The sequence below is a fragment of the Aeromonas sp. sif0611 genome, assembly GCF_019218845.1.
Lineage (GTDB): Bacteria > Pseudomonadota > Gammaproteobacteria > Enterobacterales > Aeromonadaceae > Aeromonas > Aeromonas media.
Map to the genome: position 1 here is coordinate 112,520 of NZ_JAHUWU010000002.1, position 824,013 is coordinate 936,532.

Below are 824,013 nucleotides of genomic sequence, written 5' to 3' on the forward strand. Positions count from 1 at the left end.
CGAAGCAGGAACGGCCATTGCCGCCTGGGGTCATGGTCAACAAGCAAGAGAACGAGCTGCTGGTCGGTAGCAGCGAGAACGTCAAAGAGTTGCGGCATGTCTATGCCAGCCAGGCAAATGCCATGCGGGCCGCCCGGGCTGAATGGGAGAAGCTGCAACGCGGCGTGGCCGACTTCCAGATAACCCTGGCGATGGGGCGCCCCGAACTCTATCCAGAGCAACCCACCTTGGTCAGAGGGTTCAAGCCCCAGATTGACGAAGCCGAATGGCTTCTCACCCAGGTGGTGCACGACCTTACCAACCAGGGATTCACCAACCGCCTGCAGCTCGAGGTGAAGTTGGAGGAGCTGCCAGACTAATTTCGGAAAGCGAAAAGGGCTCCACAATGTGGAGCCCTTTTCAATCCGCCTGATTACGCACCGAAACATGGCAAGGGAAAAGTGCCGCATGAAGCACGCCATCAAGCAGAAGCGGCATCATACAAGAAGGCCGAGTGACTACCCAGCCTGTGCTTGTGTAAGCCCATCAATAAAACTCTGTCGCCACTCTGTCGCCATTTAGTCAAAACAATAAAGGCCACTATCACTAGTGGCCTTCGTAACTCTTTGATTTTAATGGTGCCCGAGGCCGGAATCGAACCGGCACGACGCGAACGTCGAGGGATTTTAAATCCCTTGTGTCTACCGATTTCACCACTCGGGCACCGCAATCGGTATCAAGTCCGCGTACGGGCTTGTCAATATGGAGGCACGTTCCGGAGTCGAACCGGACTAAACGGATTTGCAATCCGCTGCATAACCGCTTTGCTAACGCGCCATGCAAAAGAGAGTTGGCTCTCGATTGTCTGAATTTGGAGCGGGAAACGAGACTCGAACTCGCGACCCCGACCTTGGCAAGGTCGTGCTCTACCAACTGAGCTATTCCCGCATTGGTCTGGCTGACTGCCTGACTACGAGAACGCATTCTAGCGATGTTCCTCGTCCAGTCAACCAAAAACATTTAATACGCTGATCGTTCGGGCATTTTTTGCCCTTCTCCCACACTTTTGCCACTCATGACCGTTTCCCGGCCCCAACGGCAAGGAAACAGCCATTTGCCCATAGGTGGACTAGAAGCGGGAGTGATAGGTCAGATCGCCCCAGGCGGCCTTCATGTACTGGAACATGGACCAGAAGGTCAGCACGGTGGCGACATAGAGCAGCACGTAGGAGAGCCACACCATCCAGATGTCGTACTGCCAGATGAGCCCGGTCAGCGACACCATCTGGATCATGGTCTTCCACTTGCCAATCCAGCTGACCGCCACCGAGGAGCGCTTGCCGAGCTCCGCCATCCATTCGCGCAGGGCGGAGATGATGATCTCGCGGCCAATCATGGTCATGGCCGGGATGGTAACCCAGATGGTGTTGTAGTGTTCGACGATGACCACCAGGGCGGCGGCCACCATGATCTTGTCGGCAACAGGATCGAGGAAGGCGCCGAAGGCGGTGGACTGGTTCAGCTTGCGGGCGAGATAACCATCAAACCAGTCGGTCGCGGCCGCCAGGATGAAGACAAGCGCGGCCGCCAGGTAGGACCACTGATAGGGAAGGTAGAACAGGATGACGAAGACGGGGATGAGCAAAATCCGAAAAAACGTCAGCAGGTTAGGAATATTTGTCATTATTTTCAGCCACTTCTTGTATGCCGCTACATGGTAGCCCCAAGCCGATCACCGTTGCAACCGGACAGGCGCCCGCCTTGGTCTATTAATCCGTCAATAACCTCAGGATGCATGCCATTATGGCATTTGCGGGCCCCCTGCGTCACGGCTCTTGTGCGGCCGGAGCCGGTTTGCGGGATCCACATCAACTGCAAGCCACTCTGGGTAGCCCTGGTCAGACCCGCTCCTGACTGATGCCGGATATCCGATTGCTCCGAACGCCGCCAGCCCGGAATAAGCCTGTTTATTCAGGGTTAGAGCGAGTGCAGGGCGTCATGGATGGACTGGGCAAGCTCCTGGCTGATACCGGGCACCTTGGCGAGCTCGTCCACCCCCGCCTTCTTTACTTCCTGCAAGCCGCCCAGATATTTGAGCAGCGCCTGCCGCCGCTTGGGCCCCACCCCCGGGATGTCCTCCAGGGTACTGGTGGTGCGGGCTTTCGCCCGTCTCGCGCGGTGGCCTGTGATGGCAAAACGGTGGGATTCATCGCGAATGTGCTGAATGAGGTGCAAAGCGGGCATATCTGCCGGCAGGTGCAGCTCTTCATGGCTCTCCCCCAGGATCAGGGTCTCCAGCCCCGCCTTGCGGGTCACCCCCTTGGCGATGCCCACCAGCAGCGGGTATTTGCCACCCAGAAACTCCAGCTGGCGCGCCAAGATCTCCTCGGCGCGGCGCAACTGGCCGAGGCCACCATCGATAAACAGCACGTCAGGCACCTTGTCCGGCTCCTGTTGCTTGCCAAAGCGCCGATCCAGCGCCTGCTCCATGGCGGCGTAGTCATCCCCGCCGGTGATGCCGTCGATATTGAAGCGCCGATACTCGGAGCTGAGCGGACCCTCCCGGTTGAACACCACACAGGAGGCCACGGTGCGCTCCCCCATGGTGTGGGAGATATCGAAGCACTCCATGCGGGCGATGGGACGCTCCAGCTCCAGCAGCTCCTCCAGCTGGTCGTAGCGGGCGGTGATGGTGCTCTTGTGGGCGAGGCGCGAGCGCAGCGCGGTCTGCGCATTGATGGAGGCGAGCTTGATAAAGCGCGCCCGCTCGGCGCGGGTACGGCTCTGCACCCGCACCTTGTAGCCGGCGGTCTGGCTCAGGGTCTGCGCGATCACGCTCTCATCCTCAAGCGCCACGTCCAGCAGCACCTCACTCGGGATCTGCCGCCCCCCCTGCCCCGACAGATAGAACTGCAGCAGGAAGGATTGCACCACCTCGTCGAGGGGGGTATCGGCCGGCACTTTCGGGAAGTAGCTGCGCGAGCCCAGCACCTTGCCCTGGCGGATGAAGAGCACGTGGATGCAGGCGGTTCCCTGTTCGAAGGCCACCCCCACCACGTCGAGCTCGTCCAGCACGTTGCCGCTCACCGACTGCTGCTCGGTGACCCGGCGCAGGGCCTGGATCTGATCCCGGTAGCGGGCCGCCTCCTCGAAGCGCAGATCGCCGCTGGCGGACTCCATCTTGCCGACCAGCTCTCCTATCACCTGCTGGTTCTTGCCCGCGAGGAACAGCTTGGCCAGCTCCACCTGCTGGGCATACTCGGCCTCGCTCACCAGCCCCGCCACGCAGGGGCCGGCGCAGCGCTTGAGCTGGTAGAGCAGACAGGGGCGGCTGCGGTTGGCATAGACTGCGTCTTCGCACTGGCGTACCGGGAAAATCTTCTGCATCAGGTGCAGGCTCTCGCGCACCGCACCGCCGGAGGGGTAAGGGCCGAAGTACTCCCCCTTGATCTTGCGGGCACCGCGATGCACACCGATGCGCGGGTGCTGGTGCGCGGTGATGATGATCCAGGGGTAGGACTTGTCATCCCGCAGCAGCACGTTGTAGCGCGGCTGGTACTGCTTGATGAGGTTGTGCTCGAGGATCAGCGCCTCTGTCTCTGTGTGGGTGACCGTGACCTGGATGTCGGCTATCTGGCGCACCAGGGTGCGGGTCTTGATGCTGTCGACATTGGTGCGAAAGTAGGAGGCGAGCCGCTTTTTCAGATCCTTGGCCTTGCCCACGTAGATGACGGTACCGCCGCCGTCGTACATGCGGTAGACGCCGCTCTGGTGAGTCACGGCGCTCAAGAATGCCTTGCTGTCAAAATGGGGCTCGGAAGAAAAGGTCATCGGCAACTCGACTCAACGGATGAATGCAAAAAGACGGGGAGAGCATACTGCGCCGGGGCGGCAAAAAGCAAAAAGGCGGCACAGGCCGCCTTTGATGGCTACACGCCGCCCGTTACAGGGTGTCGGCATCCAGCATGCCATAGCGAATGGCCAGATGGGTCAGCTCCACGTCGCCATTGATGTTGAGCTTGCTGAACAGGCGATAGCGGTAGCTGTTGACCGTCTTTGGGCTCAGGTTCAGTTGCTCGGAGATGTCGGTCACCTTCTGTCCCTTGGTGATCATCATCATGATCTGCAGCTCACGCTCGGAGAGGGACTTGAAGGGATTCTCGTCCGCCGAGGCAAACTGGCTGAGGGCCATCTGCTGGGCGATTTCGGGGGAAATGTAACGCTGGCCGGAGTGCACCAGGCGAATGGCGTGGATCATCTCGTCCGGCGCGGCCCCCTTGGTGAGATAACCGGCGGCCCCCGCCTGCATCACCTTGGTGGGGAACGGATTCTCGGAATGAATGGTCAGCACAATGATGCGCACATCGGGCCGGATCCGCAGGATCTTGCGGGTCGCCTCCAGGCCGCCGATGCCCGGCATGTTCATGTCCATCAGGATCACGTCAGGGTGATGCTGCCGACAGAAGGCCACGGCGGTTTCCCCGCTCTGTGCCTCGCCCACCACCTTGATCCCGCGGACATCTTCCAAAATGCGTCTTATCCCTGTACGCACCAACTCATGATCATCGACCAGGAATACATTAATCACCCAAACACCCCGTTTTTTATCTCGTTATATGCCAGTTAGGGTTAACACGGCGTCTTGCATCATAACCAAACTCGTTGATTTGGCAAACCATGGCCGGGAAAAGTTTGAAAGCGCTCGTAAATACTGTTTCTAATCAAATAATTATATAAAAATTCAACCAAGAAATGGCCGTTAGGACCACCCTGATGAAAAAAAGCCCAGGATTTTCATCCCGGGCTTTTTCAGACGGCATCGGCTCTCCTTACTTGGCTCTGGCCGCCTCCTGCATCAGCCGATCATGCTGGAATTTGTACTCCGGTTGGGTCTCATTGAGCCTGCTGCGCAGTTCGCCGTTGTGCCCTATGGTCAGGTGGCAGGAGACGCACTGCAGCGCCTCCCCATTTTGCTGCATCTTCTGGTAGTGCCCATGCATCTCCAGCGACTTGGGATTGCTGGCCACGGTCTTTTCCAGCAGCCCCTGATGGCAGGAGAGGCAACCCGAGTCGTACACAAACTCCTCGCGCCGCTCCCGCTTGCCGAGCCAGTCGATTTGGCTGGTGTCCGTCAGCGTTACCTTGTAGACATCGTTGAGACCGCTGGTTGCCTTCTTCAGCAGGTAGTTGAAGGTATTGTCATGGGGCAGGTGACAGTCGGCACACTCCGCCTTGAAGCCCACCCTGTTGTTGCCTCCGTGTATATCATGCCGATAGGCCTCCACCATGGGCTGCATCTCGTGGCAGGCACCACAGAACTGCTCACCCCCCGTCGCCTTGACCACCTCGGCCCCGATCAGGCTGATCCCCATGGAGACCAGACCCACCACACAGGCCAGGAGCAGGCCGAATTTCATTCGATTCATTGCGAGGGCTCCTAGGGAGTGGGACCGAACCAGTCACGGGTGTTGTCGTGGCAGGTCTGGCAGAGGTTGTGGGACGGCTTGTGCTCGGCGTGGCACTCGTAGCAATCGAGATCCAGCTTGTCGTGCAGCGAGTTGTGCGGGTTGGTATGGTTCGCATCCATGAACCGGGTGCGATTCGCCACTTTCTGCGCACTGCCGTGGCAGGCCAGGCAATCCTCGGTCTTGAGCCGCTGGTACTGCTTGGGATCCCCACCCTGATGACAATTCTCACAGGTGAAGCCGAGCTTGCCGTGATGGGGCTTGAGCCCATGGGTCACCGGGGCTGGCGTCATCGCACCGACCGGGGCCTCGGCCAGGGCGACGGTGCCAACGCAGAGGCTGGCCAGCGCTATCAGGACCAGGAGTAATGATTTCATCCCTCGCTCCTTAGGCCCAAGGCTCTGTTTTAGCCGCGTTTTCACCGGCGATCATGCCATAGACACCGCTGTCCAGACTGCTGCAGGCGGTCAGCCGGATGTAGCCGAAGGTCCCGGCGGCCGCTTCACCGCACACGAAGGCGCCGGGAATGGGCTGCTGGCTGATCACATCCAGCGCTTCAGCCCTGGGGCTGATGAGAGCACCGCCCTGGCTGTAGTTGTAACGGGGGTTGAGGTACATGGCGTAATAGGGTGCCTTGCCGATGGCGGTGGCCTTGCCCACCACGGATTTCGGCTTGCCGAAGGCATCCTGATCCCTGGCCATGTTCCCGTTGTATTCGGCGATGGTCGCCTCCAGCCTGGTCAGATCCATCTCGAAACGGGCCGCCAGCGCCGCCAGGGTATCGAACTTCCAGATGGTGCCCTCGGTGCCGTTCTTCGCCTCCAGCGAGAGATGCAGCCGCTGCTTGTCGTGGTAGCTGTCTACCCCGGTCTGGTCATAGATGAGGATCGCCTGCTGACCGGGCTTGAGCTTGCGCCGCTCGGCCAGGATAGCGAGCCCCAGCCCCTGGCGGTCATTGTTGTTGTGCTCGTTGATGAAGCGCCGACAGGTCTGCGGGTTTACCAGAATGCCCCAGTTGATGTCTTCGGTAGGGATGGCGAAGGCGAAGCGGAACAGCGTCATGTGCACCGGCTTGAAGCCCGCCTGCATCATGCACTTGAGGGCACCGCCTGTGGCGCCGGGGCTGGCGGTAGAGACGCAGTCGTGCAACACCCCTATCTCATCGCCGCGGAACTTGCGATCCTGGTTGAAACCGCCGGAGGCCATCACCAAGGCCCGCTTCACCTTGTAGAACCTGGTGACGCCGGTGCCGTTGAAGGCGGGATCGTCATTGCGGCCAAAGTCCGGGGTATCGAGATCGAAGAAATACTCCTCCCTGACCCGCACCCCCACCACGCGCCCGCCGCCATCCCGATAGATCTCTTCCAGCTTGACCCGCTTGCGGATCTCGATGTTGGGCAGGTGCCTGGCCATGTAGGCGTGCAGGTTCTTGATGACACCGGTGCCACCCTCCTTCGGCCACACGACCCGGGCGCGGGAGTGGCCGCCGAGATCCTTCACGCCGGTGCCGTTGCCCATGCTCTTGTCGTATTCGACCCCGTGATCGGCCATGAAGTTGAACAGCGTCAGGCTGTTTTGCGCCACCACCTTGCTGATGTCCGGGTGATTGAAGCCCCTGGACTCTCTTTCCATGTCTGCATAGAGCAGTTCCCAGCTGTCATCCGTTACCCCCATCGCCTTCTGCCACTCGGAGCCGACCACCGCCATGTTGAGGCCGGAGATCAGCGAGGAGCCACCGAGGCGAGACATCTTGTCGGCGATGACGATCTTCATACCGGCACGGGTCTCCGCCGCCTTGATGGCCGCGACCGAGCCCGCGATACCGCTGCCAATGACCAGGATGTCCATCTCCTCGTCCCAGGGCAGTTGGGTCGGATCGATGCAGCCTGGACTCTGGCCGGCGCTGGCAACACTGGGGATGGCGGTAGCGATGGACGCAAAGGCTGCCGTTTGCAGGCCCTTGGTCAAAAAATCGCGCCGGGAACGGTTGGACTGCTCTGGCATGATGAACTCTCTGCTATTGAAGAAGAGCCTCATGCTCCATAATGCGCGTCCACCGCTCTATAGTGGCTGACCGCAGATCGGTGCCGACCTTGATCTGGATCAAGGACCAGACAGTACCGGATAGTGCCCTAATCGCCCTTTCCCTCTATCAGGAGCAACGAATCTCATGGGCCGCGTCCTCCTCTGCATTTCCCTGCTCTGGCTCGGCTGGCTCGGGCCGCTCGTCGCCAAGGAGTGGCAGACCAGCCTCAGGCCGGTGATCCGCATCGGTGTCATCACCTTCGATCAGCCCGACGCCGAGAAGGCTCGCTGGCAACCGACGGTGGATTATCTCAACCGGCGCTTGCCGCAATACCAGTTCCGGCTCGTGAGCGGGGACGTGAGCAGCCTCAATCAGCTCGTGGCCTCCGGCACCCTGGACTTCGTCATCAGCAATGGCCTGAAGTTTCTCGATTACCAGCGCCAGCATGATGCGGTGCGCCTGCTGAGCCTCAGCCCCCTGCAGGGCTCCGCCGAGCAGGCGGTCGGCTCGACCCTCATCTCCCGTGCCGATGGCCCCCCTATCACCGACTGGCAAATGCTGGGGCACCAGCGCATCGTTGCCACCAGTCCGGAAGCCTTCGGTGGTTTTCAGATCATCCAGGGGCTCTGGCTCAAGGCCGGACTCGATCCCAGAGAGGCATTCCCCGGATTGCTGTTTGCCGGTTTGCCGCAAGAGGATCTGCTGCACCTGCTGCAAGACGGCAGCGCCGAGGTGGCGATCCTGCCGACCTGCATCCTGGAGCAGGCCATCGCTCAGGGACGCTACAAGGCCGATCAATTCAGGGTCATACTGCCGCAGCCCCAATCCGCGCTCCCCTGCCAGAGTTCGACCCCGCTCTACCCCTCCCTCAGCCTGGCCAGGCTGGCGCATGTCAACGAGGCCTTCGCCCGGGATCTCGCCAGAGTGTTGCTGGAAATACCTGCCGACTCGGATGCCGCCAGGGCGGGTCACTATCTGCACTGGACGGCGCCGGTCAAGGACGCCGCCGTCATCGCCCTGCAACAGCAGCTCGACGCCGCCAACGCGCAGCCGCTGGCGTTGCAGATCTGGCATCACTATCGCGGCTGGTTGCTGATCGCCCTGGGGCTGTTGCTGCTGCTGGGGGGCTATCACCTGAGGGTGAAACACCTGGTGCAGTTGCGCACCCGCCAGCTCAAGGAGAGCAACCTGCAGCTCACCCAGGCGCTGACCGACAATCGGCTCGCGGCCGAGCGCCTGAGCCAGCAACAGCAGCAGCTCTTCTCGGCGCAGCGGGTGCTGCTGTCCGGCGAGCTGGCGGCCGGGATAGCGCACGAGCTGAACCAGCCGTTGATGGCGCTCAACAACTACCTGGCGGGTTGCCGGCTGCGCCTGGCGGCCCAGCCACCGGCGCTGGCCGATGTCGAGCAGGGGCTCACGCTGGCCCTCGCCCAGGTGACCCAGGCCAAGGGGATCATCGCCCGGCTGCGCAACTTCATGCGCAAGGGCGAGGCGCAGGATAGCGCCGTCTCCTTTGATGAGCTGCTGCAGTGCACCCTGCCGCTCTTTCGGGATCAGTTCAGGCGCCAGCGCATCGCCCTGAGCCTACCCGAAGGAGACCCGGTCCCACTGCGGGTCGATCCCACCCTGATGCAGCAGGTGCTGGTCAACCTGCTGTGCAACGCCGGTGAGGCGGTGGCACTCAACCCCGACACGCGGCCGCCATGCATCGCCATCCGCCAGCGGATCGAGGCCGATCGGGTGGTCATCAGCATTCATGACAATGGCACCGGCATGACCGAGGCACAGCGGGCCCATCTCTTCGTGCCGTTTCATACCAGCAAGAAGGAGGGGCTGGGGCTTGGCCTCATCATCTGCAAGCGGATCATCGAGTCTTATCAGGGAACTATCTGGGCGGAGCAGGTGGCACAGGGAGCGGTGCTCGCCTTCTCTTTGCCACTTCACCCGCAGGCCGATCAGGGAGCGCAACCATGAGAGAAAACGTCTATCTGGTGGACGACGATCCCACAGTACGGGCGTCGTTGAGCTGGCTGCTGGAAGCGATACAGATCACGCTGCAGAGCTACGACGGGGCTCGCCGCTTCTTGGCCGAGGCGGATCTCGACCAGCCGGGTTGCCTGATCCTCGATCTCTGCATGCCGGGGATGAGCGGTGGCGAGCTGCAAGAGGCGCTCAACCGGATACCCAATACCCTTGCCATCGTCTTCCTCACCGGCGAGGCGGATGTCGCCACCACGGTGAGTCTCTTCAAGCAGGGCGCCTTCGACCTGCTGGAGAAACCGGTGGACTCCGACGTACTGCTGGAGGCGATAGGCCGCGCCTGCGCCCACAGCCGCCAGTTGCATGAACGGCTGCATGCCCGCCGTGCACTGCAGACGCGGCTCGAACGGTTGTCGGCACGGGAGCGGGAGATCATGGCGCTGGTGCAGGAGGGGATGCAGAACAAGCAGATAGCAGATCGGCTCTGCATCGCCCTGCGTACCGTCGAAATTCACCGCCACAACATGATGAAGAAGATGGGCTGTACGACCCCGCTCCAGCTGGTGCAGCAGTTGGCCGAGGCTCAGATCCGCTAGCCGGCTCGAACGGCCATGGTGCGGACGACCCCGGCGACAATCAAAAAAAACGGCGCCTATTGGCGCCGTTTTTTGATGAGCAAACTGATCTCAGGGGGCCAGCAGGGCACGCACCTTGTCGAGATCGGTCTGGGTATCCACCCCGACCGGCGGCGCTTCAAGCGCCTGGGCCACGTGGATCTTCTCCCCGTACCAGAGCACCCGCAGCTGCTCCAGCGCCTCGACCTGCTCGAGCGCGCTCGGCGCCCAGTCCACGTAACGCTGGATGAAACCGGCGCGATAGGCATAAATGCCGATGTGGCGCTGATAGTGATTGCCAATCTGCTCATGGCTCTTGGCAAAGCGATCCCTGTCCCAGGGAATGCTGGCGCGGCTGAAGTAGAGGGCGTAACCATCCTTGTCCGTCACCACCTTGACCGCATTAGGATTGAACGCCTCTTCGGCATCCTTGATCGGCACAGATAGGGTCGCCATGGGGGCAGTGGCAGCGGCCAGATTGTCCGCCACCTGACGGATGATGACGGGCGGAATGAGCGGCTCATCCCCCTGCACGTTGACGATGATGGTATCGGCAGCGAAGCCGTAGTGACGGCACACCTCGGCCAGGCGCTCGGTGCCGGACTGGTGATCCGGTGAGGTCATGCACACCTCGACGCCGGTTGCCTGCAGCGCCTGCCGCACCCGCTCATCGTCGGTGGCGACGATCACCCGATCGGCGCCCGATTGCAGGGCCTTCTCCACCACGTGCTGCACCATGGGCTTGCCATGGATGTCCGCCAGCGGCTTGCCCGGCAAGCGGGTCGAGGCGTAACGGGCCGGAATGACGACGACGAAACTCATGGCTTCAGCTCTTCCAGGGGCAGATGACGCGCCCGGTTCTCCAGGAGGACCGGAATCCCCTCCTCCAGCGGATAGGCCAGTCTGTCGAAACGGCAGATGAGCTCATGGGCAGCCTTGTCCGATTGCGGTTGATAGTGCAGCTTCCCCTTGCAAACCGGGCAGGCGATGATGTCGAGCAATTTGATATCCAGTGCCAAAACGAAACTCCTTCAACGATGTCGAGCAAGCGACGATCTCGGACGGGCTAGGCTGCCGAGCAGTTTAATGTTCCATCGCCGGAGCCGAAACCCGGCTCCTTGCAATTGTGCCGCACGAGCGATGACGTCGTGCAGGCGATGATCTTGCGCCATTCAATGTGCATGGTCAGGGCCGGGTGCCTGCAGCGGGGCCAACCGTTGCAGCAGGGTATCGAGCAGGGCGGCGGGCAACTCGGCGCTGACCGGTAGATACCACCAGTGCGGCGGCGCGAAGGCCCGGCACTTGACCGCATCCTTCTCCGTCATCAGCAGGGGGCGCTGGCCGAAGCGGGCGAGCAGCTCATCCCGATCAAAGGCCTGATGATCCGCATAACCGACACGCTCTGCCAGCTCATAACCGAGTCCGGTCAGGGTGGCAAAGAAGCGGGGAGGATGGCCTATGCCCGCCAGTGCATCCACAGGGCCAGCAAGGGGGGCCTCAAGGGGCGCATCGTCGCACACGCGGCGCGGCGCGGCCGCCACCAGCGCCATGGGGTATTCCCCCTGAGCCGGGGTGCCGCCGTTGCAGATGATGGCATCGACCCGCTTGAGGCGGGTCATGGGTTCGCGCAGCGGCCCCATGGGCAGCAGGCAGCCATTGCCGAAGCGCCGGGCCCCATCCACCACCACCAGTTCGATGTCCCGGGCCAGGGCATAGTGCTGCAGACCGTCGTCGGTGATGATGATGTCCACCTCGCCGCTTTGCTCCAGCAGACGCACCGCATCGGCGCGCTTGGGCGCCACCACCACGGGGCAGCCGCAGCGCCTTGCGATGAGCACCGGCTCATCCCCCGCCTGGGCGGTGGTGCTGGTGGTACCCAGCCGGTAAGGGTAATGGGGCGCCTTGCCACCGTAACCCCGGCTGACCACGCCGGGGCGCCAGCCACGGGCTTGCAGCTGTTCCACCAGCCAGACCACCACAGGGGTCTTGCCGTTGCCACCGACCGAGATATTGCCCACCACGATCACCGGCAGGCTGGCGCGATAGGTGCTGAACCAGCCACGCCGGTAGGCGAAGCGGCGCCCGCCGCTGACGAGGGCAAACAGCAGGGCCAAGGGGGCCAGCGCCCAGCGCCAGCCACTCTTGCCGTACCAGAGACGCTCCAGCATCAGCCCTTGTTGCTCACAGCGACGTTGCCAAACTGAATGGCCCGCAACTGGGCATACGTGCCCTGTTGGGCCATCAGGGCGTCATGGTTGCCGCGCTCGACGATATGACCCTCGTCGATCACCAGGATCTCGTCCGCCTTCTCGATGGTGGAGAGACGATGGGCGATCACCAGGGAGGTGCGCGCCTTGCACAGCTCGTCGATGGCCGCCTGGATGTGGCGCTCGGACTCGGTATCCAGTGCCGAGGTGGCCTCGTCCAGCAGCAGTACCGGGGAGTCACGCAGCAGGGCACGGGCGATGGCGATGCGCTGGCGCTGACCACCGGACAACGAAGCGCCATTCTCGCCGATGACGGTGTCATAGCCTTCCGGCATCTTGCGCACGAACTCGTCGGCATGGGCGATGCGGGCGGCATGCTGGATCTCTTCCCGGCTGTACTTGTCTTCTGCCGCGTAGGCAATGTTGTTGGCCACGGAGTCGTTGAACAGGTGCACATGCTGGGAGACCAGGGCGTACTGCTTGCGCAGCTCGCTCAACTTGTATTCGCGGATGTTGACGCCGTCCAGCAGGATCTCCCCCTGCTCTATGTCATAGAAGCGGGTCAAGAGGCTCGCGATGGTGCTCTTGCCGGAGCCGGAGCGACCCACCAGAGCCACGGACTTGCCCGCCTCCACCTTGAAGCTGATGTTGTGCAGCGCCGGGGTATCCTTGGTCGGGTAGGTGAAGGTGACGTTGCGAAACTCGATCTCCCCACGGGCACGCTCCAGGGTGCGGGTGCCGGTGTCCTGCTCCGGGGTGGAGTCCAGCAGACCGAACAGGCTCTGGCAGGCGGTGATGCCGCGCTGGAACTGGTTGTTCACGTCGGTCAGACTTTTCAGCGGCTTGAGCAGCATCATCATGGAGGTGACCATGACGGTGAAGGTGCCCGCGGTCAGGGTCGCCTTGACCGAGTCGATGGTCGCCACATAGAGGAAGACCGCCAGGGCGACCGAGGCCACCATCTGGACGATGGGGCTGCCGATGGCGTCGGCCGCCACCATCTTCATGGTCTGCTGGCGCATCCGGTTGCTGACCTGATAGAAGCGCTTGTCCTCTACCTGCTGGCCGCCGAACATCAGCACCTCTTTATGGCCCTTGAGCATCTGCTCGGTGGAGGTGGTGATGTCACCCACCGCCTGCTGGATGTGGCGGCTGATCTTGCGGAAACGACGGCTGATGAGACCAATCAGCACCCCCACCACGGGGCCGACCACCAGGAAGATCACCGACAGCTGCCAGGAGTGCCAGAACATCAGGCCGAGCAGGCCGATGACGGTGGCCCCTTCGCGCACCAGAGACACCAGGGTGGAGCTCGCGGCTGACGACACCTGACCGGCGTCATAGGTCACCTTGGAGAGCAGGTTGCCGGTGTTCTGGCGGTCGAAGAAGCTCATGGGCATGGCCATCAGGTGGCTGAACACCTGCTGCTGCAGCCGCATCACCACATGGTTGCCGACCCAGGCCATGCAGTAATTGGAGAGGAAGGCGGCGCAACCGCGCAGGGCCACGATGCCGAGCACAAAGAAGGGCATCCACTTGAGCACGCTGCTGTCATTGCCGTTGAGGCCCTGATCGATGAGCGGCTTGATGGAATAGACGAAGGTGGTATCCACGGCCGCATAACCCAGCATGCCGATGATGCCGCCCACCAGCCCCAGTTTGCGATCCCGGACATAACCGAGCAGGCGTTTGAAGACGGGCCAGCTCTCTTGTGAGGTTTCTTGTTGCATGAATAGCCGTTAATGAGGGAAATGACGGGGTATTCTAGCCAAAGCGCAGGATTACACCAAGCGTTGCCATCGCCTGGCCATCTCCCTCCCCCTCCCTCAAAGGGAAATGACGGATTATTGCCCTAGCCAAAGCGCAGGATTACACCAAGCGTTGCCATAACCCAGGCCCATCCCAAAGGGAAATAACGGCTACTCCACAGGCCAGAGCCCGGATTGCCACCAGTGGCCATTGCGCCTGTACCAGGGACCCTGCTCGCGCTCGGGCCGGATCTCGAGCCCGGCCTCCCCCGCCTCGATCAGGATGGCGCCATCCTGCCCCGTCACCCACTGGTGGGCGCCCTGGTATCTCGCCACCACCTCGGGGCGGGGAAACTGCCACTGGTTCCTGTTACCGGCGCTGTGGATGACGACATCCGGGTTCACCGCCGCCACGAAGCCCGGGGTCGAGGAGGTGCGGCTGCCATGGTGAGGACTCACCAGCACGGCGCTGGCGAGGGTGCTGAAGCGAGTACTGGCAGATGTGCTGGCGAACACGTCTCCCTCTCCCTTGCTCTCCAGGGCCAGCAGGCGACGCTCCGCCTCCTGCTCTATGTCGCCACTGAGCAGGAGACGATGCCGGCCATCGCTTATCTGCACCACGCAACTGTCGTTGTTGCGACCCGCCCCCGGCCGCTCGGGCCAGAGCACGCGAAAATCCAGCCCCTGCCAGTGCCAGCGCTGACCACGGCGACACAGGGTCGTGCTGCGGGCGAAGCCGAACGAAGAGAGCTCGCGGCGCACCGGCATCGCCTGCAGCATTGCTTGCCGGTTGCCCGCATGGTCCCTGTCCTTGTGACTGATGATGAGGGCATCGAGTACCCGCACATCGAGCCGGTTCAACACGGGCAGGATGGCGGCCTCCGCCATGTTGTAACCGCCGGGGTAGCGATCCCCGGTGTCATAGAGGATGCCGCGCTCGCCGCGGGTGACGAGTACCGACAAGCCCTGCCCCACGTCCAGCACCCGCACCTGCCAGGGCGTGGGAGCAGGCCAGGCCCCCAGCAACAGGGCTGCCCCCACCGGGAGCAGCAAGCCGCGCCCTCCCGGCAGGTGCCAGGCCCCCCACAGCAGCACCAGCAAGGTGCTGACGGGCATCAGCCAGCCGGGAACCGACCACCAGAGCTGCAGATGGTCCGCCAGCAGGCCGAGTCCCCACAACACCCACGTCAGCCCCAGATCGGACAGCCAGAACAGGGCATGAGCCAGGGCAGTGGAGAGCGGCGCCAGCAGCACGCCGATCAGCGCCAGCGGAATGATCCCGAGACAGAACAGCGGCAACGCCAGCAGATTGATCAGGAGCGCCAGCGGGGCCATGCCTTCGAACAGCAGCAGTTGCAGGGGCAGCAACCCGAGCAGCAGCAGGCACTGCAGACGCACCAGCCCGGGGCGCGCGTGCAGCAGGCTCGCCAGCAACAACAGGGCCACCGCCAGGAAGGAGAGCCAGAAACCGGCCGAGTAGAGGGCGAAGGGATCCCAGAGCACGAGCACCACGAAGGCCCACAGCCAGATGCGGTGGCTGGGCCAGTCCCGCTTCAGCCAGCGCAGCAGGCTCCACACCAGCACCATGATGAGGGCCCGCTCGGTCGCCACCGCAAAACCCGCCAGCCAGCTGTAGACGGCGGCAAACAGCAGGGAGATCAGAATGGCCCCCCGCAATCCCAGCAGCCGCCCCAGCCACCAGCCGAGTACCGCCACCAGGGCGATATGCTGGCCGGAGATGGCGATGATGTGGGTCAGGCCGCTGCCGCGAAACAGATCCCACTGGGCATCCGTGATGCCCCCCTGCTCCCCGAAGGTGAGCGCCGCCAGCAAGGGGGCCTGGCCCAGCCCCTGCCAGGCGGTGCTGGCTGCAGCCAGCCAGCGCTCCCGCATCCCCGGGGTCGACGCCTGGACCTCGATGAGACGGCGCAGGTTGCCGGTCGCCGTGATCCCCTTGCCAAGCAACAGGCGCCGCCCATCCATGCCTGCCTCGTTGGCCAACCCGTGGGCGGGCTTGAGAGAACTCACCAGGGTAATGCGGCTGCCTGCGGGCAGGGGCGGCAGTGCCTGGTAGGCATTGATCCTGACGAGGGGGGCCACCCCGAGGGGCTGCTCGTCCAGCGTCTCGACCCGCAGCAGCAGGCGGGCAAATTTATCTCGTGGTTTATCGCCTGAGGGCTCCGTACTTTGCACCCGTGCGGTTATGATGTGGCTGGTCTGTGTCTCCAGCTTGTCCAGCCAGGTCAGCCGATACTGCAGGTTCAACTGCATCCAGAGCACCCCGAGCACCAGAAACAAGAGCCGCCAATGGCGGCCATGGGCGAGCAGGATCGCAAAAGCCAGCAGTGCGCCGCCCCATGCAGTAGAGGGTAACCAGGGCCAGAGCAGTGAGGAGCTTGCCCCCAGGGCAAACGACAACAGACGCAGATCCATGGAGCAAGTATTTAGCAAGGTTTCAAACATGCCCAAACGACTCATCAAACGCTGGCTGCCCGATCAGGACAAGCTCAAGGAGCACAAGCACTTGCGGCTGTTCGGCAAGCTGCTGCTCGATGCCAACCTCTGGCACCTCAACCGCCGCTCCGCCGCCGGTGCCTTCGCGGTCGGCCTCTTCATGGCCTGGATCCCCCTCCCCTGCCAGATGCTGCTGGCGGCTGGTGGCGCCATCCTCTTTAGGGTCAATCTGCCCCTCTCGGTCGCCCTGGTCTGGCTCTCCAACCCAGTCACCATGCCGCCGCTGTTCTATGGCGCCTATCTGGTGGGCTGCCAGTTGCTCGGCCACCCCGCCCAGCACATCGATATCCAGTTCACCTGGGCATGGCTGGTCTCGGTATTTGAAACCCTGGCCCCGCCGCTGCTGCTGGGATCTCTGGTGCTCGCGCTCTTGAGTTCGCTGCTGGGTTACACCCTCATCCGCACCTTCTGGCGCATCAATACGGTGCGCCAGTGGCAGAAGCGCAAGGGGGCGCGGGCATGCTGAGCCGCTGGCTGGTCCGTATCAAGATAAACCCCGACACCCTGCGCCAGCAGAAGTGGTTCGCCCTGTTTGGTGAGCGCCTGCTGACCCCCGCCCTCTGGCAGGGTGGCACCCGGGCGCTCAGCGGCGCCGTGGCGGCCGGCCTCTTCGCCAGCTGGATCCCCGTTCCCATGCACTCCCTGGTGGCGGTCGGACTGGCGCTGGCGTTCAGCCTCAACCTGCCGCTGGCACTGCTGACGGTCTGGTTCAACAACCCGCTGACGCTGCCCTTCATGTACCTCTATGCCTATCGCACCGGCTGCCTGGTGCTGCACCAGACGCCTGAGCCGTTTCACCTCACCTGGTCATTGCACTGGCTGGAACATGAGGCGGCGACCCTGGTGCCCCCCTTCCTGCTCGGCAGCCTGTTGCTGGCGGTGCTGACCGCCACCACCGGGGCCCTGCTCACTCTCTTGATGCTGCAACTGGGCAGGCTGAGCCACTCCCGCTGAGCCCCCTCCCCGACCTTCGGGTTCCCTGTAGGCCTCAACTCGCCCCGCCTTGCCATCGTTTGGCTCTGCCACCACACTCCTTGTAGCCCTCAGCTTGCCGCTACCTGCCAAGACAAGGAGTTCACCATGGCCCAACCGCTGACGCTGGCCTATGCCAATGGCCAACCCATCTCCCTGCTGCCCGCCATGGCCAACCGCCACGGCCTCATCACCGGCGCCACCGGTACCGGCAAGACCGTCACCCTGCAGGTGCTGGCAGAGGGGTTCTCCCGCCTCGGGGTGCCGGTCTTTCTGGCGGATGTGAAGGGGGATCTCAGCGGCCTCGGCGCCGGTGGCACTCCATCGGCCAAGCTGGATGCCCGTCTGGCCCAGCTCGGCATCCCGGCCCCCGCTTTTGCCGCCTGCCCCACCCTGTTCTGGGATCTCTTCGCCGAGCAGGGGCACCCGGTGCGCGCCACCATCTCCGACATGGGCCCCCTGCTGCTGGCCCGTCTGCTCGGCCTCAACGACACCCAGAGCGGGGTGCTGGAGCTGGTGTTCAAGGTGGCGGACGACGAGGGGCTGTTGCTGCTCGATCTGAAAGATTTGCGCGCCATGGTGCAGTTTGCCGGAGACAACGCCAAATCCCTCACCACCCGCTATGGCAATGTGTCGACCGCCTCCATCGGCGCCATCCTGCGCAACCTGCTCACTCTGGAGAGCGCGGGAGGGGACCACTTCTTCGGCGAGCCCATGCTGGACATCCAGGATCTGCTGCAGACCGACGGGGCCGGTCATGGCCACATCAATGTGCTGGCGGCCGGCAAGCTCACCCAGTCCAGCCGGCTCTATGCCTGCTTCCTGCTCTGGCTGCTCTCCGAGCTGTTCGAGCAGTTGCCCGAGGTGGGGGATCCCGATAAACCCGTGTTGGTGTTCTTCTTCGATGAGGCACATCTCTTGTTCAACGACGCCCCCAAGGCGCTGCTGGAAAAAATTGAACTGGTGGTGCGCCTCATCCGCTCGAAAGGGGTCGGCGTCTACTTCGTGACCCAGAGCCCGGCCGACATTCCCGACAGCGTGCTGGGGCAGCTCGGTAACCGGGTGCAGCATGCCCTGCGCGCCTTTACCCCAAGCGATCAGAAGGCGGTGCGCATCGCCGCCAACACCCTGCGTGCCAACCCGGCCTTCGACGCGGCCGGCGTCATCACCGAGCTCGGGGTGGGCGAGGCCCTGGTTTCCCTGCTCGATGAGAAGGGGCGCCCCTGCGTGGTGGAGCGCGCCTTCATCGCCCCGCCCGCCAGTCGCATAGGTCCCCTGAACGACGCCGAGCGGCAGATCCTGATCCAGGGGTCAGTGCTCCACGGCAGATATGAGACCCGCGAGGATCGCGAATCCGCCTTCGAGCGGCTCAATGGCGGGGCACCAGCCGCCTCAGATGATGCCCCCCCATCCCCGTCGGAGCAGGGTGGTGGGTTGCTCGATGCCCTCAACGGCATCCTGTTCGGGCGCACAGGCCCGCGCGGTGGCCAGCATGACGGCGTGGTGCAGACCGCCGCCAAGAGCGTGGCCCGCACCCTGGGCAACGAGGTGGGTCGTCAGTTGGTACGGGGGGTGCTCGGCTCTCTGCTCGGGGGCAGCAAACGGCGCCGCTGATGCCGGAAAACAGGCATGAAAAAGCCCGCCGACATGGCGGGCTTTTTACTGAGCGGATGCCGATGGTTGTGCTTACAGCACCTTGGCGATGGCATCGCACAGGGGATCTATTGATATTGACGCGGGTGATTCCCGCATAGAACCTCTTCGCCTCAGTTACAGCACCTTGGCGATGGCGTCGCACAGGGGATCTATGTTGGCGCGGGTGATCCCGGCCACGCTGATCCGGCCGGAGCCGACGATGTAGATGGCAAACTCGCTCTTGAGGCGCTCCACCTGATCCTTGGAGAGACCGGAGAAGGAGAACATGCCGTTCTGCTCGCGGATGAAGCTGAAGTCCTGGCTCACGCCGAGGGCGCTGAGCTTCTCCACCAGCAGCTCGCGCATCTCGCGAATGCGCACCCGCATCGCTGCCACCTCTTCCACCCACTCGGCATAGAGGGCCGGATCGCTGACGATGGTGGTCACCACGGCGGCGCCGTGTGACGGCGGGTTGGAGTAGTTGGCACGAATGACGGTCTTGACCTGGGTGAAGGCCACGTCGGCAATCGCCTTGGTCGCGCTGACCAGGGTGAAGGCGCCGACCCGCTCGTTGTAGAGGCCGAAGTTCTTGGAGAAGGAGCTCGCGACCAGCAGCTCGTCATGGCACTCGGCGAAGATACGCAGCCCCTCGGCATCCTCTTCGATACCACGGGCAAAACCCTGATAGGCAAAGTCAAACAGCGGCAGCCAGCCGGCGGCGGCACTCTGTTTGGCCAGGGCGCGCCACTGATCCGCGGTGGGGTCAATGCCGGTCGGGTTGTGGCAGCAGCCGTGCAGCAGCACCAGATCGCCAGCCTGGGCTTCGCAGAGCGAGGCCTGCATGGCGGCAAAGTCGAGACCCTTGGTCGCCGCATCGTAGTACTTGTACCACTTGACGGTGAGGCCGGCGGCCTGGAACACGCTGACGTGGTTGGCCCAGGTGGGATCGGAGATCCAGATGGTCTTGGCCAGGCCGTTGCGCACCACGAACTCGGCGGCGATGCGCAGGGCCCCTGTACCACCCGGCGCCTGGGCTGTCTTGGCGCGGCCGCTGGCGACCAGGGCGGAGTCCTGCCCGAACAGCAGTTGCTGCACTATGCGGCCATATTCGATATTGCCTTCAATACCGAGGTAGTTCTTGGTCTTCTCGTCGGTGAGCAGCTTCTGTTCGGCTTTCTTGACGCAATTAAGGATAGGAGTGGCACCGGTCTCATCCTTGTAGATCCCGACCCCCAGATTGATCTTGTGGCTGCGAGAGTCGGCACGGAAGGCTTCGGTCAGGCCCAGGATCGGATCCGCTGGGGCGGCAACAACCTTTTCAAACATGGTATTCCCTGTATTCCGTTGAGTTCGTTGGCTGGCAAAGCAGGTTGGCAAACAAAAGCGCCCCTTTGGCGAGCGCTCCGTCAACTCTTTATACCACTGCCTTCCATAGGGGAAAACCGCTTTCTCAAGGGGGATGACGGCCCCGTCAGCCGATGGCATGCCAGCCCGATGCCAGGGCACATACTTCGGCCGACAAGCCGCGGTTGGACTCCACCAGATCGCTGCACAAAGCTCGCAATGGACGGGGGATCCTGCTCGGCTCCCAGGGACGAGCGTCCTGCAGAGGGGCGGCATAGGCCTCCTTGATGGGGGCCAGCTCCCGGGGCAGCCACCAGCTGGCCGGACGCCCCAGTCGCTGGGCCAGCGCCTGCACCCGATCCACCCCGGCAGGGTCGAGAGCGGTGAGATGGCTCCACAGCACATTGGGCGGCAAAGCGGCCACCACCTGCTGCAGGGCCAGGGAGGCAGATGGGGGTGCCCACACCAGCAAGCAGCCTGACTCAAGAAGAAGCTCGGCAAAGGCGCCGACGCTGTCGGTGGTGATCACCCGCTCGATATTCCCCTCCCCCCACAGGATTTTGCCAAGATCCGCAAGGGTGCGCTCAGGCAGGGCCACTTCGCCGAGGGCCTGCAGCCAGGGCGCCGCGTCGATCAGGGTACCGCTGCTAAAAAAGAGGCTGAACGGCTGGGCGGAGCGCAAGCGCAACAGCTGATCGGCACAGAGCCGAATGCCCTTGTCCTCAAAGTCGATCTGCTCGTTGGGGGTGAAGTTCACATCTGACTTGCGATAGAGCGCCGCCAGCACCCGCTCGTTGACCTGCTCCCCCAACTGCCAACCCTGAGCATGAAGCCACTCCTCGGGCTCGGGGGGAGCGGTGGCGATCTCGGCCAGCATCAACTCACGGGTGAGATAGCGCCGTCCGGCCGGTGTGAGCTCATAGCTGTTGCTGCCATGGGCGAGCAGCAGCTGGTTATCCTTGAGCAGACCCACCAGCGGTTGCCACTGGCGGCCACGGATCACCACAGGCGAGTGGCCCAGCAACTGCTGCGCCAACGCCCGCCACTCGGGGTGACTGAAATCGATCACACGCATCCTTCCCTGTCGGCAGACCATCTTTCAACGAATTGAATAATCTAGCGATTTACGAGGGGGGAGCCAAGGACGGAAAAGAGACAACGTGACCTGGCGCAGGGCCAAACAGCGGGGTATGAGGAAGGTGAAAGGCAGATAAAACAAAACGGCCAAGCAAGCTTGGCCGTTTATCAACTAAATCCGTACTAAGACTGGATTAGAAGTTGTATTGCAGGGCAACAGTGAACTCGTCGTCCTTGTCATTGATACCCTGAATCTTGTACTCAGTGTATGCCTTGAACTTGGAAGTGAAGTTGTACTGAACACCCAGCAGGGTTTCATCAACGATGTCTTCGTAGGAAGAACCGGAAGAGTTGGACAGAACCTTGCCTTCGGCAAAGTTGTAGCCAGCCAGGAAGGTCCAGGCGTCTACGTTGTAGGAGGCAGCCAGCTCGTAGCCACGGCCCTTGTCCTTGTTGCTACCTTGGGTGGTGTTGTCGTAGCTCAGGTCACCCTGGGTGTACATACCAGCGAAGTAGAAACCGTTGATGGCGTAGTGTGCGCCCAGGGCCCACTCTTTCTTGTCGCCAGAAGCGCTGGAAGCGGTGCTTTCCAGGTCGGAGTAGGCGTAACCGGCGTTCAGGCCCAGACCGAAGTCGAAGTCATAACCGGCAGCAGCGGCGTAGCCGTAGTTGCGCTTGGCGTTCGGACCATAGATGGCGTCTTCTTTGATGCCTTGACCGATATCAGTAACCTTGACGGCCTTGTCATCGTTGGTCTGATAGGACAGTTTGCCCTTGAAGCCACCGAAGGTGTTGGAATAGATGATCTGACCTTCTTGACGACCGTCATAGAAGTTACCTACGTCACCCCATTCGTTGAAGATATCGGTCGGCTCCAGCACGTCGTAGAACGCGGTGTCGGTCTGGCCGAAGATGATCTTGCCGTACTGGGTACCGTCGAAACCGACGTAGATGTGACGGGAGTCAAACTTGTTGGCGGAGTTCTCAGCAGAAACTTGCCATTCGGTCTTGGCGATACCGGACCAGGTGTTGTTCAGTGCAACTTTACCGGACCAGCCCAGACGGGAGGAACCAACCAGTTCTGCGTCGGTGTCGTCGTGCTCGCCGTACATGTTGGCTTGTACACGGCCGTAGATATCAAAGGAAGTACCGTCTTTGTCATAAACGACTGCGGCGTTAGCGGCAGATGCAAACAGAGCCGGGATAGCGATAGCCAGAATTGTCTTTTTCATAGTTGTTTCCAATGCCTACTGTAATTAAACACTAAGTCCTTGTTATTCCCTGTGTTAGCGATGTTCTTTGCATCACTATGCCGCCGAGACTATCACCGGGTTTTAGGATCCGCAACGAAAAAACTTGGAACTTTTTGAGAAAACCATAGTCATAGGGAAAAATTTGTGAGCTGAATCCCATATTGTTTGCCCTCTCAGGGAAAACGTTTACAGCGATACTTGCTACCTGAATCGCCCTTTTTTGGTGGTTTATTGCACGTGCCGCTCACCCCATAACATAAGTGCGGATCCCGGCCCCTAACCCCTGCCTCGCCTTGCCTCGACCCCGGCCGCCTGTTGCGGGTATCCTGTGGCCATTCATCCCAGACACGGTCACGCCTCATTCATGCTATCGACTCGCCTCAAAGCCACCATTCGCAATACCTATCGACAGATTGCCGATGGTTTACCCGGTTTTGTGCCGCGCAAGGAGCAGAATTTTCTGGTGGCCGAAATCGCCAAGACGCTCACCGGTGAGTATGAGAAGAGTCGCCGCATCCTGGTGGCCGAGGCGGGCACCGGTATCGGCAAATCCCTCTCCTACGCCCAGGGCGCCATCCCTGTGGCACGGCTCACCCAGAAGAAACTGGTGATCTCCACCGCCACCGTCGCCCTGCAGGAACAGCTGATCCACAAGGATCTGCCGTTCTATCATCGCCACAGCGAGCTGCCGTTTCGCTTCATGCTGGTCAAGGGGCGTCAGCGTTACTGCTGCGAACACCTGCTTGAACAAGCGGCAAGCGGCGCCGAGATGGCCAATTTCGAACTCGACTTCGGTAGTTTGAGCAAGCACAAGCCGTCAGATTCTGACAAGGAACGCTATCAGGCGCTGTGGCAGGCCTACACCGAGGGGAAGTGGGACGGGGACAGGGACAACTGGCCCAAGCCCATTCCGGATCTGTGCTGGGATCGCATCGCCGCCGATCGCCACAGCTGCAACAAGGCGCTCAGCCACCATCAGCACTGCCCCTTCCACCGTGCCCGCAACGACATGGACACTGCCGACGTGCTGGTGGTCAACCATGCCCTGCTGCTCTCCGACCTCACCATGGGCGGCGGTATCATATTGCCGCCGCCGGATGAGTGTATCTATGTGCTGGATGAGGCTCATCACCTGCCGACCATAGCCCGGGATCACGGTGCCGCCTCGGCCAGCATCAAGGGGTCCCGCCGCTGGCTGGAAAAACTGGTGCAGAGCGCCGGCAAGCTGGCCAGGGCGCTGAACAAGGAGAGCTTGATCGACCCCCAGCTGAAACTGCAGGATGCCCTGGCCTCCCTGCAACCGGATCTCAAGGCGCTGGAGCAGTGGCTCGCCGGCAACGATCACCTGTTTGGCAGCGAGCAGCACCACAGATTTGCCGAGGGGGTCCTGCCCGATCCCCTGCCCATGCTGGCCGAAAACCTGAAGGAGGCGAGCAAGAAGGCGCTGCGGGCGCTGGACAGGATGCAGGGCGCCATCGGCGAGGCACTCAAAGACGGCGAAATCCGTCGCAAGGAGGCCGAACCCCTGCTGGCGGAGAGCGGTTTTCACCTGCAGCGGCTGGAGAGTTTCTGCGCCCTGTGGGAGATGCTGAGTCGCCACGTGCCGTCGGGCAAGACACCGCTGGCCCGCTGGATGGCCAGGAGCGAGGATGGGGACATCTGGCTGCACGCCTCCCCCATCGAGGTGGGTTATCTGCTGGAAGAGTGGCTCTGGTCCCGCTGTCTGGGCGCCGTGCTGGTCTCGGCCACCCTCACCGCCCTCTCCTCCTTCAGCTATTTCCGCCACCAGGTGGGGCTCAAAGAGCATGACGGCACCCGTTATCTGCGCCTGCGCTCTCCTTTCGAGTACCACAAGGCCGAGCTTTATCTGCCAAAAATGACCCATGAACCGAGCGCTCCCGGCTTTACCCAGGAGCTGGTCGATACCCTGCCCCGTCTGCTGGCGGGCAAGGAGGCGAGCCTGGTGCTTTTCTCCTCCTACCGCCAGATGAACGAGGTGGCAGTGGGGCTGCGGGCCAAGGGGCTCTCCCTGCTGGTGCAGGGGGAAGCGTCGCGCAACGCCCTGCTCACCCTGCACAAACAGAAGTGCGACGGCGGCCAGGCCAGCATATTGTTCGGCACCGGCAGCTTCTCGGAAGGGCTGGATCTCCCCGGTCACTACCTCACCAACCTGGTGATCACCAAGCTGCCCTTCGCGGTGCCGAACTCCCCGGTGGAGGAGGCGACCGCCGAGTGGGTCGAAAAACGCGGCGGCAACCCCTTCCTGCAGCTGACGGTACCGGAGGCGTCCCGCAAACTGATCCAGGCCTGTGGTCGTCTGATCCGCAAGGAAGCCGATCGGGGCCGGGTAACCATTCTCGATCGGCGCCTACTCACCAAGCGCTACGGCAAGGGCTTGCTCGATGCGCTGCCCCCTTTCACCCGGCGTATCGAATGAGGCATGTCGGGTTTATTTGACAGATGAGTCAGCAAGCTGACTGCCGGGCGGCGCCATAAACGGCTATTGCTGCTGTGGGGCAAACCTGTAAAAATGAGCCCCTATTTTTCAGTGGGCAATCGCCTGACTGTTCAAGGAGATGAAATGAAACTGACTGTTCTGGTGCCGGCCCTGGCTGGTCTGTTGTGGGCAGGTAGCGCCCTGGCTGATAGCCAACTGGAAATAAGCAATCCCTACGTGGTCCAGCTGATCGATGGCGAGTCCATCAATCCCAAGCTGCTGGACAAGAGCAGCACCTTCCCCATCAGTGCTGGCAAGCACCAGGTGGTGGTAGCCTTCGAAGGCAACTACTCCAGCCGCAGCGAGATCAAGCTGGTGACCGCCGAGCCCCTGGTGATCAACTTCACCGCCGGTGACAACCAGAAGCTGGTGCTGGATTTCAAGAAGCCCCGTAACGAATCTGAAGCCCAGCAATTCGTGAAACAGCAGAAAGTCGTTCTCAAGGACAAGGTCAGCGGTCAGGCCCTGGCCAGCGAACAGTTCATCATGCCGAAAGTGGGTGGCTTCCAGCTGACCCGTGACTATCAGCAGGAGCTGCTGAAGATGGGCAAGGCCTTCAACCAGCCAGCCACCGTTGCCGTCTCCAGTGCTGCCGTGATGGCCGCCGCCAGCGCGCCGGTCGAAGTAGCGCCGAGCAAGGCTCAGAGCAATCCGGAAGCCCTGACCCAGCTGCAGAGCTGGTACAACAAGGCCGATGCGGAGACCCGCAAAGCCTTCCAGATCTGGGTGATCCAGCAGCAATAAGGGCGCAGCGCGTCGCTTTATGCATAGAGGGGAGCCTGGCTCCCCTTTTTCATATCAGTTCGGGCCTATTGCCATGTCCCTGCGCATCTTCTACCACCCCTATTACTCCTCCCTGACGCTGCCCGAGCGCCACCGCTTTCCCCTGGCCAAGTACCAGGCGCTGTTTGAGCACCTGGGCAGTCTAGGTTATCCGCTGGCAGAGGCCGCGCCCGCCACGCCTGAGCAGATAAAAAGAGTGCACGACGCCGACTATGTTGAGGCAGCCCTCACCGGGCAGCTTGAAAGAGAGGCCATCCGCAGACTCGGTTTTCCCTGGTCACCCATGCTGATTGAACGCACCCTGCGCTCGGTCGGGGCCACCGTCGCCGCCAGCCGTCACGCCCTCGAGCAGGGCTGCGGCCTGCAGATCTCCGGCGGCTATCATCACGCTCACAGGGACTTTGGCAGCGGCTTCTGCCTGTTCAACGATTTGGTGATAGCGGCCCGGGCCTGCCTCGACGAGGGGCGCTGCGAGCAGGTGCTCATCGTGGATCTCGATGTCCACCAAGGAGATGGCAGCGCCGCCCTGTGCACGGGGAGCCGGGACATCATCACCCTCTCCCTGCATGGCGAGCACAACTTCCCCCACCACAAACCCGCCTCCCATCTGGACTTCGCCCTGCCAAGCGGCATGGAGGATGACACCTACCTCGAGACCCTGAGCCAGGCGCTGAATCTGGCGCTGCGCCTCTACCGCCCCGATCTCATCCTCTACCAGGCCGGGGTCGACGTGCACCAGGCCGACGAGCTCGGCTACCTCTCCCTGAGCGACGCCGGGGTGCGTCAGCGGGACGCCATGGTGTTTGACTGTGCGATAAGCAACGGTCTGCCCATCGCCGCCGTACCGGGAGGCGGTTATCGGCGCGACTGGCGGCAGTTGATCCCGCTGCACCTCTCCCTGTTCGAAGAGGCGAAAAAGCGCTATGGCTAGCGCCCCCTTTTCCCCTCGCCAGCCCCTGATAACAACAAGGCGGCCCCGGGGCCGCCTCTTCTTATATAGGGCACAGCTGCGTTTTGCAGTGCCTGTCATCAGAGACAGCACAGGGCATCATGCCTGGCGCTCGGCGCCCCTTCCCATCAGACACAGCCATCAGGCATGGGCCACCGGCGTCGGATGCTCACTCATGGGGCGCAGCAACATCAGCAGATAGATGAAGGACACGCTGGCGATCATGATAAACAGCAGGTTATCCGAGTAGTGCTGCATCAAGAGCGCGGTATAGGCAGGGCCCAGCAGGCTGCCTATGGTGTAGCTCAGCAGCAGCGCCTGATTCATCGCCACCAGCTGATGCTGCTCAACCCTCTCGCAGGCCCAGGCCATGGCCACCGGATAGAGGGTAAAACCGGCGGCGCCCAGGATGAAGAGCGCCGGCCCCATCGCCAGGTTACCGAGCATCGCCAAGGCACCCAGGATGACCACCAGCACCTGCATCCGCAGTACCAGCAAACGACCGAACCTGTCTGCCAGACGGCCGGCGGGCCACTGCCCCAGGATGCCGGCGCTCACCATCACCGCCATCCAGTAACCGATACCGGCATCACTCACCCCCTGATGGTTCAGGTAGAGCGGCATCAGGCCATAGAGCGACCCCAACACGATGCCGGAGATGATGCAGCCATTGACCCCAAGGCGCGCCTGACGCAGGCGCAGCATGGGCCACACCCGGGTTGCCCCCTGCGGCTCCCCCTGCTCGCTGACAATGCGGGTGAACAAGAGCGGCAGGATAGCGGCCAGTACCAGGCCAGTCACCCAGGGCAGCACATCCATCAGCGCGGTCGGCAGCGTGCTGACCAGCAGTTGCCCGAGCACAGTCCCCAGGTAATAGACCATCATGTAGGCGGCGAGCAGACGCCCCCGGTTGCGCGCGTTGCCGCTGCACATCAGCGCACTCTCCACCACCACCCAGATCATGGCGCAGCCGATGCCGGCGATGAAGCGCCAGCTGAGCCAGCTCCAGAACCCCAGGGTGACTCCTAAGCCCACACAGCCTGCGGCAAAGATCAGGGATGCCAGGTAGTAGCTGCGGTTGAACCCGGCGCGTTTGATCAGCGCCCCCGCCAGCAGGGTCCCCAGCAGGTTGCCGCAAAAATAGGCGGAGCCGACCATGCCCACCTGCCAGGTCGGAAGCTGGTCATGGGCGAGCCAGAGCGGCACCAGGGTATTCAACACCGCGATGGCCAGGGTCAACAGCAGCAGGCCACAGAGCAATAACAGCACTGGCCGGGAGTATGTGGTCATGGATAAAACCGTGGGGAGAGTCAAAATGCGAGCGCATCATGCCACTGCCAAAGCCATTGTCAATCGGCGCTGAGCCGTGGCGGTGGTGTTTTTCTGCGCGCAGACTCTACAGCCTGGATCTGAGCCGCGAGGTGCCCGCTGGCGGCCAAGGCGCTCCGCCATTTAGGGCGATACCCTGTCCATTGAAAAACGAAGAGGCGGCCCCGGGGTCGCCTCCTCTTTCTACCAGCACAATAGACGCTATTTCTGACGCTTTCTGGCGTACTTGCGACGGGCCCGCGCCTGGCGCTCCTCTTCCCGCTCCGCCTTCTCCTTGGCCTTCTGCTCCGCCTCCTCGGCCGCCAGCACGATCTCGGCGCTCACCATCTCCGGGGTCTCCAGGGAGATGCGCCCCAGCATGCCGGAGCGGAACTCGTTGACCAGGATCTCGGAGGCCTTGTGCAGATCCGCCAGGCCGCCCTTGCGCATGAAGGCGCGCTGGCGGGCGATGAGCTCCAGCAGCTCGCTCTCGGTCTCGGGCAACTCAGCTATCTGGTAGCGCGCCTTGATCCGCTCCGGGTAGGCCTTGAGGAAGTAATCGGCGGCGAACATGGCGATGTCGGCGTAGTCGAAGACGGTGTCCTTGATGGCCGCGGTGATGGCCAGCCGGTAGCCACAGGAGGGCGGGTTGAGCTTGGGCCAGAGGAAACCCGGGGTATCGGTCAGGATGACGTTGTTGTCCAGCTTGATCCGCTGTTGGGACTTGGTCACCCCCGCCTCGTTGCCGGTCCGGGCGATGATGCGCCCCGCCAGGGTGTTGATCAGGGTGGACTTGCCCACGTTGGGGATGCCCATGATCATGGCCCGCACCCCGCGCAGGTCGAAGTTGCGCTCCGGCAGCATCTCGTGGCACAGGGTCAGCAGCGCCTTGATCTTCTCCGGCTCCTGCTGGGTCAGGGGCAACGCCTTGATCCCCTTCTCTTGTTCCATGTGTGCCACCCACAGCTCGGTGATCGCCGGATCGGCGAGATCCGCCTTGTTCAGCACCTTGATGACGGGAGTATCCCCACGCAGCTCGGGCACCAGGGGGTTCTCGCTGGAGAAGGGGATGCGGGCATCGAGCATCTCGATGATGACATCGACCTGGGGCATGACCTCGGCAATTTCTTTGCGGGCCTTGTGCATGTGGCCGGGGAACCAGTTGATGGACATATCCGTTACTCTCTCATTGGGGATGCGGGCTCCCGCTGGGGGCTGCGGGCGCCTGGTGATGCGCCAAACCGCTGGCACTCATCGCAAGGGGGCGCATTTTACCTGCTGCGGCCCCGATTTGACAGGCCATTGTGGCCACGAGCGTGCATGGCAGCAACACTGGTGCCACCACGGCCGGCGACGGCAGAGGCCCGAACAGCAATCAATAACTCATTGATACAACATAACATTTATCTGTCACCTTCACCGTATTGTCATCCAGACTCACTAAAAGTGTCATCTGCCCCCTCTAGGCTGCGCTCAGGTTTTACAAGGAGCGAACCCCAATGAGAAACATGGCAGGACTTGCAGTGATGATAGGCGCCACCCTGGTCGCCGGCTGCAACTCCAACAATGACAGCAGCACCCCGGAGCCCAGCGCCAAAAACGTCATCTTCTTCCTCGGCGACGGCATGGGCCTCAACACCCTGACCGCGGCCCGCATCTACGGCGTCGGGGAAGAGGGCAGACTCACCATCGACACCCTGCCGGAGACGGCCTTCATCAAGACCTTCTCCCACGACGCCCAGGTCACCGACTCGGCCCCCTCCATGGCGGCCTACATGACGGGGGTCAAGAGCAACAACGGCGTCATCAGCATGGACAGCGACGCCACCTATGAGAGCGACTGCAGCCAGAGCGCCGGCAAGCCGGTCACCACCCTGCTGGAGCTGGCCAAGGCCGACGGCCGCGGCACCGGCGTGGTCACCAGTACCCGGGTGACCCACGCCACCCCGGCCGCCACCTATGCCCACATCTGCAACCGGGATCTGGAGGCGGACATCGCCGCCCAGCTGGTACCGGGCGGTGCTGGTTACAACGGCGCCCTGAAAGAGGGGCTGGACGTGGTGCTCGGCGGCGGCAGCAGCTTCTTCTTGCCCAAGGCCGACAAGGGCAAGCGGGAGGACGGCCGCAACCTCATCGACGAGATGCAGGCCAAGGGCTACCAGTTTGCCAGCACCCTGGACGAGCTGAACCAGGCCGAGGCGGGCAAGCCGCTGCTGGGGCTGTTTGGTTCGAGCCACATGAAATATGACCTCGACAGGCCCGCCAGCGAGCCGTCGCTCGCCCAGATGACCCTGGCCGCGATCAAGCAGCTCAAGGACAAGGAGAAGGGCTACTTCCTGATGGTGGAGGGGGGTCGCATCGATCACGCCCTGCACGACACCAACGCCAAGCGCGCCCTGCAGGATACCCTGGCCTTCGACGACGCCATCAAGGCCACCCTGGACGAGGTGAAGAAAACCGACCCCGAGCTGAAAAACACCCTGATCGTGGTCACCGCCGACCATGACCATACGCTGGTACTCAACGGCTACGCCAAGCGCACCGGCAAGACCACGGCCGGCAACCCCGGTGTGCTCGGGCTGGTGAAGAACTACGAGACCGGCGAGCCGAGCAAGGACAGCGACGGCATGCCCTACACCATCATCGGCTTTGGCAACGGCTACAACCGGGTGGATGGCCCGCGCAGCAGCGTGGCACCGCTCGACGATGCTACCGTCTCGGCCGACGACTATCACCAGGAGGTGGTGGTCAAGGTGGGCGAGATCGGCAACGAGACCCACGGCGGCACCGACGTCTTCCTCGGCGCCATAGGCCAGGGAGCTGACAGCTTCCACGGTTCACTCGATAACACCGCCGTGTTCGGCAAAGTCAAGGCTGCGGCCAAGCTGTGAGGATCATTCCCGTGAGAAAAATCATGAACAAGACCCTGGTGTGCACCGCCCTGTTCGCCGCCCTCGGCGGCCTGTCCCAGGCCCAGGCCAGCGACGCCAAGAACGTCATCCTCTTTATCGGCGACGGCATGGGCCCCAGCGTGCTCACCGCCACCCGCCTGTTCAAGGTGGGAGAAGAAGGCAACCTCGAGATCATGTCGCTGCCACGCAGCGCCCGCATCAAGACCTTCTCCCACGACGCCCAGACCACGGACTCGGCCCCCTCCATGGCGGCCTACACCACCGGCGTCAAGATGAACAACGAGGTGATCGCCATGAGCAGCGACACCAAGGCCGTGGCGCCGTCCAAGGATGCCAACGGCAACAAGGGCATCAACAACTGCACCGGCGACAACGGCACCCCGGTGCCGACCATACTCGAGCTGGCCAAGGCGGCGGGCAAATCGGTGGGGGCCGTCACCACCACCGAGCTGACCCATGCCACCCCGGCGGCTACTTACGCACACATCTGTCACCGGGATGCCGCCTACGCCATCGCCGAGCAGGCGGTGCCGGGCGGCGCCGGCTTCAACCAGGCGCTCGGGGACGGGGTGGACGTGCTGATGGGGGGTGGTGCCAATCACTGGACCCCCTACAGCGCCAGCAACAAGGGGGGCAGGGCCGATGGCCGGGATCTCACCGCCGAGCTCGGTGCCCAGGGCTATCAGTACGTCACCACCCAGAGCGATCTCGCCAAGGTAGAGAGCGGCAAGGTGCTGGGTCTGTTCAGCGCCAAGTCCCACCTCGACTACGAACTGGACCGCGTCGCCAAGGGGGCGGCCAATACCCAGCCGTCCCTCTCCGAGATGACCGCCAAGGCGATCGATCTGCTCAGCCAGAACAGCCAGGGCTACTTCCTGATGGTGGAGGGAGGCCGCATCGACCACGCCCTGCACGCCACCAACGCCAAGCGTTCCCTCACCGATGCGGTGGCACTGGACGAGGCGGTCAAGACGGCGCTCGGCAAGGTGGATCTGGCAGATACCCTGATCGTGGTCACCGCCGACCACGATCACACCATGACCATCAACGGTTACGCCGCCAAGGGCAACCCTGTGCTGGATCTGGTGAAGAATGGTGATGGCTCCACCCAGCACGACGTGGATGGCAAACCCTTCACCACGCTGGTGTTCGGCAACGGTCCGAACCGCGCGGACGTGCGCCCCACCCTCACCAGCGACCAGGTGATGGCGGACGACTACCTGCAGGAGACCGGGGTCAAGCTCGGCTCCGAGACCCACGGCGGCGGCGATGTGATGCTGTTCGCGGATGGCGCTGGCAGCGGCCGCTTCAAGGGCACCCTCGACAACACCCTGGTGTTCGGCAAGCTCAAGGAGGTGCTCGGTCTGTAAGGCACAGGGCCCGGTGTCACGCCGGGCCCTCTCCTGACGAGCGATCAAGCATGATGCGATTGTTACTTTCGATATGGCTCCTTGGCTGTACCCTCTCTTTTCCCCTGCTGGCCGATGAGGCACCCGATCTGGCCGCCCGCATCCGCTATCAGGACAGGATCACCGGCAGCGATGGCATAGCCCGGGAGAGCGTCTGGCAGGAGAAGTGGCTGCGAGTGGGCAACCAGGTGTGGAGCCAGCGGCTCATCCCTCTGCCCCTTGCCCGAGCCTACCACGCCACTCACGACGCCACGCCCGGCCACAAGCACTTTACCCACCAGATGGCGGCGCGCTGGGTCACCCTGGATGACGGGGGCGACCTGCAACTGCGCTACGCCGACGCCTGGCACAACCAACTGGTGGAGGTGCCGCCGGAGGAGTATGGCCAGGTGGCCTTCAAACCGGATTGGGAGCGGATCCGCTACCTCGTCAACCCGGCCCTGCTGCAAGAGATGACCCCCCTAGACGAGGCGGCCCCCGAGCAGGCCCGCTGGTACGAAAAGCGCGAGGGCAAGCAGCGCACCCGCATCCTCTGGTCGAGCCGCTGGCAGTTGCCGCTGGTGGTGGAGTCGGCGAGCCTCGACGGCTACCGCAGCTACCGGATGGAGGTGACCCTCAAACCCCTGCCAAGGCAGTTGCCCTGGCAACAGCTCGACGGCTACCAGACCCTGGATCTGCGCGACTTCTTCGACTGACCCACCCTCTTCCCCCAATGGGTTGGCTGACTTGGGGTAACGGGATGTTACACTCTGTGTACTCATCCCTGACCCGGTCTCCTATGCGCCTTCCCGTACTGTTTCTGCTGTTCTGTGCCACCCTCTTCCCGGGCCCCCGTGCCCACGCCGCGGTGGTCATCGCAGCCGAGATCCCCCCTTATGTCATCCGCTCCCAGCAGGGGGCCCCGAGCGGCATGGCCATCGAAGTGCTGGAAGAGGCGGCCCGCCGCCTTCAGGAGCCACTGGAGATCGAGCTGATGCCGCTGGCCCGCGCCCTCAGTCAGACCCGCCACCGACCGGATGTGCTACTGCTGCCGCCGGCCAGAAATGCCCAGCGCGAGCCCCTGTTCCTCTGGATTGCCCCCCTGCTGGAGGAGGCCTTCGTACTGGTCAGCCACCGCCAGCACCACCCGGCCCCCCTCTCCGTCAAGGAGGTGGCCGGCCTGACCCTGGGGGCCTTGCGCGGCTCTCATGGTCAGAGCCTGATCCAGCCTCTGGAGGGAGTGACCCGGGAGCTGGTCACCGAGGAGGTCAGCAACGCCAGCAAGCTGGCGAGGGGTCGCATCCAGGGCTGGGCGGTGGCCTGGAATACCGCCCGCTACAACCAGCAGCGGGCTGGCTTGCCCCTGGCGGATCTGGTGCGCGGTGACACCCTGCAACAGAGCGCCCTCTATCTGGCCGCCAGCCCGCGGTTTCCTGCGGCAGAGGCGCTGCGCTGGCGCAAGGCGATTGAGGGAATGCGCGAGGATGGCAGCCTGGCACGCATCCTCAAGCAGTACGATTATCAGGCGCCCTGACACCGGCCGGGCATTTGCCAAAGCCATTCAGAATGGTTATGGTATCCCCATGAAAGCGCTCATGATTTTTTCCAGCCTGCTCACACCCCGTTGAGCCCCCGCCCTCGCCCCTGACCGCGAGTCGCTCGGGGGCATCGCGTTTGCGATCTATTCTCACAATCCGAACCCTTTTTCGACCAGCTTGCCCGTCATCCTGGTCCTGTCAGCCATTGATAAGGAATACCCAATGCAACAGCCTCATCTCGTCATCTCCAGCCTGGATCTGGATCGCATCGAGCAACTGCTCGGTAACCACCCGCAACACCTGGCCCTGCAGGAGGAGCTGGACCGCGCCGAGATCCGCGACCCGGCCGACATGCCGCCGGACGTGGTGACCATGAACAGCACGGTGCGCTTCAAGATGCAGAACAGCGGCAACGACTTCTGCCTGACCCTGGTCTACCCGAAGGACGTGCAGGGGGACGAGTCGAAGATCTCCGTGCTGGCACCGGTCGGCAGCGCCCTGCTGGGATTGAAGGTGGGTGACAGCATCGCCTGGCCGGGCCCGGCCGGGCGCACCATCCAGGTGGAGATCCTGGAAGTGGTCTATCAGCCGGAGCGCGCGGGCGAGCTGCACCGCTGACCGGGCCGAGGACGCTCTGCCCGCCACCGAGACGAGCAGAGCGTACCCTTCCTTTTATTGCCGCCCGTGTATTACCACCCGCGCCCCATGCCCAGACGGGGCGTGCATCGCCGCCTCATCCTGTTCAGACGTTCTCCTCCCCCTTGAGCCAAGTGGCGAGCGGGAGTATCTTGTTGGCCGCGCCAGCGCCCTGGCCGCAGATTTCAGGCTGACATCATGATAAAGATTGCCCTCATCGACGATCACCAGATCGTCCGCTCCGGCTTTGCCCAGTTGCTCAATCTCGAACCCGATCTGCGGGTGGTCGCCGAATTTGGCTCCGCCGCCGAGGCCCTCGCCGGGTTGCCCGGCAGCGGGGCCCGGGTCTGCGTCTGTGATATCTCGATGCCCGACCAATCGGGGCTAGAGCTCCTCAAACAGCTCCCCTCCGGCCTCGCGGTAGTGATGCTCTCGGTCCACGACAGCCCGGCCCTCATCGAGCAGGCGCTGCAGACCGGTGCCAAGGGATTTCTCTCCAAGCGCTGCAGTCCGGATGAGCTGATCACCGCCGTGCGTACCGCCGCCCAGGGGGGCTGCTACCTGACCCCGGATATCGCCCAGAAGCTGGCCAACAGCAGCCGGGATCCCCTCACCAATCGGGAGCGGGAGATTGCCCAGTTGCTGGCCCAGGGGCTGGAGGTGAAGAGCATCGCCGAGCAGCTCGGTCTCTCCCCCAAGACGGTGCATGTGCACCGCGCCAACCTGATGGACAAGCTCAAGGTCAGCAACAACGTCGAGCTGGCCCACCGCATGCTGGATAGCTGGTGATCTCCCGTCTGGCCAGCTATGTCGCCATCGCGCTGGCGGCCAGCTTCATCTTTGCCGCCGGCTGGTTTTGCCTCTGGAGCATCAGCCTGCATCTGGCGGGTGGCCCGGCGCTGGCGGTGCTGCTGTTCCCCTTCGGCCTGCGCCTCGGGCTGCTGCTGCAAAGTCCCGGCCACTACTGGCCGCCGCTGTTGCTGTGCGAAGGGCTGTTGCTCTACTGGCTCAATCAGGAGGTGGGGCTGCCCCACTGGCCATGGCTGGTCGCCGGCAGCCTGCTCACCCTGTTGCCGCTGTTCATTGCCCGTCGCCAGCAGGTACGCAACGACTGGCAACAACTGTTGCTGCTGCTCGCCACCGTCACGGCGGCGGCGCTGTTGCAAGCCCTGCTCTGGCATCTGGCGGGAGAGGATGGCCTCTCGGCCCTGCTGCTCAGCCTGACCGGCGGTCTCACCCTCACCTCCACCTGCATGCTGATCTGGCACTACCTGACCCGCGCCACCTGGGTGCCGCTGGGGCCTGCGCTGGTGGATCAACCGGTGGACTGGCGTTTTCGCCATCTGGTCTGGTACCTGCTGCTGTTCGTATTGAGCCTCTGGCTGCAACTGGGGTTGCCCAACTCGCTGGTGCGCTTCACGCCGTTTTGTCTCGCCATCCCCATCATCGCCATGGCGTGGCGCTACGGCTGGCAGGGGGCGCTGCTCGCCACCCTGATGAACACCATAGCCCTGTTGGCGAGCCAGGCCTGGCATGATCACCCCCTCGACCTGCTGCTCTCCCTGCTGGCACAGAGCCTCACCGGCCTGCTGCTCGGCGCAGGCATCCAGCGCCAGCGCGAGCTCAATCAGGCGCTGACCCGCCAGCTCGCCCACAATCGCCAACTCACCGAGCGGCTGCTGGAGACCGAGGAGAGCATCCGGAAGGAGGTGGCGCGCGAGCTGCACGACGATATCGGCCAGACCATCACCGCCATTCGCACCCAGGCAGGGATCGTGCGCCGGCTCGCCCCCGATAATGCCGGGGTGGGCCAGAGCAGCGCCCTGATCGACACCCTGTCGCTCGGGATCTACGACGCGGTGCGCGGCCTGCTCGGTCGCCTGCGCCCGCGCCAGCTCGACGACATGAGTCTGGAACAGGCAGTGCGGGCGCTGCTCAGAGAGCTGGAGCTGGAGCGCCGCGGCATCGTCACCCGACTGGAGTGGCAGCTGGCGGATGGGGATCTCTCCGATGCCCAGCGGGTCACCCTGTTTCGGGTCTGTCAGGAGGGGCTCAACAACGTGGTCAAACATGCCAACGCCCACTCGGTGACCATTCGCACCCGGGCCAGCGGCGAGCAGCTGCAACTGGTGCTGGAAGATGATGGCCGCGGCCTGCCACAGAGTCGCCCGCAACAGGGCTATGGCCTGCTCGGTATTCGCGAGCGGGTGCAGGCGCTCGGGGGCAGTCTGCAACTCTCCTGCATCCACGGCACCCACGGCACCCAGCTGACGGTCAACCTGCCCAGTCGCAGACGGGAGGAGAGTCATGACTGATCACCACCAGAGGGCCAGCCTGTGCTGAGTTTTATGAGAAGCGCGCCACCTCAGCCACTCATTCGTGATCAGGCCGAGATCGACGCCACCTATCGCCACTGGCGGCTGCACCTGCTGCTGACCATGTATCTGGGCTACGCAGTCTTCTACTTCACCCGCAAGAGCTTCAACTTCGCCATGCCGGACATGCTGGCGAGCGGCATGCTGGACAAGTCCGACATCGGCATGCTCTGGACCCTGTTCTACATCACCTATGGCTGCTCCAAATTTTTCTCCGGCATCATCAGTGATCGCGCCAACCCGCGCTACTTCATGGGGATTGGCCTGATGGCGACCGGCGTCATCAATATCCTGTTCGGCCTCTCGTCGGCACTCTGGATGTTTGCCGCCCTCTGGGTAGCCAACGCCTTCTTTCAGGGCTGGGGTTGGCCCCCCTGCTCCAAGCTGCTCACCAGCTGGTATTCGCGCACCGAGCGCGGGGTCTGGTGGTCGGCCTGGAACACCGCTCACAACGTGGGCGGGGCGCTCATCCCCCTCATCGTCAGCACCATCGCCCTGCAGCATGGCTGGCGCTACGGCATGATAGTGCCCGGCCTTATCGCCATCGTTGCAGGGTTGTTCCTCTGCTGGCGGCTGCGGGATACCCCGAGCGCCATGGGGCTGCCGACAGTAGGCGAGTGGCGCAAGGATGCCATGGAGCTGGCCCAGCAGACCCAGGATGCGGGGCTTTCCCACCGCCAGATCCTGCGCAAATATGTGCTGGGCAACCCCTATATCTGGCTGCTCGCCTGCTGCTACGTGCTGGTCTATGTGGTGCGCACAGCCATCAACGACTGGGGCAATCTCTACATGACCGAGCAGCGCGGCTTCAATCTGATGAGCGCCAACTCGGCCATCTCCATGTTCGAGGTAGGGGGGTTTATCGGCGCGCTGGTGGCGGGCTGGGGATCGGACAAGCTGTTCAACGGCAACCGTGGCCCGATGAACCTGATCTTTGCGGTGGGGATCCTGCTGGCGGTGGGGTCGCTCTGGCTGATGCCCTTCTTCAGCTACGTGATGCAGGCGGCCTGCTTCTTTACCATCGGTTTCTTCGTGTTCGGCCCGCAGATGCTGATCGGCATGGCGGCGGCGGAGTGCTCCCACAAAAACGCGGCGGGGGCCGCCACCGGCTTTGTCGGCCTGTTTGCCTACATGGGGGCGGCGCTGTCGGGTTATCCGCTGGCCAAGGTGATGGAGATCTGGCACTGGAACGGCTTCTTCGTGGTGATCTCGGTGGCGGCGGGCGTCTCGGCCCTGCTGCTGCTCCCCTTCCTCAAGGCCCAGGCGCCACGTACCCTCACAGCCGAGCCGGGCTGACCGCGCCGGATCAGGCCGGCAGGCAGACCCGGTTCTTGCCGCTGCGCTTGGCCTGATAGAGGGCGCGATCCGCCTGACCGAACAGGGTATCGAGATGCCAGCCCCGGGCATAGGGCACCAGCCCCAGGCTGGCGGTGACCTGGATGCCGTCCAGGGGCAGCGTCGCTATCCCCTGGCGGATCTGCTCGCAGCGGGCCTGCTGGGCCAGGGCATCCCCCTCGGGCAGCAGCAGCACGAACTCCTCGCCGCCGAAGCGACTGGCCACCAGATCCCCCTGACCGGCCAGATAGGCACCCACTGCCGCCAGTACCCTGTCCCCCACCTCGTGACCGTGACGATCGTTGATCTGCTTGAAGTCATCGAGATCCAGCACCACCATCGCCCCCTGTTTGGGTGCAGTCACACAGCGCTCCATAAAGCCACGCCGGTTGAGCAGGCCCGTCAGGGGATCCTGGCTGGCCTGCCGACGCAGGGCCAGTGCCCGGTACTGGGTACAGAGCAGCAACACCCCGAAGGTGGAGAGGTAGTTGCCCATCAGCATGGAGAGAAAGGGCAGTACATTGACCACGTGCTTGTCCATCAGCACCCGCGCCTCGCCGCTGAGCAGGGAGCCCATGCGCACCAGGTTGAAGCCATAGAGCAGAATGTTGACCATGGTAAACACCAGTACCGCCGGCAGGTAGGCCGGATAGCCATGACGCCAGATGAGCACCACCACCACGGCCCCCAGCACCATGTAGCTCAGGCAGGCCAGCAATACCCTGGGGGCCATATGGTCGTTGAACAGCACGCTCCAGCAGAGGAACAGCAGGTAGATCAGCATGAAGAGTGCGAAGGCCCGCCAGTTCGGCGACTCGCCGAAGAAGCGTTGCAGCGCCAGTGGCATCAGGGCGATGCAGAGGGTGATGAGCAGGTTGGCCAGCCAGATCCCCGCCATGTGCGGCGCGAACGCCTGCAGGAAGAACAGCGACTGGGCCGCCAGGGCACAGAGGCTGGACCACCACCAGAGTCCGAGGCCCGGGATCTCCCTGTGGGTCGACCAGATGATGGAGAGGGTGATGAATCCCAGACCGTAGCCCCCGAGGGCCATGAACATCAGTGTAAATATGTCCAGATTGAGCAGAATTGAGGCGTCCATTCCCGAACCTTCCAATGGGGATGGCTGAGTATATGGGAAGCCCATGACAAGACACAGAGGGAGCCTTCTGGCGCAATAAAATATTTTCCGGGTCTCCGCTTGGCCGCCCCGTCACCCAGCCTGATGTCATGCACTTAAGGTTCGTTCGGCCCCAGATTTCCCGCTTGTCATACAGCAAAATGCCTGCCAACTATTTTTGCACTTGAACCCGCGCCATTAGATAGATATGTTGTTTTCATGTGGTTTTATGAGCCGTGCCACGAGGAAAAAACGTCACTAACCTATTGAGTCGTCTGACACAATCGGATTTTGGTACATTTTTCACTCAACCCACGAAGAATAGAATCCCATATGGGGCTTTTGCCTCAATCAAGACAATAATCCTGTCTTGCCTGTTGCCGGATGCAGCAGTCTCTTGTGCCACGGAGTCGCACGGGAGCAGGTTCAAGGCCGAACACACTTACGACAGAGACGTCACTTATGATCAAAAAACTCATTCTCTCTACCCTGCTGCTGTGCGGGCTCGCCAATGCCGCCCCCAGCTCTGCCCCTAGTTCCACTCTGGATGCCGTGCTGGAGCGCGGTGTGCTGCGGGTCGGCTTCGACGCCGGCTATCAACCCTTCGAGATGACCAACAAGCAGGGCCAGTACATCGGCTTCGACGTGGATCTCGCCAAGATGGTCGCCAAAGAGATGGGCGTGAAGGTGGAGTTCGTCAACACCGCCTGGGACGGCATCATCCCGGCCCTGCTGACCGACAAGTTCGATGTCATCATGGGCGGCATGACGGTCACCCCCCAGCGCAACCTGCGCGTCAACTTCGCCGATCCCTACATCGTCGTGGGCCAGACCATAGTGCTGCGCAAGGACAAGGCGGGCGAGATCAAATCCTTCCAGGATCTCAACGATCCCAAGTACAAGATCGCGGTCAAGCTCGGCACCACCGGCGAGCAGGCGGTCAAGCGCATGATCCCCAAGGCCACCCTGCTGCAGTTTGAAACCCAGGACGACGCCAAGCTGGAAGTGATCAATGGCAAGGTCGACGCCTTCGTCTACGACCTGCCCTACAACGCCATCTTTGCCTCCCAGAATACCGGCGCCGTGGTGCACCTGGACAAGCCGTTCACCTTCGAGCCGCTGGCCTGGGCGATCCGCAAGGGGGATCAGGACACCCTCAACTGGTTCAACAACTACCTGCGCCAGATCAAGGGCGACGGCAGCTACGACCGTCTCTACAAGAAGTGGTTCGAATCCAACGCCTGGCTGAACCAGCTCAAATAACCTCTCAAGGGGCGGCTCGCCGCCCCTTCACGCAGACTCCCACACAATAACGACAAGAGAGGTTGTGACAGTGATCAACCCCAAAATCACAAGACAGATGGAAAAACAGCCCAACCTGCTGCTCTGGCACGGGGTCTTCCTGCTGATGGTGCTGGCCGCCATCTTTGGCATCTACAAGGCCGTGCAGGCAGTGGATTATACCTGGCGCTGGGAACGCATTCCCCAGTACATCGCCTACCAGGCCGAGCAGAAACAGTACGCAGAATTTGACGGCACAGTGGTGACCGGCACCACAGCCGCAGAGAAGGGGCAACTCTTCCTGCAAGACGATCTCGACCCCAACCGTCGCCAGGCCATCGCCAGCACGGGCGCCCAGGTTGCCGAAGGGGATACCGTCTTCCTCGGTGACACCCTGGATGTGCAACTGAGCTGGACCGCCGGTCCCATCGCCTGGGGTGTCTGGGTCACGGTCAAGCTCTCCCTGGTGGCGGGCGTCTTCGCCATCCTGCTGGGCACCCTGGCGGGCCTCGCAAGACTCTCCCCCAATCCCGCCCTGCGCAACCTGGCGGTCACCTATGTGGAGCTCATTCGCGGCACCCCGCTGCTGGTGCAGATCTTCATCGTCTATTTCTTTATCGGCACTGTACTCAATCTGGATCGTTTCACCGCCGGGGTGGCGGCGCTCGCTGTCTTCACCGGCGCTTATGTGGCCGAAATCGTGCGGGCTGGCATCAGCTCCATCCACAAGGGGCAGATGGAGGCGGGCAGAAGCCTCGGCATGACCGCAGCCCAGACCATGCGCTACGTGATCCTGCCCCAGGCATTCAAGCGGGTGCTGCCGCCGCTCGCGGGCCAGTTCATCAACCTCATCAAGGACTCCTCCCTGGTCTCGGTCATCTCCATCACGGATCTCACCAAGGCGGGACGGGAGGTGGTCAGCTCCACCTTCAGCCCGTTCGAGGTGTGGTTCACCGTGGCCCTGCTCTACCTGGTGCTGACTGGCACTCTCTCCTTCCTGGTACGCCGTCTGGAGGTGAAATATGCGCGCAGCAACTGATCCCATTATCAAGGCTCAACCTGTGTCGAGAAGTGCGGCCATCACCGGTACGCCCCGCGCCTTCCTGGTACGCCGTCTCGAGGTGAAATATGCGAAAAGCAACTGATCCGATTATCAAAGCGAGCGGTGTAGAGAAGTTCTACGGCACCGAGGTGCACGCCCTCAAGAACGTCAGCACCCAGGTGGCGGAAGGAGAAGTGGTGGTGATAGTGGGCCCGAGCGGATCTGGAAAATCCACCTTCCTGCGCACCCTCAACCAGCTCGAGACCATCAACGACGGCCATATCGAGGTCGATGGCATCAGCCTGACCGAGCCCGGGGATGTCAACAAGCTGCGGGAAGAGGTGGGCATGGTGTTCCAGTCCTTCAACCTCTTCCCCCACTTGAACGTGCTGGACAACATCAGCCTCGCCCCCCAGAAGGTGCGGGGGCTGTCGCGCAAGGAGGCCGAGGACAGAGCCAAGGCCCTGCTGCTGAAAGTGGGGCTGTCCAACAAGGCCCAGAGCTACCCGTCCCAGCTCTCCGGCGGCCAGCAGCAGCGGGTGGCCATCGCCCGGGCGCTCGCCATGCAGCCGCGCATCATGCTGTTTGACGAGCCCACCAGCGCCCTAGATCCCGAGATGGTGGGCGAGGTACTGGACGTCATGAAGGGCCTGGCCAAAGAGGGCATGACCATGGTGGTGGTGACCCACGAGATGGGCTTCGCCCGGGAAGTGGCGGACAGGGTGCTGTTCATGGAGAGCGGCGAGCTGCTGGTGGACGAGAAGCCCACCGACTTCTTCGACAATCCCCCCTCGCCGCGTCTGCGCCAGTTCCTGAGCCAGGTGCTCTGACGCTGACAGCCGTAGAAAGCAGAAGAGGGAGCCCATGGCTCCCTCTTCTGCTTACATTCCCGGCATGATCACCCGGGTCAGCGCCCCTGACGTTTCCCCTGCGACAGGCTCTCGCCATCTGACGGTCCGCCGCACGGACGGAGCAAGGATGTTAATGAAATTTTAAATTCATTCGGTATGCTGGAACCCAACTGGTCCAACCGGATGCCTCACATGGATGTGCAACTGCTGCTGCTCTACCTCTCCCCCATCTTTCTGGCCTTCGTCGGCTGGGAGATGCTCTATCTGCGCAAGCACGGCGCGGCCTTTCCCACCGCCACCTACCATTGGCGGGACCTGTTCGCCAACGCCGCCCTAGCGCTGATGCATCAGGGGGGAGATGCCCTGACAGCCATCGCCATCGCCTACCTCTATGACGCGCTGTGGGGCTGGCGGCTGCTGGATATCGAGCTGAACCTCTGGAGCGTGCTGCTGCTCTTCCTGTTGCAGGATCTCTGCTACTGGCTGTTCCACTTTGCGAGCCACCACGTGCGCTGGCTCTGGGCCTCCCACGTGGTGCACCACAGCTCGGAGCGGCTCAACCTCTCCACCGCATTTCGCCAGAGCCTGATGTACCCCGTCTCCGGCATGTGGCTGTTCTGGATCCCCATGATCCTCATCGGCTTCCCCCCCGAGGCCGTGGTCGCCACAGTGCTCTTGAGCCTGGGCTTTCAGTTCTTCGTCCACACCCAGGTGGTGGGCAAGCTCGGCAAGCTGGAGTGGATCCTCAATACCCCTTCCCACCACAGGGTGCACCACGCCAGCAACGCCAAGTACATAGACCGCAACTTCGCCGGGGTGCTGATCATCTGGGATCGGCTGTTTGGTACCTTCGTGGAAGAGGACCCTACCGAGCCCTGTCGCTTCGGTATCACCAAGCCCGTCCACAGCTTCAACCCCCTCACCCTCACCTTCCACGAGTGGCGCGACATGCTGCGCGACGCCCGCGGCCTGCCCTGGTCGGAGAAGCTCAAGGTGCTGTTTGGCAAACCGGCGGGCCCGGGGAGCACCTGAGCCACACGCCACAAAAAAGAGAGCGCCCTTGGGCGCTCTCTTGCATTTGAGCGTCAGGTCGCTCAGACGTGGGCAAAGGACCAGATGGCGGGCACCAGGCTCACCAGGGTTATCCCGGCCAGCAGGCGCTCGCGCAGGCTGAGCCGCTGCTCCGCCCCGAGCTGACGGCGACTGTAGAGAAACAGCAGCAGACCCGGCCCGTAGAGCAGCAAGGAGAGCAGCAGATACTCCACCCCGGCGGCATAGAGCAGCCAGAGACCGTAACCGCTCGACACCAGCGCCACCGCCCGCACCAGGCCATTGCCCTCCCTACGCAAGGAAAGCTTGAGCAGGAAGAGGCCGATCAACAGGTAGGGCACCAGTATCATGGAGGTGGAGATGAGCAGCAGGTTGGTGTACCCCTTGCCGAGCAGCCACACCAGCAACAGGCAGCCCTGCACCGTCAGGCTGGTGAGCCAGAGCGACGCTATGGGGGTGCCGTTGCGGTTCTGGCGCCGGAAGATGGCGGGAAACGCGCCGTGTCGAGCCGCACTGAACGGCACCTCGGCCGAGAACAGGGTCCAGCTCACGTAGGAGGCGAGCACCGAGACGATGAGACCGATGCTGATCAGCACCTTGCCCCAGGAGCCCGTCATCTGGGCCATCAGCCCCGCCATGGAGGGGTTGGGCAGGGCCGCGAGCTCGGGGCGACTCAATATCCCCAGCGCCAGCACCGAGATGAGCACATAGAGCAGCAGCGCCAGCACCACCCCCAGCACGGTGGCCGTGCCCACGTCCCGCTTGTTTCTCGCCCGGGCCGAGAGCACCGCCGCCCCCTCGATGCCGGTGAAGACCCAGAGGGTGATCAGCATGGTGTTGCGCACCTGCTCGGAGACCGGCACCGCCAGGGTGCTGCCCTGCTGATCCGCCGCGAAGGTGACCGGATCGAACCAGTAGCAGGCGAACAGGATGAACAGCAGCAGTGGCAGGCTCTTGGCCAGGGTCGCCACCAGGTTGAACAGGGCCGCCTGCTGCACGCCGCGGGCCACCAGCAGGTGCACCGCCCAGAGGATGCAGGACTCGCCGATGAAGGCGGCCAGGGTGTTGCCCTCACCAAACCAGACATTGTCAGGGGTATCGACGAAACTGCCCAGCGCCGCGAAGGCGATCACCAGATAGCCCACCACGCCGATGGTGGCGCAGAGCCAATAGCCCCAGGCGGAGAAAAAGCCCACCAGATCGCCAAAGCCGGCGCGGGCATAGCTGTAGATGCCGCCATCGAGATCCGGTCTTAGCCGCGACAGATAGAGGAAGCTCGCGGCCAGGGCCAGAATACCCACCCCGGTCACGCCCCAGCCGATGAGCACGGCGCGGGCACCGGCCACCTCGGCCATGTTCTGGGGCAGGCTGAAGATCCCCGCCCCCACCATGGAGCTGAACACCAGGGCGGTGAGAGACCAGAGGCCTATCTTGCTCTCTTTCATGGGCTCTCCTTAACGCAGCCGGCTGGCCAGCGCCTCAATGTGTTCCGGGCCTATGCCGCAGCAGCCACCGATGAGGGAAGCACCGGCACCGCGCCAGCGCTCGGCCCAGCCAAGGTAATCCAACGGCCCCAGATCGCCGCGGATCTCGTCCAGGCCGTCGTTGGCGGTGGCCTCCTTGGGCTGGGGCGGGAAGGCGTTGGCATAGGCGCCGAGGCGAACGTCGGTATGCCCATGGGCCTGCAACACGGCGCTAGCCACCTTGAGCGCCCCTTCGATCACCTCGGGCTGGCAGCAGTTGAACAGAATGGCGTCCACCCCGGCCGACGCCAACGCGGTCACGGCATCCGCCACTCGCTCCCCGGAGCGCAGGGTGGGTTCGCTGCCCGGCGCCTCGTCCTCCAGGGTGAAAGAGACCCAGAACGGCTTGCCATCGCCTGGCAGCAGAGCCTTGAGGGCCAGCGGCTCGGCGATGAGGCTCATGGTCTCCGCTAGCCAGAGATCCACATGGGGTGAGAGCGCCCGAATAAGCGGGGTCGCCAGCTCGCTCACCCGTTCTGCCTGATACAGATCGGCGCGGTAGGAGCCAAACAGCGGTGGCAGTGAACCGGCCACCTGCACCGCGCCCCCCTGGTCGTCGGCTACCTCCCGCGCCAGCTGGCCGGCCAGCGCCGCCAGTCTCTCCCCCTCGGCGGCGAAACGCTCAGCACCGATATGAAACGGCACCAGGGCATAGCTGTTGGTGGTGATGACCCGGGCACCGCTCGCCGCATAGGCCTGATGCACCTCACGCACCGTCTCTGGCGCCTCCATCAGGGCCAGGGCCGACCACTCTGGCTGGCGAAACGGTGCGCCCCGCCGTGCCAGCTCACGCCCCATGCCGCCATCCAGTACCCACAAATCCTTTGTATCCATCTCTGTCTCTCTGCGTGTCCCCGTCATGACGGGTGTTTATTGTGTGAAAAGACATTAAGCCATCAAAACATCTAGACGGCTATATGTCCTATACATCATGGCGCAAAGCAGAGGGAGAGGCAATCGGGAACTAGGAACAAATCCGGGCAAGCTCAGGATGACAGTGGCAAAAGGAAGCCCCTCGTCCTCGCCACCCTGGGCCCCGGTCCATGGGCCTGAATGACAAGAGGCCACCCCGGGGATGGCCTCTTGTGAAGCATGATGGGCTGGCGACTCAGCGCCCTGCCAGTACCCGCTTGGTCTGCTTGACCCAGTCGGAGACGCGCCCCTGCTGGGGATACCCTTGCCAGATCTGCTCCCACTGGGCCGGACTCAGGGGGCGGCCTAGGCGGCGCTGCACTCCGGCATAGAGGTAGTCGTGGGCCGTGGTACGGGCCTGGGCCGAGGTGAGGAACTTGGCCACAGGATCGGTCAGGCGCACGTCCCGCATGCCGAGCAGCGGATAATCGCTGTGCACCGCCGCCAGCATGGTTTCACGCATGGCAGATTCTATGTAGCCACGGGCGAACAGGGCGGTCACCGATTCCAGCGATCCTTGATCCGGGCCATGGTACTCCTCATCGAACACCGGGCTCGGCTCTGCCACGGCACTCTGCACCACGGCATCGGGATCCGGCTGCGGCGCCACCACGGCGGCCTTGGGGGCGACGGGCTTGGGGGCGGCGGGTTTGCGGGGCGCGCTCTGGCTGCAGGCCCCCAGCGCAAGGGCAAGCGCCACGCAGGCGAGCGCACGGGAATAAGACGGCATCTTCATGACTCCTTGATAACTCCTTTCATGATTCCAGGGCGGGTTTCTCGGCCAGCACAGGCTCCACCCGGGTGACCAGCAGCTGGTCGATCTTGTAGCTGTCGATGTCCACCACTTCGAACTTGTAGCCCGCGTATTTCACCGACACCAGGCGCGCTTGGGGAGCCTGGTGTCCGATCACACAGCTGCGTCCGCAGGCTTCTCGGTCACCACAGGCTCGACCCGAGTGACCAGCAGCTGATCGATCTTGTAGCTGTCGATGTCGACGACTTCGAACTTGTAGCCCGCGTATTTCACCGAATCGGTACGCTTGGGGATCTTGCGCAGCATGAACATGATGAAACCGGCGATGGTCTCGTAGTTCTGACTCTCCGGGAACTCCTCGATGTCGAAGGCCCGCATGACATCGGAGATGGGGGTCACCCCGTCCACCAGCCAGGAGTTCTCATCCCGCTGGACGATCTGCTCTTCCACCACGTGAGTGGCCCACTCCCCCATGACGGTGCTCATCAGGTCATTCATGGTGACGATGCCCACCACCAGGGCGTACTCGTTCATCACCACGGCGAAGTCGCCCCTGTGGTTCTTGAAGTACTCCATCGCCTCGTAGAGGTTCAGGGTGTCGGGGATGATGATGACGCTCTGCACCAGGGATCCGCTGTTGAGATCGATGCTCTGGCCGCTGATGACGCGGATCAGCAGCTCCTTGGCGTCCACGAACCCCTTGATGCTGTCGAGGTTGTGGTCGCACACCAGGAACTTGTTGTGGGGATGCTCGGCAATCTTGGCCTTGATGCTCTCCTCCCCCTCTTGCAGGGTGAAGTAGATGAGGCTCTCGCGGGCCGTCATGGCGGAGGTGACGCCAAGGGACTGCAGCTCGAACACGTTCTCGATGAGCTGGTGCTCCTCGCGCTGGATGACGCCGGCCTCGGCGCCCGCATCCATCACCGCATAGATGTCGTCCGAGGTGATCTCGTCGTTGCGCACCATGGAGACCCGCAGCAGGCGGAACAGGGCGTTGGCCAGACCGTTGAAGAACCACACCAGCGGCATCAGCAGGGTCACGCACAGCAGCATGGGGCGCACCACCACCACGGCGATCCGCTCCGGCATGGTCATGGCCAGACGCTTGGGCATCAAGTCCGCTATCAGGATAAACATGCCGGTGACGAACACGAAGGAGGCCGCAGAGCTTATCTGGCCGAGCCAGGGGCCCTGATAGAAGCCGGCGACGAACTGCTTGATGGCGGGGTTCAGGGCGGATTCGCCCAGGATGCCGCCCAGGATGGCGACGGTATTGAGGCCAATCTGCACCACGGTAAAGAAGTTACCCGGCTGGGCCTGCAGGGCCAGCACTTTTTCGGCATGGCGATTGCCCTCGTCGGCCATCACCTGCAACTTGATCTTGCGGGAGGCGGCGAGAGAGATCTCGGAAAGCGAGAAGAACACACTGCCGGCGACCAGCAGCATCAGAAAGAACAAACTATCGGCAAAACTCATGATTAACCTATTGCGACAGCCGCCTTAGCACAAGACGGCAAACTGGGCCCGGGAAACCGGACCGTGACTCCATCCGGGACTCACACAGGGGCAATATTCTAGCAGAAAAGCGCCCCGTGGGGCGCGTTATCTTAAGCCGCCCCCCAATGCAATAAAAAAGGCGCTCAACGCGCCTTTTTATTCATCGTGGATTCAATGCTTGCCGAGCAGGTCGCTCAGTTCATCCGCCTTGGTGTGGCGTACGTCCTTGCCCTTGACGTAATAGACGATGTATTCGCAGATGTGCTGGCAGCGATCGCCGACCCGCTCGATGGCGCGCGCCGCCCACAGGACGTTGAGTACCTGGGGGATGGTGCGGGGATCTTCCATCATGTAGGTCATCAGCTCGCGGATGATGGACTCGTACTCCCGGTCCACCTTGTCATCTTCCTTGTAGACGGTGATGGCCGCCTCCAGATCCATGCGGGCGAAGGCGTCGAGCACGTCGTGCAGCATCTTGATGGTGCGACGGCCCATGTTCTCGAGCGACACCAACGGCGGCTGCGGCTTGTTGGCGTTGTCGGTCAGCATGCGGGCTATCTTGTCCGCCACATCGCCGATGCGCTCCAGATCCGTGATGGTCTTGATGATGGCCATCACCAGCCGCAGGTCGGACGCGGTAGGCTGGCGCTTGGCGATGATGCGGGTGCACTCCTCGTCTATGGCCACTTCCATGGCGTTGACCTTGTGGTCGTTGGCCACGATCTTGCGCGCCGCATCCAGATCCTGGATGTGAATGGCGGAGATGGCGTCGGTCAGCTGCTGCTCCACCAGACCGCCCATCACCAGCACCTGGTTGCGCACGTTCTCGAGCTCGGCATTGAACTGACCGGAGATGTGTTTATTGAGGTTCATATTGTCCATACAAATAATCCTTGTTGCTCCGATTATGCCTTAGCCGTTGAACCGACCGCCAATCTGTTTCTTGTGGTTCATGTCAGTCATCCTCATCTCTTAGCCGTAACGACCGGTGATGTAGTCCTCGGTCTTCTTCTTGGCCGGGGTGGTGAAGATGGTGTTGGTGTTCGAGTACTCGATGAGCTCGCCCATGTACATGAAGGCGGTCTGATCCGACACCCGCGCCGCCTGCTGCATGTTGTGGGTCACTATCACCACGGTGAACTGGCTCTTGAGCTCGTTGATCAGCTCCTCGATGGTGAGAGTAGAGATGGGGTCGAGCGCCGAAGTCGGTTCATCGAGCAACAGCACTTCCGGCTCGATGGCGATGGCACGGGCGATCACCAGACGCTGCTGCTGACCACCGGAGAGGCCGAACGCGTTGTCGTGCAGGCGATCCTTCACCTCTTCCCACAGCGCCGCGCCGCGCAGTGAACGCTCGGCCGCCTCGTCCAGAGTGCGTCTGTCGTTGATGCCCTGCAGGCGCAGGCCATAGACCACGTTCTCGTAGATGGATTTCGGGAAGGGGTTGGGGCGCTGGAACACCATGCCCACCTGACGGCGCAGGGCGGAGACATCCACGCTCTTGTCGTAGATGTTGTGACCGTGCAGCTGGATCTCCCCCTCGATGCGGCAGATCTCCACCAGATCGTTCATCCGGTTGATGCAGCGCAGCAGGGTGGACTTGCCGCAGCCGGACGGGCCGATAAAGGCGGTCACCTGGCCTTTGGGGATCTTCATGTTGACGTTGAACAGCGCCTGCTTGTTGCCGTAGTACAGGTTGAGATCCTTGACCTCAAGGGCGGTTTGCTCCGGGCTCAGGTTGAGCAGGTCAGTCGCAGTGTGCTGGCTGGATGCGGTCGTTACGTTGATCATCTGTTACCTCAAAATCTGTCGGTGGCGGCGGGCACTCTCATTGCCCGCGGCCGGAACGCTTGGCTGGCAGGGAACCCCGTTCCCTACCCGTCTCTGTGGTGCTGGTCTATCAATGTTCCAGCGACCGGAATTTCTCGCGCAAGTGGTTACGAATGCCGATAGCCGTCAGGTTGAGTCCCACGATCACCGTCACCAGCAGGAAGGAGGTGGCGTAGACCAGGGGCCGCGCCGCCTCGACGTTCGGGCTCTGGAAGCCGACGTCATAGATGTGGAAGCCCAGGTGCATGAACTTGCGCTCCACGTGCAGGTACGGGAAGTTGCCATCCATCGGCAACGTGGGGGCAAGCTTCACCACCCCCACCAGCATCAGCGGCGCCACTTCACCGGCCGCACGGGCGATGGCCAGGATGAGGCCGGTCATGATGGCCGGGCTCGCCATGGGCAGCACGATGCGCCACAGGGTCTCGGCCTGGGTGGCACCCAGTGCCAGGGAGCCCTGACGAATGGTGCTCGGGATCCGGGCCAGCCCCTCTTCGGTGGAGACGATCACCACCGGCAGGGTCAGGATGGCCAAAGTCAGCGCCGACCAGATGACGCCGGGGGAGCCAAAGGTCGGGCTCGGCAGCGCTTCCGGGTAGAACAGCTGGTCCAAGGAACCACCGAGCGTGTAGACGAAGAAGCCCAGACCGAAGACGCCGTAGACGATGGAGGGCACACCCGCCAGGTTGATCACCGCGATGCGGATGATCTTGGTCAGGCTGTTCTTGCCCGCGTACTCGTGCAGGTAGACAGCGGCCACCACCCCAAGGGGGGTCACTATGATGGCCATCAGCAACACCATGAAGACGGTGCCGAAGATGGCCGGGAAGACGCCGCCCTCGGTGTTGGCCTCACGGGGATCGTCGGAGACGAACTTGCCAATCTGGTGGAACCAGTGACCGACCTTGGCGGGCAGGCTCATGTCGTTGGGCCAGACCACGTCCAGCACCTTGGACATGGGCATGGTCACCTGCTCGCCACGCATGTCCTTGACCGTGATGGCGTCTCTGTCCGCCTGGGCACGCAGGGAGAAGAGTTCCTTCTCCAGCACCTGATAGCGATCGTTCAGGGCCTGGCGCTGCGCGGCGAGATCCGCCTTGAGCGCGTCGGTCAGCTCCCCTTCCAGCTCCGCCTTGCGCTCCTTGAGGCGCAGCTTCTCGAGCTGATAGTTGATGCTGCCGATGTCACCCTTTTGCAGATCGTTGGCCTGCTCCGACAGGGCGTTGGCTCGGGCCAGCACCCGCTGCAACGCGGGATGCATATCCTGGGTCAGCTCGCGGCCATCCTCTTTCACCGAGGTGATGTAACCGTAGAAATTGCCGTTGGTGGTGCGCTCGACCATGGCGAGCTCGGCGGGCTGGGTACGGGACTTGATGTCGGTCTCCAGCACCCAGCGAAAATCGAGGTCGACGAACTCACGGTTGCCGGTCTTGACCAGATAGCGGGTCAGCAGCTCGCGCTCCTCCCCCTCCAGTGCCTGACCCGCCGCGCGCAGCCGCTCCACCGGCACCATCTCGCGGTCATTGATCTCGCCGATCAGCACGCTCTTGTTGCCGCTGGCGTCCTCAAGCTGCCACTCATAGATGGGGTGCGGCCAGAAGTAGACCAGACCACGCCAGCCGATCAGCAACAACAGACCCAGTACGGCCACCAGACTCAGGCTGACGGCGCCCCCCGTCATCCAGATCCAGGGGGCCCCCGATTTAAACCACTTACCCATTGTCGATTCCTTAGTCCTTACAGAGAGCTGTACTTTTCACGCAACCGCTGACGGATGAACTCGGCCAGGGTGTTGAACATAAAGGTGAATACGAAGAGGACGAAGGCCGCGAGGAAGAGCACCCGGTAGTGGGAGCTGCCCACTTCCGACTCCGGCATTTCCACCGCTATGTTCGCCGCCAGGGTACGCAGCCCCTGGAACATGGAGAAGTCCATGATGGGGGTGTTGCCGGTCGCCATCAGCACGATCATGGTCTCGCCCACGGCGCGGCCCAGGCCCATCATCACCGCCGAGAAGATGCCCGGACTCGCGGTCAGGATCACCACCCGGCTCAGGGTTTGCCAGGGGGTTGCTCCGAGCGCCAGCGAGCCCTGGGTCAGGTGCTTGGGCACCGAGAAGACCGCATCTTCGGCGATGGAGAAGATGGTGGGTATGACGGCGAAGCCCATGGCGATACCGACCACCAGGGAGTTGCGCTGGTCAAACTTGATGCCCATCTCGTGGGTCAGCCAGATACGCGAATCCCCGTGCATGAAGGCATTCTCGATGAGCGGGCTCAAGGCGAAGGCGCCCCAGCCAATCAGCAGCAGCACAGGAATGAGCAGGATGGCGTGCCAGCCCTCCGGCAACCAGGCGCGACTGCGCTCCGGCAGGTAGTTCCACACCAGGGCGGTGAGCAACATGCCCATCGGCAGCAACAGCAGCAGCAGGATCACCCCTGGCAGCGCCCCCTCGATGATGGGTGCCAGCCACAGACCCGCCAGGAAGCCGAGGATGACGGTCGGCAGCGCCGCCATGATCTCAACCGTCGGCTTGACGTATTTGCGCAGGCCCGCCGACATGAAGTAGGCGGTGTAGATGGCACCGGCGACACCGAGCGGCACCGCAAACAGCATGGCGTAGAAGGAGGCCTTGAGGGTCCCGAACACCAGGGGTACCAGGCTCAGCTTGGCTTCGAAGTCATTGCTGGCGGAGGTGGACTGCCACACATACATGGGCTCGGGATAGCCTTCGTACCACACCTGTTGCCACAGGGCCGACCAGGTCACCTCAGGGTGATCGTTTTCCACGTCAAATATCTTCAAGGTGTCGCCCTGCTGGGTCAGCAACAAGTTGTGACGGGGAGAAATGGCCAGGGCCGCCAGGGCGCCGCCTTCTATGGTCTCACCGAGCAGCTTGGCCTCGCCGGTGGCGTGGAAGAAGTTGATGGTGCCGTCTTTGGCGGCGCTGATGAAGCCCTTTCGGAAATGCTCCGGGGTCAGCAGTGCGACCGGGCCGTCGCCCTTGAAGTCACGGATCTGGGTAAACTCACGCTTGCCATCCTTAGCCACCTCGAACCACTGGGAGATGACGCCATTGTCATTACCCACCAGCAGGGAGGAGGCGCCGGAGAGCAGGGCCACCTGGGTCACGTCGGCGTTGGGAGCATTGATCTCCATGACGTCGCGCAGGGAGATGTCGCTCAGGTTGTGGATGTCATAGACAGACAGGCGATTGCCTTCGCGCACGAACAAGATGCGCAGGTTGGGAGTCAGCAGCATCTGATCCACGTGACGCGGCAGGGAAGGAATGGCGTAGTTTTGGCTGCTCCACTCGACTTCCCCGGAGAGGAAGTTCTCCTCACCGCTCATTACCGTCATCACGCCACGGCCATCTTCGGTCACCGCGGCGGTGGCCATCTTGTCCTTGGTCGCCTCGAACACCATGCGGGTCAGCGCCTTGCCCTGGGGATCTATCACCACAGGCTCTTCGCCGAAGGGATATTGCAGGCTGGGCTCGATGACACGCACGTCATTCGGATAGGAGACCTTGAAAGAGGGCTGCACCACAATGGCCTTGCCATCGGCAAAGCCATAGGCGATGAGCTTCTGGCCCGGTGCCGGCACGGCGACGGCGGTGACGTCACCGGTGACACCGGTCTGACCCAGCACCTGGCCCACCTTGACGTTATCATCCGCCTTGATGGCGAAGAAGCTGACCTGACCCTGGTCGTTGAAGCGATACCCTATCTCGTTCTGTTCCTCGACACCGAGCCATGCCGTCTTGCCCTGCGTCGGCAGGGTAAAGGAGGAGGTTGCCTCTACGCTGGCGCCATTGAAGATGGGTTTCACCACATAGAGCAGGTAGAAGAAGATAAGCAGCAGCGCCACCAGTACCAGGGCTCCCCCTGTGGTGACGCCGTATTTGGCCAATTTATCCTTGATCCGGCGTTTTCTACTGCCCGCCATGACCAGGTTTAACGATTCCGATGACATGCAAGACCTCAATGTGAGCTAGGCTTGGCGGCATTATATGGCGGTTGCATGACAGTTTTGTTACATCAAGAGCCTCTGTGAAGAGGTTATTTCGAGGGGGATTCAGGTGGGATAACAAAGGCGAGCAGCAGTGCCAACTTTCTGTTTTATATATGAATATGTGAATAATTTCGGGACGGGGCAAGACGATGCCCCTTGCCCACCTCAGAAAGCATGGCCACCACTTTGTTTCAGCGCCTCTCTGGCCGCCTTCTTCTCGGCGCGGCGCCGCCTGAAGAAGTCCGATAACTGGGCCGAACACGCCTCTGCCAGCACACCGCCCGTCAGCTCGACGCTGTGGTTGTGGCGCGGGTCCTGCAAAATCTCGAACACCGAGCCCGCAGCCCCGGTCTTGAGATCGCGGGCCCCGTAAACCACCCGCTTGACCCGGCTGTGGATGAGCGCACCGGCACACATGCAGCAGGGCTCCAGAGTCACATAGAGGGTGGTATCGAGCAGCCGGTAGTTCTCCAACCTTATGCCTGCGGCGCGGATCGCCATGATCTCCGCATGGGCGCAGGCGTCATGGGCGCTGATGGAGCGGTTCCAACCCTCACCGACCACCTCGTCCCCCAGCACCAACACGGCACCGACCGGGATCTCGCCTATCCCCTCCGCCCTGGCCGCCAGGGCCATGGCATGACGCATCCAGCGCTCGTCCTGCCGTGCCTGATCGAAGAGATCATTGCTTTCTGATGGCGTCACGCCCTTACCTCTCTGTCGCTATGCAGCCTGCGCACCACGGACAACAGCACAGTGCCGACCAGGATCTCACCCGTTTCCCCTTCCGCCCTGGCCGCCAGGGCCATGGCATGACGCATCCAGTGCTCGTCCTGCTCACTCTGGCTTACCGGTTCTGTGACGTCTGATGATTTCACACCCTGTTCCTCTCTCTGACGGGTTGCTGGCGTTTACTTGCGGCTTATTGTCTGCCGGTCATTGGCAACAATCGGATAGACCAGCAAAGAAGCTTGATGCCGGAATCTCCTGGCAATACGGGGCGGCGATTATGCCAAAACTCCCGCCAGGGCCCAAGTCGCATCTTGGTTGAACAATAAAGAAGCAATCGGCATCTCCCTGATAAAAAAGGAGTTGCACCCTACTGTTCATCCTATTAGACTCCTTTCCCGTCAGCCAAGCTGACTCCGTCGGTGTGTAGCGCAGCCAGGTAGCGCATCTGCATGGGGTGTAGAGGGTCGGAGGTTCGAATCCTCTCACACCGACCATTTTCCCCGAAAATAGCCCAGTCAAACGACTGGGCTATTTTTTTGTCTGTTGCCTCCCTTCCCTCTGGCATGCCTCCTTCTTGTCCCATCTCACCACCTTGCATCGGGGCGGTGACGGAATAAATTTTATACAGAACCACTTGAAGCTTTCACAAAGTCCCGCTAGGATACGCAACTTTTCCGCCGGCCATCAGACAGGGAGGTGGCATCAGGGTGAGGGAATCACCAACCGGCTTGCAATCCATTGAGGCAAGCACCCATGACCCAGACTGTTGACACTCAGCCCGATCAGCCCCTTATCTCCTCACCTCATTCCGAACTCGAATCCACCGACGCCAGCCTCGGCGGTACAGTGCATCTCGACGTGATCGATCTCGCCGCGCCTGATGATGACTACTGAGGCGGATCTGGCCCTGCCCCTCTCCAACACCACGGTTGAAAGGCCGGTTTTGCTATCCGGCACCCCATCTCGTCCCGGCTAAAAAGCCGCCAACAAAAATAACCATAAAATGCTGATAACCATCTATTAATTGGTGTTATTCACTACTGAGATCCCTTTCATCCTCCTCTCCCCTGCTCCCGCCCCTTGATACAAACCTACGTTATTGCTCGTCATTTCCATCACTCGCCTCCTAACGCCTCCGTTTCGCAAGATTCACTCTTTCAGTTTTAAACGGTAGTTCACCTATCAATGGCCTCGCACACCAGATGCCGACTGTGTTGGCTGTAGGTATTTCATACAGCTGTTTTCACAAAGCCTGGAGTAAGGTCGGGATTTGTTTTTGCATTGGTAATTTTATTACGTAATTAATTACATTTTCGATGTGCCATACCCGGTTCATTCATCCCCCCTGACGGCTCCGTCAACCGAGAGCATAACCATCTGCGTAGAGCTTTTATGCTAATCTTATAAATACTTTAAAAACATAAACTTAAATACCAACCAAAAACACCCGTTTTAAAAATCAAGTTGACGAACCAAGCATTATTTTGCACCTTATGAGTCGTGTTACCCCGCTGTTACGGGGAGTTTGAGAGAAAGGAATATAGACGTTAGTCGTAGTTAGTAAGTTCAAAATGTAACTTTCAAAGGAGTGAAACCTATGTCGGCACCGGCCCAGACCATCAGCAGCACCCGTCTGCACATCCAAGGCGAGATGCTTCCCGATTACGCGCAGATCCTGACGCCGGATGCGGTGGCCCTGGTATCCGAACTGGTGGAACGCTTCGCTCCTCAGCGCAATGAGCTGCTGAAACAACGGGTGGCTCGCCAGGCCCGCATCGATGGCGGCGAGTTGCCGGACTTCCTGCCCGAAACCGCCCACATCCGTGCCGGTGACTGGACCATTCGCGGCATCCCCGCCGACCTGCAAGACAGGCGTGTGGAGATCACCGGCCCGGTCGAGCGCAAGATGGTCATCAATGCCCTCAACGCCAATGTCAAAGTGTTCATGGCGGACTTCGAGGACTCACTGGCACCGGCCTGGAACAAGGTGATCGAGGGTCAAATCAACCTGCGCGATGCGGTCAATGGCACCGTCTCCTACACCAGTCCGGAAGGCAAGGCTTACACCCTCAATCCCGATCCCGCCGTCCTCATCTGCCGGGTCCGTGGTCTGCACCTGCCGGAAAAACACGTTACCTTCGATGGTGCGCCCATCCCGGGCGGCCTGTTCGACTTTGCACTCTACTTCCTGCACAACCATCAGGCGCTGCTGGCCAAGGGGTCAGGTCCCTACTTCTACCTGCCCAAGTTGCAGAGCCATCTGGAAGGGCGTTGGTGGAGCGAGGTGTTCGCCTGGACCGAGGACAGGTTCGGTCTGCCCCGCGGCACCATCAAGGCCACCGTGCTGATCGAAACCCTGCCGGCGGTGTTCGAAATGGACGAGCTGCTCTATCAGATGAAGGATCACATAGTTGCGCTGAACTGCGGCCGCTGGGACTACATCTTCAGCTACATCAAGACTTTGAAGAACCATCCTGACCGTGTCCTGCCGGACCGCCAGGTGGTGACCATGGACAAGCCCTTCCTCTCTGCCTACTCGCGCCTGCTGATCAAGACCTGTCACAAGCGCGGCGCCCTGGCCATGGGTGGCATGGCGGCCTTCATTCCGGCCAAAGATCCGGCAGTGAACGCCGAGGTCTTCGCCAAGGTGAAAGCGGACAAGGAGCGTGAAGCCAACAACGGCCACGACGGCACCTGGGTCGCACACCCCGGCCTCGCCGATACCGCCATGGCGGTGTTCAACGCCGCCATCCCGGCTGGCGCCAAGAACCAGATAAGCGAACTGCGCGAGCAGGATGCTCCCATCACGGCAGCGGATCTGCTGGCCCCCTGTGAGGGCGAGCGCACCGAGGCTGGCATGCGCACCAATATCCGGGTCGCCCTGCAGTACCTGGAAGCCTGGATCAACGGCAACGGCTGCGTACCCATCTACGGTCTGATGGAAGATGCCGCCACCGCCGAGATCTCCCGCACCTCCATCTGGCAGTGGATACGACACGGCAAGAGCCTGTCGAACGGCAAGGTGGTGACCAAGGCGCTGTTCCGCCAGATGCTGGCCGAGGAGCAGGAGGTGGTCAAAGCCGAGGTGGGCGATGCCCGCTGGCAGGCGGGGCGCTTTGCCGAGGCGAGCGAGCTGATGGAGCAGATCACCTGCGCCGATACTCTGATCGATTTTCTGACGCTGCCCGGTTACGAGCGGCTCTGAATCACGGGCCCCGGGCGGGGCTCGCCAATAACAAGTCAATGGAAACGTGAAATCAATGAAAGAGGGAACTGATATGGCACTGACCCGTGAGCAACAGATCCAGGCTATCGAGAAAGACTGGGCGGAAAACCCCCGCTGGAAAGGGATCAAACGCGGCTACAGCGCCGAAGACGTGGTGAACCTGCGTGGCAGCCTGCAGCCGGTGCATACCCTTGCCCAGCGCGGCGCCGACAAGCTGTGGGAGCTGATCCACGGCGGCGCCAAGAAAGGTTATGTAAACTGCCTCGGCGCCCTGACCGGCGGTCAGGCGGTGCAGCAGGCCAAGGCGGGCATCGAGGCGATCTACCTCTCCGGCTGGCAGGTGGCGGCGGACAACAACCTCTCCTCCACCATGTACCCGGATCAGTCCCTCTACCCGGCAAATTCGGTACCGTCCGTGGTGGAGCGCATCAACAACTCCTTCGCCCGCGCCGACCAGATCCAGTGGGCCAACAAGGTGGGCCCGCAGGATGCCGGCTTCATCGACTACTTCCTGCCGATCGTCGCGGATGCGGAAGCCGGTTTCGGCGGCGTGCTGAACGCTTTCGAGCTGATGAAGGGGATGATTGAAGCGGGCGCCGCCGGCGTGCACTTCGAAGATCAGCTCGCTTCCGTCAAGAAGTGCGGCCACATGGGCGGCAAGGTGCTGGTACCGAGCCAGGAAGCGGTGCAAAAGCTGATCGCAGCCCGTCTGGCGGCCGACGTCTGCGGCACCACCACCCTGGTGATCGCCCGTACCGATGCCAACGCCGCCGACCTGCTGACCACGGACGCCGATCCCTACGATGCCGGTTTCCTGACCGGTGAGCGCACCGCCGAGGGCTTCTACAAGGTGCAGGCCGGTATCGAGCAGGCCATCTCCCGTGGTCTGGCTTACGCCCCTTATGCCGACATGGTGTGGTGCGAGACCGCCAAGCCGGATCTGGACGAGGCGCGTCAATTTGCCGAGGCCATCAAGGCCCAGTACCCGGACAAGATCCTGGCCTACAACTGCTCCCCGAGCTTCAACTGGAAGAAGAACCTGGACGATGCCACCATCGCCCGCTTCCAGCAGGAGCTCTCCGACATGGGCTACAAGTACCAGTTCATCACCCTCGCGGGCATCCACAACATGTGGTTCCACATGTACGAGCTGGCCTACCAGTACGCCCGCGGCGAAGGGATGAAGCACTATGTCGAAATGGTGCAGCAGCCGGAGTTCGCCGCTGCCGAGCGTGGCTACACCTTCGTGGCGCACCAGCAGGAAGTGGGCACCGGCTACTTCGACAAGGTGACCACCGTCATTCAGGGTGGCCAATCCTCGGTGACCGCCCTGACCGGTTCCACCGAAGAAGATCAGTTCCACTGATAGGCAGTGCCCCTTGAAATGACAAAACCCCGGCCATCAGCCGGGGTTTCTTTTTGTCTGTTTTTCACGGCAAGCGAACAAACTCCACAGGACTACAACTCGAGGATCTCTTTGACAAAGGGGATGGTGAGCTTGCGTTTGGCGCGAAAGGAGGCGTTGTCAAGCTGATTGAGAGTGGCGAGCAAGGTGCGCATGTCGCGGGACAAGCGGTTGAGCAGGAAGCGACCCACGTCGATGGGCAGTTTGAAGCCCCGCAGCTCGGCACGCAGCTGCAGGGCACTGAGCTTGCCTTCGTCATCGAGCTCGTCGAGATGGAAACTCACACCCCAATCCAGGCGGGAGGCGAGATCCGGCAGTTGCAGACCCAGCTTGCGTGGGGCGCTGCACCCCGTCACCACCAGGGTGCCCTCGCCTTTCTCTTTCCAGCGATTGTAAAAATCGAACAGGGCCCGCTCCCACACGGTATTGCCGGCAATGGCTTCGAGACTGTCGAGACAGACCAGCGGCAGGCTTTCAAGGGCGTCGAGCATGCTGGGATCCAGTTGCTCGAACTGATCGAGGGAGAGATAGGCGGCAGCGGCGTCGCGGGCATTGACCTCGGCGCAGGTAGCGTGCAGCAGGTGGGAGCGTCCGGAGCCCTTGGCTCCCCAGAAATAGAGGAAAGGAGCGCCCTGACCGATGGCCGCATTCTTGAGGGCGGTGATCAGATGGGCGTTGTTGCCGGGATAGAAACTGACGAAGGTTTCATCATCCGGTAATTGTACGGCTAAAGACAGTTGGGCCGGTTGCTTCACTCGTTGGGCTTTGACTGTGATATTTGCGCCCAAGTGTATCATTGCAATGGCAGATAGAGAACCGCCCGGGTCATGCCGGGCGGTTGGGATAAGCAGAAAGCGTCAGGGCTGCGACCATTGATAACGCAGACCGCTCTCGTTGTCTTCGATCTAGCACTGCTGGCTCTCGAGCTGGAGAACCGCACAGACTCTTCATGCCGGGCGGTTGGGATAAGCAGAAAGCGTCAGGGCTGCGACCACTGGTAACGCAGACCGCTCTCGTTGTCTTCGATCTGGTGCAGGCGACTCTCCAGTTGCAGGCCCCTTACCAGCTCAGCCTTGTCTCCCTGAAGCGACAGGTTGAAGGTGACCTTGTCCCCCTCCAGCTTGCCGATCGCCACCTTGGTGACGCTGGCCATGCCCTGCAGCATCTTCTGTATCTGGATCATGCCATCGATGCCGGCAAGCCCCTCCACCACCAGAGTCTGGCTGGAGGCGACCCCGGACAGGCGAGTGCCGTACTGTTGTACCAGCCAGCCCGCCAGGGTATCGGCCATGCCCTGCGCCACCTCGGCCTGGGTGCCTGAGCCGGCCCCCTTGGTCAGCTCGGTCAATTCTGCGCCGCCCTGGGCTCCCGGCTTGGTGCCATAGAGCCCCCAGTCGATGCTCCACTTCTCCCCTTCCGGCGTCAGCTTGCCCAGCACCACCATCTCGGCGCCATAGCGCTCGCTCGCCTTGAGGATGGGGTCGGCGAAACGGCCCCAGACATCGGTGGCGCTGACCGCCATGTTGTCATCGAGATCCATCAGCGGGATGCTGACCGGCAATCCCATGGCCTGGGCCTGGCCGCGCAGGGCGGCGGACCAGCCGTCGCTGGACTGATCCGGCAATATGCGGCGCTCCCCTTCATCTATTACCAGCCAGAGTGCCATTTGCGGGCGGACGGGCCCGAGCAGGGGGAACTTGCTCTGGCCTACCAGGGCATTGACCTTGGCCACATTGAAATCGGCCTTGAGAAACTTGACCGGTCCCACATCCTGATAGCCGTAGTGCTGCACATAGTCACCGGGCGCCGCCAGCGCCTTGGCCACCTCGGGCTGGGTGAGGATGTCGCGCCTGCCGGTCACCTTGACGAGTACCTCCCCCAGTGCCTGGGACTGGGCGGCCGTCATGTCGCCGCTGGTCGGCGCCTTGCCCTGATAGAGGTCGGTCACCTGGGCAGCCGACACCACGAGTGGCAGACAGCAGAGGAGAGTCGCTAAGCGTTTCAGCATAAAGAAGATTCTCGAAATGGGGGATGCTGCTTATGGTAGCGGCAAGGCACGCATGGCAGCAAGCCGGAGGGCGGGATAAACGACGGAGCCGGCAAGGTGCCGGCTCCGTTTGCGCTCTTTCAGAGAGAGCAGCTATGGCGTCAGGGGTTACTTGGTGCCGAAGATCTTGTCGCCGGCATCGCCCAGACCCGGGACTATGTAGCCCTTCTCGTTCAGCCCCTGATCGATGGAGGCGCAGAACAGCTCCACGTCGGGGTGAGCGGCTTCCAGCGCCTTGATCCCTTCTGGAGCGGCAACCAGCACCAGCACCTTGATGGACTGGCAGCCTTTCTTCTTCAGCAGATCGATGGTGGCAATCATGGAGCCACCGGTGGCCAGCATGGGGTCGATGACCAGGGCCAGACGCTCTTCGATGTTGCTGACGATCTTCTCAAAATAGGGAACCGGCTGCAGGGTCTCTTCATCACGGTAGATGCCGACCACGCTGACGCGGGCACTCGGCATGTGCTCGAGCACACCATCCATCATGCCAAGACCGGCGCGCAGGATAGGCACGACGGTGACCTTCTTGCCCTTGATCTGGTCAACTTCCACTGGCCCGTTCCAGCCATCGATGGTAACTTTCTCGGTTTCGAAGTCAGAGGTCGCTTCGTAGGTCAACAAACTGCCCACTTCCTTGGCCAGTTCACGGAAACGCTTGGTGCTGATGTCGCCTTCGCGCATCAGACCGATCTTGTGCTTGACCAGGGGGTGTTTGACTTCAACGACTTTCATTATTATCTCCTCGAACCGGCGCCAAAAAATCGCGGAATCATACAACAAAAGCCGCGGCTTGTAGAGCTTTTCCACGCAAAAACGCGCAAACGATTTTCTTTCTGCTTTTACCCGCCCACTGGTAGAATACGCCCCGAATTTTACCCTCCACTTCTCTATATGACGGGGAATACGCGTGACTGACAAAACCTCACTGAGCTACAAGGATGCTGGCGTAGATATCGATGCCGGCAATGCACTGGTTGAACGTATCAAGGGCGTGTCAAAGCGCACTCGTCGTCCTGAAGTCCTTGGTGGTCTTGGCGGCTTTGGGGCCCTGTGTCAAATCCCTGCTGGCTACAAGGAGCCGGTACTGGTCTCCGGTACCGACGGTGTGGGCACCAAGCTGCGTCTGGCCATCGATCTGAAGAAGCACGATACCGTGGGCATCGATCTGGTGGCCATGTGCGTCAATGACCTCATCGTGCAAGGCGCCGAGCCCCTGTTCTTCCTCGACTACTATGCCACCGGCAAGCTGGATGTGGACACCGCCGCCGCCGTGGTCACCGGCATAGGTGCAGGCTGCGAGCAGTCCGGCTGCGCCCTGGTGGGCGGCGAGACCGCCGAAATGCCTGGCATGTATGAAGGGGAAGACTACGACATCGCCGGTTTCTGCGTCGGTGTGGTGGAGAAGAGCGAGATCATCGACGGCAGCAAGGTCGGCGAAGGGGATGCCCTGATCGCCCTGGCCGCAAGCGGTCCCCACTCCAACGGCTTCTCCCTGGTGCGCAAGATCCTGGAAGTCTCCAAGGCCGATGTGCATCAGCCGCTGGGTGAGACCACCCTGGCCAACGCCCTGCTGGAGCCGACCCGCATCTATGTGAAGCCGGTGCTCAAGCTCATCAAGGAGTGCGAGATCCACGCCCTGTCCCACATCACGGGTGGCGGCTTCTGGGAGAACATCCCCCGCGTGCTGCCCGCCAATACCCAGGCGGTGATCGACGAGCAGAGCTGGCAGTGGCCGGCGGTGTTCAGCTGGCTGCAGCAGGCTGGCAACGTCACCCGTCACGAGATGTACCGCACCTTCAACTGCGGTGTCGGCATGATCATTGCCCTGCCGGCGGATCAGCTGGACAAGGCGCTGGCCCTGCTCAAGGCCGAAGGCGAGAACGCCTGGCACATAGGCCACATCGCCAAGGCGGCCGATGGCGAAGAACAAGTCATCATAAAATGACCTCCCCCATGAAACGGATCCTGGTGCTGATCTCCGGCAACGGCAGCAACCTGCAGACCATTCTCGACCACTGCGCCAGCGGCAAGGTTGCCGGTGAGGTGGTCGGCGTCATCAGCAACAGGGCCGATGCCTATGGTCTGGTTCGCGCCAAAGAAGCCGGAGTAGCGACAGCCATCCTGGCCCAGCAGCAGTTTGCCAGCCGGGCGGAGTATGACGTCGCCCTGCTGGCGCTGATGGCGGACTATCAGCCGGATCTGGTGGTGCTGGCCGGCTTTATGCGGATCCTGAGCGCCGATCTGGTGCGTCACTTCGCCGGGCGGATGATCAACATCCACCCCTCGTTGCTGCCGAAATACCAGGGGCTGCACACCCACCAGCGCGCCATCGACGATGGGGAGCGCGAGCACGGCGCCAGCGTCCACTTCGTCACCGAGGAGCTGGATGGCGGCCCTGTGATCCTGCAGGCTCGCGTCCCCATCTTCGAAGGGGACAGTGCCGACGAGGTGGCTGCCCGGGTGCAGGTCCAGGAACACAGCATCTACCCCCTGGTGGTGCAGTGGTTCTGCGAGGGACGGCTCAAGATGCAGGAGGGTGCCGCCCTCTTGGATGGCGCCGAACTCGGCCCGGCGGGTTATGCCAGCGAGTAACCGCTGCTCGCTGCATGCAAAATGTAACAAGGGAGGCTTTGGCCTCCCTTGTCATTTCTATCTACCAGCGCAACTGCTGCTGTCACGTCCGATTACCCCGCTATGCGGCTAATCAAACCTAGACCGGGTTGTCGATATCGATAAAGGTTACTTCCAGCCCGTGCACGGTGGCGAGCCACTCCCCCAGCGCCTTGACGCCGTAACGCTCGGTGGCGTGATGACCGGCTGCGTAGAAGTGCATGCCCATCTCGCGAGCGGTGTGAATGGTCTGCTCGGAAGCCTCACCCGAAATGAAGGCATCGATCCCCTGCTCGGCAGCCTGGCTGATGTAGCTCTGGCCGCCGCCGGTGCACCAGGCCACGGAGCGAATAAGCTCGGGGCCGCTGTCGCCGCAATGGAGCGGCTCACGGCCGAGTCGCTCGGCAATCAGCTTGGCAAAGTCGGCTCCGCTCATGGGCTCTTCCAGCTTGCCCACCATGGCGACGCTCTTGCTGTTCCAGGGCTCCAGGCCGCGGCGCACCTTGATGCCGAGCAGCTTGGCGAGCTGGGCGTTGTTGCCCACCTCGGGGTGCACGTCCAGCGGCAGGTGGTAGGAGAAGAGGTTGATGTCGTGGGTCAGCAGGGTCTTGAGACGGCGCTGCTTCATGCCGGTGATCTGGGGCGGTTCCCCGCTCCAGAAGTAGCCGTGATGGACCAGGATGGCATCGGCATCCAGGGCCACGGCCGCATCGATCAGGGCCTGGCTGGCGGTGACGCCGGTGACCACCCGGCGAATGCGCTCGCGCCCCTCCACCTGCAACCCGTTGGGACAGTAGTCCTTGATGGCATGAGGCTCGAGCAGGTGATTGAGCACGGTTTCCAGTTTGCGATGAGAGATCATAGGAGTCCCTTGTAAAGGCGCTGCTCCCCCTTGTCTGCGATCAGGCTCTTGTCTGCAGTCACAACGGGGCCCAGGCTCATGATGCCGAGGGCCCCATGATAATCGAGCCGGGCCGGCAAGGCCATGACACCGGCAACAGGTGCTAGGCGGGCAGCTCTATGCCGGCGTCACGCATCTGGGCCAGCTTGTAGCGCAGGGTGCGCGGGCTGATGCCGAGCTTGTCGGCCACCTCCTTGCGGCTGCCGTTGCACTCCTGCAGGGTGTCCAGGATGATCTGGTGCTCCTGCTGCTTGAGCTCGCCGCCGAGCCCCTCCCCCGACAGACGCTCGAGGGGGCGCACCAGCTCCTCGTCCGTCTCCTCCAGGATCAGATGCTCGCAATCGATGAGACCTTCGGGGCAGAGGATCAGGGCCCGTTGTACCACGTTGTCCAGCTCGCGCACGTTGCCGGGCCAGGGGTGGGTCAGCAGGCGCTCGCGCGCCGCATCGGCCAGCTGCGGTGTCGGCAGCCCCTGCTGACTGGCATGGAGCGCCAGCAGGTGCTCCGCCAGGGGCAGTATGTCGCCGGGCCGCTCCCAGAGGGAGGTCCAGCGCAGGGGGAAGACGTTGAGACGGTAGTAGAGATCTTCGCGAAACAGGCCGTCCTGCACCGCTTTCTTCAGATCCCGGTTGCTGGTGGCGATGACCCTCACGTCCAGCGGGATCATCTTGCGGCTGCCGAGCCGCTCCACCTCTTTTTCCTGCAGCACCCGCAGCAGCTTGGCCTGCAGACCGAGATCCATCTCGGTGATCTCGTCGAGCAGCAGGGTGCCGCCCTGGGCCTGCTCGAACTTGCCTGGGCACCCCTGCACGGCGCCGGTGAAGGCCCCCTTCTCGTAACCGAACAGGGTCGCCTCCAGCATGTTCTCCGGAATGGCGGCGCAGTTGATGGCGACGAAGGCCTGCTCGGCGCGGCTGGAGTTGTCGTGGATGTAGCGGGCCAGCACCTCTTTGCCCGTCCCGCTCGGGCCCGTCACCATCACGGTGGCCTCGCTTCTGGCGACCCGGGTCGCTAGCTGGAACAGCTCGGCGGTCTTGGGATCGCCATAGACCACGGCGCGTTTCTCTACCTTCTGGGCCGGCACGTAACGGCTGACCTGGTTGAGCAGCACCTCGGGGGAAAACGGCTTGGCCAGATAGTCGATGGCCCCTTCCCGCATGGCGCGCACGGCCCCGTCGATGTTGGCGTAGGCGGTCATCAGGAGCACAGGCACCTGGGGATATTGCTGGCGGATGTTGGCCAGCAGGGTGAGGCCGTCCATGCCTCCCATCTGGATGTCAGAGATCACCATGTCGAAGCGTTGGCGAGAGAGCGCCAGCAGGGCCCGCTCGCCGCTGTCCACCTCGCGGCACTCGTAACCGCCGAGCAGCAGGGTATCCACCAGCGCCTCGCGCAGACCGTTGTCGTCTTCCACCACCAGAATACGGGCCTGGGTCATGCCACACCTCCAACCACGGGCCCGCAGGCCTTGCACCACAGGGACAAGATGGGATTCATGCTACACCTCCAAGCTGCACCGCTTGCTGATGCAGGGGGAACGACAGGGTAAAACAGGTTCCTTCTCCGGGCACCGAGGCCACGCTGACCTCCCCCTGATGGGCACGCACCACGGATTGCACCACGGCAAGCCCGAGGCCTGTGCCCTGGGAGCGGGTGGTGAAGAAGGGTTCGAAGATCTGGTTGAGCAACTGGGCAGGCATCCCCTTGCCATTGTCGAGGACGCGCATCTCCACCCGGTTGCCGCTGCGCACCGCGCTCACCAAGAGCGAATCGGCCCCGGCCTGTCTGGCGTTGGCGATCAGGTTGTTGATGGCACCGGCCAGCGCACTGCTGTTGGCGAGCAGACAGAGATCCGGCTCAGGCGCCTCCATGTGCAGCGCGCAGCCCTGCTGCTGGCAGAAGGCCTCGGCACCGGCCTGCACTTCCGCCAGCAGCCCCTGTACCGAGACAGGGGCCACCACCTGGTTGTCGCCGTTGCGGGCAAACAGCAGGATGTCGTTTATCTGCTTCTCGAGATCCTGCAAGCGAGCCATCAACTTTTGCTGGAACTGGGTGCGGGATTCCGGTTTCAGGGTGCGGTTGGCGAGGTTGGCCGCATAGAGCATGGCGGCGGAGAGAGGGGTGCGGATCTGGTGCGCCAGAGAGGCCGCCATGTTGCCCAGGGCCGACAACCGTTTCATATGGTTGACCCTGTCCTGCAACTGGCGCGTCTCGGTGAGATCCGTGATGAACACCAGCTGGCCGGGCTGATCCGGCAGCGGCTGGGTGGAGAGTTGCACCCGGCGACCGTCCCGCAGGGAGATCTCATGTCCATCGTCTTCCCTGGGCTGGAAACAGCGGGCGATGATCTGGCGCCAGGCCTGCCCCTCCAGCGGCTCCCCCAGCAGGGTCAGGGCAGCCGGGTTGGCGCGAGTGATCCGCCCCTCCCCGTCGAGCAGCAGCACGCCGGTCGGCAGTGCCGTGAAGATGGCATAAAGCTGACTCACTTCGTGTGACTGGAGCGGATTGTCCTGCTGCGAGATTGTCATAATGCTGACCTCAAACTGGCGATTGGGTCAGCTTATTCAATTTCCATGCCAGTAAATTATTTGTTATATATCAATGCATTGACTGTGGCCGTCAAAGCATTGACCTCAGTTGTCCTTGCTCATGCCGTATTTTTTCATCTTCTCCACCAGGGTGGTGCGGCGCATGCTCAGCAGGTCGGCGGCGCGGGCCACCACTCCATCCTGGGACTCCAGGGCCTGGCGGATCAACTCCACCTCGAGATCCGCCAGCATCTCCTTGAGATTGAGCCCCTCCTGGGGCAGTTGCATGGGCAGCGGCGCGGCAAGGCCGGGATCCAGCACTGGGGGCGTCTGGAACACGGCGGCCAAGGCATCCCGCTCGTCCATCTCGGTGAGCCGCTCGTCCCTGGGCTCGCTTGGCAGCAGACGGTAGCGGCCCGGCAAGTCGGCCACGTCGATGATCTGGTTCGGGTAGAGGATCAGCAGCCGCTCGATGAGGTTCGACAATTCGCGGACGTTGCCAGGCCAGGGGTACTGCATCAGGGACTCCATGGCACGCTGGGTAAGGCGGATGATCCCCCTGTGCTGCTCCCCGTGGCGGTTGAGCAGCTCCTGCAAAAGCAGGGGAATATCGTCGCAGCGCTCGCGCAGGGGCGGCGTCTCGATGGGGAATACGTTGAGGCGATAGTAGAGATCTTCGCGAAAACCCTGGGTGCGGATCATCGCCTCCAGATCCCGGTGGGTCGCCGCTATGATACGCACATCGGCCTGGATGGGCTTGCCGCCACCGACCCTGTCGAACAGTCGCTCCTGCAGCACCCGCAGCAGCTTGACCTGCATCGGCAGCGGCATGTCACCGATCTCGTCGAGGAACAGGGTACCCCCCTGGGCCAGCTCGAAGCGGCCGCGACGGGCGGCGATGGCGCCGGTGAAGGCCCCTTTCTCGTGGCCGAACAACTCGCTCTCCAGGAGCTCCGCCGGAATGGCGCCGCAGTTGATGGGCACGAAGGGGCCGGCGCTGCGGGCAGAGAGCTCGTGGATGGCGCGGGCCACCACCTCCTTGCCGGTCCCGGATTCCCCCAGGATCAGCACGTTGGCGTCTGTCTGTGCCACCTGGCCGATGAGGCGGCGCACCTCCTGGATCCCCCGCCCCTTGCCCACCAGCAGTCGCAACAGGGTCTGGCCCTTGTCGTGCACTTGCTGGCGGGGATGGAGGGAGATGAAGGCCTGACAGAAGTGCAGGTGGCGCGTCAGGGACTCATAGGTATAGGGCTCGTCGCTGCCACCGATGAAGTTGCTGTTGGGGTGATCCGCCTGCATCAGGGAGAGGAACGGGATGCGGGGGAAGGCGGCCAGCAGCTCGCCGAGGGAGCGCTCAAGCAGCTTGCCCGTCAGGACCCCTTGCAGCGGGCCGGAAGTCTCGATGGCCACATCCAGATCGGCTTCCACCACCTCCTGCCAGGGGATCCCCATGAAGGAGAGCACAGTTCCCAGTTGCTGACGCCGCTGTTCATCGGCATCAACGATCAACACCCCCATAGCCATCATATTTATCTTCCTTACACACCTGACGCCAAGTTATTGTTTTTTAAGTGCTTATGATAATGAGCTATGCACTGTGTTATAGGGTGCACAAAGTGCCAAAATTCTGGCGGTTTGTCAAAACTTGTCGTGCTTGGCGCGGCCCGGGCGGGATGGGGATCACACTCGGACAGCCGCTGTCGGCCAGGCGCCCGGGGTGGAACGCGGTGCAGGAGAGGCAAGACGCCGACCGCAGCCGGCGCCAGAGCGGGGATCAGTGCCTGGCCTGCTCCTGGGGGGCGGCGTAACGGCACTCGGGGAAACGGCTGCAGGCCAGAAACAGACGGCCGGCATGGGGACCCTTCTTCGCTTCCCGGGCCACCAGAGGCGCCGCGCAGCGGGGGCAATGGGGCACAGAGGCGGAGGCCTCCTCCTCTTCATCCGGACCGATGAAGGGATTGTCCATCGGTACCGGTTCCTGCTCGTCAGGCTGGGGCGGCTCGGCCTGTGGCGACCTGGACATGCGCCCCCCGTGGTGGGATGCACTCAAGTCCACCCCGTCGAGCAGCAAGGGATTGAAGGTCGGCTCGCGACGCTCCCCCGGCAACAGATCCTCCACCGGGAGACTCGTCTTGACCAGCAGGGGCAATAACTGCTCGCGCAGCTCGTCGACCTGGTAATGGCTGCTGGCCGGGATCTGCAGCAGAGGCAAGCCCGCACTGTCACAGGCGGACTTCAGGAAGAGATCCCGCACCTTGCGCTTTTGGTGGCGATGGGCGCTGTCATCGAGTTCGACGGCGCACAGGAAGGAGAGATCCGTCGGGTGGCAGAGCAGATAGTCAAAGCGCTTGGCGCTGATCATGTCGAACGCCTGCTGCCATTTGCCTTTGCCCAGCCGCGCCTGCGGGGTCAGTACATCCGCCACCCTGACCTTGGCAAAGACCCGGGCCTGGTCGCCGACCGCCAGATCCAGCACCCCGAGGAAGGCGCGCTCCGCCGGGCTGAACAGGGTCTCCTGCAGCTCATAGGGCTCGGCCTTGCCCCTCTTGCTCCTGCGCCAGAGGATCACCAGCAGGAGCAGCACCAACAACACGGATCCCGATACGACAAGGCTATTCATAAACACATACCCCGTTCACAAGACATATCCAGTTCATCAAACACGAAGGGGCAACACTCTACCACGGGGGAACCCAGGCAGGCAGAGCTGAAATCAACGCCGTTCCGGCATTCGCGTTTTTTCACTAAATTTGCGTGAGGCGGGCTTCATATGGCCTGTCGCAGCAGGCACAATGCTAGAGCCTATGGACGTTTCGGCGCACAGAAGATACCGCAACGGTCGCGGCGAAACGTCAACTGACCCCAAGCAGTCCCATTCAAGGAGAGCAGGATGCAAAAGCAATTGGTCGTCACCGTGATCGGCGCAGACAAGCCCGGCATCGTCGAGAGCCTGGCCGACACCATCACCCGTCAGCAGGGCAACTGGCTGGCCAGCTCCATGAGCGAACTGGCGGGGCAATTTGCCGGCATTTTGCACGTCGCCGTGCCGGATGAACACTATCGCAGCCTGTGCGAGGCGCTGGTGATGCTGCCGGGTCTCACCGTGAGCTTCGCCGAAGGCCAGCTCAGCCCCGAGCCCGCCCACCAGCTGATGCTGAGCGTCACCGGCAACGACAGACCGGGCATAGTGCACGAGGTAGCCAGCATTCTGCGCCAGCTCAACATCAACGTCGCCGACCTCACCACGGGATGCGAGCCCGCCCCCCACTCTGGCGCCCCCCTGTTCTATGCCCATGCTTTGGTGGCCCTGCCGCCCCAGCTCGAACTCGACGATCTGATCACCGCGCTGGAGTCCCTCTCCGACGATCTGGTGGTCGACATCGATCACGATCTGACCGAATAGCGCGGGTTGTCATAAATTTGTCATGGTTTGACGCCATAACTTCCGCGCAGACGCAACCTGAGCACAGAGGCACCAGATGAGCACCGACAGGCAGTATGAAGAGAAAGAGCTTAGCTGGCTCTCATTCAATGAACGGGTGTTGCAAGAGGCAATGGACAAGACGGTCCCCCTCATCGAGCGGGTCCGTTTTCTGGGGATCTTCTCCTCCAACCAGGACGAGTTCTTCAAGGTTCGGGTCTCGGACGTCAAGCGCCGCATCCTCATCAACGAGGTGCACGGCGGCGACGACGAGGCCAAGGTGTTGCTGCGCGCCATCCAGCAGAAGGTAATGGCGCTCGGCGAGGCGTTTGACAACACCTACAAGGAGTTGCTGATCGCCCTAGCCCGCCACAACATCTTCCTGGTGAATGAAAACCAGCTCTCCGAGGCGATCCAGCAGTGGCTGCGGGTCTTCTTCAAGGAGAAGGTGCTGCGTCATATCATCCCCATCCTCCTCAACAAGGAGGTCAACCCGGTCAAGTTCCTCAAAGACGAGCACACCTATCTCGCCGTCGAGATGAAGAAGAACGGCCAGGTGATCCAGTACGCCCTGGTGGAGGTACCGACCGACGACCTGCCCCGCTTCTTCCAGCTACCGCCGGAGGGAACCCGCCGCAAGAAGCAGATCATCATCCTGGACAACGTCATCCGCTTCTGCTTGGACGAGATCTTCAAGGGCTTCTTCGACTACGACGAGATAGCGGCCTATGCGGTCAAGCTGACCCGGGATGCCGAGTACGATCTCTCCGACCAGCTGGATCTGAGCCTGGTGGACAAGATGAGTGATGGCCTGAAGCAGCGCCTCACCGCCATGCCGGTGCGCTTCGTCTACGAGCGGGAGATGCCCGCCGCCATGATAAGTTTCTTGAAGCTCAAGCTGCAGATCAGCTCCTACGACGCCATCATGCCGGGCGGGCGCTATCACAACTTCAAGGATTTCATCGGTTTCCCCAACGTGGGCCGGGACTATCTGGAAAACCCCAAGCTGCCGGCCCTGGATTGCCGTGATTTCGATGGCTTCGTCAACGCCTTCGACGCCATCACCAAGCAGGACATACTGCTCTACTACCCCTATCACAAGTTCCACCACTTCACCGAGCTGGTGCGCCAGGCGGCGTTCGATCCGGCGGTCAGCGCCATTCGCATCAATATCTACCGGGTTGCCAAGAAGTCACGGATCATCCACTCCCTCATCGACGCCGCCAACAACGGCAAGAAGGTGACAGTGGTGGTGGAGCTGCGCGCCCGCTTCGACGAGGCAGCCAACATCGACTGGGCCAATATCCTGACCGATGCGGGGGTCAAGGTGGTGTTCGGGGTGCCGAGCCTCAAGATCCACTCCAAGCTCTGCCTCATCACCCGCCATGAAAATGGCGAGGCGGTGCGCTACGCCCATATCGGCACCGGCAACTTCAACGAGAAGACCGCCAAGATCTACACCGACTTCTCCCTGCTGACCCGCCACCCGGACATCACCGCCGAGGTGGAGGGGGTGTTCGAATACATCGAGTACCCCTATAAACGTTACAAATTCAACCACCTGCTGGTCTCCCCCATCAACTGCCGTCGCCAGCTCTATCGTCTCATCGACAACGAGCTGGCCAACGCCAAGGCGGGCCAGCCCTGCGGTATCACCCTCAAGATCAACAACCTGGTGGACAGAGACCTCATCAACCGACTCTATGCCGCCGGTCAGGCCGGGGTGCCGATCCAGATGATCATCCGTGGCATGTGCGCGCTGCGTCCCGGGGTGCCTAGCCTCAGTGACAACATCCAGGTCATCAGCATCATAGACCGCTTCCTGGAGCATCCGCGGGTCATGGTGTTCCACAACAAGGGCAATCCCCAGCTGTTTATCTCCAGTGCCGACTGGATGAGCCGCAACATCGACGGCCGGATCGAGGTGGGTACCCCCATCTACGACGAGCGGCTGAAACAGCGCATCCTGGACATCCTCGATCTGCAGCTGAGCGACACCTGCAAGGCGCGGGTCATCGATGCCGACCAGAAGAACGAGTACGTGAAGCGGGGCAACCGCCGCAAGGTTCGCTCCCAGGTTGCGATTTACGACTATCTCAAACGTATCGAGTCAAACAATGGACAATAGTCTGTACGCTGCTGTCGATCTGGGGTCGAACAGCTTCCACATGGTCATCGCCCGCCTCAACGAGGGGCGGATGCAGATCGTCGATCGCATCAAGGAGCGGGTTCGCCTCGCCGAGGGGATGGATGAGCAGCGCCGCATGTCCCCGGAGGCCATGGCACGGGGGCTCGACTGCCTCGCCCTGTTCGCCGAGCGCCTCACCAACATCAAGCCGGATCAGATCCGCATCGCCGGCACCTACACATTGCGCCGTGCCAGCAATGCCCGCGACTTCGTGCGCGAGGCGGCCGAGGTGCTGAACCACCCCATCGAAATCATCAGCGGCCAGGAAGAGGCCCGCCTCATCTATCAGGGGGTCGCCCATACCCAGCACATCGAGGGCCAGGTGCTGGTGGTGGACATAGGTGGCGGCAGCACCGAACTCATCATCGGCGAGGGATTCGAACACAAGGCCCTCACCAGCCGCAAGATGGGCTGCGTCAGCTTTACCCAGAGCTTCTTTGGAAACGGCAAGCTGAGCGAGAAGGCCTTCAACAACGCAGTGCTGGAAGCGCAGCACCAGCTCGCTCCCATCATCAACCAGTACCGCAAGCTGGGCTGGCAGAGCTGTCTCGGCAGCTCGGGATCCATTCGCACAGTGCGCGACGTCCTGCAGGGGGAAGAGTGGACCGATGGCGCCATCACGCTAGCGGGACTGGAGCGGCTGAAAGAAGAGATGCTCAAGCACAAGAAGGTCGACCAGCTCAAACTCGCCGGCCTCACCGAGGAGCGCCAGGGAGTCTTTGCCGCCGCCGTGGCCATACTGCTCGGGCTCTTCACCTCATTGCCCATCGATCGGATGGAGTACTCTGACGGCGCCCTGCGCGAGGGGCTGCTCTATGAGTTCGAGGAGCGACTGCAGCACCACGACATTCGCGAGCGCACCGCGCTGGCCCTCAGCTCCCACTACCACATCGACAAGCGCCAGGCCACTCGGGTGGAGCGGAGCGTCCTCGATCTGTTCGATGCCCTGAGCGATCCCTGGGAAATGCCCATCGAGCCCTATCGCGCCATCCTCGGCTGGGCGGCGCGGCTGCACGAGATTGGCCTTGCCATCAACTACAGCGGCATCCATCGTCACTCCGCCTACATTCTGCAAAACACGGATCTGCCCGGTTTCAATCAGGACGATCAGGCCCTGCTGGCGGCCCTGGTGCGCTTCCAGCGCAAGGGGCTCAAGCTCTCCGAGCTGCCCGCCCTGCCCAACCACGACGAGCAGACGGTGCTGCGCTGCATCCGCATCCTGCGCCTCGCGGTGGCGGCCCACCACAGACGCCAGGACAACCTGCTGCCGGAGTGGCGGGTACAGGCCGCCGGGGATCAGCTGGTGGTCACCCTGCCCACCGACTGGTGCGAGGAGAACCGCCTGCTGATCCAGAACCTGGAGAAGGAGCACCGCTATTGCCAGGAGCAGGGCTGGCCCCTGCTGTTCCAGCTCGGGTGATCGTTCACCTCAAACGAAAGAAGGCAGCCGATGGCTGCCTTTCTGCTTTCTGTCGTAGTCACTGCAGCTCGGGCAGCAGCCACTTGGCGATTTCGAAATAGATGATGAGGCCGGTGCCATCCACCAGGGTGGAGATGAAGGGGGCAGAGACCACCGCCGGATCGATGCGCAGGCGACGCAGCACCATGGGGATCACCGAGGCGACCGTGGCGCTCCAGAGCACGATGGCGATGATGGTGAGGGTGACCACCATGCCGATCTCGGGGCCGACTCCCAGGCTCCAGGCCCGTACCCAGGCGGCCATCGCAATGGCGACCGAGATGAGCAGGCCGGTGGAGAGCTCCTTCTTCAACACGGTGCCGAGGTTCTTCAGGCTCACCTCCCCCACCGCCATGGCCCGCACTATGGTGGTGGTGATCTGGGTGCCGCTGTTGCCGCCGGTGCCGATGAGCAGCGGGATGAAGAAGGCCAGGGCGATGGCCGCCTCCAGCTGCTCCTCGAAGGCCCGCAGCACTGTGCCTGTGTAAGCTTCCGCCACGAACAGGATGAGCAGCCAGCCCACCCGCTTGCGCCACAGCTGCCAGGGAGTTGCCTGCAGATAGGGGGTGTCCAGGGGGGATGAGCCCCCCTGCAACTCCGCATCCTCGGTGGATTCGAGCTCCAGGATGTCGGCGGCGTCATCCACGTGGAAGACCCCCACCAGGCGCCCCTGATCCTCCACCGGCAGGGTCGAGATGTCACGATCGATCAGCAGGCGGGCGGCCAGCTCCTGATCCGCCCGGGCGTTGATCCGCACCGCCTCCCGCTCCATCAGCTCGCTCACCGGCCGCAGGGGATCGGCGATCAGCAGGGACTTGAGGGAGACGCTGCCAAGCAGGCGCTGCTCGCCGTCGACCACATAGAGCTGCTGAAATAGCTGGGCCTTGTCCCAGGCGTCGTGGATCCGCCGCTTGGCGCTCTCCACCGTGGTGCCCTGATCGACGGCCAGGTATTCGTGGCGCATGTTGGCACCGACCGACTCGCTAGGCCAATCGAGCAGGGAGGCATAGATGGCCTGCGCCTGGGTCGGGAAGCGGCTCAGCAGCCTGGTGCGATCCTGAGGGCCCAGCCTGCGCAGGATGGCCACCATCTCGCGCCGGGGAATGGCCTCCTGCAGCACGCCCACTATGCTGCCATGCAGGCGCAGCAGCAGCTGGCCTGCGCTCTCCGCCGACAGGGCGCCGAGCAGGGCGGCCCCTCGCGGCACAGGCAGGGTATCGAAGACGCAGTTGAGCTCTTCCGGGCGCAGGGTCAGCAGTTGATCGGCCCGCTGCATCGGGTCCAGGTTGTGGTCGAGCCAGCCCTGCAGGGCGGCGAGATCGAGCAGTTGATGACGGTTGAGCAGGGTGTGTGTTTTCTTCATCACAGATATCCTCATGTGATTTCAGGCAGGGCCTGAAGGCAACCGGCTCACACCGGTCGCTGTCGACAAGAAAACAGCAATTTGATTGACGAGTAACAGGCAGGAAATGACGCCGTCCGGCGTGTTTTCATCCCCACGTACCAGCTTTAGCACTGCATAACGTATCCGGCATGCCGGAAGCCACTTGGGTTGACACCTTAATCCGATGAAAACTGTCCTGATCTTGGGCGTCTCTGGACGTCGTGAGATCAGTGGCCTGTGTTTATGCAGGAGCCTCGCCTAACGAGATGCTGCGAAAAATGCGCGCCACCTGGGTGGTGCGGGCGGCATCATCGGCGCCGGGGCGGGTCGAGTCAAGGCTCGTGGGGCCCCTGGCAACGGGTTGTTACAAATTGGAGGGGAAAAGGGCCGCCCATGAAAAGAGCGCTCCCCCGGGCCTGGGCCATGGGGGAGCGTGCGATCAACGGGTAGATATCAGCGGATATAGTCGAACAGGGTCAGCTTGCTTATCTTGCTGAAGGCGAGCTGGGAGGCGCTCATGGCCGCGTCCTCCTTGGAGAGCGCCGCAATCACCTCGTACATGTCCGCCTCGGAGACCTTGGCCCGCGCCTGCTGGTTCAGGGTGCTGAGGCCATCGTTCGAGCCCATCACCTGCTCCAGGCTGTTCATCCGGCCACCCAACTCACCGAGCCCCCTGTCTATCTTGGTCCTGGCGTTGTTCATATGGGTGGTGGCATCCGCCACCGCCAGCTGGAAACCGTCCGCCGAGAGGCTGGGGTCGCGCAGGGCAGTGAGGAAGTCGGACATGCCGTTGAGCACGCTGTCGTTCTTCGGCTTGTCCAGCACGAAGGTCTGATCCGCCCCCCCTGCCGGCAGATCCAGGCTCAGCTCCAGCCCGTTGAAGGCGATCTTGTTGCCCGCGCTGTAGCCCCCGTTTTGCACGACTGTGCCGCCGCTGTCCGTGATCTCGTAAGTATCCGGCGGGCCCGCGACCGTGCTCACGGTGAACGAATTGCTGGCAAGAGAGGAGTCATAATTGTTGCGATAGAAGCTCTCGAAATTGCCCTGGTCCCCCACCCCTACCTGGATGTTGGCGCTGGTGCCACTGGCGGTGCGCCGGGTCGCCACCATCTCGAACAGATCGAAGCCGGAGTCATTGGCCGGGATCTGCACCGTGGGGGAGACCTGGATGCTGCGCTGCCCCGTGTCCCCCTGGAACACATAGTTGCCGCTCCCATCTTTCACGAAGGGCTGGGTCTTGCTCTGGTTGCCGCCGAAGATGAACTCCCCCTGAGAGTTCTTGCTGTTCATCAGATCGAACATCTGCTTTTGCAGCCCCTCCAGTTCGCTTGCGATGGCGTTGCGCTCCTCCGAGCCCATGGCCGAGCTGTTCGCCTTCTGGATCAGGGTCTGGGCGCTCAGCATGGCGTTGTTGAGGGAGGTGAGCACTGTCTCCTCGTGGCCCAGGCTGTTCTCCAGCAGGCTGCCGTTGACGCCGTACTGCTTGAAGAGATCGATCTCCTTGGTCAGCGCCATCTTCTGGCCCATGCCAGAGGGGTCTTCACCCGCCCGGGAGAACTTCTCCCCCGTCATCAGCTGTTCATAGGCGGTATTCTGACGCTCGCTCACCTTGCTCATGGAGGCAAGGTTGCGGTCGTAGATCATGTTGGTGGTGATGCGCATGGGTTACCTCACGGACGACAGCAGGGTATCGAAGATGGTCTTGGCGGTATTGACTATCTGGGCCGAGGCGGCGTAGGACTGCTGGAAGCGGATGAGATTGGCCGCCTCCTCCTCCAGGTTGACACCGGAGACGCTCTCGAAGATGGCGGTGCTCTGGGTCAGCTTGGCCTCGTTGGCCTGCAGCAACGTCTTGGCCTGGCTGGCCTTGTTGCCCACCCCGGTCACCAGGCCACTGTAGGCGTCGTTGAAGGTCATCTTGTCGTTGCTGGTGGCGGCGTTGTTGTTCTTTCGCACCAGCTCCTTGTTCTGCAGCTCCGCCAGTGCCAGCCCGTTGGCGTTGTCGGCAAACCCGTCCTTGTTGTAACTCAGGGTGAAGCTGTCGTTGGCCTCCACCTTGCCGGTGATGCTGAAGTCGTAGCCCGGGGTCGGGGGCGGCACTATGGGGGTCCCCAACGGCATCTCGAGGGCGGCCATCAGGTTCTGCCCCTTGCTGGAGGCGGGTGCGACGCCGAGCAGGTTGTTGTTCTTGTCATAGACCTCGTAGTTGCCGCTGTCGTCGATCTTGATAACCTGGGGGGCGCTCGGGTCAAGGGTGTTGGTGCCAAAACCCGACCCGGCCCCTGTGTTGTAGACGCTGTTGACCTTGATCTCGCCCGAGCCCAGGTTCTGGGAATTCTTGTCCGCCTTGATGGGGGATGCCAACGCAATGTCTTCCGGCCGGGTGATCGCGGCCTCGAGGTTGGCTGCGGCATGCCTGGTGGGTTGCAGCACTATCTTGTCGCCCCCGACCGGGGTGCCGGACAGGTCGATCTCGATGCCGTGCCCCGCCACCTCGAAGGTGGCGGGGGGCGTGGTGCCGGTCGCCACCGAGGTGCGCTGGCCTGAGCCGTCGATGGAGAAGACCTCGTAACCGGTGGCACTGTTGAACTGCACTTCGTAGTCGAAGGTGGTCACTTCCGAGCCCTTGCCAGGCACGAAGTTGACGCTGGCGGCGCCGTTGCCCTGGTTGCCGGCATAGGGGAGCCCCTGGCTCCCCTTGAGGGAGAAGAGATCCCCCCCCAGCTCGTTGTCCAGATCCATGCCGAGACGATTCTGCTGGTTCATGGCATCGGCCATGGCGATCGCCAGCTGGCCCAGCTCCCGCTTGGCGGGCTCCAGATCGTTGCGCGCCGTGAAGAGGCCGCCGATGGCGCCTCCCAGATCCTTGTCATTGATGTTGGCCTGGTTGGCCCCCAGGGTCAGCTGAAGCCTCGCATCCCGGGAGTCCGGGCTGCCCGGCACCACCTTGAACTGGGCCACGCCGCCGTCCAGCACCAGGGAGTGCCCCGTGCTCATGTTGACCAGCATGCTGCCGTTGGGTTGGGTCACGGTGCGGACTTCCATCTTCTCGGAGAGCTGGCGGATCGCCTCATCACGCTGATCGAACAGCATCAGGTTCTCTTCCGGCGAACCCTGGGTGCGGATGATGGCCTGGTTCAGATCGTTGATGCTGCTCAGCAGGCTGTTCACCCTGTCCGTCTCGTCCCCTATGGTGGCGTTGATGGTGTCGCTCTGCTTGTCGAGCTGGGCGGAGAGGGTGTGGAAGCGGTCCACCATGCCGTTGAGCTCGCTCAGGGTGGTCTTGCGCCCACCCACTTCCGCCGGCGATTCGTTGGCGGTGTGGAAGGCCTTGAAGTAGGAGGTGATGGTGGTGCCCACGCTGTTGCTGGCATCCCCCAGCAGGCTGTCGATCTGGAACAGCTGATCGTAGCGAGAGCCTGCGGCATGGTAGGCGGAGGTATCCCGGCGCACCTCAGCCTGGGCGTAGGCGTTGATGACCCGCTCGCTCACCATGTCGCCCGTGCCCAATCCGACGGAATTGGTGTAGATCAGGGTGCGTTCACGTACATAGCCCTGGCTGTTGACGTTCACTATGTTGTTGCTGGTGGTCTGCAGCAGTCGCTGCTGGGCCAACACACCCGAAGTCCCGATTCCAAGCAGATCGCTTGCCATAGCTTACAGCTCCATCTCTGTGTTCCTGGTCGCAGTGTTGCCGGGTGACGAGTAGCCGGCGATGGCATCACTGCGCAATACCTGTTTCAGTTTGCTGGCGTACTGGGGATCGGTGGCATAACCGGCCTGCTGCAGCGCCTCGAAGTAGCGATCCGGACTGTCCACTTTGGCCAGCGCGCCCTTGTAGCGGGTCCCCGAGGTCAGGAAGTCCACATAGTCGTTGAAGCTCTCTTCAAACGATTCGTAGGAGCGAAACGCCGCCTTCTGCCGCGACGCCACTCCTTGCTCGTACTCCAGGGTGCTCACCACGGCCCTGGGTCCTTCCCAGCGCGGATCCGCCTTGATGCCGAACAAGTTGTGGCTCATCTGCCCCTCCCCGTCCTTGATCACCCGCTTGCCCCAGCCACTCTCAAGGGCGGCCTGGGCCACCAGTACCGCCGGGCTCAGCCCCAGCTTGTCCGCCGCCTTCTTGGCCAGCGGCATCAGGCGCTCGACGAACTCTTCCGGACTGTCAAACACCTTGGCGCTCCCGTCCAGGGCCGAGGCACGCGGGCTGCTGCCCATGGGTGGCACGGTGCGATGGGGTCGTCTGGGCAGGGTCAACGGAGGCTCGGCCCCATTTACCCCTCCCTTCATCTCGTTCTTCATTTCGTTATCAGCAAAATCTTTGCCAACTTTGGAGGCTGCGATCAGATCGTTGGAGGCGCTGGGGGGTTGATAGGGTTTGTAGACCCGCTCGGTGCGCTGGGGCAACTTGAGCACCCGGCCGTCATTGTGGGTAAAGGTCTTCTCGGGGGAGAACTGCTTGGCCACCATCTCGGCGATGCCAAGGCCCCCCTTGCTCGACATATCCGCGACCCGCTGCTCGTCCAGCATCCCCTCGTAGAACTGGGTGTAGCTGCTGTTCATCGGGTTGTCTTCGGTCAGCACCGAGTTGGCCTGGCGCATCCCCTTGAACAGGGTCTGGGTGAAGATGGACTCGAACTGACGGGCAGCCGCCATCAGTGCCTCTTGCTTCCCTTCCTTGCTCAGGCTCATCTGGCGCAGCTTGTCCAGGTTCTGAACGTCCTGCACCATGCCAAGATTGATACCGCTCTGGGTGTCGAACTCTGCCATAACCTACCTCTTTGCCGCCCGTGGCAACCGCTTGCCGCTCAAGAAATTACAAAATGACCAGTTGACCCTGGATCGCACCCGCCTGCTGCAGGGCCTCCAGGATCGCCATCAGATCGCCGGGGGCGACCCCCACCTGATTCACCGCCCGCACCAGATCGTCCAAGGTCGCGCCGGTGTCGAGCTTGAACATACGTCCCGGCTCCTGCTGCACGTTGATGGTGGAGTTGTTGGTGACGGCCGTCTGCCCGCCGGCCAGCGGATTGGGCTGGGAGACCTGCTGGTTCTCGGCGATGGTGACCGTCAGTCCCCCATGGCTGATGGCGGCTGGCCGCAACTTGACCTCGCTGCCAATGACGATGGTGCCGGTGCGCGAGTTGACGATGATCTTGGCGGACTCGGTGGCCGGATCCACTTCCAGATTTTCGATGGTGGCGAGGTAAGAGACTCGCTGGCTTGGATCCCGCGGCGCGAACACCTTGATCGAGGTCGCGTCCAGCGCCTGGGCCGTGTTCGGGCCCACCAGATCGTTGACCACGTCGGCTACCCGCCGGGCAGTGGTAAAATCTGGCCGGTTCAGGTTGAAGGTGATGGTGTCCCCCTGGGCGAAGGAGTTCGGCACCTCACGCTCCACGGTCGCCCCGTTGGCGATGCGCCCCACGGTCGGGGTATTGACCACCACCTTGGAGCCATCCGCCCCCTCGGCCCCGAGACCACCGACCACCAGGCTGCCCTGGGCCACCGCATAGACGCGGCCATCCAGCCCCTTGAGAAAGGTCTGGAGCAGGGTGCCGCCGCGCAGGCTCTTCGCCTCGCCGATGGCGGAGACGGTGACGTCTATGGTCTGACCCGGCTTGGAGAAGGGGGGCAGATCGGCGTGGATGGCGACCGGCGCCACGTCCTTGATCTTGGGCTTGATGTTGTCCGGCACCTTGATGCCGAAGTTGTTGAGCATGGTCCTGAAGGTCTGCTCGGTGAAGGCGTTGTTCTTCTCGCCCGTGCCGGGCAGGCCCACCACCAGACCGTAGCCGATCAACTGGTTGCTGCGCACCCCTTCCACCGAGCTGAGATCCTTGATGCGGGAGGCGTGCGCCAGCCCGAACGGCAAGATACAGCACAGCAGGCCGAGCAAACGGAGTCGGTTCATGACATCTCCTGACTAAACCATCCTGGCCCCGGGTCTTCGTTGGCGACCCGGGGTCCGAGTATTAAATGGGCCACCAGGGGCCGTTGAAGAAGCTGGTCAGCCACCCCTGTTCCTGGGTGTTGGCCAGATCGCCGGTGCCACCGTAATGGATGCGCGCGTTGGCGACCCGCTGGGACGAGACGCTGTTCTCCGAGCTCACGTCCTCCGGGCGCACCAGTCCGGTGATGCGGATATATTCGTTGCCGTTGTTGAGCATGATCCACTTCTCGCCACGGACCAACAGGTTGCCGTTCGGCAATACCTTGACCACGCTGACCGAGATGTTGCCCTGCAGACTGTTGCTCTGGTCCGCCTTGGCCTGACCCTTGAACGCACTGCTCTGGCCGATGGAGGCGGACAGGTCATAGGGGCTCGCCGTCACCGGCACCCCGCCCAGGGTGACGGGCTCCAGCTCCATCTTGTTGTCCTTGCCGCTCTGGGTGTTGGCCTTCTTCGACGCCGAGGTCGACTCCGCCAGCTCGATGGTGATGATGTCGCCCACCCGATGGGCCTTGATGTCCGAGTAGATGCCGTTGACCTGCTCGGGCTGGAAGATGGCCCCGGTCGGGCGCACCGACACCGGCTCCGACTCGCCATACACGGGGGCGAATTCGGGGTCGTCGGGCCTGGCGGTATTGGGGGTGCTGCTGCAGCCTGCCAACATCAGCAGGCCCAGCATCCAGATGGCTTTCATCATGCGTCTCCGCTTAGGTGGCTGGATTAGGTGCGCTGGGTCAGGAAGGACATCATCGAGTCAACTGCCGAGATGACCTTGGAGTTCATCTCATAGACCCGCTGGGCCTGGATCAGGTTTACCAGCTCCTCGGTCACGTTGACGTTGGAGGTCTCCAGCATCCCCTGTTTGATGACTCCGAGCCCGTCCGCACCGGCCGTCCCCTGGATGGGGGCGCCGCTGGACTGGGTCTCGACGAAGAGGTTCTCCCCCATGGGTTGCAGGCCGGTGGGGTTGACGAAGTCGGTGGTGTTGATCTGGCCCACCACCTGGGATTGACCATCCCCCTTGAGCTGTACCGACACCTGACCATCCTCCCCCACCGTCACGCTCTGGGCATTCTCGGGGATCTGGATCTCCGGCTGCAGCGGGTAGCCGTTGCCCGGGGTGACGATGGTGCCCTCATCATTGAGGGTGAACTGGCCGTTGCGGGTGTAGGCCGCGCTGCCGTCCGGCAGCTGGATTTCGAAGTAACCACGGCCGCTTATCATCAGATCCAGGGAGTTGTCCGTGGTCTGGACGTTGCCCTGACTGTGGTTTTTCTGGGTGGCGACCACCTTGGCCCCCGCCCCCAGCATCAGGCCGGAGGGCAGTTCGGTGTCTGCCGAGGAGCGGCCACCGGGCTGGTTGACGTTTTGATAGAGCAGATCCTCGAAGATGGCGCGAGCCTTCTTGTAGCCCACGGTGCTGGCGTTCGCCAGGTTGTTCGAGGTGACCGAGATGTTGGTCTGCTGGGCATCGAGGCCGGTCTTGCTGATCCAGAGTGCAGGATTCATGGGGTACTCCTTGATTAGCTGATACGCAGCAGCTGGGTTTGTGCCTCGTCGTTCTCCTCGGCGGTCTTCATGATCTTGACCTGAGTTTCAAACTGACGTTGCAAGCGAATAAGGTTGGTCATCTCGTCGACCACGTTGACGTTGCTCCCCTCGAGGGAACCGGCGATCAGGCCCACGTCGGCAGACGCGGCCTCCGCCTGGCCATCCTTGCGACGAAACAGGCCATCCTGGCCCTTCTCCACCGCATCGCTCGGCGGATTGACCAGCTTGATGCGCTGGAAATCCTCCGGCAGGTTGGCGGCGGCGCCCTCGGGACGGCCGCTGATGGTGCCATCCCGGTTGATCTCGATCTTCTCCATGGGCAATGGCAGCACGATGGGCTGACCGGCGTCATCCACCACATTGAGCCCGGTCGAGGTCTGCAGATTGCCGGTGGCATTGAGCTGCAGGTTGCCCATGCGGGTATAGGCCTCGGCACCGTTGGGATCCTGCACCGCAATCCAGCCCGAACCGTCAACGGCGACGTCAAGATCCCGGCCCGTGGTCTGCAGCAGGCCGTGCTGCAGGTTCTGACCCGGTCGCTCCGTCATGGCAAACACCCGCGTGGGCAGTCCTTCGCCAAACGCCTGCATGCTGCGCGCCTGCTCGAAATCAGACTTGAAGCCGATGGTGTTGGCATTGGCCAGGTTGTTGCCACGCACAGCCAGGCTGTTCATGTTCTCCTTGGCCCCGGACATGGCGATATAAAGCAGGTGATCCATGGGATCCTCCGTCAAACAGATGACTCTCGCAGGACAACTGCAAATTGAGTGCCAAGAGATATGGGAAGGGCGAAGCAGAGGGGAAAAAAACGCCGCATCAGAAACGACAAGGGGCGCATGAGCGCCCCTTGTCACCGCGAAAAACCTTAGCGGATCTGCAGTATGTTCTGCTGCAGGGAGCTGTTCACTTCCAGCGAACGGGAGTTGGCCTGGAAGTTGCGCTGGGCGGTGATGAGGTCCACCAGCTCGGTGGTCAAGTCCACGTTGGACTGCTCCAGCGCCGACGACTTGATGGAACCGAAGGTGCCGGAGTTCGGGGTGCCTGGCAGGGCATCACCGGAGAGCAGGGACTGGCGCCAGGAGGTGTCCCCCACCTGGGTCAGCCCCTGGGAGTTGGCGAACTTGGCCATGGCCACCATGGCCACCTTGACGGTGGTGGCGTTGCTGTAAGTGGCGGAGACTATGCCGTCCGCCCCGATCTCCACCTTGGTCAGCCGACCGACGGTGGAGCCATCCTGGGTCAGTTTGCTCACTTCAAATGGGGAGGCGTACTGGGTCACGGTGCCGAGCTTGAACTCGATCTCCTGGGTGCCGTCGGCACCGTTGGTGATGATGCCGGCCCCCGTCGCCCCCAGTTGTTCGGTCTTGATGACGGCCGGCGTGGTCGGCGTCACCATCTTGCCGGAGGCATCGAAGGTCACCCGGGCGCTCAGGGGCGCCTGACTCAAGCCGGTGGCCATGGTGGTGGCCGTACCGCCCACGACGTCGATGGGCTTGTCCCCTTCATAGAGGTACATGCGCCAGGCGGTCGGCACCGCCGCCTTGGTCGGGTCTGCCGGATCCGCTTCCTTGGTGAAGTACTGGGTGATGGTGTGCGGCTCCCCCAGGGAGTCGTAAGCCACCACCGAGGTGGAGGAGGCGTAGGTACTCGAATCCTTGGGATCGAATTGGGAGGCATTGACATCCATCAGCGTTTTCGTGCTGGAAGGCAGGTTGAAGCCAGCCTCGACCGTCGTTGTCTGCACCGGCTCGCCGGCCTTGTCCGGGATCTGGATGGGCTTGGTGGCGTTGATGCTCACCGCCTTGGGGGTGCCATCGGTATTGATCTCGTACCCCTGCAGGTAGCCGCCGGAGTTGCTGACCATGTAGCTGCTTTCGTTGAGTTTGAAGGCGCCGGAGCGGGTGTAGCTGCGATCCAGGTTGGTCAGGCCATCGGAGGTCACGAAGAAGCCGTTGCCCTGAATGGCGAGATCCAGCGCATTGTTGGTGAATTGCAGCGCCCCCTGGTGGAACTGCTGCGCTACCGCCCCCGTCGCCACCCCGTTGCCGACCTGGGTCTTGGCATTGACGAAGATGGAGTTGGCGTAGACGTCGGCGAACTCGGCGCGGGACTCCTTGAAGCCGGTGGTATTGACGTTGGCAATGTTGTTCGCGGTGACGTTCAGGTCTTTCTGAGCCGCATTGATGCCGCTGAGGGCATTGTTGAATGACATGTCTTTCTCCTTAGATCACTGCGTTAGAGGTCGGGGTCGGCGTCGGGGTCGGGGTCGTGGCCGACTTGCCGGACGTCCCGCCAATTTCCAATACATCGGTCAGATAGATGCCACCCAGTCCCTTGAGCTTGAGGGTGCTGGGGTTGGTGCTGGTGCCCAGGGTGACACTCTCCACCTTGGCATAGGTCAGCGCCGGCACGCTCTCGGACTTGCCATCCACGGTGGCGTGCGCTTCTATCGAATACTTGCCGCTCTTGGCGGCATTGCCCGATTTGTCCAGGCCATCCCACTCGAAGGCCACGTTTCCCTTATGGTCCCCTTCGAGGGAGAACTCCTTGATCACCTGGCCGCTCTCGTCCTTCACCGTCACCTTGACGTTGCTGCCACCGTCCCCGGTGGCGATGACGCCGGAGAGGGTGCCGCCCTTCTCCACATACCCCGTGTTGGAGGGGATGAGCACGTTCTGGCCCACCAGGGCAGAGGCCTGCAACGCCTGGCTGGAGGTCATCAGGCTGTTGAGGCTCTCCATCTGGGTGGAAAGGCTGCTGATCCCCTGGGAGGTCGACATCGAGGTCATCTGGGACAACATCTGGGCGTTGTCCACCGGCTTGAACGGATCCTGATAGGAGAGCTGCATGGTCAGCAGCTTCAGGAAGGACTCCTGATCCAGCTCCTTCTTCTGGGTCGTGGTGTTGGTCGTATTGGTCTGGGCGGCCGTCGTCCGGTTGACGCCAAGCAGGCTGTCATAGGTATCTGCCACTTATGATTCCCCCTCTGTCCGGGTTTGCCGCACGCCGTACGGGTCGACCTCATGGCCGCAGTCATGCAGGCCGTCACAAGTCTCAGTCATCTGGGTTCACCTCTATCAGGACTTGCCGAGGCCAAGGGTCTGCTGCAGCATTTTCTTTGCCGCATCAGCAACCTGGACGTTGGTCTGGTAACTGCGGGAAGCGGCGATCATGTCCGCCATCTCCTCCACCATGTTGACGTTGGGCTTGAAGATGAAGCCATCCTTGTCCGCCATGGGGTGGTTCGGGTTGTACTCCTTGAGCAGCGGCGCATCGCTCTCGACGATGCCCTTCACATCCACCCCCACCGAGGCCTGCTTGTCGGACATGGCCTGATCCAGCTGGGCGGCAAAGACTGGCCGCCTGGCATGGTAAGTTTTTTCCACGCTGGAGCTGACGCTGTCGGCGTTGGCCATGTTGCTGGCCACCGTATTGAGGCGGACGGACTGCGCGCTCATGGCAGAGCCTGCAATGTCAAAGACCTTGAACAAACTCATTACTGATCTCCTTTCAACGCCTTGAGCAGGCCGCTTATCTTGCCATTCATGAATTCGAGGGAGGCCTGGTACTCGAGGCTGTTGCGCAGGAACTCGCTGCGCTCCTGCTGCACATCCACGGTATTGCCGTCGCCGGTATCCGGTTGCAGGGGGTTGCGATACTGGGTCGACCCGGGGGCATCCATCTGCAAGGCGAAATGCTTCTCGCTGGTGGTGGACAGCCCGAACCCTTGCTGGCTCTGGGCATCCTGCAACGCTTGGGAGAAGTTGATGTCACGGGCCTTGAAGCCCGGCGTGTCCGCGTTGGCGATGTTGCTCGATAACACCTCCGCACGCTTGGCGCGAACGCTCAGCGTGTACTGGTGAACACCGAATGCCTTGTCGAATGAAATTGCCATAGCGCACCTCCTGCTTCACGAATGTTTAGCAAGAGGTGTGCCAAAGAGGGACGAGGGGAGTTATTTGACCTTGTAGACGATGCCGGGGTTGCAGCGGATCATCTCGAACTTGTCGGTGAGGCCCGCCAGGGACTCCGAGGCCCCCAGCATCAGATAGCCGCCAGGATTGAGGCTGCTGGCAAACTGGTTGAGGATCTTGGACTTCACCTCGGGCGCAAAGTAGATAAGCACGTTGCGGCAGAAGATGATGTCAAACTTGCCGAGCAGGCTGTAGCTCTCCAGCAGGTTCAGGGGCCGGAAGCTGGTCAATTTTCTGACACGCTCCGATACCCGCATCTTGTTGTCGCCGCAGGGCTCAAAAAACAGCCGCTTGCGTTCGGGGGAGAGGCCACGGGCCAGTGCCAGGCTGTCATACACCCCTTCCTTGCACTGGTTGAGCATGGTGCTGGAGATGTCGGTCCCCACTATCTGTACCCCACCCGGCAAGGTGCCAGGGCGTTTGACCTGCTGCTCCAGCGCCGTCATGGCGATGGAGTAAGGCTCCTGCCCGGAGGAGGAAGCCGCAGACCAGATCTTGATGGGACGACCACTCTTGCCGAGCTCGGGGAAAATCTTGTCGCTCAGCAGCTGGAACGGGTAGGTATCGCGAAACCACAGGGTTTCATTGGTGGTCATGGCATCGACCACAGCCATCTTGAGCTCCCGTTCACGCACGTTCATCGCCCGGGTCACCAGTTCAGACAGACTCTCGATACCAAACTGAGTCATCAAGGGCGACAGACGGCTCTTGACCAGATACTGTTTGTTGTCACCCAGCACTATGCCGCTCTGCTGCGCCAGAAAATTGCTGAATTGCCTGTATAAGTCGTCCGAAAGTGTCTTCATGCAGTTGTTCTTCTTTATTAGAGAGCGCCTTGTACGGCCTTGGCCAATTCATCAGGCTGGAATTTGGCAATGAAGTTGTTCGCACCAACTTTCTGCACCATGGCCTGATTGAACACCCCACTGAGGGATGTGTGCAGGATAACATGCAAATCCTTGAGGTTGGGATTGTTGCGGATCTCGGCGGTGAAGGTGTAGCCATCCATCTCCGGCATCTCGATGTCGGAGATGACCAGGGCAATCTGATCGAGGATGGGGCCCTGCTTGGCCATCTCCAGCAGCATGTTGAGGGCCTCCCGTCCATCCTTGGCCAGCACGCATTGCACCCCGATGGCTTCCAGCGCTCGCTGTACCTGCTTGCGTGCCACCGAGGAGTCGTCGGCTACCAGCACAGGACGGCCGTGGGGATTGCGCTCCACGCTGGCTTCCACCAGCTCGGCACTCACCTCGGTGGAGACCGGCGAGATCTCGTTGAGAATACGCTCCACATCCAGGATCTCCACCAGCTCGCCATCCACCTCGGTCACTGCCGTCATGTAGTTGATGCGACCAGCACCCTTGGGAGGGGGCAGGATGGACTCCCAGTTCATGTTGATGATGCGCTCGACCGAATGGACCAGAAATCCCTGAACGGATCTGTTGTACTCGGAGATGATGATGAAGCATTTGGAGATGTCCTGGATGGGGCGCTTGCCCATCGCCATGCTGAGATCGATCACCGAGATGGTCTGGCCGCGAATGTGCGCCACGCCGCGAATGCAGGAGTTGAGCTTGGGCATGACGGTCAAGGGAGGGCACTGCAGCACCTCACGTACCTTGAATACGTTGATGCCAAATCTTTGACGTCCGTTGAGACGAAACAGCAGCAGCTCCAACCGGTTTTGTCCCACCAGCTGGGTCCGTTGGTTGACCGAGTCCAGAATACTCGCCATAAACACTCCCTAAAAAACGCTTGGCACTGATCGTGCATGTTGTGTGTGCATGCACATTGGCTTGCATCAGACTATCGATGTCTCGACAACCGAAATCTGCAGCAAGCATAGTTAACTGCGATGGTGTACGTGAACAACTTATCGACCGGTAAGCAAAAATGATTAATAGACTTTTCCTCATCTTACTGCCGTTTTGCAGCCTCTCTCACGCCATGGCATCCGAGGTCACCGACTATCTGCAGGAGCAGGCACAGGCGTTCGTTCTCGACCAGCTGGATGTCCCTCTCGATGCCCAGGCCGAGGTGAAAGCCGGCACCATAGATGAACGCCTCCCCCTGCACCACTGCGAAGAGGGGCTGACTATCTCCCTCCCGGCCAAGATGGAGATCCGCCGCAACACCACCGTCTACCTCAAGTGCGAGGGAAACAAACCTTGGGATCTCTATCTTCCGGTGCGGGTCAGCATTCAGAAGCCCTATGTCACCGTCGCGGCTCCCGTGGCCAAGGGGGACATACTGAGCGAGTCCATGCTGACCCTGGCCTATCAGGATCAGACCCTGATCCGCGGTGACTATCTCACCGACCCGAGCGCCCTCATCGGGGTGCGCAGCAAGCGTGAACTCAAGCCGGGCCAGCCAATTCGGCTCACCCAGGTTTGCGTGGTCTGCAAGGGGGACCAGGTCACCCTGAGTGCGGAAAACAGCAGCATGCAGATCAAAACCATGGCCCGCGCCTTGCAAGATGGCAGCTTCGGAGACATGATCAGGCTCGTCAACATTCGTTCGGGCAGAGCGGTGCAAGGCCAGGTCAGTGCCGTTGGCTCCGTGGTAGTCACATTCTGACTGCTTTATTAATGCAGCAATTTTTTTCTAAAGTTCTGACCGCCGTCACCGATAACCGGGTAAGCGAACAGCAAAGTAGACGAAGGTAAACCGTATGGCTATCAACAATATCAACAACTTGGCAAACAGCCGGTTGCAAAACAACGGGACCAGTCAAGGTGTAGCCGCCAAGTCCGCGACCTCTGCCGAGAGCAATCGCGCGGCGACCGTCAAGACCGACTCTGTCTCCTTGACCAGTGAGGCGCAGCAATTGCAACAGATGCAGAAGACCCTCAACACCGCCTCCACCGGTAATGAGAGCCGCGTCGAAAGCCTGAAGAAGGCCGTGGCCAGTGGGGAATACAAGGTCAACAGCGAAGCCGTGGCCAGGAAGATGTTCAGCTTCGAAGCAGACCTGGACAAACGGCTGGGATGATGGAACTGCCTTCGCTGCTGCACGCCCAAGACGACAACCTCTCCCAGATGCAAGGTTTGCTGGCAGAGGAGTTTGACCTGCTCAAGGCACACCGGGCTCTGGCCTTGCCGGCGCTGGCCGAGCGCAAGCAGCAACTGCTTGAGGCCATCGAGACCCTGGACAAGACATTGGCCGAGCTGCCCGATCTGCAGCAACAACTCGGTGCCTTCCCGACCCAGTTGCAGGCCCTGCAAGCCAAGCTGGAAGCTTGTCAGGAGCAGAACAACCTCAACGGTCGGCTGCTCGAACTCAGCATCATCTCCAATCGCCGGCTGGCGAGCTTCCTCAGCAAGCTGCGTGACAGCAACTCCCTGACCTATGACGCCAAGGGCAATACCCGCTCGGGCACCCGCTCCCTGGGGATCAAGGCCTAATTCTCTCTCCTTCCTTCTCTTGATGCCCTGCCGTCAGAGCACCAGTTCCATCAGTGTCGTCCCGTCGCGGCAGGCGTGAATACTCATGACGCCATCCTCATACCGGCCATAGCTGGCTGCCCATTCTCCCCTCGGAAAACAGATGGATCCCGGGTTCACCAGCACCAGTTCCCCTTCTTGCCGCGCTTCTCGTCGCAATATGGGCAGGTGGGTATGGCCGCTGATGAAGAGGCTGCCCGCCGGCAAGGGCACCGCCTCGGGATCATAGAGATGACCGTGGCTGACGAACCAGCGCCGCCCGTCCACCAGCAACTGGTTATAGGGGGCCGTGATGGGGAAGTGCAGCAGCATCTGATCCACCTCCGAATCGCAGTTGCCCCGCACCGCCATGATCCGGGGGGCCAGCTGGTTGAGCCGCGCCGCCACGGCGGCAGGCTCATACCCCGCCGGCACCGGATTGCGCGGGCCGTGGTTGAGCAGATCCCCCAGCAACAGATAGTGATCCGGCTGCCAGGGAGCGAGCTGCGCCAGCACCTGCTCCAGGGCAGGCAGGCTGCCGTGCAGATCGGAAATGATGGCTATCTTCATCGCGCACTCCTCATGGCTGGCTGAAGTAGAGATCCTTGGTGGCGATGGCTCCCTTCAGGTTGCTGCTCGGCAGGCCGCGCAGGGCGGGATCCACCAACCTCATCTGGTTGTAGTGATAGACGGGGATGACGGGCATCTCTTCCATCAGCAGTTGCTCGGCCTTGCGGTAGAGTCCGGTTCGTGCGCTGCCATCCAGCGTGTCCGCGGCCTGTTGCAACAGGCCGTCGAAGGCCGGATTGCAATAGCCACTCTCGTTCTGGGGATCCTGACAGCGGAAACTGCCCAGCATGGACGAGGGCTCCACGTAATCACCAAACAAGAATGAGCGGGCCAGCATGAAATCACCGCTGTCCTTGGCCACCTGATAGGCATTCCACTCCATGTTGTTGAGGGTGATCTCCACTCCCAGCGGCTTCCACATGGCCGCGACCGCCAGGGCCAGCTTCTTGTGGTTCTCCGAGGTGTTGTAGGTCAGCGTTAACTTGAGCGGGTGGGCACTGTTGTAGCCCGCCTCCGTCAGCAAGGTGGCGGCCCTGGCCAGACGGGTCGGCATATCCTCCAGGGCCAGCGCCGACCCCAGTTCTTGATAGTCCGGCATGCCGGGCAGCAGCGACCAGGCTGGCCGCTCCCCCTGACCACTCACCTTCTCGGTCAACAGGCGGCGATCGACGGCCATGGAGAGCGCCTGTCGCACCCGCACATCCTGCAATTCGGGGCGGCGCAGGTTGAAGGTATAGAGGTAGGTGCCCAGCAGCGGCAGGCCCCAGATCCGCTCCGGGGTCTCCGCCATGGTCTTCTGGTAGTATTCCAGCGCCACCCTGTTGGTGAGCTGGATCTCCCCCGCCTCGTAGCGCAGCCGCTCCGCATGCTGGGAAGCGAGGGGCAGATAGGTCACCCGCTGGATCCGGGTATGGGCATCATCCCAGTACTGGACGTTGCGCTCGGCTTCGATCCGCTCGTTCGGCACCCAGTTCACCAACCTGTAGGGACCGTTGCTCACCATCTTGCCAGGCTGGGTCCACTGCTTGCCAAACTGGGCGATGGCCCGCTCGTTGACCGGCACGAAGGGGCGCTGGCTGATGAGTTGCAGGAAGTAGGGCACGGGCCGCTCCAGGATCACCTTGAGGATCTGGTCGCTCTCGGCCTCCACCCCCAGGGCATCGAGATCGAGTGCTCCGGCATAGATGGACTGGGCGTTGTTGATGCCGGTCGCGAGTAGGAGGCCGGCGGAGGGCGAGGCTTGCTCCGGGCTCAGCAGACGCCGCCAGGCGTAGACAAAATCCCGGGCGGTGAGCGGCTCGCCATTGGACCACTTGAGCTGCGGGCGCAGGAAGAAGCGCCACACCAGACCATCCTCGCTGGTCTCCCAGCGCAGAGCCTGAGCCGGCACTATCCTGCCCTGCCCATCTTCGCTCACCAACCCCTCGAACAAGTCCACCAGCACCACCTCCCCCGGGAAACCGGAGCGGATCTGGGCAGGGTCGAGGGACTCGGGTTCGGCGCCGTTACCCTTGACCAGGGTCTGCCTGTCTGACAGTGCAGGCTGCTGCACCACTGTGGTCGCCTGCAACGGCGGCGCCAGCATCAGTCCGAGCAACAAGGGAGAGAGCCAGCGACGGGCTGGCCGGGCGGCGAAACGGTAAAGCATGACATCAACCTCATTCAATTCACTTTATTTCAAGAAGGGGGAAGGCCGGCGGCGCGCCTGGAAACGAATGCATGATGCCGCGCTTGTTATCCCCGAAGACGCCCCGTATTGTATCGGGCCTGCCCGGCAGATGGAGTCTTTCGGGCTATTTTTTCAGGTTTTTTTTCCCAACTATCAGCCACGGGTGCGCAAGACAGCCTGAGGGCTCCTCGACTCGCCTCGCATGAAGGCCTGTCAGGCCGCCATGGCGCTCGATTCAGGCATCCGCCCGGCTGATTTCTACCGTTTCAGGGGTCTTTATGGGGTATGAGTGGCTGGCGCTGGCTGCCGCCAGTTTATGGGCCGTCGCCGCCCTGATTTCCGTCAAACCGGCGCGCCATCTGGGGGCCTTTGCCTACAGCCGCTGGCGGATGTTTCTGGTCAGTCTGATGCTGGCCAACGCCAGCCTTATCACGGGGGGCTGGCAGACTCTCACCGAGAGCGCCCTGCCACTGCTGGCGTTGTCGGGGCTCATCGGCATCTTCGTCGGTGACACCGCCCTGTTCGCCTGCATGAACCGACTGGGGCCCAGGCGCAGCGGCTTGCTGTTCTCCTGCCATGCACTCTTCTCCGCCCTGCTCGGGCTCTGGTTGTTCGGCGAACAACTCGGTGGCTGGCGTCTGGTGGGGGCCTTGCTGGTGCTGGCCGGGGTCATGCTTGCCATCCTGTTCGGCCGCCGTGGCAACGCGCAGCAGCACAACGAGTGGGAGCAGGTGCGCGGCCACCTCGCCGTCGGCATCGCGCTCGGCCTGACCGCAGCCCTGTGTCAGAGCCTGGGGGCCATCATCGCCAAGCCGGTGATGATGGCTGGCGACGTGGACGCGGTGAGCGCCTCCGGTATCCGCATGGGGAGCGCCCTGCTGGCACACTGTGCCTTGCGGGTGCTGAGGGTGCCGCTAGCCATGCCCCACAACCCCATCAACCGTCAGGTGCTTGGCATGATAGGCATCAACGGCTTCCTGGCGATGGCGCTGGGGATGACGCTCATCCTGGTGGCCCTGCGTCAGGGAGACGTGGGCATGGTGGCGATCCTCTCCTCCACCACGCCGGTCATCCTGCTGCCCCTGTTGTGGTGGCACTCAGGGATGCGCCCTGCCCTGCCCGCCTGGGCCGGCGCCCTGCTGGCCACCCTGGGCACGGCACTGGTACTGGGAGCGGGGTAAGTCGGAGGTTGCTGTTGTGCTTCGCTCAGCGCCAACCTACGCCCAATTCTCAGGATCGTCCGAATAGGCTTCGCTATTCGAACCTACAAAATTCAATTGGTTATGTAGGTTCGATTAGTCGCGGCGTAATCGGACGCGGTAACATCATTGCGAACGTTCGCCATCGGATGGCGTGATTAAAACTGGGCAACTTCCTCGGCAGTCAGCTCCCGGTATTCCCCCGGTGCCAGCTCTTCGTCCAGGCCGAGCGCCCCGATCCGCTCCCGATGTAGCCCTATCACCTTGTTGCCGATAGCGGCAAACATCCGCTTCACCTGGTGGTACTTGCCCTCGTGAATGGTCAGCCTGGCCTCGCACTCCCCCAGGATCTCCAGCTGGGCAGGGCGAGTCTTGTCGGTCTCGTTACGCAGGTAGACGCCATCTTCAAACAGCGAGATGGCCTCTTCGCTCACGGGGTCGGCCAGCCAGACATGATAGGTCTTGGCACACTCGTGGCGCGGCGAGGTGATGCGGTGGGACCACTTGCCGTCGTCGGTGATCAGCACCAGGCCTGTGGTGTCGAGATCGAGCCGGCCCACCACGTGCAACTTGCCCATGGCGGGCTCATCAAGCAGATGGAAGACGGTGGCATGATCGGGGTCTTCGTTGGAGCAAACGTAGCCTTCCGGCTTGTGCAGCATGAAGTAGCGATTCTGCTGATTCAGGGTCAAGGTCACGCCATCAAACTCGATCAGGCTCTGCTCATTGATGTGGAACGCGGGCTGCTTGACCAGGATCCCGTCCACCATCACCTCCCCCTGACGGATCAGCTTGCCCGCCTGGGAACGGGTCAAATCGGAGCAATCGCAAAGAAATTTATCGAGCCGCATGCACAAAACCTCGGAATCCAACGTTATCAAGGGGCGTCATTATATAGGCCGGTCCCCACAACGCCAGCACTAAGGGAGAAGTTAGGCAGATGGCGCCTGACGCCATGATGTGCCGGTGATAGACTGCCGGCAGCGCGCCGACACCACGCATAATAATAATCCCAGGAAGCCCCATGAAGCCGACTCAGCCTCATCCCGTCATCCCCGTCAACCAGCTGCGACCTGGCATGTACGTCATTGCCATCGCCAGCCAGACCGGCGCCATGGAAATCGCCCAGACGGGGCTGGTGACCACCCGTCAGCAGGTGGATGTGCTGATCCGGCGCGGCGTGCTGACGGTGAAGGTGGATCTCGCCCGCAGCAAGCTGCCCGGGATAGCGCAGGTCATCTCCCCGAGCCCGGCCCACAGCGCCGGCTCGGTGCGTCCCGCAGGCAGTGGCGAAGGGCGCGAGCTCAAGATCCGCCGTCTCTATCAGGAGGCCCGCGAGCTGCAGGGCAAGTTCATTCGCCATCTCAAGGCCGGGGAGCCCATCGACATCACGCCGCTGGCGGCGGTCGCCGAGGAGATGGTGGACACCATGTTCACCCATGGCGACGCCATGCTCTGTCTGGCACGGATCCGGGCCAAGGATGCCTACCTGATGGAGCACTCCATGAACGTGGCCATACTGCTCGCCAACTTCGGTCGTTACCTCGGGCTTGAGCGCAGCGTGCTCAAGGAGCTGACCCTGGGCGGCCTGCTCCACGACGTGGGCAAGATCATGACCCCGGACGAGGTGCTCAACAAACCGGGCAAGCTGACCGACGAGGAGTTTGGCGTGATGCGCCAGCACGTGGTGCACAGTTACGACATCCTCAGCAATACCGCCGGCATTACCCCCACCATGCTGGAGGTGGCCGCCAACCACCACGAGCGCCTCGATGGTACCGGCTATCCGCAGCGACTCAAGGGGGATCAGCTCTCCCTCTACACCCGCATGAGCGGCATCGTCGATGTCTACGATGCGGTAACGGCCGACAGGGTCTACAAGCAGGGGATGCAGCCGACCCAGGCGTTTCGCATTCTGCTCAAAGGCATCAATCAGCACTTTGATGCCGAGCTGGTCACCAAGTTCATCAAGTGCATGGGGGTCTATCCGGTGGGCACCCTGGTGCAGCTCTCCAACCAGCGGCTGGCGGTCGTGATGCAGCGCAACGAACAGCAGCCACTCAAGCCGGTGGTCAAGGTGATCTATCACACCACCCAGCGCCACTACCTCGAGGTGCAGTGGCTGGATCTTGCCAGAAACGGGGGGCAGGAGAACATAGAGAGCACGGTCGATCCCAAGGAGTTTGGCATCAACCTGGCCAACTTCGTCTAGCGAGCCTGGGTCTCCGGTGCCTGCTCGCGGCAATAGCGGAGGAGGAACTCCTCATCCAGCGGGGAGAGATCGAAGCGGACGCAGGCCTCTTCGATGGCCCGGATGTCGTGTTCATGGTGTTCGCTGAGCCAGCGTACGGCGCGGCGCAGATCCTCACCATGGGGCAGCAGGGTATGGTCGCTCATGGGACACCTCCAGTCAGCCATAGGTAGCCGCCCATCGTATCGGGCGCTCTCCTACTAGCTTAGTCTTCCCCCGGCGTGCCGCCCTCTTTGCTCGAACTACCCGGAGCGATCGCACGCCACCTCGCTTGCGGCTTGACGCCGACCACCCTGTCGAGGGTATGCTCGTTCCCTTCCGACGCCATCTCATGGCCCTGCTTCTCACACAAGGACGCTGTATGCAAGCCAAGGACAAGTGTCTGGCCGCCCTGGTCATTCTCTGCTGGGGACTCAACTTCGTGGCGATCAAATGGGGGCTGGAGGGCATACCGCCGCTGCTGCTGGGGGCGCTGCGCTTCGTCGGGGTGGTCTTCCCCGCCATCTTGCTGGTGCCCAGACCCGCCATGCCCTGGCGCTGGCTGCTGGCCTATGGCGGCGCCATCAGCCTGGGGCAGTTTGCCTTCCTGTTTTGCGCCATGAAGTTCGGCATGCCGGCGGGCATGGCCTCGCTGGTGCTGCAATCCCAGGTGGTGTTCACCCTGCTGTTCGCCATGATCTGGCTGGGGGAGCGCTGGCAGCCCCACCACTGGGTGGCGCTGCCGCTGGCGGGGGCCGGTCTCTATCTCATCGCCACCCATGGCGAAGGCAACCTGACCCTGCTCGGCTTCGTGCTGACCCTGTGCGCCGCCGCCTGCTGGGGTCTGGGCAACGTCATCAATCGCCAGATTGGGCTGCGTTACCAGACCGCTCTGCCGAGCCTTATCGCCTGGGGCGGCCTGGTGCCCATACTGCCCTTCTTCGCGCTCTCCTGGCTGTTCGAGGGGCCCGATGTCATTGCCACCAGTCTGCTCAACTTCAGCTGGCAGGGGTTCTTGTGCGTGCTCTATCTGTCGCTGGTCGCCACCTGGCTTGGCTACGGTCTCTGGGGGCGGCTGCTGATGCGCTATCCGGTGGCCCAGGTGGCGCCACTCTCCCTGCTGGTGCCCTGTGTTGGCATGGTGGCGGCCGCTCTGCTGCTCGATGAGCACCCCACGGCCCTGCAGTGGCTGGGATCCGGCCTGGTGCTGCTCGGCTTCGTGGTCCATCTGCTGGGTGGAAAAATGAGGCTGTTCAAGGCACAAGCCGAGCATTGACCTCGATGGGGAAACTTCCCATGATGAAGCAGGCCCTCCCGGGCCTCACGGCTTGACCCCGGCAGGACGCCAACCATCAGGAGAGCAAGGACATGCTGCACAGTTCACCCTCGGTCATCCCCCCTTTGCCCCGTGTCATACGGGTCGCGGCCATGATGCTCCCCCTCTGCTGGAGCGCCTTCGGCTGGAGCGCCACCCTGCCGGCAGATCTCAAGTGGGAGAGCAATGACACCGACCCCGTCTATGCCGACCCGCAAGCCAAACGGGGCGGCACCTTCCGTGACTTCATGTCGAGCTTCCCGCTCACCTTGCGCAAGTACGGGCCCGACTCCAACGGCGGCTTCGCCGGTTACGTCCGCGAAACCAACCTGCCCCTGCTCGCCACCCATCCGGTAACCGGCAATCCCATTCCCATGCTGGCCAGCGCATGGGCCTTCGGCGCCGATCACAAGACCCTCTATTTTCGCCTCAACCCCAAGGCGCGCTGGTCGGATGGCCAGCCAGTCACCGCCGATGACTGGCTCTTTACCCTCAAGATGATGCGCAGCAAGGAGATAAACGACCCCTGGTACAACAACTACTACAGCACCCAGATAAGCGAGGTGACCAAGTTCGACGATCACACCCTCGCCATCACCAGCGGCACCGAGAAGAGCCGGGAGGATTTGCTGGAATCCCTGCCGTTCAGCCCGGAGCCGAGCCATGCCATCAGGCTCACGGCCAACTGGGTCAAGGAGTACAACTGGAAGGTGCTGCCGGTCACCGGCGCCTACCAGATTGGCGAGCTGAAGAAGGGCAAGTCGGTCACCTTCAACCGGGTCAAGGATTGGTGGGGTGACGGGGAGCGCTACTTCCAACACCGCTTCAACCCGGACCGGATAGAGATCAAGGTGCTCAGGGATCAGAACATCGCCTGGCAACACTTCCTGCGCGGCGATCTCGACACCTTCCCACTGGTCATGCCCAACTGGTGGCACGACAAGAGCAAGACAGCGGAATTCGAGAAGGGCTATATCGAACGACTCTGGTTCTACAACCAGACGCCGCAGTCTCCCATGGGGCTTTACCTCAACACCGCCGACCCGCTGCTCAAGGATATCAATGTGCGGCTCGGCATCCAGTATGCCCTCGCCCTCGACAAGATGATCGCCACCCTGCTGCGGGGTGACTACCAACGCCTCAACAGCTACGGCTCGGGCCAGGGAGCCTTCACCAACACCGACATTAAGGCACGCCCCTTCGATCCCAAGCTCGCGCGGGACTACTTCGCCAAGGCGGGCTTCACCAAGACGGGACCGGATGGCGTCTTGCAAAACGACAAGGGCCAGCCCCTCTCCCTCAGCATCACCTACACCACGGCGGAGCATGCCCAGCGCCTGACCCTGCTGCGGGAAGAGGCGAAGAAGGCGGGTCTCAATCTGGAGCTGAACCTGATGGATGCCTCCGCCGGCTTCAAATCCATGCTGGAGAAGAAGCACCAGAGCGCCTGGATGGCCTGGAGCAGTGGCCGCTATCCCGCCTACTGGGAGCACTTCCACAAGGTCAACGCCAACAAGCCCCAGACCAACAACATCATGAACCTCGATGACGACGCCATCTCGGCCCTGGTGGAGCAATACGACAAGGCCTTCGACTTCGGCAAGAAGGCCGAGCTCTCACGGCAGATCCAGCAGCGGCTCTATGAGCTGGCCAGCTTCGTCCCCGCCTATCAGGTCCCCTATACCCGGGCAGGTGCCTGGCGCTGGATAAAACTGCCCAAGACGCCGGCAACGCCCCAGAGCGATCTGCTCTACTGGCCCCTGGATGGCGCCAACTCGGGCTACAGCTTCGGCGGCCTGCTCTGGATTGACGAGCAGCTGAAAGCGGAGACGAAAGCCGCCATCAAGCAGGGCAAGACCTTCCCTCCCGTCACTGTGATCGACACCCGCTACCAACAACCCTGAGCCGGCTCCGCGCTCTGGTTCGGCGCAAACAAAAGACCCCGCACTGTGGCGGGGTCTTTTTTGTGGCGGCAGCGCCGGGACGGGACTTAGCCGCGCTTGGCCTGCTTTTGCGCGATGGCGTCGGCCACGTCGGCCGGATCCAGCACTATGCCTTCCTGCTCCGGAGTCGGGAACACGGCCACGCAGAGTTCGTCCTGCTCCATGCCATCGACCCAGCGATCCAGCCACACCTTGAGGGTGATGGACTGCGGCTTGCAATCTGCCCACTCGCCTTCGGCCCAGGCCTTGGCGTATTCCGGATGCGGCCAGACCGGGATACAGTCTTCGTCTTCGGTGGTCAGCATCATGACGCCGTGCTCGTCGGTCAGAACAAACAGCTCTTCGTGCTCGACCAGCTTGCTGATGAAGTGATCAAAGCGGTAGTCGGCGTTCAGTTGCAGCGCAGCATTGCGCTCGGTGTCGCTAAGTTCATAGCTCATTGGTCAAGTCTCTCATTCAATAAAGGGCGACATGTTCACATCTTGCTGGCGCCTTGTCCAGCAAGAGTGCTCAGTTGCTCTTGTTTCGGCTATCTCAGCCCAGCGCCGGGGTCACCAGGGTGATCTCCGCCGTCTCGCAGAAACGCTGGCGCAACCAGTAGGCGGACTCCACCTCGACGAAACAGAGCTGATCCCGCCCGGCCTGCACGCCTTGCATGATCTGCTCGAAGCGTGCCTGTTGCTGCTGCTCCCAGGCGGCCGCCAGCCTGGTGCCATGGGCTTCATCCACCACCTCGCGGCGCAGCTCGAACAGGTTATCGGTGATCGGGCTGTTGATCTTGCCGGGGCTGTGCCAGTACATCAGCAGGTTGTCCAGCATCTCTTCGTCGTAACTGGCCAGTGCATCCAGCTCGGGAGTCTCACCCTCGCCGCCGGTCCCGAAATCGCACCACCCCGCTGCCAGAGGCGCCAGAGTCTGTGCCCCGCCCACCTTGGCATGCTGGCGCAGGGCGGCGACATCCGCCCCCTTGATGGAAGGCAGCCAGAGATCCCCTTGATGCTCATCGAGCAAGGGAAGCAACAAGGAGGGAGCATAAACAGGAAAGCGGGGACCTAGGGTGTGCAGCAGAGATACCAGAGTGACAGTGATCATGAGACGCGCCTTGAGCTGGAAGACCTGGGTTCATACCTGGCCAGGGGGACAAAAGAGGGACCATTCTACCATGTTTAACGGCACGCGGACTCTGCTCGTCCAGCCAGCCGGGGCATGACGCTTCCGGCCAAAAAAGCAGCGTTCGGGCACAGCCGGCCCAGACAAAGCCCAATACTTTGAGCCAGCGCCCACTAAAGTCAAACCGGGAATGCTAGTTTGCATACATCTTTAGCGTAAGGAGTGCATCCATGAGTGGGATCGACCAGGTTTCTGACGATTTTGTGAATGAGCTGAAAATACTGGCATGCTTTGATCCGGCGAACATGAGTCTGGGGATCAAGTTACGCAGCGACATGTCTGAAGAGCTGTGCCTGGCGGCGCAGCGCCTGCACAGCCAAGGCATGATCAGTGCCGTCGATGGCGGCTATCTGACTCCCTTCGGCATGACCATGCTGGAGCATCTTCAACACCTGCTGGTGGCACTCAAGCCGAATTGAGTTCCTGCGGCGCCCAGAGCGAGAAGTTGAGCAATTCCCAGCGCTTTCCCTGCCGCAGCAGACAAGCAAACAACAAAGGACCTTCGGGTCCTTTTACCTTGCCATCGATCAGCCACTCCCCCGCCCGCTTTGGGACAGGCTGTGCCTTGATCTCCTCGGGCTGCTCTGCCTTGCCCAAACGGACCTGCACGAATTGCTGGCACACGGTTACAGCCTCGCTTGCCACGGGATCCGGCACGGGAGTATTGGCAAGCACCACGGTCAACAAAAGTGATGGGAGCATGATGATGGTCATTGGCAAAGGTGGTTTATGAATATGCCATAAAACAAAAAGCCGTGGCACCAGAGGTACCACGGCTTTCTTAAATTCTGTAAGAATTACAGAGCAGTTACGTTCTCAGCCTGCGGGCCTTTCTGACCTTGGGTCACAGAGAACTGTACGCGCTGACCTTCAGCCAGGGTACGGAAGCCGTTACCGCTGATAGCGCTGAAGTGAACGAAAACGTCCGGGCCGTTTTCTTGCTGGATGAAGCCAAAACCTTTGGTTTCGTTGAAAAACTTAACGGTACCGGTGATCATGTTAGACATATCTTTAACCTGTATTCAAAATAATTACTTATGCTTTTCAGCGGGTAAAGCTCAAAAACGGGATTAACTTATGAACAACAGGAAAAGATGCAAAACATCATATTCATTGACATAACTAACGCCCTTTCAAGCTGGTTTAGATTATACGTGCCTTTGTCGATTACGCAACCAAATTTGCACCCCGCCAGGGGCAGGGTGCAATCACTTACGCATCCGCCGCTTCCAGTGCCTGAACCAGGGCTTTGAGGAAGCGCGCAGCCTCCCCGCCGGTACAGGCTCTGTGGTCAAAAGTCATCGACAAGGGCAGTGCCCGGACCGGCCGTGCCTCCCCATGGATGAAGACCACTTTTTCGAACAATTTGCCCGCCCCTATGATGGCCACCTGGGGTGGCGTGACGATAGGGCTGGCATAACGCCCTGCGATGGCACCGAAGTTGGTGAGGGTGATGGTCGCCCCCTGCAGCATCTCCCGCGGCACGGCGCGCGCCTTCACATCGGCGATCATCCTATCCAGTCCGTGCCGAATGTCCGCCCTCTCCCGCTCGGCCACGTTCTCCATGACCGGCACATAGAGCCCGTGTTTGGAGTCGACGGCGATGGCCACATTGACTTCCCTGAACAATCGCCTCGACAGAGTATCCCCGTCAAACCAGGCATTCATGGAGGGTTCGGCACGGCAGGCAACCCCGATGGCCTTGATGAGGCGCACAGTTACGTCCTCGTCTACCCGCCAGTGGCGCAAGTCCACCTCGTCGGTAATGCTGACTGGCACCACCGTCTGATGAGAGTGCTCCATCGCCTTTGCCATGGCTCGGCGCGACCCCTTGAGAAATTCGTTGCCGCTGCTTTGCAGCGCTTCGAAGGCGCTCTGCACGTCTTGCTCGGTCACCATGCCAGCACTGCCGGTACCCTTGAGCCTGTCGATGTCCAGCCCCAGCTTTTGCGCCAGCAGACGCACCGCTGGCATGGCCTGCACCAGGGTGCCACCGGGCGCCATGGCCCCCACCACGAAGTGATCCTCGATGTGGTGCTGATGGGCGCTGACCTTGCCCACCACGGTGCCGTCATCCTCGCCGCCTTCGAACTCAACCAGGGGGGCACCGATGTGAAGAATATCCCCCTCGGCACCACACAACCTGGCGATCACCCCCGCCACCGGCGAGGGCACATCCACCAGCGCCTTGGCAGTTTCCACCGACAGCAGCACCTGATCGACACTCACGGTGTCGCCGGCGCTGACCTTCCATTCGACGATCTCGGCCTCGGCCAATCCTTCACCCAGATCCGGTAATTTGAAAAATTTCATGACCAGTTCTCCATCCGCGGGAACATCACCAAAGATTGACCGACTTCATGGCTCTTCCTTGCTCGGGCGCCTTGGCGCCAACAGTTGAGAGACGTCATAGCCACTTGTTCTCCATCAGTTGGTGAGCCGCATCCGCGATATCCTGCTCGGTGATGAGGTAATACTCCTCGTTGCGGTAGTAGGGGACGGCGGCATCCACCCCGGTGAGGCGCTTTGGCGGCGCCTTGAGGGAGGTCAACGCCTCCTCGGTGACCCGTGCCACAATTTCGGCACCGACCCCGAAGCTACCGCACGCCTCGTGCACCACCAGCAGACGCCCAGTCTTGCGCACCGAGGCCAGGATGCTCTCCATGTCCAGCGGCTTGATGGTGGCAAGATCCAGCACCTCGCATTGGATATCCTGTTCCGCCAGCAGGGCGGCGGCTCGCATCACCTCCTGGATGCAGGCCCCCCACGCGACCACGGTGAGATCCCGTCCGGGTCGCAGGGTGAAACACACATCCAGCGGCAGGCCAACGCCGTCATCCACCACATCCGACTTCATGGAGCGATAGATGCGATCCGGTTCGAAGAACATCACGGGATCCGGATCGCGGATGGCCGAGAGCAGCAGGCCATATGCCCGCCTCGGGCTGGAGGGGATGACCACCCGCAGGCCCGGAATATGGGCAAACAGCGCCTCCACACTCTCGCTGTGGTGCTCGGGCGAATGAATACCGGCACCGTAGGGGGAGCGGTAGACGATGGGGCAGGAGAGCCGGCCGCGGGTGCGGTTTCGCATTCGTGCCGCCTGGCAGATGATCTGCTCCATGCCGGGGAAGATGAAGCCCTGGAACTGGAATTCGGCAACGGGTTTGAGCCCCTGGGTCGCCATGCCGACCGCCACCCCGGCTATCAGTCCCTCCGCCAGCGGCGTGTCGATCACCCGCTTGAAGCCGAACTTGTCCCGCAGGCCCACGGTGGCGCGAAACACCCCACCGTTGACTCCCACATCTTCACCCAACACCACCACATCGGGGTCGTGCTCCATCTCATGGTGCAATGCCAGATTGACCGCTTCGAGCAGTGTCATGTCACTCATGGTGTGTCTCCCCGCCGCGCTGCTGCATGCCCTTGGCGATGATGCGCTGACGCTGGGCACGATACTCCCTCGGCAGCTCGGCAAACTGATAATCGAGCAGAGTTTCCGGCGCCTGCGCCGTTGTGCCTTCATAAACGGCCACTGCACGTTCGACCTCGCGGGCCGCCTCGGCCAGCAATGCCTGCTCCTGCTGCTCGTCCCACCAGCCCTGCTCAAACATGAACTGGCGCAGCCGCTTGACCGGTTCCTTGGCCCAGGCAGCTTCCACTTCGGCCGCATCCCGATAGCGGGTCGCATCATCGGCCGTGGTGTGATCCCCCAGCCGATAGCTCACCGCCTCGATCAAGGTAGGCCCCTTGCCGCTGCGGGCCCGCTCGATGGCGGCGCGGGTCGCCTCATAGACGGCCACCACGTCGTTGCCATCGACCTGCAGGCTGCGCACTCCGGCCCCTAAGCCCTTCTGGGCCAGGGTAGGCGCGCTCGACTGCAGCTTGCGTGGCACCGAGATGGCCCACTGGTTGTTGTTGATGATCATCACCATGGGCAGGTGCCAGACACCGGCGCAGTTGAGCCCTTCGAGAAAATCCCCCTTGGAGGTGCCGCCATCGCCTATGGTCACCACGGCGACCCTGGGCTGGTTGCGCAGCTTGAAGGCGGCCGCTATGCCAGCGGCATGAGTGATCTGGGTGGCGATGGGAACGCAGATGGGCAAGTCTTCCGACAACTCGCCATCGGCCTTGTAGAAGACACTGCCCCTTTCATCTCCGCCCCAATATTGCAGGTTCTGCTCCATGGGCACGCCCCGCACATAGAGGGTGGGCATGTCCCTGTAATAGGGCACATAGACATCCTCCGGTCGCATGGCGAGACCGACTCCAATCCCCACCGCCTCTGCCCCCAGATGGGAGGGAAAGGTGCCGAGTTTGCCGGTTCGCTGCAGTGCTATCGCTTTCTTGTCGTAACTGCGCACCATCACCATGTTGCGGTAGAAGGTGTGCAGCATCGCCTTGTCCAGCCAGGTCGGTAGTGTCGCGACCGGGCGCCCCTCCTCATCGAGGTAACGAAGGAAGGGGATGTCGACATGGGTCATAACTGGCTCCTTGCCGTTGTCAGCGTCACCACCATGAGGTGACCCTTAGAATGTAAATAATATGTTAAGCAAAGGGCAACGGGATTCAGTCAGGTAAGACCAGTAGAAACTTCTTTAATTTCAGAAAGAAGATGAGATTTTCGGCGAGCAGAAACGAAGAAGGGAGCCCTTCCGGGCTCCCTGTCGGAGCGGGTTCGGGATCACGCCCGTATTTGGCACGCCGCCAAGGGCGCTGGATTGGCGTGAAAAAATGGGCTCAGATCACTCCCACAAACGGGTCGGCACCACCAGCAGCATGGTACGTTGGCCGATGGCCACGTTGGCGTTGGGGAAGACCACCGCTTCCCGCGGTTTCTCTACCCTGTATTGCCGATCTCCGTCTTCCGCCAGCACAAACCCCTGGGGAAATTCGGTGAAATTGTCCACGTCGCTGGCAAACAGGAAACGAAACTCGGCCGTTTGCTTGTTGATCACCCTATCGATGGCAAAAATCGTGAAGTCATCCGCCCGCCAGGGCTCTAGCATCACCTCATCCCGGGTCACCAGCTCCTGCAACGCCTGACGCACTTCGATGAAGCGGGTCATGTCGTTCTCGCCAAAGGGGCGCACCTTGCCGAGCTCCACCGTGAAGGCATGGGCGCCATGCTGGTGCGAGCTGTAATAGCTGAAGGTGGTGGTCGGGCCGCTCGAGAGCAGTATGGTGCGCACCCCGCAAGCCCCGAGGAACTGCACCTGCTCCTTGCAGTGCGGCCGCTCGTGGGGGAAGGGGTAGACCGCAAACTTCTCGTGGCGGGAGCCGCGAATGGCGGTGTGCAGATCGTAGTGATAACGGGGCCTGGCGGGGTCGGCAAAGAAGCGGCTCACATACTGCTCCAGACGCATGGCGCGAATGCGCTCCCTGTTGCACAGCCCCTCCCCCTTGCTGTGAGCGCCCGAGAAGAGCCGGTTCATGTTCTCTTCCACCTCTCGCACCCCCTGGTTCATGGCGGCGGGGTTGCCAAAGAGGAACAGCACCCGGTGGCAGGCCTGGATCTCCCCGCTGAGCAGCCGGGTCAGCAACTGGTTGCAGATCTCGATGGGGGCGGTTTCGTTACCATGAATGCCGCAGGAGAGCACTATGTCCTTGCGCCCGCCAGGCGACGTCCCTGTGGGCTCCAGGCAGAGTACGCCGGTGTCCCACACACTCACCCGGGTGCCATTGGCCAGGTCGAAGGCAAAAGGATCGAGTTGCCACTCGTGGCGGCGGGTCAGAGCCAAAAAGTCATGCTGGGGAATCATCCATCTCACCCTCTTGTCTGGAATGCTATGGCCGGATTATACGTAAGGCAGCCGAGCTTAAAATCAGTTTTTAAACAAATTCAAACAGTAAGGATACAAAGTTGGCGATGGATGATGACAAATCATGCCGCAGGGGGCAAACAGAAGGAAAAACAGACAAGGGGGAAAACAGGAAGCGGCAACAGGGGAAAAATCAGGCCCGTCCGGGGGCGAAGAGCATCAGGCAGAGTAGTTCAGATCAGCAAGAAAACGAGGCATCCATGCCCGGCTGATCAACCACGCCAGAACGGCTTGGTGGTCTCTTGATAGCGGTCGGCTTCGTTCAGACCGATGTCCTTGAGCAGGTAGGCGGGCAGCTCGGAGAGCTGGCGACGACTGCGGCTGCGTTCCAGCCAGGTCAGGACGGTCATCTTGACGCGAGCAACCAGATTCGATTCGCTGGAATCCTGGTAACCGGCTTCGGTATAAGTCATGTTGGCCATGATATGGCTCCTCTCTCTAGTTCTGCGCAAGGCTCGGATTTGATGCGCAAAGCTTAGTCAGGGCGAGGAGGTGCCTCAATTGACGAATTTTGATACATGGGATTAGTAAAAGTAATGGCTGATCTCGCCATGAGGAAAAACACAACAGATTGATTTATATATGAAATATTAACCAGACATTCCCTCCCTCTGCCCAACAGCATTTTCTCCTGCATCATCTGCTTCTAAGTATGCAGTTTCCCACGTTAGCTATGCAGAGCCCGAGTGCCAGGCAGGGCGTGGCTACCTCGGCCCAGGCGCCAATTGTTAATCATTGGATCACTTAAAGATCGTTATTTAACAGGATGATACAGACAGGCAACCCTCGGAAGGCGACCAGGGCTGCCGCCTCCGGACGGCGCTTGAAAGGCGGCACTTGGCGCCTTCCCGTCATACTGGTATGGTTATTTATACAGTAGTTCAATCATGCTCCCAGCTTTCCACCTTTCGGGTGACGGATTGGGGGAACAGACAGGATATGCCGATGGACACCTTTACCCCCACCGCCGCCCTGCGTCAACAGATGGACGCGCTGGAAGAGTCCCTTGCCCGTCTCGCCAGACAGCTCGGCCAGCTCCCATTGCTGGAGGCCCATGTCTACCCCCTGCCCGCCGTGCCACAAGGGGAAGAGCACGATCCCATCGAGGCCATCGAAGTGGGCTATCTCTCGGGGGAGGAGGCGCTGGCCGCCACCCTGACCGCCTATCAGGATCACAGCGCACGCCCCGGCTGCTCCACCAAGGCGACTCACCGGCTGCCTGGCTGGTTGCGCTTGCCCGCCGCCAGCGCCCCTCTGTTACAGCCGCTGCTCGACGAGATCAACGGCCACAAGCTCGCCTTCAAAGCCCTGGTGCAGGACGCCGGCGGGCGGGACGAGAAGTTCGAACTGGTGCACGGCGCTCTACCCGGGGTCATCACCCTGCAGGTCTATCGCAAGCTCACTCTGCTCACCGGAGAGCTGCATTCGCTCGGCTTCACCTGGGCCGACAAGCAGAGCATCAGTCGCCTCAGCCGCGAGCAGGTGCTGGAAATGCTGGAGCGCAGCCGCCGCTATGTGCCGGCACTCTCCAGCAACGAGGAGTGGAGCAAGATGGTGGATCAGGAGGTGTATGACATTCGTCGCCTACCTGCGGATGTGCAGCTGCGGATCCGCCGGCCGGTCAAGACCCATCCCATGATCAACCTGCTCTGGCAGGACAGGGCGCCGCGCAAGCAACAGCTCAAGGCGAGCCTGCCCCTGCTGCTCTGCTCGGATACCCAACCCGCCGTCACCCATCTGGGCCACTATCCGCCCAAGCTGCGCCAGGCGCGGCGGGATCGCAAGATTGGCGGCGAAGCCATCATAGAGCGGCTGCACCTCTATCGTTATCAGGGCTAGCGACTCCTGACCAGATCCGGGCCATGAGTCCCTGAAACAAAGAAGGGGGATGGCCACCAGGACCATCCCCCTCTCGCACACAGGCAGTGCCGCACCTAGCTCATCAGCAGGGCGCGCAGGCTCTCCACATCCAGACCGCGCACCTCGGACTGGCCGCTCAGCAGGCCATCGGCCAGGGCCCGCTTCTCGTCGTGCAGCGCCACTATCTTCTCTTCCACCGTCTGCTCGCACACCAGTCGATAGACGGTCACCGGTTGGGTCTGCCCCATGCGATGGGCCCGATCGCTCGCCTGATCCTCCACCGCCGGATTCCACCAGGGATCCAGGTGCAACACGGTATCGGCCTGGGTCAGGTTGAGACCCGTGCCCCCCGCCTTGAGGCTGATGAGGAACAGGGGAACAGGGTCGTGACGGAACCGCAGGATGGACTCCTGACGGGACTTGGCGGAGCAACCTCCATCCAGGTAGCAGTAGTCCCATTGCCGCTGCTCGATGCGGGCCCGCAGCAGGCTCAGCAGATCGACGAACTGGCTGAACACCAGCACCCGGTGCCCGCCATCGATGGCTTCGTCCAGCAACGCCATGGCCTCGTCAAGCTTGCTGCTGGTCTGGGACCACTCCGGCATCACCAGCTTGGGGGAGCAGCAGAGCCGCCGCAGGCGGGTCAGGCCGCTCAGCACATGCATCAGGGCACGACCATCGGCGCTCTGCACCTGCTGCACCACCTCGCGCCGGGTCGCCTCATAGAGCTGACGCTCCTCGGGGGAGAGGCTGATGTGGTGGATGATCTCGGTCTTGTCCGGCAGCTCTGTCAATACCTGCTGCTTGAGGCGCCGCAGGATGAAGGGGCTGATCACCGCCCGCAACAGCGCCATGTGCTGGGGATCCTTCACCGCCTTGCCGAAGCGGCGCTTGAACTCGCCGAGGCTGCCGAGCAGGCCCGGATTGATGAAGGTGAACAGGCTCCACAGCTCACCCAGATGGTTCTCGATGGGGGTGCCGGAGAGGGCCAGGCGAAAATCCCCTTCGAGCTGGAACAGCAGCTTGGCACGCTGGGTGCCGGCATTCTTGATCTGCTGCGCCTCGTCCAGCACCATGCTCGCCCAGCGGCGGGACTTGAGGGACTGGGCCAGGCTGCCGAGCATGCCGTAATTGACCAGGATGATCTGGCCCGCCCTGGCCTCCTGGATCAGGGTCTCCCGCTCGGCGGGGTTCTCGAACACCACCACCTCCAGCTCGGGGGCGAACCGCATCACCTCCTCCTGCCAGTTGGTGACCACGGACTTGGGCACCACCACCAGGGCGGGGCCGAGATGCTGGCGCATGCGCAGCACCATGAGCGCCTGCAGCGTCTTGCCAAGGCCCATGTCATCGGCGAGACAGGCACCGAAGCCATGGTGGGCCAGGGTCGCCATCCAGCGTACCCCCTCCTTCTGATAGTCCCGCAGCGCCGTCAAGAGCTCGGGGGCACACTCCACCTCCTGCTGCCACTCCTGCTGCAGTGAGTGCCAGGCATCATCCCCAGCCGTGGTCACCGCCGACAGCAGGCGGGCCAGAGGGTAGGCCAGCTTGTTGTTGATGCGCTGCTCGGTGTCCAGCATGGCCCCCAGCATGGTGAGGCGCTCCACCAGCTTGTCGCTCAGCATCAGACTGGTCTTCTCGTCGAGCTGAACGGTGCGCTGACCCGGGGTCAGCTGGCGCAGGATGAGGCGTAAATCGAGGATCTGGTGCTCGTCCAGCGCCAGCGCACCCTCCACCTGGAACCAGTCCTGACGACGCTCGATGCGCAGGCTCAGGGCCGCCTCGTCGAGGCTCTTGAGACGGGCGCTGTCCTGATGCCAGTGAACGACCACGCCGGCGTCCACCAGCTCGGGCAACGCATTGACCAGGGTCAGTGCCTGCTCACCATCCAGCTTCCATTCGTTGCCCGGCAGGCCGATGGGCAACTGGTTGCGCAGCAACTGGGCCTCGGCCTTCTCGGCGGCCAGATCCCGTTGCCAGTAGTGATAGTCTCTGACCCCCTGGCGCACTATGGCCTCCCCCTTGCCAAGGGGCAACGGCGGCAGCTCCCCCTCCCGGGTCACCAGCTGGACCACCAGCTGACCATCCTGCCAGTCCAGCTGGACCGAAGGCACTCCGGGCCAGGGGGTCAGCTCGGCATTGCCACTGAGCCCCTCGACCTGGCTGTGCCAGGGCTGCTCGGGAATGGCGTCAAGGGTACGTTGCAGCTCGGCGAGCCCGTCCGCTGGCAGCAGCGGTATGGATTCCAGCGCTGGCAGTCTGTCCAGCAGCGCCTGAGGGGTCAGGATGAGCTGCCACAGATCCTGGGCCAGGGGTACGATGTGCGCCCCGCGCACCGCGGCGGCCGGGCTCAAGACGGCGCTCATGCCCTGCTCGGTGGCGACGATTTGCAACAAGGGGGCACTGATGGCCAGTTGCAGTTTCTGTCCCTTGGCGTTGAACAGGCGCGGATGGCTGGCCAGGGGGGCCCAGGCCTCCCGCGGCAGCTTGCTCATGCCCCGTGGCAGGGTGCGCACCAGCGCCCAGTCCGCCTCGTCGAGCAGGGCAGCATACTGGGTGGAGAGCAGGGCAGGATCGACCCGGCGCCCGGCGGTCCACTCCCCCTTGGTGCTCTGCTTCTGGATCTTGCACTCGAGCTCGGGCCCTTCGGCATGGAGCAGCCATACCAGCCGCTCCTGCGCCTTGCGCACGCCGCTGGAGCGCCCCAGCCCCTGCAACCAGTTGAGCCAGCTGGCCGAGGCGGGGGTCTTGTCCTCATCCTCGGCGTCGCTGGTCGCATCGAGAGCCGGAGCGGCACGCAGTTGCTGCAACGGGGGACGCTCGGCCCCCTCTCCCAGCAAGAGGCGCAACAGATCCTGGCAGAAGACCATCAGGCGATGACGGGGCTCGGCCTCCAGCACATGGGAGAGATCCCACTTGTGCAGTATGGCCACCTGGGGGCTCTGCTCGCCGTGGCGCGCGAGGGCGCAGAGATCCAGCCAGAGGTAGCCCCAGTGGAGCTCCTCCAGCGGCAGTTGCAGGGTATCGAACAGGCCTATCGCCTGACCGTGGCGATCACCGGCCCACTGTCCCAGCAGATCCGAAAGCAGGGGGAAATGGTTGCCAAGGCTGCGCTGCCACTTCTTGCGTTGCTCGCTGGCGAGCACGGGATCGGCCTGCTGCAGCCAGCCAAGCCAGAGCAGGGCGCTGAACATCCTGGGCCAGGGCTCGTGCGCCGCCGGCGCCTGCCCCAACGCGCCGAGCAACCGCTCCGCCAGAGGTTGTTCATCACTCTGCTCGGCCAACTGTTGCAGGGCCGGCCAGTGAGTGGTCACCTCGCCGGCCAGCGGGCCGCAGAGCCAGTCCCACTCGCTGGCCAGCGCTTCGAGGCGGCTTGCCAGTGAGGGGGAGCGGGCCGCAGTCACGGACGCCAGCGGCCAGCGCGCCTCAGGCTCGGCATCGAGCAGGGTCTGCAGGGCGAAATGTTCCAGCAGCAGCTGTTGCCAGGCAGGGCTTGAGCCAGGCAGCAGGCTGTGGGCATCGGGCTGGTCGAGCAGGCTCAAGAGATCCGCGCTCTGGTAGTAGGCGGGGATCTGCCCCGCCTCCCCCAGGCAGAGTTCGCGCACCACCCCTTGTGCCATCTCCTGACCGGTGACCGTGGGAACCCGCGTCCAGTCCGGCATGGGGCATGCCCCTGATCGCACCGCCAGGATCAGGGTCAGGGTGCCCTCCGCCGTCAGGCTCCACTGCTGCTCGGTGCGCAGCCGTATCAGCCCTTGCTGCTGCAACTGGTTAAGCCGGTCCGTCAACGCCTGCCCGGGCGAGCGCTGTGCGTACAGCGTGTCTTGCAAATAACGGGTACTGGCGGCGCGCTGCAGTTGCAGCTCGCTGAGCAGGGCATAGCAATCCGAAGAGAGGGTGAAGGCTGACATCAGAACTCGCGGGCAGGTGCAAAGGCGGAATTTTAACGGGAAAGCGGCGGCGGCTCGACCCTTAACCGCGAATTAGTACAAAAAAAGCGGTCAGGCTCATAAAAGCGGGGACAGGGGCCGGGCAGACCCTCTTCTGCGGGCGGCCAGCAGGGCATGAAAAAAGGCGCCGCAGCGCCTCTTGATGAGGTAAGCAAACTCACCGGATTCAGCCTTCCAGGTGCGCCAGACGGGCTTCCAGGATCTGCAACTGCGACTTGAGGCGCTCAACTTCCTCTTCCAGCTGGCTCAGGCGATCGGCGGCGGGAGAGGCGTAATTGCTTGCCGGCGCCGCCTCGGCCAGAGCCTCCAGATCGATTTCACCGCCAAACAGGTGGGCATAGCGGGATTCCCGTTTGCCCGGCTCCCGGGGCAACTTGACCACATAGGGCCCCCGTTCGACCAGCCCGGCCAGCACCGCATCCACCTCAGTCACATCGTCGAAGCTGCACAGCCGGTTGGTGCGCGAGCGCAGCTCACCCGGAGTCTGGGGGCCACGCAGCAAGAGCTCGCAGATGATGCCAAGTTCCTGGGCACTGAACTTCAGTTCACCGAACTCGGTGTTGCAGAAACGGTGCTGATAGCGAGGCACCCGGGCATTGAAACCGGCGGTGTTGACCACCAGGCGGCGGCGGATCAACTCGTCGATGACGGCGCGAATGTCCAGCTCGGCGAGCTCGAGCACGGGTTCGCGATTGCTCTTCTGATTGCAAGCGTTGACCAGCGCATTGAGAGAGAGAGGGTACTGATCCGGCGTGCAGATCTCTTTCTCTATCAGACAGCCGATCACGCGAGCCTCTAATGGGCCTAGTACTATCTCCATTTCATACTCCCTTGCCAAACAAGACGTTAAGACGGTTATCTTAGCCAAGGCGATCTCGCCGTCCAGTACTGAACCGCATTTTTGCGAGCCGATGGAACCCTTGATGAAACATCGTACAATCCGGCCGCAGCAAGGGGGCTCGCCCTGGCATCATACCGCCACCAGGCTGAGCCCCTAGACGGACTTGTCGACCCGGGTATCCGTTCCCGTCGTCAGGATGCGAACCTTGTCCCCCTTGTTGAACGTGAGCGCGGGATCCTGATCCTGCTTCACGTTGAGCAGTGTTCCCGCCTCGGTCTTGATCAACAGCTCGACCGTCTGCTTGCCCTGCACACTCTGCTGGTTGCCCTGGCGGCGACGGGAGGCCTCGGCCCCCGCCACGGCCCCCACAGTAGTCGCGACTGTCTGGCCCGAGCCACCGCCAAACTGGCTGCCGACGGCAGCCCCCAGAGCGGCGGCTCCTATGGTGCGCAGTGGCCGTGCTCCACCCTGCTGAGGCGCCGCCTCCTGGGTCAGGATGCGACTCTCTTGCACTGTGCCATATTCCACCTGGGCGCTGGTGCCCGCGAGGGCCGGTGTGCCCATCAGGATGAGCAGGCTGGTAACCATGGATGCAATCTTCTTCACGATGTCGACTCCGATGACGACTGAGACCCGATGGCGTCGGCACCGCGCTTGCGCGGCCTGCCATCTCCATTCGGGAGACTACACCGCCAATCCTGACTGTGAGCTTGCCTGGGATGGAAATGATCACGGCCGCGAGGCGGCCGTGATGGAGTCAGGAACAGTGGTGCCCGGCCCGCTCATGAGGAGGGTTTGGGCTCCAGGGTCGCGGCGACCGACTTGGCCGCCGAGCCGGTGAGCAAGGGCTCACCAGGATAGAGCACCAACGCATCTGCCCGCAGACGGTCGGCCTCTTCGGCCCGCCCCAGCGCATTGAGGGCGATCACCATGTTGGCGTAGATGTTGGCCCTGGGGGTATGGCGCACGAACGCCTGCCCCCAGTCGAGATAGGCTTCCAGCTCCGCCTTGTTGTTGGCCTGCAAACCCACCATCAGGCGCACCGCGTTGACGTCAAACTCCACCCGGGTCAACCAGGCCAGGGGATTGACGATGTCGAGCAGCAGCGCCGGCTGCTTGTACCCTCCCCGTTCATACTTGGTCACCACCCAGGCGGTATGCAGGGCCGTCAGCATAAAGGGCACGACGATGAGGGGGATGGCTATGGCCGCGAAGCGCAGCAGCAGCCAGGGACGACAGACATACTCCCGCCAGTTGGCATGGGCCTGCTCCTCCACCTCCGCATCCAGCACATGAATGAGCAGCAGCAGCGCCCACCACAGGGCAATGGCGTGGTAGAAGGGATATTCGGTCTGGGTGTGCAGCAGTATGGGGATCACCAACGCCAATAGCGCCGACCCCTTGACCCAACCGGCCCGACCCAGTCGCCACAGCAAGCCCCCCCCCATCAGCGCCATGCCGAGCATGGGGGCCAGGCCTCCCTCCACCGCCCAGTAGAGGAATTCGTTGTGAGGGTGATCCAGGTTGTATTCGATCTGCACCATGGCAGGATTGAGAGCCTTGTCGGCCATGTAGTGCTGGAGGAATACCGACTCGAAACTGCCATAGCCCCAGCCGGTCCAGGGCGCTTCGGCGATCAGCTTGGCGGCATAGGGCCAGTAGATGGATCTCATACCGCCGGACTGATACATCTCCAGCCCCCGCCTGGCCCCCGCCATCCAGAACTGGGATGCCAGCCCGAGCGTTATGCCCAGCGCAACCAGCCCCAGCACCCGGCCCAGCTGCCGCTCGCGATGCAACTGCGGCAGCAACAGGATCAGGGCCAAGGCGCCGCCCAGCTGACCCACCCGGGACTGCAGTACCACCAGCAACAAGGATGTTGCCAGGATCACGCCATGACGCAGTCCCTTGAGCCAGGGATTGGCGTGCCCTCGCATCTGAAGCCATATCGCCAATGAAAAACCGGTCGCCATAAAGCTCGCCATCACGTTGGCTTGCTGAAAAATGCCATAGGGACGATTGGCCCGGGTGTCATAGCCTATCCAGTTGCCCGGCACCAACAGGTAGTACTGCACCAGGCCGAGCAGCGCCTCGATGGCCACCGCCCCCAGCAGCAGATAAAGCAACCGATCCCGTATCTGACGCTCCAGTTGCCACTGGTAAAGACAGGCAAGAAACAGCAGACCGGCAAACAGCCCCAACAGGCGGGGGATGGCATAGTCCCTGAGCTCGAAGCCCGGATAGGCCATGGGCAGTAACATCAGCAAGCCGCCTAGCCACAGGACCGTCAGCAGTGGCGAGACCCTCAGCCGCTGGCTGAGAGTGACCTGCCACAGCCCCAGGGCCATGACCAGACTGGCGAAGATCCAGCCCCAGGCGTTGAAGGGCAGATAGAGACCGGCCCCGCCCGGGTTGTGCATGAAAAAGTGCATGCCCAGCAGCCAATAAAGAATGCTGAGCAAGCCAAAGATCCCTGTTGTTGTCCTCATCGTCCCTGATCCCTGCAGCGTCATTTCCATGGTGTCGTCACCAAGTATCCCATACGTAAAAGGGGGCAACCGCCCCCTTATTCACTTCATTGCCATCATACAGGTTCTGGCCTGCGAAACGCATGACGGACCAGCACTATGCCCACGCCCAGCATGCCGCCAAGCAGGGTAGCCAATACCACTATCAAGGGGCGCTTGGGCTTGTCGCGGCTCAAGGGTTCACTCGGCGAGGCCAGGTAGGCGAAAGACTGGAATGGCAGTGCCTCGATCTTGATGGCCTGGAGGCTGTTCAGTTGCAGACGCAGCGCTCCAATCCCCGGATTCATGAACTCGGGGTTCTTGATCTCCTTGAGGATCTTGAGCTTTTCGGCCAAGGCGCGGGCTCCCAGGTCAATGGCCAAGCTGCCCTGATCTTGCAGGTTCTGCACCGGCGCCTCGATCCCGGCCGCCTTAGTGATACGCAGGCTGTATTCGGTACGCAATATGTCGTCTTGCAACTGCTTGAGGGTATCGATTTTGGCACTTTCGAACTGGGTCTGCAGCGTCTTGATCCGGTTCTGCCAGATGGTGTTGAGCTCCTTGCCCTTGGCCATCGACTCCTGCTGCTGGATGAAATCGATATATTGCTCCAGACGCTGCTTCGCCTCGGTCGCCGTGTCTGCGGCAAAGGAGAGGATGACATCTTCACGCAATTTGTCCGGGGCCTTGGCGCTGATTCCCTCGGCCATCTTTTTGAGCAGCAGCAGCTTGCCTTTCGGGTCAGTGATCCCAGACTGCGCGGCCTCGGCATCCAGATAGCCATGCTCCATCAGGAACTGACGCTTGTTATTGAAGCTATTGAAGTTGTTTATAAAATCACCGTAAAGCGCCTTCTTGCTGAAGGAGACAAAGGCTGAGGCCGGAATCTTAGCGTTGATCAGTTGGTTGATATTTAGCTCGAGTGATTCCACCTCCTTGAGGGTGGGCTGCTTGATCTCGGCCTGGCTGATCCAGACCTGGGGTGCCAACAGGGCGTAGGCAATACCTGCTGCGGCAAACACGCCTGTGACCAGCAGGATCAGGATCTTCTGGCGCCATAACACCAGGATCAGCTCACGCAGATCGATCTCATCAACAGCGGAGGCTTGCCAACCTTGAGGCAACTGAGTGCCTGAATTATCGAATACCTGTTTGTTCATACTGAGCTCTAAAGATGAGGTTACTTCCAGAAAGGGGCGTGACGGTCTTTGTCTGACAGGACTAATGGCACATTGTCCATGAGGGGCCATGCAATAGCCAGCGTCGGATCAGACCAGTTAAGAGACGCTTCCAGCTCGGGTACATAATAGTCGGTACACTTGTACAACACATGAGCCCACTCGCTCTGCACATAGAAACCATGGGCAAATCCTGGGGGGATCCACAGTCCCTCACCCTCCTCCGCCGAGAGTGTCACACCAACCCATTGACCATAGGTCGGACTCCCCTCTCGCACATCGACCGCAACATCGAAGATGGTACCCGCCATCACCTGTATCAACTTGCCCTGCGGCCTCTCTCGCTGATAATGCAGACCACGCAATGTCCCCTGCCGAGAGCGACTCAAATTGTCTTGAACGAAGCGAAAATCACCGCATCTGCGGGTAAAGAGATCGTGGCGAAACAGCTCCATAAAATCGCCCCGCTCATCTTGATGACGCTGGTGGCGGATCTGGATAACATCCGGAATCTTCAATGAAATAAAGTGCATAGGTGTTTTCTTTGAGATAATGGGCAAGGATATATCACCCAATGGAATACCTTATCAATCCCAATCGGGATGCATTTTACCAAACGGCTCTTGCAACAGACGCAGCAGATAGGTGCCATACCCACTCTTTGCAAGAGGGCGAGCCAAGGCCTGAAGCTGCGCATCTGATATCCAGCCACGACGCCAGGCGATCTCCTCGGGAGCTGCCACCTTGAGCCCCTGCCGCTTTTCAAGGGTCTGGATGAAACTGCTGGCCTCCTGCAGGCTGTCGTGGGTACCGGTATCTAGCCAGGCAGAGCCACGCCCCATGAAACAGACATCCAGACTGGCTTGCGCCAGATAACGTAGATTGACGTCGGTGATTTCGAGCTCTCCCCGCCCCGAGGGGAGCAGGGTGCGGGCTATCTTGCTCGCTTGGTCATCATAAAAATAGATGCCCGTCACCGCATACTGGCTCTCCGGGGAGACTGGCTTCTCGACGATCGTCTGTACCTTTCCCTCTTCATCGAACCCCAGGACACCGTACCGTTCGGGATCCTGCACATGGTAGGCAAACAGGGTAGCCCCCTGCGTCCTGGCGCAGGCTTGCTGAAGCTGACCAGGCAGCTCGGTGCCATAAAAGATATTGTCGCCCAGGATGAGGCAACAGGGGCTGCCCGCCAGAAAAGACTCGGCGATCAGCAGGGCCTGTGCCAAACCATTTGGTTCATCCTGTACTGCATAGCGAAAGCGCATGCCCCACTGGCTGCCATCCCCTAGCAGCGACTCGAAACGGGGCAGATCCAGCGGCGTGCTGATGATCAGAATGTCGCGGATACTCGCCTGCATCAGGGTCGAGAGGGGGTAATAGATCATAGGCTTGTCATAGACCGGCAGCAGTTGCTTGCTGATGGCCAGGGTTGCCGGGTAGAGCCGGGTGGCAGAACCACCAGCCAGGATGATGCCTTTACGCTGGGTCATGGGACTCCATGGGATTAAGGGAAGTTACTCATTAGAAGGGGCACACATTCTCCGCCCCAAGATCTGCACCTTGGCTGGCCAACCAGATCGCCATCTGTTCCTGCCAGGAAGGCAGCCTGATGTCAAAGACGGTGGAGAACAATCGGCAATCGAGTCTGGAGTTCAGGGGGCGGGGCGCAGACTGCGGCCACTGCGTCGAACAGATGGGACTCACCGTGACGGGCTGCGTCAGTAGCTCTAACCGACAGGCTTCCTGCACCAGTGCAGAGGCAAAGCCATGCCAGCTTGTCTCCCCCTGACAGCTCAGATGATAGAGTCCTCGCTTGTCTGGATCCGTCAGTACTTGTCCCAATGCAAGCAGCACGGTATGCGCCAGCCAGTGAACCTGGGTCGGAGCTCCCCATTGATCGTCTACGACCTGCAGGGGGTGGCCCTCTCTGGCACAGCGAAGCATGGTACGAGCGAAATGCGGGCCTTCACCACCATAGAGCCAGCTTGTACGAAAGATCAGATGATCAGGGCATAGCCTCTGTATTGCCTGCTCACCGGCATACTTACTGGCGCCATAGACATTGAGGGGATTGGGCTTGTCCGCCTCAGTCCAGGGTCTTATTCCTGCACCATCGAACACATAGTCGGTGGAAAAATGCACCAGCAGCGCCCCCCTGGCACTGGCTTCCCGGGCAAGGAGTGCCACCGCATGATGATTGATGCGTTCTGCCAGCTTAGGCTGCGCCTCTGCAAGATCGACTGCCGTATAGGCGGCCCCGTTGAGGATCACATCCGGCTGATGGCGATTCAGGGCCTCGGTCAACGAACGGGGTTCAGTGATGTCGCACTCCGTCGTGCCAAGGGCCTCCACCTGCCAATGGGGATAACCTTGGCAAAGGGCAGAAAAAAGGGCTCGTCCCAACTGGCCACGAGCCCCCAGCAACAAGATCCGCATCGGGATTACCGCGCGCCAAAACCGGTCAAGATGGTGCGGATGGTCTTGAACACGATGAGCACATCCAGCCAGAGGGAGAAGTGCTTGATGTAGTAAAAATCGTGCTCGATCTTGATGCGGGTATCATCGGCATCGGCGGCATAGCCGTGCACCACCTGAGCCCAGCCGCTGATCCCCGGTCGTACTATGTGGCGATACATGTAGAAAGGAATCTCTCGCTCGAACTGATCGACGAAGGTACGCTGCTCCGGTCTCGGACCGATCAAGCTCATGTCCCCTTTAAGGACGTTGAAGAACTGCGGCAGCTCGTCGATGCGCAGCTTGCGGATCACCTTGCCCACTCGGGTGACACGCATGTCACCGTCCTGGGCAAACTGGGCGCCAGCTTTTTCCGAATCCTTGCACATGCTGCGGAACTTGTAGATACGAAAATCCTTGTTCCCCTTCCCTACCCGGTTTTGCAGGAACATCACGGGGCCCGGGCTCTCCAGCTTGATGAGGATAGCCGTCACCAGCATCAAGGGGGAGAACAGCGGGATCGCGATCAACGCGGCCAGAATGTCCATGCCACGCTTGATGAAGGCATAGACAGGGGACGGCAAGAGGGAGCCGAGCTGGTTTTCGTGGAGATGATCAATTTTCACCCGACCGGTCAGGGTCTCGCTGATCTGCTTGATGTGATAGACGGGGATATGGGCCAGCGCGCAGCGCGCCAAGAAACGCTCCCACTCTCCCGCCAGCTTCTCATCTCGAAGGTCTGCTACCACAGCGTCATAGCGCACGGCACCAAGATCGGGTTTGTCCAGCAGACGCCACTGCACACATTCGTGCCGAGTCAGGGCCTGATAATCGCCAAAGGGCAGCAAGGCGTATTTGGGAGTCCGATAACGGCGGCCGATGAAGTAGGCCAGCCAGCAGCAAAGCAGCGCCACCAGATACGACTCGAACAACACCTGGCGGCTGTAAGGCAGTCGCAGGAAGAAGAGAATGCCGACCAGGGCACCATAGAGGGTGGTCACCGTGGGGATCATATAAGCCACGGGACTCGCGCCCGGATAGCGCAGGAAGCGATGCAGCACAATCCCGGTCAGCAGAAATGCCACAAAGGCACCGCTCAGGGTATTGATCCGGACGGCATCCAAGTGATGCCAAAACTCTAGGCCCCATCGCTCAATGGCAGGCAGGCAAACCGCAAGCAAGGCCCCGAAAATGAACAAGGCAGGAGGGCTGAATAACACACGTTCATACCAGCGTGAGTGACGGCGTTGAAAGGACAAAGTTACCCCCAGAGATCGAAATAAAGGTCAAATAAATACATAACGTTCTAATTCTACTCGCGAATTCGTTTTTTCAACGCGATGACGACATAGCTGAGCCAATGATACAAACTATCTGGCAAACTTAACAACAACTTGTGTCGATAGATATGCCACTGCCATTTTGCTGCGGTCAATTTATTTGCAGATAATGAGTTTGAACCCAATCTATAACGAGCAACGATGTCTTGTACGCAGGCAGCCTTTTTTGCAACCTTCATTATTGCAAGCCACATCAAGTAATCTTCATGCCCACAGCGCTCCTGGTAAAATGTGCCAAGCAGCTCGCGGTTATATATTCCTGTCAGATTTCCTATCCGGTTGCTGTTCAGCATATCTTCGTAGCTGAATTCCATCGGGCTGGTCCGCACTGACACGGGGCGATCAATGTCATCAGACAGAAAAGTAGAGTAGTTGCCACACACCACAGCATACCCTTGCTCCAGAAAAGATATCTGTCTTTCCAGTTTGTTTGCTTCCCAGAGATCATCACTATCCAGAAAAGCAATATACTTGCCCTTGGCAGATTGAATGCCGACATTGCGGGCATTGGCTACACCACCATTATCCTTGAGCAGGATATATTCGATTCTATCATCATGGATATCTGCCACAACATTCGCGGTGTCATCTGTTGATGCATCATCAACAATATAAAGGCGCCAATCGCCAAATGATTGGGACAATACAGATTCAACACTATGCCGTATATATCTTGCCGCATTATACGCGGGCATGATAATAGACACTGTTTCAAATGGCATTTATATCAACCTCATCCACTGTTTGACAATGATCTCGGGTGAATAGCGTTCTGCTGCTGACAAGGCTGCGAACTGCATGTTTCTTCGTGCATCATCCGAGTTCATTAAATAGACCAACTTGTCCTTGTATGCCTCCATGTCACCATCCAATACTAGGAATCCATCAACACCTTCGCTGATAATTTCTCTTGGCCCGGTCTTGCAATCAAATGCTACAGCCGGTAGCCCAAAAGATTTTGCTTCTATAAGAACCAAAGGTAACCCTTCATAACGAGAGGTCATAGCTAATATGCTTGCTGCCTTATATTCAGCATCAATTTGTGGAGAGGCTGGTTCAAAAGAGATAGAATCAGAAACAGAAAGTTGACATGCTAATTGAGTCAACATCTCCTTTTCTTCACCATCACCAACTATTTTCAAAATCCAATGTTGACGCAATACTTCAGGTAAATAAGACCAAATATATATCAATCTAGAGAAATTCTTCTGCTGATTTAAACGTCCTACGGCTAAGACGACTTTTTTCTTTTTAGATAAAGCCGATATGGACATGGTCGGATAAAGAGTGGGATTCGGGATTACAGTTACTGGAGTGGTAGTACGAGATTCCAGAATATCATAATCATGCTTGGTTAATAGCACCAACTGATCGGCAAGATCATAACTAAATAGCTTCATGAGCCTTACAGGATTAGATGATGTTTCAAAACCTACATGTTCACTAAGTATTAACTTACTCTTTATAAAAAAGAGTCTTTTTAGCAGAGCTAGTTTAAAAGAAAGCCTCCCCATTGATATTGATATTATGCTATCACATTTCAGCTTTTTTAAGTGAGCACCCAGTTTCAATATAGATGGAGAGTTAACATAGGAGATTGTTATTCCATGGTCCAAGTTATAGAAGGGCTCTCCATTCTTCACAATTGACACAAGAACAACTTGATTGCCCAGCAAGGAAAGTTGGTTTGATAAAAAAGTAGCAATTCGCTCAGTCCCACCAGAGGCTGAAATATCGTTTATCACTATTGCGATGTTCTGGCTCACACTGTCTTCCTTATACACTCACATGAAAGTCCGTTTAAACATCATACGTGATATCAAATATTCAAAGTTATAGTATGATAATAAACAACAGAGTATGACTTTAAAGACTTTCCTAAATACATTCTTATCACTATATGCCGATGACAGCATTTTAGTTGAATATGTGTGTAAGATTTCGGTCAAAGGCCATGATTTTATCTTTTTCGCCAGTTCGTCTTCACTGAATCCATCGTCATTACTTTTATTTACCAAGCGTCGTTTGTGTAATTCAAGTACATACCGGTGTGTCTTGCGCTGCTTTAAACTGGCAGTACTCGCTGTATTACCTTCTCTTTGCCTAATCAGCATTAAATACTCGGGAAGATTATCACAGCAATACCCCATATCCATCGCTCTCAAAATGAAATCATAATCCTCTGCATATGGAATATTACGATACCCATTAAGCTTCTCATATATTTCTCTTTTAGCAAGCCATATATGTGCAATAGGTGATGCATATTTACTCGCATCAATTACGAATTTTTTCCCAACCGGCATTTTGCCTTTCGATAGAATATCGCCATCAGCGTTAACTGCTATCATCTGACAACCGACTAAATCCACGTTATTATTTTTAATAAAATCTAGCTGGTTTCTTAATCTTGTTTTAAGAGATATATCATCACCATCAAACCTGGCTATATAATCTCCTTTAGACATCAAATAAGCAAAATTTAGAGTCCTACATATTTTAATATTAGATTTGTTTTTGTATGCTTTAATGTTATCAAATCTATTTGCCCAACGTTGAACTTTATCAAAGGTATCATCTGATGAGCAATCATCGACAACGATGATCTCAAGCTTTACATCATCCTGATTAATAATGCTCTCTAAAGCTTCGTCAACATATTCAGATACATTATAGACAGGAATAATGACTGAAATCAGCTCATCCATAATTACTCTCTCTCACTTCCCAAATTATCTAAAGGTACATTAAGTCTATAACTAGCTATTTTGTCGATACTGCCAAATAAAACCAATGGTTCTACATGTTCAGAAACCAACCTATAAACAGATAAATTCATATACTGAAAACCACTAACCAGAATAAATAACATGAAAAAATATTTCACATTTTGACTGATTTTTAGTTTTAGAATGATATATGCATAGGCCGGGATTAAAAATAAGGCACCAAAATAAACATATCTGAAAAACAATGTTCTTGATGGAGGAAAAAAAATAGAGGAGACAGAAATAACTAAAACTAAAATTGTATATCCTTTATGAGGAACCTTATATCTTATAAAAATAAATAGAACCAAAAAAAATGAAAGGAGCCTTAAAAAAGTATATGTAAAGTAATCATAATCTGCCAATGTTTCATATCTTGACCATGGCCCATTTATGTAAAAATATAGCTTTTTAAATAAAAAATCAAGATAATCAAATCCAGTAACGTGAGCTTGGCTAGTCAAAAAAAATAGAGCCAATGGCATAACACTAGAAAGTAACAATGCAAAAGTATAATTACGCCTTCTAATTATATGAGCGAGAATGATAATTCCAATAAAGTAGAACGTTCCATTATGGATAAGTATTCCACAAATACTCCAAAATAAAAAAGGAAAATATCTTTTTAGTAAAATTGAAGACAAGCCGCGTATAATAAAAGATAATGCGAGGAGATACTCGAAGGAAAAATATATTGATGACGGTATAAATGAGAACAACAATACAATAAACAGAACATTCTTCTTAACACCATTAATTTCAACATTAAGACCAGTTGTTATATTAAGTATAGATGATATTATATTGAAGCTGAATAATAATATAGAAATAAACGTATACGTTCTATTAGGTAATCCGAAATACTCCATTATATTAAACAGAGCATATTGATACGCTTTCATTTCTAACAATGACATATAGTAGTCGCTATTATAGTCATAACGATTATAATATCTGACTACGTCACCTATAACTTCCCCATTGGGATTAACCAGAGAGGCCACAGTTGCAATAAATAAAGCCGAGAGGAATGCAAACCAATTATCTAATCGCTTACCTCTTACAACATAGACATAGATGAGAACTAATAACAACACCATCATCGGTGATGCATATAACATCATCAGTAATATTAATGACAACCCTACACTGGAAATATAACCAACAGTAGTGCTTCGACTTAGAATATTCATTCAAAACGTCTCTGCTTTATATATCCCAAATTTATCTTTCAATGTTTTATTCCATTCTGTACCAATGAATTTTACGATAGTATTTGGACAAATTCTTTTTATTGTATATGCGGATGTAGAAAACAATGTTGTAACAGATTCAATCTCTTCAGATATTAAGACATATACTTCAACAGGAATTTTTCCATCTAATACATAGATATTATCATAAGAAGAAAAAACATCCTCATAGTCTGTTGTTTCTCTAGGATGTGGCTTTATATATATAGGTCTACATTCATTCGTTTTTTTTGTTATCAACTCCTTATATATAGATATTTTATCATGTTCAGAAATCCCCATATCTTCAAGAGGCTGTGTGATGAAAATGTCAGCCCCCTTAATTATTTCCCAAGATGGTGGAAATAATTTTTTTATATATTCCATGTTATCCTTTACACCTTTTCTTATGTCAAGCACTTCTATTTTTTCTTTCAATGGGAAAGGTAAATCCATAATTTCTGTTAAATAAATTTTTTTGACTTTTTTTCTGTACCCATACGGAAGTATATTGAGGTGAGCCTTAATTTTATTATAGATTCCCGGCCGCACTACATAATTAGAAAGTCCATCTTCAATTAAAAACATATCTCTTTTTCTAAAAATCAACGATAAAGGAAGATGATCATGACCATACAAGGTGCATTGTGAAAAAAGATTCAAGTTTACACTTATCTCTTTAAAACATTTTGGTTTTAACCCGAAGAGTGATGATAAAAATATATCGAATCTATTAGGACGCGCTATTTTATTATAGGTGATAATATTTGGAATTCGATCTGATAGTTCATGCGGGAAGTTATCACTAGTCAAAATCAACGTATCATCCAATCTTTTATTTACAATTAAATACAATAGGATCGCATATACAGATTCAACATGTAGTATTTTTTTTATCTCGCAGTTCTCATTAATTTTTACCAGAGAAATAACACTCATGTCACTCATAACATAATTCGCCAAGAAATAGAAGAATATATCGACACCAAAAACCATGTTCCTAAAAATCGAACAAGCATTGAAATTGAATATGCTATCGCAGCCCCTTCAATTCCTTTGATTGGGATAAGATAGAGCAATGCTACTATATTAACTAATCCAGAAAATATGGTAAGGATAGATAAAAATCCTGTTCTTTTTTCATAAAACAGATAGTTAGTCACCATTAAATACATGCCACCGAATGCCTGTCCTAGGCACAACCAACCGATTACAGTTCCAGCTTTCTGATAAGCCTCACCTGCAATCCATGTTACCACCCAAGGGCCAACAAGAAATGATAAACAACCTAAAATGAAAACTGTGATAAAGAATATATAAGTAAACTTAACTATTTTCTGGAGTTGCAGAGGATTATTATCCTTCAAAGCTCTGAATAGCCATGGCACCATTGCTTTATTGATAGCATCAAAAACAACTGCCATGCCCAAGCTCAATTGGACCGCTAACATATAAATACCTGTCTCAGCGATCCCCAACTCCCGATTAATAAGAAATCGGTCCACCGAACTCAGAACAAAAACACCTACTACATGTGGTATTAGTGGAATACCAAAATATAAAGCTTCTTTAAAAAAACTTTTCCGAAGAGGAAATAATAGGATCAATCGTTCACGGTAAAGTAGAAGTAGACCGAGAAGCCCATAGACCACTGTAGTTAACAATAGTGCGTAAACCCGCCCAGATGCTCCTTGTTGCAACCAGATGATCAGGAATAACGACAATATCATGATGATGATACTCTGACTGACTTGCATGACTCCAAATGCAATAGCCTTTTCTCGTATTTGCCATTGACCTAATCTTAATTGAATAAGAAAATTTGCAGCTGAAATCATCACTGCAAAATAAATCCATGATTCAGGGATATTCAACCATTGACTCAACTGCTCTGAAAGCAGAAAACTGACGACAGCCAAGAAAAATGTACTAAGTAATAGTATATGAACACAAGTACCATTGAATAATTCTAGTGATGATGCCTCATTATTATCATAATATTTACGGTTTGCAGCGCCAATAGAATTCAATCCGGTCAATGCAGCCAACCCTGTCACCAAAATTTGAAACATGGAAATCTGTCCATATTCATCTGGTGTTAGATAACGCGTTAATACTGGCAATAAGAAAAATGGAATTAGTGCATTCAGTATATTTGACAATAAATAAATGCTGGAGCGTTTTAATAATCCCATATTAAACTCGATATAGAAAAACGTATCTTCACTTTAAGAAAGAATAATAATACATTCAAAATGTAGTATCCAATTAACATTAAAAATGAGACTTAATAAACTCAGCCATCTTGAAATCGAACTTATCATCTATGTCAACAGAACTATATTTATCCATTACGTATGCAAAGGCACCGTCTGAATATATATTGGACAGAGACCCTACGAAGCGGCGTTCAATTATATACATAGCGCCATTTAGCCGATAGAAAGGCTCAAGATCCTGGCTTCTTTTATTAACCGAAGGGGTGATAAAACCGTTCAAACTATTATCTTTCGGTAATCTATTGCAATACTGAATCGGATGTTCCAGTTCACAAACTGATACCACAGCAGTCGCTTTTTTGTTCTTATACAACGCCACAGCCTCTTTTATGTGCTGTGCCGTACGCAATGGTGATGTCGGCTGCAATATTGCGACCATGCCCACCATCGCATAATGTTCTTCTACCCATTGCACAACATGAGAGATCACATCGTTGGTCGTGGCCGTATCACTGGCAAGCTCAACAGGGCGCAACCCAGGAAATACGACATCAGAATCTTGCATGGCAACATCGGCTATCGCTTGGCTATCTGTGCTGACGATCACCATGTCAAACTCACCGCTGGCGAGTGCGGCCTGCGTTGTCCAGCGGATGAGTGGTTTGCCCGCCAGTGGTTTAATATTCTTTCCTGGCAGGCGTTTACTGCCTCCTCGGGCAGGAATAATTGCAATTTTGAGGGACATTAAACCAACCCCTTGATATCGAGCTGCGCTTTGTGGAAGTCATCCATACGGCCAATGTCGAGCCAGTATTCGTGAATGGGGAACATCAATACCTCTTCCTGCTTGGCGATTTGCTGCTCAAGCAGGGTTGGCATATCGATTCGCTCTTGCCTTGGGACATTCATGAATAATTCCGGACTGACCACATAAATTCCCGCATTGACAAAATAGCGTTGAATGGGTTTTTCCTGCATCTCGAGGATGCGGTGTCCGTCTCCGCTGATCACCCCATAGGGGATCTGATAGTCATATTCGCGAACGCACATGGTGGCCACAGGCTGGTATTTGTTATGGAAATCGAGCAGACGATTGAAATCCACCGTGGTCAGCACGTCACCATTGATCATGATAAGTGGCAGGGTGGGGATGTCGGCAGGCAGCAAACCCAGCGCACCACCTGTACCAAGCGGCCTCTCTTCATGCACGTAGCGAATATTGGCACCCCAGGCAGAACCATCACCAAAATAGCCGGTGATCTGCTCGGGCATGTAGTGGGTGGAGATGTAGATGTTCTTGAAACCCGCCTTGAGAAACTGACTGAGCAGAGTTTCCAGAATAGGTTTGTCCCCCACCTTGAGCATGGGCTTGGGGCAGCTGTCGGTGAGCGGGCGCAGCCGGGTACCAAACCCCCCCGCCATGATGAAGACGGGGTTGTCATAACTCGGGACCTGAGCGGCTTGCTCCCAGGTTTCCAATCCGATCAACTTGCCTGCTTCATTGACCACCGGCAGGGAAAGAATGCTGCGCTCGCGCATGGTTTCCAGCAACTGCGCACGGGTCAGTTTGGCCGAGACAGTGATGGGGGTGGGGTTCATCACGGCCGTGACGCTTTGCGTCAGTGAGACATTGTTCAGGATGGCGCGGCGAACATCACCATCGGTCACGACGCCGAGCAAGTGCCGCGCGTCATCCACGACCAGACAAACCCGCAGTGCCTCTTCATTGATCACGGCCAGGGCATCACGCACCGAGTGTTCCGGCGACAACACCACTTTTTCCCAATTTTTGCTCATCCAATCCATCCTTTACTGCTTGATAAGCATCACGCTGCCACGGGCAACGTATGCAATCTGCTTTTCTCCAAGAGGGCGCGTCAGCGTGGCGCCGGCCCCGACCACGGCATCAGAGCCAATTGATATGCCCTGGATCACGGCAGCTCCCGTACCGATATGGACTCTCTCACCCGTTACCACACCGCCGGATAACACGGCGCCCGGTGCGACGTGATTGTCGCCTCCCAGATGGCAGTCGTGATCCACGATGGCGCCACTATTGATGATGCTGTTGGCACCTATCCGGGTACCAGCCTGAATGATGGCCCCCGCCATGACCTGGGCCCCCTCTTCCAGCACGGCGTAGTCAGAGACCATGGCCTGTGCGCTGACGACGCTTACAAAGCGGTAACCAAGGGCACGATAACGGGCAAACAGCGTGGCGCGCAGCGGGTTGCCCGGCAGGGAGCCGATGCCATTGACCAACACCACCTCATCCGGATGGTGGGTCAGTATTTCCTCATCATGCCAGAGGGGAATATCGGCCAGCGCGGCGCGCGGTGTACCTGCGGCGGGCGCAACCAGGGCGATGGGAACCACTCCCTGGCTGCGCAACATGTCGACCAGTACGGCAGCATGCCCGCCAGCCCCCAAAACGATGATCGGCTTATTCACGGATAGGTTCACCCGCCTGATAGGCACGTCTGGCTACTTGCCCCAGTAGCTGCCAGTAGGCATAGGGACTCATGCCATCGCCGGGTCGCTTGATAGCGAGGTTGTCGGCACAGAGGATGGTCCCCGCCTCAATGTCACAGGCAGCAACCAGGCTCTTGCGTGCGATCTCCTTGTTCTTGATCTCGCTCGGGCGTGGCCCCTTGATGCCATCTCCAAGTGCCAGCTCCACATCGCGGATCCCTTTCACCATGGCGGCCAGTTCATCGGGTTCAAGAGAAGCCTTGTGATCAGGCCCTTCCATGTTGCGATCCAGCGTGAAGTGCTTCTCGATGAGGCAGGCTCCCCTGGCGACTGCCGCCACCGGGATGGTGATGCCCTGGCTGTGATCCGAATAACCGACCGGCAACCGGAAGGCGTGCGACAGGGTATCCATGGCTTTGAGGTTGATATCCACCATGGGCGCCGGATACTCGGTCGTGCAATGCAGCAGGGTCACCTTGTTGGCAAGAGCGGCCTGACCAGCCTCGCTGGCATAGGCAGCCATGAAGGCGGCCTCCCCCGGTTGCGCATCCTGCGGTGCGGTCAATCCGAAGGCGATCACCCCAAGGGCCGCTTCCACTTCGGCCAGGGTGGCCATGCCGGTAGAGACGATCAAATCGCAACCGGTACGGGCATGGGCCAGTACGAAGGGGGCATTGGTCAGCTCCCCGGAAGGGACCTTCAATGTCTGCAACTTCAACCGGTTCACCAGGAAGTCCAGGCTCTCGGTATCGAAGGCAGTAGACAGAAACTCGATGCCGAGCGACTCGCAATGGGCGATCAGGCGAAGATGGGCATCAAACGAGAGTTCGAGGCGGGAGAGCATGGCAAACTGGCTCTCTTCCTTGCCGGTATTGGCGGTCTGATAAGCAGCCTGTTTGGCTTGGCGAGTCACCAGATTGGCCGCCTTGAAGGTCTGAAACTTGACGACATCGACACCTGCCTGGTGGGCGGCATCGATCAGCGCCACGGCGAGTGCTTCGTCGCCATTATGGTTGACGCCGGCTTCGGCGATGATGCGGATCATGGCGACGGACTCCTGTCGAGATCATGGAACTGTTTGATGGTGGGGATGGCAAAATGCTTCAGGCGTGCCACGATTTGGCCGCTGGCGTCCCCTGCACCATAAGGATTGACATAAGCATCCGGGCCCATAGGCTGCAAGGCCTTGGCAATGCATTGCGTAATGGCCTCAGCCTTCGCGTCACAATGAAGCACACTCTTCGCTGCCAGGCGCCCTTGTTGGCGTTGGCCGATATTGATGGTCGGGACACCCAGAGAAGGCACTTCAATGATGCCGCTCGACGAGTTGCCGATCACGGCGGCACAGTGTTTCACCGCGCTCAGGTAACGCCTGTAACCCAAAGACGGGATGGCCAGCACGCGTGCAGGATTTGCTGTCGCATACTGCTCAAGCAGTGGAATGATGGCGCGACCACCGTCATCTGCATTCGGATAAGTCAGGATGACCTGATGGTCGGGATAGTTATCCAGCGCCGTCAGCAAGGCGTTGAAACTCTGCTTGGCCGGTTCATCAGCCAGGGTCACAGGATGATAGGTCACCACGAAGAACGGTGACTCCAGCGTAAACCCAAGGGAGGATTGCAGCTCGTCCATGGACAGCAGCGGTGTCTTGATGATGTGATCCAGACCGACAGCGCCTACGTTAAACACCCGCTCCGGCGCCTCACCCAGCTGGATGACGCGCTGCCGATAGGGCTCGGCGGCAGTGAAGTGCAGGTAGCTCAACTTGGTAATGGCATGGCGAATGGCGTCGTCATAAGCCCCCTCGGTGATCTCGCCACCATGGAGGTGTGCTACCGGTATGCGCTGCAACATGGCCGCCTGGGCTGCCGCCAGCGCTTCAAAGCGATCCCCCAGGATCACCAGCACATCCGGTTGCAGCCGGGCCAACGCATCTGCCAGCCCGAGCAAGGCTACCCCCATGCTTTTGACAACACCGACAGAGGTATCGGAGGAGAGCAGCATCTCGATACGTTCATCGATCTTGAAGCCATCTTGCTCTATCTGCTGATAAGTCAGACCGAACTCGGGGGACAAGTGCGTGCCCGAGACGATCAGCTTGAGTTCCAGATCAGGAGCGGCGGCAATGTCTTTCATCAACCAATAGAGCAGCCCGTATTCGGCGCGAGTACCGGTAAAGACGGCGATGGTATTGGCCATGTTCAGACCTCGACAGGCGAGCTGGGCAAGTTGATTAGATGGGATTCCAACCACTCGGCATTGTTAAGCTCTCCACGCAAGGCATGAGAGAACATGGGCAGACGATGCATCAGCTTCCATACAGGCCGGGTCATGACGCCGGCCTTGTTCAGCTCGGTCAGCAACGTATCCCGCTGGGTTTGATCTTCACAAACAATTGCATTGAGCCAGTAGTTGGAACGCCCGTAAGAAGGTTCGGTCACAAACTGGCACGCCTGTCCCTTGAAGAACTCGGCATAGTGCATTGCCAGCGCCCGCTTTTGCGCCAGGAATTGCGGCAGGGCTTCCATCTGGGCACATCCGAGGGCCGCATTCAGATTGGGCATCCGGTAGTTAAAGCCGGGTTCATCATGATAGAACTCGAATGGATGGGGCACCTTGGCGGTGGTGGTGATGTGCTTGGTGCGCGCCCCCTGTTCGGCATTCTGGCAGAGCACCATGCCGCCGCCACCCGTGGTGATGATCTTGTTGCCATTGAAGCTCAGGGCCGAAAACGCACTCAGCGTCCCCGTGTGCTTGCCCTTGTAATAGGAGCCAAGGCTTTCGGCTGCATCTTCCACCAGCGCTATACCCCAGGCCTGGCACACGGCCTCAAGCTCATCGAGTTCAACCGGATGACCAAAGGTGTGCATGGGCACGACAGCTTTGAGTCGACGCCCGCTTGTCTTGTGGATGGCACCTGTCTCGGTGCGCGAGGCATGCTCTTCCAGCCAGTTGGCTAGGGCAATGGGGCACAGGCCCAGGCTCTGGCGTGATACATCGACGAACACGGGCTCTGCGCCCATGTGATACAAGGCGTTGCAGGTCGCCACAAAGGTCAGGGGCTGGGTGATCACCAGATCGCCTGCCTGCACACCTGCCATGTAGAGCGCGATATGCAGCGCCGCCGTGCCATTCATGGTGGCAACGGCACGGGCAGAACCAGTAAAGGTGGCTATTTGCTGTTCGAACTGCTCAACATAGGCACCGACACTGGAAACGAAGGTACTTTCCAGTGTATCGAGCACATATTGACGTTCATTGCCGGCAAAGGTCGGGGCGTGAAGAGGGATGAAGTCATCGGTTTTGTAGATATCACGAATAAAACGTATCAATTGAGTATGCATACCGATTCCTTACATCTTGCCGTCGAGATATTTGCCCGTTTCTTTGTGACCAAAATCCGGGATCATGGCAAAGAACAGCTCGACGAGCTCTTTCTTGTCCCAGGCTCGTTTGGTTTTCATGGCTGCAATGGTCTGCTCGAAATGGTTGAGCAGATCATTCTGATATGAGGGTTCATTCTTGATGATGCCCAGGTTCTCGAACCGGGCCATATCCAGCACTTCCTTGTCGGTGAAGAACTCTTCGAAGTCTTTTTCACCCGTGGTATCGCTCTCGGTAAAGAGGCAAGGCCACATCCCCTGCTCAGGCAGGCTCGCCATCATGGTTCTGGCTTCAGCCTCGTCCTTGCACAGATAAGGCTTGTAACCATGCTGCTCCAGATATTTCACGGCGATTTCGGCGAAAGTAATGAGGTGCAGGGACTCGCTGAGCTTGGGGAAGAAGATATCCCGGTTTTCACCAAAGATGCAGGACATCAGACACAGTTCCCCGGATTCCTGGGGGGTCACGAAGTAACGCTTGATGTCACTGGGGGCGACGATAGGCTGACGCTTTTGCAACCGCTGGTTGAAGCCGTGCAACAAGGAACCGTCGGAAAAGGCCACGTTGGCAAAACGCGCGGTTGAAATGGCAATCTGCTCGCTGCGGCGCATCAGGAACATCTCCATGATGCGTTTGGAGGCTCCCATCATGTTGACCGGGTTCGCCGCCTTGTCTGTCGAGACACAGAAGTACTTCTTCACCCCCATGTCGATGGATTGCTGGATGGTTTTGTCCGTGTTGAACACGTTGACATCGATCATGCGCATCAAGGTGAAGGGGTCTTTCTCGCTGCGTACATGCTTGAGGGCAGAAAGATTGAGCACGTAATCATAGGCGCCGTCGGCTTTGATAAAGGCATCATACTCAATGGAACCAATATCCAGCGCGAACGTCTGGAAATCACCATCGATATACCCGAATGAGCTACGGATATCCCGTACCAGCTCGACCATATTGTTCTCGCTGATATCGACAACATGCAATTTACGTGGATTTCTCTTGAAGATCTCTTTGGTTACCGCCTGGCCAATAGAACCAGCCCCACCAAGAACCAGAAAACGGGACTGACTCACAATCTCAGATAGTTTTTGCTCATTTTTGCCAATGTCATCAACGAACAGGTCTTTATTTCGACCAATGAGACTCAAAATATTATTCTTCATATTAAAGATACCAATTTGAAGTTCAGCCCGGGAAGGACATGAAAATACGTCAACAATGAGTTCAATTAATTTCTCAAATTTGGGAAAGACACCAGATGACAGTCTTGAGTATTCCTGACTCAAAGCTGTGCTGCGGTAGCCATTTCAGTTCCGAGGAGATCTTGCTGGCATCGATGGCATAGCGACGATCATGGCCGGGGCGGTCCGCGACATGAATGATCTGATCCCGATAGGAACCGGCCTTGGGTACCCGCTCATCAAGCAAATCGCAGATGGTCAGCACCACCTCCAGATTCCGCTTCTCGTTGTGACCACCGATATTGTAGGTCTCACCGACCTTCCCTTCCGACAACACCAGGCAAAGGGCACAGGCGTGGTCTTCCACATAGAGCCAGTCACGGATCTGGTCGCCCTTGCCATATAGGGGGATCGGCTTGCCAGTCAGAGCATGATTGATGGTTTGCGGGATCAGTTTCTCCGCATGTTGCCAAGGCCCGTAATTGTTTGAGCAGTTGGTCACCAGAATGGGCAACCCGTAGGTTCGGTGCCAAGCCCTAACCAGATGGTCGCTTGATGCCTTGGCGGCAGAATAGGGGCTGCTGGGCGCGTAAGGTGTTCGCTCGGTAAAAAGTGGCAGCGGCTCGCTCCACAGAGTGTGGTCAGCATTTACCTCATCCGGATGGGGCAGATCCCCATATACCTCGTCAGTGGAGACATGATGGAAACGGAAAGTGCTCTTGCGTACCTCGTCCAAGTCACTCCAATAGGCACGAGCGGCTTCCAGCAACACATAGGTGCCGACGATATTGGTTTCGATGAAATTGGCAGGCCCGGTGATGGAACGATCAACATGGCTTTCAGCGGCCAGATGCATCACGGCATCCGGCTGGTGCAGGGCAAACACACGATCCAGCTCTGCACGGTTGCAGATGTCGACCAGCTCGAATGCATAGCGTTCACTATCAGCCACACTCAGCAAGGATGTCAGATTGCCGGCATAGGTCAGTTTATCGAGGTTGACAACGAAATTTCGGGTATGGCCAATGATATGGCGCACCACAGCCGAGCCGATAAAACCGGCTCCGCCAGTAACAAGAATCTTCATATCAAATAGATATTCATGCAAGGCCAGTGATTGGCGGGAAGAAACAACATGCAGGATAGAAAACGCATACCCCAGAGCCGACAGAACAAAGAGTAAATACCAAACTGGCACAGCATGCTTTTCGGCCGTTTCGTTAGCTACCGCCCTTGAGTTACAGCTCCCAATACGCTGCTTTTAACCTGATTGTGCGCGCTGTTGGTCATTACACCCTCCAGCTTCTTGTTTTGGTTGATGTTTGACAATGACGTCACATCATACTGCTCACTAGGTATTCTTGGCGCCTGCACTGCTCACATCTTGGGCAATAAAGAGCACAAAAACCGATTTTGGGTCAGATTCTATCTCTTTTAACCAGGGAATGAACAGTCAAAACATCGCAGGTCACTTGCCGCAAAAGGGCCTTATTGAATCCAAATTAGTGTTGTTAGTTCTCACCTATTTGAGCTTAATCCCAACGAGGAAAGGCATAATGTTGCCTGACGCTGGTTTTTTTAGAGGGAAAAAGTCACTTTTTTTCAAATCCTTACAAACGATATGAGTGAACGCAGCATAAGAACCAAGACGGTGTTGCCAGGCATGCTTGCGACAATGTAAACCACCTAAAAATGAGGGTTTCTCGATCTCACCCTGTGCGATAGGAACGGTCGTAATTCATGGTACTAAGGCGCAGTGTGAGACCCTCGTGCCGATAGCCTGAATGGATCGGCCTGGTCACAGCGGAGATGAGGTGGCGATAGCATAGCAAAGACAGGCACGATTCAGTCCCGATACAGGGGGGTTATGTAGGATCCTCGTTGACTCTCCCCTTTAGACACCCTCTAATTGACAGCCTGGACCCTTATCATCATGCATCTTATGAAAATCCTACTGGTCGAAGACGACAAGCTGCTCAATCATCACCTCACCACGCTGTTGACCGAGGCCCAGAATCAAGTCCACAGCACGGACAGTGCCCAGGTGGCGCTGCACTATGCGGCCGACTATCCCATCGACGTGGCCATCATCGACCTCGGCCTGCCGGACATGGACGGCCTGCAGCTCATCAGCCGGCTGCGCGAGCAGCAGATCCCCTTCCCCATCATAGTGCTGACGGCCAGAGGCAACTGGCAAGACAAGGTAGAAGGTCTGGAGGCCGGCGCCGACGACTATCTGGTCAAACCCTTCCAGAAAGACGAGCTGCTTGCCCGACTCAATGCCCTGGTGCGCCGCAGCGCCGGTTTCATCTCCCCCAGAGTGAAGGCGGGCGACTACGAGCTGGACCTCTCCCGCAAGGAGCTGACCGTCGCCGGTGAGGTCACCGTGCTCACCAGCTTCGAGTATCTGATCCTGGAATACCTGATGCGCAACGCCCGCCAGGTGGTTTCCAAGCAGCAACTGCTGGATCAACTCTATGGCGATGGCGAAGGGGATCCGAACACCATAGAGGTCATGGTGAGCCGACTGCGCAAGAAACTGGATCCGGAAGGGGTCATCGCCCCCATCTCCACCATCCGCCGACAGGGTTACATCTTCAACCTCTCCTGCAGCTGATGCCTCTTTTCATGCTGCGCCCCATGCAACTGATCCGCCGCTCGCTTCATCTCAAGCTGATGATGAGCGCCATGCTGGTCATCGCACTCATCATGACCTTCTCCGTCTATATCCTCTATCTTGGTCACGCCGAGGAGCAGGCTCAGAAGGCCAGCGCACGCATGCAGGAAAATCTCTCCAAACTCTTCTCCTCCAAGCAACCCGATCCCCACGCCATCACAGATCTCGGCAACATCACCCCGGATGCCATCGATCCCAATCTCGATACCCTGATCTGCCGCTCCGACGGGGAGCTGAGCTGGTCCAGCCTGCACATGCCGGAGGTGATCACCATCAAGGGGACCATCTGCCGGGATCTGATGAAATACCTGGGTGGCCTGGATCAGGACTACTTCTTCAAGCTCCACACCATCAAGAATGGCGAGAGCTACTTCATCTACAGCCTGCGCTTCTTGCGCAACCATGGCAGCGGCCCCACCACCTACTACGTGGTGATGGTCGATTCCGCCAAGCGTTACCAGGCCCAGACCAGAGAGTATCTCTACCGCTGCATTCGTCAGGCGCTGCTCTCCTACTGCCTGCTGGGTGCCCTGTTGCTGCTCACCAGCTTCTGGAGTCTCTCCTCCCTGCGCACCATGGCGCGGCAGATTGACGAGATCCGCGCCGGCTCCCGGGAGTCGCTCTCCAACGACTACGAGCGGGAACTGACGCCGCTGACCGAATCGGTCAACCAGCTGCTGGAAAACGAGCGCCAGCAGACCCAGCGTTACCAGCACGCCCTCAATGATCTGGCCCACAGCCTGAAAACCCGGCTGGCGCTCATCCAGATCACCGCCCAGGAGCTCAAGCTCGGCCACGATATCCATGACAACATCAATGAACAGATCACCACCATGGATCAGATCATCCAGTACCAGCTGCGCCGTGCCGTCACGGGGCGAAAGCGCCTTGCCAGCAAGGGCACCGAGCCGGTGCCTCTCATCGAGAAGCTGCTGGCCAGCCTCACCAAGGTCTACCGTCACAAGAAGCTGCAAACCGGCTTCCAGTTTGATGACGACGTCTTCTTCCACGGTGAACAGGGCGATCTGATGGAGCTGATGGGCAACCTGCTCGACAACGCCTGCAAGTTCGCCATCAGCGAGATCCAGGTGCGGGTCAACCGCCAGGGTGGCGGCCTGCTCATCGTGGTGGAAGACGACGGCCCCGGCATCGACCCCGGCAAATCGCAGCAGATCTTCCAGCGCGGTGTGCGGGCGGACAGCTCCCCCGGCCAGGGGATAGGGCTCGCGGTGGTGACCGAAATCGTGCACAGCTACGGCGGCAAGATCCGGGTGGATGAATCCCCGCTCGGCGGCGCCAGGTTCCATATCACCCTCCCCTGAGACCGTGATGCGGGCCCACGCCATGGGCCCCTTCATCCGCCACTATTCCCTTATCGGCTTGTCGTGCCAGACTCGACACCTTCCAGGTTCCGCCATCACGGTCAGACCACGTTATGGGGTTTACACCGCCTGTATACAACTGGGACGCATGGATCCCCGTCCGGGGGGCAGCCATAAAAAAACCGGCCGCAAGGGCCGGTGAAACAGTTCAGGCTTGTCAGGTGACAATCGCACCCAGCGGATGAAGACCGGTTCCAATTCCTTATGAAGCCCTGCCCTCTTGAGTACGTGAGTTCACTCTACGCCATGGTCACTGAATTGGGACTGAACCACGAGAAAATCGTTTCCTTGCCCGTTTTTTAGAGCCGGATCCCGAGGGATTGGCGCAGGTAGGCACCGGCCCCCAGCAGACCCGGCCCCTCATGAGTGATGAGGAACACGGGAATATCTTTCAGGTAAGGCTTGAAGCGCCCCTTGTCTTCGAAGGCGACTCGAAAACCGGAGCCGAGGAAGAACTCCTGGAAGCGCGGTACTATGCCGCCAGCGATATAAACGCCACCGAAAGTACCCAGGTTGAGCGCCAGATTGCCGGCGAAGCGACCCATCAGCACACAGAACAGGCTCAGGGTACGGCGACAATCCAGGCAGTCCCCTGCCAGCGCCCGCTCGGTGATGTCTTTCGGGGCAAATGCCTCGGGCTCACGGCCGTCGGACTTCACCAGGCCGCGATAGAGATTGACCAGCCCAGGGCCCGAGAGAAAACGCTCGGCCGACACATGACCCAGCTCGCCACGCATCACCTGCAACACCGCATCTTCCTCTTCGGTGTTGGCGGCAAAGTCCACGTGGCCGCCCTCGCCAGGCAGACTGAGCCACTGCTCACCGGCCTGCACCAGATGGGCTACCCCCAGGCCGGTGCCTGCGCCATAAATGGCGATGGGCTTGCCGGCCACGGGCGCCGCGCCCCCCAGCTGGATGCGGTCAGCCTCCTTCAGCACGGGGACGGCCATGGAGACGGCGGTAAAGTCGTTGATCACCTGCAAGCGATCCAGCCCTAGATTGCTCTGCATCTCGCGGATGGAGAACTCCCAGCTGTGGTTGGTCATGGCGACCCAGTCGCCGTTGATAGGGCAGGCGATGGCGATGCAGGCCTCGCCCACCTTGACGCCATGCTCCTCCAGATAGAGACGCACCACGGCTTCCAGGCTGGGGTAAGCCAGCCCTGAATAAGTTTTTGCCTGGGAAATGGCGCCGGTCGCCAGCTCACAGAGGGCCAGCCGGGCATTGGTACCGCCTACGTCGCCCACCAGCGCATGGGTATGCTGCATAACAAACTCCTTCGTTACCGACTCGGGGCGGCCCTTACCGTCCCGACCTTGTTATTTGGCTGCAATACTACCCGAGCCCCTCCCCTTGCGGCGCGTTGGATGAATGCAACTGTGCGCCCGCTCACAGTGTTGTTGCTTTGCAACATTTGTAAGCGTTTTCAAGGGGTGGATGGAAGTTTGTAACCAAAAACACGAAATAATTAGACATGAGTCATACTTTATGGGGACGAGATTAGTTCCGATAAGCGCTTGTCTTGTATAGTCATCAAGTAGATTGGAAACCTGCTTGAGCTGTGAATTTAGTGCACAGACACTGAAGTTAAATTACAAAAATGCCTGGTGGTAATGATGAATACCCTCGATAAAATTACGAACAATTTGGAAAGTTTCAGTAAATCAGAGCGTAAGGTGGCTGAAGTGATCCTGGCGTCGCCCCAGACCGCCATTCACTCCAGCATTGCCACCCTCGCCAAGCTGGCCGATGTCAGCGAACCGACCGTCAATCGCTTCTGCCGCCGTCTCGATACCAAGGGCTTTCCCGATTTCAAGCTGCACCTGGCCCAGAGCCTGGCCAACGGTACCCCTTATGTGAACCGCCACGTAGAGGCGGAAGACGGGCCAGACACCTATACCGCCAAGATCTTCGAATCCACCATGGCCTGCCTCGATGCGGCCAAGAACAGCCTGGACATTTCCGCCATCAACCGCTGCGTCGACATCCTGACCCAGTCCAAGAAGATCAGCTTCTTCGGCCTGGGCGCCTCTTCCGCCGTGGCCCGCGATGCCCAGAACAAATTCTTCCGCTTCAACATCCCCGTGGTGAGCTTCGAGGACATCGTCATGATGCGCATGAGCTGCATCAACAGCAGTGAAGGGGATGTGGTGGTGCTGATCTCCCACACCGGCCGCACCAAGGCACTGGTAGAGATCGCAGCCCTGGCCCGTGAAAACGATGCCACCGTCATCGGCATGACAGCCAAGGACTCCCCCCTGGCCCGCGAGTGCAACCTGGTGCTCTCCATGGACGTGCCGGAAGACACCGACGTCTACATGCCCATGGCGTCCCGCATCGCCCAGCTCGCCCTGGTGGACGTGCTGGCCACCGGCTTCACCCTGCGCCGTGGCATGAAATTTCGCGAAAACCTGAAGAAAGTCAAAGAAGGTTTGCGCGAATCCCGCTTTGATACCCCGCATAATTCCTGAATCATTCGGGGGTCCGCCCCCGACTGTCTAAGCCACCGGGCTTGGTGTAGTATCGTAATTCAATGACACAAGGCCACCCAGATGGCCTGCAAGCAGGCGCCATGCCACACGCTTGACGGGGCAGTATTTCAAGTCATATCAACTTCACATCGGAGTCTTTCATGCCAAGACGAACAAAGATTGTAACCACACTCGGTCCGGCGACCGATCGCGACGGCATCCTCGAGGGGATCATCCGCGCCGGTGCCGACATGGTGCGGATGAACTTCTCTCACGGCACTCCTGAAGATCATATCCAGCGCGCCAACCAGGTGCGTGAAATCGCCGCCAAGCTAGGCCGTCATGTGGCCATCATGGGTGACCTGCAAGGCCCCAAGATCCGCGTTTCCACCTTCAAGGATGGCAAGGTCTACCTCGCCATCGGTGACAAGTTCATTCTCGATGCCGCCCTCGGCAAGGGTGAAGGCTGCCAGGAGCAGGTCGGCATCGACTACAAGAGTCTGCCAAACGACGTGGTGGCTGGTGACATCCTGTTGCTGGACGACGGCCGCGTGCAGCTGAAGGTCGAACAGGTTGAAGGCACCCGCATCCACACCACGGTCACCGTGGCCGGGCCGCTCTCCAACAACAAGGGCATCAACAAGAAAGGGGGCGGTCTCTCCGCGCCGGCCCTGACCGAGAAGGACAAGGAAGACATCAAGACCGCCGCCCGCATGAACGTGGACTACCTGGCTGTCTCCTTCCCCCGCAGCGGCGATGATCTGCGCTACGCCCGTGAACTGGCCCGTGAAGCCGGCTCAAACGCCAAGATAGTGGCCAAGGTCGAGCGTGCCGAGACCGTCGCCAGCGACGAGGCGATGGAAGACATCATTCTTGGCTCCGACGCCGTCATGGTGGCCCGTGGCGATCTCGGCGTCGAGATCGGCGATCCCGAGCTGGTGGGCGTGCAGAAGAAGCTGATCCGCCACTCCCGTCGCCTGAACCGGGTGGTGATCACCGCGACCCAGATGATGGAGTCCATGATCAACGCCCCGCTGCCGACCCGTGCCGAAGTGATGGACGTGGCCAACGCCGTGCTGGACGGCACCGATGCGGTGATGCTCTCCGCCGAGACCGCCGCCGGCCAGTTCCCCATCGAGACCGTGACCTCCATGGCCAGCGTCTGCGTGGGCGCCGAGAAGCACCCTAGCCTGAATGTCTCCAACCATCGCATGAGCTATACCTTCACCTCGGTGGAAGAGGCGGTCGCCATGTCCACCATGTACGCGGCCAACCACCTGGAAGGGGTCAAGGCGATCGTGGCGCTGACCGAATCCGGCACTACCCCGCTGCTGATGTCCCGCATCAGCTCCGGCCTGCCAATCTTCGCCATGTCTCCCCACAACAAGACCCTGGCCTGGACCAACCTCTACCGTGGCGTGACCCCGGTACTGTTCGACGGGGACGAGAGCAAACCTGTCTACGAGGTGTGCCGCGAGGCGCTCGACGTGCTCAAGGCCAAGGGCCTGGTCCAGAGCGGCGACATGGTGCTGCTGACCCATGGCGACAAGATGGAAACCGTAGGCAGTACCAACACCTGCAAGGTGATGATGGTCGAGTAATCGCTCGCCTGGACATCGACAAAAACGGCTCCTGCGGGAGCCGTTTTTTATGGCGTCATACCCGGTTCAACCACGAAACAGCTCCACCTTGTCCCCATCCTGCAGGCTGCCTGCCCCGCGCACCACCACCCTGTCCCCCAGCTTGAGCGCCCCGCTCACCGCCACCTGCCGGTTGTCGCCAAACAGCACGGTCACCGGCACCCGGTTCACGGTCAGCGCTTCGCCGCGCTGCTCCACCTGATAGACCACGCTCCCCTCGGTGCCGAGCACCAGGGCATCCCGTGGCAACAGCATGGTCTGCTGCTCCCCCAGCGGCAGCGCCACCCGCACCGGCGAGCCGATGATGAAACTGCCCGGCTCGGGCCTGAGGCGCAGCTCGATGAGCCGAGACTTGGGATCGGCGCTGGCCGCCCGCTGGTAATAGGTGGCGTGGCTGCTGATCTGCTCCCCCTCGACCCGCAACCTGGCCTGATCTTCCAACTGACTGGCCCAGACAATGGGGGCCCGCAGCCGGATATCCGGCTGATCCGGATTGACCAGCTCCAGCGCCTGCTCCCCCGCATCCACGTGCTCTCCTGGCTGGATGAAGTGCTCGTTCACCACACCATCGAAGGGGGCGAAGATGTGGGTCCTCTGCAGTTGCGCCTCGATCTGGCGCACCTGTACCCGTGCCAGTTGCTCGGCCAGTTCGGCCTGCTCCACGTCGTAACGCGCCTTGTCGTACTGACTCCGGGAGGCGCTCTTCTGCTGGTGCAGTCGCTCGAGCCGCTGGAACTCGGCGCGGGCGTAGCGCAGGTTGCTTGCTTCTCTCGCCTGTTCTGCCCGTGACTGTTCAAGGGAGAGGCGCAGGGTGGCCGCGTCCAGGCGCAGCAGCTCATCCCCCTTGCTGACCCGGCTGCCAAACTCGGCTATCCACTCCACCCGGCCGCTCACCTCGGTGCTGAGCGCCGCCTGCTGGCGGCTAGCGACCGTGCCGCTGACCCAGATGCTGGCTCCCGCCTCCCCCTGGGTCACGTCCGCCAGAGTCACCATCTTTGCTTCAACCGGCGCTATGGCCAGCAGGGCCACCGCCACCATCATCCTTGTGAATACAGGTTTCATTGATGAGCTCCTTGCTCAGGCCCGCTGCCGGATGGCATGCGGCGCGTCGACCCGCTCACCCAGCCTCAGGAAGGCAGGCAACAGGATCAGAGTAAACAGGGTGCTGCAACTCATGCCGCCGACGATGACGGTAGCCAGCCCCCGGTAGATTTCACTCCCCTCGCTCGGGCTCAGCATCAGCGGCAACATGCCGAAGATGCTGGTGAGGCTGGTCATGGCGATGGGGCGCATCCGGCTTTGCAGGGCATCGGCCACCGCCAGCTGGCGACTCATCCCCTCTCGCTCCGCCGTGCGAGTCTGGTGTACCAGCAGGATGGCGTTGTTGACCACCAACCCCAACAGGATGACGAAGCCGATGATGGTGAGCAGATCCATCGGCAGCGGCACCAGCAATCCGCTCAGACGCAGCGCCAGCACACCGCCGACGGCGGCAAGGGGCAAGGTCAGCAGCACCAGCACGGCATCCTTGAGGGAGGCAAACACTCCCCACAGCAGGATGAGCAGGATCAGCACCGCAAACTGGAAGATGCTGCCCAGGTTGTCCAGCGCCTGCTGCAGGCTGTCGGCATTGCCGGCGATCTGCAGCTCCCCGCCAGCCGGCAGTATGGGTCTGATGGTGGCAAAACTCTTGCTCTGCAGGATCTCCAGCACCTGCTCCATGCTCATGCCTTCCGGTGGGGTGATCATGAGCTGGATGCTGCGCCGGCCATCGGCCCGGAAGATGCTTTCCGGCCCGAGAGCAGGCTCCACCCGCAGCAGTTCCCCGAGGGGGACGATGCGCCCGGATGGGGTCGCAAGCGGCACCGCCTTGAGTTCATCCGGATTGGCCGAGCTCTGCCCTATCAGCAGGATGTCCAGCCTGTCTTCCCCATCGAAATACTCGCCGACCCGCAGGCCGTCGCCGAAGGTCTGGATGATGGTGGGCATGGGGGTGCGATCCCAGCCTACCTCGGCCAGACGCCTGTCTTGCGGCACCAGCCTCAGCTCGGGAGCGGTGAAGTCGAGACCTGGCTCTGGCCTGACCTGGGCCCCCGGCAGGTCCTTTTGTACTATGACCATGCTCTCGCGGGCCGCCTGATAGAGCTCGGGCAGGGTGCCCCCCTGAATAAGCAATGAGATGCTGTTCTCGCTGTCAAAGCCGCCAAACAGGGAGCCCTGGCCGCCGAAGACCCGGGTGTCCGGGATATTGGTGAGCAGCTTGTCCATCAGCAGGCGCTCGAGCACCTTGATCCGGGTCTCGTCTCTGGGGCGCACCCCGATCTGGGCGCCACCCGGGTAGCGCAAGATGTAGTAGTTCTTGAGGGCCGGCTCCTTCTCTCCTTTCATGTAAGGGTCGAGGCGGGCGATCAGGGTATCGATCACCTCCTCCCTCTGGGCTTTGGGGTTGACCCCCGGGGTGAAGCTCATCCAGACGTCGATGGCGTCACGTTTCACGTCCGGCAGGTAGTTCATCTTGGGCAGCAACAGCCAGCTGGCCAGCACGGGCAGGCTCATCATCAGGATGATGATGGTCCAGCGCCGATGGGGAGTCGCTGTCCAGCGGATCACGTGGCGGGTGGTGCGCCGCCAGAGCCCGTCATAGGGGTCGACCAGTCGCTCGCGCCCCATCCAGCGCGCCGCCACGGCGGGCAGTACGGTCACCGCCACCACCATGGAGACGGTCACGGCGCAGGCGATGGTCAGCGCAAGGTCGGCAAACAACTGCCCTTCCACATCGTTGAGCAAGAGCACCGGCAAGAAGATGGCCACCGTGGTCAGGGTGGAGGCCACCAGCGCCGTCCACACCCGGCTGGTGCCGTCCAGCGCCGCCTCCGCCTTGCTGACATCCCCCGGCTCGGTGCGGCGATAGATGCTCTCCAGCACCACGATGGCGGCATCCAGCACCATGCCGACCGCGAAGGCGATGCCGGCGAGGGAGATGACGTTGAGGGTGCGCCCCATCACCTTGAGCAGACAGAAGGTGAGCATGATGCTGATGGGGATGGCAATCGCTATCATCAGGGTCGCCTTGAGCTGGCGCAGGAAGACCCAGAGGATGGCGCAGGAGAGCAGCACCCCCAGCCCCAGGTTGGCGGTGACCATGCCCACCGCCCGGTTAATGTAGAGGGAGGCGTCAAACGACTGCTCCATGTGCAGGCCGACCGGCTCCAACACCTCACGGTTGAGCTCCCCGACCTTGGCCTTGATCCCCTCCAGTGCCGCCAGGGCGTTGGCGCCACTCTCCTTGAAGATCTGGGCCGCGATGGCGGTGTTGCCGTTCTGGATGCGCAGTACCGGGTTATCCTCCCGGGCCAATCGCACCTCGGCCACGTCCCGCAGGTAGATGGGCAGGCCGTCGCGCCAGTCCACCACCTTGTCCCCCAGCGTCTCCACATCGTAGCGCCCGGCGAAGCGCAGCTTGTACTCCCAGCGGCCGATGTCGAGGGTGCCGGCGGAGACGTCCCAGTCGGTGCTGGCCCGACTGGCGAGCACCGGGATCTCCACCCCCAGCTCGGCGGCGCGGTAGGGGTCGAAACGCACCTGGATCTGGCGCTCGTTGATCCCCTCTACCTCCACGGTGGAAACCCCGGGGATCCGCTCCAGCTCCGGCTTGACCCGCGCCTCGATCAGCGCCTGATGATCGTCGATCACCCCCTTGGCGCCGGGCAGTTGCTGGATGAAGAAGAAGGTAAGGGTGTCGTTGCTGCTGTAGTTGTTGACGTAGGGGCCGTCGATCCTGTCCGGCAGGCCGGAGACCCGGTTAAGCCGCGAGATGACGTCGAGCTGGGCCCGCTGCATGTCAGTGCCGAGAGCAAACGCCATGTTGATCTCGGTGAAGCCGGGGTAGCTGTTGCTGCCGATGCTTTTCAGCCCCTGCACCCCCTGCATCTCCTGCTCGATGGGGTCGGTTACCTCCGACTCCATCTCCTGGGGCGAGGCGGAGCGCCAGCTCACCGAGATGTTGAGGTGGGGACGGTCTATGTCGGGGAACAGCTGGATCGGCAGCCCCCGGATGCTGAGCAGGCCCAGCACGAAAATAAGCACGACCGAGACCGCCACCCAGATGGGGCGTTCGATCGCCGTTTTGGCGAGGTTCATTCACTCTTCCTGAGTTGTTGTTATCGGCCATTCCGCTGGCCTTGCTTCCTGCCCCAAGGGTGGGGGCCATTGCATTAAACTGGAATTAATCGGCCTTGTAAATGCCTGGTTAAACAACAAAAAAACCGGCCACATGGGCCGGTTCTGCAATCGAGCATCAGACTCAGGCGGCGTGCACCGCCGGAGCCGGTTGAGACAGCCCTTCCAGCTCGCCCGGGGCGAAGTTGTCCACCTGGATCGCCTCGTAGCGCAGGGCATCGGCGGCCAGCAGCTTGTCCGCCTCCTCCTTGCCGAGGATGGACTGGGACAGGGCCGCAGCCACCAGCTCCGGCAGCGCCATCTTGCGGGGCAGCTTGCCCTCTTTCTGGGCCTGCACCAGCTTCTTCTCGATGGGCTGCACCGCCACCATGGCCTGGAAGGCACGATCCATCAGACCAACAGGGTCAGCGTCATCCTTGCCCACGTAGCAGAGCGCGGTCAGACGATCGCGGAACTCGCCCGGGGTCATCATGGCCAGACAGATGGCGTGGCAGCGATCGTCCGCCGGCATCTTGTAGCCCACACCAAACGGGAACACCACACGCTTGAGCACGGCACCGACCACCTTGTTCGGGAAGTTCTGGAAGAAGCCCTCGAACGCCTTGCCGATGAGGTGAAGATTGCGCTCCACCGCGTACTGCACGAACGGCAGATCCGAGACCATGCGACCCTGATCCTCGTAGTGCTTGAGGGTCGCGGAGGCCAGATAGAGGTGGCTCAGCACGTCCCCCAGACGGGCGGAGATCATCTCCTTGCGCTTGAGATCGCCACCCAGCATCAACATGGAGACGTCGGCACACAGCGCCAGCCCCTTGCTCATGCGCGACAGCTGTTTGTAGTAGCGGGCGGTTTCGCCAGCCACCGGTGCGCTGTTGAACTGGCCCAGGGTCAGCCCCTGGAACAGGGCACCGAAGAAGTTGCCGGTGCCAAACGCGATGTGCTTCATCAGCAGGGCGTCAAACTTCTCGAGGCCACGTTCCACGTCGGTGTCGGCGGCAGCTTCCAGCTCGGCAAACACGTAGGGGTGGCAGCGAGTGGCACCCTGCCCGAAGATCATCAGGTTGCGGGTCAGTATGTTGGCCCCCTCCACCGTGATGGCGACCGGAATGCCCATGTAGGCGTAGCCGGTGTAGTTTTTCGGGCCGAGCTGGATGGCACGACCGGCGTGGATGTCCATGGAGTCGTCCATCACCTGGCGCGCCATTTCGGTCATGTGGTACTTGGAAATCGCGGTGACGATGGCGGGCGCCTGACCGAGATCCAGGGAACCTGCCGTCATGCGACGTGCCCCTTCCAGTTGGTAGGTGAGACCACCGATGCGGGCCAGCGCTTCCTGCACTCCTTCAAACTTGCCGATGGACATGCCAAATTGCTTGCGCACATAGGAGTAGGCGCCCACGGTGCGGCTCGCCATGTGGCCACAGGCGGTACCCAGGGCAGGCAGCGAGATGCCGCGACCGGCGGAGAGGCATTCGACCAGCATGCGCCAGCCGCGACCCGCATATTCAGGGCCACCGATGATCCAGTCGAGCGGGATGAACACATCCTTGCCGAAGGTCGGACCATTCAGGAACGCCAGTCCCATGGGGTAGTGGCGATCGCCGACTCGCACACCCGGGTGGTTGGTCGGGATCAGGGCACAGGTGATGCCGATCTCTTCCTTGTCACCCAGTAACTTGTCCGGATCGTACATCTTGAACGCCAGACCCAGCACGGTGGCGCGAGGCGCCAGGGTGATGTAACGCTTGTTCCAGTTCAGGCGAAGCCCGATGACCTCCTCCCCCTTGTACATGCCCTTGCAGACGATCCCCTTGTCCGGAATGGCGCCCGCATCCGAGCCCGCTTCCGGCCCGGTCAGGGCAAAGCAGGGAACTTCCTTGCCGTTGGCCAGCCCCGGCAACCAGAAGTCCTTCTGGGCCTGGGTGCCGTAGTGCATCAGCAGTTCACCCGGACCCAGGGAATTGGGCACCATGACGGTGACCGCCACGCTCAGGCTCTTGGTGGCGATGCGGGTGACGATAGTGGAGTTGGCAATGGCCGAGAACTCGCGACCGCCATAGGATTTCGGGATGATCAGGGAGAAGAAGCCCTCCTTCTTCAGATAGTCCCACACCGGCTCCGGCAGGTCTTTGGTCTCGTTGACGATCTTGAAGTCGTCCACCATGGCGAGCAGGGTCTCGACCTGATTGTCGATGAAGGCCTGCTCCTCGGCGCTCAGTTCGGCCTTGCCGTAACCATGCAGTTTCTTCCAGTCCGGGTTGCCGCGAAACAGCTCGCCATCCCACCAGACGGAGCCGGCTTCCATGGCCTCCCGCTCGGTGGCCGACAAGGGCGGCAGTATCTTCTTGAAGATGCCGAACACGGGACGGGTTACCACCTTTTTACGGATGGCGGGCACGCCGAGCACTACGGCTATCGCCAGCACCAGCAGGACAAGCAGGACAAGCAGGACAAGCAATGTGATCATACCGAAGTTCCTTCTATTTCACTGTTTCCGTTGATTATTGTTAGGTGTTACACGGCCAGGGAGAGCCTGGTCGACTCCACGGGCGCCCCGACACCGGACGCCAGATAAGGAATAACGTTGCGCACCAGCCCTTCCACATCGAGCTGCTGGCCAAAATCGGCCTGGGCGATGTCACGCAGGGCATCGGCGGAAGCCATGGTGAACACGACGGTGCCCAGGGTGAAGTGCAGGCGCCAGAACAGATCCGCCGGCGACAGGGCCGGGTTGGCCTTGGAGATCGCCTGGGTGATCCCGTGCAGGGTCGCCCCGTAGTGGGTGGTGATGAAACGGCGCAGGTGGCCCTGACTGTCGATGTAACCGCGCCCCAGCAACTGCATGAAGAGCGCCGGGCCGTTGGCCCGCACCGCCACCAGCTTCATCAGGGGATCGACAAAGCTCTCGAACACCTGCAGCAGGGTCAGCTGCTCCTGCACCATCAGGGTCTGCAGGCGCGCATCCAGCGCCGGCATGAAGATACTCAGGTAGCGATCGAGCACCGCCTGGATCAGCTCCTTCTTGGAGCCGAAGTGGTAGTTGACCGAGGCCAGGTTCACATCGGCCTCGCTGGTGATCAGACGCAACGAGGTATCGGCGAATCCCCGCTCGGCAAACAGCACCTCGGCGGCATCGAGAATACGGTTTTTGGTATCGATTTTACTCACTGGACACCTCACTTAAACGAATGTTTAAAAAGTACGTTTCACGCCCAGTCATGTCAAGAGAATGTGAACAGGTGTTGGCGAAATGTTTTCAACCAAAAAAGCGGGAACAAGATGGGAACTTAGCGGCCAGGTCGGACTCTATATCTATGCCACTGCAATTAAACATTAAGTCTCGCCCAACTTGCGCCATGCTAGTTGGGCATTTTTTTATCCGGGTGGCGGCGAAGATTGCGGGCAAAAAAAACCGTCGCAGGGGCGACGGTGGGGAAAAGTGAGTCGAATCATCCAGTTTCGACTCATCGATGAGAGTTCAGGCTTGCATCGATGGGGCTATGCTCGCAGACAAAGGTGGTCAGACTTTGTCAGTCCTGGCGTAATTTGTGACAAAGTATGGCAGGCCGCCACATGGCCCGAGTCCGCCAATTTTGCTATGCTGGCGCCTCATGCCAGAGGGGAGAGAAGATGAAGTATACGGTCGATACCCACACGCACACCGTCGCCAGCACCCACGCCTACAGCACCATTCACGATTACCTGCCCATTGCCAGGGCCAAGGGGATCAAGCTGTTCGCCACCACGGATCACGGCCCCGACATGGCCGATGCCCCTCACTTCTGGCACTTCGTCAACCTGCACGTGCTGCCGCGGGTGGTGGACGGGGTCGGCATACTGCGCGGCATCGAGGCCAACATCAAGAATATAGACGGCGACATCGACTTCCCCGAGCGCTACGAGTCGCGCCTCGACATGATCATGGCCGGCTTCCATGAGCCCGTGTTTCCTCCCTGCGATCAGGCCACCCATACCCAGGCCATGATCAACGCCATCAAGAGTGGCCGCGTCGACATGATAAGCCACCCGGGCAACCCGGCTTTTCCCATCGACATCCAGGCCGTGGTCAGGGCTGCCGCCGAATACAGGGTGGCGCTGGAGATCAACAACTCCTCCTTTAGTCACTCCCGTCCTGGCAGTGAGGGCAACTGCCGCGCCATCGTCGAGGCGGCGCGCGACCTCGGTGCCTATCTCACCTTCGGTTCAGACTCCCACGTGGCCTTCAGCCTGGGAGATTTTGACCACTGCCATCGGCTGGTGACCGAGGCCGGCTTCCCCGAGGAGCGGATCCTGGCACGCTCCCCCCGCGCCCTGCTCGCGTTTCTCGAGAGCCGTGGCCGCGCCCACATTCCGGAATTCGTCGATCTCTGAGGTGTACCCGTAACTCCATGAGCAGGCTCATAAAAACAGCCCAGTCTCATTGACTTGCCAACACATTTTCGGGAATCTAACGACAAGCCGGTATAGCTCAGTTGGTAGAGCAGCGCATTCGTAATGCGAAGGTCGCAGGTTCAACTCCTGTTTCCGGCACCAGACATAGCAAGGCTCGCAGCGATGCGAGCCTTATTTGCTTTTAAGGCGGGCTAACACCGGGCTAACATCAGCCCCGACGCACAAGTGGCATCGGCTCTCCCATCAATCCCTCCGCATGCTGCTGAACCAGATAGGTTCGCCCCAGTTCAGGGTCCTGGCACCCCAACCAGGCGTCGTAGTCATCCGGCGACACAATGACCAAACTCCGCTTCTCGTCACCTGGCTTGTGCATTCGCCGCAGCAGTGGGTGGGTGTCGGCATTGATGGTGAGCTGGGAGAAGCTGAAGGTGTAGCCCTGCTCCTCCTGCCATGCCCGCCAGATGCCGGCCACCGCGAATGGCGTGCCATCGGCCATGCTGATCCGCCAGCGCTCGGCCTTGCCGCTCTCGTAGCAGGGCTCGAAGAAACCGGTCATGGGCACCAGGCAGAACTGGCCCTGCTGCCAGGCGCGGCGGTAAGTCGGCTTTTCACCCACCGTCTCGGCCCTGGCGTTCATCGTGGTGTAATGCTTGCTGCCGGGCTGCACCTTCCTCTTCGGCACCATCCCATAGCTGGCGATCAGCGCCAGCCGCCGGCCATCTCGCTGGATCAGGATCGGGGCCTGGTAGTCCTGCCACACCTCCTCCTTCCAGTCGTATCCAGGGTCATCAACCCCGAAGTATTCCACCAGCACCGCCTTGGTGGTCGGGATGTAGTTGATGCACATGCGCAGCCCCTCCGTCGTATGAGAGCTCAAACACACCAGGTTGGTCTCTGCCAAGCATAATTGGCCGCGGCACAGCCGCCCTGCTAAGACCCGATCGCCAACCGATGATCTTTCCGGATCCCTAGGATAAAATAACTGTATATTCATACAGTGATAATTGCCATGATCCCCCACGCTACCGATGTACCTATCATAGAGCTCCCTCTGTTCCTCACCCCTGCCGCCTGCGGGTTCCCCTCGCCAGCTCAGGACTATGTGGAACAGACTATCGACCTCAACCAGCACTGCGTCTCCCACCCGGCGGCCACCTTCTATGTGCGGGCCAGCGGCCACAGCATGATCGGAGAAGGCATCAATGACGGCGACATGTTGATCATCGACCGCGCCATCACGGCTCGCCACGGCGACATCGTGCTCGCCTGCCTGGATGGCGAGTTCACCGTCAAAATCTTGCAGTCCGACCCACCGGCGCTACTACCGGCCAACCCGAACTTCTCCCCCATCATTCTGCAAGAAGGGCAGGAACTGGATATCTTCGGCGTCGTCACCTTCGTCCTGCACAAAACCCGGCGAGGGTAGCCATGCCAACCGCCATTGCCCTGGTCGACGTGAACAACTTCTATGCCTCCTGTGAGCGCCTGTTCCGCCCCGACCTCAAGGGGGTGCCTATCGTGGTGCTCTCCAACAACGATGGCTGCGTGGTGGCCCGATCGGCAGAGGCCAAACGGTTGGGGGTCAAAATGGGGGTGCCCTACTTCCAGATCCGCGAGGTATATGAAGAGCAGGGCGGCATCTGGTTCAGCTCCAACTACGCCCTCTACGGCGACATGAGCCAGCGGGTGATGACCACACTGGAGAGCATGGCGCCGACGGTGGAGGTCTACAGCATCGATGAAGCCTTCGTCGAGCTCGGGGAGTCTTGGGCTGGCGACCTGCTGGCCTATGGCCGCCAGATCCGCGAACGGGTGCAGCAATGGACTGGACTGGTCGTTGGGGTCGGCATCGGCCCCACCAAAACGCTCGCGAAATTGGCGAACTACGCCGCCAAGAAGTGGCCCGCCACCGGCGGCGTGGTGGATCTGCGTGATGAGGGGCGCCGCGCCAAGCTGATGGCCATCACCCCGGTTGAAGAAGTCTGGGGGATCGGGCGCAAACTGACTGCCAAGCTCAACAAACAAGGGATCAACACGGTAGCTGATCTGGTGACAGCCGACCCCAAGAGCCTACGCCGCCGGTATGGAGTCGTCATCGAGCGCACAGTGCAGGAGCTGCGGGGGATCCCCTGTTCCGAGCTGGAGCAATTGGCCCAGGCCAAACAACAGGTCATCTGCAGCCGGAGCTTTGGTGAACGCATCACCGCGTTTGGTCCCATGCGGGAGGCGCTGGCCGGCTACATGGAGCGGGCCACCGAGAAGCTGCGTGCCGAGGGGCAGCGGTGCCGCCACGTCACCCTGTTTATCCGGAGCAGCCCCTTCTCGGAGCGGGAGACCTACTACAGCAACCAGATATCGACCAGGTTGCAGACACCCACCTCAGATACCCGGGACCTGCTGGCTCTGGTTGAGCCGCTGCTGCGCCGGATCTGGCGGGATGATGTCCGCTATATGAAGGGGGGCGTCATGCTGGCTGATTTCACCCCGGCCAGCATGCACCAGGGAGACCTGTTCGCTGACCGGCAGCAGGATCCCCGTAGTCAGGCGCTGATGCAGGTGATTGACCAGATCAATCAGGGAAGATTAGGAAAGGTCTACTTTGCCGCCAGGGGCCGGGACACCAGGGAGTGGATGATGAAACGGGAGCAGCTCAGCCCCCGCTATACCACCGCTTTGGCAGAATTACCTGTAGCAAAGTGATCTTTTGCTTGAGCGCTCGCGCTCCTTGCGCCGAAAATTCTTGATATAATCAGCGGTTACCAGAGAGTTTGCAACAACCTTGCCTTCGTTAAGCAAGCGCCTAACGGATGGAAAGGCCTCGGCGTTGCTTAGGGTAAGGATGATTTCCTTCGCAGCAGCCATGGTGTTATGCCTAACGTCTGAATTCACCGGCCTGCACGGCTTTTCGTGCAGGTCCGGTGGAATGATGGGTTGGGCCTCGACATGGTTTGACGCTCAGAGTGTAGCCTTCTTAGTGAAAGCCTTCCGCAGTTCGTCAAGCTTAGCTTCTACGAGCGGCAGCAACTTTCGTTGAACTGCTGGTCCATTTGAAAAACCAGCCCAATGCTTGTTGAAAGCTTCGATGTCTTTTTCGATGCGACGAATACAGGCTTTAAGGTGATCCAAGCCCATGTCCGGGATGAATACCAATTCACCGTCACCATCTTTCCAGAACCTTTCTGGTGTGCCACGGGGATACTCGATGTAATAGAACCGAGTTCCGATTTCGTGATCAATGTTTTCCTTCAGCGACATCTATACCTCCCAAACACAATTTTGCAGCTCTCCGGAATAGATGACGGAGAGCGCTCCGATGACGAGGCCCAACGTGGAAGGTCAGCGGACGGCAAAAAGCGCAGCTTTTTGATGGTCCGCTGGACCGGATTGTTGGGCGTCGGTTGCACTACCGCCGCTCCACACAGACTTGCTGGAACCATGAAGAGAAGGTTGGCCACTTTTCATTTGTGGTGCCGTTGTGTGACCAGTACCGTACTTCGCCAGCTTGTGAAATAAGGAAATAGTCGCTGTTGTCTTCAATGAATGGCAGCCAATCTTTAGGCACACCATCGTGATTCCAAGCTGTTTCTGCGATTTCGAATAGGTTCAAGTAGTCGCAACCCGGCAAAATTACAGCGGGTTCAAAGACCGCATTTGTGACATTGATACCGCCCTTGAGAAATTCAATGTACGACGTAGGGAAGCTGAAGTTCAGTTTGCGCTCTGCTTCGGCGATCTCGGTGTCTGTGGGAATGCGAAAAGGGTCGATAGTCATGATTGATACGCCCAACGCTGGAGTTAAGCGGTGCGCGATACGCGCGTCCGCCTTGAACGAGTTGTTAGGCCTAGGCCACGAAGTCTCTGACCTAGGCCGCGAGGATCTCTCTTGCCTTATTGATGAAGTAAGCACGAAGCTCATCATCTGGGATGAATTGGTTAGCGCGATGTTCGACTTCGAGCATGGAGCGATATTCCTCTTTCGCCAAGAGGTCGCTCAGATATGCATCTGCCTCGGACTCGCTTTCAATTCTGTACGACGCAATCATTTTTGACCCCTCTGCCTAACGCTTTGGGTAAGCCGCCGGAGCGAAGCGCAGCGTAGTACGTTCGGCTTCACCCACTTGTTCTGTGTCATGGCATGACCTGAGTGATAGATCCATGAACTTTACATCCGAATTCATCGCGCAATACACAAAGCGATATTCCTACCTTTTTTCTAAGGACATCCATATGAGATTCGGAGTAACTAGGATATTTCGACGTCTCATTCATGTATTCCTTTAGCGCTTTTTTTAACTCTTCATTTATTTCGCGCAACTTTTGTTCAAAATCTATATTCTTACCAATTCTTAGCAGGTCTGCTCGAACTTCTTTTACAGACAAGATGACGTGGTCAGCGTTTTCGAGATGGTGCGCTTGGTGAAAAGCACCTTTATTAGAAATAACATCTACGATTTCTTGAGCTAGCTTTTGGTCGTTCGTAAATCTTCGTATCAACGGCAAAGGGCTTTTGTGCTTCCGCAATAGTCCTGAGATCATATCCTCATGATCTCTCTTCCACCGTTTTAGATCTTCTGCCGGGTAATCTTTGCCTTGGTTCTTATCGATTTCTGTATGGCAACTAGCACAAAGCCAAACTCCATTTTCTGGTTTGGCCCGATCCTCCAGTGGCATATCCTTTTTGAAGCGAATAGTCCTTTCTCGCGCATCGTGTATGTGAGCAGCTTCGCCAATTTTCACTTTAGACGCAGCATCAGTGAGGGAAGGCGCAACAGTCAACCTGTTGCAGTCTGGATTTGCGCAGATGTACGCAGAGCGGTATGCGATCAAATCAACCGTCTTTTGGTTAAAATCAGGTGCCGACATCAAAATTCCTCAACACAGAACGTGGAGGTCACCGGCGCTGCGCGGCTTTATCGCGCAGCGTCCGGTGGACCGCAGGGTTAGGCCATCTTTGACAAGAGAATATCTGCCAGGGGCGAAACCACATCGGTGTCTGACCAATACCCTCCATGACTAGCGATATTCCAAGATGAAAGTACACCACCAGAATTCACTGCGTGGTCACGGACTATGCCGTAACTCGGGCCGAGCTGTTTCAATGGCCAACCCAGGACATCGTCTGGGTCGTAGAAGTTATCCCATACAAAAGAGTCATTTGGCTTCTCGAAACACTTTCGATCGGAGAGTCCGGCGATAAATAATGGGATATTGCAGCCGGTCGTTACCAAGTTCGTTAAGGACTTCAGAGCAAGAAAGCTGGTGCGCTCGGATTGGTCGGCTGGTGTCCCAGAAAAAATATGGTTCCCATGTTGTGCATCCCAAAGATAGTTAGATATGACTTGGCATCCAAGGGACTGCGCAATGATGACGACCGGTCGCTTAGCATCTCCACCAAAGTCTAATAGAGCGTGTTCAAGTGCTTTTTGGATTTCTTGTTGAACGGCTATGTATTGTTTTTTGTCGGTATGAGCGCTGTGTTCGAGAGAATCGGCATCACCGAACCCAAACAAAAAAAACTGCCTTAACTTCGTTCCATCAAGCTCGTTCTCGGGGGTTTCGACCATCGAAGCCCAAAGCTTCTCTTCTGGTTCCTGAAGTATTGGAGCGTACTGCACATTTTGAAATGAGACCCTGGTCCATTTCTCCTTTAGGCGACCTTTCAGCATTTCCTCCAGCTCGGAGTAATAAGACGGCTTCACCTTCCCCATTCCATGCAGCGTGATTAATGCAATTTCTTTCATACTGTCCTCCTGTGGTGAGTAGATGGCCTAACGTTTGGTTAAGGGGCCTGCTTCAGCCGGTCCCGAGTGAGCGAAGCGAACGACTTGAACCAATTGTTATGACGTTACGTAGAGGGTAAGGGAGTAATTTCCGTTATCGCTTTTGTAAGATTGCCCGAGCCTTGAGAACCCAAAATGACTGAATAAGTGATGCATAGGCTCATTATTTTCACGTGTAGTCGCAAAGCACGCTGTACCAGCTAGTAATTCTTTGATCTCTTCCATTAAGGCTCGACCGTAACCTTTGCCTCTAGCAGCGCTGGATACATACAACCAGCCTAGCTCATGTTGGTATTTGCTTTGTTCTGTGGCGTTAGACTTTTTAAAGACGCGAGCTTTATATGCGGCGTTAGGGTTTTTTATTGCTCCAATAGCAACGCACTCGCCATCATTGATGAAGATAAGTTTTTCTGCGCGCTGGATTCGCTGGCGCAAGCCAGCTAGCGTAACCTCACCACCAGCAGCAACTAATCTCTCAAATGTCTCAAGCTCTGCGTTGCTGCAGTCTCTGGGGGCTTTGGATATTCTTTCCATGCTCATATGTCATAACGTCTGAATTCACCGGCCATGCGCGGCTTTATGCGCAAGGTCCGGTGGAATGATGGGTTAGCGCGCATAGGGCCGTTAGCTGCGCGAACGACAGACTTCAAACTTGGCAACAGAGGAATTCTCTCTGCATACTTGGCTGATTGCATCTTTCAAGATTCCAGATTTCACTGGTGTCCAATAGTTGTGAAGTACGAGAAAGTCAGCGGTGGTACTTGGCTGTTTCAGAGACACCGTGCCAAGGATTTCCTCGATTACGCTCAGCGTTCCATTTTTTGGAACGCTCGAATACTCGATCTGGACCAATGCTGCTTCCGGCTCTAGCCAAGACCTGTCAGACAGCGGAGGAAGGCGAAACTTAACTTGTGATTTGGCAGGAATAGTTTGCCCATCAAGTTCTTTGAACTCGGCAGCAGGAACATATGTGTCTTGGCCGCCCGGAAGAATAACTTTGCCATTTTCGACATTGGCGTAAATGTCTTGTGTGATCTTGTACATGACCTGTTGCCCAAGCGGGGGTTTAACTCGGAATTTTTCAATCACACGATCAGATGGGCCGGTGTTTGTCATCACTAGCTCATAGGCGGAGCCCAATGCTTGAGAGTAGGAAAGCTGCAACTCTCCATTGATGTAGTCAAATGATGCACCGGCAGCAGCAAGCAAAAACCCGGATGCCCCAAGCCACAGCCAAAACTTCTTTGCCGCACCGAATGACGCAGGCTTTGCAACGATTGGCTGCGGCCGAGGGGCGGAAATTGGGTTGCCATTTCGACGTTTCGATTTCTTTGCCATGGTGCGAGTTCGAATATGCGCTCTAACGCCCGCAGCACGCGCGGCTTTGTAGTGAAGGCGAAGCCGCAACGGAAAAGCCGTCGCTGTGCCTGCGTTTGTTAGGCCTTGGGTATTTGCTAAAAGAGACTATTGACTGCATAGCCACATGCCTTTAATTCCTTTGCCACTTCGGTTTTCCATGCGCCGAATGGGTCCAAGCTAACGTATACGACACCACTTATATCATTCGGTGTCTCAATATCACCCTTCACAAGTGAGCATACGTTTTCTCTGCCTAGCTTTGCCATAAGGTAGCCATGCTCAAATACCACGTTTTGTCGCGCTCTATTTTTAGGGCTAACATTCGATTCGTGGACGCCGCGCCCGTGATCACAAGCAGTGTAAAGCACGAGAGCAAAATCCGCGTCATTGGAATAGTGTTCAATTTTTTCAATAATCGTCATGCCGGCGCTTGCTTGTTCATGCAAGATAATTGCTTCGAGACCCAGCTTTTCAATAAACCGGCTGACCTCTTGTTTCGCTTCATTATCGCGCCCATGAACAATAAAAACTTTTCGCTTGTTTCTAGCCACGGCTTTTGTCTGGTTCGGTAACACATTCTGGAAAGAGCCAACTTTTGAGGTCGGCTGTGCTGGTTGGCCAAACTCAAGCATATCAAGAACCGGGGTAAACTCCTCCGATAGATATGTTCTTCGCTCGGCATATGTTCCGAACTTCTGTTTGATGAATCCCCAGAAAGTGTCTAGGTTTCTGTGTTGCTTTAACCATTGAGGAAGATAAGGAGAAACAGCGGGATTGCTTAACAATTGATGGCGCAAGATTTCAAACTCTCGTGAGTCAGCCGCCAACCCAGTAGCCCTCGACGTTAAAAGGTTTACAAGGTAGCTGACCTTATCGAAATCACTCTCTAAAAATTCGATACTCAAATTTAATTCCTTTGCTCAGTACTTGTCTTGCCTAACGCCTTGCTCACAGGAAAATTGCGAGCGCAGCAATTTGTTATGCCCTCGACATTATAAGCTCAGCAATTTCAGCTGCAATTTCATTGATCGTATGAGTTGCAGTGCTCCTAGCAACTTTGTCGGCCAGAGAAGGGCTATAGTCAACAACTTGTTGTTTCGTGATGTTGTGCCAAATTGGTAGTAAAACCTGTTCGCCAGAAACTGTCCTAGTGACAATGCCGTCAAGCTCATAATTGGTCCAGCCTTTGGCGATAAATGACGGAGAAAGAACTACTAACCCAACGCGACTATTGGCCAGACCTTTATCTATTTTTTGCCTCAGGCTATCGCCAATCCTAAGCGTCATTTCGTCGTACCAAACATTAAGGCCTTCTTTTATCAAAGCATTGGCTAGTGGCCTGACGAAATCATCTTTGTCTTCTGATGCATGAGAGATAAATACATCATGTGTTTCTCCGCCAGTTTCTGTAGGCGGCGGAACGTTGTCGCGTACCAAGCTTGGCACTTCTGAAAGTGCTCGCTCCTGGATCTCAGGTAAGGCTCCCGGTAAAACACGTACGGAGGCATTTGTACTGCCACGCAACCCTTGCATGTCTACAGCAACATACCAGTGCCCTGAATTTGGAACTGCTATTCGTATTGGCGATTTCTTCGCTAATCCACCGTAGAATCTATGTTTCCGACCGTTTTTATAGCTACTGAAGTTCGAACTATCCATGAGCCGAACATTGGCACCACTAGTCAAAGTAACCTCAACCACTTCGCCTCGTTTGAGGTTGCCCAGATCATATTTTAGAAAATTCAATGTCGACTCCATTCAGGCATAACGCCTGAATTAAGCCGAGCCGCGAAGCGGCTTCGGCTTGAATGAATTGTTAGGCACCGGCCCGAGCATGTATCAGCTCGTGGCACTCACGACACACGGCCATGAGGTCGTCTGCCTGCTCGTTGCCTATGTTGCGATAGTGTAGGTGATGAACTTGGGTTGCTGGCTGAGCGCAAATCTCGCATAAGCCGTTGGCACGGCCCAATATCTCGGCTCGCCTCTGTGCCCATTGTGGAGATGCCAAGTACGCCCGGTACTCAGCCTTTAGGTCTGGCTTGAGATCAAGGTATGCCTGCACATACTCCGCGCTTTTCGCGGCGCGCCACCGTGACTCCATGTAATTGTCGTAAGGCGGCGGAGATGGCGATTGTGCTAGAGCCTTTTTTGCCGATATAGGAAGGCTGGTGTGACCGCACGCGACGCATTGGGAAACGTAGGAAATCCGGCCATCCGCAATGATCCGACGCCGCACCTCGCGACGCTGATGCGCACATGCATAGCGGGCCTCTATGGCCGCGTAGGTGGCGCTCTTTAGCTGGATAAAACCGCCCAATCTTCCTCCGGTGCCTAACGTTTGGTTAAGGGGCCGGCTTCGCCGGTCCCAGCGAGCGTAGCGAGTGATTTGAACCAGTTGTTAGGCATGCGGTGATTGGCCCTCTGTTTCAGAAGTTACAACTTCAGGATCTGTGCATCGTTTAATAGATAAATGGAGTACCAAAAATGTTGAAGGTGGATTTATGCCGCCTTCCATTCTTTGTTTTTCTGTTGCGGCAAATACAAAGAACCCCTTAGACGATAGCTCCTGAATTTCTTCGTCAAGCTGTTTTGCCGCACGTATTCGCTCAATTGGTTCTAATTCGCTAGCTATATCGCCCCAATCAGATATGTTCTGAATGAAACCGCCAACTAGGTCGACTTCTTCGTCGTTTAAATTGTCACTGTAATCGGAGTATGTGCCATGACATGCCATGGCGAGATTTAGTATTTCTTTGCCCGAGCGAATAACCGGAAGCTGAGTTGGTATTTCGCTTTTGATTCGCCGAATCTTGACGGGGGAGTATTGGGGCTTATCACTTAATTTCTCTGCGACCCACTTTTCATGATTTGACTTTATGTTATTAAGCACACTTGCTGTATATGTTTCTTCTTGGTCGTCAATCATTTTGTGGTGAACTCTGCATAGCAGCATCAAGTTCGATAAGCTATCTATCTCATCTGTTGGGAATTCGGGGTTGTGCCTTGGGCCTCCTTTGGCGCCAGATATAATATGGCACTCATCTCCCACAACCGATTCGGGATCAGCCGTTGTAGGGTCTATCACAAGTGCTTGTCTGCATATTGCACATAGGTTGCCGGATTTGCCCCAGAGTATTTTTCGATTCTTATCTGAGATGGACACGTGGGCTTCCTTGAGTATGCCTAACGATTAAGCTAACGGGCGTCCAAAAGCGCAGCTTTTGGACGCCCAGCGAACGGAGTGAGCGACAGTTGAGCGCATTGTTAGATCTTTATTGCGGCGCCCAATATTTTATAGTTGTTCTTCCAGGCGCTTTCTGTCTGCAGTGTGTCAAATTCGCCTATGAAGCTAGGTGTGCCACTCTCGCAAATGCTCTGCGGCCAGTTATTGTATATTTCTATTTTGGTTTTGCTCTCTAGCCATATGTCGGCAAGAACAATGGCGTACCTGTTTTCGATTTTTATTCCTTGAAGGCCAAGCTCTAGCGTTGCGTGGTGATCGGCAGACCTCATTCGCTCGATGTCATTTTTTATACTGTTAATCTTCTGTGATGGATTGGAAATTCTTTTGGCTTCGATCAGGAAGCTTGTTTTGGACTCAGGGTGAAAGACCACTGCATCTAAATGCTTCTTTACTGTCGTGCTTAAGGGGGCTTCAAACCAAGAAATGGTAGACCCCTCTAGTGTACGATCTAATGAGCTTACAAAATTGTTAGTCAGATTTCTTTCTGTAAAGCCGGTACCATTATGTGCTGGGTAATATGAGTTAAGTATGTTGCTGTATCTTTCGATGGTTTTCTCAAAAGCTAATTCGATGTGTTTTAGCATGCTAATGGCCGTATCTAACGCCAGCCGTAACCGGCGCATTTGTAGTAAGCGAAGCGAACGAAAAATGCGTCCGAGTTCACGGCTTTGTTAGTGATCGAGTCCATTGCTATTTTCATCTAATGACAGCAGCAAGTTAGCAATGGCCTCATAGTCATGCCCTTTAGCTTCTGTTAGTAATTTTTCTAACTCTACAGTCATTGTAAGCTGAGACTCTCGACCATCTATTTTCTCTTGATGTTTAACAGCTCTAGGCTTAAAAAATTTCACTAGCTCGCTAAGACCATTGTCATCGGTAATAAAGCTTACTCTCGGATAGCCAGATCCATTGCGCCCATGATGCTCTATTTCTAGTTTAATTTTTGCAAATCGAGATATAAGCAAAATATCAGCCAAGGCATTTTCAGCATCAAACTCATTCTGGCTTGCTTTGAATTTCATTAGTTTTTTTGCGGATTGGTTCCCATAAAGGCAAGCTAGCGCAATAGTTACTATAGGATGCTGAGTGCTGATAGTTAAGGATTTCGCCTCTAGAATTATTTCCTTGGCCTTGCCGAGCCTTTGCTTGGGAGATACTGAATTTTGCAGCTTGAAGTGATTATTTAGCTTTTCAAGAAAACTCAAATAATCCGATCGCTTGTTTTCAATAGGCTCCCCCATCAGTTCTTCAAGGAAAGCTATTAAGAAATCATCCGATTCAGCGACACGAGCTGTTTTAAAGAATCCTCTTAAAGAAGAGATATCTGCTAATATTTGATCTTTTAGTTCGTCAGCGGTCAATATTCCTCGGGAGTCGCTAACTTTTTCCATTAGCGCGCAAAGATATGAGAAACAATTATTCGGCCTATCTAAGTTGCGAAGCTCGGTGACAAGATTAGCCTTTCGAGGCTGACTTTTCAGCGATTCTTCCGTAAGTTTCGTTGCTCCGACTACGCAAATATCTAACATATACAAAGTCGGAACAATTGCTGACCACTCATTGAACATTGAGTATTGCTCTGGCGTGAGCGTCATTTTCACCGTTATTTCTTGGCCAGCAACGAATTCCTGAGAGTTATCATCATTCATATAATACCTATGGCTGCTTATAATCTTGCGCTTGCATGTCTGAAAATCACTAACAGTGATTAGATGGAAGGCGGTACTAATCCGTTAACAGAGCCTTCCGTATAACTCCGCTCTGCTCTGATAGTCACCACGAAAAAATCAAATTAAATCAAAACATTACCAGTCTGCCTCTGATACTTGAACGTATTCGCTTGACCTCCTCTTTTTGCACTACCATTACTACTGTATATAAAAACAGCATAGGAGTCAGCCATGGAAGGCGCCAGCAAGCCCCGCCTGCGTGAACAGGTCAGGACAGTGATGCGTTTACATCACTACAGCATCCGTACTGAAAAGTCCTACTGGTACTGGATCCGCAATTTCATACGTTTTCATCAACTGCGACACCCGCAGGAACTCGGTTCTGTTGAGGTCAATGCCTTTCTCACCTGGCTTGCCGCCGAACGAAAGGTCGCCGCCGCAACTCAGAATCTGGCACTCAATGCACTGGTTTTCCTGTATGCCAAGGTGTTGCGACAACCCCTTGGTCAGATCGGCGAGATTGTGCGCGCGAAACGCTCGGCTCGGATCCCATGTGTGCTGACTCACGAAGAGGCCACTGCGCTGATCGCTCGGCTTGGCCAGCCGCACCAATTACTGGCGTCGCTGATGTACGGCGCAGGCTTACGTGTCGTGGAGACCGCGCGCTTGCGCATCAAGGATGTGGATTTCGACAAGCAAATCATCACCATCCATGACGGTAAAGGAGCCAAAGATCGTACAACGCTCTTGCCCGCCCCCTTGATCGCACCACTACTGGAGCGCAGAGAGCGCATGTTTGACGCCTAGAAACAGCAGGACTGCTTTTATCAAGCCCCCGTCAGCCTGCCGTTTGCGTTACGACGCAAGTACCCCAATGCCGGGCGTTCCTTCGAGTGGCAGTGGCTGTTCCCATCGGCAGCGCTTTGTATGGATGAGGGCGGACAGATCGTCCGCCATCACATTCACATCAGTACCATACAGAAAGCGGTCAGACATGCCGTCAGGCAATCCAACCTGCACAAACCAGCCAGTTGCCATACTTTTCGCCACAGTTTTGCCACCGAGCTGCTGCGCCGTGGCAGTGATATCCGGACAGTGCAGACGCTGCTGGGGCACGCCGATGTACGCACGACGCAGATCTATACGCATGTGCTGGGCAAGGGTTTTGCCGGTGTGATCAGCCCGCTGGAGTGAGCGCTCTCTGGCGCCCTGGCCGTGCCATTCCCGTATTGCCCTGGACTACCAGTGCCCGGCACCACGCAGATATGTGTTGCCGATTGGAAACCAAAAAATTAGCACAACCACCATGTTGAGTAACGGGTAGCTACTCGCTTGCCTATCTCATCAGACAAGGCTACCGCCCCTGGGTTTCAGCCCCCGGCCCGCTGCTGTTAACCTTTGCTGTGTCAGCAATCGCTCCCATGACGTTCCCCGAGAGATAGATTGTCGTTTGGCTATCATAAGGGAGCAGATCGAAACATGGGAAGAGGAAGTTGATAATAATCTGAGCAGGCTCAATCAATTTGTGAGCGACTGCTGTGTTAAGCCGGCGGTTTGGTTAGCAGAGGATGCAGACATTCCCCTCACCCTCTGCCACAGGGAGAGGGAAATAGAGAAGGGAGCCTGTTCGGGCTCCCTTCTGGCGGCCAAGTTTCCACAGCCACACTCATTCTGGCGATAAGGCTTTGTGACGAACCTACGCGTCCAGCTTCGGCCGATGACGCTTCCTTCCTGCGTGATGGGGCGCCAACCTCGTGCCTCACTTTAATCCCCATCAAATTCAACATTCGTCGTATCTTCCCTTACGCGATCCTGCAAGCGCGTTTCACGCTGGCGGGCGAGATCCCGAAGTGTTCAGCCGTCAGCTTGATGCTCGCTGAATTCTCTTTGCGCCAAATGGCAACGGCAGCATCGTCAATTGTCTTCTCTCGCCCCAGCGCCTTACCTTCTGCCTTCGCCTTGGCAATCCCAGCCATCTGCCGGAGCTTGATGTTTGAACGTTCCAATTCTGCAACAGCGGCCAACATGGTCAGCATGGCTTTGCCAATCGGCGTTGACAGATCAAACCCTTCCCGCAAACTGATGATTGAAACGCCCTTGCTTTGAAGTGCCTCAACCGTATTTAACACGTCGATGGTATTGCGCCCAAGACGGTCTACCGCAGGAACGATCAGCGTGTCTCCCTTGCGTATGAACTTGAACAACTCGGCAAAGCCAGGGCGCTGTAGTGCCTTCACTCCTCCCGATACCCCCTCGTCCGTAAACCAGGTTTCAACATTGTGCGTTTGTTCAATGCTGTGCCGTTGAGCACCAACGCTCTGCTCGCCCGTGCTAACCCTGAGATACCCGATGACTGCCACGATATGCCCCTATGCCTGGCTCATTATCTATAGCTCTAAATGTAGTAATGGCTCACAATAAAAACAACAGCTTTGAGCCATATTTTTGAAGGGCTGATTATATGGCTCAAAAAGTACACATTATGAGCTGCACATAACCTCACTGTCTTCACATCACCTCGGCAGCTTAGGGTGTGCTTATTTGGACATCTAGTAGTACTACCTTGCCAAAATGAGGGGATCTATCATGGCCTCATATTAGATGTGTCATTCGGCATCTTTTGCGCCACGTTTCTTTTTGTAGGCAAGCCAGCCAACTGCAATAGCTGCACCTATCGCGGTACCTATACCAGGTAGGAGGCCGGAACCGATCGCGGCGGCAGCTATCGCGCCAGAGGACATTCCCGCCGCAGTGGCTGCAGTTGCCCCTATTTCAATTGCCTTTGCCCGATTTTTTGCCATGCCAGAACCAAGAAGGCGTCTCATTGTTTCCAACTCGTCGGTTGAGAGATAGGACCGCACATCCTTCATTTCTGTTCGCTTAGAGGCCTGCGCGATGGCATCGAGCTCGTCCCTGCCGAGCAGCAGGAACACAGGGGATAGCCCTAGCGCGGAGGAAAGGTTAATGACTGTGGAGAGTTTGGGGTCGCCCTTAGCGGTGGAGCCACCTTCCAGTTGATTGACAGTAGCGCGAGACACCCCTGCAGCAACGGCAAGCTGGTCTTGCGACATCCCAAGGGCGATGCGCGCAGCAGAAAGATTGCGTGCTAGGGTGTCCTGTACGTCGTCAACTGACAACGACAGCACCTCGCTACTGGTAACCTGGTTGGTCATAACATGCGCCTTAGCTTATCTGCCTCATTACGCAGCCGAACAATCTCAGCTGTGAGAATATGCACTTGTTGGTTTTTCTCACCAAGTGAGGATTGGAGAGACGCAAGTAGCTGCTCTTTCGAAGCTAGTTCGACTTCGATTTGTCGAAGATAGCTACTGTTCGCAGCTTGCTCCCTCTTGCGCTTCTGATGTTGGTCGATTCCGTAAGTGGTGCCACCGATCCCGAGCAGGGTTCCGACCCCTGCCACAATACGCCAAATAACAAGGGGGTTCATATCGTGTTCTCCTGGGTTAGATTCAGGCCTGCACAAAATTGGGTAGTCGAGTGCAAAGCATGCCCCATGACTTCGTTAAAGAACTGGTCGGTCTCTGCACAATCTGCTTGCAAGCCTTCTACTGCCTCGGTAAACACGGCCATACGCTGCGCGATGTTTTGCGCCAGTGCAACGTCGGCCGAGATCGCCTGCTCCAACACACTGTCAGCCTCTCGAGCCTTATTTATGAGCCATCGCCCCCCGACTTGGGTGCCAACAAGAACCGGGAGGCCTACGAGGCCGAGCGAAGCTATTACCAGCGGGAGGAGGTCTAGCGCCGTCTTTACAGCCGTGCCAGCAATAGCTCCTGATGTGGTCACCTCACCACTATGCGCAGAACTGACCTCGGAGACTAAATCGGTAACGATTGCCAGCATGCAAAAGCCTATAGATACTCCTTGCTTGGCGAACTCCTTGGCTACTTCCGGAGCCATGTCTAGGGAATTGGTCCCGAGGTGATATAGCGTTGCATCGGCCGCAGCCCCGCCCGCCCCGAACAGCGCGCCGGTAACGGCAGACTTGCCGACGAGCTTGGCGTCCACTTTGCCCTCTGTGGCGAACTGCACAATTAGGGACACAATTGCGGCGGTGGCGGCTGCTATTGCTGCGCCCCCCGCGATGCGACCGACGACATTGCGTGCGCGGTAAGCGGCGGCGATGTCATCGCGTAATTGTTTTAACTCCTCACGCGTGATGGGGTCGAGACCATCGAGCTTTCCAGCCTTGATGTCAGCCATCAACTGTTCAGCGCGCTGCTCGAGATCTGGAATCCCACGTAGGCGGACTTTGGCTTCTTGAAGCCGCCTTGCCTGAGCCTCGGTGAAAGCATCCGTTGCCACGCGAGGAGTCCCATCCCCATTGACGTAACGAGCGTCTACGTAACCAACCTTTCCGTAACCGGGCGTATTTGCCATCTCCACAAGCGTATCGGCAACGTACTGAGCACCTCCGGTCTTGACCTGACCGTTGTACTTCCAGATTGCTTGACCGTTCTTGGTTTCGAACGCAATGATCAGATCTTTTCTACTCGCGGCATCCGGCGCGAGGCGGATATCTAGGACATTTTGAGCCACATTTGGTGGCCCGTTGATGATCCCAGGATTTTGGCCTGCGTGAAGTGCACTGTAGTCGGAGGCCACGACCACTTCGGCAGCCTTACCTCTTGGATTAGCGCCATTGATAAATGAGTCGAGTGGCCTCCCCGAAGTGGCCATCCGCTCTGCAGTAACCTGAGTCAGCCCGTTTGGGCGCGCTGTGCCGTCACGAATTATCTTAGTGATCGGCTCTGTGGCGGTACCGGGCTCTACGATAGGACGGGTTTGCTTTAGTGCTTCAGCGTAGAGACGAGCTTGGTCAAGAATCGCAGGGTCGGTGATGACTGGCCCGACGATACTCGGGTGAAGCACGTTCGCGCCAACCACCGCGCAGTTTGATGACAACCCATCTTCTTGGCGATATTGCTGGCGATGCTTTCCGTTCATCTGCGCTCCTAGTAGCAATTAAGTAAGAACCCACCTTCCTCATGCTGTTAAAAAATATCTACCACACCACTCAATGTCAACTGCAGTCTACATTGACCAATGGGGTGAATGTGCTCATTCGTATCTTAAGTAGGTTGCCAATTCGCACCTCATGGGGGTGTTGCGTGGAGATGTGCCTGAACGGTTGATGACCTGCCATCGGCGGGGTGACAGGTTTGCGTCTGTGCGATGAAGTGCACCGCGTCCGACTAATAGTCTCAACGCCAACTTATGAGGTATGGAATCGGGGGGAAAGCTAAGCACTAAGTCGGAGGCTTAGGCTATCAGCACTGTGACCTATGACAGGAAGGGATGATCTTGCTCACTAGCGTTTGAGTCCCCTTGCGTGCGCTATCTCGTCACCGAGCTGGATGTGGGTGTGGGTGACCCTGTGTGCAATCGGATTCGGCCGTAAGGAGCCTGTGAAATAGTTGCTGGGTACCGGGTTGAAAGTAGTGCTGGTGAAGGTCGCTACCACGGGATAAGAGAGACCACTCGGACAAAATGCCCCACAAATGCCCCACAGAACAGGGGGCCCTGAAATGCACAAGGGCCTAGCCGAAGCTAAGCCCTTGTTAAATTTGGTCGGTGTGAGAGGATTCGAACCTCCGACCCCTTCGTCCCGAACGAGATTGCCACGATGGCTTTGGGGCTTTCATTCAATCTTACAAAATCAGTCATCCTTATAAACCTCGCTATCTTCGCCCCAGTTGGGTGGATTCACAAACGTGACTGTCGATTTCACCTGCATGCTCCCGTGGCGAACGCCCGAATTTTCTCGCTGCCCCCCATCGCCGTACTTCTTGGGAGCCAGCTTTGAGGCCAGCCATTTACGAGCATCGATCTGCAGGCGAGCACGGGCAATCACATCATGGTTAACTTTTACGTTTCCGTTGGCGTCGAGGAAGGAGTCCTTACTGCCGTCATCGGCAATCTGGAGGATCTCGTCGGCCAGTTTGTCGGCCAGATCCTCGCGCGCGCACGCGTAATGGTCCCTAAATTCTATGTAGCGTTCATCAGCCAACCAGCGCATCACCATGGATTTGGACGGCATACCCGGACGAGCCAACACTGCTCGTAGACTGACCCCACCAGCGATGGCGCTGCATATGGCCTCCCCCAACTCGTTCGTGTATGCGCTCCGACGGCCTCTAGTTACCGATTTGGTATTCGACGTATTGGTTTCCACAGTGGAAACCTGAGGAGTGCAAACTGGGCTCATAACCTGAGTTGTGGCGTTCACATGATCAGCGCCACTGATAGGAGCCGTAGGCATACCTGAAGATGAGGTAGCGTTAACTGGTGTTGTGACTCTTGACCATTTGTGCGTCTTGGCCCGCTTGTTAATGGCGGTATGTGAAATACCGTGCTCTATCGCTATCTGGCGCACACTCTGGCGGCCAGCACAGTACGCGAGTTCGATACTGTGCCAGTCTGGGGAATCTGTTGTATGCATAGGGGAATAGGTCATAGGCGACCAGTATTTACGATGGGGGTAGACCGGTTCCAGCCCTACAGGGGGAGGACGATAATCATTGCACAGATGTGCGGCAATCAATCCATCTTCCCCCAGTCAGCTTCTCGCACGGCTCAATCTCTTGAGGTTGTGCTCTGTCTCCATAGTACTGTAGTGGAAGAACACCCTACCGATTTTGGTCAGTCAGACGCGGCCTTCCATCCAGATGCTCTGTGGCCCGTGTTACACCTTTCCTAGCTGAGATAGCTACGGCCTGCAGGGCCTGCTTAAGGATCCGGCCACGGCGGGGGGACCTTTGGTTGTTAGGGTCTTCACCCTCCTTGAGGGGGCGCATCGAGCCATCTTGATAGTTGGCCTCCAGGGCGCAATATGCTTTCAAGAAGCGAGACTCTGCTGCATCACCGTCACCCTTGAGAATACCCGCCAGCCCACCACAATTCCTTACCGCCTGCGCCGCCTGAGTGTCATATTGCGAATTGAGTTGGGTGTGCCCCCTCTCCTTCATGTGATGCAGGTTCACCCTGATGAACGCGAACCATTCGCGGCCCCACTCTTCAGGCGACTTCATACCAGACAAGGCGGAGATCTCTTGGGCCAGGCCCGCCAGTTCGCCAGGCTTGGGAAAGAAGGAGCCAAAGCGCGGACTAGTCACCGCCTCCCGGTAGGTGGCCTCCACTACTGCCAGCGGGAACGGCGCCAGAGCGACAAAGCAGGCCTCCAGATAGCCCTCATCACCCCGGAGGTGCTGATAGGCATCGGTCAGGCGCTTGTGCAGAGCGGTAAAACGCGGCTTATCATTCATGTTCATAGGTAAATCCCTGCTGTTGCTGGTTATTGCCTAGGAAGCGATCAAAAATTGCATCCTGATCGGCCATCTGTTGTTGATATTTCGTTGGGCGGCTGCTGGTGGAGTGACCTGGGCTTTTGAAGTCGCGCAGGAACCAATCCGCCTTGAAGCCTTGCCAGCCCCTCACATTCCACTCATTCAAGATCTGGTCATCAGTAGCACCGGCCGCGCGGCAAGTGGCAAACTCCGTGCCCAAGGTATTGATGATTCGTTGGGTCAGCGGCTTGCCCTTCGTGTGGGCCTTTCGGATTGTCTTCACCTCGTCTATCAGCTCGGGCGTCATGTTGAGCGGGGAGAAATCCAGACCCTTGAAATCCTTTTTCAGAGCGCCAGCGACATAATTTTTATCGTTACCTTCCTTCATCCCTTTCCATTGTTCTTTATTCTTACTGTGGTCGTCTCCTGGTTGAGTGGTGGTTTTTTCCTGGCTGTCAGTCGGCGAGGACATGAGAGAAAGCATTGAAATTACTGTGATTTTTCCAAATTTTATCTGGCTGATTTCTCGCTCATCCTTCAGTTGCTTCAAAACGCGACGAATGACACCCTGGGTGAGTCCTGTTTTGCTTGCCCACTGGCTCCGGCCAAACACCAGTTGCCCCCTCTTGAGGTGAACTGTCTGGCCGCAGGCGGTGATCAGGCGATCCTTAATGGCAGCCTCGATCAGGAGACGGTTGTATAAGTGCGATCCTGCTGGGTCGTGCTCAAACAGCTCTATGATGCGGCGCTGAGCCATTACAAAACCCTCCATCCCACTCCCCTCGCAGCTTCCTCCAGACTAAATTTGGGTAAGGTTTCCCCCCGAGGCTGATTGCCCCAACTTGTTAATGTCATCGTGTAGACCTTACTGATTGATACTAGGTATGCATGCGGCATTGGCTTAATGCCCATCACTGGATCTCCGAACTATCCGATTACAAACGCTCCTCGTGTCCAGCTGACTGACCTCTGGCAGGTGCTAGGGCTCCGTCTCGCCACAGTAGTTGGGGAAACAGGTCTGCAAGTGATGAGCACCTGTGATGTTGATCAGGGCGAACTGCTCTTCGGGATGCCTGTCATCCCCGCAGAACCGGCCGGTAAAGGGGATAACGCAAGTGCTTATGCGGTTCACCATGGTAAGCACAACCAGATGGTGGTAGATACCGAACAGCAGCAATGCGAGCTGGAGAACGGGGTGAAAATTGGGGAGGAAACTGTCAATACAGTACGAGTCGTGGTTCACTGATGTGGCATGGGTAACGCGCATGTTAGAACCTCTCGCCGGTGTGATGAGCAGTGCGACTGGCCAGGAACTCGGCCAGATCGCTGATGCGGTATTTCACCAAGCGTCCGACCTTGAGATAGGGCAGGTTGTAGCGGCCGGTAGAGCGCCAGACGGCCAACGTCGTCGCCTTCACGGCAAGGACCTCAGCGGCCTGCTTGTCACCTACGTTAACGGGAGGATTTTTGGGGTCAAAGCCGAGTTGCGCGACAATCTGTGCTGCAATCTCAGCCTTGAGATTGGCAATATCGGTGGCGGGGGGAGTGCGCATGAAACTAACCTCGTTCAGTTTGATATGACGGGGTTAGATTAGGTATTGGAAGATCTCGATTACAGACCACTCTCCGCGGAAACTGTACATCCTCCGCGGAGAGTGTAAACCTATCTAGAGATCACCTTTCGACCAAATGTGTCTCCAACAAGGCTATTCAAATCTGAACTTCTAAATTTCGACTGATTAAAGTGGCTTCGCCGCATTTTTGCGCTTAGCCTTCTCATGTTCGGAAAGCCATTTGCACAGGACTCTCTCTGTTACCCCATATGTTATGTGGTTACGACGGGCAAACTCACTCATGTTGGTGAGACCACTTTCATCCCATGCCTGCAGAGCCCCAGCCATCCGCTCTCGGTTGATTTTATGGTTAATATCGTTAGCCTTTTTCGACGCGCGCTGTAGGGCTCCATCAACACCCATTTTTATAATGCCTGACGCATTCCTCACCAGAGTCTGAAACATCAATGTAAGCCGATGATTCTGCTCCGCCAGAGAGCGGTAATGCTCACTAATGCTATGAAACCCTTTATCCATAGGAGGCTTACTGTTCAGGACGTCTACATAGATCATATGCTGCGCGGCAATCTCAGCCACTTGGGCCGGGGTGTAGAGCCTCTGAAGCTCCTCGGCCAATGCGCTTGTTTGTTCGTTGTATTCCTCCTCGGAAGTAATCTCCTTACCATGCTTCCAGCTTTGTTTATCCATTTATCGCTCTCTGATACCCCCACTGGATAGATCGGTCCGCCAGACAGGTGGGAACTCTGCTATTCGCCCGTCGGGCTAGGCTGCCCGCTATTCGTTTGGTTTCTTGTTCCCCTAGTTCACCCGCAAATTACTGTCAGCGTTTGCTCGTCCTTCCTTCGACGGGCGACTTGATACCAGCCGCGTCCATCATGGCGCTTGTTGCCGTCTCAACGGACTGGCGCACGGGGTCAAGATCCAGGCGGGCATAGATGGCCGTAGCCTGATGTGTTTTGTGGTTTAGCGACTTGCCGATGATCGCAAGCGAAGCGCCGCTCTTGGCCTGCCAGCTCCCCAGGGTACGGCGTAGATCATGTATACGCAGGTCAGTCATGTCATAGGTTGCAGGGTCTATTCCCACCTCATCGGCCAACGCGCGATAACGCTTCTCCGTAACAACTGGCGCTTGGGCAATTTGCATTTCGGCCTGTTGGCGCTCCTCACTGGTGAGCTTGCCCAACTCCTCCAAATGGTCAAGTAGACGACTTAGGCTGGCGCGAATCAAAATTGTCTTCCATGCCTTTTTCGGTTCGACCAAATGCCCTGTTTTGCCCTCGCCGGGAAACACGAAAGAGGCATGACCAGTTGTATGCTTGCGGTTAGCGAGAACAGTCACTGCCTCTGGTGATAGAGTGACGTTTTGTGGGGTGCCGTTCTTGGTCATACCGATCCGCCAGATGCGGGCATCAAGGTCGATATCGCGCCAAGCCATCTCTTGTACGTTGGAGCGTCTGGCGCCTGTCAGTAGCGACAACCAAAAGAAGTCGGCAAGACTCGACTTGTCGATGGCTGCAAACAGATATGGTAGTTCTGACGCTTGAACAAAACGATCGCGTGAAGGTGCCGGATTTTTTTGAATGCGGCTCGCTGGATTGGTACCGCTGAATATCTCCAGGTCGGCGGCGAAGTTGAACACCGATGAAACGATGGCGAGCGCCCGGTCGGCTTGGGCTGCACTTTTCTTCGTGGTTTTGGTGTGGATAGATTTGATATCTGCGCGAGTAATGTGCGACAACTTCTTAGACTTAATCGGCTCCAGATACATGCGCAAGTTGTCGCGATAGTCACGCTTAGTACGCTCCCCGATGGGAGTACCATCGCGCTTGAGCTTCTCGACCAAGAACTGCTCGAACAATTCAGTAAAACTGGGCTCTTCTCTGATTGCCCGACGAGCAGCGGCGGGGTTAGCGCCGGCGGCAAACTCGCCAAGAATCTTCTGCGCCTCGTTACGGGCTTGCTCGATAGTCATTTCAGGGAAAGAACCGAGCTTGATCCAAGCAATCGATGCACCGGAACGCTTTACAACGTAGAAGGAGCGAGCGCCTGCTGCGGTGATCCGCATAGCCAGCTTTGGTACTTCGGTATCGTATACCGCTAAGCGCTTTCCCTGCTCAGGTGGCGTGATTGACGATAATTCCGTTTTGGTGAATCTGAACCTTTCCATGATCCTGCCAATCTCCATCAGGCTAACGCTGGGCTAACATGAGATAACAAATTTTGTCGATTTTTGTGTTAGCCCGCAAAGGCAAGATTAGACTTAAAGTATTGTTTTGTATAGTGTTGAATGGGTTGATAAATGTGGAGGTATTCACACGCCCTCTCATTCGTAATGCGAAGGTCGCAGGTTCGACTCCTGTTTCCGGCACCAGATAGATGAGAAGGCTCGCAGCGATGCGGGCCTTTTTCTATTTCAGCCTGGGCAAGCCTGGCGTTCGCGAACCGGGCCTGCGCTCGGCAGCGAAGTGTCCAGAAGAGGCGGCCATTCACATATAAAAATGGGGCGAACCCTGCGGTTCACCCCGTTTTTGTCACATTGTCAGCAATCGGATGAGAGACTAGCCCTGCCCTTCGGGGGCCTCCTTGGGTGCCTGCCAGCCACCGCCGACCGCCTTGTAGAGTGCGACCTGGTTGCTGAGCTGGGCCAGGCGGGTGCTGATGAGCCCCTGCCGTGCGCTGAACAGGGTGCGCTGGGCATCGAGCCGGGTGAGATAACTGTCCACCCCCTGCTCGTAGCGGAACTCCGCCAGCTTGAAGTAGGTCTGGTTGGCATCCACCAGATCCTGCTGGGCCTGCAGCTGCTGCTGGTAGTCCGCCTGGGCACCGAGCGTATCCGCGACCTCCTTGAAGGCGGTCTGGATGCTCTTCTCGTAGCTCGCCACCGCCTGTTTGGTGCCGACCTCGGCCACATCCAGATCCGCAATGCGCTTGCCACCGTCGAAGATGGGCAGGTTTATCTGGGGCATGAAGGTCCAGGTGCCGGTGCCGCCGTCAAACAGCCCGCTCAGCTGATTGCTGGCGGTGCCCGCCGTCGCGGTGAGCGAGATGGTCGGGAAGAAGGCGGCACGGGCCGCGCCTATATTGGCGTTGGCCGCCTTCAGGCTGTGCTCCGCCGCCAGTATGTCGGGCCGCTGTTGCAGCAGGCTGGAGGGGGCCCCCACCGGGATCGGCGCCAGTTGCACCTCGGCCAGGGTCGCCGGTTGACCTTCCAGCACCGGCACTTCTGTGCCGAGCAGCAGGGCCAGGCCATTTCTGTCCTGTTTCACCTGGCGCTGGTATTGCGCCTGGCTGACCCGGGCGTTCTCGAGCGCCGTGCGCCCCTGCGCCAGCTCCATCTCGGAGGCCGCCCCCAGCCGGTACTTGTGCTGGGTCAGGGCATAGCTCTCCTGCTCGGTCGCCAGCGTCGCCTGGCTCAGGGCCAGCAGCTCCTGATCCGCCAGCAGGGTGAGGTAGGCATTCGCCACCGAGGCGATCAGCGCTATCTGGGTGCTGCGCTGGGTCTCGATCTGCGCCAGGTAGTTCTCCAGCGCCTGATCTTTCAGGCTCTGGATCCGGCCAAACAGATCCAGCTCATAGGCGGTGATGCCGATGTCGGCGCCGTACTGGCTGCTGATGCTCCCCTGCCCCGTGCTGCTGAGATCGTCGGATCCCTGCTGACGGGTGCCGGAGCCGCTGGCGGCCAGGGTCGGCAACTGGGCCGCCCGCTGGATCCGGTATCTCGCCTCATAGGCCTCGACGTTGAGGGCCGCGAGCCGCAGATCCCGGTTGTTCTCGAGCGCGGTGTCGATCAGCTTTTGCAGTGCCGGATCCAGAAACTGTTGCTGCCAGGGCGCCAGCGCCCCCTGAGTGGCGAGGTTCTCTTGCCAGGAGGCGCCTTGCGGCACCTCGGGGCGTTGGTAATCGGGGGCCATGGAACAGGCCCCCAGCAGCAGCGTCACACTCAGGGCGACCAGGGTCTTAGTCATGTTGGGTCTCCTTGGTCAGCGCGACGCGCTCCTCGGCTGAACTGTGTTTGGTGAAGTAGCGCATCACCAGCACGAAGAACAACGGTACGAAGAAGATGGCGAGCACGGTTGCCGTGATCATCCCCCCCATCACGCCGGTGCCGATGGCGTTGCGGCTGCTGGCGCCGGCACCTGTGCTGATCACCAGCGGCAAGACGCCGAGGATGAAGGCAAGGGACGTCATCAGGATCGGACGCAGACGCTGACGGGAGGCTTCCACCACCGCATCGCCGAGTTTCATCCCCTTGTCATGGAGCTCCTTGGCGAACTCGACGATCAGGATGGCGTTCTTGGCCGAGAGCCCTATGGTGGTGAGCAGACCCACCTGGAAGTAGACGTCGTTCTCAAGCCCACGCAGGGTTGCGGCCAAAATGGCCCCCAGCACCCCGAGCGGCACCACCAGCATGACAGAGAACGGAATACTCCAGCTCTCGTACAGGGCCGCCAGACAGAGGAAGACCACCAAGAGCGAGATGGCGTAGAGCGCCGGCGCCTGGGAGCCAGCCTGACGCTCCTGGAAGGAGAGCCCGGTCCACTCGATGCCTATGCCTTCCGGCAGTTGTTTCACCATTTGCTCGATGGCCGCCATGGCGTCACCGGTACTCTTGCCCGGCGCCGCTTCACCGACGATCTCCATGGCGGAGACACCGTTGTAGCGCTCCAGGCGGGGCGAGCCGAAGCTCCACTCGGTACTGGCAAAGGCGGAGAAAGGCACCATCTGGCCCGTGCTGTTGCGCACGTACCACAGCTTGAGATCCTCCGGGTTCATCCGGAAGGGGGCATCCGCCTGCAGGTAGACCTTCTTGACCCGGCCTCTGTCGACGAAGTCGTTCACGTAGGAGGAGCCCCAGGCCGCCGACAGGGTGTTGTTGATGTCGCTGATGGAAAGCCCCTGGGCCAGCGCCTTCTCGTAGTCGATCTTGATGTCGAGCTGGGGGGTGTCTTCCATCCCGTTCGGGCGTACCCGCACCAGGTTGGGATCCTGCGCCGCCATGCCGAGCAACTGGTTGCGCGCCTGCATCAGCTTCTCGTGACCCAGACCACCGCGGTCCTGCAGGAAGAAGTCGAAGCCGGTGGCCGTGCCGAGTTCAGGGATGGGAGGCAGGTTGAAGGCAAAGACCTGAGCTTCCTTGATGCTGAACAGATAGCCCATGGCGCGGCCTATGATGGCATTGGCGCTGCGCTCTTCCCCTTTACGCTCGCTCCAGTCCTTCAACTTGATGAAGGCCATGCCGCTGTTCTGGCCGCTACCGGCGAAGCTGAAGCCCGCCACCGTCAGCACGGAGTCGACGTTGTCCTTCTCGTTTTCGAGGAAGTAGTCGCGCATGTCGGCCAGCACCACCTCGGTACGCTCCTTGGTGGCCCCGACCGGCAGCTGCACCATGGACATGATGACCCCCTGATCCTCTTCCGGCAGGAAGGAGGTGGGCAGACGCATGAAGAGCACCGCCAGCACCGCCAGCATGGCCAGGTAGATGATGCCGTAGCGGGTCCCCTGCTTGATCACCTTGCGCACGCCGTTCTGGTAGCGGTTGGCATTGGTGTCGAAGAAGCGGTTGAACCAGCCGAAGAAGCCGCGCTGGGCACCGAACTCCCCGTGTTTCATGGGCTTGAGCAGGGTGGCACAGAGCGCCGGCGTCAGGATCAGCGCCACCAGCACCGACAGCACCATGGCCGAGACTATGGTGAGGGAGAACTGGCGATAGATGGCGCCGGTCGAACCGCCGAAGAAGGCCATGGGCACGAACACCGCCGACAGCACCAGGGCGATGCCCACCAGGGCGCCGGTGATCTGGGTCATGGACTTGCGGGTCGCTTCAAGAGGGGAGAGCCCCTCCTCGCTCATCAGCCGCTCCACGTTCTCCACCACCACGATGGCGTCATCCACCAGCAGGCCGATGGCGAGTACCAGACCGAACATGGTCAGGGTGTTGATGGAGAAGCCGAAGGCCGCCATGACGCCGAAGGTACCGAGCAGCACCACGGGCACGGCGATGGTCGGGATCAGGGTCGCCCGGAAGTTCTGCAGGAACAGATACATAACGCAGAACACCAGGAAGATGGCCTCGATCAGCGTCTGCACCACCTCCTCGATGGAGATCTTCACGAACGGCGTGGTGTCGTAGGGGTAGACGATCTTCATGTTGGCCGGGAAGTAGGCTGAAAGTTCACCCAGCTTGGCACGTACCATCTCGGCGGTATCCAGCGCATTGGCTCCGGTGGCCAGCTTGATGGCGACCGCCGCCGTGGCCTGACCGTTGTAGAGCGCGGAGGCATCGTAACTTTCGCCGGCGAGCTCGACCCGGGCCACGTCTTTGAGCAGCACCTTGGAGCCATCCTGATTCACCCGCAACAGGATGTTGTTGAACTCCTCCGGGGTGGAGAGACGGGTCTGCCCCATGATGGTGGCGGTAAATTGCTGATCGCTCACCGCCGGGGTGCCCCCCAGCTTGCCGAACGCAACCTGGGCGTTCTGGGCCTGGATGGCGGCCTGCACGTCTCCCGGGGTCATCTGTACCCGGTTGAGCTTGTGAGGATCGAGCCAGACCCGCATGGAGTACTGGCTGCCGAACAAGGTGATGTCACCCACCCCATCCAGCCGGCTCAGGGGCTCCTTGATGTTGGAGACCACGTAATCGGCGAGATCGTCGTTGGTCATGTTGCCATCGGTGGAGATGAAGGCGGCCACCATCAGGAAGCTGCTGGAAGTCTTCTGGACCCGGACACCCTGCTGCTGCACCTCTTGGGGCAGGAGCGACATGGCCTGCTGCAACTTGTTCTGCACCTGCACCTGGGCGATGTCGGGATCGGTGCCCGGTTTGAAGGTGAGGGTCACGCTGACGTTGCCGGACGAATCGGACTGGGCAGACATGTAGAGCAGGTGATCCAGCCCCGTCATGTTCTGCTCGATGATCTGGGTCACCGAGTCTTCCACCGTCTTGGCGGACGCCCCCGGGTAGCTGGCGGAAATGCCGACGGCCGGCGGGGCTATGGTCGGGTACTGGGCGACCGGCAGGCCTATGATGGCCATGGCCCCGGCCAGCATGATCACCAGGGCGATCACCCAGGCGAAAATGGGTCTGTCTATGAAAAATCGTGCCATGAGGCGACTACTCCATCCTACTGCTTGGTGACCGGGGTCTGATTGGCCTGTGTGGTCGTGGTGTTGCCGGTACGCTCAGCGGGCGCCACCACGGCACCGGGTTTGACCTTCTGCAAACCGGCCACTATCACCTTCTCGCCGGCATCGAGGCCGGACTCCACCACCCAGCTGTCGCCAACCACGCGGCTGAGCTGCACTTCCCGCAGCTCGACCTTGTTGTCCGCGGTCACCACCATGACGGTGGCCCCGCCTTTCGGCGTGCGGGTCACGGCGGTCTGGGGCACCAGCAGGCCTTCTGGGCGCTCGCCCTCCTGCAGGGTGGCGCGCATGAACATGCCTGGCAGCAGCAGATCATGGGGATTCGGGACCAGGACCCGCAGCGTCACCATGCCGGTGGTCTCGTCCACGGTCACGTCGGAGAACTGCAAGGTCCCCTGCTCGCCGTACTGGCTGCCATCTTCCAGCTGGAAGCTGACCTTGGCGCCATCCTGTTTGCCTTGGGTCAGCTTGCCGGCGGCGACCTGACGCTTGAGGCGCAACAGATCGGCGGTGGACTGACGCACATCCACGTACATGGGATCGAGCTGCGAGATGGAGGTGAGGCTGTCCGCCTGCTGGGCGGTGACCAGGGCACCCTCGGTCACCGCAGACTTGCCGATGCGGCCGCTGATGGGGGCCGTGATCCGGGTATAGGCCAGGTTGATGTTGGCGCTCTGCAGGGCGGCCTTGGCGGCCCCGATCTCAGCAACCTGCTGCTTCCAGGCCGCGTCGGCGTCGTCATACTCCTGACGGCTGATGGCTTTCACCTTCACCAGCTCGGCATAACGCTGGGCCTTGAGGCGGGCGCTCTGCTCGTTGGCCTGCGCCTTGGCCAGATTGGCCTTGGCACTGGCAACGGCGGCCTGATAGACGGCGGGATCGATCTGGTACAGCAACTGGCCAGCCTTGACGTCGCTGCCCTCGGTGAACAGGCGCTTGAGGATGATGCCATTCACCTGGGGGCGCACCTCGGCCACCCGCAGGGGGGCGGTGCGGCCGGTGAGCTCGGACATGAGTTGCAGCGGTGCGGCATGGAGCGTGACCACGTCCACGGCAGCGGGCGGCATCTCGCCCGCCCCTTGCCCGGCCTCGCCCTTGTCGCCACAACCAGCCAGCAGGCCGCTTGCCAACAAGGCAAGGCCCACCGAACGTGCGAGAATGTGTTTATGCATGGAGTTTCTGAGCCTCTGTTTCAAACAAAAAAAATCACAAAACCACAGGGTTTATGGGGTCCCTGTTGGTAAAACTGCGAAGATGAGGCAATATACATACATTCATAAATGTATGTAAGTAACTTTTTCCCCTTTTAACAGGTACGGATCCGATGGCCAGAAGAACCAAAGAAGAGGCGCAGCAGACCCGCTGCCACATCATGGGCACGGCCCTGAATCTGTTCTGCCAACAGGGATTGGCGAAGACCAACCTGACCGACATCGCCAAGGCGGCAGACCTGACCCGGGGTGCCATCTACTGGCACTTCAAGAACAAGGAGGAGCTGTTCGTCACCCTGTGGGAGGAGCTGTGCGCCCCCCTCTCCCACCAGATAGACGCCTGTGTGGATGAGCAGGAGCAGGATCCCCTCGGCAAGCTGCGCGGCTTCCTCAAGGAGGTGATGTACAAGATCAGCACCGAACCCGCTCACCAGCAGATGTTCACCATCATCTTCAACCTGGAGCCTCTGGAGGGGGAGGCCGAGGCCCTGAGGGATCACATGCGCCTGCAATCCATCAACTTCTTCCGGGATCTGGAGATCACCCTGGCCAATGCCGTGCGCCTCGGCCATCTGCCCAAAGAGCTGGATCTGCGGCGCGCCGCCACCCTGCTGCACTGCACCCTGGATGGTTACATCGTCAACTGGCTGCATTTCCCGGAGCGCATCGACCTGATTAAGGAGGCCGACTTCCTGCTCGACACCCTGTTCGGCCTGCTCGCCAACCCCTCTCCCTCACTCTTGCGCCGCCCCTGATGGCGCTGATGCCACTCAGGGCCATAGAGGGTCATCAGCAGATCTGAACAGCAGGGGGCAAATTTGCTAGAGTAGCCGCCCACCTTAGAGACGAGCCCTATGCCACTGCCACAGTCACCCGCCCAAAGCGCTGCCCCGCTGGCGCCCCGCCCCGCCCTCATCGGCCAGGCCCACTCCCCCTTCCTGGCCCGCCTGCAACCCGGTGCCCACCTGCTGGAAGCCGGCTGCGGTGCGGGGGAGGATCTGCACCATTTTCGGGAACTGGGGTTCATGGTCACCGCCTTCGATGCCAGCCTGAACCAGGCCAGCGCCGCCTCGCGCCTGTGCGGCCAGCCGGTGCGGGTCTGTCGCTTCGAGCAGATGCACAACGTGCTGCCCTATGACGGCGTCTGGGCCAGCGGCTCGCTGCCCTGCCTCACCGAGGATGAGCTAGCCCCCGCCCTGATGCACCTCGCCGGCCTGCTCAAACCCCAGGGGCCCCTCTACTGCTCCTTCCCCTATGGCGAGAATGAACCCGGCAGCCCCTTGCCCCTCTCACAGGACGAATACCCGCTGCTGACCCGGCTCGATGAGGCACGGTTGCAGCAGCTGATCGCCCTCCTGCCGTTTGAGCTGCATCAGAGCTGGTGCAGTGACGATGCAGTGCACGGCCGCTGGCTCCATGCCCTGCTGATCCGCGACCCCAATCCCGCCACAATCAATCAATATCGCGGCCGTCGATCCAGACAGGGTGCCCGACGCGATTCAGCATCCAGATAACAATATTTAACTCTGAGTTAACCAGGTGATGGCAGACAAGATGCGGCATTTGTGTTAAAAAGCGGCATTAAAATCAAGATTAAATAACAAAACAGACACCAACACCTGGATTCCCCCATGAAACTCGTCCTCAATCTGATTGCCGGCATCCTCGCCGGTCTCCTGCTCGGCCTCTATGCCCCGGAATGGGTCGCACGGGTGCTGTTCACGGCCAAGACAGTGATAGGTCAGCTGATCACCTTCACCATTCCGCTCATCATCCTGTTCTTCATCATGAGCGGCATCGCCAGCCTGCCGAAGAACTCCGGCAAGCTGCTCGGCAAGACGGTCGCCCTCTCCTACTGCTCCACCATACTGGCGGGCCTGTTCGCCTTCACGGTGGCGAGCCAGCTGATCCCGCAGCTGACCACCGCCGCCGAGCCCACGGCGCAAGCCGCCATCAAGCTCAGCTCCTACATCAGCCTCGAGATCCCGCCGCTGTTCGGGGTGATGTCGGCGCTGGCCGCCGCCTTCGTGTTCGGTATCGGCATCAGCGCCACCCAGGCCACCGACCTGCGCCGGGTCGCCGATCAGGGCCGTGACATTATTGACCGCCTGCTGGCCCGCGTGATCATCCCGCTGCTGCCCTTCTACATCGCGGGCGTCTTCGTCGAGATGACGGTGGAAGGCACCGTGTTCGCCACTCTCAAGACCTTTGGCGTGGTGCTGGTGATGGCCATCGTCATGCACTGGCTCTGGCTCAGCCTGCTCTTCATCGGCACCGGGCTGGCGCTGGGTCGCTCCCCCGCCATGCTCATCAAGAACATGCTGCCCGCCTACTTCACCGCGCTTGGCACCATGTCCAGCGCCGCCACCATCCCGGTGGCCCTGCAGGCCAGCAAGAACAACGGCGTGAGCGACGGCATCGCCAACTTCACCGTGCCCCTGTGCGCCACCATTCACCTCTGTGGCTCCACAATCACCCTGGTGACCTGCGCCACCGCGGTGATGTTCCTCTCCGAGCACCTGGCCATACCGGGCTATGGCACCATGCTGCCCTTCATCATGATGCTCGGCGTCATCATGATTGCGGCGCCGGGCGCCCCCGGCGGCGGCGTCATGTCGGCGCTCGGCCTGCTCACCTCCATGCTCGGCTTCGGTGAGGCCTCCATCGCCCTGATGATCGCCCTCTACCTGGCCCAGGACAGCTTCGGCACTGCCTGCAACGTCACCGGGGATGGCGTCATCGCCCTGTGGGCCGACCGCTTCGCCCAGAGCGAAGCGCCCCTGGCCGCACCGGAGCGTGACGCCGCCTGAGGGCCTGCACCACAATAAAAAAACGGGAGCCACTGGCTCCCGTTTTTGTTGATGCACCGTCGATGAAGGCAGGTTCAGCCCCGGCGCCGAATCACCCCTTCCTGCATGGTGCTCGCCACCAGCACGCCGTCGCGGGTGAAGAACTGGCCGCGTACCAGACCGCGCCCACCGCTGGCACTCGGGCTGTCTACCACGTAGAGCAGCCAGTCATCGAGCCGGAACTCCCGGTGGAACCACATGGAGTGATCTATGGTGGCCACCTGCATGTCCGGCTCCCAGTACGACACCCCGTGGGGCTGCAGGGCGGCAAACAGGAAGTGGAAGTCGGAGGCATAGGCGAGCAGGTAGTTGTGGACCCGCTGATCGTCCGGCACCGGGCCGTTGGCCTTGAACCAGGTGTAGCGCAGTGGCTCGTGCACATCCGGGCGAATGGGATCGACCAGGGTCACGGGGCGGATTTCGATGGGCTTCTCGCACAGGATCTTGTCCCGCAGGGCCGCCGGGATCATCTGCTCGTAGGGGCGCACCAGCTCCAGCTCGCTCTTGAGCTGCTCGGGGGGCGTGATGCCTTCGGGCATCTGAGCCTGATGCTCGAAGCCTTCGGCCTCCACCTGGAAGGAGGCGTTGAGGTAGAAGATGGGTTTGCCATTCTGAATGGCCTTGACCCGACGGGTGGAGACGGTCTGGCCGTCGCGGATGTTCTCCACGTCGTAGACGATGGGCTTGTTGGCATCCCCCGGGCGCAGGAAGTAGGAGTGACAGCTGTGGACCTGGCGATCGAGGGCGACCGTCTGCTTGGCGGCTGACAAGGCCTGCCCCATTACCTGTCCGCCAAACACGGATCGCAACCCGAGATCCTGGCTCTGGCCCCGAAACAGGCCCTCCTCGATCTTCTCAAGCGCCAGCAGTGCCAGCAGCTCATCCAGTACCTTGCTCATTATTATCTCCTTTATCAGTGCCGCAAAGGCTAACAAGGAGACCGTGCCGAGGCAACCTCCCTCTCTCAGTGGGTCGTGCCGCCACCGATCGCCAGGTCCTGCTCGTGATTCAGTGCCGCGTCTAGGCCGACCGTCAGTCCCTGCACTATCTGGGTCAGGCTCATCGAGGGGGCCCCCGCCGGCTGGCGCGCCGCCTGCTCTGGCAGATAGGGGATGTGCAGGAAGCCGCCCCGGCAGCACAATCCGTCCCGGTCAATCCTATGCATCAGGCCGTAGAACAGATGGTTGCAGACATAGGTCCCGGCGCTGTAGGAGACGGCGGCGGGCAACCCCGCCTCACGCAGTGCCAGCACCATAGCCTTGATGGGCAGGGTAGTGAAATAGGCCGCGGGGCCATCCGCCACTATGGGCCTGTCAATGGGCTGAGCCCCGGCGTTATCCGGGATGCGGGCGTCATCCAGATTGATGGCGACCCGCTCCAGACTGAGTTCGCTGCGCCCCCCCGCCTGACCCACCGCCAGCACCAGCACGGGCTGGTGCTGTGTCAGTTCGGCCTCCAGCTCCGCCAGGGCCAGGTCGAAGACGCAGCTCAGTCGCACCGCCCGGATCAGATGCTGTTCACCGAGGTGCTGGCCATCGAGTCCCCTGACCGCCTCCCAGGACGGGTTGAGCGGCTCGCCACCGAAGGGCTCGAAACCGGTCAGTAAAATGGTCTTCATTATCATATCCTTCTGTGTTGTTTCGGCATGCGGCCGTTCACGCCCCCCCCCCCCCACAACAATACTCATGAGCCTGAGGAGACGAGGCCTCCCGAGTGGGTGGCCCTCGTCATGACGCATTAACGAAACGCCAGGAAGTACATCAGCAATATGTTGCAGCCAAGCATCAGGATGGCGGTGGGGATCTGTACCAGGATGACCTGATACTTATTGTCCAGCTCGAGCAGGGCGGCGGGCACTATGTTGTAGTTCGCCCCCATGGGGGTCATCAGGGTACCGCAATAACCGGAGAGCATGCCAATGGCGACGACGGCGGCGGGGTTGCCGTGGGCCCCCATGATGAGGAAGGGGATGGCGATACCTGCCGTCATCACGGGGAAGGCCGCGAAGGCATTGCCCATGATCATGGTGAACAGCGCCATGCCGACACAGTAGATGGTCACCATCAAGAACAGATTGTCGGGGGTGACAAACAGATTCACCACCTCCTTCACCGACTCCCCCGTCTGGGCGACCACGAAGACCCCGCCCAACATGGCGAGCATCTGCGGCAGGATCGCGGCCCAACCGATGGAGTCCACCAACCGTCTCGATTCACGCACCGCCTGCAGAGGGGTGCCACCGGTCAGCCTCCAGCCCAGCAGCAGAGCCGCCAGCGTCCCTATGGCCAGGGAGGTCAGGGTGATGTTCTTCTGATCCAGCACGAAGTAATCCCCCAGGGTGGCATGCCCCAGCAGTACTGTGCTGAGCACGGTCGCCACCGGGATCATGACGGCGGGCAGGAACAGACGGTTGCCCAGTTTGCTCGCCGAGCCTTGCCGCTCGGCATCGCTGCGCTGGGAGTAACGCCCCATCGCCAGCTGACCCGTCCCGGCCAGCAGGGCGATCAGGATCACCAGTACCCCTACTATCCGGTAGGCGATCTGGTTGCCGAGCTGGCTGACCAGCAGGTCGCCGAACAGGAAGATGGCGCCGAAGCAGAACCAGAACAGGGCCGTCGTATACCGCTTGCGATTATGCCTGTCCGAGAGGGTCATGCCGACCTGCAGCATGACGATGAGACCGATGAGGTAGTAGATATCGTTGATGGTGATCAGACTGTTCATCATGCACGCTCCAGCACGGCTTGTTCATTGGCCCTGGTCTGTTCACCCGACTGCCAGACGGCCACGTCGCGGGCGATGCTGGCATCGAGCCTGAGCAGGCGTCCCATGTGGATCAGCAACGCACACAGGGCGGTCGGTATGCCCCACAAGCCGATGTAGAGGGGCTCGACCTGGGTGATGCCGTTCTCCTGGAGGAAGGCACTCATCAGCAGGACGGCGCCGAAGGCGAGGAAGATGTCTTCACCGAAGAAGACCGCCACGTTGTCACAGGCAGCAGCATGGGCCCGGATCTTGTCACGAATGTGTTTGGGCAAGTCACCATGACTATGCACCGCGGCTCCCTCCGTCATGGGGGCGATCAGCGGACGCACCGTCTGGGCATGGCCCCCCAGACTCAGCAAGCCCAACATGGCCGTGCCCTGGCGCAACACGAAATAGAGCATCAGGATGCGGGCCGAGGTGGCCTTGCGGATGCCGGCGATCCAGCTCTGTGCCCGCTCCTTGAGGCCGTAACGCTCCAGCAGGCCGATCACTGGCAGGATCAGAATGAGGGTGGCCAATTGCCGACTGTTGAGGAACTTCTCACCGAAGGTCTCCAGCAGCCCGGTCAGGGACATGCCGGTCGCCAGACCGGTCGCCAACCCCGCCGCCGTCACCACCAGCAGCGGGTTGAACCTGAGCGCAAACCCCAGCACCACCACGGGGATCCCGATCAGTGGCAATAACAGACTTCCATCCATGCAATCCTCTCCATTCCATGTGAATGCCACCGCGGTGGCGTGAAATTGACCTCTTCAATGAGGCCTTATCGATATGCCATTCGAAACCAAGGCCTCGTGCAGGCGCCTCGCAAAGGCGACGGCATGGACGCCATCTCCGTGCAGGCAGATGCTCTGGGGAGCCAGCGTCAGCCGCTGTCCGTCCAGGGTCTCCACCTCTCCCCGCGTCACCAGGCGCAGGGTCTGGCTCAGCGCCCTGGCCTCATCCTCGATGACGGCGCCAGGCTGGCCCCGCGGCGCCAGGGAGCCATCGGCCAGATAGGCGCGATCGGCAAAGACTTCCTCGATGGAGGTCAGACCATGGCGCCGGGCGGCGGCGATCAGCTCGCTGCCCGCCAGCCCCATCAGCTTGAGGGAGGGATCCAGGCTGGCGACGGCGCTGGCGATGGCATCGGCCAGGGCCCCGTCCCGGGCGGCCTGGTTGTAAAGCGCGCCATGGGGTTTGACATGGGCCAGCCGGCCCCCGGCCGCCTTGGCCAGCGCGGCCAGGGCCCCCACCTGATAGAGCACGTCGGCATAGACCTTCGCCGGCTCTCGTACCATGGGCGCCCGTCCGAAGTGCTCCCGATCCGGGAAGCTGGGATGAGCGCCGATGGCCACCCCTCTGTCCAGGGCCAGCCGGACCGTCTCGCCCATCAGGGACGCATCCCCGGCGTGCCAGCCACAGGCGATGTTGGCCGAGCTGACAAACGCCAGCAGCGCGGCATCCGAATCACAGCCCTCGCCCACGTCGGCGTTGAGGTCAATCTGTCTGTCCATAAGCCATCCATTCAAAACGATTGAGGTGCCGTTGCCATTCGTGCCGCGCCGCCAGGGCTTGCTCCCGCGTCACGGGGGAGAAGCGCAGCCGCGCTCCCGGCCGCAACTGGGCCAGCTTCCAGAGATCGGCCTCGATGACGCAGCCGATGCGCGGATAACCTCCCGTGGTCTGGGCATCGGCCAGCAGCACTATGGGCTGGCCACCGGGAGGCACCTGAATGACGCCGGGCAGGACCCCGTGAGAGGCCAGCTCCCGTCCACGGCTGCGAACCAGCGTTGGCCCGTCGAGGCGCACGCCCATGCGGTTGCTCGCGGGATTGAGTCGCCACTCCCCCTGCCAGAGCGCCGCCACGGCGGCCGGTTCGAACTCGTCAAATTCGGGGCCGGGCAAGACGCGCAGGCAGGCGTCCGACTCACGTAGCCAGGCGCCGAGGGGACCGTCATGGCTCAGCGGCGCCCCCAGGGGCAGGCGATCACCGGTTTGCAAGGCCCGGCCCTGATGACCACCGAAAGCGGCCTGCAACTCGGTGGCACGCGACCCCATCACAGGGGGCACGGCCACGCCGCCATCCAGGGCGAGGTAGGTGCGCATGCCATGGCGGGGGGCCGACAACCGCAGGCGCTGGCCGCGGCGCACCCGCCAGCGCCAGCCGTGCCAGACAGCCTCACCGTCCAGGGTGGCGGCGCAGTCGGCACCGGTCAGCGCCAGCCAACCATCGCGCAGGAAACCGAACTCGGCAGCCCCCAGCACCAGCTCTATCCCCGCCGCCCCGGCGGGATTGCCCACCAGGCGGTTCGCCAGGATCAACGCCTCCCTGTCAAGGGCGCCTCCCAGGGCGATGCCGAGATGGCGCACACCGGGGCGACCGAGGTCCAGGACAGTGCTCTGGAGCCCGGGACGAATGACCTCTAGCATGGGGAGCCTCCCAGGGGGACGAAGCGCACCCTGTCGCCGGGCAGCAGATAGGAGGGCTCGTCACGAGCCGGATCGAACAGCGCCAGATCCGTGCGGCCGATGAGCTGCCAGCCGCCGGGGCTGGCCGCCGGATAGATGCCGGTCTGAGCCCCACCTATGCCGACGCTGCCGGCGGGGACCTTCAGCCTTGGCTCCTTGCGCCGTGGGACCGCCAGCCCCGCTGCCAATCCCCCCAGATAGGCGAAACCGGGCTGGAAACCGAGGAAGTAGACCCGGTAATCGCCGCCGCTGTGGCGCGCCACCAGCTCGGCCGGCGTCAGGCCACAATGCCGGGCGGCCTCCTCCAGATCGGGCCCCCATTCGCCGCCGTAGTGTACCGGGATCTCCCGCTCCCGCGGGTGGTAGTCAAGCTCCTCGCCCTGATGCCACAGCTCGGTCAGTCGCCGCTGCAGACGGGCAAGACTCGTCACCTCGGGATCAAACACCAGGGTAAGGTTGTTCATCCCCGGCACTATCTCCTCCAAGGGATCGCCCCCTTCCCCCTCGCGCAGTCGATCCGCCAGCCACCAGACTCGCCGCTGGCCGATCAGATCGCCCCCGAGGTCCGTCTCCAACACCAGGGCCCGCTCTCCCAGCGGGTAGAAGCGACACTCACTCGATCCCATACAGCCTCCGACAACGAAACATAGCATTAACATACAACAAACATATCAACAAAACATCGATAATTTATCTACAATAAGCCATCGTAGGGAACACAAGCCGTGTCTCCGGCATCTCATCAAGAAAGGAGTCTCCATGACCAAGCCCCCCTCCATCGTTTCATCGGCCCACCTCGTCTCGGCCCAGGCCCCCGCGCTCTCGGAGTTGGAGTTCGGCCTGACCGTGCTCAACAACTCGTTCCACCGCTGGGTCGTGCGCTGCATGGGGGCCGCCGGGGAGAAGGGGCTGACCGCGCTGGAGGTGCTGCTCATCCACCACATCAACCACCGGGATCGCCCCAAGCGGCTGGCGGACATCTGCTTCGTGCTCAATATCGAGGACACCCATGTCGCCACCTATGCCCTGAAGAAGCTGGTGACCCTGGGCTATGCGGAGCGCACCAAGGTGGGCAAGGAGGTGCATTTCAGCACCACGCCGGCCGGGGCCACCCTGTGCCGCCAATACAGCGAGATCCGCGAGCAGTGCCTGATCCAGGTGATAGTGGAGAGCGGGCTGGCCGGGGCGAACACCTCGGCGGCGGAGATAGCGCAGCAGTTGCGCCTGTTTGCCAGTCTTTATGATCAGGCGTCACGCGCCGCCGCCTCCCTGTAGCTGCTGAGACCCAAACAAAAAGAGCCTGCCCCTTGCGGGGCAGGCTCTTTCAAGGCAATGGCAGGAATTACTTGCTGCCGGTGCCGGAGTTGCGGGTCGAGGCTTGCGGCTTGCGGCGGGCCGTGGTGCTGCGAGCGCGCGGCTCCATGCCCTGCATGTCCTTGTGACGCTTGACGGCGCGGCGGATCTGGGCGGCCTGCTTGTGGCGGGTACTCTTGCCATCCTGCTGCAGGTCGACCTTGGACTCGGTCTCGTTGGGCAGGTTGACCAGGCCGCGCAGGTAGTTCACCTCGGGGAGCTTGAGCTCCTGCCAGCCACCGCGGGGGATGCCGCGATCCAGAGTGACGTCACCGTAGCGAATACGCATCAGGCGGCTCACCTGCACTTCTTGGGATTCCCACAGGCGGCGCACTTCACGGTTGCGACCCTCGGTCAGGGTGACGTTGAACCACTGGTTCAGCCCTTCACCGCCGGCCGGCTTGATCTTGTTGAACTTGGCCATGCCGTCTTCCAGCTGCACACCCTTGCGCAGGCGCTGCAGCATGGCTTCGGTGATCTCGCCAAAGACGCGCACCGCGTATTCCCGCTCCACTTCGTGGCTCGGGTGCATCAGCCGGTTGGCCAGCTCACCGTCGGTGGTGAACAGCAAGAGGCCGGAGGTGTTGACGTCGAGGCGACCCACCGCAATCCAGCGGGCCCCGTCCATCTTGGGCAGACGATCAAACACGGTGGGGCGACCTTCCGGATCGTGACGGGTACACATCTCCCCTTCGGGTTTGTGGTACGCCAGCACGCGGCAGATCTGCTCTTCCGCCGCACGGGTCTTGACCTGGTGACCATCCACCCGGATCACGGCGTTCACTTCGACGCGATCCCCCAGCATGGCGACCTTGCCATCCACGCTGACCCGACCTGCGGTGATCAGGGCCTCCATCTCACGACGGGAGCCTTGACCCGCGCGGGCCAATACTTTTTGCAGTTTTTCACTCATCGGGTTTACCTGATTGTTGATCGCTGCCCGCTGACATAGCGGACAACATTGACTCCTGTGACGCGCCCTCGGGCATCGTCACCACGTTCATTCTCAAGACGGCCTGCCGCTTATTGACCGTCGCTCCCCTCGCCCAGCATGACCGGCAAGGGGGAGTGCAGTTCGGGATCCAGCTCGGGGAGCTGCTCCAGACTCTGCAGATTGAAATAGTCCAGAAACTCTCGGGTGGTGGCGAGCAGCTCGGGGCGACCCACCACCTCCTTGTGACCTATGCTGCGCACCCAACCGCGCTCTTTCAGGGTATTGATGATCTGGCTCGATACCGCCACCCCGCGGATGGCTTCTATCTCGGCCCGGGTGATGGGCTGACGATAGGCAATCAGAGTCAGGGTTTCCAACACGGCGCGGGAATAGCGGGGCGCCCGTTCGCTCCACAGGCGCGACAGCTCCTCGGCATACTCCTGGCGGGCCTGGAAGCGCCAGCCGGAGGCGACCTCCTTGAGCTCCACCCCCCGCTCGCTGTAGTCCTGCCTGAGCTCCGCCAGCAGCAGCTGCACATAGCGGCTGGTGACAGGGTAATCCGCCAGCACGCCGCTTTTCAGCTCGCTGACATTGAGCGGACGACCGGCCACGAACAGCGCCGCCTCGATCAGGGTCTTCAGCCGTTCAGCTGGCAGCGCCATGACGCATCCCTCCCTGAGTCAGGGTCTTGAGTCGTTCAGTGGGCAGCGCCACGGTTACCCTCCTCGCCCTGCTCGGCCAATGCAAAATGGATGGGCCCCAGCGGCTCGGCCTGCAGGATCCAGATAAGCTGCTCCTTGCACAGCTCCAGCAGGGCCAGGAAGGTCACCAGCACCCCCATGCGCCCCTCTTCGGCCCGCAGCACCTGCTCCAGCCGCAGGGTCTGGCCCAGAGACAACATGGCGAGGATCTCCGCCATGCGCACCCGGGTCGGGATCTGCTCGCGGCGGATCTGGTGATGTTCAAAATGAGTCGCGCGTTTTACCACACTTTGCATGTAAAGGGCGAGCTCAACCAGCGAAACATCGGGAGCCAGCGGCTTCAAAGCGCCAAAATCCGGTGGCAGGGCGGTGGCGATGAAGATCTCCCGCTCCAGCCTCGGCAAGGCGTTGACGCGCTCTGCGCCCAGCTTGAAGCGCTCGTACTCCTGCAGCCGGCGGATCAGGGTGACGCGGGGGTCTTCCCCCTCCTCTTCGTCTTCCAGCTCCGGGGCCTTGGGCAGCAGCAGGCGGGATTTTATCTCCGCGAGCCAGGCCGCCATCAGCAGGTATTCCGCCGCCAGCTCCAGATTGAGCCCCTGCATCAGCTCCACGTACTCCATGTACTGGGCGGTGATCTGCAGGATAGGCAGGTTCAGGATGTCGAGCTGCTGACGCCGGATGAGGTAGAGCAGCAGATCCAGCGGCCCCTCGAAGGTGTCGAGAAACACCTCGAGCGCATCGGGCGGAATAAACAAATCCTGGGGCAGCTCATGGTAGGGCTGCCCCAGCACTTTCGCGATGGGCGGGGGAAGCAGTACCTCCCCCATCGCACCCGGTGCGATCATCGTCTCGGGTACGGGCTCGGCAGTATCACTCAAACGGCGTCGGATCCCCGGCACCGCGACGGCGCAGCACGGGCTCGTCGTCGGAGAAGTCCACCACAGTAGTGGGTTGCTCACCCAGATAGCCGCCGTTGACCACCAGATCCAGTTGCTTGCCGAGCTTGTCGAAGATCTCTTCCGGGTCGAACTCCGCCATCTCGGAGCCCGGCAGGATCAGGGTGGTGGAGAGCAGCGGCTCACCGAGCGCCTCGAGCAATGCGAGCGCTATATTGTTGGCGGGCACCCGGATGCCGATGGTCTTCTTCTTCTCGTTCATGAGGCGGCGCGGCACCTCCTTGGTGGCCTTGAAGATGAAGGTGTAGGGCCCTGGGGTGTTGTTCTTGACCAGCCGGAATGCGGTGTTGTCCACCTTGGCGTAGGTGGAGATCTCCGAGAGATCCCGGCACACCAGGGTGAAGTCGTGGTTCGGCTCGATGCGGCGGATGCGGCAGATGCGCTCAAGCGCATCCTTGTTGCCCATCTGGCAGCCCAGGGCGTAACCGGAGTCGGTAGGATAGACGATGACGCCGCCGTTTTGCAGGATCTGCACCGCCTGACCGATGAGGCGAACCTGGGGATTGTCCGGGTGTACGTAAAAATGCTGACTCATATGCTCTTCTCGCGATAGGGGCACACCGGGTGCCCGCTTCATGGTCACGGGCCCCTTGGCCCATGACACTACCTTACCCTGTTTGGCACAGACTCGCCCGCACCAAAGATGCTGGCCCGCCCATTGTGCTCAGCGGCTGGCCAACAGGCTGGCATGCTGCTCCTGGCTGAGCCCAAAGTGATCGGGGTGTCCGAGCCAGAGCGGCATGCCCTCCTTGGGCAGCCACAGATGGCGGCCCAGCTCGGTCCAGTTGGAGGGGAAGTGAAAATCGGACCCCACCGAGATGTAGAGGTCGTGATCCTTGGCCCACTGACCGAGGTTGGCCCGCTCCTGGGGGCTCTGCTGGGGCAGGGAGACCTCCATGGCATCGCCACCGGCCGCCTTGAAGGCCACCAGCAGCCGCTTGATCCACTTGGTGGTGAGATCGTAACGGCTGGGGTGGGCCAGCACCGCCAGCCCGCCCGCGGCATGAATGGCGGCGATGGCCTCCCCCATCTCGGGCCACTCGGCGGGCACATAGCCCTTGTTGCCCCGGCTCAGGTACTTCTTGAATACCTTTTGCATGTTGTCGGCCACCCCGCGCGCCACCAGCACCCGGGCAAAATGGGCACGGGTCACGGCGGCGTCACCGGCGAGCTGCTTGGCCTCTTCATAGGTGCCAGGGATGAGGCACTTCTCCAGACGGCGCCCTATTTCCTGGGCGCGCGCCTCGCGGCGGGCCCGCTGACCGGCCAGGAAGGTGACCAGCTGCGGATTTTTTTCATCTACTCCGAGCGCCACTATGTGGATCTCGTGGTGCTCCCACCCGGTGGAGATCTCGACCCCGCTCACCAGTCGCAGCGGCAACTGTTCGTTCTGGATCGTCTGACGGACTTCATCAAGCCCGTCAAGGGTATCGTGGTCAGTGACCGCTAACACCTCCACCCCTTTCTCGGCGGCGCGGCGCACCAGCTCGGCAGGGCTCAGCACGCCATCCGAGGCCGTGGTATGACAGTGAAGATCGAATCTCATCGGCGTGTTTCGCTCTTGTTTGGGACCTGCCTGGAAAAGGCCGGCAAAAAAGCGACTTGACTTGGCCGCGGCTTTATCGTTTTCTGTAGGCACTTCATTGCAAACATCTTTTTACAGGACTTTATCATGCAAACGACTTCCATCCTGACCATCTGGTGGTGGCACACTCCCTGACATGCGGGCGTGTGGTCGTTGCTGTACCTGTAATCTGACAGCAAATTAAGAACCCAAAGAAAAAGCCCGCTGACCCCAGCGGGCTTTTTTATTATCCGGCAAATGGACCTGTGATGAAACCGACAATTCAGACAAGTGCACTGACATGGCGATGGCGAACTCGCTGACGTGACGAAACCCCCATCCCAATTCGAGAGAAACGCCATGACCATCGGTTACACACAACACATGCAAGGGAAGGCATTATGACAGGCAACAAGACCCGGTTACCCCTGGGCGAATTCGATACCATCAGGCTCAATGCCCCTTATGTGACAGATCCCCTGGCGCTCTACACCCGACTCTGCCAGGACAGCCCCAACAACCTGCTGCTGGAATCGGTGGAGATCGACTCCAAGGCCGGTACCCAGAGCCTGCTGCTGGTGGATGCCTGCCTGCGCATCGAATGCCGTGGCCGCACAGTGCGGGTCCGTGCCCTCACCAGCAACGGCGTCCAGTTGCAGCGCCTGCTCGAGCAGCGCCTGAGCGCCGTCATCACCCAGACCCGAGTGGCGGACGAGCTGCAACTCGACTTCCCGGCCTCCGACCGCACCCTTGACGAAGACAGCCGCCTCAAGGGCAGCAGCGTGCTGGACGTGCTGCGCACCCTGCAGCGGGAGCTGCAATGCCAGCAGGGCAAAGAGGCGCTCTTCATGGGAGGCAGCTTCGCCTACGACCTGATCGCCTCCTTTGAAGAGTTGCCAGAAGTGCCTGAAGGGAGCAACGACTGCCCCGACTACTGCTTCTATGTGGCCGAGACCCTGATCACCATCGATCACATCAAGCAGAGCACGGCCCTGCTGGCCTGCCTCTTTGGCGGCGAGCAGGACGAGAGCCAGCTCGATGAGCGTTACGCCCAGTTGACCGCACGCCTCGAGGCCTTCAAGCAGGCCTGCCAACAGCCGCAACCGGGGGCTCAGGGCGCCAAGCCGCTCACCGGCAACCTCCATATCGACAAGAGCGACAAGCAGTTCTGCGCCGAAGTGGAAAAACTCAAAGGCTTTATCCGCCGTGGCGACATCTTCCAGGTGGTGCCGTCCCGCAGCTTCTCCCTCCCCTGCCCCGACCCGCTGGCTGCCTATCGCCGCCTCAAGCAGACCAACCCCAGCCCCTACATGTTCTATGTGCAGGATGAGGGCTTCACCCTGTTTGGCGCCTCCCCGGAGAGCGCGGTCAAATTCTGCGCCGCCAGCCGCCAGGTAGAGATGTACCCCATCGCCGGCACCCGCCGCCGTGGCCTCAACCCCGATGGCAGCATCAATCTGGATCTCGACGGTCGCATCGAGCTCGAGCTGCGCCAGGACGAGAAAGAGGTGGCCGAACACCTGATGCTGGTGGATCTCGGTCGCAATGACATCGCCCGCATCTCCGAGCCCGGCACCCGCTACGTGAAGGATCTGCTCAAAGTGGATCGCTACAGCCACGTGATGCACCTGGTCTCCCGGGTGGTGGGCACCCTTCGCTCAGACCTTGATGCCCTGCACGCCTATCAGGCCTGCATGAACATGGGCACCCTGACCGGCGCCCCCAAGCTGCGGGCCAGCGAGCTTATCCGCATGGTGGAAGGCAAGCGCCGTGGCAGCTACGGCGGCGCCGTCGGCTACCTCAACGGCGCGGGGGAGATGGACACCTGCATCGTCATCCGCTCCGCCTTCGTGAAAGCGGGTCTGGCCCATGTCCAGGCCGGTGCCGGCGTGGTCTATGACTCCAAGCCCCAGGCCGAAGCGGATGAGACCCGCGCCAAGGCGGCCGCCGTGCTGGCCGCCATCGCCGCCAGCCATGGCACCTCCCTGCAAGCCCTGAGCGCCCAGCAGGAGCAACATAAGGACGTGAGCCATGACTAACATCTTCCTGCTCGACAACTTCGACTCGTTTACCTACAACCTCGTCGACCAGTTCCGCACCCTGGGCTATCCGGTGCGCATCTACCGCAACAGCCTGCCGGCGAGCCGCATCATGCAGGAGATAGAAGCCTGCGACGGTGACGCCGTGCTGGTGCTCTCCCCGGGGCCGGGCGCTCCCCACGAGGCGGGTTGCCTGATTGACCTCATCAAGCTGGCCCGCGGCCAGGTGCCCATCCTTGGCATCTGCCTCGGTCATCAGGCCCTGTGCGAAGCCTACGGCGGCACCGTCGGGGCGGCCGGGGAAATCGTCCACGGCAAGCGCTCGCTGATTGAGCACAACGGCCACGGCGCCTTCGCGGGGCTCCCGAGCCCGCTGCCGGTGGCCCGCTACCACTCCCTGGTGGCGACCTATGTACCGGAGGAGCTGCAGGTGATTGCCCACTATCAGGGCATGCCCATGGCCATAGAGCAACGGGACGAGCGGGTGCTGGGCTTCCAGTTCCACCCGGAATCCATCATGACCTCGGAAGGGGCCCGCCTGCTGACCCAGGCCCTCGCCCACATCACCCGTCCAGAAAGCCACGTGCGGTAAGGAGACCCCATGCATCATCATCTCAACACCCTCTATCAGGGGCAGTCTCTCACCCGCGACGCCGCCCGCGACGCCTTCGGCCAGGTAGTCCGTGGCGAAGTGGATCCCATCGTCCTCGCCAGTCTCCTGACTGCCCTCAAGATCAAGGGGGAGACCCCGGAGGAGATCGCCGGCGCCGCCGAGGCCCTCTTGGCTGAAGCGCGCGACTTCCCGCGCCCGGACTATGCGTTCTGTGACATCGTCGGCACAGGTGGCGATGGCCTCAATACCATCAACGTCTCCACCACCTCGGCACTGGTGGCCGCCGCCTGCGGCCTGAAAGTGGCCAAGCACGGCAACCGCTCCGTCTCGAGCAAGTCGGGTTCCAGCGATCTGCTGGACAAGATGGGCATCAAGCTCGACATGAGCCCGGCCCAGGCTCGCCGCTGTCTGGACGAGCTCGGCATCTGCTTCCTGTTCGCCCCCCAGTACCACGCCGGGGTGCGCCACGCCATGCCGGTGCGCCAGGCCTTGAAAACCAGGACGCTATTTAACGTCCTGGGGCCGCTTATCAACCCGGCCCGCCCCAGCTACCAGCTGATGGGAGTCTATGCCCCCGAGCTGGTGCGTCCCATCGCCGAAACCCTGCTGGCACTGGGGCTGAAAACCGGTATGGTGGTACACGGCGCCGGGCTGGACGAAGTGGCCATTCACGGTCCGACCCAGGTGGCCGAGATCCGTGACGGCGAAATTCGCGAATACCTGCTCACCCCGGCCGACTTTGGCCTCGAGACCTACCCGGTCAGCGCCATTCAAGGGGGGGAGCCGGAAGAGAACCGTGCCATCACGGACGCCATCCTGGCAGGGGAAGGCACAGCGGCCCACAACGCCGCCATCGCCGCCAACGTGGCGCCGCTCCTGGTGATGGCGGGCAAGGCCCCGGACTTCAAGCAGGCGGCCGCACAGGTGCTGGCCAAGCTTTCAAGCGGTGAAACCCGCATGCTTGCCCAGGCCCTAGCCACCCTGAGCCATCAGGAGGCATGATGTCAGTCAGTACTCACGGCAGCCAACAAGGCAGTACCACTCTTAGCAAGGATATCGAGATGCTCGACCCCCTCTCTTCCCCCGATGCCTTCCTGAATCGGGCTTCCATCAACCAGACCATTCTCGGCAAAATCGTGGCCGCCAAGCAGGAGTGGGTCGCGGCCCGCAAGCTGGCCCAGCCCCTGGAGAGCTTCCAGAACGCCCTGGTGCCAAGCGATCGGGACTTCGAGGGCGACCTGCGGGCAGGCTCCACCCGCTTCATTCTCGAATGCAAGAAGGCCTCCCCCTCCAAGGGCTTGATCCGCGACGACTTCAGCCCTGAGGCCATCGCCGACATCTATGGCAACTACGCCACCGCCATCTCTGTGCTGACGGACGAGCAGTTCTTCCAGGGGGATTTTGCCTTCCTGCCCAGGGTGCGTGGCCGGGTCAAGCAGCCGGTGCTGTGCAAGGACTTCATGATTGACCCCTACCAGGTCTATCTGGCCCGCCACTATCAGGCAGACGCCATCCTGCTGATGCTCTCCGTGCTCACCGACGAGGGTTATCGCGCCCTGTTCAAGGTGGCGAAAGAGTTGGGCCTCGGGGTGCTCACCGAGGTGAGCAACGCGGAGGAGCGGGATCGCGCCATCGCCCTGGGGGCGCCGGTTATCGGCATCAATAACCGGGATCTGCGGGATTTGAGCGTCGATCTCGCACGCACCAAACAGCTGGCGGCCGAGATCCCCGCCGATCGGGTGGTCATCAGCGAGTCCGGCATCAACCACCGCGCCCAGGTGGCGGATCTTCGCGCCCATGCCAAGGGCTTCCTGGTGGGCTCCTCCCTGATGAGCGAGCCGGATCTGGAGGCCGCGGTGCGCAAGCTTGTCCTGGGTCAGAACAAGGTGTGCGGCCTCACTCGCCCCGAAGATGCCGCCGCAGCCCATCAGGCGGGTGCCGTGTTCGGTGGCCTGATTTTTGTGGCCAAGAGCCCGCGCTACGTGGACATTCCCGCCGCCCGCGCCGTGATGGCGGGCGCGCCGCTTAGCTTTGTCGGGGTATTTCGCAATGCCCAGCCCCAGACCATCGCCAAGACGGTGGAGGCCCTGAACCTCGCGGCCGTGCAACTGCATGGGGACGAAGACGCCGCCTATATTGAGACCCTGCGCCCCCTGCTGCCGGCGGGCTGCCAGCTCTGGAAGGCGGTCGGCATCACAAGCGGCGAGCCGCTGCCTGCCCTCGACTACCAGGTGGATCGCCTGCTGCTCGATACGAAAGTGGGCAGCCAGAGCGGTGGCACCGGTCAGGCGTTCGACTGGGCTCTGCTGGCCAATCTCGATAAAGCCAGGCTGATGCTGGCGGGGGGGCTCAACCCCGACAACGCCCTCGAGGCCGCCCAGGTGGGCTGTGTGGGCCTCGATTTCAACTCCGGGGTGGAGAGTGCCCCGGGCCAGAAGGATGCGCACAAGCTGGCGGCGGCCTTTGCCGCTCTGCGAACCCTCTAGTGACATGTACCAAATTAATGAACTGCGTTTGCCTATAAGCACAAGGAATAATGTATGACCCTGCTCAATCCGTTTTTCGGTGAATTTGGTGGTATGTATGTGCCCCAGATCCTCATCCCCGCCCTGCTCCAGCTGGAGAAGGCCTTCGTCGATGCCAAGGATGACCCGGCCTTCGTTGCCGAGTTTCAGGAACTCTTGACCGAGTATGCCGGGCGCCCGACGCCGCTCACCCTCACCCGCAATCTGACCAAGGGAACCAAGACCCGGCTTTACCTCAAGCGTGAAGATCTGCTGCACGGCGGCGCCCACAAGACCAACCAGGTGCTGGGCCAGGCCCTGCTCGCCAAGCGCATGGGCAAGAGCGAGATCATCGCCGAGACCGGCGCCGGCCAGCACGGCGTCGCCACTGCCCTGGCCTGCGCCCTGCTCGGCCTCAAGTGCCGGGTCTATATGGGGGCCAAGGATTGCGAGCGCCAGAAGCCGAACGTGTTTCGTATGAAACTGATGGGCGCCACCGTCATTCCGGTGCACTCGGGCTCATCCACCCTCAAAGATGCCTGCAACGAGGCGCTGCGTGACTGGGCTGCCAACTACGACAGCGCCCACTACCTGCTCGGCACCGCCGCCGGCCCCCACCCCTTCCCCACAATCGTGCGGGAGTTCCAGAAGATGATCGGGGAAGAGGCCAAGGCCCAGTGCTTCGAGAAGGAAGAGCGCTTGCCCGACGCCGTGATCGCCTGCGTCGGCGGCGGCTCCAATGCCATCGGCATGTTTGCCGACTTCATCGATGAGCCTTCGGTGCGCCTTATCGGGGTCGAGCCCGGTGGTCACGGCATCGAGAGCGGCGAGCACGGTGCACCGCTCGGTCACGGCAGCAAGGGGGTCTTCTTTGGCATGCACTCCTACCTGATGCAGGACAAGCAGGGACAGATTCAGGAGTCCTACTCCGTCTCGGCGGGGCTGGACTTCCCCTCCGTCGGCCCCCAGCACGCCCACCTGGCCTCCATCGGCCGCGCCGAGTATGTCTCCGTCACCGACAAGGAGGCGCTGGACGCCTTCCAGGAGCTGGCCAAATCAGAAGGGATCATACCGGCGCTGGAGTCCTCCCACGCCCTGGCCCATGCCCTCAAGATGGCCCGCAGTGAACCCGAGAAAGAGCAGGTGCTCATCGTCAACCTCTCCGGCCGTGGCGACAAAGACATCTTCACCGTTGCCGACATTTTCGAGAAAGAAGGAACCCTGTCATGAATCGCTACGCACAACTCTTCTCCCGTCTGGATGCCGCCAATCAGGGCGCCTTCGTGCCGTTCGTGATGCTGGGTGACCCCACCCCCGAATTGTCTCTGGCCATCGTCGATGCCCTGGTCGAAGGGGGCGCCGATGCCCTCGAGCTCGGCATTCCCTTCTCCGATCCGGTGGCGGACGGCCCCACCATTCAGGGTGCCGCCCTGCGGGCCTTTGCCAGTCACACCACTCCGGATGACTGCTTCGGCCTGCTCGCCCGCATCCGCGCCAAGTACCCGGAACTCCCCATTGGCCTGCTGGTCTACGCGAACCTGGTCTATGTGCGCCACATCGACGGCTTCTACGAGAAGTGCCAGCAGGCTGGCGTGGACTCCGTGCTGGTGGCGGACGTGCCGGTGCAGATGTGCGCCCCCTACAAGGCGGCGGCCGACAAGTTCGGTATCGACAGCATCTTTATCGCCCCGCCCAACGGCGACGCCGAGACCCTGAAACAGGTGGCGGAACTTGGCAGCGGTTACACCTATCTGGTGAGCCGCGCCGGTGTGACCGGTGCCGAGACCAAGGCCGGCATGCCGGTGGATGGCCTCATCAACACACTGCGCGAGTTCAAGGCCCCCCCCGCCCTGCTCGGCTTTGGCATCAGTGAACCGGCTCAGGTGCGTGAGGCCATCAAGGCTGGCGCCGCCGGCGCCATCTCGGGTTCCGCCGTGGTGAAGATCATCGAGACCCACCACAAGAACCCGGAGCATATGCTCACTCGCCTGAAAGAGTTTGTGGAAGGGATGAAGGCTGCGACCAATAAGTAGGGGCAGGCATAGGGTCACATGCCGTTGACCCTGACCAGCCAGCCAGCCAGCCAGCCAGCCAGCCAGCCAGCCAGCCAGCCAGCCAGCCAGCCAGCCAGCCAGCCAGCCAGCATAATGGGAGCCCACTTGGGCTCCCTTTTCTATTTATCTCTCTTGCTTCCTACATCTTTGTCCTCTCCCTCCGGGAGAGGGCCAGGGTGAGGGAACACATAATTCCCCAGCGTTATCGAATCGTAGGTTCGAATAGGGTCGCGTATTCGGACGTTCGCGGAGTTGATGTGGTGGCGTGGCTTCGCCACGCAGTGGCACTCCGTAGGAGTGCAATAAGCGCAGCGCATTGCACCGCAGGAAATCGTCCGTTCCACGACGGCAGACTCTAGCCGGATGCCCGAGCCAGCGGCTGGCCCCTTGATGCGGCTTCGCCGCATGGGACGCGAGGGTCCTGCCCTCGATGGGGTTTCGCCCGCCCTTCGGGCTGAGGCGAGTGACTTTGGAAAGACCCAAAGTCACCAAAGGTCTTCTCCCCCGCTTATTCGCCCGACTGACGTCGGGTATCTTCGGCTCACCCTCTTGTCCAACGGCACGCGCCGATGGGCCTTTGGCCTCCGCCATCCATGGCTTAGCCCAAAGCCCGCTTCGAACATCCATGTTCTCGCGCAAAATCGGGTCGAGCTGTGCTCGCCCTTTCCGATTTTGCCCATGGTCCAGCGCCGCTCGCTCGGCGTCCTGCCTCGCGGCCTGGACAAGAGGACTCGCCTCAGCGAACAAGAGGGGGATCAACACTGTGCCAGCCCTCAGCTTCCGCCTAAACCGCTGATATGCCCCCTCTCCCCTTGGGAGAGGGTTGGGGTGAGGGAAATCTACTGCAACCCAACTTGCTCGCATTGAACACTACTGATGACTAATTTATTGATCCAACACAGATTCCCACCAAAACACGCTTCTCAACGCACCACCCGCCCCTTTAAGATACCCGAATGACAATCAACCTCTCGGAAGAACGCCATGACAGCGATTGTTGCAATCTCGCAGGTTAACAGCAGCGGACTGGGAGCTGTCACTCAGGGGCGGTAGCATTGTCTATGACAAATAGCATCGGCCAACACTTTTGGTCATGGCAACCACCTTGATAGCGAGTTTGTAAAATAGCAATAACAGAGCAAAAATAAAAATCTGACAGTATAACATTTGAATACTAGCAACACGCCACTAACATTACCCTAAACAAACCTTACATTTTTTATTAACATAATATAGAGTTAGGCGGCCTCACTATATAATTACGATCATCTTCCACCACAACCACATTAAAAGGAATTGAATTTGTTTAAAGTAGAATATTTAGTATTATTTGATGCCAATAAAACGCAATGTAAAACTGTCGCAGCTCTAAAAAATTTGCTACAAGCAGACTCAGACCTGTCTATTGAAAGGAATAAGGCCACTTTTAATAAGAAAAGCGCAGATCTAGTTGTTAAGCTAGGAAAGAACGATGACAAAGCTCACATTTATTTTAATGTAATCTTGAAATGTCACGAGGAAAGTGAGCTTGAATGGTTTTCCTCTCTTCTAAGATCTATAAGAGGCTCGCTATCGTTAATTACAAAATCCACTTATGTGGTCTGGGATGACCTAAGTCTTTTTTATAGTTCTCAAGCATATCCGCTGATATTTAACATTGAAAATCTGATGCGACAGGTGATCACAAAATTTATGCTCACAAATATAGGGCTAGGATGGACAAAAGAGAGGTTGCCTACAGATGTTCAGCAATCCGTAAATATCAATAATAAAGATACAAACTACTTATATAACGTTGACTTCATTCAACTCAAGAACTTTCTTTTTAGTGAAAACTACCCAAACCACAAAGACAGCTTAATCAATAAGTTTAAAACTGCAAAAGACTTATCTGAACTAAATATTGATGAGATAAGAGCACTAATACCAGAATCAAATTGGGATAGATATTTTAAACCCATAGTAGAATGCGATGCAGAATACCTAAAAAAGCGCTGGGATTTACTATATGAGCTCAGATGTCAAGTTGCACACAACAAAGACTTCACTAAGACATCCTTAGAAAATGTTAAAAAGCTAGTATCGGAATTAAGTCCAATTCTAGAGAGGGCTATATCTTCTCTAGATAGCATTGCCATCTCAGAAGATGAGAAAGATGCCGTATTTGAGAAGTTTTTAAGTAATTACAACGTTGAATTCTCAAAGTTTATGACTAGATTCCATAGGCTAGACAACGTACTCAATCTGATGTTAGAAGCATATGTTACAGGAGTTGATTCCTCACACAACATGCCAACAGTACAAAAAATTAGAATCCTGCATAATAATGGCGCCATCAATGATATTCAAGCTCGCACCATGAATATGGCCAGAGTGGTTAGGAATAAGCTAGTGCATCATGATTTCGATATAAACCATAATGATTTCATAGGCACACAAATGATGCTTGAAGAGCTTATCATTGAATTGGAATCGCACGTTAGCAAACGCATGAATTAAATGTTAATATAAATATAAACTGCAGTAAAACCACATTTCCGCCATGTATTGGTTTTGGTGATTAAGCTGGTATGCGACAGTTTCGGTATAAACAAAACATCAGGACACCCATCTTTCTGAACAAGACGTCATATAGCCAGAACACAAGGATTGGGTGTCCAAGTTTTTATTTTTGGCTCAACCACGATATATCCAACAACTCTTTCCAATCCCACCACTACCTCCCCCATACCCGCCATCCCATCAACGCCAGCGTCAATACAACCCCCGGCAGCCAGACCCAGTAGAGTTCGGAGAGGATCACCGCCTCACCTCGGGCGGTGAGATAGGCCTCCGGCTTGAAGGGGGCGACCCGGATCAGCTGCCAGGGGGCGAAGAAGCGCTCGTCACACCACGGCCAGAGCCAGCCAACCCCCTTGCCGCCGGTGGTGAGGGAATCGAGCAGGCTATGGGAGAGCAGAGAGACAAGCAGAAACGACCAGACGGTGGTGGCGCTGGCCTTCAACTGGCGGTGAAACAGCATGGCCAGCGTGGGCAGGACAAAGGCGAACAGCAGGGAGTGGGTAAAGCCGCGGTGGCCAAAGACATGGCCGTAGGCGACCCCCAGTTTGAAGGCGAGCACATCGGTATCGGGCAGCATGGCGATGGCAACCCCCGCCAGCAGCAGGCGCGGCGGAATCATCCGGCTGCCAAGCCCGAGCCCAAGGCAGAGAGGGACGGCGGCGTGGGTGACTATGGTGGGCATAGGGTGAAGCTCCAACTGAAAACGTTGGCCTACCTTATTCCCGCTCGGTGAAGTGAAGGTGAAGTTGCGGGTCGCCAGCCTTGAGCCCATGGCGGGCATTGCCTACAATGACCCACTTTTTATCAAACTCAGGTCTATAAAATGAGCGACAACAAACCTGCACTGCCCGACCGCCTGGCGGCCAACCCGCGCAGCCCGCACCATGTGGCGGAGTGCTTCCAGCACGAGATCGGCATTCGCGTGAACGGCAAGGAGCGCACCAATGTCGAGGAGTACTGCATCAGCGAAGGTTGGGTGAAGATCCCCTCCCCCAAGGCCAAGGATCGCTACGGCAATGCCATGCTGATCACCGTCAAGGGCACCGTCGAGGCCTTCTACGCCTAAGCTGCGTATGGCAGCGAAGCCCCGACGACCTTGTTATTTCAAAGCACCGGCCAAGCGCCGGTGTTCTGCTTTTGGGCTGGCCCTGGCCCACAGGCGCCTCTCTTTCTTTGCTCTCTTTTGCCTTCCTGTTTCTTCCTTTCTCTCCCTTTCTTTTACATTTTCCCCTTCCGCCAGGGCCCTGATCTGGCTGGTGTGCGGCCTTTTCCGTCCAGGCAAGGGCGGCGATCTGGTCATCCCGGCCCGCTAGTTTATCCACGCCATCACAGCACCGACCATCCTCAGGAGCGTGGCTTGCCGACCTGCCAGCGTTGCAGCGCGGCCCCTGCCAGCACCAGCACAATGCCGAACAGATCGTTCGCTGCCAGCCGTCCGGCCAGGGCATCGAGCAGTGCGCCCCCCGCCAGCTGGCCCGTGACGATGAGCAGGGCGCAGGCCAGGGCGCCGACCCGGCCTATGGCCCAGCTGCTGATGGCGACGAAGAGCGCCCCCAGCACGCCGCCGAGCAGCAGCCAGGGATCGAGCCCGGCGAGCCGCTCCCAGGGCGCCCCCTTGAGAATGAGCAGGGCGCCGAGCAGCCCAAAGCCGAGCAGGTGGTTGGCGAGGGACGCCGTCATGGCGCCCCGGGCGCTGGCGAGGCGGCCATTGAGGGTGCGCGACAGGCTCACCGCCACGCCGTTCAGCAGTCCCAGCAGGATCAATAAGGTCATGGTGTCTCTCCTAATGCAGCACGATAAGCAGGGCGCCGGCCAGCACCAGCAAGGCGGCGAGCGCGTCCTTTCCCGAGGGGCGGCGGCGGGCCAGTCCGAGCCAGCCGAGGCCATCGCACAGGGCACCAAACAGCAGCTGGCCGAGCAGCAGCAGGGCCAGGGTGCCCGCCATGCCGAGGGGGGAGTTGAGGCACAGGGCCGCCAGCACCACGGTGAGCGCCCCCGGCAGGCCGCCGAGCCAGGCCCAGGGCGGGGCCGCCTCCGGCGTCGGGGGCCTTGGGGAGAGCCACCACAGGAGCCCGGCCACCAGGCTGCCGACCCCGTGGGCCAGCCAGCTCCCGAGCCAGGGGTCGGTGGCGCGGGCCAGGGCGCCGTTCTGGGCGATCATCAGCGCCAGCAACAGGCCGGCAACGAAGGCGGCCAGGGCGCCTATGGTCTGGCCGAGTGCCTGGCCGAGGGCGGGGCGACCGGGGCCGCGGTCAACAAAAGGGGGGATCATGGGTTGCTCCTTGGTGTCATTGGTGAGCAGGGTAAATTGTTTTTGATTTAGGGATAATCTACCCTTATGGAACAACATTGTTTCCATATTGAGAACAGCATGAACCAGGATGCCTTCGCCCTGCTCCCGGCCTTCGTCGCCGTGGTGGAGTCGGGCAGTTTCTCGGGCGCCGCCCGCCAGCTCGGCCTCAGCAAGTCGGTGCTGAGCAAGAAGGTGAGCCAGCTCGAGCAAGCACTCGGCTGCCAGCTCATCTATCGCACCACCCGCTCCCTCACCCTCACCGAGGCGGGGGAGCGCTACTTCGAGACGGTGCGCCATGCGGTGCGTCTGGCCAGCGACGGGGAAGATGCCATCGGCGCCCTGCAATCGGCCCCCCGCGGCCTGCTGCGGGTGACTGTGCCCATGGTCTATGGCCGACGCCACATCGCCCCCCTTGTCCCCGAGTTTCTCGCCCTCCATCCCGAGGTGCAGTTGCAGCTCGAGATGAGCGACGCCCAGCAGGATCTGGTGGCCGAGGGGTTCGACGTGGCGGTGCGCATCGGCGAGCTGGAGGATTCGAGCCTGGTCGCCCGCCGCCTCGCCCCCTGTCTCAGCACCCTGTGCGCCGCCCCTGCCTACCTGGCGCAGGCCGGCACGCCCCGCACCCCGGCCGATCTCGAGCGCCACAACTGCCTCTTCTACTCCCTGTTTCGCGGCGGCACCCAGTGGCGCCTGCACGGGCCAGAGGGAGAGGTGGCCATCACCCCCAGGGGCAATTTCGAGGTCAACAACAGCGATGCCATCCACACCGCGCTGCTGGCGGGGCTCGGCATCGGCAACATGCCGGACTTCATCGTGGCGCGGGATCTCGCCATCGGCCGACTGGTGCCCGTGCTGCCTGACCATGCCCTGCCCGAGCACGGCATCTGGTGCGTCTATCCCAAGCGCCGCCACCTGCCCGCCAAGGTAGAGGCCTGGCTCGCCTTCCTGCAGGAGCGGCTGGGGCTGCGTTGAGGGGTGCCATCGGGATAACCGGAAGGGTTCACGTTTTTTTCATCGGGAAAGGAGTAGAGTAGGCAGTAAACCAAGCATCTGTTTTTATTGGAAAAGCATTCAGGGGACGAGCCACGGCATCGCGCCCCTCACACCAGGTGGAGCCCCATGATGAAGAAAACCGCGATTGCCCTGACCCTCACCAGCCTGCTGGCGCTGCCACTCTTTGTCTCATCCGATGCCTGGGCCGCCCCGGTGCGCTCCCTGCAAAAGGAGCAAAACTACGACCAGTACATCAGCAAGCGCCAGGTGGTGGATCAACTGCTGGCGGACGCCGCCCGCATCTTCCACTCCCCCGCCCGGGTCTCAGATGCGGGCTTCACCGCCAAGATGCCGAGCAACATGGAGCAGGTGACCACCCTGCTGCTGGAAGCCCACCAGCTCGAGCCCTATCGCACCGATCTGCTCATCTCGGCGGCCAACGCCCAGATCTACAACGGCAACGTGGAGAGGGCCATCGCCCTGTTCGAGCAGGCCCTCACCGCCGCGCCGGACGATCTGGACATCAACACCTATCTGGCAACCTGGCTGCGCTTCAAGGGCGATCAGGCCAAGTCCGATGGCTACGTCAAGCGGGTCGGCGAGCTCAACGCCGGTCGCGCCGCCGATCTGCAGCGGCTGTTCGCCACCGTGGACCGGGTGGTCGCCACCCCGCTCAAGGAGCGTCAGGGACGGGGCGAGAAGAAGGGGCGCCGCGCCATCGTCACCCTGGGCTATGCCCTCAATCCCGATGGCTCCATGAACGACATCCTGCTAGGGCGCCTCGAGACTACCCGCGCCCTGGCCCAGGCCGATCCGGCGGCCCTCGTCATCCTCACCGGCGGCGTGCCCCAGAACCGCCAGACCGAGGGCAAGCTGATGGCGGACTGGCTGGCGAAAAAGGGCATCGACCGCTCCCGCATCATCGAGGAGAACTATGCCACCAGCACGGTGGAGAACGCCCTCTACAGCGGCTATGCCCTCGCCCGCCACGAAATTGAGTTCGCCACCCTGGTGAGCTCGGCGAGCCACGTGCGCCGGGGCCAGACCCTGCTGGAAATCGCCTGCTGGCAGAGCGGCCCGGCCACTATCCGCATCGACAGCGTCGCCTACCCGGACAAGCCCCTCTCGGCCCTAGCCAAGGCAAGCCCGGAGGAGCTGCTCGGCATCTACCGCGACGCCCTGCGCACCTATGGCCTCTGGAGCTACCGCTCGGCCCCGCTGATCGAGCGCTGATCCCATGGCATGACGCCCAGCAAAAAGCCCGCCGAATGGCGGGCTTTTTCATCATCTGACGGGCCTGGGTGTCGCTGGCTGGTATCAGCCCTTGAGCGCCAGCCACAATGGTGAAGCCCTCCAAGGCCAGGCAGGCTTTTGGCGCTGGCGGGCCTCAGCCCTTGAGCTCCAGCACTGTGGTGAAGCCCCCGAAGATCATGCGGGCGCCATCGAAGGGCATGGTCTGGTGCATGGGGCTGGCCGGATCCATCCTGGGGTCCTTCATCATTTTGGTCATGGCCTCGTCCCGCACCGCCTTGCTCGGCCACTCCACCCAGGAGAAGACCACGGCTTCGTCCTCCTTGGCCGCCACCGCGCGGTAAAAGTCGGTCTGCTTGCCGTGGGGCACGTCATCCCCCCAGCACTCCAGCACCCGAGTGGCGCCATATTCGAGAAAGATGGGGTCAAACAACCCCGCATGATCGATCAGGGCCTGCTTGTTGACCGTGGGCACGGCGATCACGAATCCGTCTACATATGACATGAGAGGTTCCTCCTGTGGTTGAGGATCTCAGCATAGCAGCCGCGCCCCTGGCCGCCCTCAGAGGGACACCAGCCGTTCCAGATCGCTGCGGGTCAGGCGCTTGCTGTCCACCTTCACGTAGAGGGAGTGCTCCTCGCGCACCAGCAGCACGTCGCTCACCCCGTCGCAGGCGCGGATCCGCTGCTCCAGCGCCGGGGTGGCCTCGACCCCCTCCGGCAATACGATGCGCAGGCTGCTGACATAGGGGGGCTCGGCCATGGTGAGGCTGACCCCGAACCAGAGCAGGGCCAGCACGGCGCAGCCGCCAAACACCAGAGGGCCGCCCCCCAGGCTGTAGAGCAGACCCCCGAGGCTGCCGCCGATGGCGACCCCGAGGAACTGACTGGTGGAGTAGACCCCCATGGCGGTGCCCTTGTAACCCGGGGGGGACTCCTTGCTGATCAGCGACGGCAGCAGCGCCTCCATCACGTTGAAGCCGACGAAGAAGAGCTGCAGCCCGGCGAGCAGACCCCACAACTGCTGGCCGCTCTGCCAGAGCACCAGCTCGGCAACCAGCATCACCAGCACGCATCCGATGAAGACCCGCTTCATCTGGCGGTGCTTCTCGGCATAGATGATGAAGGGCACCACACTCACGAAGGCGACCAGCATGGTGACCAGATAGGCTTGCCACTGGTGCTCCCGAGCCAGGCCCGCTTGTTCGAGCAGGGGTGGCAGCGCCACGAAGCTCGACATCAGCAGGGTGTGAACGCAGAGGATGCCGAGGTTGAGCTTGAGCAGGCGAGGGTTGGTGAGCACGGTGCGAAAACCGCCGCGCACCATGGCGGACTCGCGATTTTGCAGGTGAGCCGCCGGGGTCGGCACCACCCAGATCACCATGGCGATGGCCGCCAGCGCCAGCAGGGCGATGAGCCAGAACAGACCGGAGAGTCCCACCGCCTGGGTGATCAGGGGGCCGGTCACCATGGCGATGGCGAAGGTGATGCCAAAGCTCACCCCGATGAAGGCCATGGCCTTGGTGCGATTCTGCTCCCGGGTGAGATCCGACAGGAGCGCCATGACGGCGGCGGAGATGGCGCCGCTCCCCTGCAGGGCGCGCCCGACGATAACCCCCCAGATGGAGTCGCTCAGGGCGGCGATGACACTGCCCAGCGCAAACATCAGCAGGCCGCCGACGATGAGGGGTTTGCGGCCGATGCGATCGGAGAGCAGGCCGAAGGGGATCTGGAACAGCGCCTGGGTCATGCCGTAAATGCCGATGGCAAGGCCGATCAGCGCCTCGGAAGCACCCGCCAGGGACATGCCGTAGGTGGTCAGCACCGGCAGGACCATAAACATGCCGAGCATGCGCAGCGAGAAGACGGAGCCGAGCGCCCAGGTCGCGCGGCGCTCGCCCCTCGTCATGGTGAAATCATTCATGATGGCCTCGATAGGTCAGGGAGAAGAGACAGAAAGGGGCGGATGACAAGGCACGCCACACCCGAAAAAGCCGACAAGGTGCCCCGTGGGGCGGGCCTCATAATAACAGAGCCGGGAAGGTTCCCGGCTCTGGATTTCATGTATTTAGGGGTGCAGTTCACACTATCAGGGCAGCATGCTCACCAGCACGGGCGCTGCGTCCGGCTGGAAGTCCACCGACATCATCACGCTCAGACAGGTGAAGATGATGACGATGATGGAGAACATGTCAGCTCCAGCCTCAGGGCAGCATGCTCACCAATACAGGCGCGGCATCCGGCTGGAAGTCCACCGACATCATCACGCTGAGGCAGGTGATGGTGACGATGGAGAACATGAACAGCTTGCGCGCCCAGAGGGAGTCATCCACCGCCGCCTTGTAGCCAGACAGCGCCATCCCCAGCCACCAGACGCTCACCGCGGTGGCGACGATCAGGTACTTGTAACCGGCGTAACCGCCGAGGAACAGCATCAGGGTCGGCACCATGAACGCCAGTATGTAGAGGGTGATGTGGTGCTTGGCCACAGAAATGCCCTTCACCACCGGCAACACGGGGATGTTGGCGGCCTGGTAATCCTTGAAGCGGAAGATGGCAATCGCATAGGAGTGCGGCATCTGCCACAGGCTGAAGATCGCCAGCAGGATAAGCGCCCCCGAGTCGAACTGGCCGCTCACCGCGCAGTAGCCGATGACGGGTGGCGCGGCGCCAGAGAGGCTGCCGACCAGGGTGCCATAGACAGAGTGACGCTTCATGTAGAGGCTGTAGACCCCCACATAGACCAGGAAGCCCAGCACCGCCAGCAAGGCGGCCAACGGGTTGGCCGCGAAGTAGAGCAGTGCAATGCCCGCAACGCCCAGCGCCGTCGCATACCAGAGCGAGACGCCTGGCGCGATCAACCCCTTCACCAGGGCGCGGTTCTTGGTGCGCTCCATGATGCAGTCGATGTCCCGGTCGATGTAGTTGTTGAACACGCAACCGGAGGCCACCACCAGTGACACCCCCACCATGGTCAGGATGAACAGGGGCACATCCAGGCTCCCCTTCGAGGCCAGCAGGAAGCCGCCGATAACCGAGATGAGGTTACCGAAGATGATGCCCGGCTTGGTCACTTGCAGGTATTGCTTCATCATCACATCAACCCGCTCAGTGAACCATCATGTTGATGTTGAGGTTGTACATGATCCACAGGGAACCCACGACCACGATGGCGATGATGAGCACGGTAAAGACCAGTGCCACCAGGTTCCAGCGCTCCTCGGAGGAGGTGTTCATGTGCAGGAAGTAGATCAGGTGCACGAAGATCTGCACCACCGCCATGCCGACCACGGTGCCGAGCACCATGGCATGGGAAGCGGAGCCGTCCATCACCATCCAGAACGGGATTGCGGTCAGGATGAGTGACAGCACGAAGCCTGTCATGTAGGACTTGATGCTGCCGTGGCTGGCGCCGTGATTGTCAACGGAATGACTCATTACATGACCCCCATCAGATAAACCACGGTGAAGACGCAGATCCACACCACGTCCAGGAAGTGCCAGAACAGGCTCAGGCACATCAGGCGCGTGCGGTTGCGCTCGGTCAACCCCTTCTTGCTGATCAGTACCATCATCACGATGATCCAGATAAGGCCGCTGGTCACGTGGATACCGTGGGTACCGACCAGGGTGAAGAAGGCGGACAGGAAGCCGCTGCGATCCGGGCCCGCATCATTGACGATCAGATGATGGAACTCGTAGATCTCCATGGCGATGAAGCCGGCGCCAAGCAGGAAGGTGACCAGCAGCCAGGTGTTGACCGCGGAGACCTTGTTCTTGTTCATGGCCAGCATGCCGAACCCGAAGGTGATGGAGCTCAGCAGCAGCAGCATGGTTTCGGCGAACACGAACGGCAGTTCGAAGATGTCCTTGCCGGTGGGACCGCCGGCGGTGCCGTTGACCAGGACCGCATAGGTCGCGAACAGGGTCGCGAACAGGATGCAGTCACTCATCAGGTAGATCCAGAAGCCGAATACCTTGGTGGCACCGGCATCATGGTGCCCATCCTCATGGGCACCGTGAGAGTGATGTAGAACGTCAGTCGCCATGGAGTTAAGCCACCTTGTTGATATTGTCGAAATGCTGACCTTCGATGCGCTCGATCTCGTCAACCTGTACGTAGTAGTCCACATCGTCGTTGAAGCTGTGGATGATCCAGGTGGCGATCATGCCGACGAAGCCGGCGATGGCCATCCACCAGATGTGCCAGATCATGGCAAAGCCAAACACCACGCTGAAGGCGGCGATGATGACACCGGCACCTGAGTTCTTCGGCATGTGGATGGGAGCGTACTTGGCCGGCTGGCGATAGGCGCTGCCGTCCTCTTTAGCTTCCCAGAAGGCGTCCAGACCGGTCACCTTGGGCTCGATGGCGAAGTTGTAGAACGGCGGCGGAGAGGACGTAGCCCACTCCAGGGTACGGCCACCCCAGGGATCGCCGGTCCAGTCACGGTTCTTCTCGCGGTCACGGATACTGACCACGACCTGGATCAGCTGGCACAAGACACCGATAGCGATGAGGCCGGCGCCGCAGGCGGCAACCACCAGCCAGCCATGGAACTCGGGATCGATGTTCTGACTGACACGACGGGTCATGCCCATGAAGCCCAGCACGTAGAGCGGCATGAAGGCCACGAAGAAACCGGTGATCCAGAACCAGAACGCACGCTTGCCCCAGACGTCATCGAGCTTGAAGCCGAACGCTTTCGGGAACCAGTAGGTGATACCGGCGAAGCAACCGAACACCACGCCTCCGATGATGACGTTGTGGAAGTGGGCGATCAGGAACAGGCTGTTGTGCAGCACGAAGTTGGCAGCCGGCACGGAGAGCAGTACCCCTGTCATCCCACCCACGGTGAAGGTGATGATGAAGCCGACGGTCCACAGCATGGGGGAGCTGAACTCGATGCGACCACGGTACATGGTGAACAGCCAGTTGAAGATCTTCACCCCGGTCGGGATGGAGATGATCATGGTGGTGATGCCGAAGAAGGCATTCACGTTGGCGCCAGACCCCATGGTGAAGAAGTGGTGCAGCCAGACCACGAAGGAGAGCACGGTAATGGCCACCGTCGCCCACACCAGGGAGGTGTAGCCGAACAGCTTCTTCTTGCAGAAGGTCGCCACCACTTCGGAGAAGATCCCGAATACCGGCAGCACCAGGATATACACCTCGGGGTGACCCCAGGCCCAGATCAGGTTGATGTACATCATCATGTTGCCACCCATGTCATTGGTAAAGAAATGGGTACCCAGGTAACGGTCTGCGGTGAGCAGGGCGATGGTGACGGTCAGGATCGGGAAGGAGGCGATGATCAGGATGTTGGCGCACAGGGCTGTCCAGGTGAACACCGGCAGACGCATCATGGTCATGCCGGGGGCACGCATCCGGATGATGGTGGCAAAGAAGTTCACGCCGGTCAGCAGGGTCCCCAGACCCGAAATCTGCAGACTCCAGATCCAGTAATCGACCCCGACCCCGGGACTGAACTCCAGCCCCGACAAGGGCGGATAGGCCAGCCAGCCGGTCTGGGCGAATTCACCGACCCCGAGGGAGACGTTGATCAGCACCACGGCCGCGGCGGTAAACCAGAAGCTCAGGTTGTTCAGGAAGGGGAAGGCGACGTCACGGGCACCGATCTGCAGCGGCACCACGATGTTCATCAGGCCGATCACCAGCGGCATGGCCACGAAGAAGATCATGATGACGCCGTGGGCGGTGAAGATCTGATCGTAGTGGTGCGCGTTCAGGTAGCCTTCGCTACCGGCGGAGGCCATGACCTGCTGACCACGCATCATGACCGCATCGGCGAAGCCGCGCAGCAGCATGACCATGCCCAGGATGAGATACATGATACCGAGGCGCTTGTGGTCCACAGAGGTGAACCACTCTTTCCACAAATATTGCCACTTGCCGTAATAAGTGATGAGACCGGCAATCGCCAGCCCACCCAAGATGATACCGGCTATCGTAACCATGATGATGGGTTCATGGTACGGAACAGCCTCGAGTGTCAATTTTCCAAACATCGATTATTCCTCGGATCCTGCTTTCACACTCTTGTCAGCCATGGACGTGGCCATGTGTCCGGCATGCTCGTCGTGACTCATGGCCGCGTGGTCCATGGGCTCTGCTTTTGCAGCGTCATGGTTCATGGCCTTGTGGTCCATGGGTTCTGCTTTCGCGGCGTCATGCTTCATGGCCTCGTGGTCCATGGCGCCATCTTTTGCAGCGTCATGGCCGCCATGGGACATGCCGCCCATGAACTTGTTGATCACATTGACGAACAGCTTGGGATCGGCGCTGGCGAAGTACTCAACCGGGTGGTTTTCGCTCTTCTTGGCCAGGGCATCGAACTCACCCATGGTGCTCAGCATCTTGGGAGACTGTTTCACCTTGGCGACCCAGGCATCGAAACCGGCCTGGTCCTGGGTGGCAATCGCCTTGAACTTCATGCCAGAGAAACCGGCACCGCTGTAACTGCCGGAGATCCCCTTGTACTGACCCGCCTCGTTGGCAATCAGGTGCAGCTTGGTTTGCATCCCGGCCATGGCGTAGATCTGACCGCCCAGCTGGGGGATGAAGAAGGAGTTCATCACTGTGTCTGAGGTCACCCGGAAGTTGATCGGGGTGTTGACCGGGAAGGCCAGCTCGTTGACCGAGGCGATACCCAGCTCCGGATAGACAAACAGCCATTTCCAGTCCAGCGATATCACATCGACCTGGATCGGCTTGACGTCAGATTCCAACGGCTTGTAGGGGTCGAGGGAGTGGGAGGTTTTCCAGGTAATCACCGCCAGGATGGCGACAATAATGACGGGCACGGTCCAGACGACCGCTTCAATCTTGTTGGAGTGAGACCAATCCGGGGTGTATTTGGCAGTGGTATTGGATGCTCTGTATTTACGAGCAAATGCCACCGTCATAATAATCACAGGAATCACCACGATTAACATCAACCCGAGTGCGGTCAATATCAGTGACTTCTGCTCCAGACCAACCTGCCCCTTGGGGCTCATCAGTGCCATGTCGCAGCCACTCAGCAAGCCAGCGGTTGCCATCAACAGCAAAGCGCCCAAGCCCCTCTTTACTTCAAAAGGTCTCATGCAATGTCCTCATCGTTTCAAGGCTTATTGGTATAATAAAAATGCCGCATTTTATTGCATCAGACCGCCATGTGAACAACATGAAAAATTAATCCCGAAATTGTTTTAAGAGTGGTGACAACAGGTATCAGATGTTAATCACTTGACAGCGACCAATTTATTAAATTCACAGTTCATCAATTCATCTTCCATTAATTTATTCCCTCGCCAAAATCGCTCACCAATTAATCAAAACGGCCCATTACCCTTATTTTCAGAGGGATAAACAGGGCAAAAAAGAGCCATTCAACCCCCTCTTGATGCACAAGCGCCCTCACCATTCCTTGATCTGGATGCGCATATTCCGAGGTGGAATAAAAAAATAATTAATCAAACGAATGTATGATTAACTTCCCAGGACCGATGGAGGTGCAGAAGGGGCTGCCCTGTCTGAGGCCCACCATAAAAAACGGGCCTCATACAAGGCCCGTTGACGACAACACCCCACCACTGCGTCTCCCTCAGGGGTGTTTATGCTCCATTCGGGTCGCCACGGCGATCCGGTTCCAGGCATTGATGGTAACCACCTGCATCAAGCACTGGGCCAGCAGGGTTTCCCCAAGCAGGGCCAGGGCCTGTTGGTAGGTCTCATCGGTGAGCCCGCGCTCGCCGATCAGGGTCACCTCGTCGGTCAGGGCCAGCACGGCCCGCTCCCGCTCGTCGAACAGCGGGGATTCGCGCCAGGCGGCTAGCGCCAACAGGCGCTGCGGGCTGTCACCGTGTTTCATGGCCACCTCGGCGTGCATCTCGATGCAGTAGGCGCAGCCGTTGAGCATGGAGGCCCGCAGTTTGATGAGCTCCTTGAGCGACAGGGGAATATCGGTCCCGCCGAGATAGGCCTCGAGCCCCATCATGGCCGAGACGGCGGCGGGTACCTGGCTGGCAAGCTGGATACGATCTGACATGGCAATACTCCTGAGGTGAGCGCCCCCCTTGGGCGATGAGCACATTGTTCACACTTTCATCCATGGATAGAATACCGCCATAACCTGCAACAGTTTTGCGCTTATCGCAAAGGTATACCCATGCTGGATCGCGTCCGCATCCTGGCTCAGGTGGTGGAATCGGGAAGTTTCTCCCGGGCCGCCCGGGCCCTCAACCTGGCCCCCTCCTCGGTGACCCGCACCATAGATGCGCTGGAGCAACAGCTGGGGATCCCGCTATTCAAGCGCAGCACCCGTCAACTGGTGTTGACCGAGCAGGGTGAGTACTTCCTTGCACGCTCGGTGCGCCTGCTGGAGGAGGCGGATCAGCTGGTGCAATCCCTGCAGCCCCTGCCGGTGGCGCCAGAGGGCCCGCTTCGGGTCTCGGTGTTCGAGAGCTTCGGCGCCGCCTGGCTGGCACCGCGCCTGCCGGCCTTCCTGGCCCGCTACCCCGGGGTGCGGCTCGAGATCGAGCTCGACAACCGGCTGGTGGATCTCGACGCCGAAAACGTGGACGTTGCGGTGCGCATAGGGCGCCCCGTGGACAGCGGCCTCCATAGCCGCCATCTGCTCACCAACCGGACCCTGCTGGTCGCCTCCCCCGCTTATCTGGCGCGCCATGGCGAGCCCGCCCACCCCGATGAGCTGGCACACCACAACTGCCTGATCCGCGGCCATGGCCGTCAGCGCCAGCATTGGTATTTCCGGCAAGGGGCGCTGCGGCACAGGGTCGCGGTGCGGGGCAACCTTGCCTCGGTCGGCGGCACGCCGCTGCTGTGCGCGGCCCAGGCGGGCACCGGCATCCTGCTGCTGTCGAGCTGGATGGTGCAACAGGGGATCGACGATGGCACTCTGCAGCCGCTGTTGCCGGACTGGCAGGCCTCCCCGTACGAGGATCGCCATGACGAGATCCATGCGGTCTTTCGCGGCGGCCGCTTCTTGAAGCCCCAGACCCGCGCCTTCATCGACTTTCTGATCGAGGTGATGAAGCCCCTGCAAGTGCCGCGCTGATGACTGCGTCCTGGCCATGACTTATGGGAAAAGCAAACGCCGGGCAGAGTGCCCGGCGTCCGGTGTGAACAGCACGTTCAGCGGAAGAGTTCAGCCCGCGGGTTCAGCGGGCATTGCGCCCATCCGGGGGTGAGGTGACGCCGCGATAATCCCCATAGGGGAAGACGCTGCGCAGGCGCTGGGCCACGGGCTCAGGGATGGAGCGGGAGAAGACCAGCCTGACACCGTTGCCATCGCGCTGACCCAGGATGCGCCCCCGTACCGGCTCCTGCTGCAGGATCTGCTTGGCCTGGGCCAGGAAGCGCGGCGGCACAGAGCCTCGCTTCAGCAGTACCTTGCCAGGCTGCAACCGGATCTCGAACAGGGCGCCCCGCCCCAGCTTCATAAGCCACCAGATGAGGGCTATCGCCACCAACAAAGACAACCAGGCCATCCGCTTGCTCCTTGAATACCTCAGTTTTCGTCAGTATAGGCCAGCGTCGACTGGCAATTATTTGGCGAGCCTCACGCTTTGTCCATCACGCTGGCGAGCGTCTCAGCAATCCTTCCCCCAGGCCACCAGCGTCTCACGATAGAGCGCCAGCAGTGCCTGATCCCGCACCGCCACCCCGACCCGCTGAGCGGGGAAGCCCGCCCACTCATCGTGGGGATGGGACTTGCCGTCGAACTTCTGCAGGGTATGGCCGATGGCGGGGCCATGGTCGATGACTCGCACCGGGCCCTCCCGCAGGGTGAACAGCTCGGGATCGATTACATAGGCGATGGCGGACGGATCGTGCACGTGGCAACCATTGAGGCCGATGCGCTCGGAATAGAAGCGCAGGTAGAAGCGGCTCACCGCCCACAGGAAGCGGCCGGGCTCACCGGCGTCGTCCCGCAGGGCATCCAGATAGGCACTGCTGAAGAAGCTCTGCTGGGTCACGTCCAGCCCGATGATCACCACGGGCCAGGGGGCGGTGAACACCCGGTCGGCCGCCTCGGGATCGTCGTGAATGTTGGCCTCGGCATAGGGGGTCACGTTGCCGCGATGGCCGTTGACGCCAAAGGCGCCCCCCATCACCACCACCTGCTTCACCAGCGCGGTGATCTCGGGGGCGGCCTCGAGCGCCAGCGCCAGGTTGGTGAGGGGCCCGATTGTCACCAAGGTGATCTCGCCGGGGTTGGCCTTCACCGTCTCGACGATGTATTGCCAGGCCGGGCGAGGATCCGGCGCCAGAGTCACCTCCCCCGCCTCCACGTCCCCCAGCCCGCTCGGGCCGTGCACCACAGTGGTCGGCCCCACGGGTTCGCGCAGCAGTGGCGCGGCGGCGCCCTGGGCCACCTCCGCCCTCATACCGTATTTCTGCTTGAGCCAAAGGGCGTTGCGGGTCCCGTTCTCTATGGTGGCGTTGCCAAACACCGTGGTGATGGCGAGCAAGTCGATGGCGGGGTGGGCCTCGGCAAAGAGTATTGCCATGGCGTCGTCAATACCGGGATCGGTATCCAGAATGATCTTGTGGGTCATGGGGCCTCCATACGGCAGAAGTGCCAGTGTAGCGACCTCGAGCCCGTTTAACAGCGTCAGGATCACAGCCTCGACCTTTGACTCCCTCCCACTCCGCCGATCGGCGACATCTTGAGCACCTCATCCAGGAGCCTGTGATGGTCAGGGGCCGGAGTGACGACATTCTGGACAGTCGGACCGTCCCCAGCCCCCCGCGCCTTGTGAGCAGGCCTGCGAGATGGTATCACTTGGCCTCACTCTCCCACTCCTCGTCGAGGCGCCAACGTGATCACCCTGATTAAAGAGTCTGACCAGCTGAAGATGCCCTGGAAAAACAAGCAGGGCACCACGGCCCAGATCCTTGTCTCTCCCCCGGGCTCGAGCCTGGACAAGCTCGATTTTGACTACCGACTGAGCTCGGCCCCCATCAAGGCGGCGGGCCCCTTCTCCAAGTTTCCCGGCTATCAGCGCATCCTGCTGCCCGTCAGCGGCGCCGGTTTCGTGCTCAACGGCCACCCCTATGCCACCTTCGAGGCGGCCCATTTCAGCGGGGATGATGAGACCCACTGCGAGCTGCTGAAAAAGGAGGTGACGGATTTGGGGCTCATCTACGACCCGAAACGCCTCAGCGCCAACGTGCGGGTGCTCAATGTGCCCTTCCCCCTGACCCTCACCCTGGAGACGGACAAGACCTACCTCTGCCATCTGCTGAGCGGTCAGCTCGAGGTGGATGGCCGAGCCGTCGCGGTCAACGAGACCCTGGTGGTCACGGGGGAAGAGAGCATACGACTGGAGTGTCAGAAGAAGACGGCCATCGCCTTCTTTACCCTGCAGCCGATCGGCTAAACAACAGGCAGGATCAGCGTTTGGGGGCCCGGCCTCCACTATCGAGGCAAGCCTGCATGCTGTCGTAGGGTTCGTAGTACTTGGTGCGGCTGTAGTAGGTGCCGCCCTTGGGATGGCAGATGCCGTTGCGGCTCTTCTTGACCGGGGGCTCCGCCGCCAGCGCGATGGCACACATCAGCAGCAGACAGCAGCCGAGCACCCATTTGATTGCTCTCATTCTCTCTATCCGTTCGGTTCATCAGCGGGACGCTGGCCCGTTTGCGGCCCAGTCTATCTCATTGATTCTCCGGCTACCGCCGGTCAGATCATGAAAAGAGACGCTTATTCACCGCCCTTCTCCCCCGATGTAAACCCAAATAAAAAAGCCGGGAGATCCCGGCTTTTTAATGTCATGACAGGCAAAGCGGCTTAGCCGACCTTGAAAGCGCCCTTCATCATGGCGAAGTGGCCGGGGAAGGAGCAGAAGAAGGTGAGATCCTTGCCTGCCAGCCCTTCGGTCTTGAAGGTGACGCTGGTGCTCTCGCCGCCGCCCACCAGCTTGGTGTGCGCCAGTATCCTGGCATCGTCCTTGGGCAGGTAGTCGTGATCGACACCGGCGCTCATGCCCGCGGTGGCGACGGCCTGATAGTCGGCGGTGTTGGCCAGCACCCAGTTGTGACCCATGTTGGCCACCGGCAACTTGCCTGTGTGATTGAGAGTCACCGTCACCTCCTTGCAAGTGGCCGGCACGCTCATCTCTTTGAGGTTGTACTGCATGGCGTCATTGCCTTCGATGACCAATGCGCACTCATCGGCCAGCACCGGGGCTGCCAGTGAACTCAGAAGCAGCAGGGTTAACACCTTTTTCATCATCTTCTCCTTTGATTGACGAGGAATGGCAACACCCTTGTCTGGCGAATCGCTCGGCGACACGCTAAAGATGCTGTCATGATCGATCTTTATTGTACCCAAATGTCGCCGGAGGAAGACGGCTTTTGCTCAAAGCTGCGGACCAGGTCACTCCCCGATGGCATTGACGGTGAAACAGATCCGCAGGCTCACCGCCAGCGTCGCTTAATTATTTCCAGTCAAGTCCGGCGTCAGGGGCTCGTCAACCCAGGCCCCCTTGGCTAAGCTGCTCCCCGTCGACGACTTTCACGAGAATGCAAGATGAAGACCCTCTCCCTGGCCCCCCTCAGCCTGCTGCTCTGTCTGATGCTGCTGACCGCCTGTCAGCCGGCCCCGATCCAGACCCGCATTCAGGGTAGCACCATGGGCACCTACTACGCGGTGACCCTGAGCGATCCCTTCCCCGGCGGCCAGGTTGCGCTGCAGGGGGAGGTCGATGCCCTGCTGGCGCGACTCAACCAGGAGATCTCCACCTATGATCCGGACTCCCTCATCTCCCGCTTCAACCGGAACGCAGGCAAGGCCCCCATGCCCATACCGGCCAGCATGGCCAGGATAGTGCGGCAGGGCATGGATGCGGGACGCCTCACCCGGGGCAAACTGGACGTCACCGTGGGTCCCCTGGTCAACCTGTGGGGCTTCGGGCCGGACAAGCGTCCGGTCAAGCGGCCCACCGCGGAGCAGATCACCCAGGCACGGGAGCGGGTCGGCATCGACAAGCTGAGCCTGACGCCGCAAGGGGACCACTTCCTGCTCGGCAAGAGCATCCCCAACCTTTATCTGGATCTCTCCACCCTGGGGGAAGGGGCTGCCTCGGACGAGATAGCCACGCTGCTGGAGCGCAAGGGGGTGCACAACTACCTCGTCGAGGTGGCAGGCGCCGTGCGCAGCAAGGGGCATAACGACAAGGGCAACCCCTGGCGAGTGGCCATCGTCGAGCCCTCAGACAGGCCGGGCGCCATCGAGGACGTGGTCACCCCGCACGGCATGGCCCTCAGCACCGCAGGCAGCTATCGCAACTATTACGAACTCGATGGCCGACGCTACTCCCACATCATCGATCCCGCCACTGGCGAGCCCGTCACCCACAAGCTGGTCTCCGCCAGCGTCATCACCCCGACCGCGCTCGAGGCCGACGCCCTCGATACCGCCCTCATGGTGATGGGGCCGGAGCAGGCGATGGCCTTTGCCACCGAGCACAAGCTGGCGGTCTATCTCATCGAGAAGACGGATCAGGGGTTTGCGGCGCGCCACACCCCGGAGTTCGCCCCCTATCTGGTGCGCAGGCAGCCATGAGCAACGAGGCCCCGCAATGCGGGGCCTCTTCATGATGGCGCGTTATTCAATGGGGACCCGATGGGGCGCCGGGGTGACCGCCTGCTTGGGCAGTTGCAACGTGAGGATGCCGTTGTCGAAGCGGGCGCTGACCTTGTCCGGCGCCACCTCCACCGGCAGTTCGACGGTGCGTGACACGCTGCCATAGTAGCGCTCGCTGCGCAGAGCCCTGTCCTCCTTGTTCTGACTGTCGTGCTGGCGGATCTCCGCCTTCAGGGTCACCAGCTTGCCGTGCACGTCCACGTGGATGTCCTCTTTAGCCACCCCGGGCAGCTCGGCCTGCAGCAGGTAACCACCGTCGCTCTCCCTCAGATCCAGCTTGATCTGGCTGGGCAGGGGATCCCCGTGCAGGGGCCGGATGTAGAAACCGGAGGCCATGTCGTGGAACAGGTCATCAAACAGGCTGGTTCGGCTCGGTAGCAAACTCATTTGATTCCTCCTTATGGTGCGGGTAAAACATCGGCGGGCCCGCTGCCCGTCTGCAGATCGCCGGGATCTGCCTCCCTTCAAGTCTAAAAAACGGATGGAACCGCGCCACTGTCATCTCGTGCCCGGTTGACGGAGATCAAGTACGCGCCATGATTTTTTGCGGCCCGGCTCTGCGCTCGGCGGGAAAAACGGGGACCCTTCCCATGTTCAATTGCCTGCCTGCGGACTTTGGTGGCACACTTCTCCCACCAGCCCGCAGCGCCTCGATGCAAGACAGATGCAGACACCGGATCCCGCACCAGAGAAGAAAGCACAGCCCAAACCCAGGCGCATCCTGCTGGTCAACGAGCAGCGATCCTTCCAGATGATGATGAAGGCGATGCTGATCAACATCGGCATCAGCCGCATCACCTACATCAATTCCGCCGACGAGGCGCGCCGTCGCTGCCAGAAAGAGAGCTTCGACATCTATCTGCTCGACTACGAGCTGGGGGCGGGTGAGAACGGCCGCCAGTTGCTGGAGAGCCTGCGGGATCAGCAGCTGATCCCGCCCCAGAGCGTGGTGATCATGGTCAGCAGCGACAGCTCCCGCGCCATGGTGCTGAGCGCCCTTGAAGCCGAGCCCGACGAATACCTGATGAAACCCTTCTCCCAGGAGCAGTTCTCGTTTCGCTTGAAGCGCGCCCTCGCCCGCCGCCAGGCCCTGGAGAGCGTCTTCACCGCCCTCACCCGGGATGACCTGCCGGCGCTGGTCGAAGCCTGCGCCAGGCAGGCCGATGCGGCGCCGCGCTTCGCCAACTTCTGCCGCTGCCTGCAGGCCGACACCCAGCTCAAGCTCGGCCAGGCCAAGGAGGCGCGCAGCCTGATGCGCCAGCTGCTGGCCGGCCAGGAGAACAGCTGGGCCAGACTGACTCTGGGCAAGGCCTGCTACCGTCTGGCACTCTATGACGAGGCGGTGAGCCACCTGCAGGCGACGCTGAAGAACACCCCCCTGATGGTGGAGGCCCATCTCTGGCTGGCGGAGTCCCTGCTCTCCCTGGGCAAGGAGGAGCTGGCCCAGCAGGAGCTGCGCCGGGCGGTGGACATCTCCCCCCAGTCGGTGCAGCTCTCCCGCCGCCTGGCAGAGGTGTGCCTGCTGCGCCACGACTACGGCCAGGCCAAGGATGTGTTGCTCTCCCTCATCGACCTGTCGCGCAACTCCATCCATCGCACGCCCCACTACCTGGGGGCCTACATCCAGACCCTGACGCTCTATGCCCTCAACAGCAACGACGGTTATCACATCGCCAATCTGCAAAAGCAGGTGAACTCCGCCCTGTCGCGCATTCGCGATTCCCTGATGATGTCGGAGTTCAACTACCCGGTGTTCGAGCAGATCTGTCAGGCCAGGGTCCGGATTGCCCTGGGAGAACTGCTCAAGGGCAAGAAGATGCTCTATCGCGCCAACCAGAACTGGCTGGACAAGCCCGAGACCATGCCCCCCGCCCTGCTCGGCGAGACCATACTCGCCCTCTACCAGCTCGGGGAGTTCGAGTACGCCGAGAGCCTGCAATCCCTGCTGGCACAGGACGAAGACCGGCTGCTCACCACCTGCATCCAGGTGACTCGCGACGACAAGACGGTGCAGGAGCGCCGTCAGCGCTACCAGCAACTCAACGATCTCGGCATCAAGGCCTACCAGAGCGGGGAGCTGGAGCAGGCCCTCGGCCATTTCCGCGAAGCCCTGCGCCGGGCGCCCGCCAATACCGGCGCAGCCCTCAACAAGATCCAGGTGCTGCTGCAACTGATGCAGAAGCACCGCAAGAGCCCGGAATTCGGCGCCGAGTGCAAGGAGACCCTGGAGGTGCTGGAGGGCATCCCCCTCAATCCCGCCCAGCAGGATCGCTTCCGCAAGCTGCGCCAGGAATTTAACCAGATAGCCTAACCAGCGGCGCGCCTCCCTCACCTATGCTGATACAGACTCAAGCAAGGAGGGGCGACAGCATGGGGATGTGCCGATACCTGGTGGCAGATGGCCGCCACTGCAGCGAAGAGGCGGGGGATCACGACCTGTGCCACTGGCACGACCCTCATGCCTCTCACTCATCCCCGGACACCGCCGCGGCGCTGGAGCGCTATGTGCGCCAAGGGGGCCTGTGCCACGGATTGCAACTGGCCCGCGCCGATCTCGCCGGTCTCAACCTGGTGAACAGAGAGGGGCCACAGGGGTTCCTGCTGGAGCAGTGCAACCTCTATCGCGCCAACCTGCGCGGCGCGCACCTCTACGGTATTCGCATCAAGGGCGGCAGCCTGATGAAGGCCGATGTCAGTGACGCCAACCTGCACTGCGCCGAGTTGCACGACGTCAACCTGCTCGGCATCCGCTGGAAGAACACCCGGCTCGACAACCTGGATACCGGCAGGCGCCTGATGCAGGACAGGAAGGGGCGAAGCGAGCGGGATCCGGTGCAGGCCCGCGTCTGGTTCAAGGAAGCGGAAGAGACCTACCGGGATCTGCGCAAGGCCTCGGAGGCCCAGGGGATCTTCACCATGTCCGGCCGTTACATCCAGCAGGAGCTCACCATGCGCCGCCTGCAGATGCCGTTCTGGTCCTATCACCGATTCGCCTCCTGGATAGTGGATCTCTTCTGCGGCTACGGAGAGGCTCCCATGCGGGTGGTGCTCTTCTCCCTGCTGCTCATCTTCATCTGCAGCATCTTCTACTTCTTCTGCGGCCTCAACTTCGCGGGCAACCACCTCATCTACCGCCCGGAGGCGACCCTCGAAGAGAACGCCACCTTCCTGCTGGAATGCCTCTACTACAGCGTGGTGACCTTCACCACCCTGGGTTATGGCGACTTCACCCCGGTCGGCCTCTCGCGGATCTTCGCCGCCTTCGAGGCCTTCACCGGCAGCTTCACGCTGGCGCTGTTCGTGGTGGTATTTGTCAAAAAGATGACCCGCTGACAACCTGCCCACGATCTTGCTGTGAGGCCGTGATCAAGGCTCATGTGCTGCTCGGAATCCTCACGTATATCTATACGCTCCGGTTCCTGCGCTGCGCTTCACCTTGCTGACAGCCTCTCGCGACAGCTCGTGAACAGGTTACCGATAGCCCGGCACCTGAACTTGCATCCAGACCGGATTCCTAGTCCAATAGCGACTAATAAAAACGACATGAGCATCCCTGACATGAAGATCATCTCTTTCAATATCAATGGCCTGCGCGCCCGTCTTCATCAGTTGCAAGCCATCATCGACAAGCACCAGCCCGATGTGATCGGCCTGCAGGAGATCAAGGTCCACGACGAAGCCTTCCCGGTCGCGGACGTGGAGGCCATGGGCTATCACGTGGTGTTCCACGGCCAGAAGGGTCACTACGGGGTCGCCATCATGAGCAAGCAGGCGCCCATCGACGTGCAGAAGGGGTTCCCCACCGATCCCGAGGATGCCCAGCGCCGCATGATCATGGCCAGTTTCAAGCGGGAAGATGGCTCCCTCATCAAGGTGATGAACGGCTACTTCCCCCAAGGGGAGAGCCAGGATCACGAGACCAAGTTCCCGGCCAAGCAGAAGTTCTACGAGGACCTGCAGCACTACCTCGAGACCCACCACAGCCCGGACGACCAGATAGCGCTGATCGGGGATATGAACATCTCCCCCACGGATCTCGACATCGGCATCGGCGAGGCGAACCGCAAGCGCTGGCTGCGGGATGGCAAGTGCTCCTTCCTGCCCATCGAGCGTGAGTGGATGGAGCGGCTCAAAGGCTTCGGCCTCACCGACACCTTCCGCGCCGCCAACCCCACCGAGTGCGAGCGTTTTTCCTGGTTTGACTACCGCTCCAGGGGCTTTGACGAGAACCGTGGCCTGCGCATCGACCTCATCATGGCGTCCAATGCCCTCAAGGACAAAGTGACCGAGACCGGCATCGACTACGAGCTGCGCGGCATCGAGAAACCCTCCGATCACGCCCCCATCTGGACCTGCTTCGCCTGATCCCGGTGCCGTGCCTCCTGGCCCGGAACTCTGCCATCTCCCGACCCCAGCCCCTGCCGATGCGGGGGCTTTTTTGTTTATAGCCCCGCCATTTCTTAATCCATATCAACTCTTTGGCAGAGCGGGTCTGCCATACCTTGACCTTCTCCTGTTGGTAAGGTTTACATTTCTCATATTCGTCACAGGAAAGATGCACCATGTTGTCATCGAGATTGCCCACAGAACTCATCGCCCGGCTATTGCTGGCGTTGTTGCTCGTCTGCAATCTCACCCTCTGCATCGGCTGGCATGGTGCGGCCACCGCCCTTACAAGCCACTCACCCGACACCACCCTGACCCCGATGGCACAGCCCCATCCCCTGTCTCATGGGTTGCACGGGAGCGAGTCGGTACAGCACGCCGCCATGAACCATGACCAGGCCGGCACAGCTCCCCTCTCCTGCCATTCGGGCACAGTGAATGCGGAGTCCCTGTCGGGGGATGAGTGCCAGATGCAGAGCGGCTTCTCCGGTGCCGCCAATGCGCCTCCCCTGTTCGGCCTGCTGCTGTCATTGCTGCTGCTTCCGCTGTTGTTGCTGCCCCCTTCGTGGCATGTCGGTCCCCTGCTGGACAACTGGCTGCGGGATCCCTTCCTGCGTCTGCGTGGTACCCATCCGCCCTCCTGGCCCAGACGGCATCTGATGCTGTCTGTGCTGCGCCATTAGAAACCACTTCTCCCGTTAGCCCGTGCGATGGTACTGCCATCGCCATGCCGTGCACCGGCCGCTCCGTCGGCGGTGCCCCGATTGTCGGCCAATCCTGTCCACCGCGAGCCGAGCGTCACGTGCCTGTTGCACCGCATCCGCTCACGGCCGGACGGCCCGATACGAGAGAAGAAGTACCATGTCATCACCCAAGACGTTCGCACCCTCGTGCGCCCGGCCCTCCCGCCCGCTGTGTGCCGGAGGCCTGTCATGAACAAGACCCTGTTAATGGCCGCGTTGCTGCTCGCCCTCGGCGCCGGTGGCGGCTACTGGGCCGCCAGCCACCTGCCTGGCGATGGCGCCAGCGCCGAGAAGACGCCCCTCTACTGGGTCAACCCCATGGATCCCCGCGACAAGCGCGACGGCCCCGCCAAGGACAACATGGGGATGGACTTCATTCCCGTCTACGAGGAGCAGAAGAGCGGCTCACCGGGCACCGTCACCATCAGCCCCGAGATCCAGCAGAACCTGGGGGTGCGCCTCGCCAAGGTGGAACGATTGCCCATCCACCAGCAGATCGAGACGGTGGGCTACGTCGGCTATGACGAGGACAGACTGGAGGCGGTCAACGCCCGCATGGCAGGCTGGATCCGCACCCTCGCCATCAAGAGCGAGGGGCAGCAGGTCAGCAAGGGAAGCCTGATTTACGAGCTCTACGCCCCGGATCTGGTCAACGCCCAGCACGAGTACCTGCTCGCCCTCAACACCGCCAACCCGCTGCTGCTGCGCGCCGCCGAGGGCAAGCTCAAGTCCCTGCAGGTGCCGGCAGATCAGATAGCGGCCCTCAAGCGCAGCCGCCATGTGCAGGAGACGGTGCGCATCTATGCCCCGAGCAGCGGTTATGTTTCCGAGCTGAAGGTGCGCGAGGGCCAATACGTGGAGCCCGCCGCGGCGCTCTTTAACATCAGCACCCTCAAGCAGGTGTGGGTCAGTGCCGAGGTGTTCGAGCGCCAGGCGGCGCAGCTGAAGGTGGGCGATCCGGTCACCATGACCCTGGACTACGCCCCCGGTCGCAGTTGGCAAGGTAAGGTGGATTACCTCTATCCCACCCTGGATGCCGCCACCCGCACCCTCAAGGTACGGCTGCGCTTTGCCAACCCGGACGAATTTCTGAAACCCAATATGTTCGCCAAAGTAAACATTCGTACTGGTCAGGGAGAGCCCCGGCTGGTGGTGCCAAGCGAGGCGGTGATCCGCACCGGCAGCCAGGACAGGCTGGTGCTGGCGCTGGGAGATGGCAGCTTCAAGTCGGTCGCCGTCACCCTGGGCCCCCAGTTTGGTGACAAGGTGGCCATCAAGGCGGGGGTGGAGGCTGGGGACAGCATCGTCAGCTCGGCCCAATTCCTGCTCGACTCCGAATCGGCCATCGATTCAGACTTCCAGCGCATGACGGCGGTGCGCCCGGCTCAGGTGTGGACCCAGGGCGAGGTTGAAAGCATCGATCTGGCCAACCGCACCCTGATGGTCTCCCACCAGCCCATCCCCGAGTGGCAGTGGCCTGCCATGGAGATGGAGTTCACCGTGGCGGACGGGGTCGACATGAGCAAGCTGACCGAGGGTCAGACCCTGCATCTGCAAGTGATGCAGGAGGGAGATGAGTACCGCATCACCACCATCCATCAGGAGAGTGCTCCGGCCAGCGCTGATGCGCCGGCAAAGGATGAGATGGAAGGGATGGATCATAGCCAGATGGAGAAGAAATCATGACCCCCTCCATCATTCGCGGCTTTGCCAACAACCGCTCTTCACTTTCTGCGCCCCATGAGAAAGGAGTCCAATCATGATTCCTGCCATCATTCGCTGGTCCGTGGGCAACCGCTTTCTGGTGCTGCTGCTGACCGTCATGCTTACCGCCTGGGGGCTCTGGTCGGTCAAGCAGACCCCGGTAGACGCCCTGCCGGATCTCTCCGACGTGCAGGTGATCATCAAGACGGCCTACCCGGGCCAGGCGCCCCAGGTGGTGGAGGATCAGGTGACCTACCCGCTCACCACCGCCATGCTGGCGGTGCCGGGGGCCACCACGGTACGCGGCTACTCCTTCTTCGGCGACTCCTTCGTCTATGTGCTGTTTGACGACAACACCGACCTCTACTGGGCCCGCGCCCGGGTGCTGGAGTATTTGAGCCAGGTTGCGCCCAACCTGCCCGCCTCCGCCCGCCCCCAGCTCGGCCCCGATGCTACCGGGGTGGGCTGGGTCTACCAGTACGCGCTGGTGGACAGAACCGGCAAACATGACCTCAGCGAGCTCACCTCGCTGCAGAACTGGTTGCTCAAGTTCGAGCTGCAGACGGTGGACGGCGTCTCCGAGGTCGCCACCGTGGGCGGCATGGTGCGCCAGTATCAGGTGCGGGTCGACCCGGACAAGCTGCGCGCCTACGGCATCCCGCTCTCCCTTATCGAGACCGCCATCCAGCAGGGCAACCAGGAGACCGGCGCCTCCGTCATCGAGATGGCGGAAGCGGAGTACATGGTGCGCTCGAACGGGTACCTCAAGAGCGTGGAGGATCTGAAGCAGATCCCGCTTGGTACCAATGTACGCGGCGCCCCGCTGCTGCTGGGTGACGTGGCGGATGTGGTCACCGGCCCCCAGAGCCGACGCGGCGTCGCCGAGCTCAACGGCGAGGGGGAAGTGGTGGGTGGCATCATCGTCATGCGTTTCGGCGAGAACGCCCAGCACACCATAGACGGGGTCAAGAAACGGCTCGCAGAGCTCAAAAGCAGCCTGCCGGAAGGGGTGGAGATCGTCACCGTCTACGATCGATCCGATCTTATCCAACGCGCCATCGACAACCTCTCCGGCAAGCTGCTGGAGGAGTTCGCGGTGGTGGTGCTGGTCTGCCTCGCCTTCCTGTTCCACCTGCGCTCATCCCTGGTGGTGGTCATCTCCTTGCCCATCGCCATCCTGACCGCCTTCATCGTCATGCACCTGCAGGGGATCAACGCCAACATCATGTCGCTGGGGGGCATCGCCATCGCCATCGGCGCCATGGTGGATGGCGCCATCGTGATGATCGAGAACGTCCACAAGCATATAGAGCGCACCGAGCTGACGGAGAAGAACCGCTGGCAAGTGATCGTCGAGGCGAGCATCGAGGTGGGCCCCGCCATCTTCTTCTCCCTGCTGATCATCACCATCAGCTTCCTGCCGGTGTTCGCGCTGGAGGCGCAGGAGGGGCGGATGTTCCACCCGCTCGCCTACACCAAGACCTATGCCATGGCGGCGGCGGCCGGGCTCGCCATCACGCTGGTGCCGGTGATCATGGGCTACTTCATCCGTGGCAAGGTGCTGGCGGAGCAGGCCAACCCGCTGAACCGTGGCTTAAGCCAGGCATATGTGCCGCTGCTCAAGGCCGTGCTGGCCCGTCCGAGAACCACGCTGGCCATCGCCGCTGTGGTGACGGTGGCAGGCTTCTGGCCCCTCAAGTACCTGGGCTCGGAGTTCATTCCGCCGCTCGATGAGGGGGACATCATGTATATGCCCACCACTGCGGCCAACATCTCGGTGGGCAAGGCGCGGGAGATTTTGCAGCAGACCGACAAGCTCATTCGCACCGTGCCCGAGGTGCAGAACGTGTTCGGCAAGGCAGGCCGCGCCGACTCGGCCACAGACCCTGCAGACCTCGTGATGATGGAGACCAGCATCCAGCTCAAGCCCCGCGACCAGTGGCGCCCCGGCATGACCCCTGAGAAGCTGAAAGAAGAGCTAGACTCCCTCATCCGCTTCCCCGGTCTCACCAACGCCTGGGTGCCCCCCATCAAGACCCGTATCGACATGCTGGCCACCGGCATCAAGACCCCGGTCGGCATCAAGATTGCGGGGCCCGACCTCAAGGTCATTCAGGGGCTCGGCCAGCAGCTTGAGCAAGTAGTCGGCAAGGTGGAGGGCGCCTCATCGGTCTACGCAGAGCGGGTGGCCGGTGGTCGCTACGTCAAGGTGGACATCGACCGGCTGAAAGCGGCCCGTTACGGCCTCAACATTGCCGACGTGCAGGCGGTGCTCGCCACCGCGGTGGGCGGCATGGAGGTGGGACAGACCATCGAGGGGCGCGAGCGCTACCCCATCAACTTGCGCTACCCCCAGAGCTACCGCGATTCTGTGGCCAGCCTGGAGCTGCTGCCGCTGGTGACCCCGAGCGGCGTGCGCATCGCGCTGGCGGACGTGGCCCGGGTCTACATCAGCGACGAGGCGCCCATGCTGCGCAGCGAGAATGCGCGCCTCAACGGCTGGGTCTACGTGGATATTCGCGGCCGCGATATCGGCTCCTTTGTAGCCGAGGCCAAGGCCGAGGTGGACAAGCAGCTGGTGCTGCCGGCGGGCTACGCCCTCACCTGGTCCGGCCAATACGAATACATGGAGCGGGCCAAGGCGCGCCTCGCCTACGTGGTGCCATTAACCGTCGCCATTATCGTGCTGCTGCTCTATCTGGCGTTTCGCCGCTTCCAGGAGGTGCTGCTCATCCTCACTACCCTGCCGCTGGCGGTGGTGGGCGGGATCTGGACCCTCTGGCTGCTCGACTTCAACCTCTCGGTGGCGGTCGGGGTCGGCTTTATCGCCCTGGCCGGGGTGGCGGTGGAGACAGGCGTCTTGATGCTGGTCTACCTCAACCACGCCTGGGATGACCTGGTGGCGAGCGGCAAGCCGGACAAGGCGGGCCTGCACCGGGCAGTGATCCACGGCGCCGCCCTGCGCCTGCGCCCCAAGATGATGACGGTGGTGACCATCATCGCCGGCCTCTTGCCCATCATGTGGAGCCAGGGCACCGGCTCCGAGGTAATGCAGCGCATCGCTGCCCCCATGATCGGCGGCATGGTGAGCGCGCTGGTGCTGACCCTCCTGGTGCTGCCCGCCGCCTACTACCTGTGGCGCAGTCGGCACCTGGGCGCGACCGAGCACCAACCCGCCGAATAACCCGGTGGATGCGCCCTTTTTAACAACCAAGAATGTGAATAAACGACGAGGAAACACCATGAACTACAAGACACTGACCCTGACCCTGCTGCTTGGTCTCGCCGCCCACACCGGCCTGCAGGCCGAGGAGATGATGAACCATGCCGGCCACGACATGGGCCAGATGAGCCAGATGGAAGGCATGAACGAGATGGCGATGACCCAGGGGGTCATCAGCCGCATCGACGCGGCCAACGGCAAGGTAGGCATCAAGCACGAGGCCATCGACAACCTCAAGATGCCCCCTATGACCATGGTGTTTCGGGTGGCCGATCCGGCCCTGCTGGAGGGGCTCAAGGTGGGGGATGCGGTGCGCTTCCACGCCGAGAACCCTGCGGGCAAGCTGACGGTGACCCAACTGCAGAAGCAGTGAGCGCTGGCCACGGTAATAAAAAACGGCGGGATAATCCCGCCGTTTTGCTGTCCGGGCCCTGGCAATCGAGGCCGCTCAGCCGCGAATATGCTCGATAAAGGCGTCGATCTGTTCGCGGGTACAGGCCGGGTTCATGAAGACCGCCTTCTCGCCGGCGATGTAGGAGTACTTGCCGCGCTCGTCGTATTCCGAGTGCGCCACCGCCTCCACCCAGTTGGTGTAGAGCCCCACCTTGCCGCGCTGCTTGAACAGGTTGCGGTGGTATTCGGTGTTGCGTGCCAGCCGCGCCTTGTAGGCCGCATCCGGGCTGCGGGCCAGCTCGAAGGCGAACTCGGCTTCCGGGTCGCTCACCCACTCGGGGTTGTAGATCTTGAAGCCCACGCTCGGGCCCTGATTCTCCTGGGCCACCAGCTTGACGTTGCCAAGCTGGCTTAACCGGAAGCGGAAGTAGTTGGCGTTTTGCAGGCAGTGGGCCAGCACGGTGCGATAACCCTCCACCCCCAGGTAGTTGAGCGCCGCATAGGCGCCGAACAGGCCGCTCGCCCCGCGGGAGCACTCGATCGTGGACTGCAGGTGGGTCTGACCCTGAATGTCACGCTCGAAGTAGGAGAAGTTTTCCGGGTCATTCTCCATCGCCTTGAGGTCCTCCCGCTCCTTGATCATCACCAGGCTGGAGGTGTAAGGCACATAGCCCCACTTCTGGAAGTCGACGGTGAAGGAGTCGGCGAATTTCAGCTCCGCAAAGCGCGCCACGTTGCGCTCGATCCCGGCCAGGGTCGCGGCGTTGATGGCGAGCGGGTTGGCGGCAAAGTCGTAATCCAGGAAGAAGATCATCGACCAGCCGATGGCGGCATCCACGTGGATATGGGGCTTGACCGCCACCTCGAACCGCTCGCACAGCCGATCCCGCAGGTCCACCACGGGTTTCACCCTATCCACCCCGAAGGTGTCGGTGGTGCCCATGGTGAGCATGATGGTGGGCACCACGTGTTTGAGGGCAAAGCAGGCGGTCAGGGTACGCTCGAGATCCACCAGATCGATGTCGTTGTTCTCGCCGACCTGGATGCGGATGGTCTTGTTCTCGATGTCGACCCCGAGCAGGGAGAGGTTGGTGATGTTGGAGTAGTGACCGCCCTGGGAGTTGATGATGCGGTAATCCTGATAGTGGCCGAGCCCCTTGTGCTTGGCCTCTGGCAAGCTCTTGCGAATACCGAGCAGATAGCCATAGAGGTTACAGAAGGTCCCCCCCTGGGTGAAGATGCCGGTGGCGCGGGCCGGGTCGTAACCCGCCAGCAGGGCAATCTGGCGTACCACCTTTTTTTCGAGCTCCTCGGCCACCCCGGCATATTCGGAGTAGACCAGGTTGGGGTTGGCGAGGATCCCCATCTGGGCGCCATAGATGGCGGGATCCGCCGACATGGTGATGACGTTCTCGACGCTGGAGGGGTTCTCCCAGTCTTTGGAGAGGGCGCCGGCAAACAGCAGCTCGGTCATGGGTTCACCCGGGGTGCGCATCTGTGCGGGCACCGGCATGGTCTCGCACAAGTCGGCGAGGCGGGCACGGCCATCGGGCCAGGCATTGAGGCGCGCATCCGGGGCCAGGCCCCGGGCGCGAAACTCGTTGAGGGTGGCGAAGCCGGGTTCGCGGAACACCGGCCAGAGATCGGGGTTGCGCGAGAAGAAATTGGCTTTGACGGTGGCAAAACGGGCGGAGAAGTCGGGGTGGACGGCGTTGACGCCTTCCTCTTTCAGATAGACAAGATCGTTCATGACAAGACCATTAGTACTGCAAATGTGTCCCGGTTATACCCCCGGGGCGGCACAGGAAACAGCGACAATAACTAATGGTCTGCCCTACTTTTTATCATGACCGTGACAGTCGCGGGCTGACGACAAACCGGCGACGGATGGCTTGCTCCGTTTCGTGATCCGGGTCAAGCGTCTCAGCGTAGCGCCGTCACCAGCCAGGCCTCCAGTTCCGCCAGCTCGTGGGCCCTGGCCGGGAACTCGCTCATCAGCTGGCGCAACAGCACCGCCATCGCCTCGGGTCTGTAGGACGCGCCCACCAGCCGCTCGGCCAGCACATCCAGGGGGGCCGGATCCAGGCTGTCGCTGAAGATCTGCGCCCGCCCTATCACCCCCTTCTCCACGTCGAAGTGCAGCTCCACCCCGCCCCAACCGAAGCGCTCGTCCAGCTGATGGCTGAACGCCGGGGCGTGGCCGAAGTTCCACTCCCAGCTGCGCTGACGGGCGAAGGTCTCGGCAAAGCCAGGCAGGTCGGGCATCTGTTCGGGGGAGATATGCTCGGGTAGCACCCGCTCACCGTAGTAACCGAAGAAGGCCTCCAGCAGCGCCTCGCTCACCCCTTGATGGTCGATCCCAGGCCGCAGATCGCAGAGGTTGGCGACCCGGCTGCGCACCGAGCTGATCCCCTTGGCCGCCAGCTTCTTGGGGTCGGGATTGAGGTAGTTGGCCAGACGGCCGAGGTCTGCGTCCAACAGCAGGGTGCCGTGGTGAAAGCCGCGATCCTGGGTCTCCCGGTAGGCGGAGCCCGACACCTTGCGATCCCCGTCCGGGGTCGCCACCAGCAAATCGTTGCGACCGGAGGCAAAGGCCTCGACCCCGAGCCGCCTCAGCGCATCCAGCACGATGGCGGTGGAGACGCTCTTGTCATAACCGGGCTTGCCCGCCATGAAGGTGAAGCAGCTGTTGCCAAGGTCGTGAAACACGGCCCCGCCCCCGCTGCTGCGCCGGGCCAGGGTCACCCCGTCCTCTTCCATCCGGCGAGTATTGCACTCCTTCCAGGGATTCTGGGCCCGGCCGATCACCACGGTATTGGCGTTGCGCCACAGGAACAGCACCCGCTGGGCGGGATCCATCTGGCGGAAGATGCACTCTTCCACCGCCAGGTTGAACAGGGGATCGTGGGAGTCGGAGACCAGCAGGCGCAGGGAAGACATTGGGGGACCTCATTGGAAAAAGGGGAGACTACCATACCACCGTCCCCATGGGGCGTCCTCTCCTGGCCACAGTGGCAATACGAGGTGGCACAGAAGGCCTGAAGATGTAGCCCAGCAGCAACCGGCGCGATAACAGCCGCAAGGAGGGAGGATGACGGTTTGCCCCCATGACAGGGACCGTGACAAGGTCGGATAAGGCTCAAAAATGTACCATTTCCTCATTGCGCGTGATGAATGACACAAAAATGACTTTTAATGCCACGCATCGCCCCTCTTTATGGGCTTCTCTCCCCTTGCGGATAACCAGAAATTGTTTGACTCTAGCCAGCAGAGCACCTCCCGAGAGAATCGCGGTATGACGGAGTCCGATGCCCCCTGCCAGCGTAGATGCTGGCTCCTGTCCATCTGGGTGGTGATATCCACCCTGATCACGCTTCCCCTCCGAGCAGACGAGCACGTCATAGTGCAACTGCCATGGCAGCATCAGTTCCAGTTTGCCGGCTACTATGCCGCCATCGCCAAGGGCTTTTATCGGGACGCCGGTTTGCGGGTCACCCTGCGCGAGGCAGGCCCCCACACCGATGTGATCAACGAGGTGACCACGGGCAGGGCCCAGTTCGGCATCCGGGGCAGCGATCTGCTGCTGGCCCGGGCCGCAGGGCGACCCGTGGTGGTGCTCGCCGCCATGTTGCAGCACTCTCCCCTGGTGCTGCTCACCCTGGACAGACCCGATATCCGCACCCCGGCGGACCTGGCCAACAAACGCCTGATGCTGGAGCCGGGCTCCAACGAGCTGCTGACCTATCTTCACCACTATACGCAGACCAGACAGTGGAACACCCTCCCCTACGAACAGGGCGTGCAGGCGCTGTTGACAGGCAAGGTGGATGCCATCAGTGCCTACAGCTCCACCGAGCCCTTCTATCTGCAACAGAGAGGGATCCCCTATCGGGTCTTCAGCCCGCGCGCCATGGGCTTTGACTTCTACGGGGACAACCTGTTCACCTCCGAACACGAGCTCGTCACTCGTCAGGAGCGGGTCCATGCCTTCCTGCAGGCGAGCCTCAAGGGGTGGCGCTATGCCATGGACCATCCCGAAGAGATGATCGACCTGATCATGGCGCAGTACCCGAGTGGTGCTGGCCGTGAGCGCTTGGCGTTCGAGGCCCGCGAAACCCGGGCGCTGATGCAGCCGGATCTCATCGAGCCTGGCTACATGCAGCAGGAACGCTGGCAACAGATCGCCAGAACCTATCTGGACGCGGGCATGCTCAAGGCCATGCCCAGCCTGGCCTCCTTCATCTACGACCCGGCCCAGGCCCGCCTGCACCAGCAGCGGCAACTGCTCGACAGGAGCGTGGCGGTGGCCATCCTGATCACCTTCAGCCTGCTGGTGCTGCTCGGCATCTTCCTGTACCTCCATCTGCGGCTGCGCCAGGAGGCGCGGGATCGCCAGCGGCTCACCCGGGAACTGGCCCAGCGCGAGCAGCACTACCGCTTCGTGGCGGAGAACAGCGCCGACGTGATCTGGACCATGGATACCGCCTCCTTGCGCTTTCGTTACGTCAGCCCGGCCATCGGCCCCCTCAGCGGTTATGAGCCCGCCGAGCTCTTCACCATGTCCCTCAAGCAACTGTTGCCCGACGAATCCAGAAGGCAGCTGCGCGACGAGATCACCGCCGCCCTGGCCGCCTGGCAACGGGGTGAACAGGCCCAGACCCGCTGCGTCATCCACTCCCAGTTGCGCCACAAGGATGGCCATCTGGTGGCCATCGAGACGATCACCACCTTGCACGGCAACGCCCGGGAGCGGCCGGATGCCATTCTGGGGGTGACCCGGGATGTCACCGAGCGGGCGGCCCGGGAGGAGATGATGCGCCGCCTCGCCTTCCATGATCCCCTCACCGGCCTGCCCAATCGCCGCCTGCTGCAACAGCGGCTGAAAGAGAGGCTGCAGCAGGAGCCAGACCGCCCCCTGGCCCTCATCTTCATCGATCTCGATCACTTCAAGCCGATCAACGACACCTTTGGCCACGAGACCGGAGACCGGCTGCTCAAGCTGGTGGCCGAGCGCATGGGTCATTGCGTGCGAGAGGACGACCTGGTGGTGCGGCTCGGCGGCGACGAATTCGTGGTTCTGCTGCCCGATACCGGCGATGGCGCGCTGGCGGTGGCCGACAAGCTGCACCAGAGCCTGCACCATGCATTCCAGATTGAACAGCAGGCGCTGCGCATCTCCAGCAGCATTGGGGTCGCCCTCTATCCGGAACACGGTGCCGACCCGAAGACCCTGATGCACCACGCCGATCAAGCCATGTATCAGGCGAAGAACCAAGGGCGTGGCCGGGTTTGCCTGTTTACGGCCACCTGGGATCCGGCGCAGGGAACCCTGCTGTGGCATCCCGGCCATGCATGCGGCCATCCCCGTATCGATGCAGAGCATCACCGGCTCTTCATGCTGGCCAATCGCCTGCTGGAGCACATGAAGGATCAGGGCGAACAATCCGGGCAATTTCTGGAGAGTCTGGAGAGCCTGTTCGTGATGACCCGCCAGCACTTTGCCTTCGAAGAGCAGATGCTGGCAGCGTGCGACTACGGGGAGCTCGCCAGCCATCGACTGGATCACCAGAGGCTGCTCGACAAGGCCTCCCAGCTGATGACCGCCGCCAGGGCGGGGACGCTCGGCAACGACGAGCTGCTCAACTTCATCATTCAGGAGCTGGTGGTCGGCCACATGAGCCAGGCGGACAGGCGTTATTTCCCGCTGTTCAAGGCTGGCGACCCCCAACAGATTGCAGAGGCCATCCCCTAGTCCCCCCGCAGGGCGACCACCGGGTCGAGGCGCACCGCCCGCAAAGCGGGGGCGACCCCGGCCAGCAGGCCGACCAGCGCGCTGCAACCGAGCGCCAGCAGCAGATAGAGAGGATGGAGGGTGAGCGGCAACCCGGCCGCCAGCAAGGCAAGCAGCAGCTTGAGCCCGCCAAGCAGGGCCAGCCCCATGGCCCCGCCCAGCAGCGCCAGCACCACGGCTTCGAGCAAAAACAGCAGCAGGATGCGCCGCCGCGGGCAACCCAGCGCCATCAGCAAGCCCACCTCGGGGATCCGCTCCTGCTGGGCGATGCTCATGATGCTGAAGATGCCAACCGCCCCGATAAGCAGCGAAATGATGCCGAGCCCACCGACCGCCAGCTTGATGATGGAGAGGATCTTGTCGAGGCTGGTCAGCATGTCCTGCTGGGAGGTGAGGGTGAAATCCTCGGCGCCGTGGCGAGCGATCAGCTCCCGCCGGATCTGGGCGGATATGTCGGCCTCTGTCTGCCCGGCGCGATAAATGACGTCGATCTCCTGCAACCCCTCCTTGTTGAACAGCGCCTGGGCGTGGGCGGCGGGCAGATAGATCATGTCGTCCAGATCGAAGCCGAGAAACTGCCCCTTGGGGGCCAGCACCCCGGCCACCCGAAAGCGGCGATCACCGGCGCGCAACAGGCTCCCTGGCCCATCGCCGCCAGGAAACAGCTCCGCCGCCACCTTGGCGCCCAGCACCGCATAGGCGCGGGGCATGGCGCTGTCATCCGCGGGCAGAAAACGCCCCTGCACCAGGGTGAGCCGCCAGCCGGAGAGCGCCGCCGGGCCGGTACCCAGAATGGCGGTGCTGCGGGTCAACCCGCGGCTGCGCACCTCCCCCTGCCCCTGCACCACCGGCAACGCCGCTTCTACCCCCGGCAATCTGGCGAGGGCATCGGCATCCTCCAGCAGCAGGGGACGGCTGCTGGAGAGGATGCCGGGCGGCCCGCCGGCGGTTTCGGTCTTGCCCGGGGTCACCGCGATCAGCCGGGTACCGAATTGGGAGAAACTGTCGAGCAGATAGAGCCTGAGCCCCTCGCCGATACCGGTGAGCAGGGTCACCGAGGCGATCCCGATGGCGATGCCGAGCGCCGACAGCAGGCTGCGACTGCGCCCGGCCAGCAGGGCGCGCCACAACCAGAACAGCAGATCAGCGAGGCGCATCAGCCACCACTCCATTGCCCGCTGCGCAGGCTGCTGACCGGATCCTGCCGTGCCGCCCGGGAGGCGGGCAGCCAGCTGAAGAAGAGCCCGGTCAGCAGGGCCGCCGGCAGGGTACAGAGGGTCGCGAGCAGAGGGACTGCCGCCGGGAAGCTGGGCCAGATCAACCCGGCGATAGCGACCAGGGCATAGCCCAAAGCCGTGCCAAACAGCGCACCACTGCCGCTCAGCAGCAGCGCCTCCCACAAGAACAGCTGGCGGATCTGGCGACTGTCTGCCCCCAGCGCCTTGAGCAGGCCGATCTCGCCGGTGCGCTGGCGGGTGCTGATCAGCGCCAGATTCATCATCATGATGCCGGACACCAGCAGGCTGATGGCACCGATACCGGCGACCGCCAGGGTGAGGGTCGAGAGAATTGTGGAGAAGGTGGCCAGCATGGCGTCACGGCGCACCACGGTCACATCGAGCACCCCGTGGCGCGCCTGCATCAGTTGCTCCAGTCGCTTGACCAGCGGGGGCACTGCTTGCCCCGCCAGCGGCTGGATCAGTAAACGAAACAGCCCCTCGGTATTGAACAGCCACATGGCGCTGCCCACCGGGATCAGCGCCGCCTCGCCCATGTCCATCCCCAGATTGCTGCTCTGGCTGGTGAAGACCCCCACCACCCGAAAGCGGCGATTGTCAAAACGCAGCCACTGGCCGACCGGCTCGGCCTGACCGAACAGCTCCCGGGCCGCCACGGCCCCGAGCAGGGCGACCGGTCGATCCTCTGCGGCCTCTCCCGGCAGCCAGCGGCCGGAGAGCAGTTCCAGCCCGTGGGTATCACGCAGCCCGTTGCTGCTGCCAAGCAGCATGGTCTGGCGCAACCGCGCCCCCTGCTTGGCCTCGGCAAAGCCCATCACCAGCGGCACCAGCCTGAGCAGGGGTTGATGCTGGCCAAGGTAGTGCATGTCGTCGAGGGTGATCTGCCGCAGGCTGTTGCCGGTGACCGGCGGCAGCCCGCCGGTGGTCTCCTTGCGGCCCGGGAACATCACCAGCAGATCCTTGCCAAGGGAGCTGAACTGGTCGGCGACGTAGCGTCTCGCTCCCTCCCCCAGCGCGGTGAGCAGCAGCACCGAGGTGACGCTCAGGCTGACCGCCAGTATCAGCACCAGTGCCCGTGAACGCTGACGCAATAACGCCACGGCGGCGAAGCGGATGGCATCGGGGCGCCGCATTCAGTCCCCACCGCTGTCGCTGCTGATACGGCCATCGTTCATCAGGATCCGCCTGCCCGCCCGTTCACCGAGGCGCGGATCGTGGGTTACCACCACCAGGGTGATCCCCTGCTCCCGGTTGAGCCCCTCGAGCAGGGTGATCACCTCCTCCCCGGAGCGGGAGTCGAGATTGCCGGTGGGCTCGTCCGCCAGGATCAGCCGCGGCGCCATGGCCATGGCCCGGGCGATGGCCACCCGCTGGCGCTGACCACCGGAGAGCTCTGCGGGCCTGTGGTCGGCCCGGTTGTCCAGCCCCAGCTCCTCCAGCAGGCGCTGGCTGCGGCGATGACGCTCGGCGGGGGCAATCCCGCACAGCATCAGCGGCAACTCGACGTTTTCACGGGCGGTGAGGCGGGAGACAAGGTGAAACGACTGGAACACGAAGCCGATGCGATGGCCGCGCAGCCGGGCCAGCGCCGGCTCTGGCAGGGTGGCGGTGTCCTCGCCCCCCAGCCAGTAACGCCCCTCGTCGGGCCGATCCAGCAGCCCCAGCACGTTGAGCAGGGTCGATTTGCCCGAACCCGAGGGGCCCATCACCGCCAGATATTCCCCCTCGGCAACCCGCAGAGAAACGCGATCGAGGGCGGCCACTTCGCTCCCCCCCAGAGTGAAACGACGGCTGACGGCTTCGAAGCGAATGAGCTCACTCATCCGCCGGCTCCGTGGCGGCGCTGAAGGGCCCCTCCCCGACAATCTGACCGGGCTGGGCCGCCAGCCGATCACCGGCGGCGAGCCCCTCTGCCACCTCAATCCAGTTCCAGTTCTCCACGCCCCAGCGGGGCAGCACCCGCACCAGCTTATCTCCCTCCAGCCGCAGCACGCTGCCATCGTCGGCCCGGCTGCTGGCCGCTACCCGCAACACCTCGGTGGCGCGGGTCACCTCGACCTCAAGGTCGGCGCTGTAGCCAATGAGCAAAGGCACGTCGCCGGGCGGAGCCGTGAGCACCGCCTCCACCTCCACGGTACGGGCCTGCTTCTCCAGCTCCTTCACATAGGGGGCGATACGGGTGACGGCGGCGACAAAATCGCGTCCGGGCATGGCATCGAGCAGTACCCGGGCGCTCTGGCCCACCTTGAGACGGGCAGCATCCACCTCATCGATGGGGGCAGAGACATAGAGGCAGTTATCGTCGATGAGATCGATGACGGGGGGCATGGCCACCCCGGGGGGCGAGGGAGTCATGTATTCGCCCAGCTTGCTGTTGACCTCCGCCACCACCCCGGTAAACGGCGCCAGCAGGCGGCGCTCGCTCAAGCGGGCTTCCACTTGGGCGACCAGCGCCTCGTCGACCCGCTCCTGCTGACGGGATGCCCGGCAGATATAGCGGCGGGTATCGGCCAGGTTCTGGGCCTGCTCGGCCAGGGTGCGGGAGGTGAGGTTCTTGGCCAGCAAGGTGGCCAGCCGGTTGGCCTCCCGCTCGTAGTAGGCCGCCTCGCTGCAACGCTCCTCCCGCTGGGTCTTGCCAAGGGCCTGCTGGGCGAGGGCGCGGCTGAGATCGGCGCGGATATCGTCGCTCCAGAGCGTCAGCAGCAGATCCCCCTTCGCCACCCTGTCCCCGGCCTTGACGGCGATCTGCTCCACGACGCCGCCACCGGGCAGACTGAGCCCCGCCCGCTGGCACGACTTGATGGTGCCGGCCCGGGTGTTGACCACAGTGACCAGCACATCCCCCCGCCCGACCTCAGTCAGCCTGATCGGCGTCGGCTGCGGTCGCCACCACCATGCCACGGCAGCCACCGCTACCACAGCGCCACTTCCCCACCACAGCCAACTTCTCTTCATCGCGCATCCTTTCGCTGTTCACTCCCGTCATAAGCGTCGGGAGAGCAGGGCATAATAGAGCAAGGGTATCACCACCAGGGTGAGCAGAGTGGAGACCAGGATCCCGAAAATCAGGCTGATGGCCAGTCCGTTGAAGATGGGATCATCGAGGATGAACAGGGCCCCGATCATCGCCGCCAGCGCCGTCAGCATGATGGGTTTGGCCCGCACCTGCGCCGCCGCAATCACCGCCTGTTCGAACACCACGCCACTCGCCCGCTGCTGCTCGATAAAGTCCACCAGCAGGATGCTGTTGCGTACGATGATCCCGGCCAGGGCGATCATCCCGATCATCGAGGTGGCGGTGAACTGGGCCCCCAGCAGGGCGTGGCCCGGCATCACTCCGATGAGGGTGAGTGGAATGGGGGCCATGATGATGAGCGGCACCAGATAGGAGCGGAACTGGGCAACCACCAGCAGGTAGATGAGGATCATCCCCACCCCGTAGGCTAGCCCCATGTCGCGGAAGGTCTCGTAGGTGATTTTCCACTCCCCGTCCCACAACAGCGCCACCTCTCCCAGTTTGTCGGGCTGCTGCACGTAATACTGGGGCAGGTCTATGTCGGCACCGGCGGCAAACATGCCGTAGAGCGGGCTGTCGGCATGGCCGCCCATGTCGGCCACCACCATCACCATGGGCTGCATGTTCTTGTGCATGATATAGCTGGGAGCCACCTCATCGCGGCGACTCACCAGCTCGGATACCCGGATGAGCTGGCCGCTCTGGCTGCGCACCTTGAGGGCTAGTACGCCCGCCAGATCCCGCTTGTCGCCGGGAGCGAGCTCGATGCGCACTGGCACCGGATACTTGGCGCCATGACCCTGCAGCCAGCTGGCATCCTGATAGCCCACGCCGCCATTGAGGGTGGTCACCAGGTCGCCGAGATCGACTCCGAGCAGGGCCGCCTTGCTGCGATCCACCACCAGCCGCCACTTGGGCTGCGGGTCGGTCAGATAGATGTCGACATCCACCAGATCCGCGGTGGCCACAAAACGGGCCTCTACGGCGCGCGCCGCCGCTTCACGGGCTGCAGGCGTCGGGCCATACACTTCCGCGACGATGGGTGACCAGACCGGCGGGCCGGGGGGCACCTCCACGACTTTCAGGTTGCCCCCTGCCGCGCTGGCGATGGCCTGCAGCGGCGCCCGAACCGACTGGGCAATCTGGTGACTGCTGCGATCCCGCTCATGCTTGTCCATCAGATTGACCTGAATATCCCCCACGTTGGCGCCGCTGCGGATAAAGTAGTGGCGCACCAGCCCGTTGAAGTTGATGGGGGCCGCACTGCCGGCGTAGATCTGGTAATCCGTCACCTCCTCCACCTTGGCAAGCTCCCGCCCGACCGCCAGCAGGGTGCGCTCGGTCTGCTCCAGGGTCGCCCCCTCCGGCATGTCGAGCACCAGCTGGAATTCCGACTTGTTGTCGAAGGGGAGCATCTTGAGCACCACCCACTGCACCACTGGCATGGCGGTAGCCGCCCCGACCAGCAGCAACACCACCAGCCAGAGCTTGCGTCTGGCACGCTTGGCGCCGTCACCGATCAGGAAAGGGGTCATCAGCCGGTGAAAGAGGCCAGCCTTGGCCTCGCCGTGGGCACCGTGTACCTCCCCCTTGAGCAAATGGCTCGCCAGCCAGGGTGAGAAGATAAAGGCCACCAGCAGGGAGATGAGCATCCCCATGCTGGCATTGATGGGGATGGGGCTCATGTAGGGGCCCATCAGGCCGCTGACAAAGGCCATCGGCAGCAGTGCCGCGATGACGGTCAGGGTCGCCAGTATGGTCGGCCCCCCCACCTCGTCCACCGCCCCCGGAATAAGATCCTTGAGCGCCCCCTTGCCCAGACCGCGATGGCGGTGGATGTTCTCCACCACGACTATGGCGTCATCCACCAGAATGCCGATGGAGAAGATCAGCGCAAACAGCGACACCCGGTTGAGAGTAAAGCCCCAGGCCCAGCTGGCAAATAGGGTCAGCGCCAGGGTGATGACGATGGCAACGCCCACCACCAGCGCCTCGCGCCAGCCCATGCTCACCAGCACCAGCAGCACCACCGCCGTGGTGGCAAAAATCAGCTTGCCGATGAGGGTGTTGGATTTGGTCTCGGCGGTGACGCCGTAGTCACGGGTCACCGTCACCTCGACCCCGGCAGGGATCAGCCGGTTCTGCAAACTCTCGACCCGCGCCTCCACTCGCTTGGCCACCTCGACCGCGTTCTGGCCGGGCTGCTTGCCGATGGCCAGTGTCACCGCCGGATAACTGGCCTGTCCTATCCCCATCCAGCTGCGTTTGGTCGGAGTCTCCTGACCCAGAGAGACCCTGGCCACCTCCCCCAGATAGACCGGCTTGCCGTCGTGCAGCCCCACCACCAGCTCGCGGGCCTCCTGCTCGCTTTGCAGGAACTGCCCCACCTGCACCTTGATCTCACTGTTGTTTTGCTCGATGGCCTGTGTTGTGCCCACCTGATTGGCGGCCGCCAGTCGCTGACTCAGCTCGCCCCAGCTGATGCCGTGGGCGCTGAGGGCCGCCGGATCCGGCATCACCCGCAGCACGGCGCTCTGGCTGCCCAGCGTGTAGATATCTCGGGTGCCGGGAATCCGCTTGAGTTCGGTCTCCAGCTCATGGGCGACCCGGGTCAGTTCGGGAGCGCCCAGTTGCTTGCTCCCCTCTTTGTTCCACTCTTTGCTCCATAAGGTCAGACTGACGATGGGGACATCATCGATCCCCCTCGGTTTCACCAGCGGCTGACCGACCCCGATCCCCTGTGGCAACCAGTCGCGGTGGGAATCGAGCTGGTTGTTGAGATCGACAATGGCCTGCTCGCGGCTCACCCCCACCTTGAACACCACCACCAGCAGGGCGCCATCGGGTTGGGAAAAAGAGTAGAGGGTATCGATTCCCTTTATCTGGGAGACCACCTGCTCGGCAGGGGTGGTGACGAGAGACTCCACTTCAGCCGGGCTGGCTCCCGGAAAGGGGATATAGACATCGGCGAAGGTAACATCGATCTGCGGCTCCTCCTCCTTGGGGGTCACCAGCACCGCAAACAGACCGAGCAGTAGCCCCACCAGCGCCAGCAGCGGGGTGATGGCCGAGCCCTGAAACAGCGCCGCCAGCCGACCGGCGGGCCCCAGCCTCTCCCTGTTGCCGTCCAGCTCGCTACTCATGGGCCGCCTCCTGCTGCTGTGCCCAGGCATCGGGGGCCAGCGTGTCACCGGCTTGCAGCCCGGCCAGGATCTCGCACTGCTCCGCCAGGCAGTGACCGACCCGCACCGGCGTCAGGGCCCAGCCAGCGGGCTGCTGCAGATAGACGCCGTTGAACTCCCCTTGCCGCAGCAGGGCACGTACCGGCACCTGCAACACCAGACGCTCACCCTGCTTGAGCTGCACCTTGAGCCACATGCCGGGCAATACCCCGGCGGTGTGCGGCGGCAAGTCGAGGCGCAACCTGAAGGCGTGGCTCTGGCTGTCGGCATAGTTGAAGCGGGTCAGTTTGGCGGGGGTAACGGTCTTGCCATCCGGCAGCAGCACCTGCACATCCGCAGGTTGACCGGCGAGGGTGAGCGCGGATTGGGGCAATTCCACCTCCACTCGCAATTCGTCAAGGGAGAAGCCCGACAGCAGCGGCGTACCCGGGGCCACCGTCTCCCCCAACTCCACCAGCCGTTTGGTCACCACACCGGCGTAGGGGGCCAGAATGCGGGTATAACCGTAAGCCTCGCGGGCCTGAGTGAGGGCCGCATCGGCCGCATTGACCTCGGCGCGGGCGGCGCGATCGGAGGCCTCGGCATTGTCGAGCTGGGCGCGGGTGATCACCCCCTTGGCGATCAACGCCTGAAAGCGGGCGAGCTGGCGCTCTGCCTCCACCTGCTGGGCCTGCGCCCGGGCCAGCCGCGCCTCGGCCCCCGTGACGGCGGCAAACTGCTCCTTGCCGCTGATCTCCAGCAACGGTTGCCCCGCCACCACCTCGTCGTTCACATCCACCAGCATGCGGGAGACCCGGCCGCTGGTCTGGGCCGCCACCGTCCCCTGATGGATGGCGCTGACGGTGCCATCCAGCGTGAACCAGTCGGTCACCGGCTGTGGCGCCACTGTCAGCAAGGGCTCTGTCTGCGGGGGCTCTGTCAGTGGAGCAATAGGCTCCCCGTCTGCGGCCAGGGCCTGGGTGGATGTCATGGCCTGCGATGTCATCACCAACAAGGTGATCCCCAGCAACCGGATCTTTTCCATCATCACTCTCCTTCCCTGGCGTCATCAGTCACTTCACGGGATCAGGCGGTATGGGGCTGGCGAGCCTTGTTCCATGCGTAAACCAGCACCCGGTCGACCAGCAAGATCCCGGCCACCATGGCCGCTATAAACAACATTATCATGGGCTGCCCGCTGGAAATGAGACTCAAGGCTGGCCCCGGGCAAATGCCCACCAGACCCCAGCCGATGCCAAACAGCGCGGCCCCGCCGATCAGGCGGCGATCCAGCCTGGGGGTGGGGACGGCGACGATGGGATCTCCCAGCAGACTCTGGCGGCGGGGTTTCACCAGCAGAAAATAACCCGGCATAAAGACCAGCAGGGCGCCTCCCATCACGAAGGCGAGGCTGGGATCCCAGGCCCCGGCCAGATCGAGAAAACCGGTGACCCGGGCGGGATCCACCATGCCGGAGATGGCCATCCCCAGCCCGAACAGCAGGCCCGCAAACAAACTTGTCAGCAACTTCATGGCGATCAGCTCCTTACAGCAGATGATGAGTGACGAAGACGGTGATGAAGCCTGCCGCCATAAAGATCAGGGTGGCGACGATGGAACGCAGGGAGAGCCGCCCAATGCCGCAAATACCGTGACCGCTGGTACAGCCATTGCCAAGACGGGTACCGATACCGACCAGCAGACCGGCCAGCAGCACAACGGGCCAGCCGGGCAGCGTGGTGAATGCAGGCATGCTGGCCCAGCCCAGGGTCAACGCCAGCCAGGCGCCCGCCCCGAGCCCCAGCAAAAACAGCACCCGCCAGGGCGCCCGGTGTTGCAGCGCACCGGCCAGAATGCCGCTGATCCCGGCAACCCTGCCGTTGAACAACATCAGGATCAGGGCCGACAGCCCCGCCAGCATGCCGCCGCCCAAAGAGAGCAGCCATTGGCTTTCCATCATCAAGATTCCTTATTTTCTGAGTGACAAAAATGGGTTTGCAGCGCCGCCAGCACATCGGCGACCGCCTCGCTCACCAGGGAGTAGTAGATCTGCTGGGAGACTTTGCGCGAACGGATAAGGCCCTGGCGCTTCAATACCGACAGTTGCTGGGAGAAGGCCGACTGCCCGAGCTGGCTGTGGGCCAACAGCTCCCCGACCCCCTTCTCCCCCTCCACCAGCTGGCAGAGCACCATCAGGCGCTCAGGGTGGGCCAACGCCTTGAGCAGGGAGGCGGCTGCTGTCGCATGTCTGTGCATCTCGTCGAATGGGCTCATAAGCATAAATTAGCAATTGCTGATATTTAGTCTATTGTATAAATCAACACTAAATTAGCAACCACTAAATAACCAGAAAAGAGGAGAGACACATGACAGTCGATAACGGAGTCAGAGTGGTCGCAGGCTGCATCTTGCTGCTGTCGCTGCTGCTCACTGCCTGGGTCCACCCGGGCTTCGTCTGGCTGAGCGTCTTTGTCGGGGTCAACCTGATACAGAGTGCGTTCACCGGCTTCTGCCCCGCCGCCATGATCCTGAAGCGCATGGGCATGAAATAGCCCAGACCGGACGATGAAAACGAGGGAGCTGTGGCTCCCTCGTGGTAAAACCCCATTTTGTTTCAATATGTTGCTGTCAGAGCCCCAGGGTTTACCCCAGTTGCCACATCGGCTACCATGTCGCCTCTTTATCACTAGCGGAGACCATCGGTGGGCAACTCATCAAGTGACAGATGCACGCCGACCCTCATCGTCGGCACCTCGGTCGCGAGCTAGCCGCAGAGTCCCTCTGCCGCAACTCGCAGCCCTGCGAGAAGCGGAAATCTACTCCCCTCTTCTCTTTTTACACTTGACGTCGGGTGACCCTGGCCAACCGCCACGGGCGCCTTGCCTGCATAGTTTCTGCTTCCCACAAGGAGGCTGCTATGCGTTTTATCTCAATCAAACCGGCTGCGGATCGCGCGGTCGCAACAGGTTCCGTTGCTACCCGGGCTCATCCCCTGCTGAGCAAGCTCGGCCTTGGCATGCTGCCACGCTGGCTGGGCGGCAAACCGCGCCAGCACCACTACCGGCTGCAGATCCGCTGCGAGGATCGCGCCGATCTGGAGCAGGTATTGGAGATGGTGAGCCACACCCTGCAACCGGCCGGGCTGCACCCCATGCAGTCCATGACACCGGGTCGCAGTGGCGGGCGTGAGCTGGTGCTCAACCTGCAGTGCACCCCGCCCCAGCGCCGCTATCTGGTGCAATTTGTCCATCAGGTCGGGGCAGACCATCCGGTACGCTGGGAACTGCGTCCGCGCCGCGGCGGCGATCCCGAGCGCACCTGACGGCGCTCACCTTGCCCACGCGGTAATCCGGGTCATCGGCACTATCGGGGGCCGGCCAGGCAGGCTCCCTTCCCCCTTGGCGTACCCGGAGCCAGAGCCAAGGGGCATTCGAACCGCGTCCCAGCGTGCATTTTTCATGCAGGCCTGTCGCACGCACATCCTTGCGATTCATCCGCCATCTCACCTGGCGTGCCATCATGGATTGCGCGAGGCCATCACTGATCAGAAGGAGTACCCCATGAGAATGTGGCAACAACTCGATTTTCTCGCCCTGCTCGACACCCTCGCCAGTCTGTTGCTCGCCTTCGTGCTGGGCAGCCTGGTCGGACTGGAGCGTCAGTACCGACAGCGTACCGCCGGCCTTCGCACCAACGTGCTGGTCGCCGTGGGAGCTGCCCTGTTCGTCAACCTGGCCCAACGAATCTATGACCTGTACGGCGGCAGCTACGGAGTGGTGCACGTGGTGGCCTACATCGTCTCCGGCATCGGCTTTCTCGGTGCCGGCGTCATCATGCGCGAATCGGGCAACATCCGCGGCATCAACACCGCCGCCACCCTGTGGGGCGTGGCGGCGGTCGGGGCGGCCAGCGGCGCCGGATTCGCCATGGAGGCGGTGCTCGGTGCCCTGTTCGTGCTGGCCGCCAACACCCTGCTTCGCCCTCTGGTCAATCAGATCAACCGTCATCCGGTGGACAATACCGACACCGAGGTGACTTACCGCGTCACGGCGCTCATCCGCCGCACTCATCAGAAGGAGGTGCTGCCCTGGCTTGAGCAGAAGCTGGAGCAGGCCAACTACCCCCTGAGCGAGCTGGATATCGAGCCGTTCGGGGACCAGGACATCGAGATCTCGGCGGTGCTGCTCGCCACCTCCATCGACGGCGACGAGCTGGACGCCTTGATGAAGACGCTGGGAGAGCATCCCCGCATCAAGCAGATCTTCTGGCGTGCCAGCACCACGGATTGAAGGGTGCAGCCCCGCCATGTCGGCCAACAAAAAGCCCCGCCAGGATTGGCGGGGCTTTTTCATATGGGATGGGCGAAGCGGCGTGACTAGTGGCGACTGCGCCAGCGCACCCGGGGGGTGATCACCTGGGCGGTCTGTGCAGGAGGGTTACCCGCAATCAGCTGCTGCATCAGTTCGAAGGCAGCGCGGGCCAGCGCCGGACAATCCTGCGCCACCGAGTCGATGCGCATGGGAATGCAGTCAAGCAGGTCGTGATCGTCGAAGGTACAGAGCCGCATCCCCGTCTCCATCAACCCCGCCTCATTGAGGTAGCGCAGCACCCCTTCCAGCAGGGTGAAGGAGGCGGTGAAGAGCCCGCGGGGCGGTGCGCCGAGCTCGGCTACCAGCTCGGCCATCAGCTGATAACCTGAGCTCGGCTGATAGTCTCTATGGCGCACCCGGGCCGGGTCTGCCTCCAGTCCGGCACGGTGCAGCCCCAGCTCATACCCCGCCAGCCGGTGACGGCTGGGGGAGAGATCCAGCAAGCCGCCGAAGTAGTAGATCTCGGCGCCGCACTCGCTCGCCATGTCCCGCACCAGTTCGGCGGTGGCCTTGCAGGCATCCGAGATCACCATGGGCAGGCGCGACTCGCCGATGTGACGGTCGAGCTGTACCACCGGCAGGCGGTCGTGAATGCGGGCATAGATGTCATCGCTGTGGCCGCTGGAGGCAACAATCAGCCCATCCACCTGACGGCTGATCAGGTTGTCCACCACCCGCTGCTCGAGGGCGGGATCATCCTCGGAGCAGGCGATCAGCAACTGGATGCCCGCCTCCCGGCAGTGGGCCTCGAGGGCGCGCGCTATGCTGGCAAACCCGAAGTTGGTGAGATCGGGGATCACCAGGCCCCAGGTGTAACTGCGGGTCTCGCGCAGGGAGCGGGCGTGAAAGCTCGGCAGGTAGTGACACTCGTCCGCCACCGCCTGAATGCGCTTGCGGGTATCGTCGGCGATCCGGTACTCCGCACTCTTGCCGTTGAGCACCAGACTGGCGGTCGCCTTGGACACCCCCGCCAGTTCGGCTATCTGGGCAATCGTGATCCGTTTCTTCTTCTCCACCTGGCCTCCCGGCTGACTAGAACCGGGCTATTGTACTAGGCAGGCCGCCAGCGGCCAGTGATCAAGGCAAATTTTGCAGCCATCATCGCCGTTACCCGATGAAAGTTGCGGCTTTTCTCCGGGGAAGTAGCGCGCAGACAGGCTCTGGCGACCGTCATCGATGAAACACTCCAGACTGGAGCGATCGCACAGCACGGTGATCCGCCCGCCAGCCCATGGGCTGCTGCGGGTCTCCCACTCCCCGCTCTGCCAGTTCTGGCGCCGCAAATTGATACGCCCCGGCTGCCACACCAGTTCGGCCACGGCGCCGAACCAGAGGCTCCCCTCGCCGCACAGATCCAGATCGAGCCAGGCCGAGTCGATGGCCAGCCCCGGAAACTCGCCGAGCGTCCCCTCGAAACGGGTCCGCTCTCCCTTGAGCGCCTCAAGCTCCGCCACCGGCCGCTGGCAGAGCCACTCATCTTGCCAGAACAGCTCCCGCGGGCAGCTCATCTGGTGCAGCCAGCCATAGGGGATGGTGGGCTGGCTCATCTCGTTCTCCTCCGGCAGCCCCAGCCAGCCGAACAAGAGGCGACGCCCCTGACTGTCTTGGGTGGTTTGCGGCGCATAGAACTCGAAGCCCCTGTCCAGCTCGTGGAAATCCCCGTGGGCGAAGTGCGTGCCATCGAAGCTGCCCGCCAGCCAGCCGCACTGATAGAGGTTGCGATAATCCTCTCCCACCGGGGCAATCCCCTGCGGGCAGCTGATCAGCACATGGCGCTCACCAAGCGCAAACAGATCCGGGCACTCCCACATATAACCAAACTCACCGAGACCGCCGCGCCCGCTGCCGGCGATGGGGCCCACTAGTTGCCACTCCTCCAGGGTGTCACCGCGATAGAGCAGCACCTCGCCCTTGTCGTCCAGGGTGCGCGCTCCCAGCACCATCAGCCACTGCTGGCCGTCGTGCCACACCTTGGGGTCTCGCACATGGCCGCTGTAGCCTTGCGGCAAATCGAGCACAGGCCCCAGCTTGGCAAAGCCGCCCTCACCGTCGGCGCGGGCCAGACACTGATAGGCGGTGCGGCTACCATCCGGGTATTTGACGTTGCCGGTGTAGACGAGGGTCAGGCACCCCTGCTCGTCGCTCACCGCCGAGCCGGAATAGCAGCCGTGGCTCTCATAGGCTTCGGTGGGCAGGAGCGCCATCGGCTCGTGCTGCCAGTGCAGCAGATCGGTGGAGCTGACGTGGCCCCAGCCCTTGTTGCGATGCTCGCAGCCAAGCGGATTCCACTGGTAGAAGAGGTGATAGCGCCCGTCGTGCTCGATAAAGCCGTTGGGATCGTTGAGCAGCCCCACTGGAGCTGCCAGGTGCCAGCGGGGCCGATGGGGATCGGCCGCCGCCTTGAGCTGTCCGGCCAGCAGTGACCGGACAACCTGGTTGAGAAAATGGCTTTCCTTCATCACTCCACCTTGTACTTGAGCAGGTAGGAGGCGACGAAGGCGGCACCGAAGGCGATCACCAGCCCGATGACGTAGTGGATGAGGCTCATGGGCTGGACGATGGCCATGCCGGGGATGCCAGTCAGACCCACCGCCGTCATGCCCACCTTGGCGGCCACCACGTAGGCACCGCCGCAGGCCCCGCCGAACAGACCGGCCAGGAAGGGTTTGATGTAGCGCAGGTTGACGCCAAAGATCGCCGCTTCCGTGATGCCGAGCAGGCAGGACATGGCCGCCGGCACGGTAATGGCCTTGATCTTCACATCGCGGGTCTTGAAGTAGACTGCCAGGCAGGCCCCGCCCTGGGCCACGTTGGCCATGGCCCAGATGGGCAGCAGGAAGTTGACGCCTATGGCCGGATTGGTGAGCAGCCCCGCCTCGATAGCGTGGAAGCTGTGATGGATGCCGGTGATGACAATCAGCGAATAAGTGCCGCCAAACACCAGCCCCGCCAGCCAGCCCGCCTGCTCATAGAGGGCGCTCAGACCGAAGGAGATGCCATCCCCCAACACGCGCCCGGCGGGGCCGATGAAGAGCAGCGCCACGAAGCCGGTGATGATGACGGTCAAGAACGGGGTGAGGATCAGATCCAGGGCGTCCGGAATGCGCTTGCGCAGCTGTTTCTCTAGGTGCGACATGAACCAGACCGCCAGCAGCACCGGGAAGACGGTGCCCTGATAGCCGATCATGGCCACATCCAGCCCGAAGAAGTCCATGGTCTTGAAGCCGCCCGCCACGCCCCAGGCGTTGGTCAGGGCCGGGTGGGTCAGAATGCCCCCCAGCGTTGCCCCGAGGTAGGGGTTGCCGCCAAACTCCCGCGCCGCGGTAAAGCCGATCAGGATCGGCAGTATGATAAAGGCCGCCGAGCTGAACATGTCGAGCATGACGAACAGCGCGCTGTCGGCATTGACCCAGCCGTAGGTGCGCACCATGCCGAGCAGCCCCATCAGCAGACCCGAGGCGACGATGGCTGGAATGATGGGGACGAAGATGTTGGAGAGGGTCCGCGCCAGGCGCTGGGCCACGTTGAGCTTGGCCGTCGCCATGTCGGTCAACTCCGCCTTGCTGGCGGTGCCTGTACCGGTCAACGCCACAAACTCCGCATAGACCTTGTTGACCAGACCGGTGCCGAAGATCACCTGAATTTGACCCGCGTTGCTGAAGCACCCCTTGACCCCGTCCAGCTTGTCGATGGCGGCCTTGTTCACCTTGCTGTCGTCCGCCAGCACCAGCCGCAGCCGGGTGGCGCAGTGGGCGGCACTGACGATGTTCTCACTGCCCCCGAGCAGGGGCACCAGATCCTTGGCTATCGCACTGATATTCATATTATTCCTCTTATGACCCGCCAGTTGGCGGGCCCTTGTCATATGAGATTAAGGGCTGTCGAGCTGCGGTTCTAGCCGCAGATCAACGGCCGCTTGCGCTCGATCGCGCCCAATAGCAAAAATTCATCCAGCTGGGTGCGGGTGGGCAGCGCCGTCATGGCCCCCTTGGCGGTGGTGGCGAGCGCCCCGCAGCCGTGGGCCTGAGCCAGGATGGCGGGCAGCTCGACCAGCGTCGGCAGCGACGAACGCCCGGCCAGCGCCGCCAGGAGACCGGCGACAAAGGCATCCCCCGCCCCCGTGGTGTCGAGCGGGGTCACCTTGGGCCCCATCCACTCCAGCAACTCGCCATCCAAACGGGCCACCACACCGGCCGCCCCCCGGGTCACCAGCACCAGGGCGGGCCCTTGTATGGTGGCCAAGCCCGCGGCCAGATCGTCCAGACCGCTCAGCAGTTGCAGCTCCTCCACCGAGAGCTTGACCACGTCCGCCAGGGCGATGGCTTCGCGCACCACGGGCAGCATCTCGGCCGGGTTGCCCCACACTTCGGGCCTCAGGTTGGGGTCGAAGCAGACCCGCCCGCCAGCCGCCTTGATGGCCGCCATGGCCTGCCGGCAGCTGCCGCGCACCGGCTCGTTGGCCAGGGCGATGGAGCAGGTCAGCAGCCACTGCCCGGCCTGGAAGACCGGCAGATCGGCGGGGCTCAGGAACTGATCGGCACTGGGGCGCACCATGAAGGTGAAGCTGCGCTCACCCTCGTCATCGAGCGCAACCAGCACTGTGCTGGTGCGATGGGCCGGATCCTGGGTCAGATGACGGATATCGACGCCCTCCGCCACCAGGGTCTCGGCCATAAAGCGGCCAAACGGATCGGCGCCGACCCGGCCGATAAAGGCCGCATCGCCACCAAGCCGTGCCACCCCGACCGCCACATTGGCGGGCGCACCGCCCGGACACTTGAGGTAGTGCACCTCCCCTTCCGGGATAAGATCCACCACCGCATCCCCCATTACCCACACACGATTCGTCACCTTGCTACTCCACTGCTGCACAGGATTTGCCAGAGCCGGGCTCTGTTCTCTTGGTCGGCATTATCAGCTAAACCGTTTTAGCTAACCAACAGATCCCGGCACCTGCTGCCATTTTTGTGATCGGGATAACGAACTAGAACCAGGTTTCCATCTGCACGCCAAAGTTCCACTCACCACCGGCGGTGAAATCGCTCTGGCCCATGGCGTCGTCGCTGGCGTAGCTGTCGAGCTCGGAGGACCAGTCCATCCAGGTGGCGAATACCCGCAACTCGGGCCGCTCGAAGAAGCCGGCGGTCTGCGCCTTGAAGGTGGGCGCGAAGGTGAGCTTGGTGAAGTTGCCGCTCACCGCCTGACGTCCCTTGTAGCCCTTGGGATCCAGGTCCATATACTGCCAGGCGGCCTCGTAGACCAGCTCCACGTTCTGGCTCAGCACCTGGGCCAGGCGGCCATTGAGGGTCACCCAGCGGTACTCGTCCCCCTTCACGTAACGATCCTGGCTCTGCTCCGCCAGCAGGGCCGGGGCGACACGCCAGCGCGGAGCAAGATCGGTTGCACCGAACACTGCCAGGCGCACCGCATCGGCGTCCGCCAGCAACTCGCTGTCGGAGCCCAGCCCCTTGAGCTCGGCCCCCAGGCCATGACCGTAGAGCACCGCCGCCTTGGAGAAGCCGGGGTTGATGCCAAAGAAGCTGTCGGCGTGGTAGGCCACCAGGGTGTGCGCCCCCTTGTTCGCCGCCTCGCTGCCAACGCCGCCGTCGTTGATGCGCGCCTCGTTGTCCTTGGCGGAGAGGCCGTTCAGCATCCACTGCCAGTTGCCGAAGCGGCTGTTCATGGTGAGGATGTAGCTCTCTATGTCCGAGAGGCCGCTCTCGCTGATGTCGCCGTAGTCGCGCCCGTAGAGGGAGAAGTTCGCCTTCCAGCTGTCGGCCAGCTGCACGTCGTAGACACCGCCACCGGTCCCGGCCAGGAAGACCACGTCCGAGTCGAGCCAGTGGATGTCGAAGTTGTCCCGATCGAAGCGCTTGCCCGCCCAGAGCACCGAGTGCTGGAAGGGGCCGCTGAAGCTCGCCAGGTCGCCGATCTCGGCAAACACCTGGCGGGTGTTGAGGCTGGAATCGCTGGCGGTCCAGTCGTTGCTGGTCTCCACCCCGTCCGCCAGCATCAGCTTGTAGCGGGCCCAGCTGCCATCGTCGAAGGTCTGGGTCTTCAGCAGGTTGGCCTCCATGTAGGTGTCATCCTCGTTGCCAAGGCGACCCACGGCCCCGCCCACAGAGCCGGCTGGCGTCACGTAGGGACCGCCGCGCCCGCCGTTGCCGTTGCTGTTGACCAGCAGGCCGGAGCGGGCGTAGCCGTGAAACTCGAAGCCCTGGGCACCGGCGGTCTGCTTGTCCACCTTCTCGCTCTGGGCCTTGGCCACCACGGCTGTCTCCCGGGCCTCGCTCGCCTTGCTCTGGGCCTCATCTGCCCGCGCTTCGGCGGCGGCGGCGCGGGACTCTGCCGCCTGCACTCGCGCCTCCAGCGCAGCCATACGCGCCTCTATACCGCCCTCGGCCGCCCACAGCGGGCTGCTCATCCCCAATCCCAGCGCTACCGCCAGCGCCAACTTGCTCTTGAACATCGTCATCTTCCTCACCTGTCATCTGCCGCCCGTCCGGGCGCTGTTGTTATGAACGAACAGAGAATAGCTAAACCGCTTTAGCCAACTCAATATGCCAGCTAAACCGTTTCAGCCACTTGTGATCAGCGTAACGTTTGCACAGGGAAAACCGACGGGAGTTGTGAGGAGGATCCCTCATCGGGATCCACTCAATAGGGCGGATCCGGGGCAAATTGCAGGCAAAAAGAAAGCCGGCACTGAAGGCCGGCTTGGGTCACGCGGGTCGCGGTTACTTGGTCAGGTCGTCGAAGAAGCGTTTCACCCCTTCGAAGAAGCCTTCGGATTTCGGCTTGTGAGTCTTGGCGGCGGCACCGCTGAAGGACTCGTCCAGCTGGCGCAGCAGATCTTTCTGGGTCTCGGTCAGCTTGACCGGAGTCTCGATCACCACCTTGCACATCAGATCCCCGACCTGGCCGGAGCGTACGGACTTGACGCCCTTGCCCCGCAGGCGGAACAGCTTGCCGGTCTGGGTTTCCGCCGTGACCTTGAGCTTGACCCGGCCATCCAGGGTCGGCACTTCGATCTCGCCGCCCAGCGCCGCAGTGGTGAAGCTGATGGGCACCTCGCAGTAGAGATCGTTGCCGTCACGCACGAAGATCTCGTGCTCCTTCACGTGGACCTGTACGTAGAGATCCCCGGCCGGTGCACCGGCCTCCCCCGCTTCCCCTTCGCCGGAGAGACGGATGCGATCCCCGGTGTCGACGCCCGCCGGGATCTTCACCGACAGTGTCTTGGTCTTCTGGTAGCGCCCTTCCCCATGGCACTTGCGGCACGGATCCTTGATGATCTTGCCGCGACCGTGACAGTGGGGGCAGGCCTGCTGCACCGCGAAGAAGCCCTGGCGCATCTGTACCTGACCTGAGCCGTGGCAGGTCGGGCAGGTATGGGCCTGGCTGCCGGTGTGTGCACCGGACCCGTTGCACACCTCGCAGTGGACCTGGCTCGGGATCTTGATCTCCTTGGAGACCCCGCGCACCGCCTCTTCCAGCGTCAACTCCATGTTGTAGCGCAGGTCGGAGCCACGGGCCGGGCCGCGACGACCACCGCCACGACCGCCGAAGATGTCACCAAACACATCGCCGAAGATGTCACCGAAATCGGCACCACCGCCGAAGCCGCCATGGCCGCCGCCCTGGCTCTGATCCACGCCGGCATGACCGTACTGGTCATAGCGGGCACGCAGGTTCTCGTCGGTCAGGACCTCGTAGGCTTCCTTGACCTCTTTGAACTTCTCTTCCGATGCGGCATCACCCTGATTGCGATCCGGGTGATACTTCATCGCCAGACGCTTGTACGCCTTCTTGATCTCGCGCTCGTCGGCACCTTTCGATACCCCGAGCACTTCGTAGAAATCGCGCTTCGACATACTCATCCTGTTCTACTTGAGCCGTTATGCAGACGGGCGTTGGTTACCCAACGCCCGTGAAATCATTGACTGAGCCGATGGGCAGAGTCTGCTCTGCCCATCTGGGTTGGGCTTATTTCTTGTCGTCTTTCACTTCTTCGAACTCGGCGTCAACCACGTCGTCGTCAGCCTTGGCGGAAGAAGAGGACTGACCGGCCTCGGCACCGGCGCCTTGCGCCTGAGCCTGCTGCTGGGCAATCTCCATCAGCTTCTGGGACGCTTCCATCAGGGCCTGTTGCTTGGCTTCGATGGCAGCCTTGTCGTCACCCTTGATGGCGGCTTCCAGCTCGGACAATGCAGTCTCGATCTTGGTCTTGTCATCGCTTGGCAGGGCGTCACCGGCTTCAGTCACCTGCTTGCGTACCGAGTGGACCAGACCGTCAGCCTGGTTGCGGGTCTGCACCAGCTCTTCGAACTTCTTGTCTTCCGCCGCGTTGGCTTCCGCCTCGCGTACCATGCGTTCGATCTCGTCATCAGACAGACCAGAGGAGGCCTGGATGGTGATCTTCTGCTCCTTGTTGGTCTCCTTGTCTTTCGCAGAGACGTGCAGGATGCCGTTGGCGTCGATGTCGAAGGTCACTTCGATCTGCGGCAGACCGCGCGGTGCCGGACGGATGCCTTCCAGGTTGAACTGGCCCAGGGACTTGTTGTCGCTGGCGCGCTTGCGCTCACCCTGCAGCACGTGAATGGTCACGGCAGACTGGTTATCTTCGGCAGTGGAGAACACCTGGGACTTCTTGGTCGGAATGGTGGTGTTCTTCTCGATCAGCGCAGTCATCACGCTGCCCATGGTCTCGATACCCAGCGACAGCGGGGTCACGTCCAGCAGCAGTACGTCGGTCTTGTCACCGGACAGTACGGCACCCTGGATGGCGGCACCCATGGCCACGGCTTCGTCCGGGTTGACGTCTTTGCGCGGCTCTTTGCCAAAGAAGTCGGCAACGGTCTTCTGAACCAGCGGCATACGGGTCTGACCGCCCACCAGGATGACGTCGTCGATTTCGCCAACCGCCAGACCGGAGTCTTTCAGGGCGACACGGACCGGCTCCAGGGAGTCTTTCACCATGTCTTCCACCAGGGATTCCAGCTTGGCGCGGGTCACCTTGATGTTCATGTGCTTCGGACCTGTGGCATCTGCAGTGATGTACGGCAGGTTCACGTCGGTCTGCTGGGCGGAAGAGAGCTCGATCTTGGCTTTCTCGGCGGCATCTTTCAGACGCTGCAGAGCCAGCTGGTCGTTGCGCAGGTCGATGCCCTGCTCGCGCTTGAACTCGTCTACCAGATAGTTGATGACGCGGTTGTCGAAGTCTTCACCACCCAGGTGGGTGTTACCGTTGGTCGCCAGCACTTCGAAGGTGGTCTCACCTTCAACTTCATCGATCTCGATGATGGAGATATCGAAGGTACCACCGCCCAGGTCATACACGGCAACCTTGCGCTCGCCCTTGACCTTGTTCACGCCATAGGCGAAGGCCGCAGCAGTCGGTTCGTTGATGATGCGTTTTACATCCAGACCGGCGATGCGACCGGCATCCTTGGTGGCCTGACGCTGGGCGTCGTTGAAGTAGGCCGGTACTGTGATGACGGCTTCGGTCACCGGCTCGCCCAGGTAATCCTCGGCGGTCTTCTTCATCTTCTTCAGCACTTCGGCAGAGATCTGCGGCGGTGCCATCTTCTTGCCTTTGACTTCTACCCAGGCGTCACCGTTGTCAGCCTTGGCGATGGCGTACGGCATGATCTTCAGATCGCGCTGTACTTCTTCATCTTCGAAACGACGGCCAATCAGACGCTTGATGGCGAACAGCGTGTTTTTCGGGTTGGTGATGGCTTGGCGCTTGGCCGGCTGACCAACCAGGATTTCGCCGTCATCGGCATAGGCAATGATGGACGGAGTAGTACGGTCGCCTTCCGCGTTCTCGATCACGCGAGCATGGTCGCCATCCAGAATAGCAACGCAGGAGTTGGTAGTACCCAGGTCAATACCGATGATTTTACCCATTTGACGAATCTCCAAATACTTTGAATAAACTGGCGAGGGGCTCGCCTTAAATACGTTAACGGCTAGGTGGGGCCTGACACTGTGGCTTTCAAGCACCCGACATCAAATTCTTTCCGTGTCACTCAAGTTTCCATGCCACTGAAATCAGATGCCGCCGTGGCCTTGCCACCTATATGGGGTCTCAAGCCGACGCTTCAAGCCCTGACCTTAAAAAACCGCGCATTCTTGCCCCTTGGGCGCAAGAGTGCTTGCCAAATGACGCCAAAAAAACACCTTGATGGCGCCGCTACCAATAAAAAGCCCGCCGAGCGGCGGGCTCAGCACAGGGACGGAGCTCAGGCCGGGGCCTTGGAGACCATCACCATGGCCGGACGGATCACCCGACCGTTGAGTTCATAGCCCTTCTGCATCACGGCGATGACGGTGTTGGGCGCCAGTTCGGCGTTCTCTATCATGCTCATGGCCTGATGGGCGTTGGGGTCGAACGGCTGGTTCTGCGGATCCAGGGCGACCAGGCCAAACTTGGCCACCGAGCTCTGCATGGATTTGAGGGTCAGCTCGACCCCTTCGATCATCGGCTTGAGCGCCTCGCTCTCCTTGTCGGCGAGCTCGATGGCGCGCTCCAGGTTGTCCAGCACCGGCAGCAGCTCGGCGGCGAACTTCTCCAGCGCAAACTTGTGGGCCTTCTCCACGTCCTGGGCGGCACGACGACGCAGGTTTTCCATCTCGGCGACGGCACGCACGGCGCGCTCGCGCTCTTCCAGGGAGGCCTGCTGGGCCGCTTCCAGTTGGGCCTCCAGCTCGGCAATGCGGGCCTGCTCGGCTGTCACTTCACTGTCTACATCGGTCGGCTCGACTGGCTGGACTTCCACTTGCTCCATCGCTTCAACCTTTTGTTCTTCGTGGCTCATGACATCTCCAATATTCAGGGTTGCTTATGAGGGGCTGCTGACGTTCAGACAAGCGACACGCGTCAGCGGACCCTGTGTTGGCGCTATTATGGGGACGCAGCCTCGGCTTTCAAGGGGAAAAGGGCATATCTGGCACAATGCCTGCCGCCAGCCGGCCAGCTTGCCGCTTTTCGGGGCCGATTGTGCCAAGAGGCATGGAGACAGACAAATCCCCGGCAAAGCGCGGTATACTCCCCGCAAGACTTCCCCAGACCCGATAACCTATGGATTCTCCGTTCAAAACCGTTGCCCTCATCGGCAAGCCCCACCATGAAGGGGCCAACCAGACCCTCAGCGGCCTGTATCAATACCTGAGTACCCGCGGTTTTCGGGTGCTGCTGGAGAGCCGGGTCGCCCAGACCTTGGGGATCCTGGGTGACAACGTGATGGATCTGGTGCAGCTCGGCGAGCAGGCGGATCTCGCCATCGTCGTCGGCGGTGACGGCAACATGCTGGGGGCCGCCCGGGTGCTGTCCCGGTTCGATGTGGCGGTGATAGGGGTCAACCGGGGCAACCTCGGCTTTCTGACCGATCTCTCGCCCCAGGACTACCTGCTGCCCCTGGAGCAGGTGCTCTCAGGCCACTTCAAGAGCGAGCACCGCTTCCTGCTGGAGGCCGCCGTCTATCGCCACGGCGAGCGCAAGTCGAGCAACCTGGCGGTGAACGAGGCGGTGCTGCACCCGGGCAAGATAGCCCACATGATTGAGTTCGAGGTCTATATCGATGGCAGCTTCATGTACAGCCAGCGCTCGGACGGCATCATAGTGGCCACCCCCACCGGCTCCACCGCCTACTCGCTGTCGGCGGGGGGCGCCATCCTCACCCCCAAGCTCAACGCCATCACGCTGGTGCCCATGTTCCCGCACACCCTGAGCAGCCGTCCCATCGTGCTGGACGCGGACAGCGAGGTGCGGCTGCTGGTCTCGCCAGACAATCAGGATGACGCCATGCAGGTGAGCTGCGACGGTCAGGTGACCCTGGCAGTCCATCCGGGGGACGAGATCCTCATCAAGAAGAGCCAGCACAAGCTGCACCTGGTGCATCCGCTGGATTACAGCTACTTCCACGTGCTGCGCAACAAGCTCGGCTGGGGCAGCAAGCTGTTCTAGAAAGCGGGCCCGGGCGACGCTAGCCTGAAGGTGAGGGCCTAGCCCTCGCCGCCCTCAACCAGCCGAAGCGGTCCGGGTTCGAGCTGCAGATGCACGCCATTTCTCCCCGCTGCCTTGACCCTGTACATGGCCTCGTCGGCCTTCGTCAGCAAGTGCGCCAACCCTGTCTCTGCACAGGCGCAGACGCACCCTACACTGACCGTCACCCCCTCGCACGGCGGGCAGGCCCCCTGACGGGAGCCCGTCTCTATCTGGCGGCGGATCCGGTCGCAGATGTCATGGGCCATCTGGCCGTTCACCCCTCCCATGATAATGGCGAACTCCTCGCCACCTATGCGCCCCACCAGATCATCCTTGCGAGCCTCGGCCAGCAGCACCCTGGCCACGTAGCGGATCACCTCGTCACCGCAGCCGTGGCCAAATCGGTCATTGACGCTCTTGAAATGGTCTATGTCGAGCACCACCACGCAGCGCATCTGCCCCGGCTGCGCCCACTCCCCCAGCCTGAACAGGCCGCGCCGGTTGAGCACCCCGGTGAGGGGATCCCGCTCCGAGAGGGCCAGCAGTGCCTGCTCCGCCTCCACATAGGCCACCAGGGGCAACAGCAGTACCGAGCCTATGGTCAGCACCATGTGCATGAAGAAGATGCCATCGAGCAGCCCGTCTCCGTTGCCCATGCGGCTATCAGGCCCCAGCAAGAGCAGCAGCCCCTGGCTCAGCAGTATGGTGAAATGCAGCAGATAAATGGCAGCGACGGCATGGAGCACCCGCTTCTGGTGCCGGCTGAGGGAGACAATCAGGCAGGCGCACCAGAGGTAGACCACCGACTCCATCAGGGCCAGCACAATGCGCACCTCGAAGCGGCTAGACAGCCCCAGATAGGCAAGCAACAACAGGGCAACCCCTCCCCACAGAGTGCGGGGGCGCCAGGACAGACCATAGAGGGCATAAAAGCCGGCCAGCAACAGCAATATGCTCATGAGGGAGACCAGGCCACCGACCCTGATCCCCAGGGCCGGATGACCACTCCCTATTCCCAGACTGAGCAGCAGGATGGAGAGGGAGAAGAGGAAGGCCGACAGGGACCAGAACAGGAAGTTGCGCCGACCAGGCTTCAAAAAGTGGATGAACAACATGAGCAATGCCGACATCAGATTGATTGCCAGGGAGATCAACAGCAGGGTCGGGGTGTGGATCATCTAGACGCATCCTTGGTGTGAGGCACGGTGGCCTGCCCATTGAACCTGAGCCATGCCTGTCTCGAGTGTGTCTCAGCTACCCCGACGCCACAAGTTCACCGCCGCGACAAGACCCCATAAAGGTGAACGAATACAGGCTCATCGCGCGACTGCCCCCAGGCTCACATCCCCCATCGGATGCCATGGCGGCTCAGCGCCTCTCTCAGTGCCGCCCCCCCTCGCACAGCCCCTCATCCCCTTGCCCGGCAAAAAATCCCGTCACGCACACTTTACTGTATATAAGACCAGTATATACTGGATGCATACACAGTAATGTTGACCCATACAGGATGAGACCATGCTGACCCAGCTGACCGTCAACAACTTCGCCATCGTCAAGTTTCTCGAACTCGATCTGCAATCCGGCATGACCTGCATCACAGGGGAGACGGGGGCAGGCAAATCCATTGCCATCGACGCCCTCGGCCTCTGCCTCGGCGAGCGGGCCGAAGCCAGCATGGTGCGACCGGGCAGCGACAAGACGGAAGTCAGTGCCCGTTTCTTGCTGGACGGCAATCCCGCCGCCCGCGCCTGGCTTGCCACCAACGAGCTGGAGAACGACGGGGAGTGCATCGTTCGGCGGGTGCTCTCCGCCGAGGGCCGCTCGCGCAGCTACATCAACGGCGTCCCCGTCCCCCTGGTGCAGCTCAGGAGCCTGGGCCAGTTGCTGGTCAACGTTCACGGCCAGCACGCGCATCAGCTGTTGCTCAAACCCGACTATCAGCTCGCCCTGCTGGACGGCTATGCCGGTCATCACCTGCTGCTCGATGAAGTGCGCCAGCACTATCAGCAGTGGCGCCAGCTGCAGAACGAGCTCAACCGCCTCAAGGCCGAGCAGCAGCAGCGGGAGGCCCGTCGCCAGCTCATCGAGTATCAGGTGCAGGAGCTGGATGAGTTCGCCCTGCAACCCGGGGAGTTTGAAGCCATCGAAGAGGAGCACCAGCGTCTCGCCAACGGCACCGAACTGATGCAGGAGTGCGGCTATTGCCTCGACCTGCTCTATGACAACGAAGAGACCACCATCGCTGGCCTGCTGCAGGTGGCGGTGGACAGAGCCGAGACCCTGGTCGGCATGGACAGCCGCCTTGGCAATGTGCTCGGCATGCTGAATGAAGCCCTGATCGGTGTGCAGGAGAGCCACAGCGAGCTGCGCAGCTATCTGGATCTGCTGGAACTGGATCCCGAGCGTTTCAACGAGCTGGAGGCCCGCCTCTCCAAGGCGATCAACCTGGCCCGCAAGCACCACGTCAAACCCGCCGAGCTGGCCCAGTTCCACCAGGATCTGGCCAGCGATCTCGCCCGCCTCCACTCCGATGAGGAGCGGTTGGAGGGGATGGAGGATGAACTGGCCGAGGCCCGTCAGGCCTTTGTCCAGGCGGCAGAGGTGCTCAGCCAGAGCCGTCAGCGCTATGCCCTGGAGCTGGCCACCCAGGTGACCGCCAGCATGCACGAACTGGCGATGCCCGATGGCCGCTTCGCCATCGAGGTGCGCCCCGACGCCCAGAGCAGCCTCTCCCCCCTCGGCATAGACAGAGTGGAGTTCATGGTCACCACCAACCCCGGGCAGCCCATACAGCCGCTGGGCAAGGTGGCCTCCGGCGGCGAGCTGTCGCGCATCAGCCTCGCCCTGGTGGTGATCAGTGCCCGCAAGATCTCCACCCCCACCCTGATTTTCGACGAGGTGGACGTGGGGATCAGCGGCCCGACGGCAGCCGTGGTGGGCCGCCTGCTGCGTCAGCTCGGCGAATCCACCCAGGTGATGGTGGTCACTCACCTGCCCCAGGTGGCCGGCAAGGGTCACCAGCACATGGTGGTCAGCAAGCACACGGACGGCAAGACCACGGAGACCCAGATGCAGGCGCTCAACCAGGGGGCCCGCCTCAACGAGCTGGCCCGTCTGCTGGGGGGGGATCAGATCACCGACAACACCCTGGCCAATGCCCGCGAGCTGCTTGCCTCCTGAGGGTGGTGCGACAAGCCATCGACGCCGCTCGCCGCCTCTGGGGCGGCGAGCCATTCAGCCTTCGTCGACATGAGCGGGAGTGAGTCATCAACCTTCCGACGCCAGCCCTAAGCGCCATGTCATCCACCTTCATGGTGACCTGACCGGAAGGAGAGCCACCAAGCCACCGGTACGGGGGGTAGTGATCAACCTCCCCGGTTGCCCGCCCAACGCGGCACTGGCCCCCCTTGTACGATCTGCCCGAGGCGCCGAGTCATCGCCCCCGGCAATCTGCCAGGGGGGGCGGGCACCGGCACTCGCACAGGGCCACCCTATGCCTCTGCTGCCAGGCGCCAAGTGTCACCAAGGGCTTGGGTCGATGGCGTGCTCCCGGCACCTCCCCGAGCCCTCGGCGCCCCAAGCGAAGAGCGGCCGAATTTGCCCCCCTGGCCGCCAGACAGTAGAGTGGAACCGACTCGGGCCCCATGGCCCCCTCTGGCCCGGCGCCGCGACATGCGGCCGAGACCATCACCCGACATCAGGAACCACCTCATGCTTCATGTCTTTGGCCACAAGAATCCCGACAGCGACAGCATCTGCACCGCGCTGGTCACCGCCGACTGGCTCAACCGTCAGGGACGTCCCGCCCAGGCCTATGCGTTGGGTGAACCCATTGCCGAGACCCGCTTCATCCTGGAGACGGCGGGCGTGGCGGCCCCCCCCGGTTCTGACGGGCAGCGTCGCCAACAAGCCGGTCTTTCTGGTGGATTTCAGCGAACTGGAGCAGGGGCCGGAGGGACTGGCCGAGGCCGATGTGCAGGGCCTCATCGATCACCACCGCATCGGCACCCTCATCACCCGTGGCCCCCTCGATGCCTGGGTGAGGGCGGTCGGGTGCAGTGCCACTGTGCTGCTGGAGCTGATGGGCCATGACAATCTGTCCCGCGCCCAGGCCAGGTTGTTGCTGGGGGCCATCATCAGCGACACCTTCAACTTCACCTCCCCCACCACCACGGTAGAGGACAGGCTCGCGGTCGACCGGCTGCTGCCCATCGCCGATCTGGCCCTGGCCCCCTTTGCCCAGACCCTGCTGGAGCGGCGCACCCAGTTGGGCGATACCCCCCTGTGCGAGCTGCTCGTTGCCGACGAGAAGGCCTATCAGATAGCGGGCCATTCCCTCATGGTCAGCCAGATCTGCGTGATGGACCCGAGCCAGATCCACAGCCGGATGGAGGAGCTGCATCACGCCATGGCGCAGAGGCTGACCCTGGACTCGCTGGATGGCTATGTCTTGATGCTGACCGATCTGGCCAGGGGGAGCAGTGAACTCCACTTTGCCAGCAGGGGCATACTGCCAGCCGAGCCGGTTCACCTGGCGGGGGCCCTCAGCCGCAAGAAAGAGGGGCTTCCCTGGTTGACCCGACAGCTGTCATAAGCCCCCAGCCAGCCCCTGTCCCAGTGGCGGCCCGCCAACCGCCACCGGGATTCCCCCCTTCTACATAGGCTCCCTGCACCTTGGCTCGAAGCCGGGCGAGCAGCACGATCACCAGGCACAGCCAAGACAAACCCCACGGCTGTGCTACCCACGGACCATTTACCCATCTCATTCCTCCATCAAGGGGGCCATGGGCGGCATGTCTTCATTCTCCGTTCAACTACGTCTGTTATGCTGATGTAAACAAAGGTGATCTTGCGCGCCCTCACCGACAAAGGATGACGTCTGGCGCCCACAGACAGACAAGTGAGAACCATGCAATACAGGGCGGGATCACTGTGGTAGGGGACAGCTCCTTTGTCCCCGGTGACCCGCGCCATGCCAAGGAGAACTGCTGATGACCCACACCAACATAGTGCTGTTGCTGGAAGGCAAGGATTACGAGCAGGAGACGCTGGCCAAGGCGAGCCGCCTGGCACAGGGGCTGGGGTGCAATCTGACCCTGCTGCACCTGACGCACAGCAGCAAGGTGCGCCGCAATAGCCTGTCGCTGTCCGAGGAAGAGCGCAGTGTCCAGGGCACATTGGATGCCAAGGCCATCATCAGCGAACTCATCACCCTGCTGCCTCATCCGGTGGATTACCACTGCCTGGTGGTCGATGACGTGGTCAGGGATCTGGGCCAGTGGCTGAGCACCCACCCGGCTTCGCTCCTGCTGGTCGGCAGCCGCCACCACTGGATGGAGGGATCCTTGGCCCGCCTGCTCATCTACAAGCTGCCCGTCGATATCCAGATCTGCCACGAGCCCTATGCCGAGCAGCTCAAGGCGGTCGGCTGAGTACCCGGGAGCCCGCTCAACGAGCGGGCTCCCTGCATTTATCCCCTAGGTAGACCCCCCGGACCCTTGCACTGCCCCCAGCGGGTATCATGCCGGTCTCGCCTCCCCTTCTCCGGCGGTCACCCTGCCCCTTAATTGACAACTTCATCTACATGATTTCTTACACATTGCTCGCTTCTTTTTAAGTGCCATTTGCTGCAGGATATCGCCCTTGCACGCCTTCGCTCGTTTCGTTCAGGTGATAAATGAAGACTCTTCCAAAACCGGGCAAATATGCCCTGCTTGCCCTGGCACTGCTGGCCCTCGTGGTCTGGCTGGCCTGGCCCGGCAAGACCCCGGACCCCGTGCTGACCGCGACGGTGACCCGTCAGGATGTGGAGCAGACGGTGCTGGCCAGCGGTGTACTACAGGCCATAGAGCAGGTGGATGTGGGGGCCCAGGTCTCGGGTCAGGTCACCTATCTGGCGGTGGAAGCCGGGCAACAGGTCAAGCAGGGAGATCTGCTGGCAGAGATAGATCCCCTTATCGCCCAGAACAACCTCAAGACCGCGGAGGCCGAACTGGCCAGCCGCCGTGCCCAGCTCAAGATCAAGCAGGCCCAGCTCAAGCAGAACGAGTTGACCTGGCGCCGCCAGCAGCAGATGTTCCGGCAGGAGGCGAGCTCCCGAGCGGATCTTGAGAGCGCCGAAGCGCAGCTCGCCGTCACCCGGGCCGAACTGCAAAGCACCCAGGCCGATATAGACAACGCCCTGATCAAGGTGGAGCGTGCCAAGACGGAGCTCGGCTATAACCGCATCCAGGCCCCCATGGATGGCACCGTCGTCAGCATAGTGACCCGCCAGGGACAGACCCTGGCCGCCAGCCAGACAGTTCCGACCCTGCTCAAGCTCGCCAACCTCGATACCATGACGGTCAAGGCCCAGATCTCGGAGGCCGATGTCACCAAGGTCAGAGCCGGCATGCCGGTCTACTTCACCCTGATCGGAGACCCGGACCGCCGCTATCACGGCACCCTGCGCACGGTCGAGCTGGCCCCCACCAACATCAACGAGCAGAGCACCAACACCACGACCACCAGCAATGCCGCCATCTACTATTACGCCCTGTTCGATGTGCCCAACCCCGACCATCAGCTGAGGGTCGCCATGACGACCCAGGTCACCATAGTGCTGGGTGAACGCAAACAGGTATTGGCCATCCCCCAGACCGCCCTCGGCAAGAAGCTGGGGGAACACGAATATGAGGTTACCCTGCTCAAGGAGGACGGGCAGAAAGAGACCCGCCGCATCAAGACCGGCATGAAGGATGACATCAAGATAGAGGTGGTGAGCGGCCTGAACGAGCAGGACAAGGTCATCCTGGATCAGGGCAAGCCCGTCCAGCACGATGAGAGTGAGATGGCACCGTGAGCGAGCCCCTGATCCAGCTCAAGGGCATAGAGCGCCGCTATCAGAGCGGGGAGCACGAGGTGACCGTGCTGCACCCGCTGGATCTGGCCATAGCGGCGGGGGAGATGGTGGCCATCGTCGGTGCCTCCGGCTCTGGCAAGTCCACCCTGATGAACCTGCTGGGCTGCCTCGATCGTCCGAGCGGCGGCCAATACCTGTTTCGTGGTCAGGACACAGCCGGTCTGGATGCCCTGGCCCTGGCACGGCTGCGCTGCCACCACTTCGGCTTCATCTTCCAGCGCTACCACCTGCTGCCCCATCTGGATGCGGCCGCCAACGTGGAGATCCCCGCCATCTATGCCGGCACCTCCCGCCCCGAGCGCCAGATACGTGCCCGCACCCTGCTGACCCGCCTGGGTTTGAGCGATCGCAGCCACCACAGGCCGGGTCAGCTCTCCGGCGGCCAGCAGCAGCGGGTCAGCATAGCCCGGGCGCTGGCCAATGGCGGCGAGGTGATCCTGGCCGACGAGCCCACCGGCGCCCTCGACAGCCACAGCGGCAAGGAGGTGATGGCCATCCTGAAGGAGCTGCACGCCCAGGGTCACACCATCATTCTGGTGACCCACGACATGGCGGTGGCCAACCACGCCAATCGCATCATCACCCTGCGGGACGGGCGCGTGGTAGAGGATAGCGGTCAGCCGGCTGCCACCCCCCCCATCTCCCCGGATAAGGCCCACGGGGTGGAAGAGCGTCGGCAGATCCCCCAGGCCACCGTCGAACAGCTATCTTGCGCCCTCCCCCGGCCAGCCGCCGGGCAGAAAGCCCGCGAGCCGGCGCCGGACCTGCTCCCCACCGCCTCCGTCGACAGGCGCGGCAGCCAGGGCTGGGATCGCTACCGGGAGGCGGGTCGCATGGCCCTGCACGCCATGCTGGCCCACCGCATGCGCACCTTCCTCACCATGCTCGGCATCATCATCGGCATCGCCGCCGTGGTCAGCGTGGTGGCGCTGGGCCAGGGGGCCCGCGCCAAGGTGATCGACGACATTAACGCCATGGGCACCAATACCATCGACATCTTCCCCGGCAAGGACTGGGGCGACGAGAAGGCCGCCAGCATCCAGACCCTGAACGAGCGGGATCTCGACGCCCTGCTCGGCCAGCCCTATCTGGAGGGGGCCAGCCCCCAGATCGCCACCTCGGGCCAGTTGCGCTATCGCAACAAGACCAGCAGCGGCAGCGTGGTGGGGGTCGGCAGCGACTTTTTCCGGGTCAAGGGGATGACCCTCACCCAGGGCCGCCTGCTCGATGAGCGGGACATCCGCAGCCGGACCGCGGTGGCCGTGGTGGATGGCAAGACCATCACCAGCCTGCTCGGCAAGACGGACCCCGTCGGCCAGGTGGTACTGGTCGGCACCCTGCCGGTGCGCATCGTCGGCGTGGTGGCCCAGGAGACCGGCTTTGGTCCCAGCAGCCAGTCGGTCAATGTCTGGCTGCCTTACAGCGCCGTGATGAGCCGCCTCATCTCCCAGAACCACTTCAGCCAGATCACCATCAGGGTCAAGGACGGGGTCCAGCCCGCGCTGGCCGAGCAGGCCGCCGTGGCGCTCTTGACCCAGCGCCACGGGGTGAAGGATTTCTTCACCTTCAGCAGCGACAGCATCGTCAAGTCGGTGGAGAAGACCACGGCGACACTGACGCTGCTGGTCTCCGCCATCGCGGTGATCTCCCTCATCGTCGGCGGGGTCGGGGTGATGAACATCATGCTGGTGTCTGTGGTGGAGCGCACCCGGGAGATAGGGATCCGCATCGCAGTCGGCGCCCGTCAGTCCGACATCCTGCAGCAGTTTCTGATCGAGGCTGTGATGGTCAGCCTGCTGGGGGGCCTGCTCGGCATCGGCCTGGCCATCTTCATCGGTTTTATCTTCTCCCTGCTCGTGGAGAGCTTCCAGATGCGCTTCTCGCTCTTCTCCATCCTGATGGCCTTCGGTTGCTCCTCGCTCATCGGGATCCTGTTTGGTTACCTGCCCGCCCGCAATGCGGCCCGGCTCGATCCGGTCGAGGCACTGGCGAGGGAATGATGATGCACAACTTATCCGGCCAGAGGCTGCGCCTCTGGTCAAAAACGGCGCTCAGCCTGGTGTTCACCGCCGTCCTCGGTGCCTGCAGCCAGCAGAGCACCTACCACAGGCCCGAACTGGACGTGGCGCCAGCGTGGCAGCAGGACGCCCGGGATCTTGGCGGCCAGCAGGCCGGGCTCTGGTGGCAGGGGTTCCGGGATCCCGCCCTCGACCAGCTGGTCGATGAGGTGCTCGCGGCCAACCCGGACATGCAGGTCGCGGGGCTCAGGCTCAAGAGCGCCCTGCTCGGCGCCGATCTCGCCGACACCAACCTCACCCCTTCGGTCAACGCCAGCCTGGGGGCGAGCGGCAACAAGAACATGAAGGATGGCAGCGCCAGCAGCAACCTGGGCCCCTCCTTCAACCTGAGCTATGAGGTGGATCTCTGGGGCCGGCTCGCCTCGGTGCGGGATCAGGCGCAGTGGGAGGCAGAGGCTAGTGAGCAGGATCGCGCCGCCACCCGCCTGATGCTGGTAGGCAAGACCCTGGAACAATACTGGCAGCTGGCGTATCTCGGCTCGGCTATCGCCCTGGGCGAGCGCCAGCTGGCCAACTACGAGCGGATAGAGCGGCTGACCCGGGCAAAATATGACGCCGGGGCCGTCACCCGCCTCGATCTGGTACAGGCCAGCCAGCAGAAAGCCGGCAAGCAGGCGGAGCTCGCCTCTCTCACCCTGCAACGGGAACAGGCCGGCAACGCCCTGCGCCTGCTGCTCGGCCGCAGCAGCGGCCCGCTGGAATTTGCCCCGACTTCCCTCGCCATGGGCTCCATTCCTACGCTGGCGGTCGGCATCCCCGCCGATGTGCTGAGCAGGCGCCCAGACGTGCGGGCAGCCGAGCTGCGCCTTCGCAAGACGCTGGCCAGAGGGGACGAGATCCGCACCGGCTTCTACCCCACCCTCAGCCTCACCGGCGGCGCCAGCACCACCTCGGACACCCTGACCCAGGTGCTGCAGAACCCGGTGGGAACCCTGGGTGCGACCCTGGCGCTCCCCTTCCTCGAGTACAACAAGACCCGGCTCTCCATCGCGAGCTCCGAGATTGACTATCAGATAGCCGAGACCGAGTTTCGCAAGCAGCTCTATACGGCCCTGCTGGAGGTGGAAGATGGCCTGGCCGCTCGCCAGCAGGGGGAGCAGCGGCTGCGTTATCTCGAGCAGCAGCTGGCCTATACCAAAGAGGCCGAGCGGCTGGCGGGTGCCCGCTTCCTGGCGGGCGCCACCGGGGTTCAGCCCTGGCTGGACGAGCAGAATCGACTGTGGGATGCCGAGCTCGGCGTGCTGGCCCAGCAACAGAGCCAGCTCAAGACCATGGCCGGGATCTACCGGGCGCTGGGAGGGAGCGATCGGAGCTAGAGCCCGGTCAGCCCCCAGGGCGGCCGGCATGACCTCCCTGCTGGCCGCCCTTGTATCCTCTCCATAACAAAGCAATTGATAATAGTTTTCATTTAATGAAAAATGAGCGCTCTCGTCTGTCAGGAGTACTCAAATGTCACAGCCCGCCCCGGTCAATCGCCCTCGCCTGCTCACCGTCAAGCATGTTCACGATGTGAGTCCACATCTGCGCCGAGTCTGCCTGACCAGCCCTGAACTGGCGGATTACCCCTTCAGCTGTGGCGGTGCCCATATCAAGATCATGCTGCCCCGGCCGGGCCAGAGCGAGATAGTGTTGCCAACCCCGACCCCCAAGGGTCCCCGTTGGGAGGATCCGAGCCAGAAGCCCATACTGCGCACCTTCACCATCCGTGCCTTCCGCCGCGAGGCCCTGGAGATCGACATCGACTTCGCCCTGCACGGCGACATCGGCCCCGCCAGCCGCTTCGCCCTCCATGCCAAGCCGGGGGACAGGCTCGCCATCTCGGGCCCGGGCGGTCCGGACCCCATGTTGCAGCTGGCCGCTCACTACTACATGGCCGGCGATCTCACCTCCCTGCCCGCCATCAGCGCCATGGCCGAGGTGATGCCGGCAGAGGCCAGGGGCCATATCGCCCTGCTGGTGCCCCATCAGGAAGATGTGCAGGATCTGTCGCTGCCCGAAGGGGTCAGCCTGCGCTGGTTTGTCGGCACGCCGGACCAGACCGGCCCCCTGGTGGAGTACTTCACCGCCCTGCCCATGGCCGCCGAGGAGAGCTATTTCTGGTTCGGGGGGGAAGAGGGTCTGGTGGTGCCCCTGCGTCGTCATGTCAGGCGAACTCTGGACACCGATCGCCAGCGGGTCTACGCAGTGCCTTACTGGCGCAGCGGCAAGGATGAAGACGCCTACCATCAGGATCGCCATGTCGTGATGGATAGCTGATAACACCCTGTATTCCTTACTCTTATCAGGCCTTCTCCCGCTCGGGAGCGGGCCTGGTTGCCATGCTTCCCTCCCTTTTTTACGGCCCGCCCCCCATCTTTGGTGATCCTCTCGGTAGTGCTTGCATTTGAGACGAACAGCAAGATAATGATAATCACTCTCAACAAAGATGCTGTGTGCCGGGCGCAGATCCCAGATCCAGACACCCGAACGCTCCGGACACCTCGTCGACCCCATTTGCACTGCAAGGTAACCCCAGATGGCTGTTTTGAATTCGGTAATGCGCGCCTTCGCGGTGGAGGCGCTCCCCACCCCTGCCGACCTGTTGGCACAGCATCCCTGCCCGGTCGATATGGCGCAGCACATTGACCACCACCGCCACCAGGTGCGCCAGATCCTGAGCGGGTCAGACGATCGTCTGTTGGTGGTGATAGGCCCCTGCTCCATCCATGATCCCGTCGCCGCCCTCGACTATGCCAAGAGGCTGGCACGGCTCGCCATCGAGTATCAGGAGAGCCTGCAGATAGTGATGCGCACCTATTTCGAGAAACCGCGCACCACAGTCGGCTGGAAGGGGCTGGTCTTCGACCCTCATCTCGATGGCAGCAACGACATCGTTCACGGGCTCCACCTGGCCCGTCAGCTGCTGCTCGACATCAACCGGCTGGGGCTGGCCACCGCCACCGAGTTTCTCGATACCACCAGCTTCCTCTATCTGGCGGATCTCGTCAGTTGGGGGGCCATCGGTGCCCGCACCACCGAATCCCAGGTACACAGGCAACTGGCCTCGGCCCTGCCCTGCCCGGTCGGCTTCAAGAACGGCACCGACGGCAACATCCGGGTGGCCATCGACGCCATCCTGGCCAGCGAGGCCTCCCATCTGTTCACCGCCCCTGGCAGCCAGGGGGGCATGGTGGTGATCAGGAGCGAAGGCAATCCGGGCGGCCACATCATACTGCGCGGCGGCACCCTGCCGAACTATCACCAGAGCGACGTGATGGACGCGGCCGAACGCCTGGCGCGCCAGGGGCTCAACCCTCGGCTGATGGTGGATTGCAGCCACGGCAACAGCCAGAAGCTGCACCAGAACCAGCTCCTGGTCGCCGGGGAGCTCTGCCGCCAGTTGCGGGGCGGGAGCACGGCCGTTGCCGCCGTCATGGTCGAGAGCTTCTTGCAAGGGGGCAGCCAGAAGCCGGCGCCACTGAGTGAGCTGCAATATGGCTTGTCGGTCACCGATGCCTGCCTTTGCTGGGAAGAGAGTGAGAGCCTGCTGGCCATGCTGGCCGATGGGGTCATGGCGCGCCGTCAATTTGCAAACGGTCGCGCCATTCCCTTTCACCGCGATCTCGGCCAACCGGTCAGCTGACCTATTTCCTATTTAATCGCAGCGGGGTCGCCAGACCCCTATTCAATCCCTATACCGATAAATGACTTTCACATATTGTCTGGACAGGGGTGTCAAATAGGGCAGTGATGGCGAAAGAGAAATAGTGCGAGAGGGACAAGCACTTCCCCATTGATAGGAAGATGGGCGGCTAGGCAAAGCGGGAGGCATGCCCGCAAATCCACCTATTTCATCCCACTGCTTTCATCCCACTGCGACGGGCCATTATTTGTCATCTTGTGTCATCAGAGATAACAAACGGGCTGTATGAGTCCTCATTGTGTCGCAGGCGAGACACGACAGCGATTGGCTTACCGCCAATGGATACTTTTTATTGGCCCATGATGGTCATGGCTATTGTGGACAGGCGACCCTATTTAGGTGGCTTCTTCGATGGGCAATAGATAGACAGGATCCTGAAAATAATAATGCCGCCTCTTGGGCGGCATTATTGACGACGCTATCCTGGCAATCAGATCAGGAAGTCGTTCAGATCCTTGCCCAGCGCAACTTGCTCGGCAATGGCTTTGGGCATGCGGCCCTGGCCGGTCCAGGTCTTCTCCTGGCCATCTTCCTGATACTTGTATTTGGCAGGACGCGGAGCACGCTTGCTCTTGGTCGCGCCAGCAGCGGCCGGAGCGGCCACGCTGCCGATCAGCTCGCGCGGATCGATGCCGGCCTGTTGCAGCATCTCGGTAAACTCGCTCAGCTTGCGCTGACGCTCTTCCTGCTCGGCCCGCTCTTGCTCTACGGACTCGGCACGCTCGTTATATACCAGATCAAACTTTTCTTTCGCTTCTTGCAGTTGCTCAAACGGCAGTTCACGAATGGCAGCACGCAAGCTGCGAATGTTCAGCAGAACCTTCAGAAACTCGTTCATTACTTCCTCACAGAATTATTTTTGTATGTCACAGGGATTACACATTCTGAGAATAGCATGTCTGCTCGATAACAACATAATGATTTTATAGTGCCGGAGCAATTCCTGGCACCTGGATGTCATTATTCCCTGTGGTTAATTCACGCCGTCACTCTTATCAGATAGTCCACTCAACAGACATTATTTCTTCAACACAGCTTAATCGGTGCCAGTTTCCCAAAGTATTCATCAGCCAGATAAAAGAGGTGCCATCCAAGCACCGCCATGTATATATCCCACCCCATTTCGCCATCAACACAGCTCGGTGTTCCATGTACAAATATTGGCCGCACCATCCGGGCGTCGGATGAAAAAGCACCATAGCCAAACCGTGCAGCGCCATGCATCAAGGGCCCTCTTCTCCCTGGCTCAGCCAATTTCCTTTGCCTGGGCGCTTATCCATTCGATGAATGCCTGGATCTTGGGGCATTGGCGATGGGGGAGCGTGACCATGTAGTAACGTTGATTGCAGCGAACCGCCTTGCCCGGGAAAGGCTCCACCAGTTCGTTGCGCTCCAGCCGCTGGCGCACCAGGTTCTTGCGGCCCATGGCCACGCCGGCGTGATTCATGGCGGCGATGATGGCGAGATCGGAACGATCGAAGCCCATGCTCGACTGGCAGCCATCAAGGGAGACATCCGCCTGGCGAGCCCAGCTGCACCACTCGTCGGTGTCGGAGTCATATCCCCAGGCCTGTCTGTCGTGCAACAGGCGACAGTGGCTCAAATTATCCGGGTTATTCAGCAACTGGTGCCGCTCGGCATATTCGGGGCTGCACACTGGCACCATGTATTCATCCATCAGCGGGTGGATGGCGAGCCGCTCCGGCACCTTGTCATCGAAATAGATCGTCAGATCGATGCCATAGCCGTGCAGATTGACGTTCTCGTTGCCTGTCATGATGTTGAGATCGATCTGGGGATGCAGGCGAGAAAAATCCGCGAGCCGCGGCACCAGCCAGCACTGGGCGATGGAGGGACGGGAGTAGACGGTCAGGGAACCGGACAGCTCCTGATTCTTGATCTCCAGGATCTCCTGGTTGATGAACTCAAGCGATGACTTGAGCGCCCAGAACACCCGCTGCCCCTCCGTCGTCAGCACCACCTTGCGATGAAAGCGCTGGAACAGCTTGAAGCCGAGCTCCTCTTCCAGGACGCTGATCCTGTGGCTAACCGCACTCGGGCTGAGTGCCAGCTCATCCGCCGCCAGGGCAAACGAGCAATGGCGGGCCGCCGCCTCGAAGGTGTGCAGCTTGGCGAGCTGATAGCCGCTGAGCAGCTTGTTTCTCGATACATAGTTGTCTTCGGTATACATCCGCCTTCCCCGTCACAGGCTCAACATCGTCGCCATGATATCCCGGACGACTCGATTTAAGATGACGTAACCGAACCCAAGTCACATAAATACGGCTAAATGTGATGAATGTGGCACCTTTGCATCAACTCAGCTCATCCAAGAGGCCATTTTCATCATTTGTCAGCTCGTCGCCCTTCCCGTTCAATAGGCCCATCATTTATCTCTAATCATCCTTGTCGAGGCGCAGTATGAATTCTGAAGTGTGGGTCGTCGGTACCTTGCTGACTAGCATCATTCTGATTGTCGTCACCATAGTGAAGGGCAAGGTACATCCTTTCCTCGCCTTGCTGCTGGCGAGCTTCTATGTGGGCACCATGATGGGAATGAACCCCGTCAAGATGGTCAATGCCATGGAAGAGGGCATAGGCGGCACCCTGGGCTTTCTCGCCGCCGTCATCGGCCTTGGTACCATACTCGGCAAGATGATGGAGGTGTCGGGGGCAGCGGAGCGCATCGGCCTCGCCCTGCAGAAGTGCCGCTGGCTTTCGCCCCAGGTGATCATGGTGCTGGTCGGTCTGGTGTGCGGCATCACGCTGTTTGTCGAGGTCGGAGTGGTGCTGCTCATTCCGCTGGCCTTCTCCATCGCCCGCAAGACCAGAACCTCGCTGCTGACCCTGGCCATTCCGCTCTGTACCGCCCTGATGGCCGTGCACTGCATAGTGCCGCCCCACCCGGCCGCCCTCTATGTCACCAACCAGCTGGGTGCCGATGTGGGATCCGTCATCGTCTATGGCCTCGCGGTCGGACTCTTTGCCTCCCTGGTAGGCGGCCCGCTGTTCCTCAAAATGCTGGGCAAACGGGTGCCATTCAAGGAGGTACCCGCCGCCTTTGCCGACATCCAGGCCCGCGATGAGGCAAGCCTCCCTACCTTGAGTGCCTCCCTCTTCACCGTGCTGCTGCCCATCTTGTTGATGCTGGCCAAGACGGTGGCCGAGCTCAACATGGATCACGCAAGCCACCTCTATACCGTGCTGGAGTTTATCGGCAACCCCATCACCGCCATGTTCATCGCCGCCTTCACCGCCTATTACGTGCTGGGGATCCGTCAGCGTATGAAGATGGAAGGGCTGCTGGACCAGACAGAGCAGTGCTTCTCCTCCATTGCCAACATCTTGCTGATCATCGGCGCGGGTGGCGCCTTCAACGGCGTACTCAAGGCCAGCGGCCTGGGGGACAGCCTGGCGACCATCCTCTCCCAGCTGGACATGCACCCCATACTGCTGGCCTGGCTGGTCGCCATCATATTGCACGCCGCCGTGGGCTCGGCCACCGTCGCCATGATGGGGGCCACCGCCATCGTCTCCCCCATCATGGTGCACTACCCCGAGATAAGCCCCGAGATCATGACGCTCGCCATCGGCTCAGGCGCCATCGGCTGCACCATGGTGACAGACTCCCTGTTCTGGCTGGTCAAACAGTATTGCGGTGCCACCCTGAACGAAACGCTCAAGTACTACACCAGTGCCACCTTTGTCGCCTCCCTGATAGCGCTGGCCGGTACCTTCCTGCTCTCCTATATCGTGTAACAAGACCGAGACATCCCATGAAAAACATCGACGTCCAACAACTCATTACCCAATTCCCGCTGGTTCGCTCCCTGATCGCACTCGAACCCGTGACCTGGTTCAACCCCAAGGCCACCACGCTGGCGGTCGGTCTGCCCTATGTGGGCCTGGATGGCAACGATGTGGCGGATGCCTCCGCCCGCCTCGCCCGCTTCGCCCCCTACATGTGCGACGCCTTCCCCGAGACCCGCGTCAGCAAGGGCATTCTGGAGTCCGAGATAGCGGCCATCCCGGCCATGCAGGCAACGCTCAATGCGCGTTACGGCATCGAGGTAACCGGCAAGTTGCTGCTGAAAAAAGACAGCCACCTGCCCATCTCCGGCTCCATCAAGGCCCGTGGCGGCATCTACGAGGTGCTGACCCACGCCGAACGGCTGGCCATCAAGGCCGGGTTGCTCTGCGAAGAGGACGACTATCGCAAGCTGTTCACGGACGAGTTCCGCCAGTTCTTCGGCCAGTACAGCATTGCGGTGGGCTCGACCGGCAACCTCGGCATGTCTATCGGCATCATGAGCGCCAAGCTCGGCTTCACCGTCACCGTCCACATGTCTGCCGATGCGCGGGAGTGGAAGAAGCGCAAGTTGCGCGAACATGGCGTCATCGTGGTGGAATATGCCGAAGATTACGGGGTAGCGGTGGAGCAGGGTCGCAAGGAGGCCGAACGCGATCCCAACTGCTTCTTTATCGACGACGAGAACTCCCGCACCCTGTTCCTCGGCTACTCGGTGGCGGGCGAGCGGGTGAAGAAGCAGTTCGACGAGATGGGCATCAAGGTGGATGCCGAGCACCCGCTGTTCGTCTACCTGCCCTGCGGCGTCGGTGGCGGCCCGGGCGGCGTGGCCTTTGGCCTCAAACTCGCGTTCGGGGACAACGTCCACTGCTTCTTCGCAGAACCGACCCACTCCCCCTGCATGCTGCTCGGGGTCCATACCGGCTTGCACGATGCCATTGCGGTGCAGGATCTGGGGATCGACAACCTCACCGCCGCCGACGGTCTCGCGGTGGGGCGCGCCTCCGGTTTCGTCGGCCGCGCCATGGAGCGGCTGCTGTCGGGCTTCTACACCTTGAGCGATCAGGAGATGTATGACCTGCTGGGGCTGCTGGCGCGGGATGAGCAGATCAAGCTCGAGCCCTCCGCCCTGGCAGGCATGCCGGGCCCCTGGCGGGTCAGTGCCGATGGCGAGTGGCAGACATCGCACGGTCTGGATGCCCGACGCATGATGCAGGCCACCCACCTGGTCTGGGCCACCGGCGGTGGCATGGTGCCCGCCGAGGAGATGGAAAAATACCTCGCCACTGCCCACCTCTGATCTTTTTTTCAACTGAAAAACCCGCCACCCTGGCGGGTTTTTCTCTTCTGGGATCAGCAAGATGGCATGCTCTTTGCCCAAGCTTTGCCGTCCCCCTCACTCCTCCTCCTGCCGTCAATCCCCCCAAGTTGGTTATTTTGTGATACGATAGGGGCCGTTTTTTGACATCTGCGCCCCGTTGTCGCCTTGATCCTGCAAGATCACCACCTAGTCCGGTGGGTACAACGAGCGGCGGCGCAGCACCACAAGTGACCCGGTTGAGTCAATGCTGGCGGCCTGTGCCAGCGAGCGACACGACACCAGGGGCACCTTAGATAAGGAGATCGGGCTATGAAACAGTATCAAAGCTGGCTTGGACAATATCTGATGAGCCGTCGCGATGGCGATCACGCCATGGCGTCCGAGCTCGCCAACTCCATCTGCGAGTTCTGGCAGACGCAGGGCGATGAAGCCGAAAGCAGCAAGTGGCAGCAGCTCTATCAACAGCACGTGGAAAAGACCACCTGAACACAGGTGCACCCTCAGGCCAGCGGCCTGTCACCCATAAAAAAACCGGCGCTCAGGGCGCCGGTTTTGCATCTTTTTCATTAAGAGAACCGGATTACATCTGGTCGACCATGTCCTGGGCGAACTGGGAGCAGGAGCGCAGGGTGGCACCTTCCATCAGACGCTCGAAGTCATAAGTCACGGTCTTGTTGGCGATGGCTGCCTCCATGCCCTTGACGATGAGATCGGCCGCTTCGACCCAGCCCATATGGCGCAGCATCATCTCGGCGGAGAGGATCAGCGAACCCGGGTTGACCTTGTCCTGACCGGCGTACTTGGGCGCGGTGCCGTGGGTCGCCTCGAACAGGGCCACGCCGTCGCCGATGTTGGCGCCCGGGGCGATGCCGATACCACCGACCTGAGCGGCCAGGGCGTCGGAGATGTAGTCACCGTTCAAGTTCATGCAGGCGATGACGTCATACTCGGCCGGACGCAGCAGGATCTGCTGCAGGAAGGCATCGGCGATGACGTCCTTGACGACGATGGTCTTGCCGGTCTTCGGGTTCTTGAAGGAGCACCAGGGGCCGCCGTCAATGAGCTGGGCATCGTACTCTTTCTGGGCCAGGGCATAGCCCCAATCCTTGAAGGCACCTTCGGTGAACTTCATGATGTTGCCCTTGTGCACCAGGGTCACGGAGTCGCGATCGTTGTCGATGGCGTACTCGATGGCGGCACGGACCAGACGCTCGGTACCGGCCTTGGACATGGGCTTGATGCCGATGCCGCAGGACTCGGGGAAGCGGATCTTCTTCACGCCCATCTCGTTTTGCAGGAAGGCGATCACCTTCTTGGCTTCATCGCTGTCCGCCTTCCACTCGATGCCGGCGTAGATGTCTTCGGCGTTCTCGCGGAAGATCACCATGTCGGTCAGCTCGGGGTGCTTGACCGGGCTCGGGGTCCCTTCGTAGTAACGAACCGGACGCAGGCAGATGTAGAGATCCAGCTCCTGACGCAGGGCCACGTTGAGGGAGCGAATACCGCCACCGACCGGGGTGGTCAGCGGGCCCTTGATGGCCACGCAGTATTCACGAATGAAATCCAGGGTTTCGGCCGGCAGCCAGGCACCTTCGCCATAGACATGAGTCGATTTCTCGCCGGTATAAATCTCCATCCAGGCGATCTTGCGCTCGCCCTTGTAGGCTTTCTCGACCGCAGCGTTCACCACGTTCAGCATGGCCGGGGTCACGTCCACACCGATACCATCCCCTTCGATAAACGGAATGATGGGATTGTGGGGAACCTGCAGCTTGCCGCTGGCATCGACGGTGATTTTCTGACCCTGGGTCGGGATAACTACTTTGCTTTCCATCGGCATCTCCTAACTTCCGTTTGTTATCAATCTGATCGTTGATCGTTGCGCGCGGCCATCTTAGCCCATCCATTTGCATAATCAAATGGCGGGCGTGCATGTCCGACCATAGTCGAGTACTGGATCACAATGCCCACCCTCTCCCCGCCTGGGATGAGGATCCTGCCATTGCCATCGAGGCATGGCGCCCGCCTTTGTCATGGCGTCAGGCTCTCGCTCTGCCCCTGGGGCTGGCTCAGGGCGCGGTACTGGGAGGGGGTGAGCCCGGTCTTCTGCTTGAACACCCGGCAGAAATAGTTCACATCCATATAACCACAGCGGCTCGCCACCTCTTCGAGGCGGAAGCGGTATTTTTTCAGCATGAACTTGGCCCGATCGATGCGTACCCAGCTGATGTAGTCCGCCAGACGCATGTGCCCCTGCTCGCGAAACAGGTGGGAGAGGTGGCTCGCCGAGACGTTGAAGCGGTGGGCAATGGAATCACGGCTGATGGGGCGGTGAAAATTCTCCTGGATATAGATGCAGATGCCGTGAAACAGCTCAGCCCCTCGCGGCCGCTCGAAGGCGGACTCCGCCAGCAGTTGACGGGCGCTGGTGAGCAGCGCCTGCAACAGGTGGTTGTCGGTGGGGGAGCGGCCCGGGTCTTCCACCAGCACGTTGAGCGCCGCCAGTATGTGTTCGTTCACATGACCGGCCCGGGCCATGATGCTGTGCTTTTGCACGTCGAAGAAATCCGGGTCTTCCCGCCGTTTGCTCACCAGGCTGAAACCGAGCTGACGCTTGCCAAACAGCAGGCTCAGCACCGAGCAGTCGGTGGTCCAGAGCGGCTTGTTCCAGCCGTTGGGGGGGATGTAGAGCGCCTGCCCCGGCAGCACGCTGACCTCCTGGCAACCCGACTCCCTGTCCCAGATCTGGTTGAGGTATTCGCCGCTGAACACCAGCTCGAGGCGCGGGAAGTTGACCTGGTAGCTGAAGCCGGGCGGCACCCCCTGATCCTGGGCGAACCAGATCTGCTCGAAGGGAACCTGGTCGTGGAGAGCGCCGTCGAGCAGCTGGCTGAAGATGAGTGACATGATGATCCCGATCAAGAGAGAGGCAAGCGATTGCGGCGGCAAAGGCCGCCCATGTTATAGTCCGGGCCGGACCGTCAATTCCACCCTTTTCTTCAAACCACTTTCTTCACACCAAATGAGGCGTCCCTTATGAGCAGTCGAGATCTGCCCTCCTTTTTGTTGATGCAAAATCCGATTCAAGGTTACGACTGGGGCAGCCATGACGCCCTGACCACCCTGTTTGGCATCCCCAATCCAGCTGGCAAACCCCAGGCGGAACTCTGGATGGGGGCCCACCCCAACGGCTGCTCCGAGGTGGTGCTGGCGGGGGATGTGCAGAAACTCTCGACCCTGATAAACAGCGCCCCCGCCGCCGTGTTGGGGGACGCCACCCAGGCCCGCTTCGGCAGCCTGCCCTTCCTGTTCAAGGTGCTGTGCGCCGAAAAGGCCCTCTCCATCCAGGTGCACCCAAGCAAGGCGCAGGCTGAAGCCGGTTTTGCCAGGGAAGAGGCCGCCGGCATCGATATCAAGGCGAGCAATCGCAACTACAAGGACCCCAACCACAAGCCGGAGCTGGTGTTTGCCCTCACCCCCTATCAGGCGATGAACGGCTTTCGCGCCATTCCCGCCATCCTGGCGCTGTTCGAGCGGGTCAAGCTGGCGACCATCGCCGATCTGGTCGCGGCCCTTGCCGCCAATCAGAACGAAGCGGGCTTGCAGCACTTCTTCCACCAGTTGCTGATCCTGACCGGGCCACGCAAGGAAGAGGCCCTGGCGGGTCTGCTGGCCTATGCCGCCGCCCATCAGGACGAGGAGACCTTTGCCCTCGTCACCAGTCTGGCCGCCCAGTATCCGGGGGATGTGGGCCTCTTCTCGCCACTGCTGCTCAACGTGGTGACCCTGCAGCCCGGTCAGGCCATGTATCTGGATGCCTGCACCCCGCACGCCTATGTGCGCGGCACCGGGCTTGAGATCATGGCCAACTCCGACAACGTGCTGCGCGCCGGGCTGACCCCCAAGTACATAGACGTGGCCGAGCTGCTGGACTGCACCCGCTGCCTGCCCAAGCCGGACGACCAGATCCTGCTCAGCCCCCGCATGGAAGGCGCCGTGCAGCACTACGACGTCCCCGTACCGGACTTCACCTTCAGCGTCTACCCGGTCGGTGAGCATGCACTCACCACCGCCAGCGCCGAGATCCTGTTTGCCATCGATGGCACTGTCATCCTTCAGCAAGGTAAGCAGTCACTGCGCCTGGAGAAAGGGCAATCCGCCTTCATCCCCGCCGCCACCGGCAGCTACCAGCTGCTGGCCGAGGGCCGGGTCGCCCGTGCTGGCAACCGCTGCTAAGACATCATCAGCAACATCGTGAATAGACGAGGGCCATCTTCTGATGGCCCTCGCTTCGAAGGCTTCCCCATGCATGATCCCTTGACCCCATCAGTCCCGCTCACCGCCCAGCTTCCCAAGGTGCAGCCAATTCTTAGCCCGCGCAATGAACGCTGGGTGCGAACACGGTTCCTGCGCGGGGGTGGCCTGTGAGCCTGGATCTCGGCGGACTGATGCCGCTCTGGACGCTGTTCCAGCAACAACCCCTGGCACAGGGCATCGGCCTCGCCGCCATGCTGGTCGGGATCAGCGCCTTCCGGCAACGGGATGACGGGCGCTTTCGGTTGCGGCTCTGCCTCTATCAGGCGGCCATCGCCCTCCACTTCTTCCTGATGGGGGCCGGCACCGCGGCCCTCAGTGCAGGCCTCAGTTGCATTCGCACCACCGCCTCTGGGTACACCCGCAGCCCCTGGGTGATGCTGTTGTTCCTGCTTCTGGTCTGGGGGCTCGGCATTCCCGGGATCACCAGCGCGGTACAGTGGCTGCCCATCATAGGTACCACCATCGGCACCTGGGGACTGTTTCGGGCCCAGGGCATCACGCTGCGACTCAGCATGCTGGCGGGTGGCCTTTGCTGGACCAGCCACAACATCTTGATCGGCTCCATCGGCGGCAGCCTGATTGAGCTGAGCTTCCTGTTCGTCAACTGCCACACCATGTACCGCATGTGGCGACAACCGCAGTCGAGCCCTGCCTGATCCCTTGCCATCAGGTGTCGTTGGCCGCAGTCAAGGAATGAGGAAGGCCGATAGCGGCCTTGAAAAAAACCACCGCCCTGAGTCAGGGCGGTGGTTTTTCATTATCTGCTCAACCGATGGCCATCACGGCCGTCGGGGGCTAGTGTTCTGCCGCTTCCGGCTGGGGAGCTTCCGAGCGTTCCCGCTGCAGTTCATCGACCCTGGCTTGCCATTTGTCATGGGCCTGTTTTTGCCCTTGTGACTCGAATTCCTGGCGCATGGTGTCGATTTCTTGGTCAAGTTTTTCCATCAGGATGTCTCCTTGTATCTCGGGTTACACACTGGCTGACGGCGCTGTTGGCCAACCTGCTCTATTCGATTGGACACCAATTATTCCCCGATTGTCCAACTAAATAAACGATTTATTATGCAAAAGCCAATCTATAAAACAGCAAAAAGCCTCTTGTGAGACCATGTTCAACTCTCCAGAAAAGGCGCAACAAAACATGTATTTTACTTAATTATCAATCACTTGAATTGAAATCACTCGACCTTTCCGCCGCCCTTTTCGAGGACATCTGGTTATGCACATATTTTTTCACGCGCTCCGCCCAACCCCGCCTTGCCGATGCACAACCGCTCCCGGGCCTCACTTTTGCAGGATGGCTCACATTTCAGGACGCAGCCATGGCGCACAAATCTCCAATCCTCTCGCCTGACTTGGGGTCGGCATGTCGCTGCCACCTTCTGACAATATAGTCAAAAAAGAAATCAACCATTTGTTTTAAAACGAAATAAAAAATAATCCTCCATTCTGAAAAGACGACATCAAAATGCGAACGGGGTCACAGGATGAGGTGGGTGACACAAAAATCCAGTAAAGGGCACATATGTCCGATTTCGACCCGGGGGCAAGGGCGAAACAATAGGCGGGTCACTTGTTACTCATCACAACGGCTCCGAGAAGGAGCCAGGAGACACCTATGCTCACCTCCTTGATAGACGAAGGACTGATCTGCCTCGACATAGCGGCCAATGACAAACAGGGGCTCTTTGTGGAGCTGGCTGCCCGGCTCAAGGCCAGCGGCAAGATAGCCAATCAGGATCAATTCGTGCGCGACCTCTGGGCGCGAGAAAACCTCGACAACACAGGGTTTGAACAGGGGGTTGCCCTGCCCCACGCCAAGAGCGAGGCGGTGCTGCAGCCCGCCATCGTCATCGGCATCAGCCGCCAGGGCATCGACTACGGCGCCGAAGATGGCTTGCCCTCCAGGCTGTTCTTCATGATTGCCTCCCCGGCAGGGGGCGCCAACCACCATATCGAGGTGCTGGCCGAGCTCTCCACCAAGCTGCTGGAGCCCGGCTTCATTGCCGGAATGCAGGCGGCCACCAGCAAGGCAGAGGTGCTCAAGCTGCTGGCGGCGGCGCCTCCGGCCAGCCTCCGACCACAGACAAAAGTTCAACCCCAGCCGTCAGAGCCGGTCGATCGCAGCCTCAAGGGCCAGCTCAATACCCTCAAGCAGCACCTGCTGTTCGGCACCTCCCACATGATCCCCTTCATCGTCGCGGGGGGCGTCTTGCTGTCGCTCTCGGTGATGATGAGCGGCAAGGGTGCCGTACCCGAGGCCGGGGTACTCAAGGACATGGCCGACATGGGGATCGCGGGGCTGACCCTGTTTACCGCCGTGCTCGGTGGCTATATCGCCTACTCCATGGCGGACAAGCCTGGCTTGGCCCCCGGCATGATCGGCTCCTGGATTGCGGTGCAGCAGTTCCACACCGGTTTTCTCGGCGCCATCCTGGTGGGCTTCATCGCCGGCCTCATCGTCAATCAGCTCAAACGCATCAAGTTGCCGGACTCCATGAGTTCGCTCGGCTCCATCTTCATCTACCCGCTGATCGGTACCTTCCTGGTGTGCGGCATCGTCATGTGGGTCATCGGGGCGCCCATCGCCGCCATGATGGAAGGGATGAACCACTGGCTCTCCAGCATGGCGGGCTCCGGCAAGGTGATGCTGGGCGCCATCCTCGGCGGCATGACCGCCTTTGACATGGGCGGCCCCATCAACAAGGTCGCCACCCTGTTCGCCCAGACCCAGGTCAACACCCAGCCCTGGCTGATGGGGGGGGTCGGCATCGCCATCTGCGTGCCACCGCTGGGCATGGCGCTGGCCACCCTGCTCTCGCCCAAGCGCTACAAGAAGGAGGAGCGTGAAGCGGGCAAGGCGGCCGCCATCATGGGCATGATCGGTATCAGTGAGGGGGCCATTCCCTTTGCCGCCGCCGATCCGGTGCGCGTCATCCCGGCCATCGTCGCGGGCGGCATCGTCGGCAACGTCACCGGCTTCATGATGCACAGCATCAACCACGCCCCTTGGGGCGGCTGGATAGTACTGCCGGTGGTGGAAGGCAAGATGGGCTATATCCTCGGCACCATCCTCGGTGCCCTGACCACGGCCCTTATCGTCAACCTGCTGAAAAAACCGGTGACCGACGAGGAAGAGATCGCCACCCCGGATGGCGGCTATGAGGCCATCGAAGTAGAAGGGGAAGCAGACGTACTCGCTATCACCGCCTGCCCCTCCGGCGTCGCCCATACCTTCCTCGCCGCCAAGAGCCTGCAGAAGGCGGCCGCCAAGGCGGGGATCAAGCTGAAAGTGGAGACCCAGGGCGCCAACGGCATCATCAACCGCATCACGGCAAAGGACGTGGCCAACGCCCGCTGCGTCATCCTGGCCCATGACGTGGCCATCAAGCACCGGGATCGCTTCGCCAATATCGACATCATCGATGTCAAAACGAAGGATGCTATCCACAATCCAGATGGATTGCTGGCCCGCACCCTGGCAGGCAGCAGCAAGGTAGCCTGACGAGGCTGAATTAGCCGTGCTGAACATAAGGGGCCCCGAGGCCCCTTTTGCCGTGGCAGGAGAGGCGGTTGCGAGCTCACCGCCCCTGCACCACGCCTTGCCATCCCCATAAGCAATCCGGCGCCAATGGTGGGCGCCGGATAGGTCGTGGTGACTGCCCAGCCAGGCTGGCTTGTCTGGTCTGTGCGCCGCAGGATCAGGGGGTCGGCTTGACCAGGGTATCGAGTCCGCTCACCACCAGGGTGCCTCTGCCTCGGGTCATCTTGTGGAAGTTGGTGCCTTGCTGGGATGGGTTGTCTGTCCTGGCCAGCAGGGTGGCCCCGTTGTTGTAGTTCTGGATCTCGGTGGCGGTGAGCGGCCGATCCGACAGGATCAGCAGCAGAACACGGAACGTCTTCTGCGAAGTGGCCGCGCTCGGCACCCTGGGTTTCTGGTCGGCCGGGATCAGGGCAGAGGCATCGAGACTGGCGGGATCCGTCATCTCGGAGGCGTCCATCAACCCCATCAGGTAGAGCTCGATGTCGGCGTAATTCGCGCTCACATCGTTCAACTGCCCCTTGATCCCAAGCTCGTTTCCCCAGTGGCCAGGATAGCTGGTCGGCACCACCCAGTTTGCCCAGCGATGGGTCATCTCATGCAGGATGGGCCCGTAGGTGGAGGTCGACAGATACTGCTTCTTGTACAAGAAGGAAATGCCCTGCAGCTTGCCGTCCGAGTGAAACACCGCCGTGTTATCAAACATAGAGAGCCCGATACCAGCGACGTCGTTCTTGATGTGGGTGAACTCGCCGGTGGGCATACCCAGGGGCTTTGCCTCGTTGTTCATCAGCACGGTGATAAAGTCGAACTGATCCTGAAACTGGCCATAGACCAGCCCGGTCAGATCTTTCAGCGCCGCCTGCCCCTCGGGGGAGTTGATGGAGGTCGCATTCCAGAATGCGAACGCCTCCGGGCTCAGTTGCAACGAGGCTATCTGGTTTTGCCGCGGTTCGATGACGATGGGGGCCTCAGGGGCCATCGGCATCACGGTGAGCTGCGCCGACGTGCTGGTGACACCGCCCAGATTGGCGGTAATGAGCGCCATCCCCTCGTTCAGACCGATCGCCTCCCCCCGGCTGCCAGAGGCATTGCTGATGGGCGCGACGGCAGACGCATCGGAGGACCAGAGGGTGGCCTCGTCGTCCGTCACATCCTGGTTGCTGCCATCGGAGAGGGTGGCCATGGCCTGATACTGCACCTTGTCCCCCACCATCACGGAGGCATCCGGTGGCGTCACGTCCAGGCTGGTCACCACGGCGGATGATACCGTCACCGGGGCCGAGTCGGTGAAGGCTGCACCGTCGAGCGTGCCGCTCGCCATGATGGTGGCAGTTCCCACTGCCAGGCCGGTCACTAGCCCCTTGCTCCCCGCCTGGTTGCTGACGCTCGCAATCCCGGGTTGGTTGCTTTGCCACTGAATGAGGGGGTTGTCGGTGACATCGAAGGAGGTCCCATCGGTGAGATAGGCCGTGGCGGCAACCTGTGTTTGCAAACCAACCGCAATGTCACCCCCCATCAATTGCACCTCGATCCCGATGACGGCGGCCGAGCTCACCCTGAGCGACTCGGTCGCCTCGAGAGAAACTCCGTTCACCATGCCGCTCACTCCTATGGTGACACTCCCCGGTGTCAGCCCGGTGACCAGCCCGGTCTCGCTGATGCTCGCCACCGCCGGATCGCTGCTGCTCCAGGTCAAGGCGTCATGTCCGGTCACCTCGATGGGGTCACTGCCATCGGACAGGGCGGCAAATGCGTGCACCTGCGCGCTCAATCCCATGGGTAACGGATCCTCCGGCGTATGGATATCCAGCCCGGTGATCACGGCATCCGTCACCGCCAGCGGGACAGAAGCCTGGAAGGACGCGTCGTTGAGGGTGCCACTGGCCTCAATGCTGGGCTCCCCGACTGCTACCCCGGTGGCGACGCCCTTCTTGCCGGCGTCGTTGCTGACCAGGGCGCTGCCCTCGTCACTGCTGCGCCACTGCAGGCCTGCTGCGTTGGTCACGTCTCGCGACTGGCCGTCGGAGAAGGTGGCGATGGCCACGAAGGTCTGACTCAATCCCACCGGTACTCTGGCCATGGTCGGGGTCAGTTGCAGCTCGGTCACATAGGCATCGATCACCTCCACCCTGGCGGTGGCGCTGTGAGATTCACCATTGACGGTGCCCGTCGTGGTAATGGTGGCCGTGCCCGGGCCAACCCCGGTGGCGAGGCCTTGCTCATCCACGGTGACCACGGCGGTGTCGCTGCTGGTCCAGACGATGTCGGGATGACGGGTCACGTCCTGCACCGCACCATCATCCCAGGTCGCCTGCGCCTGGAACTGCTGCTCGACGCCGACGGGAACCCTGGCCTCCTTGGGACTTATCTGCAGCGAGGCGAGGGAGGGACCCTCCCCCGTTGAACCCTCATCGTCATCGCCGCCACACCCCAACAGCGCCAGGGCTGCCAATCCTGCTATCAAAAACTTGCCCAATGCCATTACCCATTTCTCCCTAAACCATTCCCTTGTCCGACTCGCCCAGAGTGAGCCGGGGCCGCCTGTCGCTGCGGCTGTTTGAACCTGGCGGGGAGTAGAGCAACGGGGCATTTTGCCGTCCACCGAAAGCCACGGCGAAGACAGGCTGGGTTAAGAAAACCGCGATGAAACCAGGCAATCCGCCCCTGGTCCATCGCCGCCCCCGGTGCACGCCAATGAATGAGGCCCTTTCGGGCCCCTGTCATTGCCAATCAGGACTCATGGCGCCGGGCGCAGGCTGAGTGTCATACCAAGGCTCATGCGATCCCCTCGGCCGAGCAGGCGCAAGCCGGGGTGACCGGCCAGGTGGTGGGCATTGGCTGCGTGACTCTGGGGTTCCAGACAGACGAAGCCACTGACCTCATCGGACGTGTGAATAAGTGACATCTGCCATCCCATGAGAACACAGGGCCAGACAGAGATGGCGACATCAGCCATCCGTTTCTACGAATCCAGGAGCCTGCTCAGCAAGGTGAACGATATCGAGGCACGGGAGGCTCGACAGCGTCAGAACAAGCTACTGTTGCAGGCCCTGATCCCGCAGGAGGAGCCCAACCCCGACGAGAGACCGTGTGAGGAGAACGCCGCCCGGGTATTGGCCAGCAGGGGCATACTGTCGCCAAGGCAGCCGCCCGGCACGATCGGCTTGGCGCGCTGCGCCCTCTGCGGTCCCGCCAGCCCCCTGCCCCTTGTCACAAAGAGGATTGCACTTGCCATCGATAAGGTACCCCGGTGCAGACACCGTCCACGCCCCTCGCAACCTAGGGCCCTTGTCTCGGGGAATTTATTGATCTTGAACAGGATTTAGCCAGTATGGCGTTTTGCAAAATCATGTCATTGGTTAACATGTTTACCTCATCGCCAGCCATGGCGAGGGAATGTCCATGGGGGGCGCCACGGCTCGAAGAGTGCCGCAGGGTCACCATATGTTCGGTATCAATGGCTCGATTTATTGGCACTAGATAGCTGAGGTAGACGATGTACGGATTGGCACTGTTGTTACATATACTGGCGGCCACCATCTGGACGGGGGGACACATAGTGCTGTCGGTGGTCGTACTGCCAAAGGTATTGAGAGAACGCTCACCCGCCAGGTTGCTGGAGTTTGAGTCGGTTTACGAAAAGATCGGCATGCCAGCGCTGATCATCCAGGTGATAACGGGCCTGTTTCTGGCCTATCGAATGCTGCCGGATGTCAGCCAGTGGCTGGACTTTTCCAATCCCATCGCTCACCCGATCCTGTTGAAACTGTCGCTGCTGACCTTGACGCTCTGCTTCGCCATGAGTGCACGGTTTAGAGTCATTCCCCATCTGTCCGAGAAAAACCTCACCACCATGGCCTGGCATATCATCCCGGTGACGATTATCTCCATCCTGTTTGTCATCACCGGCGTGTCGTTCAGAACCGGGTGGTTCTATTGATGCTTGGGAATGAGCAGGACTGAAATACCCGCTCCCCGGCATAGCATCCCGGCTTTAACTCCCCCAATACTGCCGGGTGGGCCGAATCGTTGAACCCGACGCCGTCCAAGCCGGTTAGGCCGTGACACAGCCCCTGAACGGGGAGTTGAGAGCCAAGTGGAAAAGATTATGATGGGCGCCCCCCCACCTCGAGAGCGACGCCAGTATGACAACCTTGAGCGAACCGTGCGAAATCCATCGTTGCGACCGCTGCGGTGAGCGCACCCGCCATATCGTGGTGCTGGTCCCTCGCGACCACAGCCAGGACGTGATGCCCAAAGACGAGTCCAAGGTCTTCTGGCAAGCCTTTCGCGCCAGCCTGCTCACCAACACCGTATTTGGAGACAAGCTCGCCTACCTGGACCCTAATGTGCGACATCTTATCTGCGAACGCTGCGGGGAGAAGTTTCTGGAGTATTGAGTGGCGGTAGTACCCGGCAAGAGATGGAGCTCTGCCTGCTGTCGCCGTACCAAACGGACAGATAGCAGCCACTTAATGAGCAATTAATTGATCTTTGGCAGGTTTTTGCCCGACTGCGGTTTTACCCTGCCCCTCTCTCGATTAGTATGCTCCACTTGGCAACCACTCTTGCAGAGATCACCCTGTGCAGCCGTTTCGCCATCCACCACATCGCCGGATAACCGCAGCAGGCTGGAGGCTGTAATCCACGGGCGGTAGCGTAGTGTTTGTAAAGTGCAACAAAGTACAATACACGAGCTGATTTCATTTATTCCTGTGCAAATATGTAACCAAAAATTTTAAACTGAGGCTTTCTGCATGGAATTGATATATCTTTTTATTGATAACTACAAAGTAATAAAAAACAAAGAAATATCTCTATCTAGTCAATTCAATGTTAAAAATAAAAATCTCTCATTCTTTGTATCTAAAAGCTCAATACCGGATAACTTCTTTTCTGAAAACATAGATATTGTGTCTTTTTTTGGAACTAATGGTTCAGGGAAAAGCACTACTATTGAATTCATTCTTAGTCTATATGAAGACAGCCTTCCTGAAAGCGCTTCGTTCATTGCCATTTTTGAAGAATTCGGAGAGATTTTTTATATTTCAGAGGGGCTTGGGAATGTCAAAGTTTTCAGTGAAAACGCTGAACCAGTAAGAATATTCAAGAGCGATCTTGAAGTAGAGAATTTCTCTGCAGTTTATTTTTCGCATGCACTAGAACCGTTAGCAGTCAAACCAACATTTACTAATATAAATATAATTAACTGCTCTAATACGCACTTGCTTAGTCGAGCATACTTACAAAAACATAAAGATGTTAAATCTCAGTTTGAACTATTTAAGAATGTAAACTTGAGTTTTCTTAAAGTACATGACGTACCTATGCTTGGTAGTGTTAACTTAACATCTGAACTATCAAAAAGATTAGAGGGGGTAATAGCCACAGTTCAAAGCATCTCGCATATTTTCAAAGAAGATTACAACATCAGATTTCGTATCACGAATGATTTGCCATTTATTTATGACACCCCGGAGAATTATTACCAGACTAAAAATGATGATTTTATATCACTACTGGTAAATTTCATAAAATATAACTTCCCAAATAAAAATAATTCTTTGCAGAAAAATCCAATTAGTGCATTGATATATGTCAGTCTACTCGACTCCACTTTAAAAAAAGTGGCTTCAATTATATTGAAGGAATTAAACTCTAAGAGTTCAAACAAGGACTTATACTCCTTAAAATACAGGGATGATATTGTTTCAATTCTTACGCAACTAGCTAAAAGCTTAAATAATGATGTATGGTATGAACAAATCAACCTGCATTTATCAAACTTGTTGATACCAGGTATACCAAAGAGGCTAGAAAAAGAAATTTCATTCTTTATAGATAAGCGTTATGACGCATACTCTTTTGATCATTTTGTCAGGCAATGGAATATTCCGTTTCATGGTAATAATGATCGTTTTACATTTGGTGTTAGTAGTTACAATGAATTCATTGGAATTACTGAGTTAATATCTAATCTAAGAAGTGCTTTATCTGGTATTGATATAAAATGGAATGGCATCAGCTCAGGACAGTATTCAGCACTGACCATGTACTCTAGGCTATATGAATTTATACCAAAAAACGCACAAAATATTAATGTATTTATTGATGAAGGAGAGGTTTTTTTACACCCTGAATTACAGCGACACTATGTTAGCAACCTAATAGAGTTTATCGAAAAAATAAAACAACACAAATCAAAAACAAAACTAATTGTAACGTCTCATTCACCCCTAATATTAAGTGATCTACCCAAAGAGTCCACAAATTTCTTTGGATATGACATTGATGCAGAGAAGAGTTTTTTTGGTGCAAACCTGTACGCCCTCTACAGCGAAGGATTTACTGTAAATAAAACGGTAGGCGAATTTTCCTATCGAAAGATAAAAGCCATATCAAGTAGCATCAAGAACAAAAAATCAGACCCGCTCTTGTCAAAAATGATTGATATAATAGGTGATGATTTCCTCAGAAAAGTCTTGAAGGAGTCATAAAAATGATCAACATAAGCTCCTCGTTAAACGAGAACATCATAAGATGGTTCTCTGAAGGTTTTTACCAACGTTTTAAGTTTCGATTAATTCGCTCTCCGCAACCAATATCCCTAGTTTATCAAATAGAAAAACGATTCTATAAGTCGCTGCTTCTTAATAAAGAGCTATGTATTTCATACATCTCGATGAATCCTATGGAGATGGAACAATTTTATCACTCAAAAATTTATAATAAACATCGTTTATTCTTCCTTATGTGTCTCCCTGATAAGGTAAGGAAAATGAAACCTTTCATTTTTGACTTAATAAAGGAGACGAGATTTCTACCTAGAGAAATGAGGTACAGCTCTATAGATGCTATATCTAATGAGATTAGAGAAAGAGCCTCAAAGCTTTTTGACTATGAACGTTTTAGTTACATACCTACAAATCGACAATATGATCCAAATACATGGAATGCCTATGCATTCCTAAACAAAATCAAACCGAATGTATGCCCATACTGCAACATAAACCTGACAACCATCATTATTGATGAAATTGATCCAGTGACAAGCCTAGCTGTTGTAAGACCAGCTTTAGATCATTACATTTGCAAATCAAAATATCCATTTTTCAGTGTAAACATTAGGAATTTGATTCCATCCTGCACTGCTTGTAACTCAAATTTAAAATCAGACCATGACTTTATAGAAGTAGAACATCTAAACCCATATAAAGATTCTATCTCAAGCTCACACAACTTTATCTTACAATTAAATAAAGATGGGGCATTCGAAGTTTTTTTAGATAAAATATATAGTGTTGATACAGAACTACAGGAAAACAGTTTCAATGTTGCTCTAACTGAAAAATCGAATGGGCTGGTTAAAAATATACATCGAGTTAATAACCATATAAACACATTTAAAACTATAGAACATTACAACAATACTAAAAAAGAATATATGAGATTTATTAACCAACTCCCAAGAACAAATAAAGCACTCATAGAAAACTATATGAGTATGATAGGAGGAATAACAAAAGAAAAGGCAGTTGAACAGTTTTTACAATTTAATTTAGATATAAATTCAGTTAAGGATGAAGCCTTCTCATTATTAAAGATTGACCTTTATAATCATTATCTTAGAGATGAGCTTGAGTAATTTTATCCAAAAAAAATGACCATATGTTTTTCAGAAAATTTATATCCTATCTGGCTATTACCGCGTCCATCGGCCTGCTCCCGGAATTTATCCGACACGACTTTCATATGGATTTGCTCTCGTGGCAGAAGGGCGCCGCCTCACTCTGAGGCGTGATCGGTGTCGCGGCGGCTATGGTGGGAATTGACTGACTAGTGCATCGCTATCAAACCAAACGACAGCAGCCAAAGGGCTCAGTTGATCAGAACAGGTAGGGGAATAGCGGAGCGTATTCGGACATTCGCGTTATTACCTCTATCTTTTCAGCCATCCCCTCTTTTGCCACCACACTCCCGGCCCAAACAAGCGGTGCAACTCATTTCTCCAGCTTGCTCTGCTCTCGCCTCCCCTGCATCCCCCCCCTCGCCTCCCGCCAGCGGGGCCATTTCTGTGCGTTGGCTCACATCCCGCCGCCGTTTTTCACCTCACAAATTTATAGAAAGAGCGCTTCCATTCGCTGAGTAAAAACTCACCGCACGGCCAAAGCGCTGAACCATCAACAAAAATAACCATTTGATTTTAATCACCAATAAAAATATTAGCGATTCAATCCGCCCCCATTTCAGCAGCCGTTCAGCTTTGCGATCGGGGTCACACTCGAGGTAATGCCGCACAAAAATCCAGTATTTCGCAGTTTTGTCCGATAGGTACGCTGCCCTGCGGGCGGGATAATAGTGGGGTCACTTTTGTCTGCATGTCCAGGGCGGTAGCCCAGGAAAAGATGCCAACAGGCTCCATCAAGGGAGTAGGGAGAACGCCATGATCACCACCCTTATCAACGAGCAGCTGATCGCGCTCGATTTAAAGGCCACGGGCAAGGAGGAGGTCTTCACCGAGATGACCCGTCTGCTCGCGGCGCAAGGCAAGGTCAGCGACGAGCAGCAGTTCATCAAGGACCTGTGGGCCCGGGAAGAGCTGGACAACACCGGCTTTGAAGAGGGCGTTGCCCTGCCCCACGCCAAGAGTGCGGCGGTGAGCACCCCGGCGGTGGCCATCGGCATCAGCCGCAGCGGCATCGACTACGGCGCCGAGGATGGCAAGCCCTCCCGGCTGTTCTTCATGATTGCCTCCCCGGCCGGTGGCGCCAACCACCATATCGAGGTGCTGGCCGAGCTCTCCGCCAAGCTGATTGAAGAGGGCTTTATCGATGCCCTGCTGGCAGCCAAGAGCCCGGCCGAGGCGCTGGCCCTGCTGCTCGAGAAGAAAGAACCGCAAGTGGCCACCCCGGCCGCCGACAAGGGGCTGATCATCGGCGTCACCGGCTGCCCGGCCGGCATCGCCCACACCTATCTGGCGGCGGAATCCCTGGAGCGCGCCGCCAGGGAGCTGGGCTTTGAGGTGAAGGTCGAGACCAACGGCTCCATCGGCGTCAAGAACAGCCCGACGGCGGCCGAGATCGCCCGCGCCAGCGCCATCGTGGTGGCCTGCGACAAGCAGGTGGACATGGCCCGCTTCAACGGCAAGCCGCTCATCAAGACCGGCGTGAAGGCCCCCATCAAGGATGGCAAGGGCCTCATCGAGCAGGCGCTCAAGGCCCCCGCCTATGTGGCGGACAAGGATGAGCGCAAGAGCGAGGAGAAGAGCGCGGGCGGCAGTTCCGATCTCTACCGTTACCTGATGAACGGCGTCTCCCATATGATCCCGTTTGTGGTCACCGGGGGCCTCTTGATCGCCCTGGCGCTCGCCATCGGCGGCGATCCGACCCCGAGCGGCATGCAGATCCCGGCAGGGAGCATGTGGAACCAGATCCTCAACGTGGGGGTCGCCGCCTTCACCCTGATGATCCCCATACTCGCCGGCTACATCGCCTACGCCATAGGTGATCGCCCCGCGCTGGCACCGGGCTTTATCGGCGGCTGGATCGCCAACAACGGCAGCTTCTACGGCGCCGACGCCGGCACCGGCTTTATCGGTGCCATCATCGCTGGCCTCTTGGTCGGCTATCTGGTGCGCTGGATTGCGACCCGTCACTACCACAAGATGGTGCAGCCGCTGGTGCCTATCCTGATCGCACCTATCGTTGGCTCGCTCTTTATCGCCGCCGTCTTCATCTTCATCATCGGCGCCCCCATCGCCGACATGATGACGGGTCTGAACGCCATGTTGCTCTCCATGAGCGGCGGCAGCCTGGTACTGCTGGGCATAGTGCTCGGGGGCATGGCGGGCTTTGATATGGGCGGCCCGGTCAACAAGGTGGCCTTCCTGTTCTCGGTGGGCATGATCGCCTCCGGCCAGACCCAGTTCATGGGCGCCATGGCCTGCGCCATCCCGGCCGCGCCCCTTGGCATGTCGCTGGCTACCGTGCTCGGTCGCAAGCTCGGCATCTTCGACGCCACCGAGATTGAAGCGGGCAAGGCTGCCGGCGCCATGGGCCTGGTGGGGATCTCCGAGGGGGCGATTCCGTTCGCCGCCAGGGATCCGCTCGCCGTCATCCCCGCCAACGTGCTGGGCAGCATGACAGCCGCCGTGATGGCCTTCCTGTTTGGCATCACCAACAGCGTCGCCCACGGTGGCCCCATCGTGGCCTTGCTCGGTGCGGTCAACAAGCCGCTGCTGGCGCTGCTCTGCATGATCTGCGGTGCCATCGTCACCGGCGTGGTGGCGGTCGCCCTGAAAAAACTGCGGGTGAAGAAAACCGACCAGGTGGCGCTGGCCAAGGCAGCCTGATCCCTTGTTGACCCCACGCACTTGAGATGACAGCAGGCCACCCCCGGGTGGCCTGCTTGTTTGTGCGCGTCCCCTTGCCGCCGGTTTGCGAGCCTGATGGCTCCCCCCTGCGGCGCCGCGCCACCTCGGGCGCGCGGGCCCGTGAGCCGACTCTGTGATCCCCTTCACGCTTCAGGGCCACAAGCCGCCAAACTAGGAAATTTTCCTAAGTCCCCTAGGGATGGCTCTCACGCCATCTACATCCCGCCTCTTTACAGTCGACCTACCTGATGTAGTTACCCGACCCCAGCGCAGGTGCCAGGGCCGGGCATGGGTTCAATCGACAGGGGAGCGCTCTGCAGTTCGCCCTCTTCCTGTCGCCCTTCCCGTGGCGTGACCTCCCATAACAGATTGAACGAGTTCAATACACAAATGAGGAGCGCGGCGGGAATAGCGTCTATCTCGCAGAGGATGAACGAAGATGTTTAAACTGCTCGAACAGGTCCGGATCCCCACTCTGGACCTGCCGGTCGAAGCCCGGCGCAAGCTCTGGTTCAAGCCATTCATGCAATCTTATCTGGTTGTATTCATTGGCTATCTGACCATGTATCTGATCCGCAAGAACTTCAACATCGCCCAGAACGACATGATCCAGGAGTACGGTCTCTCCATGACCGAGCTCGGCATGATAGGCCTTGGCTTCTCCATCACCTACGGGGTGGGCAAGACGGTCGTCTCATACTATGCCGACGGCAAGAACACCAAGCAGTTCCTGCCGCTGATGCTGATCCTCTCCGCCCTCTGCATGCTGGGCTTCAGTGCCAGCATGGGGGGCACGGGGTTCAGCCTCTACTTCATGATCTTCTTCTATGCCCTGAGCGGCTTCTTCCAGAGCTGTGGTGGCTCCTGCAGCTACTCCACCATCACCAAGTGGACCCCCCGCAACAAGCGCGGCACCTACCTCGGCATGTGGAACCTCTCCCACAACGTGGGCGGCGCCGGTGCGGCCGGTGTGGCGCTGTTCGGTGCCAACTACCTGTTCAATGGCAACGTGCTCGGCATGTTCATCTTCCCCTCCATCATTGCGCTCATTGTCGGCTTTATCGGCCTGCGTTTTGGCAGCGACTCGCCGGAGGCCTATGGCCTGGGCAAGGTGGAAGAGCTGTTTGACGAGGTCGCCAGCGAAGAGGACATCGCCACCGAAGAGCAGAAACTGACCAAGTGGCAGATCTTCGTGAAGTACGTGCTGATGAACAAGGTGATCTGGCTGCTTTGCTTTGCCAACATCTTCCTCTACGTGGTGCGCATCGGCATAGACCAGTGGTCCACCGTCTACGCCCACCAGGAGCTCGGCTTCTCCAAGGAAGTCGCCATCCAGGGCTTTACCTTCTTCGAAGTGGGCGCCTTGGTCGGCACCCTGATGTGGGGCTACCTCTCGGACCTGGCGAACGGTCGCCGCGGTCTGGTGGCCTGCGTGGCACTGGCGCTCATCATCGCCACCCTGGGGCTCTACCAGCATGCCACCACCCAGTTCATGTTCCTGGGCTCCCTGTTCCTGCTGGGCTTCCTGGTGTTCGGTCCGCAATTGCTGATCGGCGTGGCCGCCGTGGGCTTCGTGCCCAAGCAGGGCATCAGCGTGGCCGATGGCGTCAAGGGCACGTTTGCCTACCTCATCGGTGACAGCTTCGCCAAGCTGGGTCTGGGCATGATAGCCGACGGTACCCCCATCTTCGGCCTGACCGGCTGGACCGGCACCTTCGCGGCGCTGGACATGGCCGCCGCCGCCTGTCTGGTGCTGATGGCCTGCGTGGCCGTGGCCGAGGAGCGCAAGATACGCCGCATCAAACGGGAACTGCGCGCCGCCGAGCTGGCTACCCAGTCCGCCTGATAATCGCCGACGGTTCCACTCCGTAGTGTGCATTCGGCTCGCTCTCTGGCGGGCCGTTTTTTTATCCAAGGCGTCAAGCACCTGTCAATGACCCCCTCTCTGCTCACCCCTTGCGCAGCCAAGGCCTGTGGGCGCGGCCAAGATCCCACTTTCACCCCTCACCTTTGGCAAACCCCAGCGCTTGGCGCTATCTTGATGCCCCACCTCCATTCGCTTCGAGAGCCCATGAAGATCCTCGCCGTCACCGCCTGCCCCACCGGCATCGCCCACACCTACATGGCCGCCGAGGCGCTGCAAAAAGCGGCCGACAAGCTGGGGCTCAAGATCAAGGTGGAGACCCAGGGCGCCATGGGGCTGGAGAACGTGCTGACCGCCCGGGAGATCGCCGGCGCGGATCTGGTGCTGATCGCCTCCGACATCGAGATCGAGCAGAAGGAGCGCTTCCTCGGTTGCAATGTGCGCCAGGTATCCCTGGAGTCCGTGCTGCTGAACGCCTCCGCCGTGCTCAAAGCCAGCACCCCCGGCGCCTGAATGCTCACCCGCGAGCTCACCTTCTGCTGCCACCAGGGCTTGACCATCACCCAGGCCAAACAGCTCTGTCGACTGGCCGGGCTGTTCAAGTCCCAGATCCTCTTCATCAACATCAGCCACCGCCAGCGGGCGGAGGCGACCAGCCAGCTCGCCCTGCTCACCCTGGCCACTCAGCCCGGAGATATCTGCCAGTTGCTGATCGAAGGGCTGGATGCCGAGCTCGCCCACATGGCCTTCACCTGCTGGTGCGTGGAGCTGGGCCAGCCACTGGGGCGCCCCGCTACCTCGGCCCGGGCCGAGCAACGTCTGGCCGCCGCCCTGCCCGACTACGGTTTTTCCCTCGCCCAGCTCGGCCACAGCTCGGCCCCCCTCGACAAGGCGCTGGCGTTGCAGGTTCTGGTGGATCTGCTGCCAGCGGAGCGGGTGCGCGACAGAGCCGCGCTGGAGCAAGCCATAGCAGATCGGGAGCGACTCGCCGCCACCATCATCAGGCCGGGCCTCGCCATGCCCCATGTGATCTGCCCCGCCATCACCAGGCCAAGCCTCTCGCTGCTTAGCTGCGATGACCCCCTCCCCTGGGGGTCGGCGCTCGGGCCTGTGCAGACCATCATATTGCTGGCCATTCCGGCCGGCCTGGCTCCCGAGCAGTTGCGCCCCCTCACCCGGCTGGCTCGCGCCCTGATGGATGAGGTAGTCAGCACGGCGCTCTTGCACGCAAGCTCGGCCCCCGCCCGCCAGGCCATCGTCATCGACAGCCTGCTCGGCTGAGAGGCGCCGGGCTGCCCGGGTGCGCGCATCCCCGATGACCCATGGCGAGCGCCGCCGTGATACACTCCTGCATCCCCTGTTCTTGGTATGCACGCGATGAAACCTGCCCGTCCCCGCCTCTCCCTTTCCGCCCGTCCCAGTGCCGCTGGCCGCCTTGCACAGGATGAGGCCCACAAGCCCGGCCTCGCACGCTCACGGGCCGGTACCCGGCAGGCAGGCGACGCCAGAGTGGCTGGGCAAAAACCAGAGGTGGCACCGGCAGATCGCAGGCTCTTGTTGCTGAACAAGCCCTACATGGTGCTGTGCCAGTTCACCGACGAGGCGGGGCGCGAGACCCTCAAGGACTACATCAGGGAGCCCGGCATCTATGCCGCAGGCAGGCTGGATCGCGACAGCGAGGGGCTCTTGCTGCTCACCAACGACGGCAAGCTGCAGGCGCGCCTCACCCAGCCGGGGGAGAAGACCCCCAAGACCTACTGGGTGCAGGTGGAGGGCATTCCAAGCGAGGAGAAGCTGGCGAGTCTGCGCGCCGGGGTGGAACTCAACGACGGCATGACGCTGCCCGCCGGGGCGCGGATCATGGCTGAGCCCGATGTGTGGCCGCGCAATCCGCCCATACGGATGCGCAAGGAGATCCCCACCAGCTGGCTGGAGATCAAAATCATCGAGGGGCGCAACCGTCAGGTGCGGCGCATGACGGCCCATATCGGCCACCCCACATTGCGCCTCATTCGCTACGCCATTGGCGACTGGACGCTCGATGGGCTCGCCCCCGGCGAGAGCCAAAGCCTGCCCGCCCCCGAGCTGGCACAGGCCAGGCGCCAGCCGTTATCACACCGAACCAGTGGCAACGCAGCCAAACCGGCAAGCGAGGCGCCGAGCCTGGGGAACCAGCCCCAGCAAAACCATAAGCCGCGCGGTACGGGCAAGCCCGAATCACCCACGGCGGGGGCAAACAAGCCCCGCAGCAGCGGCCGGGGCACGGCCCGCAGACCCGCCCGTCACCCCAGCGACAAGGAGTCATCATGATCGATCACCCGCCTCTGCCCGCCCGTTTGACGGTGGCCGCCCTGGTGCACTGGCAGGGCCGCTTCTTGCTGGTGGAGGAGGAGATCAAGGGGCTGCGCCGCTTCAACCAGCCCGCCGGCCATGTGGAGCCGGGGGAAAACCTGATTGAGGCGGCCTGCCGCGAGCTGAAAGAGGAGACGGGGCTGACCGCAACCCCCAGCGCCTGGCTCGGGGTCTATCTGTTCAAACCGGCGGACAGCGAGGCTACCTTCGTGCGCACCGCCGTCATCTTCGACCTTGAAAAGGCGCCGGGTCAGCACCATCCAGAGGATCCCGACGGCGATGTGCTGGCCTGCCACTGGCTCACCCTGGAAGAGATAGCCGAGTGCAAGCCCGCCCTGCGCAGCCCCCTAGTGTGGCAGTGTATCCAGGACTACCTGGCCGGCACCCGCCTGCCGCTGTCGGCGCTCAAAGCCTTTATATGAGTCCAATTGAAGCCGTTTTTTGCCCATCTTGGCAAACAACGGAAAAACGATTTCCCACCGCTGGGCTCCCGAGGGGAACGACGGCAGGGAGATGTGACCGGGGGCGCAAAACTCTGGTAGAATACGCCCCGTTTAAACGAACTGGTAACTTCGACTAATGACAGACAACAGCCAAATCAAGGTGATCGTCGGCATGTCCGGCGGCGTGGATTCTTCCGTCTCGGCCTACCTGCTCCAGCAGCAGGGTTATCAGGTCGAAGGCTTGTTCATGAAGAACTGGGAAGAAGACGACACGGACGAGTACTGCTCCGCCTCCCAGGATTTGGCTGATGCCAAGGCCGTCTGCGACAAGCTGGGCATGAAGCTGCACACCATCAACTTCGCCGCCGAGTACTGGGACAACGTGTTCGAGCACTTCCTGGAAGAGTACAAGGCAGGGCGCACGCCGAACCCGGATATCCTGTGCAACAAGGAGATCAAGTTCAAGGCGTTCCTCGAATTTGCCGCCGAGGAGCTGGGTGCCACCTACATCGCCACCGGCCACTACGTGCGCCGTGACGACAGCACCGGCCGCCCGCGTCTGCTCCGTGGTCTGGACACCAACAAGGATCAGAGCTACTTCCTCTACACCCTGAGCGAAGCCCAGGTGGGTCAGAGCCTGTTCCCGGTCGGGGATCTGGAGAAGCCGGAGGTGCGCCGCATCGCCGAGCAGCTCGACCTCATCACCGCCAAGAAGAAGGACTCCACCGGTATCTGCTTCATCGGCGAGCGCAAGTTCAAGGACTTCCTGGCCAAGTTCCTGCCCGCCCAGCCCGGCCCCATCGAAACCGTGGATGGCAAGGTCATCGGCGAGCACCAGGGGCTGATGTATCACACCCTGGGCCAGCGCAAGGGACTCGGCATCGGCGGCATGAAGGATGCGACCGAAGAGGCCTGGTACGTGGTGGACAAAGAGGTGGAGCGCAACACCCTGGTGGTGGCGCAAGGGGAGCATCCCCGCCTCTACTCCGATGGCCTGATCGCGAGCCAGCTGCACTGGGTGGATCGCACCCCGATCCGTGCGCCGCTTCGCTGCACCGTCAAGACCCGTTACCGCCAGCAGGACATCCCCTGCCTCATTCAGCCCATCGACGATGAGACCATACGGGTCATCTTCGACGAGAAACAGGCTGCGGTGACCCCGGGCCAGTCCGCCGTCTTCTATGACGGGGAAGTGTGCCTGGGCGGCGGCATCATAGAACAGCGTTTCAGCCATCCGGTTTGAATCCTTAACAGAAGGCAGCAGACGTGAGCGACAAATTCCAAGACAGAACAATGGCTTTCGCCGGCATCTGCCAGGCGGCCTATCTGGTGCAGAAAGTGGCCCGTGACGGCAACTGCGACGAGGCCTCCCTGCGCGAGAGCCTGCAAAGCGTGCTGGTGACCAATCCCAAGCAGCCGCTGGAAGTGTTCGGCAGCCACCTCGCCATCCGCGACGGTTACCGCGCCCTGGTGGAGCAGCTGGGGGCCGACGGCAGCCAGAAGAACGCCGAGCTGACCCGCTACGTGGTGAGCCTGATTGCGCTGGAGCGCAAGCTGGCCAAGCGCAAGGACATTCTCAACATGCTGGGGGAGCGGATCGGACAGATCGGCCGCCAGCAACAGCATTTCGATCTGCTCGACGAGCAGATCCTGGCCAACATGGCGAGCATCTACAGCGATCTCATCAGCCCCATCGGGCCGCGCATCCAGGTGGCGGGCACCCCGCTGTTCCTGCAGCAGCCCCTGGTGCAGCACAAGGTGCGCGCCCTGCTGCTGGCCGGCATCCGCGCCGCCGTGCTGTGGCGCCAGCTTGGCGGCAGCCGTACCCAGATCATCTTCGCTCGCAAGAAGATGGTGGAACTGGCCAAACGTTTCTAAGAATCGGCTCGAGCTTCGTAGTGAGAGGTCGGAAGCAAGGTGAAGAGCAGCACAGGTACCGGAGTTTATGTCGATAAATAAGGATGCCGAGCAGCACATGAGCCTTGATAACGGCCTCGCAACAGGAGCGCGAGTTGATGAGAATCCCCCACACCAATCATCAGGAGTTCACCCCATGGAGCTGTCCGCGCTGACTGCTGTTTCCCCGATTGACGGTCGTTATGGCGACAAGGCCGATGCCCTGCGTCCCATCTTCTCCGAATTCGGTCTGCTGCGTTTTCGCGTCGAAGTCGAGGTGCGCTGGTTGCAAAAACTGGCCAGCCACGCCGGGATCCCGGAAGTCCCTGCCCTGAGTGCGGCCGCCAATGCCGTGCTGGACGACATAGTCCTGAACTTCAACGAAGCGGACGCCGCGCGCATCAAGCAGATCGAGCGCACCACCAACCATGATGTGAAAGCGGTGGAGTATTTCCTGAAAGAGAAAGTGGAAGTGAACCCCGAGCTGGCCGCCGTCAGCGAATTCATCCACTTCGCCTGCACCTCGGAAGACATCAACAACAACTCCCACGGTCTGATGCTGAAAACCGCCCGCGACGAGGTCATCAAGCCTTATTGCGAGAAGCTGATCAGCGAGCTCAAGCGTCTGGCCGTTGAGTACCGCGACATGCCGCTGCTGTCACGCACCCACGGCCAGCCGGCGACCCCGAGCACCATGGGCAAGGAGATGGCCAACGTCGCCTATCGCCTGGAGCGCCAGTACAAGCAGATCATGGCGGTGGAGATCCTCGGCAAGATCAACGGCGCCGTGGGCAACTACAACGCCCACGTCAGCGCTTACCCTGAAGTGGACTGGCACCAGTTCTCCGAGGAGTTCGTGACTTCGCTGGGCCTTTCCTGGAACCCCTACACCACCCAGATCGAACCCCACGACTACATCGCCGAGCTGTTCGACGCCATGGCCCGCTTCAACACCATCCTCATCGATTTTGACAGGGACGTGTGGGGCTACATCTCCCTGGGTCACTTCAAGCAGCGCACCGTGGCGGGTGAAATCGGCTCCTCCACCATGCCGCACAAGGTCAACCCCATCGACTTCGAGAACTCCGAAGGCAACCTGGGTCTGGCCAACGCCGTGTTCCAGCACCTGGCGAGCAAACTGCCGATCTCCCGCTGGCAGCGTGATCTGACCGACTCTACCGTGCTGCGCAACCTGGGGGTGGCGGTGGGTTACTCCCTGATTGCCTATCAGGCGACCCTCAAGGGCATCTCCAAGCTGGAAGCGAACGCGGACGCCATGGCCGCCGATCTGGACGCCAACTGGGAAGTGCTGGCCGAGCCCATCCAGACCGTGATGCGCCGCTACGGCATCGAGAAGCCCTACGAGAAGCTCAAAGAGCTGACCCGTGGCCGCCGCGTGGATGCCGAAGGGATGCGTACCTTTATCGACACTCTGGAACTGCCCGAGGCCGTCAAGGTCGAACTGAAGAAGCTGACCCCGGCCAACTACCTCGGTCAGGCCCAGCGTCTGGTCGATCTGCTGAAGTAAGCCGGCAGGATGAATGCGGGGCCCTGGGCACGACAGCCACAGGGCCCCTGTTATTTTTGACCGCCACCTGTTTTGCCATAGAGGCCTTGCCCAAGGCCGGCGCCCCCCTTGGGCAAGACCTCTCTAACTTTGTCTGACCTTTTGACGAGAAGACCTATGTACGAACTCAATCTGGATATTGCCCACTTCCTCGAGCATTACTGGCAGAAACGCCCCCTCCTCATCAAGGGCGGCTTCACCGACTTTCAGGATCCCATCAGCCCGGACGAGCTGGCGGGCCTGGCCATGGAGGACGTCATCGAATCCCGCCTGGTGACCCGCTTCGACGGCAAATGGGAAGCCGCTCACGGTCCCTTCGAGTCTTACGATCACCTGGGGGAAGAGAACTGGACCGTGCTGGTGCAGGCCTGCAACCACTGGGCCCCCGAGGTGCACGAGCTGGCGTTGCCGTTCCAGTTCATCCCGGGCTGGCGCTTTGACGATGTGATGGTGAGCTTCTCCACCCCCCATGGCGGGGTCGGCCCCCACATCGACAACTACGACGTCTTCATCACCCAGGGCCAGGGCAAGCGTCACTGGCGTGTCGGCGATGCCAAGCCCTTGAACGAATTTGCCGCCCACGCAGCCCTGCTGCACTGCGAGCCGTTCGAGGCGATCATCGACGCCATCATGGAGCCGGGCGACATCCTCTACATCCCGCCTGGATTCCCCCACGAGGGCTACGCCATCGAGCCCTCCCTGAACTTCTCCGTGGGCTTCCGGGCACCGGATGCCAAGGCGCTTATCTCTTCGTTTGCCGATCACCTGATCGACAACGACCTGCGCACCGAGCGTTACGGCGATCCGGACCTCAAGCCACGCGTTCGTCACGGCGAGATCCAGCCCTTTGAGCTGCATCGCCTGCGGGAGCTGATGCAGCAGGCCCTCGATGACGAGACCCTGTTCAAGGAGTGGTTCGGCACAATGATTTCCGAGGCCAAGCACGACCTGGACGTGAGCCCCATGGAGCCAGACTACAGTGCCGAAGAGATTGCCGATCTGCTGACCCAGGGCGAGCCCGCCATCAAGGTGCCGGGTCTGCGCTCGGTCTGGTTCAGCGGCGAGAGCCGCACCTGCTACATCGACGGCGAGGCCTGGACCCTGCCAAGCGAGGATGCGGCCGCCATTTCGCTCTTGTGCGACAAGGACATCATCACCCAGGCCGACATGGTGGACCTCGCCGATCAGGCCGGCTTCTTGCAACTGCTGACCCGTCTGGTCAACCGCGGTTACTGGTTCTTCGGCTAAGCCTGTGCAACAGGCGCGTCGCCTGCCCGGGCGACGCGCCTGGTCGCGACCGGATGCCAGCCCCGCGCAGTGGCCGCCCAGTGACTACACTGGGTGACGGCCAGAGGGGAAAGGGGCCCTGCCCCCCTCGCCGGAGGCCTCCCTCTTGTTTGTCATTTAACAACATGGGATGGCAACGACGAGCAGGCCAGAAATGGGAACCAAATGGCCTCACTCGCGGAAAATCAATTATTTTAGCCCCTAAAATCAGCTGTGAGCGAAAACGTTATCTTGTGAATTGAGGCGCTTTTAGCTCAAAACGTTGTTTCTGGATCATAAAAAGTATCCAAAAACTGGTGTATATTGCACGGCGGAAACTCCTTAACCATGAAGACTGACATGAAAAAGACCAAAATCGTCTGCACCATCGGTCCCAAGACCGAATCCAAAGAAATGCTCGGCAAGATGCTCGACGCCGGCATGAACGTCATGCGCCTGAACTTCTCTCACGGTGATTACGAAGAGCACGGCACCCGTATCCGCAACCTGCGTGAAGTGATGGCCGAGACCGGCAAGCACGCAGCCATCCTGCTGGATACCAAGGGTCCGGAAATCCGTACCATGAAGCTGGAAGGTGGCAACGATGTCTCTCTGGTTGCCGGCCAGACCTTCACCTTCACCACCGACCAGACCGTGGTTGGCAACAAAGACAAGGTCGCCGTGACCTACGCCGGCTTTGCCAACGACCTGCGCGTCGGCAACCGTATCCTGGTGGATGACGGCCTGATCGGTCTGGACGTCATCGAAATCACCGAACGTGAAGTCATCTGCAAGGTGCTGAACAACGGTGATCTGGGCGAGAACAAGGGCGTCAACCTGCCGGGCGTCTCCATCAAGCTGCCGGCCCTGGCCGAGAAAGACAAGCGTGACCTGATCTTCGGTTGCGAGCAGGGCGTGGACTTCGTTGCCGCCTCCTTCATCCGCAAGAAAGAAGACGTGCTGGAAATCCGTGAGCACCTGAAGGCCCACGGTGGCGAAGCCATCCAGATCATCTCCAAGATCGAAAACCAGGAAGGCCTGGACAACTTCGACGACATCCTGGCTGTCTCCGACGGCATCATGGTTGCTCGTGGCGACATGGGTGTGGAAATTCCGGTTGAAGAAGTGATCTTCGCCCAGAAGATGATCATCACCAAGTGCAACAAGGCACGTAAAGTGGTCATCACCGCCACCCAGATGCTGGATTCCATGATCAAGAACCCGCGTCCGACCCGCGCCGAAGCCGGTGACGTGGCGAACGCCATCCTGGATGGCACCGACGCCGTCATGCTGTCTGGCGAGTCCGCCAAGGGCAAGTACCCGCTGGAAGCCGTGACCATCATGGCCACCATCTGCGAGCGTACCGACGCCGTGATGCCGTCCAACCTGTCTGCTGCCAATGACAGCAACAAGCTGCGCATCACCGAAGCCGTGTGCAAGGGTGCGGTCGAGACCTCCGAGAAGCTGGACGCCCCGCTGATCGTGGTTGCCACCGAAGGCGGCAAGTCTGCCAAGGCCATTCGCAAGTACTTCCCGAAAGCCTGGATTCTGGCCATCACCACCAACAAGAAGACTGCTGCCCAGCTGGTCCTGACCAAGGGTGTGGTTGCTCACGTGGTTGACAGCATCGCCTCCACCGACGATTTCTATCGCATCGGCAAAGACGCTGCACTGCAAAGCGGCATGGGTCTGAAGGGTGACGTGGTCGTCATGGTCTCCGGTGCCCTGGTACCGAGCGGTACCACCAACACCGCCTCCGTTCACGTACTGTAATCAGTCTTGAACCATTGAAAGCGGCGCCTTTGGGCGCCGTTTTTTTTATCTCTCCCCCCTGCTTCGCCTCTCAAGCCGGTGCTAGAATCCACGCGGATTTTCCCCCAGTGGAAAACCACCCGAATCTCGCATAATCACCCGGACGTTTTATGCCCTCAATACAGTTCAGAAGAGCCTCGGCCACCCTGTTGCCGCTGCTCTGTTTACTCATCAGCCTCTGTGCCCCGCAAGCCGTGGCGCAAGACCTGCCCCAGCGCACCACAGTACAGCGGTCGCTCGATGCCCTCGGCAAGTCCGAGACCCTCACCGTCAGCCAGCAGGCGGACCAGAGATTTCTGACCGACACCCTGGCCCTGCTCGACAACATCGAAAAAGAGCAAGCCAAGGCCAAGACGCTGGCACAGCGGGTACGCACCCTGCCCGGTGAATTGAAAGAGATCAGTGCCAAACTCGATGCCCTGGCCCTGGACAAGGGTCCGGAGCAACTCAAGAGCGAATACGCCACCATGAGCCTGGCAGAGCTGGACAACCGCCAGCCCGAGATCATGGCCAACATGCAGGAGGCCCAGGAGGCCCTCGGCACCATCGGCAGCCAGATCACCAACCTGCAGACCCTGCCGGAGCGGGCCCAGGCCAACATGAGCCGCGCCTATCAACGCAGTCAGGAGATCCGCTCTCGCCTGAACTCGGGGGACGGGGTGAGCAGCGCCGAGAAGATGAAGCTCAATACCGAGCTGGTGTTGCTGGACCTGCAACTGGCCAACCTGCAAAAGGAGCTGGACAACCGCACCAGCATGCAGGATCTGGCGGTCAAGCAACGTGACTACCAGAGCGCGCGCCTCGCCCACGAGGAACAGAAGCTGCAGGCCCTGCAGGAGCAGAGCAGTGCCAAGCGCCTCGGCGATACCGAGAAGACCGCCGAGCAGACCGGCGAACTGGTGGCCACCGAAGACAACCCGCTGGTGCAAAAAGAGCAGGAGATCAACCACCAGCTCAGCCAACAGCTCATCAGCGCCACCACCAACCTCAACTCCCTCGCCCAGAAGAACCTGCAGGCCAAGAGCTGGCTGGAGCGTGGCACCCAGACCGAGCGCAACCTCAATGAACAGGTGCAGATGCTCAAGGGCAACCTGCTGCTGTCACGCATCCTCTACCAGCTCTACCAGCAACTGGAGGCCGCCCCCTCCACCCTGGTGAAAAACCTGGAGGAGCAGATTGCCGACCTGCACCTGGCCCAGTTCGAACTGAGCCAGCAGCGGGATCAGCTGTTCCAGAAGACCCAGTACCTTGACAACCTGATCGCCAGCAGCAGAGAGACGGTCAGCGAGGAGGACAAGGCGAGCCTGGCCAAGCTGATCGACACCCGTATCAGCCTGCTCGACCAGCTCAACCGCCAGATGGATGCCCAGCTGACCAACGCCATCAGCCTGCAGCTGACCCAGCAGCAGCTGACGCGCATCTATGCCTCCATCGAATTCACCCTGCAACAACACATCTTCTGGGTCAGCAGCAACAAGCCCATCGATGGCAAGTGGTTCATCAACTGGCCGAGCCATGCCTACAAACAGGTCTCCGATCTGGTGCTCAAGCCGGACTGGCAAGGTTGGGGCGACATGCTGCTGGCGGTCTCCCTGCTCGCCTTGCCGCTGCTGCTGGTCGGCGGTCTGCTGCTGTGGAAGCGCCCGACCCTGGTCAAGCGCCAGCAGAAGATCACCAAGGATCTCGGCCGTTTCCGCCAGGACAGTCAGTGGCACACCCCGCGCGCCCTGCTCTACACCGTATTGCAGCGCCTGCCGGGTACCCTCTTCATCCTGGCCGCCGGCCTGCTGCTCGCCTATTGCGGCCTGCTCAGTCCCAAGCTCATCTTCCAGATCACCCTGAACCTGGCGCTCGGCTACCTGGTGTTCAGCGTCTACCTGTCGGTGATGCGGCCAGGTGGCATCGGCGAGAGCCACTTCCGCATCCCGCGGGACGAGCTGCAAGCCAAGCGCAACAGCATGCGTTACCTCTGGCTGCCCCTGCTGCCCCTCATCATGCTGTCGACCAAGGCGGTGGTTGAACCCTCATCGCTGGGTAACGACGTGATTGGCCAGGCGCTGACCATGCTGCTGCTGGGTCTGACCGCCTACCTGGTGTTGCCCATCTCCCGCGCCCGCATCAAGGGCGAGGCCAGCATGCTGCAGACCCTGACGGCGGTCGCCCTGGCACTGGCGCCGGTGGCCCTGATGGTGCTGGCGGCGCTCGGCTACTACTACACGGCCCTGAAGCTGACCGGCCGCCTCATCGAGTCCTTCTACCTCATCATCATCTGGAGCCTGGTCTATCGCACCGCCCTGCGAGGTCTGGAGCTGGCGGCCCGCCGTCTGGCCTATCGCCGCGCCGTCGCCAAGCGCGAGCACAAGTCCTCGGAAGATGCGGAAGGGGGCGAGGCCATCGAAGAGCAGCCCATGGATCTGGAGGAAGTCAGCCAGCAGTCCCTGCGCCTGACCCGGATCATGCTGTTGGTGGTGTTCGGCGTCGCCTTCTACTGGCTCTGGTCCGATCTGGTAGCGGTCTTCACCTACCTCGACAGCGTGGTGCTGTGGCACAAGAGCGAGGGGACAGGGGCCAATGCCGTGCTCTATCCCATCAGCCTGAGCGACGTGCTGACCGGCCTGTTCCTGTTCGGGGCGGCCCTGTCGCTGGCCCGCAACCTGCCCGGTCTGCTGGAGGTGCTGGTGCTCTCCAAGCTGCGCCTCGCCCAGGGCACCGCCTACGCCTTCACCACCATGCTCAACTATGTGCTGATCGGGATGGGCTCGCTCACGGCGTTGGCCATGCTGGGAGTCCAATGGGAGAAGCTGCAGTGGCTGGCCGCGGGCCTCTCGGTCGGTATCGGCTTCGGCATGCAACAGATCGTCTCCAACTTCATCTCGGGCATCATCATCCTGTTCGAGCGCCCGGTACGGATCGGGGATACGGTCACCATCGGCACCATCTCGGGCACGGTCAACAAGATCCGGATCCGCTCGACCACCCTCACCGACTTCGACCGCAAGGAGGTGATCATCCCAAACCAGCAGTTGATGATAGAGCGACTGATCAACTGGTCCCTGAGCGATACCGTCACCCGGGTCATCGCCCGGGTCGGGGTGGCCTATGGTTCCGATCTGGAGCTGACCCGCACCCTGCTGATGCAGGCGGCCATGGAGAACAGCCGGGTGTTGAAGGAGCCGGCGCCCATCGTCTACTTCCTCACCTTCGGCCCCAGCACCCTGGATCACGAGCTGCGCTTCTTCGTGAGTGAACTCGGGGATCGCAACCCGGCCATCGACGAGCTGAACCGCCGCATCGATGTGCTGTTCCGCGAGCATGGCATCGAGATCGCGTTCAACCAGATGGATGTCTACATCAAGAACATGCAGGGGGATGAGCAGAAGGTGGAATCCCGCCCGGCCCTGCCGCCGGCGGGGAACCACCCCGTCTGATCCCGCCCGCTTGCACAGGCCCCGTCATGGGGCCTGATTTTTTTCTACCCTTCCCACACCTTGAAAGCGGGGTCAGTCCCCCAATATAGGGAAGACAACGGACTGTCAGCCACGAGGAACTCAATGGACTATCTCTACGCCGTGGTGCTCTTTGCCATCTCGGCCTCGGTCACCCCGGGGCCGAACAACATCATGGTGATGAGCGCCGGTGCCAACTTCGGGATACGCAAGAGCCTGCCGCTGCTCATGGGGATCTGCGTCGGCTTCACCCTGATGCTGTTGCTGGTCGGGCTGGGTTTCGGCCAGCTGTTTACCCTCTTTCCCGGTTTGCATTTCGCCATCAAGTGCATTGGCACCCTCTATCTGCTCTACCTGGCCTGGCTGATTGCCCGCTCCGCCGACGAGGTGACGGGAGACGCCTCTGCCCGCCCCCTGGGGTTCCTCAAGGGCGCCCTGTTCCAGTGGGTCAATGCCAAGGCCTGGGTGGTCGCCACCGGCGCCATCGCCGCCTTCACCAGCGCGGGGGCCGACTTCCATCAGCAGAACCTGACCATAGCCCTGACCTTCTTCATCGTCTCTTTCCCCTGCGTCGGGCTCTGGCTGCTGTGCGGCACCCTGCTGAAACGCTGGCTGACCCATGCCCTCGCCCGCCGCCGATTCAATTACGCCATGGCGACCCTGCTGGCCCTCTCCGTGGTGCCCGTCATCCAGGAGATCCTGAGCCGCCCCTGACGACGCCGCATGAGCCCATCAAGAAACACAGGCCCCGAAGTGGGGCCTGAGTTGTTAGGTGACAGCTATCACCCGGCGCGCATAAAGGGCGCTTAGCTGCAGGCACCGATCAGCCTCCAGGGGTCCCCTGCGCTCGGCACATTGCCACTGTTCCACCACTTGGCCTCATAGATGTTGCCGTTGTAGGTCACCTTGTTGCCCGTGGTGTACACAGACCCGGTGGCCCAGTTTGCCGGGCAACTGCTGCCCTGTTCGAAGCTGGCCGACAGGCTATGGGCACCATTCACTGCGGTGAAGGTGTAGCTACCGGCCACAGCCTGCGCCACACCATCGACGGTGAGGGATTTCACCTTGTAACCGGTATCGGGCAACAGGGTGACGGTGAAGCTGGTTCCCCCCTTAGCCTTCAACACACCGTTCACCGGCGCCGGTGACAGAGTGCCGCCGACCCCGACGTTCACGCTGATGTCGAAGAAGACGGGAATGTCGATGGTAGCTTCGCTGTAGCTGCCGCTAAAACCGGCGAAGTTGGTCGCACTGAGGGTATTTACCGCCGTGTTCTTCAGCACTATCTGCTTGGCATCCCCCTTGGCATAGGGTTCAACCAGGCTGATGACCACGTCGCTCCCCTCCTGGCTCAGCTTGATGCCAGAGAAAGGCACCGGCTGGTTGCTCGGAGTGGTGATGACCGTCTTGGCCGGATCGAAGCGACTGACGACCAGCGTCATGTTCCAGCCCCAGTTCAGCGAGCTAAGCGGCACTATATAGCCGAGGCGATCGTAGCTGCCGGTGACATTGGTGAACATCTCGGGCCTGATATCCTTGAGGGTCAACCCCACCAGCTCATAGGAGGAGTAGATGCCGCCATCCTCCGCCTGCGGGCCTATCACCACCGAGGTGGCCGTCTCATAGGCCTTCAGGTGTTTGAAGCCGATGCCAGCACTGCCCGCAATCTTGTCGACCGCAGGATCGAAGCCCTGGACCACCTGCTTGCCCGAGTTCCAGGCCAGGGTGTAGATATCGGATTTGGTGATGACGGCAGCCGGATTGGCCTGCACCGACGCCGCGCTGACCCCCTTGAGCAGGACGCGCTGACCGGCAAACTGCAACTCGGCGCCATCGGCGACATCACCAATCACCAGATCCGCCAAGGGCTCCGCCATGCTCCAGCCACGCAGCACGATGAGATCATTGCCCAGGGTGAAGTCATTGACCGTGGTCAGGCCGTTCGCCTGCTCGTTGAGCAGGATCTGATCCTTGCCACCACCTGTGATGACAATGTCATTGCCCCAACCGGCCGTCAGCACCTCATCATAAGGTGAGCCCTGGGTGATGCTGTCACCCGGGGTGTCAAACAGGCTGTTGTAGTCACCAAACTTGTAGACGTACTTGGTGATGCAGGTCCCGAGCTCATCACAGGTGATCTGATCCTTGGTCAGCAGTGCGCCGACCCCCCAGGCGCCACGCAGGTGTGCCGCCGCCAGTATGCCTGACATGGTGGCACGGACCTGAATTGGCTGACCGTTGTCATCCTTATCGGGCCAGCTCTTGGCCAGGGCCTGGGCCCAGGTCATGTTGGCGTCCTTGAGCAGCTTGCTTATCACCTGATAGTTGAAATGCATGGCGTCGCGCATCACCAGCTCCTGCTTCTCCGGCAGGCGCAAGTCTGCCAGGGAGTTGACGCCATTCTTGCCGACGAAGGTACCCTGCCAGCGGTTGACATCGGTCACATAGACCTTGTTGCCGCCCGAGCCCTCAATCTCGGCCAGGGCCTCGGTCTTGCAACCCACCCAGGTGGAGTCCGGCACGAACATGTAGAAGCTGTCGTACTCCTTGCCATCGACAGTCACCTGTTTCGGGCTGTAGTAACCGGCATCGATCAGCACCGCTTCACCCAGCTGATAACCGATAAAACCCCAAGCGTTCAAGGAGTTATATTGCATCTTCCGGAACATGGCCGCATCGGTCGGGGTGGCGGAATTATAGATGTTTCCCACCCCCAGCTTGTTGAAGAAGCCACTGATGGTGGTCGGCTCGGACAACATGCTGCCGGTCGAACAGTCCCGTACCAGACGACCCGGCGCCGTCACCTGGGCATAGGTGTAGACAGGGTTGTCGAGGTTTTGCAGATAAAAATCTGCCAGTGCCGGATTGATACCGGATTCAAAGTTGCGCAGCGCATCCAGGAAGTCCTGAGTGCCCCCCTTGGCCGCCAGAGCGGGGACAGCCAACGCGAGCAACACGGTTGCCGACACTATTTTCATGGTGCTTTTCAAAGCCTGAACCCTCTAATTAGTCCATTAATCACCGGGCAATTGCCCATGCAGGCTCCCAACAACAGACTCCTAGGAGAAATCCCCCGCCATCCGGGATGGCGGGAAAAACAAAAGTTAACTGACCAGACTCACCGCACGGCTGTGCTGGGTCGCCAGGGTGCCATTCAACACTTTTGCGGCGGCGCGAGCGCTCTCGGGGCGGGCCGAGTGGCTGCACAGGTAGTAGCGCACATCCGGATAACCGAGCAGGTCATAAGGGCTGCGCAGTGCCACCACTATCAGCTTCTCGACCTCGCGGCTGAGCCGGCGGACCAAGGCCTGGGCCTCCCCTTGGGCGAAGTCTTCTCCGGGCAGAGGATGGTGCTCGGTCACCACCAGCAGCCAGTCGTCGCCAACGGTTGCCAGCTGCTCGGGCGTCACGGACAGCACCCGTCGAGCGCCCTGGTCCAGAGCCGCAAGGAAGTGATCGAAGGCAGGTTCACGCTGGTTGGGGCCTATGCCACGGGGATTGGTGAGGTTGTGATAGCTGGTCGCCGGTGTGGCGTTGAGCACATAGAAGGGCCCCTCGCCCAACTCGGGCACCTGGCGTAGCCAGGTGAGCGCCTGGTTGGCACAGCGGTTCGCCACCTGCTGGTTTGCCGCCATGTCGGTGGGTTGATAGAGCGCCATAGGCACCAGCTTGGCGAGCTTGAAGGCAAGGATGCGAGCCAGGGCGGCATCGATCACTGCCTCGTCCAGATCCCCCGCCGCCACTGCGGCCATGATGCCGTGGATCATGGCGAACTGCTTGTCGAGGTAAGAGTCGCTGTGATCGTAGTGCTCCTCGGAGAGCATGATCATGTTGATGCCTGCCTTGAGCGCCAGCACTGCCGCCGTGGCGGGGGAGTAGTGGTGGACGATGGCCCCCATGTTCATGCTGTCGGAGATGATGACACCCTCGAAGCCCATCTCGGTACGCAGCAGATCCTGCAAGATGCGCGATGAGAGCGTGGCCGGGTGCTGACTGTCGAGCTGCGGATAGAGGATGTGGCTGGTCATGATGAGATCCACCCCGGCATCGATGGCGGACTGGAAGGGCCGCAGATCCTGCTCGCGCAACTCGCTGAGGGATTTGTCGACCCTGGGGATCTCCCTGTGGGTGTCACCCTGGGTGTCGCCGTGCCCGGGGAAGTGCTTGCCGCTGCCACAGATGCCCCCCTGGTGCAGACCGCGCACCGCCGCCGCCGCGTGCAACGCCACCTTGGCGGGCCTGTCCCCGAAGGAGCGGCTGTCGATGATGGGGGAGCTTGGATTGAAGTTCACATCGCAGCAGGGCCCCAGAATGCAGTTGAAACCGGCAAGGCGCATCTCCTCGGCCATGGTCTTGTACATGGCTTCGGTACCCTGCCCGGTCTCGGCCACACCGAGAGCCAGATTGCCGGGCCCAGTGGTGGACTCCCCCACCAGCACGCCCCAGGCCCCCTCCTGATCCACTCCGAGCAGCAGCGGCAGACGACCCTGCTCGGCACCTATGCTGGCCAGCTCCCGAGTCAATTGCTGGGCCTCGGTGAAGGTATCGCCGTTGTCCTGGCTCAGGTAACAACCTCCCAGGTTGTACTCGACTATCATGGTGCGCGCCTGCTCGGCGGACTTGCCCGGGAAGGCCAGGATGAACAACTGACCCACCTTCTCTTTCAGGCTCCAGCTGGAGATGATGCTTGCCACCTTGGGATCCATCTTCATGCTCTCTTCCTTAAGTATCTGATAATAAATTTATTTTTTTCGCAGCTGCTTGAGCTGCCCCATGGTGAAGGTGACGGCGACGATGACGATGATGCCGCGCAGGATCAGTTGTTGATCCACGTTCAGCCCCATCAGGATCAGGCCATTGTTGACCATGCCCATGATGAGGGCGCCGATGACGGATCCCACCACCATGCCCTTGCCACCAAACAGATTGGTCCCCCCTATGATGACGGCAGCAATCACCAACATGAGATCGCTCTCCCCCAGGGTGTAGCGGGCGCTTTGCAGCCGCCCCGAGTAGAGGATGCCCGCGAGAGCGGCGAGAAAACCGTTGAGCATCAGCACGTAGAGCTTGATGCGGTTGATGTTGATGCCCGAATACATGGCGGAGATCTTGTTGCCCCCGGTAGCCAGCACCTGCTTGCCGAAGCGGGTATTGCGCAGCACGAAGGCGCCTACCACAGTCACCAGAATGGTCCAGATGAAGAGCACCGAGATGGGCCCTATGTCACCCGAGCCGAAGATGAACACATAGAGGTCGTTGTCGATGGGAATGGATTGCAGCGAGGTGGACCAGCGAGCGATGCCGGTGATGATGCCGGTGGTACCCAGGGTCACCAGGAAGGAGGGAATGCCGACCTGGGTCACGAACAGGCCGTTGATGGCCCCTATCATGGTGCCCACCAGGAGCGACGCCGAGACCGCCAGCAGAATGCTGTCAGTCTCCTGCAGGGTCAGCGCCGCGACGATGGCACTGAGTGCGACCGTGGCACCGAACGAGAGATCTATCTCGGCGGCACTCAGCACGAAGGTCATGCCCACCGCCATGATGGCGATGGTGGCGGTCTGACGCGCGATGTTCATCAGATTGACGGCGCTTAGGAAGCCCTTGTCATGCAATACCACGGAAAAGAACACGAAGATGCCCACGAACACCATGTAGATGATGTAGTCGCGCCAGTTGATACCGCGGCCCTTGGGCGCCGGCAGAGTTAAATCTTTCATCCTTGACTCCTTGCTTGTTATTGAACAGCCGCCAGCAGCGTTTCTTCATTCATCCGTCGCCCTTCCAGGCAGGCGACGATCCGCCCCTTGTTCACCACATAGATGAGGTCACAGAAGCTGGCGACCTCGGCATATTCACTCGACACGAAAATGGCCCCGTTACCGGCGGCGACATAGCTGTCCACTATCTTCATGATTTCGTACTTGGCATGGATATCGATGCCGAAGGTGGGATCGTCGAGCAGCAACACCTTGGCCTTGGTGGAGAGGCACTTGCCGATCACCACCTTCTGCTGGTTGCCGCCGGAGAGAAAACGCACCGATTGCTCAGGACCGCTGGTCTTGACCCCCAGGCTCTTGATCTGGGCCCGCACCATGGCATCTCCCTTGAGCTTGTCCAGACCCAGTCCCTGGGTGAGCCGGTCATAGGCGGCCATCAACATGTTGTCGGCCACCGAGAAATCGAGCACCAAGCCCTGGCTGCGCCGCTCCTCCGGTACCATGTTGATGCCAAGCGAGATGGCCTGCCTCGGTGAGCGAATCCGCACCGGCTCGCCATCGATGCGGATCTCGCCAGCCTGGATGGGTGTCAAGCCATAGATGGCCTCAAGGATCTCGGTACGGCCACTGCCCAGCAGACCCGCCAATCCCACGACTTGGCCCGGCATCACCCTGAGGGAGATGTCGTGCAGCTGTGCATTCGAGACGCCCTCCAGCTCGAGCAGAGGCACGGCATCCACGGCAGACCCCGGGCGTGACCAGCTCAGGCTGGTGTCACCCTTGCTGCCGAGCATGGCCTCGACCAGTGCCTCGACGCTGGTGTTGGCCGTGTGGGTGGCCAGCACCGTATGGCCGTCACGCAGCACGGTCACGGCGTCGCAGACCCGCATGATGTCGCTGAGATAGTGGGTGATGTAGATGATCGACATCCCCTGGCCCTTGAGGGTGGCGATCACCTTGAACAATTCGTTGATCTCATTGTTGGAGAGCGAGGCTGTCGGCTCGTCAAGCACCAGGATGCGGGCATTCTGGGCCAGGGCCTTGGCTATCTCGACGAACTGCTGCTGACCAACGCTCAGCCGCCCCACCTCGCAGTCCGGATCCAGATCGACACCCAGCATGGCGAGCAGGGGGGCGGCACGCCTGACCCTGTCCCGGTTGGAAATGATCGAGCCACTCTCGCCGCCGCCAGCCAGGAAGATGTTATCGGCCACCGACAGGGTCGGCACCAGGCTGAGATCCTGATACACCATGGCGATCCCCTCGGCCTGCGCCTCTTTGGGGGTGGTGAAGCTGCAGGGCTTGCCAAACAACAGCACCTCGCCACCGTCCCGACCATGAAAGCCGTTGAGCAGCTTGACCAGGGTGGACTTGCCCGCCCCGTTCTGACCGACGATGGCATGCACCTCGCCACGCTTGAGACGAAACGACACATCCTTGAGCACGGGGATGCCGTCAAACCCCTTCTTGATACCACTCGCCTCTATGGCGTACAGCTCCATGTGATAACTCCTTCCGTGAGATGGAACGGGTAGCCGCCTGCGAGGCGGCTAACCGTACGCTTATTGACTGAGTGCCTTGGTAACGGCGGCCGGAGGATCTCGACGCAGCGCCTGTTGCCAGGCATCGGCCAGGTTGTCGCGGGTCACCGCATCGGCGGAGACGGTGACGAAGGGAGGGGTCTGTTCTCCCAGCTTGGCCAGGGCCCCCATGGTGGCCAGAGTCTGGCCGAGGTCATAAGGTAAATCCGTCACTATGCCGGCCACGTTGCGGCCCTTGGCCATGTCCAGGGCATTGGCGGCGCCCAGGTCCATGGTGATCACCTTGATGTCACTGCGTCCGGCGGCCCGCGTCGCGGCAACCACCCCTTCGGCGATGGAATCCCAGGGGGCATAAATGGCCTGGATGTCCGGGTGCTGTGTGATGAGAGCCGAGGCAACCACTTCACCATCATTGGCGTTGGCAATGCCCTGCTTGGCGAGGATCTGGACGCCCGGGTGATGCTTGGCCAGGTTGGTCAGCACCGCCTGATCCCGCTGATTGGTGACGTAGTAATTGGCCTCGTGGTAGATGAAGCCTATCTTTCCCTGCTCACCCACCGTCTTGGCCAGCATGTCGGCAGCCAGACCACCCATCTCGAACAGGTCGTCGGTGACGATACCGGCGTAATCCTTGCCATATTCAAATCCCGTTGGCAGGTTGCTGATCAGCACCAGCTTGCTGCCTTGCTGGACCGCGGGGCGAAAGGCTGCGGCGCCGGAGACAGGGTCGACCACCAGGGTAAGAATGATGTCGGGAGCCATGGCCATCACGGTTTCCACGTCCGTCCTCTGCTTGTTGGCATTGAATTCGGCATCGGTCACCGCCACCACTTTGACGTTCAAGTCATGGAATCTGTCTTTGGCACCCTTGATGAGGGCACTCGACCAGTCGGAGGTGGTGTGCATCAGGATGGCGGCCGTGTAATGCTGGGCCTTGACCCTGTCTTGCTGGGCAGTAGTGAGTGTTACCTGGGTATATGGGGTTGGTTGTTCGCCATTGGGCCCCAGAGTCGTGGTCGCCTCGGCGGCCTGGGCCCCGTTGCCGAGCAGCATGGCGGCGGTCAATGCCGCCAGTAAAAAGTGTGAGCGTTTTGCCAACATGGTATTCTCCCTATATCCATTGAGTGGTTGATAGGTATTATCTAGGTGTTTTATAGCCTGTAATGAGATGTACCTCACTAAAGAGCGCGATGTTTTTGCGACTCAGCTCACAGGATGTTCAATTTTTGTTAATTAATGACAGGAAAAATCTGAGCGTCTGGGTATTCACTGGGTGAGCCGAACACAACAACAGGGATGAATGAAGGCGAGATACGGGGACTTATCACGAGATGCAGAACTGGAAGGAACATGAGTAACAAGCTGATCCCTATCGTCGAGCAGGGGCTCTGCCATCAACTGCTGGCGCGCAATGACATCTATTTCATCAGCTTCGATGAGCAGGAGCAGGTGGTGGCATCCAGCTATCCGGTGGATACCCTGACCCTCAATCGGCTAGACGATCTGGTGTTCCTGGTAGGTCCCGACTACCTGAAGGCCATACGCCAGCGGATCCGGGGCAACCTGCCCACCTTGCATTTCGAGATCCTCAATCTTGCCTTCGAGCTCTTCGCCCATGACGGACCGGACGGCACCCGCATCTGGTGCCTGCAGATCAAGCCGAGCGAGAGTCAGGACGCCTCAGGCATAGAGCAGGATCACCGGCTCATCAACGAACTCGGTCACTCCCTGGCCGCACTCAGCGACAGCCAGGGAGCGGCGCCCGGTGAGCAGCATCAGCAGCTGATCGCCCGCCACCTGCCCGAAGTGGAGCAAAAACTTACCCAAATTCAAGACCCGGCCCTCAAGATGTGCCTGGAGCTGATCCGCGCCAGCATGGAGAAGAGCCTGCAGGCCGACGGCAACCAACGCCTGCTGGAGGTGCTGACCCCCTCGGAGATGCAGGTGGCCGAGTTTATTCGCAGCGGCATGTCCAGCCAGGAGATCGCCAGCGCCCTCAATGTGGCGCGCAAAACGGTGGAGAATCATCGCAACAGCGTGCGCATCAAGCTAGGGCTGGCCAATCGCGGCGTCAATCTGCGCAACTACCTGCTGAGCCTGGAAAAATAACCCGTCCCACAACAAAGACAGGGCCGGCCAATTACGACGATCCCCTGCACAACTACTTGCCTGGCCTGGAACAATCATCCGATGATGAGCGCCAGAGCATGAAGGAGATCACAATGCAGCAAGTCGTTTATGTCGCCAACCCGGTGAGTGGGTTGATCCATGTGTTTCGACTCGAGGACGGCGAGCTGGTCCCGCTGCAGGAAGTCCAGACCGGCGGCGAGGTGCAGCCCCTGGTCATCAGCCCGGACCAGCGCTGGCTCTATGCGGGAGTACGCCCCGACTTTCGGGTGCTGAGCTACCCCATCAGCGCGGATGGCAGGCTCGGGGCGCCCTCCTCGGCCCCGCTCGCGGGCAGCGCCTCCCACACCTGCACGGATGGGACGGGGCGCCTCTTCTTTGCCGCCTCCTACGCCTTCGACCACGTCAGCGTGTCGCCCATGGATGACGGGGGCCGGGTGCTGGCACCTCACCAGCGCATCGACCGGCTGATGGCCGCCCACTCGGTGACCTGGCTGGCGGGGCAAAACGGGGAGCAGGAGCTGCTGGTCGCCTGCCTCAAGGAGGACGTCATCCGCCGCTTCACGCTGAACGAGCGAAGCCAGCTGGAGCCCCATCCCCTGGGTGACATCCACACCGCCCCCGGCGCCGGGCCACGTCACCTGACCCTGCACCCGACCAACGGGGATCTCTACTGTCTCAATGAGCTCGACTGTACCCTCAACCGCTACCACAGGGAGGCGGACGGTCGCATCAGCGCGCGGGAGAGCCTGGACATGCTACCCGAGGGTTATCAGGGAAAGCGTTGGGGAGCAGATCTGCACCTGACCCCGGACAGCCGTTTCCTCTTTACCAGCGAGCGGACCAGCAGCCTGCTGACCCTGTTTGGTGTTGATCAGGAGGACGGTGCCCTGACCCCGCTTGACCACTTCCCGACCGAATCCTGCCCCCGTGGCTTTGCCATCGACCACAGCGGCCACTATCTGATCGCCACCGGGCAGCGCTCCCGCAGCGTGGCCGTACACCGCATCGCGGCGCAGACGGGCGAGCTCAGCCTCTCCTCCCGCCACCCCGTGGGGGAAGGGGCGATGTGGGTGAGGGTGCTGAGGCTGGACAAGCCCGCCTAGCAGGCCTCAAGGCTGCAGAAATGCGCGCGGCGCTCTGATGAGCGCCGCGCAGTGACAGCTGTGGTTGGAGGTTATCTGGTGCCGTTGAGTTCATCATCCGGCCAGTACTTGTAACCCTGCATAGTGGCCTGCGCCGCCAGCCCCTGCTCGGTGAGCTGGTACATCTTCACCTTCTGGAAGTCGGCGTTGGCCGCCTCGCTGACCACCACCTTGCCATCCTCCGCAGATTTGGCGGCCAGATCCGCCTGAGCACTGGCATCGAAGCCCGTGGTGATGAAGCGATCCAGCGCGGCGGCGTCATTGAAGATGATCACGGCCTGGAACTTCTTGATCCCCATGCCGATCCCCATCCCGGCGGTCGCCATCTTCATGTAGGTGTCACGACCGGTGCGGTTGTCACGAAGCACCCCATAGCCACTGCCGGCGCTCAGTACCAGCAGGTTGTTGTTCACATTGGTGAAGACGGCATACCCCTTGGATCTTGCCACCTCCTGTCTGGTGCCCCCATCCTGCCCATACAGGATGGAGAGGGTCTGCTGGCGCATCTGTTGAATGTGGCTGCGCTGCTCGGCGGGGGTATCACCCTTGGCACAGCCAACCAACAGCAGAACAGCCAGAATATGAGTCCATAGACGCATGTCATTACTCCTTCGTATCTCATGTGCGGGGGCTGACGGGCCCTCTGCCGATCCAGAATCGAGTCAGGACTATCCCGGTGACCCGTTATTTGTGTTCAACATCCGGAGCATGGCTCTGGCCAGATGCAAGTCCCTCATCGCGTCAGTATAACCAGCGCCACTGAACTTCTGCTGACCCGGCCAGCAAGGAGTGGGGCCCCGCAACAGGTGAATGGCATGACCCCTTGCCCGCCGCCGCTCACCGCCCTACCCCTTGGTCACCTCGCCGAGAAATTCGGTGAAGCGCCGCCAGGACTTGGCATCGGCATCGCTGCGGTAATTGTCCGAGCCAAAGACGCTGAAGGCATGGGGGGCGCCGCTGTAGCTGGTCGCCTCATGCTTCACCCCGGCGCTCTCCAGCTCGGTGATGAGCGCCGCGAACTGACCCAGCGACACCGCCTGATCCGCGCTGCCATGCTGGATCAGCAAGCTGGCCCGGGTCTGCTTGTAGTCCTGTCCGGCCGGGGTCTCCAGCCCCCCATGCACGCTGACGACCCCCTTGAGGCTGGCACCGCTGCGGGCCAGCTCCAGCACGGCGGCGCCGCCAAAGCAGTAGCCGAGCGCCACCGCATTGTCGAGCCGCCCTCCCTGTTTGCCCGCCTCGGCGAGCCCTGCCTGCAACAGCTTGCGCATCTTGGCCCTGTCCTGATAAAGCGCCCCGGTCAGCTTCTTCTTCTCCTCCATGGCGGTCGGCCTGATCCCTGCACCGAACAAGTCCACCGCGAACACACTGTAACCGAGCGCCACCAGCATCTCGGCCCGTTTGATCTCGTAGTCGTTGAGCCCGTCCCAGTCATGAACCAGCACCACCAGGGGCGCCTGTTTGTCGGCGGCGGCCAGGTAATAGCCCTCGAAGGGTTGACCATCGACCTGGTAGCGCACCGCACCGGCCTGGGCCGCGCCCCCCCAGATGAGCCCAATCAGGGCCAGGATCCATCTCGTCTTCATGTTCGTCTCCTTGACTGTGAACAACGCCCCTGATTGTAGACGCCAGGCCGAGCCCCGATGAATCAAGGGTCTCCGCAGCAAAAGCAAGAGGCCACCCTGGGGTGGCCTCTTGGCATGGCAGTGGCTGGCGGGTCGTCACTCAGTCCTTGGCCGACGCCATCGCGCCCTCTTCGGAGTGCTGGGGCAGAATGGGGTTCAGCAGGGAAAGAGAGAGGCCACCCTGGGGTGGCCTCTTGCCATTGCAGTGGCTGGTGGGTCGTCACTCAGTCCTTGGCCGACTCTATCGCGCCCTCTTCGGAGTGCTGGGGTAGAATGAGGTTCAGCAGGATCGCGGCCACCGAGGCCAGGCCGACACCGGCCAGGGCGAAGTCACCTATCTTCATTTCCAGCGCGCCGACCCCTACTGTCAGGGTCACGGCCACGATGGCGATGTTGCGGGACAACCCCAGATCCACCTTGGACTCCACCAGGGTCTTGAGACCGATGGCGGCGATGGATCCGAACAGCAGCAGCATGATGCCACCCATCACCGGCATGGGGATGGAGGTGAGCAGGGCGTTGAACTTGCCAAAGAAGGCCAGAATGATGGCGAACACCGCGGCCCAGGTCATGGTGACCGGGTTGAAGTTGCGGGTGATCATCACGGCGCCGGTCACTTCTGCATAGGTGGTGACGGGAGGGCCACCGATGAAACCGGCGAAGCAGACGCCGATGCCGTCACCGGCCAGGGTGCGGTGCAGGCCCGGGTTCTTGGTGTAGTCCTGCCCGGTCACACCGCCGATGGCCAGTACGCCACCGATGTGCTCGATGCAGGGGGCGATGGCCACCGGCAGCATGAAGAGGGCGGCAGCCCAGTTGATCTCGGGGGTTTCGAAGTGGGGCAGCGCCAGCCAGGGGGCATTGACCATGCCCTCGAAACTCACCTGACCCATCAGCACCGCGGCCACATAACCGGCGATGACGCCGGAGAGGATGGGAATGAGCTTGATCCACCCCTTGCAGAACACGGCCGCAATCAGCGTGACAGCGAGCGAGATCCCCGCCAGGGTCAGCGCGGTGGCAGGGGCCACCACCTGCTCGGCCCCGGCACGGCCCATGGCCATGTTGCAGGCCACCTGGGCCACCGACAGGCCGATCACCATGATCACCGGACCAATCACCACGGGGGGCAGCAGCTTGTGCACGAAACCCATGCCCCGCACGCGAATGAGGGCCGCCAGGATGAAGTACATGAAGCCGGCGGCAAACAGGCCGAACATGGTGGAGGGCAGGCCCCAGGTCTGGGTGGCATAGATGATGGGGGCGATGAAGGCGAAGCTGGAGCCGAGGAAGATCGGCACCTGGCGACGGGTGCAGAGCTGGAACAACAGGGTGCCTACACCGGCGCCAAGCAGGGCCATGGAGGGGTTCAATCCGGTGAGCAGGGGCACCAGAACCATGGCACCGAAGGCGACAAACAGAATTTGCAGCCCGGCGACACTTTGCTTGACCAAGGAAAACATGGGTATCCTTAATTTTTTGATAACTGACAGGGATAATTGACACTTTTCAGTTATCACAAGACTTTTTCAAGGCATGAAATGCGCAGATTGGCGTCATTTGTTACCTTTTACTGCTTGGGGAGGGCATGAAACTGGCTTTTTAAGCGGGATTCGTTGCTACAAGCATCGAGTATGCGATTTTACGCACTTTTGTGGCCGACGCCAATCGTTTTTCTGGCCGGGTGTGATGACAAGGTTTTCAGCCCGGGCCATCACCCTGCGCCTGCGTCGGGAGCTGGGCTCAACAAAGTGCAGCATCCACCGACCATGGTCCCGCTGTGGTCGGTGGACACAAAAAAACGGGGTGGCTGGCGCCACCCCGTCGAGTTTTTCGACACCCCGTCAGACCCGGCGATAGGGCAGATAGACCGGCTCCCACATGTGGCTCAGGAGGTGCTGCTGCAGATCCTGGCCGATGAGCGGGTGGGAAGGATCCTTGCGCACTATGTCTTTGAGCACCACGGTCGCCACGTGTACCGAGATGCTGCGCAGCTCGCTGATCCTCGGGTAGACGGTGCCGCGGGCGAGATCCGCTTCATCCACGCACTCCGCCAGCGCGAAGGCCGCGGTGGTGAAGATGTCCGGGCTTATCTCGCGGATCTGGCTGACGATGGCGGCCAGCCCCACACCGGGGAAGATGAAGACGTTGTTGCCCTGCCCGACGCGGTAGCGCTGCCCCTCGAACTCCACGTCCTTGAACGGGCTGCCGGTGGCGACGATGGCGCGGCCCTGGCTCCAGCGATAGATGTCTTCCGGCAGCGCCTCGCAGTTGGCGGTGGGGTTGGAGAGGGGGAACACCATGGGGCGCTCGCAGTGGGCCAGCATCAGCTGGATGTGCTCCTCCTGGAAGGCGCCACCGGCGCCGCTGGTGCCAAGCAGCACGCTGATGGGCACGTGGCGCAGCACCTCGGTCAGCCCGGCCTTGCCCTGCAGATCCCACTGGGCCAGCAGCAGGCCCGGTTTGGCGTAGCGGCGCTTGTATTCGTCCAGCCCCTCGCGGTTGTCGCACACCAGTCCCTGGGTATCCAGGATGTAGATGCGATCCCGGGCCGCCTGCGGGTCAAGCCCCTCGCGGATCATGCCGGCGCAGATCTGATCCGCCACCCCGACCCCGCCGGCCCCGGCGCCATAGACCAGGTAGTTCTGCTGGCCCAGGGTCTCGCCCTTGGACTTGACCGCCCCGATGATGCCCGCCAGCACCACGGCCCCTGTGCCCTGGATGTCGTCGTTGAACGAGGGCAGGGTCTGCTGGTAGCGCGACAGATTGTTGAAGGCGTTGGACTTGCTGAAGTCCTCCCACTGCAGCACGGCGTTGGGGAAGTGGCGCTTGACCCCGGCCACGAACTTGTCGATGAAGTCGTCGTACTCCTTGCCGCGAATGCGCTTGTGGGGCTGACCCAGGTACATGGGGTCATCCAGCAGTGCCTGATTGTCGGTGCCCACGTCCAGCGCGATGGGCAGGCAGCAGGCGGGATGGATGCCGGCCCCAAGGGTATAGAGGGAGAGCTTGCCGATGGGGATGCCCATGCCCCCCACCCCCTGATCGCCGATGCCGAGGATCCCCTGGCTGTCGGTCACCACTATGATGCGTACCGCCTTGGCGTCCATGTGCCGCGCCAGCGAACCCATGTCATCGACGTTCTTCGGGGTGATGTAGAGGCCGCGCGGCTTCTGGAAGCGGTGGCTGAACTCCTGGCACGCCTTGCCCACGGTCGGGGTATAGATGTAGGGGGTCATCTCCTCCACGTGGCGCGACAGCAGGGCGTAGAACAGGGTCTCGTTGCGATCCTGCAATGCCCGCAGGTTCTGGTACTTCTCGATGTCGCTGCAGGCGCTCAGGAAGCCCTGATAGACCCGCTCCAGCTGGGCTTCGAAGGTCTGTACCTGGGGCGGCAACAGGCCGTCGAGCTCGAAATCGGCGCGCTCCTGTTCGGTGAAGGCGGTGCCCTTGTTGAGATTGCGATCGTTGAGCAGATCGGTGCCAGTCAGTGCAACGGGGCGAAAGTCCTCTCCCTGTGCGTCTTTCCACAGCAGATATTGTCCGGTAGCCATAGTCATTCTCTTTGATTTACATGAAGTTGCCATTCGGCAGGAGAGCAAGACTCAGATTGCCTGGGATCATATGACGTTTGGGGATTCGGTTTTGTGAGCTTGGGCATACCCTGTGGCCAAAGCCCCCTCTCCTGCCTGGCTCATGGCCGCCGGGCTTGCCCCGGCGAGGCGCTTGGCGCAAGATCGGCGGACATTCGATGCCGTGATCGCCTTTGCAACAGCAAACCCTTGATGCGCGGCATGCCACCCCTATCGATCTCTGGAGCCCCATGAGCCGCAGCGACCCCACCTTCCCCGTCTCCGCCGTGATCCTGGCCGGCGGCCGAGCCACCCGCATGGGGGGCGACGACAAGGGCTGGGTGCCCCTGGCGGGCCAGCCCCTGATAGTCCATGTGCTGGAGCGCCTGCGCCCCCAGGTGGACGAGGTGCTGATCAACGCCAACCGCAGTGAGGATTGCTACCGGCAACTGGCCCCCGTCATCGGCGACGAGCAGGCCGATTTTCAAGGGCCGCTGGCGGGCATGCAGGCCGGCCTGGCCGCCGCCCGCCACGACTGGGTGCTGTTTGTCCCCTGTGACGGGCCCGCCCTGCCACGGGATCTGATGGCCCGCTTTCGCGCTGCCCTGACGCCGCAGACCGAGCTGGTGGTGGCCCACGACGGGGAGCACCTGCAACCCGTGGTCGCCCTGCTACACCGCAGCCTGCTGCCCTCCCTGCAACGGGCGCTGGCAGAGGGAGAGCGCAAGACCGGGGCCTGGTTTGCCCGCCACCGGATGACGGTGGTGCCCTTTGCTGATGCGCCGGATGCCTTCATCAATCTCAACAGCCCGGCCGAGCTCGCCGCCTACGAGGCGAGGCTGCTGGCGGGCGGAGACACGCCATGAGTGCCCTCCCCCTGCTCGGCTTCGTCGCCTGGAGCGGTACCGGCAAGACCACCTTGCTGGAGCGGCTCATCCCCCTGCTCGGCCAGCGTGGCCTGCGGCTCGGGGTGCTCAAGCATACCCATCACGACTTCGACATGGACAAGCCGGGCAAAGACAGCCATCGCCTGCGCCAGGCGGGAGCCCGGCAGGTGATGGCGGCCTCCGACCGGCGCCACGCCCTGATCTGCGAGACCCCGGAGGGCGAGCCCCCCCTGGAGGCGCTGCTGGCCCGTTTCGACCGGGACCAGCTCGATCTGCTGCTGATCGAGGGGTTCAAGCATCGCCATTTTCCCAAGATTGAGCTGCACCGCGGCGCCATCGGCCGGCCGCAGCTGTTCCCGGATGACCCGGACATCGTCGCCCTCATCAGCGATCGGCCCCAGGCCACGACCCTGCCCCAGTTTCGTTTCGAGGATCTGGATGCCATCGCCGACTTCATCTGCGCCCGGCTGCCCATCCGGGACGCCCAGCCCCCTCACCCGCCGCTGCGCCTGCTCGCCCGCGCCCTTGAGGCAATTCCCAATCCGGCGGAGGAGACCTGCCTGCCCGGCTACCTCACCCAGGATGCCGACGGCTGCTTGCTGGTCCGTCCGGCAAGTGCTGTCATGCCCTCTGCCCTGCCTGCGGCCAACTGTGTGATCGAATGCGCCACCAACTCGGCCATTGCCCCCGGCGAGCGGGTCCGGATCCGCCTCTTGTCGGGGGAGTAGCAGTCGCGGCGACCTCCCACACGAGAAGTTCGACCCGACATGAGATGGTGCCGCCCGAACACAGCGCTCGCCCGCGTCACTCTGCCGAGCTAAGGCCGCCAGTAGCGGCTCGCCAGCCTGCCCCCTGCTTGGGCTGGTAATACTCCCCCCTCAGCCAGCGCTCCAAAACAACACACCCCGCAATGCGGGGTGTGTCTGTCTTTGCATCTGGCCGCTTGGCCGTGACGGCGCTAAAGGCCTTAACCGGCCTGCGCCAGCGGCTGCTCGGGACTGAGGTAGATGGAAAAATCCCGGATCCCCGCCTGCAGGGCGGCGAAACAGTCGGGATCGATGGCGGTGCCCAGATGCTCGGCCATCATCTCCAGCGCCTGGGGCACCGGGATGGCCCCGCGATAGGGACGCTTGGCGGTAATGGCATCGAAGATGTCGGCAGTAGTGATGATGCGCGTCTCGAGCGCGATGTCCGCAGCGCTGAGCCCCTTTGGATACCCCTTGCCATCCAGGCGTTCATGATGGGCCCCCGCCACTTGCGCCAGCTCCTCGAAGGCGCCAATCCGGCTCAGGATCTCCTCGGTATAGGCGGCATGCATCTGCACCGCGGCCCACTCCTGCGCATTGAGCTTGTCCGGTTTGTCGAGAATGGCGTTGCTCACCCCAAGCTTGCCCACGTCATGAAGCAGGGCACCCCGTTTGAGCCATCGCCGCCTCGATTCAGACAGCCCCATCTGAGCGGCAATGATGTCGGTATAGAGCGCGACCCTGCCGCTGTGGCCCGCAGTGTATGGACTCTTGGAGTCCACCACCTGACCGAAGGCCGCCGCTATCTCGTCCAGATAATCCTCATCCAGCGCCACCTCCCCCTGACCGGCCGGGTGGTCGAAGACCCACTCGGTCAGCCTGGGGTCGGTCAGCCCTTGCCAGAAATCGTCGTCGGCCAGCGCTTCAAATTCGCTGACCAGGGCGGGATCAAACCAGCTGCCGCTGCGCTCGCGCAGCTCTTTGATCGCAGCATCCGGCCCTGCGGCGGCGTGAAACACATCGACCACCTGGCAGAGCAGGGCGATGCGGGAGAAGAGCGGGATCCCCTCGCCAGCCAGTTGCAGTGGCCGCCCCTTGCCGTTCCAGTGTTCATCGAGGGAGAGAATGCCTGCGGCCACCTCGTCACTGAAGCGCAGCTGGCGAGCGATGTCCGCCCCCCGATGACAGCGGGTCTGGATCAGTTCGTTGGCTATCTGATCGCCGTTGCGAAAGATATGGAACAGGCTGCGAAAGCGCCCCAGCAGGTCCGTCTGCAAGCCGGTGTGACCCAACACGAAGTTGACCACCTCGGAGAGGGAGCCATCCACCAGCTTGAAGTCGCGCTTGAAGTGAAGATCGTCGGTGAGGTAGAGCTCGCAGATACGGGCGGCATTGCTGCTGCAACCCAGATCCTTGAGCAGGAGCGTGTAGTAGAGATCGTGGCGTTGCCGGGCATCCAGTCCCAGCCGCTCCCCCAGACGAGAACCTATCCAGCAACAGCGGATGCAGTGCCCTCTGGGTTGACCCTCAGTCATGTCCAGAGCATGGCTGAGGGAACCAATCAACTCTGCCAATCGCAAACCCCTCACCGTCATAACCTGCTTCCTTGTACGTCATGGCGATTTTGCCAGCAGCTTATGTATACCCTTTCCAGAGAAGAAAAGATCAGGATCCTGAGGAACTTAAACGTCAGCCTTGCCTGAGCTTGCCGTTTCGTCCAGCTGCTTGCGGGTCAGGGTCGAGACCAGCTTGTCGTCCAGATAAATCTCCAGCAGTTCGCCGCGCATCTCCCCCCGCATCATGTCGCGATGGCCGTCGATGTAGTGGATCTCCATCTGGGCCGTGCGCTCGTCGGGGTAGCTCACCTTCACCTCGCGCACCCCTTGCGGCAGCATGGCGAGCGGCACCTTGTTGAGGGCCGGATCCAGATGCTGGTTGACCTTGATCACCGCATCGGCCTTGTGATCCACCAGCGCCGGGGACTTGCCGGTGATGGGGTTCTTGCCAGACCAGAATTCGATGGTGTTGAACACGAACAGATCCGCCGTCGCCGCCAGACCATAGACGGGGGAGAGCAGGACGAAGACACCGGCACGACCGTAGCGATTGTCCACCACGCTGAGGTTGCCCTTGGTCACCATGGAGGAGAGGCCCATCTGCCCCATGCAACCGCCGAGCCCCATGCTCGCCACCGTCCCCAGCAGCAGGGCCAGGGCCCTGCCTTTCTGTCGTACTGCCATTGTTCTCTACCTGCTCATTGAAAAAAGAGGCGGCAGCCTAAACAAGGCGGCGGGGCGCCACAATTCACAAGGACGGGGTCGTACAGCCAGGGTTCAGCTTGAGTGCTCGTTCGCTCACTCTTTTGGCGATCTCGCCAGACGGTGTCGTCAAGGACGACGACTCAGATGGAGAGTGCCGAGACCGTCTGCGAGACCCGGCTCGCCTCCCGGTGGATGTCGCTCATCAGCTTGTCCACCTCGCTGATTTGCTGCTTGCCGAGTTCGGCGCTGCCCGCCACCCCGGCCATGTCGTCGGTCACCCTGGCGGTCAGCTCGCGGTTCTTCTGCACCACCTTGGCTATCTCGCCGGTGGAGAGGGAGGTACGGGCCGCCAGTTGGCGCACCTCATCGGCCACCACCGCAAAGCCTCGTCCCTGCTCCCCCGCCCGCGCCGCCTCGATGGCCGCGTTGAGGGCCAGCAGGTTGGTCTGATCGGCGATGGCGCTGATGGTCGAGACGATGGCCTCGATGCTCCTGGACTGCTCGTTGAGCTGAGCTATGAGGGCGATGGCCGCATCCACCTGGGCGGCGATGAGGGAAGAGGTATCGACCACGGCGCGCAGCAGCTCGGCCCCGGCCTCGGCGCTGCCAAGGGTCTCCTGCGCCGTGCTGTGGGCGAGCCGGGCCGCTTCCCGGGTGGCATTGTTCTGCTCGATGCGGGCCGTGATGTCGCTGGCAAACTTGACGACCCTGACCACCTTGCCGCGCTGGTCCCGGATCGGGTTGTAGGTGGCCTCCAGCCAGACGGGCTCTCCCCGGCTGTTGTGGCGCATGAAAAGGCCCGACTTGAACTGGCCACGGGCCAGCTCCTCCCAGAATGTGGGCTGCTCGCGCAGGAAGGCCTCGTCACAGAACATCCTGTGATGCTTGCCCGCCAGCTCGCTCAGGCGATAGCCCATGGTGTCGAGGAAGTTGGCGTTGGCGCTGATGATCTCGCCGCTCGGGGTGAACTCTATCATGGCCCGGGAGCGGTCCAGCGCCTGGGAGAGCGCCTCCAGGTGTTGCAACCGCTGATGCCGGGCCGTCACATCGCTGGCCATCTTCACTACCTGGGTCACCCTGCCCTGGGTCTTCACCGGGAAATAGCTCGCCTCGAGCCAGCGCGTCTCCCCCTGCCGGTTGACCCGTTCGAAGGTGCCGGACTGCGCCTCCCCCTGGGCGAGGCGGCGCCAGAACTGCTGATAGTCGGTGGAGCCGGTCCAGCCTTCGGGGCAGAGCAGGCGGTGGTGGCGCCCCAGCAGCTCGCTCGCGCCATACCCCATCAGGCTCAGGAAGGGCTCGCTGACCTCCAGGATCTCCCCGTCCGGGCTGAAGATGATGGTCGCGGCACCGTCCTTGATCGCCTCGACGACACTCTGCTGCTCATCGAGCCGGGTCTGACAGGCCAGCAACTGCGCCTTGAGTTTGTGATTGAACATGACACTCCTACCTCGTTGACGATCCGGATCGGCACCCCAGCCTGACCCCACTGACTGTATCGGCCCCGCCCACCTCGATATGAGTGGTCAGATGACGGTGGATCATGGGGACGCGCAGTGCAGAGAAAAGCGACTAGGCCGCCAAGGGCTGCCAATACGTAGCAGAATCCTCTCCGGATCACTGCGCCTCGATCAGCGCGCCGGGCACCACTCCAGGCAGGCCGGATTGGCCACGAAACCGATCCGCTCGTAGAGCGGGCGTCCCTCGTCGCTGGCGTGCAGCCACAGCTTGCCGAGTTGCTGTTCCCGGGCATGGCGCACCATGGCATCGAGCAAGGCGCTCGCCATGCCCCGCTTACGCCAGGCAGGCCGAGTGTACATGTTGAGCAGATAGGCCTCGCACCCCGCCAGGTTGCCCGGATAGGGTGGTCGCACGAAGAGGGCCAGGGTGCCGCACGCCACCGCCTCGCCCTCGACCTCCACCAGCCAGGAGCGGGCGCTGCCATCCGCCTGCGCCGCGCTGAAATAGGCCTGGGTCGCCTGCCACAGCGCCGCATCCGCCAGCGGGTCATCAAGCTCCCCCACCTCGCAAAACAGCGCCATGCGCAGCCGCACCAGGGCGGGAACATCGGCAGCCAGGGCCTCGCGAACCATCATCTCTTTCTCCTTGGGTGGCATGACGGGGCTCTTTGCCCCCTGTCACCATGACAAGAGGGGCCAACCATCACTCATTTGGCACCCACGTTAATGGCCGCGACGCCCCCTGGCAAGTCGCCAGCTGTCCAGCGCCAGGGGGCCTGCGCCCCACACCGCCAGGGTCAGCAGCATCCAGCCCCACAGCTGGTGATCGTGAAAGCCCCCCGCCCACAGGGCGGGATAGGAGATGACCGCCATGGCGTTGAAGCCAAACAGCAGCAAGGCGACCGGGCGGGTGAAGAGGCCCGCCAGCAGGAACAGCGGCAGCAGCAGCTCGGTCGCGGTGCCCGCATAGGCCGCCCACTGCCAGGGCAGCAGGGGCACCTGATACTCGAACTCGAACAGGTAGAGGGTGGAATCCCAGGCCGTGAACTTGAGCCAGCCGGCTCGCAGGAAGACGGCAGCGACCCAGAGCCTGGCCAGCAGCAGCAGGGCGCCGCTGCACCAGGGCAGGATGCGCTCGGCAAAGAGGCCAAGCGGCTTGGAAAGAGTCTGTGTTGTCATGGGGCAAGCTCCAGATCGACCAGCAGATCGAGGGTGATGAGGGGGGCCAGGTGTTCGGCCATGGCCGGCTCCCGGGCCAGCAGGCTGGCCAGCGGCCTGCCCTGCTGGCAGCCTTGCAGCAGGCGCCAGGCGGCGGCATCCAGGGGGATGGGCTCGACCCTGTGGCCGGGCCGTTTCTTGAGCGCCAGCCAGCTCGGGGCACCCAGCTCGCTGACCGTCTCCCCGCCGTGCAGGGCCATCTGCCAGAGCGCCAGCACCGGATGGCGGCTCTCGAGCAGCAGCAGATCGCAGGCAGGATGCAGCACCAGCCGATCCCACTGGGCCGGGGCAAGGGCGGCGAGCCGCTCGGCAGGCCAGCGCCCGGACTCGGGCGCCAGCAGGGAGGCGCGCTCCAGCATCCACTCGAAGCGGGCCAGCTCCCCGAGCCAGGGCAGGGCCCGGGTGGTCGGCAGGCGGGTGAGCCAGTCGCCGAAGCCCTCCCCATAGTGCATGACACTCCCCTCCCGCAGGGGCTCGGCCAGCACGAATCCCCGGGCTGCGGCGGCAAAGAACGCCTCCCCCACCATGGCCTTGACGGCGGGATAACTGCTGGCGAGCACCTCGGTGAGGCCGAGGATGACGTTGTTGCGATAGATCTGCAGCACGGCGTCGGCAGGAAAACGCCCCGGCTGGAGGTGCGCCATGATGGTGTCATCTTCGCCGAGCAGGCCGCTGGCGAACCCCTGTTGCAGGCGGGCAAGCTCAGACATGGGCGGCCTCCTGCGAAATCCGCCGCGCCGCGCCGAGAATGGCGTCGGCACGCCCGGCCTCCCCCAGCAGCACCGGCAGCGGGGGAATGTCCTGATCCCACTCGATCAGGGTGGGGATGGCGCGCTGCTGGCAGACCTGCCGATAGAGCTCCCACACGGGGGGCGCCACCGGGGTGCTGTGGGTATCGATATAGAGGTGCCCCTGGGGCAACACCTTGTCGGTAAAACCGGCCAGGTGGATCTCCCCGACCGTCTGGAGGTCGATGGCGGCCAGGTAGTCGGCGCAATCCAAGCCGTGATTGACGCTGCTGACATGCAGGTTGTTGAGATCGAGCAGGACGCCGCAGCCGCTGCGCCGCGCCAGCTCGGCCAGAAACTCAGCTTCCCCCATCTCCCCGGGCAGTTGCAGATAGGAGGACGGATTCTCGATGAGCAGTTGCCGGCCCAGCACCTGCTGCACCCGCTCCACCTTGTCAGTCATGTGCGAGAGGGCCTCACGGGTGTAGGGCATGGGCAGCAGATCGTTGAAATAGCGCCCGCCGATGCTGCCCCAACTCAGGTGCTCGGAGACCCGCACCGGTGAGATGGCCGCCACCAGAGCCAACAACTGGCGCAGGTGGGCGGGATCGAGCGAGTCGGCAGAGCCGAGCGACATGCCGACCCCGTGCAGGCTGACGGGGTAGTGTGCGGCGAGTTCGGCCAACACTTCGAAGCCGTTGCCGTGGCGCTCGAAGTAGTTTTCGCTGTGCACCTCGAGCCAGCCGACTGCGGGCAGGGTCTGGCGGATCTCGTCGTAGTGGGGGGGACGTAAACCTATACCGATCAGGGGGTTCATGGCAGGGCTCCCTCAGAGGAAGGGGCCATGGTGCGGCGGGTGCCACACCATGGCATGGGGCTTACTTGGGTTGCAGCGACCCGCCCGCCAGCTTCTCGCACAGGCCCTTGGGCACCACCACGAAGGCATCCCCCTGGGCATCCATCTTGGCGGTACCGGCGCAGGAGCCGCCCTTGCTGGCGCAATCGTTCTTGCCCGCCTTGACCACGCCGTAGCACTTCTCCTTGTCGTCCGCCGCCATGACTGGCGCGGCGATGAACTGGGCACCCAGGGCCAGCAGACCCGTCATGGCAGAGGCGATGGCAGTACTCTTTTTCACGTTCATGTCCCTATTCCTTATTGTCGAGAGTGATGTCTCCGGCGCATGTCATCCGGCTACGTCCAATAGAACCGGCGCCGGGGAGAAAAGATTTCCGACAAATTGAAAAAACCTGATAAAAGCCAGCAAGAGATTGTTTTTAAATGGATATTTATTTAATCAAAAAAGAGGCGGAGTGAAGCTCCGCCTGCTGTCCCTCATCAATGCATCGTTCGCAGCCCTTGCCGAGGCGCGCCGGGGTCACGTCAATCCGGTTCTGGCACCACCACAAGAGAGGGGCCGATGGCCCCTCTCCTCCCTCGGGCGACACTCTTCCCAAGGCGCTCGCTCACTCCTGGCCCCCAAGGGCTCAGGTGGTCTTGACGCACTTTTGCACGAAGCTGTTCTTGGCCGCCCCGGCGAGCTTCTTGTCCGCCGCCGCCTTCTCGCACTGGGTCGCCTTGTCAGCGGCCCCGTCCGTCTTCACGCACTTCTGGATAAAGCTGTTCTTGGCAGCCCCGGCCAGCTTCTTGTCGGCGGCCGCCTTCTCACACTGACTCGCCTTGGCACTGGCGGAGGCATCCTTGACACACTTGCCCACAAAGCTGGTCTTGGCGGCCCCCGCCAGCTTCTTCACCGCCGCCTGGGCCTCGCACTCTTGCTGCGCATCAGGGGTCGCGCTCTGGGCCACCCCCATTCCCATGCCCAACACCGTCACACACAGACTCAACACCATCAGGATCCGCTTCATATGACAAACTCCCATCCATCTATCCATTGTGGTTAGCCCCCACTCACGCGGGCCAAACGAGGCACCCTCGCCTCGCTGCACTATAGTCCCCCGGCCCCGTGACAACAAAAAGCGCCCCGGCTCGCCAAATATCCCATCCCAGCCCCGCCCCGGCCTCCCCGCTCAGCCCCTACGATTATTGAGCTGGCGCAAAAAACGCAGATCTTCCTGATAGTTGCGTCACTTTTTGACTGGTTTGCGTATGAGGCTTGGGCATATGCTGGCCATTCGGCGCCTACCGCACCATCCGGGCCCCGCCCGCTGGTCGATGGAGCGCATTGGAAGCTGTAATCCAGGGGCGGTAGCGTATTTTCGTAGGTTGGTGCTGAACGCAGCGAAGACCAACACTCGAGCCCTCGGTCAGTTGGTGTCAATTCGGTGCAACCGAACAGATCTGATATTTCATCCCAATACCGGAAAGGAGGACCATGCGCTATCGCCGAGCAACAACCAGCGGGGCAAGTTGGTTCTTCACCGTCAACCTGGCTGACCGAAAGCAGGATCTGCTGGTACGTCATATCGACCTGCTGCGCGAAGTAATCCGCCACGTCAAACAGCAACACCCCTTCGAGATTATTGCCATGGTGGTGATGCCGGATCATCTCCATGCCATTTGGCAACTACCGCCGGATGACAATGACTATCCCATGCGCTGGTCTCTGATCAAGGCAGGCTTCTCACGAAGGCTCGCCAAAACAGAGCGGATACGGGAGAGCCGACTCAGAAAACGGGAACGCGGTATCTGGCAACGCCGTTATTGGGAACATTTGATCCGGGATGACAAGGATCTGCAAACCCATGTCGATTACATCCACTTCAATCCGGTCAAACATGGTCATTGTGCCAAACCGGTCGATTGGCCTTACTCCTCCATCCATCGCCACATTGCGGCAGGATGGATAGGGCCAAATTGGGCCATTGATAGTGAATCGGGTCGGGAATAATCGGCTTGGGATGTGTTGTAGGTTGGCGCTGAGCGCAGCGAAGCCCAACAAACAGGATTTATGACGTCCCAAATAAAGATGAACTTTGACCATATAAAATAAAAAAACGAATTTAGCTTTCTCGGTAAATGTTGGGCTTCACTTCGTTCAGCACCAACCTACAAGATTTAGCCCAATATACGTGATATCCCATGCGCTGGTCTCTGATCAAAGCAGGCTTCTCACGAAGGCTCACCAAAACAGAGCGGATACGGGAGAGCCGACTCAGAAAACGGGAACGCGGTATCTGGCAACGCCGTTATTGGGAACATTTGATCCGGGATGACAAGGATCTGCAAACCCATGTCGATTACATCCACTTCAATCCGGTCAAACATGGTTATTGTGCCAAACCGGTCGATTGGCCTTACACCTCCATCCATCGCCACATTGCGGCAGGATGGATAGGGCCAAATTGGGCCATTGATAGTGAATCGGGTCGAGAGTAATCGGCTTGGGATGTGTTGTAGGTTGGCGCTGAGCGCAGCGAAGCCCAACAAACGGGATTTATGACTTCCCAAACAAGATGAACTTTGACCATATAAAATCAAAAAACGAATTTAGCTTTCTCGGTAAACTACGAAATTTAGCCCAACATATGTGATCGGATTTCCTTTTTAAAAGACAGGTGAATATATGTTTGAGATTCTATTGTACCCCTCATCATCTGGTGAATTAGAAATAAGAACTATACAAAAAGATGGCATCACTTTATTTAGTTTGGGTGATATTGTAAAAGTCATAACAAAAGAGTCTCAGATACTTGAGGGAAGTAATGTAACAGATCAGTCCTCTTTCTTACGAGAATCTATTTCTGCTCTAGATGACGATGAGAGGCATACAGAAATTATTGGTGATGAACGAGGTCAAGATACTAAATATGAGCATTTTGTAACTGAGCCAGGAATATATAGGGTTGTGTCAAGAGCCAAAAGTAGTGGAGCGAAAAAATTTCAACGTTGGGTTTATCATGATGTAATGCCTGCCTTAAGAAAATATGGTATCTATCCAGCGCCAAAAGAAAACGATGACTCATTTATTTTGCAACTTGCAGATCAACAAGCAAAGCAATCTCAACTTCTCAGCCAATATATAAGGCAAGCCGAGTCAAAATTCAAAGAAATAGAGAATAGATTTGCCGAAAATGAAAAGCAATTTGGAGATCTTAACCAAAGGCTAACCAGCATTGAAAGTGCTAAAATTCCAAGTGTGAAATTTTATAATGTTGAGGATTTATTTAAAGGGTTATCCCTAGACAAAACCAACTTAATTTATGTTATCGCTCTTTGTGAAAAGATATGTGCTGAGAAGAACATTTCCTATTTACCATCAGTCAACAGTATAAGAACAGAGCAAAAATTTACACAGGATGTTATAGAGCTTGCTTTAAACTATGCTAGGTTAATATAAAGGCAATTATCTATAAGCAGCCTACATATCATATCTGCGAAGATCAACTTACGAGATAGAAGCGGATGCCTAACGACTCCAAGAAACGGTAAACATCCATGTTAATTAATAAAAGTAAAGAGCATTAGATGGACGTTAAAAGTTTTTCCTTAGAATCTCATAAAAGTAAGATTTATGACCATAGGACCAAAAAATATTTTGAGGAAGTATATAAATGCTATGCGAATGGATGTTATAGATCAGCCACTGTCATGCTGTGGTCAGTAGTAGTCTGCGATATAATTTTCAAACTGCAGGAATTGCGAGATCTCCATAGTGATACAGCCGCTGAAAAAATATTGCTTGAAATTGAAGTGCTGCAAAAAGACGATCCTTACTCACCAAAATGGGAAAAAGAACTTATAAAGAAGGTTTTTGAGAGAACACAACTCCTAGACACAGCCTCAAATCATAAAGTAATGCTTATTCAAGATCACCGCCACCTATCTGCACATCCCGTTATTAGCGATGAAGATACTCTTTTTGAACCAACCCAGGAAATGATTAGAAGTGATATTAGAAATAGTATTGAGGTTATGCTTAGCAAACCCCCATTCATGTCTCAAAAAGTCCTTTCATCATTTGTACTGGACCTAGAAAAAGTAAAAAATCTATTCCCATCAGATTCAGCACTTAATAAGTACATAGAATCAAAATACCTAAAAGCAATAAACAAAGAAGTTTTGGCAAAAATTTTCAAAGGTCTTTGGAAATTCGCCTTTAGATCTGAAGATAAAAATTCAACCGATAACAGACAAATCAATACAAGAGCGTTAAAACTGATCTTTGAAAAAGAACGACAGTTCATGATAGAGTCGATCAAAGCAGAACCAGCATATTATTCAAACATATCTAAAGATCCCGAAGCAATCAAAACACTAATTGATTTTATTTCTATGGAGAAGACTATCTATGATGCACTGGAAGATTCAGCAAAAGAGTTAATAAAGCCAGTACTGAAGGATGATTTATCATATTTTGGCATTGCATTTTTTCTTTTTGAACCCCCAGAAGAACATGTTAAAAAACTAACAAGGTGGATTTCTGAGGGTTATTATAAAAAATATGGTGAAAATGGCTGCTTTTTGAATAAAAGACATCAGGATAAACTAAGAGATGTATGTCATGAGTTTGGCTTACATTCTGAATACCGTGATTTTGGCATTGCATGCTTTGTAAACAGCTTTGATTTCGAACGAGCTGACTTGTACTTTGATAGATATATAGACAAAGAGATAAATCAATATTCAAAAGAACAATTGACAACCATTTTAGATGGTGCTAATAAAAACAACCAATGCTATTGGAGGCAACGTTCCAGGATTGGCAATGATTCAGTGAGAATTTTAAAAGCAGCCAAAATTAAGTTTGACGATGGTTTTGATTTCTCTATATATAGCAATCTTCCCATTGACAGAATGGAGGATGCCATAGAAGAAGATACAGGTGAGTTTTAAAAAACATATATAACATCCCCATTTTTATACTACATAGCGCTATTTATCACCTGATATTGTCGTCAATCCGCAATCTTATTTGCACAACTTTATAACAAACTTCCCTTGGTATCAATCTCAGACCTTTTTGAGCATGCGACAACGGGTATGCATTCCAATCACCCGACCTTAATTGGAAAAATAAAAATCCTCCTTCACGGGGGATTTTTTATGGGCGCTTAACCGAACAGAAAGGCCCTTAACCAAGCAAACTCGGCCGGCAGGTTGTTGGCGAAAAATCTAGAACACCCACCTTTCTGAGCCAGCCATGACTCGGCTGGCTCAGGATTTAACCCCCTATCCCTCCAACCAATACTCCCTTTCAACCCCCACCCCGGCCACAAAGTCGGGATCGTGGGAGACCAGCAGCAAGGTGCCCGGGTAGTCGGCCAGCACCTGAATAAGCAGTTGGCGCGAGGAGTGATCCAGGTGGTTGTCCGGCTCATCGAGCAGCAGCAAGTCGGGCAGTTGCGCCAACACCATCAGCAAACCCAGTTTCAACCGCTCACCACCGCTCAACCCATGGCAGGGCGCCAGGGCGCGATCCCCGCGCAGGGCGATGCCCGCCAACCGGGTTCTCGCCTCGCTCTCGGAAAGCGTGGGCGCCGCCGCCAACAGGTTGGCAAGCGGGCTGAGGTCTCGCGCAATCAGGCTGAGCCCCTGATCGAGACAGGCCATGCGGCCATTGATGCGATAACTGCCCGCATCGGGCGCCAGCTCACCACGCAGCATCTGCAGCAGGCTCGACTTGCCACTGCCGTTGCGACCCCCCAACAGACAGCGATCGCCCCGTTGCAACACCAGGCTCACCTGCTGACCATGCCAGCGCCCGTGGCGCGCCGCCGTGATCACCAGCGGCTGGGCCGCTCCCTTGCCGAAACTTTCCACCGGCCACTCCATGATGAGCGGCTGCACTGCCGCCAGCGCAGCGGTCGCCTCGGCCCGGGCCTGTGTCTGTGCACTGTGGCCTCGCTCGTGGCGATCCAGCACCTTGCCAAGGGATTTACCCGCCTGATCCGCCTTGAAATCGAGCAGGATCTTGGCCTGGGAGCCGCGCTCGCGCCGCCCCTGGCTGGCTCGTCTGGCCGCCTGTTCGCGCACCTTTTGCACGCTGCGCGCCGCCGCCTTTTCACCTCGCACCGCCTGCGCCAGCCGGGCGCTGCGGGCGACCTGCTCCTCGGCCTGCTGCGCCAGAAACGCCTCAAACGAGAGGCGGGCGCTCTGCAGCCCCAGCTCGCCAAGCTCCAGTATCTGGCTTGCCTGATTGAGCAGGCGCCGGTCGTGGCTCACCAGCAGATAGCCGCCGCGGTGGTGGGCAAGCTGGCGCCCGAGCCAGTCGATGCCGGCAGCATCGAGGTGGTTGTCAGGCTCATCGAGCAGCAGAAAGTGATCCTGCCTGGCAAAGAGCGCCAGCAGGCGCAGGCGAGTAAGCTGGCCGCCACTCAGGGTGCTGACTTGGGTATGGGCATCGAGCCGCAATCCCGCCTCGCCGAGCAGGTCGGCAAGATCGCTTCGCACACTCCAGCGATCGCTCAGCAGCTCGAAATCGTCCATGGCGCAGCTCCCCTGCTCGATGCGCTCAAGGGCCCGCAGTGACTCGCCCCAGCCGATAACATCGGCCACGTCATGGGTCTGATGTGGCGCAAACTGGGACAACCAGCTGATGGGGGTAAACCACTCGATCTTGCCCGAGGCGACGCTGCGCTGGCCCGCCAGCAGGTCGAGCAGCAGGCTCTTGCCGATGCCGTTGCGACCTATCAGGGTGCAGCCCGCAGCGGGCAAAGTGAAGGTAAGAGGCACAGTGCAGGCGCCGAAGGGCAGCTGCAAGGCGTTGATATGACATGCGATATGGGTCATCTGAACTCCTGTGGGCCAGCTGGAACAGCAGGCCAAGAGCCAAGCCAAATGACAGGGACACGTGTCCACGGATGGGAAAACAAACGAAGGAGTTGGCATCAACCTGTCACGTCAAGACGCACCCGATCTCCCTGGCGGGAGAGGAATCAAAAGCGGGGTGCGGACAGGTTAGATGCGCATCGGAGGAAGTACTCGTATATCAAGGGAGCCACGAGGCTAACCCGACATACGCGGGTCAGTCAACCGCCCCGGCAGACCACCAGCTCCGTTGTCACAGCCCGCCGCTCGGGGAAGATCACGGCCATCGGGCAGCTCTTCAGGATGATCGGGAATAAAAAACCATCCCGCCCGGGATGGTTTGTATTGGATGGCTCGCAAGGTTCAGGCCCTCTTACCAACGCCCCTGGGGAGGATGCTGGTTTCGCGACTCCACCATGGCGATCAGGATGGCCATGAAGCTCGATATCAGCATCAGCACCATGGCGATGGGCAGCGAGAACAAGGCGTAATAAGTTCGCCCGATTTCTGCAAGGACGGTCTCTGCGGTCACCATAAAAGGCAGCGGCAACAATATGAACAAGGCGAAGTAAAAAATGATCCTGGCGATCATCAGGGGTGTCTTGAGGGACTGGGTCACTATTTTTCGGTACGGCCACATGATGGTTTGCTCCCTGCACTGTGGTGTTGTTGTCGGTCAGCCGCGCCTTCGAGGCATCTGCGGCCCTGCTCGTCCATGAAGGGTATCAATCAGCACCTAATTTACCGCCAAGGGGCGCCGGGTCAATGGGCCCCAGAGGGCCGGACATTGCCCGCAGATATGATTGTGCTGCCAATGGCGAGGATAACGACAAGAGTACAAAGCCAAAGTGCATCGAGCCGCATCAATCGCTGACAGAGCGCCCTCCACCAGCAGGTCGTGAGGTGCAACCAAAACGGGGAGTTGTGCCAACGCCTGCGCTGTGATGCTCCCCTCCCCGACAGAGTGAAACACTGCGCGCGGCTCAGTTTTCCTGGCATGGGGTTCCCGGCATGGCGTGGCGCTAGTCGGTAGCAGGCTGGTCGCCGGATTGCTGCGCCGCCAGCAGCGCAGTGCCGTAGGAGTTGTCGACGGTGCAGCGCCACTGCCCGCCGGGCTCTTTGCGAAACACATAGGTGGCGCGGCGGGTCTCGTCCACCAGGCCGCCTTGCGCGTCCGGGTAGCGCAGCCGGGTCTCCATGATCACCAGGGCATTGTCGGCCCCCTCTATCACCTCCATGGCCCCCTGGGTCACCTCAAGCCGGCCGTCAAAGTAATCTGAGATGGCGGTGAAGGCGCGGCGGATGGCGGGAATGCCGCGCGCCACCATGCCGGGTTTGACCACCAAGGCGGCGTCCTCTGCATAGAAGGCCATCAGGGCGTCGAAGTCGCGCCGGGAGATGGCGGCGTCGCAGGTCTCGATCAATGTGCGAAGGGGATGTGGATTCATCGTTGCTCCTCAGTGGCTGGCGGGGTAGTTGCCCGCCCCGGGCCGGATAAAAAAATCCCCCGCTCTCGATAGAAAAGCGGGGGATCTTCAGCGTCTCATGGCGGCTTAACCGAGCAGGAAGGCCTTGAGGCGGCCAAAGTCGGCGGGCAGATCGTGGGAGAGCAGCGGCAGCACGGCGTGCTTGGCGAGCGGGCCCGGCAGCGGCACATCCAGACCCAGGATCTCGTCCACCGACTCCTTGAACTTGGCGGGATGAGCGGTGCAGAGGAAGACCCCTACTTCGTCCTCGGCGAGCTGCTCATTCAGCAGATCCCAGGCAATGGCGCCGTGGGGTTCGCACAGGTAATCGAGCTGGTGCAGGCGTTTAAGGGCATCGCGAGTCTCGGCATCGTTGCGCATGCCAGACCCCAGGGTTTCCAGCGCCCAGCCTTCGCGGCGGCACAGCTCCTCTACCCTAGGCCAGTTGTTGGGGCGGCTCACGTCCATGGCATTGGACAGCGTTGCCACCGTCTGGTGCGGCTCCCAGCTGCCGGTTTTCAAGTAGCGCGGCACAGTATCGTTGGCATTGGTGGCGGCGATGAAGCGCTTCACCGGCAGCCCCAGCGCCTTGGCGATGAGGCCTGCGGTGAGGTTGCCGAAGTTGCCGGACGGCACGCTGATGACCGCCTTGGCACGATCCGCTTTGGGCAGTTGAGCCACCGCCTCGAAGTAGTAGCAGACCTGCGCCAGCAGGCGACTGATGTTGATGGAGTTGGCGGAGTTCAGGCCTATGGCGGTCTTGAGCCCCTCGTCGTCGAAGGCATCTTTGACCAACGCCTGACAGGCATCGAAGTCGCCGTCGATGGCGATGGTGCGGATGTTGCCGCCCAGGGTGCAGAACAGCGCCTCCTGCAAGGGGCTGATCTTGCCCTTCGGGTAGAGGATCACCACCTCAATCCCCTCCAGGCCATAGAAGGCGTGGGCCACGGCGGCGCCGGTGTCGCCCGAGGTGGCGGTCAGGATAGTGATCTTGTCGTTGGTGCGGAAGGTCGCGAGGCACTGGGCCATAAAGCGGCCGCCGAAGTCCTTGAACGCCAGGGTCGGGCCGTGGAACAGCTCGAGGGCATAGGTGCCGTCTTTGAGCTTCACCAGCGGCGCCGGGAAGGTGAAAGCGGCATTGATCAGCTCGCTCACCTTAGGCTTAGGCACTTCGTCCCCCAGCAGGTGGCTGATGATGCGCGCGGAGCGCTCGGCGAGCGGCAAGTCCAGCAGGGCATCGACCTCAGTCAGGGGCGCGATGGTTTCGGGGAAGAAGAGCCCCTGCTCGCGACCCAGGCCCTGGCGCACCGCCTGGGCAAAGCTGACCTGTTCACTCTTGTCCTTGATATTGTAAAGATTCATAGCTCGCTTCCTGTTACCCGTGCCCCTTCGATGTCTACTTTGCAGACCCGGGCAAATCCATCTTCATTGCGCACGAAGTGCGCCTCCATCCACTCTTTCATCCGTTCGGCCTGGGCCAGATCCTTCATCACCACGAACACGGTGGGACCGGAGCCCGAGATGCCGGTGGCCAGCGCCCCGTTCTGGGCGCCCTGGGCCCGCACCTCGTTGAAGCCTTCAATGAGCGCCGCACGGTAGGGCTCGGCGATCACGTCCTTCAATACGCTGGCCGCCAGCCCCTCTTGTCCTGTGTAGCTGGCGTGCACGAAGGCCGCCAGGCGGCGACCGTAGGTGAGGCAATCCTGACGGCGATACTGCGCGGGCAGGATGGCGCGGGCGGCGGCGGTGGAGACGACTGTGCCCGGGTAGCAGACCACCCAGTACCACTGCTCGAACACCGGTATGCCCTGGCTGATGACGCCGTGCTCTTCCAGCACCAGCTGCATACCGCCGAGATAACAGGGGGCCACGTTGTCGTAGTGAACGGAGCCGGAGATCTTGCCTTCCATCTCCCCCATCAGCAGCAGCATGTCGTGTTCATTGAGGGGCGCGCCGTGGAAGGCGTTGAGTCCTTCCAGCGCCGCCACCACGCTGCAGGCGCTGGAACCCAGACCCGAGCCCACCGGCAAGTTCTTCTCCAACACCATCGCCAGCGGCTTGAGGCCCAGGCCGCGCTTCTCCAGCGCCTCGCCATAGGCGACCCAGCAGTCATAAAGGATGTTCTTCTTGGGATCATCCGGCAGCTTGTGGGCGTAGCGGCCCACGGAGGAGAGGGCGAAAGGCACCTCTGCCGATTTGACCTGGACGCGATCCCCCAGCAGGGAGCCATCCACGGGGGCAAGCGCCGCCCCCAGTACATCGAATCCCACGCTCAGGTTGGCGCTGGAGGCCGGTGCATAGGCGACCACGCTGCCGCCCTGCGCCATGGCATCTTGTTCAAAATCGGGGTTCATCGCTGAACTCATGTTACAGCTCCTGCTTCCAGTTCTGGGTGCGCAGCACGTCGGCGAAGACGCCGGCGGCGGTCACTTCGGTCCCTGCGCCATAGCCGCGCAGCACCAGCGGGATGGGCTGGTAGTAGGTGGAGAAGAAGGCGAGTGCGTTCTCCCCGTCTTTTACCTTGAACAGGGGCTCGTCGGCGCCGACCGCCTTGATGGCGACCTTGCACTTGCCCCCCTCGATGGAGCCCACATAGCGCAGCACCTTGCCTTCACGCTGGGCGGCCGCGAACTGATCGCGGAACCAGCCGTCGGCCTCGGGCAGGCGGGCCATAAAGGCTTCCACATCGCCGCTGACGTCAAAGCCCGGCGGCAGCGCCTGCTCCACTTCCACATCGGACAGCTCCAGCGCCATGCCGGCCTCGCGGGCCAGGATCAAGAGCTTGCGGGCCACGTCCATACCGTTGAGATCGTCGCGGGGATCCGGCTCGGTGAAGCCGTTGCCGCGGGCGATTTGGGTCGCCTCGGAGAACGCCATCCCCTCGTCCAGCTTGCCGAAGATAAAGGAGAGCGAGCCGGACAGCACGCCGTCGAAAGCGCGCAGCTTGTCACCGGCCTTGATGAGGTTCTGCAGGTTCTCGATGACCGGCAGGCCCGCGCCCACGTTGGTCTCGTACAGGAACTTGCGGCGGGTCTGACGGGCGGTGCGGCGCAGCGCCTTGTAGTAATCCAGCGACCCGGTATTGGCCTTCTTGTTCGGGGTAACCACGTGGAAACCGGCGGCCAGGAAGTCGGCATACTGGACGGCAATGGCCTCGCTGGAGGTGCAATCGACGATCACCGGGTTGATGAGGTGGCTCTCCTCCACCAGCTTCTTCACCGCCTCCAGGCTGAATCTGCCTTGGGCCTCCACCAGCTGTTCACGCCAGTTGGCGAGGTTGAGCCCATCTTTGTTGACTGCCATCTGGCGGCTGTTGGCGATGCCGACCACCCGCAGACCGGTACCCTGTTCGGCCAGCACCGGCTGCTGGCGGGCAATCTGATCCACCAGGGCCGCGCCGACGCCGCCAACCCCGACCACGAAGAGATCGATGAACTGCTGGCTGCCGAAGAAATTCTGGTGGCACGCCTTGATGGCTTCCGCCACCTTGCGATCCCGCACCACCGCCGAGATGGAGCGCTCGCTCGACCCTTGCGCGATGGCGACGATGTTGATGGAGGCCTGCGCCAGCGAGGTGAAGAAGCGTGCCGCCATCCCTTTGGAAGTACGCATGCCATCCCCGATGAGGGAGATGATGGCCAGATCGGTCATGATCTCGAGCGGGTCCAGCAGCTGGTTCTTGAATTCCAGCTCGAACTCGCGCTCCAGCACCTTGCGGGTCTTGTCGCTGTCGTAGCTGTGGATACAGAAGCTGACGCTGTACTCGGAGGATGACTGGGTGATCAGCACTATGCTGACCCCTGCGCGGGAGACGGCGGAGAAGATCCGGCCCGCCATGCCCACCATGCCCTTCATGCCGGGGCCGGAGACGTTGAACATGCACATGCCGGAGAGATCCGAGATGGCCTTCACTTTCAGGTCATCATCCCCCTGCTCGACGCCGATAAGCGTCCCCGGCCCCTGCGGGTTGAAGCTGTTCTTGATGAGGCAGGGAATGTGGAACTGGGCCACGGGGGCGATGGTTTTCGGGTGCAGCACCTTTGCGCCGAAGTAGGAGAGCTCCATCGCCTCTTTATAGGAGAGGGTTTTGAGCAGGTAGGCATCCGGCACCAGGCGCGGGTCGCAGTTGTAGCAACCCTCCACATCTGTCCAGATCTCGCAGCACTCGGCATCCACACAGGCGGCCAGCACGGCGGCGGAGTAGTCGGAGCCGTTACGGCCCAGCAGCACGGTTTCGCCCTTGTCGCTGCCACCGGTGAAGCCCGGCATCAGGTAGAGGCAGTCGGAGCGCAAGCCCTTAGCTGCAAAGCGCAGGCGGGAGGCCTCGATGTCCACATGGGCTTCGAGGTAACCGCCGTCGGTCACCAGCAGCTGCTCCGGCACGATGAGATCCAGTTCGAGACCGCGCACCCGCAGCAACTCGTGCATGAAGGCGATGGAGAGGTTCTCCCCCCGGCTCAGGATGCGGGCCTGGACGTTGTCCGGGCAGAGCCCCAGCAGGCGGATGCCCTGCATCAGGCGCTCCACCTGATCCAGCTCGGCGGTGAGACGGGCCTGCAGCGCCTTGTCATCCAGCGCCGGGTAGGCCGCCTTCAAGCCCGCCAGCAGGCGGGAGAAGATGCCGTTGATTTCAAACAGGGTATTGCTGGCATCCATGCCGCGGCTGGTCTGTTCCACCAGGGCCACCAGGTGGTTGGTCACCTTGGCCGGAGCCGACAGCACCAGGGCAACCTGGGATTGGCCGTGGGTGTTCACCGCGATATCGGCGACCCGTAAGAAACGCTCTGCGTCGGCCAGTGACGACCCGCCAAATTTCAACACTCTCATCGCTTTCTCTCCCTGTAAATCTATGAAATGCAATCTAAAAACCAATCCAACAAAAAGGCCCGTACTGGGTGGGTACGGGCCTTTTAAGATTTCTGTGCTTGTTCGTCAGCGCATCAACCGGCCCCAGTGCCACCTGTGGTGGTACCGGTAATAATGGTGGTGGTGATGATGTTGGTGAATAGCTGCATGACGAACACTCTTGAACGAAACTGGTTGTTAGCAATACCTTGCCGGACCTTGGGCTGTCAACCTAAACCTCTTTGCCAAACTTGCGGGCGAGGTCTTTGCAGAGCAGATGCAGCATATTCAGATCCCGCTGCGGCAGCATGGGTACTCGGTCCATCACCCATTGATGCAGCTTTTCATCCTGAGAAACTCCGAGTTCACCAAGCAATTCTGCTGTTTTTGATTTGAGTACGCGAACCTGCCCGGCCCCATCAAAATTTTCTGCTACGGCCTCGGGCTCATCCAGCAGGGGACTCATCTCGTAGGCATACAGCATGATCGCCTGCCCCAGGTTCAAAGAGGGATAACTCACCTTGAGGGGCAGATAGCTGATGAGATCCACCTGGGCAAGCTGCTCGTTGGAGAGACCCGACTCCTCGCAACCGAAGACGATGGCCACCTTCCCAAGAGAGGGTTTGGCGCGGATCTGATCGCGGATCTCGGCCGGGGTGAGGTAGTGCTGATAACGGCCACGCTGGCGGGCCGTGGTGGCGACCACCAGATCCATGTCGGCAAGGGCCTCCTCCAGGGTGTCGAAGGCTTCTGCCTCGGTCAGGATCTCCTGGGCGCCGTGAGCGACCCAGCTCGCCTCCTCCTCTTCATGTACCCGGCTCCCTACCAGTCGCATGGCATCGAAGCCCATGGTTTTCATGGCGCGAGCGGCCGCACCCACATTGGCCGCGCGAGCGGGGGCCACCAGTACAAAATAGAGTTTCATCGGGTTTCTCCTGAACAGGGCCGACGCCGCGAACTGCAGCAAACCGCCGGTAAAACAGGGGCGCAATCTACCGTTTATCCCCGAACATTGCCACTTGAACAGATGTTTGGATGTTGCCATAGTGGCCGGACGAGTGAGCCCGTTGCCTACCGGCACAGACGCCATCGGCCCGATACATCACAAGGAAGAGAGAGATGCAGCAGCCATTGGAACAGGCGGTCGCCGAGACGATCTTGCAGCGTTTCGAGTCGTTTTACAGCCGCTTTCTCGAGATAACCCAGGGCAGCAAGAGCCGCTTCGAGAACAGCGACTGGTTGGGGGTGCAGCTCGCCGGGCGCGAGCGCATTCGCCTCTATGATCATCACGTCGGCGCCACCACCGCCCTCATCAAGCAGATGATGGGGGAGCAGTTGCCGACCCAGGCCCTGCTCAAGCAGGTGAAGGGGGCCTTCAGCGATCTGCTGCCCCGCTGCGAGAACTTCGAGGTGGCAGAGTCCTTCTTCAACTCCGTCTATCGCCGGATCTTCCGCCATCGCAACATCCGCGACGAGAATCTCTACATCCACCCCTTTCGCAGTCGGGGTGAGCACCCGGATCTGAGCGCCCTGCTGCGAGTCTATCGCACCGACCTTGCCCATCTGCCGCAGACCCTGAGCCAGCTGCTCGGGGATTACAGCTTCACCCTGCCCTTTGAGGACAAGCAGCGGGACATCATCGACATTCATCGCCATCTGGCGGAGAGCGGCCCGGCCATACTGCACGAAGAGCCGTTTACCATCGAGCTGCTCAAGGAGGTGTTTTACCGCAACAAGGGGGCCTATCTGGTGGGCCTCATTCGGGTGAAAGGCGAGGTGCATCCCTTCATCCTGCCGCTGCTCAGCACCGGCCAGAGCATCTATGTGGACACCGTCATCTTCGAGCCTGAGCTGGCCTCCATCGTATTCGGCTTCGCCCGCGCCTACTTCATGGTCTATGCCCCGGTGCCGGCCCTGTTCGTGCTGTTCCTGCGCCAGATCATGCCCCGCAAGCCGGACTACGAGATCTACAACGCCATCGGCTGCCAGAAGCACGGCAAGACCGAGCTCTATCGCCACTACCAGCAGCACCTGGCCCAGAGCCGGGAGCAGTTCGTCATCGCACCCGGCATCAAGGGGATGGTGATGAGCGTGTTCACCCTCCCCTCCTACGATGTGGTGTTCAAGGTGATAAAAGACGAGTTCACCCCGCCCAAGGATGTGAGCCACGAGCAGGTGAAGGCGAAATACCGGCTGGTGAAACAGCACGACAGGGTGGGTCGAATGGCCGACACCCAGGAGTTCACCAACTTCGAGTTTCCCCTGGACCGCATCTCGCCGGAGCTCCTTGCCGAGCTCAAGTCGGTGGCCCCCTCGGCGCTCACCATTACGGCCGACAAGCTGGTGATCAAGCACCTCTACACCGAGCGCAAGATGATCCCGCTGAACCTCTATCTGGATCAGGCGGACGAGCAGCAGACCCGGCTCGCCCTGGAGGAGTACGGCAACGCCATCAAGCAGCTGGCGGCGGCCAACATCTTCCCCGGCGACATGCTGTTCAAGAACTTCGGCGTGACCCGCCACGGCCGGGTGGTCTTCTACGACTACGACGAGATCTGCTACATGACGGAGTGCAACTTCCGCCAGATCCCGCCGCCACGCTACCCGGAGGACGAGTGGAGCGCCGAGCCCTGGTACTCGGTGGCCCCCAATGACATCTTCCCCGAGGAGTTCGCCACCTTCCTGCTGCAAAAGCCCCAGGTGCGGGAGATCATGATGCAGGTGCACAAGGAGCTGTTCGATGCCAACTACTGGAAGATGCTGCAGGGCAACATCAAGGAGGGGGTGTTCGAGGATGTCTATCCCTACAGGCGCAAGAAACGCTTCCGCTTTCAGCGGGGGGGATGATCCCGGCAGAAACAGCAAGAAGGGACGCCGCGGCGTTAATGTCGGGCAATCCAGGGGCCATTGACCGACCCTCTGCGGTGTAAGAATCCGAAACCAGTTGATTTGGTTTCGGATTTTTTATGCGTATCAAACAGGACCATGACCGCCTTCACGCCAGCGATGTCGCCCAGCTTGAATCGCTCTCTGACCTCATTCCCGCGGCCCCTCACCTCACTGCTCGGGGAAGAGGGTCTCGTCACCCTGCACCCTCGACGCCTGTCCATTACGCCTCTCTTTTTATCCCTGCCATGTCGCGCCGCGGCACAAAGCCGGCGCTACAACCAGGGCAGGGCCGCCGCACTGGTGGGGAGCGACTGGTTGAGCAGCGCCAGCTGCACCGTCTCCCGGCTCACGTGGGGAGCATAGAGGTGGATGAAGTCGTACATGTAGTCCCGCAGATGAGCGTGCCTGCGCAGGCAGACATGGGCCACGCTCGAGGCGATCAGATGATCGATGTTGAGACAAACCAGGCGCTCCCTGTCCGCCTCGTCGAACGCCGAGGTGGCGATCACTCCCACCCCCATGCCGAGGCGCACATAGTGCTTGATGATGTCACTGTCGGTGGCGGTCAGCACGATGCGGGGACTGAGGCCATGACGGCCGAACGCCTTGTCCATCTTGGAGCTGCCGGTGAAGCCGAACACATAGGTGATGAGGGGATATCGGGCCAGATCCGCCATGGCCAGCGGCTGGCAGTCGAGCAGCGGATGACCGTGGGGTACCACCACGCCGCGCCCCCAGCGGTAACAGGGAACGGTCGCCAGCTCCTCGAACAGGTGCATGGACTCGGTGGCGATGGCCATCTCCACGTCCCCGTTTTCTACCATCTGTGCCAGCTGGGCCGGCGCCCCCTGATGTAGCTGGATGCTCACCGCTGGGTAGCTGCGGGAGAAAGCGGTGATCACCGCGGGCAGCTTGTAGCGGGCCATGGTGTGGGTGGTGGCGATGCGCAGCACCCCGCTGGTGGCCAGCTGGTCACCGAGGGAGAGCTGGCCAATCTGTTCGACCTGGGCCACCACCCCCTTGGCCAGCTCCATCACCTGCTCCCCCATGGGGGTCAGGCCCGCCAGGTTCTTGCCCTTTCGGGTGAACAGCGCCAGCCCTAGCTCCTCTTCCAGCATCTTCATCTGCTTGCTGAGGGTCGGCTGGGAGGTGTAGAGCTTCTCCGCCGTCGCCGAGATGTTGAAGTTGTTCTTCACTATCTCGGTGAAGTTCTTGAGCCGGGCAAGGTTCATCAGGGGGCCAGGCGCTCGATGTGCCAGCCATCCCCTTCGCGGCTGTAATAGAAGCGATCGTGCAGACGATGCTCACCCCCCTGCCAGAACTCCACCGTCTCGATCCGCACCCGGAAACCACCCCAGAAGCTCGGCAGCGGCACCTCGCCATTGGCAAACTTCTGCTTGAGCTCGAGGAACTTGGCCTCCAGCACGCCGCGGGCCGAGATGCGGGTCGACTGTTTGGAAACCCAGGCGGCGATCTGGCTGTCCTTGGGGCGGCTGTGGAAGTACTTCATCACCTCGAAGGTGCTCATCTTCTCCACCCGGCCGGTCACGTGCACCTGACGGTCCAGGGTGTGCCAGGGGAAGAGCAGGCTGATGCGGGGGTTGCCTTCCAGCTGATGTGCCTTGCGGCTGCCCATGTTGGTGTAGAACACCATCCCCTCGGCATCGTAGTGCTTGAGCAGCACGGTACGCTGCCAGGGTTGCCCCTCGGCATCCACGGTCGCCACCACCATGGCGGTGGGGTCGGTCAGCCTGGCCTCGCACGCCTGGGCCAGCCACTTCTCGAACAGGGCGAGAGGGTCAGCCGGCAGATCGGCCCGGTGCAGTCCGCCCCTGGTGTATTCACGACGCAGATCAGCAACATCCATCATCTTGATTTTCCTTCTCTCTTTCTTTGCCGCCCGTGCGGCGATGCGTGCAGGCATTGTGCGACGAGCACGTCATGGGTACAAGGCTCAGGGCGGCCAAATAGCGGTGCAAAAAAGGAAAGGGAGGCCCATGCCTCCCTTTTTCTGCGAGCAGGCTGCCGCCTGTCTATGGTTTGCCATCAACCGGCGGACAATGGGCCAGCATGCGCTGATTGTATTGCGCCGCATAGGTGCTCAGTCTGGCATGGGCCTCTTTCTGATCCGGCTTGATGACATCGCCGAACCCGTCCAGATAGCGCACACCACAGCGGGCCTTGGCCGCCGCCTGCTGATCCGCCGCGATGCCGGGTGCCACCTCGCCACGCCCGGCCCGCACGATCAACCGGTAATCCTGCTTGGCCAGGCTGGCACTGATCGCCTGATCCAGGGCGTCGGCATCGGCCTGGCAGCCGCCTATCAGGGTGAGCAGCAGCACGCCGGCCAGTCTCATGCCCGCCTCCGTTGCCAGCCCAGCAACGCCAGGGCCAGGGTCCAGAAGCCGAGGGCACCGCCGCCACCGCCGCCCCCTTCCACGCGCTGGGTCACCGACAGCTTGAGCGGACTGATGGCAAAGAAGAGGTTGTCACTGCAAGCAACCTTCAGCCTGGCGGTGCCGTCACTGCCCGCCGGAATGGCGACACTCGCCGACCCCGAGTTCGGCTGGCCGCCGGCGAGCAGGGTCCAGTTCACCCCCTCGTCCCTGGTCATGTAGAGATCCACCTTGCTGCAGTTGATGGGGGCCGCGTTGGTGCCGGCGACGTCCCAGTCGATGGTCTGCGTCTGGCCGGCTGCCAGCGGCGTCACCAGGGGGCTGGTCAGGGCAAAGGCCTTGCCGGTGTTGACCACCTGGATCTTCATGTCGTCGCTGCTGACACCCCCCTTGCCGTCCCGAGCCGTGAGGCGGAAGTTGAGCTCACGGTTGGTGGCTGGCCAGGCTTCCCCCTTCGCCAGGGTGTTGGTGAGCAGCGAGGGAAGGCTTGGCAGGGTGCGTTCCGGCGCGCTGGTCGGCGCCACGAAACGGAACAGCGGACGACTGCCGTCGTCCACCATGCTGGCGACGCTGAAGGACTCGGTGCCGAGATCGATCTGCTCCCAGGTGTAACTCAGGGCGTCGTTATCCAGATCGGTGCCGGCCCCCTTGAGCACGAAGGGGGTGTTGGCCGGGATCACATGGTCGTTGCCAGCGGCCACCTGGGGCGCATTGTTGGTGAGGCTCTGGGTGGTGCCGCAGCTCGACACCGTGGCCATGTGCGCCCGCATTTGCTCGATGGACTTGCTGTGGAAGTAGGGCAGGCTGTTGGCCTGCAGGTCCTCTTCCCCGCAGATCCCGGCATAGGCCATGATGGAACTGCCGCTGCCGGGCTCCCAGGCCTGGCTGGCCTCCCGGTTGCCACCACCGCAACTGCCGGTGGTGCCGTTGAAGGTATGGTCGGCCCCGAACTGGTGGCCAATCTCGTGGGCCACGTAGTCGATGAAGAAGGCATCTCCCACCGGGTTCGAGGAACCGGTCATGCCTGCCGATTTATCCGCGGTGCAGAGTACTCCCAGCCCCGCCAGCCCACCGCCCCCGGTGTTGACCACGTGACCGATGTCGAAGGTACCGAGCCCCTGGGTCTGCGCCACGGCCTGCACCTGCATGTTGACGTCGACGTCGCTCAGGCCAGAGCCGGACGGGTCATCCCCGTTGAAGAAGGGATCCGTGGCCGCGTCGGTGAAGATGATGGTGTCGTTGCCGCTGGCCAGCTGGAACTCGGCTGCCACGTCACGCTGGTACACCTCGTTGACCCGGTTGAGCAGGGTGGTGATGGCGCCGAGACCGGCCTCCACAGTCCCGCCGTGATACTGGGTGTACTCCCCCGCCGCCGAGATGGCGATGACGTAGCGCTTGCGCTCGTTGCCATCCACCAGCACCTGGCGGGCCAACTTGCCGGCCTTGCTGCCGATGACGCGATCGGCCTCCTCCTCCAGCCGGCTGTGGGCATCCTGCTGGTAATAGACCGCATAGCCCTCGCCGTTGCGCAGGGGATCGACAAACACCATCCGGCCCTGGTGGCTGAACATGGCGTGGAAACCCTGGGGGCCGAGATCGACACGCCCGGTTTCGACCGGGTTTGCTTCGTCGTGTCCCTTGAAGGTCCGGATCCCGGGGTACTTGGCGGCGAGATCTGCCGGCAGCAGATCATAGGGCTGCAGGCTGAAGGTCACCTCCTTGCCATCCGGCAGCGGCAGGGTCAGTCGATGCTCCCCTCCCAGCAAACCGGCGAAGTAATCGGCCGGTACGGTGGCGATGCGATATTGGCTGGCTCGCACCTCATAGCCATCGGCAGCGGTGGCCTTTGCCGCCACCGTATTCCACTCACTGGCGGCCAGGCCGGTGGTGCTCATCAGACCGGCCACCAGCAGCGCCAGCGGAGAGTATTTCATCAACTGCATCTTTTTATTCCTTTTTCAATGCGTTCGCCTGAACTGCCTCAGCATCATTTTCCTGCCACGGTGAGAAGTCCAGCACCATCCGCTGTACATTCCCCGAATGGGGACGGTTGCACCAATGCAGTCTAGCCCCTATCATGGCGCGGATTTGTCCGTTTCAGAACCCTCCTGTGTCACGGGCCGGTTCATCCTTTTTTGGCCAAGGTTAATCTCATGCTCAAATCCCCACTGTTGCCCCGTTTCGGGGATCTGGTCGTTGCCATCGTTGACGATGTGCTGGGTCAGGGTCTTACCCTCGACCGCGCCTATGCCCGTCACTTCTCCGGCATCGAACTCAAACCGCAAGAACAGGCAAGGATTGCCCTGGTCACCGGCGACCTGCTGCGTCGTCTCAGCCTCTATTGCTTCCTCACCGGCATCCAGGTGCGTCAGGCCGAAAAAAATGTCTGGCCGCTGCTGCACAGCTGGCACGCCTTCCACAAGATTGCCCAGCCCAACAACCCGACCCTGGATCGCTTCAACGAAGAGGCGTTCCGTCGCCGTCTGACCGAGGCCAAAAAGAACCCGGTGCTGATGGATGGCTGCCCTTCCTGGCTGGAAAAACTCGGCAGCGAACAGCTGGGTGACGCCTGGCCCGCCGAGCGTGCCGCCCTGGCCTGGATGCCCAAGCGCTACCTGCGGGTCAACACCCTCAAGTGCAGCCGGGAAGAGCTGCAGGCCATTCTGGCCAAAGAGCATGTCACCACCATCCCCGTCGATGGGGTGGATACTGCCCTGCAGGTCACCTCTGACGCCGCCCTGTTCCGCACCAAGGCCTTCGCCGATGGCTGCTTCGAGCAGCAGGATGCCGGCTCCCAACTGGTCGCGGCCGCGCTGGAAGTGACCCCGGGCATGCGCGTCATCGACGCCTGCGCCGGTGCCGGTGGCAAGACGCTGCATATCGCCGCCATGATGGAGGGCAAAGGCCGCCTGCTGGCGATGGACGTGGAAGAGTGGAAGCTGGAGAACCTCAAGCAACGCGCCCGCCGCGCCGGTGCCCACAACGTGGAGACCCGGGTCATCACCAGCAGCAAGACCGTCAAGCGCCTCAAAGAGAGTGCCGACCGTGTGCTGCTGGACGTGCCCTGCTCCGGTCTTGGCGTACTCAAGCGCAATCCGGATGCCAAGTGGCGTGACACCGCCGAGCGGTTGCCGGTGCTGGTTGCCCTGCAAGAAGAGATACTGCAGCGTTACAGCCAGATGGTGAAGGTGGGTGGTCTGCTGGTCTATGCAACCTGCTCCATCCTGCCCCAGGAGAACCGTCAACAGGTGGACAAATTCCTCGCGGCCAACGAAAACTACCGCCTGCGGGATGACCACACCGTCAGCCCCTCCGAGACCGGCTTCGACGGTTTCTACATGGCGCGGATCGAGCGCATCGGCTGAGGCCCTGCACACGCATAGAAAAGGGGAGCCAATGGCTCCCCTTTTTGCATGATGCGGATGCGACCTTATTCGGCGGCGGCATCATCCTGCTTGTGCTTGGCGGCCACTTCCTTGATCAGGGTCTGCAGCTCGCCAGCCTGGAACATCTCGATCATGATGTCGCAACCACCGACCAGCTCACCTTCCACCCACAGCTGCGGGAAAGTCGGCCAGTTGGCAAATTTCGGCAGCTCGGCACGGATGTCCGGGTTTTGCAGGATGTCGACGTAAGCAAAGGGCTCGCCACAGGACATCAGGGCCTGGGAGGCCTGGGCAGAGAAACCGCAGCTGGGTAGCTTGGGGGATCCCTTCATGTACAGGATGACGGGATTCTCAGCCAGCTGCTGTTTGATCTTTTCAATAGTTTCCATAAATGCCTCACTAGAGCGATTTCGGCGGCCATTCTACTGCAAACCGGGCAGACCACAAACTGGCAAACGGTCCCGAATGCAAGAAGTGATGAATCAATACGTCGCAGCTTGATCCGGATCATGGCGAGAATCAAGAGTTGTTCGCTCATCTTTGATGCTGCTACAATCGACGGGCTTTGGGCCGTTCAGGCCCCATCATTTCAAGAACAATTCTTTTCAACATAGAAAAGAGTATGCAATGTCTTGCAACCGTCGCCTTCGCACGGACCAGCCAATGGAGAGTAGAAAATGGCATTCGAACTTCCCGCTCTGCCCTATGCAATCAATGCTCTGGAACCGCACATCTCCCAGGAAACCCTGGAATATCACCACGGCAAGCACCACAACACCTACGTGGTCAACCTGAACAACCTGGTGCCGGGTACCGAGTTTGAAGGCAAGTCTCTGGAAGAGATCATCAAGACCTCCACCGGCGGTGTCTTCAACAACGCCGCCCAGATCTGGAACCACACCTTCTACTGGCACTGCCTCTCCCCGAACGGCGGTGGCGAGCCTACCGGCGCCCTGGCCGATGCCATCAACAAGGCATTCGGCTCTTTCGCCGAGTTCAAGGATGCGTTCACCAAGTCTGCCATCGGCAACTTCGGTTCCAGCTGGACCTGGCTGGTGAAGAAAGCCGACGGCTCCCTGGCCATCGTCAACACCTCCAACGCTGGCTGCCCGCTGACAGAAGCCGGGACCACCCCGCTGCTGACCGTCGACCTGTGGGAGCACGCCTACTACATCGATTTCCGCAACCTGCGTCCGAAGTACATGGAAACTTTCTGGGCCCTGGTCAACTGGGAATTCGTGGCCAAGAACCTGGCTGCCTGATAGCCGCTTCTTGCCAAAACGCCCCGCACTGCGGGGCGTTTTTTTATGGCGGGCAAACAACGAAAAAGGCGCCATGGGCGCCTTTCTGATAACCATTGACCTTACTGGTCTATTTCGTCCAGATACTCGTCCAGGTTGCTGTCATCCTCCTGCTGGCCCTGCTGCTTGAGCTCAGGCTGGCGACCCGTCACCTTGCCGTCGTTGTACTGCAGGTAGAAGTCCTTGGTAAGGGCATAAGGATCGAGCGCATTGTCGATGATCCGCTCCTGATCGATGAGCTTGGCGCGGGTACCCAGGCCATCCAGCGCCCAATGCACTACCCGCAGCGGGAAAGTCAGCAGCGCGTAGGGGAAGTACACGGTATCGATGGTATCCCCCACCAGCTCGCGGGTGGTGGTCGGGCCGTAGACGGGCACCATGATGTAGGCACCATCCCCGATGTCCGCCTTGCCGAGCACGGTGTCCATTTCCAGCATGTTGCGCTCGAGGCCGGCATGTCTGGCCACGTCGAAGATACCCAGCAGACCCACTGTGGTGTTGAGGGTGAAACGGCCCAGGTTGGTCCCCGCCCCCTTCAGGTCACCGACCAGCAGGTGGTTGACCATGCTGCTCGGCTCGTCGAAGTTATCCACGAAATTCGCGATACCGTCCTGCACCCCCTGCGGCACATAACGGGCATAGCCATGGACCACGGGGCGGGCCACATAGGGCTCCAGCACGTCATAGTTGACGGCCCACATGGCGCGGTTGGCGCCCTGGAAGGGGTCACGGGGATCGCTGGCCGTGCTGGTCGCTTCGGGACGGCTGGGGGTTTCCTTGAGATCCAGGCTCTCTGGACCCGGCTTGGGAGGGCCACCCGCACAGCCCCCCAACAGCAGTGCCACTGCCAATGCTCCTGAACGCAGATACATATGAAAGTCCTAAGCTTTTTATTGGGAATTGCCATGAATTATAGGTAGCTCGCCCCTCCAGGGGCGGGCTACCTATGTAAAAGAGGTATTAGAGTGCGTGATCGATGCGGATGTCAATCGGCGCTGTGGGGATAGCATTCGTCGATACCGTGACCGAGACCCCCTCGAAGGCGCCCTCCTTGTTCATCACGTTGCCGCCCCGGGAGAGGCGCGCCTTGAACTGCAGCTCGGGATGAGCCGCCAGCTTGCTGCCCTCCATCATGGCATCCCCATCCCCCAGTGACAGGGTGAGGGGCAACTGCGGGCCCGGGATGCGCTTGACCGCGATGGGCATGGGTGGGCCGTTGGGGATCACCGCAAACACAAACAGGTGAGCGTCCTCAGGCAACTGGATGCCTGGCGCCAGAGTGATGTGCAACGGGAACTCCCCTTCCTTCACCGCCAGTACCTGGGTTTGTGCCTGTTTGCTTTGGGTTGCCGCCATGCCACGCTGCTTGAGCTGCTGCTCGGCATACTCGATGGAGCGCTCCACCATGGCGTGGCGGGTCGAGCCCTGCTCCAGCAGCGGCAACATGGCTCGCCAGCGAACCAGCGCGGTCTGGAAGTCCTCTTTCTGCAGCGCCATGAAGGCATGAACCGAGCGCGCCTCTATGTTGGCCGGATCCTGGGCAATAGCCGCCTGCAGCAGCTGATCCGCTCTGGCCTCCTCCCCCGTCATCATCAGGGCCTGGGCATAGGGCACCGCCACCATGGCCTTCTGCGGGGCCAGGGAGTAGGCCCGCTCCAGCGCCTCGCGGGCCATCTCGGGGTCATTGCCATCCAGGGTCAGACGCCCCAGCAGCAGCCAGCCACGATAGTCGCTCGGTTCTTCTTTCAGCCGGGTGCGCAGCCCCAGGGTGAAGTCCAGCAGATCCTGCTCAGTGACATTGCTATCCCGCTCCACCAGGATACGGTTGCTCAGCTCCCCGAGCCGGCTGCTGGCATCCTGCCAGCGGCTCACCTCCTGCCAGGCCCCCAGCTTGTAATAAAGCCCCAGACTCACCACCACCAGCACCAGCACACCCGGGATCCAGATCAGGCTCTTGCCGCCACGGGCGCTCTGCTCCACGTCGGGGATGTCGTCCAGCAGGCTGCGTTGCAGCTCCACCAGGGACTCGGACTCCTCGGCCAGTATCCCCTGCTCACGCTCCTCACCTATCTCCAGCAGACGCTGACGGTAGAGCTGCTTGTTAAGCGCCGAGCGGCTGATGCTCTGCCTGCCCTCGCCGCGCCACAGCGGCAGGATCAGCGCCAGGCTCGCCAGCACCAGCAGGGCCGCGATCACTATCCAAAATGCGGTCATTGTTTTTCTTCCTCTTTGAGCAACTCGGCCAGACGGCGCCGCTCTTCTTCGCTCAGGGCGTTATCCATTCGTTTTGTCGCCGCCGGGGCACGGCGGCTGCGCACCACGACCGTGGTGGCGCCGATGACGATGACCAGCAGGGGGCCAAGCCAGAGGATCAGGGTAGAGGCCATCAGGGGCGGATCATACAGGATGAAGTTGCCGTAACGGGCCACCATGTAATCCACCACTTCTTGCTTCTCCTTGCCCTCGCGTACCATCTGGTAGGTCTTGTCCCGCAAATCCTTGGCGAGCCCGGCATTGGAATCGGCGATGTCCTGGTTCTGGCACTTGGGACAGCGCAGCTCCTTGGTCAACTCGCGGAAGGTCTGCTCCTGGGCATCGCTGTCGAAGGTGTAGACGTCGATGGCGGCGCTGGCCTGACCGGCGCCGAACAAGCCCGCCAGCAGCAACAGGGAGGCAATAAGGGTTTTCATCAGAGTTGCCCTCACTTCATGGCATCGAAGATGGGTTTGAGGGTCGAGGCCCAGATCTCGGGATTGACGTCCCCCACGTGGCGATAGCGGATGATGCCCTGGCTGTCGATAAAGAAGGTCTCGGGCGCGCCGTAAACCCCGAGATCCAGCCCCAACATGCCGTCCGGATCGTAGAGATTGACCTCATAGGGATTGCCGAGCTCCGCCAGCCACTTGATGGCCTTGTCCCGCTCATCCTTGTAGTTCATGCCGACGATGGGAATGCCCTGCCCCGCCAGCTGCTTGAGGTAGGTGTGCTCCCCATAACAGGTCGGACACCAGGTGGCCCAGACGTTGAGCAGCATGGGACGCCCCTTGAAGATGCTCCTGTCATGCTGCTTGTCGAGGTCATAGATGTCCTGCAGGGTGAACACGGGCACCTCCTTGTCCACCATCACGGATTCCAGCTTGGTGGGGTCGGAGTAGAGCCCCTTGAACAGGAACACGGCGCCCATCAGGAAGATGATGAAGGGCAGCAGAAACAGCCAGGTCTTCTTGCTCATGCCTTCGCCTCCTCGTCACGACGGCCGAACCGGTAGCGCTTGTCCAGCATGGCCAGCACGCCGCCGATGGCCATGAAGACGCCGCCGAACCAGATCCAGCGCACGAAGGGCTTGTAGTAGATCCGCACCGCCCAGGCGCCGTTGTCGAGCTGCTCGCCAAGCGCTGCATAGAGATCCCGGGTGAAGCCGGCGTCGATGGCGGCTTCCGTCATCGGCATGCGACTCACCTTGTACATCCGCTTCTCGGGCTTGAGCAGGGCCACCTGCTTGCCGTTCTTGTGCACCTCCAGCACCCCCTTGAAGCCGTCGTAGTTGGGGCCGTTCTTTTCGGCTGTCCCGGCGAACACGAATTCGTAATCGGCGAAGTGCACCCGATCACCGGCCTGCATCCGCAAGTCCTTCTCGATGCTGTAGTTCTGGGTGCAGGCGATGCCGATGATGCTGACCGCGAGCCCCACATGGCCCAGGATCATGGCCCAATGGCTGTTGCCGAGCTTGCGCACCCCGGTGGCAAAGCTGTGCTTGTGGGTGGCTCGCACCCAGGTCTCCTGGATGCTGGTGATGATGATCCAGCTACCCAGACCAATGCCGAGCGCGGCCCAGGGCTTGAACTCCCCGGCAAAGAGCTGCGGCAACCCGAAGGCGGCGGCCAGGCTCAGCCCCAGGGCCAGCACCACCTTGCCCTTGAGCTCGCCGAGCTCCTGACGGCGCCAGCGGAACAGCGGCCCCACCCCCAGCAGCAGGGCGAACGGGATGATGAGCCAGCTGTAGATGTGGTTGAAGAAGGGGGTGCCGATGGAGATGCTGCCAAGCCCCAGCTCCTTGTGCACCAGGGGCAGCAGGGTGCCGAGCAGCACGGTCAGCAGGCCCGCCACCAGCAGGATATTGTTACCGAGCAGCAGGGTCTCGCGGCTCCACAACTCGTGCTTGCCGTGGCTCTTCACCTGGGAGCCCTTGAAGGCGAACAGCAGCAAGGAGCTGCCTATCACCGCTAGCAGGAAGCCCAAGATGAAGAGGCCGCGGGTCGGGTCGGAGGCAAACGCATGGACCGACACCAGCACGCCGGAGCGCACCAGGAAGGTGCCGAGCAGGCTCAGGGAAAACGCCGAGAGCGCCAGCAGTACTGTCCAGGCCTTGAAGGTGGCGCGCTTCTCGCTCACCGCCAGGGAATGGAGCAGGGCCGTGCCCGCCAGCCAGGGCATGAAGGAGGCGTTTTCCACCGGATCCCAGAACCACCAGCCGCCCCAGCCAAGCTCGTAATAGGCCCACCAGGAGCCGAGCACGATTCCCAGGGTCAGGAAGACCCAGGCCGCCATGGTCCAGGGACGGGACCAACGCGCCCAGGTCGCATCGAGCCTGCCCGTCATCAGGGAGGCGATGGCGAAGGCGAAGGCCACCGAGAAGCCCACGTAACCCATGTAGAGCATGGGGGGGTGGAAGATGAGGCCGGGATCCTGCAACAGGGGGTTGAGATCGCGCCCATCCACCGGGAAGTACGGCAGGGTGCGGGTGAAGGGGTCCGAGGTGAACAGCACGAAGGCGGTGAAGCCCACCGAGATGAGGCCGAGCACCCCCAGCACCCGCGCCACCGCATCCAGCGGCAGGCGACGGCTGAACAGGGCCACGGCTGCGGTCCAGCCCCCCAGGGTCAGCACCCAGAGCAACAGGGAACCCTCGTGGGCCCCCCACACCGCCGAGATGCGGTACTGCAGCGGCAGCAGGCTGTTGGAGTTGGTGGCCACGTACTGCACGGTGAAGTCGTTGTCGACGAAGGCCCAGGTGAGGCAGAGGAAGGAGAGCAACAGCAGCAGGAACTGGCTGTAGGCGAGCGGACGGGCCGCCGACATCATGCCGAGGCGCCCCAGTCGGGCGCCGATCAACGGGTAGAACCCCAGCAGCAGGGCGGTGGCAAAGGCCAGGATCAGTGCGAATTGCCCCAGTTCAGGGATCATGGCTGACTTCCTTTCAATTGCGCCGCGACCAGAACCGGTGCACAGGCATGAGACGGTGAGAACTGCCCTACTTCGGGGATCATTGACTATTTCCTTTCGATTGCACGATGAGACATACCGATTCGGCGGCGACACGAGGTGAACACAGGGTCAAGGCTGCCGGGATCATTGCTTGGCCCCTTGCAACTGTGCCTCGGTATATTCGGGCTTGAAGTGCATACCATTGGTGGCGTCGGCCACTTCCGGCGGCATGTAGTTCTCGTCGTGCTTGGCCAGCACCTCGAAGGCGGCCACCGTGGTCGCATCCTTGAGGGTGCCCTGGGCGACGATGCCCTGCCCCTCGCGGAACAGGTCCGGCAGGATACCATCGAACTCCACCGTCACCAGATGGCCACCGTTGTCCACCAGCTTGAAGGCCACCTTGAGGCTCTGGGGATCGCGCTGCACCGAGCCCGGTACCACCAGGCCGCCGATGCGCAGGCGCTGCCCCTCTTCCGGCTTGATCTTGTCCGGTCCCTTGCCTTCCACCAGCTCGCTCGGGGTATAGAAGAGATCGATGTTCTGGCTGAGGGCATAGAGCACCAGGCCGATCACGCTGGCGAGGCCCAGGCTGATGGCCAAAATGATGGTGAGGCGTTTCTTGCGTCTCGGGTTCATAGGGTGTTCTCCATCTGCTGGGCCGCCTTGCGACGGGCCTCGCGGGCCTGCTTGTTGCGCAATTCACCGAGCAGGTTGCGGGTTTTCAACCGGGTGGAAATGACGATGCCGACCAGGCAGAGCGCGGTCAGACCGAAAGAGAGCCAGACGTAGAAGGCGTAACCGCCCATGGCCATGAAGTCGCTGAATGAGGCAAAGTGCATGCTTACTTCTCCTGGCTGGCGATGTCGGCGACCCAGGGACGATGCCACTCCCGCATCAGGAGTTCATTCCTGAAACGCATCAGGGTCAGGGCCCCGAGGAAGGCCGCAAACGCCAATATCATGATGAGCAAGGGCCACAGCATCTCGGGGGAGATGGAGGGCTTGTCAAACTTGGTGATGGAGGCACCCTGATGCAGGGTGTTCCACCACTCCACCGAGTAGTGAATGATGGGCAGGTTGATCACCCCCACCAGCGCCAGTATGCCGGCGGCGCGCCCCGCCACCACCTTGTCGCTGAAGGCGTTGTAGAGGGCGATGACGCCAAGATAGAGAAACAGCAGGATGAGCTCGGAGGTGAGGCGCGCATCCCACACCCACCAGGTGCCCCACATGGGCTTGCCCCAGGCGGCGCCGGTGAAGAGGGCGATGAAGGTGAACACGGCGCCCACCGGGGCGATGGCCGCCACCGTCATGTCCGCCATGCGCAGTTGCCACACCAGCCCGATGAAGGCCGCCACCGCCATGGTTGAGTAGGCCCCCATGGAGAGGATGGCGGCAGGCACGTGGATGTAGATGATCCTGAAAGAGTCTCCCTGCTGATAATCAGCGGGGGCAAAGGCCAGCCCCCAGACCGTGCCTATGATGAAGGCAAGCAGGCTTGTCACGACAAACCAGGGCAGCAGGGTGCCGGCCAGCCCATAGGCGCGCTCGGGTTTGGCATAAGGGTGCAACCATTTCCACATAGCTCACGGAACCTTTCAGTTATTAATTTTTAAGTGGTGAGGGCTACCATACCCACCGGCGGGAAACATCATATCCCCCGAAAGCAATAAGCAGCCATCCCCTTGATCTATCTCAATTATATCCTTCACAAAACAGCCTCAAAAGAAGCTTTTTTGATAATCAATCAATTGACGCTGACCCGCAGTGCCGCCGAGATGGCCAGGGGCGTCAGGGTCAGGGCCCCCGCCAGCATGGCCCCCAGGATCGCGAGCTGGCCCCCGTAGGGCAACCCCATGCTCGCCGCATCGATGGCGGAGGTGGCGAAGATCAGCACCGGGATATAGAGCGGCAGCAGCAGCAGGCTGAGCAGCACGCCCCCCTTGCGCAGCCCCGCCGTCAGTGCCACCCCGACCGCCCCGAGCAGGCTCAGCACCGGGGTGCCGAGCGCCAGGGTGGCCACCACAGCCAAATAGCTCTTCATGTCCAGGGAGAGCAGGATGGCGAGCAGCGGGGAGACCAGCAGCAGCGGCAGGCCGGTCAGCAACCAGTGAGCGATCACTTTCGCCAGCGCCAGCAGCCCGAGGGGATGAGGCATCAGCATCATCTGCTCTAGGGCGCCGTCGCTGAAATCATCGCGAAACAGCCGCTCCAGGGAGAGCATGGCCGCCAGCAGGGCCGCCACCCAGATGATACCGGGGGCAATGCGTGCCAGCAGCTGGGGCTCGGGCCCGATGCCCAGCGGAAACAGGGTGATGACGATGAGGAAGAACCAGAGCGGGTTGAAGATATCGGCGCGCTGGCGCAGGGCCATCAGCAACTCGCGGTGAATAAGGTGTATGACGGCGCGCAGCATGGCTACTCCTGCAACAACGAGGTCAGCGACAGTGTCTTCAGGCGCCCCTGCATCAGGGTCAGATCCTGATGGGTGGTGAGAACCACCATGCCCCCCCGATCCGCGTGAGCCAGGAACAGCCGCTCCAGCACCCTGACCCCCTGCTTGTCGATGGCGGTGAAGGGCTCGTCGAGGATCCAGAGCGCCGGGCGCTCAGACAGCCAGAGCCTGGCCAGCGCCACCCGCCGCTGCTGCCCGGCCGAGAGCTGGCCCGCGGGATAATCCTCGAAGCCGGCGAGGCCGACCTGGGCCAGCACCTGCCAGAGATCCACGGAAGCCTCGGCCGTGCCGTGCAGCTTCTGATAGAAGGAGAGGTTCTCCAGGGGGGTCAGGGTCGCCTTGACGCCGGGCTGATGGCCCAGGTAGAGCAGGCTGGCATGGTACTCATCCCGGCAATGGCGGATGTTTTCACCGTTCCAGCACACCTCCCCCGCGAAGGGTTGGGAGAGGCCGGTCAGCAACCGCAGCAGGCTGGTCTTGCCCACTCCGTTGGGGCCTTCAATCTGCATCAGATCGCCCGAGCGCACCGCGAAGGAGAGATGTTCAAACAGGGTGCGATCTTCACGCACGCAGCTCAGATTGTTGGCTTGAAGCAGCATGGGGATGTAATCGTTGAAAATGAGGCGGCCTGCATCTTAACACAGGATCCGGAGGCGTCTTTTCAAAGATGCCAATAATCAACAGGATTTGTGGGGAAGATCGCGCACCGGCAGAAGAAGATGTGGCAGGGGGAAACTGGAGTGACCAGGCACGGGCAGAGGAAGGGGTGGCAGGGAAGAGCGGGGCGGGCTGTGCCTCCCCTCTCGGTCATGCGCTGGGGTCAGGTGCGCCCCTTGCGCAGGGAGATCAGCAACTCGGCTTCGGCCTGGGGCAACTCGCATTCGCTCATCACCTCGTCAAGATCGGCGCCAAGCTCCACCATCTTGGCGGCGCGGCTGTAGAGGCGACGCTCCGGATCCTGCAGGGTCAACTCCTGCTGGCTATCCTGGATCTTCTGCATGGCCCCTTCGGCGGATTGCAGGCGCTGACCCATGCCGATGGCACCGGTATGCAGCTCCATCATCTGCTTGCGCAGACTCTCGAGTTGCCCCTGCAGCGTCTCCATCCTGGCCTCGGACTCTCGCTGACGGCGGCGGTGACCCAGAATACCGTAGAGGGCCAGCACCAGCGCCAACAAGGACAACCCCAAGGCTGCTAATTCAATCATCAAACTGTCACCTTCCTCATCACAGGGTCCCGCTCGGCGTCAAGGTGCCGCGGGCAAATCCGGGACCGCTGTTGTATCACTTTTTGACGCGCCGTTACAGGGAGCCGATATCGTCCCACTCTTCGTCGGAGAGCAGCTTGTTGAGATCCACCAGGATCAGCAGCTGACCGTCGCGGTTGCTCACACCCTGGATGAACTTGGCGCTCTCCTCGGTGCCCACTGCCGGGGCAGCGTCGATCTCGGAGGAGCGCAGATAGACCACCTCGGCCACGCTGTCCACCATGATGCCGATCACCTGCTTCTCCGCCTCTATGATGACGATGCGCGAATTCTCGCTCACATCCCCGGCCGGCAGGCCGAAGCGGGAGCGGGTGTCGATGACAGTCACCACGTTGCCACGCAGGTTGATGATGCCCAGCACATAGTCTGGCGCACCCGGTACCGGGGCGATCTCGGTGTAGCGCAACACCTCCTGGACCTGCATCACGTTGATGCCATAGGTCTCGTTTTCCAACTGGAAGGTCACCCACTGCAGCACTTCGTCCTCGGCCAGATTCTGTGCAATATTGCGCTTCTCTGTCATCTTCTTGATCCTTGTATGAACCCGTCAACGGGTAAAATTAGCAATAAAACCATGGCGGTGCCGATGTTGTCAGCGGCCTTCAATGTTCACGCCTCGGCCAAGGAGCACCAAGAGCTCCCTGACGTGCAGCAGGGCACACATCTTCTCCTTGACCATGCCCGCCAGCCAGGGGCGTTTCCCCTCCTGATGGCGCCACTTCACCTGATCCCGATGCAGCAGTTCGGTGCCCTTCAACTGATGACAAGCCAGTCCCCAGGGTGATTCCCCCAGCATAATCAGATATTTGTACTCGTCTATCTCCAGATGCTGGCCCGGCATGACCCACTGGGCCGTGTCGACCACGTTCATCTTCTGCTCCCGGGAGGTCATGATCCCCTTGTACCAGCCCGGCTGGCCGAACAGGGAGGTCACCTCCCCCAGCTGGTGAATGCCGCCGAGCTCGGTCAGGGGTACCGCGAAGGTCACTCCGGCCACGTCGAAGAAGAGCGCCTGAAACTCGTTGCCGGTATCCAGGTTTTCCCAGGCCGCAGGGGCAGGCTCAGGTTCCGCCGCCAACGCGGGTTCGGCCAGTGCCAGGGCGACGGGCTCGGCGATCACCGGGATCACCTCGGGCGTCACCAGGGCCACCTCGACTGGCTCGGGCTCTGCCTCGACCTCGAGCTGGAAGGGCTCGACATGCACCTCCTCATGACTCAGGACATCCATCTCATCCTGCACCTGGCTCACCTGGGCGAGCAATTCGCTCAGTTGGGCCAGTCGGTTGTCGGTTTCGAGATAGGGCGCCGCCACCACCTCGGGCAAGGGGGCAGGCTGAGGCTGCAACTGCAGCACAGGGGCCGGCGGCTCGTCGTCCGGCCCTTCCCGCAGCAGGGCGTCATCGAGCAGCAGAGAGTGGAAATAGTCATCCATGGCCCGAACCTGGGTGGTCTCTCTCATGGCTTCACCTCCTGAGTCCGTTGACGCTCAAGCGCATCGAGATTGTTGAGCAGGGTCTCGTAGGCATAGGTGCCACGGCTGCCCGGTGCATAGATGGACGGGGGGATGTGCAGCAGGCTGGCATCCCGGAATTTGGTGTCGATGGGAATGACCGCATTCCACACCGCCTCCCCATACTGCTCCTTGATGGATTGCAGCGTCATCAGCGACGCCCGGGTACGCTTGTCGAACATGGTCGGGATCACGGTATAGCGGAACTTGTCCCGCTTAGATCGCTGCATGATCTCGAAGGTCTTCATCATCCGCTCCAGCCCCTTCAAGGCCAAAAACTCGGTCTGCACCGGCACCAGGATGCGATCGCAGGCCGCCAGCGCGTTGACCATCATCACCCCCAGCACCGGCGGGCAGTCGATGAGCACATAGTCATACTGATCCTGCACCCTGAGCAGGGCACGCTTGAGCACCAGCCCCATGCCTTCCCGGTTGCCCATGACCCTGTCCAGGGTCGCCAGCGTGATGGAGGCAGGCAGCAGGTGGATGTTCTCGAACTTGGTCTTGAGGGTCATCCGGTTGACCAGCTCGGCACTGGGCTTGGCCGCCTGGAACAGCTCGTAGAGGGTGCCCTCCAGCCGGTCCGAGTCAAAATCAAAATAAGAGGTCAGGGAGGCATGGGGATCGGTGTCGATCAGCAGTACCCGCTGGCCACGCTGGGCCAGAATGCCCGCCAGGGAGACGACCGTGGTGGTTTTACCGACTCCACCCTTCTGATTGGCAACCGTCCAAACAATCACTGTATCAATCCTGCCTTGTTGTTATGCGTATGCCACCACCGGGCAGCGTCACCACTCTGACGTTCTCGCTGTCGACGCTCTGTGGCGCGGCCGATGCCGGCGTCGCCGTCAGGGGTTTGGCGGGGGATGCCGGCACCCAGGCGAATCTGGAGATGGCGACCACGACCTTGCGATTCTGTAACCGCCCCTGCTCGCTGCCGTTGTCGGCGAAGGGGGAGAACTCCCCATAGGCCTCATAGGCGAGCCGCTCGGGGGCGATGCCCTTGACCACCAGGGAGCCGAGCACAGCCTCGGCGCGGGCGGCAGACAGGGTCCAGTTGGAGCGAAACATTTCGTTGTTGATCGGCTGGTTATCCGTGTAACCCCGCACCCTGACATAGTTATCGACCGGTTTCAGAATACCTGAAAGCGTATCGAGCACCGGGGCCGCATTGCTCCCCAGAAAGGCGCTGCCGCTGCGAAACAGCAGGCCGGAACTCAGCTCCACCGTCAGCCAGTTGTCATCCTTCGCCAGCTTGACCACGCCGGCCTCCACCAGGGCGCCCATGGCCTCCTGCAACTGCAGATCGATCGTCGCAAGGGCCGTGCCATCTTGCTGGATCGGGGTACCCGTGATAGGAGCGAGCGAAGGCGATGGGGAGGCCTGGCTCTCCAGCAGGGAAGACGCCGCCGACACAGGGTTGTTGAGCAGGGAGTTGCCCTGCCCCTCCAGCAAGCCGTCGCTACGCGGTACCTGGTTGAATGCCTGGGTCATGCCCTCGATGACGGCGCGGTACTGCTCCTTGTTGACGATGGCTACGGAGTAGAGCACCACGAAGAGGGCGAAGATGAGCGTCATGTAATCGGCATAGGAGACCAGCCAGCGATCGAGATGTTCTCGCCCTTGCAGGTGCAAACGATAGCGCTTGCGCATGGCTATTCCCCTTTCAGATACGCCCGTAGCCGCCGTTCAACCTGCTGGCCATTCTCCCCGTGGGCGATGGCCAGCAACCCTTCCAGCGTCATCTCCTGATAGAGACCGTGGTGGTAGTGGAATGCCCGCAGGCGATTCGCTATCGGCAGATAGAGGAGGTTGGCAAAGCCCACCCCGTAGATGGTCGCGACGAAGGCGATGGCGATGCCGGCGCCCAGGGTGCCCGGCTCCTCCAGATGAAACATGGCCTGGATGAGGCCTATCACGGCCCCTATGATGCCTATGGTCGGGCTGTAGCCCCCCATGGCCTCGAACACCCTGGCAGCGTGCTCGTTGCGCTCCTGTTCGATGTCGATGTCCGCCTCCAGCAGGCGGCGGATATCCTCGATGGAGACCCCGTCCACTATCATGGTGAGGCCCTGACGAGTGAAGGGATCGCTCTCCTCTTCGGCCTGGTTCTCCAGCGCCAGCAACCCCTGCTGGCGCGCAAACTGGGCCCAGGCCTGCAGGCGCTCGGCCTGCTGCACCAGATCCCGCTGTGGCGGAAACAGCATCCAGCGGGCTTGGGCGAGTGCGGCCAGCATGTACTTGCGGGGCGTCTGCAGGATGACGGCACCCCAGGTGCCACCGACCACGATGACGAAGGCCGGGCCATCCAGCAGGGTCAGCAGGCTGCCACCGTGCCACCACTGGGCGACGGCCACGGCAGCCAGCGCCAGCACCAGGCCGAACATGCCCATGGTCAGCGACCCAACTCGACCAGGATGCGCTGGGCAACCCTGTCCAGCGGCAGGGATTCGCTGGCGATGCCCGCCTTGGCAACCGCCTGGGGCATGCCGTAGACCACGCAGGAGGCTTCATCCTGCGCCCAGATGGTGGCGCCCTGATCCTTGAGCAGACGCGCCCCGTCCCGGCCATCGGCACCCATGCCGGTCAACACGATGGCGAGCACCTTGTCGCCGTAGATCTTGGCGGCCGAGGCGAAGGTGATGTCGACACAGGGTTTGTAGTTGACCTTGTCATTGCCCTCGATGATGCGAAGACGAGCACCGGGCCCGCGCCCTTCCAACAGCATCTGCTTGCCACCGGGGGCCAGATAGGCGTGACCAGGCCTCAGCACGTCACCGTCCTCTGCCTCCTTGACCCCGATCTGGCACAAGCCGTTGAGACGGGCGGCGAAGGCCGCGGTGAAGGTGGCCGGCATATGCTGGATTAACAAAATCGGATGGGGGAAATCTCCCGGCAGCTTGGTCAGCACGTTCTGCAGCGCCACCGGACCGCCGGTGGAGGTGCCGATGGCCACCAACTGATAGCTCTTGCCGCTGCGCTTGAAGCTGGCGGGGGCCGCGGCGGCGCGGACCGGTTCGGGCTGGCGCTCAAGAGGACGTGCCAGGGCAGCACCGAGGGCGGGACGCACCGCGGGCTCCGGCGCCCGGGGTCTGGTGGCCGCCATCAGGAAGCGCTTGCGGGCAATCTCCCTGACGCGCTGTTGCAGCAGCTTGACCGCCTCATCCTTGTCACGGGCGATGTCTTCGAACTTCTTGGGCAGAAAATCGAGGGCGCCGGCATCCAGTGCATCCAGGGTCGCCTTGGCCCCCTCATGGGTCAGCGAGGAGAACATCAATATGGGGGTTGGACACTTGGCCATGATCTCGCGCACGGCGCTGATGCCGTCGAGCACCGGCATTTCGATGTCCATGGTGATGACGTCAGGCCGCAACTGCAGCGCCTTGTCTACCGCTTCCCGGCCGTTCTGAGCCGTGTCGATCACCGTCATCAGGGGGTCCTGATTGATGATCTCGCTGACCCGGCGACGGAAGAAACTCGAATCGTCGACCACTAATACCTTGACTGCCATTGTTATTCTTTTAACTCCTTGAGCCAGTCGCTCAGTGGCGGCGGGCATAAGCCTTGAGCAGGCTGGGCACGTCCAGGATGAGGGCGATGCCGCCATCGCTGGTGATGGTGGCACCGGCCATGCCGGGGGTCCCTTGCAGCAGATTGTCCAGAGGCTTGATCACCACCTCTTCCTGACCGATGAGGTTGTCCACCACGAAGCCCACCTGCTGGGTGCCGATCTGGACGATAACCACATGGCCTGTGTCCTGACGGGCCGTCTTGCCGGCACCACGGACCAGCCACTTGTGCAGGTAGAACAGCGGGATCGCCTTGTCGCGTACTATGATGGTGAGCTGGCCGTCCACCACGTTGGCCTTCTTCAGATCCAGGTGGAAGATTTCGTTCACGCAGCCCAGCGGCAGGGCAAAGGTCTGTTCACCCACTTCCACCATCAGGGTCGGCAGTATGGCCAGGGTCAGGGGCACCTTGATCTCGAGGCGGGTGCCCTTGCCCCAGGTCGAATCGATGTGCACCGAGCCATTGAGGCTGACGATGCTGGTCTTCACCACATCCATGCCGACGCCACGGCCCGAGATGTCGGAGATCTCGGACTTGGTGGAGAAGCCGGGGGCGAAGATCAGGTTGTAGGCGTCGTTGTCGCTCATGCGCGCCGCGCTGTCGGCATCGAGCACACCACGGCTGATGGCGATGGCTTTGAGCTTCTCCGGATCCATGCCAGCGCCGTCATCCTCGATGCAGAGCAGGATATGGTCACCCTGCTGAGAGGCGCTAAGGGTGATGGTGCCCTGGCGGGGCTTGCCCGCCTTCTCCCGCACGTCCGGCATCTCGACCCCGTGGTCGCAGGAGTTGCGCACCAGGTGAACCAGGGGATCGGCCAGGGCCTCCACCAGGTTCTTGTCGAGATCCGTCTCTTCACCCACCATCACCAACTCGATATCTTTTTTGAGGGTGCGGGCGAGATCGCGCACGACGCGGGGGAAGCGGCCGAAGACTTTCTTGATAGGTTGCATGCGGGTCTTCATGACCGCGCCCTGCAGATCAGCGGTCACCACATCCAGGTTGGCCACCGCCTTGGACATCTCTTCGTCATTGCTGGCGATACCGAGGCTCACCAGGCGGTTTCGCACCAGCACCAGTTCCCCCACCATGTTCATGATGACGTCCAGGGTCTTGGTATCCACCCGCACCGTGGTGTCGTTTTGCACCGCACTGCTCTCGGGGGCCGCCTGCTTGGCAGGGGAGGGTGCCGGGGCCGGTTTGGCCGGCGCAGGGGCGGGTTTGGCGGGAGCGGCGCTGGCAGCGACCGGCGCCTTGGGCGGGGTCACAGGCGCGGCGGGTGCCTTGGGCTCGGGAGCCGGTGCAGCCGCCATGCTGTGCTGGGGCGCCTGGCCACGGCCATGCAATTCATCCAGCAGGCGTTCGAACTCGTCGTCGTCGATGAGCTCGTCCACCTCTTTTTGTACCGATTGCAGCGGGGAAAGATCAGGGGCACCGCCGTGCTGGCCCTGGCCGTGCAGCTGATCGAGCAAGGCCTCGAACTCATCGTCCGTGATGTCGCCCGAGCCGCTCAACACGGGGGCGGCAGACACCGTCGGCGCCTTGCCGGCACCGTGCAGTTCATCCAGCAGGCGCTCGAATTCGTCGGCGGAGATCTCGTCGATGGAGCCGCCACCGTTGACGGCAACAGGCGCACTCTCGGCGACGATGACGGGTTCGGGTTCAGGCTCGGGTTCTGGCTGCTGCGGGGCGGCAACACTGGCGGTACGCAGTTGCTCCTGCCCTTCGGGTTTGCACAACTCGTGCAGATCGTGCAGCAGATCGGCAGAGGCCGGGCTGGTCGGCTCCCGGTTCTGCACCTGGGCAAACATGACGTTGATGGCATCAAGGGCCTGCAAAATGACATCCATCAGCTCGGCACTGAGGGTTCGCTTGCCGTTGCGCAGCATGTCGAACAGGTTCTCGGCACCGTGGCAGACGTCCACCAGCTCGGTCAGGGAGAGGAAACCCGCTCCCCCCTTGACGGTATGGAAGCCGCGAAAGATGGCATTCAACAGATTCTTGTCATCGGGCCGCTTTTCCAAGTCGACCAGTTGTTCAGACAACTGTTCCAATATTTCTGATGCTTCGACCAAAAAGTCTTGCAGTATGTCTTCATCAACTTCGAAGGCCATGCGTCACTCCATTAGAATCCCAGGCTAGACAGCAGATCGTCCACATCATCTTGACCATTGACCACATCGGACCTTGTCTGCGGGTTCATGATGGGGCCTTCTGCCTCGATGCCGCTCGCTGGCAGGCTGCGCGCCGAATTCTCGATGACGGCCTCACCAAACATGGTCAGCATCTCTATCAACTTTGTTTCAACTTCCTGCACCAGCTTGATCACCTTGCGGATCATCTGACCGGTCAAGTCCTGGAAATCCTGAGCCATCAGGATTTCAGTCAGCAGTTGTCGTAACTTATCGGCATCCGTCTCCGAAGCCTTAATAAAATCATTCAGTTGATGGCAGAGTGCCTTGAACTGGCCCAGTTCAAGATCCCGGCTCATCAAGGCATTCCAATTGGGCATCACCAGCTGAATGTTGTCATTGAGCCGATCGGCGATGGGAAGGCTGGCCTCTACCGCATCCATGGTGCGATTGGCCGCCTTGTCCGTCATGTCGATGACATAGCTGAGACGCTCCCGGGCATCCGGGATCTCGTGGGTGGCCAGGTCGGGGATCCTGGGATCCAGGCGAAAATCTTGCAGTGAGTTGTGTAACTGACGGGTCAGCTGCCCCACCTTGTCAAACAGGGCCGCCGCATTGGGGGCGCACACATCGGCGAGGATGGTATCGGCCTGTTCAAACTCTTCTCGCTCCAGGTGGGCAACCAGCATCCTTGCCTGTTCAAGCGAGATCATGGCACTCGTTTTGGCCTTCATCCCTGCCGCTCCTTAGCCGATTCGTTCAAAGATCTTGTCGAGCTTCTCTTTGAGGGTGGCGGCAGTGAACGGCTTGACGATATAGCCATTGACCCCCGCCTGGGCGGCTTCGATGATCTGCTCGCGCTTGGCTTCCGCAGTCACCATCAGTACCGGCAGGTGCTTGAGTTTGTCATCGAGACGGATCGCCTTGAGCAGGTCTATGCCCTGCATGCCGGGCATGTTCCAGTCGGTGACCACGAATTGATAATCGCCGTTTTTCAACATCGGCAGGGCCGTGTTGCCATCGTCTGCTTCATGGGTATTGTTATATCCCAGGTCACGCAGCAAGTTCTTGATAATCCGGCGCATCGTTGAAAAATCGTCGACGATGAGGATTTTCATGTTCTTGTCCAAAATTCCCTCCTAAATAGCCGCCAAAACGGCTCACTTACATGATGCAGATCGCAGGTTTTATGGTGCGGATTATGCCTTAGAGTTGCGTTCCAGTGTAGCCAGTACAACCACTTATAAATTCCAATCTCTCAGACGGGCCCGCAGCCTGTGCATGGCCTGGCTATGGATCTGGCTCACCCGAGACTCGCTGACGCTCAGGACTTCCCCGATTTCACGCAAGTTCAGCTCTTCGTCGTAATACAGTGACAGCACCAGGGCTTCCCGTTCGGGCAGGCGGGCGATGTGTTCGGCCAGGGCGCCCTGAAAGCGCTCGGCCGCCAGATCGTCGAAGCCGCCGTGACCGCTGGCGTCATCGGGATGCCCTATCACATCCTCGCTGACCCCGAGATCCTCGATGCCGATGATCTTGCCGCAGGAGACATCCTGCAGCATGGCATGGTATTCACCCAGGGAGACCCCCATGTTGGCGGCCACCTCGGTGTCTCTGGCATCCCGGCCATGGGCCTGCTCCACGTTCTCGATCGCCTCGGCGATGGCACGGCTGTTGCGATGCACCGAGCGGGGCACCCAGTCCCCGCGGCGGATCTCGTCGAGCATGGCGCCGCGGATGCGGATGCCGGCATAGGTTTCAAAGCTGGCGCCCTTGCTGCCGTCAAAGTTGCGGGAGGCTTCGAGCAGCCCAATCATACCTGCCTGGATCAGGTCATCCAGCAAGACACTGCTTGGCAGGCGAGCCAATAAATGCTGGGCAATCCGCTTGACCAGGGGAGCGTGACGCTCCACCAGCACGTAGGAATCCTGATGACGCAAGTATGCTTGGGCTTTATTCACGGGAGTCTTCCTGTGCTATGACCGGCTTTTGCAATAAATTTTCCAGGAAAAATTCTAGGTGTCCCCCCGGTTGGTTCGGGATGGGCCAGCTCGCCGCCTTGTTCGCCAGGGCACGGAATGCCAGGGAGGCGGGCGACTTGGGGAACGCCTCGACGATCAGCTTCTGCTTGCGCACCGCGGCCCGCAGGTTGGTGTCGTAAGGCACGCAGGCCACCAGCTCCAGGGAGGTATCCAGGAAGCGGTCGGTGACCCGGGTCAACTTGGCGAAGAGCTCCTGTCCCTCGCGCAGGGAGCGCACCATGTTGGCCACCACCTTGAAGCGGAACACCCCGTGATCCTTGGAGAGGATCTTGATGAGGGCATAGGCATCGGTGATGGAGGTAGGCTCGTCGCAGACCACCACCATGATGTCCTGGGCCGCACGGGTGAAGCTCAGCACCATGTCGGAGATCCCCGCCGCCGTGTCCACCAGCAGCACGTCTACCTGGGTCTTCATCTCGCTGAAGGCGCGGATGAGCTCGGCATGTTGCACCGGCGACAGCTCGACCATGGACTGGGTGCCCGAGGTGGCCGGCACTATCATCATGCCGTAGGGCCCCTCGACGATGATGTCGTCTATGGTGCACTCCCCCGCCAGCACATGGGAGAGGTTGCGGTGCACCCGCAGCCCCAGCATGACGTCGACGTTGGCCAGACCAAGGTCGGCATCCAGCACCAACACCCGCTTGCCCTGGGCGGCCATGGCTCCCGCCACGTTCAGGGTCACGTTGGTCTTGCCAACGCCCCCCTTGCCTCCAGACACGGCGATCACTTTCACTCGATTGTTTTGACGCATTTTGCGCAGACCACTCGCCTGATCCATATACATGTTACTCATAAAACTCCGAATCTTCGGCCTCGCCAAAGCCTGAACCCCAGAAGTAAGGGTCTTCTGTTTCCCGCTCCAGCGAGCCCATGGCCGCGCCAACCAGCAGCGCCGCATTGGCAACTTGAATATCTTCCGGCACCCGCTGTCCATCTGTGATGTAGCTGATGGGCAGGGCGTTCTGAATGCATACGTTAATCACTTCACCCAGATTCAGGCTCTCGTCGAGCTTGGTCAGGATGCACCCGGAGAGCGGAATGCGCCTGAAGTGATCCACCGCCTCCTGCATCACCCGGCGCTGGGAGGTGGCCGACATGACCAGGTAGCTGCGAATGCGCACCTTGGCATTCTTGACCAGGGTGTCGAGCTGCTCGGTCAGACGGATATCCCGCTGCCCTACCCCGGCGGTATCGATGAGCACCAGCCGGCGGTTGCGGAACTGATAGAGCGCATTGGCGAGCTCCTCGGCATCGCGCACCTGACGCACCGGGCAACCCATGATGCGACCATAGGTCTGCAGTTGTTCGTGGGCCCCGATCCGGTAGTTGTCCGTTGTGATGAGAGCCACCTGCTCGGCGCCATACTTCATGGCAAAGCGAGCCGCCAGCTTGGCGATGGTGGTGGTCTTGCCCACCCCGGTCGGGCCGAGCAGGGCCACGGCACCGCCCTGGCGCAAGATGTCGTCTTCGCTGATCTTGAGCTGGGCCGTCAGTACCTCGGCCAGCTGGGCCATGGCCTGATGGATGGGCATGTCTTCCGGGATAAGCCCGGCAAGCTGATCGGCGAAAGCATCGTCGAACCCCATCTTCTTGAGTTCCTTGATGAGCAGCGCCCGCATCGGCTCGCGGCGCTCCACCTCCTGCCACATCAGACCGGAGATCTGGTGCTCGAGCAGCTTGCGAATGCTGGCCATCTCCTTGCGCATCCCCTCCATCTCCTGATCCCGAGGCGCGGACTGGGCAGCACGGGGGCCGGGGGCCGGGCGCGCCTTCGGCTTGGCGGGTTCGGGGGCTGCGCCCCACTGGCCCTGTTCGGCCAGGGTTCTGGGTGCGCTGGCGGCCGCAGCCAGTCCGGCGGACTGGGTGCCGGCACCGCCATTGGCGGGCCAGGAGGCAGCGGCAGGACTACCGTTGCCCGTCCCATTGGCAGACCATGACCCCGGGGCGGCATTGCCGCCCGCCGGGTTGGCCGGGTTGAGCTTCTGCTGGCGTGCCAGCAGGGCCGCCAGGGTATCGGCATAGTATTCGTTCTGCTCCTTGGGGGGAGCCGAGCGCGTCATCTGCTTGCCCGCAGACGAGATATTGACGCTCTCATCGTTCAACTGACGGCGAACCGGCGCATCTTTAGGTCCAGGCACCTGGGACTGATAATCGACGGCCGCGACTATCTCCACCCCACCGGTGACCTTTTTGTTGGACATGATGACGGCATCCGGCCCGAGAGTCTCCTTGACCTCGGCCAGCGCCGTGCGCATGTCTTTGGCAAAAAACCGCTTAATCTTCACCCGTCATCTCCGCTAACTAGCCCTGTCCTACCGCACTGACGATGCGGATCTGCTTGTCATCAGGCACTTCCTGATAAGACAGGACGCGTAATCCAGGAATGGCATTCTTGACAAATTTCGCCAGGGTATTGCGCAATATCCCCGATGTCAGAAGCACGGCCGGCTGGCCTTCCAGTTCTTGTCGTTGAGTGGCTTCCACCAGGGAGCGCTGCATCCGCTCCGCCAGTCCCGGTTCGATACCGGCGCCATCTCCCCCACCTGCTTGCAGGGATTGATGCAATATGCGTTCCAGTTCTGGTGAAAGGGTGATCACCGGCAGTTCGGGCTCTGGGCCGGCAATCTCCTGCACGATCAGCCTGCGCAGGGCGATACGGCAGGCGGCGGTCAGCACTTCCGGGTCAGGACTGCGTGGTGCATATTCCACGAGGGTCTGCAGGATAGTGCGCATATCGCGAATTGGCACGCCTTCATTGAGGAGATTTTGCAATACCTTCACCAGGTTGCCCATGCTGATCACCTCAGGAACCAACCCTTCCACCAGCTTGCTCTGATGCTTCCCTATCATGTCCAGCAGTTGCTGCACCTCGTCGTGACCCAGCAGCAGGGCGGCATGGTTGGAGAGGATCTGGCTCAGGTGGGTGGCCACTACGGTGGCCGCGTCCACCACGGTATAGCCGAGAGTCTGGGCCTGGGAGACCTGATCCTTGGCGACCCAGACCGCCTCCAGCCCGAACGCGGGATCCTGGGTCGCGATGCCCTGGATCTGGCCAAACACCTGGCCCGGGTTGATGGCCATCTCCTTGTCGTGATAGACGGTGGCCTCGCCGGTGCTCACCCCCATCAGGGTGATGCGGTACTGGTTGGGGGCGAGATCCAGGTTGTCGCGGATGTGTACCGCAGGCACCAGGAAGCCGAGCTCCTGGGAGAGCTTCTTGCGCACCCCCTTGATCCGGTTGAGCAGCTCGCCCCCCTGGTTCTTGTCCACCAGCGGGATGAGCTGATAGCCCACTTCCAGACCGATGATGTCCACCGGCATCACGTCGTCCCAGCTCAGGTCCTTCGGCTCGAGCGGGGCATCGCCCTGGGCCGGCAGGAGTTCACCGCTCGCCACCCTGGCCTTGTTCAGTTTCTCCCGACGCAGCAACCACCAGGCTCCGGCCGCAGCCACCGCTCCCAGGCTCAGGAAAGCCAGGTGCGGCATGCCGGGCACGCTGCCCATCATCAGCAGGATGCCAGCGGAGATCACCAGCGCCTTGGGGTTCTCGAACAGCTGGCCGAGTACCGCCGTGCCCATGTCCTGATCGGTATTTTGACGGGTGACTATGATGGCCGCGGCGATGGAGAGCAGCAGGGACGGGATCTGGGCCACCAGGCCGTCACCGATGGCCAGCAGGGTGTAGATCTGGGCCGCTTCACCGAAGCTGAGCTGGTGCTGCATCATGCCGATGATGAAGCCACCGATGATGTTGATGAAGAGGATCATGATGCCGGCGATGGCATCCCCCTTCACGAATTTGGAGGCACCGTCCATGGAGCCGTAGAAGTCCGCTTCCTGGGTCACGTCCTGACGGCGCTTCTTGGCCTCTTCCTGGTTGATGAGGCCGGCGTTCAGGTCCGCATCGATGGCCATCTGCTTGCCGGGCATGGCATCCAGGGTGAAGCGGGCACTCACCTCGGAGATCCGGCCCGCCCCCTTGGTGACCACCACGAAGTTGATGATCACCAGGATCATGAAGACGATGATGCCCACCGCATAGTTGCCGCCGATCACCACGTTGCCGAAGGCCTCGATCACATGGCCCGCCGCCGCACTGCCGTTGTGGCCTTCCAGCAGCACCACCCGGGTGGAGGCGACGTTGAGTGCCAGCCGCAGCAGGGTCGCTATCAGCAGGACGGTGGGGAAAGCGGCAAACTCCAGCGGCCGGCGGGTATAGACAGCCACCAGCAGCACCACGATGGAGAGGGCGATGTTGAAGGAGAACAGGATATCCAGCATCAGCGGCGGTATGGGGAGTACCACCATGCCGAGGGAGGCGAGCACCAGCAACGGGGTCCCGATCCCCTTGCTGAGCAACCATCTGTACTCTTTGAAACGGCTCACTCCAGCCTTGAATCCCATCGTTCTTCTCGATTTACCACTGCCGATGCCGAATTAAAGCAAATATCAAGCCAATTACCCAACCAATTGATCTATATGAATTTTATTTTGATGCTGTCAGAAGTCCGTCGGAGGACACATTCGGGTAGCTTGATGGGGAGCAAGGTGTTGCCAGCAAATCCCGTTGGAATGAGCAGAGCCGTGGCAAACAGGGCGGGAGCGAGGTTAGTTGCGATAGTCCGGTGGCGTGGTGGACAGACCCCGGCGACGGGAACAGCCAACGTTTCAGAGCACAGACTACTTGCGATAGTCCGGTGGCACAGTGGACAGATCCCTGGCGATCATGGGTAACCAGCCACCCTCAGCTGAACACCAAACTACTTGCGATATTCCGGCGGAATGGGGAGATCCCTTGCGACCGGAGTCGGACGGCGGCCACGGCCACGGCGGAACTTCTTGAGCTGATAGACGTAGGCCAGCACCTGGGCCACGGCGGCAAACAGCCCCTCGGGGATCTCCTGACCAATCTCGGTGGCGTGGTAGATGGCCCGGGTCAGCGGCGGCGAGGACATCACGGGGATGTCGTATTCCCGCGCTATCTCCCGGATCTTCATCGCCACCTCGTCCACCCCCTTGGCCAGTACCTTGGGGGCGGCACCGGGCTTGCCCGCGTCGTACTTCAGGGCCACCGAGTAGTGGGTCGGGTTGGTGATGATGACGTCCGCCTTGGGCACATCCCCCATCATGCGGCGCATCGCCATCTGCATCTGCAACTGGCGTATCCGTCCCTTGACCTCGGGCTTGCCCTCGCTGTCCTTGAACTCGTCCTTGATCTCCTGCTTGGTCATCTTGAGCTGGCGATTGTGGTTCCAGGTCTGGAACGGCACGTCGATGGCAACGATGGGGATCAGGGCGCAGCAGAGGATGATCAGCATCCACAGCAGCAGGTCCAGCGCATCTATAATGCCGCCGGGGAAGCCCTCGAGGGAGAGATTGAGCAGGTGATTGAACTGGCTCGACAGCATCCACCAGGCGAACAGGCTGATGAACACCACCTTGGCGATGGACTTGACGAGCTCCACCAGGGACTGCACCCCGAACATCCTCTTCAAACCATTCAAAGGGCTCAGCTTGCTCCATTTGGGCAGCATGGCCTCGGAGGAGAAGTTCATCCCCCCCAGCAGGGTGTTGCCCACGAAGGCGGCGATGGTCACCAGCAGGAACAGCAGGCCGAGAGGTTGCAGCAGCTCCCACAGCAGGGTGGGCAGCATGACCCCCATGGCGTTGGGGTCGAAGGCCTGATCCCGGTCCAGGGTAAAACCCATGGTGAGCACCTTGACCATGGCACCAGCCAGACTCTCCTTGATCATCAGCAAGCCGAACACGGTCGCCAGCAGGACGCTGGCGGTCCCCAGCTCCTTGGAGCGTGCAATCTGCCCTTTTTCCCGGGCCTGTTGCAGTCGTTTGCCCGTGGGTTGTTCGGTACGTTCCTGATCGGTATCAGCCATGCTGACCTCCGACTGACTGGCCGCTGTCGATCAGCCAGCCAATAGCATGGCCTGGTTGTTCGGTGCCGTTGACCTGATCGGTATCAATGAGATGCAGTCCCCCGACTGACTGGACGTTGTCGATCAGCCAGCCAATAGCATGGCCTGGTTGTTCGGTGCCGTTGACCTGATCGGTATCAATGAGATGCAGTCCCCCGACTGACTGGCCGTTGTCGATCAGCCAGCCGATAGCATGGGCTGGTTGTTCGGTGCCGTTGACCTGATCGATATCAATGAGATGCCGTCTCCCGACTGGCCGGTAACTGTCGAGCAGCTCGGTATCAACCATGCTGGCCCCCCAGGCACTGGACCTGGATAAGCTCGCAGCTGGTCTCCTGAACGCGCTCCCAGAGGGCGTCGAAGTGCCCCATGAAGCCGCCTATGGTGAGCCAGAGGATGAAGAGGCCCGACATCATGCTGACCGCAAAGCCGATGCTGAAGATGTTGAGCTGGGGGGCCGCCCGGGTCATGACCCCGAACGCGAAGTTGATGAGCAGCAGGGCTATGATGGCCGACAGCGCCATCACCAGGGAGGCCTGGTACATGACGCCGAGGAAGCTCACCAGGCTGCGGATGGCGGGCAGGCTGAGCCCGCTGTCCGAGACCGGCAGAGTCTCGAAGCTCAGCACCACCATCCTGATCATCAGGAGGTGCCCATCCACCGCCAGGAACACCAGGGTCGCCAGCATCAGGTAGAACTGGCCCACCACGGGGGCAGACTGGCCGTTCATGGGATCCACCAGGGTGGCGAAGCCCAGACTGGTCTGCATGGCGATGATCTGGCCCGCCATCACGAAGCTTTCCAGCAGAAACTGGGTCATGAGGCCGAGCGCTATGCCGATGAGCAGCTGCTGCCCCAACACCAGGAAGCTGCCGACGGAGAACAGCTCCACCTTGGGCATGGGGGGCAGCAGGGGGGCGATGATGAAGGTGATGGCGAGCGCCAGTCCCATGCGAACGTTGGCAGGAGCCAGCCGGCTGCCGAACACCGCCATCACCATCAGCAGGCTGCTCACCCGGGCAAGCGGCCAGAGCACGGACGCCAGCCACTCCATGATCACCGCAGTGGTATAGCTCATGCCGCCGCTCCAAAAGCCGTGGGACGGGTCGTCATCGGCAGCCTGATGGTCGCTAATGCCGACATAGGCATCAGCCGACCACCTCGGGGATCTGGCTCACCATCAGCTGGAAGAAGTCCATCAGGCTCTGCAAGCCCCAGTGGGCGCCAGCCCCCAGGGCCAGCAGGGTGACCACGAGACGGGGCAGGAAGCTCAGGGTCTGTTCGTTGATGGAAGTGGCGGCCTGAAAGATGGCGACCACCAGCCCCACCATCAGGCTCGGCAGGATCACGGCGCACACCATGATGGTCACCAGCCAGAGCGCTTCACGGAATACGTCGACAAAGGTTTCCGGACTCATCTTATCGGCTCCTTTCCATTGACCGGCTTACCCCGCCCCCAGCCCGAAGCTGGTGGCCAGGGAGCCCAGGATCAGGTTCCAGCCATCCACCATGACGAACAGCATCAGCTTGAACGACAGGGAGACCAGGATTGGAGGACAACCTCATCACCCTGCCCCCAGCCCGAAGCTGGTCGCGAGCGACCCCAGGATCAGGTTCCAGCCATCCACCATGACGAACAGCATCAGCTTGAACGGCAATGAGACCAGCATAGGCGACAGCATCATCATCCCCATGGCCATCAGTATGCTCGCCACAACCAGATCGATGACCAGGAAGGGCAGAAACAGCATGAAGCCTATCTGGAACGCGGTCTTGAGCTCGCTGGTGACGAAGGCCGGGATCAGCACCCGCAGCGGCACATCCGCTGGCTCGGCCACCTGCACGTTCGCTATCTCCATGAAGGTGTTGAGATCCTTGACCCGGGTCTGGGCCAGCATGAACTGGTGGATGGGCAGCTCGGCCTTCTCCAGCGCCTCCTTGGGCCCTATGGTCTCCGCCAGATAGGGCTGCAGCGCCTCCTCGTTGATGCGATCCAGCACCGGCGACATGATGAAGAAGGACATGAAGAGGGCGATGCCGATCAGCACCTGGTTGGACGGGCTCTGCTGCAGGCCTATGGCCTGTCTGAGGATGCCGAGCACCACGATGATCCGGGTGAAGGAGGTCATCATGATGACAATGGCCGGCAGGAAGGAGAGCGCGGTCATCAGCGCCAGCACCTGCAGGGTCAGGCTGTACTCCTGACTGCCATCCGCCATGGTCTTGACGGTCAGCGCCGACATGCCGTCCTGGGCCATCGCCAGGGGCGACAGCAGCACGGCCAGCAGGCTCAGGCACCCGATCCAGTTAACTTTTTTCATGCTTGCCCATCAATTTGCCGAGCTGCTGGGAGAACGCCTGGGGCTGACGCTCGTCCAGGGGCTCTTCCAGGCGATAGAGGAAGTTGACCTGCTGCGGCGTCACCCCGATGAGCAGCTGTTGATCGCCCACCTTGACCACCATCAGCTTCTCCTTGTACCCGAGCGGCAGGGTGGCGATGATCTTCATCTGGCCGCCCCCCATCACTTGCGCAAGCTTGCTCTTCTTGAGCAGGAAACCCAGCACCAGGATGAGGCCGATCACCATCAGGCTGGAGAGCAGCCAGGAGGTGATACTGGGGGAATTGGCCCCCTCTGCCAGCACCGGGGCGGCGAACAGTATCAGAGCGAGAGCACGGATCATTTGAGTTTCTTAATGCGCTCTATCTGGCTGATGACGTCGGTCAGGCGAATCCCGAACTTGTCGTTCACCACCACCACCTCGCCGTGGGCGATCAGGGTGCCGTTGACCAGCACGTCCAGGGGCTCGCCCGCCACCCGATCCAGCTCCACGACAGAACCCTGGTTCAGTTGCAGCAGGTTGCGGATGCTGATCTGGCTGCGTCCCACTTCCATGGCTATGGTCACCGGGATGTCCAGAATGGTGTCCAGCTTGCGCCGCTCCTCGGCGCTGATGGGGGCGTCGTCTCTCAGCTCTTCCAGGGGGGCGGGCTTGGCCTCGGCCGTCACCTGCTCTTCCAGCGCGGCAGCCCAGGCGTCAGCCATCAGATCCTGCTCGTCATCGGTTCCGCTCATCTTCACTTCCTCATGCTGCTTCGTGACCCTGGTCGCAGGCGACGGGTCTATTAGGGCTGTTTATCGGCGATGCTGCGTTCGAGCTCTTCCAGCTCGGCCTCGCCATCGATGCGCACGCCCCCCCGGGTCACCAGATGCATCTCTGTCTTGACTCCGTCAGGGCGCTTGATTTTATCCACTATCTTGAGCGCCACGTTCTCCTTGGTGCGCCCCATCTTGGCGTGGAAGGTGGGCAGGTCCTCCACGAAGACCAGCAGGTTCTCCGGCATCTCCACCGGGATGATGTCGCCCGGTTGCAGCTCCATCAGCTCGCGCAGGGTCAGCTCCGTCTCCAGCAGCTTGGCCTTGAGCTCCACCTTGACGTCCATGATCTCGTCGCGCAGGGCCTTGCTCCAGCGCACGTCGGTGTCCCCCTTGTCGCTCTGCACCCCGGCATCGAGCAACTCGCGGATGGGTTCGAGCATGGAGTAGGGCATGGCCACGTGGAAGTCGCCGCCGCCGCCATCCAGCTCGATGTGGAAGGAGCTCACCACTATCACCTCGGTGGGACTGACGATGTTCGCCATGGCCGGGTTCACCTCCGAGTCGAGGTATTCGAAGCCCACGTCCATCACCGGCGCCCAGGCATCCTTGTAGTCCTCGAACACCAGCTTGAGCAGCATCTGGATGATGCGCCGCTCGGTGGGGGTAAACTCGCGCCCCTCGATCTTGGCGTGGTAGCGGCCGTCGCCGCCGAAGAAGTTCTCTACCAGGATGAAGACGAGGCGCGCTTCCATGGTGATGAGCGCCGTCCCCTTGAGGGGGCGGAAGCGCACCATGTTCAGGCTGGTCGGCACGAACAGGGTGTGCACGTACTCGCCGAACTTGAGCATCTGCACGCCGTTGATGGAGACCTCGGCAGTGCGCCGCATCATGTTGAACAGGCTGATGCGCATGTGACGGGCGAATCGCTCGTTCACCAGCTCCAGGGTCGGCATGCGGCCACGGACGATGCGGTCCTGGGAGGAGAAGTCAAACTGGGCGATACCGGGATCCCCGGCCGCCCCTAGTTCTTCCTCTTCGACATCATCGACACCGTGCAGCAGGGCATCAATTTCGTCCTGACTTAACAGATCGCTCACGCTTCACCTTTCATTGCATGACAAAGCCGGTAAACAGCACTTGTTCGATTACGGGGGAAGAGACCAGATCCTTCAGGACCCGGCGACACTCTTCCAGTGAATCCTGACGCAGCTTCTCCTTGCCCTCGAAGGTCATCAGCTGCTCGGCAGTGGCCGCGCTGAAGACCCGCAGCAGGGTCCCTTCGATCAGGGGAATATTCTGTTTGGCCAGGGTCTCGTCAGCGGCCCCGCGCACCATCAGCTGGATCTTGATCTGCACCAGCCGATCCCGTTGCCCGCCCGCCACGTTGAACACGAAGGGGCGCGGCATTCCCACATAGAGGGAGGGCTGGGGCGCACTGGCTTCGGGCTTGGCCTCGGCCGTGTCGGCCGCCGGCTCGTCCGAACCGGCAAACATGAACCAGGCACCGGCCCCGCCGCCACCCAGGAGGATGACGACCAGGGCGACTATCATGATCAGCTTCTTTTTCTTGGCCGCCGCCGGGTCCTTCAGCGTCAGTTCGTTATCGTCTGCCATCCCTTGTCCACCCTAGTCTCAAACTTGTTCGGTATCATAAACTTACTCGGGCAGGCATCAAGCATAGAAATCAATTCCGGCATCGTTTGTCGATTCCACCAGCAGACTCAGGGTACGGGTCGCATGTTCCCCCTCACCCTGGCCGTTGCCGCCAAAGGAACCGTTCCCCTGCTGACCCCGTTGCTCCTGACCATTGAAGGTGGACTGACCCTGGGATTGTTGCTGTGATGGCTGCCCCTGGTGCTGCGCCTGTTGTTGTACCTGAGTCTGGCCAAGCTGTATCCCCTGCCCTGCCAGCATGTCTCTGAGCCTCGGCATGGCCTGCTCCAGCATCTCCCGGGTCTGGCCATGCTGCACCACGAAGTGGACATTGGCCTGGCTATCCGCCCCCATCTGGATCTGGATCTTCATCTTGCCAAGGCCAAGGGGGTCTAGCTGGATCTCCGCCTGTTGCAGCTTGTCCGCCAGCATCAGGTTCACCTTCTGGTGCAACTGGGCCGGTGCCTCCGGGGTGGCCAGCTTGAGGTGCGGCAGGCTCTGGGGTTCCCGCCGCGCGCTCACCTCGGCCGCCGGCTTGCCATCGCTGGTCTGGGTCTGCTGCAGCGGCTGGCTTCCCTCGCTCGGCTCGGTACCCCCGACTTCCATCCCGAGCTGCTTGCTCAGCTCATCGAGCTTGGGTTTCTGCGACGGCGGCCTGAGAGTCGCAGCGACTCCAACGGCTACTGTCGGTTCGGCCTCCATCTGCTGGATGCCGGCCGACAGGGCCGTCAGCGAGGCTTGCGGCCCCTGGGATTCGTGACGCGCCAGCGTCTGCTGGGGCGCCGTCAGCACGGGTTCCGGGTCCGCAGCCCTGGCCAGGGGAGCGGCACTGTGGGCCGCGCCAGTGCTTGCATCGGGTTTGCTCACCCCCGTCGTCTGCGCTGGGCTGGACTCTTGTTCCGGCTGTTCCGGCGCAGCCATGCGAGGCTTGCTGCCATCCTCAGTCGCGGCATCCGTGCTGGCCTCAACGCCATCAGTCACGCCAGCGTCCATCCTGACCAGCCCTTCACCCAAGGCCTTGGCCGCACCGGCCTGCACGGCATGAGGCGTTTGTGCGCCAACACCATTGACCGCGGCCTCCGAGGCCATCTGTTTCTGGGGCTCGCCTGTCACCTGGGCCGCTGCGATCCGTGGCTCGGTGGTTTGTGAGGTGGCGACCACCTTGGCCAGCAGGGCGGCGCGCTCTTCGCCAGACAAGGGGAGCACAGTCGGTTTCGATGATGCAGGCTCGGGATCGACCGGCGTGCCTGCATCCACGGCTACATCCTCCAGCTGGTTTATCGGCAGGGCGTTGGCGGAGGCAGCGTCTTCCAGCCGGTTTATCGACAGGGCGTTGGCGGTGGCGGCGATGGCCTGAGCCCCCTTGCCGGGTTCATTCGTACTGCTTTCCTTGTTCGCAAGAGCGGACACCTGGGTGCAATTCCCCTCGCCCGCTTGTTGCAACAGCGCCTGCTGTGTGGCGATCTCTCGCCCTGCAGCGCCCGGTGTCGGGGCAGGCTTGCCGCCGTCGGTCAACGACGGCGACTCGGGCGGCAAGTCATTGCCGTCGGTGGCCACGGGCAGTGCCTGCGTCACCGGAGCGGCGGCAGGCAGAGTCAGGCTGGTGTCCTGGCGCAGGGAGGCCTGCAGCTGCTGCAGAAAATCGTCGGGGGGAAGATCTGTCTCGCTGGCCTTTGCCTTGTCGGCTTTGTGCTGGGTGCTCGAGGTAGCCTCTTCGGCCACCGCCAAAGATTTGGCATCCGGGGCGAGTGCGGTGAGCGCGTCGTCGCTCACGGGAGTGGCGACGGCGCCCTTGTCGACCAGCTGCGCCAGGGCCATGGCATCGGCAAAGGCAGCCTTGCTGTCCCCCTGCAGCGGCTCGGTCCCTTCCTGGGTGAGGCCCGGGAGGGTGATGCCACTGTCGGCAGGGGTGGCCTGAGTCGCGGCCTTGATCAACTGGGTCTGTATCATGCTGGGATCCCTGACGACAATCCGGTGTGGTGGCCGCACGGCCAGCAGGCAGGTGCGGCGTCTTAGCCTGTGTTGGCAATAGAAAGCAAGTTACAGGCCAGAATGGTGATAGCGTCGCAGGATGGCGTAATCGTCCAGCATCTTCTGCTCCTGACGCTGGGCCTTCAGCTGAGCTCGCCCCGCCTGCTTCTCGAGCAGCAGCTCGACCGCCTTGCGCCGCTGCTGGGCTTCGAGCCACTGGGTACGGCACTGGGCCAGCGCCTCGCGCACCTGCAACACCCCCTGGTACTGCTGGGTCGCCGCATTTTCCAGCTTGTTGATGAAGGCGTGATACTGGCTGTTCTGCTGGGGCGTGATCCCCTGCAGGCCGCGATCAGTCCACTGCTGATGGTAGATCTGGCGGTACTGGTTGAGGGCGTTCTGCTGATCCATGAACAGCTTGAGATCCTGCTGGGCCTTGGCCAACGCCAGGGCGGCCTGCTGTTCGGCCTCCAGCAGTCGGCCCGCCAGCAACGTCAATCCTTTACTCATCGGGGCTCTCCACCGGTCAACGCATCAGTGGCATGGCCACCAGTTGCAGGGATTGCAGGCCTTCATCGTAGTGAATGACCTCGCGCATCTTCTGCTGCAAGAACTGATCCAGGTAGGGTTTCTGGATGATGGCCCGATCGATGCGGGGATCCGATCCCTGGCTGTAGGCGCCTATGGTGATGAGATCCCGGTTCTGCTGATAGAGGGAGTAGAACTGCTTGAAGGTGCGCGCCAGCTCCATGTGCTCAGGTGAGGTCACCATGGGCATGACCCGGCTGATGGATTTTTCGATGTCGATGGCGGGGTAGTGGCCCGCATCCGCCAGCTCCCGCGCCAGCACGATGTGGCCATCGAGGATGGCCCGCGCCGCGTCGGCGATGGGATCCTGCAGATCGTCTCCCTCCGTCAGCACGGTGAAAAAGGCCGTGATAGAGCCCTGGCCGTCGCTGCCGTTGCCGGCCCGCTCCACCAGCGCCGGCAATTTGGCAAACACCGAGGGTGGATAGCCCTTGGTGGCCGGCGGCTCCCCCACCGCCAGGGCGATCTCGCGCTGGGCCTGGGCGTAGCGGGTGAGGGAGTCCATCAGCAGCAGCACGTTGAGCCCCTGCTCGCGGAAATACTCGGCGATGGCGAGCGCGGTCTCGCACCCCTTGAGTCGCATCAGCGGCGAGGCATCGGCAGGGGCGGCCACCACCACGGCGCGCTCGCGCCCCTCGGCGCCGAGGATCTCCTCGATGAACTCCTTCACCTCCCGGCCCCGCTCGCCGATGAGGCCCACCACCACCACGTCCGCCACCGAGCCCCGGGTCATCATGCCGAGCAGCACCGATTTACCGACGCCGGAACCGGCGAACAGTCCCATGCGCTGGCCACGCCCCACGGTGAGCACGGCGTTGATGGCCCGCACCCCCACGTCCATGGGTTGATGGATGGGGCGACGGGCCAGCGGGTTGATGCGATGCTGGGCGAACTGCACCGTCTGGGACGAGATGATGGGGCCGAGCCCGTCCAGGGGCTGGCCGATGCCGTCGATGACCCGGCCAAGCAGGTTCATGCCCACCGGAATGCCGTGATCCTCGGTGACGGGCACCACGCGGGCGCCGGGAATGACCCCCTTGAGCTGCTCGCTCGGCATCAGGAACAGGCGATCGCCGGAGAAGCCCACCACTTCGGCCTCCAGCACGCCATCCTGGGTGTCGATACGGCACAGGGCCCCGATGGCCGCGCGGCAGCCGATGGCCTCCAGGGTCAGTCCGACCACCCGGGTAAGCTTGCCCGCCACCGGCGGTATGGGCGCGAGATCGCGGACCCGGTAGCCTTGCAGTCGGCCGAGCAGGGATGTTGTCATCGCGCCTCCAGAGATAAAAGGGAAAGAGGCCGAGACCCGGAGTCAGCCGGCATGGCCGCGCCGTCGACAGACGGTACACAGCAGCGGCACGCACTCCCTATGCCAAACCGGGGAAGAGAGTTAGTCGGCATTGTCACGAAGGAAATTGCGCAGTAACTGATCGATGCGTCCCGCCAGGGTCAGATCGATGCTGGAGAGTTCGGTGGCCAGCTGCAGATCCCCCGGGGAGAGGGTGGGGTCGCTCTGCAGCCGCCAGTGGCGCTTGGCACACTCCTCGGCGCCGAAGGCCTGCTCGACCCGGGCCACATCGTCCGGGTGCAGCATCAGGGTAACCCCCTGCTCGGCGGCGGGCAGCAGGGCAAGGCCCTGCTTGAGGGCCTCGAGCAACAATTTTGGGGAGGTCTCGGCCTCGTGGCGAATGAGGGCGCGGGCCAACTGCTGCACCAGGCTGATGAGCTGCTGCTCAACCGCCGCGTCCAGCTCGCTGAGGGGCGTGGCGAGGCGGGCGACGAGCGCTTGCCAGTGGGCAATCTCTTGCTCCACCTGGTCGCGGCCCATGGCGAGCCCCTCTTCACGGCCCTGCTCCAGACCCACCTGATGGCCCTGCTGCAAGCCTTCCAGCTTGCCCTCTTCGAGCCCCTTGGCAAAACCGGCGGCTCGCCCCTCGGCCAGCCCCTCTTCCCAGGCGGCCTGACGGATCGCCTCCACCTCTTCGGCGGTGATGCTGGGGGTAGGCTCCTCCGGCTGCTCTTCTGGCGGCATCTCGTCCGCCTGCTCCTGGCGATACCAGTCAGGGCCGAGCCCCAGGGCATTGCTCTGGATCTCGGATTCGACCTCCATCTCGGGCCAGCCCCAGGCTTCCACCCGGGTCTCGTCCGCTTCGGGTCTGACATAACCCCGCAGCTTGTTGTTCTTGTTATTCATCTGCGAAAGACACTCCTGGCATGCCGGACGAAAGGGCCGACATCATCGCACATTCCATTGCCCATGGCTTAGAGGAACTCTTCGCCACCGCCCGCCCCCAGCATGATCTCGCCCGCGTCCGCCAGACGGCGCGCCGTGGAGAGGATCTCCTTCTGGGCGGCCTCCACCTCGGAGACCCGGATCGGCCCCATGGCCTCCAGATCGTCCGCCAGCATCTCGGCGGCCCGCTTGGACATGTTCTTGAACACCTTCTCGCGCATCTGGTCATCCGAGCCCTTGAGGGCCCGTTGCAGCAGATCCCCCGGCACTTCCCGCAGCAGGGTCTGGATGCCCCGATCGTCCACATCGATGAGGTTCTCGAACACGAACATCAAGTCCTGGATCTGCTGGCTCATCTCCTCGTCCGACTCGCGGATGGAGTCCATCAGCTGGCCTTCGATGTTGGTGTCCAGGTAGTTCATGATGTTGGCGGCAGCCTTGAGGCCACCCATCTTGGCCGCCTGGGCCCCGGCCGCACCGGCGAACTGCTTCTCCATGATGTCGTTGAGCTCTTGCAGCGCCGCCGGTTGCACCTCTTCGAGGTTGGCGATGCGCATCACCAGATCCAGGCGCACCTGCTCCGGGAACTGGCTCAGGATCTCGGCGGACTGCTCCGGCTCCAGATAAGAAAGGACTATGGTCTGGATCTGCGGGTGTTCATTCTGGATGATGCTGGCCACCTGGCGGGCATCCATCCACTTGAGGGAGTCGAGGCCGCGGGCACCGGATCCCAGGATGATCTGATCCACCAGGTTGCTGGCCTTGTCTTCCCCGAGCGCCGCCACCAGGGCCTTGCGCACGAAGTCTTCACTGCCGATGCCGATGTTGGTGTATTTCTGGATGTCGTCGATAAATTGACGATGCACCGCCGCCACCCGGTCGTGACTGAAATCCGACATGGAGGCCATGGACATGCCGAGCCGCTGCACCTGCTTGGGCTCGAGATGACGGAAGATCTGGGCGGCATCCTCCTCATTGAGGCTCAGCATCAGCACCGCCGCCATCTCCATCCCGCTCATCTGGTCCAGGATCTGGCGCTGGTTATCGGTAATCTCGTTACCGGTGACTTGGTTTTTCTTCTCTTCAGGCATCTCGGTTCGTTACCCATTCTTTGATGACCTGAGCGGCCAGGTCTGGTTCATTCGCTACCAAGGCACGCACGGCCTTGAGCAGGTCCTCGTCACGGTGCAGATCGGGCAGCTTGAGCTGGCCATCCCGCAGACCGAACACCGGCTCGGCCTCGGCCTGGGCTGCCAGCAGGCTCAGCTCGTCGTCGCCACCCAGCACGGTGTGGTTGTCGAAGTCCAGCTCCCCTTCCGGCTTGGCATCCGGGTAGAGCAGACGCTTGAGCATGGGCCGCACCACGGTGACGATGAGCACTATGATGACCAGCACCGAGGCGGCGATGCGCACCGCACGCCAGAACCAGGGCTGTTCGTAGATGGGCATGTCGGCCACGGCTTCCAGCTCGGGACGGTTGAACGGAATGGCAACCACCTCCAGGGTATCCCCCCGGGTCACGTCGAAGCCGAGGCCGCCGCTGAGCAGGCGACGCAGGGTATCGAGTTCGGCCTGGCTGCGGGGCTCGCGGGTCACGGCCCCCTCGGCGCCGGGAGTGGCTTTGTAATCCACCGCCACCGACACCGTCATGCGGCGGATGCCGCCCTGCTGACGCCGGATGTGGCTGACGGTGGTGTCCAGTTCGAAGTTGCGGGTCGCCTCCTTGCGGGAGCGGCCGGAAGAGCCGGTTCCCCCTTCCCCGCCAGCGGCCTGTTCGGGAATGTTCGACGCGGCGGGGGGCTGGTTGGTGAGCGCACCGGGTACGCCGCCATTGCTGCCATTGGCGCTGTTCTCTTCCACCGTCATCTCGGAGCGCACGGCGGGCAAGTCCGGATTGTAGGTCTTGCGGGTCTGCTCCTGCTGGGAGAAGTCGAGGGAGAGATCCACTTCCGCCGTGTAGTTGTCGGCCCCCAACACCGGGATCAGGATGGCGTCAATTTTTTGTTTGTATTCCAGCTCCTGCTTCTGCTGCATCGCAAACTCCTTGCGAGTCTGGGCAGAGAGCGGATCCTGGGAGCCGGAGTTGAGCAGGCGACCGTTCTGATCGGTCACGGTGACGCGGGTCGGCTCCAGGCCGTGCACGGCGGAGGCGACCATGTCGACGATGGAGTCCACCTCCCCTTGGCCCAGCGCCGCCCCTTTCAGGCTCAGCACGACGGTGGCGCTCGGCTTGCGTTCGTTGCGGGCGAACACGTTGTCTTTCGGGATGGCCAGCAGCACCTGGGCCTTGGCGACGTTCTGGAACTGCTCGATGGCGCTCGCCAGCTGGCGCTCACGGCTCAGTTTCAGCCGCTCGCTCTCCATGCGCTGACTGACGCCGAAGCTGGAGTCCTTGAGCAGGATGGCTTCCCCATCGTTGCTGGCCTCGCTGCTGCTGGCGAGGCCAGCGCGGGTCAGGCGCAGCCGAATGTCTGCATAATTCTCGGCGCTGACCAGCACGCTCTTGCCGTCCACCTGATAGGGGATCTTCTGCTGATCCAGATAGTCGAGGGTGGAGACCAGCTCCTGGGTGCTGAAGGTGCCGAGCGGACGCATCTCCGGCTCCTTGCCCCACAGCAGGATGAAGACGGCGATGGCCAGACAGATGGTCAGCCCCAGGATCAGGGTGATCTGCCGCAACACATCGGTGTTGGACAAGAAGCCCAGCGCCGAGCTCTTCTGCTCCTGCTCATCGAGGGCGGCCGCCCCCTCGTTGTTCATCAGCAGATCGCCGTTTGGATCGTTAGCCACGATTTATGTCCTTATTGCTGACATGTTTATGATGCTCGGTCGCCATGGGCCTGAGTTATACCGGCATGTTCATGATGGTCTTGTAGGCATCGACCATCTTGTTACGCACCTGCACCGTCGCCTCGAAGGCGATGGAGGATTTCTGCCCGGCGATCATCACTTCGGAGAGATCCACCGACTTGTCCCCCAGATCGAACCGGGTGCGCAGATCGTTGGCGCTGCCCTGCAGCTCGTTGACGTTGTCGAGGGCCTGCTGCAGCATCTGGCCAAAATCCGAGTTGACCTGACGACCGGGCTGGGTCAGCGGCGTGGCACCGGCTTCGACCCTGAGAGCCTGCATCTCTTGCATCAGGCTGCTTGCGCTTATTTCCATCTTCTCTTCCCAGACAAATCGTTGACACTGGCAAGCCTTAAGCAATTAGAGTGCCAATGCATAAGGATCCTGTACCCCACCTGTGCAACGGGCCATCATGCCGGCAGCAGGGATCCCGGGAAGATGCCCGTCTGCTGGCCGCGCGGCGAGCAGGCGGGCACATGAAAAAGGCCCGCATCGCGGGCCAGGCTCAGATTCCGATCTCTATTGCGTCAGATCCTCGTCGATCCAGTATTTGGATCCCGTGATGCTGACGCCGTACAGCAGCCCCTTCTCCCCAAGCTGGTAGATGGCCATGCCGCCGTTGTAACCCGAGTCGAGCGACGCGCTCTCCTTGCCGGCGACCACGCCCGCCTCCGAGGTCGCCTCCCAACCCTTGTTCACGAAGTTGTCAAAGGTCTGTTTGGTCTCGAACAACATCACCTGCTGATAGAACTTGCCGCCGAAGCCAGCCGCCATGCCGGCGCCAAACATCTTCATATAGGTGTGTTTGCCATTCGAGCGGTTCACCGCCACCCCGGATCCCTGATTGGTGTGGATCATCAGGGAGAACTTGCGCGAGTCGAACACCGCATAGCCATAGGCCTTGTCAAACAGCAGCTTGGCGGAGGGTTGCTCGTTGAACAGCCGCACCAGGGCGGTATCGGCCATGGTATCGAGGGCGGTGCGGGCCTCTGTCGGGGTCTTGGGTTCCAGCATGGTATCGAGCTTCTTGTCGGCGGCCGTCAGCCACTCCTTGCCGGTGGCTGCGCTCTCTTCCGTCCAGGCACCCGCCTTGTTGTAGGCATCGGCCCCCCAGGTGGAGACAGACTCCCAGGTCGCCTTCGAAAAATCGGTGATCCCCTGCCACGCCTCCTTGCCGGTGTCGCTCACCGCAGTGCCAAGCTCGGAGGCCGCTTCCTTCAATTTCGCCCAGTCGGCATGGCTGGGGCTAGATGCAAGTGCCAGGACGGCGGCAATCAACCAGGATCGGCTCTTCATTATGTGCTCCTTAAATATCGCGTCAGCGGACATGTCACCCTATCAGATTTAAGCCAACTCCAAGAAGTCCCGAATGCCTCTCCATTCCGCTCCAGTCAGCAAACACAGACTTCCCATCTCTCCAGTATGGTGTCGCAGCCCTCATCCGGTCTGAGGGAACTGCGGTCCCCGGACGGTCACGACCGCCACCATCATGCATGGCTCCCCTTATCTGCCGATAGCCGACGGGCCCGACCGTAAATATTGTTCGGCCTGACAACCTCGGTTGTATAGTTTTTGGTTAGCCATTCCGGTAAAATCCGCGCCCTTGAATAAGAGCCACCTAAGAGTGATTGAGCGATGTCCAACACAAAACAGGCCCCCAAAGTAGGATTCGTCTCCTTGGGTTGCCCCAAAAACCTGGTCGATTCCGAGCGCATCCTGACCCAGCTGCGTACCGAAGGGTACGATGTGGTGCCCAGCTATGACGATGCGGAGCTGGTGGTGGTCAACACCTGCGGCTTCATCGACAGCGCGGTACAGGAGTCGCTGGAAGCCATCGGCGAGGCCCTGGCCGAAAACGGCAAGGTGATCGTCACCGGTTGCCTCGGTGCCAAAGAGAACCAGATCCGCGAGATCCACCCCAAGGTGCTCGAGATAACCGGCCCCCACGCCTACGAAGAGGTGCTGGGTCACGTTCACAAGTACGTGGAAAAGCCGACCCACAACCCCTTCACCAGCCTGGTGCCGGCCCACGGCGTCAAGCTGACTCCCCGTCACTACGCCTATCTGAAGATCTCCGAGGGCTGCAACCACCGCTGCACCTTCTGCATCATCCCCTCCATGCGCGGGGATCTGGTGAGCCGTCCCATCGGCGAGGTACTAGCCGAGGCCAAGCGCCTGAAAGAGGCCGGCGTGAAGGAGATCCTGGTCATCTCCCAGGACACCTCCGCCTACGGCGTGGACGTCAAGCACCGCACCGGTTTCTACGACGGCATGCCGGTCAAGACCAGCATGGTGGCCCTGTGCGAAGAGCTGGCCAAGCTCGACATCTGGGTGCGTCTGCACTACGTCTACCCGTACCCGCACGTGGATGACGTCATCCCGCTGATGCGCGATGGCAAGGTCCTGCCCTACCTCGATATTCCGCTGCAGCACGCCAGCCCGCGCATCCTCAAACTGATGAAGCGTCCGGGTACCGTCGAGCGCACCCTGGAACGGATCCAGAAGTGGCGCGAGATCTGCCCCGAGATCACCCTGCGCTCCACCTTCATCGTCGGCTTCCCCGGCGAGACCGAAGAAGAGTTCCAGATGCTGCTGGACTTCATCGACAAGGCGGAGCTGGACCGCGTTGGCTGCTTCAAATACAGCCCGGTCGAGGGTGCCAAGGCCAACGAGCTGCCGGATCCTGTGCCGGAAGACGTCCAGGAAGAGCGTTTCCAGCGCTTCATGGAGCTGCAGCAGCAGGTCTCCGTTCGCAAGCTGGCCCGCAAGGTCGGCAAGGAGATGACGGTGCTGATCGACGAAGTGGACGAAGAGGGCGCCACCGGCCGCTCCTTCGCCGACGCGCCCGAGATCGACGGCCTGGTCTACCTGAACGGTGAAACCGGCCTCAAGCCCGGCGACATGGTCAAGGTCCGCATCGACGAAGCGGACGAGTACGATCTGTGGGCCAGCCTGGTCAACTAATCCGCTAACGGATGTGGCACCCGAAGCCAGTCAGTGAATGCTGACTGGCTTTTTTATTGCCCGTAATCAGTCGACACGAAAACCCATTGGCATCCAGCGCCGGGTTCTTCTGTTAGAGAGGGACCACCCGCCATCACCCGACGAGCCGGAAGATTCCTCCTTAGTGAGCCAGCGCACAGTTCTGTCCTTCTCCTCGGAGCGCTTGTTTCAAGCTCAAAAAAAAGCCTCTGGACGGGAGCAAAAACGAGCACGATCCACTTCACACTATCGTCTTTGAATTGTCATAAATGGTGACTTGGTACTTTGTGAGAATTAATGCAACTGTATAATTTAAAAGGATTAAAAATAGAGTTTGACGATAATGACGAGAGGGTGGGAGTTTTTACGATATCGACGAAATGAAGAGTTGTTGTTTTCCTGTTAACTCTGCTTTTCTAGGGGCGTTGGATGACACAACTACAAGGGTGCAAAACCTGACCAACATTGAGGGCCGGTATCCAAGCATGGGATCCGGTGCTCCATTCCAAAACCATGGAAGACCAATAAGAAAGGAAAAAATATGCTTGCCAAAGTATCCAAAATCGCTACCTCAGTCATGCTGGGAACCCTGATGCTCGGTGCCGCCGGCACCGCCATGGCCGCCGAGAACAAGACGGTGCTGACCCTGGTCGCGCAACAGGAGACCGCATGGGTCAAGAACTTCAACCCCTTCCTGCAGGCCGGTCTGCTGCACACCACCCGCCACTTCATCTATGAGCCGCTGGTGATCTTCAACGATATGCAGGGTGGCAAACCCGTCTATCGTCTGGCCACCAACTATGCCTTCAGCGATGACCTGAAGTCGGTCACCTTCGACCTGCGCGAAGGGGTCAAGTGGTCCGATGGTGAAGCCTTCACCGCCGACGACATTATCTTCTCCTTCAACCTGGTCAAGGCCAACAAGGCGCTGGATGAGCGCTCCATCTGGACTCAAATCAAGGGTGTCGAGAAGCTGGGTGAGCACAAGGTCAAATTCGACCTGGCCGAGGTCAACACCAACGTGGTGAATGACCTGGTGCTGGTGCCCATCGTCCCCGAGCATCAGTGGAAGTCGGTGAAAGACCCGGTTGCCTTCACCAACGACAAGCCGGTCGGCACGGGTCCCTTCACCGAAGTGGACAACTTCTCCGCCCAGCTCTATACCCAGTGCCGCAACCCGCACTACTGGGACAACGCCAACCTCGCCATCGACTGCCTGCGCATGCCGCAAATGGCCACCAACGACCAGGTACTGGCTGCTGTGATGAAGGGTGACGTGGACTGGTTCGGCTCCTTCGTGCCGGACATCGAGCGCCTCTACGTCGGCAACGATCCCAAGAACAACAAGTACTGGTTCCCCGCCTCCGGCACAGTGGCGTTCAACGTCAACTTCCAGAGCAAGAACCCGGGCAATAACGAAGCCTTCAACGACATCAACTTCCGCCGCGCCTTCTCCATGGCGATGGACCGCCAGTCCATGGTGGACATCGCAGGCTATGGCTACCCGACCGTCAACGAATACCCGTCGGGCCTTGGCAAGGCATTCGCCTCCTGGGACAACCCGGACGTCGAGAAGAAATACGGCAAATACAACAAGTTTGACCTGGAAGGTGCCAAGGCACTGCTGAAGGAAGTGGGCTACAAGGACTGTGACGGCGACAAGTTCCTCGACACCCCGAGCTGCAAGAAGATCGAGTTCAAGGTGCTGGTACCGAACGGCTGGACCGACTGGGTCAACACAGTCCAGATCGGGGTCGAAGGCCTGCAGGCCCTGGGCCTGAACGCCAAGACCTCCACCCCGGAAGCCACCGTCTGGACCGAGAACCTGATCACCGGTGACTTCGACGTCGCTCTGCAGGGTTACTTTGCCGGTGCCAACCCGCACAAGTACTTCGAGACCGCCTTCCACTCCCGCAACATGGGTGAGCGCGGCAACCGCTTCGCGGCGCCCCGTTACAAGGATCCTGAGCTCGACAAGCTGATCGATGACTTCACCCAGACCGCCGATGCGGCCAAGCAGAAGGAGATCATGTTTGCCATCCAGGAGCGCGTCGGTGCCAACCAGACCATCATCCCGGTGTTCAACAACCCGACCTGGTACGAATACAGCACCAAGCGCTTCAATGGCTGGTTCAGTGCCGACAACCCGGTCGCCAAGCCGCAGGTACACCCGGACACCCCGGAACGTCTGCTGCACGTGTTGTCACTCAAGCCAAACAGCTAATCACCTCGGCCCCCTGCGGGGGGCTTTTTTCCCCGCCATGTCTTCCATCCCCCGTCGTTGCCGGGGTTGGGGGAGCTTTGCCCGGCGCGGGGCAGGCTTGCAGTAAAAGGGTTCACCATGGGATTTATACTAAGACGCTTCTCCTTCTATCTGGTCGCCTTCCTGGTGGCCGCCACCATCAACTTCCTGCTGCCCAGAGCCATGCCCGGAGATCCCGTCTCCGTCATGTTCGCACGGGCCGGCGCCATGATGGAACCTGCCGCCCTCGAGGCCCTCAAGGCCACCTTCGGGTTCGTTGACGGTCCCATCACCACCCAGTTTCTCGCCTATGTGAAGAGTGTCTTCACCTGGGATCTCGGCACCTCGGTGCGCTACTACCCCCAACCGGTCGCCGACGTGCTCGGTCGCGCCATCGGCTGGACCCTGTTCCTGGTGGGTACCTCCACCATTTTGAGCTTCTCCATCGGCTCCATCGTCGGCATCTTCGCCGCCTGGTACCGGGGGGGACGCATGGACAGCATCCTCTCCCCGCTCACCCTGGTGATGCAGGCCATTCCCCCCGTGGTGGTCTCCCTGCTCGCCCTGTTCCTGTTCGGGGTCAGCCTCGGCTGGCTGCCCATCGGCTACGCCTACAGCCCGGAGATCCCCGCCGATTTCGGCTGGGAACACATCAAGAGCATCATGCTGCACGCCATCATGCCGGTGGGCACCCTGGCCATGGTGCAGGTGGGGGGCTTCCTCATCACCATGCGCAACAACATGATCAACCTGCTCGGCGAGGACTACATCACCATGGCCAAGGCCAAGGGGCTCTCCAGCAACAGGGTGATCTTCAACTACGGCGCCCGCAACGCCGTGCTGCCCAGCGTCACCGCTCTCTCCATGGCACTCGGCTTCGTCATCGGCGGCTCCCTCATCACCGAGGTGATCTTCAACTACCCGGGTCTCGGATTGACCCTCTATCAGGGCATCCTGGCCCGCGACTACCCGCTCATTCAGGGGCAACTGCTCATCATGACCATCACCATGCTCAGCTTCAACTTCCTGGCGGACGTGCTCTACGTCTTCCTGGATCCCCGTCTGCGTACAGGAGGCAAATAAGATGCGTATGCCGACCATCCTCAAGATCCTGCTGGGCAACAAGAAGGCGGCCTTTGGCCTCGCCATCGTAGTCACCTTCGTGCTGATGGCCCTGTTTGCCCCGCTGCTCGCCAGCAATGAACCCACCAAGCGGGTCGCCCGCCCCCACCAGCCCCCCAGCATGGAGCTGGTGATGGGCTCCAACCGCATGGGTCACGATCTCTGGGCCCAGTTCACCAGTGGCGCCCGCATCTCCCTCATGGTGGGCTTCGGGGCAGGTCTACTGGTCTGCGCCCTCGCCATCGGCATCGGCATCACTGCCGGTTACTTCGGCGGCGTGGTGGACGAGTGCCTCACCTTCCTGATGAACGTGGTGCTGGTGATCCCCAACCTCCCTTTATTACTGGTGCTCGCGAGCTTTATCGGGGAGGCGTCACCGACGGTGATTGCGCTCATCATAGGCTTTACCTCCTGGGCCTATGGCGCCCGGGTGATCCGTGCCCAGACCCTGGCACTGCGGGAGAAAGAGTTCGTCATCGCCGCCGAGGTGCTGGGTGAGCCGGCCTGGCGCATCATTCTGGTGGAGATACTGCCGAACCTCATCTCCATCATCGGGGTGAGCTTCATCGGCTCCATCATCTACGCCATCGTCACCGAGGCGACTCTGGAGTTCCTGGGGCTGGGTGATCCGACCGTGGTCAGCTGGGGCATCATGCTCTACAACGCCCAGACCTCCAGCGCCATCCTGGTGGGCGCCTGGTGGGAAATCCTGGCCCCCTGCTTTGCCATCGCCACCCTGGGGGCGGGTCTGGCCATGCTCAACTTCGCCATCGACGAGATAGCCAACCCGCAACTGCGCTCTCACAAGGGTCTGCGCCGCTGGAAACAGCTCGCTGCCCCCGTCACCCCCATTGCCGCCCAGGAGAAGACAGCATGAGCTCGCAACAACCCCTGCTGTCGGTACGCAACCTCTGCGTCGACTACATCACCGAGAGCGGCGACGTGCGCGCCGTCAATTCGGTCAGCTTTGACATAGCCCCCGGCGAAGTCTTCGGCCTCGCCGGCGAGTCCGGCTGCGGCAAGTCCACGGTCGCCTTCTCAGTGGCCCGGCTGCACAAGCCGCCCGCCTACATCAGTGGCGGCGAGATCCTGTTCAAGGGGGAGAACATCCTCGGCTTTGACGACGAGCGGCTGCGCAGCTACCGCTGGCGCCAGGCGAGCGTGGTGTTCCAGTCCGCCATGAATGCGCTCAACCCCGTGCTACGCATGGAGGAGCAGTTCTGCGACGTGCTCTTGGCCCACAACCCCGGCATGACCCGCTACGAGGCCATCAAGCGCGCCCAGGAGCTGCTGGAGATAGTCGACATCCACCCGAGCCGGCTCAAGGACTACCCGCACCAGTTCTCCGGCGGCATGCGCCAGCGGCTGGTGATCGCCATCGCCATGGCGCTCAACCCCGAGCTCTTGATCATGGATGAGCCCACCACGGCGCTGGATGTAGTGGTGCAGCGGGAGATACTGCAGAAGGTCTACGCCCTCAAGGCAAAGTTCAACTTCTCCATTCTCTTCATCACCCATGACCTCTCGCTCATGGTCGAGTTCTGCGATCGCATCGGCATCATGTATGCGGGGGAGCTGGTGGAGGTGGCGCCGTCCAAGTCAATTCTGACCGCCCCCTTGCACCCCTACACCAAGGGGCTGGGCAACTCCTTTCCTCCCCTGCACGGGCCGAAAACCGTGCTGGAGGGGATCCCCGGCACCCCGCTCAACCTGCTGGAGGTGCCGGTCGGCTGCCGCTTCCAGGCCCGCTGCGGCAAGGTGCACGAACGCTGCCGCCAGGAATATACCCAGCTGGCCGAGATCCGGCCCGGGCAGCAGGCCGCCTGCCACCTCTATGACTCGGCCGAGGAATCCCTGAACCACCCCATCTATCTGGACAAGGCCGCTGGCTGTTAAGGATGTCTGTCATGCAAATCGCCCAAACCGACGCGCCCATCATCGAGGTCCAGCATCTCTACAAGGACTTCGCCGTCAACTCCAATGCCATCAAAAGCGGCAAGATGCGGGCCCTCTCCGACATCACCTTCAACCTGCACCGGGGCCGCGCCCTGGCGGTGGTGGGGGAATCGGGCTCCGGCAAGAGCACCATCGCCAAGATCATCGCCAAGATGTACAAGCTCTCCAACGGCCGCATCCTCTACCGGGGCCGGGATCTGGAAGAGTTCAACAAGGGCACCGCCCTGCTGGACTATCGTCAGAGCGTGCAGATGGTGTGGCAAGACCCGTTCGGTTCGCTCAACCCGACCCACACCATCTACCACCACATCGCCCGTCCCCTGCTGCTGCACAGCAAGGTGCTCGACAAGAAAGATCTGCCTGACATGGTCTATGCCCTGCTGGAAAAAGTGGGGCTGACGCCGGCCAAGGCCACGGCGGCCAAGTATCCCCACCAGCTCTCCGGCGGCCAGCGCCAGCGGGTCAACATCGCCCGCAACCTGGCGGTGGAGGCGGAAGTGGTGCTGGCGGACGAACCCACCTCCATGCTCGACGTCTCCATTCGCATCGGCATCCTCAACCTGATGGAGCAGATGAAGAACGAACTCGGCGTCTCCATGCTCTACATCACCCACGACATCGCCACCGCCCGCTACGTGGCCGAAGATCTGGCGGTGATGTATGTGGGTCACATGGTGGAGTGGGGGGAAGTGGACGAGATACTGCACCACCCCCAGCACCCCTACACCCAGTTGCTCATCTCGGCGGTGCCCGACCCCGAGAAGAGCATTCACGCCGAGTTGGAGGGGGGCCGCAAGGGGGAGATACCGCTCTGGACCCCGGAATCCCATGGCTGCCCCTTCGCCGGTCGTTGCCATCAGGCCATGCCGCGCTGCAAGGAGAGCCTGCCCCCCGTGACCCGGCTTGCCGACAACCACTTCGTGCGCTGCTACCTGCACGAATAAGCCAGCCCCCTCGCCGGGGACGGCCTTCCCGGCCCGCGACACCTTCACCCGGGCCTCCTCGCGAGGCCCCTTCATTGCCCCAGACCAGGGAGTAAAGCTGGATGGAACTCTTGATCAATCAGGTGGGTTACGAGTGTGACGGGCACAAGATTGCCCTGCTGCAGACCGCCGCCGACGTGGAGATAAGCGGCCTGGTGCGACTGCGCCGCCTGCATGATGACCGCCTCCTGCTGGAGGTTCCTCTCCAGGCCGCAGGCCAGGTGCCCGGCTGGCAGGGGCGCGCTTATTGGCGCGCCGACTTCTCCGCATTCAAGGAGTCCGGCCACTACCGGCTGGAGGCGATAACAGCCCAAGGCATAGTCCGCTCCACCCGCTTCGCCATAGGCCAGGATCTGCTGACCAGCCGCTGCCTCTCCGATGTCATTCACTACTTCAAGGGCCAGCGCGCCAGCGGCACCTTCGATAGAGCCGACCGCCGCGCCCGCCTGTTTGGCACCGACCAGCACAAGGATGTGCACGGCGGCTGGTTCGATGCCAGCGGCGACATGAGCAAGTACCTGAGCCACCTCTCCTACGCCAACTACCTCAATCCCCAGCAGACCCCCCTGGTGGTGTGGAGCCTGCTCAAGAGCCGGGCGCTCCTGGCGACGCGCCACGACATCGACGGGCTGAACCTCTGCAAGCGGCTCAGTGACGAGGGGCTGCACGGGGCGGATTTTCTCTGCCGGATGCAAGATGAGAGCGGCTTCTTCTACATGACACTGTTCGACAAGTGGAGCAAGGATCCCGAGCAGCGCGAGCTGTGCGCCTACGCCACCCAGCAGGGGCTCAAGTCCGACCACTGGCAAGCAGGCTTTCGCCAGGGAGGTGGCATGGCCATCGCCGCCCTGGCCCGGGCCGCCCGCGAGCAGACCGGCGGCGACTTTGATACCAGCCACTATGCCGGGGCGGCTAGGCGCGGCTACCTGCACCTGCGCGAGCACAACCTCGCCTACCTGGACGACGGTTGCGAGAACATCATCGACGACTACTGCGCCCTGCTGGCAGTGGTCGAGCTGACCCAGACCCTTGGCCACGACTGGCTCGGGGAGGCAAGGGACAGGGCTGGCAGGCTCTGCGCCCGCCAGCGCCCCCACCCCGAGCTCGGCCACTACTGGAGTGCCAACGACGACGGCTCGCGCCCCTACTACCACGCCGCCGAGGCGGGTCTGCCGGTGCTGGCCCTGCTGGAATACCTGGGAGTCGAGCCGGATCAGGAGCGCCGCTCCCGGGTGAGCGCCGTGGTGCAGCAGGCGCTGGCCGCCGAGCTGGCCCTCGCCGCCCGGGCAGGCAACCCCTTCGCCCTGGCCCGCCAATATGTGAAGAGCGTCGACGAAGCCCCCCGCATCAGCTTCTTTATGCCCCACCACAACGAGTCCGGTTACTGGTGGCAGGGCGAGAACGCCCGGCTGGCGTCCCTCGCCGCCATGGCCTTCGCTGCGGCCCGCCACTTCCCCCAGCAGAGCCAGCTCCTGATGACGTTCGGCCAGCGCCAGCTCGACTGGATCCTCGGGCAAAACCCCTTCAACGCCTGCATGCTGGCGGGGCACGGCATCAACAACCCGAGCTACACCGCCGGTTATCCCAATGCACCCGGGGGGATCTGCAACGGCATCACCGCCGGGTTCGATGACGAGAATGATGTGGCTTTCATCCCCGAGGAGTACAAGGACAGGCTGGATCAAAACTGGCGCTGGGGGGAGCAGTGGATCCCCCACGGCGCCTGGTTCGCCCTGGCCATCAGCTGGCAGAGTGCGCCGGAGGCCCGTCATGATTGAGTACTGGGTCGGGGTCGATGGCGGGGGAACGCACACCCGCGCTCGCATTCGGGACAAGGGGGGCAGAGTGCTGGGAGAGGGACGCGCCGCAGGCTCCAATCTGGAGCTCGGCATCCCCCTCGCCCACGCCAACGTGCTGGCGGCCATCGCCAGCGCCCGGCTGGCCGCTGGGCTTGGCATCGAGTGCGAACAGCAGATGGGGGTTGGGCTGGCGCTCGCCTCCGCCGAGCTGGCCGACTGCTACCACGCCCTGCTTGAGATGCCCTTCCCCTTCGCGAGCGTCAGGCTCACCTCCGACGCCTTCGGCGCCTGTCTCGGCGCCTTTGGCGGCCGCGAGGGGGCCATCCTCATCGCCGGCACAGGATCCGCCGGGCTCATCTATCGCCACGGCCGGCTTCATACCTGCTCAGGGCGCGGCTTTCCCATCTCGGATCTCGGCAGCGGCGCCTGGCTGGGGCTGCGCGCCATCCAGCAATCCCTGCTCTGCCACGACGGCATACTGCCCCCCAGCCTGCTCGCCGTGCGCCTGCTCGATCACTTCAAGCGGGATCAGGCCGAGGTGGTGCGCTGGGCCGCCCGCGCCATTCCCGCCGACTATGGCCGCTTCGCCCCCTGGGTGTTCGACGCCGCCAGCGACGGGGATGAGCTCGCCAACCAGCTGCTGGATGAAACCTGTGCCCAGTTGCAGACCCTGCTGGAGGGCATGGGGCTGCTGGGAGCCGACCGCATCGCCCTGCTGGGCGGCGTCGGCATGCGCCTGGCCCCTCGCCTGGGGCACCTCAACCTGGTTCCCCCGCAAGCCGATGCGCTGGAAGGCGCCATCCTGTTTGCCCAATCGGAGGCCTACCCATCCTGGCATCCTTGAGCCCTGTCGGGTGTGAACGATGCGCTGGAAAGGGCACAACCCCGTTTGCCCAATCGGAGGCCTACCCATGCCTGCATCCTTGAGCCCTATATGCCCAGTCGGAGGCCTACCCATGCCTGCACCCCTGAGCCCTGTTCACGCCGGGCCACCTGCGGGAGAGGCTCCCATCTTGTTCACCCCATCAGAGGAATACCCATGTCTGCACCCCTGATCCATACCCAGATCGACCGTCGCGACGGTGAAGACGTCTGGTTCCGCTTCACCCTGAGCCAGCTCCCGGCAAGCCCCTGGAAGCTGCACTTCTGCCTGGCTCGCCACATAGATCCCCAGTCGGTGGAAGGGGGATCTCTGGCGCGCCAGAGCGGTAGCTACAAGGTACTGGTACCCAATGAAGGGGGCAGCGAACTGCGTTTTTGCTGCCGCAACACCCCCATCAAGCGCTACTCCGATCTGCCCCTGGGCTTCTTCCTCAGCCTGACGGACGAAGGCGCCCAAGCCCAGCTGCAACCCGTTGTGCAGACGGGCCAGGATCTCGGCCTGCCGCCGAGCCCGGCCGTGGCCCCCGATCTGCCCGAGGTGGAGCCCGCCAACGGCATAGTGCCCCAGCCGGCTCAGCTGCGACTGCCTGAGGGCAACTTCCGCCTGGCCGAGCGGGCCCATGTCAGCGGCCCTGTCTCCCTCGCCCCCCTGCTGGCCCATTTCAACGAGCTGACGGGGCTTGCCCTGACTCAGGATCACGACGCCGAGATCCACCTGGTCGAGGCCCAGCTCCCCCAAGAGGCATACCAGCTCGTCATCACCCCCGAGGAGATCCGCATCCGGGCCGCCGGCGAGGCGGGCTGGCGCCACGGTCTGGTGACCCTGGCACAGTGGGCCCTGCAACACGGGGAGAGCCTGCCCTGCCTCGAAGTGGAGGATGCACCGCGCTTCGGTTTTCGCGGCATCTTTCTCGACTGCGCCCGCCACTTCCACTCCATCGCCACCCTCAAGCGCCTGCTCAAGCAGATGAGCCTCTACAAGTTCAACCGCTTCCACTGGCACCTGACCGATGACGAGGGTTGGCGCCTCGAGATCAAGGCCTTCCCCCAGCTGACCGAGGTGGCGGCCTGGCGGGGACATGGCCTGGCGGTCGGTCCCCAGCTCAGCGGCGGCCCCGAACCCTATGGCGGTTACTACACCCAGAGCGAGGTGCGCGAACTGGTAGCCTACGGTGCCGGGTTCGGCATCACCATCATCCCGGAGATAGACATCCCTGGTCACTGCCACGCGGCCATCAAGGCGCTGCCAGAGCTGCTGCGAGAAGAGGCGGACAGCTCCCGCTACCTCTCGGTGCAATATTTTGACGACAACGTGCTCAACCCGGCCCTGCCCGGCACCTATCGCTTCCTGGAGGCGGTGATAGACGAGGTGTGCGCACTCTTCCCCGGCACTCAGGTGCACATGGGGGGGGACGAGGTGCCGACCGGGGTCTGGACCGACAGCCCCGCCTGTCAGCAGTTGATGGCAGAGCAGGGCTACTCCGATTGCCGGGAGCTGCAAGGCCACCTGCTGCGCCACTGCCAGCAATACCTGGCGGCCAGGGGCAAGCAGATGCTGGGGTGGGAGGAGATACTGCACGGGGACAAGGTGAGCCGGGACGCCACCATCTTCGCCTGGACCAGCTTCCAGGCGGGGCTGGATGCCGCCTCCGCGGGCTACCCCGTGGTGATGGCCCCGGCCCAGTCTCTCTATCTGGATCTCGCCTGGAGCCCGGACATCCATGAACCCGGGCTCTACTGGGCGGGGACCCTCAATCTGGAGCAGGTCTACCGATGTGATCCTGCACCGGTCGATTTCCATGCCAACGATAACATCCTGGGGGTGCTGAGCCCCTTGTGGTCGGAACTGGTCACCTCTCGCGATCGTCTCGACTACATGTTGTTCCCGCGCATGCTCGCCACGGCCGAGGTGGCGTGGAGCGACCCCGCCCGCAAGGCCTGGGATCACTTCGCCGCCCGCCTGCCCGGCCAGCTGCAGATCCTCGATCAGTTACAGGTGCGTTACCGGGTGCCACAGAGGTAGTGTTGTCTTTCTCTTTTTGGCGACCTTTTGGTCGCCATTTTTTTACCACTAAACAACAGAAATCCAACCTGGCCCCTACTTTTACTCCGCCTTTGTTGGCAAAATAAGGCCCCCGATGAGGCCGGGCAAGACGCACTGCGCCCGGGCCTGCATCCGGCTCAACCACAATAACAACCAGCAACGCCTCGGAGCTTACCCTTATGGCCCGCAAACACGTCCAGATCCAGGACAGTGAAGTTGAGTTCCCCGCCGACGTGCAACTCGTCTCCACCACAGATCTGCGCGGCGTCATCACCTACGCCAACCCTGCCTTCTGCCGCATTGCCGGCTACCAGGTCGATGAACTGGTCGGACACAACCACAACCTGGTGCGTCACCCCGACATGCCCAAGGCCGCCTTCGCCGACCTCTGGGATCGCCTCAAGGAGGGCAACCCCTGGCGCGGCATGGTCAAGAACCGCTGCAAGGATGGCCGCTATTACTGGGTCGACGCCTATGTGACCCCCATCTACGAGAACGGCAAGATAAGCGGCTACCAGTCGGTGCGCTGCAAGCCGGAGCCCCAGCTCAAGCTGGTCGCAGCCCAGGCCTATCAGGCCCTGCTCAAGGCAGAACGGGGCGGCGCCAGCAAGCTGCCCTCCCTGCACAGTGCCAGACCCCTGCTGCTCGGCCTGCTGATGCTGGTGCTCTTTGGCTGGGCGGCCTTCTCCCAGGGTGCCCTGACCGTGCTGCTGATGCTGCTGCCCCTGCTGGCCGTCGCCGGTACTTACTGGCGCGAGCTCATCTCGCTGCCACGCTACCTCAAGCGGCTCGGCCAGCAATATGACAGCCTGACCAGGCTGGTCTACTCGGGGGATGCCCCCGGCGCCATTGCCGATTTCCATCTCAAGATGCTGCAGGCCCGCATTCGTACCGTGCTGGGTCGGGTCAACGACGCCACCCATCCCCTGCAGACCCTGGCGACCGATCTGCAGGACTCTTCTCATCAAGCCTTCCTCGACATCAACGAGCAGGACGCCCAGACCCAGCAGATGGCCGCCGCCATGACCCAGATGGCCAGCACGGCCCACGAGATAGCGCGCAACATCCAGGACACCAACAGTCAGGTGACAGAGGCACGCAGCAGTTGCCAGCACACGGTGCAGCAGCTGGATCAGACCGAGCAGCAGATGGAGCTGCTGGCCAGGCAGGCGGAGCATGCCTTCCACTCCGCCGTCGAGCTGGCGAACGAATCCGAGCGGATCGGCAGCGTCATGGGCGAGATCCAGGGCATCGCCGAGCAGACCAACCTGCTGGCCCTCAACGCCGCCATCGAGGCAGCGCGGGCCGGTGAGCAGGGACGCGGCTTTGCGGTGGTGGCGGACGAGGTGCGCACCCTCTCCACCCGCACCCACAAGGCGACCGAACAGATCCAGGGCAGCATCCGCCAGATCCAGCAGACCCTGGGCCGCTGGCAGGGGATGATGCAGGACAATCTTGCCCAGACCCGCGAGTGCGCCCTGATGACGCGCCAGGGCTCCGGCAACCTGCATCTGGTGCTGGGGGAGATAGATCAGGTGACCGAGTTCTCCACCCAGATAGCCGCCGCGGCCGAACAGCAGCAGGCGGTGGTGGAGGAGATCAGCCGCAACATCCACCAGATCTCCCAGTACTCCCGCGCCAACAGCCAGAAGATCCAGGCGGTGGACAACTCCAGCCAGGAGCTGCTCAAACGTGCCAGCGAGCTCAGGGGGCTGAGCCAGACTTTCGGCTGAACCGGATCCCCTGTTGCTCCCCAGACCACGGAAGCGCCACAATGGTGGCGCTTCTGTTTCACGCCGAGTAATACGCCATGATGATGACCCCTCCCCCTTCCCCCTTGAACAAGGTGGCGCGCATCGAGGCTATCCTGGCCCTGATCCCGGCCGGCCGGGTGGTGAGCTACGGCCAGGTCGCCGATCTCGCGGGCCTGCCCGGGCGGGCGCGGCTGGTGGGAAAAGTGTTGCGGGAGACCGACAAGACGCTGCCCTGGCATCGCGTGCTGGGCGCAGGGGGCTCCATCTCCTTGCCCAAGGGCTCGGCGGGGTTTGATGAACAGGTAGGAAGATTGCAGGAAGAGGGGGTGCCCGTGATTGGCGGGCGGGTCAGGATGGGGGAGTGGCAGTGGCAGCCCGACCTCGCCGAGCTGCTCTTTCTGATCCCGTTCTAGTCCCTTTCTGGGCGATTTCGCTAATCGCTGGCAAGGGGGCCCAGGATGTCGTCGCAACGTACCTGCACCGGGATGGTTTCATCTTCCCGCTGCAGCAATACCAGCAGACTCTGCCTGTCCACTTCCAGCACATAGGCCGTTCCTTCCCGTGTCAGGCAGGTCATGCCTGGCCGGATTTCATGTATCTCCATGACAACCTCCCTGTCTTGTGCTGCCATCCATGCAGCCCTCTCAGTATACCGCCATCTCCCAATAAAAAGGCCCCTCGCAAGGGGCCTCTTTCATCATGGTATGAGCGGTAGTGGATCAGGCTTTCTTTGCCTTGGGCAGGCTCTCCTGCCATTTTCCATTGTCGTAATGGGCGGTCCAGCCCGTTGCCTTGCCGTTCACCTCCGTCATCACGTACTGCTCCTTGCTCTTGCGGCTGAAGCGCACCACGGATGCGTTACCGTCAGGATCTGACGCCGGGGCGTCGGCCAGGTACTGATGCTTGGGCGACAACCGATCGCGGAAGCGCTTGAGCTCCTCCACCAGAGGCGCACGAGTCTCGCGGGATTTCGGGAAGTTGCTGGCGGCGAGGAAGAGGCCGGCGGCACCATCACGCAACACGAAGTGGGCATCGGACTGGGTGCACTTGAGCTCGGGCAACGGCACAGGATCTTCCTTCGGCGGCGCGATGTCACCGTTTTTCAGGATCTTGCGGGTGTTCTTGCAGGTCTCGTTGGTGCAACCCATGTACTTGCCGAAGCGGCCGTTCTTGAGCTGCATCTCGGAGCCGCAGCGATCGCATTCGATGCTCGGACCTTCGTAGCCCTTGAGCTTGAACTGGCCCTGCTCGATTTCGTAACCGTCGCAGTCCGGGTTGCGACCACAGACGTGCAGCTTGCGGCTGTCATCGATGATGTAGGCATCCATGGCGGTGCCGCAGACGCCGCAGCGGTGCTTGGCGCGCAGCGCCTCGGTCTCGGCTTCGTCCCCGTCGGTGGCGGAGACGAACTCGTCCGCACTGACCAGGTTGATGGTCTTTTTGCAGCGCTCCTTCGGCGGCAGGGCATAGCCGGAGCAACCGAGGAAGACGCCGGTGGTGGCAGTACGAATACCCATCTTGCGGCCGCAATCCGGGCAGTCGATGTCGGTCAGCACCATCTGGTTGGCTCGCATGCCCCCCTCTTCCGCCGGCTTGTCGGCCTGCTCCAGCTCCTGGGTAAACTCGGCGTAGAAGGCGTCCAGCACCTTCTTCCACTCCAGGCTGCCTTCGGCGATACCATCGAGCTTGTCTTCCATCTTGGCGGTGAACTCGTAGTTCATCAGCTCGACGAAGTTCTCCACCAGGCGGTCGGTGACGATCTCACCCATCTTCTCGGCGAAGAAACGGCGGCTCTCGACCCGCACATAGCCGCGATCGACGATGGTGGAGATGATGGAGGCGTAGGTGGACGGGCGGCCGATGCCGCGTTTTTCCAGCTCGCGCACCAGGGCCGCTTCGGTGAAGCGGGCGGGCGGCTTGGTGAAGTGCTGACGGGGATCCAGCTTGACCAGCTTCAGGATCTCGCCGACGGTCACCGCCGGCAGCTGGCTGTCGTCCCCCTTGCGGCCCATGGGCGGCAGGGCCTTGGTCCAGCCGGCGAAGCGCAGGGTGCGGCCACGGGCCTTGAGCTCGAACTCACCGGCCTTGACGGTCAGGGTGGAGGAGTCGTACTGGGCCGGGGTCATCTGGCATGCCACAAACTGGCGCCAGATGAGGTCATAGAGCCGCATGGCGTCCGGCTCCATCCCTTCCAGCATCTCGGCAGTCACCTGCACGCTGGAGGGACGGATCGCCTCGTGGGCCTCCTGAGCGCCGGCCTTGGAACCATAGAGATTCGGATCGCTCGGCAGATAGGCGGCGCCATACTGCTCGCCGATATATTCCCGCACCGCCTCGACCGCCTCTTTGCTGAGGTTGGTGGAGTCGGTACGCATGTAGGTGATGTAACCCGCTTCATAGAGACGCTGGGCCATCATCATGGTCTTCTTGACCCCGAAGCTTAGCCGGGTGGAGGCCGCCTGCTGCAGGGTGGAGGTGATGAAGGGGGCGGACGGTTTGGAGCCGGTCGGCTTGTCTTCCCGGTTCACCACCTTGTAGTCGACCCCTTCCAGGGCGGCCACGGCGGCGAAGGTCTCGGCCTGGGTCACCGGCTTGAAGTCGACACCGTTGCGGCTGACCACTTCCATCCGCAGGTCGGCCTTGTCACCGGTCAGCAGATCGGCGTTGAGATCCCAGAACTCCACCGGCACGAAGGCCTTGATCTCGCGCTCTTTGTCGACGATGAGGCGCACCGCAACGGACTGCACCCGACCGGCGGAGAGACCGCGGGCCAGCTTCTTCCAGAGCAGCGGGGAGACCATGTAGCCCACGACGCGGTCGAGGAAACGACGGGCCTGCTGGGCGTTGACGCGGTGGATGTTCAGCTCGGACGGCTGGGCGAACGCCTCCTGGATCGCGGTCTTGGTGATCTCGTTGAACACCACCCGCTTGTAGCGGCTGTCGTCGCCGCCGATGATCTCCCGCAGGTGCCAGGCGATCGCTTCCCCTTCTCTATCCAAGTCGGTTGCGAGATAGATGGTGTCGGCCTTGGCGGCCAGACTTTGCAATTCGCTGACCACTTTTTCCTTGCCGGGCAAAATCTGGTAGTTGGCCTGCCAGCCTGCGGTCGGGTTGATCCCCATCCTGGAGAACAGGGCGTTGCGATCCTTGGCCGCCTTCTCGGATTCGCTGAGCTTGATGCCGCGAATGACAGGTTTTTTGGGCTCTGTGCTGCCGCTGCCGCTGGTCGGCAGATCGCGCACGTGACCGACGCTGGATTTCACCACGTAGTCCTTGCCCAAATATTTGTTGATGGTCTTGGCCTTGGCCGGAGACTCCACTATGACCAGTGATTTGCCCATGCTGTAACTATTATCCTCATTGCACCCGACGGGGTTGGCGTGCGGTTTTGTGGGGCTGTATAAGAGATTTGACGGGAAAAAGCAATCTTGTGAACAAATTTGCCATGCAGCCCGAACCACCTTGCTTCTTTATTTATTAATGCGAAGGGGACGCGCGGGAAGCAACCGCTTTTTTGTTTTTATGCTATATCCCCCCCTTTTTTAGATTGGAAATGACATATCCAGCCACCCCCGTCACATAAAAAACCATCTTGGTTATCAGCTTGTTACAAAGGATGAAATCTCTTTATAATGGCCGCACGCCGCAGCTTTGTGCGCGGAAGGAACCGCTCCCCATATAAAAATCGAAAGGATGTAGTCATGAAGCACTTCGAGGTCAACTTCGACGGCCTGGTCGGCCCCACCCACAACTATGCCGGTCTCTCCTATGGCAACGTGGCGTCCCAAAGCAACGCCAAGGAAGCGTCCAATCCGAAGGAGGCGGCCAAGCAGGGGCTGCGCAAGATGAAGGCGCTGACCGAGCTCGGCATGACGCAAGGGGTGCTGGCGCCGCAGGAGCGGCCGGATCTCGCCACCCTGCGCCGCCTCGGCTTCACCGGCAACGATGCCAGCGTCCTGGCCCAGGCCGCAAAACAGGCCCCCGCCGTGCTGGCCGCCTGTTACTCCGCCTCCAGCATGTGGACCGCCAACGCCGCCACCGTCTCGCCGAGCGCCGACACCCAGGATGGCCGCATCCATTTCACCCCCGCCAACCTGACCAACAAGTTCCACCGTTCCCTAGAGCCCGAGGTGACCGGCCGCATCCTGCGCGCGGTGTTCAACAACGATCGCCACTTCAGCCACCATCAGCACCTGCCGGAGAACGATCACTTCGGTGACGAGGGGGCCGCCAACCACACCCGCCTGTGCCGCGCCTACGGCGAGGCCGGGGTCGAGCTGTTCGTCTATGGCCGCAGCGCCTTCGACGTCTCCCAACCCGCCCCCAAGCGCTACCCGGCCCGCCAGACCCTGGAGGCCAGCCAGGCCATCGCCCGCCTGCACGGCCTCGGGGAAGAGAGCGCCGTCTTCATCCAGCAGAACCCGGACGTGATCGATCAGGGGGTGTTCCACAACGACGTGATCGCGGTGGGCAACCAGAACGTGCTCTTCTTCCACCAGCAGGCCTTCCTCCATACCGAGGCGGCCCTGGCCGAGGTGCGCACCAAGTTCGGCGAGGGGGAGCTGCACTTCATCGAAGTGCCGACCAATGAGGTGTCGGTGCAGGACGCGGTGAAATCCTATCTGTTCAACACCCAGATCCTGACCCTGCCATCCGGCGAGATGGCGATCATCGCCCCCACCGAGTGCCGTGACAACCCGGCGGTCTCTGCCTATCTGGCCAAGCTGGTGACCCTGGGCACGCCCATCAAGGGGGTACATTTCATGGACGTGAAGCAGAGCATGCGCAACGGCGGCGGCCCCGCCTGCCTGCGACTGCGGGTCGCCATGAACGACGCCGAGCTCGCGGCGGTCAACCCGGCCTGCCTCATCAACGACAACCAGTTTGCCCGTCTGGACAACTGGGTGGATCGCCACTACCGCGACAGCCTGGCGCTGGACGATCTGCGCGATCCAGCCCTGGTGCTGGAGACCCGAACCGCCCTGGACGAGCTGACCCAGATCCTCAAACTCGGCTCCGTCTACCCCTTCCAGCGCTAAGGCGCGCCATCGGCCTGCAGAGCCGACGCAATAAAAAAGAGAGCCGGGCAATGCCCGGCTCTCTTGTTTCAACCTATTGAACTGTGCCTCAGCGCCAGGGACTCTGCTGCCACAGGCGGCCGAGGGCACCCTCCAGCCCCAGTGCGGCCTGGCGGCCCAGCCGCTGGGTCAGACTTTTGGGCTTGCGGTAGCTGATGCCGACCACCTTGTGGTGGCTGGCCTGGGCCAGCAGGTAGTCATCGCTGGTGCAGAGCGCATCCACCAGGCCGAGCTGCTTGGCCTGGCTCGCCAGCCAGTGCTCCCCCGTGGTGACCTTGTCGATGTCGAGGTCGGGTCTGTGCTCGGCCACGAACCCCTTGAAGCGCTCGTGGATGGCCCCCAGCTCCTCGCGAAACTTCTCCCGCCCCAGATCGTCGTTCTCGCCGAACATGGTGATGGTGCGCTTGTACTGGCCGGCGGTGTGCATCTCGAACTCGATATCGTGTTTTTTCAAAAGTTTGTTGAAGTTCGGCAACTGGGCTATCACCCCGATGGAACCGACGATGGCAAAGGGCGCCGCCAGTATCTTGTCCGCCACACAGGCCATCATGTAGCCACCGCTCGCCGCCACCTTGTCGATGGCCACCGTCAGCGTGATGTCCTTATCACGCAGGCGCTGCAGCTGGGAGGCCGCCAGGCCATAGCCATGCACCACGCCGCCGCCGGACTCGAGGCGCAGCAGCACCTCGTCCCCGGGCCGGGCGACCCCAATCACGGCGCTCACCTCTTCCCGCAGGGAGGCCACTTCCCTCGCATCCATGCTGCCGTGAAAATCGAGCACAAACAGCCGGCTGCGCTCATCGGTCGCCTTGGCGCGCGCCTTGTCTTCGGCCTTGCGTGCCTTGTCCATCTGCTTGCGCTCGGCCTTGCCGGCCAGGGCCGTCTGCAACTGATGACACCCCTGCTCCAGCTCGCTGGAGAGATCGGTCACCACCAGCTCCCCCTTGCGGGTCCTGGGCTGACGGCTGCTCGCCACCATCAGGACGACGGCGCCGATGGCCAGCAGGAGGGTGAGGGTCTTGGCCAGGAACAGGCCGTATTCGGTCAAAAATGCCACTTGATGCTCCGCGCTATGTTCGGTTTTTTCACATAGTAAGGAGTTTGTCGGCGCCGCGCAAAAACTCTGCCCTGGCCCAGGGCCGTCTTGCGCCAATTCAGGCTACCGCCCTGTTTTCTTCACATTTTTGCCGTCTCATGCTGGTCAACGGCAGGGCCGGATCAGTACACTTGCCTCCTCTATTGCGCCCATCCGCCACGGATTTGTTAACAGGAGTGCACATGCTCGATTATCAGGCCCCTCGGGATCTGCTCAAGGACAAGGTCATTCTGGTAACGGGTGCCGGTGACGGTATCGGCCGCGAAGCGGCGCTCACCTATGCCGCCCACGGCGCTACCGTGGTGCTGCTCGGCCGCACCAGCGCCAAGCTGGAGGCGGTCTATGACCAGATAGAGGCGGCCGGTCACCCGCTGCCCGCCATAGTCCCTGTCGATTTGAAAGGGGCCACCGCCGCCCACTACCGCGGCATGGCCGAGACCTTCTCCCAGCAGTTCGGCCGCCTCGACGGCGTGCTGTTCAATGCCGGCCTGCTTGGCACCCTCTCCCCCTTCGAACATATCCAGGAGAAGGAGTGGGACGAGGTGATGCAGGTCAACGTCAAGTCGGAATTCCTGCTGACCCAGGCGCTGCTGCCCCTCATTCGCCAGACCGCCAAGGCGCACGGCGAGGCCTCCATCGTCTACACCTCCTCCAGCGTGGGGCGCAAGGGACGAGCCTACTGGGGCACCTATGCCATCTCCAAGTTCGCCGTCGAGGGCATGATGGAGGTGCTGGCGGACGAGCTGGAGAACACCGGGGTGCGGGTCAACACCCTGAACCCGGGAGGCACCCGCACCAGGATGCGCGCCAGCGCCTTCCCGGCGGAAGATCCCCAGTTGCTGAAGACCCCGGCCGACCTGATGCCGCTCTATCTCTATCTGATGGGGCCGGACAGCCGTGGCAAGACCGGCCAGACCTTCGTGGCCCAGCCCAAATAAATCAACACACTAACCAGATGGGGTTAAAGTGAAGGGGGGCGCCAGTCGAGCCCTGTTGAATCCCATCGGCCCCTGACAGGTTGCACTATGTTTCGTCCCAAGAGCACGTTTGAGCAATGGCGGATCTTCCAGGCCGTGGTGGACTGTGGCGGTTACGCCCAGGCCGCGGAGGCGCTGAACAAGAGCCAATCCTCCCTCAATCATGCGGTCGCCAAGCTGCAACAGAGCCTGGGACTGGCCCTGCTGGAGGTGAGGGGGCGCAAGGCGGTGCTCACGCCGGCGGGGGAGATCTTCCTCAAGCGGGCCCGCCAGCTCAGCCAGCAGGTGGAAGAGCTGGAGAACCTGGCCAACAACCTGGAGCGCCAGTGGGAGCCGCAGATCAACCTCTATGTGTCGGTGCTGCAACCGCGCGAGCGGCTCTATCGGGCGTTGGCGCACTTCCATCCCCGCAGCCGGGGTTGCCGCATCAATCTGCACGAGCGGATCCATTGCCACTTCAATGCACTCCAGGTGGGGGATCTGATGCTCTCCGAGCACCTGCCCCACGATCGCACCGGTCTGCCCCTGGACGAGGTCTGCCTGTTGCCGCTGTGCGCGGCTGAACATCCCCTCGCCGGGCAGGAGGAGCCCATCACGGCCGAACTGCTCGCCAGCCATAACCAGATAAGCCTGCACCCCCCCATCCACCGCTCGGTGGACTGGAACGATGCGGATGACACCGGCTGGAAGGCGACCCACTATCGCGAGGTGCTCAGCATGGTGAGCCTCGGTCTCGGCTATGCCTGGGTACCACGCCACCTGGTGCAGGAGGAGCTCGCCAGCGGCGCCCTGGTGAGGCTCGATCTCGCTGGCGGCAGCGAGCGCTACCTCTACACCTACCTGCTCACCCCGTCGACCGATGCCCTGGGGCCGGCAGCCGAACTGCTGCTGCGCTGCCTGCGCAACGAATACCAGGCCGACAGCGGCAAATAGTCCCGCGCCGGCCAACGCGGCCGGCCCCTGCTCATCCCGTCAGGCCCTCACTCGCCCGCCCCGGGCACCTCACACATTGGGCACCCGCCAGCAGGCGGCCAGCGCGGCCAGCGCCAAGGCGGTGGCCACCATGAAGACCCCGTGAAAACTCCAGATCTCCGCCACCGTCCCCGCTATGGCACCCGCCATGATGGAGCCGGTGCGGATGCTGTTGGCAAACAAGGTAGTCGCCACCCCGGCCCGGCCCGGCATCAGATCCTGGAAATAGGACATGCCGATGCCGGCGACGATGCCGATGAAGATGGCGTTGAGCAGTTGCAGCGCGATGAGGGCCCCCTGACTCGACAGGGTCACCAGGCCGGCGTAGAAGCCGACCCCGGCCAGCACCGCCAACAGCATCATGGGCCGCTTGCCAAAACGCCGGGTGTAGTAACCCGCCAGCAGCATAAAGGGGATCTCCAGGGCCGCCGCCGTGCCCATCAGGATCCCGGCCAGCTTCTCCTCCAGTCCCAGCTCACGGGTGATGTAGAGCGGCATGTTGATGAGGTACATGCTGTTGCAGGTCCACATCAGAGTGGAGGCGATGAAGAGCGCCCGCACCGAAGGATCTCGCCAGCTGCTGACCCGCTCCCCTTCGCCCCGGATGCTCGGCAGCGGCAGGGAGGGCAACCAGCGCCAGACCACGAAGGCACAGATCAGATAAGCCAGGGCGGAGGCCAGATACATCACCTCGAAGCCGTAGCCGATGGCGAGCGCGAAGGCCGCCGGTGGCCCAATCACCCAGGCCAGGGAAAACTGGGCCCGCAGCACCGAGCTGAACATGTCCGCCCGCTTGTTGCGGCTGTCGGCATATTCGCGTGCCAGGGCAAACAGCTGGGGACTGGCGGTGGCGGTCAGGCTCGCCAGCACCACCCCCAGGCTCACCAGCAGCCAGTATTGCCGGTTCCAGGCAAACAGCAGGGAGAGCACTATGCCGGCGACACAGCAGCGCAGGATCAGTTGCTTGCGATCCCCCCCGCTGTCGGAGCGATGGCCGAGCCACTGGCTGATGAGGATGCCGATCACCGCGTTGATGGTATAGAAGAGCCCCACCAGGAAGGGGCGCACCTGCACCTCTTCGGCCAGAAACAGGCTCAAGGTGGGCACCTGAAGTGCCACCGCCACCCCGGTCATGAAGGTCACCGCGAGGAAAGAGAGAGAGACGGGATCCGGCCTCTTGCGGGCAGCACTCAGCAAACTCATAGAGATACCATTGATATGGAAGAGAAAAAGGGAGCCAGAAGCCGGCGGGTGTACAGTATGACGGCGTTTATTTTATGCGATTATCAACAGCCACCTCAAGGGTTGCGAGGCCACGTCCAAGTCCGTACATTGGTAAACCCTCTGGCCAGTACAAGGATTTCACATGTTTGATTTTGATCGGGAGATAGATCGCAGCGGCACCATGAGCCTGAAGTGGGACAAGTACAAGGGTCAGGATGTGCTGCCCATGTGGGTGGCCGACACCGACTTCGCCTCACCCCCCGCCGTCATCGAAGCGCTCACGGCGCGGGTGGCCCACGGCATCTTCGGCTATTCCCGCCCCTCCCCCCGGCTGATCGAACTCATCATCACCCGCATGCAGCAGCGCTATGGCTGGACTATCTCCCCGGAGTGGCTGGTCTTCCTGCCGGGGGTGGTGCCCGGTCTGAACCTCGCCTGCAAAGCCTGGAGCCAGCACGGCCGTGGCATCATCACCCCCAAGCCGGTCTATTACCCCTTCCTGCAGGCGCCAGGCTTCAACGATCGCCCCCTGCTGACCGTCCCCATGATGGAGGAAGCCGGACGCTGGGTGCTGGATCTGGAGGAGCTGGAGCGCCAGGCTCCCTCCGCCGACCTGCTGCTCTTGTGCAACCCGCACAATCCGGGGGGCACCGTCTTCACCCGCGAGGAGCTGCTCGCCATCGACGCCATCGCCGAGCGCCACAATCTGGTGGTCTGCTCGGACGAGATCCACTGCGATCTGCTGCTGGACAAGGATGCCCGCCACCTGCCCTACGGTGCCCTGAGCCCGTCGGCCGCCGAACGCAGCGCCGTCATGATGGCGCCGAGCAAGACCTTCAATATCGCGGGTCTGTGCTGCTCCTTCGCGGTAGTGCCCAATAGCCGCCTGCGCCTCAAGCTGCAGCAGGCGATGCGCGGCATCAGTGCCGACGTCAACCTGCTGGGCTTCGTGGCCGCCGAGGCCGCCTACGAGGGTGGTGAACAGTGGCTCAGCGAACAGCTCGACTATCTGAGGGCCAACCTGACACTGATCGAACAGGCGGTTGCCCGCTGGCCCGGCGTCAAGCTGGCAAAGAATCAGGCGACCTATCTCGCCTGGATCGATGTGAGCGGCCTCGAGCTGGATGACCCGGTCGCCTTCTTCGAGCAGGCGGGTGTCGGTCTCTCCCCGGGCGCCCAGTTTGGTGATGGCCAATGCGTGCGCCTCAACTTTGGCTGCACCCGGGCTCGCCTCACCGAAGCCTTGGCGCGCATGGAGAAAGCCATTCTTCAGCGCAGCATCTGACAAGGATCGCACGCTCCGGCAAGCCACCGGGCAAGGCTCAGGGAGACGCTGGCTCGCATGGAGAAGGCGATTCTCCAGGCACGCCACTGACGGCAAGGAGGGGGCTGCCGGTCAGCCTCCCCCAGCCATGGACGGGAATGGCGAAAGCCATTCAGGTTCACATCTGATATAGATAAGATGTGAACGGGAATGGCGAAAGCCATTCAGGTTCACATCTGATATAGATAAGATGTGACTCATGACGGGATGAGCCTGGTTCATCCCTTTTTTCAGCCATTGTTCCGGTTTCCTATGCACCCAAGACCCCTGCGCGCCCTGTCACGCCTGTTACACCTTGCCCAGCCCTGGCTGGCGGCCGTGCTGGCGCTGCCCCTGTCTGCCGCCCCCGCCTATGTCACCATAGGCACGGGGGCGCTCAACGGCGTTTACTACCCCACGGGGGGCGCCATCTGCCGCCTGCTCAACGACGACAGTGCCAGCCACGGGTTGCACTGCACGGTACAGAGCACCTCGGGTTCCATTGCCAACCTGGCCGCACTGGCCAAGGGCGACATCCAGCTGGCGCTGGTACAGTCGGATGTCTTGTTCCATGCGGCCCACGGCAGCGGCCCCTTCGCGGGTCAGGCCCCGAACGATCAGCTGCGCAGCCTGCTGCGGCTCCATAATGAATCCCTGACCCTGCTCGCCAGTGCCACCAGCAACATCACCACTCTGGCGGACATCGAAGGCAAGCGGGTCGATCTGGGCAGCCCCAACTCGGGAGACAGGGTCACCAGCCAGGCACTGCTCGAAGCCATGGGCTGGCGCCCAACCGACTTCACACTGCCTCCCGTGGCATCCCCCGGCAACCGGCTGGAGGGACTCTGCAACGGTACCCTGGATGCCGCCTTCCTGGTTGCCGGCCACCCCAATCAGGGGATCGGCGATCTGACCGGTCGCTGCCAGGCCCGCCTCATCCCCATCGAGGGGGAGCAGATAGACAAGCTGCTCAAGCAATACCCCTACTACCAACGCAGCCGCATCGGCGCCAATCTCTACCCGGGGCAGACCAGCTCCCTCGCCACCTTTGCGGTGACCGCCGAGCTGGTGGCCAAGGCCAGCCTGCCCGAGGCCGAGGTGCGCACCCTGCGCGACGTGCTGAGCCGCCATCTCAAGCAGTTCACTCGCCTGCACCCGGCGCTTACCACCCTTACCCCCGAATCCATGCAGGCAGGGGACATACTCCCGCTGCACCCCGGCATGCTGGATGCCGTGCCGACCCTGTTGCCCGAGTCCCTCACCCCCTCCGGGGCCGAGGCCACCTCAGGGGCGCTCCCCACGGCGCCGTCGGCCCCCACCAGTGCGGCCACCCCGCTGGAAGGGGCTGAGGTGCTGCCGGAGCAGCCTGCTGGCGCCACCCTGCCAGCCAGCTCGGATGCGGTGGCGACCGGGCAAGCCCCGGCGCTGACCACGCTACCGGTGCCGACGGAGGCTGATATAGCGCAGGGCAGCAAGCCGGATGCGGCCGGGATCGCCACCCCTTCGGCGGCAAAGAGCACCGAGCAAGCGACAACCGCCACACCCGCACCGGGCAGCCCAAGCGGCGCCTCGCCGGCCACCAGCGAGACGCCAGCCCCCGCCCAATGACGGGGAGAGCACAATGCAAGAGGCCACCCTGGGGTGGCCTCTTGTCATCTAGCTGTTCAGCGAAGGGCACCGGGTTCACCCTTTGGGGGACAGTAACGAGTCCGGGCGCAGGATCTCCTCCTCCACCCAGTGCAGCAACTGCTTGATGGCCCGCGACAGCACCTGGTTCTGGCGCACCACATACCCCAGGCTGGTGCCGGGGAAGTCGGTGAGCCGGGTAACAGGGGCGGTGAGCTTGAGGCGCGGGTGGAGCGAGAAATCCGGCACTATGGCCACCCCGAACCCAGCCTCTGCCCAGTCGAGCTGGGCATCCACGCTGCCCACCTCCATGATGCGGCAGCTCGGCAGCCCGAGCAGGGGCAAGGAAGGGTCTATCAGCGCCCGGGTGCGGGTGTCGTGCCCCAGCAGGATCAGGGTCGGTTCGTCGAGGGGATCGCTCTCCCCGGCCCTGGCACGGGTCTGCCAGCGGGTGAGCCCCTGCCCCAGCGCGCACCAGGTCACCTGCTGCAATTCGGTGTAGTAGAGCGGCTCGCTGCGCTTTTGCGCCATCACGAAGCCGAGATCCGCCTTGCCCGCCCTGACCAGATCCGCCGCCTGATCCGAGGTGGTGTTGAACAGGGTGAGATCGATGCCGGGAAAGGCCTGCTTGAAGCGCTGGAACGGCTGGATCAGCAGCAGGCGCGAGATGATGTCGCTGGCGGCGATGGCGAGCGTCCCCTGGCTCAACTGGCTGAGGGCGTTGAGATCGGACTGGCAGAGCTGCAGCTCGTTGATGGCACGCTCGGCGCTTTGCAGCAATCGCTCCCCCGCCTGGGTCAGTCGAAACGGGCTGCGTTCAATCAACTTGACCCGGGTGGCCTGCTCCAGGTTCTTGAGGTGCAGGCTGACGTTGGGCTGGGTCATGTGCAGCTCGGTGGCGGTCTGGCCGAAGTGCTGCAGGCGGGCCAGGGTGACAAAGGTATTTAACCAGTGAATATCCAACATGAGGTAACTCTCACCCACGACTGGCGCGGGGTAGCGCGTCATGGCGGGGCTTTGCCGATAAATTGGCCATAATTATATGACTTACTTATCGGAATTATAAAGATAATTAATTTTTCTAATCCGCATAGGACTCCTAGGATGGACGCCTAACGTCTTAGGAGAAAGAGTCATGTCGTCTATCGTAGTCGTAGGTGCTAACTGGGGTGATGAAGGCAAAGGCCGCATCGTCGATTATCTGGCAGGCCAGTCCGCCGCCAGCATCCGTTTCCAGGGCGGCAACAACGCCGGCCACACCGTGGTCAACGATCTTGGCACCTTCAAACTGCACCAGTTGCCAAGCGGCGTCTTCAACCCGGATTGCCTGGTCGTGCTCGGCCCTGGCATGGTCATCAGCCCGGAGCCGCTGACCAAAGAACTGGCCGAAGTGAAGGCCGCCGGCGTGACTCCGAAACTCGCCATCTCTGACAGAGCCACCTTCTGCCTGCCGATCCACGCGCTGGAAGACACCCTGGAAGAAGTCCGTCTGGGTGATGGTGCCTATGGCTCCACCCGTCAGGGCATTGCCCCGGCTTACGGTGATCGGGTCATGAAAAAGGCGATCCTGGTGGGCTGGCTGAAACAGCCGGACGTGCTGGTCGAGCGCATCCAGTTCTTCCTCGACTGGAAACTGCCGCAGCTCAAGGCGCTCTACCCCAGCTTCGAATTCAAGCAGACTGCCCAGGAGATGGCCGACTGGCTGCTGGAAGTGTCCGCCCCCTGGATCGACGCCGTCTGCAACGTCAGCGAGCCGCTCAAGGCCATCCAGGCCAAGAACGGCACCCTGCTGTTCGAAGCCCAGCTGGGCGCCGGCCGTGACCTCATCTACGGTGAGTACCCCTGGGTGACCTCCTCCCACGTCTCCGGCGCCTACGCCGGCATCGGTGGCGGCCTGCCGGCCCTGCGCCCCGAGCGCGTGATTGCCGTGGCCAAGGCGTTCAGTACCTCTGTAGGTACAGGCACCCTGATCACCGCCATGGAGAACCAGGACGAGTTCCGCAAGTTCGCCAACGAGTTCGGCGCCACCACTGGCCGTCCCCGTGACATCGGTTACTTCGATGCGGTCGCCACCAAGCAGGGTCTGGAGATCCAGGCCGCCAACGAAATCGCCCTGACCAAGCTGGACTGCCTCTCCGGCATGCCGGATCTGAAGATCTGCGTAGCCTACGAAGGTGCCAACACCGAGAACCCGATCTGGCCGCAAACCGCCGGTCTGAAGCCGGTGTACGAGTCCATGGAAGCCTGGAGCGAAGACATCTCCCACATCCGCAAGTTCGAAGACTTGCCCAAGGCTGCCCAGCACTACGTGCTGCGCATCGAAGCCCTGCTGGGTGTGCCGGTTCCCATGGTCTCCGTCGGCCCGGGCCGCGAGCAGATGATACTGCGCTAAGCCGCCTGCTCTTCTGTCAGCACAATGTCAAAACCGGCCTCATGGAGGCCGGTTTTTTTATGGCCGCGCACCACTGACCAGCGCGGCGTCCCCAACTACCTCCTTTTCCGAAAAAGCGCAGTTCAGCTCAAAACAGACACTCTTCAATCCAATATTGAGCAGTATGGTTGAACCTGGCTCGACCCCCATCGCTAGACTGATCCCGTCATCAGGATCCTCCCATGGGGATCCCCTCATCCATGAAGGAGCACCACCATGAAATTACCCCTGAGTTCGGCCCTGCTCTCCCTGCTGTGCGTGGCGGCCCTGCCCGCCGCCGCAATGACCCTGAAGAGCACGGACATCCAGGAAGGCCAGCTGATGGACAAGGCACTGAGCTTCAACGGCTTCGGCTGCAAGGGGGAGAACCACTCCCCCCAGCTGAGCTGGCAGGACCTGCCGGCCGGCACCCAAAGCGTCGCCATCACCGCCTATGATCCCGATGCCCCCAGCGGCAGCGGCTGGTGGCACTGGCTGGTGGTGAACCTGCCCGTCAGCCAGAGTTCCCTTGCCAGCAACGCCTCCGGCAAGCTCAAGCAGGGGCTGGAGCTCAGAACCGATTTCGGCAGCCAGGGTTACGGCGGCCCCTGCCCCCCCGCCGGGCACGGCATGCACCGCTACCAGTTCACAGCCTGGGCCCTGCCCCAGGATCTCGAGGTGAAGACCGATACCCCGCCCGCCATGGTAGGCTACATGCTCAATGCCATGGCGCTCGGCAAAGCCACCCTGACCGCCACCTTCGTCACCCCCTAGGAGCCCGCCGGATGAGCACGCCCCTGCTGCAACTGAATCACTATTTCGGGATCCGCCAGCAGCCCCTGCACAGGGTGCTCATCTATGCGCCGACCCTCATCTGGGTACAGCAGGGGCACAAACAGCTGTGGTGGCAGGACAGGCGCCTGTCGTTTGACAAGGGGAGCTGGCTGCTGATCCCGGCAGGCCACCAGCTCACCTTCGTCAACCAGCCCGAGCAGGGCAGGTTCAGCTCCCATGCCCTGACCCTGCTGGCCCCGCCCCCCGCAACCTGGCTGACTGATGCCCCGGCGACCCCGCAGCGGGAGCCGCGCCTTGAGGTAAGCCCGGCGCTGGCGTTCTGCTTCGAGCTAGTCTGCTCCATGGCCGACCGCAGACTGAGCGAGGCCACCCAGGCCCAGCTGCTGCACGGCTTCTATGCCGAGTTGCGCGCCGCCCATGCCCTCGATCTGCTGTTTCCCGCCAGCACCATGACGCTCGGGGAGCGGCTGGCCCGCTACCTGGGGGTGGAGCCCGGCGCCGACCACAGGCTGGAGACCCTGGCCCCCCACTTTTCCATGAGCCGCGCCTCCCTGGTGCGCAAGCTGGCCGCCGAGGGGCGCAGCTTTCGCCAGCTGCTGGCCCAGGTGCGCATGAGCCACGCCCTCACCCTGCTGCAACAGGGACTGAGCCCGCTGGAGGCCGCCCTCGCCTGCGGTTACGACTCTCCCAGCCGCTTCGCCGCCCGCTTCAAGCAGGAGTTCGGCCTGACTCCCCACCAATATTTGCGCACCTGCCCCGCAACTGTCCCGCAACGCCAAGTAAATAGTTACTAAAAACAACTCCTGTGTAACCTCATGTAACCCGGTGATCCCGATCACACATCTCCCCATCCATACTGTGACGCAGCGCCAATCTTTCCGCTTTCTTTCCCCTAGAATGGCCATGAAAACGTTTTTACTAAAATAAACACAAAAAAGCACCTTCCTTAACCTAGAAAATCGTCATTGGAGCGAGATATGTTTCGTAAAAATTTACTTTCCATCACCCTGGGTGTCGCCCTGTTTGGCCTGGCCGCCTGCAACGGCAATGACTCAAGCGCACCAACCCCGCCTGGCGCCACCCTGGCGAACCAGTATCGGAACGTGATCGATCGCACCGGCACCCCGCTCCAGTTCCGTGACTTTGACAGCTACTCCAACCTCAAATACAACCCGCTGCTCGATCTCGGGGCCTGGCACGGCTTCCTGCTGCCCAAAAGCGACGGCGAGTGGGGCGGCTTCACCGGCCCCATGGTGATCGCCGAAGAGTACAGCCTCTTCTTCGCCAGCGAGCTTGACAGGCTCAGCCTGGGGGACGAGAGCGGCCGTGCTTTCCCGCTCACCAGCGCCAGCAAGCATGAGATCTACGCCATCCCCGGCGCCCTGGTGCAGCGCTTCGAGTTCGAGCCCTTCACCCTGGAGCTGGAGCTGCGCTACGGCGATGCTCGCACCGCCCTTATCCGCACCCGTCTGGTGAACAACCAGGATGCGCCCCTCACCCTGACCCTCAACTGGCAGGGGGAGCTGCTCCAGCAGTGGAATGCCAACAAGACGGTCGCCGAGCAGTATCCCGACTGGACCCGCACCATCAGCCAGAGCGAGCAAGGCATCGAGTTCCAGTTCGGCGAACTGCGCAGCACCTGGAACATCATGCAAAGCGGCAGCGCCCGCTATCGCATCGACCGCACCCTGCCGAGCCGCACCATCCTGGACGAGAAGGGGCTCGGCTATGTGAGCGAGGCCAGCCTCACCCTGGCCGCCAAGGGTCAGCAGGATATCTACACCCTGCAGAGCTATGTCCACAGCAGCGAGGAGGCGAGCCGCTTCGAGCAGAGCCGCCAGGCGCTGCTGGCCGACCCCGCCAGCCATTTCGACGACTCCATCCGTCGCTGGGAGGATTACCTGGCGCGCGGCCTCTCCAACCAGGGCATCCCGGAGTCGGAGCGTCGCATCGCGGTCAAGGCGATGGAGACCCTCAACGGCAACTGGCGCTCGCCGGCTGGCGCCATCCTCCACGACGGGGTCACCCCCTCCAACACGGCCCGCTGGTTCGATGGTGTTTGGGCCTGGGACAGCTGGAAGCACGCCTACGCCATGGCCCACTTCAACCCCGAGGTAGCCAAGAACAACGTGCGCGCCATGTATGACTACCAGGTTCAGCCGGATGACCCGGTACGTCCGCAGGATGCCGGCATGGTGATCGACGCCGTCTTCTACAACAAGCTGTCGGACAGAGGTGGCGACGGCGGCAACTGGAACGAGCGGGACACCAAGCCGCCCCTCTCCGCCTGGGCCATCTGGGAGATCTACAGCGCCACTAAAGACAAGGCCTTCATCGCCGAGATGTATCCGAAGATCCAGGCCTATCACGACTGGTGGTACAGGGCGCGGGACAACAACCGCAACGGCATCATCGAATACGGCGCCACCCGCCACGTCGAGCACAACGACGAGTTCGGCAACATCACCTTCAAGGTGCAGTATGCCAGTGGCGTGCCCGCCGGGCTGGATCTCGCGAGCTGCACCGCCGAAGGGGACGGCTGGTATGGCTGCGCCGGTATGGCGCTCTATCAGCAGGTGCTAAGCACAGGCGGGTACGACGAGATGGACATAGGTGCCCAGCACGGCGCCGGCTGGGAGTCCGGCATGGACAACGCCGCCCGCTTCGGCTTTATCGAGCAAGACCAATTACAACGTTACGCCGACAAGGCCTATGGTGGCGACATCGACAAGGCCCGCCAGGACTGGAACGTCGCCTTCTTCGAAAACCACGAGGACGACGGCAGCCTCATCGGCTTTTCCATCGATCAGGAGTCGGTGGAACTCAACGCCTTCCTCGCCAAGGAGAAGCGCATCCTGGCGGACATGGCAGATCTGCTCGACAAACCGGACGAAGGGATCCGCTATCGCGAGGGCGCCAGCCAGCTCGCTGGCTACATCAACAGCTGCCTGTTCGATGAGGCCTCCGGCTTCTATTACGATCGCCAGATTGCCCAGGGCGATGTGGCAGATGCCAACGGCTGCGTCGGCAAGCTGCTGACCGCCCGAGGTCGTGGCCCGGAAGGCTGGAGCCCGCTCTGGGCCGAGGTGGCGGACAAGGAGAAGGCGGCGCGGGTGCGCGAGGTGATGCTGAGCAGCCAGGAGTTCAACACCAAAGTACCCCTCGGCACAGCGGCGCTGACCAACCCGGCCTATGACCCCGACATCTACTGGCGCGGCCGGGTCTGGCTGGATCAGTTCTACTTCGGGGTGAAGGGGCTGGAGAACTACGGCTATCGCGACGACGCCCAGCTGCTGGTCAACAAGCTGTTTGCCAACGCAGAGGGGCTGGCGGGCAGCGGCCCTATCCGCGAGAACTACAACCCGGAGACCGGCGCCATGCAGGGGGCCAGCAACTTCAGCTGGAGCTCGGCCCACCTCTATATGCTCTATCGCAACTTCCTTAAAACGCAGGGCTGATCCCCGCAGCCCCCGGGAATGACGCAACAAAAAGGCCTCCATCATGGAGGCCTTCTTTCTATCAGCGGATCGCGCTTACTTGACGGTCACCCGGGCAAACTTACGCTTGCCGACCTGATAGACGGCGGTGCCGGCGCCGACCAGCGCCTTGCCATCCTCCAGCTTTTCGCCGTCACGCTTGACCGCGCCCTGCTTGATCATGCGCAGCGCCTCGGAGGTGGTCTCCACCAGGCCGGCGTCTTTGAGCAGGTTGGCAATCGCCAGGCCTTCCCCTTCCAGGGCCAGTTCGACCTCCGGCATCTCGTCCGGGATGGCGTTCTTGGAGAAGCGCTGGGTGAAGTCTTCGTGGGCCGCTTCGGCCGCCGCTTCGTCGTGGTAGCGGGTGATGATCTCCTTGGCCAGCCAGATCTTCACGTCGCGCGGGTTCAGGGTACCGGCTTCGATGCCGGCCTTGAAGCCTTCGATGTCCGCCAGCGGGCGGGAGGAGAGCAGCTCGTAGTAGTTCCACATCAGGGTGTCGGTGATGGACATGATCTTGCCGAACATCTCCCCCGGGGCATCGTGCACGCCTATGTAGTTGGCGGCGGACTTGGACATCTTCTTGACGCCGTCCAGACCCACCAAGAGCGGCATCATCAGCACGCACTGGGCGGCCATGCCGGCATCTTTTTGCAGCTCGCGGCCCATCAGCAGGTTGAATTTCTGATCGGTACCGCCGAGCTCCACGTCCGCTTTCAGCGCGACCGAGTCATAGCCTTGCAGCAGCGGATAGAGGAATTCGTGAATGGCGATGGACTGGCCGCCGCTGTAGCGCTTCTTGAAGTCGTCGCGCTCCATCATGCGGGCCACGGTCTGCTTGGCCGCCAGCTTGATCATGCCGGTCGCGCCGAGCTCGCCGAGCCAGCTGGAGTTGTACTCGATGCGGGTCTTCGCGGGATCCAGGATCTTGAACGCCTGCTCCGCATAGGTGAGGGCGTTGTGCTTGATGGCCTCTTCGGAGAGCGGCGGGCGGGTGCTGTTCTTGCCGGAGGGATCCCCCACCATGGCGGTGAAGTCGCCGATCAGCAGAATGATCTCGTGGCCCAGATCCTGGAAGGTCTTCAGCTTGTTGAGGATCACGGTATGACCCAGGTGAATGTCCGGAGCCGTCGGGTCCATCCCCAGCTTGATGCGCAGCGGGCGCCCTTCCTTCAACTTGGCGACAAGTTCTTCTTCAACCAGAATTTCTTCCGCTCCGCGCTTGATCTCGGCTAGCGCCACCTCGAGCTGGGACATTTTTTGACTCTCCAATCACGATTCCACAGGGCCAGACATATTACTGGAATGGCAGGCCAATTGGAAAGGCGGTAAACTCCGACCTTCTTCTGGGTTCAACTTCGTCAGCTTCTCATGGTCATTTGGCACGCCTTCAACTCTCTTCCTACCTGGCACCGCAAGATGGTGCTTATTCTGAGCATCCTGGTGATGATGCTGGCAGCCTGGCCAAGCGAACAGGCCGTCGCCACCCGGGTCGATGACAACGGCAACGAGCTTGCCCTGCGCCAGCCCGCCGACGCGGCCGCCTCGGCCGATGAACTCGAGGCCGCGCAGCCCCTCACCCCGCCAAAGCCGCGCTACATCACCAAGCAGGTGAAGGTGCGCCGGGGCGACAACATGGGGGTCATCTTCCAGCGCATTGGCCTGAGCACGACGGACCTGCACCTGATCGATCAGCTCGATGGCAGCGATCCCCTGCGGATGCTGCAGCCGGGGCAGGAGCTCACCTTCAAGCTCACCGAACAGGGCGAGCTGCACAGCCTCTATTACCCGCACAGCCTGGAACAGGCGCTCAAGGTGAGCCGCAAGGACGACAGCTTCGTCGCCAGGTCGGTCAAGCTCGAGCTCGACACCCGCGAGCAGGTGGCGAAGGGAGAGATCCGATCCAGCTTCTGGGGCGCCGCCAGCGAGGCAGGCATGACGGAGGATCAGATCATGGACCTGGCCGCCATCTTCGGCTGGGACATCGATTTTGCCCAGGACCTGCAGCCGGGAGACAGCTTCCGGGTGGTCTACGAAGACAAGTTTCAGGATGACGAACGGGTCGCCTCCGGTGACATCCTGGCGGCCGAGTTCATCAACCAGGGGGCCATCTACCGCGCCGTGCTGAACCAGGATGGCAACTACTACACCCCGGAAGGCAAGGCGATGCGCAAGAGCTTCCTGCGCGCCCCGGTCAACTTCAAATACATCAGCTCCAACTTCAACCCGCGTCGCCTGCACCCGGTCACCGGCAAGGTGCGCCCTCACAATGGCATCGACTATGTGGCGCCGGTGGGCACTCCCATCATGGCGGCGGGGGGCGGCAGCGTGGTGGCGGCCGGTTACAACCAGTTCAACGGCAACTATGTGTTCATCAAACACGCCGGCAACTACGTGACCAAGTACCTGCACCTCTCCAAGCGCACCGTGAACAAGGGCCAGCGGGTGAAACAGGGGCAAACCATAGGCCTCCTGGGAGGCACCGGCCGCGTCACGGGCCCGCACCTGCACTATGAATTCGTGGTGGGCGGCGTGCACAAGAACCCGCGCACCCTCACCCTGCCCCAGGCCGAGACCCTCACCGGACGCGCACTGGCCAGCTTCAAGGCACAGGCCAGACCGCAACTGGCCAAGCTTGACAGCACGGAGCTGCAACTGGCCCAGAACCAGCGGGACAGCAACGGCAGCTAAGAGTCGCCCCACTGCCATCGTGGCTGCTGTAAATGAACAGATAACAAGGAGAGGCCATGAGCGAGCGCTATATCGGATTGATGTCGGGTACCAGCATGGATGGCATCGATGCCGTGTTGGTCACTCTGGATGGGGAAACCCTTCGGGTGGAGGCGGCGCTCTGCCATCCCTGGCCAGAGGCAACGGCCCGCGAGCTTCACGCCCTCTGCACCCCGGGGGAGAACGAAATAGACCGCATGGGGGTGGCCGACAATCGCGTGGCGCAGGAATTTGCCGCCGCCACCCTGGCGCTGCTTGCCAAGGCAGGGCTTGAGCCCAAGGATATCCGCGCCATCGGCTCCCACGGCCAGACAGTGCGCCACCGCCCCCAGCTCGGCTTTACCCTGCAGATCGGCAATGCGGCCCTGCTGGCTGCCTTGACCGGCATCGATGTGGTTGCCGATTTTCGCACCCTGGACATGGCCCTCGGCGGTCAGGGGGCGCCGCTGGTGCCCGCCTTCCATCAGGCCATTTTTGCCAAACCGGGCGCCCTGCGGGTTGTGCTGAACCTCGGCGGCATCGCCAATATCTCGGTGCTGCCGGGCAACGCGACCGGAGTCTATGGCTTCGATACCGGCCCCGCCAACACCCTGCTCGATGGCTGGTATCGCCGCCATCAGCCCGACGGCGGCAGCTATGACGCCGGTGGCCAGTGGGCGGCCAGCGGCCAGCTTGTTCCCGCGCTGCTAGCCAAACTGCTGGCTCACCCCTACTTCGCCGCCCCCGCCCCCAAGAGCACGGGGCGAGAGATGTTCACCCTCGACTGGCTCGACGGCGAGCTGGCAGGCACGGCATACGCTCCGGTGGATGTGCAACGCACCCTGCAGGCCCTCAGTTGCCACAGCATAGCCCGCCAGCTGCCCGCGGTGGATGAGGCGAAGAAGCCTGCCGAGCTGTTCGTCTGCGGCGGTGGCGCCCACAACGCCCCCCTGCTGGCGGAACTCGCCGCCCTGCTGCCTCGCTGGCGCCTCGCCAGCACGGCTGAGCTCGGGCTCGCCCCCGACTGGGTGGAAGGGGCCGCGTTTGCCTGGCTGGCACAGCGTTTCGTGACGCGCCAGCCCGGCAACCTGCCCGCCGTCACCGGCGCCAGCCGACCGGCGGTGCTGGGCGCACTCTACCCCGCCTGAGCGGGCAACCTGCGCACACGAACAGAGAGGGCGGCACATGCCGCCCTCTCTGTCATTGTCCGGCTCTGCCGGCAGACGTTATCGACCGTGTTCATTCCCCTTCTTTTCACGCTGCAATTTCATTGCATAAATCTGGATGTCATATGCAGCCCGTATTGGTTGATTGCGGCGGCTCGCCTGCGTCAATGGCATCGTCGTCATGCAGCCTGGGTGAATGATATTTCCCGCCGCTGTTTCAAGGGTCGAAAACGGGCACTGGCTAGCATATTTTTGATGTTGCTGACAGCCCCATCCATGGGCATAAAATGCATAGCCATTCATATTGGAGTGCATGAACAGCAAAATATTGCCGATGATTAACCCTTTATTCACAGAATTGATCAACGACGGTCCGGTACAAACCCACGCACTGCGGCCATTTCCCTTATAAGGCGCGTGATGACACCCGGCCAGCCGTTATATATGGTGAATTGAACCGCATTTTAGTTATATTTCAGAGCATTGAGCCACCTCATAGAAATGCGATCCCGGTTTGCATCCCCTGGTCGGCCCCCCATAGAATCCCCCTGTCTGAATCATCAACCCGATCCATTTCTCCATCAGCCGCTCGCCCACGCAGGCGACGTCGAAGCCAGACTCGAAACAGCGATGACTGTTTTCCGTATCACCCGTCGTCATTCGTCGGGAACGGGCAACTGTTGCCGAAATAAAGCGAGGCGTGTGGCAAACGAGGAGGGAAGGCGTTGACCCTACATCAATAAAGAGAAAGGAGTATCGCCATGAGTGGTACCATCATCAAATCCGCCAGAAATACCCCCAATGCCCCCCAGGATCTGGGCCCCTGCACCCAAAGCGTGGCCTTCTCCCACTACAACAATATTTCCGCCCAGCTCCCCGTCGATACCAAGACAGGCAAGCTGGTGAGTGGCGATATCCAGGCCCAGGCCAGACAGTGCCTGACCAATATCCAGGCCATAGTCGAGAGCATCGGTCACGTCATGGACGACATGGTGAAAGTCACCCTCTTCCTCAAAGACATGGGAGATCTAGAGGCGGTCGACGCCGTCTATCGCGAATTTTTCCCCCTGCATCTGCCGACCCGCACCGTGCTCGCCGTGGCCGCCCTGCCGCTCGGTGCCGCCGTCCAGATGGACGCCCTGCTCTCCAACGGAGAAGGCACCTTCCCGCAGGCCCCCTGCCCGCTGCTGAAGCTCTCCCGCAACAGCGACAAGGCACCGCAGGATCCACTCTCGACCCATACCGTCGCCTTCTCCCACTACAACAATATCGGTGCCCAGCTGCCGGTGGATGCCACCACCGGCCAGCTGGTTGCCGGTGGCATCCAGGAGCAGGCGGCCCAGTGCCTGCGCAACATCAAAAACGTGCTGGAGAGCATCGATGTGCCGTTTGACGATATCGTCAAAGTCACCCTCTATCTGACCAACCTGGCGGATCTGGACGCCGTCAACGAGGTTTACACCACCTTCTTCCCCGACTCCGCCATTGCCCGCGCTGTCGCCTATCTGCCGGCCCGCAGCGTGGTTGTGGCCTCCGCCCTGCCGCTGGGCGCCCGGGTGCAGATGGATGCGGTCATCTCCCACGGTGACGGTACCCCGCCCCAGCTGGTGGAAGACAGACACAATCTGGTGATCAGCGCCCGCAATAGCGACAAGGCACCGCGCAGCCCCCTGCACACCCAGACTGTCGCCTTCTCCCACTACAACCATATCGCTGGCCAGCAGCCGATCGACATGGCCACCGGCAAGGTGCTGACCGGCTGCATCAAAGAGCAGACCGCCCAGTGCCTCGGTCATATCAAGACCATCGTCGAGAGTATCGGCCACGTGATGGACGATATCGTCAAGGTGAATATCCAGGTGAAGAACATCGAGGATCTGGACGCAGTAAACGCCATCTATACCAAATACTTCCCGAGCTATCTGCCCGCCCGCACCGTATTTGGGGTGAGCGAACTGCCCGCCGGCGCCCTGATCCAGATGGATGCGGTGATGTCCAATGCGGAAAGCACCCCGCCTTTGGTTTAAGACATTGTCTTCATAGATAAAAAGACACCGGCTTAGGCTGGTGTCTTTTTATCGTCAACTATAAAAAAGGCCTACAGAATCAACTTTCTCTTGCGAAAAAAATACTTACATAAAATTGCCCGCTCGCAGATAAAATTATGGAAAGAAGAAGAACGCACAAACTGTCTTTTAACATGAGCATTGGAGCGTTCGACTCTAACCCAGGAATGAAACAAAGTATCCAAAGACCAAAAAAACCACCAGAAAAAAACCTAAAAACGTCTACTAATATATCAATGACGTTTAATGATATCTTCACTAGTCTAGCGTGCTCTACAGTTGGGAGATTCACATACTTAGTAATCCTCCACATTAAAAACAAAAATGGAATAATAAGCACAGTTAAAGCTTCAGCCTTTTCGATATTAAATATAATGTTCGTAAACCACTCTACAGGCCATGGAACTTCAGAATTAAAGTTAATAATATTAAAAAAATGAAGCACTACAGCTATCGCTGCTAGCACAGGGGAAAGGGTCCATGTATATGAAAGCCTAGAAAGCTCATTCCTCATAAAGGTCATTATTGTTGCCTCCATAACTACCTCACTATAGAAATTTAAAATTAAATAACTTTGCTCTCCACCACACTTAACAACCTACTAGGTCATTCTCATCATTGCAATTCTTTAAAGAATTAATAAAAATTTATTTTTATCGTCAGGGGTATTTTAAAAAAATATTTTTTTAAAATACCATCCCTAACAATTATTAAACTTCTGTAAGCCTAACAAACTCTCTAGATTTAAATAAAAACGCCCCCCATCTTGCGATGGAGGGCGTTTTATCGTTCTGGCTATTGGGCCCTAGGCGACCCAATGTTCAGCGATTACAGGGATTCAGCGGTCGCAACCACGTTTTCCACGGTAAAGCCGAATTCCTTGAACAGCAGCTCGGCCGGGGCGGACTCACCAAAGGTGGTCATGCCGATGATCTTGCCGCCGAAGCCCACGTACTTGTACCAGTAGTCGGCGATGCCCGCTTCGATGGCGACACGCTTGGTGACGCTGGACGGCAGGACGGACTCCTTGTACTCGGCAGATTGGGCGTCGAACACGTCGGTGGCCGGCAGGGAGACCACACGCACGGCGCGGCCCTTGGCAGTCAGCTGCTCGTAAGCTGCAACGGCCAGCTCCACTTCGGAACCGGTGGCGATCAGGAGAAGCTCCGGGGTACCGGCGCAATCCTTCAGCACGTAGCCACCCTTGGCCACATCGGCCAGCTGCTGGGCGGTGCGGTCCATCTGGGGCAAGTTCTGACGGGAGAAGATCAGGGAAGTCGGGCCGTCGGTACGCTCGATGGCGTGCTTCCAGGCGATGGCGGACTCTACCTGGTCACAGGGGCGCCAGGTGCTCATGTTCGGGGTCAGACGCAGGGAGGCGATCTGCTCGACCGGCTGGTGAGTCGGGCCATCTTCACCCAGACCGATGGAGTCGTGGGTGTAGACGAAGATGGCGCGCTGCTTCATCAGGGCGGCCATGCGCAGGGCGTTGCGGGCGTACTCCATGAACATCAGGAAGGTGGCGCCGTAGGGGATGAAACCACCGTGCAGGGCGATGCCGTTCATGATGGCGGACATGGCGAACTCGCGCACACCGTAGTGAATGTAGTTGCCGGAGGCATCTTCATTGGTCAGGGACTTGGAGCCGGACCACATGGTCAGGTTGGACGGTGCCAGATCGGCGGAACCACCCATGAACTCCGGCAGCAGCTTGCCGAAGGCTTCCAGAGCGTTCTGGGAGGCCTTGCGGGTGGCGATCTTGGCCGGGTTGGCTTGCAGGGTCTCGATGATCTTGGCGGACTCTGCGGCCCAGTTGGCCGGCAGCTCGCCAGTGGTGCGACGCTTGAATTCGGCAGCCAGGGTCGGGTGCGCGGCTTCATAGGCGGCAAACTTGGCAGCCCAGTCGGATTCGAGCTTGGTGCCCTTTTCTTGCGCATTCCACTCGGCGGCGATCTCGGACGGGATAACGAACGGTGCGTGGTCCCATTTCAGGAAGGCACGGGCGGCGGCGATCTCGTCGTTGCCCAGCGGTGAGCCGTGGCAGTCGTGGGAACCGGACTTGTTCGGGGAACCGTAACCGATGATGGTGCGGCAGCAGATCAGGGTCGGCTTGCCGGTCTCGGCCTTGGCGGCTTCGATGGCGGCATTGATGGCTTCCGGGCTGTGACCGTCAACGGCCGGGATGACGTGCCAGCCGTAGGCTTCGAAACGCTTGGGGGTGTCGTCGGTGAACCAGCCTTCCACGTGACCGTCGATGGAGATACCGTTGTCATCCCAGAACGCGATCAGTTTACCCAGCTGCAGGGTACCGGCCAGGGAGCAAGCCTCGTGGGAGATACCTTCCATCAGGCAGCCGTCGCCCATGAAGGCGTAGGTGTAATGGTCGACGATGTCGTGACCCGGCTGGTTGAACTGCTCGGCCATGGCCTTCTCGGCGATCGCCATGCCCACGGCATTGGTGATGCCCTGACCCAGCGGGCCAGTGGTGGTCTCGATGCCAGGGGCATAACCGTACTCCGGGTGACCCGGGGTGCGAGAGTGCAGTTGGCGGAAGTTTTTCAGATCATCGATGGAGAGGTCGTAACCGGAGAGATGCAGCAGGGAGTACAGCAGCATGGAGCCGTGGCCGTTGGACAGCACGAAGCGGTCACGGTCGGCCCACTTGGGGTTATTCGGGTTGTGCTTGAGGTGGCCACGCCACAGCACTTCGGCGATATCTGCCATTCCCATGGGGGCGCCCGGGTGACCGGAGTTGGCTTTTTGAACGGCATCCATACTCAATGCGCGAATGGCATTGGCAAGCTCTTTACGAGAAGGCATCTGTATCTCCTGCGATTGCTTCATTTGATGGCCAAGATTAAGGCGCGTTATTGTCCCAGCAGGGCGGGCGCGGTGCAAATATTATCTGGGCGAATAAAGTGGCTTTGGGAGCACAATCGCTTTTCTGGCCCGGGAAAACGATTCAATCCGCCCCCTCCCTTACCTCCATGGAGGTGGATCCAGGCTGCACCTTGGCCCGACCGGGTCCAACCCCAAATAGTGCTGGCAATCACCCTGTGACCTAATTAAAATAGACGTCCAGATGTAGATACCTCTACAGACATACTGTCATTTTCCGGTTATGGCCAAGGCGATAACCCCATACGAATCGAGAACCAATCATGGCAAAGCTGTTTACTTCCGAGTCGGTCTCCGAAGGCCATCCCGATAAAATCGCCGACCAGATCTCCGATGCGGTGCTGGACGCCATCCTGGTGCAAGACACCAAGGCCCGCGTCGCCTGCGAGACTCTGGTCAAGACCGGCATGGTGATGGTGGCCGGCGAAGTAACCACCTCTGCCTGGGTCGACATCGAGCAGATCGTGCGCGACACCGTGCGCGAGATAGGTTACACCCACTCCGACATGGGCTTCGATGCCGACTCCTGCGCCGTGCTGAACGCCATCGGCAAGCAGTCCCCTGACATCAACCAGGGTGTGGATCGTACCGATCCGCTGGAGCAGGGCGCCGGTGACCAGGGCCTGATGTTCGGCTATGCCACCAACGAAACCGACGTGCTGATGCCCGCCCCCATCACCTACTCCCACCTGCTGGTGAAGCGTCAGGCCGAAGTGCGCAAGAACGGCACCCTGCCGTGGCTGCGCCCGGATGCCAAGAGCCAGCTCACCTTCGCCTACGACAGCGAAGGCAAGATCCTGGGGGTGGATGCCGTGGTGCTCTCTACCCAGCATTGCGACTCCATCAGCCACAAGGATCTGGTGGAAGCGGTGCGCGAGGAGATCATCAAGCCGGTGCTGCCGGCCGAGTGGATCAACAAGGACACCAAGTACTTCATCAACCCGACCGGCCGTTTCGTCATCGGCGGCCCCATGGGTGACTGCGGCCTGACCGGTCGCAAGATCATCGTCGACACCTACGGCGGCATGGCCCGTCACGGTGGTGGCGCCTTCTCCGGCAAGGATCCGTCCAAGGTGGACCGTTCTGCCGCCTACGCCGCCCGCTACGTGGCCAAGAACATAGTCGCCGCCGGTCTGGCTGCCCGCTGTGAAGTCCAGGTCTCCTACGCCATCGGCGTGGCCGAGCCGACCTCCATCAGCGTCGAGACCTTCGGCACCGGCAAGGTAGCCGAGGAGCTGCTGGTCAAGCTGGTGCGCGAGTTCTTCGAGCTGCGCCCCTACGGCCTCATCGAGATGCTGGATCTGAAGCGCCCGATCTACCAGGCGACCGCCGCCTACGGCCACTTCGGCCGTGACGAGTTCCCCTGGGAGAAGACCGACAAGGCCGCTCTGCTGCGCGACGCCGCCGGTCTGTAAGGCTGGCCGTTGTGATAAAAGGGGAGCCTGGCTCCCCTTTTGCTTATCCGCTACCCGACGAGACCTCGATGTCTGCCACCAGAGCCCAACTCGACGCTTCCCTGCTCCAGCTGCTGCACCAGCGGGTCGACGCCTGCTTAGTGCAGGCGGAGGCACGCCTTGGCCGCCCCTTCCCGCGCCCGCAGGTGCACTGCAACATGCGGGGCCGAGCGGCGGGGTCGGCACGGCTGCAAACCTGGGAGCTGCGCTTCAACCCCGCCCTCTATCAGGCCAATCAACAGGCCTTTCTGGCCGAGGTGGTGCCCCATGAGGTGGCGCACCTGCTGGTCTATGCGCTCTGGGGGGAAGGACGCGGCAAGTCGCGGGTGCTGCCCCACGGCCGCCAGTGGCAGTCGGTGATGCGGGAGGTGTTTGCGCTCGCCCCCAACACCACCCACAGCTTCGATCTCGCCGTGCTGGCCCAGCGCACCCATGCCTACGCCTGTGCCTGCCAGCAGCATCAGCTCTCGGTGCGTCGTCACAACAAGGTGGTGCGCGGCGAGGCCCGCTATCACTGCCGCCGCTGTCGCCAGCCCCTGGTGCTGACAGCGGATTGAGTCAACCCGTGTCGCGCCCCTGTGATAGGGTACGCGGCTTCTTCATTCACTCGTTTCATTGCCAAGGATCTTCATGTTTCGCCCTCTGATTTCCATCTGCCTGGCCCTGCTGGTCAGTGCCCCGGCCCATGCCCAGGCCCCCCAGACCTTTCGCGCCGCCAAGCAGGATCTGAACAAGCTCTATCAGAGCCACCCCACCACCTTCTATTGCGGCTGCAACATCAAGTTCAGCGGCAAGCAGATGGCCCCGGACTGGGAGAGCTGCGGCTACCTGCCGCGCAAGCAGGCCAATCGAGCCTCTCGCATCGAGTGGGAGCACGTGGTGCCCGCCTGGGAATTCGGCCACCAGCTCCAGTGCTGGCAGGAGGGCGGGCGCAAGAACTGCGGCAAGAGCGACGAGTTCAACAAGATGGAGGGGGACATGCACAACCTCTTCCCTGCCATCGGCGAGGTGAACGGCGATCGAGCCAACTACCGCTTCTCCGACTGGAACGGCAAGCCGAACCAGTACGGCAAGTGCCAGATGCTGGTGGACTTCAAGGATCGCCGGGTGCAACCGCCCAAGGGGCCGGTGCGCGGCCAGATAGCCCGCGCCTACCTCTACATGGGCCAGCAGTATGGGCTGCGCCTGGCCGCCCAACAGCGTAAACTGTTCGAGGCCTGGGACAGGCAGTACCCGGCCGACCGCTGGGAGTGCGAGCGCAACAGCCGCATCGGCAAACTGCAGGGCAATACCAACCCCTTCATTGAAAAGCAGTGCCAATAGCCCCATTTGACAGGGAGGGTCACCCCTCCCATCACCCAACGCGTTCAAGCCAAGAGACTGTGATCAGCCATGCGCATTCCACGTATCTATGAACCGGCCGCCCTGCAGGTGGGCCAGACTCTCGCCCTGTCGGAAGACGGTGCCAACCACATCGGCCGGGTGCTGCGGATGCAGCCGGGTCAGCAGCTCGAGCTGTTCAACGGCGACGGCAACCAATATGCCGCCACCATCACTGCCGTCGGCAAGAAGTCGGTGGACGTGCGCATCGACAGCTGCGAGGCCCGCTCGGTGGAATCCCCCTTCGCCATTCATCTGGGCCAGGTGATCAGCCGTGGCGACAAGATGGACTTCACCATCCAGAAATCCGTGGAGCTCGGCGTCACCTGCATCACCCCGCTCTTCTCCGAGCGCTGTGGCGTCAAGCTGCCCGCCGATCGGCTGGAGAAAAAACGCGAGCAGTGGCAGAAGGTGGTGATCAGCGCCTGCGAGCAGTGCGGTCGCAATGTGGTGCCACAAGTACGCATGCCCATGGAGCTGGACGCCTGGCTGGCGGAAGAGACCCGGGAGCTCAAGCTCAACCTGCACCCGCGCGCCCCTTACAGCATCAACACCCTGCCGGTCCCCGAGCACGGGGTGCGGCTGCTGATCGGCCCGGAAGGGGGCTTGTCCAGCGACGAGATCGCCCGTACCGTGCAAGAGGATTTCAAGGAGATGCTGCTGGGGCCGCGGGTGCTGCGCACCGAAACCGCCGCCCTGACCGCCATTACGGCGCTGCAGTGCCGCTTCGGCGATCTCGCCTGAAACAGGTTTTAAGAATCTCACTCGCAATCGAGCCACCAGAAGGAATCTCGGATGACCATCAAACTCGGTATCGTGATGGACCCCATCTCGGCCATCAACATCAAGAAGGACTCCAGCTTCGCCATGCTCGAAGAGGCGCAAAAGCGCGGCTATGAGCTCTTCTATCTGGAGATGAAGGATCTTTACATGCAGGCCGGTCGCGCCTTTGGCACCATGCGCCCGCTGACCGTCAAGCATGACTACGCCCACTGGTTCAGCCTGGGCGAGGTGATCGATCAGCCGCTCTCCAGCCTGGACGTGATCCTGATGCGCAAGGATCCCCCCTTCGACACCGAGTTCATCTACGCCACCTACATGCTGGAGCGAGCCGAGGACGAGGGTTGCCTCATCGTCAACAAGCCCCAGAGCCTGCGCGACGCCAACGAGAAGCTCTACACCGCCTGGTTTGCCGAGCACACCCCGACCACCCTCGTCACTCGCCGCGCCGACAAGCTGCGCGCCTTCCACGCCGAGCACAAGGACGTGATCCTGAAGCCCCTGGACGGCATGGGCGGCGCCTCCATCTTCCGCATGAAGGAAGATGACGCCAACGTGGGGGTCATCATCGAAACCCTCACCGCCCACGGCAGCCAGTACTGCATGGCCCAGACCTTCCTGCCCGCCATCAAGGACGGCGACAAGCGGGTGCTGGTGGTGGACGGCGAGCCCGTGCCCTACTGCCTGGCCCGGATCCCGGCCCAGGGAGAGACCCGTGGCAACCTGGCGGCCGGCGGCCGCGGCGAGGCGCGCCCCTTGAGCGAGGCAGATTGGGCCATTGCCCGTGCTGTCGGCCCCACCCTGAAAGAGAAGGGGCTCATCTTCGTCGGGCTCGACATCATAGGCGATCGCCTGACCGAGATTAACGTCACCAGCCCGACCTGCATCCGCGAAATCGAGGCGGCCTTCCCGGTGCATATCACCGGCATGTTGATGGATGCCATCGAACGCCGGCTGGGACAGTGACCCTGATTGACGGGCCGGGGAATGCCCCCTCGAGGCCGTCAACCAGACAGTGACACCACAGGGGCCGACGCGGCCCCTGCTCTTTTCGGTTGCGTGACGATGTGAGCCAGCGCCCGGACTTCCGGTTTCTCTGCGCGAAAAAGCGGTTTTGCCCGCCGCCGTCAACTGCCATAATCACCCCAAATACCTTTGCACTCTTTGATATCTATGCAAACACTGCAAAACCATTTTCTGCTCGCCATGCCGAGCCTCACGGACGCCTACTTCGAACGCTCCCTGGTCTATCTGTGCGAGCACAGCAGCGAGGGGGCCATGGGACTGGTGGTCAACATCCCGGTGGACATGTCCCTGGACGCCATGCTGACCAAGCTCAAGCTGAGCCCACCCGCCACCGCCGAGATGAAACAGCCGGTGCTGCAGGGCGGCCCGGTCCATGCTGATCGCGGCTTCGTGCTGCACAGCTTCCGGCCCGGCTTCAACTCCACCCTGCAGGTGAGCGACGAGATGATGGTCACCACCTCCAAGGACATCCTCGAGACCCTGGGCACGGACGAGGCCCCTGACCACTGGCTGGTGGCGCTGGGCTATGCCGGCTGGAGCGCAGGGCAGCTCGAGCAGGAGCTGGTGGATGGCGCCTGGCTGGTGATCCCCCCCAACCCAAGGCTGGTGTTCGACACCCCCATTCACCAGCGCTGGCAGCAGGCCGCCGCCAGCATAGGCGTCAATCCCCTGCATCTCTCCAGCCAGGTGGGGCACAGCTAGCCTTCTCCAAGCGGGCCCCCGGGCCCCTTCTACACATCCAGTTTTAAGGAACTCCATGTCATCACGCAGCATCATGGGCTTTGACTACGGCACCAAGAGCATCGGCGTCGCCATCGGTCAGGAGCTCACGGGCACGGCCCAACCCCTTCGTTCCCTCAAGGCCAACGACGGTATTCCCAACTGGGACGAAATTGAAAAGTTGCTCAAGGAGTGGCAGCCGGATCTGCTCATCGTCGGCCTGCCACTGAACATGGATGGCACGGATCAGGAGATCACTGTACGGGCCCGCAAGTTCGGCAACCGCCTCCATGGCCGCTTCGGCAAGCCGGTGGAGTTCAAGGACGAGCGGCTCACCACCACGGACGCCCGCGCCCGCCTGTTCGAGCGCGGCGGCTACAAGGCGCTGGACAAGGGCAGCGTGGACGGGGTCTCCGCCCAGCTAATCGTCGAAGCCTGGATGGAAGAACAATACGGTTGAACCCGGGGGCCGGCCAGGCCCCCTGCATCAGGCATCTCCCGCCGGCGCCAGCGCCGCCCCTCCCCCGCCCCACGGGAACAGGGCCAGTCCCTGCGCCGCCTGGCCATAGAGCCGCTTCGTCTCATTGCGCAGCCACATCACCTTGGCATCCTGGTTGTGGCGCTTGTGCCACAGCAGGATGAAGGCTATCTCCAGTTGTACATAGAGTGCCTCGGGGAGCGGCAGGGGCATGGCGATCAGGTTGCCGTGGTGACTGGCGGCATAGCCAGCGCAATAGGAGGGCGCCACCGCAATCAGTTCGTGACTCGACTGGGAGGCGATGTGCAGGGCCTGCTCGAAGCTTGCGACCATGATGGGCACCTCCCGCCTTTGCCCCTCGTCCTCCAGCAGATCGTCCAGCGCCCAGCTGTCGCTGGCCTCCCACACCACGCTTATCTGGGGACAGGCCAGAAAGTTCTCCAGCGACCACGTCCGTCCGAGCAGGGGGTGATCCTTGCGCAGGAACACCACGGGGCGATCGGTGAACAGCACCTCGTGGTCGATGTAATAGGGCAGCCGGTTGACCCTGGCCTGGGAGCGACCATGGGTCTCCCGGGCGCAGAAGCCGAGATCCGCATCCCCGTTGACGATGTCGTTGAGGGAGTGGTGATCCCACCCCAGCATCCTGACCACAGAGTGGGGGTACTTCTGGTAGATGGTCATGGGCAACTCGCTCAGGAAGCTGATGCCAAAGGGAGACTCCATCACCAGGCTGAAGCGGGCCCCCTCGGGGATCGCCTCGCTGTTGAGGGTACTGATGCTCTCGGTGAGCTGGAACCAGGTCCTGAGCTCCTCCTCCAGGGTCAGGGAGAGCTGGGTCGGCTGCAGCCCCTGCCGCACCCGCACCAGAAGGGGATCGTCAAACCAGTCCCGCAGCTTGGCGAGCGCCTTGCTCACCGTCGAGGGGGTGACGCAGAGCTTCTTGGCCGCCCCTGACACGCTGCGCTCCTGCATCAGGTGCTTGAAGACCACCAGCAGGTTCAAATCCAGTTCACCCAGGTTGCGCATCTTTCCTCTCCCCTTATCCCCGCGACCGCGCTTCGCGCAGCGCGAGCCATGGTAACAGCCCTTTGACGGCCAGGTAACTGAGCAGGGTCAGCAACAGGGCAGAGATCAGCATCCAGGATGGGGCAACGCCAAGCTGGCCCAGCAACCAGATATAGAGGCCGGAGAGGCTGATCTGCATGATGCAGAGCAGGGCACTGGCAAATGCCGCATGGTGATGGCACTCCGCCAGTGCCTCCCCCATCGCCACCCCGAAACCGCAGGAAAAGCCGATGCAGACCAGGGCAAAGCCCGGCAGCAGCAGGCGGATGTTGCCTCCCAGCTGCCAGTGACCGAGCAGGAGGCAGGCCGCCAGCAGGTAGGCCAGATGGGAGAGCGCCAGCACCCTGTGCTTGCCCTGCCAACGCAGCAGCAACGGTGTCAGGAAGGACGTTGACATGCTCACCCCGGCCATCACCATCATCACGATGGCGTACTGCTCCGTGGTGAAGCCAAGCCCCTGCATCAGGATCAGCGGCGAGACGCTCACATAGACCAGGATGGCGGTCACGCTGGCACTGGTCAGCAGCGAGTGCAGCATGAAGCGTGAGGATCGCAGCAGGGCAAAGGGCCGGGTTGTTCCCCCCTGCAGGCGGGCCGGGCGGGTTTCCCTGAGCAGCAGCAGGTTGACCAGGCCGCTGACGGCGGCCACCAGCGCCATCGCCACGAAGATCCCGCGCCAGTCGAAGCGGGACAGGATGAGATAACCGAGCACAGGCGCCAGCACAGGGATGACGCAGATAACACCGTTGATCATGGAGAGCGCCATCGCCAGCCGCGCCTGGTTCAGCACATCCCGCAGCACGGTAAAGGTCATGATATAGAGCGCCCCCGCCCCGGCCCCCTGCCAGAAACGGCCCAGATAGAACTGACCGATCCCCGTCGCATTGGCCGCCACCAGGGAGGCGATGACAAAGATGAGGGCGCCCCCCAGCACCACCCAGCGCCGGCCATGGCGATCCGCAATGATCCCCCCCAGCAGCACTGTGGCCGCCATGCCGAACAGGTAGATGGAGAAGGCGGTGTGGATCTGCGCCTCGCTCGCCTGCAGGGCCTGCGCTATCTGGGGCACCGCCACCAGATAGAGATCGATCCCGACCGGATAGAGGATGATCATCAGGAAACTGCACAGCAGGAAAATACCCATGGATGCTCCATTACAGAGGGCCTCGCCCACGCAGACCATTGATCGACGACCGTTGACGGCATGGGGGACCGGATGAATATGCGGAGCACTATAGGGGGGGGCCCCCTTCGTACCTAGTGAAGAGATGGCGATCGGTAGATTCCAATTTGGAAATCGTAATGTCAGTGACGAGCCATTCTGGCCATTCAGTGAAGAGTGACCGTGCCAGCGGCACCAAAGAGTACGCCGGGCAATCCCGGCGTACTCACGTCAATCAGTACAAGCGCATCACTCGGCCAGCTTGCTCAGGATGGCGTGGGCCGTCTCTACCCTGGCCTGGATGGGATAGTTGCGATTGGCCAGCATGACAATGCCAATCCCCTTGGCTGGCACAAAGGCCACATAGGCACCAAAGCCGCCGGTGGAGCCGGTCTTGTTGAAGAGCACCTGGCTACCCGTCTCGTTGGAGGCGGGCGTCGTCGGGTTGGCCTCGAGGATCACCTTGGCCGAATTGCCTGCAAGCAAGGTCTCTTCGGTCACGGGATAGGTGTAACTCTCCCAGCCAAGCCCCTGAGTCATGGCACCCACCGAGTAAACCCCCTTGTGGGTCAGGGCAATCGCCTGCTGCATCGCCTCGTCCCCGGTGCCTGTCATGTTGGCGCCGACAAACTTCAGCAGATCCGCCGAGCTGGTCTTGATGCCATAGGCCTCGTCCGCCAGGACCCCCGGGTTGACCCTGATAGGCTTGTCCTCTTTCGAGTAGCCATAGGCGTAGTTCCCCATGGCCTCGGCAGGGACCTTGAGATAGGTGTGCTCGAGACCGAGCCCGGGCAGCAGGGTCTGGCTCATCAACTGTTCAAAGGGTTGGCCCAGGCTCTGGGCCGCGAGATGGCCGAACAGGCCGATGCTGGGGTTGGAGTACTGGCGATGGCTGCCCGCCCGATAGGCAGGCGTCCACTGGCGATAGTAGGCACGCATCTTGTCGATGGAATCCACCTCGTCGGGGAATTGCAGCGGCAACCCCCCGGCGCTGTAGGTGGCGAGTTCGGCCATGGTGATACCGTCAAAAGCCGATCCCTTCAGCCAGGGCCCATGCTGACTCACCTTGTCATCGAGCTTGAGCGCCCCCTTCACCACGGCATAAGCCCCAAGCGTTGCCGTAAGAGTCTTGCTGACCGATCCAATCTCGAACAGGGTCTGCTCGCTGACACGGGCGCCGCTCTCCCGGTTGGCCACCCCGTAGTTGAAGTAATGGGCCTTGCCATCTTTCAGCACCGCCACCGCCATGCCCGGGATCCGGTGCTCCTTGAGCACGGGCCGGATACTGGCATCCACCAGGGGGCGCAGGGGATCGGCCTGGGTGTCCGCCGTGGCCTGGGCCAGACCGGCCCAGAGCAGCGTGCTCGCCATCAGCAATGTCATCCGCACCTGTTGTTGCATGGTCATTTGTCCTCTCGGTTGTTTGGGATCGCCGCACCAGCGACGAGCTATGGGGCCAGCATAACGAGCCAAGGTGTGCTGGATGTGAAGTGGCGTGAAGTATCGTCGCTGTTGCCAGGAAGGCTTTCAGCCACCCCCCCTTGTGAGTCCAGCCATCCCATGCCACCGCCTCGGGCAGGCACAAGCCATATAGAAGAGGGGAGCCAATGGCTCCCCTCTTTCATTATCCAACCAGATCAACGCAGGGCTCAGGCCTGCTTGCTCTTGGGTGGGTTGTCCCAGATCCCTGCTTCCAGCTGGCTGCGGATCTCGGGGTACTTGTTGGCATCGAAGGTGGGAACGCGACCCACCTTGAGCTGATCGTTGTAGTCCTTGGCCAGCTTGATGGCGACACCAGAGAGCAGCAGGATGGCGATCAGGTTGACGATGGCCATCAGCCCCATGGAAACGTCCGCCAGGGCCCACACAGTCGGCAGCTCACCCACGGAGCCGAACATCACCATGCCCAGCACGAACATCCGGAACAGCATCAAGCCGCCCTTGTGGTTGTGCTCCAGGAACACCAGGTTGGTCTCGGCGTAGGAGTAGTTCGCGACGATGGAGGTGAAGGCGAAGAAGAAGATGGCCGCCGCGATGAAGATGTTGCCACCACCACCGACCTGGGAGGAGAGCGCACGTTGGGTCAGCTCGACCCCGGTGACACCTGAACCTGGCTCAAACTGGCCGGACATCAAGATGATGGCGGCAGTACAGGTACAGATGACGATGGTGTCGAGGAAGACCCCCAGCATCTGCACATAACCCTGGGACGCCGGGTGCGGCGGATAGGGCGTCGCGGTCGCGGCGGCATTGGGCGCAGAGCCCATACCGGCCTCGTTGGAGAAGAGACCGCGCTTGATGCCGTTGATCATCGCCTGGGAGATGGCGTAACCCATGGCCCCTGAACCCGCCTGCTCGATGCCGAAGGCAGACTTGATGATCAGGACAAAGACCCCGGGCAGCTCGCTGATGTTCATGGCCACCACGAACAGTGCCATCAGGATGTAGGCCAGCGCCATGAAAGGCACCACCAGTTCGGCGAAGCGGGCGATACCGCGGATGCCACCGAAGATGATGAGACCGGACAGCACCACCAGTGCCAGGCCGCTCACCCAGTCAGGGATGCCGAAGGCGACGTTCATGGCCAGGCTGATGGAGTTGGCCTGCACCGCGTTGAACACCAGGCCGAAAGCCAGCAGCAGACAGAGGGAGAAGACCACCCCCATCCAGCGCATACCGAGGCCGCGCTCCATGTAGTAAGCCGGACCGCCGCGATAGTTGCCGTCTTCATCCTTGACCTTGTAGAGCTGGGCCAGGGTACTCTCGACGAAGGCGGTGGCCATGCCGATGAAGGCGATCAGCCACATCCAGAAGATGGCACCAGGCCCCCCCAGATAGATGGCGACGGCCACACCGGCCAGGTTGCCGGTGCCCACACGGGCAGCCAGGCTGGTACACAGGGCCTGGAAGGAGGAGATGCCGGCACTGTCGGATTTGCGGCTATTGCGCAATACCGAGAACATGTGGCCGAAGTGACGGACCTGGATAAACCCCAGGCGGAAAGTAAAGAAGAGTCCGACCCCGATGAGCAGGTAAATGAGCACGGCTCCCCACATCAGGTCGTTAATCATTGCAATCAAGGTGTCCATAATTCTCTCGTTGTTATCACATCCATGGTCAGTCTGCGCTGACCGCTCTCTGTCAATTTCCGAATTAGCATTGCGCCGAAGGGGCGGAATCTAGCATAGGGAGGGAATTCAGAATAGTGATAGGGCTCACTGGAAAGACAAAAAACGAGCGGTTTGATGCAAAAAATCTTCATTTAGCACGCAAATAATCAACAAAACTTGATGCATCACTCCACATCCGACAATGAAGACCCAAAGGAGAATCATTCTACCATGACTCCCATGGCAGTAAAAATGGATGAAAGAAAAGACCCCGGGAAGACAAGCGTTTGCCTCTGAAGCCACCCAGGCAGGAGGGTGTCACGCCAAACGTTTTACACGTAATTAAATTTCAAGTAGCTGACAATAGTATTTGTGTGACGCACTGCACAGAATGGAGAATCAACTAAAAAAGTTGCTTTTTTTCCGGTCGCCGGCCGCTGGTATGAAATCAATAAAAATCGTTTTTTATCATACACTTTCATCCCATCACGCCCCCCCCTCCCACCACCTGGGTGATTCGCATACAAGCCCCCCTATTGCAGGAAGCGCCACATCCGTATTAATTAGGCAGGCAGTGGCGATGGGCCTTCCCCATCGTGCTTTTCTGAGCCTGAGTCGCCGGGATTTTGTAATTTAATTTCAGAACGGCCGTCTCACGCCCGCCACCCCTGAGCCTGCGCCCTCGCCAAGAGAGTGCGCCCTCATAAAGAGATGATATTTGCCATGGCCGATAAATTAACCCAGCTGAAAGCCCTGACCACAGTTGTCGCCGATACCGGTGATATCGAAGCCATCAAGCGCTACCAGCCCATCGATGCCACCACCAACCCCTCCCTGGTGTTGAAGGCATCCGAGATCCCCGAGTACGCGGCGCTGATCGAAGACGCCATCAGCTGGGCCAAGTCCCAGAGCCAGGACAAGGCACAGCAAATCATCGATGCGGGCGACAAGCTGGCGGTCAACATCGGTCTGGAAGTGCTGAAAATCGTTCCGGGCCGCATCTCCACCGAGGTGGATGCCCGTCTCTCCTTCGACACCGACGCCAGCATCGCCAAGGCCCGCAAGCTGATCCGCCTCTACAACGAAGCCGGCATCACCAACGATCGCATCCTGATCAAGCTGGCCTCTACCTGGGAAGGCATTCGCGCCGCCGAAGTGCTGGAGAAAGAAGGCATCCAGTGCAACCTGACCCTGCTGTTCTCCTTCGCCCAGGCCCGCGCCTGTGCCGAAGCTGGCGCCTTCCTGATCTCCCCGTTCGTGGGCCGCATCCTCGACTGGTACAAGGCCAAGCACAACCGTGACTACACCGCGAGCGAAGATCCGGGCGTGGTCTCCGTCACCGCCATCTACGACTACTACAAGCAGCACGACTACCAGACCGTGGTGATGGGTGCGAGCTTCCGCAACACCGGCGAGATCCTGGAACTGGCTGGCTGTGACCGCCTGACCATAGGCCCGGCCCTGCTGGAAGAGCTCAGCAAGACCGAAGGTACCGTGGTGCGCAAGCTGAACTACACCGGTGAGCACAAAGCTAAGCCGACCCCCATGACCGAAGCGCAGTTCCGCTGGGAGCTGAACCAGGACGCCATGGCGGTCGAAAAGCTGGCAGAAGGCATCCGTCTGTTCGCCGTCGATCAGGGCAAACTGGAAACCATGCTGGCCAGCCACCTGTAAAAAGACGGCCTAAGCCATCTCGGGCAGCCCCTTCCACAGGAGGGGTTGCACCGATAAAACCGGGCTCCCGCAAGGGCAGCCCGGTTTTTTTTATCTGCCTTCCCGTTTGTCACAACTTGGTCATAAAAACGTTTTATTTTCAAATGCGTCGTGTTATACGGATGGTGAAAACCATAAAACCAAGGAGGGAGCCATGGACATGTTCAACTTCGATTTTGACGAGGTCGTTGAGCTGGGTTCACGTAGCCGCGGGACAACGGGAAAGAAACGTAAATGGCGTGAGATCGAGGCGCTCAAAGACAAGCACCGCCTGCAGAAGGAGCTGCAAGCCATCGACATCGCCTATGAAGGTTCGGAAGAACTGGAACTGTAGCGCCACCGGGTTCACCGATGGCGGCACAGACGTGCTGACACATAAAACAAACGCCCCGGCCAAGCCGGGGCGTTTGTTTTTTAGTCCACCTGCCATTCAGGACGAGGGGGGCAACGAGAGCTGCTTGGCCAGCGCCTGGAAGTGCTGGCTCACCTCGACCCCGAACAGGGGATCATTGATGGCCCTGTTCTGCCAGAGCTGCTCGAGATGGCGCCAGTCATCCTCGGTCAGGGAGTCACGCAGATGAGGGAAGATCACCCCCTCCTCGTAGTTCATGTGCGCCTCCTGCTGCTCGATGAACTGCTCCAGCTTGGCGGTAAACTGCTCCAGCGGAATGACCGCATCCATCAGGATCATCTCCACCATCTCCTTGAGTTCGGTGCCGGCCACCAGCAGGCTGGCGTGCTCCTCATGCAGGCGGTTGGCGACCTCTCCCTCCACCACCCTGTATTTCAGGTAGTAGTCATAGATCATGTCTTCCTTGGGGTGATGGTGCTTGTCGGAGACCTCCCGCAGGTAGTCCACCACGTCCCGCAGCAGGAAATAGCTCACCTGCTGTTCATGGCGGATGGCGGCCAGCTTGTGCTTGAGCAGCGTCAGCAGCCTGGCGATGTTGAGATGGTCCTTATGCAAACTGGATAACATGGGCACTCCTTGCACTGAATTGAAAAAGATCCTGTCTCGAGTATACGGTCATTTATTACGCGAACTTTGCACTCAATCAAGTCAGATGCACACAATCCTCGCCCGACCGCCGGTACCAGCCCAAGCGACGCAGGCGATCTGGCAACCCTGCGCGCCCTTGCCCACCCAGAGGCGGGAAAGGCGGTCAGACCGGCACGGGCTGACTATGGCAGACAGAAAGCCAGTCGATGGGGGTCATCCCCTGCTGCACCAGCAGGCGGTTTGCCTCCGAAAAGTGGCCACACCCGATGAAGCCGCGGTGAGCGGACAATGGGCTGGGATGAGGGGCCGTCAGCACATGATGACGCGCCCGGTCGATGAAGCGCCCCTTCTTCTGGGCATGAGCTCCCCACAGCAGGAAGACCACCCCCTGACAGTGGGAGTTGATCCGCTCTATGACCCTGTCGGTGAAGGTCTCCCAGCCCAGATGGGCATGGGAGTGGGCCATGCCCGCCTGCACCGTCAATACCGTATTGAGCAACAGTACCCCCTGGGTTGCCCAGGATTCCAGAAAACCGTGACTGGGTGTGACAAATCCCGGCAGATCCCGCTGCATCTCCTTGTAGATGTTGACCAGGGAGGGGGGCGTACGCACCCCTGGCAGCACGGAGAAGCAGAGGCCGTGCGCCTGATCCGGTCCGTGATAGGGGTCTTGCCCCAGGATCACCACCTTGACACTGTCCAGCTCGGTCAATTTGAAGGCATTGAACACCTCGGTCGCCGGAGGATAGATGACCTTGCCCGCTTCCCGCTCCTCCCTGACGGTCGCCAGGGTTGCCTTGAAATAGTCCTGCTCTTTCTCCGAGCCGATCACATCCTTCCAGGTCAGCACGCCAGTCTCCTCTCTCTGTGAATCCACTACCTCTGACACCCCAATATCCTCAATGAATGCAGCAAGGGGCTCAGGATAGGGGGCCAGGCAGCAAGACGCAACCGTGGCTCGGCTCTGAGAGATGGCCGCACATGCATCCCGGTGTCCGCCTCCCCCCTTGGCGCCCTGTCTATCGAGATGACGATCGATGGCCGCAGCCATCGGCGCACTGGCGGCCACGCCACCTGGCCACCCAGCGGCGCCCTACCCTGATCTGATTAGACACCCACCTCTGACCTTGTAAGGAAAATAACGGCTAAAGATGTAGTTAAATTACTAGATATACCCAATAAAAAATGCATAATTTATATATCTTACGAAATCATAAAAATGATCTATTTTTGATTAATCTCAATGAATTAATCCCTTTCATTGTGCGCAAAATGCGCTTTTATTGATTTGGATCAATTTTCGTATTATTACCATCGTGGTATATATGACCCCAACGAAGTAAAGGTGTAAGGCAAGGCCCCGTTAAATCATCCCGTCATCAAGGTGGTTTAAAAACATCAGGGTAATGTGCTTACCGTTGAATCCGCTTTCCTATGAGGAGTCATACCATGATCAAGGGCATCCAAATCACCCAGTCCGCCAACGCCGCACTGCTGAACTCTTTCTGGCTGCTGGACGAAGAGAAGCAACAGGCTCGTTGCATCTGCGCCAAGGGCGACAGCTTCGCCGCCGATCAGGAAGTCAGCGTCTCTGACCTGGGCCAGTTCGAATACCGTGAACTGCCGGTCCAGACCGAACCCGTGGTCGAGGGGGGTCAACACCTGAACGTCAACGTGCTGCGCCGCGAGACCCTGGAAGACGCCATCGCCAACCCGGAAAAGTACCCGCAGCTGACCATCCGCGTCTCCGGCTACGCCGTGCGTTTCAACGCCCTGACCCCGGAACAGCAGCGTGACGTGGTCACCCGTACCTTCACCCAGAGCCTGTAATACCCTCTGCGGTCATCTGCACCATGAAAAACGGCCCACGCGGGCCGTTTTTTTATGAGCAGAAGTGCGGATTTCCCCCTCCCCGGGTAACGCCTGGCAGCTATCCGTGCTGATTGACCTTCTGCACCGTGACCGGATTGGCGAGTACCTCGTTCATCTTTTGCTCATCGAGCTGATCGCAGTAGCGCGCCACCACCAGGGTCGCCACACCGTTACCGATGAGGTTGGTCAAGGCACGGGCCTCCGACATGAAGCGATCTATCCCCAGGATCAGCGCCAGTCCGGCGAGCGGCAGGTGACCCACCGCCGAGATGGTGGCCGCCAGCACGATGAAGCCGCTGCCGGTGACCCCGGCCGCCCCCTTGGAGGAGATGAGCAGCACCACCAGCAGAGTGAATTGCTGGAACAGATCCAGCGGCGTATTGGTCGCCTGAGCGATGAAGACGGCCGCCATGGTCAGGTAGATAGAGGTGCCATCCAGGTTGAAGGAGTAACCGGTCGGGATCACCAGGCCCACCACCGACTTCTTGCAGCCGAGCGCCTCCATCTTCACCAGCATGCGCGGCAATACGGATTCGGAAGAGGAAGTGCCCAGCACGATCAGCAGCTCTTCCCGAATATAGGAAATAAAGCGCACTATGCTGAAGCCATTTGCCCTGGCAATGCTGCCCAGCACCATGAAGATGAATAACAGGCAAGTCACATAGAAGCAGGCAATTAACTGACCGAGCTGAACCAGCGAGCCGATACCATATTTCCCTATGGTAAACGCCATGGCACCAAAGGCGCCAACCGGTGCCAATTTCATGATCATGTTGATGATGCCGAAAATAACCTGGGAGAAGCTGTCGATCATATTGAAGACTAATTTCCCCTTCTCGCCGATATGATGCAGGGAGAAGCCAAATAGCACCGCAAACAACAACACCTGAAGAATGTTGCCGCTGGCAAAGGCACCAATCACGCTGGCCGGTATCACGTCTAGCAGGAAGGCGATGATGCCCTGGGACTTGGCTTGTTCGGCATAGGCCGAGATGGCGCTGGCATCCAGTGTGGCGGGATCCACGTTCATGCCGACCCCGGGTTGCAGCAGGTTGACCACGCACAGCCCGATGACCAGGGCTATGGTACTCACCACCTCGAAGTAGAGCAGCGCGATGGCACCGGTTTTCCCCACCGCCTTCATGCTCTCCATGCCGGCGATGCCGGTCACCACTGTGCAGAAAATAACGGGGGCAATGATCATCTTGATTAACTTCACGAAGCCATCACCCAGCGGCTTCATATCAGCCCCGAGGTCGGGATAGACATGTCCCAGAAATACCCCCAGGGTGATCGCGAGCAGCACCTGGAAATAAAGGCTGCTGAATACTTTCTTGTGCATGATTAACGTCCTGTTAATTAATTGACAGCTCATATGGCAGAAATAGGCATGCAGGGAGCCGTCACGAGACAATATCCTTATCTCGCTGGCGTCATGCTATTTCGTCATCGCAACGGCGCCACTTTCACACGTTATAAGAAGCAATTAAGAGACATCAATCACACAATATATTTAACATCATTAACACCACGGAAACCTTGATCTATCTGGTCGGCGATGTATTTAGGAGCCCAATGAAAACATTCTGGATAAAAAAATGCCCCGCATGGCGGGGCACCTGGCATCACTAAACCGGCGTGCTGGATCAGATGGAGGTATCCAGCGGTTCGAAGCCCTTGATGAGGTCGTCGATGGCCTTCATCTGCTTGAGGAAGCCTTCCAGTTTCTCCAGCGGCAGGGCGCTCGGGCCATCGCAACGGGCCACCTTCGGGTCCGGGTGTGACTCGATAAAGAGACCGGCCAGGCCGACCGCCATGCCGGCACGAGCCAGCTCGGTCACCTGATCACGGCGACCGCCTGAGGCCGCACCCAGCGGGTCGCGGCACTGCAGGGAGTGGGTCACGTCGAAAATCACCGGATAGCCACCAGTGGTCTTCTTCATCACCCCCAGGCCCAGCATGTCCACCACCAGGTTGTCATAACCGAAGTTGGCACCGCGCTCGCACAGGATCAGCTGATCGTTGCCGCACTCCTCGAACTTGTCGGTGATGTTCTTCATCTGGCTCGGGCTCAGGAACTGCGGCTTCTTGATGTTGATGACGTTGCCGGTGCGGGCCATGGCCTCCACCAGATCGGTCTGGCGCGCCAGGAAGGCGGGCAGCTGGATGACATCCACCACCTCGGCAACCGGCTTGGCCTGATGCACTTCGTGCAGATCCGAGATGACCGGCATACCGAAGGTCGCCTTGAGCTCCTGGAAGATCTTCATCCCCTCTTCCAGGCCCGGACCGCGGTAGGAGTGGATGGAGGATCGGTTCGCCTTGTCCCAGCTCGCCTTGAACACGAACGGGATGCCCAGCTTGCTGGTCACTTCCACGTACTTCTCGCACACCGCCATCGCCATGTCGCGGGATTCCAGCACGTTCATGCCGCCAAACAGCACGAAGGGTTTGTCGTTGGCGACGTCGATCGCGTTGATCGCGTTGATCTTGATATTCTTCTGTTCCATCTCGGCATCCTTAAGTAAAGAGGCTTCCCCAGACCCCTCAATGGAGGGGCTTGGGGCTAAGATCCAGGCTGGCCAGCTGGGTTTTCAGCACATCGGCCACAGGATCGTCCGGGCATTGTTCAATAAAGTATTCAAAATCGTCGGCGGCGAAGCGGGGGCAATCGAGTTGCTCGTAGATGAAGCCCCGATCCCGCATCTCCAGCGGATCGCCGGGCTTCATGCGCAGCAGCAGCTCGCTGCAGCGCAATGCTTCTGTCATGCGCTCCTCCCGCAGCAGGGCCCCCTTGTTGACGTTGAGCAGGCGTTCGATGATCTCCCACTGCCCCGCAGGCTGCAGATGGTCATCGCTTAAGGTAGCCAGGTTGCCGAGGGCGCCGCGCAGCAGCAGCTCGATGCGATGCAGGCTCAGCTCGTCACCGTTGAAGGGGTCCACATAGACCTCCCCCTCCAGGCCGGCGAAGCTCACCAGGAAATGGCCCGGGAAGCAGATCCCCTCCACATCCAGGCCAATCTTGCGACCCAGCTGGATGATGAGGATGCCAAGGCTCACCGGTATGCCCTTGCGCTGCACCAGCACCTGGTTCAGATCGCAGTTGGCGGCAGAGAAGTAATCCTGCCAGTCGCCCCGAAACCCTAAGGTCTGGTAGAAGCCCTGCAACAGCTGACGGCGAACCTCGTCACAGTCCCCTTCGACTATGGCCTCGTCCAGCCAGGTATCGAGGCGGGCCAGCTCGGCCTCTCCCGCGCCGCCATGGCCCAGGATCTCGTCGCTCACCGACAGCGCCAGTTCGGCCAGGTCGTGGGCCTCGAAGTCGGTCCACTCATCCACACGTATCATCGTCGTCATCCCTAACCGAACAGGTTGGCCTGCTTTTGCACCGCCAGCTTGGCGATAAAGAAGATCCACCCCAGGGCGCCCAGGAAGGCAAACCAGCGGATGCTGTTGCTGCGCGCCAAGCGCAGCGCCATCATGCCGAGGAAGGCCACCGCCAGCACGGCGCTCAGCTTCTCGCTGAGCCAGGGGATCCCGTTGTTGAGGGGATTGAGATCCAGCACCATGCAGAGCAGCACGCCGGAGAGCACCACCAGGCCATTGAGCCAGCCGCTGGCCTGCAGCACCCGGCCGTTACGGGCATGAATGGAGCCGGTTTGGGCCCAGTAAAAGCGCAGCATGAACATCAGCACGGCCCCGACAATCAGGGTGAGGTGCAGATGCTTGAGAACAACATACATATGGTTTCCTTGCACAGGGGCGGACAGTTCCGCCCGTCATCATCACGGCGCCAGACGACCCAGGGTCACCCGCTCGTTATCCCCATAATCCCGCACGGTTTCCACCTGGCAGTAGCCCTGTTGCAGCAGAAGCTGACGCACCGCTGCCCCCTGCTCCCAACCGTGCTCCAGCAGGAGCCAGCCCCCCGGGCACAGATGGGCGGGGGCACCGGCGATTATCAGGCGAATGTCCGCCAGCCCCTGCTCGTCCGCCACCAGGGCGGAGCGGGGCTCGAAGCGCACATCCCCCTCGTCGAGATGGGGATCCGCCCCGTCGATATAGGGCGGATTGGAGACAATCATCGCAAAACGCGGTGCATCCGCCAGGGGCTCGAACCAGCTGCCGTCCCGCACTTCGATGGGCAACCCCAGGGCGGCGCTGTTGGCGCGGGCCAGGGCGGCGGCGTCCGGCATCCGATCCACCGCCCATACATCGGCATCGGGCCGCTCGGACTTGAGCGCCAGCGCGATGGCGCCGGTGCCGGTGCCGAGATCCAGCAGGGCGCAGGGGCCGGCCGACAAGCGCACCAGCGCCTGCTCCACCAGCACCTCGGTGTCGGGGCGCGGGATCAGGGTGGCCGGGCTCACCTTGAGCGGCAGGGACCAGAACTCCCGCTCACCGATGAGGTGGGCGATGGGTTCACCGGCCAGCCGACGGTCAAGCCACCCTTGCAGGGTGGCCTGCTGGGCGGCATCGAGCTCATGCTCAGGCCAGGTCATCAGGTAGCTGCGCCGGCAACCCAGCAGATGGCAGAGCAGCGCATCGGCGTCGGCACGGGGGGATTCCCCAAAGACCAGGGTCGCCATGATGTGGGCACGAGCCTGCTGGATCTGCATTAGTTGCTCTCGGCCAGGGAGGCGAGTTGATCCGCCTGGTATTCCTGCACCAGGGGCGTGATGACGCAATCCAGATCCCCTTCGAGGATCTCCCCCAGACGATAGAGGGTGAGGTTGATGCGGTGCTCGGAGAGGCGACCCTGGGGGTAGTTGTAGGTGCGGATACGCTCGGAGCGATCGCCTGAGCCCACCAGGTTGCGGCGGGTGCTCTGCTCGGCAGCTCGGTGACGCTCGTCCTCGGCTGCCTGCAGGCGGGCAGAGAGCACCGACATCGCCTTGGCGCGGTTCTTGTGCTGGGAGCGCTCATCCTGGCACTCCACCACCAGCCCGGTGGGCAGGTGGGTGATGCGGATGGCGGAGTCGGTCTTGTTGACGTGCTGACCACCGGCCCCGGAGGCGCGGAAGGTGTCGATCTTCAGTTCGGAGGGGTTGATCTCGATCTGTTCGGCTTCCGGCACTTCCGGCAGCACGGCCACGGTACAGGCGGAGGTATGCACCCGGCCCTGGGACTCGGTCTCGGGTACCCGCTGCACCCGGTGACCGCCGGACTCGAACTTGAGGCGGCCGTAGACGTGCTCGCCGTCCACCTTGGCGATCACCTCCTTGTAGCCTCCGTGCTCGCCGTCGTTGCAGCTGACGATGGAGACGCGCCAGCCCTGGCGTTCGGCGTAGCGAGAGTACATGCGGAACAGATCCCCCGCGAAGATGGCCGCCTCGTCGCCACCGGCACCGGCACGGATCTCGAGATAACAGTTGTTGTCATCCTTGGGGTCGCGCGGCAGCAGCATCACTTGCAGCGCCTGCTCCTGCTCCTCGAAGGTCGCCTTGGCGAGCGGCAGCTCCTCCTGCGCCATCTCGCGCAGGTCGGCGTCATCCTCTTCCAGCATCATCTTGGTGGTCTCGAGGTTCTCCTCGGCCTGACGGAAGCGCTGGAAGGCGTTCACTATGTCTTCGAGCTGGGCATATTCCCGGGTCAGGGCACGGTATCTGTCCTGATCCGAGGCGACCCCGGGCTCGCCGAGCAGGGCCTGTACTTCTTCGTGGCGCTCGATGAGGCCTTCCAGCTTTCTGATCAATGACGGGTTCATAAATCTTGTGTTCTCGATGGAGGTAGGGGCAGCCGGCTGGTCACCCCCAAACTATGACTCTTGTGACAACCCCAGCACCTGACGCAGCTGGGACAGCTTGTGGCTGTCCCCCTGAGCGGCGGCCTGGCGCAGGGCCTGGGTCGGTGCGTGGATCAACTTGTTGGTGAGGCGATGGGCCAGGGCCTTGAGCGCCTGCTCGGCATTCTCGCCCTGTTGCAGGGCCAGCAGGGCACGCTGCAACTCTTCATCCGCCACCTGCTGGGCCTGGTGGCGGTAATCGCGAATGAGATCCACAGAGTGCTGGCTGCGATACCAGCCCATGAAGTCGTCACGCTCTTCCTGCACGATGAGCTCGGCCTCGGTGGCCGCCCGCTTGCGGGTCTCGAGGTTCTGCTCGATGATCCCCTGCAGATCGTCCACCGTGTAGAGATAGGCGTCGGAGAGCTCGTCCACCTCGGCTTCGATGTCCCGTGGCACGGCGATGTCCACCAGGAACATGGGTTTGAAGCGGCGGGCCTTCAACGCGCGCTCCACCATGCCCTTGCCGATGATGGGCAGGGGGCTGGCGGTGGAGCTGATGACGATGTCCGCCTCGTGCAGGTAGTCCGGGATCTCTTCCAGCGTCATCACCTGGGCGCCGAACTCCTCGGCCAGCAGCTGGGCGCGCTGCAGGGTGCGGTTCGCCACCATCATCTGGGTGACGCTTTGCTCGCGCAGGTGGCGGGCCACCAGCTCTATGGTCTCGCCCGCCCCTACCAGCAACACCTTGGTCTGGGAGAGATCGGAGAAGATGCGTTTCCCCAGGCTGACGGCGGCGAAGGCCACCGACACCGCGCTGGCGCCGATCTCGGTATCGGTACGCACCCGTTTCGCCACCGAGAAGGATTTCTGGAACAGACGCTCGAGGGAGCCCTTCACCGCTTCCGCCTGTTGGGCGTGGGCGTAAGACTGCTTGATCTGCCCCAGGATCTGCGGCTCGCCCAGCACCAGGGAGTCGAGCCCGCAGGCCACCCGCATCAAGTGGCGCACCGCCTCCTCGTCCTGGTGGCGGTAGATGGCGGAGAGCACCTCGCTCGCCTCCAGCGCGTGGAACCGCTGCAACCAGCTCAGCACCTGCTCCCCCTGCCCTTGTTCCAGGCTGCAGTACAGCTCGGTGCGATTGCAGGTGGAGACGATCACCGCCTCGCTGACGCCGGGCTGCTCCACCAGCTCACGCAAGGCGCGATCGATGCAGTCCGGGCCAAATGCGACCCGTTCCCGCAAGGCGACACTGGCGGTGTTGTGGTTGATTCCGAGGGCAAGCAGACTCATGGGTGGGTGATGATCGTTTCGTGCACAGGGTATGAAGGCCGACAATTGTACGAGAAAGGGTAAGTCTTTAAAAGCGATACGGCCGCCCCTTATACTGTGGCAAATCTCTTATCCGGAGCACGACCTTGTTCTTGCGTATCTTCTCCTTCGCCTGCCTGTTGGTACTGGCCGGCTGTACCACCACTCAACCCCAGCGGGATCAGGTCAACTGGCAGCAGGAACGGGCCCGTCTCGAGCAGCTGACCCACTGGGAGCTGTCGGGCAAGATGGCCATCATCACGGCGCGCCAGAAGGGCAGCGCCCGCCTCAACTGGCAGCAGAACGGCGATGACTATCGCCTCAACCTCACCAGCCTCATCGGCACCCATATCCTGGAGCTCTCCCGCAGCAAGGGTGAGATCACCCTGACCGACAACGAGGGCAAGGTGCACCAGAGCCAGGATGCCGAGGCCCTCGTCTATCAACTCACCGGCTGGAATATTCCGGTCACCGGGTTGCCGGAGTGGATCAAGGGGCTGCCAGGCCAGGCCGAATTCGAGCTCAACCCCGACGCCAGCCTGGCCTCGGTGCGCGACGGTCAGTGGCAGATCGTCTATGGGGACTACCGGGATCAGGACAACTACCGGCTGCCCCACCTGCTGACCATGACCGGCCAGGGCAGCCGCCTCAAGTTGCAGATCAACCAATGGACCCTGGCGCCATGATGCAGGATACCATCCGGCAGGCGCCGATCCGCTGGCCGGCACCGGCCAAGCTCAACCTCTTCCTGCACGTCAACGGCCGCCGTCCCGACGGCTATCACGAGCTGCAGACCCTGTTCATCTTTCTCAATCACGGCGACTGGCTGGAATTCGAGCCGCTCGCCGATACCGACCTGCTCACCCTGAGCCCGGCCATCCCCGGCGTGCCAGATGAACAGAACCTGATCATCCGTGCCGCCCGCCTGTTGCAGGGGAGGCTGCCAAGCCCGATGGGGGCCCATATCCGGCTGGAGAAGGTGTTACCCATGGGGGGCGGCATCGGCGGCGGCTCGTCTGACGCCGCCACCACCCTGGTGGCCCTCAATCATCTCTGGCAGGCGGGGCTCGGCGAAGACGAGCTGGCGCAGCTCGGCGTGCAGCTAGGGGCCGACGTGCCTGTATTCGTGCGCGGCCGGGCTGCGTTTGCGGAAGGGGTTGGCGAGAAGCTGCAACCGGTCGAGGTGCCGAGCGCCTGGTATCTGGTGCTCAAACCCGATTGCCATGTGGCAACGGCGGCGGTTTTTCAGGATCCCGAGCTGCCTCGCAACACCCCCAGGATGACATTGCACAACCTGCTGGAAGGTGTCTGGAAAAACGATTGCGAATTGCTGGTGAAAAAGCGCCACCCCGAGGTTGCCAATGCGCTCGGCTGGTTGCTAGAATACGCGCCGTCAAGAATGACGGGCACTGGCGCCTGCGTCTTTGCTCAATTTGAAGACGAAGTGGCTGCTCGGAAGGTGTTGGCAAGGGTGCCGGAAGGCTGGGATGGGTTTGTCGCCAAGGGCGAGAACATATCACCACTCTTCGTCACTTTGCAACAAGTCAGTGATTGGGGTATCGCCAAGCGGTAAGGCAGCGGGTTTTGATCTCGCCATTCCTAGGTTCGAATCCTAGTACCCCAGCCAATCTGACGTGATGACGCCGAAGGTGACGGTTCTGCCGTCCACCTGGGTAATCAGGCGCCACCACAGAACTTCCGAAGACCTTGTCCGTTATCTTGATAAATCGTTTGCCCCCAAACGATACGGGTCTGAATCAGACTCCCCACATACTGGATGCAACCCCGAGGTTTCAAACCGTGCCTGACATGAAGCTGTTTGCTGGTAACGCAACGCCGGAACTAGCCCAGAAGATCGCAGATCGCCTGTTTATCAAACTCGGCAATGCTGCCGTAGGTCGCTTTAGCGACGGCGAGATCAGCGTACAGATCAACGAGAATGTACGCGGTGGCGATATCTTCATCATTCAATCCACCTGTGCCCCGACCAACGACAATTTGATGGAATTGATCGTCATGGTGGATGCACTGCGTCGTGCTTCAGCTGGCCGTATCACTGCCGTTATCCCCTACTTTGGTTATGCCCGTCAGGACCGCCGCGTCCGCTCCGCCCGTGTGCCCATCACCGCCAAGGTTGTCGCCGACTTCCTCTCCAGCGTGGGTGTGGACCGTGTGTTGACCGTTGACCTGCATGCCGAGCAGATCCAGGGCTTCTTCGACGTCCCCGTCGACAACGTGTTCGGCAGCCCTGTGCTGCTGGAAGACATGAAAGCCAAGAACCTCGAATCTCCCGTGGTCGTCTCGCCGGACATCGGCGGCGTGGTCCGTGCCCGTGCCATCGCCAAGCTGCTGGACGACACCGACATCGCCATCATCGACAAGCGTCGTCCCCGTCCGAACGTCTCCCAGGTCATGCACCTGATCGGTGACGTGGCTGGCCGTGACTGCGTCATCGTCGACGACATGATCGACACCGGCGGCACCCTGTGCAAAGCGGCCGAAGCGCTGAAAGAGCGCGGTGCCAAACGCGTGTTCGCCTATGCGACCCACCCGGTCTTCTCCGGCACCGCCGTGGAGAACATCAAGAACTCGGTCATCGACGAGCTGATCATCACCGACTCCATTCCGCTCACCGCGGAGATGAAGGCGATCGGCAAGGTCAAGCAGCTGACCCTGTCAACCGTACTGGCGGAAGCCATTCGTCGTATCAGCAACGAAGAGTCCATCTCTGCCATGTTTGAGCATTGATAAACCCCGTTGTGACAAAAACCGCCAACTGGCGGTTTTTGTTTTTTCAAGCCGGTCAAAGCAATGCCCTGCCCCCGCAGGTTAAGGAAGTCCCAATGAAGTGCTTGCGTCTCCTCACTCTCCTCCCGCTGTGCGCCCTGCTCTCTGCCTGCCTGACCGGCCAGCAGGATCCGCCCTTCACCCTGACCCTGGCACACATCAACGACACCCACTCCCAGTTCGACCCGGTCAACGCCGAGTTGAAGGGAGCCCTCTTTGGCAAGCAGGGGGAAGCAGATACCCTCTACACCCGCCTCGGCGGTTATCCCCGCCTGCTCACCATGACGAAAGCCTACCAGGCCGAGGCGCTCGCCAAGAACCAGCCGCTGTTGCTGCTGCACGGCGGCGATGCCTGGCAGGGCAGCGGCTACTTCAAGCTCAACGAGGGGATGGCCAATGCCGAACTGCTGAGCCAGTTCGGCCTGGATGCCATGGCCCTTGGCAACCACGAGTTCGATCTCGACAATCAGAAGCTCGCCCGCTTCATCGAGGGGGTCAACTTCCCGGTGCTGGCCGCCAACCTGGACAGCCGCGACGATCCGGATCTGAGTCGGGCAAGCAACCTCAAGCCGTTCGTCATCAACGCCTTCGACGGCAACCAGAAGAGCCCGGTCACCGATCTCGACCATCTGCCAGCAGACAAACAGCTGGTCGCCGTCATCGGGCTGGTGCTGGAGGACATGGCCAACATCTCCCCCAACGTCGGCAAGCTGCGCTTTGCCGAGGAGGTGGCCTCGGCCCAGGCCACGGTCGACCTGCTGCAAGCCAGGGGGATCCAGCGGATCGTCGCCCTGACCCATATCGGCAACGCGCGGGATCTGGCGTTGGCGGCCAAGGTAAACGGCCTCGATGCCATCGTCGGCGGCCACTCCCACAGCCTGCTCGGTGACTTTCGCAACATCGGCTGGGGCAAGACGGGGGAATACGCCCAGTTGGTCACCAATCCGGACGGGGTCGGCCTGACCTGCGTGGTGCAGGCAGGCTCCTACGCCCAGGCCATCGGCCTGACCCGAGTCAGTTTCGACGCCCAGGGCCGGGTCATCGCCTGCAAAGGCCAGAACCAGCTGCTGGCCAGCCGCGACTTCTTCGCCGATCCGGCCCGCCAGCAGATGCTCGACGAAACCCGCAGCCAGCAGGCCGGCAAGTTCATCGACGCCCAGCCCAACCTGGTGACGGTGGATGAAGATCCACGTCTGCGCGGCATCATCGACAGCCACTACAAGCCGGCCCTGGAGCAGGCCTACGGCCCCGTCATCGGCACTCTTCCCGCGCCGCTGCAAAATGCCCGTCGCCCCGGCGACAACGGCAGCGACAGCCACGGCTCCGACGTCGCCCCCCTGGTGGCGGAAGGTCAATACCACTGGGCCAACACCCCGCAGGTGCAGGCCCTGACCGGCGGTCCGGTCGACTTCGCCCTGCTGGCGGTGGGGGGCGTGCGCGCCGACTTGCCCGCCGGTGAACTGCGGCAGGGAGAGGCGGCCCTCAGCCTGCTGCCGTTCAAGAACCCTCTCAGCGTGCTGACTCTCTCCGGTGCCGAGGTGCGCGCCTTGCTGACCGAGACCATCACGGCCACCCTGCCCGCCAGCGCTCATGCGGGCAAATTCCCCTATGGCGGCCACCTGCGTTACACCTTCAAGGAGACCGAAGCAGGCAAGGCGGGCCAGCTGACCCGGCTGCAGTGGAAAACAGCCGAGGGTCAATGGCAGGATCTGGTGGATGCAAAGCGCTATCGGGTGGTGACCAATGCCTACAGCGCCAACGGCAACGACGGCTGGCAGGCCCTGGCACGGGCCCAGCGCCAGAGTCCAGAGAACAAGAGTGCCGAGCGCGTGGATCTCGCCTGGGTAGCGGGTCAGCTGACCGCCTTCCCGGTGCTGGCAGTGGCGCAGCGCGGCGAACAGCTCAGCGCCGTCTATGGACCGGGCAAGGCCCTCGACTGCAAGGCGGCCAAGGTGGATTGCGGCACAGACGCAGCCTCGTTCGTGGACTATGTGCGTTATGCCCGCCCCCTGCTGACCGCACTGGATGAAGAAACTGTCACCCTGCTGCGATCCAAATAACGACTGTAGTCAACCAGGCACAGTCCATCGGTAAGCTGAAACGGGCCTCATGCAAGAGGCCCGTTTTGCCCACAGTTAGCCACCCATTAGCCGCACCTATTAGCCGCAATAATGAGGCAAATTCCGCCATAACATGAGCATTGGTTGAGTGATCGCCACTCGGCGGCTAGAATATTGCGTCCCATTGCCCCGGGCCATCCGCTCATGGCAAGTAGCGAGTGAAGACATCAAGCGTGACGCATCAAATCAAACTGATTGTCGGGCTGGGTAATCCCGGCCCCGAATATGCCAAGACCCGCCACAACGCGGGAGCCTGGTATGTGGAGCAGTTGGCCCGCTGGCACAATGTCAGCCTGCGCGAAGAGCCCAAGTTCTTCGGCCACACCGCCCGCTTCCTGGTGGAGGGGCAGGATGTGCGGCTGCTCATCCCGAACACCTATATGAACCTCTCCGGCAAGGCGGTGGCGGCCCTGGCCCGCTTCTACCAGATAGTTCCCGAAGAGATACTGGTGGCCCACGACGAACTGGATCTGCCCCCCGGCATCGCCAAGTTCAAGCAGGGCGGCGGTCACGGCGGCCACAATGGCCTGAAAGACATCATCGCCAGGATGGGCAACAACAATAACTTCTTCCGGCTGCGCCTCGGGATAGGTCATCCCGGTGCCAAGGAGCTGGTCGCCGGTTTCGTGCTGACCAAGGCGCCCAGCAGTGAACAGAGCCTGATCGAGGCCGCACTGGATGAGTCTTTGCGCGCCACCGACATCCTGTTCAAGCAGGACATGACCAAGGCCATGAACCGGCTGCACAGTTTCAAGGCCGAGAAAGTCTGAATACAGATGCCTGACATGGGTCAGGTTCGCACAATATGACTGGGCTGCCCGCGTGGCCCCCTCACAGCATCCATCACGTAAGGTAACAATTCATGGGTTTTAAATGCGGTATCGTGGGCCTGCCCAATGTAGGCAAATCCACCCTGTTCAATGCGCTGACCAAGGCCGGCATCGAAGCCGCCAACTTCCCGTTCTGCACCATTGAGCCGAACACGGGTGTGGTCCCCATGCCGGATCCCCGCCTCGACCAGTTGGCGGCCATCATCAACCCCCAGCGCGTGGTGCCGACCACCATGGAGTTCGTGGACATCGCCGGTCTGGTGGCGGGCGCCTCCAAGGGCGAGGGTCTGGGCAACCAGTTCCTGGCCAACATCCGCGAGACCGAAGCCATCGGTCACGTGGTGCGCTGCTTTGAGGACGAGAACATCATCCATGTGGCGGGCAAGGTCTCCCCGGCCGATGACATCGAGGTGATCAACACCGAACTGGCCCTGTCGGATCTGGATGCCTGCGAGCGCGCCATCCACCGTCAGTCCAAGCGCGCCAAGGGCGGCGACAAGGATGCCAAGCTGGAAGTGGAGACCTTGGAAAAGATTCGGGTTGCCCTGGAAAACGGCCAGATGATCCGCGGCATAAAGCTGGACAAGGAAGAGCTGGCGGCCGTTGCCCACCTCAACTTCCTGACCCTGAAACCCACCATGTACATCGCCAACGTGGCGGAAGATGGCTTCGACAACAACCCCTTCCTCGATAAGGTGCGTGAGATCGCCGCCGCCGAGAACGCCGTTGTGGTGGTGGTCTGCTGCGCCATCGAGGCGGACATCGCCGAGCTGGACGACGCCGACCGCGCCGAGTTCATGGCCGATCTGGGGATCGAAGAGCCGGGTCTGAACCGGGTGATCCGCTCGGGTTACGAGCTGCTGAACCTGCAGACCTACTTCACCGCCGGGGTGAAGGAAGTGCGCGCCTGGACGATTCCGGTCGGCGCCACCGCCCCGCAGGCGGCGGGCAAGATCCACACCGACTTTGAAAAAGGCTTTATTCGCGCCCAGACCATCGCCTTCGACGACTTTATCACCTACAAGGGTGAGCAAGGCGCCAAGGAAGCGGGCAAGATGCGCGCCGAAGGGAAAGACTACATCGTCAAGGATGGCGATATCATGAACTTCCTGTTCAACGTCTAACCCCATGAGAGGCCAGCATTTGCTGGCCTCTTTGTTATGGGCACAGGTTGCGGATCTGCTGCCAAATGTCGCAAAAAAAACCAGATTGTTGGGCTTTTGCGCGACAGCGTCCAATAACTCGCCAAACGCACCCAAATTCGGTTTTTCTGGCAAAAAAAGGGTTGACGCCCCAGAGCCAGATACGCATAATTCCGGCCGCACAGTGACGAGGCAACGACTCACTGGAAGCACGGTTGGCTATGTAGCTCAGTTGGTTAGAGCATCGCACTCATAATGCGAGGGTCACAGGTTCGAATCCCGTCATAGCCACCATTAATCATTCAGTTGGGGTATCGCCAAGCGGTAAGGCAGCGGGTTTTGATCTCGCCATCCCTAGGTTCGAATCCTAGTACCCCAGCCATTTTTAAAAGTTCTTTGGCCAGTCTCATGACTGTCGAGGAGCACTGTTGGGGTATCGCCAAGCGGTAAGGCAGCGGGTTTTGATCTCGCCATCCCTAGGTTCGAATCCTAGTACCCCAGCCATTATTTTGTTCTCTTCCACTTGGTGGTCGATAACAAACGGCTATGTAGCTCAGTTGGTTAGAGCATCGCACTCATAATGCGGGGGTCACAGGTTCGAATCCCGTCATAGCCACCATTAATATTGCGGAAGTGGCGAAATTGGTAGACGCACCAGATTTAGGTTCTGGCGCCCTAGGCGTGAGAGTTCGAGTCTCTCCTTCCGCACCATCAAGGCAGTACCAAACAGACCAGCTTATGCTGGTTTTTTTGTGCCCGGGTTTCAGCCCTTGCCTCCTCTCCTTCCCTGCCGTTCTCCCTGCTCACTACCTTATCAGCCCGAACCTCATCCCACAGCGTCGGGAAGGATAGCCAATAAAAAGCGGCCCGCAGGCCGCTTGCACTCCTTGTCTCCCTCAAACGTGCTCAGAACGGGAAGAACCAGGGGATGGCGATGACGCTAACCACCATCACCAGCACCGTAAACGGCACGCCCACGCGGATGAAGTCCATGAACTTGTAGTTGCCGGGCCCGAGCACCAGGGTATTGACCGGTGAGGAGACCGGCGTCATGAAGGCCGCCGAGGCGGCAATGGCAATGGTCATGGCGAAGGGATAGGGAGAGACCCCCATCTGTTGGGCCGTGCCGAGCGCAATGGGCGCCATCAGCACAGCGGTGGCCGTGTTGGAGATAAAGAGCCCGATGGCCGCGCAGAGCACGAACAGGCTGGCCAGCATGACACGGGGCCCCATCTCCCCTACCGCCGAGATCAGCGCGCCGACGATGAGATCCACCCCGCCGGTCTTCTGCAACGCCAGGGCAAAGGGCAACATGCCGACGATCAGGATCAGGGTCGGCCAGTGGATGGACTTGTAGGCGCTCTCCATATCGATGCAGCGGAACTTGCCCATCAGCAGGCAGGCAATGAGCGCAGCTATGACGTTGGGCACGGGATCCGTCACCATCAGCACTATCATGACCGTGAGGGCAATCAGGGCGTGGATGGCCTGGCTGCGAGCCGGCGCCATCTCGTCCACCTCGGCGGGCAGGCCGAGCAGCAGGAAGTCCCTGTGGTGGGTTTGCAACTGGCGAATGAGGCTCCAGTTGCCCACCACCAGCAGGCTGTCACCCATCAGCAGCGGCTCATCCACCAGCTTGCCGGTGAGCGCCTCACCGTTGCGGCGGATCCCGACCACGCTTAGGCCGTAGCGGGAACGAAACGCCACCTCGCGGATGCTCTTGCCAAGCAGGCGGGATTCGGGAATGAGGGAGACCTCGGCCATACCCACCTCCCGCGCCTGATCCGAGAAATACTCTCCGCGCAATATCATGGGCTCGAGCCGCGCCTCGCTGCAAAACTCCCGCACGTCCACCTCGGGGTCGGACATGTCGATAAGCAGCACGTCCTTGGCCTGGAACTCGGTGACGCCGGAGACGGTCACCATCACCCGCCGAAACTTGCGCCAGCGCTCCAGCCCGATGACGTTGGCCCCAAAGCGGGCACGCAGTTGCAGCTCGTCCAGGGTCTGGCCTATCAGGGGAGAGTCGGGGCGGATCGCCAGGCGGCGCGCCCGCCCGGCCAGGCGATAGTCGCGGATGAGATCGCGCATTGTGCTGCGCCCCGCCTGCTTGCCTTTGCCCTCTTCCCCCTCGCGCACCAGACGGTTACGCATCAGCAACATGTAGAGCACCCCCAACCCTAGGATCAGCACCCCCATGGGGGTGAAACCGAAGAAGCCGAAGCCCTGGATGTCGTGGCGCATCAGCTCGCTGTTCACCACCATGTTGGGCGGGGTGGCCACCAGCGTCATCATGCCGCTGATAAGACCGGCAAAGCCGAGGGGCATCATCAGCCGTCCGGCAGGGATCCCCATCCGGTTCGCCACGCTCAGTACCACGGGGATAAAGATGGCCACCACACCGGTTGAGCTCATCACTGCCCCCAGGGTCGCCACCGCCACCATCAGCAGCACCAGCAACCGGGTCTCGCTGCTGCCCGCCACCTTCACCAGGGCATCCCCCACCTGATAGGCGATGCCGGTGCGCACCAGGCCATCCCCCACCACGAACAGGGCGGCGATCAGGATGACGTTGGGATCACTGAACCCCGCCAGCGCCTGTGGCAAGGTCAGGGTACCGCTCAACACGAACAGGATGATGATCAACAAGGCCACCACATCCATGCGTACCCTGTTGGTAATAAACAGGAAGATGGCACCCACCAGCATGCTGAGCACCCAGATCAACTCGGAATTCACACTCGCTCCTTTCGTTCATGTCCGCCGGGCGGAGAACCGCGCCAGACGCCATCAGACCACAGCCAATCCCCCTCCATTTTGTTACATATCAAGAAAGAGGAGCCCACATCATCGCACATTCGGGTTCACTTGCAGCCACTTTGCCAGGCAGAGCAAGCGCCCCAGCGCCCGTCTGGCAAAAAGTGCTGCGCGCCCTCCCCGGCGCACCTAGAATGGGCCAGCCGCTGGCTGATCCGGCCCCTGTCTACCCCTTGTCCTTCGGAGAGAAGATGTCAGTTCACACCCCAACCTACCCGGAATTCACCTTCTTCGGCCGCTTCGTCGCCGATATCCAGTCCGGCCGCAAGACCATCACCATCCGCGACGAGAGCGAGGCCAACTGGCAGCCCGGCCAGCGCCTCGCGCTCTTCACCAACCCGGAGCACCAGCCCTTTGGTGCCATAGAGGTGCTCTCGGTCACCCCCGTGGCCTTCGATGAGCTGACCGACGAGCACGCTCGCCAGGAGAACATGACCCTTGCCGAGCTCAAAACCGTCATCCGGGACATCTACCCCGCACTGCCGCCGCTCTATGTAATTGAATTCACACTGATTGAAGCCTGATTTTGTGAGCTGCCTCAGCTAACCCCGGTTGTACTCTCAGGCCAAAAGCGCACAATGCCTGTATTTATATACAGCTAACGGTGCAGCATGAACACACAACTTGAGCCTGCCATCGCCGCCATGGTGGCGGACTTCATCGCCGCAGGTCGCCCCAAGGCAAGCAAGCTGAGCTGGCAGACCAGGCGTGAGGGCTATCTTGCCTCTGCCGTCTTGGGGGGCGAGCGGGAAGAGGTGGGCGCCATCGAAGAGTGGCAGGCCGATCACTACGCCATCCGGCTCTACCAGCCCAAATCCCCCCCTTCCACCACTTATCCGGTGCTGATCTATTTCCACGGCGGCTGTTTCGTCAGCGGGGATTTCGAGACCCACGATCGCCAGATGCGGATGCTGTGCAACAGTGCCCATGCCCTGGTGTTTGCCGTACATACACGCCTCGCCCCCGAGCATCCCTATCCTGCTGCCCATGACGACGCGCTGGCAGCGACCCTCGCCATCATGGCCGCGCTGCCGCAGTGGCACGGCGATCCCGGGCGAGTCGCACTCGCAGGCGACAGTGCCGGCGGCCACCTCGCCCTGGTCACCACCTTGCGGCTCAAGGCGGCGGGAGCGGCACTGCCCACCGCCCAGTTCCTCATCTACCCCATGCTCGATGCTGCGGGCGATAGTGACAGCTATCAACAGCTCGGTGAGAACTACCTTATCACTCGCGACATGCTGCTCAGCGGGTTTCAGGCCTATCTGGGCAGGCTGCCCACCAGCCATCCCGAGGCGAGCCCGCTGCACCATCCTGATCTTGCGGGACTGCCGCCCACCCATATCCTCACGGCCGAGTACGATCCCCTGCGTGACGAGGGAGAGGCCCTCTATGGCAAACTGCTGCAAGCCGGCGTTACCGCCACCTGTCAGCGACAGCTCGGGGTGATCCACGGTTTCTTCCAGCTGGCGGGCATCAGCCCTGCGGCCCGTCATGCTCTCGCGCAGGTCGCCATGATGCTCAGAAGGCTCTGAGTTGGAACCGGCCCCCATGCCGTGTTAAAAGTGTCCCTTTTGAATCAGGGAGGTGACCCGAGTGTTTGAGATAGCGAGCCTGAGAGAGGGCATGATGCACGGGGTCGAGCTGTTCCAGCTGCTGCTGGAGATCATCTCCATCGCCTGCGTGGTGACAGGGCTGGGCAAGACCCTCTGGCTGGCGGCACGGGTGCGGGACCATCAGCCCGGTTTTCCGCGCATTCGCCTCTGCTTCGGCAGCTGGCTCATCCTGGCCCTGGAGTTCCAGCTCGCCGCCGACATCCTGGCCACCACGGTGGCGCCGAGTAAAGAAGAGCTGGTGCGTCTCGCCATCATCGCGGTGATCCGCACCTTCCTGAACTACTTCCTCGGCAAGGAGCTGGACGCCCAGACCGAGCGCCAGCGACCCGAGCCGGTCAGGTTGCCCTCCCGCCCCGACGCCCGATAAGCGGCAGACTGACAGAAGGCCGCGAAACAGGAAGAAAGGCTCCAGCCTGCACCAATGAAGAGGGCTCCCCGCGGGGAGCCCTCTTTGTATCGGATAGCAGCCATCAGGCCGGCATGCTGGCCAGCTCGTGGCGTTTCAGGGCCAGCAGGGTGATGAGCAGAGCGGCGCTGGCGATCAGTGCCATGCCCACATAGGTGGCGCTGAACCCCGGGGCCAGCTCGGCCGGGCTCAGGCTCGCCAGGTTGTGGCTGGTCCCGGCCGGCAGGGCCCCGTGGAACAGCACGGCGCAGATGGCCACCCCGACCGCGCCCCCCAGCTCGCGGCCGAAGTTGAACAGGGACATGCCGATGCCGCGATCTTCCCGCGGCAGGGCGTTTTGCACCACCACCGAGAGGGCCGGCAGCACCAGCCCCAACCCCAGACCGGCGAAGCCCAGCCCCAGATTGGCAAAGAGATCGAAGTGAATTTGCCACAGGGCCAGCGCCGCCAGGGCAAAGCCCACCACCACGAAGCGCTTGTAATAACCGGTGCGGCCGATCAGCTTGCCGCCGACGAAGGCCCCCGCCGTGATGCAGACCATGAAGATCACCATGTAGAGGCCGCTCTCGCTGGCCCCCATCCCCTTCTGCCACTGCATCTGCAGCGGCAGGTAGACCAGCACGGCGAACATCAGCAGTTGCGAGGCCAGCGCCAGCAGCATGCACACCAGATAACCGGGCAAGCGGGCCAGATGGGCGGGCAGTATGGGATCCTGGGCCCGTCGCTCCACCAGGATGAGCAGCAGCAGGGCCAGGGCCAGCCCCGCCGCCAGCCAGATGGCGGACAGCGTGGCTTCCGGCGAGAGCAGCAGCAGAGAGAGTGTGGTGACGGTGATGAGCAGCCCCGCCCCCTTCCAGTCGAAGCGGCTGTGACGGCGCACATTGAGGTGGCCCAGGTTGCGGTTCACTAGCCAGAGCGCCAGGGCCCCGAGGGGCAGGTTGATCCAGAAGATCCAGCGCCAGCTCAGTTGCTCGGTGAAGTAGCCCCCGAGCAGGGGCCCGGCGATGCTGGAAACTGCATAGACCGCCGAGATGTAGCCCTGATACTTGCCCACCTCCCGCGGGGGAATGCAGTCGGCGATGACGGTGAAGGCGAGCGCGATCAGCCCCCCGCCCCCCAACCCTTGCAACACCCTGGCCGCCAGCAGGGTCGTCAGATCCTGGGCCAGGGCACAGGCCACCGACCCCGCCAGAAACAGGCCTATGCCGATGTTGAGCATCCGTACCCGGCCGAACAGATCGCTCAGCTTGCCGTATATGGGCAGGGCGGCGGTGGCCGCCAGCAGGTAGGCGGTGACCACCCAGGTGAGGGCGGCGCCGGCGTTCAGCTCGGCGCCAATGATGGGCAAGGGGGTGGTGACTATGCTCTTTTCCAGTGAGCCCAGGGCGATCACCAGGGCCACGCTCGAGAAGACGGTTTTTGGGGACATAAAAGAGGCTCGCTACTGTGAGATGCCGGCACCCGAGGCGCAGAGCGCATGATTGTCTCATGAATCAGCAGCCGAGGGTCAAGCCCGCCGCCTGCCTCACCACGACGGCGGTCGCGGCATCCGGGGAGCGGATCTGGTAGTGTGCTCTTTTAGCCGAGGAGGAAGTACCCCATGTCCGAGCAGTTCCAGTTTGAACAATACGACGCCCTGATCTTCGATATGGACGGCACCCTGGTGGACTCCATGCCCTTGCACCTGGATGCCTGGGAGATCACCAGCGCCGAATTCGGCCTGCCGTTCAATCGGGCCCAGCTCAACGAGTACGGCGGCATTCCCACCCGCAAGATAGTGGCCATGCTGGCCGAGCAGCACGGGCTGGCCATCGACATAGAGGCCTTCGCTCGCCGCAAGGTTGCCCTCTATCTGGAGCGGATCGACAGCGTCAGCGTCTTCCCCGCCATGTGGGAGCTGGTCAAGGGCTACCACGGCAAGGTACCCATGGGCATAGGCACCGGCTCATCGCGCGAGCACGCCCTGCACATCCTGAAAAACACAGGTCTGGATGCCTATATCCCCGTGCTGGTGAGTGCCGATGACGTGACTAACCACAAGCCCCATCCCGACACCTTCCTGAGAGTGGCCGAGCTGCTCGGCGCCAACCCGGCCAACTGCCTGGTGTTTGAAGATACCCGGATAGGCATTCAGGCGGGCAAGGCCGCCGGTATGACCACCTTGCTGGTCGATCAGGGCGCACTTTGCCCTCGCTAGAGTGGGCAAATGCGCCCCTGCCACCAACAAAAACGCCTCCAACAGGGAGGCGTTTTTCATAAAGCGGTGCAGGCATGACCCGGCACACAGCTTACATGGCGTTGGTGGATTCGAAGATCTTGTCGGCCGACGCCTCGACGAAGCCCGGGTAGAGCACGCCGTCTGCTTGCGGGTAGCGCAGGGCGAACTCGTAGAAGCAACTCGGTATGGTACGCACGCCGTCGCTGAAGGGGACTTCGGCCTTGTCCGCCATGGTGGAGGATTGCTCCAGCATCACCTGGGGATCCCCCTTCACCTCGCCGCCGACGGTGTTGAGCACGAAGCCCGCCGCTTTCAGGGCTGCATTGACCTGCTGGATGGTGTCGAAATCCTTCAGGCGGTTGATGTTGACGGTGAAGTGGTTGGCACGATAACCCCAGGCCGCCATCCAGGCGGCGTACTCGCTCTCTGCCAGCAGCGTCTGGTAGTCGGCGTGGGAAACCTGCCAGGGGGCGCCGGCATAGAGGAAGGCTTGGGTGTCGGTCAGGTGATCGGGCACCTGATCCACCAGCTTGTGGATGATGGCCTGGGCGCCTTCGGAGAGCTCTTCCACCTTCAGCTCGCTGATGAACACCTTGGGCGCATCCGGATCGGCATGTTCGAAGTGCTTGGCATAGAGCTTCTTGGCCTTGAACACATACTCGCCTTTCTCCTCGTAGCCCAGGGCGCGGAAGTGGGCCGCCAGTTTCTCGAGGCCGAGCTTGGGCAGGTTGTAGGTACGAAACGCCACGTGATCGTTGATGATGGGGGCTCCGCCCCCCAGCAGTTGGTGAACCTTGTGGGCACTGGGGGTGACTTGAATGTAGTTGTCCCACAGATGGCCAAACAGGGTCTCGATATCCTTTTGCATCTCTCTTTCCTTTGATTGCGGGTACAGACAAGGGCACCTGTTCAGTGCCCCTCTTTTATTTTCTTGTTATCAGAAGATCAGACCGGGGGTATGACGCAGTCGTCGGCGGCGTTGGGCCTCTCCTGCCACATCAACCCCCTCCTTCTCGATTAGAAGGTCAAACCCGGGGACAGCTGATCCGGCATCGCGGCCTTGCTGTCTTCCACCGAGGCGACCGGATAGGCACAGTAGTCAGCGGCGTAGTAGGCGCTCGCTCTGTGGTTCCCGGAGGCACCGATGCCACCGAACGGCGCGGCACTGGAGGCGCCGGTGATGGGCTTGTTCCAGTTGACGATACCAGCACGGATCCGCTTGAAGAAGTGGTTCCAGTCCGCCTCGTTGTCGCCGAGCAGGCCAGCCGAGAGGCCGAAGCTGGTGGCGTTGCCCTGGTCGATGGCGGCATCGAAGTCGTCGTAGCGAATGAGCTGCAGCAGCGGGCCGAAGTACTCTTCGTCCGGCAGCGCTTTGACCGCGGTCACGTCGATGATGCCCGGAGAGACGAAACCGGTGCCCGCCTCCAGGTGCTTGAGGCTGAGCAGGCTCTCGCCCCCCAGCTGTTGCAGATTGGCTTGCGCCTCGACCATGCCAAGCGCCGCACGCTCGCTGATCATGGCGCCCATAAAGGGCTGAGCCTCGTCATCGTAATGACCGACCTTGATCTGGCCGACCACCTCCACCAGCCGCTTGACCAGGGCATCGCCGCGCTCGCCACGCTCGACAAACAGGCGACGGGAGCAGGTGCAGCGCTGGCCGGAGGTGATGAAGGCAGACTGGACTATGGCATGGACGGCACCGTCGATGTCGCTCACGTCTTTCACGATCAGCGGGTTGTTGCCACCCATCTCCAGGGCCAGGATCTTGCCCGGCTGGCCGGCAAACTGCTGGTGCAGGAAGTGGCCGGTGCGTGACGAACCGGTGAAGAAGAGGCCGTCGATGTCCGGATTGCCCGCCAGCGCCTTGCCGGTCTCGACCTCGCCCTGCACCAGGTTGAGCACGCCCTTGGGCAGCCCCGCCTCCTGCCATACCTTGAGCATGGCCTCGGCCACCATGGGGGTCAGCTCGGAGGGCTTAAACACCACGGCGTTACCCGCGATAAGCGCAGGCACTATGTGACCGTTGGGCAGGTGGCCCGGGAAGTTGTAGGGGCCGAACACTGCGACCACGCCGTGGGGCTTGTGGCGCACGAACGCCTTGGCACCGGGCATGGGGTTCTCCACCGTGCCGGTGCGCTCGTCATGAGCGCGGATGGAGATGGCGATCTTGCCCTGCATGGCCGCCACTTCGGTGCGGGTCTCCCACAGCGGCTTGCCGGTTTCCCGGGCTATGGTCAGGGCCAGCGCCTCCTTGTGCTCACCGAGCAGGTCGGCATAGCGGCGCACGATGGCCAGACGATCCTCGAGGGCCAGATCAGACCAATGGTAGAAGGCCGCGCGGGCCGCCTTGACGGCGGCATCCACCTGAGCAGCGCTGGCCGCCTCCCCGCGCCAAATCACTTCGTTCCTGGCCGGGTCTTTTGATTCGAACGGCTTGCCTTCACCGGCCAGCCACTGGCCATCGATAAACTGGACTAAAGACATCATCAATTCACTCCCTGTGGTGCACAGGCCACCTTGGCGGCCTGTTTCAATGCGGTGATATGGACTCGTTATTCCAGATCGACGACCCGAACCATGTCGCCACTCTCCACCTTGAGGGCGGCCGCCATCTTGGGCGGTATGATGGCTTCGTGCTTGTCCAGATCGACCCGGATGTTGCCGTAGCAGGCGCGGTATTGTTCAAACCTTGCATTGCAGACGAGGTAGGTGTGACCACCGATGGGTTCACCCACCAGCACCGCCAGCTTCTGGCTGCGGCGCACGCTGCGGATGTGCTTCACATCGCACTCGACGGTGGGGCCGGCATCGAAGATGTCGACATAACCACGGTTCACGAAGCCCTCGTCCTGCAGCATCTTGATGGCCGGACGGGTCTTCTCGTGGGTCTGACCGATGACGGCGCGAGCCTCGTTGCTCAGCAGATTGACGTAGATGGGGTACTTGGGCATCAGCTCGGCGATGAAGCGCTTCTTGCCGATGCCGGTGAGGTAGTCGACGGTGGGAAAGTCCATCGAGAAGAAATGCTTTTGCAGCCACTCGTAGAAGGGGCTGTGACCGTTCTCATCAGAGACGCCGCGCATTTCGGCGAAGACGGTCTTGTCAAACAGCTCGGGGTGCTCGGCCATGAACAGGAAACGGTGCTTGGAAAGCAGGCGGCCATTGAGCCCCTCGCGGGCGCATTCACGCAGAAACAGGGTGCACAGCTCGGAGTTGCCGGTGTAGTCGTTGGACAGCGTGAGCGTCTCGACCACGTTGTAGATGCCGAGCTTGGGGGAAGAGTGCACCACCTTGCCGATGTGATAGTTGTAAAACGGCTGGGACAGGCCCACGGCCGCGTCGATGGCGCAGGTACCGACCATCTCGCCGGTCTCCAGATCCTCGGCCACGAAGAAATAGAGGCAATCGCCCTTGCCGGCGGGCTTGTCCAGGAAGGTCTGGGTCGAGGCATCGATCTTGCGTTGCAGCAGTTCATCGTTGACCGGCAACGAGGTCATGCCGGTGCCGGATTCGATGGCACAGGTCTTGAGGCCGGCGAAGTCGCGCTGCTCGATAGGACGGATAACCAACATAAATGACAACTCCCTTTCATTGACGACAGGTGGGGTCCCGGCTCCTGCCGGGAGGGCTCCCCACCTCAATTTGGATCAGGCGTTAACCACCTGAGCAACCGCTTTCTCGAACCGGGCCAGCCCTTCCTTGATGTCCGCTTCCGGGATCACCAGGGAGGGTGCGAAGCGCACTACATTGGTGCCTGCTACCAACGCCATCAACCCCTGATCGATGGAGGCAAGCAGGAAGTCGCGGGAGCGACCCTTGAAGTCATCGTTGAGCACGGCGCCGAGCAACAGGCCCTTGCCGCGCACTTCGCTGAAGCAGTGGTACTTGGCGTTGATGGCGTCCAGACCGTCGCGGAACAGCTGCTCGCGCTGCTTGATGCCGCTCAGCACTTCCGGGGTATTGACCACGTCGATCACCGCCTCGGCCACCGCACACGCCAGCGGGTTGCCGCCGTAGGTAGAGCCGTGAGTGCCCACTTTCAGGTGAGACGCGATCTCGGTGGTGGTCAGCATGGCACCGATGGGGAAACCGCCGCCCAGCGCCTTGGCGCTGGTGAGGATGTCCGGCGTGACCCCCAGACCCATGTAGGCAAACAGCTCGCCGGTACGACCGACCCCGGATTGCACCTCGTCATAGATGAGCAGGGCATTGTGCTTGTCGCACAGCTCGCGCACACCCTTCGCAAACTCGTCGGTGGGACGAATGATGCCACCTTCCCCTTGCAGCGGCTCCATCACCACGGCACAGGTATTGTCGGAGATGACGGAGGCCAGCTCTTCCAGGTTGTTGTAGGCGACGTGGGTGATGTCGGCCGGCTTGGGACCGAAGCCATCGGAGTAGGCCGCTTGGCCACCGACGCTGACGGTGAAGAAGGTGCGGCCGTGGAAGCCCTGATGGAAGGCGATGATCTGGGTCTTGTGGGCACCGAACTTCTCGATGGCGTAACGACGGGCCAGCTTGAGCGCCGCTTCGTTCGCTTCGGCGCCGGAGTTGCAGAAATAGACCTTCTCGGCAAAGGTGGCGGCGACCAGCTTCTTGGCCAGACGCAGGGCCGGCTCGTTGGTCATCACGTTGGAGAGGTGCCACAGCTTCTCGCCCTGGGTTTTCAGGGCTTCGACCAGCTTGGGATGGCAATGGCCCAGGCCATTGACCGCGATCCCGCCCGCGAAGTCGACATACTCGCGGCCTTCCTGATCCCAGACACGTGATCCCTCCCCGCGTACCGGAATGATCTTGGCCGGCGCATAGTTGGGAACCATCACTTCATCAAACACTTCACGTGTCACTGCCAACAACTCTGACATATTGCTCTCCTGCTATATCGCGGCAGAATAATCCACCGCCCAAAAGTTAAATCCGTGTAAACGTGGCGGAATTATCACAGAAAAAAAGTAAAAAGTCTGTAACTTAACCGCCAATGAGGAACAATGTTCGATTGCCTGTGAGATTTTAGGCAACCGCATTGCATAACGGCTCAGGGGGTGTTGGCAAGAGATAATTTGGGCAGGAAGGAGGGTGAATAAAGTGTCAGGGAAAATTTTTTTGGCCTCATTTCGATTATGAGACGAGGATCACGATTTTTTCAGGAAACGGCCAAAAAGTTGGCCAGCAACTGGTGTCCCTGCTCGCTCAAAATGCTCTCCGGGTGGAACTGAACTCCCTCCAGTGCCAGTGTTTTATGCCGCAGCCCCATGATCTCGTCCATGGAGCCATCGTCATGTTCGCTCCAGGCAGTGATCTCGAAACAATCGGGCAGGGAGTCATGCGCCACGATGAGCGAATGGTAGCGGGTGACCCGCAGCGGATCCTTGAGTCCCTTGAATACCCCCTCCCCCGTATGGCGGATGAGGGACGTCTTGCCGTGCATCACCTGACGGGCACGCACCACCCGGGCGCCGAACGCCTGAGCCAGGGACTGGTGGCCGAGGCAGACGCCGAGAATGGGTATCTCACCGGCAAAACGGGAGATGGCCGCCAGCGAGATGCCCGCCTCGTTCGGCGTGCAGGGACCGGGAGAGATCACCAGATGGCTTGGGGCAAGCCGGGCTATCTCTTCCAGACTCAGCTCGTCGTTGCGCCTGACCACCACCTCCTGACCCAGGGCGCCGAAATATTGCACCAGGTTCCAAGTAAAGGAGTCGTAGTTGTCGATGAGTAGCAGCATGAGAGAGCCCTGAGAATAGAACAGAGACGGTGAGCAGACTGCGCCTGCCGGCCGTCCACGGACAAACGCCGCGCATTCTGGCATGTCTGCCCCCGTTAATAAACCGCTGAGGAGTCATCACGCGGGCATGGATGGCAGCTTCTGGTTTTTACTCAGCAAAACATCTCTGCCATCTCGAAGGCGTTGCCCCCATGAGGCTGACCAACCTATGCCTCTCGACGGGGAAACGGACGAGAACAGGCAGAAGACACCGGATAGCCCATGGGCTGGGCTCGGGAGCAGGAAGGGGGAAAGGCGGGCACGGCTTAAGTGCCGAAAGCGGGGTGTGCGTGGCAACCCAGCAGATGGGCAGAAGCCGGGAGAGCACCTCAGCGATCCAGATAACGTCCCTGCTCCAGCTCGCGCTCGCGCTGGCACTCGGCCAGATAGATGGCGGCGGCGATGGCCGGGGTCTTGTGGTGCTTGTCGATGGCATTGGAGACCATCAGCTGCAGGGTGTTGAGGTTCTTGGCCTTGCGAAACTTGCGCAGCCAGTTGCCCTTGTCACTCAGTTCTTCAATCGGGGTATGTGATTCGACAGACATGCTTTCTCTTGGGGCAAGAACCCGCGTTTGACATTGGAAGTTGAATTGACGAACCAGGGGTCGGGTAAAACAAAGAAAGCCAGGCAAATACCCAGCTCTCTACGACTACACCTTCCCAGTATGTCAGGCTCGAGGAACGAAGCCGACGACATCATATACGCTGGTCAGGGTTTTTTCAGCCCTTTCCCGCGCCTTTTGTGCGCCAGCCGCCAAAATTGCCTGCAGATGAGTCTCATCCTGACGCAGCTCGCGGAAGCGTGCCTGGATAGGCTCCAGCAGGGCGACCACGGCATCGGCCGTCTCGCTCTTCAGGTGGCCGTACATCTTGCCCTCGAAGTGCTGCTCGAGCTCGGGGATGGAGCGGCCTGTCACACCGGACATCAGGGTCAGCAGGTTGGAGACCCCCGGCTTGTTCTCGGGATCGAAGCGCACCACGGCCGGCTCGTCGGAATCGGTCATCGCCCGCTTGATCTTCTTGACGATCTGCTTGGGATCTTCCAGCAGGCCGATGAAGTTCGCCTCGTTGTCGTCAGACTTGGACATCTTCTTGGTGGGATCCTGCAGGCTCATCACCCGGGCACCGTCGGTCGGGATGAAGGGCTCAGGCAGGGTGAATACCTCACCGTACAGGTTGTTGAACCGAGTGCAGATGTCGCGAGTCAGCTCCAGATGCTGCTTCTGGTCGTTGCCGACCGGCACCTGGTTGGCCTGATAGAGCAGGATGTCCGCTGCCATCAGCACCGGATAGCCGAACAGGCCGACGTTGACGTTGTTCTCGAAACGGGCGGACTTGTCCTTGAACTGGGTCATGCGCGACAGCTCGCCCATCTGGGTGTAGCAGTTCAGGATCCAGCCCAGCTCGGCGTGCTGCGGCACGTGGGACTGGATGAAGACGGTGCTCTTGGCCGGATCAATGCCGACCGCCAGATAGAGGGCGGCGGCATCCAGGCACGCCTTGCGCAGGGCGGCAGGCTCCTGGCGGGTGGTGATGGCGTGCAGATCGACGATGCAGTAGAGGCAGTCGAAGTCATCCTGCATGTTGACCCACTGACGCAAGGCGCCCATGTAGTTGCCTATGGTCAGCTGGCCCGACGGTTGGGCCCCGCTCAATACGATTGGTTTAGCCATGAATGTGTTGATCCTTGTTATTCAGCCAAGAGGGCATCGAGCTCTGCAAACTGCTCGCATACCCAGTCAGGGCGGGAATCCGCGATGGGACGGCCATAGTTGTAGCCATAGGTGAGCCCCACCACCTTCATGCCGGCAGCCTGGGCGGCCAGCACATCATTTTCGGAGTCCCCCACCATCAGGGTGCGGGACGGGCTGACCCCAAGCTCGTGGCAGGCGTGCAGCAGCGGATCCGGGCTCGGCTTTTTGACGGGCACGCAGTTACCCCCCAGCCAGAGTGCGAAACAGTCGCCGATACCGAGGGCATCCAGAATGGGCTGCACGAAGTGACTCGGCTTGTTGGTCACCACTGCCTGCCGGTAACCGAGCGCCTGCAGGCGGCGCAGGCTCTGCTCCACTCCGTCATACATGGCCAGCCCTTGCAGCAGACAGGCCTGATAGTGCTGGTCGAACAGGGGGCGGGCCCTGGCAAACAGCTCGGGCGCCTCGCGATAGTCCAGCGCACGCTGGATCAGCTTGTCGGCGCCGTTGCCGACCCAGGTGCGTACCACGGCTTCGTCAACCTCGGGCAGCCCCAGATCGGTCAGGGTGCGGTTGACCGCCAACGCCAGTTGGGAAGCGCTGTCGATCAGGGTGCCATCCAGATCGAACAGCACCAGATCGAAGGGACGTTCAACGGACATGAGCCAGCTCCGCCCGCATTTGCTCGATCACCGCCTTGTAATCCGGCTTGCCGAAGATGGCAGAGCCCGCCACGAACATATCAGCCCCGGCGGCGGCGATCTCGCGGATGTTCTCCACCTTGACGCCACCGTCGATCTCGAGGCGAATGTCACGACCGCTCTCATCGATCAGGCGACGCACCTGACGCAGCTTGTCGAGAGTGCCGGGGATGAAGCTCTGACCACCGAAGCCCGGGTTGACCGACATCAGCAGGATCACGTCCAGCTTGTCCATCACGTACTCGAGGCAGGTGAGCGGCGTGGCCGGGTTCAGCACCAGACCGGCCTGGCAACCCTGCTCCTTGATGAGACCCAGGGTGCGGTCCACGTGATCGGAGGCCTCCGGGTGGAAGGTGATCAGGTTCGCACCCGCCTTGGCAAAATCGGGCACGATGCGATCCACCGGCTTGACCATCAGGTGCACATCGATGGGGGCTTCGATGCCGTAGTCACGCAGGGCCTGACAGACCATGGGGCCTATGGTCAGGTTGGGGACATAATGGTTGTCCATCACGTCGAAGTGCACCACGTCGGCCCCGGCGGCCAGCACCTTGGCCACATCCTCACCCAGACGGGCAAAGTCGGCGGAGAGGATAGAGGGGGCAATCAGAAAGTCTTTCATCAGCGTCATCCATTGGCAGCGTGGCAGAAAAAGCGGCGCAATTTTACCGCAAACGTGAAATGAAAACGACCCGCAAGTGCAGAAGACGCAGACCGCGAGTCTCACCACAAACACGGAATGAAAACGACCCGCACCTGCAGAAGATGCGGACCGCGAGTCTTACCGCAAACGTGGAATGAAAACGACCCGCAAGTGCAGAAGACGCAGACCGAGAGTCCTGCCGCAATACAGGCGATGACAATGACCCGCTCGTACAGCCGACCCGGATCTCGCTCTCGCCCAGTCAGAAACGACAACGGTCCCCGCAGGGACCGTTCATGGTTCAACCGACTGAGACCAGTTCGGCCTCACCGGGGTAATGGCCCTGTTCGGGAGCGATGCCGGGCGGGTAGAGTGCCAGCAGTTCGGCTACCTTGTTGCGGCTGCCGCCGTTGCGGCTGATGGTGCGCTTGACCAGGATCTCGTCCAGCCGGGCCCCGCGGTAGAGCTCCCGGGTCAGCTCGATGTCGTGGTTGCTGATGAGCACGGGCACCCCCTTGTGGGCGGCGGTATGGCGGGCCAGCCTGGCCAGCAGCGCCTGGTCATCCAGAGTGAAGCCGCCGGCCGAGTAGGTGGTGAAACTCGCCGTGGTGGAGAGCGGCGCATAGGGGGGATCGCAGTAGATCACCCAATCCTCCTCCGCCCTGGCCATGGCATCGGCATAACTCTCGCAGATGAAGGTGGCCTTCTGTGCCTTCTCGGCAAAGGCCCACAGCTCTTTCTCCGGGAAATAGGGCTTCTTGTACGAGCCGAACGGCACGTTGAAACCGCCCTTCTTGTTGTAACGGCACAGACCGTTGAACCCGTGGCGATTCAGAAACAGGAACAGCTGAGACCTTTCGAACCCGGCTTCGGTCTGGTTGAACTGGGTGCGCAGCCGATAATAGGCGGTCTTGTGGTTGTGCTCGGCCACAAACAACTTGCGCGCCTCGCGGATGAAGTTGTCCGGCTGCCGCTTGAGATGATTGTAGAGACCGATCAGATCCGGATTGATGTCGTTGAGCACATAGGCATCGTAATCCGTGTTGAGAAACACCGAGCCCGCTCCGACGAAAGGCTCCAGCAACACACGCCCGGCCGGCAAGCGCTCGGCAATCTCTTCGACCAGGGAGTATTTTCCCCCGGCCCATTTTAAAAACGCGCGTGTTTTTTTCATGGAAGTCCGGTGTTAAGAAGGCAATGCCCAAAAAAGGGGGACGATTCTACCCCCTTCCCCAGGCGACTGGCTATTGCTTCAATTCTTTTTGTATCTGGGCAAATGACTTGGGCCAGGGTTGTCCCTTGAGCAAGGCGGGGGTGAGCTTGCGGATCGCCGCCTTGGCCTGGGTGCTGTTGGCATAGTCACCCTGCACCACCACGTACCAAGGGCTGCCACGGAAGCGGGTCTTGTAGACCCAGACCTTGCCCGCCAGCCCATGCTCGGCCACGAAACTGTCGACCGCCTGGGTATTGCTCGCCCCCATCAGCTGGATGCTGTAGTGGTTCCTCGCTTTCTTGTTGAGGGTTGCCGCCGGCGTCAGGGCCACCTTGGGCGCCGGCGCCGCAGCGGGCGCAGCCGCGGCAGGAGTGGGCGTCGCCTTGGCAACAGGTGCCGAGTTCTGTGTCTTGGGCTGTGCCGTTTCCACGGTCGGGACCGCACGGGAACTCCCTCCAATCAGCTCGTCCACCACCGCCGTCGGCAGGGCGCCGCTGATGTTGGGCTGCGTCATCAGCTTTTCGACCACTTCGTCGGAGATGACGACACGTCGCCCCTCGTAATTGCTCGACTCCGTGGTGACCGTCTCGCTCTCGACCTTCTTGGGCAAGGTCTTGGCATCGGGTTGCCAATCCCGGGCAACCTGCTGGTCTCCCTGCTCCCCAGATGTCGTGCCACCGCCCTGAGTCGACTGGGACCCGCTCGCCGTGCCGATGCTGAGTGGATCTGTGGCGACAGGGTTGGGCAACGCCATCCCCTGGGACGAGGCAGGGGTCTCACCCTTGCCCACCTCCTCGAACAGAGGGAGGTAACTCAGCGCCAGCAAACTAGCGGCCGCCAGGGCCAGCACGGTCGCAATTTTCTTGACGGGCAACTCGGCCTGACGTTTCTTGGGCCTTCTGTCGGTCATGACATCCTCCAATGACTGCATGATGGCGGAAGGGTGCCCCCCCGCCCCCTTCAGGATCTCTTCCACTTTGGGCTTGGGCAAGAGGGCCGCCGGGATCTTCAGCTCCTTGGCCTTCTCATACAAGAAGATGCGCTGCTCCGGTGCGCTCAGTGGCGCGACTTCCAGCTCGAGCGCGGGCATGGCACGCCCCTTGAGGGCGTTCTTCTGATCGCGACACCAGACGTCACTGCCCGAGAGCAGAATGGCCAGTTTATGGGGAGATGCCAGGGTATCGTTGTGGCGACCGAGCGCCCACAGCTCCCCCACCAGTTCGGTCGGCAGGGTGTCGGCACGCTCGATCATCAGCAGCAGGGTGGAAGGCTTGCCCTCCAGCATGCGGAAGAAGCTGTCGGCCAGCGCATCCTGTGCATTGAACAGGGGGCGCGCCACCACCTGCTGAAGCAGCAACTGGCGCACGTCTGCCATCTTCATGGCCGGACTGCCGATGAGGCTCACCACCCGCACCTGGTCAGACAGTTGGGCCAGCAGGGATTCACATAGGGTGCCACGGCCGCTGCCGGGCTTGCCGGAGAGAAAAATAAAGGGGTGATTGAACTCAATCAGATGCAGCAGCCGGTCAACCAGCTGCCGCTGGGAAGGCAGTTTCAACAATTTGTTATTGGTCACGACCAGACTCGATCACCGCCATCAACTGCGCATCCGTCACATCGGCCACCACCTGGGCCTGCCCGATCCCGACTGGCAACACCAGCCGCAGCTTGCCTTCCAGCACCTTCTTGTCACGGCGCATATGGCGAATGAAGGCGGCAAAGTCCATCTCGGGCGGCGCCAGCACCGGCAGGTCCGCCGCCAGCAGCAGGTCGCGGACTCGTGCCACCTCTTGTGCCGTCATGTCGCCACGGGCCAGGGCTGTCTCGGCCGCCAGCATCATGCCCGCCGCAACCGCCTCCCCATGGAGCCAGTTGCCATAGCCCTTCTCGGCCTCGATGGCATGGCCGAAAGTGTGACCCAGGTTCAGCAGGGCGCGCACGCCATGCTCGGTCTCGTCCTGACCGACCACGTCGGCCTTGATTTCACAGCAACGGCGAATAGCGTAAGAAAGGGCATCTGCGTCAAGGCGTTGCAGCCGCGCCATGTTGACTTCGAGCCAGGAGAAGAAGGCCTCATCCCAGATGATGCCGTACTTGATCACCTCGGCCATGCCGGCTGCAAATTCCCGCGCAGGCAGGGTCTTGAGGCAATCGGTGTCGATGATCACATGCTTGGGCTGATAGAAGGCGCCCACCATGTTTTTGCCAAGAGGGTGGTTGACGGCGGTCTTGCCGCCGACGGAGGAGTCAACCTGGGAAAGCAGTGTGGTAGGCACCTGAATAAACGGAATGCCTCGTTGATAGCTTGCCGCAGCAAAGCCGACAACGTCGCCTATCACGCCGCCCCCCAGGGCGATGAGGGTGGTGTCACGACCATGACTGGTTTCCAGCAGAGCAGACATGATCCGCTCGAAGGTAGCCAGGGTCTTGTAGGCCTCGCCATCCGGCAAGATCAGGTGTTCAACCTGAAAACCGGGCAGCAACTGAATGATCTGCTCAAGATACAAGGGGGCGACGACGGTGTTGGTCACTATCATGACCCGCTTGCCCTTGATCGTCTGCGTCAGCACCTCGGGGCGTTGCAACAGACCAGCAGCTATCTCAATCGGGTAGCTGCGCTCACCCAGTTCGACCTTCAACCTTTCCATGGACGTCCTCTATTGATTACATACCAATCAACTTAACGATTTGATTAGCTACAACTTTTGCACTTTGATCATCAGTCTGGATGACAAAGTCTGCGACTTCTTCATACAGGGCGTTGCGCTCGAGGGCCAGACGCTCCAGCACTTCGCGGGGCGGCTCTTCGGTTTGCAACAGGGGGCGACGCTTGTCTCTCTGGGTACGCGCCAGTTGCTTTTCAATGGTGGTTTCGAGGTAGACCACGATACCGCGCGCAGAGAGTTTGTTGCGGGTTTCACGGCTCTTGATGGCGCCGCCGCCCGTTGCCAGCACGATACCCTGCTGCTCGGCGAGTTCACCGATCACCTTCTCTTCGCGGATCCGGAAACCCTCTTCGCCTTCAACATCGAACACCCAGCCGATATCGGCACCACTGCGGCGCTCAATCTCATGATCTGAGTCGAAAAACTCCATGTGCAGTTGTTCTGCCAGATGTCTACCTATGGTGCTCTTGCCCGCACCCATGGGACCTATCAGGAAAATATTGCGTTTCTCAGCCATGTCTTTTCGTTAGTAATTACAAACTGTATGGCCCCGGTAACTACTCGACCGGGGTACCTATGAACCTTATCTTGCGATGGATCAGGAGGGGGATTATCTCAATAGAAACCAGGACTGGCAACCGCAGCCCTTACGCCCCAGCCTCATCGGGGCGTAAGGTTATATGTGTTTTACCCTCACATGTAAAGTTTTCAGAGGGCGTCGGTGACTATCCTCGGGGTCACGAAGATCAGCAGTTCACGCTTCTTGTTCTCACTGGTGGTTTTCTTGAACAGATAACCGAGGCCGGGAATATCCCCCAGCAGCGGTACCTTGCTGACGTCGTTCTTGATGGTCTGTTGATAGATGCCGCCCAGCACCAGGGTCTCACCGTTGTTGACCAGCACCTGGGTGGTGATGGACTGGGCGTTGATGGAGACTGCATCCCCGGTACCGGTCGGGACGGTTTCCCCCTTGGTATCCTGGGTCACGGTCAAATCCAGGATGACCCTGTTGTCCGGGGTGATCTGTGGCGTGACCTTGAGACTCAGCACCGCCTTCTTGAAGGTGACCGAGGTCGCCCCGCTGGAAGAGGACTCCACATAGGGGATCTCGGTCCCCTGTTCGATCAAAGCCGGTTTCTGGTTCGCCGTGGTGACCCGAGGGCTTGCAATGATCTCGGCCTTGCTCTCCTTCTCCAGCGCCGACAGTTCAAGATCGAGCAGAGTGCCATTGGCGAGACGGGCAACCTGGAAGGCCAGGGTACCGGCGGCGTTGGTCACCGGCAGGTTGACGTTGAGCCTGTCTTCCACGCCGGGGCGCGTGATGGTGGAGCTACCGTCATTATTACCCGCGCCATCATTGCCCTCTATGGTGCCAGAGGTGCCATTGCCATGACCATCCGTCTTGGTCACCCCCCACCGCACGCCCAAAGCCTCGTCAAAGCCGTCGTCTATGGTCACCATGCGCGCCTCGATCACCACCTGCTTGACCGGGATATCGAGGATATCCAGCATCCGCTTGACGTTGCCGATGACATCCGCCGTGTCTTTGACCACCAGCACGTTGGTGCGTTCGTCCACGCTCACTGCGCCTCTGGGAGAGAGCAGCTTGGTGCTCTCGGAGGAGAGCAGGGCCGCCACTTCGGATGCCTTGGCATAGTTGATCTGCAAATATTCGGTATAGAGCGGCGCCAGATCGGCCACCTGATTGCGGCTCTCCAGTTGCTGTTTCTCTCGTGCGGCAATCTCGTCCGCCGGGGCCACCAGCAGGATGTTGTTGTCCAGCCGCTTGTCGAGCCCTCTGACCTTGAGAATGATGTCGAGCGCCTGTTCCCAGGGCACACCATCGAGACGCAACGTGATATTGCCGGAGACGGAATCCGTGGTCACCAGGTTGAGATTATTGAAGTCGGCGATGATCTGCAGCACGGTTCGTACAGGAATATCCTGGAAATTCAATGAGATTGGTTTTCCCTGATATTGTTTCGCGGTCGTGGTGGCGACGCGTTTTTTCACCTCTATGATGAACATCTTGTCGGCCTGGTCGTAGCGATAATCAAACTGGCCATTGACCGAGAGTTCAAACAGGGTGTCATTGCCCTGGCGGAACACCTCCACCTGGGAGACCGGGGTCGCAAAATCCTGCACATTGATAAGATTGAGTTGTTCATCCGGGATCCGGGTACCGTGGAACTTGGCGAGCACCTTCTGGCCACGGCTGCTCACATCCACTGCAGCCGAACTGTTGTCGAGAGTCACGAGAAATTCCCCCTGCCCCTCCTTGCCACGGCGAAAATCCACCCCCTTGACCGAGTTGAAATAAGCACCGCCTGTATTCGCCTGCGAGACGGATAGCACGGGCTTGCTGGCAGCAACGGGGGCGGGAGCCGCCACGGGAGAGGAGACCGAGACGGGCTGGGCCTGGTACTGAGACTGGTTCTGGGCGACCCGCTGCGTATCAATCAGCGCCGACTGGGTCACTGGCTGGCTCCTGACAAGCGCTGACGGACTGGCACTTGGAGAGGTCGTCGTCGCAGCCACTGGCTGACCGGCCTTCTCTCCCAATGACACCAGCAATTTGTTGCCCTGTTGATGGACCTGGTAAGGGGTCAGCTGATCGAGCGCTATCTTGATATCGAGCCCTTCCCCCTTGCCCTCCACCTTGAGGTTGTCCACCCCTTGCTGCTTGATGGGCAGCGGGTTGACCGTCAGCGCGCCTATGGCTCCGGGCACGTGCAGCAAGAGTTGATTGGGTTCATACGACAGTCTGTCGGTAAATCCGCTCACAGGCTCGCTGAAGCTCAGTTCGAGCAAGAGCTGATCGGCCAACAGCGGATTTACCCTGACTTCCTGCAACGCTGGCACCGCCCACACCTGAACGCATGCGCCCAGCCACAACAGCGCCACACCGCTCATCCTTCTTATTGTTGTTCTCATCTCTGCTCATCCCTGATCATAGTTTTGCGTCGAGATTGGCCATGGCCAGCTGAGTTTCTCGGGTGACCCAGCATCCTTTGCCATCCGGTACCGTTTCCATCAAGTCAACATGAGTATTCGTTATCTTGATGACCCTGCCCTGATCCAGTCCCATGTACTGATTGAGCCCCACACGCACGGCTTGCCCGTCCGGGGTCCTGATCAGCGCCCATAACTGTCCCTGCTTGCCGATGGATCCCTTCATGCTCAAACTGGCCAGCGAATAGCGCTCCAGCACCTCCTTCTCCCGATTCGCCACTATCTGGGCGCAGTCCGGCTTGGTCTTCGCATCCACTCTGGAACTGGTCTCTGGTTGCGGTTCAATGAAGGGGCTGCGTTGATCGCTGTGCTGATAGGCCATGGGGGAAAAGGGTTTTATCTCCGGCAAGGGTTCGATCGGGATGGGTTGCCTCGCCTTGGTTTGTTGTACGTACTCGTCCATGTCTTCCTGCCCGCCGCAGGCCGTCAACAACAGCACCGGCAAGAAGAGTCCTATCACTCTCATGCTCATGGCTTCTGCTCCAGGGTTTTACCGTTGTATTTGTAGGTCTTGGCCTGCATGGACATGCCTATCAATTCGCCCTGATCCCGGCTTTGATTGAGCTGAAACGAATCCAAGATGACGATGCGCGGCAATGCAGCCATGTCAGCCGTGAACTTGCCAAGCTCGTGATAGGTGCCCACCACCTCGATGCGCATGGGAAGTTCGGTCGAGAATTCGTGTTTGACCTCTGCTTCCCAGTTAATCCTGTTCAATTTGAGCCCGTTGTCGGTGGCGATAAAGCTGATGTCATCCAGCAGCCCTGCCACTTCATGGGTGTTGGGCAGCTGCTTGAGCTGGGCATCCACCAAATGCTCCAGTTGCACCATCTGCTTCCGGTATGCCTCCAGGTTGGCAGCCAGCATGGCCTTGCTCTCGAATTGGGCCTTCAGTTCCTGCTCTTTGACGGCCTCCTGCCGCAAGGCCGTCAGGGAATTGGCAATCACATAGTAGTAGATGGCCCCCCCCAGCAAGGCACAGCAAAACAGGATGAAGATCCCCTTGGCAACCTTGGGCCAACGCGCGATGTCATTGAGATCCAGGTCATTGAACTGTTGCAGGTTCATTTTTTCCCCTTAGCCGCGGCCGGAGCGACGCCGGCAATTTGGAACATCATGGAGAACTGGCTGAGGGCCACGGGCGCCACATCCGCAGTGAAAATAGTGCTGAGCTGAGACTGCCCCAACCAGCCCGAACCATCGATGCGCCTCATCATGCTGGCAACCCGGCCATAGGCTTCAGCCTTGCCGTTGACATCAATTCTGTTGGCCTGCAAGGCCAGGGTATTGAGGTAGACGCCGTTGGGCACCAGCACGGGGAGCTGGTTGAACAGGCGTACCGGTATGTTGCGTCTTGTCTGCAACTGCTCGATAAGCTGCATCCGGTCGATCAGTTCCTTGCGACGCTCCTTGAGCAACCGGATCTCGCCAAGCTGGGTATCGAGTGTGGCCATCTCCTGCAGCAGACGCTGGTTGCGCTGCTGCTGATACCCGATCTGCTGCTGCACCAGCCAGTCGACGGCAAAGGCAAGGGAGGCCGTGGCCGCGAGGAACAGACCGATCATGATGCCAAACTGTTTCTTCTGACGCTGGGCCTTGGCCAGTCGCCAGGGCAGTAGGTTTATATTTGACATGGTGTGAAGCTCCGCAGTGCCAGACCGAATGCCGCCATGTACTTGGCTCCATGGATGAGGCCTCCTTCTCCCTTCGGCTTGCCAAACAAGGCAAAGGGGTCGGGATGCAGGACGTCACAGTTGAGCTCGCTGCCTATCTGCCCGACGAGACCAGGCAGCAGGCTGCCCCCTCCCGTCAGAACCAGTTTTGACAGCTCCTTGTTGCCCGACGAACTGCAAAATAGCTGCACATTACGCTTTACCTGCAACACCAGGGTGTTGAGATGAGGCAACAACACATCCACCTCATGGTCGGCAGGCAAGCGACCCTGTACCTTGGCAAGCTCCGCCTCATCCAGACTCATGCTGTAAAAAGAGGCCAGGGCCTGGCTGTATTGATCGCCACCGAAATTTTGCAGACGAGAGTAGACGACCTCCCCCTTGAGCAGCGCGGCAAAGGTCATGGCACTGGCGCCGATGTCGACGATACCGACCGGCTTGTCCCAAGTTTTCAGCTCGGGCCGACAGGCGAGCACGGCACGCCCCAGCGCATGGGCACCCACATCCACCACCATGGTCTTCATATCGGCCTCCATCAGCGCACTGACCCGGCCGTTGACGCTCTCGGTGCGCGCCGCACTCAGCAGCACCTCCTGGCGGCTCTCATCGGCCGTCAGGCCGAGGATCTCGAAATCCAGGCTGACCTCATCGAGGGGGAAGGGAATGAGCTGTTCTGCCTCCAGGTGAACCTGGTTCTCCAGTTCGTTCTCGTTGATGTTGGCATCAACCTGGATGACCTTGGTGATGACATTGGAGCCCGTCACGGCCGTGGCCACGAGCTGACAGTCCCCTTGTATGAGCCGCTTGAGCGACTTGAGGGACTGACCGACCCGTTCAATGTCCTGCAGTTGATAATCGACCAGGGTGCCCTTGGGCATGGGGATCTCGGCAACCGATTCGAGATGCACCTTGCCAGGACGTCCGCTGAGGGTGACGGCCTTGATGGTTTGACTGCCAAAATCAATGCCCGCCAAGGAGAGGAGGGATCCCTTACTTAATAGCCCAAACATATACACATCCATGCGTTATTGGGTTTTAGGACTTATTGTAGGACAGTGCATCACGACGTGATGACTTAACTCAATATAATGCTCTATCTATCAATGTCATAAAGTTTATGTCAAAAGTTGACGCGCCTCTCCTTTCGGCCTTGATTGCGGCCCCCTTGGTAATTGCGTCCTGGAATGCTACCCTCCCGCCTCTTCTCGAGGTCGATGTCCCCGGACAGGAAAACCTCGAATCCGCGAGGGTAAAAAGGCTATACTCTGCGCCCGTTGGCTAATTTTAAGACGATTGGTAGTTCTTCCATGCTGAAATGGCTCGTTCGCCTGTTTATTGTCATGATGCTGGGTGCAGTGCTGGGTGTTGCCAGCCTCATCGGCATCTACTTCTACATCAAGCCCCAGTTGCCGGATGTGAGCGCCCTGCGCGATGTCAAACTGGCCACTCCGATGAAGGTGTACAGCCGGGACGGGGAACTGATCTCCCAGTTCGGCGAGATTCGTCGTATCCCGTTGCGGTTGGATGAAATCCCCCAGCCCATGATAGATGCGGTGCTCGCCACCGAGGATGCCCGTTTCTATGAGCACCCGGGCATAGACCCCATCGGCATCATCCGGGCCGCCACCGTCTGGGCCGTCTCCGGCCAGGCCCGCCAGGGCGCCAGTACCATTACCCAGCAGGTTGCGCGCAACTTCTTCCTGAGCAACGAGAAGACCCTGGTGCGCAAGATAAAGGAAGTGTTCCTGGCCTGGCGCATCGAGCAGAATCTCTCCAAGGATGAGATCCTCACCCTTTATCTCAACAAGATCCCCCTCGGTTATAGGGCATTCGGGGTCGGCGCCGCCGCTCAGGTCTACTTCGGCAAAGACGTCAAGGATCTGACCCTGGACGAGATCGCCATCATCGCCGGGTTGCCGAAAGCCCCCTCTATGCTGAACCCCATACGTTCGCCGGAGCGTGCCTTTGCGCGCCGCAACGTGGTGCTGGGTCGCATGCTGGAGACCGGCAAGATCACCCAAGCCCAGTTTGACGAGGCCTCCAAGATGCCGGTCAAGGCCCGTTACCACGGCGCCGAGACGACGCTCAATGCCCCTTACCTGAGTGAGATGGTGCGCCAGAAGATGGTGGAGCAGTTTGGCGAAGATGCCTACACCATGGGGCTGCACGTCTACACCACTGTCACCGCCAAGCGCCAGCGTGCCGCCCACCAGGCGCTGCTGGACGGCGTCTTCGACTATGACACCCGCCACGGCTATCGCGGCCCGACCGCCCTGCTGTGGAAGGCCGGGGAAACGGCCTGGGACTACGACCAGATCATGGCCCACCTGGCCAAACAACCGACCTACCAGCCTCTGATGGCCGCCGTGGTCACCAAGGTCGGTGACAAGAGCGCCACCCTGGTGCTGAAGAATGGCAAGCAGGCCGAACTCGGCTGGAACGGCATCAAGTGGGCCCGAACCTTCATCACCGACGATCGCCAGACCTATCCACCTAAATCGGCACGGGACGTGCTGAAGGTCGGCGCACAGATCTGGGTGCGGGAGAAAGGGGAAGAGCTGCTGCTCTCCCAAATCCCTGACGTCAACGCCGCCCTGGTCGCCATGAACCCGCAGGACGGTGCCATCGAGGCCCTGGTCGGCGGCTTCAGCTTCGAGATCTCCAAGTTCAACCGGGTCGATCAGGCTCGCCGTCAGGTCGGCTCCAACATCAAGCCCTTCCTCTATGCCACCGCGCTGGAGCAGGGCTATACCCTGGCGTCCCTCATCAACGACGCCCCGATCAACCAGTGGGATCCCGCCAAGGGCCCCATGTGGCAGCCCAAGAACTCGCCGGCCATCTATGAAGGCCCGACCACATTGCGCCTTGGCCTCGCCAAGTCCAAGAACGTGATGTCGGTCCGGCTGATGCGCGCCATCGGGCTGGATACCTATATCGATGGCCTGACCCGCTTCGGCTTCGCCCGCGAGCATATCTCCGCCAATGAATCCCTGGCTCTGGGTGCCGCCGAATTCACCCCGCTGGAAGTGGTGCGTGGCTACTCCGTGTTGGCCAATGGCGGCTTCCAGGTGACGCCTTACTTCATCACCGAAGTGACCGACAGCTTTGGCACTCCCCTGTATCAGGCCAATCCGGCCGCCGCCTGCCGCGACTGCGGTGTGCTGGCCGCAGCCGGGCTCGACAGCGCCGATGCCTACGCCAATACCGTCCCTGACTGGAAGGCCCAGTGCCCGATTGACCCTGTGGTGCCCAACAACATGGCGCCCCAAACCATCAGTGCCCAGAGCGCCTTCCTGATCACCGACACCCTGACCACCGCTATCTGGGGTGGCAATGGCTGGCGTGGTACCGGCTGGCGCGCGGCCCGTGACCTCAAGCGTCACGACATCTCGGGCAAGACGGGGACCACCAACGAATCGAGGGATGCCTGGTTCTCCGGTTACACTCCGAATCTGGTGGCCACCTCCTGGATCGGTTTTGACAACCACCAGCGCGGTCTCGGCCGGGCAGAATTCGGGGGCGGTGCCGCCCAGCCCATCTGGATCGACTTCATGAAGACGGCCCTGCAGCAAGTGCCAGAGCGCAAGATGCCGGTCCCCGAAGGGATCATGCAGGTACGCATCGATCGGGAGACAGGTCTGCTGACCAACCGTGCCGATGGCGCCAGCATGGAGGAGTTCTTCAAGGAAGGCACTGAACCGACCCGCTATGCGAGCCAGCTCTCCGATGGCAATCAGGTCTACGGCGGCGATGGTTCCAGCAGCGATGGCCCCGTCTCCACCGACGACATCTTCTAAGCTGCCCCTTGAGGCAAAAAAACCGGCGCTCTGGCGCCGGTTTTTTTATCTGCCCTTCAGCCGAGCAGCCCTTTCATCAGGGCTGAGATGCGGGAGGCCAGTTCATTGAAGCAGGGGCGGCGCACCGAGTAGTGGCGATAGAGCAGGGAGATGGTGCGCCCCGGTACCGGGTCTATCACCGGACGATAGCTGACACCCCTCTCCTCGGCGTTGGCGGGCACCGCCAGCTTCGGCACCAGCGTCATGCCGCTGCCGGCCGCCACCATGTTGCGCAGGGTCTCGAGACTGGTGCCCTTGAAGCGCTGATCCTCGCCGATGCCGGCGGCAAAACAGAATCCCAGCGCCTGCTCCCGCAGACAGTGGCCATCGGCCAGCATCAGCAATTTTTTGCCCTTGAGATTGTGCAGTGGCACCGCCCTGGCACTGGCTTCCGGATGATGCTGGGGCACCGCCAGCCACATAGGCTCCTGATAGAGAGGGATGGAGCCAAAGCCGTCCATGCCCTCCAGCTCGGCGAGCACCAGGCAATCCAGCTCCCCCTCCTCCAGCCGCTTGAGCAACACCTGGGTCTGCTCTTCGTAGAGATAGAACTCCAGCTTGGGGAAGTGCTCCCGCAGATCCTGAATGATGTGGGGCAGCAGATAGGGACCCACGGTGGGAATGAAGCCGATGTGGATTTCGCCGGACATGGGCTCGGCGAAGTGCTGGCCTATGCTCTTGAGCTCGCGCACCTCTTTGAGCACCTTGCGGGCCTGCCGGGCCATGGCATCGCCGGCCGGGGTAAACAACACCTTGCGGGAGGTGCGCTCGATCAGGATCACCCCCAGCTCATCTTCCAGCTTGCGCAGCTGGCCGCTCAGGGTCGGCTGGCTGACGAAGCAGCGCTCCGCCGCCTTGCGAAAATGTTTCTCCTCTTCCAGCGCTACCAGGTACTCGAGATCGCGAAGGTTCATAGGTACTGCATCCTGCCAATCAAAGAGGCCGTTAGCATGCCCAAGAACGGTGCGGGGGACAAGGGAAGCCCGAAACGGGGAGCGCTCTCCCCTGCCCCGCTCACCCGACATGCCCTCTGCCGTGACCCTGAGGGCCGATGCGGCAAACCAGGGCATGCCCGGATCAGGCCGCCATCAGGGCGGCGAGATGGCTCACGAAGGCTTGCGGCTCCCCCAAGAATGAGGAGGCGGGCTGCGGGATGAGACTTCCCCCCCGCATCAGCCCGAGAGTCGGGAACCCCTGCCCGCCGAGCCGACGCAGCCAGCCCTGGCTTTGGGCCAGATGCCCTGCGAGATCCACTTGACCAAAGGCCAGGGCGAACGCCTCCGGCGTGATGCCCTGCTCCTGCGCCAGCCGCGCGAGATGGGCCTGGTCACCGACCCACTGACCGTCAAGGTAATGGGACTGCTGAATGCGATGCAGCAGGCTCAAGCCATCACCACCCAGCTCGGTGACCGCCAGTATGGCCCGGATGGGGGGCTCGGAGTCGAGCAAGAGGCCGTCACTGAGCAAGAGTTCGTTGAAGTAGCGCTCACCGAAAGGCTGGCCGGTCAGGGCCTGGATCCGCTCGTCATGGGGGCGGACATGGTCCCTCAGGGTCTGGCCCATCTGCTGGCGGCGCGAGCCCAGCCAGAGGCCGCCCGCATGCAGCGCGATCTGCAAATCCGGGATCCCGGCCGCGGCCTCGAGCAAGGGGGCGGCGCCATAGCACCAGCCACAGAGGGGGTCATAGACATAATGGAGGGTGGTTTGCTGTTCGCTCATATTCATTCTCACTTCAATCTTGGATAAAAAACCGGGCCCTGGGGCCCGGTAAAAAAACACAGGGAAAAGGACTCAGGCCATTACCACTTCATCTCGCCCATGTTGACCTTGGCACCGATGGCCAGACCATCGTCAACCGGCAGGGACGGGAAGGTCTTCTTCAGGCCGTCGATCAGCTGATCGCTGTTCTTGGCAGTGGCCAACGCCTGCTCGAAGCGCTGGACGTAGTCACGGGTAAAGGTCACGGCGGCAGTGCCTTTGGGTGCGGAGCCCAGGAAGTGGCCAGGTACCACGAGCTCGGGTTTCAGAGCCAACAGGTTGTCCAGCGCCTTGACCCAGTTGCTGCGGGCCGCCTTGGTCTGGCTGTCCGCCATCCAGACGTGCACCCCGCTGTATACCGGCACGCCGCCAAACACCGTCTTGATGGAGGGAGCCCAGAGGAAGGCATTCGGGGTGTTCATCTCCTTGATTTCAATCTTCTCGCCATCCAGGGTCAGGTGGGAGGCAGTCATCACCTGCGGCACGGTCAGACTCTTCGGTGCGCCCTTGCCCAGGATCGGGCTCCAGTAGCTCAGCTTGGCATCCTTGGTCTGGTTGATATGGTCAACCACATGCTGGTCGGCCAGCACTTTGACATCCGGGAACGCCGCCATGACGGGCTCCAGACCGAAGTAGAAGTCGGGGTCACCGGCACTGATATACACAGTGGTCAGTTTCTTGCCGCTCTTCTTGATCATCTCGACCAGCGCCTGACCATGTTGCACGTCGAACTGGGCATCGATCAGGATGGCCTCTTTGTCACCGGTCACCAGTGAGGAGGAGACCGGGAAGATCGCCTTCTCACCAGGGTTGTAGACGGTCACATTCAAGGGGGCGGCCAGCGCGGCACCACTCAGCAGGGTGGTCGCCAGAGTCAAGTTGCGGATCAGGGTGTTGTTCATCATCTATTCCTCATTAAGATTCGGGGGTTCATTTGATGGACACAGTGTATTGGATCGCCTAAGTTGCAAATACAGCGTAAAAAGCGCATCACTGTTGCACATATCGAACATATAGAGAGCCATAGATGGATCGACTGACCGCATTGCGGGTCTTCGTCAGCGTTGTCGAGCAGGGGAGTCTGAGCGGCGCCGGAGAGAAACTGGAGATGTCCCGCGCCATGGTGTCACGCTATCTGGCCGAGCTGGAGCGCTGGATGGGGGCCAGACTGCTGCACCGCACCACCCGCCGTCTGAGCCTGACCGGGCCGGGGGAAGAGGCACTGAACCGGGCTAGGGCCATGCTGGCGCTCGGCGAGGAGATGGAACAGATCGCCGTGAAGAGCGATGACGCCCCCAAGGGGCAACTGCGCATCACCAGCAGCTACTCCCTCTCAGAGGCCCTGCTGGTCAAGGCGGCGGGCGACTACCTGGCTCGCTACCCCGGTACGGCCATCGACATCCTGCTGCTGGACAGAACCGTCAACCTGGTGGAAGAGCGGATCGATCTCGCGGTGCGCATCACCAACGATCTGGATCCCAACCTGGTGGCGCGCCGCCTCGGCACCTGCCACTCCGTCGTCTGCGCCAGCCCCGCCTATCTGGCCCACCATGCGCCTTTGCAGCAGGTGCAGGATCTGGCCCTGCACAACTGCCTCACCTATACCTATTTCGGCAAGAGCCTGTGGGAATTTCAGGGGCCCGAGGGCCCGGAGTCCGTGCCAGTGAGCGGCAACCTCAGCGCCAACATCTCCAACCTGCTGCTGGCGGCGACCCTGGATGGGGCGGGGATCAGCCTGCAACCCGCCTACTCGGTGCAGGCCCACCTGGAGAGCGGCGCCCTGGTGCCCCTGCTGACCCAGTGGCAACCCAAGCAGCTCGGCGTCTATGCCGTCTATGGCACCCGCAAGCAGATGTCCCCCCTGCTGCGCAGCTTCCTCGACTTCCTGATCGCACGCATGGCGGTCGATCCCCTGTGGCAGGCCCGCTGAGAGCTCATGAAAAAGGGGCCTGTCGGCCCCTGTCATCCTGTGTCGGCTTATGCCTCGAAACCAAACGCCTTGACCGGCGGCTCGCCGTCGTCGGCAGCCTCCTCGTCCACATAGATGTCGCGATAGGCGGCGTAGAAGGAATAGTTGATGGCCGGCAGCACCACCAGCAAGCCCACCAGCATCAGCAGCGCACCAAAGAAGATCAACACGGCCCCCAGCAACCCCCACCAAAGGAAAGGCCACATATTGCTCAAGCAACCCTTGAAGCTGAGCCTGGCCGCCTGCCAGACCCCCACGCCGTGGAAGAAGATGAGGGCGGGAGCGAAGGTGATGGCCATCAGCACAGGCACCAGCAAGGCCAGCCCCAGCAACAGACAGAGCAGGAATCCCTGCGCCTGTTCTGGCGTCAGGGTCAGGGTCTCCGGATCCTGGGAGAGCAGACCGGTCAGGCCCCACTGATGCAGCATGAAGGCGCAGATGAGCAGTATCCCCATGAACAGGGCGAGCACCATCAGCCCCCCCAACATCAACGGGGTCAGCCGGTGACGGAAACCGGCGAAGAAGTCGGCGAACTGCAGGGGCTGGCCCTCATGACCCCGGCGGGCCACCGCCACCCAGCCGGCGCCCCACACCATGTAGAGCAACTGGGAGATGAAGCCCCCTGCCGGCAGCTGTTCCAGCAACATGCCCACCAGGAACCAAATCACTATCATGGCCACACTGGCGCCCATGCCCCTGTTGAAGATATCGAACCCGGTGCGGATCCAGATCCAGCCCTGCCCTATGGTGTGGCGTTTGGGTTCGCGGCGCAGGGCGCTGTCACTGTTCATCATTGACCTCGTCGAAAATAGCAGCAGAAAACCCTGTCATCAGGGCACGCTCACCGTGACCATGATGGTGCCCGTGTAAGAACCGGTGCGCACCACCTGACCCGGCAACCGGGTCGGATACAGCCTCACCTGATATTGGGTGTTGTGGCTGGCCGCCGAGTAGGGTACCGCGATGGCAGTATCAAATGGAATAGGAGTCAGCGTATCCTGCTCGACCATGCCCACCCCGACCCCGGCCAGGCTGGTGGTGATGAAGCGATTCTGGCTGCTGAGCCCCCCCCCGAAGCTGTATTGCAGCGGCACCAGATAGTCACTCGGGATCTGGCTGCAGGTCACGCTCACATTGACGCTGCGCGGGGCATAACCCCTGGGTATCTCCCCCTCGACGAAGGCACTCTGCGCCACGGCGCCGAGATCGATGGGAATGCTGGTGCCGGCCGGGAACTGGCAGGTCGGTGTCGAGGTGACGCTGATGTTCATCGCCAGGGTGCTGAAGGCATTGACCGGGCTGGTGTCGGGTACACTGGCTCGGCACACGAAGAGGTGGGCGACGGTGCCGTTGAAGGTCTGGGTACCCATGACCCCCTTGAGCAGCTTCAGGGTATAACGGCCGCCATTCACGTTGATTCCCCCCAGCAGGGAGACATTCAGCAACCCACCGACACAGGCACTGAGCAGCCCTGTGGTCGTGGCGCTGAAGGGAACTTCCTGGTATCCCCCTGCCGCATTGAACTCAGTTTTGAGGCCAAAATAGGGATTGAGTTTGATGAGGGGTGCCCAGAGGATCGGAGACGGTGGGCAGGTTGGTGGTCCCCTGGTAATAGACGGTCACAAACAGCCCCACCGAGATCCCGGTGCAATCACAGGTAGCCGTGCCCGTGGTCGAGAAGGCGGTGGGACCGCTGGTTTCTCCGGACTGATAGAGGGTACTGGTGGTGATGGGGCCGGTCGCCACGAAGGGACTGGTGCACTGGCCATTGACGGCCCGTGCTTCGCCCGCCCACAAGCTCCCCAGCCAGTGCCTTACTGCCTGCCGTCATAGGTGCCATTCAAAGACACCTTTAGTGACACATTAGTAAATAGCATGGAATTCTCAATCTTGCCGTGCGGCACAGTCTCCTGTCCAGCGCCATGGCGCGCGGTGACGGACAGCCGGGCAAGAATGTGGCATCATTTTCCCCCTTTTTATCTCACCGCCTTGTTCGATGGAGCCACCATGCGCCACCTGTTCTTCCTTCTCATGTTGCTCGGCAGTCCTGCTCTTCACGCCGAATCCAGCTTTATCAGCCGTCTGCTCAGCCACCCGGTGCCGGGAGGCGTGGCCGTGGTGCAACTGGGAGACGGCGCCAAGGCGCCCGCCGTCCGGTATCAGGACAAACCCGTCCTGGTGGTGCAGGAAGAGGGCAAGCGCTGGATCGCCATCGTCGGCATCCCGCTCAAGAGCCAGCCCGGCCCCCATCAAGTGACCACGAACGATGGCCGCACCTTGAGCTTCACGGTCGGCAACAAGCACTATCGTGAGCAGCACATCAAGCTCAAAAACACCCGTCAGGTCAATCCGCTGGCCGAGGACATGGCCCGCATCAACCGGGAACTGGCCGAGCAGACCCTGGCCTACCAGACCTTCAGCCCCACCCAGCCCAGCAACCTGCTGTTCGACAAGCCGGTCCAGGGGCCCCTCTCCAGCCCGTTCGGGCTGCGCCGCTTCTTCAACGGCGAGGAGCGCAACCCCCACTCCGGCCTCGACTTCGCGGTCGGTGCCGGCACCCCCATCAAGGCACCGGCCGCCGGCAAGGTGATCCTGATCGGCAACTACTTCTTCAACGGCAATACGGTGTTCGTCGATCACGGCCAGGGGCTCATCAGCATGTTCTGCCACATGTCCAAGGTGGACGTGAAGCTGGGCCAGAGCCTGCCCCGTGGCGGCATCGTCGGCCGGGTCGGCGCCACCGGCCGCGCCACCGGTCCCCACATGCACTGGAACGTCAGCCTCAACGATGCCCGCGTCGACCCCGCCATCTTTATCGGCGCCTTCAAACCCTGATCCGGGCAGGATGAAACGAAAAAGGCAGCCCGGGCTGCCTTTTTCGTTCATGGAGAGGGGCGCTAGTCACGGGGCTGCGGCATGCTGCCCGGCCTCCTTGCTCATGGCCCGCCACATCACCAGTACCAGCAGGGTGCTGCAGGTGGGCAGCGCCAGCCAGACCCCGGCCACGCCCCACTGGGAGGAGAAGCCCCACAGGAAGCCGCCGATCAGCACCAGCTTGCCCCCGGTGAGCAGGGAGGCGATGCGGGCCCGGTTGATGGCCTGGAAATAGGTGGCCCCCACCAGCAGCAGCCCCTCCATGGGCAGGCCCCAGAAGTAGAGCCAGATGCCGAGGCTGGCCACCGGCAAGAGGGCCGCGTTGTCGCCGGCAAAGAGATAGACCACCCCCTCGGGCCAGAGGTAGAGCGGGATCATGCCGCACAGCGCCACCGCCAGGGTCACCCCCAGCGCCAGGTTGCGTACCCGCAGTACCCGAGCCCAGTTACCCGCTCCGGCGTTGAAGCTGGCGATGGGCTGGATGCCCATGGCGATCCCCTCGAAGATGAGATAGAAGAAGGCCTCGCTGTAGCTGATGACGCCGTAGGCGGCCACGTGCAGGGAGCTGCCGACTGACAGCAGCGCCTTGTTGTGCAGCGCCAGCACCACCGACAGATAGAGGTACATCAGAAAACTCGACACCCCGAGTCGCAGCGTCTCCCCCATCAGGCGCCAGTCTGGCACCAGAGTATCCCAGCGGATGCGAAGCTGGCTGCGGGAGGTGAAGAAGTGCCACAGGCAGAGGCCGCCGGTCACCGCCTGGGAGAGCATGGTGGCGATGGCCGCCCCTGCGAGGCCTAAGGGGATCACCGCCATCAGCAGGTAATCGAGCAGCACGTTGAGCACGCCGCCCCCCACCAGGATCCAGGTGGTGAGGCCGGGCCGCCCGTCGTTGCGCAGCAGGGCGGTGAACGCCATGGAGAGCACGGCAAAGACCCCGAGCCAGGCGTACCACTGCAGGTAGGCGAAACCGGCGTCGAAGATGACCCCCTCGGCCCCCATCCAGGTCAGCATCTCCCTTCCGTACCGGATGCCGATGAAGGCGAGCAGCGCGGAGGCGATGAGCACCATCACCAGCGCATTGCCGACGATGTGGCGCGCCTTTGCCTGCTCCCCCTTGCCCAGATAGAACGAGGCGAGCGACGAGGAGCCCATGCCGATCAGCGCCCCCACCGCATAGAGCACGGCGCAGATGGGGTAGGCCAGCATCATGCCCGCCAGACCGTCCTGACCCAGGATATGGCCGACGAAGATGCCGTCTATGGTGACATAGATGCCAGTGACCAGCATGGCGGCCACCGTCGGGGTGACATAACGCAGGAAGAGCCGGGAAAGGGGGGCCGTGCCCAGATCGACAGAGGACATAAATTGCTCAACGGAGGGAAACGGCCAGAATAATAGCCAAACAAGACCCGGATCACCCGTTATTTATGTTGCAAATCATTAATGTGGAAGGCTTTACCCGCCCCGGCCCCTGCTTTAGGCTAAGGCGACTTCTCATGAACGGAAACGTGCGCCATGTTGCAACGCCTGCTCTGTCTGATGCTCTGTCTCAGCCTGCTCCCCTTCTCCGCTGTCCAGGCCGATGATGCCGTCACCCAGGTGGAAGAGTTGCTGCAAAGCGTCCCCAAGACCGACAGCCTCGAAAACCAGCAACTGCGGGAGAGCTATCAGCAGGCACTACAGTATGCCCGGGACGCCCAGCGCTATCGGGAGCAGGGCAAGGCCTATCAGCAGATCCTCATCGACTACCCCAAGGAGTCCGCTCGCCTCAAGGAGAGCCTGCACAACTATCAACCCCAGCCCCGCCCACCCCTCTCCTCCCTGAAAGAAGAGACGTTGCGCCAGGCCATCAGCCTGAGCAGCAACCGCCAGATCAACCTGCGCAAGGAGCGCCAGGCCGTGACCGACAGCCTCAACCAGCTGGAGAGCACGGGTCAGGAGTATCATGTGCGGGTCGATGAGCTGCGCAAGCAGTTGCTGCAGACCCGCTCCCAGCTCGATCGCTTGAGCTTCAGCAACGAGTCGGACAGGCTGCAGGAGGCCCAGCAACTGGCCACCCGCCTCAAGGAGCAGAGCCTCTCCGACCGGATCCAGATGCTGGAGCTGGAGCAGCTCTCCGCACAGCAGCGCAACGATCTCGGCAAGCTGAAACTGCAGGAGCTCAACCTCGCCATCACCGACGAGGACGAGTGGCAGAACAGCCTGCTCGCCCAGCAAAACCAGTTGCGGCGAGAAAAGACGGTGCAGGCGTTGGCCGAGAGCGAGCGGCTGCGCAGGCAGCTCACCTCGGATCTGCCCCTGCTGCAGGAGCAGCAACAGCAGAACCAGGCGCTATCCCTGCAACTGGGCGCCCTGGAGGATCAGATAGAGCGGGTACAGGACGAGCAGCGCGGCATCGACACCTCCCTGTCAGGACTGAACGATCTGGTCAACTCGGTGCGCGAACAACTGGAGTGGCTGCAGATAAGCAACGCCTACGGCGAAAACCTGCGCAGCAAGCTGGCCGATCTGCCGGCCTACTTCCCGCTGGAGAAACTGGAGTCCGACATCGTCAAGGCGCGCATGGCGAAATACCAGTACGAGACCGAGCAGGATGCCCTCAAGGATCCCGCGCAGATCCGCAACGAGCTGCTCAGCGGGGATGAGATCACCCTGGACAGGGCCCAGCGTGCCGTGCTCGACAACCTGCTCAAGGCCAGGCGACAACTGCTGACCCGGCTCAATGACGCCTCGGATACCCTGATTCAGGAGCAGACCCGGCTCAAGCTGCTCTACAGCCGCCAGAACAGCAAGATCGACGAGATCCGCGAGATCAGCGCCAGCCACCTGTTCTGGATGCCGGATGTGCGCCCGCTCACCCCGGCCGTCCTGCTCGGTGTGCCCACCGCCCTGAGCCTGCTGCTCGATCCCGTCAACTGGCTGCAACTGCCCAGGGCCATCGTGGAAAACAACCCCATGACCCTGACCCTGGCCGGGCTCGGTCTGCTGGTGCTTGCCTGGTGCTGGGCCAAGCTGGGACGCCATCTGGTGCAATACAGCCACTACATAGCCCCGCGCATCGGCAAGGTGACCCAGGACAAGTTCAGCCTCACCAGCCGGCTGCTGATGCGCTCCCTGCTCGCGGCCCTGCCGCTGCCCGCCATGGTGTTGATGGTGCGCGGCCTGCTGGACGGCGCCTGGCAATACCCCTTCGCGGTGGCGGTGGCCCGCGGCCTTGGCGAGATCTGGTTTTTGCTGCTGGCGCTGCTGGTGGCCCGCCATCTCACCCTGGAGAAGGGGATCCTCATCCTCCATTTCCGCTGGCAGAAAGAGCGGGTCCAGAAGGTGTGGGGCCAGTTCCGCACCCTGCTGCTGGTGCTGATCCCGAGCTTCTTCGTGCAGGGCATGGCCAACAGTTATCAGGAGCATGCCTTCTACGACTCTCTCGGTCGGCTGGCCTTCATCGTCGGCGCCCTCTGGCTGCTGCTGTTCTTCGCCCGCCTCAACCGGGAGAAGCTGCCCCTCACCTGGGGCCAGGCCGACATGACCAAGCCACACCTGCTGCACCACTTCATCTGGAACAGCCTGATGCTGGCCCCCCTGCTGGCGGTACTGGGCACCCTGTTCGGCTACTTCTATACCTCCCGGATCCTGCTGCGCCAGCTGGAGCTGAGCCTGCTGGCTGGGCTCGGCTGCCTGCTCGTCTACTATCTGGCGCACCGCTGGATGCTGATCCAGCGCCGCCGCCTCGCCTTCGATCGTGCCAAGAGCAAGCGGGCCGAGATCCTGGCCCAGCGGGAACGAGAGGATGACGACTTGAGTTCCGAGATCCCGGACGTGGTGGAGGAGCCTGAGCTGGATCTGGACACCATCAGCGCCCAGTCCCTCGGCCTGGTGCGCACCCTGCTGATGCTGGGCTTCACCATGCTGGTACTGGTGCAATGGTCGGATCTCAACTCGGCGTTCAGCTTCCTCAGCAGCATTGAGGTGTGGCAGGTGAGCAGCAAGGTGGCTGGCATAGAGCAACTCTCCGCCATTACCCTGCAGGATCTGATGCTGACCGCCTTCGCCTTCATCCTGACGGTGGTCACCGCCCGCAACCTGCCGGGGCTGATGGAGCTCACCCTGCTCCAGCACCTGAGCCTCTCCCCCGGTACCGGCTTCGCCCTGACCACGGTCAGCAAGTATCTGGTGATCCTCATCGGCGCCCTCACCGGCTTCTCCATGCTCGGCATCGACTGGTCCAAGACCCAGTGGCTGGTGGCGGCGCTCTCGGTGGGTCTGGGCTTCGGTCTGCAGGAGATCTTCGCGAACTTCGTCTCCGGCCTCATCATCCTGTTCGAGAAGCCGATCCGGCTCGGCGACACCGTCACCATTCGCGATCTGACCGGCACCGTCACCAAGATCAAGACCCGCGCCACCACTATCGTGGACTGGGACAGGAAGGAGATCATCGTCCCCAACAAGGCCTTCATCACCGAGCAGTTCATCAACTGGTCGCTGTCTGACGCCATCACCCGGGTCAAGCTGCGCATTCGCATCGGTCTGACCCAGGAACCCAAGCGGGTACAACAGTTGCTGGAACAGTGCGTGCAGGAGTCCACTCTGGTGCTGGATACCCCCACCCCCGAGGTGTTCCTGATCGAATTCACCGACTCGGCCCTCATCTACGAGATCCGGCTCTACGTGAACAACATGGACCACAGAATGCCGATCACCCATGAGGTGCACTCGCTGATCCTGGAGAAACTCAACCAGCTCGGCATGCATCTGCCACACCAGCAGATCGACATTCGGATGAGCCGGGGCTGAGCAGGATCACCGTATGTCCGTCATGCCCCCACGAGGTGCACTCGCTGATCCTGGAGAAACTCAACAAGCTCGGCATGCATCTGCCACACCAGCAGATCGATATCAGGATGAGCCGGGGCTGATGGCTCCCTCCCCTGTATAAGGGGAGGACCGGGGTGGGGTTCTAGCTCACTCATCCCCCACGACGACAACAGGAGCAGCGAATGCAGATCATTGCCCATCGCGGTGCCAGCAAACTGGCGCCGGAGAACACCCTCAAAGCGATGGAGATAGCCATCGCACTCGGAGTCGGCGCCATCGAGCTCGACGTACAGTGGGCAGACGGCGAGCTCTGGGTCTTCCACGACCGGCGACTGGAGCGCTGCACCGACGGCCATGGGGTGCTGACAGAGCAGTCCCGGGACTATCTGGCGAGCCTGAATGCGGGGAACGGGGAGCGGATCCCGACCCTGTGGCAGGTGATGAGCCTGATTGCGGGGCGCTGCGAGCTGCACATCGAGCTCAAGGGGACGCACACCGCCGAGCCGGTGGCGGCCCTGACCAGGCGGGCCGAGGCGGAGCTTGGCTTCACCCCGGCCCACTGGGTCGTCTCCTCGTTTCACCATCCCGAGCTGGCGCACTTCGCCCGGCTGCGGCCGGAGCTGCGTCTCGGCGCCCTGACCGCCAGTCTGCCGCTGCACGGCGCCCGCTTCGCCGAAGAGTTAGGGGCCTGGTCCCTGAACTGCGATGTGGATTTTGTCGACGCCGGACTGGTGGCGGATGCCCATCGCCGAGGGTTAAAGGTATTGATCTATACGGTCGACGAGGTGAGTGATGGGGATGCCCTCGCAGCCATGGGGGTCGATGGCATCTTTACCAACCGGCCAGATCGATTCAGCTGAGTATTAGCGCGCCCTGGCAGGCCATCAGGAGGTGAAAAAAGATCGAAAATTTTCTGTGCACCGGGATACATAAAGTCCACTTTCAGCCGATACAGAGTTGGCTCATAACAATAACAAACACCACACAGATCTCAGACTGACGCTCACAAGGATGTAAACATGAACCTATCCATCAAGAACAAGCTGGTCCTCGCCATCGGGGCCATCATCCTGGTCATCACCGGCCTGCAGGTCTGGTACAACACCACCCAGCTGCGCAGCGAAACCCAGCGGCTGATCTGGAGTTTCATCGATGACAGCTCCATCGCCAACGTGAAGGGCATCTCCCGCTGGCTCGATGCCCGCATCAACCTGGTCACCGCCACCAAGGAGGCCTTCACCAAGGAGGACGAGCCCCTCAGTCACCTGGCCCAGTCCATGAACGCGGGCAACTTCGACCTGGTCTATGTGGGCACCAAGGATGGCCGGATGATCCAGAGCAAGCCCACCGATCTGCCGGCTGGCTATGATCCGCGCCAGCGCCCCTGGTACAAGGACGCCACGGCGGCCGGCAAACTCGCCATCACGGCCCCCTACGCCGACATCACCACGGGCCAGCTCATCATCACCATCGCCGAGCCTTTCAGCCGTGGCAACACCGACGGGGTCATCGCCGGTGACGTCTCCATCGACGGTCTGGTGCGGGACGTGCTGGCCATGAACTCGGAAGGCACCTACGCCATCCTGGTGGACAGCAACGGCACCATCATCGCCCACCCGGACAAGGCGCTGGCCCTCAAACCCGCCACCGCCCTTTCTCCCGAGTTGACGGCGGCCAAGGTCAACGAGCTGGCCCATGACAACACCATCTCCGAGATGATGATCAGCGGCAAGGCCAGCGTGTTCGATCTCACCGAGATCCCCAACACCAACTGGTATTTCGGCATAGTGGTGGATGAAGCGGTCGCCTACCAGTCCGTCTCCCGCATGGTCACCTCCGCCCTGCTGCAGGGCCTGCTGACCATCCTCATCGTGGCCGGCTTCTCCTACGTGGCCATCAACAGTTCCCTGGCCCCGCTGAAAACCCTGGGCGAGGCGATTGCCGATCTCTCCCGCGGCAATGGCGACCTGACCCGTCGCATCAAGATCGAGCGGGAAGATGAAGTCGGTACCGTCGCCAAGCACGTCAACACCTTCATTGAGCGCATCCACGTGATGGTGCAGGACATCTCCAACTCCTCCGGACAGCTCAACCAGCAGGCCAGGTCCTCCCACGACATGGCGGAGAAATCCAACCAGGGGCTGGCCCGCCAGCAGAACGAGATCTCCCAGATTGCGACCGCGGTGCACGAGATGTCCGCCACCGCCGTCGAGGTCGCCAGCAATGCCGAGCAGACCGCAGAGGCGGCCCGCAGCTCCTCCAGCAGTTGCGAGCACGGCAAGCAGGTGATCGCACGCAACCAGCGCTCCATCACGGATCTCGCCACCCAGGTCAAGCAGGCCTCCGGCATCATCCAGGAGCTGGAGAAGAACGCCCAGGAGATCAACACCATCCTCTCCACCATTCAGGGCATCGCCGAGCAGACCAACTTGCTGGCGCTCAACGCCGCCATCGAAGCCGCCCGGGCCGGTGAGCAGGGTCGCGGCTTCGCCGTGGTCGCCGACGAGGTGCGAGTGCTGTCACAACGTACCCACAGCTCCACCGTCGAGATCCGCAGCATGATCGAGACCCTGCAGCGCAACACCCAGGGCGCCGTCAGCACCATGCACGAGGGTCAACTGCTGGCCCAGAACAGTGTGGAAGATGCGAACGACGCCACCCAGGCCCTGGAGCAGATCACCACCTCCATCAACCAGATCTCCGACATGGCGACCCAGATCTCCAGTGCCGCCGAGGAGCAACGGGCGGTGACCGACGAGGTCAGCCGCAACATCCAGGCGGTCAAGGACGTCTCGGACGAGCTGGCGGTGGATGCGGACAGTTCACGCAACCTCTCGGCTCAACTTAAAAATATTTCAGGTGAGCTCAACAATCAGGTCGGTATGTTCCGCATCTGATCGAATCAATCAAAAGGGGCCGTCCAGGCCCCTTTTTTATATAAACCCTTTTTGTTTCAATGGTTATAATTCCCCTTCGACATAGAACACTCTGTGATCAGCCTCTCCATTCGAATATCCTTGTGACACAGATGATGCCTGCCACGGCTATATTCGCATTACTTTTTTGATGTCTTTTCATCGGCCGCCAACATGATAATAGTTATCATTAAACATTTCTGATAAAAAACTTAAAAACTTTATGGGTAATACCTAAAAAGAGAGGCATTTCTCATTTTTTTGAAAGAAAACTACGTACAATCTTGGGGTTAAAATCACTCGAGTAGCGAGTACGGCTGATCCAGATCACTGATGGATGGCGATAATGACGGCATTTTCATCCAAGGAATGGGGTGGTTGTAATAAAAATCACCGTTGCCAAGCACTAAAACAAAGCAGTTTGACTTGCATCAAGCCTGAATTTTTTTCATAGAGCAAAATCGTGCCCAGCAAATCTATCCCTAAGGAGGCAGATGTGGATATTATCAAGACCGATGTTGCCATCATCGGTGCCGGTGGCGGTGGCCTGCGTGCCGCAATCGCCATTGCAGAAGCCCACCCGGAGCTGGAAATCGCCCTGATTTCCAAGGTCTATCCGATGCGCAGCCATACCGTGGCCGCCGAAGGTGGCGCCGCAGGCGTCGTCCGTGATGACGACTCCCTCGAAAACCACTTCAATGACACCGTCTCCGGTGGTGACTGGTTGTGTGAGCAGGACGTAGTCGAATACTTCGTCAACAACGCCACCAACGAAATGATCCAGCTGGAGCACTGGGGTTGCCCCTGGAGCCGCAAGCCGGATGGCAAGGCCAACGTCCGCCGTTTCGGCGGGATGAAGATCCCGCGCACCTGGTTCGCCGCAGACAAGTCCGGTTTCCACATTCTGCACACCCTGTTCCAGACCTCCATCAAGTATCCGACCATCAAGCGCTACGATGAGCACTTCTGTCTGGACCTGATCGTCGAAGATGGCCGCGTGCAAGGCGTGCTGACCTTCGATATCCAGAACGGCATCACCCGCTTCATCCAGGCCAAATCCGTGGTGCTGGCTACCGGCGGTGCCGGTCGCGTTTACCGCTACAACACCAACGGTGGCATCGTCACCGGTGACGGCATGGCGCTGGCCTACCGTCACGGTGTACCGCTGCGTGACATGGAGTTCGTCCAGTATCACCCGACCGGTCTGCCGGGCACCGGCATCCTGATGACCGAAGGTTGTCGTGGTGAGGGTGGCATCCTGCTCAACAAGGATGGCTATCGCTACCTGCAAGACTACGGCCTGGGCCCGGAAACCCCGGTCGGCCAGCCGAAGAACAAGCACATGGAGCTGGGTCCCCGTGACCGTCTCTCCCAGGCATTCTGGCAGGAGCAGCAGAAAGGCCGCGTGATCCAGGGCCCCATGGGCGACGTGGTTCACCTCGACCTGCGCCACCTCGGCGAGAAGTACCTCAAAGAGCGTCTGCCTTTCATCTGCGAACTGGCCAAGGCCTACGTGGGTGTGGATCCGGTGAAAGAGCCGATCCCGGTCCGTCCGACTGCCCACTACACCATGGGTGGCATCGAAACTGACGGCAAGTGCGCAACCCGCATGCCCGGCCTCTACGCCGCTGGCGAGTGTGCCTCCGTCGGTCTGCACGGTGCCAACCGTCTGGGTTCCAACTCCCTGTCCGAGATCGTGGTCTTCGGCAAGGTGGCCGGTGAACAGGCAGCCGAATTCGCGGCGACCCAGCAGCACGGCAACACCGAAGCGCTGGCCGCCAAGGCAGAGGCGCTGATCAAGCAGCACCTCTCGCTGATGGACATCGACGGGACCGAAAACCCGGCCGACATCCGCAACGAGCTGGGCATGTCCATGGAAGCTGGCGTCGGTATCTACCGTACCGAAGAGCTGATGCAGGGCACCATCGACAAGATCAACGAGCTCAAAGCCCGTTACAAGAAGATCAAGATCAACGACAAGTCCTCGGTCTTCAACACCGATCTGCTGTACGCCATCGAACTGGGCTACATGCTGGACGTGGCCGAAGCCATGGCGCACTCCGCCATCAACCGTAAAGAGTCTCGTGGTTCCCACCAGCGTCTGGACGGTTATGAGGAGCGTGATGACGTGAATTTCCTCAAGCACACTCTCTCCTTCTATGCACCGGAAGGGGCCCCGACCATCGATTACTCCGATGTGAAGATCACTAAATCCCAACCGGCGAAGCGTGTGTACGGTTCCGAGGGTGAGAAACAAGACGAGGCTAAGAAGAATGGCTGAGATGATCGAAATTGAAATCCTGCGCTACCGTCCCGAGCAGGATAACGAGCCCTGGATGCAAACCTTCCAGGTGCCTTACCTGAAAGAGATGTCCCTGCTGGATGCGCTGCAGTACATCAAGGATCAGCTGGACTCCACCCTGAGCTTCCGCTGGTCCTGCCGGATGGCGATCTGCGGCTCCTGCGGCATGATGGTCAATGGCATTCCGAAGCTGGGTTGCAAGACCTTCCTGCGGGACTACCTGCCGGGCAAGATGAAAATCGAGCCGCTCAACAACTTCCCGATCGAGCGCGACCTGGTGGTCGACATGTCCGATTTCATCGAGAAGCTGGAGAGCATCAAGCCCTACATCATCCCGAGCGAACCGCGCAGCCTGTGCGATGGCGAGTACACCCAGACTCCGGCCGACATGGCGAAATATCACCAGTTCTCCATGTGCATCAACTGTGGTCTGTGCTACGCCGCCTGCCCGCAGTATGGCATCAACAAGAAATTCACCGGCCCGGCGGCCCTGGCACTGGCTTATCGCTACAACGCCGACAACCGCGACAGCGCGTCCAAAGAGCGGATGAAGATCATCAGCCAGGACGAGGGCGTCTGGGGTTGTACCTTCGTGGGTTATTGCTCCGATGTCTGCCCCAAGGGTGTGGATCCGGCCGCAGCCATCCAGCTTGGCAAGGTCGAGAGCGCCAAGGACTACATGATCGCCATGTTCAAGCCGGATTGAGGAGTGAGACCATGAACAACACAGAGAGCAAGCGTAAGCCTTACGTGCGCGAAATGAAGAAAGACTGGTGGCTGAAGAATGCCTTCTACACCGGTTACATGATCCGCGAAGGCACCAGCATCTTCGTCTCCATCTACGCCGTGGTGCTGATGTGGGGTCTGTTGCGGCTGGTGCAGGGTCAGGAAGCGTTCAACGGCTGGCTGGAATCCCTGCAAAGCCCGGTCGCCATCCTGTTCCACGTCATCGCGCTGGCAGCCTGCCTGTTCCACGCCAAGACCTGGTTCGCCCTGGCCCCCAAGGCCATGCGCATCTTCCGTGGTGAAGACCTGGTGCCGGAGAAGCCGATCGTCATCGCCCAGTATGTGGCGCTGGCGGTGGTATCCCTGCTGATCCTGATCATCGTGGCTTGAGGAGATTAATGATGAGACGTTCTGACGAGCCCATTTACTGGGGACTGTTTGGTGCCGGTGGCATGGTTGTCGCCATGCTGCTGCCGGTGATTGTCCTCATTACCGGTCTGCTGGTGCCCATGGGCATCATGGACGTGGAGACCATGAGCTACGAACGCGCACTCGAGTTCGCCAGCTCCTGGTGGGGTGCCTGCATCCTGCTGGTGATCATCGCCCTGCCGATCTGGCACGGCATGCACCGCATCTACCACGGCCTGCATGATCTCGGGATCCACACCACCAAGCTGCACCACTACGTGTTCTATGGCTTCGCCTTCCTGGTGTCTGCCATTACCGTCGGTCTGCTGATGGTGCTGGTACTCCAGTAATCCATCCGTTGCCAGCAACAGATGATAAAACCGGGCCCAGTGCCCGGTTTTTGTTTGGCTGATGGTTGGCGCGCGGCGCGTTGTCTGGCTGCGCATTGTTCAAGGAAGCGGCGCTGACTCCGGCCACAGGGCCCGCAGGGGCGCCGGCATGGCACCGAGACGAAGCAGCGGGGTCTGGTGCCATTGCGCCAGTTTTTGCAGCGCCTTCTCCAGATCCTGCGCCAGGCTGGCGGTCACCCTGACCCCTGGCTCCAGATAGAGGCTCTTGACCTCGAACACCCCCTCCTTGCGATGGGCCTTGGCATCCAGGCGCCCCACCAGCTTGCCTCGGCGCAGCAAGGGCAGCACGAAGTAGCCGTACTGGCGTTTGGGGGCCGGGGTGTAGCACTCGATGCGGTAGTCAAAGCCAAACAGTTCGCTGGCCCGCTTGCGATCCCACACCAGGGGATCGAAGGGTGAGAGCACGGCGGTGTGGGTCGCCTTGAGGCTGCCTGCCTGGGCCCGGGTCAGCTCATCGGAGAGCGATGCGTGCACGAAGGCACCGTGCTGCCAGCCCTCCACCCGCACCGGCAACAGCTCCCCCTCGTCCGCCAGCTGATGGAGCAGGGCATCGTATTTGCCACGCTTGAGCCGGTAGTAATCCGCCACCCAGCCGGTCTTGACCAGCCCCAGCGCCCGGCAGCTGGCACGCACCATGTCCCGCTGGGCGAGCTCAGGGCTCGGCAGATCCCGCCCGTCGTCCCACTCGGGCATGACCCGCTCGGCGAGATCGTAGACCCGCTGGAAGTTGCGCCGCTCGCGCACCATCAGCTGGCCCGCGGTGAACAGCACCTCCAGGTGGCGCTTCTCGGGCTTCCAGTCCCACCAGCCGTTGCCGCCCCCCTTGCGTTCGCCTCTTTCGTTTCCAATATCGGCTGCCCGCACCGGGCCCTCCCGGCGGATGCGCTCGACTATCTGCGCTATCTCGCCGCCGTGGGTCTTGAGCCACTGAGCGGAGAACTTCCAGCCCATGGCGGCGGGATCCAGCATGCGATGGCGCAGCAGCCGGTAATCCTCCCGGGGGACGAAGCAGGCCTCGTGGGCCCAGTATTCGAAGAGCTCCCCCTCGGCCAGCAACTGCTCCAGCCAGCGCGGATCGTAGTGGCCGAGCCGGCTGAACAGCACCAGATAGGGGCTGCGGGCCACCACCGAGATGGTGTCTATCTGCAGCAGCGCCATGCGGCGGATGCAGTCAAGCAGATCGGAGGGGCCGGCCTTGGCGCGGCGCGGGGTCAGCAGCCCCTGGGCGGCGAGTTGCAGGTGGCGGGCGTCTTGCAATGACAAATGGGGGATCGACATGAAAATAGGGGCATCCGTTCCTGAGTGTCAGGTCACCAGCATGCCCAAGCCGCCGCCAAATGAAAATGCCCCGTTCAGGGTTTGGTGAACACGGCCACATCGGTGTGGGGGAAGCAGAGGTCCGCCTGCCAGCGGGCAGCCAGGGCGCGGAACGACGCCTCGGCAAAGAAGACGATGTGGGTCGGATCGTGGCGATAACGCCAGCTCTTGAAGCGCTCGTCACCCAGCACCCGCTGGGTCTGCAACACCAGCACGCCGCCGGGGTTGAGGCAGGCCCAGAGCCCGTCCAGCACGGTGCGGGGGGCGGCCAGGTGCTCTATCACCTCGGTGCTGGTGATGAAATCGTAGCGACGGGTGAGCAGCTCGGGCTGGTCGGCATAGAACTTGTCATAACCCGCCATATCAAAGCCCGATTCCCGCCCCATGGCGATGAGGGCAGGCCCGGGGCCACAGCCAAAATCGAGGCCACAGGCAGGAGGGCTCACCCGGGAGAGCACTTCGCCGAAGGCCCGCATCAGAAAGCCGCGATAACGGGGATCATCCACCCGGTTGTCGTGCCCGTCATAGACCGCCTTCTCGGCCGCATCGTCCAGATGATCCGCCTCATCCAGCCAGACCAGCTCGCACGCCAGACAACGGTGATAGCGTTTGCCCGCCACCGGCAGGGGGTAACTGTGGCGAGCCGAGCAGAGGGGGCAGCTGACGCTTGATGACATGACGGATCCTCCTGGGTAACAGCCGCGCAGATTGCCTGCCCGCCGCCTTGCTGACAACTTTTTTTGCGCCTTAAGGGTTTCTTAAGTTTGCCCTTTTACTCTCAACCCATCGCAAGAGAAGGAGCCAACCATGACCATCGAGATCCAAGCCCCCTACAGGTTGATCCTGGCCGAATCCCCGCAGCAGGTCATGGCGCTGCAAACTTATATCCAGGCCGCCTACACCCTCGAATTCAACGCCCGCATTCCCCATTTTCTGCCCTGTCTGCTCGGGCTCTACCGGGCCGATGGGGTGCTGGTCGGCGCCTGTGGCCTCAACCAGGCCTGTAACGGCGAGGGCGAGCAACCCCTCTATCTGGAGCAGTATCTGGAGCAACCCATCGAGGCCGCCATCGAAACCCGCCTCGGGGTAAGACCGGCCCGCAGCCGCATCATCGAAGTGGGCAACCTCGCCTGCAGCGAGCCGGGCAATGCCCGCCTGATGTTTGCCGCCCTGTGCCGCCTGCTGTGTGACAACGCCCTCGATTACGTGGTGTTCACCGGCACCGCCAAACTGCGCAACAGCTTTGCCCGGCTGCGTCTCAACCCGGTGGAGCTGGCCCCCGCCCAGGCCCACCAGGTGGGGGAAGACGCCAGTGCCTGGGGGGAATACTACCGCTGCCAGCCCAAGGTGATGGCCGGGGACATCAACCAGGGGCGCGAGGTACTCGCCCAGAGCAGCCTGCTGCTCAACCTGTTGGGGCCCATGCCCATGCTTTTTAACCAGGCTGGCCATGACAAGAGGTGCGCTCAATGAGCCTGTTTGACGCCATCGCCCGCCACGCCAGCCTGACGCCGCGACAACCGGCACTGCAAGGCAGCCAGGGTTCGCTGGATTACCAGACCCTGTGGCAGCAGATCCAGCACCTGGCCGACCGTTTGCAGCAAGCCGGCATTCGCCGCCTGGCCCTGCAGCTCGACAACGGTCTGCCCTGGGCGCTGCTCGATCTGGCCTGCACCCGGGCCGGGATCGTGGTCATTCCGGTTCCCCACTTTTTCAGCCCGGCGCAGCAGTCCTGGCTGCTGGAGAGCAGCGGGGCCGACGCCCTGGTGGGGCCCGAGCATGAGGGCTGGCAGGCCGCAGCCCCCCTCATCCTGATGACGGGCACCGCCGACGAACAGGATCTGCCCCTGTGGCGGCGCACCCCGCTCGCGCCTCCGGCCCTGCCGGACGGCACCGCCAAGATCACCTATACCTCGGGCACCACGGGCCAGCCCAAGGGGGTCTGCCTGTCCCTTGCCCAGATGATGGCGGTCTGCGAATCCCTGGCCCTAAGGGTCGCCCCGGCCCGGGTTGAACAGCACCTGACCCTGCTGCCCCTGGCCACCCTGCTGGAGAATCTGACCGGTCTGTACGTGCCGCTGCTCACCGGCGCCTGCAGCCGCATCCCCTCGCTCGGCGAGCTGGGCTTCACCGGCTCCAGCACCCTCGACCCGGCCATGCTGGGCCAGGCCCTGGCACGCTGGCCCAGCCACAGCCTGGTGCTGGTACCCGAGCTGCTGCGCCTGCTGCTGGCACTGTGCGCCAACACCCCGGCCCTGGCCGAACGGCTCAAGGGACTGCGCTTCGTCGCCGTCGGTGGCGGCAAGGTGGCCCCCGCGCTCATCGCCCATGCCCGCGCACTGGGGCTGCCTGTCTATGAGGGCTATGGCCTGTCGGAGTGCGGTTCGGTCGTGGCGCTCAACGGCCCGGACGATGACCGTCCGGGCAGCGTCGGCCGCCCCCTGCCCCACTGCCATGTCACCCTGGCCGCCGACGGTGAAGTCATGGTGAGCGGCAGCGCCATGCTCGGCTATCTGGGGGAAGAGGGCGCTGCGGCCAGCCAGATCGCCACAGGGGATCTGGGTCACCTGGACGCAGAAGGCTACCTGCACATCACGGGGCGCAAGAAGAACGTGCAGATCACCGCCTTTGGCCGCAACTTTTCGCCGGAGTGGGTGGAGGCCCAGGCCCAGCTCTGCCCGGCCATCGTCCGCATCGTGATCTTCGGTGACGGCCAGCCCGCCAACGTCGCCCTGATCCAGCCGCTGCCGGGCACCCAGTTCCAGTTGGCCGAGCAGATTGCCCTGCTCAACCAGCAGTTGCCCGATTACGCCCGCATCCATCACTGGCTGCCGGTGGCGCTGGATCAGCACCCCGGCCTGCTGACGGCCAACGGCCGCCCCCGTCGCAACGAGATTTATCACCACTTTTCCCGGCAGATCGACCAATGCCTGACTCAAGGCCTCACAGGAGAATCCTCATGAGTTTCTACCAGACCCTGCAACACGCCACCGCCGCCGAGCGCGAGCACCTGTTCAATGCCCCCATCATCGAGGCCTGCCGCCGCGGCGACATCAGCCGGGAGACCTACCTCGCCTTTCTGGCACAGGCTTACTACCACGTGCGCCACACGGTGCCGCTCCTGATGGCCACCGGCGGCAAGCTGGGACAGGAGTATGAGTGGGTGCGCGGCGCCATCCGGGAGTACATCGACGAGGAGTACGGCCACCAGGAGTGGATCTTGAACGACATCCGCGCTTGCGGCGGTGACGCCGAGGCGGTGCGCCATGGCCGACCCGGCCTGCCCATCGAGCTGATGGTCGCCTTCCTCTACGACCAGATCCAGCGCGGCAACCCCATGGGCTTCTTCGGCATGGTGCAGGTGCTGGAAGGCACCAGCGTCGCCATCGCCCTGACGGTGGCGGACCAGCTCAAGAGCGGCCTCGGCCTGCCACCCCAGGCGATGAGCTACCTCAGCTCTCACGGCGCCCTGGATCAGGAGCACCTCAAGTTCTTCGAATCCCTGATGAACCGGGTGGAAGACGCCGCCGATCAGGCCGCCATCATTCACGCCGCCAAGGTGGTCTACCGCCTCTATGGCGACATGCTCCATCAGCTCACGGGATCCTGCCAATGAAGCTCGAAGGCAAACGCATACTGCTCACCGGCGCCAGCGGCGGCATAGGGGAAGCCCTGGCCCTGGAGCTGGCGGCCCAGGGGGCACATCTGCTGCTGCACGGACGCCGGGCCAGTGCACTGGAACGGCTGCGCAAGGAGCTGCCCCACCCGGAGCGCCATCAGACGGTGACCGCCGATCTGGGCTCGCCCCAGGAGCGGGCCCGGTTGTTGCAGCACCCGGCGCTGGATGACGGGCTGGACGTGCTGATCAACAGCGCGGGCTGCAACCAGTTCGCCTGGCTGGAGGATCAGAGCAGCGAGCAGGTAACGCGCCAACTGCTGCTCAACGTCGAGGCTCCCATCCAGCTCACCCGCGCCCTGCTGCCGAGGCTGCGCAAGCCCGCCGTCATCATGAACATAGGCTCCAGCCTCGGGGCCATCGGCTATGCCGGTTACAGCGTTTATTGCGCCAGCAAGTTTGCCCTGCGGGGCTTTAGCGAGGCGCTGGGCCGGGAACTGGAGGGCTCCGGCATCAAGGTGCTGCACTTTGCCCCCCGCGCCACCCGCACCCACCTCAACTCCGAGGCGGCCTACGCCATGAATGCCGAGCTCGGCACCCACACCGACAGCCCTCAGGACGTCGCCGAGGAGGCCGTCATCGCCCTGTGCAACGAGACACGCCGCAGCTGGCTCGGCTGGCCGGAGAAGCTGTTCGTGCGGCTCAACGGCCTGCTGCCCGCCCTGGTCGACAGAGCGCTGGCCAGACAACTGCCCGTCATCGAGCGCCATGCCCGCCGCCCAGCCCACCCGGCCACCGATCACGGGGACAACCCCACCTGTGCCACGCACGAGAAGGAACATTGAGATGAAACACGCCACTTTCCGCCCCCGATTTGGCCACAGCGTCCTGCTGCTCGCCCTCGCCAGCAGCCTGGTTCAGGCCGCAGATGCCCTGCCCACCATTCAACAGCAGTGGGCCCACTGCCAGTACCAGCAGACCGGCAAGGCCAAGGAGAGCTGCCTGGAGACCCTGAGTGCCCAGGCGGATCAGGCCAGTGCCAAGGAGGCCTTTCGCACCGATCTGCTGATCTGGTCTGCCATCGTCAAGAGCACCTGGGCCGGCGCCAAGGGCGGCCTCGGGGCCCTCAGCCTGGTGAAAGAGGCCAAGGCCAAGCTGGAGATCGCCATCAAGCAGGATCCCAAGGCGCTGGAGGGCTCCGCCTACACCAGCCTGGGCTCGCTCTACTACCAGGTGCCAGGTTGGCCGGTCGGATTTGGGGATGACGACAAGGCCGAGCAGCTGCTCAAGCAGGCACTCACCATCAATCCTACCGGCATCGATCCCAACTTCTTCTACGGCGATTTCCTGCTGGAACAGGGGGACAAGGCGCAGGCGAAGATCTACCTGGACAAGGCCCTGGCCGCCCCGGCCAGACCGGGCCGCGAGGTGGCGGACGAAGGGCGCAAGACGGAAATCCGCGAGCGTCTCGCCAAGCTATAAACACAAGCAGATCAGTGCGCTATTTAAACTCTGCCCACCAACTTGCATACTGGTGGGCAGCGTCATTTGAGGGGAAAAAAACAATGCGGATCCTGTTGGTGGAAGATGACATGATGCTGGGGGATGGCATGGTGGATGCCCTGCGCAGCAGCGGCTACACGGTGGACTGGCTGCAGCAGGGGCTGCCCGCCCTGTCGGCGCTCAAGAGCGAAGAGTTTGCCGCCCTCATCCTGGACCTCAATCTGCCGGACATCGACGGCATCAGCCTGCTACGCAAGCTGCGCCGGGAGGGACAGACGCTGCCGGTGCTCATCCTCACCGCCCGGGATGCCCTGGACGACCGGGTGCTGGGGCTGGACGCGGGCTCCGACGACTACATGGTGAAACCCTTTGCCCTGCAGGAGCTCAACGCCCGCCTGCGCGCCCTGGTGCGCCGCAGCAAGGGACAGGCCCAGGCGGTGCTGGAGTATGGCGATATCCTCATCTATCCCGAATCCCAGCAGGTCACCTATCAGGGAGAGGCGGTCAGACTAACCCCCCACGAATACAAGCTGCTGCAGGAGCTCATCAGCCAGAGCGGCCGGGTGCTGAGCCGTGATCAATTGCAGCAGAGCCTCTATGGCTGGGATGAGGGAGCCGAAAGCAATGCGGTGGAGGTACACATTCACCACCTGCGCAAGAAGTTCTTCCCCGAGCTCATCCGCAACATCCGCGGCGTCGGCTACATTGTGCCGCCGCCAGATACCCCGGGCACCAGAGGGATATCCAGCCAATGAGTCGCGTCCGCTCCATCCGTCGCTTCCTGCTCTCCGGCATCCTGGCCCTGGTCAGTCTCAGCCTGGCCGTCAGCGGCCTCATCGGCTATCTGGAAGCCAACCACGAGATGGAAGAGCTGTTCGATGCCCGTCTCGCCCAGTCCGCCCGCATCACCAACCAGCTGCTCAGCCGTTATCTGAAGCAGCGCGGCGAGCTGCCCAGCAACGGCGCCGTCTACCAGGAGTGGGAGCAGGCCGTGCCCGACACCTTTCATCAGGAGAAGCGCAGCTTCAGCCAGCTTGGGCGGGACAACGAGTTCACCCCCTACGGCCACGAGTTCGAACACAACCTCTACTTCCAGCTGCTGAGCGAGCAGGGCATCATACTGCTGCGCTCACCCAATGCGCCGGAGCAGCCCCTGACCACCCTGGAACGCGGCTTCAACAGCGAGACCAAGGATCACCACGAGTGGCGCACCTTCACCCTCTACAACGAGGATGAGCACACCTGGCTCATCGTCGCGGAGCGGGATGACGAGCGGGGGGAGCTGGCCAGCAAGATGGCCACCCTGACCATGCTGCCGCTCTTCATCACCCTGCCCTTCCTGCTCGTCCTGCTCTGGTGGCTGGTGCAACGTGGCCTGGCTCCGTTGCACCAGCTGACCCAGGCCATCGGCGAGCGCCATCCTGCCAACCTGAGCCCGCTCAACCTGGCCATCAAGGCCGAGGAGCTGACGCCGCTGGTGGCGGAGATCAATCGGCTGATGCACACCCTGGCGGACACCATAGAGCGGGAGAAACAGTTCACCAACGAGGCGGCCCACGAGCTGCGCACCCCGCTGGCGGTGCTGCGCATCCACAGCGAGAATGCCCTGGCGGCCGAGGATGATCTCAGCCGGGAGCAGGCGCTGCGCAAGATGTTGCTGGCGCTCGATCGCAGCGACCGGCTGATCCGCCAGCTGCTGACCCAGGCCCGCATCGACAATCAGCAGGTCCCGGCGCTCGGCAGGCTGGATCTGAGCCTGCTGTTGCAGGGCACCCTGGCTACCCTTGCCCCCATCGCCCTGAAGAAGGACCTGCAACTCTCCCTCGAGGGCGACGAGCATCTGCAGGTGATGGGACAGGCCATGTTGCTGGAGCTGATGTTTGGCAACCTTATCGACAATGCGCTGCGCTACACCCAGGTGGGCGGCGAGGTCGCCGTGGTGATCACTCAGGAGGGCAACAGGGTCAGGGTCGATGTGCGGGACAATGGCCCCGGCATTCCCACCGCCTCCCTGTCGCGCCTGTGCGAGCGCTTCTTTCGGGTCAACCCCCAGCAGGGGGATGGGGTGGGACTTGGCATGGCCATAGTCCAGCGCATCGTGCAACTGCACGGCGCGGACCTCGACATCCACAACCGGCCCGAGGGGGGCCTTGAGGTGAGCGTGCTGCTGCCCGCCGCCCCCCGCCCGGCATAGAAGGCACAGGCCTCAGGGGAGAAATAACGCGGGGCCTCGGGCCCCGCGTGCGATCCTCGCGCCTTTGGAATAAAGCCTAGCCACAGCTCGGCTGCACCGTGAAGGTGCGGGCGGAGTCCACCGGCCCCAGCTCCGCCAGCAGACGACGACCGAGCAGCACGGGATAGATCATGTCGCTGCGATCCCGCAGGGTGAACCACTCCTTGTAGACCTTGTCACCGACACAGATGGACATGGTCACCGTGGGACGCTCCTCCATGCCGCCGGCACCGCGCACCGTCACACTGCGCTCCACCGGCCGCTCCAGGGTCTGGCGCACCTCCTTGTCGGTGTTGGCGTCGGTCAACGCCAGGGTGAAGCGCACCCAGGGCTTGCCGTCACGCTTGAAGTGGTGCAGCTCCCGCGCATCGAGGGACGAGGTGAGCGCCCCGGTATCCAGCTTCATCTTGACCGCGACGCCACTTGGCATGATCAGGCCCTTCTCGATCCAGCCATAGACGGTGGGGGCCGCCCAGGCGCTCGATGAGAAGCAGAGGCTGGCCAACAACAACCAGCCGGCTTTGTGTGATACGGACAATGTGTTCTCCTCGTCGAAGCGGGCCCACGCTGGCCCTCTGCGCCAGAGTGGGCAGCACGCAGGCCCCTGTCAACTGGCAAACGTGGCGCAGGCGCCCAGAACCCCGGCCTCTGGCACTCACGGCATGGGGGATCCGACAGCAGTTGACTCTGGTGCAGGGGAAAAAAGAGGAGAGAGAGAGGGGAGAGAGGGGCCACGGCGAGGTGCTGGATGAAGCTGGTGGTCGACCTCAGGTTGTGACGCCAAAGGCTACCACAATGCTGAGCGAATTATCAGTCTTGTTCTGGCGGGATTTTTGCCTAGACTGTTGTAAACCGGAGGCCTTGAAAACCTGCGGTTTTTTTGTGCCTGCCGAAAATTTTGCCCACTGCAACAGTGACTTTCACAAGGCTCAATAAGGAATTTGCAATGCGTATCGAAGAAGACTTGAAGCTCGGTTTCAAGGATGTCCTGTTTCGTCCCAAGCGCTCTACCCTCAAGAGTCGCTCCCAGGTCAGCCTGACCCGTCAGTTCACCTTCAAGCACACCCGGACCCAGTGGCAGGGAGTGCCCGTCATCGCCGCCAACATGGACACCGTCGGCACCTTCGCCATGGCGCGCACTCTGGCGGGCTTCGAGATGATGACGGCGGTACACAAGCACTACAGCCTCGCCCAGTGGCAAACCTTCGTGAACGACACCGATCCTGCCCTTCTGGGCCATGTCATGGTCTCCACCGGCACCTCGGAAGAGGACTTCATCAAGACCCGCCAGATCCTCGCCATGTCCGAGGCGCTGCGCTTCATCTGCGTGGACGTGGCCAACGGCTACTCCCAGCACTTCGTCGAGTTCCTGCGCAAGATCCGTGAAGCCTGCCCGAACCACGTCATCCTGGCGGGCAACGTGGTCACCGGCGAGATGGTGGAGGAGCTGATCCTCTCCGGCGCCGACATCGTCAAGGTGGGCATAGGCCCGGGCTCGGTCTGCACCACCCGGGTCAAGACCGGTGTCGGCTACCCCCAGCTCTCCGCCATCATAGAGTGCGCCGATGCGGCCCACGGCCTCGGCGGCCAGATCGTCGGTGACGGCGGCTGCACCTGCCCGGGCGACGTGGCCAAGGCGTTTGGCGGCGGCGCCGACTTCGTGATGCTGGGGGGCATGCTGGCGGCCCACGAGGAGTGCGGCGGCGAAGTGGTGGACGTGGATGGCGAGCCCTTCATGAAGTTCTACGGCATGAGCTCTTCCAGTGCCATGGACAAGCACGCCGGCGGCGTCGCAGAATACCGAGCCTCCGAGGGCAAGACGGTGCTGCTGCCCTACCGCGGCCCGGTCGAGAACGCCGTGCGCGACATCCTCGGCGGTGTGCGCTCCACCTGCACTTATGTCGGCGCCAGCCAGCTGAAAGAGCTCACCAAACGCACCACCTTTATCCGGGTGCGCGAGCAGGAGAACAACGTCTACGGCAAGGAGTAACTCGCCGCTGACTGCCGTCACGCGCTGACGGTTAGAAGCCAATCCACCGGTGTGCTACCCTGCGCACCGGTTTTTTTGCATCTGGAACCTCAAGCCATGACAAGCCCCCTGCCCCCCTTCGACTGGGACATCTTCTGCACCGTGGTGGACAACTTCGGCGACATAGGCGTCACCTGGCGGCTAGCCCGCCAGCTCGAGCAGGAAGGGCATGGAGAGGTGCGGCTCTGGGTGGACGACCTGGCGAGCTTTGCCCGCATCTGCCCGGGGCTTAATCCCGCGCTGGATCGCCAGTGGGTTGAGGGGATTCACATCCAGCGCTGGCAGGGCCCCCTGCCAGCGGATGCCATCCCGGCCAGAGTGGTCATCGAGGCCTTCGCCTGCGAGCTGCCCGCCCCCTTTATCGAACGCATGGCCGAGCAGAGCCCCCCCCCCTGCTGGATCAATCTGGAGTATCTCTCGGCGGAGAGCTGGGTCGAGGATTGCCACGGCCTCGCCTCGCCGCAGCGGGTCGGCAAGCTGAGCCTCGATAAGTTCTTCTTCTTCCCGGGCTTCACGGCTAAGACCGGTGGACTCTTGTGCGAGCAGGGGCTCATCGCCGAGCGGGAGCGCTGGCAGCAGGATGAGGCAGGCCTTGCCGCCTACTGGGCGAGCCTGGGGCTGCCGCCCAGGGCGCAAGACGAGCTGCGGATAAGCCTCTTCACCTACGAGAGCGAGGCGCTGAAAAGCCTGGTGCAAAGCTGGAGCCAGGGCGCCACCCCGGTCACCCTGCTGCTGCCGCTCGGTCGCTCCCTCAACGATGTGCTCAGCGGCGCAGGGCTTGAGAGTGCCATCGGCACGGCCAGGGCGGGGGATCTGCTTCAGGCGGGCCAACTTGCCATCAAGCTGCTGCCGATGACGAGCCAGGCGGGCTACGATCGGCTGCTGTGGAGCTGCGATCTCAACCTGGTGCGTGGCGAAGACTCCTTCGTGCGGGCCCAATGGGCGGCAAGGCCCTTCCTGTGGCACATCTATCCCCAGGACGATCAGGCTCACATTGCCAAGCTGGATGATTTCCTCGACCACTACTTATCTAGCTTGCCAGATCTGGCCGACTTGCCAACCGATGCGGCCCACTGGCTGCGCGCCTTCAATCATGCCCTCAACCATGGGCAAGATGTGCGCGAACTCTGGGCCCAATGGCCGCAATTCGGCACTATTTGGCAACAACATGCGCGAAGCTGGTCACAGAAGTTGCTTGCCGATGGGGATCTCGTCACTCGGCTGGTGAAATTTTTAGAAAGCCGTATATAATCTGGCAGTTTTTATCTGCCCGTATACGAACAGGAATTTTTACATGAAAACCGCACAGGAAATCCGCGCTGGTAACGTCGTCATGATCGGTACCGAGCCGATGGTGGTCCAGAAAGCCGAATTCAACAAATCCGGCCGTAACTCCGCCGTGGTCAAGATGAAGCTGAAAGGCCTGCTGAACGGCAGCGCCACCGAGACCGTATTCAAGGCCGACGACAAGCTGGAAGTCGTTCAGCTGGAGCGTAAAGAGTGCACCTACTCTTACTTCTCCGACCCCCTGTATGTCTTCATGGACACCGAGTACAACCAGTACGACGTCGAGAAAGACAACCTGGGTGACGCCCTGAACTACATGGTTGACGGCATGGAAGACATCTGCGAAGTGACTTTCTACAACGAGAAAGCCATCTCCGTAGAACTGCCGACCACCATCGTTCGCGAAGTCGAGTACACCGAGCCGGCCGCCCGTGGCGACACCTCCGGTAAAGTGACCAAGCCGGCCCGCCTGAAGGGCACCACCTACGAGCTGGCCGTTGCCGCCTTCGTAGAGATCGGCGACAAGATCGAAATCGATACCCGCACCGGTGAATTCAAGCGTCGCGTCAACTGATTTGACGGCTTCACGCCCGTGTTGAAAAAAGCGAGCCTCAGGCTCGCTTTTTCTTTATGGGCACCGGTCCTGCGATCATTCAGCCCCGGTCAGTGACAGCGGGCCTTCCATTGAGGGAGAATTCCCCTGCCCCCTTTCGTCTCGCGCCGATTGGGACTACACCATGAAGTCAGGTTCCTCCTCCCTCACAGGCTCCCTATGACATCTCATCAAAAACTCCTGCTGTTGCTGCTCACCCTGGTACTGCTGGTGCTCTCCGGCTGGCAACCCTATGACAGGGTCACCTGGTTGCTGGAAGTCGCCCCCGTGCTGATCGTCCTGCCGCTGTTGCTGCTGAGTCAGCGCAGCTACCCCCTCACCAGCCTGCTCTACCTGTGCATCTTTCTGCACGGGGCCGTGCTGATGCTGGGGGGGGCTTACACCTATGCCCGGGTGCCGCTCGGTTTCGACCTGCAGCAGTGGTTCGATCTCGGTCGCAACCCCTATGACAAGATTGGCCACTTCTTCCAGGGGTTCGTGCCCGCCCTGGCCTGTCGCGAGATACTGCTGCGCGGCCACCATGTGCAGGGCAAGAAGATGCTGGTGTTTCTGGTGATCTGCGTGGTGCTCGCCGTCAGCGCCAGCTATGAACTCATCGAGTGGGGTGCAGCCCTGGCTCTGGGTCAGGGCGCCGACGAGTTCCTCGGCACCCAGGGAGACCCCTGGGATACCCAGTCCGACATGTTCTTCGCCCTGATGGGGGCCGTCAGCGCCCTATTGCTGCTCTCCCCCCTGCACGACCGCCAGCTCGGCAGACTTGCCCGGCCCTGAGCCCGTCGAGGGAAGGGGCCTGCTCCTTCCCTCTTGCTACTGGATCCCCCGACCCCCTTCAGAAATCCGGCACGCCGCCGCTAACCCAGTCAACCGGGGAGCGCATCATGGCCAGATTATCCTTACCACTGCTGTTTTTGACCCTGCTGGCGAGCACCACCTTGCCGGCCAACGAGATTTCGCCCCCGACCCCTCTCGATCACTGGCAGGAGAGCGATTGGAAGGGAGTGCCTGACAGCACCCGGATCGACAAGCAGAGGGTGCTGTTTGCCAAGCACGACGGCGACAGCTATCTGGGGCTCGCCATCCTGCTGCCGGACTGGCAGCGTAGCGGCCAGCTGTGGCAACTGACCCGGGATCTGGGTCGACTCGGCTTCGATACCCTGTTGCTGCTCCCCTCCCCCCAGCAGACCGAGCTGGATCCGGCCTCAGAGAAGAAGCAGGAGAACATTGACGCATTTCGCCGGCAATTTGCCGAACGCATCGTCAAGCTCGGTGACGCCAAGCTGCAGGAGGGCGGGTTCAAGCTGTTGCTGGCGCAAGGCACCAGCGCGGCCTGGGCCGCCAACCTCATCACCAGCGAGCAATTGCCCGCCCCCGATGCCCTGGTGCTGCTCGACGGTTTCTTTCCCAACCAGCTGAGCAACCAGACCCTGGCCAAGCAGATAGCCCAGGCCAGCATTCCCACCCTGGATCTCTATCAGGAAGACGGGGGACGCTGGCCCCTGCTGGCTGCCGAGGCTCGCCAGAGCGAGAGCCGCCGCAGCCACAAGCTCAACTACCGTCCCTATGCCTTGATGGAACTGGGTGAAACGCCGGGTCGCATCCAGGGCTGGCTGACCCATCTGGGCTGGATCTGACCCCAAAAATGCCGCCGGCCTCACATCCGGCGCGATTGCCAAGCCATTGATGCGCTGCAAACTGGCCCTCGGTCGCCGATGTTTGGCATCATAAACGCCTCAACGGCAGGAGGCTTAATGCAGCAAATCGTGTTTCTCGACAGTGACACCCTGGACGCCGGCATCAATCTGCGTCGCCCCGACTTCCCCCATCACTGGCAAAGCTACCCCGAGACGAGACCGGAACAGGTGGTGGAGCGGCTCAGTTGCGCCAGCATCGCCATCATCAACAAGGTGCGCATCGGCGCCGCCGAGCTGGCCCGGCTGCCGGACCTGAAACTCATCGCGCTGGCCGCCACCGGCAGCGACAACCTGGATCTGGAGGCGTGCCGCGCCGCCAATGTCGCCGTGTGCAACATCCGCAACTATTCGGGCCCCTCGGTCCCCGAACACGCCATGGCACTGATGCTGGCCTTGTCTCGCAACCTGTTCGCCTGGCGCCAGTCCCTGCTGGAGGGGCGCTGGCAGCAGAGCGGCCAGTTCTGCTTCTTCGATCACCCCATCACGGATCTACACGGCAAGCGCCTCGGCATCATCGGCAAGGGCACCCTGGGGCAGGCTCTGGGGCAGAGGGCCAGTGCCATCGGCATGGAGGTCTTTTATGCCCAGAGCCAGGTCGGCGCCAGCCACGACGAGGATCGGTTGCCCCTCGACGAGCTGCTGCAAAGCGCGGACGTCATCAGCCTGCACTGCCCGCTCACCCCCTACACCCGCCACCTGATAGGTCCGCGGGAGCTGGCCATGATGAAACCGGGGGCTCTGCTGATCAACGTGGGCCGCGGCGGCCTGGTGGACGAGCAGGCCCTGCTGGAGGCGCTGGCCAACGGTCGCCTCGGCGGCGCCGGGTTCGACGTGGCGAGCATCGAGCCACCTCCCCCCGACCACCCCCTTATGCAGGCGCTGCGTTACCCCAACTTCATTCTGACGCCCCATGTGGCCTGGGCCAGCGAGGAGTCGATGCAGCGCCTCGCGGATCAGTTGATCGACAACATCAACGCCTTTGCCGCCGGCAGGCGCCAGCACCGTCTGGTCTGACACGCCGAGGCCGGGGCCGACAACATCGCTCGGCGGGTATCCCTACCGCCTCCGATACGACGGACACGAAAAAGGGGCCCCTGGCCCCTTTTTCTCTCTCCTCGCTGACCTCAGTCATCGTCATGCCATCTGTGCTTGCGGTGCTTTTTGTGATGCTTGTGGTGCTTGTGATAGCGCCTGTCGTCGTAATAGCGCTCGTTCTTGCTCTCGTGACCGTCGCCGGTTTTGGCGCCTATGGCCGAACCACCAGCCCCGCCGATGCCGGCACCGATCAGCTGGCCAGTGCTGCCACCCACGCTCTTGCCGATGGCGGCACCGCCCAGGGCACCGACCGCGCCCCCCAGGGCTGCCTCATTCTTGTTGCCCCGGTCGGCCGTGGCCGCACCGCCCGCCGCACCGCCAACAGCGGCCCCCACCAAGGCGCCGGTGTCGCCCCCCAGCTGCTTGCCGATCATGGTACCTGCCACCCCGCCGACGCCACCACCGAGTATGGTGTTGACGGTCTCGGACGCCTGCGCCTGACCATTGCCCAACAGCAGCGCGCCCAGCAGCGCCATCGCGCTCATGCCGTATTTTCTCATTTCCATGGGGTACTCCTGTCAAACCTGATGTTTGATTGATTATTTTTCCCTGCACTATACAAAGCGTCCCGGACTCCGCTACCAGGATTACGGCGTCCTTGCCGGCAGGGGAAGTGTCTCTCCTTCGCGACATGGCACAATCACATGAGCTAACCGACTGAAAATGAATTAAAAAAAAAGGTCACATGGGAAATTATCCCCACTGTGACCCCTTTCTCGGCCATTCAGGCTCTTTTTCTCCCGATGGCGGTCAGACAGATACTGTCACGACCTCCCCTTTTTGGGGATCTTGGGTGGGTGACAGGTGCCAGCAATCCCGCCCCTGCCGCTTGCTCTGGTACAGGCACTCATCCGCCCGATCGAGCAGGGCGGCGTCATCCGGATAGCGAGCCCCACCCGCGCTCAGGGTGATGGACTCCTCAAACTCGCGCCACTGCAGTGTCCGCACCCGGGTCAGCAGCTGGGTCAGACGATCCTCGACCTCCTCCTGCTCCCAGGGCAGCAGAGCCGCAAACTCATCCCCTCCGATGCGGTAGACCTGAGCCTCTCCCAGGGTTCTCGCCATGATGGTGGCCACCCGGAACAGCACCGCATCGCCCACCCCGTGTCCCCAGCTGTCATTGATGCGCTTGAAGTTATCCACATCAAACAGCACCAGCCAGTGGGGATTCTCCTCCTGCGCCAGCCTGGCCCTGCCTTGCTCGAAGGCCCGCCGGTTCATGATGCCGGTGAGGGGATCGTGCAGCAGAGCATCCTGTCCCTCCAGCAAGCTGTTTCTCACCTGATGGATCTCCCCCAGGCTGCCGTGCACGAACCAGGTACGCCGGCGCAGCTGGATCTCCATCAGCGCCTCATCCTGGACGAGGCCGCTGAGAGATCGCTGCACCAACGCCTGCTCCTGGCGAAAAATACGCACCAGAAACAACAGACTGCACAGCCAGATACCGAGCAACGTCAACGCGGGCAGCACCACCATCAGCAGGGTATCTTGCAGGTTGTCATGAAAGTGGGCGGGAGGCAGATAGATGTTGAGATCCCAGTCGATATCCGACAGCGGGTGTGTCAGGTGGCAACCTTCCCGGATCGCCTTCAACTCGGCCCCCTGGCTCGGCGTGCCGGGCACCGCCGGCAACAGTGACAGATTGTACCCGACCACCAGCTGGCCGCCCTTGCGCTCGGTGATGTAGATGGCAGCCTGATCGCTGCCCATCGCCCGTCGCAGCGCCGACTGCAGCGAGTTGAACGACATGTCGACCATCAGCAAACCCAGCAGTTTCCCCTCGTCATCCTTGACCCGCTTGATCAGGGTCAGGACCTCTGCGTTGCCGCCGAACTCCTGGTAGGGACCAAACCAGACCAGCTCGTCGCTGTCGTTGGCAAGGGTCTGATACCAGGGGCGCTTCTGTGCCTGGTAGCCGGTCGGCACCTGCCACTCGGGGTAGCTCTCGAGGCGGTCGACGCGGGTGTTGTAGAAGTAGAGGAAGTGGGCGTCGTGCTTGAACTGGTGGGCTATGGCCCAGATCGGGTTGATGGCAGAGCCCCCCCGCGCGATGGCCCGCTTGTCCAGGGAGGCCTCCAGCACACCGAGCTGCCGACGATTGGCCAGCACCATCTCGTGGATCAGGGTGGCGTCGATGGAGGTGAGCATGTGGTCATAGCCGGCGATGGTCTTGTCGATGCTGCGCAGGTAGCTGGCCGCCGCCAGCAACAGGGTGGTGATCAGCACCAGGGCACCGAGCAGAAACGACAGCGGTGTCAGTATGTAGTAGCGCTCCTTGATGATAGCCGCAGCCATGCCATCCTCTATAAAATGTCACATAGGATGCATTTTATAGTGGAAAACACCACCCAAGTATTGATTGAAGTCATTAACAACTACGGTTAATGACAACCAAGACATCAGCGGGCCATACCCGGTTTCATCAAGTGAATATCCATGAAAAGTGGAAACAGTCATCACCCAGCGTTGACGGTTTCTTGCACAGAAGGTGTTATAGTCCATGACTGGATAAATCGGAGCCAGATGACCTTTATCGGCAATGCTGGCGGTGATGATCCACAACCAAGGAGATGTTATGAGCAGTCCGTTTATCGAACAGATCAAAGTACGTCGTACCATCTATGCCCTGGGTGACCAGGTGACCCATTCCGAGGCTCAGCTGACGGCTCTCATCAAGGATGCCATCAAGCACAGCCCTTCCTCCTTCAACTCCCAGAGCTCCCGTGCCGTCATCCTGTTTGGCGAACAGCACCACAAGCTGTGGGACATCGTCAAAGCTGAATTGAAAAAGATTGTACCGCCAGAGGCTTATCCCCAGAGCGAGGCCAAGGTAAACGGCAGCTTCCGCGCAGGCTTCGGCACAGTGCTGTTCTTCGAGGACACCGCCGTCATCAAGGATCTGCAGCAAAAATTCGCCCTCTATGCCGACAACTTCCCCATCTGGTCCGAACATGGCACCGGGATCGCCCAGTTTGCGGTCTGGACCACCCTGGCCCAGGAAGGTGTTGGCGCCTCCCTGCAGCACTACAACCCGCTGATCGACGAGGCGGTCCGCAAGGAGTGGGACCTGCCCGCCAGCTGGCTGCTGCGTGCCCAGATGCCCTTTGGCAGCATAGAGCAACCGGCCGGTGACAAGACCTTCATGGACGACGAGGTCCGCTTCCGGGTCTTCGGCTAACCCCAAAGGCCCCCTCGCCGAGGGGGCCCTTGCCCCTGCTTCCTCCCGCATTTTCCGCTCAGTGCAACCATACTCAGGGCTATCACGCCAACCGCCCTCAGGAGAGACGCATGGGAGAAGCCAGACGCCAGCGTATCTTGTCCACTTTCTATCCCTTGTTTGCCCTGCTCTGTGTCGCCACCCTCATCCTGCTGCTTTCACTTGTCGGCATCTTCACCCGGCCTCCCAGCCTGCTGGCGGCCTTCTGGCCCGCCAATGCCGTCCTGCTCGGCATACTGCTGCGTTACCCGCGCCTGGCCTCGCCCCCAGGCTGGCTGGGAGGCCTGCTGGGTTATCTGCTCGCCTCCCTGTTCACCGAGGACCCGTCCCTCAAGACAGCGCTGCTCACCCTCGGCAACCTGGCCGGCGTCAGCGTCGGCTACCTGCTGTTCCGCCGGCTGGATCACGAAGACAAACGGCTCAGGCGACCCACCTCCATCGTCTATCTGCTGCTGATCGCCATGGCGGCCTCCTTCGCCGCCGGGCTGGTCGGGGCAGCGATCAACCCCATGCTGTTTCAGGGCTCACACCTCTACGGGCTCGGCTTCTGGTTCGCCAGCGAGCTGGTCAACTACATGGCCATACTGCCGGTGATCCTGACCCTGCCCCCGCCAGGCACACTGCCGGATTGGCGCCGCCTCCTGTATCAGACGAATATCTCCTGGCGCAGGCTGCTGCCCCTGCTTAGCCTGGTCGGCACCCTGCTGCTGACCCTGCTGATCGAGGGGCCTGGCTCCATTGCCTTCCCGGTCCCGGCCCTGCTCTGGTGCGCCATCAACTACTCCGTCTTTGCCACCAGTCTGCTCTCGCTCTCCTTCAGCACCCTGATCCTGCTCGCCCTCTCCAACGGCTACCTGACCATCAGTCAGGATGTCCAGACTCAGTACTGGATGTTCTCGGTGCGGATCGGCGTCATGTTGATTGCCCTCACCCCACTCACCGCCGCCAGCATAATGGCGACACGCAATAACCTGCTGCGCAGGATGGAATACCTGGCGCACCACGATCATCTCACCGGCGTCCTCAATCGGGCTGGCTTCTGGCCCGGTGCCGAACAGATGGCGGAGAAGCTGGAACGGGGGAAACGCCCCCTCGCGGTCTGCATGCTGGATCTGGACAACTTCAAGCGCATCAACGACCGCCATGGTCACGAGGCGGGCGACAAGCTGTTGAAGGCCTTCACCACCACGGTGAGCCAGCATCTGCGCCAGGAAGACCTGTTCGGCCGGATGGGAGGAGAGGAGTTTGCGGTGCTGCTGCCCGATACCACCAGGGCCCAGACACTGGACGTGGTCGAGCGGCTACGGGAGGCGGTTGCTCGGCTGAAGGTGCTGGATGGGGAAGGCAACCCGGTCTCGGTCACTGTGAGCATAGGAATAGCCTGCCAGCACCAGGGTCACTTCAACCTGGACAGGCTACTCTCCCGCGCCGATCAGGCCCTCTATCAGGCCAAGCACAATGGCCGCAATCGGGTGGAGCTGCACGGGGGCGAAGAGGCAGACAGGCGCTCGGGGGATGCGGCGCCCCCCGCCATGGACTCGGATCCCTCTTGACGCCCCGGCAGATGGAGGCCGGCCTCAGTCCGGCAGCAGGTTCGCCATGCAAAGCTGCAGGCCAGCTTCGTCCTCGGTCAGGCGGATCTGCCGCCAGTCCTCCAGCCGCGCCCTGACCCCGACGTCGAGCCGTTTGTCGCCCCCTATCTGCACCACCTGACAGCCAGCCTGCAGGGCGCTGCGTATCCCCGCCGGGGCATCCTCGAACACCAGGCAATCGGCGGGAGCAAGGCCAAGCTGGCGTGCGGCAAGCAGATAAGGCTCGGGATCCGGCTTGCCCCGCACCACATCTTCTGCCCCGATCAATAGTCTCGGCAACGGCAACCCGGCACTGGCCAGGCGGTGCCGCGCCACCCGCTGGCTCGCGGAGGTCACCAGCGCCCAGCGCGCCGGCGACAAGGCCCCAAGCAGGGTGCGGGCCCCGGCGATCGGCTCGGCCACTCCCGCATGCTGGATCTCCAGCTCGTCGAGCAGGGCCACCTCCCGGGCCAGATCCAGCTGTGGCGCCAGCGCGCGTATCACCTCCCGCGAGCGCACCCCATGGCACATGGCCAGCACAGGCTCGGGATCCAGCCGATGGCTCTGGCACCAGAGCCGCCAGACGGTCTCCACCTCTGTGGTGGAGTGCACCAAGGTGCCGTCCATGTCCAGTAACAGGGCCTCGGCTCTCAGGGTGAGCACGGTCATGCGGTTCTCCCCGCCAGCACGTCGACGAAGGCCTGCCGCTGGGCCGACTGCTCATAGCAGGCAAGCGCCTGCTCGGTATTGCTCGCCCACACTGGCAGAGGCCCGACGGCAAACCCCTGCTGCAACAGGCTGGTCAGAAGCTCACCCGTCTCCGGCGCCGCCAGTGGCTGGGCCATTACCAGGCTTCCCTTGATCAAGAACAGATAGCGTTCACTCGACATGACATGACTCCTTGTGGCTGGTCAGAGGGCAAAAGGCCCGTTTCGAGACCATTAGAACAAGGGAGTTAGATAATTTATAATCAATAAATCGCCACATTTGATAACCAAATGGAATGAAATTCGACTTAAGACAGCTGCAGGCCTTCGTCATGCTGGCCGAGACCGCCAACTACCGGGAGGCCGCCAGTCGGCTCTTCATCACGCAACCGGCGCTGACCAAGCAGATCCAGGGGCTGGAGCTGGCGCTCGGCAGCACTCTGTTCAACCGGGGCCGCCATGGCGCCGAGCTGACCGCCATCGGCACCCAGTTGCTGCCCCAGGCCCGCGCCCTGGTGGAACACGGCAAGGGATTCGAGCACCACGCCCTGGCGCTGGCGAGTGGCGCCGCCGGGCGCCTCAAGATAGGGTTCGGGTTGTCGAGCTTCGCACTGGCCCCCTCTCTGGTGGCCCGCTTCAAGCAGCAGGCCCCGGATGTGATGGTGCATCTGCAGGACATGACCTCCGCCGTCCAGCACGATTTGCTACTGGCGGGGCGGCTGCAGATAGGCTTCATGCGAAGGCCGCAGGCGCCACAGCTGCGGGAGCACAGGTTGCTGACCGACCGGCTGGTGCTGGCCGTGCCAAGCCAGATGACGGGGCCGGATCCGGCTACGTTCGACGTGGAGCGGGCGCTGACCACGCAGCCGTTGCTGCAGATGGTGGGCCACCGCTGCCCCGGCCTCAGCCAGCAGATCGCCCGCTTCCTCGGCGCCAACCGGCTGACCGGCATGATCCAGGAGGCGGAGGACATCCAGACTCTGGTAGCCCTGGTGGCCGCCGGTATAGGCAACGCCATACTGCCCCGCAGCGTCGGCTTCATCGCGGGCAAGGACGTGACCCTCTATCCCCTGTCCGGCCCCTGGTCCGAGTGGGAGATAAGCCTGGTGTGGAACCCCGACTTTGCTGATCCCATTCGGGATCGTTTCCTGACCCTGGTCAGGGCGATGCACCCGGAGGGGAATAACCTCTGACAGGAGTGCTGCCCAAACAGGGAAATGGAAAGCAGCAAGGCTGGCTCAATGGCCACACCACTGATCTTCACAGGGGATGCCATCCCCCTCTCCATCCATCTTGGTATTGGGGCAATGTTGCAAGAACCAGGTCGCCTCTTCGCAGGAGGTCATCTGGGAGCAGTGCTGACGACCGTCGCACTGACGGACAAAAGAGGACGCCTGCGCCTTGCTGTACGAGGTACTGGTTTCCTCCTGACTGAAAGTGGGTGCTGCTGGAGGGGAGACAAACTCCGCCGAGAAGCGGGAATAAAGGGAGAACAGTCCCGCCAGCACCAGCAGGGGGACAAGCTTGCCACGCCAGTTGCCCTTGCGACGAGGGGCGTGATGCACGCGGGCTCCAGGCATGGCGGGTTGTGGTGCCCTCATGTTCACATCGGCCCTGTTCCCGCGATCCGGCATGGGGGACTCGATGGATGGTCTCAGCCCGTCTGCCAGCGAGAGAGGGCGGTCGGGGAAGAACACCTGCACGGCGCAGGGCTTGTCATCCTTGCCGCTCCCGACCTGATAGGAGACCCTCTCTCCCACCTCCGGCAGCCTGCCATCGAATTGCAGGGCGGTGATGTGCACGAAGAGATCGGCTCCGCCCTGATCCTGCTTGATAAAACCGAAGCCGCGCTGCGGGTTCCAGCTCGCGATCCTGCCCTGATGTCGCATGTCCTCATCCTTGTGGCCAGCACTGTTTTGACCATGTTGCCTCAAAACAACAGGGTTTCAACAGGGCATTGAAATCACCCCCGTGCCGGCCTGATGCGCCGACGAGCAGACATCAGATACCGTCATCGCTTTCCGGTCAGGGGAACTTTTATACCAGCCCCAGGGCGTAGCGCAGCGCCATCTCCTTGAGCGGCCCCGCCTTGTCCGCCAGGGTTAGGGCCAGATTGCGGGCCAGCTTGAGTGGGCCTATCTCATTGCTGAACACTCCATAGAAGAGATCCATCCCCGACTGCATCAGCAGGTTGTCGGGGCGGCGACGGCGCTCGTAGCGGCTAGCCAAGGTGATGTCGTGCCAGTCAGCCCCTGCCTTGCCCAGCAGCTCGGTCCAGCAGGCCACGTCCTTGAAGCCGAGGTTGACCCCCTGCCCCGCCAGCGGGTTGATGGTGTGGGCGGCGTCGCCGAGCAGCACCACCCGTCCGGCGTGGTAGTGGTTGGCGTGGCGGCGCACCAGGGGGAAGCTGCCCTTGTCAGTCACCTGGAAGCCGCCGAGCCGGGCCGGGAAGTGGCGACGCACCTCGGCGGCCAGCGCCTCGTTGCTCATGGCCGTGAGCGCCCGGATGCGGGCCGGGCTGTCGTACCACACCAGGGAGCCGTGCCGGCCGGGCAGCGGCAGGAAGGCGCGCGGGCCCTGCGGGGTGAACTGCTGCCAGGTGATGTCTTCCTGCTCGAACTCGGTGTCGATATTGATCAGCATGCAGTGCTGGCGGTACTCGAAACGCGACACCCCGATCCCGGCGAGGTGGCGGGTGAGCGACTCGGCGCCGTCGCAGGCCAGCACCCAGCGCGCCTGCAGTTCGGTACCGTCATCGAGCAGCAGGCTGGCGTGCTCGGCACCTTGCTGCAGCCGGACCACAGCCGCCGGAGTGTGGGTCTGGATGTTGGGGAAATCCTCCATTCGCCTCAGCAGGGCGAGCTGCACCAGCCGGTTCTCTATGATGTAGCCGAGCTGGGGCAACCCCAGATCCGCCGAATCGAAGCGGGTGGCAAAGCCGTCCAGCTCCCAGGTCTCCAGCCGGCGGTAGGGGCACAGTCGCATCTGCTGCAGATGAGACCAGGCGCCGGCCTTGTCCAGCAGCGCCACCGAGGCCTGGCTGATGGCGGAGACCCGCAGATCCAGCGGCTGATCCGGGGCGTAATGTTCCGGCAACCGGGTCTCGATGACCCGCACGTTGAGACCCTCTGCCGCCAGCAGGCAGGCGGTGGCGGCGCCCACCATGCCGGCGCCGACGATGGCGATATCACACTGTTCCATAACTTGATTCCTGCAAGGGGTCGCCCCGAACAAGGAAGAGAGGGGCGAACCGAATGGGGCATGATAACGCAAGGAGACCGGATAAACAGTGCGTCAGGCGGGCAATTGCCGCGACGGGCCAGGCCATATGGCGGCGGCGCAGCCCCAGACTGGTCAGCACCGGGATTGCGGAGTAAAATGGCCGGTCCTTTGACCCTGCCGATCTTAAACACAGTCAAGAGTAGCAATGAGCAAGAAACTTCATATCAAGACCTGGGGCTGCCAGATGAACGAGTACGACTCGTCCAAGATGGCCGACCTGTTGGACGCCAGCAATGGTTACACGCTGACCGAAGAGCCCGAGGAGGCAGACGTCCTGCTGCTCAACACCTGCTCCATTCGTGAAAAGGCCCAGGAGAAGGTGTTCCACCAGCTCGGTCGCTGGAAGAAGCTCAAGCTGAAAAAACCGGGACTGGTGATCGGGGTGGGGGGCTGTGTCGCCTCCCAGGAAGGGGAAGCCCTGCGTAGCCGGGCGCCCTATGTGGACATCGTCTTCGGACCCCAGACCCTGCACCGTCTGCCCGCCATGATCAAGCAGGTCCAGGAGGGGCGCGGCGCACAGGTGGACATCGCTTTCCCGGAGATCGAGAAGTTCGACAACCTGCCGGAGCCCCGCGCCGAGGGGGTCACCGCCTTCGTCTCCATCATGGAAGGCTGCTCCAAATACTGCTCCTTCTGCGTGGTGCCCTACACCCGTGGCGAGGAGGTGAGCCGACCGCTCGACGATGTGCTCTACGAAATCGCCCAGCTCGCCCAGCAGGGTGTGCGCGAAGTGAACCTGCTCGGCCAGAACGTCAACGCCTACCGCGGCCCGACCTTCGATGGCAATGACTGCACCTTCGCCGAGCTGCTGCGCCTGGTGGCCGCCATCGACGGCATCGACCGCATCCGCTACACCACCAGCCATCCCATCGAATTCACCGACGACATCATCGAGGTCTATCGGGACACCCCTGAGGTGGTCAGCTTCCTGCACCTGCCGGTGCAGAGCGGCTCTGATCGCATCCTGACCATGATGAAGCGCCCCCATACCGTGCTGGAGTACAAGTCCAAGATCCGCCGCCTGCGCGCCGTCCGTCCCGACATCACCATGAGCTCGGACTTCATCGTCGGCTTCCCGAACGAGACGGACGAGGACTTCGAGGCCACCATGAAGCTTATCGAAGAGATCAACTACGACATGAGCTTCAGCTTTATCTACAGCCCGCGCCCCGGCACCCCGGCCGCAGACCTGCCGGACGACGTCGACATGGAGGTGAAGAAGGCCCGCCTGACCCGGCTGCAGAATCAGATCAATCACCAGTCCATGCTCATCGGCCGCGCCATGCTTGGCTCGGTACAGCGCATCCTGGTGGAGGGCCCCTCCAAGATGGATCCCATGCAGCTCAGTGGCCGTACCGAGAACAACCGGGTGGTCAACTTCGAGGGGCCGCACCGCCTCATCGGCGGCTTCGCCGATGTTGAGATCACCGACGTGCGCCCCTACTCCCTGCGTGGCCGCTTCATCCGCGGCGAGGATGAGATGAATCTGCGCATCGCCACCGCGCCGAGCGAAATCCTGGCTCGCCGTCCGGACAACGTCCCCGATGATCTCGGGGTGGCGGCCTTCAGACCCCATTAATTTCCTCCCCCCTCCCGAGGGCGGGGGGAACAACCGATACGAGGACATTTTGAGCCGACACATCTCGACCCTGAACCTGCACCTGGAACCCGCCGACAACCTGCGTCTCGCCAGCCTGTGCGGCCCCTTTGACGACAACCTCAAGCAGCTGGAGCGCCGTCTCGGCATCGAGATCAGCTACCGTGACAACCACTTTCAGGTGCTCGGCAAGCAGGCCCAGATAGATGCGGCGGCCGTCATCCTCAAGCACCTCTATGTGGAGACCCAGCCGCTCAGGGGCGGCAAGGTGAATGACATCACCCCCGAGATGGTGCACCTGACGGTGCAGGAATCCCGGGTGTTGGAGCAGGACGACGAGGCGCCGAGCCAGCCCTATGGCAAGGAGGTGACTGTCAAGACCAAGCGCGGCCTCATCAAGCCCCGCAGCCCGAACCAGGCCCAGTACATCGCCAACATAGTGCGCCACGACATCAGCTTCGGCATTGGCCCGGCCGGTACCGGCAAGACCTATCTGGCGGTGGCCGCCGCCGTGGATGCACTGGAGCGCCAGGAGATCCGCCGTATCCTGCTGACCCGCCCTGCGGTGGAAGCCGGTGAGAAACTCGGCTTCCTGCCCGGGGATCTCTCCCAGAAGGTGGATCCCTACCTGCGCCCCCTCTATGACGCCCTGTTCGAGATGCTGGGCTTCGAGCGCGTCGAGAAGCTGATGGAGCGCAACATCATCGAGGTGGCACCGCTCGCCTATATGCGCGGCCGCACCCTCAATGACGCCTTCATCATCCTGGACGAGGCCCAGAACACCACCACGGAACAGATGAAGATGTTCCTGACCCGTATCGGCTTCAACTCCAAGGCGGTGGTCACCGGCGACATCACCCAGGTGGATCTGCCGCGCAGTACCAAATCCGGCCTGCGCCACGCGCTGGAAGTGCTGCAGGGGGTCGATGGCCTGTCGTTCAACTTCTTCGAATCCAAGGACGTGGTGCGCCACCCCGTCGTCGCCCGCATCGTGCAGGCCTACGAGGCGTTCGATGCCCAGCAGGCGGCCGACAAGAGCCTCCCCAACACCCGCAACGAGAACACCAGCAAAGAGAGTGCCCAATGAGCGTGACCCTGGATCTGCAGCTGGCCTGCGCCAGCACCGACAGCCTGCCGACCGAAGCCCAGCTGCAAGGCTGGCTCGATGGCACCATTCTGGGTTTCCAGGACGAGGCCGAGGTGACGGTCCGGCTGGTGGACGAGGCGGAGAGCCGCGAGCTCAACAACACCTATCGCGGCAAGGACAAGCCCACCAACGTGCTCTCCTTCCCGTTCGAAGCCCCCCCCGGCATGGAACTTCCCCTGCTCGGGGATCTGGTGATCTGCCGTCAGGTGGTCGAGGCCGAGGCGGTCGAACAGGGCAAGCCCCTCATGGCCCACTGGGCTCACATGGTTGTGCACGGCAGTCTGCATCTGCTAGGTTATGACCATATCGAGGACGAGGAGGCCGAGGAGATGGAGCAGCTCGAGCGCGACATCATGCAGGAACTCGGCTTTGCGGATCCCTACCTCGACGACGACGTAGAAGAGTGACAGGCCGGTAAGGGGGTCACCGTCTTGAAACAGACAGCCGCCATCCTTATATCGGCAAGACAACATCCCGAATGTTCACACGAGTAACCAAGAGAGAAAATGACCGACGATCACCCTAGTACCGGCTCGCCGAAGAAAACCTGGCTCGACAAGCTCAGCCAACTCTTCCAGGGCGAGCCAAAAGACCGCAATGATCTGGTAGAAGTCATCGCCGATGCGGAAGAACGTGACCTCATCGATCAGGACACCAAGGACATGATCGAAGGCGTGCTCGAAATTGCCGAGCTGCGCGTGCGTGACATCATGATCCCCCGCTCCCAGATGGTGACCATCGAGAAGTCCCAGCCTGTGGACGACTTCCTGCCCGTCATCATCGAATCCGGCCACTCCCGCTTCCCGGTGATCAACGAAGACAAGGATCATGTGGAGGGCATCTTGCTCGCCAAGGATCTGCTGCCGTTCGGCTTTGGCGGCCATCACGCCAGCGAGCCGCTGCAGCTCGAGAAGATCCTGCGCCCCACTGTGATCGTGCCGGAGAGCAAGCGGGTCGATCGCCTGCTCAAGGAGTTCCGCGAAGAGCGCTACCACATGGCCATCGTAGTGGACGAGTTCGGCGGCGTCTCGGGTCTGGTGACCATCGAAGACATACTGGAACTGATCGTGGGCGAGATTGACGACGAGTTTGACGACATCGAGGATGAGCCGGAAGAGATCCGCCGCATCAGCAAGCGGGTCTTCTCCGTCAGCGCTCTGACCGAGATCGAGGATTTCAACGACTTCTTCGGCACCCAGTTCAGCGATGAAGAGGTGGATACCGTGGGCGGCCTGGTGATGCACGCCTTCAGCCACCTGCCCAAGAAGGGCGAGGAGATTGAGCTGGACGGCTACCTGTTCAAGGTGATGCATGCGGACCGTCGTCGCCTGCAGCAGCTGCAGGTGAAGATCCCGGAGAATCACGCAGCGGCCCAGCCGGAGTCCTGATCCCGCCCTCCCCGCACCGTCAATCAACGCCCCTGATTTCAGGGGCGTTTGTCATTCAGCCGCCCCTGCGCCTTCCCATTCCCCTGCTGCGCCCCCCTTCGACATCCGGCTGGCCGGGAGGCTCGCCGTTGGCGCGGTTTGCGGTTAAGATGTCGGCCATTCCACATTCATTCAGCCCAATTCGAGCCCCGATCCCCCGTGAAATCGAAACTTCTGACAAGCCTGTTCGCCCTGGCCTCTGGCGCCATCGCCGTGCTGGCCTTCTCCCCTTTCGGCTACTGGCCTCTGGTGATCCTCTCCCTGCTCGGCCTCTATGCCCTGCTGGACAAGGCCAACCCCAGGCAGGCGGCATGGCGCGGCTTCGGCTATGCCATGGGACTGTTCTTGCCGGGACAATGGTGGATCCATGTCAGCATGACGGAGTTTGGCGGCATCCCGCTGCCCGCTGCCTTCGTGCTGCTGGCAGGCCTCTGCGCCTATCTGTCGCTCTATCCGACCCTGGCCTGCTGGGTCTTCGCCCGCTTCTTTGGCGGTCGCCACTGGAGCCGCTGGCTGCTCTCCTTCCCGGCGCTCTGGCTGATGGCCGACTGGCTGCGGGGCGCCGTCATGACCGGCTATCCCTGGCTCTGGTTTGGCTACACCCAGATTGACGGCCCCCTCAAGGGCTTCGCCCCCATCCTCGGGGTACAGGGCATCACCCTCGCCCTGCTGCTCACCACCTCCTCCCTCTGGCTCACCTGGCAAAGCCGCAAACCGGCCTGGCTGCTGCTGCCGGTCGTGCTGGTCGGCGCCGCCCAGGGGCTGATGCACCTCAACTGGGTGACCCGGGGCGAACCGGTCAAGGTGGCCCTGGTGCAGGGCAATATCGCCCAGTCCCTCAAATGGGATCCGGAAGCCCTGATCCCCACGGTGCGCACCTATCAGGATCTCAGCCGCGAGAATCAGGACGCCGACATCATCGTCTGGCCGGAATCGGCGATCCCGGCCATCGAGAAGGAGATGGGCACCTATCTGGAGAGCCTGGACAAGGCGATGAAGGTGAATGACACCGGCCTGCTGGCGGGGATCATTCATTACGATCTGAAGCAGCAGCGCTTCTTCAATACGGTGCTCGGCATGGGGGTGCAGGATCTGGACGGCAAGGAGTCCTATCACTATGAGCACAAGAATCGCTACTACAAGTACCACCTGCTGCCCATCGGCGAGTTCGTGCCCTTTGAAGATCTGCTGCGTCCCATCGCCCCCTTCTTCAACCTGCCCATGTCCTCCTTCAGCCGGGGTGACGAAGTGCAGCCGAACCTGATCGCCAAGGGGCTCAAGTTTGCCGCCGCCATCTGCTACGAAATCATCTTCCCGGACGAGGTGCGCCGCAACGTGCAGCCGGATACCGACTTCCTGCTGACCGTCTCCAACGACGCCTGGTTCGGCACCAGCATCGGCCCCTGGCAGCACATGGAGATAGCCCGGATGCGCGCCCTCGAGCTGGCTCGCCCGCTGCTGCGCGACACCAACACCGGCATCACCATAGTCACCGAGATAGACGGCAGCATCATCGCCCAGCTCCCCCAGTTCGAGGCAGGGGTGCTGCGCGCAGAAGTGCGTCCCGCCCACGGCCAGACCCCCTACCTGCGCTTTGGCAGCTGGCCCATGTACACGCTGGCCGCCCTGCTGCTCGGCCTGGCGCTGGTATTGCGCCCCCGCGCCCACCCCTGGGCGCGCAAGCTCTGAGCATGTTAAGAACATAAAAAAGAGGCGCCCTTGGGCGCCTCTTTTTTATAACCTCATCACCCTATGTCAAGGTGAGAGCGGCTCCCGGTGATACTCGTCGGCGCCGCACTCCGGGCAGGTACCGAGCTGCTGCGGGTGCAGCACAGTCTGGCGCCACTCGCAGTGATCGCACACCAGCACCCCCAGCCCCACCCAGTCGCCCGCCCGATAGACCCCCTTGTGTTCCAGCTCGTCCGCCAGCTCACTCCACTCCACCTGGGCACGGTCGGTCACGTCCGCCAGCCAGGACCACACTGTATCCTTCAATGCCAGCATAAAGGCGGACTCGGGCACCTCGGCGCGGCTCTCGTCATAGTTGCCGAGATCCCGCTTCACATATTCTGCGATCAGCGCCAGCTCGTCCTGGGTCAGATCGCCGGCCGCCTCCAGATAGGCCTGTACCTTGGCGATCATCCGGTTGAGGCGCTCTCCCTGAAACTCTTCCGTCTCTTCCCACTGCTTCTTGAGCTGGGCGATGAAGGCTTCATACCCTTGTCGACGTTTGTCCATGGCCATTACTCCTCTGCTGAACCCTGATCGTGCCCGGCCTGAGCCAGAGACTGAGCCGTGCTGGCGGTGGTTGCCGCCCTCTGTCACCCTTGCTGCTCCGCGAAACCTCGATGCTGCCCGGGTCGGGCCAGAGACTGGGCGGATGCTGGCGGTTGTTGCCGCCGCAGGATATGGGTATTCTATCGGGATTTCCCAGCCGTTTTATCTATTCATTTCACAGATCCGGATGTCACCAATGCAAGAGCAATACGTTCCCCAATCCATAGAACCAGCAGTGCAAAAGCACTGGGATGCCAAGAAAACCTTCAAGGCCGTGGAGAAAGTAGACAAGGAAAAGTTCTACTGCCTCTCCATGTTCCCTTATCCGTCTGGTCGTCTACACATGGGGCACGTGCGTAACTACACCATAGGTGATGTGATCTCCCGTTATCAACGGCTCAACGGCAAGAATGTGCTGCAACCGATCGGCTGGGACGCCTTCGGTCTGCCGGCGGAAAACGCCGCCATCAAGAACGCCACTGCGCCGGCACCCTGGACCTACGAAAACATCGAATACATGAAGAACCAGCTGAAGATGCTGGGTCTGGGCTATGACTGGGACAGAGAGCTTGCCACCTGCAAGCCGGACTACTATCGCTGGGAGCAGTGGTTCTTCACCAAGCTCTACGAGAAGGGTCTGGTCTACAAGAAGACCTCCTCCGTCAACTGGTGTCCGAACGACATGACGGTGCTGGCCAACGAGCAGGTGATCGACAACTGCTGCTGGCGCTGCGACACCCCGGTGGAGCAGAAAGAGATCCCCCAGTGGTTCATCAAGATCACTGACTACGCCGAAGAGCTGTTGAACGACATCGACAACCTGGAAGGCTGGCCGGAGATGGTCAAGACCATGCAGCGCAACTGGATTGGTCGCTCCGAAGGGGTCAACATCAGCTTCAATATCGAGGGTCAGGACGAGCAGCTGGAGGTCTACACCACCCGCCCGGACACCTTCATGGGCGTGACCTATGTGGGCATAGCCGCGGGTCACCCGCTGGCCACCCAGGCTGCCGCGACCAATCCCGAGCTGGCCGCCTTCATCGAGGAGTGCAAGCACACCAAGGTCGCCGAGGCTGACATGGCGACCATGGAGAAGAAGGGCATGGCCACCGGCCTCTATGCCATTCACCCGCTGGATGGCCGCAAGGTGCCGGTCTGGGTCGCCAACTTCGTGCTGATGAACTACGGTACCGGCGCCGTGATGGCGGTACCGGGCCACGACCAGCGCGACTTCGAATTCGCCACCAAATATGGCCTCGACATCAAGGCGGTCATCAAGCCGGCCGATGGCGAGGTGGACGTGAGCGCCGCCGCCTACACCGAGAAGGGCGTACTGTTCAACTCCGGCGAGTTCGACGGTCTCGACTTCCAGGGCGCGTTTGATGCCATCGCCAACAAGCTGGAAGCCCTCGGCCACGGCAAGCGCACCGTCAATTTCCGTCTGCGTGACTGGGGCGTCTCCCGTCAACGTTACTGGGGTGCCCCCATCCCGATGCTGACTCTGGCTGACGGCACAGTCGTGCCGACGCCGGAAGATCAACTGCCTGTGCTGCTGCCCGAAGACGTGGTGATGGATGGCATCCAGAGCCCGATCAAGGCCGACCCCGAGTGGGCCAAGACCACTTACAACGGTCAGGAAGCGTTCCGCGAGACCGATACCTTCGACACCTTTATGGAGTCTTCCTGGTACTACGCCCGCTACTGCTCCCCGGACTACGACAAGGGCATGCTGGACCCGGCTGCTGCCAACCACTGGCTGCCGGTGGATCAGTACATCGGCGGTATCGAGCACGCCTGTATGCACCTGCTCTACGCCCGCTTCTTCCACAAGCTGCTGCGTGACGCTGGCCTGGTCAACAGCGACGAGCCGTTCAAGCGCCTGCTCTGCCAGGGCATGGTGCTGGCCGACGCCTTCTACTACAAGGACGAGAAAGGCGGCAATGTCTGGGTCAGCCCGACCGAGGTCAAGGTGGAGCGTGACGACAAGGGCCGTATCACCAAGGCCGTGGACAATGAAGGCCGTGAAGTCATCCACTCCGGCATGACCAAGATGTCCAAGTCCAAGAACAACGGCATAGACCCGCAGCTGATGGTAGAGCGTTACGGCGCCGATACCGTCCGCCTGTTCATGATGTTCGCCTCCCCGGCCGACATGACCCTGGAGTGGTCCGACTCCGGCGTAGAGGGCGCCCAGCGCTTCTTGCGTCGCCTGTGGCGCACCACCTTCGAGCATGTCTCCGGTGGGGCCGTTGCCGCGCTGGATCTGGCTGCCCTCACCAACGAGCAGAAAGCGGTACGCCGTGAACTGCACAAAACCATCGCCAAGGTGAGCGATGACGTGGGTCGCCGTCAGACCTTCAACACCGCCATCGCCGCCATCATGGAGCTGATGAACAACCTGGCCAAGCTGGGCTCTGACGAGCAGGACCGCGCCCTGATGCAGGAAGCGCTGGAAGCCGTCGTCGTCATGCTCTACCCCATCACCCCGCACATCGGTTTCGAGCTGTGGAAGATGCTGGGCAAGGAAGGGGACATAGACGTGACCGGCTGGCCGGTGGCCGATGAAGCCGCCATGGTCGAGACCGAGAAACTGGTGGTGGTGCAGATCAACGGCAAGATGCGCGGCAAGCTGACCGTCCCGGCCGAGATAAGCCAGGCCGACGTCGAGAAGCTGGCCATGGCCGATGCCTCGGTGCAGAAGTTCACCGAAGGCCTGACAGTGCGCAAGGTCGTCTATGTACCGGGCAAGCTGCTCAACATAGTCGCAAACTGATGATGACCAGCACTCCCGGCCTCCTCCCCCTGTCGGGGGAAGAGGGCTGCGGGGGTCTGAATCCATATGTGACGGCGGGCAAGCGCCCGCCGTTCTTCACTTGATGCAAAGAGGAATTCACATGGGCATGTCCCTCACTCGCTGGATTGCCATCATGCTGACGGGCCTGCTGCTGCAGGCCTGCGGTTTTCAGATGCGGGGAACCGCCATCCCCCCGGAGCTGATGACCATGAAGGTGGTCGGTGACAACAAGAGCGACTTCTATCGGCTGGTGACCACCCGCCTCAAGGCCTCCGGGGTGACCCTGGCAGACAAGGAGGGCATTCCGGTGCTGACCTTGTCCGGGGTGAGCAGCAGCAGCCAGGTCGCCTCCGTCGACTCCATCGGCCAGGACCGCGAGTACCTGCTGGGTTACAGCACCCAGTTCACCGTCTCCATGCCGGGCAAGCCGACCCAGGTCTTCCCCATCACCTTCAACCGCAGCTTCCTGAACAAGCCGGATGCGGCGCTGGCCTCCTCTCGCGAGCAGGAGCAGCTGGGCAAGGAGATGCAGGAGCAGGCTGCGAATCTGGTTATCCGCCAGCTGAGCCAGGTCAAGTTCTGATGCGCGTATCTTGATGAGAGTGTGTTGATGAGAGTCTATCCCGAGCAGTTCGCAGATCATCTCAAGGCAGGGCTCAAGCCCTGCTATCTCGTTTTTGGTGACGAGCCACTGCTCAAGCTCGAGGCCATCGACGCCGTGCGTCAGGTGGCCCGCAAGCAAGGTTTCGATGAACGCCACAGCTTCGTGGTGGAAGCCGGGCTGGACTGGAACCAGGTCTATGACGCCTGTCAGGCCATGAGTCTCTTCTCTGCCCGCCAGATCATCGAGCTGGAGCTGCCCGCCAAGGTCGACAAGGATCTCGCCGCCCGCATCACGGAGATCGGCAAACAGCTGCATCCCGACCTGCTGCTGGTGCTCTCGGGGGGGCGTCTCAACCAGACCCAGATGAAGGCAGCCTGGTTCGACAAGCTGAGCCAGAGCGGCACCTATGTGCCGGTCAATCACCCCGAGCCCCGTTTCTTCCCGCGCTGGATGAGCGCGAGATTTCAACGCTTCGGCCTCAAGGCGTTGCCGGATGCAGTCAACTTTATGTGTCACGCCTTTGAGGGCAACCTGCTGGCCGCGAGCCAGGAGATAGAGAAGTTGACCCTGCTCGGCCCGCCCCAGCCCATCAGCGTCGCCTATCTGCAAGAGACCATCATACGCCACGCCCACTTCACCCCATTCCAGCTCATCGACACCCTGCTGGAAGGAAAGGTGAACCGGGCTCAGCGTATCCTGCTGGCGCTGCGAGCCGAAGGCACCGAGCCCGGCATGCTGGCCTGGACCCTGTGCCGGGAGCTGGAGCAACTCACCGAGCTGGCCCTGGCCGCCCGCGCCGGTCAGCCGCTGGTGGAACACTTCAGCCGGTTGCGCATCTGGCAGAGCCGCCAGCAACTCATTCAGCAGGCCCTGACCCGGCTACCCGTTGGCAAGATACAGCAGCTGTGGCAGCTGATGGCCCGGCTCGATGACGCCCAGCGCCGCTTCGACACCGAGCAGGCCTGGCTGATGTTGCAGACCATCGCCCTGGGTTTTCGCGATGGCACGCCGCTGCCCCTGCTGGAGGTGGAACCATGCTGATCGCCCCGGTTAAACGCCGGGTGGGCTCCTTGGCACCCTTCCATGATCTGACTGGGAGAGTCTCATGCTGAAGGCCCCCATCGGCATCCTGGGCGGCACCTTCGACCCCATCCACATCGGTCATCTGAGGCCCGCCATCGAGGCACGCGACGCCCTGGGCCTGGCCGAGGTGCGCCTGCTCCCGAACCATATTCCGCCCCATCGCGCCAACCCGTTCTGCTCCAGCGAGCAGCGGCTCGCCATGGTCGCGCTGGCGGCGGCGGAGAACCCCGGCTTCGTAGTGGATGAGCGGGAGCTGCAACGGGACAAGCCGTCCTGGACCATAGACACCCTCATCGAGCTCAAGCAGGAGCTGCCGGATACCCCGGTTTGTTTCCTGATGGGCATGGACTCCCTGCTCGGCTTGCCAAGCTGGCATCGCTGGCAGGAGCTGCTCGATCATGCCCACCTGGTGGTGAGCAAGCGCCCGGGCTGGCAACCGGATTACCCGGGCAAGGTGGCCAGCCTGCTGGCCCGCCACCAGACCCGGGATGTGCAGGATCTGCATCGACACCGCCAGGGCCATGTCTGGATCGCCGACAACCTGCCCATCGAGCTGTCGGCCACCCGGTTGCGGGCTCTGCTGGCGGCGGGGCAAGATCCCAGGTACCTGCTGCCGGCCCCGGTTGCCGCCTACATCCGGCGGCACCGGCTCTATCAGCCATCACCAAGCCGGTGAGCGGCGCCACGCGGGCTTGTCAGCCGACCCCCTGAGGCGCAGCCGGTACAGGCTTGACTATTGTCCCGCCCAGTTGCGCACTATAGTGATCAACAGGGGTCTGCCTTGCCCACGGGCGGCAACCCCGGATCCATTCCCCTTTGCCAGACTGGGAAACGGGAATGACCATGATATAATCCGCCGCCCTCTGGCGCCGGAAGATAGGAGAAGACATTGCAAGGCCAAGAACTACTCGCCTTTATCGTCGACAAAATCGATGACATGAAAGGCCGCGACATCATCACCCTGGATGTCCGCGGCAAATCCAGCATCACGGACACCATGATCGTCTGCTCCGGCAACTCCAGTCGCCACGTCAGTGCCATCGCCCACAATCTCGCCAGCGAGGCCCGTCATGCCGGGCTCGACCTGCTGAGCGTGGAAGGGGAGCTCACCGGTGAGTGGGTGCTGGTGGACATGGGTTCCGTCATCGTCCACGTGATGCAGGATGAATTTCGCGACTTCTACCAACTGGAAAAGCTCTGGGGCGGCGCCCAAGTACAGGTGCAATAAGGGTGCAAGCGTAAAGAACGATGAAGATCCAGTTGATTGCAGTGGGCACCAAGATGCCTGCCTGGGTAGAGCATGGCTTCGAAGAGTACCGTCGCCGTTTCCCGAAAGACATGCCGTTCGAACTCGTCGAGATAGGCGCGGGCAAACGCGGCAAGAATGCCGACATTCCCCGCATCCTGCAAAAGGAGGGGGAAGCCATGCTGGCCGCCGCCGGCCGCTCGCGCATCGTCACCCTGGACATTCCCGGCAAGCCCTGGACCACGGAGCAACTCGCCGTGTCGCTGGAAGCCTGGAAGCTCGATGGCCGGGATGTGGCGCTGCTGGTGGGCGGGCCTGAAGGCTTGTCCCCCGAGTGCAAGGCCGCCGCCGAGCAGAGCTGGTCCCTGTCACCCCTGACCCTGCCCCATCCGCTGGTGCGGGTGCTGGTGGCCGAGAGCCTCTATCGCGCCTGGAGCATCACCACCAATCATCCGTATCACAGAGAGTGATCCATGCAGAGCCCACGCATTCCGCTCACCCGCCCTGCCCCCGGAGCCTGAGCATGCATACCACCTCTCTCACCCGCACGTCAGCCATAAGGTAACGGCATGCTGAAGAATCGCATCGAAATGCGCGATCACAGTGCCGAGGGACGTCTGTTCTTCCGGCGCACCCTGGTCGCCTACATCGGCATGGTCGTCCTCATGCTGGTGCTGCTGGGTAATCTCTATTACCTGCAAGTAGAGTCTTACGAAACCTATCAGACTCGCTCCAACGACAACCGGATCCGGGTCGTGCCGGTGGCACCGCCACGGGGCCTCATCTATGACGCGAACGGCGTACTGCTGGCGGAAAACCGTCCGGTCTACAGCCTGGAAATCGTGCCGGAAGAGACCGAGGATCTGGAGAAGACAGCCGACGAGCTGATCACCCTGCTGGCCCTGCCGGAGGGAACCAAGGAGCGGTTCCTGGCCGAGGTTAAGCGCCAGCGCCGCTTCAAACCGGTGCCCCTGTTCGAGAAGCTGACCGAGTATCAGGTCGCCCTCTTCTCGGTCAACCAGCACAACTACCCGGGCGCCAGCATAGAGGCCTATCTCAAGCGCTACTATCCGTTTGGCGATACCCTGACTCATGCGCTGGGCTATGTGGCCAAGATCAACACCCGTGACGTGGAGCGCCTCGACAAGGAGGACAAGCTCGCCAACTATGCCGCCACCAAGGACATAGGCAAGCAGGGGGTGGAGAAGTTCTACGAGGATCAGCTGCACGGCGTGGCGGGCTACCAGGAGGTCGAGGTCAACAACCGCGGCCGGGTGGTGCGCACCCTCAAGTTCCAGCCGCCGGAGCCCGGCAAGGACATCTACCTCAACATCGACATCCGCCTGCAGCTTAAAGCACAGGAGCTGCTGGCCGGTCGTCGGGGCGCCATCGTCATGATGGATCCCAATACCGGCGCCATCCTGGCCATGGAGTCGAGCCCGAGCTACGACCCCAACCTGTTCGTGACCGGCATCTCCAGCACCAACTACTCGGCGCTGCTCAACGATCCGGCCCGCCCGCTGGTGAACCGCACCACCCAGGGCATCTATGCCCCCGCCTCCACCGTCAAGCCCATGATGGCGGTGATGGGGCTGAACGAGGGGGCCATCACCCCCAACTATCGCTACTTCGGTGGCCCCAGCTTCTCCATCCCGGGCACCACCAAGAAGTTTCGTGACTGGCGCCGCTGGGGTCATGGCTGGCTCGACGTCTATCGCGCCATCGAGGTATCGGCGGACACCTACTTCTACGATCTCGCCTACCGGGTCGGCATCGACAAGATCCACAGCTACATGACCAAGTTCGGTTTCGGTCAGTACAGTGGCGTCGACCTCTATGAAGAGACCAAGGGGGTCATGCCGTCCCGCGACTGGAAGATGGCACGCTGGCGCCAGCCCTGGTATCAGGGGGACACCATCTCCATCGGTATCGGCCAGGGCTACTGGAGCTCCACGCCCATCCAGCTCGCCAAGGCGATCAGCATCCTGACCCAGAACGGTCACGACGTGACGCCGCACCTGCTCAAGAGCACTGCCTCGGCGGATGGCGTGGTCAATGCCCCCATCAACCCGAACGTGGCCATCGCCGCCAAGAGCGACACCTACTGGCAGGTGGCCAAGGACGGCATGTGGCGCGTCATCAACGGTCACGAGGGCACCGGCCGCCGCGCCTTTGCCAATACCCCCTACAAGGCGGCGGGCAAATCCGGTACCGCACAGGTGGTGGGCCTGAAAGAGAACCAGGTCTACAACGCGGCTACCACCAAGGTGGAGCACCGCGACAACGCCCTGTTCGTCGCCTTCGCGCCGTTCGAGGCCCCCAAGGCCGTGGTCGCCCTGGTGCTGGAAAACGCCGGTGGCGGCAGTGCCATGGGGGCGCCGGTCGCCCGCCACATGCTGGATGCCTACCTGCTGCCGCCGGAGCCACAGCTGCCCCCGGCGCCCGACAAGCCGTCCACCCCCAGCCCGGATCAGAGCGAGGCCGTTCCCAATGAGTAACTCCGCACGCCTGCAAGGCATCTTGCCTCCCCAGGCCATCCATGCAGCACGAGGGCTTCTCCCATCATGAGTAACTCCGCCCGCCAACAGAGCCTCTGGTACCGACTGCACATCGACCTGCCGTTGCTGCTCGGCCTGCTGGCGCTGATGACCCTCTCCATGGTGGTGCTCTACTCCGCCTCCGGTCAGGATATGGACTCCATCGTGCGCCAACTGGTGCGCGGCGGCCTCGCCTTCGGCCTGATGATAGGCCTGGCCCAGCTGCCCCCCTCCCTCTATGCGCGCTGGTCCGTGCCCCTGTTCACCCTGGTGGTGCTGCTGCTCATCGCGGTGGACGTATTCGGTCACATCGGCAAAGGGGCCCAACGCTGGCTGGATCTCGGCTTCATGAAGTTCCAGCCCTCCGAGGTGATGAAGCTCTCCATGCCCATCATGGTGGCCGCCTGGCTCAGCCGGCACTCCCTGCCCCCCAAGTTCAGCCATGTGCTGATCGCGCTGGTGATGGTGCTGCTGCCTACCCTGCTGATCGCGGCCCAGCCCGACCTCGGCACCTCCATCCTGGTGGCGGCCTCCGGTTTCTTCGTGATCTTCCTGGCGGGGATCAGCTGGTGGCTCATTGGTCTGGCTGTGCTGCTCATCGCCGCCTTTATGCCGGTGCTCTGGTTCTTCCTGATGCACGACTACCAGCGCCAGCGGGTACTGATGCTGCTGGACCCGGAGAAAGATCCCCTCGGGCGCGGCTACCACATCATCCAGTCCAAGATAGCCATCGGCTCAGGCGGCGTGTTCGGCAAGGGGTGGCTGCAGGGCACCCAATCCCAGCTGGAATTTTTACCGGAGCGCCACACCGACTTCATCTTCGCGGTGTTCAGCGAGGAGTTCGGCCTGGTGGGCGTGGCCCTGCTGCTGGTGATCTACCTCTACATCATCAGCCGCTGCCTCTTCATCTCCATGCAGGCCCAGAACAGCTTCGAGCGCCTGCTCGGCGGCGCCCTGACCCTCACCTTCTTCGTCTATGTGTTCGTCAACATGGGCATGGTGAGCGGCATCCTTCCTGTGGTGGGGGTCCCCCTGCCGCTGGTGAGCTATGGCGGCACCTCCATGGTGACCCTGATGGCGGGCTTCGGCATCCTGATGTCCATCCAGACCCACAGAAGGCTGCTGGCCTGATGAGTCTGGGGTGGCGGGGGCTGGCCTGCTGGTTGCTGACGGCCGTGTCACTGACGGCCGGTGCGGCCCCCGAGCCACCGCAGCTGGAGCGGCTCGCCCTGCAGCACTCGGTGCCGCTTGCCGAGTTGCAGGCAGCCACCGCAAAGGCCCAACTGCGCCAGGAAGTGCTCGACACCATAACCCGCCCCTGGGAGGCCAAGCCCTGGCATCGCTACCGGCCGCTATTCGTCACCCCGGAGCGGATCAGGAACGGGGTCGGCTTCTGGCAACGCCACGCCGCCACCCTGACCAGGGCCGAGCAGCACTACCGGGTGCCCGCTTCCCTCATCGTCGCCATCATCGGCATCGAGACCTTCTACGGTCGCCAGATGGGTCGCCATTCCGTGCTCGACAGCCTCTACACCCTGGGGTTCCACTACCCCGCGCGCGAGGAGTTCTTCGCCAAGGAGTTCGCCCAGCTGGTGCTGCTTGCCCGGGAGGAGAAGTGGCCACTCACCCGCCTGAAGGGCTCCTACGCGGGCGCCATGGGCATGGGGCAGTTCATGCCCTCCAGTTACCGTCACTACGCCGTCGATTTTGACGGGGATGGCAAACGGGATCTGTTTGCCAACCCGGCAGATGCCATCGGCAGCGTGGCCAACTACTTCGCCGAGCACCGCTGGCGCTGGGGGGAATCCGTCGTGGAGCCCGCCTTGATTGGATTGGCGCCTGTGGGTACCCTGCTGAGGCCAGAGCCCGAGCTCAAGCAGCAGTGGGCCGAGCTGGCCGCCGCCGGGATCGAGCTCGCCACCCCGCTGGCACCGGACACGCCGGTCAAACTGCTGGCATTGGAACAGGCAGACGGGCCCGAATACTGGGTCGCGCGCCACAATTTTTATGTGATCACCCGCTATAACCGCAGCCCCCTCTATGCGATGGCGGTGCATCAACTCAGTCAAGCCATCCAGGACGCTTATGCATTACAGCCACAGACTTCTCCCCCTCAGCCTGACCTTGTTGCTGGCCGCCTGTAGCAGCCAGCCGGAGCCACAGCAGCTACCGCCCGAACCCGCCCCGCAGGAAAAACCCCAGGTGATCGAGATCCCGCAGGCCACCGGCGCCATCCCGCGCCCAGAGCCCCTGAGCGAGAGCGGCAACCGTGACTACTGGATCGGCAAGCAGAAATTCGAGGTGTGGCGCGACATCAAGCACTACAGCGAGGAGGGCACCGCCAGCTGGCTGTCCCAGGATCTCGATGGCAACAAGACCGCCAACGGCGACGTGCAGGACAGCACCCTGTTCAGCGCCGCCCACCGCAACCTGCCACTGCCGAGCTATGTGCGGGTCACCAACCTGGACAACGGGCTGGAGACCATAGTGCGAGTCAACGATCGCGGTCCCTTCGGCAGCGAACGCCTGATCGATCTCTCCCAGGCTGCAGCCACACAGCTGGAGATGGTCGATGGCGGCGAGGCCCGGGTGCGGCTGGAACTCATAACCGATCAGCCGGATCAGATGGTCGAGATGGTGCCCATGACGCCGATGCAACCCATGCAACCGGCAGCCCAGGAGGCCGCCTTCCTGGGTGAAGCCCAGCCAGCGGCTGCGGCCGCCACGGCGACCACCACCCTCTCCACACCCAAGGCCGCAACCGGCCAGGGCAAGATGATCCAGGTGCTGGCCAGCGGCTCCCAGCCCAGAGCCGAGGCCATGGGCAAGGTGATGACCCAGCGCTATGGCGTGCCCTACCAGGTGGTGGCCCACGGCGCCATTTTCCGGGTCTTGCTGGGACCGGTCGCCGCCGATCAGCAGGCAAGCCTGCTGGAGCAGATCCGGCAGGGGGGGCTGGAACAGGCTTTCATCGTTCCCTGATGACAGGGTCGACAGAGTGAACCGTCACTTTCCCTCGGCGTCACGTCGTTTCCCGGCGTGACGTCGACAATCGATGGATAAAAAACCAGACCAGATGGCACGCCGGACTATGACCGACCGGCACATCTGGTATAGTGGAGCCCGCTTTTTTTCAACTTGGGTAATCCCCATCCAGGCACCAGGAATTTCAAGATGTCCAAATTTGCCCGTTCCGTTATTCTGGCCTCCCTGCTAAGCGCGACCGCCCAGGCCAACCAGCCGGTACCGACGCCGGATTCGGCTCTGCCGACTGCCCAGCCGGTCCCCACCCTGAACAGCGCCCCCATGGTGGTGCCTGCCGCGCCGGAGATCTCCGCCAAGGCCCATATTCTGATCGACTACTACTCCGGTCAGGTGCTCGCCGAGCAGAACGCCGAAGAGCGTCTGCCCCCCGCCAGCCTGACCAAGATGATGACCTCCTACATCATCGGCCAGGAGCTGCTGAAGGGGAACATCAAGCGCACCGACATGGTGACCATCAGCCAGAACGCCTGGTCCAAGAACTACTCCGACTCCTCCAAGATGTTCATCGAGGTGGGCAAGCAGGTCTCGGTCGATGATCTCAACAAGGGCATCATCATCCAGTCCGGCAACGACGCCTGCGTCGCCATGGCCGAACACCTGGCGGGCAGCACCGACTCCTTCGCCAGCCTGATGAACTCCTGGGCCGCCAAGCTCGGCATGAACGACAGTCACTTCATGAACCCCCACGGTCTGGATGCGGAGGGTCACTACAGTACCGCCCATGACATGGCCCGTCTGGGTCAGGCGCTGATCCGCGACCTGCCGGAGGAGTACAAGATCTACTCCCAGAAGTCGTTCGTGTTCAACGGCATCACCCAGCACAACCGCAACCGCCTGCTGTGGGATCAGTCCCTGCAAGTGGATGGCATCAAGACCGGCCACGTAAGCCAGGTCGGCTACAACCTGGTCTCCTCCGCCACCAACAACGAAGGCATGCGCCTGATCGCCGTGGTGCTGGGCGCCAGCAGCGAAGGTTCCCGCGCCGCCGAGAGCAAGAAGCTGCTCACCTACGGCTTCCGCTTCTTCCAGAGCCTGACCCCCTACAAGGCGGGTACCGAGCTGGTCACCCAGAAGATCTGGATGGGCGACAAGTCCGAGGTGAAGCTGGGCGTCGATCAGGATGTCTCCGTGCTGGTCACCCGTGGTCAGGGCAACAACCTGAAGGCGGACTTCCAGCTCGAGAGCGAACTGAAGGCACCGCTGGCCAAGGGTCAACGTGTCGGTACCGTGTTCCTCAAGCAGGGTGACAAGGAGATCAAGCAGGTTCCGCTGGTCGCCCTGGAAGAGGTGCAGGAAGGTGGCCTGATGAGCCGTCTGTGGGATTACCTGGTGATGCTGGTTTCCAGCTGGTTCAAATAAGCAAGGCCTATTATCATCACCAAACAGCGGCGCCAACAGGCGCCGCTGCTGTCTTTACCGTGCAATTGCAGTGAATAACCCTGCAATCTGCAGGTTCCGCCGACGCTCCATTTGTGGTAAAAAGCAGCATTCCCACGTCTTGTCGACCTGGCGGGCCTTGATCCCGTGCCGGGCAATGCCCATATAACGTGGAACCGTGCCCACGGTTGACGCGACTGGCGGCCCGAGCCCCTCGGCCAAACAAGATGCAAGATGACGTCGTTTGATGACGACACTAAAGGTGAGTGAGATGAATACCAAGTTTGATGAACTGCTGGAGTTCCCCTGCAAGTTCCCGTTCAAGGTGCTTGGCGTGGCCGATCCCGCCCTGCCGGATCAAGTGGTTGAAGTGTTGCAGCAACACGCCCCAGGCACTTATAGCCCGACCGTTCAGCCCAGCACCAAGGGCAACTATCACTCGGTACGAGTGACGGTCACCGCCCAGAGCAAGGAGCACATCGAAGCCATGTACACCGCACTCGGCAAGATCGAGCTGGTTCGCTACGTCCTGTGAGTCGCCTCTCTCGCCCCGCCATCGGGGCGAGCGATTATTTGCCATTCTGTTTTGCCGACGCAAGCGCCGTCAGTGAGGAAAGATGTCATCACAGATCCCCGCCCAGCCACGGCTGTTAGTCAGACAGTTGGGCCGTCGCCCCTACCAGCCGGTGTGGGACGCCATGAAGGCCTTCACCGACAACCGCACCAGCGACACCCCGGACGAGTTCTGGGTGGTGGAGCACGACCCCGTCTACACCCAGGGCCAGGCTGGCAAGGCCGAGCATCTGCTCGCCCCCGGTGACATTCCGGTGGTGCAGAGCGATCGCGGCGGCCAGGTGACCTATCACGGTCCCGGCCAGCTGGTGCTCTACGTGCTGGTGGACGTGCGCCGCAGCAAGCTCTCTGTGCGCGAACTGGTGACCTGCCTGGAAACCGCCATCATCAATACCCTGGCGAAGAGCGGTATTGAGGCCTATGCCAAGGCCGATGCCCCCGGCGTCTACGTGAAGAACGATCTGGGCATGGAGGCCAAACTCGCCTCCCTGGGCCTGCGCATCCGCAAGGGCTGCTCCTTCCACGGGCTGGCGCTGAACGTCAACATGGACATGACCCCCTTCCTGCGCATCAATCCGTGTGGCTATGCGGGCATGGCCATGACCCAGACCAGCGCCCTGGGCGGCCCGCAGAGCGTGGCCGAGGCGCAATCCATCCTGGTGATGGAGCTGGCCAGCCTGATTGGCTATGAGACGATCACGAATACCGAAGAGGCAGCATGAACAAGCCCATGCTGCGTGGTCATGAGGGCCCCGACAGGACCCTGGTGGCTATCAATCAGACAATAACAAACACCGAGAGTGAATCATGAGCAAACCCGTTCGTATGGAGCCGGGCGTCAAGCTGCGCGATGGCGACAAGATGGCCCTGATCCCGGTGAAATTCATGCCGGATCCCAACGAGGAAGTGCTGCGCAAGCCGGACTGGATGCGGATCAAGCTGCCGCCGTCGAGCCAGAAGATCGAGCATATCAAGAGCACCCTGCGCAAGAACAAGCTGCACTCGGTATGTGAAGAGGCCTCCTGCCCCAACCTGGCGGAGTGCTTCAACCACGGCACCGCCACCTTCATGATCATGGGCGCCATCTGCACCCGCCGCTGCCCCTTCTGCGATGTGGCCCACGGCCGCCCGCTGGCGCTGGATCCCGAGGAGCCGAAGAAGCTGGCACTCACCATCAAGGAGATGGGGCTGAAATACGTGGTCATCACCTCGGTGGACCGCGACGATCTGCGTGACGGCGGTGCCCAGCACTTCGCCGACTGCATCAAGCAGATCCGCGAGCACAGCCCCCAGACCCGCATCGAGATCCTGACCCCGGACTTCCGCGGCCGCATGGAGCAGGCGCTGGAGGTGTTCCGCGAGACGCCGCCGGATGTGTTCAACCACAACCTAGAAACCGCCCCGCGCATGTACCGGGTTGCCCGCCCGGGTGCCGACTACAAGTGGTCTTTGGAGCTGCTGCGCCGCATCAAGGAGATGCACCCCCATGTGCCGACCAAGTCCGGTGTCATGATGGGCCTTGGCGAGACCAACGAGGAGATCGTCCAGGTGCTCAAGGACCTGCGCGAGCACGGCGTCAACATGCTGACCCTGGGTCAGTATCTGCAGCCGAGCCGTCACCACCTACCGGTGAAGCGCTACGTGCCGCCCGCAGAGTTCGACGAGCTGAAGGACGTCGCCATGGATCTCGGCTTCAGCCACGCCGCCTGCGGCCCCTTCGTGCGCTCCTCCTACCATGCGGATCTGCAAGCCAAGGGCGAAGAGGTCAAATGATCTCGCCCGAAAGAGGGGTCAAATAACCTCTCCTGCTAAAAGAAGAGCGCCCAAGGGCGCTCTTCTTGTTGAACATGTCGGACTCGACACGCCCGGCCAACCCCATGGCTAATTCCCGGCGCCGGGGTTAAGGTGGCGACTCCCTTTCCTTGAGTGACACTCAGATGCCAACCCCTATCGTTCGTCTGATCCCCATGGATGAGGCGGCTTTCCCCGCCTATCGCGACTACTTCATCGACGACTACGCCCAGGATCTCGCCAGCAATCACGGGCTGACCCTGGCCGATGCCCGCCATCAAGCCGAGGCTTCCTTGCTGCAACACCTGCCCCAAGGGGCCGCCACACCGGGCCAGAGCCTGCTCTGCATCCTCCCTGTAAGTGACACTGTGAGTGGCAATACGGGGAATGAAGTCGCGCCGACGGCGGCCATCGCCGGCTATCTCTGGCACTGTGTCGACAGCGCCGCCCACACCACCTTTATCTATGACTTCTACACATTCCCGGCCCATCGTGGCCTGGGATATGGCAAGGCCGCCATGGCGGTGCTGGAGGCCGAGTTGAAGTGCCTTGGCGTCAGTCAGATCAAGCTGAGGGTCGCCCATGACAACCCCAGAGCCAGGGCGCTCTACGAAGAGATCGGCTTTCATATCACGGGCTACAACATGGCCAAGATGCTGGGTTGATGGCTCTCGTCATCAACCCTCTTTCCTCATGCCATGGTGAGCCAGCGCTCACAGCGAGATCCCGGAAAACGACATGAAGCCCAGCGACATCAGCCCCGCCACTATGAAGGTGATGCCGATGCCCCTCAATCCCTCTGGCACGTCCGAGTACTTCATCTTCTGGCGCAGGCCGGCGATGGCGACGATGGCCAGCAGCCAGCCAAGCCCCGACCCCGCCCCATAGACCACGGATTCGATGAAGTCGTAGTCCCGCTGGGCCATAAACATCACGCCGCCGAAAATGGCGCAATGCACCGTCAGCAGCGGCAGGTAGATCCCCAGGGCCTGATGGAGCGCCGGGAAATGCTTGTCCAGCACCATCTCCATCACCTGCACCAGGGCCGCCAGTACGCCTATGTAGATGATGAAATCGAGAAAGCTCAGGTCAAATTCCCCGAGGAAGGTGCTGTCAGGGCGCAGTATATGGCGGTAGATCAGGTTGTTGAGGGGAATGGCGATCACCATGACCACCAGCACCGTCATACCAAGGCCGAAGGCGGTGTTGATGTTCTTCGACACCGCGAGGAAGGTACACATGCCGAGAAAGAAGGCCAGGGCCAGGTTTTCCACAAAGATCGACTGAATAAACAAATTGACGTAATAGTCCATGAATCCGGCTCACCACTTGATTGTGCAAAGAGAATGTTCGCCCCTGACCAGGGTCAGCGGCAGGAACGGGATGACAGTCAGCACGGGCGCGATCGCAGACGACAGGGATCGGTGGATCAACAAAAAGGGATCAGTGACAGAGAAGGCGTGCGCCCGGCGAGGGGAAGGACACTAGTCGCCGTGGCAGAAGCGAAATTGCAGGTGATGGCAGAGCAGTTGCCGCTGGTGCAGATGACCCAAGCAACCCGGCCACTGTCTGAGATAGATGAGGGGCAGGAAGAACAGCAGGCCGCAGAGCAGACCGAGGATCTCGTGCTGGAACCAGGCCAGCAACATCTGGTAGAGATCCGGGCCCCTGGTCCCTTCCAGCCGCCGCCCCTGCTCGACGCTGTGGCGCCACTGGGAGGCAGGCGGCAGGCTGACGCTGTCGGCCAACCCCGGTGCAGGGGGCTCGTGCAGTTGCATCGAGGATGTCGATGTCCCCTGGGGCGACAGCGCGGGCGCACCTAGCCCTGCCGCGACAGAAGCGGCAAGCCACAGCAGGCAGGCGACGGCGAACGCCATCGGCCAGCGCAATTGTCGGCCAGGGGGTGGCAAGGGCACAGACTCCTTGAAAAAGTCAGGGGTTAGGCGAGGATTAATATATCACGATTGCTCTTTTTATTGAATTTTTGCATCAATTAGCCAGCCAAATTCAATACAAATAGACCTGCTTTATCCACAAAACAAGCATTTTACACCTCAATGAAAACAGCTAGGAACGGACTCCCTTCCTCGCCCCCTGAGCCCCATTCAGTGAGGGCATAGCCGCTCTTGCAACAAAAACGGCCACCCCAGGATGACCGTTTTGGCTGCCGGACATGATGCCTGCCCACTAGAGCCCGGCGGCTTCCAGATGCTCCACCAGCAGCTGGACGCTGCGGTTGCCGCGCCACTCGTTGACGTCGAGCCGGTAGACCAGCCGCACCCGCTTCACCGAGGCGTCCGGCCAACGCTTGAGATCGACCCCGAAGGCGATGGCATCCACCGCATGGCCGGAATCGGTGGTCAGCATCATCTTGAGGTGTTTCTCCCCCACCAGCCGCTGCTGCACCAGCACAAACTCGCCGTCGAACAGCGGCTCGGGGAAGGCCTGACCCCAGGGGCCGGAGGCGCGAATAAGCTCCGCCAACTCCAGAGTCAGTTCATCGGGCAGCAGCTCGCCATCGGTGAGCAGCACCCCGGTCAGCAGCTCCGGGGTCACCAGCTCGCTGATGACCGTCTCGAAGGCCCGGCCGAAGGCCTCGATATTGGCCTTGGGCAGGGTCAGCCCCGCCGCCATGGCGTGGCCGCCAAACTTGCCCATCAGACCTGGATGGCGGGTGTCGAGCAACTCGAGGGCATCGCGCAGGTGTACCCCGGGAATGGAGCGACCCGAACCCTTGAGCTCGGTGTCGCTGCTCTCGGCAAAGGCAATCACGGGTCTGTAGTACTTCTCCTTCACCTTGGAGGCCACCAGCCCCACTACCCCCTGATGCCACTCGTCCCGGTGCAGCACGATGCCGGAGGGGACTTCACCATCGCGAAAACGGATCTGTTCCAGGGTGGCGAGGGCCTCCTGCTGCATCCCCTGCTCGATCTCCTTGCGCTCCTGGTTGAGGCTGTCCATTTCGGAAGCGAGCTGGCGCGCCAGATTGAGGTCATCGCTCAGCAGACAGGCGACCCCGAGGGACATGTCATCGAGCCGGCCCACCGCGTTGAGGCGAGGCCCCAGTGCAAAGCCGAGATCGGCGGCACACAGCCGGCGACCGTCGCGGCCCGATACGTCCACCAGCGCCTGAATGCCGGGGCGGCAGCGACCGGCCCGGATCCGCTGCAGCCCCTGATGCACCAGGATGCGGTTGTTGCCATCCAGCGCGACCACATCGGCCACGGTGCCAAGTGCCACCAGATCCAGATAATCCGCCACATTGGGGGCGCGAATACCCTGGCGCTCGTACCAGCCGCTCTGGCGCAGATGGGTATTGAGGGCCGCCATCAGATAGAAGGCCACCCCCACCCCGGCCAGGGACTTGGAGGGGAAGTCGCAACCATGCTGATTGGGGTTCACTATCGCATCGGCATCAGGCAGCTCCTGGCCTGGCAAGTGGTGATCGGTAACCAGTACCCGCATCCCGGCCGCCTTGGCCGCCGCCACCCCGGCAATGCTGGAGATGCCGTTGTCCACCGTGATGAGGAACTCGGCGCCGCGGGCCACCGCCAGCTCGACGATCTCCGGGGTGAGGCCATAGCCGAACTCGAAGCGGTTGGGCACCAGAAAATCGATGTGATGACCCCCCATGGCTCGCAGGGCCAACACGCACAGGGCCGAGCTGGTGGCGCCGTCGCAGTCGAAGTCACCGACAATGAGGATGCGCTGCTGCGCCGTCAGGGCATCCGCCAGCAGGGGCACCGCCTGCTCCATGCCGAACAGGCGCTGGGGCGGCAGCAGCTGGCTGGCGCTGCGCTCGAGCAGGGCAGGGTCCTCCACCCCGCGGCTGGCGAAGATTTGACGAAGCAGGGGGTGCAGGGTATCTGGCAGGTGAGCGTCATCCACTCGGGGACGACGACGGATTTGCAGGGGCATGGTGTCAATCCTGTCTTCTAATACGGTGAGCCGATGGCAAGGCGGTATGATACACGCCTCAGGCGAGCAGAGAACAGCGGCAGGTCGGCTTGGGAGAGACGCTAGGAAATCAGGGCCTCAGGAGGAGGAGGAGGTGCAGAGCGCTCCAGCACCCGGTAGAGGGTGAGCCTGGAGATCCCGAGGTGCCGGGCGGCCTCGGTCACATTGTTGCCACAGAGCACCAAAGCCCGGCGCACGGCCTCGCATTCCGCCTCGGCCCTGACCAGATTAAGGGGACGAATGGCGCCCTCTACCAGCGGCAGGGCCAGCCCCAGATCCTGGTGATCGATGCGGCACCCTTCACACAGGACCAGCGCTCGCTCCAACCGGTTCTTGAGCTCCCGCACATTGCCAGGCCAGTGATATTTCATCATCTGGTGCATGGCGCTGGCAGTGAAGCCATTCACCTTGGGATTCAAAGTGCTACCCAGCTTGTTCAGGAAATACTGGGCAAGCAAGATGATATCCTCCCCCCGTTCACGCAGGGGAGGCAGTGCCAAGTCCAGCACACAGAGACGGTAGAAGAGATCGGAACGAAAATTGCCCTGCGCCATCTCCTGATCCAGCACCCTGTTTGTCGCGGCTATCACCCGGATATCCACCTCGATAGGCTCAACGCCACCGACTCTCACTATGGTGCGTTCCTGCAAGAATCTCAGCAGATTGACCTGCATCGGCAACGGGAGATCCCCTATCTCATCGAGAAACAGGACACCGTGATGGGCCCGCTCCACACAGCCAATGTGACGGCGCCAGGCATCGGTGAAGGCACCCTTTTCATGGCCAAACAGTTCTGACTGGATCAGGGTGGGTGGAATGGCGCCGCAGTTGACGGCAACGAAGGGGCCATCCGCCCGCTGGGAGTGCCGATGGATCAGCCGGGCAACCAGCTCTTTGCCCGTGCCGCTCTCCCCTTGCAATATCACCGACGAATCAGCCTTCGCCAGTCGCTCGACCCGATTCATCATCTGCCGCATGACGGGGCTGGTACCGATAATTCCCCCCTCCTCCTTGCCACGATCGCAGGGGCGATGAGCCCCCCTCCTCAAGCAGGCGATGCCAAACGCATGCCCCAGCACGGCGAGCAGACGATCATCCTCTACCGGCAGGCTGTGATAGTCGAAACAGTAGTTCAGGAGCAGCTCTTGCACCCTGGGCAAGGCCAGCAGATGAGGGGGAGCGAGTGCGACCCAGATCATGGTGCTGCATGTCTGACGAAACAGGATCTCCACCGCCTCGGCGGCATCTTCGCTCAACAGCACCAGACCGACTCTGGGCGCCTGTTGTGCGTAGTAGCTGAAAGCTTCCTGAGGCGATGAGGCCGAACAAAAACGCCACCCCAGTGAAGATGCATGTGACGGAGGGCGCCACACCTCGCTCGTGTTGACACACAGTAGTGTACGAATCTCCATCAACAACACTCCACAGCTCTGCGGCCAAACAATGTGCAAAGTATTGGATAGATGGCCTACATGTGCCACTTCTGAAACAAGGATAAAAACGAACTCGAACAGGCCCCCAAAAGACAACAAAATAAATTAAAACAATGTCTTAACAACATAATGACGTTGCTTTACCAGTCCAGTAAGGCAACTGCTATACCCCCTTTGTTTCGCCTCGGGAACAGTGCCAAAAAGCCCCCTTTCAATGGGAAGCCTGCTCAGACACCGATAATTCATCAATCTCTGTCTCCTTCGGTTAACAACGCCGTCACCCCATCTCATCGAAAAAAAATATTTTTTCATTCATTTTCAATGCCTTATCCATATGGAACGAAGTCTGCATTCATGCAGCGCCTCCGGCTGTGCAAGTAGAGCCGGACGACATGGACAACAACAAGCAGAAGGAATGCAACATGGATACCCGAGCAATACCTCTCTGGCCACGCTGTTGGCAGCACGGTCTCACGGCCCTGACCTTGCTGCTGGCGCTCTGTGCGCCGGTACTGGCCGCCACGGCGGAGTCACCGTTCGAGCTGGATGCCAACCCGCAGGACAACATCGACACAGGTGCAGTCATGAGTGATGACTGGGATACCCCACCCGACACCGGAGGGGCCACCAAGTTCACCGGCATCATCCAGGACACCGCCCCAAGGAGCATCTTTGGCGGGGGGGATAAAGACATACTGGATATCGATAAATGGAGCTGGAGCGATGGTTCGGTGCCCGACAAGGATGACCTGACCCACGCCTATGCCGCCGCATACAACGAAAATAGCGACCTGTTGCTCTACTTCGGCGCTGACAGGATCTCCAATGTAGGCGACGCCTTCATGGGGTTCTGGTTCTTCAAACAGAAGGTCACCGCCCTGCCCAACGGCAAGTTCAGCGGCAAGCACACCCTGGGGGATACCCTGGTGCTCATCAACTTCCCGCAGGCAAACAACGCGGTTCCCTACCTGGCCGTGGTGACCTGGGATCCGACCTGCAGCAAGGCGACCAACAACAACCCGCAGCCGGGACAATGTGCCGCCGCCAATCTGCGACTCAAGCTGCAAGGTTCGGGTGCCAACGACGTCGTCTGTGCCAGCCAGGGCGGTGCCAACCTCGCCTGTGCCCTGACCAACACGGGTAACGTCCCCGTGCCCGCCAGCACCCTGGCGAACGGTGTCGGCGGCCTGTGGAGCGATTACACCCCCAAGAGCGGTACTCAGGGTACCTTCCCCTTCGAGAGCTTCTTCGAGGGTGGGATCAACCTTAGCCAGATCGTCGGCGGCAGTGACGGCTGCTTCAGCAGCTTCATGGCCGAGACCCGCTCCTCCAGCTCCTTCACGGCCGCATTGAAGGACTTCGTGCTGGACAACTTCGAACTGTGCAAGGTCGAGATCACCAAGGTCTGTACCGGCGGTGACCTCAACGAGACCGAGACCGGCTTCACCTTCAGCTTCGAAGGCGTCGTCACCAACGGAGGCTTTGGCACCATCTATGACGTCGTCGTCACCGATGATAACGGTACCCCGGCAGACACCAGCGATGACTTCATCGTCGCGAACTTCGATTCCATACCCAAAGGGGGAATGGAAGATTACAGCGGCAGCTTTGGCGCCGCCGGTAACGGGCCGACCAACGGTGTCAGTGTCAAGGCCGCCTCCAGCGATGGCGGGCTGCAGACGATCACCGCATCCGCCACTGCAGCCTGCCCCACGGTCCAACGAGAACCCGGGATCAGCGTCACCAAGGCTTGCAGCACCAAGGTCATCGATGAGGGTAGCCAGCTGGTGATCAGGGTCGACTACAGCGGCCAGGTCTGCAACACCACAGGGGTGGGCCTCATTCCGCCGCTGAACCTGAGCGGCGTGACCGTCACCGACGACCCCAGCGGCAATGTGCACAATATCGGCACGCTTAACGCGGCGGACTGCAAGGACTATTCTGGCTCCTACACGCCAAGTAGTGCAGGGTCGGAAAACCCGGGTTCCATCTCCTTCAGCGACACTGTCACGGCCACAGGGACTGCGCCCCTGGGCTTTGGCACCGCGACCGACATGGCAACGGCTACCTGCCCGCTCTGTCCGACTTGCCCAGATTGCCCCACTCCAGGGCAGTAACAGGGTTTGATCAGGGTTAAACCACAAGGGCCATGGTGCAGACCATGGCCCTTTTCATGGCGCCGACTTTCATGACGCCGACAAGGCATCGCAATCTTCCTGAGCCCAGGATGACCCCACCATCTCTCCACAGCATGCACAGCTGCTCTCCGATCGCATTGCCCTGCTTAGTTATCGATGAGTTAATAACACCGAATGTAAAAATTTCTCATTCATACAGGTTGCCAATCGGGCTTGAGCCCCGCAAGCTAATCAGGACGACGGGATAGATCATGGTCATCCCTCTGTTTTACTGATGTTTTATTATCCAGATTCGACGTGGGGCCCGACCTCACGCCGTCCATTTTTAGGGGGAAAAATGAGTCTGATTCAAGAGTTCAAGGCCTTTGCCGCCCGCGGCAATGTCATCGACATGGCGGTCGGTATCATCATAGGTGCCGCCTTCGGCAAGATAGTCTCCTCCTTCGTGGGCGACGTCATCATGCCGCCCATCGGCCTGATCCTGGGGGGGGTGGATTTCAGCGATCTCGCCGTCACCCTGAAGGCTGCCGAAGGCGACATCCCGGCCGTGGTCATCGCCTACGGCAAGTTCATCCAGACCATCATCGACTTCCTGATCATCTCCTTCGCCATCTTCATGGGGCTCAAAGCCATCAACACCCTCAAGAAGAAGCAGGAAGAGGCCGCCACCCCGGCCGGCCCCACCAAGGATCAGGAGCTGTTGACCGAGATCCGCGACCTGCTCAAGTCCCAGCAGAGCAAATAAGCGCACGGGTCCCCTGGACGTCGCCAGCGCGCATGCCAGCAAGAAACCAGTAGCAAGAGGGAGGCCTGTGCCTCCCTCGCTTTTTAGCCAGAGAGCACTCCCCTGGCTCCCCCTCCACATTCATCCTGACTTTGTACCGCTCTCATCCCACCTCGGCACCGCACATGCAACACGCCAGCCCCTCGACAGGAGCCGATGCAGGGCAGTCAAGGGGATGGGGTTGTCTCAGCCTTGATACAGAGGCCGGGAACCCGACACTCGGGCTCCCGGCTGCCATGTCCAAAGGGCGCCATCCTGCTTGCAATCACCCGAGCTGCCTTGGCGACTCGCCCACGCCCCTCATGACATCCCGCAATCGCAGCGGCTGACGGAACCGCATTCGGTACACCTCTGTTCCATCGCTGTAACAGAGGGAATAATTAAAAAATCTTTATTTATCATGGATTTATCATCTCACCCCCGCTGACGACCCCATGTCATCGTTACAACTTGATGGACATACGCTCGTGAACAATGCTGAAAAAACTCATTAATCTCTTTCTATTCAAACACTTATCTATTTGGTGCGTTCCTTGCTGCAGGGGTGCTGTCTATCGATGCCCACCCCACAGAGCTGTGCCCGATCCCTAGTCTCGTTTGCAGGAGATCGGCCCTCTGCGTGGTCACGTCCGGGCCTGGGACATCACTCGGTTCAGGCAGTCGCAGCCGAGTGACATGGAACCAAGAACCACAAGACAGGAAGAGGGAAATGCTATGAAACCAAGTCAGCGCAATCGCCTGCTCAAATCCCTGACGGTCCCTTTCGGGATCGTCATGCTGGGGGGGCTCAGCCTCACCCCGGCCTGGGCCGGCATCTTTCCGGGCCTGCAACAAGAGGCCTGTATGGCAGACGCCTATATTGCCAAGGGTGGCTCACTCGCGGGCGGCAGCCTCAACTGCACGGCCAAGGACATCGAGGTCTCCAAAGTAGTGCCGGTTAATCCGAACCAGGAGTGCACCAACGGCCAGGTGTTCACCTTCAATGCAGACGTGACCATCAAGACCAACGCCAGCGAGCGTTATGACACCACCTTCTACCTGCCGAGAACGTCCCAGAGCCCGCAGGTGGTACAAGGAGGGGCAAGAAACTGCAGCCTGGTACTGCCCAAGGCGAGCGACGCCGGGGAGAATGGCCAGGTCGCCTATGTGAATCTGGAGCCGAAACTGAAAGCCACGGATTTCCTGGATACTTGCGGCGACATCACCAAGGCCAACGGTACCGACCAGTACACGCTCCTCAATCAGCCCATCACCATGCTCTGTCAGCCCAGCCCCACGGATCCCAACAAGGCCCTGTTCACCTATTGCGCGGCCTGGGACATCCAGAAGAGCCTGAGTTGCAGCGAGAGCACAGTGCCTCCCGGCGCCGTGCCCGCCACCAAGTCCAAATGCAACTGTGACAGCTTCGCCATCAACGTGTTCATCAGGCCTGAGCCACCCACCATCACCAAGACGGTCGAGCCGACCAGCCTGCCCGAGCCGGGTGGCGTGTTCACCTACAACCTGAGCTTTACCAACTCGAGTGCCGCCTCTCTGTATATCGCCAGCCTGAAGGATGAGATCGACGTGGGCGGAGATGGCTCCTACGACAAGAGCGTGGATCTCTGGGGCGCCACCGAAAGCGTCGGAACGGCGGACGGCATCTATCTGCTCAGCAGCACCTGTGCGAAACCCGCTGCAGGCTCGACGACGAAGGAGGTATTGCCCAGCGCGACCTACAGCTGCGAATTCACCTTGCATATCAAGGATCGCGATCTGCCCAACGATCAGAGTCCCGAGAAGTACGTCGACAACATAGTGGCCCTGTTCAAGGACAAGAACGGCGGCACGGTCGGCGACGGCAGCACCTGCCCGACCGGCTTCCAGTCTGCAGGCAACAACTGCAGCGCGGCCAAGATGGTCGAGATCACCAATCTCCCGCCGGCCATCGCGGTTGAGAAGACCCCCTCCGTTGACGAGGTGCTGGAGCCGGGGGCCAATGTGACCTACACCGTCAAGGTCACCAATACCGCGGGCGATCACGACGATCCGCTCACCCTGACCAGCCTGGTGGACGACAAGTTCGGCGACCTGGACGGGCAGGGCACCTGCGATCTGGGCAGCGGCGTGGCCCTGTTCAAGGGCTCACCTTTCGAATGCAGCTTCACCGAGTTTGTCGGTGGCAACGCTGGCGATGTACACACCAACAAGGTGACCGCCAAGGCCCTGGACAACGAGGGGGATGAGGCAACGGGAGATGACAGCGCCACCGTCAACATCAATGACGTGGCATCGACCATCACGCTGCAAAAGGATGCCGTGCCCATCAGTGTGCTCGAAACAGGTGACTCCAACGAGAAACGCTCGGTGGCCTATACCTTCACCTTCTCCGTCGATGCCGGCGGCGTGGACAAGGTCACCTTCAATGACCTGGATGATGACGTGTTCGGCAATCTGACCAGCCTGTGCCAGGTAAGCAAGAAGAACGGCGTCACGCTCGTGCCCGCCGTGGCACTGTCCGGCTTCATGCTGAACCCGGGTGAGTCGGCCAGTTGCACCCTCTCCAAGGATCTGCAGGGCAATGCTGGTGATAGTCACACCAACACGGCGACCATCAGTGGCAAGGATGAGGACAATCAGACCGTGACCGACAGCGATGACGCCACCGTGATGTTCACCGATGAGAAACCCGACATCAGCAAGCTCTTTGCCCTCAAGGCTGCCGGCTTTGTCCGCATCAGCAACAACGGAGTGGACACCCTGACCGTCACCGCCCTGACCTTCAAGGGGATCGATGTGGCGGATGGGAACGGGATCCCGGGCAGCTTTACCCTCTACGATGAGCCCGGGGTGAGTACCCATGAGGGCGGCTTCGGGCCCTTCGCCTTCTGCGCCACGGGCGGGACCATACTGCCAGGCGGCCACTATGATTGCGCCTTCGTGCTGGAGCTCGAACCCGGCCTCGCCGAGCTCGGCAACATCAACCTGCAGGCGATCAACCCTGAGCCTCTGGTGGTTACCCTGAAGGACGACGAGCTCAACGAGGTCAAGGCAGAAGTGGAGGTCACCATCCAAACGCTGGAATGATGATGCTGTGAAACAGGCCAGGAAACTGGGCTATTCAGGGGGCGACGGTTGAACCATCGCCCCCTTTCTTTGCCCGGGCGCAGGGATACGGGGTCAAAGAGACCACCTCACGGACTCAGGCCCGGGGATGGTGCTCGCCGTGCAACGCCTTGAGCCGCTCGTTGGCCACGTGGGTGTAGATCTGGGTGGTGGAGAGATCCGCGTGCCCCAGCAGCATCTGCACCACCCGCAGATCGGCGCCGTGGTTGAGCAGATGGGTGGCGAAGGCGTGGCGCAGGGTGTGGGGGGATAGCTCCCCCCTGATCCCCGCCCGCTGGGCATAGAGCTTGATGCGATGCCAGAAGGTCTGGCGGGTCATCATCCTGGCCTGTTTGGAGGGGAAGACCACGTCCGAGCTGGTGCCCCCCAGCAGCAGGGTGCGCGCCTCTCTGTAGTAGCGCTCCAACCAGTAGACCGCCTCCTCCCCCATGGGCACCAGCCGCTCCTTGTTGCCCTTGCCCACCACCCGCACCAACCCCTGGCGCAGGCTGACATGCTCGGCGGTGAGCCCCACCAGTTCGGAGACCCGCAGCCCGGTGGCATAGAGCAACTCGAGCATCGCCTTGTCCCGCAGCTCCAGCGGATCGTCCACCAGCGGCGCCGTGAGCAACGCATCCACCTCGGCCTCGCTGAGATCCGAGGGTAGCTTCTTGGGCAGCTTGGGCCCCTCCAGCAGCACGGTCGGGTCGTCGCTGCGCAATTTTTCCCGATTGAGATACTGATAGAAGCGGCGCAGGGCCGACAGAAAGCGGGCCGTGCTGCTCGCCGCGAACTGGTTGTCCACCCGCCAGGCGAGATAGTGCTGGATGTCGTCCATCCCCGCCAGCAGCAGGGAGCCGCCCTGGCCGTCGAGCCAGAGGGCAAACTTTTCCAGATCCGTGCGATAAGAGCTGACCGTATTGTCGGACAGCCCCCGCTCCAGCCAGAGGGCATCGAGGAAGGGCTCGATCAGGGGATGGTTGTGCACGGCAGGGGCAGGCTTGGTCATGGGGTGTCGGTCTTGGGCAAACGGTGGCCCATTGTAGCCTGCCAGGCCGGCGCGCACATCAGGGGCTTGCGCTCCCCTCCGGGCGTACCAGGCGGTGAAGCGCGAGGGGCAATCTGCTAGACTGGCGCCCTCACTCGGGCGGTCCGACCCCATGGTTGCCCGACACCCCCTTGCCTACTGCGATCAAGAGAAGAGCGATGAAGATAGGTTTGTTTTACGGCTCCACCACCTGCTACACCGAGATGGCAGCCGAGAAGATCCGCGCCCTCATTGGCCCCGAGCTGGTTGATCTCCACAACATCAAGGACGTACCCCTGGCCCGCATGCAGGAGTACGACATCCTGATCCTCGGCATCTCCACCTGGGACTTCGGCGAGCTGCAGGAAGACTGGGAATCCCGCTGGGAGGACATCAAGGATGTGCCTCTGGAAGGGCGCATCATCGCCCTGTTCGGCATGGGCGATCAGTTGGGGTATGGCGAGTGGTATCAGGATGCCCTCGGCCTGTTGCACGATCAGCTGGTGCCCAAGGGGGTCAGGCTGGTGGGTTACTGGCCCAACGAAGGGTACGAGTTCGATGCCTCCAAGGCGCTGATCGACGATGGCCGTCACTTCGTCGGTCTGGCCCTCGATGACGCCAACCAGTACGACCAGACCGAATCCCGCATCGAGCAGTGGGTCGATCAGATCCTCAGCGAGATCCACGAGCTGTTGTGATCCAGGTAGCTTGCATGTTCGATGATCCCTTGGATACGAAACGACGATGGCCATCATCTTGTCGTCGGCTTGGCTCTCGATGACGCCAGCCAGTACGACCAGACCGAATCCCGTATCGAGCAGTGGGTCGGTCGGATCCTGAATGAGATCCACGAGCTGTTGTGAGCCCGGCGGTGGGGGTTGCCCGCTTGGCGGCGCCAGTCAGCGTCAACGACCAGACCCGGTCCCCCATCGAACAGTGAGTTGAGAGACCCTTGATGGAACTCAACAGACGGCGTTGAACTCCCCTGCCAGCAGCCAGCCACACTGGCTGCCGGGCGCATAAATCGCACCGATTTTCTCAATCGGTATCATCGCATGACGCTATAGCGACTTTTTTGTGCTGGTCTGCAACAATGCAATCGACATCCCATAACACAATCAGAACGGGTGTCGGAAGCAAACAGGAAACAGACCAGAAAAGGATATTCTATGACCTCATTCTCTCTGTTGGCCCCCGCCATCGCCCGCGACGTGCTCGATCACGCCCTGGCGCTGGGTGCCGACTTCGCCGAGCTGTTCGTGGAGCGCAAGCGCCGCAGCCAGCTCAGCCTGCTCTCCAGCCAGATAGAGAACATCAGCGGTGGCCTCGATTTCGGCATAGGCGTGCGCCTGTGCTACGGCCACAAGGTGCTCTACGGCTACACCAATCTGGCCAGCCGCGAGGAGCTGCTACGCATCGTCAGCCTGCTGGCGGCCAAGGACAGACGCGACCCCATGGTCACCGCCACCGCCTTCGACTTCATCCCCATCACAGACCGCAATCCGGTGGCCCTGCCGCTCTCGGCCGACAAGCAGCTGGAGCAGAAGATTGCCTATCTGCACGCCATGGATGCCGTTGCCCGCGCCGAGAGCAGCAAGGTGAGCCAGTTCTCCGGCAATGTGCTGGGCTGGGAGCAGGAGGTGGAGATCTTCAACAGCGAAGGGCTCCAGGTGGCAGATCGCCGCCACTACAACCGCATCATGGCCCAGACCATAGCGGTGGAAGGGGGCGAGCAGAGCGTGGGCTACGAGGCCCCCGGTGCCCTGATGGGCTGGGAGCATGCCGATCGCATAGATCCGCGGGAGCTGGCTCTCACCGCCACTCGGCAGGCGCTGGTGAAACTGGGGGCAGCCCCCTGCCCGAGTGGCACCTTGCCGGTCATCATGGAGAGCGGCTTTGGCGGCGTCATCTTCCACGAGGCCTGCGGCCACCTGCTGGAGACCACCTCGGTAGCCAAGAAGGCCTCGGTATTCCACGACAAGATGGGCCAGCTCATCGCCAATCCAGCTGTCAGCGCGGTGGACGAGGGCTTGCAGAGCAACGCCTGGGGCTCCATCAACGTCGATGACGAAGGGATGTCAACCCAGCACACCCAGCTCATCAAGGAGGGCGTGCTCACCGGCTTCCTGGTGGACAGAATGGGCGCCATCAAGACTGGCCATGCCCGCACCGGCTCGGGAAGGCGCGAGTCCTACAAGTTCGCCCCCACCTCGCGCATGCGCAACACCTACATAGAGCCGGGCAACCACAGCCTGGAGGAGATGCTGGCCACCGTCGAGCACGGCATCTACGCCAAGAAGATGGGAGGCGGTTCGGTGCAACCGGGCACAGGCGAGTTCAACTTCAACGTGCAGGAGGCCTACCTCATCGAGCACGGCAAGATAACCCGGCCCCTCAAATCGGCGACCCTGATCGGCACCGGCCCCCAGGTGCTGAAAGAGATCTCCATGGTGGGGCGCAATCTGGCGCTGGCCGCCGGCATGTGCGGCTCCGTCTCAGGCTCTGTGCCCACGTCTGTCGGCCAACCCGCCTTGAAAGTTGACAATATCCTGGTGGGAGGGAACGCCTGATGAGCACACTCGATATGAACACCCTGCTCACCCGCCTGCTGGACAAGGTCGCCGATCTGGGCGCCGAGGCGGACGTCATCGCCAATCAGGAGAAAGCCTTCTCCCTCAAGGCCGACAAGGGGGAGCTTGGTGAATACAAGGTCACCAGCAGCCAGCAGATCGGCATCCGCCTCATCAAGGATGGCCGGGTTGGCATCGCCTACTCGGAATCCCTGGATGAGCCGGCGCTGGATGCCATGGTGCAGGATGCGCTCGATGCCAGCCGCTTCGCCAAGGTAGACGCGGATCAGCGCATCTCGGTGGCGGGCAGCCGGATCACCACCGACTGCGCCGAGATCCACCAGCCCGACACCACGGCGGTGGAGGAGAAGATAGCCCTGGCCCTGCGCCTCGAGGCAGATATGCTGGCACAACCCGATGTGACCGGTGCCCCCTACAACAGCTTCTTCGAGGGGGAGAGCCGCCTCTGGCTCGCCAACAGCCTAGGCAGCCTTTGCCAGCACAGTGAATTCAGCGTCGGCTGCTATACCTCGGCGCTGGTGGAGCGGGATGGCCGCCAGTCGATGCACTCGCAAGGGCAGTATGGCCGCCGCTTCGACGAGCTGGATAGCCAGACTCTTATCGAACAGATCTACGCCGTGGCCGATGGCCTGCTGCCAGGGGAAGCGGTGCCGAGCGGTCGCTACAGCGTTCTCTTCAGCACCAACTGCTTTGCCAGCCTGTTTGGCTGCTTCCAGGGGGCGCTGTCGGGCAAGTGGGCCCAGCAGGGGATCAACCCCTGGCGCAGCAAGGTGGGGCAAAGCGTGGCATCACGCTGGCTCACTCTGGAGAGCCGGGCCTATATGCCCGGCGGCATGAACATCAAGGCGTTCGATGGCGAGGGGGCAGCCACTTCGGATCTGCTGCTGATTGGCGAGGGGGAGCTGAAAACCCTGCTCCACAACAGCACCACCGCCCGCCACTTCGGGGGGGCGAGCAATGGCTCGGCGGCCCGCAGTGCCCGCAGCGCCCTCGATGTAACCGCCCGCCACCTGGTATTTGGCACAGGTCCTCACAGCGAGGGCGAGGTGCAGAGCGGCGACTATCTGGAGCTGGTCAAGCTGGACGGTCTGCATTCGGGTGCCGATGCGGTGAGCGGCGACTTCTCGTTCGGCGCGTCAGGATTCCTGTGCCGGGACGGTGTACGCATCCAGCCAGTGCGCGGCATCACGGTCGCGGGCAACTTCTACCGCCTGCTCGGGGAGCTGGAAGCGGTCGGTGACACCCTGCATCACAACGATGGCAAGGGTTTCTACGCGCCGCTGATCCGCTTTGGCGGGCTGAACATCGCAGGCAAGTGACTGTATCAAGAGGGAAAAGCACTTCCCTTCCCCATCCAGAAGCGGCGCCATCAGGCGCCGCTTTTTTACCTCTGGCGCCCCTCATCGCCCACTCCTACCCTCAAAGAGCCACCGACCGCATCGGCCGGAACATGCTGGAGAATACGAAGATGGACAACACCCTGGTCTGGGCCGACATTCCGACACGGGATCTGGATCGTGCCATGGACTTCTACTCGGCCCTGCTCGATGTGCAGGTCACCCCCATACAGGAGGAGGAGATGCGGTTTGCCATGCTGCGCTACGATGGCAGCAACGCGGCGGCCTGTCTCGGCCCCATGGACAAATACCACCAGCCCGGTGGCGCCGGTCCCCTCATCTATCTTTCACTCGGTGACAGGTTGCAGGAGGCGGAGCAGTTGGTCCCCCGGCTCGGCGGGCGGGTGCTCGAACCCCTGCATTCCATCGGCAGCGGTCACGGCTCCCGGGTGATTATCGAGGATACCGAAGGCAACTGGCTGGCCCTCTATGCCCCGCCCGCTGCTTGAGCAACATGACAAACAATAACGGCGACCCTGGGGTCGCCGTTATTGTTACCAAGCACCTCGCAGAGGCGATCAGGCTTCCGGGTTGAGGCGGGTCGGCATGCCGGTACGCTGTTCCAGTACCTGCTTGACCACGTTGGAATCGCTGTCCATGTGGGCGATGAAGCGGGTGGTGGCCGGGGTCATGGGGAGCGGCACAGAGGCGGTGGAGTTGAACTCCTCCTCGGTGCGCGACAGCGGCTCGTGCACTTCCATGTAACGACCGCCATCCGGCTCGACCGTGGTCTTGACCGGCTGGTTGACGAACTGGACGCGGGTACCGACCGGCACGTTGTCGAACAGATACTTGATGTCATCGGCGCGCAGACGCACGCAACCGCTGCTCACCCGCAGACCGATGCCGAAGGTTGCGTTGGTGCCGTGGATGGCATAGAGGTTGCCGATGTAGAGGGCGTGCAGGCCCATGGGGTTGTCCGGACCGGCCGGCCAGACCGCAGGCAGGGTCTTGCCCTGAGCGGCGTAGCGGCGACGGATGTTCTCGGTCGGGGTCCAGGTCGGGTTGGCGCGCTTGCGCTCCACCTTGGTGATCCAGTTCTCCGGGGTGTTGACCCCCAGCTGGCCGATGCCGATGGGCAATACCTGTACCACGTTCTTGCCTTTCGGGTAGTAGTAGAGGCGCATCTCGGCCACGTTGATGACGATCCCCTCGCGCGGCGCATTCGGCAGGATCAGCTGATGCGGAATGGTCAGCTTGCTGCCCGGCGTCGGCAGATAGGGGTCGACCCCCGGGTTCGCTTCCATGATGTTGGTCAGGCCCAGCTGGAAGTCGGCGGCGATCTGCTCCAGCGGACGGTTGTCTGCGGGCACCACGTATTCCTGGTTCTCACCGATCAGGCGACTGTTGGCGGCGGGCAGCGCGTATTCAACGGCGGCGGCCTGCTGGCTGACCAGGGTCAGAGTGCAAAAAAGGGCCGAAGCGGCAATGCGAAGGGGATTCATAAAATTCCTGTATGGTTTCCTGTACCTGTTGGCCTGAAGCCGGTTCATCCTCGGTCTGTCCCTTGTCACGAGTCACGCTCGCCCGAGGCCAATAACCGAGCGCGCATTCTTTCCTGAGCCGGACAAAATTTCAACTTGGAGATGGGGCTTTTTCACGGAAAAGAGCCATTCTCCCCCCAACAATCGGCCGTATCGGCTGCCTGCTACCCTAGCACCACCAATCTGACCACAAAATGAACATGCATCCGGTCCGCCCCCCTAGCCCCAAATTGCATGATGGCGCGGTCACGAGTACAATCTCGCACCCCTTTTATCAGGAGTATCGAGTCATCTCGTGCTCTGGGTGTACCTCATCGGGTGGCCGTGCGTCGAGTACGGTCGCACCATGCCGATGACCCTATACGGCGCCATCAGGTGGCGCCGTCCTGATTTGCAATCAGACAGAAAGAGTCCAACATGTTCAGACCAGAATTGCTCTCCCCCGCCGGGACCCTCAAGAATATGCGTTACGCCTATGCCTATGGCGCCGACGCCGTCTATGCGGGCCAGCCGCGCTACAGCCTGCGGGTGCGCAACAACGAATTCGATCACGAGAATCTGCAGCTCGGCATCAACGAGGCCCATGCCCTGGGCAAGCAGTTCTATGTGGTGGCCAACATCCAGCCCCACAACTCCAAGCTCAAGACCTTCATCCGCGACATGCGCCCCGTGGTGGACATGAAGCCGGATGCGCTCATCATGTCAGACCCCGGTCTCATCATGATGATGCGCGAAGCCTTCCCGGACATGCCCATCCACCTCTCGGTGCAGGCCAACGCGGTCAACTGGGCCACGGTGAAGTTTTGGCATCAGATGGGCCTGACCCGCGCCATCCTCTCCCGCGAGCTCTCCCTGGACGAGATCGAAGAGATCCGCATGCAGGTGCCCGAGATGGAGCTGGAAGTCTTCGTCCACGGCGCCCTCTGCATGGCCTACTCCGGCCGCTGCCTGCTCTCCGGTTACATCAACAAGCGCGACCCCAACCAGGGCACCTGCACCAACTCCTGCCGCTGGGAGTACAAGGTGCACGAAGGCAAGGAAGATGACGTGGGCCAGATAGTCCATCGTCAGGAACCCATCGCCGTGCGCCCGGACAACACCCTGGGGCTCGGCAAGCCGAGCGATGCCCTGGTGCTGCTGGAAGAGTCCAACCGCCCCGGCGAGTACATGACCGCGTTCGAGGACGAGCACGGCACCTACATCATGAACTCCAAGGACCTGCGCGCCGTCGAGCACGTGGAGCGTCTAACCAAGATGGGTGTGCACTCCCTGAAGATCGAAGGCCGAACCAAGTCCTTCTACTACTGCGCCCGTACCGCCCAGGTCTATCGCAAGGCCATCGACGATGCGGTCGCCGGTCGTCCGTTCGATCCGACCCTGATGGGCACCCTCGAGAACCTGGCCCACCGTGGCTACACCGAGGGCTTCCTGCGCCGTCACAACCACAGCGAGTACCAGAACTACGACTACGGCTACTCCGTTTCCGACACCCAGCAGTTCGTCGGCGAGATCACCGGTCGCCAGGGCGACATGGTGGAAGTGGAAGTGAAGAACAAGTTCCTGGTGGGCAACAGCCTGGAGCTGATGACGCCGCAGGGCAACGTCAGCTTCAACCTGGAGCAGATGCAAAACCGCAAGGGCGAGCTTATCGACACCGCGCCGGGCAACGGCCACGTGGTCTATGTGCCCGTCCCCAAGGAGATCGACGTCAACTACGGCATACTGCTGCGCAACCTGGGCGATCGTCAAGACACCCGTCAGCCCCACTCGGCGGCCTGAGATGGCGCTGCTCATCACCGACAAGTGCATCAACTGTGACATGTGCGATCCCGAGTGTCCGAACCAGGCCATCAGCCTGGGGGACAAGATCTACGAGATAGATCCGGATCGCTGCACCGAGTGCGTCGGCCACTATGAGAAGCCCACCTGCATCAGCGTCTGCCCTATCGACTGCATCATCTGGGATCCCGCTCACGTGGAGACCGAAGAGCAGCTGATGGACAAGTTTGTGCTGATGCACAGGCAGTAGTGCCGGACCTGCGGGTCATCCAGAAATAGAAAAAGCCGGGCATGCCCGGCTTTTTCTATTGCGCTACCGCCCACTCAGGGTTTGACCAGCTTCTGCAGCGCCTCAAGCTCGCGTTGAGCCTCCAGCAGCTCGGCCTGGGATGCCTCCAGCTTGGCCTGCTTCTTGGCAATCTTGTCCGGCTTGCCCGAGACCCGGGCGCTCTGCAGATCCGCCAGACGCTCCTCCACCTCTTGCTTCTGCTTGGCAACCTTCTCTTGCTGCTCCTTAATGAGCCCGGCATCTGTGCAATGGGTCTCGATGTTGCGCAGGGCCTGCTCCAGACCCGCCACCTGCTGCGCGTTATCGTGCGCCCGGGCGAAGGCAAGCTGCTCAGTCACCGCCTGATGCCTGGCCTTGCAGCCGACGTTTTCACTGCCATAGGCCTGTCCGGCCAACAGCAATAATCCTATTCCGGCGATCTTCCACATAACGACCTCTTTGCTCTGTCATACTGGATGGCCGCCTATGAAACCTGACTCATACCCCGAGGTCAAGGCACAGGGAAAGGGCTACGACAGAGTTTGCACTGGGTCATGCCGCCGCCATGTTGGCGACGCTACAATGCCCCTTTCAACCCGGAGAGTCCCATGAAGCAACAGATCGTCATCATCGCCAACGGTGCCCCCTATGGCAGCGAAACCCTGTTCAATGCCCTGCGCCTGGGGATCGCCCTCAACGAGCAGGAAGGCATCGACCTGAAACTCTTCCTGATGTCAGACGCGGTCAGCGCCGCCCTGGCGGGCCAATCCCCCGCCGAGGGTTACAACCTGCGCCAGATGCTGGAGATCCTGCTGGCACAGGGTACCCAGATCCGGCTGTGCAAGAGCTGCACGGACGCGCGGGGCATCACTGCCCTTCCCCTCATCGAGGGCATAGAGGTAGGCACCCTGCCGCTGCTGGCCCAATGGACCCTGACTGCCCACAAGGTGCTCACCTTCTAGCACAGGGTAAAATGAGCGCAGAGTTGATCTGTCACAACCCTGTGCCATTTGAAAACCAACCCCCAGCTGTTAATGTGTACACTATCAGTTATATAACAATGCGTGCGCCTTCATTTTCGCTCGGGAAACAGCCATGAACCCAACAGAACAGACTTTGCTGGAGCAGATGCGGATCACAGAGTTCGAAATCGCCCATCGCAAGGAGCTGCTGCTGCTGGATGAGCAGGATTTCATCCTGCTCGCCAGCTATCGTACCAAGATCGAACCCCACATCGATGCCCTGGTCGACAAGTTCTACACCCTGCAGACCGGGATCACCGAGATTGCCCTGCTGATTGGGGATGCCGACACCCTCACCCGATTGCGGGCGGCCCAGCGCCGCTACATTCTCGACCTGTTCAGCGGCCTGTATGACCTGGAATACGTCAACAACCGGCTGCGCATCGGGCTGGTGCACAAGCGGATCGGAGTGGAACCCAAGCTCTACCTGGCCGCCATCAATACCCTGAAAGGGCTGCTCATCGAGGATATCTTCACCCAGATCCCCAGCGAACAGGAGCGGGTCACCATGCTCACCGCCCTCGACAAGCTGTTCCTGTTCGACATCACCCTGGTGTTTGAGACCTATATCCGCAGCCTGGTGTCGGAGATCGAGTCCTCCAAGGAGAAATCCGAGCTTTACGCCAAGGCGCTGGAGGAGAAGGTACGCGAACGCACCCAGCAACTGGAGGAGATGAGCCGGACCGATGCCCTCACCGGCCTGCTCAGCGTGCGCCACCTGCAGGAGAACCTCACCCGCACCCTGCGCACCTGCCAGCGTCGCTCCGAGCCTGTGGTCATCGCCTACCTCGACATCAATGACTTCAAGCAGATCAACGACAACCAGGGCCATCAGCGGGGGGACGAGATCCTGCGCATCGTCGGCGACTGCATTCGCCAGGTGTCACGGGTGGAAGATAGCTGCTTCCGCTACGGTGGGGACGAATTCTGCCTGATCCTGCCCAACTGCAACGAGGATCAGGCTAGGGACGTCTTCCTGCCCCGTCTCAACAAGACGCTGGCCGAACGGACCGGTGATGTGACCCTCAGCATAGGGCTGGTGCAAACCGGGCCGGTGCAGTTCGACGAGGGCAACAGCCTGATCCGGCTGGCGGACGAGCGCATGTATGCCGCCAAGAAGGCGATGAAACAGGTCGCCCAGAAGGGTACTCACTGACCCGGGTTGGCCCGGGCCAGCTCGGGGCGCGGCATGCGGGCGCCCCACTCATAGAGCAGGAAGGTCAGCAGACAGAGCAACGCCATCAATGCATAGAGCAGCTGCCCGTTCCACTGGGCAAGGATCCAGCCCCCCAGCAGGGCGCCGATGGCGATCCCGAGCCCGGACATGGAGGCCGCCCCGAAGTAACTGCCCTTGAGGTGCTCCGGCGCCATCTGATCGACCAGCACATTGAGCAGCGGGAACAGGATGCACTCGCCGATGCTCAGCAGGATCACCGCCACTATCCAGTGCCACCAGATGGCGGTATCCCCGAGCGCGAACTGCAGCTGGGCGCTGAGGAAGAAGGCAACCCCGAGCTGCAGTCGGCGCTTGATAGACCAGTTGGCGGTCAGGTGCAGCAGCGGGAACTGCAGGATCACTATGGTCAGCGCATTGGTGCTCACCAGCCAGCCGATGAGGCGCTCCACCTCAGGAGTCCCCGCCCGGGTCAGATACTGGATGAGCGGTGACTCGAACTGGGCATAGACCAGCATCAGCAGCATGTTGGCCATCGTCAGCAGCAGGAAGCCCCTGTCCTGCCAGAGCACCCGCAGCACGGCGCGCATGCCCGGGCCGGCGGCATGGCCTGGCTGACAGGCGGCCAGCCGAAAGCCGACGAGGAAGATGAAGCCGAGCAGCAGATAGCTGACACTGAGCAGCAGGAAGGTCTCCTGCCGTGCACTCAGGCCGTAGCTGACCCCGAGCAGGGGACCGATGGCCGCCCCCAGGTTGAGCAAGAAGTAACGCAGGTGCAGTGCCAATTCGCGGGCCTTGGGCTCGGCCAGGCTGTCTGCCATCAGCGCCTTGCCCGGTGAATCGATGAGCCCATAGGAGAGCCCGCTGCCGATCACTCCGATCGCCAGCCAGATCACCTGATGGGAGAGGCCGAGCAGGGCAACGCTCAGAGCGGACACCAGGCAGCCAAACAGCAGTATGTTGCGCCTCCCCCACTTGTCCGACAGCCAGCCACCATAGAAGCTTACCAGGGTGGAGAGTGCCGCCGTGGCCCCCAGAATGAGGCCGATCAGCGTCGCCGACAGACCGTAGTCGCGGTAAAGCAGGATGGAGAGAAAGGGCCATACCATGAAGAAGGTGGTGCGCACCATGAAGGTGCCCAGGATGACGATCCAGACTAGCGGAGGAAACTGCCTGATAAGGGCCCACGACATCATACTGCTCCTTGTTGCCCGTCGCACGGGGAGCCCAATGTTGTAACAGAGGGCTCCATAAGAAACAATGTTGCCGACTCGCTGGCATAAAAAAAGCCGACCCTGAGGTCGGCTTTTTCACAGTACGGCAGCCTTATTCGGCAGCCGGCTCTTCGACGGCGGCAACGGCCACGTCGGCAACCGGGGCGGCGGTTTCGGTCGGTGCATTCGCTTCCTTGATGGAGAGACGCACGCGGCCTTGACGGTCCACTTCCAGTACCTTCACCTTCACCACATCACCGATCTTCAGGAAGTCGGCCACGTTCTGCACGCGGGCATCAGTGATCTGGGAGATGTGTACCAGACCGTCTTTACCCGGCAGGATGTTGACGAAGGCGCCGAAATCAGCCAGACGCACAACCTTGCCTTCATAGATGCGGTTCACTTCGATCTCGGCGGTGATGGCCTCGATGCGACGGATGGCTTCCATGGCGGCTTCGTTGGCAACGGCGGAGATGCGGACAGTACCGTCATCATCCAGCTCGATGTTGGTGCCGGTCTCTTCGGTCAGGGCGCGGATCACGGAACCGCCCTTGCCGATGACATCCTTGATCTTCTCAGGATTGATCTTGATGGTGTGGATGCGCGGGGCGAAATCGGAGATTTCGGCACGGGGAGCCTGGATGGCCTCGTCCATGACCTTCAGGATGTGCAGGCGAGCGCCACGAGCTTGCTTGAGCGCAATCTCCATGATCTCTTTGGTGATGCCTTCGATCTTGATGTCCATCTGCAGCGCGGTGATACCCTGGGTAGTACCGGCCACCTTGAAGTCCATGTCGCCCAGGTGATCTTCGTCACCCAGGATGTCGGACAGCACGACGAAACCTTCTTCTTCCTTCACCAGACCCATGGCGATACCGGCAACGGAGGCCTTGATCGGAACACCCGCGTCCATCAGCGCCAGGGAGGAACCACAGACGGAGGCCATGGAGGAGGAACCGTTGGATTCGGTGATTTCAGACACCACGCGCACCACGTACGGGAACTCGGCGGCGCTCGGCATCACGGCAGCAACGCCGCGCTTGGCCAGACGACCGTGACCGATTTCACGACGCTTGGGGCTGCCCATCATGCCGGTTTCACCGACGCAGTACGGCGGGAAGTTGTAGTGCAGCATGAAGCGGTCGGCACGGTGGCCAGACAGCTCGTCAATGTTCTGGGCGTCACGCTCGGTACCCAGAGTCGCAACCACGATGGCCTGAGTCTCACCACGGGTGAACAGGGCGGAGCCGTGAGCACGGGGTAGGATGCCGGTGCCGACGGACAGGGCGCGGATCATCTCCGGATCGCGACCATCGATGCGCGGCTCGCCACGGACCACACGGCCACGGACGATGCGGCTTTCCAGGCTGTGGAACTCTTCGCCAATCTTCTTGGCATCTTCTTCCACGCCGGAGGCGATGACCTGCTCGACCACACGGCCCTTGATGGCACCGATGGCGGCGTAACGCACGGCCTTCTCGGTGATGCGGTAGGCTTCACCCAGTTCGGCGGTGGCCAGCTCGGCAACCTTGGCTTTCAGCGCTTCATTGACGGCAGGCGGAGTCCAGTCCCACGGCTGGGTACCCACGTCGGCAGCGAATTCGTTGATGGCGTTGATCACCACTTGCATCTGCTCGTGGCCATAGACCACGGCGCCCAGCATCACCTCTTCGGACAGGATGGCCGCTTCGGATTCCACCATCAGCACCGCGTTGGCAGTACCGGCAACCACCAGATCCAGATCACTCTGGGGCAGTTCGGTGGTGGTCGGGTTCAGCACGTACTGACCGTTCATGTAACCCACGCGGGCAGCAGCAATCGGGCCGCCGAACGGGATGCCGGAGATGGCCAGGGCAGCAGAGGCACCGATCATGGCAACGATGTCGGGGGACACGGCCGGGTTCACGGACATGACGGTGGCAACCACCTGAACCTCATTGAGGAAGCCTTCCGGGAACAGCGGACGAATAGGGCGGTCGATCAGGCGGGAGATGAGGGTTTCACCTTCGCTCGGACGGCCTTCACGACGGAAGAAACCACCCGGGATACGACCAGCAGCATAGGTACGCTCCTGGTAGTTGACGGTCAGCGGGAAGAAATCACGGCCGTGATCGGCCTCTTTCTTGCCGACGACGGTCACAAATACGCAGGTATCGTCCATGCTGACCATGACGGCCGCAGTGGCTTGACGGGCCATCACACCGGTTTCCAGGGTGACGGTGTGTTGACCGTACTGGAATGACTTTACAATAGGATTCACGTGAATTTCCTTTTTACAATTTGGCGCTTTAAATTCGCGTGCAAGTATACTTGATTCGCATCAAAAGGTAAGCGGTGGCACGCATTCTGTGAGACAGGCAACGGTTTGCCGCGCGATAAAAATGATCCATAAAAAAGGGGAACCTCACGGTTCCCCTTTTTCGCGAAATCTGATGGTCGATTAACGACGCAGACCCAGCTTGGCGATCAGAGCAGCGTAACGCTGAACGTCTTTACGCTTCAGGTAGTCCAGCAGCTTACGACGCTGGGAAACCATGCGCAGCAGACCGCGACGACCGTGGTGATCCTTGGAGTGCTCCTTGAAGTGACCTTGCAGATGGTTGATCTGGGCAGTCAGCAGGGCAACCTGCACTTCGGGGGAACCGGTGTCGTTGGCGCAACGAGCGTTGTCAGCAACGATGGAAGCTTTGATCTCAGCATTTAGAGACATGGTATTACTCCAGTAGAGTGTTTAAAGGTTCACAGCCAATCTCTAATTCAGCCGTGAAATGAGGGCGGTATCATAATCGCAGCCGCCCCTTTTCGCAACGATAAAGAGGAACGAGCTGCACGCGCCCTGGCCGGTGAGCCAGGGCGATACCGCCAGAGGATCACTCCTCGTCGCGATCGTCGTGATAACGCACCAGCCGCTTGGGGGCGACTCGCCCTTCGTCGTCGATCTCGCCGACGCCGATAAACTCGCGCTCAGGGCCCACCGTCATGCGTACCTGGCCGCTTTGCGGCGCACCCGCCACCTGCACGGCCTGGCCCTGATTCACATAGGCGGCCACGGCCGTCAACATGTTCACCTCGGGCAGGGACGCCACTGCGGTATCCATCGGCAGCAGCAGCGGATCCAGCTGCTCCCGCGGCGGAATGCTCTCGGCCTTGGCCTGCTCGAAGATACATTCGAGCTGCTCCAGGGTCAGCATCCTGTCGTAGGGATAGCTGGCCACCTGGGTACGACGCAGCTGGGTGACGTGAGCACCACAGCCCAGCACTTCGCCGAGATCGTCCACCAGGGAGCGAATGTAGGTGCCCTTGCTGCAGTGCACTTCGAGGCGCACTTCATCACCTTCAAAACTCAGCAGTTTGAGCTCGAATACCGTGATGGGACGGGCTTCCCGCTCGATCTCGATGCCTTCACGGGCGTACTCGTAGAGCGGACGACCGTTGTGCTTGAGAGCGGAGTACATGGACGGCACCTGCATGATGGGGCCGCGGAACTGGTCCAGCGCCTCGATCAGGGTACCCACGGCCACGTTCACCGGACGGGTGGAGACCACCTCGCCGTCGGAGTCGCTGGTGTTGGTGCGCTCGCCCAGCTTGGCGGTCACCTCATAGCGCTTGTCCGCCTCCAGCAGATACTGGGAGAACTTGGTGGCTTCGCCCAGGCAGATCGGCAACATGCCGGTTGCCAAGGGATCCAGGGCGCCGGTGTGGCCGGCCTTGGCCGCGTTGTAGATCCGCTTGACCTTCTGCAACACATCGTTGGAGGTCAGACCGGTCGGCTTGTCCAGCAGCAGGATACCGTGTACGTCACGGCCCTTGAAACGACGTCTTCGAGACATCTCAGGCTTTATCCTCAGTTGTATCATCCGGTGCGGCTTCGTCTTCTTCACGACCAGCTTCGGTCATGCGACGCTTGTCTTCACGCACAGTGTTGGTCACCAGGTTGGAGAGGCGCATCCCCTCGACCAGGGTCTGGTCGTAGTAGAAACGCAGCTCCGGCACCACCCGCAGACGCATGGCGCTGCCGAGCAGGCTGCGAATGTAACCGGCCGCCTCGGTCAGGCCCTTGAGCCCTTCCGCGATGCGCTCGGCGTCATTCTCCAGCTGCAAGAAGGTGACGTAAATCTTGGCATAGTTGAGGTCCTTGGACACTTCCACGTCGGAGACGGTCACCATACCGATGCGCGGGTCTTTCACCTCGCGCTGCAAGATCAGCGCGATTTCACGCTGGATCTGCTGCCCGACCCGACGGGTCCGGCTAAATTCTCTGGCCATATTCTATCCTGCGATAAAAGGGGGCCGCAGCCCCCTATTTGTTCTAACGCTCGGCTTACAGAGTCCGCTGAATTTCAATGGTCTCGTAAACTTCGATCTGGTCGCCTTCACGCACGTCGTTGTAGTTCTTGACCGCGATACCACACTCGTAACCGTTGCGGACTTCGTTGACGTCATCCTTGAAGCGACGCAGGGATTCCAGCTCGCCTTCATAGATAACCACGTTGTCACGCAGAACGCGAATACGGTTGGAACGCTTGACCACACCTTCGGTGACCATACAGCCGGCAACGGCGCCGAACTTCGGTGACTTGAAGACGCTACGGACTTCAGCCAGACCGATGATCTCCTGACGATACTCAGGGGCCAGCTTGCCGCTCATGGCCTGCTTCACTTCGTCGATCAGGTCATAGATGACGGAGTAGTAACGCAGATCCAGGCTCTCGGATTCGATGACCTTGCGCGCAGAAGCGTCGGCACGGACGTTGAAGCCCACCAGGATGGCGCTGGAAGCAGCTGCCAGGGTAGCGTCGGTTTCGGTGATACCACCGACCCCGGAACCCACGATCTTGACCTTGACTTCGTCGGTAGAGAGCTGCACCAGTGCATCGCAGATAGCTTGCACGGAACCCTGTACGTCGGCCTTGATCACCACGTTCACTTCGGACACTTCGCCCTCGGTCATGTTGGCGAACATGTTTTCCAGCTTGGCCTTCTGCTGGCGAGCCAGCTTGACGTCGCGGAACTTGCCCTGACGATAGAGGGCCACTTCACGGGCTTTCTTCTCGTCACGTACAACAGTGGCTTCGTCACCGGCAGACGGCACACCGGACAGACCCAGGATTTCCACCGGCAGGGACGGGCCCGCTTCCTTGATCTCGCGACCCAGTTCGTCACGCATGGCACGAATACGACCGTATTCCAGACCACACAGTACGATGTCGCCCTGGCGCAGAGTACCTTCTTGTACCAGTACGGTAGCAACCGGACCACGGCCCTTGTCCAGGAAGGACTCGATCACGACGCCGCTGGCCATGCCATCGACGACCGCTTTCAGTTCCAGCACTTCGGACTGGATCAGGATGGCTTCCAGTAGATCGTCGATGCCTTCGCCGGATTTGGCGGAGACATGCACGAACTGGCTGTCACCACCCCAGTCTTCGGACATGACGTTGTAACGGGCCAGCTCGGTCTTGACGCGATCCGGATCCGCTTCAGGCTTGTCGATCTTGTTGACCGCAACCACGATGGGCACTTCTGCCGCCTTGGCGTGCTGGATGGCTTCGATGGTTTGCGGCATGACGCCATCATCGGCAGCGACGACCAGTACCACGATATCGGTCGACTTGGCACCACGGGCACGCATGGAGGTAAACGCGGCGTGACCCGGAGTATCCAGGAAGGTGATCATGCCACTGTCGGTTTCGACGTGGTAAGCACCGATGTGCTGGGTGATACCACCGGCTTCGCCAGCGGCAACCTTGGCCTTGCGGATGTAGTCAAGCAGCGAGGTCTTGCCGTGGTCGACGTGACCCATGATGGTCACGACAGGTGCGCGCGGCTTGGCTTCGGAGGTCTCGTCACGATCGGACAGTACCGCCTCTTCCAGTTCGTTCTCACGACGCAGCAATACCTTGTGACCCATCTCCTCGGCGACCAGCTGAGCAGTCTCCTGATCGATCACCTGGTTGATGGTAGCCATGGCGCCCATCTTCATCATCGCCTTGATGACTTCGACACCCTTGACGGCCATCTTGTTGGCCAGCTCGGCCACAGTGATGGTCTCGCCGATGACGACATCGCGGTTCACCACGGCAGCCGGCTTGTTGAAGCCGTGCTTCATGGCGTTGGGCATGGCGACCTTGCCGCGCTTGCCTTTGCGAGCACGGGGGTTGCGGGAGTCACGGTCGTCTTCGCGGCGAGTAGCCTTTTTCGGTGCCTTGACCGCTGCAGCAGCAGTGCGACGACTGGTCTCTTCCTTCCGGTCCAACTCGTCTTCTGCTGCTTGCGCATGCTTGTTGGTGGTCAGATGGTAATCACTGCTCTCTTTGGCGCGAGCAGCTTCTTCTTCAGCCCAGCGAGGGCCGTTCTGTTCCGCCATCAGACGAGCCTCTTCGGCTTTCTTGGCGGCGAGTTCTTCTGCTTTTTGCAAAGCGGTTTGTTCCTGTTGGCGCTTCAGTTCTTCTGCTTCGCGCTTGGCCATCTTTTCTGCCTCTTGCTGAGCTGTGCTAGCGGCTACTTTGGCGGGCTGTGGAGCCTGTCGAGCCTTTGATTGTGCCTCGATCCGCGCCTTTTCCTCAGCTTCACGACGAGCCTGCTCAGCCTCACGGCGAGCCTTCTCTTCAGCATCGAGACGAGCCTTGTTCTCGGCCTCGTGACGAGCTTTTTCTTCTGCTTCCAAACGCGCTTTTTCCTCGGCTTCCGCCTGACGCTGTTCATCTTCCAGCGCCGAGCGTTTTACATAGGTGCGAGTCTTGCGCACTTCAACCTGCACTTCCTTGTTCTTGCCGCCAGTTCCTTGAACACTGATGGTGCTCTTGGTCTTGCGCTGCAATGTCATGCGGGCTGGTGCGGTGATCTCGTCACCTCCATGCTGTTTTTTCAAGTGAGCCAGCAGAGTCTGTTTCTCAGACTCGCTGACGAGGTCGTCGGCCTTGCTCTTGCTGATACCGGCATCGACAAACTGCTGGAGAAGACGATCAACCGGCGTGTCGATGTCAGTGGCAAGTTGTTTGACTGATACTTCTGCCATTCATTTTCCTCCGTTTGATCTTATTCAGACTGCTCTTCTCCGAACCAACAGATATTGCGAGCAGCCATAATCAGCTCACCGGCTTTCTCAGCGGTCAGCTCTTCAATGTCGGCAAGGTCGTCGATACCTTGCTCTGCCAAATCTTCCAGGGTGCCGACGCCGCGAGCGGCCAGGGCATACGCCATGTCACGGCCAAGGCCGTTGAGATTGAGCAGTTCTTCGGAAGGCTCTACGCCGTCGAAGGATTCTTCTTTGGCCAGGGCCTTGGTGGTCAGAACATCCTTGGCACGCTTGCGCAGCTCTTCCACCATGTCTTCGTCCAGACCGTCGATGGCCAGCAGCTCATTGACGGGTACGAAGGCGATCTCTTCCAGGGTGGAGAAACCTTCTTCCATCAGCAGACCGGCGAAATCGTCGTCGATGTCCAGCGCTGTGGTGAACAGAGTCAGGATGCGATCGTTCTCGGCCTGGTGCTTGGCACGCATGTCCTCGACGGTCATGACGTTCAGCTCCCAACCGGTCAGCTGGGAGGCCAGACGCACGTTCTGACCGTTGCGACCAATGGCCTGGGCCAGGTTGGCAGCTTCCACGGCGATGTCCATGGTGTGGTTGTCTTCATCAACGATGATGGAGGCCACATCGGCAGGCGCCATGGCATTGATCACGTATTGGGCCGGGTTGTCATCGTACAGCACGATGTCGGCACGCTCACCGCTCAGCTCGGCGGATACCGCCTGAACGCGAGCACCGCGCATGCCGATACAGGCACCGATCGGGTCGATACGACGATCGTTGGTCTTGACCGCAATCTTGGCGCGGGAACCCGGATCACGGGCAGCGCCCATGATTTCGATCATCTCTTCGCCGATTTCCGGCACTTCGATGCGGAACAGCTCTTTCAGGAAGTCTGGGCTGGAGCGGCTGACGAACAGCTGGGAACCACGGGCTTCCGGGCGGACTGCATAGAGCAGGCCACGGATGCGGTCACCGGGACGGAAGGTCTCACGGGGCAGCATGTCGTCACGGAAGATCACGGCCTCGGCATTGCTGCCCAGATCCAGGATGACGTTGTCGCGGTTGCTCTTCTTGACCACGCCGCTGATGATGGTGCCTTCCTTGTCCTTGAACTGGTCAACGACTTGGGAACGCTCGGCCTCGCGCACTTTCTGCACGATAACCTGCTTGGCGGTCTGGGTGGTGATGCGGTCGAAGGTGACAGAGTCAATCTGGTCTTCAACATAGTCGCCGATCTGGATATCCGGCTGCTCGATCTGAGCGGCTTCGAGAGTGATTTCCCCATACGGGTTCTCCATGGAAGCCTGATCGGCCACCACGACCCAACGGCGATAGGTGTCGTAGTCACCGGTCTTGCGATCGATCTCGACCCGAACTTCAATCTCGCCTTCGTATTTTTTCTTGGTCGCAGTCGCCAGCGCAGTCTCCAGAGCCTGGAAAATCTTCTCGCGGGGGACAGCCTTCTCGTTGGACACAGCGTCAACGACCAGCAAAATCTCTTTATTCATATCCGATAGCCTCGTTAACCAAAGTTCGGCACTATGTTCGCTTTTTGGATATTGGTGAAAGCCAACACCTCGTCCTTACCATCTACTGTCAGGGTGATCATGTCCCCCTGCACAGCTTTGATTACGCCTTTGAACTTGCGGCGGTTGTTTGTTGCCATCCGAAGCGAAACCGCCGCCTCTTGGCCAACGTATTTTTCGAACTGGGCAACCTTGAACAGCGGACGATCCAGGCCCGGGGAGGAAACCTCGAGGTAATATTCCTCGGTGATGGGATCTTCAACGTCCATGATGGCGCCAACCTGGCGGCTCACCTCGGCACAGTCTTCCACCGTCACGCCTTGCTCTGAGTCGATGAAGACGCGCAAGGTCGAGTGCTTACCCGCACGGATAAACTCGACACCCCAAAGTTCAAAACCCAAGGCAACGACCGGAGCCTCGAGCAGATCGGTCAAACGTTGTTCCAACGTAGCCAAAGTCACCCTCCGAAAAACAAAAAAAGGGCATATAGCCCAGATAGAGATCGATTCAGAGTAAATCGCACATAACAAAAAGCCCCGATGTCAAATCGGGGCTTGGCGCTTTACCCTGATTGTCGCCTCGCAGCGACCGCCTTCCTGAGCGTAGGAAATGCGTGAAATTTGGTTGCGGGGGCCGGATTTGAACCGACGACCTTCGGGTTATGAGCCCGACGAGCTACCATGCTGCTCCACCCCGCGTCCGAAATCGTGCGAGATTATAGCCACTTCATTCTCATCACACAAGACTGACTGGCTATAACTTCCCGGTTACCCGGGTTCACTGCTTAATTGGTGCCGTGGGCGGGACTCGAACCCGCACACCCTAGAGCACTACCCCCTCAAGATAGCGTGTCTACCAATTCCACCACCACGGCAAAAACTCTTTACTCGGGAACGTCAGCGTCTTTCTTCACTGGCGCTTTGGTCTGCTCAACTTGCTGAGTCTGTTGCAGATTTTCCCATTCGCTACCCTGTTTTACCTTGTTGCTTGACATGGAGCCGAGCACCAGGCTGATCAAAAAGAACAGAGTGGCCAAAATTGCAGTTGTGCGGGTCAGGAAACTGCCTGAACCACCGGAGCCGAATACGGTATTCGATGCCCCTGCGCCGAAGGAGGCGCCCATATCAGCCCCTTTACCTTGCTGAATCATCACCAGACCGATCAGAGCCAGTGACACCAGCAGATAAACGACTAAAAGAATCTCGTACATTTAACTTGCACCCTTTGCCGCTTCAACAATTCCTAAAAACGCATCGCTGTCGAGGCTTGCTCCACCTATCAGTCCGCCATCAATGTCGGGCTGGGCAAACAAATCTCTCGCGTTGGTCGGCGTCACGCTCCCACCATAGATGATTCTTACTTTCTCACCTATTACCGGAGTATCCTCCGCCAAGCGACCACGTATAAAGGAATGAACCTCTTGTGCCTGCTCGGGTGTGGCGCATTTACCTGTACCTACAGCCCAAATCGGCTCGTAGGCGATGATAGCATTATCGAAAGCCATCGCGCCATTTTTCTCTATGACGATGTCCAGCTCTTCGGCGATCACCTCGAAGGTTCTTCTCGCCTGCCTCGCAGCACCTGACTCCCCCAGACAAAGGATGGGAATCAAACCTGCCGCTCTGACTGCCGCAAACTTCTCTGCGACGATAAAGCTGGTCTCACCAAAGAGACGCCTGCGCTCGGAGTGACCGACCAGTACGTATCGGCACCCTGCCTCGACCAGCATCTCACACGAGACTTCACCCGTATAAGCGCCCTGTCTGTGCTGGCTCACATTTTGAGCCCCCAACCTTATCACCTTCTGCTCATCGAGCAGTCGTGCGGTAAAGTCGAGATGCACGTGGGAAGGACAGAGAACAACATCTACATCATCACCAACACCCTTCAGGCATTGACTCGTAAACTGCTCTAACTGCGACCTACTACCGTGTAACTTCCAGTTGGCGGCTACAAACGGCTTGCGATGTCCCATCGGCAACTCCCTTGCGAAAGCGGGGCTGATAATATCCAGAGGATGATCAGCTGACAAGTGCTATTTTCAAATTTTCGAATCGTTTGAACAAGATACAACCAGGGCGATTAAAAAATCGCCCTGGTTGCTCATTAAAACGCCGATTCGACCTGTTGGGCGATGCGTTGTGCCATGTCACGCACCTGTTGCTCATGCTCCCCTTCCACCATGACCCGGATCAAGGGCTCGGTGCCGGATTTGCGCAGCAGGACACGGCCACGGCCGCCCAGTTCCTGTTCCACCTTGGCCACTTCCTGCTGCACGGCTTCGGCCGCCAGCGGATCCTTGCCCTCGGCAAAACGTACGTTCACCAGTACCTGGGGGAACTTGCTCATGCCGGAGCGCAGCTTGGCCAGCGGCATCTCCGCAGAGCACACCGCCGTCAGCACCTGCAGGGCGGCGACTATGCCATCCCCTGTGGTGGTCTGGTCCAGGCAGATGATGTGACCGGAGTTCTCGCCACCGATGCGCCAGCCCTTCTCGTTCATCATCTCGAGCACGTAGCGGTCACCCACCTTGGCACGGGCAAATGGAATACCGAGCGTCTGCAGCGCCAGCTCCAGGCCCATGTTGGCCATTAGAGTACCTACCACACCGCCCTTGAGGCGGCCATTGCGCAGGGCATCGCGGGCGATGATGTAGAGGATCTCGTCACCGTCGATGATGTAGCCAGTGCTGTCTACCATCACCAGGCGATCGCCGTCACCGTCGAAGGCAACACCGAGATCGGCCTTGCACTCCAGCACCTTGGCGGCCAGCGCCTCCGGTGCGGTGGAGCCCACCCCATCGTTGATGTTGAGGCCATCCGGGCTGCAACCGATGGCAATCACCTCGGCGCCCAGCTCGCGGAACACCGAGGGGGCAATGTGATAGGTGGCTCCATGGCCACAATCCACCACCATCTTCACTCCTTCCAGGCTCAGATGGGTGGGGAAGGTGCTCTTGCAGAACTCGATGTAACGGCCGGCGGCATCGTCGATGCGCTGCGCCTTGCCAAGTTCGGCGGACTCCACGCACTTGAGCTCGTTATCCAGCTCGGCCTCGATGGCCAGCTCCACTTCATCGGGCAGCTTGGTGCCATCGGCGGAGAAGAACTTGATGCCGTTGTCGTAATAAGGGTTGTGGGAGGCGCTGATGACGATGCCAGCCTCGGCACGGAAGGTGCGAGTCAGGTAGGCCACCGCCGGCGTCGGCATGGGACCCATCAGTATGGCCTTGAGGCCCGCTGCGGAGAGGCCCGCTTCCAGGGCGGATTCAAGCATATAGCCAGAGATGCGAGTATCTTTGCCGATCAGCACCTTCTTGGTGCCTTTCTTGGAGAGCACCTTGCCGGCGGCCCAACCCAACTTCATCACAAAATCCGGGGTGATAGGAAATTCGCCAACCTTGCCGCGGACACCATCGGTGCCAAAATACTTTCTGGTCATTGTCTGTTCTCGTTTTTTTATTTGGATATGAAATCTTGTCCCGTCATTACCATCCAGCCAACGCGCAGAGCATCCATGGTGGCTCGCACGTCGTGCACCCGGATGATCCTGGCGCCATGTTGCAACCCGATCAGAGCGCAGGCCAGGCTGCCGGCCAGCCGCTCATCAACGGGGCGGCCAAGCAGATTGCCTATCATAGACTTTCGCGACATCCCCACCAAGAGCGGCAGACCGTAATCCAACAACTTCTGCTGTTCGGCCAGCAACTGATAGTTGTGTGCCACCGTCTTGCCAAAACCATAACCCGGATCCAGCAGCAGGTGCCGACGCGGGATCCCTGCATCCAGGCAAGCGACTATCCGTTCGTCGAAGAAGGCCCTCACTTCCCCCAGCAAGTCGTCGTAATGAGGTTCGGCCTGCATGGTTCTCGGCTGGCCTTGCATGTGCATCAGACACACGGGCACGTCAGCCCCTGCCGCTGCAGCCAGGGCACCGGGCTCGAGCAGGGACCGCACATCATTGATGAGGTGAGCGCCTGCCGAGCAGCCCGCCCTCATCACGGCAGCCTTGGAGGTATCGAGGGAGATCATCACATCGAGTTCCTGCACCATCCGCTCGACCACAGGGATAACCCTGTCCAGCTCCTCCTGCTCGCTCACGTCGGGGGCGCCCGGGCGGGTCGACTCGCCACCGATGTCGATGAGGGTGGCTCCCTCCTCCACCATCTGACGAGCATGAGCCAGCGCCAGTTCAAGTGGTTTGAAGCGGCCGCCATCGGAGAAGGAGTCCGGAGTCACGTTGAGGATCCCCATGACGTGGGGACGCTCCAGGGAGAGGCTGCGCCCCTTGCTGATTAGTTGCATCTTTACATCTACCTGTTACAAGAAAATCTGGGTATCCGCATAAAGAAAAACCCCGGGCAAGCCCGGGGTTTGGATCATGAAAGCTTATTTGGCCGGGACATCGTTCGCCTTGTCGATGTCATTCAGCGGTGCACTGCTGTCATCGGACGGCGCCTTGACCTCGGGCTCGCGGCTCACACTGGCGCCACCTTGCGGGGTATCACCGTGCTCATCATGCCAGTTGCTGGGAGCACGAACCTCACGACGTGCCATCAGATCGTCGATCTGCTTAGCATCTATGGTCTCGTACTTCATCAAGGCATCCTTCATGGTGTGCAGTACATCCATGTTGTCCTGCAGGATCTGCTTGGCACGAGCATAGTTGCGATCGATGACCTGCTTGACCTCGGCATCGATGACACGCGCGGTGTCGTCGGACATGTGCTTGGCCTTGGCCATGCTGCGACCGAGGAACACTTCACCATCTTCTTCTGCATAGAGCATGGGGCCGAGGCGCTCGGACATCCCCCACTGAGTGACCATCTTGCGCGCGATGTCGGTAGCACGCTCGATGTCATTGGAGGCACCGGTCGATACCTTCTCGGTACCGTAGATCAGCTCTTCCGCCAGACGACCGCCGTACAGGCTGGAGATCATCGACTCCAGATGCTGCTTGGAGTGGCTCCAGCGATCCTGCTCCGGCAGATACATGGTCACACCCAGCGCACGACCGCGCGGGATGATGGAGACCTTGTAGACGGGATCATGATCCGGCACGACACGACCAATGATGGCGTGACCGGCTTCATGATAAGCCGTCATCTCCTTCTCGGACTCTTTCATCACCATGGAGCGGCGTTCCGCCCCCATCATGATCTTGTCCTTGGCCTTCTCGAATTCCAGCATGGAGACCACGCGGCGGCTCTCACGGGCGGAGAACAGGGCAGCCTCGTTGACCAGGTTGGCGAGATCGGCACCGGAGAAACCTGGCGTACCACGGGCAATCAGCGCCGGATTGACGTCATCCGCCAACGGCACCTTGCGCATGTGCACCTTCAGGATCTGCTCACGGCCGCGGACATCCGGCAGACCGACCACGACCTGACGGTCGAAACGACCCGGGCGCAGCAGAGCGGGATCCAGCACGTCTGGACGGTTGGTCGCGGCGATGACGATGACGCCTTCATTGCCTTCGAAACCATCCATCTCGACCAGCATCTGGTTCAGGGTCTGCTCACGCTCATCGTGGCCACCACCCAGACCGGCGCCACGCTGGCGACCGACCGCATCGATTTCATCGATGAAGATGATGCAGGGGGAGGACTTCTTGGCCTGCTCGAACATGTCACGCACCCGGGAGGCGCCGACACCCACGAACATCTCGACGAAGTCGGAACCGGAGATGGTGAAGAAGGGCACCTTGGCCTCACCCGCGATGGCCTTGGCCAGCAGGGTCTTACCGGTACCGGGCGGGCCTACCAGCAGCACGCCGGTCGGGATCTTGCCGCCCAGTTTCTGGAACTTGGTCGGATCGCGCAGATAGTCGACCAGCTCTTTGACCTCTTCCTTCGCCTCGTCACAACCCGCCACGTCGACGAAGGTGGTCTTGATCTGATCTTCACTCATCAGGCGAGCCTTGCTCTTGCCGAACGACATGGCACCCTTGCCACCGCCGCCCTGCATCTGACGCATGAAGAAGACCCAGACACCGATCAGCAACAGCATCGGGAACCAGGAGATGAAGATGGACGTGATCAGAGACGGCTCTTCCGGCTTCTCACCCATCACCTTCACGTTATGGTTGAGCATGTCGTTAAGCAGTTGGGGATCCGGCGCAGGGATGATGGTGGTGAAACGTTCACCGGTGCGCTTGACGCCATTAATGACCTTGCCATCCATCCGCACTTCACGGATCTGCTCTTGGGTCACTTCTTTCACGAAGCTGGAATAGTCCAGCTGGCGACTGGTAGTATCGCTGGGGCTGAAGCTATTGAACACCGACATCAGCACGACGGCGATGACCAGCCACAGGATTAGGTTTTTCGCCATGTCACTCAAATCAATGACCTCGCAGACTGACAGTTAACGATGAGGGTTAGGGTACTACAGTTTAAAACCGGTAGCCACAATGTAGACTTCTCGTGAACGGGCACGGGAGGAGTCTGGTTTACGAATCTTGACGACAGAGAAAAGTCTACGAATTTCATTGAGATAAGCGTCGAAGCCCTCCCCCTGAAATACCTTGACCACGAAACTGCCATTACTGCGCAGGACCTGATTGCACATGTCCAGCGCCAGCTCGATCAGATACATGGAGCGAGCCTGATCCACCTGCTGGGTCCCGCTCATGTTGGGCGCCATGTCAGACATGACCACATCAACCTTGTCCGGGCCAACCCGGGCCAGCAAGGCGGCAAGCACAGTTTCCTCCCGAAAGTCCCCTTGCAGGAAATCGACACCGGCAATGGAATCCATCGGCAGAATATCGCAAGCAATCACCCGTCCCTTGTCACCCACCTGATCGATAGCGAACTGGGACCAGCCACCAGGGGCGGCTCCCAGATCCACCACCGTCATGCCCGGCTTGAGCAGTTTGTCCTTGCCCTGGATCTCGTCGATCTTGAACACGGCGCGGGAACGCAGTCCCAACTTCTGGGCTTTTTTGACGTAATGATCGTCAAAATGTTCTTTTAACCAGCGGGTTGAACTGGGGGAATGTTTTTTCTGGGTCATGATTGTCGACTTTAAAAAACCACAAGGGTTATTAGTATTAAGGGCTAAGTGGGGGTAGAATACGCCCCTTTCAACCCTGACTTATGAAGAAATTGCCATGATTCTCAACAATAAACAGAAACAATACCTCAAGGGCCTCGCCCACAGCCTGAAGCCGGTCGTCCTGCTGGGACAACACGGCCTGACCGAAGGGGTGCTGGCCGAGATCGATCTGGCGCTGAACCACCACGAGCTGATCAAGGTTAAGGTGTCGTCTGAAGATCGTGAGATGAAACAGCTGGTAATGGATGCCATCGTTCGTGAAACCGGCGCCATCAAGGTACAGAGCATGGGCCATGTACTGACCATCTATCGTCAGGCCACAGAACCCAAGATCCAGTTGCCCCGCAAGTAACAGGAAAGAGCGTTCGCTCTTTCCTTCATTTCTCTTCTTCCCAAGTCGCTTGCCAAAATAGTCGTCAGGCCCTTAACCTGCGATGAATACTTGCGGACATCCACTATGGACAAGCATCAGATTCTCACCGACGAGGAGCTGGCCATGCTGCAGGACTTGGGAGACGCCGAGGACATGGCCGCCGGCCAGTTCCTGCGAGGCAACCTGAGCCTTCCCCTACAGAGCCTGTTGCAACGGGCCAGCCCCCTGACGATCGAGGCCCGCATCGCCGGCCATCAACTGCGTTTTCCGCTGCATTGTACCCTGGCGGCGGAAGGCCACACCGAACTGCGCATCGCCGCCCCTACCATCACGGAGCTGGGCTCCCCTCACCTGCGCGCCTGGCGACTCGATGAGAAAGCCGTCCTGCACACCAGCGATGCCGAGTATGAGGTGCACAGCCTCTCCCTCGGTGGTCTCATCGTGGCCGGCTTGCCACCGACTCTGGCCAAGGGCGATCGGCTGCACGGCACCCTCGGCATAGAAGGATTGCCTCCCCTGGCACTGAGCGGCACCCTGATAAGGCACGTCCACTCCCACCAGCAGCGCCACGACTGGGCCTTGAAATTCCAGCTGGACAAGGGAGACCAGGAGCAACTGCGAGACTGGCTCTTCCAGCGTCATCAGGACGCCTTCGTCCAGACCTATCAGGGGGACTAAATGCAACAGGGGAGCCGGGCTCCCCTGTTTCTTCATCGCCCCTCATCGTCAGAGGTAGGCGACTTCCAGAATTTCGTACTCAACATCGCCAGCCGGTGTCTTGACGATGGCCACATCGTCCACTTCCTTGCCGATCAGGGCACGGGCAATGGGCGAGTTCACGGAGATCATGTTCTGCTTGATGTCCGCCTCGTCGTCGCCCACGATGCGGTACACCACTTCCTCTTCCGTTTCGCTTTTCAGCAGGGTCACGGTCGCACCGAAGATGACGCGGCCATTGTTGGCAATCTTGGTGATATCGATCACCTGAGCATTGGAGAGCTTGCTCTCAATCTCCTGAATGCGGCCTTCACAGAAACCTTGCTGCTCGCGAGCGGCATGGTATTCGGCGTTTTCTTTCAGATCACCATGTTCACGGGCATCAGCAATCGCTTCGATAATCTGGGGACGCAGCTCGCTCTTCAGATAGTCGAGCTCTTGACGCAGCTTTTCAGCGCCGCGAACAGTCATCGGAGTATGATTCATAGTCGAAACCTGGGTTGCCTTATAAAGAGAAGCTGCGGCAATCAAAGAGAGCCGCAGCTATCGGTTCGGATGAGGCATCTTAATATGAAGCCGCCACAAAATCCATGTCAGCCCCTGCGAACGGGATCGTGCTTCCTGGCGAAAGCTACTTGGGATCCGCCACCCCTATAGGGGCAGATACCGTCGGTTTGCCCTGCATGATGGCGATCTCCACCCGCCGGTTCATGCGTCGGTTCTCCGGGCTGTTGTTCGGCACCAGAGGCTGGGAATCCGCCATCCCCTGCACCACCAGACGGCTGCCATCAAAGCCGGGCACCTTGATCATCTGGTGGGCCACCGCCACCGCACGTTGGGATGAGAGCTCCCAGTTGGACTGGAACAGCTCGTCTTCGGTGGCAACGTCATCGGTATGACCGGAAACGGTGATCTCCCCAGGCACATCCTTGAGCAAGGTCGCGACTTTACGGATCACCGGCCAGAACTGGGGCTGCAGGAAGGCGGATCCCGCCGGGAACGCCGCCTTCTCGCGGATGCGAATGATGATCTGCTGACCCAGCGCCTCTATCTCGATGGCACCGTCCTGGATCTGTGCCTGCATCTGCTCGGCCAGCGCCTTGGCCAGTTCGTTGGACTGCTCCTGCGCCTTCTGGGCCTGCTGGGCGGTGTCGCCGCCGCTCTGCTGCCCCTCGGTCTTGTCATGGCCCCCCGCCTGATCCGCATCCCCGGGTTGAAAATCCAGCTCGGTCTGGGTCATGTCGATGGTCTGCTGCATGATGGTGTCGATGGGCGTCGGTTCAGGCCGGCCAGGGCGAAACTCCTGGGCGATGACAGAGGTCCCCTTGGGGATGTCCTTCACCTCCAGGATGTTCTGCACCCCGAACGCCTTCTCCATGGAGCCGGCGATCTGCTTGAACTTCTGCACATCCATCTCGGCGAAGGAGAGCAGCAGCACGAAGAAACACATTAACAGGGACATGAGATCGGCGAAGGTACCCATGTAGCCGGGCAGGCCGGGCGGCGGACACTTGCACTTTGCCATGGGGCCTCCTATTCGAGCCCGTTGTTGCGTTTGGACTGATTCAAGTAGTTCTGCAGCATGGCCTGGATCACGCGAGGGTTCTGGCCGTCCTGGATCCCCATGATGGCGTCGAGGATCAGAGTGCGGCTCAACTGCTCCTCGCCGCTGCGCAGCTCCAGCTTGTCGGCGATGGGGATGGCGATCATGTTGGCTTCGATCGCCCCGTACAGCGTGGTCAGCAAGGCCACCGCCATAGCCGGGCCGATGGATTTGGGGTCGCTCATGTTCGCCAGCATGGCCACCAGCCCCACTAGCGTACCTATCATCCCCATCGCGGGGCCGAGATCGCCGAGGGAGCGAAACACCTTGATGGCGATGACATGGCGCTCCGAGGTCAGTTCGATGTCTTTCTCCATCACGGCGCGCACCACATCGGCGTCATGGCCGTCCACCAGCATGTCGATGCCCTTCTTCATGAAGGGATTGGGGATCTCCGCCGCCTCAAGCGCCAGAAAGCCTCCCTTGCGGGCCGAGTCCGCCAGCTCGACCGCCTTGGCAATCAGATCGTCGAGCTTGTCGCCCTTGTACATGAACGCCTTGCCGGCCACCTTGAACGCCATCAGAAACTGGCTGAGGTTGAACTTCATCATGCAGATGAACAGAGAACCCAATATGGTGATATAGACCGAAGGCATATCCACATACATGCTCATGGGGCCACCCAGCAGCATGCCGTACACCACGACCCCGAACCCCAGCACTATGCCTATCAGACTGCCTAAATCCACATCCCTACTCCTGTCGCCGAACTTGCCATCTATTTATATTGCGTTGAATTTTCTGCTATTGCGCCCCTGGCAGCAAGCCCGGCACACCTCAATAACCCATCGGCAGTACATGGATGCCAGCGCCTTTCTATCGGCCGGGGTCAGGATAGTTTGAGGACGGCACACTTTTCTGCCTCCCCCCTGTGCCCGGTCGATGTTAAGATGAGCCGTTTTTTTCAATCCCCGAGGATGGACATGGCCAGTAAAAAAATCGACCGTCTGAGTTTTGATGCCACCCTGGAAGAGCTGGAAACCATAGTGCATCAACTGGAACAGGGGTCGCTCCCCCTCGAGGAGGCACTCAAGCAATTCGAACAGGGCATCCATCTGGTGCGTGCCGGCCAGCAGAAGCTGGAGCAGGCCGAGCAGAAGATCCAGATCCTCCTGACCCAGGCCGATGGCAGCGAACAGGCGGTCCCCTTTCGATCAGAGCAAGGAGAGGAGTGAGTGACGCTGGACGATTTCTCCCGCCTGCACCGCCGCCGCATCGACGACTGCCTCTCGGCACAGCTTGAGGCCCTGCCCGCCATGGCACCACGCCTGCGGGATGCAATGAAATACGGCCTGCTGCTCGGCGGCAAGCGGGTGCGCCCCTTCCTGGTCTACGCCGTGGGCGAGATGCTGGGGGTGCCAAGCGAACAGCTCGACGGCCCTGCCGCCGCGGTGGAGTGCATTCACGCCTACTCCCTGCTGCACGACGACCTGCCCGCCATGGACAACGACGATCTGCGTCGCGGCCAGCCGACAGTGCACAAGGCGTTCGACGAAGGCACCGCCATTCTGGCCGGCGATGCCCTGCAGACCCTGGCCTTCTCCATCCTGGCGGATCATCCCCTCCCTGACGCCCTGCTGGCCAACCGGGTACGGATGCTGAGTGCCCTGGCCCGCGCCTCTGGTTATCTCGGCATGTGCGGCGGTCAGGCGCTGGATCTGGAGGCCGAAGGCCGCCGGATCAGCCTCGCCGAACTGGAGCAGGTGCACCGTCACAAGACGGGCGCGCTCATCGAGTGCGCCGTCACCCTGGGGGCACTGTGCAAGGCCGACGTGGAACCCGCTACCCTGGCCGCGCTGCAAACCTATGCCGCCGCCATCGGGCTCGCCTTCCAGGTGCAGGATGACATCCTCGACATCACGGGCGACACCGCGACCCTCGGCAAGCCGCAAGGCTCGGATCTGGCGCAGGAGAAGAGCACCTATCCGGCCCTGCTCGGCCTCGACCCTGCCCGTGAGCTGGCTCGCGAACTGCATGACAAGGCCTTAACAGCCCTGCAATCCTTGCCCTACAATACCGACATTCTGGAAGCGTTTGCCGATTACATCATCGAGCGAACCCACTAAACGCTGGATAACAGTAACAATATGAGCGTTGATATTAGCGATTTCCCCAACCTGGCCCTCGCGGATACGCCGGTCGAGTTGCGATCCCTGCCCAAAGAGCGGCTGCCCATTCTGTGCGAAGAGCTGCGCGAGTATCTGCTGCGCTCGGTGAGCCGCTCCAGCGGCCACTTCGCCTCCGGCCTCGGCACCGTCGAGCTGACGGTTGCCTTGCACTACGTCTACAACACCCCCTTCGATCGACTGGTGTGGGACGTGGGCCATCAGGCCTATCCCCACAAGATCCTGACCGGCCGGCGCGAGCGCATTCACACCATTCGCCAGAAAGATGGCCTGCACCCCTTCCCCTGGCGGGAAGAGAGCGAGTATGACGTGCTCAGCGTGGGCCACTCCAGCACCTCCATAGGTGCCGCCCTCGGCATGGCGGTCGCCGCCGAGAGCGAGGGACTGGGCCGCAAGGTGGTGGCCGTCATCGGTGATGGCGCCATCACGGCAGGCATGGCCTTCGAGGCCCTCAACCACGCCGGAGACGTTCACAAGGACATGCTGGTGGTGCTCAATGACAACGAGATGTCCATCTCCGAGAATGTCGGGGCGCTCAACAACCACCTGGCCAGACTGATGTCCGGCAAGCTCTACACCACCATCCGCGAAGGTGGCAAGAAGGTGCTGGCGGGGCTGCCGCCGGTCAAGGAGCTGGCCAAGCGGGCCGAGGAACACCTCAAGGGCATGGTGGTGCCCGGCACCCTGTTCGAGGAGTTCGGCTTCAACTACATAGGCCCCATCGACGGCCACGACATCCACGCTCTGGTCGAGACCCTGCGCAACATGCGCAACCTCAAGGGTCCTCAGCTGCTGCACGTCAAGACCAAGAAGGGCAAGGGCTACGAGCCTGCCGAGAAAGACCCCATCGGCTATCACGCCGTCCCCAAGTTCAACCCGGACGAGTGCGCCCTGCCCAAGAGCGCCGGTGGCAAACCCACCTTCTCCGCCATCTTCGGCCAGTGGCTGTGCGACATGGCGGCCAAGGATGAGCGGCTGGTCGGCATAACCCCCGCCATGCGCGAGGGCTCCGGCCTGGTCAAGTTCAGCCAGCAGTATCCGGATCGCTACTTCGACGTAGCCATCGCCGAACAGCATGCGGTCACCTTCGCCGCTGGCCTTGCCATCGCCGACAAGAAACCCGTGGTCGCCATCTATTCGAGCTTCCTGCAACGGGCCTATGACCAGCTGATCCACGATGTGGCGCTGCAGAACCTGCCGGTGCTGTTCGCCATCGACAGGGCCGGCCTGGTAGGCGCCGACGGCCCCACCCATCAGGGGGCGTTCGACATCAGCTTCCTGCGCACAGTCCCGAACATGGTGGTGATGACGCCGTCCGACGAGAACGAGTGCCGCCAGATGCTCTTCACCGGCTATCAGTGCAACCAGCCCGCTGCGGTGCGCTATCCCCGTGGCAGCGGCTGCGGCAGCGAGATCATGAGCGAGATGCAGGCACTGGAACTCGGCAAGGGCCGGATTGTTCGCCAGGGTAAAGGCACCGCCATACTGGCGTTCGGTACCCTGCTGCATCAGGCCAGGGCCGCCGCCGAGGCGCTGGACGCCACCTTGGTGGACATGCGCTTCGTCAAGCCCATGGACGAGGCACTGGTGCTTGAACTTGCCGCCTCCCACGATCAGTTTGTCACTCTCGAGGACAACGCCATCATGGGCGGGGCCGGTTCTGCGGTGAACGAGCTGCTGATGCGCAGCAAGCAGTGCAAGCCAGTGCTCAATCTGGGGCTGCCGGATCGCTTCGTGGAGCAAGGCACCCAGGAGGAGATCTATGCCCAGCTGGGGCTGGATGGCGTTGGTATCCAGGCCAGCATCGAGGCCTGGCTGCAAGCCTGACGCAAGTGCTTACTGCAATCACAAGCAATAAAGAAGGGCGCCTGATGGCGCCCTTCTTGTATTTTCACTTCTGACCCGAGTCAACCCTTGTAGATCTTGGGGTTGAACACATCCCGCAGCCAGTCACCCAGCAGGTTGATGACCAGCACCAGCACCACCAGGCAGATGCCCGGGAAGGCGGTGATCCACCAGGAGCCGGAGAAGATGTAGTTGAAGCCCACACTGATGAGCGAGCCGAGCGACGGTTGATCCACTGGCATGCCCAACCCCAGGAAGGAGAGTGCTGCCTCGCTCATGATGGCGTTCGCCACCTGCACCGTGGAGATGACCAGGATGGGCGACAGGCAGTTCGGCAGTATGTGGCGGAACATGATGCGCGGGGCACGGAACCCCATCACCTGGGCCGCTTCCACGTACTCCTTCTTCTTCTCCGCCAGCACCGAGGCGCGCACCGTACGGGCATACTGGGGCCATTCGGCGATGCCGATGATCACCACCAGCATGACGATGGCGAACTCGGAATAGAGATCCGAGCCAAAGGTCGCCTGGAAGATGGCGGAGATGATGATGGCCACCATCATGGTGGAGAACGACAGCTGCACGTCGGCAAAGCGCATCAGCAGGTTGTCGATGCGACCACCGAAGTAACCGGCGATGAGGCCGATGACGATGCCGAGCACCAGCTGCAGGCCGACGGCGAACAGACCTATGGTCAGCGAGATGCGGGCGCCATAGAGGATGGTGCTCCAGATGTCCCGTCCCTGGTTGTCGGTACCGAGCCAGAAGCGCGCCTCGCCCCCTTCCAGCCAGGAGGGAGGCAGCTCCGCATCCATCAGATCGAAGCTGGTCTGGTCATAGACGTTGTGCGGTGCCAACCAGGGCGCCAGCAGCGCCGCCAGTACGAACACCACAAACACGGCAAAGCTGAACATGGCTACCTTGTCCCGCAGGAAGTAGTAGACGATGTCAGAGTTCTTGAATCGCGCCCAACGGCTTGGGCTTGCAGTTACAGCGTTAGTCATCTGTTACCCCTTGGCGGTCAGGTTGACGGTCGGGTTGATGAACCCGTAGAGCAGGTCGACCAGGGTATTGGTCACCACGAAGATAAGGCCCACGAAGATGACGTAAGCGGTGATCAGTGGAGTATCGACCCTGTGGATCGCCTCGAGGAACAGGAAACCCGTCCCCGGCCACTGGAACACGCTCTCGGTCAGTATGGTGTAGGCCACCATGGTGCCGATCTGCACGCCGCCGACAGTGATGACCGGCAGCATGGTGTTCTTCAGGGCGTGCTGGTAGTAGACCTTGTTGTTGTCCAGCCCCTTGGCACGGGCGAACTTCACGTACTCGGAGGAGAGCTGTTCCAGCATCTCGGAGCGTACCAGCCGGATGAACAGCGGCAGCATGATGGAGGAGAGGGACACCGCAGGCAGGATCAGGTGCTTGATGCCATCCCAGGTGAAGAAGCCCGACTCCCAGCCCAGCAGGTTGTAGGTCTCGCCACGGCCATAGGCCGGCAGCCAGCCGAGCTGGATGGAGAAGAGGTACATCAGCATGATGGCGGTCAGGAAGACCGGGATCGAGATGCCGATGCTGCTCACCGCCATGATGAGCTTGGTCAGGAAACTGCGCGGTCTTATCGCCGAATAAACCCCCAGCGGAATGGAGACAACGACGATGATGAGTGCAGCGGCAAACACCAGCTCAAGGGTAGCCACCAGCTTGTCGAGGATCACCTCGAGGGCCGGTCGCTTGAAGAAATAGGAGGTGCCCAGATCCCCTTGCACCGCGTTCTGCAAGAAGCGGCTGTATTTCACCAAAAAGGGATCGTTGAGGCCCATTTTGTCGCGCAGCTCCTGGCGCACGGACTCGGAGACGGATTGTCCCACCAGCTCGCGCAGCGGATCCCCCAGGTTGTCCTGGATGGAGAAGGCGACCAGGCTGATGACGAACATCACTATCACGGCCTGATAGAACCGTTTCAGCAGGAATGTAAACATGCTTGTCCTTCTACGTGGCCTGTGTCTTGGCACAGGCTTCTGTTAATGGCGGGGCACCCATGGGCGCCCCGCCAGGTCCTTCCTTAGCGCTTCACTTACTTGTTGACCACCAGGTCACCCAGGTAAGGGAAGTTCATCACGTTGACCACAGGCTTGATGTCGACGTTCTTCTTGGCACCGTAGGCCAGGTCTTCCCAGTGCAAGGGCACGTAGGCAGCGTCGTCGATCAGCATGGCTTCCACCTTCTGCAGGATGGCGGCACGCTTGGCCGGATCGGTTTCGGTGTTCGCTTCCATCACCATCTTGTCAGCTTCTGCGTTGGCATAACCGCCGCAGTTGTACTGACCCATGCCGGTCTTGGCATCCTTGGTGAAGGTCAGGAATTCGAAGAAGTTCGCACTGTCTTCGGTGTCGGAGTGCCAGCCGATCAACTGCATGTCGGAGGCGCACTTGTCAAACTCGGGCCAGTACTGGGCCACCGGCATGGTCTTCAGATCCACCTTGATGTTGATCTTGGACAGCATGGCGGAAACAGCCTGGGCGATCTTGACGTCGTTGACGTAACGGGCAGCCGGGGAGATGAAGGTCATCTTGAAGCCCTTCTCGTAACCGGCTTCCTTCATCAGCTCCTTGGCCTTGGCCAGATCATACTGGGGCTTGAGCGCCTCGTTGTAACCGGCATAGCCTTTCGGGCTCAGCTGGCCAGCGGGGGTACCGAAGCCCTTGTTGATCTTGTCGACGATGCCCACCTGGTTGATGGCGTAGTTGATCGCCTGACGCACGCGCTTGTCTTTCAGCGCCGGGTTGGTGTTCTGGTTCAGCTCGATGATGATGGCACGGGTACCGGACAGGGTGACCAGCTGGGAATCCTTGCCGTTCTTCACACGCTCCAGATCGTTCGGGGCAACCGGGTAGATCATGTCCACGTCACCACCCAGCAGGGCGGCTACGCGGGTCGCATCTTCCTTGATCGGCACCACGGTCAGGTTCTGGACGTTGCCCTTGGAGGCCTTGTCCCAGTAGTTGGCGTTGCGGGCATATTCCAGCTTCACGCCCTGCTCGCGGAACTTGACGCTGAACGGACCGGTACCGGAAACGTGGGTAGAGGCATAGGAGTCACCGTTCTTGACGATGGCGGCCTTGTCCTTGCCGGCTTCATCCTTGCCGCTGTAGAACTTGGAGTCCATCGGGAAGATGTAGGTGACGGTCTGCAGCACCAGCGGGAACGGCTTGGCGGTGACGAGATCCACGGTGAAGTCATCCACCTTCTTGGCTTCGGCGATGGGGTCGAAAATAGCCTTGAAGTCCGGGGAGGCCTTCAGACGGTTGACTGTCCATACCACGTCATCGGCGGTGAAGTCGTTGCCGGAGTGGAACTTGACACCCTTGCGCAGGTGGAAGCGGACGGTCTTGTCGTCGATGCGCTCATACTTCTCGGCCAGACGCGGCTCGAATTGCAGATCCTGGGTGTAACGCATCAGGGGATCGAACACCAGGTGAGACATCTCCAGGGTCTGACCGGAGAGCTGCTCCTGCGGGTCCAGCGAGGTGGCGTCGGAGGCGACGGCAACCTTGATGTCGGCGGCAGAAACGTTGAACGCGAGACCAGCGGCGAACAGCGCCATGGCGATCTTGGATAATCCTTTCTTCATGTCTTTCTCCATGCTTTTGGCTTTTTATTGACAGACAAACCGGCGAGCCGGTGCTTTCCTAGCTTGCGATTTCCAGCCCCTCGCGGGACATTCCCTTAAATTCCGGCATGAGGGAGATCAGCTTGCGGCTGTACTCATGCCCGGCATTGGTAAACAGTTTTTCGGTCTCCGCCACCTCCACCAGGTGACCGTGCTGCATCACGCCGATGCGATCGCACATCTGGCGGATGACCGGCAGATCGTGGCTGATGAACAGCATGGTCAGCCCAAGCTCCTGCTGCAAGTCTTTGAGCAGGTTGAGGATCTGGGCCTGCACCGAGACATCCAGTGCCGAGGTGGGCTCGTCGCAGATAAGGAAGCGCGGCCGGGTCGCCAGGGCGCGGGCAATGGAGATGCGCTGGCGCTGACCACCGGAAAACTCGTGGGGATACTTGACCCCGGCCCCGCGGCCGAGGCCGACGTGATCCAGCAGATCGCTCACTATGCCCTCAATCTGGCTCTCGCTGCTCGCCAGTTTGTGGAAGCGGATCGGCTCGGCGATGATGTCACGCACCTTCATGCGCGGGTTCATCGAGGAGTAAGGGTTCTGGAACACCATCTGCATCTGGCGGCGCAGCGGGCGGCGCTCATGCTCCCCTTTCAAGGCAGTGAGATCGATCCCCTCGAAGAAGATCTTGCCGGTATCGGGCGGATAGAGGCCTGTGATGGCACGCGCTATGGTGGATTTGCCGGAGCCCGACTCCCCCACCAGACCGAAGGTCTCCCCTTCGAAGATCTCGAAGCTGATGTTGTTGCAGGCACGCACATACTGACGGCGGCTCGGGAAGATGGAATCCTTGGTGACGAACTTCAGATCCACGTTCTCCACCCGCAGCAGGGCACCTTCATAGCTGCGCTCGTCCTGACTCTGGCCGAGCCAGTGGGTCTTGAGATCGATACTGAGATCCGGCGCACCGGCATCCTCGATGTAGGAGACCAGGGGGAAGCGCACCAGCTTCACATCGGAACGGGGCACCGCCGAGATGAGGCTGCGGGTATAGGGGTGGCTGGGGCGACCCAGCACCTGTTCGGTGGTGCCGAACTCCACCAGATCCCCGCGGTACATGACCGCCACCTTGTCGGTGACGTTGGAGACCACGCCCATGTCGTGGGTCACCAGCATGCAGCCTACCTGACGCTCTTTGCAGAGGTTGCGGATGAGCTGGAGGATCTGATCCTGAATGGAAACGTCCAGCGCCGTGGTCGGCTCATCGGCGATGATGAGTTCGGGATCCCCCGACAGCGCGATGGCGATGACCACCCGCTGGCGCATGCCACCGGAGAACTGGTGCGGGTACTGCTTGATGCGCACTTCCGGCTGCGGTATCCCGACCGCCCCCATCAGCTCGAGGGCCTTGGCAAAGGCCGCCTCGCGATTGAGATCGGTATTGGCCAGTATGGTCTCCACCAACTGCTGCTCAACGGTGAACAGCGGATTGAGGGAGGTCATGGGATCCTGGAAGATGAAGCCGATACGGGAGCCACGAATGGCCCGCATCTCGTTCTGGCTCTTGCCGGAGATGAGCTCACCGTTGAGGTAGATATCGCCACGGGCGATGCGGCCGGGCGGGCTCAACAGATCGATGACGGCATTGCCTATGGTGGACTTGCCGGCACCTGATTCACCGACTACGCCGACGATCTCGCCTTTTTCCACGGAAAAAGAGAGATCCTTGACCGCGGCCAGCACCCCATAGCGGGAGGGGTACTCGATCCGCAAGTTTTTCACTTCGAGCAAGGACATGGTTACCTCTGCGGGGGACATCCGTCCCAAATAATTCGTCCGTAAATCAGCCGCAGATGCTGGTTGTGCCTTGGTATGTATGTTGAGAGCTTGTCTTGTGCAGTAAACACTCAATCCATGAGGCGGCCAAACCAGCGATCCGGGCGGGTTTTTTGCATTTTTTTGGAATAACCCGCGAGTAAGTTAGTCGGTTTGCCCGCAGGTGTAAATGATCCAGTTATACAATTTCGCAATACTTTGCGCAGATAACGCACTCGCCACAGGCGAAAAATGTCGATAAATATCACACTAACAGAGATTGTGATGGCAACGCGATAGATTAGCTTATTTAAATTTCAACAAAGATGTAACAAGCAATCGAATCCACTATTCAATGCAGACTACGCAGCTTCGAATGAGTAGTGAATATTTATGTGAAATGATTTTTTAACGGCAGCATATCTGGATGAAGGAAAACTAAGCAGGGATAAATAGGGTCAACTCAGAATGATCTGCCAGAGCCCAATGCGCCATCACCGGACAAGGCGGGGGGATTGCATACAAAAAGGCGCAGTCCCATCAAGGAACTGCGCCTGAAGCTTAATTGTATGAAAAGAGCGGGCAGACAGACGATGAAACTGCGCGGCAGCGAGGGCCAGGCCTGCCATGACGGCCGTGATCGCCGACCCGCCTTACCAGCGGGCCAGCAGCTGCATGCAGAGCAAAGCGAACAGACCGGCGATGAGGTCGTCCAGCATGATGCCTAGCCCACCGTGGATACGGCGATCGAACCAGGAGATGGGCCAGGGCTTGAGCACGTCGAACAGCCGGAACAGGACGAAGCCGGCCAGCACCCACTCCCAGCCGGCGGGCGCCGCTATCATGGTGACGCCGAACCCTATCACCTCGTCCCAGACGATGGCGCCGTGATCCGGCATGCCGATGGCATCGGTGGCCGCCTGGCAGATGCGAATGCCCGCCACGAACCCCACCGCCAGCAGGGCGATGAACCAGGGCGTCGGCAGGCCGCTCACCAGCAGGTAGAGCGGAATGGCCACCAGGGTCCCCATGGTGCCCGGCGCCCTGGGGGAGAGGCCGGCACCAAAACCCAGCGCCAGACAGTGGAGCGGGTTCTTCAGGCTCAGGTTTTTCAGTTCGGGGCTTATCTTGAAAAAGCTCATGCGAAGTGATCCCAGCCCTTGAGATGAAGCTCGACCGGCTGTTCACCCTGCACGTAGTCGATGCCGGGGTCGCCGGCCTGGATGCGGCCGATGCGGGTGAATCTGACGCCACAGTTGGCCAGCGCCGTGTCCAGGGCACCGTGATGTTCCTGCGGCACGGTGAAGCAGAGCTCGTAGTCATCGCCGCCGGCCAGCGCCAGCTGCCAGGCATCCCGTGCGGGCACGGCGTCCTGCAACACGGGCGAGAGCGGCAGCAGGTCGAGATCGATCTGGGCCCGCACGCCGGACGCCTTGAGGATATGACCGAGATCGGAAGCCAGGCCGTCGGAGAGATCCAGCGCGCTGCTCGCCAGCCCGCGCAAGGCCTGACCGGCCAGGATGCGGGGATGGGGATGATCGAGCCTGGGCAGCACGGCCGCCAGCTGGTTCTCGTTGAGGGTACGCTTGCCCAGCAAGTGGGAGAGGGCCAGGGCCGCATCCCCCAGGGTGCCGGTGACATAGATGCCGTCCCCCACCCTGGCGCCGCTGCGCATCAGGGCGCGACCGGTCGGCACGGATCCCTTCACCGAGACGGTGATGGAGAGTGGCCCGCGGGTCATGTCCCCCCCCACCAGGGCCACGTTGTAATATTCGGCGAGCTCGAGGAACCCTTCCGCAAAGCCCGCGACCCAGGCCTCGTTGACGGCGGGCAGGGTCAGTGCCAGGGAGACCCAGCGCGGCTCGGCCCCCATGGCGGCGAGATCGGAGAGGTTGACTGCCAGCGCCTTGTACCCCAGATCCACCGGATCCATGTCCGGGAAGAAGTGCACGCCGCTCACCAGGGTGTCGGTGCTCACCGCCAGTTGGGTATCGGGGGGCAGGGTCAGCAGGGCGCAGTCATCCCCTGGGCCCATCACCACGTCCTTGCGGGCGTGGGGGACCTTGAAGTACTTCTCAATCAGCTCAAATTCACCCATACAGTAAAAAGCCAGCAATAAGCTGGCTCCTCTCTTAAATGCTAACGGACGACGGGATCAACGCTTGGGCAGCGTCTTGATCACCTTGTCCAGTACGCCGTTGACAAACTTGTGGCTGTCATCGGCGGCGAAGGCTTTGGCCAGCTCGATCGCTTCGTTGATCACCACGCGCGGCGGCACATCATCACGACGGGTCAGCTCGTAGGTCGCCAGACGCAGGATCGCCTTGTCCACCATGTCCACTTCTTCCAGCGGACGGGAGAGGAAAGGTGAGAACACCTTGTCCAGCTCGTTGCAGTGGACCGCTACCCCGAACAGCAGATCGCGGAAATAGCTCAGGTCCACACCCTTGGTGTCCTGATCGATCTTGAACTGCTCTTCGATGTCGCCCACGTTTGCCTGGGTCATCTGCCACTGGTAGATGGCCTGGGTGGCGCAATGACGGGCCTTACGGCGCTCGGACGGTTTCAATGTACTTCTCCTCGTTACACGTCCAGCTGTTTCAGGACGTTGATCATTTCGAGCGCGCTCAGTGCAGCCTCTGCACCCTTGTTACCCGCCTTGGTACCGGCGCGCTCGATGGCTTGTTCAATGTTTTCAGTGGTCAGTACGCCGAAGGCGACGGGAATGTCATACTCCATCATCACCTGGGCCAGCCCCTTGCCGTTCTCGCTCGCCACCAGTTCGAAGTGATAGGTGCCGCCACGGATGACGGTGCCGAGCGCGACGATGGCGTCGTATTGACCGCTCTTGGCCAGCTTCTTGGCTGCCAGGGGAATTTCGACGGCACCCGGCACGCGTACCAGGGTGAGATTGCTGTCCTGGACCTGGCCTTGACGCTTCAGTACGTCTACCGCACCGTTCACCAGGCTGTCATTGATGAAGCTGTTGAAACGGGCAACGACAATAGCAACACGCGCCTCGGGAGCGGCGATATTCCCTTCGATAATCTTCATTGGAAATCCTGTCTCTGTGCAATCAATAGGGGCCGGGGCCAAAAGTGCACGCATTCTAGCACAACAGAGCCGCGACAAAAAACCATGGCCGCAACGAGCGGCCATGATCGTCATTCACCCCGTCAGAGGGGCTTGTTCACCGACGTATTCCACAACCTCCGGGTCGAACCCGCAGGCGGGGCGATGGTACTTCATCAAGCAAGTACCAAGATGCTTACTCGCCGACGTACTCCACCACTTCCAGACCGAAACCGCCGAGGGCATGGTATTTTTTCGGCGAGCTCAGCAGTCTCATCTTGCCGACGCCGAGCGCCTTGAGGATCTGGGAGCCCACGCCGACCCGGCGCGAGGTGCCCTGCCACTTGGCCCCTTCCGGTTGCAGCCCCTTGTCGGCGGCCTCGAACCCTTTGACCCGGGCCAGAAGCTCCTCGCCATGGGATTCTGCCCCCAGGATCACCAGCACACCGCCCTCTTCGGCGATGCGGGCCATGGATTTGGGCAGCGGCCAGCTGCGGGCGGCGTGACGGTCGGTCAGCAGCAGATCGCTCAGCACGTCGTGCAGATGGACCCGCACCAGGGTCGGCTGGTCGGCCTTCACTTCCCCCTTCTTCAGGGCGAAGTGCACCTGATTGTCGATGGTGTCGCGGAAGGTGACGAGGTCGAACTCGCCAAACTCGGTGGGCAGCTTGCACTCGGCCACCTTCTCTACCGTGGTCTCGTGCTGGTTGCGGTACTCGATAAGATCCGCAATGGTGCCCAGCTTGATGCCGTGCTGCTCCGCGAAGACTTCCAGATCCGGACGGCGCGCCATGGTGCCATCCTCGTTGAGGATCTCGACGATGACGGAGGCCGCCTCGTAACCCGCCAGACGGGCCAGATCGCAACCCGCCTCGGTGTGACCGGCACGGGTCAGCACGCCACCATCCTGCGCCATCAGCGGGAAGATGTGGCCGGGCTGCACCAGATCGGCGGCCTTGGCGTTCGGCGCGACAGCAGCCTGCACGGTGACGGCGCGATCGGCGGCCGAGATGCCGGTGGTCACCCCCTCGGCCGCTTCTATGGTCACGGTGAAGGCGGTGGAGAACTGGGCGTTGTTGCGGTCAACCATCAGCGGCAGCGCCAGCTGCTTGCAGCGATCCCGGGTCAGGGTCAGGCAGATGAGGCCTCGACCGTAGCGCGCCATGAAGTTGATATCTTCCGGACGGACACAGGAGGCGGCCATGATGAGGTCCCCTTCGTTCTCCCTGTCTTCGTCATCCATCAGGATCACCATCTTGCCTGCCTTGATATCGGCAATGATTTCCTGGGTTGTGCTCAGCGCCATGGGCTACTCCATCAACATGCTTGGGGGGTTGAGCCTGCCGGCTCGGCTTGATACTGCCTATTGTGCTCTAGATGGGGGCGCTAGGCCCCATTTCAATCGGAGCGGGATCACAGAAAAGCGTTTTTCCCGCACCGTGTCGCGTCACAGGAAACCGGACTGGGCCAGCTTTTCCAGGGTCAGACTGGATGCGTTCTGCTCCTGATCCTGTCCCCTCCCCTGCATCAGCCGCTCCAGATAGCGGGCGATTTGATCCACCTCGAGGTTCACGCGATGACCCGGTTTCCACCGGGCTATGGTGGTCTCCTGGGCGGTGTGGGGCACTATGGTCAGGCGAAAGAGATCCCCCTGCACGGCGTTGACCGTCAGGCTGATGCCATCCACCGCAATGGAGCCCTTTTCGGCGATATAGAGGGAGAGCGCTGCCGGTGCCTTGATCCAGTACTCGATGGCGCGGCCGCTGCTGGACTTGCTCTTCACCTCGCCGATGCCATCGACGTGGCCCGAGACCAGGTGGCCACCGAGGCGGGAGCTCGGCATCAGCGCCTTCTCGAGGTTCACCGGATCCCCCACCCTGGCCTCGGCAAAACCGGTGCGAGAGAGCGTCTCAAGGGAGACGTCGGCGGTGTAACTCTTGTCCCCCAGGGCCACCACGGTCAGGCAGACGCCGTTGGTGGCGATGGAGTCGCCCAGTTTGACGTCGCCAAAGTCCAGGGTCGGGGCATGGACGGTGAGGGCCATGTCATCCCCCTGACGGTGCAGGGCGGCCAGGGTGCCCATGGCTTCGATAATTCCGGTAAACATGCAGATCACCTTGCTGATGACGGGGGCAGGTACTGCCCCCTTGAACATTGATAAATCAGGCTATTTTGGCGGTAATGCGAATATCCGGCCCAACCATGCGCACATCCTTGAGAGTGAGCTTGGGGGCCTGGAACAGCCGGGTCAACTCCGGCAGGTGGAACAGGCCGCGCCCCTCATCCCCCAACAGCTTGGGAGCCTGATAGAGCACCAGCTCGTCCACCAGCCCCTTGGCCAGCAGGGCGCCGCACAGCCTGGGGCCCGCCTCCACCAGCACAGAGTTGATGTTCTGCTTGGCCAGCAGCATGAAGAGGCTGACCAGATCCAGCTTGCCATCCAGCAGCGGCAGGGTCAGTTGCTGCACCCAGGCAGGCCACTCCCCGTCGACCTTGTGACGGGCCAGCAGCACCGGGCCCCCGCTCTGGAACAGGGGCAGGTCCGGGGTCAGCCGGTTTTGCGAGTCGACGATGACCCGCAGCGGCTGGCGCAACGTCTCTTTGGGGTAGCTTGCCTTGACCGAGGCCGGCAGCTCGTCCCAGCGCACGGTCAGGGAGGCGCCGTCGGCCAGCACCGTCTCGGCGCTGGAGAGCACCGCATCGTGGCGGGCACGCAGCCGCTGCACGTCGCGGCGCGCCTCCGGAGAGGTGATCCATTGGCTCTCGCCGCTCGCCATGGCGGTGCGACCGTCCAGGCTGGCCCCCAGCTTGACCGTTACCTGCGGGAAGGCGGTGCGCATCCGTTTGAAGAAGCCGGGGTTCAGGGCCTCTGCCTCGGCGCTCAGCAGGCCGAAGTCGGTCTTGATGCCCGCCTCAGACAACATGCGCAACCCGCGTCCCCCCACCTGGGGATTGGGATCCACCATGGCGGCGACCACCCGGGTCACCCCGGCCTTGATCAGCGCCTCGGCACAGGGAGGGGTGCGGCCGTGATGGGAGCAGGGCTCCAGAGTCACATAGGCGGTGGCGCCGCGAGCCTCTTCACCGGCGGCATGCAGGGCATAGACTTCGGCATGGGGCTCACCAGCCCGCTTGTGCCAGCCCTCCCCCACCACCACGCCGGCCTTCACCAGCACGGCACCGACACAGGGGTTCGGGGCCGTGGTGTAACGACCTCGGCGGGCCAGTTCGAGGGCCCGGCTCATCCATTGGTAATCGTCTTGACTAAACATCTGGGCTCCTCTGACAAAACATCCTGCCCTGGGGGAAGGAAACGTTACTTCTCCAGCTTGGCGATCTCTTCGCCAAATTCGCGAATGTCTTCGAAGCTGCGGTAGACGGAGGCAAAGCGGATATAGGCCACCTTGTCCAGGCTCTTGAGCTCATCCATCACCAGGTTACCCACCAGCTGGGACGCGACTTCGCGCTCGCCGGTGGCGCGCAGACGGGACTTGATGTGGTTGACCGCCTTTTCGATGGCCTCCATGCTCACCGGCCGCTTCTCCAGCGCCCGCAGTATGCCGGCCCGCAGCTTGTCTTCGTTGAACGGCTCGCGGGAACCGTTGGACTTGATGACGCGGGGCATCACCAGCTCGGCCATCTCGAAAGTGGTGAAGCGCTCGTGGCAGAGCAGGCATTCACGACGGCGGCGCACCTGGTGGCCTTCTGCCACCAGACGGGAATCGATCACCTTGGTATCTACCGCACTACAGAAAGGGCAATGCATCGGACCTCCGGCGTTGACGGAAAAGGGCGCCTGCCCCGGGGGCCGGCTCTAGGCCGGCCAGTGTAGCACGGCCATCCAGAACCGGTAAAAGCCCGTGAAAACAAGGGATGCTACAGATGTCATCAGCAGCCACGGAGTGCATCAATGGCTACATCAGGCAACCAGAGCACAGTATTTGCGTCGCTCTCGATCAACTCGACAATGGCTTTTCTCGGACCTCTCCGCCATGCTTCAGTTGCATAGAATGCCGCCTGTGAACGGTTCAACTCCTCAAGGTCATCGTAAGCCCGCATCAAGAAATAAACGTCCGGATCATGCAGGGAGGGTCCGTGATTCACCACATCCATTCCCCACTCACGATGTAAAGGCAAACTCTGCTCTGCCACCAACGCATGAAAAATCGCTCGACTCCCGGCTTTGAGCCGATAGTTTCGAATCTCTAGCACTCTCTTCACTGAGCTATCTCCTGCAATCCATCTCTTGAAAAAATAGTGTTTCCGATGTTCGCCCTAATCATCCAATCAACCTGGCTCAGTCGTCATAAGGCAGGGCATCGGGGTCGCAACCCTGATAGTCGGGCGCCGGATCAACGACAAAGCGGCGCGCCTCGATATGGCTGTGGCCCAGCATCAATGCCTTGCCCACCCGATGCATGCCATCCATGACCCGGCCGGCGCTGTCCAGCAGGATGGGATAGGCGAGATCGGCCGCCATCATCAACTGGCAGTGCTCCACCACGCTGCGTACCGTGGGGCTGGCGGCACCATGGCCGTACCAGTGCACCTGGTCGAGCTCGGCAATTTCGCCGAGCGCCACCGCCTGCACCGGCAGCGCTCGGCTCAGCCGCACCAGTCGGCGCACGTCCCATGCCAGCAGTCCCTGTTCGCTGGGGCGAAAGTGATACTGGGCGCGGATCGCCTGCCTGAGCGCCGCCTCCAGCGCCTTGTCTTGCTGTTCACTGGCCATGGCTACTTTGCCTTGCCGGCTATTCTCTTCGCAGTTCAGAGTCATCAGGCCCTCTCGTGTTGCCGAACGCCGCAAAAAACAATGCCACCCGAAGGTGGCATTGATCTCAAACCAGACTGTCCGGCCGATCAGGCATAGACAGGGAAACGGCGGCAGATGTCCAGCACCTTCTCGCGAACGGTGGCCAGCACGGCGTCGTTGTCGTGGTTGTCCAGCACGTCGCAGATCCAGTTGGTCAGCGCGATGGACTCGGCTTCCTTGAAACCACGGCGGGTGATGGCCGGGGTACCGATCCGCACACCCGAGGTGACGAAGGGGGAGCGCGGGTCGTTCGGCACCGAGTTCTTGTTGACGGTGATGTTGGCCTTGCCCAGTGCGGCATCGGCGTCCTTACCGGTCAGCTCACGACCGATGAGGTCAACCAGCATGAGGTGGTTGTCGGTACCGCCGGAGACGATCTTGTAACCGCGCTCCATGAAGGTAGCGGCCATGGCCTTGGCGTTCTTGACGACCTGGGCCTGATAGGTCTTGAACCCGGGCTCCAGTGCTTCCTTGAAGGCTACGGCCTTGCCGGCGATGACATGCATCAGCGGACCACCCTGACCACCCGGGAAGACGGCGGAGTTCAGCTTCTTGTACAGATCTTCATCGTCGGCGGCGGAGAGGATCAGACCACCACGGGGACCGGCCAGGGTCTTGTGGGTGGTAGAGGTGACCACGTGGGCGTGGGGCACCGGGTTCGGGTAGACGCCCGCGGCAATCAGACCGGCCACGTGGGCCATGTCAACGAACAGCCAGGCACCGATCTTGTCGGCGATTTCGCGCATGCGGGCCCAGTCAACGATACCGGAGTAGGCGGAGAAGCCACCGATCATCATCTTCGGCTTGTGCTCGACGGCCAGGCGCTCCATCTCGTCGTAGTCGATCTTGCCGGACTCATCGATGCCGTAGGGGATGATGTTGTACAGCTTGCCGGAGAAGTTCACCGGGGAGCCGTGAGTCAGGTGACCACCGTGGGCCAGGTTCATGCCCAGCACGGTGTCACCCGGCTGCAGCAGGGCCATGTAGACGGCGCTGTTGGCCTGGGAGCCGGAATGCGGCTGCACGTTGGCGTAGGTGGCACCAAACAGTTCCTTGGCGCGCTCGATGGCCAGGGTTTCGACCACGTCGACGTACTCGCAACCACCGTAGTAACGCTTGGCCGGGTAGCCTTCAGCGTACTTGTTGGTCAACTGGGAGCCCTGGGCTTCCATGACACGGGGGCTGGTGTAGTTCTCAGACGCGATCAGCTCGATATGTTCTTCCTGACGACGGGTTTCGTCTGTGATGGCCTGCCACAGCTCTGGATCATAGCCGGCGATGGTCATGTCACGTTTCAACATCCGTTTATCTCCTGAAAATCGTTTGCGCGATAGGTGAAGTGGGCCCGCGCATTGTAACGTGAGCTGGATCAAAGAGACAGTCCAACCACCCAAAAACTTGTTTATAAAATGTAAAATACGTCGCAATTTTCGAAGCCGGACACCCCTCTTTCCCCTTGCCTTCCGCGGGGCCTGCGCCCCTTCCGTCGGCTCGGCCCCTCCTGGGGCGCCCGGCGCTCCTGTCTGACCCGCCCTCCGAGTCCTCCCCATTGAAGGGCAAAACCAGAGCCAGATCATGGATATAGCATTTACTAACAGATAACATCTTTAGACGGCACCGCGGTTGCGAAGCCTGGCGAGCGGCCATGAGCTGACAACGGCAGGGTCCTTTGGCGCACAGGGTCACATCACTGCCCTGCGTGTGCCTCTCTCACCACAAGGGGGAACTCCACGATGGATCACCTGATGCTGTTTGTGATTGTCTCGGTCTTTGCCATCTTCTATTGGGTCTACTACACCGGCAGTCGCAAGGGTACCTGCACCACCCGCTGGGAGACACTGCCCACCCGGGCGCAATACCTGGCGGCCCATCCAGAGGCCATCGATGGTGACCTCATCTTCTGCATCCATTGCGGCCACCATCAGCAGCTCGAAGTGGGCGTGGTGCACCAGGCCGACTACCGGCGCCAGCACATCTGCCCCCGCTGCAAGCAGGCACTCTATCGGGACGAAATGTAAAGAGAGTACGGGCGGATCAGCCGTCGGCAACAGACCAGGTTGAGGCTCATGCCGGGGTCGTCAGGTGCTTCTCCTGCCACGCCTTCAGCATCGCCACCGCCGCATCAAACTCCCCGGCCAGCCCGGCCGGATCAGCGTCACCCGCCTCCAGAGCGGCGCACTGCGCGGCAAAGTCATCCAGCCCGAGCGCCAGGGCACTGCCCTTGAGCTTGTGGGCCATCCCCTTGCGCTCTTCCCCCTCGCACCGCACCAATGCGGCCACCAGAGCCGCCCCCTGGGATTCGAACAGCCCGATGAGCTGGCGGATGCGCTGACTGCCGAGCAAGGCCAGGTCGGCGTCCAGCACTAGGTTGGCGGCCTGGGGGGCCGGCAGGCTGACAATGCCCTCCCTCGCGCCCGGCAGGGCCTGCACCCTCTCTCCCAAGAACTGACGGTCTATGGCACTGGCCAGCGCCGCCAGACGCACCGGTTTGCCGACAAAGTCCGCAAAGCCCGCCTCCAGACAGAGGCGGATATCCTCGGGGTACATCTGGGCCGAGATGGCGATGGCGGGCAGCGGCCGCTCGTGCACCTCCTCGCTGATGGCGGCCAGATCCTCGCGCAGCGTCATCCCGTCCATGTCGGGCAGGTTGATGTCGAGCAGCGCCAGCTCGAAGGGACGCTCGGTCACCCGCGCCAGTGCGCTGCGACCATCTTCCGCCAGGGTGACGCGATGACCCAGGCGAGTCAGCATGCCCTGCGCCACCAGCCGGTTGATCTCGTTGTCTTCCACCAGCAGGATCTCGCGGGACTGGCCGAGGTGCAGCGGCTGGGCCGCGGCCGGCAGCTGGGCGGCCGAGCGTTGCAGGGGCAGACTGAAGCTGAAGCGGCAACCCTCTCCGGGCCGGCTGACGAGACGCAGATCTCCCCCCATGGCGGCCACCAGCTTGCGGCTGATGGCAAGCCCGAGTCCGGTTCCCCCCTGATGCCCCATGTCCCGCTTGCGCTGGCGGAACGCCTCGAACACCGCCTCCTGCTCATGTTCAGGAATGCCGGGGCCGGTATCGCTCACCACAAACAGGATGCAGGGCTCGGCGCAGGGGCCGCCGCATGGGAGGGGACTCACCTCGAGGCAGATCCGCCCCCTGGCGGTGAACTTGACCGCGTTGCCCAAGAGGTTCGCGAGTACCTGACGCAGCTTGCCCAGGTCCCCCTCGACCACCGGCGCAAGCTCGGGCGCATATTCCAGCACCAAGGTGACCCCCTTGGCCTCTGCCTTTGGTCGGAACAGCGCGCTCAGCTCATCGACCAGTTGATGCAGCGGAAAGGGTTCCCGGCGCGCCTCCACGTGGCCCGCCTCGATCTTGGAGTAATCGAGAATGTCGTTGAGGATCTCCAACAGGGATTCGCCGCTGTGCTCTATGGCGGCGAGATAGCGCCGCTGGGTCTCGCTGAGATGGGTGTCCTCCAGCAGGGTCAGGCCCCCCAGAATGCCGTTCATGGGGGTGCGAATTTCGTGGCTCATGGTGGCGAGAAAGACCGACTTGGCCCGATTGGCCTGTTCCGCCTCGGCGCGTGCCTGCCGCTGCTTCTCAACCTCCTCATTGAGCCGCAGGTTGGCGTGGCTGAGCTGGCCGGTGCGCTCCTCGACCCGCGACTCCAGCTCGCGCTGATAGCGGCCCAGCTCCACCGCATTGTCACGAAACACCTGCAAGGCCCGTCCCAGCTCCGCCAGCTCATCGCGGCCCGCCCCAGCGATCGGCTCAAGAGGGGCCAGATCCCCGTGCGCCAACCGGCTCATCCCCGCTACCGCCCGTTGCAGCGGCCAGACGATGCGGCCGTAGACCATGCGCCACATCAGCAGCATCAGCAGCACCAGGGTGAGCAGGCCAATGCCCATCAACGCCTGCTCCAGCAGCCTGAGGCGCTGACTTAACGCCTGCTGGCTCTGCCCCAGCGAATCGCGGGCACGGCTGACCAGCTCACCCACCTGCTGGTTGAGGCTGCTCATCAGGGCCTCATTGGCATTGGCCAGCACCCGCAGCGCCTCCCCCTTGCCGAGCCAGTCGCTACGCAGTTGCACCAGCTTGTCGCTCTGCGCCAGCACGGTCAGCGCCTGCTCCACCCCCTGCCGGCGGGCCGGATCCGTCACCGCCCCGGCCCGCAGTTGCAAGATGGCCAGCTCCAGCTGCCCCTCTTGCAATAGCGTTTGCAACTGTTCCTGCCGTTCGCTGCGCCACATCTCTTCGATGCGCTGCTGCTGCATCAGAGTGCGATGACGCAGCTCGGTCATCTGCTCCAGCCAGTCGAGATCCTGCTCCAGCAGGCGGTCCAGCGTCCGGGTCGCCTGCGCACCTTGCTGTTGGTAGAGGGAACCCAATCCCGCCACCATCACGGTTTCGGCGTTCTCCATCTGGCTGCGCGCCAGCTCGGCGATCTGCCCGGCCGCCGCCACCAGACGGGCGCGCTGCGCCTCGCCCTGCCCCATCAGGGTCAGTCGCTCTCCCACCAGCCAACCCTGCTGACCCAGATTGCCGATGATGCTCTGGCTGAGCTGATCGAGGCTTGTTGAACCCTGCCCACGGCCGAGTTGCGCCAGCACCTGTTGAAGCTGTTGCCCCTGCAGGGTGAGCAGGCGTCCCTGATGCTCCCGCTCCTGCTCGCTGGTTGCGGTGGCCAGCAGCCTCGACGCGCTCTGGATCTCGCCGCTGAGGCGAGAGAGCGTACGTGCCAGCTCCTGATCGGCCAGAGTCTGCTGAACCCCTTGCTCCAGCTGGCGCAGATGGCTAAGCCCCACCCAGCCCAGCAGGGAGGCACTCAGGGTCAGCAACGCCATCAGGGAGAAGGCCAGCAGCAACTTGCCACCCAGGCCGGAAAAGATTCTCACGCTCAGCACCTTGGTTGTGGTCGGCTTTGACCGGATAATATGGCCCAACACTTTAACAAAACCCCTGACCATGCGAAGCGTCTATCTCTCCCTGCTGTTGCTTATGTGGTTGCTCACGCTTCCTCGCACCGCCCTCGCCTTTGCAGTCGATCTCTGGCCTGGCGGCGAATTCAGCGGCCAGCCGGTGCGCCAGCAGTGGCCGGAACCCGCTGCGGCAACCAAACCGCTGACCCTCTGTGCCCTCTACCCCCATCTGCGCGACGCCTACTGGCTCTCGGTCAATCAGGGCATGGTGGACGAAGCGAAGCGGCTGGGAGTCAAGTTGCAGATCCACGAAGCAGGGGGTTACGGCGCCCTCGCCGAGCAGCGCCAGCAGTTGCAGCGCTGCGTGCAGGAAGGGAGCGACGCCATCTTGCTCGGCGCGGTGAGCTATCAGGGCTTGCGCGAGGCCATCAAGGTCACGCCGCTGCCGGTCTTTGGGTTGGTCAACGATCTGCCCAGCGGTCTGGTGCAGGCGAAGGTGGGGGTCTCCTGGTACCAAATGGGCTGGCAGATTGGCCACTGGCTGGCGCAGCGCCACCCCGCCGGCAGCAAGCCGGTCTCGGTCGCCCTCTTCCCTGGCCCGCAGGCGAGTGGCGGCAACAACTTCGTCGAACCTGGCTTTGCCGACGCCATCAAGGGGAGCGCCATCAAGCTGGTCACCACCGAGCGCGGCGACAACAGCCGGGAAATCCAGCGCACGCTGGTGCAGCAGACGCTGGCCCGCTATCCCGACCTCGACTATCTGGTGGGCGGTGCCATCGCCGCCGAAGTGGCGGTCAACGAGCTGGCGCAGCGCCATCTCGACAGGCCTCAGGTGCTGAGCACCTACTTTAGCCACGGGGTACAGCGGGGCCTGCGCCGGGGCAAGATCCTGGCCGCCAACAGCGATCAGATGCGGCTGCAGGGGCGCCTTGCGGTCGCTCAGGCGGTCTACCTGCTGCAACACCCTGATGCCAATGCCGAGCAGTGCCCGCGGGTGATGGGACCACCCATTCTGACGCTGTCTGCACCGCTTGCCGACCCTGCCGATTCCCTCTCGGATGGCGCTTTTCGTCCCGTCTATCGGGTCGAATAGCCGTTCCAAATCCGATTAGCACACTCAAGGAGAAGAGATGAAAGAGTTACATGCCAGCTGCCTGTGCGGCGCCGTTGCCCTGATCCTGCCGGATCAGTTCGACTATATGGGGAACTGCCACTGCAGCGAATGCCGCAAGTTTTCAGGGGGAGATTACGCCTCGGTCGGCGGACTGGATGGCAACAAGGTCACCATTGTGAAGGGCATTGATGCCATCAGCCGCTACCGGAAATCGGCAGAGACCACCCTGGCTTTCTGTCGTCACTGCGGCTCCAGCCTGTTCAGCCAGAAGAGCAGCAGCGGCAAGATCAATCTGCGCCTCGGGGTGCTGGACGATGTGCCGAGCCAACGGCCTGCATTTCACATCTTTGTCGGCTCCAAGGCGCCCTGGCACCAGATTGGCGACGACTGCCCGCAATTTGATACCCGCCCGCCGGTCTGATACCCGGTCAAACAGGTCAAGGCCACCGCAACGGAGTCAGGAGACTATCTCGCCGGCAAACAGATAGCCTTCACCATGGACGGTGACAAACAGCTGGGGATCCCGCGGATCCGGCTCCATCTTGCCGCGCAGCCGCCGGATCAACACGTCTATGGTGCGATCGCTCGGGCCATCGCCGCGATGGCTGATGAGGGTCAGGATCCGCTCCCGACTGAGCACCCGCCCGGCATGGGCGACAAAGGCCACCAGCACTTCATATTCGGCCTTGGTTAGGCGCACCGGCACTCCGTCTTTGCTGAGCTGGCGGCGGGGAATATCAAAACGCCAGGGGCCAAAGCGCACCGCATCGTCAACGACCGCAGGCTCGCTCGGCGCGGCGGCCGCCAGTGAAATCCGCCACAGCAGATTCTTGACCCGCACCAGCAACTCCCGCAGCTCGAACGGCTTGGTGACATAGTCATCGGCCCCCATCTCGAGGCCGACAATCCGGTCCACCGCATCGCTGCGGCCGGTGACTAGAATGATCCCCACCGTGCTGCGCGCCCGCAGTTCACGGGTCAGCAGCAGACCATCTTCCCCCGGCAGGTTGATATCAAGCATCACCAGATCGACCGTCTGCTCCGCCAGCACGGTCCGCATCTCCTGGCCATTTTCGACCGCCGTTACCCGATAGCCCTCCCGCTCGAAATAGCCGGTCAGCTTCTCGCGGGTCACCGCATCATCTTCAACAACCAGAATGTGGTAGCGCATGGGCAGGGTTCACGATGGTCGACAAGGGAGGATTATTCTATTCACATTTTGTCATAAATACCCCTATTTCATTAATTTGTGGCGGCAGCCCTGTTCACAACGCCTCTCTATCATGGCTCCCATCAAAAAAGTGATGTGAGAGAGCATGATGAAAAAACTGTGGCACTTCCTGCGCACCCCCAGCCGTCGCTGGTCGGTACTGGCGCTGCTTCTGGTGGGCGTCGGCGTCACCCTCGCGGGCACCGTCGGCCTGCACTATGGCTTTGAGAAAACCAGCAGCCTCGAATTCTGTATCTCCTGCCACTCCATGAAAGACACCGTCTATCCGGAGTACAAGGAGTCCATCCACTTCAAGAATGCCTCCGGGGTACAGGCGGTCTGTACCGACTGTCACCAGCCGAAGGATTTTGTCGGCAAGGTGGCCCGCAAGATGGAGGCGGCCAACGACCTCTATCAGGAGTACATAGGCCACAGCATCGACACCCAGGAGAAATTCGAGGACCGCCGCCTGCATCTGGCCGAGAAGGTGTGGGCACGGATGAGCAGCCAGAACTCCAAGACCTGCAAGTCCTGCCACAGCTACGACAACATGGATCACGCCAAGCAGTCCCCGGCGGCAGCGCTGGCGATGAAAGACGCGGCGGCGAAGAACATGAACTGCATCGAGTGCCACAAGGGCATCGCCCACGAACTGCCCAACATGGCGGGCGGCTTCCGGGCCACTTACGCCACCCTGGCAAGCGAAGCGCAACAGGCGCCAGCCGCCGAGATCCTCTACAACCTGGGTGAAAAAGATCTCTACGCCAGCGAAAAGAGCAATGAACCGGTCGGCAAGCTGCTGCCCGCCTCCCGCATCGAGGTAGTGGCCCGCAGCGGCGATCGCCTCAAGGTGACCATCGAAGGGTGGCGCGAGAGCGACGGCAAGGGCCGGGTGCTGAGCGAATACATGGGCAAGCGGGTCTTTGTCGCCACCGTCCGTGACGAGCTGAAAGCGAGCGAAACACTCCTCAAACAGGAGACCGACAGCGCCACCCATATCAAGTGGGAGCAGGTTCAGGTGCAGGCCTGGGTCGACGGCAAGGGCTTTGAATCCTCGCTCAAGCCGATCTGGGATTACGCCGGCGAGATGTACAAATCCACCTGCAACTCCTGCCACGGCGCACCAGATCCCGCTCACTTCACTGCCAACGGCTGGATCTCGGGGCTCAAGGCGATGTCTGCCTATTACCGTCTGAGCAAGGAAGAGGAGCGCACCCTGCTCAAATACCTGCAAAACCATGCCGCCGATACCGGTGGTCAAGGCAGCCACTAATTCCGGATTCGAGTTCCGGATCCGAGAGAGGAATAACAAGATGATCAATATTTCCCGTCGTGGTTTTCTGGGTGGCTTGCTGGCCAGCGGTGCCTCTGCCCTGATCGGCCCCTCCCTGCTCGGTCGTGCCGTGATGGCCGCCGAGTCCGGCGACAAGCTGGTGCAGTCCGGCTCCCACTGGGGTGCCTTCCGTGCCCGGGTAGTCGATGGCCGCTGGGTCGAGACCCTGCCGTTCGAGCATGACAAACACCCCACCGACATGCTCAAGGCCTTGAGTGAAGTGGTCTACAACCCCTCCCGCATCCGCTACCCCATGGTGCGGCTGGACTGGCTGCGCAAGGGCCACCAGTCCGACACCAGCGAACGCGGCCAGAACCGCTTCGTGCGGATCACCTGGTCACAGGCGCTGGACTTCTTCTATCACGAGCTGGAGCGGGTGCAGAAAACCTATGGCCCGAGCGCCCTCTATGCGGGTCACTCCGGCTGGCAGTCGGTGGGCAAGCTGCACTCCGCCGGCGCCATGCTGGGTCGTGCCATGAACCTGCACGGCACCTATCTGGCCAAGGCCGGTGACTACTCCACCGGCGCGGCCCAGGTGATCCTGCCCCACGTGGCAGGGGCCATGGAGGTGTACGAGCAGCAGACCTCCTGGCCGCTGGTGCTGGAGCACAGCAAGACCATCGTCATCTGGGGTTCCGACCCAGTCAAAAACCTGCAGGTGGGCTGGCTGGTGCCGGATCACAGCGTCTACGACTACTGGGCGCAGCTCAAAGATAAGGTGGCCAAGGGCGAGATCCGGGTCATCAGCATCGATCCGGTCAAATCCAAGACCCAGAAATACCTCAACTGCGATCAGGTGACCCTGAATCCGCAGACCGACGTGCCGCTGATGCTGGGCATCGCCCACACCCTCTACAGCGAGAAGCGCCACGACGAGGCGTTCCTGAAGAACTACACCACCGGCTTTGACAAGTTCCTGCCCTATCTGCTGGGCACCAGCGATGGTCAGGTGAAGGATGCCGAGTGGGCCGCCGCCATCTGTGGCGTCCCTGCCGAGACCATCCGCGAGCTGGCCCGTGCCATGAGCAGTGGCCGCACCCAGCTCATCGGCGGCTGGTGCGTGCAGCGCATGCACCACGGCGAGCAGTACGCCTGGATGCTGGTGGTTCTGGCCTCGATGATTGGCCAGATCGGCCTGCCGGGGGGCGGTTACGGCTTTGGCTGGCACTACAACGGGGCGGGCACCATCACCTCCAGCGGCCCCATCATGTCCGGTTTCAGCTCTGTCATCCCCGGGGTCAAGCCGCGCCATGACGGCGACTGGAAGGGCTGCTCCAAGTACATTCCGGTGGCCCGCTTCGTCGACTGCATCCTCAATCCGGGCAAGCAGATCGCCTTCAACGGCCAGACCATCACCTACCCCCACATGAAGATGGCGGTGTTCTGCGGCAACAACCCCTTCCATCACCAGCAGGATCGCAACAAGATGGTCGCCGCCTGGCGCAAGCTGGAAACCGTGGTCAGCATCGATCACCAGTGGACCGCCAGCTGCCGCTTCGCAGATATCGTGCTACCCGCCACTACCACCTACGAGCGGGATGACATCGAGCAGTGGGGCTCCCACTCCAACGCGGGCATTCTGGCCATGTACAAGGTGGTGGAGCCGCTGTTCGAGGCGCGCGATGACTACGACATCTTCGCCGATCTCTGCCGTCGCTTCGGTCGCGAGGCCGAGTTCACCGGTGGCAAGAGCAAGCTGGAGTGGATCCAGAGCATCTATGACGATGCCCGCCTGCAGGGTCGCGGCATCGGCATCCGTCTGCCCCGTTTCAGCCAGTTCTGGCACGGGGAAGGTTTTGTCACCTTCCCGGCAGGCCAGCCCTGGGTGCGCCACGAGTCGTTCCGTCAGGAGCCGGATCTGGAACCCCTCGGTACCCCGTCTGGCCTTATCGAGATCTACTCCAAGACCATCGCCGACTACGGCTATGGGGATTGTCCGGGCCACCCGGTCTGGATCGAACCCTACGAGCGCTCCCACGGCGGGCCGGGCAGCGCGCGTTTCCCGCTGCACCTGCAATCCTGCCACCCGGACAAGCGACTGCACAGCCAGCTCTGTTCCTCCGACAACTACCGCGCCACTTACACGGTGCAGGGTCGCGAGCCTGTCTACATGAATCCGCAAGACGCCAACTCCCGCGGCCTCAAGGACGGCGATCTGGTGCGGGTGTTCAACGGTCGTGGTCAGGTGCTGGCCGGGCTGGTGGTGAGCGATGACTACACCCCCGGCGTGGTGCGCATTCAGGAAGGGGCCTGGTATGGTCCGCAGGAGGGCGGCAAGGTCGGCACTCTCTGTACCTATGGTGACCCCAACGTGCTGACCGCCGATATCGGCTCCTCCAGCCTGGCGCAGGCCACCACGGCCCATACCGCGCTGGTGGAGATCGAGAAGTTCCGCGGGCAGGCACCTGCCGTCACTGCCTTCGGCGCGCCGGAATCGGTCAAGGGCATCGACCCCATGTTCCCGGCGCTCTGACCCCGGGAGGACGAAAGCGCCCCCTTGAGTTTCCTTTATTTTTAAAGTCGTTAGAATCGGGAGCCATCAAGGCTCCCGATTGTCATCCACGGAGGATAAATGCAGGAATTTATGGCTACCAGCGAACGCCGGGCCGAGCTTTACTGGTGGTTCGCCACCCTGTTCGCCGCCGAACTCAGTGATGAGCAGATCGCCGAATATGACACCTATGATGTGCGAAGCTTCCTGAAGAGCCTCTCCACCCTGGACCCCATGCGCGAGGCCGTGGCCGAGCTCAATGACGCCATCGCTCGCCTGCTGGTGCGTACAGATCGCCAGCTGGAGCTCGCCGCCGACTTCGCCGGCCTCTTCCTGGTGGATCCCAAGCAGGGCGCCCTGCCCTACGAGTCCCTCTACCGCGGTGAGGCCAAGTTGCTGATGCAGGCCCCCATGGCCGAGATGCAGGCTCGCCTCGATCGCCTCGGCATCAATGTCAGCGATAAATACAAAGAGCCTGCCGATCACCTGGCCATCGAGCTGGATCTGATGGGCAACCTCATCATTCGCGCGGCAGAAGCCAAGAGCGCAGCCGAGCGGGAACGCTGGCTTGACGAGCAGGAAGCACTGCTGCACGGCCACCTGCTGGGCTGGTTCGACAAGTTCGAAAGCGCCTGCCGCGCCGCCGACACCTTCGGTTTCTACGGCGCCAGCGCCCGTCTGCTGGGGGTATTCCTCACCATGGATGCCAACTACCTCTCTCTGGTCAAACCGGCACCGCCCACCGACTGAGGCCGCGATGAAAACAGCCCTGCTTCTTATTGCATGCTGGCTGCTGGCCCTGATCCCGCAAGATCAGGGCATCACCCCTCTCGTTGCCCTGCTGTTCAACCCGGACAGGGAGCTCTACGGCAGCGCCCAACTCACCGGTTTCGGTGGCATCCTGCTCACCCTTTACCTTGCCAACCTCGGGGTTGAAGTGGTGCTGCGCCGCCGCTTCCAGATAGCGGGCATGCTGACCCTGCTGGTGGCCTGGATAGGCTTCATCAACAGCAGCGGCAGCGAGTCGCACTTCCTGGTTCTATACCTGCTCGCGCTGCCATTCCACCTGCTCGGCTGGCTGGTATTTGTGCGCGGCATTCAGGCATTCGGTCGCCAGAAAGGCTGACATCCCCTTGATTTAACATCATTCCCTGACATTCTCTCCCTCTTGAAACTTCCTGCCATACTGACACAGCCGTATAAGTGACAAAGAAATCAATTCAGGAGCCTCCATGGAAAAAGTGCTACCCGAATCGGTTCAGACACAGCATTTGTCAGGCCCGTTATCCCTTCATGAATGGCAACAACTGTTCGAACTGGCGCCCTTTGGGATTGGGGTCTTCGATCGTGACTTCAGGTGCCGTGGCGTCAACGGTATCTTCACCGAGCTGAGCGGTCTGGCGCAGGGGGATCACCTCGGCAAGACGCTGTTTGACATCACCCCGACCCAGGCACCCATGCAGCTCCCCCGGCTCAAGCAGTTGCTCAATGGCGCCCCCCGGGCCGAGCTGGATCTCGGCTGTATCCATGTCTCCCGCCCCGGCGGGCCGAGGCGCTGGCAGATGAGCTGCAGCCCCCTGATGGACGCGACAGGGCTCTTCAATGGCATCTTCCTCATCGCCCGCAACCTCACCCAGGATCCCCGCGCCCACCTTGGAGTGACCCGCTTCACCGGGGAGATCCAGGAGACCACCAGCCAGCACGCACAGCGGCTCTACCAGGCGGAGGCCAGGCTCCACCACCTCTCCTATCACGACCCCCTTACCGACCTTGGCAATCGCAGCCTGCTGCAGGAGCGGCTCGAATTGGAGATAGAGACGGCCAGGCTCAACCGGCAGCCCCTCGCCCTGCTGTTCATCGATCTCGACGGCTTCAAACTGATCAACGACAACCTGGGGCACAGCGCCGGGGATCTGCTGCTCAAGCTGCTGGCGGAGCGCATCCGCCACAGCCTGCGCCCGGGGGATCTCGCCATCCGGCTCGGCGCAGACGAGTTTCTGGTGCTGCTGCCGGATATCGGGCAGCCCCAAGACCTGAAGGGGCTGATCGAGCAGTTGCAACACAGGCTCCACGATCCGGCCGACATAGGACCGGAGCGGGTAAGGCTCTCCGCCAGCATAGGCGTCGCCCTCTATCCGGATCATGGCCTGACCCCGGACAGCCTCATCAGTGCGGCGGACAATGCCATGCATGAGGCCAAGCGCCGGGGCCGCAACGGCCATCTGTTCTACTCCCCCGACATGATGTCGCAGATGAGGGAGCGGATGGCCCTGGAGCAGGGGCTGATCAACGCCATGGAGCTTCAACAGTTTCGCCTGCTGTACCAGCCCATGACGGATCTGGCCGATGACAGCCTTAGCGGCCTCGAAGCCCTCCCGAGCGAGGGCATTATCTCTCCCGCCCGCTTCATTCCGGTGGCCGAGGAGTGCGGCATGATAGAGCAATTGGGTGAATGGGTGATGCGCACCGCCTGTCAGCAGGGACAGCGGTGGCTGGCAGAGGGGTTTGCTGTGCCCAGACTGTCCGTCAACGTGTCGGTCAGGGAGATGCGCTCCCCCGACTACGTGGACAGGGTCACCGCCATCCTGGCGCAGACCGGCTTCCCGGCAGAGCGGCTGGAGATCGAGGTCACCGAGAGCATCATCCAGAGCGTGGATCAGAGCCTGCGGCTCTTTACCCGCCTCAAGGCGCTGGGAGTGCAGATCGCCATCGACGACTTCGGCACCGGCTTCTCTTCCTTGAGCCTGCTAAAAAGCCTGCCCATAGACCGCATCAAGATAGACAGAACCTTCGTGCAGGCGCTGCCCGATGACAAGCACAGCCGGGAGCTGTGCCGCACCATCGTCAGCCTGGCAGACAGCCTCGGCATGGCGGTCACGGCGGAAGGCATAGAGACCCAGCCCCAGCGCCAGTTCTTGCAGTCTCTGCGCTGCGAGGAGGGTCAGGGCTACCTGTTCAGCCACCCCTTGTCCGAACCCCGCATGACCTCCATGCTCGCTACAGGGCATTGAAGATCCCGGACAGCCCAATGAAAGAAGGGAGCCTCAGGCTCCCTTCTTCGTGATCCCTCGGGCCATGTCGACCAGCCCCTCTCGTCGCTATCCAAAAGTCTAATTGCCCTCCCGTGCCAAAGGTATAAGTTGTTACTCAATCATTACAAAAATGTATTCACAGGAGTGAGAGATGAGCGAGAGCAAGGTCTATCCGGTCAAGGCCCACATAGGTAGCGACGCCCTGCTGGACAAGGAAGGTTATGACGCCATGTACCTGGCGTCGGTACAGAACCCGGACGCCTTCTGGGGTGAGCAGGGCAAAATCCTCGACTGGATGACCCCCTACACCCGCGTCAAGAACACTTCCTACGATCCGGGCCACGTCTCCATCAAGTGGTACGAGGATGGCCTGCTCAACGTGTCGGCCAACTGCCTGGATCGCCATCTGGCCCAGCGCGGCGACAAGGTCGCCATCATCTGGGAAGGGGACAACCCGGCCGAGGATCGCAAGCTGACCTATCGCGAGCTGCACGGCGAGGTGTGCAAGTTTGCCAACGTGCTCAAAGCCCAGGGGGTCAAGCGCGGTGACATGGTCTGTCTCTACATGCCCATGGTGCCGGAAGCGGCCATCGCCATGCTGGCCTGTACCCGCATCGGCGCCGTGCACAGCATCGTCTTCGGCGGCTTCTCGCCGGAGGCCCTCTCGGGTCGTATCATCGACTCGGGCTCCTCCATCGTCATCACCGCCGATGAAGGCCTGCGCGGCGGCCGCCCCATCCCCCTCAAGAAGAACGTGGACGAGGCGCTCACCCACCCGGATACCAAGGTCAACAAGGTCATCGTGCTCAAGCGCACCGGCGGCAAGGTCGCCTGGCATGACCACAGGGACATCTGGTGGCACGACGCCGTCGCCGCTGCCAGCCCGGATTGCCCGCCTGAGGCCATGGGCGCCGAGGATCCCCTGTTCGTGCTCTACACCTCGGGCTCCACCGGCAAGCCCAAGGGGGTGCTGCACACCACGGGCGGCTATCTGGTCTATGCCGCCCTCACCTTCAAGTACGTGTTCGACTATCACGAGGAGGACATCTACTGGTGTACCGCCGATGTGGGCTGGGTCACCGGTCACTCCTATCTGGTCTACGGGCCGCTCGCCAACGGCGCCACCACCCTGATGTTCGAAGGGGTGCCAAACTACCCGGCCACCAACCGCATGAGCCAGGTGGTGGACAAGCACCAGGTCAGCATCCTCTATACCGCACCCACCGCCATCCGCGCCCTGATGGCCAAGGGCAAGGAGGCCGTCGAAGGCACCTCCCGCACCAGCCTGCGCATCATGGGATCCGTAGGTGAACCCATCAACCCGGAAGCCTGGGAGTGGTACTACCGCACCATAGGGGACGAGCGCTGCCCCATCGTCGACACCTGGTGGCAGACCGAGACAGGCGGCATCCTGATAAGCCCGCTGCCCGGCGTCACCGCGCTCAAGCCCGGCTCCGCCACCCGTCCCTTCTTCGGGGTGCAGCCTGCTCTGGTAGACAACCTGGGTGAGCCACTGGAGGGCGCCACCGAGGGCAACCTGGTGATCACCGACTCCTGGCCTGGCCAGATGCGCACCGTATTCGGCGATCACGAGCGCTTCGAGCAGACCTACTTCTCCACCTTCCCGGGCCGCTACTTCACCGGCGACGGCGCCCGTCGCGACGAAGATGGTTACTACTGGATCACCGGTCGGGTGGATGATGTACTGAACGTCTCCGGCCACCGCATGGGCACCGCCGAGATCGAGTCGGCCCTGGTTTCCCATCCCAAGATCGCCGAGGCGGCGGTGGTGGGGGTGCCCCACGAGATCAAGGGTCAGGGCATCTACGCCTATGTCACCCTGATCGCCGGGGAGGAGCCGAGCCGCGAGCTGCACAAAGAGGTGAAGGAGTGGGTGCGCAAGGAGATCGGCGCCATCGCCACCCCGGACATGATCCACTGGGCCGAGGGGCTGCCGAAGACCCGCTCCGGCAAGATCATGCGCCGTATCCTGCGCAAGATCGCCACCGGCGAGACCGACAGCCTGGGAGATATCTCCACCCTGGCGGATCCGGGCGTCGTGGACAAACTTATCCGCGAGAAGTCTGAAGCGGCCTGAGTGCTTCCCCTCTCACAACAAAGCCGGCCTTGTGCCGGCTTTGTTGTGTCTGGAAAGCCCAAAGAGGCGGACACTGCGACAGAGCGGCGCTGCGCGCCAACATGCTCAATAAATGGCCAGATGTAGAGATTAGACCAGTAAAATGCTGCTAATTTTCACGAAATCAATATAATTGCGAAATCTGTGTGCCAGGGCACACCGAATTGTGCAGAAAGTGGCTAGATTTTTGGTGGTCCACAGATAGCTGATAGATAGCAGCATAATCATCGAGGATGTACTCAATATGTCGCAACATCACCGAATCCTCCTGCTCAACGGTCCTAACCTGAATCTGCTGGGCAAGCGGGAGCCGGGCATCTACGGCAGCAAGACGCTCGATGAGATCGTCGCCGATCTGAGCCAGTACGCCAGCGAACTCGGTGTCACCCTGGAACACCTGCAATCCAATGCCGAACATGAGTTGGTCGGCCGCATCCATCAGGCCATGGGCCAGGTGGATTTTATCATCATCAACCCGGCCGCCTTCACCCACACCAGCGTCGCCCTGCGCGATGCCCTGCTGGGCGTGGCCATCCCCTTTATCGAGGTTCACCTGTCAAACGTTCATGCCAGGGAACCCTTCCGCCATCACTCCTATCTGTCTGATGTCGCCAAGGGGGTCATTTGTGGGCTGGGTGCCGATGGCTACCAATTCGCTTTAACCGCGGCCGTGCATCAGTTGCGCGCGGCTTGATAATCACTGATCAGATAAAGAAGAAAGAGAATGCTAATGGATATCCGCAAAATCAAGAAGCTGATTGAACTGGTTGAAGAGTCCGGCATCGCCGAGCTGGAAATCTCCGAAGGGGAAGAGTCCGTTCGCATCAGCCGCAATTTCTCCGGCCAGGTTAGCGTTGCCCCGCAGATGATGATGCAGCCGGCGCAGGTTCAACAAGCCGCCGCTCCGGTCGCCGCTGCCGCCCAGGCCGCCGCCCCTGCTGCCGATGCCGCCCCGAGTGGCCATCTGATGCGCTCCCCCATGGTCGGCTCCTTCTACCGCTCCTCCAGCCCAGAAGCCAAGCCGTTCGTGGAAGTCGGTCAGCACGTCAATGTCGGCGATACCCTGTGCATCGTCGAAGCCATGAAAATGATGAACCAAATCGAGTCTGACAAGGCCGGTGTGATCAAAGCGATCCTGGTTGAAAATGGTCAGGCCGTCGAATTTGACGAGCCGCTGTTCATCATCGAATAAGGGAAGACGCCACCCATGTTGGACAAAGTAGTCATCGCCAACCGCGGTGAAATTGCCCTGCGGATCCTGCGCGCCTGCAAAGAGCTCGGGATCAAGACAGTGGCCGTTCACTCCACTGCCGATCGGGAGCTCAAGCATGTGCTCCTGGCCGACGAAACCATCTGTATCGGCAAACCCGCCAGCGGTGAGTCCTACCTCAACGTGCCGGCCATCATCGCCGCCGCCGAGGTGACCGGTGCCGTCGCCATCCACCCGGGCTACGGCTTCCTCTCCGAGAACGCCGACTTTGCCGAAGTGGTCGAAAAATCCGGCTTCATCTTCATCGGCCCGCGCGCCGAGACCATTCGCCTGATGGGTGACAAGGTCTCCGCCATCGAGGCGATGAAGAAGGCGGGCGTCCCCTGCGTACCCGGCTCCGACGGCCCGGTGGACAACGATGCCAAGCGCAACGCCACCATCGCCAAGCGGATCGGCTACCCCGTGATCATCAAGGCCGCCGGTGGCGGTGGTGGTCGTGGCATGCGCGTGGTGCGCAATGAGTCGGAGCTGGCCGCCGCCATCGCCCTGACCAAATCCGAAGCGGGCCAGTTCTTCAAGAACGACATGGTCTACATGGAGAAATACCTGGAGAACCCGCGCCACATCGAGATCCAGGTGCTGGCTGACGGCCAGGGCACCGCCCTCTATCTGGGTGAGCGCGACTGCTCCATGCAGCGTCGTCACCAGAAGGTGGTGGAAGAGGCGCCGGCACCCGGCATCACCGAAGAGATGCGCAAGTTCATCGGTGAGCGCTGCGTGCGCGCCTGTCTCGAAATCGGCTACCGCGGTGCGGGCACCTTCGAGTTCCTGTACGAGAACGGCGAGTTCTACTTCATCGAGATGAACACCCGGATCCAGGTCGAGCACCCGGTCACCGAGATGGTCACCGGTGTGGATCTCATCAAGGAGCAGCTGCGCATCGCCGCCGGCCAGCCCCTGTCGATCACCCAACAGGACATCCGCATCCGTGGCCATGCCATCGAGTGCCGGATCAACGCCGAAGACCCGGCCACTTTCATGCCGTCTCCTGGCCTCATCCAGCGCTTCCACGCGCCGGGCGGTCTGGGCGTGCGTTGGGAATCCCACATCTATGCGGGTTACAAGGTGCCGCCCTACTACGACTCCATGATCGGCAAGCTGATCTGTTACGGCGAGAACCGTGACATCGCCATCGCCCGCATGCGTCACTCTCTCGACGAGCTGGTGGTGGAAGGGATCAAGACCAACATCGCCCTGCAAAAAGAGATCATGAAGGACGAGAACTTCCAGCACGGTGGCACCAACATCCACTACCTGCACAAGAAGTTGGGTCTGTAAAAGACGCTTTAGCAGAGCTCGTTCGGTCCCTCGGGATCGACAGCGAAAAAAGGGCCATGGCGACATGGCCCTTTTTTGTTATCCTTGCGCCCCTCAAAATTGTCGGAGGCCAAGGTGAATCGTTTCGCGCTCGCCCGTCGGGAAGCAGCCCTCTGCCTGCTGCTGACCCTACTTTACTTCGTTGCCTGGTATGGCTCGGCGTACTTCGTTCCCGAGACGCTCGAGCTCTGGAATATGCCGCTCTGGTTTCTGCTCAGCTGCATCCTGATGCCATTGCTGTTTATCGGCCTCTGCGCGCTCATGGTGGATCGCCTGTTCATCGATATTCCTCTCGACCCCGAGGAGCCTCCTCATGACTCCTGAGCCGCGTACTGAACCCATGACGGATCCCCGGTTTACTGACGCCCCGCTGGATACCGAGGAGTCCCCCCATGAATCTTGAGTTGATGCTGCCGCTCGTCGTCTATCTGGTGCTGGTGCTCGGGGTCGGCTTCTGGGCCGGTCGCCACCGCGCCGGGGGTGACTTCGTGCAGGAGTACTTTATCGGCAACCGCAGCATGGGCGGCCTGGTGCTGGCCATGACCCTGGTGGCCACTTACACCTCGGCCTCATCCTTTATCGGCGGGCCGGGCGCCGCCTACAAGATAGGCCTGGGCTGGGTGCTGCTGGCGATGATCCAGCTGCCCACCGTCTGGCTCACCCTGGGGGTGCTTGGCAAGAAGTTCGCCATCATCGCCCGCCGGGTCAATGCGGTGACCATCAACGACATGCTGTGGGCCCGCTACCGCAGCAAGTGGGTGGTGGTGCTGGGTTCGGTGACCATCATCCTCGCCTTCATCGCGACCATGGTGGTGCAGTTCATCGGCGGCGCCCGCCTGCTGGAGACGGCAACCGGCCTCAGCTACCAGCAGGGGCTCTTCCTGTTTGCCAGCTGTGTGCTGCTCTACACGGTGATCGGCGGCTTTCGCGCCGTGGTGATGACGGATGCCCTGCAGGGCATCATCATGCTGATCGGCACAGGGGCCCTGCTGGCAGGGATACTGATTGCCGGTGACGGTCTGCCGAACCTCATCCACCAGCTCAAGGTGATCGATCCCAAGCTGGTGAGCCCGACCGGCGCCGGCGACATGTTGACTCAGCCCTTCATGCTGAGCTTCTGGATCCTGGTCTGCGTCGGTGTGGTGGGGCTGCCCCACTCGGCCCTGCGTTGCTTCGGCTACCGGGACAGCAAGGCGCTCCACAGAGGCATCCTCATCGGCACCGTGGTCAGCGCCCTGCTGATGCTGGGTATGCACCTCGCCGGCGCCCTGGGTCGCGCCATCCTGCCCGGCATGGACAGCCCGGACAAGATCATGCCCTCCCTGATGATGGAAGTGCTGCCCCCCTGGCTGGCGGGGGTCTTCCTGGCGGCCCCCATGGCGGCCATCATGTCCACCATCGACTCCCAGCTGATCCAGGCTTCGGCGACCCTGGTCAAGGATCTCTACCTCAACTACCTCAATCCTCGCCAAGAGAAGCTGGAGGTGCGCATTCCCAGGCTCTCCCTGCTCTGCACCCTGATCCTCGGCACCCTGGTGCTGCTGGCGGCGCTGCAGCCCCCTGAGATGATCATCTGGCTCAACCTGCTCGCCTTCGGCGGCCTGCAGGCGGTGTTCCTCTGGCCCCTGGTGCTCGGCCTCTACTGGTCGCGGGCCAATGGCCCCGGGGCCTTGGCCAGCATGGTGTCAGGCATTGTCTGCTACGGGGTCTTGAGTCAGTGGGGGATCAAGCTGGCCGGCCTGCACGCCATAGTACCGAGCCTGGCGCTCGGGCTCGCGGCCTTCATCCTGGTCAGCCTGCTGACCCCGGCCCCGGATCAGTCGGTTCGCCGATTGTTTGATCAGAAATAAGAAAGGGGCCAATAAAGGGACTCGCACCTATTCCCAAATGGGTGCGAGTGAGTAAAATGTGCGCCACGTCACAAAATGCCGCGCCCTTATGCCAGTTCAGAACGCCAGAAAGATCCTGACCCAGTCCCTGCAACGGCTCGGTTATGCCCTGTTGCTGCCCGTCTCCATCCTGCCGCTGGCGGCCCTGCTCTATCGGCTCGGCCAGCCGGACGTGCTGGATCTGGCGGTGCTCTCCCTGGCCGGACGCGCCCTGTTCAGCCAGATGCCGCTCATCTATGCGGTGGCCATCGCCTTCGGGCTGAGCCGGCAGGGGCAAGGGGCGCAGGCCCTGGCCGGCGCGGTCAACTTCCTGCTGCTGAGCTCGGCGCTCGCCACCCTGAAGCCCGGTCTGCATGCGGACATGATCTGCGGCCTGCTGGCGGGCCTGACCACCGCCATGGTCTGCTCCTGGACCCGCAGCCTCTCCCTCCCCGGCTGGCTGCGACCGCTGCAGGAAGAGCTGCCCGGCCTGCTGCTCTCGGCCCTGGCCAGCCTGCTGCTGGTCGTGCCCCTGGCCCTGCTCTGGCCGCTGCTGGAGCAAGGCATCACCCTGCTCGCCTCCGACCTGCTCACCACGCCGTTTGGCGCCTTCTGCTACGGCGTGCTGAACCGGCTGCTGATCCCCCTCGGCCTTCACCAGGTGCTGGGCAGCCTCATGGGTCTGGGGGAGAGCAACCTGCAGGCGCTCTCCGCCGCCCAGCCGCTGCACGAGGGCTATGTGGCGGGTCTCTATCCGGTCATCATGTTCGGCCTGCCCGGCGCCTGTTTTGCCATCTGGCTCCATCGCCAGCGGATGCGGCGCCTGCCGCAGGGGGGCTTGCTGCTCACCCTGGCGCTCACCTCGGCCCTGGTGGGGATCACCGAACCCATCGAATTCCTGTTCGCCTTCACCGCCCCCTGGCTGTTCTTGGCCCATGCCCTGCTGACCGGGTTGTCGCTCGCCATCTGCAGCGGGCTCGGCATCCAGGTGGGCAGTTACTTCTCCGCCGGGCTGCTGGATCTGGTGCTCAGCTACGGCTCAGGTGAACACAGTTTCTGGCTCATCCCCCTCGGCATCCTGTTCTTCGTCATCTATGCCCTGGTCTTCTCCCGGCTGCTTGAGTACGCCCCCCTCAGCCTGCCGAGCAAGCCCATCGCCGAGGAGCTGCCCCAGCTCGCGACCGTGGCCCCCACTGATCCCCAGATGCTGGCCATCCAGTACCTCAAGATGCTGGGAGGCATGGACAACCTGCAGGCCATGAGCGTCTGCCTGACGCGCCTCAGCCTGCGGGTGCGGGAGATGGCGCTGGTGGATCAGTCCCGTCTGGCCAGGCTCGGCTGCCTCTCCTGGATCCAGCTCAACGAGCATCAGCTGGTGTTGGTGCTGGGCCCCAACGCCGGTCTCATCGAGGGGCAGATCCGCATGCTGGCAGAGCGACAGTCGGTGCCGCTCGGTCTCGAACCCGGTCAGGCCCCCCTCAGCCAGCACCGCTGATCAGGCGAAGGGCAGCCGCTCGGCGACGAAGTCCATCAGGCTGCGCAGGGCGGGTGCCAGATGCTCGCGGCTCGGGTAGATGAGATAGAAGGGGTTGGGGGGTATGGGGTGATCCGGCAGCACCTTCAGCAGGCGCCCCGCCGCCAGATCGTCCCGGCAGACATGATCCGGCAACAGGGCGATCCCCCCTTCGTGCAGTGCCAGCTCCCTCAGCGCCAGCAGGCTGTTGCTGATGCAGGCCCCTTGCGGCCGCCAGCCCCCCTCCAGCAACGGCCATACCGGCAGCGACGTGTGCACCAGGCAGGCATGCCCCCCCAGATCCGTCAGTTGCTGTGGCGTGCCCTGGCTCGCCAGATAACCCGGGGCCGCCACCAGGTGGCGCGCCACCTGGCCGATGCGCCGGCAGATGAGGCTCGAATCTTTGAGCGGCGCCGCCCGCAGCGCCAGATCGTAACCCTCCCCCACCAGATCGAGCTGCTCGTCGCTCAAGGTCAACTCCAGCACCACCTCGGGATAGAGGGCGCGAAACTCGGCCAGGATCCGGCCAAGCAGCAGGGTGCCTGTGGCCTCGGGGGCGGTGATCCGCACCCGGCCTGCCGGGGCCGAGCGCAGCCTGGCCATGGCCAGATTGGCGCTTCTCGCCAGGGCCAGCAGGGCCTGGCAATGCTCCACATAGACCTCCCCCTGGGGAGTCAGGCTGAGCCTGCGGGTGGTGCGCTGCAACAGTCGCACCCCGAGCCGTGATTCGAGGCGTGAGATCTTCTGGCTCACCGAGGACTTGGGCATGCCGAGCACCTCGGCCGCCCCGGTAAAACTGCCCTGCTCCACCACGGTGGCGAACAGCCCCATCAACTCCAGTTCGACATTGTTCATATATACAAACAGTCTGTCCCGATTACCCATCTTAATCGAAATAATCAACCAGACTAGACTCGCTGGCAATCCCACTCATACCGATTTGAAAGGAACTGCCATGAAAGCCATCGCCATCACCCATTATCTGCCAAGCGATCACCCCCACTGCTTCATCGAGACTGAACTGCCGGATCCCACCCCGGGCCCGCGTGATCTGTTGGTGAAAGTAACGGCAACCTCGGTCAACCCGGTGGACACCAAGGTGCGCGCCCCCAAGGCCAAGGTGGAGGCGACGCCCCGCGTGCTGGGCTGGGATGCCGTGGGGGAAGTGGTGGCCGTGGGCCGCGAGGTGACCTTGTTCAAGGCGGGCGACCGCGTCTGGTATGCCGGCGACATCAGCCGCCCCGGCAGCAACAGCGCTCTGCAACGGGTGGATGAGCGCATCGCCGCCCTCGCCCCCAAGACCCTGAGCGACCTGGAAGCCGCCGCCCTGCCCCTGACCGCCATCACAGCCTGGGAAACCCTGTTCGAGCGCATCGGCCTCAACCGTGAAAGTACCGGGCGACTGCTTGTCATAGGTGGCGCCGGCGGCGTCGGCTCCATCGCCATCCAGCTGGCCCGTCAGCTCACCGGAATGGAGGTGATCGCCACCGCCTCCCGACCTGAAACCCGTGACTGGTGCCTGGCCATGGGCGCCCACCAGGTAGTGAGTCATCACAACCTGCAGGAAGAGCTGGCCGGCCTTGGCATCAGCCAGCTCGATGCCATCTTCTGCACCAATGCCACCGAGCAGCACTGGGCCGCCATGGCGAGCCTCATTCGCCCCTTCGGTCACATCTGCACCATTGCCGAATCCAGCGAGCCCTGGGATCTGGGCCTGCTCAAGGCCAAGAGCGTCACCTTCAGCCAGGAGTTCATGTTTACCCGCTCCCTGTTCCAGACCCCGGACATGATCGAGCAGCACAAGCTGCTCGGCCGGGTCGCCGCCCTGCTGGACCAAGGGGGGCTCAAGAGCACGCTCACTCGCACCCTGCCCGCACTGACTCCGGCCAGCCTGGCACAGGCCCATCGCGAGCTGGAGGCGGGCCGCATGGTGGGCAAGCTGGTGATCGACATGAGCGGCTTTGCCAGCTGAGGTCCTTGCAGCCAGGGATCCCCACAGCCATGCGACCTATTCCCTTATAGGTAAAAAATGCACCATCATGGGGTGAAATCACCAGTGACAAGCCCCAAGAGTGCACAGCCCCACGGCCGATCTGTGCCCCTGACGGGCCCCTTCCCCCGAAAAAACCATAAAAAGAGGCCATCCCGCCGGGATGGCCCTTAAAACCTGAACGTTGGGGTAACAATCACACACATATCCTTATGCAGGACAGGTGGAACTTTGCAGATTGCGTGCCAATGTCTGCTTTTATCCGCAAAATGACCGTTTTTCAGCGCACCGGCATAAAAAAAGCCACCCGAAGGTGGCTGAAAAAGATGACGGAACTTCATAGAGCAAAGCATTCAGCGGGAACAAGTTGCTTCCCGTCACCCAGTAAGGAATACATTAACCGTGCCAACTTGGCAGAGTTGCCTTCCTTCCCCATCCCATCATGGGCAAACCACGACAGCACAGGCCCATGATGATAGAATCCCGCGGTTTCACATTTATGAAGAGTCGACCCCATGCCCTGGATACAAATTCGAATCAACGCCACCGCCAAGACTGCGGACAAGGTGAGCAACATGCTGCTGGGGCGTGGAGCCCAGGCGGTGACCTTTATGGATGCCCAGGATGTGCCCGTCTACGAGCCACTGCCTGGTGAAACGCCGCTCTGGGGCGAGACCGAGGTGATGGGGCTGTTCGATGCCGAAACCGACCCGGCTCCCACCATCGCCTTCTTCCAGCAGATCTTCGGGGAAGACGTCGGCTACAAGGTCGAGCAGCTGGAGGACAAGGACTGGGTGCGCGAGTGGATGGATCACTTCCACCCGATGCAGTTCGGCGAGCGGCTCTGGATCTGCCCGAGCTGGCGTGACGTCCCCAACCCGGACGCGGTCAACGTCATGCTAGATCCGGGCCTGGCCTTCGGTACCGGCACCCACCCCACCACGGCGCTCTGCCTGCAGTGGCTGGATGGGCTGGATCTGGCCGGCAAGACGGTAGTCGACTTCGGTTGTGGCTCCGGCATCCTCGGCATCGCCGCCCTGAAGCTCGGCGCCGCCCGTGTCATCGGCATCGACATCGACCCGCAGGCCATCCAGGCCAGCCATGACAACGCCGAACGTAACGGCGTCGCCGGCCAGATCGAACTCTACCTGCCTGCCGACCAACCGCAAGACGTCGAAGCTGACGTGGTGGTGGCCAATATCCTGGCCGGCCCGCTGCGCGAGCTCGCGCCGCTCATCGCCGGCCACGGCAAGCCCGGCAGCCTGATGGCGCTCTCCGGCGTGCTGGAGAGCCAGGCCCCGGAGCTGGAGACCATCTACAGCCAGTGGTTCGACATGGACCCGACCGCGGTGAAGGAAGAGTGGTGTCGCCTCTCAGGCCGCAAGCACGGCTGATAGAGACCGTCATCTTGATGCCTGCAGCCACAAAGACGGCTGATAGCAACAGGTATCCTCTATACCTGCAGTAGCAAACCAACAAGGGCACCCCAGGGTGCCCTTGTCGTTTCCCGGCGCCAGCTGCGCGCCCTTCTGCCCACTCTGGGGAGAGCTTCACGATTCTATTGCCCTTGATGACTTATCCTCTCCTCCTTCACCCCATTGAGGCCTAGCCATGACCGAATACGAAAAGATGATCGCCAGCCAGCCTTACAACTGCATGGCCCAGGAGCTGGATGCGATACGCCGGGAGACGGCGTGCCGCTATCGCCGCTTCAATCGCGCGGAAGAGGAGCAGCAGCAGTTGGCGCTGCTCAAAGAGATCGTCAGCGAGCTGGCGGAGGGCGCCTTTATCTGCCCGCCCCTCTACTGCACCTATGGCCGCCACATCCACCTTGGCGAGCGCAGCTACATCAATATGGGGGCCACCCTGCTGGACAACGCGCCTATCCGCATCGGCGCCGATGTCATGATAGGGCCGAACGTGCAGATCTATACCGCCGCCCACGCCCTGGACGCCGATGAGCGCATCCAGGGGGTAGAAACAGCGCTGCCGGTGACCATAGAAGACAGGGTCTGGATCGGTGGTGGCGCCATACTGCTGCCGGGGGTCACCATAGGACGGGAGGCCATCGTCGGTGCGGGCGCCGTGGTGACCAGAGACGTCCCTGCCGGAGCCCGGGTGGTGGGCAACCCGGCCCGCATCCTGCCCACCAAGGTCTAGATGCCAGTGACCGGCAGCTAGGGGCCCACAAATGCCGTGGTGCTGGCGCAGAAAAACGCCCATAAAAATAAAGCCCAATGTCATAACGACGCTGGGCTGTAAAAAGGTGCTACGGAATTGCGACTCTCATCGCAGAAAATTAGAAGGGGTCACCTTCTAAACTGGCAGTGGGATAATAACGGGGCGCAAACGTTTTACATAGGGTAATCAACCAGGATTGAGAACAGCCTCTCACTATTCAAAAAATGTCCGGCCAACCCCCTACCCCCCTCTTGGCAAGCCTCCAATTTTGAGTACAGCCCGATGTCGTTCCGGGGGGAATAAAAAAGCCCTGAATAATCAGGGCTCTTGTGCATTATCTTTGACTCAGAAGCGACGTACGAAGTCGGCGATCGGCAACTCCCGCAACTTGCGCGCCTCCAGCATGGGGGTGCCCAGGTAGAGGAAGCCCACCAGTTGATCGTCCGGTGCCAACCCCAGCCCCCGATTGATCACCTCGTCGAAGATGAACCAGCCGGAGCGCCAGATGCCGTTGAACCCCTGTGCCTGGGCCGCCATCTGCATCGCCATCAGGGCGCAGCCAGCGGAGAGCTCCTGCTCCAGCTTCGGCACCTTGGGGTGCGCCTGATAACGGGTCGCGACGGCCACCACCAGGGGCGCTCGCAGGGGCGCGGCGCGGCTCTTCTCGATGCTATCTTCATCCTCGCGGCGGGTGCGAGCGGCGTCCGCCAACAGTGCCCCCAGACGCTCACGCCCCTCCCCTTCAAACAGGATGAACTGCCAGGGAGTCAGGGTGCCGTGATCCGGCGCCCGCAGGCCGGCCTTCAGAATATTGTCGAGCACCTCGCCACTCGGGGCCGGGGTGGTCAGACGGCCACAGGAGTGGCGGTTGAGTAACAGGGAGAGGGCATCCATGGTCAGTTCCTTATCAGGAGGCAATGATGGCGCTACCTTAGCACAGCCCGAAGGGGAGCACAGCCAGGGCCGGTCGGCGCCACCAATGGAAACCCCCTGATAGTCAGGGGGTTATCATCATACTGTCGGCTCAGGCCAAGGCGCTAGATAACGGACGCCAGCTCGGCCCCCTGGCGGATGGCGCGTTTGGCGTCCAGCTCCGCCGCCACGTCGGCACCGCCTATGATGTGCACCGGCTTGCCCGCCGCCTGCAGGCCGGCCTGCAGCTCCCGCAGGGGCTCCTGTCCGGCGCAGATGATCACCTGATCCACCGGCAGGCACTGTCTGGCTTCCCCCACCTGAATGTGAAGCCCTTCATCATCGATGCGCAGGTACTGCACGCCGGAGAGCATCTGCACCTTGCGGTTCTTCAATACGGTGCGGTGGATCCAGCCGGTGGTCTTGCCGAGGCCATCCCCCACCTTGCTCTCCTTGCGCTGGAGCAGCCAGATCTGGCGCTCGGGAGCGTCGATCACCGGTGTCATCAGACCGCCGCGCTCGCCGAGGCTCTTGTCGATGCCCCACTCCCTGAGCCAGTGATCGCGATGATGATCCGCGCTCCCCTCCGCCTTCTTCTCCACCAGGAACTCGGCCACGTCGAAGCCGATGCCGCCGGCCCCGATCACCGCCACCTTGTCGCCCACCGGCTTGCCATCGCGCAGCACGTCGAGGTAACTCAGCACCTTGGGGTGATCGATGCCGGGAATGTTGGGGGTGCGAGGACGTATGCCGGTGGCGAGGATCACCTCGTCAAAACCACCGCCAAGCAGGCTCTCGGCACTCTGGCGCTGGCCGAGATAGAGTTCGACGCCGCACTTTTCCAACCGTCTGGCGAAATAGCGCAGGGTCTCGTGAAACTCCTCCTTGCCCGGGATCTGCTTGGCGAAGTTGAACTGGCCGCCTATGGTCGGCGCCTGATCGAACAGGCTCACCTGATGGCCGCGCTCGGCGGCGTAGCAGGCGAATGCCAGCCCGGCCGGCCCGGCCCCCACCACCGCCAGCCTCTTGGGCTGGGGCACCCGGCCGAAATTGAGCTCGGTCTCGAAGCAGGCGCGGGGATTGACCAGGCAGGAGGCGCGTTTTTGCTTGAATACGTGATCCAGGCAGGCCTGGTTGCAGGCGATGCAGGTGTTGATCTCGTCCGCCCGGTTCTCGGCGGCCTTGATGACAAACTCGGGGTCTGCCAGGAAGGGGCGCGCCATGGAGACCATGTCCGCCTCCCCCTGCGCCAGGATGCGCTCGGCCACCTCGGGGGTATTGATGCGGTTGGTGGTGATAAGCGGCACGGTGAGGTGCTTTTTCAGCTCGGCGGTCACCCAGCTGAAGGCGCCGCGCGGCACGCTGGTGGCTATGGTGGGGATGCGCGCCTCGTGCCAACCGATGCCGGTGTTGATGAGGCTCACCCCGGCCTGCTCCAGCGCCTTCCCGAGCGCTATGACCTCCTCCAGAGAGGAGCCCTTCTCCACCAGATCCAGCATGGAGAGGCGGAAGATGATGATGAAGTCGGTGCCGACCCGCTCGCGAATGGCCCGCACTATTTCCAGCGGGAAACGCATGCGGTTTTCGCTGCTGCCGCCCCAGCCGTCGCTGCGCTGGTTGGTGCGCTCGCAGATGAACTGGTTGATGAGATAACCTTCCGACCCCATCACCTCGACACCGTCATAGCCCGCCGCCTTGGCCAGTGCCGCGGTCGAGGCAAAGTCCCGTATGGTGCCGCGGATCTGCCGCTCGCTCATGGCCCGCGGCTTGAACGGAGAGATGGGAGCCCGGATGGCGCTCGGCGCCAGGCTGAACGGATGATAGGCATAGCGACCGGCATGGAGGATCTGCAGGGCTATCTTGCCCCCCTCCTGATGCACGGCGCCGGTCACCTTCTTGTGCTTGGCGACCTGCCAGGGGAAGCTGAGCTGCGAGCCATGGGGCACCAGGCGCCCCCGCAGGTTGGGGGCGATGCCACCGGTGACGATGAGGGCGACACCGCCGCGGGCGCGCTCGGCATAGAAGGCGGCCAGCTTGTCAAAGCCCCCCTTCTCCTCCTCGAGGCCGGTGTGCATGGAGCCCATCAATACCCGGTTCTTGAGCTGGGTAAAGCCGAGATCCAGGGGTGTCAGCAGCGTTGGATACAGGCTCATGACGCACTCCTTTTAGAGGCAGACGCACAAGATGCCGCCAGCACATGGTGACGAAGAAGGGGACTGCGGGGGGTCAGCAACGTCGGGTAGCGGCTCACAGGGCCTCCAGTTAATTTTTTGTTATCAAATTGAGGCTAGAGTAAAGAATCGAAAATCCTTTTTCAAACAAATGTTTGGACATTTTTTCAGCGAACAGCCGTGTCCTGAAGCCAGGGAGAGCGATCCCAGCCAAGCGAAAATGGCAATTGGCGGGTCAACTGGTTAATAATGCCCTTCTCTACCCATTAACAGGGCGTTAGCACGGCTATGTCTATTTTCAAAGGTCTGGGGTGGCTGTTTCGCAGCCTCTGGCGTCTGCTCAACTTTACCCGCTTGATGCTGGTCAATCTGCTGTTTCTCATCGTCGTGCTGGTCATCGCCTTCAGCCTCAACCAGAGCGAGACACCCAGCACCCCCATCGAGGGCGCCCTCACCCTCAATCTCGCCGGCGTACTGGTCGAACAACGCACTCAAACCGATCCGACCGTGCAACTGCTGAGGCAGGTGGAGAAAAGCGACGATCAGCCGAGCGAAATCGTGCTCTCCGACCTGTTGTGGGCCATCAAGAGCGCCGGGGATGACGATCGCATCAAGGCACTGGTGCTCAAGCCCCAGGGGTTGCAGGGGGCCAGCCTCTCCAAGCTGCAGGAGGTGGCAAGCGCCATCGACGCATTCAAGGAGAGCGGCAAACCGGTCATCGCCATGGCCGACTACTACAGCCAGGGCGCCTACCTGCTCGCCGCCCACGCAGACCACGTGCTGCTCAACCAGAGCGGCGCCGTGCTGATCGAAGGCTTTGGCGTCTACCAGACCTACTTCAAGTCGGCGCTGGAGAAGCTCAACGTCACCCCCCATGTGTTCAAGGTCGGCACCTACAAATCCTTCGTCGAGCCCTATACCCGGGATGAGATGTCCCCCGAGAGCAAGGAGGCGAACCAGCGCTGGCTGGATCAGCTGTGGCAATCCTATGTGGCCGACGTGGCCGAGCAGCGGGAGATAGAGCCAGATGCCGTCGCACCAGACAAGGATCACTTCCTCGACCTGCTGCGCAAGGCCGGTGGCAATGCCGCCAGCTACGCCCTCGACAACGGCCTGGTGGATCAGCTCGCCACCCGTGACGAGATGACCCAGGCGGTTATCAAGGAGGTGGGCGAGAGCGAGGATCACGGCTGGAAAGGGGTCGGCCTGAAAGAGTATCTGGCCGCCATCCCCGAGCAATATCCCCAGAGCGGCAAGGATGAGGTGGGTCTCATCACCGCCAGCGGCGCCATCATGGACGGGGTGCAACCCGCCGGTACCATAGGCGGCGACAGCCTGGCCGATCTGCTGGCCGAAGCCCGCCGCGATGACCAGGTGAAGGCCGTTGTGCTGCGGGTCGACAGCCCGGGTGGCAGCGCCTTCGCCGCCGAGCAGATCCGCGCCGAGCTGCTGGCCCTGAAGCAGGCTGGCAAGCCGGTGGTCATCTCCATGGGCAGCTACGCCGCCTCCGGTGGCTACTGGATCTCCGCCGATGCGGACAAGATCTTCGCCTCCCCCACCACCCTCACCGGCTCCATCGGGGTGTTCGGCATGTTCGCCACTATCGACAAGGCGCTCTCCCAGTACGGGGTGCACACCGACGGCATCGGCACCACGGACTTCGTGGGGATCGGGCTGACCCGGGCCCTGCCGGAGCACGTCGGTCAGGCCATCCAGCTGAGCGTGGAAGACACCTACCAGCGCTTCGTCGGTCTGGTCGGCAAGGGCCGGGGTCTGAGCCCGGAAGAGGCGGAGAAAGCCGCCGAAGGCCGGGTCTGGACCGGCCTGGATGCCAAGGCGCTGGGGCTGGTGGACGAGTTCGGCAATCTGGACGACGCCCTCAAGGCCGCCGCCGAGCTCGCCAACCTCAAGAGCTGGCAGGTCACCCCCATAGCGCCGGAAGAGTCGGCAAGGGACAAGTTCCTGCGCGAGCTGTTCGACAGCAGCGCCCAGGCGCTGGCCCCGCACCTGCAAAGCTGGCTGCCCGCCGGGTTGGGCAAGGCGCTGGTGGAGATGAACCGCAGCCTGGACCCGCTGACCCGTTTCAATGACCCGCAAGGCACCTACGCCTTCTGCCCGGTCTGCGTGCCCTGATCCGGCAGCGACAATAAAAAACCGCCGAATGGCGGTTTTTTATTGTCAGCACTCCATGGTGATCAGCTCAGCAGACCCGCATCCACCCAGTGCTGCAACTCGGCCAGCACCCTCGTCTCGCGCACCGTCCACTGGGGGCAGGGGCCAGCCAGCTGGGTCTTATTGGTCTGCAGGGCCTCTTCCAGTGCGAACCAGCCCGGGGTGAAACCAAGGCGTATCTCGTAGGGTTGGGGGCGCGGCTCGCTCCACGCCTCCCCCACCTGGCAGAGGTAATAGAAAGAGCGGATGCAGTAGGCGTCGTAGTCGGCCTCGCGGGCGGCGCGAAACTCCCGGGTCTGCCCGAGCAGCAGACCCACGGCCACCAGCTCGGCGCCGCACTCTTCCCGCAGCTCCCGGGCCAAGGCGGTACTGTGGCACTCCCCCGCCTCTATTCCGCCCCCGGGGAACATCAGATCCCCGTTGACGCGAGAGTGCACCAACAGCAGTTCATCCCCGCGCATCACCACGGCCCTGACCGTGGTCCGCTCGAGCACCCGCCCCTCGCAGGGAACCTGACCATGGACGAGGCGGATGTCGAACGCATGGGCCCATTCACGGGCACTGGGTGGTAGCGGGATCATGGGGCCTGGTAGCTCCCTTCCCTGAGGGCGTCGACTATGGTGGCGGCCGCCTGATCCAGCCTCTCCTGCTGCTCCTTGCCGATAGCATGGTAGATCCCGAGGCGGGTGGATGACACCTCGGGGGTCTCCTGAAACGACTCGCTCACCTTGCCCCACTGATAGGCCAGATCAAATGCTTTCTGCCCCATGTAGAGGGTGCTGAGGGCGGTGAGGATCCGGCTGTTGACCTTGTCCCCTTCCCCGTAGAGGGAAAGTGCATGGTGCATCAAGGCGATGGCCTTCTGGGGCTCGCTCTTGGCATAGATACCCCCCAGGGCCAGTTGCAGCTCCGGCTCCTCGAGGGCGGGGGTGCCTTCCAGCGCAAGGAAGCTGGCACGGGCCGCTGGATTGGTGTTGTTGGTCCAATGCCAGAGCAGCAGATAGGGATCCTGGGAACCACGGGTCTGCGCATCCAGCTGCGCCAGCTGAGCGCCGGCAGCCAGCATGCCCTCCACCCTGGGGCTCTTCTGCTCGCGGGCCCGCTTGTATTCGATGTTGGTGGAGTGCTCGGCACACTGCAGATAACGCTCCAGGCCACGCATCAACTCGTACTGGCGTCTGTCCGTGCCCTCCTCCTGGAGGTAGTAGCGGGCACGGATGACATCGCTGCGCTCATGGCGACACCAGCCGTCGTCCACCAGATCCTCACACAGAGTCGGGGATTGGGAGCAGATGTTGTGGATCCTGTCGTCGTCGCAGGCCATCAGCGTCAGACAACAGGCGAGGGGGAGCAGTAACGGACGCTGTGAGAATAGGGTCATGGTTCACATCTGGTTGGTAACAATCGCAACCCGCACTGGCCACCGCCAACTAGCAAACAGGCTACATATCCATTACAATGCGCGCGCCGTATAAGGCCGCGACTGCAGAATAATATAACGAAACCGTCAGCCCTACACTGATCTGCATTCGACGAATGTCAATTTGCCCAGGCAACTTGCTTCAACAACGTGAAATAAAGGATCTGGTTAATGACCCACGAGCACTACTTGCAGGCGTGGCAGGAGAGCCAGGAGCTCGCCGAAGCCATGCAGCCCTTGATTGGTCGCCTCTACCGCCAGCAAGGGATAGAGATCACCCTCTACGGGCGCCCGCTGCAGAACGCCTCCACCATCGACATCCTCAAGGCCCACCGGGTCGTTCGCCGCCACCAGGGCGCCCCCCTCCCCATCCAGCAAAGCTTCCCCCTGCTCCAGGCCATGGTCGCCCTGAACCCGACCGCCGCCGAAGTGGACCTCGGCAAGCTGGCCGTGGGCTACTGGCAGGATCATCAGGATGAAGCCGGCATAGACGACTACCTGCGAGCCAAACTGGCCCCGGCCCTGAACCGGGCCAGCGTGCCGGCACCGACCGACGTGGTGCTTTACGGCTTTGGCCGCATCGGCCGCCTGCTGGCCCGGCTGCTGATCGAGCGCACCGGCGCCGCCAACTCCCTGCGCCTGCGCGCCATCGTCGTGCGCGGCGGCCGCGAGGGGGATCTCGAGAAGCGGGCCAGCCTGCTGCGCCGTGACTCGGTGCACGGCCCCTTCAACGGCTCCATCGAGGTGGATAGTGATCGCAGCGCCATCATCGCCAATGGCACCTTCATCCAGGTAATCTACGCCAACAGCCCGGCCGACATCGACTACACCGCCTATGGCATCGACAATGCGCTGATCGTCGACAACACCGGGGTCTGGCGCGATGAGGCAGGCCTGTCCGAACACCTCAAGGCTCGTGGCGCCGCCCGGGTGCTATTGACCGCTCCCGGCAAGGGGGAGATGAAGAACGTGGTGTTCGGGGTCAACCACGAGGTGATAGGCCCGGATGACAAGATAGTCTCCGCCGCCTCCTGCACCACTAACGCCATCACCCCGGTGCTCAAGGTGATGCAGGACAAGTTCGGCATCCGCCACGGCCACGTGGAGACGGTGCACTCCTACACCAACGACCAGAACCTCATCGACAACTATCACAAGGGCGAGCGACGCGGTCGCAGCGCGGCCCTCAACATGGTGATGACCAGCACCGGCGCCGCCAAGGCGGTGGCCAAGGCGCTGCCGGAGCTCAAGGGCAAGCTGACCGGCAACGCCATCCGGGTGCCCACCCCCAACGTCTCGCTGGCCATCATCAACCTGAGCATGGAACAAGCCACCGACAGAGAGAGCCTCAACGCCTATCTGCAGCAGATGGCCCTGAGCTCAGCCCTGCATCGCCAGATCGATTTCAGCGCCAGCACCGAGCTGGTCTCCTCTGACATGGTGGGTTCCCGCTTCGCGGGCATAGTGGACTCCCAGGCCACCATCGCCGAGGGGGATCACTGCGTGCTGTACGTGTGGTATGACAACGAGTTCGGGTACAGTTGTCAGGTAGTACGGGTAATGGAGCAGATGGCCGGCGTAGTCCGTCAGGATCTGCCAGCCTGATCCCTTCATGGCTCAATTTTCAAGGAGAGGCCGAATGTCGTTTCAACAGGTGATAGGGCAGATGCCCAAGGAAGTGTACGAGCGGCTCAAGACCGCGGTCGAGCTCGGCAAATGGCCGGATGGCCAGCCCCTCACCGACGAGCAGAAGGCCACCTCGCTGCAGGCCGTGATGGCCTGGCAGGCGATGCACCTCGAGAATCCCGAGCACATGAACATAGGCCGTGACGGCGAGATCGTGATGAAGAGCAAGAGCGAGCTCAAACGCCAGTATCGCGATGAGGAAGAGATAGTGCGGGTCGACCTTAGCCACTGAGGCGGGCCGCACCTCGTCCATTGCGGCGACGAAGCAAAAGAGGGGGAGCCAATATGACTCCCCCTCTTTATCTCATTCTTCGAACACACTACCGACCCCTATAAGACTACGACTTCGTCACTGAATCGGTCAGCAACTCGTTGACCATGGCAAAGTACCGAATAAATTGAACAATCCAGCATCTTCTTTCTAGTTTGCAGGTATTCGATGTAGTCATCCGAAAGAACACAATCACCATCAGAGATCATCAGAATATCGGCCTTCTCATATGCCTTGGCATCCCTGATGATCTCACAGGCGCGGTTCAGCGGTGTTTCGAAGTCCGTTCCGCCACCAAATCCTTGTCGCAAGAAATGGAGCAACCCCGCAGCACAGTTTTCTTCATGTATGGCATATTCTCTCAACTCCCCATTGTCACCAAAGAGCACTACATGCAGAGAACGCCGCTCTTGTTGCAGGATTGCCGACACAGCCAGCAATAACGCCCTGGCTTTCAGTAGTGGGGCCCCACTCATGCTACCGGATGTATCCAGGCAGGCGACCACAGGCCCTGTGCGCTTTTGCTCCAACTCCAGTCGCTCACCCTGAGTCAATGTGACGCCCTGCAACTCGTAAGTCATCAGGTTTTGCTCCAAAAAACGGGCGTAGAACAGAGTTTCCAGCGCCTCATCTTCCAGATTGACCAACTCGGTAGGAAGCAAACGAGCTAGATCATCACTACGGTGAGTACCGTGTACCTCACTCTTGCTTGCCTGAGGGAGCCGGGCCTGTTTTTTCTTCTCCTCCGAGATATAGGCGCGGCCCATCTTATGAACTAACTCTTTTATGGCATGATTTTGCTGTAACTGCCTGGCTAATGGTTCAATATCATCACTACATAATTTGAGATCGTGATAAGAGAAGTTGGCACCGGAACAGGCCGTCAACAAGGGCTTGGCCTTTTCATAGGTAGTATCTATATCACCTAATAACTGACCGTAACCTGCCATCTTTGTACGGATTTCAGCAGGCAGTTCCTCGTCGACCAGCTCTGCCTCATAGGCTTTACACTCTGCCAGCTCGGCCCGAAGCGCGGCCATCACCTCCTCACTGAGAGGCTGGTTTTTAAGATGTTCTTCCTGGGCCTGCCAATCCGGTTCCGGGGCAGGATTATCCGCCATCGAGCCGTCCCAGTCCCATAATCGCCATTTGGTTGCACCCAACTTATATCTGGTAGACTCTTTTAGCGCTTTGATGGTCGGTTCCCAGCTCTCGTCAATAATATTCATTGTTGATAACAGGCTATTAAACCAAGAAGAACCTCTACTTTGGGGTGAATGTTTGACACATCGGGCCGAAAAAACATGGCAATTCGCAAATACCAGCCCATAAAAACCTCGGTCGCCAATATGACTCACGGCCTTGTCAGCCACCACCTCACAACCGACAGCCCCATCACTGTCACAGGAGACATAGATCTTGCGGCCCAGCTTGCTTTTTGAGGTAAAACTGGCTGGGTCGCATCGATTTACTGTGCTTTCAGCAACATCTGTGACTTCTATGTTGGCGATCTCTTGATCGCCAACATAGATACCGGAATGTTCTGCACCTAACCAAAGGTCGCAATAAAGCACACTACCTGGTTGTGGGGTTACCTGATCACGAAAATTGCTGTCAATAAAGTATTTGATGCCCTTTATCCCAAGCGGTATTACAGCCGTAGCACCGCTGATGCCTCGCCATAATGAGCTGGCTATGCCAGTTAATAGACCAAACATAGCGCCCCTTATACCCAAAGATTGGCATTCATCTGCTGCAGTAACAGATCGATTTTGTCTGACGCTGATGTCTGCTCGCCTATCGGATTGTTAGCAGCCTTCAATCCAACGGATTGCAATTTGGGGCTATTGGTTTGATCGTCCCATTGCCATACATTATCAAAATTCCATCCCAACGAGTGCTCTAAGAGACTCTGATTTAATCTAATCTCATCAATCAACTTTCCATTTCTGATGTCATCGAGAACATGGAGTCTATTTGTATCTGTACTCAAGTTGTCCAATAATTCTGTGTTGCTACGCTCATAGCAAAACCCGTAAGGATTTTCAATATTTGTCGATACGCGCCCCAATGCACATTTAGTTATTTTACTGGCGGTCGCACCTCTAGTTAAATACCCTGAATATGAGAATGAATTTGCTGCAGATATAAACTCACCTGTAATAAAACATCTTGCTACTGTACTGTTACTGCACGAGTGGATAACACCACCAGCTGACTTTCCATAATAATTACAATTATCTATCGAAAAAAAACAATCCATAACCATGCAACTATCAACCAATATTGATAGCTTGGGATGATCATCACCTACCGCACGACCATAAATATGGCACTTAGATACTTCAGTTCTTTTTAAAGATTGGTCAGCTAGGCTACCAGCTATGACACACCCTATGATTCTGCTGTCGTTCGCACTATTTAAAAACATAGTTTGCCCAACTTCGCAGAAAGTTATCTCACTAAAACTGGAGTTATTCGCCAGCGAGCAATATTTTACACGCAAGTTTTTAATGATCGAATTTGAGAATATGTTATTGAATAGGGCTTCCTTTCTACCTCTACCCTGAATAGTAAAATCAGCACCATCATAAACCCCCTTAAAGTCAATTACAGGGAATGTTTTCAATGCAGCGAGATCAATATTTTCTGTTTGCCGAAAAAAATACCCCTCCCTTCCGACACAGTCTTCTTCAAGGCGGCCAAAGTCATGGAGATTTTTAATTAGTATAGGATCATCCTCGGTGCCTTTACCTTCTAAGCCGGGAATAATGCCAATGGACTTATCACTTGATGAACGGCCAGAGTTATTGGTTGAAGTGACCTGATTATAAGATACGTTGTCACGATTACCCTTTGAAGAAATTTGACTATATGGCCGCAATATATTGTGAATTAGGGATGTTACTTTCCCTTTGTTATCAACATGATTCCACAAACAATAGCGTAATAGCATTAAATCTGAGAGATCAACCTCGTCTCTATCGTTGGTCAAGGCAGATACCTTCAGCAGGTGAATAACTTTTACCAAACGCCGATCAGATAATCCCTCTCTACGATCTTCTTTAAACAACTCGTTATGTTTTTTCCAAATATCCAAAATAGTTTCCTGAATCAACTCAGGGATTTTTACACTCGTAACTTGTTTATCAAATTCTGCTAGCTCACCCAATCTCAATGGGGTCAAGTGTTCTAGGTGCTCACTATTTTCCAGGGTAAAAAGCTTATGCAAATTATCTTCGCTCACATAATCAACGAAGCTACGCAGTAAGAAGCGATCATACAGTGCACTCAATTCTTCCTGACCGGTCGGCAGTTCATTGGACGCTGCGATCAGGCTGCGTAGCGGCACCTTCTGCACTGATGAACCATTGTGATAGATACGTTCGTTAAGAATGGTCAGCAGAGCATTGAGAATGGAGGAGCTGGCCTTAAATATCTCATCGAGAAACGCGACCTGCACCGATGGCAGATACCCAACCGTATTGCGCTCAAAACGATCCTCTTTCAGCTTGGAGATGGAGAGGGGGCCAAAGATCTCCTCGGGTGTTGAAAATTTGGTCAGCAGATATTCAAAATGGCTGGCACCCTCTTTGTCATCATCCTTCAGCGCCTTGGCGACCTGACGAGAGATAAGGCTCTTTGCCGTTCCCGGTGGACCCACCAGCAGGACATTTTCCCCTGCCAGCAGAGAAAGCAATGCCAGCTTCATCGCCTCATCGCGATCCACCAATCCTTCGTTAAGCTGTGCCAACAGGGCTGCCAGTTTGTGTTTGATTTCGATCATCTGCCGTTCATCCTTCACTCAGTCACGCGTTAACTACACCGAAAAATAGATTCAAATTAACCCCACGTGCACAATCTACCATGAACATCGCCAATGAGCAGGACATCAGTCACTGTTATGTGCTCTGTGCTGGATGGAAAAACATATTTTTTTCAGTTAGATACTGTGTCAACCATGATTCAGCCAACAACTGATCCATGAGTGGAAAAACAAGAGGGGAGCCATCATGGCTCCCCTCTCTTTTTGCGCTGTGCAGCGAGCTTTACCTTCAGGGCGTCAGCTCACCGCGCAGGGACTGCTGCATCAGCTCACGGATACGCGGCGCCGGCAGATCCTGGCTCAACAGGAAGTGCAGCTTGGTGAGCGCCGCCTCCGCGGTCATGTCGAAGCCCGAGATGACCCCGGCCCGGGACAGCGCGTTGCCGGTGGCATAGCCTCCCATGTTGACCTTGCCGTGCAGGCACTGGCTCAGGTTGACGATGATGACGCCCCGAGCCGACGCCTCGGAGAGCAGCGCCAGCATAGCCGGGTTCTGCGGCGCGTTGCCCACCCCGAAGGATAGCAGGATCAACGCCCGCACCGGTTGCTGCAGGATGTTGGCGATCACCTCCGCCGAGATGCCGGGATAGAGGGTCACCACGCCGATGGGCTGGGGGGTGATGTCGTGCAGCACCAGCGGTCGCTCGGACGGCACGCCCAGTTCCCCCGCTTCCAGGGAGATGGCGATACCGGCGTTGAGCAGCGGCGGGTAGTTCGGTGAATCGAAGGCGTGGAAGCCGTCCGCGTGCACCTTCTTGCTGCGGTTGCCGCGATAGAGCTGATTGTTGAAAAACAGCGTGACCTCGTGGATCGGGTAGTTAGCCGCGATATAGAGGGCATTGAGCAGGTTCTGCTGGCCGTCGGAGCGCAGCTCGGCGAGCGGGATCTGGGAGCCGGTGATGATGACCGGCTTGTGCAGATCCTCGAGCATGAAGGAGAGCGCAGACGCGGTGAACGACATGGTGTCGGTGCCGTGCAGGATCACGAAGCCGTCGTACTGCTCGTAGTTGTCACGAATGTCCTCGGCGATGCGCTGCCAGTCCGCCGGGGTCATGTCGGAGGAGTCGATGAGGGGGGCATATTCGTGAATATGATAATCCGGCATCTCGGGCCGGTGGAACTCGGGCATCCGCGCCAGACAATCTTCCATGAAACCCGCCATCGGCACATAACCGTGGTCGGAACGCTGCATCCCTATGGTGCCGCCCGTGTAGGCGATATAGATAGACTTCTTCACACCCTCTCCTCTCTCTGGACTGACAACCGGCAGACATTTAAAGGCTTAGCCGGTTCCTTCACTTCCTATTCCGGTGCCGCTCATGGGCGGGAAACTGGCGAATTATAGAGACTGCCGCTGCAAATGACAGCAGTCATTGTTGCGGGCCGGAGCACGCCCAGCGCGCAGTTTTAAATGCTAGGTTAATGCACTGTTTTGAGCATTAATATGATGAACATGGATATAAACGGTGATTTTTGCTACTATCCGGCGAATTTTTCATAAATGTCATCTGGATGCCTGATGAAATCGGGCTCGCATCGATCCCATTTTTACCTGGGACTGGGCCCGTGGCCCCCTCTTGAACTGGCGCCTGCGCCACACTGTTTCATCCCGGCTGAATCTGTGCGTCTTTCTCGCCAAAGACACAGCCGATCAACATGGGAGTACCGCATGATACAACTTGATTCCTACGCCACCCTGGTCGCCGCCACCCTGGTGCTGCTGCTCGGCCGTCTGCTGGTCAACCGGATTGGCCCCCTGCGCACCTTCAACATCCCCAAACCGGTGGCAGGCGGCCTGGTGGTCGCTCTGGTGCTGCTGCTGCTGCGCTCCACCATGCAGCTTGAACTGCAATTTGACACCACACTGCAAACCCCGCTGATGCTGGCCTTCTTCGCCTCCATCGGCCTCTCCGCCGATCTGGGCAGCCTCAAGCGCGGCGGCAAGGCGGTGATCACCTTCCTGCTGGTGGTCACCGGCCTGCTGCTGGTGCAAAACAGCCTGGGGGTCGGTCTGGCCACCCTGCTGGGTCTGGACCCCCACATGGGGCTGCTGGCCGGCTCCATCACCCTCTCCGGCGGCCACGGCACCGGCGCGGCCTGGGGCTCCATCTTCACCGAAAAGTACGGCGTGCAATCCGCCGCCGAGCTCGCCATCGCCTGCGCCACCTTCGGTCTGGTGCTGGGGGGACTGATCGGCGGTCCTGTCGCCCGCTACCTGGTGAAGAAGGTGCAGGTGCCCGGCGAGGAGCACAACCGGGACGGCGCCCCCCAGGGCTTCGAGATGCCGGATATGGAGCGACCGCTGACCACCTTCAGCGTGATCGAGACCCTGGCCCTCATTGCCATCAGCCTGAAGGGGGGCGAGATGCTCTCTCTCTACCTCAAGGGCAGCGCCCTGGAGCTCCCGGTCTTCGTCTGCGTGCTGTTCGTCGGCGTGCTGCTGCGCAACCTGCTGACCCTGCTGAACTGGCACGAGGTGAGTGATCGGGAAGTCTCTCTGCTCGGCAACGTCAGCCTGTCGCTCTTCCTCGCCATGGCGCTGATGAGCCTGAAGCTGTGGGATCTCGCCAGCCTGGCCCTGCCCATCTTCATCCTGCTGGCCGCCCAGACGGTGGCGATGGCGCTCTACGCCATCTTCGTCACCTTCAGGGTCATGGGCCGCAACTATGACGCAGCCGTGCTGGCGGCGGGCCACTGCGGCTTCGGTCTGGGCGCCACCCCCACCGCCATCGCCAACATGCAGGCCATCACCCAACGCTTCGGCCCCTCCCACCTGGCGTTTCTGGTGGTGCCCATGGTGGGTGCCTTCTTCATCGACATCATCAATGCCGTGGTGATCAAGCTGTTCCTGGCTCTGCCCTTCCTGTAATTCCCGTCCTCTCAGACGCAATATGCGCAAGAACCCTCAGTCCGGAGGATTCTGGTGACCAAAGCCCCCTCTTTTTGCAAAGAGGGGGCTTTTTGCTCAATAGGAGTCAGACAGCGACCGCATTGATCACCTTCCACTACTATTGGCATAAGACATAGTCAATGCGAGGTGGTGCGGTGAGACTCAATAGTCTGCGCAATAAAGTGTCTCTCTATCTTCTGCTGCTGATCTCATGCGCAGCAGCCATCAGCTATGGCGTCAGCACGGCTGTACTCTCTGCCAATACCCGGATTTTAAACGAGCATAATCAGCAAGCAGCCCTGGATCGTGCACAGCAGTACATTGAATCCATGCAGAAAAGCCTCATGGTCAGCACACGGGACTATGCCGAATGGCGAGACTCCATTCGCTTCATCAATGGCAGCTTGCCCACTTATCTCGACGAGAACTTCAACGCGGGAACACTGGATAACCTCAATGCCCACTTTGTACTGTTCATCAGATCGGATCACTCGCTCTATCGTGTCATCGGTAGAGGGGGGGCAACCTACGTAACCTTGGGCGACTCCCACCCCATCTGGTCCAAAGCGCAGGACTATCTCTCTCACTACTGGTCATCACAACACACACGGGGATACACACTGAACGGCTGGTATCAAGAGCACCCCATCCTGCTAGCGGTTCATCCTGTTCAAGACCCTGATGCCACCAACCCGCACGTGGAGGGCTGGATAGCCATGATCCGCCAACTTGATGGGACAGACGTGCAACAGATCCGGGACATGACCAAACTGGACATCGAGTTTCTCCGAGATACAGGGGAGGCCCCTCTTGCCGAGCAGCGCGCTCTGCCAGACAGTGAAAATGCCCATCGCCTCATACTGCACGTCCCCCCGGATCACCAATTGCTGACGCAACAGCGGCTCAGCAATCGCATGCTACTCATCAACTCAACCCTGCTCCTGATCGCCGCCGGCCTGGGCACTATTACCATTTATGAACGCATGGTGATGCGTCGGCTCACCACTTTTACCCGCCTGGCCGAGCAATACAGCAGCTTGCAGCCCACAAGCAAACATTGGCCTTTATCGGGTAGTCCCGAGTTCGATACCCTGGCCAGGGCGCTCAATAGCATGGTGGAACAGCTCCGACTCTCGGAGCAGGCCCTCTACAACGAGGCCAGACGCGATGGACTGACCCAATTGGGCAACCGGAAATTGTTGAGCGAGCAGCTCAATCAGCATCCCTGCCTGCGCGCCAAACATGACCGTGGCCGCATTGCCTTGCTGATGATCGATCTGGACGATTTCAAGACCCTTAATGACAGTCTGGGGCACGAGACAGGGGATCAGGTCTTGCTAACCATCGCAGGGCGTCTCAAGCAGGCTATTCGTGGTGAAGACATGCTGTTTCGCATAGGTGGTGACGAATTTGCCATCATCACCAAGATGGTCAGAGAGGAAGAGGGTGCCATTTCGCTCGCCGAACGGCTGATGCTGACTATATCCGGCCAGCAAATCGAGCAGGGGGGACGAAAAATCCAGGTCGGTGCCTCTATCGGAATCGCTTACGATGATGGCGCCATGGGCGCAGATGAGCTCATCCGAAACGCCGACTTGGCCATGTATGATGCCAAGCAGGCGGGCAAACATTGCTACCGTTGTTATCGAGAGATCTTGCATCACCAGCTTTCACAGCGCATGCAGCTGGAACAAGCGCTGCGGGAAGCGTTGCAACTGCGACAATTTGAGGTCTGGTATCAACCCATCATGGATGTGGAAAGTGACCGCGTCGCCATGGTGGAAACCCTGTGCCGCTGGCCCACCCCAACGGGGTTCTGCCCCCCCAGTGTATTTATCCCTCTGGCAGAACAGGCCGGGCTGATTATCCCCCTGGGCAAGTGGATTGCCGACCAGGCGATGGGAACGCTGCATGAACTGAGATACGCCTACCCCGACCTGAACATCAATATCAATCTGTCGGTACTGCAATTGATGGAGCCAGATCTGGTGACACAACTCGCCGAGCTGGCCGATCGTCATCAGTTGCCAAGAAGCGCGATCCATTTTGAACTAACGGAGAGTCTGTTTGCCGAGAATCACGGTCGCTTGGAAGATCAACTGCTGGCACTGACTCAAGCGGGATTCAAAATCCATCTTGATGACTTTGGCACCGGTTACTCCTCCCTGGAACGATTGCTATCTCTGCCTATCGATGCGATCAAACTGGACTACAGCTTCACCCAGACGCTGCTGAAAGGGGATGAAAGACTCGTCAAAGCGGTGCTTTTACTGGGACGTGAACTTGATATGCCAGTCATTGCAGAAGGCGTCGAGACCGAGGAGATGCGTATACAACTCTACCAATTGGGGTGCCATTTGATGCAAGGCTACCTGTTTGCGCATCCCATGAACAAAACCGATCTGACTCAATGGCTTGAACTCAAAACTGGCACGGCGCCCACCGGATTGGCAGAGACCTGTAGCCAAATGAATTCATTCACTCGCTGACGTTCCCAGGCGAACATGCCAGAGGGAGATCGCCTGGCGCAATTGACGTTTCGGCGCAAGCAGCGTTGACGACATACCAACAGCCCCTGACGAACAAGCCCCGCGCTCTCTCGAGTGCGGGGCTTGTTTATGTCAGCTCGAACAGGCTGCGACTGGCGTCTTAGAGGATAAAGGTCGACACCTGTTGGTTCAGATTGGTGGCGCGTCCCTTGAGGTTGTGCGCCTGATCGAGGTCGCGCATGGCGGAGGCGGTGATCTCGTCGCTCACATCCTTGATGGCGGTGGTGTTCTGGGTGATCTCACCGGTCACCTGGGTCTGCTCCTCGGCGGCAGTGGCGATCTGACCCGCCATGTCGGAGATAAGCGACACCGCCTGGGTGATCTCTTCGAGCGCAGCGGCGGCGGCATCGGCGTCCTTCACGCTGTTGTCGGCCAAGCCCTGGCTGGTCTGCATCAGGCTGACCGCACGGGCCGTGGTCTGCTGCAGGGTCTCTATGGTGGACTGGATCTCCTGGGTGGAGTCCTGGGTACGGCGCGACAGCACCCTCACCTCATCCGCCACCACGGCGAAACCACGGCCTTGCTCACCGGCGCGGGCCGCTTCGATGGCCGCGTTCAGCGCCAGCAGGTTGGTCTGCTCGGCGATGCCCTGGATGGTGGAGAGGATGCCGGAGATGGCCTGGGCGTGGCGGCTCAGCTCGCCGATGACGCCGGTGGCCTGACCCACCTCCTCGGCCAGGTTGTTGATGGACTGACGAGTCTGGTTCACCAGCATCTTGCCCTGCTCGCTGCTCTGGGCGGATTGCTGGGCGGCGGCGGCGGTATTCTCGGCGTTGCCGGCGATCTCCATGGTGGCGCTCGCCATCTCGGTGACCGCAGTGGCGACCATGGTCACCTCCTGCTGCTGGCGCTGCAGCTCTTCCACCGCGGCCTGGTTGGTTACCAGACTGCGCTCCGCATCGGCGTTCAGCTCGTTGGCAAGCTGGCGGATGTTGCCGATCAGCTGGTGCTGGCTGCCGACGAAACGGTTGAAGCTGTTGGCCAGCTGGCCTACCTCGTCATTGGCGTCGATCTTGATGCGCTGGGTCAGATCGCCGTTACCGTCGGCGATGCGGGCCAGAGCCTGGGAAACCTTGCCGAGCGGGCCCAGCAGCAGGCTCACCAGCCAGGAGATGGCGATGATGCTGCCCACCAGTACCAGCAGGGCCAGGCCGAGCTGGGTCATCAGCAGGGAGGAGAGCGGCGCCTCCAGGGTGGACTTGTCCAGCACCAGCACCAGCTCCCAGTCGGTGTTCGGGATGTCCGTCGCCCACAGCAGCTTGTCGCGGCCTTCGTTGTCAAAATAGACGGGGAGCAGGCTGTTGCTGCTCTTGCTCTGCTCGATCAGGGCATTGGAGAGATCATTGTCGATCTCGCTGGCAGGCTTCATCGCCTTGGCCGCATCTTTATAGGCGATGACGGTACCATCCTTGTGCATCAGGATGGCGACACCGTCCGCCGGCAGGGCCATCTTGGTGACATCCTCCACCAGGGAGGCGATGGAGAGGTCGCCGCCGACCACGCCGCCCTGGGCCGGCTGGGCCAGGGTCACCACCATGACGTTGTAGGCTACGTCCAGATAGGGTTTGGTGACGATCATGCCGCCCTTGGCCATGGCTTCCTGATACCAGCCACGAGAGCGGGGATCGTAACCGTCACGATTGATGGAGGGATCCGAGTCATTCATCTTGCCGCCGCCCTCACCGAAGTAGGTGAGCTGGAAGCGGCCGGACACCTGGGCCTGTTGCAGGGCGTTGAGGGGCTCGGAGCCGGCCTTGTTGCCAAGGGCCTGGATCACGTCGCGACGGGCGGCGAGCCAGTCACTGACACTGGCGGCCTGCTGGCTGCCGAGGCGCTGCACCTGTTCCTGACTGCCTTGCAGCAACAGGGACTTCTGGCTGCTGTAGCTCTGCCAGGAGAGCAGCAGGATCACCAGGGAGAGGGCGATCACCACAGACAACAGTATCTTCTGCTTGAGTGATAGGTTTTTCATCATGCTTTCTTCTTGTGGGGTCAGGAACAGGATTACTCGAAAAGTGCGCGGCACTCCATGTTGTTGTTAGCGGCCAAGGCGCACGAAACTGAAGTCGAAAATGGGGTAGCTGACGATATTTTCCGCAAGAATGCACAAAACGGCATCCGAAATCGGTGACAGAAGGCGGCCAGGGCCAGCCAACCCTGTTTATTCCTTCCGCAATTGGCTAGAATATCCCGTTTTTAAATCACATCGACCCCGAGAGTTTTCACGATGTTTGAAGTCAATCCTGTATTAAACAAGCTTAAGGAGCTGTCTGAGAGGACCGAGCTGCTTAGGGGGTACCTTTGACTATGACGCCAAGAAAGAGCGTCTAGAAGAGGTCAATGCCGAGCTGGAACAGCCGGATGTCTGGAATGAGCCGGAACGCGCACAGGCGCTGGGCAAGGAACGCGTGTCGCTGGACAACGTGGTCACCACCATAGACGTCTTGACACAAGGTGCTGAGGACGTCGAGATGCTGGTCAGCCTGGCGGTCGAGGGCGAAGACGAGGAGACCTTCAACGAGGCCGTCGCCGAAGCCGATCAGCTGGAAGCCAAGCTGGTGGATCTCGAGTTCCGTCGCATGTTCTCCGGTCAGCACGACGGCTCCGACTGCTACATCGACATCCAGTCCGGCTCCGGCGGCACCGAGGCCCAGGACTGGGCCAACATGGTGCTGCGCATGTACCTGCGCTGGGGTGATGCTCACGGCTACAAGCCCGAGCTCATCGAATGCTCCGAGGGCGACGTGGCCGGCATCAAGTCCGCCACCGTCAAGTTCACCGGCGAGTATGCCTTCGGCTGGCTGCGCACCGAAACCGGCGTACACCGTCTGGTTCGCAAATCGCCGTTCGATTCCGGTGGCCGTCGCCACACCTCGTTCTGCTCCGTCTTCGTCTATCCCGAGATCGATGACGACATCGAGATCGAGATCAACCCGGCGGATCTGCGCATCGACGTCTACCGCGCCTCTGGTGCCGGTGGTCAGCACGTCAACCGGACCGAGTCCGCGGTGCGTATCACCCACGTCCCGACCGGCGTCGTGGTGCAGTGCCAGAACGACCGTTCCCAGCACAAGAACAAAGATCAGTGTATGAAGCAGCTGAAGGCCAAGCTCTACGAGCTGGAAATTCAGAAGCAGAACGCCGAGAAGCAAGCCCTCGAAGAGACCAAGTCCGACATCGGCTGGGGCAGCCAGATCCGCTCCTACGTACTGGATGACTCCCGTATCAAGGATCTGCGTACCGGCGTCGAGACCCGCAATACCCAATCGGTACTCGACGGCGACTTGGACAAGTTTATCGAAGCCAGCCTGAAATCAGGCCTGTAAACAGAGCAGCAGGAATCACCATGTCTGAACAAACCACTACTCCGGAAGTCGACCAGACTCTCGAACTGAACAACGAGATGACTGAGCGTCGCTCCAAGCTGGCCGCCTTGCGCGCCCAGGGCAACCCTTTCCCCAACGACTTCCGTCGTGACAGCCTGTCCGGCGATCTGCACGCCGAGTTTGGCGACAAGAGCGCCGACGAGCTGGTGGCCTTGAATAAACGGGTGAAGATTGCCGGTCGTATCATGACCCGCCGGATCATGGGCAAGGCTTCCTTCGCGACCCTGCAGGACATGGCTGGCAAGATCCAGATCTACGTGACCCGTGACGACCTGCCGGAAGGCTTCTACAACGAGCAGTTCAAGAAGTGGGATCTGGGGGACATCGTCGGTGTCGAAGGGACGCTGTTCCGCACCAACACCGGCGAGCTCTCCGTCCATGTGGGCGAAATCCGCCTGCTGACCAAGGCACTGCGTCCGCTGCCTGAGAAGCACAAGGGCCTGACCGATCAGGAAGCTCGCTGCCGCCAGCGCTACCTGGATCTGATCGCCAACGAAGAGTCCCGCAAGACCTTCATGATCCGCACCCAAGTGGTGGCCGGCATCCGCAAGTTCTTCAACGAGAAGCGCTTCATGGAAGTGGAAACCCCCATGATGCAGGTCATCCCGGGTGGTGCCTCCGCGCGTCCGTTCGTTACCCACCACAATGCGCTGGACATCGACATGTACCTGCGTATCGCCCCCGAGCTCTATCTGAAGCGTCTGGTGGTGGGTGGTTTCGAGCGTGTCTACGAGATCAACCGCAACTTCCGTAACGAAGGGATCTCGGTGCGTCACAACCCCGAGTTCACCATGATCGAGTTCTACATGGCCTATGCCGATTACATCGATCTGATGGATCTCACCGAGGAGCTGCTGCGCACCCTGGCCCAGGACATCCTGGGTGACACCAAGATCCGTTACGCCAAAGAGGGCGAAGAGGGTCTGACCATCGACTTCGGTCAGCCGTTCCAGCGCCTCACCATGGTCGAGTCCATCCTGAAGTTCAACCCGGATGTGACCAAGGACGATCTGGCCACCCTGGAGAGCGCCACCGCCGTCGCCAAGCGTCTGCACATCGAGCTGATGAAGGGCTGGGAGCTGGGCCACGTGATCACCGCCATCTTCGAAGAGACCGTTGAGCACATGCTGCTGCAACCGACCTTCATCACCGAGTACCCGGCTGCCGTCTCTCCGCTGGCCCGCCGCAACGACGTGAACCCGGACGTGACCGATCGCTTCGAATTCTTCATCGGTGGCCGCGAGCTGGCCAACGGCTTCTCCGAGCTGAACGATGCAGAAGATCAGGCCAAGCGCTTCCAGGATCAGGTGAACCAGAAAGAAGCGGGCGACGACGAAGCCATGTTCTACGACGCCGACTTCGTCACCGCGCTGGAACACGGCCTGCCGCCGACTGCCGGTCAGGGTATTGGTATCGACCGTCTGGTGATGCTGTTCACCAACAGCCACACCATCCGTGACGTCATCCTGTTCCCGGCCCTGCGTCCGCAACAGAAATAAGCCTGCTGCTCGGCCAGCCCGAGCGCGCTAGCAATAAAACGCCCCGCAACTGCGGGGCGTTTTTTATGGCGAAGACAACAACCGGCTTGCGGCTTATGGGCAGGGTGGCAGCAGCCACTCACCCTGCCACAGGGTCAGCGCCTGACCCGACATCCACACCCTGTCTCCCTGCAACTCGAGCACAAGCTCCCCGCCGCGCGCGGAGATCTGGCGCGCCCTCAGTTGCGCCCTGCCGAGGCGCTCGGCCCAGAAGGGTACCAAGGCGCAGTGGTTGGAGCCGGTGACCGGATCCTCCTCCACCCCGACCCAGGGGGCGAAATAGCGAGAGACAAAGTCATGGTCCGGACCCTTCGACGGCGCCGTCACCATCAGGCCACGACCGGGCAAGGCCCGCAGGGCGTGGAAGTCCGGCTTGAGGGCCTGCACCTCCTGCTCGCTGCCGAGCACCAGCAGGAACTTGGCACCGGCGGCCAGGGTCTGCAGCGGCGTGCAGCCGAGGGCCTCGGCATAAGCGGGATCCAGTGTCAGTGGAGCAAGGGGGGTACGCGGAAAGTCGAGCCGGATCCACTCCCCCTCGGCGCTGGCCTCCAGCAGGCCGCTGCGGGTCTCGAAGCGCAGCGTCTGGGAGCGGGCCACAGCCCCGCTTTGCCACAGCACATGGGCCGCCGCCAGGGTACCGTGACCGCAGAGATCCACCTCGACCGTCGGGGTATACCAGCGCAGCCGATAGTGCGCCTCCGCCAGGGGGCTGAGGAAGGCGGTCTCCGACAGGTTGAACTCCGCCGCCATGGCCTGCAGCTCGGCATCGCTGCGCTCCGGCCCCAATACGACGATGGCGGGATTGCCCCCGAAGGGGTGCTGGCTGAAGGCATTGACATGAAACAGTCTGGACATCGGCAGATCCTGAGAGGCAGAAAGGGACTCAATATTGCGATTTTTATACCACAGCCGGGGAGTCGCTGAGGCGGATTTTGGCTTTATAAATTCATAAATCGCATAAAGAAGATATTTTTATTCTTTGTTGTTATTCATTACACCCCTTAACCTGACCAAAAATCAGACCATGGAAGACGTGTGTGATGCAATTGACAGCCCCAATACCCAACATAAGCCCGCTCTCTGACGAACAGCAGCGCCAACTGAATCAGGTCTTGTCGACCCTCAACACCCAGCAACTCGCCTGGGTGAGCGGTTATCTCTACGGCCTCTCCCAGTCTGGCGTCCAGAGCGTCGCCACCAGCGCCGCCGTGGCCGCCCCCAGTGGCAGCCTGACCATTCTCTACGGCTCCCAGACCGGCAACGCCAAGGGTGTCGCCAGCGCCATCCAGGCTCAGGCGAAGGCCCACGGTCTGCCGGTGACCCTGACCTCGATGGCGGACTACAAACCCAAGCAGCTCAAGAAAGAGAGCCATTTGCTGGTGGTAGTGAGCACTTACGGGGAGGGTGAACCGCCGGAGAGCGCGGTCGATCTGTTCGAGCAGCTCAAGAAGGGCAAGATTGGCAAACTCGAGGGCCTCAAGTTCGCCGTGCTGGGGCTGGGTGACAGCTCCTATGAATTCTTCTGCCAGACCGGCAAGGACTTCGACGACTTCCTGTCAAAAGCCGGGGCCGAGCGCATTCATGAGCTCGCGAGCCTGGACGTGGATTATCAGGACGCGGCCAGTGCCTGGGGCGAACAGGCAGTCAATGCCGTCGCCACCACCCTCTCTGCTGGCGCCGCGACAGCCAGCGTAGCGGGCTCGGTGCAGCAAGCCGTCGGCCATAGCCAGTATCACAAGGAGAACCCCTTCCCGGCACGGCTCTCGGTCAATCAGAAGATCACCGGCCGTGACTCCACCAAGGATATCCGCCATATCGAGATCAACCTGGAAGAGTCCGGCATCACTTATCAGCCGGGGGATGCCCTGGGTATCTGGTTCGACAACGACGCCGATCTCGTGGGGGAAGTGCTGGCCCTGACCGGCCTCAATGGCGATGAAGCCACCGCCCAGGGCCCGCTGCGCGCGGCCCTGACTCGCCACTTCGAGCTGACCCGCTTGCACGGCGGTTTCATCACAGGGCTCGCTGACATATCGGGCAACGCGGCACTGAAAGACCTGGCAGGCGACAAGGCTCAGGTCAACGCCCTGGTGGCCAGCGCCCAGGTGGTGGATGTGCTGAAACGCTTCCCCGCCACACTCACTGCAGAGCAGCTTGTCAAACTGCTGCGCCCGCTGACCCCGCGCCTCTACTCCATCGCCTCCGCCCAGAGCGAGGTGGAAGAAGAGGTGCACCTGACCGTGGGCGTGGTGCGCTACCCGCAGGAAGATGGCACAGTGCGCAGTGGCGGCGCCTCCTCCTATCTGGCGGACCGTCTGCCTGAAGACGCCGAGGTCCGGGTATTTGTGGAGCACAACGACAACTTCCGACTGCCCGCCAACCCCGACACCCCCGTCATCATGGTGGGCCCGGGTACCGGCATTGCGCCGTTCCGCGCCTTTATGCAGGAGCGGGAAGCTCAGGGTGCCGAGGGCAAGAACTGGCTCTTCTTCGGCAACCCCCACTTCACCCAGGACTTCCTCTATCAGGTGGAGTGGCAGCGTTATGTGAAATCCGGCCTGCTGTCGAAGATCTCCCTGGCCTTCAGCCGGGATCAGGCCAACAAGATCTATGTGCAGGACCGCCTGCGTGAAGCTGGGCTTGAGCTCTACCAGTGGCTGGAAGCTGGCGCTCACTTCTATGTGTGTGGCGACGCCAACCACATGGCGAAGGATGTGCAGGAAGCCCTGCTGGATGTGATTAGCGATCATGGCCACAAGAGCCGTGAAGAAGCAGAAGAGTATTTGAGCGAATTGCGTCGTGCCAAACGTTATCAAAGGGATGTCTACTGATGAGCAAGCAACCAATCTCGAAGCAAGCAGCAGGACCGGTTGAAGGGCCACTGTCCGACAACGAACGCCTCAAGCGCGAAAGCAACTTCCTGCGCGGCACCATAGCCGAGGATCTGCAGGATCCCCTCACCGGTGGCTTCAATGGCGACAACTTCCAGCTGATCCGTTTCCACGGCATGTATCAGCAGGATGACAGAGACATCCGCCCCGAGCGCACCGCCCAGAAGCTGGAGCCGCTGCACAACGTCATGCTGCGTGCCCGTCTGCCAGGCGGCATCATCACCCCGGCCCAGTGGCAGGTGATCGACAAGTTCGCCGAAGAGCACAGCCTGTACGGCAGCATCCGCCTGACCACCCGCCAGACCTTCCAGTTCCACGGGGTGCTCAAGCGCGACATCAAGCTGATGCACCAGACCCTCAACAGCACCGGCATCGACAGCATAGCCACCGCGGGCGACGTGAACCGCAACGTGCTCTGCACCAGCAACCCGGTGGAGTCCGAGCTGCATCAGGAGGCCTACGAGTGGGCCAAGAAGATCTCCGAGCACCTGCTGCCCAAGACCCGCGCCTACGTGGAGATCTGGCTGGACGGCGAGAAGCTGGGTGGTGACGAGGAGCCGATCCTGGGTTCCAACTACCTGCCGCGCAAATTCAAGACGACCGTGGTGATCCCGCCCCACAACGATGTGGACATCCATGCCAACGATCTCAACTTCGTAGCCATTAGTGATCACGGCAAGCTGGTGGGCTTCAACGTGCTGGTGGGCGGGGGTCTGGCCATGACCCACGGCGACACCAGCACCTACCCGCGCAAGGCGAGCGATTTCGGCTTCATCCCGCTCTCCCACGTGCTGGAGGTGGCGGCCGCCGTGGTCAGCACCCAGCGCGACTGGGGCAACAGGGTCAACCGCAAGAACGCCAAGACCAAGTACACCCTCGAGCGAGTGGGGGTCGAGGCCTTCAAGGCCGAGGTGGAGAGCCGGGCCGGCATCCAGTTTGGCGAGGTTCGCCCCTACGAGTTCACCAGCCGTGGCGATCGTTTCGGCTGGGTGGAGGGGATCGACGGCAAGCACCACCTGACCCTCTTCATCGAGAACGGCCGCCTGCTGGACTTCCCGGGCAAGCCCCTCAAGACCGGCATGCTGGAGATCGCCAAGGTGCACCAGGGGGACTTCCGTCTCACCGCCAACCAGAATCTCATCATCGCCGGGGTGCCTGCCGGCGAGAAGGCCCGCATCGAAGCCCTGGCGCGCCAGTACGGCCTGCTGGACGACGGCGTCAGCGAGCAGCGCAAGCAGTCCATGGCCTGCGTGGCCCTGCCGACCTGCCCCCTGGCGATGGCGGAAGCCGAGCGCATGCTGCCGGCCTTCGTCACCGACATCGAAGCCTTGCTGGCAAAACACGGTCTGGCGGATGACGCCATCATCTTCCGGGTCACCGGCTGCCCCAACGGCTGCGGCCGCGCCATGCTGGCGGAAGTGGGCCTGGTGGGCAAGGCGCCGGGCCGCTACAACCTGCACCTGGGGGGCAACCTCGAGGGGACCCGCATCCCTCGCCTGCACCTAGAGAACATCACGGAGCCGCAGATCCTGGCCGAGCTGGATACCCTGATCGGCCGCTGGGCCAAGGAGCGCGACGGGAACGAGTGCTTCGGCGACTTCGTGATCCGGGTTGGGGTGGTTGCGCCCGTTATCGACTCCGCGAGGGACTTCTATGCAGCCTGAACTGACTGAAAGCGGGCGGTTGACACTGACCGCCGATGGCAGGCTCGACCTCGATGCCCTGCTGGCCCTCGGCCGCGAGGAGCAGACCGAGGCGCTGGCCCCTCTCAACCGGGAGCTGGACGCCATGAGCGCCCCCGAGCGGGTGCGCTGGGCGCTGGCGAACCTGCCGGGGGAACACGTGCTGTCGTCGAGCTTCGGCATCCAGGCGGCGCTGATGCTGCACCTGGTGAGCCGCGAGCGGGCCGATGTGCCTGTGGTGCTGACCGATACCGGTTATCTCTTCCCGGAGACCTACAACTTCATCGACGAGTTGACCGAGCGCCTCACCCTCAACCTGAAGATCTACCGGGCCGAGCTCAGCCCGGCCTGGCAGGAGGCCCGCTTCGGCCTCTTGTGGGAGCAGGGAGTGGAGGGGATCACCCGCTACAACCAGCTCAACAAGGTGGAGCCGATGGACAGGGCGCTGCGGGAGCTGGGCGCCCGCACCTGGTTCTCCGGCCTGCGCCGGGAGCAGGCCGGCAGTCGCGGCAAGCTACCGGTGCTGGCCATCCAGCGCGGCCGCTTCAAGTTTCTGCCGGTGATCGACTGGAGCAACAAGGACGTCTTCTACTACTTCAAGGAGCACGACCTGCCTTACCATCCCCTGTGGGAGCAGGGCTACCTCTCGGTGGGCGACGTCCACACCACCACCAAGTGGGAACCGGGCATGAGCGAGGAGCAGACCCGCTTCTTCGGCCTCAAGCGTGAATGCGGCCTGCACGAAGAGAACGGCGAGCACGACGGTTCCGGCATCTGATCCCGGGAGCAAGCGGCTGACCATCAAAAACGCCCGGCAATAGCCGGGCGTTTTGCTTGCTGGCATCCATGGACTGGGCCGAGGCGGGGTTTAGCCCGCAGACTGCTCTTTCGCAGCGGCGGCGCGCGCCTGGGCCAGCCAGTCATTGACCAGGGCCTCGTGTCCCTTGAGCCAGGCATCGGCGTGACGCTCCACATCCGCCGGCTTGTTCTGCCCCTTGTTCATCAGACCGTTCTGGATGTTGATGTCATTGAGGGGCAGCTTGACGATGGAGAAGAGCTTGGCGGCCGCCGGGTTGGCCTCGGCAAACTGCTTGTTGGCGACGATATGCATGGTGTTCACCGCAAAGCCGTAGTTCTTGCCGTTCGGCAGCCGGGTCTTGTCCCCATCAGGGGCATCGGCGGGTACCTCCAGCCACACCACATCCTTGCCCGGCACCAGCTCGCTGCTGAGCCAGTAGGGGGTCCAGGTGTAGTAGAGCACCGGTTTGCCAGCCTGGTAACGGGCCAGGGTATCGGCGATCAGGGCCGCGTAGTTGCCCTGCTTGTGGGTCACCTTGGGGGTCAGGCCGAACTCGTCCAGATGATGGTTGATGGCCCCTTCGCAGCCCCAGCCCGGGTTGCAGCCCACCAGATCGGCCTTGCCGTCGCCATCGCCGTCAAACAACGCAGCCAGCTTGGGATCCTTGAGCTGGCCCAGGTTGGTGATGCCGTATTGGGCTGCGGTCTTCTTGTCGATGAGGTACCCCTGGGCGGCACCGGCCACATAGGTGCCCTGACGGAAGAACACCTTGTCACCCCCTGCCTGCTCGTACTTGTTGTCCTGCAGCGGTATCCAGTTGAAGGCGAGGAAGGTGCCGTCCCCCTGCGCCACCGAGGCGTAGGCCACGTTGTAGTCCACCTCCTGGGCGGGCTGCACCTCATAACCGAGGCGCCCCATCAACTTGCTGACCAGCAGGCTCTGGAAGGCCTCCTCCGGCAAGGAGCTCTGCAGGGGCTGCACCTTGACCCCCTCCCCCGGCAACTCGGCGCTGGCCATGACGTGCGGACTCAGCAGTTGGGTACTCAGCAGCAATGTGCCCAGGGTCAATCCTTTATTGATCTGTCTCATGCGTTTACTCCTTTGTAATCGATTTTCTTGTCACGACCGGCCAGACGCAGCAGCAGGGCGGCGGGGCCACGTTGATACCAGCGGCCGGTACGGGTGCGATCCGGTTGTCCCATCGCCTGGGTGAGGCGATCCAGTACGATAGCCAGCAGCACTATGCCGAGGCCGCCGATGGAGGCGAGCCCCATATCGAGCCTGCCTATACCGCGCAGCACCATCTGGCCAAGGCCCCCGACCGCTATCATGGAGGCGATCACCACCATGGAGAGCGCCAGCATCAGGGTCTGGTTGACCCCGGCCATGATGGTGGGCATGGCGAGCGGCAGTTGAACCTTGAACAGCAGCTGGGAGGGGCTGGCACCGAACGAGTGGGCCGCCTCCACCAGATCGGCGGGCACCTGACGAATACCCAGCATGGTGAGCCGGATCATGGGCGGCAGGGCGAAGATGACGGTCACCACCACCCCGGGCACGTTGCCGATGCCAAACAGCATGACGATGGGGATGAGATAGACAAACGCCGGGGTGGTCTGCATGGCATCCAGCAGCGGCCTAGTCCAGGTGGAGAGCCGCTCGCTACGGGCCAGCAAGATGCCCACCGGCAAGCCGATCAGCACGCAGAAGAACAGCGAGGTCAGTACCAGGGCGAGGGTCACCATGGCATCGGACCAGGCCCCGATAAGGCCGATCCCAACAAGGGAGGCGAGCGTGCCGAGCGCCATGCGGCCGCCCACCAGCTGCCAGGCGATCAGGGTCAGGAGCCCCATCATCAGGGTGGAGGGCACCGTCTGCAGCAGCTGGGTCATGGCCCCCAGCGCCAGCTCCACGGGGGCGCGGATCAGCTGGAACACAGGCCGCAGGTTCTCCACCAGCCAGCCTATGCCCCCCTCGACCCAGGTATCCAGCGGCACCATGGCCTGCTGGAAGGGGTCCAGCCAGTCGACGGCGGCACTGTCATCGACGGCTGCGATCTGGCTCTGCCAGTCTGCCGCCTCCGTGGCCGTACTGCCCCAGGGATCCTCGGCTGGCGTGATGGTGGTCGCAGCGCCCCAGGGATCGGCCTGCGCCTCGTCGGCCCAGGTGGGAGCGCTGGTCAATAGCAACAGTGCCATCAAGCCGGTCAGCAGACGGTTAAAGGGGTTGAGATTCATACCGGTGTACTCCTGTCCAGGGTGTTGAGCAGATTGGCCTTGGAGATGAGTCCCAGATAGGTGCCATCCTCCTCGACCACGGGCACCTGACAGGGTGCGGCGGCCACCTGGCTGATGAGTTCATTGAGGGAGGTGTCCGCCAGTATGGGCTGGATGTCCGCCAGCAGCGCCTGCTCCAGGCTTCCCTTGTCACGGACCGCCCGGCCGAGCGACTCGACCGAAACGACGCCGAGGAAGCGGCGGCTGCGATCCACCACATAGCCGTACTCCCGCTCCAGCTCCTTGAGCTGGCGCAGGGCATTGCCCGGCCCGTCCGTGGTGTGCTTCTTGATGAGGGGGGTCTGCTTGCGGCTGGCCACATCTCGGGCGCTGAAGACGTTGGCGAGATCCACCCCGCGAAAGAAGGCGCGCACATAGTCGTTGGCGGGCTGGTTCAGGATCTCGTCCGGGGTGCCCACCTGCACCAGCTGGCCATCCTGCATGATGGCGATGCGATCGCCGATACGCATCGCCTCGTCCAAATCGTGGGAGATAAAGACGATGGTGCGCTGCTGGCTCGCCTGCAGCTTGAGCAGCTCGTCCTGCATCTCGGTGCGGATCAGGGGATCCAGCGCCGAAAAGGCCTCGTCCATCAGCAGGATATCGGGGTCATTGGCGAGCGCCCGGGCCAGACCGACCCGCTGCTTCATGCCGCCGGAGAGGGCGTCGGGGAAGGCGTCAATCCACTGACCCAATCCCACCTGATTGAGCGCCTGGCGGGCACTCTGCTGGCGCTCCGCCAGCGGCACCCCGGCCAGCTCCAGGCCGAAGGCGGTGTTTTCCAGCACGCTCAGGTGTGGCATCAGGGCGAAGGACTGGAACACCATGCTGATCTTCTTGCGGCGCACCTGGCGCAGCTCGCGCTCCGAGATGGCGGCGATGTCCTCGCCGTCGATCAGCACCTGGCCACGGGTCGGCTCTATCAGCCGGTTGAATAGGCGCACCAGGGTGGATTTGCCCGAGCCGGAGAGGCCCATCACCACGAAGATCTCCCCCTCGTGGATGGCCAGATTGACATCCTGGACCCCCAGGGTCTGCCCGGTCTTTTGCAGGATGCTGGCGCGGTCGTGCCCTTTCGCCAGCAATTTGAACGCTTTTTCCGGCTGATCGCCGAAGATTTTGTAGAGTGATTTAACCTCGAGTTTGACTGTCATATTGTCCTTTTTTCATGGTCGACGACTTGCAAGGCAAACCGTCGAACGCGAGCCAACTACTTTTAACACTAAGTAATTTTTGGACCCAATAAAAGAACCATAAGAGTCTCAATGAAGAGCATCAATCATAACATATTGATTTTAAATGGTTATTTTTAACATAAAAAACCATCTAAATGTGACATAACAGCATATGTTCGACAATGAAATGCAAACAAATTCAATCAAAGTGCCGAATATATTGAGAAAAAGGCTTGATTCAGGGGTAGGATACGAGGAAATAACTGCACTTATCTTCGAAGGGTTAGTTTGATTAGACAACTAATCATTTTAGGGGGGTGGACAAGAAAAGAGCTGATCAAGCGACGCTGTATAAATACCTCCATTCACCGCGCCAGGAGCAGCCAACAAAAAGGCCCCTTGCGCAGCGCAGGGGGCCTTTCATCTACCACGGCAATACGCTGTCGTCAGCGCCTCTGCCAGGTCTCGAAACAGTAGGGATGAGGGTTTTTCTCATCAGCCTCATGAGGCTCGCGTTCAACGCAATGCCACTCTCCCTCATCGAAGGCGGGGAAGCGGGTATCCCCTGCCACCGCCAGATCGATCCGGGTCAGATAGAGGCTGTCGGCCCGGGGCAACAGCTGACCATAGAGATGGCCGCCGCCGATCACCATCAGCTCATCTGGCGCCTCGGCCTCAGATAAGGTGGCCAATACCTCGTCGATGGATGAAAAAACCTCTATGCCTGGTGCTTTGAATCCAGGGTTACGGCTAATGACCAGGTTTCGGCGCCCGGGCAAGGGCCGACCGATGGACTCGAAGGTCTTGCGCCCCATCAGTACCGGCTTGCCCAGGGTGACCCGCTTGAAGTGGGCCAGATCCGCCGGCAGGTGCCAGGGCATCTGGTTGTCCAGACCGATCACACGATCGTGGGCCATGGCGGCAATCATGGAGATTTTCATGGTGTCAGCCTCTCACACAACCATTCATATTATGGGCCGGTTACGGTACACGACCAGGGAGGGTATCGCCAGCCCGAAGCTCAATGCGCCTACTATAAAGATAGCCTTCAAGCCGTTCTCCACCGCGCTCTGGATAAGCTCCATGGTCACCCCGGAGATGTTGAGCTCCACTATGGCTATCATCGCCTTGAAGGCATAGCTGCCGGGGATCATGGGGATGATGGAGGCGACGCTGAACACCGGACGCGGCGCCAGCAACCGGCGCGACCAGTAGACGCAGACAAAGCCGACCGTGGTCGCCGCCGCCAGGGTGGCCCACTCGATGGGCATGCCGTAATGGATGAGCAGGGTACGCAGACTGTGGGCCAGGGCGCCGCCCATGGCGCAGTACTTCAACATCCGTGGCGGCACGTTGAACAGCATGGCAAAACCCACCGCCGGAATGGCAGACCAGAAGGCATCCTTGGCCAGCAGCCAGATCAAATCCATCATACCTTCCACCCCCAGATGCCGGTCACCGACATGGCGAGAATAATCCCTATCGCCGCGCTGATGGTCAGCAGGGTCGCCGTGCCCCAGCGGGCCAGCCCCATGTTGAAGTAACCCTTCACCATGTCGGAGACCGCGTTGATCAGCGGAAAACCGGGCACCAGCAAGAGCACGCTGGCGGCCATGGCGAGATAGGGCTGCTCGCCCCAGCCAAAGAAGGTGGCGCTGGAGGCGAGCAATGTGGCGATGAAGCCGGTCACGGCAAAATTGATGAGGGGGCTATGGTGGTGGCGAGCCATCAGCTGGCGAACCCGCATGGCGACCGAGGCCGAGAGGCAGGTCACCATGAAAATGGGCCAGTCACCGCCGAACAGCAGGCTGAAGGCGCCGCAGGAGAGCCCCACCATGGGCACCACCAGCCAGGGGTGGTAGTGAAACGGCACTATGCCGTCGAGCCGCTGACGCACCTCGCGCGCGCCGATCAGCGCCTTTTCAGCCATGATGCAGATACGCTGGATCTCGCACACCACCTGCATGTTGATGCCATGCTCGCGCACCCGCCGGGTGGTGGTGACACAACTGCCCTGATAGAGGCTGGTCAGCACGATGGCGCTGGAGGAGATGGCCATCTCGACGCTCTCCAGCCCCAGTGCCAGGCCAAGCCGAACCGTGGTCTGCTCTATGATGCGGCTCTCGGCCCCGAACTGGGCCAGCATCTGACCCGCCTTGACGATGATCCGGGTGATTTCCGTCTGCTGCTCCCGCGACAGCTCCCTTCCTGGTGTGATGCTGCTCATGATCCCTTTGAGTGTTAGCAAGGTGGAATATGCCGTGATATTACCCCAACCCTTATATTCCTTCATCTATATCTGCTGATTTACCTGACCACTGTGTTATTCATACTTGTACCACACATCCATTTGCAGCAAATAAAAAACAAACCACCCAGCTTATTAACATTGGATGGTTTGAACTGAATGAAATATTGAGAAATAACGAGACTGGATGCCTGCCAACGCATTATTTATCCTTCACACGCTCTACCAGCCAGATCACATTGTTCGGCGGCACAATCTCTTCGCTCTCCTCCTGAGACGCCTCCTGCAGGTGAACGATGTGGCGGCGCATGGCATGAACGGATTCGTGCATCATATTGGCGATCCGGATGCAGCTGTCCATATTGTTCCTGGCGAGACGACGCTGACAGTCGATGCGAAACTGCAGGCCTCGCAACCGCCGTTGCTGGTCCGGCCCCACCTGCGCGATCAGTGCCTCTATCTGCTGGTGCAGCAAGGCATCGAGCCGCTCCGGCTCGGCCAGGGCCCAGTGTTTCAGCGTATCAAAATCCGGCATCTCCATATCCCCTCCTGGCCAGACGCCTTGCGTGAATCTGTGTGACCACACCCGGCACATCATTTCGCTGTCCATAAACAGGTTATATAAGATGGTGGCGATTTAGGGTCAGCCCGCACCGATCCACAGGAGTCTGATTTTTCATCCGTTTGGCGAATATGGGTCGGAAGGAAATATTTATTCGTTATGATTCATGAAATTATCCTCATGCGACCTGCGTCACTTTTTTTATAAATTTTAAAGGCTTTTATGGTTCTTCTTATTCCCTATTCATCGATAGCGAATAAATCTGCTTTTCGTTCGACTCTCAAATCTGGCCTTCCTGTGTCACGCCCATGCCGGTGCTTTAACATATCTCACTGATTATGTTATTTTATTTACCACTTTTTCCAATGACCAAGGGCAGATCATGAGCAAGGCAAGAATCGGTATCGTCACCGTCAGCGATCGCGCCAGCGCGGGCATCTATGAGGACCTCTCCGGCAAGGCCATCATAGACACGCTGAACGCCTATCTGACCTCAGAGTGGGAGCCCGTCTATCAGGTGATCCCGGATGAGCAGGATCAGATCGAAGCGACCCTGGTCCGGCTGGCGGACCAGGAGCAGTGCTGCCTCATCGTCACCACCGGCGGCACAGGGCCGGCCAAGCGGGATGTGACTCCGGAGGCGACCGAGGCGGTGTGCGATCGCATGATGCCGGGCTTTGGCGAACTGATGCGGGCCGAGTCCCTCAAGTTCGTGCCGACCGCCATCCTGTCGCGCCAGACCGCCGGCCTGCGCGGCAGTTCCCTCATCGTCAACCTGCCGGGCAAGCCCAAGTCCATCCGCGAGTGCCTGGATGCGGTCTTCCCCGCCATCCCCTACTGCATCGACCTGATGGAAGGGCCCTATCTCGAGTGCGACGAAGCCGTCATCAAGCCGTTTCGCCCCAAGAAATAGGCCCTGAGTGGGCGGGGAGCTCCCCGTCCACCTCCCAACTTGCAGCCGTTTATTTGCGGCCGTATACCTTGACCCCCGCCTTGCTCCCTTCCGAATTGCCATAGACCTCGACTCGCTTGATGCAAACCCGACTGCCGAGGGATTTCCAGCCGGACTCCTGATCCTCTTTCAGGCTCTTGTCAAAGTGCAGGGTCTTGCTGCGGTCATTGCCGTAGATCACCTTGACCCTGTCCAGGGTCAGCTCCCTTCCCGCCTTGACCATGATGGACCTGGCCGGTCGGCAGATGATGATGGGAATAATGGCTGGATGGTCGCCCACCCCCAGCAGGATGGTGTTACCCAGTCGAAATTCATCATCAGCCCTGACGGGCGAGGCCGGCCCCCACCACAGGCAAGAGAGTAGAAAGGCCAGCAGACCAAGGCGCAGCGAAGATTGAACAGAACAAAAAGCTAAAACAGACATGATGCCTCCCAACAAAGTGGGAGACATATTAATTAATCAAACCTAAACCCAAGCTGTACTGGAGCTGTACCGGGTGCAACCGGACGGGCTGGACAGCCCCCTCAACCCCAGCGCTTGAAGATGAGGGAAGTGTTGATACCACCGAAGGCGAAGTTGTTGGACATCAGGTAGTCCACCGCCAGCGTGCGGCCATTGCCCATCACGTGATCCAGCGGGGCACAGGCCGGATCCGGCTCGGTCAGGTTGATGGTGGGGGCAAACCAGCCCTCCTGCATCATCTCCAGCGCCAGCCAGGCCTCGATGGCGCCGCAGGCTCCCAGGGTATGGCCGAAGTAGCTCTTGAGCGACGATATGGGGGTCTTGTCGCCGAAGATGGCGGCGGTGGCGTGGCTCTCGGCGATGTCGCCGCGCTCGGTGGCGGTGCCGTGGGCGCTGATGTAGCCGATGTCGGCGGCCTTGAGTCCGGCCTGGGCCAGCGCCATCTCCATGCACAGCTGCATGGTCTCCTGCTGGGGCTGGGTCACGTGGGCGGCGTCGCAGTTGGTGGCAAAGCCCACCAGCTCGGCGAGGATGGTGGCCCCGCGCGCCTGCGCATGTTCCAGCTCCTCCAGCACCAGGGTGCCTGCCCCCTCGCCAATCACCAGCCCGTCCCGCTGCCGATCGAACGGTCGCGGCGCCAGCTCGGGGTTGTCGTTCATCTGGCTGGTGGCAAACAGGGTGTCGAACACCACGGCCTCCGACGGGCAGAGCTCCTCGGCCCCGCCGGCCACCATCAGGGTCTGATAACCGTGCTTGATCGCCTCAAAGGCGTAGCCAATGCCCTGGCTGCCGGAGGTGCAGGCGCTGGAGGTAGGGATCACCCGCCCGCGCAGACCGAAGAAGAGGCCGGCATTGACCGCCGCCGTGTGCGGCATCATCTGTACATAGGTGGTGGCCGTGATGCTGGCGGTGCTCTTGTCGTTGAGCATGACCCCGAAGGCACGGATGGGCTCCGTGCTGCCGATGGAGGAGCCATAGGCGATGCCGGTGCGACCATCGGTCAGCACGGGGTGGTCGGTAAGTCCCGCCCGTGCCAGCGCCAGTTCGGTGGCCACGGTAGCCAGCTGGGAGACTCTCCCCATGGCCCGCGTCTTCTTGCGCGGATAGTGGGCGGGCAGCACAAAATCGGCAATGGGCGCCGCCAGCCGGGTATTGAGCCCCTCGTAGATGGCCCATTCCGGCATGGCCACCACCGCATTGCGCCCCGCCTGCAACTTTGCCCGCACGCTCGGCCAGTCCTGGCCGAACGCCGTCACCCCGGCCATGCCGGTTACCACTACCCGCTTCATACCATACCGCCATTCGCAGAGATAAGCTGGCGTGCCACAGAGACAGCACCATGTTGAATCAACATCAGACAAGATCTCACCAACATCCGCGTCATACCATGCCCCCGTTGATGGAGATGACCTGACGCGTGACATAGCCGGCGATGTCCGACATCAGGTAGGAGACCAGCCCGGCCACCTCGTCAGCCTGCCCCATGCGCTTGAGCGGGATCAGCTTCAGCGCCTCGGCCTTCACCTCGGCATCCACCATGCCGGTGTCGATAAGGCCGGGTGCCACGCAGTTCACCGTGATCTTGCGCTTGGCGAGCTCCAGCGCCAGCGCCTTGGTGGCCCCCATGATACCCGCCTTGGCGGCGCTGTAGTTGACCTGGCCCCGGTTGCCCATCAGGCCTGAGACCGAGGAGATGGTCACGATACGGCCGCCCCGGCGCAGGCCTATCATCGGCATGATGCAGGGCTTGAGCAGGTTGTAGAAGCCATCCAGATTGGTGTGCAGCACCCCGTCCCACTCTTCGTCGGTGAGGGCGGGAAAGGCGCCGTCACGGATGATGCCGGCATTGCAGACCACACCGTAATAGGCGCCGTGTTCGGCCATGTCGGCCTCCAGCCGCACGCGACAACCCTGGCGATCGGCGATGTCGAACTGGATCAGGCGCCCCTGCCCACCGGCCGCTTGCAGGCTGGCCAGCGTCGCCTCGGCACCGGCGCGGTCGCCGTGGTAGTGCACCACGACGAGAAAACCGTCGGCGGCCAGCTTGAGGGCGATGGCGCGGCCTATCCCCTTGCTGGCGCCCGTGACCAATACGGTAGAGATCATGAAACGTCCTTCGCTAACAAATCGGATAACTCGCCGGGTGCGGGTTGATAGGTCGAGAGGCGTGCGGTGGCGCACTCCCGCCCATCTTGCAGGATCCGGCATTCGAAACTGGCCATGCCGCCGTCTTGCAACAGGCAGCTGGCCTCTATGGTGAGCAGGGCCCCCGCAGCAAAGCTAGTGGGCTGGCAGCGGTACTTGCGGGTGCCGAGCAGCATGCCGATACGCACCGGCTCGCCGCGCAATCGTCCCTGCATGCCAGCCCAGGCGGCGATGGTCTGGGCCATCAGCTCGATGCCGACCCAGGCGGGCAACGAGCCCTCGCCATCGAGCAGCAAGGCGTGGCGGGCACCGACCCGGGTCTCGCAGCACGCCCGGCTCGCATCCACGGCGCAGAGCCGATCCAGCAGCAGCATGGGGGCCTGATGGGGCAGCAGGGTCTCGATGGCGGGCAACGGAGTGATCTCATTCATGAGGCAGATCTCCCGAACAGCAGGCTGACATTGTTGCCACCGAAGGCAAAAGAGTTGGAGAGGATCCGGGGCGTCGCCAGCGGGGTGGTGCCACTCACCAGCCGGATGGGAGCCAGCGCCAGATCCCCCGTCATCACCCGCTGGGGTGGCAACGGCAGTGCCCGTTCCAGCAGCAGGCAGGCGAGCGCAGCCTCGATGGCCCCCGCCGCCCCCAGAACATGGCCGGTGAGCGGCTTGGTGGAGCTGCAAGGCACCCTGTCCCCGAACAGGCGATAGACGGCCTGGCTCTCCATGGCGTCATTGAGGCGGGTAGCGGTGCCGTGCAGGTTGATGTAACCCACCTGCTCCGGCGTCAGGCCTGCCTGGGCCAGCGCCATGCCCATGGCCGCCTCGGCCCCCATGCCGTCTGGATGCGGCGCCGAGATGTGCCAGGCATCGGACGACTCCCCCGCCCCCAGCAGCGCAAGCGGCGCAGGCTGTCTGCTCAGCAGAAAGAGCGCCGCCCCCTCGCCGATGTTGATCCCCTGGCGGCCGTTGTCGAAGGGCTGGCAGAGGGTGCCACTGAGGGACTCCAGGCTGTCAAAACCGTTGAGAGTCAGCCCGCACAGGCTGTCGGCGCCCCCGACCAGCACCGCATCCACCAGTCCGGCCGCCAGCATCCGCTGACCGCTGATGAAGGCGCGGGCGCTGGAGGAGCAGGCGGTGGAGAGGGTGTAAGCGGGTCCTTCCAGGCCGAGGTGGCGAGCCAGAAACTCGGACGGGGAGCCCAGCTCCTGCTGACGATAGTCAAAGACGGGCGGCACGGCCTCCCCGCGCCGGGCAGCCGCCACCGCCAGTTCGGCCTCGCCGATCCCGGCGGTGCTGGTGCCGAGCACCAGCCCCACCCGCGCAGGGCCAAACGTCGCCAGCGCCTCGCCGAGGGCGGGCCGGATCTGGGCCAACGCCGCCAGCAGCAGCTGGTTGTTGCGCGAGGCGTAAGGAGCCAGTGCCGCCGGAATGACTGGCAACTCCCCCTCCACCCGCCCCACCGGGGTCTGGCGGCCATCCAGCAAGGCCTGGTTGTGGCGGGTGAGCGGCGTGCTCCCCTTGGCCTGCCAGGCCAGCAGGGCCTCGGCGCTGGCATCAACGCCCTCACCCAGTGCCGAGATGAGGCCATAGGCGGTGATAAAACAGCTCATCGGCTCAGGGTCTCCAGTTGCAGGCGGTAGTGGAATACGTGCTGCTGCAGGCTGACCGGCTCGCGCACGCCGTCGATGTCGCGGTAATGGATCTCGCTGACCAGGGTGCCATCGGGGGCTCGCAGCCGGCGCGTCAGCCCTTGGTCCCGCAGCGTCCAGCCCGGTGGCAACTGCGGCTGCCAGCTGGCCAACGGCCAGTAGCAGAGCATGACGTCCGTCAGCACCTGGGTCACGGGCGGCATGCCGGTGGCGAGCAGCGGACTCAGTTGTTGGGTCGTTATGCCCTGCTGATCGTAACGCACTCGGAACAGCCGCACCCCGCTCGGGGTCAGGCCGACCAGGGTCAGCTGGTGGCCATCGGCCTCCAGCACCGTCATCAGCTGATGAGCGCTCTCACCCACTGTGGCTGTCAGCAACTGCTGGCGATAGAAGGGGGTGGCCAGCACGGGGGCCGGCAGCGTCATGACGGTTCCCTTGTCGAGATAGGCGGTGGGGGTCGGCTGGCTGCTGCAGCCCCCCACCAAGAGGATGAGTAATGCGAACAGTGATCTCATGGTTGCTCAGGCTCCCGCTCGTCATGCCTCCGCTTGTCCGCTTCCCTGTCCAGCACCAGGGGCGACAACAGGAAGGCGGTAAAGATACCGCCGCTCAGCACCAGACCAAAGCCCGCGATGGCGGGGGTGTGACTCAGCGCCAGCAGACCGAAGGCCAGCTGGGTGGTGAGGTTCGCCAGCAGGATGGCGAGCAGGGTGGCACTCTGCCGCGTCAGCTCGTGCCCGCTGTGGGCGAAAAAGAGACCATAGTCGATGCCGATGCCGAAGATGAGGCTGAGCGCCAGCACCCCGAACAGGGTGAGCGGCTGGCCGCAGGCGGCGAGCAGCGCCAACCCCATGGCCAGCGCAATCAGGTTGACCAGCAGCACCCGGGCCGCCCGGGCCGCCCCCATCCGCCGCCAGAGCAGCAGGGCCACCAGGCCGATGGCTACCGACAGCAGCTCCGCAAGCTTGATCCGGTAGTGGGCGAACAGCTGGCTCCACTCGCTGCGCTGATCCTGCCAGTAGACTCCCTGCTCGGTCGCCGCCAGCGCCGTCAGGGCCCCTTCGTCCACCCCCCCCACCAGCGGCACCCAGATGGCGACACGGCCATCGTCCAGCGAGTGCCACAGCAGACGGCTCCCCTCGCTGACCGGGCTGGCCAGCCAGGCCGCCGGGGTCAGCCAACCGGGCTCGCGGGCGGGCGCTTGCCCCCCTGCTGGTATTGGCACCCCGGCCTCTTGCAGCCGGGTCACCACTTGGGGCAACAGGGCCCGGATGGCGGCCGCATCCTGCTGCTGGCGCGCCAGCGAAGGCAGCCAGCGGGAAAGAGAGACAAAATCCTGCAGCACACCGCGCTGTTTAAGCTCGGCCAGCCGGCCATCGAGCCGCTCCAGTCGTTGCAGCGCCTGTTCGCCGTCCGCTCCCGTCACCAGAAAACCCTGCATGCCGCCCTGCTGACCGGTCAGGGTCTTGATCTGGCTCTCCTGCGCCTGCAGTTCCACCGGCAAGGGTTGCAGCCGGCGGATGTCGTCATCCACCCGCAGCTGGCTGATGCCAAGAGCGGCCAGCAGCAGGCAGAAGAGCGGCAGGCCGATACGCACCAGCGGGCGTTGCCGCCAGGCCCTGAGCCAGGCCATCAGCAGTGGCTGAATGACCAGGGGCCGAGTCGGCAGCGGGCCGGACCAGCGCGGAAACAGGCAGAGCACGGTGATGAAGGCGCTGAACAGGCCCGCCAGCGCACACACCGCCAGCTGCTGCAGCCCGGGGAAGGGGGCGAACCAGAGCAGGCCATAACCGATCAGGGTGGTCAGCACCGCCAGCGACAGGCTCGGCAGCAGCCGTAGCCGGGTCTGATGCGCGCTCTCGTCGCCGCCGTGCAACCGCCGCTCGCACAGGAAGTGGATGGCGTAATCGATGGCGATGCCGATGAGGCTGCTGCTGATGACCAGGGTGAAGACATGGATCTCGCCAAACAGGATGAGCACGGCGCCCAGCCCCCACATCAGTCCCACGCCGATGGGCAGCAGGGAGAGCAGCAGCGCCCGGGTCGAGCGGAACACGCCCCAGATCAGCAGGATGACCCCGATCATGGAGCCAAGCCCTATGGTGGAGATGTCCTGCTGGGCCAGGTTGCTGGCGTGCTGGCTGTAGAAGAGGGTGCCACGGCGCAGCAGCTCGGCACCGGGATAAGCCTGGGCCAGCCGCTGCTCGGCGTTGTCGAGCGCCCTCAGCACCCCCTGATTGCGCTGGATGTCGAAGGCGGAGAGATCCAGCTCGGCGCGCACCATGTACCAGTCACGCCCCCCCTTGTCCCGGCTGACCAGCCAGCCCGCCTTGAGCTGCATGGGGCCGCTGACCTCGGCCAGCACCCCGGCCCGGGTCAGCAGCAGCGGATCGCTCTGCCACTCGGCGCGAGAGACGCCGCCAAAGGGCGAGTAGATCTGGCCGAGCACCCACTGGCTCCAGCCCTCGGCGCCAGCCGCCAGCCGGGCCCGGCTCGCCTCATCCAGCCGCTGCCAGGTGAGATCGTGCAGATAGACCTGCCAGGCGGAGGCCAGCTCGGGCTGATGCCCCTTGATGTGGGAGAAGGCCGCTATCTGGCCGAGTTGTGTTACCCATAGCTCGGCCGCCGCCTGCCCGCGCTGTCCGGCCGGCAGACTCAGCATCCAGACCAGCTGGCGGTCGAGCTGCTGCAGCAAGCCCTGTTGCAGGGCCGGATCCAGATCGCTGCGGGATGCGTGGGGCAGCAGATCCATCAGGCTGGTGTTGATGCGGCTGTGGGGCAGCTGCCAGGCGAGTACCGCCGCCAGCAGCAGACAGAGGCCGATCCAGAGCGTGCCAAGCCGATGCCAGGTGGTTTCAGCTTGCAGCAAGGTCGACTCTCCCGGCCAGACCACGGGCAGTGGCAGGGCGCGATGCGGGGCTAGTGGAGAGCAAAGCGGGCCTGCTCCTCAGGGGTCAATGGCAGGCTTCGATCCTGCCAGGCACTGAAACGGATGCGGGTGCTGTCCCCCTGCTTGTCGGCGATAAGCAGCTGATCCAGCTGCCCCTGCCCGCTCAGGGTGAGGCTGGCGAACACCTTGTCGAGCGGCGCCTGCGTGGGCACCATCACCAGCTGCCAGCCCGCCTCCGAGCTCTGGAAATCGATGCTGAAGTAGCGGCTCAGGGTCGCCTCGTCCGAGCCGAACAGCGCCAGCAGCATCTGGCTGAATTCCAGCAGTTGGGGGCTGTCGATGACGGTGGCGGGCTGACCCGCCACCTGCTGCACCATGCGTTGCGGCGTCAGGGTCAGCGTCAGGGCAAAGGGCTTCTGCTGCTGCCACCAGAGCCCGAGATCGCGCACCAGCAACAGCTCGCCGGAGGCTTTGAGCGGCTGACTCAGTCCAGCCACCTGTTTCTCCTGCTCGAAATGGGCCTGCCGGGCCGGGCTCAGGATCAGCAACTGCTGCACCTGGTCACGGGTCAGGGGGGCCGCCTGCAGTGGCCACGCCAGCAGCAGGACCAGCCCGACCATCAGCCGATTCAGAAGAGGGGTCATTGGCTCACCCCCAACTTGTCCAGCAGCACCTGAGGCGAGGCCAGACACATCTCGCCGCTCGCCTTGCTCACCGCCACCTGGATGCTGTAGCCCTTGCTGGTGCGGGTGCCGCTCACGGCATCGCTCAGCAGGTAGTCGATCTTCAAGCGGTTCTGGTACTCGGTCAGGGTGGCGCGCACCCGCACCCGCTGGCCGAAGCGCAGCGACGCCAGGTACTTCATCCGGGTGTCGATGATGGGCCAGAGGTAGCCGGAGGCCTCCATCTGCGGATAGTTGTAATCGATGAGGTCGAGCAGGGCGCAGCGGGCCAGCTCGATGTAGCGAAAGTAGTGGCCGTGCCAGGCGACCGCCATCATGTCCACATCGTGGAATGGGATGGTCACCTCGATCTCAGTACTGATCTGCCAGGGTTCTTGCTGCATGGTTTTTCTCACAAGTCGTTTCCCCGCCAGCGCGACAAAGCCGCCCAGTCCACGTCATGGAATGGGATGGTCACCTCGATCTCCGTGCTGATCTGCCAGGGTTCAGACGTAGTCTGGATACGGCTCATAGTGAAGAGTCCTGATAGAGGGGGTAGTGGCGCTGGCGGATGCGGGCGATCAGCGCCCTCAGCTCGGGCTCGAGCCCCCGATCTTCCAGCAGCGGGGCGAACTCGGCCCGCACCTGCGCGACCATGGCGGCCAGCGCCGTGCCGAGCGGGCGGGTCAAGGGGGTGGGTCGGGCGAGGCGCAGCTCGACCCCCTGCACCGCCGCCAGCAGGCAGGCGGCCGCCACCTGTTCGGTCAGGGTCAGCACCCGCAGCGCATCGCGCGCCGCTATGGTGCCCATGCTCACCTTGTCCTGGTTGTGGCACTCGGTGGAGCGGGAGAAGACGCTGGCGGGCATGGTCTGCTTGAGCGCCTCCGCAGTCCAGGCCGAAACGCCGATCTGCACCGCCTTGAAGCCGTGGTTGATCATCTGCCGCTCCTGCGGCGCGCCGGAGAGGTTGCTCGGCAGGCCGCCGTTGAACTTGCTGTCCACCAGCTGGGCCAGCTGGCGATCCAGCAGGTCGGCCAGATTGGCGACGGCCGTCTTCATGCTGTCCATCGCCATGGCGATGTGACCGCCGTAGAAGTGGCCGCCGTGCATCACGTGCTCCTCCTCCCCGTCGATCAGCGGGTTGTCGTTGGCGCTGTTGAGCTCGTTCTCGATGAGCTGACGCCACCAGGGCAGGCTGTCGGCCACCACCCCGATGACGTGGGGGGCGCAGCGCAATGAGTATCTGTCCTGTAGCCGGTCGCTGTGGCGCGGCAGCTCGCCGGCCACCAGGTCTTCCCTCAGCCAGGCCGCGATGCCCTGCATGCCGGGGTGCGGCTTGGCGGCAAACAGCCGCTCGTCGAAGTGGAAGGCGTTGCCCCCCATGGCGACGCTCACCAGCGCGGTGATCCGGGTCGCCAGCCGCATCAGGTAATCGGTGCGGGCATAGGCGAGGCAGGCCAGCGCCGTCATCACCGAGGTGCCGTTCATCAGCGCCAGCCCCTCTTTCGGTCGCAGGGTCAATGGGGTGATCCCCAGCTCCCGATAGACCTCGGCGGCGGGGCGCAGGCGGCCCTGCTGATGGAGCTCGCGCTCCCCCACCAGCACGGCGGCGACGTAGGAGAGCGGCGTCAGATCGCCGCTGGCGCCCACCGAGCCCTCTTCGGGAATGCGCGGCACCAGATCCTGATCCAGCAGCCAGCAGAGCCGCTCGAGCAAACCCGGGCTGACCCCGGAGACCCCCTGCGCCAGCGAGCAGAGCCGGGTCGCCAGCACGGCGCGCGCGGCATCGAGCTCGAGATCCGCCCCCAGCCCGCAGCCGTGAAAGCGGGTCAGGTGCAGCGGCAGCTCGGGCACCAGCTCGGTCGGCACCGGCCGGGTCACCGAGTCGCCATAGCCTGTGGTCACCCCGTAGATGACCCCCTCCTCGGCCAGCAGCCGGTCGAGAAAGTCGGCGCCCCGCTGGATGCGGGCCATGAAAGCCGGATCCGGATTCAGTGCGGGGGTGGCGCGCCCTTCGGCCAGTGCCACCACGTCCTCTATGGTCAGCGGCTCGGCGCCGAAGGTGACCCGTCTCATCTCACTCTTGTTCATCGGTCAGCTGCCAGAAATCAAAAAAGTTGAACCAGTCCAGCGGGGCCCGCAGGCAGTGATGCTGCAGGCGATCGGCATAGGCCTGCACCCGGGACGCAAGAATCTCTTGGCGCCCCTGCCGTGGCAGGGGCTGGCCGTCGGCAAAGGGCTCGAAATGCACCCGAAAGCGGCCCTGCTCCTTGAGGCCGAACATCAGGTAGACCGGGCAGCCCAGCACGCTGCTGAGCACGAAGGGCCCGAGCGGAAAGGGTGCCGGTGCACCGAGAAAGTCGGCCCAGATCACCCGCTTCTCCCGGGTCACCGAGGTGCGATCGCCGACGATCACCACCCACTCCCCCCGCTCCAGCTTCTCCTTGAGCAGGATGGCGGTATCGGCCCCCAGCTCCTGCACCTGGATCAGGTTGAGGTGTGAATCCGGGTTGATCTGTTTGAGCAGGGCATTGAAGCGGGCCGCGTGGCGGGTGAACACCAGCGCGTTGATGCGCAGCCCCTGCTTGCGACTGCCCAGGGCGCGGCACAGCTCCAGATCGCCGAGATGGGAGCCCAGCAGCAGAACGCCCTGACCGCTATTGATGGCGGCATCGTAGTGCTCGCGCCCCACCAACTCCACCTCCTGCTCCGTGATGTCGCCGCGCCAGCCCGCCAGCTTGTCGAGCGCCGCCTCGCCAAAGCGCAGGAAGTGGCGAAAGCTCGATCTCGGCTCGGCGGGCAGCATCACCCCCTGCGTGCTGGCGAAGCGCTCGAGCCGGACCAGATAGGCCTGGGATGCCTGGCGCTGGGCACGGCCGGTCAGCCAGAAGTAGCCGATGACCGGATAGAGCAGCAGGGAGAAGCCGCGCCGCCCCAGTAGGCGGTAGCTGGTCAGCATGATCTGCATGCCGAGCAGGGATCCCCGCTCCGGGGTGCGCGACCAGTGGGTGCGCCGCTCTCGCCACAGCCGGGTCACCCATGACCAGAGGCGGCGGGGCCAGCGGCCGATGCGCAGCAGCTGATCCCACAGCAGGCGGCACACCAGTCGGGTGTGCATCCAGGAGATGTCGCGATTGTCGCGCCAGAGCTGGAAGTGGGAGCTGCCATCGGCGGGATAGATGACCCGGGTCGGCACGAAGCGCACCGCCACCCCGGCCCAATGGAGGCGCACCATCACCTCGGTGTCAAAATCCATCCGCCGACCGAGCGCCACCCGATCGAGCAGCGCGCAGGTGGCCGCCAGCGGATAGACCCGAAAGCCGCACATGCTGTCCTTGATGGCGAACGACAGCGTCTCGATCCAGACCCAGACATGGGTGATGTAGCGGCCGTAGAGGCGCCCCTTGGGCACGGAATCATCGTAGAGCGGGCGGCCGGAGACAAGCGCCGCCGGGTGCTTGTCCGCCTCGGCCAGCAGGGCCGGCAGGTCCGCCAGATCGTGCTGGCCGTCGGCATCCACCTGCAGGGCGTGGCTGAAGCCGAGTGCATGGGCGCGGCGCAGCCCCGTCATCACGGCGCCGCCCTTGCCCTGGTTGTGGGGGTGGCGCAGCAGGGTAACCCAGGGGTAACGCGCGGCCAGCGCATCCAGCGCGGCGGCGGCGACCGGCTCGCTGCCATCGTCGATCAGCAGGCAGGGCAGCTTGAATTCGGCCAGTCGCGCCAGCACGGCGGCCAGCGGGCCGGCATGGTTGTAACAGGGGATGAGAATGCAGGGCGTCATGGGATCAGCCGCACCCGTCCGCTGCTCGCCGGCTCATCGCCGAGCAGATACTGAAAGAGGAGCTGGCCCTTGTCCGCCTGCCACTGCAGGCGCAGGCTGCACTCGGCTCCGGGGCGCAGGGGGCGCTGGAACTTGAGCTGATCCACCCCGTGAAACGGCTGCGCCAGCTTGAGCAGGCTGGCGGCATAGTGCATCACCCAATGGATCTGGGTCACCCCGGGCAGCAGGGGCGCACCGGGAAAATGGCCTGTAAACCAGGGCAAATCGGGATCGAGGTGCAGTTGCAGGCGCACCCCGTCGGCCAGCGTCTCGCAGGCCAGCACGGTGGGCAAGGTGTTCGGTGGCAAAGAGTCAACCGAGAGGCTCATCGAACAGCTCCTTGAGTTGTGGCCAGGGGCGCTTGCCCTGGGCGTTGACGGGCATCTGTTCGACCCGGCGCACGCTGCGCGGCAGGGCGACCGGCTCGAGCCAGGGACGCAGTTGCTGGCGCAGGGCCAGCAGAAAACGCCCGGGCCCGAGCTCGGCCCAGCGGGCGGTGCCCGCCTCGCTCAGCACCAGCACGGCGCCGAGGATCTGGCGCTGGCCCTGCTGCAGCGGCAGCACGGCGGCCGATTCCACCTCCACCAAGGCCTGCAGGCGCGCCTCCACCTCGTCGAGGGAGATGCGCTTCTCCTCCAGCTTGATCACCCGATCCTGGCGGCCCAGCAGCTCGAACCCGGCCCCCGTCATCAGGATACGATCGGCGCAGGCCAGCCAGTCGTCCTCTGCCAGGAAGGGGGAGCGCAGCAGCAGGCCCTGATCCGGACCGACCCGCACCTCGACTCCGGGCAGCGTCGTCCAGGGGGTCTGCCCCTGGTGGCGCTGGCGCCAGCCGATACCACCGGTCTCGCTGCTGCCGAAGATCTCCACCGGCAGCTGACCGAGCAGCAGTTTGGCCTGCTGGGCATCCTCCGGTTGCAGGGGACCGCCGGAGGAGACGATCAACCGGCAGCCGGCGGCGGGAATGGCCGGGTCAAGCCGGCTCAGAAACGCTGGGGAGGCGATCAGGCACCAGGGGGCCGTTTGCAGCGCCAGCTGCTCCGGGTAGTCGATGCTGCGACGATCAAAGGGGAGACCGAGAGCAAGCGGCAACAAAATGCGAAACAGCAGGCCGTAGATGTGCTGGTTACTGACGCTGGCCAGCACCCGGGTGTCGACCAGCCGTTCACCCCACAGCGCCATCTGCACCCGCAACTCTGCATCCAGCTGGGGCCAGGCCTTGGGGATCGCCTTGGGCTCGCCGGTAGAGCCGGAGCTGAACAGGGTGAGATCGAGGCGCTCGGGCAGCAGGGTTGCGCCGTCAGCCTCCCGCTCCTCATCCGCCGCCAGCAGCGGCAGCCTGAGCTGCGCCGCTGTGAGCGCCGCACCCGGCAGCTCGCCGTCGGTGAGCAGGCCGTCGAACTGGCTCTGCAGCGCCTGCAAACCGGCCAGCCGCTGATGGCCCGGCAGGATTGCCTGATAGCCACCGAGGGCGCAGGCGAGCAGTGCTTGCGTGAACAGCAGGCTGTCATCGAAACAGAGGGCCCAGCGCGCACCTGGCTGGCCGGCGACGGCGTGGCGGGCCATGGCCCGCGCCAGCTGCTGGCTGCCACGGCGCAGCTCGGCCAGGGTCACCTCACCATCCGGGCCGAACGCCACCACCAGCTCGCCGTCTCGCTGCCAGATAGTTTTCAGCAGGGTCATGGGGCCAGCCTCTTGAGCAGGCGGCGGCGTACCAGATACTCAGCGCCCATCAGGCCGCCCATCAGGGCGTAGCTGATGAGGCCGTTGTAGAGGCTCCAGAGCGCCAGATCCCCGTGCCAGATGGTGAAGGCCGCCAGCGCGCCGTTGATGATGAAGAAGCCGCACCAGACCTGGGTCACCCGCCGGGTGTAGCCGATGGCTTCTGGCGGCAAAGCGGGATCCTGCAAGCGGGCCAGCCGCTCCACCAGGCTCATGGGGCGGGTCAGGCTCCAGCCGAACAGGCAGAGCAGCGCCAGGCTCACCGCCAGCGGGTAGTAGAGCAGCCAGTGCCGGGCGCTGAACAGGGCCGACAGCAGGGTCAACCCCAAGCCGATGCAGGCCAGCAGGCGGCCCAGCCATAGCCACTCCGGCAAGGGGCCGAGCCGGACCCGCCCCTTGAGCAGGCCGGGCAAGAGTCGCAGCGAGAAGATGAGCAGCAGACCGAGCAGCAGCGGGGTCTGACCGGCGTGGGTCAGCCCCCAGTAGACCGCCAGCGGGTAGAGCAACAGGGCACCACCGGCCAGCCAGGAGAGCCAGCGCATCATGGCAGGGCGTGCACCGGCATCAGGCGTCGGCCAGCAGACGCTCGACCGCATCCACCACGTCGTTGACGCTGCGCACCGACTTGAACTCTTCCGGCTTGATCTTCTTGCCGGTCAGCTTCTGCAGATGCACCACCAGATCGATGGCGTCTATGCTGTCGAGCTCGAGATCCTGATAGAGGCGGGCCTCGGGGGTGATGGCCTCTTCGTCGACTTCGAACAGCTCGACGAGGGCGGCCTTGATCTGGGCAAAGATGTCGTCGCGGGTCATGGCTCAGGCCTCCCCTTTCGACTGGGCCTGCACCAGGGCGACCAGCGCCGCAACGGAGGCAAAGTGGCGACGGGTGTTCTCATCCTCGGCGGAGAGCACGATGCCGTAGCGGCCCTTGATGGCAAGGCCCAGCTCCAACGCATCGATGGAGTCCAGCCCCAGGCCGTCACCGAACAGCGGCGCCTGACTGTCGATGTCGTCAGGGGTGAGCCCCTCGAGGTTGAGGCTGTCGATGATGAGTTGTTTTATCTCTAGATGCAGGTCTTGCATAACTGTTCCATATGCTGTCATTGGGGCCCCGGTTGCAGGGCCCGGGTGAGAAAGCGGGTCAGCTGGCGGGCGGCCAGCGCACTGCTCTGGCCGGTGGAGACCACCTCGTCTGCCGCCACCTGCTGCAGGAATTCTATGGTGAAAGTCGGCTTATTTTCCGGGATCTTGAACCATTTGTCCTGCTTGGTGAGAAATCGGGTGCTGCAGTGGATCCGCACCAGTTGCAGCGGCACCTGGCTGCGCACCGCAAGCTGGGCCGCGCCGCGCTGCAGCTTGATGGGTTCGCCCGGGGTGGTGCGGGTTCCCTCCGGGAAGACCAGCAGCAGGCCGCCGGCCTGGATCCGCGCCTGGCACAGGGCCAGCAGATCCTCGCCTGCCACGTTGGGCAAATAGTCGGCCGCCCGCACCACGCCACCAATGAAGGGGTTGCGCCAGAGGGACTGTTTGACGATGCAGTCGCACACCGGCATCTCGGCGGCCAGCATGACGTAGTCGAGCAGGCTGGGGTGATTGGCCACCACCAGGGCACCGCGCAAATGGGCGGGCATGCCGCTCACGCTGTAATCGAGCACTCCCCAGCCGCGCAGCACACCGAGAAACAGCCGAAAGCTGTGGCGGATGGTGAGCTGGGCCAGGGTACGGCGCCGCTCGCCGCGCAGACAGAGCGCCAGCAGCGGAAACCAGAACAGGGAGAGCAGCAGGCCGCCCACCCCGAACAGGGTGAAGCCGAGGGCCGTGCCGATCAGCCGCCAACCCCGGTTCAGCAACGCTGCCATGCCCACTCCTGGCGGCCATCGCAAAGGGTCAGGGTCGACTCATGCCGCAACAGGGCACGCCAGCAGGCCAGACTCTGCGGCAGCGGGCGGGCATGGGGTTCGACTGTGCGGCGCGCCCCCTCGCAGCGCCACTGGTCGCCAGCCTCAAGCACCAACCCCAACGCGTGGGGCGGCGCCTCGTCCGCCAGCCAGGGACGGTGAAACTCGGGCACAGGTCCTTCGAATGCCACCAGCAGCACCCGGCGGGCACTGGCCTGCAGGGCGCAGACCGCTTCGGTCAGGCCCGCCATCAGGCCGTTCTCTCCCGCCGCCAACGAGGTCATGGGAATGGCGGCCTTGCCCTGAATGGAGCAGAGTCCGGCGGCGGTGTTGTGCACCGACATGGAGAAATCCGTGGGCGACAACGCCTGTCCGTCCGCCAGCGCCTGCAGCAGGGTCACAGAGCGGGCCAGCTCGCCATGACGGCTGACGAAGATGGCGTAATCAATGGCATGGCGAGCCATCAGGCTCAGCCCCACCTGCACCGCCAGCCGGGAGCCCTGGCTCAGACGGCGCGCCATCATCATGGGCAGCAAGGGGGTAGCGGGAAACGGCGGGTCGACGGGCCAGCGGCCCTGCTGCGCCCACGCCTGCCAGGCGGCCTCATCGGCCAGACCCGGAGACAGTGCCTGGCTATCCAGCAGCGAGAAAGAGAGCATATTTCAGGCAACCTGTCCTTAAAACGGTGGGTGGGAGCGAAGACGATAAAAGGCACTCATCCGACGGGTAGTGCCTGCTCCACGGCATGGAATGGCGTCATCAGGTTAATACCGGTCGGATAATACCATTATTCATCAAAAATAATAGCTGGCGCAGATTATCCACTGCCTTGGCGATTGAAAATAAACAATTTGTGTTGTCTCATTGCCTCGCCCGAATTGATGAATATCCTCCCCGAAGGAAATATTATGAAACTCATTAATAAAATATCCCTGATACTGACCTGTGCCCTGCTTGCCGCTTGCTCCACCAGCCAGCCCATCCGTAATATGGCGGTCAATCCGGTGCCCTTCAATCTGACCGAAGAGCAGGTGGCCAAGGCCATTATTACGGCGGGCATCGGCAAGAGCTGGGTGATGAGGAAAGAACGACCAGGGCTTATTCGTGGCCAGGTCAATGTGCGTCAACATCAGGCGGTAATCGATATTCCCTACAGCGCTCGCGATTACTCCATTAATTATGTGAGCAGCATCAACCTTGATGACAAGGGCAAGGGCAGCATACATCGCAGTTATAACCGTTGGGTGCTGGGTCTGAATCAGGCCATCCAGACCGAACTCTCCCGCACACAGAACCAATAAACCGGCAGGAGTCACCCCGTGAACCACTATCAGGCAGACCCATACAACGCGCTGGAAGCCATCAGCGAGGCCCAGAAAATCGCCTTCGGGCCCATGTTGTTTCAGGCCAGCTGGTGCCTGCGTGAAACCGGGGTGCTGGCGTTTCTCGAAACCCGCGGCTCGCGGGGGGCCTCGCTGGCCGAGATCGCCCTAGCATGCGAGCTGAGCGAATACGGCGCCGGCGTGCTGCTGGACATGGGGCTCGGTGGCGGGCTCTGCTACCTGACAGACGAGCACTATGTGCTGGGCAGGGTCGGCAAATACCTGCTGCACGACGCCATGAGCCGGGTCAATCTCGATTTTACCCAGCATGTCTGCTATCAGCCTCTCGCCCATCTGCTCGACGCCATCCGTCAGGGCTCGCCAGCCGGCTTGCAGGAGTTCGGTCCCTGGCAGACCCTCTACCCGCACCTGAACGAGCTGCCCGAACCGGCCCGCCGCAGCTGGTTTGCGTTCGATCACTTCTACTCCGACTGGGCATTCCAGCAAGCGCAGGACAAGGTGTTCGGCTATGCGCCGCGCCACCTCTACGATCTGGGCGGCAACACCGGCAAGTGGGCCATCGCCTGCGCCAAACGGGATCCCGCTCTGCGGGTCACCATCCTGGATTTGCCCGAGCAGCTGGCACTGGCCCACCTCAACATCGAGGAGGCCGGACTGGCGGAGCAGGTGCAGGGTCATCCGGTGGATCTGCTGCAACCAGGCCCCCTGCCCGGCGAGGCCGACATCTGGTGGATGAGCCAGTTTCTCGACTGCTTCAGCCACGCGCAGATCGTCGCCATCCTGAACCGGGTCCGACTGGCCATGAAACCGGACGCCCGGGTCTGCATCCTGGAGCTGTTCTGGGACAGGCAGACTTTCGAAGCCGCCAGTTTCAGTCTCAACGCCACCTCCCTCTACTTCACCTGCCTGGCCAACGGCAACAGCCGCTTCTATCACTCCAAACAGCTGTACCAGTGCCTGCGCGAGGCTCATTTCCATGTGGAGGCCGAGCACGAGATCCCGGGACCGGGCCACACCCTGCTGGTTGCCCGGCCGCTGCACACGAGGCCATAATGCCGACATCGACATGAAGATGATGATGAAACGAAAAGGAGCACGGCATGAGGCATGACTGCATGGCACTGATGGCACTCGGCCTGGCCCTGGGCAGCCTGCTCGGCGGCTGCGCCGACATCAAGGAGGCGGGCCGCACCGTGGGTCACACCACCCGGGACGTGACCCGGGAAATTGGCCACACCACCCGTGACGTGACCCGCGAGATCGGCCACGGTACCCGGGATGCGGTCAAGCAGGTGGGGGATGAGATCAGCAAATGACAACGGGGGCCGAGGCCCCTGTTGTCATGAGGGAGAGCCGCTGCCCATATGGCCATCAGCCTGAACTCCATGGCCTCTTCCGGCTCATCAGGTCGCTCGGCGCAGAAGTCGAGCCCGCTCCGCTGCTTCACCTCATCCACCTTGTACTGCGTAGTCCGCAAGCCGGCTGGCCGACTTGTTGTCCTGAGGCATAGCCCTCCCGGTACAGCAGTTGACCGGGCTGACCAGTTATATCGGCCCTATTACCCGTTCCGGGCAAGGCCAGCGCCAGCGCCAGCAGACAATATTTACTCTCTCTCTTGAGTTTGCGAACAATCGCAGCGTCAGCCTGCCCGGGAGCAACTGTCTATCATTTGTTCAAGTTCAAAAAAGGAATGAAAAATGACAATAAAAAACAATGAATTGTGATTTTTTGGTGGACTTGAAGCGAAGGCTTGCTAGGTAAAAAAGTCTGACCTCGATGAGAGGAACATGAAAGAATTCATCCTTGATACCAGCCAATTAATTAGATTGCTTTCATTTTAAAGAGCCACCATTCAATATTAAGGAGTGGCCTAAGATTATTTAGATTCATATTAAATGCATCATAATTATCGCCTGCAATGATCCTCAATAATAAATATCCGGTCTGACATTCTGTATCCTGCATTCCAGAGAATGCCATCTGCTGTTCCCTCACTGAGTGGGGAAACGGATGGCCGTGCTTTTCAATCAAGATAAGGATGCATGATGAGAAAGTCCCTGTTGGCCTGCTCTCTGTTGTTGTGCCCCACCGCCTTCGCCGCAGCTCCGCACTGGGAATACAGCGGTGAAGCCGGCCCGGCGAAATGGGCCGGCCTGACCCCGGAATTTGGCCAGTGCGCGGGCAGCAACCAGTCGCCGGTCAACCTCGCAGGTCTGGTGGAAGCCGAGCTGGCACCACTGCAGTTCCACTACCTGTCGGGCGGCAAGACCCTGGTCAACAACGGCCACACGGTGCAGGTCAACTATGCCCCGGGCAGCAGCCTTGAGCTCGACGGCATGCGTTTCGAGCTCAAGCAGTTCCACTTCCACGCTCCCAGCGAAAACCTCATCGAGGGCAGGTCCTACCCCCTGGAGGGACACCTGGTGCACGCCAATGACAAGGGGGAGCTGGCGGTGGTCGCCGTGATGTTCGAGCCGGGTCAGACCAATGGGGTTCTGAGCCAGGCCTGGCAGGCGTTGCCAGCCAAAGCGGGTGAGATGCACAGCCTGGAGCAGCCGATCTCGGCGGAGCAACTGCTGCCCGCCCAGCGCGACTACTACCGCTTCAGCGGCTCCCTGACCACGCCGCCCTGCTCGGAAGGGGTGCGCTGGCTGGTGATGAAGCAGCCGGTGCAGGTGAGCCAGGCCCAGATCGATGCCTTCAAGGCCGTGATGCACCACCCCAACAACAGACCCGTGCAACCCCTCAACGGTCGACTGGTGCTGCAATAAGGTTTTATGTAACCGATTTGCACAATAAGAAAGAGGGCCAACAGGCCCTCTTTTGCATTCATCCACCTGCCGTTACAGGCTGGCGGCAATCTTTGCACCCAGGGCGGCATTGTTCAGCACCAGCTGGATGTTCGCCGCCAGGGAGTTGCCACCGGTCAGCTCGCACACCCGGGCCAGCAGGAAGGGAGTGGACTCCTTGCCCTTGACCCCCTGCTCGTCCGCCTCACGCAGTGCCTGGGCAATGGCGGCGTCGATGTCTGCCTTGGGCATGGCAAACTCGGTCGGGATGGGGTTGGTGACCACGGCGCCGCCGGCAAGCCCCAGCTCCCACTTCAGGCGCAGCGCCTCGGCGATGGCCGCCGGGGTGTCGAGGCGGTAATCCACCTTGAAGCCGCTCTCCCGGGTGTAAAAGGCGGGCAGCTCCTCGGTCTGATAACCGATAACCGGCACCCCCTGGGTCTCCAGATACTCCAGGGTCAGGCCGATGTCGAGGATCGACTTGGCACCGGCGCAGACCACGGCCACCGGGGTCTGGGCAAACTCCTGCAAATCCGCCGAAATGTCGAAGGTCTCCTGGGCGCCGCGGTGCACGCCGCCGATGCCGCCGGTGGCGAACACCCGGATCCCCGCCATGGCGGCAATGATCATGGTGGAAGCTACAGTCGTCGCGCCCAGCCCCTTGTTCGCCAGCACGAAGGGGATGTCCCGTCGGCTGCACTTGGTCGCGGCGTGGCCGGCCTTGCCCAGCGCCTCCAGGGCCCCCTCATCCAGACCCACCTTGAGGCGGCCGTCGATGATGGCGATGGTGGCCGGCACGGCGCCGTTGTCGCGCACCACCTGCTCCACCTGGCGCGCCGTCTCCACGTTCTGTGGATAGGGCATGCCGTGGGAGATGATGGTGGATTCCAGAGCCACCACCGGCTTGCCGGCGGCCAGGGCAGCGGCGACTTCAGGTTGGATATCGAGGTAAGCGTTCAACATGGGTACTCCTCCAGCATGCGTTCAACGGCGGCCTTGGATAGGCCGGAAAAGACGGTATCGGAACAATTGACGGTGAGAGCGGCGCAGCCGAGGGCGAATCGGGTCGCCTCCATGATGCCCTGCTCCAGCAACCAGGCGTGGGCCAGCCCTGCCATAAAGGCATCGCCGCCGCCGGTCACATTGACGACAGGGCTGCCGAGCACGGGCAGATGGCCCTGGCACTCCCCGTCGCTGTAGAAAATCCCCTGATCGCCGAGGCTCAGGAACAGCCGTTGCACCCCGGCGCGGTGGAACCAGGCTGCCGCCATGGGCCAGGTATCGGGCCCGGCGATGGTGAAGCCGCACAGCTGCTCCGCCTCGGTGCGGTTCGGCTTGAGGGTGTGGATACGGTGCAACCAGGGGCGGATCTTCTCCACCTTGGCCACCGAGACGGTGTCGACGAAGATGATGTGTTCACCCTGGCGCTCGAACAGCCAGTCCAGGGTGTGAGTGGCGAGGTTGGTGTCGAGCACCCAGAGCCGCGCCGCGCCGAGGAAGCCGCTCAAGGGAGCGAGCCTGGCCGGAGTCAGCTCGTCGATGATGCCCATGTCGTTGACGGCGCAGCTCATCTCGCCGCTGCCGTCGTGCAGGCTGAGGTAGCAGGAGGTCGCCTGCCCATCCAACACCAGCACCTGGCGCACGTCGACGCCAGCACGCTGGCTCACTTCCAGCAGGTGATGGCCGTACTGATCGTTGCCCACCGCGGTCAGCAGCCGGGTATCGGTGCCGAGCCGCGCCAGGTTCTCGGCGATGTTGCGCCCCACCCCGCCAGCCGAGGTACGTACCCGGCCCGGGTTGGAGTCGCCGATGCGCAGGTTGTCGTGGCTGCAACCGCAGATATCCATGTTGGCGCCGCCGATCACCACGGCGTAGGGGCCTTCACGCAGCACATAGCCGCGGCCTTGCACATAGCCCTGGCGCATCAGGCTGGAGATATGGCTCGCCAGCGCCGAGCGGCTGATGCCAAGCCTGTCCGCCAGCTCCTGCTGGGCAATCATGGGATCCTGGCGCAGCAGGGCGAGGATCTCTTGCTCACGTTCCGTCATAGACAAACATCCAGTTACAAACGTTTGTCTATTATTTCCGAAAAACGTTTACCCGCCATCGCCTCGTGCAAAAATTGTCGGCTTGCGCACAAAAAATCACCGGGCAGAGCCCGGTGACAGGAAAATTGGTTTTCATATGGTGCCAATCAGCCCAGCTGTACCCAGACCTCGTCGCCGTTCAGCCGCACCGGCCAGCAGGCGACACTCAGGGCCGGATCATCCAGGCAGCGGCCGTCCATCAGGGCGTAGCGCTGCTTGTAGAGCGGTGAGGCGACCACGGGTTCGCCCCCGGCATCCCCCACCAGGCCGCGCCCGAGCACCGCCACCCCGGCCTGGGGATCCACCCCGTCCAGGGCATAGACCCGTTCCCCAAGGCGAAACAACGCCAGCACCCGCCCCTCCAGCCAGGCGCTGCGCCCGGCCTGCTCCGGCAGCGCCGCCAGCTCGCATACCCGATGCCAGGCTCCAGGTTCTGACGTCAAGCCCTCTTCCTTCCATTCGCTCATATCACCTCCTTGATGCTGATGGCGGGCGTGCAACCCGCTGGCCCCGCTCATACCACCTCCTTGATAGAGATATCCGGCACCCATTGCCCCCGCTCCTCACGGCGCGGCGGTGTCTCGTCTTCGGGCCGGTTGACGAAAGCCTCGAACAGCTTCAGCTTGTCCGGGTCCGCCAGGGTACTCTTCCATTCGCACTGCCAGGTGCCGACTATCTCCCCCATCATGGCCTCCAGCTCGGCACCGATGCCGAGCCTGTCCTCGATAATCACCGACTTGAGGTAGTCGAGCCCCCCTTCCATGTTCTCCATCCAGACCGAGGTGCGTTGCAGCCTGTCCCCGGTGCGCACATAGAACATCAGCAGCCGGTCGATGTAGCGGATCAGGGTCTGCTCGTCGAGATCGGTGGCGAACAGGTCGGCGTGGCGCGGCCGCATGCCGCCGTTGCCGCACACATAGAGGTTCCAACCCCGCTCGGTGGCGATGACGCCGATGTCCTTGCTCTGGGCCTCGGCGCACTCCCGGGTACAGCCTGAGACCGCGAACTTCAGCTTGTGGGGGGCTCGCAGTCCCTTGTAGCGGTGCTCCAGGGTCTGGGTCAGGGTCATGGAGTCCTGCACCCCGTAGCGGCACCAGGTCGAACCGACGCAAGACTTAACGGTGCGCACCGACTTGCCGTAGGCCTGACCGGTCTCGAAGCCCGCCGCCACCAGCTCGCCCCAGATGGCGGGCAGCTGATCGACCCTGGCACCAAACAGATCGATGCGCTGACCGCCGGTGATCTTGGTGTAGAGGCCGTACTTGCGCGCCACCTCCCCTATGGTGATGAGGCCCTCCGGGGTGATCTCCCCCCCCGGGATGCGCGGCACCACCGAGTAGGTGCCGTCCTTTTGCAGGTTGGCGAGGAAGGCGTCGTTGGTATCCTGCAGGGCGCGGTGGGGCTTCTCCAGCACGTGCTCGTTCCAGAGCGACGCCAGAATGGAGGCGACCGTCGGCCGGCAGATGTCACAGCCCAGACCCTGGCCATGCTTGTCTCGCAGCGCCTCAAAGCTCTTCAGCTCGCCGACACGGGCCAGGTGATAGAGCTCCTGGCGCCCGTAGGCGAAGTGCTCGCACAACCCCTTGTCCGCCTCGACCCCAAGATCCGCCAGGGTCTGATCCACCACCTGTTTGAGCAGGTTGCTGCAGCCGCCGCAGCCGGTGCCCGCTTTGGTGCAGCTCTTCACCGCAGAAAGCTCGTGATTGCCCGCCCTGACGGCGGCCACCACGTCCCCCTTGCTCACGTTGTGGCAGGAGCAGAGGATGGCGCTGTCCGGCAGCACCAGGGGCGCGGGGGCCGTGCCCGCCTCTCCCACCAGCAGGGAGAGCGGCGGCTGGGGCAGCGCCACCCCGTTCTGGTAGTACTGCAGCAGCCGCTCATAATCGGCTCCGTCCCCCACCAGGATGGCGCCGAGCAGGCGATTGCCCTCGCCGTCTGTCACCAGCTTCTTGTAGATGCCGTTGACCCTGTCCAGCAACAGCAGCTCCTGGGCCCCGGCAGTGCTGGCGTGGGCGTCGCCGATGGAGCCCACGTCCACCCCCATCAGCTTGAGCTTGGTGGACATGTCGGCCCCGACGAAGCGGGTATCGCCACCGCACAGGCTGGCCACGGCGGTGCGGGCCATCTGGTAGCCGGGTGCCACCAGGCCGAAGATGCGCCCCTGCCAGAGCGCACACTCGCCGATGGCGAGGATGGCGGGATCCGAGCTGTGGCAGCCGTCGTCGATGCAGATGCCGCCGCGCTCCCCGACGTTCAGCCCGGATTGGCGGGCCAGGGCGTCGGCGGGGCGGATGCCTGCCGAGAACAGCAGGACATCGGTCTCAAGATGAGAGCCGTCCTTGAAGCGCAGCCGGTGACGGGCCTGCTCCCCCTGCTCGATGCACTCGGTGGCCTTCTCCACCAGCACCTCGACCCCGAGCGCCTGAATCTTGTCTCGCAGCACGGCGCCGCCGCTCTCGTCGAGTTGCACCGGCATCAGCCTGGGGGCAAACTCCACCACCTGGGTCTTGAGCCCGAGCAGGCGCAGGGCGTTGGCCGCCTCCAGCCCCAGCAGGCCGCCGCCGATGACCACGCCGCTGCGGGCCTGGGCGCAGGCATCGCGGATGGCGGCAAGATCCCCCAGGGTGCGGTAGACGAAGCAGCCCTCCCGCTGATGGCCGGGGATGGGGGGCACGAAGGGCACAGAGCCGGTCGCCAGCACCAGACGGTCGTAAGGGAACTGCTCGCCGTTGGCGAGCGTCAGGGTGCGGGCGGCCCGGTCGAGCACCTCCACCTCGGCCCCCAGCCGCATCGCAATGCCGCTCTCTTCATACCAGGCAGGATCCGCCATGCGCAGCGCCTCCGGGGCCTTGCCGCCGAATACCTCGGAGAGGTGCACCCTGTCGTAGGCGGAGTCAGGCTCGGCCCCGAACACCGTCACCTCGAACCGGTCGAGGCCACCGGCCGCCACCAGCTGTTCGACGAAGTGATGACCCACCATGCCGTTGCCCACCACCAGCAGGCGTTGCTTTTCGGCGGATCCGGCGCGATGGCGATCGATCAGGTCCACGCCGTCGCCGATCACCCACTGTTGCTCTTTGTCAGTCATATCTCTCTTCCTTGAATCCGGTGGGCTCAGGCGCGCAGCTTGCTGCGCACTTGCCCGGCTGCCTTGAGGGGGGTCACCTTGCGCTGCTTCTCGTAGAGGAAGCGCAGTACCTGCTGGCGCAGCTTGTGGTAGTGGGGGTCATCCGCCAGGGCGACCCTGTCCCTGGGCCTTGGCAGATCCACGGTCAGGATCTCCCCGACGGTGGCACTGGGGCCGTTGGTCATCATGACGATGCGATCGGAGAGCAGCACCGCCTCGTCCACGTCGTGGGTGATCATGATGACGGTGTTGCCAAGCTCCGCCTGGATCGCCATCAACGCATCCTGCAAATGGGCCCGGGTCAGGGCGTCGAGGGCACCGAACGGCTCATCCATCAGCAGTACCTTGGGGGAGAGCGACAGGGCCCGCGCGATGCCGACCCGCTGTTTCATGCCCCCCGACAGCTCGTGGGGCATCTTCCGGCTGGCGTGATCCATCTGCACCAGGGAGAGGTAGTAGTCCACCCGCTCCGCCACCGCCCGCTTGTCAGGCTCCACCTGGCCCACCGCCAGCGCCACGTTCTGCTGGACGCTGAGCCAGGGCAGCAGGGCGTGGTTCTGGAACACCATGGCCCGCTCGGGCCCCGGCCCCACCACCTCGCGTCCGTCGAGGATGATGCCGCCCAGGGTCGGCTCCAGCAGCCCCGCCACCAGGTTGAGCACCGTGCTCTTGCCGCAGCCCGAGTGACCGATGAGGGAGACGAACTCCCCCTTCTCGATGCGCAGGTTGACCCGGCTGAGGGCCTCGAAGCTGCCCTGCTCCGTCTCGAACGAGATGCCGACGTCGCTTATCTCCAGATAACTCTTCATTGGCTCTTCTCCTGCCTGAATAGAAATGTGATTAACGCAGCACCTGGCGCTTGTCCCAGGACAACCACTGCTGCAGGGCCAGCATGCCCCTGTCCAGGGCGCAGCCGATGAGGCCTATGGTGATCACCGCCACCATGATGCGGGCCAGGGAGGCCGAGCCGCCGCTCTGGAACTCGTCCCACACGAACTTGCCGAGCCCCGGGTTCTGGGCCAGCATCTCCGCCGCGATCAGCACCATCCAGGCCACCCCAAGGGAGAGCCGCAGCCCGGTGAAGATCATGGGCAGGGCGCCGGGCAGCACGATGCGGCGCACGTGGGTCACAAACGACAGGCGCAACACCCGGCTGACGTTGTGCAGGTCGCTGTCCAACCCCGCCACCCCGACTGCGGTGTTAATCAGGGTCGGCCAGAGGGAGCAGAGGGTCACCGTCAGCGCCGAGGTGAGGAAGGACTTGGCGAGCCAGGGACTCGGGTTTGCGTAGAGGGCGCTCACCACCAGCGTGATGAGCGGCAGCCAGGCCAGGGGCGACACCGGCTTGAGCAGCTGGATCACCGGGTTGGCGGCGCGATAGAGCCCCTGATTCATGCCGAGCAGTACCCCGCACGGGATGGCGATCAGGGTCGCGAGCCCGAATCCACACAGCACGGTGAACAGGCTGGTCGCTATCTGATCGAAGAAGGTGGGGCGCCCGGTGTAGGGGCGCAGCTTCACCTCGGCCGCCGGATCCGCCGCCAGCCGCTCGGCGTTGCGAACCTGCTGGCGCTCGAGGAAGGCGCTCGCCTTCTCCCGCTCCGCCAGGTGATCCTGGCCGAGGGACCAGAACTGGCTAGCGGTGGCGAGCGGCCCCGGCAGGGTGCCCAGACTGGTCTGCACCTGGCTCGCCCCCCACTGCCAGAGGCCGAGGAACAGCAGCACGCCGAGCAGGGGCTGCACCAGGGTTTTCAGATTGTTGGCTTTCCAATTGATGAGTGGCCACTTGTGTCGTTTCATTGCGTTCTCCTCGCTCATTGCACCCGCTCATCGCCCTTGAGGCCGATGGCGAACTGCTGCAGATAGGCGTTGGGGTGGCGGCCGTCGTAGATGAGGCCGTCGATGAAGCCATCCTGGGGGCCGCGATAGCCCTGCTCGCTGGCAAAGTCGGGGAAGTCACTGGCCTTGAGCTTGCCCTCGGCGATCAGCGCCTCGGCGGCCTGGCGATAGACCTCGGGTTGATACACCGCCTTGGCCACCTGCTCGAACCAGGCGTCCGGCCTGGCCTCGGGGATCTGGCCCCAGCGCCGCATCTGGGTCAGATACCAGATGGCGTCGGAGTAGTAGGGATAGGTGGCGTGGTGGCGGAAGAAGACGTTGAAGTCAGGCACCTGCCGCTTGTCCCCCTTGGCATACTCGAAGGTGCCGGTCATGGAGCTGGCGATCACCTGCTCGTCGGCACCCACGTACTCGGGTTTGGCCAGCATCCTGGCCGCCTCGCGCCGGTTGCCGTTCTGCTCTGCATCCAGCCACCAGGCCGCCCGCAGCAGCGCCTTCACCAGCCGCACATGGGTGTTGGGGTGACGCTCGGCCCATTGCCGGGTGACGCCGAATACCTTCTCCGGGTTGTTGCGCCAGATCTCCTGATCCGTGATGACGGGCACCCCTATGCCCTTCGCGACCGCCTGCTGGTTCCAGGGCTCCCCCACGCTGTAGCCGGCGATGGTGCCCGCCTCCAGGGTGGCGGGCATCTGCGGCGGCGGCGTCACCGACAGCAGCACGTCCGCCTGACGCTGGCCCGAGTTGTCGCCGAGCTTGGGTGCGTAGAAGCCGGGATGCAGGCCGCCCGCCGCCAGCCAGTACCTCAGCTCGTAGTTGTGGGGGGAGACGGGGAACACCATCCCCATGTTGAACGGCTTGCCCCCCTGGCGGTACTCCGCCACCACCGGCTTGAGGGCGGCGGCGCTCACTGGCGGTGGCACCTCTCCTGCGACCGGCTTGGGCAGTTGGGTAGCCATGGCCGCCCAGACGCTGTTGGCCACCGTGATGGCGTTACCGTTGAGATCCATGGCAAACGCCGTCACCAGCTCGGCCTGGGTGCCGATGCCGATGTGGGCGGCCAGGGGCTGGCCCGCCAGCATCTGGGCGCCGTCCAGCTCGCCGTCGATCACCCGATCCAGCAGGATCTTCCAGTTCGCCTGGGCCTCCAGGGTCACGTAGAGTCCCTCGTCCTCGAAATAGCCCCGCTCGTAGGCCACCGCCAGCGGCGCCATGTCGGTCAACTTGATGAAGCCGAGTCTGAGCTCCTCCTGCTCGGGGGCACCCACCGCGGCCAGCACCGGCAGCGACAGCACCGCCAGCAGCATCCCCGCACATCCTTGTCGTCTTTTCATTCCAGTCCCTCGCTCGGTTCCCTGTTCCGGGCTGTCACCCTCCTGCCTCGTTGCAGGATGGCGACCAAAAAAAGCCCCACCGATCCGGGATCGGTGGGGCCTCTTTGCCCTGTTGCGAGTGACGGGCCCTGGGCGCCATCACTCCTTGTATGTTGGGTAATTCACTTTTCGTGCCAGATTGGCCAAGCCGCATCGGACGGCCTTTCCCGGCTTTTTCTTCCCTCCTTTTCCCCCCTGCTTGCCTCAATTAGGCGCAATTGCACCAAAACGGTTTGCCAGCGGGGCGCTCAGGCGGGCAATGCCTGCAGCAGTTGCCGCGCCAGCTCCCCCAGGCTCAGGTGGCGGCTCATGGCGGTGCTGCGCATCAGACGATAGGCCTGCTCCTCGTCCAGCCCCTGATGACGCATCAGGCGCCCCTTGGCCTGCTCGATGAGCCGCCGCTCCACCAGCTTCTGGCGCAGCTCGCTCTCGGTCTGCATCAGGGTCTGCACCATGGCGAGCTGGCTGCGGGCGATCCGCAGCCACTGCTCTACCGGCTCCCGCTCGCCGCAGGGGTGGGGCACCAGCAACACCCCCTGCTGCAGCAGGGCGAGCTGGGTATCACCCCCGAGCCGCTCGCAGAACAAGAGGCGCGGCATGTCGGGCCAGAGGGAGAGGCCGAGGCGCACCTCGGCGCCGAACTGGCGGCAGCTGACCAACAGAGCCTCCCCCTGCTCCATCGGGGTCAGCAGCTGGCGGGTGTCGAGTATCCTGGGCTGATGACCGTAGTGGCTGACCAGCAGGGCCAGGCGATTGGCCTGGCCCGGATCATCGGCGTGGATCAGCAGGCGGGAGGGGGGGCCGTCCTGGCCCCGGGGAAGAGTAGTCATGGCGCTCCTTGCCAACGGCTATCGCAACGTGTCTGCTGCCAATGCCGCAACATGAAGGCCAACTATTTGAATCTACCTCCTTTTTATCCATCAGGAGGTAGTGGGGGTAGAGGGGGAAACCCGGCTCAGGCTACCCGCTCCATGGTCTGGTTCAGCAGGGCCTGCAGCTCGGCGCCAAGGTTCACCACCTCCCCCATGATCATCAGCACGGGGCTCTGGCCGAGCAGGGCACGGGCGGCCTGCTCCAGTCCCTCCAGCCGGGCGTGATGGACCTGCTGGCGCGCACTGCACCCGGCCACCACCAGCGCCACCGGCAGATCGCCCGAGGCCCCCGCCGCCAGCAACCCCTGCTGGATCTGGGCCGCCCGCTCCAGCCCCATGTAGAACACCAGGGTATGGCCGGCCCGGGTCAACCCCTGCCAGCCCCGATAGTCCCCCTCGTCCATCAAATGACCCGTCACCAGGGTCAGAGAGCGGGCCAACCCTCTGTGGGTCAGGGGAATAAGAGTGCTGGCGGCGCAGCCCAGGGCCGCCGTGATACCAGGCACCAGCTCGGCCTCGATGCCGTGGCGGGCCAGGTGCAGCGCCTCCTCCCCGCCCCGGCCGAACACCAGGGGATCCCCCCCCTTGAGCCGCACCACCCGCTTGCCGGTGCGGGCCAGGGCCAGCAGCAGGGCATTGATCTCCTCCTGGGTGGGGCTCGGCTCGCCGCAGCGCTTGCCCACATCGAAGCGGGCCGCCCCCTGGGGGATCCGGGCCAGGATCTCGCCCCCCACCAGGCGGTCATAGACCACCACCTCTGCCGCCTCGATGCGGTGCAGGGCGCGCAGGGTCAACAATTCGAGGGGCCCGGGGCCCGCTCCTACCAGACTGATTTGGCTCATCGCACACTCCTTGTGTTGCTGCCCAGGCCTCAAGCCTGGGCGATATAGACATGCTTGATCAACAGCTTGTCGATCTCGGGCAGGCAGGTGCCGCAGTTGCTGCCGCAGCCGAGCAGGGCCTGCAGCCCCGCCAGCTCGCTCACCCCCTGCCGGGTGATGGCATCGACGATGCGCTGCTCCGACACCCGCAGGCAGGAGCAGACCAGCCGGCTCTCACCGGCCAGGGCCTGGCTCAGGGTCTGGCTCAGGGCCCCCGTCTGCAGCGGCGTGCCGAGCAGGCTGGCCAGCAGATCGACCTTGATGTCCGGTCGCCGCTCCCCCACCAGCAACAGGCCCTCGATGCGATCCCCGGCCAGGGCCAGGGCGAGCCAGCCCTCCTTCAGGGGGAGCCGCAGCCAGCGCCCCTGGGTTGCCAGCCGCTGCCACAGGAGTTCGGGGGCCTCTGACCAGGAGGCCAGCAGGGTGCAGTTGCCTTCGGGCAGAGGGCGTCTGGCCCACCAATCCACCGGCTCGCGCCAGTCCCGGCGGCCGCACCAGAGCCCCTGCCAACGGGTGGCTTGCGCCCTGGCCTGCACCCGCCCCTGCTTGAACATGGGCTGGCCGGAGAGGGGATCCACCACGGCGGCGATGAGGCGGTTGACCGCCCCCTGGCTGCACTGGCTGTCGGTCCAGTGCATGGGCAGGAAAGCCTCCCCTTCCCTGAGCCCCTCGTCCAGCCCCACCAGCAGCAGGGCCTCCCCGAGCTCGTTGTGAAGGCGCACCAGATCCCCCTCCCTGGCACCGAGCGCCAGCAGGCTGGCGGCACCCACCCGCACCCTGGGCCAGGGCTCGGCCTCCTGCAACCTGGGCACGTGACCGGTGCGGGTCATGGTGTGCCACTGATCCCGCAGTCGGCCGCTGTTGAGGAGCAGGGGGAGATCCTCCCCTCGGAGGACGGCATCATGCTGGGGGGGGAAGTGCTGGGCCAGGGGCAGCAGACGGGCCCGGCCATCCGGGGTGGCAAAGCGCCCGTCCTCGAACAATCGGGCCCGCCCCTGGTGCCAGTCGGCGTTGACGGGCCAGCTCAGGGGTTCCAGCGCCTCGAACTCGGCGCGGCTCAGACCCGCCAGCCCAGAGATGTCAAACTGGCGGCGCCCCTGGTTCTCGAAGCCGGAGAGGGCGGCGTGCTCGCAGAAGATCTCGTGCTCGTGCTCATAGGCGAACCCCTCGCCAAAGCCGAGCCGGCGGGCGAGCTGGGTCAGCGCCCACCAGTCTGGCCTGGCCTCTCCCGGCAGGGGCAGAAAGGCGCGTTGGCGACTGATAGTGCGCTCGGAGTTGGTAACCGTGCCGCTCTTCTCCCCCCAGGCGGCGGCGGGCAGCAGCAGATGGGCGAGGCGCGCCGTGTCGGTGTTGGCCGTCACCTCCGAGACCACCAGCAGCTCGCAGCGGCTCAGGGCTTCGCGCACCCGGTTGCCGTCCGGCAGGGAGACCGCCGGGTTGGTGCCGAGCACCCAGAGGGCGCGGATCTCCCCCCGGTGCACCGCCTCGAACAGCTCGACTGCCTTGCGCCCGGGCCCGCGCACCATGGTCGGACTCTGCCAGAAGCGCCGCACCCGATCGCACTCTTCCTCGCCAAAGCCCATGTGGGCGGCGAGCTGGGTCGCGAGCCCCCCCACTTCGCGCCCCCCCATGGCGTTCGGTTGCCCCGTCATGGAGAAGGGGGCCGCCCCCGGCTTGCCGATGCGGCCGCACATCAGGTGGGCGTTGATGATGGCGTTGGCCTTGTCCACCCCCTGGTTGGACTGGTTGATCCCCTGGCAGAACAGGGTGACCGTCTTGGGAGTGCGGGCAAACAACTGGTAGAAGCCCAGCAGATCGCTACGGGAGAGGCCGCAGCAGCGGGCCACCTCGTCCAGTTGCCAGGCGGGGTCGTCCAGCGCCGCCGCCAGCGCCTCGAAGCCGCTCACATGTTGCGCCACATAGGCCTTGTCCCAGCCGTCGCTGTCGAGCAGGTAGCGGCACAGGCCGTTCCACAGCGCCACGTCGCTGCCGGGCTTGAGGGCTAGGTGCAGATCCCCCTGCTCCGCCGTCATGGTACGACGGGGATCCAGCACCACCACCTTGAGCTCGGGGCGCCGTGCCCGCGCCTGCTGCAGGCGGCGAAACAGCACGGGATGGGTCCAGGCGGTGTTGGCACCGGTGAGCACCACCAGATCCGCGAGCTCCAGATCCTCGTAGCAGGCGGGCACCAGATCCTCCCCGAAGGCGCGCTGGTGGGCCACCACCGCCGACGACATGCAGAGCCGGGAGTTGGTGTCCACGTTGGCACTGCCCAGATACCCCTTCATCAGCTTGTTGGCGACGTAGTAGTCCTCAGTGGTGAGCTGGCCCGACAGATAGATGCCGATGGCCTCGGGCCCGGACTCGGCCAGGATGGCGGCAAGGCGCTGCGCCAGGGTGTCCAGCGCCTCATCCCAGCCGATGCGCTGCCCCATCCAGCGCGGGTAGAGCAGGCGATCGGGGAACGCCAGGCTCTCCAGCAGGCTGGCCCCCTTGACGCACAGGGCGCCGCCATTGGCCGGATGCTGTTCATCCCCCTGCAACTGCCAGTTGTCGCCCTCCCGGCTCAACCGGATGCCACACCCCACTCCACAATAGGCACAGGTGGTCTTCATTCCCTCGCTCCTTGTCGCCGGCGGCCCCCGGGGGCCGCCTCCTTGTCCTGTTGGATGACGGGCCCATAAAAAAAAGCGTCCGCCCCCCCTGCGGGGACGGACGCCTTTGTCCGGATGAGCCTCAGTCATCTTGTATGAGGAAGTGACTGCAAACCCCGCGCCAGGATGTCAGGTGCGCCACCATTGGGCGCCAGGGCGCGGGGCTGCGCCAGAGCAGTGCAACTGCTCCCTTGTTGGGCCCGCCGGACGGGAGTCGGCGCCACAGGCTGGGCAAGGGGCGCGCCGGGGGTATAATGCGCCGCCACAGAGGAGAACGAGATGAAAGAGTCAGGTTACGGCGCCGCACAGCGGGTCGATGTGCAGCCGGATGCGGCCCCCGATTATTGCGCCATCGGGCTGGTCAATCCCAAGTCACCGGAGAATGTGGGAGCCGTGATGCGGGCCGCCGGTTGTTACGGGGCAGAAGAGGTCTACTACACGGGGCAGCGCTTCGAGCTGGCGCGCCGCTTTGCCACCGACACCAAGCAGATGGTGGAGAAGATCCCCCTGCTCGGGGTCGAGGATCTGCTGGCGTTCGTCCCCGAAGGCTGTACTCCTGTGCTGGTGGATCTCATCGAGGGGGCCACCTCGCTGCCGGACTATGTGCACCCGGCGCGGGCCTTCTACATCTTCGGGCCGGAGGATGGCACGCTGGATCCCGCCCGCTTTGCGGCGGTGAAGGAGGTGATCTACGTACCGACTCAGGGTTGCATGAACCTGGCCGCTTCGGTCAACGTGATCCTCTACGACCGGCTGGCCAAGAAGCTGAGGGCTGAAGACTGAAGACTGAGCAAGAAGGTGATCCAGGCAGCCAGACACAAGGCCGCATCAATCCGGTGACGGTGCCAGTGTGCGCGCCCTCGCCTCCTGCTCCCTGATAAAGTCCCGGTAGTCGTGGTAGAGCCTGTTTTTCCGATAGATCTCCGCCAGCCTTCCCTGCCTGATCAGGGTGCGCATGCCGGGATCCCAGAGCCCATGCAGCTGCCTGCCCTTCTCGTTATCGGCGAAGATGGGGTAGGTCGGGATCCAGCGCAGGAAGACCTGAGCCAGCTCGGGTGGGAGGGCGCCCTTGGGGTAGAGGGCGCCATCGGTCAGGTAGTAACGGTAACGCCCCTTGAGCAACAATTGCAGTGCCGTGGTGTGGTTGTCTATCTCGTACCAGCGCATGGTCACCGGGATGTACTTGTCGAAGGCCCAGCCCCGCAGCCAGAGCACCTCCTGCTCCTTCAGGCTGGCCTCCCCGGTCCATTGCGGCAACCAGCGCTTCTGCATCACCACGGTTACGTAGTCGGCCGAGTCGGGGTAATCCGGCTGATGAACGCCTGCCACCTCCCCCCGATAGACCCCCATCGCCATGTCGCCCCCCTTCTGCGCCACCACCGCCAGCGCCCGCTTGTAGGGCACCAGATGAGGCTTTACTACATACCCTGCGGGTTCATAGATGGCGCGAACAAGGTCCAGATAGACCCCTTTGCCATCCCTTTGGCAGAAGCCGGGCCAGTCATCACAATAAACTTGCAGGGTGTCGGCCCGAACAGGCAAGACGAGCAGCAAGCAGCACAACAGGAGCGGACGAACCATGTACCAGTGTTTCCTCTAAGATGTTGCCGTCAGCAGGCGCTCACAGCCAGGCGGCACATTCAGGCATACAGATAGCATAGAAAGCCGTCGTGTCCGTTCATATTTTTCCTGATTTTGCGAGCGGGTCGAGGGTTATTGCCCCGTCGTTCCGTATCATGAATCATAAGATTCATTAGTGACCTAACTTGAGGGGAGCTTTCTCATGCCAACCATCAAATCCCTGCTCTGTCCCGTCGATTTTTCCGATATGTCCAAGGCCGTGCTCGACTACGCCGTCTTCATGGCCCAGAGCCACCAGGCCGAGCTCAAGCTGGTGCACGTGGTGGACCAGTTGCACGGCTTCGACAGCTACAAGATCCTGCACATGACCGCCATCGAGATCACCCACGAGATGGAGCGTCAGGCCAAGAGCCAGCTCAAGGAGCTGGTCGCCAGCCTGCCCATCCCGGCCAAGTTCGAGGTGCGCTTCGGCCGCGCCGCCGACGAGATCGTCCTCCAGGCGAAGGAAGACAAGGTCGATCTGCTGGTCATGGGCAGCCACGGTCGCTCCGGCCTCAGCCATCTGCTGGTGGGCAGCGTGGCGGAATCCGTGGTACGTCACGCCCCCTGCCCGGTGCTGGTGGTGCGCAAATAATCTCTCTTCCATCTGACAACCGAAGGCCAGCATTTGCTGGCCTTCTTGCCCTGTATTGCTCGGGGTACCCGCCTCAGCCGTGGGCATAGATGACACTACCCCCCTTGATGATGTCGATGATGGCCCTCGACTGCTCTCGCGGCAGGGCCGGGCAACCCCAGCTGCGGCCCAGCTTGTCATATTTTTGCAGATGCCTCGGGCTCGCATAGTCAGCCCCGTGCACGACGATGGCGCGCTTGCGGGCATTGCTGTTCTTGCCCGGACTCAGTCCGTCGAGGCGCAGGGAATAGCCGTGCTTGCCCTGATAGGTTTCGGCGGTGCGATAGACCCCGAGGGAACTCTGCCGGGAATTCATCTGGTTGGAGAACTGGCGAGCCGCCAGCTCCCCCGAATTGCGACCGTGGCTGACCCAGGTGTGGTAGAGCAGCTTGTGCCGCTTCACGTCGATGACGAACAGCCGGCGCATGGTCGAGGGCTTGCTGTAATCGATGATGGTGAGGATGGGTTTGCGCTTGTGGCGCACATCTTGATAGCCCCGCAGGGCCTTGCGGAACACCTGTTTGTCGAGCTTTCCCGCCAGACCCAGCTGACGGTAGAGATCCTGATCCCAGCTGGCGTGGCCCTGGCTGCTGAAGCAGAGCACCACCAGCAGCGGCAGCCCCAGCCAGAGGCGGGTCAGCCGCGCAATCCAATGCTGTCGCTTCATCCTTGAAGTCGCTCCCCTTCCTGATCTTGCGCCCTGAATGACGCCATCTTTCGCTGGATAGTTATATGCAAGCCACTGATAGTGCGCAATAAAAAACCACAAAAATGCCGACCAGAGTCGGCATTGACGGCAAGATGTTGATCGCCTTGCTCAGGCACGGATCAGATAGTCCGCCTGGCCGACCCACTTGTAGCTGGTCAGCTCGGTCAGCCCCATGGGGCCACGGGCGTGCAGCATCTGGGTCGAGACCGCGACTTCGGCCCCCAGGCCAAACTGGCCGCCATCGGTGAAGCGAGTGGAGGCGTTGACGTAGACGGCCGCCGAACCGGCACCGTTGACGAAGCGCTCCGCATTGGCCAGATCGTTGGTCAGGATGGCATCGGAGTGGCCGGCGTTGTGCTCGCGCATGTGGGCCAGCGCTTCGTTCACATCCGCCACCAGCTTGACCCCTAGGGTCAGCCCCAGCCACTCGGTGTCGAAGTCTTCCGTTCCCGCCTCGCACAGGTTGTCACTGCCTGCCAGCAGCGCCATGGCGTTGGCCGCCCCCACCAGGGTCACCTTGCGCTCGTTCATCAGTGCCACCAGCTGTGGCAGGAAGGTGGCCGCCACCTTCTCGTGTACCAGCAGGGTATCGAGGGCGTTGCAGGCGGAGGGGCGCTGCACCTTGGCGTTGTCGATGACCGCCAGGGAACGTTCCAGATCGGCGCTCTCGTCCACGAAGATGTGGCTGATGCCAAAGCCGCCGATGATGACGGGGATGGAGCTGTTCTCCTTGCACATCTTGTGCAGCCCGGCACCGCCGCGGGGGATGATCATGTCCACATAGCGATCGAGGCGCAGCAGCTCGCCCACCAGGGCCCGGTCAGGGTTGTCGATGTACTGCACCGCATCACCAGGCAAGCCCGAGGCTGCCAGCGCGCGCTGGATCACCCGCACCAGCTCCAGGTTGGAGTGGAAGGTCTCGCGCCCACCGCGCAAGATGCTGGCGTTGCCGGTCTTGAGGCAGAGGCTGGCGATGTCGATGGTGACGTTGGGGCGCGCCTCGTAGATGACGCCGATGACACCTATGGGTACCCGGCGGCGGGAGAGGCGAAGGCCGTTCTCCAGCACCCGGCTGTCGATTTCGGCGCCGACCGGATCGTCAAGGGAGATCACCTTGCGCACATCCGCCACTATGCCGGCGAGGCGGGCGGGGTTGAGCAGCAGGCGATCCAGCATGGCTTCCGACAAGCCGGCATCGCGGCCTGCCGCGATATCCTTCTCGTTGGCAGCCAGGATCTGCGCACTGTGCGCCTCCAGTTCATCGGCGATGGCGGCCAGCGCGCGGTTTTTCTGCGCCGTGCTGATGGTCGCCAGCTGATAGGCGGCCTCGCGGGCCGCCTGCCCCATTTTCTCCAGACTCATAACGTCATCCTTTTTCTCTTTCATAGGTACTGCTTAGAGCAGCACCATGTCGTCTCTGTGGCTGGCCCATGATCCCATAGCCATGGCCGCAGCCGTCGCCGTAGCCGTAGCCGTTGCGGCAGGGTCTATCAGGGCCGACTACTCACAACAGCACCATATCATCCCGGTGGATGGCAACGGCGCCATAGCCGTAACCCAGCACGGCCTCTATCTGATCCGAGTGTACGCCCCGCAGCTTCTCAAGCTCCAGATGATCGTAACGGCAGATGCCGCGGGCCAGCTCACCCCCCTGGGGGCCCAGGATCCGCACCACGTCGCCACGGACGAAGTCTCCCTTGACCGCGACTATGCCCTTGGGCAGCAGGCTGGAGCCCTTCTCCTGCATGGCGGCCACTGCCCCCTGATCCACCTGGACTTCGCCGTGAGGGGGCGGCCCTGCCAGGATCCAGCTCTTGCGCCCTTCCAGCGGCGAGGCCAGTGCCGGGAACAGGGTGCCCACCCGCTCGCCAGCGGCAAGGCGACCGATCACTTCCGGGATCTGGCCGGTGGCGATCACCACGTTGACCCCGGCGCGGCGCGCCACGTCGGCGGCCTGCAGCTTGGTGGCCATGCCGCCGGTGCCCAGACCGCTGACGCTGTCACCGGCGAGGGATCGCAGGGTGTCGTCTATGGTCTGCACCTCTTCGATGAGCTGGGCATCCGGGTTGGTGCGAGGATCCGCGGTGAAGAGCCCCTTCTGGTCGGTCAGCAGGATCAGCAGATCCGCATCCGCCAGGATGGCGGCGCGGGCGGAAAGGTTGTCGTTGTCCCCCACCTTGATCTCGGCGGTGGCCACGGCGTCGTTTTCGTTGATGACGGGGATGATACGGTGATCGAGCAGGGTACGCAGGGTGTCACGGGCATTGAGGTAACGTTCCCTGTCCTCCAGATCGGCGCGGGTCAGCAACATCTGGCCGATGTGCAGACCATAGAGGTTGAACAGGTCCTGCCAAACCCGGATCAACTGGGTCTGACCGACTGCCGCCAGCATCTGCTTGTTGGGCAGGGTCGGCGCCAGCGGAGGATGTCCCAGATGCTCACGTCCAGCGGCGATGGCGCCAGAGGTCACCAGCACGACACGGTGCCCGTGTCGATGCAGGGCGGCACACTGCCTGACCAGCTCCACCATGTGGGCACGATTGAGATGGGCAGATCCCCCGGTGAGCACGCTGGTGCCCAATTTGACGACTATGGTTCTGTTTTCCATGGGAACAAAGGGTCAGAAAAGTAAGGAATCCCTTTATACCCACGGCCCTGTTGCCCTGCAAGGCAATTAAGCCTCACAGCTGTCATGGCAAAGAGGGGGCCCCGCGGATCGATGACCACAGGGCCTAGGCGGATCAGGCCGCCGTCACGTTCAGCTCGTTGGTGACCTGCTTGGCAGGAGACAAGGTGCACTCCAGCAGGGTCAGCTTGCCGCTGATGAGTTTGTAGAAGTGGTTGAGGGTTCGTTCGACCTCAGCCTGGTGCTTCTTGGGCAGCGGCTTGTCGAGCCACACCCCGTCCGCATTGTAGAAGCCGACCTGATAGTGATAGCTGAAGCTGTGGTCCTCCTGCTCCAGCACCAGCCACCAGCCCCAGAACTCCCGCTTGTCCGGCGCCGGTTTGGCACTGACACAGACGGAAAGGCAGTCGAAGCGGTAGCGTCCCTCTTCGCACAGATCCTCGCGCAGATAGGGGCCAATGGCCGCGAATTGCCTCAGCAATCGCTTGTAGGTCACTCTTTCTGACATGCTAACCTCCCTGTTGAACAAGCCATACCATCACATGGTGATGTTACATTTTTAGTTCTATATCATGTACATAAGTGTTTCTTTAGCCAATCTACCGTCTCTTTGAGCGCCTCGTCATACACCTCGAGCAGAGGCTGTTTGTCAAACACCACTGCCTTGCCATTGCGGCTGGCGGAGGCCAGGGCCCGGACATCCGGCTCGGGACAAATGAAGTCACGCTTGTGGCCAATGCTCAGGATGGGCACAGAGGTGCGACTCCCCAGCAACCCCTGGGTCTTGAGGGAGAAGACCTGGCACTTGGTACGCAGCAGATCCCACTGGGCGGCATCGGCCCCCAGGCGATTCGCCAGCCCGTCCCGCATCATGCGCGGACAACGGGCAAACATCTCCTGATTGGTAAACACCTGATTGATGCCGGCCCCGATGCAGACCACAGTCCTGAGCTTGAAGGGCTCGATGAAGGCGAGGCGTGCTGCCACATTGCCGGCGAGGCGGAATCCCACCATGGCGATGCGCTGATGATCGACCCAGGCCACCTCGGAGAGGTGGTTGAGCACCGCCTGGTGCAGGCGACTGGTGTCCTGCACCAGCGGCCAGTGCTCCGCATAGCCGGTTCCCGGCATATCCAGCGACAGCATGCCGATGCCGTGGGGCTCGAGGCACTTGAAGTAGAAGTTGAGGAAGTCGACCTGGAGGGCGTCGATGCCGCCACTGACGATGACCAGAGGCACAGGCTTGTCGGTGGTGGGCAGGTGCAGATAACCCTGAATGGTCTTGCCCCGGAACGGGACCTGCAGCTCCTTGAGGGGCACCTTGAACAGCCTGCCTGCCTCGCGGTAGGCCATGTTGCAGAGCAACTGGGCCTGATCCGCCAGCTCGTCATTCTTGAGGTGGGGGTAGCTCGCGATGGAGTAGTAGCGCACCGCCTTGAGCAGGTTTTTCAACGCTCCGGCGGCATCGCCCTGGCTCACCAGCTCGCGCCCGGCATTGAAATAGCGGCCAGCCAGCTGGCTCCACTCATAGACCCAGTTGCCGGGCACATAGCCCTTGATGGTATCCAGATAGCGCTCATGGCTGCGTTCCCCCTGCCCCATGGCGATGCGGGCCAGGGTCTGCTCCACCTCCACCGGATCCGCCCCCTGCCAGGCCCAGGTCGGCCGGCGCAGCAGGCGATACCAATGGGGCGACAGGGCGCCGTCGATGAAACTCTCGGCCAGGGAGCTGTCCTGCTCTTCGACCGGGCTGGAGTTGGATATTTCGGAGGTTTCCAATACCTTTTTGACCCGGGTGAACAGCTTTTCCGTCAGGTTGGTATCGTCGTTTGGTTCCAAGATGGTGACTCTTCTGTCTCAAACAATGGCCCATCTTAACCACTTTTCACCGCAGGCAGCCACATCATAAACACATAAGGCCCCAAACAGGGGCCTTATGAAACCGTCTTGCCATCGGCGCGAGCAACCCGCCCCCGCAGCAGTCAGGGGCGGTGCGCCAAGGCAGCGGCAATTACTCCTCGTCGCAGATCGGGTTGGCAAACTCCAGCGCCATGTCCCAGGGCTGCTCAATCCAGGTGTCCTGCGGGATAGCGACCTCGAAGTCATCCACCAGCGGCTCACCCATCGGCTTGGCGAAGATGGTGATGAACTTGGCCTTGGGATAGAGGTCACGGATCGCCTTGGCGGTACCACCGGTGTCCACCAGATCGTCTACCACCAGCCAGCCTTCGCCGTCACCGGCGGTGGTGGCGGCCTTGACGACCACCAGCTCACGCTGGCTGTTGTGGTCATAGCTGGAGATGCAGAGGGTTTCGACGTTGCGAATTCCAAGTTCGCGGGCCATCAGGGCGGCAGGCACCAGGCCACCACGGCTGACCGCGATGATCCCTTTCCACTGGCTGACGGGCAGTTGACGACGGGCCAGACGGCGCGCTTCACGTTGCAGGTTATCCCACGACACATAGAACTTTTTTGGCATGCTATCGATCTCAACGAGTTATAAAGGCAATCACTTAAGGCGTAAGAGTCCCGGCAGACACACGGGATCCGGTGAATTCTGGCCCCCGTTTCCCGAATTTTGCTTGCACTTTTGCGGCCTCAGGAGTGAACCCTCGGCAGCAAAAAGCAGATGCATTGAAAACAGGACGGGCATGGCTGGCGGCCATATCGATCGAAACCCAGACCTCAGGCCAGCTGTTGGGCCGGTATGATAGCACCCTTTGCAGATAAAATGACTGGCAAACGTATGCGAAAAACAGGAAAAATCGGTCATCTCCTGCCTGCTTCGCCTCCCCTCGGGGCTCGGCCCTCGTCAACAGGGTGCTCATTTGAAGGGCAAACCTCGAATTTCGGGTAAAAAAATAGCAGGGGGAGGATGACACCCTCACACACCTGCTGCTTTTCTGCTTTCTCTGTCAGCCTGGCTGACTGCCCGGCTTAACGGCGACCGGCGTAGGGGTTCGGATAGTTGAAACCCTGGGTATAGAGGGACTGGGCAAACCAATAGGTTGAATTGCTGCCTGACATAATGAACTCCTGATTGCTTAACAAGTTACGTACCTTTAATGCGGGTTCAAATCCTTGAACAGACACTCGGTTCCGTGGAGGCGCACTTGCTTTGCTTCGGTTCCTTGGAGGCATTGATTGTCGTCCTGACAAGTGGTTGACCCACGGCGGCTAATTTACCACCCGGCGGCGAAAAGACAATATTTTTGTGATGCACGTCACGAATTTCATCTTCTGCTGGTACACACAGGCAAGGCAGTCATGTTCGCCATTCTGGCTCCCTTTATCAGCACAAGCAGACCGCAATCAGACCGCAATTTGCGCAGATCGCTCACATTTTTGTGTGATTGACTGTATTATCGTTACCCTCTTCTGTGGCCCACTGGGCCCTGTCCATTTCCGTGCTGGTAAGGAGTCCCGACGTGGCACAGCTTAGTTCTCTGTCTCCCAAGTTGATTTGGCAATTCTTCGAGCAGATCTGCTCCATTCCCCACCCCTCCAAGCACGAGGCCAAGTTGAGCGCCTGGATAGTGCAGTGGGCCCAGGGAGAAGGCCTGGCGGTCAAGCAAGACGCCGTGGGCAACATCATCATCAAGAAGCCGGCCACCCCGGGGATGGAAAACCGCAAGGCCGTGGTGCTGCAGGCACACATCGACATGGTGCCCCAGGCCAATGCCGACACCCAGCACGACTTCACCAAAGACCCTATCGATGCCTATATCGACGGTGAATGGGTCACCGCCCGTGGCACCACCCTGGGCGCCGACAACGGCATGGGCATGGCAGGCTGCCTGGCCGTGCTGGCGGACAAGACCATCAAGCACGGCCCGCTGGAAGTGCTGCTGACCACCGACGAAGAGACAGGTATGACAGGCGCCTTCGGCCTGGAGGCGGGCTGGCTGGAAGGCGAGATCCTGCTCAACACCGACTCCGAAGAGGATGGCGAGGTCTACATGGGCTGCGCCGGCGGCGTGGATGCCAATATCCGCTTCCCGCTGGAGCAAGTCGCCGCCACTGAAGGGGAAGGCTTCGAGCTGCAGGTGAAGGGGCTGCGGGGCGGTCACTCCGGGGTCGACATTCACCGCGGTCGTGGCAACGCCAACAAGCTGCTGGTGCGCCTGCTCAAGGCCGCCGAGCCGCTGGGGGTGCGTCTGGCCGAGATAAGCGGCGGTACCCTGCGCAACGCCATCCCCCGCGAAGCCCGCGCCACCCTGCTGGTGCCCACCGCCAGCGTCAGTGAGTTCAAGGCCCTGGTTGACCGCTACGCCGGCATCTACCAGAGCGAGCTGGCCGCCACCGAGGCGAACCTCACCGTGCTGCTAAACGGCCGGGACACGCCCGCCAAGCTGATGAGCGAATCCCTCCAGACCCGCCTGCTGGACGCCCTGGTGGCCTGCCCCAACGGGGTGATGCGCATGAGCGACGCCATCCCGGGCGTCACCGAGACCTCCACCAACCTCGGCGTCATCAAGACCCTGGAGGGCGAGGTGTATGTGCAGTGCCTGATCCGCTCCCTGATCGACTCCGGTCGCGAGAGCGTCGAGCAGATGACCCGTTCCCTGTTCAGCCTGGCAGGCGCCAGCTGTGAGTTCACCGGCGCCTACCCGGGCTGGGCACCGAACGTGGACTCCCCCGTCATGGCCCTGGTGCGCAGCAGCTACCAGACCCTGTTCGGCGAGATGCCGAACGTCATGGTGATCCACGCCGGCCTCGAGTGCGGTCTGTTCAAGAGCGCCTACCCGGATTGGGACATGGTCTCCTTCGGCCCGACCATCCGCGGCGCCCACGCGCCGGGCGAGAAGGTACACATCCCGGCGGTCGAGCGCTTCTGGCAACTGCTGGTCCACGTGCTGGAGCAGATCCCGGCCAAGTAAGCACCGCCTCCCCTGCCGCTTCATGCCCCGCCCAGTGCGGGGCATGTCATTGGGGCTGTGCCCCTGCTCTCCCTGCATTGCCTCCCTTCATTGCCCTGCTGATCCCCCCTTGAAATCGTATCCATAAGCAACCCTGGATTTGAAAACCTTTTCCATGATTTATGTAAATTTACAACACAATAAGTTGATCGAGATCACAAAAACCTCTAGCATCAAAGTGTGACCAAGGTCACATGAAGCAATAAGCAACAGAACAAAGAGGTAAGACTATGTTTGAGAACCTGGCAGTGCTGTTCCACCTGAAGGGTGCATCCAGCAAGAAAGGCACACAAGAGAAAGACACTTATGCGCCTTCGACTCGCAACTACTACTTCCGCTATGGCGCCTGATGTCACCGGCTCGGATGTCGAAGCAACAAAAGTAGTAAAATTACAAAATAACGCAATCCACACAACAGCCACCCCCTCGGGGCGCTGTCCTGCCCGGGCCAGATGTTCCACGGCCAAACCTGAACTCCAACCATGAAGATGGGGCCCACAGGCCCCATTTTTTATTGATCATCCTCGACACCGCCTTGCTGTGATACCGGCCGTGGCGAAGCGGACGCCGGCATCAGACCGCCTTTCCCAACGGCACCGCCTCCACGGCAGGCAAGGGGAAGTGGCAGGCAACCTGATGGGCCTCTGTGCCACACGGCTCGAGACCCGGCGAGGTACCGCGGCACAGATCCGTGGCATAGGGGCAACGCTGATGGAAATGACAACCGCTCGGGGGAGAGATGGGTGAGGGCACGTCCCCGGTCAGAAGGATACGCTGGTTGCGCCTGCGAGGATCCGGCACCGGGATCGCCGAGATAAGCGCCTGGGTGTAGGGATGGCGCGGGCTCAGATAAAGTTGCTGGGCCTCTGCCAACTCGACGATGCGCCCGAGGTACATCACCGCTATCCGGTCCGAGATGTGCTTGACCACCGACAGATCGTGGGCGATGAAGATGATGGCCAGATTCATCTCCCGCTGCAGGGTGAGCAGCAGGTTCACTATCTGGGACTGTACCGAGACATCCAGCGCCGATACCGCCTCGTCACACACCAGCAGCCTGGGTTTGAGGGCGATGGCACGGGCAATGCCGATGCGCTGGCGCTGACCGCCTGAAAACTCGTGAGGATAGCGATCCACCGCACTCTTCGGCAGGCCCACCTTGTCCAGCAGCTCCAGCACCCAGCCCCGTCGCTGCTCTGTGTTGCCTTTACCGTGGATGATGAAGGGCTCTTCCAGGATCTGGCCCACGGTGTGACGACCATTGAGAGACTCTGCAGGATCCTGAAACACGATCTGCATCTCCTGGCGCAGGGATCGCATCTCCCCGGGCGACAACCGGGTGATGTCGCGTCCCTCGAAACTTATCTGCCCCGCCGTGGGCTCAAACAGCTTGAGCAGGGAACGGCCCAGGGTGGACTTGCCACAGCCGGACTCCCCTACCAGCCCTAGCGTCTCCCCCTGCTTGAGGTCAAAGCTGATGCCATCCACCGCATAGACGGTGTAGGGTTTGCGCAAGAAGCCGCCACCCATCTTGAAATGCTGCTTCAAGTCCCTTACCGACAACAAGACGCTCATCGCCGCCACTCCCGTCCATCCTGGTGAAGAGCCGACATAGCCCCTTCCCTATTGCTGAAGTGCTGTTTCAACTCCCGCACCGACAACAAGACGCTCATATGCTCAACTCCTTCCAGTGGTGGCAGGCCACTGCGTGGCGATCGCTCAGCTGTTCTGTCGCCGGTATGGTGCTCACGCAGATCTCGGTGGCGTGGGGGCAACGGTTGGAGAAGCGGCAGCCCGCTGGCATCTCGTGCAGGGCGGGCACCTGGCCCTTGATGGTCTTGAGCAGGCTCTTGGGCACATCTTCGAGGCGCGGGATCGAGGCCATCAGACCATGAGTATAGGGATGGCGCGGGTGGTCAAACAGCTCGAAGATGTCGGCCCGCTCCACGGCGCGGCCCGCATACATCACCACCACCTCGTCGCACAGCTCGGCCACCACCCCGAGATCATGGGTGATGAAGATGATGGCCATGCCGGTCTGGGCCTGCAGCGCCTTCATCAGATCCAGGATCTGGGCCTGGATGGTGACATCCAGCGCCGTGGTCGGCTCGTCGCAGATGAGCAAATCCGGCTCGCAGGCTAGCGCCATGGCGATCATCACCCGCTGGCGCATGCCGCCGGAGAGATTGTGGGGATAGACGGCAAAACGCTGGGCCGGCTCCGGGATCCCCACCTTCTGCAGCATGGCGATGGCGGCCTCCTTGCGCTGAGCCTTGCTGAAATCGGGCCTGTGCAGGCTGAACACCTCCATCAGCTGATCCCCCACGGTCTGCACCGGGTTGAGGGCCGTCATCGGCTCCTGGAAGATCATCGAGATGCGGTTGCCGCGCACCCTGTACATCTGATCCGGCTGCATCGCGAGCAGCTCCTCCCCCTGAAAGCGGATGGAACCAGCTACTACCTGACCGTGGGGCCTCGGCAACAGCCCCATGATGGCCAGCGAGGTAACGCTCTTGCCGCAGCCGGACTCGCCGACTATCCCCAGGGTCTGGCCCGGGGCTACCTTGAAGCTGACCCCGTCGAGCACCTTTATCTTGCCGTCATCGACCGCGAACTCCACCTCGAGATCGCTGACCTCCAGGATGGGGGCCATGCCCTGGCCGCCATCAGCGGTGAACTTCCCCCCATTCTCTCGAACGTCGAGGATGGGAGCCTGTGTCTCTGCCATCGCCTCCCCCTTCTCAATGATGCGCATAGGTCTTGTCGATCAGCGTGATGGGCGCAAGCGCTTCACCCGCGTCCTTGGCCTTACGGGTCTCTTCCTGCACCTTGGGATCGAGCCAGAGCAGGCCGCCACTGCTGTGGGGGTAGCCATCCATGGGCCAATAGAGCAGATCCGGGGTGTTACGGGTGGCGGGCACCTCCGGCAGCATCACGTGGCGCCAGCTGCTGGCCCGCACGTAGTTGAGCTGCACCCCGGGCACGAAGATGGCGAGATCATAGATGCGCTGCTGGACCTGACGGGAGATCTCGGCACGCTTGGTCATGTCGAACTCGACGTTGTAGGCGTCGATCAGGGCGTCCAGCTCCTTGTCGGCCACGTTGAACAGATTGTTGGTCTGCGGCTTGTTGGCGTTGGCCGAGTGGAACGACTCCCAATATTGCGGGTAGAGACCACCGCCACCCCAGCCGAGCCAGGCAGCCTCGTGCTTCTTCTCCAGCATCACCTTGAAGCCGGTGGCGCCATCCACCAGGTTGAGTTCCAGATCCAGTCCCGCCTTCTTGGCCTCTTCCTTGAGTACGGTCAGCCGCTTGGAGTGCTCCTGGCTGGTGTAGGTGAGGGCAAGGGTCAACCGCTCCCCCTTGTCGTTTTGCAAGATGCCGTCCGGCCCCGGCTTGTTGTAGCCGCCCTTGGCGAAGTACTCCCGCGCCTTGGTGATGTCATAGGCCCGCTCCGGCAGCTTGATGTCGGTGAATTCGCCAAAACCCGAGCCGAAGGTGGTGGCCCTGTCATAATCACCGTGCAGCACGGTCGCTATCATCTTGTCCAGGTTCATGGCGTGCTGGATGCCGAGGCGCACATTCACGTCCGCCAGCTTGGGATTGGCCACATTGAGGTGCACCCCCTGCCCCCCCTGCTTGGTGTCGGTCATCGCCATCACCTTCTGCACGTACCCCTTCTTGTATTCCGGGGTGACCGCTTTTTCATGCCACCAGTTGGGCAAGATCATCTCGAAAGTGTCCAACTCCCCTTTCAGGAAGTGGCGAAACGCGATGTTGTGGTCGCGGATCACCTGCACCTTGATGCGGTCGATATTGAATCTGTGCTGGTTGTAACGATCGTTCTGGGCCCACCAGTTCTGCTGCTTGCTGAAGGTGATGGACTTGCCCTTCTTCACCTCGCTCATCACATAGGGGCCCGTGGTCGGGACTACAGCCCAGTTGTACTGCTTCACCCAGTTCGGTCCCATCTTGTAGTAGTGCTTCGGCTGGGGCCACAGCTCCGTGGTGTTGAGCAGGTCCAGCCTGGCCTTGCGGCTGCCTGCCTTCACCAGGATGGTGTGATCGTCAACCTTCTCCACCGCCACCACCTCTGTGGTGTAGTAGTTGTTGAACCAGGGGCCCTTGATGTCCTTGGAGCGCATCATCTCGTAGCCGAAGGTGTAGTCATCGGCGGTGACCGGCTTGCCGTCAGACCATTTGGCACGGGGGTCCAGCTTGAAGTAGACGGTCTGGCTGTCCGGCGCGATGGCCCAGGCGCTCGCAAGCGAAGGGATCGGGTTGCCGGTGTTGGGATGGAAACTGATGAGCCTCAGCTGGTTGTCCTGGATGAAGGAGCGGAACGAACCGTTGGAATCGGGCCCCACGGTGCGAAACGTCAGCGGAAAGCTGTCGATGAAGAGGTTGAGAGTGCCACCGGGCAGCGCCTTGGGGGAGGCGAAGGTGGGGTCGGTGTCGTTGGTCTCCCACTTGAGATCCGCAGGCAGGCTGGCGGCCCACACCCAGGATCCGTTCACCAGCAGAAAAAGCGCACCTATCCATTTGATTTTATTTTTCATGTTTGACTTCCAGGTCTAGCCCCTGCACCGGGGGCGTCTCAATTAAGGGTTGGATACCCAGGGCAATGAGGCGTGCCCCGGGTCACTGATAACGGGTAAATTTGCGCGGATCGAACGCCTCGCGGATCGCCTCGCCGATGAAGGAGACCATGATCAGCACCAGGCTCACTGCCACCACCACGGAGCTCACGATCCAGATGGCATCCAGGTTGTTGATCCCCTGGGAGAGCAATTCCCCCCAGCTCGGGGTTGGCGGCGCCAGGCCGAAGCCCAGATAGTCCAGCGCCGTCAGGGTGGAGATATTGCCCACCACGGCGAACGGCGCCAGGGTGACGATCATCATCAGGGTATTGGGCAGGATATGGTTGAAGATGATGCGCCGGGTGGTCGCCCCTTGCGCCCGCGCCGCCATCACATAGTCCCGCGCCCGCTCCTTGTAGGTGAGGGTGCGCATGTACCAGGTGATCCCCATCCAGCCGAACAGCACGTTGATGCCCACGAACAGGCCGAAGTTCGGCTTGGCCAGCGACACCAGGATCATGATGACGTAGAGAAACGGCACCTGGGACCAGATCTCGATAAAACGCTGCAACACAAGGTCAAACCGGCCGCCGAGAAAGCCCATCATGCAACCGATGCTGACCCCGATGACATAGCTCGCCACCAGGGTGATGAAGGCAAAGCCGATGGCGATGCGAAAGCCGTAGACCAGGCGCGCCAGCACGTCGCGACCGCTGGTGTCGGTGCCGAGGAAGTGGCGCTCCGCCAGGTTGGGGGCGTAGGGCGGGTAGGCCTCCTCCTTGAAGTCCTGCTCATAGGGGTTCCAGGGCACCAGGGGCAGCAGCACCCAGTCCCCCTTCCCTTCCTGCGCAAATTTGCCCTTGAGCTGGCGGTAGTTGGTCTCGTACTCGTAGTCGAGCCCGAAGTGCTGGCCCGGGATCACGTCGCCATAGGTGGGAAAGTAGAGCTCTCCCTGATAGCTCACCGCCAGGGCCCGGCTGTTGACCAGGAGCTCCGCCAGCAGGGAGATGACCACCAGGACCGAAAAGATGACAAAGGAGTAGTAGCCGCGCTTGATCGACTTGAAGCGCTTGAGTTTTTTCAGGGTTACCGGATTCAGGTTCATGCTCAGTCTCCAAACCGCACGCGGGGATCGACCAGGGCAACGCAGATGTCGGAGACGATATTGCCCACCAGCATCAGCATGGAGGTGATGGCCAGGATGCCCATGACGGTGGGGTAATCCCGCTCGACGATGGCCTCATAGCCGAGCAGGCCGATGCCGTCGATGTTGAAGATGGTCTCGATGAGGAAGGAGCCACCGAAGAAGACGGTGAGCACCGATCCCAGGTGGCTCGCGATGGGGATCAGGCTGTTGCGCATGGCGTGGTCGGTGACCGCCTTGCGAAACGGCAGCCCCTTGGCCACGGCGGTGCGCACGTAATCCGCCGACAGGTTCTCCATCAGGCTGTTCTTCATGGTCATGGTGAGGATGGCGAAATCCCCGATGGCATAGGCGATGAGTGGCAGCAGGGCGTGAGCGAAGACGGTACGGATCTGATCCCAACTGCTCTCCATCGAGTCGAAGTCGTCCCCCGGGAAGCCCCCCATGGGCAGCCACTCCAGATGAAACGCGAAGACGGTAATGAGGAAGATCCCCACCACGTAGGCGGGCAGCGCATAGGCCATGTAGATGAGCATGGAGCTCAAGGAATCGAAGCGGGTGTTGTGTCTGAGGGCCTTGGCCACCCCGAGCGGGATGGAGACGGCATAACTCAGCAGGAAGGTCGCCAGCCCGAAGAAGGCGGTCACCGGTAGCCTGTCCTTGATGAGATCCCACACCGGCTCGTAATAACGGGTCGACTCCCCGAGATCCAGCACCGCCAGCTTCTGCAGCCACTCCCAGTAGGCGATCAGCATGGGCTTGTCGAGGCCGTAAAAGGCCTTGAGCTCCTCGATCTGCTCATCGGAGAGCGCCTGCGCCCCCTTGCTGCCACTGGAGCGGCCGGTCTCGTTCTGTGATACCTGCGCCTGCAACAACATGCGCTCGACCGGGCCGCCCGGCACGAAGCGGGTGATGGTGAAGACGAGCAGGGTGATACCGAGAAACGTCGGGATGATCAAAAGCATCCGACGTAGGAAATACGACAGCATGGTGGAACCTCGTCCTTGTTGTTCTTTTATGGTCAGTCACATCCGGTGACCGACCTGTCCTTCCTGGCATTACTCACTGAATTGACTGGTATTGGCAGTCAATCCCGCTCGGTCACTGTAAAAGCTCTGCAACAAAAATCAAGTAGAACTAACCCGGTCAACGGTCAGTGACGTCAACAGCATAACTCACTGATGTTTTTTTCCAAAAAATCCAACTTCCATATAAAAAACTGCTACGCATTCTCATTTAACTTGTTTTTAATTATTAAAAAATTAATTGAACACCCACATCAAAAACACAAAAAACCAATAAAAACAAAAAGATAAAATCAATCACACCCTATTTCCATTTTATCCATAAAAGAAGAGGGAAATATCCCAAGAACGAAACCTGAACAGAAACTGCCTCACACCCAAATACAGATTTAAATACTGAGAAAATGTCATTACGCGATATGAAGAACATTACGACAGGCGACTTATCGATAAGTTCAAAAATAATCAATAAAATGGCAAAAGACAAAATTAACAACATCTTTACATTATTGTTCGCATTTATTGCGGAATAAAACGCCAAAAAATATGCCGAAATCCTACATAGTCTTCTAATCCCCCATCTCTTCCCCATCCTGGCCGCTCCATTTGACGTCAATCATCAAACCTTGATAAGCCTTACGCACCGCTCCAACGAGGGCGGTAAAGGAAGCAAACAATAAACAATCAGGAAGGATACTAGCGATGCTTAGGAAAAGCAGACTCTCTGCTGCCGTAGCGTTTGCCTTGGCGAGCGCGGCAGTTGTGGCCACCCCTGTCCTGGCCGAAGAGGGCCAGAACGTCGAAAAACTGCAGAAAATCAAGGTCACCGGCTCGCGGATCTCCCGAGTCGATGTGGAAGGCTCCACCCCGGTCGTCTCCGTGACCAAGGCAAAAATCGAGCAATCCGGTCAACAGACCGTCGCCGATTACCTCAAACAGGCCTCCTACAACTCCTTTGGTGGCGTCTCCCCGGCTTCCGGCAGCTCCTTCCAGTCCCAATCCACCGTCGGCCTGCGCGGCCTGGGTTCAGAGCGCACCCTGGTCTTGCTGAACGGCAAGCGGGTCGCGGGTTCCCCCACCATGGGTGGCACCTCCATCAACCTGAACACCATCCCCATGGCCGCCGTTGAGCGGGTCGAAGTCAACCTGGACGGCGGCTCGGCCATCTATGGTTCCGACGCCATCGGCGGTGTCATCAACGTGGTGCTCAAAGAGGGCTACGAAGGTCTGACCTTCCAGGGTCGCCTCGGCTCCCCGACCGAAGAGGGCGGTGACGAGAAGAGCGGCTCCGTCGTGGCAGGCGTCAACGGCGAGAAGGGCTCGCTGATGGCGGTCTACGAGCACGACAAGAAGGACGTCATCTACAGCCGTGATCGTGATTATCTTGCCAAGCAGGGCAACGATGCTCCCAGCCCCTATGGCCGCAACGTGGAAGGGATCACCGGCCTGGACGGCAACGGCGACCCCATCTGGAAATACGGCCCCCTGGCCGGCGCCACCAATACAGACGGCTCATGCAAGGAGCCCTTCGTCGGGTTCGAGGGCGGCTGTAACTTCAACTACGGCCAGGTCGCGGCCACCACGGCCTCCCGCAGCCGTGACACCCTGTATGTGAACGGTCGCTACCACATCAACGACACCGTGGACTTCGTGCCGCAAATCATCGGCTCCCGGGTCGAGAGCTTCGGTCGCTTCGCCCCCGCCGCCGGTGCCTTCGCCATAGACCCGGCCAACCCGAAAAACGCGCAGTTCTTCGCCGACAACGGCCTGGATGCTGCCGCCACCCAGGGTCTGGGTGAAGCCGCTTACGCCTACTACCGCTTCAGCAACGTCGGTCCTCGTGACAACTACGTCACCGACATGACCGGCAGCCTGAACCTCGGCTTCGAGGGCACCGTCACCACCGAAAGCGTCGGTGACATGCAGTGGAACGCCGGTTACATGTATTCCAAAACCGACAACAAGGAGAACGGCACCGGTTACGTGCTCAAATCCGCCGCCCAGCAGGCCATCGCCGACGGCAAGTTCGTCGGTGGCGAGTTCGATCCCAAGAGCACGGCCGCCATGGCCGCCGACACCAGCCGCCGCTCCACCATGGACTTCTACCAGTGGTACGCCGGTGTTCAGTGGGACATGGGTGAGCTGCCGGCCGGTCCGGTCAGCTGGTACGCCGGTGCCGAGTACAACGACTGGGTCTATACCGACAAGTACGATGCCCAGTCCGAGGCTGGCAACATCATCGGCTCCGCCGGCAACTCCTCCGGCGGGGTGCGCGACGTCACCGCCGCCTACGTCGAGTCCCTGGTGCCCATCACCGAGCAGGTCGAGCTGAACCTGGCCGGTCGCTTTGATGATTACAGCGACTTCGGCAGCGCCTTCTCGCCCAAGGCGAGCCTGCGTTACCAGCCGCTCGACAACCTGATGCTGCGCACCTCCTGGTCCCGCTCGTTCCGCGCCCCCAGCCTGAGCGATCTCTACGCGGCTGACTCCTTCTCGGCCGACTGGGCCAAGGACTATGTCTACTGCGAGGCGAACGGCATTTCGGCGGCAGACTGCCCGAACCGCCAGTACGACACCACCCGCACCGCCAACGAGGATCTGAAGGAAGAGACCGCGGACACCTGGAACTTCGGGGTGGCCTACAGCCCGGTGGATGACCTGAACCTCTCCCTGGACTACTACACCATCAAGATCAAGGACGTGATCCAGCTGAACTCCCTGCAGTCCGTCATCTATGACGAGCTGAACAACGGCGGTTCCAGCAACATCACCCGCAACAGCCAGGGCAAGATCAGCGGTGCCATCGCACCTATGGTCAACCTGGGTACCCTGAACACCAGCGGCCTGGATCTCAAGCTGGATTACCGCTACGACCTGAACTCCGCCACCATCCGCTACGACCTGGGCGGCACCTACATCCTGGAGTACAAGGAAGGCCTGTACGCCGGTGGCCCCGTCATCGACAAGATCGGCCAGAACGGTCTGCCACAGATGCGCTTCAGCTCCGGCGTGGGTGTCAACGTGCCCCAATGGTGGAACATGGATACCTATCTGAGCGCGAACTACATCGACTCCCAGAGCCAGGACTACATCGCCGACACCGGTGAGGAAGTGGGCCATATCGCGTCCCAGACCACCTGGAACCTGAACGTCGGGGTGGATGCGCCCTGGAACGGCAAGATCCAGGTCGGGGTGAAGAACATGTTCAACGCGGGCCCGTCCCTCGAGAGCGATGGCTTCACCTATGACGACGAGCTCTACAGCATCGACGGTCGCATCTACTACCTCGACTACGCCCAGAAATTCTAATCCACCAAGCAAGTGACAAGCCGGCCCACTCGGGCCGGCTTTGCCCAAGGTTCCAAGGAAGTCACGGAGATAGGGTAATCCTATGAAAACAAGGACTATTACAATGAAGAAAGCGCTCCTCGGCAGCCTGGTTTCGGCTGCCCTGCTGACCAGCTTCAATCTGAGTGCCGCCTCTGCCGGTCAGGCAGTGGACGCTCAAGCCGCCACCGACAATGCCTCCAAAGTATCCCAGCAGAAGATCGACAGCTACGCCGAGTCTGCCGAGTCTGCCCTGGCGCAGTACAAGGCCGCCCTGCGTCAGGTCGACAGCCTGCGCACCTACAACGAGCAAGTGGGCAAGATGGTCGACTCCCAGGCCACCGAGCTGGCCTCGATGCAGCGCCAGATCGCCCAGATCGATCAGACCAGCACCGAAGTGGTGCCCTTGATGCTCAAGATGATCGACTCCCTCGATCAGTTCGTCTCCCTGGACCTGCCGTTCCAGAAGGTCGAGCGGGAGGACCGCGTGGCGGCCCTGACCGACCTCATGAACCGGGCCGACGTCACCATCTCCGAGAAGTACCGCAAAATCCTCGAGGCCTACCAGATCGAGGAGGGCTTCAGCCGCACCATCGAGTCCTACAAGGCGAGCCTGGACAAGGACGGCGGCGAGAAGACCTACGAGTTCCTGCGCGTCGGTCGCATTGCCCTGCTCTATCAGTCCCCGGACGGCAACGAGACCGGCATGTGGAACAAGCAGACCCGCCAGTGGGAAGAGCTGCCCCAGGAGTATCGCAGTGCAGTGGAACAGGGCCTTCGCATCGCCAAGAAGCAGGCGCCTCCCGCCCTCATCAAGCTGCCGGTTCAAACTGCGGAGAAAGCATCATGAAAGGAATCAAACTTGCCATTGCCTCCCTGATCGCGGGAGCCACCCTGATCACCCTGCCGGTGACCGCCGCCGAGAAGCCGGTGGATCTCAACGCCCTGCTGAGCCAGGTCAAAGCCGCCAGCACCAGCGAATCCCAGCTCAACAAGGAGCGGGAAGCCCGCTTCCTGGCTGACAAGAACGAACAAGGGGCCCTGCTGGCCAAGGCCAAGGCGGAACTCGCCGCCGAAATAGCCAAGGGTGAAACACTCAAGGCCACCTTCGATGCCAACGACAAGCAGCTCACCGAGCTGACCGAGACCCTGCGCCAGCGTGCCGGCAACATGGGTGAGATGTTTGGCGTGTTGCGCCAGTTCGCCGGCGAGTTCAAGGGGATCTTCAACGCCTCCGCCCGCCGGGTCGAGCATCCGGAGCAGACCGCCCTGCTGACCCGCCTGGCGGAGAGCAAGGAACTCCCCTCCAGCGACGACCTGACCGCCTTCTGGACCACCACCCTCAGCCGCATGGTCGATGGTGGCAAGGTGAGCCAGATCCCGGCCACCGTGGTCTACGGGGAAGGCAACCAGGCCGAGAAGACGGTGACCCAGATCGGCGAGTTCAACACCGTTTCCGAGGGCAAGTACCTCACCTTCGTGCCGGAGACCGGCAAGTTCGAGCAGCTCTCCCGCCAGCCCGAGAATGCCGTGCTGGAGCCCGTCGCCAAGTTTGAACAGGGCGGCGGCAGCGTCGAACCCATCTTCATCGACCCGTCCCGCGGGGTGATCCTCTCCCTGCTGGTGCAGTCGCCAACCCTGAAGGAGCGCATCGATCAGGGTGGTTCCGTGGGTTACGTGATCCTGGCACTGGGGGTCATCGGTACCCTGCTGGCCATCTTCTGCGGCCTGCGTCTGTCGATGATCGGCACCTCCATGCGCAAGCAGCTGAAATCCGATCAGGTTATCAAGGGCAACCCCATCGGCGAGATGCTGGGGGCTTATCAGTCCCACCGCGGTGACAACATCGAGGATCTGGAATCCAAACTCGACGAGATCATCCTGCGCAACGTACCCAAGTTCGAGAAGGGCATCAGCCTCATCAAGCTGATCGCCTCGGTCGCCCCGCTGCTGGGTCTGCTGGGGACAGTGGTCGGGATGATCGCCACCTTCCAGGCCATCACCCTGTTCGGTACCGGGGATCCCAAGTTGATGGCGGGTGGCATCTCCGAGGCCCTGGTCACCACCATGCAGGGTCTGGTGGTCGCCGTGCCCATGCTGTTCCTCTACACCATAGTGCAGACCCAGAGCCGTCGTCTCATCCAGGTCCTGGAAGAGCAGAGCGCCGGTTTCGTCGCCCGTTATCAGGAACGTCTGCACGCCGCCAAAGCCGCAGCCTAAGGAGTCACCCATGTGGTTCTGGTTGATTGAAGAAGTCGAGTCGGTCCGCCGGTTTCTGGGATTGGGGGGCGACGTGCTGGTCGCCCTGTTCTTCCTGACCCTGATGATGTGGGCCCTGCTGCTGGAGCGCTGGTTCTACTTCATGGCGGTCTATCCCAAACAGGTGAAGCAGACCAAGGCGACCTGGATGGCCCGCAGCGATCACCTCTCCTGGTCTGCCAAGCAGATCCGGCGCGAGCTGGTCTCCCGGGTCGCCATGGCGGTGGACAAGGGCATGCCGGTCATCAAGGTGCTGATCGCCCTCTGTCCGCTGATGGGGCTGCTCGGCACCGTAGTGGGCATGGTGCAGGTGTTTGACACCCTGGCCATCACCGGCACGGGTTCCCCCAGGGCGATGGCCTCGGGGATCTCCAAGGCGACGGTACCGACCATGGCGGGCATGATTGCCGCCCTTTCCGGCCTGTTTTTTGTCAACCAGCTCGATCACAAGGCCAAGTTGGCGGTGCAAAAGCTGGAAGACAACCTGAAACACGGCTGATGCAGGATGCACTCCCCCGGCCGGGTACTGCCCGCCGGGGCACAGAACAAGCAAGGAGTTTTTGCCATGAGAAAACGTCACAGCGACAGCGGTGCCGATGAGGCGGCCATCGATCTGACCCCCATGCTGGACATAGTGTTCATCATGCTGATCTTCTTCATCGTCACCACCTCGTTCGTCAAGGAGTCCGGCGTGGAGATCAACCGCCCGAGCGCCAGCACGGCCGAGACGGTGAAGAAGGGGAACATCATGGTCGCGGTCCGCGAAAACGGCCAGGTCTGGGTCGACAAACGGGTCGTCGAAGTGGGCGCCGTGCGTGCCAACATCGAGCGGCTGCGAGCGGAGAATCCGGAGAGCGCCGTGGTGATTCAGGCCGACACCGAGTCCCGTTCCGGTCTGGTGGTCCAGGTCATGGATCAGATCCGCATGGCCGGTGTCCAGAACATCTCCATCGCGGCGAGCAAGAGCAGCTGATGCCGGAGCGAGCACCATGAGATACCTGATAGCGATAGCGGTCTCCTGTGTGGTGGTGTTCTTCCTGTTTCTGGGAATGAACAAGCTCATCACGCCGGATCACCGGGAGCTGACGGAGAGAGAAGACGTCACCATGACCGACTTCATTCGCCTCAAGCCCCAGGAGACCCTGCAAGAGAAACAACGGGAACTGCCCAAGCCGCCCCCCCCGAACCGCCCGCCTCCCCCACCCGAGATGGAAGTGGCGAGCACCGACAGGCCGAAGATGGAGAGCGCTCCCATGGACATGCCCAAGCTCGACATCCCGGTCAACATCGGCGGTGGCAACGCCCTCGGCGCCTACAGCACCGGCGGCGGCGGTGGCGGCATGGGGGGCAACAACGGCGCCATTCCCATGGCGACCTTCGAGCCCATGATGCCCCGCAAGGCGGCGCTGGCTGGCCTCGCCACAGGCAAGGTACTGGTGGAGTTCACCGTGACCGAGCGCGGCACCGTCAGCAACATCCGCATCGTCAAGGAAGAGCCGCGCAGCTATGACCTCGGCAAGGAGGCACGCAAGACGATTGCCAAGTGGACCTTCAAGCCGGCCATGGTGGACGGCAAGCCCCAGGCAAGCCGCATGCAGCAAGAGATCGAGTTCGCGGTCAACTAAGGAAGGTGGCGATGAAAAAGTTACATACCCTGATCCTCGCCCCGGTGGCCATGGCGGTACTGCTCAGTACCGCCGGCTGGGCCGCCGAGCAACCCGCCCTGTCTGATCGCGCCTACCGCGCGGTCAACAAGGCCCAGGCGTTGATCACCGAGAAGAAATACGGCGAGGCGAATGCCAAGCTGCAGGAGGCGCTGTCCGGCGCAGGCGAGCGGGTCTACGACAAAGGGGTCATCCTGCAGACCCTGGGCTTCGTGGCGGCCCAGCAGGAGAAATATGGCCAGGCGACCAAATACTTCGCCGATGCCATCGCCACCGGCGGCCTGCCGCAGCCGGTGGCCCAGCAGGTGCGCTACAACCTGGCCCAGCTCTATATGGCGGAGGGGAACTTCAAGGGCTCCATCAGCACCATGAACCAGTGGTTTGCGAGCCTGGGCAAGGACGAGAAACCGACCCCGCACGCCTACATCACCCTGGCCAACGCCCACGTGCAGCTCAAGCAGTATCGGGAGGCCATTCCGGCGGTGGATCAGGCCATCAAGCTCTCGGCAGGCAAGGCGCCGGAGTCCTGGTATCTGCTGAAAATGGCGGCCCACTACGAGCTGAAACAGTACAAGCCGGCCACCGAGGTGCTGACCGCCCTGGTGGACAAGTTCCCGGAGAAGAAGAAGTACTGGACCCAGCTCTCGGCCATGCACATGCAGGCGGGCAACGATGCCAAGGCCCTGGCGGCGCTGGAAGGTGCCTACAACCTCGGCATGCTGACCGAGTCGACCGAGTTGCTGCGGCTCGCCAACTACCTGGCCTTCGCCGGCATACCCCACCGCGCCGCCCGCGTGATGGAAAAGGCGATGAAGGAAGGGACCATCGAGAGCAATGCGGCCAACTACAAGACGCTCGCCAACTACTGGCACCAGGCCAAGGAGCTGGACCCGGCCATCGATACCCTGGCCAAGTCCTACAAGCTGGCCCCCAGTGCCGATCTGCAACTGAAGATGGCGCGCATGATGATCCAGAGCAAGCGCTACCAGGATCTGGTGGCCTTCGCCGCCAAGCCTGCCGCCAATGCCAGCGGCGAACAGCGGGCGGATCTCAAGTTCCTGACCGGGGTTGCCTACTTCGAGCAGCAGAAACCGAAGGAGGCATTGAACGCCTTCACCCAGGCCGCCCAGCATGGCAACGTCAGTGGCCGCGCCTCCCCCTGGATCAGCTTCCTGAAGGAGCAGCAGGGCGGTGCCGTCACTCAATAAACCGGCACGCCATGGGCAAGAATCCGTCCATGGCGACTGCCCATTCACAAGGGGGTCAGCCCCGCAGATTGCCTGGTGGCAATTGGCCGCTCTTCGGAGCGGTCTTTTTTATGGTCCCCTTCCTTTATATAGGCAGCAAAAAAATCCGGAGCCTGGGCTCCGGATTGGGTCATTGCGTTGAGGCGGGGTTGGCCCCTCAACCTGTCATCAGTAATTGCATACCAGCTTCCAACTGCCATCGCCCGCCTTGGGTTCGCTGCTGGTCCACCAGTTCGCCTGCCAGACCCCCTTGTTGTGGGTCATGCGGTCGGTGCCGTTGGCGTGATCCCCGCGTGGCCAGGTCGGATAGGCATTGTACTCCGCCGGGTTGACGCTCTGGCTGGCGCAGCTGGTGCCACCGCTACCGCCGTCACCGCCACTGCTGCCCCCCAGCAAAGCCTCGGCCAGGGCCGGGAAGTCGGCTTTCAGCCCTATGGTCTGGCTACCGGCAATCAGGCGCATGCCGCTCGGTACGCCGGCGGCTGGCAGATAGTAGGTCATGGCCACTTCCACCTCGGTACCCGGCGCCCAGGCCTTCCAGGCCGGCAGCGTCAGTGCCACCTTGTGGAAGTCCTTCTCGCCTGCGATGCCGTCGGAGTTCTGGTTGCCGCCGCTCTCCACCACGGTCAGCCCCATACCGCTCTGGTCGGTGATGGTGTCGGAGGTGGAAGTAGGCATCAGGAACTCGATGCGGGTGCCGCCCGGTATGGTCTGGGTCGACTTGTTGGTGAGCTTGAGGGTCGGGTTGATCGGGTAGTTGGAGTCCCCTTCCTTGAAGCCGGAGAGGCTCACACCGATGTCGAGCTGGGCGGCCGGGGCCGGCAGATCGTTCTGTTTCAGGGCCGCCTTGTCGGCCTTGCTGAACTTGTCGTAGGCGAGGCTGGTGAGGGTGCTGCCCATCACGTACTCGTTCTTCGCGGCGTCGAAGTCATAGTCCCCCGCCATCTCCCAGAACATCACGCCCCCCAGACCGCGACTGACGATGTAGTCGAGCTTGTGACCCATGGACTCTTCATCTTCGGTGGAGAGGAACACCTTCTTCTGCTCGTTCCACAGCCAGGGCGCATGGGCCTTGTCGTCGTAGTAACGTACGTACTGGCCTTGCATCACGTGGGCCGGGTTGTTGGGATCCAGACCCCAGGCCTGGCCGTAGCTCGGCAATGTGGTGATGCCGAGGCTGGCCGCGTGCTCCAGGTTCTTGGCATGCCACATGGGCACGGCGCCACCGCCTATCTCCTTGCCGTTCTTGTCCAGATCATGCCAGATGTTGTCGATGCCGACCGCCCCGTTGCCGCAGGGGATGGTGCTGCCACCTGTGCCCGGCTGGCAATCGCTCTGGCTCGGCAGCGCCGCCTTGCCCCCCAGGCCGTGGGTGCCACCGGTGACCCCCTGCCAGCCACGGGTGTAGTAAGGCACCCCTATGTTGATCTTGCCCGCCGCCAGGGCGCCGCGGAAGTAGTGGGCCGCCCAGGCGGAGTTGAGATAGCCGATGCCACCAAACTGGGCCTGGGTGTAGACCCCCCACTGGGACAGCTCGGGATCCGCCTTGTTGTCGAACAGGGCGGCGTTGTGGCCGACGAAGTGGTTCCAGGCACCGTGGAAGTCATAGGTCATCAGGTTGACGTAGTCGAGGTACTGGGTGACCTGGAAGTTTTCCATGCCGCGCAGCAGGTAGGCCGAGGCCGGCGAGGCGATGGTCAGCATGTACTTGCGACCGTCCTCGGTCCCGGCGCTGTCGAGCTTGTTGCGCAGGGTCTTCATCAGCACTTCATAGTTCGCAAACAGCTTGCCGCGACACTGGTTGGAGAGCGGGAAGTCGTTGGGGTTGCCCGCATCCTTCATGGAGGTGGGGTACTCGTAATCCACATCCACCCCGTCGAAACCGTACTGGCGGATGAAGCCCACCGCCGAGTCGGCGAAGGCGTTGATGCCGGCGCTGTTGACCGAGCAGTCGCCCTTGGTGGTGGCGGCGTAGAAACCGCGGGTATCGGCCCAGCCCCCCACCGAGATGAGGGTCTTCACGTCCGGGTACTGCTTCTTGTATTTCGACAGCAGGTTGAAGTGGCCCTGATAAGCGAATTCGGGATCCATTTCGGCGCCCGGTACCCCGTCCCAGGTCATCTTGGTGGCGGCGTCATCCACCTTGATGAGGTGGCTCTGTTCATCCACCGCCGCGAAGGCGTAGTTGATGTGGGTGATCTTGTCCCAGGGGATGTCGCCCACCAGGTAGGAGGGCAGGCCGTTCTTGCCGGTACGCCAGGAGGTGAAGTAACCGATGACGCGGCGACCGTGGTCATCCCCCATGCACTCGCTGCCATCGGCGCGGTAGATCTGGCGCACGTCGCAGGAGAGGTTGCCGCCGGTGGGGGGCAGGGCCGCCTCTTCCACCTGCACGTCCACCTGGGTGGACTCGCCAGAGAGATTTGCCTTGTCGGTCGCCACCAGCTTGAGGCCGGTCAGCCCCTTGTTCTGGGGCGTCCAACTCAGTTGCCAGGGGGCGCTGCTGTCTTCGCCCACCTTCTGGCCATTCACGAAGAGCTCGAGCTTGGCGACGTCGTCATTGGCGTCGGTCACATTGCCGGTCACGGTGAGGACGCGGCCCAGGGTCACCTTGGCACCGGCTGCGGGGCTGGCGATGCTCACCTTGGGGGCCTCTGGCGCCACCACGGCGGCGACCTTGAAGCTGGAATCAGCCTCACTCAGCACCTTGCCGTCTTTATCCAGTGCCCGTGCCTTGAGGGTGTGATTGCCCACACCGGCGGCAGACCAGTTGGCGCTCCAGGGGGAGGCCGTGGCCGTGGCGACCAGGGTGCCATCGACCAGGTATTCCACCTTGGCGAGCGCAGTGGCCGGGCCGCTCAGGGTCACCGCCAGGGTCACACTGGCCCCCTCGCTGACGCTGCTGCCCACGGCGGGGGACCCTATGATAATACCCAGGGTAGGCGGTGGCACCTCACCGCCATAGAGTTTCCAGGCATCGGTCCAGACGGCGCCGACACCGGGTTCGTAGTGGTAGGGGGAAGCCCCGCACCAGCCGGAGTAAGGGAATTCCTTGCATTCATAGAGGGCGCCTGCGTTGCTGACGATGTCGCCAGCCTTGTAGGCGGTGCCGGCCTGATAGGCGGGATAGGCGGCCTGCGCCCAGGCAGGGACGGCCGCAAGGGCGACCAGCATGGCAAGCCTGCTGGGCCTCAAGATCTGTTGCATATTGTTATCTTCCTTGTTTTGTCTTGGCTTTTTTTAAGACCGGGAAAAGCGCAATCGCAACAGGGGACAAGGGAACGACAACAGGCCATGGACGGGGCCACATACCCTCATGTCACCCCGGGGTAACCCCGCTGTCTGGTCCGCTTGGGACAGATCGGAGGCTTTGCGTCCCGGCATCACTGCCGGTTTGCCCTTAACCTGGGTTCCGTGAGGAACGGCTCGAGTATAGGAAGCAAGTGGCAACCGCTCAATCTTTATTCTCTAAGGAAAATATGTGAATGCCAGCCGGTTCACACTTTCCCTCAATCGACCAACAAAAAATTAAGTCATTAATATCAATCTGTTAGCCACATCAGAAAAACGGACTCAGCCTCTTTTGTCTCCCCATAATGTGCGTTGCCTCACTGGTCAGAGCTGCCAGAAATGTGACAATGCGCGCCCTTGACCAAAGCGCCAAGGCTATGGAAACACTGGCAAAAAATAAAAAAGGAATACTCATGAAAGGAACACCTACCCTGCTGCCGCTGGCCTGGCGCCGTCGCCACGGTTGATGACTTGCCACAACAACCAAGCTCGCAGCCAATGCGGGCTTTTTGACAGTCGTGCATAGAAGGCAGAGAGAAAAATAGGCAAAAACAAAAAGGCCACCGCGATAACGGTGGCCTTTTAATGTTTGGTGGAGCTACGCGGGATCGAACCGCGGACCTCTTGCATGCCATGCAAGCGCTCTCCCAGCTGAGCTATAACCCCAAGTTGTTGCGAATCAAGGTCAAGACCTTCACTCTGAATTTGGTGGAGCTACGCGGGATCGAACCGCGGACCTCTTGCATGCCATGCAAGCGCTCTCCCAGCTGAGCTATAACCCCAAATTCTTTACTCTTTAGACAATCGGTTCTGGCGGCCGTTTGCCCTTCTTCTAAATATTGGTGGAGCTACGCGGGATCGAACCGCGGACCTCTTGCATGCCATGCAAGCGCTCTCCCAGCTGAGCTATAGCCCCACAAAGGTCGGCCTGGGTGATACACACCGCACTGCCCTGGGCACTGCATTTTTACAATCAGGAACCTGGTGGAGCTACGCGGGATCGAACCGCGGACCTCTTGCATGCCATGCAAGCGCTCTCCCAGCTGAGCTATAACCCCTTTGATTCCAGATTGTTCGAGGAGAATTTGGTGGAGCTACGCGGGATCGAACCGCGGACCTCTTGCATGCCATGCAAGCGCTCTCCCAGCTGAGCTATAACCCCAACTCACCTCGGCGCTACCAAAGTTATCTCTGGCAACGGAGGCGCATGATAGGCATCACCCGCTTTGCTGTCAACCCAAAAATAACACCGGCTCGAGCGTTTAGTCAAAATTCAGACAGTTAGCTGTTTTTACCGCCAACTGCATCGCTATGTCGCTGTTTTATGTCATGAATCTGAGCGCTGCACAAAAGCAAAGGGCCCCCTTGCGGGAGCCCTTTTTCAAGCAATGGCAGAGGCTTACTCGGCTGCCATCCGCGCTTCGATATAGGCCAGGGCACGATCAATGCGGGCGAGCACACGCTCCTTGCCTACCAGCGCCATCGCGGCGTCGATACCGGGGGACTTACCCAGATCGGTGGCGGCAATGTGCGATGGCAAGCTTACTCGGCGGCCATGCGCGCTTCGATATATGCCAAAGCGCGGTCGATGCGGGCGAGTACGCGCTCCTTGCCCACCAGCGCCATCACGGCGTCGATGGCAGGAGATTGGCCCAGACCGGTGACGGCCACGCGCAGCGGCATACCGACCTTGCCCATGCCCTGACCCAGCTCAGCGGCAGTGGCTTCAATCAGCTCGTGCAGCGCTTCGGTGGTCCAGGTCTCCAGCGCCGCCAGCTTGGCCTTGGCCAGGGTCAGCGGCTCGGCAGCGACGCCACGCAGGTGCTTCTTGGCGGCCGCTTCATCGATGGCCTCGTACTCTTCGAACAGGTAGCGGCTCTGGGCAGCCACTTCCACCAGGGTGTTGCAGCGCTCGGCCAGCAGGGTGACAACCTCGGCCAGTACCGGGCCCTTGCTGGTATCGATGTTCTGGGCGGCCATGTGCCATTCCAGGTGCTTGGCCACGTAGGCCGGATCCAGGCTGCGCATGTAGTGGTTGTTCAGCCACAACAGCTTGTCGGTGTTGAAGGCGGAGGCAGACTTGGAGATGGCATCCAGGCTGAACAGCTTGATCATCTCGTCCAGGCTGAAGATCTCCTGATCGCCGTGGGACCAGCCCAGGCGCACCAGATAGTTCAGCAGGGCTTCCGGCAGGTAGCCGTCGTCCCGGTACTGCATCACGGAGACCGCACCGTGGCGCTTGGAGAGCTTGGCGCCGTCGTCGCCCAGGATCATGGAGACGTGGGCGAACTCCGGCACCGGCGCGTTCAGCGCCTTGTAGATGTTGATCTGGCGCGGGGTGTTGTTGATGTGGTCTTCACCACGCACCACGTGGGTGATCTCCATGTCCCAGTCATCGACCACCACGCAGAAGTTGTAGGTGGGGGCGCCGTCGGTACGGCGGATGATGAGATCGTCGAGCTCGGTGTTGGCGAACTCGATGCGGCCACGGACATGGTCATCGAACACCACTGAGCCTTCGGTGGGGTTGCGGAAGCGAATGACGTGGGGCGCATCGGCCGGGTGATCGTGGGCGGCATCCCGGCACTTGCCGTCATAGCGGGGCTTCTCGCCGCTCGCCATCTGGCCTTCGCGCAGCGCCTCCAGGCGCTCCTTGGAGCAGAAGCACTTGTAGGCGCGGCCATCGGCCAGCATCTCGTCGATGATGCCGTTGTAGCGATCGAAGCGCTTGGTCTGGTAGTAGGGGCCCTCATCCCAGTTCAGCTCCAGCCATTCCATGCCCTCAATGATGGCGTCGATCGCCTCCTGAGTGGAACGTTCCAGATCGGTATCCTCGATACGCAGCACGAACTCACCGCCCTGGCTCTTCGCAAACAACCAGGAATAGAGTGCGGTACGGGCACCGCCAACATGCAAGAAGCCGGTCGGGCTGGGAGCAAAACGGGTTTTGACTTTCATCTTTAAGCCTTGTGTAGAGGGCCTTGGGCCAATGCGTTAAAAAAACCGTCGCATTTTAGCACTCAGAATCACGGATGGGAAAACCATGCAATAGCCGGGGCCTAAACAGGTCTTGATTCGGTCGTGGCACCGTTCTTTGAGAGGGATCGCAAAACCTCCCCTCATTTTCCGCTTTGCTGGGCAACATTGCTGGAGGAATCTCCCGCCATGCCGATAATTCATACAACTTTCTACGCACAAGGAACACGAGATGCAGTTTCGCTCTATCCAGAATCGCATCCTGGTACTGGCGGGAGTCGCCATGACCACGGCCCTGGTCATCCTGATCCTGCTCAACCAATATTCGAGCAAACAGACCCAGCAGCTGACCATCAGTTCCAGCCGCGCGGCCCTGCAGCAGGAGGCGTGGCAGAAGGTGAGTGCCAACGCCCGCGCCGAGGCCGCCACCATTACCCAGTTGCTGCAAAAGGGGCTCTCCTATACCCAGCAGATGGCCAGCGTCTTCGCCCAACAACAGGCGGGCAAGCTGCCTCTGGATCGCCAGCAGGCCACCGACTTGCTCAAGGCGCAGCTCGGCCTGGAGCCGCAACTCTACGGCGCCTTCGCGGGCTTCGAACCGAACGGCTTCGACGGCCAGGACAGCGCCTTCGCAGGCCAGAGTGCCCTTGGCAGCGATGACAAGGGACGCTTCGTCCCCTACTTCTATCGCGACAAGGAGAACATTGGCTCGGATCTGCTGCTCTCCATCGAGAAGAGCGACGCAGACGAATTCGGCAATCCGGCCAACGACTACTACGCCTGCCCGAAACGGGAGGGGCGCTCCTGCCTCGTCGATCCCTTCAAGGTGGACATCAACGGCCAGCAGGTGCTGGTGAGCACCATCACCACCCCCATCATGGTAAATGGCCAGTTCAAGGGCATAGCCGCGCTGGATCTGGCGGTAGACTCCATCAGCCGTCAGGCCCAGTCCCTCAACAGCAACATCTATGACGGCAAGGGCGAGACCCTGATCGTCAGCGCCGCCGGCGTCATCACAGGCACCAGCGGGGACCCCAGCCTGCTCGGCAGCCGCGCCGACAAGCTGCTGGGGGACGGCTGGCAGCAATACCTCAAACCCGAGCTGCAACGCCAGGAGCTCGACGAGGCGTTTCGCATCTCTGTGCCCATCGCGGTGCCGGGCATGGCCCGCAACTGGGCCATCATAGTCACCCTTCCCTACCAGGTGGTGCTGGCAGGTGCCGATCAGCTGGAGAGCCAGCTCACCGAGATGAACCGGGCCGCCATGACCCAGCAGCTTATCGGTGCCCTCATCGTACTGGTGCTGGCCCTGGCTACCATGCTGGCGATCGCCCGCAGCATCACCGGCCCCATCCGCCAGATGGTCAGCCTGGTGGATGACATCGCCGATGGCGAGGGGGATCTCACCAAGCGCCTGAACACCCGTGCCCAGGACGAGCTGGGAGCTCTGGCACGCGGCATCAACCGTTTCATCGACAAGTTGCAGGTGCTGCTCGGGGATGTGCAGAAAACCGCGAGCGAGGTCCATCGCCACGCCGGGGATACCGACCGCATCGCCGGCCAGACCGACACCAACCTGCAGCATCACCAGGCTGAGATGGAGCAGATGCTGACCGCGGTGCAGGAGATGTCCTATGTCAGCCAGGAGGTGGCCACCCACGCCAACAACACCGCCGACTCCGCCAAGCAGGCACAGGGCGCGGCGGATCAGGGCAAGGTGCGCTTCCAGCAGGTGATCCAGTCAATGCACAAGGTGGCGGCCGAGGCGGGCAAGGGGGCCGAGGTGGTCGAGGGGCTGGCCCACGACAGCGAACAGATCACCAGCATACTCACCGTCATTCAGGGCATCGCCGATCAGACCAACCTGCTGGCGCTCAACGCTGCCATCGAGGCGGCCCGGGCCGGCGAGCAGGGACGCGGCTTTGCGGTGGTGGCCGACGAGGTGCGCAAGCTGGCGGGCAACACCCAGCAGGCGGTGCAGAACACTCAGGAGCTGATCGAGAAGATTCGCCACAGCTCGGCCAATGCGGTCAACGCCATCCAGCAGAGCCAGCAGTTGACCCATCAGGCGGTTAACGAGGCCGATCTGGCAGAGGCGGCCCTCGACAGCATCTTCCAGGCCATTGCCACCATCAACGACATGACCTATCAGATAGCCTCCGCCGCCGAGGAGCAGAGCTCGGTTTCCGAGACAGTCTCAGGCAACCTGTCAAAAACCAACGCACTGGCCAACGACATCGCCCAGGATGCGACCAATACGGCGAAAGCCAGCCAGGCCTTGCGCCAGGCGGCCGAGCGTTTGCAGCAGTTGCTGGGGCAATTTCGTCTCAGCTGATAATTTTCATGCTCAGGGCTCTCCCCCTCGGGGGCGAGTCCGTTTACCATAGGCGCTATATTTGCCTGATGGCAGGCAATGTAGTGAGAGGTAAATGCCGTGCCCACCCCGGACCGTCGCCCACGTGGCCATAACAGACGAGCCCAGCAGCGTCGCCAAGACGAATCACAAGGAACCCTGCTCCATCGTATCAATGCAGCGACCCTGCCCCTGCGTCAACGCCTCGGTCAGGGCATGAGTGGCCTTGGTCAACGCAACAAGGAACCCAGAACCAGTTCATTCAAGCTGGCGAGCCCGCTGCCACGCAAGCACACCATTGGTCTGCTGGTGCTGGTGCCTCTCTGGCTGTTGCTGCTCGCCTGGGAACCCGCCCCCGCCGCCCCCAAGGCGGCGCCTTCCGGTTCACTCGCCGTGCCATTGGCCGTGCCCACCCAGGCGCTGACCGTGGGCAACGGAGCCGCAAGCAGTGCGCCGGCCGCGGCCAAACCGGTCGAAGAGAAGGTAGACGGCACCTGGCTGCAGCACGAGGTGCAGGCTGGCGAGACCCTCTACTCCATCTGGCGCAAGTTTGAATTGCCCGGGGCCGAGCTGAGCCGCCTGATCGCCATCGAGGGGCCGGACAGGCCGCTGACCCGGCTGCAATCGGGCAAGTCGGTGTTCATCCTGGTGGACACAGGACGCCGGATCCAGCGGGTCGAGATCCGCTCCTTCGGTCAGGCAAACTACCGCTACGACCGACAGGGTGAAGGGTTCGCCCTCAAGGAATAAAAAAACGGGAGGCCATGGCCTCCCGTTTTTTTGACCAGAAGCATGAAACAAGCCGCTGACTTCCCAATACTTTTAGCTCGCTCAAAAAATGAAAAGTGCCAAATTGACAAGGGATCGGGCTCCAGTACAATCGATTGTGCTTTAGACAGGGATTGTACTGCATGCCACTGGAACAAATTGACGTAGTCAGTCATGGGTAGGCCCCTGCATTCTAGGCAAATGCTGCCCAACAAGGCGTTAGTTTCATTTTGTTATAGATAGGACTTACCACATGTCTGACATTCGCACCGGCCAAGTAAAATGGTTCAACGAAACCAAGGGTTTTGGCTTCATCGAGCAATCCCAGGGACCGGACGTTTTCGTTCACTTCTCCTCCATCCAGAGCACTGGTTTCAAGACCCTGGCTGAAGGTCAAAAAGTCCAGTTCACCGTGACCCAGGGCAAGAAAGGCCCCCAGGCTGAGAACGTGACTCTGCTCTAAGCCGCACTAGTGAACTCGCAGGAGGAGCCAAGGCCCCTCCTATTTTTTTGCCCGCCGTTTCCTCTTCCCTGCCACGCTCATAAGCCTGTCCGCAGCAACCACAACCCTCCCCAACACCTGTGCACAAAGCGGCTACAGAAGACATGGGTCTGATCTGGCTGAATGCCGGATACGACAAATCATCGCAGCGCGATGTGATGGACAATTCAAATGGATGATGAGGACTTCGAAGAGAGATTGGAGCGGGAAACGAGACTCGAACTCGCGACCCCAGCCTTGGCAAGGCGCGGATCATGCTCTACCAACTGGATGTGGCAATGAGTGCGTTTAAATATTGGATTTGTGTACTTCGAGGAGAGAGATTGGAGCGGGAAACGAGACTCGAACTCGCGACCCCGACCTTGGCAAGGTCGTGCTCTACCAACTGAGCTATTCCCGCAACAGGATGTCTTCTGCAAGTGATTGGAGCGGGAAACGAGACTCGAACTCGCGACCCCGACCTTGGCAAGGTCGTGCTCTACCAACTGAGCTATTCCCGCATCGGAATAATCATCTGCAGTAGTTTACTAATACGTATTGGAGCGGGAAACGAGACTCGAACTCGCGACCCCGACCTTGGCAAGGTCGTGCTCTACCAACTGAGCTATTCCCGCTACATGTGTCTTGAGGCTGTGCTGATGATTGGAGCGGGAAACGAGACTCGAACTCGCGACCCCGACCTTGGCAAGGTCGTGCTCTACCAACTGAGCTATTCCCGCATCGGAATATCATCTGCAAACTTTTGGAGCGGGAAACGAGACTCGAACTCGCGACCCCGACCTTGGCAAGGTCGTGCTCTACCAACTGAGCTATTCCCGCAACTACCTTAAAACGGCCGTACAGCATTTGGTTGCTTGCGCTACTGTACGGGAGCCGAATTATAAGAGCAGTCATTCCAATTGCAAGGGCTTTTTTGTCACTGTGCAGCCGTTCGCTCAAAAGCTGGCCGAACTGCCGATTTTAGCAACCGGGCGACGGCAACCCCTTGCCGGGGACTCAGATTTTGAAGACGTGGCTGCGGTAGAACTGCAGTTCGGCGATGGACTCGCGAATGTCGTCCAGCGCCTGATGGGAACCGCTCTTGGTGAACTTTTCCAGCAGCTCCGGCTGCCAGCGGCGCACCAGCTCCTTGATGGTGCTGACGTCGACGTTGCGGTAGTGGAAGAAGGCTTCCAGCTCGCCCATGTGCTTGACCATGAAGCGGCGATCCTGGCCGATGCTGTTACCACACAGAGGGCTGGTGCGCTCCGGCACCCACTGGCGGATGAACTCGAGGGTCTCGGCCACGGCGCGGGCTTCGTCGTGCTCGCTCGCCTTGACCCGGGCCACCAGTCCGCTTTTGGTGTGGGTGTTGACGTTCCACTCGTCCATCTTGGCCAGCTCTTCATCGCTCTGGTGAATGGCGATGACGGGCCCTTGCGCCAGCACGTTCAGATCCTTGTCGGTGATGATGGTGGCGATCTCCAGAACCACGTTCTGTTCGGGATCCAGGCCCGTCATCTCCATGTCGATCCATACCAGGTTCTGCGCGCTGACTGTCATGATTGCTCTCTCTATTGGGAGGAATGGCGGAATTTTGCCAATTTGCATGTATCATACTGGCTTTGGATCTGTTCATAAACTGGCGAATCGAGTGGCAAAGAAAGCAAAACTCAATCTGGGTCAACAGAGGCGCGTTCAGGCCAACCGCGAGCGGCGGCTGCAAAAAGATCACACCACTGTGGTGGATGACACCCTGTTTGGCCCGGCCATCGAAGGGGTGGTGATCAGCCGCTTCGGCCAGCATGCGGACGTGGAAGCCGTCGACGGCACCATACACCGCAGCAACCTGAGGCGCAGCAGCATCAACAGCCTGGTGTGCGGTGACAAGGTGGTGTGGCGTCCCGGCCTCAATGCCGCGACCGCCGGCGTCATCGAGGCGGTACATCCCCGTCACTCGGTGCTGACCCGACCGGACTTCTACGACGGGGTCAAACCCATTGCCGCCAACATCGACCAGATAGTCATCGTCTCGGCGGTGATGCCCGAGTTCTCCACCAACATAGTCGACCGCTACCTGGTGGCCGCCGAGGATGTGGAAATAGCCCCCCTCATCGTCCTGAACAAGGTCGACATGCTGGACGAGGCGGCCCGCCCCCGGGTCGAGGGCCAGCTCGCCGCCTACCGCAAGCTCGGCTACCCGGTGATCCTGGTGAGCTGCGAGAGCGGCGAGGGGCTCGATGCGCTCAAGGCCGCCCTGACCGACAAGATCAGCATCTTCGTCGGCCAGTCCGGGGTGGGCAAGTCGTCCCTGACCAACGCCCTGATGCCGGGGCTCGGCGTGCTCACTGGCGAGATCTCCGAAAACTCGGGGCTGGGCACCCACACCACCACCACGGCGCGGCTCTATCACTTCCCGAGCGGCGGCGATCTCATCGATTCCCCCGGGATCCGCGAGTTCGCCCTCTGGCACCTGGAAGCCGATCGCATCACCTGGTGTTTCGTGGAGTTTCGCGACTACCTCGGCAGTTGCAAGTTCCGCGACTGCACCCACAAGGATGATCCCGGCTGCGCCCTGCGGGCGGCGGTCAGCAGTGGCGCCATCAGCCCTGACCGCTTCCACAACTATCACCGCATCCTGGAAACCATGCAGGAAGCCCGCCACGGTCGGCAACAAGCCCGGCTGTGACCCAATCAACCTCCCTCTTTTTAGAAAGAGCAGATGAAGATCATGAGCATCACTGACAACCTGAAAATTGCCGGTCAATACTACCTGCCCAAACACGCCCTATCCCGCCTGCTCGGCAAGCTTGCCGCCGCCGAGGCTGGCAACCTCACCACCCGGGTGATCGAGGCCTTTATCAAGCAGTACGGCGTCGACATGAGCGAAGCGCTGCACGAAGATCCGGCCCACTACGCGAGCTTCAACGCCTTCTTCACCCGCGAGCTCAAGCCGGGGATCCGTCCGCTGGTCGAGGATGCCATGACCCTGGCCCTGCCGGTGGACGGCACCGTCAGCCAGCTCGGCCCCATTAGCCAAGGCCGCATCATCCAGGCCAAGGGCCACGACTACAGTGCCCGCGAGCTGCTGGGCGGCTTCGAGGATCTGGTGGCGCCGTTCAAGGATGGGGACTTTGCCACCATCTATCTGGCGCCCAAGGATTACCACCGCATCCACATGCCGCTGGACGGCGTGCTGGAGAGCATGGTGTTCGTACCGGGGGATCTCTTCTCCGTCAACCCGCTCACCGCCGAGAAGGTGCCCAACCTGTTTGCCCGCAACGAGCGGGTGGTTGCCACCTTCCGCACCCCCCACGGCCCCATGGCGCTGGTACTGGTTGGCGCCACTATCGTCGCCAGCATCGAGACCATCTGGGCCGGCAACATAGCGCCGACCAAACAGAAGGAAGTGGTGCGCTGGGATTACACCGGCGACGAGGCCATCACATTGCAAAAAGGCGCCGAGATGGGCCTGTTCAAGCTCGGCAGCACCGTAGTCTGCCTGTTTGGCCCCGGCATGCTGGCAGGTTTCGAACCCCATCTGGCCAACGGCGTCACCACCCGCATGGGTCAGCCCTTTGCCAAGCTGGCGGCGCAGGCATGAGTGACCAGTCCAAGCCTGCTACCTCGCAGAAAAACAACCCGCTGCACGGGCTGACCCTGGAGGCGATCGTCACCGCCTTGGTCGAGCATTACGGCTGGGAACAACTGGGGCAGCAGATCAACATCCGCTGCTTCACCGACGATCCCAGCGTCAAGTCCAGCCTGAAGTTCCTGCGCAAGACCCCCTGGGCGCGAGAGAAGGTAGAGAGCCTCTATCTCTACGTTCAGCGCAAACAGGCCAAACAGAAGGAAGACCCCAGTGGCGTTTAAGATTACCTACACCTACAAGAAGCAGGCCAAAGAGATAGGCTACGCCAACGACAAGTTCAACAGCATCTATGACGCCATCGCCGCTGCCGAGGGGCTGGATCTCTCCAGCTTCCACGCCATGGAGGCCCAGCTGGCCCAGGTGTGCCGCCGCGACAAGAAGAGCGTGAAGGACTACAGGGAGAACTACTTCAAGGAGCTGGGCTTCTCCAACGTCGTGATCGAACGGGACAATCTCGAAGACAAGCAGGAGTGAGCATGCGAACCCTGACTCTGATGGCCGCCTCCCTGCTGCTGGCGGCCTGCAGCACCCAGGCTCCCCAGCTGGTCGGCAACGATCAGGATGCCCACGGCTGCCGTGCCAGCGCCGGTTACCAGTGGTCCCCCCTGCTCGGCCAGTGCGTGCGGCTGTTCGAACAGGGGGTGCGCCTGCAATCCCTCGAGGCCACCGAGACCGGCAGCGCCTTCGTGCTGTTCAACGCCGATCAGAGCAAGGCCGAGCTGACCCTGCCAAGCGGCGAGCTGATCCCCCTTGACCGCCAGGGCGAGGAAGGAAACTGGTCCTGGCAGGGAGGGGCCTACCAGCTCTTCCCCTGGAAGGGCTATGTGCTCAAGTCCGGTGAGCGGGCGCTGTTTCACGGTGACAGCGCACTCCAGCCCTGATCCCCAGAGATAAGCATCCAACCCCCGGCCCAGCCGGGGGTTTTGTTTTTGGAAAGCGCAAACCATGGCCGGCAGGCCAGCCCGCAGACAAAAAAGCCACGCCCGTGGGGCGTGGCAAAGGTAGGCAGGGTCACTCAACTTGCAAGGACCAGCAGGAACTGGCCGGCAGACCGACAACCTGGCGGCAGGGCGGCGTCAGAGCCGCCCCACCCTGGCTCAACGGTCGATGGCATCCAGCACCCGGGCGGAGTAGACCATGGCGGCCCCGGCATTCATGGCAACGGCGACACCCAGCGCATCGGCGATCTCGGCCCGGCTGGCCCCCTGCTTGAGGGCGGCATCGGCATGGACGGCGATGCAGCCATCGCAGCGGGTGGTAACGGCCACCGCCAACGAGATGAGCTCGCGGGTCTTGCCATCCAGAGTGCCGCTCTTGCTGCCGGCGGACGACAGCTGCTGATAACCCTTGAGGGTATCCGGGCTCAGGGTGCCCAGCTCCATGACGCGGCCCATCAACTGTTTACGGTATTGATCCCAGTCTTGCATCTTGACTCTCCGGTGTGGCAGAACAGGCCCCTGCCTGCTCGATGAAGCCAGTATTGCATCGGGACTTGAGTCGTTTAATACTTTAAAGACGCAAATAACAGTCAAATGGAATCATGAACCAGATAGACCAGCTGATTAGCCAGGCCGGCATCCAGGGCACGTTCGACCTGCGCTGCCTCTATCGCGGCGGTTTCAGGCTGCCCCACGAGCAGAGCCCGGCCGGGGTGATGCCGTTTCACCTGCTGATGAAAGGAGAGATCCGGGTCACCACGGCGCAGGGCGACGACGTGGCCCTGCGGCCGGGTGATCTGCTGCTGCTGCCCGGAGGCGAGCCCCATACCATCTGGCGGGAAGGCGACACCCTGGCCCTGGCCGAGCCGGGCGACGGTCTGCTGCCGCAGAGGGGCGATGGCGGCGATCAGGTGGAGTTTCTGTGCGGCGAGTACCGCTATCAGGGACCGCTGCGGCCGCTGTTGCTGGATGCCCTGCCGAGCCCGCTCTGCATCCCGCTGCTCGCCAGCGAGTCGCAGCAGGCGCTGAGTCTGGTGCTCAGCCTGATCCGCCAGGAGCTGCTGCGCGAACAGCAGGGCTCGGGGGCTGTGCTGACGGCCCTGAGTCAGGTGCTGCTGGCCATGGGGCTGCGGGCCCATGCCAGCGATCCGCACGGGGCGCTCGGGCTGGTCGGCGCCCTGCAAGACCCCAGGCTGGGCCGTTCGCTGCAGGCCATGCTGGCCGACCCGGCCCACCCCTGGAGCGTGGATGAACTGGCGGCGCTGGCCGCCATGTCCCGCGCCACCTATTTTCGCCACTTTCGCCAGCGGCTGGGCTGCAGCGTCTGGGACTTCATGGTACGGGTGCGGATGGTGCAGGCGGCCGAGCTGCTGCGCCACCCGGATCAACTCCCCCTCGGCGAGGTGGCGCAGCGGGTCGGCTATCAGTCGGAGGCCTCCTTTGCCAAGGCATTCAAACAGTCGAGCGGGATGGCACCTGGCCGCTTTCGCCAGCAGGGCTGGCCTGCCCTGCCCGGCTAGCGGGCCAAAAACAAAAACCCCGTTGCAGGCAACGGGGTTTTCATGCGCTCCGGCAGGGCAGGATTCAGTTGCCCAGGGTGGCGAACAGGCTCTGCTCCAGGCTGCCGCGGGAGACGCAGACTGGGGTGATGGAGGGGGCCAGCACGCGCTCGCCGGAGGACTCGACGAAGTAGAGCTGGGTGTTGCCCTTGACGTTGACGGTCGCCACGCTGTTGTTGCCGCTCTGGGTGATGATCAGATTGATCTGCAGATTGGGGTTGCCCAGTGCGACCTTGGAACCCATGGTGCCGCAATCCAGCCACTCCAGCCCCTCGGCCGAGTTTTCAACGTTGGCGGTCATCAGACCTGAGCCACGCTGGCTGTTTTCGATGTTGAGACCGTGATCGCCAAACCACTTCTCGGCGCGGGCCCACACCAGATCCACCGGAATCGCCATCTCCTGGGTGTTGTTGGTCGCCTTGGCAACCGGCGGGGTGTAGCGGTACTGTTCGCCGCCATTGTTGTCACTGGCACAACCCACCATCAACAGGGCCAGGGCGCCCCCCATTATCTTCTTCATGCTGCTTCTCTCATCCATAAGGCCACCACAGGCCAATCGGCGGCTATTATGGCGATCACGACACAGACTGTCAGCAGGGATCCACATAAATGGTGGATTCTTAACCCAAGCTTTACAAAACTGACCTGTTATCATAGATTTGCTCGAAGTCTCCCCCGTGAGTGCTCACGTGAATTCTTCGCTCTCCCTGGCGCTGCTGCAGCAGATCATCGACCAGTTACCCATGAATATCTTCTGCCGGGATACGGCCGGACGGTACCTGTTTGCCAACAAGGCCTTCGCCCGGGAGGCAGGACTACAGCAGCCGAGCGACCTCGTCGGCAAGACGGACGCCGAGATGCCCTGGGGCGATCAGTTCCGTGAGGAGGACGGGCGCCTGCTAGCCGAAGGAAAACCCCTGCTGCACCAGCAATGGCACTGCCACAGTGGCGCCAACACCAACTGGATGGAGATCCACAAGGTGCCGCTCTATGACGAGCAGGGCAACCCCCTTGCCCTCTTTGCCATGGTCAGCGCCATCGATCAGCGCAAGGAGCTGGAGCAAACCTTCCGCCAACAGCAACTGTTGCAGCGCCGCCTGCTGGATGCCATCCCGGATCTTATTCGCCTCGAAGATCACCAGGGCGTGCTCATCGACTGCAATCAGGCTTTTCTCGACTTCATGGGCCTGACGGCAAGCGACGCCCTGGGTCGACGAGTGCCCCCCCGTCTCCCCGTCGAGCAGACCCTGGGACAGGGTGAATATTGCGTGGTGGATGCCCAGGGCAAGGGCCGCCATCTGGAAGTCACCCGGGTCGAAGTCCCGGACGACGAGGGTAACGCCCTCGGCATTCTCACCCTGAGCCGTGACATCACCGGACTGCGTACCACCCAGGCCCAGTTGCAGCAGGAGCAGCACTACGACAGCCTCACCGGCCTGCTCAAGCTCTCCCACTTCCTGCAGACCAGCCGCCACCTCGGCGCCCGCAAGGCCAGCCTGCTGTTGGTGGATCTGCAACATTTTCGCGAGATCAACGATCGCTTCGGCATCCGGGTCGCCGACCGCCTGCTCAGCCAGGTGGCGCGTCGCCTGCAACGGCTGGCGCCGCCTCAGTCCCTGCTCTGCCGGGTCGCTGCCGATGACTTCGCCCTGCTGCTGCCCGAGCTTCCCCTCTCCCTGGATGAGTGGAGCCGCAACCTGCAACAGGAACTGATGGCCCCCTACCAGGTCGAGGAACACAGGATCCAGATCCCGGTCTTCCTCGGCATCGCCCACGGCAAGGCCAAGGAGGCCGAGCGTCTGTTGAGCCACGCGGAGGCCGCGCTGGCACAGGGCAAACGCCAGCAGCAACACTGCACCCTGTTCGATCCCGATCTCGATGCCAAGCTCAAGCGCCGTCAGCTCATCGCAGCCCAGTTGCCGCTGGCCATCAAATCGGCCGAGCTGACCGCCGTCTACCAGCCCATCATCTGCACCCACAGCAACCGGCTGCACGGGGCCGAGTTGCTCTGCCGCTGGCCACACCCCGAGTTCGGCATGATCTCCCCCGATGAGTTCATCCCCCTGGCGGAAGAGCTGGGCCTCATAGGCCAGCTCGGTCAACTGATGCTGGAGCTGGGCTGTGCCCAGCTGGCGCGCTGGCAGGTGGCGGCCCCTGACCTGGTGCTCTCCATCAACCTGTCACCGCTGCAGTTCCGCGATCCCGAACTCTGCCCGCAGATCTTCGCCTGCATCGAGCGCCACGGGCTCGCCCCCTGGCAACTGGAGCTGGAGATCACCGAAGGGGTGCTGATGGAGAATGCCGACGAGATAGAGAGCAATCTGGCCTGCCTCATCGAGGCGGGCTTCCAGCTCGCCATCGACGACTTCGGCACCGGTTACTGCTCGCTCGCCTACCTGCCGCGGCTGCAGGTGGCGACCCTCAAGCTGGACAAGAGCTTCACCCAGGGACTGGCCAGCAACCAGGCAACCACCGCCATCGTCCGCTCCGTCATCGGTCTGGGTCATGAACTCGGCATCAGGATCACCGCCGAAGGGGTGGAAACGGTGGAGCAGCAGGCCTGGCTGGTACAGGCTGGCTGCGATCGGCTGCAGGGCTATCTGTTCAGTCGCCCCCTGCCCCCCGGGGAGTTTGCCAGCAACTACCAGTTGCCAGCTTGACCCGCCACCAACAACGAGGCCACCCCTGGGGTGGCCTTTTGATTGTCTGGCTGTGCATCAGCCGTCATGGACCATGATGCACACAGCCGCCGCCGACCCAGGCTTACTCCTGGAAGTAAGTGCCCCAACCGTCGTAGTCCACACCGTACTTTTCCAGAATAGGCAGCATCTTCTCGATGTCAGAGACGATGGTCTCGATATCCAGCTTGCACTCCACGGTAGCATCGAAGCAGAAGATGGTGGCGCCGTCGTCCAGTTCCATCTCCTCGGCATCGGTCACTTCGAAGCCGGCCTTGAACAGGTCAACCGCCGCCTTCTCCAGCAGATCGAAGTCCTGACAGGCAAAGTGGTGCTCAATCTCGTAGTCCAGATCCGGGTTGCTGCCATCGGCCAGCAGCTCGTTGACGATGGCGGTGGTCTCTTCGCGCCACTCTTGCATGTTGATACTCATATAAACCCCAGACGGTATTGGATGGATGTAGCCCCTGCTGGCGGGCACGCTGCGGCCGTGTCGGCCCGCTCGCCGCCAGGGGGTGGTTGCGGCAAAGCATACCCGCAGAGCGCAACGGGCTCAATGCGGCGGACCAAGATAACTGCTTCTCAAGGCTCCTCCCAAATGGTGGTGTCCGCAAAAAGGTTAAAAAAGTGTAATAACCCACCATTGACAAGTGTCACCCATAGATACCTTCATCATCCGGCACAAGACAGTCAAAACACATCACATGCTTCTTTCAGGTCAGCGTTTTCCACCATCGAGGTGCTGATGACAAAGGACCAATCCAAAGGCATAAAGAGACGCGGGTGAATCACTCCCCGTCCGGAAAAGGAGCCCGACGGGCTCCTTTCTGATCATGTGAAGGAGCACATTGCAATGCCCAAAACAACAATAACGAGCCTGCTTATCGGCTCGACCCTTATGATTGGAAACCATGTCATGGCCGCCCCGGTCCATGGCCCCTTCGATGCCCCCCTCGCCGACGAGGTGAAGGTGCTGGAGATGCTCAAGAAGAGCGGCCGGATCCCGACCCTGGCCTCCCCCGAGATGGAGCAGGCGGCCCTGACCCGCTATTACCGCGACAAGTCACGGGCCTACAACGGCAACAGTGGCACCCTGGCGGTGAAAGAGGGCAAGGTACGGGAGCGCATCCTCAAGAAGATCCGCCTGAACGGCACCGCCCGCCCCGGCGATCGGGTGCCCACCCTGCTGCTCAAGGCCATCGAGAAGGAGCATTACAGGGGCAAGATGCGCAAGGACAAGATCCTCGCCATCCTGGTGGACTTCCCCGACTACCCGAAGAACAGCGTTACCCCCGAGCTCACCAAGATGTACTACCCGGACTACAGCCAGGCGCACTACAACGATCTGCTGTTCTCGTCCAAAGGCTATGCCGGTCCGAACGGCGAACGCTTCATCTCCATGCGCCAGTTCTACGAGCAGCAGTCCGGCCAGAGCTACAGCGTGCGCGGTCAGGTGGCGGGTTGGTACACAGCCAGGAAGGACGCGGCCTACTACGGCAGCAACCAGAACGAAACGGCGGTACGGGAGCTGGTGAAGGAGGCGCTGGCGCAGGTGGCGGCAGATCCTGCCATCGATCTGGCCGAGTTTGATCAGGAGGATCGTTACGATCTCAATGGCAACGGCAACCGGGACGAGCCGGACGGCCTCATCGACCACCTGATGATCTTCCACTCCAGCGTCGGCGAGGAGGCGGGGGGTGGCGATCTCGGCGAGAATGCCATCTGGGCCCATCGCTGGAACCTGGGCGCCCCCTACCCCATCCCCGGCACCAGCAGCCCGAACGGCGATTTCGGCGGCCAGTTCGCCGCCTACGACTACACCATCCAGCCCATCGATGCGGCGGCCGGGGTCTGTGCTCACGAATATGGCCACGATCTGGGATTGCCGGACGAGTACGACACCAAGTACAGCGGCAAGGGGGAACCGGTGGCGACCTGGTCCATCATGTCCTCAGGCTCCTGGGCCGGGGTCATCGGCGGCACCGAGCCGACCGGCTTCTCCCCCTGGGCCAAGGAGTTCCTGCAGGCTTCCCTCGGGGGCAACTGGCTGCACGGCAGCAATGTGCAGCTTGCCGATCTCAACCCTCGCGGCAACGTCTACATGCTGGATCAGGCCAACGACAAGGGACGCAACGACGACGTGGTGCGCATCAACCTGCCCGCCAAACAGGTGCCCCTCAACCCGCCCTATGCCGGTCAGTACCAGTACCACGGCGGCAAGGGCAACAACCTGGACAACCGCATGAGCCTCAAGCTGGATCTCGGCGGCAGGCAGAGCGCCAGCCTGCTCTTCAAGGCCTGGTATCAGATCGAAGATGGCTTTGACTACGGTCGGGTGCTGGTCAATGGCGAACCCATCCCAGGCAACCTGACCACCAGTGACGATCCGAACGGGATCGGCTTCGGGGTCGGCATCACCGGCAACTCCAACGGCTGGACCGATGCCGAGTTCGACCTCACCCCTTGGGCCGGCCAGCAGATCACCCTCACCCTGCAATACCAGAGTGATGGCGGCGTGGCCGAAAACGGGCTGTTCGTGGACGAGCTGCAGATCCTCGCCGATGGCGACACCCTGCTGAGCGACGGGGCCGAGGGCAGTGCGGCCTTTACCCTGGCCGGCTTTGTGAAGAACGATGGCAACGAGGCCAAGGATCACTATTACCTGGCCGAGTGGCGCAACCATGCGGGGGTGGACAAGGGGCTGGCCCACATCAACGTGGCCGACCAGCTGATGCGCTACGAGCCGGGTATGCTGCTCTGGTACGTGGACAGCAGCCAGGCTAACAACTGGGTGGGCCAGCACCCGGGTGAAGGCTTCCTCGGGGTGGTGGACGGGGATCAGCGCACCCTCACGTGGAGCGATGGGGCCGTGGCCGGCACTCGTTACCAGATCCACGATGCTGCCTTCGGCCTGGGCTTCCAGCGCCCCCTCGACCTCAAACATCCGAGCGGCTCCCTGCTGCGCGACTTCTGGATCACCCCGAACCGGGTGTTCAAGGATTCCCGCAGCTACCAGAGCAAGGAGATCCCGGACGCCGGTCGTCTGCTACCCGAATATGGACTCAAGATCAGCGTTACCGGTCAGGCCCGCGACATGAGCACCGGGAGGATCATCGTCAGCCGTCACTGAGTCATGGCATGAATCCACCGGGTTCAGACCAGAATGCCAGTCAGTTAAGTCTGACTGGCATTATTTTTATTCGCTTTTTTCATACTTAACCGCTGCGGTGCGGCCTCAGCACATCGCGGGGAATGCGGCCCTGTGATGGGGAGAGCAAACTGCCCGCAGGTCGCTCCAGACCGCTTTACCCGCCCCGGAATATTGCCCGGTGTCCTGGTGGTAACCCTGCCGGTTGTTGAGGGCGATGTCGCATTCCTTCAAGGTCATGCTTTATCTGTTGAGCAGCGCCAAACCGGGCGGACACAAGGCATCATCGCTCCTTCCTCTCACTTGGTACCTTGCTGTTCCCCCTTCTGGGCTTCACACCTCTTGCGATCAGCAATTCGATCGCTTCCCGCTCCTGCTGGCGCGGTGAAAAACAGTGTCCATCAGCAGGCGCAACCCCGTTTCATGGTGCTCTCCTTGGCCGAGGCACAGAGGCAGGGCTTGCCCATATGGCCAACCGCCACCATGGTGTCGTTGGTCTGGCTGACCAGAGCCCGGGCGTTGGGGGTGTAGTCCAGTTCGGCCGTGGCCTTCTGCATCACCTCGCGGAAGGCGACACTGACATTGGGCGAGCGGCCCCTTTGTGGAAGCGTTACCACTTTAGCGCCAACCACGTGCGCAACATCCTTGATGGCGCCCGCGCAGCCTTTACTCTCCTCACGGTCGAAACGGGCAACAATGCACGTAAAAAGCGCCGACAACTTGATAGCCACAGGTAAAGGTCCATTCTCACAACAAGTGTAATCGTTTACACAACTACGTGACACGCATCACAGTTTAAGTAATCTGGCTTCGGCTAAACTCCTGCTCAGGCTTTCTTTGCGTGAGGCACGAACGGTGGAGAAGAGGATGAGAGTACTGGTGACCGGCGGTTGCGGCTATATCGGCAGCCACACCTGTCTGGCCTTGCAGGCGGCAGGCATGGAACCCGTGGTGGTGGACAACCTCTGCAACAGCAAGGCCGCCGTGCTGACACGGGTCGCCGCCATCAGCGGGCAGCGGCCCCACTTCTATCAGGGGGACATCCGTGACCCGGCACTGCTGGACAGCATCTTCGCCGAGCAGCAGATCGACGCCGTGATCCACTTCGCCGCCCTGAAAGCGGTCGGCGAATCGACCCGGATCCCCCTCGAATATTATGAGAACAACCTGAGTGGCACCCTGGTGCTGCTGCAGGCAATGAAGCGCGCCGGGGTTCACAACCTGGTGTTCAGCTCCTCGGCCACCGTCTACGGCGATCCGACCAGCACCCCCATCCGGGAAGATTTCCCCCGCAGCGCCACCAATCCCTACGGCCGCTCCAAGCTGATCATCGAGGAGATCCTCGAGGATCTGCAGGCCGCCGAGCCCCACTGGAGCATGACGCTGCTGCGCTACTTCAACCCGGTCGGCGCCCACGAGTCCGGCACCCTGGGGGAAGATCCCCAGGGCATCCCCAACAATCTGATGCCGTTCCTGACCCAGGTCGCCATCGGTCGTCGCGACTGCCTGTCCGTCTTTGGAAACGATTACCCCACTCCGGACGGCACCGGCGTGCGCGACTACATCCATGTGATGGATCTCGCCGAGGGGCACGTCAAGGCGCTGCACCACTGCGCGGGGCGAGGCGGCGTCCACCCTTACAACCTGGGCACGGGCCAGGGCCAGAGCGTGCTGCAGATGGTGGCGGCGTTCGAGGCGGCATGCGGCCGCCCCCTGCCCTGTCGCATCGAGCCGAGGCGCCCGGGCGACATCGCCGAATGCTGGGCAGACCCCGCCAAGGCCGAGCGCGAGCTTGGCTGGCATGCCACCCGGGATCTCGCGGCCATGTGCGCAGACAGCTGGCGCTGGCAGCTCGCCAACCCGAACGGTTACGAGGAGTAGGCCTGCCGGCCTGCCCGTTACGATTTTCTCAACTCATTGATTGGAGTGATGATGTTCAACCCTGTTGATCACCCCCACCGCCGTTTCAACCCGCTGACCGGCCAGTATGTGCTGGTCTCCCCCCACAGGGCCAAGCGCCCCTGGCAGGGTCAGGTCGAAAAAATAAGCCAGGCACCGAGCCAGTCCCACGATCCGGACTGCTTCCTCTGCGCCGGCAACAAGCGCGTCACCGGCGACCAGAACCCCGACTATCGGGACACCTTCGTCTTCACCAACGACTTCGCCGCCCTGATGCAGGACACCCCGGCCGCCGGCGACGAGCAGGATCCCCTGCTCAAGCTGGAAGCCGCTCGTGGTACCAGCCGGGTCATCTGCTTCTCGCCGGATCACGGTAAGACTCTGCCCGAGCTGCCCCTGCCCGCCATCGAGGCGGTGATCACCACCTGGATGAGCCAGGTCGCCGAGCTGTCAAGCCAGTGGGAATGGGTGCAAGTGTTCGAGAACAAGGGCGCCGTCATGGGCTGCTCCAACCCCCACCCCCACGGCCAGCTGTGGGGCAGCGACTTTTTGCCCAACGAGATAGCCCGCGAGGAGCAGCACCAGCGCGACTGGCTGGCCGAACACGGCCGCCCGCTGCTGCTGGACTACATGGAGCGCGAGCTGCAAGACCGCTCACGCATCGTGGTGGAGACGGCACACTGGCTGGCCGTGGTGCCCTTCTGGGCGGCCTGGCCGTTCGAAACCCTGTTGCTGCCCAAGGCCCATGTGCCCTCAATGCTGGATCTCACCCCGGAGCAACAAGAAGATCTGGCGGTGGCGCTCAAGGAGCTCACCAGCCGCTACGACAACCTGTTCGAATGCAGCTTCCCCTACTCCATGGGCTGGCACTTCGCGCCGCCGAACTCGGACTGCCCCGAGGCCTGGCAGTTGCACGCCCACTTCTACCCGCCCCTGCTGCGCTCCGCCACCGTGCGCAAGTTCATGGTGGGCTTCGAGATGCTGGCCGAAACCCAGCGGGACCTGACCCCGGAACAAGCCGCCGAGCGCCTGCGTTCCCTCTCCCCCGTTCATTACAAAGCCAATGAGGTGACCCCATGACCCCCAGCCAACGCGTCAGCGCCGTGTTTGCCGAGCAGTTTGAGCAACAACCCGACCTGCTGGTGCGCGCCCCCGGCCGCGTCAACCTCATCGGCGAGCACACCGACTACAACGACGGCTTCGTGCTGCCCTGTGCCATCGACTACGAGACCTGCGTCGCCATCGGCCGGCGCAGCGACAACCTGGTGCACGTGATCGCCGCCGACTACGGCAACCAGCGGGATCTGTTCAGCCTGGACAAGCCCATCACCCATCACCCGGACCAGCGCTGGAGCGACTACATCCGCGGCGTGATCAAGCATCTGCAGGTCCGTGGCCATGCCCTGCGCGGCCTCAACCTGGTGGTCTCGGGCAACGTGCCCCAGGGCACCGGCCTCTCCTCCTCCGCCTCCCTGGAGGTGGCCATCGGCCAGGCCTTCAAGGAAGCCCAGGGGCTTGCCATCAGCCAGGCCGAGATTGCCCTCAACGGCCAGCAGGCGGAGAACCAGTTCGTCGGCTGCAACTGCGGCATCATGGATCAGATGATCTCCGCCAGCGGCGAGCGGGATCACGCCCTGCTGCTGGACTGCCGCACCCTGGAGACCCGCCTCATCCCCATGCCCGCGGATCTGGCGGTGCTGATCGTCAACTCCAACGTGCGCCGCGGCCTGGTGGACAGCGAATACAACACCCGCCGCCAGCAGTGCGAGACCGCCGCCCGTCACTACGGGGTCAAGGCGCTGCGCGACCTGGATCTGGCCGCGCTGGAAGCGGGCAAGGCCGGGCTGGACGAGGCCTGCTATCGCCGCGCCCGCCACGTGGTGGGGGAAAACGCCCGCACCCTGGCCGCCGCTGACGCGCTGGCGAGCGGCGATCTGGTACGCCTCGGCGAGCTGATGGGTCAGTCCCATTCCGCCATGCGCGATGACTTCGAGATCACGGTACCCCCTATCGACGGCCTGGTGGAGATCATCAAGGCAGAGATCGGTACCGAGGGGGGCGTGCGGATGACAGGGGGCGGCTTCGGCGGTTGCGTGGTGGCCCTGCTGCGCCCGGAGCGGGTGAACGAGGTGATCGCCGTGGTCGAGGCCGAGTATCCGGCCAGGTTTGGCCTCCAGGCGGACTGCTATGTCTGCCGCGCCAGCGCCGGGGCGGGGGTCATCGCATGAAAGAGTTCCATCTGCGAAATGCAGCGGGTCTGCGGTTGAGCGTACTCGATTTCGGGGCAACGCTCACCGCCCTCGAGATCCCGGTCAACGGCACGTCTCGCAATGTGCTGCTGGCCTGTGATCCGGTGGATTATCCCGAGCAGCGTGCTTATTTGGGCTCGATCGTGGGGCGTTTCGCCAATCGTATCGGCAACGCCCGTCTGGAGCGGGATGGGCAAGAATGGCAGATCGATGCCAACGAGGGCACCACCTGCCTGCACGGGGGCAGCCACTCCCTGCACAACCGGGAGTGGCAACTGGCCGAGCTGGCCGAAGATCGTATCCGTCTGCAAACCCGGCTGGCCGACGGCGAGCAGGGCTTCCCTGGCAATCTGGACGTGACGGTGGAGTACCGGCTGGAGCAGACCGATCTGGTGATCGCGTTGAGCGCCACCACAGATGCACCGACCCCGGTCAACCTCACCAGCCACGCCTATTTCAATCTGGATGGCGGTGACGTGCGTGACCATCGCATCACCATCAAGGCGGATCGCTATCTGCCGACCGATGAGCACTCGCTGCCGCTTGGCATCGCACCGGTCGAAGGGGTATTCGATTTGCGGCATGGCAAGCGGGTCGGGGAGCAGTGGATGACCCACTCGCAGCAGGAGAAATGCCTGGGATTCGATCACTGCTTCTTGTTTGATGACGCCTCGTTCGCACCACAGGCCACTCTGATGGCAGGGGATGGCAGCCTGCGCATGGAGATGCATACCGACCAGCCGAGCGTCCAGCTCTACACCGGCAACTGGTTGGCCGGCGCGCCCAAGCGCGGGGGTGGGCATTGGGGAAACTATCAGGGGATCTGTCTGGAGGCGCAGCAATTGCCAGACAGCCCGAACCGTCCAGAATTGGGCGACCCTTGGTTGATGCCAGGTGAACGTTATCAACACGTTACCCGTTATCGGCTCATCCCGGTCGTGGCGTGACTCATTGAAGGGGCGCGTCAAGTCGCCCCTTTGTCGCACCTCTTCCGCCCATCGGCTTCATCATGACCGCATTCAACACAGAAAAGGAACGAAACATGCTGCCCGCAGCTTTATGGCCTCGCGCCATTGCGATATCAGTCGTGCTTTGCGTCTCGGTATTATGGCTTGATGCCGATTATCTCGGCCTATGCGCAGCCTTCTTGACCACAGGATCCTTTGCACTACAAGTGCTGCAGATACTGAAAACCAGGGAGACCAAAGCGATCTCGAACAGCATGTATCTCGCGTTCAGTTGCGGCGTGCTGTGCTGGCTGGTGTATGGCCTTCAGATCGGTGACATCCCCCTTATCATTGCCAATGCCATCACGCTGGCCTTGGCATGCACAGTGCTGCTGCTCAAACTGAAAAACGAATATCTACGCATTCATTAGCTGACCGAGTGGTGGACGAGGCCACTCAGTACCCATCATGGGCTTCTCATTTTTGATTCTTACCACACACTTTCGCGGGCATGACGGCATAAATCTCAGCACGATCCGTGGCATAAGGCGTCGCTGTGCCACAGGTCATCGAGAAGGGTCAAAGGCGGTTAACTGGCCGGCCCCTGGTCGAGGCGCGGATCAGCAACTCGCCCTCCAACTTCATCTGCAAAGCGATAGGCTTCTCTCCTTGCGCCAGTTGCAACAAGGTATCCACCGCCTGTTTGCCCATCTCGTCGTAAGGCAGTTCGATGGAACTCAAAGGAGGCTCCATTTCGCTGGCCAGCATCTGGTTGTCGTGGCCGGCCACCAGAATGTCTTCCGGGATGCGCAACCCCGCCTCGGCAATCGCCTGATAGCAACCTTGGGCCATGTAATCGCTGCAACAGAAGATGCCATCAGGCGGCTGAGGCAGTGCCAGCAGTTGCCGGGTCTGTTCATAGGCCTCGTGCAGCGACCAGTTGCCCACGCGCACCCATTGTGGTTCAGGGATCAGATCGTGGTTGATCAGCGCTTGACGATACCCTTCCAACCGCAGGCTGTTCGCTTCCATCCAGGGCTCTCCCTGAATAAGTGCAACCCGTTTGCAACCTTGATCCAGCAGGTGTGCCGTCACCTTATAGCCCGCTAACTTATCGGCGGGCAGGATGGAATAGCGCTCGGGCAAGCTCGTGGCTTCCAGATAACAGTTGAGCAACACGGTAGGTACCTGTGGGGAGAGCTCCATCTCGGCGAGTTGCCTTGTCATGGAGGAGGCGAAGATCATCCCCAGATAATCCCCCTGATTGATCTCCTGTTCGATCAGTCTGGTGAGCTCCGCGCTGTTGCGATAATCGAAGGTAACCAACATGCGATCAGCCTCCCAAGCACGTTCATTGCAGGCATTGATCGCATCGAGAAAAGGGTCATAGGAGGTGAGGCCATTGAATACGAAAGCAATTTTTCGCGCAGATGGCCCCCTGGGTAGATGTTCGGCTCGCTTATGCTGGTAACCCAGCTCGACCGCTTTCTCGAGCACTCTGCGCCGTGTTTCGTCCGCCAGCTTGATGGTGGTCGAGCCATTGAGCACGAGTGAGACCGTTGATTGGGAGACGCCGGCAGCCGCGGCGATGGCACTCATGGTGATGCGTTTATTGTTCATCGGTATGACCATAATGTGAGCGGTACCGCCCAGATAATAATATTAATTATTTACCTTCCATCATGACTCATGATTACGGGCATGAGCAAGTAGTACAAGCGCTTTCAGAGACGATGCAGGAGTTATCTGGCACAAAGCGATAAACCCGAGGAGACAACAGCTCGCCAACTCCAGCTTGAGAACACCTTAAATTTGTTCGTTTTGTGACTGATCCCAGAATTCTATCCTTCATCATTTGCAACCAAACTTATTAGCTAATAATAATTAGCAAATAGACACAAATAATTAGTAAAGAGGTTCTCCGATGGCGGTACAACAGTGGTCAACAGAACGGGCTTGGCAGTGGTGGGATAAACAACCTTGGCTACTGGGCTTCAACTACCTGCCCCGTACGGCGGTCAACTGGACCGAGATGTGGCAGGCCGAGACCTTCGATCCCACCATCATCGATCAGGAGTTGGCCTGGGCCAGCGAACTGGGCTACAACACCCTGCGCACCAATTTGCCGTTTATTGTCTGGCAACATGATCGTGATGGCCTGATCGCACGGATCGAGCAATTCCTCACCCTGTGCGGCAAACACGATATCCGCGTGATGATGACCCTGATGGATGACTGCGGTTTTTCTGGTGATCATCCCTATCTGGGTAGCCAGAAACCACCGCGGGACGATGTTCACAACAGTCAGGCGGCAGCAAGTCCAGGCCGCAACATCGTCACTGACCCGACCCAATGGCACGAGCTGGAGCGTTACATCCGCGATCTGGTGCGTACCTTCGCCAATGACGAACGGATCTTCATCTGGGATCTCTACAACGAGCCGACCAACCGCGGCATCTTCTCGGAAGGCGATGTCGAGGTGCGTTTCGATGAATCGCTGGAGACATATGCCCACTATCTGATGGAACTGGCCTTCGTCTGGGCCCGGGAGGAGAACCCCATCCAGCCGCTCACCGTCGGCGCCTGGCATGCCCCTTACAGCATCGGTCAGGGAGATGCTGAATTTACCCCGGAAAACACCTTCACCCACCCCACCGACCGGCGGGCCATGGCGCTGTCGGATGTCATCACCTTCCACTCCTATCAGCGCATGGAGGGGTTGAAGATCTCCCTGGAGGTAGTCGGCAGCTATCGCCGTCCTATGCTCTGCACCGAGTGGCTGGCACGCCATGTCGGCAGCACGGTGGAGCAGCAATTACCCCTGTTCAAGGAGCTGAAGATTGGCGCCTATCAGTGGGGCCTGGTGAAAGGCAAAACCCAGACCCATTTACCCTGGCCCTTCGTTCGCAATATCGACCCCGACTGGCGCCGGGTCTGGTTCCATGATCTGCTGGAAGAGGACGGCACCCCCTACTCCGCCAGCGAAACAGCACTTATCCGCGCATTGACCCGCTCATAACACAAGAAGGACGCCACAGCGGTGGCGCTCTTCACAACCCATTCATGTCGTAGAGGTTGGCAGATGACAGACCAAAAGATACAAAATAGAGAGCTGGCGGGATATTTCAGCTACGCCGTCGGGCAATGCCTCAGCTTCGGCCTGGTGGGTTCCTTCATTCTCTATTTTTACACCGATATTCTTGGAATATCGCCTGCTGCGGCCGGGGCCATTTTCCTCGTCGCCCGTATTTGGGATGCCATCAACGATCCCCTCATTGCCGGCTATATGGATACGCTGAATTTCAAGCGCGGCAAATTTACCCCCTATATGTTATGCGTGCCCTTCCTGATCGCGGGCATCACCTCCCTCAGCTTCATCGGCCTGGATCTGCCGATGGCGACCAAGGTGGCCTATGCGGCGGTGACCTATATCGCCTGGGGCATGATCTACACCCTCTCCGATGTGCCGTTCTGGACCATGTCGTCTGTCATGAGCCAGGAGCCGCAAGAGCGCGCCAAAGCCGTAACCGTCGCCATGCTGGGGGTCAATATCGGCATCGGCAGTGCCTCCATCATCTTCCCGAAGCTCACCGAGCTGTTTGCCGCGACCAGCAGCACCAAGGGCTACATGGAAGGCGCCCTCTGCCTGATGCTGATCGCCCTGCCGCTGATGGTGATCGGCGCCAGCCAGATGAAGGAGCGCGTCAAGCCCAACCCGGATGACAAGATCACCATCAGGGACTCCTTCCGCGTCCTGCGGGCCAACAAACCGCTGGCTTATGTGCTGGGCTCCTTCTTCTGCAATGTCTTCTTCAACCTCGCGACCGGGCTCTACATCTTCTTCTTCACCTACAACATGGGTGACGCCGGGTTGCTCTCGGTGATGGGGACCATAGGCGTGGCCACCTCCATGGCCTGCATGCTGGTGCCGGTGTTGACCAAGCGTTTCAGAAAACGTGATCTCTTCCTGATGCTCACCATGCTGGAGATCGCCCTGCGCGTCGGTTTCTACACGGCGGGTTACGACAACCTGATATTGGTGTTCGGCTTCCTCGCCCTGATCCATGCCGCCAACGTCATCACCAACCCGCTGATCTCCGCCATGCTCAGCGAAACCATCGAATATGCCGAGCTCAAGTCCGGCCGCCGCTGCGCCGCCATCGCCTTCTCAGGGCAGACCTTTACCGGAAAATTAGCCTGGGCCATTGCGGGCGGGATCTCCGGCACCCTGTTGATCTGGCTTGGTTATCAACCGAATACAGCGCAGACTCAAGCAACGATGGATGGGCTGTTTATCTGTATATCTCTGGTACCAATCTTGGGCAGCATCATGCGTATTATTATCATGACACGGTACAACTTCACCGAAGATAAACATGCCAGGGTGCGTCACGCCTTGATAAAATGGCGCTCGAACAACCCTATTTAAACTGACTGAATGGTGTAACCTGGTTCGGTGTCTGGCGATAACTAGATCTGTACAACCCATATCTATCAAGATCTGCTGACATAGCTCCCCGCTAGCCCTCAGAAGGGCTACGACTGAGTGGCAAGTTATCCAATTTAAGGATGAATAGCCTTGAGTTTCGTAGAAACTGGACTGATCCCCGGTGTTGGATCAGGGACTCCTTGCACAGTATCTCGCCACTTGGTTCACCCTATGCAAAAACATGCCAGAAACTGGGGCTGCAAGGTTGACACCCCAGTCCAGAAAGGGTTTAATGCGCGCCGTTGCCCAGATAGCTCAGTCGGTAGAGCAGGGGATTGAAAATCCCCGTGTCGGCGGTTCGATTCCGTCTCTGGGCACCAATAATTCCTCCTTAGTTCAGTCGGTAGAACGGCGGACTGTTAATCCGTATGTCGCTGGTTCAAGTCCAGCAGGAGGAGCCAAATTCGAAAGGCCCGCTCATCTGAGCGGGCCTTTCTGCATCTCCCCTTCCCGAAATGTCATCCCCTAATAGCGATTCTCGTCACCGTGCCAGACATGACCGGCAGAACATGCCCGGGCGACCTCGTGACAAGGATCATCGGCATGAGAGCGGAAGAAGTGCTGATCCTGTTGCAGCAGGAGCGAACTCATCGAGTGGCTGATACCGGCCAGAGCCTCGCCAGCGGTCAATCCTGCAACCCGGTGATCTGTGGCCAAATGAGCCAGTACCCTTTCACGACTATTCATGATCGCCTCCCTCTGTGGATCCCGTCGTAAATTGACCATAGCAGCAGGTATCAGACTACCGCAAACCCGCGCCAGCAAAGGGCTCCAGGCCGGTCCACCCCTGCCGGAAAAGGGAGACAAATGAAGAGGCCCACCCTGTCGGATGGGCCTTCCATGCCTGCTATCCGCCGTTACAGGCTGCCAGCAACAGGGTTGCCCCGCAGGTAGCGCTGAATACCAGCAACCCCGCCTGCAGCACTCCCTCAGGATCCGTCTCTTTTCTTCTCTTTCTGAACCTTGTCCATCGCGGCTTCATCGAGCCCACCTCGTCCTGTTGTGTCCAGCTCCCCTGCCCTCTTCGGCAGGCCGCTCATCTTGATCCCGGTTCAGCTCAAGGTCAATCGGTCCGCTCATTCTCGGGAAAACCGGCGTGACCCTTCTGCGAGCCAGGGCTATGATGAGGCCGACGATTTCCGACCCCAGGGAGACCCCAGATGAGCAGCCCCTTGCACTACGTGCTGGATGGCATCCATTGCGAGCCACACTTCTTCACCGTGCCCCTCGACCACCAGAGACCGGATGACGAGAAGAGTATTACCCTGTTTGGCCGCACTCTCTGTCGCCAAGACAAGCTGAACGATGAGCTGCCCTGGCTGCTCTATCTGCAGGGGGGGCCGGGCTTTGGCGCGCCGCGCCCGACCGCAAGCGGCGGCTGGATCAAGCGGGCCCTGCAGGAGTTTAGGGTGCTGCTGCTCGATCAGCGCGGCACTGGCCACTCCACCCCCATCAACGCCGAGGCACTGGCCGGGCTCACCCCGGTGGAGCAGGCCGGCTACCTCGGCCATTTTCGCGCCGACAGCATAGTGCGGGACGCCGAATACATTCGCGAGACCCTGAGCCCGGACCGGCCCTGGAGCCTGCTTGGCCAGAGCTTCGGCGGCTTTTGCAGCCTCACCTATCTCTCCCTGTTCCCAGGCAGCCTGCACGAGGTCTACCTCACCGGCGGCGTGGCTCCCATAGGTCGCAGCGCGGACGAGGTCTACCGCGCCACCTATCAACGGGTGGCGGACAAGAACCGCGCCTTCTTCGCCCGCTTCCCCCATGCCCAGGCCATCGCCAACCGGCTGGCGACCCACCTGCACCGCCACGACGTGCGCCTGCCGAACGGCCAGCGCCTGACGGTGGAGCAGTTGCAGCAGCAGGGGCTGGATCTCGGCGCCAGCGGCGCCTTCGAGGAGCTCTACTACTTGCTGGAGGACGCCTTCATCGGCGAGGAAATCAACCCCGCCTTCCTCTACAAGGTGCAGGCCATGCAGCCGTTCAACACCAATCCTGTGTTCGCCATTTTGCACGAGTCCATCTATTGCGAGGGGAGCGCCAGCAACTGGGCGGCCGAGCGGGTCAGGGGCGAGTATCCTTGCCTGGCCTGGGCGCCGGGCAAGGATTTTGCCTTCACCGGCGAGATGATCTTCCCCTGGATGTTCGAGCAGTTCCGCGAGCTGATGCCGCTCAAGGAGGCCGCTCATCTGCTGGCCAAAAAGGCCGATTGGGGCACCCTCTACAACCCGGCGCAGCTGGCTAAGAACCCGGTGCCGGTGGCCTGCGCCGTCTATGCCGAGGACATGTACGTGGAGTTCGACTACAGCCGCGATACCCTCAAGGGCCTTGGCAACAGCCGCGCCTGGATCACCAACGAGTACGAGCACAACGGCCTGAGAGTCGACGGCGAGCAGATCCTGGACAGGCTCATCCGCTTGAACCGGGACTGCTGATCCCGCTCGGGCGGCGCGCCCGCCATAACAAGAATATCGAGGGCGGCCCATGAGCCGCCCCGCCCTGTCGGAAGCAACACAAAACAACAAGGACACCCTTTGGATCATCCGGAAATCTCGGCCGGCTGGCTGAGCCGCCTCTTCTATCACTGGACGGGCCCGCTGCAACGCAAGGGGCTGACCGAGCCCCAGGTCGGTCTCGACGATCTCTACCCCCTGCTGCCGGAAGACAGGCGCGACGCGCGGGCCGATGCCTTCCTCGCGCTCACCGCGAGTGCGCCGGTGCGCCCTTGGCCCATCATGGCCTTTATCTGGCGCCACTACCGCCGCCGCATCGGCCTGCTCACCCTGTTGCAGCTGATCGGCATGCTGGCCACCCTGGCCAGCCCCTGGCTGCTCAACCACAGCATGACCCAGCTCGGCACCGGGGCCAGCACCGGCCACAAGCTGTTGCTGGCCTTCGCCCTGTTTGCCTCGGTGCTCGCCGCCGGCATGCTGGCGGAGCACTCCCTGCAGCTGGCGCTCAAGATGCACGTCCCCATTCGCCGCCTGCTGGCCGAGTCCCTGCTCGCCAAGGTGATGAAACTCGGTGGCAAGAGCTTCGATGACAGGGCCGGTGGCCGGGTACAGAACCTCATCAACCGGGACGTGTGGGACATTACCTGGATATTGGCGGATCCCGCCATGCCGCTCACCATGGCACTGCAGCTGGCGGGCACCATAGCCCTGCTGGTGTGGCAGGTGGGCAGCGCCGGCCTGGTGGGCTTTGTGGTGCTCACCCTGCTGCTGCTGCTCTCCACCCGGGTGGTGCGCCGCATGAACCAGCAGGAGCAGCAGCTCAAGCGCCAGCAGGACGAGCGCAACGGCATCCTGGCGGAATACATCAAGAAGCTGCGGCTGGTGCGCCAGAACGGTCTTGGCACCTTCTTCACCTGGGCGGCCAACACCAAGCGCCAGCAGGAACTCGTGGTGCTCGGCCGGGTGCTCAAGCTCGATGCCATCAACAGCTTCCTGATGATGAGCACCCCGCTGCTGGTGACGCTCGCCACCTTCACCACCTATCTGGCCTCGGGCCAGAGCCTGACCCTGCCCCAGGTGTTCACCACCATCGCCCTGTTCGCGGTGCTGCGGATCCCCATGATGCGGCTGCCCTACCTCATCCGCACCCTGATCAACTTCAATACCGGCTTCAACCGGCTGTGCGAGTTCTTGAATGGCCCGGAGCAGCATCGGGATCTCACCGACCCCAGCCTGCCGGCAGGCAGCCTGCGGCTAGACCGCGTCACCGCCCTGCACCAGCAAAAAATGGTGTTGCAGGACGTCAGCCTCAGCATCCAGCCGGGGGAGCTGGTGGGGATCACCGGGGCGACCGGCGCGGGCAAGAGCTGCCTGCTGCACCTAGTCGCCGGTTTTGACAACGACTTCGAGGGGAGCATCCACCGCAACGGCCGGGTGGCGCATCTGGGCCACAAACCCTGGCTGATGAACGACAGCATCCGCAACAACATCCTGTTCGGCCAACCCTGGCACGAGGAGCGCTACCACTGGGTGCTCGGTGCCTGCGCCCTCACCACGGATCTGGGACTGCTGAGCCACGGGGATCAGACTCTGGTGGGCGAGCTCGGCACCCGCCTCTCCGGCGGTCAGCAGCAGCGAGTCGCCCTGGCCCGCGCCCTCTATGCAGAGGCCGACATCCTGCTGCTGGACAACCCCCTGTCAGCACTGGACCCCATCGTCTCGGCCCAGGTGCTGGAGCAGGGGCTCGCCTTCAAACCGGGACCGACCCGGCTGCTGGTGAGCCACGATCCGGACGTGCTGGCCCACTGCGATCGGGTGATCCGTATCGAGCAGGGCCGGCTGGTGGAGCTCGACGCCCGCCAGTTGGCGGATCTTATCCAGCATCCGCTCCCCACCCCCATGGTGGCGCCTCAGGAGGCGGAGCAGTTCAGCGAAGAAAAAGTGGTGGAAGGCAAGGTGGACTGGGGGCTGTTCGGCTTCATGTGGCAGCGCCTGGCCGCCCCCGGCGCCATCCTGATCGCCCTGCTACTCACCCTGGGTCAGGAGGGGCTGCGCATCGCCTCGGATCTCTGGCTCGGCGGCAAGGCCGAGGTGAGCGATGTGGGCACCCTGCTCGGCATCTATGTGCTGTTGGGGGCGGGCTCCCTCGTCTGCATCATGGTGGTGCGGGTCATCAACTACAAACTCGGCCTCAAGCTGGCCTGGACCCTGTTCGACGGCATGCTGGGCCGCATCAGCCGCGCCCCCATGGCCTTCTTCGACAAGGTGCCCCAGGGGCGCATCCTCAACCGCTTCGACCGGGATCTCGGGGAGGCCCAGGAGGTGCTGCTGTCCATGCTGATGGGGCTGTTCGGCATGTTGGTCTCTGTGCTGCTGCAGGTGGTGGTCATCGGCATCAACATTCCCCTGCTGCTGCTCATCGCCCCCCTGGTGGGCTGGGCGCTCTACGTGCTGCAACGGCGCTACCGGGCGGTGCAGCTCAAGCTGCGGCGTCAGTCCTCGGTGCTGCGTTCCCCGCTCTACATCAGCATCAGCGAGACCATTCGCGGTGCCCCCGCCCTGCGTCTGGCCGGGGCCGAGCGCTTCGCCCTGGATCAGGTGCTGCATCACTATGACAACAACCTGCGCAGCTGGTACACCACCACCTCCATCAACCGCTGGCTCGGCATGCACCAGACCCTGCTCTCTGCCGCCCTGGTGGGGGCAGTGGCACTGATGGTGGCCTTTGGCAACAGCCCGCTGCTGGGGGCCGTGGCCATCACCTACGCCTTCACCGCCTCGGCCATGCTCAACTCCCTGATCCGTACCTTCGCCGAGGTGGAACAGGTGATGAACGCAGTGGAGCGGGTGCGTGAATACAGCGAGATAGAGAGCGAGCGCCAGGAGGGAGAGGCCCTCGCCACGCCCCATCCGGCGGTGCGTTTCGACAACCTGGGACTGCGCTACCCGGGTGCCAGCCAGTGGGCCCTGCACAGGGTCAACTTCGAGCTGGCCCCCGGCGAGAAGGTGGGGGTCTGTGGCCGCACAGGGGCGGGCAAGAGCTCCCTGCTCGGGGTGCTGCAGGCCATGTATCCAGCCTCCCAGGGAGAGATTTACTACGGCGAGCAGCCGCTCTCTGCCCTGGCGCCGGAGGCGGTGCGCGCACTCTATGACACCGTCTCCCAGATCCCCCTCACCTTCTTCGGCACCCTGCGCGCGAATCTCTCCCCCCTGAGCGAGCAGAGCGACGCCGCGCTGGAACAGGCGCTGGCCCGGGTCGGCCTGGCCGAACGCTGCGCCGGCCGGCTGGACGAAGATCTCGACAGGCTGCAACTCTCCGCCGGCGAGACCCAGTTGCTGGTCATCGCCCGCATTCTGCTGTCGCACCGCCCACTCATCGTGCTGGACGAGGCCACCTCGGATCTCAGTCACGGCGGCATGCGCAAGATGGCGGAGTTGCTCTATCGCTACCGGCCCGAGGCCAGCTATCTGGTGATCGCCCACCATCTGGAGCCGCTGCTGTCGGTGGACAAAGTCGTGGTGATGGAGGCAGGTACCGTGGTGGAGCAGGGCTCGCCGGTCAGCCTGCTGGCCAATCCGGGCTCCCGCTTCCATCAGCTGTTCGCCGGTCAGGTGAACCGCCAGGTGGGAGAGCTGACGGGCTGAAACAAGGAGGGCTGCCCCAGGGCAGCCCTCCTTTCACCACAGTCACAAGGTATCAGCGCTCCATGATCTGGGTAACATCGTCCTGCTTGATCATGACCTCCCGCCCCTCGGCATCGTAGTAGCGGTACATGCCGGTGCTCTCGTCCAGCTTGGGCTTGCTGTCGGTGGTGATCATCTTTCCGTCCTTGGTACTCATTATGTATTGGGAGCTGCAAGCCACCAGCCCCAAGGCACACACCATGATCATCATCAGCTTTTTCATCTGCTTTAATCTCCGCTTTCATCCTCACCTCAAGGACGTCTGTTGAAGATTAGTTCAATGAAATCAATCCGTTCAAAAAACTCTGCAAAACTGGATCCATATCAAGAATCAACTCCCCATCTCAGCCCCCTGAATGCTCAAAGGCCGGACATGAGTCCGGCCTTTGACTGGGCAACGTATCCGCGTCATCAGCCCTGTGGCTTGCGCTCACCGGTGACGGTGGGGTTCGCAGGATCTGAGCTCCACTCGTACCAGCCGCCGTCGTAGACGCTGATCCGCTTCCAGTCCATCAGCCAGGCGTAGAAGAAGGCCTCGGAGGCGCGCCAGCCGGTACCGCAGTAGAAGGCCGCCTGCTGGGTCGGTTCGATGTCCCACTCATCCCACATGGTGAGGATCTCGCTAGCCGGCTTCATGGTGCCGTCCGGGTTGTGGAAGTCACTCATGCTGTTGGCATCCACGCCGCCGCGACCCCACTTGGCGCCGGGAATGTCGCCCTTGGGCTTGATGTAGCTGTAGCCGGAGGTGTTGCCGACAAACTCATCCCAGGTGCGCACGCTGACCAGGGCGCCATCGGGTTGCTCGAGCAGCGCCTTGGCCTGGCTCAGGGTGGTGTAGTACTCGGGATGGGCCGGAATGGTCACGCCAAACTCCTTCACCGGCTCAAACTTGTTCGCCAAGCCCGTTTCGGTGCGCAGGTGCTGCACGAACCAGGCATCCAGGCCGCCATCCAGCAGGCGTACGTCTTCCACCCCGGCATACATCATCAGATGGGCGGCACGGGCCGCCGCCATGGTGTTGCGACCATAGAGGATGACGGTGGTGTCGTGACGGATGCCGTTCTCCAGCAGCAACTGCTTGAGGGCTTCGTCAGAGACCTTGTTCCACAGCGGCTCCGCCTCCAGGCGGTTGGTGTCGATGTAACCAGCCCCCGGAATGTGGCTCAGCAGATAGGCCTTGGGAGCCCCCCAGTCCACTTCGAACACCTTCCACTCCCCCTTGGGGGCGGCAGCCACCGGCTTGCCTGCCTGCAGATCGGCGAGCCAGAGCGGATAGACCAGTTGCTGCCAGCGGGCCAGGTGCTCGCGCGGCGCGCTCTGCCAGCCCTGCAGCTCGAACAGCTGCTTGATGCCCTGCTGGCGCAGCAGGCGGGCCACCTCGGCCACTTCCCGCGGCGCGCCGTAGAGGGCGACCGGGAGATCGGCCTTCAGCCCCTTGCTCGCGAGCGCCTTTGGCCACTCTTCATCGCTGTATTTCCACTCGGCGGAGAGGTGCTCGGCACCGGCCACATGGCCACCCTGCGTCTCGCCCGCCATGGGCCAGCCCTGGTAGAAGTAGCTGGGGCGGGTATCCAGAATCACGGCCTGCTTCACCTTGGCATCGGCCAGGGAGAGGGAGGGCAGTTCGGCGGCCAGGGCGGGCCAGGCACACCAGAGCAGCAAGGCGGCCAGGCCGCTTCGCCACAGTCCTGTCATTCGTTTCATGATGTTGTCTCGATGCATAGTGAACAAAGTTAAAAAATGGAGCGGCCCAGGCGCTCGGCCAGCAGCTCCAGCGCCGCCGTGCCCGCCAGGGAGTTGCCCGCCTTGTTGAGCTCGGGGGACCAGACACAGACCGTCAGCTCGCCGGGGATCAGCGCCATGATGCCGCCCCCCACCCCGGACTTGCCCGGCATGCCAACCCGATAGGCAAAATCACCGGCTTCGTCATAGAGGCCGCAGGTGGCGAGCAGGGCGTTGACCTGCTTAGTGGTGCGGGCAGGCAGCAGGGGCGTCGTCTCACCGAGCGGCACGCCACGGTTGGCCAGATAGATGAATGCCCTGGCCAGATCGACGCAGCTCATGCGGATGGCACAGGCATTGAAGTAGCTCTGCAGCACCTTGTCCACCTCGTTCTCGAAGTTGCCATAGGCCTTCATCAGGTAGGCGATGGCGGCGTTGCGGGCGGCGTGCTGATATTCGGAGCGGGCCACCACCTGATCCGCCATGATGGCCGGATTGCCGCACAGGCGCCGCACCAGCTCCAGAGTACGCTGCCGGGGGGCGGTAAGCCGGGTCTCCAGCAGATCGCTCACCACCAGGGCACCGGCATTGATGAAGGGGTTGCGGGGAATGCCGTGCTCGAACTCAAGCTGGATCAGCGAGTTGAACGGCTGGCCTGACGGCTCCTTGCCCACCCGGGCCCAGATCTCCTCCTCCTGATAGAGGGTGAGTGCCAGCGTGAGGCTCAGGGCCTTGGAGATGCTCTGAATGGAGAAGGGCTCGAAGGCGTCACCGGCGGTGAACAGCTCCCCCTCCACGGTACAGACGGCGATCCCGAGCCTGTCCGCCGGCACCTGCGCCAGCGCGGGAATGTAATCGGCCACCTTGCCCTGCCCGAGCAGCGGACGCACCTCTTCCAAGATGCTGGCCAGTAATTCGGATGACAACACCATCGACGATTCCATGAGATGAGACGAGGTGAGGCGAGGCTCACCGACAAAAATCCCGCCGGCGGCGGGATTTTCTATGTGCCCGTGACAGGCAATCCGATATCAGGCCGGCTCACCGTACCAGAGGTCGAACAGCTCGGTGACCACCACCGCTTCCATCCCCTTGCCTTCCAGCCAGGATTTGACGACGACGCGGTCTTCTTCGGTACACTTGCCCAGTTGCTGGGTACAGATCATACCTTCCCAGGCCAAGTGGCCCGAACCGGCGAAGGCCAGTTTACGGGGTTCAACAACCTCATCGATCATCGCATCGACTACCGCATCGATGGTCTCTTCGGCAGTGCCGACCGGGAAGTTGAAACTGATGTCGAAACCCATTTCCTGGAATTCATCGACGCGCAGTTTCTTACGCAGACGGCGGCTACGATTGGCCATGATAGCTCCTCAAGTTAGTGGATACGCGAGTTGACGCGCCAGCTTAGCTGACACGTTTGAAAATCAGATCCCAGACCCCGTGACCCAGACGATGGCCACGTTGTTCGAATTTGGTCAGCGGGCGCCATTCGGGTCGCACCACCCAGTTGCCGGTGGCGGAGGTGTTCTCGTACCCTTCGGCGGCACTCATCACTTCCAGCATATGTTCGGCGTAGTTTTCCCAGTCGGTGGCCATGTGGAACACGCCACCGATGGCGAGCTTCTGGCGAATGTCCTGAGCAAACGCCGGCTGCACGATGCGGCGCTTGTGGTGACGGCTCTTGTGCCAGGGGTCCGGGAAGAACAGCTGCAGGCAGGCGAGCGAGCCGTTCGGGATCATGTGCTCCAGCACTTCCACCGCATCGTGACAGATCACGCGCAGGTTGGTGACGCCCGCCTCCTGGGCGGTGCCGAGGCAGGCACCCACACCGGGAGAGTGTACCTCAATGCCGATGAAGTTCTTCTCGGGGGCATTCTTGGCCATCTCCACCAGGGAGGCGCCCATGCCGAAGCCTATTTCCAGCACCACCGGGGCCTCGCGGCCAAACAGCGCCACCATGTCCAGCGGCGCCGGTGCGAAATCGATGCCCATGACCGGCCAGAGCTCTTCCAGAGCCTTCTCCTGCCCTTTGGTCAGGCGGCCTTCGCGACGGACAAAGCTGCGGATCTTGCGCATGAACTTGCCGTCTTCGTTAAATACATCTTGGGTCACAGGCATAATTGTCTCGTTATTTCATCAATCCGGGTAACAGAACCGGGGGCCATCCGGGTTAAGGGCGACCTGGGTGGTTCGTTATTTCATCAATCGGCAAAAACAGGGGAGCGAATTATCCCAAGATAGGCCCAAGGCGCAAGTGTTTCGCACAACAAATCCCCCCTGACTGACCAATTCCGCCCCTGCGGTTGACAAATGCCACCCCCTTCACAGAATCTCCCGGGCGTCAGGTGCATCCTGACGCGGAAAAATAAAACCATACACAACAAAGGATTGCAGTATGAAAAAAGCCCTGTTGACCCTCGTCATCCCGTCCCTGCTGGCCGGGTGCAACACCTCTGACAATGACTCCCAGCCCCCTGCGCCCGCCACCCAGGCCTATGAATACCTGGTGCAACTGAGCTCGAGCGCCGAGGGGATAGGCGCCAGACCCACGGGGACCGAGGCCGAAACCCGCGCCGCCGCCTGGATCCAGGATCATCTGACTGGCTGGGGCTACGAGGTGCAGAACCAGCCCTTCAGCTACACCCGGGGCGGCACCGACAGAACCTCCCAGAACCTGGTCGCCGAACTCAAGGGTCAGAGCGACAAGGTAATCCTGATCGGTGCCCACTATGACAGTACCGGCGAGAAGAAGGGATCCGAAGGTGCCACCGACAACGGCGCCGGTGTCGCGGCCCTGCTGGCGGTCGCAGAGGCGCTCAAGGATCAAACCCTGCCCTACACGGTGCGCTTCGCCTTCTTCGGAGCGGAGGAAAACGGCCTCAACGGCTCCAAGGCCTATGTCGCCAGCCTCGACAGCGACGCCGTCGCCAAGCTGCTGGCCATGGTGAACTACGACACCATCGCCGGGGGCGACATCGTCTACGTTCACTCCGCCCACTCCGACGTGGCCGAGTACAACTGCGCCGAGCCAAGCCGCTACAGCTTCGATCCCAAGGTGCGCGATCGCCTGCTGGCCATCTCCAAGCAGAGCGCCACCCCCTTCGCCATCCACCCCAGCTACGACGGTTACCCGGAAGGGGAAACCGGCAGCTGGTCGGATCACGCCCCCTTCGCCTGTCTGGGGGTGCCGGTCGCCTATGTGGAGGCCACCAACTTCACCATCAACGGGGAAGATGGTTATGACGGCTACTCCCAGAGCACCAACCCGGCGCTGTGGGATTGCTACGACGAAACCAGCAAGAGCGCCTGCGATCGGGACAGCGAGACCCAGTGGGGCAAGATCTGGCACACCGAGCACGACCGCCTCGACAAGATGGCCGAACTGTTCCCGGGCCGGGTCCAGCAGCAGCTCGGTGCCAACACGGATCTGATGATCAGCTTCCTCAAGGCGCCGGGGATCTGAGTGCCCCATCCCGACCGATGAACAACTGGCAGGGCTTTTTGCGCCCTCGGCCAGGGTCGAAGCGATAAAATTCGGGCAGGTGCCAAACCTGCCCTTTTTTATGGATTTTTGTGACAGCCATTGCCTCATTTCTGAAATCTGATACAAACGGATAACCTGGCGGTTGAATGGAGCGACCGCCACCTAGTCAGAGAGAACCCTATGCAGCCGTTTTTTGCCCAGCGCTTCGAGAAGGTCGAGCCTTCGTTTATCCGTGAAATCCTCAAAGTCGCCGCCAATCCGGAGATCATCTCCTTCGCCGGCGGCCTGCCCAATCCTCACCTGTTCCCGGTCAAGGCCATCGAGCAAGCCTGCCAGGACGTGCTGCGCGAGCAGGGCGCCGCGGCGCTGCAATACGCCACTACCGAAGGGTTCGCCCCGCTGCGCCAGTACATCGCCGACCGCTACCTGAGCCGCCACGGCATGGAGGTCAACCCGGACAACATCCTCATCACCAGCGGCTCCCAACAGGCGCTGGATCTGCTGGGCAAGGTGCTGGTGGACGAGGGGCAGGATCTCATCATCGAAGAGCCGGGCTACCTGGGTGCCATCCAGGCGTTCTCCGTCTATCAACCGAACTTCAAGCCCATCACCCTCGGGGAAGAGGGACTGGATCTGGCCGCGCTGGATGCGCTGCTGGAGCAGGGTTCCAGCGCCAGGCTGCTGTACGGCGTGCCGAACTTCCAGAACCCGAGCGGGGTCTCTTACAGCCGCGCCAACCGTGAAGCACTGGCCGAGCGGCTGGTGCGCCACGATCTGCTGATGGTGGAAGACGACCCTTATGGCGAGCTGCGCTTCGAGGGGGAACATCTTCCCCCCATCGCCAAGCTGGCACCGAACAATACCGTGCTGCTCGGCTCCTTCTCCAAGACGGTGGTGCCCGCGTTCCGCCTGGGCTGGATGCTGGTGCCGGACTGGCTGCGCAAGAAGGTGACCATCGCCAAGCAGGCCACCGACCTGCACAGCAACGCCTTCAGCCAGCAGGTGCTGCACCGCTTCCTGACCGATCACTCGCTGGATGCCCATCTGGAGAAGATCAAGGAGGTCTATGGCCGCCAGCGGGCCGCCATGGAGGCCGCCCTGAGCCGTCATTGCCCGCCCGGCGTCAGCTACACCCGTCCCGAGGGAGGCATGTTCCTCTGGCTGACCCTGCCGCCCAGCGTCAGTGCCATGGCCCTGTTCGACGAGGCGATCAAGGAGAAGGTGGCCTTCGTGCCCGGTGCTCCCTTCTATGTGCGCCCCGAGATCCAGAACACCCTGCGCCTGAGCTTCTCCTGCGTGGATGAGGCCACCACGGAAGAGGGCATCAAGCGCCTCTGCCGCGCCCTGGCCCGCATGCTCTGAACCCTCTGAAGATGAAAAAAAACCAGCGACCCGGGTCGCTGGTTTTTTTTATGTCTCGCCGTCAGCCCTTGTGAGGGAGAGAACAGTGGGTGGCAAGCCATGGGCGCCGAGAGCCTTGGCGCGGCCCTTCAGGCTGACGATCCCTTCTGGGCGGGTAGCTGGCTGGCAAAGACCGTCATCGGCATGGGCCTGCCATAGAGGTAACCCTGCTGGAAGTCCACCTTGCGCGCCTTCAGGTAATCGGCCTGCACCTGGGTCTCCACCCCCTCAGCCACCAGCAGCAGACCGAGCCGGGTCGCCAGATCGATGACGTTCTCGACGATGTGGCTGGAGAGCGCATCCGACCCTATCATGCCGACGAAACTCTGATCGATCTTGAGGAAGTCCACCTGGAAGGTCTGCAGATAGGTCAGGCTGGAGTGGCCGGTGCCGAAGTCGTCGATGGCGATGAAGACCCCGAGCTGGTGCAGCTCGGCGAACAGCCGGTCAGTCACCTCGTCCGCCACGATGAGCTCGCGCTCGGTCAACTCCAGCACCAGCTTGATGGGGTTATCCCGGAAGGCATAGATGAAGTCCCGGCAATCGTCCACCAGGCTGAGATCCTTGCAGTGGCTGGCGCTGATGTTGAAACCGAAGTGGAACCCCCTGGGCAACTGGTCCGCCAGGGGGGCAAAGGCTTCTCGCACCTGGGCCATCAGCAACCGGGTCATGGGGACTATGAGGCCGCTGTCCTCCGCGAGCGGAATGAAGCGATCCGGCGAGATCATGCCCTGGCGGGGATGTTGCCAGCGCATCAGCACCTCGCAGCCGCTCCAGTGCGCATCGTCCCCGGTCACCACGGGTTGCAGGTAGGGAATGAACTCCTGTTGATCCAGCGCCCGCTTCAGCTCCTGGGTCGGGGAGGTCGATCGTCCCGTCAACCAGAAGATCCCCACCCCGAACAGCAGGCTCAGCAGGGGATAGACGATGATGCCGACCTTGGAGTAGTCCCAGATATGGGCCCTGTACTCACCGACCGATACCCTGGTCACCACCTTGAACGGATACCTGGTCGAGCGCTCTTCCAGATAGCCCTGGCTACCCGGGGGGATGAGCCTGTCGGTGAGCTGACTGTCCCGCAGCAGCATCTCCTGGCCGACCACCAGGCCGAGGGGGGAGTTGCGACTCAGCATGTCCAGAATGTTGAGCAGGTAGTAACCATCTATGCCCACCAGCACGCTGAACGCACCGATCTCCTCCCGGTAGACGATGAGGGGACGATTCGGGGTGACGGGATTGCCCTTCATCAGGTCGAGCTTGCCATCCGCATAGTCGCCCAGCCTGATCTCCCCGCTGACCGGCCCATAGAGGGAGGTGCAGTAGATGGTCGTGCCCTCGGCCAGGTTGACGCTGCGCACATCCGGCACCGTCGCCACCTGATCCCGCAGCCCCTGCACCACCTCGAGACAGGGCTTGTCCAGGCTGCCGCGAAGGGCCGACGCAGCCACTTGGGCGTTGTCCAGGGTACGGTCAAACATCAGCCTGGCATGTTGCAGCCGCGCCACCGCATCCTGCCGCACCCCGGTGGCGGTCTGCCAGACGATGATGGCCAGTCCCAGCACCATGGGCAGCAGACCCGCCAGCAGGGCACAGACCAGCCGGACATAGAATTGACGCACCCTTAAACGACGAAATGGCATAACTGCCCTCATGGTCACGGCGAAAAAGCGGACGAGTTTACTCGCTGCGGTCCGCTTGGCAAGTAATGGTGATGCGTCCAGATACAAAGCGAATGGCGGCATGGTCGACAAATACCCCCCATCGACGCTTCGTGCCGCCGCCAGCGCAAGGTGCACTAGCCTGCCATCGTGAATTTATAATGCTCATAAAAACAGGATCTTGTCCATCCAGCGCCCAGCCTCTAGAGTAGAGCGAACAGCCGTCAGGGAGGCAGGACATGAAGATACTGATCACGGGAGGCACAGGCTTTATCGGCCGCCGCCTGGTGGCACACCTCAAGGTGGCGCATGACGTGGTGGTGTTGACCCGTCAGGGTAGCCGGGCCTATGAGCTGCTTGGCCATGACGTCACTCTGCTCGACAACCTGGACCGGCTGGACCACCTCAACGACGTGGACATCGTCATCAACCTGGCCGGGGAGCCCATCGCCGCCGGCCGCTGGAGCGAATCCCGCAAGCAGTTGTTGTGCAACAGCCGCTGGCTGCTGACCGAGCAACTGGTCGATCTCATCAAGCTCTCCAGCACGCCACCCAGATTGCTGCTGAACGCCTCCGCCATCGGCTGGTATGGCCGCCAGGGGGATGAGCCTATGGACGAGCGCTGCCACCACCCCCACGACGAGTTCACCCACCGGCTCTGCCAGCGGTGGGAGCAACTGGCCCTGCAGGCCCGCAGCGCCCAGACCCGGGTCTGCATAGTGCGCATCGGCCTGGTGCTCGGCACCGATGGCGGCGCCCTGCCCAGGATGCTCCCCCCCTATCGGCTAGGGCTCGGTGGCCCCATGGGCCCGGGCACCCAGATGATGAGCTGGATCCATGTGCAGGATCTGGTGCGGGCCATGCTGTTCCTGCTCGAGCACGACGAGTGCGAGGGGATCTTCAATGGCACGGCCCCGCAGCCGGTCAGCAATCGCCTGTTCAGCCAGACCCTGGCGAGCACACTCCATCGCCCGCACCTCTTCTTCGTGCCAGCCCAGGTGCTTCGACTGCTGATGGGCGAGGCGGCGGATCTGCTGCTCACCGGCCAGCACGTCCTGCCCGCACGCTTGCAGGAGGCGGGGTTCCACTTCACCTATCCGGCCCTCCCCGAGGCCCTCGGCAACCTGCTGCAAGCCCCGCGCTGAAGCCATTATGAAAAATCCCGACCGAGGTCGGGATTTTTACGACTGGCACCTCGCCAGGGGGCCGTCAGAGCAGCCCCTGCCCCAGGCCTCTTAACCGGTCGCTCAGGGTGCCCGCCAGCAACTGGCGGCGCATGCCCTGACCGGCCAGGGTCACCAGCAGGGCTCCCAGCAGGGGCAAGCAGGCCCAGATGGCCCAGTGGAACTGCCACCGGCCATCGAACCACCACCACTGCAGACCAAAGGAGCAAAGCTCCACCACAGTGGCGGCGCACAGCCCCGCCAGGGCGCCGCTCGCCACCAGCTCCCAGCGCAGCATCTTCTCGAGCAGTTTGCTGCCGGCCCCCAGGGTGCGCATCAGCAGCAGCTCGCGGCGCCGGGCGGCCATGCTGGCCTGGGTCTGGGTCAGCAGCACCAGCAGGGCGGCCACCGTCACCAGCCCCAGCATCAGCCCCAACGCCCGGCTCACCTGACTCGAGACCAGGGTTAGCCGCCCTATCAGATCCTCCACGTCGATGAGGCTCACCGTGGGGTGGCGACGGATGATCTCCACCTCGGCACTGCGTCCCTGTGGCGGCAGGCGATAGCTGCCAAGCCAGGTCTGGGAGAAGGGGGCCAGCACGTCCGGCGAGAAGATCATGTAGAAGTTCGGGCGCATGTTGTCCCACTTGATGGACCTCAGGCTGGTCACCCTGGCCTCGAAGCTGCGCCCCTCTATGGTGAAGCTGAGGGCGTCCCCCAGGGCGATGCCGAGCTGGCCCGCCAGCACCTCGTCGACGGAGACCTCCCCCTTGCCGCCGAGCCACTGGCCCGAGGTGACCTGGTTGTCGGGGGGCAGGGTCGCCGTGGTGGTGAAGTTGAGCTCGCGGTTCACCCCCTCCCGCGCCGCATCCTCACCCACTGCCTGACCGGCGATCCGGGTCAGACGCCCGCGCACCATGGGGTAGAAGTCCGAGGTGATGGCCCCGGCCTTGTGCAGGTCCGCCAGTATGCCGTCGCGCTCCCCGTCAGCCACATTGACCAGGAAGCGGTTGGGGGCATCCGCGGGCAGGCGGGCGGAGAAATCATCCAGCAGATCGACCCGCGCCGCCCACAAGAGCCCGAACAGCATGAGCGCCAGGGCGAAGCCCGCCAGCTGGAACAGGCCGCTGCCGCGCTCGCGGGAGAGGTGGCTGATGGCCAGACGCAGGGCATGGGGTCCCTTGAGCCGACCACCGAGTCGCAGCAGCCCGGAGGCCAGCAGCGCCAGCAGCACCATCAGCAACCCCATGCCTCCGATGAGACCGAGCGCCAGCCTGGCATCGGCGGTAAAGCCCCAGACCAGCGCGAACAGACCGAGCAGGCCAACCGGCACCGTCAGCCAGGGGGGGATGCCCGCCTCCAGCTCCCGGCGCAGCACCCGCAGCGGCGGCACCTTGAGCAGGCGCAGGAAGGGGATGAAGGCCAGCAGCAGGGTGATGAAGAAGGCGACCGCCAGACCCAGGGCGAAGGGACGCCAGGAGGGGGGCGGCAGATCCGCGGGCAGCAGATCCCCCAGCAGTTGCAGCGTCAGCCACTGCATGGCGCTCCCCGCCACCAGGCCGATCAGGGCACCTATCAGGGTCAGGGAGGCGAGGAGCGTCCCCATCAGTTGCCAGAGGGTACGCCGCGACGCGCCGAGCGTCTTGAGCAGCGCCACCATGTTGGTCTGCCGCTCGGCGAAGTGGCGCACCGCTATGCCCATGGCCAGTGCCCCCAGCAACACGCCTGCCAGCGACGCCAGGCGGAAGAAGCGCTCGGCATTGGCCAGGGTCTTGCCGACCTGGGAGCCCTGATCGTCCGGCTTGATCAGCTTCTGCCCGGCCGTCAGCTTGGGCTTGAGCCAGCGCTCATAACGGGCGACCCCCTCCCGGGATCCCTTGATGAGATAACGCCACTGCTGGCGGCTGCCCGGCAAGAGGGCGCCGGTCGCCTCGATATCGGCGCTGTGGATCAGCGCCCTTGGCGCCATCTGGAAGGGGCTGAAGCCCTGATCCGGTTCCTGACCCAGCTCCCCCGCCACCTTCAACCTGGTGTTGCCGACCTCCAGCTCGTCCCCGAGTGTGGCGCCGAGCAACTGCATCACCCGGTCGGAGAGCCAGATCTCGCCGGGCGCAGGGGCACGCTGGGGCATCAGCTCCAGCTTGCCATAGAAGGGGAAATCGCTCGGCACGGCGCGAATGGACGCCAGCTGCAGCCCGTCACCGTGAAACAGCATGCTGTTGAAGCTGACCGTGGTCTGGACGAGGAGCCCCTCCTGCTTCGCCTGGGCGAGCCAGGCCTCGGGCGCCGGGGTGGCGGAGCGCAGCACCCGATCCGCCCCGATGAAGTCGCGGCCCGAGGCCTTGAGCCCCGCATCCAGCCGGTCCGCCACCAGGGCCACACTCAGCACGCAGGCCACGCTCAGGGCCAGCGCCAGCACGAACCAGCGCAGCTCCCCGCTGAAGCCTTCCCGGCGCAGCAACTTGAAACCCAGTCGCCACTGACTCATGACAACTCTCCCACCCTGGCCGCCGCAACGGGCTCCACCTCCAGCCGTCCCGCCGCCATCACCAGTTGCCGCTGGCAGCGCTGGGCCAACTCATGATCATGGGTCACCACCACCAGGGTGGTGTTGTGCTCACGGTTGAGGCGAAACAGCAGCTCGATCACCGTCTCCCCCGTCTTGCTGTCGAGGTTGCCAGTCGGCTCGTCCGCCAGCAGCAGGCTGGGCCGGGTCATGAAGGCCCGGGCGATGGCGACCCGCTGCTGTTCACCCCCGGACAGGCGCGGCGGCAGGTGGTGCAGCCGCTCGGCCAGCCCGACCTGGGTGAGCAGTTCGCGGGCTCGGGGCTCACAGTCGGTCTCGCCGCGCAGCTCGGCTGGCAGCATGACGTTCTCTAGGGCGCTCAGGGTGGGCAGCAGCAGGAAGGACTGGAACACGAACCCCACCTGCTCGGCGCGCAATCTGGCCCGCCCCTCCTCGTCCAGCCGGGTGAGGGATTGACCCAGGATCTCTATCTCGCCGCTGCTCGGCAGATCCAGCCCGGCCAGCAGGCCGAGCAGGGTGGACTTGCCAGAGCCAGAGGCACCGACCAGGGCCAGCGTTTCACCGGTATTGACTTGCAGATCGATCCCTTCAAGGATGGTGAGACTTTCCTGGCCGAGGCGAACGGTTTTGCCGAGCCCCCTGACGGTGATAATGGGCGTTGAACTCATGATGCGTTTCCTGTTTGCCTTTACCTGTAATGACCATAGATCTTGGGAGTTGAATGCATGATACGTGTCTTGTTCGTCTTGAGTTGCCTGTGTGGCTGGATCTCATCAGCTCAGGCGCAAACCCTGCTGGTACTCGGGGACAGCCTGAGTGCCGGCTACCAGATGCCGGCCGAACAGAGCTGGCCTGCCCTGCTCAATGAAAAATGGCAGCAGCAGGGTGGCGAGCACAAGCTCATCAACGCCAGCATCAGTGGTGAAACCACCCAGGGAGGGCTGGCCCGCCTGCCCGCCCTGCTCGAGGAGCACAAGCCTGACTGGGTGCTGATCGAGCTCGGCGGCAACGATGGCCTGCGCGGCTTTGCCCCCGCCATCACCCGGGCCAACCTCACCAAGATGGTGGCGCTGGCCAAGGCCAGCCAGACGAAGACGGTGCTGACCCAGATCCAGTTGCCGCGCAACTATGGCGCTCGCTACCTGCAGCAGTTCGAGCAAATCTTCCCGGAGCTGGCGCAAGCCAATGGCCTGCCGCTGATGCCCTTCTTTCTCGATGATATTGTGCTGCGCCCTGAACTCATGATGAACGATGGGATCCACCCCACGGCGGCGGCGCAGCCCCAGATCCGCGATCGGGTCGCGAACTTTATCGAACCCCTGCTGACCCAGTGATCTCATGGGCCGAGCATTGGCAGCCTGTGTAGCAAAACAGAGCACCCGCCTTGGCGGGTGCTCTGTTATCAGGCTGGCTTAAGGCGCTAGGCCTTTGAGTCGGGTTCAAGCCCCCAGGATCTGGCGCATGCGCTCCTGGGTAACCCCGACCAGCAAATCAGGCTGGAACTTGGAGATGAAGCGATCGCATCCCACCTTCTTGACCATGGCCTCGTTGAAGTTGCCGCTCAGGGAGGTGTTGAGGGTGATGAAGAGATCGGCCATGCGCGGATCGCTGCGCACCTCGTGGGTCAGACGGTAACCATCCATCTCCGGCATCTCGGCGTCCGTTATCATCAGCATGATCTCGTCGGTCACCTTCTTGCCCGCATCACACCACCCCTTGAGCAGCTTGAGCGCCTGCAAGCCATCCTGACACTCGATCACCTCGAGCCCGAGCTGGGCGAGCGTCTCGCGCACCTGATTGCGGGCCGTGCTGGAGTCATCGACGATGAGCACCCGGCGCCCCTGCATCTGGGGCAGGATCTCCTTGTCCAGCACCTCCGCCGAGATGCGGATGTCATAGGTGATGATCTCCGCCAGCACCTTCTCCACATCGATGATTTCGACGATCTGATCGACCCCGCCCTCCGGGACACGGGTGATGGCGGTGAGGTAGTTGGCGCGGCCCGCCGAACGGGGGGGCGGCAGTATGTCCTTCCAGGTCATGTTGACGATGTGGGCCACCTGCCCCACCAGGAACCCCTGAATGGTGCGGTTGTATTCGGTGATGATGAGGTTGGATTCGTTGTCGACCGCCATGGGGCGCATGCCGATGGCACCGCGCAGGTTGATGACGGGAATGGAGACGCCACGGATGTTCGCCACGCCGCTGATGTTGTGATGGGAGCCCGGCATCTTGTTGAGATGGGGCAGCTTCACCACCTCACGCACCTTGAAGACGTTGATCGCAAAGAGCTGCTGGGTACCCAGCCGGAACATCAACAACTCCAGGCGATTCTCCCCCACCAGCTGGGTACGTTGATCCACTGAATCCAATATGCTCGCCATATAAAGCCCTTACGTCCGTTTCCCGAGTGCCGCCCCGCGATGGGGCGCCAGCATGCCAACCAGACCCGCATTCTCCCGGCAGGAGCAACGCAAGTCTCTATAGAAATAATGAAAAGGGTCGAGAAAAGATAGGAACTTGGCCACGGGACGTGATCCTCGCCCCATAGCCCAGTGACAGTCGTCCTTCATCGCCACCGACCCGACACAGAGAGTTATCGACCAGCAGGGGACAATGCTGAACCCGGGATTGGCCTGACGCCCGATAACACGCCCACCTGATGTGGCGCCCATAAAAAAACCGGCCGCGATGCGGCCGGTCCAAAAATACAGTAGGCAGTCAGGGAATGACTTAGAAGTGGTACTGCATGGCCACGCCAACGACGTCGTCGGTGTTCTGGCCGAACTTGTTGTACCCGTCAGTGCCGTCGCTGCTCAGCAGGTTGGCCTTGTAATCAACGTAGACATCGAAGTTGTCGTTGATGTTGTACCAGGCACCGATGGACACGTACTCGGTCAGGGTATCGTCAATGTTCTGGTCGGCGTCTTTCACGTCCAGACGGTTGTACGCCAGGGACGGCTTCCACTGGCCCCAGGTGTACTGAACTACGGCTTCGTAACCGTTGCTCTCGCTAACGTAACCGTTGTTGCCGGCATTGTTAACGTAGACATGGTCTTCGCCATAGGCATAGGTCGCGGCAGCATACAGGTTGTTGGCGTTGTACTTGATACCAACGGCAGTCAGCTTCGCGTCCTGAGCGCCGAAGTTGGCCTTTTCAACCTGATCGGTGGTCTTGCCGGCCTGGTTATAGGCCAGACCCAGGCTGATGCCCATGTCGAAGTTGTAGTTGGCAGACAGGGCGTAACCTTCTGCAGAACCCTTGGTCCAGCTGGTAGCGCTCTCGTTCTGCGCTTCGTTCTCGCCGGTGAACTGGGCACCCAGCACCAGACCGTCGAAGGTGTAGATGTACTGGGCCAGGCCGTTGGTGCGACCGGTACCGAACACTTCGGTACCCTTGCCCAGGCCATCTCCGCCCCACTCCGGCAGAACGTCGGTGTAGTCGTTAACGGCCTTGGCAATCAGACCATCCTGACGACCGTAGCTGAAGGCACCGAAACGATCGTTCTTGATGCCAACGTAGGCATAACGCAGCTCAGTGTCGGAGCTGTTGGTCGGTACGTTGTACTCGACGAAGCCGTTGGCGACGGTTTCTTCGTTGATGCGGGTCTCACCACCGATGCGCAGACGCAGGTAGCTCTGATCGCCACTCTCGTCGTCGTTGTCGCTACCGTAGTACATGCCTTGAACACGGCCACCGATGTCAAGCTTGGTACCATCCTGGTTGTAAACGGTAGAAGCTTGTGCACCACCGGCCAGCAGCAGGCTGGAGATGGCCATCGTCAATGCTGTCTTTTTCATTGTTCGTTCCTCTGAGGTGTAAACCAGACCTGTGCTCGGTCGTTGTCATTTTGAATCGGGTTCATTTCCGATGACCTAGGGTAGATCTGCGAACCTTGATGGGAACTGAAGCTGGGGTCGATTAATTAGAAAAACACGATGCAATCCAGTCATTGCGACACCAAGTGTCACAAAGGCCGATTAATTTGGAATTTTAAACCATGGAAGACATGAAATAAGAACAATAAAAACGCCCTATATCGATATAGCAGACACTTGTATCGAGTGGTGTTCAATAAGGGCCCGGTGGGGTGGGCTCCATGCGCCCCCCAAAAAAGTCTCAGGTCGGTTGCCAGCCCCGCATGACGCGCAGCAGGTCTTTCCAGCTGACGATGCCCACCAGGGCGCCGTTTTCCAGCACCGGCAGGCAGGATACATGCTGCTCCAGCATGATGCTGGCTGCCTCCTGCAAGGAACGTTCCGGAGAGATGGTGATGGGCTCGCGACTCATGATCTGGTGGGCGCGTCGGTTGAGGGTCTCGGTGTCGCGGTTCATCTCGGCATCCGTGTCGAGATAGGGGCTGATGGCGCGCAGCAGATCCCGGTCCGAGATGACCCCCACCAGCACCTCCTCTTCCACCACCAGCAGGTGGCGAAAGTGAGCCTGCTCGAAGATCGCCTTGATGACATTGAGCCTGTCATCCATGGAAACGGTCGCAACCCGGGTCGTCATGATCTCTTTAATCAACATGGAAGCCTCCAGCCCCCTGACAGATGTCTCTGTTATGGCACGTTTTTCTTGCCGCAGCCAGCCATGCCCTCCAGCCTCAAGTGCAAATCCGAGTCATTTCACGTAAGATCCGCGCCAGTTTCTCCCCTTCATTGAGCCAAGCAGATCCATCCATGATAGTTGCCAGTCAAATCGAACTGATCCGCGGCGGCCGCACGCTGCTGGACAACGCGTCCGCCACCATACATCCCGGCCACAAGGTGGGCCTGGTGGGCAAGAACGGCTGTGGCAAGTCCACCTTCTTTGCGCTGGTGCGGGGCGAGCTGGCCATCGACAACGGCAGCTTCAGTCTGCCCGCCGGCTGGCAGATTGCCGGCGTGGCTCAGGAGACCCCGGCGCTGGACTGCTCCGCACTGGAGTACGTGGTCGATGGCGACAAGGAGTTCCGCGCCCTCGAAGCCCAGCTGGCCCAGGCCGAGCTGGATGACAACGGCATCCTGGTGGCCGAGCTGCACGGCAGGCTCGACACCATAGGCGCCTACAGCATCCGCGCCCGCGCCGCCGAGCTGCTGCACGGCCTGGGCTTTGGGGGCGATCAGCTCGACTCGCCGGTGCGTAGCTTCTCCGGTGGCTGGCGCATGCGCCTGAACCTGGCCCAGGCCCTGCTCTGCCGCTCCGATCTGCTGCTGCTCGATGAACCGACCAACCACCTGGATTTGGATGCTGTCATCTGGCTGGAGAAGTGGCTCAAGGGCTATCAGGGCACGCTGGTGCTTATTTCTCACGACCGCGACTTCCTCGATTCGGTCATCAACCGCATCATCCACATCGAGAACGGCAAGCTCAACGAATACACCGGCGGCTACTCCGACTTCGAGCTGCAGCGCGCCGAGCAGCTGGCCCAGCAGCAATCCATGTACGAGAAGCAGCAGCGTGAGATGTCCCACATGCAGGCCTATGTGGACCGTTTCCGCTACAAGGCCTCCAAGGCCCGTCAAGCCCAGAGCCGGCTGAAAGCCATGGAGCGGATGGAGAAGATACTGCCCGCCCACGCCGACTCCGAGTTCAGCTTCGAGTTTCGCGAGCCCTCGGCCCTGCCGACCCCGCTCATCGCCATGGAGAACCTGTGCGCCGGTTACGGTGACAAGGTGATCCTGGAGAAGATAAAGATGAACCTAGTGCCGGGCTCACGCATCGGCCTGCTGGGGCGCAACGGCGCAGGCAAGTCCACCTTCATCAAGATGCTGTCGGGCTCCAATGCGCCGCTGTCGGGCAAGCTGGAGGTGAGCGCCGGGGTCAGCATCGGCTACTTCGCCCAGCATCAGCTCGAAACCCTGCGCCTGGACGACACCCCCCTCGATCACCTGGCCCGCCTCGCGCCGGACAAGTCCGAGCAGGAGCTGCGCAACTACCTCGGCAGCTTCGGCTTCCACGGTGACAAGGCGCTCGACAAGGTGGCCCCCTTCTCCGGTGGTGAAAAGGCGCGGCTGGTGCTGGCGCTGATCACCTGGCAAAAGCCAAACCTGCTGCTGCTGGATGAACCGACCAACCACCTGGATCTGGAGATGCGCCACGCCCTGACCATGGCGCTGCAAGGCTTCGAGGGAGCCATGGTGGTGGTCTCGCACGACCGTCACCTGCTGCGCACCACCACGGATGACTTCTATCTGGTGCACGGTGGCCGGGTCGAGCCGTTCGACGGCGATCTGGATGACTACCACAAATGGCTCGGTGAGCAGGAGAAAGAGGCCAACGCCAAGCAGGTGGATGGCCCCGTCTCCGCCAACTCGGCGGTGGCACGCAAGGATCAGAAACGGCTCGAGGCCCAGTTCCGCCAGCAGACCCGGCCACTGCGCCAGAAGCTGGAGAAGCTCGAGGCCAGCATGGAGAAGCTGCAGGGCAAGCTTGGCGACATCGAGAGCCAGCTGGCCGATCCCGCCATCTACGAAGAGAGCGCTAAAACCAGGCTCTCCGAGCTGCTCAAGTCCCAGGGCCCCCTCAAGGAGCAGCTGGAAGAGGTGGAGCTGGAGTGGATGAGCCTATCTGAGGAGCTGGAAACCATGGAGCAGGCCTTCTTTGCGTGACGAACGGCTGATGGCCAGCGAGCGGGTCGCCGTGCACGAGCTGCCGACGCCGCTCGGCTTCTGGCACTGGAGCGGCAAGGTCTATGGCGAGCGCAGCCAGGACTGGCTCGACGTGCAGAGCCAGGGGGGCAACGTCAACCTGGCGCTCCTGCTGCACCATCTGGACTTGCTCGGCATCCCGGTCGACCTCACCGACCTGCAACCAGCTCTGGTCCAGACCGAGGCCGTGCTGCTCCCCTGGCGCACCCTGCGCCAGCAAGCCAAGTCACGGCTGGCCGAGGAAGAGTACCAGGCCATGCTGGCCCACGAGCTGGAGCTGGAGCGGCTGCAACAGGGGGTCCTGCTGCAGACCCTGCGCGGCCTCTCCCTGTTTCGTGGCAAGAGCCACAACCTGTTGAACTATCTATCGTTACTGGGTGCCCAGCAGGGCCCCCTCAGAGACCTAATATGCTGAGCTACCGCCACGCCTTTCACGCCGGCAACCATGCCGACGTGCTGAAACACACCGTCCAGGCCCTGATCATCGAGTCCCTCAAGAAGAAGGAGAAGCCCTTCATCGTGCTGGACACCCATGCCGGCGGCGGTCTCTACGATCTGCGCGGCGACTGGTCCCAGAAGAAGGCGGAGTACGCCGACGGCATCGGCCGCCTGTGGGACGAGCGCGCCCAGTGGTCCGCCATGGCCCCCTATCTGGGCGTCATCGAAGAGATGAACAGCGATGGTCAGCTGCACTACTACCCGGGCTCGCCGGAGCTGTCGCGCCGTCTCGCCCGCGATCAGGACAAGCTGGCGCTGATGGAGCTGCACAACAACGAGGTGGAGGATCTTCGCGCCAACATGGGCTATGACCCCCGCGTCGCCGTCCACCATCGGGACGGCTTCGAGGGGCTGGTGGCCCTGCTGCCGCCCACCCCGCGCCGCGGCCTGGTGCTCATCGACCCTCCCTATGAGTTGAAAGAAGACTACTTCGCCGTGGTCGATACCCTTAAAAAAGCACAGAAGCGCTGGGCTACCGGCATCTACGCCCTCTGGTATCCCATCCTCGGCCAGGAGGCGGACAAGTCCCGCGACATGCTCAAAGCGATCAAGCGGGAGAACTTCGGCAACGTCCTGGTGGCGGAGCTCGAAGTGGCCGGCCAGACCAGCGACTGGGGCATGAACGGCTCAGGCATGCTGATCGTCAGCCCCCCCTGGATGCTGGACGAGCAGATCGAAGCCTTCCTCAAACCCCTGTGCGCCAAACTGGCCCAGGGCGCCGGTGCCCAGTACAGGGTGGAGTGGCTCAACAAGGCAGCAGACTGAACCCCTTACCGACCGCAAACATGATAAAGCCCCGAAAGGGGCTTTTCTCTGTCTGCCGTTGCCGGGATGACGCCGCTCGCCTCAGGCCCTGACGGGCATATCCCGCCAGAGCGCCAGAATGAGCAGCGCCAGCAGGGCGAAGGGTGGTACCAGGCAGAGCAGCACGCACAGGACGGTGACAAGCACGGGGTGACGGCTCTTGCGCCGGGCTAGTCGCCAGGCCACGACGCCGACAAGGATCATCAGCAGCAGGATAAACAGCCCAAACAGGGTGGAGTTGATGGTCATGAAAGCTCCTTTTTCATGGCAAAAGGCACACTCTAGCGCCGCCGTGGCCCCAGGCAACTCCCCAATCTGGTGGTTTCTCCCCCGGTTGATAGGCATTTTCTATTTCGCCGATAGATGAGAATAGTTTTCATTTGATGAAGTTCTGGGTGATACTGCCTTCATCGCCAGAGGAGACACCATCATGAAAAAGACCATCAGCTTCGCCGTTCTGCACTTCAGTGTCGCCTTCACCGTGGCTTATCTGCTGACCGGCGAACTGCTCACCGCCAGCCTGATCGCCCTGATCGAGCCCGCTGTCAACACGGTCGCCTTCTACTTCCACGACCTTGGCTGGCACAAGCTCAAGCCCGACCACACCCTGCAGGCCAAGACCAGCAGCTTCGCCCTGGTCCACTTCTCGGTGGCCTTCGGCGTCGCCTACCTGTTGAGCGGCGAGCTGCTCACCGGCGGCGTGATGGCGCTGATCGAACCTGCCATCAACACCGTCGTCTTCTTCTTCCACGAGCGGCTGTGGCGCGCCCGCCAGCAACTGGCGCTGGCATAAGGGAGGGCGACCAGCCCTTCCTCTTCACGAGCGGCCATAGTAGCCGCCAAACCCTGGTGCTGACCTAAAGGAGGCCGGCAAAACTGGCTCCATGAGCCCAATGTGGGGGCATAACCCCCTCTCACAGACCAGCGACGCCGGCACTCCCCTTGCCATAGCGACTCATTCTTTGATCCCGCCCGAAAATCCATCACCCTGCCCTTCCCCTCGGCGCCACCCCCGCTAACATACCCGAATGGCAATATATGCCTCGTTGGAGTCACCCATGAGTCACGCCATCCCCCAAGCGCAGCCAAATAGCAGCACACTGGAAGCTGAAATCCAGTGCGGTAGCCATGCCAGTGTTTGCCATGCCTACGTCACACTGCTTTTCTATACAGTCGTAATGGTTGTGTAAAAAGAAGAGGGAAAACGAATACAGTCCGTTTCAGATGTTGGCAGATAAGTCATTGATTCAAAATATTATTTATAACACCATGAATCAAGATGAAGAGGAGTTAGATAGAAGGCGGTATTAATGTGTGAGTATCGCTTTCTATCTAATCACTGTTAGGGTCTAAGGAGTTTACCCAATGTCTACCCAATTCCTTTTTAACTCCAGAGGCGAGTGGATCGCCTTTCGTATTGAGCGGTTTGTATACAGCAAAGAAGCTAAGTGGATAGGTTGGCTTCCATGGGATGATTATGATGTTGTTACAGAAAAAGGCGAATACCTTGGAACCATCCATGATGGTGACCGGCTTTACAAAATAAGCTGTCATCCCTACCGAGGGTATCCAGGCTACCCCGGATATCCTGGTTACCCCGGTTATCCGGGCTATCCAGGTTTTGCTGGATATTCTCCACTCCCGTTTGGCACCACAGATGTCAACATTCCCTCCAAATAATATTTCCACCCTAACTTGTGGTTCAAATCGTTCGCTTCGCTTTCTGGGACGGGCTAAAGTCAGCCCCTTAACCAAACGTTAGCTGTACAAGGAGGTTTCATTGGCAGATTACATAAACAAGAATATTCTAAGCCAAGCTTATATTCATATTGAATCAGAAGTTGCTAAAAATGAGCAGCAACTTGAAGAATTCAAGCAACTGATCACTGAGTTTGCTAGAAGTCGTGTGGATTTCTTTTTATCTCCAGATGCACCTATAGAAGTCGATTTTGAAGAAGGCTCCCTAATAGCCAGAATTACGATTTTAGGCACTATAGGACTATTATTTCAAGGTATTGCTAATTACAAGGACTTTAGAGAAGGGATTCAACTAATTTATAGTGATGCTAAACGCGTTACAGATTATATAATATCAGAAGGTGTTTTTTCCGCAGGTTCAAGGCAACAAAATGTCATTAGACTTGAAGCACGAATAGGTATTATTGGTTCGATTCAGAAGGTGACTAATCAACTTGAAGGAATTAAATCAGGTGCAAACGGCAGAAAGTTAGCAACTGACCTTGTTGAAAAACTAATAGAGTCAAATAAAGAAATAGAGAAGCTGATATCAAACTTGGCTGCTGAATCTGATGTAGAGCTTGTAAAGAAAGGTTTTTTGGAAATAGTCGATGAAATGCCAGAAGAACCTCAACCACCGAAGAACAAAATTAATGAAGTAGCTGCGGCAAATTCATATAGAAATCAAAAGAAAAAGCTTAGAATTAGGCTAATAAGTCCAGCAAACAAGCCAATACAGTAACGGGACTGCTAACAGCTTGCTCAGGTCCGCTTCGTTACACATTTTAGTAAGCTATTATCAGCCCCTGATTGAGGCGTTAGGCTATAGGAGAAGTTAAACATTGGAAAATGTATTTGAAAAAAACGCAATTATCTTATTAGGTGCAATGTTTGCGGCTTTGGTTGCTGGTTTCTTTGCATTCATGAATCTGATTGCCTCTAAAGAAAATAAGACATCTGAATTCAGACAAGATTGGATTAACTCATTACGTGATTCTATATCCTGTTATGTATCATCTTTAACTTATTTGTCGACCCTATATAAACATCACGCTGAAAGAACTGGTGAAAAAAAAGACAAGTTTGAAATGGCTCGTGATGTTGAGGAAATCTACTCTAAAGTAAATGAATCATATAATGACATCATTTTTAGGATAAATGATAGTGAGAAGAACAAAGAAGGCAAGCAACTTAATGATACCTTTTTAGCCGCTTTGAAAAAAACTAGGGATCATTACAATAAAAACGAATTATCAGAAGCTCGAACTGCCTGTGACGACGTAAGGAATACGGCAAAACCACTGTTGAAATTTGAGTGGAAGCGAGTAAAAAACGGGGAAATGAATTATAGAATCTCTAAATACTTTTCAATTTTTGTTCTTCTCATTGGTGTGATTTCGGCATCAGCAAATGCCTACATAATATGGAATGAAAATTCTATGAACCATCCAACGCAAGCAGAAGCCCATAGGTTCAAATAGCGAAACGTATTCTGACACTCACATATAACCCAGCCACGATATAAACCAGGTTCGGGAAATCCCCTTGGGGTGCCCTTTTTAGCCCCCTGATGGCCCTGTCTGGCGTTCCAGAGCCACTATAAGCTGAATTTATGGGTTTTCCGAAAATGACCCCATATTCGCTTATAGTGGCGTTCACTTGTCCGTGTACGTCCGTTTTGGCTCCGTCAGGGGTCAGCGCGGCCATTTCCCGCCCCGGCCCGAAGGGCGGACGAAACCCCGTCGAGGGCAACGCCCTCGCATACTATGGGGCAAAGCCACATCCAGAGAGCTGCTGCGCAATGCACTGCGCCGACTGCCCCTCCGCCCTGGGGATTCATTCCCCCCTGCCACTGGCCTATAGTGAGCCCCTACTCGAACAACCTTTGCGAGCAACAAGATGTATATCGGCGAATTTGCCCGGCTGGCGGGCACCACACCCAAGGCAGTCCGTCTCTACGAGCAGCTCGGGCTGCTGCCCGAGCCCAGGCGGCGCGGCAAGTATCGCGTCTACCGGGCCGAGGATCTGGAGTGGGTCGGCTTTATTCGCGAGGCCCAACAGCTCGGCTGCAAGCTCGGGGAGCTGGTTCCCTTGCTGACAGGCCTCACCAGTCTCGACCAGTTTCCCTGGCAGAGGGTGGAACAGCTTATCGCGGGCAAACTGGCGCAGATCGAGGCCGACGTGGCCAGGCTGCAACGCCAGCACCAGGCCTTGAGCCAGTGCGCCGCCCTGCTGGCGCAGCCCCCCTGCCGCTATGGCGCCCCCGGCCAGAACGAGCCGCTCCCACAGGCTGAGCAAGGGCTTGCAGGACGGGCGCACAAGGTGGCTTGACTCTGTCCCATGGGACAAGGGGTGTAATGGGGGCTCACTTCATCAGGAGCCACGCCATGACACCCAAGCTGCTTATCATCAACGGCAACCCCAAACCCGACAGCCTCTGCCACGCCCTAGCCAGGGAGTATGCCCGCAGCGCCGAGGAGGGCGGCGCAGAGGTCACCCTGCATCACGTGGGGGAGCTCGCCTTCGAGCCGGATCTGCACCATGGCTATGACGAGGCGCAGCCCCTCGAGCCCGATCTGCAGGCATTGCAGCAGAGCCTGAAGCAGGCCCACCATCTGGTGATCGTCGCCCCCCTCTGGTGGGGCCACCTGCCGGCCCGGCTCAAGGGGTTACTGGACAGGGTGCTGCTCTCTGGGTTCGCCTTTCGCTATCAGAAGGGTAAGGCGCTTCCCGAGCGCCTGCTCGCCGGCAAGACGGCGCGCCTGCTGCTCACCATGGACAGCCCTGTCTGGTACTACCGCTGGTGGCTGGGCTCCCCCGTCGAGCGCACCCTCGCCAAGCCGGTGCTGGGGCTCTGCGGCATCCAGCTGACCCACCGCCAGCATCTGGGGCCCGTCCACACCTCGGATGAAAAGGCGCGCCAGCGCTGGCTCACGCAAGCCGGGGCCGCCGCTCGCCAGGATGCGCAGCAGTTGGCGCGGCGACGACCCTGAGCCAGGGCGTCGGCGACCCAGGTGACCTGGGTTGTCGGCAGCGCTGCCCAAAGGGGCGGGCAAGGGAGCCTGGGGTGAAAAAGTCCTCGGCGGCCCGGCGCCCTTGTGCTGTAGTAAGCGGGAATCCCCTCTTGCTGGAGCCTTTTCGATGACCAAGATGTTGCTGGGCACCCTCGCCTTGATGCCACTGCTGGCCTGTGCCGCCACCCCTTCCTTTGATTGCACCAAGGCCCACAGCGCGGCCGAGCAGCTTGTCTGCCAGGACGCCGGGCTGGCGGCGCTGGATAACGAGCTCGCCGCCCTCTACCCCAAGGCGCTGAGCCAGCTGTCGGCGGAGCAGCAGAAGACGGAGAAGGCGATGCAGCGCGGCTGGATCAAGGGGCGCAACGAGTGCTGGAAAGAGAGTGACTCGCGCCAATGCGTGGAGGAGAGCTACCAGTTGCGCATCACAGAGCTGCAGATAAAGGGGGGCCAGCTGAGGGTGCCAAGCCCGGTCGACTACCAGTGCGACGGCGGGATCCGGCTCTCGACCTACTTCTACAACGAGGCCAAGCGGCCCGCTGCCGTGATCAACCTGAGCGAGGGGGCGCAGCAGTCGCAGGTGCTCGCCTTTGAAGCTCCCAGCGCTAGCGGCGCCCGTTACGAGGGGCAGAATCTCACGCTGCTGACCAAGGGGAACGAAGCCAGGCTGGAGCGTTATGACCAAGCCGCCCGGCAGTGCCGGGTCAGCGGCCAATAAGCCCGCCTCGCCATGAAAAAAGCCCCGCAGTTGCGGGGCTTTTTGTTGGCGGTCACCGGGGTTATTTCACCGCGATCGCCTCGGCCATGGGGGTCTGAAACTCCCGCTCGGCATCGGCAAAGCGATCCAGCATGGCCTTGGAGGGGGCCTTGTCCAGCAGGCTGAACAGCACTATGGCCAGGGTGGCGAAGACGAAGCCCGGGATGATTTCATACAGACCCAGCCAGCCGAACTGCTTCCAGACGATGACGGTCATGGCACCGGTCAGCATGCCGGCCAGGGCGCCGTTGCGGGTCATGCGCGACCAGAGCACGGAGAGCAGCACCACGGGGCCGAAGGCGGCACCGAAACCAGCCCAGGCGTAGCTCACCAGCCCCAGTACCCGGTTCTCCGGGTTCACGGCGACAGCGATGGCCACCACGGCGATCAGCAGCACCATGGCACGGCCGACCCACACCAGCTCTTTCTGGGAGGCGTTCTTGCGCAGGAAGGGCTTGTAGAGATCCTCGGTGATGGCGCTGGAGCAGACCAGCAGCTGACAGCTCAGGGTGCTCATCACCGCCGCCAGAATGGCGGAGAGCAGCACGCCGGCAATCCAGGGGTTAAACAGTATCTTGGAGAGCTCGATGAAGACGCGCTCCGGGTTGCCGGTGACGCCGGCGGCCTGCTCGGTGAAGGTGGAGAAGTAGGAGAGGCCGAAGAAGCCGATGGCCACGGCGCCGCCGAGGCAGAACACCATCCAGGTCATGCTGATACGGCGGGCATTGACCATGGAGTGGTGGGAGTCCGCCGCCATGAAGCGCGCCAGTATGTGGGGCTGGCCGAAGTAGCCCAGGCCCCAGGCCATCAGCGAGATGATGGCGATGAAGTCCAGGTTCTTGAACATGTCGAGGTTGCTGGCGTTCTGTGCCGCTACCTGCACCATGGCGGTGTCGATGCCGCCGACGGCGATGATGACGAATACCGGGGTGAGGATCAGGGCGAAGATCATCAGGGTCGCCTGCACCGTATCGGTCCAGCTCACCGCGAGGAAGCCGCCGAAGAAGGTGTAGGTGATGGTGGCCGCGGCACCGACCCAGAGGGCGGTGTCATAGCTCATGCCGAAGGTGCTCTCGAACAGGCGGGCACCGGCCACCACGCCGGAGGCGCAGTAGATGGTGAAGAACAGCAGGATCACCAGGGCGGAGAGGATGCGCAGCACCCGGCTCTTGTCCTCGAAACGGTAGGTGAAGTAGTCCGGCAGGGTCAGGGCGTTGCGGTTCTTCTCGGTGTGAACCCGCAGCCGGCCTGCTACCCAGCGCCAGTTGAAGTAGGCACCTATGGTGAGGCCGATGGCGATCCAGCTCTCGGAGATGCCGCCGATGAAGACGGCGCCCGGCAGGCCCATCAGGAGCCAGCCGCTCATGTCGGAGGCCCCGGCGGAGAGGGCGGTGACCCAGCTCCCCATGCGGCGGCCGCCGAGAATGTAGTCGTCAAAGTTCTGGGTGGCGCGATAGGCGATGAAGCCGATCAACACCATCCCGAGGATGTACACCAAAAAGGTGATGAGCATTGGGGTGCTAGCTGTCATTCAAAACTCCGTTATGTGACGTCTGTGTTCGTTCTTGCGACGAACTCTTCCTTAAAAAAACCGGCCTAGAGTAATCAGCAGATCGCCTGATCACAACCACTTTTAACAAATAAAAAACACAGAGAAAACGTTTCACACCTAATCAAGTAACCAATCAAGAGCGGTTAGGCCGGATTATATCCCGGTGGTGCAAAGACTTATCCGTGGGATCCCCCTCCCCTGCATCATAAAAAAGCCCCGACCTTGGCCGGGGCTCGACATCGAGGGCAACCGGATCAGCGGTTGATGGCGATGGGCATGCCGCTGCGCTGTTCCAGGGCCTGCTTGACCAACTGGGAATCGCTATCGGCGTGGGCGATGAAGCGGGTCACAGCAGTGGACATGGGCAAGGGTGCCGGCAGGCTGGAGTTGAACTCCTCCTGGCTGCGGGAGAGCGGCTGGTGCACTTCCAGGTAGCGGCTGCCATCCGGCTCGACCGAGGCCTTGATCGGCTGGTTCACGAACTGGACCCGCGTGCCGACCGGTACCTGCTTGAACAGATACTCGATGTCGTCGTTACGCAGGCGCACACAACCGTGGCTCACCCGCAGACCGATGCCGAACTGGGCATTGGTGCCGTGGATGGCGTACATCTTGCCGATGTAGAGCGCAAACAGCCCCATGGGGTTGTCCGGGCCGGCCGGCCAGACCGCAGGCAGGGTCTCGCCGCGGGCGGCGTATTCGGCGTGCATCTTGGCGGTCGGGGTCCAGGTCGGGCCCGCCTTCTTGCGCTGTACGCTGGTCACCCAGTCTTCCGGGGTGTCGGTGCCGAGCTGGCCGATGCCGATCGGCAGCACTTCCACTACCTTCTTGCCTTTGGGGTAGTAGTAGAGGCGCATCTCGGCGACGTTCAGCACTATGCCCTCGCGGGGGGCATCCGGCAGGATCAGCTGGTGCGGCACGACCAGCTTCTCACCCGCCTGCAGCAACAGGGGATCCGCCTTGGGGTTGGCTTCCAGCATGTTGGTCAATCCCAGCTGGAACTTGGCCGCGGCAGCTTCCAGGGGCTGGCCCGCCTCTTCGGCCGGTACCACGTATTCCAGGTTCTCGCCCACCAGGCGGCTGTTGGCCGCAGGCAGGGCATATTCGATGGCAAACCCGGGGGCGGCCAGGAGCAGGCTGCAGCACAGTGCGGCCGCCGTGTTGTGGAGGAGCTTCATAACTTTCCTGTGATATAGGGGGTGATACAGCACTCTGTGCCAAACCGGGCTCGGCGTGCGCGCCCGGGGCGAAGAGAAGGCCGCCATTTTTCTCCTCTGCACCGCAAATTTCAACCGACACGTGGTGACGGGTCGATGATTAATATGGCGTTTTCCCCCGGCCTCGTCCTGCAGCAATAATCAAATCACCCGTTCTTCCAGGCATGCATGTCATAACCGGTTGGGGATTGATGCAACCGCAGATGAAATTGCCCGATAATGGCGAATATGTGGTCGAATATATCGGCCTGGATCCCTTCGTAATCAGCCCAGGCGGTGGTCGCCGTGAAGCAGTAGATCTCCAAGGGCAGGCCGTCGGAGGTCGGTGCCAGCTGGCGCACCATCAGGGTCATGTCCTTGCGAATGCCGGGGTGGGCGCGCAGGTAGGCATCCAGATAGGCGCGCAGGGTGCCAAGGTTGGTGAGGTGACGGCCATTGATGGGACAGCTGATGGCATCGCTGAGCTGCTGGTTGTAGGCACTCAGCTCCTGCTCCTTGCGGCTGAGATAGGGGGCCAGCAACTTGGCCTGCTTGAGCTGCAACTGCTCCTCGGTGGTGAGGAAGCGCACGCTGGTCATGTCGATGTTGACGCTGCGCTTGATGCGCCGGCCGCCGGACTCCGTCATCCCCTGCCAGTTCTTGAAGGAGTCGGAGATGAGGGCATAGGTGGGGATGGTGGTGATGGTCTTGTCCCAGTTCGACACCTTGACCGTGGTGAGGCCGATGTCAGTCACCTCGCCATCGGCGCCGTACTTGTCCATCTGCAGCCAGTCACCGACGCTCAGCATGCGGTTGGCGGAGAGCTGGATCCCGGCCACCAGACCGAGGATGGGGTCCTTGAACACCAGCATCAACACCGCGGTCATGGCCCCCAGGCCGCTGAACAGGAAGAGCGGCGACTTGCCGAGCAGCAGGGCGATCATCAGGATGCCGACCAGTATGCTGGCCACCAGTTTCACCCCCTGGAAGATGCCGCGCAGGGGCAGATCCCGTCCGAGCCGGGTATGGCGGCTCACCGACAGCAGGCAGTCAAGCAGGGCAAACAGCGCGAGCAGCAGGAACAGCAGGATCCAGAGCTGGGCCAGCATCTCGATCAGTTGCAGGCTGTCGGATGCCTTGGGCAGCCAGATTTCCGCCTGACCGAGCAGCACGGCCCCCTGCAACACCAGGGCGAGCCGGTAGAACAGGCGCTGCTGCAGCTGGGGCGGCAGCCACGCCTGCTTGGTCTTGCCGAGCAGCCCCACCAGACGCACCAGCAGGATACGGTGCAGCACCAGGTGCAGGGCCAGAGCGGTCAGCACGATGAAGCCCAGGGCGATCACCAGGGCGATCATGGGGGTCACATCGACACCCAGGCCTGACAACCAGTTGAAAAATATCTCCTTCATCTCTACCTCCGGGACGTGAAACTGCGGTCAGGGTACGTATCTGGCCCCTCATGTCAAATGACAGCTTGCTCAATGTGCCCCCGAAACGACAACGCCCGGCACAGGCCGGGCGTTGATTCGCTGCGAGGTGGCGTCAGCCGACCAGGCTCAGGGCATCGCGAGCGATGACCAGCTCCTCGTTGGTGGGCATCACCAGCGCCAGGCGGCTGCCTTCGGCGGTGATGGGGCCTTCGCCACCGAGCACGGCGGCGTTGTTCGCCTCTTTATCGACCTTGAAGCCGAACAGGGCCAGCCGTGCCAGCACCATCTCGCGCACCATGGCGGCGTTCTCGCCGATCCCGCCGGTGAACACCAGGGCGTCCAGGCGACCGTCCATGGCGGCGGCGTAGGCACCCACATACTTGGCCACCCGGTAGGTGAAGACATCCAGCGCCCGCTTGGCACCGGCATCGGTGGCGTAGTGGGTGGTGACGTAACGGCAGTCGCTGCTCGCCTCTGTCATGCCCAGCAGACCGGATTCACGGGTCAGCACCTGGTTGATCTCGTCCACGCTGTAGCCGAGCTGGTCGTGCATGAAGAAGACCACCGCGGGATCGATGTCACCGGAGCGGGTGCCCATCGCCAGCCCTTCCAGCGGGGTCAGGCCCATGGAGGTATCGACGGACTCGCCGTTTCGGATGGCGCAGACGGAGGCACCATTGCCCAGATGGCAGTTGATGATGTTGAGCTCGGACAGCGGCTTGCCCAGCGCCTTGGCGGTCTCTTCGGCGATGAAGCGATGGGAAGTGCCGTGGGCGCCGTAACGACGGATGCCGTTCTCCTGATAGAGCTTGTAGGGCAGCGCGTAGAGGTAGGCTTCCTGCGGCAAGGTCTGGTGGAAGGCGGTGTCGAACACGGCCACGTTCTTCTCGGCCAGGGCCGGGAAGACCTTGAGGGCGGCACGGATGCCGATGAGGTGCGCCGGGTTGTGCAGGGGGGCGAACGGAATGGCGGCCTCGATGCCGGCGATGACGCCATCATCGATGCGAACGGAGCGGGAGAACTGCTCGCCACCGTGCACGATGCGATGGCCGATGGCGACCAGTTGCTCGGCGAGAGTCGGATCCTGGGGCAGGATGTAACCCACTATGTGGTCAAGGGCTTCCTGGTGCGCAGCGCCCGCGCCCAGCATGGCTTCGCCCTTGACTCCGTGGAGTTTCCATTTGATACGTGCGTCATCCAGATTGAAGCATTCGGCCAGGCCGGACAGCATGTCCTCACCTGTTTCGGCGTCCATTACGGCAAATTTCAGGGAAGAGCTACCGCAGTTAAGGATCAATACCAACTTGCTCATGTTCTACATCTTCCTGTGCTTCGGCTTTACGCCGACAGTGTCGTGTCATCCAACATGGATGGGATTCCCCTGCCGGGGGCGTTATGGTCGCAGGAAAGTGCGCCCAATTTTTCAAACTGTCTGGCGCCGACCACCAACGCTGGGCCTGGCGCACTCATCCTTTCAAACTCTCTGGCGCCGACCACCAACGCTGGGCCTGGCGCGCGCGTCGAATCATCGATTCGGGACGGGCCGAGCGGCGGCCTTGTTGTGGCGGGTGCCCGGGCACCCGGCGCTGCGGCTCAGACAGTGGCCAGCAACGACTGGTGGACCTTGACAACCAGCTTCTTCACCAAGCCTGGGGTAGTCAGGGTACAGAGAGGGCGATGTAGTTCTCCCGGCCAGAAGATGGCAAAGTCGCCGGGCTGCAACGCCAGATAACTGGTCTGGTCGTCATCGACGAACCAGAGATCGGGGTGGGGATGATCGGCACCATCGCTCACATAGGCATGGGGCCCGACGCCGATCCACTCCTCCCCCCGCAGCAGCAGCTGGATGTCCAGATACTGCTCATGAAACTCGCCGCGGCGATCCGCGACCGGCTCGGTCAGCGCTTCGCTCACCAGGCAGAACAGCTTGAGGCCGTCTACCTCCTGCTTGCCGAGCGGCACCTGCAGCCACTGTTCGACGCTTTGCACCACCTCGGCCATGATGCGGGCCAGGGGCGCGGGCAAGGGGGTGCGTTGCAAGGTATCCAGACTGCCGGTGATCATGGGGTTTGCATCCTTAGGTATATCTGCCGTCTATCTTTGTCCATCAATGAAAAAGGACCCCTAAAGGTCCTTATTCAGCGTCGCCTGCCATCCATGCAGACTCGAAAGGCGCCTGATTCATCTTGTTGGCGCCGGGTCACTGTTGCACAGTCGCCCGCCCCTTGCCAAGAGATACCCGCTCATTCACCCGATGATCGTACCAGTTGAAACAATATTATTCACTAGTCCATTGCCACCGACTTTGACCAGACGCAAAAACGGGAGCATCTGCTCCCGTTTTTTTCACCGAATCGGCGTCATTCAAACCTTGCTGGCGTTCTCCACCGGCTTGGCGTACATCGCGCGCCAGATGGCCTTGTGCTCTTCCGGCACCTCCGACTGACGAGTCAGGAAGGCGGTCTGCTCTATAGTGCTGGCCTTGCCGGGCACATCTGCGGCCAAATAGTTGCCCGGGAAGAGGCGGTAACTGCTCCAGATCGCCTTGTCGATGAGCGCGGCCAGTTCGTCCGGATCGCTGAAGCCCTCTGTGATGGGGGCACCGAAGGAGACATGTACCCTCCCCTTCTGGCCGATGATGCCGGCGACTATGCTCTCGATGTCCTCGAACTCGCCCTTCTCGTAGCTGCCGTTGACCGACTTCTCGTAGAGCTCCCGCGCCTTGGCCTTGTCGGTGGGATCCACTTCGTAGCTGATGCTCACCGGCACGATATTGAGGCTGCGCATGTAGTCGACGAAGTCGATCTTCTGCTTCTTGCCATCCACGTAGAACATCTTGAGGATGGCCGGATCCGTCTTGTCGTCCCCGTTCTTGGCGCGCCCTTCCTTCTGGGCGATCCAGATGGAGTGGCCTTCGTGCACCGACTGGCCGATGTAGGCCGACAGCTCGCCGAGGGCTTTCATCATCTCCCGCGGCCCCTTGGCGGAGCGCTTGACGATGAAGCTCTTGTTGAGCTTCATCAGCTCGGTGGCACAGGGCTTGCGCAGCAGGTTGTCACCGATGGCGATGCGCACGGTATCGAAGCCGTGGGTGTGCAGCCCCCAGTTGACGAACGCCGGATCCATGGCGATGTCCCTGTGGTTGGAGACGAACAGGTAGCCCTGCTCCTTCTTCAGATGCTCGAGACCGGAGAAGCTCACCCCCTGGGTGGAGGTGGCGATCATGCGGCTCATGTAACGGGTCACCCCCATCTGCACCTGATGGATGGTGCTGACCTTGGCCCACTTGTGGCGCAGGAACTGGCGGATCAGCGGGCGAATGGCCCAGCCCAGCCAGCTCATCAGGGAACCGAAACGGTATTTGGCGATGGCGCCGATAAACTCGTCATCCTGGATCAGCCGCTCGATGGCAGCCGGCACTTCGTCATCGCGATAGGGGCGAATGTCCGCGAATCTATCTACTTCTGTCACAATGTCAGCCTTGCATGTATGGAGTCGCGACCAGCTGCTGCTGGCCGGGAAAATTCAGGGCGCAATTTTACACGCTTTTGGGGTCAGGGGTATGAGACGCACACAGATAGTGCGATCTTGCCGTGAAAAAGCCGACAGATCCCAGGGAACAAGGATCCAGGACGGCCTGCGCCGACGGATTGGCCCCGCACGGGGAAACCCACATGCAGCCTAACCGGCCGGATTGAGCAGCGCGGTGAGGACGTGGTCCTCCCAGCGGCCGTTGATCATCAGATAGTCCCGGGCATAGCCTTCCTGCTCGAACCCGAGACGCGCCAGCAAGGCGCCGCTGCGCCGGTTCGCTGGCATGTAGCTTGCCATGATGCGGTGCAGGCCGCGCTCCCGGAACAGGTAGTCGATGCCGGCGGCCACCACCTCCTGCATCAGCCCCTGCCCCTCATGGGCCTTGTCGATGGCATAGCCCAGATGGCATGCCTTGAACATGCCCATCATGATGTGGGTGAAGTTGCAGGTGGCGAGTACCCGCTCTCCTTTGGGATCGAGCGCCACCAATGGCACGGCGCTGCCATCGAAAAACTGGCCGTAACCGTCGCGCAGTCGCCCCTGCCAGTGACCCAGGGTATAGAAACTCTCGTCACGCCTCGGCTCCCAGGGCGCGAGGTGAACGCGGTTGCGCTGGTAGAAATCCAGCATCAGACAGGCCCGCTCCGGGGGCAGCACGGTCAGCCGGGTACGGGCCGTGGTGATATGAGGCAGAGTCATCACTGTGTCTCCCCATCCTGACCATGCATGGTGCCAGCGACCAGGCTGGGCCGGGACGCCATCAGTGATCCCTTTCCCGCAACCTGAGCCAGTCATCCCGCAGCAGACCGTAGTGGACGTGATCCACCACCCTGTCCGCCAGCCGCTCCGCCCGCCGGGTGATCCCCTCCTGCTGCATGCCGAGCCGCTCGCACACCGCCCGACTGGGTTCGTTCTCCAGTGCGGCGCTGATCTCCACCTTCTCCATCCCCATCTCCTCGAAGGCGTGATGAACCAGGGCCTGACAGGCCCGGGTGATGATGCCGTTGCCCTGCCAGCGCTCCGCCAGCCAGTAGCCGATGCTGACCTTGGCCAACCCCTGATCGATCTGGTTGTAACCGATGACGCCGACCACTTCCCCTTGATATTCGATGGCGGTGGTCAGCCCCTCACCCCGGGCAAATTTCTCGATGGCGTGGCGAATGAAGGTGGCGCTGTCAGAGGGCTGCTGAATATGGGGAACCCAGGGCAGCCACTGGGAGAGATAGTCGCGATTGCGCTGGCAGAGGCGAAAGAGTTCGCTGGCCATGTCGGGCTGCAGGAACAGGAGCGCCAGTTCGTCATCCAGTTGCCATGAAAACATTGTTTCTCCCCCGCTTTTGGCCCGGCATTCGCCGTCATGGGAGCCAATGTAGTCAATCAATCCCTTGTTTGCCAAGGACTTTCGGCGCATATCACCGGCCGGCAACCCCCATATGGATGCCCCCATTCGGGTATCGCATTGAGCATTTCATCAATCATCCTCTCACTTGGTACAACGCACCAAATTTACGACGTTTTTTAGCTGTCACCGATGAAAACAGTCAGATCTGCTGCTCCTTTATGCTGCTCTGTCACATATGACAGGCAGTAATTTCAGGCGGGCCCACTAGTGTAAATGCGCCGGGCGACAGACCCGGTGTGTAATATTCATCGACTAAGGAAAGACGAGATGAACAAAGTCTATTTGGCCGTGGTACTGGCCTGCTGGGGAAGCGCCGCCATGGCGGCAGAACAGGTGGAAGTGAATCAGGTTGCCGGTCTGTTGGGAGCACCGAGCGGTGCTGCGGGGGTCAGCGCGCTGGCGGGAGAGGGCGAGTTTCGTCAGGTGCGGGCCGTCAAGCTGCCCAATGGCCAGCAACGAGTGCGCTACGAGCAGACCTGGCACGGCATCCCGGTCTGGGGGCAGGTACTGGTGGCCGAGCAGTCCCTCGGGGGTCAGATAAGCCAGGTCTCCGGCCAGATGCTGCGCCAGATCGATGCCGATGTAGCCAGTCCGACTGCCGCCCTCTCCCCTGGCGATGCCGCCCTCAAGGCCCGCGCCGGAGCCAAGGGCAGCAACGAGCGGGTCAAGCTGTTCGTGATGCAGGATGAGGCCGGCCAGGCCCGGCTGATCTACCTGGTCTCCTGGCTCGCGGCGAGCGAAGAGCCGAGCCGCCCCTTCGTGGTGATCGATGCCCAGAGCGGTGCCGAGCTCAAGCGCTGGGAGGGGATCAACCACAAGGACGCCACCGGCCCGGGCGGCAACCTCAAGACCGGCAAGTACTTCTACGGCGCCGATTTTGGCCCCCTCCAGGTGGACGACAACTGCCGCATGACGGGCACGAACGTGGACACGCTCAACATGAATCACGGCACCACGGGCGGGGCCATCCATCAGTTCACCTGCCCGGAGAACACGGTCAAGGAGATCAACGGCGCCTACTCGCCGCTCAACGATGCCCACTACTTCGGCAACGTGGTGTTCGACATGTACCGCAACTGGTACAACACGGCACCGCTCAGCTTCAAACTGAAGATGCGGGTGCACTACAGCCGCAACTACGAGAACGCCTTCTGGGACGGCAGCCAGATGACCTTCGGTGACGGTGCCACCACCTTCTACCCCCTGGTGAGCCTGGACGTGGCGGCCCATGAGGTGAGCCACGGCTTCACCGAACAGAACTCGGGCCTGGTCTACTCCGGTCAGTCGGGCGGCATCAACGAGGCCTTCTCCGACATGGCGGGTGAAGCGGCCGAGAACTACATGAAGGGCAGCAACGACTGGCTGGTGGGAGCCCAGATCTTCAAGGGCAACGGCTCCTTGCGCTACTTCGAGGATCCGACCCGGGATGGCAGCTCCATCGGCCATGCCAGCGACTACTACGACGGCATCGACGTGCACCACAGCTCGGGGGTCTACAACCGCGCCTTCTACCTGCTGGCCAACACCGGCGGCTGGAATACCCGCAAGGCGTTCGAGGTGTTTGTGCTGGCCAACCGCCTCTACTGGGGCGCCAACACCACCTACGATCAGGGCGCCTGTGGCGTGACCAGGGCGGCTACCGATCTGGGCTACAGCCTGACCGATGTGGCGGCGGCCTTCAACACGGTCGGCGTCAACGCCAGCTGCGGCGCCACGCCACCGGCCGGCACTGTGCTGCAAAACGGCGTGCCGGTGACCGGCCTCGCAGCCGCCAAGGGGGGCAAGCTGAGCTACACCATCGAGGTGCCGGCCGGCAAGAGCCAACTGGTGGTCGCCAGCAGCGGTGGCAGCGGGGATGCTGATCTCTATGTGAAGTTTGGCTCGGCACCGACCAGCACCAGCTACGACTGCCGTCCCTACAAGAGCGGCAACACCGAAACCTGCACCCTGAATGCCCCCAAAGCGGGCACCTGGCACGTGCAGCTCAGCGGGTTCAGCGCCTTCTCGGGGGTGACCCTCAAGGCCAGCTACTGAGCCTGAACGGGAATAAAGGAGAGCGCCGGACTTGTCCGGCGCTTTTTTATGCGGGCTTCCCTGACCAGCGCCTGGCCAGGGTGCGCGCCGCTTCCAACACCCGCTCCTTGGCGGGATTGGGCCGCTTGCCGCTACGCCAGGCCATCATCACATCCCAGTGATCCGGCGGCAGATCCGTCACATCCAGTCTCACCAGGCGGCCGAACTCCAGATCCCGGGTAATGGCGAGCGCCGGCATCAGGGTGATGAAGCCATGCTCCAATGCCAGCTCCCTCGCCGCACTGGCTGGCTGGATGGCGTGCAGCGGGCTCGTCACTTGGCGCAGCAGCCGCAGCTGCAGGATCAGCTCGTCACACCCGGTGCCCCACTGCTGGGGGGCCAGCCGCTCGTTGGCAATGTCCTGCAGGGTCAGCCCCTGCCGTCCGGCCAGCGGGTGGGTGGCGCAGGCCACGGCGATGATGGGAGAGCGATAGAGCAGTTCGAGCTGGATACCGGCGATGGCGGGACACTTGAGGATAAATCCGACGTCGGTCTCGCCGGTCAGCAGCTCCTGCATGATGATGCCGGAGTGATCCGTGTTGCAGCGGATCTCGAAAGCTTCATCCACCAGGGCCAGCAGCAAGGGGCCGAATACCGCCGTGGTCAGGGAAGGGAGACAGGCAAGCTTGATACGTGGCAGGGCGGGAGCCCCCTGCATCGCCAACCGCCCCCCCTCCAGGGCGCTCAGGGCTGCGCTCGCGGCAGGCAGAAACTGCTCGCAGGCCGGGGTCGGGGTAGCCCCCCGCCGATGGCGACGGAACAGGGACTGACCCAGCTCCTGCTCCAGCACGGCGATCCGCTGGCTCACCATGGGTTGTGACCAGCCGCGAATGGCCGCCACCTTGCTGAAGCTGCCACGGTTGGCCACGTCCAGCAGCAATTGTAAATCATCGAGTGTCACAGCCATAACCAAATCCAATATGAAATATAGCCAGTTGTCGGCTACCACTATATCTGGCGCCCCACCAGAATAGCAGCATCAATCGTCATGAAATGGCAGAACGCCAGCGAGTCAGGGACTTATCGTCGTCCTTGGCTCTGTTTGGTGACGGTGCCATTCGGACAATGAGTACACAACAAATAATGTCATCGAAGCAAGCAGGGGTATAAGGGTCATGGTGGAGCGGGCGAGGCGGTTGGGGCGGTGGTTCTTGGCATTGGATTCCCTCTTGGTGATCCTGGGGTTCTTCGTGGTGATGCCCATGATCAGCCTGCGATTCGTGGATCAGCTTGGCTGGGCCGCCGGTGTGGTCGGGCTGGCGCTGGGCTTGCGTCAATTGACCCAGCAGGGGCTGGGGGTCTTCGGCGGCTCCCTGGCCGACAAGTTCGGGGCTCGCCCCCTCATCGTCTGCGGCATGTTGCTGCGGGCGCTGGGCTTTGCCAGCCTGGCCTATGCCCAGAGCGGGCTGGAGCTCATTCTCTCCTGCATCATCTCGGGACTCGGCGGCTGTCTGTTCGATCCGCCCCGCGCTGCTCTGGTGATCAAGTTCACCCGCCCGCGGGAGCGCGGCCGCTACATCTCCTTGCTGATGATGCTGGAGAGCGCCGGCGCCGTGGTGGGCGCCCTGCTCGGCAGCTGGCTGCTGAACTTCGATTTTGAATATGTCTGCCTGCTGGGAGCCGGCCTGTTTGTCTGCGCGGCCCTGTGCAACCTGCTGATCCTGCCCCCCTACAAGCTCTCCCTGCGGCCGACCCCGATCCGGACAGGCCTCGGCCAGGTGCTGGCGGACAAGGCCTTCTGCCGGCTGGTACTGATCCTGAGCGGCTACTACGCGCTCTGGGTGCAGGTGATGCTGATCTTCCCCATCCTGGTCAAGCAGATGGCGGGCAGCACCACGGCGGTGGGATGGATGTACACCCTGGAGACGGCCATCTCCCTGGCGCTGCTCTATCCGTTGGCGCGCTATGGCGAACGGCACTTCAAGCTGGAGAGCCGGTTGATGGCGGGGGTATTGCTGATGACGGCAGGCATCGGGCTGGTGGCCTTCGCCACCACCTTACCAACGGTCTTCCTGCTGCTTGCCTGCTTCTACCTCGGCATCGTCATCGCCGAACCGGCGCGGGAGACGCTGATGACCAAGCTGGCCCAGCCGGGGGCGCGCGGCAGCTACATGGGCTTCAGTCGCCTTGGTCTGGCGCTGGGCGGCATGACCGGTTACGTCGGTGGCGGCGCCCTGCATGACTATGCCAATGCCCAGGGACAGCCCTGGTTGCCCTGGCTGGTGCTCGGCACCGTCGGCGTCACCACCCTGCTGCTGCTGGTGAACTGCTTTCAGCGCGATTCCCGTCTCGCCCATGTCAATGCCTGATCCCTGAGCACACATGCAGTCGACATAGTCCCCCGGGCGCCCCTCATTCGAGTCGGCGCCCTTCTTTTATCCGGCAACACAGGATCGACGACCAGCCTCCCCATGCTGGTCCCTCGTCCCTATTTTCCTCACTTCACTGACCGAATCGCGCACATAAAAAAAGCGGCAGATTGCTCTGCCGCTTTGTGTCCATCTGGCTGGGTTACTTGTCGATATCCAGCAGATTGTTGTTCAACATGTAGTCGATGACCTGGTTGGCCGTGGACCCCGATCCCCCTGTCAGGGTGTCGAAGGTGTGGTTCACCAGCACTATCTCCTGGGTCACCGGCGCCGCGCTGCTCTCCTTCACCTGCAGGTGCACCCCTTCGTTGTCCTGGAACACCGAGAGCAGGCTCTTCAGGGAGGTCTGGTTCTTGCTGCCATCGCTGTCGAGCAGGTCGCTGAGATCCAGCTTGTCTCCTTCCGACTTGGAGAAGTCGACGACATAGTCTTTGGCAACGGAGCCTGCGACCGTGTCACCCTTCTGCCAGGTGAAGGTATCGGCCCCCGCATCCCCCTTCAGGATGTCGTCGCCAACCCCCCCGATGAGGATGTCGTTACCCAGCCCGCCGCTCAGTACGTCGTTGCCAGTCCCACCGTACAGGGTGTCGTTGCCGCTGCCACCACTCAACACGTCGCTGCCACTTTCGCCATAGAGAGTGTCGTTGCCGCTGCCACCGAACAGGATGTCGTTACCGGCACCGCCGTACAGGAAGTCGTCACCACCCTGACCGAACAGGATGTCATTGCCATCCCCGCCGTAGAGGGTATCGCCCTTGTCATTGGTCGACGACTGATCGAACTCGCTGGCGTGATCCGTGATGTAGGAATGCACCTGGGCATCGGTCACCGACCCGGCCCCCAGCTTGCCGCTCACATACTGCTTGATGGCCGCATATCCTTCCCCGCTGATACCGGTGAAGCGTACCGCGTCGCCAAACAGGATGTCGTCGCCTGCTCCGCCATCGAAGCGGTCGGCCCCCGGCAGGTTGTTGATGGAGGTCCCGAGGATGGAGTTCGCCAGATCGGAGGCAGACACGTTGGACTGCACCACCTCATCACTATCGAACTGCTTCAGGGTATCGATGGAGACGTTGCTACCGATGCCGATGGCCTGCAGAACTACCTTGTTGGCGGCCAGGAGCGGCAAGACGGCCAGGGCATTTTGCAGCGCCCAGTAGTTGCCGTCATAGGTGGTGGAAATCTCGAAGGTGCCATCCCCTTGCGCCTTCAAGGTACCGATGGACGTCGAGTTCCACTTGTTGTTGTTACTGTTCTGCGACCACTGCTGCACCCTGCCGTTGGCATCGATCAGCATTCTGCTGGTGCCGCCAATGGTGGCGTAGAAGGCCTGACCCGGCACATAGTTGTTGACGTTGACGAACGAATCGAGCTTCTCGCCAGTCACCAGGTTAATGACAGGGTTGGTATCCTCATAGCCGTAATAGGTGTTCGGCGCTCCATCGGTGATGAAGTAGGCCAGGTTCTTCGCATTGGCGTTGTTCTTGGCGGTGTCGCTGTTGAACCAGTTGGAGGTGGTCTTGAGGGCATCCTCGTAGTTGGTCGCACCACCGTCCCAATAACTGCCGTCCATACTGCCGAGCACGCTTTGCAGCTTGGTCAGGGCATTGGGATCCTTCAGATCCACGCTGATGGACTTGTTGGCCTGACTGTCGAAGTCCACCAGGAAGATGTTGACCTTGCCCGCCCCCTCGGTCCCGGCACTGTTCTTGAGGCTGGTAAAGACTTGGGTCAGTTGGGTCTTTATCGTTTCCATGGCCTCGCTGCCGATACTACCGGAGCTGTCCACCATGAAGGCGATGTTGTAGTTCTGACCCGGCAACACCACGCTGCCATCCAGATCACCTACCACTATGTTGTGCTCACTGCCGTAGGTCCGGTTCTGGTCGCCCGGCTCCCCTTCGGTGGCATTGAAGTAGCTCAGGCGGATGCTGTCATCGTCAGTGGCGGAGCTGGTCTGATCGGTCCCTACCTCCTTGGCGATGGCCTCGACCTTGAGATCGACCTGGCCGGCACTGCTGCCGGGGACTCGCAGGGTCAGCCCGCTCAGCTTCACATCCAGCGCACTCGCACTCCACAGTCCACTGCTGGCGGTGAGGGTGATCTTGCCGTCGGCTCCGGCGGTGCCCAGCAGCTGGTTGCCGTTGTAGAGCAGGGTGTTTTGCGGCATGCCGCTCAGCACCAGGCTGTCGAACTGCTCGCTGCCATCCCGATCGCTCAGGGAGGCGTTCAGCTCGATGGGGTAATCGACCACGGTCGGCTGCACCAGGGTCAGCTCACCTGTGCTCTGGTTGAGCTGGTAGATGCCGTCGGCGAACTGGACATACTCCACGTCATGCAGCGCCTTGGTGATGCCGGCGCCCTTTTCCGTGACGGAGAAGTCGAACCAGCGATCATAGATCGAGTATCCGCTGCCCTTCGTGATGGCGTAGTCGGCACGGTTGCCGGTCAGCACGGCGATATCGGTACCGGCACCGCCATAGAGGCCGTCGCTGCCAAGACCGGATACCAGCACATCGTTGCCGTCACCACCGTAGAGGGAATCCCCCTGGGTCGCATTGCCGCCGACCAGGATATCGTTCCCTCCCTGCCCATAGAGCAGATCGCCACCGCCGTGGGTGCTGACGATATAGTCGTTGCCGCTATTGCCAAGCACCTGCTCCTGGCCACTGCTGCTGTCCGCCAGCGAGTTGGTGATGCCAAAGGCCGTCTTGTTGAAGTTGCCGGATTGGAACTGCTCCGTGGTGATACTCGCGCTCGGGAAGCTCGGGCTGTAAGACGGAATGCCATTCCCCGTCAGGGTGACGTTGACCGTGGGTTTGTCAGCCACCGCCGCCACGTCGATCACCAGCTTGCTACCGTTGCTGAGGTTGGCACCGTCGCTTATCTGATAGCCGATGCTGGCATAGTCGCCCTTCAGGTTGCCGATCAAGGCACCGCCGCCGTTGCTGACATTGGTGCTCGACTCGTTCAGACCAGGCACGAAGCGCAAATGACCCGCATTCACCTCGTCGTAAGAGATGAGGGAGCCAGCCGACACGGTAATCCATTGCCCCGCGGCATTGAGGTATTCGAGGGTGCCATTCAGCGGCAGGGTGTTGATCTTCACCCCGAGATCGGTCGCGGCCTGATCGTCGCTGGCACCAAACTGTGCCCAGGTCAGCACCTGGGGCTTGTCTTCCTGCCCGGCACTGTGGCCCCCGGCGGCCGTCGGCGCCCGATCGTTGTCAAGGATGGTGCCGGTACCGCTCTGGCCACCTATGGTCACCGACAGGGTCTCGTTTGCCTCTACCAGTCGATCGTTCACCGTCGGAATGGTCACGGTAAAGCCGGATACCCCGGCCGGCACCGTGATCTTGCCGGTGGTGCTGTTATAGGTCACGCCGTTGCTGAACTGGGCGGTGCCCCAATCAAGGTTGGAGGCCGGGTTGGTACCGCTGCCCCTGATGACGAAATCGTACTCCGTTGCTTCCTGGGTCGCGTCGGACAGGGTCACCGTATGTTGCAGATTGCCGCCTTCCACTGTGTTCTCGCTGGATACCGACTGCACGATCGGAGTAAACAGCGGCTTGGTCGCGAAAGAACCCAGGCTGGAATCACCATCCCCATCCACCACCTTGATCTGGAAGTCGATGTCGCTGTCACCCAGTGGCTTGGACATGTTCTGATACTGGAAGAACTCCCACTTGCCGGTGGCCGGGGTGAATTCCAGACGGAACACCAAGGTGTCGTCGCTGGCCTTGCCGATCAGGGTATTGGCCGACTCCATGCTGGTGGTGATCAGCTTGCCGGTGGCCGTGGTCAGGCCGGTCTCGTTGGAGCCGAGCAACTGCATGTAGCCCTTGCCATCTGCTCCCCACTGCGGAGTGACAGTACCCGAGCCATAGGCAATGGCCTGTGCCGTGTTGGCACCGAGGAACTCGATGCTCTTCACCGTCAGGTCACTGTTGTCACTGGTATTGGTGTTGCCGTTGTTGGTGGCCTTGATGACCATGGTGTCGAAGCCACCCTGCTGCACCTGGAAGTTGCCAGCATAGTCGCCACTCGCAGCGTTGGAGCTGAAGGTCTGGGTACCGATCAGCACGCCACCGCGATAGAACTCCACCACACCGCTCTCCAGCTCGCCACCGAACATCTGGCTGAACTTGATGTTGGCACCATAGGCCACCTTGCCCGCATCCAGCTTGATGATCAGTTGCTCGGACGCCGATTTACCATTGGCAAAGTGGCGGAAATCGATCTCGTTGGCAATGTTGTGGTAGGGAGATGCCACGCTGGCAACCCCCAGCCCGGCGCTGGAGCCATTGACGCTCGCCGCAATCAGCGTCGAGTCGGTTGCCGAAGTGAAGCCCATCGCCGTGATGCTGAAGCCGTTCGCATTCAGGGTGGCCTGATTGCCGCTGTATTTGGTCAGATCGAACAGACCAGTCAGGGTGTCAGGGATATTCGTTCTGGTCACGGCCACGGCATCCATGTCGCCTGCCACCGGCGAGTCGTCCTCGACCGAGATGAGCAGGTCACTAGAGGTACTTGTCTTGCCATCCGATACGGTCACACCAATCTTGATGTCTTTTACATCCTCATTATCTGGATTCTGATGGTCAACCGGGGCCTTGAGGGTCACATCGTAGCTCCACTCACCCTTGCTGCCACCAACCGGCGCGGTCAGCTTCACGTCCATGACCGTCTTGTAGTCGGTACCACCCGGTGTGCCGGTATACCCGGTCAGCACCTTGGTGGCAGCATTCCAGCTCCACTGCACCGTAGCCCCCCCGGAAGTCAGACCCGCCGGCCCATTCAGGCTGATGGTCAGACTATCCTGGCTATCGACGTCGCCGACCGTGATCTTGCCGCTTGCAGCCACGCGGTCAGTGGTATCACTGCTGCCTGACGTATCGGCAATCCCGCCGGCAAGCCCCTCTTCGGAGACCACGGCCCCCTTGTCGATGCTCAGTGTCGGCGCATCGTTGGTGCCGATAATGGTGACCGAGACGGTATGGCTGGTGCCATCCACAGACTGCACGGTGAAGGTCTCGACCTTGGTTTCGCCTTCGCCCAGGTACTGCACCTTGCTGTTGTCGACCTGGTAGGTCCAGGCACCGCCTTCGGTGATGGCGAGGCTACCCAGCGCGCCCGCACTCGGGGTGCCGTTACCGGCCAGGAACTTGGCTTCATCGGCGCCGTCCACGTCGGTGACGCTCAGGGTGCCGGTCTCGGTCAGCAGCGGGGTGCTCTCGTCTTCGGTCACGCCACCGGTGTCACTGCCGGTGATCACCGCCGCATCGTTGACGCCGGTGATGGTGATGGTGACGGTGTGCTCGGTGCCATCCACAGACTGCACGGTGAAGGTCTCGACCTTGGTTTCGCCCTCGCCCAGGTACTGCACCTTGCTGTTGTCGACCTGGTAGGTCCAGGCACCGCCTTCGGTGATGGCGAGGCTGCCCAGCGCGCCGGCACTCGGGGTGCCGTTGCCAGCCAGGAACTTGGCCTCGTCGGCGCCGTCCACGTCGGTCACGCTCAGGGTGCCGGTCTCGGTCAGAGTCGGGTTGGTTTCGTCTTCGGTGACCGCGCCAGTGTCGCTACCGGTGATCACCGCGGCATCGTTGACGCCAGTGATGGTGATGGTGACGGTGTGCTCGGTGCCATCCACAGAGGTGAAGGTCTCGACCTTGGTCTCCCCTTCACCCAGGTACTGCACCTTGCTGTTGTCGACCTGGTAGGTCCAGGCGCCGGTCTCGGTGATGGTCAGGCTACCCAGCGCACCCGCACTCGGGGTGCCGTTGCCGGCCAGGAACTTGGCTTCATCGGCGCCATCCACGTCGGTCACGCTCAGGGTGCCGGTCTCGGTCAGCAGCGGGCTGCTCTCGTCTTCGGTCACGCTGCCGGTGTCAGTGCCGGTGATCACCGCCGCGTCGTTGACGCCGGTGATGGTGATGGTGACGGTGTGCTCGGTGCCATCCACGGAGGTGACCACAAAAGTCTCGACCTTGGTTTCGCCCTCGCCCAGGTACTGCACCTTGCTGTTGTCGACGTTGTAGGTCCAGGCGCCGCCTTCGGTGATGGTCAGGCTACCCAGTGCGCCAGCGCTCGGGGTGCCGTTGCCAGCCAGGAACTTGGCCTCGTCGGCGCCGTCCACGTCGGTGACGCTCAGGGTGCCGGTCTCGGTCAGAGTCGGGTTGGTTTCGTCTTCGGTGACCGCGCCAGTGTCGCTACCGGTGATCACCGCGGCATCGTTGACGCCAGTGATGGTGATGGTGACGGTGTGCTCGGTGCCATCCACGGAGGTGACCACAAAGGTCTCGACCTTGGTCTCCCCTTCGCCCAGGTACTGCACCTTGCTGTTGTCGACGTTGTAGGTCCAGGCACCGCCTTCGGTGATGGTCAGGCTACCCAGTGCGCCAGCGCTCGGGGTGCCGTTGCCAGCCAGGAACTTGGCCTCGTCGGCGCCGTCCACGTCGGTCACGCTCAGGGTGCCGGTCTCGGTCAGCAGCGGCGTGCTTTCATCTTCGGTCACGCCGCCGGTGTCAGTGCCGGTGATCACCGCCGCGTCGTTCACGCCGGTGATGGTGATGGTGACGGTGTGCTCGGTGCCGTCCACGGACTTGACCACAAAGGTCTCGACCTTGGTCTCCCCTTCGCCCAGGTACTGCACCTTGCTGTTGTCGACGTTGTAGGTCCAGGCACCGCCTTCGGTGATGGTCAGGCTGCCCAACGCACCCGCGCTCGGGGTGCCGTTGCCGGCCAGGAACTTGGCTTCATCGGCGCCGTCCACGTCGGTGACGCTCAGGGTGCCGGTCTCGGTCAGAGTCGGCTTGGCCTCATCTTCGGTGACCGCACCGCTGTCAGTGCCGCCGATCACGGCAGAGTCGTTGACGCCGGTGATGGTGATGGTGACGGTGTGCTCGGTGCCATCCACAGACTGCACGGTGAAGGTCTCGACCTTGGTCTCCCCTTCACCCAGGTACTGCACCTTGCTGTTGTCGACCTGGTAGGTCCAGGCGCCGGTCTCGGTGATGGTGAGGCTACCCAGCGCACCCGCACTCGGGGTGCCGTTGCCGGCCAGGAACTTGGCTTCATCGGCGCCATCCACGTCGGTCACGCTCAGGGTGCCGGTCTCGGTCAGCAGCGGGCTGCTCTCGTCTTCGG

Annotated in this window: 729 protein-coding genes, 25 tRNA genes, 7 pseudogenes and 2 riboswitches (1 of these 763 running past the window's edge); of the genes and pseudogenes, 313 read left to right on the plus strand and 448 right to left on the minus strand. The window is 61.3% G+C overall.

Annotation, left to right across the window (positions count from 1 at the left end):
- Positions 1-359, plus strand: the end of a protein-coding gene (locus KW824_RS05395; RefSeq protein ID WP_218409178.1) for a phage late control D family protein. 802 nt of this gene lie to the left of the window's left edge; the window shows 359 of its 1,161 coding nt (coding positions 803-1,161); its start codon lies off the left edge, out of view; the stop codon is at positions 357-359.
- A 256-nt stretch (positions 360-615) separates the two neighbouring features.
- Here KW824_RS05395 and KW824_RS05400 read toward each other — a convergent pair.
- From KW824_RS05400 to KW824_RS05440, 9 genes are all read right to left on the minus strand, one after another.
- Positions 616-702: transfer RNA gene (locus KW824_RS05400), tRNA-Leu, on the minus strand.
- A gap of 40 nt (positions 703-742) precedes the next feature.
- Positions 743-816 (minus strand) — tRNA-Cys (locus tag KW824_RS05405).
- 35 nt (positions 817-851) lie between these two features.
- Positions 852-927, minus strand: a tRNA-Gly gene (locus KW824_RS05410).
- Positions 928-1,108: 181 nt separating this feature from the next.
- Positions 1,109-1,663: a CDP-diacylglycerol--glycerol-3-phosphate 3-phosphatidyltransferase gene (pgsA, locus tag KW824_RS05415; RefSeq protein ID WP_041206001.1), complete on the minus strand. Its 555-nt coding sequence runs from the start codon at positions 1,661-1,663 to the stop codon at positions 1,109-1,111.
- Positions 1,664-1,956: 293 nt separating this feature from the next.
- Positions 1,957-3,810, minus strand: a complete 1,854-nt coding sequence (uvrC, locus tag KW824_RS05420; protein ID WP_218409179.1) for an excinuclease ABC subunit UvrC — start codon at positions 3,808-3,810, stop codon at positions 1,957-1,959.
- A 112-nt stretch (positions 3,811-3,922) separates the two neighbouring features.
- A complete protein-coding gene (gene uvrY / locus KW824_RS05425) occupies positions 3,923-4,567 on the minus strand; it encodes a UvrY/SirA/GacA family response regulator transcription factor (RefSeq protein WP_041206003.1) in 645 nt (214 codons plus the stop codon).
- Positions 4,568-4,808: 241 nt separating this feature from the next.
- Positions 4,809-5,405 carry a NapC/NirT family cytochrome c gene (locus tag KW824_RS05430; protein WP_218409180.1) on the minus strand — a complete coding sequence of 199 codons (597 nt, stop codon included), beginning with the start codon at positions 5,403-5,405 and terminating at the stop codon, positions 4,809-4,811.
- A gap of 11 nt (positions 5,406-5,416) precedes the next feature.
- Positions 5,417-5,821, minus strand: coding sequence for a cytochrome c3 family protein (locus tag KW824_RS05435; RefSeq protein WP_218409181.1), 405 nt, complete (start codon positions 5,819-5,821; stop codon positions 5,417-5,419).
- 10 nt (positions 5,822-5,831) lie between these two features.
- Positions 5,832-7,448 (minus strand): FAD-binding protein, encoded by a 1,617-nt coding sequence (locus KW824_RS05440; protein WP_218409182.1) that lies wholly within the window; start codon positions 7,446-7,448, stop codon positions 5,832-5,834.
- 166 nt (positions 7,449-7,614) lie between these two features.
- Here KW824_RS05440 and KW824_RS05445 point away from each other — a divergent pair, with 166 nt between their 5' ends.
- Positions 7,615-9,444, plus strand: a complete 1,830-nt coding sequence (locus KW824_RS05445; RefSeq protein ID WP_218409183.1) for a PhnD/SsuA/transferrin family substrate-binding protein — start codon at positions 7,615-7,617, stop codon at positions 9,442-9,444.
- The gene (locus tag KW824_RS05450; protein ID WP_218409184.1) at positions 9,441-10,046 is read left to right on the plus strand and encodes a response regulator transcription factor; all 606 of its coding nucleotides are present in this window, start codon (positions 9,441-9,443) and stop codon (positions 10,044-10,046) included. Before KW824_RS05445 ends, KW824_RS05450 begins: the two co-directional genes overlap by 4 nt.
- A gap of 90 nt (positions 10,047-10,136) precedes the next feature.
- Here the strand turns inward: KW824_RS05450 and kdsB are convergent, their stop codons facing one another.
- From kdsB to KW824_RS05475, 5 genes are all read right to left on the minus strand, one after another.
- Positions 10,137-10,886 (minus strand): 3-deoxy-manno-octulosonate cytidylyltransferase, encoded by a 750-nt coding sequence (gene kdsB, locus KW824_RS05455; RefSeq protein WP_218409185.1) that lies wholly within the window; start codon positions 10,884-10,886, stop codon positions 10,137-10,139.
- On the minus strand, positions 10,883-11,083 hold the full coding sequence (locus KW824_RS05460) for a Trm112 family protein (RefSeq protein WP_005331987.1): 201 nt from the start codon (positions 11,081-11,083) through the stop codon (positions 10,883-10,885). The genes kdsB and KW824_RS05460 overlap by 4 nt, the downstream gene beginning before the upstream one ends.
- 153 nt (positions 11,084-11,236) lie before the next feature.
- On the minus strand, positions 11,237-12,232 hold the full coding sequence (gene lpxK / locus KW824_RS05465; RefSeq protein ID WP_218409186.1) for a tetraacyldisaccharide 4'-kinase: 996 nt from the start codon (positions 12,230-12,232) through the stop codon (positions 11,237-11,239).
- Positions 12,232-14,001, minus strand: coding sequence for a lipid A ABC transporter ATP-binding protein/permease MsbA (msbA, locus tag KW824_RS05470; RefSeq protein WP_218409187.1), 1,770 nt, complete (start codon positions 13,999-14,001; stop codon positions 12,232-12,234). Before msbA ends, lpxK begins: the two co-directional genes overlap by 1 nt.
- Positions 14,002-14,190: 189 nt before the next feature.
- A complete protein-coding gene (locus KW824_RS05475; protein ID WP_218409605.1) occupies positions 14,191-16,452 on the minus strand; it encodes a DNA internalization-related competence protein ComEC/Rec2 in 2,262 nt (753 codons plus the stop codon).
- Positions 16,453-16,480: 28 nt separating this feature from the next.
- Between KW824_RS05475 and KW824_RS05480 the strand changes: the two genes are divergently transcribed.
- The 3 genes from KW824_RS05480 (at position 16,481) to KW824_RS05490 (ending at position 19,119) form a co-directional block, all read left to right on the plus strand.
- A complete protein-coding gene (locus KW824_RS05480; protein ID WP_005331307.1) occupies positions 16,481-16,999 on the plus strand; it encodes a DUF2062 domain-containing protein in 519 nt (172 codons plus the stop codon).
- Positions 16,993-17,487, plus strand: coding sequence for a DUF2062 domain-containing protein (locus KW824_RS05485; RefSeq protein WP_218409606.1), 495 nt, complete (start codon positions 16,993-16,995; stop codon positions 17,485-17,487). Before KW824_RS05480 ends, KW824_RS05485 begins: the two co-directional genes overlap by 7 nt.
- A gap of 126 nt (positions 17,488-17,613) precedes the next feature.
- Positions 17,614-19,119, plus strand: a complete 1,506-nt coding sequence (locus tag KW824_RS05490; protein WP_218409188.1) for a helicase HerA-like domain-containing protein — start codon at positions 17,614-17,616, stop codon at positions 19,117-19,119.
- A 156-nt stretch (positions 19,120-19,275) separates the two neighbouring features.
- Here the strand turns inward: KW824_RS05490 and KW824_RS05495 are convergent, their stop codons facing one another.
- From KW824_RS05495 to KW824_RS05505, 3 genes are all read right to left on the minus strand, one after another.
- On the minus strand, positions 19,276-20,466 hold the full coding sequence (locus tag KW824_RS05495; protein ID WP_218409189.1) for an amino acid aminotransferase: 1,191 nt from the start codon (positions 20,464-20,466) through the stop codon (positions 19,276-19,278).
- Between the two features lie 145 nt (positions 20,467-20,611).
- The gene (locus tag KW824_RS05500; RefSeq protein ID WP_218409190.1) at positions 20,612-21,553 is read right to left on the minus strand and encodes a hypothetical protein; all 942 of its coding nucleotides are present in this window, start codon (positions 21,551-21,553) and stop codon (positions 20,612-20,614) included.
- Between the two features lie 202 nt (positions 21,554-21,755).
- Complete coding sequence (locus tag KW824_RS05505) at positions 21,756-22,793, minus strand: porin (protein ID WP_182788479.1); 1,038 nt, start codon at positions 22,791-22,793, stop codon at positions 21,756-21,758.
- Positions 22,794-23,178: 385 nt separating this feature from the next.
- Between KW824_RS05505 and dinG the strand changes: the two genes are divergently transcribed.
- From dinG to KW824_RS05520, 3 genes are all read left to right on the plus strand, one after another.
- Entirely contained in the window at positions 23,179-25,251 is a 2,073-nt protein-coding gene (dinG, locus tag KW824_RS05510; RefSeq protein ID WP_218409191.1) for an ATP-dependent DNA helicase DinG, read from the plus strand.
- 144 nt (positions 25,252-25,395) lie between these two features.
- Positions 25,396-26,055: a DUF2057 domain-containing protein gene (locus KW824_RS05515; RefSeq protein ID WP_139751178.1), complete on the plus strand. Its 660-nt coding sequence runs from the start codon at positions 25,396-25,398 to the stop codon at positions 26,053-26,055.
- A gap of 73 nt (positions 26,056-26,128) precedes the next feature.
- The gene (locus KW824_RS05520) at positions 26,129-27,025 is read left to right on the plus strand and encodes a histone deacetylase (protein WP_218409192.1); all 897 of its coding nucleotides are present in this window, start codon (positions 26,129-26,131) and stop codon (positions 27,023-27,025) included.
- A gap of 159 nt (positions 27,026-27,184) precedes the next feature.
- On the opposite strand, the gene KW824_RS05525 is transcribed toward KW824_RS05520, so the two are convergent.
- Together KW824_RS05525 and ylqF are read right to left on the minus strand one after the other, a co-directional pair.
- The gene (locus tag KW824_RS05525; protein ID WP_218409193.1) at positions 27,185-28,333 is read right to left on the minus strand and encodes an MFS transporter; all 1,149 of its coding nucleotides are present in this window, start codon (positions 28,331-28,333) and stop codon (positions 27,185-27,187) included.
- A 240-nt stretch (positions 28,334-28,573) separates the two neighbouring features.
- Positions 28,574-29,524, minus strand: coding sequence for a ribosome biogenesis GTPase YlqF (gene ylqF, locus KW824_RS05530; RefSeq protein WP_218409194.1), 951 nt, complete (start codon positions 29,522-29,524; stop codon positions 28,574-28,576).
- Between the two features lie 326 nt (positions 29,525-29,850).
- On the opposite strand from ylqF, the gene KW824_RS05535 reads away from it, so the two are divergent.
- From KW824_RS05535 to KW824_RS05570, 8 genes are all read left to right on the plus strand, one after another.
- On the plus strand, positions 29,851-31,242 hold the full coding sequence (locus tag KW824_RS05535) for an alkaline phosphatase (protein ID WP_218409195.1): 1,392 nt from the start codon (positions 29,851-29,853) through the stop codon (positions 31,240-31,242).
- A gap of 23 nt (positions 31,243-31,265) precedes the next feature.
- A complete protein-coding gene (locus KW824_RS05540) occupies positions 31,266-32,633 on the plus strand; it encodes an alkaline phosphatase (RefSeq protein ID WP_218409607.1) in 1,368 nt (455 codons plus the stop codon).
- Positions 32,634-32,683: 50 nt separating this feature from the next.
- Positions 32,684-33,367 (plus strand): hypothetical protein, encoded by a 684-nt coding sequence (locus KW824_RS05545; protein ID WP_218409196.1) that lies wholly within the window; start codon positions 32,684-32,686, stop codon positions 33,365-33,367.
- A gap of 83 nt (positions 33,368-33,450) precedes the next feature.
- Positions 33,451-34,185, plus strand: a complete 735-nt coding sequence (locus tag KW824_RS05550) for an ABC transporter substrate-binding protein (RefSeq protein ID WP_256351287.1) — start codon at positions 33,451-33,453, stop codon at positions 34,183-34,185.
- A gap of 226 nt (positions 34,186-34,411) precedes the next feature.
- Positions 34,412-34,807, plus strand: a complete 396-nt coding sequence (rnk, locus tag KW824_RS05555; protein ID WP_041206035.1) for a nucleoside diphosphate kinase regulator — start codon at positions 34,412-34,414, stop codon at positions 34,805-34,807.
- A 216-nt stretch (positions 34,808-35,023) separates the two neighbouring features.
- Entirely contained in the window at positions 35,024-35,614 is a 591-nt protein-coding gene (gene uhpA / locus KW824_RS05560) for a transcriptional regulator UhpA (protein ID WP_218409198.1), read from the plus strand.
- Positions 35,611-37,140 carry a signal transduction histidine-protein kinase/phosphatase UhpB gene (uhpB, locus tag KW824_RS05565; protein WP_218409199.1) on the plus strand — a complete coding sequence of 510 codons (1,530 nt, stop codon included), beginning with the start codon at positions 35,611-35,613 and terminating at the stop codon, positions 37,138-37,140. The genes uhpA and uhpB overlap by 4 nt, the downstream gene beginning before the upstream one ends.
- A 21-nt stretch (positions 37,141-37,161) precedes the next feature.
- A complete protein-coding gene (locus KW824_RS05570; protein WP_218409200.1) occupies positions 37,162-38,496 on the plus strand; it encodes an MFS transporter in 1,335 nt (444 codons plus the stop codon).
- Positions 38,497-38,506: 10 nt separating this feature from the next.
- On the opposite strand, the gene KW824_RS05575 is transcribed toward KW824_RS05570, so the two are convergent.
- Positions 38,507-39,634, minus strand: coding sequence for a diguanylate cyclase (locus tag KW824_RS05575; RefSeq protein WP_218409201.1), 1,128 nt, complete (start codon positions 39,632-39,634; stop codon positions 38,507-38,509).
- A gap of 480 nt (positions 39,635-40,114) precedes the next feature.
- Between KW824_RS05575 and KW824_RS05580 the strand changes: the two genes are divergently transcribed.
- From KW824_RS05580 to KW824_RS05595, 4 genes are all read left to right on the plus strand, one after another.
- On the plus strand, positions 40,115-40,915 hold the full coding sequence (locus KW824_RS05580) for a transporter substrate-binding domain-containing protein (RefSeq protein ID WP_171276417.1): 801 nt from the start codon (positions 40,115-40,117) through the stop codon (positions 40,913-40,915).
- 97 nt (positions 40,916-41,012) lie between these two features.
- Positions 41,013-41,972: an amino acid ABC transporter permease gene (locus tag KW824_RS05585; protein ID WP_005330345.1), complete on the plus strand. Its 960-nt coding sequence runs from the start codon at positions 41,013-41,015 to the stop codon at positions 41,970-41,972.
- 89 nt (positions 41,973-42,061) lie between these two features.
- Complete coding sequence (locus KW824_RS05590) at positions 42,062-42,805, plus strand: amino acid ABC transporter ATP-binding protein (RefSeq protein ID WP_041206038.1); 744 nt, start codon at positions 42,062-42,064, stop codon at positions 42,803-42,805.
- A 213-nt stretch (positions 42,806-43,018) separates the two neighbouring features.
- On the plus strand, positions 43,019-43,858 hold the full coding sequence (locus KW824_RS05595; RefSeq protein ID WP_218409202.1) for a sterol desaturase family protein: 840 nt from the start codon (positions 43,019-43,021) through the stop codon (positions 43,856-43,858).
- 62 nt (positions 43,859-43,920) lie between these two features.
- Here KW824_RS05595 and KW824_RS05600 read toward each other — a convergent pair whose 3' ends face one another.
- The 11 genes from KW824_RS05600 to KW824_RS05650 all read right to left on the minus strand — a co-directional run bounded on the left by KW824_RS05600 (position 43,921) and on the right by KW824_RS05650 (position 55,284).
- Positions 43,921-45,321 carry a basic amino acid/polyamine antiporter gene (locus tag KW824_RS05600; RefSeq protein ID WP_218409203.1) on the minus strand — a complete coding sequence of 467 codons (1,401 nt, stop codon included), beginning with the start codon at positions 45,319-45,321 and terminating at the stop codon, positions 43,921-43,923.
- Positions 45,322-45,330: 9 nt separating this feature from the next.
- Positions 45,331-46,233 (minus strand): homocysteine S-methyltransferase family protein, encoded by a 903-nt coding sequence (locus KW824_RS05605; RefSeq protein WP_218409204.1) that lies wholly within the window; start codon positions 46,231-46,233, stop codon positions 45,331-45,333.
- A 274-nt stretch (positions 46,234-46,507) separates the two neighbouring features.
- The gene (locus tag KW824_RS05610; protein WP_218409205.1) at positions 46,508-47,047 is read right to left on the minus strand and encodes a hypothetical protein; all 540 of its coding nucleotides are present in this window, start codon (positions 47,045-47,047) and stop codon (positions 46,508-46,510) included.
- Between the two features lie 19 nt (positions 47,048-47,066).
- Positions 47,067-47,222, minus strand: coding sequence for a hypothetical protein (locus KW824_RS05615; protein ID WP_182788454.1), 156 nt, complete (start codon positions 47,220-47,222; stop codon positions 47,067-47,069).
- Entirely contained in the window at positions 47,219-48,541 is a 1,323-nt protein-coding gene (locus KW824_RS05620) for a hemolysin family protein (protein WP_218409206.1), read from the minus strand. Before KW824_RS05620 ends, KW824_RS05615 begins: the two co-directional genes overlap by 4 nt.
- Before the next feature lie 192 nt (positions 48,542-48,733).
- Positions 48,734-49,444, minus strand: coding sequence for a phosphate signaling complex protein PhoU (gene phoU, locus KW824_RS05625; protein ID WP_139751100.1), 711 nt, complete (start codon positions 49,442-49,444; stop codon positions 48,734-48,736).
- Between the two features lie 90 nt (positions 49,445-49,534).
- Entirely contained in the window at positions 49,535-50,353 is an 819-nt protein-coding gene (pstB, locus tag KW824_RS05630) for a phosphate ABC transporter ATP-binding protein PstB (RefSeq protein ID WP_218409207.1), read from the minus strand.
- A gap of 109 nt (positions 50,354-50,462) precedes the next feature.
- Positions 50,463-52,112, minus strand: coding sequence for a phosphate ABC transporter permease PstA (pstA, locus tag KW824_RS05635; protein ID WP_042649945.1), 1,650 nt, complete (start codon positions 52,110-52,112; stop codon positions 50,463-50,465).
- A 17-nt stretch (positions 52,113-52,129) separates the two neighbouring features.
- On the minus strand, positions 52,130-54,367 hold the full coding sequence (locus tag KW824_RS05640) for an ABC transporter permease subunit (RefSeq protein ID WP_218409208.1): 2,238 nt from the start codon (positions 54,365-54,367) through the stop codon (positions 52,130-52,132).
- A 204-nt stretch (positions 54,368-54,571) separates the two neighbouring features.
- Complete coding sequence (gene tadA, locus KW824_RS05645) at positions 54,572-55,111, minus strand: tRNA adenosine(34) deaminase TadA (RefSeq protein ID WP_218409209.1); 540 nt, start codon at positions 55,109-55,111, stop codon at positions 54,572-54,574.
- Complete coding sequence (locus tag KW824_RS05650; protein WP_371316595.1) at positions 55,108-55,284, minus strand: hypothetical protein; 177 nt, start codon at positions 55,282-55,284, stop codon at positions 55,108-55,110. The genes tadA and KW824_RS05650 overlap by 4 nt, the downstream gene beginning before the upstream one ends.
- A gap of 271 nt (positions 55,285-55,555) precedes the next feature.
- On the opposite strand from KW824_RS05650, the gene KW824_RS05655 reads away from it, so the two are divergent.
- The 4 genes from KW824_RS05655 (at position 55,556) to aceA (ending at position 59,730) form a co-directional block, all read left to right on the plus strand.
- A tRNA-Pro gene (locus KW824_RS05655) sits at positions 55,556-55,632 on the plus strand.
- A gap of 259 nt (positions 55,633-55,891) precedes the next feature.
- Positions 55,892-56,032 (plus strand): hypothetical protein, encoded by a 141-nt coding sequence (locus KW824_RS05660; protein ID WP_167332172.1) that lies wholly within the window; start codon positions 55,892-55,894, stop codon positions 56,030-56,032.
- 703 nt (positions 56,033-56,735) lie between these two features.
- Positions 56,736-58,343: a malate synthase A gene (gene aceB, locus KW824_RS05665; protein ID WP_218409210.1), complete on the plus strand. Its 1,608-nt coding sequence runs from the start codon at positions 56,736-56,738 to the stop codon at positions 58,341-58,343.
- Between the two features lie 73 nt (positions 58,344-58,416).
- Entirely contained in the window at positions 58,417-59,730 is a 1,314-nt protein-coding gene (gene aceA / locus KW824_RS05670; protein WP_182788447.1) for an isocitrate lyase, read from the plus strand.
- A 92-nt stretch (positions 59,731-59,822) separates the two neighbouring features.
- On the opposite strand, the gene hda is transcribed toward aceA, so the two are convergent.
- From hda to upp, 3 genes are all read right to left on the minus strand, one after another.
- The gene (hda, locus tag KW824_RS05675; protein ID WP_005331956.1) at positions 59,823-60,524 is read right to left on the minus strand and encodes a DnaA inactivator Hda; all 702 of its coding nucleotides are present in this window, start codon (positions 60,522-60,524) and stop codon (positions 59,823-59,825) included.
- Between the two features lie 224 nt (positions 60,525-60,748).
- Positions 60,749-61,777: a DUF2066 domain-containing protein gene (locus tag KW824_RS05680; RefSeq protein ID WP_139751092.1), complete on the minus strand. Its 1,029-nt coding sequence runs from the start codon at positions 61,775-61,777 to the stop codon at positions 60,749-60,751.
- A 147-nt stretch (positions 61,778-61,924) separates the two neighbouring features.
- Complete coding sequence (gene upp / locus KW824_RS05685; RefSeq protein ID WP_005302745.1) at positions 61,925-62,551, minus strand: uracil phosphoribosyltransferase; 627 nt, start codon at positions 62,549-62,551, stop codon at positions 61,925-61,927.
- A gap of 175 nt (positions 62,552-62,726) precedes the next feature.
- Between upp and purM the strand changes: the two genes are divergently transcribed.
- Positions 62,727-63,764 (plus strand): phosphoribosylformylglycinamidine cyclo-ligase, encoded by a 1,038-nt coding sequence (gene purM, locus KW824_RS05690; protein ID WP_218409211.1) that lies wholly within the window; start codon positions 62,727-62,729, stop codon positions 63,762-63,764.
- An 8-nt stretch (positions 63,765-63,772) separates the two neighbouring features.
- The gene (gene purN, locus KW824_RS05695) at positions 63,773-64,411 is read left to right on the plus strand and encodes a phosphoribosylglycinamide formyltransferase (protein ID WP_218409212.1); all 639 of its coding nucleotides are present in this window, start codon (positions 63,773-63,775) and stop codon (positions 64,409-64,411) included.
- A 118-nt stretch (positions 64,412-64,529) separates the two neighbouring features.
- Here purN and KW824_RS05700 read toward each other — a convergent pair whose 3' ends face one another.
- From KW824_RS05700 to KW824_RS05720, 5 genes are all read right to left on the minus strand, one after another.
- Positions 64,530-65,291: a Nif3-like dinuclear metal center hexameric protein gene (locus tag KW824_RS05700; protein ID WP_218409213.1), complete on the minus strand. Its 762-nt coding sequence runs from the start codon at positions 65,289-65,291 to the stop codon at positions 64,530-64,532.
- 142 nt (positions 65,292-65,433) lie between these two features.
- Complete coding sequence (locus tag KW824_RS05705; RefSeq protein ID WP_218409214.1) at positions 65,434-66,768, minus strand: sigma-54 dependent transcriptional regulator; 1,335 nt, start codon at positions 66,766-66,768, stop codon at positions 65,434-65,436.
- A gap of 55 nt (positions 66,769-66,823) precedes the next feature.
- Entirely contained in the window at positions 66,824-67,858 is a 1,035-nt protein-coding gene (locus tag KW824_RS05710; protein ID WP_043128822.1) for a PAS domain-containing sensor histidine kinase, read from the minus strand.
- A 105-nt stretch (positions 67,859-67,963) separates the two neighbouring features.
- Positions 67,964-69,385, minus strand: a complete 1,422-nt coding sequence (locus KW824_RS05715; RefSeq protein ID WP_218409215.1) for a sigma-54 dependent transcriptional regulator — start codon at positions 69,383-69,385, stop codon at positions 67,964-67,966.
- 247 nt (positions 69,386-69,632) lie between these two features.
- On the minus strand, positions 69,633-70,478 hold the full coding sequence (locus KW824_RS05720; protein WP_218409216.1) for a DUF2726 domain-containing protein: 846 nt from the start codon (positions 70,476-70,478) through the stop codon (positions 69,633-69,635).
- 270 nt (positions 70,479-70,748) lie between these two features.
- Here KW824_RS05720 and KW824_RS05725 point away from each other — a divergent pair, with 270 nt between their 5' ends.
- The 3 genes from KW824_RS05725 (at position 70,749) to ppx (ending at position 74,887) form a co-directional block, all read left to right on the plus strand.
- A complete protein-coding gene (locus tag KW824_RS05725) occupies positions 70,749-71,261 on the plus strand; it encodes a glycine cleavage system protein R (protein WP_106886366.1) in 513 nt (170 codons plus the stop codon).
- Between the two features lie 76 nt (positions 71,262-71,337).
- The gene (ppk1, locus tag KW824_RS05730; RefSeq protein ID WP_218409217.1) at positions 71,338-73,407 is read left to right on the plus strand and encodes a polyphosphate kinase 1; all 2,070 of its coding nucleotides are present in this window, start codon (positions 71,338-71,340) and stop codon (positions 73,405-73,407) included.
- Positions 73,397-74,887, plus strand: a complete 1,491-nt coding sequence (gene ppx, locus KW824_RS05735) for an exopolyphosphatase (RefSeq protein ID WP_218409218.1) — start codon at positions 73,397-73,399, stop codon at positions 74,885-74,887. Before ppk1 ends, ppx begins: the two co-directional genes overlap by 11 nt.
- A gap of 58 nt (positions 74,888-74,945) precedes the next feature.
- On the opposite strand, the gene mgtE is transcribed toward ppx, so the two are convergent.
- The 14 genes from mgtE to KW824_RS05805 form a co-directional block, all read right to left on the minus strand.
- The gene (gene mgtE / locus KW824_RS05740; RefSeq protein WP_218409219.1) at positions 74,946-76,289 is read right to left on the minus strand and encodes a magnesium transporter; all 1,344 of its coding nucleotides are present in this window, start codon (positions 76,287-76,289) and stop codon (positions 74,946-74,948) included.
- Positions 76,290-76,413: 124 nt separating this feature from the next.
- Positions 76,414-76,583, minus strand: a riboswitch (M-box (ykoK) riboswitch).
- A 180-nt stretch (positions 76,584-76,763) separates the two neighbouring features.
- Positions 76,764-77,972 carry a flagellar hook-associated protein FlgL gene (gene flgL, locus KW824_RS05745; protein ID WP_139751081.1) on the minus strand — a complete coding sequence of 403 codons (1,209 nt, stop codon included), beginning with the start codon at positions 77,970-77,972 and terminating at the stop codon, positions 76,764-76,766.
- A gap of 3 nt (positions 77,973-77,975) precedes the next feature.
- The gene (locus tag KW824_RS05750; RefSeq protein ID WP_218409220.1) at positions 77,976-79,964 is read right to left on the minus strand and encodes a flagellar basal body rod C-terminal domain-containing protein; all 1,989 of its coding nucleotides are present in this window, start codon (positions 79,962-79,964) and stop codon (positions 77,976-77,978) included.
- Positions 79,965-79,967: 3 nt separating this feature from the next.
- Positions 79,968-81,080: a flagellar assembly peptidoglycan hydrolase FlgJ gene (flgJ, locus tag KW824_RS05755; protein ID WP_218409221.1), complete on the minus strand. Its 1,113-nt coding sequence runs from the start codon at positions 81,078-81,080 to the stop codon at positions 79,968-79,970.
- A 46-nt stretch (positions 81,081-81,126) separates the two neighbouring features.
- Positions 81,127-82,224: a flagellar basal body P-ring protein FlgI gene (locus KW824_RS05760; protein WP_041206051.1), complete on the minus strand. Its 1,098-nt coding sequence runs from the start codon at positions 82,222-82,224 to the stop codon at positions 81,127-81,129.
- 61 nt (positions 82,225-82,285) lie between these two features.
- On the minus strand, positions 82,286-82,957 hold the full coding sequence (gene flgH / locus KW824_RS05765; RefSeq protein ID WP_041206052.1) for a flagellar basal body L-ring protein FlgH: 672 nt from the start codon (positions 82,955-82,957) through the stop codon (positions 82,286-82,288).
- Positions 82,958-82,983: 26 nt separating this feature from the next.
- Complete coding sequence (gene flgG, locus KW824_RS05770) at positions 82,984-83,772, minus strand: flagellar basal-body rod protein FlgG (protein WP_005329779.1); 789 nt, start codon at positions 83,770-83,772, stop codon at positions 82,984-82,986.
- 14 nt (positions 83,773-83,786) lie between these two features.
- Positions 83,787-84,533 (minus strand): flagellar basal-body rod protein FlgF, encoded by a 747-nt coding sequence (gene flgF / locus KW824_RS05775; RefSeq protein WP_005329778.1) that lies wholly within the window; start codon positions 84,531-84,533, stop codon positions 83,787-83,789.
- 146 nt (positions 84,534-84,679) lie between these two features.
- A complete protein-coding gene (gene flgE / locus KW824_RS05780; RefSeq protein ID WP_042648968.1) occupies positions 84,680-86,026 on the minus strand; it encodes a flagellar hook protein FlgE in 1,347 nt (448 codons plus the stop codon).
- Between the two features lie 10 nt (positions 86,027-86,036).
- Positions 86,037-86,786, minus strand: a complete 750-nt coding sequence (locus KW824_RS05785) for a flagellar hook assembly protein FlgD (protein ID WP_218409222.1) — start codon at positions 86,784-86,786, stop codon at positions 86,037-86,039.
- Positions 86,787-86,891: 105 nt separating this feature from the next.
- Positions 86,892-87,311, minus strand: a complete 420-nt coding sequence (flgC, locus tag KW824_RS05790; protein ID WP_005329775.1) for a flagellar basal body rod protein FlgC — start codon at positions 87,309-87,311, stop codon at positions 86,892-86,894.
- Entirely contained in the window at positions 87,311-87,709 is a 399-nt protein-coding gene (flgB, locus tag KW824_RS05795; RefSeq protein WP_005329774.1) for a flagellar basal body rod protein FlgB, read from the minus strand. Before flgB ends, flgC begins: the two co-directional genes overlap by 1 nt.
- A gap of 60 nt (positions 87,710-87,769) precedes the next feature.
- Positions 87,770-88,594, minus strand: coding sequence for a protein-glutamate O-methyltransferase CheR (locus KW824_RS05800; RefSeq protein ID WP_005329773.1), 825 nt, complete (start codon positions 88,592-88,594; stop codon positions 87,770-87,772).
- A 17-nt stretch (positions 88,595-88,611) separates the two neighbouring features.
- Positions 88,612-89,523 carry a chemotaxis protein CheV gene (locus tag KW824_RS05805; RefSeq protein ID WP_025327540.1) on the minus strand — a complete coding sequence of 304 codons (912 nt, stop codon included), beginning with the start codon at positions 89,521-89,523 and terminating at the stop codon, positions 88,612-88,614.
- Between the two features lie 236 nt (positions 89,524-89,759).
- Here KW824_RS05805 and flgA point away from each other — a divergent pair, with 236 nt between their 5' ends.
- The 3 genes from flgA (at position 89,760) to KW824_RS05820 (ending at position 91,193) form a co-directional block, all read left to right on the plus strand.
- Positions 89,760-90,365 (plus strand): flagellar basal body P-ring formation chaperone FlgA, encoded by a 606-nt coding sequence (gene flgA / locus KW824_RS05810; protein ID WP_371316610.1) that lies wholly within the window; start codon positions 89,760-89,762, stop codon positions 90,363-90,365.
- A gap of 94 nt (positions 90,366-90,459) precedes the next feature.
- Positions 90,460-90,780: a flagellar biosynthesis anti-sigma factor FlgM gene (gene flgM, locus KW824_RS05815; protein WP_005329758.1), complete on the plus strand. Its 321-nt coding sequence runs from the start codon at positions 90,460-90,462 to the stop codon at positions 90,778-90,780.
- Positions 90,777-91,193, plus strand: a complete 417-nt coding sequence (locus KW824_RS05820) for a flagella synthesis protein FlgN (protein WP_005329757.1) — start codon at positions 90,777-90,779, stop codon at positions 91,191-91,193. The genes flgM and KW824_RS05820 overlap by 4 nt, the downstream gene beginning before the upstream one ends.
- Before the next feature lie 33 nt (positions 91,194-91,226).
- Here the strand turns inward: KW824_RS05820 and yfcE are convergent, their stop codons facing one another.
- Together yfcE and KW824_RS05830 are read right to left on the minus strand one after the other, a co-directional pair.
- Complete coding sequence (gene yfcE, locus KW824_RS05825; protein ID WP_171273554.1) at positions 91,227-91,781, minus strand: phosphodiesterase; 555 nt, start codon at positions 91,779-91,781, stop codon at positions 91,227-91,229.
- A gap of 10 nt (positions 91,782-91,791) precedes the next feature.
- Positions 91,792-93,429, minus strand: coding sequence for a peptide ABC transporter substrate-binding protein (locus KW824_RS05830; RefSeq protein WP_218409224.1), 1,638 nt, complete (start codon positions 93,427-93,429; stop codon positions 91,792-91,794).
- A 299-nt stretch (positions 93,430-93,728) separates the two neighbouring features.
- Between KW824_RS05830 and KW824_RS05835 the strand changes: the two genes are divergently transcribed.
- Positions 93,729-94,631 carry a DMT family transporter gene (locus KW824_RS05835; RefSeq protein ID WP_218409225.1) on the plus strand — a complete coding sequence of 301 codons (903 nt, stop codon included), beginning with the start codon at positions 93,729-93,731 and terminating at the stop codon, positions 94,629-94,631.
- Positions 94,632-94,807: 176 nt separating this feature from the next.
- Here KW824_RS05835 and rsuA read toward each other — a convergent pair whose 3' ends face one another.
- Positions 94,808-95,500 (minus strand): 16S rRNA pseudouridine(516) synthase RsuA, encoded by a 693-nt coding sequence (rsuA, locus tag KW824_RS05840; protein WP_218409226.1) that lies wholly within the window; start codon positions 95,498-95,500, stop codon positions 94,808-94,810.
- A gap of 173 nt (positions 95,501-95,673) precedes the next feature.
- Here rsuA and KW824_RS05845 point away from each other — a divergent pair, with 173 nt between their 5' ends.
- Complete coding sequence (locus KW824_RS05845; protein ID WP_218409227.1) at positions 95,674-96,861, plus strand: HD-GYP domain-containing protein; 1,188 nt, start codon at positions 95,674-95,676, stop codon at positions 96,859-96,861.
- Here KW824_RS05845 and KW824_RS05850 read toward each other — a convergent pair.
- A complete protein-coding gene (locus KW824_RS05850) occupies positions 96,858-97,046 on the minus strand; it encodes a hypothetical protein (RefSeq protein WP_218409228.1) in 189 nt (62 codons plus the stop codon). The two genes, KW824_RS05845 and KW824_RS05850, sit on opposite strands and share 4 nt — an antisense overlap.
- A gap of 215 nt (positions 97,047-97,261) precedes the next feature.
- On the opposite strand from KW824_RS05850, the gene KW824_RS05855 reads away from it, so the two are divergent.
- Together KW824_RS05855 and KW824_RS05860 are read left to right on the plus strand one after the other, a co-directional pair.
- The gene (locus tag KW824_RS05855; RefSeq protein ID WP_218409229.1) at positions 97,262-98,155 is read left to right on the plus strand and encodes an EamA family transporter; all 894 of its coding nucleotides are present in this window, start codon (positions 97,262-97,264) and stop codon (positions 98,153-98,155) included.
- A gap of 152 nt (positions 98,156-98,307) precedes the next feature.
- Positions 98,308-100,098 (plus strand): extracellular solute-binding protein, encoded by a 1,791-nt coding sequence (locus KW824_RS05860; RefSeq protein ID WP_371316611.1) that lies wholly within the window; start codon positions 98,308-98,310, stop codon positions 100,096-100,098.
- A gap of 86 nt (positions 100,099-100,184) precedes the next feature.
- Here the strand turns inward: KW824_RS05860 and KW824_RS05865 are convergent, their stop codons facing one another.
- Together KW824_RS05865 and KW824_RS05870 are read right to left on the minus strand one after the other, a co-directional pair.
- Complete coding sequence (locus tag KW824_RS05865) at positions 100,185-100,577, minus strand: DUF2750 domain-containing protein (protein WP_005331447.1); 393 nt, start codon at positions 100,575-100,577, stop codon at positions 100,185-100,187.
- 94 nt (positions 100,578-100,671) lie between these two features.
- A complete protein-coding gene (locus tag KW824_RS05870; protein ID WP_218409231.1) occupies positions 100,672-101,229 on the minus strand; it encodes a hypothetical protein in 558 nt (185 codons plus the stop codon).
- A gap of 248 nt (positions 101,230-101,477) precedes the next feature.
- Here KW824_RS05870 and KW824_RS05875 point away from each other — a divergent pair, with 248 nt between their 5' ends.
- Positions 101,478-101,726, plus strand: coding sequence for a TIGR02647 family protein (locus KW824_RS05875; RefSeq protein ID WP_139434838.1), 249 nt, complete (start codon positions 101,478-101,480; stop codon positions 101,724-101,726).
- Here the strand turns inward: KW824_RS05875 and KW824_RS05880 are convergent.
- The 7 genes from KW824_RS05880 to KW824_RS05910 all read right to left on the minus strand — a co-directional run bounded on the left by KW824_RS05880 (position 101,713) and on the right by KW824_RS05910 (position 107,551).
- Positions 101,713-102,009 (minus strand): hypothetical protein, encoded by a 297-nt coding sequence (locus KW824_RS05880; RefSeq protein ID WP_171274350.1) that lies wholly within the window; start codon positions 102,007-102,009, stop codon positions 101,713-101,715. The genes KW824_RS05875 and KW824_RS05880 overlap by 14 nt on opposite strands.
- Before the next feature lie 95 nt (positions 102,010-102,104).
- Positions 102,105-102,314, minus strand: coding sequence for a cold-shock protein (locus KW824_RS05885; protein WP_005331438.1), 210 nt, complete (start codon positions 102,312-102,314; stop codon positions 102,105-102,107).
- Positions 102,315-102,519: 205 nt separating this feature from the next.
- A complete protein-coding gene (locus tag KW824_RS05890; RefSeq protein ID WP_171273547.1) occupies positions 102,520-103,620 on the minus strand; it encodes a dihydrolipoamide acetyltransferase family protein in 1,101 nt (366 codons plus the stop codon).
- 94 nt (positions 103,621-103,714) lie between these two features.
- The gene (locus KW824_RS05895) at positions 103,715-104,701 is read right to left on the minus strand and encodes an alpha-ketoacid dehydrogenase subunit beta (protein ID WP_218409232.1); all 987 of its coding nucleotides are present in this window, start codon (positions 104,699-104,701) and stop codon (positions 103,715-103,717) included.
- Positions 104,694-105,791, minus strand: coding sequence for a pyruvate dehydrogenase (acetyl-transferring) E1 component subunit alpha (gene pdhA, locus KW824_RS05900; RefSeq protein WP_218409233.1), 1,098 nt, complete (start codon positions 105,789-105,791; stop codon positions 104,694-104,696). The genes KW824_RS05895 and pdhA overlap by 8 nt, the downstream gene beginning before the upstream one ends.
- Positions 105,792-106,052: 261 nt before the next feature.
- Positions 106,053-107,069: a succinylglutamate desuccinylase gene (astE, locus tag KW824_RS05905; RefSeq protein ID WP_103244600.1), complete on the minus strand. Its 1,017-nt coding sequence runs from the start codon at positions 107,067-107,069 to the stop codon at positions 106,053-106,055.
- Positions 107,070-107,341: 272 nt separating this feature from the next.
- Positions 107,342-107,551: a DUF1127 domain-containing protein gene (locus KW824_RS05910; protein ID WP_005331430.1), complete on the minus strand. Its 210-nt coding sequence runs from the start codon at positions 107,549-107,551 to the stop codon at positions 107,342-107,344.
- 523 nt (positions 107,552-108,074) lie between these two features.
- On the opposite strand from KW824_RS05910, the gene KW824_RS05915 reads away from it, so the two are divergent.
- Complete coding sequence (locus KW824_RS05915) at positions 108,075-108,968, plus strand: DNA replication terminus site-binding protein (protein WP_218409234.1); 894 nt, start codon at positions 108,075-108,077, stop codon at positions 108,966-108,968.
- 95 nt (positions 108,969-109,063) lie between these two features.
- Here KW824_RS05915 and KW824_RS05920 read toward each other — a convergent pair whose 3' ends face one another.
- From KW824_RS05920 to rfbB, 23 genes and pseudogenes are all read right to left on the minus strand, one after another.
- Positions 109,064-112,900: a DEAD/DEAH box helicase gene (locus tag KW824_RS05920; RefSeq protein WP_218409235.1), complete on the minus strand. Its 3,837-nt coding sequence runs from the start codon at positions 112,898-112,900 to the stop codon at positions 109,064-109,066.
- Between the two features lie 205 nt (positions 112,901-113,105).
- Positions 113,106-113,759 (minus strand): YceH family protein, encoded by a 654-nt coding sequence (locus KW824_RS05925; RefSeq protein WP_218409236.1) that lies wholly within the window; start codon positions 113,757-113,759, stop codon positions 113,106-113,108.
- A gap of 174 nt (positions 113,760-113,933) precedes the next feature.
- A complete protein-coding gene (locus tag KW824_RS05930; protein ID WP_218409237.1) occupies positions 113,934-114,386 on the minus strand; it encodes a glycine zipper 2TM domain-containing protein in 453 nt (150 codons plus the stop codon).
- A 176-nt stretch (positions 114,387-114,562) separates the two neighbouring features.
- Positions 114,563-116,269, minus strand: a complete 1,707-nt coding sequence (locus KW824_RS05935) for a PglL family O-oligosaccharyltransferase (RefSeq protein WP_218409238.1) — start codon at positions 116,267-116,269, stop codon at positions 114,563-114,565.
- A gap of 95 nt (positions 116,270-116,364) precedes the next feature.
- Complete coding sequence (locus tag KW824_RS05940; protein WP_256351289.1) at positions 116,365-117,447, minus strand: LPS O-antigen chain length determinant protein WzzB; 1,083 nt, start codon at positions 117,445-117,447, stop codon at positions 116,365-116,367.
- 20 nt (positions 117,448-117,467) lie between these two features.
- Complete coding sequence (gene rfbC, locus KW824_RS05945) at positions 117,468-117,998, minus strand: dTDP-4-dehydrorhamnose 3,5-epimerase (protein ID WP_218409239.1); 531 nt, start codon at positions 117,996-117,998, stop codon at positions 117,468-117,470.
- 54 nt (positions 117,999-118,052) lie between these two features.
- Positions 118,053-118,958, minus strand: a complete 906-nt coding sequence (rfbA, locus tag KW824_RS05950; protein WP_218409240.1) for a glucose-1-phosphate thymidylyltransferase RfbA — start codon at positions 118,956-118,958, stop codon at positions 118,053-118,055.
- A gap of 31 nt (positions 118,959-118,989) precedes the next feature.
- Complete coding sequence (rfbD, locus tag KW824_RS05955; protein WP_218409241.1) at positions 118,990-119,904, minus strand: dTDP-4-dehydrorhamnose reductase; 915 nt, start codon at positions 119,902-119,904, stop codon at positions 118,990-118,992.
- A gap of 5 nt (positions 119,905-119,909) precedes the next feature.
- Complete coding sequence (locus KW824_RS05960) at positions 119,910-121,007, minus strand: sugar transferase (protein ID WP_231959439.1); 1,098 nt, start codon at positions 121,005-121,007, stop codon at positions 119,910-119,912.
- Between the two features lie 227 nt (positions 121,008-121,234).
- Entirely contained in the window at positions 121,235-121,984 is a 750-nt protein-coding gene (locus KW824_RS05965; RefSeq protein ID WP_218409242.1) for a glycosyltransferase family A protein, read from the minus strand.
- Positions 121,985-123,028, minus strand: coding sequence for a glycosyltransferase family 4 protein (locus tag KW824_RS21210; RefSeq protein WP_218409243.1), 1,044 nt, complete (start codon positions 123,026-123,028; stop codon positions 121,985-121,987).
- 18 nt (positions 123,029-123,046) lie between these two features.
- Positions 123,047-123,970, minus strand: coding sequence for a glycosyltransferase (locus tag KW824_RS05975; protein ID WP_218409244.1), 924 nt, complete (start codon positions 123,968-123,970; stop codon positions 123,047-123,049).
- A 2-nt stretch (positions 123,971-123,972) separates the two neighbouring features.
- Entirely contained in the window at positions 123,973-125,223 is a 1,251-nt protein-coding gene (locus KW824_RS05980) for a hypothetical protein (protein WP_218409245.1), read from the minus strand.
- The gene (locus tag KW824_RS05985) at positions 125,224-126,201 is read right to left on the minus strand and encodes a glycosyltransferase family 52 (protein ID WP_218409246.1); all 978 of its coding nucleotides are present in this window, start codon (positions 126,199-126,201) and stop codon (positions 125,224-125,226) included. It lies immediately after the preceding gene.
- Between the two features lie 5 nt (positions 126,202-126,206).
- Positions 126,207-127,457: a lipopolysaccharide biosynthesis protein gene (locus KW824_RS05990; protein ID WP_218409247.1), complete on the minus strand. Its 1,251-nt coding sequence runs from the start codon at positions 127,455-127,457 to the stop codon at positions 126,207-126,209.
- A 79-nt stretch (positions 127,458-127,536) separates the two neighbouring features.
- Positions 127,537-128,226 carry a cytidylyltransferase domain-containing protein gene (locus KW824_RS05995; protein WP_218409248.1) on the minus strand — a complete coding sequence of 230 codons (690 nt, stop codon included), beginning with the start codon at positions 128,224-128,226 and terminating at the stop codon, positions 127,537-127,539.
- Positions 128,226-129,278 carry a nucleotidyltransferase family protein gene (locus tag KW824_RS06000; RefSeq protein WP_218409249.1) on the minus strand — a complete coding sequence of 351 codons (1,053 nt, stop codon included), beginning with the start codon at positions 129,276-129,278 and terminating at the stop codon, positions 128,226-128,228. Before KW824_RS06000 ends, KW824_RS05995 begins: the two co-directional genes overlap by 1 nt.
- 12 nt (positions 129,279-129,290) lie before the next feature.
- Complete coding sequence (locus KW824_RS06005; protein ID WP_218409250.1) at positions 129,291-129,932, minus strand: acetyltransferase; 642 nt, start codon at positions 129,930-129,932, stop codon at positions 129,291-129,293.
- Positions 129,925-130,998: an N-acetylneuraminate synthase gene (neuB, locus tag KW824_RS06010; RefSeq protein ID WP_218409251.1), complete on the minus strand. Its 1,074-nt coding sequence runs from the start codon at positions 130,996-130,998 to the stop codon at positions 129,925-129,927. The genes KW824_RS06005 and neuB overlap by 8 nt, the downstream gene beginning before the upstream one ends.
- Positions 130,995-132,155, minus strand: coding sequence for a UDP-N-acetylglucosamine 2-epimerase (gene neuC, locus KW824_RS06015; RefSeq protein ID WP_218409252.1), 1,161 nt, complete (start codon positions 132,153-132,155; stop codon positions 130,995-130,997). The genes neuB and neuC overlap by 4 nt, the downstream gene beginning before the upstream one ends.
- A 2-nt stretch (positions 132,156-132,157) precedes the next feature.
- On the minus strand, positions 132,158-133,300 hold the full coding sequence (locus tag KW824_RS06020) for a LegC family aminotransferase (RefSeq protein WP_218409253.1): 1,143 nt from the start codon (positions 133,298-133,300) through the stop codon (positions 132,158-132,160).
- A 9-nt stretch (positions 133,301-133,309) separates the two neighbouring features.
- Positions 133,310-134,503, minus strand: a complete 1,194-nt coding sequence (locus KW824_RS06025) for a UDP-N-acetylglucosamine 4,6-dehydratase (protein ID WP_218409254.1) — start codon at positions 134,501-134,503, stop codon at positions 133,310-133,312.
- Between the two features lie 85 nt (positions 134,504-134,588).
- Positions 134,589-135,608 (minus strand): annotated as a pseudogene (gene rfbB / locus KW824_RS06030) (dTDP-glucose 4,6-dehydratase); the annotation flags it as partial.
- An 855-nt stretch (positions 135,609-136,463) separates the two neighbouring features.
- Here rfbB and KW824_RS06035 point away from each other — a divergent pair.
- Positions 136,464-137,138, plus strand: coding sequence for a response regulator transcription factor (locus tag KW824_RS06035; RefSeq protein ID WP_218409255.1), 675 nt, complete (start codon positions 136,464-136,466; stop codon positions 137,136-137,138).
- On the plus strand, positions 137,138-138,520 hold the full coding sequence (locus tag KW824_RS06040) for an ATP-binding protein (RefSeq protein ID WP_218409256.1): 1,383 nt from the start codon (positions 137,138-137,140) through the stop codon (positions 138,518-138,520). The genes KW824_RS06035 and KW824_RS06040 overlap by 1 nt, the downstream gene beginning before the upstream one ends.
- 359 nt (positions 138,521-138,879) lie before the next feature.
- Here KW824_RS06040 and glk read toward each other — a convergent pair whose 3' ends face one another.
- On the minus strand, positions 138,880-139,848 hold the full coding sequence (gene glk, locus KW824_RS06045) for a glucokinase (protein WP_218409257.1): 969 nt from the start codon (positions 139,846-139,848) through the stop codon (positions 138,880-138,882).
- Between the two features lie 345 nt (positions 139,849-140,193).
- On the opposite strand from glk, the gene KW824_RS06050 reads away from it, so the two are divergent.
- Complete coding sequence (locus KW824_RS06050; protein ID WP_042649694.1) at positions 140,194-141,051, plus strand: MurR/RpiR family transcriptional regulator; 858 nt, start codon at positions 140,194-140,196, stop codon at positions 141,049-141,051.
- Between the two features lie 161 nt (positions 141,052-141,212).
- Positions 141,213-142,652 carry a pyruvate kinase gene (gene pyk / locus KW824_RS06055; protein ID WP_042649695.1) on the plus strand — a complete coding sequence of 480 codons (1,440 nt, stop codon included), beginning with the start codon at positions 141,213-141,215 and terminating at the stop codon, positions 142,650-142,652.
- Positions 142,653-142,718: 66 nt separating this feature from the next.
- Here the strand turns inward: pyk and KW824_RS06060 are convergent, their stop codons facing one another.
- The 4 genes from KW824_RS06060 to KW824_RS06075 all read right to left on the minus strand — a co-directional run bounded on the left by KW824_RS06060 (position 142,719) and on the right by KW824_RS06075 (position 150,038).
- The gene (locus tag KW824_RS06060) at positions 142,719-143,753 is read right to left on the minus strand and encodes an efflux RND transporter periplasmic adaptor subunit (protein ID WP_218409258.1); all 1,035 of its coding nucleotides are present in this window, start codon (positions 143,751-143,753) and stop codon (positions 142,719-142,721) included.
- A gap of 15 nt (positions 143,754-143,768) precedes the next feature.
- Positions 143,769-146,831, minus strand: a complete 3,063-nt coding sequence (locus KW824_RS06065; RefSeq protein WP_218409259.1) for an efflux RND transporter permease subunit — start codon at positions 146,829-146,831, stop codon at positions 143,769-143,771.
- Positions 146,832-146,994: 163 nt separating this feature from the next.
- On the minus strand, positions 146,995-149,319 hold the full coding sequence (locus KW824_RS06070; protein WP_218409610.1) for an acyl-CoA dehydrogenase: 2,325 nt from the start codon (positions 149,317-149,319) through the stop codon (positions 146,995-146,997).
- 65 nt (positions 149,320-149,384) lie between these two features.
- Complete coding sequence (locus KW824_RS06075; protein ID WP_025327582.1) at positions 149,385-150,038, minus strand: TetR/AcrR family transcriptional regulator; 654 nt, start codon at positions 150,036-150,038, stop codon at positions 149,385-149,387.
- Between the two features lie 462 nt (positions 150,039-150,500).
- Between KW824_RS06075 and KW824_RS06080 the strand changes: the two genes are divergently transcribed.
- Together KW824_RS06080 and KW824_RS06085 are read left to right on the plus strand one after the other, a co-directional pair.
- Positions 150,501-151,241: a phosphatase gene (locus tag KW824_RS06080; protein ID WP_218409260.1), complete on the plus strand. Its 741-nt coding sequence runs from the start codon at positions 150,501-150,503 to the stop codon at positions 151,239-151,241.
- Between the two features lie 86 nt (positions 151,242-151,327).
- Positions 151,328-151,403: transfer RNA gene (locus KW824_RS06085), tRNA-Thr, on the plus strand.
- Between the two features lie 67 nt (positions 151,404-151,470).
- On the opposite strand, the gene KW824_RS06090 is transcribed toward KW824_RS06085, so the two are convergent.
- Complete coding sequence (locus KW824_RS06090; RefSeq protein WP_218409261.1) at positions 151,471-152,109, minus strand: SOS response-associated peptidase; 639 nt, start codon at positions 152,107-152,109, stop codon at positions 151,471-151,473.
- A 162-nt stretch (positions 152,110-152,271) separates the two neighbouring features.
- Between KW824_RS06090 and umuD the strand changes: the two genes are divergently transcribed.
- On the plus strand, positions 152,272-152,688 hold the full coding sequence (gene umuD / locus KW824_RS06095; protein WP_218409262.1) for a translesion error-prone DNA polymerase V autoproteolytic subunit: 417 nt from the start codon (positions 152,272-152,274) through the stop codon (positions 152,686-152,688).
- A gap of 2 nt (positions 152,689-152,690) precedes the next feature.
- Positions 152,691-153,962, plus strand: coding sequence for a translesion error-prone DNA polymerase V subunit UmuC (gene umuC, locus KW824_RS06100; RefSeq protein ID WP_218409263.1), 1,272 nt, complete (start codon positions 152,691-152,693; stop codon positions 153,960-153,962).
- A 255-nt stretch (positions 153,963-154,217) separates the two neighbouring features.
- On the opposite strand, the gene KW824_RS06105 is transcribed toward umuC, so the two are convergent.
- The 11 genes from KW824_RS06105 to KW824_RS06155 all read right to left on the minus strand — a co-directional run bounded on the left by KW824_RS06105 (position 154,218) and on the right by KW824_RS06155 (position 163,297).
- Entirely contained in the window at positions 154,218-154,517 is a 300-nt protein-coding gene (locus KW824_RS06105; RefSeq protein ID WP_218409264.1) for a hypothetical protein, read from the minus strand.
- A gap of 148 nt (positions 154,518-154,665) precedes the next feature.
- Complete coding sequence (locus KW824_RS06110; protein WP_218409265.1) at positions 154,666-155,034, minus strand: SMI1/KNR4 family protein; 369 nt, start codon at positions 155,032-155,034, stop codon at positions 154,666-154,668.
- A 356-nt stretch (positions 155,035-155,390) separates the two neighbouring features.
- Complete coding sequence (locus KW824_RS06115) at positions 155,391-156,125, minus strand: hypothetical protein (protein WP_218409266.1); 735 nt, start codon at positions 156,123-156,125, stop codon at positions 155,391-155,393.
- Between the two features lie 77 nt (positions 156,126-156,202).
- Positions 156,203-157,003 (minus strand): hypothetical protein, encoded by an 801-nt coding sequence (locus tag KW824_RS06120; protein WP_218409267.1) that lies wholly within the window; start codon positions 157,001-157,003, stop codon positions 156,203-156,205.
- Between the two features lie 96 nt (positions 157,004-157,099).
- Complete coding sequence (locus KW824_RS06125) at positions 157,100-157,576, minus strand: GNAT family N-acetyltransferase (protein ID WP_218409268.1); 477 nt, start codon at positions 157,574-157,576, stop codon at positions 157,100-157,102.
- A gap of 90 nt (positions 157,577-157,666) precedes the next feature.
- Complete coding sequence (locus KW824_RS06130) at positions 157,667-158,380, minus strand: hypothetical protein (protein WP_218409269.1); 714 nt, start codon at positions 158,378-158,380, stop codon at positions 157,667-157,669.
- 116 nt (positions 158,381-158,496) lie between these two features.
- Positions 158,497-159,306, minus strand: coding sequence for a TIR domain-containing protein (locus KW824_RS06135; RefSeq protein WP_218409270.1), 810 nt, complete (start codon positions 159,304-159,306; stop codon positions 158,497-158,499).
- A gap of 73 nt (positions 159,307-159,379) precedes the next feature.
- Entirely contained in the window at positions 159,380-160,147 is a 768-nt protein-coding gene (locus tag KW824_RS06140) for a DUF1883 domain-containing protein (RefSeq protein ID WP_218409271.1), read from the minus strand.
- Between the two features lie 655 nt (positions 160,148-160,802).
- On the minus strand, positions 160,803-161,567 hold the full coding sequence (locus tag KW824_RS06145) for an HNH endonuclease signature motif containing protein (protein WP_218409272.1): 765 nt from the start codon (positions 161,565-161,567) through the stop codon (positions 160,803-160,805).
- Between the two features lie 101 nt (positions 161,568-161,668).
- Positions 161,669-162,232: a hypothetical protein gene (locus KW824_RS06150; RefSeq protein WP_218409273.1), complete on the minus strand. Its 564-nt coding sequence runs from the start codon at positions 162,230-162,232 to the stop codon at positions 161,669-161,671.
- 87 nt (positions 162,233-162,319) lie between these two features.
- A complete protein-coding gene (locus KW824_RS06155; protein ID WP_218409274.1) occupies positions 162,320-163,297 on the minus strand; it encodes a hypothetical protein in 978 nt (325 codons plus the stop codon).
- A gap of 252 nt (positions 163,298-163,549) precedes the next feature.
- On the opposite strand from KW824_RS06155, the pseudogene KW824_RS06160 reads away from it, so the two are divergent.
- Positions 163,550-164,512 (plus strand): annotated as a pseudogene (locus KW824_RS06160) (integron integrase).
- A 608-nt stretch (positions 164,513-165,120) separates the two neighbouring features.
- On the opposite strand, the gene KW824_RS06165 reads toward KW824_RS06160, so the two are convergent.
- The 7 genes from KW824_RS06165 to KW824_RS06195 form a co-directional block, all read right to left on the minus strand.
- Positions 165,121-165,678 (minus strand): recombinase family protein, encoded by a 558-nt coding sequence (locus KW824_RS06165; RefSeq protein WP_218409275.1) that lies wholly within the window; start codon positions 165,676-165,678, stop codon positions 165,121-165,123.
- Between the two features lie 246 nt (positions 165,679-165,924).
- Complete coding sequence (locus tag KW824_RS06170; protein ID WP_218409276.1) at positions 165,925-166,491, minus strand: helix-turn-helix domain-containing protein; 567 nt, start codon at positions 166,489-166,491, stop codon at positions 165,925-165,927.
- Positions 166,488-166,766 carry a hypothetical protein gene (locus tag KW824_RS06175; protein ID WP_218409277.1) on the minus strand — a complete coding sequence of 93 codons (279 nt, stop codon included), beginning with the start codon at positions 166,764-166,766 and terminating at the stop codon, positions 166,488-166,490. The genes KW824_RS06170 and KW824_RS06175 overlap by 4 nt, the downstream gene beginning before the upstream one ends.
- Positions 166,763-168,286 carry a hypothetical protein gene (locus KW824_RS06180; protein ID WP_218409278.1) on the minus strand — a complete coding sequence of 508 codons (1,524 nt, stop codon included), beginning with the start codon at positions 168,284-168,286 and terminating at the stop codon, positions 166,763-166,765. The genes KW824_RS06175 and KW824_RS06180 overlap by 4 nt, the downstream gene beginning before the upstream one ends.
- Before the next feature lie 712 nt (positions 168,287-168,998).
- Complete coding sequence (locus tag KW824_RS21215) at positions 168,999-169,796, minus strand: hypothetical protein (protein ID WP_371316612.1); 798 nt, start codon at positions 169,794-169,796, stop codon at positions 168,999-169,001.
- A gap of 172 nt (positions 169,797-169,968) precedes the next feature.
- The gene (locus KW824_RS06190) at positions 169,969-170,610 is read right to left on the minus strand and encodes a hypothetical protein (RefSeq protein WP_218409279.1); all 642 of its coding nucleotides are present in this window, start codon (positions 170,608-170,610) and stop codon (positions 169,969-169,971) included.
- Positions 170,597-171,382, minus strand: coding sequence for a hypothetical protein (locus KW824_RS06195; RefSeq protein WP_218409280.1), 786 nt, complete (start codon positions 171,380-171,382; stop codon positions 170,597-170,599). The genes KW824_RS06190 and KW824_RS06195 overlap by 14 nt, the downstream gene beginning before the upstream one ends.
- 270 nt (positions 171,383-171,652) lie before the next feature.
- On the opposite strand from KW824_RS06195, the gene KW824_RS06200 reads away from it, so the two are divergent.
- Positions 171,653-171,871: a hypothetical protein gene (locus KW824_RS06200; RefSeq protein WP_144715261.1), complete on the plus strand. Its 219-nt coding sequence runs from the start codon at positions 171,653-171,655 to the stop codon at positions 171,869-171,871.
- A gap of 22 nt (positions 171,872-171,893) precedes the next feature.
- Here the strand turns inward: KW824_RS06200 and KW824_RS06205 are convergent, their stop codons facing one another.
- The 6 genes from KW824_RS06205 to KW824_RS06230 all read right to left on the minus strand — a co-directional run bounded on the left by KW824_RS06205 (position 171,894) and on the right by KW824_RS06230 (position 180,517).
- Positions 171,894-172,178, minus strand: coding sequence for a helix-turn-helix domain-containing protein (locus KW824_RS06205; RefSeq protein ID WP_144715259.1), 285 nt, complete (start codon positions 172,176-172,178; stop codon positions 171,894-171,896).
- Positions 172,179-172,364: 186 nt separating this feature from the next.
- Positions 172,365-172,886 carry a hypothetical protein gene (locus KW824_RS06210; protein ID WP_211029013.1) on the minus strand — a complete coding sequence of 174 codons (522 nt, stop codon included), beginning with the start codon at positions 172,884-172,886 and terminating at the stop codon, positions 172,365-172,367.
- 133 nt (positions 172,887-173,019) lie between these two features.
- Complete coding sequence (locus tag KW824_RS06215; protein ID WP_218409281.1) at positions 173,020-174,366, minus strand: site-specific integrase; 1,347 nt, start codon at positions 174,364-174,366, stop codon at positions 173,020-173,022.
- A gap of 391 nt (positions 174,367-174,757) precedes the next feature.
- Complete coding sequence (locus KW824_RS06220) at positions 174,758-176,164, minus strand: efflux transporter outer membrane subunit (RefSeq protein WP_218409282.1); 1,407 nt, start codon at positions 176,162-176,164, stop codon at positions 174,758-174,760.
- Complete coding sequence (locus KW824_RS06225; protein ID WP_218409283.1) at positions 176,157-179,306, minus strand: efflux RND transporter permease subunit; 3,150 nt, start codon at positions 179,304-179,306, stop codon at positions 176,157-176,159. Before KW824_RS06225 ends, KW824_RS06220 begins: the two co-directional genes overlap by 8 nt.
- Positions 179,307-179,323: 17 nt before the next feature.
- Positions 179,324-180,517 (minus strand): efflux RND transporter periplasmic adaptor subunit, encoded by a 1,194-nt coding sequence (locus KW824_RS06230; protein ID WP_171273522.1) that lies wholly within the window; start codon positions 180,515-180,517, stop codon positions 179,324-179,326.
- A gap of 152 nt (positions 180,518-180,669) precedes the next feature.
- Between KW824_RS06230 and KW824_RS06235 the strand changes: the two genes are divergently transcribed.
- The 3 genes from KW824_RS06235 to KW824_RS06245 all read left to right on the plus strand — a co-directional run bounded on the left by KW824_RS06235 (position 180,670) and on the right by KW824_RS06245 (position 183,366).
- Positions 180,670-181,311 carry a TetR family transcriptional regulator gene (locus tag KW824_RS06235; RefSeq protein WP_218409284.1) on the plus strand — a complete coding sequence of 214 codons (642 nt, stop codon included), beginning with the start codon at positions 180,670-180,672 and terminating at the stop codon, positions 181,309-181,311.
- 99 nt (positions 181,312-181,410) lie between these two features.
- On the plus strand, positions 181,411-182,070 hold the full coding sequence (locus KW824_RS06240; RefSeq protein ID WP_218409285.1) for a bifunctional 2-polyprenyl-6-hydroxyphenol methylase/3-demethylubiquinol 3-O-methyltransferase UbiG: 660 nt from the start codon (positions 181,411-181,413) through the stop codon (positions 182,068-182,070).
- Positions 182,071-182,187: 117 nt separating this feature from the next.
- Positions 182,188-183,366, plus strand: coding sequence for a dicarboxylate/amino acid:cation symporter (locus tag KW824_RS06245; RefSeq protein WP_171273519.1), 1,179 nt, complete (start codon positions 182,188-182,190; stop codon positions 183,364-183,366).
- Positions 183,367-183,440: 74 nt separating this feature from the next.
- Here KW824_RS06245 and tesB read toward each other — a convergent pair whose 3' ends face one another.
- The 7 genes from tesB to pxpB all read right to left on the minus strand — a co-directional run bounded on the left by tesB (position 183,441) and on the right by pxpB (position 189,248).
- Complete coding sequence (gene tesB, locus KW824_RS06250; protein ID WP_005323471.1) at positions 183,441-184,304, minus strand: acyl-CoA thioesterase II; 864 nt, start codon at positions 184,302-184,304, stop codon at positions 183,441-183,443.
- A 65-nt stretch (positions 184,305-184,369) separates the two neighbouring features.
- Positions 184,370-185,023: a pyroglutamyl-peptidase I gene (gene pcp / locus KW824_RS06255; RefSeq protein WP_218409286.1), complete on the minus strand. Its 654-nt coding sequence runs from the start codon at positions 185,021-185,023 to the stop codon at positions 184,370-184,372.
- A 119-nt stretch (positions 185,024-185,142) separates the two neighbouring features.
- Positions 185,143-186,132: a DUF979 domain-containing protein gene (locus KW824_RS06260; RefSeq protein ID WP_218409287.1), complete on the minus strand. Its 990-nt coding sequence runs from the start codon at positions 186,130-186,132 to the stop codon at positions 185,143-185,145.
- Positions 186,129-186,869 (minus strand): DUF969 domain-containing protein, encoded by a 741-nt coding sequence (locus KW824_RS06265; protein WP_218409288.1) that lies wholly within the window; start codon positions 186,867-186,869, stop codon positions 186,129-186,131. The genes KW824_RS06260 and KW824_RS06265 overlap by 4 nt, the downstream gene beginning before the upstream one ends.
- Positions 186,870-186,923: 54 nt before the next feature.
- Positions 186,924-187,667 carry a 5-oxoprolinase subunit PxpA gene (gene pxpA, locus KW824_RS06270; RefSeq protein WP_218409289.1) on the minus strand — a complete coding sequence of 248 codons (744 nt, stop codon included), beginning with the start codon at positions 187,665-187,667 and terminating at the stop codon, positions 186,924-186,926.
- On the minus strand, positions 187,651-188,583 hold the full coding sequence (locus KW824_RS06275; RefSeq protein ID WP_218409290.1) for a biotin-dependent carboxyltransferase family protein: 933 nt from the start codon (positions 188,581-188,583) through the stop codon (positions 187,651-187,653). The genes pxpA and KW824_RS06275 overlap by 17 nt, the downstream gene beginning before the upstream one ends.
- Complete coding sequence (gene pxpB / locus KW824_RS06280; RefSeq protein WP_218409291.1) at positions 188,577-189,248, minus strand: 5-oxoprolinase subunit PxpB; 672 nt, start codon at positions 189,246-189,248, stop codon at positions 188,577-188,579. Before pxpB ends, KW824_RS06275 begins: the two co-directional genes overlap by 7 nt.
- Before the next feature lie 133 nt (positions 189,249-189,381).
- Between pxpB and KW824_RS06285 the strand changes: the two genes are divergently transcribed.
- Positions 189,382-189,897, plus strand: coding sequence for a winged helix DNA-binding protein (locus tag KW824_RS06285; protein ID WP_218409292.1), 516 nt, complete (start codon positions 189,382-189,384; stop codon positions 189,895-189,897).
- 67 nt (positions 189,898-189,964) lie between these two features.
- On the opposite strand, the gene rluB is transcribed toward KW824_RS06285, so the two are convergent.
- From rluB to KW824_RS06310, 5 genes are all read right to left on the minus strand, one after another.
- On the minus strand, positions 189,965-190,888 hold the full coding sequence (gene rluB / locus KW824_RS06290) for a 23S rRNA pseudouridine(2605) synthase RluB (protein WP_139750970.1): 924 nt from the start codon (positions 190,886-190,888) through the stop codon (positions 189,965-189,967).
- Positions 190,889-190,998: 110 nt separating this feature from the next.
- Positions 190,999-191,571 carry an SMC-Scp complex subunit ScpB gene (gene scpB, locus KW824_RS06295; protein WP_005323473.1) on the minus strand — a complete coding sequence of 191 codons (573 nt, stop codon included), beginning with the start codon at positions 191,569-191,571 and terminating at the stop codon, positions 190,999-191,001.
- Positions 191,572-191,606: 35 nt separating this feature from the next.
- Positions 191,607-192,488, minus strand: a complete 882-nt coding sequence (locus KW824_RS06300; RefSeq protein WP_218409293.1) for a ScpA family protein — start codon at positions 192,486-192,488, stop codon at positions 191,607-191,609.
- Positions 192,481-193,101, minus strand: a complete 621-nt coding sequence (locus KW824_RS06305) for an L-threonylcarbamoyladenylate synthase (RefSeq protein ID WP_005323475.1) — start codon at positions 193,099-193,101, stop codon at positions 192,481-192,483. Before KW824_RS06305 ends, KW824_RS06300 begins: the two co-directional genes overlap by 8 nt.
- A gap of 129 nt (positions 193,102-193,230) precedes the next feature.
- Positions 193,231-194,112, minus strand: coding sequence for a PHP domain-containing protein (locus KW824_RS06310; RefSeq protein WP_218409294.1), 882 nt, complete (start codon positions 194,110-194,112; stop codon positions 193,231-193,233).
- Positions 194,113-194,531: 419 nt separating this feature from the next.
- Between KW824_RS06310 and KW824_RS06315 the strand changes: the two genes are divergently transcribed.
- From KW824_RS06315 to KW824_RS06345, 7 genes are all read left to right on the plus strand, one after another.
- Complete coding sequence (locus KW824_RS06315; RefSeq protein WP_218409295.1) at positions 194,532-196,169, plus strand: anthranilate synthase component 1; 1,638 nt, start codon at positions 194,532-194,534, stop codon at positions 196,167-196,169.
- The gene (locus tag KW824_RS06320; RefSeq protein ID WP_218409296.1) at positions 196,162-196,761 is read left to right on the plus strand and encodes an aminodeoxychorismate/anthranilate synthase component II; all 600 of its coding nucleotides are present in this window, start codon (positions 196,162-196,164) and stop codon (positions 196,759-196,761) included. The genes KW824_RS06315 and KW824_RS06320 overlap by 8 nt, the downstream gene beginning before the upstream one ends.
- A gap of 9 nt (positions 196,762-196,770) precedes the next feature.
- On the plus strand, positions 196,771-197,784 hold the full coding sequence (trpD, locus tag KW824_RS06325) for an anthranilate phosphoribosyltransferase (protein WP_218409297.1): 1,014 nt from the start codon (positions 196,771-196,773) through the stop codon (positions 197,782-197,784).
- Positions 197,781-199,268, plus strand: coding sequence for a bifunctional indole-3-glycerol-phosphate synthase TrpC/phosphoribosylanthranilate isomerase TrpF (trpCF, locus tag KW824_RS06330; protein WP_256351291.1), 1,488 nt, complete (start codon positions 197,781-197,783; stop codon positions 199,266-199,268). Before trpD ends, trpCF begins: the two co-directional genes overlap by 4 nt.
- 54 nt (positions 199,269-199,322) lie before the next feature.
- Complete coding sequence (gene trpB / locus KW824_RS06335) at positions 199,323-200,516, plus strand: tryptophan synthase subunit beta (protein ID WP_218409298.1); 1,194 nt, start codon at positions 199,323-199,325, stop codon at positions 200,514-200,516.
- A complete protein-coding gene (gene trpA, locus KW824_RS06340; protein WP_218409299.1) occupies positions 200,513-201,319 on the plus strand; it encodes a tryptophan synthase subunit alpha in 807 nt (268 codons plus the stop codon). Before trpB ends, trpA begins: the two co-directional genes overlap by 4 nt.
- Positions 201,320-202,642: 1,323 nt before the next feature.
- Positions 202,643-203,839: a HEPN domain-containing protein gene (locus KW824_RS06345; protein ID WP_218409300.1), complete on the plus strand. Its 1,197-nt coding sequence runs from the start codon at positions 202,643-202,645 to the stop codon at positions 203,837-203,839.
- 217 nt (positions 203,840-204,056) lie between these two features.
- Here KW824_RS06345 and KW824_RS06350 read toward each other — a convergent pair whose 3' ends face one another.
- Positions 204,057-204,584, minus strand: a complete 528-nt coding sequence (locus KW824_RS06350) for a metal-dependent hydrolase (protein ID WP_218409301.1) — start codon at positions 204,582-204,584, stop codon at positions 204,057-204,059.
- Positions 204,585-204,725: 141 nt separating this feature from the next.
- Between KW824_RS06350 and KW824_RS06355 the strand changes: the two genes are divergently transcribed.
- Entirely contained in the window at positions 204,726-204,968 is a 243-nt protein-coding gene (locus KW824_RS06355) for a DUF3297 family protein (protein WP_005332143.1), read from the plus strand.
- Between the two features lie 278 nt (positions 204,969-205,246).
- Here KW824_RS06355 and KW824_RS06360 read toward each other — a convergent pair whose 3' ends face one another.
- Positions 205,247-205,675: a DMT family transporter gene (locus KW824_RS06360; protein WP_218409302.1), complete on the minus strand. Its 429-nt coding sequence runs from the start codon at positions 205,673-205,675 to the stop codon at positions 205,247-205,249.
- Positions 205,676-205,685: 10 nt separating this feature from the next.
- Positions 205,686-206,174 carry a DMT family transporter gene (locus KW824_RS06365; RefSeq protein WP_218409303.1) on the minus strand — a complete coding sequence of 163 codons (489 nt, stop codon included), beginning with the start codon at positions 206,172-206,174 and terminating at the stop codon, positions 205,686-205,688.
- Between the two features lie 99 nt (positions 206,175-206,273).
- Between KW824_RS06365 and KW824_RS06370 the strand changes: the two genes are divergently transcribed.
- Together KW824_RS06370 and KW824_RS06375 are read left to right on the plus strand one after the other, a co-directional pair.
- On the plus strand, positions 206,274-207,167 hold the full coding sequence (locus KW824_RS06370; protein ID WP_218409304.1) for a LysR family transcriptional regulator: 894 nt from the start codon (positions 206,274-206,276) through the stop codon (positions 207,165-207,167).
- Positions 207,168-207,317: 150 nt separating this feature from the next.
- Positions 207,318-208,421, plus strand: coding sequence for a YdcF family protein (locus KW824_RS06375; protein ID WP_218409613.1), 1,104 nt, complete (start codon positions 207,318-207,320; stop codon positions 208,419-208,421).
- A gap of 154 nt (positions 208,422-208,575) precedes the next feature.
- On the opposite strand, the gene KW824_RS06380 is transcribed toward KW824_RS06375, so the two are convergent.
- The 8 genes and pseudogenes from KW824_RS06380 to KW824_RS06420 all read right to left on the minus strand — a co-directional run bounded on the left by KW824_RS06380 (position 208,576) and on the right by KW824_RS06420 (position 216,490).
- Complete coding sequence (locus KW824_RS06380) at positions 208,576-208,944, minus strand: DUF1428 domain-containing protein (protein WP_043133720.1); 369 nt, start codon at positions 208,942-208,944, stop codon at positions 208,576-208,578.
- Positions 208,945-209,001: 57 nt separating this feature from the next.
- Complete coding sequence (locus tag KW824_RS06385; RefSeq protein WP_218409305.1) at positions 209,002-210,363, minus strand: MFS transporter; 1,362 nt, start codon at positions 210,361-210,363, stop codon at positions 209,002-209,004.
- A gap of 280 nt (positions 210,364-210,643) precedes the next feature.
- Entirely contained in the window at positions 210,644-211,537 is an 894-nt protein-coding gene (gene cyoE, locus KW824_RS06395) for a heme o synthase (RefSeq protein ID WP_139751821.1), read from the minus strand.
- A gap of 10 nt (positions 211,538-211,547) precedes the next feature.
- Positions 211,548-211,877, minus strand: coding sequence for a cytochrome o ubiquinol oxidase subunit IV (locus KW824_RS06400; protein ID WP_218409306.1), 330 nt, complete (start codon positions 211,875-211,877; stop codon positions 211,548-211,550).
- Positions 211,877-212,524: pseudogene (locus KW824_RS06405) on the minus strand (cytochrome o ubiquinol oxidase subunit III); the annotation flags it as partial. The gene KW824_RS06400 and the pseudogene KW824_RS06405, both read right to left, overlap by 1 nt.
- Complete coding sequence (gene cyoB, locus KW824_RS06410; protein ID WP_139751819.1) at positions 212,493-214,469, minus strand: cytochrome o ubiquinol oxidase subunit I; 1,977 nt, start codon at positions 214,467-214,469, stop codon at positions 212,493-212,495. The pseudogene KW824_RS06405 and the gene cyoB, both read right to left, overlap by 32 nt.
- 3 nt (positions 214,470-214,472) lie before the next feature.
- Entirely contained in the window at positions 214,473-215,546 is a 1,074-nt protein-coding gene (cyoA, locus tag KW824_RS06415; RefSeq protein ID WP_139436390.1) for a cytochrome o ubiquinol oxidase subunit II, read from the minus strand.
- 500 nt (positions 215,547-216,046) lie between these two features.
- Positions 216,047-216,490 (minus strand): carboxymuconolactone decarboxylase family protein, encoded by a 444-nt coding sequence (locus KW824_RS06420; RefSeq protein WP_218409307.1) that lies wholly within the window; start codon positions 216,488-216,490, stop codon positions 216,047-216,049.
- A 120-nt stretch (positions 216,491-216,610) separates the two neighbouring features.
- Here KW824_RS06420 and KW824_RS06425 point away from each other — a divergent pair, with 120 nt between their 5' ends.
- Entirely contained in the window at positions 216,611-217,519 is a 909-nt protein-coding gene (locus KW824_RS06425) for a LysR family transcriptional regulator (RefSeq protein ID WP_218409308.1), read from the plus strand.
- A gap of 103 nt (positions 217,520-217,622) precedes the next feature.
- Here the strand turns inward: KW824_RS06425 and KW824_RS06430 are convergent, their stop codons facing one another.
- Positions 217,623-217,952, minus strand: a complete 330-nt coding sequence (locus KW824_RS06430; protein WP_005326902.1) for a DUF3634 family protein — start codon at positions 217,950-217,952, stop codon at positions 217,623-217,625.
- Between the two features lie 102 nt (positions 217,953-218,054).
- Positions 218,055-219,023 (minus strand): nucleoside hydrolase, encoded by a 969-nt coding sequence (locus KW824_RS06435; protein WP_005326903.1) that lies wholly within the window; start codon positions 219,021-219,023, stop codon positions 218,055-218,057.
- A gap of 264 nt (positions 219,024-219,287) precedes the next feature.
- On the opposite strand from KW824_RS06435, the gene KW824_RS06440 reads away from it, so the two are divergent.
- Positions 219,288-219,848 carry a HutD family protein gene (locus KW824_RS06440; RefSeq protein WP_218409309.1) on the plus strand — a complete coding sequence of 187 codons (561 nt, stop codon included), beginning with the start codon at positions 219,288-219,290 and terminating at the stop codon, positions 219,846-219,848.
- 13 nt (positions 219,849-219,861) lie between these two features.
- Here KW824_RS06440 and KW824_RS06445 read toward each other — a convergent pair whose 3' ends face one another.
- Positions 219,862-220,065 carry a hypothetical protein gene (locus KW824_RS06445; RefSeq protein WP_218409310.1) on the minus strand — a complete coding sequence of 68 codons (204 nt, stop codon included), beginning with the start codon at positions 220,063-220,065 and terminating at the stop codon, positions 219,862-219,864.
- Between the two features lie 191 nt (positions 220,066-220,256).
- The gene (azu, locus tag KW824_RS06450; RefSeq protein WP_041205381.1) at positions 220,257-220,697 is read right to left on the minus strand and encodes an azurin; all 441 of its coding nucleotides are present in this window, start codon (positions 220,695-220,697) and stop codon (positions 220,257-220,259) included.
- A gap of 300 nt (positions 220,698-220,997) precedes the next feature.
- On the opposite strand from azu, the gene KW824_RS06455 reads away from it, so the two are divergent.
- Positions 220,998-222,032 (plus strand): FAD:protein FMN transferase, encoded by a 1,035-nt coding sequence (locus KW824_RS06455; RefSeq protein ID WP_218409311.1) that lies wholly within the window; start codon positions 220,998-221,000, stop codon positions 222,030-222,032.
- 42 nt (positions 222,033-222,074) lie between these two features.
- Here KW824_RS06455 and KW824_RS06460 read toward each other — a convergent pair whose 3' ends face one another.
- Entirely contained in the window at positions 222,075-222,500 is a 426-nt protein-coding gene (locus KW824_RS06460; RefSeq protein WP_041205380.1) for an Hsp20/alpha crystallin family protein, read from the minus strand.
- A gap of 277 nt (positions 222,501-222,777) precedes the next feature.
- On the opposite strand from KW824_RS06460, the gene KW824_RS06465 reads away from it, so the two are divergent.
- From KW824_RS06465 to KW824_RS06495, 7 genes are all read left to right on the plus strand, one after another.
- Positions 222,778-224,424, plus strand: a complete 1,647-nt coding sequence (locus KW824_RS06465; protein WP_218409312.1) for a response regulator — start codon at positions 222,778-222,780, stop codon at positions 224,422-224,424.
- 59 nt (positions 224,425-224,483) lie between these two features.
- Positions 224,484-225,446, plus strand: a complete 963-nt coding sequence (locus tag KW824_RS06470) for an ion channel (RefSeq protein ID WP_218409313.1) — start codon at positions 224,484-224,486, stop codon at positions 225,444-225,446.
- 225 nt (positions 225,447-225,671) lie between these two features.
- Positions 225,672-226,478: an exodeoxyribonuclease III gene (xthA, locus tag KW824_RS06475; protein ID WP_041205378.1), complete on the plus strand. Its 807-nt coding sequence runs from the start codon at positions 225,672-225,674 to the stop codon at positions 226,476-226,478.
- Positions 226,479-226,675: 197 nt separating this feature from the next.
- A complete protein-coding gene (locus KW824_RS06480) occupies positions 226,676-227,182 on the plus strand; it encodes a hypothetical protein (RefSeq protein ID WP_182788319.1) in 507 nt (168 codons plus the stop codon).
- 249 nt (positions 227,183-227,431) lie between these two features.
- Positions 227,432-228,928, plus strand: coding sequence for an efflux RND transporter periplasmic adaptor subunit (locus KW824_RS06485; protein WP_218409314.1), 1,497 nt, complete (start codon positions 227,432-227,434; stop codon positions 228,926-228,928).
- 73 nt (positions 228,929-229,001) lie between these two features.
- Positions 229,002-232,130: an efflux RND transporter permease subunit gene (locus KW824_RS06490; protein WP_218409315.1), complete on the plus strand. Its 3,129-nt coding sequence runs from the start codon at positions 229,002-229,004 to the stop codon at positions 232,128-232,130.
- 58 nt (positions 232,131-232,188) lie between these two features.
- Complete coding sequence (locus tag KW824_RS06495) at positions 232,189-232,542, plus strand: copper-binding protein (RefSeq protein WP_218409316.1); 354 nt, start codon at positions 232,189-232,191, stop codon at positions 232,540-232,542.
- A gap of 75 nt (positions 232,543-232,617) precedes the next feature.
- Here the strand turns inward: KW824_RS06495 and KW824_RS06500 are convergent, their stop codons facing one another.
- Positions 232,618-234,312, minus strand: a complete 1,695-nt coding sequence (locus KW824_RS06500; RefSeq protein ID WP_218409317.1) for a pyridoxal-dependent decarboxylase — start codon at positions 234,310-234,312, stop codon at positions 232,618-232,620.
- 173 nt (positions 234,313-234,485) lie between these two features.
- On the minus strand, positions 234,486-235,502 hold the full coding sequence (locus KW824_RS06505) for a lipoate--protein ligase A (protein WP_218409318.1): 1,017 nt from the start codon (positions 235,500-235,502) through the stop codon (positions 234,486-234,488).
- Positions 235,503-235,857: 355 nt separating this feature from the next.
- On the opposite strand from KW824_RS06505, the gene KW824_RS06510 reads away from it, so the two are divergent.
- The gene (locus KW824_RS06510) at positions 235,858-238,314 is read left to right on the plus strand and encodes a diguanylate cyclase domain-containing protein (RefSeq protein WP_171273494.1); all 2,457 of its coding nucleotides are present in this window, start codon (positions 235,858-235,860) and stop codon (positions 238,312-238,314) included.
- On the opposite strand, the gene KW824_RS06515 is transcribed toward KW824_RS06510, so the two are convergent.
- From KW824_RS06515 to KW824_RS06555, 9 genes are read right to left on the minus strand one after another with little or no spacing between them, the layout of a single operon-like run.
- Positions 238,311-239,510 (minus strand): ABC transporter permease, encoded by a 1,200-nt coding sequence (locus tag KW824_RS06515; RefSeq protein ID WP_218409319.1) that lies wholly within the window; start codon positions 239,508-239,510, stop codon positions 238,311-238,313. The two genes, KW824_RS06510 and KW824_RS06515, sit on opposite strands and share 4 nt — an antisense overlap.
- Positions 239,510-240,724, minus strand: coding sequence for an ABC transporter permease (locus tag KW824_RS06520; RefSeq protein WP_218409320.1), 1,215 nt, complete (start codon positions 240,722-240,724; stop codon positions 239,510-239,512). Before KW824_RS06520 ends, KW824_RS06515 begins: the two co-directional genes overlap by 1 nt.
- The gene (locus KW824_RS06525) at positions 240,725-241,414 is read right to left on the minus strand and encodes an ABC transporter ATP-binding protein (RefSeq protein ID WP_218409321.1); all 690 of its coding nucleotides are present in this window, start codon (positions 241,412-241,414) and stop codon (positions 240,725-240,727) included.
- The gene (locus KW824_RS06530) at positions 241,407-242,546 is read right to left on the minus strand and encodes an efflux RND transporter periplasmic adaptor subunit (RefSeq protein ID WP_218409322.1); all 1,140 of its coding nucleotides are present in this window, start codon (positions 242,544-242,546) and stop codon (positions 241,407-241,409) included. Before KW824_RS06530 ends, KW824_RS06525 begins: the two co-directional genes overlap by 8 nt.
- A 27-nt stretch (positions 242,547-242,573) precedes the next feature.
- Positions 242,574-245,750 (minus strand): efflux RND transporter permease subunit, encoded by a 3,177-nt coding sequence (locus tag KW824_RS06535; protein WP_218409323.1) that lies wholly within the window; start codon positions 245,748-245,750, stop codon positions 242,574-242,576.
- Positions 245,743-246,813 (minus strand): efflux RND transporter periplasmic adaptor subunit, encoded by a 1,071-nt coding sequence (locus KW824_RS06540; RefSeq protein WP_218409614.1) that lies wholly within the window; start codon positions 246,811-246,813, stop codon positions 245,743-245,745. Before KW824_RS06540 ends, KW824_RS06535 begins: the two co-directional genes overlap by 8 nt.
- 41 nt (positions 246,814-246,854) lie before the next feature.
- A complete protein-coding gene (locus KW824_RS06545; protein ID WP_218409324.1) occupies positions 246,855-247,301 on the minus strand; it encodes a YeeE/YedE family protein in 447 nt (148 codons plus the stop codon).
- A gap of 13 nt (positions 247,302-247,314) precedes the next feature.
- A complete protein-coding gene (locus KW824_RS06550; RefSeq protein WP_043132509.1) occupies positions 247,315-247,728 on the minus strand; it encodes a YeeE/YedE family protein in 414 nt (137 codons plus the stop codon).
- Positions 247,728-248,042, minus strand: coding sequence for a helix-turn-helix transcriptional regulator (locus KW824_RS06555; RefSeq protein WP_218409325.1), 315 nt, complete (start codon positions 248,040-248,042; stop codon positions 247,728-247,730). Before KW824_RS06555 ends, KW824_RS06550 begins: the two co-directional genes overlap by 1 nt.
- 92 nt (positions 248,043-248,134) lie before the next feature.
- Between KW824_RS06555 and KW824_RS06560 the strand changes: the two genes are divergently transcribed.
- From KW824_RS06560 to KW824_RS06570, 3 genes are all read left to right on the plus strand, one after another.
- Entirely contained in the window at positions 248,135-248,320 is a 186-nt protein-coding gene (locus tag KW824_RS06560) for a DUF2892 domain-containing protein (RefSeq protein WP_043132505.1), read from the plus strand.
- A 365-nt stretch (positions 248,321-248,685) separates the two neighbouring features.
- Positions 248,686-249,090, plus strand: coding sequence for a hypothetical protein (locus KW824_RS06565; RefSeq protein WP_139751149.1), 405 nt, complete (start codon positions 248,686-248,688; stop codon positions 249,088-249,090).
- Positions 249,091-249,328: 238 nt separating this feature from the next.
- Positions 249,329-250,057, plus strand: a complete 729-nt coding sequence (locus KW824_RS06570; protein WP_042649827.1) for an MgtC/SapB family protein — start codon at positions 249,329-249,331, stop codon at positions 250,055-250,057.
- 86 nt (positions 250,058-250,143) lie between these two features.
- On the opposite strand, the gene KW824_RS06575 is transcribed toward KW824_RS06570, so the two are convergent.
- From KW824_RS06575 to grpE, 8 genes are all read right to left on the minus strand, one after another.
- Entirely contained in the window at positions 250,144-251,154 is a 1,011-nt protein-coding gene (locus KW824_RS06575) for a substrate-binding domain-containing protein (protein WP_218409326.1), read from the minus strand.
- 27 nt (positions 251,155-251,181) lie between these two features.
- The gene (locus KW824_RS06580; RefSeq protein WP_218409327.1) at positions 251,182-252,597 is read right to left on the minus strand and encodes a sucrose-6-phosphate hydrolase; all 1,416 of its coding nucleotides are present in this window, start codon (positions 252,595-252,597) and stop codon (positions 251,182-251,184) included.
- A complete protein-coding gene (locus KW824_RS06585; RefSeq protein WP_218409328.1) occupies positions 252,597-253,961 on the minus strand; it encodes a sucrose-specific PTS transporter subunit IIBC in 1,365 nt (454 codons plus the stop codon). Before KW824_RS06585 ends, KW824_RS06580 begins: the two co-directional genes overlap by 1 nt.
- Before the next feature lie 71 nt (positions 253,962-254,032).
- Entirely contained in the window at positions 254,033-255,010 is a 978-nt protein-coding gene (locus KW824_RS06590) for an aminoimidazole riboside kinase (protein WP_218409329.1), read from the minus strand.
- 112 nt (positions 255,011-255,122) lie between these two features.
- Positions 255,123-256,613: a carbohydrate porin gene (locus tag KW824_RS06595; RefSeq protein WP_218409330.1), complete on the minus strand. Its 1,491-nt coding sequence runs from the start codon at positions 256,611-256,613 to the stop codon at positions 255,123-255,125.
- A gap of 262 nt (positions 256,614-256,875) precedes the next feature.
- A complete protein-coding gene (gene dnaJ, locus KW824_RS06600; RefSeq protein WP_005330311.1) occupies positions 256,876-258,012 on the minus strand; it encodes a molecular chaperone DnaJ in 1,137 nt (378 codons plus the stop codon).
- A gap of 112 nt (positions 258,013-258,124) precedes the next feature.
- A complete protein-coding gene (dnaK, locus tag KW824_RS06605) occupies positions 258,125-260,050 on the minus strand; it encodes a molecular chaperone DnaK (protein ID WP_041205360.1) in 1,926 nt (641 codons plus the stop codon).
- A 335-nt stretch (positions 260,051-260,385) separates the two neighbouring features.
- Positions 260,386-260,961 carry a nucleotide exchange factor GrpE gene (grpE, locus tag KW824_RS06610; RefSeq protein ID WP_025327678.1) on the minus strand — a complete coding sequence of 192 codons (576 nt, stop codon included), beginning with the start codon at positions 260,959-260,961 and terminating at the stop codon, positions 260,386-260,388.
- A gap of 263 nt (positions 260,962-261,224) precedes the next feature.
- Here grpE and nadK point away from each other — a divergent pair, with 263 nt between their 5' ends.
- Entirely contained in the window at positions 261,225-262,109 is an 885-nt protein-coding gene (gene nadK / locus KW824_RS06615) for an NAD(+) kinase (RefSeq protein WP_005332581.1), read from the plus strand.
- A 38-nt stretch (positions 262,110-262,147) separates the two neighbouring features.
- Here nadK and KW824_RS06620 read toward each other — a convergent pair whose 3' ends face one another.
- Positions 262,148-263,308: a GGDEF domain-containing protein gene (locus KW824_RS06620; protein ID WP_218409331.1), complete on the minus strand. Its 1,161-nt coding sequence runs from the start codon at positions 263,306-263,308 to the stop codon at positions 262,148-262,150.
- A 337-nt stretch (positions 263,309-263,645) separates the two neighbouring features.
- On the opposite strand from KW824_RS06620, the gene recN reads away from it, so the two are divergent.
- The 8 genes and pseudogenes from recN to KW824_RS06660 all read left to right on the plus strand — a co-directional run bounded on the left by recN (position 263,646) and on the right by KW824_RS06660 (position 274,731).
- Positions 263,646-265,310 (plus strand): DNA repair protein RecN, encoded by a 1,665-nt coding sequence (gene recN, locus KW824_RS06625; RefSeq protein ID WP_218409332.1) that lies wholly within the window; start codon positions 263,646-263,648, stop codon positions 265,308-265,310.
- A 531-nt stretch (positions 265,311-265,841) separates the two neighbouring features.
- Positions 265,842-266,724 (plus strand): annotated as a pseudogene (locus tag KW824_RS06630) (DHHA2 domain-containing protein).
- Between the two features lie 397 nt (positions 266,725-267,121).
- A complete protein-coding gene (locus KW824_RS06635; protein WP_218409333.1) occupies positions 267,122-267,562 on the plus strand; it encodes a universal stress protein in 441 nt (146 codons plus the stop codon).
- A 245-nt stretch (positions 267,563-267,807) separates the two neighbouring features.
- Positions 267,808-268,971 (plus strand): macrolide transporter subunit MacA, encoded by a 1,164-nt coding sequence (gene macA / locus KW824_RS06640; RefSeq protein WP_218409334.1) that lies wholly within the window; start codon positions 267,808-267,810, stop codon positions 268,969-268,971.
- Positions 268,968-271,031, plus strand: a complete 2,064-nt coding sequence (locus KW824_RS06645; RefSeq protein ID WP_218409335.1) for a MacB family efflux pump subunit — start codon at positions 268,968-268,970, stop codon at positions 271,029-271,031. Before macA ends, KW824_RS06645 begins: the two co-directional genes overlap by 4 nt.
- Positions 271,028-272,425, plus strand: a complete 1,398-nt coding sequence (locus KW824_RS06650) for an efflux transporter outer membrane subunit (protein WP_371316599.1) — start codon at positions 271,028-271,030, stop codon at positions 272,423-272,425. The genes KW824_RS06645 and KW824_RS06650 overlap by 4 nt, the downstream gene beginning before the upstream one ends.
- A 133-nt stretch (positions 272,426-272,558) precedes the next feature.
- Positions 272,559-273,365, plus strand: a complete 807-nt coding sequence (locus tag KW824_RS06655; RefSeq protein ID WP_218409336.1) for a siderophore-interacting protein — start codon at positions 272,559-272,561, stop codon at positions 273,363-273,365.
- A 259-nt stretch (positions 273,366-273,624) separates the two neighbouring features.
- Positions 273,625-274,731, plus strand: coding sequence for a 3-deoxy-7-phosphoheptulonate synthase (locus KW824_RS06660; protein ID WP_218409337.1), 1,107 nt, complete (start codon positions 273,625-273,627; stop codon positions 274,729-274,731).
- Positions 274,732-275,221: 490 nt separating this feature from the next.
- Here the strand turns inward: KW824_RS06660 and KW824_RS06665 are convergent, their stop codons facing one another.
- Positions 275,222-275,629: an H-NS family nucleoid-associated regulatory protein gene (locus KW824_RS06665; protein WP_005332615.1), complete on the minus strand. Its 408-nt coding sequence runs from the start codon at positions 275,627-275,629 to the stop codon at positions 275,222-275,224.
- A gap of 408 nt (positions 275,630-276,037) precedes the next feature.
- Complete coding sequence (gene dsdC / locus KW824_RS06670; RefSeq protein ID WP_218409338.1) at positions 276,038-276,982, minus strand: DNA-binding transcriptional regulator DsdC; 945 nt, start codon at positions 276,980-276,982, stop codon at positions 276,038-276,040.
- A 230-nt stretch (positions 276,983-277,212) separates the two neighbouring features.
- Between dsdC and dsdX the strand changes: the two genes are divergently transcribed.
- From dsdX to KW824_RS06685, 3 genes are all read left to right on the plus strand, one after another.
- On the plus strand, positions 277,213-278,550 hold the full coding sequence (gene dsdX, locus KW824_RS06675) for a D-serine transporter DsdX (protein ID WP_218409339.1): 1,338 nt from the start codon (positions 277,213-277,215) through the stop codon (positions 278,548-278,550).
- Positions 278,551-278,567: 17 nt separating this feature from the next.
- Positions 278,568-279,899 (plus strand): D-serine ammonia-lyase, encoded by a 1,332-nt coding sequence (locus KW824_RS06680; RefSeq protein ID WP_043132494.1) that lies wholly within the window; start codon positions 278,568-278,570, stop codon positions 279,897-279,899.
- Between the two features lie 330 nt (positions 279,900-280,229).
- On the plus strand, positions 280,230-280,406 hold the full coding sequence (locus KW824_RS06685; protein WP_005328937.1) for a hypothetical protein: 177 nt from the start codon (positions 280,230-280,232) through the stop codon (positions 280,404-280,406).
- 94 nt (positions 280,407-280,500) lie between these two features.
- Here the strand turns inward: KW824_RS06685 and icd are convergent, their stop codons facing one another.
- Both icd and KW824_RS06695 read right to left on the minus strand, forming a co-directional pair.
- Positions 280,501-281,754 (minus strand): NADP-dependent isocitrate dehydrogenase, encoded by a 1,254-nt coding sequence (gene icd / locus KW824_RS06690; protein ID WP_218409340.1) that lies wholly within the window; start codon positions 281,752-281,754, stop codon positions 280,501-280,503.
- Between the two features lie 197 nt (positions 281,755-281,951).
- On the minus strand, positions 281,952-282,827 hold the full coding sequence (locus KW824_RS06695) for an AraC family transcriptional regulator (protein ID WP_171268764.1): 876 nt from the start codon (positions 282,825-282,827) through the stop codon (positions 281,952-281,954).
- Positions 282,828-282,956: 129 nt separating this feature from the next.
- Between KW824_RS06695 and manA the strand changes: the two genes are divergently transcribed.
- Together manA and KW824_RS06705 are read left to right on the plus strand one after the other, a co-directional pair.
- Positions 282,957-284,156 carry a mannose-6-phosphate isomerase, class I gene (gene manA / locus KW824_RS06700; protein WP_218409341.1) on the plus strand — a complete coding sequence of 400 codons (1,200 nt, stop codon included), beginning with the start codon at positions 282,957-282,959 and terminating at the stop codon, positions 284,154-284,156.
- Between the two features lie 188 nt (positions 284,157-284,344).
- Positions 284,345-284,893: a YgjV family protein gene (locus tag KW824_RS06705; RefSeq protein WP_005328921.1), complete on the plus strand. Its 549-nt coding sequence runs from the start codon at positions 284,345-284,347 to the stop codon at positions 284,891-284,893.
- Positions 284,894-285,032: 139 nt separating this feature from the next.
- On the opposite strand, the gene KW824_RS06710 is transcribed toward KW824_RS06705, so the two are convergent.
- Positions 285,033-285,182 (minus strand): hypothetical protein, encoded by a 150-nt coding sequence (locus tag KW824_RS06710; protein WP_005328920.1) that lies wholly within the window; start codon positions 285,180-285,182, stop codon positions 285,033-285,035.
- A gap of 673 nt (positions 285,183-285,855) precedes the next feature.
- Here KW824_RS06710 and KW824_RS06715 point away from each other — a divergent pair.
- Positions 285,856-287,742: a PTS fructose transporter subunit EIIC gene (locus tag KW824_RS06715; RefSeq protein ID WP_218409342.1), complete on the plus strand. Its 1,887-nt coding sequence runs from the start codon at positions 285,856-285,858 to the stop codon at positions 287,740-287,742.
- Between the two features lie 196 nt (positions 287,743-287,938).
- On the opposite strand, the gene KW824_RS06720 is transcribed toward KW824_RS06715, so the two are convergent.
- The gene (locus KW824_RS06720; protein WP_218409343.1) at positions 287,939-290,263 is read right to left on the minus strand and encodes an Ig-like domain-containing protein; all 2,325 of its coding nucleotides are present in this window, start codon (positions 290,261-290,263) and stop codon (positions 287,939-287,941) included.
- Between the two features lie 255 nt (positions 290,264-290,518).
- A complete protein-coding gene (locus KW824_RS06725; RefSeq protein WP_218409344.1) occupies positions 290,519-290,686 on the minus strand; it encodes a hypothetical protein in 168 nt (55 codons plus the stop codon).
- Positions 290,687-291,295: 609 nt separating this feature from the next.
- Between KW824_RS06725 and KW824_RS06730 the strand changes: the two genes are divergently transcribed.
- The 17 genes from KW824_RS06730 to KW824_RS06810 all read left to right on the plus strand — a co-directional run bounded on the left by KW824_RS06730 (position 291,296) and on the right by KW824_RS06810 (position 313,513).
- Complete coding sequence (locus KW824_RS06730; protein ID WP_249366241.1) at positions 291,296-291,721, plus strand: CopD family protein; 426 nt, start codon at positions 291,296-291,298, stop codon at positions 291,719-291,721.
- Between the two features lie 205 nt (positions 291,722-291,926).
- The gene (locus tag KW824_RS06735) at positions 291,927-292,181 is read left to right on the plus strand and encodes a hypothetical protein (protein WP_218409345.1); all 255 of its coding nucleotides are present in this window, start codon (positions 291,927-291,929) and stop codon (positions 292,179-292,181) included.
- 357 nt (positions 292,182-292,538) lie between these two features.
- Positions 292,539-294,278, plus strand: coding sequence for an AAA family ATPase (locus KW824_RS06740; protein WP_218409346.1), 1,740 nt, complete (start codon positions 292,539-292,541; stop codon positions 294,276-294,278).
- 281 nt (positions 294,279-294,559) lie between these two features.
- On the plus strand, positions 294,560-295,426 hold the full coding sequence (locus KW824_RS06745; protein WP_218409347.1) for a hypothetical protein: 867 nt from the start codon (positions 294,560-294,562) through the stop codon (positions 295,424-295,426).
- A gap of 798 nt (positions 295,427-296,224) precedes the next feature.
- Positions 296,225-298,132, plus strand: coding sequence for a fructose-specific PTS transporter subunit EIIC (locus KW824_RS06750; RefSeq protein WP_218409348.1), 1,908 nt, complete (start codon positions 296,225-296,227; stop codon positions 298,130-298,132).
- A gap of 460 nt (positions 298,133-298,592) precedes the next feature.
- Entirely contained in the window at positions 298,593-299,999 is a 1,407-nt protein-coding gene (uhpT, locus tag KW824_RS06755) for a hexose-6-phosphate:phosphate antiporter (RefSeq protein ID WP_218409349.1), read from the plus strand.
- Positions 300,000-300,224: 225 nt separating this feature from the next.
- A complete protein-coding gene (locus KW824_RS06760) occupies positions 300,225-300,530 on the plus strand; it encodes a PTS fructose transporter subunit IIB (protein ID WP_218409350.1) in 306 nt (101 codons plus the stop codon).
- Positions 300,531-301,298, plus strand: a complete 768-nt coding sequence (locus KW824_RS06765) for a PTS sugar transporter subunit IIA (protein ID WP_218409351.1) — start codon at positions 300,531-300,533, stop codon at positions 301,296-301,298.
- A gap of 96 nt (positions 301,299-301,394) precedes the next feature.
- A complete protein-coding gene (locus KW824_RS06770; protein ID WP_371316600.1) occupies positions 301,395-302,327 on the plus strand; it encodes a pseudouridine synthase in 933 nt (310 codons plus the stop codon).
- Entirely contained in the window at positions 302,324-302,791 is a 468-nt protein-coding gene (locus KW824_RS06775; RefSeq protein ID WP_218409353.1) for an NUDIX hydrolase, read from the plus strand. The genes KW824_RS06770 and KW824_RS06775 overlap by 4 nt, the downstream gene beginning before the upstream one ends.
- Before the next feature lie 157 nt (positions 302,792-302,948).
- Complete coding sequence (gene mnmA / locus KW824_RS06780; RefSeq protein WP_005328710.1) at positions 302,949-304,055, plus strand: tRNA 2-thiouridine(34) synthase MnmA; 1,107 nt, start codon at positions 302,949-302,951, stop codon at positions 304,053-304,055.
- A gap of 23 nt (positions 304,056-304,078) precedes the next feature.
- A complete protein-coding gene (hflD, locus tag KW824_RS06785) occupies positions 304,079-304,690 on the plus strand; it encodes a high frequency lysogenization protein HflD (protein ID WP_041205352.1) in 612 nt (203 codons plus the stop codon).
- A gap of 175 nt (positions 304,691-304,865) precedes the next feature.
- Positions 304,866-306,236: an adenylosuccinate lyase gene (purB, locus tag KW824_RS06790; RefSeq protein WP_218409354.1), complete on the plus strand. Its 1,371-nt coding sequence runs from the start codon at positions 304,866-304,868 to the stop codon at positions 306,234-306,236.
- Between the two features lie 156 nt (positions 306,237-306,392).
- Positions 306,393-307,523, plus strand: a complete 1,131-nt coding sequence (locus tag KW824_RS06795; protein WP_042649666.1) for a cupin domain-containing protein — start codon at positions 306,393-306,395, stop codon at positions 307,521-307,523.
- 378 nt (positions 307,524-307,901) lie between these two features.
- Entirely contained in the window at positions 307,902-309,314 is a 1,413-nt protein-coding gene (pykF, locus tag KW824_RS06800) for a pyruvate kinase PykF (protein ID WP_041205351.1), read from the plus strand.
- Between the two features lie 149 nt (positions 309,315-309,463).
- Positions 309,464-312,781, plus strand: coding sequence for a mechanosensitive channel MscK (gene mscK / locus KW824_RS06805; RefSeq protein ID WP_218409355.1), 3,318 nt, complete (start codon positions 309,464-309,466; stop codon positions 312,779-312,781).
- A 123-nt stretch (positions 312,782-312,904) separates the two neighbouring features.
- Complete coding sequence (locus KW824_RS06810) at positions 312,905-313,513, plus strand: LysE family translocator (RefSeq protein WP_218409356.1); 609 nt, start codon at positions 312,905-312,907, stop codon at positions 313,511-313,513.
- A 92-nt stretch (positions 313,514-313,605) separates the two neighbouring features.
- On the opposite strand, the gene KW824_RS06815 is transcribed toward KW824_RS06810, so the two are convergent.
- From KW824_RS06815 to KW824_RS06835, 5 genes are all read right to left on the minus strand, one after another.
- On the minus strand, positions 313,606-315,777 hold the full coding sequence (locus KW824_RS06815; protein ID WP_256351295.1) for a carbohydrate-binding protein: 2,172 nt from the start codon (positions 315,775-315,777) through the stop codon (positions 313,606-313,608).
- A gap of 126 nt (positions 315,778-315,903) precedes the next feature.
- A complete protein-coding gene (locus tag KW824_RS06820; RefSeq protein ID WP_218409358.1) occupies positions 315,904-317,511 on the minus strand; it encodes a glycoside hydrolase family 3 N-terminal domain-containing protein in 1,608 nt (535 codons plus the stop codon).
- Positions 317,512-317,541: 30 nt separating this feature from the next.
- Complete coding sequence (locus tag KW824_RS06825; RefSeq protein ID WP_218409359.1) at positions 317,542-318,519, minus strand: ABC transporter permease; 978 nt, start codon at positions 318,517-318,519, stop codon at positions 317,542-317,544.
- A 17-nt stretch (positions 318,520-318,536) separates the two neighbouring features.
- Entirely contained in the window at positions 318,537-320,021 is a 1,485-nt protein-coding gene (locus tag KW824_RS06830; protein ID WP_182788255.1) for a sugar ABC transporter ATP-binding protein, read from the minus strand.
- A gap of 60 nt (positions 320,022-320,081) precedes the next feature.
- Positions 320,082-321,161 carry a substrate-binding domain-containing protein gene (locus tag KW824_RS06835; protein WP_197970377.1) on the minus strand — a complete coding sequence of 360 codons (1,080 nt, stop codon included), beginning with the start codon at positions 321,159-321,161 and terminating at the stop codon, positions 320,082-320,084.
- Between the two features lie 249 nt (positions 321,162-321,410).
- On the opposite strand from KW824_RS06835, the gene KW824_RS06840 reads away from it, so the two are divergent.
- Together KW824_RS06840 and KW824_RS06845 are read left to right on the plus strand one after the other, a co-directional pair.
- On the plus strand, positions 321,411-322,169 hold the full coding sequence (locus tag KW824_RS06840) for a helix-turn-helix transcriptional regulator (protein ID WP_218409360.1): 759 nt from the start codon (positions 321,411-321,413) through the stop codon (positions 322,167-322,169).
- 113 nt (positions 322,170-322,282) lie between these two features.
- Entirely contained in the window at positions 322,283-323,293 is a 1,011-nt protein-coding gene (locus KW824_RS06845; protein WP_218409361.1) for a beta-propeller fold lactonase family protein, read from the plus strand.
- A 71-nt stretch (positions 323,294-323,364) separates the two neighbouring features.
- On the opposite strand, the gene KW824_RS06850 is transcribed toward KW824_RS06845, so the two are convergent.
- From KW824_RS06850 to KW824_RS06865, 4 genes are all read right to left on the minus strand, one after another.
- A complete protein-coding gene (locus KW824_RS06850) occupies positions 323,365-323,931 on the minus strand; it encodes a YSC84-related protein (RefSeq protein WP_218409362.1) in 567 nt (188 codons plus the stop codon).
- Between the two features lie 246 nt (positions 323,932-324,177).
- Positions 324,178-324,918: a dienelactone hydrolase family protein gene (locus KW824_RS06855; protein ID WP_218409363.1), complete on the minus strand. Its 741-nt coding sequence runs from the start codon at positions 324,916-324,918 to the stop codon at positions 324,178-324,180.
- Between the two features lie 263 nt (positions 324,919-325,181).
- A complete protein-coding gene (locus KW824_RS06860; protein WP_218409364.1) occupies positions 325,182-326,420 on the minus strand; it encodes a uracil-xanthine permease family protein in 1,239 nt (412 codons plus the stop codon).
- A 381-nt stretch (positions 326,421-326,801) separates the two neighbouring features.
- Positions 326,802-328,511, minus strand: a complete 1,710-nt coding sequence (locus KW824_RS06865) for an NAD-dependent malic enzyme (protein WP_218409365.1) — start codon at positions 328,509-328,511, stop codon at positions 326,802-326,804.
- 269 nt (positions 328,512-328,780) lie between these two features.
- Here KW824_RS06865 and mobA point away from each other — a divergent pair, with 269 nt between their 5' ends.
- Entirely contained in the window at positions 328,781-329,395 is a 615-nt protein-coding gene (mobA, locus tag KW824_RS06870) for a molybdenum cofactor guanylyltransferase MobA (RefSeq protein ID WP_218409366.1), read from the plus strand.
- Positions 329,392-329,877, plus strand: a pseudogene (mobB, locus tag KW824_RS21220) (molybdopterin-guanine dinucleotide biosynthesis protein B); the annotation flags it as partial. The gene mobA and the pseudogene mobB, both read left to right, overlap by 4 nt.
- A gap of 506 nt (positions 329,878-330,383) precedes the next feature.
- Here mobB and KW824_RS06880 read toward each other — a convergent pair.
- The 9 genes from KW824_RS06880 to KW824_RS06920 all read right to left on the minus strand — a co-directional run bounded on the left by KW824_RS06880 (position 330,384) and on the right by KW824_RS06920 (position 337,692).
- Positions 330,384-331,757 (minus strand): HD-GYP domain-containing protein, encoded by a 1,374-nt coding sequence (locus tag KW824_RS06880; RefSeq protein WP_218409368.1) that lies wholly within the window; start codon positions 331,755-331,757, stop codon positions 330,384-330,386.
- Between the two features lie 87 nt (positions 331,758-331,844).
- A complete protein-coding gene (locus tag KW824_RS06885; protein ID WP_005328852.1) occupies positions 331,845-332,402 on the minus strand; it encodes a DUF3332 domain-containing protein in 558 nt (185 codons plus the stop codon).
- A gap of 161 nt (positions 332,403-332,563) precedes the next feature.
- Complete coding sequence (locus KW824_RS06890; protein WP_218409369.1) at positions 332,564-333,859, minus strand: PAS domain-containing methyl-accepting chemotaxis protein; 1,296 nt, start codon at positions 333,857-333,859, stop codon at positions 332,564-332,566.
- Positions 333,860-334,051: 192 nt separating this feature from the next.
- On the minus strand, positions 334,052-334,516 hold the full coding sequence (locus KW824_RS06895; RefSeq protein WP_218409370.1) for a GNAT family N-acetyltransferase: 465 nt from the start codon (positions 334,514-334,516) through the stop codon (positions 334,052-334,054).
- An 87-nt stretch (positions 334,517-334,603) separates the two neighbouring features.
- Entirely contained in the window at positions 334,604-335,059 is a 456-nt protein-coding gene (locus KW824_RS06900; protein WP_256351296.1) for a DoxX family protein, read from the minus strand.
- Positions 335,056-335,808 (minus strand): DNA-binding domain-containing protein, encoded by a 753-nt coding sequence (locus KW824_RS06905; protein ID WP_218409371.1) that lies wholly within the window; start codon positions 335,806-335,808, stop codon positions 335,056-335,058. Before KW824_RS06905 ends, KW824_RS06900 begins: the two co-directional genes overlap by 4 nt.
- On the minus strand, positions 335,801-336,643 hold the full coding sequence (locus tag KW824_RS06910) for a DUF692 domain-containing protein (protein ID WP_218409372.1): 843 nt from the start codon (positions 336,641-336,643) through the stop codon (positions 335,801-335,803). The genes KW824_RS06905 and KW824_RS06910 overlap by 8 nt, the downstream gene beginning before the upstream one ends.
- Before the next feature lie 61 nt (positions 336,644-336,704).
- On the minus strand, positions 336,705-336,968 hold the full coding sequence (locus KW824_RS06915; RefSeq protein ID WP_005328858.1) for a DUF2282 domain-containing protein: 264 nt from the start codon (positions 336,966-336,968) through the stop codon (positions 336,705-336,707).
- A 343-nt stretch (positions 336,969-337,311) separates the two neighbouring features.
- Entirely contained in the window at positions 337,312-337,692 is a 381-nt protein-coding gene (locus KW824_RS06920; RefSeq protein ID WP_218409373.1) for a hypothetical protein, read from the minus strand.
- A 467-nt stretch (positions 337,693-338,159) separates the two neighbouring features.
- Between KW824_RS06920 and KW824_RS06925 the strand changes: the two genes are divergently transcribed.
- From KW824_RS06925 to KW824_RS06940, 4 genes are all read left to right on the plus strand, one after another.
- The gene (locus KW824_RS06925) at positions 338,160-338,675 is read left to right on the plus strand and encodes a transposase (protein ID WP_218409374.1); all 516 of its coding nucleotides are present in this window, start codon (positions 338,160-338,162) and stop codon (positions 338,673-338,675) included.
- A 191-nt stretch (positions 338,676-338,866) separates the two neighbouring features.
- Positions 338,867-339,163 carry a hypothetical protein gene (locus KW824_RS06930; RefSeq protein WP_256351297.1) on the plus strand — a complete coding sequence of 99 codons (297 nt, stop codon included), beginning with the start codon at positions 338,867-338,869 and terminating at the stop codon, positions 339,161-339,163.
- A gap of 187 nt (positions 339,164-339,350) precedes the next feature.
- Positions 339,351-340,124 (plus strand): BRO family protein, encoded by a 774-nt coding sequence (locus KW824_RS06935; RefSeq protein ID WP_218409375.1) that lies wholly within the window; start codon positions 339,351-339,353, stop codon positions 340,122-340,124.
- Positions 340,125-340,252: 128 nt separating this feature from the next.
- Complete coding sequence (locus KW824_RS06940) at positions 340,253-341,620, plus strand: hypothetical protein (protein WP_218409376.1); 1,368 nt, start codon at positions 340,253-340,255, stop codon at positions 341,618-341,620.
- Between the two features lie 336 nt (positions 341,621-341,956).
- Here KW824_RS06940 and KW824_RS06945 read toward each other — a convergent pair whose 3' ends face one another.
- The 7 genes from KW824_RS06945 to KW824_RS06975 all read right to left on the minus strand — a co-directional run bounded on the left by KW824_RS06945 (position 341,957) and on the right by KW824_RS06975 (position 350,770).
- Positions 341,957-343,516: an ATP-binding cassette domain-containing protein gene (locus KW824_RS06945; RefSeq protein ID WP_218409377.1), complete on the minus strand. Its 1,560-nt coding sequence runs from the start codon at positions 343,514-343,516 to the stop codon at positions 341,957-341,959.
- A gap of 391 nt (positions 343,517-343,907) precedes the next feature.
- A complete protein-coding gene (locus KW824_RS06950; RefSeq protein WP_218409378.1) occupies positions 343,908-344,174 on the minus strand; it encodes a hypothetical protein in 267 nt (88 codons plus the stop codon).
- Between the two features lie 382 nt (positions 344,175-344,556).
- A complete protein-coding gene (locus KW824_RS06955; protein WP_218409379.1) occupies positions 344,557-344,982 on the minus strand; it encodes a DUF4440 domain-containing protein in 426 nt (141 codons plus the stop codon).
- A gap of 105 nt (positions 344,983-345,087) precedes the next feature.
- On the minus strand, positions 345,088-346,362 hold the full coding sequence (thrC, locus tag KW824_RS06960; RefSeq protein WP_218409380.1) for a threonine synthase: 1,275 nt from the start codon (positions 346,360-346,362) through the stop codon (positions 345,088-345,090).
- Positions 346,359-347,327 carry a homoserine kinase gene (thrB, locus tag KW824_RS06965; RefSeq protein WP_171274337.1) on the minus strand — a complete coding sequence of 323 codons (969 nt, stop codon included), beginning with the start codon at positions 347,325-347,327 and terminating at the stop codon, positions 346,359-346,361. The genes thrC and thrB overlap by 4 nt, the downstream gene beginning before the upstream one ends.
- A 40-nt stretch (positions 347,328-347,367) precedes the next feature.
- On the minus strand, positions 347,368-349,827 hold the full coding sequence (gene thrA, locus KW824_RS06970) for a bifunctional aspartate kinase/homoserine dehydrogenase I (protein ID WP_218409381.1): 2,460 nt from the start codon (positions 349,825-349,827) through the stop codon (positions 347,368-347,370).
- A gap of 250 nt (positions 349,828-350,077) precedes the next feature.
- Positions 350,078-350,770 (minus strand): tRNA/rRNA methyltransferase, encoded by a 693-nt coding sequence (locus KW824_RS06975; protein WP_171268737.1) that lies wholly within the window; start codon positions 350,768-350,770, stop codon positions 350,078-350,080.
- 194 nt (positions 350,771-350,964) lie between these two features.
- On the opposite strand from KW824_RS06975, the gene aceK reads away from it, so the two are divergent.
- Positions 350,965-352,692, plus strand: coding sequence for a bifunctional isocitrate dehydrogenase kinase/phosphatase (gene aceK, locus KW824_RS06980; RefSeq protein ID WP_218409382.1), 1,728 nt, complete (start codon positions 350,965-350,967; stop codon positions 352,690-352,692).
- A 314-nt stretch (positions 352,693-353,006) separates the two neighbouring features.
- On the opposite strand, the gene KW824_RS06985 is transcribed toward aceK, so the two are convergent.
- From KW824_RS06985 to KW824_RS07000, 4 genes are all read right to left on the minus strand, one after another.
- Positions 353,007-353,966 (minus strand): LysR substrate-binding domain-containing protein, encoded by a 960-nt coding sequence (locus KW824_RS06985; protein WP_218409383.1) that lies wholly within the window; start codon positions 353,964-353,966, stop codon positions 353,007-353,009.
- Entirely contained in the window at positions 353,966-354,604 is a 639-nt protein-coding gene (gene pdxH, locus KW824_RS06990; protein WP_218409384.1) for a pyridoxamine 5'-phosphate oxidase, read from the minus strand. The genes KW824_RS06985 and pdxH overlap by 1 nt, the downstream gene beginning before the upstream one ends.
- A 163-nt stretch (positions 354,605-354,767) precedes the next feature.
- Complete coding sequence (locus KW824_RS06995; protein ID WP_218409385.1) at positions 354,768-355,091, minus strand: hypothetical protein; 324 nt, start codon at positions 355,089-355,091, stop codon at positions 354,768-354,770.
- A complete protein-coding gene (locus KW824_RS07000) occupies positions 355,088-357,073 on the minus strand; it encodes a reprolysin-like metallopeptidase (protein ID WP_218409386.1) in 1,986 nt (661 codons plus the stop codon). The genes KW824_RS06995 and KW824_RS07000 overlap by 4 nt, the downstream gene beginning before the upstream one ends.
- A 210-nt stretch (positions 357,074-357,283) precedes the next feature.
- On the opposite strand from KW824_RS07000, the gene KW824_RS07005 reads away from it, so the two are divergent.
- On the plus strand, positions 357,284-358,495 hold the full coding sequence (locus KW824_RS07005) for an RsmB/NOP family class I SAM-dependent RNA methyltransferase (protein ID WP_043129057.1): 1,212 nt from the start codon (positions 357,284-357,286) through the stop codon (positions 358,493-358,495).
- A gap of 65 nt (positions 358,496-358,560) precedes the next feature.
- Here KW824_RS07005 and KW824_RS07010 read toward each other — a convergent pair whose 3' ends face one another.
- Positions 358,561-358,905 (minus strand): Grx4 family monothiol glutaredoxin, encoded by a 345-nt coding sequence (locus KW824_RS07010; RefSeq protein ID WP_005331467.1) that lies wholly within the window; start codon positions 358,903-358,905, stop codon positions 358,561-358,563.
- A gap of 288 nt (positions 358,906-359,193) precedes the next feature.
- Here KW824_RS07010 and sodB point away from each other — a divergent pair, with 288 nt between their 5' ends.
- Entirely contained in the window at positions 359,194-359,778 is a 585-nt protein-coding gene (gene sodB / locus KW824_RS07015) for a superoxide dismutase [Fe] (RefSeq protein WP_005331469.1), read from the plus strand.
- Positions 359,779-359,879: 101 nt separating this feature from the next.
- Here the strand turns inward: sodB and KW824_RS07020 are convergent, their stop codons facing one another.
- The 42 genes from KW824_RS07020 to KW824_RS07225 all read right to left on the minus strand — a co-directional run bounded on the left by KW824_RS07020 (position 359,880) and on the right by KW824_RS07225 (position 397,618).
- Positions 359,880-360,689, minus strand: coding sequence for a VacJ family lipoprotein (locus tag KW824_RS07020; RefSeq protein ID WP_041205329.1), 810 nt, complete (start codon positions 360,687-360,689; stop codon positions 359,880-359,882).
- Positions 360,690-360,777: 88 nt separating this feature from the next.
- Positions 360,778-362,031, minus strand: a complete 1,254-nt coding sequence (gene ccmI, locus KW824_RS07025; protein ID WP_218409387.1) for a c-type cytochrome biogenesis protein CcmI — start codon at positions 362,029-362,031, stop codon at positions 360,778-360,780.
- Positions 362,028-362,507 carry a cytochrome c-type biogenesis protein gene (locus KW824_RS07030; protein ID WP_005333041.1) on the minus strand — a complete coding sequence of 160 codons (480 nt, stop codon included), beginning with the start codon at positions 362,505-362,507 and terminating at the stop codon, positions 362,028-362,030. The genes ccmI and KW824_RS07030 overlap by 4 nt, the downstream gene beginning before the upstream one ends.
- A gap of 11 nt (positions 362,508-362,518) precedes the next feature.
- A complete protein-coding gene (locus tag KW824_RS07035; RefSeq protein WP_005333040.1) occupies positions 362,519-363,049 on the minus strand; it encodes a DsbE family thiol:disulfide interchange protein in 531 nt (176 codons plus the stop codon).
- Positions 363,046-365,001, minus strand: coding sequence for a heme lyase CcmF/NrfE family subunit (locus KW824_RS07040; RefSeq protein WP_218409388.1), 1,956 nt, complete (start codon positions 364,999-365,001; stop codon positions 363,046-363,048). Before KW824_RS07040 ends, KW824_RS07035 begins: the two co-directional genes overlap by 4 nt.
- Before the next feature lie 165 nt (positions 365,002-365,166).
- The gene (gene ccmE / locus KW824_RS07045; RefSeq protein ID WP_171268727.1) at positions 365,167-365,658 is read right to left on the minus strand and encodes a cytochrome c maturation protein CcmE; all 492 of its coding nucleotides are present in this window, start codon (positions 365,656-365,658) and stop codon (positions 365,167-365,169) included.
- Positions 365,655-365,861 carry a heme exporter protein CcmD gene (ccmD, locus tag KW824_RS07050; protein WP_025326268.1) on the minus strand — a complete coding sequence of 69 codons (207 nt, stop codon included), beginning with the start codon at positions 365,859-365,861 and terminating at the stop codon, positions 365,655-365,657. Before ccmD ends, ccmE begins: the two co-directional genes overlap by 4 nt.
- Before the next feature lie 2 nt (positions 365,862-365,863).
- Positions 365,864-366,604 (minus strand): heme ABC transporter permease, encoded by a 741-nt coding sequence (locus tag KW824_RS07055; protein WP_005333032.1) that lies wholly within the window; start codon positions 366,602-366,604, stop codon positions 365,864-365,866.
- Between the two features lie 164 nt (positions 366,605-366,768).
- Positions 366,769-367,437, minus strand: a complete 669-nt coding sequence (ccmB, locus tag KW824_RS07060; protein WP_218409389.1) for a heme exporter protein CcmB — start codon at positions 367,435-367,437, stop codon at positions 366,769-366,771.
- Between the two features lie 2 nt (positions 367,438-367,439).
- On the minus strand, positions 367,440-368,075 hold the full coding sequence (gene ccmA, locus KW824_RS07065; protein ID WP_218409390.1) for a cytochrome c biogenesis heme-transporting ATPase CcmA: 636 nt from the start codon (positions 368,073-368,075) through the stop codon (positions 367,440-367,442).
- Between the two features lie 221 nt (positions 368,076-368,296).
- Entirely contained in the window at positions 368,297-368,683 is a 387-nt protein-coding gene (locus KW824_RS07070; RefSeq protein ID WP_042648456.1) for a DUF2802 domain-containing protein, read from the minus strand.
- A gap of 94 nt (positions 368,684-368,777) precedes the next feature.
- A complete protein-coding gene (locus KW824_RS07075) occupies positions 368,778-369,266 on the minus strand; it encodes a chemotaxis protein CheW (protein WP_005333026.1) in 489 nt (162 codons plus the stop codon).
- A 69-nt stretch (positions 369,267-369,335) separates the two neighbouring features.
- Positions 369,336-370,202 (minus strand): chemotaxis protein CheW, encoded by an 867-nt coding sequence (locus KW824_RS07080; protein WP_042648457.1) that lies wholly within the window; start codon positions 370,200-370,202, stop codon positions 369,336-369,338.
- Complete coding sequence (locus KW824_RS07085) at positions 370,199-370,993, minus strand: ParA family protein (protein ID WP_139435283.1); 795 nt, start codon at positions 370,991-370,993, stop codon at positions 370,199-370,201. The genes KW824_RS07080 and KW824_RS07085 overlap by 4 nt, the downstream gene beginning before the upstream one ends.
- A 4-nt stretch (positions 370,994-370,997) precedes the next feature.
- Positions 370,998-371,906, minus strand: a complete 909-nt coding sequence (locus KW824_RS07090) for a flagellar motor protein MotB (RefSeq protein WP_171268722.1) — start codon at positions 371,904-371,906, stop codon at positions 370,998-371,000.
- Between the two features lie 2 nt (positions 371,907-371,908).
- Positions 371,909-372,646 (minus strand): flagellar motor protein, encoded by a 738-nt coding sequence (locus tag KW824_RS07095; protein ID WP_005333022.1) that lies wholly within the window; start codon positions 372,644-372,646, stop codon positions 371,909-371,911.
- Between the two features lie 2 nt (positions 372,647-372,648).
- Positions 372,649-373,764 (minus strand): chemotaxis response regulator protein-glutamate methylesterase, encoded by a 1,116-nt coding sequence (locus KW824_RS07100; RefSeq protein ID WP_042648461.1) that lies wholly within the window; start codon positions 373,762-373,764, stop codon positions 372,649-372,651.
- 31 nt (positions 373,765-373,795) lie between these two features.
- Complete coding sequence (locus KW824_RS07105; RefSeq protein ID WP_218409391.1) at positions 373,796-375,937, minus strand: chemotaxis protein CheA; 2,142 nt, start codon at positions 375,935-375,937, stop codon at positions 373,796-373,798.
- Positions 375,938-375,948: 11 nt separating this feature from the next.
- On the minus strand, positions 375,949-376,689 hold the full coding sequence (locus tag KW824_RS07110; protein WP_025326257.1) for a protein phosphatase CheZ: 741 nt from the start codon (positions 376,687-376,689) through the stop codon (positions 375,949-375,951).
- A 12-nt stretch (positions 376,690-376,701) separates the two neighbouring features.
- The gene (gene cheY, locus KW824_RS07115; RefSeq protein ID WP_025326256.1) at positions 376,702-377,085 is read right to left on the minus strand and encodes a chemotaxis response regulator CheY; all 384 of its coding nucleotides are present in this window, start codon (positions 377,083-377,085) and stop codon (positions 376,702-376,704) included.
- 111 nt (positions 377,086-377,196) lie between these two features.
- Positions 377,197-377,916, minus strand: coding sequence for an RNA polymerase sigma factor FliA (locus KW824_RS07120; RefSeq protein ID WP_025326255.1), 720 nt, complete (start codon positions 377,914-377,916; stop codon positions 377,197-377,199).
- Positions 377,909-378,784 carry a MinD/ParA family protein gene (locus tag KW824_RS07125; protein WP_025326254.1) on the minus strand — a complete coding sequence of 292 codons (876 nt, stop codon included), beginning with the start codon at positions 378,782-378,784 and terminating at the stop codon, positions 377,909-377,911. The genes KW824_RS07120 and KW824_RS07125 overlap by 8 nt, the downstream gene beginning before the upstream one ends.
- A gap of 1 nt (position 378,785) precedes the next feature.
- Positions 378,786-380,285 carry a flagellar biosynthesis protein FlhF gene (gene flhF, locus KW824_RS07130; RefSeq protein ID WP_218409392.1) on the minus strand — a complete coding sequence of 500 codons (1,500 nt, stop codon included), beginning with the start codon at positions 380,283-380,285 and terminating at the stop codon, positions 378,786-378,788.
- A 16-nt stretch (positions 380,286-380,301) separates the two neighbouring features.
- Entirely contained in the window at positions 380,302-382,404 is a 2,103-nt protein-coding gene (gene flhA, locus KW824_RS07135; RefSeq protein WP_218409393.1) for a flagellar biosynthesis protein FlhA, read from the minus strand.
- Positions 382,405-382,760: 356 nt separating this feature from the next.
- Positions 382,761-383,891, minus strand: coding sequence for a flagellar biosynthesis protein FlhB (flhB, locus tag KW824_RS07140; RefSeq protein WP_182788211.1), 1,131 nt, complete (start codon positions 383,889-383,891; stop codon positions 382,761-382,763).
- Complete coding sequence (locus KW824_RS07145; protein WP_218409394.1) at positions 383,884-384,219, minus strand: hypothetical protein; 336 nt, start codon at positions 384,217-384,219, stop codon at positions 383,884-383,886. Before KW824_RS07145 ends, flhB begins: the two co-directional genes overlap by 8 nt.
- Entirely contained in the window at positions 384,212-385,009 is a 798-nt protein-coding gene (fliR, locus tag KW824_RS07150; protein ID WP_218409395.1) for a flagellar biosynthetic protein FliR, read from the minus strand. The genes KW824_RS07145 and fliR overlap by 8 nt, the downstream gene beginning before the upstream one ends.
- Positions 385,010-385,079: 70 nt before the next feature.
- A complete protein-coding gene (fliQ, locus tag KW824_RS07155; RefSeq protein ID WP_010673927.1) occupies positions 385,080-385,349 on the minus strand; it encodes a flagellar biosynthesis protein FliQ in 270 nt (89 codons plus the stop codon).
- A 27-nt stretch (positions 385,350-385,376) separates the two neighbouring features.
- A complete protein-coding gene (locus KW824_RS21225) occupies positions 385,377-385,481 on the minus strand; it encodes a hypothetical protein (RefSeq protein WP_171269448.1) in 105 nt (34 codons plus the stop codon).
- A gap of 15 nt (positions 385,482-385,496) precedes the next feature.
- The gene (fliP, locus tag KW824_RS07165) at positions 385,497-386,252 is read right to left on the minus strand and encodes a flagellar type III secretion system pore protein FliP (protein ID WP_042650087.1); all 756 of its coding nucleotides are present in this window, start codon (positions 386,250-386,252) and stop codon (positions 385,497-385,499) included.
- Entirely contained in the window at positions 386,239-386,613 is a 375-nt protein-coding gene (fliO, locus tag KW824_RS07170; protein WP_218409396.1) for a flagellar biosynthetic protein FliO, read from the minus strand. The genes fliP and fliO overlap by 14 nt, the downstream gene beginning before the upstream one ends.
- Positions 386,610-387,005, minus strand: coding sequence for a flagellar motor switch protein FliN (gene fliN / locus KW824_RS07175; RefSeq protein WP_042650085.1), 396 nt, complete (start codon positions 387,003-387,005; stop codon positions 386,610-386,612). Before fliN ends, fliO begins: the two co-directional genes overlap by 4 nt.
- A 50-nt stretch (positions 387,006-387,055) precedes the next feature.
- Complete coding sequence (fliM, locus tag KW824_RS07180) at positions 387,056-388,126, minus strand: flagellar motor switch protein FliM (protein ID WP_042650084.1); 1,071 nt, start codon at positions 388,124-388,126, stop codon at positions 387,056-387,058.
- Between the two features lie 10 nt (positions 388,127-388,136).
- Positions 388,137-388,643: a flagellar basal body-associated protein FliL gene (gene fliL / locus KW824_RS07185; protein ID WP_171268714.1), complete on the minus strand. Its 507-nt coding sequence runs from the start codon at positions 388,641-388,643 to the stop codon at positions 388,137-388,139.
- A 57-nt stretch (positions 388,644-388,700) separates the two neighbouring features.
- Positions 388,701-390,632 carry a flagellar hook-length control protein FliK gene (locus tag KW824_RS07190; RefSeq protein WP_218409397.1) on the minus strand — a complete coding sequence of 644 codons (1,932 nt, stop codon included), beginning with the start codon at positions 390,630-390,632 and terminating at the stop codon, positions 388,701-388,703.
- Positions 390,633-390,722: 90 nt separating this feature from the next.
- Positions 390,723-391,163, minus strand: a complete 441-nt coding sequence (gene fliJ / locus KW824_RS07195; RefSeq protein ID WP_043129023.1) for a flagellar export protein FliJ — start codon at positions 391,161-391,163, stop codon at positions 390,723-390,725.
- Between the two features lie 16 nt (positions 391,164-391,179).
- A complete protein-coding gene (gene fliI / locus KW824_RS07200) occupies positions 391,180-392,511 on the minus strand; it encodes a flagellar protein export ATPase FliI (protein WP_042650080.1) in 1,332 nt (443 codons plus the stop codon).
- 120 nt (positions 392,512-392,631) lie between these two features.
- Complete coding sequence (gene fliH / locus KW824_RS07205) at positions 392,632-393,435, minus strand: flagellar assembly protein FliH (RefSeq protein ID WP_218409398.1); 804 nt, start codon at positions 393,433-393,435, stop codon at positions 392,632-392,634.
- 68 nt (positions 393,436-393,503) lie between these two features.
- Positions 393,504-394,565, minus strand: coding sequence for a flagellar motor switch protein FliG (gene fliG / locus KW824_RS07210; RefSeq protein WP_043129018.1), 1,062 nt, complete (start codon positions 394,563-394,565; stop codon positions 393,504-393,506).
- Entirely contained in the window at positions 394,558-396,264 is a 1,707-nt protein-coding gene (gene fliF, locus KW824_RS07215) for a flagellar basal-body MS-ring/collar protein FliF (protein ID WP_042650077.1), read from the minus strand. The genes fliG and fliF overlap by 8 nt, the downstream gene beginning before the upstream one ends.
- Positions 396,265-396,319: 55 nt before the next feature.
- Complete coding sequence (gene fliE, locus KW824_RS07220; RefSeq protein ID WP_042650076.1) at positions 396,320-396,637, minus strand: flagellar hook-basal body complex protein FliE; 318 nt, start codon at positions 396,635-396,637, stop codon at positions 396,320-396,322.
- 204 nt (positions 396,638-396,841) lie between these two features.
- Positions 396,842-397,618, minus strand: a complete 777-nt coding sequence (locus tag KW824_RS07225; protein WP_042650075.1) for a lipoprotein — start codon at positions 397,616-397,618, stop codon at positions 396,842-396,844.
- Positions 397,619-397,957: 339 nt separating this feature from the next.
- On the opposite strand from KW824_RS07225, the gene rimO reads away from it, so the two are divergent.
- From rimO to KW824_RS07280, 11 genes are all read left to right on the plus strand, one after another.
- Complete coding sequence (rimO, locus tag KW824_RS07230) at positions 397,958-399,286, plus strand: 30S ribosomal protein S12 methylthiotransferase RimO (protein ID WP_218409399.1); 1,329 nt, start codon at positions 397,958-397,960, stop codon at positions 399,284-399,286.
- A 559-nt stretch (positions 399,287-399,845) separates the two neighbouring features.
- Entirely contained in the window at positions 399,846-401,528 is a 1,683-nt protein-coding gene (locus KW824_RS07235) for an ABC transporter substrate-binding protein (protein WP_218409400.1), read from the plus strand.
- A gap of 117 nt (positions 401,529-401,645) precedes the next feature.
- Complete coding sequence (locus KW824_RS07240) at positions 401,646-402,629, plus strand: ABC transporter permease (protein ID WP_042648440.1); 984 nt, start codon at positions 401,646-401,648, stop codon at positions 402,627-402,629.
- A 1-nt stretch (position 402,630) separates the two neighbouring features.
- Entirely contained in the window at positions 402,631-403,545 is a 915-nt protein-coding gene (locus KW824_RS07245; RefSeq protein ID WP_042648441.1) for an ABC transporter permease, read from the plus strand.
- Complete coding sequence (locus KW824_RS07250) at positions 403,542-404,564, plus strand: ABC transporter ATP-binding protein (protein WP_042648442.1); 1,023 nt, start codon at positions 403,542-403,544, stop codon at positions 404,562-404,564. Before KW824_RS07245 ends, KW824_RS07250 begins: the two co-directional genes overlap by 4 nt.
- An 11-nt stretch (positions 404,565-404,575) precedes the next feature.
- Complete coding sequence (locus KW824_RS07255; RefSeq protein WP_218409401.1) at positions 404,576-405,568, plus strand: ABC transporter ATP-binding protein; 993 nt, start codon at positions 404,576-404,578, stop codon at positions 405,566-405,568.
- Positions 405,569-405,669: 101 nt separating this feature from the next.
- Entirely contained in the window at positions 405,670-407,385 is a 1,716-nt protein-coding gene (locus KW824_RS07260) for a glycoside hydrolase family 9 protein (protein WP_218409402.1), read from the plus strand.
- Positions 407,378-408,250 carry a BadF/BadG/BcrA/BcrD ATPase family protein gene (locus tag KW824_RS07265; RefSeq protein WP_218409403.1) on the plus strand — a complete coding sequence of 291 codons (873 nt, stop codon included), beginning with the start codon at positions 407,378-407,380 and terminating at the stop codon, positions 408,248-408,250. Before KW824_RS07260 ends, KW824_RS07265 begins: the two co-directional genes overlap by 8 nt.
- A gap of 195 nt (positions 408,251-408,445) precedes the next feature.
- A complete protein-coding gene (locus KW824_RS07270) occupies positions 408,446-410,311 on the plus strand; it encodes a beta-N-acetylhexosaminidase (protein WP_218409404.1) in 1,866 nt (621 codons plus the stop codon).
- Positions 410,312-410,511: 200 nt separating this feature from the next.
- A complete protein-coding gene (locus KW824_RS07275; protein ID WP_218409405.1) occupies positions 410,512-412,065 on the plus strand; it encodes a PAS domain-containing methyl-accepting chemotaxis protein in 1,554 nt (517 codons plus the stop codon).
- A gap of 77 nt (positions 412,066-412,142) precedes the next feature.
- Positions 412,143-412,499: an MGMT family protein gene (locus KW824_RS07280; RefSeq protein ID WP_218409406.1), complete on the plus strand. Its 357-nt coding sequence runs from the start codon at positions 412,143-412,145 to the stop codon at positions 412,497-412,499.
- A 20-nt stretch (positions 412,500-412,519) separates the two neighbouring features.
- On the opposite strand, the gene KW824_RS07285 is transcribed toward KW824_RS07280, so the two are convergent.
- Together KW824_RS07285 and topA are read right to left on the minus strand one after the other, a co-directional pair.
- On the minus strand, positions 412,520-412,690 hold the full coding sequence (locus KW824_RS07285) for a hypothetical protein (RefSeq protein ID WP_162852227.1): 171 nt from the start codon (positions 412,688-412,690) through the stop codon (positions 412,520-412,522).
- Positions 412,691-412,805: 115 nt separating this feature from the next.
- Positions 412,806-415,427, minus strand: a complete 2,622-nt coding sequence (gene topA / locus KW824_RS07290; protein ID WP_171273422.1) for a type I DNA topoisomerase — start codon at positions 415,425-415,427, stop codon at positions 412,806-412,808.
- 360 nt (positions 415,428-415,787) lie between these two features.
- Here topA and astB point away from each other — a divergent pair, with 360 nt between their 5' ends.
- Positions 415,788-417,125 carry an N-succinylarginine dihydrolase gene (gene astB / locus KW824_RS07295; protein WP_218409407.1) on the plus strand — a complete coding sequence of 446 codons (1,338 nt, stop codon included), beginning with the start codon at positions 415,788-415,790 and terminating at the stop codon, positions 417,123-417,125.
- Between the two features lie 88 nt (positions 417,126-417,213).
- Here astB and sohB read toward each other — a convergent pair whose 3' ends face one another.
- On the minus strand, positions 417,214-418,221 hold the full coding sequence (sohB, locus tag KW824_RS07300) for a protease SohB (RefSeq protein ID WP_218409408.1): 1,008 nt from the start codon (positions 418,219-418,221) through the stop codon (positions 417,214-417,216).
- 221 nt (positions 418,222-418,442) lie between these two features.
- Here sohB and KW824_RS07305 point away from each other — a divergent pair, with 221 nt between their 5' ends.
- Complete coding sequence (locus KW824_RS07305; protein ID WP_218409409.1) at positions 418,443-419,198, plus strand: YciK family oxidoreductase; 756 nt, start codon at positions 418,443-418,445, stop codon at positions 419,196-419,198.
- An 87-nt stretch (positions 419,199-419,285) separates the two neighbouring features.
- Entirely contained in the window at positions 419,286-420,170 is an 885-nt protein-coding gene (locus KW824_RS07310; RefSeq protein ID WP_005331279.1) for a LysR family transcriptional regulator, read from the plus strand.
- A gap of 69 nt (positions 420,171-420,239) precedes the next feature.
- Here the strand turns inward: KW824_RS07310 and KW824_RS07315 are convergent, their stop codons facing one another.
- Positions 420,240-421,412 carry an MFS transporter gene (locus KW824_RS07315; protein WP_218409410.1) on the minus strand — a complete coding sequence of 391 codons (1,173 nt, stop codon included), beginning with the start codon at positions 421,410-421,412 and terminating at the stop codon, positions 420,240-420,242.
- 163 nt (positions 421,413-421,575) lie between these two features.
- On the opposite strand from KW824_RS07315, the gene KW824_RS07320 reads away from it, so the two are divergent.
- Positions 421,576-422,718: a MalY/PatB family protein gene (locus KW824_RS07320; RefSeq protein WP_218409411.1), complete on the plus strand. Its 1,143-nt coding sequence runs from the start codon at positions 421,576-421,578 to the stop codon at positions 422,716-422,718.
- 291 nt (positions 422,719-423,009) lie between these two features.
- A complete protein-coding gene (locus KW824_RS07325) occupies positions 423,010-424,344 on the plus strand; it encodes a TAXI family TRAP transporter solute-binding subunit (RefSeq protein WP_218409412.1) in 1,335 nt (444 codons plus the stop codon).
- 75 nt (positions 424,345-424,419) lie between these two features.
- Here KW824_RS07325 and KW824_RS07330 read toward each other — a convergent pair whose 3' ends face one another.
- Complete coding sequence (locus KW824_RS07330) at positions 424,420-425,328, minus strand: LysR family transcriptional regulator (protein ID WP_005331284.1); 909 nt, start codon at positions 425,326-425,328, stop codon at positions 424,420-424,422.
- 169 nt (positions 425,329-425,497) lie between these two features.
- Between KW824_RS07330 and KW824_RS07335 the strand changes: the two genes are divergently transcribed.
- From KW824_RS07335 to ygjK, 4 genes are all read left to right on the plus strand, one after another.
- Positions 425,498-426,754, plus strand: coding sequence for an adenylosuccinate synthetase (locus tag KW824_RS07335; protein WP_218409413.1), 1,257 nt, complete (start codon positions 425,498-425,500; stop codon positions 426,752-426,754).
- Positions 426,755-427,009: 255 nt separating this feature from the next.
- Positions 427,010-427,546: a YbhB/YbcL family Raf kinase inhibitor-like protein gene (locus KW824_RS07340; RefSeq protein ID WP_218409414.1), complete on the plus strand. Its 537-nt coding sequence runs from the start codon at positions 427,010-427,012 to the stop codon at positions 427,544-427,546.
- An 11-nt stretch (positions 427,547-427,557) separates the two neighbouring features.
- On the plus strand, positions 427,558-428,361 hold the full coding sequence (locus tag KW824_RS07345; protein WP_218409415.1) for a helix-turn-helix transcriptional regulator: 804 nt from the start codon (positions 427,558-427,560) through the stop codon (positions 428,359-428,361).
- A gap of 183 nt (positions 428,362-428,544) precedes the next feature.
- A complete protein-coding gene (gene ygjK, locus KW824_RS07350) occupies positions 428,545-431,025 on the plus strand; it encodes an alpha-glucosidase (protein ID WP_218409416.1) in 2,481 nt (826 codons plus the stop codon).
- 75 nt (positions 431,026-431,100) lie between these two features.
- Here the strand turns inward: ygjK and tyrS are convergent, their stop codons facing one another.
- Positions 431,101-432,300: a tyrosine--tRNA ligase gene (tyrS, locus tag KW824_RS07355; RefSeq protein ID WP_218409417.1), complete on the minus strand. Its 1,200-nt coding sequence runs from the start codon at positions 432,298-432,300 to the stop codon at positions 431,101-431,103.
- Positions 432,301-432,414: 114 nt separating this feature from the next.
- Between tyrS and KW824_RS07360 the strand changes: the two genes are divergently transcribed.
- Together KW824_RS07360 and KW824_RS07365 are read left to right on the plus strand one after the other, a co-directional pair.
- A complete protein-coding gene (locus KW824_RS07360) occupies positions 432,415-433,734 on the plus strand; it encodes a peptidoglycan DD-metalloendopeptidase family protein (RefSeq protein ID WP_218409418.1) in 1,320 nt (439 codons plus the stop codon).
- Positions 433,735-433,790: 56 nt separating this feature from the next.
- Complete coding sequence (locus KW824_RS07365) at positions 433,791-434,900, plus strand: anhydro-N-acetylmuramic acid kinase (protein ID WP_218409419.1); 1,110 nt, start codon at positions 433,791-433,793, stop codon at positions 434,898-434,900.
- A gap of 78 nt (positions 434,901-434,978) precedes the next feature.
- Here the strand turns inward: KW824_RS07365 and KW824_RS07370 are convergent, their stop codons facing one another.
- Positions 434,979-435,284 carry a hypothetical protein gene (locus KW824_RS07370; protein ID WP_218409420.1) on the minus strand — a complete coding sequence of 102 codons (306 nt, stop codon included), beginning with the start codon at positions 435,282-435,284 and terminating at the stop codon, positions 434,979-434,981.
- Between the two features lie 395 nt (positions 435,285-435,679).
- Here KW824_RS07370 and KW824_RS07375 point away from each other — a divergent pair, with 395 nt between their 5' ends.
- The gene (locus KW824_RS07375; protein WP_218409421.1) at positions 435,680-436,945 is read left to right on the plus strand and encodes a RidA family protein; all 1,266 of its coding nucleotides are present in this window, start codon (positions 435,680-435,682) and stop codon (positions 436,943-436,945) included.
- A 79-nt stretch (positions 436,946-437,024) separates the two neighbouring features.
- Here KW824_RS07375 and KW824_RS07380 read toward each other — a convergent pair whose 3' ends face one another.
- A complete protein-coding gene (locus KW824_RS07380) occupies positions 437,025-437,522 on the minus strand; it encodes a hypothetical protein (protein ID WP_218409422.1) in 498 nt (165 codons plus the stop codon).
- A gap of 290 nt (positions 437,523-437,812) precedes the next feature.
- On the minus strand, positions 437,813-439,804 hold the full coding sequence (tkt, locus tag KW824_RS07385; protein WP_218409423.1) for a transketolase: 1,992 nt from the start codon (positions 439,802-439,804) through the stop codon (positions 437,813-437,815).
- A 341-nt stretch (positions 439,805-440,145) separates the two neighbouring features.
- Between tkt and metK the strand changes: the two genes are divergently transcribed.
- The 7 genes from metK (at position 440,146) to ruvX (ending at position 445,702) form a co-directional block, all read left to right on the plus strand.
- Positions 440,146-441,297: a methionine adenosyltransferase gene (gene metK / locus KW824_RS07390; RefSeq protein ID WP_005330558.1), complete on the plus strand. Its 1,152-nt coding sequence runs from the start codon at positions 440,146-440,148 to the stop codon at positions 441,295-441,297.
- Between the two features lie 68 nt (positions 441,298-441,365).
- A complete protein-coding gene (locus KW824_RS07395) occupies positions 441,366-441,893 on the plus strand; it encodes a SprT family zinc-dependent metalloprotease (RefSeq protein WP_218409424.1) in 528 nt (175 codons plus the stop codon).
- Between the two features lie 73 nt (positions 441,894-441,966).
- Positions 441,967-442,659 (plus strand): endonuclease, encoded by a 693-nt coding sequence (locus KW824_RS07400; RefSeq protein ID WP_218409425.1) that lies wholly within the window; start codon positions 441,967-441,969, stop codon positions 442,657-442,659.
- Positions 442,660-442,728: 69 nt separating this feature from the next.
- Positions 442,729-443,460 carry a 16S rRNA (uracil(1498)-N(3))-methyltransferase gene (gene rsmE / locus KW824_RS07405; protein WP_218409426.1) on the plus strand — a complete coding sequence of 244 codons (732 nt, stop codon included), beginning with the start codon at positions 442,729-442,731 and terminating at the stop codon, positions 443,458-443,460.
- Between the two features lie 51 nt (positions 443,461-443,511).
- Entirely contained in the window at positions 443,512-444,462 is a 951-nt protein-coding gene (gshB, locus tag KW824_RS07410) for a glutathione synthase (protein ID WP_042650729.1), read from the plus strand.
- Between the two features lie 207 nt (positions 444,463-444,669).
- A complete protein-coding gene (locus tag KW824_RS07415) occupies positions 444,670-445,224 on the plus strand; it encodes a YqgE/AlgH family protein (RefSeq protein ID WP_139435608.1) in 555 nt (184 codons plus the stop codon).
- Positions 445,225-445,279: 55 nt separating this feature from the next.
- Positions 445,280-445,702 (plus strand): Holliday junction resolvase RuvX, encoded by a 423-nt coding sequence (gene ruvX, locus KW824_RS07420; protein ID WP_025326196.1) that lies wholly within the window; start codon positions 445,280-445,282, stop codon positions 445,700-445,702.
- A 27-nt stretch (positions 445,703-445,729) separates the two neighbouring features.
- On the opposite strand, the gene yidZ is transcribed toward ruvX, so the two are convergent.
- The 4 genes from yidZ to KW824_RS07440 all read right to left on the minus strand — a co-directional run bounded on the left by yidZ (position 445,730) and on the right by KW824_RS07440 (position 451,039).
- The gene (gene yidZ, locus KW824_RS07425) at positions 445,730-446,749 is read right to left on the minus strand and encodes an HTH-type transcriptional regulator YidZ (protein ID WP_218409427.1); all 1,020 of its coding nucleotides are present in this window, start codon (positions 446,747-446,749) and stop codon (positions 445,730-445,732) included.
- 13 nt (positions 446,750-446,762) lie between these two features.
- Entirely contained in the window at positions 446,763-447,932 is a 1,170-nt protein-coding gene (locus tag KW824_RS07430) for an MdtL family multidrug efflux MFS transporter (RefSeq protein WP_218409428.1), read from the minus strand.
- Between the two features lie 267 nt (positions 447,933-448,199).
- Entirely contained in the window at positions 448,200-449,351 is a 1,152-nt protein-coding gene (gene blaMOX, locus KW824_RS07435) for a CMY-1/MOX family class C beta-lactamase (RefSeq protein WP_218409617.1), read from the minus strand.
- A 248-nt stretch (positions 449,352-449,599) separates the two neighbouring features.
- Positions 449,600-451,039, minus strand: a complete 1,440-nt coding sequence (locus tag KW824_RS07440; protein ID WP_041205244.1) for a sodium:alanine symporter family protein — start codon at positions 451,037-451,039, stop codon at positions 449,600-449,602.
- A 744-nt stretch (positions 451,040-451,783) separates the two neighbouring features.
- On the opposite strand from KW824_RS07440, the gene tal reads away from it, so the two are divergent.
- Together tal and KW824_RS07450 are read left to right on the plus strand one after the other, a co-directional pair.
- A complete protein-coding gene (gene tal, locus KW824_RS07445) occupies positions 451,784-452,734 on the plus strand; it encodes a transaldolase (RefSeq protein ID WP_218409429.1) in 951 nt (316 codons plus the stop codon).
- Positions 452,735-452,927: 193 nt separating this feature from the next.
- A complete protein-coding gene (locus KW824_RS07450; protein WP_025326190.1) occupies positions 452,928-453,107 on the plus strand; it encodes a DUF3545 family protein in 180 nt (59 codons plus the stop codon).
- Between the two features lie 96 nt (positions 453,108-453,203).
- Here the strand turns inward: KW824_RS07450 and KW824_RS07455 are convergent, their stop codons facing one another.
- Both KW824_RS07455 and ung read right to left on the minus strand, forming a co-directional pair.
- A complete protein-coding gene (locus KW824_RS07455; protein ID WP_041205240.1) occupies positions 453,204-453,752 on the minus strand; it encodes a hemerythrin domain-containing protein in 549 nt (182 codons plus the stop codon).
- Positions 453,753-453,936: 184 nt separating this feature from the next.
- A complete protein-coding gene (ung, locus tag KW824_RS07460; RefSeq protein ID WP_218409430.1) occupies positions 453,937-454,623 on the minus strand; it encodes a uracil-DNA glycosylase in 687 nt (228 codons plus the stop codon).
- 599 nt (positions 454,624-455,222) lie between these two features.
- Between ung and grcA the strand changes: the two genes are divergently transcribed.
- The gene (grcA, locus tag KW824_RS07465; protein WP_005330139.1) at positions 455,223-455,603 is read left to right on the plus strand and encodes an autonomous glycyl radical cofactor GrcA; all 381 of its coding nucleotides are present in this window, start codon (positions 455,223-455,225) and stop codon (positions 455,601-455,603) included.
- Between the two features lie 100 nt (positions 455,604-455,703).
- Here grcA and KW824_RS07470 read toward each other — a convergent pair whose 3' ends face one another.
- From KW824_RS07470 to hemA, 7 genes are all read right to left on the minus strand, one after another.
- Positions 455,704-456,987 carry a dicarboxylate/amino acid:cation symporter gene (locus tag KW824_RS07470; RefSeq protein WP_171273417.1) on the minus strand — a complete coding sequence of 428 codons (1,284 nt, stop codon included), beginning with the start codon at positions 456,985-456,987 and terminating at the stop codon, positions 455,704-455,706.
- A gap of 304 nt (positions 456,988-457,291) precedes the next feature.
- On the minus strand, positions 457,292-458,155 hold the full coding sequence (gene kdsA / locus KW824_RS07475; protein WP_218409431.1) for a 3-deoxy-8-phosphooctulonate synthase: 864 nt from the start codon (positions 458,153-458,155) through the stop codon (positions 457,292-457,294).
- Positions 458,156-458,192: 37 nt separating this feature from the next.
- Positions 458,193-458,993 carry a SirB1 family protein gene (locus KW824_RS07480; RefSeq protein WP_218409432.1) on the minus strand — a complete coding sequence of 267 codons (801 nt, stop codon included), beginning with the start codon at positions 458,991-458,993 and terminating at the stop codon, positions 458,193-458,195.
- Between the two features lie 11 nt (positions 458,994-459,004).
- On the minus strand, positions 459,005-459,388 hold the full coding sequence (locus KW824_RS07485; protein ID WP_043133018.1) for a SirB2 family protein: 384 nt from the start codon (positions 459,386-459,388) through the stop codon (positions 459,005-459,007).
- Positions 459,389-459,430: 42 nt separating this feature from the next.
- Complete coding sequence (gene prmC, locus KW824_RS07490; protein WP_218409433.1) at positions 459,431-460,264, minus strand: peptide chain release factor N(5)-glutamine methyltransferase; 834 nt, start codon at positions 460,262-460,264, stop codon at positions 459,431-459,433.
- Entirely contained in the window at positions 460,264-461,352 is a 1,089-nt protein-coding gene (prfA, locus tag KW824_RS07495) for a peptide chain release factor 1 (protein ID WP_218409434.1), read from the minus strand. The genes prmC and prfA overlap by 1 nt, the downstream gene beginning before the upstream one ends.
- A 51-nt stretch (positions 461,353-461,403) precedes the next feature.
- Complete coding sequence (hemA, locus tag KW824_RS07500) at positions 461,404-462,663, minus strand: glutamyl-tRNA reductase (RefSeq protein ID WP_218409435.1); 1,260 nt, start codon at positions 462,661-462,663, stop codon at positions 461,404-461,406.
- A gap of 125 nt (positions 462,664-462,788) precedes the next feature.
- Between hemA and lolB the strand changes: the two genes are divergently transcribed.
- The 12 genes from lolB (at position 462,789) to KW824_RS07560 (ending at position 470,271) form a co-directional block, all read left to right on the plus strand.
- Positions 462,789-463,367: a lipoprotein insertase outer membrane protein LolB gene (gene lolB, locus KW824_RS07505; protein WP_218409436.1), complete on the plus strand. Its 579-nt coding sequence runs from the start codon at positions 462,789-462,791 to the stop codon at positions 463,365-463,367.
- Complete coding sequence (gene ispE / locus KW824_RS07510) at positions 463,364-464,254, plus strand: 4-(cytidine 5'-diphospho)-2-C-methyl-D-erythritol kinase (protein ID WP_256351298.1); 891 nt, start codon at positions 463,364-463,366, stop codon at positions 464,252-464,254. The genes lolB and ispE overlap by 4 nt, the downstream gene beginning before the upstream one ends.
- Positions 464,234-464,308, plus strand: a tRNA-Gln gene (locus tag KW824_RS07515). Before ispE ends, KW824_RS07515 begins: the two co-directional genes overlap by 21 nt.
- A 173-nt stretch (positions 464,309-464,481) precedes the next feature.
- Positions 464,482-465,429, plus strand: a complete 948-nt coding sequence (locus tag KW824_RS07520) for a ribose-phosphate pyrophosphokinase (protein ID WP_005330162.1) — start codon at positions 464,482-464,484, stop codon at positions 465,427-465,429.
- Between the two features lie 95 nt (positions 465,430-465,524).
- Positions 465,525-467,528, plus strand: coding sequence for a bifunctional UDP-sugar hydrolase/5'-nucleotidase (locus KW824_RS07525; RefSeq protein ID WP_218409437.1), 2,004 nt, complete (start codon positions 465,525-465,527; stop codon positions 467,526-467,528).
- Between the two features lie 233 nt (positions 467,529-467,761).
- Positions 467,762-468,358: an aminoacyl-tRNA hydrolase gene (pth, locus tag KW824_RS07530; RefSeq protein WP_005330168.1), complete on the plus strand. Its 597-nt coding sequence runs from the start codon at positions 467,762-467,764 to the stop codon at positions 468,356-468,358.
- A gap of 92 nt (positions 468,359-468,450) precedes the next feature.
- A complete protein-coding gene (gene ychF, locus KW824_RS07535; RefSeq protein WP_218409438.1) occupies positions 468,451-469,542 on the plus strand; it encodes a redox-regulated ATPase YchF in 1,092 nt (363 codons plus the stop codon).
- 235 nt (positions 469,543-469,777) lie between these two features.
- A tRNA-Met gene (locus tag KW824_RS07540) sits at positions 469,778-469,854 on the plus strand.
- 13 nt (positions 469,855-469,867) lie between these two features.
- Positions 469,868-469,942: transfer RNA gene (locus tag KW824_RS07545), tRNA-Gln, on the plus strand.
- A 47-nt stretch (positions 469,943-469,989) separates the two neighbouring features.
- A tRNA-Gln gene (locus KW824_RS07550) sits at positions 469,990-470,064 on the plus strand.
- Positions 470,065-470,102: 38 nt separating this feature from the next.
- Positions 470,103-470,179 (plus strand) — tRNA-Met (locus tag KW824_RS07555).
- Positions 470,180-470,187: 8 nt separating this feature from the next.
- Positions 470,188-470,271: transfer RNA gene (locus tag KW824_RS07560), tRNA-Leu, on the plus strand.
- A 195-nt stretch (positions 470,272-470,466) separates the two neighbouring features.
- On the opposite strand, the gene KW824_RS07565 is transcribed toward KW824_RS07560, so the two are convergent.
- On the minus strand, positions 470,467-472,299 hold the full coding sequence (locus KW824_RS07565) for an SLC13 family permease (protein ID WP_218409439.1): 1,833 nt from the start codon (positions 472,297-472,299) through the stop codon (positions 470,467-470,469).
- A 269-nt stretch (positions 472,300-472,568) separates the two neighbouring features.
- On the opposite strand from KW824_RS07565, the gene yqfB reads away from it, so the two are divergent.
- The 3 genes from yqfB to KW824_RS07580 all read left to right on the plus strand — a co-directional run bounded on the left by yqfB (position 472,569) and on the right by KW824_RS07580 (position 474,357).
- Positions 472,569-472,901 (plus strand): N(4)-acetylcytidine aminohydrolase, encoded by a 333-nt coding sequence (gene yqfB / locus KW824_RS07570; RefSeq protein ID WP_042648466.1) that lies wholly within the window; start codon positions 472,569-472,571, stop codon positions 472,899-472,901.
- Between the two features lie 87 nt (positions 472,902-472,988).
- A complete protein-coding gene (locus KW824_RS07575) occupies positions 472,989-473,909 on the plus strand; it encodes an alpha/beta hydrolase (protein WP_218409440.1) in 921 nt (306 codons plus the stop codon).
- A gap of 61 nt (positions 473,910-473,970) precedes the next feature.
- A complete protein-coding gene (locus tag KW824_RS07580; RefSeq protein ID WP_182788847.1) occupies positions 473,971-474,357 on the plus strand; it encodes a DUF1622 domain-containing protein in 387 nt (128 codons plus the stop codon).
- A gap of 103 nt (positions 474,358-474,460) precedes the next feature.
- On the opposite strand, the gene KW824_RS07585 is transcribed toward KW824_RS07580, so the two are convergent.
- Positions 474,461-475,825, minus strand: coding sequence for an MDR family MFS transporter (locus KW824_RS07585; protein ID WP_218409441.1), 1,365 nt, complete (start codon positions 475,823-475,825; stop codon positions 474,461-474,463).
- Positions 475,826-475,996: 171 nt separating this feature from the next.
- Here KW824_RS07585 and KW824_RS07590 point away from each other — a divergent pair, with 171 nt between their 5' ends.
- Entirely contained in the window at positions 475,997-476,593 is a 597-nt protein-coding gene (locus KW824_RS07590; RefSeq protein WP_218409442.1) for an HAD family phosphatase, read from the plus strand.
- 91 nt (positions 476,594-476,684) lie between these two features.
- Here KW824_RS07590 and KW824_RS07595 read toward each other — a convergent pair whose 3' ends face one another.
- The 18 genes from KW824_RS07595 to tapM form a co-directional block, all read right to left on the minus strand.
- On the minus strand, positions 476,685-477,482 hold the full coding sequence (locus tag KW824_RS07595) for a DUF1338 domain-containing protein (protein WP_218409443.1): 798 nt from the start codon (positions 477,480-477,482) through the stop codon (positions 476,685-476,687).
- A 149-nt stretch (positions 477,483-477,631) separates the two neighbouring features.
- Entirely contained in the window at positions 477,632-479,101 is a 1,470-nt protein-coding gene (gene astD / locus KW824_RS07600) for a succinylglutamate-semialdehyde dehydrogenase (protein WP_218409444.1), read from the minus strand.
- 65 nt (positions 479,102-479,166) lie between these two features.
- Entirely contained in the window at positions 479,167-480,186 is a 1,020-nt protein-coding gene (gene astA, locus KW824_RS07605; RefSeq protein ID WP_025326162.1) for an arginine N-succinyltransferase, read from the minus strand.
- Between the two features lie 75 nt (positions 480,187-480,261).
- Complete coding sequence (locus KW824_RS07610) at positions 480,262-481,479, minus strand: aspartate aminotransferase family protein (protein ID WP_041205231.1); 1,218 nt, start codon at positions 481,477-481,479, stop codon at positions 480,262-480,264.
- 278 nt (positions 481,480-481,757) lie between these two features.
- Positions 481,758-482,339, minus strand: coding sequence for an aminodeoxychorismate synthase component II (locus KW824_RS07615; protein ID WP_042649566.1), 582 nt, complete (start codon positions 482,337-482,339; stop codon positions 481,758-481,760).
- Positions 482,340-482,707: 368 nt separating this feature from the next.
- Entirely contained in the window at positions 482,708-482,923 is a 216-nt protein-coding gene (locus KW824_RS07620) for a hypothetical protein (RefSeq protein WP_005329964.1), read from the minus strand.
- A gap of 123 nt (positions 482,924-483,046) precedes the next feature.
- The gene (gene trpS, locus KW824_RS07625; RefSeq protein ID WP_041205201.1) at positions 483,047-484,051 is read right to left on the minus strand and encodes a tryptophan--tRNA ligase; all 1,005 of its coding nucleotides are present in this window, start codon (positions 484,049-484,051) and stop codon (positions 483,047-483,049) included.
- A 17-nt stretch (positions 484,052-484,068) separates the two neighbouring features.
- On the minus strand, positions 484,069-484,734 hold the full coding sequence (locus KW824_RS07630) for a phosphoglycolate phosphatase (RefSeq protein ID WP_218409445.1): 666 nt from the start codon (positions 484,732-484,734) through the stop codon (positions 484,069-484,071).
- Positions 484,724-485,395 (minus strand): ribulose-phosphate 3-epimerase, encoded by a 672-nt coding sequence (rpe, locus tag KW824_RS07635; protein WP_218409446.1) that lies wholly within the window; start codon positions 485,393-485,395, stop codon positions 484,724-484,726. The genes KW824_RS07630 and rpe overlap by 11 nt, the downstream gene beginning before the upstream one ends.
- A gap of 322 nt (positions 485,396-485,717) precedes the next feature.
- Entirely contained in the window at positions 485,718-486,590 is an 873-nt protein-coding gene (locus tag KW824_RS07640) for a Dam family site-specific DNA-(adenine-N6)-methyltransferase (RefSeq protein WP_042649565.1), read from the minus strand.
- Between the two features lie 70 nt (positions 486,591-486,660).
- Entirely contained in the window at positions 486,661-488,205 is a 1,545-nt protein-coding gene (locus KW824_RS07645) for an AAA family ATPase (protein ID WP_218409447.1), read from the minus strand.
- Positions 488,195-489,277: a 3-dehydroquinate synthase gene (gene aroB / locus KW824_RS07650; protein ID WP_218409448.1), complete on the minus strand. Its 1,083-nt coding sequence runs from the start codon at positions 489,275-489,277 to the stop codon at positions 488,195-488,197. Before aroB ends, KW824_RS07645 begins: the two co-directional genes overlap by 11 nt.
- 16 nt (positions 489,278-489,293) lie before the next feature.
- Positions 489,294-489,812 (minus strand): shikimate kinase AroK, encoded by a 519-nt coding sequence (aroK, locus tag KW824_RS07655; protein ID WP_005329951.1) that lies wholly within the window; start codon positions 489,810-489,812, stop codon positions 489,294-489,296.
- A 191-nt stretch (positions 489,813-490,003) separates the two neighbouring features.
- Positions 490,004-492,229: a type IV pilus secretin PilQ gene (locus KW824_RS07660; RefSeq protein ID WP_182788115.1), complete on the minus strand. Its 2,226-nt coding sequence runs from the start codon at positions 492,227-492,229 to the stop codon at positions 490,004-490,006.
- Positions 492,230-492,245: 16 nt separating this feature from the next.
- Positions 492,246-492,773, minus strand: a complete 528-nt coding sequence (locus tag KW824_RS07665; protein WP_042649570.1) for a pilus assembly protein PilP — start codon at positions 492,771-492,773, stop codon at positions 492,246-492,248.
- A gap of 2 nt (positions 492,774-492,775) precedes the next feature.
- Positions 492,776-493,375: a PilO family type IV pilus biogenesis protein TapO gene (gene tapO / locus KW824_RS07670; RefSeq protein ID WP_218409449.1), complete on the minus strand. Its 600-nt coding sequence runs from the start codon at positions 493,373-493,375 to the stop codon at positions 492,776-492,778.
- Positions 493,372-493,941: a PilN family type IV pilus biogenesis protein TapN gene (gene tapN, locus KW824_RS07675; protein ID WP_218409450.1), complete on the minus strand. Its 570-nt coding sequence runs from the start codon at positions 493,939-493,941 to the stop codon at positions 493,372-493,374. The genes tapO and tapN overlap by 4 nt, the downstream gene beginning before the upstream one ends.
- Positions 493,929-494,990 carry a PilM family type IVa pilus assembly protein TapM gene (tapM, locus tag KW824_RS07680; RefSeq protein ID WP_371316603.1) on the minus strand — a complete coding sequence of 354 codons (1,062 nt, stop codon included), beginning with the start codon at positions 494,988-494,990 and terminating at the stop codon, positions 493,929-493,931. Before tapM ends, tapN begins: the two co-directional genes overlap by 13 nt.
- Positions 494,991-495,287: 297 nt before the next feature.
- Between tapM and KW824_RS07685 the strand changes: the two genes are divergently transcribed.
- Positions 495,288-497,777: a penicillin-binding protein 1A gene (locus KW824_RS07685; protein WP_041205207.1), complete on the plus strand. Its 2,490-nt coding sequence runs from the start codon at positions 495,288-495,290 to the stop codon at positions 497,775-497,777.
- Between the two features lie 56 nt (positions 497,778-497,833).
- On the opposite strand, the gene oxyR is transcribed toward KW824_RS07685, so the two are convergent.
- The 3 genes from oxyR to KW824_RS07700 form a co-directional block, all read right to left on the minus strand.
- Positions 497,834-498,730: a DNA-binding transcriptional regulator OxyR gene (gene oxyR / locus KW824_RS07690; protein WP_005329937.1), complete on the minus strand. Its 897-nt coding sequence runs from the start codon at positions 498,728-498,730 to the stop codon at positions 497,834-497,836.
- A 163-nt stretch (positions 498,731-498,893) separates the two neighbouring features.
- Entirely contained in the window at positions 498,894-499,541 is a 648-nt protein-coding gene (locus tag KW824_RS07695) for a DsbA family protein (protein WP_218409452.1), read from the minus strand.
- A 74-nt stretch (positions 499,542-499,615) separates the two neighbouring features.
- Positions 499,616-500,476, minus strand: coding sequence for a Vmh family MBL fold metallo-hydrolase (locus KW824_RS07700; RefSeq protein WP_218409453.1), 861 nt, complete (start codon positions 500,474-500,476; stop codon positions 499,616-499,618).
- 125 nt (positions 500,477-500,601) lie between these two features.
- Between KW824_RS07700 and KW824_RS07705 the strand changes: the two genes are divergently transcribed.
- Positions 500,602-501,504 carry a LysR family transcriptional regulator gene (locus KW824_RS07705; protein WP_218409454.1) on the plus strand — a complete coding sequence of 301 codons (903 nt, stop codon included), beginning with the start codon at positions 500,602-500,604 and terminating at the stop codon, positions 501,502-501,504.
- Between the two features lie 47 nt (positions 501,505-501,551).
- Here the strand turns inward: KW824_RS07705 and KW824_RS07710 are convergent, their stop codons facing one another.
- The 3 genes from KW824_RS07710 to KW824_RS20995 all read right to left on the minus strand — a co-directional run bounded on the left by KW824_RS07710 (position 501,552) and on the right by KW824_RS20995 (position 503,340).
- Positions 501,552-502,334, minus strand: coding sequence for a BPSS1780 family membrane protein (locus KW824_RS07710; RefSeq protein WP_218409455.1), 783 nt, complete (start codon positions 502,332-502,334; stop codon positions 501,552-501,554).
- 39 nt (positions 502,335-502,373) lie between these two features.
- Positions 502,374-502,988 (minus strand): fimbrial protein, encoded by a 615-nt coding sequence (locus KW824_RS20990; RefSeq protein WP_256351299.1) that lies wholly within the window; start codon positions 502,986-502,988, stop codon positions 502,374-502,376.
- A 79-nt stretch (positions 502,989-503,067) separates the two neighbouring features.
- Positions 503,068-503,340, minus strand: coding sequence for a hypothetical protein (locus KW824_RS20995; protein ID WP_232092357.1), 273 nt, complete (start codon positions 503,338-503,340; stop codon positions 503,068-503,070).
- Positions 503,341-503,550: 210 nt separating this feature from the next.
- Here KW824_RS20995 and KW824_RS07720 point away from each other — a divergent pair, with 210 nt between their 5' ends.
- A complete protein-coding gene (locus KW824_RS07720) occupies positions 503,551-504,378 on the plus strand; it encodes a M23 family metallopeptidase (protein WP_218409456.1) in 828 nt (275 codons plus the stop codon).
- Positions 504,379-504,444: 66 nt separating this feature from the next.
- Here KW824_RS07720 and KW824_RS07725 read toward each other — a convergent pair whose 3' ends face one another.
- Positions 504,445-505,782: an MATE family efflux transporter gene (locus KW824_RS07725; protein WP_218409457.1), complete on the minus strand. Its 1,338-nt coding sequence runs from the start codon at positions 505,780-505,782 to the stop codon at positions 504,445-504,447.
- A gap of 153 nt (positions 505,783-505,935) precedes the next feature.
- Here KW824_RS07725 and mscM point away from each other — a divergent pair, with 153 nt between their 5' ends.
- The 7 genes from mscM to frdD all read left to right on the plus strand — a co-directional run bounded on the left by mscM (position 505,936) and on the right by frdD (position 515,933).
- A complete protein-coding gene (gene mscM, locus KW824_RS07730; RefSeq protein ID WP_218409458.1) occupies positions 505,936-509,211 on the plus strand; it encodes a miniconductance mechanosensitive channel MscM in 3,276 nt (1,091 codons plus the stop codon).
- A 203-nt stretch (positions 509,212-509,414) separates the two neighbouring features.
- Complete coding sequence (locus tag KW824_RS07735; RefSeq protein WP_218409459.1) at positions 509,415-510,092, plus strand: glycerophosphodiester phosphodiesterase; 678 nt, start codon at positions 509,415-509,417, stop codon at positions 510,090-510,092.
- Between the two features lie 159 nt (positions 510,093-510,251).
- Positions 510,252-512,129: a methyl-accepting chemotaxis protein gene (locus KW824_RS07740; protein ID WP_005329900.1), complete on the plus strand. Its 1,878-nt coding sequence runs from the start codon at positions 510,252-510,254 to the stop codon at positions 512,127-512,129.
- A gap of 514 nt (positions 512,130-512,643) precedes the next feature.
- Positions 512,644-514,428: a fumarate reductase (quinol) flavoprotein subunit gene (gene frdA / locus KW824_RS07745; RefSeq protein WP_042649592.1), complete on the plus strand. Its 1,785-nt coding sequence runs from the start codon at positions 512,644-512,646 to the stop codon at positions 514,426-514,428.
- Complete coding sequence (locus KW824_RS07750) at positions 514,421-515,155, plus strand: succinate dehydrogenase/fumarate reductase iron-sulfur subunit (protein WP_005317203.1); 735 nt, start codon at positions 514,421-514,423, stop codon at positions 515,153-515,155. Before frdA ends, KW824_RS07750 begins: the two co-directional genes overlap by 8 nt.
- A gap of 11 nt (positions 515,156-515,166) precedes the next feature.
- Complete coding sequence (locus tag KW824_RS07755; RefSeq protein WP_041205215.1) at positions 515,167-515,565, plus strand: fumarate reductase; 399 nt, start codon at positions 515,167-515,169, stop codon at positions 515,563-515,565.
- An 11-nt stretch (positions 515,566-515,576) separates the two neighbouring features.
- Positions 515,577-515,933, plus strand: a complete 357-nt coding sequence (gene frdD, locus KW824_RS07760) for a fumarate reductase subunit FrdD (protein WP_041205216.1) — start codon at positions 515,577-515,579, stop codon at positions 515,931-515,933.
- A gap of 99 nt (positions 515,934-516,032) precedes the next feature.
- Here the strand turns inward: frdD and KW824_RS07765 are convergent, their stop codons facing one another.
- Both KW824_RS07765 and KW824_RS07770 read right to left on the minus strand, forming a co-directional pair.
- Positions 516,033-517,271: a winged helix-turn-helix domain-containing protein gene (locus tag KW824_RS07765; RefSeq protein ID WP_218409460.1), complete on the minus strand. Its 1,239-nt coding sequence runs from the start codon at positions 517,269-517,271 to the stop codon at positions 516,033-516,035.
- A 74-nt stretch (positions 517,272-517,345) separates the two neighbouring features.
- Positions 517,346-517,987, minus strand: coding sequence for a class I SAM-dependent methyltransferase (locus KW824_RS07770; protein WP_218409461.1), 642 nt, complete (start codon positions 517,985-517,987; stop codon positions 517,346-517,348).
- A gap of 130 nt (positions 517,988-518,117) precedes the next feature.
- On the opposite strand from KW824_RS07770, the gene KW824_RS07775 reads away from it, so the two are divergent.
- The 7 genes from KW824_RS07775 (at position 518,118) to KW824_RS07805 (ending at position 524,623) form a co-directional block, all read left to right on the plus strand.
- A complete protein-coding gene (locus KW824_RS07775) occupies positions 518,118-518,783 on the plus strand; it encodes a thermostable hemolysin (RefSeq protein WP_218409462.1) in 666 nt (221 codons plus the stop codon).
- A complete protein-coding gene (locus KW824_RS07780; protein ID WP_218409463.1) occupies positions 518,780-520,273 on the plus strand; it encodes an AMP-dependent synthetase/ligase in 1,494 nt (497 codons plus the stop codon). The genes KW824_RS07775 and KW824_RS07780 overlap by 4 nt, the downstream gene beginning before the upstream one ends.
- Complete coding sequence (locus tag KW824_RS07785) at positions 520,270-520,926, plus strand: TenA family transcriptional regulator (protein ID WP_218409464.1); 657 nt, start codon at positions 520,270-520,272, stop codon at positions 520,924-520,926. Before KW824_RS07780 ends, KW824_RS07785 begins: the two co-directional genes overlap by 4 nt.
- Complete coding sequence (locus KW824_RS07790) at positions 520,923-521,771, plus strand: SDR family oxidoreductase (protein ID WP_042649598.1); 849 nt, start codon at positions 520,923-520,925, stop codon at positions 521,769-521,771. Before KW824_RS07785 ends, KW824_RS07790 begins: the two co-directional genes overlap by 4 nt.
- A 1-nt stretch (position 521,772) precedes the next feature.
- On the plus strand, positions 521,773-522,408 hold the full coding sequence (locus tag KW824_RS07795; RefSeq protein ID WP_042649599.1) for a tetratricopeptide repeat protein: 636 nt from the start codon (positions 521,773-521,775) through the stop codon (positions 522,406-522,408).
- Positions 522,409-522,491: 83 nt separating this feature from the next.
- Positions 522,492-523,184 carry a response regulator gene (locus tag KW824_RS07800; protein WP_218409465.1) on the plus strand — a complete coding sequence of 231 codons (693 nt, stop codon included), beginning with the start codon at positions 522,492-522,494 and terminating at the stop codon, positions 523,182-523,184.
- A complete protein-coding gene (locus KW824_RS07805; protein ID WP_218409466.1) occupies positions 523,181-524,623 on the plus strand; it encodes an ATP-binding protein in 1,443 nt (480 codons plus the stop codon). The genes KW824_RS07800 and KW824_RS07805 overlap by 4 nt, the downstream gene beginning before the upstream one ends.
- Positions 524,624-524,699: 76 nt before the next feature.
- Here the strand turns inward: KW824_RS07805 and KW824_RS07810 are convergent, their stop codons facing one another.
- Positions 524,700-525,200 (minus strand): ATP-dependent zinc protease, encoded by a 501-nt coding sequence (locus tag KW824_RS07810; protein WP_081934664.1) that lies wholly within the window; start codon positions 525,198-525,200, stop codon positions 524,700-524,702.
- 408 nt (positions 525,201-525,608) lie between these two features.
- Between KW824_RS07810 and KW824_RS07815 the strand changes: the two genes are divergently transcribed.
- The 6 genes from KW824_RS07815 to KW824_RS07840 all read left to right on the plus strand — a co-directional run bounded on the left by KW824_RS07815 (position 525,609) and on the right by KW824_RS07840 (position 531,296).
- Positions 525,609-526,652 (plus strand): GMP reductase, encoded by a 1,044-nt coding sequence (locus tag KW824_RS07815; RefSeq protein ID WP_171268644.1) that lies wholly within the window; start codon positions 525,609-525,611, stop codon positions 526,650-526,652.
- A 96-nt stretch (positions 526,653-526,748) separates the two neighbouring features.
- On the plus strand, positions 526,749-527,942 hold the full coding sequence (earP, locus tag KW824_RS07820) for an elongation factor P maturation arginine rhamnosyltransferase EarP (protein WP_218409467.1): 1,194 nt from the start codon (positions 526,749-526,751) through the stop codon (positions 527,940-527,942).
- A 43-nt stretch (positions 527,943-527,985) separates the two neighbouring features.
- Positions 527,986-528,552 (plus strand): elongation factor P, encoded by a 567-nt coding sequence (gene efp, locus KW824_RS07825; RefSeq protein WP_011707002.1) that lies wholly within the window; start codon positions 527,986-527,988, stop codon positions 528,550-528,552.
- A gap of 198 nt (positions 528,553-528,750) precedes the next feature.
- A complete protein-coding gene (locus KW824_RS07830) occupies positions 528,751-529,362 on the plus strand; it encodes a DUF2238 domain-containing protein (protein WP_043133268.1) in 612 nt (203 codons plus the stop codon).
- A 107-nt stretch (positions 529,363-529,469) separates the two neighbouring features.
- Positions 529,470-530,222: a DUF3530 family protein gene (locus KW824_RS07835; protein WP_218409468.1), complete on the plus strand. Its 753-nt coding sequence runs from the start codon at positions 529,470-529,472 to the stop codon at positions 530,220-530,222.
- A 117-nt stretch (positions 530,223-530,339) separates the two neighbouring features.
- Positions 530,340-531,296 carry a D-2-hydroxyacid dehydrogenase gene (locus KW824_RS07840; RefSeq protein WP_218409469.1) on the plus strand — a complete coding sequence of 319 codons (957 nt, stop codon included), beginning with the start codon at positions 530,340-530,342 and terminating at the stop codon, positions 531,294-531,296.
- A gap of 110 nt (positions 531,297-531,406) precedes the next feature.
- On the opposite strand, the gene KW824_RS07845 is transcribed toward KW824_RS07840, so the two are convergent.
- The 3 genes from KW824_RS07845 to KW824_RS07855 all read right to left on the minus strand — a co-directional run bounded on the left by KW824_RS07845 (position 531,407) and on the right by KW824_RS07855 (position 533,939).
- Entirely contained in the window at positions 531,407-531,883 is a 477-nt protein-coding gene (locus KW824_RS07845; protein WP_218409470.1) for a glycine zipper domain-containing protein, read from the minus strand.
- Between the two features lie 244 nt (positions 531,884-532,127).
- Positions 532,128-533,672 carry a sensor domain-containing diguanylate cyclase gene (locus tag KW824_RS07850; protein WP_218409471.1) on the minus strand — a complete coding sequence of 515 codons (1,545 nt, stop codon included), beginning with the start codon at positions 533,670-533,672 and terminating at the stop codon, positions 532,128-532,130.
- Between the two features lie 18 nt (positions 533,673-533,690).
- Positions 533,691-533,939 carry a hypothetical protein gene (locus tag KW824_RS07855; RefSeq protein ID WP_218409472.1) on the minus strand — a complete coding sequence of 83 codons (249 nt, stop codon included), beginning with the start codon at positions 533,937-533,939 and terminating at the stop codon, positions 533,691-533,693.
- A 13-nt stretch (positions 533,940-533,952) separates the two neighbouring features.
- Between KW824_RS07855 and KW824_RS07860 the strand changes: the two genes are divergently transcribed.
- Positions 533,953-534,555 (plus strand): nitroreductase family protein, encoded by a 603-nt coding sequence (locus KW824_RS07860; RefSeq protein ID WP_042649609.1) that lies wholly within the window; start codon positions 533,953-533,955, stop codon positions 534,553-534,555.
- A 110-nt stretch (positions 534,556-534,665) separates the two neighbouring features.
- Positions 534,666-536,147 carry a diguanylate cyclase gene (locus KW824_RS07865; RefSeq protein ID WP_218409473.1) on the plus strand — a complete coding sequence of 494 codons (1,482 nt, stop codon included), beginning with the start codon at positions 534,666-534,668 and terminating at the stop codon, positions 536,145-536,147.
- A 24-nt stretch (positions 536,148-536,171) separates the two neighbouring features.
- Here KW824_RS07865 and KW824_RS07870 read toward each other — a convergent pair whose 3' ends face one another.
- Both KW824_RS07870 and KW824_RS07875 read right to left on the minus strand, forming a co-directional pair.
- Positions 536,172-536,834: an HAD-IA family hydrolase gene (locus tag KW824_RS07870; RefSeq protein WP_218409474.1), complete on the minus strand. Its 663-nt coding sequence runs from the start codon at positions 536,832-536,834 to the stop codon at positions 536,172-536,174.
- The gene (locus KW824_RS07875; protein WP_025326108.1) at positions 536,831-537,055 is read right to left on the minus strand and encodes a hypothetical protein; all 225 of its coding nucleotides are present in this window, start codon (positions 537,053-537,055) and stop codon (positions 536,831-536,833) included. The genes KW824_RS07870 and KW824_RS07875 overlap by 4 nt, the downstream gene beginning before the upstream one ends.
- A 113-nt stretch (positions 537,056-537,168) precedes the next feature.
- On the opposite strand from KW824_RS07875, the gene KW824_RS07880 reads away from it, so the two are divergent.
- Positions 537,169-538,065 carry a LysR family transcriptional regulator gene (locus KW824_RS07880; protein WP_182788074.1) on the plus strand — a complete coding sequence of 299 codons (897 nt, stop codon included), beginning with the start codon at positions 537,169-537,171 and terminating at the stop codon, positions 538,063-538,065.
- Positions 538,066-538,110: 45 nt separating this feature from the next.
- Here KW824_RS07880 and KW824_RS07885 read toward each other — a convergent pair whose 3' ends face one another.
- Together KW824_RS07885 and KW824_RS07890 are read right to left on the minus strand one after the other, a co-directional pair.
- Entirely contained in the window at positions 538,111-538,761 is a 651-nt protein-coding gene (locus KW824_RS07885) for a cold shock domain-containing protein (protein ID WP_218409475.1), read from the minus strand.
- Between the two features lie 148 nt (positions 538,762-538,909).
- The gene (locus KW824_RS07890; protein ID WP_218409476.1) at positions 538,910-540,073 is read right to left on the minus strand and encodes an FAD-dependent monooxygenase; all 1,164 of its coding nucleotides are present in this window, start codon (positions 540,071-540,073) and stop codon (positions 538,910-538,912) included.
- Between the two features lie 226 nt (positions 540,074-540,299).
- On the opposite strand from KW824_RS07890, the gene miaB reads away from it, so the two are divergent.
- The 5 genes from miaB (at position 540,300) to lnt (ending at position 546,014) form a co-directional block, all read left to right on the plus strand.
- On the plus strand, positions 540,300-541,733 hold the full coding sequence (gene miaB, locus KW824_RS07895; RefSeq protein ID WP_042649614.1) for a tRNA (N6-isopentenyl adenosine(37)-C2)-methylthiotransferase MiaB: 1,434 nt from the start codon (positions 540,300-540,302) through the stop codon (positions 541,731-541,733).
- Positions 541,734-541,782: 49 nt separating this feature from the next.
- Positions 541,783-542,838: a PhoH family protein gene (locus tag KW824_RS07900; RefSeq protein WP_218409477.1), complete on the plus strand. Its 1,056-nt coding sequence runs from the start codon at positions 541,783-541,785 to the stop codon at positions 542,836-542,838.
- On the plus strand, positions 542,835-543,305 hold the full coding sequence (ybeY, locus tag KW824_RS07905) for an rRNA maturation RNase YbeY (RefSeq protein WP_218409478.1): 471 nt from the start codon (positions 542,835-542,837) through the stop codon (positions 543,303-543,305). The genes KW824_RS07900 and ybeY overlap by 4 nt, the downstream gene beginning before the upstream one ends.
- A 99-nt stretch (positions 543,306-543,404) precedes the next feature.
- A complete protein-coding gene (gene corC, locus KW824_RS07910) occupies positions 543,405-544,286 on the plus strand; it encodes a CNNM family magnesium/cobalt transport protein CorC (RefSeq protein ID WP_005329827.1) in 882 nt (293 codons plus the stop codon).
- A gap of 198 nt (positions 544,287-544,484) precedes the next feature.
- Entirely contained in the window at positions 544,485-546,014 is a 1,530-nt protein-coding gene (gene lnt / locus KW824_RS07915; RefSeq protein ID WP_218409479.1) for an apolipoprotein N-acyltransferase, read from the plus strand.
- Positions 546,015-546,080: 66 nt separating this feature from the next.
- Here the strand turns inward: lnt and KW824_RS07920 are convergent, their stop codons facing one another.
- Positions 546,081-546,563 (minus strand): hypothetical protein, encoded by a 483-nt coding sequence (locus tag KW824_RS07920; protein WP_042649638.1) that lies wholly within the window; start codon positions 546,561-546,563, stop codon positions 546,081-546,083.
- Positions 546,564-546,798: 235 nt separating this feature from the next.
- Here KW824_RS07920 and leuS point away from each other — a divergent pair, with 235 nt between their 5' ends.
- The 15 genes from leuS (at position 546,799) to KW824_RS07995 (ending at position 562,317) form a co-directional block, all read left to right on the plus strand.
- Positions 546,799-549,375 carry a leucine--tRNA ligase gene (leuS, locus tag KW824_RS07925; protein WP_218409480.1) on the plus strand — a complete coding sequence of 859 codons (2,577 nt, stop codon included), beginning with the start codon at positions 546,799-546,801 and terminating at the stop codon, positions 549,373-549,375.
- Between the two features lie 121 nt (positions 549,376-549,496).
- A complete protein-coding gene (gene lptE, locus KW824_RS07930) occupies positions 549,497-549,979 on the plus strand; it encodes an LPS assembly lipoprotein LptE (RefSeq protein WP_106887591.1) in 483 nt (160 codons plus the stop codon).
- Between the two features lie 27 nt (positions 549,980-550,006).
- Entirely contained in the window at positions 550,007-551,041 is a 1,035-nt protein-coding gene (gene holA / locus KW824_RS07935; protein ID WP_218409481.1) for a DNA polymerase III subunit delta, read from the plus strand.
- A gap of 64 nt (positions 551,042-551,105) precedes the next feature.
- Positions 551,106-551,759 (plus strand): nicotinate-nucleotide adenylyltransferase, encoded by a 654-nt coding sequence (nadD, locus tag KW824_RS07940; RefSeq protein WP_218409482.1) that lies wholly within the window; start codon positions 551,106-551,108, stop codon positions 551,757-551,759.
- A 213-nt stretch (positions 551,760-551,972) separates the two neighbouring features.
- Positions 551,973-552,311 carry a ribosome silencing factor gene (gene rsfS / locus KW824_RS07945; protein ID WP_182788056.1) on the plus strand — a complete coding sequence of 113 codons (339 nt, stop codon included), beginning with the start codon at positions 551,973-551,975 and terminating at the stop codon, positions 552,309-552,311.
- 20 nt (positions 552,312-552,331) lie between these two features.
- Positions 552,332-552,799, plus strand: coding sequence for a 23S rRNA (pseudouridine(1915)-N(3))-methyltransferase RlmH (rlmH, locus tag KW824_RS07950; protein WP_005329815.1), 468 nt, complete (start codon positions 552,332-552,334; stop codon positions 552,797-552,799).
- Positions 552,800-552,898: 99 nt separating this feature from the next.
- The gene (mrdA, locus tag KW824_RS07955) at positions 552,899-554,827 is read left to right on the plus strand and encodes a penicillin-binding protein 2 (RefSeq protein WP_218409483.1); all 1,929 of its coding nucleotides are present in this window, start codon (positions 552,899-552,901) and stop codon (positions 554,825-554,827) included.
- A 66-nt stretch (positions 554,828-554,893) separates the two neighbouring features.
- Positions 554,894-555,997, plus strand: a complete 1,104-nt coding sequence (gene rodA / locus KW824_RS07960) for a rod shape-determining protein RodA (RefSeq protein WP_005329812.1) — start codon at positions 554,894-554,896, stop codon at positions 555,995-555,997.
- The gene (mltB, locus tag KW824_RS07965) at positions 555,997-557,010 is read left to right on the plus strand and encodes a lytic murein transglycosylase B (protein WP_218409484.1); all 1,014 of its coding nucleotides are present in this window, start codon (positions 555,997-555,999) and stop codon (positions 557,008-557,010) included. Before rodA ends, mltB begins: the two co-directional genes overlap by 1 nt.
- Entirely contained in the window at positions 556,952-557,848 is an 897-nt protein-coding gene (locus KW824_RS07970; protein ID WP_218409485.1) for a septal ring lytic transglycosylase RlpA family protein, read from the plus strand. Before mltB ends, KW824_RS07970 begins: the two co-directional genes overlap by 59 nt.
- A gap of 192 nt (positions 557,849-558,040) precedes the next feature.
- The gene (locus tag KW824_RS07975) at positions 558,041-559,270 is read left to right on the plus strand and encodes a D-alanyl-D-alanine carboxypeptidase family protein (protein ID WP_042649625.1); all 1,230 of its coding nucleotides are present in this window, start codon (positions 558,041-558,043) and stop codon (positions 559,268-559,270) included.
- A 289-nt stretch (positions 559,271-559,559) separates the two neighbouring features.
- The gene (gene ybeD / locus KW824_RS07980) at positions 559,560-559,823 is read left to right on the plus strand and encodes a DUF493 family protein YbeD (RefSeq protein WP_005329804.1); all 264 of its coding nucleotides are present in this window, start codon (positions 559,560-559,562) and stop codon (positions 559,821-559,823) included.
- A gap of 82 nt (positions 559,824-559,905) precedes the next feature.
- Entirely contained in the window at positions 559,906-560,583 is a 678-nt protein-coding gene (gene lipB, locus KW824_RS07985) for a lipoyl(octanoyl) transferase LipB (protein WP_043129089.1), read from the plus strand.
- A gap of 85 nt (positions 560,584-560,668) precedes the next feature.
- Positions 560,669-561,634: a lipoyl synthase gene (lipA, locus tag KW824_RS07990; protein ID WP_042649627.1), complete on the plus strand. Its 966-nt coding sequence runs from the start codon at positions 560,669-560,671 to the stop codon at positions 561,632-561,634.
- Positions 561,635-561,798: 164 nt separating this feature from the next.
- Entirely contained in the window at positions 561,799-562,317 is a 519-nt protein-coding gene (locus KW824_RS07995) for a GNAT family N-acetyltransferase (protein ID WP_218409486.1), read from the plus strand.
- Positions 562,318-562,365: 48 nt separating this feature from the next.
- Here the strand turns inward: KW824_RS07995 and nqrE are convergent, their stop codons facing one another.
- From nqrE to KW824_RS08015, 4 genes are all read right to left on the minus strand, one after another.
- The gene (nqrE, locus tag KW824_RS08000) at positions 562,366-562,965 is read right to left on the minus strand and encodes an NADH:ubiquinone reductase (Na(+)-transporting) subunit E (RefSeq protein ID WP_042649628.1); all 600 of its coding nucleotides are present in this window, start codon (positions 562,963-562,965) and stop codon (positions 562,366-562,368) included.
- Between the two features lie 171 nt (positions 562,966-563,136).
- Positions 563,137-563,430: a hypothetical protein gene (locus KW824_RS08005; protein WP_182788042.1), complete on the minus strand. Its 294-nt coding sequence runs from the start codon at positions 563,428-563,430 to the stop codon at positions 563,137-563,139.
- Positions 563,431-563,839: 409 nt separating this feature from the next.
- Entirely contained in the window at positions 563,840-565,570 is a 1,731-nt protein-coding gene (gene recJ, locus KW824_RS08010; RefSeq protein ID WP_041205230.1) for a single-stranded-DNA-specific exonuclease RecJ, read from the minus strand.
- A gap of 101 nt (positions 565,571-565,671) precedes the next feature.
- Positions 565,672-567,021, minus strand: coding sequence for a sigma-54 dependent transcriptional regulator (locus KW824_RS08015; protein WP_235210031.1), 1,350 nt, complete (start codon positions 567,019-567,021; stop codon positions 565,672-565,674).
- Between the two features lie 443 nt (positions 567,022-567,464).
- On the opposite strand from KW824_RS08015, the gene KW824_RS08020 reads away from it, so the two are divergent.
- The 3 genes from KW824_RS08020 to KW824_RS08030 all read left to right on the plus strand — a co-directional run bounded on the left by KW824_RS08020 (position 567,465) and on the right by KW824_RS08030 (position 573,030).
- The gene (locus KW824_RS08020) at positions 567,465-569,159 is read left to right on the plus strand and encodes a hypothetical protein (protein ID WP_218409487.1); all 1,695 of its coding nucleotides are present in this window, start codon (positions 567,465-567,467) and stop codon (positions 569,157-569,159) included.
- A 358-nt stretch (positions 569,160-569,517) separates the two neighbouring features.
- Positions 569,518-569,925: a large-conductance mechanosensitive channel protein MscL gene (gene mscL, locus KW824_RS08025; RefSeq protein ID WP_043129095.1), complete on the plus strand. Its 408-nt coding sequence runs from the start codon at positions 569,518-569,520 to the stop codon at positions 569,923-569,925.
- Positions 569,926-570,678: 753 nt separating this feature from the next.
- Positions 570,679-573,030: a hypothetical protein gene (locus tag KW824_RS08030; protein WP_218409488.1), complete on the plus strand. Its 2,352-nt coding sequence runs from the start codon at positions 570,679-570,681 to the stop codon at positions 573,028-573,030.
- Positions 573,031-573,145: 115 nt separating this feature from the next.
- Here KW824_RS08030 and xerD read toward each other — a convergent pair whose 3' ends face one another.
- On the minus strand, positions 573,146-574,057 hold the full coding sequence (gene xerD / locus KW824_RS08035) for a site-specific tyrosine recombinase XerD (protein WP_182310187.1): 912 nt from the start codon (positions 574,055-574,057) through the stop codon (positions 573,146-573,148).
- Positions 574,058-574,254: 197 nt separating this feature from the next.
- Between xerD and fldB the strand changes: the two genes are divergently transcribed.
- From fldB to KW824_RS08060, 5 genes and pseudogenes are all read left to right on the plus strand, one after another.
- Complete coding sequence (fldB, locus tag KW824_RS08040) at positions 574,255-574,773, plus strand: flavodoxin FldB (protein WP_005326670.1); 519 nt, start codon at positions 574,255-574,257, stop codon at positions 574,771-574,773.
- Positions 574,774-574,836: 63 nt separating this feature from the next.
- Positions 574,837-574,938, plus strand: a pseudogene (locus KW824_RS08045) (flavodoxin FldB); the annotation flags it as partial.
- A gap of 306 nt (positions 574,939-575,244) precedes the next feature.
- Positions 575,245-576,645, plus strand: a complete 1,401-nt coding sequence (locus KW824_RS08050) for a TldD/PmbA family protein (RefSeq protein ID WP_218409489.1) — start codon at positions 575,245-575,247, stop codon at positions 576,643-576,645.
- Complete coding sequence (locus KW824_RS08055; RefSeq protein WP_218409490.1) at positions 576,645-577,985, plus strand: TldD/PmbA family protein; 1,341 nt, start codon at positions 576,645-576,647, stop codon at positions 577,983-577,985. Before KW824_RS08050 ends, KW824_RS08055 begins: the two co-directional genes overlap by 1 nt.
- Positions 577,986-578,116: 131 nt before the next feature.
- On the plus strand, positions 578,117-578,512 hold the full coding sequence (locus KW824_RS08060) for a VOC family protein (RefSeq protein WP_005326664.1): 396 nt from the start codon (positions 578,117-578,119) through the stop codon (positions 578,510-578,512).
- Between the two features lie 69 nt (positions 578,513-578,581).
- Here the strand turns inward: KW824_RS08060 and KW824_RS08065 are convergent, their stop codons facing one another.
- Positions 578,582-579,508: a L,D-transpeptidase family protein gene (locus tag KW824_RS08065; RefSeq protein WP_005326662.1), complete on the minus strand. Its 927-nt coding sequence runs from the start codon at positions 579,506-579,508 to the stop codon at positions 578,582-578,584.
- Between the two features lie 456 nt (positions 579,509-579,964).
- On the opposite strand from KW824_RS08065, the gene yegQ reads away from it, so the two are divergent.
- Together yegQ and KW824_RS08075 are read left to right on the plus strand one after the other, a co-directional pair.
- A complete protein-coding gene (yegQ, locus tag KW824_RS08070; protein WP_041205198.1) occupies positions 579,965-581,326 on the plus strand; it encodes a tRNA 5-hydroxyuridine modification protein YegQ in 1,362 nt (453 codons plus the stop codon).
- A 1-nt stretch (position 581,327) separates the two neighbouring features.
- Positions 581,328-581,576, plus strand: coding sequence for a YfhL family 4Fe-4S dicluster ferredoxin (locus KW824_RS08075; RefSeq protein WP_025326072.1), 249 nt, complete (start codon positions 581,328-581,330; stop codon positions 581,574-581,576).
- Between the two features lie 74 nt (positions 581,577-581,650).
- Here KW824_RS08075 and KW824_RS08080 read toward each other — a convergent pair whose 3' ends face one another.
- Positions 581,651-582,043 (minus strand): DUF1090 domain-containing protein, encoded by a 393-nt coding sequence (locus tag KW824_RS08080; protein WP_218409491.1) that lies wholly within the window; start codon positions 582,041-582,043, stop codon positions 581,651-581,653.
- A gap of 159 nt (positions 582,044-582,202) precedes the next feature.
- Between KW824_RS08080 and KW824_RS08085 the strand changes: the two genes are divergently transcribed.
- Positions 582,203-582,556, plus strand: coding sequence for a DsrE/DsrF/TusD sulfur relay family protein (locus tag KW824_RS08085; RefSeq protein WP_218409492.1), 354 nt, complete (start codon positions 582,203-582,205; stop codon positions 582,554-582,556).
- A gap of 133 nt (positions 582,557-582,689) precedes the next feature.
- Positions 582,690-583,772 carry a protoglobin domain-containing protein gene (locus KW824_RS08090; RefSeq protein WP_043129104.1) on the plus strand — a complete coding sequence of 361 codons (1,083 nt, stop codon included), beginning with the start codon at positions 582,690-582,692 and terminating at the stop codon, positions 583,770-583,772.
- Here KW824_RS08090 and KW824_RS08095 read toward each other — a convergent pair.
- From KW824_RS08095 to rlmE, 16 genes are all read right to left on the minus strand, one after another.
- Positions 583,766-584,983 carry an MFS transporter gene (locus KW824_RS08095; protein WP_218409493.1) on the minus strand — a complete coding sequence of 406 codons (1,218 nt, stop codon included), beginning with the start codon at positions 584,981-584,983 and terminating at the stop codon, positions 583,766-583,768. The two genes, KW824_RS08090 and KW824_RS08095, sit on opposite strands and share 7 nt — an antisense overlap.
- A 133-nt stretch (positions 584,984-585,116) precedes the next feature.
- A complete protein-coding gene (pnp, locus tag KW824_RS08100; RefSeq protein ID WP_041205197.1) occupies positions 585,117-587,264 on the minus strand; it encodes a polyribonucleotide nucleotidyltransferase in 2,148 nt (715 codons plus the stop codon).
- Positions 587,265-587,444: 180 nt separating this feature from the next.
- Positions 587,445-587,714, minus strand: a complete 270-nt coding sequence (gene rpsO / locus KW824_RS08105; protein WP_005326646.1) for a 30S ribosomal protein S15 — start codon at positions 587,712-587,714, stop codon at positions 587,445-587,447.
- 160 nt (positions 587,715-587,874) lie between these two features.
- The gene (truB, locus tag KW824_RS08110; RefSeq protein WP_042648796.1) at positions 587,875-588,834 is read right to left on the minus strand and encodes a tRNA pseudouridine(55) synthase TruB; all 960 of its coding nucleotides are present in this window, start codon (positions 588,832-588,834) and stop codon (positions 587,875-587,877) included.
- A 1-nt stretch (position 588,835) separates the two neighbouring features.
- Positions 588,836-589,270 carry a 30S ribosome-binding factor RbfA gene (rbfA, locus tag KW824_RS08115; protein ID WP_005326642.1) on the minus strand — a complete coding sequence of 145 codons (435 nt, stop codon included), beginning with the start codon at positions 589,268-589,270 and terminating at the stop codon, positions 588,836-588,838.
- A gap of 55 nt (positions 589,271-589,325) precedes the next feature.
- Entirely contained in the window at positions 589,326-592,022 is a 2,697-nt protein-coding gene (infB, locus tag KW824_RS08120) for a translation initiation factor IF-2 (RefSeq protein ID WP_005326640.1), read from the minus strand.
- A 20-nt stretch (positions 592,023-592,042) separates the two neighbouring features.
- On the minus strand, positions 592,043-593,545 hold the full coding sequence (nusA, locus tag KW824_RS08125) for a transcription termination factor NusA (protein WP_042648795.1): 1,503 nt from the start codon (positions 593,543-593,545) through the stop codon (positions 592,043-592,045).
- 14 nt (positions 593,546-593,559) lie between these two features.
- Positions 593,560-594,018 (minus strand): ribosome maturation factor RimP, encoded by a 459-nt coding sequence (rimP, locus tag KW824_RS08130; RefSeq protein WP_025326064.1) that lies wholly within the window; start codon positions 594,016-594,018, stop codon positions 593,560-593,562.
- Positions 594,019-594,184: 166 nt separating this feature from the next.
- Positions 594,185-594,261 (minus strand) — tRNA-Met (locus KW824_RS08135).
- A gap of 91 nt (positions 594,262-594,352) precedes the next feature.
- Positions 594,353-594,437 (minus strand) — tRNA-Leu (locus tag KW824_RS08140).
- Between the two features lie 9 nt (positions 594,438-594,446).
- Positions 594,447-594,773, minus strand: a complete 327-nt coding sequence (gene secG / locus KW824_RS08145; RefSeq protein WP_042648794.1) for a preprotein translocase subunit SecG — start codon at positions 594,771-594,773, stop codon at positions 594,447-594,449.
- Positions 594,774-595,538: a triose-phosphate isomerase gene (tpiA, locus tag KW824_RS08150; RefSeq protein ID WP_042648793.1), complete on the minus strand. Its 765-nt coding sequence runs from the start codon at positions 595,536-595,538 to the stop codon at positions 594,774-594,776.
- Between the two features lie 131 nt (positions 595,539-595,669).
- The gene (glmM, locus tag KW824_RS08155; protein WP_042648792.1) at positions 595,670-597,004 is read right to left on the minus strand and encodes a phosphoglucosamine mutase; all 1,335 of its coding nucleotides are present in this window, start codon (positions 597,002-597,004) and stop codon (positions 595,670-595,672) included.
- A 17-nt stretch (positions 597,005-597,021) separates the two neighbouring features.
- Positions 597,022-597,867, minus strand: coding sequence for a dihydropteroate synthase (gene folP / locus KW824_RS08160; protein WP_042648791.1), 846 nt, complete (start codon positions 597,865-597,867; stop codon positions 597,022-597,024).
- An 84-nt stretch (positions 597,868-597,951) separates the two neighbouring features.
- Entirely contained in the window at positions 597,952-599,904 is a 1,953-nt protein-coding gene (ftsH, locus tag KW824_RS08165) for an ATP-dependent zinc metalloprotease FtsH (RefSeq protein ID WP_041205193.1), read from the minus strand.
- 45 nt (positions 599,905-599,949) lie between these two features.
- Positions 599,950-600,579 (minus strand): 23S rRNA (uridine(2552)-2'-O)-methyltransferase RlmE, encoded by a 630-nt coding sequence (gene rlmE / locus KW824_RS08170; protein ID WP_005326622.1) that lies wholly within the window; start codon positions 600,577-600,579, stop codon positions 599,950-599,952.
- Positions 600,580-600,676: 97 nt separating this feature from the next.
- Between rlmE and yhbY the strand changes: the two genes are divergently transcribed.
- Positions 600,677-600,973 (plus strand): ribosome assembly RNA-binding protein YhbY, encoded by a 297-nt coding sequence (gene yhbY / locus KW824_RS08175; protein ID WP_005326620.1) that lies wholly within the window; start codon positions 600,677-600,679, stop codon positions 600,971-600,973.
- 105 nt (positions 600,974-601,078) lie between these two features.
- Entirely contained in the window at positions 601,079-601,672 is a 594-nt protein-coding gene (locus KW824_RS08180; RefSeq protein ID WP_218409494.1) for a PilZ domain-containing protein, read from the plus strand.
- A 48-nt stretch (positions 601,673-601,720) separates the two neighbouring features.
- Here the strand turns inward: KW824_RS08180 and greA are convergent, their stop codons facing one another.
- The 3 genes from greA to pomA form a co-directional block, all read right to left on the minus strand.
- Complete coding sequence (greA, locus tag KW824_RS08185; RefSeq protein ID WP_041205192.1) at positions 601,721-602,197, minus strand: transcription elongation factor GreA; 477 nt, start codon at positions 602,195-602,197, stop codon at positions 601,721-601,723.
- A gap of 145 nt (positions 602,198-602,342) precedes the next feature.
- Complete coding sequence (locus tag KW824_RS08190) at positions 602,343-603,236, minus strand: flagellar motor protein MotB (RefSeq protein ID WP_042648788.1); 894 nt, start codon at positions 603,234-603,236, stop codon at positions 602,343-602,345.
- Between the two features lie 8 nt (positions 603,237-603,244).
- Entirely contained in the window at positions 603,245-604,003 is a 759-nt protein-coding gene (pomA, locus tag KW824_RS08195; RefSeq protein ID WP_005326615.1) for a flagellar motor protein PomA, read from the minus strand.
- 234 nt (positions 604,004-604,237) lie between these two features.
- Here pomA and xseB point away from each other — a divergent pair, with 234 nt between their 5' ends.
- Genes xseB through dxs form a run of 3 tightly spaced genes read left to right on the plus strand, consistent with a single transcriptional unit; the run spans position 604,238 to position 607,267 of the window.
- A complete protein-coding gene (gene xseB / locus KW824_RS08200) occupies positions 604,238-604,489 on the plus strand; it encodes an exodeoxyribonuclease VII small subunit (protein WP_025326041.1) in 252 nt (83 codons plus the stop codon).
- The gene (gene ispA, locus KW824_RS08205; protein WP_218409495.1) at positions 604,490-605,380 is read left to right on the plus strand and encodes a (2E,6E)-farnesyl diphosphate synthase; all 891 of its coding nucleotides are present in this window, start codon (positions 604,490-604,492) and stop codon (positions 605,378-605,380) included. It abuts the gene before it with no gap.
- 21 nt (positions 605,381-605,401) lie between these two features.
- Complete coding sequence (gene dxs, locus KW824_RS08210; RefSeq protein ID WP_218409496.1) at positions 605,402-607,267, plus strand: 1-deoxy-D-xylulose-5-phosphate synthase; 1,866 nt, start codon at positions 605,402-605,404, stop codon at positions 607,265-607,267.
- An 80-nt stretch (positions 607,268-607,347) separates the two neighbouring features.
- Here dxs and KW824_RS08215 read toward each other — a convergent pair whose 3' ends face one another.
- From KW824_RS08215 to glyA, 15 genes are all read right to left on the minus strand, one after another.
- On the minus strand, positions 607,348-608,289 hold the full coding sequence (locus tag KW824_RS08215) for an ABC transporter permease (RefSeq protein WP_041205190.1): 942 nt from the start codon (positions 608,287-608,289) through the stop codon (positions 607,348-607,350).
- Between the two features lie 3 nt (positions 608,290-608,292).
- On the minus strand, positions 608,293-609,267 hold the full coding sequence (locus KW824_RS08220; RefSeq protein WP_005326609.1) for an ABC transporter permease: 975 nt from the start codon (positions 609,265-609,267) through the stop codon (positions 608,293-608,295).
- 95 nt (positions 609,268-609,362) lie between these two features.
- Entirely contained in the window at positions 609,363-610,919 is a 1,557-nt protein-coding gene (locus tag KW824_RS08225; RefSeq protein ID WP_106887629.1) for an ABC transporter substrate-binding protein, read from the minus strand.
- A gap of 58 nt (positions 610,920-610,977) precedes the next feature.
- Positions 610,978-612,702, minus strand: a complete 1,725-nt coding sequence (locus KW824_RS08230; RefSeq protein ID WP_041205187.1) for an ABC transporter ATP-binding protein — start codon at positions 612,700-612,702, stop codon at positions 610,978-610,980.
- A 671-nt stretch (positions 612,703-613,373) separates the two neighbouring features.
- Entirely contained in the window at positions 613,374-613,862 is a 489-nt protein-coding gene (locus KW824_RS08235; protein WP_218409497.1) for a phosphatidylglycerophosphatase A, read from the minus strand.
- Positions 613,859-614,818, minus strand: coding sequence for a thiamine-phosphate kinase (thiL, locus tag KW824_RS08240; RefSeq protein ID WP_005326601.1), 960 nt, complete (start codon positions 614,816-614,818; stop codon positions 613,859-613,861). The genes KW824_RS08235 and thiL overlap by 4 nt, the downstream gene beginning before the upstream one ends.
- Positions 614,819-614,875: 57 nt before the next feature.
- Positions 614,876-615,289 carry a transcription antitermination factor NusB gene (nusB, locus tag KW824_RS08245; RefSeq protein ID WP_025326032.1) on the minus strand — a complete coding sequence of 138 codons (414 nt, stop codon included), beginning with the start codon at positions 615,287-615,289 and terminating at the stop codon, positions 614,876-614,878.
- 14 nt (positions 615,290-615,303) lie between these two features.
- Entirely contained in the window at positions 615,304-615,774 is a 471-nt protein-coding gene (ribE, locus tag KW824_RS08250; RefSeq protein ID WP_005326596.1) for a 6,7-dimethyl-8-ribityllumazine synthase, read from the minus strand.
- A gap of 214 nt (positions 615,775-615,988) precedes the next feature.
- On the minus strand, positions 615,989-617,098 hold the full coding sequence (ribBA, locus tag KW824_RS08255) for a bifunctional 3,4-dihydroxy-2-butanone-4-phosphate synthase/GTP cyclohydrolase II (RefSeq protein ID WP_218409498.1): 1,110 nt from the start codon (positions 617,096-617,098) through the stop codon (positions 615,989-615,991).
- Between the two features lie 141 nt (positions 617,099-617,239).
- Positions 617,240-617,899: a riboflavin synthase gene (locus tag KW824_RS08260; RefSeq protein WP_218409499.1), complete on the minus strand. Its 660-nt coding sequence runs from the start codon at positions 617,897-617,899 to the stop codon at positions 617,240-617,242.
- Positions 617,900-617,954: 55 nt separating this feature from the next.
- The gene (gene ribD, locus KW824_RS08265; protein WP_218409500.1) at positions 617,955-619,064 is read right to left on the minus strand and encodes a bifunctional diaminohydroxyphosphoribosylaminopyrimidine deaminase/5-amino-6-(5-phosphoribosylamino)uracil reductase RibD; all 1,110 of its coding nucleotides are present in this window, start codon (positions 619,062-619,064) and stop codon (positions 617,955-617,957) included.
- Positions 619,065-619,108: 44 nt separating this feature from the next.
- Complete coding sequence (nrdR, locus tag KW824_RS08270) at positions 619,109-619,558, minus strand: transcriptional regulator NrdR (protein ID WP_010675395.1); 450 nt, start codon at positions 619,556-619,558, stop codon at positions 619,109-619,111.
- 122 nt (positions 619,559-619,680) lie between these two features.
- The gene (locus KW824_RS08275; protein ID WP_218409501.1) at positions 619,681-620,013 is read right to left on the minus strand and encodes an NIPSNAP family protein; all 333 of its coding nucleotides are present in this window, start codon (positions 620,011-620,013) and stop codon (positions 619,681-619,683) included.
- Positions 620,014-620,089: 76 nt separating this feature from the next.
- Positions 620,090-620,524: a hypothetical protein gene (locus KW824_RS08280; protein WP_161507820.1), complete on the minus strand. Its 435-nt coding sequence runs from the start codon at positions 620,522-620,524 to the stop codon at positions 620,090-620,092.
- A 128-nt stretch (positions 620,525-620,652) separates the two neighbouring features.
- Positions 620,653-621,906, minus strand: coding sequence for a serine hydroxymethyltransferase (gene glyA / locus KW824_RS08285; RefSeq protein ID WP_171273380.1), 1,254 nt, complete (start codon positions 621,904-621,906; stop codon positions 620,653-620,655).
- A gap of 432 nt (positions 621,907-622,338) precedes the next feature.
- Here glyA and KW824_RS08290 point away from each other — a divergent pair, with 432 nt between their 5' ends.
- Positions 622,339-622,623, plus strand: coding sequence for a hypothetical protein (locus tag KW824_RS08290; protein ID WP_218409502.1), 285 nt, complete (start codon positions 622,339-622,341; stop codon positions 622,621-622,623).
- A 46-nt stretch (positions 622,624-622,669) separates the two neighbouring features.
- On the opposite strand, the gene torS is transcribed toward KW824_RS08290, so the two are convergent.
- Positions 622,670-625,489: a TMAO reductase system sensor histidine kinase/response regulator TorS gene (gene torS, locus KW824_RS08295; protein WP_218409503.1), complete on the minus strand. Its 2,820-nt coding sequence runs from the start codon at positions 625,487-625,489 to the stop codon at positions 622,670-622,672.
- A gap of 70 nt (positions 625,490-625,559) precedes the next feature.
- On the opposite strand from torS, the gene torT reads away from it, so the two are divergent.
- Positions 625,560-626,606 carry a TMAO reductase system periplasmic protein TorT gene (gene torT / locus KW824_RS08300; protein ID WP_218409504.1) on the plus strand — a complete coding sequence of 349 codons (1,047 nt, stop codon included), beginning with the start codon at positions 625,560-625,562 and terminating at the stop codon, positions 626,604-626,606.
- A gap of 37 nt (positions 626,607-626,643) precedes the next feature.
- The gene (locus KW824_RS08305) at positions 626,644-627,048 is read left to right on the plus strand and encodes a GFA family protein (protein WP_218409505.1); all 405 of its coding nucleotides are present in this window, start codon (positions 626,644-626,646) and stop codon (positions 627,046-627,048) included.
- Positions 627,049-627,084: 36 nt separating this feature from the next.
- On the opposite strand, the gene torR is transcribed toward KW824_RS08305, so the two are convergent.
- Positions 627,085-627,798 (minus strand): two-component system response regulator TorR, encoded by a 714-nt coding sequence (gene torR, locus KW824_RS08310; protein ID WP_218409506.1) that lies wholly within the window; start codon positions 627,796-627,798, stop codon positions 627,085-627,087.
- Positions 627,799-627,943: 145 nt separating this feature from the next.
- Here torR and torC point away from each other — a divergent pair, with 145 nt between their 5' ends.
- The 12 genes from torC (at position 627,944) to KW824_RS08370 (ending at position 642,780) form a co-directional block, all read left to right on the plus strand.
- Positions 627,944-629,110, plus strand: coding sequence for a pentaheme c-type cytochrome TorC (torC, locus tag KW824_RS08315; RefSeq protein WP_218409507.1), 1,167 nt, complete (start codon positions 627,944-627,946; stop codon positions 629,108-629,110).
- Positions 629,111-629,150: 40 nt separating this feature from the next.
- On the plus strand, positions 629,151-631,643 hold the full coding sequence (torA, locus tag KW824_RS08320; RefSeq protein WP_218409508.1) for a trimethylamine-N-oxide reductase TorA: 2,493 nt from the start codon (positions 629,151-629,153) through the stop codon (positions 631,641-631,643).
- A gap of 99 nt (positions 631,644-631,742) precedes the next feature.
- Entirely contained in the window at positions 631,743-632,411 is a 669-nt protein-coding gene (gene torD, locus KW824_RS08325; protein WP_218409509.1) for a molecular chaperone TorD, read from the plus strand.
- Between the two features lie 7 nt (positions 632,412-632,418).
- Complete coding sequence (locus tag KW824_RS08330; RefSeq protein WP_171273374.1) at positions 632,419-632,787, plus strand: hypothetical protein; 369 nt, start codon at positions 632,419-632,421, stop codon at positions 632,785-632,787.
- 106 nt (positions 632,788-632,893) lie between these two features.
- Positions 632,894-634,672, plus strand: a complete 1,779-nt coding sequence (locus tag KW824_RS08335; protein WP_218409510.1) for a bifunctional diguanylate cyclase/phosphodiesterase — start codon at positions 632,894-632,896, stop codon at positions 634,670-634,672.
- A gap of 172 nt (positions 634,673-634,844) precedes the next feature.
- Complete coding sequence (gene acs, locus KW824_RS08340; protein ID WP_218409511.1) at positions 634,845-636,791, plus strand: acetate--CoA ligase; 1,947 nt, start codon at positions 634,845-634,847, stop codon at positions 636,789-636,791.
- A 283-nt stretch (positions 636,792-637,074) separates the two neighbouring features.
- Positions 637,075-637,524, plus strand: a complete 450-nt coding sequence (aroQ, locus tag KW824_RS08345) for a type II 3-dehydroquinate dehydratase (RefSeq protein ID WP_218409512.1) — start codon at positions 637,075-637,077, stop codon at positions 637,522-637,524.
- Positions 637,525-637,560: 36 nt separating this feature from the next.
- Positions 637,561-638,022 (plus strand): acetyl-CoA carboxylase biotin carboxyl carrier protein, encoded by a 462-nt coding sequence (gene accB / locus KW824_RS08350; protein ID WP_025326015.1) that lies wholly within the window; start codon positions 637,561-637,563, stop codon positions 638,020-638,022.
- A gap of 15 nt (positions 638,023-638,037) precedes the next feature.
- A complete protein-coding gene (gene accC, locus KW824_RS08355) occupies positions 638,038-639,378 on the plus strand; it encodes an acetyl-CoA carboxylase biotin carboxylase subunit (protein ID WP_005326556.1) in 1,341 nt (446 codons plus the stop codon).
- A gap of 114 nt (positions 639,379-639,492) precedes the next feature.
- On the plus strand, positions 639,493-639,741 hold the full coding sequence (locus KW824_RS08360) for a YhdT family protein (protein WP_371316605.1): 249 nt from the start codon (positions 639,493-639,495) through the stop codon (positions 639,739-639,741).
- 68 nt (positions 639,742-639,809) lie between these two features.
- Complete coding sequence (panF, locus tag KW824_RS08365; RefSeq protein ID WP_218409513.1) at positions 639,810-641,267, plus strand: sodium/pantothenate symporter; 1,458 nt, start codon at positions 639,810-639,812, stop codon at positions 641,265-641,267.
- An 88-nt stretch (positions 641,268-641,355) separates the two neighbouring features.
- On the plus strand, positions 641,356-642,780 hold the full coding sequence (locus KW824_RS08370) for a PTS transporter subunit EIIC (protein ID WP_218409514.1): 1,425 nt from the start codon (positions 641,356-641,358) through the stop codon (positions 642,778-642,780).
- Here the strand turns inward: KW824_RS08370 and KW824_RS08375 are convergent, their stop codons facing one another.
- A complete protein-coding gene (locus tag KW824_RS08375) occupies positions 642,781-643,653 on the minus strand; it encodes a LysR family transcriptional regulator (protein WP_218409515.1) in 873 nt (290 codons plus the stop codon).
- 100 nt (positions 643,654-643,753) lie between these two features.
- On the opposite strand from KW824_RS08375, the gene KW824_RS08380 reads away from it, so the two are divergent.
- From KW824_RS08380 to KW824_RS08390, 3 genes are all read left to right on the plus strand, one after another.
- Positions 643,754-644,770, plus strand: coding sequence for a zinc-binding alcohol dehydrogenase family protein (locus tag KW824_RS08380; protein WP_218409516.1), 1,017 nt, complete (start codon positions 643,754-643,756; stop codon positions 644,768-644,770).
- A gap of 533 nt (positions 644,771-645,303) precedes the next feature.
- Positions 645,304-646,182, plus strand: coding sequence for a 50S ribosomal protein L11 methyltransferase (gene prmA, locus KW824_RS08385; protein ID WP_005326544.1), 879 nt, complete (start codon positions 645,304-645,306; stop codon positions 646,180-646,182).
- 217 nt (positions 646,183-646,399) lie between these two features.
- The gene (locus KW824_RS08390; protein ID WP_218409517.1) at positions 646,400-646,948 is read left to right on the plus strand and encodes a sugar O-acetyltransferase; all 549 of its coding nucleotides are present in this window, start codon (positions 646,400-646,402) and stop codon (positions 646,946-646,948) included.
- A 366-nt stretch (positions 646,949-647,314) separates the two neighbouring features.
- On the opposite strand, the gene KW824_RS08395 is transcribed toward KW824_RS08390, so the two are convergent.
- Both KW824_RS08395 and KW824_RS08400 read right to left on the minus strand, forming a co-directional pair.
- Positions 647,315-647,863 (minus strand): NAD(P)H nitroreductase, encoded by a 549-nt coding sequence (locus KW824_RS08395; protein WP_218409518.1) that lies wholly within the window; start codon positions 647,861-647,863, stop codon positions 647,315-647,317.
- 143 nt (positions 647,864-648,006) lie between these two features.
- Positions 648,007-650,034 (minus strand): NADPH-dependent 2,4-dienoyl-CoA reductase, encoded by a 2,028-nt coding sequence (locus KW824_RS08400; protein ID WP_218409519.1) that lies wholly within the window; start codon positions 650,032-650,034, stop codon positions 648,007-648,009.
- A gap of 306 nt (positions 650,035-650,340) precedes the next feature.
- Between KW824_RS08400 and sppA the strand changes: the two genes are divergently transcribed.
- Positions 650,341-652,185, plus strand: coding sequence for a signal peptide peptidase SppA (gene sppA / locus KW824_RS08405; RefSeq protein WP_042648761.1), 1,845 nt, complete (start codon positions 650,341-650,343; stop codon positions 652,183-652,185).
- Positions 652,186-652,247: 62 nt separating this feature from the next.
- Here sppA and KW824_RS08410 read toward each other — a convergent pair whose 3' ends face one another.
- Both KW824_RS08410 and KW824_RS08415 read right to left on the minus strand, forming a co-directional pair.
- Positions 652,248-652,805, minus strand: coding sequence for an NUDIX domain-containing protein (locus KW824_RS08410; RefSeq protein WP_005326535.1), 558 nt, complete (start codon positions 652,803-652,805; stop codon positions 652,248-652,250).
- The gene (locus KW824_RS08415) at positions 652,802-653,605 is read right to left on the minus strand and encodes a DUF2989 domain-containing protein (RefSeq protein WP_041205173.1); all 804 of its coding nucleotides are present in this window, start codon (positions 653,603-653,605) and stop codon (positions 652,802-652,804) included. Before KW824_RS08415 ends, KW824_RS08410 begins: the two co-directional genes overlap by 4 nt.
- 210 nt (positions 653,606-653,815) lie before the next feature.
- On the opposite strand from KW824_RS08415, the gene KW824_RS08420 reads away from it, so the two are divergent.
- Together KW824_RS08420 and KW824_RS08425 are read left to right on the plus strand one after the other, a co-directional pair.
- Complete coding sequence (locus tag KW824_RS08420) at positions 653,816-655,249, plus strand: glyceraldehyde-3-phosphate dehydrogenase (RefSeq protein ID WP_218409520.1); 1,434 nt, start codon at positions 653,816-653,818, stop codon at positions 655,247-655,249.
- Between the two features lie 34 nt (positions 655,250-655,283).
- On the plus strand, positions 655,284-655,562 hold the full coding sequence (locus KW824_RS08425) for a YeaC family protein (protein WP_218409521.1): 279 nt from the start codon (positions 655,284-655,286) through the stop codon (positions 655,560-655,562).
- Between the two features lie 98 nt (positions 655,563-655,660).
- On the opposite strand, the gene KW824_RS08430 is transcribed toward KW824_RS08425, so the two are convergent.
- From KW824_RS08430 to ansA, 3 genes are all read right to left on the minus strand, one after another.
- The gene (locus KW824_RS08430) at positions 655,661-657,319 is read right to left on the minus strand and encodes a VWA domain-containing protein (RefSeq protein WP_218409522.1); all 1,659 of its coding nucleotides are present in this window, start codon (positions 657,317-657,319) and stop codon (positions 655,661-655,663) included.
- A gap of 8 nt (positions 657,320-657,327) precedes the next feature.
- Entirely contained in the window at positions 657,328-659,388 is a 2,061-nt protein-coding gene (locus KW824_RS08435) for an AAA family ATPase (RefSeq protein ID WP_218409523.1), read from the minus strand.
- 268 nt (positions 659,389-659,656) lie between these two features.
- Complete coding sequence (ansA, locus tag KW824_RS08440; RefSeq protein ID WP_042648756.1) at positions 659,657-660,664, minus strand: asparaginase; 1,008 nt, start codon at positions 660,662-660,664, stop codon at positions 659,657-659,659.
- Positions 660,665-661,096: 432 nt separating this feature from the next.
- Here ansA and gltS point away from each other — a divergent pair, with 432 nt between their 5' ends.
- Both gltS and KW824_RS08450 read left to right on the plus strand, forming a co-directional pair.
- Positions 661,097-662,296: a sodium/glutamate symporter gene (gene gltS, locus KW824_RS08445; RefSeq protein ID WP_005326527.1), complete on the plus strand. Its 1,200-nt coding sequence runs from the start codon at positions 661,097-661,099 to the stop codon at positions 662,294-662,296.
- 176 nt (positions 662,297-662,472) lie between these two features.
- Complete coding sequence (locus KW824_RS08450) at positions 662,473-664,806, plus strand: EAL domain-containing protein (RefSeq protein WP_218409524.1); 2,334 nt, start codon at positions 662,473-662,475, stop codon at positions 664,804-664,806.
- Positions 664,807-664,966: 160 nt separating this feature from the next.
- Here KW824_RS08450 and KW824_RS08455 read toward each other — a convergent pair whose 3' ends face one another.
- Complete coding sequence (locus KW824_RS08455) at positions 664,967-666,838, minus strand: methyl-accepting chemotaxis protein (RefSeq protein ID WP_218409525.1); 1,872 nt, start codon at positions 666,836-666,838, stop codon at positions 664,967-664,969.
- A 255-nt stretch (positions 666,839-667,093) separates the two neighbouring features.
- Here KW824_RS08455 and prfB point away from each other — a divergent pair.
- Positions 667,094-668,192 (plus strand): peptide chain release factor 2 gene (prfB, locus tag KW824_RS08460; RefSeq protein ID WP_218409526.1). Its coding sequence is split into 2 segments (ribosomal slippage): positions 667,094-667,168 and positions 667,170-668,192, totalling 1,098 coding nucleotides; the frame shifts between segments, so codons are not numbered across the junction.
- A 20-nt stretch (positions 668,193-668,212) separates the two neighbouring features.
- A complete protein-coding gene (gene lysS, locus KW824_RS08465; protein ID WP_005326517.1) occupies positions 668,213-669,751 on the plus strand; it encodes a lysine--tRNA ligase in 1,539 nt (512 codons plus the stop codon).
- A gap of 93 nt (positions 669,752-669,844) precedes the next feature.
- Here the strand turns inward: lysS and KW824_RS08470 are convergent, their stop codons facing one another.
- Positions 669,845-670,645 (minus strand): PhzF family phenazine biosynthesis protein, encoded by an 801-nt coding sequence (locus KW824_RS08470; protein ID WP_371316606.1) that lies wholly within the window; start codon positions 670,643-670,645, stop codon positions 669,845-669,847.
- Positions 670,646-670,830: 185 nt separating this feature from the next.
- Between KW824_RS08470 and KW824_RS08475 the strand changes: the two genes are divergently transcribed.
- From KW824_RS08475 to KW824_RS08485, 3 genes are read left to right on the plus strand one after another with little or no spacing between them, the layout of a single operon-like run.
- Complete coding sequence (locus KW824_RS08475; RefSeq protein ID WP_218409621.1) at positions 670,831-672,621, plus strand: assimilatory sulfite reductase (NADPH) flavoprotein subunit; 1,791 nt, start codon at positions 670,831-670,833, stop codon at positions 672,619-672,621.
- Positions 672,621-674,345 (plus strand): assimilatory sulfite reductase (NADPH) hemoprotein subunit, encoded by a 1,725-nt coding sequence (cysI, locus tag KW824_RS08480; protein ID WP_005326510.1) that lies wholly within the window; start codon positions 672,621-672,623, stop codon positions 674,343-674,345. The genes KW824_RS08475 and cysI overlap by 1 nt, the downstream gene beginning before the upstream one ends.
- On the plus strand, positions 674,335-675,141 hold the full coding sequence (locus KW824_RS08485) for a phosphoadenylyl-sulfate reductase (RefSeq protein WP_218409527.1): 807 nt from the start codon (positions 674,335-674,337) through the stop codon (positions 675,139-675,141). Before cysI ends, KW824_RS08485 begins: the two co-directional genes overlap by 11 nt.
- Positions 675,142-675,231: 90 nt before the next feature.
- Here the strand turns inward: KW824_RS08485 and proX are convergent, their stop codons facing one another.
- From proX to KW824_RS08520, 7 genes are all read right to left on the minus strand, one after another.
- Entirely contained in the window at positions 675,232-676,251 is a 1,020-nt protein-coding gene (gene proX, locus KW824_RS08490) for a glycine betaine/L-proline ABC transporter substrate-binding protein ProX (RefSeq protein WP_218409528.1), read from the minus strand.
- A complete protein-coding gene (proW, locus tag KW824_RS08495) occupies positions 676,248-677,399 on the minus strand; it encodes a glycine betaine/L-proline ABC transporter permease ProW (protein WP_256351300.1) in 1,152 nt (383 codons plus the stop codon). The genes proX and proW overlap by 4 nt, the downstream gene beginning before the upstream one ends.
- A complete protein-coding gene (proV, locus tag KW824_RS08500) occupies positions 677,396-678,592 on the minus strand; it encodes a glycine betaine/L-proline ABC transporter ATP-binding protein ProV (protein ID WP_218409529.1) in 1,197 nt (398 codons plus the stop codon). The genes proW and proV overlap by 4 nt, the downstream gene beginning before the upstream one ends.
- A 467-nt stretch (positions 678,593-679,059) precedes the next feature.
- Positions 679,060-679,554 (minus strand): type 3 dihydrofolate reductase, encoded by a 495-nt coding sequence (gene folA, locus KW824_RS08505; protein WP_043129962.1) that lies wholly within the window; start codon positions 679,552-679,554, stop codon positions 679,060-679,062.
- 24 nt (positions 679,555-679,578) lie between these two features.
- Positions 679,579-680,046: a threonine/serine exporter family protein gene (locus KW824_RS08510; protein ID WP_041205157.1), complete on the minus strand. Its 468-nt coding sequence runs from the start codon at positions 680,044-680,046 to the stop codon at positions 679,579-679,581.
- Entirely contained in the window at positions 680,043-680,840 is a 798-nt protein-coding gene (locus KW824_RS08515) for a threonine/serine exporter family protein (RefSeq protein WP_049832147.1), read from the minus strand. The genes KW824_RS08510 and KW824_RS08515 overlap by 4 nt, the downstream gene beginning before the upstream one ends.
- A 223-nt stretch (positions 680,841-681,063) precedes the next feature.
- The gene (locus tag KW824_RS08520; protein ID WP_218409530.1) at positions 681,064-681,402 is read right to left on the minus strand and encodes a DUF3135 domain-containing protein; all 339 of its coding nucleotides are present in this window, start codon (positions 681,400-681,402) and stop codon (positions 681,064-681,066) included.
- 403 nt (positions 681,403-681,805) lie between these two features.
- Between KW824_RS08520 and mog the strand changes: the two genes are divergently transcribed.
- A complete protein-coding gene (gene mog / locus KW824_RS08525; RefSeq protein ID WP_005332022.1) occupies positions 681,806-682,336 on the plus strand; it encodes a molybdopterin adenylyltransferase in 531 nt (176 codons plus the stop codon).
- A gap of 49 nt (positions 682,337-682,385) precedes the next feature.
- Here the strand turns inward: mog and KW824_RS08530 are convergent, their stop codons facing one another.
- The 18 genes from KW824_RS08530 to KW824_RS08620 all read right to left on the minus strand — a co-directional run bounded on the left by KW824_RS08530 (position 682,386) and on the right by KW824_RS08620 (position 698,282).
- Positions 682,386-682,799: a DUF2541 family protein gene (locus KW824_RS08530; RefSeq protein ID WP_043129965.1), complete on the minus strand. Its 414-nt coding sequence runs from the start codon at positions 682,797-682,799 to the stop codon at positions 682,386-682,388.
- A 101-nt stretch (positions 682,800-682,900) separates the two neighbouring features.
- Positions 682,901-684,127: a beta-ketoacyl-ACP synthase gene (locus KW824_RS08535; protein ID WP_182787928.1), complete on the minus strand. Its 1,227-nt coding sequence runs from the start codon at positions 684,125-684,127 to the stop codon at positions 682,901-682,903.
- Between the two features lie 91 nt (positions 684,128-684,218).
- Positions 684,219-684,944, minus strand: coding sequence for a 3-ketoacyl-ACP reductase FabG2 (locus KW824_RS08540; RefSeq protein WP_005332017.1), 726 nt, complete (start codon positions 684,942-684,944; stop codon positions 684,219-684,221).
- Positions 684,941-685,414, minus strand: coding sequence for a hotdog family protein (locus KW824_RS08545; protein ID WP_218409531.1), 474 nt, complete (start codon positions 685,412-685,414; stop codon positions 684,941-684,943). Before KW824_RS08545 ends, KW824_RS08540 begins: the two co-directional genes overlap by 4 nt.
- Positions 685,411-686,592, minus strand: coding sequence for a beta-ketoacyl-[acyl-carrier-protein] synthase family protein (locus tag KW824_RS08550; RefSeq protein WP_218409532.1), 1,182 nt, complete (start codon positions 686,590-686,592; stop codon positions 685,411-685,413). The genes KW824_RS08545 and KW824_RS08550 overlap by 4 nt, the downstream gene beginning before the upstream one ends.
- Positions 686,589-687,146, minus strand: coding sequence for a DUF3261 domain-containing protein (locus KW824_RS08555; RefSeq protein WP_218409533.1), 558 nt, complete (start codon positions 687,144-687,146; stop codon positions 686,589-686,591). The genes KW824_RS08550 and KW824_RS08555 overlap by 4 nt, the downstream gene beginning before the upstream one ends.
- A complete protein-coding gene (locus KW824_RS08560) occupies positions 687,143-689,500 on the minus strand; it encodes an MMPL family transporter (RefSeq protein ID WP_218409534.1) in 2,358 nt (785 codons plus the stop codon). Before KW824_RS08560 ends, KW824_RS08555 begins: the two co-directional genes overlap by 4 nt.
- 50 nt (positions 689,501-689,550) lie before the next feature.
- Positions 689,551-690,165 (minus strand): outer membrane lipoprotein carrier protein LolA, encoded by a 615-nt coding sequence (locus KW824_RS08565; protein ID WP_218409535.1) that lies wholly within the window; start codon positions 690,163-690,165, stop codon positions 689,551-689,553.
- Positions 690,162-690,587, minus strand: a complete 426-nt coding sequence (locus KW824_RS08570) for a thioesterase family protein (RefSeq protein ID WP_042648425.1) — start codon at positions 690,585-690,587, stop codon at positions 690,162-690,164. The genes KW824_RS08565 and KW824_RS08570 overlap by 4 nt, the downstream gene beginning before the upstream one ends.
- 124 nt (positions 690,588-690,711) lie before the next feature.
- Positions 690,712-692,274 carry a histidine ammonia-lyase gene (gene hutH, locus KW824_RS08580; protein ID WP_218409536.1) on the minus strand — a complete coding sequence of 521 codons (1,563 nt, stop codon included), beginning with the start codon at positions 692,272-692,274 and terminating at the stop codon, positions 690,712-690,714.
- Positions 692,261-693,964, minus strand: a complete 1,704-nt coding sequence (locus KW824_RS08585) for a glycosyltransferase (protein ID WP_218409537.1) — start codon at positions 693,962-693,964, stop codon at positions 692,261-692,263. The genes hutH and KW824_RS08585 overlap by 14 nt, the downstream gene beginning before the upstream one ends.
- Positions 693,961-694,332, minus strand: coding sequence for a 3-hydroxyacyl-ACP dehydratase FabZ family protein (locus tag KW824_RS08590; RefSeq protein ID WP_218409538.1), 372 nt, complete (start codon positions 694,330-694,332; stop codon positions 693,961-693,963). Before KW824_RS08590 ends, KW824_RS08585 begins: the two co-directional genes overlap by 4 nt.
- On the minus strand, positions 694,316-695,686 hold the full coding sequence (locus KW824_RS08595) for an AMP-binding protein (protein WP_218409539.1): 1,371 nt from the start codon (positions 695,684-695,686) through the stop codon (positions 694,316-694,318). Before KW824_RS08595 ends, KW824_RS08590 begins: the two co-directional genes overlap by 17 nt.
- Positions 695,683-696,270: a hypothetical protein gene (locus KW824_RS08600; protein ID WP_218409540.1), complete on the minus strand. Its 588-nt coding sequence runs from the start codon at positions 696,268-696,270 to the stop codon at positions 695,683-695,685. The genes KW824_RS08595 and KW824_RS08600 overlap by 4 nt, the downstream gene beginning before the upstream one ends.
- Before the next feature lie 19 nt (positions 696,271-696,289).
- The gene (locus KW824_RS08605) at positions 696,290-696,538 is read right to left on the minus strand and encodes an acyl carrier protein (protein ID WP_011707160.1); all 249 of its coding nucleotides are present in this window, start codon (positions 696,536-696,538) and stop codon (positions 696,290-696,292) included.
- 3 nt (positions 696,539-696,541) lie between these two features.
- A complete protein-coding gene (locus KW824_RS08610) occupies positions 696,542-696,808 on the minus strand; it encodes a phosphopantetheine-binding protein (protein ID WP_005297932.1) in 267 nt (88 codons plus the stop codon).
- Between the two features lie 17 nt (positions 696,809-696,825).
- Positions 696,826-697,584 (minus strand): lysophospholipid acyltransferase family protein, encoded by a 759-nt coding sequence (locus KW824_RS08615; protein WP_218409541.1) that lies wholly within the window; start codon positions 697,582-697,584, stop codon positions 696,826-696,828.
- Entirely contained in the window at positions 697,569-698,282 is a 714-nt protein-coding gene (locus tag KW824_RS08620) for a beta-ketoacyl synthase chain length factor (RefSeq protein ID WP_218409542.1), read from the minus strand. The genes KW824_RS08615 and KW824_RS08620 overlap by 16 nt, the downstream gene beginning before the upstream one ends.
- A gap of 177 nt (positions 698,283-698,459) precedes the next feature.
- Here KW824_RS08620 and KW824_RS08625 point away from each other — a divergent pair, with 177 nt between their 5' ends.
- The 4 genes from KW824_RS08625 (at position 698,460) to KW824_RS08640 (ending at position 701,737) form a co-directional block, all read left to right on the plus strand.
- Entirely contained in the window at positions 698,460-698,924 is a 465-nt protein-coding gene (locus KW824_RS08625) for a hypothetical protein (RefSeq protein WP_111912846.1), read from the plus strand.
- Between the two features lie 18 nt (positions 698,925-698,942).
- A complete protein-coding gene (locus KW824_RS08630; RefSeq protein ID WP_218409543.1) occupies positions 698,943-700,019 on the plus strand; it encodes a methyltransferase in 1,077 nt (358 codons plus the stop codon).
- 47 nt (positions 700,020-700,066) lie between these two features.
- Complete coding sequence (locus KW824_RS08635; protein ID WP_042649423.1) at positions 700,067-700,282, plus strand: hypothetical protein; 216 nt, start codon at positions 700,067-700,069, stop codon at positions 700,280-700,282.
- A 729-nt stretch (positions 700,283-701,011) separates the two neighbouring features.
- Entirely contained in the window at positions 701,012-701,737 is a 726-nt protein-coding gene (locus KW824_RS08640; protein ID WP_218409544.1) for a carbonic anhydrase, read from the plus strand.
- Positions 701,738-701,809: 72 nt separating this feature from the next.
- Here KW824_RS08640 and KW824_RS08645 read toward each other — a convergent pair whose 3' ends face one another.
- From KW824_RS08645 to KW824_RS08690, 10 genes are all read right to left on the minus strand, one after another.
- Complete coding sequence (locus KW824_RS08645) at positions 701,810-702,718, minus strand: pseudouridine-5'-phosphate glycosidase (protein ID WP_005326011.1); 909 nt, start codon at positions 702,716-702,718, stop codon at positions 701,810-701,812.
- Positions 702,712-703,803, minus strand: coding sequence for a PfkB family carbohydrate kinase (locus tag KW824_RS08650; RefSeq protein ID WP_005326010.1), 1,092 nt, complete (start codon positions 703,801-703,803; stop codon positions 702,712-702,714). Before KW824_RS08650 ends, KW824_RS08645 begins: the two co-directional genes overlap by 7 nt.
- Positions 703,804-703,949: 146 nt before the next feature.
- Complete coding sequence (nirD, locus tag KW824_RS08655; RefSeq protein ID WP_218409545.1) at positions 703,950-704,309, minus strand: nitrite reductase small subunit NirD; 360 nt, start codon at positions 704,307-704,309, stop codon at positions 703,950-703,952.
- Between the two features lie 47 nt (positions 704,310-704,356).
- A complete protein-coding gene (gene nirB / locus KW824_RS08660; RefSeq protein WP_218409546.1) occupies positions 704,357-706,930 on the minus strand; it encodes a nitrite reductase large subunit NirB in 2,574 nt (857 codons plus the stop codon).
- A 26-nt stretch (positions 706,931-706,956) separates the two neighbouring features.
- Positions 706,957-707,778 carry an ABC transporter ATP-binding protein gene (locus KW824_RS08665; protein ID WP_218409547.1) on the minus strand — a complete coding sequence of 274 codons (822 nt, stop codon included), beginning with the start codon at positions 707,776-707,778 and terminating at the stop codon, positions 706,957-706,959.
- Between the two features lie 31 nt (positions 707,779-707,809).
- On the minus strand, positions 707,810-708,769 hold the full coding sequence (locus KW824_RS08670; RefSeq protein ID WP_218409548.1) for an ABC transporter permease: 960 nt from the start codon (positions 708,767-708,769) through the stop codon (positions 707,810-707,812).
- Between the two features lie 14 nt (positions 708,770-708,783).
- Positions 708,784-710,142 (minus strand): CmpA/NrtA family ABC transporter substrate-binding protein, encoded by a 1,359-nt coding sequence (locus tag KW824_RS08675; protein WP_256351301.1) that lies wholly within the window; start codon positions 710,140-710,142, stop codon positions 708,784-708,786.
- 287 nt (positions 710,143-710,429) lie between these two features.
- Positions 710,430-711,011, minus strand: a complete 582-nt coding sequence (locus tag KW824_RS08680; RefSeq protein ID WP_218409549.1) for an ANTAR domain-containing response regulator — start codon at positions 711,009-711,011, stop codon at positions 710,430-710,432.
- A 125-nt stretch (positions 711,012-711,136) separates the two neighbouring features.
- Positions 711,137-711,895, minus strand: a complete 759-nt coding sequence (cobA, locus tag KW824_RS08685) for a uroporphyrinogen-III C-methyltransferase (protein ID WP_218409550.1) — start codon at positions 711,893-711,895, stop codon at positions 711,137-711,139.
- A 29-nt stretch (positions 711,896-711,924) separates the two neighbouring features.
- A complete protein-coding gene (locus KW824_RS08690; protein WP_218409551.1) occupies positions 711,925-714,549 on the minus strand; it encodes a nitrate reductase in 2,625 nt (874 codons plus the stop codon).
- Positions 714,550-714,867: 318 nt separating this feature from the next.
- On the opposite strand from KW824_RS08690, the gene KW824_RS08695 reads away from it, so the two are divergent.
- Positions 714,868-715,371, plus strand: a complete 504-nt coding sequence (locus KW824_RS08695; RefSeq protein ID WP_256351302.1) for an RNA methyltransferase — start codon at positions 714,868-714,870, stop codon at positions 715,369-715,371.
- A 45-nt stretch (positions 715,372-715,416) separates the two neighbouring features.
- Here the strand turns inward: KW824_RS08695 and KW824_RS08700 are convergent, their stop codons facing one another.
- Positions 715,417-716,169, minus strand: coding sequence for an ABC transporter substrate-binding protein (locus tag KW824_RS08700; protein WP_218409552.1), 753 nt, complete (start codon positions 716,167-716,169; stop codon positions 715,417-715,419).
- A gap of 202 nt (positions 716,170-716,371) precedes the next feature.
- On the opposite strand from KW824_RS08700, the gene KW824_RS08705 reads away from it, so the two are divergent.
- Complete coding sequence (locus KW824_RS08705; RefSeq protein WP_005325997.1) at positions 716,372-716,803, plus strand: universal stress protein; 432 nt, start codon at positions 716,372-716,374, stop codon at positions 716,801-716,803.
- Positions 716,804-716,876: 73 nt separating this feature from the next.
- On the opposite strand, the gene KW824_RS08710 is transcribed toward KW824_RS08705, so the two are convergent.
- The 6 genes from KW824_RS08710 to gpt form a co-directional block, all read right to left on the minus strand.
- Complete coding sequence (locus KW824_RS08710) at positions 716,877-717,509, minus strand: murein L,D-transpeptidase catalytic domain family protein (protein ID WP_218409553.1); 633 nt, start codon at positions 717,507-717,509, stop codon at positions 716,877-716,879.
- Between the two features lie 150 nt (positions 717,510-717,659).
- Complete coding sequence (locus KW824_RS08715) at positions 717,660-718,913, minus strand: glutamate-5-semialdehyde dehydrogenase (protein ID WP_218409554.1); 1,254 nt, start codon at positions 718,911-718,913, stop codon at positions 717,660-717,662.
- Between the two features lie 142 nt (positions 718,914-719,055).
- On the minus strand, positions 719,056-720,159 hold the full coding sequence (gene proB / locus KW824_RS08720) for a glutamate 5-kinase (RefSeq protein ID WP_005325991.1): 1,104 nt from the start codon (positions 720,157-720,159) through the stop codon (positions 719,056-719,058).
- Positions 720,160-720,292: 133 nt separating this feature from the next.
- Positions 720,293-720,685 carry a sigma factor-binding protein Crl gene (gene crl / locus KW824_RS08725; protein ID WP_218409555.1) on the minus strand — a complete coding sequence of 131 codons (393 nt, stop codon included), beginning with the start codon at positions 720,683-720,685 and terminating at the stop codon, positions 720,293-720,295.
- 62 nt (positions 720,686-720,747) lie between these two features.
- A complete protein-coding gene (gene frsA / locus KW824_RS08730) occupies positions 720,748-722,016 on the minus strand; it encodes an esterase FrsA (RefSeq protein WP_005325987.1) in 1,269 nt (422 codons plus the stop codon).
- Positions 722,017-722,188: 172 nt separating this feature from the next.
- Positions 722,189-722,656, minus strand: a complete 468-nt coding sequence (gene gpt / locus KW824_RS08735) for a xanthine phosphoribosyltransferase (RefSeq protein ID WP_005325980.1) — start codon at positions 722,654-722,656, stop codon at positions 722,189-722,191.
- Positions 722,657-723,605: 949 nt separating this feature from the next.
- On the opposite strand from gpt, the gene KW824_RS08740 reads away from it, so the two are divergent.
- Entirely contained in the window at positions 723,606-725,057 is a 1,452-nt protein-coding gene (locus tag KW824_RS08740; RefSeq protein ID WP_043130004.1) for an aminoacyl-histidine dipeptidase, read from the plus strand.
- Between the two features lie 612 nt (positions 725,058-725,669).
- On the opposite strand, the gene KW824_RS08745 is transcribed toward KW824_RS08740, so the two are convergent.
- From KW824_RS08745 to KW824_RS08765, 5 genes are all read right to left on the minus strand, one after another.
- Entirely contained in the window at positions 725,670-726,671 is a 1,002-nt protein-coding gene (locus KW824_RS08745) for an ABC transporter ATP-binding protein (protein ID WP_218409556.1), read from the minus strand.
- A gap of 94 nt (positions 726,672-726,765) precedes the next feature.
- On the minus strand, positions 726,766-727,824 hold the full coding sequence (locus KW824_RS08750; protein WP_218409557.1) for an ABC transporter ATP-binding protein: 1,059 nt from the start codon (positions 727,822-727,824) through the stop codon (positions 726,766-726,768).
- Positions 727,825-727,837: 13 nt separating this feature from the next.
- Entirely contained in the window at positions 727,838-729,655 is a 1,818-nt protein-coding gene (locus tag KW824_RS08755) for an extracellular solute-binding protein (RefSeq protein ID WP_218409558.1), read from the minus strand.
- A gap of 82 nt (positions 729,656-729,737) precedes the next feature.
- The gene (locus KW824_RS08760) at positions 729,738-730,781 is read right to left on the minus strand and encodes an ABC transporter permease (protein ID WP_043130007.1); all 1,044 of its coding nucleotides are present in this window, start codon (positions 730,779-730,781) and stop codon (positions 729,738-729,740) included.
- Positions 730,782-730,783: 2 nt separating this feature from the next.
- Positions 730,784-731,809 carry an ABC transporter permease subunit gene (locus KW824_RS08765; RefSeq protein ID WP_043130009.1) on the minus strand — a complete coding sequence of 342 codons (1,026 nt, stop codon included), beginning with the start codon at positions 731,807-731,809 and terminating at the stop codon, positions 730,784-730,786.
- Positions 731,810-732,547: 738 nt separating this feature from the next.
- Here KW824_RS08765 and KW824_RS08770 point away from each other — a divergent pair.
- The 7 genes from KW824_RS08770 to KW824_RS08800 all read left to right on the plus strand — a co-directional run bounded on the left by KW824_RS08770 (position 732,548) and on the right by KW824_RS08800 (position 740,303).
- Positions 732,548-735,154, plus strand: coding sequence for a TonB-dependent siderophore receptor (locus tag KW824_RS08770; RefSeq protein ID WP_218409559.1), 2,607 nt, complete (start codon positions 732,548-732,550; stop codon positions 735,152-735,154).
- A gap of 103 nt (positions 735,155-735,257) precedes the next feature.
- Positions 735,258-736,022 carry a DUF3450 domain-containing protein gene (locus tag KW824_RS08775; RefSeq protein WP_005327067.1) on the plus strand — a complete coding sequence of 255 codons (765 nt, stop codon included), beginning with the start codon at positions 735,258-735,260 and terminating at the stop codon, positions 736,020-736,022.
- Positions 736,019-737,392, plus strand: coding sequence for a MotA/TolQ/ExbB proton channel family protein (locus KW824_RS08780; RefSeq protein ID WP_218409560.1), 1,374 nt, complete (start codon positions 736,019-736,021; stop codon positions 737,390-737,392). Before KW824_RS08775 ends, KW824_RS08780 begins: the two co-directional genes overlap by 4 nt.
- Positions 737,393-737,402: 10 nt before the next feature.
- Positions 737,403-737,930: a MotA/TolQ/ExbB proton channel family protein gene (locus KW824_RS08785; RefSeq protein ID WP_005327072.1), complete on the plus strand. Its 528-nt coding sequence runs from the start codon at positions 737,403-737,405 to the stop codon at positions 737,928-737,930.
- A 66-nt stretch (positions 737,931-737,996) separates the two neighbouring features.
- Positions 737,997-738,404, plus strand: coding sequence for a biopolymer transporter ExbD (locus tag KW824_RS08790; RefSeq protein WP_005327075.1), 408 nt, complete (start codon positions 737,997-737,999; stop codon positions 738,402-738,404).
- 16 nt (positions 738,405-738,420) lie between these two features.
- Complete coding sequence (locus tag KW824_RS08795; RefSeq protein ID WP_041205125.1) at positions 738,421-739,056, plus strand: energy transducer TonB; 636 nt, start codon at positions 738,421-738,423, stop codon at positions 739,054-739,056.
- Between the two features lie 11 nt (positions 739,057-739,067).
- The gene (locus KW824_RS08800) at positions 739,068-740,303 is read left to right on the plus strand and encodes a lipopolysaccharide assembly protein LapB (protein ID WP_043129655.1); all 1,236 of its coding nucleotides are present in this window, start codon (positions 739,068-739,070) and stop codon (positions 740,301-740,303) included.
- A 207-nt stretch (positions 740,304-740,510) separates the two neighbouring features.
- Here KW824_RS08800 and KW824_RS08805 read toward each other — a convergent pair whose 3' ends face one another.
- The 8 genes and pseudogenes from KW824_RS08805 to gltX all read right to left on the minus strand — a co-directional run bounded on the left by KW824_RS08805 (position 740,511) and on the right by gltX (position 746,591).
- Positions 740,511-743,549: a glycosyl hydrolase family 18 protein gene (locus KW824_RS08805; RefSeq protein ID WP_371316607.1), complete on the minus strand. Its 3,039-nt coding sequence runs from the start codon at positions 743,547-743,549 to the stop codon at positions 740,511-740,513.
- Positions 743,550-743,667: 118 nt separating this feature from the next.
- A riboswitch (cyclic di-GMP riboswitch) is annotated at positions 743,668-743,751 on the minus strand.
- A gap of 472 nt (positions 743,752-744,223) precedes the next feature.
- Positions 744,224-744,299, minus strand: a tRNA-Ala gene (locus KW824_RS08810).
- A gap of 40 nt (positions 744,300-744,339) precedes the next feature.
- Positions 744,340-744,415 (minus strand) — tRNA-Ala (locus KW824_RS08815).
- A 58-nt stretch (positions 744,416-744,473) separates the two neighbouring features.
- Positions 744,474-744,549, minus strand: a tRNA-Ala gene (locus KW824_RS08820).
- Between the two features lie 66 nt (positions 744,550-744,615).
- Positions 744,616-744,691, minus strand: a tRNA-Ala gene (locus tag KW824_RS08825).
- A gap of 28 nt (positions 744,692-744,719) precedes the next feature.
- Positions 744,720-744,795, minus strand: a tRNA-Ala gene (locus KW824_RS08830).
- Between the two features lie 237 nt (positions 744,796-745,032).
- Positions 745,033-745,137 (minus strand): annotated as a pseudogene (locus tag KW824_RS21000) (glutamyl-tRNA synthetase); the annotation flags it as partial.
- A 38-nt stretch (positions 745,138-745,175) separates the two neighbouring features.
- Positions 745,176-746,591, minus strand: a complete 1,416-nt coding sequence (gene gltX, locus KW824_RS08840) for a glutamate--tRNA ligase (RefSeq protein WP_218409561.1) — start codon at positions 746,589-746,591, stop codon at positions 745,176-745,178.
- A 250-nt stretch (positions 746,592-746,841) separates the two neighbouring features.
- On the opposite strand from gltX, the gene KW824_RS08845 reads away from it, so the two are divergent.
- The 3 genes from KW824_RS08845 (at position 746,842) to KW824_RS08855 (ending at position 750,193) form a co-directional block, all read left to right on the plus strand.
- The gene (locus KW824_RS08845; protein ID WP_218409562.1) at positions 746,842-748,944 is read left to right on the plus strand and encodes a methyl-accepting chemotaxis protein; all 2,103 of its coding nucleotides are present in this window, start codon (positions 746,842-746,844) and stop codon (positions 748,942-748,944) included.
- Positions 748,945-749,043: 99 nt separating this feature from the next.
- Entirely contained in the window at positions 749,044-749,712 is a 669-nt protein-coding gene (locus KW824_RS08850) for a LysM-like peptidoglycan-binding domain-containing protein (protein WP_041205123.1), read from the plus strand.
- A 271-nt stretch (positions 749,713-749,983) separates the two neighbouring features.
- Entirely contained in the window at positions 749,984-750,193 is a 210-nt protein-coding gene (locus KW824_RS08855) for a cold-shock protein (RefSeq protein WP_005327092.1), read from the plus strand.
- Positions 750,194-750,556: 363 nt separating this feature from the next.
- On the opposite strand, the gene KW824_RS08860 is transcribed toward KW824_RS08855, so the two are convergent.
- From KW824_RS08860 to orn, 6 genes are all read right to left on the minus strand, one after another.
- Positions 750,557-750,632: transfer RNA gene (locus tag KW824_RS08860), tRNA-Gly, on the minus strand.
- Between the two features lie 24 nt (positions 750,633-750,656).
- Positions 750,657-750,732: transfer RNA gene (locus KW824_RS08865), tRNA-Gly, on the minus strand.
- 38 nt (positions 750,733-750,770) lie between these two features.
- A tRNA-Gly gene (locus KW824_RS08870) sits at positions 750,771-750,846 on the minus strand.
- A gap of 29 nt (positions 750,847-750,875) precedes the next feature.
- Positions 750,876-750,951, minus strand: a tRNA-Gly gene (locus KW824_RS08875).
- Positions 750,952-750,975: 24 nt separating this feature from the next.
- A tRNA-Gly gene (locus KW824_RS08880) sits at positions 750,976-751,051 on the minus strand.
- Between the two features lie 177 nt (positions 751,052-751,228).
- A complete protein-coding gene (gene orn / locus KW824_RS08885; RefSeq protein WP_041205122.1) occupies positions 751,229-751,774 on the minus strand; it encodes an oligoribonuclease in 546 nt (181 codons plus the stop codon).
- A gap of 91 nt (positions 751,775-751,865) precedes the next feature.
- Here orn and rsgA point away from each other — a divergent pair, with 91 nt between their 5' ends.
- The 5 genes from rsgA to KW824_RS08910 are packed head-to-tail and all read left to right on the plus strand — an operon-like array spanning position 751,866 to position 754,744.
- Complete coding sequence (rsgA, locus tag KW824_RS08890; RefSeq protein ID WP_218409563.1) at positions 751,866-752,900, plus strand: small ribosomal subunit biogenesis GTPase RsgA; 1,035 nt, start codon at positions 751,866-751,868, stop codon at positions 752,898-752,900.
- A gap of 42 nt (positions 752,901-752,942) precedes the next feature.
- Complete coding sequence (gene asd, locus KW824_RS08895) at positions 752,943-753,815, plus strand: archaetidylserine decarboxylase (protein WP_218409564.1); 873 nt, start codon at positions 752,943-752,945, stop codon at positions 753,813-753,815.
- Complete coding sequence (locus KW824_RS08900; protein ID WP_005327326.1) at positions 753,812-754,084, plus strand: VF530 family DNA-binding protein; 273 nt, start codon at positions 753,812-753,814, stop codon at positions 754,082-754,084. The genes asd and KW824_RS08900 overlap by 4 nt, the downstream gene beginning before the upstream one ends.
- Positions 754,074-754,337 (plus strand): DUF2960 domain-containing protein, encoded by a 264-nt coding sequence (locus tag KW824_RS08905; RefSeq protein ID WP_005327324.1) that lies wholly within the window; start codon positions 754,074-754,076, stop codon positions 754,335-754,337. The genes KW824_RS08900 and KW824_RS08905 overlap by 11 nt, the downstream gene beginning before the upstream one ends.
- A 2-nt stretch (positions 754,338-754,339) precedes the next feature.
- Positions 754,340-754,744, plus strand: coding sequence for a hypothetical protein (locus KW824_RS08910; protein WP_218409565.1), 405 nt, complete (start codon positions 754,340-754,342; stop codon positions 754,742-754,744).
- A gap of 216 nt (positions 754,745-754,960) precedes the next feature.
- Here KW824_RS08910 and KW824_RS08915 read toward each other — a convergent pair whose 3' ends face one another.
- Entirely contained in the window at positions 754,961-755,290 is a 330-nt protein-coding gene (locus tag KW824_RS08915) for a carboxymuconolactone decarboxylase family protein (protein WP_218409566.1), read from the minus strand.
- Between the two features lie 113 nt (positions 755,291-755,403).
- Between KW824_RS08915 and KW824_RS08920 the strand changes: the two genes are divergently transcribed.
- Entirely contained in the window at positions 755,404-756,321 is a 918-nt protein-coding gene (locus KW824_RS08920) for an AraC family transcriptional regulator (protein ID WP_218409567.1), read from the plus strand.
- Between the two features lie 64 nt (positions 756,322-756,385).
- Here KW824_RS08920 and KW824_RS08925 read toward each other — a convergent pair whose 3' ends face one another.
- Positions 756,386-756,880, minus strand: a complete 495-nt coding sequence (locus KW824_RS08925) for a hypothetical protein (protein ID WP_025325936.1) — start codon at positions 756,878-756,880, stop codon at positions 756,386-756,388.
- Positions 756,881-757,049: 169 nt separating this feature from the next.
- Between KW824_RS08925 and KW824_RS08930 the strand changes: the two genes are divergently transcribed.
- A complete protein-coding gene (locus KW824_RS08930; protein WP_139751760.1) occupies positions 757,050-759,020 on the plus strand; it encodes an EAL domain-containing protein in 1,971 nt (656 codons plus the stop codon).
- 103 nt (positions 759,021-759,123) lie between these two features.
- Here the strand turns inward: KW824_RS08930 and rraB are convergent, their stop codons facing one another.
- Positions 759,124-759,459: a ribonuclease E inhibitor RraB gene (gene rraB, locus KW824_RS08935; RefSeq protein ID WP_041206820.1), complete on the minus strand. Its 336-nt coding sequence runs from the start codon at positions 759,457-759,459 to the stop codon at positions 759,124-759,126.
- A gap of 432 nt (positions 759,460-759,891) precedes the next feature.
- Here rraB and KW824_RS08940 point away from each other — a divergent pair, with 432 nt between their 5' ends.
- Entirely contained in the window at positions 759,892-762,168 is a 2,277-nt protein-coding gene (locus KW824_RS08940; RefSeq protein ID WP_218409568.1) for an immune inhibitor A domain-containing protein, read from the plus strand.
- Positions 762,169-762,587: 419 nt separating this feature from the next.
- Here the strand turns inward: KW824_RS08940 and KW824_RS08945 are convergent, their stop codons facing one another.
- Entirely contained in the window at positions 762,588-762,917 is a 330-nt protein-coding gene (locus KW824_RS08945; RefSeq protein WP_218409569.1) for a hypothetical protein, read from the minus strand.
- Between the two features lie 136 nt (positions 762,918-763,053).
- Between KW824_RS08945 and galE the strand changes: the two genes are divergently transcribed.
- The 5 genes from galE to KW824_RS08970 all read left to right on the plus strand — a co-directional run bounded on the left by galE (position 763,054) and on the right by KW824_RS08970 (position 767,712).
- Positions 763,054-764,067, plus strand: a complete 1,014-nt coding sequence (gene galE / locus KW824_RS08950; RefSeq protein ID WP_218409570.1) for a UDP-glucose 4-epimerase GalE — start codon at positions 763,054-763,056, stop codon at positions 764,065-764,067.
- A 51-nt stretch (positions 764,068-764,118) separates the two neighbouring features.
- Entirely contained in the window at positions 764,119-765,165 is a 1,047-nt protein-coding gene (locus KW824_RS08955; protein ID WP_218409571.1) for a UDP-glucose--hexose-1-phosphate uridylyltransferase, read from the plus strand.
- Positions 765,162-766,313 carry a galactokinase gene (gene galK / locus KW824_RS08960; RefSeq protein WP_218409572.1) on the plus strand — a complete coding sequence of 384 codons (1,152 nt, stop codon included), beginning with the start codon at positions 765,162-765,164 and terminating at the stop codon, positions 766,311-766,313. Before KW824_RS08955 ends, galK begins: the two co-directional genes overlap by 4 nt.
- Positions 766,310-767,281, plus strand: a complete 972-nt coding sequence (locus KW824_RS08965; protein ID WP_218409573.1) for an aldose epimerase family protein — start codon at positions 766,310-766,312, stop codon at positions 767,279-767,281. The genes galK and KW824_RS08965 overlap by 4 nt, the downstream gene beginning before the upstream one ends.
- A 95-nt stretch (positions 767,282-767,376) precedes the next feature.
- Positions 767,377-767,712: a SemiSWEET family sugar transporter gene (locus KW824_RS08970; protein WP_081805630.1), complete on the plus strand. Its 336-nt coding sequence runs from the start codon at positions 767,377-767,379 to the stop codon at positions 767,710-767,712.
- Between the two features lie 148 nt (positions 767,713-767,860).
- Here KW824_RS08970 and KW824_RS08975 read toward each other — a convergent pair whose 3' ends face one another.
- Positions 767,861-768,901 (minus strand): LacI family DNA-binding transcriptional regulator, encoded by a 1,041-nt coding sequence (locus KW824_RS08975; protein ID WP_042648221.1) that lies wholly within the window; start codon positions 768,899-768,901, stop codon positions 767,861-767,863.
- 304 nt (positions 768,902-769,205) lie between these two features.
- Here KW824_RS08975 and KW824_RS08980 point away from each other — a divergent pair, with 304 nt between their 5' ends.
- The 4 genes from KW824_RS08980 (at position 769,206) to KW824_RS08995 (ending at position 772,171) form a co-directional block, all read left to right on the plus strand.
- The gene (locus tag KW824_RS08980) at positions 769,206-770,300 is read left to right on the plus strand and encodes a cellulase family glycosylhydrolase (RefSeq protein WP_041205105.1); all 1,095 of its coding nucleotides are present in this window, start codon (positions 769,206-769,208) and stop codon (positions 770,298-770,300) included.
- Between the two features lie 63 nt (positions 770,301-770,363).
- Positions 770,364-771,710 (plus strand): MFS transporter, encoded by a 1,347-nt coding sequence (locus KW824_RS08985; protein ID WP_218409574.1) that lies wholly within the window; start codon positions 770,364-770,366, stop codon positions 771,708-771,710.
- A 304-nt stretch (positions 771,711-772,014) separates the two neighbouring features.
- Positions 772,015-772,090: transfer RNA gene (locus tag KW824_RS08990), tRNA-Phe, on the plus strand.
- A 5-nt stretch (positions 772,091-772,095) separates the two neighbouring features.
- Positions 772,096-772,171: transfer RNA gene (locus KW824_RS08995), tRNA-Asn, on the plus strand.
- Between the two features lie 64 nt (positions 772,172-772,235).
- On the opposite strand, the gene KW824_RS09000 is transcribed toward KW824_RS08995, so the two are convergent.
- On the minus strand, positions 772,236-772,457 hold the full coding sequence (locus KW824_RS09000; RefSeq protein WP_080675078.1) for a hypothetical protein: 222 nt from the start codon (positions 772,455-772,457) through the stop codon (positions 772,236-772,238).
- A 473-nt stretch (positions 772,458-772,930) separates the two neighbouring features.
- On the opposite strand from KW824_RS09000, the gene KW824_RS09005 reads away from it, so the two are divergent.
- Together KW824_RS09005 and KW824_RS09010 are read left to right on the plus strand one after the other, a co-directional pair.
- A complete protein-coding gene (locus tag KW824_RS09005; protein ID WP_218409575.1) occupies positions 772,931-774,208 on the plus strand; it encodes an alpha/beta hydrolase in 1,278 nt (425 codons plus the stop codon).
- Between the two features lie 99 nt (positions 774,209-774,307).
- A complete protein-coding gene (locus KW824_RS09010) occupies positions 774,308-777,871 on the plus strand; it encodes an ATP-binding cassette domain-containing protein (protein WP_218409576.1) in 3,564 nt (1,187 codons plus the stop codon).
- Positions 777,872-777,923: 52 nt separating this feature from the next.
- On the opposite strand, the gene KW824_RS09015 is transcribed toward KW824_RS09010, so the two are convergent.
- From KW824_RS09015 to trmB, 5 genes are all read right to left on the minus strand, one after another.
- Positions 777,924-778,133, minus strand: a complete 210-nt coding sequence (locus tag KW824_RS09015) for a YgdI/YgdR family lipoprotein (RefSeq protein WP_182787760.1) — start codon at positions 778,131-778,133, stop codon at positions 777,924-777,926.
- A 188-nt stretch (positions 778,134-778,321) separates the two neighbouring features.
- Positions 778,322-779,605 (minus strand): rhodanese-like domain-containing protein, encoded by a 1,284-nt coding sequence (locus KW824_RS09020; protein WP_371316613.1) that lies wholly within the window; start codon positions 779,603-779,605, stop codon positions 778,322-778,324.
- A 38-nt stretch (positions 779,606-779,643) separates the two neighbouring features.
- Positions 779,644-780,564, minus strand: coding sequence for a glutaminase B (glsB, locus tag KW824_RS09025; protein WP_171273301.1), 921 nt, complete (start codon positions 780,562-780,564; stop codon positions 779,644-779,646).
- A gap of 99 nt (positions 780,565-780,663) precedes the next feature.
- On the minus strand, positions 780,664-780,996 hold the full coding sequence (locus tag KW824_RS09030; RefSeq protein ID WP_218409578.1) for a YggL family protein: 333 nt from the start codon (positions 780,994-780,996) through the stop codon (positions 780,664-780,666).
- A 43-nt stretch (positions 780,997-781,039) separates the two neighbouring features.
- Entirely contained in the window at positions 781,040-781,753 is a 714-nt protein-coding gene (trmB, locus tag KW824_RS09035; protein ID WP_218409579.1) for a tRNA (guanosine(46)-N7)-methyltransferase TrmB, read from the minus strand.
- Positions 781,754-782,030: 277 nt separating this feature from the next.
- Here trmB and KW824_RS09040 point away from each other — a divergent pair, with 277 nt between their 5' ends.
- Together KW824_RS09040 and KW824_RS09045 are read left to right on the plus strand one after the other, a co-directional pair.
- Positions 782,031-783,098: a M28 family metallopeptidase gene (locus tag KW824_RS09040; protein ID WP_218409580.1), complete on the plus strand. Its 1,068-nt coding sequence runs from the start codon at positions 782,031-782,033 to the stop codon at positions 783,096-783,098.
- Positions 783,099-783,299: 201 nt separating this feature from the next.
- Entirely contained in the window at positions 783,300-784,481 is a 1,182-nt protein-coding gene (locus KW824_RS09045) for a PLP-dependent aminotransferase family protein (RefSeq protein WP_043132945.1), read from the plus strand.
- A gap of 128 nt (positions 784,482-784,609) precedes the next feature.
- Here KW824_RS09045 and KW824_RS09050 read toward each other — a convergent pair whose 3' ends face one another.
- On the minus strand, positions 784,610-786,160 hold the full coding sequence (locus KW824_RS09050) for an EAL domain-containing protein (RefSeq protein WP_218409581.1): 1,551 nt from the start codon (positions 786,158-786,160) through the stop codon (positions 784,610-784,612).
- 257 nt (positions 786,161-786,417) lie between these two features.
- On the opposite strand from KW824_RS09050, the gene KW824_RS09055 reads away from it, so the two are divergent.
- Positions 786,418-787,323 carry a TIGR01777 family oxidoreductase gene (locus tag KW824_RS09055; RefSeq protein WP_218409582.1) on the plus strand — a complete coding sequence of 302 codons (906 nt, stop codon included), beginning with the start codon at positions 786,418-786,420 and terminating at the stop codon, positions 787,321-787,323.
- A 64-nt stretch (positions 787,324-787,387) separates the two neighbouring features.
- Here KW824_RS09055 and KW824_RS09060 read toward each other — a convergent pair whose 3' ends face one another.
- Positions 787,388-789,829: an ABC transporter permease gene (locus tag KW824_RS09060; RefSeq protein ID WP_218409583.1), complete on the minus strand. Its 2,442-nt coding sequence runs from the start codon at positions 789,827-789,829 to the stop codon at positions 787,388-787,390.
- Positions 789,826-790,536 carry an ABC transporter ATP-binding protein gene (locus KW824_RS09065; RefSeq protein ID WP_005325231.1) on the minus strand — a complete coding sequence of 237 codons (711 nt, stop codon included), beginning with the start codon at positions 790,534-790,536 and terminating at the stop codon, positions 789,826-789,828. The genes KW824_RS09060 and KW824_RS09065 overlap by 4 nt, the downstream gene beginning before the upstream one ends.
- A gap of 57 nt (positions 790,537-790,593) precedes the next feature.
- Between KW824_RS09065 and KW824_RS09070 the strand changes: the two genes are divergently transcribed.
- Positions 790,594-791,202: an arylesterase gene (locus tag KW824_RS09070; protein ID WP_043132956.1), complete on the plus strand. Its 609-nt coding sequence runs from the start codon at positions 790,594-790,596 to the stop codon at positions 791,200-791,202.
- A gap of 105 nt (positions 791,203-791,307) precedes the next feature.
- Here the strand turns inward: KW824_RS09070 and KW824_RS09075 are convergent, their stop codons facing one another.
- The 3 genes from KW824_RS09075 to KW824_RS09085 all read right to left on the minus strand — a co-directional run bounded on the left by KW824_RS09075 (position 791,308) and on the right by KW824_RS09085 (position 794,399).
- Positions 791,308-792,252 (minus strand): chemotaxis protein CheV, encoded by a 945-nt coding sequence (locus tag KW824_RS09075; protein WP_042650193.1) that lies wholly within the window; start codon positions 792,250-792,252, stop codon positions 791,308-791,310.
- A gap of 349 nt (positions 792,253-792,601) precedes the next feature.
- Positions 792,602-793,669: a porin gene (locus KW824_RS09080; protein WP_041205091.1), complete on the minus strand. Its 1,068-nt coding sequence runs from the start codon at positions 793,667-793,669 to the stop codon at positions 792,602-792,604.
- Positions 793,670-793,988: 319 nt separating this feature from the next.
- Positions 793,989-794,399 carry a CBS domain-containing protein gene (locus KW824_RS09085; RefSeq protein ID WP_005325920.1) on the minus strand — a complete coding sequence of 137 codons (411 nt, stop codon included), beginning with the start codon at positions 794,397-794,399 and terminating at the stop codon, positions 793,989-793,991.
- Positions 794,400-794,551: 152 nt separating this feature from the next.
- Here KW824_RS09085 and KW824_RS09090 point away from each other — a divergent pair, with 152 nt between their 5' ends.
- The 3 genes from KW824_RS09090 to KW824_RS09100 are packed head-to-tail and all read left to right on the plus strand — an operon-like array spanning position 794,552 to position 797,764.
- A complete protein-coding gene (locus tag KW824_RS09090; protein WP_218409584.1) occupies positions 794,552-796,462 on the plus strand; it encodes an ABC transporter ATP-binding protein in 1,911 nt (636 codons plus the stop codon).
- Positions 796,455-796,916, plus strand: a complete 462-nt coding sequence (locus KW824_RS09095) for a DUF2390 domain-containing protein (protein WP_182787743.1) — start codon at positions 796,455-796,457, stop codon at positions 796,914-796,916. The genes KW824_RS09090 and KW824_RS09095 overlap by 8 nt, the downstream gene beginning before the upstream one ends.
- Positions 796,910-797,764 (plus strand): 23S rRNA (adenine(2030)-N(6))-methyltransferase RlmJ, encoded by an 855-nt coding sequence (locus KW824_RS09100; RefSeq protein WP_218409585.1) that lies wholly within the window; start codon positions 796,910-796,912, stop codon positions 797,762-797,764. Before KW824_RS09095 ends, KW824_RS09100 begins: the two co-directional genes overlap by 7 nt.
- An 81-nt stretch (positions 797,765-797,845) precedes the next feature.
- On the opposite strand, the gene KW824_RS09105 is transcribed toward KW824_RS09100, so the two are convergent.
- Positions 797,846-798,052 (minus strand): hypothetical protein, encoded by a 207-nt coding sequence (locus tag KW824_RS09105; RefSeq protein ID WP_218409586.1) that lies wholly within the window; start codon positions 798,050-798,052, stop codon positions 797,846-797,848.
- A gap of 181 nt (positions 798,053-798,233) precedes the next feature.
- On the opposite strand from KW824_RS09105, the gene KW824_RS09110 reads away from it, so the two are divergent.
- The 7 genes from KW824_RS09110 to KW824_RS09140 all read left to right on the plus strand — a co-directional run bounded on the left by KW824_RS09110 (position 798,234) and on the right by KW824_RS09140 (position 803,272).
- Positions 798,234-798,596 (plus strand): DUF2061 domain-containing protein, encoded by a 363-nt coding sequence (locus KW824_RS09110; RefSeq protein ID WP_218409587.1) that lies wholly within the window; start codon positions 798,234-798,236, stop codon positions 798,594-798,596.
- A gap of 572 nt (positions 798,597-799,168) precedes the next feature.
- The gene (locus KW824_RS09115; RefSeq protein ID WP_218409588.1) at positions 799,169-799,483 is read left to right on the plus strand and encodes a hypothetical protein; all 315 of its coding nucleotides are present in this window, start codon (positions 799,169-799,171) and stop codon (positions 799,481-799,483) included.
- 100 nt (positions 799,484-799,583) lie between these two features.
- Positions 799,584-800,282 carry a hypothetical protein gene (locus KW824_RS09120; RefSeq protein ID WP_218409589.1) on the plus strand — a complete coding sequence of 233 codons (699 nt, stop codon included), beginning with the start codon at positions 799,584-799,586 and terminating at the stop codon, positions 800,280-800,282.
- Positions 800,283-800,382: 100 nt separating this feature from the next.
- Complete coding sequence (locus tag KW824_RS09125; protein WP_218409590.1) at positions 800,383-801,021, plus strand: hypothetical protein; 639 nt, start codon at positions 800,383-800,385, stop codon at positions 801,019-801,021.
- Positions 801,022-801,439: 418 nt separating this feature from the next.
- Positions 801,440-801,871 (plus strand): MerR family transcriptional regulator, encoded by a 432-nt coding sequence (locus KW824_RS09130; RefSeq protein WP_256351307.1) that lies wholly within the window; start codon positions 801,440-801,442, stop codon positions 801,869-801,871.
- Positions 801,872-801,927: 56 nt separating this feature from the next.
- On the plus strand, positions 801,928-802,533 hold the full coding sequence (locus KW824_RS09135; protein WP_218409591.1) for an NAD(P)H-dependent oxidoreductase: 606 nt from the start codon (positions 801,928-801,930) through the stop codon (positions 802,531-802,533).
- Positions 802,534-802,681: 148 nt separating this feature from the next.
- A complete protein-coding gene (locus KW824_RS09140; protein WP_218409592.1) occupies positions 802,682-803,272 on the plus strand; it encodes an MliC family protein in 591 nt (196 codons plus the stop codon).
- A gap of 61 nt (positions 803,273-803,333) precedes the next feature.
- Here the strand turns inward: KW824_RS09140 and putP are convergent, their stop codons facing one another.
- The 8 genes from putP to KW824_RS09180 form a co-directional block, all read right to left on the minus strand.
- Positions 803,334-804,842 carry a sodium/proline symporter PutP gene (putP, locus tag KW824_RS09145; RefSeq protein ID WP_043132978.1) on the minus strand — a complete coding sequence of 503 codons (1,509 nt, stop codon included), beginning with the start codon at positions 804,840-804,842 and terminating at the stop codon, positions 803,334-803,336.
- 275 nt (positions 804,843-805,117) lie between these two features.
- Positions 805,118-806,041 (minus strand): L,D-transpeptidase family protein, encoded by a 924-nt coding sequence (locus KW824_RS09150; protein WP_043132981.1) that lies wholly within the window; start codon positions 806,039-806,041, stop codon positions 805,118-805,120.
- Between the two features lie 185 nt (positions 806,042-806,226).
- Positions 806,227-807,468 (minus strand): mechanosensitive ion channel family protein, encoded by a 1,242-nt coding sequence (locus tag KW824_RS09155; RefSeq protein ID WP_218409593.1) that lies wholly within the window; start codon positions 807,466-807,468, stop codon positions 806,227-806,229.
- A gap of 133 nt (positions 807,469-807,601) precedes the next feature.
- The gene (locus KW824_RS09160) at positions 807,602-808,801 is read right to left on the minus strand and encodes an acetate kinase (protein ID WP_218409594.1); all 1,200 of its coding nucleotides are present in this window, start codon (positions 808,799-808,801) and stop codon (positions 807,602-807,604) included.
- Between the two features lie 281 nt (positions 808,802-809,082).
- A complete protein-coding gene (locus tag KW824_RS09165; RefSeq protein WP_218409595.1) occupies positions 809,083-809,553 on the minus strand; it encodes a YhcH/YjgK/YiaL family protein in 471 nt (156 codons plus the stop codon).
- A 300-nt stretch (positions 809,554-809,853) separates the two neighbouring features.
- A complete protein-coding gene (locus tag KW824_RS09170; protein ID WP_043132989.1) occupies positions 809,854-810,960 on the minus strand; it encodes a 1-acyl-sn-glycerol-3-phosphate acyltransferase in 1,107 nt (368 codons plus the stop codon).
- A 210-nt stretch (positions 810,961-811,170) separates the two neighbouring features.
- On the minus strand, positions 811,171-811,722 hold the full coding sequence (locus KW824_RS09175; RefSeq protein WP_218409596.1) for a GNAT family N-acetyltransferase: 552 nt from the start codon (positions 811,720-811,722) through the stop codon (positions 811,171-811,173).
- A gap of 61 nt (positions 811,723-811,783) precedes the next feature.
- Positions 811,784-812,344: a GNAT family N-acetyltransferase gene (locus tag KW824_RS09180; protein ID WP_218409597.1), complete on the minus strand. Its 561-nt coding sequence runs from the start codon at positions 812,342-812,344 to the stop codon at positions 811,784-811,786.
- Between the two features lie 348 nt (positions 812,345-812,692).
- Between KW824_RS09180 and KW824_RS09185 the strand changes: the two genes are divergently transcribed.
- Entirely contained in the window at positions 812,693-814,459 is a 1,767-nt protein-coding gene (locus tag KW824_RS09185; protein WP_182787725.1) for a M4 family metallopeptidase, read from the plus strand.
- 46 nt (positions 814,460-814,505) lie between these two features.
- Here KW824_RS09185 and KW824_RS09190 read toward each other — a convergent pair whose 3' ends face one another.
- On the minus strand, positions 814,506-815,405 hold the full coding sequence (locus KW824_RS09190; RefSeq protein ID WP_042648909.1) for a LysR family transcriptional regulator: 900 nt from the start codon (positions 815,403-815,405) through the stop codon (positions 814,506-814,508).
- 208 nt (positions 815,406-815,613) lie between these two features.
- On the opposite strand from KW824_RS09190, the gene mdtH reads away from it, so the two are divergent.
- The gene (gene mdtH, locus KW824_RS09195; RefSeq protein ID WP_218409598.1) at positions 815,614-816,807 is read left to right on the plus strand and encodes a multidrug efflux MFS transporter MdtH; all 1,194 of its coding nucleotides are present in this window, start codon (positions 815,614-815,616) and stop codon (positions 816,805-816,807) included.
- Positions 816,808-817,009: 202 nt separating this feature from the next.
- On the opposite strand, the gene KW824_RS09200 is transcribed toward mdtH, so the two are convergent.
- A partial coding sequence (locus KW824_RS09200; protein WP_218409599.1) for a VCBS domain-containing protein occupies positions 817,010-824,013 on the minus strand: 7,004 nt, incomplete at its 5' end.

What these genes read in the sequence shown, in the direction of transcription:
- KW824_RS07235 (WP_218409400.1), top strand. Translation starts at nt 399,846, where the DNA reads ATGCTTGCCAAAGTATCCAAAATCGCTACCTCAGTCATGCTGGGAACC.
- KW824_RS08065 (WP_005326662.1), bottom strand. Translation starts at nt 579,508, where the DNA reads ATGAATCCCCTTCGCATTGCCGCTTCGGCCCTTTTTTGCACTCTGACC.
- KW824_RS08600 (WP_218409540.1), bottom strand. Translation starts at nt 696,270, where the DNA reads ATGATGCGCTGGCTCTCCTGGCTGGCCGGTGGTGCCCTGTTGCTCTAC.
- blaMOX (WP_218409617.1), bottom strand. Translation starts at nt 449,351, where the DNA reads ATGCAACAACAGGTGCGGATGACATTGCTGATGGCGAGCACGCTGCTC.
- KW824_RS06195 (WP_218409280.1), bottom strand. Translation starts at nt 171,382, where the DNA reads ATGGCTCAGCGCCGCATCATAGAGCTGTTTGAGCACGACCCAGCAGGA.
- KW824_RS07010 (WP_005331467.1), bottom strand. Translation starts at nt 358,905, where the DNA reads ATGGAAACTATTGAAAAGATCAAACAGCAGCTGGCTGAGAATCCCGTC.
- hutH (WP_218409536.1), bottom strand. Translation starts at nt 692,274, where the DNA reads ATGAACAAGAGTGAGATGAGACGGGTCACCTTCGGCGCCGAGCCGCTG.
- dnaK (WP_041205360.1), bottom strand. Translation starts at nt 260,050, where the DNA reads ATGGGTAAAATCATCGGTATTGACCTGGGTACTACCAACTCCTGCGTT.
- trpCF (WP_256351291.1), top strand. Translation starts at nt 197,781, where the DNA reads ATGATGTCAGTCAGTACTCACGGCAGCCAACAAGGCAGTACCACTCTT.
- KW824_RS07375 (WP_218409421.1), top strand. Translation starts at nt 435,680, where the DNA reads ATGAGTGGTACCATCATCAAATCCGCCAGAAATACCCCCAATGCCCCC.
- KW824_RS06400 (WP_218409306.1), bottom strand. Translation starts at nt 211,877, where the DNA reads ATGAGTCATTCCGTTGACAATCACGGCGCCAGCCACGGCAGCATCAAG.
- KW824_RS05875 (WP_139434838.1), top strand. Translation starts at nt 101,478, where the DNA reads ATGAGTGGGATCGACCAGGTTTCTGACGATTTTGTGAATGAGCTGAAA.
- glyA (WP_171273380.1), bottom strand. Translation starts at nt 621,906, where the DNA reads ATGTTGAAACGTGACATGACCATCGCCGGCTATGATCCAGAGCTGTGG.
- KW824_RS06355 (WP_005332143.1), top strand. Translation starts at nt 204,726, where the DNA reads ATGAGCGACAACAAACCTGCACTGCCCGACCGCCTGGCGGCCAACCCG.
- grcA (WP_005330139.1), top strand. Translation starts at nt 455,223, where the DNA reads ATGATCAAGGGCATCCAAATCACCCAGTCCGCCAACGCCGCACTGCTG.
- cysI (WP_005326510.1), top strand. Translation starts at nt 672,621, where the DNA reads ATGAGCAAGCAACCAATCTCGAAGCAAGCAGCAGGACCGGTTGAAGGG.
- earP (WP_218409467.1), top strand. Translation starts at nt 526,749, where the DNA reads ATGACAAGCCCCCTGCCCCCCTTCGACTGGGACATCTTCTGCACCGTG.
- KW824_RS05610 (WP_218409205.1), bottom strand. Translation starts at nt 47,047, where the DNA reads ATGAAGATGCCGTCTTATTCCCGTGCGCTCGCCTGCGTGGCGCTTGCC.
- KW824_RS08570 (WP_042648425.1), bottom strand. Translation starts at nt 690,587, where the DNA reads ATGCAGCAAGAACCCTGGCAGATCAGTACTGAGATCGAGGTGACCATC.
- KW824_RS05725 (WP_106886366.1), top strand. Translation starts at nt 70,749, where the DNA reads ATGCAAAAGCAATTGGTCGTCACCGTGATCGGCGCAGACAAGCCCGGC.
- KW824_RS06765 (WP_218409351.1), top strand. Translation starts at nt 300,531, where the DNA reads ATGCTCACCCGCGAGCTCACCTTCTGCTGCCACCAGGGCTTGACCATC.
- rfbA (WP_218409240.1), bottom strand. Translation starts at nt 118,958, where the DNA reads ATGACCCAGCGTAAAGGCATCATCCTGGCTGGTGGTTCTGCCACCCGG.
- KW824_RS06230 (WP_171273522.1), bottom strand. Translation starts at nt 180,517, where the DNA reads ATGCATAAACACATTCTCGCACGTTCGGTGGGCCTTGCCTTGTTGGCA.
- KW824_RS06910 (WP_218409372.1), bottom strand. Translation starts at nt 336,643, where the DNA reads ATGAACCCCCTGATCGGTATAGGTTTACGTCCCCCCCACTACGACGAG.
- KW824_RS05830 (WP_218409224.1), bottom strand. Translation starts at nt 93,429, where the DNA reads ATGCTTTACCGTTTCGCCGCCCGGCCAGCCCGTCGCTGGCTCTCTCCC.
- thrA (WP_218409381.1), bottom strand. Translation starts at nt 349,827, where the DNA reads ATGAGAGTGTTGAAATTTGGCGGGTCGTCACTGGCCGACGCAGAGCGT.
- KW824_RS06660 (WP_218409337.1), top strand. Translation starts at nt 273,625, where the DNA reads ATGGCTGTTTTGAATTCGGTAATGCGCGCCTTCGCGGTGGAGGCGCTC.
- KW824_RS08060 (WP_005326664.1), top strand. Translation starts at nt 578,117, where the DNA reads ATGCTGGAGAATACGAAGATGGACAACACCCTGGTCTGGGCCGACATT.
- KW824_RS09045 (WP_043132945.1), top strand. Translation starts at nt 783,300, where the DNA reads ATGCAGCCGTTTTTTGCCCAGCGCTTCGAGAAGGTCGAGCCTTCGTTT.
- KW824_RS07640 (WP_042649565.1), bottom strand. Translation starts at nt 486,590, where the DNA reads ATGAAAAAAACACGCGCGTTTTTAAAATGGGCCGGGGGAAAATACTCC.
- KW824_RS07795 (WP_042649599.1), top strand. Translation starts at nt 521,773, where the DNA reads ATGAAACACGCCACTTTCCGCCCCCGATTTGGCCACAGCGTCCTGCTG.
- prmA (WP_005326544.1), top strand. Translation starts at nt 645,304, where the DNA reads ATGCCCTGGATACAAATTCGAATCAACGCCACCGCCAAGACTGCGGAC.
- KW824_RS05845 (WP_218409227.1), top strand. Translation starts at nt 95,674, where the DNA reads ATGAAGCCGACTCAGCCTCATCCCGTCATCCCCGTCAACCAGCTGCGA.
- KW824_RS06650 (WP_371316599.1), top strand. Translation starts at nt 271,028, where the DNA reads ATGATGATGCACAACTTATCCGGCCAGAGGCTGCGCCTCTGGTCAAAA.
- mscL (WP_043129095.1), top strand. Translation starts at nt 569,518, where the DNA reads ATGAGTCTGATTCAAGAGTTCAAGGCCTTTGCCGCCCGCGGCAATGTC.
- KW824_RS06120 (WP_218409267.1), bottom strand. Translation starts at nt 157,003, where the DNA reads ATGAAAGAAATTGCATTAATCACGCTGCATGGAATGGGGAAGGTGAAG.
- flgE (WP_042648968.1), bottom strand. Translation starts at nt 86,026, where the DNA reads ATGTCATTCAACAATGCCCTCAGCGGCATCAATGCGGCTCAGAAAGAC.
- grpE (WP_025327678.1), bottom strand. Translation starts at nt 260,961, where the DNA reads ATGAGCCACGAAGAACAAAAGGTTGAAGCGATGGAGCAAGTGGAAGTC.
- KW824_RS06950 (WP_218409378.1), bottom strand. Translation starts at nt 344,174, where the DNA reads ATGTGGCCGTACCGAAAAATAGTGACCCAGTCCCTCAAGACACCCCTG.
- KW824_RS09100 (WP_218409585.1), top strand. Translation starts at nt 796,910, where the DNA reads ATGCTGAGCTACCGCCACGCCTTTCACGCCGGCAACCATGCCGACGTG.
- KW824_RS07875 (WP_025326108.1), bottom strand. Translation starts at nt 537,055, where the DNA reads ATGTCGAGTGAACGCTATCTGTTCTTGATCAAGGGAAGCCTGGTAATG.
- KW824_RS09190 (WP_042648909.1), bottom strand. Translation starts at nt 815,405, where the DNA reads ATGGCTGTGACACTCGATGATTTACAATTGCTGCTGGACGTGGCCAAC.
- KW824_RS07620 (WP_005329964.1), bottom strand. Translation starts at nt 482,923, where the DNA reads ATGTCTGTCGAATCACATACCCCGATTGAAGAACTGAGTGACAAGGGC.
- flgH (WP_041206052.1), bottom strand. Translation starts at nt 82,957, where the DNA reads ATGAAAGCCATCTGGATGCTGGGCCTGCTGATGTTGGCAGGCTGCAGC.
- KW824_RS05800 (WP_005329773.1), bottom strand. Translation starts at nt 88,594, where the DNA reads ATGAAGACACTTTCGGACGACTTATACAGGCAATTCAGCAATTTTCTG.
- KW824_RS07190 (WP_218409397.1), bottom strand. Translation starts at nt 390,632, where the DNA reads ATGATACAGACCCAGTTGATCAAGGCCGCGACTCAGGCCACCCCTGCC.
- KW824_RS07890 (WP_218409476.1), bottom strand. Translation starts at nt 540,073, where the DNA reads ATGGAACAGTGTGATATCGCCATCGTCGGCGCCGGCATGGTGGGCGCC.
- KW824_RS08390 (WP_218409517.1), top strand. Translation starts at nt 646,400, where the DNA reads ATGACCGAATACGAAAAGATGATCGCCAGCCAGCCTTACAACTGCATG.
- KW824_RS08215 (WP_041205190.1), bottom strand. Translation starts at nt 608,289, where the DNA reads ATGACTAACGCTGTAACTGCAAGCCCAAGCCGTTGGGCGCGATTCAAG.
- KW824_RS06865 (WP_218409365.1), bottom strand. Translation starts at nt 328,511, where the DNA reads ATGGCTACCGGACAATATCTGCTGTGGAAAGACGCACAGGGAGAGGAC.
- neuC (WP_218409252.1), bottom strand. Translation starts at nt 132,155, where the DNA reads ATGGCCAATACCATCGCCGTCTTTACCGGTACTCGCGCCGAATACGGG.
- KW824_RS05805 (WP_025327540.1), bottom strand. Translation starts at nt 89,523, where the DNA reads ATGGCGAGTATTCTGGACTCGGTCAACCAACGGACCCAGCTGGTGGGA.
- yqfB (WP_042648466.1), top strand. Translation starts at nt 472,569, where the DNA reads ATGTCAGTTCACACCCCAACCTACCCGGAATTCACCTTCTTCGGCCGC.
- KW824_RS07275 (WP_218409405.1), top strand. Translation starts at nt 410,512, where the DNA reads ATGGCCCGCAAACACGTCCAGATCCAGGACAGTGAAGTTGAGTTCCCC.
- cyoA (WP_139436390.1), bottom strand. Translation starts at nt 215,546, where the DNA reads ATGAGACCTTTTGAAGTAAAGAGGGGCTTGGGCGCTTTGCTGTTGATG.
- KW824_RS08055 (WP_218409490.1), top strand. Translation starts at nt 576,645, where the DNA reads ATGAGCACACTCGATATGAACACCCTGCTCACCCGCCTGCTGGACAAG.
- KW824_RS09070 (WP_043132956.1), top strand. Translation starts at nt 790,594, where the DNA reads ATGATACGTGTCTTGTTCGTCTTGAGTTGCCTGTGTGGCTGGATCTCA.
- KW824_RS08280 (WP_161507820.1), bottom strand. Translation starts at nt 620,524, where the DNA reads ATGGCCAGTGAACAGCAAGACAAGGCGCTGGAGGCGGCGCTCAGGCAG.
- fliE (WP_042650076.1), bottom strand. Translation starts at nt 396,637, where the DNA reads ATGGAAATAAGCGCAAGCAGCCTGATGCAAGAGATGCAGGCTCTCAGG.
- pdxH (WP_218409384.1), bottom strand. Translation starts at nt 354,604, where the DNA reads ATGATGGATGTTGCTGATCTGCGTCGTGAATACACCAGGGGCGGACTG.
- KW824_RS05885 (WP_005331438.1), bottom strand. Translation starts at nt 102,314, where the DNA reads ATGTCTAACATGATCACCGGTACCGTTAAGTTTTTCAACGAAACCAAA.
- folA (WP_043129962.1), bottom strand. Translation starts at nt 679,554, where the DNA reads ATGAAAATCTCCATGATTGCCGCCATGGCCCACGATCGTGTGATCGGT.
- cyoB (WP_139751819.1), bottom strand. Translation starts at nt 214,469, where the DNA reads ATGTTTGGAAAATTGACACTCGAGGCTGTTCCGTACCATGAACCCATC.
- yidZ (WP_218409427.1), bottom strand. Translation starts at nt 446,749, where the DNA reads ATGCGCAACCTGGGTGAACTGGATTTGAACCTGCTGGTGGTCTTCAAG.
- KW824_RS08030 (WP_218409488.1), top strand. Translation starts at nt 570,679, where the DNA reads ATGAAACCAAGTCAGCGCAATCGCCTGCTCAAATCCCTGACGGTCCCT.
- xerD (WP_182310187.1), bottom strand. Translation starts at nt 574,057, where the DNA reads ATGACCAAGCCTGCCCCTGCCGTGCACAACCATCCCCTGATCGAGCCC.
- KW824_RS05430 (WP_218409180.1), bottom strand. Translation starts at nt 5,405, where the DNA reads ATGAATCGAATGAAATTCGGCCTGCTCCTGGCCTGTGTGGTGGGTCTG.
- frdD (WP_041205216.1), top strand. Translation starts at nt 515,577, where the DNA reads ATGAGACGTTCTGACGAGCCCATTTACTGGGGACTGTTTGGTGCCGGT.
- KW824_RS05910 (WP_005331430.1), bottom strand. Translation starts at nt 107,551, where the DNA reads ATGGCCAACATGACTTATACCGAAGCCGGTTACCAGGATTCCAGCGAA.
- KW824_RS08220 (WP_005326609.1), bottom strand. Translation starts at nt 609,267, where the DNA reads ATGTTTACATTCCTGCTGAAACGGTTCTATCAGGCCGTGATAGTGATG.
- KW824_RS08180 (WP_218409494.1), top strand. Translation starts at nt 601,079, where the DNA reads ATGGACAAGCATCAGATTCTCACCGACGAGGAGCTGGCCATGCTGCAG.
- KW824_RS07885 (WP_218409475.1), bottom strand. Translation starts at nt 538,761, where the DNA reads ATGCGACATCAGGGCAGGATCGCGAGCTGGAACCCGCAGCGCGGCTTC.
- KW824_RS07870 (WP_218409474.1), bottom strand. Translation starts at nt 536,834, where the DNA reads ATGACCGTGCTCACCCTGAGAGCCGAGGCCCTGTTACTGGACATGGAC.
- scpB (WP_005323473.1), bottom strand. Translation starts at nt 191,571, where the DNA reads ATGGCGCTGCCAGCTGAACGGCTGAAGACCCTGATCGAGGCGGCGCTG.
- KW824_RS06480 (WP_182788319.1), top strand. Translation starts at nt 226,676, where the DNA reads ATGTTGTCATCGAGATTGCCCACAGAACTCATCGCCCGGCTATTGCTG.
- KW824_RS06065 (WP_218409259.1), bottom strand. Translation starts at nt 146,831, where the DNA reads ATGAACCTCGCCAAAACGGCGATCGAACGCCCCATCTGGGTGGCGGTC.
- KW824_RS08290 (WP_218409502.1), top strand. Translation starts at nt 622,339, where the DNA reads ATGGATCACCTGATGCTGTTTGTGATTGTCTCGGTCTTTGCCATCTTC.
- KW824_RS05585 (WP_005330345.1), top strand. Translation starts at nt 41,013, where the DNA reads ATGGAAAAACAGCCCAACCTGCTGCTCTGGCACGGGGTCTTCCTGCTG.
- KW824_RS06655 (WP_218409336.1), top strand. Translation starts at nt 272,559, where the DNA reads ATGTCACAGCCCGCCCCGGTCAATCGCCCTCGCCTGCTCACCGTCAAG.
- KW824_RS09020 (WP_371316613.1), bottom strand. Translation starts at nt 779,605, where the DNA reads ATGACAGGACTGTGGCGAAGCGGCCTGGCCGCCTTGCTGCTCTGGTGT.
- KW824_RS09040 (WP_218409580.1), top strand. Translation starts at nt 782,031, where the DNA reads ATGAAAAAAGCCCTGTTGACCCTCGTCATCCCGTCCCTGCTGGCCGGG.
- KW824_RS06205 (WP_144715259.1), bottom strand. Translation starts at nt 172,178, where the DNA reads ATGCGCACTCCCCCCGCCACCGATATTGCCAATCTCAAGGCTGAGATT.
- KW824_RS06180 (WP_218409278.1), bottom strand. Translation starts at nt 168,286, where the DNA reads ATGAACGGAAAGCATCGCCAGCAATATCGCCAAGAAGATGGGTTGTCA.
- tapN (WP_218409450.1), bottom strand. Translation starts at nt 493,941, where the DNA reads ATGTCAAATATAAACCTACTGCCCTGGCGACTGGCCAAGGCCCAGCGT.
- KW824_RS08755 (WP_218409558.1), bottom strand. Translation starts at nt 729,655, where the DNA reads ATGAAAAATAAAATCAAATGGATAGGTGCGCTTTTTCTGCTGGTGAAC.
- KW824_RS08530 (WP_043129965.1), bottom strand. Translation starts at nt 682,799, where the DNA reads ATGTCTGTTTTAGCTTTTTGTTCTGTTCAATCTTCGCTGCGCCTTGGT.
- pxpB (WP_218409291.1), bottom strand. Translation starts at nt 189,248, where the DNA reads ATGGGATCGAGTGAGTGTCGCTTCTACCCGCTGGGAGAGCGGGCCCTG.
- torC (WP_218409507.1), top strand. Translation starts at nt 627,944, where the DNA reads ATGATGAAAAAACTGTGGCACTTCCTGCGCACCCCCAGCCGTCGCTGG.
- KW824_RS07325 (WP_218409412.1), top strand. Translation starts at nt 423,010, where the DNA reads ATGCACCCAAGACCCCTGCGCGCCCTGTCACGCCTGTTACACCTTGCC.
- KW824_RS06560 (WP_043132505.1), top strand. Translation starts at nt 248,135, where the DNA reads ATGACAGTCGATAACGGAGTCAGAGTGGTCGCAGGCTGCATCTTGCTG.
- KW824_RS07880 (WP_182788074.1), top strand. Translation starts at nt 537,169, where the DNA reads ATGAAATTCGACTTAAGACAGCTGCAGGCCTTCGTCATGCTGGCCGAG.
- KW824_RS06060 (WP_218409258.1), bottom strand. Translation starts at nt 143,753, where the DNA reads ATGAAACCTGTATTCACAAGGATGATGGTGGCGGTGGCCCTGCTGGCC.
- KW824_RS05535 (WP_218409195.1), top strand. Translation starts at nt 29,851, where the DNA reads ATGAGAAACATGGCAGGACTTGCAGTGATGATAGGCGCCACCCTGGTC.
- KW824_RS06240 (WP_218409285.1), top strand. Translation starts at nt 181,411, where the DNA reads ATGCCACTGCCACAGTCACCCGCCCAAAGCGCTGCCCCGCTGGCGCCC.
- KW824_RS06735 (WP_218409345.1), top strand. Translation starts at nt 291,927, where the DNA reads ATGACAACCTTGAGCGAACCGTGCGAAATCCATCGTTGCGACCGCTGC.
- KW824_RS05865 (WP_005331447.1), bottom strand. Translation starts at nt 100,577, where the DNA reads ATGAGCTATGAACTTAGCGACACCGAGCGCAATGCTGCGCTGCAACTG.
- KW824_RS06465 (WP_218409312.1), top strand. Translation starts at nt 222,778, where the DNA reads ATGCAGACACCGGATCCCGCACCAGAGAAGAAAGCACAGCCCAAACCC.
- KW824_RS07685 (WP_041205207.1), top strand. Translation starts at nt 495,288, where the DNA reads ATGCTGAAATGGCTCGTTCGCCTGTTTATTGTCATGATGCTGGGTGCA.
- KW824_RS06190 (WP_218409279.1), bottom strand. Translation starts at nt 170,610, where the DNA reads ATGAACATGAATGATAAGCCGCGTTTTACCGCTCTGCACAAGCGCCTG.
- KW824_RS08410 (WP_005326535.1), bottom strand. Translation starts at nt 652,805, where the DNA reads ATGATCCCGCTACCACCCAGTGCCCGTGAATGGGCCCATGCGTTCGAC.
- KW824_RS06225 (WP_218409283.1), bottom strand. Translation starts at nt 179,306, where the DNA reads ATGGCACGATTTTTCATAGACAGACCCATTTTCGCCTGGGTGATCGCC.
- astD (WP_218409444.1), bottom strand. Translation starts at nt 479,101, where the DNA reads ATGATGTCTTTAGTCCAGTTTATCGATGGCCAGTGGCTGGCCGGTGAA.
- aceK (WP_218409382.1), top strand. Translation starts at nt 350,965, where the DNA reads ATGCAGCAGCCATTGGAACAGGCGGTCGCCGAGACGATCTTGCAGCGT.
- rlmE (WP_005326622.1), bottom strand. Translation starts at nt 600,579, where the DNA reads ATGACCCAGAAAAAACATTCCCCCAGTTCAACCCGCTGGTTAAAAGAA.
- KW824_RS09055 (WP_218409582.1), top strand. Translation starts at nt 786,418, where the DNA reads ATGAAGATACTGATCACGGGAGGCACAGGCTTTATCGGCCGCCGCCTG.
- KW824_RS06540 (WP_218409614.1), bottom strand. Translation starts at nt 246,813, where the DNA reads ATGGAAAAGATCCGGTTGCTGGGGATCACCTTGTTGGTGATGACATCG.
- KW824_RS08790 (WP_005327075.1), top strand. Translation starts at nt 737,997, where the DNA reads ATGAGAAAACGTCACAGCGACAGCGGTGCCGATGAGGCGGCCATCGAT.
- KW824_RS07725 (WP_218409457.1), bottom strand. Translation starts at nt 505,782, where the DNA reads ATGTCCTCTGTCGATCTGGGCACGGCCCCCCTTTCCCGGCTCTTCCTG.
- KW824_RS07735 (WP_218409459.1), top strand. Translation starts at nt 509,415, where the DNA reads ATGCAGATCATTGCCCATCGCGGTGCCAGCAAACTGGCGCCGGAGAAC.
- KW824_RS05980 (WP_218409245.1), bottom strand. Translation starts at nt 125,223, where the DNA reads ATGAATATTCTAAGTCGAAGCACTACTGTTGGTTATATTTCCAGTGTA.
- ribBA (WP_218409498.1), bottom strand. Translation starts at nt 617,098, where the DNA reads ATGGCGCTGAGCACAACCCAGGAAATCATTGCCGATATCAAGGCAGGC.
- lysS (WP_005326517.1), top strand. Translation starts at nt 668,213, where the DNA reads ATGTCTGAACAAACCACTACTCCGGAAGTCGACCAGACTCTCGAACTG.
- KW824_RS05520 (WP_218409192.1), top strand. Translation starts at nt 26,129, where the DNA reads ATGTCCCTGCGCATCTTCTACCACCCCTATTACTCCTCCCTGACGCTG.
- KW824_RS06935 (WP_218409375.1), top strand. Translation starts at nt 339,351, where the DNA reads ATGTTTGAGATTCTATTGTACCCCTCATCATCTGGTGAATTAGAAATA.
- KW824_RS06125 (WP_218409268.1), bottom strand. Translation starts at nt 157,576, where the DNA reads ATGGAAAGAATATCCAAAGCCCCCAGAGACTGCAGCAACGCAGAGCTT.
- KW824_RS06855 (WP_218409363.1), bottom strand. Translation starts at nt 324,918, where the DNA reads ATGAAGACGAGATGGATCCTGGCCCTGATTGGGCTCATCTGGGGGGGC.
- KW824_RS07415 (WP_139435608.1), top strand. Translation starts at nt 444,670, where the DNA reads ATGCAAACACTGCAAAACCATTTTCTGCTCGCCATGCCGAGCCTCACG.
- KW824_RS08535 (WP_182787928.1), bottom strand. Translation starts at nt 684,127, where the DNA reads ATGAAGCGGGTAGTGGTAACCGGCATGGCCGGGGTGACGGCGTTCGGC.
- lpxK (WP_218409186.1), bottom strand. Translation starts at nt 12,232, where the DNA reads ATGCTGGAGCGTCTCTGGTACGGCAAGAGTGGCTGGCGCTGGGCGCTG.
- KW824_RS07340 (WP_218409414.1), top strand. Translation starts at nt 427,010, where the DNA reads ATGAAATTACCCCTGAGTTCGGCCCTGCTCTCCCTGCTGTGCGTGGCG.
- KW824_RS06170 (WP_218409276.1), bottom strand. Translation starts at nt 166,491, where the DNA reads ATGACCAACCAGGTTACCAGTAGCGAGGTGCTGTCGTTGTCAGTTGAC.
- rsmE (WP_218409426.1), top strand. Translation starts at nt 442,729, where the DNA reads ATGCGCATTCCACGTATCTATGAACCGGCCGCCCTGCAGGTGGGCCAG.
- flhA (WP_218409393.1), bottom strand. Translation starts at nt 382,404, where the DNA reads ATGGGATTCAAGGCTGGAGTGAGCCGTTTCAAAGAGTACAGATGGTTG.
- KW824_RS07740 (WP_005329900.1), top strand. Translation starts at nt 510,252, where the DNA reads ATGAACCTATCCATCAAGAACAAGCTGGTCCTCGCCATCGGGGCCATC.
- KW824_RS08075 (WP_025326072.1), top strand. Translation starts at nt 581,328, where the DNA reads ATGGCGCTGCTCATCACCGACAAGTGCATCAACTGTGACATGTGCGAT.
- rlmH (WP_005329815.1), top strand. Translation starts at nt 552,332, where the DNA reads ATGAAGATCCAGTTGATTGCAGTGGGCACCAAGATGCCTGCCTGGGTA.
- KW824_RS08650 (WP_005326010.1), bottom strand. Translation starts at nt 703,803, where the DNA reads ATGACGGAACGTGAGCAAGAGATCCTCGCCCTGCTGCGCCAGGATCCC.
- purB (WP_218409354.1), top strand. Translation starts at nt 304,866, where the DNA reads ATGGAGCTGTCCGCGCTGACTGCTGTTTCCCCGATTGACGGTCGTTAT.
- KW824_RS07040 (WP_218409388.1), bottom strand. Translation starts at nt 365,001, where the DNA reads ATGATCCCTGAACTGGGGCAATTCGCACTGATCCTGGCCTTTGCCACC.
- ccmD (WP_025326268.1), bottom strand. Translation starts at nt 365,861, where the DNA reads ATGCACTTTGCCTCATTCAGCGACTTCATGGCCATGGGCGGTTACGCC.
- KW824_RS08605 (WP_011707160.1), bottom strand. Translation starts at nt 696,538, where the DNA reads ATGACCCGCGACGACATCTTTGCCCAGATCAAGGCCGCCCTCGTCGAG.
- KW824_RS05850 (WP_218409228.1), bottom strand. Translation starts at nt 97,046, where the DNA reads ATGAGCGACCATACCCTGCTGCCCCATGGTGAGGATCTGCGCCGCGCC.
- KW824_RS09165 (WP_218409595.1), bottom strand. Translation starts at nt 809,553, where the DNA reads ATGATCACCGGCAGTCTGGATACCTTGCAACGCACCCCCTTGCCCGCG.
- flgM (WP_005329758.1), top strand. Translation starts at nt 90,460, where the DNA reads ATGGCTATCAACAATATCAACAACTTGGCAAACAGCCGGTTGCAAAAC.
- flgJ (WP_218409221.1), bottom strand. Translation starts at nt 81,080, where the DNA reads ATGGCAGAGTTCGACACCCAGAGCGGTATCAATCTTGGCATGGTGCAG.
- yhbY (WP_005326620.1), top strand. Translation starts at nt 600,677, where the DNA reads ATGATTCTCAACAATAAACAGAAACAATACCTCAAGGGCCTCGCCCAC.
- proV (WP_218409529.1), bottom strand. Translation starts at nt 678,592, where the DNA reads ATGACAGTCAAACTCGAGGTTAAATCACTCTACAAAATCTTCGGCGAT.
- fliN (WP_042650085.1), bottom strand. Translation starts at nt 387,005, where the DNA reads ATGAGCGGAACCGATGACGAGCAGGATCTGATGGCTGACGCCTGGGCT.
- KW824_RS07455 (WP_041205240.1), bottom strand. Translation starts at nt 453,752, where the DNA reads ATGTTATCCAGTTTGCATAAGGACCATCTCAACATCGCCAGGCTGCTG.
- KW824_RS06150 (WP_218409273.1), bottom strand. Translation starts at nt 162,232, where the DNA reads ATGCTAAAACACATCGAATTAGCTTTTGAGAAAACCATCGAAAGATAC.
- ychF (WP_218409438.1), top strand. Translation starts at nt 468,451, where the DNA reads ATGGGTTTTAAATGCGGTATCGTGGGCCTGCCCAATGTAGGCAAATCC.
- KW824_RS05515 (WP_139751178.1), top strand. Translation starts at nt 25,396, where the DNA reads ATGAAACTGACTGTTCTGGTGCCGGCCCTGGCTGGTCTGTTGTGGGCA.
- aroK (WP_005329951.1), bottom strand. Translation starts at nt 489,812, where the DNA reads ATGGCTGAGAAACGCAATATTTTCCTGATAGGTCCCATGGGTGCGGGC.
- fliJ (WP_043129023.1), bottom strand. Translation starts at nt 391,163, where the DNA reads ATGAGTAAAGGATTGACGTTGCTGGCGGGCCGACTGCTGGAGGCCGAA.
- KW824_RS08640 (WP_218409544.1), top strand. Translation starts at nt 701,012, where the DNA reads ATGAGAAAGTCCCTGTTGGCCTGCTCTCTGTTGTTGTGCCCCACCGCC.
- mobA (WP_218409366.1), top strand. Translation starts at nt 328,781, where the DNA reads ATGAGCCGCAGCGACCCCACCTTCCCCGTCTCCGCCGTGATCCTGGCC.
- KW824_RS07975 (WP_042649625.1), top strand. Translation starts at nt 558,041, where the DNA reads ATGTCCAAATTTGCCCGTTCCGTTATTCTGGCCTCCCTGCTAAGCGCG.
- KW824_RS07280 (WP_218409406.1), top strand. Translation starts at nt 412,143, where the DNA reads ATGATGATGACCCCTCCCCCTTCCCCCTTGAACAAGGTGGCGCGCATC.
- KW824_RS06525 (WP_218409321.1), bottom strand. Translation starts at nt 241,414, where the DNA reads ATGAGTGAGCTCATTCGCTTCGAAGCCGTCAGCCGTCGTTTCACTCTG.
- astE (WP_103244600.1), bottom strand. Translation starts at nt 107,069, where the DNA reads ATGATTCCCCAGCATGACTTTTTGGCTCTGACCCGCCGCCACGAGTGG.
- fliG (WP_043129018.1), bottom strand. Translation starts at nt 394,565, where the DNA reads ATGCCTGAAGAGAAGAAAAACCAAGTCACCGGTAACGAGATTACCGAT.
- metK (WP_005330558.1), top strand. Translation starts at nt 440,146, where the DNA reads ATGGCAAAGCTGTTTACTTCCGAGTCGGTCTCCGAAGGCCATCCCGAT.
- torD (WP_218409509.1), top strand. Translation starts at nt 631,743, where the DNA reads ATGCAGGAATTTATGGCTACCAGCGAACGCCGGGCCGAGCTTTACTGG.
- KW824_RS05540 (WP_218409607.1), top strand. Translation starts at nt 31,266, where the DNA reads ATGAACAAGACCCTGGTGTGCACCGCCCTGTTCGCCGCCCTCGGCGGC.
- trpA (WP_218409299.1), top strand. Translation starts at nt 200,513, where the DNA reads ATGAATCGCTACGCACAACTCTTCTCCCGTCTGGATGCCGCCAATCAG.
- KW824_RS08745 (WP_218409556.1), bottom strand. Translation starts at nt 726,671, where the DNA reads ATGAGCGTCTTGTTGTCGGTAAGGGACTTGAAGCAGCATTTCAAGATG.
- KW824_RS07840 (WP_218409469.1), top strand. Translation starts at nt 530,340, where the DNA reads ATGCAGCAAATCGTGTTTCTCGACAGTGACACCCTGGACGCCGGCATC.
- KW824_RS08770 (WP_218409559.1), top strand. Translation starts at nt 732,548, where the DNA reads ATGCTTAGGAAAAGCAGACTCTCTGCTGCCGTAGCGTTTGCCTTGGCG.
- KW824_RS08400 (WP_218409519.1), bottom strand. Translation starts at nt 650,034, where the DNA reads ATGAGCCTGTATCCAACGCTGCTGACACCCCTGGATCTCGGCTTTACC.
- KW824_RS06110 (WP_218409265.1), bottom strand. Translation starts at nt 155,034, where the DNA reads ATGACTATCGACCCTTTTCGCATTCCCACAGACACCGAGATCGCCGAA.
- KW824_RS08750 (WP_218409557.1), bottom strand. Translation starts at nt 727,824, where the DNA reads ATGGCAGAGACACAGGCTCCCATCCTCGACGTTCGAGAGAATGGGGGG.
- KW824_RS08095 (WP_218409493.1), bottom strand. Translation starts at nt 584,983, where the DNA reads ATGTCGTGGGCCCTTATCAGGCAGTTTCCTCCGCTAGTCTGGATCGTC.
- KW824_RS05505 (WP_182788479.1), bottom strand. Translation starts at nt 22,793, where the DNA reads ATGAAAAAGACAATTCTGGCTATCGCTATCCCGGCTCTGTTTGCATCT.
- KW824_RS05660 (WP_167332172.1), top strand. Translation starts at nt 55,892, where the DNA reads ATGACCCAGACTGTTGACACTCAGCCCGATCAGCCCCTTATCTCCTCA.
- KW824_RS07835 (WP_218409468.1), top strand. Translation starts at nt 529,470, where the DNA reads ATGGCCAGATTATCCTTACCACTGCTGTTTTTGACCCTGCTGGCGAGC.
- KW824_RS06685 (WP_005328937.1), top strand. Translation starts at nt 280,230, where the DNA reads ATGAAACAGTATCAAAGCTGGCTTGGACAATATCTGATGAGCCGTCGC.
- fliH (WP_218409398.1), bottom strand. Translation starts at nt 393,435, where the DNA reads ATGAATAACAAGAACAACAAGCTGCGGGGTTATGTCAGACCCGAAGCG.
- KW824_RS09080 (WP_041205091.1), bottom strand. Translation starts at nt 793,669, where the DNA reads ATGAAAAAGACAGCATTGACGATGGCCATCTCCAGCCTGCTGCTGGCC.
- KW824_RS06510 (WP_171273494.1), top strand. Translation starts at nt 235,858, where the DNA reads ATGACGGAGTCCGATGCCCCCTGCCAGCGTAGATGCTGGCTCCTGTCC.
- KW824_RS06220 (WP_218409282.1), bottom strand. Translation starts at nt 176,164, where the DNA reads ATGACTAAGACCCTGGTCGCCCTGAGTGTGACGCTGCTGCTGGGGGCC.
- KW824_RS05575 (WP_218409201.1), bottom strand. Translation starts at nt 39,634, where the DNA reads ATGGACGCCTCAATTCTGCTCAATCTGGACATATTTACACTGATGTTC.
- rnk (WP_041206035.1), top strand. Translation starts at nt 34,412, where the DNA reads ATGCAACAGCCTCATCTCGTCATCTCCAGCCTGGATCTGGATCGCATC.
- neuB (WP_218409251.1), bottom strand. Translation starts at nt 130,998, where the DNA reads ATGATCCGCATCATCGCCGAAGCCGGCGTCAACCATAATGGCGACGAA.
- KW824_RS07360 (WP_218409418.1), top strand. Translation starts at nt 432,415, where the DNA reads ATGGTCATTTGGCACGCCTTCAACTCTCTTCCTACCTGGCACCGCAAG.
- KW824_RS06860 (WP_218409364.1), bottom strand. Translation starts at nt 326,420, where the DNA reads ATGTTTTCCTTGGTCAAGCAAAGTGTCGCCGGGCTGCAAATTCTGTTT.
- mscM (WP_218409458.1), top strand. Translation starts at nt 505,936, where the DNA reads ATGTTGCAACGCCTGCTCTGTCTGATGCTCTGTCTCAGCCTGCTCCCC.
- KW824_RS07470 (WP_171273417.1), bottom strand. Translation starts at nt 456,987, where the DNA reads ATGCACAAGAAAGTATTCAGCAGCCTTTATTTCCAGGTGCTGCTCGCG.
- truB (WP_042648796.1), bottom strand. Translation starts at nt 588,834, where the DNA reads ATGTCTCGAAGACGTCGTTTCAAGGGCCGTGACGTACACGGTATCCTG.
- KW824_RS05985 (WP_218409246.1), bottom strand. Translation starts at nt 126,201, where the DNA reads ATGAGTGTTATTTCTCTGGTAAAAATTAATGAGAACTGCGAGATAAAA.
- KW824_RS07035 (WP_005333040.1), bottom strand. Translation starts at nt 363,049, where the DNA reads ATGAGCAAGAAGACCTGGCTGTTTCTGCTGCCCTTCATCATCTTCCTG.
- rfbC (WP_218409239.1), bottom strand. Translation starts at nt 117,998, where the DNA reads ATGCACTTTATTTCATTGAAGATTCCGGATGTTATCCAGATCCGCCAC.
- KW824_RS07145 (WP_218409394.1), bottom strand. Translation starts at nt 384,219, where the DNA reads ATGGTTGATACCGAGCTGCTCGACAGTTACCGGCCAGTCGGGAGACGG.
- KW824_RS08190 (WP_042648788.1), bottom strand. Translation starts at nt 603,236, where the DNA reads ATGGCAAAGTGCAAGTGTCCGCCGCCCGGCCTGCCCGGCTACATGGGT.
- KW824_RS06040 (WP_218409256.1), top strand. Translation starts at nt 137,138, where the DNA reads ATGCCTCTTTTCATGCTGCGCCCCATGCAACTGATCCGCCGCTCGCTT.
- KW824_RS06840 (WP_218409360.1), top strand. Translation starts at nt 321,411, where the DNA reads ATGAGTAACAAGCTGATCCCTATCGTCGAGCAGGGGCTCTGCCATCAA.
- KW824_RS06770 (WP_371316600.1), top strand. Translation starts at nt 301,395, where the DNA reads ATGAAACCTGCCCGTCCCCGCCTCTCCCTTTCCGCCCGTCCCAGTGCC.
- KW824_RS08715 (WP_218409554.1), bottom strand. Translation starts at nt 718,913, where the DNA reads ATGAGTCTGGAGAAAATGGGGCAGGCGGCCCGCGAGGCCGCCTATCAG.
- KW824_RS08225 (WP_106887629.1), bottom strand. Translation starts at nt 610,919, where the DNA reads ATGAAGAAAGGATTATCCAAGATCGCCATGGCGCTGTTCGCCGCTGGT.
- KW824_RS05975 (WP_218409244.1), bottom strand. Translation starts at nt 123,970, where the DNA reads ATGGATGAGCTGATTTCAGTCATTATTCCTGTCTATAATGTATCTGAA.
- KW824_RS05580 (WP_171276417.1), top strand. Translation starts at nt 40,115, where the DNA reads ATGATCAAAAAACTCATTCTCTCTACCCTGCTGCTGTGCGGGCTCGCC.
- mscK (WP_218409355.1), top strand. Translation starts at nt 309,464, where the DNA reads ATGCCCTCAATACAGTTCAGAAGAGCCTCGGCCACCCTGTTGCCGCTG.
- uhpA (WP_218409198.1), top strand. Translation starts at nt 35,024, where the DNA reads ATGATAAAGATTGCCCTCATCGACGATCACCAGATCGTCCGCTCCGGC.
- KW824_RS08795 (WP_041205125.1), top strand. Translation starts at nt 738,421, where the DNA reads ATGAGATACCTGATAGCGATAGCGGTCTCCTGTGTGGTGGTGTTCTTC.
- KW824_RS09105 (WP_218409586.1), bottom strand. Translation starts at nt 798,052, where the DNA reads ATGACCATCAACTCCACCCTGTTTGGGCTGTTTATCCTGCTGCTGATG.
- asd (WP_218409564.1), top strand. Translation starts at nt 752,943, where the DNA reads ATGAGCATCACTGACAACCTGAAAATTGCCGGTCAATACTACCTGCCC.
- recN (WP_218409332.1), top strand. Translation starts at nt 263,646, where the DNA reads ATGCTGACCCAGCTGACCGTCAACAACTTCGCCATCGTCAAGTTTCTC.
- lipA (WP_042649627.1), top strand. Translation starts at nt 560,669, where the DNA reads ATGAGCAAACCCGTTCGTATGGAGCCGGGCGTCAAGCTGCGCGATGGC.
- prfA (WP_218409434.1), bottom strand. Translation starts at nt 461,352, where the DNA reads ATGAACCCGTCATTGATCAGAAAGCTGGAAGGCCTCATCGAGCGCCAC.
- KW824_RS07245 (WP_042648441.1), top strand. Translation starts at nt 402,631, where the DNA reads ATGCGTATGCCGACCATCCTCAAGATCCTGCTGGGCAACAAGAAGGCG.
- KW824_RS06275 (WP_218409290.1), bottom strand. Translation starts at nt 188,583, where the DNA reads ATGCTAGAGGTCATTCGTCCCGGGCTCCAGAGCACTGTCCTGGACCTC.
- KW824_RS09000 (WP_080675078.1), bottom strand. Translation starts at nt 772,457, where the DNA reads ATGAATAGTCGTGAAAGGGTACTGGCTCATTTGGCCACAGATCACCGG.
- pdhA (WP_218409233.1), bottom strand. Translation starts at nt 105,791, where the DNA reads ATGACCCATGTCGACATCCCCTTCCTTCGTTACCTCGATGAGGAGGGG.
- KW824_RS07270 (WP_218409404.1), top strand. Translation starts at nt 408,446, where the DNA reads ATGTCTGCACCCCTGATCCATACCCAGATCGACCGTCGCGACGGTGAA.
- KW824_RS07395 (WP_218409424.1), top strand. Translation starts at nt 441,366, where the DNA reads ATGTCTGCCACCAGAGCCCAACTCGACGCTTCCCTGCTCCAGCTGCTG.
- ylqF (WP_218409194.1), bottom strand. Translation starts at nt 29,524, where the DNA reads ATGTCCATCAACTGGTTCCCCGGCCACATGCACAAGGCCCGCAAAGAA.
- KW824_RS08975 (WP_042648221.1), bottom strand. Translation starts at nt 768,901, where the DNA reads ATGAACAATAAACGCATCACCATGAGTGCCATCGCCGCGGCTGCCGGC.
- KW824_RS06435 (WP_005326903.1), bottom strand. Translation starts at nt 219,023, where the DNA reads ATGACCCACAAGATCATTCTGGATACCGATCCCGGTATTGACGACGCC.
- putP (WP_043132978.1), bottom strand. Translation starts at nt 804,842, where the DNA reads ATGACAGCTAGCACCCCAATGCTCATCACCTTTTTGGTGTACATCCTC.
- tpiA (WP_042648793.1), bottom strand. Translation starts at nt 595,538, where the DNA reads ATGGGACATCGCAAGCCGTTTGTAGCCGCCAACTGGAAGTTACACGGT.
- KW824_RS08690 (WP_218409551.1), bottom strand. Translation starts at nt 714,549, where the DNA reads ATGAAGACCACCTGTGCCTATTGTGGAGTGGGGTGTGGCATCCGGTTG.
- KW824_RS08765 (WP_043130009.1), bottom strand. Translation starts at nt 731,809, where the DNA reads ATGCTGTCGTATTTCCTACGTCGGATGCTTTTGATCATCCCGACGTTT.
- KW824_RS05525 (WP_218409193.1), bottom strand. Translation starts at nt 28,333, where the DNA reads ATGACCACATACTCCCGGCCAGTGCTGTTATTGCTCTGTGGCCTGCTG.
- KW824_RS06500 (WP_218409317.1), bottom strand. Translation starts at nt 234,312, where the DNA reads ATGAACGATCTTGTCTATCTGAAAGAGGAAGGCGTCAACGCCGTCCAC.
- orn (WP_041205122.1), bottom strand. Translation starts at nt 751,774, where the DNA reads ATGACAGTCAGCGCGCAGAACCTGGTATGGATCGACATGGAGATGACG.
- rbfA (WP_005326642.1), bottom strand. Translation starts at nt 589,270, where the DNA reads ATGGCCAGAGAATTTAGCCGGACCCGTCGGGTCGGGCAGCAGATCCAG.
- KW824_RS07000 (WP_218409386.1), bottom strand. Translation starts at nt 357,073, where the DNA reads ATGCAGTTGATGAAATACTCTCCGCTGGCGCTGCTGGTGGCCGGTCTG.
- KW824_RS06810 (WP_218409356.1), top strand. Translation starts at nt 312,905, where the DNA reads ATGGACTATCTCTACGCCGTGGTGCTCTTTGCCATCTCGGCCTCGGTC.
- KW824_RS06035 (WP_218409255.1), top strand. Translation starts at nt 136,464, where the DNA reads ATGAAAATCCTACTGGTCGAAGACGACAAGCTGCTCAATCATCACCTC.
- fliR (WP_218409395.1), bottom strand. Translation starts at nt 385,009, where the DNA reads ATGAGCTATACCACTGCGGTGATCATGGAGTGGCTGGCGTCCGTGCTC.
- KW824_RS08330 (WP_171273374.1), top strand. Translation starts at nt 632,419, where the DNA reads ATGAAAACAGCCCTGCTTCTTATTGCATGCTGGCTGCTGGCCCTGATC.
- KW824_RS06830 (WP_182788255.1), bottom strand. Translation starts at nt 320,021, where the DNA reads ATGGAGCTGTACGCCATAGAGGCGAGTGGTATCAAGAAGGGGTTTGAC.
- nirD (WP_218409545.1), bottom strand. Translation starts at nt 704,309, where the DNA reads ATGAGCGAATGGAAGGAAGAGGGCTTGACGTCAGAACCTGGAGCCTGG.
- KW824_RS08940 (WP_218409568.1), top strand. Translation starts at nt 759,892, where the DNA reads ATGCCCAAAACAACAATAACGAGCCTGCTTATCGGCTCGACCCTTATG.
- KW824_RS08635 (WP_042649423.1), top strand. Translation starts at nt 700,067, where the DNA reads ATGAGGCATGACTGCATGGCACTGATGGCACTCGGCCTGGCCCTGGGC.
- KW824_RS06895 (WP_218409370.1), bottom strand. Translation starts at nt 334,516, where the DNA reads ATGATGGTTCGCGAGGCCCTGGCTGCCGATGTTCCCGCCCTGGTGCGG.
- KW824_RS06955 (WP_218409379.1), bottom strand. Translation starts at nt 344,982, where the DNA reads ATGAATCCACATCCCCTTCGCACATTGATCGAGACCTGCGACGCCGCC.
- tkt (WP_218409423.1), bottom strand. Translation starts at nt 439,804, where the DNA reads ATGCCTTCTCGTAAAGAGCTTGCCAATGCCATTCGCGCATTGAGTATG.
- KW824_RS05545 (WP_218409196.1), top strand. Translation starts at nt 32,684, where the DNA reads ATGATGCGATTGTTACTTTCGATATGGCTCCTTGGCTGTACCCTCTCT.
- KW824_RS07805 (WP_218409466.1), top strand. Translation starts at nt 523,181, where the DNA reads ATGAGTCGCGTCCGCTCCATCCGTCGCTTCCTGCTCTCCGGCATCCTG.
- KW824_RS06900 (WP_256351296.1), bottom strand. Translation starts at nt 335,059, where the DNA reads ATGACAACACAGACTCTTTCCAAGCCGCTTGGCCTCTTTGCCGAGCGC.
- KW824_RS05550 (WP_256351287.1), top strand. Translation starts at nt 33,451, where the DNA reads ATGCGCCTTCCCGTACTGTTTCTGCTGTTCTGTGCCACCCTCTTCCCG.
- accC (WP_005326556.1), top strand. Translation starts at nt 638,038, where the DNA reads ATGTTGGACAAAGTAGTCATCGCCAACCGCGGTGAAATTGCCCTGCGG.
- tapM (WP_371316603.1), bottom strand. Translation starts at nt 494,990, where the DNA reads ATGTTTGGGCTATTAAGTAAGGGATCCCTCCTCTCCTTGGCGGGCATT.
- pgsA (WP_041206001.1), bottom strand. Translation starts at nt 1,663, where the DNA reads ATGACAAATATTCCTAACCTGCTGACGTTTTTTCGGATTTTGCTCATC.
- pstB (WP_218409207.1), bottom strand. Translation starts at nt 50,353, where the DNA reads ATGATCAACGTAACGACCGCATCCAGCCAGCACACTGCGACTGACCTG.
- KW824_RS08910 (WP_218409565.1), top strand. Translation starts at nt 754,340, where the DNA reads ATGCGAACCCTGACTCTGATGGCCGCCTCCCTGCTGCTGGCGGCCTGC.
- KW824_RS08305 (WP_218409505.1), top strand. Translation starts at nt 626,644, where the DNA reads ATGAAAGAGTTACATGCCAGCTGCCTGTGCGGCGCCGTTGCCCTGATC.
- KW824_RS08965 (WP_218409573.1), top strand. Translation starts at nt 766,310, where the DNA reads ATGAAAGAGTTCCATCTGCGAAATGCAGCGGGTCTGCGGTTGAGCGTA.
- uvrC (WP_218409179.1), bottom strand. Translation starts at nt 3,810, where the DNA reads ATGACCTTTTCTTCCGAGCCCCATTTTGACAGCAAGGCATTCTTGAGC.
- KW824_RS06710 (WP_005328920.1), bottom strand. Translation starts at nt 285,182, where the DNA reads ATGGAAAAACTTGACCAAGAAATCGACACCATGCGCCAGGAATTCGAG.
- ccmA (WP_218409390.1), bottom strand. Translation starts at nt 368,075, where the DNA reads ATGCTGCTTCAAGCCAACAATCTGAGCTGCGTGCGTGAAGATCGCACC.
- KW824_RS07020 (WP_041205329.1), bottom strand. Translation starts at nt 360,689, where the DNA reads ATGTATCTGCGTTCAGGAGCATTGGCAGTGGCACTGCTGTTGGGGGGC.
- KW824_RS07090 (WP_171268722.1), bottom strand. Translation starts at nt 371,906, where the DNA reads ATGCGCAAGCGCTATCGTTTGCACCTGCAAGGGCGAGAACATCTCGAT.
- KW824_RS08235 (WP_218409497.1), bottom strand. Translation starts at nt 613,862, where the DNA reads ATGAGCTTTTTCAAGATAAGCCCCGAACTGAAAAACCTGAGCCTGAAG.
- KW824_RS06725 (WP_218409344.1), bottom strand. Translation starts at nt 290,686, where the DNA reads ATGTCACTTATTCACACGTCCGATGAGGTCAGTGGCTTCGTCTGTCTG.
- KW824_RS06285 (WP_218409292.1), top strand. Translation starts at nt 189,382, where the DNA reads ATGACCAAGCCCCCCTCCATCGTTTCATCGGCCCACCTCGTCTCGGCC.
- KW824_RS09115 (WP_218409588.1), top strand. Translation starts at nt 799,169, where the DNA reads ATGTCTACCCAATTCCTTTTTAACTCCAGAGGCGAGTGGATCGCCTTT.
- KW824_RS08375 (WP_218409515.1), bottom strand. Translation starts at nt 643,653, where the DNA reads ATGAACAATGTCGAACTGGAGTTGATGGGGCTGTTCGCCACCGTGGTG.
- KW824_RS08510 (WP_041205157.1), bottom strand. Translation starts at nt 680,046, where the DNA reads ATGATGGATTTGATCTGGCTGCTGGCCAAGGATGCCTTCTGGTCTGCC.
- KW824_RS06820 (WP_218409358.1), bottom strand. Translation starts at nt 317,511, where the DNA reads ATGAAGATGGATCCCAAGGTGGCAAGCATCATCTCCAGCTGGAGCCTG.
- trpD (WP_218409297.1), top strand. Translation starts at nt 196,771, where the DNA reads ATGCATCATCATCTCAACACCCTCTATCAGGGGCAGTCTCTCACCCGC.
- KW824_RS07075 (WP_005333026.1), bottom strand. Translation starts at nt 369,266, where the DNA reads ATGACAGAGAAGCGCAATATTGCACAGAATCTGGCCGAGGACGAAGTG.
- KW824_RS07700 (WP_218409453.1), bottom strand. Translation starts at nt 500,476, where the DNA reads ATGAACAACACCCTGATCCGCAACTTGACTCTGGCGACCACCCTGCTG.
- KW824_RS08785 (WP_005327072.1), top strand. Translation starts at nt 737,403, where the DNA reads ATGTGGTTCTGGTTGATTGAAGAAGTCGAGTCGGTCCGCCGGTTTCTG.
- KW824_RS05475 (WP_218409605.1), bottom strand. Translation starts at nt 16,452, where the DNA reads ATGGATCTGCGTCTGTTGTCGTTTGCCCTGGGGGCAAGCTCCTCACTG.
- KW824_RS09085 (WP_005325920.1), bottom strand. Translation starts at nt 794,399, where the DNA reads ATGTTGATTAAAGAGATCATGACGACCCGGGTTGCGACCGTTTCCATG.
- KW824_RS06020 (WP_218409253.1), bottom strand. Translation starts at nt 133,300, where the DNA reads ATGCATACTCAATTGATACGTTTTATTCGTGATATCTACAAAACCGAT.
- KW824_RS06845 (WP_218409361.1), top strand. Translation starts at nt 322,283, where the DNA reads ATGCAGCAAGTCGTTTATGTCGCCAACCCGGTGAGTGGGTTGATCCAT.
- KW824_RS06260 (WP_218409287.1), bottom strand. Translation starts at nt 186,132, where the DNA reads ATGATGAACAGTCTGATCACCATCAACGATATCTACTACCTCATCGGT.
- cobA (WP_218409550.1), bottom strand. Translation starts at nt 711,895, where the DNA reads ATGAGCCAAATCAGTCTGGTAGGAGCGGGCCCCGGGCCCCTCGAATTG.
- KW824_RS05890 (WP_171273547.1), bottom strand. Translation starts at nt 103,620, where the DNA reads ATGAAATTTTTCAAATTACCGGATCTGGGTGAAGGATTGGCCGAGGCC.
- trpB (WP_218409298.1), top strand. Translation starts at nt 199,323, where the DNA reads ATGACCCTGCTCAATCCGTTTTTCGGTGAATTTGGTGGTATGTATGTG.
- KW824_RS08855 (WP_005327092.1), top strand. Translation starts at nt 749,984, where the DNA reads ATGTCTGACATTCGCACCGGCCAAGTAAAATGGTTCAACGAAACCAAG.
- fliI (WP_042650080.1), bottom strand. Translation starts at nt 392,511, where the DNA reads ATGACAACATCCCTGCTCGGCCGACTGCAAGGCTACCGGGTCCGCGAT.
- KW824_RS08260 (WP_218409499.1), bottom strand. Translation starts at nt 617,899, where the DNA reads ATGTTTACCGGAATTATCGAAGCCATGGGCACCCTGGCCGCCCTGCAC.
- KW824_RS06985 (WP_218409383.1), bottom strand. Translation starts at nt 353,966, where the DNA reads ATGAACCTTGCCCGGCTCAAGAACTTCACCGAGATAGTGAAGAACAAC.
- KW824_RS07775 (WP_218409462.1), top strand. Translation starts at nt 518,118, where the DNA reads ATGACCATCGAGATCCAAGCCCCCTACAGGTTGATCCTGGCCGAATCC.
- rfbD (WP_218409241.1), bottom strand. Translation starts at nt 119,904, where the DNA reads ATGCGGATCTTGTTGCTGGGGGCTCGTGGCCAGTTGGGACGAGCCCTT.
- KW824_RS06375 (WP_218409613.1), top strand. Translation starts at nt 207,318, where the DNA reads ATGAAGAAAACCGCGATTGCCCTGACCCTCACCAGCCTGCTGGCGCTG.
- KW824_RS07710 (WP_218409455.1), bottom strand. Translation starts at nt 502,334, where the DNA reads ATGAACAGTGACAGCGCCCTGCGCCGCGAACCCAAACGCCACACCATA.
- aroB (WP_218409448.1), bottom strand. Translation starts at nt 489,277, where the DNA reads ATGGAAAGGTTGAAGGTCGAACTGGGTGAGCGCAGCTACCCGATTGAG.
- KW824_RS06905 (WP_218409371.1), bottom strand. Translation starts at nt 335,808, where the DNA reads ATGTCTGAGCTTGCCCGCCTGCAACAGGGGTTCGCCAGCGGCCTGCTC.
- flgL (WP_139751081.1), bottom strand. Translation starts at nt 77,972, where the DNA reads ATGCGCATCACCACCAACATGATCTACGACCGCAACCTTGCCTCCATG.
- aceA (WP_182788447.1), top strand. Translation starts at nt 58,417, where the DNA reads ATGGCACTGACCCGTGAGCAACAGATCCAGGCTATCGAGAAAGACTGG.
- fldB (WP_005326670.1), top strand. Translation starts at nt 574,255, where the DNA reads ATGAAGATAGGTTTGTTTTACGGCTCCACCACCTGCTACACCGAGATG.
- KW824_RS06115 (WP_218409266.1), bottom strand. Translation starts at nt 156,125, where the DNA reads ATGTCGGCACCTGATTTTAACCAAAAGACGGTTGATTTGATCGCATAC.
- KW824_RS08370 (WP_218409514.1), top strand. Translation starts at nt 641,356, where the DNA reads ATGCCAGTTCAGAACGCCAGAAAGATCCTGACCCAGTCCCTGCAACGG.
- KW824_RS07865 (WP_218409473.1), top strand. Translation starts at nt 534,666, where the DNA reads ATGGGAGAAGCCAGACGCCAGCGTATCTTGTCCACTTTCTATCCCTTG.
- efp (WP_011707002.1), top strand. Translation starts at nt 527,986, where the DNA reads ATGAAAACCGCACAGGAAATCCGCGCTGGTAACGTCGTCATGATCGGT.
- KW824_RS05590 (WP_041206038.1), top strand. Translation starts at nt 42,062, where the DNA reads ATGCGAAAAGCAACTGATCCGATTATCAAAGCGAGCGGTGTAGAGAAG.
- KW824_RS07995 (WP_218409486.1), top strand. Translation starts at nt 561,799, where the DNA reads ATGCCAACCCCTATCGTTCGTCTGATCCCCATGGATGAGGCGGCTTTC.
- KW824_RS08080 (WP_218409491.1), bottom strand. Translation starts at nt 582,043, where the DNA reads ATGTGGAAGATCGCCGGAATAGGATTATTGCTGTTGGCCGGACAGGCC.
- KW824_RS08695 (WP_256351302.1), top strand. Translation starts at nt 714,868, where the DNA reads ATGAAAGAGTCAGGTTACGGCGCCGCACAGCGGGTCGATGTGCAGCCG.
- upp (WP_005302745.1), bottom strand. Translation starts at nt 62,551, where the DNA reads ATGAAAGTCGTTGAAGTCAAACACCCCCTGGTCAAGCACAAGATCGGT.
- KW824_RS07585 (WP_218409441.1), bottom strand. Translation starts at nt 475,825, where the DNA reads ATGTCCCCAAAAACCGTCTTCTCGAGCGTGGCCCTGGTGATCGCCCTG.
- ppx (WP_218409218.1), top strand. Translation starts at nt 73,397, where the DNA reads ATGGACAATAGTCTGTACGCTGCTGTCGATCTGGGGTCGAACAGCTTC.
- KW824_RS06880 (WP_218409368.1), bottom strand. Translation starts at nt 331,757, where the DNA reads ATGACGGTGAGGGGTTTGCGATTGGCAGAGTTGATTGGTTCCCTCAGC.
- corC (WP_005329827.1), top strand. Translation starts at nt 543,405, where the DNA reads ATGACCGACGATCACCCTAGTACCGGCTCGCCGAAGAAAACCTGGCTC.
- KW824_RS06420 (WP_218409307.1), bottom strand. Translation starts at nt 216,490, where the DNA reads ATGTCAGATCGTATCCAGCTTGCCAGCCAGGTACCCGCCGCCGTCTCG.
- KW824_RS08545 (WP_218409531.1), bottom strand. Translation starts at nt 685,414, where the DNA reads ATGAATGAGATCACTCCGTTGCCCGCCATCGAGACCCTGCTGCCCCAT.
- pxpA (WP_218409289.1), bottom strand. Translation starts at nt 187,667, where the DNA reads ATGGACAGACAGATTGACCTCAACGCCGACGTGGGCGAGGGCTGTGAT.
- KW824_RS06520 (WP_218409320.1), bottom strand. Translation starts at nt 240,724, where the DNA reads ATGCGGCGCCCCGATGCCATCCGCTTCGCCGCCGTGGCGTTATTGCGT.
- KW824_RS08475 (WP_218409621.1), top strand. Translation starts at nt 670,831, where the DNA reads ATGCAATTGACAGCCCCAATACCCAACATAAGCCCGCTCTCTGACGAA.
- xseB (WP_025326041.1), top strand. Translation starts at nt 604,238, where the DNA reads ATGGCCAGTAAAAAAATCGACCGTCTGAGTTTTGATGCCACCCTGGAA.
- trmB (WP_218409579.1), bottom strand. Translation starts at nt 781,753, where the DNA reads ATGCCTGTGACCCAAGATGTATTTAACGAAGACGGCAAGTTCATGCGC.
- manA (WP_218409341.1), top strand. Translation starts at nt 282,957, where the DNA reads ATGAGCAGTCGAGATCTGCCCTCCTTTTTGTTGATGCAAAATCCGATT.
- KW824_RS05925 (WP_218409236.1), bottom strand. Translation starts at nt 113,759, where the DNA reads ATGGAGATAGTACTAGGCCCATTAGAGGCTCGCGTGATCGGCTGTCTG.
- ybeD (WP_005329804.1), top strand. Translation starts at nt 559,560, where the DNA reads ATGAATACCAAGTTTGATGAACTGCTGGAGTTCCCCTGCAAGTTCCCG.
- KW824_RS06570 (WP_042649827.1), top strand. Translation starts at nt 249,329, where the DNA reads ATGAGAATGTGGCAACAACTCGATTTTCTCGCCCTGCTCGACACCCTC.
- KW824_RS06265 (WP_218409288.1), bottom strand. Translation starts at nt 186,869, where the DNA reads ATGGATGGAAGTCTGTTATTGCCACTGATCGGGATCCCCGTGGTGGTG.
- KW824_RS08005 (WP_182788042.1), bottom strand. Translation starts at nt 563,430, where the DNA reads ATGCAACTGCACGAGCCCCCTGCACCGGGGTTGGCCGACAGCGTCAGC.
- KW824_RS08610 (WP_005297932.1), bottom strand. Translation starts at nt 696,808, where the DNA reads ATGCAAGACCTGCATCTAGAGATAAAACAACTCATCATCGACAGCCTC.
- KW824_RS06915 (WP_005328858.1), bottom strand. Translation starts at nt 336,968, where the DNA reads ATGAACGTGAAAAAGAGTACTGCCATCGCCTCTGCCATGACGGGTCTG.
- KW824_RS05720 (WP_218409216.1), bottom strand. Translation starts at nt 70,478, where the DNA reads ATGAATAGCCTTGTCGTATCGGGATCCGTGTTGTTGGTGCTGCTCCTG.
- KW824_RS05605 (WP_218409204.1), bottom strand. Translation starts at nt 46,233, where the DNA reads ATGGATACAAAGGATTTGTGGGTACTGGATGGCGGCATGGGGCGTGAG.
- miaB (WP_042649614.1), top strand. Translation starts at nt 540,300, where the DNA reads ATGAGCAAGAAACTTCATATCAAGACCTGGGGCTGCCAGATGAACGAG.
- KW824_RS06310 (WP_218409294.1), bottom strand. Translation starts at nt 194,112, where the DNA reads ATGAGATTCGATCTTCACTGTCATACCACGGCCTCGGATGGCGTGCTG.
- KW824_RS06715 (WP_218409342.1), top strand. Translation starts at nt 285,856, where the DNA reads ATGCTCACCTCCTTGATAGACGAAGGACTGATCTGCCTCGACATAGCG.
- umuC (WP_218409263.1), top strand. Translation starts at nt 152,691, where the DNA reads ATGCCAACCGCCATTGCCCTGGTCGACGTGAACAACTTCTATGCCTCC.
- KW824_RS08920 (WP_218409567.1), top strand. Translation starts at nt 755,404, where the DNA reads ATGAACCAGATAGACCAGCTGATTAGCCAGGCCGGCATCCAGGGCACG.
- flhB (WP_182788211.1), bottom strand. Translation starts at nt 383,891, where the DNA reads ATGGCTGATACCGATCAGGAACGTACCGAACAACCCACGGGCAAACGA.
- KW824_RS08595 (WP_218409539.1), bottom strand. Translation starts at nt 695,686, where the DNA reads ATGACCCTGCTGAAAACTATCTGGCAGCGAGACGGCGAGCTGGTGGTG.
- KW824_RS06505 (WP_218409318.1), bottom strand. Translation starts at nt 235,502, where the DNA reads ATGTCTTCCCTGCGCCTGCTGGTCTCCGACTCCCACGATCCCCTGTTC.
- KW824_RS07785 (WP_218409464.1), top strand. Translation starts at nt 520,270, where the DNA reads ATGAGTTTCTACCAGACCCTGCAACACGCCACCGCCGCCGAGCGCGAG.
- thrC (WP_218409380.1), bottom strand. Translation starts at nt 346,362, where the DNA reads ATGAATCTTTACAATATCAAGGACAAGAGTGAACAGGTCAGCTTTGCC.
- KW824_RS06680 (WP_043132494.1), top strand. Translation starts at nt 278,568, where the DNA reads ATGAAAAACATCGACGTCCAACAACTCATTACCCAATTCCCGCTGGTT.
- ccmB (WP_218409389.1), bottom strand. Translation starts at nt 367,437, where the DNA reads ATGCTGCGCGCCGTCATACACCTTATTCACCGCGAGTTGCTGATGGCC.
- KW824_RS09090 (WP_218409584.1), top strand. Translation starts at nt 794,552, where the DNA reads ATGATAGTTGCCAGTCAAATCGAACTGATCCGCGGCGGCCGCACGCTG.
- greA (WP_041205192.1), bottom strand. Translation starts at nt 602,197, where the DNA reads ATGAATCATACTCCGATGACTGTTCGCGGCGCTGAAAAGCTGCGTCAA.
- nrdR (WP_010675395.1), bottom strand. Translation starts at nt 619,558, where the DNA reads ATGCATTGCCCTTTCTGTAGTGCGGTAGATACCAAGGTGATCGATTCC.
- mog (WP_005332022.1), top strand. Translation starts at nt 681,806, where the DNA reads ATGAGCAAGGCAAGAATCGGTATCGTCACCGTCAGCGATCGCGCCAGC.
- KW824_RS07595 (WP_218409443.1), bottom strand. Translation starts at nt 477,482, where the DNA reads ATGCAAAAGGATATCGAGACCCTGTTTGGCCATCTGTGGGACAACTAC.
- KW824_RS06515 (WP_218409319.1), bottom strand. Translation starts at nt 239,510, where the DNA reads ATGCGCCTCGCTGATCTGCTGTTCTGGTTGTGGCGCGCCCTGCTGGCC.
- KW824_RS06635 (WP_218409333.1), top strand. Translation starts at nt 267,122, where the DNA reads ATGACCCACACCAACATAGTGCTGTTGCTGGAAGGCAAGGATTACGAG.
- torA (WP_218409508.1), top strand. Translation starts at nt 629,151, where the DNA reads ATGATCAATATTTCCCGTCGTGGTTTTCTGGGTGGCTTGCTGGCCAGC.
- ruvX (WP_025326196.1), top strand. Translation starts at nt 445,280, where the DNA reads ATGTCATCACGCAGCATCATGGGCTTTGACTACGGCACCAAGAGCATC.
- KW824_RS07770 (WP_218409461.1), bottom strand. Translation starts at nt 517,987, where the DNA reads ATGTCATCAAGCGTCAGCTGCCCCCTCTGCTCGGCTCGCCACAGTTAC.
- uhpT (WP_218409349.1), top strand. Translation starts at nt 298,593, where the DNA reads ATGTTTAAACTGCTCGAACAGGTCCGGATCCCCACTCTGGACCTGCCG.
- yfcE (WP_171273554.1), bottom strand. Translation starts at nt 91,781, where the DNA reads ATGAAGATAGCCATCATTTCCGATCTGCACGGCAGCCTGCCTGCCCTG.
- KW824_RS09060 (WP_218409583.1), bottom strand. Translation starts at nt 789,829, where the DNA reads ATGAGTCAGTGGCGACTGGGTTTCAAGTTGCTGCGCCGGGAAGGCTTC.
- KW824_RS08230 (WP_041205187.1), bottom strand. Translation starts at nt 612,702, where the DNA reads ATGTCCTTGCTCGAAGTGAAAAACTTGCGGATCGAGTACCCCTCCCGC.
- KW824_RS06455 (WP_218409311.1), top strand. Translation starts at nt 220,998, where the DNA reads ATGAAGACCCTCTCCCTGGCCCCCCTCAGCCTGCTGCTCTGTCTGATG.
- KW824_RS09110 (WP_218409587.1), top strand. Translation starts at nt 798,234, where the DNA reads ATGAAAAAGACCATCAGCTTCGCCGTTCTGCACTTCAGTGTCGCCTTC.
- gpt (WP_005325980.1), bottom strand. Translation starts at nt 722,656, where the DNA reads ATGCCAAAAAAGTTCTATGTGTCGTGGGATAACCTGCAACGTGAAGCG.
- ccmE (WP_171268727.1), bottom strand. Translation starts at nt 365,658, where the DNA reads ATGAACCCGAGACGCAAGAAACGCCTCACCATCATTTTGGCCATCAGC.
- KW824_RS07345 (WP_218409415.1), top strand. Translation starts at nt 427,558, where the DNA reads ATGAGCACGCCCCTGCTGCAACTGAATCACTATTTCGGGATCCGCCAG.
- thrB (WP_171274337.1), bottom strand. Translation starts at nt 347,327, where the DNA reads ATGGCGCAGGGCGGCAGCGTGGTCGCCTATGCACCGGCCTCCAGCGCC.
- KW824_RS09150 (WP_043132981.1), bottom strand. Translation starts at nt 806,041, where the DNA reads ATGAAGCTCCTCCACAACACGGCGGCCGCACTGTGCTGCAGCCTGCTC.
- KW824_RS08520 (WP_218409530.1), bottom strand. Translation starts at nt 681,402, where the DNA reads ATGGAGATGCCGGATTTTGATACGCTGAAACACTGGGCCCTGGCCGAG.
- leuS (WP_218409480.1), top strand. Translation starts at nt 546,799, where the DNA reads ATGCAAGAGCAATACGTTCCCCAATCCATAGAACCAGCAGTGCAAAAG.
- proX (WP_218409528.1), bottom strand. Translation starts at nt 676,251, where the DNA reads ATGAGACAGATCAATAAAGGATTGACCCTGGGCACATTGCTGCTGAGT.
- KW824_RS07095 (WP_005333022.1), bottom strand. Translation starts at nt 372,646, where the DNA reads ATGGGCATGTTCGGCCTGGTGCTGGCGCTGGCTGCCGTGGCCGTCGCC.
- KW824_RS09130 (WP_256351307.1), top strand. Translation starts at nt 801,440, where the DNA reads ATGTATATCGGCGAATTTGCCCGGCTGGCGGGCACCACACCCAAGGCA.
- rimO (WP_218409399.1), top strand. Translation starts at nt 397,958, where the DNA reads ATGTCCAACACAAAACAGGCCCCCAAAGTAGGATTCGTCTCCTTGGGT.
- proW (WP_256351300.1), bottom strand. Translation starts at nt 677,399, where the DNA reads ATGAATCTCAACCCCTTTAACCGTCTGCTGACCGGCTTGATGGCACTG.
- dsdC (WP_218409338.1), bottom strand. Translation starts at nt 276,982, where the DNA reads ATGTATACCGAAGACAACTATGTATCGAGAAACAAGCTGCTCAGCGGC.
- KW824_RS05920 (WP_218409235.1), bottom strand. Translation starts at nt 112,900, where the DNA reads ATGTCAGCCTTCACCCTCTCTTCGGATTGCTATGCCCTGCTCAGCGAG.
- KW824_RS07365 (WP_218409419.1), top strand. Translation starts at nt 433,791, where the DNA reads ATGAGCGAGCGCTATATCGGATTGATGTCGGGTACCAGCATGGATGGC.
- glsB (WP_171273301.1), bottom strand. Translation starts at nt 780,564, where the DNA reads ATGGTGTTGTCATCCGAATTACTGGCCAGCATCTTGGAAGAGGTGCGT.
- astB (WP_218409407.1), top strand. Translation starts at nt 415,788, where the DNA reads ATGAAGCACTTCGAGGTCAACTTCGACGGCCTGGTCGGCCCCACCCAC.
- KW824_RS07750 (WP_005317203.1), top strand. Translation starts at nt 514,421, where the DNA reads ATGGCTGAGATGATCGAAATTGAAATCCTGCGCTACCGTCCCGAGCAG.
- KW824_RS06460 (WP_041205380.1), bottom strand. Translation starts at nt 222,500, where the DNA reads ATGAGTTTGCTACCGAGCCGAACCAGCCTGTTTGATGACCTGTTCCAC.
- KW824_RS06665 (WP_005332615.1), bottom strand. Translation starts at nt 275,629, where the DNA reads ATGAACGAGTTTCTGAAGGTTCTGCTGAACATTCGCAGCTTGCGTGCT.
- KW824_RS05915 (WP_218409234.1), top strand. Translation starts at nt 108,075, where the DNA reads ATGGACACCTTTACCCCCACCGCCGCCCTGCGTCAACAGATGGACGCG.
- KW824_RS05490 (WP_218409188.1), top strand. Translation starts at nt 17,614, where the DNA reads ATGGCCCAACCGCTGACGCTGGCCTATGCCAATGGCCAACCCATCTCC.
- KW824_RS08485 (WP_218409527.1), top strand. Translation starts at nt 674,335, where the DNA reads ATGCAGCCTGAACTGACTGAAAGCGGGCGGTTGACACTGACCGCCGAT.
- KW824_RS08090 (WP_043129104.1), top strand. Translation starts at nt 582,690, where the DNA reads ATGAACCCAACAGAACAGACTTTGCTGGAGCAGATGCGGATCACAGAG.
- KW824_RS06495 (WP_218409316.1), top strand. Translation starts at nt 232,189, where the DNA reads ATGAACTACAAGACACTGACCCTGACCCTGCTGCTTGGTCTCGCCGCC.
- lptE (WP_106887591.1), top strand. Translation starts at nt 549,497, where the DNA reads ATGGGCATGTCCCTCACTCGCTGGATTGCCATCATGCTGACGGGCCTG.
- KW824_RS07695 (WP_218409452.1), bottom strand. Translation starts at nt 499,541, where the DNA reads ATGAATATGAGCGAACAGCAAACCACCCTCCATTATGTCTATGACCCC.
- KW824_RS08415 (WP_041205173.1), bottom strand. Translation starts at nt 653,605, where the DNA reads ATGACCCTATTCTCACAGCGTCCGTTACTGCTCCCCCTCGCCTGTTGT.
- KW824_RS08955 (WP_218409571.1), top strand. Translation starts at nt 764,119, where the DNA reads ATGTTCAACCCTGTTGATCACCCCCACCGCCGTTTCAACCCGCTGACC.
- KW824_RS08800 (WP_043129655.1), top strand. Translation starts at nt 739,068, where the DNA reads ATGAAAAAGTTACATACCCTGATCCTCGCCCCGGTGGCCATGGCGGTA.
- KW824_RS07305 (WP_218409409.1), top strand. Translation starts at nt 418,443, where the DNA reads ATGCTCGATTATCAGGCCCCTCGGGATCTGCTCAAGGACAAGGTCATT.
- KW824_RS07005 (WP_043129057.1), top strand. Translation starts at nt 357,284, where the DNA reads ATGCTCAAATCCCCACTGTTGCCCCGTTTCGGGGATCTGGTCGTTGCC.
- trpS (WP_041205201.1), bottom strand. Translation starts at nt 484,051, where the DNA reads ATGGCTAAACCAATCGTATTGAGCGGGGCCCAACCGTCGGGCCAGCTG.
- KW824_RS09140 (WP_218409592.1), top strand. Translation starts at nt 802,682, where the DNA reads ATGACCAAGATGTTGCTGGGCACCCTCGCCTTGATGCCACTGCTGGCC.
- flgB (WP_005329774.1), bottom strand. Translation starts at nt 87,709, where the DNA reads ATGGCAATTTCATTCGACAAGGCATTCGGTGTTCACCAGTACACGCTG.
- KW824_RS07480 (WP_218409432.1), bottom strand. Translation starts at nt 458,993, where the DNA reads ATGATACGTGTGGATGAGTGGACCGACTTCGAGGCCCACGACCTGGCC.
- infB (WP_005326640.1), bottom strand. Translation starts at nt 592,022, where the DNA reads ATGGCAGAAGTATCAGTCAAACAACTTGCCACTGACATCGACACGCCG.
- mltB (WP_218409484.1), top strand. Translation starts at nt 555,997, where the DNA reads ATGAGTCTGGGGTGGCGGGGGCTGGCCTGCTGGTTGCTGACGGCCGTG.
- KW824_RS06815 (WP_256351295.1), bottom strand. Translation starts at nt 315,777, where the DNA reads ATGAAAATAGTGTCGGCAACCGTGTTGCTCGCGTTGGCTGTCCCCGCT.
- KW824_RS06580 (WP_218409327.1), bottom strand. Translation starts at nt 252,597, where the DNA reads ATGAAGGAAAGCCATTTTCTCAACCAGGTTGTCCGGTCACTGCTGGCC.
- KW824_RS08015 (WP_235210031.1), bottom strand. Translation starts at nt 567,021, where the DNA reads ATGGAGATTCGTACACTACTGTGTGTCAACACGAGCGAGGTGTGGCGC.
- msbA (WP_218409187.1), bottom strand. Translation starts at nt 14,001, where the DNA reads ATGCAACAAGAAACCTCACAAGAGAGCTGGCCCGTCTTCAAACGCCTG.
- KW824_RS05870 (WP_218409231.1), bottom strand. Translation starts at nt 101,229, where the DNA reads ATGATCACTGTCACTCTGGTATCTCTGCTGCACACCCTAGGTCCCCGC.
- KW824_RS05965 (WP_218409242.1), bottom strand. Translation starts at nt 121,984, where the DNA reads ATGCCATTTGAAACAGTGTCTATTATCATGCCCGCGTATAATGCGGCA.
- dinG (WP_218409191.1), top strand. Translation starts at nt 23,179, where the DNA reads ATGCTATCGACTCGCCTCAAAGCCACCATTCGCAATACCTATCGACAG.
- galK (WP_218409572.1), top strand. Translation starts at nt 765,162, where the DNA reads ATGACCCCCAGCCAACGCGTCAGCGCCGTGTTTGCCGAGCAGTTTGAG.
- thiL (WP_005326601.1), bottom strand. Translation starts at nt 614,818, where the DNA reads ATGGGTGAATTTGAGCTGATTGAGAAGTACTTCAAGGTCCCCCACGCC.
- KW824_RS07660 (WP_182788115.1), bottom strand. Translation starts at nt 492,229, where the DNA reads ATGAGAACAACAATAAGAAGGATGAGCGGTGTGGCGCTGTTGTGGCTG.
- KW824_RS06550 (WP_043132509.1), bottom strand. Translation starts at nt 247,728, where the DNA reads ATGATGGAAAGCCAATGGCTGCTCTCTTTGGGCGGCGGCATGCTGGCG.
- KW824_RS07970 (WP_218409485.1), top strand. Translation starts at nt 556,952, where the DNA reads ATGCATTACAGCCACAGACTTCTCCCCCTCAGCCTGACCTTGTTGCTG.
- KW824_RS07485 (WP_043133018.1), bottom strand. Translation starts at nt 459,388, where the DNA reads ATGTATGTTGTTCTCAAGCATCTGCACCTCACCCTGATTGTCGGGGCC.
- KW824_RS08980 (WP_041205105.1), top strand. Translation starts at nt 769,206, where the DNA reads ATGGCGGTACAACAGTGGTCAACAGAACGGGCTTGGCAGTGGTGGGAT.
- KW824_RS08670 (WP_218409548.1), bottom strand. Translation starts at nt 708,769, where the DNA reads ATGAAACGACACAAGTGGCCACTCATCAATTGGAAAGCCAACAATCTG.
- tyrS (WP_218409417.1), bottom strand. Translation starts at nt 432,300, where the DNA reads ATGTCCCAGCTCGAGGTGGCGCTAGCCGAGATCAAGCGCGGAGCGGAA.
- KW824_RS08435 (WP_218409523.1), bottom strand. Translation starts at nt 659,388, where the DNA reads ATGATCGAAATCAAACACAAACTGGCAGCCCTGTTGGCACAGCTTAAC.
- nirB (WP_218409546.1), bottom strand. Translation starts at nt 706,930, where the DNA reads ATGACTGACAAAGAGCAACAGTGGGTGATCGGCGACGGCGTGGACCTG.
- KW824_RS09005 (WP_218409575.1), top strand. Translation starts at nt 772,931, where the DNA reads ATGAGCAGCCCCTTGCACTACGTGCTGGATGGCATCCATTGCGAGCCA.
- KW824_RS06175 (WP_218409277.1), bottom strand. Translation starts at nt 166,766, where the DNA reads ATGAACCCCCTTGTTATTTGGCGTATTGTGGCAGGGGTCGGAACCCTG.
- pcp (WP_218409286.1), bottom strand. Translation starts at nt 185,023, where the DNA reads ATGAAGACCATTTTACTGACCGGTTTCGAGCCCTTCGGTGGCGAGCCG.
- KW824_RS07070 (WP_042648456.1), bottom strand. Translation starts at nt 368,683, where the DNA reads ATGATTGAATTAGCAGCCTTGGGGTTGTCCTTGTTGGCGCTGGTGCTG.
- KW824_RS07110 (WP_025326257.1), bottom strand. Translation starts at nt 376,689, where the DNA reads ATGAAGGCCAAAACGAGTGCCATGATCTCGCTTGAACAGGCAAGGATG.
- KW824_RS06620 (WP_218409331.1), bottom strand. Translation starts at nt 263,308, where the DNA reads ATGATCCACACCCCGACCCTGCTGTTGATCTCCCTGGCAATCAATCTG.
- mdtH (WP_218409598.1), top strand. Translation starts at nt 815,614, where the DNA reads ATGGTGGAGCGGGCGAGGCGGTTGGGGCGGTGGTTCTTGGCATTGGAT.
- KW824_RS06245 (WP_171273519.1), top strand. Translation starts at nt 182,188, where the DNA reads ATGAAACTCGTCCTCAATCTGATTGCCGGCATCCTCGCCGGTCTCCTG.
- fliL (WP_171268714.1), bottom strand. Translation starts at nt 388,643, where the DNA reads ATGGCAGACGATAACGAACTGACGCTGAAGGACCCGGCGGCGGCCAAG.
- fliQ (WP_010673927.1), bottom strand. Translation starts at nt 385,349, where the DNA reads ATGAGTCCGGAAACCTTTGTCGACGTATTCCGTGAAGCGCTCTGGCTG.
- flgC (WP_005329775.1), bottom strand. Translation starts at nt 87,311, where the DNA reads ATGAGTTTGTTCAAGGTCTTTGACATTGCAGGCTCTGCCATGAGCGCG.
- KW824_RS06535 (WP_218409323.1), bottom strand. Translation starts at nt 245,750, where the DNA reads ATGAGTAGCGAGCTGGACGGCAACAGGGAGAGGCTGGGGCCCGCCGGT.
- KW824_RS06945 (WP_218409377.1), bottom strand. Translation starts at nt 343,516, where the DNA reads ATGACCCATATCGCATGTCATATCAACGCCTTGCAGCTGCCCTTCGGC.
- KW824_RS06490 (WP_218409315.1), top strand. Translation starts at nt 229,002, where the DNA reads ATGATTCCTGCCATCATTCGCTGGTCCGTGGGCAACCGCTTTCTGGTG.
- KW824_RS08705 (WP_005325997.1), top strand. Translation starts at nt 716,372, where the DNA reads ATGCCAACCATCAAATCCCTGCTCTGTCCCGTCGATTTTTCCGATATG.
- sodB (WP_005331469.1), top strand. Translation starts at nt 359,194, where the DNA reads ATGGCATTCGAACTTCCCGCTCTGCCCTATGCAATCAATGCTCTGGAA.
- KW824_RS09015 (WP_182787760.1), bottom strand. Translation starts at nt 778,133, where the DNA reads ATGAAAAAGCTGATGATGATCATGGTGTGTGCCTTGGGGCTGGTGGCT.
- KW824_RS05995 (WP_218409248.1), bottom strand. Translation starts at nt 128,226, where the DNA reads ATGTCCCTCAAAATTGCAATTATTCCTGCCCGAGGAGGCAGTAAACGC.
- dxs (WP_218409496.1), top strand. Translation starts at nt 605,402, where the DNA reads ATGAGCGTTGATATTAGCGATTTCCCCAACCTGGCCCTCGCGGATACG.
- KW824_RS05700 (WP_218409213.1), bottom strand. Translation starts at nt 65,291, where the DNA reads ATGATCTCTCATCGCAAACTGGAAACCGTGCTCAATCACCTGCTCGAG.
- KW824_RS07720 (WP_218409456.1), top strand. Translation starts at nt 503,551, where the DNA reads ATGCGCCACCTGTTCTTCCTTCTCATGTTGCTCGGCAGTCCTGCTCTT.
- KW824_RS08395 (WP_218409518.1), bottom strand. Translation starts at nt 647,863, where the DNA reads ATGGATGCCCTCTCCCTGTTACTCAACCGCCACTCCTGTGGCCGTCTG.
- KW824_RS06430 (WP_005326902.1), bottom strand. Translation starts at nt 217,952, where the DNA reads ATGGCCTGGTTGTCTTTGTTGGTGGCGATAGCCCTCATCTGGTGGCTT.
- KW824_RS08050 (WP_218409489.1), top strand. Translation starts at nt 575,245, where the DNA reads ATGACCTCATTCTCTCTGTTGGCCCCCGCCATCGCCCGCGACGTGCTC.
- dsdX (WP_218409339.1), top strand. Translation starts at nt 277,213, where the DNA reads ATGAATTCTGAAGTGTGGGTCGTCGGTACCTTGCTGACTAGCATCATT.
- KW824_RS08565 (WP_218409535.1), bottom strand. Translation starts at nt 690,165, where the DNA reads ATGACCCCTCTTCTGAATCGGCTGATGGTCGGGCTGGTCCTGCTGCTG.
- KW824_RS07630 (WP_218409445.1), bottom strand. Translation starts at nt 484,734, where the DNA reads ATGTCCGTTGAACGTCCCTTCGATCTGGTGCTGTTCGATCTGGATGGC.
- hemA (WP_218409435.1), bottom strand. Translation starts at nt 462,663, where the DNA reads ATGAGTCTGCTTGCCCTCGGAATCAACCACAACACCGCCAGTGTCGCC.
- KW824_RS06775 (WP_218409353.1), top strand. Translation starts at nt 302,324, where the DNA reads ATGATCGATCACCCGCCTCTGCCCGCCCGTTTGACGGTGGCCGCCCTG.
- KW824_RS07250 (WP_042648442.1), top strand. Translation starts at nt 403,542, where the DNA reads ATGAGCTCGCAACAACCCCTGCTGTCGGTACGCAACCTCTGCGTCGAC.
- KW824_RS06825 (WP_218409359.1), bottom strand. Translation starts at nt 318,519, where the DNA reads ATGAAAGATTTAACTCTGCCGGCGCCCAAGGGCCGCGGTATCAACTGG.
- KW824_RS05485 (WP_218409606.1), top strand. Translation starts at nt 16,993, where the DNA reads ATGCTGAGCCGCTGGCTGGTCCGTATCAAGATAAACCCCGACACCCTG.
- KW824_RS08380 (WP_218409516.1), top strand. Translation starts at nt 643,754, where the DNA reads ATGAAAGCCATCGCCATCACCCATTATCTGCCAAGCGATCACCCCCAC.
- flgF (WP_005329778.1), bottom strand. Translation starts at nt 84,533, where the DNA reads ATGGATCACCTGCTTTATATCGCCATGTCCGGGGCCAAGGAGAACATG.
- KW824_RS06995 (WP_218409385.1), bottom strand. Translation starts at nt 355,091, where the DNA reads ATGAGACTGGCCGGCGTGCTGCTGCTCACCCTGATAGGCGGCTGCCAG.
- KW824_RS07815 (WP_171268644.1), top strand. Translation starts at nt 525,609, where the DNA reads ATGCGTATCGAAGAAGACTTGAAGCTCGGTTTCAAGGATGTCCTGTTT.
- KW824_RS06745 (WP_218409347.1), top strand. Translation starts at nt 294,560, where the DNA reads ATGAAACCTTTCATTTTTGACTTAATAAAGGAGACGAGATTTCTACCT.
- aceB (WP_218409210.1), top strand. Translation starts at nt 56,736, where the DNA reads ATGTCGGCACCGGCCCAGACCATCAGCAGCACCCGTCTGCACATCCAA.
- KW824_RS06545 (WP_218409324.1), bottom strand. Translation starts at nt 247,301, where the DNA reads ATGAAGTTGCTGACAAGTTTGTTTGCGGGCCTGCTGTTCGGGCTGGGG.
- KW824_RS06305 (WP_005323475.1), bottom strand. Translation starts at nt 193,101, where the DNA reads ATGAGTCAGCATTTTTACGTACACCCGGACAATCCCCAGGTTCGCCTC.
- KW824_RS07400 (WP_218409425.1), top strand. Translation starts at nt 441,967, where the DNA reads ATGTTTCGCCCTCTGATTTCCATCTGCCTGGCCCTGCTGGTCAGTGCC.
- KW824_RS08675 (WP_256351301.1), bottom strand. Translation starts at nt 710,142, where the DNA reads ATGAAAAGACGACAAGGATGTGCGGGGATGCTGCTGGCGGTGCTGTCG.
- KW824_RS05820 (WP_005329757.1), top strand. Translation starts at nt 90,777, where the DNA reads ATGATGGAACTGCCTTCGCTGCTGCACGCCCAAGACGACAACCTCTCC.
- rluB (WP_139750970.1), bottom strand. Translation starts at nt 190,888, where the DNA reads ATGAGTGAAAAACTGCAAAAAGTATTGGCCCGCGCGGGTCAAGGCTCC.
- prmC (WP_218409433.1), bottom strand. Translation starts at nt 460,264, where the DNA reads ATGCAGATCCAGCAGGCTCGTGCCCACATCATGGCGACCCTGGTCTTT.
- KW824_RS05860 (WP_371316611.1), top strand. Translation starts at nt 98,308, where the DNA reads ATGATGCTCCCCCTCTGCTGGAGCGCCTTCGGCTGGAGCGCCACCCTG.
- KW824_RS05445 (WP_218409183.1), top strand. Translation starts at nt 7,615, where the DNA reads ATGGGCCGCGTCCTCCTCTGCATTTCCCTGCTCTGGCTCGGCTGGCTC.
- KW824_RS06850 (WP_218409362.1), bottom strand. Translation starts at nt 323,931, where the DNA reads ATGCGTCTATGGACTCATATTCTGGCTGTTCTGCTGTTGGTTGGCTGT.
- torR (WP_218409506.1), bottom strand. Translation starts at nt 627,798, where the DNA reads ATGCGCTACCACATTCTGGTTGTTGAAGATGATGCGGTGACCCGCGAG.
- KW824_RS06370 (WP_218409304.1), top strand. Translation starts at nt 206,274, where the DNA reads ATGAACCAGGATGCCTTCGCCCTGCTCCCGGCCTTCGTCGCCGTGGTG.
- KW824_RS06595 (WP_218409330.1), bottom strand. Translation starts at nt 256,613, where the DNA reads ATGACGATGTTCAAGAGCAAGTTGGCGCTGGCGGTAGCGCTGGGATTG.
- KW824_RS06740 (WP_218409346.1), top strand. Translation starts at nt 292,539, where the DNA reads ATGGAATTGATATATCTTTTTATTGATAACTACAAAGTAATAAAAAAC.
- KW824_RS07665 (WP_042649570.1), bottom strand. Translation starts at nt 492,773, where the DNA reads ATGAGAGTGATAGGACTCTTCTTGCCGGTGCTGTTGTTGACGGCCTGC.
- KW824_RS06925 (WP_218409374.1), top strand. Translation starts at nt 338,160, where the DNA reads ATGCGCTATCGCCGAGCAACAACCAGCGGGGCAAGTTGGTTCTTCACC.
- phoU (WP_139751100.1), bottom strand. Translation starts at nt 49,444, where the DNA reads ATGGACAATATGAACCTCAATAAACACATCTCCGGTCAGTTCAATGCC.
- tesB (WP_005323471.1), bottom strand. Translation starts at nt 184,304, where the DNA reads ATGAGCAAGGTACTGGATGAGCTGCTGGCACTGCTGGCGCTTGAGAAG.
- KW824_RS08555 (WP_218409533.1), bottom strand. Translation starts at nt 687,146, where the DNA reads ATGAGATCACTGTTCGCATTACTCATCCTCTTGGTGGGGGGCTGCAGC.
- KW824_RS05435 (WP_218409181.1), bottom strand. Translation starts at nt 5,821, where the DNA reads ATGAAATCATTACTCCTGGTCCTGATAGCGCTGGCCAGCCTCTGCGTT.
- KW824_RS08845 (WP_218409562.1), top strand. Translation starts at nt 746,842, where the DNA reads ATGCAGTTTCGCTCTATCCAGAATCGCATCCTGGTACTGGCGGGAGTC.
- rraB (WP_041206820.1), bottom strand. Translation starts at nt 759,459, where the DNA reads ATGCAAGAGTGGCGCGAAGAGACCACCGCCATCGTCAACGAGCTGCTG.
- KW824_RS06210 (WP_211029013.1), bottom strand. Translation starts at nt 172,886, where the DNA reads ATGGATAAACAAAGCTGGAAGCATGGTAAGGAGATTACTTCCGAGGAG.
- KW824_RS06320 (WP_218409296.1), top strand. Translation starts at nt 196,162, where the DNA reads ATGACTAACATCTTCCTGCTCGACAACTTCGACTCGTTTACCTACAAC.
- KW824_RS06105 (WP_218409264.1), bottom strand. Translation starts at nt 154,517, where the DNA reads ATGTCGCTGAAGGAAAACATTGATCACGAAATCGGAACTCGGTTCTAT.
- KW824_RS07920 (WP_042649638.1), bottom strand. Translation starts at nt 546,563, where the DNA reads ATGGACAAACGTCGACAAGGGTATGAAGCCTTCATCGCCCAGCTCAAG.
- KW824_RS06930 (WP_256351297.1), top strand. Translation starts at nt 338,867, where the DNA reads ATGCGCTGGTCTCTGATCAAAGCAGGCTTCTCACGAAGGCTCACCAAA.
- KW824_RS09185 (WP_182787725.1), top strand. Translation starts at nt 812,693, where the DNA reads ATGAACAAAGTCTATTTGGCCGTGGTACTGGCCTGCTGGGGAAGCGCC.
- KW824_RS09175 (WP_218409596.1), bottom strand. Translation starts at nt 811,722, where the DNA reads ATGACTCTGCCTCATATCACCACGGCCCGTACCCGGCTGACCGTGCTG.
- KW824_RS05990 (WP_218409247.1), bottom strand. Translation starts at nt 127,457, where the DNA reads ATGGGATTATTAAAACGCTCCAGCATTTATTTATTGTCAAATATACTG.
- KW824_RS07575 (WP_218409440.1), top strand. Translation starts at nt 472,989, where the DNA reads ATGAACACACAACTTGAGCCTGCCATCGCCGCCATGGTGGCGGACTTC.
- KW824_RS06090 (WP_218409261.1), bottom strand. Translation starts at nt 152,109, where the DNA reads ATGTGCATCAACTACATCCCGACCACCAAGGCGGTGCTGGTGGAATAC.
- KW824_RS06890 (WP_218409369.1), bottom strand. Translation starts at nt 333,859, where the DNA reads ATGTTCAATCACAAACTCAAGGCGCAGTTGCTGGCCTGTCAGACCCGG.
- tapO (WP_218409449.1), bottom strand. Translation starts at nt 493,375, where the DNA reads ATGAACCTGCAACAGTTCAATGACCTGGATCTCAATGACATCGCGCGT.
- kdsA (WP_218409431.1), bottom strand. Translation starts at nt 458,155, where the DNA reads ATGGAACAGAAGAATATCAAGATCAACGCGATCAACGCGATCGACGTC.
- torT (WP_218409504.1), top strand. Translation starts at nt 625,560, where the DNA reads ATGCGAAGCGTCTATCTCTCCCTGCTGTTGCTTATGTGGTTGCTCACG.
- KW824_RS06920 (WP_218409373.1), bottom strand. Translation starts at nt 337,692, where the DNA reads ATGAAGCGGATCCTGATGGTGTTGAGTCTGTGTGTGACGGTGTTGGGC.
- KW824_RS07310 (WP_005331279.1), top strand. Translation starts at nt 419,286, where the DNA reads ATGTTTCGTCCCAAGAGCACGTTTGAGCAATGGCGGATCTTCCAGGCC.
- KW824_RS06695 (WP_171268764.1), bottom strand. Translation starts at nt 282,827, where the DNA reads ATGTCACTCATCTTCAGCCAGCTGCTCGACGGCGCTCTCCACGACCAG.
- KW824_RS09065 (WP_005325231.1), bottom strand. Translation starts at nt 790,536, where the DNA reads ATGAGTTCAACGCCCATTATCACCGTCAGGGGGCTCGGCAAAACCGTT.
- rsuA (WP_218409226.1), bottom strand. Translation starts at nt 95,500, where the DNA reads ATGCGGCTCGATAAATTTCTTTGCGATTGCTCCGATTTGACCCGTTCC.
- KW824_RS07125 (WP_025326254.1), bottom strand. Translation starts at nt 378,784, where the DNA reads ATGTATATGGATCAGGCGAGTGGTCTGCGCAAAATGCGTCAAAACAAT.
- KW824_RS08700 (WP_218409552.1), bottom strand. Translation starts at nt 716,169, where the DNA reads ATGGTTCGTCCGCTCCTGTTGTGCTGCTTGCTGCTCGTCTTGCCTGTT.
- KW824_RS08710 (WP_218409553.1), bottom strand. Translation starts at nt 717,509, where the DNA reads ATGAAGCGACAGCATTGGATTGCGCGGCTGACCCGCCTCTGGCTGGGG.
- KW824_RS08970 (WP_081805630.1), top strand. Translation starts at nt 767,377, where the DNA reads ATGCTGCCCGCAGCTTTATGGCCTCGCGCCATTGCGATATCAGTCGTG.
- KW824_RS05705 (WP_218409214.1), bottom strand. Translation starts at nt 66,768, where the DNA reads ATGACCCAGGCCCGTATTCTGGTGGTGGAAGACGACAACGGTCTGCGC.
- KW824_RS06000 (WP_218409249.1), bottom strand. Translation starts at nt 129,278, where the DNA reads ATGAGCAAAAATTGGGAAAAAGTGGTGTTGTCGCCGGAACACTCGGTG.
- KW824_RS06555 (WP_218409325.1), bottom strand. Translation starts at nt 248,042, where the DNA reads ATGAGCCCATTCGACGAGATGCACAGACATGCGACAGCAGCCGCCTCC.
- KW824_RS05750 (WP_218409220.1), bottom strand. Translation starts at nt 79,964, where the DNA reads ATGGCAAGCGATCTGCTTGGAATCGGGACTTCGGGTGTGTTGGCCCAG.
- KW824_RS06200 (WP_144715261.1), top strand. Translation starts at nt 171,653, where the DNA reads ATGAGCACCTGTGATGTTGATCAGGGCGAACTGCTCTTCGGGATGCCT.
- KW824_RS07335 (WP_218409413.1), top strand. Translation starts at nt 425,498, where the DNA reads ATGTCGTCTATCGTAGTCGTAGGTGCTAACTGGGGTGATGAAGGCAAA.
- ygjK (WP_218409416.1), top strand. Translation starts at nt 428,545, where the DNA reads ATGTTTCGTAAAAATTTACTTTCCATCACCCTGGGTGTCGCCCTGTTT.
- KW824_RS07845 (WP_218409470.1), bottom strand. Translation starts at nt 531,883, where the DNA reads ATGGAAATGAGAAAATACGGCATGAGCGCGATGGCGCTGCTGGGCGCG.
- KW824_RS08585 (WP_218409537.1), bottom strand. Translation starts at nt 693,964, where the DNA reads ATGACGCCCTGCATTCTCATCCCCTGTTACAACCATGCCGGCCCGCTG.
- mrdA (WP_218409483.1), top strand. Translation starts at nt 552,899, where the DNA reads ATGCTGAAGAATCGCATCGAAATGCGCGATCACAGTGCCGAGGGACGT.
- KW824_RS07610 (WP_041205231.1), bottom strand. Translation starts at nt 481,479, where the DNA reads ATGTCAGAGTTGTTGGCAGTGACACGTGAAGTGTTTGATGAAGTGATG.
- holA (WP_218409481.1), top strand. Translation starts at nt 550,007, where the DNA reads ATGAGAGTCTATCCCGAGCAGTTCGCAGATCATCTCAAGGCAGGGCTC.
- pstA (WP_042649945.1), bottom strand. Translation starts at nt 52,112, where the DNA reads ATGGGTAAGTGGTTTAAATCGGGGGCCCCCTGGATCTGGATGACGGGG.
- fliP (WP_042650087.1), bottom strand. Translation starts at nt 386,252, where the DNA reads ATGAAAAAAGTTAACTGGATCGGGTGCCTGAGCCTGCTGGCCGTGCTG.
- KW824_RS07320 (WP_218409411.1), top strand. Translation starts at nt 421,576, where the DNA reads ATGTTTGATTTTGATCGGGAGATAGATCGCAGCGGCACCATGAGCCTG.
- KW824_RS07255 (WP_218409401.1), top strand. Translation starts at nt 404,576, where the DNA reads ATGCAAATCGCCCAAACCGACGCGCCCATCATCGAGGTCCAGCATCTC.
- KW824_RS05715 (WP_218409215.1), bottom strand. Translation starts at nt 69,385, where the DNA reads ATGATGGCTATGGGGGTGTTGATCGTTGATGCCGATGAACAGCGGCGT.
- proB (WP_005325991.1), bottom strand. Translation starts at nt 720,159, where the DNA reads ATGGAAAACAGAACCATAGTCGTCAAATTGGGCACCAGCGTGCTCACC.
- KW824_RS21215 (WP_371316612.1), bottom strand. Translation starts at nt 169,796, where the DNA reads ATGACCTATTCCCCTATGCATACAACAGATTCCCCAGACTGGCACAGT.
- KW824_RS08425 (WP_218409521.1), top strand. Translation starts at nt 655,284, where the DNA reads ATGTCGTTTCAACAGGTGATAGGGCAGATGCCCAAGGAAGTGTACGAG.
- KW824_RS08780 (WP_218409560.1), top strand. Translation starts at nt 736,019, where the DNA reads ATGAAAGGAATCAAACTTGCCATTGCCTCCCTGATCGCGGGAGCCACC.
- KW824_RS05760 (WP_041206051.1), bottom strand. Translation starts at nt 82,224, where the DNA reads ATGAACCGACTCCGTTTGCTCGGCCTGCTGTGCTGTATCTTGCCGTTC.
- glmM (WP_042648792.1), bottom strand. Translation starts at nt 597,004, where the DNA reads ATGACCAGAAAGTATTTTGGCACCGATGGTGTCCGCGGCAAGGTTGGC.
- ribD (WP_218409500.1), bottom strand. Translation starts at nt 619,064, where the DNA reads ATGTTTAGTCAAGACGATTACCAATGGATGAGCCGGGCCCTCGAACTG.
- KW824_RS06050 (WP_042649694.1), top strand. Translation starts at nt 140,194, where the DNA reads ATGATGAATACCCTCGATAAAATTACGAACAATTTGGAAAGTTTCAGT.
- KW824_RS08925 (WP_025325936.1), bottom strand. Translation starts at nt 756,880, where the DNA reads ATGAAGAAGATAATGGGGGGCGCCCTGGCCCTGTTGATGGTGGGTTGT.
- KW824_RS05620 (WP_218409206.1), bottom strand. Translation starts at nt 48,541, where the DNA reads ATGAGTTTTGCCGATAGTTTGTTCTTTCTGATGCTGCTGGTCGCCGGC.
- KW824_RS07055 (WP_005333032.1), bottom strand. Translation starts at nt 366,604, where the DNA reads ATGTGGAAATGGTTGCACCCTTATGCCAAACCCGAGCGCGCCTATGGG.
- KW824_RS05710 (WP_043128822.1), bottom strand. Translation starts at nt 67,858, where the DNA reads ATGACAATCTCGCAGCAGGACAATCCGCTCCAGTCACACGAAGTGAGT.
- KW824_RS07315 (WP_218409410.1), bottom strand. Translation starts at nt 421,412, where the DNA reads ATGAGTTTGCTGAGTGCTGCCCGCAAGAGGCCGGATCCCGTCTCTCTC.
- KW824_RS08540 (WP_005332017.1), bottom strand. Translation starts at nt 684,944, where the DNA reads ATGATCTCTACCGTATTGGTCACGGGCGCCAGCAAGGGGATAGGCCGC.
- KW824_RS08760 (WP_043130007.1), bottom strand. Translation starts at nt 730,781, where the DNA reads ATGAACCTGAATCCGGTAACCCTGAAAAAACTCAAGCGCTTCAAGTCG.
- gltS (WP_005326527.1), top strand. Translation starts at nt 661,097, where the DNA reads ATGATACAACTTGATTCCTACGCCACCCTGGTCGCCGCCACCCTGGTG.
- KW824_RS08550 (WP_218409532.1), bottom strand. Translation starts at nt 686,592, where the DNA reads ATGAGCTGTTTTATCACCGCCTATGGCCTCATCTCGGCACTGGGTGAG.
- recJ (WP_041205230.1), bottom strand. Translation starts at nt 565,570, where the DNA reads ATGCCCCTGCAAATCCGTCGTCGTCCCCGAGTGGATGACGCTCACCTG.
- KW824_RS06350 (WP_218409301.1), bottom strand. Translation starts at nt 204,584, where the DNA reads ATGCCCACCATAGTCACCCACGCCGCCGTCCCTCTCTGCCTTGGGCTC.
- KW824_RS06940 (WP_218409376.1), top strand. Translation starts at nt 340,253, where the DNA reads ATGGACGTTAAAAGTTTTTCCTTAGAATCTCATAAAAGTAAGATTTAT.
- KW824_RS08665 (WP_218409547.1), bottom strand. Translation starts at nt 707,778, where the DNA reads ATGAAGAGTTATCTGGAGATAAGCGACGTCGGCATCTCGTTCGAGACG.
- KW824_RS07260 (WP_218409402.1), top strand. Translation starts at nt 405,670, where the DNA reads ATGGAACTCTTGATCAATCAGGTGGGTTACGAGTGTGACGGGCACAAG.
- sppA (WP_042648761.1), top strand. Translation starts at nt 650,341, where the DNA reads ATGTCTATTTTCAAAGGTCTGGGGTGGCTGTTTCGCAGCCTCTGGCGT.
- KW824_RS06215 (WP_218409281.1), bottom strand. Translation starts at nt 174,366, where the DNA reads ATGGAAAGGTTCAGATTCACCAAAACGGAATTATCGTCAATCACGCCA.
- galE (WP_218409570.1), top strand. Translation starts at nt 763,054, where the DNA reads ATGAGAGTACTGGTGACCGGCGGTTGCGGCTATATCGGCAGCCACACC.
- KW824_RS08900 (WP_005327326.1), top strand. Translation starts at nt 753,812, where the DNA reads ATGAGTGACCAGTCCAAGCCTGCTACCTCGCAGAAAAACAACCCGCTG.
- KW824_RS08805 (WP_371316607.1), bottom strand. Translation starts at nt 743,549, where the DNA reads ATGCAACAGATCTTGAGGCCCAGCAGGCTTGCCATGCTGGTCGCCCTT.
- dnaJ (WP_005330311.1), bottom strand. Translation starts at nt 258,012, where the DNA reads ATGTCGAAGCGCGATTTCTACGAAGTGCTCGGGGTATCGAAAGGTGCC.
- crl (WP_218409555.1), bottom strand. Translation starts at nt 720,685, where the DNA reads ATGTCAGAAAGAGTGACCTACAAGCGATTGCTGAGGCAATTCGCGGCC.
- gshB (WP_042650729.1), top strand. Translation starts at nt 443,512, where the DNA reads ATGACCATCAAACTCGGTATCGTGATGGACCCCATCTCGGCCATCAAC.
- KW824_RS06835 (WP_197970377.1), bottom strand. Translation starts at nt 321,161, where the DNA reads ATGTTGGCAAAACGCTCACACTTTTTACTGGCGGCATTGACCGCCGCC.
- KW824_RS07830 (WP_043133268.1), top strand. Translation starts at nt 528,751, where the DNA reads ATGACATCTCATCAAAAACTCCTGCTGTTGCTGCTCACCCTGGTACTG.
- KW824_RS06365 (WP_218409303.1), bottom strand. Translation starts at nt 206,174, where the DNA reads ATGATCCCCCCTTTTGTTGACCGCGGCCCCGGTCGCCCCGCCCTCGGC.
- ybeY (WP_218409478.1), top strand. Translation starts at nt 542,835, where the DNA reads ATGAGCGTGACCCTGGATCTGCAGCTGGCCTGCGCCAGCACCGACAGC.
- azu (WP_041205381.1), bottom strand. Translation starts at nt 220,697, where the DNA reads ATGAAAAAGGTGTTAACCCTGCTGCTTCTGAGTTCACTGGCAGCCCCG.
- yegQ (WP_041205198.1), top strand. Translation starts at nt 579,965, where the DNA reads ATGTTCAGACCAGAATTGCTCTCCCCCGCCGGGACCCTCAAGAATATG.
- KW824_RS07450 (WP_025326190.1), top strand. Translation starts at nt 452,928, where the DNA reads ATGGACATGTTCAACTTCGATTTTGACGAGGTCGTTGAGCTGGGTTCA.
- KW824_RS05680 (WP_139751092.1), bottom strand. Translation starts at nt 61,777, where the DNA reads ATGCTGAAACGCTTAGCGACTCTCCTCTGCTGTCTGCCACTCGTGGTG.
- nadK (WP_005332581.1), top strand. Translation starts at nt 261,225, where the DNA reads ATGGATTCTCCGTTCAAAACCGTTGCCCTCATCGGCAAGCCCCACCAT.
- xthA (WP_041205378.1), top strand. Translation starts at nt 225,672, where the DNA reads ATGAAGATCATCTCTTTCAATATCAATGGCCTGCGCGCCCGTCTTCAT.
- KW824_RS07100 (WP_042648461.1), bottom strand. Translation starts at nt 373,764, where the DNA reads ATGGCAGTCAAGGTATTAGTGGTCGACGATTCGAGTTTCTTCCGTCGC.
- KW824_RS09050 (WP_218409581.1), bottom strand. Translation starts at nt 786,160, where the DNA reads ATGCCATTTCGTCGTTTAAGGGTGCGTCAATTCTATGTCCGGCTGGTC.
- oxyR (WP_005329937.1), bottom strand. Translation starts at nt 498,730, where the DNA reads ATGAACCTTCGCGATCTCGAGTACCTGGTAGCGCTGGAAGAGGAGAAA.
- KW824_RS06485 (WP_218409314.1), top strand. Translation starts at nt 227,432, where the DNA reads ATGAACAAGACCCTGTTAATGGCCGCGTTGCTGCTCGCCCTCGGCGCC.
- KW824_RS07860 (WP_042649609.1), top strand. Translation starts at nt 533,953, where the DNA reads ATGAGCAGTCCGTTTATCGAACAGATCAAAGTACGTCGTACCATCTAT.
- KW824_RS07790 (WP_042649598.1), top strand. Translation starts at nt 520,923, where the DNA reads ATGAAGCTCGAAGGCAAACGCATACTGCTCACCGGCGCCAGCGGCGGC.
- KW824_RS08085 (WP_218409492.1), top strand. Translation starts at nt 582,203, where the DNA reads ATGAAGCAACAGATCGTCATCATCGCCAACGGTGCCCCCTATGGCAGC.
- KW824_RS05640 (WP_218409208.1), bottom strand. Translation starts at nt 54,367, where the DNA reads ATGTCATCGGAATCGTTAAACCTGGTCATGGCGGGCAGTAGAAAACGC.
- KW824_RS09180 (WP_218409597.1), bottom strand. Translation starts at nt 812,344, where the DNA reads ATGTTTTCATGGCAACTGGATGACGAACTGGCGCTCCTGTTCCTGCAG.
- KW824_RS07105 (WP_218409391.1), bottom strand. Translation starts at nt 375,937, where the DNA reads ATGGCCTTCGAAGTTGATGAAGACATACTGCAAGACTTTTTGGTCGAA.
- KW824_RS07440 (WP_041205244.1), bottom strand. Translation starts at nt 451,039, where the DNA reads ATGGACACCTTGATTGCAATGATTAACGACCTGATGTGGGGAGCCGTG.
- KW824_RS06235 (WP_218409284.1), top strand. Translation starts at nt 180,670, where the DNA reads ATGGCCAGAAGAACCAAAGAAGAGGCGCAGCAGACCCGCTGCCACATC.
- KW824_RS08455 (WP_218409525.1), bottom strand. Translation starts at nt 666,838, where the DNA reads ATGAAAAACCTATCACTCAAGCAGAAGATACTGTTGTCTGTGGTGATC.
- KW824_RS07265 (WP_218409403.1), top strand. Translation starts at nt 407,378, where the DNA reads ATGATTGAGTACTGGGTCGGGGTCGATGGCGGGGGAACGCACACCCGC.
- KW824_RS08420 (WP_218409520.1), top strand. Translation starts at nt 653,816, where the DNA reads ATGACCCACGAGCACTACTTGCAGGCGTGGCAGGAGAGCCAGGAGCTC.
- folP (WP_042648791.1), bottom strand. Translation starts at nt 597,867, where the DNA reads ATGCAACTAATCAGCAAGGGGCGCAGCCTCTCCCTGGAGCGTCCCCAC.
- rodA (WP_005329812.1), top strand. Translation starts at nt 554,894, where the DNA reads ATGAGTAACTCCGCCCGCCAACAGAGCCTCTGGTACCGACTGCACATC.
- KW824_RS09155 (WP_218409593.1), bottom strand. Translation starts at nt 807,468, where the DNA reads ATGAAGGAGATATTTTTCAACTGGTTGTCAGGCCTGGGTGTCGATGTG.
- nqrE (WP_042649628.1), bottom strand. Translation starts at nt 562,965, where the DNA reads ATGGACTATTACGTCAATTTGTTTATTCAGTCGATCTTTGTGGAAAAC.
- KW824_RS06360 (WP_218409302.1), bottom strand. Translation starts at nt 205,675, where the DNA reads ATGACCTTATTGATCCTGCTGGGACTGCTGAACGGCGTGGCGGTGAGC.
- KW824_RS09075 (WP_042650193.1), bottom strand. Translation starts at nt 792,252, where the DNA reads ATGGCGAGCATATTGGATTCAGTGGATCAACGTACCCAGCTGGTGGGG.
- KW824_RS08645 (WP_005326011.1), bottom strand. Translation starts at nt 702,718, where the DNA reads ATGTTGAACGCTTACCTCGATATCCAACCTGAAGTCGCCGCTGCCCTG.
- KW824_RS06155 (WP_218409274.1), bottom strand. Translation starts at nt 163,297, where the DNA reads ATGAATGATGATAACTCTCAGGAATTCGTTGCTGGCCAAGAAATAACG.
- KW824_RS06315 (WP_218409295.1), top strand. Translation starts at nt 194,532, where the DNA reads ATGACAGGCAACAAGACCCGGTTACCCCTGGGCGAATTCGATACCATC.
- KW824_RS09135 (WP_218409591.1), top strand. Translation starts at nt 801,928, where the DNA reads ATGACACCCAAGCTGCTTATCATCAACGGCAACCCCAAACCCGACAGC.
- KW824_RS07525 (WP_218409437.1), top strand. Translation starts at nt 465,525, where the DNA reads ATGAAGTGCTTGCGTCTCCTCACTCTCCTCCCGCTGTGCGCCCTGCTC.
- KW824_RS05440 (WP_218409182.1), bottom strand. Translation starts at nt 7,448, where the DNA reads ATGCCAGAGCAGTCCAACCGTTCCCGGCGCGATTTTTTGACCAAGGGC.
- KW824_RS09030 (WP_218409578.1), bottom strand. Translation starts at nt 780,996, where the DNA reads ATGGCCAATCGTAGCCGCCGTCTGCGTAAGAAACTGCGCGTCGATGAA.
- accB (WP_025326015.1), top strand. Translation starts at nt 637,561, where the DNA reads ATGGATATCCGCAAAATCAAGAAGCTGATTGAACTGGTTGAAGAGTCC.
- KW824_RS06750 (WP_218409348.1), top strand. Translation starts at nt 296,225, where the DNA reads ATGATCACCACCCTTATCAACGAGCAGCTGATCGCGCTCGATTTAAAG.
- rpsO (WP_005326646.1), bottom strand. Translation starts at nt 587,714, where the DNA reads ATGTCTCTAAATGCTGAGATCAAAGCTTCCATCGTTGCTGACAACGCT.
- ppk1 (WP_218409217.1), top strand. Translation starts at nt 71,338, where the DNA reads ATGAGCACCGACAGGCAGTATGAAGAGAAAGAGCTTAGCTGGCTCTCA.
- KW824_RS05935 (WP_218409238.1), bottom strand. Translation starts at nt 116,269, where the DNA reads ATGAGGACAACAACAGGGATCTTTGGCTTGCTCAGCATTCTTTATTGG.
- KW824_RS05480 (WP_005331307.1), top strand. Translation starts at nt 16,481, where the DNA reads ATGCCCAAACGACTCATCAAACGCTGGCTGCCCGATCAGGACAAGCTC.
- KW824_RS07765 (WP_218409460.1), bottom strand. Translation starts at nt 517,271, where the DNA reads ATGTCGATCCCCCATTTGTCATTGCAAGACGCCCGCCACCTGCAACTC.
- ribE (WP_005326596.1), bottom strand. Translation starts at nt 615,774, where the DNA reads ATGAAGATTATCGAAGGGAATATCGCCGCTCCCGAGGCGCGTGTTGCT.
- nusA (WP_042648795.1), bottom strand. Translation starts at nt 593,545, where the DNA reads ATGAATAAAGAGATTTTGCTGGTCGTTGACGCTGTGTCCAACGAGAAG.
- KW824_RS06425 (WP_218409308.1), top strand. Translation starts at nt 216,611, where the DNA reads ATGCTGGATCGCGTCCGCATCCTGGCTCAGGTGGTGGAATCGGGAAGT.
- KW824_RS07080 (WP_042648457.1), bottom strand. Translation starts at nt 370,202, where the DNA reads ATGAGAGAGACCACCCAGGTTCGGGCCATGGATGACTATTTCCACTCT.
- KW824_RS06585 (WP_218409328.1), bottom strand. Translation starts at nt 253,961, where the DNA reads ATGAATATCAGTGCGATAGCCAAGGATCTGGTGCCCCTGCTCGGGGGC.
- flgG (WP_005329779.1), bottom strand. Translation starts at nt 83,772, where the DNA reads ATGAATCCTGCACTCTGGATCAGCAAGACCGGCCTCGATGCCCAGCAG.
- KW824_RS06885 (WP_005328852.1), bottom strand. Translation starts at nt 332,402, where the DNA reads ATGGCAGTACGACAGAAAGGCAGGGCCCTGGCCCTGCTGCTGGGGACG.
- KW824_RS06130 (WP_218409269.1), bottom strand. Translation starts at nt 158,380, where the DNA reads ATGGCAAAGAAATCGAAACGTCGAAATGGCAACCCAATTTCCGCCCCT.
- KW824_RS07850 (WP_218409471.1), bottom strand. Translation starts at nt 533,672, where the DNA reads ATGGCTGCGGCTATCATCAAGGAGCGCTACTACATACTGACACCGCTG.
- KW824_RS06025 (WP_218409254.1), bottom strand. Translation starts at nt 134,503, where the DNA reads ATGAAGAATAATATTTTGAGTCTCATTGGTCGAAATAAAGACCTGTTC.
- KW824_RS05940 (WP_256351289.1), bottom strand. Translation starts at nt 117,447, where the DNA reads ATGAACAAACAGGTATTCGATAATTCAGGCACTCAGTTGCCTCAAGGT.
- secG (WP_042648794.1), bottom strand. Translation starts at nt 594,773, where the DNA reads ATGTACGAGATTCTTTTAGTCGTTTATCTGCTGGTGTCACTGGCTCTG.
- KW824_RS06470 (WP_218409313.1), top strand. Translation starts at nt 224,484, where the DNA reads ATGGGGATGTGCCGATACCTGGTGGCAGATGGCCGCCACTGCAGCGAA.
- kdsB (WP_218409185.1), bottom strand. Translation starts at nt 10,886, where the DNA reads ATGAGTTTCGTCGTCGTCATTCCGGCCCGTTACGCCTCGACCCGCTTG.
- KW824_RS06385 (WP_218409305.1), bottom strand. Translation starts at nt 210,363, where the DNA reads ATGAATGATTTCACCATGACGAGGGGCGAGCGCCGCGCGACCTGGGCG.
- KW824_RS06530 (WP_218409322.1), bottom strand. Translation starts at nt 242,546, where the DNA reads ATGAAGAGAAGTTGGCTGTGGTGGGGAAGTGGCGCTGTGGTAGCGGTG.
- umuD (WP_218409262.1), top strand. Translation starts at nt 152,272, where the DNA reads ATGATCCCCCACGCTACCGATGTACCTATCATAGAGCTCCCTCTGTTC.
- KW824_RS06795 (WP_042649666.1), top strand. Translation starts at nt 306,393, where the DNA reads ATGTACGAACTCAATCTGGATATTGCCCACTTCCTCGAGCATTACTGG.
- KW824_RS07705 (WP_218409454.1), top strand. Translation starts at nt 500,602, where the DNA reads ATGGATCGACTGACCGCATTGCGGGTCTTCGTCAGCGTTGTCGAGCAG.
- KW824_RS08775 (WP_005327067.1), top strand. Translation starts at nt 735,258, where the DNA reads ATGAAGAAAGCGCTCCTCGGCAGCCTGGTTTCGGCTGCCCTGCTGACC.
- fliO (WP_218409396.1), bottom strand. Translation starts at nt 386,613, where the DNA reads ATGATCCGTGCTCTCGCTCTGATACTGTTCGCCGCCCCGGTGCTGGCA.
- KW824_RS08470 (WP_371316606.1), bottom strand. Translation starts at nt 670,645, where the DNA reads ATGTCCAGACTGTTTCATGTCAATGCCTTCAGCCAGCACCCCTTCGGG.
- KW824_RS07780 (WP_218409463.1), top strand. Translation starts at nt 518,780, where the DNA reads ATGAGCCTGTTTGACGCCATCGCCCGCCACGCCAGCCTGACGCCGCGA.
- macA (WP_218409334.1), top strand. Translation starts at nt 267,808, where the DNA reads ATGAAGACTCTTCCAAAACCGGGCAAATATGCCCTGCTTGCCCTGGCA.
- KW824_RS09160 (WP_218409594.1), bottom strand. Translation starts at nt 808,801, where the DNA reads ATGAGCAAGTTGGTATTGATCCTTAACTGCGGTAGCTCTTCCCTGAAA.
- ispE (WP_256351298.1), top strand. Translation starts at nt 463,364, where the DNA reads ATGATGCAGGATACCATCCGGCAGGCGCCGATCCGCTGGCCGGCACCG.
- KW824_RS08915 (WP_218409566.1), bottom strand. Translation starts at nt 755,290, where the DNA reads ATGCAAGACTGGGATCAATACCGTAAACAGTTGATGGGCCGCGTCATG.
- lipB (WP_043129089.1), top strand. Translation starts at nt 559,906, where the DNA reads ATGTCATCACAGATCCCCGCCCAGCCACGGCTGTTAGTCAGACAGTTG.
- pyk (WP_042649695.1), top strand. Translation starts at nt 141,213, where the DNA reads ATGCCAAGACGAACAAAGATTGTAACCACACTCGGTCCGGCGACCGAT.
- KW824_RS05450 (WP_218409184.1), top strand. Translation starts at nt 9,441, where the DNA reads ATGAGAGAAAACGTCTATCTGGTGGACGACGATCCCACAGTACGGGCG.
- KW824_RS05835 (WP_218409225.1), top strand. Translation starts at nt 93,729, where the DNA reads ATGGGGTATGAGTGGCTGGCGCTGGCTGCCGCCAGTTTATGGGCCGTC.
- KW824_RS07225 (WP_042650075.1), bottom strand. Translation starts at nt 397,618, where the DNA reads ATGAAGAGCCGATCCTGGTTGATTGCCGCCGTCCTGGCACTTGCATCT.
- KW824_RS06080 (WP_218409260.1), top strand. Translation starts at nt 150,501, where the DNA reads ATGAAGTATACGGTCGATACCCACACGCACACCGTCGCCAGCACCCAC.
- icd (WP_218409340.1), bottom strand. Translation starts at nt 281,754, where the DNA reads ATGGAAAGCAAAGTAGTTATCCCGACCCAGGGTCAGAAAATCACCGTC.
- mnmA (WP_005328710.1), top strand. Translation starts at nt 302,949, where the DNA reads ATGACAGACAACAGCCAAATCAAGGTGATCGTCGGCATGTCCGGCGGC.
- KW824_RS05895 (WP_218409232.1), bottom strand. Translation starts at nt 104,701, where the DNA reads ATGAGTGACATGACACTGCTCGAAGCGGTCAATCTGGCATTGCACCAT.
- KW824_RS07380 (WP_218409422.1), bottom strand. Translation starts at nt 437,522, where the DNA reads ATGGAGGCAACAATAATGACCTTTATGAGGAATGAGCTTTCTAGGCTT.
- KW824_RS07330 (WP_005331284.1), bottom strand. Translation starts at nt 425,328, where the DNA reads ATGTTGGATATTCACTGGTTAAATACCTTTGTCACCCTGGCCCGCCTG.
- aroQ (WP_218409512.1), top strand. Translation starts at nt 637,075, where the DNA reads ATGTCGCAACATCACCGAATCCTCCTGCTCAACGGTCCTAACCTGAAT.
- KW824_RS06975 (WP_171268737.1), bottom strand. Translation starts at nt 350,770, where the DNA reads ATGAAACTCTATTTTGTACTGGTGGCCCCCGCTCGCGCGGCCAATGTG.
- KW824_RS06380 (WP_043133720.1), bottom strand. Translation starts at nt 208,944, where the DNA reads ATGTCATATGTAGACGGATTCGTGATCGCCGTGCCCACGGTCAACAAG.
- rpe (WP_218409446.1), bottom strand. Translation starts at nt 485,395, where the DNA reads ATGAAAGACTTTCTGATTGCCCCCTCTATCCTCTCCGCCGACTTTGCC.
- ccmI (WP_218409387.1), bottom strand. Translation starts at nt 362,031, where the DNA reads ATGACCGCATTTTGGATAGTGATCGCGGCCCTGCTGGTGCTGGCGAGC.
- KW824_RS07755 (WP_041205215.1), top strand. Translation starts at nt 515,167, where the DNA reads ATGAACAACACAGAGAGCAAGCGTAAGCCTTACGTGCGCGAAATGAAG.
- KW824_RS05600 (WP_218409203.1), bottom strand. Translation starts at nt 45,321, where the DNA reads ATGAAAGAGAGCAAGATAGGCCTCTGGTCTCTCACCGCCCTGGTGTTC.
- KW824_RS05855 (WP_218409229.1), top strand. Translation starts at nt 97,262, where the DNA reads ATGCAAGCCAAGGACAAGTGTCTGGCCGCCCTGGTCATTCTCTGCTGG.
- KW824_RS07615 (WP_042649566.1), bottom strand. Translation starts at nt 482,339, where the DNA reads ATGCTGCTACTCATCGACAACTACGACTCCTTTACTTGGAACCTGGTG.
- KW824_RS06445 (WP_218409310.1), bottom strand. Translation starts at nt 220,065, where the DNA reads ATGAGAGCAATCAAATGGGTGCTCGGCTGCTGTCTGCTGCTGATGTGT.
- tal (WP_218409429.1), top strand. Translation starts at nt 451,784, where the DNA reads ATGGCCGATAAATTAACCCAGCTGAAAGCCCTGACCACAGTTGTCGCC.
- mgtE (WP_218409219.1), bottom strand. Translation starts at nt 76,289, where the DNA reads ATGAAGAAAACACACACCCTGCTCAACCGTCATCAACTGCTCGATCTC.
- KW824_RS05595 (WP_218409202.1), top strand. Translation starts at nt 43,019, where the DNA reads ATGGATGTGCAACTGCTGCTGCTCTACCTCTCCCCCATCTTTCTGGCC.
- KW824_RS05495 (WP_218409189.1), bottom strand. Translation starts at nt 20,466, where the DNA reads ATGTTTGAAAAGGTTGTTGCCGCCCCAGCGGATCCGATCCTGGGCCTG.
- KW824_RS06565 (WP_139751149.1), top strand. Translation starts at nt 248,686, where the DNA reads ATGCGTTTTATCTCAATCAAACCGGCTGCGGATCGCGCGGTCGCAACA.
- KW824_RS08620 (WP_218409542.1), bottom strand. Translation starts at nt 698,282, where the DNA reads ATGCTCTCTTTCTCGCTGCTGGATAGCCAGGCACTGTCTCCGGGTCTG.
- glk (WP_218409257.1), bottom strand. Translation starts at nt 139,848, where the DNA reads ATGCAGCATACCCATGCGCTGGTGGGCGACGTAGGCGGTACCAATGCC.
- KW824_RS06760 (WP_218409350.1), top strand. Translation starts at nt 300,225, where the DNA reads ATGAAGATCCTCGCCGTCACCGCCTGCCCCACCGGCATCGCCCACACC.
- KW824_RS07430 (WP_218409428.1), bottom strand. Translation starts at nt 447,932, where the DNA reads ATGGGTATTTTCCTGCTGTGCAGTTTCCTGATGATCATCCTCTATCCG.
- KW824_RS07030 (WP_005333041.1), bottom strand. Translation starts at nt 362,507, where the DNA reads ATGAAAACCCTTATTGCCTCCCTGTTGCTGCTGGCGGGCTTGTTCGGC.
- KW824_RS08430 (WP_218409522.1), bottom strand. Translation starts at nt 657,319, where the DNA reads ATGTTTGGTCTATTAACTGGCATAGCCAGCTCATTATGGCGAGGCATC.
- acs (WP_218409511.1), top strand. Translation starts at nt 634,845, where the DNA reads ATGAGCGAGAGCAAGGTCTATCCGGTCAAGGCCCACATAGGTAGCGAC.
- KW824_RS07800 (WP_218409465.1), top strand. Translation starts at nt 522,492, where the DNA reads ATGCGGATCCTGTTGGTGGAAGATGACATGATGCTGGGGGATGGCATG.
- astA (WP_025326162.1), bottom strand. Translation starts at nt 480,186, where the DNA reads ATGTTGGTTATCCGTCCTATCGAGCAGCGCGACTTCGCCGGCCTCAAG.
- gltX (WP_218409561.1), bottom strand. Translation starts at nt 746,591, where the DNA reads ATGAAAGTCAAAACCCGTTTTGCTCCCAGCCCGACCGGCTTCTTGCAT.
- KW824_RS08615 (WP_218409541.1), bottom strand. Translation starts at nt 697,584, where the DNA reads ATGGCAGCGTTGCTGAACCGGGGTTGGCGGCTGATCGGCACGGCCCTC.
- KW824_RS05880 (WP_171274350.1), bottom strand. Translation starts at nt 102,009, where the DNA reads ATGCTCCCATCACTTTTGTTGACCGTGGTGCTTGCCAATACTCCCGTG.
- nadD (WP_218409482.1), top strand. Translation starts at nt 551,106, where the DNA reads ATGCTGAAGGCCCCCATCGGCATCCTGGGCGGCACCTTCGACCCCATC.
- purN (WP_218409212.1), top strand. Translation starts at nt 63,773, where the DNA reads ATGAAACGGATCCTGGTGCTGATCTCCGGCAACGGCAGCAACCTGCAG.
- KW824_RS08515 (WP_049832147.1), bottom strand. Translation starts at nt 680,840, where the DNA reads ATGAGCAGCATCACACCAGGAAGGGAGCTGTCGCGGGAGCAGCAGACG.
- KW824_RS08335 (WP_218409510.1), top strand. Translation starts at nt 632,894, where the DNA reads ATGGAAAAAGTGCTACCCGAATCGGTTCAGACACAGCATTTGTCAGGC.
- KW824_RS08020 (WP_218409487.1), top strand. Translation starts at nt 567,465, where the DNA reads ATGGATACCCGAGCAATACCTCTCTGGCCACGCTGTTGGCAGCACGGT.
- KW824_RS07285 (WP_162852227.1), bottom strand. Translation starts at nt 412,690, where the DNA reads ATGGAGATACATGAAATCCGGCCAGGCATGACCTGCCTGACACGGGAA.
- pykF (WP_041205351.1), top strand. Translation starts at nt 307,902, where the DNA reads ATGAAAAAGACCAAAATCGTCTGCACCATCGGTCCCAAGACCGAATCC.
- KW824_RS07590 (WP_218409442.1), top strand. Translation starts at nt 475,997, where the DNA reads ATGTCCGAGCAGTTCCAGTTTGAACAATACGACGCCCTGATCTTCGAT.
- KW824_RS08985 (WP_218409574.1), top strand. Translation starts at nt 770,364, where the DNA reads ATGACAGACCAAAAGATACAAAATAGAGAGCTGGCGGGATATTTCAGC.
- panF (WP_218409513.1), top strand. Translation starts at nt 639,810, where the DNA reads ATGAATCTTGAGTTGATGCTGCCGCTCGTCGTCTATCTGGTGCTGGTG.
- topA (WP_171273422.1), bottom strand. Translation starts at nt 415,427, where the DNA reads ATGGGCAAATCACTGGTCATAGTGGAGTCTCCGGCCAAGGCCAAGACC.
- KW824_RS07240 (WP_042648440.1), top strand. Translation starts at nt 401,646, where the DNA reads ATGGGATTTATACTAAGACGCTTCTCCTTCTATCTGGTCGCCTTCCTG.
- KW824_RS06720 (WP_218409343.1), bottom strand. Translation starts at nt 290,263, where the DNA reads ATGGCATTGGGCAAGTTTTTGATAGCAGGATTGGCAGCCCTGGCGCTG.
- KW824_RS08590 (WP_218409538.1), bottom strand. Translation starts at nt 694,332, where the DNA reads ATGAGCCTCTCGGTTGACTCTTTGCCACCGAACACCTTGCCCACCGTG.
- KW824_RS08680 (WP_218409549.1), bottom strand. Translation starts at nt 711,011, where the DNA reads ATGACTACTCTTCCCCGGGGCCAGGACGGCCCCCCCTCCCGCCTGCTG.